At 60.8% G+C, this 922,746-nt stretch carries 782 protein-coding genes, 3 tRNA genes, 3 rRNA genes, 18 pseudogenes and 2 riboswitches (2 of these 808 only partly in view); of the genes and pseudogenes, 387 read left to right on the plus strand and 419 right to left on the minus strand.

Features of this window, described 5'->3' with window-relative positions:
* A protein-coding gene (locus tag QCL65_RS10505) for an Lpp/OprI family alanine-zipper lipoprotein (protein ID WP_407316160.1) crosses the window boundary here: on the minus strand, positions 1-216 show its 5' portion. Its footprint begins 36 nt before the window's first position; only the first 216 of its 252 coding nucleotides appear in the window; it begins with the start codon at positions 214-216; its stop codon lies off the left edge, out of view.
* A 536-nt stretch (positions 217-752) separates the two neighbouring features.
* On the opposite strand from QCL65_RS10505, the gene QCL65_RS10510 reads away from it, so the two are divergent.
* Entirely contained in the window at positions 753-1,034 is a 282-nt protein-coding gene (locus QCL65_RS10510) for a GNAT family N-acetyltransferase (protein ID WP_407316161.1), read from the plus strand.
* A gap of 52 nt (positions 1,035-1,086) precedes the next feature.
* Here the strand turns inward: QCL65_RS10510 and QCL65_RS10515 are convergent, their stop codons facing one another.
* Positions 1,087-2,169 carry a 3-deoxy-7-phosphoheptulonate synthase gene (locus QCL65_RS10515; RefSeq protein ID WP_407316162.1) on the minus strand — a complete coding sequence of 361 codons (1,083 nt, stop codon included), beginning with the start codon at positions 2,167-2,169 and terminating at the stop codon, positions 1,087-1,089.
* Between the two features lie 300 nt (positions 2,170-2,469).
* Here QCL65_RS10515 and QCL65_RS10520 point away from each other — a divergent pair, with 300 nt between their 5' ends.
* Both QCL65_RS10520 and cysB read left to right on the plus strand, forming a co-directional pair.
* Positions 2,470-2,949 carry a universal stress protein gene (locus QCL65_RS10520; RefSeq protein ID WP_407316163.1) on the plus strand — a complete coding sequence of 160 codons (480 nt, stop codon included), beginning with the start codon at positions 2,470-2,472 and terminating at the stop codon, positions 2,947-2,949.
* A 123-nt stretch (positions 2,950-3,072) separates the two neighbouring features.
* A complete protein-coding gene (gene cysB / locus QCL65_RS10525) occupies positions 3,073-4,047 on the plus strand; it encodes an HTH-type transcriptional regulator CysB (RefSeq protein WP_407316164.1) in 975 nt (324 codons plus the stop codon).
* Positions 4,048-4,077: 30 nt separating this feature from the next.
* Here the strand turns inward: cysB and QCL65_RS10530 are convergent, their stop codons facing one another.
* The 5 genes from QCL65_RS10530 to QCL65_RS10550 all read right to left on the minus strand — a co-directional run bounded on the left by QCL65_RS10530 (position 4,078) and on the right by QCL65_RS10550 (position 9,371).
* A complete protein-coding gene (locus tag QCL65_RS10530; RefSeq protein WP_407316165.1) occupies positions 4,078-4,812 on the minus strand; it encodes a phosphoadenylyl-sulfate reductase in 735 nt (244 codons plus the stop codon).
* A 76-nt stretch (positions 4,813-4,888) separates the two neighbouring features.
* The gene (gene pabB / locus QCL65_RS10535) at positions 4,889-6,235 is read right to left on the minus strand and encodes an aminodeoxychorismate synthase component I (protein WP_407316166.1); all 1,347 of its coding nucleotides are present in this window, start codon (positions 6,233-6,235) and stop codon (positions 4,889-4,891) included.
* A 75-nt stretch (positions 6,236-6,310) separates the two neighbouring features.
* Entirely contained in the window at positions 6,311-7,297 is a 987-nt protein-coding gene (locus QCL65_RS10540) for an alpha-L-glutamate ligase-like protein (RefSeq protein ID WP_407316167.1), read from the minus strand.
* Positions 7,297-8,829 carry an inactive transglutaminase family protein gene (locus QCL65_RS10545; protein ID WP_407316168.1) on the minus strand — a complete coding sequence of 511 codons (1,533 nt, stop codon included), beginning with the start codon at positions 8,827-8,829 and terminating at the stop codon, positions 7,297-7,299. Before QCL65_RS10545 ends, QCL65_RS10540 begins: the two co-directional genes overlap by 1 nt.
* A gap of 5 nt (positions 8,830-8,834) precedes the next feature.
* A complete protein-coding gene (locus QCL65_RS10550) occupies positions 8,835-9,371 on the minus strand; it encodes an ATP-dependent zinc protease (protein ID WP_407316169.1) in 537 nt (178 codons plus the stop codon).
* Between the two features lie 255 nt (positions 9,372-9,626).
* Between QCL65_RS10550 and QCL65_RS10555 the strand changes: the two genes are divergently transcribed.
* Genes QCL65_RS10555 through prpD form a run of 4 tightly spaced genes read left to right on the plus strand, consistent with a single transcriptional unit; the run spans position 9,627 to position 13,941 of the window.
* Entirely contained in the window at positions 9,627-10,343 is a 717-nt protein-coding gene (locus QCL65_RS10555) for a GntR family transcriptional regulator (protein ID WP_407316170.1), read from the plus strand.
* A gap of 3 nt (positions 10,344-10,346) precedes the next feature.
* Positions 10,347-11,237: a methylisocitrate lyase gene (gene prpB / locus QCL65_RS10560; RefSeq protein ID WP_407316171.1), complete on the plus strand. Its 891-nt coding sequence runs from the start codon at positions 10,347-10,349 to the stop codon at positions 11,235-11,237.
* Between the two features lie 58 nt (positions 11,238-11,295).
* Positions 11,296-12,423 (plus strand): 2-methylcitrate synthase, encoded by a 1,128-nt coding sequence (gene prpC, locus QCL65_RS10565; protein WP_407316172.1) that lies wholly within the window; start codon positions 11,296-11,298, stop codon positions 12,421-12,423.
* 33 nt (positions 12,424-12,456) lie between these two features.
* Positions 12,457-13,941, plus strand: a complete 1,485-nt coding sequence (gene prpD, locus QCL65_RS10570; RefSeq protein WP_407316173.1) for a 2-methylcitrate dehydratase — start codon at positions 12,457-12,459, stop codon at positions 13,939-13,941.
* A gap of 58 nt (positions 13,942-13,999) precedes the next feature.
* Here prpD and QCL65_RS10575 read toward each other — a convergent pair whose 3' ends face one another.
* A complete protein-coding gene (locus tag QCL65_RS10575; protein WP_407316783.1) occupies positions 14,000-14,581 on the minus strand; it encodes a cell wall hydrolase in 582 nt (193 codons plus the stop codon).
* A 57-nt stretch (positions 14,582-14,638) separates the two neighbouring features.
* Positions 14,639-15,457: a pyruvate, water dikinase regulatory protein gene (locus tag QCL65_RS10580; RefSeq protein ID WP_407316174.1), complete on the minus strand. Its 819-nt coding sequence runs from the start codon at positions 15,455-15,457 to the stop codon at positions 14,639-14,641.
* Positions 15,458-15,630: 173 nt separating this feature from the next.
* On the opposite strand from QCL65_RS10580, the gene ppsA reads away from it, so the two are divergent.
* The 8 genes from ppsA (at position 15,631) to QCL65_RS10620 (ending at position 23,653) form a co-directional block, all read left to right on the plus strand.
* Positions 15,631-18,006 carry a phosphoenolpyruvate synthase gene (ppsA, locus tag QCL65_RS10585; RefSeq protein ID WP_407316175.1) on the plus strand — a complete coding sequence of 792 codons (2,376 nt, stop codon included), beginning with the start codon at positions 15,631-15,633 and terminating at the stop codon, positions 18,004-18,006.
* 71 nt (positions 18,007-18,077) lie between these two features.
* Positions 18,078-19,064 (plus strand): alpha/beta fold hydrolase, encoded by a 987-nt coding sequence (locus tag QCL65_RS10590; RefSeq protein WP_407316176.1) that lies wholly within the window; start codon positions 18,078-18,080, stop codon positions 19,062-19,064.
* 68 nt (positions 19,065-19,132) lie between these two features.
* Positions 19,133-19,621 carry a ribonuclease E activity regulator RraA gene (gene rraA, locus QCL65_RS10595; protein WP_407316177.1) on the plus strand — a complete coding sequence of 163 codons (489 nt, stop codon included), beginning with the start codon at positions 19,133-19,135 and terminating at the stop codon, positions 19,619-19,621.
* A gap of 22 nt (positions 19,622-19,643) precedes the next feature.
* Positions 19,644-20,639: a zinc transporter ZntB gene (locus tag QCL65_RS10600; protein ID WP_407316178.1), complete on the plus strand. Its 996-nt coding sequence runs from the start codon at positions 19,644-19,646 to the stop codon at positions 20,637-20,639.
* A gap of 120 nt (positions 20,640-20,759) precedes the next feature.
* Positions 20,760-21,005: a CrfX protein gene (locus tag QCL65_RS10605; protein WP_407316179.1), complete on the plus strand. Its 246-nt coding sequence runs from the start codon at positions 20,760-20,762 to the stop codon at positions 21,003-21,005.
* Positions 21,006-21,007: 2 nt separating this feature from the next.
* Positions 21,008-21,832 carry a mechanosensitive ion channel family protein gene (locus QCL65_RS10610; protein WP_407316180.1) on the plus strand — a complete coding sequence of 275 codons (825 nt, stop codon included), beginning with the start codon at positions 21,008-21,010 and terminating at the stop codon, positions 21,830-21,832.
* 89 nt (positions 21,833-21,921) lie between these two features.
* Entirely contained in the window at positions 21,922-22,512 is a 591-nt protein-coding gene (gene sigX, locus QCL65_RS10615; RefSeq protein WP_407316181.1) for an RNA polymerase sigma factor SigX, read from the plus strand.
* Between the two features lie 106 nt (positions 22,513-22,618).
* Positions 22,619-23,653: an OmpA family protein gene (locus QCL65_RS10620; protein WP_407316182.1), complete on the plus strand. Its 1,035-nt coding sequence runs from the start codon at positions 22,619-22,621 to the stop codon at positions 23,651-23,653.
* 95 nt (positions 23,654-23,748) lie between these two features.
* Here the strand turns inward: QCL65_RS10620 and QCL65_RS10625 are convergent, their stop codons facing one another.
* From QCL65_RS10625 to QCL65_RS10640, 4 genes are all read right to left on the minus strand, one after another.
* Positions 23,749-25,419 (minus strand): protein kinase domain-containing protein, encoded by a 1,671-nt coding sequence (locus QCL65_RS10625; protein WP_407316183.1) that lies wholly within the window; start codon positions 25,417-25,419, stop codon positions 23,749-23,751.
* A gap of 1 nt (position 25,420) precedes the next feature.
* On the minus strand, positions 25,421-26,632 hold the full coding sequence (locus QCL65_RS10630) for a nitrate/nitrite transporter (RefSeq protein WP_407316184.1): 1,212 nt from the start codon (positions 26,630-26,632) through the stop codon (positions 25,421-25,423).
* Between the two features lie 205 nt (positions 26,633-26,837).
* Positions 26,838-27,413 (minus strand): ANTAR domain-containing response regulator, encoded by a 576-nt coding sequence (locus tag QCL65_RS10635; protein WP_407316185.1) that lies wholly within the window; start codon positions 27,411-27,413, stop codon positions 26,838-26,840.
* Positions 27,414-27,427: 14 nt separating this feature from the next.
* On the minus strand, positions 27,428-28,618 hold the full coding sequence (locus QCL65_RS10640) for a CmpA/NrtA family ABC transporter substrate-binding protein (RefSeq protein ID WP_407316186.1): 1,191 nt from the start codon (positions 28,616-28,618) through the stop codon (positions 27,428-27,430).
* Between the two features lie 246 nt (positions 28,619-28,864).
* Between QCL65_RS10640 and QCL65_RS10645 the strand changes: the two genes are divergently transcribed.
* Complete coding sequence (locus tag QCL65_RS10645; RefSeq protein WP_407316785.1) at positions 28,865-29,887, plus strand: quinone-dependent dihydroorotate dehydrogenase; 1,023 nt, start codon at positions 28,865-28,867, stop codon at positions 29,885-29,887.
* 97 nt (positions 29,888-29,984) lie between these two features.
* Here the strand turns inward: QCL65_RS10645 and rmf are convergent, their stop codons facing one another.
* Positions 29,985-30,200 (minus strand): ribosome modulation factor, encoded by a 216-nt coding sequence (rmf, locus tag QCL65_RS10650; protein WP_002553055.1) that lies wholly within the window; start codon positions 30,198-30,200, stop codon positions 29,985-29,987.
* Between the two features lie 519 nt (positions 30,201-30,719).
* Between rmf and rlmKL the strand changes: the two genes are divergently transcribed.
* Together rlmKL and QCL65_RS10660 are read left to right on the plus strand one after the other, a co-directional pair.
* Positions 30,720-32,939 carry a bifunctional 23S rRNA (guanine(2069)-N(7))-methyltransferase RlmK/23S rRNA (guanine(2445)-N(2))-methyltransferase RlmL gene (rlmKL, locus tag QCL65_RS10655; protein ID WP_407316187.1) on the plus strand — a complete coding sequence of 740 codons (2,220 nt, stop codon included), beginning with the start codon at positions 30,720-30,722 and terminating at the stop codon, positions 32,937-32,939.
* Between the two features lie 192 nt (positions 32,940-33,131).
* Positions 33,132-35,522 (plus strand): diguanylate cyclase, encoded by a 2,391-nt coding sequence (locus QCL65_RS10660; protein WP_407316188.1) that lies wholly within the window; start codon positions 33,132-33,134, stop codon positions 35,520-35,522.
* Positions 35,523-35,525: 3 nt separating this feature from the next.
* Here the strand turns inward: QCL65_RS10660 and dacB are convergent, their stop codons facing one another.
* The 3 genes from dacB to QCL65_RS10675 all read right to left on the minus strand — a co-directional run bounded on the left by dacB (position 35,526) and on the right by QCL65_RS10675 (position 38,402).
* A complete protein-coding gene (dacB, locus tag QCL65_RS10665) occupies positions 35,526-36,989 on the minus strand; it encodes a D-alanyl-D-alanine carboxypeptidase/D-alanyl-D-alanine-endopeptidase (RefSeq protein ID WP_407316189.1) in 1,464 nt (487 codons plus the stop codon).
* A 330-nt stretch (positions 36,990-37,319) separates the two neighbouring features.
* Positions 37,320-37,661 carry a YggL family protein gene (locus tag QCL65_RS10670; protein ID WP_407316190.1) on the minus strand — a complete coding sequence of 114 codons (342 nt, stop codon included), beginning with the start codon at positions 37,659-37,661 and terminating at the stop codon, positions 37,320-37,322.
* A 99-nt stretch (positions 37,662-37,760) separates the two neighbouring features.
* Positions 37,761-38,402 carry a TetR family transcriptional regulator gene (locus QCL65_RS10675; RefSeq protein ID WP_407316191.1) on the minus strand — a complete coding sequence of 214 codons (642 nt, stop codon included), beginning with the start codon at positions 38,400-38,402 and terminating at the stop codon, positions 37,761-37,763.
* A 364-nt stretch (positions 38,403-38,766) separates the two neighbouring features.
* Here QCL65_RS10675 and QCL65_RS10680 point away from each other — a divergent pair, with 364 nt between their 5' ends.
* The 4 genes from QCL65_RS10680 to car are packed head-to-tail and all read left to right on the plus strand — an operon-like array spanning position 38,767 to position 46,305.
* Positions 38,767-39,390, plus strand: coding sequence for an isochorismatase family protein (locus QCL65_RS10680; protein ID WP_407316192.1), 624 nt, complete (start codon positions 38,767-38,769; stop codon positions 39,388-39,390).
* Positions 39,387-41,324 (plus strand): anthranilate synthase family protein, encoded by a 1,938-nt coding sequence (locus QCL65_RS10685; RefSeq protein WP_407316193.1) that lies wholly within the window; start codon positions 39,387-39,389, stop codon positions 41,322-41,324. Before QCL65_RS10680 ends, QCL65_RS10685 begins: the two co-directional genes overlap by 4 nt.
* A 30-nt stretch (positions 41,325-41,354) precedes the next feature.
* A complete protein-coding gene (locus tag QCL65_RS10690; protein WP_407316194.1) occupies positions 41,355-42,821 on the plus strand; it encodes an MFS transporter in 1,467 nt (488 codons plus the stop codon).
* A gap of 49 nt (positions 42,822-42,870) precedes the next feature.
* On the plus strand, positions 42,871-46,305 hold the full coding sequence (gene car / locus QCL65_RS10695) for a carboxylic acid reductase (protein ID WP_407316195.1): 3,435 nt from the start codon (positions 42,871-42,873) through the stop codon (positions 46,303-46,305).
* Positions 46,306-46,401: 96 nt separating this feature from the next.
* Here car and QCL65_RS10700 read toward each other — a convergent pair whose 3' ends face one another.
* From QCL65_RS10700 to QCL65_RS10770, 15 genes and pseudogenes are all read right to left on the minus strand, one after another.
* Positions 46,402-50,019 (minus strand): transporter substrate-binding domain-containing protein, encoded by a 3,618-nt coding sequence (locus QCL65_RS10700; RefSeq protein WP_407316787.1) that lies wholly within the window; start codon positions 50,017-50,019, stop codon positions 46,402-46,404.
* An 8-nt stretch (positions 50,020-50,027) separates the two neighbouring features.
* Positions 50,028-50,651: a response regulator gene (locus QCL65_RS10705; protein ID WP_407316196.1), complete on the minus strand. Its 624-nt coding sequence runs from the start codon at positions 50,649-50,651 to the stop codon at positions 50,028-50,030.
* A gap of 416 nt (positions 50,652-51,067) precedes the next feature.
* The gene (locus QCL65_RS10710; RefSeq protein ID WP_407316789.1) at positions 51,068-51,871 is read right to left on the minus strand and encodes an ABC transporter ATP-binding protein; all 804 of its coding nucleotides are present in this window, start codon (positions 51,869-51,871) and stop codon (positions 51,068-51,070) included.
* 39 nt (positions 51,872-51,910) lie between these two features.
* Positions 51,911-52,684 (minus strand): annotated as a pseudogene (locus QCL65_RS10715) (ABC transporter ATP-binding protein); the annotation flags it as partial.
* Entirely contained in the window at positions 52,681-53,598 is a 918-nt protein-coding gene (locus QCL65_RS10720; RefSeq protein WP_407316197.1) for an ABC transporter permease, read from the minus strand. The gene QCL65_RS10720 and the pseudogene QCL65_RS10715, both read right to left, overlap by 4 nt.
* A 4-nt stretch (positions 53,599-53,602) precedes the next feature.
* Positions 53,603-54,553, minus strand: a complete 951-nt coding sequence (locus QCL65_RS10725) for an ABC transporter permease (protein ID WP_407316198.1) — start codon at positions 54,551-54,553, stop codon at positions 53,603-53,605.
* Positions 54,550-56,181, minus strand: a complete 1,632-nt coding sequence (locus QCL65_RS10730; RefSeq protein ID WP_407316199.1) for an ABC transporter substrate-binding protein — start codon at positions 56,179-56,181, stop codon at positions 54,550-54,552. Before QCL65_RS10730 ends, QCL65_RS10725 begins: the two co-directional genes overlap by 4 nt.
* Before the next feature lie 26 nt (positions 56,182-56,207).
* Entirely contained in the window at positions 56,208-57,002 is a 795-nt protein-coding gene (locus QCL65_RS10735) for a class II aldolase/adducin family protein (protein ID WP_407316200.1), read from the minus strand.
* 17 nt (positions 57,003-57,019) lie between these two features.
* On the minus strand, positions 57,020-58,153 hold the full coding sequence (locus tag QCL65_RS10740) for an acyl-CoA dehydrogenase family protein (protein WP_407316201.1): 1,134 nt from the start codon (positions 58,151-58,153) through the stop codon (positions 57,020-57,022).
* A 141-nt stretch (positions 58,154-58,294) separates the two neighbouring features.
* Entirely contained in the window at positions 58,295-59,026 is a 732-nt protein-coding gene (locus QCL65_RS10745; protein ID WP_407316202.1) for an ABC transporter ATP-binding protein, read from the minus strand.
* On the minus strand, positions 59,023-59,862 hold the full coding sequence (locus tag QCL65_RS10750) for an ABC transporter permease (RefSeq protein ID WP_407316203.1): 840 nt from the start codon (positions 59,860-59,862) through the stop codon (positions 59,023-59,025). Before QCL65_RS10750 ends, QCL65_RS10745 begins: the two co-directional genes overlap by 4 nt.
* Positions 59,863-59,866: 4 nt before the next feature.
* Positions 59,867-60,847: an aliphatic sulfonate ABC transporter substrate-binding protein gene (locus QCL65_RS10755; RefSeq protein WP_407316204.1), complete on the minus strand. Its 981-nt coding sequence runs from the start codon at positions 60,845-60,847 to the stop codon at positions 59,867-59,869.
* A gap of 116 nt (positions 60,848-60,963) precedes the next feature.
* A complete protein-coding gene (locus QCL65_RS10760; RefSeq protein WP_407316791.1) occupies positions 60,964-61,920 on the minus strand; it encodes an aliphatic sulfonate ABC transporter substrate-binding protein in 957 nt (318 codons plus the stop codon).
* A gap of 15 nt (positions 61,921-61,935) precedes the next feature.
* Complete coding sequence (locus tag QCL65_RS10765; RefSeq protein ID WP_407316205.1) at positions 61,936-63,267, minus strand: LLM class flavin-dependent oxidoreductase; 1,332 nt, start codon at positions 63,265-63,267, stop codon at positions 61,936-61,938.
* 6 nt (positions 63,268-63,273) lie between these two features.
* Positions 63,274-65,487 (minus strand): TonB-dependent receptor, encoded by a 2,214-nt coding sequence (locus QCL65_RS10770; protein WP_407316206.1) that lies wholly within the window; start codon positions 65,485-65,487, stop codon positions 63,274-63,276.
* A gap of 218 nt (positions 65,488-65,705) precedes the next feature.
* Between QCL65_RS10770 and QCL65_RS10775 the strand changes: the two genes are divergently transcribed.
* The 6 genes from QCL65_RS10775 (at position 65,706) to QCL65_RS10800 (ending at position 70,675) form a co-directional block, all read left to right on the plus strand.
* Positions 65,706-66,752, plus strand: a complete 1,047-nt coding sequence (locus QCL65_RS10775; RefSeq protein ID WP_407316207.1) for a LacI family DNA-binding transcriptional regulator — start codon at positions 65,706-65,708, stop codon at positions 66,750-66,752.
* Positions 66,753-66,833: 81 nt separating this feature from the next.
* Positions 66,834-67,094 (plus strand): hypothetical protein, encoded by a 261-nt coding sequence (locus tag QCL65_RS10780; protein ID WP_407316208.1) that lies wholly within the window; start codon positions 66,834-66,836, stop codon positions 67,092-67,094.
* Positions 67,095-67,195: 101 nt separating this feature from the next.
* Complete coding sequence (locus QCL65_RS10785; RefSeq protein WP_407316209.1) at positions 67,196-68,800, plus strand: response regulator; 1,605 nt, start codon at positions 67,196-67,198, stop codon at positions 68,798-68,800.
* Positions 68,797-69,489, plus strand: coding sequence for a sensor histidine kinase (locus tag QCL65_RS10790; protein ID WP_407316210.1), 693 nt, complete (start codon positions 68,797-68,799; stop codon positions 69,487-69,489). Before QCL65_RS10785 ends, QCL65_RS10790 begins: the two co-directional genes overlap by 4 nt.
* Before the next feature lie 104 nt (positions 69,490-69,593).
* Positions 69,594-70,196, plus strand: coding sequence for an SCO family protein (locus QCL65_RS10795; RefSeq protein WP_407316211.1), 603 nt, complete (start codon positions 69,594-69,596; stop codon positions 70,194-70,196).
* Positions 70,196-70,675, plus strand: a complete 480-nt coding sequence (locus QCL65_RS10800; RefSeq protein WP_407316212.1) for a copper chaperone PCu(A)C — start codon at positions 70,196-70,198, stop codon at positions 70,673-70,675. Before QCL65_RS10795 ends, QCL65_RS10800 begins: the two co-directional genes overlap by 1 nt.
* Before the next feature lie 44 nt (positions 70,676-70,719).
* Here QCL65_RS10800 and QCL65_RS10805 read toward each other — a convergent pair whose 3' ends face one another.
* Positions 70,720-71,439 carry a carbonic anhydrase gene (locus QCL65_RS10805; protein WP_407316213.1) on the minus strand — a complete coding sequence of 240 codons (720 nt, stop codon included), beginning with the start codon at positions 71,437-71,439 and terminating at the stop codon, positions 70,720-70,722.
* A gap of 328 nt (positions 71,440-71,767) precedes the next feature.
* Here QCL65_RS10805 and QCL65_RS10810 point away from each other — a divergent pair, with 328 nt between their 5' ends.
* Positions 71,768-73,069, plus strand: coding sequence for an Nramp family divalent metal transporter (locus QCL65_RS10810; protein ID WP_407316214.1), 1,302 nt, complete (start codon positions 71,768-71,770; stop codon positions 73,067-73,069).
* A 144-nt stretch (positions 73,070-73,213) separates the two neighbouring features.
* Here QCL65_RS10810 and QCL65_RS10815 read toward each other — a convergent pair whose 3' ends face one another.
* The gene (locus QCL65_RS10815; RefSeq protein ID WP_407316215.1) at positions 73,214-75,142 is read right to left on the minus strand and encodes a transglycosylase SLT domain-containing protein; all 1,929 of its coding nucleotides are present in this window, start codon (positions 75,140-75,142) and stop codon (positions 73,214-73,216) included.
* A 193-nt stretch (positions 75,143-75,335) separates the two neighbouring features.
* Here QCL65_RS10815 and QCL65_RS10820 point away from each other — a divergent pair, with 193 nt between their 5' ends.
* Positions 75,336-77,258 carry an ATP-binding cassette domain-containing protein gene (locus QCL65_RS10820; RefSeq protein WP_407316216.1) on the plus strand — a complete coding sequence of 641 codons (1,923 nt, stop codon included), beginning with the start codon at positions 75,336-75,338 and terminating at the stop codon, positions 77,256-77,258.
* Between the two features lie 39 nt (positions 77,259-77,297).
* Here QCL65_RS10820 and QCL65_RS10825 read toward each other — a convergent pair whose 3' ends face one another.
* The gene (locus QCL65_RS10825) at positions 77,298-77,735 is read right to left on the minus strand and encodes a universal stress protein (RefSeq protein ID WP_407316217.1); all 438 of its coding nucleotides are present in this window, start codon (positions 77,733-77,735) and stop codon (positions 77,298-77,300) included.
* Between the two features lie 112 nt (positions 77,736-77,847).
* Between QCL65_RS10825 and QCL65_RS10830 the strand changes: the two genes are divergently transcribed.
* From QCL65_RS10830 to QCL65_RS10840, 3 genes are all read left to right on the plus strand, one after another.
* On the plus strand, positions 77,848-78,285 hold the full coding sequence (locus tag QCL65_RS10830; protein WP_407316218.1) for a hypothetical protein: 438 nt from the start codon (positions 77,848-77,850) through the stop codon (positions 78,283-78,285).
* Positions 78,286-78,362: 77 nt separating this feature from the next.
* Positions 78,363-79,289: a Gfo/Idh/MocA family protein gene (locus QCL65_RS10835; RefSeq protein WP_407316219.1), complete on the plus strand. Its 927-nt coding sequence runs from the start codon at positions 78,363-78,365 to the stop codon at positions 79,287-79,289.
* A gap of 300 nt (positions 79,290-79,589) precedes the next feature.
* Positions 79,590-80,921: a DUF3100 domain-containing protein gene (locus QCL65_RS10840; RefSeq protein WP_407316220.1), complete on the plus strand. Its 1,332-nt coding sequence runs from the start codon at positions 79,590-79,592 to the stop codon at positions 80,919-80,921.
* 31 nt (positions 80,922-80,952) lie between these two features.
* Here QCL65_RS10840 and QCL65_RS10845 read toward each other — a convergent pair whose 3' ends face one another.
* The 3 genes from QCL65_RS10845 to QCL65_RS10855 all read right to left on the minus strand — a co-directional run bounded on the left by QCL65_RS10845 (position 80,953) and on the right by QCL65_RS10855 (position 85,471).
* Positions 80,953-83,784, minus strand: coding sequence for a TonB-dependent receptor plug domain-containing protein (locus QCL65_RS10845; RefSeq protein ID WP_407316221.1), 2,832 nt, complete (start codon positions 83,782-83,784; stop codon positions 80,953-80,955).
* A gap of 9 nt (positions 83,785-83,793) precedes the next feature.
* Positions 83,794-84,756, minus strand: a complete 963-nt coding sequence (locus tag QCL65_RS10850) for a FecR family protein (RefSeq protein WP_407316222.1) — start codon at positions 84,754-84,756, stop codon at positions 83,794-83,796.
* A gap of 151 nt (positions 84,757-84,907) precedes the next feature.
* Entirely contained in the window at positions 84,908-85,471 is a 564-nt protein-coding gene (locus QCL65_RS10855; protein ID WP_407316223.1) for a type 1 glutamine amidotransferase domain-containing protein, read from the minus strand.
* Positions 85,472-85,673: 202 nt separating this feature from the next.
* Between QCL65_RS10855 and QCL65_RS10860 the strand changes: the two genes are divergently transcribed.
* Positions 85,674-86,417: a response regulator transcription factor gene (locus QCL65_RS10860; protein WP_407316224.1), complete on the plus strand. Its 744-nt coding sequence runs from the start codon at positions 85,674-85,676 to the stop codon at positions 86,415-86,417.
* 29 nt (positions 86,418-86,446) lie between these two features.
* Positions 86,447-87,781 (plus strand): ATP-binding protein, encoded by a 1,335-nt coding sequence (locus QCL65_RS10865; RefSeq protein WP_407316225.1) that lies wholly within the window; start codon positions 86,447-86,449, stop codon positions 87,779-87,781.
* Here the strand turns inward: QCL65_RS10865 and QCL65_RS10870 are convergent.
* The gene (locus QCL65_RS10870) at positions 87,778-89,748 is read right to left on the minus strand and encodes a TonB-dependent receptor domain-containing protein (protein ID WP_407316226.1); all 1,971 of its coding nucleotides are present in this window, start codon (positions 89,746-89,748) and stop codon (positions 87,778-87,780) included. The genes QCL65_RS10865 and QCL65_RS10870 overlap by 4 nt on opposite strands.
* 248 nt (positions 89,749-89,996) lie before the next feature.
* Here QCL65_RS10870 and QCL65_RS10875 point away from each other — a divergent pair, with 248 nt between their 5' ends.
* Positions 89,997-90,602 (plus strand): hypothetical protein, encoded by a 606-nt coding sequence (locus tag QCL65_RS10875; protein WP_407316227.1) that lies wholly within the window; start codon positions 89,997-89,999, stop codon positions 90,600-90,602.
* Here QCL65_RS10875 and QCL65_RS10880 read toward each other — a convergent pair.
* Positions 90,580-91,974, minus strand: coding sequence for an ATP-binding protein (locus QCL65_RS10880; RefSeq protein ID WP_407316228.1), 1,395 nt, complete (start codon positions 91,972-91,974; stop codon positions 90,580-90,582). The genes QCL65_RS10875 and QCL65_RS10880 overlap by 23 nt on opposite strands.
* Positions 91,971-92,633, minus strand: a complete 663-nt coding sequence (locus QCL65_RS10885) for a response regulator (RefSeq protein WP_407316229.1) — start codon at positions 92,631-92,633, stop codon at positions 91,971-91,973. The genes QCL65_RS10880 and QCL65_RS10885 overlap by 4 nt, the downstream gene beginning before the upstream one ends.
* Positions 92,634-92,769: 136 nt before the next feature.
* Here QCL65_RS10885 and QCL65_RS10890 point away from each other — a divergent pair, with 136 nt between their 5' ends.
* Genes QCL65_RS10890 through QCL65_RS10910 form a run of 5 tightly spaced genes read left to right on the plus strand, consistent with a single transcriptional unit; the run spans position 92,770 to position 97,551 of the window.
* A complete protein-coding gene (locus QCL65_RS10890; RefSeq protein WP_407316230.1) occupies positions 92,770-93,033 on the plus strand; it encodes a PepSY domain-containing protein in 264 nt (87 codons plus the stop codon).
* 2 nt (positions 93,034-93,035) lie between these two features.
* Complete coding sequence (locus tag QCL65_RS10895) at positions 93,036-93,581, plus strand: cytochrome b/b6 domain-containing protein (RefSeq protein ID WP_407316231.1); 546 nt, start codon at positions 93,036-93,038, stop codon at positions 93,579-93,581.
* Between the two features lie 39 nt (positions 93,582-93,620).
* On the plus strand, positions 93,621-94,919 hold the full coding sequence (locus tag QCL65_RS10900; protein WP_407316232.1) for an exo-alpha-sialidase: 1,299 nt from the start codon (positions 93,621-93,623) through the stop codon (positions 94,917-94,919).
* Positions 94,916-95,512 (plus strand): hypothetical protein, encoded by a 597-nt coding sequence (locus QCL65_RS10905; RefSeq protein WP_407316233.1) that lies wholly within the window; start codon positions 94,916-94,918, stop codon positions 95,510-95,512. Before QCL65_RS10900 ends, QCL65_RS10905 begins: the two co-directional genes overlap by 4 nt.
* A gap of 2 nt (positions 95,513-95,514) precedes the next feature.
* On the plus strand, positions 95,515-97,551 hold the full coding sequence (locus tag QCL65_RS10910) for an LTA synthase family protein (RefSeq protein WP_407316234.1): 2,037 nt from the start codon (positions 95,515-95,517) through the stop codon (positions 97,549-97,551).
* A 7-nt stretch (positions 97,552-97,558) separates the two neighbouring features.
* Here the strand turns inward: QCL65_RS10910 and QCL65_RS10915 are convergent, their stop codons facing one another.
* Positions 97,559-98,290 (minus strand): phosphate/phosphite/phosphonate ABC transporter substrate-binding protein, encoded by a 732-nt coding sequence (locus QCL65_RS10915; protein WP_407316793.1) that lies wholly within the window; start codon positions 98,288-98,290, stop codon positions 97,559-97,561.
* 219 nt (positions 98,291-98,509) lie between these two features.
* On the minus strand, positions 98,510-99,841 hold the full coding sequence (locus tag QCL65_RS10920; protein ID WP_407316235.1) for an NAD(P)/FAD-dependent oxidoreductase: 1,332 nt from the start codon (positions 99,839-99,841) through the stop codon (positions 98,510-98,512).
* Between the two features lie 147 nt (positions 99,842-99,988).
* Between QCL65_RS10920 and QCL65_RS10925 the strand changes: the two genes are divergently transcribed.
* Positions 99,989-101,530, plus strand: a complete 1,542-nt coding sequence (locus tag QCL65_RS10925; RefSeq protein WP_407316236.1) for a diguanylate cyclase — start codon at positions 99,989-99,991, stop codon at positions 101,528-101,530.
* Here the strand turns inward: QCL65_RS10925 and QCL65_RS10930 are convergent.
* The 4 genes from QCL65_RS10930 to dapA form a co-directional block, all read right to left on the minus strand.
* The gene (locus QCL65_RS10930) at positions 101,519-102,208 is read right to left on the minus strand and encodes a GntR family transcriptional regulator (RefSeq protein ID WP_407316237.1); all 690 of its coding nucleotides are present in this window, start codon (positions 102,206-102,208) and stop codon (positions 101,519-101,521) included. The genes QCL65_RS10925 and QCL65_RS10930 overlap by 12 nt on opposite strands.
* Positions 102,209-102,307: 99 nt before the next feature.
* Positions 102,308-103,042, minus strand: a complete 735-nt coding sequence (locus QCL65_RS10935; protein WP_407316238.1) for an amino acid ABC transporter permease — start codon at positions 103,040-103,042, stop codon at positions 102,308-102,310.
* Positions 103,043-103,065: 23 nt separating this feature from the next.
* Complete coding sequence (locus QCL65_RS10940; protein ID WP_407316239.1) at positions 103,066-103,899, minus strand: ABC transporter substrate-binding protein; 834 nt, start codon at positions 103,897-103,899, stop codon at positions 103,066-103,068.
* Positions 103,900-103,924: 25 nt separating this feature from the next.
* Entirely contained in the window at positions 103,925-104,821 is an 897-nt protein-coding gene (gene dapA, locus QCL65_RS10945; RefSeq protein ID WP_407316240.1) for a 4-hydroxy-tetrahydrodipicolinate synthase, read from the minus strand.
* 76 nt (positions 104,822-104,897) lie between these two features.
* Here dapA and QCL65_RS10950 point away from each other — a divergent pair, with 76 nt between their 5' ends.
* Genes QCL65_RS10950 through QCL65_RS10960 form a run of 3 tightly spaced genes read left to right on the plus strand, consistent with a single transcriptional unit; the run spans position 104,898 to position 109,823 of the window.
* Positions 104,898-107,840 (plus strand): FAD-dependent oxidoreductase, encoded by a 2,943-nt coding sequence (locus tag QCL65_RS10950; RefSeq protein ID WP_407316241.1) that lies wholly within the window; start codon positions 104,898-104,900, stop codon positions 107,838-107,840.
* Positions 107,841-107,856: 16 nt separating this feature from the next.
* Complete coding sequence (locus QCL65_RS10955; RefSeq protein WP_407316242.1) at positions 107,857-109,098, plus strand: M20/M25/M40 family metallo-hydrolase; 1,242 nt, start codon at positions 107,857-107,859, stop codon at positions 109,096-109,098.
* Positions 109,095-109,823 carry an amino acid ABC transporter ATP-binding protein gene (locus QCL65_RS10960; protein WP_407316243.1) on the plus strand — a complete coding sequence of 243 codons (729 nt, stop codon included), beginning with the start codon at positions 109,095-109,097 and terminating at the stop codon, positions 109,821-109,823. Before QCL65_RS10955 ends, QCL65_RS10960 begins: the two co-directional genes overlap by 4 nt.
* A gap of 12 nt (positions 109,824-109,835) precedes the next feature.
* On the opposite strand, the gene QCL65_RS10965 is transcribed toward QCL65_RS10960, so the two are convergent.
* Together QCL65_RS10965 and QCL65_RS10970 are read right to left on the minus strand one after the other, a co-directional pair.
* Complete coding sequence (locus QCL65_RS10965) at positions 109,836-111,278, minus strand: MFS transporter (RefSeq protein WP_407316244.1); 1,443 nt, start codon at positions 111,276-111,278, stop codon at positions 109,836-109,838.
* Between the two features lie 154 nt (positions 111,279-111,432).
* Positions 111,433-113,370, minus strand: a complete 1,938-nt coding sequence (locus tag QCL65_RS10970) for a putative bifunctional diguanylate cyclase/phosphodiesterase (RefSeq protein WP_407316245.1) — start codon at positions 113,368-113,370, stop codon at positions 111,433-111,435.
* A 358-nt stretch (positions 113,371-113,728) separates the two neighbouring features.
* On the opposite strand from QCL65_RS10970, the gene QCL65_RS10975 reads away from it, so the two are divergent.
* The 3 genes from QCL65_RS10975 to QCL65_RS10985 all read left to right on the plus strand — a co-directional run bounded on the left by QCL65_RS10975 (position 113,729) and on the right by QCL65_RS10985 (position 115,243).
* Entirely contained in the window at positions 113,729-113,890 is a 162-nt protein-coding gene (locus tag QCL65_RS10975; RefSeq protein ID WP_407316246.1) for a DUF6021 family protein, read from the plus strand.
* A 77-nt stretch (positions 113,891-113,967) separates the two neighbouring features.
* Positions 113,968-114,303: a hypothetical protein gene (locus QCL65_RS10980; RefSeq protein WP_407316247.1), complete on the plus strand. Its 336-nt coding sequence runs from the start codon at positions 113,968-113,970 to the stop codon at positions 114,301-114,303.
* Between the two features lie 127 nt (positions 114,304-114,430).
* On the plus strand, positions 114,431-115,243 hold the full coding sequence (locus tag QCL65_RS10985; protein ID WP_407316248.1) for an HDOD domain-containing protein: 813 nt from the start codon (positions 114,431-114,433) through the stop codon (positions 115,241-115,243).
* A 12-nt stretch (positions 115,244-115,255) separates the two neighbouring features.
* Here QCL65_RS10985 and QCL65_RS10990 read toward each other — a convergent pair whose 3' ends face one another.
* From QCL65_RS10990 to QCL65_RS11000, 3 genes are read right to left on the minus strand one after another with little or no spacing between them, the layout of a single operon-like run.
* The gene (locus QCL65_RS10990) at positions 115,256-116,614 is read right to left on the minus strand and encodes an LLM class flavin-dependent oxidoreductase (protein ID WP_407316249.1); all 1,359 of its coding nucleotides are present in this window, start codon (positions 116,612-116,614) and stop codon (positions 115,256-115,258) included.
* On the minus strand, positions 116,615-117,817 hold the full coding sequence (locus QCL65_RS10995; RefSeq protein WP_407316250.1) for an SfnB family sulfur acquisition oxidoreductase: 1,203 nt from the start codon (positions 117,815-117,817) through the stop codon (positions 116,615-116,617). It lies immediately after the preceding gene.
* Between the two features lie 2 nt (positions 117,818-117,819).
* Positions 117,820-119,055, minus strand: a complete 1,236-nt coding sequence (locus tag QCL65_RS11000) for an SfnB family sulfur acquisition oxidoreductase (protein ID WP_407316251.1) — start codon at positions 119,053-119,055, stop codon at positions 117,820-117,822.
* A gap of 334 nt (positions 119,056-119,389) precedes the next feature.
* Between QCL65_RS11000 and QCL65_RS11005 the strand changes: the two genes are divergently transcribed.
* Positions 119,390-120,190, plus strand: a complete 801-nt coding sequence (locus tag QCL65_RS11005) for a substrate-binding domain-containing protein (protein ID WP_407316252.1) — start codon at positions 119,390-119,392, stop codon at positions 120,188-120,190.
* A 14-nt stretch (positions 120,191-120,204) separates the two neighbouring features.
* Here the strand turns inward: QCL65_RS11005 and QCL65_RS11010 are convergent, their stop codons facing one another.
* Together QCL65_RS11010 and QCL65_RS11015 are read right to left on the minus strand one after the other, a co-directional pair.
* On the minus strand, positions 120,205-122,049 hold the full coding sequence (locus tag QCL65_RS11010; protein ID WP_407316253.1) for a putative bifunctional diguanylate cyclase/phosphodiesterase: 1,845 nt from the start codon (positions 122,047-122,049) through the stop codon (positions 120,205-120,207).
* 358 nt (positions 122,050-122,407) lie between these two features.
* A complete protein-coding gene (locus tag QCL65_RS11015; protein ID WP_407316254.1) occupies positions 122,408-123,022 on the minus strand; it encodes an NAD(P)-dependent oxidoreductase in 615 nt (204 codons plus the stop codon).
* Between the two features lie 116 nt (positions 123,023-123,138).
* Between QCL65_RS11015 and QCL65_RS11020 the strand changes: the two genes are divergently transcribed.
* Positions 123,139-124,107, plus strand: coding sequence for a LysR family transcriptional regulator (locus QCL65_RS11020; protein WP_407316255.1), 969 nt, complete (start codon positions 123,139-123,141; stop codon positions 124,105-124,107).
* Here the strand turns inward: QCL65_RS11020 and QCL65_RS11025 are convergent.
* From QCL65_RS11025 to QCL65_RS11040, 4 genes are all read right to left on the minus strand, one after another.
* Positions 124,094-125,356 carry an arsenic transporter gene (locus tag QCL65_RS11025; RefSeq protein WP_407316256.1) on the minus strand — a complete coding sequence of 421 codons (1,263 nt, stop codon included), beginning with the start codon at positions 125,354-125,356 and terminating at the stop codon, positions 124,094-124,096. The genes QCL65_RS11020 and QCL65_RS11025 overlap by 14 nt on opposite strands.
* Before the next feature lie 7 nt (positions 125,357-125,363).
* Complete coding sequence (locus QCL65_RS11030) at positions 125,364-126,611, minus strand: MFS transporter (RefSeq protein WP_407316257.1); 1,248 nt, start codon at positions 126,609-126,611, stop codon at positions 125,364-125,366.
* An 81-nt stretch (positions 126,612-126,692) separates the two neighbouring features.
* Positions 126,693-127,064: a response regulator gene (locus QCL65_RS11035; protein ID WP_407316258.1), complete on the minus strand. Its 372-nt coding sequence runs from the start codon at positions 127,062-127,064 to the stop codon at positions 126,693-126,695.
* 21 nt (positions 127,065-127,085) lie between these two features.
* Complete coding sequence (locus QCL65_RS11040; RefSeq protein WP_407316259.1) at positions 127,086-128,528, minus strand: ATPase domain-containing protein; 1,443 nt, start codon at positions 128,526-128,528, stop codon at positions 127,086-127,088.
* A gap of 216 nt (positions 128,529-128,744) precedes the next feature.
* On the opposite strand from QCL65_RS11040, the gene QCL65_RS11045 reads away from it, so the two are divergent.
* On the plus strand, positions 128,745-129,407 hold the full coding sequence (locus QCL65_RS11045) for an HAD family hydrolase (RefSeq protein WP_407316260.1): 663 nt from the start codon (positions 128,745-128,747) through the stop codon (positions 129,405-129,407).
* Here the strand turns inward: QCL65_RS11045 and QCL65_RS11050 are convergent.
* From QCL65_RS11050 to QCL65_RS11065, 4 genes are all read right to left on the minus strand, one after another.
* The gene (locus QCL65_RS11050) at positions 129,362-130,720 is read right to left on the minus strand and encodes a cation:proton antiporter (protein ID WP_407316261.1); all 1,359 of its coding nucleotides are present in this window, start codon (positions 130,718-130,720) and stop codon (positions 129,362-129,364) included. The genes QCL65_RS11045 and QCL65_RS11050 overlap by 46 nt on opposite strands.
* Positions 130,721-130,809: 89 nt before the next feature.
* Positions 130,810-131,532, minus strand: coding sequence for an alpha/beta hydrolase (locus tag QCL65_RS11055; protein WP_407316262.1), 723 nt, complete (start codon positions 131,530-131,532; stop codon positions 130,810-130,812).
* 57 nt (positions 131,533-131,589) lie between these two features.
* Entirely contained in the window at positions 131,590-132,456 is an 867-nt protein-coding gene (locus tag QCL65_RS11060; protein WP_407316263.1) for a pirin family protein, read from the minus strand.
* A gap of 24 nt (positions 132,457-132,480) precedes the next feature.
* Positions 132,481-132,789 (minus strand): ArsR/SmtB family transcription factor, encoded by a 309-nt coding sequence (locus QCL65_RS11065; RefSeq protein WP_407316264.1) that lies wholly within the window; start codon positions 132,787-132,789, stop codon positions 132,481-132,483.
* A gap of 88 nt (positions 132,790-132,877) precedes the next feature.
* Between QCL65_RS11065 and QCL65_RS11070 the strand changes: the two genes are divergently transcribed.
* A complete protein-coding gene (locus QCL65_RS11070) occupies positions 132,878-133,969 on the plus strand; it encodes an NADH:flavin oxidoreductase/NADH oxidase (protein WP_407316265.1) in 1,092 nt (363 codons plus the stop codon).
* Between the two features lie 31 nt (positions 133,970-134,000).
* Here the strand turns inward: QCL65_RS11070 and pncA are convergent, their stop codons facing one another.
* Positions 134,001-134,639, minus strand: coding sequence for a bifunctional nicotinamidase/pyrazinamidase (gene pncA, locus QCL65_RS11075; protein WP_407316266.1), 639 nt, complete (start codon positions 134,637-134,639; stop codon positions 134,001-134,003).
* 182 nt (positions 134,640-134,821) lie between these two features.
* On the opposite strand from pncA, the gene QCL65_RS11080 reads away from it, so the two are divergent.
* From QCL65_RS11080 to QCL65_RS11090, 3 genes are all read left to right on the plus strand, one after another.
* Entirely contained in the window at positions 134,822-135,742 is a 921-nt protein-coding gene (locus QCL65_RS11080; protein ID WP_407316267.1) for an aldo/keto reductase, read from the plus strand.
* A 13-nt stretch (positions 135,743-135,755) separates the two neighbouring features.
* Entirely contained in the window at positions 135,756-137,048 is a 1,293-nt protein-coding gene (locus QCL65_RS11085) for an NTP/NDP exchange transporter (protein WP_407316795.1), read from the plus strand.
* A 215-nt stretch (positions 137,049-137,263) separates the two neighbouring features.
* Positions 137,264-137,668 carry a TraR/DksA family transcriptional regulator gene (locus QCL65_RS11090; protein ID WP_407316268.1) on the plus strand — a complete coding sequence of 135 codons (405 nt, stop codon included), beginning with the start codon at positions 137,264-137,266 and terminating at the stop codon, positions 137,666-137,668.
* A 39-nt stretch (positions 137,669-137,707) separates the two neighbouring features.
* Here QCL65_RS11090 and QCL65_RS11095 read toward each other — a convergent pair whose 3' ends face one another.
* A complete protein-coding gene (locus tag QCL65_RS11095) occupies positions 137,708-137,947 on the minus strand; it encodes a DUF2789 domain-containing protein (protein WP_407316269.1) in 240 nt (79 codons plus the stop codon).
* 130 nt (positions 137,948-138,077) lie between these two features.
* Complete coding sequence (locus QCL65_RS11100; RefSeq protein WP_407316270.1) at positions 138,078-138,323, minus strand: hypothetical protein; 246 nt, start codon at positions 138,321-138,323, stop codon at positions 138,078-138,080.
* Positions 138,324-138,659: 336 nt separating this feature from the next.
* Between QCL65_RS11100 and QCL65_RS11105 the strand changes: the two genes are divergently transcribed.
* Both QCL65_RS11105 and QCL65_RS11110 read left to right on the plus strand, forming a co-directional pair.
* Positions 138,660-139,127: a hypothetical protein gene (locus QCL65_RS11105; RefSeq protein ID WP_407316271.1), complete on the plus strand. Its 468-nt coding sequence runs from the start codon at positions 138,660-138,662 to the stop codon at positions 139,125-139,127.
* A gap of 71 nt (positions 139,128-139,198) precedes the next feature.
* On the plus strand, positions 139,199-140,212 hold the full coding sequence (locus tag QCL65_RS11110; protein WP_407316272.1) for an ABC transporter substrate-binding protein: 1,014 nt from the start codon (positions 139,199-139,201) through the stop codon (positions 140,210-140,212).
* On the opposite strand, the gene QCL65_RS11115 is transcribed toward QCL65_RS11110, so the two are convergent.
* Genes QCL65_RS11115 through QCL65_RS11140 form a run of 6 tightly spaced genes read right to left on the minus strand, consistent with a single transcriptional unit; the run spans position 140,209 to position 146,259 of the window.
* Positions 140,209-140,571, minus strand: coding sequence for a Na+/H+ antiporter subunit G (locus tag QCL65_RS11115; protein ID WP_407316273.1), 363 nt, complete (start codon positions 140,569-140,571; stop codon positions 140,209-140,211). The two genes, QCL65_RS11110 and QCL65_RS11115, sit on opposite strands and share 4 nt — an antisense overlap.
* Entirely contained in the window at positions 140,568-140,846 is a 279-nt protein-coding gene (locus QCL65_RS11120; RefSeq protein ID WP_407316274.1) for a K+/H+ antiporter subunit F, read from the minus strand. The genes QCL65_RS11115 and QCL65_RS11120 overlap by 4 nt, the downstream gene beginning before the upstream one ends.
* A complete protein-coding gene (locus QCL65_RS11125; RefSeq protein WP_407316275.1) occupies positions 140,843-141,331 on the minus strand; it encodes a Na+/H+ antiporter subunit E in 489 nt (162 codons plus the stop codon). The genes QCL65_RS11120 and QCL65_RS11125 overlap by 4 nt, the downstream gene beginning before the upstream one ends.
* Positions 141,328-142,998 carry a monovalent cation/H+ antiporter subunit D gene (locus QCL65_RS11130; RefSeq protein ID WP_407316276.1) on the minus strand — a complete coding sequence of 557 codons (1,671 nt, stop codon included), beginning with the start codon at positions 142,996-142,998 and terminating at the stop codon, positions 141,328-141,330. The genes QCL65_RS11125 and QCL65_RS11130 overlap by 4 nt, the downstream gene beginning before the upstream one ends.
* Positions 142,995-143,339 (minus strand): Na+/H+ antiporter subunit C, encoded by a 345-nt coding sequence (locus QCL65_RS11135; protein ID WP_057007546.1) that lies wholly within the window; start codon positions 143,337-143,339, stop codon positions 142,995-142,997. The genes QCL65_RS11130 and QCL65_RS11135 overlap by 4 nt, the downstream gene beginning before the upstream one ends.
* Before the next feature lies 1 nt (position 143,340).
* Positions 143,341-146,259: a monovalent cation/H+ antiporter subunit A gene (locus QCL65_RS11140; RefSeq protein WP_407316277.1), complete on the minus strand. Its 2,919-nt coding sequence runs from the start codon at positions 146,257-146,259 to the stop codon at positions 143,341-143,343.
* 205 nt (positions 146,260-146,464) lie between these two features.
* On the opposite strand from QCL65_RS11140, the gene QCL65_RS11145 reads away from it, so the two are divergent.
* The 3 genes from QCL65_RS11145 to QCL65_RS11155 all read left to right on the plus strand — a co-directional run bounded on the left by QCL65_RS11145 (position 146,465) and on the right by QCL65_RS11155 (position 150,413).
* Complete coding sequence (locus QCL65_RS11145) at positions 146,465-147,028, plus strand: helix-turn-helix domain-containing protein (protein ID WP_407316797.1); 564 nt, start codon at positions 146,465-146,467, stop codon at positions 147,026-147,028.
* A 44-nt stretch (positions 147,029-147,072) separates the two neighbouring features.
* On the plus strand, positions 147,073-148,494 hold the full coding sequence (locus tag QCL65_RS11150) for an FAD/NAD(P)-binding protein (protein WP_407316278.1): 1,422 nt from the start codon (positions 147,073-147,075) through the stop codon (positions 148,492-148,494).
* A 110-nt stretch (positions 148,495-148,604) separates the two neighbouring features.
* Positions 148,605-150,413, plus strand: a complete 1,809-nt coding sequence (locus QCL65_RS11155) for an aminopeptidase P family protein (RefSeq protein WP_407316279.1) — start codon at positions 148,605-148,607, stop codon at positions 150,411-150,413.
* A 5-nt stretch (positions 150,414-150,418) separates the two neighbouring features.
* On the opposite strand, the gene QCL65_RS11160 is transcribed toward QCL65_RS11155, so the two are convergent.
* Both QCL65_RS11160 and rhtA read right to left on the minus strand, forming a co-directional pair.
* Complete coding sequence (locus QCL65_RS11160; RefSeq protein WP_407316280.1) at positions 150,419-150,697, minus strand: hypothetical protein; 279 nt, start codon at positions 150,695-150,697, stop codon at positions 150,419-150,421.
* Between the two features lie 130 nt (positions 150,698-150,827).
* On the minus strand, positions 150,828-151,730 hold the full coding sequence (gene rhtA / locus QCL65_RS11165; RefSeq protein ID WP_407316281.1) for a threonine/homoserine exporter RhtA: 903 nt from the start codon (positions 151,728-151,730) through the stop codon (positions 150,828-150,830).
* A 617-nt stretch (positions 151,731-152,347) separates the two neighbouring features.
* Here rhtA and QCL65_RS11170 point away from each other — a divergent pair.
* The 5 genes from QCL65_RS11170 to rrf all read left to right on the plus strand — a co-directional run bounded on the left by QCL65_RS11170 (position 152,348) and on the right by rrf (position 157,567).
* Positions 152,348-153,884 (plus strand): 16S ribosomal RNA (locus tag QCL65_RS11170).
* 107 nt (positions 153,885-153,991) lie between these two features.
* A tRNA-Ile gene (locus QCL65_RS11175) sits at positions 153,992-154,068 on the plus strand.
* 30 nt (positions 154,069-154,098) lie between these two features.
* Positions 154,099-154,174: transfer RNA gene (locus QCL65_RS11180), tRNA-Ala, on the plus strand.
* 245 nt (positions 154,175-154,419) lie between these two features.
* A 23S ribosomal RNA gene (locus QCL65_RS11185) occupies positions 154,420-157,312 on the plus strand.
* Between the two features lie 139 nt (positions 157,313-157,451).
* Positions 157,452-157,567: ribosomal RNA gene (rrf, locus tag QCL65_RS11190) — 5S ribosomal RNA — on the plus strand.
* Together the 16S, 23S and 5S rRNA genes with 2 tRNA genes alongside form the textbook arrangement of a ribosomal RNA operon.
* Positions 157,568-157,689: 122 nt before the next feature.
* Here the strand turns inward: rrf and queD are convergent.
* The gene (queD, locus tag QCL65_RS11195; protein ID WP_407316282.1) at positions 157,690-158,046 is read right to left on the minus strand and encodes a 6-carboxytetrahydropterin synthase QueD; all 357 of its coding nucleotides are present in this window, start codon (positions 158,044-158,046) and stop codon (positions 157,690-157,692) included.
* A gap of 202 nt (positions 158,047-158,248) precedes the next feature.
* On the opposite strand from queD, the gene QCL65_RS11200 reads away from it, so the two are divergent.
* From QCL65_RS11200 to QCL65_RS11225, 6 genes are all read left to right on the plus strand, one after another.
* Positions 158,249-158,557, plus strand: coding sequence for a PepSY domain-containing protein (locus QCL65_RS11200; RefSeq protein ID WP_407316283.1), 309 nt, complete (start codon positions 158,249-158,251; stop codon positions 158,555-158,557).
* On the plus strand, positions 158,557-158,859 hold the full coding sequence (locus tag QCL65_RS11205; RefSeq protein ID WP_407316284.1) for a PepSY domain-containing protein: 303 nt from the start codon (positions 158,557-158,559) through the stop codon (positions 158,857-158,859). Before QCL65_RS11200 ends, QCL65_RS11205 begins: the two co-directional genes overlap by 1 nt.
* Complete coding sequence (locus tag QCL65_RS11210) at positions 158,859-159,524, plus strand: response regulator transcription factor (RefSeq protein WP_407316285.1); 666 nt, start codon at positions 158,859-158,861, stop codon at positions 159,522-159,524. The genes QCL65_RS11205 and QCL65_RS11210 overlap by 1 nt, the downstream gene beginning before the upstream one ends.
* Positions 159,521-160,837 carry an ATP-binding protein gene (locus QCL65_RS11215; protein WP_407316286.1) on the plus strand — a complete coding sequence of 439 codons (1,317 nt, stop codon included), beginning with the start codon at positions 159,521-159,523 and terminating at the stop codon, positions 160,835-160,837. The genes QCL65_RS11210 and QCL65_RS11215 overlap by 4 nt, the downstream gene beginning before the upstream one ends.
* A gap of 305 nt (positions 160,838-161,142) precedes the next feature.
* Positions 161,143-162,225 (plus strand): AI-2E family transporter, encoded by a 1,083-nt coding sequence (locus tag QCL65_RS11220; RefSeq protein WP_407316287.1) that lies wholly within the window; start codon positions 161,143-161,145, stop codon positions 162,223-162,225.
* 54 nt (positions 162,226-162,279) lie between these two features.
* Positions 162,280-163,002 (plus strand): GntR family transcriptional regulator, encoded by a 723-nt coding sequence (locus QCL65_RS11225; RefSeq protein WP_407316288.1) that lies wholly within the window; start codon positions 162,280-162,282, stop codon positions 163,000-163,002.
* Here QCL65_RS11225 and QCL65_RS11230 read toward each other — a convergent pair.
* Together QCL65_RS11230 and QCL65_RS11235 are read right to left on the minus strand one after the other, a co-directional pair.
* Positions 162,997-163,947, minus strand: coding sequence for a PDR/VanB family oxidoreductase (locus QCL65_RS11230; protein WP_407316289.1), 951 nt, complete (start codon positions 163,945-163,947; stop codon positions 162,997-162,999). The genes QCL65_RS11225 and QCL65_RS11230 overlap by 6 nt on opposite strands.
* Entirely contained in the window at positions 163,944-164,987 is a 1,044-nt protein-coding gene (locus QCL65_RS11235; RefSeq protein WP_407316290.1) for a Rieske 2Fe-2S domain-containing protein, read from the minus strand. Before QCL65_RS11235 ends, QCL65_RS11230 begins: the two co-directional genes overlap by 4 nt.
* Positions 164,988-165,271: 284 nt before the next feature.
* Between QCL65_RS11235 and mrdA the strand changes: the two genes are divergently transcribed.
* From mrdA to QCL65_RS11260, 5 genes are all read left to right on the plus strand, one after another.
* Complete coding sequence (gene mrdA / locus QCL65_RS11240; protein WP_407316291.1) at positions 165,272-167,140, plus strand: penicillin-binding protein 2; 1,869 nt, start codon at positions 165,272-165,274, stop codon at positions 167,138-167,140.
* A gap of 115 nt (positions 167,141-167,255) precedes the next feature.
* The gene (gene treS / locus QCL65_RS11245) at positions 167,256-169,322 is read left to right on the plus strand and encodes a maltose alpha-D-glucosyltransferase (protein WP_407316292.1); all 2,067 of its coding nucleotides are present in this window, start codon (positions 167,256-167,258) and stop codon (positions 169,320-169,322) included.
* A gap of 164 nt (positions 169,323-169,486) precedes the next feature.
* Positions 169,487-171,211, plus strand: coding sequence for a type I secretion system permease/ATPase (locus tag QCL65_RS11250; RefSeq protein WP_407316293.1), 1,725 nt, complete (start codon positions 169,487-169,489; stop codon positions 171,209-171,211).
* Entirely contained in the window at positions 171,204-172,562 is a 1,359-nt protein-coding gene (locus QCL65_RS11255; RefSeq protein WP_407316294.1) for an HlyD family type I secretion periplasmic adaptor subunit, read from the plus strand. The genes QCL65_RS11250 and QCL65_RS11255 overlap by 8 nt, the downstream gene beginning before the upstream one ends.
* 8 nt (positions 172,563-172,570) lie before the next feature.
* Positions 172,571-173,902, plus strand: coding sequence for a TolC family outer membrane protein (locus QCL65_RS11260; protein WP_407316295.1), 1,332 nt, complete (start codon positions 172,571-172,573; stop codon positions 173,900-173,902).
* A gap of 244 nt (positions 173,903-174,146) precedes the next feature.
* Here QCL65_RS11260 and QCL65_RS11265 read toward each other — a convergent pair whose 3' ends face one another.
* The 9 genes and pseudogenes from QCL65_RS11265 to QCL65_RS11305 form a co-directional block, all read right to left on the minus strand.
* Positions 174,147-179,762, minus strand: coding sequence for a M10 family metallopeptidase C-terminal domain-containing protein (locus QCL65_RS11265; protein WP_407316296.1), 5,616 nt, complete (start codon positions 179,760-179,762; stop codon positions 174,147-174,149).
* 289 nt (positions 179,763-180,051) lie between these two features.
* Positions 180,052-180,372, minus strand: coding sequence for a hypothetical protein (locus QCL65_RS11270; RefSeq protein WP_407316297.1), 321 nt, complete (start codon positions 180,370-180,372; stop codon positions 180,052-180,054).
* 89 nt (positions 180,373-180,461) lie between these two features.
* Positions 180,462-181,922, minus strand: coding sequence for a SulP family inorganic anion transporter (locus QCL65_RS11275; RefSeq protein WP_407316298.1), 1,461 nt, complete (start codon positions 181,920-181,922; stop codon positions 180,462-180,464).
* A 142-nt stretch (positions 181,923-182,064) separates the two neighbouring features.
* A complete protein-coding gene (locus QCL65_RS11280) occupies positions 182,065-183,129 on the minus strand; it encodes an NAD(P)-dependent alcohol dehydrogenase (RefSeq protein ID WP_407316299.1) in 1,065 nt (354 codons plus the stop codon).
* 87 nt (positions 183,130-183,216) lie between these two features.
* The gene (locus QCL65_RS11285; RefSeq protein WP_407316799.1) at positions 183,217-183,777 is read right to left on the minus strand and encodes a methyl-accepting chemotaxis protein; all 561 of its coding nucleotides are present in this window, start codon (positions 183,775-183,777) and stop codon (positions 183,217-183,219) included.
* A pseudogene (locus QCL65_RS11290) lies at positions 183,760-184,572 on the minus strand (PAS domain-containing protein); the annotation flags it as partial. The pseudogene QCL65_RS11290 and the gene QCL65_RS11285, both read right to left, overlap by 18 nt.
* 116 nt (positions 184,573-184,688) lie before the next feature.
* Positions 184,689-186,209 (minus strand): tripartite tricarboxylate transporter permease, encoded by a 1,521-nt coding sequence (locus tag QCL65_RS11295; protein WP_407316300.1) that lies wholly within the window; start codon positions 186,207-186,209, stop codon positions 184,689-184,691.
* Positions 186,206-186,733: a tripartite tricarboxylate transporter TctB family protein gene (locus QCL65_RS11300; protein WP_407316301.1), complete on the minus strand. Its 528-nt coding sequence runs from the start codon at positions 186,731-186,733 to the stop codon at positions 186,206-186,208. Before QCL65_RS11300 ends, QCL65_RS11295 begins: the two co-directional genes overlap by 4 nt.
* A 47-nt stretch (positions 186,734-186,780) precedes the next feature.
* The gene (locus QCL65_RS11305) at positions 186,781-187,788 is read right to left on the minus strand and encodes a Bug family tripartite tricarboxylate transporter substrate binding protein (RefSeq protein WP_407316302.1); all 1,008 of its coding nucleotides are present in this window, start codon (positions 187,786-187,788) and stop codon (positions 186,781-186,783) included.
* Positions 187,789-188,020: 232 nt separating this feature from the next.
* Between QCL65_RS11305 and QCL65_RS11310 the strand changes: the two genes are divergently transcribed.
* The 3 genes from QCL65_RS11310 (at position 188,021) to QCL65_RS11320 (ending at position 190,518) form a co-directional block, all read left to right on the plus strand.
* Positions 188,021-189,037: a 4-hydroxythreonine-4-phosphate dehydrogenase PdxA gene (locus QCL65_RS11310; protein ID WP_407316303.1), complete on the plus strand. Its 1,017-nt coding sequence runs from the start codon at positions 188,021-188,023 to the stop codon at positions 189,035-189,037.
* A 129-nt stretch (positions 189,038-189,166) separates the two neighbouring features.
* Positions 189,167-189,382 carry a DUF6434 domain-containing protein gene (locus tag QCL65_RS11315; protein ID WP_407316304.1) on the plus strand — a complete coding sequence of 72 codons (216 nt, stop codon included), beginning with the start codon at positions 189,167-189,169 and terminating at the stop codon, positions 189,380-189,382.
* A complete protein-coding gene (locus tag QCL65_RS11320; protein WP_407316305.1) occupies positions 189,379-190,518 on the plus strand; it encodes a glycerate kinase in 1,140 nt (379 codons plus the stop codon). The genes QCL65_RS11315 and QCL65_RS11320 overlap by 4 nt, the downstream gene beginning before the upstream one ends.
* A 1-nt stretch (position 190,519) precedes the next feature.
* Here QCL65_RS11320 and codA read toward each other — a convergent pair whose 3' ends face one another.
* The 14 genes from codA to cspD form a co-directional block, all read right to left on the minus strand.
* Positions 190,520-191,791 (minus strand): cytosine deaminase, encoded by a 1,272-nt coding sequence (gene codA / locus QCL65_RS11325; protein ID WP_407316306.1) that lies wholly within the window; start codon positions 191,789-191,791, stop codon positions 190,520-190,522.
* Between the two features lie 11 nt (positions 191,792-191,802).
* Positions 191,803-193,080: a cytosine permease gene (gene codB, locus QCL65_RS11330; RefSeq protein ID WP_407316307.1), complete on the minus strand. Its 1,278-nt coding sequence runs from the start codon at positions 193,078-193,080 to the stop codon at positions 191,803-191,805.
* A gap of 147 nt (positions 193,081-193,227) precedes the next feature.
* Entirely contained in the window at positions 193,228-194,553 is a 1,326-nt protein-coding gene (gene aceA / locus QCL65_RS11335) for an isocitrate lyase (protein WP_407316308.1), read from the minus strand.
* 333 nt (positions 194,554-194,886) lie between these two features.
* Positions 194,887-195,651 carry a secretin N-terminal domain-containing protein gene (locus QCL65_RS11340; protein WP_407316309.1) on the minus strand — a complete coding sequence of 255 codons (765 nt, stop codon included), beginning with the start codon at positions 195,649-195,651 and terminating at the stop codon, positions 194,887-194,889.
* 77 nt (positions 195,652-195,728) lie between these two features.
* The gene (locus QCL65_RS11345; RefSeq protein WP_407316310.1) at positions 195,729-195,986 is read right to left on the minus strand and encodes a hypothetical protein; all 258 of its coding nucleotides are present in this window, start codon (positions 195,984-195,986) and stop codon (positions 195,729-195,731) included.
* 154 nt (positions 195,987-196,140) lie between these two features.
* Positions 196,141-196,416, minus strand: a complete 276-nt coding sequence (locus tag QCL65_RS11350) for a hypothetical protein (protein ID WP_407316311.1) — start codon at positions 196,414-196,416, stop codon at positions 196,141-196,143.
* Between the two features lie 117 nt (positions 196,417-196,533).
* Positions 196,534-196,956: a GNAT family N-acetyltransferase gene (locus QCL65_RS11355; RefSeq protein WP_407316312.1), complete on the minus strand. Its 423-nt coding sequence runs from the start codon at positions 196,954-196,956 to the stop codon at positions 196,534-196,536.
* Complete coding sequence (locus QCL65_RS11360; protein WP_407316313.1) at positions 196,949-198,115, minus strand: JmjC domain-containing protein; 1,167 nt, start codon at positions 198,113-198,115, stop codon at positions 196,949-196,951. The genes QCL65_RS11355 and QCL65_RS11360 overlap by 8 nt, the downstream gene beginning before the upstream one ends.
* 83 nt (positions 198,116-198,198) lie before the next feature.
* Positions 198,199-199,569, minus strand: a complete 1,371-nt coding sequence (purB, locus tag QCL65_RS11365) for an adenylosuccinate lyase (protein WP_407316314.1) — start codon at positions 199,567-199,569, stop codon at positions 198,199-198,201.
* Positions 199,570-199,665: 96 nt separating this feature from the next.
* Complete coding sequence (gene hflD / locus QCL65_RS11370) at positions 199,666-200,298, minus strand: high frequency lysogenization protein HflD (protein ID WP_407316315.1); 633 nt, start codon at positions 200,296-200,298, stop codon at positions 199,666-199,668.
* Entirely contained in the window at positions 200,295-201,419 is a 1,125-nt protein-coding gene (gene mnmA / locus QCL65_RS11375; RefSeq protein WP_407316316.1) for a tRNA 2-thiouridine(34) synthase MnmA, read from the minus strand. Before mnmA ends, hflD begins: the two co-directional genes overlap by 4 nt.
* Before the next feature lie 72 nt (positions 201,420-201,491).
* Positions 201,492-201,932, minus strand: coding sequence for an NUDIX hydrolase (locus tag QCL65_RS11380; RefSeq protein ID WP_407316317.1), 441 nt, complete (start codon positions 201,930-201,932; stop codon positions 201,492-201,494).
* A gap of 72 nt (positions 201,933-202,004) precedes the next feature.
* Positions 202,005-204,230: an NADP-dependent isocitrate dehydrogenase gene (locus QCL65_RS11385; RefSeq protein ID WP_407316318.1), complete on the minus strand. Its 2,226-nt coding sequence runs from the start codon at positions 204,228-204,230 to the stop codon at positions 202,005-202,007.
* 302 nt (positions 204,231-204,532) lie between these two features.
* Positions 204,533-204,808, minus strand: coding sequence for a cold shock domain-containing protein CspD (gene cspD, locus QCL65_RS11390; protein WP_407316319.1), 276 nt, complete (start codon positions 204,806-204,808; stop codon positions 204,533-204,535).
* A 231-nt stretch (positions 204,809-205,039) separates the two neighbouring features.
* Here cspD and clpS point away from each other — a divergent pair, with 231 nt between their 5' ends.
* Together clpS and clpA are read left to right on the plus strand one after the other, a co-directional pair.
* Positions 205,040-205,402 (plus strand): ATP-dependent Clp protease adapter ClpS, encoded by a 363-nt coding sequence (gene clpS / locus QCL65_RS11395; RefSeq protein WP_407316320.1) that lies wholly within the window; start codon positions 205,040-205,042, stop codon positions 205,400-205,402.
* A gap of 29 nt (positions 205,403-205,431) precedes the next feature.
* Positions 205,432-207,702 (plus strand): ATP-dependent Clp protease ATP-binding subunit ClpA, encoded by a 2,271-nt coding sequence (gene clpA / locus QCL65_RS11400; RefSeq protein WP_407316321.1) that lies wholly within the window; start codon positions 205,432-205,434, stop codon positions 207,700-207,702.
* A 90-nt stretch (positions 207,703-207,792) separates the two neighbouring features.
* On the opposite strand, the gene infA is transcribed toward clpA, so the two are convergent.
* The 3 genes from infA to aat form a co-directional block, all read right to left on the minus strand.
* Positions 207,793-208,011 (minus strand): translation initiation factor IF-1, encoded by a 219-nt coding sequence (infA, locus tag QCL65_RS11405; protein ID WP_002553999.1) that lies wholly within the window; start codon positions 208,009-208,011, stop codon positions 207,793-207,795.
* Between the two features lie 99 nt (positions 208,012-208,110).
* On the minus strand, positions 208,111-208,818 hold the full coding sequence (locus tag QCL65_RS11410; protein WP_407316322.1) for an arginyltransferase: 708 nt from the start codon (positions 208,816-208,818) through the stop codon (positions 208,111-208,113).
* Positions 208,819-208,842: 24 nt separating this feature from the next.
* On the minus strand, positions 208,843-209,556 hold the full coding sequence (gene aat, locus QCL65_RS11415) for a leucyl/phenylalanyl-tRNA--protein transferase (RefSeq protein ID WP_407316323.1): 714 nt from the start codon (positions 209,554-209,556) through the stop codon (positions 208,843-208,845).
* 290 nt (positions 209,557-209,846) lie between these two features.
* Here aat and QCL65_RS11420 point away from each other — a divergent pair, with 290 nt between their 5' ends.
* Genes QCL65_RS11420 through cysG form a run of 6 tightly spaced genes read left to right on the plus strand, consistent with a single transcriptional unit; the run spans position 209,847 to position 217,420 of the window.
* Positions 209,847-212,345, plus strand: a complete 2,499-nt coding sequence (locus tag QCL65_RS11420; RefSeq protein WP_407316801.1) for a DNA translocase FtsK — start codon at positions 209,847-209,849, stop codon at positions 212,343-212,345.
* Positions 212,346-212,370: 25 nt separating this feature from the next.
* The gene (gene lolA, locus QCL65_RS11425) at positions 212,371-212,994 is read left to right on the plus strand and encodes an outer membrane lipoprotein chaperone LolA (protein WP_407316324.1); all 624 of its coding nucleotides are present in this window, start codon (positions 212,371-212,373) and stop codon (positions 212,992-212,994) included.
* Positions 212,995-213,021: 27 nt separating this feature from the next.
* Positions 213,022-214,344 carry a replication-associated recombination protein A gene (locus tag QCL65_RS11430; RefSeq protein WP_407316325.1) on the plus strand — a complete coding sequence of 441 codons (1,323 nt, stop codon included), beginning with the start codon at positions 213,022-213,024 and terminating at the stop codon, positions 214,342-214,344.
* Positions 214,344-214,718, plus strand: a complete 375-nt coding sequence (crcB, locus tag QCL65_RS11435) for a fluoride efflux transporter CrcB (protein WP_407316326.1) — start codon at positions 214,344-214,346, stop codon at positions 214,716-214,718. The genes QCL65_RS11430 and crcB overlap by 1 nt, the downstream gene beginning before the upstream one ends.
* A gap of 26 nt (positions 214,719-214,744) precedes the next feature.
* Positions 214,745-216,025: a serine--tRNA ligase gene (gene serS / locus QCL65_RS11440; protein WP_407316327.1), complete on the plus strand. Its 1,281-nt coding sequence runs from the start codon at positions 214,745-214,747 to the stop codon at positions 216,023-216,025.
* Positions 216,026-217,420 (plus strand): siroheme synthase CysG, encoded by a 1,395-nt coding sequence (gene cysG, locus QCL65_RS11445; RefSeq protein WP_407316328.1) that lies wholly within the window; start codon positions 216,026-216,028, stop codon positions 217,418-217,420. It begins immediately after the preceding gene.
* Positions 217,421-217,535: 115 nt separating this feature from the next.
* On the opposite strand, the gene QCL65_RS11450 is transcribed toward cysG, so the two are convergent.
* Genes QCL65_RS11450 through QCL65_RS11460 form a run of 3 tightly spaced genes read right to left on the minus strand, consistent with a single transcriptional unit; the run spans position 217,536 to position 220,240 of the window.
* Positions 217,536-218,183, minus strand: a complete 648-nt coding sequence (locus QCL65_RS11450) for a response regulator transcription factor (RefSeq protein ID WP_407316329.1) — start codon at positions 218,181-218,183, stop codon at positions 217,536-217,538.
* Positions 218,184-218,187: 4 nt separating this feature from the next.
* Positions 218,188-219,579: an ATP-binding protein gene (locus QCL65_RS11455; RefSeq protein WP_407316330.1), complete on the minus strand. Its 1,392-nt coding sequence runs from the start codon at positions 219,577-219,579 to the stop codon at positions 218,188-218,190.
* Complete coding sequence (locus tag QCL65_RS11460; RefSeq protein WP_407316331.1) at positions 219,557-220,240, minus strand: response regulator transcription factor; 684 nt, start codon at positions 220,238-220,240, stop codon at positions 219,557-219,559. The genes QCL65_RS11455 and QCL65_RS11460 overlap by 23 nt, the downstream gene beginning before the upstream one ends.
* A gap of 208 nt (positions 220,241-220,448) precedes the next feature.
* Between QCL65_RS11460 and QCL65_RS11465 the strand changes: the two genes are divergently transcribed.
* From QCL65_RS11465 to QCL65_RS11480, 4 genes are all read left to right on the plus strand, one after another.
* Positions 220,449-220,673, plus strand: coding sequence for an MbtH family protein (locus tag QCL65_RS11465; RefSeq protein WP_407316332.1), 225 nt, complete (start codon positions 220,449-220,451; stop codon positions 220,671-220,673).
* Position 220,674: 1 nt separating this feature from the next.
* Positions 220,675-221,391 (plus strand): thioesterase II family protein, encoded by a 717-nt coding sequence (locus QCL65_RS11470; protein WP_407316333.1) that lies wholly within the window; start codon positions 220,675-220,677, stop codon positions 221,389-221,391.
* Positions 221,392-221,467: 76 nt separating this feature from the next.
* Positions 221,468-221,905 (plus strand): hypothetical protein, encoded by a 438-nt coding sequence (locus tag QCL65_RS11475; RefSeq protein WP_407316334.1) that lies wholly within the window; start codon positions 221,468-221,470, stop codon positions 221,903-221,905.
* 99 nt (positions 221,906-222,004) lie between these two features.
* Positions 222,005-222,973 carry a diguanylate cyclase domain-containing protein gene (locus tag QCL65_RS11480; RefSeq protein WP_407316335.1) on the plus strand — a complete coding sequence of 323 codons (969 nt, stop codon included), beginning with the start codon at positions 222,005-222,007 and terminating at the stop codon, positions 222,971-222,973.
* A 7-nt stretch (positions 222,974-222,980) separates the two neighbouring features.
* Here the strand turns inward: QCL65_RS11480 and pbpG are convergent, their stop codons facing one another.
* Positions 222,981-223,901 carry a D-alanyl-D-alanine endopeptidase gene (gene pbpG, locus QCL65_RS11485; protein ID WP_407316336.1) on the minus strand — a complete coding sequence of 307 codons (921 nt, stop codon included), beginning with the start codon at positions 223,899-223,901 and terminating at the stop codon, positions 222,981-222,983.
* Positions 223,902-224,147: 246 nt separating this feature from the next.
* Positions 224,148-224,498 (minus strand): hypothetical protein, encoded by a 351-nt coding sequence (locus QCL65_RS11490; protein ID WP_407316337.1) that lies wholly within the window; start codon positions 224,496-224,498, stop codon positions 224,148-224,150.
* Positions 224,499-224,667: 169 nt separating this feature from the next.
* Between QCL65_RS11490 and QCL65_RS11495 the strand changes: the two genes are divergently transcribed.
* Positions 224,668-225,486: a shikimate 5-dehydrogenase gene (locus QCL65_RS11495; protein ID WP_407316338.1), complete on the plus strand. Its 819-nt coding sequence runs from the start codon at positions 224,668-224,670 to the stop codon at positions 225,484-225,486.
* Here the strand turns inward: QCL65_RS11495 and QCL65_RS11500 are convergent.
* Positions 225,483-226,133: a YceH family protein gene (locus QCL65_RS11500; protein ID WP_407316339.1), complete on the minus strand. Its 651-nt coding sequence runs from the start codon at positions 226,131-226,133 to the stop codon at positions 225,483-225,485. The genes QCL65_RS11495 and QCL65_RS11500 overlap by 4 nt on opposite strands.
* A gap of 61 nt (positions 226,134-226,194) precedes the next feature.
* Here QCL65_RS11500 and QCL65_RS11505 point away from each other — a divergent pair, with 61 nt between their 5' ends.
* Genes QCL65_RS11505 through QCL65_RS11515 form a run of 3 tightly spaced genes read left to right on the plus strand, consistent with a single transcriptional unit; the run spans position 226,195 to position 229,548 of the window.
* Positions 226,195-226,704, plus strand: a complete 510-nt coding sequence (locus tag QCL65_RS11505) for a DUF1993 family protein (protein ID WP_407316340.1) — start codon at positions 226,195-226,197, stop codon at positions 226,702-226,704.
* Positions 226,705-226,735: 31 nt separating this feature from the next.
* Complete coding sequence (locus tag QCL65_RS11510) at positions 226,736-228,400, plus strand: MFS transporter (RefSeq protein WP_407316341.1); 1,665 nt, start codon at positions 226,736-226,738, stop codon at positions 228,398-228,400.
* A complete protein-coding gene (locus tag QCL65_RS11515; RefSeq protein WP_407316342.1) occupies positions 228,397-229,548 on the plus strand; it encodes an HlyD family secretion protein in 1,152 nt (383 codons plus the stop codon). Before QCL65_RS11510 ends, QCL65_RS11515 begins: the two co-directional genes overlap by 4 nt.
* A gap of 54 nt (positions 229,549-229,602) precedes the next feature.
* Here the strand turns inward: QCL65_RS11515 and QCL65_RS11520 are convergent, their stop codons facing one another.
* The 14 genes from QCL65_RS11520 to QCL65_RS11585 all read right to left on the minus strand — a co-directional run bounded on the left by QCL65_RS11520 (position 229,603) and on the right by QCL65_RS11585 (position 245,493).
* A complete protein-coding gene (locus QCL65_RS11520; RefSeq protein WP_407316343.1) occupies positions 229,603-230,391 on the minus strand; it encodes an RHS repeat-associated core domain-containing protein in 789 nt (262 codons plus the stop codon).
* 145 nt (positions 230,392-230,536) lie between these two features.
* The gene (gene nuoN, locus QCL65_RS11525) at positions 230,537-232,012 is read right to left on the minus strand and encodes an NADH-quinone oxidoreductase subunit NuoN (RefSeq protein ID WP_407316344.1); all 1,476 of its coding nucleotides are present in this window, start codon (positions 232,010-232,012) and stop codon (positions 230,537-230,539) included.
* Between the two features lie 7 nt (positions 232,013-232,019).
* Positions 232,020-233,552 (minus strand): NADH-quinone oxidoreductase subunit M, encoded by a 1,533-nt coding sequence (gene nuoM / locus QCL65_RS11530; RefSeq protein WP_407316345.1) that lies wholly within the window; start codon positions 233,550-233,552, stop codon positions 232,020-232,022.
* Positions 233,553-233,591: 39 nt separating this feature from the next.
* On the minus strand, positions 233,592-235,445 hold the full coding sequence (gene nuoL, locus QCL65_RS11535; protein ID WP_407316346.1) for an NADH-quinone oxidoreductase subunit L: 1,854 nt from the start codon (positions 235,443-235,445) through the stop codon (positions 233,592-233,594).
* On the minus strand, positions 235,442-235,750 hold the full coding sequence (gene nuoK / locus QCL65_RS11540) for an NADH-quinone oxidoreductase subunit NuoK (protein ID WP_407316347.1): 309 nt from the start codon (positions 235,748-235,750) through the stop codon (positions 235,442-235,444). The genes nuoL and nuoK overlap by 4 nt, the downstream gene beginning before the upstream one ends.
* A gap of 4 nt (positions 235,751-235,754) precedes the next feature.
* A complete protein-coding gene (gene nuoJ / locus QCL65_RS11545) occupies positions 235,755-236,255 on the minus strand; it encodes an NADH-quinone oxidoreductase subunit J (protein ID WP_407316348.1) in 501 nt (166 codons plus the stop codon).
* Positions 236,256-236,264: 9 nt separating this feature from the next.
* Positions 236,265-236,813, minus strand: a complete 549-nt coding sequence (nuoI, locus tag QCL65_RS11550) for an NADH-quinone oxidoreductase subunit NuoI (RefSeq protein ID WP_407316349.1) — start codon at positions 236,811-236,813, stop codon at positions 236,265-236,267.
* A gap of 11 nt (positions 236,814-236,824) precedes the next feature.
* The gene (nuoH, locus tag QCL65_RS11555; RefSeq protein WP_407316350.1) at positions 236,825-237,832 is read right to left on the minus strand and encodes an NADH-quinone oxidoreductase subunit NuoH; all 1,008 of its coding nucleotides are present in this window, start codon (positions 237,830-237,832) and stop codon (positions 236,825-236,827) included.
* Positions 237,829-240,546, minus strand: coding sequence for an NADH-quinone oxidoreductase subunit NuoG (gene nuoG, locus QCL65_RS11560; RefSeq protein ID WP_407316351.1), 2,718 nt, complete (start codon positions 240,544-240,546; stop codon positions 237,829-237,831). The genes nuoH and nuoG overlap by 4 nt, the downstream gene beginning before the upstream one ends.
* A gap of 132 nt (positions 240,547-240,678) precedes the next feature.
* Positions 240,679-242,037 (minus strand): NADH-quinone oxidoreductase subunit NuoF, encoded by a 1,359-nt coding sequence (gene nuoF, locus QCL65_RS11565; RefSeq protein ID WP_407316352.1) that lies wholly within the window; start codon positions 242,035-242,037, stop codon positions 240,679-240,681.
* The gene (nuoE, locus tag QCL65_RS11570; protein ID WP_407316353.1) at positions 242,034-242,531 is read right to left on the minus strand and encodes an NADH-quinone oxidoreductase subunit NuoE; all 498 of its coding nucleotides are present in this window, start codon (positions 242,529-242,531) and stop codon (positions 242,034-242,036) included. Before nuoE ends, nuoF begins: the two co-directional genes overlap by 4 nt.
* Before the next feature lie 2 nt (positions 242,532-242,533).
* Positions 242,534-244,321 (minus strand): NADH-quinone oxidoreductase subunit C/D, encoded by a 1,788-nt coding sequence (gene nuoC / locus QCL65_RS11575; RefSeq protein WP_407316354.1) that lies wholly within the window; start codon positions 244,319-244,321, stop codon positions 242,534-242,536.
* A 73-nt stretch (positions 244,322-244,394) separates the two neighbouring features.
* Entirely contained in the window at positions 244,395-245,069 is a 675-nt protein-coding gene (locus QCL65_RS11580; RefSeq protein WP_407316355.1) for a NuoB/complex I 20 kDa subunit family protein, read from the minus strand.
* Positions 245,070-245,079: 10 nt separating this feature from the next.
* Positions 245,080-245,493 (minus strand): NADH-quinone oxidoreductase subunit A, encoded by a 414-nt coding sequence (locus QCL65_RS11585; protein ID WP_407316356.1) that lies wholly within the window; start codon positions 245,491-245,493, stop codon positions 245,080-245,082.
* A 469-nt stretch (positions 245,494-245,962) separates the two neighbouring features.
* Here QCL65_RS11585 and QCL65_RS11590 point away from each other — a divergent pair, with 469 nt between their 5' ends.
* From QCL65_RS11590 to QCL65_RS11610, 5 genes are all read left to right on the plus strand, one after another.
* Positions 245,963-248,773 carry an EAL domain-containing protein gene (locus QCL65_RS11590; RefSeq protein WP_407316357.1) on the plus strand — a complete coding sequence of 937 codons (2,811 nt, stop codon included), beginning with the start codon at positions 245,963-245,965 and terminating at the stop codon, positions 248,771-248,773.
* A 216-nt stretch (positions 248,774-248,989) separates the two neighbouring features.
* Entirely contained in the window at positions 248,990-249,745 is a 756-nt protein-coding gene (locus QCL65_RS11595) for a metal ABC transporter ATP-binding protein (protein ID WP_407316358.1), read from the plus strand.
* The gene (locus QCL65_RS11600; RefSeq protein WP_407316359.1) at positions 249,742-250,611 is read left to right on the plus strand and encodes a metal ABC transporter permease; all 870 of its coding nucleotides are present in this window, start codon (positions 249,742-249,744) and stop codon (positions 250,609-250,611) included. The genes QCL65_RS11595 and QCL65_RS11600 overlap by 4 nt, the downstream gene beginning before the upstream one ends.
* 3 nt (positions 250,612-250,614) lie before the next feature.
* Positions 250,615-251,520 (plus strand): metal ABC transporter substrate-binding protein, encoded by a 906-nt coding sequence (locus QCL65_RS11605; RefSeq protein ID WP_407316360.1) that lies wholly within the window; start codon positions 250,615-250,617, stop codon positions 251,518-251,520.
* A 288-nt stretch (positions 251,521-251,808) separates the two neighbouring features.
* Positions 251,809-253,266: a diguanylate cyclase gene (locus QCL65_RS11610; protein ID WP_407316803.1), complete on the plus strand. Its 1,458-nt coding sequence runs from the start codon at positions 251,809-251,811 to the stop codon at positions 253,264-253,266.
* 3 nt (positions 253,267-253,269) lie between these two features.
* On the opposite strand, the gene QCL65_RS11615 is transcribed toward QCL65_RS11610, so the two are convergent.
* Entirely contained in the window at positions 253,270-254,211 is a 942-nt protein-coding gene (locus QCL65_RS11615; protein WP_407316805.1) for a class I SAM-dependent methyltransferase, read from the minus strand.
* Positions 254,212-254,360: 149 nt separating this feature from the next.
* On the opposite strand from QCL65_RS11615, the gene QCL65_RS11620 reads away from it, so the two are divergent.
* The 4 genes from QCL65_RS11620 (at position 254,361) to QCL65_RS11635 (ending at position 258,739) form a co-directional block, all read left to right on the plus strand.
* Positions 254,361-254,867, plus strand: a complete 507-nt coding sequence (locus QCL65_RS11620) for a thioredoxin family protein (RefSeq protein ID WP_407316361.1) — start codon at positions 254,361-254,363, stop codon at positions 254,865-254,867.
* Positions 254,864-255,775 carry a DMT family transporter gene (locus tag QCL65_RS11625; protein WP_407316362.1) on the plus strand — a complete coding sequence of 304 codons (912 nt, stop codon included), beginning with the start codon at positions 254,864-254,866 and terminating at the stop codon, positions 255,773-255,775. Before QCL65_RS11620 ends, QCL65_RS11625 begins: the two co-directional genes overlap by 4 nt.
* A 179-nt stretch (positions 255,776-255,954) precedes the next feature.
* Entirely contained in the window at positions 255,955-258,006 is a 2,052-nt protein-coding gene (locus tag QCL65_RS11630) for a TonB-dependent siderophore receptor (protein WP_407316807.1), read from the plus strand.
* A gap of 79 nt (positions 258,007-258,085) precedes the next feature.
* Positions 258,086-258,739 carry a TetR/AcrR family transcriptional regulator gene (locus tag QCL65_RS11635; RefSeq protein WP_407316363.1) on the plus strand — a complete coding sequence of 218 codons (654 nt, stop codon included), beginning with the start codon at positions 258,086-258,088 and terminating at the stop codon, positions 258,737-258,739.
* 27 nt (positions 258,740-258,766) lie between these two features.
* On the opposite strand, the gene QCL65_RS11640 is transcribed toward QCL65_RS11635, so the two are convergent.
* From QCL65_RS11640 to QCL65_RS11675, 8 genes and pseudogenes are all read right to left on the minus strand, one after another.
* Complete coding sequence (locus tag QCL65_RS11640) at positions 258,767-259,501, minus strand: methyl-accepting chemotaxis protein (protein ID WP_407316809.1); 735 nt, start codon at positions 259,499-259,501, stop codon at positions 258,767-258,769.
* Positions 259,502-259,621: 120 nt separating this feature from the next.
* Positions 259,622-260,398 (minus strand): annotated as a pseudogene (locus QCL65_RS11645) (cache domain-containing protein); the annotation flags it as partial.
* 163 nt (positions 260,399-260,561) lie between these two features.
* Positions 260,562-261,083, minus strand: a complete 522-nt coding sequence (gene rutF, locus QCL65_RS11650; protein ID WP_407316364.1) for an NADH-dependent FMN reductase RutF — start codon at positions 261,081-261,083, stop codon at positions 260,562-260,564.
* A gap of 11 nt (positions 261,084-261,094) precedes the next feature.
* Positions 261,095-261,874: a pyrimidine utilization protein D gene (rutD, locus tag QCL65_RS11655; protein WP_407316365.1), complete on the minus strand. Its 780-nt coding sequence runs from the start codon at positions 261,872-261,874 to the stop codon at positions 261,095-261,097.
* Positions 261,875-261,923: 49 nt separating this feature from the next.
* Positions 261,924-262,307, minus strand: coding sequence for a pyrimidine utilization protein C (rutC, locus tag QCL65_RS11660; RefSeq protein WP_407316366.1), 384 nt, complete (start codon positions 262,305-262,307; stop codon positions 261,924-261,926).
* A complete protein-coding gene (gene rutB, locus QCL65_RS11665) occupies positions 262,304-263,044 on the minus strand; it encodes a pyrimidine utilization protein B (protein ID WP_407316367.1) in 741 nt (246 codons plus the stop codon). Before rutB ends, rutC begins: the two co-directional genes overlap by 4 nt.
* On the minus strand, positions 263,044-264,126 hold the full coding sequence (gene rutA, locus QCL65_RS11670) for a pyrimidine utilization protein A (protein WP_407316368.1): 1,083 nt from the start codon (positions 264,124-264,126) through the stop codon (positions 263,044-263,046). The genes rutB and rutA overlap by 1 nt, the downstream gene beginning before the upstream one ends.
* Positions 264,127-264,415: 289 nt before the next feature.
* The gene (locus tag QCL65_RS11675; protein WP_407316369.1) at positions 264,416-264,565 is read right to left on the minus strand and encodes a hypothetical protein; all 150 of its coding nucleotides are present in this window, start codon (positions 264,563-264,565) and stop codon (positions 264,416-264,418) included.
* A gap of 219 nt (positions 264,566-264,784) precedes the next feature.
* Between QCL65_RS11675 and QCL65_RS11680 the strand changes: the two genes are divergently transcribed.
* From QCL65_RS11680 to glgB, 3 genes are read left to right on the plus strand one after another with little or no spacing between them, the layout of a single operon-like run.
* The gene (locus QCL65_RS11680) at positions 264,785-266,806 is read left to right on the plus strand and encodes an alpha-1,4-glucan--maltose-1-phosphate maltosyltransferase (RefSeq protein WP_407316370.1); all 2,022 of its coding nucleotides are present in this window, start codon (positions 264,785-264,787) and stop codon (positions 266,804-266,806) included.
* A gap of 23 nt (positions 266,807-266,829) precedes the next feature.
* A complete protein-coding gene (treS, locus tag QCL65_RS11685) occupies positions 266,830-270,150 on the plus strand; it encodes a maltose alpha-D-glucosyltransferase (RefSeq protein ID WP_407316371.1) in 3,321 nt (1,106 codons plus the stop codon).
* Entirely contained in the window at positions 270,150-272,375 is a 2,226-nt protein-coding gene (gene glgB / locus QCL65_RS11690) for a 1,4-alpha-glucan branching protein GlgB (RefSeq protein WP_407316372.1), read from the plus strand. Before treS (QCL65_RS11685) ends, glgB begins: the two co-directional genes overlap by 1 nt.
* 46 nt (positions 272,376-272,421) lie before the next feature.
* Here glgB and QCL65_RS11695 read toward each other — a convergent pair whose 3' ends face one another.
* From QCL65_RS11695 to glgA, 10 genes are all read right to left on the minus strand, one after another.
* Positions 272,422-273,270, minus strand: coding sequence for an endonuclease/exonuclease/phosphatase family protein (locus tag QCL65_RS11695; protein ID WP_407316373.1), 849 nt, complete (start codon positions 273,268-273,270; stop codon positions 272,422-272,424).
* Entirely contained in the window at positions 273,233-273,832 is a 600-nt protein-coding gene (locus QCL65_RS11700; RefSeq protein WP_407316374.1) for an SAM-dependent methyltransferase, read from the minus strand. The genes QCL65_RS11695 and QCL65_RS11700 overlap by 38 nt, the downstream gene beginning before the upstream one ends.
* Positions 273,829-274,587, minus strand: a complete 759-nt coding sequence (locus QCL65_RS11705; protein ID WP_407316375.1) for a PIG-L deacetylase family protein — start codon at positions 274,585-274,587, stop codon at positions 273,829-273,831. The genes QCL65_RS11700 and QCL65_RS11705 overlap by 4 nt, the downstream gene beginning before the upstream one ends.
* A complete protein-coding gene (locus QCL65_RS11710) occupies positions 274,584-275,594 on the minus strand; it encodes an acyl-CoA dehydrogenase (protein WP_407316376.1) in 1,011 nt (336 codons plus the stop codon). Before QCL65_RS11710 ends, QCL65_RS11705 begins: the two co-directional genes overlap by 4 nt.
* Positions 275,591-277,750: a glycogen debranching protein GlgX gene (gene glgX, locus QCL65_RS11715; RefSeq protein WP_407316377.1), complete on the minus strand. Its 2,160-nt coding sequence runs from the start codon at positions 277,748-277,750 to the stop codon at positions 275,591-275,593. Before glgX ends, QCL65_RS11710 begins: the two co-directional genes overlap by 4 nt.
* Before the next feature lie 183 nt (positions 277,751-277,933).
* A complete protein-coding gene (locus QCL65_RS11720) occupies positions 277,934-278,284 on the minus strand; it encodes a DUF2934 domain-containing protein (RefSeq protein WP_407316378.1) in 351 nt (116 codons plus the stop codon).
* A 13-nt stretch (positions 278,285-278,297) separates the two neighbouring features.
* Complete coding sequence (locus tag QCL65_RS11725) at positions 278,298-281,087, minus strand: malto-oligosyltrehalose synthase (protein ID WP_407316379.1); 2,790 nt, start codon at positions 281,085-281,087, stop codon at positions 278,298-278,300.
* On the minus strand, positions 281,084-283,165 hold the full coding sequence (gene malQ, locus QCL65_RS11730; RefSeq protein WP_407316380.1) for a 4-alpha-glucanotransferase: 2,082 nt from the start codon (positions 283,163-283,165) through the stop codon (positions 281,084-281,086). Before malQ ends, QCL65_RS11725 begins: the two co-directional genes overlap by 4 nt.
* Positions 283,162-284,964 (minus strand): malto-oligosyltrehalose trehalohydrolase, encoded by a 1,803-nt coding sequence (treZ, locus tag QCL65_RS11735; RefSeq protein ID WP_407316381.1) that lies wholly within the window; start codon positions 284,962-284,964, stop codon positions 283,162-283,164. Before treZ ends, malQ begins: the two co-directional genes overlap by 4 nt.
* 20 nt (positions 284,965-284,984) lie before the next feature.
* Positions 284,985-286,478, minus strand: a complete 1,494-nt coding sequence (glgA, locus tag QCL65_RS11740) for a glycogen synthase GlgA (RefSeq protein ID WP_407316812.1) — start codon at positions 286,476-286,478, stop codon at positions 284,985-284,987.
* A 474-nt stretch (positions 286,479-286,952) separates the two neighbouring features.
* On the opposite strand from glgA, the gene QCL65_RS11745 reads away from it, so the two are divergent.
* Entirely contained in the window at positions 286,953-291,593 is a 4,641-nt protein-coding gene (locus QCL65_RS11745; protein ID WP_407316382.1) for a hypothetical protein, read from the plus strand.
* 92 nt (positions 291,594-291,685) lie between these two features.
* Here QCL65_RS11745 and QCL65_RS11750 read toward each other — a convergent pair whose 3' ends face one another.
* The gene (locus tag QCL65_RS11750; RefSeq protein WP_407316383.1) at positions 291,686-291,865 is read right to left on the minus strand and encodes a DUF6026 family protein; all 180 of its coding nucleotides are present in this window, start codon (positions 291,863-291,865) and stop codon (positions 291,686-291,688) included.
* A 331-nt stretch (positions 291,866-292,196) separates the two neighbouring features.
* Here QCL65_RS11750 and gnd point away from each other — a divergent pair, with 331 nt between their 5' ends.
* The 6 genes from gnd (at position 292,197) to nudC (ending at position 299,068) form a co-directional block, all read left to right on the plus strand.
* Complete coding sequence (gene gnd / locus QCL65_RS11755) at positions 292,197-293,177, plus strand: phosphogluconate dehydrogenase (NAD(+)-dependent, decarboxylating) (RefSeq protein ID WP_407316384.1); 981 nt, start codon at positions 292,197-292,199, stop codon at positions 293,175-293,177.
* A complete protein-coding gene (gene zwf, locus QCL65_RS11760) occupies positions 293,174-294,679 on the plus strand; it encodes a glucose-6-phosphate dehydrogenase (RefSeq protein ID WP_407316385.1) in 1,506 nt (501 codons plus the stop codon). Before gnd ends, zwf begins: the two co-directional genes overlap by 4 nt.
* Positions 294,676-295,497 (plus strand): HAD family hydrolase, encoded by an 822-nt coding sequence (locus tag QCL65_RS11765; protein ID WP_407316386.1) that lies wholly within the window; start codon positions 294,676-294,678, stop codon positions 295,495-295,497. The genes zwf and QCL65_RS11765 overlap by 4 nt, the downstream gene beginning before the upstream one ends.
* 27 nt (positions 295,498-295,524) lie before the next feature.
* Entirely contained in the window at positions 295,525-297,321 is a 1,797-nt protein-coding gene (locus QCL65_RS11770; RefSeq protein ID WP_407316387.1) for a glycoside hydrolase family 15 protein, read from the plus strand.
* Positions 297,322-297,382: 61 nt separating this feature from the next.
* Positions 297,383-298,195, plus strand: a complete 813-nt coding sequence (locus QCL65_RS11775; RefSeq protein WP_407316388.1) for a crotonase/enoyl-CoA hydratase family protein — start codon at positions 297,383-297,385, stop codon at positions 298,193-298,195.
* Positions 298,196-298,219: 24 nt separating this feature from the next.
* Positions 298,220-299,068, plus strand: a complete 849-nt coding sequence (gene nudC / locus QCL65_RS11780) for an NAD(+) diphosphatase (protein ID WP_407316389.1) — start codon at positions 298,220-298,222, stop codon at positions 299,066-299,068.
* On the opposite strand, the gene QCL65_RS11785 is transcribed toward nudC, so the two are convergent.
* The gene (locus QCL65_RS11785) at positions 299,018-299,797 is read right to left on the minus strand and encodes a TSUP family transporter (RefSeq protein ID WP_407316390.1); all 780 of its coding nucleotides are present in this window, start codon (positions 299,795-299,797) and stop codon (positions 299,018-299,020) included. The genes nudC and QCL65_RS11785 overlap by 51 nt on opposite strands.
* 243 nt (positions 299,798-300,040) lie before the next feature.
* Here QCL65_RS11785 and QCL65_RS11790 point away from each other — a divergent pair, with 243 nt between their 5' ends.
* The 6 genes from QCL65_RS11790 to QCL65_RS11815 all read left to right on the plus strand — a co-directional run bounded on the left by QCL65_RS11790 (position 300,041) and on the right by QCL65_RS11815 (position 306,572).
* Positions 300,041-301,048: an NAD(P)H-quinone oxidoreductase gene (locus QCL65_RS11790; RefSeq protein ID WP_407316391.1), complete on the plus strand. Its 1,008-nt coding sequence runs from the start codon at positions 300,041-300,043 to the stop codon at positions 301,046-301,048.
* A 216-nt stretch (positions 301,049-301,264) separates the two neighbouring features.
* Complete coding sequence (locus tag QCL65_RS11795; protein WP_407316392.1) at positions 301,265-302,431, plus strand: sugar transporter; 1,167 nt, start codon at positions 301,265-301,267, stop codon at positions 302,429-302,431.
* Positions 302,432-302,678: 247 nt separating this feature from the next.
* Positions 302,679-303,854 carry an L-rhamnonate dehydratase gene (locus QCL65_RS11800; protein ID WP_407316393.1) on the plus strand — a complete coding sequence of 392 codons (1,176 nt, stop codon included), beginning with the start codon at positions 302,679-302,681 and terminating at the stop codon, positions 303,852-303,854.
* Between the two features lie 30 nt (positions 303,855-303,884).
* Complete coding sequence (gene araD1 / locus QCL65_RS11805; protein ID WP_407316394.1) at positions 303,885-304,880, plus strand: AraD1 family protein; 996 nt, start codon at positions 303,885-303,887, stop codon at positions 304,878-304,880.
* A gap of 111 nt (positions 304,881-304,991) precedes the next feature.
* Entirely contained in the window at positions 304,992-305,966 is a 975-nt protein-coding gene (gene hemB / locus QCL65_RS11810; protein ID WP_407316395.1) for a porphobilinogen synthase, read from the plus strand.
* Positions 305,967-306,095: 129 nt separating this feature from the next.
* A complete protein-coding gene (locus QCL65_RS11815; RefSeq protein WP_407316814.1) occupies positions 306,096-306,572 on the plus strand; it encodes a hypothetical protein in 477 nt (158 codons plus the stop codon).
* A 1-nt stretch (position 306,573) separates the two neighbouring features.
* On the opposite strand, the gene mapR is transcribed toward QCL65_RS11815, so the two are convergent.
* The 7 genes from mapR to QCL65_RS11850 all read right to left on the minus strand — a co-directional run bounded on the left by mapR (position 306,574) and on the right by QCL65_RS11850 (position 315,196).
* Positions 306,574-307,980, minus strand: coding sequence for a GntR family transcriptional regulator MpaR (gene mapR / locus QCL65_RS11820; RefSeq protein WP_407316396.1), 1,407 nt, complete (start codon positions 307,978-307,980; stop codon positions 306,574-306,576).
* A gap of 94 nt (positions 307,981-308,074) precedes the next feature.
* The gene (locus QCL65_RS11825; RefSeq protein WP_407316397.1) at positions 308,075-309,652 is read right to left on the minus strand and encodes an ABC transporter ATP-binding protein; all 1,578 of its coding nucleotides are present in this window, start codon (positions 309,650-309,652) and stop codon (positions 308,075-308,077) included.
* Between the two features lie 7 nt (positions 309,653-309,659).
* On the minus strand, positions 309,660-310,682 hold the full coding sequence (locus QCL65_RS11830; RefSeq protein WP_407316398.1) for an ABC transporter permease: 1,023 nt from the start codon (positions 310,680-310,682) through the stop codon (positions 309,660-309,662).
* Positions 310,682-311,740: a microcin C ABC transporter permease YejB gene (locus QCL65_RS11835; RefSeq protein ID WP_407316399.1), complete on the minus strand. Its 1,059-nt coding sequence runs from the start codon at positions 311,738-311,740 to the stop codon at positions 310,682-310,684. The genes QCL65_RS11830 and QCL65_RS11835 overlap by 1 nt, the downstream gene beginning before the upstream one ends.
* Positions 311,740-313,590: an extracellular solute-binding protein gene (locus QCL65_RS11840; protein ID WP_407316400.1), complete on the minus strand. Its 1,851-nt coding sequence runs from the start codon at positions 313,588-313,590 to the stop codon at positions 311,740-311,742. The genes QCL65_RS11835 and QCL65_RS11840 overlap by 1 nt, the downstream gene beginning before the upstream one ends.
* A gap of 156 nt (positions 313,591-313,746) precedes the next feature.
* Positions 313,747-314,028, minus strand: a complete 282-nt coding sequence (locus tag QCL65_RS11845) for a peptidylprolyl isomerase (RefSeq protein WP_407316401.1) — start codon at positions 314,026-314,028, stop codon at positions 313,747-313,749.
* A gap of 70 nt (positions 314,029-314,098) precedes the next feature.
* Complete coding sequence (locus tag QCL65_RS11850) at positions 314,099-315,196, minus strand: 3-deoxy-7-phosphoheptulonate synthase (protein ID WP_407316402.1); 1,098 nt, start codon at positions 315,194-315,196, stop codon at positions 314,099-314,101.
* Positions 315,197-315,728: 532 nt separating this feature from the next.
* Here QCL65_RS11850 and QCL65_RS11855 point away from each other — a divergent pair.
* A complete protein-coding gene (locus tag QCL65_RS11855; protein ID WP_407316403.1) occupies positions 315,729-316,163 on the plus strand; it encodes a GNAT family N-acetyltransferase in 435 nt (144 codons plus the stop codon).
* Here the strand turns inward: QCL65_RS11855 and QCL65_RS11860 are convergent.
* Positions 316,154-316,375 carry a DNA-binding protein gene (locus QCL65_RS11860; RefSeq protein WP_407316404.1) on the minus strand — a complete coding sequence of 74 codons (222 nt, stop codon included), beginning with the start codon at positions 316,373-316,375 and terminating at the stop codon, positions 316,154-316,156. The two genes, QCL65_RS11855 and QCL65_RS11860, sit on opposite strands and share 10 nt — an antisense overlap.
* 82 nt (positions 316,376-316,457) lie before the next feature.
* On the opposite strand from QCL65_RS11860, the gene QCL65_RS11865 reads away from it, so the two are divergent.
* The 5 genes from QCL65_RS11865 to QCL65_RS11885 all read left to right on the plus strand — a co-directional run bounded on the left by QCL65_RS11865 (position 316,458) and on the right by QCL65_RS11885 (position 320,151).
* Complete coding sequence (locus tag QCL65_RS11865; RefSeq protein WP_407316405.1) at positions 316,458-316,835, plus strand: helix-turn-helix domain-containing protein; 378 nt, start codon at positions 316,458-316,460, stop codon at positions 316,833-316,835.
* Positions 316,836-316,944: 109 nt separating this feature from the next.
* Positions 316,945-317,589, plus strand: a complete 645-nt coding sequence (gene uvrY / locus QCL65_RS11870; protein WP_407316406.1) for a UvrY/SirA/GacA family response regulator transcription factor — start codon at positions 316,945-316,947, stop codon at positions 317,587-317,589.
* Between the two features lie 2 nt (positions 317,590-317,591).
* Positions 317,592-319,415 (plus strand): excinuclease ABC subunit UvrC, encoded by a 1,824-nt coding sequence (uvrC, locus tag QCL65_RS11875; protein WP_407316407.1) that lies wholly within the window; start codon positions 317,592-317,594, stop codon positions 319,413-319,415.
* A gap of 33 nt (positions 319,416-319,448) precedes the next feature.
* Positions 319,449-320,009, plus strand: a complete 561-nt coding sequence (gene pgsA / locus QCL65_RS11880; RefSeq protein ID WP_407316408.1) for a CDP-diacylglycerol--glycerol-3-phosphate 3-phosphatidyltransferase — start codon at positions 319,449-319,451, stop codon at positions 320,007-320,009.
* A 66-nt stretch (positions 320,010-320,075) separates the two neighbouring features.
* Positions 320,076-320,151: transfer RNA gene (locus QCL65_RS11885), tRNA-Gly, on the plus strand.
* Between the two features lie 196 nt (positions 320,152-320,347).
* Here QCL65_RS11885 and QCL65_RS11890 read toward each other — a convergent pair.
* From QCL65_RS11890 to QCL65_RS11920, 7 genes are all read right to left on the minus strand, one after another.
* The gene (locus QCL65_RS11890) at positions 320,348-321,976 is read right to left on the minus strand and encodes a methyl-accepting chemotaxis protein (protein WP_407316409.1); all 1,629 of its coding nucleotides are present in this window, start codon (positions 321,974-321,976) and stop codon (positions 320,348-320,350) included.
* Between the two features lie 190 nt (positions 321,977-322,166).
* Positions 322,167-323,390 carry a M20 family metallopeptidase gene (locus QCL65_RS11895; protein ID WP_407316410.1) on the minus strand — a complete coding sequence of 408 codons (1,224 nt, stop codon included), beginning with the start codon at positions 323,388-323,390 and terminating at the stop codon, positions 322,167-322,169.
* On the minus strand, positions 323,380-325,014 hold the full coding sequence (gene nikE, locus QCL65_RS11900) for a nickel ABC transporter ATP-binding protein NikE (RefSeq protein ID WP_407316411.1): 1,635 nt from the start codon (positions 325,012-325,014) through the stop codon (positions 323,380-323,382). The genes QCL65_RS11895 and nikE overlap by 11 nt, the downstream gene beginning before the upstream one ends.
* Complete coding sequence (locus QCL65_RS11905) at positions 325,011-325,871, minus strand: ABC transporter permease (protein ID WP_407316412.1); 861 nt, start codon at positions 325,869-325,871, stop codon at positions 325,011-325,013. The genes nikE and QCL65_RS11905 overlap by 4 nt, the downstream gene beginning before the upstream one ends.
* Entirely contained in the window at positions 325,837-326,784 is a 948-nt protein-coding gene (locus QCL65_RS11910) for an ABC transporter permease (protein WP_407316413.1), read from the minus strand. The genes QCL65_RS11905 and QCL65_RS11910 overlap by 35 nt, the downstream gene beginning before the upstream one ends.
* A gap of 15 nt (positions 326,785-326,799) precedes the next feature.
* Complete coding sequence (locus QCL65_RS11915; protein ID WP_407316414.1) at positions 326,800-328,371, minus strand: ABC transporter substrate-binding protein; 1,572 nt, start codon at positions 328,369-328,371, stop codon at positions 326,800-326,802.
* Positions 328,372-328,467: 96 nt separating this feature from the next.
* On the minus strand, positions 328,468-329,760 hold the full coding sequence (locus tag QCL65_RS11920) for a M20 family metallopeptidase (RefSeq protein ID WP_407316415.1): 1,293 nt from the start codon (positions 329,758-329,760) through the stop codon (positions 328,468-328,470).
* Between the two features lie 71 nt (positions 329,761-329,831).
* Here QCL65_RS11920 and QCL65_RS11925 point away from each other — a divergent pair, with 71 nt between their 5' ends.
* The 5 genes from QCL65_RS11925 (at position 329,832) to QCL65_RS11945 (ending at position 336,775) form a co-directional block, all read left to right on the plus strand.
* Entirely contained in the window at positions 329,832-330,605 is a 774-nt protein-coding gene (locus QCL65_RS11925) for a GntR family transcriptional regulator (RefSeq protein WP_407316416.1), read from the plus strand.
* A gap of 174 nt (positions 330,606-330,779) precedes the next feature.
* Positions 330,780-332,105 (plus strand): NAD(P)/FAD-dependent oxidoreductase, encoded by a 1,326-nt coding sequence (locus QCL65_RS11930; RefSeq protein WP_407316417.1) that lies wholly within the window; start codon positions 330,780-330,782, stop codon positions 332,103-332,105.
* A gap of 323 nt (positions 332,106-332,428) precedes the next feature.
* Positions 332,429-333,259 carry a p-hydroxycinnamoyl CoA hydratase/lyase gene (locus tag QCL65_RS11935; RefSeq protein ID WP_407316418.1) on the plus strand — a complete coding sequence of 277 codons (831 nt, stop codon included), beginning with the start codon at positions 332,429-332,431 and terminating at the stop codon, positions 333,257-333,259.
* Positions 333,260-333,323: 64 nt separating this feature from the next.
* Positions 333,324-334,772 carry an aldehyde dehydrogenase gene (locus QCL65_RS11940; protein ID WP_407316419.1) on the plus strand — a complete coding sequence of 483 codons (1,449 nt, stop codon included), beginning with the start codon at positions 333,324-333,326 and terminating at the stop codon, positions 334,770-334,772.
* Between the two features lie 113 nt (positions 334,773-334,885).
* The gene (locus QCL65_RS11945; protein WP_407316420.1) at positions 334,886-336,775 is read left to right on the plus strand and encodes a feruloyl-CoA synthase; all 1,890 of its coding nucleotides are present in this window, start codon (positions 334,886-334,888) and stop codon (positions 336,773-336,775) included.
* Here QCL65_RS11945 and QCL65_RS11950 read toward each other — a convergent pair.
* Positions 336,767-337,783, minus strand: coding sequence for a LacI family DNA-binding transcriptional regulator (locus QCL65_RS11950; RefSeq protein ID WP_407316421.1), 1,017 nt, complete (start codon positions 337,781-337,783; stop codon positions 336,767-336,769). The genes QCL65_RS11945 and QCL65_RS11950 overlap by 9 nt on opposite strands.
* Positions 337,784-338,034: 251 nt before the next feature.
* Here QCL65_RS11950 and QCL65_RS11955 point away from each other — a divergent pair, with 251 nt between their 5' ends.
* The 7 genes from QCL65_RS11955 to QCL65_RS11985 all read left to right on the plus strand — a co-directional run bounded on the left by QCL65_RS11955 (position 338,035) and on the right by QCL65_RS11985 (position 346,133).
* On the plus strand, positions 338,035-339,708 hold the full coding sequence (locus QCL65_RS11955) for an ABC transporter substrate-binding protein (RefSeq protein WP_407316422.1): 1,674 nt from the start codon (positions 338,035-338,037) through the stop codon (positions 339,706-339,708).
* A gap of 80 nt (positions 339,709-339,788) precedes the next feature.
* Complete coding sequence (locus tag QCL65_RS11960) at positions 339,789-340,742, plus strand: ABC transporter permease (RefSeq protein WP_407316423.1); 954 nt, start codon at positions 339,789-339,791, stop codon at positions 340,740-340,742.
* Positions 340,743-340,744: 2 nt separating this feature from the next.
* Positions 340,745-341,638: an ABC transporter permease gene (locus QCL65_RS11965; RefSeq protein ID WP_407316424.1), complete on the plus strand. Its 894-nt coding sequence runs from the start codon at positions 340,745-340,747 to the stop codon at positions 341,636-341,638.
* Positions 341,639-341,640: 2 nt separating this feature from the next.
* The gene (locus QCL65_RS11970; protein WP_407316425.1) at positions 341,641-342,684 is read left to right on the plus strand and encodes an ABC transporter ATP-binding protein; all 1,044 of its coding nucleotides are present in this window, start codon (positions 341,641-341,643) and stop codon (positions 342,682-342,684) included.
* Entirely contained in the window at positions 342,681-343,688 is a 1,008-nt protein-coding gene (locus tag QCL65_RS11975; RefSeq protein ID WP_407316426.1) for an ABC transporter ATP-binding protein, read from the plus strand. The genes QCL65_RS11970 and QCL65_RS11975 overlap by 4 nt, the downstream gene beginning before the upstream one ends.
* Positions 343,685-344,854 (plus strand): amidase, encoded by a 1,170-nt coding sequence (locus QCL65_RS11980; protein ID WP_407316427.1) that lies wholly within the window; start codon positions 343,685-343,687, stop codon positions 344,852-344,854. Before QCL65_RS11975 ends, QCL65_RS11980 begins: the two co-directional genes overlap by 4 nt.
* A gap of 13 nt (positions 344,855-344,867) precedes the next feature.
* Positions 344,868-346,133, plus strand: a complete 1,266-nt coding sequence (locus QCL65_RS11985; RefSeq protein ID WP_407316428.1) for a Zn-dependent hydrolase — start codon at positions 344,868-344,870, stop codon at positions 346,131-346,133.
* Here QCL65_RS11985 and QCL65_RS11990 read toward each other — a convergent pair.
* From QCL65_RS11990 to baeS, 11 genes are all read right to left on the minus strand, one after another.
* Positions 346,130-347,125, minus strand: a complete 996-nt coding sequence (locus QCL65_RS11990) for a helix-turn-helix domain-containing protein (RefSeq protein ID WP_407316429.1) — start codon at positions 347,123-347,125, stop codon at positions 346,130-346,132. The genes QCL65_RS11985 and QCL65_RS11990 overlap by 4 nt on opposite strands.
* An 81-nt stretch (positions 347,126-347,206) precedes the next feature.
* A complete protein-coding gene (locus tag QCL65_RS11995) occupies positions 347,207-348,685 on the minus strand; it encodes an aldehyde dehydrogenase family protein (protein WP_407316430.1) in 1,479 nt (492 codons plus the stop codon).
* A 57-nt stretch (positions 348,686-348,742) separates the two neighbouring features.
* Entirely contained in the window at positions 348,743-349,591 is an 849-nt protein-coding gene (locus QCL65_RS12000; protein WP_407316431.1) for a VOC family protein, read from the minus strand.
* A gap of 24 nt (positions 349,592-349,615) precedes the next feature.
* Positions 349,616-351,262 (minus strand): bifunctional 3-(3-hydroxy-phenyl)propionate/3-hydroxycinnamic acid hydroxylase, encoded by a 1,647-nt coding sequence (locus tag QCL65_RS12005; RefSeq protein ID WP_407316432.1) that lies wholly within the window; start codon positions 351,260-351,262, stop codon positions 349,616-349,618.
* A 37-nt stretch (positions 351,263-351,299) separates the two neighbouring features.
* A complete protein-coding gene (locus QCL65_RS12010) occupies positions 351,300-352,121 on the minus strand; it encodes an IclR family transcriptional regulator (protein ID WP_407316433.1) in 822 nt (273 codons plus the stop codon).
* Between the two features lie 2 nt (positions 352,122-352,123).
* Complete coding sequence (locus QCL65_RS12015) at positions 352,124-352,975, minus strand: fumarylacetoacetate hydrolase family protein (RefSeq protein ID WP_407316435.1); 852 nt, start codon at positions 352,973-352,975, stop codon at positions 352,124-352,126.
* 221 nt (positions 352,976-353,196) lie between these two features.
* A complete protein-coding gene (locus QCL65_RS12020; RefSeq protein ID WP_407316437.1) occupies positions 353,197-354,648 on the minus strand; it encodes a carotenoid oxygenase family protein in 1,452 nt (483 codons plus the stop codon).
* Between the two features lie 39 nt (positions 354,649-354,687).
* Positions 354,688-355,869 (minus strand): MFS transporter, encoded by a 1,182-nt coding sequence (locus tag QCL65_RS12025; RefSeq protein WP_407316439.1) that lies wholly within the window; start codon positions 355,867-355,869, stop codon positions 354,688-354,690.
* A gap of 56 nt (positions 355,870-355,925) precedes the next feature.
* Entirely contained in the window at positions 355,926-356,921 is a 996-nt protein-coding gene (locus QCL65_RS12030) for a transporter (RefSeq protein WP_407316440.1), read from the minus strand.
* A 267-nt stretch (positions 356,922-357,188) separates the two neighbouring features.
* Entirely contained in the window at positions 357,189-357,872 is a 684-nt protein-coding gene (locus QCL65_RS12035; protein ID WP_407316442.1) for a response regulator, read from the minus strand.
* Positions 357,873-357,874: 2 nt separating this feature from the next.
* Complete coding sequence (gene baeS, locus QCL65_RS12040; RefSeq protein WP_407316444.1) at positions 357,875-359,260, minus strand: sensor histidine kinase efflux regulator BaeS; 1,386 nt, start codon at positions 359,258-359,260, stop codon at positions 357,875-357,877.
* A 145-nt stretch (positions 359,261-359,405) separates the two neighbouring features.
* Here baeS and QCL65_RS12045 point away from each other — a divergent pair, with 145 nt between their 5' ends.
* From QCL65_RS12045 to QCL65_RS12055, 3 genes are read left to right on the plus strand one after another with little or no spacing between them, the layout of a single operon-like run.
* Positions 359,406-360,602 carry an efflux RND transporter periplasmic adaptor subunit gene (locus QCL65_RS12045; RefSeq protein ID WP_407316446.1) on the plus strand — a complete coding sequence of 399 codons (1,197 nt, stop codon included), beginning with the start codon at positions 359,406-359,408 and terminating at the stop codon, positions 360,600-360,602.
* Between the two features lie 2 nt (positions 360,603-360,604).
* Entirely contained in the window at positions 360,605-363,739 is a 3,135-nt protein-coding gene (locus tag QCL65_RS12050) for an efflux RND transporter permease subunit (protein ID WP_407316448.1), read from the plus strand.
* On the plus strand, positions 363,736-365,127 hold the full coding sequence (locus tag QCL65_RS12055; RefSeq protein WP_407316450.1) for an efflux transporter outer membrane subunit: 1,392 nt from the start codon (positions 363,736-363,738) through the stop codon (positions 365,125-365,127). Before QCL65_RS12050 ends, QCL65_RS12055 begins: the two co-directional genes overlap by 4 nt.
* Positions 365,128-365,142: 15 nt before the next feature.
* Here the strand turns inward: QCL65_RS12055 and QCL65_RS12060 are convergent, their stop codons facing one another.
* Entirely contained in the window at positions 365,143-365,442 is a 300-nt protein-coding gene (locus QCL65_RS12060; RefSeq protein ID WP_407316452.1) for a hypothetical protein, read from the minus strand.
* A 15-nt stretch (positions 365,443-365,457) separates the two neighbouring features.
* A complete protein-coding gene (locus QCL65_RS12065) occupies positions 365,458-366,315 on the minus strand; it encodes an SDR family oxidoreductase (protein WP_407316454.1) in 858 nt (285 codons plus the stop codon).
* A gap of 434 nt (positions 366,316-366,749) precedes the next feature.
* Between QCL65_RS12065 and ligD the strand changes: the two genes are divergently transcribed.
* Entirely contained in the window at positions 366,750-369,197 is a 2,448-nt protein-coding gene (ligD, locus tag QCL65_RS12070) for a DNA ligase D (protein WP_407316816.1), read from the plus strand.
* Between the two features lie 15 nt (positions 369,198-369,212).
* Here the strand turns inward: ligD and QCL65_RS12075 are convergent, their stop codons facing one another.
* Positions 369,213-370,064: a Ku protein gene (locus QCL65_RS12075; protein WP_407316456.1), complete on the minus strand. Its 852-nt coding sequence runs from the start codon at positions 370,062-370,064 to the stop codon at positions 369,213-369,215.
* Positions 370,065-370,310: 246 nt separating this feature from the next.
* Here QCL65_RS12075 and QCL65_RS12080 point away from each other — a divergent pair, with 246 nt between their 5' ends.
* The gene (locus tag QCL65_RS12080; protein ID WP_407316458.1) at positions 370,311-372,686 is read left to right on the plus strand and encodes a TonB-dependent siderophore receptor; all 2,376 of its coding nucleotides are present in this window, start codon (positions 370,311-370,313) and stop codon (positions 372,684-372,686) included.
* Between the two features lie 119 nt (positions 372,687-372,805).
* Here the strand turns inward: QCL65_RS12080 and QCL65_RS12085 are convergent, their stop codons facing one another.
* On the minus strand, positions 372,806-373,726 hold the full coding sequence (locus QCL65_RS12085; RefSeq protein WP_407316459.1) for a bestrophin family protein: 921 nt from the start codon (positions 373,724-373,726) through the stop codon (positions 372,806-372,808).
* Positions 373,727-373,901: 175 nt separating this feature from the next.
* The gene (locus QCL65_RS12090) at positions 373,902-375,308 is read right to left on the minus strand and encodes a hypothetical protein (RefSeq protein ID WP_407316461.1); all 1,407 of its coding nucleotides are present in this window, start codon (positions 375,306-375,308) and stop codon (positions 373,902-373,904) included.
* Positions 375,309-375,452: 144 nt separating this feature from the next.
* On the opposite strand from QCL65_RS12090, the gene QCL65_RS12095 reads away from it, so the two are divergent.
* The 16 genes from QCL65_RS12095 (at position 375,453) to QCL65_RS12170 (ending at position 386,453) form a co-directional block, all read left to right on the plus strand.
* Positions 375,453-375,938, plus strand: a complete 486-nt coding sequence (locus QCL65_RS12095) for a Rap1a/Tai family immunity protein (RefSeq protein WP_407316463.1) — start codon at positions 375,453-375,455, stop codon at positions 375,936-375,938.
* Between the two features lie 551 nt (positions 375,939-376,489).
* Positions 376,490-377,398 (plus strand): sigma 54-interacting transcriptional regulator, encoded by a 909-nt coding sequence (locus tag QCL65_RS12100; protein WP_407316465.1) that lies wholly within the window; start codon positions 376,490-376,492, stop codon positions 377,396-377,398.
* Positions 377,399-377,550: 152 nt separating this feature from the next.
* Positions 377,551-377,820 (plus strand): hypothetical protein, encoded by a 270-nt coding sequence (locus tag QCL65_RS12105; RefSeq protein WP_407316467.1) that lies wholly within the window; start codon positions 377,551-377,553, stop codon positions 377,818-377,820.
* Between the two features lie 76 nt (positions 377,821-377,896).
* The gene (locus QCL65_RS12110) at positions 377,897-378,895 is read left to right on the plus strand and encodes a hypothetical protein (protein ID WP_407316469.1); all 999 of its coding nucleotides are present in this window, start codon (positions 377,897-377,899) and stop codon (positions 378,893-378,895) included.
* A gap of 20 nt (positions 378,896-378,915) precedes the next feature.
* On the plus strand, positions 378,916-379,284 hold the full coding sequence (locus QCL65_RS12115; RefSeq protein ID WP_407316471.1) for an EscI/YscI/HrpB family type III secretion system inner rod protein: 369 nt from the start codon (positions 378,916-378,918) through the stop codon (positions 379,282-379,284).
* A gap of 11 nt (positions 379,285-379,295) precedes the next feature.
* Positions 379,296-380,123: a type III secretion system inner membrane ring lipoprotein SctJ gene (gene sctJ, locus QCL65_RS12120; RefSeq protein WP_407316473.1), complete on the plus strand. Its 828-nt coding sequence runs from the start codon at positions 379,296-379,298 to the stop codon at positions 380,121-380,123.
* On the plus strand, positions 380,120-380,683 hold the full coding sequence (locus QCL65_RS12125) for a hypothetical protein (protein ID WP_407316475.1): 564 nt from the start codon (positions 380,120-380,122) through the stop codon (positions 380,681-380,683). Before sctJ ends, QCL65_RS12125 begins: the two co-directional genes overlap by 4 nt.
* The gene (gene sctL / locus QCL65_RS12130) at positions 380,661-381,233 is read left to right on the plus strand and encodes a type III secretion system stator protein SctL (protein ID WP_407316477.1); all 573 of its coding nucleotides are present in this window, start codon (positions 380,661-380,663) and stop codon (positions 381,231-381,233) included. The genes QCL65_RS12125 and sctL overlap by 23 nt, the downstream gene beginning before the upstream one ends.
* Before the next feature lie 87 nt (positions 381,234-381,320).
* Positions 381,321-381,542 carry a hypothetical protein gene (locus QCL65_RS12135; RefSeq protein WP_407316479.1) on the plus strand — a complete coding sequence of 74 codons (222 nt, stop codon included), beginning with the start codon at positions 381,321-381,323 and terminating at the stop codon, positions 381,540-381,542.
* Complete coding sequence (locus QCL65_RS12140; RefSeq protein ID WP_407316481.1) at positions 381,529-381,969, plus strand: hypothetical protein; 441 nt, start codon at positions 381,529-381,531, stop codon at positions 381,967-381,969. The genes QCL65_RS12135 and QCL65_RS12140 overlap by 14 nt, the downstream gene beginning before the upstream one ends.
* A 22-nt stretch (positions 381,970-381,991) precedes the next feature.
* A complete protein-coding gene (gene sctC / locus QCL65_RS12145) occupies positions 381,992-384,061 on the plus strand; it encodes a type III secretion system outer membrane ring subunit SctC (RefSeq protein WP_407316818.1) in 2,070 nt (689 codons plus the stop codon).
* A 2-nt stretch (positions 384,062-384,063) separates the two neighbouring features.
* Positions 384,064-384,267, plus strand: coding sequence for an HrpT family type III secretion system protein (gene hrpT, locus QCL65_RS12150; protein WP_407316483.1), 204 nt, complete (start codon positions 384,064-384,066; stop codon positions 384,265-384,267).
* Positions 384,268-384,272: 5 nt separating this feature from the next.
* Positions 384,273-384,641 (plus strand): type III secretion protein HrpV, encoded by a 369-nt coding sequence (locus QCL65_RS12155; protein ID WP_407316485.1) that lies wholly within the window; start codon positions 384,273-384,275, stop codon positions 384,639-384,641.
* A 43-nt stretch (positions 384,642-384,684) separates the two neighbouring features.
* Entirely contained in the window at positions 384,685-385,071 is a 387-nt protein-coding gene (locus tag QCL65_RS12160) for a CesT family type III secretion system chaperone (protein WP_407316487.1), read from the plus strand.
* 30 nt (positions 385,072-385,101) lie between these two features.
* Positions 385,102-385,971, plus strand: a complete 870-nt coding sequence (locus tag QCL65_RS12165; protein WP_407316489.1) for a hypothetical protein — start codon at positions 385,102-385,104, stop codon at positions 385,969-385,971.
* A 2-nt stretch (positions 385,972-385,973) separates the two neighbouring features.
* Positions 385,974-386,453 (plus strand): CesT family type III secretion system chaperone, encoded by a 480-nt coding sequence (locus QCL65_RS12170; protein WP_407316491.1) that lies wholly within the window; start codon positions 385,974-385,976, stop codon positions 386,451-386,453.
* Positions 386,454-386,500: 47 nt separating this feature from the next.
* On the opposite strand, the gene QCL65_RS12175 is transcribed toward QCL65_RS12170, so the two are convergent.
* The 13 genes from QCL65_RS12175 to QCL65_RS12235 form a co-directional block, all read right to left on the minus strand.
* Positions 386,501-386,704: a hypothetical protein gene (locus QCL65_RS12175; protein WP_407316493.1), complete on the minus strand. Its 204-nt coding sequence runs from the start codon at positions 386,702-386,704 to the stop codon at positions 386,501-386,503.
* Between the two features lie 46 nt (positions 386,705-386,750).
* On the minus strand, positions 386,751-392,147 hold the full coding sequence (locus QCL65_RS12180) for an AvrE-family type 3 secretion system effector (protein WP_407316495.1): 5,397 nt from the start codon (positions 392,145-392,147) through the stop codon (positions 386,751-386,753).
* An 81-nt stretch (positions 392,148-392,228) separates the two neighbouring features.
* A complete protein-coding gene (sctU, locus tag QCL65_RS12185; RefSeq protein WP_407316497.1) occupies positions 392,229-393,317 on the minus strand; it encodes a type III secretion system export apparatus subunit SctU in 1,089 nt (362 codons plus the stop codon).
* The gene (sctT, locus tag QCL65_RS12190) at positions 393,314-394,120 is read right to left on the minus strand and encodes a type III secretion system export apparatus subunit SctT (RefSeq protein WP_407316499.1); all 807 of its coding nucleotides are present in this window, start codon (positions 394,118-394,120) and stop codon (positions 393,314-393,316) included. The genes sctU and sctT overlap by 4 nt, the downstream gene beginning before the upstream one ends.
* Before the next feature lie 2 nt (positions 394,121-394,122).
* Positions 394,123-394,386: a type III secretion system export apparatus subunit SctS gene (sctS, locus tag QCL65_RS12195; protein ID WP_407316501.1), complete on the minus strand. Its 264-nt coding sequence runs from the start codon at positions 394,384-394,386 to the stop codon at positions 394,123-394,125.
* 7 nt (positions 394,387-394,393) lie between these two features.
* Positions 394,394-395,047: a type III secretion system export apparatus subunit SctR gene (gene sctR, locus QCL65_RS12200; RefSeq protein ID WP_407316503.1), complete on the minus strand. Its 654-nt coding sequence runs from the start codon at positions 395,045-395,047 to the stop codon at positions 394,394-394,396.
* Positions 395,044-396,144, minus strand: coding sequence for a FliM/FliN family flagellar motor switch protein (locus tag QCL65_RS12205; protein ID WP_407316505.1), 1,101 nt, complete (start codon positions 396,142-396,144; stop codon positions 395,044-395,046). The genes sctR and QCL65_RS12205 overlap by 4 nt, the downstream gene beginning before the upstream one ends.
* Positions 396,141-396,713 (minus strand): type III secretion system HrpP C-terminal domain-containing protein, encoded by a 573-nt coding sequence (locus QCL65_RS12210; protein ID WP_407316507.1) that lies wholly within the window; start codon positions 396,711-396,713, stop codon positions 396,141-396,143. The genes QCL65_RS12205 and QCL65_RS12210 overlap by 4 nt, the downstream gene beginning before the upstream one ends.
* A 28-nt stretch (positions 396,714-396,741) precedes the next feature.
* A complete protein-coding gene (gene sctO, locus QCL65_RS12215; protein ID WP_407316509.1) occupies positions 396,742-397,200 on the minus strand; it encodes a type III secretion system stalk subunit SctO in 459 nt (152 codons plus the stop codon).
* Positions 397,190-398,539, minus strand: coding sequence for a FliI/YscN family ATPase (locus tag QCL65_RS12220; protein WP_407316511.1), 1,350 nt, complete (start codon positions 398,537-398,539; stop codon positions 397,190-397,192). The genes sctO and QCL65_RS12220 overlap by 11 nt, the downstream gene beginning before the upstream one ends.
* Complete coding sequence (locus tag QCL65_RS12225) at positions 398,536-399,447, minus strand: FHA domain-containing protein (RefSeq protein WP_407316513.1); 912 nt, start codon at positions 399,445-399,447, stop codon at positions 398,536-398,538. The genes QCL65_RS12220 and QCL65_RS12225 overlap by 4 nt, the downstream gene beginning before the upstream one ends.
* A gap of 28 nt (positions 399,448-399,475) precedes the next feature.
* Entirely contained in the window at positions 399,476-401,569 is a 2,094-nt protein-coding gene (sctV, locus tag QCL65_RS12230) for a type III secretion system export apparatus subunit SctV (protein ID WP_407316515.1), read from the minus strand.
* The gene (locus QCL65_RS12235) at positions 401,566-402,669 is read right to left on the minus strand and encodes a TyeA family type III secretion system gatekeeper subunit (RefSeq protein WP_407316517.1); all 1,104 of its coding nucleotides are present in this window, start codon (positions 402,667-402,669) and stop codon (positions 401,566-401,568) included. The genes sctV and QCL65_RS12235 overlap by 4 nt, the downstream gene beginning before the upstream one ends.
* Before the next feature lie 296 nt (positions 402,670-402,965).
* On the opposite strand from QCL65_RS12235, the gene QCL65_RS12240 reads away from it, so the two are divergent.
* From QCL65_RS12240 to QCL65_RS12260, 5 genes are all read left to right on the plus strand, one after another.
* Complete coding sequence (locus QCL65_RS12240; RefSeq protein ID WP_407316519.1) at positions 402,966-403,502, plus strand: RNA polymerase sigma factor; 537 nt, start codon at positions 402,966-402,968, stop codon at positions 403,500-403,502.
* Positions 403,503-403,511: 9 nt separating this feature from the next.
* On the plus strand, positions 403,512-404,456 hold the full coding sequence (locus QCL65_RS12245; RefSeq protein ID WP_407316521.1) for a hypothetical protein: 945 nt from the start codon (positions 403,512-403,514) through the stop codon (positions 404,454-404,456).
* A gap of 76 nt (positions 404,457-404,532) precedes the next feature.
* A complete protein-coding gene (locus tag QCL65_RS12250) occupies positions 404,533-404,922 on the plus strand; it encodes a hypothetical protein (protein WP_407316523.1) in 390 nt (129 codons plus the stop codon).
* 44 nt (positions 404,923-404,966) lie between these two features.
* Positions 404,967-405,476, plus strand: a complete 510-nt coding sequence (locus QCL65_RS12255; RefSeq protein ID WP_407316525.1) for a Soluble lytic murein transglycosylase — start codon at positions 404,967-404,969, stop codon at positions 405,474-405,476.
* A gap of 17 nt (positions 405,477-405,493) precedes the next feature.
* Positions 405,494-405,883 carry a glutamine synthetase gene (locus QCL65_RS12260; protein ID WP_407316527.1) on the plus strand — a complete coding sequence of 130 codons (390 nt, stop codon included), beginning with the start codon at positions 405,494-405,496 and terminating at the stop codon, positions 405,881-405,883.
* Positions 405,884-405,934: 51 nt separating this feature from the next.
* Here QCL65_RS12260 and QCL65_RS12265 read toward each other — a convergent pair whose 3' ends face one another.
* The 3 genes from QCL65_RS12265 to QCL65_RS12275 are packed head-to-tail and all read right to left on the minus strand — an operon-like array spanning position 405,935 to position 408,896.
* The gene (locus tag QCL65_RS12265; RefSeq protein ID WP_407316529.1) at positions 405,935-406,888 is read right to left on the minus strand and encodes a lysylphosphatidylglycerol synthase domain-containing protein; all 954 of its coding nucleotides are present in this window, start codon (positions 406,886-406,888) and stop codon (positions 405,935-405,937) included.
* Complete coding sequence (clsB, locus tag QCL65_RS12270; protein ID WP_407316531.1) at positions 406,885-408,117, minus strand: cardiolipin synthase ClsB; 1,233 nt, start codon at positions 408,115-408,117, stop codon at positions 406,885-406,887. The genes QCL65_RS12265 and clsB overlap by 4 nt, the downstream gene beginning before the upstream one ends.
* A complete protein-coding gene (locus tag QCL65_RS12275; protein ID WP_407316533.1) occupies positions 408,114-408,896 on the minus strand; it encodes an endonuclease/exonuclease/phosphatase family protein in 783 nt (260 codons plus the stop codon). The genes clsB and QCL65_RS12275 overlap by 4 nt, the downstream gene beginning before the upstream one ends.
* Before the next feature lie 311 nt (positions 408,897-409,207).
* Between QCL65_RS12275 and QCL65_RS12280 the strand changes: the two genes are divergently transcribed.
* Positions 409,208-410,338, plus strand: coding sequence for an alkene reductase (locus tag QCL65_RS12280; RefSeq protein ID WP_407316535.1), 1,131 nt, complete (start codon positions 409,208-409,210; stop codon positions 410,336-410,338).
* 61 nt (positions 410,339-410,399) lie between these two features.
* On the opposite strand, the gene QCL65_RS12285 is transcribed toward QCL65_RS12280, so the two are convergent.
* Positions 410,400-411,389 carry an LLM class oxidoreductase gene (locus QCL65_RS12285; RefSeq protein WP_407316537.1) on the minus strand — a complete coding sequence of 330 codons (990 nt, stop codon included), beginning with the start codon at positions 411,387-411,389 and terminating at the stop codon, positions 410,400-410,402.
* A 171-nt stretch (positions 411,390-411,560) separates the two neighbouring features.
* Between QCL65_RS12285 and QCL65_RS12290 the strand changes: the two genes are divergently transcribed.
* Positions 411,561-412,484: a LysR substrate-binding domain-containing protein gene (locus QCL65_RS12290; protein WP_407316539.1), complete on the plus strand. Its 924-nt coding sequence runs from the start codon at positions 411,561-411,563 to the stop codon at positions 412,482-412,484.
* 29 nt (positions 412,485-412,513) lie between these two features.
* Positions 412,514-413,047, plus strand: a complete 534-nt coding sequence (locus QCL65_RS12295) for a GNAT family N-acetyltransferase (RefSeq protein ID WP_407316541.1) — start codon at positions 412,514-412,516, stop codon at positions 413,045-413,047.
* Here QCL65_RS12295 and QCL65_RS12300 read toward each other — a convergent pair whose 3' ends face one another.
* Positions 413,048-413,971 carry an alpha/beta fold hydrolase gene (locus tag QCL65_RS12300; protein WP_407316543.1) on the minus strand — a complete coding sequence of 308 codons (924 nt, stop codon included), beginning with the start codon at positions 413,969-413,971 and terminating at the stop codon, positions 413,048-413,050. It abuts the gene before it with no gap.
* A gap of 111 nt (positions 413,972-414,082) precedes the next feature.
* Here QCL65_RS12300 and QCL65_RS12305 point away from each other — a divergent pair.
* Positions 414,083-415,037: pseudogene (locus QCL65_RS12305) on the plus strand (cupin domain-containing protein).
* Positions 415,038-415,050: 13 nt separating this feature from the next.
* Here the strand turns inward: QCL65_RS12305 and QCL65_RS12310 are convergent.
* From QCL65_RS12310 to QCL65_RS12320, 3 genes are all read right to left on the minus strand, one after another.
* Positions 415,051-415,524, minus strand: a complete 474-nt coding sequence (locus tag QCL65_RS12310; RefSeq protein ID WP_407316545.1) for a DUF1348 family protein — start codon at positions 415,522-415,524, stop codon at positions 415,051-415,053.
* A 384-nt stretch (positions 415,525-415,908) separates the two neighbouring features.
* On the minus strand, positions 415,909-416,907 hold the full coding sequence (locus tag QCL65_RS12315; protein WP_407316547.1) for an NADP-dependent oxidoreductase: 999 nt from the start codon (positions 416,905-416,907) through the stop codon (positions 415,909-415,911).
* A 34-nt stretch (positions 416,908-416,941) separates the two neighbouring features.
* Positions 416,942-417,730: an SDR family NAD(P)-dependent oxidoreductase gene (locus QCL65_RS12320; protein ID WP_407316549.1), complete on the minus strand. Its 789-nt coding sequence runs from the start codon at positions 417,728-417,730 to the stop codon at positions 416,942-416,944.
* 145 nt (positions 417,731-417,875) lie between these two features.
* On the opposite strand from QCL65_RS12320, the gene QCL65_RS12325 reads away from it, so the two are divergent.
* Positions 417,876-418,451 carry a TetR/AcrR family transcriptional regulator gene (locus tag QCL65_RS12325; protein WP_407316551.1) on the plus strand — a complete coding sequence of 192 codons (576 nt, stop codon included), beginning with the start codon at positions 417,876-417,878 and terminating at the stop codon, positions 418,449-418,451.
* A gap of 1 nt (position 418,452) precedes the next feature.
* Here QCL65_RS12325 and hutG read toward each other — a convergent pair whose 3' ends face one another.
* The 8 genes from hutG to QCL65_RS12365 form a co-directional block, all read right to left on the minus strand.
* The gene (gene hutG, locus QCL65_RS12330) at positions 418,453-419,256 is read right to left on the minus strand and encodes an N-formylglutamate deformylase (protein WP_407316553.1); all 804 of its coding nucleotides are present in this window, start codon (positions 419,254-419,256) and stop codon (positions 418,453-418,455) included.
* A gap of 10 nt (positions 419,257-419,266) precedes the next feature.
* Positions 419,267-420,472 (minus strand): imidazolonepropionase, encoded by a 1,206-nt coding sequence (gene hutI / locus QCL65_RS12335; RefSeq protein ID WP_407316555.1) that lies wholly within the window; start codon positions 420,470-420,472, stop codon positions 419,267-419,269.
* A gap of 13 nt (positions 420,473-420,485) precedes the next feature.
* Positions 420,486-422,009: a histidine ammonia-lyase gene (hutH, locus tag QCL65_RS12340; protein ID WP_407316557.1), complete on the minus strand. Its 1,524-nt coding sequence runs from the start codon at positions 422,007-422,009 to the stop codon at positions 420,486-420,488.
* Positions 422,010-422,072: 63 nt separating this feature from the next.
* On the minus strand, positions 422,073-422,897 hold the full coding sequence (locus tag QCL65_RS12345) for a glycine betaine/L-proline ABC transporter ATP-binding protein (protein ID WP_407316559.1): 825 nt from the start codon (positions 422,895-422,897) through the stop codon (positions 422,073-422,075).
* Positions 422,894-423,745 (minus strand): ABC transporter permease, encoded by an 852-nt coding sequence (locus QCL65_RS12350; protein WP_407316561.1) that lies wholly within the window; start codon positions 423,743-423,745, stop codon positions 422,894-422,896. Before QCL65_RS12350 ends, QCL65_RS12345 begins: the two co-directional genes overlap by 4 nt.
* A 69-nt stretch (positions 423,746-423,814) precedes the next feature.
* Positions 423,815-424,780 (minus strand): ABC transporter substrate-binding protein, encoded by a 966-nt coding sequence (locus tag QCL65_RS12355; protein ID WP_407316563.1) that lies wholly within the window; start codon positions 424,778-424,780, stop codon positions 423,815-423,817.
* Positions 424,781-424,943: 163 nt separating this feature from the next.
* Positions 424,944-426,611: a urocanate hydratase gene (gene hutU, locus QCL65_RS12360; protein WP_407316565.1), complete on the minus strand. Its 1,668-nt coding sequence runs from the start codon at positions 426,609-426,611 to the stop codon at positions 424,944-424,946.
* Positions 426,612-426,946: 335 nt separating this feature from the next.
* Positions 426,947-427,507, minus strand: a complete 561-nt coding sequence (locus QCL65_RS12365; protein WP_407316567.1) for a HutD family protein — start codon at positions 427,505-427,507, stop codon at positions 426,947-426,949.
* A 147-nt stretch (positions 427,508-427,654) separates the two neighbouring features.
* Between QCL65_RS12365 and QCL65_RS12370 the strand changes: the two genes are divergently transcribed.
* The 3 genes from QCL65_RS12370 to QCL65_RS12380 all read left to right on the plus strand — a co-directional run bounded on the left by QCL65_RS12370 (position 427,655) and on the right by QCL65_RS12380 (position 432,947).
* Entirely contained in the window at positions 427,655-429,022 is a 1,368-nt protein-coding gene (locus QCL65_RS12370; RefSeq protein WP_407316569.1) for a formimidoylglutamate deiminase, read from the plus strand.
* A 150-nt stretch (positions 429,023-429,172) separates the two neighbouring features.
* A complete protein-coding gene (locus QCL65_RS12375) occupies positions 429,173-429,994 on the plus strand; it encodes a phosphate/phosphite/phosphonate ABC transporter substrate-binding protein (protein WP_407316820.1) in 822 nt (273 codons plus the stop codon).
* 31 nt (positions 429,995-430,025) lie between these two features.
* Positions 430,026-432,947, plus strand: coding sequence for a putative bifunctional diguanylate cyclase/phosphodiesterase (locus QCL65_RS12380; RefSeq protein WP_407316571.1), 2,922 nt, complete (start codon positions 430,026-430,028; stop codon positions 432,945-432,947).
* 120 nt (positions 432,948-433,067) lie between these two features.
* Here the strand turns inward: QCL65_RS12380 and QCL65_RS12385 are convergent, their stop codons facing one another.
* The 6 genes from QCL65_RS12385 to ehuB form a co-directional block, all read right to left on the minus strand.
* Positions 433,068-434,453, minus strand: a complete 1,386-nt coding sequence (locus QCL65_RS12385; protein ID WP_407316573.1) for a GntP family permease — start codon at positions 434,451-434,453, stop codon at positions 433,068-433,070.
* 146 nt (positions 434,454-434,599) lie between these two features.
* Positions 434,600-434,983, minus strand: a complete 384-nt coding sequence (locus tag QCL65_RS12390) for a LysR substrate-binding domain-containing protein (protein WP_407316575.1) — start codon at positions 434,981-434,983, stop codon at positions 434,600-434,602.
* Positions 434,984-435,087: 104 nt separating this feature from the next.
* Positions 435,088-435,879 carry an amino acid ABC transporter ATP-binding protein gene (locus QCL65_RS12395; RefSeq protein ID WP_407316577.1) on the minus strand — a complete coding sequence of 264 codons (792 nt, stop codon included), beginning with the start codon at positions 435,877-435,879 and terminating at the stop codon, positions 435,088-435,090.
* Entirely contained in the window at positions 435,872-436,522 is a 651-nt protein-coding gene (gene ehuD / locus QCL65_RS12400) for an ectoine/hydroxyectoine ABC transporter permease subunit EhuD (protein WP_407316579.1), read from the minus strand. Before ehuD ends, QCL65_RS12395 begins: the two co-directional genes overlap by 8 nt.
* A complete protein-coding gene (ehuC, locus tag QCL65_RS12405; RefSeq protein WP_407316581.1) occupies positions 436,519-437,199 on the minus strand; it encodes an ectoine/hydroxyectoine ABC transporter permease subunit EhuC in 681 nt (226 codons plus the stop codon). Before ehuC ends, ehuD begins: the two co-directional genes overlap by 4 nt.
* A gap of 147 nt (positions 437,200-437,346) precedes the next feature.
* Positions 437,347-438,219, minus strand: coding sequence for an ectoine/hydroxyectoine ABC transporter substrate-binding protein EhuB (gene ehuB, locus QCL65_RS12410; RefSeq protein ID WP_407316583.1), 873 nt, complete (start codon positions 438,217-438,219; stop codon positions 437,347-437,349).
* Positions 438,220-438,577: 358 nt separating this feature from the next.
* On the opposite strand from ehuB, the gene QCL65_RS12415 reads away from it, so the two are divergent.
* The 7 genes from QCL65_RS12415 to QCL65_RS12445 all read left to right on the plus strand — a co-directional run bounded on the left by QCL65_RS12415 (position 438,578) and on the right by QCL65_RS12445 (position 445,948).
* Positions 438,578-440,008, plus strand: a complete 1,431-nt coding sequence (locus QCL65_RS12415) for an amidase (RefSeq protein WP_407316585.1) — start codon at positions 438,578-438,580, stop codon at positions 440,006-440,008.
* 72 nt (positions 440,009-440,080) lie between these two features.
* A complete protein-coding gene (locus QCL65_RS12420) occupies positions 440,081-440,839 on the plus strand; it encodes a DeoR/GlpR family DNA-binding transcription regulator (protein ID WP_407316822.1) in 759 nt (252 codons plus the stop codon).
* The gene (locus tag QCL65_RS12425) at positions 440,817-442,097 is read left to right on the plus strand and encodes a Zn-dependent hydrolase (protein WP_407316587.1); all 1,281 of its coding nucleotides are present in this window, start codon (positions 440,817-440,819) and stop codon (positions 442,095-442,097) included. Before QCL65_RS12420 ends, QCL65_RS12425 begins: the two co-directional genes overlap by 23 nt.
* Before the next feature lie 6 nt (positions 442,098-442,103).
* Entirely contained in the window at positions 442,104-443,060 is a 957-nt protein-coding gene (locus QCL65_RS12430) for a phosphotransferase (protein ID WP_407316824.1), read from the plus strand.
* Positions 443,057-443,992 (plus strand): phosphotransferase, encoded by a 936-nt coding sequence (locus QCL65_RS12435; protein ID WP_407316589.1) that lies wholly within the window; start codon positions 443,057-443,059, stop codon positions 443,990-443,992. The genes QCL65_RS12430 and QCL65_RS12435 overlap by 4 nt, the downstream gene beginning before the upstream one ends.
* A gap of 169 nt (positions 443,993-444,161) precedes the next feature.
* Positions 444,162-444,422, plus strand: a complete 261-nt coding sequence (locus QCL65_RS12440; protein WP_407316826.1) for a hypothetical protein — start codon at positions 444,162-444,164, stop codon at positions 444,420-444,422.
* Positions 444,419-445,948, plus strand: coding sequence for a sodium:solute symporter (locus QCL65_RS12445; protein WP_407316591.1), 1,530 nt, complete (start codon positions 444,419-444,421; stop codon positions 445,946-445,948). Before QCL65_RS12440 ends, QCL65_RS12445 begins: the two co-directional genes overlap by 4 nt.
* A 74-nt stretch (positions 445,949-446,022) precedes the next feature.
* Here QCL65_RS12445 and QCL65_RS12450 read toward each other — a convergent pair whose 3' ends face one another.
* Entirely contained in the window at positions 446,023-446,907 is an 885-nt protein-coding gene (locus QCL65_RS12450; protein WP_407316593.1) for an NmrA family NAD(P)-binding protein, read from the minus strand.
* 78 nt (positions 446,908-446,985) lie between these two features.
* Here QCL65_RS12450 and QCL65_RS12455 point away from each other — a divergent pair, with 78 nt between their 5' ends.
* Entirely contained in the window at positions 446,986-447,585 is a 600-nt protein-coding gene (locus QCL65_RS12455) for a TetR/AcrR family transcriptional regulator (RefSeq protein WP_407316595.1), read from the plus strand.
* Between the two features lie 244 nt (positions 447,586-447,829).
* On the opposite strand, the pseudogene QCL65_RS12460 reads toward QCL65_RS12455, so the two are convergent.
* From QCL65_RS12460 to QCL65_RS12470, 3 genes and pseudogenes are all read right to left on the minus strand, one after another.
* A pseudogene (locus QCL65_RS12460) lies at positions 447,830-448,012 on the minus strand (methyl-accepting chemotaxis protein); the annotation flags it as partial.
* A gap of 126 nt (positions 448,013-448,138) precedes the next feature.
* A pseudogene (locus tag QCL65_RS12465) lies at positions 448,139-448,288 on the minus strand (PAS domain-containing protein); the annotation flags it as partial.
* Positions 448,251-449,096 (minus strand): PAS domain-containing protein, encoded by an 846-nt coding sequence (locus tag QCL65_RS12470; RefSeq protein ID WP_407309001.1) that lies wholly within the window; start codon positions 449,094-449,096, stop codon positions 448,251-448,253. The pseudogene QCL65_RS12465 and the gene QCL65_RS12470, both read right to left, overlap by 38 nt.
* 301 nt (positions 449,097-449,397) lie before the next feature.
* Here QCL65_RS12470 and QCL65_RS12475 point away from each other — a divergent pair, with 301 nt between their 5' ends.
* Positions 449,398-451,506, plus strand: coding sequence for a Tat pathway signal sequence domain protein (locus tag QCL65_RS12475; RefSeq protein ID WP_407309003.1), 2,109 nt, complete (start codon positions 449,398-449,400; stop codon positions 451,504-451,506).
* A gap of 37 nt (positions 451,507-451,543) precedes the next feature.
* Here QCL65_RS12475 and QCL65_RS12480 read toward each other — a convergent pair whose 3' ends face one another.
* Complete coding sequence (locus QCL65_RS12480; protein ID WP_407309005.1) at positions 451,544-451,927, minus strand: winged helix-turn-helix transcriptional regulator; 384 nt, start codon at positions 451,925-451,927, stop codon at positions 451,544-451,546.
* A 101-nt stretch (positions 451,928-452,028) separates the two neighbouring features.
* On the opposite strand from QCL65_RS12480, the gene QCL65_RS12485 reads away from it, so the two are divergent.
* Positions 452,029-453,147: an NADH:flavin oxidoreductase gene (locus tag QCL65_RS12485; RefSeq protein WP_407309007.1), complete on the plus strand. Its 1,119-nt coding sequence runs from the start codon at positions 452,029-452,031 to the stop codon at positions 453,145-453,147.
* Positions 453,148-453,453: 306 nt separating this feature from the next.
* Here QCL65_RS12485 and QCL65_RS12490 read toward each other — a convergent pair whose 3' ends face one another.
* Positions 453,454-453,666: a hypothetical protein gene (locus QCL65_RS12490; protein ID WP_407309009.1), complete on the minus strand. Its 213-nt coding sequence runs from the start codon at positions 453,664-453,666 to the stop codon at positions 453,454-453,456.
* Positions 453,667-453,782: 116 nt separating this feature from the next.
* On the opposite strand from QCL65_RS12490, the gene QCL65_RS12495 reads away from it, so the two are divergent.
* The 6 genes from QCL65_RS12495 to QCL65_RS12520 are packed head-to-tail and all read left to right on the plus strand — an operon-like array spanning position 453,783 to position 459,418.
* The gene (locus tag QCL65_RS12495) at positions 453,783-454,727 is read left to right on the plus strand and encodes a fatty acid desaturase (RefSeq protein ID WP_407309011.1); all 945 of its coding nucleotides are present in this window, start codon (positions 453,783-453,785) and stop codon (positions 454,725-454,727) included.
* 30 nt (positions 454,728-454,757) lie between these two features.
* On the plus strand, positions 454,758-455,789 hold the full coding sequence (locus QCL65_RS12500; RefSeq protein ID WP_407309013.1) for an ABC transporter ATP-binding protein: 1,032 nt from the start codon (positions 454,758-454,760) through the stop codon (positions 455,787-455,789).
* Entirely contained in the window at positions 455,786-456,415 is a 630-nt protein-coding gene (locus QCL65_RS12505; protein ID WP_407309015.1) for an ABC transporter permease, read from the plus strand. The genes QCL65_RS12500 and QCL65_RS12505 overlap by 4 nt, the downstream gene beginning before the upstream one ends.
* Positions 456,415-457,098: an ABC transporter permease gene (locus tag QCL65_RS12510; protein ID WP_407309017.1), complete on the plus strand. Its 684-nt coding sequence runs from the start codon at positions 456,415-456,417 to the stop codon at positions 457,096-457,098. Before QCL65_RS12505 ends, QCL65_RS12510 begins: the two co-directional genes overlap by 1 nt.
* 49 nt (positions 457,099-457,147) lie before the next feature.
* Positions 457,148-458,053 carry an ABC transporter substrate-binding protein gene (locus tag QCL65_RS12515; RefSeq protein WP_407309019.1) on the plus strand — a complete coding sequence of 302 codons (906 nt, stop codon included), beginning with the start codon at positions 457,148-457,150 and terminating at the stop codon, positions 458,051-458,053.
* 36 nt (positions 458,054-458,089) lie between these two features.
* Positions 458,090-459,418, plus strand: coding sequence for an LLM class flavin-dependent oxidoreductase (locus QCL65_RS12520; RefSeq protein WP_407309021.1), 1,329 nt, complete (start codon positions 458,090-458,092; stop codon positions 459,416-459,418).
* Between the two features lie 122 nt (positions 459,419-459,540).
* Here the strand turns inward: QCL65_RS12520 and QCL65_RS12525 are convergent, their stop codons facing one another.
* Genes QCL65_RS12525 through QCL65_RS12540 form a run of 4 tightly spaced genes read right to left on the minus strand, consistent with a single transcriptional unit; the run spans position 459,541 to position 462,711 of the window.
* Entirely contained in the window at positions 459,541-460,755 is a 1,215-nt protein-coding gene (locus QCL65_RS12525; RefSeq protein ID WP_407309023.1) for a pyridoxal phosphate-dependent aminotransferase, read from the minus strand.
* Positions 460,752-461,384, minus strand: coding sequence for an RraA family protein (locus QCL65_RS12530; RefSeq protein WP_407309025.1), 633 nt, complete (start codon positions 461,382-461,384; stop codon positions 460,752-460,754). Before QCL65_RS12530 ends, QCL65_RS12525 begins: the two co-directional genes overlap by 4 nt.
* Positions 461,384-462,046: an RraA family protein gene (locus tag QCL65_RS12535; protein ID WP_407309027.1), complete on the minus strand. Its 663-nt coding sequence runs from the start codon at positions 462,044-462,046 to the stop codon at positions 461,384-461,386. The genes QCL65_RS12530 and QCL65_RS12535 overlap by 1 nt, the downstream gene beginning before the upstream one ends.
* Positions 462,046-462,711 carry an RraA family protein gene (locus tag QCL65_RS12540; protein WP_407309029.1) on the minus strand — a complete coding sequence of 222 codons (666 nt, stop codon included), beginning with the start codon at positions 462,709-462,711 and terminating at the stop codon, positions 462,046-462,048. Before QCL65_RS12540 ends, QCL65_RS12535 begins: the two co-directional genes overlap by 1 nt.
* 105 nt (positions 462,712-462,816) lie before the next feature.
* Here QCL65_RS12540 and QCL65_RS12545 point away from each other — a divergent pair, with 105 nt between their 5' ends.
* A complete protein-coding gene (locus QCL65_RS12545; RefSeq protein WP_407309031.1) occupies positions 462,817-463,710 on the plus strand; it encodes a LysR family transcriptional regulator in 894 nt (297 codons plus the stop codon).
* 85 nt (positions 463,711-463,795) lie between these two features.
* Entirely contained in the window at positions 463,796-464,689 is an 894-nt protein-coding gene (locus tag QCL65_RS12550; protein WP_407316828.1) for an alpha/beta fold hydrolase, read from the plus strand.
* 289 nt (positions 464,690-464,978) lie between these two features.
* Here QCL65_RS12550 and QCL65_RS12555 read toward each other — a convergent pair whose 3' ends face one another.
* The 5 genes and pseudogenes from QCL65_RS12555 to QCL65_RS12575 form a co-directional block, all read right to left on the minus strand.
* Positions 464,979-465,125, minus strand: coding sequence for a type II toxin-antitoxin system YafQ family toxin (locus QCL65_RS12555; RefSeq protein ID WP_407309033.1), 147 nt, complete (start codon positions 465,123-465,125; stop codon positions 464,979-464,981).
* Positions 465,126-465,231: 106 nt separating this feature from the next.
* Positions 465,232-465,633 carry a hypothetical protein gene (locus tag QCL65_RS12560; protein WP_407309035.1) on the minus strand — a complete coding sequence of 134 codons (402 nt, stop codon included), beginning with the start codon at positions 465,631-465,633 and terminating at the stop codon, positions 465,232-465,234.
* Positions 465,634-465,702: 69 nt separating this feature from the next.
* Positions 465,703-466,266, minus strand: a complete 564-nt coding sequence (locus QCL65_RS12565) for a nucleotidyltransferase family protein (RefSeq protein ID WP_407309037.1) — start codon at positions 466,264-466,266, stop codon at positions 465,703-465,705.
* A gap of 20 nt (positions 466,267-466,286) precedes the next feature.
* Positions 466,287-466,442 (minus strand): annotated as a pseudogene (locus QCL65_RS12570) (transposase domain-containing protein); the annotation flags it as partial.
* Between the two features lie 5 nt (positions 466,443-466,447).
* The gene (locus QCL65_RS12575) at positions 466,448-467,317 is read right to left on the minus strand and encodes a LysR family transcriptional regulator (RefSeq protein ID WP_407309039.1); all 870 of its coding nucleotides are present in this window, start codon (positions 467,315-467,317) and stop codon (positions 466,448-466,450) included.
* Between the two features lie 99 nt (positions 467,318-467,416).
* Between QCL65_RS12575 and QCL65_RS12580 the strand changes: the two genes are divergently transcribed.
* From QCL65_RS12580 to QCL65_RS12630, 11 genes are all read left to right on the plus strand, one after another.
* Positions 467,417-468,535, plus strand: a complete 1,119-nt coding sequence (locus QCL65_RS12580) for a muconate cycloisomerase family protein (RefSeq protein ID WP_407309041.1) — start codon at positions 467,417-467,419, stop codon at positions 468,533-468,535.
* Between the two features lie 32 nt (positions 468,536-468,567).
* Positions 468,568-468,858, plus strand: coding sequence for a muconolactone Delta-isomerase (catC, locus tag QCL65_RS12585; protein ID WP_407309043.1), 291 nt, complete (start codon positions 468,568-468,570; stop codon positions 468,856-468,858).
* Positions 468,859-468,924: 66 nt separating this feature from the next.
* Positions 468,925-469,830 (plus strand): catechol 1,2-dioxygenase, encoded by a 906-nt coding sequence (gene catA, locus QCL65_RS12590; protein WP_407309045.1) that lies wholly within the window; start codon positions 468,925-468,927, stop codon positions 469,828-469,830.
* Between the two features lie 99 nt (positions 469,831-469,929).
* The gene (locus QCL65_RS12595; RefSeq protein WP_407309047.1) at positions 469,930-470,898 is read left to right on the plus strand and encodes an AraC family transcriptional regulator; all 969 of its coding nucleotides are present in this window, start codon (positions 469,930-469,932) and stop codon (positions 470,896-470,898) included.
* 85 nt (positions 470,899-470,983) lie between these two features.
* The gene (locus tag QCL65_RS12600) at positions 470,984-472,360 is read left to right on the plus strand and encodes a Rieske 2Fe-2S domain-containing protein (protein WP_407309049.1); all 1,377 of its coding nucleotides are present in this window, start codon (positions 470,984-470,986) and stop codon (positions 472,358-472,360) included.
* Positions 472,357-472,845, plus strand: coding sequence for a benzoate 1,2-dioxygenase small subunit (benB, locus tag QCL65_RS12605; protein ID WP_407309051.1), 489 nt, complete (start codon positions 472,357-472,359; stop codon positions 472,843-472,845). Before QCL65_RS12600 ends, benB begins: the two co-directional genes overlap by 4 nt.
* A gap of 10 nt (positions 472,846-472,855) precedes the next feature.
* Positions 472,856-473,878 carry a benzoate 1,2-dioxygenase electron transfer component BenC gene (gene benC / locus QCL65_RS12610; RefSeq protein ID WP_407309053.1) on the plus strand — a complete coding sequence of 341 codons (1,023 nt, stop codon included), beginning with the start codon at positions 472,856-472,858 and terminating at the stop codon, positions 473,876-473,878.
* A 10-nt stretch (positions 473,879-473,888) separates the two neighbouring features.
* Positions 473,889-474,650 (plus strand): 1,6-dihydroxycyclohexa-2,4-diene-1-carboxylate dehydrogenase, encoded by a 762-nt coding sequence (locus QCL65_RS12615; protein ID WP_407309055.1) that lies wholly within the window; start codon positions 473,889-473,891, stop codon positions 474,648-474,650.
* Between the two features lie 343 nt (positions 474,651-474,993).
* A complete protein-coding gene (locus QCL65_RS12620) occupies positions 474,994-476,046 on the plus strand; it encodes a LacI family DNA-binding transcriptional regulator (RefSeq protein WP_407309057.1) in 1,053 nt (350 codons plus the stop codon).
* A gap of 250 nt (positions 476,047-476,296) precedes the next feature.
* Positions 476,297-477,607 (plus strand): MFS transporter, encoded by a 1,311-nt coding sequence (locus QCL65_RS12625; RefSeq protein ID WP_407316830.1) that lies wholly within the window; start codon positions 476,297-476,299, stop codon positions 477,605-477,607.
* Positions 477,608-477,644: 37 nt separating this feature from the next.
* Positions 477,645-478,805 carry an L-talarate/galactarate dehydratase gene (locus QCL65_RS12630; RefSeq protein WP_407309059.1) on the plus strand — a complete coding sequence of 387 codons (1,161 nt, stop codon included), beginning with the start codon at positions 477,645-477,647 and terminating at the stop codon, positions 478,803-478,805.
* A gap of 225 nt (positions 478,806-479,030) precedes the next feature.
* On the opposite strand, the pseudogene QCL65_RS12635 reads toward QCL65_RS12630, so the two are convergent.
* Together QCL65_RS12635 and QCL65_RS12640 are read right to left on the minus strand one after the other, a co-directional pair.
* A pseudogene (locus tag QCL65_RS12635) lies at positions 479,031-479,219 on the minus strand (dicarboxylate/amino acid:cation symporter); the annotation flags it as partial.
* 5 nt (positions 479,220-479,224) lie between these two features.
* Complete coding sequence (locus tag QCL65_RS12640; RefSeq protein WP_407309061.1) at positions 479,225-480,082, minus strand: LysR family transcriptional regulator; 858 nt, start codon at positions 480,080-480,082, stop codon at positions 479,225-479,227.
* A gap of 99 nt (positions 480,083-480,181) precedes the next feature.
* Between QCL65_RS12640 and QCL65_RS12645 the strand changes: the two genes are divergently transcribed.
* Complete coding sequence (locus QCL65_RS12645; protein WP_407309063.1) at positions 480,182-481,552, plus strand: MFS transporter; 1,371 nt, start codon at positions 480,182-480,184, stop codon at positions 481,550-481,552.
* A 29-nt stretch (positions 481,553-481,581) separates the two neighbouring features.
* Entirely contained in the window at positions 481,582-482,166 is a 585-nt protein-coding gene (locus QCL65_RS12650) for a carboxymuconolactone decarboxylase family protein (protein ID WP_407309065.1), read from the plus strand.
* Here QCL65_RS12650 and QCL65_RS12655 read toward each other — a convergent pair.
* Together QCL65_RS12655 and frmR are read right to left on the minus strand one after the other, a co-directional pair.
* Positions 482,156-482,281 (minus strand): hypothetical protein, encoded by a 126-nt coding sequence (locus tag QCL65_RS12655; protein WP_407309067.1) that lies wholly within the window; start codon positions 482,279-482,281, stop codon positions 482,156-482,158. The two genes, QCL65_RS12650 and QCL65_RS12655, sit on opposite strands and share 11 nt — an antisense overlap.
* Positions 482,282-482,419: 138 nt before the next feature.
* Positions 482,420-482,695 carry a formaldehyde-responsive transcriptional repressor FrmR gene (gene frmR, locus QCL65_RS12660; RefSeq protein ID WP_407309069.1) on the minus strand — a complete coding sequence of 92 codons (276 nt, stop codon included), beginning with the start codon at positions 482,693-482,695 and terminating at the stop codon, positions 482,420-482,422.
* On the opposite strand from frmR, the gene QCL65_RS12665 reads away from it, so the two are divergent.
* Positions 482,694-482,909 (plus strand): hypothetical protein, encoded by a 216-nt coding sequence (locus tag QCL65_RS12665; RefSeq protein WP_407309071.1) that lies wholly within the window; start codon positions 482,694-482,696, stop codon positions 482,907-482,909. The two genes, frmR and QCL65_RS12665, sit on opposite strands and share 2 nt — an antisense overlap.
* Positions 482,910-483,043: 134 nt before the next feature.
* Here the strand turns inward: QCL65_RS12665 and QCL65_RS12670 are convergent, their stop codons facing one another.
* The 3 genes from QCL65_RS12670 to QCL65_RS12680 are packed head-to-tail and all read right to left on the minus strand — an operon-like array spanning position 483,044 to position 485,201.
* Positions 483,044-483,715: an alpha/beta hydrolase gene (locus QCL65_RS12670; RefSeq protein ID WP_407309073.1), complete on the minus strand. Its 672-nt coding sequence runs from the start codon at positions 483,713-483,715 to the stop codon at positions 483,044-483,046.
* A gap of 2 nt (positions 483,716-483,717) precedes the next feature.
* Complete coding sequence (locus QCL65_RS12675) at positions 483,718-484,551, minus strand: DODA-type extradiol aromatic ring-opening family dioxygenase (protein ID WP_407309075.1); 834 nt, start codon at positions 484,549-484,551, stop codon at positions 483,718-483,720.
* A gap of 20 nt (positions 484,552-484,571) precedes the next feature.
* Positions 484,572-485,201, minus strand: a complete 630-nt coding sequence (locus QCL65_RS12680) for an NADPH-dependent F420 reductase (RefSeq protein WP_407309077.1) — start codon at positions 485,199-485,201, stop codon at positions 484,572-484,574.
* Positions 485,202-485,310: 109 nt separating this feature from the next.
* Between QCL65_RS12680 and QCL65_RS12685 the strand changes: the two genes are divergently transcribed.
* Positions 485,311-486,210 carry a LysR family transcriptional regulator gene (locus QCL65_RS12685; protein WP_407309079.1) on the plus strand — a complete coding sequence of 300 codons (900 nt, stop codon included), beginning with the start codon at positions 485,311-485,313 and terminating at the stop codon, positions 486,208-486,210.
* 96 nt (positions 486,211-486,306) lie between these two features.
* Here the strand turns inward: QCL65_RS12685 and QCL65_RS12690 are convergent, their stop codons facing one another.
* From QCL65_RS12690 to QCL65_RS12705, 4 genes are all read right to left on the minus strand, one after another.
* On the minus strand, positions 486,307-487,260 hold the full coding sequence (locus tag QCL65_RS12690; protein ID WP_407309081.1) for an alpha/beta fold hydrolase: 954 nt from the start codon (positions 487,258-487,260) through the stop codon (positions 486,307-486,309).
* A 52-nt stretch (positions 487,261-487,312) separates the two neighbouring features.
* Complete coding sequence (locus QCL65_RS12695) at positions 487,313-488,107, minus strand: SDR family NAD(P)-dependent oxidoreductase (RefSeq protein WP_407309083.1); 795 nt, start codon at positions 488,105-488,107, stop codon at positions 487,313-487,315.
* Between the two features lie 175 nt (positions 488,108-488,282).
* Positions 488,283-488,636, minus strand: a complete 354-nt coding sequence (locus tag QCL65_RS12700) for a putative quinol monooxygenase (protein WP_407309085.1) — start codon at positions 488,634-488,636, stop codon at positions 488,283-488,285.
* Between the two features lie 88 nt (positions 488,637-488,724).
* The gene (locus QCL65_RS12705) at positions 488,725-488,922 is read right to left on the minus strand and encodes a 4-oxalocrotonate tautomerase family protein (protein WP_407309087.1); all 198 of its coding nucleotides are present in this window, start codon (positions 488,920-488,922) and stop codon (positions 488,725-488,727) included.
* A gap of 224 nt (positions 488,923-489,146) precedes the next feature.
* On the opposite strand from QCL65_RS12705, the gene QCL65_RS12710 reads away from it, so the two are divergent.
* Complete coding sequence (locus QCL65_RS12710) at positions 489,147-490,049, plus strand: LysR substrate-binding domain-containing protein (RefSeq protein WP_407309089.1); 903 nt, start codon at positions 489,147-489,149, stop codon at positions 490,047-490,049.
* Between the two features lie 29 nt (positions 490,050-490,078).
* Here QCL65_RS12710 and QCL65_RS12715 read toward each other — a convergent pair whose 3' ends face one another.
* A complete protein-coding gene (locus tag QCL65_RS12715) occupies positions 490,079-490,978 on the minus strand; it encodes a LysR family transcriptional regulator (protein ID WP_407309091.1) in 900 nt (299 codons plus the stop codon).
* 144 nt (positions 490,979-491,122) lie between these two features.
* Between QCL65_RS12715 and salA the strand changes: the two genes are divergently transcribed.
* The 5 genes from salA (at position 491,123) to dmeF (ending at position 496,532) form a co-directional block, all read left to right on the plus strand.
* Positions 491,123-492,406 carry a salicylate 1-monooxygenase gene (gene salA, locus QCL65_RS12720; protein WP_407309093.1) on the plus strand — a complete coding sequence of 428 codons (1,284 nt, stop codon included), beginning with the start codon at positions 491,123-491,125 and terminating at the stop codon, positions 492,404-492,406.
* Positions 492,407-492,509: 103 nt separating this feature from the next.
* Positions 492,510-493,643: an NAD(P)-dependent alcohol dehydrogenase gene (locus tag QCL65_RS12725; protein WP_407309095.1), complete on the plus strand. Its 1,134-nt coding sequence runs from the start codon at positions 492,510-492,512 to the stop codon at positions 493,641-493,643.
* Positions 493,644-493,686: 43 nt separating this feature from the next.
* Positions 493,687-495,138 carry an aldehyde dehydrogenase gene (locus QCL65_RS12730; RefSeq protein WP_407309097.1) on the plus strand — a complete coding sequence of 484 codons (1,452 nt, stop codon included), beginning with the start codon at positions 493,687-493,689 and terminating at the stop codon, positions 495,136-495,138.
* Positions 495,139-495,322: 184 nt separating this feature from the next.
* Positions 495,323-495,598: a metal/formaldehyde-sensitive transcriptional repressor gene (locus QCL65_RS12735; protein WP_407309099.1), complete on the plus strand. Its 276-nt coding sequence runs from the start codon at positions 495,323-495,325 to the stop codon at positions 495,596-495,598.
* 7 nt (positions 495,599-495,605) lie between these two features.
* A complete protein-coding gene (gene dmeF, locus QCL65_RS12740; RefSeq protein ID WP_407309101.1) occupies positions 495,606-496,532 on the plus strand; it encodes a CDF family Co(II)/Ni(II) efflux transporter DmeF in 927 nt (308 codons plus the stop codon).
* Positions 496,533-496,771: 239 nt separating this feature from the next.
* Here dmeF and gfa read toward each other — a convergent pair whose 3' ends face one another.
* The 5 genes and pseudogenes from gfa to grxB all read right to left on the minus strand — a co-directional run bounded on the left by gfa (position 496,772) and on the right by grxB (position 500,661).
* The gene (gene gfa / locus QCL65_RS12745) at positions 496,772-497,341 is read right to left on the minus strand and encodes an S-(hydroxymethyl)glutathione synthase (RefSeq protein ID WP_407309103.1); all 570 of its coding nucleotides are present in this window, start codon (positions 497,339-497,341) and stop codon (positions 496,772-496,774) included.
* 67 nt (positions 497,342-497,408) lie between these two features.
* Complete coding sequence (locus tag QCL65_RS12750; protein ID WP_407309105.1) at positions 497,409-498,518, minus strand: S-(hydroxymethyl)glutathione dehydrogenase/class III alcohol dehydrogenase; 1,110 nt, start codon at positions 498,516-498,518, stop codon at positions 497,409-497,411.
* 68 nt (positions 498,519-498,586) lie between these two features.
* A pseudogene (locus QCL65_RS12755) lies at positions 498,587-498,825 on the minus strand (metal-sensing transcriptional repressor); the annotation flags it as partial.
* Positions 498,826-499,321: 496 nt separating this feature from the next.
* Positions 499,322-499,723 (minus strand): DoxX family protein, encoded by a 402-nt coding sequence (locus tag QCL65_RS12760; RefSeq protein ID WP_407309107.1) that lies wholly within the window; start codon positions 499,721-499,723, stop codon positions 499,322-499,324.
* Between the two features lie 293 nt (positions 499,724-500,016).
* On the minus strand, positions 500,017-500,661 hold the full coding sequence (gene grxB, locus QCL65_RS12765) for a glutaredoxin 2 (RefSeq protein WP_407309109.1): 645 nt from the start codon (positions 500,659-500,661) through the stop codon (positions 500,017-500,019).
* Positions 500,662-500,891: 230 nt separating this feature from the next.
* Here grxB and QCL65_RS12770 point away from each other — a divergent pair, with 230 nt between their 5' ends.
* Positions 500,892-501,785 carry a LysR substrate-binding domain-containing protein gene (locus tag QCL65_RS12770; RefSeq protein WP_407309111.1) on the plus strand — a complete coding sequence of 298 codons (894 nt, stop codon included), beginning with the start codon at positions 500,892-500,894 and terminating at the stop codon, positions 501,783-501,785.
* Positions 501,786-502,211: 426 nt separating this feature from the next.
* Here the strand turns inward: QCL65_RS12770 and QCL65_RS12775 are convergent, their stop codons facing one another.
* The gene (locus QCL65_RS12775) at positions 502,212-503,126 is read right to left on the minus strand and encodes a LysR family transcriptional regulator (protein ID WP_407309113.1); all 915 of its coding nucleotides are present in this window, start codon (positions 503,124-503,126) and stop codon (positions 502,212-502,214) included.
* A gap of 226 nt (positions 503,127-503,352) precedes the next feature.
* Between QCL65_RS12775 and QCL65_RS12780 the strand changes: the two genes are divergently transcribed.
* The 6 genes from QCL65_RS12780 (at position 503,353) to pgm (ending at position 513,323) form a co-directional block, all read left to right on the plus strand.
* On the plus strand, positions 503,353-504,369 hold the full coding sequence (locus QCL65_RS12780; RefSeq protein ID WP_407309115.1) for a zinc-dependent alcohol dehydrogenase family protein: 1,017 nt from the start codon (positions 503,353-503,355) through the stop codon (positions 504,367-504,369).
* 479 nt (positions 504,370-504,848) lie between these two features.
* Entirely contained in the window at positions 504,849-506,186 is a 1,338-nt protein-coding gene (locus QCL65_RS12785) for a hypothetical protein (RefSeq protein ID WP_407309117.1), read from the plus strand.
* Positions 506,183-507,580 carry a PLP-dependent aminotransferase family protein gene (locus tag QCL65_RS12790; RefSeq protein ID WP_407309119.1) on the plus strand — a complete coding sequence of 466 codons (1,398 nt, stop codon included), beginning with the start codon at positions 506,183-506,185 and terminating at the stop codon, positions 507,578-507,580. The genes QCL65_RS12785 and QCL65_RS12790 overlap by 4 nt, the downstream gene beginning before the upstream one ends.
* An 87-nt stretch (positions 507,581-507,667) precedes the next feature.
* Entirely contained in the window at positions 507,668-509,314 is a 1,647-nt protein-coding gene (locus QCL65_RS12795; protein ID WP_407309121.1) for a VRR-NUC domain-containing protein, read from the plus strand.
* Positions 509,311-511,572, plus strand: coding sequence for an ATP-dependent DNA helicase (locus QCL65_RS12800; RefSeq protein WP_407309123.1), 2,262 nt, complete (start codon positions 509,311-509,313; stop codon positions 511,570-511,572). The genes QCL65_RS12795 and QCL65_RS12800 overlap by 4 nt, the downstream gene beginning before the upstream one ends.
* A gap of 110 nt (positions 511,573-511,682) precedes the next feature.
* Positions 511,683-513,323 carry a phosphoglucomutase (alpha-D-glucose-1,6-bisphosphate-dependent) gene (pgm, locus tag QCL65_RS12805; RefSeq protein ID WP_407309125.1) on the plus strand — a complete coding sequence of 547 codons (1,641 nt, stop codon included), beginning with the start codon at positions 511,683-511,685 and terminating at the stop codon, positions 513,321-513,323.
* A gap of 95 nt (positions 513,324-513,418) precedes the next feature.
* On the opposite strand, the gene QCL65_RS12810 is transcribed toward pgm, so the two are convergent.
* Positions 513,419-514,117 carry a pirin family protein gene (locus tag QCL65_RS12810; protein WP_407309127.1) on the minus strand — a complete coding sequence of 233 codons (699 nt, stop codon included), beginning with the start codon at positions 514,115-514,117 and terminating at the stop codon, positions 513,419-513,421.
* A gap of 246 nt (positions 514,118-514,363) precedes the next feature.
* Here QCL65_RS12810 and QCL65_RS12815 point away from each other — a divergent pair, with 246 nt between their 5' ends.
* Positions 514,364-516,835, plus strand: a complete 2,472-nt coding sequence (locus QCL65_RS12815) for a UvrD-helicase domain-containing protein (RefSeq protein ID WP_407309129.1) — start codon at positions 514,364-514,366, stop codon at positions 516,833-516,835.
* On the opposite strand, the gene QCL65_RS12820 is transcribed toward QCL65_RS12815, so the two are convergent.
* The gene (locus tag QCL65_RS12820; protein ID WP_407309131.1) at positions 516,832-517,086 is read right to left on the minus strand and encodes a DUF1652 domain-containing protein; all 255 of its coding nucleotides are present in this window, start codon (positions 517,084-517,086) and stop codon (positions 516,832-516,834) included. The genes QCL65_RS12815 and QCL65_RS12820 overlap by 4 nt on opposite strands.
* 564 nt (positions 517,087-517,650) lie before the next feature.
* Here QCL65_RS12820 and QCL65_RS12825 point away from each other — a divergent pair.
* The 10 genes from QCL65_RS12825 to QCL65_RS12870 all read left to right on the plus strand — a co-directional run bounded on the left by QCL65_RS12825 (position 517,651) and on the right by QCL65_RS12870 (position 527,248).
* Positions 517,651-518,226, plus strand: coding sequence for a DUF1349 domain-containing protein (locus tag QCL65_RS12825; protein ID WP_407309133.1), 576 nt, complete (start codon positions 517,651-517,653; stop codon positions 518,224-518,226).
* Between the two features lie 746 nt (positions 518,227-518,972).
* Positions 518,973-519,638 carry a methyl-accepting chemotaxis protein gene (locus tag QCL65_RS12830; RefSeq protein WP_407316832.1) on the plus strand — a complete coding sequence of 222 codons (666 nt, stop codon included), beginning with the start codon at positions 518,973-518,975 and terminating at the stop codon, positions 519,636-519,638.
* A gap of 12 nt (positions 519,639-519,650) precedes the next feature.
* Complete coding sequence (locus QCL65_RS12835) at positions 519,651-520,019, plus strand: response regulator (RefSeq protein ID WP_407309135.1); 369 nt, start codon at positions 519,651-519,653, stop codon at positions 520,017-520,019.
* Between the two features lie 21 nt (positions 520,020-520,040).
* Positions 520,041-520,352 carry a lipid asymmetry maintenance protein MlaB gene (locus QCL65_RS12840; RefSeq protein ID WP_407309137.1) on the plus strand — a complete coding sequence of 104 codons (312 nt, stop codon included), beginning with the start codon at positions 520,041-520,043 and terminating at the stop codon, positions 520,350-520,352.
* A 32-nt stretch (positions 520,353-520,384) separates the two neighbouring features.
* Positions 520,385-522,568 (plus strand): chemotaxis protein CheA, encoded by a 2,184-nt coding sequence (locus QCL65_RS12845; protein ID WP_407309139.1) that lies wholly within the window; start codon positions 520,385-520,387, stop codon positions 522,566-522,568.
* 31 nt (positions 522,569-522,599) lie between these two features.
* Positions 522,600-524,231 carry a methyl-accepting chemotaxis protein gene (locus QCL65_RS12850; RefSeq protein WP_407309141.1) on the plus strand — a complete coding sequence of 544 codons (1,632 nt, stop codon included), beginning with the start codon at positions 522,600-522,602 and terminating at the stop codon, positions 524,229-524,231.
* A 10-nt stretch (positions 524,232-524,241) separates the two neighbouring features.
* Positions 524,242-524,772 carry a chemotaxis protein CheW gene (locus QCL65_RS12855; protein WP_407309143.1) on the plus strand — a complete coding sequence of 177 codons (531 nt, stop codon included), beginning with the start codon at positions 524,242-524,244 and terminating at the stop codon, positions 524,770-524,772.
* A gap of 31 nt (positions 524,773-524,803) precedes the next feature.
* Positions 524,804-525,613 carry a CheR family methyltransferase gene (locus tag QCL65_RS12860; RefSeq protein WP_407309145.1) on the plus strand — a complete coding sequence of 270 codons (810 nt, stop codon included), beginning with the start codon at positions 524,804-524,806 and terminating at the stop codon, positions 525,611-525,613.
* Complete coding sequence (locus tag QCL65_RS12865; RefSeq protein ID WP_407309147.1) at positions 525,610-526,158, plus strand: chemotaxis protein CheD; 549 nt, start codon at positions 525,610-525,612, stop codon at positions 526,156-526,158. Before QCL65_RS12860 ends, QCL65_RS12865 begins: the two co-directional genes overlap by 4 nt.
* Complete coding sequence (locus QCL65_RS12870; RefSeq protein ID WP_407309149.1) at positions 526,145-527,248, plus strand: chemotaxis response regulator protein-glutamate methylesterase; 1,104 nt, start codon at positions 526,145-526,147, stop codon at positions 527,246-527,248. The genes QCL65_RS12865 and QCL65_RS12870 overlap by 14 nt, the downstream gene beginning before the upstream one ends.
* Before the next feature lie 131 nt (positions 527,249-527,379).
* On the opposite strand, the gene QCL65_RS12875 is transcribed toward QCL65_RS12870, so the two are convergent.
* The 9 genes from QCL65_RS12875 to QCL65_RS12915 all read right to left on the minus strand — a co-directional run bounded on the left by QCL65_RS12875 (position 527,380) and on the right by QCL65_RS12915 (position 540,887).
* On the minus strand, positions 527,380-528,774 hold the full coding sequence (locus tag QCL65_RS12875; RefSeq protein ID WP_407309151.1) for an efflux transporter outer membrane subunit: 1,395 nt from the start codon (positions 528,772-528,774) through the stop codon (positions 527,380-527,382).
* Positions 528,771-531,950, minus strand: coding sequence for an efflux RND transporter permease subunit (locus QCL65_RS12880; protein WP_407309153.1), 3,180 nt, complete (start codon positions 531,948-531,950; stop codon positions 528,771-528,773). The genes QCL65_RS12875 and QCL65_RS12880 overlap by 4 nt, the downstream gene beginning before the upstream one ends.
* 12 nt (positions 531,951-531,962) lie before the next feature.
* Positions 531,963-533,198, minus strand: coding sequence for a multidrug efflux RND transporter periplasmic adaptor subunit MexE (gene mexE, locus QCL65_RS12885; protein WP_407309155.1), 1,236 nt, complete (start codon positions 533,196-533,198; stop codon positions 531,963-531,965).
* Between the two features lie 200 nt (positions 533,199-533,398).
* Positions 533,399-534,001 (minus strand): membrane integrity-associated transporter subunit PqiC, encoded by a 603-nt coding sequence (locus QCL65_RS12890; protein ID WP_407309157.1) that lies wholly within the window; start codon positions 533,999-534,001, stop codon positions 533,399-533,401.
* Positions 533,998-535,677, minus strand: coding sequence for an intermembrane transport protein PqiB (locus QCL65_RS12895; RefSeq protein ID WP_407309159.1), 1,680 nt, complete (start codon positions 535,675-535,677; stop codon positions 533,998-534,000). Before QCL65_RS12895 ends, QCL65_RS12890 begins: the two co-directional genes overlap by 4 nt.
* On the minus strand, positions 535,670-536,284 hold the full coding sequence (locus tag QCL65_RS12900; RefSeq protein ID WP_407309161.1) for a paraquat-inducible protein A: 615 nt from the start codon (positions 536,282-536,284) through the stop codon (positions 535,670-535,672). Before QCL65_RS12900 ends, QCL65_RS12895 begins: the two co-directional genes overlap by 8 nt.
* A complete protein-coding gene (locus tag QCL65_RS12905; protein ID WP_407309163.1) occupies positions 536,281-536,892 on the minus strand; it encodes a paraquat-inducible protein A in 612 nt (203 codons plus the stop codon). The genes QCL65_RS12900 and QCL65_RS12905 overlap by 4 nt, the downstream gene beginning before the upstream one ends.
* Before the next feature lie 11 nt (positions 536,893-536,903).
* Positions 536,904-539,261: a PAS domain-containing protein gene (locus QCL65_RS12910; protein WP_407309165.1), complete on the minus strand. Its 2,358-nt coding sequence runs from the start codon at positions 539,259-539,261 to the stop codon at positions 536,904-536,906.
* A 465-nt stretch (positions 539,262-539,726) separates the two neighbouring features.
* Positions 539,727-540,887: an aldose epimerase family protein gene (locus tag QCL65_RS12915; protein ID WP_407309167.1), complete on the minus strand. Its 1,161-nt coding sequence runs from the start codon at positions 540,885-540,887 to the stop codon at positions 539,727-539,729.
* 232 nt (positions 540,888-541,119) lie between these two features.
* On the opposite strand from QCL65_RS12915, the gene QCL65_RS12920 reads away from it, so the two are divergent.
* The 4 genes from QCL65_RS12920 to araH all read left to right on the plus strand — a co-directional run bounded on the left by QCL65_RS12920 (position 541,120) and on the right by araH (position 545,683).
* Positions 541,120-541,992 (plus strand): SMP-30/gluconolactonase/LRE family protein, encoded by an 873-nt coding sequence (locus QCL65_RS12920; protein WP_407309169.1) that lies wholly within the window; start codon positions 541,120-541,122, stop codon positions 541,990-541,992.
* A gap of 103 nt (positions 541,993-542,095) precedes the next feature.
* Positions 542,096-543,097, plus strand: coding sequence for a substrate-binding domain-containing protein (locus QCL65_RS12925; RefSeq protein ID WP_407309171.1), 1,002 nt, complete (start codon positions 542,096-542,098; stop codon positions 543,095-543,097).
* A 66-nt stretch (positions 543,098-543,163) separates the two neighbouring features.
* Positions 543,164-544,678, plus strand: a complete 1,515-nt coding sequence (gene araG, locus QCL65_RS12930) for an L-arabinose ABC transporter ATP-binding protein AraG (RefSeq protein WP_407309173.1) — start codon at positions 543,164-543,166, stop codon at positions 544,676-544,678.
* A 39-nt stretch (positions 544,679-544,717) separates the two neighbouring features.
* A complete protein-coding gene (araH, locus tag QCL65_RS12935) occupies positions 544,718-545,683 on the plus strand; it encodes an L-arabinose ABC transporter permease AraH (protein ID WP_407309175.1) in 966 nt (321 codons plus the stop codon).
* A gap of 108 nt (positions 545,684-545,791) precedes the next feature.
* On the opposite strand, the gene modC is transcribed toward araH, so the two are convergent.
* The 6 genes from modC to QCL65_RS12965 form a co-directional block, all read right to left on the minus strand.
* Positions 545,792-546,868, minus strand: a complete 1,077-nt coding sequence (modC, locus tag QCL65_RS12940; protein ID WP_407309177.1) for a molybdenum ABC transporter ATP-binding protein — start codon at positions 546,866-546,868, stop codon at positions 545,792-545,794.
* Positions 546,865-547,548, minus strand: a complete 684-nt coding sequence (modB, locus tag QCL65_RS12945) for a molybdate ABC transporter permease subunit (RefSeq protein WP_407309179.1) — start codon at positions 547,546-547,548, stop codon at positions 546,865-546,867. The genes modC and modB overlap by 4 nt, the downstream gene beginning before the upstream one ends.
* On the minus strand, positions 547,548-548,300 hold the full coding sequence (modA, locus tag QCL65_RS12950) for a molybdate ABC transporter substrate-binding protein (protein WP_407309181.1): 753 nt from the start codon (positions 548,298-548,300) through the stop codon (positions 547,548-547,550). The genes modB and modA overlap by 1 nt, the downstream gene beginning before the upstream one ends.
* A 76-nt stretch (positions 548,301-548,376) precedes the next feature.
* Positions 548,377-549,033, minus strand: coding sequence for a DNA oxidative demethylase AlkB (gene alkB, locus QCL65_RS12955; RefSeq protein ID WP_407309183.1), 657 nt, complete (start codon positions 549,031-549,033; stop codon positions 548,377-548,379).
* A 9-nt stretch (positions 549,034-549,042) separates the two neighbouring features.
* Positions 549,043-549,213, minus strand: coding sequence for a hypothetical protein (locus QCL65_RS12960; RefSeq protein WP_407309185.1), 171 nt, complete (start codon positions 549,211-549,213; stop codon positions 549,043-549,045).
* Positions 549,214-549,229: 16 nt separating this feature from the next.
* Positions 549,230-549,532 (minus strand): DUF1883 domain-containing protein, encoded by a 303-nt coding sequence (locus tag QCL65_RS12965; protein ID WP_407309187.1) that lies wholly within the window; start codon positions 549,530-549,532, stop codon positions 549,230-549,232.
* Between the two features lie 144 nt (positions 549,533-549,676).
* Here QCL65_RS12965 and QCL65_RS12970 point away from each other — a divergent pair, with 144 nt between their 5' ends.
* Positions 549,677-550,030, plus strand: a complete 354-nt coding sequence (locus QCL65_RS12970) for a hypothetical protein (RefSeq protein ID WP_407309189.1) — start codon at positions 549,677-549,679, stop codon at positions 550,028-550,030.
* A gap of 6 nt (positions 550,031-550,036) precedes the next feature.
* Here the strand turns inward: QCL65_RS12970 and QCL65_RS12975 are convergent, their stop codons facing one another.
* Positions 550,037-550,318 carry a hypothetical protein gene (locus QCL65_RS12975; protein ID WP_407309191.1) on the minus strand — a complete coding sequence of 94 codons (282 nt, stop codon included), beginning with the start codon at positions 550,316-550,318 and terminating at the stop codon, positions 550,037-550,039.
* A gap of 231 nt (positions 550,319-550,549) precedes the next feature.
* Here QCL65_RS12975 and galU point away from each other — a divergent pair, with 231 nt between their 5' ends.
* The 3 genes from galU to QCL65_RS12990 all read left to right on the plus strand — a co-directional run bounded on the left by galU (position 550,550) and on the right by QCL65_RS12990 (position 554,376).
* Positions 550,550-551,389: a UTP--glucose-1-phosphate uridylyltransferase GalU gene (gene galU, locus QCL65_RS12980; protein WP_407309193.1), complete on the plus strand. Its 840-nt coding sequence runs from the start codon at positions 550,550-550,552 to the stop codon at positions 551,387-551,389.
* 110 nt (positions 551,390-551,499) lie between these two features.
* Positions 551,500-552,858, plus strand: a complete 1,359-nt coding sequence (gene gorA / locus QCL65_RS12985) for a glutathione-disulfide reductase (protein ID WP_407309195.1) — start codon at positions 551,500-551,502, stop codon at positions 552,856-552,858.
* Between the two features lie 81 nt (positions 552,859-552,939).
* Positions 552,940-554,376 (plus strand): hypothetical protein, encoded by a 1,437-nt coding sequence (locus QCL65_RS12990; protein WP_407309197.1) that lies wholly within the window; start codon positions 552,940-552,942, stop codon positions 554,374-554,376.
* A 6-nt stretch (positions 554,377-554,382) separates the two neighbouring features.
* Here QCL65_RS12990 and QCL65_RS12995 read toward each other — a convergent pair whose 3' ends face one another.
* From QCL65_RS12995 to QCL65_RS13010, 4 genes are all read right to left on the minus strand, one after another.
* Entirely contained in the window at positions 554,383-555,474 is a 1,092-nt protein-coding gene (locus QCL65_RS12995) for a fimbrial protein (protein WP_407309199.1), read from the minus strand.
* 29 nt (positions 555,475-555,503) lie between these two features.
* On the minus strand, positions 555,504-558,008 hold the full coding sequence (locus QCL65_RS13000) for a fimbria/pilus outer membrane usher protein (RefSeq protein WP_407309201.1): 2,505 nt from the start codon (positions 558,006-558,008) through the stop codon (positions 555,504-555,506).
* Between the two features lie 27 nt (positions 558,009-558,035).
* The gene (locus QCL65_RS13005) at positions 558,036-558,779 is read right to left on the minus strand and encodes a molecular chaperone (RefSeq protein WP_407309202.1); all 744 of its coding nucleotides are present in this window, start codon (positions 558,777-558,779) and stop codon (positions 558,036-558,038) included.
* 66 nt (positions 558,780-558,845) lie between these two features.
* Positions 558,846-559,406 (minus strand): fimbrial protein, encoded by a 561-nt coding sequence (locus tag QCL65_RS13010; RefSeq protein ID WP_407309204.1) that lies wholly within the window; start codon positions 559,404-559,406, stop codon positions 558,846-558,848.
* 293 nt (positions 559,407-559,699) lie between these two features.
* On the opposite strand from QCL65_RS13010, the gene QCL65_RS13015 reads away from it, so the two are divergent.
* The 3 genes from QCL65_RS13015 to QCL65_RS13025 are packed head-to-tail and all read left to right on the plus strand — an operon-like array spanning position 559,700 to position 570,658.
* A complete protein-coding gene (locus tag QCL65_RS13015) occupies positions 559,700-561,487 on the plus strand; it encodes a hypothetical protein (protein ID WP_407309206.1) in 1,788 nt (595 codons plus the stop codon).
* Between the two features lie 10 nt (positions 561,488-561,497).
* The gene (locus tag QCL65_RS13020) at positions 561,498-563,810 is read left to right on the plus strand and encodes a hypothetical protein (RefSeq protein ID WP_407309208.1); all 2,313 of its coding nucleotides are present in this window, start codon (positions 561,498-561,500) and stop codon (positions 563,808-563,810) included.
* Positions 563,811-563,827: 17 nt separating this feature from the next.
* The gene (locus QCL65_RS13025; protein WP_407309210.1) at positions 563,828-570,658 is read left to right on the plus strand and encodes an RHS repeat domain-containing protein; all 6,831 of its coding nucleotides are present in this window, start codon (positions 563,828-563,830) and stop codon (positions 570,656-570,658) included.
* Between the two features lie 228 nt (positions 570,659-570,886).
* Here the strand turns inward: QCL65_RS13025 and QCL65_RS13030 are convergent, their stop codons facing one another.
* Positions 570,887-571,522: a response regulator gene (locus QCL65_RS13030; protein WP_407309212.1), complete on the minus strand. Its 636-nt coding sequence runs from the start codon at positions 571,520-571,522 to the stop codon at positions 570,887-570,889.
* 54 nt (positions 571,523-571,576) lie between these two features.
* Positions 571,577-571,849: a helix-turn-helix transcriptional regulator gene (locus tag QCL65_RS13035; RefSeq protein ID WP_407309214.1), complete on the minus strand. Its 273-nt coding sequence runs from the start codon at positions 571,847-571,849 to the stop codon at positions 571,577-571,579.
* Between the two features lie 301 nt (positions 571,850-572,150).
* Here QCL65_RS13035 and QCL65_RS13040 point away from each other — a divergent pair, with 301 nt between their 5' ends.
* Entirely contained in the window at positions 572,151-574,214 is a 2,064-nt protein-coding gene (locus tag QCL65_RS13040; protein WP_407309216.1) for a hypothetical protein, read from the plus strand.
* A gap of 107 nt (positions 574,215-574,321) precedes the next feature.
* Positions 574,322-576,499, plus strand: a complete 2,178-nt coding sequence (locus QCL65_RS13045) for an autotransporter outer membrane beta-barrel domain-containing protein (protein ID WP_407309218.1) — start codon at positions 574,322-574,324, stop codon at positions 576,497-576,499.
* 154 nt (positions 576,500-576,653) lie between these two features.
* Here the strand turns inward: QCL65_RS13045 and QCL65_RS13050 are convergent, their stop codons facing one another.
* Together QCL65_RS13050 and QCL65_RS13055 are read right to left on the minus strand one after the other, a co-directional pair.
* A complete protein-coding gene (locus tag QCL65_RS13050; RefSeq protein WP_407309220.1) occupies positions 576,654-580,286 on the minus strand; it encodes an RHS repeat-associated core domain-containing protein in 3,633 nt (1,210 codons plus the stop codon).
* A gap of 69 nt (positions 580,287-580,355) precedes the next feature.
* Entirely contained in the window at positions 580,356-581,768 is a 1,413-nt protein-coding gene (locus tag QCL65_RS13055; protein ID WP_407309222.1) for a hypothetical protein, read from the minus strand.
* A gap of 139 nt (positions 581,769-581,907) precedes the next feature.
* On the opposite strand from QCL65_RS13055, the gene QCL65_RS13060 reads away from it, so the two are divergent.
* From QCL65_RS13060 to ahpF, 3 genes are all read left to right on the plus strand, one after another.
* The gene (locus tag QCL65_RS13060) at positions 581,908-582,936 is read left to right on the plus strand and encodes a hypothetical protein (RefSeq protein ID WP_407309224.1); all 1,029 of its coding nucleotides are present in this window, start codon (positions 581,908-581,910) and stop codon (positions 582,934-582,936) included.
* A 100-nt stretch (positions 582,937-583,036) separates the two neighbouring features.
* Positions 583,037-583,600 (plus strand): alkyl hydroperoxide reductase subunit C, encoded by a 564-nt coding sequence (gene ahpC, locus QCL65_RS13065; RefSeq protein ID WP_407309226.1) that lies wholly within the window; start codon positions 583,037-583,039, stop codon positions 583,598-583,600.
* A gap of 208 nt (positions 583,601-583,808) precedes the next feature.
* Positions 583,809-585,371, plus strand: coding sequence for an alkyl hydroperoxide reductase subunit F (gene ahpF, locus QCL65_RS13070; protein WP_407309228.1), 1,563 nt, complete (start codon positions 583,809-583,811; stop codon positions 585,369-585,371).
* 94 nt (positions 585,372-585,465) lie between these two features.
* On the opposite strand, the gene gloA is transcribed toward ahpF, so the two are convergent.
* From gloA to QCL65_RS13140, 14 genes are all read right to left on the minus strand, one after another.
* Positions 585,466-585,987 (minus strand): lactoylglutathione lyase, encoded by a 522-nt coding sequence (gene gloA / locus QCL65_RS13075; RefSeq protein WP_407309230.1) that lies wholly within the window; start codon positions 585,985-585,987, stop codon positions 585,466-585,468.
* 234 nt (positions 585,988-586,221) lie between these two features.
* Positions 586,222-586,587, minus strand: coding sequence for a histone-like nucleoid-structuring protein, MvaT/MvaU family (locus tag QCL65_RS13080; RefSeq protein WP_407309232.1), 366 nt, complete (start codon positions 586,585-586,587; stop codon positions 586,222-586,224).
* A 176-nt stretch (positions 586,588-586,763) separates the two neighbouring features.
* Positions 586,764-588,242 carry a xylulokinase gene (xylB, locus tag QCL65_RS13085; RefSeq protein ID WP_407309234.1) on the minus strand — a complete coding sequence of 493 codons (1,479 nt, stop codon included), beginning with the start codon at positions 588,240-588,242 and terminating at the stop codon, positions 586,764-586,766.
* 11 nt (positions 588,243-588,253) lie between these two features.
* On the minus strand, positions 588,254-589,729 hold the full coding sequence (locus QCL65_RS13090; protein WP_407309236.1) for a mannitol dehydrogenase family protein: 1,476 nt from the start codon (positions 589,727-589,729) through the stop codon (positions 588,254-588,256).
* 15 nt (positions 589,730-589,744) lie between these two features.
* A complete protein-coding gene (locus QCL65_RS13095) occupies positions 589,745-590,848 on the minus strand; it encodes an ABC transporter ATP-binding protein (RefSeq protein ID WP_407309238.1) in 1,104 nt (367 codons plus the stop codon).
* A 20-nt stretch (positions 590,849-590,868) separates the two neighbouring features.
* Positions 590,869-591,699: a carbohydrate ABC transporter permease gene (locus QCL65_RS13100; protein ID WP_407309240.1), complete on the minus strand. Its 831-nt coding sequence runs from the start codon at positions 591,697-591,699 to the stop codon at positions 590,869-590,871.
* Between the two features lie 10 nt (positions 591,700-591,709).
* Positions 591,710-592,609: a carbohydrate ABC transporter permease gene (locus QCL65_RS13105; protein ID WP_407309242.1), complete on the minus strand. Its 900-nt coding sequence runs from the start codon at positions 592,607-592,609 to the stop codon at positions 591,710-591,712.
* A gap of 91 nt (positions 592,610-592,700) precedes the next feature.
* Positions 592,701-593,990, minus strand: coding sequence for an ABC transporter substrate-binding protein (locus QCL65_RS13110; protein ID WP_407316834.1), 1,290 nt, complete (start codon positions 593,988-593,990; stop codon positions 592,701-592,703).
* Between the two features lie 354 nt (positions 593,991-594,344).
* On the minus strand, positions 594,345-595,250 hold the full coding sequence (locus QCL65_RS13115) for an AraC family transcriptional regulator (RefSeq protein WP_407309245.1): 906 nt from the start codon (positions 595,248-595,250) through the stop codon (positions 594,345-594,347).
* 75 nt (positions 595,251-595,325) lie between these two features.
* Complete coding sequence (locus tag QCL65_RS13120) at positions 595,326-596,231, minus strand: MurR/RpiR family transcriptional regulator (RefSeq protein ID WP_407309247.1); 906 nt, start codon at positions 596,229-596,231, stop codon at positions 595,326-595,328.
* 101 nt (positions 596,232-596,332) lie between these two features.
* Positions 596,333-597,616, minus strand: a complete 1,284-nt coding sequence (locus tag QCL65_RS13125) for a glycosyltransferase (protein WP_407309249.1) — start codon at positions 597,614-597,616, stop codon at positions 596,333-596,335.
* 66 nt (positions 597,617-597,682) lie between these two features.
* A complete protein-coding gene (gene copD, locus QCL65_RS13130) occupies positions 597,683-598,522 on the minus strand; it encodes a copper homeostasis membrane protein CopD (protein WP_407309251.1) in 840 nt (279 codons plus the stop codon).
* A gap of 4 nt (positions 598,523-598,526) precedes the next feature.
* Entirely contained in the window at positions 598,527-598,895 is a 369-nt protein-coding gene (gene copC / locus QCL65_RS13135) for a copper homeostasis periplasmic binding protein CopC (RefSeq protein WP_407309253.1), read from the minus strand.
* A gap of 31 nt (positions 598,896-598,926) precedes the next feature.
* Entirely contained in the window at positions 598,927-600,093 is a 1,167-nt protein-coding gene (locus tag QCL65_RS13140) for an MFS transporter (RefSeq protein WP_407309255.1), read from the minus strand.
* A 189-nt stretch (positions 600,094-600,282) separates the two neighbouring features.
* On the opposite strand from QCL65_RS13140, the gene xerC reads away from it, so the two are divergent.
* Positions 600,283-601,149, plus strand: coding sequence for a tyrosine recombinase XerC (gene xerC, locus QCL65_RS13145; protein ID WP_407316836.1), 867 nt, complete (start codon positions 600,283-600,285; stop codon positions 601,147-601,149).
* 27 nt (positions 601,150-601,176) lie between these two features.
* Here xerC and QCL65_RS13150 read toward each other — a convergent pair whose 3' ends face one another.
* On the minus strand, positions 601,177-602,529 hold the full coding sequence (locus QCL65_RS13150; RefSeq protein WP_407309257.1) for a GntP family permease: 1,353 nt from the start codon (positions 602,527-602,529) through the stop codon (positions 601,177-601,179).
* A gap of 97 nt (positions 602,530-602,626) precedes the next feature.
* The gene (locus QCL65_RS13155) at positions 602,627-603,157 is read right to left on the minus strand and encodes a gluconokinase (protein WP_407309259.1); all 531 of its coding nucleotides are present in this window, start codon (positions 603,155-603,157) and stop codon (positions 602,627-602,629) included.
* A 202-nt stretch (positions 603,158-603,359) separates the two neighbouring features.
* Here QCL65_RS13155 and QCL65_RS13160 point away from each other — a divergent pair, with 202 nt between their 5' ends.
* Complete coding sequence (locus QCL65_RS13160) at positions 603,360-604,382, plus strand: LacI family DNA-binding transcriptional regulator (protein WP_407309261.1); 1,023 nt, start codon at positions 603,360-603,362, stop codon at positions 604,380-604,382.
* Positions 604,383-604,501: 119 nt separating this feature from the next.
* Here the strand turns inward: QCL65_RS13160 and QCL65_RS13165 are convergent, their stop codons facing one another.
* Together QCL65_RS13165 and QCL65_RS13170 are read right to left on the minus strand one after the other, a co-directional pair.
* Positions 604,502-605,179, minus strand: a complete 678-nt coding sequence (locus QCL65_RS13165) for a YetF domain-containing protein (RefSeq protein WP_407309262.1) — start codon at positions 605,177-605,179, stop codon at positions 604,502-604,504.
* Positions 605,180-605,250: 71 nt separating this feature from the next.
* Positions 605,251-605,517 (minus strand): hypothetical protein, encoded by a 267-nt coding sequence (locus tag QCL65_RS13170; protein WP_407309264.1) that lies wholly within the window; start codon positions 605,515-605,517, stop codon positions 605,251-605,253.
* Positions 605,518-605,836: 319 nt separating this feature from the next.
* Between QCL65_RS13170 and QCL65_RS13175 the strand changes: the two genes are divergently transcribed.
* Positions 605,837-607,162 (plus strand): sigma 54-interacting transcriptional regulator, encoded by a 1,326-nt coding sequence (locus QCL65_RS13175; RefSeq protein WP_407309267.1) that lies wholly within the window; start codon positions 605,837-605,839, stop codon positions 607,160-607,162.
* A gap of 3 nt (positions 607,163-607,165) precedes the next feature.
* On the opposite strand, the gene QCL65_RS13180 is transcribed toward QCL65_RS13175, so the two are convergent.
* Both QCL65_RS13180 and pnuC read right to left on the minus strand, forming a co-directional pair.
* Entirely contained in the window at positions 607,166-607,690 is a 525-nt protein-coding gene (locus tag QCL65_RS13180) for an AAA family ATPase (protein WP_407309269.1), read from the minus strand.
* Positions 607,687-608,250 carry a nicotinamide riboside transporter PnuC gene (gene pnuC / locus QCL65_RS13185; protein WP_407309271.1) on the minus strand — a complete coding sequence of 188 codons (564 nt, stop codon included), beginning with the start codon at positions 608,248-608,250 and terminating at the stop codon, positions 607,687-607,689. Before pnuC ends, QCL65_RS13180 begins: the two co-directional genes overlap by 4 nt.
* Before the next feature lie 201 nt (positions 608,251-608,451).
* On the opposite strand from pnuC, the gene QCL65_RS13190 reads away from it, so the two are divergent.
* Both QCL65_RS13190 and QCL65_RS13195 read left to right on the plus strand, forming a co-directional pair.
* Complete coding sequence (locus QCL65_RS13190) at positions 608,452-609,282, plus strand: undecaprenyl-diphosphate phosphatase (RefSeq protein WP_407309273.1); 831 nt, start codon at positions 608,452-608,454, stop codon at positions 609,280-609,282.
* The gene (locus QCL65_RS13195; protein WP_407309275.1) at positions 609,269-609,697 is read left to right on the plus strand and encodes a DUF1294 domain-containing protein; all 429 of its coding nucleotides are present in this window, start codon (positions 609,269-609,271) and stop codon (positions 609,695-609,697) included. Before QCL65_RS13190 ends, QCL65_RS13195 begins: the two co-directional genes overlap by 14 nt.
* A gap of 9 nt (positions 609,698-609,706) precedes the next feature.
* On the opposite strand, the gene QCL65_RS13200 is transcribed toward QCL65_RS13195, so the two are convergent.
* Positions 609,707-610,615, minus strand: a complete 909-nt coding sequence (locus tag QCL65_RS13200) for a LysR substrate-binding domain-containing protein (RefSeq protein ID WP_407309277.1) — start codon at positions 610,613-610,615, stop codon at positions 609,707-609,709.
* Between the two features lie 126 nt (positions 610,616-610,741).
* Between QCL65_RS13200 and QCL65_RS13205 the strand changes: the two genes are divergently transcribed.
* The gene (locus tag QCL65_RS13205) at positions 610,742-611,305 is read left to right on the plus strand and encodes an FMN-dependent NADH-azoreductase (RefSeq protein WP_407309279.1); all 564 of its coding nucleotides are present in this window, start codon (positions 610,742-610,744) and stop codon (positions 611,303-611,305) included.
* Positions 611,306-611,527: 222 nt separating this feature from the next.
* A complete protein-coding gene (locus QCL65_RS13210; RefSeq protein ID WP_407309281.1) occupies positions 611,528-612,565 on the plus strand; it encodes an alpha/beta hydrolase family protein in 1,038 nt (345 codons plus the stop codon).
* Here the strand turns inward: QCL65_RS13210 and QCL65_RS13215 are convergent, their stop codons facing one another.
* The 10 genes and pseudogenes from QCL65_RS13215 to QCL65_RS13260 form a co-directional block, all read right to left on the minus strand.
* Positions 612,566-613,741 (minus strand): MFS transporter, encoded by a 1,176-nt coding sequence (locus tag QCL65_RS13215; RefSeq protein WP_407309283.1) that lies wholly within the window; start codon positions 613,739-613,741, stop codon positions 612,566-612,568. It lies immediately after the preceding gene.
* Between the two features lie 128 nt (positions 613,742-613,869).
* Complete coding sequence (locus tag QCL65_RS13220) at positions 613,870-615,459, minus strand: ABC-F family ATPase (protein ID WP_407309285.1); 1,590 nt, start codon at positions 615,457-615,459, stop codon at positions 613,870-613,872.
* 20 nt (positions 615,460-615,479) lie between these two features.
* Positions 615,480-615,689 (minus strand): annotated as a pseudogene (locus QCL65_RS13225) (site-specific integrase); the annotation flags it as partial.
* A gap of 55 nt (positions 615,690-615,744) precedes the next feature.
* On the minus strand, positions 615,745-616,338 hold the full coding sequence (locus QCL65_RS13230; protein WP_407309287.1) for a sarcosine oxidase subunit gamma: 594 nt from the start codon (positions 616,336-616,338) through the stop codon (positions 615,745-615,747).
* A gap of 2 nt (positions 616,339-616,340) precedes the next feature.
* The gene (locus QCL65_RS13235; RefSeq protein WP_407309289.1) at positions 616,341-619,238 is read right to left on the minus strand and encodes a 2Fe-2S iron-sulfur cluster-binding protein; all 2,898 of its coding nucleotides are present in this window, start codon (positions 619,236-619,238) and stop codon (positions 616,341-616,343) included.
* Positions 619,235-619,537, minus strand: coding sequence for a sarcosine oxidase subunit delta (locus tag QCL65_RS13240; RefSeq protein ID WP_407309291.1), 303 nt, complete (start codon positions 619,535-619,537; stop codon positions 619,235-619,237). The genes QCL65_RS13235 and QCL65_RS13240 overlap by 4 nt, the downstream gene beginning before the upstream one ends.
* Before the next feature lie 25 nt (positions 619,538-619,562).
* Positions 619,563-620,804 carry an FAD-dependent oxidoreductase gene (locus tag QCL65_RS13245; RefSeq protein ID WP_407309293.1) on the minus strand — a complete coding sequence of 414 codons (1,242 nt, stop codon included), beginning with the start codon at positions 620,802-620,804 and terminating at the stop codon, positions 619,563-619,565.
* Positions 620,786-621,691 (minus strand): bifunctional methylenetetrahydrofolate dehydrogenase/methenyltetrahydrofolate cyclohydrolase FolD, encoded by a 906-nt coding sequence (gene folD / locus QCL65_RS13250; RefSeq protein WP_407309295.1) that lies wholly within the window; start codon positions 621,689-621,691, stop codon positions 620,786-620,788. Before folD ends, QCL65_RS13245 begins: the two co-directional genes overlap by 19 nt.
* Positions 621,688-622,554 (minus strand): formyltetrahydrofolate deformylase, encoded by an 867-nt coding sequence (gene purU, locus QCL65_RS13255; RefSeq protein ID WP_407309297.1) that lies wholly within the window; start codon positions 622,552-622,554, stop codon positions 621,688-621,690. The genes folD and purU overlap by 4 nt, the downstream gene beginning before the upstream one ends.
* Positions 622,555-622,759: 205 nt before the next feature.
* Positions 622,760-623,365 carry a helix-turn-helix domain-containing protein gene (locus tag QCL65_RS13260; RefSeq protein WP_407309299.1) on the minus strand — a complete coding sequence of 202 codons (606 nt, stop codon included), beginning with the start codon at positions 623,363-623,365 and terminating at the stop codon, positions 622,760-622,762.
* Between the two features lie 235 nt (positions 623,366-623,600).
* On the opposite strand from QCL65_RS13260, the gene glnT reads away from it, so the two are divergent.
* The 5 genes from glnT (at position 623,601) to QCL65_RS13285 (ending at position 629,464) form a co-directional block, all read left to right on the plus strand.
* Positions 623,601-624,935, plus strand: a complete 1,335-nt coding sequence (gene glnT / locus QCL65_RS13265) for a type III glutamate--ammonia ligase (protein ID WP_407309301.1) — start codon at positions 623,601-623,603, stop codon at positions 624,933-624,935.
* A 125-nt stretch (positions 624,936-625,060) separates the two neighbouring features.
* Complete coding sequence (locus QCL65_RS13270; protein WP_407309303.1) at positions 625,061-625,966, plus strand: class II glutamine amidotransferase; 906 nt, start codon at positions 625,061-625,063, stop codon at positions 625,964-625,966.
* A gap of 11 nt (positions 625,967-625,977) precedes the next feature.
* Positions 625,978-626,661, plus strand: coding sequence for a protein glxC (locus QCL65_RS13275; protein WP_407309305.1), 684 nt, complete (start codon positions 625,978-625,980; stop codon positions 626,659-626,661).
* Between the two features lie 17 nt (positions 626,662-626,678).
* Positions 626,679-628,013, plus strand: a complete 1,335-nt coding sequence (locus QCL65_RS13280; protein WP_407309307.1) for an FMN-binding glutamate synthase family protein — start codon at positions 626,679-626,681, stop codon at positions 628,011-628,013.
* 125 nt (positions 628,014-628,138) lie between these two features.
* Positions 628,139-629,464: an ammonium transporter gene (locus tag QCL65_RS13285; RefSeq protein ID WP_407309309.1), complete on the plus strand. Its 1,326-nt coding sequence runs from the start codon at positions 628,139-628,141 to the stop codon at positions 629,462-629,464.
* Between the two features lie 67 nt (positions 629,465-629,531).
* On the opposite strand, the gene QCL65_RS13290 is transcribed toward QCL65_RS13285, so the two are convergent.
* The 6 genes from QCL65_RS13290 to QCL65_RS13315 all read right to left on the minus strand — a co-directional run bounded on the left by QCL65_RS13290 (position 629,532) and on the right by QCL65_RS13315 (position 635,204).
* On the minus strand, positions 629,532-630,569 hold the full coding sequence (locus QCL65_RS13290) for an LLM class flavin-dependent oxidoreductase (RefSeq protein WP_407309311.1): 1,038 nt from the start codon (positions 630,567-630,569) through the stop codon (positions 629,532-629,534).
* Between the two features lie 85 nt (positions 630,570-630,654).
* Positions 630,655-631,140: a flavin reductase family protein gene (locus QCL65_RS13295; protein ID WP_407309312.1), complete on the minus strand. Its 486-nt coding sequence runs from the start codon at positions 631,138-631,140 to the stop codon at positions 630,655-630,657.
* A gap of 124 nt (positions 631,141-631,264) precedes the next feature.
* Positions 631,265-632,419, minus strand: a complete 1,155-nt coding sequence (locus QCL65_RS13300) for an ABC transporter ATP-binding protein (protein WP_407309314.1) — start codon at positions 632,417-632,419, stop codon at positions 631,265-631,267.
* The gene (locus QCL65_RS13305) at positions 632,419-633,231 is read right to left on the minus strand and encodes an ABC transporter permease (protein WP_407309316.1); all 813 of its coding nucleotides are present in this window, start codon (positions 633,229-633,231) and stop codon (positions 632,419-632,421) included. Before QCL65_RS13305 ends, QCL65_RS13300 begins: the two co-directional genes overlap by 1 nt.
* Positions 633,232-633,237: 6 nt before the next feature.
* The gene (locus tag QCL65_RS13310) at positions 633,238-634,194 is read right to left on the minus strand and encodes an ABC transporter permease (RefSeq protein ID WP_407309318.1); all 957 of its coding nucleotides are present in this window, start codon (positions 634,192-634,194) and stop codon (positions 633,238-633,240) included.
* Positions 634,179-635,204, minus strand: a complete 1,026-nt coding sequence (locus tag QCL65_RS13315) for an ABC transporter substrate-binding protein (protein WP_407309320.1) — start codon at positions 635,202-635,204, stop codon at positions 634,179-634,181. Before QCL65_RS13315 ends, QCL65_RS13310 begins: the two co-directional genes overlap by 16 nt.
* A gap of 415 nt (positions 635,205-635,619) precedes the next feature.
* Here QCL65_RS13315 and QCL65_RS13320 point away from each other — a divergent pair, with 415 nt between their 5' ends.
* Positions 635,620-635,913: a DUF1330 domain-containing protein gene (locus QCL65_RS13320; protein ID WP_407316838.1), complete on the plus strand. Its 294-nt coding sequence runs from the start codon at positions 635,620-635,622 to the stop codon at positions 635,911-635,913.
* A 130-nt stretch (positions 635,914-636,043) separates the two neighbouring features.
* On the opposite strand, the gene QCL65_RS13325 is transcribed toward QCL65_RS13320, so the two are convergent.
* The 17 genes from QCL65_RS13325 to urtA all read right to left on the minus strand — a co-directional run bounded on the left by QCL65_RS13325 (position 636,044) and on the right by urtA (position 651,126).
* Positions 636,044-636,607, minus strand: a complete 564-nt coding sequence (locus QCL65_RS13325) for an NUDIX hydrolase (protein WP_407309322.1) — start codon at positions 636,605-636,607, stop codon at positions 636,044-636,046.
* Between the two features lies 1 nt (position 636,608).
* Positions 636,609-637,361 carry a GntR family transcriptional regulator gene (locus QCL65_RS13330; RefSeq protein ID WP_407309324.1) on the minus strand — a complete coding sequence of 251 codons (753 nt, stop codon included), beginning with the start codon at positions 637,359-637,361 and terminating at the stop codon, positions 636,609-636,611.
* 167 nt (positions 637,362-637,528) lie between these two features.
* A complete protein-coding gene (locus tag QCL65_RS13335; protein ID WP_407309326.1) occupies positions 637,529-638,014 on the minus strand; it encodes a flavin reductase family protein in 486 nt (161 codons plus the stop codon).
* Between the two features lie 14 nt (positions 638,015-638,028).
* On the minus strand, positions 638,029-639,510 hold the full coding sequence (locus tag QCL65_RS13340) for an aldehyde dehydrogenase (protein WP_407309328.1): 1,482 nt from the start codon (positions 639,508-639,510) through the stop codon (positions 638,029-638,031).
* Positions 639,507-640,340 (minus strand): alpha/beta fold hydrolase, encoded by an 834-nt coding sequence (locus tag QCL65_RS13345; protein ID WP_407309330.1) that lies wholly within the window; start codon positions 640,338-640,340, stop codon positions 639,507-639,509. The genes QCL65_RS13340 and QCL65_RS13345 overlap by 4 nt, the downstream gene beginning before the upstream one ends.
* 43 nt (positions 640,341-640,383) lie before the next feature.
* Complete coding sequence (locus QCL65_RS13350; protein WP_407309332.1) at positions 640,384-640,974, minus strand: amino acid synthesis family protein; 591 nt, start codon at positions 640,972-640,974, stop codon at positions 640,384-640,386.
* A 191-nt stretch (positions 640,975-641,165) separates the two neighbouring features.
* On the minus strand, positions 641,166-642,044 hold the full coding sequence (locus QCL65_RS13355; RefSeq protein ID WP_407309334.1) for an urease accessory protein UreD: 879 nt from the start codon (positions 642,042-642,044) through the stop codon (positions 641,166-641,168).
* A complete protein-coding gene (ureG, locus tag QCL65_RS13360) occupies positions 642,041-642,700 on the minus strand; it encodes an urease accessory protein UreG (protein WP_407309336.1) in 660 nt (219 codons plus the stop codon). Before ureG ends, QCL65_RS13355 begins: the two co-directional genes overlap by 4 nt.
* A 26-nt stretch (positions 642,701-642,726) precedes the next feature.
* The gene (gene ureC, locus QCL65_RS13365) at positions 642,727-644,439 is read right to left on the minus strand and encodes an urease subunit alpha (protein ID WP_407309338.1); all 1,713 of its coding nucleotides are present in this window, start codon (positions 644,437-644,439) and stop codon (positions 642,727-642,729) included.
* Between the two features lie 3 nt (positions 644,440-644,442).
* Positions 644,443-645,138 (minus strand): urease subunit beta, encoded by a 696-nt coding sequence (locus QCL65_RS13370; protein WP_407309340.1) that lies wholly within the window; start codon positions 645,136-645,138, stop codon positions 644,443-644,445.
* A 42-nt stretch (positions 645,139-645,180) separates the two neighbouring features.
* Positions 645,181-645,924 carry an urease accessory protein UreF gene (locus QCL65_RS13375; RefSeq protein ID WP_407309342.1) on the minus strand — a complete coding sequence of 248 codons (744 nt, stop codon included), beginning with the start codon at positions 645,922-645,924 and terminating at the stop codon, positions 645,181-645,183.
* The gene (gene ureE, locus QCL65_RS13380) at positions 645,921-646,361 is read right to left on the minus strand and encodes an urease accessory protein UreE (RefSeq protein ID WP_407309344.1); all 441 of its coding nucleotides are present in this window, start codon (positions 646,359-646,361) and stop codon (positions 645,921-645,923) included. Before ureE ends, QCL65_RS13375 begins: the two co-directional genes overlap by 4 nt.
* 22 nt (positions 646,362-646,383) lie before the next feature.
* Positions 646,384-647,073 carry an urea ABC transporter ATP-binding subunit UrtE gene (gene urtE, locus QCL65_RS13385; RefSeq protein WP_407309346.1) on the minus strand — a complete coding sequence of 230 codons (690 nt, stop codon included), beginning with the start codon at positions 647,071-647,073 and terminating at the stop codon, positions 646,384-646,386.
* Positions 647,074-647,075: 2 nt separating this feature from the next.
* Positions 647,076-647,813 (minus strand): urea ABC transporter ATP-binding protein UrtD, encoded by a 738-nt coding sequence (gene urtD, locus QCL65_RS13390; RefSeq protein WP_407309348.1) that lies wholly within the window; start codon positions 647,811-647,813, stop codon positions 647,076-647,078.
* On the minus strand, positions 647,810-648,952 hold the full coding sequence (gene urtC, locus QCL65_RS13395) for an urea ABC transporter permease subunit UrtC (protein WP_407309350.1): 1,143 nt from the start codon (positions 648,950-648,952) through the stop codon (positions 647,810-647,812). The genes urtD and urtC overlap by 4 nt, the downstream gene beginning before the upstream one ends.
* 1 nt (position 648,953) lies before the next feature.
* Positions 648,954-649,856: an urea ABC transporter permease subunit UrtB gene (urtB, locus tag QCL65_RS13400; RefSeq protein WP_407309352.1), complete on the minus strand. Its 903-nt coding sequence runs from the start codon at positions 649,854-649,856 to the stop codon at positions 648,954-648,956.
* A gap of 91 nt (positions 649,857-649,947) precedes the next feature.
* Positions 649,948-651,126, minus strand: a complete 1,179-nt coding sequence (gene urtA / locus QCL65_RS13405; RefSeq protein WP_407309354.1) for an urea ABC transporter substrate-binding protein — start codon at positions 651,124-651,126, stop codon at positions 649,948-649,950.
* A gap of 616 nt (positions 651,127-651,742) precedes the next feature.
* Between urtA and QCL65_RS13410 the strand changes: the two genes are divergently transcribed.
* From QCL65_RS13410 to QCL65_RS13435, 6 genes are all read left to right on the plus strand, one after another.
* Positions 651,743-652,891, plus strand: a complete 1,149-nt coding sequence (locus QCL65_RS13410; RefSeq protein ID WP_407309356.1) for a transporter substrate-binding domain-containing protein — start codon at positions 651,743-651,745, stop codon at positions 652,889-652,891.
* Positions 652,888-653,520, plus strand: coding sequence for an ANTAR domain-containing response regulator (locus QCL65_RS13415; RefSeq protein ID WP_407309358.1), 633 nt, complete (start codon positions 652,888-652,890; stop codon positions 653,518-653,520). Before QCL65_RS13410 ends, QCL65_RS13415 begins: the two co-directional genes overlap by 4 nt.
* A 210-nt stretch (positions 653,521-653,730) precedes the next feature.
* Positions 653,731-655,266, plus strand: a complete 1,536-nt coding sequence (locus QCL65_RS13420; RefSeq protein WP_407309360.1) for an amidase — start codon at positions 653,731-653,733, stop codon at positions 655,264-655,266.
* Between the two features lie 65 nt (positions 655,267-655,331).
* Positions 655,332-655,904 carry a HupE/UreJ family protein gene (locus QCL65_RS13425; protein WP_407316840.1) on the plus strand — a complete coding sequence of 191 codons (573 nt, stop codon included), beginning with the start codon at positions 655,332-655,334 and terminating at the stop codon, positions 655,902-655,904.
* 333 nt (positions 655,905-656,237) lie between these two features.
* Positions 656,238-656,729: a DUF6030 family protein gene (locus QCL65_RS13430; RefSeq protein WP_407309362.1), complete on the plus strand. Its 492-nt coding sequence runs from the start codon at positions 656,238-656,240 to the stop codon at positions 656,727-656,729.
* Between the two features lie 82 nt (positions 656,730-656,811).
* Positions 656,812-657,696 carry an EamA family transporter gene (locus tag QCL65_RS13435; RefSeq protein WP_407316842.1) on the plus strand — a complete coding sequence of 295 codons (885 nt, stop codon included), beginning with the start codon at positions 656,812-656,814 and terminating at the stop codon, positions 657,694-657,696.
* Between the two features lies 1 nt (position 657,697).
* Here the strand turns inward: QCL65_RS13435 and QCL65_RS13440 are convergent, their stop codons facing one another.
* From QCL65_RS13440 to QCL65_RS13465, 6 genes are all read right to left on the minus strand, one after another.
* The gene (locus tag QCL65_RS13440) at positions 657,698-658,678 is read right to left on the minus strand and encodes an NAD(P)-dependent oxidoreductase (RefSeq protein ID WP_407309364.1); all 981 of its coding nucleotides are present in this window, start codon (positions 658,676-658,678) and stop codon (positions 657,698-657,700) included.
* 12 nt (positions 658,679-658,690) lie between these two features.
* A complete protein-coding gene (locus tag QCL65_RS13445) occupies positions 658,691-659,986 on the minus strand; it encodes an MFS transporter (RefSeq protein WP_407309366.1) in 1,296 nt (431 codons plus the stop codon).
* A gap of 51 nt (positions 659,987-660,037) precedes the next feature.
* Complete coding sequence (locus QCL65_RS13450) at positions 660,038-660,982, minus strand: sugar kinase (RefSeq protein WP_407309368.1); 945 nt, start codon at positions 660,980-660,982, stop codon at positions 660,038-660,040.
* A complete protein-coding gene (locus tag QCL65_RS13455; protein ID WP_407309370.1) occupies positions 660,975-661,751 on the minus strand; it encodes a sugar phosphate isomerase/epimerase family protein in 777 nt (258 codons plus the stop codon). Before QCL65_RS13455 ends, QCL65_RS13450 begins: the two co-directional genes overlap by 8 nt.
* Before the next feature lie 68 nt (positions 661,752-661,819).
* A complete protein-coding gene (locus QCL65_RS13460; RefSeq protein ID WP_407309372.1) occupies positions 661,820-662,857 on the minus strand; it encodes a LacI family DNA-binding transcriptional regulator in 1,038 nt (345 codons plus the stop codon).
* Positions 662,858-662,924: 67 nt separating this feature from the next.
* The gene (locus tag QCL65_RS13465) at positions 662,925-663,566 is read right to left on the minus strand and encodes a DUF1345 domain-containing protein (RefSeq protein WP_407316844.1); all 642 of its coding nucleotides are present in this window, start codon (positions 663,564-663,566) and stop codon (positions 662,925-662,927) included.
* A 248-nt stretch (positions 663,567-663,814) separates the two neighbouring features.
* Between QCL65_RS13465 and QCL65_RS13470 the strand changes: the two genes are divergently transcribed.
* Genes QCL65_RS13470 through QCL65_RS13480 form a run of 3 tightly spaced genes read left to right on the plus strand, consistent with a single transcriptional unit; the run spans position 663,815 to position 667,691 of the window.
* Positions 663,815-664,267, plus strand: a complete 453-nt coding sequence (locus QCL65_RS13470) for a (2Fe-2S)-binding protein (RefSeq protein ID WP_407309374.1) — start codon at positions 663,815-663,817, stop codon at positions 664,265-664,267.
* Between the two features lie 11 nt (positions 664,268-664,278).
* Entirely contained in the window at positions 664,279-666,459 is a 2,181-nt protein-coding gene (locus tag QCL65_RS13475) for a molybdopterin cofactor-binding domain-containing protein (RefSeq protein ID WP_407309376.1), read from the plus strand.
* Positions 666,460-666,470: 11 nt separating this feature from the next.
* On the plus strand, positions 666,471-667,691 hold the full coding sequence (locus QCL65_RS13480; RefSeq protein ID WP_407309378.1) for a cytochrome c: 1,221 nt from the start codon (positions 666,471-666,473) through the stop codon (positions 667,689-667,691).
* 29 nt (positions 667,692-667,720) lie between these two features.
* Here the strand turns inward: QCL65_RS13480 and QCL65_RS13485 are convergent, their stop codons facing one another.
* The 3 genes from QCL65_RS13485 to QCL65_RS13495 form a co-directional block, all read right to left on the minus strand.
* Positions 667,721-669,967, minus strand: coding sequence for an alpha/beta hydrolase domain-containing protein (locus tag QCL65_RS13485; protein WP_407309380.1), 2,247 nt, complete (start codon positions 669,965-669,967; stop codon positions 667,721-667,723).
* 45 nt (positions 669,968-670,012) lie between these two features.
* Complete coding sequence (locus tag QCL65_RS13490) at positions 670,013-671,149, minus strand: Gfo/Idh/MocA family protein (RefSeq protein WP_407309382.1); 1,137 nt, start codon at positions 671,147-671,149, stop codon at positions 670,013-670,015.
* 116 nt (positions 671,150-671,265) lie between these two features.
* Positions 671,266-672,186, minus strand: a complete 921-nt coding sequence (locus QCL65_RS13495; RefSeq protein WP_407309384.1) for a MurR/RpiR family transcriptional regulator — start codon at positions 672,184-672,186, stop codon at positions 671,266-671,268.
* A 252-nt stretch (positions 672,187-672,438) separates the two neighbouring features.
* Here QCL65_RS13495 and iolC point away from each other — a divergent pair, with 252 nt between their 5' ends.
* The 9 genes from iolC to QCL65_RS13540 all read left to right on the plus strand — a co-directional run bounded on the left by iolC (position 672,439) and on the right by QCL65_RS13540 (position 684,392).
* A complete protein-coding gene (iolC, locus tag QCL65_RS13500; RefSeq protein WP_407309386.1) occupies positions 672,439-674,376 on the plus strand; it encodes a 5-dehydro-2-deoxygluconokinase in 1,938 nt (645 codons plus the stop codon).
* A 52-nt stretch (positions 674,377-674,428) separates the two neighbouring features.
* Positions 674,429-675,322 carry a myo-inosose-2 dehydratase gene (gene iolE, locus QCL65_RS13505; protein WP_407309388.1) on the plus strand — a complete coding sequence of 298 codons (894 nt, stop codon included), beginning with the start codon at positions 674,429-674,431 and terminating at the stop codon, positions 675,320-675,322.
* Positions 675,319-676,107 (plus strand): 5-deoxy-glucuronate isomerase, encoded by a 789-nt coding sequence (gene iolB, locus QCL65_RS13510; protein ID WP_407309390.1) that lies wholly within the window; start codon positions 675,319-675,321, stop codon positions 676,105-676,107. The genes iolE and iolB overlap by 4 nt, the downstream gene beginning before the upstream one ends.
* 20 nt (positions 676,108-676,127) lie before the next feature.
* Complete coding sequence (locus QCL65_RS13515; protein WP_407309392.1) at positions 676,128-677,630, plus strand: CoA-acylating methylmalonate-semialdehyde dehydrogenase; 1,503 nt, start codon at positions 676,128-676,130, stop codon at positions 677,628-677,630.
* A 29-nt stretch (positions 677,631-677,659) separates the two neighbouring features.
* Entirely contained in the window at positions 677,660-679,591 is a 1,932-nt protein-coding gene (gene iolD / locus QCL65_RS13520) for a 3D-(3,5/4)-trihydroxycyclohexane-1,2-dione acylhydrolase (decyclizing) (RefSeq protein WP_407309394.1), read from the plus strand.
* Between the two features lie 22 nt (positions 679,592-679,613).
* Entirely contained in the window at positions 679,614-680,624 is a 1,011-nt protein-coding gene (locus QCL65_RS13525) for a Gfo/Idh/MocA family protein (RefSeq protein ID WP_407309396.1), read from the plus strand.
* 161 nt (positions 680,625-680,785) lie between these two features.
* Positions 680,786-681,721, plus strand: a complete 936-nt coding sequence (locus QCL65_RS13530; protein WP_407309398.1) for a sugar ABC transporter substrate-binding protein — start codon at positions 680,786-680,788, stop codon at positions 681,719-681,721.
* A gap of 68 nt (positions 681,722-681,789) precedes the next feature.
* Positions 681,790-683,343 (plus strand): sugar ABC transporter ATP-binding protein, encoded by a 1,554-nt coding sequence (locus QCL65_RS13535; protein WP_407309400.1) that lies wholly within the window; start codon positions 681,790-681,792, stop codon positions 683,341-683,343.
* 26 nt (positions 683,344-683,369) lie between these two features.
* Positions 683,370-684,392, plus strand: coding sequence for an ABC transporter permease (locus QCL65_RS13540; protein ID WP_407309402.1), 1,023 nt, complete (start codon positions 683,370-683,372; stop codon positions 684,390-684,392).
* 152 nt (positions 684,393-684,544) lie between these two features.
* Here the strand turns inward: QCL65_RS13540 and QCL65_RS13545 are convergent, their stop codons facing one another.
* Together QCL65_RS13545 and QCL65_RS13550 are read right to left on the minus strand one after the other, a co-directional pair.
* On the minus strand, positions 684,545-685,930 hold the full coding sequence (locus QCL65_RS13545; protein ID WP_407309404.1) for a heavy metal sensor histidine kinase: 1,386 nt from the start codon (positions 685,928-685,930) through the stop codon (positions 684,545-684,547).
* Positions 685,927-686,601 carry a heavy metal response regulator transcription factor gene (locus QCL65_RS13550; protein WP_407309406.1) on the minus strand — a complete coding sequence of 225 codons (675 nt, stop codon included), beginning with the start codon at positions 686,599-686,601 and terminating at the stop codon, positions 685,927-685,929. The genes QCL65_RS13545 and QCL65_RS13550 overlap by 4 nt, the downstream gene beginning before the upstream one ends.
* A gap of 503 nt (positions 686,602-687,104) precedes the next feature.
* On the opposite strand from QCL65_RS13550, the gene QCL65_RS13555 reads away from it, so the two are divergent.
* The 3 genes from QCL65_RS13555 to QCL65_RS13565 all read left to right on the plus strand — a co-directional run bounded on the left by QCL65_RS13555 (position 687,105) and on the right by QCL65_RS13565 (position 692,825).
* Entirely contained in the window at positions 687,105-688,301 is a 1,197-nt protein-coding gene (locus tag QCL65_RS13555; RefSeq protein ID WP_407316845.1) for a TolC family protein, read from the plus strand.
* Between the two features lie 63 nt (positions 688,302-688,364).
* Entirely contained in the window at positions 688,365-689,660 is a 1,296-nt protein-coding gene (locus QCL65_RS13560) for an efflux RND transporter periplasmic adaptor subunit (RefSeq protein ID WP_407309408.1), read from the plus strand.
* 24 nt (positions 689,661-689,684) lie between these two features.
* Positions 689,685-692,825: a CusA/CzcA family heavy metal efflux RND transporter gene (locus tag QCL65_RS13565; protein ID WP_407309410.1), complete on the plus strand. Its 3,141-nt coding sequence runs from the start codon at positions 689,685-689,687 to the stop codon at positions 692,823-692,825.
* A 192-nt stretch (positions 692,826-693,017) separates the two neighbouring features.
* Here QCL65_RS13565 and QCL65_RS13570 read toward each other — a convergent pair whose 3' ends face one another.
* The 8 genes and pseudogenes from QCL65_RS13570 to QCL65_RS13605 form a co-directional block, all read right to left on the minus strand.
* Positions 693,018-693,233 carry a hypothetical protein gene (locus tag QCL65_RS13570; RefSeq protein ID WP_407309412.1) on the minus strand — a complete coding sequence of 72 codons (216 nt, stop codon included), beginning with the start codon at positions 693,231-693,233 and terminating at the stop codon, positions 693,018-693,020.
* Positions 693,234-693,497: 264 nt separating this feature from the next.
* Positions 693,498-693,941 (minus strand): bleomycin resistance protein, encoded by a 444-nt coding sequence (locus QCL65_RS13575; RefSeq protein WP_407309414.1) that lies wholly within the window; start codon positions 693,939-693,941, stop codon positions 693,498-693,500.
* Positions 693,942-696,971: 3,030 nt separating this feature from the next.
* Positions 696,972-697,646, minus strand: coding sequence for a hypothetical protein (locus tag QCL65_RS13580; protein WP_407309416.1), 675 nt, complete (start codon positions 697,644-697,646; stop codon positions 696,972-696,974).
* The gene (locus tag QCL65_RS13585; protein WP_407309418.1) at positions 697,633-698,592 is read right to left on the minus strand and encodes a hypothetical protein; all 960 of its coding nucleotides are present in this window, start codon (positions 698,590-698,592) and stop codon (positions 697,633-697,635) included. The genes QCL65_RS13580 and QCL65_RS13585 overlap by 14 nt, the downstream gene beginning before the upstream one ends.
* An 11-nt stretch (positions 698,593-698,603) precedes the next feature.
* Positions 698,604-699,071, minus strand: coding sequence for a hypothetical protein (locus QCL65_RS13590; protein WP_407309420.1), 468 nt, complete (start codon positions 699,069-699,071; stop codon positions 698,604-698,606).
* Positions 699,072-699,424: 353 nt separating this feature from the next.
* Positions 699,425-700,600, minus strand: a complete 1,176-nt coding sequence (locus tag QCL65_RS13595) for a hypothetical protein (RefSeq protein WP_407309422.1) — start codon at positions 700,598-700,600, stop codon at positions 699,425-699,427.
* A 530-nt stretch (positions 700,601-701,130) separates the two neighbouring features.
* Positions 701,131-701,388, minus strand: a complete 258-nt coding sequence (locus QCL65_RS13600) for a hypothetical protein (RefSeq protein ID WP_407309424.1) — start codon at positions 701,386-701,388, stop codon at positions 701,131-701,133.
* Positions 701,389-701,554: 166 nt separating this feature from the next.
* A pseudogene (locus QCL65_RS13605) lies at positions 701,555-702,394 on the minus strand (transposase); the annotation flags it as partial.
* Positions 702,395-702,597: 203 nt separating this feature from the next.
* Here QCL65_RS13605 and QCL65_RS13610 point away from each other — a divergent pair.
* From QCL65_RS13610 to QCL65_RS13620, 3 genes are all read left to right on the plus strand, one after another.
* Positions 702,598-702,885: a hypothetical protein gene (locus tag QCL65_RS13610; protein ID WP_407309426.1), complete on the plus strand. Its 288-nt coding sequence runs from the start codon at positions 702,598-702,600 to the stop codon at positions 702,883-702,885.
* Positions 702,886-703,139: 254 nt separating this feature from the next.
* Positions 703,140-704,438: an SIR2 family protein gene (locus QCL65_RS13615; protein WP_407309428.1), complete on the plus strand. Its 1,299-nt coding sequence runs from the start codon at positions 703,140-703,142 to the stop codon at positions 704,436-704,438.
* Positions 704,435-706,147, plus strand: coding sequence for an ATP-binding protein (locus tag QCL65_RS13620; RefSeq protein WP_407309430.1), 1,713 nt, complete (start codon positions 704,435-704,437; stop codon positions 706,145-706,147). Before QCL65_RS13615 ends, QCL65_RS13620 begins: the two co-directional genes overlap by 4 nt.
* Positions 706,148-706,259: 112 nt before the next feature.
* On the opposite strand, the pseudogene QCL65_RS13625 reads toward QCL65_RS13620, so the two are convergent.
* Positions 706,260-706,409 (minus strand): annotated as a pseudogene (locus QCL65_RS13625) (IS3 family transposase); the annotation flags it as partial.
* Between the two features lie 238 nt (positions 706,410-706,647).
* Between QCL65_RS13625 and QCL65_RS13630 the strand changes: the two are divergent.
* The 3 genes and pseudogenes from QCL65_RS13630 to QCL65_RS13640 all read left to right on the plus strand — a co-directional run bounded on the left by QCL65_RS13630 (position 706,648) and on the right by QCL65_RS13640 (position 709,845).
* Positions 706,648-707,798: pseudogene (locus tag QCL65_RS13630) on the plus strand (IS3 family transposase).
* A 106-nt stretch (positions 707,799-707,904) separates the two neighbouring features.
* Positions 707,905-708,693 (plus strand): NYN domain-containing protein, encoded by a 789-nt coding sequence (locus QCL65_RS13635; RefSeq protein ID WP_407309432.1) that lies wholly within the window; start codon positions 707,905-707,907, stop codon positions 708,691-708,693.
* 48 nt (positions 708,694-708,741) lie between these two features.
* Positions 708,742-709,845: a hypothetical protein gene (locus QCL65_RS13640; protein WP_407309434.1), complete on the plus strand. Its 1,104-nt coding sequence runs from the start codon at positions 708,742-708,744 to the stop codon at positions 709,843-709,845.
* A 66-nt stretch (positions 709,846-709,911) separates the two neighbouring features.
* Here the strand turns inward: QCL65_RS13640 and QCL65_RS13645 are convergent, their stop codons facing one another.
* On the minus strand, positions 709,912-710,817 hold the full coding sequence (locus tag QCL65_RS13645; RefSeq protein WP_407309436.1) for a tetratricopeptide repeat protein: 906 nt from the start codon (positions 710,815-710,817) through the stop codon (positions 709,912-709,914).
* A 220-nt stretch (positions 710,818-711,037) separates the two neighbouring features.
* On the opposite strand from QCL65_RS13645, the gene QCL65_RS13650 reads away from it, so the two are divergent.
* Positions 711,038-711,331: a DUF1330 domain-containing protein gene (locus QCL65_RS13650; RefSeq protein ID WP_407309438.1), complete on the plus strand. Its 294-nt coding sequence runs from the start codon at positions 711,038-711,040 to the stop codon at positions 711,329-711,331.
* Between the two features lie 45 nt (positions 711,332-711,376).
* Here QCL65_RS13650 and QCL65_RS13655 read toward each other — a convergent pair whose 3' ends face one another.
* Positions 711,377-712,594, minus strand: coding sequence for an MFS transporter (locus QCL65_RS13655; RefSeq protein WP_407309440.1), 1,218 nt, complete (start codon positions 712,592-712,594; stop codon positions 711,377-711,379).
* A gap of 145 nt (positions 712,595-712,739) precedes the next feature.
* Here QCL65_RS13655 and QCL65_RS13660 point away from each other — a divergent pair, with 145 nt between their 5' ends.
* The 3 genes and pseudogenes from QCL65_RS13660 to QCL65_RS13670 all read left to right on the plus strand — a co-directional run bounded on the left by QCL65_RS13660 (position 712,740) and on the right by QCL65_RS13670 (position 716,253).
* The gene (locus tag QCL65_RS13660) at positions 712,740-713,651 is read left to right on the plus strand and encodes a LysR family transcriptional regulator (protein ID WP_407309442.1); all 912 of its coding nucleotides are present in this window, start codon (positions 712,740-712,742) and stop codon (positions 713,649-713,651) included.
* A 201-nt stretch (positions 713,652-713,852) separates the two neighbouring features.
* A pseudogene (gene tnpC / locus QCL65_RS13665) lies at positions 713,853-715,163 on the plus strand (IS66 family transposase); the annotation flags it as partial.
* Positions 715,164-715,242: 79 nt separating this feature from the next.
* The gene (locus QCL65_RS13670; RefSeq protein WP_407309444.1) at positions 715,243-716,253 is read left to right on the plus strand and encodes an asparaginase; all 1,011 of its coding nucleotides are present in this window, start codon (positions 715,243-715,245) and stop codon (positions 716,251-716,253) included.
* A gap of 263 nt (positions 716,254-716,516) precedes the next feature.
* Here the strand turns inward: QCL65_RS13670 and QCL65_RS13675 are convergent, their stop codons facing one another.
* Both QCL65_RS13675 and QCL65_RS13680 read right to left on the minus strand, forming a co-directional pair.
* Complete coding sequence (locus QCL65_RS13675) at positions 716,517-717,413, minus strand: hypothetical protein (RefSeq protein ID WP_407309446.1); 897 nt, start codon at positions 717,411-717,413, stop codon at positions 716,517-716,519.
* 531 nt (positions 717,414-717,944) lie between these two features.
* Positions 717,945-718,725: pseudogene (locus QCL65_RS13680) on the minus strand (transposase); the annotation flags it as partial.
* 483 nt (positions 718,726-719,208) lie between these two features.
* Here QCL65_RS13680 and QCL65_RS13685 point away from each other — a divergent pair.
* The 5 genes from QCL65_RS13685 (at position 719,209) to QCL65_RS13705 (ending at position 725,100) form a co-directional block, all read left to right on the plus strand.
* Entirely contained in the window at positions 719,209-719,811 is a 603-nt protein-coding gene (locus QCL65_RS13685) for a hypothetical protein (protein ID WP_407309448.1), read from the plus strand.
* Between the two features lie 308 nt (positions 719,812-720,119).
* Entirely contained in the window at positions 720,120-722,165 is a 2,046-nt protein-coding gene (locus QCL65_RS13690; protein ID WP_407309450.1) for a PIN-like domain-containing protein, read from the plus strand.
* A 1,078-nt stretch (positions 722,166-723,243) separates the two neighbouring features.
* A complete protein-coding gene (locus QCL65_RS13695) occupies positions 723,244-723,531 on the plus strand; it encodes a LysR substrate-binding domain-containing protein (protein WP_407309452.1) in 288 nt (95 codons plus the stop codon).
* 226 nt (positions 723,532-723,757) lie between these two features.
* Positions 723,758-724,450, plus strand: a complete 693-nt coding sequence (locus tag QCL65_RS13700; RefSeq protein WP_407309454.1) for a 3-oxoacid CoA-transferase subunit A — start codon at positions 723,758-723,760, stop codon at positions 724,448-724,450.
* Positions 724,451-724,458: 8 nt separating this feature from the next.
* The gene (locus tag QCL65_RS13705) at positions 724,459-725,100 is read left to right on the plus strand and encodes a 3-oxoacid CoA-transferase subunit B (protein WP_407309456.1); all 642 of its coding nucleotides are present in this window, start codon (positions 724,459-724,461) and stop codon (positions 725,098-725,100) included.
* 174 nt (positions 725,101-725,274) lie between these two features.
* On the opposite strand, the gene QCL65_RS13710 is transcribed toward QCL65_RS13705, so the two are convergent.
* The 7 genes from QCL65_RS13710 to QCL65_RS13740 all read right to left on the minus strand — a co-directional run bounded on the left by QCL65_RS13710 (position 725,275) and on the right by QCL65_RS13740 (position 732,104).
* A complete protein-coding gene (locus tag QCL65_RS13710; protein ID WP_407309458.1) occupies positions 725,275-726,471 on the minus strand; it encodes an FAD-dependent monooxygenase in 1,197 nt (398 codons plus the stop codon).
* Positions 726,472-726,563: 92 nt separating this feature from the next.
* Positions 726,564-727,079: a MarR family winged helix-turn-helix transcriptional regulator gene (locus tag QCL65_RS13715; protein WP_407309459.1), complete on the minus strand. Its 516-nt coding sequence runs from the start codon at positions 727,077-727,079 to the stop codon at positions 726,564-726,566.
* 169 nt (positions 727,080-727,248) lie between these two features.
* Positions 727,249-728,070: an oxygen-insensitive NADPH nitroreductase gene (gene nfsA / locus QCL65_RS13720; RefSeq protein ID WP_407309461.1), complete on the minus strand. Its 822-nt coding sequence runs from the start codon at positions 728,068-728,070 to the stop codon at positions 727,249-727,251.
* Positions 728,071-728,316: 246 nt separating this feature from the next.
* Positions 728,317-728,895 (minus strand): flavin reductase family protein, encoded by a 579-nt coding sequence (locus QCL65_RS13725; protein WP_407309463.1) that lies wholly within the window; start codon positions 728,893-728,895, stop codon positions 728,317-728,319.
* 80 nt (positions 728,896-728,975) lie between these two features.
* A complete protein-coding gene (locus tag QCL65_RS13730) occupies positions 728,976-729,917 on the minus strand; it encodes a dihydrodipicolinate synthase family protein (protein WP_407309465.1) in 942 nt (313 codons plus the stop codon).
* Between the two features lie 112 nt (positions 729,918-730,029).
* The gene (locus QCL65_RS13735; RefSeq protein WP_407309467.1) at positions 730,030-731,436 is read right to left on the minus strand and encodes an FAD-binding oxidoreductase; all 1,407 of its coding nucleotides are present in this window, start codon (positions 731,434-731,436) and stop codon (positions 730,030-730,032) included.
* On the minus strand, positions 731,436-732,104 hold the full coding sequence (locus QCL65_RS13740) for an aspartate/glutamate racemase family protein (RefSeq protein ID WP_407309469.1): 669 nt from the start codon (positions 732,102-732,104) through the stop codon (positions 731,436-731,438). Before QCL65_RS13740 ends, QCL65_RS13735 begins: the two co-directional genes overlap by 1 nt.
* 134 nt (positions 732,105-732,238) lie before the next feature.
* On the opposite strand from QCL65_RS13740, the gene QCL65_RS13745 reads away from it, so the two are divergent.
* The 7 genes from QCL65_RS13745 to QCL65_RS13775 all read left to right on the plus strand — a co-directional run bounded on the left by QCL65_RS13745 (position 732,239) and on the right by QCL65_RS13775 (position 738,615).
* Positions 732,239-733,162 carry a LysR substrate-binding domain-containing protein gene (locus tag QCL65_RS13745; protein ID WP_407309471.1) on the plus strand — a complete coding sequence of 308 codons (924 nt, stop codon included), beginning with the start codon at positions 732,239-732,241 and terminating at the stop codon, positions 733,160-733,162.
* A 207-nt stretch (positions 733,163-733,369) separates the two neighbouring features.
* A complete protein-coding gene (locus QCL65_RS13750; RefSeq protein WP_407316847.1) occupies positions 733,370-734,149 on the plus strand; it encodes an SDR family oxidoreductase in 780 nt (259 codons plus the stop codon).
* Between the two features lie 21 nt (positions 734,150-734,170).
* Positions 734,171-735,655, plus strand: a complete 1,485-nt coding sequence (gene hydA, locus QCL65_RS13755) for a dihydropyrimidinase (RefSeq protein WP_407309473.1) — start codon at positions 734,171-734,173, stop codon at positions 735,653-735,655.
* The gene (locus QCL65_RS13760) at positions 735,652-736,494 is read left to right on the plus strand and encodes a transporter substrate-binding domain-containing protein (protein ID WP_407309475.1); all 843 of its coding nucleotides are present in this window, start codon (positions 735,652-735,654) and stop codon (positions 736,492-736,494) included. Before hydA ends, QCL65_RS13760 begins: the two co-directional genes overlap by 4 nt.
* Positions 736,491-737,237, plus strand: a complete 747-nt coding sequence (locus QCL65_RS13765) for an amino acid ABC transporter ATP-binding protein (protein ID WP_407309477.1) — start codon at positions 736,491-736,493, stop codon at positions 737,235-737,237. The genes QCL65_RS13760 and QCL65_RS13765 overlap by 4 nt, the downstream gene beginning before the upstream one ends.
* Positions 737,237-737,914, plus strand: a complete 678-nt coding sequence (locus tag QCL65_RS13770) for an amino acid ABC transporter permease (RefSeq protein WP_407309479.1) — start codon at positions 737,237-737,239, stop codon at positions 737,912-737,914. The genes QCL65_RS13765 and QCL65_RS13770 overlap by 1 nt, the downstream gene beginning before the upstream one ends.
* The gene (locus QCL65_RS13775; RefSeq protein ID WP_407309481.1) at positions 737,914-738,615 is read left to right on the plus strand and encodes an amino acid ABC transporter permease; all 702 of its coding nucleotides are present in this window, start codon (positions 737,914-737,916) and stop codon (positions 738,613-738,615) included. The genes QCL65_RS13770 and QCL65_RS13775 overlap by 1 nt, the downstream gene beginning before the upstream one ends.
* A gap of 7 nt (positions 738,616-738,622) precedes the next feature.
* On the opposite strand, the gene QCL65_RS13780 is transcribed toward QCL65_RS13775, so the two are convergent.
* On the minus strand, positions 738,623-739,081 hold the full coding sequence (locus tag QCL65_RS13780) for a YbaK/EbsC family protein (protein WP_407309483.1): 459 nt from the start codon (positions 739,079-739,081) through the stop codon (positions 738,623-738,625).
* Positions 739,082-739,200: 119 nt separating this feature from the next.
* On the minus strand, positions 739,201-739,935 hold the full coding sequence (locus QCL65_RS13785) for an SDR family oxidoreductase (protein WP_407309485.1): 735 nt from the start codon (positions 739,933-739,935) through the stop codon (positions 739,201-739,203).
* 234 nt (positions 739,936-740,169) lie between these two features.
* Between QCL65_RS13785 and epsC the strand changes: the two genes are divergently transcribed.
* The 11 genes from epsC to QCL65_RS13840 all read left to right on the plus strand — a co-directional run bounded on the left by epsC (position 740,170) and on the right by QCL65_RS13840 (position 750,777).
* A complete protein-coding gene (epsC, locus tag QCL65_RS13790; protein ID WP_407309487.1) occupies positions 740,170-740,934 on the plus strand; it encodes a serine O-acetyltransferase EpsC in 765 nt (254 codons plus the stop codon).
* 13 nt (positions 740,935-740,947) lie between these two features.
* Positions 740,948-741,835 carry a VOC family protein gene (locus QCL65_RS13795; protein ID WP_407309489.1) on the plus strand — a complete coding sequence of 296 codons (888 nt, stop codon included), beginning with the start codon at positions 740,948-740,950 and terminating at the stop codon, positions 741,833-741,835.
* A gap of 146 nt (positions 741,836-741,981) precedes the next feature.
* Positions 741,982-742,860 carry a MurR/RpiR family transcriptional regulator gene (locus tag QCL65_RS13800; protein WP_407309491.1) on the plus strand — a complete coding sequence of 293 codons (879 nt, stop codon included), beginning with the start codon at positions 741,982-741,984 and terminating at the stop codon, positions 742,858-742,860.
* Positions 742,861-743,094: 234 nt separating this feature from the next.
* A complete protein-coding gene (locus QCL65_RS13805) occupies positions 743,095-743,946 on the plus strand; it encodes a transporter substrate-binding domain-containing protein (RefSeq protein ID WP_407309493.1) in 852 nt (283 codons plus the stop codon).
* A gap of 8 nt (positions 743,947-743,954) precedes the next feature.
* Entirely contained in the window at positions 743,955-744,572 is a 618-nt protein-coding gene (locus tag QCL65_RS13810) for a DUF1989 domain-containing protein (protein WP_407309495.1), read from the plus strand.
* Between the two features lie 10 nt (positions 744,573-744,582).
* Positions 744,583-745,227 carry an urea carboxylase-associated family protein gene (locus QCL65_RS13815; RefSeq protein ID WP_407309497.1) on the plus strand — a complete coding sequence of 215 codons (645 nt, stop codon included), beginning with the start codon at positions 744,583-744,585 and terminating at the stop codon, positions 745,225-745,227.
* Between the two features lie 3 nt (positions 745,228-745,230).
* A complete protein-coding gene (locus tag QCL65_RS13820; protein ID WP_407309499.1) occupies positions 745,231-745,890 on the plus strand; it encodes an amino acid ABC transporter permease in 660 nt (219 codons plus the stop codon).
* A complete protein-coding gene (locus tag QCL65_RS13825) occupies positions 745,890-746,552 on the plus strand; it encodes an amino acid ABC transporter permease (RefSeq protein WP_407309501.1) in 663 nt (220 codons plus the stop codon). Before QCL65_RS13820 ends, QCL65_RS13825 begins: the two co-directional genes overlap by 1 nt.
* Before the next feature lie 19 nt (positions 746,553-746,571).
* Positions 746,572-747,249: a DUF1989 domain-containing protein gene (locus QCL65_RS13830; RefSeq protein WP_407309503.1), complete on the plus strand. Its 678-nt coding sequence runs from the start codon at positions 746,572-746,574 to the stop codon at positions 747,247-747,249.
* Positions 747,250-747,770: 521 nt separating this feature from the next.
* Positions 747,771-748,019: a hypothetical protein gene (locus tag QCL65_RS13835; RefSeq protein ID WP_407309505.1), complete on the plus strand. Its 249-nt coding sequence runs from the start codon at positions 747,771-747,773 to the stop codon at positions 748,017-748,019.
* 61 nt (positions 748,020-748,080) lie between these two features.
* On the plus strand, positions 748,081-750,777 hold the full coding sequence (locus QCL65_RS13840; protein ID WP_407316849.1) for a glycoside hydrolase family 3 C-terminal domain-containing protein: 2,697 nt from the start codon (positions 748,081-748,083) through the stop codon (positions 750,775-750,777).
* A 57-nt stretch (positions 750,778-750,834) separates the two neighbouring features.
* On the opposite strand, the gene QCL65_RS13845 is transcribed toward QCL65_RS13840, so the two are convergent.
* The 11 genes from QCL65_RS13845 to QCL65_RS13895 all read right to left on the minus strand — a co-directional run bounded on the left by QCL65_RS13845 (position 750,835) and on the right by QCL65_RS13895 (position 761,388).
* A complete protein-coding gene (locus QCL65_RS13845) occupies positions 750,835-751,476 on the minus strand; it encodes a TetR/AcrR family transcriptional regulator (RefSeq protein ID WP_407309507.1) in 642 nt (213 codons plus the stop codon).
* A gap of 13 nt (positions 751,477-751,489) precedes the next feature.
* Positions 751,490-752,863, minus strand: a complete 1,374-nt coding sequence (locus QCL65_RS13850; protein ID WP_407309509.1) for an MATE family efflux transporter — start codon at positions 752,861-752,863, stop codon at positions 751,490-751,492.
* Positions 752,863-753,471: a dTMP kinase gene (locus QCL65_RS13855; protein WP_407316851.1), complete on the minus strand. Its 609-nt coding sequence runs from the start codon at positions 753,469-753,471 to the stop codon at positions 752,863-752,865. Before QCL65_RS13855 ends, QCL65_RS13850 begins: the two co-directional genes overlap by 1 nt.
* Before the next feature lie 144 nt (positions 753,472-753,615).
* A complete protein-coding gene (gene argE / locus QCL65_RS13860) occupies positions 753,616-754,767 on the minus strand; it encodes an acetylornithine deacetylase (protein ID WP_407309511.1) in 1,152 nt (383 codons plus the stop codon).
* The gene (locus tag QCL65_RS13865) at positions 754,764-755,441 is read right to left on the minus strand and encodes a DUF1028 domain-containing protein (protein ID WP_407309513.1); all 678 of its coding nucleotides are present in this window, start codon (positions 755,439-755,441) and stop codon (positions 754,764-754,766) included. The genes argE and QCL65_RS13865 overlap by 4 nt, the downstream gene beginning before the upstream one ends.
* Before the next feature lie 12 nt (positions 755,442-755,453).
* Complete coding sequence (locus tag QCL65_RS13870) at positions 755,454-755,870, minus strand: RidA family protein (RefSeq protein WP_407309515.1); 417 nt, start codon at positions 755,868-755,870, stop codon at positions 755,454-755,456.
* A 31-nt stretch (positions 755,871-755,901) separates the two neighbouring features.
* On the minus strand, positions 755,902-757,197 hold the full coding sequence (locus QCL65_RS13875; protein WP_407309517.1) for a flavin-containing monooxygenase: 1,296 nt from the start codon (positions 757,195-757,197) through the stop codon (positions 755,902-755,904).
* Between the two features lie 125 nt (positions 757,198-757,322).
* Positions 757,323-758,054: a class II aldolase and adducin N-terminal domain-containing protein gene (locus QCL65_RS13880; protein ID WP_407309519.1), complete on the minus strand. Its 732-nt coding sequence runs from the start codon at positions 758,052-758,054 to the stop codon at positions 757,323-757,325.
* Positions 758,055-758,106: 52 nt separating this feature from the next.
* Positions 758,107-758,940: a transporter substrate-binding domain-containing protein gene (locus QCL65_RS13885; RefSeq protein WP_407309521.1), complete on the minus strand. Its 834-nt coding sequence runs from the start codon at positions 758,938-758,940 to the stop codon at positions 758,107-758,109.
* A 27-nt stretch (positions 758,941-758,967) separates the two neighbouring features.
* On the minus strand, positions 758,968-759,837 hold the full coding sequence (locus tag QCL65_RS13890) for a phytanoyl-CoA dioxygenase family protein (protein ID WP_407309523.1): 870 nt from the start codon (positions 759,835-759,837) through the stop codon (positions 758,968-758,970).
* 30 nt (positions 759,838-759,867) lie between these two features.
* Positions 759,868-761,388 carry an amino acid ABC transporter permease/ATP-binding protein gene (locus QCL65_RS13895; RefSeq protein WP_407309525.1) on the minus strand — a complete coding sequence of 507 codons (1,521 nt, stop codon included), beginning with the start codon at positions 761,386-761,388 and terminating at the stop codon, positions 759,868-759,870.
* Positions 761,389-761,847: 459 nt separating this feature from the next.
* Between QCL65_RS13895 and QCL65_RS13900 the strand changes: the two genes are divergently transcribed.
* Entirely contained in the window at positions 761,848-762,774 is a 927-nt protein-coding gene (locus tag QCL65_RS13900; RefSeq protein WP_407309527.1) for a LysR family transcriptional regulator, read from the plus strand.
* On the opposite strand, the gene QCL65_RS13905 is transcribed toward QCL65_RS13900, so the two are convergent.
* Positions 762,771-763,493: a histidine phosphatase family protein gene (locus QCL65_RS13905; protein ID WP_407309529.1), complete on the minus strand. Its 723-nt coding sequence runs from the start codon at positions 763,491-763,493 to the stop codon at positions 762,771-762,773. The genes QCL65_RS13900 and QCL65_RS13905 overlap by 4 nt on opposite strands.
* Positions 763,494-763,781: 288 nt before the next feature.
* On the opposite strand from QCL65_RS13905, the gene QCL65_RS13910 reads away from it, so the two are divergent.
* The gene (locus tag QCL65_RS13910; protein ID WP_407309531.1) at positions 763,782-764,480 is read left to right on the plus strand and encodes a response regulator transcription factor; all 699 of its coding nucleotides are present in this window, start codon (positions 763,782-763,784) and stop codon (positions 764,478-764,480) included.
* 28 nt (positions 764,481-764,508) lie between these two features.
* Positions 764,509-764,931: a thiol-disulfide oxidoreductase DCC family protein gene (locus tag QCL65_RS13915; protein WP_407309533.1), complete on the plus strand. Its 423-nt coding sequence runs from the start codon at positions 764,509-764,511 to the stop codon at positions 764,929-764,931.
* A gap of 6 nt (positions 764,932-764,937) precedes the next feature.
* Here QCL65_RS13915 and QCL65_RS13920 read toward each other — a convergent pair whose 3' ends face one another.
* Positions 764,938-765,978, minus strand: a complete 1,041-nt coding sequence (locus QCL65_RS13920; protein WP_407309535.1) for a zinc-dependent alcohol dehydrogenase family protein — start codon at positions 765,976-765,978, stop codon at positions 764,938-764,940.
* Between the two features lie 200 nt (positions 765,979-766,178).
* On the opposite strand from QCL65_RS13920, the gene QCL65_RS13925 reads away from it, so the two are divergent.
* A complete protein-coding gene (locus QCL65_RS13925) occupies positions 766,179-767,306 on the plus strand; it encodes a metallophosphoesterase (RefSeq protein ID WP_407309537.1) in 1,128 nt (375 codons plus the stop codon).
* Between the two features lie 25 nt (positions 767,307-767,331).
* Here the strand turns inward: QCL65_RS13925 and QCL65_RS13930 are convergent, their stop codons facing one another.
* Positions 767,332-768,522, minus strand: a complete 1,191-nt coding sequence (locus QCL65_RS13930) for an MFS transporter (protein ID WP_407309539.1) — start codon at positions 768,520-768,522, stop codon at positions 767,332-767,334.
* Between the two features lie 109 nt (positions 768,523-768,631).
* Between QCL65_RS13930 and QCL65_RS13935 the strand changes: the two genes are divergently transcribed.
* The gene (locus QCL65_RS13935; protein WP_407309541.1) at positions 768,632-769,534 is read left to right on the plus strand and encodes a LysR substrate-binding domain-containing protein; all 903 of its coding nucleotides are present in this window, start codon (positions 768,632-768,634) and stop codon (positions 769,532-769,534) included.
* Between the two features lie 8 nt (positions 769,535-769,542).
* Here the strand turns inward: QCL65_RS13935 and glsB are convergent, their stop codons facing one another.
* Complete coding sequence (glsB, locus tag QCL65_RS13940) at positions 769,543-770,451, minus strand: glutaminase B (RefSeq protein ID WP_407309543.1); 909 nt, start codon at positions 770,449-770,451, stop codon at positions 769,543-769,545.
* A gap of 281 nt (positions 770,452-770,732) precedes the next feature.
* Between glsB and atzF the strand changes: the two genes are divergently transcribed.
* Genes atzF through QCL65_RS13990 form a run of 10 tightly spaced genes read left to right on the plus strand, consistent with a single transcriptional unit; the run spans position 770,733 to position 780,730 of the window.
* The gene (gene atzF / locus QCL65_RS13945; RefSeq protein WP_407309545.1) at positions 770,733-772,538 is read left to right on the plus strand and encodes an allophanate hydrolase; all 1,806 of its coding nucleotides are present in this window, start codon (positions 770,733-770,735) and stop codon (positions 772,536-772,538) included.
* A gap of 16 nt (positions 772,539-772,554) precedes the next feature.
* Complete coding sequence (locus tag QCL65_RS13950) at positions 772,555-773,664, plus strand: BMP family ABC transporter substrate-binding protein (protein ID WP_407309547.1); 1,110 nt, start codon at positions 772,555-772,557, stop codon at positions 773,662-773,664.
* Positions 773,665-773,673: 9 nt separating this feature from the next.
* On the plus strand, positions 773,674-774,780 hold the full coding sequence (locus tag QCL65_RS13955) for an ABC transporter permease (RefSeq protein WP_407309549.1): 1,107 nt from the start codon (positions 773,674-773,676) through the stop codon (positions 774,778-774,780).
* On the plus strand, positions 774,773-775,693 hold the full coding sequence (locus QCL65_RS13960; protein WP_407309551.1) for an ABC transporter permease: 921 nt from the start codon (positions 774,773-774,775) through the stop codon (positions 775,691-775,693). Before QCL65_RS13955 ends, QCL65_RS13960 begins: the two co-directional genes overlap by 8 nt.
* Before the next feature lie 30 nt (positions 775,694-775,723).
* Entirely contained in the window at positions 775,724-776,740 is a 1,017-nt protein-coding gene (locus tag QCL65_RS13965; RefSeq protein WP_407309553.1) for a formamidase, read from the plus strand.
* 4 nt (positions 776,741-776,744) lie between these two features.
* Positions 776,745-777,431, plus strand: coding sequence for a cysteine hydrolase family protein (locus QCL65_RS13970; RefSeq protein WP_407309555.1), 687 nt, complete (start codon positions 776,745-776,747; stop codon positions 777,429-777,431).
* A 2-nt stretch (positions 777,432-777,433) separates the two neighbouring features.
* Entirely contained in the window at positions 777,434-778,969 is a 1,536-nt protein-coding gene (locus tag QCL65_RS13975; RefSeq protein WP_407309557.1) for an ABC transporter ATP-binding protein, read from the plus strand.
* Positions 778,966-779,640, plus strand: coding sequence for a cysteine hydrolase family protein (locus QCL65_RS13980; RefSeq protein WP_407309559.1), 675 nt, complete (start codon positions 778,966-778,968; stop codon positions 779,638-779,640). The genes QCL65_RS13975 and QCL65_RS13980 overlap by 4 nt, the downstream gene beginning before the upstream one ends.
* Positions 779,637-780,044 (plus strand): oxalurate catabolism protein HpxZ, encoded by a 408-nt coding sequence (gene hpxZ, locus QCL65_RS13985; RefSeq protein WP_407309561.1) that lies wholly within the window; start codon positions 779,637-779,639, stop codon positions 780,042-780,044. The genes QCL65_RS13980 and hpxZ overlap by 4 nt, the downstream gene beginning before the upstream one ends.
* Positions 780,041-780,730 carry a GntR family transcriptional regulator gene (locus tag QCL65_RS13990; protein WP_407309563.1) on the plus strand — a complete coding sequence of 230 codons (690 nt, stop codon included), beginning with the start codon at positions 780,041-780,043 and terminating at the stop codon, positions 780,728-780,730. The genes hpxZ and QCL65_RS13990 overlap by 4 nt, the downstream gene beginning before the upstream one ends.
* Before the next feature lie 139 nt (positions 780,731-780,869).
* On the opposite strand, the gene QCL65_RS13995 is transcribed toward QCL65_RS13990, so the two are convergent.
* The 3 genes from QCL65_RS13995 to QCL65_RS14005 form a co-directional block, all read right to left on the minus strand.
* On the minus strand, positions 780,870-783,227 hold the full coding sequence (locus tag QCL65_RS13995; protein ID WP_407309565.1) for an ATP-binding protein: 2,358 nt from the start codon (positions 783,225-783,227) through the stop codon (positions 780,870-780,872).
* Positions 783,228-783,277: 50 nt separating this feature from the next.
* Positions 783,278-784,003: a response regulator gene (locus QCL65_RS14000; RefSeq protein WP_407309567.1), complete on the minus strand. Its 726-nt coding sequence runs from the start codon at positions 784,001-784,003 to the stop codon at positions 783,278-783,280.
* A 358-nt stretch (positions 784,004-784,361) separates the two neighbouring features.
* The gene (locus QCL65_RS14005) at positions 784,362-785,315 is read right to left on the minus strand and encodes a DNA-binding protein (RefSeq protein WP_407309569.1); all 954 of its coding nucleotides are present in this window, start codon (positions 785,313-785,315) and stop codon (positions 784,362-784,364) included.
* Positions 785,316-785,446: 131 nt separating this feature from the next.
* On the opposite strand from QCL65_RS14005, the gene QCL65_RS14010 reads away from it, so the two are divergent.
* The 9 genes and pseudogenes from QCL65_RS14010 (at position 785,447) to QCL65_RS14050 (ending at position 794,772) form a co-directional block, all read left to right on the plus strand.
* The gene (locus QCL65_RS14010) at positions 785,447-786,385 is read left to right on the plus strand and encodes a site-specific integrase (RefSeq protein ID WP_407309571.1); all 939 of its coding nucleotides are present in this window, start codon (positions 785,447-785,449) and stop codon (positions 786,383-786,385) included.
* A gap of 177 nt (positions 786,386-786,562) precedes the next feature.
* On the plus strand, positions 786,563-787,795 hold the full coding sequence (locus QCL65_RS14015; RefSeq protein ID WP_407309573.1) for a 3-methyl-2-oxobutanoate dehydrogenase (2-methylpropanoyl-transferring) subunit alpha: 1,233 nt from the start codon (positions 786,563-786,565) through the stop codon (positions 787,793-787,795).
* A gap of 66 nt (positions 787,796-787,861) precedes the next feature.
* Entirely contained in the window at positions 787,862-788,866 is a 1,005-nt protein-coding gene (locus QCL65_RS14020; RefSeq protein WP_407316853.1) for an alpha-ketoacid dehydrogenase subunit beta, read from the plus strand.
* Positions 788,867-789,374: pseudogene (locus QCL65_RS14025) on the plus strand (biotin/lipoyl-containing protein); the annotation flags it as partial.
* Positions 789,375-789,445: 71 nt separating this feature from the next.
* Positions 789,446-790,150 (plus strand): annotated as a pseudogene (locus QCL65_RS14030) (dihydrolipoamide acetyltransferase family protein); the annotation flags it as partial.
* Complete coding sequence (gene lpdA / locus QCL65_RS14035) at positions 790,147-791,529, plus strand: dihydrolipoyl dehydrogenase (RefSeq protein ID WP_407309575.1); 1,383 nt, start codon at positions 790,147-790,149, stop codon at positions 791,527-791,529. The pseudogene QCL65_RS14030 and the gene lpdA, both read left to right, overlap by 4 nt.
* A gap of 65 nt (positions 791,530-791,594) precedes the next feature.
* Positions 791,595-792,563 carry a hypothetical protein gene (locus QCL65_RS14040; RefSeq protein ID WP_407309577.1) on the plus strand — a complete coding sequence of 323 codons (969 nt, stop codon included), beginning with the start codon at positions 791,595-791,597 and terminating at the stop codon, positions 792,561-792,563.
* Between the two features lie 111 nt (positions 792,564-792,674).
* Positions 792,675-793,871 carry a hypothetical protein gene (locus tag QCL65_RS14045; RefSeq protein ID WP_407309579.1) on the plus strand — a complete coding sequence of 399 codons (1,197 nt, stop codon included), beginning with the start codon at positions 792,675-792,677 and terminating at the stop codon, positions 793,869-793,871.
* Positions 793,872-793,986: 115 nt separating this feature from the next.
* Positions 793,987-794,772 carry a CSS-motif domain-containing protein gene (locus tag QCL65_RS14050; RefSeq protein WP_407309581.1) on the plus strand — a complete coding sequence of 262 codons (786 nt, stop codon included), beginning with the start codon at positions 793,987-793,989 and terminating at the stop codon, positions 794,770-794,772.
* On the opposite strand, the gene hppD is transcribed toward QCL65_RS14050, so the two are convergent.
* Entirely contained in the window at positions 794,744-795,856 is a 1,113-nt protein-coding gene (hppD, locus tag QCL65_RS14055; protein WP_407309583.1) for a 4-hydroxyphenylpyruvate dioxygenase, read from the minus strand. The genes QCL65_RS14050 and hppD overlap by 29 nt on opposite strands.
* 201 nt (positions 795,857-796,057) lie before the next feature.
* Here hppD and QCL65_RS14060 point away from each other — a divergent pair, with 201 nt between their 5' ends.
* Both QCL65_RS14060 and QCL65_RS14065 read left to right on the plus strand, forming a co-directional pair.
* The gene (locus QCL65_RS14060; protein ID WP_407309585.1) at positions 796,058-796,381 is read left to right on the plus strand and encodes a hypothetical protein; all 324 of its coding nucleotides are present in this window, start codon (positions 796,058-796,060) and stop codon (positions 796,379-796,381) included.
* A gap of 17 nt (positions 796,382-796,398) precedes the next feature.
* Positions 796,399-796,650, plus strand: a complete 252-nt coding sequence (locus tag QCL65_RS14065) for a hypothetical protein (RefSeq protein ID WP_407309587.1) — start codon at positions 796,399-796,401, stop codon at positions 796,648-796,650.
* A gap of 46 nt (positions 796,651-796,696) precedes the next feature.
* Here the strand turns inward: QCL65_RS14065 and QCL65_RS14070 are convergent, their stop codons facing one another.
* Together QCL65_RS14070 and QCL65_RS14075 are read right to left on the minus strand one after the other, a co-directional pair.
* On the minus strand, positions 796,697-797,353 hold the full coding sequence (locus tag QCL65_RS14070) for a CoA transferase subunit B (protein WP_407309589.1): 657 nt from the start codon (positions 797,351-797,353) through the stop codon (positions 796,697-796,699).
* Between the two features lie 34 nt (positions 797,354-797,387).
* Positions 797,388-798,086 (minus strand): CoA transferase subunit A, encoded by a 699-nt coding sequence (locus QCL65_RS14075; RefSeq protein WP_407309591.1) that lies wholly within the window; start codon positions 798,084-798,086, stop codon positions 797,388-797,390.
* Between the two features lie 98 nt (positions 798,087-798,184).
* On the opposite strand from QCL65_RS14075, the gene QCL65_RS14080 reads away from it, so the two are divergent.
* The 3 genes from QCL65_RS14080 (at position 798,185) to QCL65_RS14090 (ending at position 801,577) form a co-directional block, all read left to right on the plus strand.
* Positions 798,185-799,087, plus strand: coding sequence for a LysR family transcriptional regulator (locus tag QCL65_RS14080; protein ID WP_407309593.1), 903 nt, complete (start codon positions 798,185-798,187; stop codon positions 799,085-799,087).
* Between the two features lie 54 nt (positions 799,088-799,141).
* Complete coding sequence (locus tag QCL65_RS14085) at positions 799,142-799,963, plus strand: aldo/keto reductase (protein ID WP_407309595.1); 822 nt, start codon at positions 799,142-799,144, stop codon at positions 799,961-799,963.
* 225 nt (positions 799,964-800,188) lie between these two features.
* Complete coding sequence (locus tag QCL65_RS14090) at positions 800,189-801,577, plus strand: MFS transporter (RefSeq protein ID WP_407309597.1); 1,389 nt, start codon at positions 800,189-800,191, stop codon at positions 801,575-801,577.
* A gap of 53 nt (positions 801,578-801,630) precedes the next feature.
* On the opposite strand, the gene QCL65_RS14095 is transcribed toward QCL65_RS14090, so the two are convergent.
* From QCL65_RS14095 to QCL65_RS14135, 9 genes are all read right to left on the minus strand, one after another.
* Complete coding sequence (locus QCL65_RS14095; RefSeq protein WP_407309599.1) at positions 801,631-802,377, minus strand: SDR family oxidoreductase; 747 nt, start codon at positions 802,375-802,377, stop codon at positions 801,631-801,633.
* A gap of 42 nt (positions 802,378-802,419) precedes the next feature.
* Complete coding sequence (locus QCL65_RS14100; protein ID WP_407309601.1) at positions 802,420-804,504, minus strand: putative bifunctional diguanylate cyclase/phosphodiesterase; 2,085 nt, start codon at positions 804,502-804,504, stop codon at positions 802,420-802,422.
* A 97-nt stretch (positions 804,505-804,601) separates the two neighbouring features.
* Positions 804,602-806,074 (minus strand): efflux transporter outer membrane subunit, encoded by a 1,473-nt coding sequence (locus QCL65_RS14105; RefSeq protein WP_407309603.1) that lies wholly within the window; start codon positions 806,072-806,074, stop codon positions 804,602-804,604.
* Complete coding sequence (locus tag QCL65_RS14110) at positions 806,071-809,178, minus strand: efflux RND transporter permease subunit (RefSeq protein WP_407309605.1); 3,108 nt, start codon at positions 809,176-809,178, stop codon at positions 806,071-806,073. The genes QCL65_RS14105 and QCL65_RS14110 overlap by 4 nt, the downstream gene beginning before the upstream one ends.
* Positions 809,175-812,276, minus strand: a complete 3,102-nt coding sequence (locus QCL65_RS14115) for an MdtB/MuxB family multidrug efflux RND transporter permease subunit (RefSeq protein ID WP_407309607.1) — start codon at positions 812,274-812,276, stop codon at positions 809,175-809,177. Before QCL65_RS14115 ends, QCL65_RS14110 begins: the two co-directional genes overlap by 4 nt.
* The gene (locus QCL65_RS14120; protein ID WP_407309609.1) at positions 812,273-813,550 is read right to left on the minus strand and encodes an MdtA/MuxA family multidrug efflux RND transporter periplasmic adaptor subunit; all 1,278 of its coding nucleotides are present in this window, start codon (positions 813,548-813,550) and stop codon (positions 812,273-812,275) included. The genes QCL65_RS14115 and QCL65_RS14120 overlap by 4 nt, the downstream gene beginning before the upstream one ends.
* 179 nt (positions 813,551-813,729) lie before the next feature.
* On the minus strand, positions 813,730-814,230 hold the full coding sequence (gene tpx, locus QCL65_RS14125; protein WP_407309611.1) for a thiol peroxidase: 501 nt from the start codon (positions 814,228-814,230) through the stop codon (positions 813,730-813,732).
* A gap of 120 nt (positions 814,231-814,350) precedes the next feature.
* Complete coding sequence (locus tag QCL65_RS14130; RefSeq protein WP_407309613.1) at positions 814,351-814,617, minus strand: DUF1652 domain-containing protein; 267 nt, start codon at positions 814,615-814,617, stop codon at positions 814,351-814,353.
* Between the two features lie 179 nt (positions 814,618-814,796).
* A complete protein-coding gene (locus QCL65_RS14135; RefSeq protein WP_407309615.1) occupies positions 814,797-815,324 on the minus strand; it encodes a DUF4946 domain-containing protein in 528 nt (175 codons plus the stop codon).
* 175 nt (positions 815,325-815,499) lie between these two features.
* Between QCL65_RS14135 and QCL65_RS14140 the strand changes: the two genes are divergently transcribed.
* Entirely contained in the window at positions 815,500-816,630 is a 1,131-nt protein-coding gene (locus QCL65_RS14140; RefSeq protein ID WP_407309617.1) for a mechanosensitive ion channel family protein, read from the plus strand.
* Here the strand turns inward: QCL65_RS14140 and QCL65_RS14145 are convergent.
* Entirely contained in the window at positions 816,627-816,881 is a 255-nt protein-coding gene (locus QCL65_RS14145) for a hypothetical protein (protein WP_407309619.1), read from the minus strand. The two genes, QCL65_RS14140 and QCL65_RS14145, sit on opposite strands and share 4 nt — an antisense overlap.
* A 377-nt stretch (positions 816,882-817,258) precedes the next feature.
* Here QCL65_RS14145 and QCL65_RS14150 point away from each other — a divergent pair, with 377 nt between their 5' ends.
* Positions 817,259-818,413, plus strand: coding sequence for a cysteine desulfurase family protein (locus tag QCL65_RS14150; RefSeq protein ID WP_407309621.1), 1,155 nt, complete (start codon positions 817,259-817,261; stop codon positions 818,411-818,413).
* Between the two features lie 4 nt (positions 818,414-818,417).
* Here the strand turns inward: QCL65_RS14150 and QCL65_RS14155 are convergent, their stop codons facing one another.
* Positions 818,418-819,587, minus strand: coding sequence for a PilT/PilU family type 4a pilus ATPase (locus QCL65_RS14155; protein WP_407309623.1), 1,170 nt, complete (start codon positions 819,585-819,587; stop codon positions 818,418-818,420).
* Positions 819,588-819,671: 84 nt separating this feature from the next.
* Here QCL65_RS14155 and QCL65_RS14160 point away from each other — a divergent pair, with 84 nt between their 5' ends.
* Both QCL65_RS14160 and QCL65_RS14165 read left to right on the plus strand, forming a co-directional pair.
* Positions 819,672-822,215 (plus strand): PAS domain-containing protein, encoded by a 2,544-nt coding sequence (locus tag QCL65_RS14160; RefSeq protein ID WP_407309625.1) that lies wholly within the window; start codon positions 819,672-819,674, stop codon positions 822,213-822,215.
* Positions 822,216-822,256: 41 nt separating this feature from the next.
* The gene (locus tag QCL65_RS14165; protein ID WP_407309627.1) at positions 822,257-822,532 is read left to right on the plus strand and encodes a peptidylprolyl isomerase; all 276 of its coding nucleotides are present in this window, start codon (positions 822,257-822,259) and stop codon (positions 822,530-822,532) included.
* Positions 822,533-822,606: 74 nt separating this feature from the next.
* Here QCL65_RS14165 and QCL65_RS14170 read toward each other — a convergent pair whose 3' ends face one another.
* Positions 822,607-822,873, minus strand: coding sequence for a DUF1652 domain-containing protein (locus QCL65_RS14170; protein WP_407309629.1), 267 nt, complete (start codon positions 822,871-822,873; stop codon positions 822,607-822,609).
* A 331-nt stretch (positions 822,874-823,204) separates the two neighbouring features.
* Between QCL65_RS14170 and QCL65_RS14175 the strand changes: the two genes are divergently transcribed.
* Positions 823,205-825,586: an autotransporter domain-containing protein gene (locus QCL65_RS14175; RefSeq protein WP_407309631.1), complete on the plus strand. Its 2,382-nt coding sequence runs from the start codon at positions 823,205-823,207 to the stop codon at positions 825,584-825,586.
* A 3-nt stretch (positions 825,587-825,589) separates the two neighbouring features.
* Here the strand turns inward: QCL65_RS14175 and QCL65_RS14180 are convergent, their stop codons facing one another.
* A complete protein-coding gene (locus QCL65_RS14180) occupies positions 825,590-826,768 on the minus strand; it encodes an MFS transporter (RefSeq protein WP_407309633.1) in 1,179 nt (392 codons plus the stop codon).
* A 226-nt stretch (positions 826,769-826,994) separates the two neighbouring features.
* On the opposite strand from QCL65_RS14180, the gene QCL65_RS14185 reads away from it, so the two are divergent.
* From QCL65_RS14185 to QCL65_RS14195, 3 genes are all read left to right on the plus strand, one after another.
* Positions 826,995-828,053, plus strand: coding sequence for a tetratricopeptide repeat protein (locus tag QCL65_RS14185; RefSeq protein ID WP_407309635.1), 1,059 nt, complete (start codon positions 826,995-826,997; stop codon positions 828,051-828,053).
* A gap of 98 nt (positions 828,054-828,151) precedes the next feature.
* A complete protein-coding gene (locus QCL65_RS14190; protein ID WP_407309637.1) occupies positions 828,152-829,636 on the plus strand; it encodes an ATPase domain-containing protein in 1,485 nt (494 codons plus the stop codon).
* Complete coding sequence (locus QCL65_RS14195) at positions 829,633-831,663, plus strand: response regulator (protein WP_407309639.1); 2,031 nt, start codon at positions 829,633-829,635, stop codon at positions 831,661-831,663. The genes QCL65_RS14190 and QCL65_RS14195 overlap by 4 nt, the downstream gene beginning before the upstream one ends.
* A 7-nt stretch (positions 831,664-831,670) precedes the next feature.
* On the opposite strand, the gene QCL65_RS14200 is transcribed toward QCL65_RS14195, so the two are convergent.
* From QCL65_RS14200 to QCL65_RS14220, 5 genes are all read right to left on the minus strand, one after another.
* Positions 831,671-832,048 (minus strand): response regulator, encoded by a 378-nt coding sequence (locus tag QCL65_RS14200; RefSeq protein ID WP_407316855.1) that lies wholly within the window; start codon positions 832,046-832,048, stop codon positions 831,671-831,673.
* Positions 832,049-832,137: 89 nt separating this feature from the next.
* A complete protein-coding gene (locus QCL65_RS14205; protein ID WP_407309641.1) occupies positions 832,138-833,319 on the minus strand; it encodes an ATP-binding protein in 1,182 nt (393 codons plus the stop codon).
* On the minus strand, positions 833,313-833,888 hold the full coding sequence (locus QCL65_RS14210; RefSeq protein WP_407309643.1) for a chemotaxis protein CheB: 576 nt from the start codon (positions 833,886-833,888) through the stop codon (positions 833,313-833,315). The genes QCL65_RS14205 and QCL65_RS14210 overlap by 7 nt, the downstream gene beginning before the upstream one ends.
* Positions 833,885-834,706, minus strand: a complete 822-nt coding sequence (locus QCL65_RS14215) for a CheR family methyltransferase (protein ID WP_407316856.1) — start codon at positions 834,704-834,706, stop codon at positions 833,885-833,887. Before QCL65_RS14215 ends, QCL65_RS14210 begins: the two co-directional genes overlap by 4 nt.
* A 32-nt stretch (positions 834,707-834,738) precedes the next feature.
* On the minus strand, positions 834,739-838,233 hold the full coding sequence (locus QCL65_RS14220; protein ID WP_407309645.1) for a response regulator: 3,495 nt from the start codon (positions 838,231-838,233) through the stop codon (positions 834,739-834,741).
* Between the two features lie 303 nt (positions 838,234-838,536).
* Here QCL65_RS14220 and QCL65_RS14225 point away from each other — a divergent pair, with 303 nt between their 5' ends.
* Entirely contained in the window at positions 838,537-838,905 is a 369-nt protein-coding gene (locus QCL65_RS14225; RefSeq protein ID WP_407309647.1) for a response regulator, read from the plus strand.
* Positions 838,906-838,965: 60 nt separating this feature from the next.
* Complete coding sequence (locus tag QCL65_RS14230; RefSeq protein WP_407309649.1) at positions 838,966-840,519, plus strand: diguanylate cyclase domain-containing protein; 1,554 nt, start codon at positions 838,966-838,968, stop codon at positions 840,517-840,519.
* Here the strand turns inward: QCL65_RS14230 and QCL65_RS14235 are convergent.
* Both QCL65_RS14235 and QCL65_RS14240 read right to left on the minus strand, forming a co-directional pair.
* Positions 840,507-840,998, minus strand: a complete 492-nt coding sequence (locus tag QCL65_RS14235) for a nucleoside 2-deoxyribosyltransferase (RefSeq protein WP_407309651.1) — start codon at positions 840,996-840,998, stop codon at positions 840,507-840,509. The two genes, QCL65_RS14230 and QCL65_RS14235, sit on opposite strands and share 13 nt — an antisense overlap.
* 47 nt (positions 840,999-841,045) lie before the next feature.
* Positions 841,046-842,323 (minus strand): aromatic amino acid transport family protein, encoded by a 1,278-nt coding sequence (locus QCL65_RS14240; RefSeq protein ID WP_407309653.1) that lies wholly within the window; start codon positions 842,321-842,323, stop codon positions 841,046-841,048.
* Between the two features lie 236 nt (positions 842,324-842,559).
* Here QCL65_RS14240 and egtB point away from each other — a divergent pair, with 236 nt between their 5' ends.
* Together egtB and QCL65_RS14250 are read left to right on the plus strand one after the other, a co-directional pair.
* Positions 842,560-844,710 carry an ergothioneine biosynthesis protein EgtB gene (egtB, locus tag QCL65_RS14245; RefSeq protein ID WP_407309655.1) on the plus strand — a complete coding sequence of 717 codons (2,151 nt, stop codon included), beginning with the start codon at positions 842,560-842,562 and terminating at the stop codon, positions 844,708-844,710.
* 131 nt (positions 844,711-844,841) lie between these two features.
* Positions 844,842-845,078: a DUF6555 family protein gene (locus QCL65_RS14250; RefSeq protein WP_407309657.1), complete on the plus strand. Its 237-nt coding sequence runs from the start codon at positions 844,842-844,844 to the stop codon at positions 845,076-845,078.
* 41 nt (positions 845,079-845,119) lie between these two features.
* On the opposite strand, the gene QCL65_RS14255 is transcribed toward QCL65_RS14250, so the two are convergent.
* Genes QCL65_RS14255 through cobW form a run of 4 tightly spaced genes read right to left on the minus strand, consistent with a single transcriptional unit; the run spans position 845,120 to position 851,613 of the window.
* Positions 845,120-845,761: a vWA domain-containing protein gene (locus QCL65_RS14255; protein ID WP_407316858.1), complete on the minus strand. Its 642-nt coding sequence runs from the start codon at positions 845,759-845,761 to the stop codon at positions 845,120-845,122.
* A gap of 2 nt (positions 845,762-845,763) precedes the next feature.
* Positions 845,764-846,774, minus strand: a complete 1,011-nt coding sequence (locus QCL65_RS14260) for an ATP-binding protein (protein WP_407309659.1) — start codon at positions 846,772-846,774, stop codon at positions 845,764-845,766.
* Between the two features lie 12 nt (positions 846,775-846,786).
* The gene (gene cobN, locus QCL65_RS14265) at positions 846,787-850,545 is read right to left on the minus strand and encodes a cobaltochelatase subunit CobN (RefSeq protein ID WP_407309661.1); all 3,759 of its coding nucleotides are present in this window, start codon (positions 850,543-850,545) and stop codon (positions 846,787-846,789) included.
* Between the two features lie 3 nt (positions 850,546-850,548).
* Complete coding sequence (gene cobW / locus QCL65_RS14270) at positions 850,549-851,613, minus strand: cobalamin biosynthesis protein CobW (protein WP_407309663.1); 1,065 nt, start codon at positions 851,611-851,613, stop codon at positions 850,549-850,551.
* Positions 851,614-851,710: 97 nt separating this feature from the next.
* Positions 851,711-851,919, minus strand: a riboswitch (cobalamin riboswitch).
* A gap of 117 nt (positions 851,920-852,036) precedes the next feature.
* Between cobW and QCL65_RS14275 the strand changes: the two genes are divergently transcribed.
* From QCL65_RS14275 to QCL65_RS14285, 3 genes are read left to right on the plus strand one after another with little or no spacing between them, the layout of a single operon-like run.
* Positions 852,037-852,468, plus strand: coding sequence for a cobalamin biosynthesis protein (locus tag QCL65_RS14275; RefSeq protein WP_407309665.1), 432 nt, complete (start codon positions 852,037-852,039; stop codon positions 852,466-852,468).
* An 18-nt stretch (positions 852,469-852,486) separates the two neighbouring features.
* Positions 852,487-853,236, plus strand: a complete 750-nt coding sequence (cobM, locus tag QCL65_RS14280) for a precorrin-4 C(11)-methyltransferase (RefSeq protein ID WP_407309667.1) — start codon at positions 852,487-852,489, stop codon at positions 853,234-853,236.
* Positions 853,237-853,248: 12 nt separating this feature from the next.
* Entirely contained in the window at positions 853,249-853,437 is a 189-nt protein-coding gene (locus QCL65_RS14285) for a DUF1272 domain-containing protein (RefSeq protein WP_407309669.1), read from the plus strand.
* Positions 853,438-853,489: 52 nt separating this feature from the next.
* On the opposite strand, the gene nfuA is transcribed toward QCL65_RS14285, so the two are convergent.
* A complete protein-coding gene (gene nfuA, locus QCL65_RS14290) occupies positions 853,490-854,074 on the minus strand; it encodes a Fe-S biogenesis protein NfuA (protein WP_407309671.1) in 585 nt (194 codons plus the stop codon).
* 70 nt (positions 854,075-854,144) lie between these two features.
* Positions 854,145-855,167, minus strand: coding sequence for an acyltransferase family protein (locus QCL65_RS14295; protein ID WP_407309673.1), 1,023 nt, complete (start codon positions 855,165-855,167; stop codon positions 854,145-854,147).
* 275 nt (positions 855,168-855,442) lie between these two features.
* Between QCL65_RS14295 and metH the strand changes: the two genes are divergently transcribed.
* The 3 genes from metH to QCL65_RS14310 all read left to right on the plus strand — a co-directional run bounded on the left by metH (position 855,443) and on the right by QCL65_RS14310 (position 861,618).
* Positions 855,443-859,135: a methionine synthase gene (metH, locus tag QCL65_RS14300; protein WP_407309675.1), complete on the plus strand. Its 3,693-nt coding sequence runs from the start codon at positions 855,443-855,445 to the stop codon at positions 859,133-859,135.
* 346 nt (positions 859,136-859,481) lie between these two features.
* A complete protein-coding gene (locus tag QCL65_RS14305) occupies positions 859,482-861,140 on the plus strand; it encodes a nitrite/sulfite reductase (protein ID WP_407309677.1) in 1,659 nt (552 codons plus the stop codon).
* Complete coding sequence (locus QCL65_RS14310) at positions 861,124-861,618, plus strand: DUF934 domain-containing protein (RefSeq protein ID WP_407309679.1); 495 nt, start codon at positions 861,124-861,126, stop codon at positions 861,616-861,618. The genes QCL65_RS14305 and QCL65_RS14310 overlap by 17 nt, the downstream gene beginning before the upstream one ends.
* Before the next feature lie 76 nt (positions 861,619-861,694).
* On the opposite strand, the gene sohB is transcribed toward QCL65_RS14310, so the two are convergent.
* Positions 861,695-862,729: a protease SohB gene (gene sohB, locus QCL65_RS14315; protein WP_407309681.1), complete on the minus strand. Its 1,035-nt coding sequence runs from the start codon at positions 862,727-862,729 to the stop codon at positions 861,695-861,697.
* A gap of 220 nt (positions 862,730-862,949) precedes the next feature.
* Between sohB and QCL65_RS14320 the strand changes: the two genes are divergently transcribed.
* From QCL65_RS14320 to QCL65_RS14330, 3 genes are all read left to right on the plus strand, one after another.
* On the plus strand, positions 862,950-863,264 hold the full coding sequence (locus QCL65_RS14320; protein ID WP_407309683.1) for an SCP2 sterol-binding domain-containing protein: 315 nt from the start codon (positions 862,950-862,952) through the stop codon (positions 863,262-863,264).
* Between the two features lie 43 nt (positions 863,265-863,307).
* The gene (locus QCL65_RS14325) at positions 863,308-864,075 is read left to right on the plus strand and encodes an SDR family oxidoreductase (RefSeq protein ID WP_407309685.1); all 768 of its coding nucleotides are present in this window, start codon (positions 863,308-863,310) and stop codon (positions 864,073-864,075) included.
* 107 nt (positions 864,076-864,182) lie between these two features.
* On the plus strand, positions 864,183-865,355 hold the full coding sequence (locus QCL65_RS14330) for an aspartate aminotransferase family protein (RefSeq protein WP_407309687.1): 1,173 nt from the start codon (positions 864,183-864,185) through the stop codon (positions 865,353-865,355).
* A gap of 20 nt (positions 865,356-865,375) precedes the next feature.
* Here QCL65_RS14330 and QCL65_RS14335 read toward each other — a convergent pair whose 3' ends face one another.
* The 3 genes from QCL65_RS14335 to QCL65_RS14345 are packed head-to-tail and all read right to left on the minus strand — an operon-like array spanning position 865,376 to position 868,202.
* A complete protein-coding gene (locus QCL65_RS14335) occupies positions 865,376-866,137 on the minus strand; it encodes an ABC transporter ATP-binding protein (RefSeq protein WP_407309689.1) in 762 nt (253 codons plus the stop codon).
* Complete coding sequence (locus QCL65_RS14340) at positions 866,134-867,132, minus strand: FecCD family ABC transporter permease (RefSeq protein WP_407316860.1); 999 nt, start codon at positions 867,130-867,132, stop codon at positions 866,134-866,136. Before QCL65_RS14340 ends, QCL65_RS14335 begins: the two co-directional genes overlap by 4 nt.
* A gap of 38 nt (positions 867,133-867,170) precedes the next feature.
* The gene (locus tag QCL65_RS14345) at positions 867,171-868,202 is read right to left on the minus strand and encodes an ABC transporter substrate-binding protein (RefSeq protein ID WP_407309691.1); all 1,032 of its coding nucleotides are present in this window, start codon (positions 868,200-868,202) and stop codon (positions 867,171-867,173) included.
* A gap of 2 nt (positions 868,203-868,204) precedes the next feature.
* A riboswitch (adenosylcobalamin (AdoCbl) riboswitch) is annotated at positions 868,205-868,345 on the minus strand.
* Positions 868,346-868,580: 235 nt separating this feature from the next.
* Between QCL65_RS14345 and moaA the strand changes: the two genes are divergently transcribed.
* Positions 868,581-869,579 carry a GTP 3',8-cyclase MoaA gene (gene moaA, locus QCL65_RS14350; RefSeq protein ID WP_407309693.1) on the plus strand — a complete coding sequence of 333 codons (999 nt, stop codon included), beginning with the start codon at positions 868,581-868,583 and terminating at the stop codon, positions 869,577-869,579.
* Between the two features lie 132 nt (positions 869,580-869,711).
* Positions 869,712-870,893 carry an acetyl-CoA C-acetyltransferase gene (locus tag QCL65_RS14355; RefSeq protein WP_407309695.1) on the plus strand — a complete coding sequence of 394 codons (1,182 nt, stop codon included), beginning with the start codon at positions 869,712-869,714 and terminating at the stop codon, positions 870,891-870,893.
* A gap of 15 nt (positions 870,894-870,908) precedes the next feature.
* Here the strand turns inward: QCL65_RS14355 and QCL65_RS14360 are convergent, their stop codons facing one another.
* Positions 870,909-871,349: a hemerythrin domain-containing protein gene (locus QCL65_RS14360; protein ID WP_407309697.1), complete on the minus strand. Its 441-nt coding sequence runs from the start codon at positions 871,347-871,349 to the stop codon at positions 870,909-870,911.
* Between the two features lie 133 nt (positions 871,350-871,482).
* Here QCL65_RS14360 and QCL65_RS14365 point away from each other — a divergent pair, with 133 nt between their 5' ends.
* A complete protein-coding gene (locus tag QCL65_RS14365; RefSeq protein WP_407309699.1) occupies positions 871,483-871,929 on the plus strand; it encodes a MarR family winged helix-turn-helix transcriptional regulator in 447 nt (148 codons plus the stop codon).
* Between the two features lie 49 nt (positions 871,930-871,978).
* Here the strand turns inward: QCL65_RS14365 and QCL65_RS14370 are convergent, their stop codons facing one another.
* A complete protein-coding gene (locus tag QCL65_RS14370) occupies positions 871,979-873,802 on the minus strand; it encodes a monovalent cation:proton antiporter-2 (CPA2) family protein (RefSeq protein WP_407309701.1) in 1,824 nt (607 codons plus the stop codon).
* A 385-nt stretch (positions 873,803-874,187) separates the two neighbouring features.
* Positions 874,188-874,646, minus strand: a pseudogene (locus QCL65_RS14375) (GAF domain-containing protein); the annotation flags it as partial.
* Between the two features lie 188 nt (positions 874,647-874,834).
* Here QCL65_RS14375 and QCL65_RS14380 point away from each other — a divergent pair.
* Complete coding sequence (locus QCL65_RS14380) at positions 874,835-875,053, plus strand: hypothetical protein (RefSeq protein WP_407309703.1); 219 nt, start codon at positions 874,835-874,837, stop codon at positions 875,051-875,053.
* A gap of 65 nt (positions 875,054-875,118) precedes the next feature.
* Positions 875,119-876,174, plus strand: a complete 1,056-nt coding sequence (locus tag QCL65_RS14385; RefSeq protein WP_407309705.1) for an SMP-30/gluconolactonase/LRE family protein — start codon at positions 875,119-875,121, stop codon at positions 876,172-876,174.
* 32 nt (positions 876,175-876,206) lie between these two features.
* Here the strand turns inward: QCL65_RS14385 and QCL65_RS14390 are convergent, their stop codons facing one another.
* The 6 genes from QCL65_RS14390 to QCL65_RS14415 form a co-directional block, all read right to left on the minus strand.
* Complete coding sequence (locus tag QCL65_RS14390) at positions 876,207-876,905, minus strand: polysaccharide lyase family 7 protein (protein ID WP_407309707.1); 699 nt, start codon at positions 876,903-876,905, stop codon at positions 876,207-876,209.
* Positions 876,906-877,032: 127 nt separating this feature from the next.
* Entirely contained in the window at positions 877,033-878,625 is a 1,593-nt protein-coding gene (locus tag QCL65_RS14395; protein WP_407309709.1) for an EAL domain-containing protein, read from the minus strand.
* A 91-nt stretch (positions 878,626-878,716) separates the two neighbouring features.
* Positions 878,717-879,211, minus strand: coding sequence for a hypothetical protein (locus QCL65_RS14400; RefSeq protein ID WP_407309711.1), 495 nt, complete (start codon positions 879,209-879,211; stop codon positions 878,717-878,719).
* A gap of 76 nt (positions 879,212-879,287) precedes the next feature.
* Positions 879,288-880,613 (minus strand): thymidine phosphorylase, encoded by a 1,326-nt coding sequence (gene deoA, locus QCL65_RS14405; RefSeq protein ID WP_407309713.1) that lies wholly within the window; start codon positions 880,611-880,613, stop codon positions 879,288-879,290.
* A 22-nt stretch (positions 880,614-880,635) separates the two neighbouring features.
* Positions 880,636-881,901: a NupC/NupG family nucleoside CNT transporter gene (locus QCL65_RS14410; protein WP_407309715.1), complete on the minus strand. Its 1,266-nt coding sequence runs from the start codon at positions 881,899-881,901 to the stop codon at positions 880,636-880,638.
* 31 nt (positions 881,902-881,932) lie between these two features.
* Positions 881,933-882,346, minus strand: coding sequence for a cytidine deaminase (locus QCL65_RS14415; RefSeq protein WP_407309717.1), 414 nt, complete (start codon positions 882,344-882,346; stop codon positions 881,933-881,935).
* A 322-nt stretch (positions 882,347-882,668) separates the two neighbouring features.
* On the opposite strand from QCL65_RS14415, the gene QCL65_RS14420 reads away from it, so the two are divergent.
* The 10 genes from QCL65_RS14420 to QCL65_RS14465 all read left to right on the plus strand — a co-directional run bounded on the left by QCL65_RS14420 (position 882,669) and on the right by QCL65_RS14465 (position 907,647).
* Complete coding sequence (locus tag QCL65_RS14420; RefSeq protein WP_407309719.1) at positions 882,669-896,090, plus strand: Ig-like domain-containing protein; 13,422 nt, start codon at positions 882,669-882,671, stop codon at positions 896,088-896,090.
* A gap of 191 nt (positions 896,091-896,281) precedes the next feature.
* Positions 896,282-897,829: a TolC family protein gene (locus QCL65_RS14425; protein ID WP_407309721.1), complete on the plus strand. Its 1,548-nt coding sequence runs from the start codon at positions 896,282-896,284 to the stop codon at positions 897,827-897,829.
* On the plus strand, positions 897,826-898,746 hold the full coding sequence (locus QCL65_RS14430) for an efflux RND transporter periplasmic adaptor subunit (RefSeq protein WP_407309723.1): 921 nt from the start codon (positions 897,826-897,828) through the stop codon (positions 898,744-898,746). The genes QCL65_RS14425 and QCL65_RS14430 overlap by 4 nt, the downstream gene beginning before the upstream one ends.
* Positions 898,743-900,122 carry an HlyD family efflux transporter periplasmic adaptor subunit gene (locus tag QCL65_RS14435; protein WP_407309725.1) on the plus strand — a complete coding sequence of 460 codons (1,380 nt, stop codon included), beginning with the start codon at positions 898,743-898,745 and terminating at the stop codon, positions 900,120-900,122. The genes QCL65_RS14430 and QCL65_RS14435 overlap by 4 nt, the downstream gene beginning before the upstream one ends.
* Positions 900,123-900,124: 2 nt before the next feature.
* Positions 900,125-902,239 carry an HlyD family efflux transporter periplasmic adaptor subunit gene (locus tag QCL65_RS14440; protein WP_407309727.1) on the plus strand — a complete coding sequence of 705 codons (2,115 nt, stop codon included), beginning with the start codon at positions 900,125-900,127 and terminating at the stop codon, positions 902,237-902,239.
* Between the two features lie 200 nt (positions 902,240-902,439).
* A complete protein-coding gene (locus QCL65_RS14445; RefSeq protein ID WP_407309729.1) occupies positions 902,440-903,360 on the plus strand; it encodes a Bug family tripartite tricarboxylate transporter substrate binding protein in 921 nt (306 codons plus the stop codon).
* 114 nt (positions 903,361-903,474) lie between these two features.
* A complete protein-coding gene (locus QCL65_RS14450) occupies positions 903,475-904,452 on the plus strand; it encodes a tripartite tricarboxylate transporter substrate-binding protein (RefSeq protein ID WP_407309731.1) in 978 nt (325 codons plus the stop codon).
* 31 nt (positions 904,453-904,483) lie between these two features.
* Positions 904,484-905,467, plus strand: a complete 984-nt coding sequence (locus QCL65_RS14455) for a tripartite tricarboxylate transporter substrate-binding protein (RefSeq protein ID WP_407309733.1) — start codon at positions 904,484-904,486, stop codon at positions 905,465-905,467.
* Between the two features lie 26 nt (positions 905,468-905,493).
* Positions 905,494-905,700, plus strand: coding sequence for a hypothetical protein (locus QCL65_RS14460; RefSeq protein WP_407309735.1), 207 nt, complete (start codon positions 905,494-905,496; stop codon positions 905,698-905,700).
* Between the two features lie 96 nt (positions 905,701-905,796).
* Positions 905,797-907,647 carry a diguanylate cyclase domain-containing protein gene (locus QCL65_RS14465; RefSeq protein ID WP_407309737.1) on the plus strand — a complete coding sequence of 617 codons (1,851 nt, stop codon included), beginning with the start codon at positions 905,797-905,799 and terminating at the stop codon, positions 907,645-907,647.
* Positions 907,648-907,655: 8 nt separating this feature from the next.
* On the opposite strand, the gene QCL65_RS14470 is transcribed toward QCL65_RS14465, so the two are convergent.
* Positions 907,656-908,099 (minus strand): CBS domain-containing protein, encoded by a 444-nt coding sequence (locus tag QCL65_RS14470; protein WP_407309739.1) that lies wholly within the window; start codon positions 908,097-908,099, stop codon positions 907,656-907,658.
* Positions 908,100-908,338: 239 nt separating this feature from the next.
* On the opposite strand from QCL65_RS14470, the gene QCL65_RS14475 reads away from it, so the two are divergent.
* The 5 genes from QCL65_RS14475 to rarD all read left to right on the plus strand — a co-directional run bounded on the left by QCL65_RS14475 (position 908,339) and on the right by rarD (position 914,038).
* Positions 908,339-909,397: a M4 family metallopeptidase gene (locus QCL65_RS14475; RefSeq protein WP_407309741.1), complete on the plus strand. Its 1,059-nt coding sequence runs from the start codon at positions 908,339-908,341 to the stop codon at positions 909,395-909,397.
* An 8-nt stretch (positions 909,398-909,405) separates the two neighbouring features.
* Positions 909,406-909,735: a protealysin inhibitor emfourin gene (locus QCL65_RS14480; RefSeq protein WP_407309743.1), complete on the plus strand. Its 330-nt coding sequence runs from the start codon at positions 909,406-909,408 to the stop codon at positions 909,733-909,735.
* A 197-nt stretch (positions 909,736-909,932) separates the two neighbouring features.
* Complete coding sequence (locus QCL65_RS14485; protein WP_407309745.1) at positions 909,933-911,453, plus strand: diguanylate cyclase; 1,521 nt, start codon at positions 909,933-909,935, stop codon at positions 911,451-911,453.
* A gap of 88 nt (positions 911,454-911,541) precedes the next feature.
* Complete coding sequence (locus QCL65_RS14490) at positions 911,542-913,068, plus strand: EAL domain-containing protein (protein WP_407309747.1); 1,527 nt, start codon at positions 911,542-911,544, stop codon at positions 913,066-913,068.
* Between the two features lie 76 nt (positions 913,069-913,144).
* A complete protein-coding gene (gene rarD, locus QCL65_RS14495) occupies positions 913,145-914,038 on the plus strand; it encodes an EamA family transporter RarD (protein ID WP_407309749.1) in 894 nt (297 codons plus the stop codon).
* Here the strand turns inward: rarD and QCL65_RS14500 are convergent.
* On the minus strand, positions 914,028-915,584 hold the full coding sequence (locus QCL65_RS14500) for a TerC family protein (RefSeq protein ID WP_407309751.1): 1,557 nt from the start codon (positions 915,582-915,584) through the stop codon (positions 914,028-914,030). The genes rarD and QCL65_RS14500 overlap by 11 nt on opposite strands.
* A gap of 220 nt (positions 915,585-915,804) precedes the next feature.
* Positions 915,805-916,737 carry an AEC family transporter gene (locus tag QCL65_RS14505; RefSeq protein ID WP_407309753.1) on the minus strand — a complete coding sequence of 311 codons (933 nt, stop codon included), beginning with the start codon at positions 916,735-916,737 and terminating at the stop codon, positions 915,805-915,807.
* A gap of 181 nt (positions 916,738-916,918) precedes the next feature.
* Here QCL65_RS14505 and QCL65_RS14510 point away from each other — a divergent pair, with 181 nt between their 5' ends.
* The 5 genes from QCL65_RS14510 to QCL65_RS14530 form a co-directional block, all read left to right on the plus strand.
* The gene (locus QCL65_RS14510; RefSeq protein ID WP_407309755.1) at positions 916,919-917,527 is read left to right on the plus strand and encodes a cysteine dioxygenase; all 609 of its coding nucleotides are present in this window, start codon (positions 916,919-916,921) and stop codon (positions 917,525-917,527) included.
* On the plus strand, positions 917,524-919,104 hold the full coding sequence (locus tag QCL65_RS14515; protein WP_407309757.1) for a rhodanese homology domain-containing protein: 1,581 nt from the start codon (positions 917,524-917,526) through the stop codon (positions 919,102-919,104). Before QCL65_RS14510 ends, QCL65_RS14515 begins: the two co-directional genes overlap by 4 nt.
* Positions 919,105-919,290: 186 nt before the next feature.
* Complete coding sequence (locus tag QCL65_RS14520) at positions 919,291-921,021, plus strand: PAS domain S-box protein (protein ID WP_407309759.1); 1,731 nt, start codon at positions 919,291-919,293, stop codon at positions 921,019-921,021.
* A complete protein-coding gene (locus QCL65_RS14525; protein WP_407309761.1) occupies positions 921,006-921,383 on the plus strand; it encodes a response regulator in 378 nt (125 codons plus the stop codon). The genes QCL65_RS14520 and QCL65_RS14525 overlap by 16 nt, the downstream gene beginning before the upstream one ends.
* Positions 921,384-921,403: 20 nt before the next feature.
* Positions 921,404-922,746: the 5' portion of an EAL domain-containing protein gene (locus tag QCL65_RS14530; RefSeq protein ID WP_407309763.1), read on the plus strand. The gene runs 793 nt beyond the window's last position; the window shows 1,343 of its 2,136 coding nt (coding positions 1-1,343); its start codon is at positions 921,404-921,406; its stop codon lies off the right edge, out of view.

Genomic DNA, 922,746 nt, shown 5'->3' on the forward strand with positions numbered 1-922,746 from the left:
GCGCTCGTTGGCTTCGTCAGCGGTTTGCTGAGCTTTCTGAGCAGCGGCCAGAGCCTCGTCAGCTTTGCGGTAGGCTTCGTCAGCGCGTGCCTGAGAGCGAGCAGCAGCGTCTTCGGTTGCAGTCAGACGAGCTTCGGTTTCTTTGGTGGCGCTGCTGCAGCCGGAAGCCAGGATAGCGGCCAGGGCCAGTGCGGACAGTTTCAGAGCGTTGTTCATCGGGTTCCCCTTCAAGGACTTTCTGATTAGTAGCCATCTCTCACCGATGAGAAAATAGCCGAGACACATAGTACCCATTAGTTGTAGTAAGTAAACGCAGACTGTGCAAGAAGCGCTAAAAAGTCGTATTTCGATGTATCGTTGCCGGCTCCGTAAGGTGCTCGCCAGCAGCCGTTTTGGCCCCGGCCCTGTTGGTCGGCACACGAAGAGGCGTTAGTTGCGACAGCAACAAAGCGGTGCATCAGCGCTTAAGCGAGGGCGAACTAATAGTGACTTTATGGGTCCGCTGGCGTCACACCTACTTGCAGATGATTTTATTCTGATGTACGCATTTACAATGTTGTCAGCAGGCCCATTTGTGCTCTGGGCCGGTGCTCGCCCCAGGGGCGCTGAGTTTGGCCAAAGTGCAGTTTTCGGAAAGAACGACGCCACCGGTCTTGTTGTCTAAAAAAAACCCAAGGGCGTAGTGGTTCCTTCGCCGGAAAAAGATCGGTAAGGTAAGGGTCAAAATCCAAGACCCGCGAGGAGCAGTAGTGATGAGCGAGGCGTTGTCCATTCACCATGACCAGGCCGGTCACCAGTTCGAGACCAATGTCGATGGTCATCGCGCTTACCTGACATACATGGATCTCGGGAAGCAGACCCTGGATATTTATCGCACGTTCGTGCCCAACGCCTTACGTGGCCGTGGCATCGCGGCCGCTTTGACCGAGCAGGCGCTCGAATACGCCGAGCGCATGGGCTATACGGTTATCCCATCCTGCTCTTACGTGGAGCGCTATATGGAGCGCCACCAACGTCAGGCGGCGAAACTCTGAAGGCATGAACGAAAACGCCGGGCATCGAGCCCGGCGTTTTGCTATCTGACGTTTAGGCCAGAACGCGCGCCCGCTTGGGCAAAACCCCTTTGAGCTTGGCGTGCATGCCGCGCAGCGTCGCCTCGGTGCTCGCCCAGTCGATGCAGGCATCGGTTACGGAAACACCATACTGCAGGTCGGCCAGGTCTTTTGGAATCGATTGCGCGCCCCAGTTCAGGTGGCTTTCGACCATCAGGCCGATAATCGATTCATTACCCTCAAGGATCTGATTGGCGACGTTTTCCATCACCAGCGGCTGCAGCGCCGGGTCTTTGTTGGAGTTGGCGTGGCTGCAGTCAACCATCACATTGGGCTTGATGCCGGCCTTGTTCAGCGCCTGCTCGCACACCGCGACACTGACCGAATCATAGTTAGGCTTGCCGTTGCCGCCGCGCAAGACCACATGCCCATAGGCGTTGCCCTTGGTGGTGACGATCGACACGCCGCCTTCCTGGTTGATACCCAGAAAACGGTGGGGGCTGGAGACCGACTGCAGGGCGTTGATGGCCACGGTCAGGCCGCCGTCGGTGCCGTTTTTGAAGCCAACGGCCGAAGACAAGCCCGAAGCCATCTCGCGATGCGTTTGCGACTCTGTGGTGCGAGCGCCGATGGCCGACCAGCTGATGAGGTCTTGCAGGTACTGCGGGGAGATCGGGTCCAGTGCCTCGGTCGCCGTGGGCAGGCCCATCTCCGCCAGGTCTAGCAACAACTGGCGACCGATGTGCAGGCCGTCCTGAATCTTGAAGGAGTCGTCCAGGTAAGGGTCGTTGATCAGACCTTTCCAGCCCACCGTGGTACGCGGCTTCTCGAAATACACCCGCATGACCAAATACAGCGTGTCCGATAGCTCAGCGGCCAGGGCTTTCAAGCGCGCGGCGTACTCGTGGGCGGCCTTGATGTCATGGATCGAACATGGCCCGATGACCACGAACAGCCGGTGATCTTTGCCGTCGAGGATATTGCGTACCACTTCACGCCCCTTGGTCACCGTCTGCAGGGCAGCCTGGCTCAGGGGGATTTCCCGCTTGAGCTGGTCGGGGGTGATCAGGGTTTCGTTGGAGGAAACGTTCAGGTCGTCGATCGGTAAGTCAGCCATCGTGTTACTCGTCAGGTCACGGGTGCCGGCCGCCAGCGACCCCGCGCGGCGGAGCACAGCATGATTATGTGCAGCGGGGGACGGAACCTTAGCGCGTTAGGCCTTGGCTCTACAATGGGCAACGTCTGCTTTGTGGCGATAGAGCGCACCTATTTCGAGCATTTCAGAGCGGGTTGGTTGGGGTATTCCACAGAGGTGTTCAGGGGGACGCGGCAATAAATTGAACATTACAGACCTTGGCGGGTCGCTCTGCGCTGCTAAGCTGCAAATATCTGCTTTTACGGCAGTCCGGGAGTCGGGATGATTAAATCAATGCTCTACGCCACCGATCTTGGGGCCTATGCACCCTATGTCATGCAGCACGCGCTGGCGCTGGCACGTACCTTCAGCGCAGAGCTCTACGTGATCCACGCCGTAGAGCCCATGGGCCTGTTTGCTCAGTCGGTGCTCGAAAGCTACCTCGACCAGCCGACCCTGAATGCTTTGCACAGCGAAGGCGTAAATACCGCTATGGATGGAATCGAGCAAAAAGTCCTGGAAACGTTTCGCGAAGAACTGGGGGAGGGGCAGGACCTGGCGCTGATTAGGGCGGTTCGTGTGCGTCAGGGTGACCCGGCCGAAGTGATACTGGCGCAGGTGCGGCAAATGAGTGTCGACTTGGTAGTGCTGGGCAGCCACTGCCATTGCCAAGGCAGTGATAAGCCCCTGGGCCGTACCGCGGCCCACGTGCTGCAACTGGCCCAGGTTCCGGTGTATATGGTACCTCTGCCGAAAGCATAAGCACCGTTCGATGCGTACTGAGTTAAAAACCAGTTAAAAAGTTCTAGATTTATGGTTGCGACCTTTAATATAGTTATAACCCTTCGCTGATGCCTAGCGTTTCAATTGCTTTGAGGGTTGCATATGAAGCTTCAACAACTGCGCTACATCTGGGAAGTGGCGCACCACGACCTCAACGTTTCCGCCACCGCACAGAGTCTTTACACCTCTCAGCCGGGTATCAGTAAGCAGATTCGCCTGTTGGAGGATGAGCTGGGCGTCGAGGTGTTCGCCCGTAGCGGCAAGCACCTGACCCGGGTCACCCCGGCGGGCGAGCGGATCATCACCACGGCCGGTGAGATCTTGCGTAAGGTCGAGAGCATCAAGCAGATCGCTCAAGAGTTCTCCAACGAGAAAAAAGGCACCTTGTCGATCGCCACTACCCACACCCAGGCGCGCTACGCATTGCCTCAGGTGATCAGCAACTTCATCAAGCAATATCCCGACGTTGCCCTGCACATGCACCAGGGCTCGCCAATGCAGATCGCCGAAATGGCCGCCGACGGTACGGTGGACTTCGCCATCGCCACCGAAGCATTGGAGCTGTTCGGTGACCTGATCATGATGCCGTGCTACCGCTGGAACCGTTGCGTGGTGGTTCCCCAGGGCCACCCCCTGATCAAGCAGGGCAAGCTGACCCTGGAAAGCCTGGTGGATCACCCTATCGTGACCTATGTGCACGGCTTTACCGGTCGTTCCAAGCTCGACGAAGCCTTCAGCCGCCTGGGCCTGGAACCGAAGGTGGTATTCACTGCGGCCGATGCTGACGTAATCAAGACTTACGTGCGCTTGGGCCTGGGGGTTGGCATCGTGGCGAAAATGGCCGTCGATACCAAGCTGGACGCCGACCTGGTGATGATCGACGCCGACCATCTGTTCGAACCCAGCGTGACCAAGATCGGTTTTCGCCGTGGCACCTTCCTGCGCGGGTTCATGTGCGACTTTATCGAACGATTCGCCCCGCACCTCACCCGCGAAGTCATGGCCAAGGCCATCCAGTGCCATAACAAGCAGGAGCTCGAAGCGCTCTTCGATAGGGTTGAGTTGCCGGTTCACTGAGGCCAGGGCGAGTGGCCCTGGCCAAGTGGGTCAGGCCTTGCCGATCAAATTACCGGCATGCAGCCCGCATTCTTTCTGGGTGGCTTCTTCCCACCACCAGCGCCCCTCACGCTCGTGTTGGTTAGGCAATACCGGGCGCGTGCAAGGTTCGCAGCCAATGCTGATAAAACCGCGCTCATGCAGGCTGTTGTAGGGCAGTTCGAGCATGCGAATGTAGCCCCAGACCTCTTCGCTGGTCATTTGCGCCAGCGGGTTGAATTTGTACAGGGTGCGCTGCTCATTGGAAAACGCGCCATCGACCTCCAAAGCCGGCACTTGGCTGCGGGTGCCAGGGCTTTGGTCACGACGTTGGCCCGTGGCCCAGGCCTGAACCCCGGCCAGTTTGCGCCGCAAGGGTTCGATCTTGCGAATGCCGCAGCATTCGCCATGGCCATCCCGGTAAAAACTGAACAGGCCTTTTTCCTTCACGAAAGGGTCGAGGCGAGCGGAGTCTGGTGAGACGATCTCGATCTGGATCGAGTAATGGTCGCGCACTTGTTCGATAAAACGGTAGGTTTCCGGGTGCAGGCGGCCTGTATCCAGGCTGAACACTTTGACGTTTTTGTTCAGCTTCCAGGCCATGTCGACCAGTACTACGTCTTCAGCTCCGCTGAAGGAAATCCACAACTCATCGCCAAAATGCTGGAAGGCCAGCTTGAGAATGTCTTGTGGCGACTTGTTGGCGTAGGTCGCGGCGAGTTCGGCGACGTCAAGGTTCGTGATCATCAGGCGGCTTCCAGGCGGTAAAGTGGCGCTTTGCGCTCATAGAAGGCGAATCTTAGCAAATGCAGCAGAGCCTTGCTCAGCCAAGGCCTTGCAGGGTGTCGAGCAGCACTCGGACCTTGAAGATCGACTCTTCGTACTCGGCCTGCCACTGTGAGTCGGCGACCACCGCACCGCCGCCCCAGCAAAAAACCTGACCATCCTTGACCAGCAGGCTGCGAATCGCGATCGAGCTGTCCAGGTTTCCTCGCACGTCCATGTACAACAACGAGCCGCAATAGAATGCCCGGCGTGTCGGCTCGACTTCGTCGATGATCTGCATGGCGCGGATTTTCGGTGCTCCGGTGATGGAGCCACCCGGGAAACTGCCCGCCAGCAGGTCCAGGCAGTCTTTGCCGGCCGCCAGCTCGCCGGTGACGCTGCTGACCATGTGGTGCACGTTGGGGTAGCTTTCGAGGCCGAACAACTGTGGCACCTGCACCGAGCCGATGCGGCAGCTGCGGCCCAGGTCGTTGCGCAGCAGGTCGACGATCATCAGGTTTTCCGCCCGGTCCTTGGCGCTGGCCAGCAGCTCGCGAGCATTGGCGGCGTCCTGCGCCGCATCGCTGGCGCGCAGTCGGGTGCCTTTGATCGGGCGGGTTTCGACCTGACCATCACCTACCTGCAGATAGCGCTCGGGGGAGAAACTCAGCAAGTGGCTGCCATCGGCTAGCCCAATAAACCCGGAAAACGGCGTTGGGCAGGCCTGGCGCAGGGCTTTGTAGGCGTGCCACGGCTCGCCCTCACAGGGCGCACGAAAGCGCTGGGTGAGGTTGACCTGATAGCAGTCGCCGGCCTGGATGTAGGCTTGGATGCGTTGGAATGCCTGGCGATAGCCTTCGGCATCCAGGTCACTGGCAAAGTTGGCCTTTAGGCGGAAGCGGCCAGCCAGGGTGGCTTCAGGGGCCTCGAAGCACTGCACCAGGGTTTTTCGGCGGCTGTCCGGTAGGTTGGGGTGGAACACCAGTTGGCTGGTGCACGCTTGGTGGTCGCTGATCAACGCCCAGTCATACAGGCCCAGTTGTGCATCCGGTAGGCCGATATCATCGGTCGGCCCGCAGGGCAGTTGCTCGAGGCGGCGGCCGAAGTCGTAGCTCAGGTAGCCCATCAGGCCGCCAGCGAAAGGCAGCGGGCAGCCCTGCGGTAGTTCGGCATGGCCGAGGCGGGCCAAGCTTGCGCGCAAGCGCTGCAGATAGTCGCGGCCGGGCTCGCCGGGGGCCGCTTCGAGGCGCTCGACCGGCCAAGCGCTCAATAGGTCGAAACGGCCTCGGCTGGCCGCAGGGCGAGCACTGTCGAGCAGCACCGCGCCGGGAGCGCCCTGGATGCGCGAAAAGTAGGTCGCCGGGTCGGCATGATAAGGCAGGGGGTGTAAGGCGCAGGTCGGCATTGGGCAGGGGTCAGCGGGCGGAGCGCCGATTGTAATCCACCTGCATGCTGCTGTCGTGGACCTTGGGTACAGAACCTAGGCGATCACCGCCGGCACATGGCCAAACAATTGCTGGGCAAAGCGTACCCGCTGTTCGGCGTCCTCCACCTCGCCGCTGACGGCCAGTTCAGCCAGGCGTGCCTCTACGGCGTGGGTACGGTGGGTCAGCCCACAATCGTTGGCGATCTGGATGTTAAGCCCTGGGCGCGCATTGAGTTCGAGTATCAGCGGGCCTTTCTCTTGGTCGAGCACCATGTCCACACCGATGTAACCCAATCCGCACAGCTCGTAGCAACCGGCGGCGAGCCTCATGAAACCGTCCCAGTTGGGCAGTTGCACACCGTCTACCGCGTTGGCGGTATCGGGGTGTTTGCTAATGATGCTGTTCAGCCAGGTACCTTGCAGGGTGGTTCCGGTCGCCAGATCGACGCCAACGCCAATGGCGCCCTGATGCAGATTGGCTTTGCCGCCTGATTGGCGGGTCGGCAGGCGCAGCATGGCCATCACCGGGTAGCCCATCAGGACGATGATGCGGATGTCAGGCACGCCTTCGTAGCTGATGCTCTTGAAAATCTGGTCGGGCGTGACTCGGTACTCGATCAGCGCACGGTCGCGGTGCCCACCCAGGGAGTACAAACCGGTGAGGATGCTGGAAATCTGATGCTGAATGTCTTCCAAGCTGATGAGCTTGCCAGAAACGGTGCGAAAGCGCCCCTCGAAACGGTCGGCCACCACCAGGATACCGTCGCCGCCGGCGCCCTGGGCTGGCTTGACGACAAAGTCACTGCGCCCCTCGATGATGCTTTCCAGGCGGTCTATATCCTTCTCCGTGGAAATCACCCCGTACATTTCCGGCACGTGAATGCCCGCCGCGATGGCGCGCTCCTTGGTGATGATTTTGTCGTCGACAATCGGGTAGAGGCTGCGCTTGTTGTACTTGAGCACATAGTCGGCATTTCGCCGGTTGATGCCCATGATGCCCCGGGCCTCCAGGGCTTTCCAGGTTTTCCAGAGGCCGAACATCAGGCGTCATCCTTGACGAAGGCCTTGAAGCGGATCAGCTCGCTAAGGCGATAACCCCGGTAGCGCCCCATGGCCAGCATGAAACCGACGAGAACCAACAACACGGCCGGGAAGGTAAACACGAAGTAGATCAGCTCCGGCACGCTCATTAGTAGATGGGCGATGGACGCTGCGAACAGGGTGCCGATGGCGACTTTCATGGCATGGCCGCCGCCGCGTTCTTCCCAGGTGATCGAGAGTCGTTCAATGGTCATGGTGAGAATCACCATGGGGAACAGTGCCACCGACAAGCCCCGGTCCAGGCCAAGTTTGTGGCTGAGCAGGCTGATGGCCGCGATCAGCACCACAACGAATGTCAGGACCACGGACAGGCGAGGCAACATCTGCAGTTTCAAGTGTTCGAGGTACGACCGTAACGACAGCCCCAGCGCGGTGATGACGGTAAACAACACAATGCCGAAACCCAACTGGGTTTCACGAAACGCCAGGGCGATCAGTACCGGGGTGAAGGTGCCGAGGGTCTGCAGGCCGATCAGGTTGCGCAGGATCAGAATTACCAGCACGCCGATGGGGATCATCACCATGATCATAAAGGTCCGCTGGGTCTCCAACGGCAGGCCATAGAGCGAGTACTCGAGAAAGTCAGCGTCAGTGTTTTCATCGGTGAGCTTGGCCAGGCGGATGGCGTTCATTTCGCTGTTGTTCAAGCTAAAAGTAACCGTAGCCTTTTTGCCGCCTTCGACGCTGATCAGGTTGTCATCGCCGGTCCACCAGAGCAGGCGATCGCTGGGCAGGCCTTGCTCGCCGGTTTCAGGGTTGAAGTACAGCCAGTCTTTGCCGTTGAAGCTGCGCAGCCATAGCTCCGGGCTCTGCGGTAGGTCGGCGACCAGGCGCAGGGTGTGGACCTTTTCCATGGGCACGTGGGCGATCGACAGCAATAGATCGACGACTTTCGCCTTGTGCACGGTGGAGGTGTCCCCGGCGAGCAGCAGCCTGACGTTGTCGTCAGCCAGGTTGTTGACCCGCTTGATGGTCTCGCTGACGAAGGTTTCGACATCCGCCGAGTGCTGGCGAATAGGTGCCAGCAGCGCTTCGGCTGCGATCTTTTCCGGGCCCTCGACGGCCAGGCTGTCGCGAAAGATCGGGCCTTTGACCTTGGTTTTTTCACCGCTGTAACGTTTGGTCAGGACCAACCGGTAGTACAGCGTCTGGTTGCCAGTAGCTCGCCGCGCCGACCAGGTGACTTTGCGGTTGCCGTCGATGCGGTTAACGCTCACGCCATAATTGTTGGAAATGAAGCTTTCGTTGAGGCTCACATAGTCGCGGCTCAGGGGCGGCACGAACATTTGGATCTTGACCGAATCCTTCGGGTTGGGAACGAATTCCACTTTGGCGTCGATGTTCCACAGGTCGTCGGTTTCATCCTCGGTGACCGGGATGCCGAGGGCGAAGATCTGATAGGCCGTAATGGCAATGCCAAGCACGACCAGTACGGTGATCAGGATCTTCAGGTGGAGGGTTAGAGAGCGCATTCACATTACTCTGCGGTTTTAGCGTCAGTGGCGCAGGCAGGTTTTCCTGCCGCGTATTTTAGGCTGGGGTCGACCAGGGCGCCGAAGTGTTTGAGCGCGTCGGACCCCACGAGCAGTGGGTACTCGAAGGCGCTGCGATCGGTGAGGTTCACCTCGATCGTGCGCAAGGCCGTGCCCATGCAAACTTGCAAGGCGATCACCGGCCGAGTCGTGTAGTTTTTGCCTTCGTCGGGGTTGTAGTCGCCGGCGCGGCGCTTGATTCGGCTGACCCGGGCCAACGGGCGTTCGATAGGGTGGTCGTGGGCGGCATCGATGCTCAGGTAGAAGCGCACCCAGGACTCCCCGTTGCGTTTGAATCGTTTGATATCGCGGGCGCTGAGTGAGGCGGTCTTGGCGCCGGTGTCCAGCTTCGCGGCGACCTGCAGGTCGATTTCATCGAGCCGAATGTACTCGTTGAGCCCGTAGATGGTTTTATCTGCAGCCAGGCTGAAGCCGGGTGCGAGCAGCAGGCATATAAAGGAGGGGAAGGCTTTGAGTCTCATAATCCTGGCAGGTAAACCCTTGCATCCATGTGAACCCGCCATGACTCAATGGCAGGCAGGATGATGTAGGCCCCAGGCAGGGGGCGGGTCGGATTCTATCACGCTGGTTTCGTGGCGCCAGCGGCTGATGGGTTTGACGGGGTAGAAAAGGATAAGTTCGCCACTGGCTGATTGTCGACAATCCAGTGATCAGCTTTGACAGATGCCCTTATATTAGCTAGTTTCAGCACTATAAGAATATGAGGTGTCGACACAATGCTCGATGCAACCGGGTTTACCCCAGTGCCAGCCGCTGAATCCGAGACACTTTCGGAAAATGTTTTTCGGCGTATTCAGGCAGCCATTGTCTGTGGCGATATCGCCCCCGGCAGCAAGATCTCCGAGCCAGAGCTGGCTCGCACCTATGGCATCAGCCGCGGGCCCCTGCGCGAGGCCATTCACCGCCTGGAAGGGCAACGCCTGCTGGTGCGCATTCCCCACGTGGGCGCGCGAGTGGTTTCCCTGAGCCATCTTGAATTGATCGAGTTGTACCAGATCCGTGAGTCCATGGAAGGCATGGCCTGCCGCCTCGCGGCTGAGAACATGACGCCCCAGGAGATCCATGAATTGCGTCAGGTGCTCGACACCCACGAGCGTGATGCGGCGTTTCAGGCCGGTGAGGGGTATTACCAGCAGGAAGGTGATTTCGACTTTCATTATCGGATCATCCAAGGCAGCGGTAACCGGATGCTCACGCAGATGCTCTGCGGCGACCTCTACCAGTTGGTGCGCATGTATCGCATCCAGTTTTCCAGTACGCCGAACCGGCCGCGCCAGGCTTTCAACGAGCACCATCGAATTTTAGACGCCATCGCCGATCGCGACGGTGAGTTGGCCGAGCTGTTGATGCGCCGTCATATCGGCGCGTCGCGGCGCAACATCGAGCGGCACTATCGGGACCTTCCCGAGCACAACAAAAAACACGAGAGGTGAGTCATGGGTCATTCGAATACTCCAGGGCAGCGCTTTCGCGACGCTGTGGCGGCCGAGCAACCGTTGCAGATCGTCGGCGCCATCAACGCCAACCACGCGCTCCTCGCCAAGCGGGCAGGTTTCAAGGCGATTTACCTTTCAGGGGGGGGCGTTGCGGCAGGTTCGCTGGGGTTGCCTGACCTGGGTATCAGCGGCCTGGAGGATGTGTTGACGGACGTGCGGCGCATTACCGATGTCTGCGACCTGCCACTGCTGGTGGACGTCGACACCGGTTTCGGTGCCTCAGCTTTTAACGTGGCGCGTACCGTCCGCTCGATGATCAAGGCCGGCGCCGCCGCCATTCATATCGAAGACCAGGTCGGTGCCAAGCGCTGCGGGCACCGGCCGAACAAAGCCATCGTGCCGTTGGAGGAAATGGTCGATCGTATCAAGGCGGCAGTGGATGCCCGCACCGATCCCGGTTTTGTCGTGATGGCGCGCACCGACGCCCTCGCGGTGGAGGGCGAAGCGGCGGCCCTGGAGCGCGCCCAGGCGTGTGTCGAAGCAGGCGCCGACATGATCTTTCCTGAGGCGATCACTGAGCTTTCGATGTACCAGCGCTTCGCCCAAAGCGTACAAGTGCCGATTCTGGCGAACATCACCGAGTTCGGCGCCACGCCGTTGTTTACGGTCGAGCAATTGAAGGCCGTCGAGGTGGCCATGGTGCTGTACCCCCTGTCGGCTTTTCGGGCGATGAACCGGGCGGCGCAGAACGTCTACACGGCAATCCGTCGCGACGGTACCCAACAACAGGTGCTGGACACCATGCAAACGCGCATGGAGCTCTACGACGCCATCGATTACCACACCTTCGAGCAGCGCCTCGACGCCCTGTTCGACCAACACAAAGGCTGATTCAGCGACAACCTTTGCTGCACATTTTTCCATAAGAAATCCAAGACAGGAGAAAACCATGGCTGAAGCAAAAGTACTCGCAGGGGCCGGCCTGCGTGGCCAGGTGGCCGGGCAAACGGCCCTTTCCACCGTCGGCATGCCCGGGGCCGGGCTGACTTATCGCGGCTATGATGTGCGCGAGCTGGCCGAGCACGCCGTATTCGAAGAAGTGGCTTACCTGCTGTTGCATGGCGAGCTGCCTAGTCAGGCCGAGCTGGCTGAATACACTCAGCACCTGGGTACGTTGCGGGAACTGCCGCAGGCGTTGAAGGAGGTGCTCGAGCGCATCCCGGCCGATGCTCACCCGATGGACGTCATGCGCACCGGGGCCTCGTTTTTGGGCACCCTCGAACCGGAGCTTAGTTTCGAGCGGCAACAGGGCGTTACGGAGCGCCTGCTGGCGCTGTTTCCCGCCATCATGTGTTACTGGTACCGCTTCGCCCACCATGGTGTGCGTATCGCCAGCAGCAGCGACCAACCGACCCTGGCCGGGCATTTCCTGCATTTGCTGCACGGTAAGCCGCCCAGCGAGTTGCAGCGTAAGGTCATGGACGTGTCGCTGATTCTCTACGCTGAGCACGAATTCAACGCTTCGACGTTCACCGCGCGGGTTTGTGCCTCGACCCTCTCGGACCTTTACTCGTGCATCACTGCCGCGATCGGTTCACTGCGCGGCCCGCTGCATGGCGGGGCCAACGAAGCGGCCATGGCCATGATCGAACGCTTCGATTCGCCCCAGGCTGCCGTGGCCGGCACCTTGGCCATGTTGGAGCGCAAAGACAAGATCATGGGCTTTGGCCACGCGGTCTACAAAGACAGTGACCCGCGTAACGAAGTGATCAAGGGCTGGGCCAAGCAGCTGGCCGACGACGTGGGCGACCAAGTGATCTACCCCGTGTCGGAGGCCATCGACAAGGTCATGTGGGAGCAGAAAAAGCTGTTTCCCAATGCCGACTTCTACCATGCCTCGGCCTATCGCTTCATGGGCATCCCCACTAAGTTGTTCACCCCGATCTTCGTGTGTTCGCGCCTGACCGGTTGGGCTGCCCACGTGTTCGAGCAGCGCGCCAACAACCGCATTATTCGCCCCAGCGCCGAATACACCGGGGTCCAGCAGCGTCCTTACGTGCCCCTCGCGCAGCGTTGATTGCCCCCTTTTAACCCCTTTAGAGAGTTTGTCATGAGTGCCAATGTTGATCTGAATAACCGTCCTGACTATGACCAAGTGCTGCAGGATATCGCCGACTACGTATTGACCTTCAAGGTGGAATCCCGCGAAGCGCTGGACACCGCCCGTAACTGCCTGATGGACACCCTGGGTTGCGGTCTGCTGGCCTTGCGTTTCCCTGAATGCACCAAGCACCTGGGCCCTATCGTTGAAGGTACCGTGGTGCCCCATGGTGCCCGCGTGCCGGGCACCAGCCTGCGCCTGGATCCGGTCAAGGCAGCCTGGGACATTGGCTGCATCATCCGCTGGCTCGACTATAACGACACCTGGCTGGCAGCCGAGTGGGGCCACCCATCGGACAACCTCGGCGGTATCCTGGCCGTGGCCGATCACCTGTCGCAGAAGCGTGTCGCTAACGGTGAAGCGCCGTTGAGCATGCGTGAGGTGCTGGATGCGATGATCATGGCCCATGAGATCCAAGGTGTGATCGCCCTGGAAAACTCCTTTAACCGGGTCGGTCTGGACCACGTCCTACTGGTGAAAGTGGCTTCCACCGCGGTCACCGCCAAGCTTATGGGCGCCAACCGCGAGCAACTGCTGGCAGCTTTGTCCCACGCTTTCGTCGACGGCCAGGCATTGCGTACCTATCGCCACGCGCCTAATGCCGGTTCGCGCAAGTCATGGGCGGCGGGGGATGCCACCAGCCGTGCGGTACGCCTGGCGGATATCGCCCTGCGTGGCGAAATGGGCATACCAGGTGTGCTCAGCGCGCCGCAGTGGGGCTTTTACGACGTGCTGTTCAGCCACACCAACAAGGACCTGGCCTTGAAACCGGAACACCAGCGCGGGTTCAGCCTGTCCCAGCCCTATGGCACCTACGTGATGGAAAACGTGCTGTTCAAGATCAGCTTTCCGGCCGAGTTTCACTCGCAGACCGCGTGCGAAGCGGCCGTCACCCTGCATCCGCAAGTCAAGGACCGCCTGGGAGACATCGATAAAATCGTTATCACCACCCACGAGTCGGCGATCCGCATCATTTCCAAAGTCGGCCAACTGGCCAACGCCGCTGACCGTGACCACTGCCTGCAATATATGACGGCCGTGCCGTTGGCATTTGGCAACCTGGTCGCCGAGCAGTACGAAGATGATTTTCACAATGCCCACCCGATCATCGACCAGTTGCGCGAAAAGATGGAGATCGTCGAAGACCCGCGATTCAGCCGTGAGTACCTGGAAGCGGACAAGCGTTCGATCGCCAACGCCTTGCAGGTGTTCTTCAAAGATGGCACCAGCACGGAGCAAGTGACCGTGGAGTACCCCATTGGCCATCGCCGTCGCCGTACTGATGGTATTCCACTGCTGGAAGACAAGTTCAAAGCCAACCTGGCCACACGTTTCACCGCGCAGCGTGCGGCTAGCATTTTTGCGCTGTGCAAGGACCAGGCGAAGCTTGAGGCTACGCCTGTACACCGTTTCATGGACCTGTTCGTGGTTTGACCGCAGCCAAGGGGGCGGGGCTCGCCCCGGCCCCTCGGCTATACAGTAGCTGGCGGTGTCATTTGTCTTTATAGAAAAAGAATTCCGCGCTCTCGCCCGTTTTGACATAGGTTTTATCCCAGCCAGGCTTCACCCGCCGGTCATGGAAAAACAGTGCGCCGCCGGTGCGGTCACGCAGTTGCTGGTTCAGCGCCTTGCGCGCGATTTCCTTGGCGATTGCATAGCGCGATTCTTCCTGCACGGCGTCCGGGCGGCCATCGCACCACCAGGAAAATTGGCAATGCTTCATTTCCGAGCCTTGCTTGACCACCCCGCACACGGTGTCCGGGAAGTCCTCATGGCCTACTCGGTTCATCACCACATTGGCCACGGCCTCCATGTCGGCGCTTTCGCCACCTTTGGCTTCCCAATAGATACTGCGCGCCAGGCACGTCAGGGTGTCGTCCAAGGCATTGGCCCCGGCAGGGTCGATGGCCTGGGCTTCGGCGCGGGTCAAAGCCTGGCTGCTGGGTGGCGGGGCGTCGCTGTGGGCCGCAGCCTTGCGCTCCAATACCTTGGCTTTACTCTCGGCCTTGGCCGCGTCTGCCTCTGCGTGTGCGGGCCGGCTGTGCAGGGCGCTCGACAGGCAGAAGGCGGCCATTAGAGCGAACAGGGCGGTACGCTGTTTATTATTATGTAGGTACTGCATGGATCACCTTTACTTGAAGCGACGTTCCACGCCTTTTTCCACGAGAATTTTCGCTGAAATCTCCTCTACGGAAAAATGCGTCGAGTTGATGTTGGGGATATTTTCGCGGCGAAACAGGCCTTCGACCTCGCGCACTTCGAACTCGCACTGGGCGTAGCTGGAGTAGCGGCTATTGGGTTTACGTTCATGGCGGATCGCAGTGAGCCGGTCGGGGTCGATGGTCAGGCCGAACAGCTTGCTCTGGTGAGCCTTGAGGGCCGCTGGCAGTTGCAGGCGCTCCATGTCGTCTTCGGTCAATGGGTAATTGGCCGCGCGGATACCGAATTGCATGGCCATGTACAGGCATGTCGGGGTTTTGCCGCAGCGGGACACGCCTACCAGGATCAGGTCGGCTTTGTCGTAGTAGTGGGTGCGGGCGCCGTCGTCGTTGTCCAGGGCGAAGTTCACCGCCTCGATGCGCTCCATATAGTTGGCGTTGTGCAGGATGGAGTGGGACTTGCCGACCGAATAGGAGGAGCGGGCGTTGAACTCCTGCTCCAGGGGCGCGAGAAAGGTGGAGAAGATATCGATCATAAAGCCATCGGCGGTGGCCAGGATCTCGCGGATGTCCTGGTTGACGATGGTGTCGAAGATGATCGGCCGCACCCCATCGCGCTCGGCCGCGGTGTTGATTTGCTGTACCGCCACCCGGGCCTTCTCGACGCTGTCGATGTAGGGCCGCGTGAACTTATTGAATGTAATGTTCTCGAATTGCGCTAGAAGACTTTGCCCGAGGGTTTCTGCTGTAATGCCGGTGCCGTCGGAGATGAAAAATGCTGATCGTTTCATTTGCGCCCGGCCCTTAAGCTGGTGACGATTCTTGGATATGATAGGCCCGGTTGAACGGCCTGGAATGCCTGGCATTCTCACTCATTTTGCGGGCGTAGGCCATCACCGCTCGGAGCGCTCTTGGGGCGTACGGGATACTGAGTTTTTCCAACATCGTCAGTGGAGAGATCACCTTGGCAGAGTACGTAGTTTCCCTCGATCAGCTCGGCGTTAACGATGTCGAACACGTAGGGGGCAAGAACGCTTCCCTGGGCGAGATGATCAGCAACCTCGCGGGCGCCGGGGTCAGCGTACCGGGTGGTTTCGCCACGACCGCCCAGGCCTACCGGGACTTTCTCGACGACAGCGGCCTCAACGCTCAGATCCACGCCGCCCTGGACGCCCTGGATGTCGACGACACCAACGCCCTGGCCCGCACTGGCGCGCAGATCCGCCAATGGATCATGGAGGCCGAATTCCCTGAGCGGTTGAACGAGGAGATCCGCAGCCACTTCGCCCAATTGTCCAAGGGCAACCCGGACATGGCCGTCGCCGTGCGCTCTTCGGCCACCGCCGAAGACTTGCCCGACGCCTCGTTCGCTGGCCAACAAGAGACCTTTTTGAACATCCGCGGCGTGGAAAACGTTATCCGCGCGGCCAAGGAGGTGTTCGCCTCGCTGTTCAACGACCGCGCCATCGCTTATCGCGTGCATCAGGGCTTCGACCACAAGCTGGTGGCCTTGTCGGCGGGTGTGCAGCGCATGGTGCGCTCGGAAACCGGCACCGCCGGGGTCATGTTCACCTTGGATACCGAGTCTGGCTTTCGCGACGTCGTGTTCATCACCGGCGCCTATGGCCTGGGTGAAACGGTGGTGCAGGGGGCGGTCAACCCCGACGAATTCTACGTGCATAAACAAACCCTGGAAGGCGGCCGCCCGGCCATCCTGCGGCGCAACCTGGGCAGTAAAGCGATCAAGATGATCTACGGCGACGAGGCCAAGGCCGGGCGCTCGGTGAAAGTGGTGGATGTCGACAAGGCCGAGCGTGCGCGCTTTTGCCTGAGCGATGGGGAAGTCACCGAGTTAGCCAAACAGGCGCTGATCATCGAGAAGCACTACGGCCGGCCGATGGACATCGAGTGGGCCAAAGACGGCGATGACGGTCAGCTGTACATTGTGCAGGCGCGCCCGGAAACGGTAAAAAGCCGCTCCAATGCCAATGTGATGGAGCGTTACCTGCTCAAAGAGAAAGGCACGGTACTGGTAGAAGGCCGGGCCATTGGCCAGCGTATCGGTGCAGGCAAGGTGCGGATCATTCACGACGTTTCGGAGATGGACAAAGTCCAGGCCGGCGACGTGCTGGTGTCCGATATGACCGACCCGGACTGGGAACCGGTGATGAAGCGCGCCAGCGCCATTGTTACCAACCGTGGTGGGCGTACTTGCCACGCCGCGATCATTGCCCGTGAGCTGGGGATCCCTGCCGTCGTGGGCTGTGGCAACGCCACCCAGCTGCTCAAAGATGGCCAGGGAGTGACGGTATCCTGCGCAGAGGGGGACACGGGTTATATCTTCGAAGGTGAACTGGGCTTCGATATCAAGCAAAACTCGGTCGACGCCATGCCCGAGTTGCCGTTCAAAATCATGATGAACGTCGGCAACCCGGATCGCGCCTTCGATTTCGCCCAGTTGCCCAATGAAGGGGTAGGGCTGGCCCGCCTGGAATTCATTATCAACCGTATGATCGGCGTGCACCCCAAGGCGTTGCTCAACTATGACAGCCTGCCGCCGGAAATCCGCGACAGCGTCGACAAGCGCGTGGCCGGCTACAACGATCCCGTGGGCTTCTACGTCGAAAAACTGGTCGAGGGCATCAGCACCCTGGCGGCCGCGTTCTGGCCGAAGAAGGTCATCGTGCGCCTGTCGGACTTCAAGTCCAACGAGTACGCCAACCTGATCGGCGGCAAGCTGTACGAGCCGGAAGAAGAAAACCCGATGCTGGGCTTTCGCGGCGCTTCGCGTTACATCAGTGAGTCGTTCCGTGACTGTTTCGAGCTCGAATGCCGGGCCATGAAGCGGGTGCGTAACGACATGGGCCTGACCAACGTGGAAATCATGGTGCCGTTCGTGCGCACCTTGGGTGAAGCCAGCCAAGTGATTGACCTGCTCGCGGAAAACGGCCTGGCCCGGGGCGAAAACGGCCTGCGCATCATCATGATGTGCGAGCTGCCTTCCAACGCCCTGATGGCGGATGAATTCCTCGAGTTCTTCGACGGATTCTCCATCGGCTCCAACGACCTGACCCAGTTGACCCTGGGCCTGGATCGCGATTCGGGGATCATCGCCCACTTGTTCGATGAGCGTAACCCGGCGGTGAAGAAGCTGTTGGCCAGCGCCATCGCTGCATGTAACAAGGCCGGTAAATACATTGGTATTTGCGGCCAGGGCCCGTCGGACCATCCCGACCTGGCCAAGTGGCTGATGGAGCAGGGCATCGAAAGTGTGTCCCTGAACCCGGACTCGGTCCTGGAGACTTGGTTCTTCCTGGCCGAGAAAGAGATCGGCAGTTAAACTGGGGCCCTCGGCTGGGGGCTAACCCGCCCCCCAGCCGAGCCCGCACATTCCTCATACGCAAGAACCCTATGCAAAGCAGCAGCAAACTTTTCCCCGTGGCGTTGCTCAGTGCCGAGCGGCGCGGCGACCTCAGTGAAGACGTCTATCGCATCAAAGCGGCCAATAGCCCCGATGCCAGCGTCGAACTGGCCGTTACTCGTCTGGGGTTGGCCGACTCACTAGCCCCTCGGGGCGTGCCAGTCATTCTTTTGCATGGCAGTTTCTCCAATCGACGCTTCTGGTATTCGGCGCGCGGCGTAGGCTTGGGCGCCTGGTTGGCCCGCGCCGGGTATGACGTGTGGATTCCGGAGATGCGTGGGCACGGCTTGTCGCCGCGTAACCTGGACTACGCCAACAATCGCGTAGCCGATTACGCGCGCTTCGATTTGCCGGTGATCAATGCGTTCGTTCATGAGCAGTCCGGCCAAGTGCCGCACTGGGTGGGGCACTCGTTGGGGGGGATCACCCTGGCGGCAGCGCTCGGCGGCGGGTACCTCGAGGCTGGGCAGGTAGCGTCCGTGGCATTGTTCGGCAGCCAGGTCAGCCGTCGCTACTGGCCATTGAAAATACCGCCGGTGGCGTGGGGCGGGCGCTTGCTGCTCAAACGCTTTGCTCACCTGTCGGGCGCTCGCCTCAAGCGCGGCCCCGAGGATGAGCCCATCGGCGTCGCACTGGAGTTCATGGGCTGGCACGGCCTGTTTGGCGGCTTCCGTGAGGCCGGCTGCAACTGGTGGGCCGGTTTGGCCCAGGTGCAATTACCTTTGCTGGTGGTGGCCGCCAACGGCGATCAGCAGGATCCGCCCTGGGCCTGCCGGGCGCTGTTCGAACAATGCAGCGCGGCGGCGCGCCAATTCGTTTGCCTGGGCCGAGCCGAGGGTTTCAGTGAAGAGTTCGACCACGTGCAGATGCTGGTGAGCAAGGCTGCTCAACTGGAGGTCTGGCCAATGGTTGAGCGTTGGCTGGTCGCCCACACCGCGCCTAGCCCTTTGCAACAACCGTTGCTGGCGGTGGGCTAAACCAGCGGTTAGGCTGGGTGAGTGAATTCCAGCCCATCGATGTCCACGCCTGCGACAGGAGTTTCCCCATGCACTACCTAACGCCCGATCTGTGCGATGCCTACCCAGAACTGATCCACGTGCTCGAACCCATGTTCAGCAATTTCGGTGGCCGCGATTCATTTGGCGGCCAGATCGTCACGATCAAGTGCTTCGAAGACAACTCCAAGGTCAGGGAGCAAGTGGCGCTGGACGGCCATGGCAAGGTCTTGGTGGTGGATGGCGGCGGCTCCCTGCGTTGCGCGCTGCTGGGTGACATGCTGGCCGAGAAAGCCGCCCACAATGGCTGGGAAGGCATCGTGATTTATGGCTGCATCCGGGACGTCGATGTCATTGCCCAAACCGACATCGGCGTCCAGGCACTCGCCAGCCACCCGTTGAAAACCGATAAGCGCGGTATCGGTGATGTCGACGTCGTCGTCAATTTCGCCGGGGTGACCTTCCGCCCAGGCGAGTACCTGTATGCCGACAATAACGGTGTGATCGTATCGCCTAGTCCGTTGCAGATGCCTGAATAACCTTATCCAACAGCGGGGTCGTATGTTCGAGGAAGAAAACGCGCAATGGGGGCTGGTGCATGCCCTGGTGCTGGATGGTCATGGCGGGGCGCGTTGGCTTGCTCGAACTGATCTGGACGGCCTGCAACTGGCCGAATGCGAAAGCCTATGGTTGCACTGGGACCGCAGCCACCCGCAGACCCAGACCTGGCTGCGTCAGGATAGCGGCCTGAGTGAATTCAGTTGCGACCTGTTGCTCGAGGAAAACACCCGGCCGCGCCTGGTGGCGCTGGCCGAAGACGAGCTGCTGCTGTTCTTGCGCGGGGTCAACCTGAACCCGGGTGCGGAACCCGAAGACATGGTGTCGGTGCGCATCTTCGCCGAGCGCCAGCGCATTATCTCGCTGCGCTTGCGGCCACTGCGCGCCACCGACGAGTTGCTGGCCGAGTTGGAAGCCGGCAAAGGGCCGAAAACCGCGTCTGAATTGATCCTGGCCCTGGCCCAGTTGCTGACCGACAAGGTGCAGGCGTTGGTCACTGACCTCGGGGAGATCGTCGATGACGAAGAAGATAAAATCGACAGCGACGAGCGTTACACGCCCGAACACGGCGCCATTCTGCAGATCCGCCGACGCGCCGCAGGCTTGCGCCGATTCCTCGCCCCACAGCGGGAAATTTACGCTCAGTTGGCCCGTAACCGCCTGCCCTGGTTTGTCGAGGACGATGCCGATTATTGGAACGAGCTGAACAACAGCCTGACTCGCTACCTTGAAGAACTGGAGCTGACCCGCGAACGCGTCGGCCTGGTCATGGAAGCCGAAAGCCGACGTCTGAGCGAGCGCATGAACCGCACCATGTACCGATTCGGCATCATCACCGGTATATTCTTGCCCATGAGTTTCCTCACCGGCCTTTTGGGAATCAACGTGGGCGGCATTCCGGGGGCCGACAGCCCTTACGGTTTTTTAGTGGCGTGCCTGATGATGCTGACCGTTGCGCTGGGCCAGTGGCTGCTGTTCCGCCGACTGCGCTGGGTATGAAGGGGCGGGTACTGTGCTGGATCTCTTTGGTGAGCTTTCTATATAGAGGTACGTTCGTGCTCGATCATGTGACTCGCCCGCAGTGGTCTGCGTCTTTGACTGATATAGCGTGAGGTGAACATGCACGATCCGTTTGAAGAATCGCTGCGCGACATGCTCAAGGCTTCGTCTTCCAGCCGTGATGACGATGCGTGCCTGGGGCGCGTGCTGAAAACCGCTAACCGCCAGGTCGGTGCCGGTGATCTATTTAGTCTGATGGGGCGCTGGGGCCAGGCGTTCCTGATTGCCGTCAACAATGGCTCGGCGCATGTTGCGCCGGTGTCACGACGTACTCGCTCTGCCGCCCACGCGGATAAGGTTGATTGACTATGGAACTTGACCTCTGGACCCAAAGCCTGGTCACTGCAATGACTGCCTTGTGGACCAAAGTGGCCAACTTTATTCCCAACCTCTTCGGAGCGTTGGTGGTGGTACTGCTTGGTTTCGTGGTTGCCAAGTTGCTGGACACCCTACTGTCGAAACTCCTCGCCAAAATGGGCCTGGACCGGCTGATGGCGGGCACGGGCCTGACAAAGTTGCTAGGGCGCGGCGGGATTCAAGTGCCGATCTCTACGGTGATCGGTAAGATCGTTTACTGGTTCATTCTGCTCACCTTCCTGGTCTCGGCGGCTGAGCTGTTAGGCCTGCAACGTGTGTCGGCGACGCTGGACATGCTCATGCTGTACCTGCCCAAAGTATTTGGTGCAGCGCTGGTTTTGCTGGTTGGTGTGCTGTTGGCCCAGTTGGTCAATGGCTTGGTCCGAGGCGCCGCTGAGGGCGTGGGCCTGGATTACTCCGCAGGGATGGGCCGAATCGCCCAGGGCCTGGTTATCATCATCAGTATTTCTGTCGCGATCAGCCAGTTGGAGGTCAAGACCGACCTGCTCAACCATGTGATCGTGATCGCTTTGATTACCGTTGGTCTGGCCGTTGCACTGGCCATGGGGTTGGGCAGCCGTGAGATTGCCGGCCAGATCATCGCCGGTATTTATGTGCGCGAGCTTTACCAGGTAGGCCAGCACGTGCGGATTGAAGAGGTCGAGGGGCAGATCGAAGAGATCGGCACGGTCAAGACCACCGTGCTGACCGATGACGGCGAGCTGGTGTCGGTGTCCAATCGGATTCTTTTGGAGCAGCGGGTCAGTAGCCGCTAGTGCAGGATTTTGCTAATGTATGCCGCCGCGAAAATGCCCGGTCCTGCGGGTCTTGGCGGACATTGACCTGACTGTCGGCCCGACCTGTTTTGAATAAAGTACATACGCTGCCGGTACGCTACGACCCCCGCGAGCTCTCTGACGAGGAGTTGGTGGCGCGTTCTCATGACGAGCTGTTTCATGTGACCAGGGCGTACGAGGAGCTGATGAGACGGTACCAACGGACACTCTTCAACGTGTGTTCGAGATATTTAGGGAACGATCGTGATGCTGACGATGTCTGTCAGGAAGTGATGCTAAAAGTGCTTTACGGGTTAAAGAATTTCGAAGGTAAGTCGAAGTTTAAGACTTGGCTCTACAGCATCACCTACAACGAATGCATCACGCAGTACCGTAAAGAACGGCGTAAGCGTCGCCTCATGGATGCTCTTAGCCTCGACCCGCTCGAGGAAGCATCCGAAGACAAGGCGCCGAAACCGGAGGAGCGAGGAGGGTTGGATCGCTGGCTTGTGCATGTGAACCCGATCGATCGTGAGATTTTAGTGCTACGCTTCGTCGCAGAGCTGGAATTTCAGGAGATCGCAGACATCATGCGCATGGGGCTCAGCGCCACCAAAATGCGTTACAAGCGTGCGCTTGATAAATTACGTGAGAAATTTGCAGGTATTTCCGAAACTTAGTTCGGTGCAAATGTCTCTAACGTGTAGGCAAGTTCTGCTAGACTTGTCGCCGAGTTGGCCCATGGTTGTTGGGCCGCTTAACAATCACCAGATGGGGATTTAACGGATGAAACTGAAAAACACCTTAGGCCTTGCCATTGGCTCTCTTGTTGCCGTGACTTCGTTCGGCGTATTGGCACAAGGCCAAGGCGCTGTCGAGGTGGAAGGCTTCGCCAAAAAATACATGACCGACAGCAGCCGCGACTACAAGAACGACGGCAACCTGTTCGGCGGCTCGATTGGCTACTTCCTGACCGACGACGTTGAACTGGCTCTGTCCTACGACGAAGTCCACAACATTCGTAGCGATGCTGGCAAGAACATCAAGGGCTCCGATACCGCCCTGGACGCGTTCTACCACTTCGGTACTCCAGGTGTAGGCCTGCGCCCATACGTTTCGGCCGGTTTTGCTCACCAGAGCATCGGTCAAGACGCTGGTGGTCGTGACCACTCCACTCTGGCTAAGCTGGGTGGCGGTGCTAAGTACTACTTCACCGAAAACTTCTACGCCCGTGCCGGCGTTGAAGCGCTCTACAACATCGACAAAGGCGACACCGAGTGGGCTCCAGCCGTTGGCGTGGGCGTAAACTTCGGTGGCGGCTCCAAGCCTGCTCCAGTAGCTGCTCCAGCACCTGTTGCTGAAGTTTGCTCCGACAGCGACAACGATGGCGTGTGCGACAACGTCGACAAGTGCCCTGACACCCCTGCCAACGCTACCGTTGACGCTGATGGCTGCCCAGCCGTAGCTGAAGTGGTTCGTGTTGAGCTGGACGTCAAGTTCGACTTCGACAAAGCTACTGTTAAGCCTAACAGCATGGGTGACATCAAAAACCTGGCTGACTTCATGGCTCAGTACCCACAAACCACCACTACTGTTGAAGGTCACACTGACTCCGTCGGTCCTGACGCTTACAACCAGAAGCTGTCCCAGCGTCGTGCCGACGCTGTTAAGCAAGTTCTGGTTAACCAGTACGGTGTTGGTGGTAATCGTGTGAACTCGGTAGGCTACGGCGAAACCCGTCCAGTTGCTGACAACGCAACTGAAGCTGGCCGCGCTGTAAACCGTCGCGTAGAAGCTGAAGTAGAAGCTCAAGCCAAGTAATCGGCTCGCGCTCTACAAGAAAAACCCGGCCTAGGCCGGGTTTTTCTTTGTCTGCAATTTGTGTATTTTACGCGTCGTCTAGTGGCGCCGCAGCTTTAGCCTCGCAGCATCCATACCAGTAACAGCAAGTTCCCCAACAACGACAGCAACGCCAAAGTGCGCCAAACTTTCAATGGCTCGCGTTCCAGCAACGGCCTTGGTCGTACAGCAGGTGCGCTGTTTTCCCCTTGCTCCAGCACCAACAACCACTCCTCGGCGGTTTCGAAGCGTTGTTCCGGGAGGCTGAGCACACTGCGCGTAAGCATGCGCTCAAGCCACTCTGGCGTATCGGGTCGATAGCGGCCAGGGCTGATCGGTTGAGCAAAGCGTGGGCGCTGGAAAGCCTCGATTTCGCCATAGGGGTAGTGCCCAGTCAGCAAAAAATACAGGGTCACGCCTACGGCATACAGGTCGTGCCGAGCATCGGCGGCGTGCCCGGCATAGGCTTCGGGGGCAATGAAGTTAGGCGTACCTGCTACATCGCTGGGCAGCTCGGCCGACAGCCCCGGGCAATGGGCCAAGCCAAAATCCAGCAGGCGCAGTTCGCCATCGGCGCTGAGCAGCAGGTTATCTGGCTTGATATCGCGATGCAGGATATTGCGCCGGTGCAACATGCCGACCGCACGCAATAACCGCCTAGCGATATCCTGCCACTGCGCCAGGGGCAGGGGCCCGTTGTCGCTGAATACGGCCGCCAGGGTACGCCCGTCGTATTCGCGCATCACGTAGTAGAGGTGTTGGCGTTGAGGCAGACTGTGCACTTCGGGGAAATAGCGCCCGGCCACACGGCGCAAAAACCATTCTTCCAGCAGCAGGCTCTGCTGCCCACCCACTTCGTCACGGCGCAGCGCGGGCAGGGTTTTCAGTAGCCAGGCTTGCTGCTGGCTGTCGTGAACTCGGTAAATCATCGACTGACGGCTTTGCCCAAGCAAAGTGTCGACGTGCCAGCCTTCGAACACCTGGCCGACCTTCAGCGTTGGCGGCAGCGGCCATTGGCGCAACTGCACCAAGGTATCGCCCAAGGTGTCGGTACCGATCTGGTCAACCTGGACCAGCAAGGCGCTGGCATTGTCCTGACTGCCTGCCAGGTGAGCGGCATCGACCAGCGTCTGTACGGCTTTTTCCGGTTCTGACTGCTCGCGTAGGATCGAACCGATCATGCTGTCGTTGAGGGTCGACCAGACGCCATCGCTGACGATCAAAAAGCGTTCACCGAGTTGCAGTTCGCCTTCCAGATAGTCCACCACTAAGTGTTGGTCCAGGCCCATGGCCCGTTTGAGTACATGCTGCATGCCGGGCTGTTCCCAGACATGATCCGTGCTCAAACGTTGTAACTGTTGCCCCTGACAGCGGTAGACGCGACAGTCACCGACATGCGCCAGGGTATAGCGGCGGCCACGCAATACCAGGGCGCTGAGGGTGGTCAGCAGCGGCTGGCCGCCGCCGTTGGCCTGCAACCAGCGGTTTTGCGCGCAGAGCAGGCGATCCAGGGCCTGGGCCACGCTCCAGGTCTCCGGCGTGGCGTAATAGTCCAGCGCCAGGGCCTGAAGGGTGGAGCGCGCCGCCAGGCCACCGTCGGCACACTGGCTGACGCCATCGGCGACGGCGAACAGGTAGCCTTTGCTGGCCGCCAAGGCCGCGCCGGGGGTGACCAGGCGGACCGCATCCTGGTTTTCCGCGCGCGGGCCGGTGGCCGAGGCCTGGGCGAAGCTGAGCTGCAGGCTCACCTCAGACGCGGGCCACGGTCGCTGCCGCCGAACCCCAGGTGGTGCGCCAGCGGCGCTTGACACCGTGCAGGCCAAACCAGGCGACCACGGCCAGGGCCGCGAATGCCCACAGGGCCATCTGGTAGTCGCCAGTTTGCTGCTTGATGGTGCCTAAGCCCGCCGCCAGGAGGAAACCGCCAATGCCACCGGCCATGCCGATCAGCCCGGTCATTACGCCGATCTCTTGGCGGAAGCGCTGCGGTACCAGTTGGAATACCGCACCGTTGCCGGCGCCCAGACCAAACATCGCGCTGACGAACAAGGCCAGGGCCGCGTAGGAGTTGGGCAGGTTGAAACCGACCGCAGCGATGCATACCGCCGCCAGGGTGTACATCCAGAGCAGGGTACGAATGCCGCCGAAACGGTCAGCGAAGGCGCCGCCCAAGGGACGCATCAAGCTGCCACCAAATACGCAGGCAGCGGTGTAGTAGCCGGCCGTGACCGGGCTTAGGCCATATTGGTCGTTAAAGTAGCCGGGTAGGGCACTGGCCAGGCCGATAAAGCCGCCAAAGGTGACGCTGTAGAAAAACATGAACCACCAGGTATCACGGTCGCCCAGGGCTTTGAGGTAATCAGCCATGGATTTGGGCTTGGGCCGCTCTGGGGCATTGCGCGCCATCAAGGCGAACGCGACCAACACCAGCACCAGAGGAATCAGGGCGAAGCCAAACACGTTGTTCCAGCCAAACGCGGCGGCCAACAGCGGCGCAAACAGGGCGGCGAACACCGTGCCCGAGTTACCAGCCCCAGCGATACCCATGGCTTTGCCCTGGTGTTGCGGTGGGTACCACTGCGAAGCCAGGGGCAGGGCGACGGCGAACGAGGCGCCCGCTACGCCTAAGCCAACGCCCAACAGCAGGGCTTGTTCATAGCTGTGAATACCGAAATACCATGCGCATGCCAAGCTCACGATGACCACGACCTGGCCGATCAGGCCAGCGGTTTTCGGCGAGAGGCGGTCGGCCAGCAGGCCCATCAAAAAGCGCAGAATCGCCCCGGCCAGGATCGGCGTCGCCACAATCAGCCCGCGTTGCTGAGTGGTCAGTTGCAGGTCGGCGGCGATTTGTACGGCCAGCGGGCCGAGCAGGTACCACACCATAAAGCTCAGGTCGAAATAGAGAAACGCTGCAAACAGCGTGGGCGTATGGCCGGATTTCCAGAAGCTGGTATTCATATTTGACACCTCGACGGCGAGTTGAATGGAAGGTCGACAATCCCCAGCACTGGGCAGAAACAAAAAAGACGTCGCCACCTGCTCCACGCTTGTGGAAGAGATGAGCGACGCCTTTGTCGTTCGAGGTGAGCAACCGCCTTTGGCTGCCAAACCTTTGATGAAACGGTTTAAAGCAAGAGCCGGGCCAGCTTGCGGCGCAAATGATTCAACCGAGCAATTCGTGCATGGCGATGATCTGTTCAGCCACTTGAATGAGCTTCTGCTGGCGGCTCATGGCCTGGCGCCGCATCAAGGTATAGGCCTCGTCTTCCTTGCAATTCTTCATTTTCATCAGCAGACCTTTGGCTTGCTCGATGCGCTTGCGCTCGGCCAACTGCTGGTCCCGCGCGTGCAGCTGGGCGCGCAGGGCCTGGTCGCTTTCGAAGCGGGCCATGGCCACATCGAGGATCGGTTGCAGGCGCTGAGCATGGATGCCTTCGACGATATAGGCGCTCACCCCCGACTTGATGGCCTGGCGCATCACCCCCGGGTCATGTTCGTCGGTGAACATAACGATCGGGCGTGGCTGGTCGCGGCTCACCAGCACCACCTGCTCCATGACGTCGCGCCCGGGTGACTCGGTATCGATCAAAATCACATCCGGGCGCACCGCTTCGACGCGCGCGGGCAGGTCGATGGTCAAGCCTGATTCATCAATGACATCGAAGCCGGCCTCGACCAAAGCCGCCTTGAGCCGGCCAACTTTTTTCGCGGTGTCGTTGATCAATAGGATACGTAGCATAGGTCAGTCTCCGCTCACTGATCGGCCAGGGCATGCAAGGCGAAGCTGCGGGCATAGCCGTGGGGGTCGGCGCCGTCCCAGACATTACCGTCGATCAGGCGGCTGCTGCGCAGCTCGCCGCTGTCAGGGGCGAGCCCGAGGCCTTGCGCGGCTTGCCGATACAGGTCCAGTTGCTGCACTTGGCGCGCCACCGCGAGGTAGTTGGGGTCTTCGCGCAACAGGCCCCAACGGCGAAATTGGGTCATGAACCACATGCCGTCGGACACATACGGCACGTTGACTGCGCCATCGCCATGAAAGCGCAGCGGGTGTGGGTCTTGCCACTGGTTGCCGAGGCCATCCTGGTACGCCCCCAGCAAGCGCGGCTCAATACAGGCCAGGGGTGCATTCAGGTACTCGCTGCCACTGAGTAACTGTGCCGTGCTGCGCTGGTTTTCCTGGCTTTGTTCGATAAAGCGGCTGGCCTCCAGCACGGCCATGACCAAGGCGCGGGCCGTGTTCGGGTAGGCATCGACGAAGGCCTGGGTGCAGGCCAGGACCTTCTCCGGGTGGTCTGGCCAGATCGACTGGCTGGTGGCCAGGGTAAAACCCAGGCCTTGGTTAACGGCGCTGGCGGCCCAGGGCTCACCGACGCAAAAGCCATCGATACGCTCGGCTTGCAGGTGTTCAACCATTTGCGGCGGCGGGACCACCACGCTGTCCACCGCTTGCAAGGGGTGGATGCCTTGGCTGGCCAGCCAATAATACAGCCACATGGCGTGGGTGCCGGTGGGGAAGGTCTGGGCGAAGGTCAGCCGCGAGTCGCTTTGGTGCACATGGCGGCGCAGTGCCTCGGAATCGGTCACGCCAACGGCTTGCAGGGTGGGCGATAGGTTAATGCTCTGGCCGTTCTGATTCAGGCCCATGAGCACCGCCATGTCGGTGGCGGCGACACCACCTATGCCCAGGTGCACGGCGTAGATCAGGCCATAGAGGCCGTGGGCGGCGTCCAGTTCGCCGCTGACCAGTTTGTCCCGCAGGCCCGCCCAGGAGCTTTGGCGCTTGAGGTTGAGGGTCAGGCCATAAGGTTGGGCAAAGCCTTGGGTCGCGGCGACCACCAGCGACGCGCAGTCGGTGAGGGCCATGAAACCGATATCCAGGCTATGTTTTTCGGGCGCATCGCTGCCCCCGACCCAAGCCAGCGGGTTGGCCGTTATCTCACTCATGATGGTGTGCTCCCTGGGGCAAAAAAAAGCGTCGTGACCCCCCGTGCGCCTCGCCCACTGGGCAAATGAAACGCACGGCGGGTGACGACGCCGTTGTCGATGGCCCGGACCTTCGTTGATCGGGGCACTGATGGTCAAGCCCAAGCAAGGCATATGCCAGTGCGCAACCTCTCGGCGTGGTGGTTCGGCCAGGCAGTCGCCGGTATAATCCCCAGCCTTCAGCCGCCAACCGAGCTAAGCCTGCCCATGTACAACCTGGCCCGCCAGCTACTGTTCAAACTCTCCCCGGAAACTTCCCACGACTTGTCCCTGGACCTGATCGGAGCGGGAGGGCGCCTTGGCCTCAACGGGCGTTTGACCAAGTCCCCCGCGCAGTTGCCGGTCACGGTCATGGGCCTGCCCTTCAGCAACCCCGTGGGCCTGGCGGCAGGTCTGGACAAAAACGGGGCGGCCATCGACGGCTTCGCCCAGCTGGGTTTTGGTTTCGTCGAAATCGGCACGGTCACCCCGCGCCCGCAACCGGGCAACCCCAAGCCCCGGCTGTTTCGCCTGCCGCAGGCCGAGGGCATCATCAACCGCATGGGCTTTAACAACCTGGGGGTAGACCACCTGCTGGAACGGGTGGCTGGCGCCCGTTACCGGGGTATTCTGGGGATCAATATCGGCAAGAACTTCGACACGCCGGTGGAGCAGGCGGTGAACGACTACCTGATCTGCCTGGAAAAGGTCTATGCCCAGGCCAGTTACATAACCGTGAACGTCAGTTCGCCAAACACCCCGGGTTTGCGCAGCCTGCAATTCGGCGAATCGCTCAAGCAATTGCTCGACGCCCTGGCCGTGCGCCGTGAGGCGTTGGCCGTGAGCCATGGGCGGCGGGTGCCCTTGGCGATCAAGATCGCCCCTGACATGACCGATGCGGAAACCGCGCTGGTGGCCACCGCGCTGTTGGATTCCGGCATGGACGCGGTGATTGCCACCAACACCACTTTGTCTCGTGTCGGGGTCGAGGGCCTGGCCCATGCCACCGAGGCCGGCGGGTTGTCGGGCGCCCCGGTGCGCGAGCAAAGCACCCATATCGTCAAAGTCTTGGCCGCTGAGTTGGCCGGGCGGCTGCCGATCATTGCTGCGGGCGGGATCACCGAAGGGCGCCACGCCGCTGAGAAAATCGCGGCGGGGGCGAGCCTGGTGCAGTTGTATTCCGGGTTTATCTATAAAGGGCCGGCATTGATTCGCGAATCGGTCGACGCAATCGCCGCCATGGGCCGCTGAACTGCGATAGGTACGAAAAGGGCCTCTTGAAGAGGCCCTTGGGCTTTCGCCCGCCGCCCGGGTGGGGCGCGCATGGTGGGTCTATGGGGTGTTTAATTCAGCCGACGGCGTGAAGTTCGTTGAGCCTATGGATTCCCGCGGTGCCGGTCATACCGTCCCAGTTGTCGCCGCGTCCCTCACGCCAGCCGTTAATCCAGGCCTGGCGAACCGACGGTAGAGTAAAAGGGCAAAGCTCACGGGATTTACCATGTACACCATATTGGTAGCCGCGTAAAAAAGCTCTTTCCAACGGATCACGCTTGAGTCTTCTCATAGGGTATTGCCCTCGTCTGTTGACTGTAATGTCCCGTCGACCTCGTCTGAGGCCGGGCAGAGTCGTTCTGCCGGTTTTGCGCTCGCTGCCGGCGTCGCGAGCTGAAGGGCCCGCCCATTGCGTTGCAGGCCCAGGTAGATTTCTAAACAATCGATCCGGCTGTGGGAATGATCGTTTTGTCATAAGGACGTAACTATTTTGCCGTCTAAGTGATAAGTAAAATTTTGATTCTGCTTATTATTCGCGTCAAAGCCCCTGTACCGTGCCTTGCAGGGTAAGATACCCCCTGTATTTGCAAGCGATGGTGGCACTGTGCTGAATCGCTAAATCGACGAAGGGTCGAGTTTTATGGCACTTCGTCATCGTCCTTTCGACTGCCGATGAATGGGTTTACCCCCCATTGCGGCGGACCGACACCACGGTGGTGTCACTCGGGCGCTCTTCGAGAAAAGCGCCTGGTTTAACCCTGAACGAGCAATGCGTTTGCCGTTCACTATGGCCATTGGCCTTGGATGTATCATGTCGGATCGCTACGAACTCTTCCTCACCTGCCCCAAGGGCCTCGAAGGTCTACTCGCCGAGGAGGCCGCTGGGCTTGGCCTCGAAGAGGTCCGCGAGCACACCTCAGCGGTGCGCGGCACGGCCGACATGGAAACGGCCTATCGCTTATGCCTCTGGTCGCGTCTGGGTAACCGGGTATTGCTGGTACTCAAACGCTTCCCCATGAAAGACGCCGAAGACCTCTACGAAGGGGTCAACAGCGTCGACTGGCAAGATCATCTGCTCCCTGACGGGTCATTGGCCGTGGAATTCAGCGGGCACGGTTCGGGTATCGATAACACTCACTTCGGCGCCCTCAAGGTCAAGGATGCCATCGTCGACAAATTGCGCACCCCCAGTGGCGAGCGGCCCAGCGTCGACAAGCTCAACCCGGACCTGCGCATTCATTTGCGCCTGGACCGTGGCGAAGCCATTCTCTCCCTCGATTTGTCGGGCCACAGCCTGCACCAACGCGGTTATCGCCTGCAGCAGGGCGCCGCGCCGCTGAAAGAAAACCTTGCGGCCGCGATCCTCATCCGCTCCGGTTGGCCGCGCATTGCCGCGGCCGGCGGGGCGCTGGCTGACCCTATGTGTGGGGTCGGGACATTCCTGGTGGAGGCGGCGATGATCGCCGCCGATCTGGCGCCTAACCTCAAGCGTGAGCGCTGGGGCTTCAGTGCCTGGTTGGGCCATGTGCCGGCCCTGTGGAACAAACTCCACGGCGAAGCTAGCGAGCGCGCTCGCGCTGGCCTGGCGCGCCCGCCGCTGTGGATTCGCGGCTACGAGGCCGACCCTCGGCTAATCCAGCCCGGGCGCAATAATATCGAGCGCGCCGGCCTGAGCGACTGGATCAAAATCTATCAAGGTGAAGTGGCGACGTTCGAGCCGCGCCCGGACCAGAACCAAAAAGGCCTGGTCATCTGCAACCCTCCCTATGGCGAGCGCTTGGGTGACGAGGCAAGCCTGCTCTATCTCTATCAGAACCTGGGCGAACGCCTGCGTCAGGCCTGCCTGAATTGGGAAGCAGCGGTGTTTACGGGCGCCCCGGACCTGGGTAAGCGCATGGGCATCCGCAGCCATAAACAATATGCGTTCTGGAACGGTGCCTTGCCGTGCAAGCTGTTGCTGATCAAAGTGCTGCCTGACCAGTTTGTCACCGGTGAGCGTAAGACTTCCGAGCAGCGTCAGGCCGAGCGTGAGCAACCGCCGGAAAGCGCCAATGCACCTGCGCCGGCAAGCGCCCCGTTGGAGCAAGCCCGCCTGAGTGAAGGCGGGCAGATGTTCGCCAATCGCCTGCAAAAAAACCTCAAGCAGTTCAGCAAGTGGGTTCGCCGTGAAGGCATCGACTGCTACCGGGTCTACGATGCCGATATGCCGGAGTACGCGCTGGCTATCGACCTCTACCATGACTGGGTGCACGTGCAGGAATACGCCGCGCCGCGCTCCATCGACCCAGAAAAGGCCTCGGCACGCCTGTTCGATGCCCTGGCAGCCATTCCCCAAGCGCTGGGCATCGATAAAAGCCGAGTCATCATCAAGCGTCGCGAGCGACAAAGCGGCACCCGCCAGTACGAACGCCAGAGCGCCCAGGGCCAGTTCACCGAGGTGAACGAAGGCGGGGTGAAGTTGCTGGTCAACCTGACCGATTACCTGGATACCGGGCTGTTTCTTGACCACCGCCCGATGCGTCTGCGCATTCAACGGGAGGCGGCGGGTAAGCGCTTTCTCAACCTGTTCTGCTACACCGCGACGGCCAGCGTGCATGCGGCCAAGGGCGGCGCGCGCAGTACCACCAGTGTCGATCTGTCCAAGACCTATCTGGACTGGGCCCGGCGTAATTTGTCGCTCAACGGCTTCTCCGATAAGAATCGCTTGGAGCAGGGTGATGTGATGGCTTGGCTGCAAGCGAGCCGCGACGAATACGAGCTGATCTTCATCGACCCGCCGACCTTCTCCAACTCCAAACGCATGGAGGGGGTGTTCGATGTTCAGCGTGACCACGTGCAGTTGCTCGACCTGGCCGTCGCCCGCTTGGCGCCTGGGGGCGTGTTGTATTTCTCGAATAACTTCCGCAAGTTTCAGCTCGATGAGCATTTGAGCAGCCGCTACTCGGTCGAGGACATTACCGCACAAACCCTCGATCCGGATTTCGCCCGCAACGGTAAAATCCATCGGGCCTGGAAGATCCAGGCTCGCTGAAACTCGTTTCATCAGGCAGGGTGGGAGCCGCCCCAGGCCCTCGTTAAGAGGGCCCGACCGGGTATTCGGGGCAGCTACCTATGCTATCTGACCTTTCGTCGTGCGCTCCCTAGTCAAATTAGTGGCATATGGCTATAACAGAGCATCAAGCCAAAGTGAAGAAGCACGCCGGCGTTGTTGAGTTTTGCGCTTATGTCGTTGCATGCCGTTAAGCCGAAGATCCTTGGCTTTATCAATGAAGGTTCGTCTGCCTGGGGTGTAGCGTGCGCGGCCTTCGCTGCGGGTATCACCCTGACCGTGATCCTGGGTTTCGGTACTCAGCACTTGTACGACGGGCAGGTGGAACAGCGCTTTGAGCTGTTGGCCACCGAGCGTTTCAGCCGCATCGAAGAACGTTTTCTCGACCAAGTGCAACGCCTGGACAGCCTGCGACGGTTCTTTTTCTTCGCCAACGATGTGGGGCGCGCCGAGTTCGAAGGCTATGCCCGGCCCCTGCTGCTGAGGACTCAGGCTTATGTCTGGGCGCCCCTGGTCAAAGATAACGACCGCGAGATTTTCGAGCGCCATCAACGTGGGCGCACTGGCGGCGATTTTACCTTGCGCGAGCTGCGTAGCGACGGCCAACTGGCCCCGGCGGGCCGCCGCAGTGAGTACATGCCTGTGCTGTATTTCCAGTCCTCGGCGCCTATCGGTTCATTGATCGGTTTCGATCTGCTCTCTGAACCTGCTCGCCAGGCCACCCTGCGCAGCGCTAGCCTGCGCGGCTCCATCGCTATCTCGGCGCCGCTGCGGCTGCTCTCGGCCGAGCCAGGCCGCGAACACGGCGTGCTGATGGTCGCGCCCGTGCCCAGCCGTGGTGAGCCCATGGCGGGGGTGGCCGGTTTCGTTGCCGCGGCCATTAGCCTGCAGCAATTGATGGCCGAAGGTTTGCCGGTGCATGCCGACGATAACCTGAACGTGCGTATTTTCGACGTCACCGGTGGCACCGAACAGGTGCTGTTCCAGTCTAGCGACGACGACAGCGAATCGTCCTTGGGCGCGGCGCGGGAGCTGAGCATCGCCGACCGCAGCTACCGCGTGGAGATCCAGCCCAGCCACGTGTTTATGCAAGCCAACCGTTCGGCCGCGATGGGGGTGGTGATCTTGCTGGGTGGGCTACTGAGCGTGCTGCTCAGTGCTTTGCTCTACGTGCAGGTGAACCAGCGCCAGCGCGCGTTGAAGCTGGTCGAACAGCGCACTGCACAACTACGCACCAGCGAGCAAGCTTTGCGCGGTACCCACGGGCAATTGCGCAGCGTGCTCGATGCGGCCACCCAGGTTGCGATCATTGCCACTGACCTCAAGGGCGTTATCACTACGTTCAACGCAGGCGCCGAGCGCATGTTGGGGTATCCGGCAGCCCAAGTGCTGGGCAAGCTGACGCTGACCACCTTGCACCTGCCCGAAGAGCTGATCGCCCGCGCCGCGCAACTGAGCGCCCAGCACGGGCGCCCCATTGCGTCGGCCCAAGCCATGTTGATGGGCGCTATCCACGAAGGCGACCAGCAGGAGGGGGAGTGGACTCTGGTGCGCCGCGACGGCAGCCACGTACTTGTCAACATGTTGGCCACCCCGTTGCATGATGACAAAGGCCAATGGGCCGGCCATCTGGCCGTGTGTATCGATATTACCGAGCGCCACCGCGTGCATGAGGCGTTGGCCGAGCGCGACCGCTTGCTGGAAAAGCTCAGCGCGCGGGTGCCCGGGGCGATCTATCAATACCGTGAGGCGCCTGGCGAGCTGCCGCGTTTCAGCTATTGCAGTGCTGGCATCCAGGCAATTTTCGAGGTCGAGCCGGCATTGTTGGGGCAGGACGCCGCACCTGCATACCAACGCATCCACGGCGAAGACTTACAGCGCATCCTCGCCTCGGTCGATGAGTCGCGTGCAGGGTTGACGCCCTGGCGTGAAGAATTCCGCGTGCAGTTACCCAATAAAGGCCTGCGCTGGATTCGCGGTGAGGCGGTACCGGAGCTGGCACCGGAGGGTGGCATGCTCTGGCACGGGTTCTTTTCCGATATCACCGACTTGAAACGGGTCGAGCAAGAACTGCGCGCGCTGTCGGTAACCGATTCTCTGACCGGTATCTACAATCGTCGCTACTTCCAGGAGCGCTTGAAGTCGGAGCTGGAGCGCGCCCAGCGTGACAAGCAAGACGTGGCGGTGATTATGCTGGATATCGACCACTTCAAGCGTATCAATGACCAATTCGGTCACGCCGTGGGTGACAGGGTCCTGCAAGCCATCTGCCAGCAGGTCAACCAGCGCCTGCGCCGCACCGACGTATTTTGCCGATTGGGCGGCGAAGAGTTCATTCTGCTCTGCCCAGGTGTAAACGGCGAGCAGGCTTATATTCTCGCCACCGAGCTGTGGCAAGCCCTGCGCAGCGTTAGCGTGAAGGGGGTCGGGGTGGTCACCGCCAGCTTCGGCGTGGCCGCCTGGCGCCGTGGCGAGGGCGCCGATGCCTTGTTGTTGCGGGCCGACTCTGGGGTCTATGCGGCTAAGCAGGCTGGCCGCGATCGCGTCCAGCCCGAGCTGCTGTAACGGTCAGTTCTGCAGGGAAATGGCCGTATCGGCGGTTTTCGGCTGGCGGTACAGTTCCAGCAGTACCTGGTCGAGCACCGATGACGCACCCCACGGTTTTGGGTCGTTGAGGATCGCTACCACGGCCCAGGTATTGCCATTGATATCGCGGCTGAAACCAGAAATGGCACGCACAGTGTTCAGGGTGCCGGTCTTGATATGGGCTTCCCCAGCCATGGCCGTGCGCTTGAGGCGCTTGCGCATGGTGCCGTCCATCCCAGCCAGCGGCATGGAACTCATGAACTCAGCCGCGTAAGGGCTTTTCCAGGCCGCTTGCAAGAGGATCGCCATTTCCCGCGCGCTGACCCGTTCGTCACGGGACAGGCCAGAGCCGTTTTCGATGACCAAGTGCGACGCGGTGATGCCCTTTTTCGCCATCCACTGGCGCATCACTCGCTGCGCAGCTTTGGAGTCGTCGCCATCGGCATCGGTGCGGAACTGCGCGCCCAGGCTGAGGAACAGTTGGCGGGCCATGGTGTTGTTGCTGTATTTGTTGATGTCCCGAATGATTTCAACAAGGTCCGGCGAGAAGGCGCGGGCCAGCAGACGCGCATCCTTGGGCACATCGCCCAGGCGGTCGCGGCCCTGCACGCTGCCCCCCAGTTCGTTCCAGATAGCGCGCACGGCGCCCGCTGCGTAGGTGGGGTGGTCGAGCAAGGACAGGTAGCTCTGCGAACTGCAGCCATCGGCCAGTTGCCCGCTGACCACCACCGTCACGCCATCGGCCTGGGTGACGGGGTTGTAGCGCACGTCGCCGGTGCACTTTTTGCCCGGCAGGGGTTTGACTTGGTTATCGACGCGGATATTGGCGATGGGTGGCTCAATGGACACCAGTACTTTGCCGGAATCGTTACGGGTGACCATGCGCAGCGCTTTTAGGTTGATCAGCAAGGCGTCTGGCTTGACCAGGAACGGCGCGTTCTCGTCGCCGCTGTCGTCATTGAACTCCGGCAGTTGGGGTTGCACGAAATAGCTGCGGTCGAGCACCAGATCGCCGGTGACCTGGCGCACGCCGTTGGCGCGCAGGTCGCGCATCAGCAACCAGAGCTTTTCCATGTTCAGCTTGGGGTCGCCGCCACCTTTGAGGTAGAGATTGCCGTGCAGGATCCCGTCGCTCAATGTGCCGTCGGTAAAGAATTCGGTTTTCCACTGGTACGTTGGGCCGAGCATTTCCAGGGCCGCGTAGGTTGTGATCAATTTCATGGTCGAGGCCGGGTTGACCGAGACGTCAGCGTTGAACACGGTTGCGTTGCCGGGGCCATTGAGCGGCAGCATGACCAGCGATAAGGCGTCGTCTTGCAGCTTACTGGCCTTGAGGGCCTGGGCGACTTTAGGGGGTAGCGAAGAGTTGACCACAGCGGCGGGGGTGGGTAAGGCCATTGGCAACAGCAGGCCGGCGAGCAGGTAAGGACGCAGAGATTTGATCATTGACGATGGAGCCCTACAGAAGAGGGGTGAAAAACCGGGAGCGCAAAGAGATGAAGCCCCCCTGTGTACGCGCGCGCCATGTTTGGCGGCGAAAGTGGGCATTATGCCCCAAGGTGGCGGGGCGTTGAGCGGAGCAACACGCTTATCGGTGAATTTTTTCATTCAGTGACAGCCACAGGGGCGAATGATCGCGCAATAGCCCGTGGGCTGGCAAAAGGCCTAAGCGCGAATAGAATGAAAATGTGAAATCCCGTGCAGGTAGGCAAAAAAAACCACCTCGAAAGGTGGTCTCTTCACAGGCTAGCAGTCAGATACTGCGCCTAAGCACGATCACTTAGCAGCGATCGGCGTCTCTGGATACCAGGCGTCTATCAGTGGGCTGACTTCTACCTTGGTCAGCTCGCTACGACCCTTGAGCCAGCTTTCAACAGTTGCTCGCTGCTCTTCGGTCACCGAACCACGGTCAGCTAGGCAAACCAAGCCGAAATCGTCACCGCCCACATAGTCAAGGCCGTTGGCGTCCATGGCTTCTTCCAGGAATGCATCGAGGAATGCGTCGATTGCTGCATCGTCGAGGTCCTCTTTGAATCCCAGATTGAGCTCAAAGCCCAATTCTTGAAATTCGTCAACGCAAAGTTTTTTGCGGAGGCGACGAGAGCGGTTAGTAGCCATTGAACAATCCTCATAAGTAATTTCGCCGAAGATTCTACCAGCTATCCAACGCTGCTGCTGCCTTCCTTGGCACGCGACTGCTTGAACAGGCGTCGATGATCACTCGCTGGGTTTAGGACAAGGGTAATTCAGGCCGGATTCTATGGCCTCGAATACTTCGTCAAGAACGGATGAATACATACAGCTTGCGTCAGGGATTTCCTTCCAGATGTCATACGCCACCGTGTACGCATATTCCAACGTGTTGGCCACCAGGCTTGGCCGATTGTCCAATTTGGCATCCACCTGCATCTTGGCCGCGAGTACTTCGATTAACGCTCGTTTACGATCCTGCGTGCGCTCCAGGTTTCTGGCGCATACCAGAGGGTGGCCGCGAATCAGATGTTTCAGCACCTGAAATCGATTGGAGTCCAGGCCATAAGAGCCCATCTCACAACCATGTACGACCTCCACGACAGCCCGCCTAAGCGTGGTCAGTATGCGCTCGCCTTGAGGCCTCGCGATGAGGGCCGTGATCACCTCATGGTGCTCAACTTCTTGATAATCAAGAACAATATCTTCCTTAGAGGAAAAATAGCGGAAGAAGGTTCGGGAGGAGACATCCACTGTATCAGTGATGTCTTCCACCCGAGTGTCATCGAAACCTTTTTGCTCAAAAAGGTTGTAGGCGGCCTCAATCAAAGCCTCGCGCAGCATTAGTTTTTTCCGCTCGCGACGTCCCAGTTCTTCAGTATTTTTCACTCTGCCTCTCACGTTTTGTGCGGGCGTGTCTTGCCAACGCAACCCGGCGTACCAGCAGCACTGATGCTACGGCACTTGGATTCAGTCGCATAGAGCCTTCTTACACCGAGACACATTTGTCATGCGGTGAACCTTTTTTTACTCAGCCAAAGTCCGATCACTCCCCTGGTGGGCCGTGGTCATTGAGCCCAAGACGACGGGGCTGGCCAATAACTTTAAATGTCATTTAGGTAACTATGTCACTGGGTGTATTCTGACTGTTGACATAATATGTCTGCGAGTGACATTATTTTTTTGCAGCTTTCAGCTGTACCTCAGTCCCGGCGTTACCGGGCACCGTCTGTTGCTGATCAAGGAGAGATTCATGGCAGGCATACCTTTCATCCCCGCTTATCCTATGCCCAGCTCCGCTGAGCTCCCGGTTAACCGGGCTAACTGGGCAATAGACCCCAACCGCGCTTTGCTACTTGTCCATGACATGCAGCGCTACTTCCTCAAACCTTTCGCCGCTCCACTACGAGATGAATTGATCTCCAACGTCGCACTGCTGTGCCAACGAAGCCGTCGTAGTGGAGTACCCATAGCGTTTTCTGCCCAACCGGGGGGAATGACGACCGAACAAAGGGGGCTACTCAACGACTTCTGGGGGCCCGGTATGAAAGTTGATCCCGAAGATCGAAAAGTAGTCGATGAGTTGGAGGCGTCTGACGCCGACTGGATGTCCCCCAAGTGGCGCTATAGCGCATTTTTTCAATCTGGGCTTCTGGACCGAATGCGCGCTGCTGGGCGAGACCAGTTAGTGATCTGTGGTGTCTATGCCCACATAGGCGTGCTGTCCACAGCGATTGAATCATTTACCAACGACATTCAGACGTTTCTAGTGGCAGATGCGGTGGCTGATTTCTCTGAGCAAGATCACCAGCTTGCTTTGAAATATGCATCTCAACGATGTGCCGTGCTGTGCACCACCGCTGGGACACTGGTATGAAGGCAGAGAGCGATTATTTTTGCCAAGACGAACTACTTGCCTCCGTTCTGAACGGCCACTCAGGTGCTTATGCCTTGCTGTACCGACCTGAGACTCACTCCGCGCAGGTGGAGTTATTGACCGGGACAATAAGCGTTGTTGAGCGGCTGGAAAATATTCCTGACCTGCGTCAAGCCTATTCCAACGGTAAAGGTGGCAGCGAGATGCTCGCTATCATCCCCTACCGGCAGATCACCGAACGGGGGTTTGAATGTGTCGATGATGGCGAACCTCTGTCGGTTATGTCCATTGGCGCGGCCAGTCAGCTCAGTAAGAGCGCTTTGATCGAGGCGATCGCCGATGCTGAAATTGAACTCGTCGACGGCCATTACGACCTCGAAGACGATGATTACGCGCGAACCGCGTTGCAAATAATCCAAGATGAGATCGGTACCGGCGCCGGGGCAAACTTCGTTCTTAAACGCTCTTACGTCGCCTCTATAAGAAACTACTCTCGCGCAAAAGTGCTTGCGCTCTATCGTCGGCTTTTATTGCAAAGTGCTGGGACTTACTGGGTCTTCCTCGTTGATACCGGCGATCGAGTGTTCATCGGTGCCACCCCCGAACGGCATGTCAGCCTGCAGGCCGGTGTCGCCACCATGAACCCTATCAGCGGTACCTACCGCTACCCATCGACTGGGCCGACTGTCGAAGGCGTGCTGGAGTTTCTGGCCGATAGTAAAGAGCGCGAAGAGCTCTTTATGGTGGTCGATGAAGAGTTGAAGATGATGGGCCGGGTCTGCGGTGAAGGCGCGACCTTGAATGGCCCGTATCTTAAACCCATGGCAAAACTCGCCCACACCGAATACCTGATCAGTGGGTCGACCACGTTACCGCCATGGAGAATCATCAGAGAAACCTTGTTCGCCCCAACGATCACGGGCAGCCCCTTGGAGAATGCGTGCAGGGTGATCAAGAAGTATGAGCCCGAGGGGCGAGGCTACTACAGCGGCGTGATCGCTCTGTTTGGCCGCGATGATGCGGGTAATGAAAGCCTGGACTCGTCGATCCTGATCCGAACTGCAGATATCAACAAATACGGCACGTTACGCTTGTCTACGGGCGCTACGCTGGTACGGGATTCAATTCCTCATTGCGAAGCCGCCGAAACCCGGGTGAAGGCGGCTGGCATGCTCAGCGCGCTGGGGTCATTGGGCAGCCAAGCAGACGCCACCGTTGCTGGCATTAGCCATGCGGCCGTTCTTGGCCAGATCGCTCAGGATTCTCGGGTGATCCGGGCCTTGCAAAGCCGTAACGATAATATCTCGGTTTACTGGCAGACCTCGCCATCGCTGCGTTATCGACCCGATCCGATCCTGGACGGGCGAAAAGTTCTCGTACTGGACGCTGAAGACACCTTCACCGCCATGATTTGTCACCAGTTGTCGTCGTTTGGCTTAAACGTCTGCGTCGCAAGCACAGCAGCAGCTATTGACCCTGATGGGTACGATCTGGTTGTCCTAGGGCCTGGCCCTGGTGATCCCAATGACGAAACAGATCCACGCGTCGCCAGGCTTCAGAGCGCTGTGCAGAGGCTGCTCTTGGAGCGCAAACCGTTCCTCGCCATCTGCCTAAGCCACCAAATCTTGTGTCGACATTTGGGGCTGCAAGTTACGCAAAAACAGCGGCCTAACCAGGGTGCTCAGCGGCAGATCGACCTTTTTGGCGACGCCGCGCGGGTCGGGTTCTACAACGCGTATTCGGCTGCCAGCTCAACTTCCACGGTGACGATGCCTCAAGGCATCACAGCCTACCTGAGCCGTGATCGGTCCAGCGGCGAAGTCCATGCCGTGCGTGGCCCATGGTTCACATCGTTTCAATTCCATCCCGAATCCATTCTCTCGTTACAGGGCGACAGGCTTCTGGGTGAGGCCGCCAAGGCGCTAATTTCTTAACACTTAGCAACTAATAACAGGATGTACGATATGCAAGAAGCAACCTTCACCCAGCCTGCAGGTAGGCAGGCATGGCTCGGCCTCTTCATGGTGCTTGGACTGGTAGCACTGGTAGCCATGGATGGCTCTGTGCTTTATCTCGCCATGCCACATATCAACTCGGCGCTTACGCCTACTGCCGATCAAGCACTGTGGATCCTGGATATTTACGGTTTCGTGGTTGGGTCTCTGCTGGTCGCGTTCGGCAACATTGGTGATCGCTTCGGTCGGCTGCGGTTAGTCATGGTCGGGGCTACGGTGTTCGGCTTAGCCTCCGTGGGCGCCGCCCTGTCGGAGTCTCCAATAAGCCTGATCGCATTTCGTGCGTTGATGGGCCTTGGCGGGGCAACGCTTCTGCCTTCGGGATTGGCCATCGTGTCAAATCTCTTTCCTGATCCCAAACAGCGAGCCCAAGCGATTGGTGTCTTCGCAGCTACGTTTGCGGCGGGCTTTGCAGTAGGGCCTTTGATCGGTGGAATACTGCTGCAGCACTACACATGGGGTTCGGTGTTTCTGATCAATGTGCCGGTCGTTGTGCTCTTCCTGCTATTCGCGCCACAGTTGCTCAAGGAGGTGCATGCGCCTACCGAAGGTAAAATTGACTTACTCAGCCTGCTGCTTTCATTCGTTGGCATTCTGCTGTTCACCTATGCCCTGAAGACAGGCGCCGTGCACGGAGTGTCGACTGAACAACTGTCTATTGGCGCGGCAGGTATGCTCGGGCTGCTTTGGTTTATTCAGCGTCAGCGTCATCTCAAGCATCCGCTTTTGGATGTCCGGCTGTTCAAAGATCGGATCTTCACCATCGCCATTTTGACAGGGCTGCTGTCACTCGTCGTATGGTCCTCTGCCGCTTACCTCAGCGGCGTGTACATGCAATCGGTACTGGGTTTCGACGTCTTTAGAACTGCATTGTTGACTATTCCCGGAGCCTTGGTACTTACCGCCACTTGCATTTGGACAGGCCAGATCGTTGAACGCGTCGGGCGCAAATGGGCGCTCGTTGCGACCCATCTGCTGATTACCGCTGGAATGGTCTTGCTGTTGCTGACATCGACAACACACGGTGCTGTTTATTTTGTGGCCTCGACCATCATTGCCGGCGTGGGCTACGGCCTGTCTTTTAGTTTGGTCGCTGAAATCGCGGTATCGGCTGTGCCGCCAGAGCGTGCGGGGGCTGCTGCATCGATCGCTGAGACCAGCAATGAGATTGGCAATGCATTGGGGATCACGGTGCTGGGTTCTGTGGCCGCCTATTGGTTCCGGATGTATGGCCCGGGCGTAGGCAGCACGCTGAATGAAACGCTCGATCAGGCATCTCTCCCCTTGGAAGCGATCCAGCAGGCCAAGGAAGCTTTTCTGACCGGTATGCATGTCGCATTAGGCATTGCGGGGCTCCTGACGCTTGTCGTTGCAGTGCTCGCTATCTTATGGCTCCCCAAAAAACTGCCGGAGTGACCGGTACACCTTTTCCTTATATCTGCCGATCAGTACAAAGGATTCTGTCATGAGTTTGGCCACCCTCGTCGCTGCTGTATTTGAGAAATACACCGATCGCGCTGCTATCGGTATGCGCGTCCGCCGTCTTGTCACCGGAGCCTCCGGCGGCAAGACCGTTGAATTAGAACCTCGTTACCACACGCTGACCTACTCCCAACTTTGGCAACAAACTGGCTATGTTGCCTCGTCGCTCTATCATCACGGCCAAGCTCCGGTGCGCGCAGCGGATACCGTCGCGATGCTGTCGTTCACCAATGCCGACTACGCGGCACTGGATATCGCTTGCATCAGGATTGGGGCAATGACGGTGCCGGTGCAAACCGGAGCTTCCCTGGTTGATCTGCTCGCGATTCTAGACGAGACCCGCCCGACCTTGCTGGCAAGCAGCGTCGAGCAGCTCGACACGGCGATCGAATGCCTTGCCGCAACCCCATCCATTCGACGCCTTATGGTCCTCGACGTCGCAGAGCCTAGTGCTGCCCATCTCTCAGCCATTGAAAACGCCCGGGTAAAATTGCGAGGGTTAGGGCATGCAGCTGAGGTTTCAACGTTCCATGACAGTGTTGAAGCAGGCAAGCGACTGCCGGAAGTGGAACTGGACACTAGGCCGGGGTGCGATGATCAACTGGCAATGCTGATCTACACCTCTGGCAGTACGGGCTTACCGAAGGGGGCGATGTACACTCAAAAGCTGGCAGCGGGCATGTGGGGGGGAACTTGGTCAACGATCTTCTCTGAAGATCAAGCGCACACTTTCCACTATATGCCGATGAGCCACGTGGCAGGTCACTCCTCGCTCAAAAGCACGTTAGCCCGCGGCGGTACCTGCTTCTTTACCGCCCAGGCTAACTTATCAACTTTGATTGAGGATATTTCGCTAGTTAAACCCACCGAGCTGTCTTTGGTGCCACGGGTATGCGAAATGCTTTACCAGAAATACCAAGGTGAACTGGCTCGACACCACGCCGTGGACGGTGATTCGCGCTCGATCGAAATCCTCGGCGCAATGCGCGCAGAAGATACGGGTGGCTGTGTGACCTGGGCCAGTTGCAGTTCTGCACCCATCGGGCCTGAGCTCAAAGGGTTCACTGAGCGTCTACTCGGTATCCCGCTGCACAACGTGTACGGCTCAACCGAGGCCGGTGCGATCTGGATCGATAATGAGCTGCTGCGCCCACCGGTCGAAGACTACAAGCTTGTGGACGTGCCGGAGTTGGGCTACTACCTCACGGACCGTCCCCATCCGCGTGGTGAACTCCTGCTTAAGACTTCGTCTATTGTCCCAGGTTATTACAAGCGCCCTGAGCTGCTAGAGGAACTATTCGATTCATCGGGCTATTACCGCACCGGTGACATCGTGGCTGAACAAGGGGGCGGTAAGCTCCACTTCGTGGATCGGCGAAAAAATGTTGTAAAACTCTCCCAAGGGGAGTTCGTCACACTGGCCAGGCTTGAAACATTGTTTTCCGGGATTCCCGACCTAGACAGCATTTTCGTGCATGCCAATAGCACGTGGTCGTACCCTTTAGCCGTGGTGGTGCCGAACGAGCGCCTCACGGCTCGCCTGGCTGGAGATGAAAAACTAATAAAGGCTCATCTGATCGAAGCTATTCGCGATACGGCTAAAGGAGCAGACCTGCGAAGCTTTGAAATTCCGCGAGACATTATCCTTGCCTCTGAGCGCTTCACGCAGCAGAACGGAATGCTGTCTGATCATGGCAAACCTTTATGGCCTAGGCTGCGGCAGCTGTATGCAGCACAGCTTGATGAGCTCCACGCGAAGATCAGCTATCAGGAAACAGCACAACTTCAGGATGTTTACCGTTTAGCCAAGCAGCGTCCAGCCGTCGAGGTAGTGTTACAGGCGGCGGGAACCGTCCTCGGGATTTGCGCCGAGACGATTGACCCGACTATGCAATTTCGTGACCTTGGTGGAGATTCGCTCTCAGCAGTGACGTTATCGACCTTGTTGTCAGAGGCCTTTAGCATTGCAGTACCGGTCGACGTTGTGATCAGCCCTGCCTACGACCTACAACATATCGCCGACTACGTGACGAAAAAGGCTCAAGCAGGTTCAGTTCGGCCCACGGCTAACGACGTGCATGGGAAGGACGTCACCCTGTTCCACGCGTCAGACCTCTCCCTGGAAAAGTTTCTTGCCCCTGAATTATTGGTTCAGCAGGACTCTGTCGCCCCTTCCAGTCAGCAGCCAAAGACGATTTTGCTCACCGGAGGCACCGGATTTCTAGGCCGGTTTCTAACCCTCGATCTCCTGACTCGTGTTGCGCAAGAGGGCGGGAAGCTAATCTGCATTGTGCGAGCGAAAGACAATGAACTTGCCCTCAAGCGTCTGCGTGCGGTGTTTGGCGACAGCGGCGGGGTGCTCGCAGAGCGCTTTGCCGAGCGTATGAACATAGTAGAAGTGATTGCTGGCGACATCGGTGAAGAGCGCCTCGGGTTAGACGTTACCACGTGGGCGAGGCTAAGCGAGGAAGTCGATAGCATCATCCATGTCGGCGCCTTGGTGAACCACCTCCTGCCCTATGAACGCCTGTTCGACGCAAACGTTAACGGTACCGCAGAGCTAATCGGTCTCGCTCTTACTCATCGGCACAAACCGATTAGTTTTATGTCGAGTATCGCCGTGTCGACATTGCTAGGTGAGCATCCCGCCCAGCCGTTGGACGAAGACCTGGATATTCGCAAGTGGGCAGCAGCCGTATCGGCAGAGGACACTTATGCCGCTGGATACGGTTTGACCAAATGGGCGAGCGAAGTGCTGTTGCGTGAAGCCCATGAGCGTTTTGGGCTGCCCGTTACCGTTTACCGCTCCAGCATGATTTTGGCGCATAGCCAAGCAGCTGGACAGCTCAACGTTCCGGACATGTTTACTCGGCTGCTGCTCAGCGTAGCGGCGACCGGGTTAGCCCCACGCTCGTTTTATCAAGCCGATGAACAGGGCGCTGAGCAGCACGCTCATTATGATGGCCTTCCAGTAGATTTCACGGCGGCGGCGATCATTAAAACCAGCCTTGGGCAAACTGCCGGACACTACCGTACGCTCCACTTGGTGAACCACCATGATGACGGTGTCTCGCTAGACTCGTTTATTGAATGGATGAGAAAAGGCGGGGTACAGATCAATACAATCAATGACTATGGTGAGTGGCTTCGGCGTTTTGAACAAAGCCTGCGGGACTTACCGGAGGTTGTGAAAGCTCAGTCAATGCTGCCCCTGCTGCATAGCCTGGCGCAACCGGCTAAGGTACAACGCGGTTCAGCCATGTCGTCCACAAGGCTTCAGTTGGCCCTGAGCGAAGGCTCCCGCCTTCCCGTTGAGGTGCCTAGGATCGACCGGCCGCTTATTGATCGGTACGTTTCAGACCTCCAGGCCCTGGGTTTTATCCTTGGCGAAAGCATGCACCCGGCCGCAGTGGCGTAAGCGTTCTTCAGTTGGAGCTGTGCAATGCTCAGGCGCGACCTACCTGAGCATTGGCAGTCCCTTACCTCCAGTTTTTTCGTACGGTGCGCGCGCGGGCTACGGGTCGCCCAAATGCCGATGCAGCGCGTGCGCCAAATCGTCCAGAGCTTGCAGAACGTTCTGTTGGGCAAACTCGATGTCATGGACGCTGTCGGCTTGCAGGCAGGCAGCTTCCAGCACTTCACACGCCGAGCTAACTGCGTGTGCCCTGACGATACGCGCCGCGCCTTTGATCTTGTGTGCCAGTAATGCCAACCCGTTGGCGTCGTCCCGGGGCATGGCGGCCAGCGCCGCGCGGTCTTCATCGCAACCGCGTTGGACTTCCTCCAACAGGCGGCGGATCAAGGTCGAATCGTTGCCCGTCAACTGGCTCAGCGCTTCCACGGCGAGGATATCGTGCATCCGTGGGGTGGTCTTTTTCACCCGGCTCAGGTGCGCGCCCAGTTCAGCCAGGCTCACCGGCTTGAACAGGCAATCGTTCATGCCGGCGCGCTGGCACGCCTCGCGTTCCTCGGGTTGGGCATTGGCGGTGTAGCCCAGGATCACGCAGGGTTCGCGCAATCGCTGGGCTTCTTCCTGGCGTACCGCTCGGGCCAGGTCGTAGCCATTCATGTGGGGCATGTTGCAGTCTACGATCAGTAAATCGAAAGGTTCCTGGCGCCAGGCATCCAAACCGGCCACCCCATCGTTGGCGGTAACCGGACACAGGCCCAGGTACTCCAGCTGTTGAGTCATCAACAAACGGTTGGCCGGGTGGTCGTCGACCACCAGCACGTCGAGTTGGGCGATAGGGGGCAAGCATTGGGCAGGTGTGCTGGTGGCGGGCAATGCCTCCAGGCAGGTCAGTGTGGTTTCGACGGCGATCCGGGTGCCTTTGCCGGGTTCGCTGAACAGGCTCATCGAGGCGCCCATCATGTCGCACAAGCTGCGCGAGATCACCAGCCCCAGCCCGGCGCCGCCATGGCCGGGTTGCGCCGCCGAACCGATCTGCGCGAAGGGTTTGAACAGGCGGGCCTGATCGGCTGCGCTGATACCGATACCGGTATCTTCCACCTGCAGTTTCACCTGCAGGCGCTCGCCGTTGCCCAGGGGCTGAGCTTCAATGCTGATGGTGATACAGCCCTGTTGGGTAAATTTGATCGCGTTGCTGATCAGGTTGCTGAGGATCTGCTTGAGGCGCAGCGGGTCGACCAGCACATCGCGATCTGCCGCTGGGGCGAGCGCCAGCATCAGGTTGAGGTTTTTCTGCCGCGCCAGGCCGTCGAACACCCGCACCACGGATTCGATCAGCTCGTGCAGGCGAACCCGTTCGGGGCACAGGCTAAGACGCCCGGATTCAATCCGGGCGATGTCGAGGATATCGCCGATCAGGTCCAGCAGCCCCCGTGCCGAGTCGTGGGCGACCTCAATCGCGGCGCGGTCTGGCAAGCCTTGGTCGGCGCGTTTGAGGGCCAGTTCGAGCATGCCGATCACCGCGTTCATAGGCGTGCGTATTTCGTGGCTCATGGTTGCCAGGAACGTGCTTTTCGCGCGGTTGGCCGCGTCGGCCTGGTCTTTGGCGGCCCGTAGGTCTTCGAGCAGTTGGCGGCGTTCACTGATGTCGATCCAGCCGCCAATGATGCCGCGCACTTCGCCCAAGGAGTCGTGAAACGGCAGAATCCAGTGGTAGATGGTGAACTCCCGAGCGCCGATACGCAGGGGCCGGTCCATGATCAGCGGGGTGCCTTCGCGCATGACCTGCTGGTAGTCCTGGTCGAAGGTGCGTGACTGTTCCATGCATGGCAGAGCGCCTTGTAGGACATCTTTGCCGATAACGTCGTCGCGCCGGGCGTTGAAGGTCTGCAGGTAACTTTCGTTGCAGCTCAGCAATACGCCCTGGCGATTTCTGACATAGATCGGGTGAGGGGTGCCATTGATCAGCGCGCCCATGAATTCGACCTGGTCGCTGAGGGCGCGCTCAGCCTGCACACGGTGACGGATCTGCCGACGCATATAGAAAATCCATGCGCTACTCATCAATAGCAATACGCTAGCGCCCGTGATGATCTGCCGGATAAGTCGGTGATAGTTGCGCCAGTAGGTGTCCGGCGGTGGGCTGTAGCCACGCCAGCGGCTGTTGATTGCTTCTAACTCCTGAGGCGCGATGCTTAACAGGGCTTTGTCGAGGATCGCTGACAGCTCGCTGGTGTGGCGTGCCGTGGCCAGGGCAAAAGTGGCGGGTTCGCTGCCGATGGTGGCGCGAATCACCAGTTTGTCTTTGAACAATTGTGAGGCCAGGAAGTAGTTAGCGATCATCAGCGAGTTGACCGCGCCGTCGGTCTGGCCCTGGGCAAGCAAGTCGAGGGCGCTAAAGCTGTCTTCGGTTTCTACCAGTTCGATGTCGGGGTAGCGTTGGCGTAAGTATTCCTCCAGCGGGTCACCGCGGGTGATGCCCAGGCGTAGACCGGCCATCTGCTGCAGGCTACGGGGGCTGTCGGGGCCAGAGCGGCTCAGCAGTACGGGGGAGTTGCTGACGAAGGGGCGGCTGAAATCGAGTTGGTCTTGGCGCTCCTCGCTGGGGCTGATCGCCGCCACCAGGTCGGCTTCGCCTTTATCGATTTGTTCGATCAGGTTGCCCAGCCCGGCGGCGCGCTGGATCTGGAAGTCGACACCTATGCGCAGGCGCACAAGTTCCAGCACATCGGCGCTGATACCGCGGAATCGGTTGTCCGCATCGAAAAAACTCAAGGGCGCCAGGCTTTCGTCCACCACCACGCGCAGGACCGGGTGCTGTGCCAGCCAACGCTCCTCGCGTTCGCTCAATTGCAGCGAGCGGTCAGTGAGCAAGGGGCCGCTGCCGGCGCTCCAGCGTTTGAGGATGTTGTCTCGCACGCTGGGGGGAATAGCCTGTAGCACGCGGTCAATGATGCTGATCAATTGGGCATTGCCCTGATTGGCCGCGAAGCCAAAGCCCACGGCCTGGTGCTGGCCGAAGCGGGCCATGCGGATATTATTCAGATAGCCTTTTTCGATGAGGTAGTGGGTAGAGATGGCGTCGCCAAGAAACACGTCCGCTTGGCCGAAGGCAACGGCATTGAGGGCACTTTGAAACGACGGGTAGAGGGTGACGCTGGCGCCCGGATACGTGGCCTTGACCTCCGCCTCCGGCAAATAGTGGTAGACCATGCTCAAGCGCAGGTCGTCGAGGGCGCCATCGAGGGCTCGGGTTTCATCGCTGCGGCTAACCAATACAGGGCGGTCGACGGCGTAGGGTTGCGTGAGCAGCAGTTGCGCGCTTGCCGCTTCGAAGCCGTTGGCGCTGCCGAGCAGGTCGATTTCGCCATCGACCAATGCCTGGATGGCGGCCTCGCGGTCTTCGAAGCGGGCGACCTTCACGCTCAGCCCCAGGGCTCTGCCGATAAGGTCAGCGTAGTCCGGGGTGAGCCCCTCATAGTCGCGGCCGCTGAAGGTCAGGTCGAAGGGCGGGTAGTCTGGCGCGGAGGTACCTATGACCAGTGCCTGGCGCTGTTGCAGCCACTGCTCCTGCTCAGGGGACAGCTCGACGCGCAGGTGGCTGAATGTCGTTCGCCCCAGTAGAGCGTAATGGTCGGCGACGGACGTGTCGGCCAGTGCCAGCCCGATGCCGAGCCATGGCAAGGCGAGCCAGGCCACGATTCTTAACGTGCGCTGCTGCATGGGTTCACTCACACCAAGGCATTTCTTTTGGCCATCTCAATGAGTTCCACCAGGGAGCGGGCTCCCAGTTTCTGCATCAGGCGTTTTTTATAGGTGCTGACGGTTTTATTGCTGAGGAACATACCATTGGCGATTTCTTTGTTATTGCGGCCTTGGGCGAAAAGTTGCAGCACCATGAGTTCGCGGTCGTTAACTAATTTGAACCGTTCGGTCTCGGCGGCCTGCTGGTTGCTTTCGGCTTGCCAGGCTTGGCTAGGGAAATAATTATAGCCAGCCAGTACCGCCTTGACCGCACTCATGAGTTCGGTGGCTGCCTCGCTCTTGCGCACATAACCAGCCGCGCCGGAATGAACGCAACGCCCGGCAAACAGTTCCGGACTTTGCGCGGTCAGTATAAGGATTTTCATAGTGCCGCTGTTCATACTATTAAAACGGGTGAGGACCTCGAGGCCGTCCAACTTGGGGATGCAAATGTCGAGGATCACCAGCGACGGTTGATGTTCGCGCACCAGTTGCATGGCGTCGACGCCATTGTCACATTCGGCGACGACGGTGTAGCCGTCGTTTTCGAGCAGTATCCGCACCCCCAGGCGAATGGCGGGGTGGTCATCGACTATCAATACGGAACTCATAATAATGCCCTGTGGCAGGAGTGATTAAAGCGCGCACCTTAGCTTAGATAACGGTCTTGGCCCATACGAACTGAGCACCGTATAAAGATTTATCGGAAGTTTCCTACAGGCAAAAGTAATACTAAACACTACATGTTTTAACAGGAGGGTTTCTACTCGGGGGAGGGCGGTGTTTGTTTATTTTTAATGGAGGGTGTTTGTGCTGGGGGGCGGGTGTATCGGAGTTTTCCTATAATCATTGCCTATTGTTAACGTAACCTAGAGCTCGGGGGCGAGCCCCCTCCTACGGGCGGCGACATATTTATATCTCGAATATGTCGCCAACCGTAGGAGGGGGCTTGCCCCCGATCTTTTACCCCGACAACACAAATTTCCCAGAAACCACGAAACCGCCCGTCAGCGCGGCCCTATTGGGATCAGGCCGCTACCCCACGCCCTGGCACCGCCTGCAGCAGTTCCCTGGTGTAATCCGCTGCGGGTGCGCGCAACACCTGCTCTGCGGTGCCGTGTTCCACTGTTTGTCCCTGACGCAACACCAGTACTTGATGCGCCACGCTGGCCACGACCGCGAGGTCGTGGGAGACCAGCACATAGGCGACGCCTAGTTCGCGTTGCAGCTCTTCGAGCAGGTCGAGGATCTGCGCCTGCACCGAAACGTCCAACGCCGAGACCGGTTCATCGAGCAGCAGCAGGTCGGGTCGCAAAGCCAATGCGCGGGCAATCGCCACCCGCTGGCGCTGCCCGCCCGACAGTTCCCGGGGCAGGCGATCGAGGTAGGCGGTGGGCAAATGCACGCGGTCCATCAGCTCGCGTGCCGCGTGTTCCAGTGCCCGACCTTTGAGCAGACCAAACGAGACCAGGGGTTCGACCACGCTGTCGAAGATCGTGAAACGGGGATCCAGCGCCGCGAACGGGTTTTGCTGGACCAGTTGCATGCGTTGACGTAAGGGCCTGAACCCGCGCCAGTCGAGTTGGGTAAGGTCTTGTCCGGCAAACCAGACACGCCCCACATCAGGTTTTTCCAGGCCCAGGGCGATGCGCAATGCCGTGCTTTTGCCGGAGCCCGACTCACCGACAATGGCCAGGGTCTGCCCTGGGTAGACTTGCAAGTCGAGCCCCTGTAAGGCCTGGTGCACCCCAGCCTGGCCTTTGACGTAAGGCAGCCGGAAGGTTTTGCCGACCCCCTCGAAGGCCAGTATCGGCACTGCGGTGGTCACCACTGGCGGCCGCGGGTTCAGCCCATCTAACGGCGCGGCGGCAATCAGGGCGCGGGTGTAGGGATGTGTTGGCGCTACCAAGATGCGCCGGGGCGGGCCCTGTTCAACCACCTCACCCTGGCTCATCACCAGCACTTGATCGGCGCGATCGGCGGCCACGCCCAGGTCATGGGTGATGATCAACAGGGCAATCCCGCGTTCGGCCACCAAACCCTGCAAGTGATCGAGAATCTTGCGTTGGACCGTGACATCCAAGGCGCTGGTGGGCTCATCGGCCACGATCAAGCGCGGGTTACCGGCCAGTGCGATGGCGATCAACACGCGCTGGCGCATGCCCCCGGACAGTTCATGGGGGTATTGACGGGCTCGCTGCACGGGCTGATCCAGACCCACCTGATGCAGCAGGTCAATCACGTCTGCATCGACGCCGCGATAGCGACCACCGCGGGCCTGGAGCAGGGCCTCGGCAATTTGCCGGCCGATACGCTGGGTCGGGTTGAGGCTGACCATGGGGTCTTGGGGTACCAGGCCGATGACGCTCCCGCGGATGCGTCGTCTGACCCGCTCGGGCGCTTGGGTGACATCTTCCCCGTGCACCAGCACCCGGCCCGCGCGGATCTCGGCGTTATCGGCCAATAGGCCGAGAATGGTATTGGCCAACGTCGATTTACCCGAGCCGGACTCGCCTACGATCGCCACGGTTGCACCAGGGCTGACGCTGAACGAAACGCTGCGCACGGCAGTGTGTACCTGGCCTTCGACGCGGTAGTTCACACTCAGGTTCTGCAGTTCGAGCAAAGGCGTCGGAGTACTCATCGTTGCTGCTCCTCCAGGGTCCGGGCGATATGGTTGAGGCTAAAGACCACTGCCACCACAAACAGCCCGGGCAGTAGCGAGACCCACGGTGCGGTGATGAGAAAGTGCCGGCCATTGGCGATCAGGGTGCCCCATTCCGCAGCGGGCGGGGCGGCGCCGAAACCCAGGAAACTCAAGCCGGCGGTCGCCAGAATCGCCGCGCCGAAGTCCAGGGTGGCCAGCACTGCCACCGGGCCCCAGGCGTTCGGCAAAATGTGTCGCAACAGGGTGCGCGTCCAACTCGCTCCCCCCAGGCGCGCGGCTTCGACGTAGGGCAGCGTCTTGACCCGCATGACCTCGGCGCGGGCGGTGCGGGCAAAACCTGGGACAATTCCGGCACCGACCGCAACGGCCACCGGCAGCGTGCCGAAGCCAATGGCGGTCACAATGGCCAGCGCCAGGAGCAACCCCGGCAGCGCCAACAACACATCCACCACGCGCATGATGGCGGCATCGACCCGCCCCCCGGCAAAACCCGCGACGATGCCCAGGCTCAAGCCGCCCGCCAGAGCCAGGCCCACCGCGAGCAACGCGGCTTGCACCGACAAGCTGGCGCCATGCACCACACGGCTATACAGGTCGCGGCCCAGTTCATCGGTGCCGAACCAGTGCTGCGCGTTGGGTGGCGTGAGTTTATCCATGGGCGCGGTCGTGTAGGGGGCGTATGAACTGAGCAAGTTGGGCGCCAAGGCTGCCAGCAAGGCAAAGCCGAGCACCAGCAGTGCCAGCACAAAACCGGGCCGGCGCAACAGCGGCGCGGTCGCCCCCAGGGCTCGGCGCAGGCGGCTGCGGCGTTGCCACAGGGGGGCGGGGTGAGTAGGGGCCTGGCGCTCCAGCGCCGGCAGGGATTCAACGCGGCTATAGGGCAATGGCATGGCGTTATGAGACCTTGGGTGTGTGGGCGATACGCGGGTCGAGCGCGGGGTAGAGCAGGTCGACGATCAGGTTGACCAGCACGAAAGCCGCCGCCGAAACTGCGACGATGGCCAACACCACCGGGATGTCCTGGCGCAACACCGCCTCCTGGGCCAACCGGCCGACGCCGGCGCGGGCAAAAATGGTTTCCACCAGCACCGCCCCTGACACCGTGTTGCCCACTTGCAGGCCCACCAGGGTGAGCAGCGGCAACGCAGCGTTTTTCAGGCCGTGGCGGGCCTGTACCTGGGCGCGGCTCAGGCCCTTGGCATAGGCGGTGGCGATGTAAGGTTCGCGCCATACGTGCTGGAACCCCCGTTGCAGCACCTGGGCGTACACGGCGGCGCTGGGGATCGCCAGGGTTACGGCGGGCAGAACCAGGCTGGCGAACCCTTGGTTGCCGGTCGCTGGGAACCAACCGAGGCTGAACGCAAAGACCTGGATAAACAGTAGGCCCAGCCAGAACACCGGGATGGAAAACCCCAGCGCCGGCAGCCGCGCCAGGAGCATTTTGAGCGGTCGCCAGCGCACGTAGGCACTCAAATAGGCCAGGCCGATCCCGCCCGACAGCGAAAGGACGATGGCCAGGCCTGCCAGGGATAAGGTCTGTGGCAAGCGCTCGAGCAGCACTTGGCTGACGGGTCGGTTGAGCATTAGGGAGGTGCCGAAATCACCGCGCAGGGCACCCCAAAGCAGCTCGAAGTACTGTTCCAACAGCCCGCGGTCCAGCCCATAGTAGGCTTTCGCCTTGGCCAAGTCCTGGGCCGAGAGGGAGTCGATCTCGACCCCCGAGGCGCTGAGCATGATCGACAGGGTGTCGCCGGGCAGCAGGTACAGAATGAAGTAGGTGACGCTGTAGGCGCCCCATAACACCAGCAAGGCCTGGCCGATACGGCCCATGACATAGCGGCTCATGGCGCTCGCACCTCGATGTCGTTGAGCAGCGCGAAGCCCTCGGCGGTCCAGTGGAAATTGCGTACCTTGGCCGCGGTTGCGGCCTGCCACACCCGCTCGTAGACGGGCAGTGCCGAACCTTCGTCAATCAATAGGTCTTGCAACTGACCGTAGGCCTCGGCCCGCTGAGGGCTGCTGGTGGCGGTTAAGCCAGCGTCGAACAGGGCCAGTGCCTTGGGTAGGGTTTCAGCTGCGTAAAGGTTAGTGGCCAAGGTGGAGCTATTAGCGCTGCGCGGATCGATGATGGTTTGCAGTACGATCGGGTCGGCGCGGGTCATGTAGTTGTAGGTGAGGTCGTAGTTACCCGCCGCATTGGCCGCTGCCCACTCGGCGGTGGTCAGCACATTGAGTTTGAGGTCGATGCCGATCTTGCGCAGTTGGTCCTGGATCAGCACGTCGCCTGGGGTCTCCGCCGGCGACAGGTTGTAGACCAGCTGCAACCGTTGGCCGGCCTTGTAGCGATAGCCGTCCTCGGCTTTTTGCCAGCCGGCCTGGGCGAGCAAGCGCTCGGCGCCTTCAGGGTCATAGGCCAGCTTGCTGCCCTGGCTTTTGAAGAACGGTGTGGTGGCGTCGTAAAGGCTGTCGACCACCGGAAATTGCGCGTTATAGACCGTGGACGCGTAGCTCTTACGGTCGATGCCTTTCTGCAACGCCAGGCGCACGTCGCGGTCGGCGAGAATGCGCGAGCCCCGGGTGTTCGGGAATAGGTTCAAGGCTGGGCCCGGCAATGAGCGGCTCTGAATAGTCGCGCCCTTGGCCTGGAACAGCTTTAGGTCGACCTCAGAGAAAGGATTGCGCGGCCACAAAATGTCCACCTGGCCCTGCAGGAACTGACCGTTACGTACGCTTTCTTCCGGCACATAGCTGACCTCTACCGCCTCCAGGTGCGCTTCGCCGCGGTTTTGCGCATTGGCTGAGGGCCAGGCGTAACCTGCGCGCTTGACCAGGCGCAGGCCGATCTCCGGGGTATAGCTCTGCAGGGTGAAGGGCCCGGTGCCAATGATCGCCCCCAGGGCCCGTTGCTTGGCCGTCAGTTGGTAAGACTCCGGTGCCAGGATGGCCAGGTTGGTGGTCGAGGTGGCCTGCAGAAACCCGGCGTTGGGCTTGGCCAGCACTAGCTTGACGGTAAAGTCGTCCAGCACTTGGGCGTGATCGTAGCCCGCCAGGTAGGTGGCGCCGAAGGTGCTTGGCAGCTCGCTGGCAAAGGCTTTGTTACTGTCGTAAGCGGTCTTCACGGCGTGGGCGTCGAAACGGCTGCCGTTGCTGAACGTCACGTCGTGACGCAGATGGAAGGTGTATTCCAGGGCGTTGTCGCTGACCTCCCAGCGTTCGGCCAGCCAGGGGATGATCGCGCCGCTCTGGGGGTCTTGGTCGGTCAGCGACTCGACCACATTGCGCAGCACCACGCGATGCTCCAGCCAGTACACCTGAAACGGGTTGAGGCTGACCAACGTCGTATTGTCGCGGAAAAACGCGATCTTCAAGGTTTTGTCGGCAGTGCTGTCTGGCTGCGCGGGTGAGCAACCCAGCAGGGTCAGAGCGGCGGCCGAGGCGGCCAGTAGCCGGGTAAACAAGCGCAAGCTGTGCATGATGGATACTCGTGGTCGCGGAAGGTTTATTGGGCGTAGCCTTGGCCTTGGCGATCCAATTGGCGGATCAGGGCGTCCCAATGGCGGGCGATGCCGGGCCCATCGCCGCTGGCCTGCAGGGCCGACTGCTGGCGGACTTTGTCGATGGCCGCAGCGGGGGCGTAATGCAGGTCGGCATTGCCACCGGCCTGGGCGGCGATCTGAATATTGCAGGCGCGCTCCAACCCATGCAGCTCGCGAAACGCATGCTCGACGCTGACGCCGCCCGTGAGCAGGCCGTGGTTGCGCAGGATCAAAATATTACTGCTGCCGAGGTTGGCGACCAGGCGTTGCTGTTCTTCAACGTCCAGGGCGATGCCTTCGTAGTCGTGGTAGGCCACGCGGCTGTAATACGCCAGGGCGTGTTGCGACAGTGGCAACAACCCGCCGCGCTGGGCTGAGACCGCCGCGCCGTCGCGGGTATGGGTGTGCATCACTGCCAGCAAATCCGGGCGTGCCTGATGGATGGCGCTGTGGATCACGTAGCCGGCCTGGTTGATGCCCAGCCCCAGAGGGTCGTCGATCACGGTACCGTCGACGTCGACTTTAACCAGGTTGGAGGCACTGATTTCGTCGAACAGCAGGCCAAAGGCGTTGATCAGAAAATGCTCGTGGGGGCCGGGTACCCGTGCCGAAAAATGGGTGTAGATATGGTCGGTCCAACGAAACAGCGCGGCCATGCGGTAAGCGGCGGCGAGCTTGACGCGCACCTGCCACTCTTCGGCGCTGACCCGTTGTTGAACGTTGTGGGCCGGGGCGGGCAGTGTCGACAATGAACTCATGGTGGGCTCCAGTGTGGTTATTGAACGTGGGTGAACGCCGCACGGCCAGCCTGGCTGAGCACGACATCGTCCTGGGGGGTATGGATACGGCTGCACAGCACGTTGCGGTAATGCCGCTGCAAGGGGTTGTGGCGTGACAGCCCAGGGTTACCCGCCGCTTCTACCGCCAGTTCCACGGCGCGGATCGCGTTGCTGCTGACCACGTGTTTGATTTGGCCGGCATGCTGCGCCGCGACCTGACCAGCCGCCGCGGCGTCGAGCAGGGTGCGATTGGTGAATAAGAGGGTGTCGATGCGCCCGACCACCTCCTCAAAGCGCGCCAGGCTCGCTAGCGGCGCGCCCAGGTTGGCCGGGCGGCGCTCCTGCAAAAAGGTCACCAGCCAGTCGCGGGCAGCTTGGGCGACGCCGTCGTAAAGGCTGGCCAGCAGTACTGCCATCCAGCGTTGGGCGTCGTTGTCCAGTTCTGCCCTGGGTGCGCTCAGCGGGCTGACCCCCACGGCGTGTTCCAGCGGGATCAGAACGTCGTCAAAGCGTACTTCGTGGCTGCAGGTGGCGCGCATGCCCAGGTGGTCCCAGTCTTCGACGATCTGCACCCCTGGGCTGTCTCGGTGCACCAGGTAGCTACCCACCAGTGGGTCGGCGTCATCACTGCGGGCCCAGACCACGAACCAGGTCAAGCCATAGCTGCCGGTGGAGTAGATCTTGCGCCCACTCAGGCGCCAGCCCTCGGCGGTGCGTCGTGCGACGGTGGCGGGCAAGCCGCCGCGGGCTGGTGTTCCAAGGTCGGGCTCGACGCGAAACGCGTTGACCAGCGCACCGTCAATCACAGCCTCACGGGCCAGCCGTTCACGCAGCAGCCGAGGCCAACGCGGGTCGTCCTGCAGGCGCACGTGTTGCAGGTATTGCATGACCAGAATCAGCGCAGTGGACGGCTCACCTTTGCCCACCGCAGCCACTACCTGACGCGCGTGGGCCAAGTCAGCGCCAGCGCCGCCCAGCGCACGCGGTACGGTCAGCGCCAGCAGGCCATGGCGGTGCAGTAAGGCGAAGTTGTCGGCAGGGAACTGGCCTAGCAGGTCGACCTGTTCAGCGGTGGCGGCCAGGGCTTGGGTAATCTCGGCGAGGGCTCGGTCGCAAGAGGGAAGGGTCATAAAGCGCTCATAAACGGAGGTCAGACGAGGGTTGCCTAAGACCGTATTCTTATGAGTTAGCGCTGTAAAAGTCTTTTTTGTTCTAAGCTAATTATTTGTTTTTAGAATCATAAAATATTTTTAATATGCAATATTCTGATTTTATGAAGCTGCGTCGGGTGCTAGGGCACCGGCATTGTGCAACTGCGCCAGGGTCTGCGTTTTCAGCGCGGCCAGTTGCGCGGCGCCGCGGTCGCGGGGGTGCGCCAGGGCCACGGCGATCTCAGCGCAGATGCCGCTCGGGCGGTTGCCCATGACCAATACGCGGTCACTCAGGTACAGCGCTTCATCGATATCGTGGGTGACCAGCAACAGGGCGATGCGGTGACGCTGGGCGAGGTCCAGTAACAGGGCCTGGAGCTTCATTCGGGTAAAGGCGTCCACCGCACTGAAGGGCTCGTCGAGCAGCAATACCCGTGGGCGCGAATAGAGCCCGCGGGCGATGGCGACCCGCTGCGCCATGCCCCCAGACAATGCCTTGGGCAAGGCCTGGCCGAAGCCACTCAGGCCCACCTCTTCCAGTAACTGGGCGACCCAGGCACGATCATAGCCGCTGTCATCGTGAAAGCCTATGTTGCGCTCTACGTTCAACCACGGCATCAGCCGCGGCTCCTGGAACACAAACGCCAACTGCTCATCGGTGACCTGGACTTCGCCTTCGTAGTCGCGCTCGAGACCGGCGGCGATGCGCAGGAGTGTGCTCTTACCGCAGCCACTGGGGCCCAGCAGGCTGACCACTTCGCCGGGGTACAAGCGCAGATGCGCGTCCTTGAGCACCAGGCTGGCAGCGAAGCGTTTGCGTCGAATGTTCAGGGCCAGCAATGCTTCGCTCATTGGGCACCCCTGGGGTGGTCGCCGCTGAAGGTGTCGCGCCAGGCCACGCAGCGTTTTTCCAGGCGGGCGAGCAGGCCATCGGAGATTTTCCCCAGCACCGCCAGGGCCAGGATCGCCGCCAGCACGATATCCGGGCGCGAGGTTTCGCGGCCGTCGCTGAGCAAATAGCCCAAGCCTTTGGTGGCGGCAATCAACTCGGCCGCTACAAGAAACATCCAGGCCATGCTCAGCCCGCTGCGCAAGCCGGTAAACAAGCCGGGGAGCGCCGCAGGTAGAAGAATGCGCAGGGTCAGCCGACGCGCACCGAAGTGGTACATCTGGCCAACTTCCACCAGTTTACGATCGATATTGCGAATGGCGGCGACGCCGTTGACGTACACCGGAAAGAACGCGCCGATGGCGATCAGCACCACCTTTGAGGTTTCATCGATACCCAGCCAGAGCAACAATAGCGGCACCCAGGCCAGGCTGGGGATGGCCCGCAGGCCAGCAAAGGTAGGTTCCAAGTAGGCTTCGGCTTCCCGGCTAAGGCCTACCCAGGCCGCAAACAGCAGGGCTAGGCTGGCCCCAATGGCAAAGCCGGCCAGCACCCGCCCGAGGCTGGCCAATACGTGTTTGCCAAGTGCGCCGTGTGCCAGATCAAGCAGGGTCAGGGCGACATCACTGGGGGCTGGCATCTGGTAGGCAGGCAGCCAACCGATGCGCACCACCAGCTCTAGCAACAAAATGATGAGGGCCGGCAGCACCAGGCCTTTGCCGCGGGCGAGCCAGCGGCCGGAGCGGCGCTGGCCAGCCGTTGCAGTGCCTGAGGCGAGGGATTGGGGCGACGCAGCCATGGGTTCAAGGCCTCCCGATGACCTGAGCGCTGAAGCGCGGCTCAATCAATTGATCCACCACCTGGTCCACGTCTACGCCCTTACGCACCAGGCCTTCGGCCAGCAGAATCGGCGCTGCGGCTTTTAGCGCTTGAACCTGCTTGGAGCCTGGCTGGGCGTCGCTAAAGTCGGTGCGCGAGAGCTGCAGCTTGGCCACGTCCAAAGGCAGGCCCGATTCTTTGGCCAGCAAAGCGGCCAGCTCGTCAGGGTGGGCCTGGGCCCAAGTGCGTGCCTGTTCGTAGGCTTTAAGCACTTCGACGACAGTTTCGGGTTGCTCCTTGGCGAACTTTTCCGTCACGTTGATCACGCCGTAGCTGTTGAAGTCGACATTGCGGTAAATCAGCCGCGAGCCTGCCTGCAATTGGCTGGCAGCCAACAGGGGGTCAAGCCCGGCCCAGGCGTCTACATCGCCGCGCTCCAGCGCGGTACGGCCATCGGCATGCTGCAGGTGAACCAGTTCCACGTCGTCCTTGTTCAACCCGGCCTGTTGCAGGCTACGCAGGGTAAACAGGTAAGGGTCCGTCCCTTTGGTGGCGGCGATTTTCTTGCCCTTCAGGTCGGCCACGGTCTTGATCGGCGAGTCTTTGCCCACGGCCAGGGCCGTCCACTCCGGGCGGCTGGCGATGTACACGGTCTTGATCGGGCTGCCATTGGCACGGCTCAACACGGCCGCCAGGCCAGCGGTGGAGGCGAAGTCGATGCTGCCGCCGTTAAGGTATTCCAGGGAGCGGTTACTGCCCTGGCTTTGGACCCACTGCACCTGGGTCTGCGGCAAGGCTTTTTCCAGCCAACCGAAGTGGCGCAGCACCAGGCTGGTGGGGGAGTAGTAAGCGTAGTCCAGGCGCAATTGCGCCGGTGCTTGCGCGCTGGCCCCAGGGCTGGCCAGGACGCTGAACAGGGCGAAAGCTGCCAGCAACGGCCGTGGTAAACGGAGCAGAGCGTGCATGGGAACATTTCCTTTTTTTGAAGAGCAAGGCTGGCAGATGCCGCAGGTTGACTGATGCTAATTGATCTAAAAAAGAACGAATAAATACCTAATAGGTATTAGCTTATGTCCATCGCTTACTTCTGACGGGCGCCGCCGGGTAGGGGCTCCGGGGCTTTCCAGGCGGCTTGCTGCACCGTCAACGCTTTTGGCAATAAATGGTTCTGATAGAACAGGTCAGCCGTGGCCTGTTGCGCTGCGATGACCTCTGGACCCACGGGTGAGATGGGGGAGGCCGGGCGATTGTCGATATAACGAACCACCACGTTTTCAGGCAGGCCCATGGAACGTGTGAGGATCTTCACACTTTCGCTGCGCTGGCTGCGGGTCAGGGCTTCTGCGCTGCTGAGGGTCTGCAGTAATGCCTCGATGAACGCGGGGTAATCATTGGCGAACTCGCGCCGCGCCGAATAGATCGGCCCGGATAACCCCAGCCCGGAGCCGTCTACTAGCAGCCGCGCCTGCCCCTGGGTCAGGGCCAGCGATGCATAGGGTTCCCAGATAGCCCAGGCATCGACGCTGCCCTGCTCGAAGGCCGCCCTGGCGTCGGCGGGGGTCAGGTACACCGGCTGGATGTCTTTATAGCTCAAACCCGCCGCATTCAAGGCGCGTAAGACCACATTGTGGGAGCTGGAGCCCTTTTGAAACGCCACTTTTTTGCCTTTTAGGTCAGCGGTCGTGCGCAGCGGGCTGTCCCGTTTGACCAACACCGTTTCGGCATGGGGCTTGGCAGGTTCGGCGCCAATGTAGGCGAGGTCCGCGCCTGCCGCTTGGGCGAACAGGGGCGCAATATCCCCGGTCGAGGCCACGTCCAGGGCGCCAATGTTGAGGGCTTCGAGCATCTGCGGCCCGGCCGGGAACTCAATCCACTGCACGGCGGTGCCGCCAAAGCGCCGCTCTAGCAGGCCGTGTTCTTTGGCCAGAACCAGGGCTATTGAGCCCTTTTGATAACCGATGCGTACCTGAGCAGGGTCGGCGGCCAGCGCCACAGGGGCGAGCAGGAGTGTCAGCAATGCCAGGAAGTAGGCTTTCATCATTAGGGCTCTCATTCAGGTTCTTACGCGTAGGGCCGGCTTGGCCAGGCCTAGGTGGTCACGCAGGGTGGTGCCGCTGTAATCCTGGCGGAACAGCCCGCGGCGCTGCAGCTCAGGCACCAGGTAGCGGGCGACGTCCTCCAGGCCTGCGGGCAGGTGCGGTAGCAGAATATTGAAGCCATCGGCTGCGCCTTCTTCGAACCAGGCCTGCAGTTCATCCGCGACCTGCGCTGGCGTACCGATCAAGCTGTAATGGCCACGGCCACCGGCGATCTTGCGGCCCAGTTGGGCCAGGGTGAGTTGCTCGGCCGCGGCCATCTGAGTTAATAGCGCCTGGCGGCTGCGTTGGCCGCTGTCGGTCAGTGGTAGCGGCGGCAGGGGCTGGTCCGGTGGGTAGCCGCTAAGGTCGAAGTTGCCCAGCATACGGCCCAGCAGAGCGATGCCCACCTCCGGTTGCACTAGCGCTTGCAAGGCGTCGAATTTCTCTTGAGCTTCGGCTTGGCTGGCACCCAATACCACGAACATCCCAGGCATGATTTTCAGGGCTTCGGGCTGACGCTGGAAACGCTCCAAGCGGGCCTTGAGGCCACGATAAAACTGTTGCGCTGCGGCCAGCGACGGTTGTGCGGTAAACACCACCTCAGCGGTTTCTGCCGCCAGTGCCTGGCCCGCCTCGGAAGAGCCTGCCTGTACCACCACCGGTTGCCCTTGGGGCGAACGGGCGACATTGAGCGGGCCTTTCACCTGAAAGTGTTCGCCGATGTGATCAAGTACATGGCGTTTTTCCGGCCGGTAGTACTGCCCAGTGGCTTTGTCACGGATAAACGCGTCGTCGTCCCAGCTGTCCCAGAGCCCAGTCACGACCTCATAGAACTCACGGGCGCGGCTATAGCGCTGGGCATGACTGAAGTGTTCGGCGCGGCCAAAATTGTGCGCTTCGGCCGCCGCATCCGAAGTCACCAAGTTCCAGCCGCTGCGCCCGCCCGACAAGTGATCGAGGGAAGCGAACTTGCGCGCCACATGGTAGGGCTCGTTGTAGCTGGTGGTGGCGGTGGCGATCAGGCCGATACGCTCGGTCACGGCGCTCAATGCCGAGAGCAGCGTCAATGGCTCGAACAGGTCGGAGCGCGCCATCGCGCTGGCCGCCTGCTCGGTTGGCGCGGCGATACTGTCGGCGATGAACAAAGCGTCGAATTTCGCTGCCTCGGCGACTTGCGCCAGGTGCTTGTAATGGCTGAAGTTTTGCCCGGCATCGGCGGGCACCTGGGGATGACGCCAGGCCGCGACGTGGTGACCGGTGGCCATCAGAAAGGCGCCGAGGCTGATCTGTCGATTGCGAGTGGTCATGGTGAATTAAAAATCCTTGCGCAATTGCACACCGAAGTAACGCTCGTCGTCTCGCGGGACGGCGCGGTAGATGTAGCCGCTGCCACTGGCCAGCATCGGGGAGTAGGAGGTGTTCGCTAAGTTCTTGGCCAGTAAAGCCACACGCCAGCCTTCGTTGTAGTCGGCCAGGGCGACGCTGGCGTTCCAGATGCCGTAAGCGCCTTGGCGGGTATCCGGGTTTTGCGTGATGTCGTATTGCACCTCGCTCTGCCAGCTGTAATCGGTGCCCAGTTCGACGTCCAGGCCGTTGTCCAGCGCGATCGTGTAGTCAGCCCGCAGGTAGCTTTTCCAGTCCGGCGAATAGGGCAGGGTCTTGCCGTTGACGTTGCAGCTGGCCGTGGCGCCTACCGGGCAGGCAAAACTGTCGATGCGCGCGCGGGTATAGGCCAGTGCAGCGGATAACTTAAGACGTGAGGTGGCCTGCAGGCTGATATCCGTTTCGATGCCCTGGGTGGTGACGCTGCCAGCGTTGATCAGGCGGGTGACCACCTGATTGGCCACGGTATCGAAAAAGTTGGCTTGGTAGTTGTCGTATTCGCTATGGAACAGCGCGACATTGCTGGTCACCCGGTCATCCCATGCCGTGGCTTTGAACCCCAGCTCCCAAGTGTTCGAGGTTTCCGGGCGAAGGGCACTGGTGTCCCGCGGCTGCATGTTGAAGAACACGTTGTAGGCCGGGCCTTTGTACCCGCGTGAGTAGGTGAGATAGGTCATGACGTTGTCGGCTAAATCGTACTGCACCCCCAGGCGACCGGACCAGCCGTCTTCATCCACCGACCCGGAGCTGCGGGTGCCGGGCTGGATGCCGCTGACGGTTGTCGCGGAGGTGGACACGCGGCGGTGGTCGTACTCGAGTTGGTCGTGGGTCCAACGCAGGCCGGCGATGCCGCGAAAAGCCGAGGTGAAGTTCAGCGTGCTTTCGCCGAAGACCGAATAGCTATCACTGGTGGTGCTGTAGTCTGCCACTCCGACATTGCGCGTGGTCGGGGTAATGAGCGTACGCCGGTAGGTCTCCTCGTCCTTGCCGTGCATATAAAACAGGCCGCCCACGTATTCCAGAAACTGGCCTTTGGGGGAGGCCAGGCGCAGTTCCTGGGAGTATTGGTTGAAGTCCAGCTCGCCTTTGTCTTCGGTGCCAGGGAAGGTCGCGCTGATATTGGCCAGACGGTCGCCATCCTGCCATTGGGTGTTGTTCCAGCCCCGCCAGGCAGTGATGGACGTCAGGGTGTAGTCCCCCAAGCTCCAGTCCAGTTGGGCCGACAAGCCTTTGTTGGTGTCTTCCACGTGGCTGCGGTAGTCGCTCTGGATGTCGCGGTTGTCGCTACCGGCGCGCACCGGGGCCAGGGCGCCGGCGAAGGCCGGGGTCAGGGCCTGGCTGATCACCCCATTGGGTGTGTCATCGTGGGCCTGCATGTAGTCGGCGATGACGGTCAGGGTCAACTCGTCGTTGGGGGTGAACAGCAGTTTCCCCCGGACGCCCTTGCGGTTATAGCCATTGACCTCCTGGCCGTTGGCCTGGTTATCGACGTTGCCGTCGTAACTGCCGAACAGGGTGCTGACCGAGCCGGTGAGGATATTGTCGACGATGCTGCCGCCGATGCCGAAACGGGTGCGGCTTTCGTTGCCGCTGTAGTACGCCTGGTCGATGTAACCGTGGGTGTCTGCGCTGGGCGCTTTGCTGATCACGTTAATCACCCCGGCCGACGCGTTTTTGCCGAACAGTGTGCCCTGGGGGCCCCGCAGCACTTCTATGCGATCCAACTCAAGCAGGTCGAGGGTGGCTTGGCCGGGCCGCGCATATACCACGCCGTCGACCACGGTGGCCACGGTGGGTTCGACGCCTGGCGAGGTCGAGATGGTGCCGACCCCACGGACAAACAGCGAGGTGTCTTTGTTCGAGGCGCCCGTACGGAAATTCAGGCTGGGGACCTGCTGAGCCAGGCTGGCGACACTGTTGCGGTTGTCGCGCTCCAGCTGCTCGCCTTGCACCACCGAAACGGCCACTGGAACGCTTTGCAGAGATTCTTCGCGCCGCGTGGCCGTGACGGTGACCGCCTGCAGCGTGACGGCCTGGCCGTCGTCGGCAGTGGCGAGGGTCGGCAAACTGCTCAGCGCCAGCGCCGCGGTGATGGTGTGAGCCAGTCTGGTTGGGCTATAGAGTTTTACAAAAGTATCCCGCATTGGATTGCTCGCTATGGAAAGTGCCCTGGCGGCTCGTGGCTCTATGGCCACTGCGCCTGATGATGCGCCGCAATGTCGGGCCACATTCGCTTGTGCGAGTAGCTGGCATACACAGTTAGTTAGCGCTAACATCAGCAGTATCCGTATGTGCTTTATAGACCGTCCAATACTTAAAAATTATTTTTATATGTCTTTTTGTTTTGTCGAGGGCGTTCTGCTTGAGTGAGCATAAAGAGCCGACACGCAAGCGTCGTAGCGCCGGGCGGGTCACGCTGCAGGCGGTGGCCAAGCGAGTGGGCGTGTCGATGATGACCGTTTCCCGCTATTTCAATCAGCCTGAGCAGGTCGCTGAAGACCAGCGCCAGAAGATCGCTGCGGCCGTGGCCGAGCTGGGTTATGTGCCCAATCTGGTCGCCGGCGGCCTCGCATCCGCCCGAGGTCGCATCGTCGGCATGGTGGTGCCGAATATTTCGGGGCCCATCTTCGCCAAGACTATTCAGGGCTTTAGCGACACCCTCAGCCGGCACGGTTATCAGTTGCTTCTGGCCTCCAGCTATTTCTCTACCGATCAAGAAGAAAGCGCGGTACGGGCGTTTCTCGGCTGGTCGCCCGCCGCGTTAGTGGTGACCAGCCACTTCCATAGCCCCGCGACGGAAAAAATGCTCGCCGATACCGACATCCCGGTGATCGAAATGTGGGATTACCAACCCCAGCGAGCAATGATGCAAATTGGCTTCAGCCACCATCAGGTAGGGGTGAGCGCGGCCCGTTACCTTTATGACCGTGGCTACCGGCGGATTGCCTTTGTGCAGAACAGCGCCGCCGGTGATTTCAGTGCGCTGGAGCGCCGGGACGGTTACATGGCCACCCTCCATGAGCTGGGCCTGGAACCCCTGCTGTTCGTCCCAGATGCCGATCGCGCGCCATTCGAAGCAGGTAAGCAGGCCATGGACACCCTGATGGACAGGGCACAAAGGCCCGATGCGATTGTTTTCGCCAACGACAACCTGGCCGCCGGCGCCTTACTGGCAGGGCAACGCGCCGGGGTAAGGATCCCCCAGGATTGCGCAGTGCTTGGCTTTGGCGATTATCCTTTCGCCGAAATGTTGATGCCAAGCCTGACCACGATCAGGCCACCGGCCTTGGAGATTGGTGTCCTGGCGGCGACCCGGGTACTGCAGAGCCTTGGCGTGTTAGCCGGGCAGGGCAGCCTGGAGCGGTTGAACCTGCTGGCCTGCGAGGTGGTGGAACGCGAGAGCACTTGAGGGCTGAGCGGGCAGTAACGGAATATTCTATGATGGCGGCAATTTCCTATAGCCCTCCGGCCCTAGTACCAAGGACCCGCAATGACCTTCGAAAGCCCTGAAATCTCCGAAAGCCCCGAAGCCCTGAAAGCTCGCAAGCTAGTCCAACTCAATTCATTGCTTGAAGCCATGGGCAGCGAGACCCGTGATCTTTCCAAAGCGTTTTATCACGGCTGGATCCTCTCCGCCGCCATGGAGCTGTGGGACCGTGGGGTACTCAGCCAGGAAGAACGCCAGGCCTTCGAAGTCAAAGCCAACGCCGCCGCCAATGGCGCCGCCGCCGAGCCTCAAGGCTCCGATTGAGTACACAGCGGGGGAAAATCTCTAGAAATTTCAAGGCATGCCGATAAACACTTTGTGTTGGCCATTGCGCTCATTGGCTTCCCCTTCCTACAGGACCCCCCATGCTGGCGTACAACCAAAGAAAATTTCTGATCGTCGACGACTTTTCCGATTTCCGCAGCTCGGTGCGTTCCATGCTGCGCGAATTGGGTGTGAAAGACGTGGACACGGCCGACTCAGGGGAGTTGGCGCTCAAGATGTGCGCGCAGAAACGCTATGACTTCGTGCTGCATGACTTCAACCTGGGCGATGGCCGCAAGAATGGCCAGCACGTGCTTGAAGACTTGATGGTGGACAAACTGTTGAGCCACGAAAGCGTGTTTATCATGGTCACGGCAGAGAATAGCCAGGCCATGGTCATGAGCGCATTGGAGTGGGAGCCGGACGCGTACCTGACCAAACCCTTCAACCGTGCCGGCCTGGCCCAGCGTCTGGAAAAACTGGTGCAACGCAAGACCCTGCTCAAGCCGATTCTGCAAGCGCTGGATCGCGGTTTGCCGAACGAGGTGCTGGCAGCCTGTACCAGCCTCACTGAGCAAGACCAACGCTATGCACCGCTGTGTTTGCGCTACAAGGCCGATGCGCTGCGCGATCTGAACCAATATGACGCCCTGGAAGCGTTCCTCAAGACGATTCTCGCCGATCGCCCCACGCCGTGGGCCTACGGGGCGCTGGGCAGTCTGCTGTGCAAGCGGAAAAAATACGCCGACGCCAAGGAGCTTTACGAGCGCGCCCTTAAAGCATTCCCTATGCTGCCGGCACTGTACGACGGCATGGCGGATGTCCTGGTCGCCCTGGGCGACACCCAGCGGGCCCAGGGCGTTCTGGAAGATGCCGTACGCCTGTCCCCCCTAGCCGTGCGCCGCCAGCGTTTGCTGGGCAAGCTGGCCCTGGATAACAAAGACTTCGACAGCGCTTCCAAGGCCTATCGCCACGCCGTGGCCCAAGGGCAGCATTCGCGTTTCAAAGACCCGGAAACCAATTTAGGTTTCGCCCAAGCCTTGATCAGCAAAAATGGCGACCAGGGCCTGGATGCGCGCAGCCGACTCGAACTGAACCAGACCCTGGGCGAAGTGGCCAAAGAGCATGGGCAAGACCAAGGCCTGCAAGTGCGCACTCGGCTGATGAAGGCCACTAGCCTGAAACAGTCGGATCCTGAAATGGCAGCTAAGCTCACTCAGGAAGCCATGGGGCGATTGCAGGGCATGGACGAGTTTTTGAGCGCCGATGCGGCGCTGGCGGTGGCGGCCCAGTTGCAGGATTTAGGTCAAGCCGAGGCGGGGGCTGGGGTGCTGAAAAGTTGCGCGGAGATCTACGGCGACGACCCGGTGGTGATGCAAAGCATCGCCAGCCAGACCGACGACCCGGCGATCTTAGGGGCCAACAAGGTCGCCATGGACTTGAACGTGCAGGGTGTACGCAGTTACAAGGGCGGCAAGTTGGAAGAGGCCCAAGTGCTGTTCCGCCAGGCGCTGGGCTTACAGCCTAAAAACATCAGTTTCGCGCTGAACTTGGCGCAATCTCTACTGCCGGCCAAAGGCGCTGCGGCTGATGCGGCCAAGCTGGAGGAGTGTCGGGCCTGCCTGAAAATGGTTGGCAAGATGCCAGACAGCGACCCGCGTTACGAGCGCTTCCAGAAAATGCAGATCAGGGCGTTTGGCGCATGAGTGAACAGCAAGCAGGTCTGGATTTTTCCATGGTCATTGCCTCTACCGTGCATGACATGAAGAACTCCCTGGCGACCGTGATGCAGGCCCATGGTCAATGGCAGGGGCGTTTGGCCGAGCCGCAACGCGACACGGCCGAGCGCGCGGTCATCGACTATGAGTTTGCCCACCTCAACGGCATGATGGTGCAGTTGCTGGGCCTGTATAAGCTGCAGGTCAACCAGTTACCCTTGCGCCCCGAATACCACGAGATGGATGACTTTATCGAGGCGCAGTTGGCCTGGCATCAGGAAGTCCTGGGTAGCCGTGGCATCAGCGCCACTTACGACGTCGACAGCCTATGCCCATTGGGTTTTTTCGACCGCGAGCTGATGGGGTCGGTGGTGTCCAATATTTTGATCAACGGCATCCGCTTCGCTCGCAACGCTATTCATATTGAGGTGCGCGAGGAGGGCGGGCAGTTGTCGTTGAGTATCAACGACGACGGCCCAGGGTACCCGGCCGAGCTGGTGGAGTTTCAGTCCGAATACGTCCAGGGCATTGATCAGTCGACCGGCAGTACCGGGTTGGGCCTCTATTTCGCCGCGCAAATCGCCGGGCGCCACCAACGCAATGGCATCCGTGGACGCATCGAACTTGGCAATGGCGGGCGCCTGGGTGGTGGTTTATTTACGTTGCACCTGCCTTAGTCAGCTATCTCGTTGCGCCTCACAAAATGTGACAGGTTGAGGCGAACCGCTCGGTGAACATTTCCCCTAGAATGGCGGCCTTCGTTAACGATGGTAAATAGCTGATGCCTTCTTTGACCCGCCGTGAGGCGATTGCCGGTATGGGGCTGCTCGGCCTCGGTTTGCTGGCTGGGTGTTCCGACGAGAGCAAGTTATCGTTCAAGTACGGTAAGGACCTGAGCAATCAGATCCTCGGCCGTACCTTCAAACTCAAAGACCCCCAAGGCAACGAAAAAACCTTGTCGAGCTTTCGCGGCTTGATGCCCATGGTGTTCTTCGGTTTTACTCAGTGCCCGGCGGTGTGCCCCACGGCGCTGGCCCGGGCCGCCCAGGCGAAAAAGCTGATGGGCCGTGATGGCGATCGTTTGCAGGTGATCTTTATCTCCCTCGACCCGGAACGCGACACCCCCGCGGTGCTGGACGCCTACGTCAAAGCCTTCGATCCCTCTTTCGTGGCCCTCTCCGGAACCCTGGCCGAAACCGCCGCGACAGCCAAGGAGTTCGGCGTGTTTTACGAGAAGGTCCCCTTCGGTGAAAGCTATACCCTGTCCCACAGCACCACTAGCTTCGTGTTCGACTCCCGGGGCGTGTTGCGCCTTGGCCTGGCCTCTTCACTGACTGCACAGGAATGTGCAGAAGACATGCTCACCGTAATGGAAGTCTGCTGATGAACCTGCAATCTGCCCAACCTTTAGCATGGCGCGCACTGGCGCTGCTTTCACTGCTGACCTTGACCAGCCACGCCACGGCCCAGACGCGAGTCGACGAGCCCTGGGTACGCGCGACCGTACCTGGCCAGCCTGCGACGGGCGCCTTCATGACGCTGACCGCCAGTGTCGACAGCAAGCTGGTTGGCGTCCAGTCAGAGGCGGCCAAGAGCGCGCAGATCCACCGTTCCAGCACCGCCAATGAGGTGATGCGCATGGAGCACGTCGATGGGCTCGACCTGCCGGCGGGCGTGCCGGTCAAACTCGACCCCCAGGGTTATCACATTATGCTGATGGGGTTGGCGGGGCAGGTGAAAGAGGGCGATAAGGTTGCACTCGAGCTGACCGTCGAAGCCACCGATGGTACCCAGGAGGCCATCGAGGTGCTTGCTCCGGTACGAGCGCTCAACGGCCATGCTGGCCATAGCGGCGCCCATTGACGGCCCGCGCAGTGGATCCCGTGGTCTACTGCGCGGGCGGCTGGTCAGACGTCGAAGAAAGTGACCTCGCCATTTTCCAGGCTGTAGTAGGCGCCCACGACCTTGACCTGGCCGGCCTTGAGCGGAGCCATCAGGGCGGGCTCCGAGGCCAAGCGCAAGCGTGACACGGTGCGCTGCACATTGCTGCGTACCGAATCTTCCAGCAAGTTCTTGCTTTTTTTGCCTTTGGCAGTCAGCACCGCTGGCACGATTGGCTCGATCATCGCCCCGATTGCCCCCGGGAAAAACGTGCCTTCTTCTACTACGGAAACGGCTGCCGCCACGGCGCCGCATTTCTCGTGGCCCATTACCACCACCAACGGCACACCCAGTTGGCTGATGGCATATTCCACCGAGCCGAGCGCCACGGTATCGACCGTGTTGCCAGCGTTGCGCACGATAAATAACTCACCCAGACCACGGCCGAATAGCAGTTCGGGCGGCACACGGGAGTCCGAGCAAGAGATCAGCACACAGAAGGGCGTTTGCCCTTTGGCGATCTCCAGGCGACGCTTGCGATCACGTTCGCCATTCATGGGTTTGTCGTTCATAAACGCCTGATTGCCGTCGCGTAACGCTTGCAGCGCTTGGTCGGGCGTCATGGTGGTGCGCGGTGCCGAGGCGGGGGCGGCAAGGGCAGGCAGCGGCAATTGAGCCAGCACGGCGGCTGCCGGGAGGCAGCAAGCGCATTGCAACACTTTGCGGCGAGACAGCGAAGATTTCATCCAATACCTCGACAATAGATTTTCGCAGTAAGGGCCTGTGGCTCCGGGGGTTCCCGAGTCCGCAGCCTTGCTGCCAGGGGCTTGCATAACATTGACGAGGCCAATCTATAGGCCCCGTATCCGGTGTGCTACTGCCAAATGGCATAGACCCCTTGTGTTAGGCCTGCGCGTCCAAGCGGTCTGAGCAGCTAGTTCGCAGGGGTTAAAACGCCATGAAATCTTTAGTAACACCTCCGTAAGCTGGTGCTCATTCGGCTGTTGTACGACATCATATCTTGTGATTGACTGGCGGCGTTCTCACTAAAAACAACAATGGAGATTCGCTCAAATGGCGAGCACACCTTCCGTCGCGGACAAGGCGCTTGCGCCTGGGCAATCGCGCATCAAGCGCATAGCCAAACTGCTAGGCCCCGGCATTATCGCAGTGCTGTCATGGCTCGGCGCAGGCGACCTGATCACCTCCTCTGTCGCAGGGGCCAACTATGGCTATGCGATGATGTGGGTACTGGCTGTATCGCTGCTGCTCAGGTTCCTGATCGTTAACATCATCGCGCGCTTTCAGCTATGTAATAACCAAGGTATGACCATCCTGCAGGGCTATGCGCAACTGCATCCGATCTTCGCCTGGTTCATGCTGGGCTACGCGCTGCTCATGGGCCACCTGATCAACGCCTACATGATCAAAGGTGCAGGCGAGGCACTGGCCATGCTGCTGCACATCAATCAACCGCTGCTGTGTTCGCTGGCGGTGGTGATCGTGGTGTGGCTGCTGGTAGGGCGCAACATCTACGCGATGATCGAAGGGGTCATGAAATGCCTGCTGGCCGTTATGACGCTGGCCTTTCTGGCCCTGGCGGTCATGTCTGGCCCCGATGTGATGGGCATTCTTAAAGGCACCATCGGTTTCAGCATTCCCCCGGACGAAGGCGTACACGGTGCCGTGCTGGTGGCGGTGTCAGTGATCGGTGCGGTGGCGGGCTCGATCGCCAACTTCGTGCACCCCTATGTCATGCGCCAGAAAGGCTGGGTAGGGCCGGAGCACAAGCGTATCCAGCGTAACGATCTGCTGTTCGCGGTGTTTGTCGGGATCGTGATCAACCTGGCGATTTGGGTGGTGGGCGCTGAAATTCTGCGGCCCAACGGCATTGAAGTGAATACCTTGGGCGATCTGGGCAAGGCCATGGAGATGTTTTTTGGGCCTTTGGGCTGGTACATCTTCTTCGTTGGCGTGTTCGCTACGCTGTTTGCCAGTATTTCCGGCAAGACCACAGCGTTCCCGATGCTGATCACCGACGCCTTCCAACATATCCGCCCCCAGCGGCGGGAGCGCTATGGCAAGGAATTCCACCACGACCCGATGCACAAGTGGTTTATGTTGTTCATTCTGGTGACACCACTGATCTGGTCGCTGCCTGGCATGCCTGACTTCGTCACCCTGACCATCGGGGTAAACGCTTTGAACATCGTCGGCCTGCCGGTTATCTCCCTGGGGTTGCTGATCATGTCGAACCAGAAATCGCTGCTCGGCGAGAAGTATCGCAACAACCTGTTCGAGAACGTGGCGTTGGTATTTGCCACGGGGCTGGCGCTGTGGGTGGCGTTTCAGCTGGGGTCTGAGTTGTTGGGTTGAACCTAACAGTTGTTGGGTTGAACCTAACAGATCGGGGGCAAGCCCCCTCCTACGGTCAGCGACATATATCAAATATGTCTCGGGCCGTAGGAGGGGGCTCGCCCCCGATCTTTTAAGGCATATCAAATCTCCGCTATGCCGCAATCACTGGTCATCGAAAAACCGTTCATGCCAATCCACCACAGGCTGCGGTGCATTGAGCTTCTGCCCGTAGATGACCGCGTAAGACAGAACATTCTGCACGTACTGGCGGGTTTCATCGAAAGGGATCGATTCGACCCACACGTCGAAACTCAGATGGTTCGCCCCACGTAGCCATTGGCGGACCCGGCCTGGGCCGGCGTTGTAGGCGGCCGATGCCAGCACCCGGTTGCCATTGAACTGCCCATGCACCTGGCTCAGATAGGCCGCGCCGAGCTGGATATTTTTGTCAGGGTCGAATGCCTGTTGAGGCGAGGCCAACGGAATGCTGAACTTGCGTGCGGTTTCCTTGGCCGTGGCGGGCATCAATTGCATCAAGCCCATGGCGCCCACACCGGAGCGGGCATCGTCCATGAATGCGCTTTCCTGGCGGGTGATCGCGAACACCCAGCTGGTGTGTAGACCGCGTAAGTTGGCTTCGCGGATCAAAGTGTCGCGGTGGGCCATGGGGAAACGGATGTCCAGGTCGTCCCAATACTGCGCTTGGCTGATGGTGCGAATGGCCGGGAAGTACCAGCGCATGTCGTAGGCCAGGCGGGCCTGAGCGACCATCTCGTCGCGGCTGAAGTGGCGGCTGACGTGATACCACTCGCGGCGCGCGTCGACGATCTGCCCACGGGCATACAGTTCCAGGGCACGGCGGACCCCAGGGGCAGTGCGCACCTTGGTCATCAGTGCCTGGCTGAGCGGCAGTGGCCGGTTATTGAGCTGATACGCCGATTGGCTGCGGTCTGCGGCGAGGAATCCGTAAAAGTCGCGCTCTTTGGCGACATTCTTGTACAGGGCCTGCACCTGCGGATTCTGCGGTTGCGCCAGCTCAAGGCTGCGCGCCTGCCAATACTGCCAGCGGTTGGTCTCGGCCAGGCTCGTGGGCAGGCGTTTGGTCAGGTCGTACGCGTCTTGCCAGCGGCCCAGGCGCAATAGCAGGCGCAGGCGCCATTCGGTGACAGTGTCGTCGCGCAGCTCCGGGTCGTAGCCGGTCATCAGTTGCAGGGCCCGCGGGTCGTAGCGGCGGGCCAGGGTCAGGCCGATCTCGCGGGCGATGGCGACCTTTTCTTCACCCGAGAAACGCATGCTGCTGGCGTAACCATCAAGCATCTGCATGGCTTGCTCGGGGTCTTGCCGGGCCAGGCGGCGTAGGCCCAGGCTGACCACATCGGACATGGCCTCATCGACCGGCACAAAGCGCCCAGGTTGCGCCAGCAGCTCGGGCTTCTGCGCCACATCCAGCAGCAGTTGGCCCTGGCTCGACAAAGTCGTGAGGGTTTTGACCAGGTTGTTGGCCAGCGGATAGTTACGCGCCTGGGCCGCCAGCTTGGCGCGTTGCCAGCGTTTTTGCTCGGTCAGTTGGCCTTCAGCGGCCCACATGGCAAACAGCGTGTCGCAGGCCGCCGGCTGGGTTTTACCGGTCAACCAGAGTTTTTCCGCTGCGGCAAAGCCTTCGGCCCGTTGGCCGTGACCAATTTGGTACTGGCCGTTTAGGCAGTCCAGCTCGGTGAAGTTGAGCTTGGGGTCGTAATATTTGACGAAAGGCTGCCAGTCGCCGCGCTCGGCCAACCAGCGTAACCAGCGCAGCTTCATCCAGTTGGCCTGGGGCAGGTCGCCGTGCTCAGTAAGAAACTTCTCGATTTCGCTATTACTGGCGCTTTTCAGCCGAGCGGTCAACTCGTCGTAGGCCAGGTAAGGCTCCAGCGGGTAGTCCACCAGCATAGGTGCATAGCGCATGTAGGGGCCGCTGTCGCCTTTGGCTAGCGCGCGTTTGGCTTCATCGTAATACTGACGTTGCAGGGTTAAATCACCAGCCTGAACAGTGGAAACCGCCGAGGCGGTGAGAAGCAGGCAGGACAACAGGCTGAAAAGGCGACGGCGCATTGGGCATCCAAGCAGGTGAAAGCATGACAAGCGCCTAGCGACCCTAGGCACTGATTGCCCCTAGCTTAGCTTTTGCCCGAGGGGGATGAAAGCACCGTGCTTGTATCCGCTTGTGAGCGAGCCGCTCCATCGGCTTGTGCTGTGATCCGCGCGTAACTCGGTTAGAATGCGCCCCCCGTTTTTGGAGAAGCCCATGACCCTGCTCAAATTAAGCGATGTGTCCCTTGCTTTCGGCGCCATGCCGCTGTTGGACAAGGTGTCCTGGCAGATCGCCCGTGGTGAGCGGGTTTGTATCATCGGCCGCAATGGCACCGGTAAGTCCAGCATGTTGCGCCTGGTCAAGGGCGACCAGCGCCCCGACGAAGGCGACGTGTGGCGCGCGCCGGGACTGAAGATTGGCGAACTGCCCCAGGAATTGCCGGTGGCTGACAACCGCACCGTCTTCGACGTCGTCGCCGAAGGGCTGGACGGGGTTGGGGCGCTGCTTGCCGAATATCACCACCTGAGCCAGAACATCGTTACCGATGAAGACCTGAACAAGCTCATGCACGTTCAGCAAGACCTCGAAGCCAAAGATGGCTGGCGCTTGCAGCAACTGGTCGACAGCACCCTGAGCCGCTTGCAGCTGCCCGCTGAAAAGACCCTGGCCGAGCTATCCGGCGGCTGGCGCCGGCGCGTGCTGCTGGCCCAGGCGCTGGTGTCCGAGCCTGACCTGCTGTTGCTCGACGAGCCCACCAACCACCTGGACATCGGCGCCATTGCCTGGCTCGAAGAAGCGCTGTCGAGCTTTGGTGGCGCCGTGCTGTTTATCACCCACGACCGCTCCTTCCTGCAGAACCTGGCCACGCGCATTCTGGAATTGGACCGCGGCGGCCTGATCGATTGGAACGGCGACTACGCCAGCTTCTTGGTGCACAAAGAAGCCCAATTGGCAGCTGAAGAAACCGCCAACGCGCTGTTCGACAAGCGCCTGGCCCAGGAAGAAGTGTGGATTCGCCAAGGCATCAAAGCGCGCCGCACCCGTAATGAAGGCCGTGTGCGCGCCCTCAAGGAACTGCGCGTCGAGCGCGGCGAGCGACGCGAGCGTCAGGGCAAGGCCAACATCCAGCTGGATGTGGCCGAGAAGTCAGGCAAGCAGGTGATGGTCATCGAGAACGTCAGCTTCGCCCACCCAGGCGGGCCGTTCTTGGTCAAGGATTTCTCCATGGTCCTGCAGCGCGAAGACCGCATCGGCCTGCTGGGCGCCAACGGTACGGGCAAAACCACCCTGCTCAAGCTGATGCTTGGCGATCTCGAGGCCACCAGCGGCACCGTGGCCGCCGGTACGCGCCTGGAAGTCGCCTACTTCGACCAGATGCGCCACCAGCTGAACCTGGAAAAAACCGTCATCGACAACCTTGCCGAAGGCCGCGATTTCATCGAGATCGATGGCCAGAGCCGTCACGTGCTGAGCTACCTGGGCGACTTCCTGTTCAGCCCGCAGCGGGCGCGTACGCCGGTCAAGGCCTTGTCCGGTGGCGAGCGTGCGCGCTTGCTGCTGGCCAAGCTGTTCAGCAAACCGGCGAACTTGCTGGTGCTCGATGAGCCGACCAACGACCTGGACGTAGAAACCCTGGAGCTGCTCGAAGAAGTTTTGTCAGCATTCAAGGGTACCGTTCTGATGGTTAGCCACGACCGGGCATTCCTCGACAACGTAGTGACCAGCACTCTGGTGTTCGAGGGTGATGGCAAGGTTCGCGAATACGTCGGCGGTTATCAGGACTGGATTCGCCAGGGCGGCTCGCCAAAACTGCTGGGGGTCACCGAAAATAAATCCGGCAAGGCTGAACTGGCCAGTGCGGTGGTCAGCGCCCCAGCGGCAGTCCCCGCCGCTGAGGCTGCAACGCCGGCCCCTGCCAAGAAAAAGCTCAGCTACAAAGTGCAGCGAGAACTGGAGGCGTTGCCCGCCCAGATCGAAGCCCAGGAGCAGGTGATTGCCGATGTGCAGACGGAAATGGCCTCGCCTACTTTCTACCAGCGCCCGGCCAGTGAAAGGGCCGACGTGATTGCTCGCCTTGAGCAACTGCAACAGCAACTCGACGTGATGCTCGAGCGTTGGGCTGAGCTGGATGCTTGAAGCCAGAGGCCGCCAAGTAAGCTGGCGGCCTTCTTGCCGTTAATCGCGCTTCAAGCGCACGGCCAATACGTCACAGGGTGCACCGTGCAACACATCGTTGGCGGTCGAGCCCAGTAGCAGGGCCAGGCCGGTACGCCCGTGGCTGCCGACGATGATCAAGTCACAGTGGTGCTCTTTAGCCTTGTCGTGAATCTCTTGGCGGGGCTGGCCGTAGGTCAGCAGGGTTTCACCGGCCACCAGTTCGGGGTATTTCAGCTTGAGGGACGCCATGCGTTCCTTGGCTTGGTCCAACTGCTGTTGTTGCAGCAACGACAGGTCCATGGGCACGTCACCGCCAAACGCCATGGCCATGGGCTCAACGATGTGGATTAGCGAGAGCTTGGCGCCGTTGGTCATGGCGATGTCGAGCCCGCGCTTGACGATCGGGTTGCATTCTTCGGTCAGGTCGACGGCGACCAGAATGTGGGTGTAGGGCATGTGTTGCGCTCCTGAACGAATGAGTTATGCGCCTAGTATGGCCCTATTGACGCACGGCGCCTATTAGGCTGCTAACCAACTTATTTATATGGATTTTCAGGGGGCTAGTGATATGACGGTATGGGTAGTGGTGTCAATCCTTGCGTTGATGTTAAGCCCCCTGGCTTGGCTACGCCCATCCCGCCATCAAGGCGGCAAGATGGCCTTGCGCCTGGAAGCTCGGCGCATGGGGTTGTCCATGCAACTGACCCCGCAAGCCTGGCCCCACTGGTTGCCAGTGCAACCGCCGAGCCCCTGTGCGCAGTTCCAGCGCGCTCGCCGGGGCCGCCAGCCCGCGCAATGGTGCTATTGGCAGAGCGCCCCCGGGGTTTGGTTGAACCAGTGGCGTGAGCCGTGCACCGACGCTGTGCTGCTGGAGCATTTTGCCGGGTTGCCGGGCGACGTCTTCAAGGTCGAAGCAGGGCCGCAGATGATTGCCCTGTGCTGGGGCGAGAAGGGCGATAGCCGCAGTTTGCAGGCCATTGCCACACTGCTCAAAGTGCTGGCGTAACGGCGCAGGTGCAGGCCTGGGCCATTTGCTGCTATAAGCGCTGTCTTTTCCAACAATAAAAAACCAGGAGTCAGCCGATGCAACCTCTTCGTCTCGGGCTGGTGGGCTACGGCAAGATCGCCCAGGACCAACACGTACCTGCCATCTTGGCCAATCCGGCTTACCAATTATGTGCCGTGGCTACCCTCGGCGACCCCTGCCCAGGGGTCGAAAACTACGACAGCCTGCGGGCCATGCTCGAGCATTGCCCGAACCTCGACGCCGTGGCGTTCTGCACTCCGCCCCAGGGCCGTTACGCTCAGGTCCGCGGGGCGTTGCTGGCGGGTAAACACGTGCTGGTGGAGAAGCCGCCCTGTGCCAGCCTGGGCGAGGCCATGGCCCTGACCGAGCTGGCCAGTGAGCGTGGCTTGAGTTGCCTGTTCGCCTGGCACTCGCGTTTTGCCCCTGCGGTAGCTTCGGCACAGGCCTGGCTGGCGCAACGCAGCGTGTTGGCGGTGACTGTGCAGTGGAAGGAAGACGTGCGCAAATGGCACCCTGGCCAGCAATGGATCTGGCAACCAGGCGGCCTTGGCGTGTTCGACCCGGGCATCAATGCGCTGTCCATTGTCACTCACCTCTTGGAGCAGCCACTGTTCGTCAAAAGTGCCGAGCTGCGGGTACCCAGCAACCGCCAGGCGCCTATTGCCGCCAGTGTGCGCATGACCGATTCCCACGACTTGGCGGTGCATGCCGAGTTTGACTGGGGGCACGTCGGCGATGAGCTATGGCGCATCGACGTGCGCTGCGCCGATGGCACCCTGCGCTTGGACCACGGCGGCGCAAGCCTGAGCCTCGATGGCCAGGCCTTGCCGGTGGATGAAGAAGCCGAGTACCCCGCGCTTTATCGACATTTCGCCCAGTTGATCCGCGACGGTGCCAGCGATACCGACCTGCAGCCGCTGCGCCTGGTCGCCGATGCGTTTTTTACTGGCAGCCGCACAGTCGTAGAGCCCTTCAACGACTAACCGAAAAGTCCTTGGCCGCTGCCCGTCCCAGGGCGCGCGCCGGGGCCTGGTGTGTTGCCGTCAAGGCAACAATAAATCCCCAAGCCGTTATTGGAGTCAATTCTCGGCCTGCCCATACTGAGGGTGTGGCCGTTCTATATCGGCCCCCTCTAAAAAAACCAATACACACTCGTTTATCGAGCCGCCATGTTTGTATGGCTTTTGCACAATCTGCCCTGGGCGCCGGAAGGCGCCTCCTGAAAAACACAACAATGCTCTGAGCAGCCTTACTGCGGCTGCTCGGCAGGTGAGGGGAACCCCATGCAACCGACTCAAACTGTACCCCTGGGCGATCAACAAGCCGTATCGGCCACGGTGAAGTTGTATATCTGGGCTGCGGTCGTGCTGATCGCTGCCGAAGCCATCGGTGCCATCAGTATCCCCCTGGGCCCCGGCAAAGTGGTCTTGCTGCCGATGGTCTGGGCGCTTCTGCTCGGCGCCATGATCGGCCTGGCCAGCCGGCGCATGCCCGGCAGCATTGGCCTGGACCCCGCCACTCAATTGCGCGCCGCCGCAGTGTTGCAACCGGCCTTGCTGATTTTTATCGCCAAGCTAGGGCTGGTGGTCGGTGGCTCGTTGCCCGTGGTGTTCGCCGCTGGCTGGGCGCTGGTGTTTCAGGAGTTCGGCCACTTTGTCGGTACGGTGGTCCTGGGGCTGCCGGTGGCGCTGTTGTTGGGGATCAAGCGTGAAGCAATCGGTGCGACGTTCTCGGTGGGGCGCGAACCCAGCCTGGCGATCATCGGCGAGCGTTACGGTATGGACTCCCCAGAGGGCCGTGGGGTATTGGCTGAATACCTCACCGGGACCCTGTTCGGCGCTTTGTTTATTGCTATCGTTGCAGGCTTTATTACCAGCCTAGGGATATTCCACCCTTATTCCCTCGCCATGGGCTCGGGCATCGGCTCCGGCAGCATGATGGCCGCCGCAGCTGGGGCGATTGCGGCGCAGCAAACGCCGGAGATGGCCAAGGAAGTCATGGCGTTGGCGGCTGCAGCGAACCTGATCACCACCACCCTGGGTACTTACTTCACCCTGTTTATTTCGCTGCCTTTGGCGGTCTGGGGTTACCGCGTGCTGGAGCCGTTGATCGGCCGTACCACCAAGGCTTCCTACAGCACCGAAGGGCTGCAGGCGAGCGACGTCTCCCTCGACGTGCGCGAGTTGGGCTGGGCCGGCAAAGTGAGTGCCTGGCTGGCGGCAGGGGCCTTGGCCTTGATCGCTAATTACGTCGGCTACAAGACACTGTCGCCGGCGGCTTTCGCAGGCATGGCGGTGATGATTGGCGCGGCGTTTGTAGGTGAGCTGCTGTGCAGCGCAACGCGCCGCAAAATTCCGGCCGTGTGCTGGGTCTCGCTGGTGGCGATGTTCCTGACCTCGCCCCTGTGCCCCTGGGCAGCGCAAATCAGCGCCGCCAGCGGCGCGGTGAACATGCTTGCGGTGATCACGCCGATGTTGGCGTTCGCCGGGCTGTCGATCGCCAAGGACTTGCCAGCCTTCCGCCGCCTGGGTTGGCGCATCGTGCTGGTATCGTTTCTGGCCAACTTCGGCACGTTCATCGGCGCCGTCTTGATTGCAGAGTTCTTCCACGCTTAGGCCGACAACCCCCCCGCGCCAGGCGCGGGGGTCAAAAGCGGTAGCCTAACTCCAACCAGAACTGGCGCCCGTTCTCCACGTTCTCAATGCCGCCGCTGGTTACCACGGGTACGACCCGGTTGGCGACGTTGATGATGTCCATCGCCATGAACACGGATTGCTCGATACCGGTGGCCAGTTCCCACTGCACCCGGGTGTCCCAGGTGGGCGCAGCTTTGACCCTGGCTGCTTCGTACAGGTCATAGTTCACACCACCTATGCTGACGCTGGCCCCTCGGTCGACGATCTGCTTGTAGCCCCCGCGGTAGCGCAGAAAATTGCTCCAGGCCAGGTGCAGCAGGGGGATATCTGTTTGCGTGGTCAAGCGTGCCGTCCAGGGGCGATTGAAATCGCCGGCGGGCAGGTCGCTCCAGTGCATGACCTTGCCGTCATACACCACATCGTCGTCCGCAAGCTCGCTGGCACTGACCAACCGCTCGTAGCCCTGCATATTGCTGCGCGTGGCGCTCCAGCTCAGGGCCAGTTGTAGGGAGGTAGAGGTGTGCAGGCTGTTGAGTTTCCAGTCAGGGGTCACGGTCAGGCTGACGTTATCACTCTCACTTTTGCCCACGTTGGTGTAGGTGTAGTAGTTGCTGATGAGCTGGCTGCCGTCCCCAGCCGGCAACCCCAGGGTACTGGCCCGCGCGCGCATGACTTGGTCACGGCCCTCGCGTTTGACGTAGCTGAGGTCAAACGTCGTGTCGTACCAGCGCTGGGTAATGCCCAGCGCCAGCTCATCGTCGTAGGGGATGTCGAGCTTACGGAAGGCGGTTTCGTCTACTCCATAGTTTTCCAGCGCGCCAAAGTCATTGAGGGCCGGGCCGCTGCTGGCGGCTCGGGTACGGCGCGAGCGCAAAGACTCGCGTAGGCTATTGAGCCGGTAGGCAAACAGGTTGCGCCCGTAATAGCGGTTCAGGCCGCCGTTGAGCAACGTGGTACGGTCACCGAACAGGTCGTATTGGGCGGCGAAACGCGGGGCGACGGTCTGCTTGTCCATATAGTCATCCCCCTCCCAGCGCAGGCCCGGGCGCAGGCTCAATTGGCCCAATTGCATCTGGTCCTGAAAAAATAGCCCATAGCGGTTTTGTGTGACGGCTATGCGGCCAGCGCGGTAGACACTAAGGCTGGTGTGGTACTGACGGGTGGACACGCCCAGGGCATTGTCGCTGATGGAGCAGAAGTCGCTGTCCACCATCCCGGCGCCGTCGGTGCAGGTCAGGTTGCCGGCGGTGTTGGCGTTGGTGCGCAGGCCACTGGCCACGGACATCGGCTGGTCGCGGCTGTAGCGCGCGACTTTTTGCTCCAGTTCCAGGCCGGTTTGCAGGTTGTGGGTGATACCCAACCCGGTCAGCGCTAACCAGTCGGCCTTGACCGTATAAGCGGTAGCTGCCTGGGTCTGTTCCAGTTGGCCATTGCCGCCCTCATTACTCACGGCGGTCGCCGATGGCACGCCGTCGCGCAGCGGGCTGCCCCAGTTTTTTTCCTCTGACCAGCGCCAGGTCTTGTAGTCGTTTTGTGCCGAGGTTCGCGAGCTTTGCACGCGGGTGTAGGCCAGGGTGTGCTTATAGGTGGCCGCATTGCCGAGCCAGGTTGCGCTGAATGCCACTTGCTCACCGCCCTGGTTAATGGTGCTGCGCGAATCGAGTGTGTTAACCCGGTACAACACCGAGGTTTGCGGGGCGTAGGTAATACTCAGGCTGGTGTACAGGCGTTCGCTGGCGGTCCAATAGGCCTTGACCCTAAAGTTATCGATCTGCCGAGTCTGGTCCTTGCTGGCGTGGTCGCTGGTGCTCTGGTAACCCTCGGTTTGCGCAGGCAATGCAATGGTGGCGCTTTTGCGCGAGACGTTGGCAACCAGGCCAAAGTTTTCCGTGACATGGCCCTCTAGGGTGGCGCGCACGGTGAGCTTTTCGAAATGCGGCTGGTTGTCCTCATCGGTGGAGTTTTCGAACGCTGCACGGTTGTCGTCGGCGATGTGAAAGGAGGTCCAGCTGGAGCGGGTCATGCTGGCGGACACTTTGCCGTGCAAGCCTTCGCTGGGGCGGCGGGTAATCCCATCGACCACGCCACCGTTGAAACCACCATATTCGGCGGGCACGTTATGGTCATAGACGTGCACTGTCTCCAGCAAGTCGGCGTCCAAAGCAATGCCGTGGGAGCGGCTGGGCAGATTTTCGATGCCTCGATACTGCCCCATACTCTGCGCCGCGGGGTCCAGGTCATTGTTGATACTGACGCCGTCGATCATAAAGCTGTTTTGATAAAACTTGGCGCCGTTGATGCTGATGTTCGCCGGGTCGATCTCGCCGCCGGTAGTGGCGTTTTTCTCGGCGCCAGCGAACTGCACGCTGGGGTGCATCTGTAGCAGGGTGGTGATATCGCCATTGGCGCCGGGAAATGCTTCGATGGCCCTACGCTCGATCGGGGTGGAGCCCTGAAAGTCATTATCCCTCTGGCCCAGCACAACAATGTTTTCGCTGATTTCCAGTGCCACGGCACTGGCTTCCAGCAGCACCGTGTCGCCGCTGGGGTTTAACCGCCAGGCTACGCCGCTGTGACCCAGCAGCTCGGTAAGTGCCTGCGCGGCGGTGTGTTGGCCGCGACTACCGGGGGAGACGCGGCCCTGCAGTAAGCTGCTGGCGGCGCTGAGCTGAACCCCGGTCAGTTGGCCAAAGGCGAGCAAGGCCCCGGCCAACGGTTGCGCCGGGATCGCAAAAGCACGGCTTTGCGCCAACGGTTGGCGGACCTCAGCGGCCACCGCCAAGCCGCAGAGCAGAGCGCTGGCAGCGCCGAGAGTGCCCAGCCAAGGGTTATGCATGCGCATCAGCAGGGCCTACGAACCGAGCACCAGCAACACCCAAGGCCCCAGCGCCTTGACCCGACCACCGTGGGCCTGGACCAGCGCGCGCAGGGCCGCTTCAGGCTCGTTCAGGTTGTACACACCGGTCACCTTACGTTCGCCAAACACCTCGTCGTTGAGCACGATCAAACCGGGGTAGTAGCGCCGTATGTTTTGCAGCAACTCAGCGATGGGCTGGTCGTCGGCAATCAGCTGCCCCTGGCGCCAACTGGCGATCTGTTGGGCGCGGGTGCGATTGCGCAACGTACTGGCATGCTGGTAATCCAGCTGCAAGCGCTCACCGGCCACCAGCGTTTGGTTCAGCGCAGGCGAGGCCATACGCTGGTCGCTGACCTTGACGCTGCCATGCTGCACCGCCACGTCGAGGCGCTGGCCATTGAATTGCACGTCAAAGGCGGTGCCCGTGACGCGCACCGAACCACTGCCTGCCTTGACCACAAACGGGCGGTTAGTGTCGGGAGTGACATCGAAAAAGGCTTCACCGCGCAGCAACTCGACGTCACGCTGCCCGGGGGAGAATCGTTCATTGAGGAGGGTGTCACTGCCCAGGGTGACCTGACTGCCGTCGCTCAGGGCCACGTGCAGCATGCGCCCCGTTTCGCTGTGATAATCGGCCTGCCATACCGGCAGTTGCGGCACCACGGCCACGGCCAGTATGGCAATAGCCGTCAACGCCCACCAACGTCGACGTCGTGGAGGGCGAGCGGGATAGGCATCAGCAAAGGTATCGAGCGTCGCGGCGGCCAAGGGCGCCGCACCCGTTGTCGGCTGCCAGACTCGCTGGGCGCGTTTCCAGGCTCTGGCGTGAGCCGGGTCCTGTGCTTTCCAGGCATCACATTGAGCCTGAAGACGAGCGTCATCAGGGTGCTTGTGAAGGCATTCGAGCCAGTCCAGTGCTTTATTCCAGACCGGATCGTTTGCAAGCTGGGGCTTCATCGGCCGCCTATCATCCGTTGTTGGAAGGGCGCTCAGTGTCGCATCAGTTACCGGCTTCGCCCAGCCATTGCCCAGGTTTAACCTGGGTATTACGGGCGAATCAGCCGGTTAACCGATGGGATGCGCGCTGGGCATTGCGGCGCTGCGCGGTTTACGCCTTGACCAGCGCCTTAGCGATCGCTTCGCTGAAGGCCGGCAGGTCGTCGGGGGTGCGCGAGGTCACCAGATTCCAACCGTTGGCCGGGCAAGTCTTGGCGGCCTCGTCGACCCAGGCCGCTGCCTTGGCATTGACCAGGTCAGTGCGCACGCTTGGGTAGGAGGTCAGGGTTTTGCCTTCGACCACGCCGGCGTCGATCAGCAGCCAAGGCCCGTGGCAGATGGCAGCGATAGTTTTGCCAGCGGTCGCGAATGCCTTAACCAAGGCTTGGGCGTCACTGTCCTGGCGCAGGGTGTCAGCGTTGACAGTGCCACCGGGGATGACCAGGGCATCGAAGTCCGCAGCGCTGAGGCCCGCCAGTTTTGTGTTCGAGTCCACGGTGCGATCTTTCTCGGTGTCTTGCAGGAAAGTCTGCACGGTGCCGCCTTCAATCGACGCATGGGTCACGCTGGCGCCCCAGCCACCCAGGGTTTCCAGGGGCTTGAGCAACTCGTCGCGCTCGATGCCGGTGTTAGCGGTGATAAATAGAATTTTCTGGCCTTCTAGGCGATTGCTCATGATGAACTCCAAAATGGGGCAGGGCAGGCGCCCTCGCAACGGTGGCAGAGGGCGTATCAGTCAGAAATGGGAGGTGCCAGCGCTAAAGAAAGTTCAGCTCAGTTGCCCGGATGCCAGTGCTAGCGCAATACGCTATCATTGCGACCCGCAACCGATAATCATCCGCAGATAGCCACCTGCTAGCCTCTGCAAGGAGCCCCCCTTGGCCCTCAGCGCCTGCGCCACGCCGCGCGTTCTGGTGGTGGACGACCACCGCAAAATTCGTGATCCCCTTGCGGTTTACCTGCGTCGCTATGCGATGGACGTCAGGACCGCCGAGGACGCTGCAGGCATGTGGCAATTGCTTAAACAGCAGGCTTTCGACGTGATTGTGCTGGATGTGATGCTGCCCGACGCCAACGGCTTTGACCTATGCGAACAACTGCACCGGCGCGCGGACGCTGCGGTGATCCTGTTAACAGCGCGCGACGCCGCCGCCGATCGAGTACGCGGGCTCGACCTAGGCGCAGACGACTATGTGGTCAAGCCCTTCGAGCCGCGCGAATTGGTGGCTCGCATCAACAGCCTACTACGCCGACGCGGCGCGGCGCGCCCGCAGCCCGTCGCAGTGCCCGCGCAGGGGCCGCAGCGCTATGTGTTCGCCGGCCTGAGCTTTACCCCGGCGACCCGGCTACTGGTGCGCGGTGACGCCACATGCGTCAAGCTGAGCACCGCCGAAAGCCGTTTGCTCAGCGTTTTTCTTGCCCATCCTAGCCAGGTATTGAGCCGTGACCGCTTGATCGACCTGACGGCAACGCCGGGCAGCGACGTGTTCGACCGCGCTATCGATCGGCAAGTCAGCCGGCTGCGCCGCAAGCTCTCGGGCGAAATGGCTGAAACACCGTTGCAGACCGTCTGGGGCGGCGGCTACCTGCTGGCCGCCGATGTCGCCCCATCCGCGCCATGAAGCGCTGGCCGCGCCTGTGGCCGCGGGGCATGGCCAACCAATTGACGTTGCTGCTGTTAGTGGCGCTGCTGGCGTCCAATGCGCTGGCGCTGGTGTGGTTACGCAGTACCGGCGCATTGATTCACCCCTTGTCGCGACAGTTCGTGATCGAGCGCCTGGTCACCGCCTATCAGGTCGCGGACAGCCTGGGCGCGGCCGATGCCCAGCGCTTACTGGCGTCAATGGGCAGCGCCGATACGCATTTCTGGGTGGCTGCCGAGGCCGAAGTCGAGCCGTTCGCCATGCACCCGGAGGAGCAGCGGCTGAGCGATGAAGTACGCGCGCACTTGGCCTTGCCCGAGGCCAGGGGCATCAGCCAGCAACTGGAGCGCGTCAGCGGCAGCCAGGCCCGCGGGCACTTGTTCACCCCGGCAGGCTGGGCGCCGTTGCGCTTGCGCAGCAGTATCGGCCTGCGCGACGGCCGCTACCTGAACATTGTCCAGCACCCGGTATCGGCCTATGAAATGCGCCGTTTGCTGGCCTATTCGCTGCCGGTTACCAGCCTGCCTTTGTTGTTGATCGTGGTGTTCTTCATGCGGCGCATCGTGCGCCCGGTCAAGGCCCTGGCCCAGGCGACCGAGCGGGTCAGCCGGGGTGAGTGGATCGCTCCCTTGCCGCTGTCGGGGCCCCAGGAAGCCCGCGACCTGACCACTGCTTTCAATCTGATGCAGGAGCGCATTGCCCGGCACGTCGAGGGTCGCACGCGCATGCTCGCGGCAGTCAGCCATGACCTCAATACGCCGATCACTGAGTTGCGTTTGCAGCTCGAATTGTTGGAAGAAGGTAGCGCTCGGGACGACATGTTGGAAAGCCTCGACGAACTGCGCGCGATGGTCCGTGAAACCCTGGATTTCGTGCGTGGCGACGCGGTGCAAGAAGCAACCGTGACGGTCTCGTTGACGGAATTGCTCGACGACCTGGCCAAGCGCTACCGCACCCTGGGCCAGCCGGTGGTGTGGAACGGCGGCCCGCCGTTGTGTTGCCAATGCCGGCCCCTGGCGCTCAAACGCGCCCTGACCAACCTGATCGACAACGCCGTGCATCATGGTGGAGACGCCAGCCTGCGCATTTACGCAGACGGGCCGGAAATGGTGCGCATCGAGGTGCTCGACCATGGCCCAGGAATCACGCCCAGTTGGTTAGAGCAGGTCTTTGAACCCTTCGTGCAATTGAGCCCGGGTGGCGGTGATACTCGTAATGGCGGCGGTGTAGGGCTGGGCTTGGCCATCGCCAGGGCCTGCGTACAGGCCCACGGCGGCGAGCTGACCCTGGAGAATCGCCCGCCGGCGGGGTTATGTGCGGTGGTGCGTTTGCCCGCGCTTTAGAACGTCAACGTGGTGCCTAGCCAGAACGTACGCCCATAGTTGACCGTGCCGTAGGTTTCGTCGTCCAGGCGCTTGTCCGTCAAGTTGTAGACGGCAGCGTTGACCGCCAGGTGAGTGGTCAGCTCATAGGAGCCACCCACGTCGGCGGTGGTATAGGCCGGGGACGCTTCATCGGCTAGGGTGTTGCCGTACTCGCGGCCATAGTAATTGAGCGAGGTCCAGGCCTGAGCGCGGTCGTTGATGTCCCAATCGGCCCGCACGTTGGCTTTGCGCTCGGGGGTCAGGGCCAGTGGCGCGCCGGCATTGGCGCCGCTTTTCTGTTCGGAGTCGGTATAGGTGTAGTTGGCTTTCAAAGCCAAGGCAGGGTTGACCTGCCAGCGGCCATTGAGCTCGAGGCCCTGGATGACCGCTTTGTCTACATTGACCCGTTCCATGACGATCAAGCCGTTGGACACCCGGTCGGTGGTGACGGTCGAGAGTTTGTCCTTGAAGTCGTTGTAGAACACTGTGGCCCCTGCGGACAAATCGTCGCGGTTGGACCACAGCAAGGACATTTCGTAGTTGGTGCTCGATTCTGGCTTGAGCCCCGAGTTACCGAACATCACAAAACGGTTGCGGCGAATCACCGCGTAATCGTCGATCACCGCGCGCAGCTCCGGGGCTTTGAAGCCGCGGGCCACACCGCCTTTTAGCGTCCAGGCGTCATCCAGGTGCCAAACCCCATAGACCCTTGGGTTCAAGTGCGAGCCGAACTGCTCGTGGTGGTCCAGGCGCAGCCCGGTGGTCAGCGCAAAACTGTCGGTGAGCGCCCACTCGTCTTCAGCGAACAGCGCTTTTTGCACCACCGAATATTCGTAGTTCACCCGGTCGCCCAGGCCTTGGTTCCAGTCGCTTAATGTGCCCTCGTTCCATTGCAGGCCGGCCGAAGTAATGTGCTGCTCGGTGGGGATGACCAGTTTGGCGTCCAGGACCGTATTGCGGATTTCCGGTTTGCGCCCCAATACGTCGGTTTGGGTAGCGCTGGCTTTGCCTTCACGGGTGGTCTTTTCATGGGCGAGCGACACGCTGGAGGTCGCCCAATCCCAGCGCCCTTCATGGGACAGTGACCAGTGGTCGCGGCGGTTTTCCTGTTCGCGCGTGGCCCAGTTGGGGCTTACGCCGTCGCCGTTTTTCAGGCGCGTAGAACCCACTTCCAGCAGCAGGTCCTGGTCTGGGGTTGGGGTCAATGCCAGGCGGGTGGTCAGGTCCTTATGGTCGGCCTTGGTGAAGCCGTTGGTTTGCTCGACGTTATCGTCGGCCTGACGGTCCAGGTAGCGCCCCCACACTTGCAAGCCCAGCCAGTCCTGCTTGATCGGGCCATTGAGGTAGAACTGGGTCTGCCGAGCGTTGCCCTGGTCGCTGTGCTGGCGTGCCGAGTAATCGTAAGACACTGAACCGCCCCATTGCGGTGAGACTTTACGGGTGATGATGTTGATGACCCCGCCAATGGCGTCTGAGCCATACAGCGAAGACATGGGGCCGCGGACCACTTCAATGCGTTCGATGGCGGCGGCGGGGGGCACGAAGCTTTGCTCGTAGCCGCTGTTGCCATTGACCCGAGATTCGCGGCCGCTCTGGCGTTTGCCGTCGACCATGATCAAGGTGTAGTCAGCCGGCATGCCACGAATGCTGATGTCGGTTTCGTTGGCTCCACCATTGACCACTACCCCTTCGACATCGCGCACGGCGTCGCCCAGGTCGCGAATCGAGCGCTTGCGCAGATCATCGCCGTCAATGATGGTCACTGAGGCCGGCGCATCTTCAAGGTTCTGCTCATAGCCTGACGCGGTGACCACCATCTCTTCAAGCACCGTCACTGGCGCGGCTGCAGTGGGCAGGGTTTCGGCGTGTAGGGCCGTGCTGGTCAGGCAGGCCAGCGACAGTTTGACCAGCACGGCAACAGGCCGCAGGCAATGAGAACGATGCATGGGGTGTCCTTCAAAGGTTCGCGTAAAAGCGAATCGTATGCATCCTCAGTCATAAAGGTTGGACAAGGTGTGACAGTTTTTCCCCAGCTCGGCCCTCGGCTAACCGCCAAGCATGAAAGTTGCATCAGGTAACAAACCCGGAGGGGTGGAGGAGGTGATGGCTATATGATATTCGTGTACAGTGGCGCCCCCGCCCTTCCCAAGACCTTCGCACGCCCCCTAAGCTGCGCTTTTTACCGAGAACGACCTTGGACATAAACTATATAGGCGCCTACGCGGGCATCACCGTGATGTTACCCACCGCGCTGGTGTTGGGCTTTTGGCTATGGGCCGCTGGTTCCCGGCGCCTGGCGCTGTACTGGGCAATGAGCCTGGCGGCGGCCTACGCGGTCGTGGGCGGCAGCAAGCTGTTGTTCAAAGGCTGGGGCATTGGCCTGGGCAGCCTGGATATTGCGGTGTTCAGCGGCCACGCGATGCATGCCTGCCTGGTGCTACCGGTCGCCTTGAGCCTATTGGCGCGGCAGTGCGCTGGGGCGTTGCGCTGGCCGGCCGCGGTGCTTGGCCTGGTGCTGGCCTGGCTGATCAGCGCCTTTATCGTGGCACCTCTGGTGCACCCGTTGCCCGAAGCGATTGCCGGGGCCCTGGTGGGCAGCCTCGCGGGGTTGGCGTTCTTGTTCGCCGCCGAGTCGCGGCCGGTGTTGCGCATCCCGCCCTTCGCGTTGATCCAGGGCGCTCTGGTGATCTTGCTCGTGGCGGTGCTGCCCAAGTACAACGCCGAGGCGTTGCTCAACAGCCTTGCCACGACGCTGTCGGGTGCCGAGGCGGCCTTTCTCAAGCCCCACTGGCGGCAGTGACCACACTGTCGCCTTTGAATCGCAGCTCCGCGCAGAGACCGCCAGCGGGTCTATTGTGCAGGTGCAGGCTGGCGCCCAATTTGCGAACGACCATGTCTACAATCGCCAAGCCCAGGCCGGCGCCCTGGTGGTTGCCCTGGCTGTAGAAGCGCTCCAGCAGCCGCGCTGCCTGGGGTTCGTCGATACCGGGGCCGGCATCCTCGATCCGCAGGTGCACACTGGCATCGGCCTGGCGCAGCAGGGTGACCCGTACCTCGCTGGCGGCCGGGGCGAAATTCAGGGCGTTGGTGAGCAGGTTCTGCAAAGCGATAGTTATCGCGGCGGGAGCGCTATGCAACAAGCAATCTTGCGGGCTGTCGAGTACCAACTCGACCTGCTTGTGCAGCGCCAGGGGCGTCAGTTCGGCGAGTTCTTCGCGCACCAGGGTGCCCAACTCGAAGGTCTGCAGCTCGCTGCCCTCCAGACGCGGCTCCAAGCGCGCCAGAGTCAGGAGTTGGCTGGCGATGCGGGCGGCGCGGTCGACGCCCAGCACCAGGAAGTCCAGCGCTTCATCGCGCTGCGCCGCAGTTGGCGCCTGACGGGCGTTTTGCGCGTGAATGCGCAGGACGGTCAAGGGTGTACGCAGTTCGTGGGCCGCGTCGGCGATAAAGCGCCGCTCGCGGCCAAGCAGGTTGTCGATCTGCTGCAACAGCCGGTTCAAAGCGGTCTGCATTGGCTGCAGCTCCTTGGGCAGCGGCGCTAAGTCCAAGGCGGCCAGGCTTTCGGGCGCACGCCCACGGATTACCCGGGCCATGCGTTGCAATGGCTGCAGGCCCCAGCCAATCGCCAGCCAGATGGCCAGGGCCAGCAGGGGCACGCCGAGCAGGGTCGGCCACAGGGTATGGCGCACGATGCGCTGGATCAGGTCCTGGCGCACATCGTCGCGCTCGCCCACCCAGATCAGCAGCCCTTGCTGTTGGTCGGGCAGCAGAAAGCCGCACCAGTCGCGACCGTTCTCGAGAAAATCATGGGACCCCACCGTGGCGGGCGGGGCGGCCAGCACGGGGGCCTCAGCGGAGCGCACCAGCAACTTGCCGGCGCTGTCCCAAACTTGAAATGTCAGGCGCGTCTCATAGGGGTGCGCGGCTTCGCCGCCCTCGACCCGGCTCATGGCCTGATCGAAGGCCTGGTACAGAGCGTTCAGGTCGAGATCGCCGGGGGCCTTCTGGCGCAAAACCCCCTGGAGCAAACGGGCCCCCTGGGCCAACTGTGCGTCGTAGATTTCTTCGATTTCGCGGTGGCTGTCGCGCAGGGCCAGCCAACTGATGGTCAGGTCGCCCAGCAACAACAGGCACAGCACCGGGCCGAGGATGCGCGCACGGACCGAGTTCATGCCTTGTGCTCCAGTAGGTAGCCGATGCCACGAACGGTGCGGATCAGCTCTGCAGACAGCTTTTTGCGCAGATTGTGAATCAGCACTTCCAGCGTATTGCTCTCGACGCGGTCCTGCCAACCATAGAGGGTCGAGGACAGGCGCTCGCGGGTGACCACCTTGCCAGGGCGTACCATCAATTGATGCAGCAGTTGATATTCCATGGGAGTCATTGCGACCTCTGCTCCGTGGTACAGGACCTGTTGGCAAGACGGGTCCAGGCTCACCCCGGCGTACTCCAGCAATGGCTGGGCGCGCCCCTGGCTGCGGCGTAGCAGGGCGCGCACGCGGGCTTTGAGTTCATCGACATCGAAGGGCTTGATCAAGTAGTCATCGGCGCCAGCATCCAGGCCGGCGATGCGTTCGGCGGTGCCGTCGCGGGCCGTGATGACGAGCACGGGCAGGCCCTGCTGCTCGGCGCGCAATTGGTGCAGCAGGTCGAGGCCGTCGAGGCGGGGCAGGCCGAGGTCGAGCAGCAGTAAATCGAAGCGCTCGCTGCGCAAGGCGTGTAAGGCGCTGACGCCGTCTTGCAGCCAGTCGAGGGTATAGCCTTCGCCGCCCAAGGCCACGCGAATGCCTTGGCCGACAGCACGGTCATCTTCTACAAGCAGCAGGCGCATAGGGTTTCCAGTGATCGATAGCGAGGCGCCCGGCCGGGGCCTTGCAAAAGTAGATGTAACTCTTTGTTGCTGGTTAAGCTTTCCCTAAGCTTGATTTTACACAGTAGCGGCTCCTTCACTTTAACGGATGCCCGCTATGCGTAAATTCTTGCTGATTTCCCTGTTGATCGCCAGCCCGCTGGCTGTGGCCGGCCCGCAATGCACCAGCGCCGACCGCGCGCAGTGGCAGGACCCTGCCAAGTTTCAAGAGCAGTTGAAAGCCCAGGGTTATCAGATCAGCAAATTCAAGGTCACCGATGGCAACTGCTACGAAATTTATGGCTTCGATAAAGACAAGCGCAAGGTCGAGATTTACCACGACCCAGTGTCAGGCAAAGCCGTCAAGACCGAGATCGAGTAACCATGCCCCGCGCATCGCTGCGCCTCTGGGACCCCCTGGTGCGGCTGTTTCACGCCTCGCTGGCAGGGGTCTTCGTTGCCAACTACTTCTTCAATGAAGCCGGTGGTGACTGGCATGTCTGGCTCGGTTACTACGCCGTGGCTTGGCTGGGGGTGCGGCTGGTGTGGGGCTTTATCGGCCCACGCAGCGCCCGTTGGGCCGACTTCTGGCCGACGCCAACGCGCTTGCGCGCCCACGTGCAGGCGCTGTTGGCACGCCGGCCGCTGCACCGCCTTGGCCATTCGCCCTTAGGGGCCTTGGTGATGCTGGCGATGATGCTGTGCATTTTGGGCATTGGCGTTAGCGGTTGGGCCATGCAGGAAGTCGATGCTCTGTGGGGCGCGGACTGGCCGTTGCAGATCCATGAAACCCTGGCCAACGGGCTGTGCGCGTTGGTGGCGGTGCATGTGCTGGCGGCGTTGTACGAAAGTTTTCTGGTACGTGACAACCTGCCGCTGTCGATGGTCACCGGGCGCCGCCGGGCCCTGCCCGATGAACGCGGCGACTGATCTACAGACCTTTTATCCTTGCTGATGTGGCGGACGTTTATGCGCCTAGCTCTCCCGAATTTATCTTGTTTGGCCGCGACCCTGAGCCTGCTGTTGATTTTTACCGGGGCCTGGCTCAGTCACCCCGCGCATCAATTGGCCGGGTTTGCCCAGGCCACCGTTGATGACGTGCCTGGGGCTGGCGAGGCCAAAGCGATTTACCGCAGCCGTTTTGCTTCTTCGGACCTCGACGATTTCGTGCATTCCTCGGCCGTCACCGCGCTGCCCAACGGCGGCTTGCTCTCGGTATGGTTTGCCGGCTCGCGCGAAGGCGCTGGGGATGTCGAGATCCGCGCAGCGCGCTACGACGCCAGCGCCGGCGAGTGGGGCGCGGAACAGGTGCTGGCCACCCGCGCGTCGACCCAGGCCGGAACGGGTAAGTACATCCGTAAACTGGGTAACCCGGTGGTGGCCTTGGCGCCAGACCAGCGCTTGTGGTTGTTCTATGTCTCGGTGTCGGTGGGTGGCTGGGCGGGCAGTACGGTCAACGCCATGGTCTCCAACGACCTGGGCGCCACTTGGTCGGCGCCACGCCAGTTGATCACCTCGCCGTTCATGAACATCAGCACCCTGGTGCGTGCGGCGCCGGTGTTTCACGCCGATGGCTCGATTGGCCTGCCGGTCTACCACGAATTTCTTGGCAAGTTTGCCGAGTACCTGTACCTCGGCAAGGATGGCGAGGTGATCGATAAATTTCGCATCAGCCGTGGCAAAAATGCCCTGCAACCCACGGTGGTACCCCTCGATGGGCAGCGGGCGGTGGCCCTGCTTCGTTATGCGGGCGACATCCATCATCGGGTGCTGGCCAGCCGCACCGAGGACGCCGGGCAGACCTGGAGTGCGCCGCTGCCGCTGGACCCGAGCAACCCCAACTCTTCCCTGGCCGCCGTCGGCGCCCCGGGCGGTGGGCTGTTGGTGGCCCTGAACGACCTGCGCGACGGGCGCTTTCGCTTGAGCCTGTACGGCACCGACGAGCGTATGCAGCGCTGGCGAGCACTGATCGATCTGGACCGATCACCCGACCCCCAGGGTAATCCGTTCTCCATGGAGGCTTACAAGGCAATCATTGGCGAGGGCTTTCGTGCGTCCAGCGGCGCGCGCCGCCAGGCCCTGGAGGCCGAATTTATCAGCGGCCTCGACCAGCGGGTGTGCTCAGCGCAAGGGTGTGATTTCGAGTACGAGTACCCCTATTTCATCCGCAGCCCCGACGGGCTGTATCACTTGGTTTATTCGTGGAACAACACCTTCATCAAGCACGTGACCTTTAATCAAGCCTGGTTGGCGGAGCGCCTTCTATGATTGCCCTGTGGCAAGCCCATCTCGCGTTTACCCTGGCGGTCTTTCTGCTGCTGGCGTCATTTACCGAGCACTTGCGCGCGCGCTGGGGGTTACTGGCGCTGGCCGCCTTGCTCAGCATGGCCACCATCGATGGGCTATCGCTGGCCGCCTATGTGCGCAGTCTTACCGACGACACGGCGATCACCAGCCTCGTCCTGCTCGGTTGGCTGGCGCTGCGCCGGCTGGGTTGGGCGACAGCGGGGGAGGGGCAGAAACCGTTGGCGCTTGTGGTCGTCGCGCTGCTGGCGGTGTTGCTGTACCCGGCGACGCTGGGCCTGACCTATTTCGACCCCTACCGCTGGGGGTTTAACCCGCAGCCGCTGATCCTGGCCGTGGCCTTGCTCAGCTTTGCCTTGTTGTACCTGGGCAACGCCCTGGCGGTCACTCTATTGGGAGCCGCCACCTTGGCTTTCGCCCTGCGCCTCAAACCTTCGGAAAATTATTGGGATTACTTGGTCGATCCGTTGATCGCGCTGTATGCCTGCGCGGCCGTGCTGTATGGGTTGCTACGCCAAGGCTGGCGGGCCTATCGACCGACCAGAGCAGAGGGATAGACATGGGCTGGATGCATTCACGCCGCCTGCAGTATTGGTTGGGCGCCGTCGGATTATTTTTTCTGTTATCGCTGCTAGGCCGGGTGCTGTTCTTTTTCGGCTTTTCCGGGTTGCCCGCCAGCGCCTTGGTCACCGACCCGGCGGTCCTGCCCACCCTCGGCATAGGGCTGCGTTTTGACCTACGCCTGGCGTTGCTCCTGCTGTTGCCGGTAGTGCCGTTGCTGTGGTTACCGCGCTGGAACCTGGTGACGCGGCCTCGGCTACGCTGGTTGCCCAGGGTTTATCTGGTGATGGCAGCGGCGGTTTTGACCCTGGTGCAGGTGATCGATTTCGGCCATTACGCGTATTTGGGCGTGCGCATCAATGCCAGTGTTTTGCGCTACCTGGACGACGCGCAGATTTCCCGTGACATGCTCTGGCAAAGCTATCCGGTGCTCTGGATCAGCGCTGCGTGGCTGTGCTGCGTGGCGCTGTGTGGCGTGGCCTTGCGCAAGTGGGAGCGGCTGACCCTGGACCGGGCGCGGCGGGTAGTCAGCGGGCGCGCGGCCGCCTTGGGGGCGTTGCTGGTCAGTGTCGCGGTGCTGTTGGGTTTGCTCGGCCGGCTCGACCACCTCAACCTGGAGAATCCGGTGCCCCTGCGCTGGAGCGATGCGTTTTTCTCCGGAAACAACCAAGTGGCGGCGCTGGGCCTGAACCCTGTGTTGTTCTTCTATGACACCCTCAAAGCCGGCCAATCGCGCTACGACGAGGACCAGGTGCGCGAGCACTACCCGGTGGTGGCGCACTACCTCGGGGTCACCGCACCTGACCCCAAGGCCCTGAATTTCACCCGCCAGCAGGCGCCACAGGCCTATCGGCTGGCGCCTGGCGAGCGGCCGCCGAATGTTGTGTTGGTCATGCTCGAGTCCCTCGGCACCAGCGCCGTTGGGGCCTATGGCAACCCGTTGAACCCAACCCCGAACCTGGACCAACTGGCCAGCCAGAGTTGGTTCTTCCGGCATTTCTACGTGCCCGTCACCGGCACCGCCAAAACGGTGTGGGCGAGCATCACCGGGGTGCCTGATGTGACCCGCCAGGAGACCGCCACCCGCCATCCATTGCTGACCCGCCAGCGCACGCTGATCAATGATTTTCAAGGCTATGAAAAGCTGTACCTGATCGGCGGCAATTCCGCCTGGGCCAACATGAATGCCTTGGTGCGCCGCAGCATCGACGGGGTAAAACTCTACGATGAGCGCCATTGGCAGGTCCCCGCCGTGGACGTTTGGGGGATTTCCGACCTGGACCTGTTCAAGCAAACTGACCAGATCATCCAAAGCCTGCCGCCAGACCGGCCGTTCTTCGCTTACATTCAGACAGCTGGTAATCATCGCCCGTTTACCATCCCCGCGCAGAATGACGGCTTCGAGGTGCGCCAAGTCAGCCTGGAGCAGGCCCAGGCGGCTGGCTCGCGCAGCGTGGAGCAATACAACGCGGTGCGCTTGCTGGATTTCAACATTGGCCGGCTAATGCAATTGGCCAAAGCGGGCGGCTATTACGAGAACACTATCTTTGTCTTGTTCGGCGACCACAACACCCGCATCAGCCAGATCCCGCACATGGCGCCTGCGTTTGAGCAACTGGGGTTGGAGAGCAACAACGTACCGCTGCTGATCCATGCTCCAGCCCTATTGGCCCCCAAGGTGGTCGAGGAGGCGGTCGGCCTGGCCGACCTGTTGCCTACGCTGGCGGGAATGACGGGCATGCCCTTTAGCAACGGCGCCATGGGCCGCGATATTCAACAGCCGCCGCCAGAGGGCGAGCGGGCGGTGCCGCTGGTGTTGCGCGAGGGCACGTTTCCGTTGATAGGCGCGGTGACCCAGGATTTCCTGCTGCAAATGGAGCACGACGGCACCTCACCCACGCTGCACGACCTGGCTTCAGCGACGCCGCTGCAAAACGTCGCCGAGCAACACCCGCAAGAGTTCGTGCGCCTGCGCCAACTCGCTCGGGGCCTGCACGAGACCTCGCGCCTGATGCTCTATCAGAATGTGCGTTAGCCGCGATTCAAAGTGGGCCGGTGTCATAACCGCGCAAGGCCTGGTAGTCATCGAGCTCGGTGGCCAGCACCGCAGTGATTGCCAGGACCTCGGCAACGGCGGGTAACGCCGCCAGGGCCTGGTTCAGCGCATCGCGCAGCTCGCCTGGGTCAGGGCCGTCGACACGGGTGATGTAAGGCAGCGTGGGGCTTTGCACGCTGCGTGCGATCACCCGCACACCTGCCACCTGCGCCGGGTCATGGTGCTTTAAATAAGCGAAGGTGACGCTGTCGACGGCGGCCAGATCAGCTTCACCCTGGGCGATCTGGCGCAGGCTTGCGCGGTGGCTGCCGCTGACCGCCATACGGCGAAAGAACCAGCCGTCGCGGCGGTATGGCGCCACGCTATGGCGCAGCAGGTTCATGCCGGTATTGGAGTCGTAGGCGTTGATCACCCCACGGCACCCGTGCAGCGCTGCCAGGCTTTGGCGTGGGTCGTCGGCCTTGACCAGCAGCAAGCTGCAGTGCTGCCCGCTTTCGGCATCGGGCAACTGGAAACACGGCCTGCCCACTAGCCTGACTGCGCCGTGCAAACGGGTCACCAGCGGGTAACCGCAGGTTTGCGCCAGCAGCAGGCGAGGGTGGCGCCAGAGTGCCTCGAGCTCGCCGTGAAACGGCGCTACTTCGACCCCCAGCAGCTGTGCGGTCAGTGCCAACCATTGGCTACTGGCCTGCTCGATTGCGTCAGGTGCCGTGTACATCGGTAATTGTGCAATGCTCAAAAGGGACCTCGGGTACCGGGGTGCAGTGGGCTGTCCAACTGGCTTGCAGGGCTTGGATATGATCGCGGTGTTGAGTGTCGAGGTCGTTAGACATGGCAGCGACTGCACGAGAGAGTGAGCTGCAATCTACCAAGGTTATCTATGCCCGAATAATCACATTTAGCTTGTTTTATAGAATTAAAAGTTAGATTAGGCCTGCTAGAACCCGCTGATGATTTCGATCTTGGAACCGTCGCTGAACCGCGAAAAGCGAAAAGGCGTGGGGTCGACAACCGGTTTATCGCCCGTCACCAGATCGGCCATCAAGCGCCCGGCGGCGGGGCCAATGCCAAAGCCATGGCCGGAAAACCCGGTGGCGATGTAGAAACCTGGAAAACTCTGCACGTCGGAGATCACCGGTATCGCGTCCGGCGTCGCATCGATGTAACCGGCCCAGCGCTGGGCGATGCGCGCCTGCTGGAACACCGGAAACGCCCGGGTCAGGTTGGCCAAGGCGCCGTCCGCAAGCTTTTTCGAGGGTTTGGGGTCGAGCACCCGGGCGTATTCGAATGGGCTCGGCTCATCCAGTGCCCAGCGCTCGGGCAGGCGCCCTTCGAGCCAAAAACGCTCGCCCAGGCGAAAGCTCAGTGAGCGCCATTCTTTGCTCAGGGCCAGGGTGAAATCGCGGCCGAAACGGAACGAGTCCGGCACGATGTCCACCACGTTCTCATGGCCACAGGCAACCGTGTAGCCGCCGTCCTGGCGCTTGCGTACCGCGTAATGCTTGCTCCAGATCGCCGGCTCCGGTCCGCCGGCTAAGGGTTCGGTCCGCAGCACCGAGTTCATCACTTTGAGTTGGGGCAAACGCAGGTGGTGGGCCCGGCAGAACAGGCTGGACCAGGCGCCGCCGGCCAAAACCACGGCCTTGCAGCGAATCACGCCGCGCTCGGTGACCACCGCGCTGATCGTCCCGGCCTGGGTTTCGATGCCGCGCACGGCGCATTCGGTGAGGATCCGGGCGCCACGCTCACGCGCCGCTTCGGCAATGGCTGAGGTGGCTTTTTGCGGCTCGGCGCGGCCATCCGCCGCCGTATACAGGCCGCCTTCGAGGGGCATCGACTGGCCGGGCAGCAAACGTTGCAGCTCGTTGCTGGAGAGCATGCGCGAATCCAGGTCATAACCGGCCAAGTTGTGATTCCAGCGCTCGTGGTCGGCGTACTCGGCTTGGTCGTGGCAGGCAAAGACGATGCCGGCTCGGGTGTATCCAGTGTCGCGGCCCAGGCGTTGATCCATGCCCTGCCACAGCGTCAACGCGTGGGCCATCAGCGGCACCTCACGCGGGTCGCGCCGGGAGATGCGCACCCAGCCCCAGTTGCGGCTGGACTGCTCATGGCCGATGCCGCCTTTTTCACACAGCGCCACGCGCTGTCCGCGCTCGGCCAGCTCGAGCGCCGTGGAGGCGCCAATGATGCCGCCGCCGATGACTACCACATCGACTTCAGCGGGCAGTTCAAGGTCACCGTGAACGGGTACTACGAATGGGCCGGGCATGGGCGCAGGTACTCTCGAGGTTCTGTCCGTGGATAGGCCAGGCCGGCCTTGCAGGCCTGGCGACTGAAGAATGTTCAAGCAATCGAGCGACGTGCCGAGACAGTCATTTAGCATGCTATGCAAATTTCTGCCAGGGGGCCCGCGCGAGTGTACCGTCATGACCAGCCGCTCAAGGGCGCAGACTTCCTGTTATGCGCAGCCGTGTTGGTGCTGGGCTTATTGATCACCGCGGCGGTTTGCCTCATGGCCCAAACGGCCAATCGTAAAGCGCTGCAGGCGGCCTTCGAGCTGGCCGTAGACGAACGGGTCAGCCGTCTGCAGCGGCGCTTTACGGTCCAGGATTTAAAGCTGGACAACGTTCGACGCTTTTTCATCAATGCCGACGAAGTCACCCGCAAGGAATTTCTAGGCTTTGTCGAGCCATTGGCGGATGAGGGCGAATCCTACGGTTGGGTTCGGCGGGTTCGCCACCACGAGCTGAAGGCCTTCGAGCGTCAAGCGCTCAGGCTTGGCGTGGAGAATCTTGTCTACCATGACAGCGACCCGCTCAACGGGGCGCGCGTGCCGATGCAACAGCGCCCCGAGCACTTTATCGTCACCTACCTGTTGAACCGCGATGGCCTGAACGTGGCCCCGGGGTTAGACATCGCCTCGCGCCCAGGGCGCTCGATGCTGCTGGAAAGCGCCCGGATGAACCGCGAATTGGGTGTCTCCGACCCCTTGGTGCTGAGCAACGGCCAGGTGGGTGTGGTCTTCTACACGCCAGTGTTCACCGACGGTTTGCCGGCTTACCCGGGTGATGACGGGTTGCGCGGCTTCGCCACCGCGGCCGTGGGGGTGACCTACCTGATGGAGCATGGCATTCCGGCCCAGAGCCTGCGCAACCTTAGCATCAGCCTGGCCCATGCCAATGCGACACTGCCCAGCGATGAGCTCTACCACAGCGTCGCCGTGGCGGCAGCGTCGGACCTCAATGCCCAACGCACTTTGCTGGTGGCCAATCAGCGCTACCAGTTGAACTTGCGCCCCACCGAGCATTTTCTCCAGGCCAACGGCAACGTCCTGTCGTTGTATGTGATCAGCGCCAGCGGCGGCTTGCTGTCGCTGCTCTTGACTTGGATCGTCTACCTGTTGATCAGCCAGCGCTCTCGGGCCTTCCGGCTGGTGGAAAGCCGTACCGCCGAGTTGCGCACCTTGAGTACCACCGATCACCTGACTGGGGTGTATAACCGGCGTTACTTCGAGCAATCGGTGGTGCGCTTGTTAGAGCACAGCCAAGACGGCACGCCGCCGTTGTCGCTGATCATGTTCGATGTCGATCACTTCAAGAAGGTCAACGACGCCTGGGGCCATGAGGGCGGTGACACGGTGCTCAAGAACCTCTGCGCACGCGTACTTGGCGCGACCCGAAGCGGCGATATGTTATGCCGCACAGGCGGCGAGGAATTCACCTTGGTGTGCCCCGGCACTGCGCTGGAAGCGGCGGCATTCTTGGCCGAAAAGCTGCGCACGCTGATGGCCGCTACCCCGTTTCCCCAGGTAGGCCCCATCACCTGTAGCTTCGGCGTGGCCCAGTGGGCCGCGCCGGAGTCCCTCGACCAGTTGACCCGCCGGGTCGACGCCGCCATGTATCAGGCCAAGGCCGGCGGTCGTGACCAAGTTGTAACGGACGGCCTCTCAGCCGCCTGACAAGGCCTTGAGCACCTCGTTGCGCAGGTTGTGCAGGTGCTGACGCATGGCCGCCGTGCCGGCCTGAGCATCGCGTCGGCGCAGGGCGTCGATCACGTCCAGGTGCTCTTCATGGTTTTCCTTCTGCCGATGCAGTGGGCTGTGCAAGCGAAACAGGCGGGCATTGGCGCGCAATTGCACCAACATCTTGACCAACACCCGGTTGCCCGAGGCTTCGGCGATAAAGTTGTGCAGGCGGTCGTCGAAGTGCCAGTGGCTGCTTTCGTCGTGTTCGCCCTTGGACAGTGCGTCGAGTTCGCTGGCCAGGGTTTCCAGCGCGGCTTGGTCGATACGTTCCACGGCTTTGCTGATCGCCTCGCACTCCAGCAGCTCGCGCAGGGCCATGCTGTCGAAGTATTCCTTGGTGTCGACTGCGCGCACTGCATAGGAGCGGGCCCCGCGACGCACCAGCAGGCCTTCGCCGGCCAACCGAACCAGCGCTTCACGCATGGGCGTGCGCGACACCTGAAGCTCGTCAGCCAGGCGTGATTCGGACATTTCGCTGTCCCCTGGAATCTTGCGTTCCAGGATCAACTCGCGTAGCAGCTGGTAGATCTGCTCTGACAGGCTGGAAGATTTCAGATAAAGCGGTTTGGCTGCCATGAGGGCGGCCAACGCATGGTCTTGGTGGTCCGGCATGGAAGTCTTCGGGTCCATTGAAAGTAGGGGGTGAGCATTGGCCATAGGGCCTTGGCGAGGAGTGTAATCGGCCGCGCCAGGCAGGTCGACTGTGGGGGCTCAAGCCACCGGCGGAAGGGGCGCTTTCGCAGAGGGCGCATTGGCCGGGCCGCTGTCGCGGTCGGTGCGGTAAGCCTGGGCATAATGGCGTTCGATCCGCCGTTGCAGGAAATCCCAGAGTGTCGTGAGAATCAGGTAGTAGGTGGCGGCGACCATAAACAGCTCCAGCACCATGAATTTTTCCTGGATCAGCATCTGCGTACGGCGCAATAACTCTTCCATGGAGATCACCGAGGCAATCGAGGTGGTCTTGAGCAGGCTGTTGAAGCTGTTGCCCAGGGTCGGCAGAATCAGCCGCATGGTTTGCGGGAAGATGACGAAGCGCAGCACCGCCAGGCCTCGAAAGCCCAACGCCTTGGCCGCGTTGAGTTGCCCGGGCGCAATGGCTTGGACGCCACCGCGGATGATTTCCGCCAGGTAGGCCGCCTCATTCAGGACCAAGCCGAGGAGCACCGACTCCAGCACGTTGAAACGGATGCCCAACTGCGGTAAACCCGTGTAGATGATGATCAACTGCACCAGCAGTGGGGTGCCACGAAACACCCAGGTGTAAGCCCGCGCTGGCAACGACAACCAAGGCCGTGGCGACAGGCGCGCATAGGCCAGCAGTGTGCCTAGCAGCAGGCCCCCGAGCATTCCGGCCAGGGTCAGGCAGACGGTATAAACAGCGCCCATCAGCAAAAAGGGGTTGCCGAGGTATTCGAAATAGCCCGTCCAGCTCCAGCCCTGATTCATCGTTAATACCTGTGTCGTTGAGTTTACGAGGAGGGGCCCTGGGCGGTGAAAGCGCCTGGGGTGCTTTGGGCGCCATAGCGTTTGAACAGCGCCTCCAGGCTACCGTCTGCACGCATGTCGTTGAGCACCTTGGCCGCTGCGTTGGCCAGGGCCTGGTCTTTGAAGGCGAGCGCGACGGGGGTGGGCTCAAGGCCGGCGATGACTTGCTTGAAGTTGCCTTGGCGCTGGTACTCGGCGGCGACTGAGTCCAGGCTCACGACGGCCTGCACTTGGCCGGCGCGCAAGGCCTGGAAGGCGATGGCAAAATTATCGAAGGTGCGCACGTCGATGGGTTTGAGCCCTTTGGCCACCAGTTCGGCGCTGGCTGTCTTGATCGATTTTTCCTCGAACCCACCTATTTCTACGCCCACGCTTTGCCCGGCCAGATCGTCCAGTGCGGCGATGTTACCGGGGTTGCTGGGCAGCGCCGAAAGGCTGATCGCCTGGTTTTCGTAGGGGATCATCCACATGATTTTCGCCCGTTCGGGGGTGAAGAAGATCCCCGTGTTGATCATGTCCCAACGCCGCCCCTGCAGGCCTGGCACCATCGCGGAAAATTCGATACGGGTGTAATCGGCCTGCAAACAAAGGCGCTTGGCGATCTCGGTGCCCAATTCGATGCGCATGCCCTTGAGCTCACCACTGGCGTCGACGAATTGCAGCGGCGGCAAGGTGGGGTTAGTGGCCATGCTCAGGTGCCCTGGGTTGATCAGGGCCGCTTGCGTGGGTGTTGCACACTCGGCGGCAAAGGTTGAAGCACAAAACAACAACGAAGCGAGCAAACCAGCATTACACGAACGGCGCAGGTTAGATTTCATGGTGGGTGTTCCCGAGTCGTGAGATTTAGCTACGCAAGCTGCCAATGACCTGGAGGTCTTCGAGCGCCTGACGCAGGGCGAGTTGGTGGGGCAGTGCCAAAGGCAAACGCGGGGCGCGAGGGTCACCGACGGGCAGGCCGAGCAGGTTCAGCCCGGCCTTGCTGGCGGCCACATAGTGGGGGCCGCCAACGGCCCGTACGATGGGCAGTATTTTCTTATACAGGGCCAGGGCGGCGTCGCGGTCGCCTCGCTCAACCGCCGCTTCGAACATCTGCGCCGACCATTTGGGCAGCAGGTTGGACGCCACCGCGATCCAGCCGCAGGCGCCCAGCCAGAACGATTCATAGCCCAGGATGCCGGCGAACACATTCATGCGGTCGCCACACAGCTCGATGATGTCACGCACCCGGGTCACTTCCAGGGTCGATTCCTTGATGTAGCGCACGGTATCGATCTGCGCCAGGCGTGCCACTGTGCTGGGCATGAGGTCGACATTGGCGGTGGCCGGGTTGTTGTAGAGCATGATCGGTACGTCTATTGCTTCCCCTACGGCACGGTAGTGGGCGAACAGCTCGTCTTCATTGGGGCAGCTATAGAACGGCGGGATGATCATCACCCCGTCGGCGCCCATGGACTGGGCTTCCAGGCTCAGTTCGACGCAATCGCGGGTCCATTCCGCGCCGGTTCCGACCAGTACCGGAACCCGCCCATTGCTGGTGCGCACGACCGTGTCGATGACCAATTGCCGTTCTTCGCGGGTCATGGAGAGAAACTCTCCGGTACTGCCTAGCGGAATCAGGCCATGGATGCCTTCGGTGATTTGCCAGTCCACCAAACGCTCCAGGGCGGGCACGTCGATAGCCGAGCCGTCGGAGGTGAAAGGCGTGATAAGGACCGTGTAGGTGCCGCGAAAAGTTGTCATGGGTTCATGCTCGCCAGTGATTGCATACCGAGTGTATACGTATACAATCAGTATGCAAACTCATTGAGAGGCGACCATGCATCTGATTCATCCTGCTATTGAGCGCAGCGGCGCCACGTTCGAGCTCTATATGGACGGCGTTGCGGTGCCTGCCTGGGAGGGTGAAACCGTAGCTGCCGCGCTGACGCGCGCCGGCATCCTCGCGCTGCGCCAAACCCGCGACGGCCAGGCGCGCGGGCTGTATTGCGGCATGGGCGCCTGCTTCGAATGCGCGGTTGAGATCGACGGGCAGGCAGGCCAGCGCAGTTGCCTGGTCAAAGTCGCTGACGGCATGCAAGTGCGCAGCGGGCTGCCTGCAGAGTATGCGTTGCAGCCCTTGGCCGAGGCTCCACAGGGCAGCGCGCCACAGGTCGCACGGCCAGATGTCCTGGTGGTGGGCGCCGGTCCTGGAGGCTTGGCCGCCGCGTTGGCGGCGGCGCAAAAGGGGGCCAGCGTTTGGGTGCTGGATGAGCGACCCGAAAGCGGCGGGCAGTTTTACAAGCCACTCGCGCCGTCCCATCGCTTCGTCAAAGCGCCTGCCAAGCAATTTGCCCATGGCTTGGCGCTGCTGGCGCAAGCACGCCAGGCCGGGGTGCGGATCCAGCAAAACGCAACGGTGTGGGCGGCGTTTTCACCCAATGAAGTGGCGGCGGTGATTGCCGGCCAAGCGTGGCTGTTCGAACCCAAACAACTGATTCTGGCCCCCGGCGCCTATGAGCGGCCGGTGCCGTTCCCCGGCTGGACGCTGCCAGGGGTGATGACCACCGGTGCTGCGCAAACCCTGGGCCGAGCGTATCGGGTCGGCGCCGGGCAACGGGTGCTGATCAGCGGCAACGGCCCGCTGAACCTGCAGCTGGCCGCCGAGCTACTCAGCGGCGGCGCAACCGTGTGCGAGGTACTTGAGTCGGCGGCCAAGCCGCGCTTCAAACAATGGCGCCAGGTGGTGCGCATGCTGCGCAGTGGTAGTGACCTTCTGCGCGATGGCGCTGCTTACCTGGGCCGGCTGAAAAGCGCTGGGGTGCCTTTGCACTGGGGCCATAGCGTCATTGCCGCCCACGGCTCGCAGCGTTTGCAAGCCGTCACGGTGGCCGCCGTGGACGCCCATGGCGCGGTGGTGCCGGGTAGTGAGCGGCGGGTCGAGTGCGACGCCCTGTGTCTGGGCCACGGCTTCATTCCCTCGACCGAGCTGGCGCGCATGTTGGGGTGTGAGCAGGTCTTGCGCGAGGCGCCGTTCAGTACCCCGGCCATTCGCACGGGGCTGGACGCCAGCACCTCGGTCCCAGGCGTCTATGTGGTCGGCGACGGTGCGGATGTGGGTGGCGCTCGTGTAGCGTTGGCCCGCGGCACGCTGGCGGGGCTGGCTGTCGCTGTACAGTTGGGTTTAGCCGCAGACCCCCCGCGCCAGCAAGCCGCTGAACGCCAGTTGCAGCGCGCCCAATCTTTCCAGGCGGGCCTGTGGGCGCTGTATCAGGCTCCCCCGGTGAACCTGAACGCACTACCGGACAGCACCCTGGTGTGTCGTTGTGAAGACATCGACTTGGGCACCTTGCGCCAAGCGCTGGATCAAGGCTACGACACGCTGGCCAGCCTCAAGCGCTTCACTCGCTTAGGCATGGGCCGTTGCCAAGGGCGTTATTGCGCGGGGGTGGGCGCCTGTTTGATCAGCCAGCGACTGGGCCGACCCGCCAGTATCGACAGCGGCTTTGCGCCTAGGCCCCCGGCCAAGCCGGTGGCCATCGCCGCGTTAGCCTTCGAGCACGCTGAGTGGGGCGGGCATGTGGCCGCGAGCACGCCCAACCTGGCGCGACCGGTGCAACAGCCGCCGCTGCCTCAGCAACACACCGACGTACTGGTGATTGGTGCCGGAGTGCTGGGCAATTGCCTGGGCTATTACTTGGCCAAGGCAGGGGCGCAGGTGCTGGTGGTGGACCGCGACGATGCCAACCTGCAAGCCTCGGGCGCCAACGCGGGCAGCCTGCATGTGCAATTGCTCTCGTTCGACTTTGGTGCCAAGGCCCAGCGCGGTGGTGGCCCTGCGGCGCAAACGCTGCCTTTGGGCCCTTTGGCCGTGGGCCTCTGGCAGGAGCTGGAACGCCTCAGTGGGCAGTCCATGGAGATCAAATTGACCGGTGGCCTGATGGTCGCCGAGAACGCCCAAGGCCTGCGCTTTCTTGAAGACAAAGTTCGCCTGGAACGCCGCTACGGCATTGCCGCCGAGCTGCTTGACGGCGCGCAGCTGCGCAGGCTTTCAGCGCATTTGTCGGCGGACCTGCTAGGCGCTGAATGGTGCCCCCTGGAAGGCAAGATCAACCCCTTGCGTGCGACCTACCTGGTGGGCGATCTGGCCCGCGGCTTGGGCGCGCGCTTTCAGCGCGGCACCGACGTACAGGCCATCGAAGCCCTGGCCAATGGCGGTTTTCGCGTCACCACCAGTCGCGGCGTGATCGTTGCCAAGCGCGTGGTCAACGCGGCGGGGGCATGGTCCAAGCGGGTTGGGCAATTGCTCGGGGTGAACGTGCCGGTCACGGGCGCACCTTTGCAGATGATTGTCACCGAGCGTGCGCCACCGCTGGTGGACCACCTGATCGCCCACGCCGACCGCCACTTGAGCCTCAAGCAAACGGCCAATGGCGGGCTGCTGATCGGCGGCGGCTGGAGTGCCGGTTTCTCGCCCGCCATGCGTATGAACACGGCACTGCGCGGCAGCATCGAGGGCAACTTATGGGTCGCCACGCGCGTCTTGCCCGCGCTGCGGGGCCTGCATATGCTGCGCAGCTGGGCGGGCATGAACGTAAACATCGACGGCGCGCCGATCCTCGGTGAAGTACCGGGTGTGGCGGGCTTTTTCAACGCCGTGACTTCCAATGGTTATACCTTGGCCCCCATCGTGGCGCGCACCGTGGCCGAATTGATAACCCAAGGGCGCACCGATTTAGATGTGTCTGCGTACCGTATCGAGCGCTTTGGCAACCCTTTATGAACGAGGCTATTTGCAGATGACCGACCCCAAACAGACCTTAGGTGCTGTGATTGACCAAGGCTTCGCTGCTCAAACTGAGATGCTTCAAGCGCTGGTGCGTACCCCTTCAGACAACCCGCCGGGTGACTGCACCCCCCATGCCGAGGTCACCGCACGCCTGCTCGAGGCCATGGGGTTTACGGTAGAGCGGCATACGGTACCGGCTGCGGTGGTCGAGGCGGCGGGTATGGTGAGTGCGACCAACCTGATCGTGCGTCACCGCTTCGGTCCGGGGCCGACCATCGCCCTTAATGCCCATGGCGATGTGGTGCCGCCAGGGCGCGGCTGGAGTAGCGACCCCTACGGCGGCGAGATCCGCGAGGGTTGGTTGTACGGGCGCGGGGCAGCGGTTTCCAAATCTGATATCACCACTTATGCCCATGCGTTGGCCGCCCTGAAAACCCTCGATCTGCCTTTGGCCGGTAGCGTTGAACTGCACATCACCTATGACGAAGAAACCGGCGGTTTAGCCGGGCCCGGCTGGCTGCTCAAAGAAAAACTCAGTGCCCCGGACTACGTACTCAGCGCCGCGTTTTCTTACCACGTGATCACCGCGCACAACGGCTGCCTGCACCTGGAGGTGACCCTGTGCGGAACGTCCGCCCACGCGGCGATGCCCGACACCGGGGTCGATGCGATCGAGGCCAGCGTCGCGGTGTTGCAGGCCCTGTATGGCTACCGCGACAGCCTGCGCGAACGGCGCAGCAGCACGCCTGGGATCAGCCACCCGACCTTGATCGTGGGCCTGATCGAGGGCGGCATTAACACCAACGTGGTTGCCGACCGCCTGACCCTGCGCCTGGACCGACGGATTATCCCCGAGGAGTCGCCTGAAGCGGTCGAAGCCGAACTGCATGAGCTGCTCATCCGCGCAGCGGCCGAGCAGCCCGGGATTACCTTGGACATCAAGCGGGTCCTGCTGGCCAGGCCGTTCACCCCGGTGGCGGGCAGTGAACGCCTGGCGGCGCTGGTCTGCCGCGAAGCCGAGCGAGTGTTTGCCGAGCCCATCACACCTGTGGGCGTGCCGCTGTACACCGACGCGCGGCTTTACAGCGAAGCCGGCATCGCCACGGTGATGTACGGGGCTGGGCCGCGCACCTTGATCGAAGCCAACGGGCACCGCGCCGATGAGCGGGTGCCGTTGGACGACCTGCGGCGGGCCACCCAGGTGGTTGCCAATACGTTGCTTGAGCTGCTCAGCGAGGGCGTACCACGATGATCAACATCAAGGGGCTGTCTAAATTCTATGGCAACTTCCAGGTGCTCAAGGGCTGTACCACCCACATCAATAAAGGCGAAGTGGTGGTGGTCTGTGGCCCGTCGGGTTCCGGCAAGTCGACCTTGATCAAGTGCATCAACGCTCTGGAACCGTTCGACAGCGGTGAAATTCATGTCGACGGCGTCAGTGTCGGGGCTAAAGGCACCGACCTGCCGCTGTTACGCCGACAAGTCGGGATGGTTTTCCAGCAGTTCGAATTATTCCCGCACATGACCGTGATGGATAACCTGGTGATCCCGCAGACCCAGGTACTCAAGCGCCCCAAAGCTGCCGCCCATGAGCGCGGCCAGCGCTTGTTGGAGCGCGTTGGCCTGGGCGCCCAGGCCAGCAAGTTCCCTGGGCAGTTGTCCGGTGGTCAGCAGCAGCGCGTGGCCATTGCGCGGGCCTTGGCGATGGAGCCTAAAGCCATGCTATTCGACGAACCCACGTCGGCGCTCGACCCAGAGATGGTGGCTGAGGTGCTGGCGGTGATGACCGAGTTGGCCCAAGAGGGCATGACCATGTTTTGCGTAACCCACGAAATGGGCTTTGCGCGCAAAGTGGCCGACCGCGTGTTGTTCATGGACGCCGGTGAGATCATCGAAGACGCCCCGGCGGCGCAATTTTTCGATGCCCCGCAGACGCCCCGTGCCCAAGGCTTTCTCCAGCAGATCCTGGCCCATTGAGCGAGGTTTCGCTCAAGTCTCGTCGTGAACTTGGGAAAGGGGGGTGGCGACGCTTTCCAGGGACTTGCGCTCAGCCGCGACACCCCATATAGCCTGCACGCAGGCGGCGCCAATCATCAAGGCGGCGCCAATCACATAGCCAACGAATACGTTGCTACGGTCCTGGCTTTCAATCAACGCGCCAAACAGGCTCGGGCCGACGATCCCGCCCAGACCGGTGCCGAACGCGTAAAACACAGCGATGGCCAGGGCGCGTATTTCCAGCGGGAAGGTTTCGGCAACGGTCAGGTAGGCCGAGCTGGCCGCCGCTGAGGCGAAGAAGAAAATCACGCTCCAGGCCAGAGTTTGCTCAATCACCGTGAGCAGGCCTGCTTGAAACAGATAACCGCTGATGGTCAGCAATACGCCGGAAATTGCGTAGGTCAGGCTGATCATCACGCGGCGCCCGACCACGTCGAACAATCGGCCTAGTAGCAGCGGCCCACAGAAATTGCCCAGGGCAAACGGCAATACATACCAGCCGACTTGCTCGGCAGGCACGTTATAAAAGTCGGTCAGGACCAACGCATAGGTGAAGAAAATCGCGTTGTAGAAAAACGCTTGGGCGGTCAACAGGCTCAGGCCCACCACCGCGCGCATGCGGTGCCGTACGAACAGGGTATTGAACACTTCGGCCAACGGCGTGTGGTCGCGGGCGCGCAGGCGCAGGGGTTTTTCGCTGAGTGGCGCCAGGGTGTGGCCCTCATCGCGAAAGCGCTGCTCGATGGCCTCGACGATTTGCTCGGCCTCGGCGTGGCGCCCATGGATCATCAGCCAGCGGGGGCTCTCTGGAATCCACAGGCGCATAAACACAATGATCAGGCCCAGGCCGGCACCGATAGCGAAGCACAGCCGCCAGCCGTTGTCGCCGCCGACCACGTCGGGGTCGAGCAACACGATAGAGCCCACGGCGCCCAAGGCCGCGCCGATCCAGAAGGTGCCGTTGATGGTCAGGTCGACCCAACCACGGTAGCGCGCGGGGGTGAATTCCTGAATGGTGGAGTTGATCGCGGTGTATTCGCCGCCGATCCCCGCGCCGGTGAGAAAACGGAAAAACAGAAAGCTCCACAGGTTCCACGAGAACGCCGTGAGTGCCGTCGCGCCGATGTACAGAAACAGTGTGATGAAGAACAGTTTGCGCCGCCCCAGGCGGTCGGTCAGCCAGCCGAACAGCAAGGCCCCAAGGACCGCGCCGGCAATATAGGCCGCGCCGGCCAGGCCGATGTCGCTGTTACTGAACTGCAGCGCCGGGCTGCTTTTCAAGGCACCGGCTACGGAGCCGGCGAGGGTGACTTCCAGGCCATCCAGCAGCCAGGTGATGCCCAAGGCAAACACCAGCAGGGTGTGGAAACGGCCCCAGGGTAAACGGTCGAGTCGTGCGGGCAGGTCGGTATGGAAAATCGCTGCGCTGCGCATGGCCTGCCTCGGTTTTTTATAGGCGTGTTTGCCGTGTGAGTGCAGGGTAGGGCGGGGAGTTCAACTGGTGTGGGGTATTGGTGGTGTCTGGAGAATTTGCGTTGGCGGGGGGAAAAGATCGGGGGCAAGCCCCCTCCTACAGCCCCCGATCTTTTTAACGCGACGTCTCGTTAGCCAGCCATTGCTCGATTTCCCCAGGCGGCATGGGCTTCGAGAAGAAATACCCTTGCACCTTGGAACAGCCCAGGCTGGCCAGGGCATTGAGCTCTTCGCGGGTTTCCACGCCTTCGACGATGCATTCCAACTGCATGTCCAGGCTAAGCGCCACCAACGACTTAACGATCTTGTAGCTGGCTGGTTTCTCGTGCAAACCGGTCACGAAGCTGCGGTCGATCTTGATTTTGGTGAAGGCCAGGGAGTGCAATTGGCTGAGGCTGGAGTACCCGGTGCCAAAGTCGTCCAGGGAGATGCCACAGCCCAGTTGGCGGAACACGTCGATGGTGCGGTGTACCTGGACGATGTCTTGCATGATCGCCGTTTCAGTGATTTCCAAGTCCAAGCGGCGTGGGTCGAAACGACTTTCGCGAATCACGCCAGCGATCTGTTCGGTGATTTCATCCGAGCCACAGTCGTGGGCCGAGAGGTTGAACGAAAGGCGGATGTTCTGCGGCCAGCCGTTGGCCGTGGCCAACGCCTTGCGTAACAGCGGTAGGGTCAGGCGGTTGATCATGCCAATGCGCTCGGCCACCGGAATGAACTGATAAGGCGAGACGTTGCCCAGCTTCGGGCTGTGCCAGCGGGCGAGAGCCTCGAAGGCCACGGTGCGCTGGCTGTGCAGGTCGACCACTGGCTGGAAGACTAGGCTGAATTCGTGGTCCACGTCGGCGCGGCGCAGGGCTTGCTCCGTCAAGCCGTCGCGGCGTAGTTGCTCCAGGTGATGGCCAGCAAACAGTGACATAACCCCACGGTTGGTGCGTTTGCTGTGGTACAGCGCGTAGTCGGCGTACTCGAACACCTCGGTGGCGTCGGTGGCGATGTCTGGGAAGGTGGCGATGCCCAGGGACCCGCCGATCTGGATCGGTAGATCGGTCAGCATGAAGGGCGCGGCCAGTGCCCCGCAGACCAGCTGACCGAAGTGCGCGAGCTGTTGGTCATCGGCACCATTGCTCAGGATCAGCGCGAATTCATCACCGCCCAGGCGCGCCAGATGCATGTCCGGGCCGATCAAACCCAGCAGGCGCTGGCCAACCTGAATCAACAGACGGTCGCCCACGCTGTGGCCATAGAGGTCGTTAACGGGCTTGAAGCCGTCCAGGTCGATGATGCCCACGGCCAGCCGGGTATTCTTCGCTTTAGCCCTGGCCAGTTCGCGGTCGAGGGTGGTGAAAAACTGCCGGCGGTTCGGCAGCCCTGTGAGGCTGTCCTGATTGGCCAGCCGCAGGTTCTCGTTGCCGAGTTCTTCAGCACGGGCCTGGGCGTCCACCAGGCGGGTAAACGCGCGGTAATGATTATTGAGGATCACCAGCATGGTGATCGATACCAGCAAGACGTTCAGCGCCGTGGCGATGAAGGTCGGGTTACCAGTGGAAGCGAAAAACACCACGAAGGCAATGTTGACGATCAGCGCCGTAGTCTGCGCGGCGGGGCGCAAATGCATCAAGCTGAAGATCACACCGATAACGGTAATGGCCATGTAGAACGCCACATGGGATTTGCCATAGACGTCGCCATAGGGAAACAACGCCAGCGCCCAGCTGGTAAAGCCGATGGCGATGGGCGCCGAGAGTCGATTGGTGCGCACCAGCGCGCGCAGGATCAGCTCTGTGGACGGCTGCCGATGCCGCGTGAACCACCATACGCAGGCGCGCAACCCGCACACCAGGGTCAGCAGTGTCGGTACGTAGACCACCAGCCACGTGGGGGCGTGCGCCATGTGGGTCCAGGCCAGGGCCCAGGTGTTGACCAGCAAAATGAAGTACATCAGAGGCAGTTGGCGGGCCAGGGCGATGTACTGCGCCTTGAGCAGGCGCGGGTTGTCCGCGCGCACCGAGAAGAACGCCTGCAGCTTTGCGATCAGCGCTTTGCTTGTCAAAGTGATCTCTCTAAGGAGGCGATAGTGCACGCCCGATCCGGTGCCTCTGGCGGGCTCGACGGCGGTCACAGGTTCGAATTGGCGCTGTGCAGGAGTCGTCGTTGGCGCTGTGGTGCTATTGGATCCGCTGGGCAGTGGTTTGATCATAGTCAACTTTTAAAAGGTCGGGTCGGTGCCCGATTCATCAGGTGCTGTTAAACGTGTCGGCGGTGCTGGCCGATTCTGTAGAGGGAGGGGGCGATTGAGATAGATCTGCCAGGGTATTTGACCGTTCGTCCGGAATTGGGCACGATGCCTGGGTGAAGCGCTCTGATACCCAGGGCTGAGATGATCCTGGCCCGGCTATGAAGAGGTGAGCATGACCAACACGCCGAATGCGCCAGATGGGCAAACCCCCTCCAAACCGTCCGATCCTAAAAAAGATCTGGGTTTTGATCCCGACTCCCCGGACCTGGAAGACCCGCAGACCGATCCGATAGGACCTGCAAAAATTCCCGGTGAAGATGACGACAAGTCCTGATCCCCGGCAAACTATCGAGAGCCCCGCTATATTCGCGGGGCTCTTGTCACCTGAATCCATAACAATGAGGCAACAGCATGCGAATTTTGATGGGGGCGCTGACCCTGGCCGCACTGGCCGGTTGCACTGGCAACGGCTCTTGGCGTGAGCAACCGACGCTCTCGGCGTCGAGCACCAAGGCACCGCAGGAATACGCTGCCTGCCTGGCACCCAAGTGGCAGCAGTTCAGCCCGCAAGTGCAGCCCGTCGCCACTGATACCGGTTACCAGATCGATGTGCATGCACCGTTCACCGCTTCGTTGAGCCAAGCGCGTATCGACCAGGAAGGCAGCGGTTCCAAAGTCACCGTGTCGTTGCCCCCTGAGTGGGCCGAAAGCACTGCATGGGCCAATATGGCCAAAGCCTGCCTGTAACCGCGCTATTGTTTCGAAACAGCGCGTGGTCATCCTTTCGCTCCTGCGGCCGATAGCGATTTTGCAAGATGCACAATCTTGCTAAATCGCCCATGTGTGGGCTGCCCGTTGAGCCCAGGAGTGACCGATGGATATTGAAGCGCTTTTTTCCGAACTGCACAGCCTGCCGAGTATTCCCAAGGTCGCCCAAGACCTGATCCAACAGTTCGACAACCCCGCCTCCAGCCTGGAAAGTGTGGCGCGTAACCTCGAGAAAGACCCAGTCATTGCGGCGAAGATCCTGCGCTTGGCCAACTCGGCGCGGTTCCGTGGTGCTCGTGAGTCGGCCAGTATCGAAGATGCGGCCTCGCGCCTGGGCTTCAACACCCTACGCACTCTGGTGCTGGCTTCTGCGGTCACCGGTGCCTTCAAGACTGAAGCGGCCTTCGACCTCAAGGGCTTTTGGCTGAAAAGCTTTCAGGTGGCCAGTATTTCGCGGCTATTGGCCAAACAGGTTGGGGTCGACGCCGAAATCGCCTTCACCTGTGGGGTGATGCACAACATCGGTGAGCTGCTGATCCAGGCCGGCGCGCCAAGGTTTGCCGCCATTATTCGTGCCAGTGGCGCTAGCCGAGCCGCCAATGAAACCCTACAGCTGGGCTTCGGCTACCCGGAAGTGGGCGCCGAGCTGGCTAAGCGCTGGCATCTGCCGGAGCTCATTCGTACCGCCATTGCCTATCAGGCCAATCCATTCCACGCACCTAACAATGCGCCGCTGCCCAAGGTGTTGGCCCAGGCCATCTGCATTTCCGATGCGCTGGAAGCCCACGGTGGCGCCACCCCGGACGCGCGCGTGGCCTTGGAAGGTCCGCTGCTGGAAGGGATTGACCTGGACCTGTTGTTTGAAAAGCTGCCTGCTTTGCTGGAGGCCGATAAAGCCTTTGCCGAGCAACTGACCTAAGCCTTGCCCAGCCTACCGGCGCCAGCGGGCGCCGACGTGCTGGGCCGGCAGGCGGTCACCCTGGCCGTGTAGTTTATGGCGCAGCGTGCCTTCGCTATAGGCGCTTTTGTAGCGCCCGCGGCTTTGCAGTTCAGGCACCACCAGGTCGACGAAATCCACGTAACTTTCGGGCGTGACCGTACGGGTCAGGTTGAAGCCATCCAGACCTGTCTCGTCGACCCAGGCGGTTAGTGCGTCGGCGACCTGTGACGCGCTGCCGACCACGGCGGGGTAGCGCCCGCCCAGGGCGTTTTCTTCGAGGATGCGCCGCACCGTCCAGTCGCTATCACGGGTCAGGGCCTTCACGGCGGACTCGATAGCGTTGTTCTTTTCGTAGCGAATCGGCTCATCCAGCCCATAGCGCGACAAGTCGATGCCGGTGGAGGCCGCATAGTGCGCCAGGCCCGCCTCTGGGCTGGCATAGCGCAGGTACTCGTTGTATTTCTCTTCGGCCTGGGCTGCGCTCGTGCCGACCACCACGCTCAAGCCCATAAATATTTTGATCGCCTGTGGGTCGCGGCCGGCCTGGCGGGCGCTTTCGCGTAGGGCGTTGACCTGTTGGCGCACGCCGACGTGGTCTTTGCCGGAGATAAACACGCATTCGGCATGCTGGCCGGCAAAGCGCAGGCCCCGTGGTGACGCGCCGGCCTGGAACAACACCGGGGTGCGTTGCGGCGAAGGCTCGCACAGGTGGTAGCCCTCGACCTGATAGAACTCGCCATGGTGCTCGACCTTATGCACTTTGTGCGGTTGCGCATAGATGCGCTGCTGGCGGTCGTTGAGTACGGCGTCGTCGGCCCAGCTGCCTTCCCACAGTTTGTACAGCACCTCGAGGTATTCGTCGGCTTGGTCGTAGCGCCGGTCGTGCTCCACCTGGGCCGGGCGACCCATGGCGCGGGCGGCGCTTTCCAGGTAACCGGTGACGATGTTCCAGCCCACCCGGCCTTCACTCAGGTGGTCGAGAGTGGACATGCGGCGGGCGAATAGATAGGGCGCTTCGTAGCTCAAGTTGGCCGTCAGGCCAAAGCCCAGGTGCTGGGTCACCGCCGCCATGGCCGACACTAGCATCAAGGGGTCGTTGACGGGCAGTTGAATGCTCTCTTGCAGGGACAGGTCGACATTCCCCCGATAAACATCGTAGGTGCCGACGATGTCAGCCAGAAACAGCCCATCGAACAGCCCGCGCTCCAGGGTTTGCGCCAGTTCGGTCCAGTAGCTCAGCCGCTTGTAGTCGGTCGAGCGGTCCCTGGGGTGGGTCCATAGCCCGTGGTTGATATGGCCCACGCAGTTCATGTTGAAGGCATTGAGGAGGATTTTTTTCGCCGCAGTCATTTACAGGTAACCCTTACGCGGTGGTCGTTGGCCATTGAGGTGGTAGTTGCCGATCGCGTGGAATTTCCAGCGCACGGGGTCGTGCAGGGTATGCACGCGAGCATTGCGCCAATAGCGGTCGAGGCCATGTTCTGCCAGTGACGCGCGGGCGCCGCCGAGTTCGATCAGCTTGCTGGCGGCGCTCAGCGACACTTCGGTACTCAAGGCCCGGGCTTCGGCCACGGCCAGGGACGCTTGGGCCAGGTTTTCTGGATCGGGCGCCAGGCGCGTGCGGTCCAGGGCCAAGCCGGCGTTCTCCAGCAGCGCTTCAGCGGCGTGTAGGCGGATGGCCAAACGGCCGATTTCGCTGATTGTCAGCGGGTCGTGATAAGCCTGCTCGACCCCGGCGTCTGGCCAGGGGCGTGCGTGTCGGCGAATGAACTGCAGCGCCGCTTCGAACGCGCCGCGAGCCAAGCCGGTGTCGATGGCCGCGTGGAGGATCTGCGCAAAGGGGCCGACGCTGGTAGGGCGCTCGAAGGCGCTTTGGAACGGCACCACGTCGGCGGCGCTGACGTAGACGTTATCGAGCACCACTGAGCCGCTGCCGGTGGTGCGCTGGCCGAACCCTGACCAGTCGTCGATGATGCTCAGGCCTGGCGCATCCCGTTGCACGAACGCCATGTGCTGTACGCCGTTGGCATCTACCGCCGAGGTAGGGATGCGCTGCGCGTACAGCGCGCCGGTGGCGTAAAATTTGCGCCCGTTGAGGCGAAACCCCTCACCTTCGGCGGTCAGCGTGGTGGTGCGTACCTGGGAGGTCTTGCCCCCCGGTTCCGCCAGGGCATTGCCGAAGCGCACCCCGGCCAGCGCTTCGCCGAACAACCGCTGCTGTTGCTGTTGGGTACCGTTTACTCGCAGCACTTCCAGGGCATAGAAATGGTTCTGGGGAATCTGCCCCAGTGAGCCATCGGCGGCGGCAATGCGGGCGATCACTTGGGCCAGGGTAACGCTGCTGACCCCCGCACCGCCGAATGCCTTGGGCACGCTGATGCCCCACAGCCCCGACGCCGAAAAGCGTTGCAGTTCGGCCCAGGGTAGGCGTCGTTCACGGTCGCGCACGCTGGCCTCTTGGGCGAACGCCTGGGCCAGCTCAGCGGCGACCTGTAGGGCCTGTTGATCATTCTCGATCAGCGCAGCCGGTGTGTCGGTGTAGAGAGCGCTCATGGTCAGATCCAAGCGTGGCGCGGTGGCAGCGCACCGTTGAGGTAGTAGTTACCCACGGCGTGGACCTTCCAGCGCACGGGGTCATGGAGGGTGTGGGTGCGGGCGTTACGCCAATGCCGGTCGAGGTTATACTCGGCCAGGGTTGCTCGGCTGCCGCCCAGTTCGAAGAGCTTTTCGCTGCTCAGCAGGGCGATTTCAGTGGTCAGCACTTTGGCTTCGGCCACGGCAATGGAAGCTCTTGCGGCGCTGTCGGCATCGATGGGCGCCGCAGTCACTTCGTCCAGCACCCGTGCGGCCCGGGCCAGCAAAGCATCGGCCGCGTGCAGCTCGAGCTGCAACTTGCCCACTTCGGCGATCAGGTAGGGCTCCAGCCGGGCTTCGTCAACGTTGGCGTCTGCCCACGGCCTGGCCCGCTCGCGCACGAAACTTAGGGTGTCGGCCAGTGCGCCGTGGGCGATCCCGGCATCAATGGCTGCTTGGATCAGCTGCGCGTAGGCGCCTTGAATATTGGCCGTGTGGCTCAGCCGGTCGTTGGGCAGTACGTGGCTGGCCGGCACCGCAACGTTGTCCAGCAGTACTGTACCGCTGGCCGTGGTGCGCTGGCCGAAGCCCGACCAGTCGTCGACGATACGCAGCCCTTCAGTGCCGCGCGCCACGAAGCCAAGCACCTGGCGCCCTTCATCGTCCAGGGCTTTGACCGTCACCCAATGGGCGAACAGCGCGCCGGTGGAATAGAACTTTTGCCCGCTGAAACGGTAGCTGCCGTCGGCCTGGCGCAGTGCTCGGGCCTGCAGGTCCAAGGTGTGCTTGCTGTTGCGTTCGGGCCCGGCGTTGCCGATTCGCCAGCCTTGCAGGATCTTCCCGTAGAAATAGCGCTGTTGCGCCTCGTCGGCGACGTGGGCGATGACGCTGGTGAGGCCGAAATGGTTTTGCGGGATCTGCCCCAGGGCCGGGTCGGCGGCGCAAATCAGCTTGAACACCTGGGCGATGGTCGCATACGACACCCCAGGCCCACCAAACGCGCGCGGCACGCTAATACTGCCCAGCCCGCTCGCGGTGAAGCGTTCAAGCTCGGCCCATGGCAGGCGCCGATCACGGTCCCGCACGGCGGCGTCAACCTTGGCATAGGCAGCGAAGTGCTGGGCGACATCCAGGGCTTCGGCGTCGTTGGCAATAATGTGGGCGGGGTGCAGGGCAGGGGGTTGGTCCACCCCATGCCCATGGGCAAATGCAGTCACACTCGAACCTCGCGAATAGAAGAATGGGGCGCTGTCCGGTGGACCGGTTTATTTAGATTAATAGGGAATAACCGAAAAACTAAATAGCCTTTTCGAATATATATAGAGAGGTTGTGGTTGGATGTGCGAGGGTAAAAGATCGTGCCCTGACGGTCTTGAAGGAGTTCGGGGGCAAGGCCCCGTCCTACACCCCCGATCTTTTGCTTGCGCGTTTTTGTTTGCGATCGGCGCCTGCGGGATGGGCCATACACGTTAAACTGGTCGATCTTTACGGCATTTATATCGCCTTCACCGCCTGATTCAGTCAGGTGTCTATACCTAGGACTTTCCTTTTATGAGTTATTTTTTTCCCCGTCTTGCCTTGGCCTGTGGCCTTTTCATCGCCAGTGTCGCCAACGCCGCCAAAGCCCCACCGCCGGTTGTGCACCTGACCGTTTTGAGCGCGGGTGGGATCATGGGCGCCATGCAAGCCATAGCGCCGGAGTACGAAAAAGCCACCGGCGTGAAGTTGGTGCTGGAAGCAGCCCCGCCTAGAGGCCAGGCTGCCGAAGCGATCCCCGCCCGCCTGGCCCGCCAAGAGCCCGCGGACGTGGTACTCCTGGCCGGCGCCACGTTGGACAAATTGGTCTATCAGGGGCAAGTGGAGAAAAATAGCCGGGTGGACCTGGGCAAGTCGTTTATCGCCATGGCAGTGCGCCAAGGGGCACCGCATCCGGACATCGGCAGCATGGAGGCCTTCCGCCAGACTTTGCTGGACGCCCAGTCCCTCGCGTATTCAGACAGCTCCAGCGGGATTTACCTGTCGCACCTGTTGTTCCCGCGCATGAAGCTGCAGGCGCAACTCAAGGACAAGAGCCTGACCGTGCCCGAAGGGCCCGTGGGGGAAGTCATTGCACGGGGCGAAGCGCAACTGGGCTTCCAGCAACTTAGTGAGCTGAAGCCAGTGGCGGGCATCGATATCGTCGGCCTGATCCCCGACCAGGCGCAGCAGATGACTCTATACTCCGCCGCCGTGGTCAGCCGCAGCGGCTATCCCCAGCAAGCCCAGGCCCTGCTGGACTACCTGCTCACGGCGCCAGCCCAAAAAGCCATCGAGCAGAGCGGCCTGAAACCCGTCAAGCACCCGCACGGCTGACGCCAGGTGCCGGTTCAGACAAACAGCGGGGCGGGTTGAGGGGCGTTGAGTAGGCCGCGCCCATGCGGGGGCTCGCTAACGGGCACCACGCAGGAGAGGGCTTGCAGCGGAAAGCGGTTGGCATCGCAAAGGGCGGCAAAGCGCTCTGCCGAGATGGGCCGGCTAAAGAAATAGCCTTGTGCCTCATGGCAGCCGAACTCGCGGACCAATTCCATGCATTTGAAGGTTTCGATGCCTTCGGCCACCGTGCGGTACCCGAGATCGTGGGCCAATTGAAAAATTGAGCGGGCAATTACGCGGTTGCGTTTGCTGTGTTCCAGGTTAGTGACAATCGACTGATCGAGCTTGATCACATTGGCCGGAATTTCGTGCAGGTAAGCGAAATTGCTGTAGCCGGTGCCGAAGTCATCGATGGCCACATCGGCGCCCAACCCACGAATCTTCGCCAACTGCTCCAGCACATTGGGGTTGCTGCGAATCCACTCACCTTCGGTGATTTCGAATTCCAGGCGTTGTGCATCCACATGATGTTCCACGCAGGCCTGCTGGATCGCATCAGCGATGCCCAAGCCTTGGAAATCCAGGGGCGAGAGGTTGATCGACAGCTTGCAGTCCAGGTTGCTCCAGCGGGTCATGGTCTGCATGGCGTTATCCAGAACCCAGCGCGTCACGCGGCTGATTTGAGCATCACGCTCGATCACTGGGATAAATTCGGCTGGGGAGATCTGCCCCAGTACCGGGTGTTTCCAGCGCAGCAGCGCTTCGGCACTAACCTGCCGGCCGTCGCCGAGGCTGAAACGGGGTTGGAACTCCAGATAAATCTCGCCGTTGGTCAGGGCGCGTGGCAAGTCATTAATGAAAGTGAAGGCGCGACGATAGGCACTGTCTTTCACCGCATCGTAGGTCGCCCAATAGGTGCGGCCCTGGGTGGCGGTTTCCACCGCATACATCGCCTTGCGCAATAAGTCGGTGATGCTCTCGTCAGGGCTGTCGAACTGCGCCACGCCCGCACGCGCTGCCGGTTGCGTAGTGACCCCTTCGAGTAATTCGCTTTCGCACAACATCAATACCACCGAGTGCACCATGGCTTCGCGGTGAGGGATCTGCGCGGGCAACATGAAGCAGAACTGCCGTTCGCTGATGTGGTACAGCGGCGTGGTGTCTTCCAGGCGCCGACTCAGGCGCTCTGCCAGGCGCTTGATCACCGCATGCAGGGGGCGGATGCCGTGGGTCAGGGTCATGCCCTGGCCCCAGTGGCGGTCGAGGGCGTCGATCATCACCAGCAATCGGCCGTCTTCGGCTGGATTGCGGTAGGCGTGGTCGACCAGAAACTGGCGCAGGTTGGGCAGCCCCGTGATGGGGTCGCGGTGATTGAGCATCTGCCGCTGCTCGATCTGCGCCATGACCATCTCGGCGAAGTCTTTCAGCGCACGCCGCTCGGTTTCCTCGAGTTGGTCCGGCAGCCGGTTGATGATGCACAGGCTACCCAGCACCAAGCCCTGGCGCGTCTTGAGCTGCGCCCCGGCATAAAAGCGAATGCCGCCTTCACGGGTCACCAGGGCGTTGGCAACGAAGCGTGGGTCCTGGCAGGCGTTGGGCACCACCATGACGTCGTCTTGGCGAATGGTATGGGCACAGAACGATTGATCGATGGGGGTCTCGGGCGCATCGAAACCGACCCGGCCGGCGAACCACTGTCGGTCCTTTTCCACTAGCGAAACCAGCACGGTGGGCACTTTGAAGTACGCTGCTGCCAGGCGGCAGATGCGGTCGAAGTCTTCACTTTTGGCGGTTTCCAACCACTGCAGGGCGTGGACTGCTGCCAGCCGCTCTTGTTCAGCGTGGATAGGGTCGGACATGGGATTCTCTTCGGCGGTATAAGTGATTGCTAAATGACATCACTCCTGTGATTGCTGTTTTACCGGAAAAGTTTCCCGATGCCGACTGATATTTTTCATCAGGCGACGGGCGTAGCTAAGGGGCGCGATTGCGACACGCGACGAGCGAAAGCCTGTGTGGCTATCGCCCGCCGCGGCTATTTCTTTAGGTTCTGTACGTAAAGTGCCTGCGCGTCGACCATGCTGCGTTAAAAACAGGCTCGGGCGCGAGTCCGATCGGAATGCTCATTGACAACCAGTCAAGTCGAATGCGACTCCAACCGTTCCTCGCCTGTTTTTGCCTTGCCTGATCGCCGCTCGGCGACTTTACGTACAGAACCTAGTAACCCACGGTGAAACGTTGGCGCGAATGCTGAGGGCGCTCGACCTCGTCCAGCATGGCAATGGCGAAGTCGGCGAAGCTGATCCAGCTCCGGCCTTCGGCGTCCACCAACAGGTGCTCCTGGCCCAGCTTGAACTGCCCGGTACGCGGCCCTTCAACGAATTCGGCTGAGGGCGACAGGAAGGTCCAATCCAGGGCCTGCTCGTTGCGCAGCTCATCGAGAAACAGGCTGCCTGCGCTGGCTTCGGCCTTGTACTCCGGTGGAAAGCCAGGGCTGTCGATTACCCGCTCGTTGGACGGTAGCAGCAGGCTGCCGGCGCCGCCGACGACCAGCAGGCGTTTGACCCCGGCTTGCTTGGCCGGCTCGACCAGCGCCGCCGCCGGCACGGTGCTGAAGTGCGCGGCGCTGAGGACGACGTCGTGGCCCGACAGCGCCTGCTGCAAAGCGTGGCTGTCGAGTACGTCGACTGCCACGGCGTTGACATCACTGCGCGCCGCGAGGCTCGAGACGTTACGGGCCAAGGCGCTCACAGTGTGGCCGCGGCGCAGGGCTTCTTCCAACAGTTGGCTGCCAGCACGACCGGTGGCACCGATGATTGCGATCTTGCTCATAGGGAGCTCCTTTCAGGTAGATGAATAAAGTGGGGGCCTGGCACGAGCTTAGTTGCGTATCCCATAGGTAAAAATGCGATATTTGCCCATAGTTTATTTCTAAAACCGGGCAAATCATGGACCGTCTCACTGCAATGCGGGTGTTCGTCAGCGTGGTCGAGCTAGGTAGTCAGTCGGCGGCGGCCGATCATCTGGACCTCTCTCGGCCGGTGGTTTCCCGCTACTTGGCGGAATTGGAAGACTGGGTCGGCGCGCGCCTGATGCACCGCACTACACGTAAACTGAGCCTGACCGCGGCGGGCCTGGAAACCCTCCCGCGCTGCCGGCAGATGCTGGAGCTGGCCCTTGACCTGCACGCGGCGGTCAGCCTGCCCGAAGCGCAGCCCCAGGGCGAACTGCGCATCAGTGCCAGTACCTCGTTCGGCCAGACCCACCTGGCCGACGCGCTGGCTGATTTTGTAGCCCTTTATCCCGGGGTGCGGATCGACCTGCAGTTGCTCGATCGCACCGTCAACTTGGTGGATGAGCGGATCGACCTGGCAATACGCACCACTGGCGACGTCGAGCCTCAATTGATCGCCCGGCGTTTATCGGTATGTCGCTCGGTCATCTGTGCCGCACCCGCGTACCTGCAGCGCCATGGGCAGCCCAGCGAAATTGCCCAGTTGAGCGAGCACAATTGCTTGACCCATTCCTACTTCGGCCGCCATGTCTGGCCGTTCGAGATCGATGGGCAGGTGGTAGAAGTCGCGGTTCAGGGCAATTTGACCGCCAACGAAGTCATGACCCTGCAGCGAGCCACGCTGCGTGGGGCTGGGGTCGCCATGTTGCCGAGCTATCTGGTGGGGCCGGCGGTGGCAAGTGGCGAGCTGGTGCGCCTGCTACCCCACGCCAGGTTGCGCGACCTTGATCTGTTCGCGGTGTATGCCTCGCGCAAGCACATGCCCAACGCCCTGCGGCGGTTGCTGGATTTTCTCGCCGAACGGTTCCCGCGGGAGCCGGATTGGGATCGTTGGTTGGAGATTCCCGCCGGGGCAACGGCAGCGCCAGCCGCCCCTGCGGCACCTCAAACTAAGCCGCCGTGAGTGCCAGCGCCGCCAGTGCCGCCAATAGCGCGGGTGGCATCACCAGCACGCCCAAGCGCAGGAATTCCAGGGCGCTCACGTGCAAGCCCTCGCGTCGTACCGCCACCAGCCACAGCAAGGTTGCCAGGGAACCGGTGATCGATAGATTGGGCCCCAGGTCGACACCAATCAGCAGCGCGCTGGTGGTCTGCAGGGGCAGTGTGGCGGTTTGCCCCAGGGAGGCTGCGATAAGCCCGGCGGGTAAATTGTTCATCAGGTTGCTGGCCAAACCTATGCCAAGGCCTGCGGCCCAACTGGCCTGTTGTGGTGAATGGCTGGCCAGGGCTTGCAACGCTTGGCCCAATTGGCCAATGACGCCCGTATGGGCAACGCCCTCGACTAGTACGAATAACCCGGCAACCAAGGGCAGCACCCCCCAGGACAGATGCTTGAGCACGTGTTTGGGATTGCGCCGCAGGCGCAGGTGGATCAGCGCCGCCGAGGCCACCCCCGCGCAAAACGTCGGTAGGCCCAGTTCCAGGCCCAGCGCCGATGCCACCAGCAAGGTTACCGCCGTCAGAACAATGCCCACTGCCGCCAGGCGCCCGCCTGTGCCTAGTACCTGAGGCTCGAAGGTGGTCTGCAGTGGTTGGCGCAGCTGTTCGCGTTGGGTCAAGCGCAGGGCCACATAGGTGACGGCAATGGCTGCTGCCGAGGGCAGGCTGAAGTGCCAGAGCCAGGTCGCCAGCGGTGGCATCTGCGCGCCGAATATCACTAGGTTGGCCGGGTTGGAAATGGGCAAGACGAAGCTGGCGGCATTAGCGATAAATGCGCAAACGAACAGATAGGGCAGGGGCGGTGCCTTGGCTGCTCGGGCTGCGGCATACACCGCCGGGGTCAGAACGACCGCGGTCGCATCGTTGGACAGAAACACCGTCACCACGATCCCCACCAGAAAGACCAGGTCAAACAGGCGCGTCGCCGAGCCTTTGGCATGGCGTGCGGCGAACATGGCCAGCCAGTCGAACAGGCCCTCCTGGCGCGCCAGCTCGGCCAGGACCATCATGCCGAGCAAGAACAGGTAGACGTCGCCGCCTTCGGCCACCGCATGCCCGGCTGCCCTGAGGGGTAGCAGACCCAGCACCACCAAGAGCGCCGCGCCGCTCAGGGCCCAGACGTATTCAGGCACCCGCCACGGGCGCAAGATCACACCCGCTGTGGCGATAGCGGCGATCACCCAAGTAATCAGAGCAGAATGACTCTCTAGCATGGGTGCCTCACGCCGCCTGTGGGGTGGGTTTGGACGGCTCGTTAGCCGTCGCCCGCGCCAAAGTTTCTGGCATTTTCAGCCAGACCAGGGCCAGCGCCAGCGTGGCAATCGCCGCCAGGGTCAGGAAGGCGGCGTTGTAGCCGCCCCACTTGACCGCGAACCCGGCAACGCTGCTGCTCAGCGCCGCGCCCAGGCCAAAGGCGGTGGACAGCACGCCGAGGCTGACGTTGAAGCGCCCCGTGCCATGGGTGAGGTCTTTGATCACTAAGGGAAACATGACGCCGAAAATCCCTGCGCCGAAGCCGTCGAGCAGTTGCACGGCGACCAGCCAGTACGGGTCATCGGACAAGGTGTACAGCAAGCCACGTATCGGCAGTATGACAAAGCCTAGCAACAGCAAGGGTTTGCGTCCCCACTGGTCGGCTTTGGCCCCTGCCAGCATGGCCACCGGCACCATTACCAATTGCGCGGCGACAATGCACAGTGAGGTCAACGGGGTGGCCATGCTCAAGTCAATCTGCGCGAGCTTTTGGCTGACCAGGGGCAACATGGCGGCGTTGGCGAGGTGAAACAGCGCGCAGCAGATGGCAAATGTCATCAAAGAGCGATTGCTCAGGAGTACCCGCCAGCCCGAAGGTTGGTCGCTATGGTCGCGGGTCTTATCGAGGCCGCGGGCCACGTCATGGTCGATAGCCCGGGCCGATACCCCGGCAATAGCGAACACGCTGGCCACCGCCATAACGGCCATCAGGTAGAACACCGCGACCGGACCGAACAGGTAAGCGAAGCCTCCCGCGAGCATGGCAGCGACAGCGTTGCCGGCGTGGTTGAAGGTTTCATTGCGCCCGGTACGCCGGGTGAAGGCTTTGGGGCCGGTGATACCAAGCGAAATGGCGGCGATGGCGGGGGCAAATACAGAGGCAGCAATGCTGCTTAAGCCCTGGGTGAGGGCGACTAGGGTGAAGGATTCGGTGAAGGGCAGCACTAGGCAACTGGCCGTAACCATCAGTGCAGCGACGGCCACTAGCGCGCGTTTGCTGCGGGTGCGGTCGATCAGCGCGCCGGCCAAGCCCTGGGTGGCCAGGCCAGCCAAGGCGGCGATGGTCATGACCACACCAATACTGGCAGGGTCCCAGTGATGGACCGCCAGCAGATAAATCGCCAGGTAGGGGCCAAGGCCATCGCGTACGTCGGCCAAAAAGAAGTTCAATGCATCGAGGGACCGGCTGTTGCGCTGATCGAGGGAGAGGGCCATGGCAGTTCTCATAGGAGGCGACTAGAGATATCGCGTATGAGACCTTGGCACAAAGCATTCGTGCCAGCGCTTTAGCGGGCTTTAAGGAGGTGAGCCAAGGGGCAGGATTTGCTTCACGCGACCGATGACGCGCTCGATATCGAAAGGCTTCTCGAATACGCCGATGAACAGGTCGGGACGTTGGTGGCCGATGTCAGCCTGCGCACCGCTCATCAGCAGGATCGGCAAGGCGCTGAATGCGGGACGCTCGCGCACGGTCTTGGCAAACTCTAAGCCATCCATGACGGGCATCATAAAGTCAGTGATGATCAGCTCAGGCCGCTCGCGGTCAAGCACTTCGAGCGCCTTCATACCGTTGCTGGCGGTGACTACCATGTAGCCCTCGTCTTCGAGGGCGAAGCTGAGAATATCCGCGATCAGATACTCATCGTCGACGATCAGTATCGTAGCCATGTCAAAGCGACCCCGTTACAGTCACGGCTTCGAAGTCGTCGAGGCGCTGCCTGATAATACTGCCTCTGCATTTTTGAATGCCTTACGCAAGTCGAGTCCATGACCGTTGATAACCAGCTCCAATAACGACGGATCGTAAAAGCTGTCCCTAATCTTCAGAATGGACAGGAGCCGCTTTAGTTCAGACTCATGTTCGACAAATCTCAATACCAGGATGTTATCGACGATACTGGAAAGGTCGGGGGCCGGGGAGGTGATGTCGGGGCCGAACAGGCCGCGAATTTCCCAGGTGGCAAAAACGGTCACGCCACGGGCTCGCAGCTCGCTCATCAAGGCGCTGAAAAACTCGGTCAGGCGTTGGCTGTTGATCGCCGTACGGGCCATGCCGCCCAAGCTGTCGATCAGCAGGCGCTTGATGCCTTGTTCGTCGACCAACCGCAGCAAGCGGATGCCCAAGGCATCGAGCAAGCCTTCGGTGGTCGGCTGCCAGTCTAGGTGCAGCGCCCCAGAGGCTTCCAGGGCTTCAATGTCGATACCCAAGGCTCGGGCTTTGATGCGGGTACGGGTGGGGGTTTCGTAGAAACCGAAATGCAGCCCAGGCGATTCGGGGGTACACGCCGCGAGAAAACTCAAGCCCAGGCTGGTTTTGCCCACGCCGGACGGGCCCATCGCCAGGGTCACCGAGGAGCGCGCCAGGCCGCCGCCGATCAGGCCGTCGAGGGCATCGATACCGCTTGGGATTTGGGTCAACTCCATGTCGTGGGCGCGCGATGGATGGCCATATAGGCTTTCCAGACGCGGATAGACCACTAGCCCCTGATCGGTGATTTCACACTCGTGCAGGCCGGACAGCGCGCCGCTGCCGCGGGTTTTGCGCAGTTGGATGCGACGTACGGAGCGGGTGCCGAACAATTCTTCGCCCAGTTCAATGACACCATCGACCATGGTGTGCTCTGGGCTGCCATCGTCCAGGCGCGAGCTGGTGAGGAACAGCACCGTACAACCGGCGAACGCAGCATGGCCCTGCAGCTCGGCGATGAATTTCTTGGTGTCGATTTGCGAATCGGCTTTTGAACGGGCGTTGAGCAGGCCGTCTACGATCAGAACCGTGGCTTTCTGGCGGATGATCTCCCGGCGCAGCAATTTGACGACCTCGTCCAGCCCCTCGTTTTCGAGGGTGTCGAAGGCACTGACGAATTGCAGTTCGGCGCCGATTTTCGAGGGGTCGAAAAAGCTCAATGTCGACAGAAACTGAAATAGCCGTTCATGGGATTCGGAAAGCAGGGTCGCGACCAGCACCCGACCACCTTTGCCAGCGTGGTGGAAGCCCAACTGATTGGCCAGGATGGTTTTACCGGAACCCGGCCGCCCTTGGATGATGTACGAAGCACCAGCGACAAAGCCGCCCTTCAACAACAAGTCCAGCCCGTCGATGCCGCTTTCAAGGCGCTTTAATTCTTCCAATGCCTGACCTGCCTGTATGGAGTGACGCGAGAGTTAGCCCATAGGGCGCCCACCAAGCTGTCGAGGCGTGGTAAGTCTGGCGGCTAACCCCCTAATTAGCGCGAATTCTATACTCATTTTGCTATTTGCTGGGAGCATAACGTTTCAGCTACGCGACGGGACGATGATAGGCTCTGCTTTCAGCCTTCTTTATACCTGACCCGGGAGCCCTGCATTTTGACCATCGACGGCCTGATTGACGGCGTGATTTTTGACAACGACGGAACGCTCGTCGACAGCGAACGAGTGGCTGCCGAGTTGCTCCAGCGCATGCTCGCGGACCGCAACATCGACCTTGATCGCGATGAAGTGCTGCGACGTTTTCGCGGCGTGCAGTTCGCCGCCTTCGTCGCCGAGCTCAAACAAGAGCACCCGCATTTGGATGCCGAGCCTTTTATGCAGGCGTTCCGCGCAGACAGCCTGGCAATGTTCCGCCAGCAAATGGACGAAATGCCCGGCGCGGGCGAGTTCTTAAGGGGGCTCGACCTGCCTAAATGCGTGGCCTCCAATGGCCCGCGCGACAAAATCGAAACAACCTTGCGCTCGGCAGGCCTGCTTGAGCTGTTTGGCGCCAATATTGCCAGTGCCTACGAAGTGAACTCGTGGAAACCTGAGCCGGGTTTGATCTTGGCCGCGGCGCAGTTGCTAGGCCTGGACCCGCGCCGGTGCTTGCTGGTAGACGACAGCGTGCAAGGGGTGCTGGCCGGGTTTGCCGCCGGAGCCCAGGTAGCGGGCTACGGCGAGACGGATTTCAGCGAATTCGCCGGTCGGCCGGATTTTCATCGGGTGCAAGACTACGAAGCCTTGCAAGCCTTGGTGGCGCGGCTGCGTCGTTCATAGTGCTGCAAGAGTGGCTGAGTGCTGAGGCCATGCAGCAGGATGCTCATGGCCACCACCGACAGCGTGAGGCTGATGCAGGTGCGCTCGACGGATTCAGGCAGGTCGTGGGACAAGGTGTAGCACAGGTAGTAGATCGAACCGATCCCGCGAATGCCGAACCATCCCAGCAAGCTGCGCTGATGGCCATTGAGGAGCTTGCGGCTGATCAGCAGCCACACCGCCAGGGGCCGGACCACGCAGAACAGCACCAGGCCCAGGCCGATGGCGCGCCAGTCCCAGTAGCTGGACAAGACCGCGCCCAAAACGGTAATCAGCAGGACTTCCAGCGAACGCTCTACCAGCCCGCCAAACGTGAGGATATCGCCAATCATTACCCCGGCCGCCAGTTGGCTGTCTTGCAGCCCCTCAGCCTTGTGGGCCAGGGCTTGCTCCGGCGGTTTGTCCCGATGCCCCACCACGGCCATGGCCAGGTTCTCTGCGGGGATGTCGGAGTTGGAAGTTTGCACTTCGGCCTGGCGCAAGCCCAAGCCCGCTGTGAACACGGCGAGAAAACCAAACCCACCCAGGTAGTTCGCCACCACATAACTGAGGGCGATCAGCGCCAGGGCCAGGAAATCGTTCGGCGACTCGGTGCTGTCGGCATGGTGGGTGCGCAGGCGGATCATCAGATAGCCAATCGCCCGGCCTAGGGCATAACCAATCAGCAGCCCGGCGGGCACCCCCCAGGCCAGGTTTTCCAGGGCCCATTGGCCGACCCACTGGCTGTCCAGGCTACCCTTATGCAGCCACAGCAGGCTGAAGATCACGAAGGGGAAGGCGGTGCCATCGTTGAGCCCGGCTTCGCCGGAAAGCCCAAAGCGCACTCGGTCGAAGTCCTGCGCATCGTTGACCTGCACCATGCCCGCCAGCACCGGATCGGTCGGCGCCAGAATGGCCCCGAGCAAGGCCGACAGCCCCCAGGAAAGATTCAGCAAATAGTGCGCCGCCAAACAGGTGCCGAGGATCGACAGCAACATCACAGGCCCCGCCATTAGGTAGGCCGAGTGCCAAGCCTTGCGTGACAGGGATAAACGCAGTTTGAGCCCGGTGCTGAACAGCGAGAATAAAATCGCCACTTCGGTCAGGCGCTCCAGCCAGGGCGCGGCCTGGGTGAAATCCATTTGGAACAGATCCAGCCCCAGCGGGCCGATGGCCAGGCCAAAGCCCAGGCACACCACCGCCGTGGTGACTGGCAGCCAGCGCAGGTACGCCGAAGTCAGGGCCAGCATTAGCAACAAGGCGCCGAACACGGCCATCCATCCGATAAAACTCATGCAAGCGCTCCAAGTAAAGGCCCCCGAGCCTTTCAGCTCGGTTATTCATCTGACCGCACCCTGTAGCCAGACGTGCCTTCGGCTTTGGCCTAGGCGCCGAGAAGCTTTTGTAGCCATAGGCGCAGGTCGATCACTTCGGTTTCGCTGATCGAATGCCCCATGTCAGGGTAACTGTGAAACTGTGGGGTGATTTTCAGTGGGGCCAGGAAGCTCGCGGCCTGAGTCGCACCCCAGTACTGCACGCGTTGGTCAGCTGTACCGTGGCCGATGAAAACCGCCAGGGCTTGCAGGGCGGGGCTAGTGGATACCTGGGTACGCACCACGGGGAGGATCTTGCCGCTCAACGCCGCGATACCGCGCACCAGGGCCGGTTCTCGCAGCGCCAGCTCGTAACTCATCATCGCGCCCTGGCTGAAGCCCACCACCACCACCCGGTTGGGCTCAGTGTGGTATTTAGCCGTGGCTTGGGTCACGAAACCCGCCAGGCGCTGCTGGCTGCGCTTGAGGTCACCGGTGTCGCCGTTGTAATCGGTGTCTTCATTGTGCGCGCGAAACCACTGATACCGCCCGGGGGCTAGAGTCAGCGGGGCACGGACTGACAGGTAAGTGTATTGCTGAGGCAGCAGATCCTTCAGGCCAAATAAATCCAGTTCATTGCTGCCGTAGCCGTGCAGAAAGATCACCAGCGGCGGTTTATCCTGGGTGCTACCGCGATGTTCCAGATAGCTGAGGGGCAAATCTTCGTGCAGCGCGGGAGCCGCCTGTAGGCTAGCGCTGAGCAACAGGCAAAGTGCGGCCAGGAATCGAGTCATCTGGGGTTCCTTGCAAAACGTGAGAACGGAGATGACTCCGACCTGGTTCAAGGCTTTTTAGTGCCCCGGTACTTCCCCGAATTTCCCCGCCCGGTAGTCCACCACGGCTTGGCGTATTTCTTCCTGGGTATTCATCACGAAAGGCCCATAAGACACCACGGGCTCATTCAGGGGGGCAGCGTGGCCATACAGGAGGGTGGCGTCGCCCTGGCTGGTCAGGCGCACACCGGCATGGCTGTCATCCAGCGCGACCAAGTGTTGCGCATTGAGAGCGGTGCCGGCCACGCTGACCTGATCACCGTCGACTACGTAGAGGAACACTTGGCGGCCTAGAGGCGCGGGCAGTTCGATTTCGGCACCGGCACTCAGTTGCACGCTCATCAGGCAGGTGTCGGTGAGGGACTGAAAGGGCCCTCGCTGGCCTGCCACTTCACCGCTGACTAGGTGTACCCGGGCGCGCCCTTGGTCCAGTTGCAGCACGGGAATGGCGTCAGCTTGCAAGCCCGTGTAGGCCGGCGCGGTCATTTTCAGCTTGCCGGGCAAGTTGAGCCACAGTTGCAGAATTTCCAACGGGCCGCCTGCATGCTTGAAAGAGGCGGGCGACAGCTCGGCGTGGACCACTCCCGCCCCGGCAGTCATCCATTGCACGCCGCCAGCGCGAATGACACTTTCATGGCCCCCACTGTCCAGATGGGCGAGTTCTCCGGTAAGGATGAACGTGATGGTTTCAAAACCGCGATGGGGGTGAGGGCCGAAAGGCAGGCCCTGGTTCGCCGGGGGGTATACCTGCGGGCCGTGGTGGTTGAGAAACAGGAAGGGGTCGAGCTGTTCGAGCCCAGGGCCCGGGAGCGGGCGGCGAGTGCTCAGGTCGGCGATGTCATCGCGCAATGCGGGGTATTGCTGGGTAACGTTTCGGCTGGTCATTGGCTGTCGCCTCTGCAATAGCGTTCAGGCGTCGGCGGGCTGCGCAAGAATAGCCCCGAGCAGGCCCGGAAAGCGCGTTTCCATATCTGCGCGGCGTAGGGCGTTCATATGGGTGGTACCGACGTTTTTGGTGCATACCAGCCCCGCCTCGCGCAATACCCGAAAGTGGTGCGACATGCTGGACTTTGGCCGGCCGCCGTCTAGCTCGCCGCAGCTGGCCTCGGCCACATTGGCCAGGCAGCGAACGATGTCCAGGCGCACGGGGTCGCTGAGGGCGTGAAGCACGCGCTCGAGGGCGAAATCGGCTGGGGCGGGGTGTTTGAATGCTCGCATGGGTGAGAATCATACACGGGGGGTTACATAATCTCCATAGTTCGAATAGTATCGAAATAAGCGTCTCGTCCCATCTTGGAGATTTCCCATGGCTGCCCTGTTTCAACCCTACACCCTCAAAGACATCACCCTACGCAACCGCATCGCCGTGCCGCCGATGTGCCAATACTCGGCCGAAGATGGCTTGATCAACGACTGGCACCAGGTGCACCTGGCCTCCATGGCCCGCGGCGGTGCCGGCCTGGTGATCGTTGAGGCGACTGCCGTGGCTCCTGAAGGGCGTATCACGCCAGGCTGCACGGGTATATGGAATGACCAACTGGCCCAAGCCTTCGTTCCCGTGGTGCAAGCAATCAAAGCCGCAGGTTCGGTGCCAGGTATTCAAATCGCTCACGCCGGGCGCAAGGCCAGCGCTAACCGACCTTGGGAAGGCGATGACCACATGGCTGACAGCGACCCACGCAGCTGGCAGACCCTGGCGCCATCCGCCATTGCCTTTGGCGCCAATCTGCCCAAAGTGCCCCAGGCCATGACCCTGGACGACATTGCCCGGGTCCGCCAAGACTTCGTCGACGCTGCCAAACGTGCCCATGCGGCGGGTTTTGAATGGCTTGAACTGCATTTCGCCCACGGCTACCTGGCACAGAGCTTTTTCTCCGAGCACTCCAACCAGCGCACCGATGCCTATGGCGGCAGCTTCGACAACCGTAGCCGCTTTCTCCTGGAAACTCTGGCTGCCGTGCGGGAAGTCTGGCCCGAGCACCTACCGCTTACAGCGCGTTTTGGCGTGATTGAGTACGACGGACGTGACGAGCAGACCTTACAGGAGTCCATCGAGCTGACCCGTCGTTTCAAAGCGGGTGGCCTCGACCTTCTCAGCGTCAGCGTGGGCTTTACCATCCCGCAAACCAACATCCCTTGGGGCCCGGCGTTCCTCGGCCCAATCGCCAAACGCGTGCGTGACGAAGCGGGCATTGCCGTGGCGTCTGCGTGGGGCTTCGGTACGCCGACACTGGCTAACGACGCAGTCGAGCAGGGTCAGTTGGACCTGGCGATGATTGGTCGTGCACATTTGGCCGACCCGCACTGGGCTTACGCTGCGGCCAAAGAGCTGAACGTGGACAAAGCCTCCTGGACACTGCCAGCCCAGTACGCGCACTGGCTGGAACGTTACCGCTGAGGATTGGCCCGGGGCTGCGCTGGGTTGCTTGTCAGCCCAGCGCGGGGGCGTCGATCAGGCGCACCCCCGCAGCCTCCATCTGCACCAGCGCCGCCGCGCCCGAGCCGTCCAGGTCGATAGCGCGGCAGGCATCCACGATCACCCAGGTATTGAAACCTGCGGCCCGCGCATCCAATGCCGACCATGCCACACAGTAGTCCAAGGCCAGACCGCAGAGGTACAGGTCGCTGATGCCGCGCTCGCGCAGGTAGCCGGTCAGCCCGGTTGGGGTTTGCCGGTCAGCTTCGATAAACGCCGAGTAGCTGTCGATGTGCCGGTTGCAACCTTTGCGCAGGATCGACTGGGCATGGGGCAAGTTAAGCTCGGCATGCAATTGCGCGCCGTGGCTGCCTTGAATGCAATGGTCCGGCCACAAGATTTGTAGCCCATAGGGCAATTGTTTGCGCTCGAACGGCTGGCACCCAGGGTGGCTGCTGGCAAACGAGGCGTGCCCGGCGGGGTGCCAGTCCTGGGTAATCACCACTTGCTCGAAGCGTTGCCCCAGTTGGTTGATCAGCGGCACCACCGCGGCGCCGTCGGTGACGGCCAGCCGTCCTCCCGGCATGAAGTCGTTCTGCACATCGATGACCAACAAGGCGGCGCCCTCGCGGTCAGGCGTTAGGTCAGGCATTGAGATGTACCCCAGGCGGCGGTCTAGCCTTCATTTGTCGCATTCTGTGGGCGCTTCTGCAACATCCGGTTGCAGGCTCGCGGAGCCGCTGACTGGCCAGACCGGCCTGGGCAGCCATACTTGTGAGCCAATCCACCCATTCTGGGCCCGGTTGCCCTATCAGGAATCTTCAGGAGTTCGTCATGTCGAGCCGACGTCACTTCATGCAGCAGTGCGCCCTGATGGGCGCCTTCTTCGCCAGCAGCCCTTGGTGGTCGCGCTATGGGTTGGCCGAGGCTGGCATGCTTAACCGGAGCATTCCGGCGTCCGGTGAGCGGCTGCCAGTGATCGGGCTAGGTACCTCGCGAACCTTCGACATCGACCAGGCATCGGCCGAGCTGCAACCCCTGCGCGAAGTCATGGCCGCGTTCATTGCCGGGGGAGGCAAATTGATCGACACCGCTCCTAGTTATCGGCGTTCAGAAGCCATCAGCGGTGCGCTGGTGGCGGGCGCGAAAGCGCGCGAGTCAGTGTTCCTCGCCACCAAGGTGTCCAGCACCGGCCGCGAGGCGGGGTTGCGCCAGATCGAAGCCAGTTTCAAGGCGCTGCAGACTGACCGGATCGACCTTATCCAGGTGCATAATTTGCAGGACACGCAAACTCAGCTGGCGACCCTGCGCGAGTTGAAAGCGCAAGGGCGTATCCGCTACATCGGCGTGACCCATTACCTTGAGTCCGCCCACGATGACCTATTGGCGGTGCTTAAGCGCGAGCCGGTCGACTTCGTTCAGTTCAACTATTCAGTCGGCGCGCGAGGCGCGGAAAAAGCCCTGTTGCCTTATTGCCGGGACCACGGCATCGCCACTTTGATTAACCGCACTTATCAGGCGGGGGAGCTATTCGACCGAGTCAAGGGCAAGCCTGTGCCGGAGTGGGCGTCGGCCGAGCTGGATGCCACCTCCTGGGCGCAATTGATGCTCAAATTCGTGGTGGCTGATCCGGCAGTGACCGTCGTCATTCCGGCTACCTCAAAGCCACGCTACATGCTCGATAACCTGGCGGCTGGCCATGGGCGCCTGCCCGATGCCGGTCAACGCCAACGTATCGTCGAGGCGTTCGCATGAAGTCGTGGCGGCGATGGTGAATACGCTCGCGGGGCGGCTGGGTAGGGCAATCAACGCGCGGCCCGGGGAGGTGCGGCCGGCGATCAGCGGATTCGCCCTGATGTTTTGTCTGTTCAGTGGCTATTTCATGCTGCGGCCGATACGCGAGTCTATGGGCATCCAGGGCGGGGTGAATAACCTGCAGTGGCTGTTTTCCGCCACCTTCGTCGTCATGTTGATAGCGGTGCCGCTGTTCGCCTGGCTTAACTCTAGGGTGCCCAGGGCTCATTTCGTCGACTGGGTGTTCGCCCTGTTTGCCGGTAATCTGCTGTTGTTCGCCCTGGCATTTGCGCTGCTGGGCGATAGCACCTGGCTGGCGCGAGTGTTCTACGTATGGATCTCGGTGTACAACCTGTTCGTGGTCTCGGTTGCCTGGAGCCTGCTCGCCGATGTATTCGATGGCCAGCAGGCTAAACGGATGTTCGCTTTCATTGCCGCTGGCGCTAGCGTCGGTGGCTTGCTGGGCCCGGCCGCCAGTGCGCTGCTGGTCGCCTACCTTGATGCCAGTGGGCTGACGCTAATCGCCGCGTTGCTGCTGCTGGCAGCACTGTTTTGTAAGCGCTTCCTGATGCGCTGGCGTGCCTTAGGCGGAGCGGGGCGGCCCGCAGCGCCAGTCACCCAGCCCCCCTCACAGCCGGTACCCGGCAATCCCTTTAGCGGTATCACCCAGGTGCTGGCCTCGCCTTACCTGATAGCTGTCTGTGGTTTCGTACTATTGCTGGCGACGGTCAGCACATTTCTTTATTTCGAGCAGGCGCGCTTGGTGGCGCAGTTGTTTCCCGAACGCGAGGCGCAGGTGCGGGTCTTTGGCCTGATCGATGTCATTGTGCAAGCAGGTGCTTTGTTTACCCAGCTGTTCATCAGCGGCCGAGTGGCCCAGGCGCTGGGGGTGAGAATGCTACTGGCCAGCGTGCCGTTATTGGTCTGTGTGGGGTTTCTCGGCCTTGCATTGATGCCGACGTTCGGCATGCTGGCGGCGGTCATGATCGTGCGGCGGGTGGGTGAATATGCTTTCCTGCGGCCAGGGCGGGAAATGATCTTTGCGCCTCTGGATGCGCAAACCAAATACAAGGCCAAGAACTTTATCGATACCGTCGTCTATCGGGGCGGCGATGCATTGAGCGGGTGGGCCAAGAGTTTTCTCGATCTGCTGGGCCAAGGCACACTATTGGTGGCTCTGGTCGGCGCTGGCTGTGCTGCCCTCTGGGGCGGCCTGGGTTGGTACTTGGGCAGGCGAGATGACCGCGAAGCCGGGCCCCGCGAGTAAATTCTGCCCAGCGCTGAAAGGGTGAAGCCCAACCAGCGCCCTTAAATGCGCGAATCTACGGTCAATTCAGTTGCTGTAAGGGAAATCCCGCCTTAGACTGCCGCCCCTTCGTAAATCTTGAGTACCCGCTGGTGCTCTGAACGTTTCGGGGCGCCTGACTTATTCGGGTACTATCGCCGATTTGTCTTAATGCATGTTTTTTTGTAGAGATATCAATGACAAAGGAAGAGCTGCTGGCGATGCCGGCTGATGATTACATGAACGAGCAGCAGTTGGCGTTTTTCGTAAGCCTATTGCAGGCCACGAAGCTCGAAACCCACGAGCGTATCGAGCAGAGCCGTGTAGCCATCGAAAGCCTGGATACCCCGGCAGACCCCGCCGATGCTGCTTCTGTGGAAGAAGAGCGGCATTGGTTGGTCAACTCGATCGAACGTGACCAACGCTTGCTGCCTCAGCTTGAGATGGCGTTGGGGCGGATTTCTGACGAGAGCTTCGGCTGGTGCGACGACAGTGGCGAAGCCATTGGCTTGAAGCGGCTGCTGATCAGCCCGACGACCAAATACTGCATCGAGGCCCAAGAGCGCCACGAACAGATCGACAAGCATCAACGCCAGGCCTAAGCAGGGCGTTACCCGTCGGGGCTCGCGCCCCGATCGAGGTCAGGCCGGCGACTGGTGCATGCGGACATTCAGTTCGTCCACCACTGTCGCCCATTCCGCATCCTGTACTAGCTCTTCCTTGAGAAAACGCGCTTGCTGTTCACTCCAGAAGTCGGCGTCACTCAATTTCACGCCCTCGGGCAGCGGGTGCGCCTCGATGAACGCGTCGATGCTGGCTTCGTCCGAGTCAAGGCCCAGTTGAGCGAATAACGTATTGATAGTGTGCTCTTGCAGTTCCATAGGTGACTCCTTGCTGGGTGTGTGAAGCATGTGAGCCGTAGCATGGGCAAGAGTTCGGTTGGTCTTGCGTCGGTGCTGTTTAGCTCGCCCCAGGGCAGCTATCGATTAATGGCCATTACCTCGCTGGCCGTTACCGCCGCTGCAAAGCGTGGGCCAGGGCCCAAGCCTGATGCAGGCAACCGCGAAAGCCCTTGACCCTACCCGTAGCCTTTTCGGTAATATGAAAGAAAGACCTTCCGGCAGGAATGACTGCGTGCCTGAGTGAAGCCACTTGCAACGCGGTCATTTTTGCGTAATAAAATGTGTTCGGCATAGGCGCGGATTGCGAGATCGGTCCATGCTGGCCTTTGGAATCATTCTTGAATTGTTCGGGCATACACTTTCCTCTGATCTGAGATTTCTAATCGCCTGTTCATTTACTAGGCGTGGAGCTGCGCAGCAGGCTGCCCGTTGAAGCGGTCAGAACCTGGTTGCAGAAATCACATATTTATCGGTTTCGCGCTGTAGGAAGTTGCCTTTCCCCGCCGGTAAATTTTCGGAAAATGTTTTCCTGGACCTTTCCTGGACAATGGATGGCGAGTTAAGCAGCTTTTTCCTTCGTTTCGGGTTGGCTTTGGTGAAGATCGAGTTCGTTGTATGTCGGTTAGTCTTGCTCGCTGCCATAGGTGCACGGGGGCAGGTGCTGTTTTTATCGCGGTCGAGGGTTTTTTAATTGGCAGTAAGTAATCTTGAGATGCACGCACTGTTTGTACTGGGCGATTTACGCGCAAAGTTGGTCAAACAGTTCCAATCCCGTTTTGTCTATATCACCGAGCAGACGGCCGAAGGCATTTACATGGCTGAAATCGACACCGAAAGTGCTTTGGTGGTCGATGACAAACCTGGCCTTGAACTGAAGGTGGGTGACCACTTTCGAGCGGCGGTACTGCCCAGCCGCGAAGGTGGCAAGTTCGAGATCAGGTTTCGCGACATCAAGTTGACCCTGTATGGCCTGGGCGAATATGCGTTTGTCAGCACTGCCGAGGGCGAGGGCATCTTGTTCAAGGAGAGCGGCCGGGTCATGTTAGTGTTCGCCGCCCATGAGCAACTGCAAGTGGGGTTGGCCAAGATTCTCAAAGCCGCCACGGGCAAAGCCGCTAAGTGGCGCAAAGGCGAGCTCACGTTCAAGGCCAGTGAATAAGCGCTCGTGTGCCGTGGAACCTTGGCTACAGTGAGTTGACTGATTACTGTCATCTGCTGCGAGGTACCGCTATGAAAGGACTACGTGCACTACTCGGCGTATTGGCTACAGGGTTGGCCCTGACTTCGGCCCCCGTCTACGCTGAATCAGCCAAGCCCATCAAGTTCGCCGACTTGAACTGGGAAAGCGGCAGCCTGATCACCGAAGTGCTGCGGGTTATCGTGGAGCGGGGTTATCAACTGCCCACTGAGACGCAACCGGGTACGACCATCACCCTGGAAACGGCGCTGGCGCGTAACGATATTCAAGTGATCGCTGAGGAGTGGGCCGGGCGCAGTCCGGTCTGGATCAAAGCCGAGGCTGAAGGCAAAGTGGTCGGTTTGGGCGATATCGTCAAAGGTGCAACCGAGGGCTGGTGGGTGCCGGAGTACGTCGTCAAAGGGGACCCGGCCAAAGGCATCGCGCCCATGGCCCCTGACTTGCGTAGCGTCAGCGACCTGCCCCGTTACAAAGACGTGTTCAAAGACCCAGAATCACCCGGCAAAGGCCGTTTTCTCAACAGCCCCATAGGTTGGACTTCCGAGGTGGTCAACGCGCAGAAAATCAAGGCCTATGGGCTGGCTGACAGCTACAGCAACTTCCGCAGCGGTTCGGGAGCGGCATTGGATGCCGAAATCGCCTCGTCGATCAGGCGTGGCCAACCTGTGCTGTTCTACTATTGGTCACCAACGCCGTTACTTGGCCGCTATCAGTTGGTCCAGCTGGAAGAGCCAGCCTTTGACGCCGAAGCCTGGAAGACCCTAACCGACGCTAATAATCCCGCCCCCAAGCCGACCCGCTCGCCACCTTCCAAGCTATCGATCGGCGTCTCCAGCGAATTTCAGCAGCAGTACCCGCAATTAGCGAAGTTCTTCGCTCAAGTCAGTTTTCCCATCGAACCGCTCAACGATGCGCTGGCGAAAATGAGCGAAAAGCACACTGCCCCTCGCCAGGCAGCTGAAAACTTTCTCAAGACTAACCCCGATGTGTGGCGTGCCTGGATACCTGGGGATGTCGCTGACAAGGTGAGCGCACACCTCAACTAGTCGCTCGTGTCTCGGGTACTGACTTGCGAGGGTACTTCCTCGCGAGCCATACGCTTGCGAAATAAAGCAGTGCGCGCTAGTAGTAAGGTGGTGACTGGCACTGTTATAGCCAGCAGGATGGGGATCAGCCAGGCGTGCAACACCACGCTTTGCTTGATCCCGGAAAAATACACGATCGACGCCAACGCCACGCACCAAGCGCCCAGGGTGGAAGCTAACGCCGGTGGGTGCATGCGCTGAAAGAAATCCTGCAGGCGCAGCAGGCCAAGCGCGCCAACCAAGGCGAACAGGCTACTAAGCACCAGTAATAGGGCTGTCGCGGTTTCATACCAAGGCGGCAGATTATTCCAGTCAATCATTCGATTACCTCACCGCGCAGAAGAAACTTTGCCAGGGCGAAAGAGCCGACGAAACCGAACAGGGCGATCAGCAGCGCGGCCTCGAAGTAGGTATCACTGACGTAGCGGATGCCCAGGGTTAGCATCATGAGCATCGCCAGGATGTAGAGATAGTCCAAGGCCAGTACGCGGTCTTGTGCGGACGGGCCTTTGAATAGCCTGACCAGGGTGATCAGCATGGCCGCCGCGAAAAGGAACAGGCTGAGCAAAATGGCATTGGACAGCAGGCCGCTCATTCGAAAATCTCCATCAGGGGGCGCTCGTAGGTCTGCTTGAAGTGTTCGATGAAAGCCTGCTCATCGTCCAGGTCGAATACATGCATCAGCAGCACGCGCCGGTCCAGGGCCAGTTCGGACCAAACGGTTCCCGGGATGACGCTGCTGATGACGGCAAGTGCCGCCAGACCATTGGCGTTGTCCAGCGTCAGTGGGATCTTGACGAACGCTGAGCGGGGAGGCCGGCGATCCATGTTCAACACGAGCCAGGCCACCTCCACATTGGACTTGACGACTTCCATGCCTACTTGCAGGGTCAAGCGCAGAATCGAGAGCGGGCGCCGAATGCGCACCGGTTGCGGTCGCAAGGGCGCCATCAACAGTGGAGCAAGAAAGCCCAGCAGGGCACCCAGCAGGACATTGCCCAGACTAAGAGAAAGGTTCAGTAGTAGCCAGAGCAACCATAGGGCTAGGGATAACCAGGGGGCCGGGAACAGTTTTTTCATAGTTGCGCCGCCTGTGCGGGGGCGGGCGTGGGTTGGGTCGCCATGACCGCCATGACATATTGCGTTGGGTCGTCGAGCAGGCGCGCGGTATCGGCCGTATAGCGCAACAGGGGCTCGGCTTTAAAGGTAATGACCATGCAAAGCCCCAGCAGAATCACTACAGGGATGCACTCATGCCGCCGTAACAATGGCGATGGGCGTTCGCGAGGTGTCCAGAAACGCTGAATGCCCACGCGCGCCAGTGCGATGAGCGAAGCCAGCCCCGACAGCACCAGCAAGGAGATCAGGCCCCATCCGGCCAGCCCGAGGGTGGGCGTTGCCGGGCTCCCTAAGCCCATTGGGTTAAGTAGCGCGCCGATCAGGCCGAGCTTGCCGATGAAGCCTGACAGCGGAGGCATGCCGATTATCAGCAGCGCGCAGGCAATAAAGCTGAGCCCTAGAAACGCCATGGTCCAGGGAATTACCTGGCCGACCACAGCTTTTTGCTCATCATCCAGGTTGATGCCCTTGGGTGGGTTCAGTGACTCGAGCGCGGCGGGCATTGGGTCCAGGTCGTCTTCCAACGGCACCTCGTTGGCAGAGCGTGAGCGCTCGATCAGTTCAGCCAGCAGAAACAGGGCACTCAAGGCCAGAGTCGAACTGACCATATAAAAGAGTGCCGCGCCTATTAGCGCGGGTTGGCCGAAGCCGACTGCGGCCAGCAATGTCCCGGCCGAGACCAGAATGCTCAGGCTGGCCATGCGCTCCAGACGCTGGGCGGCGATGATTGCGACGGCGGCGACAGCGATGGTGGCCAAGCCTCCGTAGATCAGCCAACTGCCGCCAAAATGTGCCGAGGGCCCAGCATGACTGGAGAACAACAGGGTCCACAGCCGTAGCAGCGTATAAATACCCACTTTGGTCATGATCGCGAACAGTGCCGCCACCGGCGCGCTGGCGGCGGAGTAGGCCGGGACCAGCCAGAAGTTCAGCGGCCACATGCCTGCTTTGGCCAGAAATGCCGTGGCCAGAATAGCCGCCCCCGCGTGCAGTAAGCCGCGATCGGCTTCTGGCACCAGGGGAATCTTCAGGGCCAGGTCAGCCATGTTGAGGGTGCCAGTCACGCCGTACAGCATGGCCGCGCCGATCAGAAACAGCGATGAGGCCAGTAAGTTGATCGCAATGTAATGCAGGCCCGACGAAACCCGCGCTCGGCCCGAGCCGTGCAGCATCATGCCATAGGATGCCGCCAGCAGTACCTCGAAGAACACGAACAGGTTGAACAGGTCGGCTGTGAGGAAAGCCCCGTACAGGCCCATCAGTTGGATCTGAAACAGTGCATGGAAGCTGGCCCCTGCGCGGTCCCAGCGTGCGGTTGCGAATAGTAATGCACTGACTCCGATGATGCCCGTGAGCACCAGCATCAATGCAGACAAACGATCGACCACTAAGACAATACCGAATGGCACCTCCCAGTTGCCTGGAAGGTAGACCCCGATGGAACTGGCCTCATTGCCCTGTTGCACCCATAGCATCAGGTAGACCGATATCGCCAGCCCCAGCACACTGGAGCAGAGGTTGATGCGCGCCTTCAGCGGCCGGCGCTTTTCCCCAAGCAGGAGCATCACGGCGGCGGTGAGCAGCGGTAGGAGGATCGGCGCCATGATCAAGTGAGGCATCCAAGTCATTCGCGCGGCTCCCGGCCGTCGACATGGTCCGTGCCGGTTAACCCGCGGGATGCGAGCAGCACCACGAGAAACAGCGCTGTCATGGCGAAACTGATAACGATGGCCGTCAGCACCAGGGCCTGGGGCAGGGGGTCGGTGTAGTTGAGCAGGTCTTGGGGGACGCCGTCTTTGATGATGGGCTCTTTGCCGATGAACAGGCTGCCCATGCTGAAGATAAACAGGTTCACTCCATAGGAGAGAAGGCACAGACCCATGACCACCTGAAACGTCCGCGGCCGCAGGATCAGCCATACCCCCGACGCGGCGAGCACACCGATGGCGATTGCGATGACTTCTTCCATATCAGGCAGCTCCTTTGGGGGCGACGGATCGCGGCAGGCTCGAAGGGCGATGGCTACGCACCGATTGGTGGGCCAGGGCCGTTAGGATCAATAGAGTCGAGCCGACCACTACGGTGTATACCCCGATGTCGAAGAATAGGGCGCTGGCAATATGCAAGTCGCCAAGTAATGGTATGACCCAATGGGCGGTGTGCGTGGTCATGAACGGGTAGCCCAGCCAAATCGACCCCAGCCCGGTGGCGACGGCACACAGCAGGCCGTTGCCGATCCAGCGCAGTGGGCGCAGGCTCATCTTCGCTTCAACCCACTGGGTGCCCGCGATCATGTATTGCAGGATGAACGCGACCGACATCACCAGGCCTGCGACGAACCCGCCGCCAGGCTGATTGTGCCCGCGCACGAACAGGTACATGGAGATCAGCAGGGCAATGGGCAGCAGTAGCCGTACTAACACACCCGGAACCATCATAAAGCCCAAGGCGGTATCGTTGGCGCTACGAGGGTTCACCAGGTCGGTATCCACGTCGGCGGCCAGCAACCGCTGTTGGGCAGGCAGTTGGATGCTCTCACGTGGGGGCCGGAAGCGCCGCAGCAGAGCGAACACGGTCAGGGCCACGGCGGCCAGTACGGTTATTTCGCCAAAGGTGTCGAAACCGCGGAAGTCCACCAGCATCACATTGACCACGTTGGTACCGCCACCCTCCGGCAGCGCTCGGCTCAGGTAGAACGATGAAATGGCGTTAGGCGTCGGGCGGGTCAGCATGGCGTAAGAAAGCACGGCCATTCCGCCGCCTACACCGACGGCCAGGATCAAGTCGCGGATGCGCCGGACCCTGGCCCGTTGCTGGCTGCCGGAACGCAACGAAGCGTCCTCTATGCGCCGCGGCAGCCAACGCAAGCCAAGCAAGATCAGTATGGTGGTGACCACCTCAACCACAAGCTGGGTCAGCGCCAGGTCGGGCGCCGAGAACCAGACGAAGGTGATGCAGGTCATCAGCCCGCAAACGCTGACCATGGTCAACGCAGCCAGGCGATGATATTTGGCTTGCCAGGCCGCACCGAGGGCGCAGGCGATGGCGATCAGCCAAAGGATCACGAACACGCCAGAGCCTGGGATCTTGGGCCGGTCACCCCAGCTGAGGCCACTAAATAGCAGGGGCGTAAGGCCTGCGAGCAAGGCAACCAGCACCAGCATGAACAGTTGGGCTTGGAGTCGGCGCGTGGTGGCGGCGTTTTCAAGGCGCCTGGCCATGCGCATCATGCTGACCTGGGAGCGTTCGAACAGGCGCTTGCCGTTGAGCCGACCCACCAGCGGCGGTGTCAGCAGCAAGCCGCGTTTGAAACGATTGCGCAAGCCTAGGTACAGCAGAACGCCGGCAGACATGGCTATCAAGCTCATGATCATCGGTGCGTTTAGCCCGTGCCAGATCGCCAGGCTGTACTCAGGCAATGGCCCGCCCACCACCGGCCGGGCAGCCGCGGCTAGTAGGGGCGCTACCGACTGCGCCGGAAATATCCCAACCACCAGGCATACCAGCACCAGTAGTTCGACTGGCGCGCGCATCCAGCGTGGGGGTTCGTGGGGGACGTGGGGCAGGTCGGTCGCTTTCGGGCCGAAGAAGACGTCGACCGTGAAACGCAGGGAGTACGCCACGCTGAACGTGCCAGCTACCGTCGCAATCACCGGCAGGGCGATCTCTACCCATTGCGTTGACGATATGAACACAGTCTCGGCGAAGAACATCTCTTTGGAGATGAAACCGTTCATCAATGGCACGCCCGCCATGGCGGCGCTGGCGACCATGGCTAACGTCGCGGTGAATGGGATCAGGCGAAACAGCCCGCTCAGGCGCCGGATGTCACGGGTACCACTTTCATGGTCGATAATACCCGCGGCCATGAACAGAGAAGCCTTGAAGGTGGCATGGTTGAGGATATGGAACACCGCAGCCACTGCTGCCAGCGGGCTGTTCAAGCCAAGCAGGAGGGTGATCAGGCCCAGGTGGCTGATGGTTGAATAAGCCAGGAGGCCCTTGAGGTCGTTTTGAAACATCGCCGCGTAGGCGCCTAACATCAAAGTGCAGGCGCCAGCGCCGCTGACGATCCAGAACCACTGCTCGCTGCCTGACAACGAAGGCCAAAGCCTGGCCAGCAGAAATACCCCGGCCTTGACCATGGTCGCCGAGTGCAGATACGCCGATACAGGCGTAGGCGCCGCCATGGCGTGGGGAAGCCAGAAGTGAAACGGGAACTGCGCACTTTTGCTGAGGGCTCCGATCAGGATCAGCGTCAGCAGTACTGGGTACAGCGAATGCCCACGGATTAGGTCGCCGGCCTGCAAGACTCTGTCCAGGTCGTAACTGCCCACTACGTGGCCTAACAACAACACGCCAACGAGCAAACACAGGCCGCCCGCGCCGGTGACCATCAATGCCATGTAGGCGCCTCGGCGGGCGTCGGCGCGATGGTGCCAATAACCGATCAGGAGGAATGAGAAGAGGCTGGTGAGCTCCCAGAAAAATACCAGTTGCAATAGATTGCCCGAAATAACCAAGCCGAGCATCGCGCCCATGAACGCCAGGAAAAACGCGAAGAAGCGTGGAACTGGATCTTGCGGCGACATGTAGTAGCGCGCATACAGGGCCACCAAGGTACCGATGCCCAATACCAGCATGGAAAACAGCCAGGCGAAGCCATCCATGCGTAGGACGAAGTTCAGGCCCAGGCTGGGTAGCCAGGTGTATTCTTCACGAATAACGCCACCATCGGCGACCTGCGGGAAGAGCATCGCCACCTGGATTGTGCCAGCCAGGGCAACCAAACCGGCTAGCAGCGATTCGCTGTTACGTGCGTTGTGGGGCAACAGGGCTGCCAGACAACTGCCTAGAAATGGCAGAAGCAGTAGAACTATCAAGGACATAGATTTCTGATCTGCGGGAATTTATCAAACGATCATACGGTGCACATCGACGATCACCAAGCCGCAACCTGTGGCAGAATCCCTCTGGGGTGACGTATCCGCGGGTTTTTTTATGACAAGCTTTTACCGCGGCGGCGGAATCGACCTTACCCTGGCCATCATCGCGCCCGCCGTCGCCTTATCCAGTCGCCAACGAGGTACGCCCATGGGTACAGACACCGGCTCGCGCGGCTCAGTTCTCCGGCATGTCAGTCAGAACGTCCGCCGCCTGCGGCTCGCAGCGCAATTGAGCCAGAGCCAGCTGTGTGAAAAGTCTGGAGTCAGCCGGCGCATGCTGGTGGCGATTGAGGCAGGTGAGCGTAACGTCAGCCTGACTACTCTGGACCGCCTCGCCGACGTGCTCAATGTCGCTTTCAGCGAACTGGTGCAAGCTCCTGAACAACCGGACCGCACGCGCATCAACGAGCTGGCCTGGGCCGGTGCGATTGCCGGTAGCCGCGCGGTGCTGTTGGCCAGTGCCGCGGCCAGCCGTGAGGTGGAACTCTGGGAATGGCGACTGGAACCTGGCGAAGAGTATTGTTCGCAAGCCGATGCCCAGGGCTGGAGTGAGCAGCTGTATGTTTTCGAAGGTGCACTGACCGTGCAGTTGGCCGAGCAGCGTCGTGTACTTGGGCCGGGTGATTTTTTCGTTTACCCCAGCGATCAACCTTATAGCTACCGCAATGATGGTGCCTGCGCCGCGCGCTTCGTACGCAATGTGGTGATTTGAATAGATAGGCGGACCAAGAGGCGAACCACCGTGGAGGCGACACCATGCCCGTGACCCCAAAGGTTGCGCAAAATATCCTGATAATCGGTGGGGGCCTGAGCGGTAGCCTGCTGGCGATCCAACTACTGCGCCTGCCGGGCGCACGGCGGCTGCGCATCATCGAGCGTCGCTCGGAGCTGGGCCGCGGCGAGGCCTACAGTGCCAGTGAACTCGGGCATACGCTTAATGGCAATGCCGCGCGCATGAGCGTCGAGCCCGACGACCCCAACGACCTGACCGAGTGGCTCGAAGGCTGGCTGGGGCAGGGTGGTTGGCCCCAGGCCCATGGCCAGGCGGTGCCTACTGCGGAGCTGTTCGTGCCGCGTGGCTATTTTGGTGACTACGTGCGGCAACGCTTGGCCGAAGCTGTAGCCCAGGGGGCTGGTCAGGGGTCCACGCTTGAGCATGTCCGTGCCGACGCGGTGGACGTTCGCTGTTCTGCCGAGGGTGTCGAGGTGGATCTGGCTGACCGGCGCACCTTGACGGCGGACCTCGCCGTTCTTGCAACAGGCATGTATGCAGCGGCCCGTACTGCCCAGCAGAGTACCAGTGGGCTCAACCAGGTGGCGATTGACCCCTGGGATGTCGCGGCGATGGCCGATTTGCCCACTGATGCTCGGGTATTGATCATCGGCTCGGGCTTGACCATGGTCGATGCTCTGGTGTCCCTCGATCAAGCCGGGCATCGGGGGCCTATAGAAGTGTACTCGCGGCATGGATTGCTCCCCCACGTTCGCCGACAGCCGCCGGCATGGCCGGACTTTCTCGCCGCTGCCCCGGCCCTGGCGACGCCTCTGCAACTGTCCCGAGCCTTACGCGCTCAGTGTCGCCTGGCCCAAGCGGCCGGCATTGACTGGCAAGCGCCGCTGGACACAGTACGTGTGCACATTGGTCGGTTGTGGAGTCAGGCTAGTGAACGCCACAAACGCCAGTTCGTTCGCCACCTTCGACCCTGGTGGGAGAGCCACCATCACCGTTCCCCGCCCCAGGGCGCGGCGCTTATAGAACGCTTGCTGGGCGGCGGCCGCCTGCATGTGCAGGCCGGTGCTTACCGGGGGCTTAGCGCCAAACAAGGCACAGGCGTTGCCATTGACGTGCAGTTGCGCGGCCACTGCCAGGTGTGTCGACGGGAAGGGCACGCGCTGATCAATTCCAGCGGGATCGAGTACGACTGGCGCCGAGTTCGTCAACCTTTGCCCCAGCAATTGCTGGCGCGTGGGCTGGTCCAGCCCGGTCCATTGGCCTTGGGGGTGCTCGCCGACACCCATGGCGCGCTGATTGGCTCGGACGGTCGCGCCTCTCACCGGCTGTTTGCCCTGGGGCCGCCCCTGCGCGGCATGTGGTGGGAAAGTACTGCGGTCACCGACGTTGCCCTGCAAGCCAAAGCGTTAGCCAGGCATTTGCTGCGGCTGGATCACGATGAGTAGCGCCAATGCGACAACTACGGACATCCAGTGGCGCGCACGGTTGCCCAGTGCGGTCCGCTGTTCCATTATCGAGGCCAATAAAATCATCACCGTTTGCAGCAGGAGCCCCAATGAATATGCAGCACTGCGAATCCACAACAGTCGAGCGTCTCGCTCGCCTGCGCGCCAAGATGCTTGCAGACGGTATCGATGCGGTGCTAGTGCCTTCGGCCGATCCGCACCTGTCCGAATACCTGCCTGGCTATTGGCAGGGGCGCCGCTGGCTGTCGGGGTTCCACGGATCGGTGGGCACCTTGGTGGTGACCGCTGAGGTAGCGGGCTTGTGGGCTGACAGCCGTTATTGGGAACAGGCTCAAACTGAGTTAGCGGGCTCGGGGATCGACCTGATGAAATTGCTCCCCGGCCAGCCGGGGCCGCTCGACTGGCTAGGTAGCGAGGTGGTCGAAGGTGGGGTGGTGGCTGTCGATGGTGCCGCCATGTCGCTGGCTTCCGCTCGCCAGTTGGAAGAAAAGCTGCGGCCCAGGGGGCTGACCCTGCGTGCCGACCGTGATCCACTCGATGGCGTTTGGGTGGAGCGCCCCGCTTTGCCTGGCGCCACGGTTTATGAGCACTGTGCGCCTTACGCTAGCCTCGAACGCGGCGAAAAGTTGCGTCAAGTACGCGAGCGAATGCGCACCAACGGAGCCGACTGGCACTTCTTGGCGACATTGGATGACATAGCTTGGTTGTTCAACCTGCGCGGCTCCGATGTTTCTTATAATCCGGTTTTTCTGGCCTTCGCGTTGGTGGGTGAAACCCGCGCCTCTCTGTTTGTGGGCTCTGGCAAGATACCGGCCGATCTAGCAGTGCAGCTAGCTGAAGAGGGTGTCGAGGTATTGGATTACGCGCAGGCCGGCACGGCCTTGGCGCAGTTGCCACCAGGCAGCCGTTTGCTGCTTGACCCAGCACGGGTCACGTTGGGGCTTTTGCAGCATGTTTCCCCGGCGGTCGAGCGTGTCGAGGCGCTGAACCCCAGCACCCTGCTCAAGGCGAGCAAAAGCGCTGCGGACGCCGCACATATTCGGCAGGCCATGGAGCAGGACGGGGCGGCCCTATGCGAATTTTTCGCGGAGTTCGAAGCGGCGCAGGCGCGGGGTGAGGTGCTTACCGAAGTCAGTGTGGATGAACTGCTGACGGCACAGCGGGCTCGTCGTCCTGGTTTTGTTTCGCCAAGCTTTGCCACCATTGCGGCTTTCAACGCCAATGGTGCCATGCCCCACTACCGTGCGACCGAGACGTCCCACGCGCGCATCGAGGGTAACGGCCTGTTGCTGATCGACTCCGGCGGCCAATACCTTGGCGGCACGACTGACATCACGCGCATGGTGCCCATCGGTATGCCGTCCAATGAGCAAATAGATGACTGCACGCGGGTGCTCAAAGGTGTTATCGCTTTATCCCGCGCCCATTTCCCCAAAGGCATCGCATCGCCATTGTTGGACGCCATTGCGCGCGCGCCGATCTGGGCGGACCACGTCGATTACGGGCACGGCACGGGTCATGGCGTCGGTTATTTCCTTAATGTGCACGAGGGCCCGCAGGTCATCGCCTACCAGGCGCAAGCCTTGGCTCAAACGGCTATGCAGCCTGGCATGATCACATCAATCGAGCCCGGCACTTATCGCCCTGGGCGCTGGGGAGTGCGTATTGAGAATCTGGTCTTGAACCAGGTGGCTGGCGGCTCTGAGTTCGGTCAGTACCTGCGCTTCGAAACCCTGACGCTGTGCCCGATCGACACGCGGTGCTTGAACATAGCCGCGCTGAACGAGGCCGAGCGTGAGTGGCTTAACGAATACCATCAAATGGTCGAGCAGCGCGTGGCACCCTTGCTTGGTGAGGCGGCGACGCGTTGGCTGTTGGAGCGCACCCGGCCCGTGTGAGGCGATTAGCGGCAGACGACGATCATGCTACGACTGGTGTAGCCGGCGGGGTTGATGCCAAAAGGGTAATCGCCTGGGTCTTCAACGCCGTCCCCAGACTTGGCTATGACTTTGTAGCCGTTCTCGCAGGACTTTTGCGCGCGGGCATAGCATTTGTTCCAGGATGAAGACAAACCAGAGCAATTAATGTGCAGGCCTTTCTTGCCGCGTTTGTACTCAGTTTGAGCGGTGGCTGCGCAGCCAGCCATTAATAGCACGGCCATCAAGATGATCAGGTACTTCATTGTTACCCTTATTGCCGCTAAGGAAGTCGGGAGCCTGCATTGGCTAATCCATGTCCAGGCCAATGCAGGCTTTAACATCGCTCAATTGTGCAATAAATACCAGACCCTTCCTACATGTATCCAATAAGTTTCAATCGGCCGGTATGGGGGAGGCGCTCACCGCCGGCCGCATGGTGAGGGTTGCACCGATCGAGGCGCAGATGATCGCCAGGATCGCCATCCATTGCAGCACAGACAGCACTTCATTAAGAAAAAGCAGGCCCGAAAGCGACGCGACTGCAGGCTCCATGCTCATCAAGGTGCCGAAGGTACGCGCTGGCATACGGGTCAGGGCAAACATCTCCAGGCTATAGGGAAGGGCAGTGGACAGAATTGCCACTGCCAAGGCAACTGGAAGTAATGCCGGGGACAGCAAAGCGCTGCCCGCATGGGCAATGCCCACGGGAGTAATGACGAGAGCGGCGATCATTACGCCCAGGGCGGCGGTTTGCACGCCGTTGTCTTCACCGGCTTTTTGCCCATAAAGAATGTAGAGCGCCCAGCAGGCACCCGCGCCCAGTGCGTAGGCGACGCCTGTAGGGTCTAGCGCAGCCTGGGTGGCGCCAGCGGGCATGAGTAGCATTAGGCCAACAGCTGCCAAGGCTATCCACAATAGGTCGAGCTTTCGCCGTGAGCCATACAAGGCCACTGCCAAAGGGCCGGTGAATTCCAGCGCTACGGCAATTCCCAGCGGCACGGTGCGCAGTGCCATATAGAAGAGCAGGTTCATGCAGCCCAGGGCGATGCCATAGATCACCACCGTACGCAGCGACTGTCGTGTCAGTTTGGCTCGCCAGGGGCGCAATACGATTAGCAGAATAAGGCTGGCGAACAGCAGGCGTAGGGTTGTGGTGCCTTGGGCGCCGACCGCTGGAAACATGCTTTTGGCCAGGGTTGCTCCCGTTTGAATAGAGATCATGGCAATCAATAGCATGGCAACAGGTACCAGGGCTGAAGCCAGCCCCCGCGACGCGGGTTTGGTTAAGGTATGCATGGAGCGGCAGTCTTTATTAAAGGAAAGAGGGCGATAATGATCGCACGAGGGCGGGCTGAGCAATATAGTGCGCAGGATCAATTTTTAGGATTAAACCGGAATTATCCCTTGACGCCCTCGCTCAGCTGTCTATAATTCGCCCCACTTCCGGCGCAGTCGAAACGGAAAACTCCTTGAGAATCAATGCTTTATCTCAAGTGGAGTGGTAATAAGCTGCGCTACGAAGGGTTTCGATGAGTTGATCGAAAGCGGTTTAAAAAGGTGGTTGACAGCGGTTTGAAACGCTGTAGAATTCCCCTCCCGCTAACGAGTGATCGAAGCGGTCAAGTGGTTGAAGTTGCTAGAGATTCTCTGGAAAAACTTCAAAATAAACGCTTGACAAGATGCAAGGCTAGCGTAGAATGCGCGCCTCGGTTGAGACGAAAGAATCAACCCACCGCTCTTTAACAACTGAATCAAGCAATTCGTGTGGGTGCTTGTGAGCTCAGACTGATGTCAACTAGATTATCAGCATCACAAGAACTCCACGAGAAATCAAAGAGTTACCTCGATCCTTCGGGTTCGAGTTTGCGATTGCTGAGCCAAGTTTAGGGTTTTTACAAAACCCATGCAGTATTGAACTGAAGAGTTTGATCATGGCTCAGATTGAACGCTGGCGGCAGGCCTAACACATGCAAGTCGAGCGGTTGAAGGGAGCTTGCTCCCTGATTCAGCGGCGGACGGGTGAGTAATGCCTAGGAATCTGCCTGGTAGTGGGGGACAACGTTTCGAAAGGAACGCTAATACCGCATACGTCCTACGGGAGAAAGCAGGGGACCTTCGGGCCTTGCGCTATCAGATGAGCCTAGGTCGGATTAGCTAGTTGGTGGGGTAATGGCTCACCAAGGCGACGATCCGTAACTGGTCTGAGAGGATGATCAGTCACACTGGAACTGAGACACGGTCCAGACTCCTACGGGAGGCAGCAGTGGGGAATATTGGACAATGGGCGAAAGCCTGATCCAGCCATGCCGCGTGTGTGAAGAAGGTCTTCGGATTGTAAAGCACTTTAAGTTGGGAGGAAGGGCATTAACCTAATACGTTAGTGTTTTGACGTTACCGACAGAATAAGCACCGGCTAACTCTGTGCCAGCAGCCGCGGTAATACAGAGGGTGCAAGCGTTAATCGGAATTACTGGGCGTAAAGCGCGCGTAGGTGGTGTGTTAAGTTGAATGTGAAATCCCCGGGCTCAACCTGGGAACTGCATCCAAAACTGGCACGCTAGAGTATGGTAGAGGGTGGTGGAATTTCCTGTGTAGCGGTGAAATGCGTAGATATAGGAAGGAACACCAGTGGCGAAGGCGACCACCTGGACTGATACTGACACTGAGGTGCGAAAGCGTGGGGAGCAAACAGGATTAGATACCCTGGTAGTCCACGCCGTAAACGATGTCAACTAGCCGTTGGGAGCCTTGAGCTCTTAGTGGCGCAGCTAACGCATTAAGTTGACCGCCTGGGGAGTACGGCCGCAAGGTTAAAACTCAAATGAATTGACGGGGGCCCGCACAAGCGGTGGAGCATGTGGTTTAATTCGAAGCAACGCGAAGAACCTTACCAGGCCTTGACATCCAATGAACTTTCTAGAGATAGATTGGTGCCTTCGGGAACATTGAGACAGGTGCTGCATGGCTGTCGTCAGCTCGTGTCGTGAGATGTTGGGTTAAGTCCCGTAACGAGCGCAACCCTTGTCCTTAGTTACCAGCACGTTATGGTGGGCACTCTAAGGAGACTGCCGGTGACAAACCGGAGGAAGGTGGGGATGACGTCAAGTCATCATGGCCCTTACGGCCTGGGCTACACACGTGCTACAATGGTCGGTACAGAGGGTTGCCAAGCCGCGAGGTGGAGCTAATCTCACAAAACCGATCGTAGTCCGGATCGCAGTCTGCAACTCGACTGCGTGAAGTCGGAATCGCTAGTAATCGCGAATCAGAATGTCGCGGTGAATACGTTCCCGGGCCTTGTACACACCGCCCGTCACACCATGGGAGTGGGTTGCACCAGAAGTAGCTAGTCTAACCTTCGGGAGGACGGTTACCACGGTGTGATTCATGACTGGGGTGAAGTCGTAACAAGGTAGCCGTAGGGGAACCTGCGGCTGGATCACCTCCTTAATCGACAGACTCAGCTGTTTCATGAGCACCCACACGAATTGCTTGATTCATTGAAGAAGACGATAGAAGCAGCTTTAAGCCTGGCTCAAAGCTACAAGCTCGAAATTGGGTCTGTAGCTCAGTTGGTTAGAGCGCACCCCTGATAAGGGTGAGGTCGGCAGTTCGAATCTGCCCAGACCCACCAATTTTGTGTGGGAAATGCCTGTAGTTATACGGGGCCATAGCTCAGCTGGGAGAGCGCCTGCCTTGCACGCAGGAGGTCAGCGGTTCGATCCCGCTTGGCTCCACCATTACTGCTTCGTGTTATAGAGCTTAGAAATGAGCATTCCACCAAACCGGTGCTTGAATGTTGATTTCTAGTCTTTGGCTAGATCGTTCTTTAAAAATTTAGGTGTGTGATAGAAGTATAGACTGAAGGCCACTTTCACTGGTGGTGTTCAGGCTAAGGTAAAATTTGTGAGTTGCTCTCAGGAGCAAGTGCGAATTTTCGGCGAATGTCGTCTTCACAGTATAACCAGATTGCTTGGGGTTATATGGTCAAGTGAAGAAGCGCATACGGTGGATGCCTTGGCAGTCAGAGGCGATGAAAGACGTGGTAGCCTGCGAAAAGCTTCGGGGAGTCGGCAAACAGACTGTGATCCGGAGATGTCTGAATGGGGGAACCCAGCCATCATAAGATGGTTATCTTGTACTGAATACATAGGTACAAGAGGCGAACCAGGGGAACTGAAACATCTAAGTACCCTGAGGAAAAGAAATCAACCGAGATTCCCTTAGTAGTGGCGAGCGAACGGGGACCAGCCCTTAAGTTGGTTTGAGATTAGCGGAACGTTCTGGAAAGTACGGCCATAGTGGGTGATAGCCCTGTACGCGAAAATCTCTTATCAATGAAATCGAGTAGGACGGAGCACGAGAAACTTTGTCTGAATATGGGGGGACCATCCTCCAAGGCTAAATACTACTGACTGACCGATAGTGAACTAGTACCGTGAGGGAAAGGCGAAAAGAACCCCGGAGAGGGGAGTGAAATAGATCCTGAAACCGTATGCGTACAAGCAGTGGGAGCAGACTTGTTCTGTGACTGCGTACCTTTTGTATAATGGGTCAGCGACTTATATTCAGTGGCGAGCTTAACCGAATAGGGGAGGCGTAGCGAAAGCGAGTCTTAATAGGGCGTTTAGTCGCTGGGTATAGACCCGAAACCGGGCGATCTATCCATGGGCAGGTTGAAGGTTGGGTAACACTAACTGGAGGACCGAACCGACTACCGTTGAAAAGTTAGCGGATGACCTGTGGATCGGAGTGAAAGGCTAATCAAGCTCGGAGATAGCTGGTTCTCCTCGAAAGCTATTTAGGTAGCGCCTCATGTATCACTGTAGGGGGTAGAGCACTGTTTCGGCTAGGGGGTCATCCCGACTTACCAAACCGATGCAAACTCCGAATACCTACAAGTGCCGAGCATGGGAGACACACGGCGGGTGCTAACGTCCGTCGTGAAAAGGGAAACAACCCAGACCGTCAGCTAAGGTCCCAAAATCCTGGTTAAGTGGGAAACGATGTGGGAAGGCTTAGACAGCTAGGAGGTTGGCTTAGAAGCAGCCACCCTTTAAAGAAAGCGTAATAGCTCACTAGTCGAGTCGGCCTGCGCGGAAGATGTAACGGGGCTCAAACCAGGTACCGAAGCTACGGGTATCATCTTAGGATGATGCGGTAGAGGAGCGTTCTGTAAGCCTGTGAAGGTCAGTTGAGAAGCTGGCTGGAGGTATCAGAAGTGCGAATGCTGACATGAGTAACGACAATGGGTGTGAAAAACACCCACGCCGAAAGACCAAGGTTTCCTGCGCAACGTTAATCGACGCAGGGTTAGTCGGTCCCTAAGGCGAGGCTGAAAAGCGTAGTCGATGGAAAACAGGTTAATATTCCTGTACTTCTGGTTACTGCGATGGAGGGACGGAGAAGGCTAGGCCAGCTTGGCGTTGGTTGTCCAAGTTTAAGGTGGTAGGCTGAGATCTTAGGTAAATCCGGGATCTTAAGGCCGAGAGCTGATGACGAGTGTTCTTTTAGAACACGAAGTGGTTGATGCCATGCTTCCAAGAAAAGCTTCTAAGCTTCAGGTAACCAGGAACCGTACCCCAAACCGACACAGGTGGTTGGGTAGAGAATACCAAGGCGCTTGAGAGAACTCGGGTGAAGGAACTAGGCAAAATGGCACCGTAACTTCGGGAGAAGGTGCGCCGGTGAGGGTGAAGGACTTGCTCCGTAAGCTCATGCCGGTCGAAGATACCAGGCCGCTGCGACTGTTTATTAAAAACACAGCACTCTGCAAACACGAAAGTGGACGTATAGGGTGTGACGCCTGCCCGGTGCCGGAAGGTTAATTGATGGGGTTAGCGCAAGCGAAGCTCTTGATCGAAGCCCCGGTAAACGGCGGCCGTAACTATAACGGTCCTAAGGTAGCGAAATTCCTTGTCGGGTAAGTTCCGACCTGCACGAATGGCGTAACGATGGCGGCGCTGTCTCCACCCGAGACTCAGTGAAATTGAAATCGCTGTGAAGATGCAGTGTATCCGCGGCTAGACGGAAAGACCCCGTGAACCTTTACTATAGCTTTGCACTGGACTTTGAATTTGCTTGTGTAGGATAGGTGGGAGGCTTTGAAGCGTGGACGCCAGTCTGCGTGGAGCCAACCTTGAAATACCACCCTGGCAACTTTGAGGTTCTAACTCAGGTCCGTTATCCGGATCGAGGACAGTGTATGGTGGGTAGTTTGACTGGGGCGGTCTCCTCCTAAAGAGTAACGGAGGAGTACGAAGGTGCGCTCAGACCGGTCGGAAATCGGTCGTAGAGTATAAAGGCAAAAGCGCGCTTGACTGCGAGACAGACACGTCGAGCAGGTACGAAAGTAGGTCTTAGTGATCCGGTGGTTCTGTATGGAAGGGCCATCGCTCAACGGATAAAAGGTACTCCGGGGATAACAGGCTGATACCGCCCAAGAGTTCATATCGACGGCGGTGTTTGGCACCTCGATGTCGGCTCATCACATCCTGGGGCTGAAGCCGGTCCCAAGGGTATGGCTGTTCGCCATTTAAAGTGGTACGCGAGCTGGGTTTAGAACGTCGTGAGACAGTTCGGTCCCTATCTGCCGTGGACGTTTGAGATTTGAGAGGGGCTGCTCCTAGTACGAGAGGACCGGAGTGGACGAACCTCTGGTGTTCCGGTTGTCACGCCAGTGGCATTGCCGGGTAGCTATGTTCGGGAAAGATAACCGCTGAAAGCATCTAAGCGGGAAACTTGCCTCAAGATGAGATCTCACTGGAACCTTGAGTTCCCTAAAGGGCCGTCGAAGACTACGACGTTGATAGGTGGGGTGTGTAAGCGCTGTGAGGCGTTGAGCTAACCCATACTAATTGCCCGTGAGGCTTGACCATATAACACCCAAGCAATTTGACTCGAGAGAGCGGATTGCGGTGTTGTGAAGACTGCAGAGTCCGAAAATTTGCACTCACAAACCACCGATATCACACACCTGATTTGCCGAGACGCGTAAGCGCATCGGTACCCGAATTTCTTGACGACCATAGAGCCTTGGAACCACCTGATCCCATCCCGAACTCAGTAGTGAAACGATGCATCGCCGATGGTAGTGTGGGGTTTCCCCATGTGAGAGTAGGTCATCGTCAAGATTAAATTCCGAAACCCCCATCTGCGTAGGCAGGTGGGGGTTTTGTTTTTCTGGTTTTCGGGCATTTTCCAGTTGCTAAAAAGCCACCGCAAGGGTGGCTTTGGAGGGCGCTGACTGTGCGTGTCAGTCGCCTTGATACTCACAGCCGCTGGTGCAGGTTTCGTGCACTCGAACGCGCGAGAGCTCCGGCAATAGTGGCTTGACCTGCTCCCACAGCCACTTTGCGAGCACTTCGCTGGTGGGGTTTTCCAGGCCGGGTATATCGTTCAGGTAATTGTGGTCGAGTTGCTCATAGATCGGCTTGAAAACCGCTTTGATCTCCGAATAGTCTCGGATCCACCCCGTGTGCGGGTCCACCGGGCCTTTCAGGTAGAGGGCAACCTTGAACGAGTGCCCGTGTAACCGGCCGCATTTATGCCCCTCTGGTACGTGAGGCAGGCGGTGAGCGGAGTCGAAAGTGAACTCTTTATAAATTTCCACGTATTTTTAACTCGATATGACGTGCCAGCAAACAGTTTACCACCTCGGCAACGCGCGCTGGGCCGCCCGCCCGGTCAGATCTGCGCTATTAAAGGCCTGCGCCAGAATTGAGTTATGATTGGCAGTAATTGATTTCAGCTTCAATTAAGTCGACATGGGTATTGTGGATCCTATACAACTTATCCACCCATGGAGACACCCAATGAAAAGCCTGACTGCAATGATAGCCATCGCCACCCTTAGCCTGACCGCCGGCCTGGCCAATGCCAAAGACCTAGGGCCTGACCAGGCCCTCAAGTTACGCGACGCTGGTACTATCTTGTCGTTCGAAAAACTCAACGCTGCGGCCCTGGCCAAACACCCTGGTGCAACCGTCGGCGACACCGAGTTGGAGGAGAACTATGGTAAATACATGTATCAAGTGGAGCTGCGCGACCAGCAGGGCGTTGAGTGGGACGTAGAGGTCGACGCTGTCACGGGCGTAGTGGTCAAGGATCATCAGGACCACTAATGCGCAGAGGCCGCTTATTGATCGTTGGCCTGCTGGCTATCTGTTCTTTAGCCAGTGCCCGCGACTTGGACCAGGACGAAGCTCTGCGGCTGCGCCAGAAGGGCGTCATTCTGCCATTTGAAGAACTGGTCAAACATGCTACTGACCTCTACCCAGGCTCCCGGCTACTGGAGGCGGAGTTGGAGCTGGAGCACAATGTTTACACTTATGAAGTCGAACTATTGACCGTGGACGGCAGAGTCCGTGAAATCGAACTCGACGCCGCCACCGGTAAAGTACTGAAAGACAAGGAAGACGATTAATGCGTCTGTTACTGGTAGAAGACAACGTGCCATTGGCCGATGAGCTCATGGGCAGCCTCAAGGGGCAGGGCTATGCGGTGGACTGGTTGGCCGACGGCCGGGACGCGGTCTATCAGGGCAGTAGCGAGCCCTATGATTTGATTGTTCTCGACCTAGGCCTCCCTGGACTACCAGGGCTGGAAGTACTGGAGCAATGGCGAGCTGCCGGTTTGGCGGTGCCGGTCCTTATTCTCACCGCCCGCGATTCTTGGGCCGAACGTATCGAGGGGTTAAAGGCAGGGGCCGATGACTACCTGACCAAGCCCTTCCACCCCGAAGAGTTGCAGCTGCGCATTCAGGCATTGTTGCGCCGCGCCCGTGGCATGGTCAATCAGCCACGCTTGGAGTCGGCAGGCTTGCACCTGGACGAGAGCCGACAGTGCGTCAGCCAGAACGGCGTCGACACTCAGCTCACAGCGGCCGAGTTTCGCTTGCTGCGTTACTTTATGCTGCACCCGGGGCAAATTCTCTCCAAGAGCCATTTGGCTGAGCATCTATACGACGGTGAAAGCGAGCGTGACTCCAATGTATTGGAAGTTCATGTCAACCACCTGCGGCGTAAACTTGGCCGTGAGGTCATTGAAACCCGCCGTGGCCAGGGATACATGTTCGGCGGCGCCGCGTGAAATCCATTCAGGCTCGCCTGAGCATTGGCTTGATCAGTGTACTGGTGGTCATTGGGCTTGCTGTCGCACAACTGAGCCTGTGGTTGTTCGAAGTGGGCCTGCAGCGTTACCTCGAAGCTGGCTTGCGCAATGAAAGCGAAAACCTGCTGGTCGCTTTGGTCCGGGGGCCGCAAGGCTTGCAGTTGGATGAACGGCGTATATCACCCGGCTATGAGCGGCCGTTTTCAGGCCATTACTTTCGCATTGATTTCCCGGATGGGCACTGGCGCTCGCGCTCGCTCTGGGACCTCGATATGCCCAGGCCGGAGCATCCGGGCTTGCGTGCTGACCTCAAACTAGGGCCTGAAGGTCAACTACTGCTGATGCTGCGCGCCGACTACCGGCGTTTAGGGCAACCGATTTCCATCAGCGTCGCCCAGGACTACACCCCCGTACGCGACAGCTTCCGCCGCATGCAGCAAGTTGGCATGGGCATTGGCTTGGGCGCTTTGATTCTAATCCTGATTTTGCAGCGGGTGACCGTCAAACGCGCGTTGCGGCCGCTGGAGCGCACGCGCGAGCAAGTCGCTCAGTTGCAGCAGGGCCAGCGCTCACAGCTCGACAGCGAGGTGCCGGTTGAGCTGGAGCCGTTGGTCGCGCAAATCAACCATCTATTGAGCCACACCGAAGACAGCCTCAAGCGCTCGCGTAACGCCCTGGGTAACCTGGGGCATGCGCTGAAGACCCCTATGGCGGTGCTGCTTAGTCTCGCCGGCAGTGAACGTCTGGCGGGCCAGCCGGAAGTCTCGCGGCTGCTGCGCGAGCAACTGGAACAGATTCAAGCGCGGCTCAGCCGCGAACTCAACCGCGCTCGGCTGGCAGGTGACTCGCTGCCCGGGATGCAGTTCGATTGCGACGCAGAACTGCCTGGGCTGTTCGCGACCCTGGACATGCTGCACGGTAACCACCTGAACCTGGAGCACACTGTCACGCCCGGTTTGCGCTTGCCGTGGGACCGTGAAGACTTGCTGGAACTGCTCGGCAACCTGCTCGACAACGCCTGTAAATGGGCGGACGCGCAGGTACGCTTGACCATTGCCGAGCAGCCCGACAATTATCTTTTGTGGGTCGACGACGATGGTCCGGGCGTCCCGCCCAGTGCGCGGGAGCAAGTGCTCAGCCGTGGCTCTCGTTTGGACGAGCAGGTCGACGGCCATGGCCTGGGGCTAGGCATCGTGCGGGACATCGTCGACAGTTGCGGCGGCTCGCTGACCTTGGCCGAAAGCCCATTGGGCGGGCTACGGGTAGAGGTGCGCTTGCCGCAGCGGGGTTGACCGGGGATGCGTCTACCGCTGAAGGTGTGCGCGTGGCTGTAACGAAGAGCTCGGGGGCAAGCCCCCTCCTACAGTTGGCGACAAATTTGAAAATTTCGCTGACCGTAGGAGGGGGTCTTGCCCCCGAGCTCTTGCCCCTGCAAATACAAATTCCCCGACACCACAAAACTTCAGCGGTGGCCAGTTAGTGGGGCAATTCCGTATCTGAGGGGTTTATTACAATCGGTTTAAACTCGTCCGCTGTTAGGAGGACTAAGCAACAGGGCCAAGTACTGGCCCTGTTGACCTCAAGACACGGATCGGACATGAACGAAACCACCCTGCAAAACAAATCCCTGCTAATCCTACTGATCCTGGTCACCCTGGCGTTTATCTGGATACTCTTGCCTTACTACGGTGCAGTGTTCTGGGCGGTGATCCTGGGCATTGTGTTTGCGCCGATGCAGCGCCGGCTGATGCTCAAGTTAGAACGTAAACGCAACCTGGCTGCACTGATTACGCTGACCACCTGCTTAGTCATCGCGATCCTGCCGGTGATCATCATTAGCGCCTTGTTGGTTCAGGAAGGCGCGCTGTTGTACAAGAACGTCGAAAGTGGGGAGCTGGACATCGCCAACTACTTGGAAGAGTTCAAGCACGCGCTGCCCAGTTATTTCCAGCATCTGCTCGACCGTACTGGCATGGGCAACCTTGAGGGCCTGCGTGACAAGATCACCAAAGGGGCCATGCAGGGCAGCCAATACTTCGCTACCCAAGCCTTTAGTTTTGGCCAGGGCACCCTCGATTTCATTGTCAGCTTCGGCATCATGTTGTACCTGCTGTTCTTCTTTCTGCGCGACGGCCCGGACTTGGTCCGACGCATTCGCATCGCTGTGCCGCTCGCTGAACAGCAGAAGCGCCGACTGCAGCTGAAGTTCAACCGGGTGGTGCGTGCCACCGTCAAGGGCAACCTGTTAGTGGCCGTCACTCAAGGGGCTTTGGGGGGCTTTATCTTTTGGGTTCTGGACATCCCGAGCGCGTTGTTGTGGGCGGTGCTCATGGCCTTACTGTCGCTCTTGCCCGCTATCGGCGCAGGCATTGTCTGGGCACCGGTGGCGGCGTACTTCTTGCTCAGCGGAGCGATCTGGGACGGGGTAATTCTCAGCGCCTTCGGCATTTTGGTGATTGGCATGGTCGACAACGTGCTGCGCCCGATCCTGGTTGGCAAAGACACGCGCATGCCTGATTACCTGATCCTGGTTTCGACCTTGGGTGGTCTGGCCGTGTTCGGCCTGAACGGATTTGTGATCGGGCCGCTGATTGCTGCATTGTTCATGTCCAGCTGGGGAATTTTCGTCAGTACCAAGCAGCAAGTTCGCCTGCCAGCAGACCGCCCGCGTTTGCCCTAGTATGCGGCATCAGTGGCAGGTACCATGCCTGCCACTGATGTCTGGATCTGTCCCATGAGCAAGCCTGGCCAAAGGGTGCTGGTGTCCCTGCGCAAAATGATCGCCTCCGGTGAGCTGAGTGCCGGGGAGCGTTTGTTCGAAGTGTCTACGGCTGATCTGCTCGGCGTGTCGCGCACGCCGGTGCGCATCGCCTTTCGTACCCTGGAGCAAGAGGGGCTGCTGGTGCGCTTTGGTGCTCGCGGCTATCAAGTGCGATCAGTGGATGCTCACGACATCGCCGGTGCGATTGAAGTCCGCGGCGTGCTGGAAGGCCTTGCCGCGCGCCAGGCGGCTGAGCGCGGCCTCTCTGGCCAGGCCATTGAGCAATTGCGCGAGTGCCTGGACCAGGGTGATGCACTGTTCGAAAAAGGCTTTGTCAGTGAGGCCGATCTGGCCCTTTACCACGACCTCAACATGCGCTTTCACCAAGTGATTATCGATGCCAGCGGCAACCCAGCCATCTCCAGCGCCCTGGCGCGCAATGCGCACCTTCCTTTTGCTTCGGTGAGCGCCCTGGCCGTTGACTGCGAGAACTTGAGCCGCGAATACCGGCGCTTCAATTACGCCCACCTGCAACACCATTCGGTGGTGGATGCACTGGTGCACGGCCAGGGTGCTCGCGCCGAAGCGATCATGCGCGAACATGCCAATGCGACCCTGCGCTACGCCGAAATCTTCGACAGCCGGCACAGTGAGCAAGTGCGCGTGATCACCCGCGACGCGAGCGATGGTTCATAGGTCCAGTACCAACAGCGGTGACCGGGCCCTGGAACAGCAAGGGGTGAACTGATCGTTTTGCGCCTGCTCGTCCTCGCTTAGGTAAAGGTCGCGGTGCTCTGGAATGCCGTCCAGTACCTTGGTCAAGCAGGTGCCACAGATACCTTGTTCGCAGGACACCGGAATTTCATAGCCGTGTTCGCGCAGTACCTGCACGATGGTTTGGTCCGCCGGCACGTCGAACACCTCGCCACTGCGCGCCAGCCTGACCTGGAAGGCACCCTCGGTGACACCCTGCGGCACCGGCGCGGCGCTGAAGTACTCGCGGTGCAGGCTGGCGGACGGCCAACCTTGCTGTTCTGCGCTTTGCAGAACATGGGCCATAAACCCTGCAGGGCCGCACACATAAAGGTGCGAGCCGGGCGCCGGGTCGGCGAGCACCTGCGGCGTATCCAGGCCGGTACCGGGCTGGTCGTCGAAATGCAGATAAGTGCGCCCGGCAAAGCGCTCAGCCTGTAGGCGCGGTAAAAAGGCGGCCTGGGCCTGTGAGCGGGCGCAGTAATGCAGTTCGAAGGGCTTGCCTTGGTGCGCCAAGTGCTCGGCCATGCACAGGATTGGGGTAATGCCGATACCACCAGCGAACAACAGGCTGTGGTGGGCTTCACGCGCCAGTTCGAAGAGGTTTCGCGGTTCGCTGATACTGAGTTCGGCGCCCACCTGGAGGCCATGCATGGCCACGGAGCCACCGCGCGAGGCGGGGTCTTTGAGTACCCCGATACGATACCTGTGGTGTTCATGGGGTGGGTTGCACAACGAGTACTGGCGCACCAGGCCCGGGGCGAGCTGCACGTCAATGTGCGCCCCCGCGGTGAAAGGGGGTAGGGCAGTGCCATCGGCCCGGGCCAGCTCATAGCTCTGGATGCCTTCGGCTTCGGCGTGGCAGGCGGTGACGATGACCGAGATCATGGCTGCTGCTCCTTACCCAACTCAGCGGCCACCAGACGCTCGAGGATGCGCCGTGATTGCACGCCCCCGGCATCGATATTGAGCTTGAGCAAGTTACGTTGTGGATACGCCAGCAAGTTCTGTTGCTGGCGTTCGAGCATCTCCAGGTCTTCGCTGAAAATCTTGCCCTGGCCTTCACGAATGGTCGCTGTCAGCGCGGTATCGCCCGGGTTGAAGTTGCGTGCCATGCCCCAGAAATACCAGATCGAAGTGTCGCTTTCCGGGGTGATGAAGTCGACCACGATGCTTGACGCCTTGTCCCGGGCATCCGCGTGGTAGCCGCCTTTGCCGGCGTGGGCCACGCCGACTTCGATCAGCACATGGCTCGGTGGGCTGAAGCGGCAGATCTGCCAGCGATCAACCGGCACATCGTCGGCCAGGCCGTTACCGCGCAGCGCCATGCGCCAGAACGGCGGCGCCATGATGTTTTCCATGTGCCGGGCAGTGACGACATGATCGCCCTCTACAGCCGTGGTCGGCGCGGCTTCGTCGATTTCCTTTTGGCCGATGCTGGAAGCGTGCACATAGGTTTCGTGGGTCAGGTCCATCAGGTTGTCGATCATCAGGCGGTAGTCGCAGGCGATGTGGTAAAGCCCGCCGCCGTAGGCCCACTCGTCGCTCTCGGCCCAGTGCAAATGGGGGATGCTGGTGGCATCGGCCAGGGCCTGATCACCTGGCCAGACCCAGATGAAGCCGTGGCGTTCCACTGCCGCATAGGTTTTGTTGCAGGGAAAGCCGCGGACCCGCTGACCGGGCATGGCTGCGGTTTTGCCATCGCAGCCCATGGCCAGGCCATGGTAGCCGCAGACCAGTTGCCCGTCTTCCACCCGACCCAGGGACAGGGGAGCGCCGCGGTGTGGGCAGAAGTCTTCGACGGCAGCGACCTGTTGATCAGGCCCACGGAAGAAAACGATTTTCTCCCCACAGATTTGCCGGCCGAGTGGCTTGCCGGCTATTTCATCGGGTGTGCACGCAACATACCAAGTGTTTTTTGGATACATAAGCCAGGTCCTCATCGGGTTTTTGTTTTTCTATGGATCCATTAGTGCTCAAAAATAATAGTTAATCAAGTGAATTATATAATCAGTTGACCAGCGGATACGGCGTAGAAAATGGGTTTGGTGAATATGATGTGCTGGCGCGTTATCACTCAGCCGCGCTTATTATGGATCCACTGATTCAATGAGGCGTTCTGCCGGCCTTGAGCCTGACGCCGTGCATTGGGTACCATCGCGCTCGCTGTAGGCTTGCCTATGGCTTTTCCGTTTTTTTCCGAGCGATGCCCATGCCGCAACCCATCCCCCTCAAAGACCACGACAAGGAGCAAAGCCTGGTCAACCGCCGGCTGATTGCCTGCGCGCTGCTGGTTATCATTTTGTGTCTGGCCTTGGTGGGGCGCCTCTATGTCTTGCAGGTGTTGCAGTTCGACTACAACTCCACAGTCTCGGAAAATAACCGCGTACATGTGTTGCCGATTGCGCCGGAACGCGGGCTGATCTTTGACCGCAACGGGGTGGTGCTGGCGGAAAACCGGCCCAGCTTCGACTTGACCCTTACCCGCGAACGCGCCGGTGATTCAGCCAAGGTGCTCGACACCGTGGCCGAGGTCCTGCACTTACCCGAAGAGGAGCGCCGCCAATTCGACAAAGACCTCAAGCGGGTACGGCACCCGTTCGAGCCGGTCACCCTCATGTACGAGCTGAGCGAAGAGCAAATCGCGCTGATTGCGGTCAACCAGTTCCGTCTGCCGGGCATCGATGTCGACGCTGAATTCATCCGCGAATACCCACGCGGCGATCATTTTGCCCACTCGGTGGGTTACGTCGGCCGGATCAACGAAAAAGAGTCCAAGCAGCTCGACTCCGTCCAGTACCGGGGCACCCAATCCATTGGTAAAACCGGCGTCGAGCGTTTCTACGAGCCGCAACTGCACGGCCATGTGGGCTATGAAGAAGTCGAAACCAACGCCCAAGGGCGGGTCATGCGGGTGCTCAAGCACACCGATCCGACCCCGGGCCAAAACATCACCCTAAGCCTGGACATCAACCTTCAGGAAGCCGCCGAGAAAGCCTTGGGCGACCGCCGCGGCTCGGTGGTATGCATTGACCCGGACACCGGGGAAGTGTTGGCGATGGTCAGCAAGCCCAGCTTTGACCCCAACCTGTTCGTCACAGGGATCAGCTTCAAGCAATACGCGGCTTTGCGCGACTCCATCGACCGTCCGCTGTTCAATCGGGTGCTGCGCGGCCTTTACGCGCCGGGCTCGACAATCAAGCCTGAAGTGGCGATTGCCGGGCTCGACAGTGGCGCCGTGACCCCCGCCACCCGGGTATTCGACCCGGGCTATTACGAACTGCCCAACTACGATCATAAATACCGTAACTGGAACCGCAGTGGCGACGGCTGGGTGAATATGGACGCCGCTATCATGCGTTCCAATGACACCTACTTCTATGACCTGGCCCACCGTTTGGGCATCGAGCGTTTGCACGATTACCTGAGCCAGTTCGGCCTGGGTCAGAAAGTTTCCCTGGACATGTTCGAAGAGGCCCCTGGCTTGATGCCGTCGCCGCAGTGGAAACGCGCCACCCGCCGCCAGGCCTGGTACCCCGGCGAAACCCTGATTCTTGGCATCGGCCAGGGCTATATGCAGGTGACCCCGCTGCAATTGGCCCAGGCCACCACGCTGATTGCCAGCAAGGGTGTCTGGCACCGCCCGCACCTGGCGCAGACAGTCGGCGGCGTCGCGCCAGTGGACGAAAACCCCATGCCCAATATCGTGTTGCACAACAATAGCGAGTGGGAGCAGGTCAACCATGGCATGCAATTGGTGATGCACGACCCACGCGGTATCGCCCGCGATGCGGCGGCCGGCGCGCAGTATCGTATTGCCGGTAAAAGCGGCACGGCACAGGTAGTGGCGATCAAGCAAGGCGAACGCTATAACCGCCTCAAGACCTTAGAGCGCAACCGTGACAACGCGTTGTTCGTAGGGTTTGCTCCGGCGGAGCATCCGCGGATCGTCGTGGCGGTGATGATCGAGAACGGCGAGGCGGGTGGTCGGGTCGCCGGGCCCGTGGTGCGGCAGGTCATGGACGCTTGGTTACTGGATGCCGATGGTCATCTCAAACCCAGTGGCCCACCCCACGTGTAGCACCTAAGGGCTTGCTCCGTCAGCCGCTGAGTCTAGGTTTCGCTGTCAATGCAACCATCACCTCCGGACACACTCATACAAGGGACGCTTATTATCCCCGCGGAGGCAGTATCGTATGACCAAGCCGGACAAGGACTACGTGGCATGGCTGGAAGAACAGTCCATGCTCAATGCCGCCAGGCAGCGCGCCAAGCTCTACTCAGGGCAGGCGCGGCTCTGGCAGCGGCCGTATGCCCAGGCCCGGCCGCGCGACGCTTCGGCGATCGCATCGGTTTGGTTCACCGCCTATCCAGCCTCCATCGTCACCCGTGAAGGCGGCTCGGTGTTGCAGGCGCTGGGCGACGAGACGCTTTGGCACGCGCTGTCGGAAGTCGGTGTGCAAGGTATCCATAACGGCCCGCTGAAGTTGTCTGGGGGGCTGAAGGGGCGGGAGCGTACGCCTAGCGTCGACGGTAACTTCGACCGCCAAAGCTTCGAGATCGACCCCACTCTGGGCACCGATGCCGAGATGCTCATGCTTAGCCGCATCGCTGCGGCCCACAACGCCATTGTCATCGACGACGCCATTCCCTCGCACACCGGTAAAGGCGCTGACTTTCGCCTGGCGGAGCTGGCCTACGGCGACTATCCCGGCCTGTATCACATGGTCGAGATCAAGGAAGACGACTGGGGCCTGCTGCCTGAGGTGCCCGCAGGCCGCGATGCGCAGAACCTGAGCCCGGAAGTGGTGGATATCCTGCGGGACAAGTACTACATCGTTGGCCAGTTGCAGCGGGTGATTTTCTTCGAGCCGGGGGTCAAGGAGACCGACTGGAGCGTGACGCCAGTGATAGTCGGCGTTGATGACAAGCCGCGGCGGTGGGTGTACCTGCACTACTTCAAAGAGGGGCAGCCATCCCTCAACTGGCTGGACCCCAGCTTTGCCGCGCAGCAAATGATTATTGGCGATGCCCTGCATTCCATCGATGTCATGGGCGCGCGGATCCTGCGCCTGGACGCCAACGGTTTCCTCGGGGTCGAGCGGCGCCCTGAAGGCAATGCCTGGTCGGAAAGCCACCCGTTGTCCGTCACGGGCAACCAGTTGCTCGGTGGTGCGATCCGCAAGGCCGGTGGTTTCAGCTTCCAGGAGCTGAACTTGACCATCGACGACATTGCGTCAATGTCCCACGGCGGCGCCGACCTCTCCTATGACTTCATTACCCGCCCGGCCTACCAGCATGCGCTGCTCACCGGCAACACCGAGTTCCTGCGGCTGATGCTGCGCCAGGTGCACGCTTTCGGCATCGATCCGGCTTCGCTGATCCATGCCCTGCAAAACCACGATGAATTGACCCTGGAACTGGTGCACTTCTGGACCTTGCACGCCCACGACACCTATCACTATCAAGGCCAAACCTTCCCAGGCAATATCCTGCGCGAGCATATTCGCGAGGAGATGTACGAGCATTTGACTGGCGAGCATGCGCCTTACAACCTGAAATTCGTCACCAATGGCGTGTCCTGCACCACCGCTAGCATCATCACGGCGGCGCTGGGTATTCGCGATCTCGACACCCTGACTGCCGCCGATGTCGAGCAAATCAAGCACATCCACCTGTTGTTGGTAATGTACAACGCCATGCAGCCAGGGGTGTTCGCGCTCTCGGGCTGGGACCTGGTGGGGGCGTTGCCACTGCCTGCGGACGAAGTTGCGCACCTGATGGCCGATGGTGACACCCGCTGGATTCATCGTGGGGCCTACGACCTGGCCGACCTCAACCCGGAGGCCGAGACCTCCGCCGGCGGCATGCCGCGCCCGCGCGCGTTGTATGGCAGTTTGGTTAGCCAATTGCAGCAGCCGGATTCATTCGCCAGCCAATTGAAGAAGATCCTCGCCGTACGCAGTGCCTACGACATCGCCGCCAGCCGCCAACTGCTGGTGCCAGATGTCGAGCACCCAGGCCTGTTGCTGATGGTGCACGAGCTACCAGCAGGGCGCGGTACGCAAATCACCGCGCTGAACTTCAGCAAGGACCCGATCGTCGAGACCCTTCATTTACCGGGCATTACCCCAGGCCCGGTGGTGGATATCATCAACGAGCGCGTTGAAGGCGACCTGACCGAGGCGGGTGACTTCACCATCACCCTCGACCCCTATGAAGGTTTGTGCCTGCGGGTGGTCAGCGCCCATCCGGCAATGTAAGCCAGGGCTATAGACTTTCAGCCTTTCTTGTTAATCTCGTAACGTTTTGGGACAAAGGATCGGGGGTAAGCCACTTCGCTACCAGTAGCGAAGGGGCTTACCCCCGATCTTGTCACAGGCAATACAGACCCCTTAGTCCCTTCGCAAAATTGGTTCGTTGCCCTATGCGTTTGCTCCTCGATCCTCGGCATGATATCGATGCCGCTCTCTTGACCTACCGGCGTGTATTCTGGTCACTGGCGCTGTTCAGTGGCGTCATTAACCTGTTGGTGCTGGTGCCCTCGTTGTACATGATGCAGGTCTATGACCGCGTCCTTACCAGCCGCAACGAAACCACCCTGTTGATGCTGACCCTGATCGCCCTCGGGCTGTTTATGTTCAGCGGTTTGATCGAATGGATTCGCGGTCAGGTGATGGTGCGCATGAGCGCAGGCCTTGACGAGCAGTTGGGCGGGCGGGTCTTTGACGCGGCCTTCGAGCGCAGCCTCAAAGAGCAGAATGCCAACCCGGCGCAGGTGCTCAGCGATTTAACCACCTTGCGCCAGTTCATCACCGGGCAGGGCTTGATCGCTATGCTGGATGCCCCTTGGCTGCCGATCTTTCTGGTGGTGGCGTTCTTGTTTCATCCTTGGTTTGGTGTGCTGACTCTGGTACTGGCGTTGATCCTCATCGGCCTGGCGATATGGGGTGAATTAGCCACCCGCAGCAGCCTGGCCGAAGCTAACCAGCAATCGGTCAAGGCAGCGGCCTACGTCAACAGCACCCTGCAAAACGCCGAGGTGATCCAGGCTATGGGTATGCTGCCGGCGTTGCGCCAGCGCTGGGCGACCATGCAGCAAGGGGTGATTAGCGCCCAAGCGCGGGCCAGCGACCGCAGTGCGCGGATCACCTCGATGACCCGTTTCGTGCGGATCTCCGGGCAGTCGCTGTCGTTGGGGCTGGGCGCTTTGCTGGTGCTGGAAGGGCAGATTTCCGCAGGCATGATGATCGCCATGTCGCTGCTGCTGGGGCGTGCCCTGGCGCCGGTAGAAATTGCTATCGGTTCCTGGAAGCAGTTCGGCGGTGCCCGTGAAGGCTACCGGCGTTTGAGTGGGTTACTGGAGCAGCAGCCCGTGCGCAAAGTGCCCATGGCGCTGCCTGCGCCCACCGGTGCCTTGCGGTTGGAGCAATTGCATGTGGGCCCGCCGGGTTCCCGGCAGCCTACCTTGCGTGGGATCAACCTGGCGCTGAGCAAGGGCGAAGTCATGGCGGTCATCGGGCCGAGCGCTTCGGGCAAATCCACTTTGGCCCGAGCCATCGTTGGCATTTGGCCGGCGTTGGGCGGCTCTGTGCGTCTAGACAATGCCGAGATCAATCAATGGTCCCATGAGGCCCTCGGCCCGCACTTAGGCTACCTGCCCCAAGACATCGAGCTATTCGACGGCACGGTGGCGGAGAATATCGCCCGCTTTGGCGAGCTGGACTCGAAAAAGATCATTGAAGCCGGGCGTTACGCGGGCATCCATGAAATGGTCCTGCGCTTTGCCAAGGGTTACGACACGCCGTTGGGGCCGGGCGGCCTGGGCCTTTCCGGTGGGCAGAAGCAGCGCATCGGCCTGGCTCGGGCGCTCTACGGAAGCCCGGCCTTGATCGTTCTCGATGAGCCCAACTCGAACCTCGATGACGCCGGTGAAGTGGCCTTGGTTCAAGCGCTGCGGGCCCTGAAGCAGGCCGGCAGCACCGTCGTGCTCATCACCCACCGGCCCAGTGTGTTGGGCATGGTGGATAAAATCCTGCTATTGCAGAACGGCGCGCAGCATTCGTTTGGGCCCCGCGACCAGATCCTCAAAACCTTGATGCCAGCGCCCACCCCAGGCACTGCCGTGCAGGAGGCTAGCCGTGATGCGTGAAGTTTCCGCCGAGCGCGTCACGCCGCCTGGCGCCCTGCAGGCGGCAACCCCGGCCAAAGCCAGCACCGACGCCTCGCGCTCGGCACGCCACGGCGTGTGGTTCCTCGCCGTGGCCTTTGGCGGGTTCTTGCTGTGGGCGTTTCTCGCGCCGCTGGACCAAGGCATTGTCGGCAGCGGCACTGTGGTGGTCTCTGGCGAGCGCAAGACCGTGCAGTCGCTGGTGGGGGGCGTGGTGGAAAAGATCCTGGTCAGCGATGGTGATCTGGTCAGTCCAGGGCAGTTGCTGATTCAGCTCAACACCATCCAGGCCCAAGCCCAGCTCGATGTCACCCTGGGTAAGCTGTTGAGTGCGCGTAGCATCGAAGCGCGGCTGATCGCCGAGCGCCTCAACCGCCCAGCGATCGCATGGCCCGCTGACCTGTTGGCGCGCGCGGGCGACCCGCGGGCTCAAGCGGCAATGGCCTTGCAGGAGAACCTGTTCGCTACGCGCCGCGCCGAGCTCAACAGCCGTTTGAAAATCGTCGAGCACGAAGTGGCTTCCCTCAGCCAACAGCTACAGGCCTACCAGTCGGTGAAACGTAATTACGATTCGCAGATGCAGTTCCAGCAACAAGAGGTCGCCGGCCTGCGCGAGTTGGCCCGGGACGGCTACGTGCCGCGCAACAAGCTGTTTGAAGTGGAGCGTAATACCGCCCAGTTGGCTGGCCAGGTCGCCTCCGGCATCGCCGATATCGGCAAGACTCAGCAGGCTATCAACGAAAGCCGGCTCAAGGCATTGCAGCAGGAACAGGAGTTTCGTCGCGACGCTGAAACCCAGTTGAGTGACGTAGCCAGCGAAGCCTCGGGGTATGCCGACCAAATCCGCGCCCTGGAATTCGAAGTCAGCAACGGCGCGCTCAAGGCGCCGGTGGGTGGGCAGGTGATGGGGCTGGCGGTGCACACCATCGGTGGTGTGGCCACGGCCGGCCAGGCCCTGATGGAGGTGGTGCCGCTGGATGCGCCCCTGGGGGTGACCGCGCGCTTTCCGCCGATGATGGCCAACAAGCTGCAGCCGGGCTTGCCGGTGCACGTGCACTTTACTGCACTGCAGCGCGTCGACACCCCCACGGTGATCGGCACGGTCAGCACGGTTTCGGCTGACCAACTGATCGATGAGCAGACCAAACAGCCGTATTTTTCGGCCAAGGTTTTGATCCCCGGGGAAACCGTGGAAAGCCTGCGCGCTGCCGGTTTGCAGGTGAAGCCAGGAATGTTGGCCGATGTGACCGTGGTCACGGGTGAGCGTACCCTCATGAACTATCTGATGAAGCCGCTGCGCGAACGCCTGTTGGCCGCGTTCAAGGAGGAATGACCGTGGCCATGCGTTTACCCCCTTGGGCCTTGGTTGGTCTTAGCTTGACCTGGGCTGGCACGGCAGGCGCCGCGGGCGGCGAGTTGAGCCTGGCCGATCTATACGATGCCTCGCGCCTGCACGATCCGACCATCCAGTCGGCCACGTACGCCTACCAGGCCTCACAAAACGAGGAGGCAATTGGCCGTGGGCGCCTGCTACCCCAAGTGTCGCTCGGCTCACGCTACGGCAAAGGCGGGCGCACCGACGGTGGCACCGACGCCAGTTATGTCGACAGTGACGATTACCAGTCCAACAGCGTGTCGCTCACCGCCCAGCAGCCTTTGTACGACAAGGCCCGCTGGGCGGCCTATCAGGAGGGCAAGGCGCGGGGGCAACTGGGTGAGCTGGAGTTCGACGTCGCCAGCCAGACGCTTTTCGAGCGGGTCGCCAAGGCTTATTTTCAAGTGGCCAGGGTGGAAAACGAGATCAAACTGATTGGCCAGCAGAAAGCGGCGATTGCCGGGCTGGTGGAACAGAACAAGCGCTTATTCGCCTCGGGGGAGGGCACCGTGACCGACATCGACGACGCCCAGGCCCGCTATGATCTGGTGGTCGCCCAAGAGGTCGAGGCGCAAACCCAGCGTATAGCCGCACTGCGCACGCTATCAGGCCGGGCTAACATCGCGGTGCAGGATATCCCGCCCATGCAGGAACGCAGCCTGGGTGAGGGCTTGCTGGCACCCGAGCACGACCTCGGCTACTGGACCCGCATCGCCCGCGACGCCAGCCCCGAACTGGCCGCGCGCCAGGCCGCCGTGCGCGTGGCTGAAGCGCAAAGCGAGGGACAAAAAGCCGGGCACTACCCGACCCTGTCCCTGACCGGGCAACTGACCCGCCGCGACAATTCCCAGTATCAAGAACTGCAACCGCGCCAGGACAGCTACTATGTGGGCCTGTCGCTAGACATTCCGTTGTACAGCGGCGGCTCGGTCAGCGCTTCGGTGAAAAAGGCCGAAGCCGCCCTGGCAGGCGCCCAGGCCGACTATGACGTGCAACGCCAGCAACTGGCCGAAGACGTCGAGACCGACTACCTGGGCGTGGTGGCCGGCCAGGCGAAAAGCCGCGCCATGCTACGCGCCGTAGACTCCAACCAGAAAGCCCTGACGTCCACCGAAAAGGGCTACCAGGGCGGCGTGCGCTCTACGGTGGATATCCTCGATGCACAACAACGGCTATTCCAGGCCCGGCGTGATCTGCTCAACACCAAGCTGGACATGCTGCTTAGCTACGTCACCTTGCACACCCACACCGGGCAGATGAACCGCGCGGTGTTGGAGCGCCTGCAGGGCATGTTCTAAACCTCAGCATCTGTAATGCCACGACCGCGTAGGAGGGGTCCGGGCGGCGCTCCGCTCGGCCCCGAGCTTTTGATCTTGGCGGCGGCGCAGATCGGTGAAGAGATCGGGGGCAAGACCCCCTCCTACGGCGCGCGGTATATTCAATATTTGCCGCGATCCGTACGGCGCGCGGTGTATTCCATATTTGCCACGACCGCGTAGGAGGGGGCCGGGCGGCGCTCCGCTAGGCCCCGATCTTTTGATCTCAAACCAGCACATCGGCCGCATGCAGTTCCTTCACACCCACCAGCTGGATTTCGAACTCCGCCGCGCCGTCGGCATTGCTGCTGCCGTACAACACGCCATCGACGAAGCGCAGTTGCCCGGTCGCGTCGGTATCGAAGGCGTTGCTGCCGATAAAGGTGAAGGCGTCATGCTCGGCGGTGAGGGGGTTAGCGTCCAGGGCCGAGAAGTCCAGTTTGTCACCCTCGGCGGTCTTGAAGCCGTTGATGACGTCCCGCAGTGCCCCCAGGCCCATTTCGCCGACGCTGGCAAACACATAGGTATCGGCCCCGGTGCCACCGGTGAGGGTGTCGCTGCCGTTGCCGCCGATCAGGGTGTCATTGCCCGAACCGCCAACTATCGTGTCGTTGCCATTGCCGCCGTGAAGCACGTTGTTGCCACTGTTGCCCGTCAGCACATCGGCGTATTGGCTGCCGCTGAGGTTTTCGATGTTCTTGATCGAATCCAGCCCCGAGCCGCCGGTGTTCTGTTGCGCGCTAGTGGAGATATTCACGCTTACCCCGCTGCTGGCAAAGGCATAAGACAGGGTGTCTACACCAGCGCGACCGTCCAGCAGGTTAGCGCCCGCCCCGGCATACAGGGTGTTGTCCAATTCGTTGCCGATGGCGTTGGCGCTCAAGCCGGTGGCGATGACCAGGTTCTCGACGTTGGCCGTTAGAGTGTACGTCGCCAAGCTGCTGAATACCGTATCAACGCCGCCAGTCTGTTGGTCGCTGTTGGTTTCGATAACGTGGTCGTCCACGTTGTCGACCACGTAGCGGTCGGAGCCGTCGAGGCCCTTGAGCGAGTCCGCTCCTTCACCACCGTCGAGCAGGTTGGCCGCGTTGTTACCGGTGATGAAGTTCTTCAGGCCGTTGCCGGTGCCGTTGATTGCCGATATCCCGCCTAGGATCAGATTCTCCAGGTTAGCCCCGAGGGTCCAACTGACGGAGCTTTGCACGGTATCGATCTGCGACAGTGAGGGGTTGGTTTCTTCGATGATATCGAAGGCATTGTCCACCACGTAGATGTCGTTGCCGTCACCGCCGATCATGGTGTCGGCACCCAGGTCGCCGTTAAGGATGTCGTTACCGGCGCTGCCGACCAGGGTATCGTCATCGTCGGTGCCCAAAATCGAGCCGCCTTCGTTCTGGTTGCCCTGGGTAATGTCGCTGGCCTTGTTGTTATCGTCGGGGTTGCCCTGGAAGCCCAGGTCATTGGCGATGGCATCGGCCAGGCGTTGGCCGACGATTTCCGCCGACTCTTCATGCAAATGCCAGACGTCATCCGGATACACCAGCGGATCGACTTCATAGCGCAAGGGCAGGTCGGTGTAGTCCACCGCCAATTTGACGTCATCACGTTCGGCGACCAGGGCTTCCTGGGCGGCGCGCACGTATCCGACCCCTTCGACGATCGAGGCGATTTTCTCCTCGCTATAGCCGCGAGCGCGGGCGGCGTCTTGCTGGTAATGCCCGGTCTCCATCAGATACACCGAGAAGTCACCCAACTGCGCGTGCAGGTAGTCGAAAACTTTTTCAGTGGAGGCCTTGTACTGGGCTGCGGCTGCTGCTTTGTCGGTGGCACGGGCGATTTCCTGGGCGGCTTCTTCGCCCTGGCCCCAAACGATTCCCATGGTCACTTTATCGATGGCGCTGAGTTCGGCCATTTGCCCTTTGAGCAATTCTACTGCCCGCAACAACGCCGGACCCGGCTCGTTGGTGTCGGTCAACCACCAGCACAGGCGCATTTCTTCGGCTGAACCGGTGGATAGCCCCGATACGGTGCTGCCGCCCACGGCGACGTCGATGCCATTGCCATCGGCATCGGTGAATTGGCTGCGCACGTCGTAGTTGGTGTAACGGCCGAGGTCGTTGACCATGCGCGAGGTGCCGGACTCGTTGTCGTCCTCGGTCATGCGCATCAGGCGCGCGTTGGACTGGCCGAGGGTGGGCAGGAAGAGAATCTCTTGGGGCGCGCGCTCGGCGAAGACAAAGTCGTCTGCGGTCAAGGTGTTGAGCAGGTTACCCGCCAGGGCGATTTCGAAGCGGTTGCCGTCGGCGTCGGCTTCGGCGGATTTGATGTAGGTCTTGTCGCCCGCCTCGTTGAGCGTCATATACAGCGTGTGGCTGCTACCGTCGCCAAGCCCGAGGATGCCCAAGGCCGAGACGTCGATTTTGTCCTCGCCGTGGGTGAAATCGTAAAGGGTGTCGGTTGCGGTCAGGCCGCCGCTGTCGTAGTCACGGTAGCTGTCAGATACCGCCGAGTAGCGGAAAGTGTCCGCACCGGCGCCGCCGTACAGCGAGTCGCGGCCTTCACCACCGTCAAGAATATCGTTGCCGGCTGCACCACGCAGGGTATCGGCGCCCGCCAGGCCCAGGATCAAATCGTCGCCGCTGCCGCCGACCAGGGTATCTGCCAAGGCGCTGCCGGTAACGGTCTGGGCCGGGGCATCGGCCACACTCAAGGCAAAGCCGTCGCTGACCGACGCGCCAGTCGGGTCGCTGGCGGTCACCAGTACCCGGTAATCGCCTGCCGCGTCCGGCCCAGGTGTGCCGCTGAAAGTCAGCGTGGTGCTATCGAAGGTCATCCAGCTGGGCAGGGCGCTGCCGTCGTCCAGGGTCGCCACGTAGGTCAGGGCGTCATTGTCGGGGTCGACGAAGCTGGTATTCGCTAGGGTATAAGTGAAAGCCGTTTGCTCGGTGGCGGTCTGGTCTTGCAGCAGGTCAGTGACCACCGGCGCCGAGTTGCTGGGCGTGTCTTGCCCGGCGAAGACAAAATGCGAGCTGCCCAGGCCGGCCAGGTAGTTACCCGCCAGAGACACCTCAAAACGGTTGCCGTTGGCGTCTGCTACGCGGTCCTTAATATAGGTGCGGTCGAGGCTGGCGTTGTAGGTGACCTGCAGGGTACCGTTCAGGCCATTGCCCAACCCGGTATAGCCTAGGGCGGAGACGTCGATTTTGTCGGCTTTGAGGTCAAAGTCGAGAATCTGGTCGCTGGCCGTGGTGGTTGCGGTGCGGAAACTGTCCTGGGTGGAGGTGAAGCGAAAGATGTCCGCGCCGCTGCCACCTGTGAGTTTGTCGGCACCTGCGCCACCGTTGAGGATGTCGTTGCCGCCACCGCCATTGAGCACATCATTGTCGGCGCCGCCGAGCAATTGCTCATTGGCAGCAGTGCCGATCAAGGTGTCTTTGCCCGCAGTACCAGTGATCACCCCGGCATTGCTCGCCGGGGTGTCTTGCACGGCAAGGACGAAGGCGTCGCTGCTGGCGACTTTGCCGTCGCTGGCGCTGACTTTCACTTCGTAGCTACCCGCTGCACTGTCGCCAGGGGTGCCACTGAAAGTACGTGTAGCGGCGTCGAAGCTGAGCCAGGTGGGCAGAGGGCTGCCGTCGGCCAGGGTAGCGCTGTAGTTCAGGGTGTCGTTATCGGCGTCGGTGAACGCGATGGCCGGCACGGTGTAGCTGAAGGGCGTGTTCTCGCTGGCATTTTGGTCGGCCAAGGGGGTGGCCACCACTGGCGCGTTGTTGCCCGAGCCTGGAGTGTTGGCAAACACAAAGTTAGCGGCCGTCAGGCTGTTGAGCAAATTGCCTTCGAGGGCAATTTCAAAGCGGTTGCCGTTGGCATCGGTGTCCAGGGATTTGACGTAAGTCTTGGTCCCGGCGCTGTTGAGCACCAGGTAAACGGTGCCGTTCTTGCCGTCACCCAGGCCGGTGAAGCCGATGGCAGAGAGGTCGATGCGGTCTTCGCTGACTTTGAAATCCGTGATGGTGTCACCGAGGTTGGCGCCGCCGGCATTGTAGTTACGAAAGCTGTCCATGCGGTCGCTGAAGACAAAGGTATCGGCGCCCGCGCCGCCGCTCAGGGTATCAGCCCCGGCGCCGCCATCCAGGCGATCGGCGCCACCGGCACCGCTGAGGGCGTCCGCGCCTGCCAGGCCCAACAAGGTGTCCGCCCCTTCGGTGCCTTGGAGCGCGTCGTTACCGCTGGTGCCCTGCAGCACGCGGTCGAAGACAAAATGGCTAGCCTTCAAGGTGTCTACCAGGTTGCCGGCCAGGACCAGCTCGAAGCGGTTACCGTTGCTGTCAGCGGTGAAGTCTTTGATATAGGTGCGGTCGCTGCTGGCGTTGTAACTGACGTTCAGGGTGCCATCCAGGCCACTGCCCAGGCCGGTATAGCCCAGGTCGGCCAGGTCGATCTTGTCCTGGCTGACGTTAAAGTCGGTGATGGTGTCAGCGAACGAGGCGTTAGCCGTGCGATAGCTGTCGGTGAGGGTGTCGAAACGGAAGGTATCGGCACCGCTGCCGCCGGTTAACTTGTCGGCGTCGGCGCCGCCTATCAGGGTGTCGTCCCCGGCGCCGCCCAGTAGGGCGTCTTTGCCGGCCAGGCCGAGAAGAATTTGCGCGCCGTCACCACCATTGAGGGTGTCGGCCCCAGCCGTGCCTTGCAGTGTCTGCACCGGCGCTACATCGCTGACGAAACTGCCGTCGCCATAAACCAGTGCAGAGCCCTTGGACGTATGGCTGATGGTATTGCCGATGATGCTGTTGCGGTCGGTACCGTCTTCATTGCGCTCGGCCACGCCATAGGTGGAGAGGGCGCTGCCAGTAATTACGTTGCCCTGGATAACGTTGTCGCTGCCATTGAAGTATTTGCCGGAGACACCCGCAGTGTCGTCGTAGGACTGAATGATGACTTCAGGCACAGGGTTTGCCAGTGAGTTGTTGGTCAGGGTGTTGTCGACCACCTCGACACCCGAGCTCCCGTAAATGCGTACCCCGGCACTGCCGTTGTCGTGGATGTCCACACCGCTGACGCTGACGTCGCTGGACAGCTTGATCAATACACCCTCGGCGGCGTTGCCATACACCGCGCCGCCACTGATGGTGATATTGGCGGGGGACGGGATATTCTCACTGCCGCGCTGGACCACGATGCCGGTGCTGCCGTTGCCATAGGCAACGTTGTTGGTCAACGCGAAGTCGTGGGTGTTGGTGACGACGTTGAAGCCGTGACGGTCGTTGTCATACGCCACGTTGTTTTCGAACACGCTGTCGACCAGGTAATCGGCGACGAAACCATCCAGCCCATTGCCGTGGGACACGCTGTTCTTGATGACCATGTTGTAGGTCTGTTCGTGGGGATCGAAGCCGTAGCCTGAGCAGTCTTTGATTTCCACGCTGTCCAGGGTGACGTTGGAGTCATGGCCTTCTTTGCCAGGAATGAATCCATTGAACCAGCCATCGACCTTGCCGGTGGTGTTGTCGCGGTTACCGTCGATCGTGAGGTGGCTAACGCCGAAATCGTGGGTTTCTTCCCCGTAGGCTGAACGAATGATGCCGGTGACTTTGGTATCGGACCCGTCCGCGAGCTTTACAACGGTTTCGCCCATGCCGTCGCCGGTGATGTGCACGTTGCTTTTAATCATCAGGCAGCCATCTGAAGGCTCCTCACCACCTGAAACAATGAAGGTACCTGTGGGGATGTAAACTTCTCCGCCCCCTGCTGCTGCCGCCGCATCAATGGCCGCCTGGATTGCCGCAGTGTCGTCAGTCAGGCCATCACCAATCGCACCGAAGTCTTTTACGTTGTAAATCATAGTGTTAGTTCCGTGGCGTGAGCCTTGAGAGGCGGAATGTCAAATAAATAACGCACGAGCACTATGAACCCATTTTTTGGGAAAAGTTATAGCCGTACATCGGCGGATTTCAGACTTTTTTATGACGAAGCGCCATTAAAATGGCGTATGCATAGTTGGCGGCAGGCGATTTCGAAGGGGAGGTGGGCTGGCGTCTTTAATTTGACGCGCGCAGGGCATTCGTTTAAAAGCAAAAAAACAAAAAGCCCGACGCAGGGTCGGGCTTATACGAAACGGATGCAGCTAGCAGTTACTTGCTGCCGCTACCCGATGCACCGCCCGAGCCGCCACTGCTGCTACCGCTGCCGGATCCACTGCCGTTGCCACTGGAGCCGCCTGCGCCGGTGTTGTCGGTACCGGTGGCGCTACCGCCGCCGCCGTTGCCTTGGCCTTGATTGACCATGTCGTCGTCGGCCGCACTTTTAGTGCTGCTGCCCGTGGCGTCGTCACCGGTACCCATGGTGCTGTTGGTGCCAGGGCTGACAGGGCCGGAGGCGCCAGCGAAAGCGGCGACCGAAGCCGCCGAGAGCAACGCCGCGAGGGTAAGGGATGCAATATTTGTCCTGAGCATGGGGCTTTCCTTATTTAGGGATGGGACGTGGGACTACTTGTATTTGGTCCCGCCTAGTGCCCGCGAGGTGCCAGCGATCCGACAGGCGGTCATGTGGTTGCCAGCTCGATGGTGACGCCGGCCCGCTGCAACAGCCGTTCATTGCGCTCGGATAAATGATTGAGTACAAACCGTTTGCCGAATCTTGCATAGCGCGCCGCCAGCCCTTCGAGTGCAGCGATCGCCGAGTGGTCGACCAAGTGCAGGTAGCGGCAGTCCACGGTCACCTGCTGAGGATCGTTCTGCGGGTCGAACAAGGCTTGAAAATGCGTGGTCGAGGCGAAGAACAGCGTGCCATGGGGTGTGTAGGTCTTCTGCCCAGGGATGGACTCGTCGATATCGGCACGCACTTCCCGCGAATGTTGCCAAGCGAACGCCAGCGCGGCGATGAGGATGCCGCACAATACGGCAGTCGCCAGGTCAGTACAGACGGTGATGACAGTGACCGCCACAATCACCAGGGCATCATTGAGCGGGACTTTACCGAGCACCCGCAGCGAACCCCAGGCAAAGGTTTGTTGTGCCACCACGAACATCACCCCGGCCAGGGCGGCCAACGGAATACGCTCAATAAGGGGCGAGAGAAACAGGATAAACAGCAGGATCATCACGCCGCTGACCACCCCCGACAGGCGACCGCGGCCGCCCGAACTCAGGTTGATCACGGTTTGGCCGATCATCGCGCAGCCGCCCATGCCCCCGAATACACCGGAGGTGATGTTGGCGAACCCCAAGGCGACGCACTCGCGGTTAGGCTGGCCACGGGTTTCGGTCAATTCGTCGGTTAGGTTAAAGGTCAGCAGGGTTTCCAGCAAACCGACCATGGCCATCAGCACGGCGTAGGGCAGGATGATACGCAGGGTCTCGCCATTCATTGGCACGCTTGGCCAATGCCAGCTCGGCAGCCCGCCCGCGATCTGGGCCATGTCTCCTAAGGTGCGCGTCGGCAAGTCCAGCCCGGCGACCATCAGACTTACCCCAACGATGGCGACCAAGGCGGCAGGCACGGCTTTGGTCAGGCGCGGCAGCAGATAAACCACGGCCATGGTCAGCAAGGTCAGGCCCACCATCACCAGCAGCGCAGTGCTGTCCAGCCACTGGCCCTGGTGGTTCTTGAAGTGCTCAAGTTGCGACCAGGCGATAACGATGGCCAGGCCGTTGACGAAGCCGAGCATCACGGGATGGGGCACCATGCGTACCAATTTACCCAGCCGTAACAGCCCGAACAGCATCATAAAGACGCCACCCAGTACCACCGTCGCTAATAAATACTCGACGCCATGCTGTACCACCAATGCCACAATCACCACGGCCATGGACCCGGCCGCACCGGAAATCATTGCCGGGCGCCCGCCAAGCAGGGCGGTGAGGGTGCAGATGATAAAGGCGCCGTAGAGCCCCATCAGCGGGTTGACTTGGGCCACCAAGGCAAAGGCGATGCATTCGGGCACTAGCGCGAACGACGAGGTCAGGCCAGCCAGAACATTGCCGCGTAGATCTTTCAGGGACATAGGTTACCTTGCAAGCGCAAATGCCCCACGGCCGAAGGCGGCGTGAGGGCAATTGGAGATATTGGAATGGCGCGATTATAGCAGGGTGTGTTGCGTGTGGGCAGGCCGGCGACGGGCTGGACGCCCGCCGCCAGCCGGCAGGTCAGGCAGCGTTGGATTCTTTTTTCAGCGAAGCCATGTCGATCACAAAGCGATATTTAACATCGCCTTTGAGCATCCGCTCGTAGGCTTCATTGATGTCCTGAATCGCAATGGTTTCGATGTCAGACACGATCCCATGCTTGGCGCAGAAATCCAGCATGTCCTGGGTCTCTTTGATACCGCCGATCAACGAGCCGGCCAAGCTGCGGCGCTTGAAAATCAAACCAAACACATTGGGCGAAGGATGCGGGCTGTCCGGCGCGCCCACCAGCGTCATGGTGCCATCGCGCTTGAGCAGGTTGAGGAATGCGTCCAGGTCGTGGGGCGCGGCGACGGTATTAAGGATAAAGTCCAAGCTATTGGCTTTCGCGGCCATCTGCTCGGCATCCTTGGACACCACCACTTCATCGGCGCCCAGGCGCAGGCCATCATCACGTTTGTTCGGCGAGGTGGTGAACAGCACGACATGGGCACCCATGGCATGGGCGATCTTGACCGCCATATGGCCCAACCCGCCGAGCCCGACGATACCGACTTTCATGCCGGGGCCGACCTTCCAGTGGTGCAGTGGCGAATAGGTGGTAATGCCCGCGCACAGCAGAGGCGCAATGGCCGCCAAGTTGTCAGTTGGAGCGATGCGCAGGACGAATTGCTGCTTGACCACGATAGAGTCGCTATAGCCACCCAAGGTGTTTTCGCCGCCGAACACCGGGCCGTTATAAGTGCCGGTGAAGCCGTTTTCGCAGTACTGCTCTTCGCCTTCGGCGCACGATGCGCAGCTCTGGCAGCTGTCGACCATGCAACCGACACCGGCGAGGTCGCCGACCTTGAACTGGCTGACATTGCTGCCCACCGCGGTCACGCGGCCGACGATCTCGTGGCCGGGTACGGAAGGGTAGAGGGTATTTTTCCATTCGTTGCGCGCGGTGTGCAGGTCTGAGTGACAGACACCGCAGTAGAGAATTTCGATCTGTACGTCGTCTGCCGCCGGGTCGCGACGCTCGAAGCGGTAAGGCTTGAGGGGCTCGGTGGCACTTTGGGCGGCATAGCTATAGGCCTGGGTCATGGTGTATCGCCTCCTAGGCTTGAAAATAATCAGTCAAGCATAGACCAGCCCCAGGCTAAATCGTTTCTCCCTTTTTCGACGAGCTTGTCAGACCGAAAACTGATTGGCGAACTGGCCGATCGCATCGACAACCTTTTGCGCCCCGTCGCGGATTTCCAGAATCGCCGAGCCCGCTTCCCCGGCCAGTATTAAACCTTCGTCGGCGTGACGCCGGCCGGTGCCCATCAAGGTCACGGCCTGGCTGGCCAATTGCTGATTCTGCTGCACGACGTTGGTGATCTCCTCGGTGGCCGAACTGGTCCGGGAAGCAAGTTGCCGCACTTCGTCCGCCACCACCGCAAAGCCGCGGCCCTGTTCGCCGGCGCGCGCCGCTTCGATGGCGGCGTTGAGCGCCAGCAGGTTGGTTTGCGAGGCAATCGCACTGATGGTCTTGATGATCGTCCCGATCAGTTGCGACTGTTTATCCAGGGCTTCGATACCGACGGTGGCCTCTTGCATACTCTTGGCCAGATCGCGCAACACCTCCACAGTTTCGCCCACCACTTCGGCGCCTTTCTGCGCCACCGTGTCGGTCTGTACGGATATGCCGTAGGCCACGCTGGCAGCGCTCGACACTGCCTGGTCACGGTTGACCTGATCGGTGATCACGGTGGCGAACTTGACTACCTTGTACAGCCGGTCATTGGCATCGATCACCGGGTTGTAGGAGGCCTCCAGCCACACGGTCTGGCCACGGCTGTCCACGCGTTTGAAGCGGTCGACGACAAACTCGCCACGGCGCAGTTTGTCCCAAAACGCCGTGTATTCAGGCGAGTTGTATTCCTCGGCCACACAGAATTGGCGGTGGTGCTTGCCTTTGATCTGCTCCAGGGTGTAACCCAGCGCGTGGAGAAAGCGGTCATTGGCGGTAATGACTTCCCCCTCCAGCGTGAACTCGACCACCGCTTGCGAGCGCAGCAAGGCCTTGATCAGGCTTTCGTCTTCGCGTGAGCGTTCGATGGTACGGGTGAGGTCGTCGGCATAAATGGAAAAATGCAGCACTTGACCCGCGCTGTTCTTCACCGGCTCCACGATCGAACGCAGCCAGGCTTCACGGCCGTCACCGCGCAGCAAACGGATGGTCCCACTAAAATGCTCGCCGCGGGCCAAGGCCGTGCGCAATCGCTGGAACGGCTCCAAGCGTTTAGCGTGCTCCGGTACCAGTTCTTCAATGGGACGCCCACTCAACGCCCCCGGGCGATAGTGCATTTCATGTTCGAAATTTGGGTTGACCGACTCGAATTTCCCGGCGGGGTCCAGGGTGATCGCCATCATTTCTTCGTAGAGGCTATGCCTGACCTGTTCATGCGAGGACAGTTGCTCGCGGAGGGCGGCGACTTCCTGACTCAAGCGCTTATTGAACATTAGATTCTGTATCCGGGGGGAGGGCTGGTCCATTTGCATCGGCCTGGCGTGCTTTTCCTTGAGGTGCCAGAGGCCTGATTTTGATGACCATTTATCCGTTACAAGATCGGGGGACGTAGAGGGGGGCTTGCCCCCGACCTTTTGCTCTTATCCGTTTACGATACGCGTTGCAGGCGCCGGGTTCTCAGACCGGTCAGGGTTTTCAGACCGCGGGCCAGCAGCGGCCAAAACAGCATCAGCAAAGCAGCGGTGGTCAGCGAGCCCACCAGGGGGTTAGACCAGAAAATCCCCAGTTCACCATTGGAAAACAGCATCGACTGACGGAAAGCATCTTCAGCTTTGTCACCTAATACCGCTGCCAGCACTAACGGTGCAATCGGGTACCCGAGTTTCTTGAACACATAACCCAGGGCGCCAAACACCAGCATCATGGCCACGTCGAACAGCGAGTTATGCACCGAGTAAGCGCCTATGGCACACACCATCACAATGATCGGGGCGATGATCGAAAAAGGAATACGCAAGATCGAGGCGAACAGCGGCACGGTGGCCAACACCACGATCAGACTGACCACGTTCCCCAGGTACATACTGGCAATCAGGCTCCAGACAAAGTCGTGTTGTTCGACAAACAGCGTCGGCCCGGGGTGCAAGCCCCAGATCATCAGGCCGCCGAGCATTACGGCAGCGGTGGCCGAGCCGGGAATGCCCAGGGTCAGCATCGGCAGCAGGGCACTGGTGCCTGCAGCGTGATCAGCGGTTTCTGGGGCTATCACGCCTTCGACTTCGCCTTTGCCGAAATTCTCGCGGTTTTTCGAAAAGCGTCGGGCCAGGCTGTAACTCATGAACGAGGCCGCCGTCGGTCCGCCAGGGGTAATGCCCATCCAGCAGCCCACCAAGGTACTGCGCAGCCAAGTCAGCCAGTAGCGGGGCATTTTTTTCCAGGTGCGCAGGATCACCATGGGCGTGATCCGCGCGTGTTCGCCGCGAAACACCAAGCCTTCCTCGACGGTGCAGAGGATTTCGCCGATGCCGAACAAGCCGATCACGGCCACTTCGAAGCTGATACCCGAGAGCAACCAGGGCTGGTCGAAGGTCAGGCGCAAGTCGCCCGACACGGTGTCCATGCCAATGGCCGCCATGGCAAAGCCCAGCATCATTGCCACCAGGGTTTTCAGCGGCGGGTTTTTGCTCATGCCAATGAAAGTACAGAACGCCAGCAGATACACCGCAAAGAATTCCGGCGAGCTGAACTCCATGGCGAACGCGGCGATACGGGTCGACAGGAAGGTCAGCAGCAGTACCCCGACCAGCGCCCCCAGCAGGGCTGAACTGAACGCCGCGGTGAGCGCCTCGCCGGCTTTGCCTTGGCGGGCCATGGGGTAACCGTCGAAGGTGGTCGCGACCGAGGACGGCTCCCCGGGAATATTGAACAGAATCGAGGTGATGGAGCCGCCGAACAGAGCGCCCCAGTACATGCATGACAGCAGGATGATCGCCGACGTCGGCGACATGGTGAATGTCAGGGGTAACAGTAACGCCACCCCGTTGGGTGCACCCAAGCCCGGCAGCACGCCGACCAGAATGCCCAGCAGCACGCCAATCACCATCAGGCCAATGTGTCCTGGGGTGAGAATCAGGTTCATGCCTTGCATCAATGAATCGAATTCGCTCATGTCAGTGCTCGCTTCGCGGCATTCGCCAGATCGCCCAGGGGGCCTGCATCCAACGGGACTTTGAACCAGAGGGCAAAAATCAGGTAACTGGCCAGTGCCGCGCCGCCCGCTACGCTGGTGATCAACAACCAGCCGTAGGGCTTTTGCCGAAGGCGGTCGCGCCACATGAACCAGGCGATAAAGCTGAACGAGGCCAGGTACAAGCCGACAAAGGGCATGCTGGCGACAAACAGCACGATCGGCACGAACACACTTAATACGCGGCCGAACGCTTCTCGGCTGACGAACGAGGCATCCCCCGTGGTGCGCCGCAAGAGCGCCAGCAGCATATTGGCCAGGCTGGCCGCAGTGAGCATCAGGCCGATGTAGAACGGAAAGTAACCAGCTTCCGGGCCGGCGTCGCCCCAGCCGATGCCGCTGGTATAGCTGCCGTACATAACGATCGCACCGAGGGCAGCGGTAAACGTGGCCAGGCCTAGCTCGACCCAACGCGTGGCCACCAACGATGAAGTGGACGTGGACATGGCACATACCTCTCGCTAAGGGCGCCAGCACGGCGCCCTGGGTGGGCTTACTTCAACCAGCCGGCATCTTTGAACACCGGGCTCACCCGCGCCGTATCTTTCTCGATGTAATTGACCAGCCCTGGACCGTCGAGAAAGGTTGGCACCAACGCATTGCGCGCCATGTACTCTTTAAACTCAGGCGCTTGGCTGACTTTACGCAGCAGATCCACGTAGAAGTCGCGCTGCTCGTCCGTTACGCCACCGGGCATGAACACCGTGCGTGGAAAGCGATATTGGTCCACACCCAAGCCCTGCTCCTGGCAGGTGGGAATGTCGGCCCAGGCCTGCGTCGCCGTGGCTTTTTCGGTGTAGCCCATACGTTCGCGGCTGAATACGCAAAGCGGCCGTACCTGCTCGCCACGCCACTGGCTCAGGCTTTCGGCCGGGTTGTTGACGTTGGAGGTGATGTGTTTGCCGGCCAACTGGGTCGAGGCTTCGCTGCCGCTTTTGAACGGTATATAGATCAGCTTGCTGCCCGTGGTTTTGTTCAAGAGCAAGGTGAGGGTCTGGTCGACGTCCTTGGACTGGCTACCGCCCATGCGCATTTTGGCCGGGTCCGCCTTGACTGCCTCGTAATAGGCTTTGGCGTCCTGCCAGGGAGCGTCTTTGTAGGTCCAGAGGATAAAGTCGTCCTCGGCGATGGCCGCCACGGGGGTCAGGTCGGTCCACTGGTAACCCATCTTGGCCACCAACGGCAGCAGGTACACATTATTGGTGCCAATCACCAAGCGCTCGGCCTGGCCTGCGCTCTGCTTCATTTCCAGGAATGCCTCGGCGCCATTCCCACCGCCTTTGTTCATCACCACGGTACTGACTTCCAGCAGCTTGTGCTGGGTGATGATCGACTGAATCAGCCGGCCAAGCTGGTCGGTGCCGCCGCCTGGCCCGCCGGCGACCAGAATCTCGACGTTGCTGTCCGGTTGCCAGGCCGCCAGCGCAGGCAGGCTGGTGGCGCAAAACAAGCTGCAGGCGGCGAGCAGGTGCGCGAAGGGACGACCGATAGCAGTGGGCATAAATACCTCGTTATTGTGTTTGTTATGGTGGGCTGAGTGTGGGAAAGGCTGCGATGCCCGTCTAGTCAAAAAATCGCATACACCGATAACCTTGGGCTATGGCGCATTGTGTGCCACGAGCGATAGCCAGGGGTTATGGCCGTATAAAGAGGTTTGATTAGACGGTTATCGGTGCCCCGCGGGTATCATCGGGCAGCTACCGCCTTAATAATGATAAGCATAGAGGTCCCCCATGAGCACGAACCTACCCCGTATTGCCTTGGTACTCGGTGACCCGGCCGGGATTGGCCCCGAACTGATTGCGCGTTTGCTTAGCGACCCCCAGGTCCGCCAGCAGGCGCGCTTCGTGCTTATCGCCGACGAAGCGGAGACGCGGCGAGGCATGGACATCGCTGGGCAAGCTTTTGTGTTTCGAGCTGTTAATAGCTTGGAAAATCTCGATTTCGCGGATGACGTTCCGCTGCTGTTTGCGTTTCGAGGGGCCGCCCAGGGCGAATTTCCACGTAACCAAGCCAGCGTCATCGGCGGCCGCTATTGCCTCGACACCCTGGAGCAGGCCCTGCGCTTGACTGCCGACGGTGGCACCGATGCAATCATCTTCGGCCCGTTGAACAAGACCTCGCTGCACATGGCCGGTATGGCCCATAGCGACGAATTGCATTGGTTTGCCGAGTATTTGGGCTATCAAGGCCCGTTCTGCGAATTCAATGTGCTCGATGACCTTTGGACCTCCCGTGCCACTTCCCATGTGGCGCTGGCCGAGGTGCCGGGCATGATCACCCATGAGCGGGTGCTCGAAGCCATTCAGTTGATCGACAATGAACTCAAACGTAGTGGCTTGGCAGCTCCTCGCATCGGCGTCTGTGGGCTCAACCCGCACAACGGCGACAACGGCAGCTTCGGCCGCGAAGAACTGGACATCATCGGGCCCGCCGTAAAGGCCGCGCGGGCGGCGGGCATCCAGGCCGATGGGCCATACCCGGCCGACACTATCTTTCTTAAGGTGCAAGGCGAGCGCAAAGCCTTTGATGCGGTGGTCACCATGTACCACGACCAAGGCCAGATTGCGATCAAACTGATGGGCTTCTCTCGGGGTGTCACGGTGCAGGGCGGCTTGCCGATCCCAATCACCACACCTGCCCACGGTACCGCCTTCGATATCGCGGGGCAGGGCAAAGCCAATGTCGGCGCCATTCGTCAAGCCTTCGAAATTGCCTGCCGCATGGGCCGGGCCGTCGCGGCCAGCTGAGTGTTAAGCCCACTCCTACCCCATCCGCCATCGTAGGAGGGGGGCTTGCCCCCGATCTTTCGACATTGCCTGGCATGCGCCAATCGCTTATACCTAGGGCTTGGACTAAGGCCCTAAGGAGGCGCCGCCATGGCATTGGACTGGCACCGTGCCCCGCTTAGCGGGGCCACGATCATCGATGCGAACTTTAAAAAAACCCAAAATGTTCGACGTTTTCTCCGTGCTGAATGTGGCGATAATTTCACGTTCGACCGCTCCCTGATGGCTTGGATCGATGCAGGCGGGGCGACCACCCTGAGTGATATCGCCCAGCAATGGCGGCACCGCCAGGGGCTGGCCCGGTGAAAATTGTCATTGCCCCAGACTCTTTCAAAGACAGCCTAAGCGCCGAAGCCGTGGCAGTTGCCATTGCCGAGGGCGTGGCCGAGGCCCTGCCAGATGCCCTTGTGCTGTGTTGCCCCATGGCCGATGGCGGCGAAGGCACGGTCGAAGCCATTCTGGTCGGTTTGCAGGGCGTATTAAAGCAAGCGCAAGTCAACGGCCCTTTGGGTGTGCCGGTCACGGCGCGCTGGGGCTGGGTGCCCGATGTGCGCATGGCCGTGATCGAAATGGCCGAGGCCAGTGGCTTGCAATTGCTCGGGCTAGCTCAGCGCGATGCCACCCGCAGTTGTTCCTACGGCACCGGGCAATTGATCCTGCAAGCCCTGGATGCTGGGGCACGTAAAGTGGTTCTGACCATCGGTGGCAGTGCCACCAATGATGGCGGAGCGGGCATGCTCAGCGCCCTTGGTGCGCGCTGGCTGGGTGCCGACGGCGTGCCACTGGCGCCGGGCGGCCTGGCCCTGGCTGACCTGGCCACGGTCGACCTGAGCCAACTGGACCCTCGGCTTGAGCAGGTCCAGTTCGAGGTGGCTGCCGACGTCGACAATCCGCTGTGTGGGCCCCACGGTGCTTCCCATGTGTTCGGCCCGCAGAAGGGCGCGTCAGCGCAACAGGTGGCAGCGCTGGATTCGGCCTTGGGGCATTTTGCCGATGGCTGCGCCCAGGCCCTCGGCCGCGACATGCGCCATGAACCCGGCGCAGGCGCTGCCGGAGGCATGGGGTTCGCGGCCAAGATGTTCCTTGGCGCCAGCTTTCGCCCAGGGGTCGATGTGGTCGCCGAGTTGGTAGGGCTGGCCGATAAAGTGCAGGGGGCCGACTGGGTGATCACCGGTGAAGGCCGCTGCGACCAGCAGACCCTGCGCGGCAAGACCCCCATCGGCGTGGCCCGGGTGGCTCAGCGTGCAGGCGTGCCGGTGGTGCTGCTGGCCGGCACCCTGGGTGAAGGCTACGAGGCCATCTACCAACACGGCATCGCCGCGGCCTTCGCTCTGGCCCCGGGCCCCATCAGCCTGGCCGAGGCGTGTGAGCAGGCGCCACGGCTGCTGCGCGAGCGCGCCCGCGATATCGCTCGCCTCTGGGCCGCGGCCCGCCAGGGCTGACTCAGCCGTGCGCGGCCTGGGCTGGCACCTGGGCCAGGTGGCTGAACTCCACCCGCTCCGGTACGCGGGTCATCAATACCTTGCCCGCGCGAATCGACACCCTGGCTTTGACCTGGCGGCGCACGGCTTCGTAATCGCTTTCGGCGTCCAACACCACCAGATTGGCCGGGCGCCCCACTGCAACACCGTAACCTTCGCCCAGGTTGAGGGTGCGGGCGCTGTGGTCGGTGACCAAGTCCAGGCTGCGTGCCAGGTCTTCAAAGCCCATCATATGGCAGATGTGCAAGCCGGCATCGAGCACGCGCAGGATGTTGCCATTGCCTAAGGGGTACCAAGGGTCCTTGATCGAGTCTTGCCCGAAGCACACGTTCAACCCCGCGCGGTCCAGTTCGGCCACCCGGGTCACGCCGCGGCGCTTGGGAAAGGTATCGAAGCGGCCTTGCAGGTGGATGCTTTCAGTCGGGCAGGAAACAAAGTTCAGGTCGGCCTGTTTCAACAGGCGAAACAGCTTGGAACAGTAGGCATTGTCATAGGAACCCATGGCCGTGGTGTGGCTGGCGGTGACCCGCGGGCCCATCCCGCGTACCCGGGCTTCTTCGGCCAGCACTTCGAGAAAACGCGAATGGGGGTCATCGGTCTCGTCGCAGTGCACGTCCACCAGGCAACCGGTGCGCTCAGCCAGGTCCATGAGAAATTTGATCGAGCTCACCCCCTGCTCGCGGGTGTTTTCGAAGTGCGGGATACCGCCTACCACGTCGGCGCCCATGGCGATGGCACGTTCCATCAGGGCGCGGCCGCCGGCATAGGACTCGATCCCTTCCTGGGGGAACGCCACTATTTGCAGGTCGATCAGGTGGCGGCTTTCTTCGCGCACTTCGAGCATGGCGGCCAGGGCGGCCAGGGTAGGATCAGTCACATCGACATGGGTGCGCACATGCTGGATACCGTGCTCGGCCAACATGCGCACCGTGGTGTGGGCCCGTTGCTTAGTGTCTTCGTGGGTAATGCTGGCTTTGCGCTGGCCCCAGCGCTCGATGCCCTCGAACAGCGTGCCGCTCATGTTCCATTGCGGTTGGCCGGCGGTCAGGGTGGCGTCCAGGTGAATATGGGGTTCCACCAGGGGCGCGATCAGCAATTGGCCGCTGGCATCGATGTCGCCGGGGGCTGCTGCCACGCTTGCGGTTTGCTCCTCGATCGCGGCAATGCGCTCGGCGTTGCAGGTCACGGTGTACAGGCCAGTGCGCTTGCGCAGGGTGGCATTGATAATCTTCATGGGCGTTCCTGTCATCGGGCGTCGTTCATCGGGGGCAGGGCATGGGCGCTTAGGTGCCGCTGGCCGAAGAGTTGTAGCAACAGGATATAGCACAGTGCCGAAGCGCCAATACCCACCAGCGGTGCAATCCAGGGTGACGCATAGGCGAGCAGTGCACCCATGGCGTAGGCCGTCAGGCCGAAGACGTTGTAGCGGGGCAACTGAACACTGGCCAGCGTAGGGTAACGGCCCCGATGGCGGTAGGCGAAGTCAGCCATGATGACCCCACCGATGGGCGGAATGATCGAGCCCAGCAATATTAGAAAGGGAATCAGCCACTCGTACATGCCGCCGATGGCCAGCACAATACCCACCACGGCGGCCACCAAGGTCAAGCTTCGCCGCCGTTCACTGCGCAGCAAGTGGCAGGCGGCCGCGGCGACGTTGTAGATGGTTGGCCCCTGAATCGTCCACAGGTTCAGGCACAGCATGATGACCGCAGCGAACGACAGCCCCTGCAGCATCATCACTTCGACGATGTCGGCCTGTTGATAGACCATGGCGCACCAGGCGCCCGCGACGATCATCAAACCGTTGCCCAGAAGGAAACTCAAAACACTGGCAACCACCGCGACACGGCCGCTGCGCGACAGGCGCGTCCAGTTTGTGGCCTGGGTGGCACCGCTGGCAAAGGTGCCGAAGACCATGGTGATGGCGGCGGAAAACCCCATGCTCTGCTGCGGTACCACCGCCGCCAGCCCCTGCCAGCCACCGATATCCCGCGTGGCGATGACCATGGAAATCACTAGCAAAACAAACATCAGCGGCACCGACAGCCGTGACAGCATGTCCAGGCCTTTGTAGCCCACCAGAGCGGTCAGGCAAAAGCCCAAGCCAAACACTACCATCAGTGGCGAAGTGAAACCCTCCGCCAGCCCAAGGAGTTTCACCAGCACAATCGCGACCGTGGCCGTGCCCCAGGCATACCAACCCAGTTCGGCAAAACCCAGCAACACGTCCGATAAACGGCTGCCGGCTTCGCCAAAGCAAAAGCGCCCCATCAGTACTGTGTTCAGGCCGCTACGCGCCGCGATCCAGGCCAGTGCCGCAGCATAGAGGGCCAGCAGGCTGTTGCCGATCGCGGCGATCCAGAGCATGTCGACCAGGCTAAAGGCGAGGCCAAGCTTGCCACCGGCAAACATGGTGCCGGTAAAGAAGGTAAAACTGAACAGCACCATGGATACTGACAATAGGCCCTTGCGGCCTTCACGTGGTGCTTCGGTGAGGGGGTACTCGGTGGGCGTCGTCATGCGCGGTTCCCTGTCGCAGTGAGTGGGCGTCAGGGCAAGGCAGCAATAATTGGGCCGGGTTGCTGGTAAACGCACCGGGGCCACGCCACGCGCTTAACGCGCGAGGCGGGCCCCGATGGTTGACCACTATGGATGCACCGGTTTGGCTCAGTGGAACTGTTCTTCCTCGGTGGAGCCGGTCAGAGCGGTCACAGACGACTTGCCACCTTGGATCACGGTGGTCATGTCATCGAAATAACCAGTGCCCACCTCCTGCTGGTGAGCCACGAAGGTATAGCCTTTAGCAGCGTCGGCGAACTCCTGTTCCTGCAGCTTGACGTAGGCGGTCATGTCGTTGCGCGCGTAGTCGTGGGCCAGGTTGAACATGCTGTGCCACATGTTGTGGATACCGGCCAGCGTAATGAATTGGTGCTTATAACCCATGGCCGACAGCTCGCGCTGGAACTTGGCGATGGTGGCATCGTCGAGGTTTTTCTTCCAGTTGAAGGAGGGCGAGCAGTTATAAGACAGCAGTTGGTCAGGGTATTCGCGCTTGATCGCTTCGGCGAAGCGGCGTGCTTCATCGAGGTCCGGCTTGGCGGTTTCGCACCAGATCAGGTCAGCGTAGGGCGCGTAGGCCAGGCCACGGGCAATGGCCTGGTCGAGCCCGGCACGTACTTTGTAGAAACCTTCGGGCGTGCGCTCACCCAACACGAAGGGCTGGTCGTAGGGGTCGCAGTCGGAGGTCAGCAAATCGGCCGCGTTGGCGTCGGTGCGGGCCAGGATGATGGTCGGCACCCCCGCCACGTCAGCGGCCAGGCGCGCCGCCGTGAGTTTTTGCACCGCCTCCTGGGTGGGCACCAAGACCTTGCCGCCCATGTGCCCGCATTTTTTCACCGAGGCCAACTGGTCTTCGAAGTGCACCCCGGCCGCGCCGGCTTCGATCATGTTCTTCATCAGTTCATAGGCGTTCAATACGCCGCCGAAACCGGCTTCGGCATCGGCGACGATTGGCGCGAAGTAGTCGATGTAGCCGTCATCGCCCGGGTTTTTCCCGGCTTTCCACTGGATCTGGTCGGCACGGCGGAATGAATTATTGATGCGCTTGACCACGGTAGGCACCGAGTCGACCGGGTACAGCGACTGGTCAGGGTACATCGACTCGGCCGAGTTGTTGTCCGCTGCCACCTGCCAGCCCGACAGGTAGATCGCCTGGATGCCGGCCTTGACCTGTTGCACGGCCTGGCCCCCGGTCAGGGCGCCCATGCAGTTGACGAAGTCTTTATCGGGGCGGAATGACGGCTTGGCGCCTTGGGTGACCAACTGCCAGAGCTTGTCGGCGCCGAGCTTGGCGAAGGTGTGCTCGGGCTGCACCGAGCCGCGCAGGCGCACCACGTCAGCCGCCGAGTAATTACGTGTGACGCCTTTCCAGCGCGGGTTTTGCGCCCAGTCTTGTTCGAGGGCCGCAATTTGTTGTTCGCGTGTCAGAGCCATGGAGATAAACCTCGTCGCATAGGTTTCAATAATAGGTTCGCTCCGCCTGGCACTGCGGTGAGCAGTACACCGGTGGCACTCGCTGGTCAGGCCCGCGCCGACGGCCTTTTGGGCGGTACGGACAGGGTTCGGCTCTGGCTGGTGATTGGCAGAGCGCGCTTGGGAGGCCCCGAGTTAATGGGCCCCTGAACAGCGGGAGCGAGGCCATCATGCCCCTAGGGATTTGGCTCGTCAAACGTTTTGTAGTGCTTTTTTATGCCCACTACATCTTTGGTCTAATACGCCTGATTAGTCACTTTGAGGTGCTAGAGTCGAGACTCCCCGGTCACGGTTTTACTCAAATGCATCGACTTTTACCCGCAAAGTCATGTCATTGCGCCCCTGGGTCGCGTAATTGCGGGCCAAACCATTGCGGTTGAGCTGGGTTTGCTCGTTGACCCCGGCCAAGGTGATCCATTCCCCTAAGCGGCCGCTGACCTGCGTGTCGGTACTTTGTACGTTCACTACATCCTGGCGTTGCTCGCTGATCCGGTCATTGTTGGTGCTGATATTCAGGTGCACCGTGTCGCCTGTGACGCTGGCCGTGACATAAAAACCCTGGGTCACGTTGCGGTACTGGGTTTGGCTTTGTACGCGGCCATAGCCGTCGCTCTGGCTGCTAGTCACCGGGATGCTCTGGCCGACCTGGATCAGCGCCGGGGTGCCCTCGCTGGCCTGAACCTGCTGAACGCCGCCGCTGCGGTTGCTGGTGCCGTATTGGATCACGCGGCCTTGCACGCCCTGGCTGCCGCCGTTGATGCTGTAGCCCTGGGTATCAGCGTTGTTGCTGTCGCTGGTATCAACGCTGATCAACAAGCGGCGGGCTGGCCGGTCGAGTTGGTCGAGGAGGGCGCTGAGTTCGTCGATTTTGGCCGGGTCGGCATTGACGATCAGCTGGTTGCCGTAGGCCTTGACGGTGCCTTCTCGGCCTAGGAAATCCTGAGCAACGGGCAACAGCTCGGCACTGGTGCGGTGATTCAGGGGCAGTACTTGGGTGGCCGCCAGAGCGGGCGCGCTGAACAGCAGTAGCAGACTGATTAACAAGGGGCGTAGCGGCATGTCCGTGATCTCCGCGAGGGGGTACGGACAGTATGGCGCAAGTGGGAGAGCACGTCGCCACCCCCACTTGCCCGTGGTCATTCGTCTACGATGACCGAGCCCCGGCCTAACTGTTTGTTGCTTGGGTCCAGCGCATAGACGGGCCAGCCACCCGGCTTGACATCTTCGCTGACCGTCGCAGCGTATTCGTCGCCATCGTGATGGGCGGTCAGCCTGCTATTCATAATCTGAATGTAACTGACCGCAGACAGCCCGTTGCCCTTGATATAGATCTTGTCGCCGGCCTTTACCCGCTCAGGCCTGACGGTGAGCGGGATCAGATTTTCTTCGTTCATGGTTCACCCTGCTAGTTGGTTGAGTGGTTAGCGTAGGGCGAACGTTAGATCAGAATAACTGGCAGAATTGACAGGTGTGTCACTAGTCCATGAGCAGCGCGGACAGTAGGGAGTAGGGAAGGCGGAGCACCGCTACGGCGCCCCGCCGGCAGGTTTATTCTTGTGCGGTGACGATTACTCTGCCCACCACCTGCGACTCATCGTTCATGGTATGCACGCTCACCTCAGACTCGCCAAGAGGTACCTTATCGCTAATCAATACCGAGTGAATGCCAGGTGTCGAAGAAGACGTGATCAGATTGACCCCGCCCACTTTGGCCTGGTTGATAGCCTTAAGGCTGGAGTGAATGTGCAGATCCTCGCCACGCTTGACTATGGGCGGGAGGTGCGGCCCGGGCAAGGCTCTCGCGTCTTTTGCTGAAGTAGTCATGATGCCTGTCCTGCTCAAATGAATGAGTGGCTAGCCTATGAAATAGCCGCGCTCGCTAAAACTGGCAGAACAGGCAGGTTGTCGGCCGTCGCGGCCTCACCCCGTCTTTGAGCGAAGTCAGAGCTGGCGCAGCATCTCCACATGGGAAATACCCGCTTCGAGAAACTCTTCGCTGGTCACCACGAACCCATGGCGCTGATAAAACGCGGTGGCTTGGGTCTGGGCGACCAGTCTCAGCGGGGCGAGGCCACGGCGCTCCGCTTCGGCGATAACCGCGCGCATGAGCAGGTCGCCGACGTTCATGCCGCGCCAATCGCGCATCACCGCCACTCGGCCAATTTCGCCGCCTGACAGCAGGCGTGCTGTGCCGACCGCGTAGTTGTCTTCCTCGGCGAGGAAGTGCACAGCGGTGGCGTCTTCACTGTCCCACTCAAGCTCTGGCGGGACTGATTGCTCATTGATGAAGACCGCTTCACGAATACGCCGAATGTCGCTGTTGCTCTTCTGCCAGTCGGCCACACGCACGTCAATTCTATTCATCGGCAAACCCCAGGCTACCTTGCTTGACCAATTCGCACAGGAGCATACGGCCCTGGTCGTCATTCAGCCAGGGGGCAAGGTTTTCCGAATGCAACGCGTCGGCCGAGCAGATCAACTTGAGCAGCTCGCGCAGTTCGCCGGGCAGCAGGCGGCTTTGGCCGCTGGCGAATAGCAGCAGGTTGTCGTCCACTTCCGACCAGGCCAGGCGTGCGCTAGGGTTGCGAATCAGCAGGGCGCCCTGTTCGAGGCTGTCCAATAGGTCGGTTTCATCCAGTTCTTCGCCAGCGACCAGCTCTGGGTAACGCGGCTCGGTCATAAACTGGCCAAACCAGGTCAGCAGCAGCCGCTCGTCGCTCATATGCTCGGCCAGCAGGCGCTTGAGGCGGTCGAGGGCGTCGTGTTGGATCTGGTGGGGGTCGGCCGCTGGCACCGCGTCGGCGTCGCTGTAGCGTTCTTCGTCGGGCAGAAACTGGCTCAGGAAGTCGGTGAAGTGGGTCAGCACTTCGGCCGCGCTAGGGGCGCGAAAGCCTACCGAGTAGGTCATGCAGTCATCCAGCGCCACCCCATAGTGCGCCAGGCGCGGTGGCAGGTAGAGCATGTCACCGGGCTCCAGCGTCCACTCTTGGCTTTGCTGGAAATCCGCCAGGATGCGCAAATCGGCGTGTTCGAGCAGGGCGCTGTCGGAGTCGCACATCTGCCCGAGCTTCCAGTGCCGGCGGCCCTGGCCTTGCAGCAGGAACACGTCGTAATTGTCGAAGTGCGGGCCGACATTACCGCCTGGGGTGGCGAAGCTGATCATCACATCGTCAATACGCCAGCTCGGCAGAAAGCGGAAGTGCTGGAGCAGCTCGGCAACTTCTGGGACGAACTGGTCGACCGCCTGCACCAGTAAGGTCCAGTCGCGCTCGGGCAATTGGCCGAAGGCGTCTTCGGCAAAAGGGCCACGGCGCATTTCCCAGGGGCGTTCGCCATGCTCGAGGATGATACGCGACTCGACTTCATCTTCCAGTGCCAAGCCCGCGAGTTCGTCGGCGCTGATGGGGTTTTCGAAGTCGGGAAACGCTTGGCGTATCACCAGAGGCTTCTTTTGCCAGTAGTCGCGGAGGAATTCACGGGCAGTAATGCCGCCTAGCAATTGCAGGGGGATGTCAGCGTTCATGTGTAACCTATTGAAAGATTGCCGTTTCGCAGCAGTAATAAAAACGCCCGGCTCGGCCGGGCGTCTGAGCGGTGCCGCAGGCGTCAGATACGTTTAGCCTGGGCAACCGCATTGCCGATGTAATTGGCGGGGGTGAGTTTCTTTAGCTCAGCCTTGGCCTCGGCAGGCATGTCCAAGCCGTCGATGAACGTCTGCAGGGCTTCGGGGCTGATGCCTTTGCCCCGGGTCAGCTCTTTGAGTTTTTCGTACGGGTTTTCGATGTTGTAGCGGCGCATGACCGTTTGGATCGGTTCGGCCAGCACTTCCCAGCAGGCGTCCAGGTCGGCGGCGATCTTCTGCGTGTTGAGCTCCAGCTTGCCGATGCCCTTGAGGCTGGCTTCGTAGGCAATCACACTGTGGGCGAAACCGACGCCCAGGTTACGCAACACCGTGGAGTCGGTCAGGTCGCGCTGCCAACGCGAGATCGGCAACTTGCTCGCCAGGTGCTGGAACAGTGCGTTGGCAATGCCCAGGTTGCCTTCGGAGTTTTCGAAGTCGATCGGGTTGACCTTGTGCGGCATGGTCGAAGAGCCGATTTCGCCCGCGATGGTGCGCTGCTTGAAATAACCCAGGGAGATGTAGCCCCAGATATCGCGGTCGAAGTCGATCAGGATGGTGTTGAAGCGCGCGATGGCGTCGAACAGCTCGGCGATATAGTCGTGGGGTTCGATCTGCGTCGTATAGGGGTTAAAGCCCAGGCCCAGTTCGTCTTCGATAAAGGCGCGGGCGTTGGCTTCCCAGTCGATGTCCGGGTAGGCAGAAAGGTGCGCGTTGTAGTTGCCTACGGCACCGTTGATCTTGCCCAGCAGGGGCACCGCGGCCACTTGGGTGATCTGCCGCTCCAGGCGATAGACCACGTTGGCCAATTCCTTGCCCAGGGTAGTCGGCGAGGCGGGCTGGCCGTGGGTACGCGAGAGCATCGGCACTTCGGCGAAACGCACCGCCAGTTCACGGATCGCTTCGGCGATCTGCTTCATCAGCGGCAACAGTACGTCGTCGCGGCCTTCGCGCAGCATCAGCGCGTGGGACAGGTTGTTGATGTCCTCACTGGTGCAGGCGAAGTGGATGAATTCGCTGACCTTGGCCAGCTCTGGCAGCTCGGCCGCTTGCTCTTTGAGCAAGTATTCGATGGCCTTGACGTCGTGGTTGGTGGTGCGCTCGATCTCTTTCACACGCTCGGCGTGCTCCAGGGCGAAGTCATTCGCCAGCGCGTCGAGCAAGGCGTTGGCCTGGGCAGAGAACGCGGGGACTTCAGGGATCTGCGGGTGGGCAGCCAGGCGCTGAAGCCAGCGAACCTCGACCAATGCGCGGCAGCGGATCAGGCCGTACTCGCTGAAAATCGGCCGCAGGGCCTCGGTTTTGCCGGCATAACGGCCGTCAACAGGGGAAACCGCAGTGAGCGAAGAAAGCTGCATAGGGTGTTCTCGGACAGTCGGGCAACGAAAAGGGCGCATATCATACATTAAAAATGCACTGAAGTCGGCCGAGGCCGACAAGGCGCCCCCGGGAAGTTAGTCGCGCGGTTCACCGCGCATCATGGGGTAGAGCTCTTTGAGCAGCTTGCGGCGGCTGAACACCAGTTGCCAGCGATGGCCGCCCAATTGCCGCCAAAGCCGCGCCGAGCGAATACCGGAGAGCAGCAGGGCGCGAATTTTCGAGGCGTTGTTGGGTTGCTGCAGGTGGCGCATATCGCCGTGGACCTGGATCCGCTGGCGCAGGGTGCTGAGGGTGTCCTGGTACAAAGCGCCAGTAGCCGCGATGACGTTCTCATGGGTCACGCCAAAATGTTCGACCTGGTTCTGAATTTGCGGCAAGCGTTGGCCGATCAGCGCGAGCATCTCGTCGCGCTTGGCTAACTGGCGCTCCAGGCCCAGCATCGACAGCGCGTAGCGCAAGGGTTCGCGCTGCAGGCTGCCGGGGTTGCGTTCCAGCGCGCTGACCAGCGCACGGTAGCCTTCGCGCAGTTGCTCATCGTCGCCGCCGTAGACGTGCAGGGTGTCTTTAGGGTCAAGGACCAGCAGGCTGCCGATCATGCAGCCGACCCCGGTTTCGCCCGCTTGGCCGGTGGTGGCGATACGGTCAACCAGCACGGCTGCCTGGAACACGCCGCCGAGGGCGACCAATTGCTCTTGAATCGGGGTCATGCCGCGGTTTCCTTATGAAGCCAAGGCAGCGCGCTCTCGATGACGCCGCCTCCCAGGCACACCTCGCCTTCGTAGAACACCACCGATTGCCCAGGCGTGACCGCCCGCTGCGGTTGTTCGAACACGGCGCGGTAGCCATCGGCCGTACGCTCCAGGGTGCAGGCCTGGTCTGCCTGACGATAGCGCACCTTGGCCGTTAGGGCCCGGGGCTGCTCCAGAGTCACAGGGTTGACCCAGTAGATGTCCGAAGCGAGCAGGGCGCCAGAAAACAACCAGGGGTGCTCGTTGCCTTGGCCAACGATCAGCTCGTTGCGTTGCAGGTCTTTGCGCAGAACGTACCACGGGTCATCGCTGGCATCTTTAAGGCCACCGATGCCCAGGCCCTGGCGCTGGCCGATGGTGTGATACATCAAGCCGTGGTGGCGGCCAATGACCTCGCCCTCGGTGGTTTTGATCTCGCCGGGTTGGGCGGGCAGGTACTGCTTGAGGAAGTCGCTGAAGCGCCGCTCGCCGATAAAGCAGATACCGGTGGAGTCCTTCTTCTTGGCCGTGGCCAGGCCGTAGCGCTCAGCGATGACGCGCACCGCCGGCTTTTCCAGTTCGCCTACCGGAAACAGCGTGCGGGCAATTTGCTCGCCGCCGACGGCGTGCAGGAAGTAGCTCTGGTCTTTGTTCGCGTCCAGGCCTTTGAGCAGTTCGGTACGCCCGTCGACGTCGCGGCGCCGCACGTAATGCCCGGTGGCGATGAGGTCGGCCCCAAGCATCAGCGCATAGTCGAGGAACGCTTTGAATTTGATCTCGCGGTTGCACAGGATGTCTGGGTTAGGCGTACGCCCGGCTTTGTACTCGGCCAGGAAATGCTCGAACACGTTGTCCCAATACTCGGCGGCAAAGTTCGCGGTGTGCAGTTTTATGCCCAGCCGATCGCACACGGCCTGGGCGTCGGCCAAGTCTTCGCGGGCGGTGCAGTAGTCGGTGCCGTCGTCTTCCTCCCAGTTCTTCATGAACAGGCCTTCTACCTGATAGCCCTGCTCGATGAGCAGTGCGGCGGAAACGGAGGAGTCCACGCCGCCGGACATGCCGACGATGACGCGCTGGGTTGCTGGGTCTGGCTCACGCATAGGGTTTCAATGTGTATCTGCGAAAAAGGACGGGATTCTAACAGGCTGCAGGCGCTAGGGCTAAGCGGCTATTTAATCACGGATCAGGGCCAGGCTGTGGGGTGGGCCTGCCAGGTAGTCGGCAATGCAGCGCGGCACCAGTTCACTGCGCCAGCGCTGTGGTTGCGCCAGCAGTTCGGCCTCAGTGGCCCAACAGGTGCGCAGGATGTCAGGGTCCAGCGGGCGCAACGGGTCGTGCTGGAGCGTGCGTGCACTAAAGCAAATGCGCTGGTAGGTGACGCCGTTACTCGGCGCGACGTACAGGTAAATGCCAACGACACCGGTCAGCTCGACTGTCCAGCCGGTTTCTTCGAGGGTTTCGCGGATAGCCGCTTGCTGCAAGCTTTCATTGGGTTCCAAGTGGCCGGCGGGCTGGTTCAGTACCAATTCGCCGCCTTGTAACTCTTCGACCAGCAAAAAGCGCCCTTGGTCTTCGATGATGGTCGCAACGGTAATATGCGGGTTCCAGCTCATAGAGGGCTCCAGAAAGAGCAACCCCGGCACGGGGCCGGGGTTGCGGTGGCGCAAAGGCCTTACGGCGCCAGCTTACTTCAGCGCGGCGATGGCAGCGTTGAGGGTCTCGCTAGGGCGCATCACTTTGCGGGTCAGTTCGGCGTCGGTGTTGTAGTAACCACCGATGTCCACGGCCTTGCCCTGTACCGCGTTCAATTCGGCGACGATTTTCGCCTCGTTGTCGGCCAAGGTCTTGGCCAGCTGGGCGAATTGCCCTTGCAGTGCGGTGTCTTCGCTCTGGGCGGCCAAGGCCTGGGCCCAGTACAGCGCCAGGTAGAAGTGGCTGCCGCGGTTGTCGATGTTGCCGACTTTGCGCGAAGGCGACTTGTTGTTGTCGAGGAACTTGCCAGTGGCCTGATCCAGGGTGCTGGCCAGGACCTTGGCCTTGGCATTGTCGTAGGTGGTGCCCAAGTGTTCCAGCGAGGCTGCCAGGGCGAGGAATTCACCCAGCGAGTCCCAGCGTAGGAAGTTCTCTTCCAGCAATTGCTGGACGTGCTTGGGGGCCGAACCGCCAGCGCCGGTTTCGAACAGGCCGCCGCCGTTCATCAGTGGCACGATGGAGAGCATCTTGGCGCTGGTGCCCAGCTCCATGATCGGGAACAGGTCGGTGAGGTAGTCGCGCAGCACGTTGCCGGTCACCGAGATGGTGTCCTTGCCGGCGCGAATGCGCTCCAGGGACAGCGCCATGGCGTCCACTGGCGCCATGATGCGAATGTCCAGGCCGCTGGTGTCGTGGTCCTTGAGGTACTTCTGGACCTTCTCGATCATCGCCGCGTCGTGGGCACGGGCAGGGTCGAGCCAGAAAACTGCTGGGGTGTCGCTGGCGCGCGCACGGTTGACGGCCAGTTTGACCCAGTCCTGGATCGGCGCGTCCTTGGCCTGGCACATGCGCCAGATATCGCCGGCTTCAACGGCCTGGGTGAGCAGCACATTACCCTGGCTATCGATGACGTCCACCACACCTGCGCTAGCGATCTGGAAAGTCTTGTCGTGGGAGCCGTACTCTTCGGCTTTCTGCGCCATCAGGCCGACGTTCGGCACGCTGCCCATGGTGGTCGGGTCGAATGCACCGTTCTTCTTGCAGTCGTCGATGGCCACCTGGTAGATGCTGGCGTAGCAGCGATCCGGGATGATTGCTTTGGTGTCCTGCAGTTGGCCTTCGGTGTTCCACATCTTGCCGGAATCACGAATCATGGCCGGCATCGAAGCGTCGACGATGACGTCGCTGGGCACGTGCAGGTTGGTGATGCCTTTGTCGGAGTTGACCATAGCCAATGCCGGGCGCGTGGCGTAAACCGCTGCCAGGTCGGCTTCGATCTCGGCCTGTTGGGCGGCAGGCAGGGCCTTGATCCGCGAGTACAGATCGCCGATACCGTTGTTCAGGCTGAAGCCGATCTCTTTCAACACGTCAGCATGCTTGGTCAAAGCAGCTTGATAGAACTCGGCAACGATTTCGCCGAACATGATCGGGTCGGAGACCTTCATCATGGTGGCTTTCAGGTGGACGGAGAACAACACGCCTTGATGCTTGGCGTCTTCGATCTGCGCAGCGATAAAAGCACGCAGGGCTTTCTTGCTCATGACCGAGCAGTCGATGATCTCGCCGGCTTTGACCGAGGTTTTTTCTTTGAGTACTGTCTGGCTGCCGTCTTGGGCGGTCAGCACGATTTTGACGCTGTCGTCGGCTTTGATCACGGCGGCTTTTTCGCTGCCGTAGAAATCGCCTTCGCTCATGTGTGCCACGTGAGACTTGGAGTCAGGGCTCCAGGCGCCCATTTTGTGCGGATGCTTGCGCGCGTAGTTCTTGACCGACAGCGGCGCCCGACGGTCGGAGTTACCCTCGCGCAGTACCGGGTTCACGGCGCTGCCTTTGATCTTGTCGTAGCGTGCCTTGGCTTCTTTGTCAGCCTCGGTGGCTGGCGCTTCCGGGTAGTCGGGGATATTGAAGCCCTGGTCGCGCAGTTCTTTGATGGCGGCCTTGAGCTGGGGCACCGAGGCGCTGATATTCGGCAGCTTGATGATGTTGGCTTCAGGCGTGTTGGCTAGTTGGCCCAATTCGGCGAGGTGATCGGCAATGGCCTTGTCGCCCAGGTGCTCGGGGAAACTTGCAAGAATACGGCCGGCCAGGGAAATATCGCGGGTTTCAACAGCGATATCCGCGGAGGCGGTGAAGGCTTCTACGATGGGCAGCAGCGAATAAGTAGCCAGGGCTGGGGCTTCGTCGGTGAAGGTGTAGATGATCTTCGAGCGGGTGGGCATATTCGGATTAACTCTCTTCTTGACTGAGCGTGCAGGATCTCGAGATGCGCAGCATAGGCGCTTCGGCTCGTTGCCAGCAATGAGCCTAAAGTCGAGAAACGCCGCAGTGACGTGGGATGCATCAGTAGAGCGTCAAGAGGTCGGGCGACGGGCGCGGTACAGCCGCTCCCGGGCCTGCGCGCCCTTGCATCGGACGGGTCGACCCCCAGTGACTGTTGAGTCACCGGCGCAGTATATCACTGCGCACCGGTTTGCGCCGAGCGCCCTGCCTCCGCCAGGGGGCAGGGCGCCAAGGCATGCGGTCAGGCGCTAACCGCGGTTTCTGTGGGCGTTGCTTCTATGGGCGAGGCCTCGGCGGCCTTAAGGGTGGCGACCGGTTCGGCTTGAATGTCGACCGCGTGATGGCCTTTGGGGCCTTGGATGATGTTGAAACTCACCCGCTGCCCGGCCTTGAGGGTCTTATAGCCTTCCATGGCGATCGCTGAATAATGGGCAAAAAGGTCATCGCTTTGGCCATCCTCGTTGATGAAGCCATAGCCCTTGGTGTTGTTGAACCACTTGACTTTACCGCTCGCCATGTTCATATCCCTCTGCAAAGGACTCCATCGCTGGAGTATCATCCACAACGCATCCGTTTACGGATCCCGATGAAAAAATTTGGTTGACTGCGCGGACCTTTCTTACCCAATGTGGGTTCTATTGTTTGTAACACCGTTTAGCCGATAGTCAAGGTCATGCGGCGGCCGAGCAGGAATTCGGCCATGTGAGTCAACCCAACACCCTATTCGCTAACGATGAATCTTCTTTCCATGCATGCATTTAGCCAGATTCGACTAACCTATAACCAAGATCGCCCGCTATCGGATGAGGACGATTCGGCCGGGCTGGCCGTACAGGAATCAAAGCCTGCGCTGCAGGCCCCACCTATGTATAAGGTGGTTTTGTTCAACGATGATTACACACCGATGGATTTCGTCGTCGAAGTGCTCGAGGTGTTTTTTAACCTGAATCGCGAGCTGGCGACCAAGGTCATGCTGGCCGTCCACACTGAAGGGCGGGCGGTATGTGGATTGTTTACCCGCGACATCGCCGAGACTAAGGCCATGCAGGTCAACCAGTACGCCCGGGAAAGCCAGCATCCGCTACTCTGTGAAATCGAGAAGGACGGTTAACGCCGACCACTTGGGTATGAGGTGAAGCTATGTTAAACCGCGAGCTCGAAGTCACCCTTAATCTGGCCTTCAAGGAGGCCCGCTCCAAGCGTCATGAATTCATGACGGTCGAGCACCTCCTGCTGGCCCTGCTGGACAACGAAGCTGCTGCCACCGTATTGCGGGCGTGCGGCGCCAATCTCGATAAGCTCAAGCATGATCTGCAAGAGTTCATCGACTCCACCACGCCCCTTATCCCGGTACACGACGAAGACCGCGAGACCCAGCCGACGTTGGGCTTCCAGCGCGTACTGCAGCGCGCCGTGTTCCACGTGCAAAGCTCTGGCAAGCGCGAAGTCACCGGTGCCAACGTGCTGGTCGCGATCTTCAGCGAGCAGGAAAGCCAGGCCGTGTTTCTGCTCAAGCAGCAGAGCGTGGCGCGCATTGACGTCGTCAACTATATCGCCCATGGCATTTCCAAGGTTCCAGGCCACGGCGATCATTCCGAAGGCGAGCAGGATATGCAGGATGAGGAAGGGGGTGAGGCATCGGCGTCCAGCAATCCTCTGGATGCCTATGCCAGCAATCTGAACGAATTGGCTCGCCAGGGCCGTATCGATCCTCTAGTGGGTCGTGAAAGCGAAGTCGAGCGGGTCGCCCAGATCCTTGCCCGGCGCCGCAAGAACAACCCACTGCTGGTGGGCGAGGCGGGCGTCGGTAAGACAGCCATTGCCGAAGGCCTGGCCAAGCGTATCGTCGACAACCAGGTGCCTGACCTGCTGGCCAACAGTGTGGTCTATTCCCTGGATCTCGGCGCGTTGCTGGCCGGCACCAAGTACCGCGGTGACTTCGAAAAACGTTTCAAGGCCCTGCTCAACGAGCTGAAAAAGCGCCCCCAGGCGATCCTGTTCATCGACGAGATCCACACCATCATTGGTGCCGGTGCCGCCTCGGGTGGGGTAATGGACGCGTCTAACCTACTCAAGCCGCTGCTCTCTTCCGGGGACATTCGCTGCATCGGCTCCACCACGTTCCAGGAATTTCGCGGCATCTTCGAGAAAGACCGTGCTTTGGCCCGGCGCTTCCAGAAAGTAGACGTGAGTGAGCCGTCGGTCGAAGACACCATCAGCATTCTGCGCGGCCTCAAGGGGCGTTTCGAGCAGCATCATGATATCGAGTACAGCGAAGAGGCACTGCGTGCCGCTGCCGAGCTGGCCTCACGCTATATCAATGACCGGCACATGCCTGATAAAGCCATCGACGTGATTGACGAAGCGGGCGCTTATCAACGCTTGCAGCCAGTGGAGAAGCGCGTCAAGCGCATCGAGGTGCCACAGGTTGAGGACATCGTGGCGAAAATCGCGCGTATTCCGCCTAAGCATGTCACTAGTTCCGACAAAGAGCTGCTGCGCAACTTGGAGCGTGACCTCAAGCTCACCGTGTTCGGCCAGGACGCCGCCATCGATTCGCTGGCGACGGCGATCAAGTTGTCCCGGGCAGGCTTGAAATCACCGGACAAACCAGTCGGTTCGTTCCTCTTCGCAGGCCCCACCGGGGTCGGCAAGACCGAGGCGGCCAGGCAGCTGTCCAAGGCCCTGGGGGTCGAGCTGGTGCGCTTCGACATGTCCGAGTACATGGAGCGGCACACGGTGTCGCGCCTCATCGGTGCGCCGCCAGGCTATGTGGGCTTTGATCAGGGCGGCCTGCTGACTGAGGCGATCACCAAGCAGCCTCATTGCGTGCTGTTGCTCGATGAAATCGAGAAGGCCCACCCTGAAGTCTTCAACCTGCTGTTGCAGGTCATGGACCACGGGACCCTGACTGACAACAACGGGCGTAAAGCGGATTTCCGCAATGTCATCCTGATCATGACCACCAACGCAGGCGCGGAAACCGCATCCCGTGCTTCGATCGGCTTCACTCATCAGGACCACTCGTCCGATGCCATGGAAGTGATCAAGAAGAGCTTCACCCCTGAGTTCCGCAACCGGTTGGATACGATCATCCAGTTCGGTCGCCTCAGCCACGAGGTCATCAAGAGCGTCGTCGACAAGTTCCTCACCGAACTGCAGGCGCAACTGGAAGACAAGCGGGTGCAGCTGGACGTTACCGAAGCGGCGCGTGGTTGGCTGGCTTCGGGCGGTTACGATGTGCAGATGGGCGCACGGCCAATGGCCCGCTTGATCCAGGACAAAATCAAACGGCCGTTGGCCGAGGAGATTCTGTTTGGCGAACTGGCGGACCACGGCGGTGTGGTGCATATCGACATCCGCGATGGGGAGCTCACGTTCGAGTTCGAGACCGCTGCAGAGATGGCGTAAGCACTCGGGGGCATGCCCCCGAGTTGCGCGCAAAAAAACCCAGACGCACAAAAACGCCCGGCAGTTGCCGGGCGTTTTTGTTGTCTTCGCTTATCGAGCGCGGTAGGTGATGCGCCCTTTGCTCAAGTCATAGGGCGTCAATTCAACACGCACCTTGTCACCGGTGAGAATACGAATGTAGTTTTTGCGCATCTTCCCGGAAATATGCGCGGTTACGACGTGCCCGTTTTCCAACTCCACGCGAAACATGGTGTTGGGCAGGGTGTCGACGACAGTGCCTTCCATTTCGAAGCTGTCTTCTTTCGACATGCAGTAAAGCCCTCGGTGTCCAGTAAATGGCCCGGTGCAACTGCGCCAGGCAAAAGCGGCGTGCATTGTGCCCGAAAAGTGGGGCTCAAGCCAAGGGCTTCAGTTAAGCGTGACCCATCTTTGGTTAATTAACAGCTCGATAGGCCGATATTGCGTCTTATAATTCATCTTCTTGCAGTTCTTGATCCAGTAGCCCAAGTAAAGCGCCCCTAGCCCCACCCGCAGGGTTTCGCCGATTTGCCAGAGAATCGCAAACCGCCCGAGGCTGCGCCGTTCGTGGGTCGGCTCGTAGAACGTGTACACCGCCGATAGCCCATTGGGCAGCAGGTCGGTCACGGCCACCGCGATAAGGGTGCCATCGAGGCGGAACTCATAAAAACGGGAAAACGCCAAGTCGCGCACCAGAAAGGTGGAAAATTGCTCACGGCTGGGGGGGAACATGTCGCCGTCGGCGTGCCGTTGTTCGATGTAGCGCTGATAAAGGCCGAAGTACTCTTCAGTGAACGCCGGTGGCGCCATGCTGACGGTCAGGTCGGCGTTGCGCTTGAGAATGCGTTTCTGCTGGCGTGAGGGCTCAAAGCCCACTGCGGGAATACGGGCCGGCACGCACGCATTGCAGTGTTGGCAGTGGGGCCGGTACAGGTGGTCGCCGCTGCGGCGAAAGCCCATCTCCGACAGGTCGGCGTAGACACTGACGTCCATGGGCTGGCTGGGGTCGAGAAACAGCGTGGTCGCCTGCTCTTCGGGCAGGTAACTGCAGGCGTGCGGTTGAGTGGCATAAAATTTCAGGCGTGCCAGCTCTGTCATGATAAACCCCTAGGGAAAAGCTTTTTAATCAGTGTAATCCAGGGTGGCGCAATGCGCCTGGCAAACCCAGTCGGCCGTGTTCGGTAGGTCGAGATGGCGCTGTAGGTAACCCTTGAACGCTTCCCTGGAAATGGCCCGGGCCCCCAGGCTGTGCAAATGCGCGGTGGGCATCTGGCAGTCGATCAGGACAAAGCCTGCGGCCTGCAGGTGCTGCACCAGGCAGGCGAATCCGAACTTGGAGGCGTTGTCGGCGTGGCTGAACATAGATTCGCCGAAGAACAGTTGGCCTATGGCCAGGCCATAGAGGCCGCCCACCAGCTTATCACCGTCCCAGACTTCCACCGAATGAGCATAGCCCTGCTGGTGCAGCGACACATAGGCCGCCTGCATGCTGCCGGTGATCCAAGTGCCGTCGGCGTAGCTGCGCGGGCCCGCACAGGCCTTGATCACGGCCGCGAAGTCGTGGTCGAAGGTGACCCGGTAGCGGCGCTGACGCAGCAATTTGCGCAGGCTGCGCGAGACGTGTAGTTCATTGGGAAACAGCACAGTGCGTGGGTCGGGCGACCACCAGAGGATCGGTTCGCCGTCCTGATACCAGGGAAAGCAGCCATGCCGGTAGGCCGCCACCAGGCGCGCGGGGCTGAGGTCTCCGCCAGCGGCAAGTAGCCCGTTAGGTTCGCGCAGGGCTTTGTCCAGTGCAGGGAAATCCAGTCGGTTGCGTTCGAGCCAGGTCAGCATAGTGGTCTAGGGTGGGGTCCGGTGGGGGAGGGGAGGTCGATGGTTACCAGTATCCTAGCCTCGGCGCGAGCCGTCGAGCCGCGCTGAACATGAAACTCACTTCAAGCCTGAAGGTCTGAGCTGATTGCTCTGTAGAATCGACGCATAAGCCTTTGTCAGCAAAGGCAATGCGTGATCAAATTGGTGAAGTTTCAGCGAGCCCTTGGCAGGCTTGATGCGATTCTTCGCAAAACCCGTACAATGCGCTATTGCAGCTCGTCGTCATTTTTCAAACTGGCCGCCAAGCCAGTATTTTTTATAGTCAATCACCCGTAGTTCGCGCTAGCAGGCGCAGGAATATAAGCGTTTTGAAGAAATCCACCGCTGCAACATCCGTCCCCGTGCCCCAGTGGCGCCAGCAACTGCACTATCGCCTCAAAGAAGGGGCGTTGATTGCCATCGGTGCCTTGTGCCTGTACCTGTGGATGGCGCTACTGACTTACGATCAGGCCGACCCGGGCTGGAGCCATACCAGCAATGTCGAGCAGGTACAAAACGCGGCGGGCCGTGCCGGTGCCTATGCGGCGGATATCCTGTTTATGGTACTGGGCTACTTCGCCTACATTTTCCCGCTGCTGCTGGCCGTCAAGACCTGGCAGATCTTCCGCCAGCGCCACGAGCCATGGCAGTGGAGCGGCTGGCTGTTTTCCTGGCGTCTGATTGGCCTGGTGTTTCTGGTGCTGTCAGGTGCAGCCCTGGCGCATATCCATTTCCATTCCGCCGCCAGTCTGCCGGCTTCGGCCGGAGGCGCGTTGGGCGAGAGCCTGGGCGACTTGGCGCGTAACGCACTGAACACCCAAGGCAGTACGCTGCTGTTCATCGCGTTGTTTCTCTGTGGTTTGACCGTGTTTACCGATCTCTCATGGTTCAAGGTCATGGACCTTACCGGCAAGATCACCCTGGACCTCTTCGAGCTGTTCCAAGGCGCCGCGAGCCGCTGGTGGGCGGCGCACAACGAACGTCGGCAACTGGTCGCCAAGTTGCGTGAAGTCGACGAGCCGGCCCTGGCCAGTCGCGCCCCGGAGCCGCGTGAGTCAATCAAGTCGCGCCTGACACGCTCCCCAGAGCCGGTAGAACCGGTGGAGCCGGTGTTGGTGCGTACCCCCGTGCCGATCAAACCACTGTCCGAGCGTGCCCAGGGCAGCGCGCCGGTGATCTTGCCGGCGGAGGCCATGAGCCGTCCGCCCGAGCCGAGCAAACGCGTACAAAAGGAAAAACAGGTGCCGCTGTTCGTCGACAGCGCAGTGCAGGGCACCCTGCCGCCCATTTCCATCCTCGACCCCGCCGAGAAAAAGAAGGTCAACTACTCGCCGGAATCCCTGGCAGCCGTAGGCCAACTGCTGGAGATCAAACTCAAGGAATTCGGTGTCGAAGTCACCGTAGACTCCATCCACCCAGGCCCGGTCATTACCCGTTACGAGATCCAGCCGGCCGCCGGGGTCAAGGTCAGCCGTATCTCTAATCTGGCCAAAGACTTGGCGCGCTCGCTTGCAGTGCTCAGCGTGCGTGTGGTGGAAGTGATCCCTGGCAAGACCACCGTGGGCATCGAGATCCCCAACGAAGACCGGCAGATGGTGCGCTTTTCCGAGGTGTTGTCGTCGCCCGAATACGATGAGGCCAAGTCACCCGTGACGCTAGCCCTGGGCCACGATATCGGCGGTAAACCCGTTATCACCGACCTGGCGAAGATGCCTCACCTGCTGGTGGCCGGCACCACCGGCTCGGGTAAATCGGTGGGGGTCAATGCGATGATCCTGTCGATCCTGTTCAAGTCGGGCCCTGAAGACGCCAAACTGATCATGATCGACCCGAAGATGCTTGAACTGTCGATCTACGAGGGCATTCCGCATTTGCTCTGCCCTGTGGTCACCGACATGAAAGACGCGGCCAATGCCCTGCGTTGGAGCGTCGCCGAAATGGAGCGGCGCTACAAACTGATGGCGGCCATGGGCGTGCGCAACCTGGCCGGCTTCAACCGCAAGGTCAAGGACGCCGAAGAGGCAGGCACACCGTTGAGCGACCCGATGTACAAGCGCGAAAGCATCCACGACGAGGCGCCTTTGCTCAAGAGCCTGCCCACCATCGTAGTGGTGGTGGACGAATTCGCCGATATGATGATGATCGTCGGCAAAAAGGTCGAAGAACTGATCGCTCGCATCGCGCAAAAGGCTCGGGCCGCCGGTATTCATTTGATCCTCGCTACGCAGCGGCCGTCGGTGGATGTCATCACCGGTCTGATCAAGGCCAACATTCCTACCCGTATGGCGTTCCAGGTATCGAGCAAGATCGACTCGCGGACCATTATCGACCAAGGCGGCGCCGAGCAACTGCTTGGCCATGGCGACATGCTCTACATGCCGCCGGGCACCAGCCTGCCGATTCGCGTGCACGGTGCATTCGTCTCTGACGATGAAGTGCATCGCGTGGTCGAGGCCTGGAAGCTGCGCGGGGTGCCTGATTACAACGAAGACATCCTGGCCGGGGTGGAAGAAGTCGGCAGTGGCTTCGACGGCGGTAGCGGCGGCGGGGGTGATAGCGACGACAGCGAAAGCGATGCGCTCTATGATGAAGCAGTCAATTTCGTGCTGGAAAGCCGTCGAGCCTCTATTTCTGCCGTGCAACGTAAGCTGAAAATTGGCTACAACCGTGCCGCGCGCATGATCGAGGCCATGGAAATGGCGGGCGTCGTGACGCCCATGAACACCAATGGATCCCGGGAAGTCATTGCCCCGGGGCCGATGCGTGACTAACTCACTTTTGATTTCGAGGACTTCCATGCGCCTGATTCGCATGCTGCTGGTTTCTGCCCTGGCACTCTCCAGCGTCAACGCTTTCGCCGACACCAAAGATGTCGCTCGGCTGACCCAACTGCTGGAAAAATCCCAGACCTTGAGCGCTCGCTTTTCTCAACTGACCCTCGATGGCAGCGGCACCCAGTTGCAGGAAACCACCGGGCAAATGCAGATCCAACGGCCGGGCCTGCTACGTTGGCACACCGATGCGCCGCAGGAGCAATTGATCGTCTCCGATGGCAAGAAGGTTTCGTTGTATGACCCGGACCTGCAACAGGTCACTGTCAAAGCCCTGGACCAGCGCCTGAGCCAGACCCCAGCGCTGCTGCTGTCGGGCGATGTGTCGAAGATCAGCGAAACGTTCGACATCAGCGCCAAAGAAGCCGGCGACGTGATCGACTTCGTCCTCAAGCCCAAAGGCCGGGATACCTTGTTCGACTCCCTGCGTCTGTCGTTCCGCCGCGGCACCATCAACGACATGCAGTTGATCGATGGCGTGGGCCAGCGCACTAATATTCTGTTCACAGGCGTCAAGGCCAACGAGCCGATTCCCGCGAGCCAGTTCAAATTCGACATCCCCAAGGGCGCTGACGTCATTCAGGAATGACCGCTCGCCCGGAGTAACCACCGTCCCATGGACCTGTTTCGCACCGAACCCATTGCCCAGCCGCTCGCCGCGCGGCTGCGGGCCAGCAACCTGGATGAGTACGTCGGCCAGGAGCATTTGCTTGCCCGGGGCAAGCCTTTGCGCGAGGCGCTGGAGCAGGGCGCACTGCATTCGATGATTTTCTGGGGCCCGCCAGGTGTCGGTAAGACCACACTGGCGCGGCTACTGGCGAAAGTCTCAGATGCCCACTTCGAGACCGTTTCGGCAGTGTTGGCGGGGGTCAAGGAGATTCGCCAGGCGGTCGAGGTGGCGAAGCAGCAGGCCGGCCAGTACGGCCGCCGCACGATTTTGTTCGTCGATGAAGTTCACCGCTTCAATAAATCCCAGCAGGACGCCTTTTTGCCCTATGTGGAAGACGGCACGCTGATATTCATTGGGGCGACCACGGAAAATCCGTCCTTCGAACTTAACAATGCATTGTTGTCCCGCGCCCGCGTCTATGTGCTCAAAAGCCTGGACGAGGCGGCCATGCGTCGCTTGGTTGACCGGGCCTTGAACGAAGACCGCGGCCTGGGCCAGCGTCACCTGCGCCTGGGCGACGAAGCCTTTGCCATGTTGCTGGCCGCAGCCGACGGCGATGGCCGGCGGGTGCTCAATCTGCTGGAGAACGCCTCTGACCTGGCCGAAGACGGCGAGGAGATCGGCAGCGATTTGTTGCAAAGCTTGCTGGGTGATACCCGGCGCCGGTTCGATAAAGGCGGCGAAGCCTTCTACGATCAGATTTCAGCCTTGCACAAATCGGTACGCGGCTCTAACCCAGACGCGTCGCTGTACTGGTATGCGCGGATGATCGATGGCGGCTGCGACCCCTTGTACCTGGCGCGGCGGGTGGTGCGCATGGCCAGCGAAGACATCGGCAATGCCGACCCGCGTGCGCTGGCCCTGTGCCTCTCGGCCTGGGACGTACAGGAGCGGCTGGGTAGCCCCGAAGGCGAGCTGGCCGTGGCCCAGGCAATTGTCTACCTGGCCTGTGCGCCCAAAAGCAACGCGGTGTACATGGGCTTCAAAGCCGCCATGCGCGAAGCTACCGAGCATGGTTCGTTGGAAGTCCCACTGCATTTGCGCAATGCACCGACCAAACTCATGAAGCAGCTCGGCTACGGCGATGAATACCGTTATGCCCACGATGAGCCGGATGCCTATGCTGCTGGTGAAGACTACTTTCCCGAAGCACTGGAGCCACGGCCTTACTATCAGCCAGTACCCCGGGGCCTCGAATTGAAGATTCGCGAGAAGCTCGGGCATCTGGCCGAGCTGGATCGCAACAGCCCCCGGCGGAGGCGCACCTGATGATCCCTACCTTACTCATGGTCACCTTGGGCGGCATCGTCGGCACCTGGCTACGCTTCGCCACGGCCACCTGGGTCAATGCCAACTGGCCTCGGCACTTCTATACCGGTACGCTGGCCGTTAATATCGTTGGCTGCCTGATTATCGGCTACCTGTACGGGCTGTTCATGCTGCGCCCGGACATCCCCGTCGAAGTTCGCAGTGGCCTGATGGTCGGCTTCGTGGGCGGCCTGACAACTTTTTCGTCCTTTTCCCTGGATACGGTACGCCTGCTGGAAAGCGGGCAGGCGTTGATAGCTATCAGCTATTGCGCCGTCAGCGTATTCGGCGGCCTGCTCGCCACTTGGGCTGGGCTGGCCTTGACCAAAATCTGATCCAATACTGATAACGAGAGACTGAAATGCTCGATTCCAAACTGTTACGTAGCCAGCTTCAGGACATCGCCGCACGCTTGGCGAGCCGCGGCTACAGCCTGGATGTCGTACGTATCGAGGCGCTGGAAGCCCAGCGCAAGAGCGTACAAACCCGTACTGAACAGTTGCAGGCCGAGCGTAACGCGCTGTCCAAAGCCGTTGGCGTGGCCATGAAACAGGGCCAGGACCCCAGCGCGATCAAGGCTCAGGTCGAAGGCATCGCCACTGAACTGGCCACCGGCAAAGCCGACCTCGACCAGTTGCAGACTGAATTGGACAGCATTCTGCTGGGCATCCCCAATCTGCCCCACGAATCGGTACCCGTAGGCGCAGACGAAGAGGGTAACGTCGAAGTACGCCGCTGGGGCACCCCCACCGCGTTCGAATTTGCCGTGCAAGACCACGTCGCCCTGGGCGAGAAATTCGGCTGGCTGGACTTCGAAACCGCCGCCAAGCTGTCCGGCGCCCGCTTTGCCCTGCTGCGCGGGCCGATTGCACGCCTGCACCGGGCACTGGCGCAGTTCATGATCGACCTGCACGTCAGCGAACATGGCTACGAGGAGGCCTACACCCCTTACTTGGTCCAGGCGCCTGCGCTGCAAGGGACCGGGCAGCTGCCCAAGTTCGAAGAAGACTTGTTCAAGATCAGCCGCGAAGGCGAGGCTGACCTCTACCTGATCCCTACCGCAGAAGTGTCGCTGACCAACATCGTGGCCGGGGAGATTCTCGACGCCAAGCAACTGCCCCTCAAGTTCGTCGCCCACACCCCGTGCTTTCGCAGCGAGGCCGGGGCGTCCGGGCGCGACACCCGCGGTATGATCCGCCAGCATCAGTTCGACAAGGTCGAGATGGTTCAGGTGGTCGAACCTTCCACCTCGATGCAGGCCCTGGAGAGCCTGACCGCCAACGCTGAGCGCGTGCTGCAGCTACTCGAGCTGCCTTACCGAGTGTTGGCGCTGTGCACGGGCGACATGGGCTTCAGCGCGATCAAGACTTACGACTTGGAAGTGTGGGTGCCCAGCCAGGACAAATACCGCGAGATCTCTTCGTGCTCCAACACGGGAGACTTCCAGGCGCGTCGTATGCAGGCGCGCTGGCGCAACCCGGAAACCGGCAAGCCAGAGCTGGTGCACACCTTGAACGGCTCGGGCCTGGCGGTGGGGCGTACCCTGGTAGCCGTATTGGAAAACTATCAGCAGGCCGACGGTTCTATTCGTGTGCCACAGGTGCTCAAGCCCTACATGGGCGGTCTAGAGGTCATCGGCTAGATGGAATTTCTCCCGCTGTTTCACAATTTGCGCGGTAGCCAGGTGCTGGTGGTGGGCGGCGGTGAGATAGCCTTACGCAAGTCGCGCCTGATCGCCGACGCCGGCGCGGTGCTGCGGGTGGTAGCCCCGGCCATCGACCCGCAGTTGCTCGCGTTGATCCACGCCAGTGGAGGTGAGGCGCGCTTACGTGGTTACCTGGAAGATGACCTGGACGGTTGCCAGTTGATCATCGCTGCCACCGATGACGAGCCACTCAATGCTCAGGTTTCCATGGATGCGCGGCGCCGCTGTGTACCGGTCAACGTGGTGGATGCCCCGGCGCTGTGTACCGTGATCTTCCCGGCCATCGTCGACCGTTCGCCCCTAGTGGTCGCGGTCTCCAGTGGCGGTGACGCGCCGGTGCTGGCGCGGCTGATCCGGGCCAAACTGGAAACCTGGATTCCCTCCACCTACGGCGAGCTGGCCGGCCTGGCCGCGCGTTTTCGCCAGCAGGTCAAGCAGTTGTACCCGAATGTGCAGCAGCGTCGGGCGTTCTGGGAGGAAGTGTTCCAAGGGCCGATCGCCGATCGTCAACTGGCCGGGCAGGGCGCTGAAGCCGAGCGCTTGCTGCGCGCCAAGGTCGCCGGCGAACCGCCCCACGCGCCGGGTGAGGTTTATCTGGTCGGGGCCGGCCCCGGCGACCCCGACCTGCTGACCTTTCGCGCCTTGCGGTTGATGCAGCAGGCTGATGTGGTGCTGTACGACCGCCTGGTGGCGCCAGCGATTCTCGACCTGTGCCGCCGCGACGCCGAGCGCATCTACGTGGGCAAGCGGCGCGCCGAACATGCCGTGCCTCAGGAGCAGATCAACCAACAGTTGGTCGATCTGGCGAAGCAGGGCAAGCGGGTTCTGCGTTTGAAAGGCGGCGATCCGTTTATCTTTGGCCGCGGCGGCGAAGAAATCGAGCAGCTGGCGACCGAGGGCATCCCTTTCCAGGTGGTCCCGGGCATCACCGCCGCCAGCGGCTGCGCGGCCTACGCCGGCATTCCCCTGACGCACCGCGACTACGCGCAGTCGGTGCGCTTCGTTACCGGCCATTTGAAAAACCACACCAGCGACCTACCCTGGCAGGATCTGGTCTCGCCGGGGCAGACCCTGGTGTTCTACATGGGCCTGATCGGCCTGCCGATCATTTGCCAGCAGTTGGTCTTGCATGGGCGCAGTGCCGATACGCCGGCAGCGTTGATCCAGCAGGGCACCACCGTCAATCAACGGGTATTCACGGGCACCCTGGCAAATTTACCGCAGTTGGTGGCAGACCACGAAGTGCATGCCCCGACCTTGGTGATCGTGGGTGAAGTGGTGGTGTTGCGCGAGAAACTGGCCTGGTTCGAAGGCGCCCAGGGCAGCCTCTAACGTGGCGGCTATTAAAAGATCGGGGGCAAGCCCCCTCCTACCGTTTGCGCCAGCGCCGCTGAACGCGTAGGAGGGGCCCCGGCCCCGAGCTCTTCCAGGCGCCCCGCCACATTCGTTACACGCGGATATCTACCGGCTCGCGCAGGCTGTAGCCGACCCCGCGCCAGGTTTGCAGCGCGTTCGGGGCGTCCAGTTCATCGAGCTTGCGCCGCAGGTTGCACACATGGCGTTCGATCAATGCGCTGCGCGACCCTGCGCAGGCGCCCCATAGGTGCCGCTCGATCACCTCGCGGCTGACCGCGCCAGCCTCTCTGGCCAGGACAGCCAGCAGCCGGTGCTCGCTAACCGTCAGCGGTTGCTGGCGGTTACCACGGCCCAGTGTCAGGCGCGTGTGCGATAACCACAGGCGCGTGCCGTTTCCCGGGCTGTGATCGCGGTGCAGGGCGTGCAGGCGCGCTTGCAGTTCGCTGAATGGAACGGGGCGGGTCAGGCACAGTTCGGCTCCGCCTCGCAGTGCTTCGATGCGCGCCTGCGGGTCGCCGTGCTCGAGTAGCACCAGCACGGCGGCATCAGCGCGTTGGACCACGCAGCGGGCCAGCAATTGCGCGTCCAGGCGGGGCAGGTCGAGCAGAATAAAGCGGTGGCCGCGGCCCAGTTGTTCGGGCAGGGCCTGTGGCGATAAACACGATGTGGCGTAGCCCTGCGCCATCAGGTCGGCCACCAGCGCTGCATCGGGCGAGTCGGTGATGTACAACAGGCTCATAAATTCATACCCGTGCCTTGCTTTGGCGGCAGTTCAAGGTCAAGCGTGCACCGCCCTGTTCGCTGGTACCGACATCCAGCAGGAACCCGTGTAGGTTGACGATCGCCGCGACGATCGAAAGCCCCAGGCCAAAACCGCTGTGCTGGTTGCCATCCTCGCAGCGGTAGAACCGTTGAAACACGGCCTCGCGCTCGCCCTGAGGGATGCCGGGGCCACTGTCGGTCACCTCGATAAAGGTGCTGCCTTGCCGCACGAACGCCTTGAGCACCACCAAGCCGCCGGCCGGGGTGAATTTGATCGAGTTGCTCAGCAGGTTGCCAATGGCTTCGAACAACAGTGCGCGGTCGCCGTTGATGGCGGGCACCGCAGCTGCAAGGTCGACGCGCAGATTGACTTCGGCCTCTTCGGCCAGGGGCAGGTAGAAGTCGTGCAGTTCGTGCAGCAGGGGCAGCGGGTCGAGTTCGACGAAGCCCGAGCGGCGCTGATGGTCTTCCAGCTCGGAAATACGTAGCAGCCCGCGAAAGCGCGCCATCAGGGTGTCGGTCTCGGCAATCACCTCGTCCAACTGCAGCGCCTGGGTGGAGTCCTCGGGGGCTTGTTGCTGGATGCGGTAGAGTTGCGCCCGCAAGCGCGTCAAGGGGGTGCGCAGGTCGTGGGCAATATTGTCGCTGACGCTCTTGACCTCCATCATCAGCCGTTCGATACGGTCGAGCATGGCATTAACGATGGCTGCCAACATGTCCAGTTCGTCGCGCCGGTTGGACAGCGGCAGGCGGCGGGTCAGGTCGCCGGCGACAATGGCATCGGCGCTGGCTTGAATACCGCGAATACGCTTGAGCGGCCGCCGGCGCAGCAAATGCCACCCGGCTACACCGGGAATGATCGTCAACGAGACGCCCCACAACAACGCCCGCAGAATGATCCGGGTGACCGCGAACAGCGAGCCGTTGTCGCGCACCAGCACTAGCCAACGGCCGTCCAGGGTGCGCATGGCCACCGCATCGCAGCTGTCTTGAGGCAAATGCGGGTCGTCGGCATCCATGCATTCGTCCAGGTCATGGATTTGCCCGTCCAGGGGCAACCCACGGGGTATCTGCAGCAGTTCACCCGAAAGCGGGCGCAGGTCATTGTCGAACAGGCCGTAGGCATCGAAGGTGCGGTCGTCGAAGGCTTCGCTGGCGGCTAGCGCGTCTTCCAGGGCCGAACCCTGGAAGCGCGAGAACAGGTGCTGACGTTGCAGCAACGAATTGCGCGCCAGGCCGGCGAGGTAGTCGGATACTTCGTAATACAGCACCCCCATCAGCAGGCTGCTCCACGCCACGAATAGGAAGCTATAGAGTGCGAGCAGGCGGCTAGTGGAGGAGCGCCAGCCTTCAGAGGGGTTCAGCGATGACATAGCCCGAGCCCCGCACGGTCTTGATCAATGCAGGAACACTGGGTGGGTCGATCTTCTTGCGCAGTCGGCCGATGTGCACGTCGATCAGATTGGTGCCCGGATCGAAGTGATAGCCCCAGACTTCTTCGAAAATCATCATGCGGGTGAGGATCTGCCCGGCATTGCGCATGAGGAATTCCAATAACTTGTATTCGGTGGGCAACAGATTCAGCGGCTGACCGCCACGGCGGGCTTCGCGGGTAATCAGGTCGAGCTCCAGGTCGGCCACCTTCAACGAGGTGTCTAGCGCGGCCACGGTGTTTTTACGGCGCAATAATACTTCGACGCGCGCGGCCATTTCGTCGGAGGCGAAGGGCTTGGTCAGATAATCGTCGCCACCGGCGCGCAGGCCGCGCACGCGCTCATCGACATCGGAGAGGGCGCTGATCATCAAGATGGGCGTGGACACGCCGATGGTGCGCAAGGTGGTGACGATGGCCAGGCCGTCCAGCTCTGGGAGCATGCGGTCCAGGGTGATCACGTCATAGTTGCCACTGACTGCCTTGACCAACCCTTCGCGGCCGTTGTCGACCCAGTCGACTTCCAGGCCATGGCTGTTGAGTTCGGCAACGATTTCCCGGGCGGTCACGGCGTCGTCTTCGATGGTCAAAACGCGGGTCATGGGCTTTCCTGCAAGGATGCGTTAGAGGATGTCATTGTGCCAATTAATCGCGCTGCCTTGTCTGAAGATATTTTCATCTTCGCCGGGCCTAAACGAAGGCTAGCGCAAAGGCCATGGCCGGCTAATTTTTTCCGCTGCTCGTACGTTACTTCAGGCAATCCGCTGGGCGCCGTATTTCATGGCGTCGGCTCACTGAAGGAGTAACGCAATGACCTCGGTTTTCGATCGCGAAGACATTCTGTTCCAGGTAGTGGTCAACCACGAAGAGCAGTATTCCATCTGGCCAGATTACAAGGAAGTGCCTAACGGCTGGCGTACCGTGGGCAAAAGTGGTTTCAAGAAGGAGTGTCTGGCCTATATCGAAGAGGTCTGGACCGACATGCGGCCCTTGAGCCTGCGCAAGCAGATGGAAGCCAACGCAGCGACGAACTGAAATGACCACCCCGGTCACGCTGTTTTGCCTGCCCTGTTCCGGTGCCAGTGCGATGGTGTACAGCCGTTGGCGGCGCAAGTTGCCGGCCAACCTGCAGGTGCACTGTATGGAGCTGCCTGGGCGCGGCACCCGCTTTGCCGAGCCGTTGCACACCGATTTGCAGGCGTTGGCTGCACAGCTGGCACGTGAATACGCCCAGCAGGCCCGGCAGCCCTATATATTACTGGGGCACAGCCTCGGCGCCTTGCTTGCCTTCGAACTGGCCCACGCCCTGCAGGCGCTGGGCTGTCCGCCGCCCCAGGCGCTGATCGCCTGCGGCACCGCCGCGCCTAGCCGCCGTGAGGACTACGAGCGAGGCTGGCGCACCCCTAAAACAGACCCACAGCTTATAGAGGAGCTGCGCGAGTTGGGCGGCACCAGTGAAGAGGTGCTCGGCAACCCTGAACTGATGAGCCTGGCGCTGCCGGTGCTGCGCGCCGATTTTCTGCTATGCGGGCTTTACGACTACCAACGACGGCCGCCGCTGCGCTGCCCACTGCACGTTTTCGGCGGGCGCACGGATAAAGCCAGTGCCGAACAGCTCCAAGCCTGGGCGCAGGAAACCCAGGGGCCGTTTACCTTGGATATGTTCGAGGGCGGGCACTTTTTTATTCGCGAGCATGAAGACGCCGTCCTGGCGCGGCTGACCCATCGGTTGGGCTGTGTGGATTACGCCTGAAGTTCAGCGCTAAAGTAATGGCAGTAACGGCCGATCATTGGGCAACTTCTATTTTTCCGTCCAAGGATGCATCGACATGGTCAGCAGTGTCAGTAATATCGCCTCCGGGCTTAGCATTCAGGGCGTCAGCAAGATCGCCAGTAGCACATCCGCCGAATCCACTGGCAGCCCGGCGGTGACGGGGTTGGGCGCAGGCGGCAGTGGTTCTACCAAAGTGGGTGGGGCCGGTGGTGGCGGCCAGAGCTCGGCCAGCAGTTCATCGTCCGATACCATCAAGCAATTGCAGAAGCAGATCGAGCAGTTGCAGAAGCAACTTCAGCAACAGCAGCAGGCGTTGCAAAAGGCCCAGGCCAGCGACATGAGTGAAGAGGCCAAAGCGGCTGCGGTGGCTGCGGCCCAAGCGCAGGTCAGTTCTACGTCCGCTGCCTTGCAGACCGCCACTGGCGCATTGCTCCAAGCGGTGCTGGCCGAAGGTGGCAGCAGCAGTGGTTCGAGCGTCAACACCACCGCTTGAAAAAAATGCTGGCCACCTCGCATTTCTGCGGTGGCCAGTATTTTGCTAGCTCGGCTGAATGCGCTAGGCTGCCGGTGGCCTTTAACATGGAGTTACCCGATGCTGGCACCACAGCAACCCGCCAACGAGCGGCAGCGCATTCATACGCTGCGCCTGTTGAACATCCTCGACACCCACCCCGAGGAGCGCTTCGACCGCTTGACCCGTTTGGCCCGCCACCTGTTCGACGTACCCATCGCTCTGGTCAGCCTGGTGGATAACCAACGGCAATGGTTCAAATCCAGCTCGGGCCTCGAGGTGAATGAAACCTCCCGGGACATCTCTTTTTGTGGCCACGCCATCCTCAGTGACCAAATCCTGATGATCCCCGATGCCAGCGCCGATGAGCGCTTCCACGACAACCCACTGGTCACTGGCGCGCCTGGCATTCGCTTCTACGCTGGTTGCCCACTGAAGGTGGGCTCAGGCAGCAACGTGGGCACCCTGTGCCTGATCGATACGCGGCCACGGGTGCTCGATGCCGAGCAGCGGGGCCTGTTGCGCGACTTGGCGAAAATGGCCGAGCAAGAACTGGAAGCCATGCAGTTGGCCAACATCGATGAATTGACCCAGGTGTCCAACCGGCGTGGTTTCCAAGCGCTGGCCGAGCACGCGCTGAGCATGAGCAAGCGCATGGGCACGGCGGCCTCTTTACTGTACTTGGATCTGGATGATTTCAAAGCACTCAACCTGGCCCACGGCCACGTGGAAGGCGACCGGGCCTTAGCCGATTTTGCCGGGGTGCTGCGCCAGGTGTTGCGCGAGATGGACATCGTTGGCCGGTTAAGCGGTGACGTCTTTGTAGTGCTGCTGTTAGGGTCCAGCGCCAATGATGGCCCGGCGATCATCGAGCGCTTGCGCCTGGCCCTCGGCGAGCACCTAGGCGCGGGGCGTAGGCGCTACGGCCTGGCTTTCAGCGTGGGGCAGATCGAGTACGACCCGCAGCGTCACCCTAACGTCAAGCAACTGCTCAGTGATGCCGAGGGTGCCATGTGCGCGGGCCGATTCAGCGCCCGCGCCAAGGCCTGAGCGAGCTTTACTGCGCCGCTTCGCGCAGTTGCTTGCGGTCGGTCTTATAACGTAAAGCCACAGCCGGCGCCGCAGTCGCCTTGCCCGTTTCGACCCAGTTGCGCAAGCGGCTGGCGTCGGCAAAGTGGGTGTACTTGCCAAAGGCATCGAGAATCACCATGGCCACCGGGCGGTTGCCCATACGCGTGACCAACACCAGGCAATGCCCGGCCTGGTTGGTGAAGCCGGTTTTGGTGATCTGGATATCCCAGTTGTTTTTGTTGATCAAGTGATCGGTGTTGTGAAAGCCCAGCGTGTAATTGGGTTTACGAAACGCCACGGTCTTTTCGCGGGTGGTGCTTAGCTCCACCAGCATGGGGTAGTGCCGGGCCGCCATCAGCAGTTTGCTCAGATCACGGGCCGTGGATACGTTGCTGGTGGACAGCCCGGTCGGCTCGACATAGCGGGTATGGTTCATGCCCAGGCTTTTGGCCTTGGCATTCATCGCGGCGATGAACGCGCTGTAGCCACCGGGGTAGTGGTGGGCCAGGCTAGCGGCCGCGCGGTTCTCGGAAGACATCAGGGTAATCAGCAGCATGTCTTTGCGATTGAGTTCGCTGCCCAGCTTGACCCGGGAGAATACCCCCTTCATTTCCTTGGTCTGGCTGATGTCGACGTCGATGCTTTCGCTCATCGATTGCTTGGCGTCAAGCACCACCATGGCGGTCATCAGCTTGGTCACCGAGGCGATGGGCAGCACCACGTCAGGGTGGCTTTCGTAGATTACCTGGTTGGTTTGCAGGTCGATTAACAGTGCACTGCCCGAGGCTAAATGCAGCGTTGAGGGGTCGCGTGGCACGGCGGCCTTTTCTTGGGCTACGGCGCTGGCGGCAACGCTGCTGCCGGTCAGTACTAGCCACAGGCTCAAAATCGAAAGAGGGGTTTTCAAGTACTGCGCTCACTGGTGGGTTGAATGCCGTTCGCCAAGGACCGCGCGCTCGGCGGTCACTTTTGGAAATAATGTTACATATTAGGAGTATAGGCAGGCGGCTGTCGATGATTCTGCGGGGTGAGGAGGGGGTCTGAAGAAAAAATAATTCGTGGTCATGTGGGTGAAATCATGTGAAGAGCTCGGGGGCGAGCCCCCTCCTACAGGCGGTGGCGGAGGGGGGGGCTCGCCCCCGAGCTTTTCCGCCTACCAGCGCGCCGGCCCGTAATAACCCGGTGGCGGGCCGTAATAGTACTCACGGGGCGGCGGTGGCGGCGCGGCATAAACCGGGTAGGGCTGCACATACACCGGCGGTGGGCCCTGAACATAAACCGGTTGCGGTGCCTGTACGTAGACCGGCTGCGCGTACACGGGCCTTTCTACGTAAACGGTACGCGGCCCGGACGACGAAACCACGGCACCCACTACCGCTGCGCCCAACACGGCGCCCAGCACGCCTGGGCCTGCGCCGCCCCAGCCGCCCCCGTGGGCGTTGGCTTGACCTGCAACGGCGAGGGCACCGACCAGCAAGGCAATCTTGGGTATTTGACGGATCATGATAGTTCCTCGTGTTCCTATCCCAGCGCTTGAACCTGCAATAGATTCAAAACATGTCGCGGGATAACACTATGACAGCGAGGCCAAAAAAAGTGATGGGGGCGGTGGGTAAATTTTGTGTAAGGTCACCCGCTGTTTTGTGAGCTTAACGATACATAGGGAGACCATGATGGCGATTATGCCTAGCCGCGACACCACTTTATGCATGTCCCTGGCCGGCCGGCCAGGCACCTTTGGGGTGCGCTTTCACAACTTCCTTTACGATCTACTTGGCCTGGATTACTACTACAAGGCCGCTACCACCGGCGACTTGCCCGCAGCCATCGCCGGCCTGCGAGCCCTCGGCGTGCGCGGCTGTGGCGTATCGATGCCGTTCAAGGAGGCCTGCATCCCCCTGGTGGATGAGCTGGACGCATCCGCAGCGGCGATCGATTCGATCAACACCATCGTTAACCAAGACGGCCACCTCAAAGCCTATAACACCGATTACATCGCGGTGCGGCAGTTGCTCGACGAGCATGCGGTGCCGGTGAACACCCCGTTCGTGCTGCAGGGCAGTGGCGGCATGGCCAAAGCGGTGGCCTGCGCGTTGCGAGATGCGGGCTTCAGCCAAGGCGTCATCGTGGCGCGCAACCGCCTGGCAGGGCCAGCACTGGCCCAGGCTTGCGGCTATTCCTGGCAGCCCGAGCTGGGCGGGTTGCGGCCTGGGCTGTTGATCAATGTCACCCCCATCGGCATGAGTGGTGGCCCCCAGGCCCAGGACCTGGCGTTTGACGAGGCCGCAGTGGCCGCCGCCGAGCGGGTGTTCGATGTAGTGGCCTTGCCCGCCGATACGCCGTTGATCCGCCTGGCGCAAAGCCTGGGCAAGCCGGTCATTAGCGGGGCTGAGGTCGCCGCGATTCAGGCCTTGGAGCAATTCGTGCTGTACACCGGGGTGCGGCCCAGTGCAGAGCAGGTGCGCTTGGCCGCCGAGTTCGCCCGAGGCTAGCCTTCCAACTGGGCCAGGCGCTCTTCTAGCGCTTGGACCCGTGCCTCCAACGCCTCCAGCCGCTCGGCTGCTACATTGTCCGGCACCACCCGCTCAGCAGCCCCGTTTTGGCGGGCGGCAAGAATCGCTTCAATGTCGCCCGGGTCGCCGAAGGCGTGGGTGTAACGGTCTTCGCGCTGGCCACTCTGGCGCGGCAGGTGCAGGGCGAAGCCGCGGGCGCTGAGGCGTTCGAGCTGGTGCTGGACTTGCTCAGTGTCCTCGAACTCATGCAGGCGCGCGCTGCGGCTGAGCAGTTCGTTGAGGGTCTGCGGGCCGCGCAGAAACATCAGGCCCAGCAGTGCCAACTGCGCTGGCACCAGCTCCAGGGCTTTGTCCAGGCGTTGCTCCCAGCGATCGGCGCGGCTGCCCATGACCAACCGCGTCATGCCGCGGCCTTCCAGCGCACGCAGGCTTTGCCCGACCTGGCCCTGGGTCAGGTGGGTCACCGGTTCGCGGCTGGTTTTCTGATTGCAGGCCAGTACCAGGGCGTTGAGGGTCAGTGGGTAAGTCTCGGGGCTGGCCGCCTGCTTTTCGATCAGCGCCCCCAACACCCTGATTTCCGTGCTGTCGAGGGAAGGGGCTTCTGGAGTATCGTGTTCGGCAGACATAGCGTCATCTCTCTGGGCTAGCGAATAGCCCGCATTATGCAGCAACTGCTAAGGAATAATTATGAGCATCTCCCTCTACGCCGCTTCCGTTCCCGTGTTCAAGCAAATGCTCGACAGCCTGGCCGACGTCCTGGCCAAAGCAGAGGCCCACGCCACGGCGAAGAAAATCGAGCCTGCGGTGTTCCTGCAAGCGCGCCTGTACCCCGACATGTTCCCCTTGGTGCGCCAGGTGCAGATCGCAGTCGACTTCGCCAAAGGTGTCAGTGCGCGCCTGGCCGGGGTCGAAGTGCCCGCCTGGGCTGACACTGAGCAAAGCTTCGCTGACCTGTATGCACTGCTCGACAAAGCCCGGGCCTTTATCGCAGGCTTTGAGGCCGCACAGATCGACGGCCAGGAAACCCGTGAAATCGTCCTGCGCCCCGGCACCGATAAAGAAAAGCGCTTGAACGGCCAGAACTACCTATTGAGCTACGGCCTGCCGCAGTTCTTCTTCCACGTCACCACCGCCTACGCCATTTTGCGCAGCCACGGCGTTGAAGTGGGCAAGCGTGACTTCATGGGTAAATACTAATACCGTCAATTCACTCCCCTAAGGGCCCCTGATGGACCGTTACGCCTCGCGCGAGTGGTTGCCCCACGAACGGCCGAACCTGCCTGGTTCGCCTTCAACACCGCTGCATTCGACACCCAAGCGCTTGGCGTTCGCCGCCGTGGGCCTGCTGGTAGCCCTGACCGGTGGCCTGGGCAACGCGCTGGTGGTCGCCAACCTGCAGTACCTGCAGGGCGCCCTGGGCGCGACAACGGCGGAAATGGCTTGGTTGCCAGCGGCCTATGTCATGACCAACGTGTCGATGAACCTGCTGCTGGTGAAGTTTCGCCAGCAGTTTGGTCTGCGGGCATTCACCGAATTATTTCTGCTGCTGTACGCATTGGTGACCTTTGGCCATTTGTTCGTCAATGACCTGAACTCCGCTATCGCCGTGCGCGCCGCCCACGGCATGGTTGGCGCAGCCCTGAGTTCACTGGGCCTGTATTACATGATCCAGGCGTTCCCGGCCAAATGGCGCCTCAAAGCCTTGGTACTGGGCCTGGGTACCGCGCAATTGGCCCTGCCACTGGCACGGGTGTTTTCCGAAGACCTGCTGCAAATCGCTGAATGGCGCGGTTTGTACCTATTCGAATTGGGCTTGGCCCTGATCGCATTGGGCTGCGTGTTTATGCTCAAGCTGCCGCCGGGCGACCGCTTCAAGACCTTCGAACCCCTGGATTTCGTCACCTTCGCGATCCTCGCCGGAGGCTTTGCCTTGCTCTGCGCGGTGCTGTCCCTGGGGCGGATCGAGTGGTGGCTGGAGGCGCCCTGGATCGGCATTGCCGCGGCCGCGTCTATCGCGCTGATCCTGGGTGGCCTGGCCATTGAGCACAATCGTAGCAACCCTATGCTGATGACCCGCTGGTTGGGCAGCGGCGTCGCGATTCGCCTGGCATTGTGCGTGATCCTCACGCGCATGGTGCTGTCGGAGCAATCCACCGGCGCGGTAGGCTTTATGCAAGCGCTGAACATGGGCAGCGAACAGATGCGCAGCCTCTACGCGGTGATGTTGCTTGGAGCGGCCGCGGGGCTGGTGGTCAGCGCGTTGACCATTCACCCCCAGCACCTGTTTATGCCCCTGGTGATTTCCCTAGGGTTAATGGCCGTGGGAGCTGGCATGGACAGTTTCTCGAATAACCTGACACGCCCGGCCAATATGTACCTCAGCCAGTTCTTACTGGCCTTCGGCGGTACGTTTTTCCTGGGCCCGACCATGGTGCTGGGGGTGGGTAACGTCATTACCAACCCGCGTAACCTGGTGAGTTTTTCGGTGCTGTTCGGCATCTGCAATAACCTGGGCGGGCTCATTGGCTCGGCGCTGCTGGGCACTTTCCAGATCGTGCGGGAGAAATACCATTCCAGCTTGATTGTCGAACACCTTAGCCAGTTCGATCCTTTGGTCCAGGCGCGGGTCCAAAGCGGCGCAGCGGCTTACCTGGGCAGCGTGGCCGACCCGGCCTTGCGCAGCAAACTGGGCACCCAGGCGTTGGCCACAGCGGCTACTCGGGAGGCCAATGTGATGGCTTACAATGACGTGTTCATGCTGATTGCCATCATTGCCGTGCTGACCATGCTGCTGATTTTTATCCGTAGCCTGTGGCTGGTCAGTACCACCCGTAAAGCCCAAGCCCGCCCACCCACACCCCCTATTTCCAGCCGCGACGCGACGCCTACATGACCGAACCTGCCAGCACCACCACCAACGCCATTGCCGCCACCCCGGAGGGGCAAAGCCCGCCGTCGACGCCCAGCAACGAACCCCGCTCGCGGCGGGTGCGCCTGCTGTCCTCATTGGTCTTCGCCAGCATTGCCATCGTTGGCATTTTGCTCGTGTTGTATGCCTGGCAATTGCCACCGTTCAGCAGCCATATTGAAAGCACCGAGAATGCATTGGTACGCGGCCAGGTGACGATCATCGGCCCGCAGCTGGCGGGCTACGTGCACGAGGTGGCGGTGCAAGACTTCCAATTCGTCAAAGCGGGCGACCTGCTGGTGCGCCTCGATGACCGTATCTACCGCCAGCGCCTGGACCAGGCCTTGGCCGAAGTCGACGTGCAAAAGGCCTCGCTGGCCAACAACCTGCAACAGCGGCGCAGCGCCGAAGCAACCATCGCCCAGCGCCAGGCGGCGATTGCCGACGCCCAGGCCCAGGCCAGCAAGGCCGCCGCCGACCTACGGCGCAATCAGGCGCTGATCACCGACGGTTCGGTGTCGCGCAGCGAGCTGGACGTTACCCGCGCCGCCAATGCCCAAGCCACTGCCGCCGTGGCAGAAGCCAAGGCCAATCTGGACATTGCCCGGCAAGACTTACGCAGCGTGATCGTCAATCGCGATGCCCTGGCGGCCGCCGTGAGCAACGCCGAGGCTGCGCTGCAACTGGCGCGCATCGACCTCGACAACACGCGCATCACCGCCCCGCGCGATGGCCAGTTGGGGCAGGTGAGCGTGCACCTGGGTGCCTATGTCAACGTCGGTGCCCAACTGATGGCATTAGTGCCAGACACCCTCTGGGTGATCGCCAACCTCAAGGAAACGCAAATGGCCGACGTACGTGTCGGCCAGCCGGTGACCTTTACGGTCGACGCTCTGAACCATTTGCGCTTGCGTGGGCATGTCCAGCGGATATCACCGGCGACCGGGTCCGAGTTCGCCTTGCTGCAGGCGGACAACGCCACCGGCAACTTCGTCAAAATCGCCCAGCGCATCCCGGTGCGCATCACGGTCGACCCCGACCAACCCGCCGCCCAGCGCCTGCGGCCGGGGATGTCGGTGGTGGTGAGTATCGATACCGGGTACGTGGTGGAAGGCGATCGGGAAGGGCGGTAGGGCTAAACAGCTCGGGGGCCAAGCGGGGCGGCGCCCGGGCCCTCCTACGTCTAATCATCCACCCATCTTTTTGCGGATTTTGGTAGCCTGGAGAAGAACCTTATTCTGGTCTAACGGATCGGAACTCGTCTGGAATTGAATGGTACGTCCTCCGGGCATCGTTAGCGTTGCAACCGTTTTATTTGCCTCTGTGGCGTTCATTGGAGTCAGAGTGGGCCTGCTCACTTCCATGTTCCTTGCCCTAATGACGTCCATTGAAGACAGCGTGGGCGCTTTAGGTAAGGTTGATGATGTCGGTAACGGCTTACTTAAATTTCTCGCAAACACCGCACCCGCACCGCTCACCACGCTGGCTGCCCCCAATGCCCAGCGCGCCTCCACAGGGACGCCCGGCAACGCGGCGGCAATACCCGTTGCGACCGAGGTCGTGCCCAGCAAATACGGCACCGAATTCGCGGCCAACATAGGTATCTGGCTACCCAATCGGCCTGTCACAAGGGTAACCAGCGCAGCCAATCCGGGCGCTCGGCCGCTTGGGTCTGTAAGGTTGACGGGGTCACCCGTGCAGTAGGCATAGCCATTCAAACCGCCAACCTCGAACGGGCTATGGGCATCGGACTGAAGAAAGCGCCGCAGGGTCACGCTATATGAACGGTGGCCACGGCCCAATAAGTAGAGCCCGGACAATTCCCTTACTTGGCTGGTGTAAAGGAGCTGGTGACTACCCCCTTCAGCGCCCCGCGTATCTCCATAGGCGGTGTAGACCAGCGTTTGCCAATGCCCTGAAAGCACCTGTAGCACTGAGCCTTGGGGATCTGTAGCCAACCAGCTGATTGTTTGCATAAGGGCAACTCCGGGCCTGATCTCGTCAGGTTAGCGGATGGTGCCATAGAGCCAAGCTGGTAGTTTCGCTAGGTACAAAAAAATCGGGGGCAAGGCCCCCTCCCACCGTAGGAGGGGGCTCGCCCCCGATCTTTTCAGCGGTCAATCAACCCGCCAGTTGAAACCCCGCCATCTGCACCAGCTCCAACAGCGGCTGTGGGTACACGCCGAGGACGAAGGCGACGATGGCAATAGCCAGCAGCATCACGCCACCGGTGCGTTGCTCCCAGTTCATGGGAGCGTCGTGGCGGCGTAGGTTGGGTTCCATCAGGTAGAGGGTGACCATCACGCGCAGGTAGTAGAACACGCCGATGGCGCTGCCGATGACCAGGGCCCCCACCAACCACCACAGGCGCGATTCGACGCCAGTAGCGATGATGTAGAACTTGCCGATAAAGCCCGCAGTGAGCGGAATGCCCGCCAGGGACAGCATCATCACCGTCAACACTGCGGTCAGGTACGGGCGGCGCCAGAACAGGCCGCGGTATTCGTACAGGGCGTCAGCGTCGCGGCCGTTGTAGGGTGAGGACATCAGGGTGATCACGCCAAAGGCGCCCAGGCTGGTGATGACGTAAGTCACCAGGTACACCCCAATGGCCTCCAGGGCCAGACCATTGCTCGCGACCAAGGCAATCAGTAAATAACCGAAGTGGGCGATCGAGGAGTAACCCAGCAGCCGCTTGATGTTGCTTTGGGTCACGGCCAACAGGTTGCCGATCAGGATCGATGCCACGGCGATCACCGCCAAGACGTCGTGCAAGATACCGCTGCTGGCGGCAGGCGAAAGCTGGAACAGGCGCACCACCACCGCGAACACCGCCACCTTGCTGGCCGTGGCCAGAAAGGCGGCGACCGGCGCCGGGGCGCCTTCGTAGACGTCCGGGGTCCACAGGTGGAAAGGCACCAGCGACAGTTTGAAGGCCAGCCCGACCAACATCATGGCCAGGCCCAACTGCGCCAGAATGCTCGGCAAGTGGGTAGCCTCCAGGGCCTTGCCGATGCCGGCGAAGCTCAGGCTACCGGCGTCAGCGTAGAGCAGCGCCATGCCGAACAGGAGGAACGCGGAGCCGGCGGCAGACAGCACCATGTATTTGATGCCGCCTTCCAGCGAGCGCCGGTTGAAGAACGCATAGGCGATCAAGCCGTAGGTCGGAACCGACAGCAGCTCCAGGCCGATGAACAACCCAGCCAGGTGCTGCGCGCAGACCAATACCAAGCCGCCCAGGGCCGCCATGAGGATCAGCAGATAGAGTTCTTCACGGTTGCCGGGGTAGCCCGAGCCCGTCTCGCCATCACCCAGGTAGGCGTGGGCGAGGGTGACGCAGGCCAGGGTTGCGACCAGGATCAGCGCCATGTACAGGGCGGCGAAATTGTCGACCTGTAGCAGCGGCGTGACTTGCATCGGGGTGAGCTTGAGCACGGGCAGGATCGACAGCAGTGCCAGGTTCAAGCCGGCACAGGTCAACAGGAAGGTTTGTGCATGGTTGCGCCGCCAGGCGATCGCCAGCATCACCACAACGATGGTGAGGCTGGTAATCAGCAGTGGCGCTAGCGCATAAAAGTGTTGAATCGTCAGGTCCATAGCGCTCTTACCGGGCCGAAGCGAGTTGAGTGAAGGCGGTGCCTAGCCACTGTTGCACACCGGACATGGTGGCAGCGGAGGTGTCGAGGAACGGCTGCGGGTACACGCCGAGCAAAACCAGCAGTACCGCCAGGCCGAGCACCATGATCAGTTCGCGGGTGTCCATGCCGGCCAGTGCCGCGTCGGACTTGGCCGGGCCAAAGTAGGCACGGTGGATCATGATCAACGAGTACACCGAGCCAAACACCAGGCCGGTAGTCGCGATAGCCGTGATCCAGGGCGAGGCCACGAAGCTGCCCAGCAGGATCAGGAACTCACCGATGAAGTTACCGGTGCCGGGCAGGCCCAGCGAGGCTGCAGCGAAGAACAGGCTGATGGCAGGCAGGTAAGCGATACGCGACCAGAGGCCACCCATTTCGCGCATGTCGCGGGTGTGCAAACGCTCGTACAACTGGCCGCTGAGGATAAACAGCGCCGCTGCCGACAAGCCGTGGGCGAGCATCTGGATCACCGCCCCTTGCAAGGCCAGCACGCTGCCGGAGTAGATCCCGATCAGCACGAAGCCCATGTGCGACACGCTGGAAAAGGCGATCAGGCGCTTGATGTCGGTCTGGGCGAACGCCAGGAAGGCGCCGTAGAAAATCCCGATCAAACCGAGGGTCATGGCAATCGGTGCAAACTCAGCCGAGGCGTTGGGGAACAACGGCAGGGCAAAGCGCAGCAGGCCATAGGCCGCGGTCTTCAGCAGGATCCCCGCCAGGTCCACGGAACCTGCGGTCGGCGCCTGGGCGTGGGCGTCCGGCAGCCACGAGTGGAACGGCACCACCGGCAGTTTCACCGCGAAGGCGATGAAGAAGCCCAGCATCAACAGGTACTCGGTGCCGGCCGGCAGTTGCGCCTTGAGCAAGTCGCTGTAGTTGAAGGTCAGCACGCCGGTGGTGTTGTAGTTGACCAGCACCAGGCCGAGGATCGCCACCAACATGATCAGGCCGCTGGCCTGGGTAAAGATGAAGAACTTGGTGGCTGCGTAGATCCGCGTCTTCTTACCGTCCGAGGAGCTATGGCCCCAGAGCGCGATGAGGAAGTACATCGGCACCAGCATCATTTCCCAGAAGAAGAAAAACAGGAACAGGTCCAGGGCCAGGAACACCCCGACCACGCCGCCCAGGATCCACATCAGGTTAAGGTGGAAGAAGCCCACGTGCCGCTGGATTTCTTTCCACGAGCAGAGCACCGAGAGGATGCCGAGCAACCCGGTCAGCAGAATCATCAGCAGCGACAAGCCATCGAGGGCCAGGTGCACACTGATGCCGAAGCGCTGAATCCAATTGACTTTGAATTCCAGCGCCCAGGCCGGTTCTACGCCGGGTGCCGGGGCCAGGGTGTAGTCGCCGTGGGCCCATAGCCAGAGGGCCAGGGCGAGTTCCAGGGACATGGTCAGCAAGGCGATCCAGCGGGGCAGCGTCGCGCTCGAGCGCTCCGCCATCCAGCACAGAAGGCCGCCGATAAAGGGGATCAAGATCAGCCAGGGCAAAATCATGACAGGCTCGTTTCCTTTCGCAAAGTCGCAAGATTCATATCAGACCGCCGCCAGGACGACAGCGCCCATGACCAGTACGGCGCCGATCGCAATCGATACCGCGTACCAACGCAATTGGCCAGTCTGAGTACGGCTGGTGGCACTGTTACCGCCCTTGGCCAGGCGAGGGATCAAACCGATGGTTTGGTCTACCGGGTCCTTGCGCAGCGTGTGGCTGATCCACAGGTAGGGCTTGACGAACAACTTGTCGTAAATCCAGTCGAAGCCCCACGCGGCGAACCACCAGGCCGAAAGCAAGCGCCCCGGGCCGCTGTTGGCGATCGCCGTGGCCAGGCTGCGCTTGCCAAGGAACAGCAGCGCCGCCAGCAGGATACCGGCCAGGGCGATGGCACCGGAGGCGATTTCCAGGCTGTGCTTGGCTTCGCCACCGGCGTGGCCCACGCTTTGCGGCAGTACGCCGGCCAGCGGTGGGTGGATCCAGGCGCCGATGAAGGTCGACAGTACGATCAACACGCCCAACGGCAGCCAGTGGGCGATGCCATGGCCAGCGTGGGCTTCGGTTTTGGCTTCGCCGTGGAACGCGATGAAGATCAGGCGGAAGGTGTACAACGAGGTCATGAACGCACCGGCCAGGCCAGCGTAGAGCAAGCCGTTATGGCCACTGGCGAAGGCTTCCCAAAGAATTTCGTCCTTGGAGTAGAAGCCTGCGGTCAGCAACGGCAGGGCCGACAGTGCAGCGCCACCGACGATGAAGCTGGCGTAGGCCAGGGGCAGTTTCTTCCACAGGCCGCCCATCTTGAAGATGTTCTGTTCATGGTGGCAGGCGACGATGACCGCGCCCGACGCGAGGAACAGCAGCGCCTTGAAGAAAGCATGGGTCATCAGGTGGAAGATCGCGCCGTCCCAGGCGCCGACACCCAGGGCCAGGAACATGTAGCCGATCTGGCTCATGGTCGAGTAGGCGAGGATACGTTTGATGTCGGTCTGCACCAGCGCGGCGAAACCGGCCAGTACCAGGGTCACCCCGCCCACGATCCCCACAAGGTGCAGGATGTCAGGGGCCAGGGCGAACAAGCCGTGGGTCCGAGCGATCAGGTACACGCCGGCGGTCACCATGGTTGCCGCGTGAATCAGCGCAGAGACCGGGGTAGGGCCGGCCATGGCGTCCGCCAGCCAGGTTTGCAGGGGCAATTGGGCCGACTTACCGACCGCGCCACCCAGCAGCATCAAGGTGGCTAGCACGATCCAGAAATCGCCCACTTTGAAATGTTCCGGCGCCCGCACCAGCAGTTCCTGCACGTTGAGGGTGCCCAACTGCTGAAACAGAATGAACAGGCCGATGGCCATGAACACGTCACCGATGCGCGTGACCAAAAAGGCCTTGAGCGCCGCGTTACCGTTGTTGCGGTTGCTGTAGTAGAAACCGATCAACAGGTAGCTGCACAGGCCCACGCCTTCCCAACCGAAGTAGATGAACAGCAGGTTGTCGCCCAGCACCAGGAACAGCATGCTGGCGATAAACAGGTTGGTGTAGGCGAAGAACCGCGAGTAGCCGTCTTCCCCGCGCATGTACCAGGAGGCGAACAGGTGGATCAGAAAGCCGACGCCCACCACCACGCCCAGCATGGTGATGGACAGGCCATCGAGGTACAGGGTGAAGTCAGGCTGGAAATCGCCCACCGACATCCAGCGCCACAGCAGTTGCGTGTACACGCCACCTTCCGGTGGCGCCATGTTGAATTGCCAGATCACATAAGCCGCCACCACGGCGGAGAGGCCAATGGAGCCGACACCAATCAGGGCCGAAAGGTTTTCCGAAAAGCGCCCGCGGGAGAATGACAGCAGCAGGAAGCCGATCAGGGGGAATACGAACGTCAGGAAGATTAGGTTCATCCGCGCATCTCGCTGGCAGCGTCAATGTCGAGGGTGTGGAAGCGGCGATACAACTGCAGCAGGATTGCCAGGCCGATACTGGCCTCGGCGGCTGCCAGGGTGATCACCAGGATGAACATGATCTGCCCATCCGGCTGCGCCCAACGCGCGCCTGCCACGATAAACGCCAGTGCCGCAGCGTTCATCATGATTTCCAGGCTCATCAACACGAAGAGAATATTACGGCGGACCATCAGGCCGACCAGACCGAGGATGAACAGGATGCCGGCGACGGCCAGGCCATGTTCCAGAGGGATAGCAGGCATACGGTTACTCCTTCGCCTCGTTGCGGCCCAAGTGGAAAGCCGTGACCGCTGCCGCCAGCAACAGCATCGACGCGAGTTCGACCACCAGCAGGTAAGGGCCGAACAGGCTGATGCCGACGGCTTTGGCGTCGACGGTGGTGTGGCCGATGGGGCCGGCACTGGGGTTGACGAACAGCACGTAGAGCAGTTCGAGCAACAGCAGCGCGGCCAGGAACACGGGGCCAGCCCAGATACCCGGGGTCATCCAGGCGCGTTCCTGCTGCGCCGAGGCGGGGCCTAAGTTGAGCATCATCACCACGAACACAAACAGCACCATGATGGCGCCGGCGTAGGCGATCACTTCCAGCACGCCAGCGAACGGCGCGCCGAGGGCAAAGAAGGTCATGGCCACGCTGATCAGCGAGATAATCAGGTAGAGCAGGGCATGCACGGGGTTGGTGTTGGTGATGACCCTAAGAGTGGCCACCACCGCGACGCCGGATGCGAAATAGAAAGCGAATTCCATCTTTCTTCCTTAAGGGAGCAAGCTCTTCACGTTGATCGGCTCGGCTTCGTTCTGCGCAGCACCTTTAGGCTTGCCAGCGATGGCCATGCCCGCGACGCGGTAGAAGTTATAGTCGGGGTTCTTGCCAGGGCCGGAAATCAGCAGGTCTTCTTTCTCGTAGACCAGGTCCTGACGCTTGAACTCGGCCATTTCGAAGTCCGGTGTCAACTGGATCGCGGTGGTCGGGCAGGCTTCCTCGCACAGGCCGCAGAAAATGCAGCGGGAGAAGTTGATGCGGAAGAAGTCCGGATACCAGCGGCCGTCTTCGGTTTCGGCTTTCTGCAGCGAGATACAGCCTACCGGGCAAGCAACTGCGCACAGGTTGCAGGCCACGCAACGTTCTTCACCGTCGGGGTCGCGGGTCAACACGATGCGGCCGCGATAACGCGGTGGCAGGTAAACCGCTTCTTCGGGGTATTGCAGGGTGTCACGCTTACGGAAGCCGTGGCTGAACACCATCGCCAAGCTGCGAAGCTGGGTGCCAGTGCCCTTAACGACGTCACCAATATATTTGAACATGGGTCAATTCCTCACTGAACCGCGCCGGCGGGCGTGTTTAGCAACACGATCGCGGCGGTCACCAGCATGTTGATCAGGGTCAGCGGCAAACAGAACTTCCAGCTGAAATCCATTACCTGGTCATACCGGGGGCGCGGGATGGAAGCGCGCAACAGAATGAACAGCATGATGAAGAACGCGGTTTTCAATGCGAACCAGACGAACGAGAGTTGCGGCAGAATCCCGAACGGGCCGTGCCAGCCGCCAAAGAACAGCGTGACCAACAGCGCCGAGATCAAGATGATGCCGATGTATTCACCCACGAAGAACATGCCCCACTTCATGCCGGCATATTCGATGTGGTAACCGTCGGCCAGTTCTTGTTCCGCTTCCGGCTGGTCGAAGGGGTGCCGGTGAGTCACCGCAACGCCCGCGACGAAGAAGGTACAGAAGCCAAAGAACTGCGGAATGATGAACCACAGGTTTTGCGCCTGGTACTCCACGATATCGCGCATGTTGAACGAGCCGACCTGGATCACGATGCCCATCAACGCCAGGCCCATGAACACTTCGTACGACACGGTCTGGGCCGAGGCCCGCAGGCTACCGAGCAGGGCGTATTTGTTGTTGCTCGACCAGCCAGCGAAGAGTACGGCGTACACCGATAGCCCCGCCATGGCGAAGAAGAACAGCAAGCCGATGTTCAGGTCGGCTACGCCCCAGGTAGGGGTCAATGGGATAACGGCGAAGGCGATCAGCAAGGCGCTCATGGCCACCACTGGCGCCAGGGTGAAGATCACCCGGTCGACGAAGGGTGGGTTCCAGTCTTCCTTGAAGAACATTTTCAACATGTCCGCGGCAATCTGGAACATGCCGAACGGCCCGACCCGGTTGGGCCCGTAGCGGTCTTGCCACCAGCCCAGGAGACGGCGTTCGACGAAGCTCAGCAAGGCGCCACACACCACCACTGCCAACAACACCACGACGGCCTTGACGACGGCAATGATCGCGTCGATCACTTCAGGGGTGAACCAAGTCATTGTGCTGCCTCCTGCAGGCCTTCGACACTCAAGCCTGCAAACGCAGGAGGAATGCCCGCCAAGCCAGCAGGCAAGCCAACCAGGCCAGCGCCCAGCGCTTCGCTGATGCGCAACGGTAGGCGCAGGGCCTGGCCGCCGACGCTCAGGCTCAACAGTGCGCCTTCATTAACGCCCAAGCGGTCGGCCTCGGACTTGGCCAGGGCCACGTAGGCCGCCGGAATGCGCGCTTGCACGGGGGCAGCACGCGAGGAGTTCTCTTCGCTGCCGAACAAGTGATACAGCGGCACGGCTTGCCAAGTACCACGGGCAGGCGAGAAGGGCGCAGGCACCTGGGCGAACCAGTTCAGGCGGTCGCCCTGGGGCTCGATCAGGCGCGTGCCGGGGTCGCCGGCGCGCAAATGGCCGCCCACTTCATCCTGAAACTTGTTCCAGGCTTGTGGCGAGTTCCAACCCGGCGACCAGGCGAACGGCACCTGTTGGCGGGGTTCGGCCGAGCCTGAGTAGCCTTCCATGGAGAAGGCGAACGCGGTGTCGGTGTCTTGCGAGGTACGCGGCTCGTGTACGCTGACATTGGCCCGCATGGCCGTACGGCCGCTGTAACGCAGCGGTTCGCGAGCCAGCTTGAGGCCTTTGATGCGGAACGAGGCACTGGGCGCAGCATCGACAATGCGCGCCAGCTGCGGGGTGCTCGCGGCCGCTGCGGCGGTGGCGTGGTCCAGTTGGGTCCAGTCCACGGGTTGGTTGAGCAGGGTGCTGCGCAGGGCATGCAACCAGCGCCAGCCTTCGTGGATCAGGTTGCCGGCGTCCAGATACACCGGGTCGAACACTTGGAAGAAACGCTGGGCGCGGCCTTCCTGGCTCACCAGGGTACCGTCACCTTCAGCGAAGCTGGCGGCCGGCAGCACCAAGTGAGCGCGCTCGGCAGTGCGGGTGTGTTGGTGGTCAGCGACGATGATCACCTGGGCAGCGGCGAGTGCAGCATCCACTTTGCTCGCATCGACACGGGTATAAAGGTCGTTTTCCAGCACCACTAGCGCGTCGGCCTGGCCGTTGCTAAGAGCGGCGAGGGCGGCGTCTACCGAGTCGCCGCCGAGCATGGCCAGGCCCAGGCTGTTGGCTTCGGGCACGATCAGGCTCAGGGAGCCGGCCTTGTCGCGCAGCTTAAGGGCCTTGGCGATGTTGCCAGCCGCTTCGATCAAGGCATTGCTGCCCAGGGAAGTGCCGGAAACGATCAACGGGCGTTCGGCAGCCAGCAAGGCTGCAGCAATGCGCTCGGCCAATGCCAGCGCTTCAGCGTCCAGGCCAGGCACCGCTGGGGCGCTCGGGTCGATGGCGTGGGCAACGGCGAAGCCGATCCGGGCCAAGTCTTCGGGGGCCGCGTGCACGCACTCTTCTGCGACGTCGTCGAGCTTGGTGTCGGTCAGGCTGGCGATGAACAGTGGGTTCAACTCGTGTTGGCCAATATTCTTCACCGCCGCGTCGAGCCACGGCTGTACGCGCATGGCTTCGGCCATGGCTTCAGCCTTACCCTTGACCGATTGGCGCAGGGCCAGGGCCATGCGCGCAGCGGTTTGGGTCAGGTCTTCACCCAGCACGAATACCGCGTCGTGGTCTTCCACCTCGCGCAGGCTGGGGATCGGCAATGGGCTGTTGTGCAAGACGTGCAGCACCAAACGAATGCGTTCCAGCTCACCGGCTTCGATACCAGAGTAGAAATGCTCGGCGCCGACCAGTTCACGCAGGGCGTAGTTGCTTTCCAGGCTCGCCCGGGGCGAACCGATGCCGACGATATTGCGCCCGCGCAGCAGTTCCGCGGCTTTATCCAGGGCGCCATCGAGGCTCAGCTTCACTTGGCCGGCGGCCAGCAGGGGCTGGCGCGGGCGGTCCTTGCGGTTGACGTAGCCATAGCCGAAACGGCCACGGTCGCACAGGAAGTAGTGGTTCACCGAACCGTTGTAACGGTTTTCGATGCGGCGCAGTTCGCCGTAACGCTCGCCCGGGCTGATGTTGCAGCCACTGGAGCAGCCATGGCAGATGCTCGGGGCGAACTGCATGTCCCACTTGCGGTTATAGCGCTCGGAGTGGGTTTTGTCGGTGAACACGCCGGTAGGGCAGACCTCGGTGAGGTTGCCGGAGAATTCGCTTTCCAGGGTGCCGTCTTCGACTCGGCCGAAATACACGTTGTCGTGGGCACCGAATACGCCCAGGTCGGTGCCGCCGGCGTAGTCTTTATAGAAGCGCACGCAACGGTAGCAGGCGATGCAGCGGTTCATCTCGTGGGCGATGAACGGGCCGAGTTCCTGGTTCTGGTGGGTGCGTTTGCTGAAACGGTAACGCCGCTCGTTGTGGCCGGTCATCACGGTCATGTCTTGCAGGTGGCAGTGGCCGCCTTCCTCACACACAGGGCAGTCGTGCGGGTGGTTGGTCATCAACCATTCGACGACGCTGGCGCGAAACACTTTCGCTTCTTCGTCTTCGATGGAGATCCAGCTGCCGTCCGAGGCGGGTGTCATGCAGGACATGACGATGCGCCCACGGGTGTCGTTTTCGTCGGTGTACTGCTTGACCGCGCACTGGCGGCAGGCGCCGACGCTACCAAGGGCGGGGTGCCAGCAGAAATACGGGATGTCGAGGCCCAGCGACAGACAGGCCTGTAACAGGTTGTCTGCGCCATCGACTTCGAGCGCTTTGCCGTCTACGTGGATAGTGGCCATGGTTCAAAGGTCTTCGTTGGCCCGGTGTCAGCGGGCGTGGCTAATGGAAAACGTGGCGGCCAACCGGCGCAGCCTTGCCAGGCGCGTCAACGGTTGGCCTCCCGGCGGCACGGGCCGCCGGGGCAAAGTTTGTCAGGCGCCGACCAGGGTCGGGCTGACCACCTGGGTCAGGCTGGCTGGGCTGGTCGCCTTGATGCCTGCCTCGAACTCCGGGCGGAAATACTTGATCGCACTGCCCAAGGGCTCCACGGCGCCGGGTGCGTGCGCGCAGAACGTCTTGCCTGGGCCGAGGAAGCCGACCAGGCCCAGCAGGGTTTCGATGTCACCTGGCTGGCCGTTGCCGGTTTCGATGGCGCGCAGCAGCTTCACGCTCCACGGCAGGCCGTCACGGCAAGGGGTGCAGAACCCACAGGATTCCCGGGCGAAGAATTCTTCCATGTTGCGCAGTAGCGAGACCATATTGACGCTGTCGTCCACCGCCATGGCCAAGCCAGTACCCATACGGGTGCCGACCTTGGCGATACCGCCGGCGTACATTTGAGCGTCCAGGTGCTCGGGCAAGAGAAAACCGGTACCGGCGCCGCCAGGCTGCCAGCACTTGAGCTTGAAGCCGTCACGCATGCCCCCGGCGTAATCTTCGAACAGCTCGCGGGCGGTCACGCCGAAGGGCAGCTCCCACAGGCCAGGGTTTTTTACCTTGCCAGAGAAGCCCATCAACTTGGTGCCGTGGTCTTCGCTGCCCTCGCGGGCGATCGCCTTGTACCAGTCAATGCCATTACCGACGATCGCGGGCACGTTGCACAGGGTCTCAACGTTGTTCACGCAGGTTGGCTTGCCCCACACGCCCACGGCGGCAGGGAAGGGCGGCTTGGAGCGCGGGTTGGCGCGGCGGCCTTCCAACGAGTTGATCAGTGCGGTTTCTTCACCGCAGATATAACGCCCGGCGCCGGTGTGCACGAACAGCTCGAAATCAAAACCGGAGCCCAGGATATTCTTGCCCAGCAAGCCCGCCGCTTTGGCTTCGGCCACGGCGCGGTTGAGGTGCTTGGCGGCGGTGGTGTATTCGCCACGCAGAAAGATATAACCGCGGTAGGCTTTCAAGGCACGGGCGGAAATCAGCATGCCTTCGATCAGCAGATGGGGCTGTTGCTCCATCAGCATGCGGTCTTTCCAGGTGTTGGGCTCCATTTCATCCGCGTTGCACAGCAGGTAGCGGATGTTCATGGATTCGTCTTTGGGCATCAGGCCCCATTTGACGCCAGTGGGGAAGCCCGCACCGCCACGGCCCTTGAGGCCCGAGTCCTTCACCGTTTGCACGATGTCGTCCTGGGACATGTCGGCAAATGCCTTGCGAGCGGCGCTGTAGCCGTCTTTGGCCTGGTACTCGGCGAGCCAAACGGGCTCGGCATCGTCGCGCAGGCGCCAGGTCAGCGGGTGGGTTTCGGCACTGCGAGCGATGCGGTTGGCTGGCCCGAATGAGGTCAGGGTCATACGTAGCCCTCCAGCAGTTGGGCAACGCCAGCGGGCTGGACATTGCCAAAGGTATCGTCGTCGATCATCAGGGCCGGGGCCTTGTCGCAGTTGCCCAGGCAGCACACCGGTAGTAGGGTGAAACGCCCGTCAGCGGTGGTTTGCCCCAGGCCGATGCCCAGTTGGCTTTGGATCTGGCTGACCACCGATTCGTGGCCGCCGATGTAGCAGACCATCGAGTCGCACACACGAATGATGTGGCGGCCCACCGGCTGGCGGAAGATCTGGCTGTAGAACGTGGCCACGCCTTCGACGTCACTGGCCGGAATGCCAAGTATCTCGCCAATAGCGTAGAGCGCGCCGTCGGGCACCCAGCCGCGCTCTTTCTGGACGATCTTCAGGGCTTCGATGGACGCCGCGCGCGGGTCCTCGTAGTGGTGCAACTCGTGCTCGATGGCCGAGCGCTCGGTTTCGCTCAGGGCGAAACGGTCTGTCTGGATAAGCGTGCTGTTCATGCTTAGCGGTCCACGTCAGCCATAACGAAATCGATACTACCCAGGTACGCAATCAAGTCGGCGACCATGCTGCCGCGGATCACCGAAGGGATCTGCTGCAGGTGCGGGTAGCTTGGAGTGCGGATCCGGGTACGGTAGCTCATGGTGCCGCCGTCGCTCGTCAGGTAGTAACTGTTGATGCCCTTGGTCGCTTCGATCATCTGGAAGGACTCGTTGGCCGGCATCACCGGGCCCCACGAAACCTGCAGGAAGTGCGTGATCAAGGTCTCGATGTGTTGCAGCGTGCGCTCTTTGGGCGGCGGCGTGGTCAGCGGGTGGTCCGCCTTGTACGGGCCTTCGGGCATGTTGCGCATGCACTGGTCGATGATCTTGATGCTCTGGCGCATTTCTTCGACACGCACCATGCAGCGGTCATAGGCATCGCCATTGTTGGCCAGCGGTACTTCGAACTCGAAGTTCTCGTAGCCCGAATACGGGCGCGCTTTACGCAGGTCGAAGTCACACCCGGTGGAGCGCAACCCGGCACCGGTGACGCCCCATTCCAGGGCCTCTTTGGTGTTGTAAGCGGCGACGCCGATGGTCCGGCCTTTGAGGATGCTGTTCTGCAGCGCGGCCTTGGTGTACTCGTCGAGGCGCTTGGGCAGCCAGTCGACGAAGTCCTTGACCAGTTTTTCCCAACCGCGCGGCAGGTCGTGGGCGACGCCACCGATGCGATACCAGGCCGGGTGCAGGCGGAAACCGGTGATCGCTTCGATCACCGTGTAGGCCTTTTGCCGGTCGGTGAAGGTGAAGAACACCGGGGTCATGGCGCCCACGTCCTGAATATAGGTACCCAGGAACAGCAGATGGCTGGTGATGCGGAAGAACTCGGCCATCATGATGCGGATGGTGTCGACCTTCTGCGGCACCTTGATGCCTGCGAGCTTTTCCACCGCGAGGACGTAGGGCAGGTTGTTCATCACCCCGCCCAGGTAGTCGATGCGGTCGGTGTAGGGGATAAAGCTGTGCCAGGACTGGCGCTCGGCCATTTTCTCGGCACCGCGGTGGTGGTAGCCGATGTCAGGCACGCAGTCGACGATTTCTTCACCGTCCAACTGCAGGATGATACGGAACGCGCCGTGGGCCGAAGGGTGGTTCGGGCCCAGGTTGAGGAACATATAGTCCTCATTGGTGTTGGAGCGCTTCATGCCCCAGTCTTCAGGTTTGAAGCGTGCGGCTTCTTCTTCCAACTGTTGCTTGGCCAGGGTCAGGCTGAACGGGTCGAACTCGGTGGCCCGCGCTGGGTAATCCTTGCGCAGCGGGTGACCTTCCCAGGTCGGCGGCATCATGATGCGCGACAGGTGCGGGTGGCCGGCGAAGTCGATGCCGAACATGTCCCAGACTTCCCGCTCATACCAGTTGGCATTGGGCCAGATACCGGTGATAGTGGGCAGGTTCAGGTCGCCTTCGCTCAGCGCGACCTTGAGCATCACATCGCTGTTACGTTCTATCGAGAGCAGGTGGTAGAACACGGTGAAGTCACCCGCCGCCGGAATCGCCCGGCGGTGAGTGCGCAGGCGTTCGTCCACGGCGTGCAGGTCGTAGAGCATCACGTAAGGCTTGGGCACGTGGCGCAGGAAGGTCAGGACTTCTACCAGTTTGGCGCGGGTTACCCAAAGTACGGGCATGCCGGTACGGGTTTCCTGGGCGCCAAATGCCTCGGGGCCAAACCGGTTGTTCAATTCGACGACCACATCCTGGTCGTCGGCCTTATAGGGCGGTATATACAGAGCGGTGTCCGCTGTTGTCATGGTCTCGGTCGCTTTCGGTCAACGTAGAGAATGAAGCCAGGTGGTTACGGTTCTTGTGAAACCCAGAACTGGATCAGACTTCGTCGGGGCTGCGCAGGTTGGTAACCGCAATACGCTGTTCGCGGCGCTGTTCCTTTTGCGAAGGCATCTCGGCGCGGTACACGCCTTGATCCCCCACGACCCAGGACAACGGGCGGCGCTCTTTGCCGATCGATTCCTGCAGCAGCATCAAGCCTTGCAGGAACGCTTCGGGGCGGGGCGGGCAGCCAGGCACATAAACGTCCACGGGGAGGAATTTATCGACCCCCTGGACCACCGAGTAAATGTCGTACATGCCGCCGGAGTTGGCGCACGAACCCATGGAAATGACCCACTTGGGTTCGAGCATCTGCTCATACAGGCGCTGAATGATCGGCGCCATCTTGATGAAGCAGGTGCCGGCGATGACCATGAAGTCGGCCTGACGCGGCGAGGCCCGGATCACTTCGGCGCCGAAGCGGGCGATGTCATGGGGAGCGGTGAACGCCGTGGTCATTTCCACGTAGCAGCAGGACAGGCCAAAGTTGTACGGCCACAGGGAGTTCTTGCGGCCCCAGTTGACCGCGCCGCTGAGCACGTCCTCGAGCTTGCCCATGTAGATGTTTTTGTGAACCTGGTCTTCTAGCGGGTCGGAAACGGTTTCCCGTGTACCGATTGGATACTCCTCGTTGGGTGCATCCGGGTCGATCCTGGTGAGATTATATTGCATTGCCAAAGCCTCATTGTTTCAGCTTCGCTTGCCGCTTACGGCGACCTTCGGGAGCCCAATCGAGCGCCCCCACTCGCCAAAGGTAGACAAGACCTGCCAACAGAATTGCTATGAAAACGAGTGCTTCGGCGAATCCGGTCCAGCCGCTTTCGCGGACGGACACAGACCAGGCAAAGAGATAAAGGGCTTCAATATCGAAGATCACGAAGAGCATCGCGACCAGATAGAATTTGGCAGACAGACGCAGGCGGGCGCTACCGACCGGCAGCATGCCGGATTCGAAGGGTTCGTTCTTGCTGCGGCCAACGGCCTTGCTACCTAGCAGGCTGGACAGACCGAGCATGAACGCACAAAGACCGATGACACCGAGCAGGAAAATGGCAAAGCCCCAGTTGTGGGCGATGAGACCAGTCGAATCGGGCATCTGAAGTCCTTAACAGAGGTGTGAATCTCTGTGCTTGAAAAGAGTTAAAGGCAGTGACGAAATGTCGCAGCTGGATCTATCGTTTTGATTTTATGGGTAAACAGCCAGCAAGTAAATTTTCTGCGGCAAATTAATTCTAAGCTTCATTCGTTGTGCTTCCTCCAATGTAGCTCACGCTGGCGGTTTCGTGGGGCTGGAGTAGGGCCTGCGGATTATGTTTCATGTTTTTTTGCGCGCTAACTTGCCAAGCTGTAATGATAATTAATACCATTTGCCGGGCTGCTGTGTGGTTTAAAACCTACTGCCTTAGTTGGTTATTACCCAGCACTAACTTGGTAACTTCGGCCGCTGCGTATTTTAACCGGCTCGGTTGCGCTGTATGTTGCCCTGGATCAACCGCATAAGGCGCTTGCAGGGCCTCGCGCGGCAACGGACTATAGCGTTTTCGGTTAGCGGTTCTGGAGCCAGGATGAATCCCCCTTTTACATTCGTCACCTCCACTGCTCAAGAGAGCCTTGAAGACTTGCTCGGGCAGGCCGCCAGTTGGGTCAGTGACGGCGGCTGGGCCTGGTACCGGGCAGGGGAGCATTGGCATTTGGCGGCCCAGGGGCCAGGCGCCCACCAGTGGCCGACGACCATTAGCCAGGAGCAGCTAGACCTCATCTGCCAGCAGCACGGTTTCCAGCGCTGGGCCACCGGCAAAGGCGAGCATGCTCTGGGCTGGCTGCTGGCGCCCAAGGGCGGCCCCGATGAAACCAACCTGGGGATCTTCGCCAGCCGCCTGGGCACCTACCTGCAAACCGAGGCCCTGGCCCGCGCCCAAGTCACCCAGCGCGTGCTGTATGAAATCACCTACCTGGCCAGCTCCACCCGCGACCGCGCGGCGTTCCTGCATGGGGTGCATCGCCTGCTAGCGTCGCTGATCGATGCAGAGAACCTCTACGTCGCGTTATACGACTCGCAGACCGGCCGCATCAGTTATCCCTATTACGTCGATTGCAGCGACACCGAAGCGTTGGAAGCGGACAACGTCGAGTACCTCGATCGTCAGGCTCTGTCTCTGACCTCTCTGGTATTGACCCGCGGCCAGTCATTGTTGATCGATGCCGCAGGTATCCAGGAGGCAGAGATCCAGCAGCGGTTCTTTTGTCGCGGACGGCGCCCGGAGTACTGGATGGGCGCACCGTTGAAGAACGCCTCTGACGAGGTCTTCGGCATGATCGCCATGCAGGTCTATGACGTCACGCGGGTCTATAGCGCCGAAGACCGCGCGCTGTTCCTGGTGGTGGCGCGGCATGTGGCGATGGCCCTGGACCGCATCCTGCACCGCGTCGGCTTGGAAGAAACGGTGTCGCGGCGCACCCAGGAGCTGTCCCAGGTCAATGCCGCGCTGCGCCTGGAGGTGGCCGAGCGCGAGCGCGCCGAGCATTTGCACAGCGCGCTGTTCCAGATCGCCGAGCTGTCCAGCCAGCCGGGCGACATGGCCGAGCTGTTCGAGCGCCTGCATGGCATCGTTGCTGAACTGCTGTACGCCCGTAACTTCTACATTGCCCTGTTCGAACCCACCACCGGGCAGGTCAACTTCCCCTATTACGTCGACGAGCAATTACCCCAGCCGCCACCCCCACGGCGCGGCCGCCGGGGTTTGACCGAATACGTGATTCGCCAGCGGCGGGCCTGCCTGGTCAGTTACGAAGGTGCGACTTTTCTGCGTGAAAGCCAGGAAATCGAAGACACCTCAGAGGCCGTTCGCTCACAGTCCTGGTTGGGCATTCCGCTGTTCGACAACGAGGTCGTGCGTGGCGTACTGGCGGTGCAAAGCTACGCCAAGGAAGTGTTCTATACCCGGCGCGACCAAGAGCTGCTGACCTTCGTCTCCCGTCACATCGATACGGCGTTGTCGCGTCGGGGCGCCGCTGAGGCTGTGCAGGCTGCCAACCTCAAGTTGGAGGCACGGGTGCAGAGCCGCACCCGCGAGCTGGATCACGCCAACGCCAAGCTTAAACACGAGAACACCCACGACGCCCTGACCGGGCTGGCCAACCGCAGTCATTTGCAGATGCGCCTGCGCGACCGCTGGCTGGAGTTCCAATTGCAGGGCCAGGAACTGGTGGTGATGTTCATCGACCTGGACCGCTTCAAGATGGTCAACGACAGCTTCGGCCACCATTTCGGCGACCGCTTATTAATAGAAGCGGCTCACCGCTTGCGCGATTGCCTGCGTGGAGGCGATTTATTGGCTCGCCTGGGCGGTGATGAATTTGCCGTGCTGGCGCCCCAGGCCCCGCCGGAAGCCGCGGTGGAAATCGCCGAGCGCATCCTCGCCGCCTTTGACGTGCCGTTTTTCATTGATGGGCACACGCTGTTTTCGTCGTGCAGTGTGGGTATCGTCAGCGCTGACCGGCAGTTCCACTTCGAGCCGGCCGACTTGCTGCGCGATGCCGACGCCGCCATGTACCGGGCCAAGAACGGCGGCCGCGACAGCTATACCGTATTCAACCAGGAAGCGCGGCGTGAAGTTTCCGACCAGGTCGAGCGCGAAGGCGCACTGCGTAATGCGCTCAAGCGCGACGATGAACTGGTGCCTTACTTCCAGCCGATCATCGACGTCGAAAGTGGCCGCACGGTAGCGCTGGAAGCCCTGATTCGCTGGCGCCAGGCCGACGGTAGCGTGGTCGCGCCTGGGCAATTTCTGCCGGCCCTCGAAGGCCTGCGGCTGATCGGCCGCCTGGACCTGTACATGCTCACCAGCATCGTCGAGATCCTCGCCCGCCCGGCGTTCGCCCACTGGCCGCCGGTGCACGTCAATTGCTCCAGCTATAGCATCACCCGCCCCGAGTTCGCCGGGGAGGTGCTGGCCCTGTTGGAGCGCTACGCCGTGGCGCCGGCGCGCATTTGCCTGGAATTGACCGAAGGCGCACTGGTGGCCGAACCCGAACAGGCCCGGCAGACCATGCAGCGCCTGGCGGACAACGGCATGGGTGTCGTGCTGGACGACTTCGGGGCCGGTTTCTCCTCGTTGAGCTATGTGCACCAATACCAATTCAGCGGGTTGAAGATCGACAAGTCGTTCATCCTCGAGCTGACCACCAGCCCCCGCAGCCGCGCGATTGTCCGGGCGATTGTGCGCATGGCCGAATCCCTGGGGCTGTCGCTGGTCGCCGAAGGCGTCGAAGACGCGGCCGCGTTAGAGCTATTGCGCGAGATGGGGGCAGGGCAGGCTCAGGGTTACTATTTCGCCCGCCCCATGGCGCTGGAGGCTCTGGGGGAGGTGTTGTAGCAGGGCGCGTTGCTTGCGGATATTTCATACCAGGGATGAATAGATACGTTATAGTGTAACAAATCTATTCTGGTAATCCGTCGTGCCTATTCCCCTTTCTCCGTCCGCCGGGCTTCACCGCTCGCTGTTGGCTCGCTCAGCGGGCCAGCGTGTGGCATTGACCTTGTTCTTATTGGCGCCGTTGTGGCTAGCCATCGCCTGGTCGGTGGCGATTCCATGAGTGCTGCCATCGCCTTGCACAACCTGACGGTCGCCTATGAGCGCCGGGCAGCGGTGCACCACCTGAACGGTCGCTTCGAAGCCGGCAGCCTGACGGCCATCGTTGGCCCCAATGGGGCAGGCAAGTCCACCTTGATCAAAGCCATCGTCGGTGCCCTTAAACCCGCGACCGGGCGGGTGGAACGGGGTCAACTGGCGACGCGGACAATGGGTTACCTGCCTCAGGCCGCCGAAATCGACCGCAGTTTCCCCCTCAGTGTGGCGGACGTCGTGGCCATGGGCGCATGGCGCAGCATCGGCGCGTTCTTTGGCCTGGGCCGTGAACAGGCTCAGCGCACGGCCGCAGCCCTGCAAGCCGTAGGGCTGGAGGGTTTCGCCGGGCGCAGCATGGGTTCGTTGTCGGCCGGGCAGGTGCAACGGGTGCTGTTCGCCAGGCTGCTGGTGCAGGACGCCGCAGTGATCGTGCTAGACGAACCCTTTACTGCCATCGACGCCCGCACCACCCACGACTTGTTGCAACTGGTGCACACCTGGCATGGCCAGGGCCGTACGGTGATTGCCGTGCTGCATGACTTAGAGCAAGTGCGCGAGCATTTTCCGCAAACCTTGCTGCTGGCTCGCGATGCGATTGCCTGGGGCAACACCGCCGAGGTTTTGAGCATCGATAACCTGCGCCAGGCGCGCAATATGGCCGAGTACTGGAGCGCCGCCGCCGAGTTGTGCAGCCAGCACCCCGAGGAGCCCGGCCCATGAGCTTATACGCGGCGTTGATAGAGCCTTTTGTCGAGTTCGGTTTCATGCGCCGTGCACTGGTGGCGTGCCTGGCCCTGGGCATCGGCTCGGGGCCGGTGGGGGTGCTGCTGATGTTGCGGCGCATGAGCTTGGTGGGCGATGCCATGAGCCATGCGGTATTGCCGGGGGCGGCGGTGGGGTTTCTGTTCGCCGGGCTGTCGTTACCGGCCATGGGCTTCGGCGGCTTGATCGCGGGCCTGACGGTGGCGCTGCTGGCGGGGATAGTCAGCCGCCTCACCAGCCTGCGCGAAGACGCCAGCTTTGCCAGTTTTTACCTGACCTCCCTGGCCGCCGGGGTGATGATCGTGTCATTGCACGGTTCTAGCGTGGATCTGCTGCATGTGCTGTTCGGTACGATTCTGGCCATCGATGACTGGGCTATCTACCTGGTCGGCGGCATCGCCTCGTTTACTGTGCTGCTGCTGGCGTTGATCTATCGGCCCCTGGTTCTAGAGTGCTTCGATCCGGGCTACCTGCGTGCGGTGGGTGGGCGGGGTTCGCTGTATCACGTGCTGTTTCTGTTGCTGGTGGTGCTGAACCTGGTCTCGGGCTTTCAGGCGCTCGGCACGTTGATGGCGGTGGGCATGATGATGCTGCCCGCCACCGCCGCACGCTTCTGGGCTACCTCCCTGGGGGCCCTGATGGCCATCGCGACCCTGGTGGCGACCTTGTCTGGTTTGATTGGGCTGATCGTGTCGTACCACTTGGGCGTCGCCTCGGGCCCCGCCATCGTCCTCAGCGCCAGCGCCTTTTATGGTTTTTCCCTGTTGTTCGGCCGCAGCGGCGTGTTGCGGCGGTTGTTCCCATCCCCCCACCTGAGCCCATGAAAGATGACCCAGCAACGTTCAATCCTAGCCCGCCTGTTGTGCATCCTGACCTTCTCGACAATCGCCGGCCTGACCCAGGCCAAGCCCCTGGAGGCGGTGGCGTCGTTCACTGTGCTGGCCGATATGGTGCATAACGTCGGCGGCGAGCGGGTGAGGGTGACCTCGCTGATCGGGCCCAACGGCGACCCGCACGTCTACGAGCCCACCCCCAGCGATGCGCAGTCGCTCAAACGCGCTGACCTGGTGTTTGTCAGCGGTTTGCACCTGGAAGGGTGGCTGGACCGCTTGATCAATGCCTCTGGCTACGCAAAGGCGCCGGTGGTGCTCAGTGAGGGCGTGAAAACCCGCACCATGGAAGAGGACGGCCAACAGATTGTCGACCCCCATGCCTGGAACAGCGCCGCCAATGGCCAGGTGTATGTGCGCAACATCATCGCTGCCCTGAGCCAGGCCGACCCTGGCGGCGCCAGTGTCTACCAAGCCAATGGGGCCCGCTACCTCAAGCAATTGCAGGCCCTGGACCAATACGCGCGTGAGCAAGTGCAGTCGGTGCCGGCCGCCCAGCGCAAAGTGCTGACCTCCCATGATGCGTTTGGCTACTTCGGTGACGCCTACGGGGTGAAGTTTCTTTCGCCCTTGGGCTTCAGCACGGAGAATGAGGCCTCGGCCGCCGACGTGGCGGCGTTGATCCGGCAGATCAAGGCCGAACATGTGAGTGCCTATTTCTTCGAAAACTCCGGTGACCCTCGGTTGGTCAAGCAGATCGCTGCGGCCAGCGGCGCCCAGCCGGGCGGCGAGTTGTACGTGGAGTCTTTGTCCAAAGCTGGCGGACCTGCCGCCACCTATGCGCAGATGTTCCGCTACAACGTCGACACCCTGGTTGCTGCCATGCGCAAAAGCGTGCGTTGATAGGGCAGAAGATCGGCGGCAGAGCAAAAGATCGGGGGCAAGACCCCCTCCTACGATCGGTGACATATCTGCTGGATGTGCCGCCGACCGTAGGAGGGGGTCTTGCCCCCGATCTGCAAATCCCTAGCCGACAAAACATTAACCCCGTCATACTGTCCGCTTGCAACGAGCCCTATTCCTTTCGCGCAGAACGGTTCCTTGGTTCCCGAGTCCAGACGCAAGCGTATCGACATACCCACCCAAGACCCCCGACACGCCGTGCGGCTCTTTCGCCTGACTGTGGCTTTTATGGTGCTGGTGGTGGTGTTTATCGCCGGGTGGGAAGGCTGGCGAATCAGCCGCGACTATCAGCATGCGTTCGCTGCCGCCAGCGACTCGGTCGGCAACCTGACCCGTGCGGCGGCCCAGCACGCCGGTGACACCATCCGCGAGGTCGATACCCTGCTGATCGCCGCGCGCGAGCGCATCGAAGAAGATGGCCTGGGCAGCGACCAAGTGCCGCGTTTACGCCGGCTGTTGCAGCAACAACGGGCGATATTGCCCCAGCTCAACGGGCTGACGGTATTCGACGCCCAAGGCCGTGGGGTGATTACCGACAGGGGCACTGCGCCGCCGGATGCGGTGGACGGCGTGCATGATTATTTCACCTACCACCGCGCCCACGCAGGGCGTGATGCGCACTTAGGCAAAGTGATCACCAGCCGGATCAACGGCCATCTGGTCATACCCATCTCGCGCCGCCTGGATCACCCGGACGGTTCATTCGCGGGGGTTTTGGTGGGCACGCTGAACCTCAGCTATTTTTCCGATTACTACGCCGAGTTCAAGATCGACCAGCAGGGCGTATTTGTCCTGGCCCTGCCCGACGGCACGATCCTGGTCCGGCGCCCTGCGCTGGAGGGGGCGGTCGGGCTCAGCATTGCCGATGGCGAGATTTTCCAGCACTACTTGCCACGGGCCACCGAAGGCATTCTGAGAATGACTTCCCAGGTCGACAACACCCCACGGCTGTACGGCTACAAAATGATCCCCGACTACGGCCTGGTGGTGGAGGCCGGTATCTCCCAGGCCTACATCATCGCCGCGTGGCGGCGCGACTTGATCAAATCGGCGGGGGTAGTCCTGCTGTTTCTGGCGGGGCTGGGCCTGTTTGGTTTCAGTCTGCTACGCCAATTACGTTACCGCATCCTGATGGAAAACGAGCTGCGCCAGGCCCACTTGACCCTCCAGGAGCTCGCCTTGAAAGACAGCCTGACCGGCCTGGGCAACCGCCGCAGCCTCGACCTGCATCTGGCTGCCGAGCTATTACGAGCGCAGCGCGGCCGCCTACCGTTGGCGCTGATCATGCTGGACATCGACTACTTCAAACGATTCAACGACCTGTACGGCCATCCCGCCGGGGACGAGTGCCTGCGCCGAGTGGCCTGGGTGGTCCAGCGTGCTTTGCCCCGTGCCACCGACCTGGCGTTTCGTTATGGCGGCGAAGAATTAACGTTGATCCTGCCCGACACCGATTATGCCGGCGCCACTGCAGTGGCCGAGGGCGTGCTCGAGGCGATCCGCCAGGTGCACCTGCCCCATGGCAACAGCCCGGCCGGCCGGGTGACTGCCAGTGCCGGGGTGCATGTCCAAGACCCAGTCAGCGTCGATATCGCGGCGCAAACGCTGCTCCAGGCGGCAGACGCGGCGCTTTACCTGGCCAAGCAAAGCGGCCGGGATAAATGGTGTGCCCAGGCGAGCAGTTGACCCTTACGACCTGCGCTCGAACAGCAACGCCTTCAGGCCGCTTTCGGGGTTGATATCGGCGAACTCCGGTGGGTTCTCCAGGCGCTCGACGAATTGCAGGTCGGGCGCCTCCTGGGCCACTTGCTGCAGCAAAAAATCAGGCCCCAGGGCGGGGTCGTTCATGCAGGCCAATAACGTACCGCCAGGGCCCAGCAGTTCTGGCAAGCGGCGTAACACCCGGGGGTAGTCTTTGCTCAACAGGAAGCTGCCTTTCTGGAAACTGGGCGGGTCGATGATCACCAGGTCATAGGGCCCGCCGCTTTTGACTTTGCTCCACGACTTGAACAGGTCATGGCCAAGAAAACTCACTTTGCTCAGGTCGTGGCCGTTGAGCCGATGGTTGTCACGCCCGCGGCTCAGGGCTGGGCGCGACATATCCAGGTTGACCACATGCTGCGCGCCACCGGCGATGGCTGCCACGGAAAATCCACAGGTGTAGGCGAACAGATTGAGCACGCGTTTACCGTCGGCATGGGCCCTGACCCAGTCGCGGCCATAACGCATGTCGAGAAACAGCCCAGTGTTCTGTTTTTGCCCCAGATCAATCCCATAGCGCAGGCCGCCTTCGCTCAGTATGTGCTGCGCCTTGGGCTGCCCACAGAGCCACTCAGTGTTGCTTTGGGGCAGGTAGCGGTGTTGCAACAGCAAGGCCTGTGCCGCGCTCTGTTGCCATACTTCAGCGGTGCTGAGTTCCAGCAGCAGCTTTTTGAGCGCTTGAAGCTGTTCGGGGGCGGGCTCCTTGAACAGCGCCACCAGTAGCACGCCCTCCAGCCAGTCCACGGTGATTTGTTCAAGCCCCGGCCAGCGCCGCCCGCGGCCGTGAAACAAGCGCCGGGTTTCCCTGGGAGGGTTGGCCAGGCTGTTTAGCAAGTGGGTATGTAGGGTGTGCAGGGCTTCGGTATTCATGGGCAGATCGGCGGTTTTCGGGGGGCGCATTTAAGCACAGTTGCCTGTTCCAAGGGGGCCGTCCGCATGCACTCTGGCGCCTGTGGGCTTGTGCTAACGCGCGGGAACGGTCAAGGTTTCATGCCTTAGCGCAGCGGAGCAGCGTCACCATGGTGTCATTTGAGCAATTGTTCGAGGTGGGTGAGTCGTTTGCCGACTTTGCGCGCCGGGGCCTGGCCCACGAATTGGCCAGCGTACAGCGTGTCGAGCAACAACTGGCTGAGCCCGAGGCCATAAGCGCCGCCACCTTGGCGCGCCTGGCCGCGATAACAGGGCGCTACCACCTGCTCGTGGCCGGGGAGATCTGGTGCCCCGACTGCCAGCTCAATGTCACTGCCTTGGACTTTATGTGCCGTCGCCAAGGTGCGTTGCAACTGGCGGTGATCAGTAAAGGGCGCGCGGAAAATCACTTCGCTGCGCAGTTGGGCCTGGCCAGGGTGCCCGTGCCATTGGTGCTAGTGCTCGACGCCCAATTCGCGCTGCTTGGCCAGTTCGTCGAGCGGCCCCGGGCCGTGGTGGCCGGCGATGCTCAGGTGCTGGCCGAGTACAAAGCGGGCCTGTACCTGGAAGCCGCCATGGATGACGTGCTGGCGATCATTGAGGCGGCGCAAGGATGATGCGCAGCGATACTGGCCGAGCGGTGCTGCTGATTGTCGTTGCGGTATTTCTGCTCTCGGTATCGGATGCACTGATCAAGGCGTCGGCGGCGGATTTCTCCATGTGGCAGTTGTATGTGCTGCGCTCCGGCTTGGCCACATTGTTGTTGCTGCTGCCATTGTTCAACGCGGCCGGGCGGGGCGCGCTATTGCCGCGATCATGGGCCTGGGTCTACGCACGCAGCGTGCTGCTAGGGTTGATGTGGGTCGCGTTCTACGCGGCGCTACCGCTGATCAGCCTAAGCCTGGCGGCCCTGGCCATCTACACCACACCGCTGTTTATCGCAGTGTTCTCTGCCATTTCCGGGCATGAGCAGATCACCCGGCGCAAAGGCCTGGCCATTTTGGTGGGGTTTGCCGGCGTGCTGATTACCCTTAGCCCGGGGGCAGAGGGCTTTAGCCCCTGGGTGCTCTTACCGGTATTGGCGGCTGTGTTTTATGCCTGGGCGGCGGTGCTGACCAAAACCCGCTGCCAGGCGGAAAGCACGCTGGCGCTCAGCTTCGCAGCCAATTTCACCTTGCTGCTGATGGGGCTGGTGGGCACGGCAGTGTTATGGGCGGTGGGCCCTTGGCCAGAGCCGACCTACCGTTTCTTACTCGGCACCTGGGGGGCCATGAGTGCTTCGATGTTGGCCTTGATGGGCCTACTCGCAGTGTTGGCGGTGGTGGTGACCGCCGCCATCGCCAGGGCCTACCAACTGGGCGAAACCTCTGTGGTGGGGGCGTTCGATTACGTCTATCTGGTATTCGCCGTGATGTGGGGCGCGTTACTGTTCGATGAGCACCTGACCCTGAAGATGTTCGCCGGCCTGCTGCTAATTGTCGCATCAGGGCTGAGTTTACTGGTGCCGGCCAAGGCCAATGCGTGAAAAAAGCAGACTTGGCCATGCTATTGCGGGGATGAGAGTATTTACCCTCGCTAATTTGTAAGAGATAATGACTATCATTTGCTTACACTTTAGAGCGCACACCTTTGAATCGTCCCTTGCCCTTCGCCCGCCGCCGTTCGACCCTGCAACGCACGCTTCCCGCACTGTCCTGCTGTTTGATGATTGGCCCGCTGTCCGCCCAGGAAGCCACCGAGCTGCCAGCCACCGATATTCGCGCCGAGCGCATTAGCCAAGAGAGCGGTTATACGGCCAACGAAAGCAGCACGGCGAGCAAAGGCAATGTGCCGATCAAGGAGGAAGCGCAGACGGTCAATGTGGTTACCCCGCAGACCATAGCGGACTACCAGGTACGTAGCCTGGACGATGCAATGAAGTTTGTCAGCGGCGTCAGCCAGGGCAATACCCTGGGCAATTCTCGGGATTCCCTGGTCAAGCGCGGCTTTGGCACCAACGACGATGGTTCGATCCTGCGCGACGGCGTGCGCTCCAACCTGGGGCACAATTTCAGTGCCACCACTGAGCGCGTCGAGGTGCTCAAGGGCCCGGCGTCCATGCTCTACGGCGCTCTGGAACCGGGCGGTTTGATCAACGTCATCAGCAAGCAGCCGCAGTACAACCAAAGCACCACCCTCAGCGGCTCGGCCTACAGCGAAGGCGGCGGCACCTTTGGCGTCGACACCACCGGCCCCCTGGGCGACACCGGGCTGGCCTATCGGCTGGTGGCCGAACGGGGCCATGAAGACTACTGGCGCAACTTTGGCGTGAACGAAAACACCCTGGTGGCGCCTTCGCTGAGTTGGACCGGGGAGCGCGCCAGCCTGACCCTCAGCTACGAGTACAACGAATACTCCAACCCCTTCGACCGCGGCACCGTATTCGTTGGCGGCAGCCCGGCGGATATCGATTACGACAAGCGCCTGGACGAGCCGTGGGCAAAAAGCACCGGTATTCGCGAAACCGCTTCGGCGCGGTTTGAGTATGAGCTCAGTGACGATTGGAAGACGCGGGTGACCTATGGTTGGAATAATGATCGGTACAGTCTTTCGATTGCGCAGCCGTTTTCACTAACTGGCAACAACTTTATACGGCGGGCCAATGGGGCTCACTACGACGATGAAACGCGCTACGCCAGTTGGGATTTCATTGGCCAGCAGACGCTATTCGGCCAGCGCCACGATCTGTTGGTAGGCGTCGACACCGAGGCTTCGGATCAGTATCGCGGCAAGACCTATCGAAATGGTGGCGCCCCGCTACAGGCGGGTATCGATATCACTTCGCCTGTCTACGGCAACCTTGCAGAACCTAGCGTGATCAGCCCTGGCCAAAGCAACCTGCGCAACGAACTGACCTCCAGCTCCATCTATTTCAAGGACAACTGGCACCTCAATGACCGCTGGATCGCAGTCTTTGGCGGTCGGCAGCAACATTACGACCAGTACATCAAGCAAGGAATAAATACGGTCGACGCTCAGGTAGACCGCAGTGGTGATGCATTCATACCCTTCTGGGGGTTGGTCTACAAGGTCGATGACGCGCTGTCGCTCTACGGCAATTACAGCCGTTCGTTCAAGCCCAACACTGCCGTGACAAACGCTGGCGTTTCGTTTGACCCTTCCAAGGGGCGTAGTTATGAAGTCGGTGCCAAATACGAGCCGGCACCGGGTTTCAACGTTAATGTCGCGCTGTTCGATATCGTCAAACAGAACGTCGTCACCGGCACTGCGGCGGCCGATAACTTACAGGCAGCTGGGAAAGTAGCCTCAAAAGGCATAGAACTGGACGTCACCGGCCGCATCGCCGAGAACTGGGACATGATCGGCACCTACGCCTATACCCACACGGAAATTCTCGACGACCCTGCCAACGAAGGTAACCGCCTGACCGACGCCCCCAAACACACCGCCAGCCTGTACCTTAGCCACCACCTGCAAGTCCCCGCCGAGTTCGGCCAGTGGCATGCCGGGGCGGGCGCACGCTATATCGGCGAGCGAGCCGCTAATAACGAGAACGACTTCTACCTGAGCAGCTACACCGTCGCCGACGCCTTCTTGCGCTGGGAATCACCGCTGTTCGGGCAGAAGACTAGCTTGCAATTGAACGTCGATAACCTGTTCAACAAAGAGTACTACCCCTCGTCTACGGGCAGCCAATTGGCCGTCAACGTGGGCGAGCCGAGGACTGCCCGCCTGAGCGCCAGCGTCAGCTTTTGACGGTTGCGGATATAGGCAAGGTTGTCTAGTTTTGTAATAATTCCCCGAAATTTTCGCCCGTTGCGGGCTTCGGGGAGTTATGGACCAGCTAATACGCCGCAACCAACTTGCAGCCCTCGGCGCCGGGCAGCCGTCGTTACCGCGGGTGCCGCGTCAAGCCCGAGGGCGCGAGCGGGTTGAGGTGATTCTCGATGCGGCTGCGCAGCTGATCGCTGAAGAGGGCCTGGCCGCCGTCACCATGCACACCCTGGCGCGGCGCGCGCAAACTTCCATTGGCTCGATGTACCACTTCTTCCCTGATCGCCTCAGCGTCCTCAAGGCGTTGTGTGATCGCCATCACCTGGCGGTCAATGGCCTTAACCGCCAAGTGCAGGGGCTTGCCCCTTCGACCTGGCAGGACTTGCCGCCCACACGGCTGATGCAGCTGTTGGCCACCCCTTACATCGAGTACATGCAGCGCCACCCGGATTTCTTTCCGCTGATGCATGGGCAGCCGACGTCGGACAACGACGATGCGTTTATCCAGACCCTGCGCGGGGTGCTTGAAGTGCGCCTACCAGGGCTGGACGAGAGCAAGCGCGACGCCTATGCCACCATGATGCATGCGGTGGCGGCTGGGGCGCTGCACGTGGCGTTTCAGTTGACCCCGCGCAAGATGGACTTCTACCTGGCAGAAATCCCCCGTGTGCTGGGTGCCTACCTGGCGGAAATCGAGGCCGCTGCCGCGCCCTGAGCGCGGCCTGGCGTCACCCGCGTAGGCTTAGATGCGAAATTGCCCGAGCAAAGCATTCAAACGCTGCGCCAGTTGTTCCAGTTCGTTACTGGCCTGGCTGGCGTGGGCCGAAGCCTGGGCGTTCTGTTGCGCGAGCTCGGCGGCTTGGGTGACGTTTTGATTGATGTCCTCGACCACATGGGATTGCTCCAAGGTGGCGCTGGCAATCGAGGCGTTCAAGCCAGTGAGGGTGCGCAGCGACTGGGCGATCTGCTGCAGGCTTGCACCCGAGCGATGCGCCTGCTCGATGGTTTCCTGAGACATGCGCTGGCTCTCGCCGATCACCGTCACCGCCGCGTTGGAGTTTTGCTGTAAGCGCTCGATCAGGCCTTTGATTTCTGCCGTGGACTTTTGCGTGCGTTGGGCCAGCAGGCGGACCTCGTCGGCGACCACGGCAAAACCTCGGCCCTGTTCGCCCGCGCGGGCCGCTTCGATGGCGGCGTTCAGCGCCAGCAGGTTGGTCTGCTCGGCAATGCTGTGAATCACTTCCAGAACGCTGCCAATCTGGGTGCTCTCCTGGGCCAGGCTTTGCATGACGGCAACGGCCTGGTTGATGGTCTCGGAGAGTTGGGTAATGTGCGTCACGCTGGCGTCTACGCTCTGCTGCCCCTTGGCCGCCTGGGCCTCGGCGCTGCGCACTTCGACCGAGGCCTGTTCGGCATTGCTGGCCACGTCCTGTACGCCGTAGGTAACCTCATTCACCGCCGTGGCGATTTGCTCCATTTGCAACGCTTGCTGGTTGCCATGCCTCTGGGCATCGCCCGCGGTTTGGCCAAGTGCGCGCGCCGAGCCGTCGAGGCTACCGGCGGCGCCCAGGGCTTGGCCAAGCACCTGCCGAAGCTTCTCGGTGAAGCGGTTGAAGTGCTCGGCCAGCGCCGCCAGTTCGTCTTTGCCGTGGGTATCCAGGCGTTGGGTCAGGTCACCTTCGCCGCTGGCGATATTGGCCATGGCCTGCACCGCCTGGCGCAGCGGGTGGGAGATACTGCGGGCGATCAGAGCAATCAACGCGGCCATCAGTAGGGTGATGCCCAGACAGATGAGCAAGGTGTTGCGCGCCTGGGCGGCAAACTCGGTTTGCACATCGTCAACGTAGATACCCGAACCAATGATCCAGCCCCACGGCTGGAACAGTTCGACGTAGGAAATTTTTGGCACCGGGTCGCTGGCACCCGGTTTTGGCCACAAGTAGTCGACCTGGCCAGCCCCTTTGGCGCGCGTCAGTTCGACCATGTCGTTGAACAGGAACTTGCCGTTGACGTCTTTGAACCCGGCCAGGTTTTGCCCGACCAGCTTGGCATTGGGGTGCATGACCATGGTTGGGGTCTGGTCGTTGATCCAGAAGTAGTCGTCATCGTCGTAGCGCAGCGCGCCGACGGCGGCCATGGCCTGCTTCTGCGCAGTGGCGCGATCGAGGCTGCCGGCTTGTTCCAAGCCGTGGAAATAGCGCAACACCCCGGCGGCGGTTTGCACCACATTGCGGGTCTGGTCGCCCTTGCCTCTATAGAGTTCGCCGTGCAATTGCTGGAGCGTCAAGCCGCCCAGGGCGAACAGCGCCACTAGGGTGACCAGCAGAATCAGCCACAGACGGAGTTTGATCGGTAAACGGCGCAGTCGGCCCATGATAGGTACTCCCCAGTATTGTAGGTCTTGGCGGGTAGCAGGTTGATTCAGGCCGCGCTAGTGAACGGGTACGGATTCATCCCTTGCACAGTTTATCGGCGCTCAAGGCAATTGCTTGAGCGAGAAATGGTTTTAGAGGGGGGCAGGCCGATGGACCCAGGCTTCAGGCCGGCAATCCATGGTAATTGCGCGCAAAGTAGACCAGCGCCGGCGCTTCGTCGTCGTGACGCACGCTGAGTACTTCGCAGATCAGCACATCGTGGCTGCCCACACTTTGGGTCTGGGTGATGCGGCAATCGAACGACAGCTTCGCGCCTTCCAGCACTGGCGAACCGCTGACCCCTACGCTCCATTGGGCGGCGGCGAAGCGCTCATCCATGCTGGTTTTGCCGCCGAACAGGTTGGATAAGCCGCGCTGGGCGTCGGCCAGGGTGTTCACGCACAAGGCGCCGTTGGCCGTCACCGCCGGGTGCGCCGAGGCTGCGCGGTTCAGGCAGACCAGCAGGGTGGGTGGGTCGTCGGTCACGCTGCACACCGCCGTGGCGGTAAACCCGGCACGGCCGTAGGGGCCATCGCTGGTCACCACATTGACGGCAGCCGCAAGCCCGGCCATGGCGTTGCGAAAGTCTTGCTTGGGGACCGCGATGGCGGGCTCGGCTAGCACGGCGGCGGGGTGGGCGGACATAGCGACTCCTGTTACGCCTGGCTGGCGAGGTAATTAAGCAAAACACGGTTGAACGGTTCGACATCGCTGACGCTGGACGCATGGCCGCCGTAGCCGAGCAGTTGCAGTTGACCAGCCACCAAGTGGTCGGCCAGGTGCTGCGAACGCTGCCAGGGTACTAGCATGTCGTCCCGGTTGGCGATCAGTAACGTCGGCGTGGTGATTTCACCCAGGCGCGCTTCGATGTCGAACGCCTGCAGCGCGGCGATCCGGCGCAGCAAATTATCCTGGCTGGGGAAGTGGGCCAAGGCGTGGGCTTCGTCTTGCGCCAGCTGCTCGCCGTGGCTGGCAATCCAGTCAGCCGGGTAGAGAAACAGTGCCTGGGCCTGCACGTAGGCTTGCGGGCCGCTGTCACGCAATAGCGTTTTACGTAAGGCGAAGCAACGCGCGCTGTGGGGGTTGGGGCTGCTCCAGGCATTGATCAGCACCTGGCTTTGCAATAATTGCGGGCGTTCTAGCGCCAGTTCCAGCCCCACCAGCCCGCCCAAGGCGTGGCCTATGAAGTGGCAACGCTCTATGTGCAAGTGGTCGAGCAGTGCCAGCAGTTCCGCCGCCATGTGTGCGATCGAATAGCCTTCAGGCAACTCGGCGGGGCTGCGCCCGGTGCCGAGTTGGTCATAGACCACCACCCGATAAGTGTCAGTCAGCACGGGCAGTTGCGGCGCCCAGAAACGCGCCGACCCGCCCAACCCAGCGCTCAAGACCAAGGTGGGTGCGTCGGCCTCCTGGCGGCCAAGAATCTCATAGTGCATGCAGGGCTCCTGGGCCACCCGCTCAGCGCAGGTGGCCGGTGGCGGGCGGTTAGCCGATATGGGCGATGCTGGCGATTTCGATCAGTGCGTCGGGTTTCACCAGGCCGCACTGAATGCAATAGCGGGCCGGTTTTTCACCGGCAAAAAATTCAGCGTATACCGCGTTGATCTTCGGGTAGTCGGCCCAGTCGCGCAGCATGATCATATTGAACGTGACATCGTCCATGCTGCCGCCTGCCGCTTCGACGACGCCCTTGATGGTCTCCAGCACGTGACGGGTCTGGGCGGTGGCATCGCCCACGTGTACCACGTTGTTGTCCTTATCGAAGGGCAGGGTGCCGGACACATAGAGCACGCCATCGGCCATGGAACCTGGCACGAAAGGCGCAATGGGAACGCCGGTACCGGCGGGGATAATGGCTTTTTTGCTCATGCGTTAACTCCTTGGTTAGCGAAAGTGCTGCAGAAATCTTCGACGCTGGACACCCAGCCAAAAAAAGTTTCGATATTGAACAGTGCCGCCTCTTGCGCGAAGGCCGGCCCGGCCTGGTGGGTAGCGTCGGCCAGGACCACGCCGAAGTATTCCAGGAAGAACCCGTCGCGTAGGGTGGACTCCACGCACACATTGGTGGCGATGCCGGTGAACACCAGGTTGCGGATGCCGCGGCTGCGCAGCAGGCTGTCGAAATTGGTGTTGTAGAAGCCGCTATAGCGGGGTTTGGGAACTACTATGTCGCCCGGTTCGGGCTGCAGCTCATCGACCAACTGGTAGTCCCAACCGCCTTTGGCCAGCAGTTGGCCTTGCAGCTCGGGGCGCTTACGCATGGTTTTCAGCGCGTTGGATTTATGGAAATTGGGTGAGCCGGGGCCGCCTGCTTCGACATAGTCGGGGTCCCAGCCGTTCTGGAAGAACACCACGGGCATGCCTGCCGCCCGGGCCGTGGCCAGAGCTTTACGGATTTGCTGGATCACCGGGCCGGTGCTGCTGACGTCAAAGCCGGCCAGGTCCAGGTAACCGCCCTGGGTCGAGTAGGCGTTTTGCATGTCGACCACCACCAGGGCGGTCTCACAGGCCTTCATGCTGAGGGGCTCGGGGCGCGCCGGTAAGTTGCGCGCTGCATCGAGGTTTGCCGGCAAGGTATAGCCGGACAGGGCGGCGGGGGCATTCATTACGCGGACTCCTGCAAGGTCTGGATGTGTTGACGGCTGCTCATCAGCGGCTGGATTTTTTCGCCGAAGTTTTCCACGCCTTTGACGAAATCATCGAAAGTGAGCATCACCCCCTGGGTGCCCGGCACCGTGGCGACCTCATCTAGCATGCGCGCCACGCTGGCCCATGAGCCCACCAGGGTGCCCATGTTGATGTTCACCGCCGAGGTGGGGTCGGCCATTTGCCGCATGTTCGAGCCCGGGCTCTTGTCGGCGGCGCCTTTTTCACTCAACCAGGCAATGGCTTCTTCGTCGGCGCCCGCCTTGTACAGCTCCCACTTGGCCCGGGCCGCTTCGTCGGTGTCGTCGGCAATGATCATGAACAGCACGCAGGAGGTCACTTCGCGGCCGGTCTTGGCGTTGGCTTCGATCAGTTTGGCAGCGGTGGGGGCGAAGGCGGTGGGGGTGTTCACGCCTTTGCCGAAGCAGAAGTTGTAGTCGGCGTACTGGGAAGAGAACGCCATGCCTGCTTCGCTTTGCCCGGCGCAGATGACCTTCATCGATGCTTGGGGTTTAGGGCTGACGCGGCAATCGTCCATGCTGAAATGTTCACCCTTGAAATCACTCCGGCCCGTGTCCCACAGGTCGCGCAGCACTTGGGCGTACTCGCTCAGGTATTCATAGCGGGTCGAGAAGAACTCGTCGCCGGGCCACAGGCCCATTTGCTCGTATTCGGGTTTCTGCCAGCCAGTGACCAGGTTGACACCAAAGCGGCCGTTGGAAATCGAATCGATGGTCGAGCCCATGCGCGCGACGATGGCCGGCGGCAGGGTTAGGGTGGCAGCTGTGGCGAACAACTGGATGCGACTGGTCACGGCCGCTAGGCCCGCCATCAAGGTAAAGGACTCTAGGTTGTGCTCCCAGAATTCGGTCTTACCGCCAAACCCGCGCAGTTTGATCATCGACAGGGCAAAGTCGAACCCATAATGCTCAGCCTTCTGCACGATGGTTTTGTTCAGTTCGAAGGTGGGCATGTACTGCGGGGCCGTGGTGGAAATCAGCCAGCCGTTGTTGCCGATCGGGATGAAGATACCAATGTCCATGAGTTGACCTCTTGTGCAATTCACCAAATGCAGCCAGGCGCGGCGGCCTGAAGCCTGTTGCTGAAGGTCAAAGCAGGAAGCGGGCCATTAAATTTATTGGTATTTAAAACAGCAGCTTAGATATTTATTAAGCGTTGAACAGACCATTTGGTCTGGAATAGAGCACTTGGTTTGTGCGCTGTGCACGGACATGGGGCGGCGGTTTTGCGCAATAGCACGCAGCCACTTGCGAGCCGCTCACCCCCTCGATGCAATGGGGCCCTGTGCGGGCCCCGGCTGGTGCAATACGTTAGCAGGCGTGAACAGGCGGCTCGCCGCTCGGTGGATCACCCACGGGAGGCGTCGGGCTGACGTCCGGTTTATCGTCTGGTGTCACGGGCGGCAAGGGCGGCTCGTCGATGTTAGGGTCGGGACGTTGCACGGGGTCTGGCAGGGTCATGGGGCTTACCTCGTCTAGGTCGTAGATGTGTTGGCTAGCTGACAGTTGACCGCCACGCCCCCCCGATGATTCGTTATATATTCGCTTTCAGGCCGGTTCCCGCCGCGCCCGGCAAATACTTGTGAACTTTCCCCCCGGCCCTGGCTCCGAACTTAGGCACGATTTTTCCTGTTTTCCCAAGTATATGCGCGTCCACGGGGCGTATAGGAGCGATGCTCGATGAGCGCTGATGAACCTAACAAAACCGTTGAAACTCAAGTGCACGAGCGTCCCGCGGAGCACGCGTTGAGCTTGTCCGAGGCGCTGCTGCTGCCACGTATCGCCATCGAAGACGTGCAGCCGGTGCTCGATGGCGGCGCCTTCGCCGTCAAAGCCGTGGTGGGGCAGAGCATCACCGTCGACGCCAAAGTATTCGCCGACGGCCACGACAAAATGGCCGTGGTGCTGCGCTGGCAGGCCGCTGGCCAAGACACTTGGCACAGCCTGCGTATGCGCGAGCTGGGCAATGACAGCTGGCAGGGCGAATTTGCCATGGACAGCGTCGGCCGCTTTGTTTATTGCCTGGATGCCTGGATCGACCAATTCGCCAGCTATCGCTACGAGCTGGAAAAGAAATTCGCTGCGGGCGTGGCCATTGACCTAGAGCTCGAAGAAGGGCGTCTGCATCTGCAGCATGCCGCCGAGCGTAGCAGCGATACGTTGCGCGCTGAGCTGCAGCAGCGCTTGCAACAATTCGCTGAGCTGGCCTCGGCAGAGCAGGTAGCCTTGCTGTTGGGCAGTGAAGTTGCCGAGCTGATGGCCCTGGCCGATCAACGCGCGTTTCTCGCCAGCAGCCCTGAATACCCGGTGGAAGTGGAGCGCAGCCTGGCCCAGTTCGCCAGTTGGTACGAGTTGTTCCCACGTTCGATCACCGACGACAAAGCCCGCCACGGTACTTTCAAAGACGTGCACAACCGTCTGCCGATGATCCGTGACATGGGCTTTGACGTGTTGTACTTCCCGCCCATCCACCCGATTGGCCGGGCTCACCGCAAAGGCCCTAACAACTCGCTGACTGCCGGCCCCGACGACCCGGGCAGCCCGTACGCGATCGGCAGTGCCGACGGCGGCCATGACGCCATTCACCCGCAACTGGGCACCCGCGAAGATTTCCGTGAGCTGGTCGCCGCCGCTGCCGAGCATGGTCTGGAGATCGCCCTGGATTTCGCTATCCAGTGCTCCCAGGACCACCTCTGGCTCAAAGAACACCCAGGCTGGTTCAGCTGGCGCCCCGACGGCACCATCCGCTATGCGGAGAACCCGCCGAAGAAATACCAAGACATCGTTAATGTGGACTTCTACGCAGCCGACGCCGTGCCGGGTCTCTGGTTGGAGTTGCGGGACGTGGTCTGGGGCTGGGTGCAGGAAGGGGTGAAAATCTTCCGCGTAGACAACCCTCACACCAAGCCGCTGCCGTTTTGGCAATGGCTGATCGAAGACATTCGCGCCCGAGACAACAGCGTGATGTTTCTCGCCGAAGCGTTCACCAAGCCGGCCATGATGGCGCGCCTGGGCAAAGTGGGTTACTCCCAGAGCTACACCTACTTCACATGGCGCAATACCAAGGCTGAATTGGCTACTTATTTCAGCGAGCTGAACCAGGCGCCATTGGCCCATTGCTACCGGCCTAACTTCTTCGTTAACACCCCCGACATCAACCCGTTCTTTCTGCATGACAGCGGCCGAGCGGGCTTTCTTATCCGCGCGGCGCTGGCCACTATGGGCTCGGGCTTGTGGGGGATGTATTCGGGCTTCGAACTGTGCGAGTCCGCGCCCATTCCAGGCAAAGAAGAGTACCTGGACTCGGAAAAGTATGAGATTCGCCCTCGGGACTACACCCAGCCCGGCAATATCATTGCCGAGATTGCCCAGCTCAACCGCATCCGCCGTTTGAACCCGGCATTGCAGACTCACCTGGGCTGCGCCATCTACACCGCTTACAACGACAACATCCTGTACTTCGGCAAGCGCACCGCTGACCGCTCCAACTTTATTCTGGTGGCGGTCAACCTAGACCCGCATAACGCGCAGGAAGCTCATTTCGAGTTGCCGCTGTGGGAGCTCGGGTTAGACGACAGCGCCGAAACTCGCGGCGAAGACCTGATGAACGGACACAGCTGGTCCTGGTACGGCAAGACCCAGTGGATGCGCCTCGACCCAGGCTATCAGCCCTTCGGTATCTGGCGTATTAGTGCTGTTTAACAATACTTATAAAGGTACGCGTTATGGCGAAGAAGCCCAGGGCTCAAGCGTTTATCGATGACCCGTTGTGGTACAAGGACGCGGTGATCTACCAGGTCCATGTAAAGTCTTATTTCGATTCGAATAACGACGGCATCGGTGACTTTCCCGGGCTTATCGCCAAACTCGATTACATCGCCGACCTGGGCGTCAATACCATCTGGTTATTGCCGTTCTACCCGTCTCCGCGACGGGATGACGGCTATGACATTTCCGAATATAAAGCAGTGCATTCGGACTACGGCACCATGGCCGACGCCCGCCGCTTCATTGCCGAAGCGCACAAACGCGGGCTGCGGGTGATTACCGAGTTGGTGATTAACCACACTTCTGACCAACACCCGTGGTTTCAACGCGCGCGGCTGGCGAAAAAAGGCTCCAAGGCGCGGGATTTCTACGTGTGGTCCGACTCGGACCAGAAGTACGACGGCACCCGGATTATCTTTCTCGACACCGAAAAGTCCAACTGGACTTGGGACCCGGTGGCGGGCCAGTATTTCTGGCATCGCTTCTATTCCCATCAACCCGACCTCAACTTCGATAACCCGCAGGTGATGAAGGCGGTTATCGATGTGATGCGCTATTGGCTCGATATGGGCATCGATGGCTTGCGTCTGGATGCCATTCCATATTTGATTGAGCGTGATGGCACTAATAACGAGAACCTGCCGGAAACCCATCAGGTGCTCAAGCAGATCCGTGCCGAGATCGATGCGCGTTATCCAGACCGCATGCTGCTAGCCGAAGCCAACCAATGGCCTGAAGACACCCAGCTGTATTTCGGCGATGCCAAGGGCCCCAATGGCGACGAATGCCACATGGCGTTCCACTTTCCATTGATGCCGCGCATGTACATGGCGGTGGCCCAGGAAGACCGTTTTCCGATCACTGATATCTTGCGCCAGACTCCGGAAATTCCGGCCAATTGCCAATGGGCAATTTTCCTGCGCAACCACGATGAATTGACCCTGGAAATGGTCACCGACCGCGAGCGCGATTACCTCTGGAATTACTACGCCGCTGACCGCCGTGCGCGTATCAACCTGGGCATTCGGCGGCGCCTGGCGCCGTTGCTGGAGCGCGACCGGCGCCGCATTGAGTTGCTCAACAGCCTGTTGCTGTCGATGCCTGGCACGCCGACGCTGTACTACGGCGACGAGATCGGCATGGGCGACAACATCTATATTGGCGACCGCGACGGCGTGCGCACGCCTATGCAGTGGTCGATCGACCGTAACGGCGGCTTCTCCCGCGCCGATCCGGCCAGCCTGGTGCTACCACCGATCATGGACCCGCTCTACGGTTACCAGTCGGTTAACGTCGAGACCCAGGCCAACGACCCCCATTCGCTGCTTAACTGGACCCGGCGCATGCTCGCCGTGCGCCGCCAGCAGAAAGCCTTCGGGCGCGGCACCTTGAAGATGCTATCGCCAAGCAACCGGCGGATCCTCGCGTATATTCGCGAATACACCGGTGCCGACGGCAAGACCGAACTGGTGCTGTGTGTGGCCAACGTGTCCAGGGCGGCCCAGGCGGCCGAGCTGGATCTGGCCCAGTACGCCGGTATGGTCCCGGTAGAAATGCTCGGCGGCAGCGCGTTCCCGCCCATTGGCCAATTGAATTTCCTACTCACCCTGCCACCTTACGGCTTCTACTGGTTCCTGCTGGCCGCAGAAACCCAGATGCCCAGCTGGCACGTCGAACCGGCCCAAAGCATGCCTGATTTCGCAACCCTGGTTTTAAAAGAACGTCTGGAAGAACTGCTCGAAGACCCTTCGCGCGGCCTCCTGGAAAATACCGCGCTGCCGCAGTACCTGCCCAAGCGCCGCTGGTTCGGTGGAAAAGACAGCGCCATCGAACAACTGCGCATAGCTTATGGCGTGCGCTTCGGTGATAGTGACAGCCCGGTGCTGCTCAGTGAAATCGAGGTGCACAGCGGCGGCCAAATCAACCGCTACCAATTTCCGTTCGGCCTGCTCCCCGAGGACCAGACCGGCAGTGCACTGCCTCAGCAATTGGCCTTGTCGCGGGTTCGTCGTGGGCGCCAAGTGGGCTTGATCACCGACGCGTTCGTGCTGGAGAGCTTTATCCGCGCGGTGGTTAAAGGCTTGCAAGCTGCCACTGTATTGGACAGCGTCGATGGCGCAATCAAGTTCGAGCCGACTGAACAGCTGGCTCGCTTGAATCTTGCGGCCGAGCCGCAAGTGCGCTACCTGTCGGCCGAGCAGTCCAACAGTTCGGTGGTCATCGGCACCAGCATGGTGTTGAAAATGATCCGCCGGGTCAGCGGTGGCGTCCACCCTGAGCTGGAAATGGGCGCCTACCTGACTGCCGCCGGTTTTGGCAATATTTCGCCGCTGCTGGGCTCGGTCAGCCGCACCGACGCCAACGGCGTGCCGCATCTGCTGATGATTGCCCAGGGTTACCTGAGCAACCAGGGCGACGCTTGGGAATGGACACAAAACAACTTGGACCGGGCGATCCGCGACGAGTTGGAAACGCCCCATACGGCGCAGCAGCCCCACGACGAAGCCTTGCGTGAACTGGCGGACTTCGCCGGCATGCTGGGCCAGCGTTTGGGTGAAATGCACAAGGTGCTTGCCGCACCCACCAGCAACGCCGATTTCAAGTCGGCGCCGAGCGGTAAGCGTGAAAGCCAAGCCTGGGGCAAGGCGGTCGTCACCCAGATGGAGCGTGCCCTGACCCTGCTGGAGCAGCGCAAAGCCGACCTGGACGCCGACGACCAGCCCCTGGTGGCCGAACTCCTGGCACGGCGCAAAGAACTGTTGGCCCATGTGCAAACCCTGGCCAAGCAAGCTGCCGGCGGCTTGGTGATGCGTGTACACGGGGACCTGCACCTGGGCCAAGTGCTGGTGGTGCAAGGCGATGCCTTCCTCATCGACTTCGAAGGCGAGCCTACCCGGCCGCTGGAAGAGCGTCGCGGCAAATACAGCCCGTACAAAGACGTCAGCGGCGTGTTACGTTCGTTCGATTACGCTGCGGCCATGGCCGTGCGTAATGCCCAGAGCGCCGACCCCTCGGAAGAAACCGCAGCGGTGCGGCAGCGGGTTGCCCAACGTTATTTGCAAGAGGCCCAGCAGGCTTTTATCCAAGCGTACCGCCTGGCCACTGCGGACTTACCGCATGCCTGGGAAAGCGCCGACGGAGAGCGTGCTGCGCTAGAACTGTTCAGCCTGGAAAAGGCTGCTTATGAAATCGCTTATGAAGCCGAAAATCGCCCGAGCTGGTTGGCTGTGCCACTGCAGGGCTTGTTCGGGCTGTTGAGTACCAAGGGAGACCAGTAATGAGTGCGCAGACTGAATACGGCAATGGCCAGCGCGGAGCATTCCCGCCCAAGGCTGAGATCGAAGCGCTGGTGCGCGCCGAGCATGGAGACCCCTTTGCAGTGCTGGGCCCGCACGCCGACGGCGCGCAGGGCCAATTTATCCGAGCTTACCTGCCCGATGCCTTGAGCGTCAGTGTGCTGGACAAAGCCAGCGGGGAAACCATCGGCACGTTGGAGCAACACGACATCCCCGGCTTTTTTGCCGCGCACCTGGACAACCGGCAACCCTACCTGCTGCGCATCAACTGGGCCGGTGGTGAGCAAATTACCGAGGACCCCTACAGCTTTGGTGCACTGCTTGGCGACATGGACCTCTACCTGTTTGCCGAAGGTAACCACCGCGATCTAGGTAATGTGTTCGGTGCCCAAGCCACTCAGGTCGACGGCGTCGACGGTGTACGCTTTGCGGTATGGGCACCCAATGCCCGGCGGGTTTCGGTGGTCGGCACTTTTAACGGCTGGAACGGGCGTCGCCATCCGATGCGTCAGCGCCTGCCGAGTGGCGTGTGGGAAATTTTCATCCCACGTTTGCAGCCGGGCGAAGTCTACAAGTACGAGATTCTGGGCAGAGACGGCGTGCTGCCGCTCAAGGCCGACCCCGTTGCGCGTTGCACCGAGTTACCTCCGGCCACCGGTTCGCGCGTGGCCAAACCGCTGCGTTTCGAGTGGCAAGACGATGAGTGGCTGGAGCGCCGCGGCGCCGCCCACAGTGCCGAAGCGCCTATTTCCATCTATGAGTTGCACGCCGGTTCCTGGCAGTGCGAAATCGATGAATTCGGTGAGGTCGTGCGCTCCTATAACTGGCACGAACTGGCCCAACGGCTGATCCCCCACGTGCAGCAGTTGGGTTTTACCCACATTGAATTGATGCCGATCATGGAGCACCCATTTGGCGGCTCTTGGGGCTACCAACTGCTCTCGCAATTCGCGCCCTCAGCCCGTTATGGCTCGCCAGAAGACTTCGCCGAATTCGTCAACGCCTGCCACAAAGCCGGCATCGGCGTGATTCTCGACTGGGTGCCGGCGCACTTTCCCACCGACACCCACGGCCTGGCCCGTTTCGATGGCACCGCGCTGTACGAATACGACAACCCGTTGGAAGGCTTCCACCAAGACTGGAACACCCTGATCTACAACCTGGGGCGTACCGAAGTACACGGCTTTATGATCGCCTCGGCGGTGCATTGGCTTAAGCACTTCCACATCGACGGCTTGCGGGTAGATGCGGTGGCCTCGATGCTTTATCGCAACTATTCGCGCAAAGAGGGCGAGTGGGTGCCGAACCGTTACGGCGGCCAGGAAAACCTGGAAGCGATCGATTTTCTGCGCCACCTCAATGACGTGGTCAATGTCGAAGCCCCGGGCGCTATGGTCATCGCCGAAGAATCCACCGCCTGGCCTGGCGTCAGCTCGCCTACCCAGGAAGGCGGCTTAGGCTTTAACTTCAAGTGGAACATGGGGTGGATGAACGACACCCTCAAGTACATGGAGCAGGACCCGATCAACCGTAAGCATCATCACAGTCAGATGAGCTTTGGCTTGGTGTACGCCTATTCCGAGCGGTTTATTCTGCCGATCTCCCATGACGAAGTGGTCCATGGCAAGCATTCACTGATTGACAAAATGCCCGGTGACCGTTGGCAGAAGTTCGCCAACCTACGCGCCTACTTAACCTTTATGTGGGCTCACCCGGGCAAAAAACTACTGTTCATGGGCTGCGAGTTCGGCCAGTGGCGCGAATGGAACCACGACCACCAACTGGACTGGTACTTGCTGCAGTACGCCGACCACCAAGGCGTGCAAAAGCTGGTGGGTGACCTGAACCGCTTGTATCGTGAGCAGCCTGCACTGCATCAGCAGGACAGCGTGCCCGAGGGCTTCCAATGGGTGATTGGCGACGACGCCGGCAACAGCGTATTTGCCTTTATGCGCTGGGGTAAGGAGGGTGCGCCGCTATTGGTGGTTGCCAACTTCACACCGGTGCCGCGCGAAGCCTATCGCATCGGTGTGCCCATCGCTGGGCGCTGGACCGAGGTGCTCAACAGCGATGCCGACACTTATGCCGGTTCCAACTTCGGCAACGGCGGTGGCGTCTACGCCGAAGAGGTGCCAGGCCACGGCCAGTCGCACTCGGTGTGCGTGAACCTGCCGCCCTTGGGCGTGCTGATCCTTAAGCCTGAGTGAAGGTAAACAGATCGGGGCTTAGGCCCCGATCTTGCGTTTGCAGCCGCTAAAGGTTGACTTCGACCGTTAGCGGCAAATGATCCGACAAATGGCTCCAAGGCTTATTGCCCAGAATCCGCGGCCCGTGGCTGGTGGCATTGCGCAGATAGATACGGTCCAGGCGCAGCAGCGGCAGGCGTGCCGGGTAAGTTTTAGCGAGCACCCCGTAGTGGTACTGAAACACCTCGTGGAGGTCGCCAGGGGCCGTCAGGGTCGCGTTGCCCTTGAGCTTCCAGTCATTGAAATCGCCCGCAATGATCACCGGGTCGTGCGCTGGCAACCCCTCAAGTAACTGCCGCAATAACGCCAACTGCAATTGCCGATGACTTTCCAACAGCGATAAGTGCACACAGATCGCATGTACCCGTTCGTGCCCCGGTATCTGCAATACACAGTGCAACAGGCCGCGTCGCTCTGGCCCGGTGATGGACACATCGAGGTTGCGATACTGCAGAATCGGGTACTTGGACAACAAGGCATTGCCATGATGGCCGTCAGGGTAAATCGCATTGCGCCCGTAGGCGAAATCGCTCCACATGCTGTCGGCGAGAAATTCGTACTGCGAGGTGCTGGGCCAGTTCATCACCCGCGAAGCATGGCGGTCGTGGCCGCCGAGCACTTCCTGCAGGAACACCAAGTCGGCACCGGTACTGCGCACCGCCTCGCGCAGCTCCGGCAAAATGAAACGGCGGTTGAATGCCGTGAAGCCTTTGTGGGTGTTGACCGTCAGCACCCGTAGCTGGTGCACCGGCCGTGTCTCGCGGGGCAGGGGATCTGGGCGGTCGATGGTCACGGGCGCTCTCGGTGATTGACAGGCACTAACGCAAGCCTTCGCGCTGGGCGACCGAGGCCGCATCCATAGCCCACAGGTCCAGGCGGAAGTCGGCTTCCTCGTGGCTGAGCAAGCGCTGCATACCCAGTTGTTGGTCAAGCTTGGCATGCACTTGGGCGCTGCTCAGGGGGCAACCCTCGATCGGCGCTTGCCAGTGGCAGGCCAATACCTGGCCCGTGCTGGTCAGCGAAGCGCGGGCCTGCTCGATCACTCGGTCCAGGTCAGCGGCATCAAGGTAATAGCAGAGTTCGTTCAGAACGATCAGGTCAAAGCGCTGATCGGGCCAGTCGCGCGGCAAACGTGCGTGCTCCACCTGGACATGAGCAAAGCTTGCCAGGCGCTGGCGGGCGAGGGCGACGGCGGGCAGCGAAGTGTCGTGGCATAACAGGTGGTCACAGCGCTCGGCGAGGGCCGCGCTGGTTTCACCGTTGGCGCAACCGGGCTCGAAGATGCTGGCGTAGCGTTCCAGGGGCAGGCAGGCCAACAGCAGGGCGCGCTTGCGCCGCTCATACCAGCGTTGGCGCATCGCCCAGGGATCGTCACTGGCTTGGAACATGGCGTCGAAATAACCGTCCTCGACGCTCATAGGTAAACCACTTCAAACGGTTGCAGCAGCCGTTCCAAGACATGGTCAGCCAACACCGGCGGCAAACCGATGTCCGGGTCGCCCTCCAGCTGACTGGCGAAGGCGTGCATGGCGTGGCGCTTGCGGGCCACGGAATGAATGTCCAAGGGGATCTTGTGCGCGCGCTGCCAGGGGATCGAGGAGTCTTCGGGCTCGGCCCAATGCCAGGTCCAAATCGGCAGCTCATGCAATCTGGCGCCGACCTTCTGCACCGCCGCCGCGCTGGCGCGGCCTACGGCTTCGTGGTCGCAATGGCCGTCTTCGCTCCAGGTGGCGAATACCACATCACTGGGCCGCAAATAACGGGTGATGAATTCAGTCAACTCGGCCTCGCGGGCAGCCACCTGGCTGTCGCTAAAGCCGCCACGAATCCACTGCAAGCTGTGCAGGGGGAGCTTCAGCCGGCGCAGGGCTTCGGCGCTCTCCTGGGGCCTTATCGCACTCAGGCGCTCCACCGACCAACGCTGCGAGCCTGGATGGCTGGCACTGCCGTCGGTGACGGAAATAATTTGGATGGCCCGGCCCAGGCGTGCCAGTTCCTGCAACAAGCCACCACAGCCGAGCACTTCGTCGTCGGGATGAGGCGCAATGATCACCGCGCGGCAGCCGTCGGGCACCAGCGTGGCGGCGTCGATGGTGGGCAGGGCCGCCAAATGCTGGGAAGCTTTCCAGGCCTGGAGGGATGTGCCGTTACCGACGATGGGGTTGGGTTTCATAGCGTCCAGATCCTTTGGGTGCCAGTGTCGAGGAGCCGCGCCTGGTGGGCAAGGTCCCGCTCGGCATGGCTTTGCCGCAGAAAAACCGGCAGATCGGCGATCAACCGGGCGAAATGTGCTTGTTGGCAATAGGGCCCTGCACCGAGTGCGCGCCCGGTATGTTGGATCACCTGTTCCGCTACGCGTTCAACTACGCTGCGTGCGCGTCGGGCCAGCAGGGCGACATCCGCCTCAGGTTGGCGGTCTACCGCTTCGGCGCAATCGCGCAATACACAGGCTGCGGCATACAGGGCCGTGTCCACGGCGCCCAAGTGGGCCAGCGCATGGGGTTCGTCGCGCTGCGCGCAATGCGCCTGCAACACTCGGCCCAACTGTCGGGCCGCGCCGAACCAGCACGCGGCGATGCCGATTGCGCCTTGCCAGAAACCCGGGCGTGCCAGGTAGTCTCCTGGGCCCCCCACCAGGCTGGCCTGGGCGCCGTCGAACTGCACCGTGCCGCTGGCCGTGGCGGCCATGCCGACGGCGACCCAGCCGCCGTCGCTGACTGCTACCCCGGGTTGCTGCAAGGCCACGGCGACTAACTGTTGTTGGCCCTGTTCATCCCAGGCCGTCAGTAGCCCATGGGTGAGTACGGCAGCCCCGGAGCACCAGGCTTTGCGGCCATGCAGCTGCCAGCCATCCGTTGTGCGACGTACTTCGACCCGGGCCTGGGGTGGCTCGGCGGCCCAGGTGCCCCACAGGCTGCCAGTGGGCGTGGCCGGGGCGTTGAGTTCGGCCATGATCGCCAAGGCATCGGTGTGGCCTTCATAGAGTTTGCACAGGGCCAGGTCGTGCCCACCCATGGCCGCCAGCGCCTGCCAGCGGGCCAGGGTCTGGCCGCTGCCCGGCAACGGCAGGCGGTCATGGCCGGCACGCTGCAAAGCGCCCATGGCCTGCGCCAGAGCGGCGGCGTTGGGGTAGCCCAGGGGCGGCCAGGCCAGTTCGGCCAGGTGTGCGGCGGTGGTCATTCTTGTTCTTCCCGATGCAATTCGAACAGCAACAGTGAGCGCCCGGTCACCGCGAACTCGCTGCCGAACTCCAGGCGCTCGTGTTCGTTGAGGTCGGGGCGGTAGGTGTCTATGCGGCAATTCCAGTACTCACCTTCGGGCACTTCCGGCAAGGTGAATTGGACGATGTCATGGTGCGCGTTGACGATCAGCAGCAGCGTGGCATCGGCGCCGGGCCGGCGGATACCGCTGACTTGCGCACGGCCGTCCAACAGCATGCCCAGGCAGCGGCCGTGGCTGTCGTGCCATTGTTCGGTGGTCATCTCGCTGGCGTCGGGGGCCAGCCAAGTCACATCTTTTACCCCAATGGCTTCGTTGTAGGTACCGACCAAAAAGCGATTGCGCCGCAGAATAGGGTAGGCCATACGCAATTTGATCAGGCGGCGCACGAAGCGCAGCAGGCCCTTGCCATTTTCATCCATGGCCCAGTTGACCCAGCCCACCTCGCTGTCCTGGCAGTAGGCATTGTTGTTGCCGTACTGGGTGCGGGCAAATTCGTCGCCGGCCACAATCATCGGCGTACCCTGGGCCAGCAGCAGCGTGGCGAAGAAGTTACGCATTTGCCGCAAGCGCAGCTCGATGATGTGCGGGTCGTCGGTTTCACCTTCGACGCCATGGTTCCACGACACGTTATTGTTGGTGCCGTCCTGGTTGTTCTCGTCGTTTTCTTCGTTGTGCTTGTCGTTGTACGAGACCAGGTCTTTAAGGGTAAAGCCATCATGGGCGGTGACGAAGTTGACCGACGTATAGGGGCGGCGCCCCCGTTGGTTGAACATGTCCCCAGAGCCGGTCATGCGCCCGGCAAAATCGGCCAGTTGGCCGTCGTCGCCTTTCCAGAAAGCCCGCACCGTGTCCCGAAAGCGGTCGTTCCACTCGGCCCAGCCTGGGGCGAAGCCGCCCACCTGATAGCCACCGGGGCCGCAGTCCCAGGGTTCGGCAATGAGCTTGACCGTGCGCAGTACCGGGTCTTGGCGGCAGGCCACGAGAAAGCTGTGGCGTTCGGAAAATCCGTCGTGGTAACGGCCCAGAATAGTCGCCAGGTCAAAACGGAAGCCGTCGACGTGCATCTCGCTGGCCCAGTAACGCAACGAATCGGTGACCATTTGCAAGACGCAAGGGTGACTCAGGTCGAGGGTGTTACCGGTGCCCGAATCGTTGATATAAAACCGCTTGTTCTCGGGCATCAGGCGGTAGTAGGAAGCGTTGTCGATGCCGCGCATGGACAATGTCGGCCCTTGCTCATTGCCCTCGGCGGTGTGGTTATAGACCACGTCGAGGATCACCTCCAGGCCAGCGTCGTGCAGGTGCGCGACCATCTCCTTGAACTCCGCCACCTTGCCATTGGCCAGGTAGCGCGGGTGGGGCGCAAAGAAGGCGATGCTGTTATAGCCCCAGAAGTTGTTCAGGCCTTTTTGCAGCAGGTGCTGATCATTGACGAAGCCATGGATGGGCAGCAACTCCACCGAAGTGACCCCTAGCTTTTTGATGTGGTCGACCACATCCGGCACCATCATCCCGGCAAACGTACCGCGGACCGCTTCGGGCACCGAGGGGTGGCGCATGGTCAGGCCGCGCACGTGGGCTTCATAAACGATGGTTTTGTCCCACGGCACCTTCACTTGTTGGTCGCGGCCCCAGGTGTAGGCAGGGTCGATGACTTTGCTTTTGGGCACGAACGGCGCGCTGTCGCGCTCATCGAAGCTGAGGTCGCCATCGGGGTGGCCAATGGTGTAGCCAAATAAGGCTTCGGACCATTTCAAGCTGCCCACCAGTTGCTTGGCGTAGGGGTCGATCAGCAACTTATGGTGGTTGAAGCGGTGGCCGTTCTCCGGGTCATAAGGCCCGTACACCCGGTAGCCGTAGATCAAGCCTGGGTGAGCGTCGGGTAGGTAGCCGTGGTAAATCTCGTCGGTGTATTCAGGGAGTTCGATGCGCTCGATTTCCACTTCACCGTCGGCGTCGAATAAACACAGCTCAACCTTGGTCGCGTTGGCCGAAAACAGCGCGAAGTTCACGCCCAGGCCATCCCATGTAGCGCCCAGGGGATAGGGCAGGCCCTCACGAATGCGCGAAGGTTCGAGTTCTGGCGCAGGGGTGGGTTTGCGGGAACGGCTCATAACGAATCCTTGCTGGATAGGTGAGGGGCAAGACCCCTGGGAAAGACTCCGGGCAAGCGGAAGCGGCGCTTTGGGTCGCGCTGAAGCTTAGGAAGGCTTCGCCTGCGGCGCAGTAGAGAGATGCCCAGGCGGGGGCGACCAGTCGCCGAACCGCCGTGGGGGTATTGCGTGAGCGGGGGCCGCTCAGCTGGTAGGAGGCTTTTTCGCCGCCTGCGGTTTTTTCGCAGCAGCAGGCTTTTTCTCCGCTGCAGGCTTAGCCGCCGCTGGCGCTGCAGGAGCAGCTTTGGCTGGCTTGGGCTTGGCCGCTACAGGCTTGGCTGCTTTAGCCGCGGGTTTGGCCGCCGCTGGCGCAGGCTTGTCGGCCTTGGCCTTGGGAGCAGCCTTGGCTTTACTGGGCTTGGAAGGGGCCAGAGCCTCGGCTTCCGCCAGCTTACGAGCCATTTCCCAGTGCCGATCGCCCTGGCCTTCGGGCTTACCTTCCGACTCCCAGATTTGATAAGCGAATTCTTTGATGCGTTTGTCGTCAGCACTCATTTAAACACTCCTGTTACAGCTCACTTTGTATGAAGAGATTGACTGGAAAATCCTTCAGCGCAGTGCTCAATGGCAACTCCTTATCCGATGTGACTGCGAAGTCTGAGAAAAGTCCCTTCAACGATGGCAAAGAATGATGCTGGGGCAGCAGGACGCGCGTGTCGCCCCACTGCTCGGGTGCAATCATCGGGCCGTCTGATTCACCCAGCAAGTTGCTGGCCAGGCGCGGTACTACGGTAATTGCCAAACGCCCCTGATAGCTACGGGCAAAGGCAAAGGCTTTGTCGGCATGGGTACCGACGATCTTGAGCGGTTCATACTCGCCTTGCAGAAACAGCGCCGGGTCGGCTGCGCGGGCGCGCAACGTGCGAGCGATCAGCAACTGCTTGGGCTGGCCACTGTGCCAGTCGCGTAGACTCTCCTGCGGGCCTGGCTCGGCGGCCAGGCTGCGCTGGCGCGCGGCGTAGTCGACGGGGCGGCGATTGTCAGGGTCGACCAGGCTGAAATCCCAGAATTCTGCACCTTGGTACAGGTCTGGCACCCCAGGCGCGGTCATGCGCAGCAGGGTCTGCGTGAAGCTGTTAATAGCACCGGCAGGCGCAATCGCCGCCACGGCCTCGGCCAAGGCCTGGCGCAAGGGCAAGCCTTGATCAGAGAGCAACAAATGCTCCAGAAAAGTGCGGCAGGCGTTTTCATAGGCCTCATTCGGGGCGCTCCAGCTGCTGATCAGCTTGGCTTCGCGAAGGGCTTTTTGTTGCCATTGATAGAGACGTTCAGCGTAGGCCTCGAGGCCCGCTTGGTCGTCGGCACGCAGCTCCAGCGGCCAGCTACCGAGCAGAGCTTGGTAGAGCATCAATTCATCGCCGCCGGTGGGCGCCGACTCATCACCAAAGCGCCCGCGTAACGGCGCAGCCAGTTCCCGCCACTGCCTGACTTGAGCGGCATACCACGGCCCACGCTCACTGAGCACGGCCAGACGCGTGCGGGTGTCTTCGCCGCGTTTATGGTCGTGGGTAGCGGTGGCCAGCAGGTTCGCCGGGAACGCCGCCTGGCGCTGCTGGCAGGCCAGATCGAACGCTTGCGCAGGCGCACTGAACAGCTCGGTTTCGAAGCCCACGTCATTGCGCGACAGCAGCACTGCCGAGCGATAGAACGCGGTGTCTTCAACGGCCTTGGCCGCTGAAGGCGAGGTCAACTGCTGGAAGCGTACGCAGGCGAAGCGGGTCAGCTTGCGCTGGCGGCCGCGCGGCAGTTTGCGCCAGGGCTCGCCGCCGAGCCAGCGCTGCAGGTAATCGAGCACCGGCCAGTCGGCCTCACCCAGGGTTGCCCGCGCACCTTCCATAGCCTGCTGGAAGAACGGCTCGTCCTCGGCTGGGCGCCCGCACGGGCTCACGTAAGTGCGGTACACCGGGAAGTGGGCGATCAGCTCCAGCAGCGCGCGACGGATCGCGCCCAAGGTCATATCGCGGCTCATCAGGTCGCTGCGGGCCACTTGCAGCAGGGCTTGGGCTACCGATTCAAAGTCGCCGGCCAACGAGCCACTGAGTACCAGGTGGCGGCCCAGCAGGGCTTCTTCGTGGAAGTCGGCGGTACGGCCGCTGATCTCGCTCCACAGCTCGCCCAGGGGCTGTTCACCCGCTGGGTCATGCTGCAACAGCGATACTTGGTTCATGAATTCATAACCGGTGGTGCCATCGACTTGCCAATCCCGGTGCAGTTGTTCGCCCGCACCGAGAATCTTCTCGACGTAGATCGGCAAATGCCCCGATGGCGCGCTCGCAGGGCGCTGCTGGCTGAGTGAGTCCAGCCGCCGACGCAGTTTGCGGCAATAACCACGGGGGTCGGCCAGGCCATCGATGTGGTCGATGCGCAGGCCATCGACCAAGCCGTTGGCCACCAGTTCGAAGGTCTTTTTATGGGTGGCTTCGAACACCGCCGACCGCTCGACGCGCAAGCCGCCCAGTTCGTTGACATCGAAAAAACGCCGCCAGTTGATATCATCACCGGCCGTGCGCCAGCTGGCCAGCCGGTAGTGCTGGCGCTCGAGCAGATTGTGCAGGCGCTTGAAGCCGTTTTCGGTGCGTGAGTCGTACTGTTGCAGCACATGCTCGATGGCGTCGGCAATCTTCCCATCACTGGCCAGCGCGGCCAGCTCGCTGCGCAGAGGCTGAGCTTGCAGGTAAGCGTCGTCGCGCTCGGCCAAAGCGCCAAAGCGCGCGCCCAGTTCGATTAACTTGGGGTTGTCGGAGGCGCCCAGCAGCTCGACGTAATCGGGTGGGCAAATGGGGAAGCGGTGCTCGTAATGCTCGATATGAAAGCCGCCGCGTTGGGCATCAAAGCGCAGCGGGATATCGCCGGCCTTCAACACGGTGCCGTAATCGTCGCCGAGAAAGGGCTGCAGCAGTTGGCCTTCGAGCATTGGGTCGGGCGAGTGCCACTGAATGTCGAAGAATTCTGCATAAGGGCTGCGTCGGCCCCACTCCAACAGGTCCAGCCACCACGGGTTGTGGGCGCCGCCCACAGCCATGTGGTTGGACACGATATCCAGGATCAACCCCATGTCGTGTTTGCGTAGCGCGGCTACCAGCCGAACCAGCGCTGGTTCGCCGCCTAACTCCGGGTTGACCACTGTCGGGTCGACCACGTCGTAGCCGTGCATGGAGCCAGGGCGGGCTTTAAGAATGGGGGAGGCGTAAACATGGCTGATGCCAAGTTGGTGAAAGTACGGCACTTGGGCTGCCGCGTCATCCAGGGTGAAATCCTTGTGCAGCTGTAGCCGAACACTGGCAGTCATTACACTCATCGATCACGCTCACTGGCTTGTTGTCTTGCGCACGCCAATAGTTCCAGGCGGCGGGCGCAGTCGGGGTCGTCCAACAGGGTTTGGCTGGGGGTGGTATAGCGCCGGCGCCAATTAGGGTGGCTGTCGATGGTGCCGGGCAGGTTAGGTTGTTCGGCCACGCCCAGGGCGTCGTCGATGGGCAGCAGCGCCAGGGGCGCACGGGTGTGGCCGATGAAGCGCACACTGGCGTCGATCAGTTGGTCGATTTCCCTGCCTTCGCCCTGGAAGTTCACCGGGTCGCGGGCCAGGTGCTGGCGTAGGCCAAGGCGTTCCTGTTCGCGGCTGGCGCGCCAGTCGGTTTCGGTTTGGGCGTCGATCATTTCGAGCTTGTTATTCCAGTCGATGTCGCGCGCGTTCCACCAGCCGTCCAGGGTAGCCAGGTCGTGGGTGGTGGTGGTCGCCAAGGCGTTGTCAGGCCATTGCAGCACGTCTTTGAATTGGCCTGTCTGGGTCTGTTCGAACAGCAGCACGCGCATGCCGAGGATCTGCCGCGCTGCGAGTTTGTCCTGCAGGCCGTCCGGCACGGTGCCCAAGTCTTCGCCAAGCACCACCGCCTGATGCCGATGGGACTCAAGGGTGAGCAAGCGCAGCATGTCGTCGATAGGGAACTGCAGGTAGGCGCCTTCGCCCGGTTTGGCCTCTTTAGGGATCAGCCATAGCCGTTGCAGGCCCATAATGTGGTCGATACGCAGGCCGCCGGCATGGGCGAAGTTAGCCCTGAGCATTTCGATAAAGGCGCGGAAACCGTTGCGTTGCAAGCCTTCAGGGGAGAACGCGGAAATACCCCAGCTTTGCCCGGCTCTGTTGAGCACGTCCGGTGGCGCACCGACGGTCAGGTCAGCGAGCATTTCTTCCTGGCGGCTCCACGCCTGGCTACCGGCGCCATCGGCGCCCACAGCGAGGTCAGCGATAAGCCCGACCTGCATGCCAGCGGCGCGGGCAGCGGCCTGGGCGCGGGCCAGGCTGCGGTCGATCAGCCACTGACAAAAAGCGTAGTAGCCGATCTCGGTTTCGTGGTCGCGGGCGAATTGTTTGACCGCCTCATTACGTGGGTGCCGCCACTGTTCAGGCCACTGGCGCCAGTCCTGCGGTTTGCCGTCGGCGGCGCACTGGGCCTGCAGGGCTTCGAAACGACAGTGGTTTTCCAGGGCTTCACCGCCGCTGTGGCGGAAGCTGCTGAAGTCGGCATTGAGCGGATGCTCGCCACTGCAGAAGTCTTCATAAAGGGTCTTCAGCAGTTTTTGCTTGAGGCTCGCGGCGGCTGGCCAGTCGATCAATTCCAGACTTTCCAGTTCTTTGAGGCGTTCACCCAGCCCGGTGCCGTCGATGGCGGCGCGCACCGCACGCTCGCCCAGAATTGACCCCGGCGCTGCGTACAGGCTGTTGAGGAACAGGCGGCTAGAGGGTGAGTACGGGCTGTAGCGATGGTTGTCGCTGCTGAACATGGCGTGCATCGGGCTGATGGCCAGGGCGGTAGCCCCCCGTTCACCGGCGCTGCGCACCAGGTCTTCGAGGGCCTGGGTATCGCCGAAACCGCCATCGCCCTCGCGGCGCAGGGAATACAGCTGGACACCGAGGCCCCAAGCATGGGCCACCGAAGTGCCAACAGCGTCGGCCACGCTGTAGCAGCGCTCGGGCGCCACCGCGAGGGTAAAGTGTTGCTGCTCGATGCGCACATCCTGATAACCCACCGGAACGATGCCCGGTAGAGCCGCGTGGTCGTCCAGGCGCAGGTCCAGGGAGGCGCCGTCTTCCAGGCTTATCTGGCAGGCCGTGCCAGGGGCGAAGTAGGCTTTGAGGTCCAGAGGCTGACCGTAGTCAGCGGTCAGCAGCGGCGGCAGCGTATGGCTGCCGGCAGCTGCTTGCAGTTCATCGAGGCTGCTATCAATCGCCTGGGGGCTGTCGGCGGGGTGGCCGAGGCCGGCCAGGACCTTGCGCAGTACCTCGGGGCTGACCCGTTGCGCGCGGCCGTTGGCGTCGGTCCAGTCCACGGCGATCCCGGCCAGTTTGGCCAGGTGCTCGAGTTTGTCTTCACTCATGCCGAGGCTCCCTGGTCGGCGGGGATCAGGCTGACCCTGGCCAATTGTGGGCCCAACCCTTTGGCATCAGCCGAAGGCTCGCTGCGGCTCGCGAATAACAGGTGCTCGGGCGCGGGCAGGGGGGCTTTCGGTGTGACCGCTGTATCGCCCAGGTTGAGGTCCAGGCGCAGTTCGCTGCCGTCCCCCAGGCACCAGCGGGCGGTGAGCGCGCGTGGGCCGATGACCTCGGCGCCCAATGCCTGACTACCGGGCAAACGAGGGCCCAGTTCACGTGCGCGCAGGCCCAGCAATTGTTTGTACAGCGCCTGCCAGGTGGCTCCCGGTTCGCGCTGCATGGCGCTGAAGTCGGGAATGGAGTCGGTAAAGGTCGACTTGGCGTTAGGGTCGGGGATCTTCGCCCGGCGCTCTGGGTCGGCAAAGGCGGCGAACGCCTTGAACTCAGCACGCCGGCCATTGCGCACGGCCTCGGCCAGTTCGCCGTGGTGGCTGGTGAAGAACAGGAAGGGGTCAGCGGCCTTGAACTCGTCACCCATGAACAGCATCGGCGTCATTGGCGACAGCAACAGGACTGCGGTGGCAGCACGCAGGGCATCGTCCGAGCACAGCTGGCTCAAGCGTTCGCCGAATGCGCGGTTGCCGATCTGGTCGTGGTTCTGCAAGAACAGCACAAATGCGCTGGGAGGTAAGTGCCCACTGGGTTGGCCACGTTTCTCGCCAAATGTGTTCACTTGCCCCTGATAGACAAACCCTTCGCCCAGGAAGCGCGCGACTTTCTCAGTGGTTTGCTCGGCGTAATCTTGGTAGTAAGCCTCGTCCTCACCGGTCAGCAGCACATGCAGGGCATTGTGGCCGTCGTCGTTCCACTGGGCGTCGTAACCTTCTTCCAGCAGGCCGGCATCGTTGTGTTCGTTTTCGACGGTAAGGAACACGTGACGCCCCGGCGCCACTTCGCTGCGCACCCGCTTGGCGAGGTCTTGCAGGAAGTTAGGCGATTCAATCGCGTGCACGGCGTCGAAGCGCAAGCCGTCGAAACGGTACTCCAGCAACCACATTAGGGTGTTGTCGATAAAATAGTCACGCACTTCCTGGCGGCGGAAATCGATGGCGTCGCCCCAGGGCGTTGTTTTATCGTGGCGGAAGAATTCTTTGGCGTAGGCACCGAGGTAGTTGCCATCCGGACCGAAGTGGTTATAGACCACATCGAGAATCACTGAAATGCCGTGGCCGTGGGCGCAGTCGATCATATGCTTGAGCTGGTCCGGGGTGCCGTAGGAGGCTTCCGGCGCATAGGGCAGTACACCGTCGTAACCCCAGTTACGGTCGCCTGGGAACTCGGCGATGGGCATCAGCTCGATGGCCGTGATGCCCAGGTCAGCGAGGCGCGCCAGGTGGCTTTCGACGCCGGCAAAGCCGCCGAGTGCCCCAACGTGCAACTCATAAATGACTGTTTCATGCCAGGGGCGCCCCTGCCACTCGGTGTTTTGCCAAGTGTAACTATGGGGGTCGACCACCAGGCTGGGGGAGTGCACGTCACTTTGCTGAGCGCGGGATGCCGGGTCCGGCACCTCCAGCTTTGCATCGATCTTGTAGCGATAGGCAGTGCCTGGCGGGCACTGGCTTTCTACGACGAACCAACCGTCTGCCTGGGCTTGCATCGGCAGGGACTGACGAGCATCGCCGTCGCTACCGATCTCTACACTGACCTGGGTCGCATCCGGCGCCCAGAGGGCAAAACGGGTGGACCCTGATTCCAAAACAACTGCACCATGAGACCAGGTTTCAGATATCCGTGACGGCATTGATGAAACCTCTTCTCTGATTAATAAGTGCCCGATTTACCCACTGATCTACCGACCAGTTCGTCATACAGCTTGGCGTAAGGCTGAACCGCCTTGCACCAGTTGAACGGTTGCGTCATGGCCCGGCAACGCATGGCGTTGAGCAGGTCTGGCTGGTCAAACACGTAGAAAGCGCGGCGTAGCGCTTCCTGATAGCTGGGGATGCTCGACTCGTCGAACAGAAACCCGGTAACCCCGTCTTCGATGGTGTCGGCCAGGCCGCCGGTGCGGCGGGCCACCGGCAGCGAACCGAAGCGCTGGGCGTACATCTGGCTCAGGCCACAAGGTTCGTAGCGCGAAGGCATCAGCAGAAAGTCGCTGCCGGCAAACATGCGCCGTGCATCGGTTTCGTTAAAGCCAATCCGTACACCCACCTGCCCGGGGAAACGCAGGGCCAGCTCGCGCATGGCTTGCTCTTCCTCAGGTTCACCACGGCCAATGATCGCGATCTGGCCGCCGGCATTGACGATGAACTCACTCACGCCTTCGGTCAGGTCCAGGCCCTTCTGAAACACCAACCGCGAAACCACCGCAAACAGCGGGCCGGTGGACGGTTCGAGTTCGAACAAATCGCGTACATGAGCAGCATTGACTGCCTTGCCGTCCCAGTCGTTCAAACTGAAAGGGCAGACCAGATGCGGGTCAGTGGCCGACTCCCAGCTATCGTCGATGCCGTTGGGAATGCCGCTGAGCTGGCCCTGCTGCGCTTTGCTGCTGAGAAAGCCGTCCAGCCCGCAACCAAACTCGGGGGTGGTGATCTCTTCGGCGTAGGTGGCGCTTACCGTAGTGATATGGCTGGAGTACGCCATACCCGCTTTGAGGAAAGACAACTTGCCGTAAAATTCCAGGCCTTCTTGCTGCATGGCATGGGCGGGGATGCCGAGCTCGGGGCAGCAGCCTCGGCTGACCACGCCTTGATAAGCAAGGTTATGGATAGTGAACAAAGTAGGGGTTTTCAGGCCGCGCCAGTGCATATAGGCAGGGGCCAAGCCCGCTGGCCAGTCGTGGGCGTGAACCAGGTCGGGCTTCCAGTGCACCATGCCTTGGCCCGCAGCGATTTCGGCCGCCGCCAGGCCCAGGCGGGCAAAGCGAATATGGTTGTCCGGCCAATCGCGGCCGTTGTTCGCGCCGTAAGGGGTGCCTTCGCGCTCATACAGCTCAGGGCAAAGCAACACGTAGATGACTAGGCCATCTTTCATGTCCATACGGCCAATCTTGCAGGGCGGTAAAGCAGCATGCCCACCCAACTCACCAACCACATGAATCGGGTTATCGCTATTCACCACTTGAGGGTAACCCGGTATCAATACCCGAACGTCGTGCAGCGGGCTCATCGCGCGGGGCAGGGCGGCAGATACGTCACCCAGGCCCCCGGTCTTAACCAAATCAGCAATTTCAGAAGTAACAAAGAGAACTTTTTGTTTTGTTACAGAATGCGTCTGAAGTGCCTTGCTCGTCGACGTCAATACCGGCATCTGCGCAGGCTCTGGGGCCTGGCGGTTAAAGCGCTCTCCATGGTTCTCGACAGCGGCACTGATCATTGTTCTCTCCATTACATTAATGCTACTGGCCAATTACTTACTAACGGTTTTCCCCAACCCTTGCAGATCAAGCGCACAAGCGCAGCGCACATCGGCGGGTCGCGCCGACAGCGAATTGTCTAAAAGGGATAAGTCGGCTTGCCTGGGCACCGTAACGCATCGGCCTATCTATATAAGCTGACCTGTAGCAATTACAGAAGTTTCGACAAATTTCTGGCGGCCCCCCAAAGCGGTGCACGGACGTAGTTTTGAGTGTAGGAGGTTTCCGAAAAAAAGACTCAAATAGGCGACTGGCGGAGGCAGGTTTTTATAGGAGAAAGGATTCAGCGGCAGGGTGCTACAGGCATACCACTTAAGGGGGCGCGAAGAGCTTTGTGATAGGGGCTCACATCGCTATGGATATCGCTCATGACCGAAAGACTATCACTCAGTGCCATGGTTGCCCTAGGAGCCCCTCTGGCCAACAGCGTCAGTAAACAATTTTCCGCCCGCCCCAGTTTGCGCTCCGTCGCAGGCCAGCTCCTATACACCGAGTTGCTCGCCAAGCATCCGGCGTTGGGCAGCGACCTGCATAACCTCTGGTTGGCCTCGCCGACCGGTGTGGGCGCCCGGTTCAACGGCTACGACATGACCTTGCTAGTGGACGTGCTGTTGCAGCAGTACGTCAGTGGCAAGCTGCTGACGTTAGTGCAGGGCTACGACTTTCTCACTCGGCAAAAAGGCGCTGAGCAGCCCGCTTCGCTGGCCATCGATATGTTCGAGGTGCAAGCGATGATCAACCAGTGGGCGCCCCGGCTGCTGGATGCTTATTTGGATGCACTGACGCAATTCTGGACGGCCCCTCAGGGGGCGGGAGCATGCCGCTGGCAATGGTTCGCCGATTACCTGCGCAACCACTTCAAGCTTGACGTGGAACGGCAAGTGGACGCCGGCCAATTGGATTCAGCGCAAGCCGCGGTGGCTATGGTGGTGCTGGCTTTTCCTGATGCGCACCGGCGTAGTCAAGGGGATACCGTGGCACCGACCCAGGCGTCACTCTTGCGTATTGATAGCTTCGGTGACGTCCAGTTTCTCGCTGGCCCCGAGTTGACCTACGCGCTGGTCGTTCGGCGGCAGATATCAAATCGGGAGATCGTTCTGTTGTATAGCCCGGTTACGGGTGTCGAAGCCTATGACTCACTGCAGGCTCTGGCGGACTCGATGGGCGGGCGGGAGCTGGCCTACGTCGCGTCCGGGAGCTTGCAGCTGTCGTTATTCCAACCGCTGGGCAATATTTTCGAGGCCCAGGCGCAGGCCCTGGCCGAACAGCAAATCACGGATGTGCGCGTACTGGCCGCTGCAATGCAGGGCAAGGCTGAGGGGCCACGCGCGGTATTCGAATTAGAGCTGTCGATCGAGCGGGCCACGTGCATGTTCGAGATCGACACCGCCCAAGAGCAAAAAAAGCTGGTGGCATTGAGCCGCGTCATGCCGAGCTGGTTGACCCGGGCCGACTACGGCCTGCGGCGTTTGTATGCCGTGCATCTCAGTGAGCTGGCCGCCATACAGCGAGAAGTTAAGGGGCAATCCTTTTTAGATGGAATTCCGTCGATCGAAGCATTCACCGCCCAAGCATTGCAAGCAAAACTGCGCGAACTGCACCCGGACGAGCAAATCCCCGCTCTCACCGACATCGAAGTGCACCTGCTGACAACGCCCAATGCCGAGTTGGCAATCATTAATGCGGGCGATTTTACCCTGAATGACCAGTGCATCAGCTTGACCGACCTGGCACTGTTCAACTTGTCCGGGCGCCCGCGTGGCCATGTGCAAATCAAGCCGCGAGCCGGCGCGGTGCTGCCGGCGTGGCTGGACACCCAGGCCGTGGAGGGTTTGGTGCAGAGCGTCGATGCCGGTGCTTCTTACCTGGCGCTGCTGCGACGTGAGCTCAGAAGCGATGCGCAGCAGGCGTCCGTGCGCCGGGGGCGCTACGAGCGGCAACTGCGCCGCCAGCTACCGATGTTGGCGCTCGAATATGCCATACGGGGTTTGCACGGTATGACGCAGGTCGGCTACGGCTTGGTCGAGCGCGTGTTATTGGTGCGTGACTCCCAAGCCATGCTGGCGACGTTGGGCTTTGTCGCTCGTCCTGGCGCCAAAGAAGACCTGGTCGCCGACATGTTTGTGTTCGCCAACGTGGATGATCCCAATGGTCCTCACGTGCTCTACCGGCCGCTGTTCCAGCCTTCGTTGCAGGAATACCCCGATCGTGCGTCTTTGTTCGCTGCCATCAAACGCCCCGGTGATTTGCAACGAAGTGTGCTCGACTGGCTAAGCGCGGCGGCCAGGCCGGTGTATGCCAATGGCGGGTTCGCTGAGCCACATATCGTGCGTTTTGGCCAAGGCTCCGATTTCGCCCCAATTGACCGCCCGGCGCCGGCCACCCTCAGTTGTAGCGCAATCATCGGCGATGTCGTGCAGGTGCTGTATGCCGAGACGGTAGAGGCCCTGCTGACCTGTGCCGACCGGCGCTCGGTGTCCAACGAGGAAAACCGCTGGATCGCCTATGGGCAGTTGGGTTGGACCCTGTTCAACGCAGTGTTGCCGCTGGTCAGCGGCCCTATGGCGACCGCCGGCTGGATGGTGCAAACCCTCAGTGGCTTGCAAGAAGCTTTGCAGGCAAGGGCCGACGGTGACACAGAAGCGATCCTGGATACGTTCATCGATTTTCTGTTCAATAGCGCCTTGATTTTGCTGGGTGAGGGGATTGGGCGCGGCCTGGTCCACACAGACAAGGTGGTTGCCTCGCTGCCCAATCGCGTGCGCACGGACTTCGAGCCGGAGCGCACGCTGAGCATCACATTGGCCCCCCGCGTCACCCATCACATAGAGAGCCAACTGGATTTCAGCTGGGCCAGCCCAGCCAATGCTTTGGGGCCTGCCGAGCGGCGTGCGCTGGCGAAATTCGTTATGGCTCGGCCGTCCCATCTCGGCGCGGCAGTCCCCCATGGGCCATGGCGGGGCTTGTACCAGAATGAGGGGCGTTGGCTGGCGGAGGTCGACGGTTCGCTGTTTATGGTCGATCCCGACGGGCAAGCGGCGCGGGTGGTCGACCCTAGCAACCCCGGGCATTTTGGGCCCTGGTTAAAAAAGGACGAGGTAGGGCGTTGGCATCTTGACCTGCGTATGCGTTTGGCCGGTGGCTCGCCAAAGAAAACCGTGGCCTCTTTACGCGCCGCCAACGAACAGGCTGCCATTCCGTTGAAGGCGGAGTTGCTGGCGTTCACCAAGGAGGACCAAAAGGACGTTGAACGGCTAAATAAAATCCGCGCCATCGTCAAGGAAGCTGCCACCACTCACGCTTCGGGCCTGGCTCAGGCGCGCGAGCATTACACCAAAGGCCTCGAACAGCGGGTGGTCAAACTGCTGACGGCCATCGATACCTGCTCAAGCCTAGCCGAGTTGCAAGTGCGCAGTGGGGCGTTGGAAACCAAGGCCACGCTGCTGGAATCCTATTGCACGGACATAATCGGCTTGATGGTGCTAAAAGACGCCGAGAGGATCGACTTGCGGCGAAATATACGGCCGCTGCTGGACACCCTTGACGAGAACGCCTCAGAGGCGCAGTTGGAGCAATTGGCCGCGTTCGATCGTGACAGTATGCATTCGTTGAGCCAGTCTTTTGAGTACAGCAAAAAGCTCGAGGCCGGGATGCAGCAATTGGAAGGGGTACGCTATCACGGCGAAATCCATCTGACAGAAGTCAAAAAATACTGGAAAGAACAATATGGCGTGCTGTACGCCGCCTCCCCATTGCTTGAGATGCTGAGCATTCTCGGCGAAGAAAAGCTGGGCGACCACCCCTTGGCCGAGGGCTTGCATGAGCTGACCAAGCCGGTACGCCTGGCGGTGCAGTCGGCGGCCGCATTGTCCGATACCGAGTTCACCCTGCCAGAGCGAACGCAGGTGCTCGACAGCGTGATCACCCGCTATGGCGGCCTGTTGGAAGCCTTGCAGTTTTACCAAGGTCTGGACAACCAATTGGACTGGCCCCACGAGCTGACTCGCCTGGCCCACCTGGTCGAAGAATTGCTCGTGAGGGCCAGGACCGATCTGGAGCCGTTGGCCCGTGCCCAAGCCCAACAAAGTGAGCGGGCCAAAAAGGTCAAGCCGAAAAGGCACAAAGCCCTTATTAGGACCCGGAGCCATGGCATGGTGATCGGCCACTGGCGAGACGCCCCAGGCGTTCTGCGCGACGTGGTGGATTTGGTTGACCCGGTGAACAATGAAACCATCGCGTCTTTTCGTCGTGAAGCCGGTGGCGAGACCTGGGAGCAAATGCCCTCTGAGGCGCCGAAAAAGACTGCCAGCGGCCTAAGCAAGCGTGCGGCGAAAACCCTGAGTGAGTTGATGCATAGCGCGCAAAGCGCACTGGACGCCCTCCCAGGGCAGGTCTTGGCGGCTAAAGCTCAGGCGCGTGTGGCGCAATACCCTTCAGAAATGGAAGACATCATGCGCATGCGCAGCGAGCGCTTGGCCGAGACCGCTGATGCCCTCGACAAATTCGTCGTACGCAGCAACCAGACTGACCTGTCCGTTGACGGTCACGAGTCAGTGGAGTTGAAGGTTCGCCAACTGCGCGACAAAGCGCAGGAGCTCATCGATGAGGGGCGTTTGATGCGTATCGAGCGGGTCAAGACCCTGCCGCCAGACGCTGGCCGAGTGGACTACTTGAAGCGCCAGGGGGAGGTCAGTATCCAGAAGGTCGGTGGGCGCATCCACCTGGCCACCAGCCAGGCCCGTGATTACCTGCAAGAGTATGCGATCAGCGATAAGCATGGGCAGCCGCTTTGGTATGCCCATTTCCACTACGCCAGTACGTTAGCCCCGGCGTCTGCTTATACCCGCGCCCATTTGAAGACGGCAGAGCAACGCAAAATGGGCTATCAGGCGCAGTTGGCCCAGCATATGAGTGGCAGGGAGGTCATTGAAATTCAGCGCAGCCGCATTGATCCGCCTTTGGATCGGCAGTTGTTCTTGAGTTTGGAAGACCAGGAGCAAGAAGCTTGAATGAATAGGGGCAGCCAGTGCTGCCCTATTCATTAGACCGCGCACGCCGTTGCGCTTGCGCGGTGCTGTATCCGTGTCGGGCTGGCCTTTAGTTAGGCAAGGCGCACGCGGGTAGGGCTGGCCAGCATCAGGCCGTGGGACTGCAACACCATGGTCAACTGAGCCACTTGGAGTTGCAATTGATCGCGTTCTTCTTTCAACTCGCGCAGCTCGTCGCGACGCACGTTGACATAAAGAGTTTGAGGAAGATTAGCTTGAAGAACGGTACCCATTGCACACCTCGCAAATGGCAATCACAACACTGAGGTAAGAGCGCTGCAGTGCGTACACTGATCAGCTTCAGTCCCTCTATCGGCACCGATTCTGGATTCTTTTAGCCCGGGTGGGAACTAAATTATTTTTTACGGTCGGCGTGTCTTTTTTATTTTTGACGCCAAATGCCCGTCGTTATTGGGCTAAGGGCTATCATCGAGGTAATAAACCCTTCGTGCGACCCGATGAATGGTCGTTTGTGAACCTAGTCGCGCAGCGTTGGACTAACCTCAAAGCGAGTTTGCGCGTTAGGGTGGTACACCCTTTTTCTGTAGTAAGTGGAGCATCGGCATGCAATTGGGAATCATAGGACTGGGGCGCATGGGCGCAAATATTGCCAGAAGACTGATGCGCGATGGGCATCAGGCAGTGGTCTTCGACGTCAACCAGGAGGCCGTAGCCGCCCTGGCAGCGGACGGCGCCACCGGCGCTGGCGACCTTCCGGCCTTGGTGGCCAGCTTGGAAAAACCACGAGCCATCTGGGTGATGCTACCCGCCGGCCCGCCCACTGAAGACACAATCAACGTGCTCAGTGGCCTGTTGGACGCCGATGACGTGATCATCGATGGCGGCAACACCTTCTACAAAGACGACATCCGCCGCGCCAAAACCCTCACCGAGCAGGGCTTGCATTATGTAGACGTCGGCACCTCGGGCGGCGTGTGGGGCCTAGACCGTGGCTATTGCATGATGATCGGCGGCGAATCCCACGTAGTCGAACGCCTCGACCCGATTTTCGATTGCCTGGCCCCAGGCATCGGTGACATCCCGCGTACCCGCGACCGCAGCCCCACGGCCGACAGCCGTGCCGAGCGCGGTTACATTCATGCGGGCCCGGCCGGCTCCGGGCATTTCGTCAAGATGATCCACAACGGCATCGAGTACGGCCTGATGCAGGCTTACGCTGAAGGTTTTGACATCCTCAAGACCAAGTCCTCCAGCGAACTGCCGCAGGACCAGCGCTTCGACCTGAACATGGCCGATATCGCAGAAGTCTGGCGGCGTGGCAGCGTAGTCTCCTCTTGGCTGTTGGACCTCACCGCCGATGCCCTGGCCAGTGACCCGCAGTTGGCCAACTATTCCGGCGCCGTGTCGGACAGCGGCGAAGGTCGCTGGACCATCGACGCTGCTGTCGAGCAGGCTGTGCCGGTGCCGGTATTGTCCAGTGCCTTGTTCGCCCGTTTCCGCTCGCGCCAGGACAGCACTTACGGCGACAAGATGCTGTCGGCCATGCGCTTTGGCTTTGGTGGCCATATCGAGGTGCCTAAATGAGTTTGACCCAGTCGAAGGTCGAAGCGGCGCCGCCCACTACTTTGTTTCTATTCGGTGCCCATGGTGACTTGGTCAAGCGCCTACTCATGCCGGCCCTGTACAACCTCAGCCGCGATGGCTTGCTGGACAACGGCTTGCACATCGTTGGCGTGGACCATAATGCGGTCAGCGACGCCGAGTTCGCCAACAAACTGCGTGACTTCATCACCGAGCAGGCCGTGGCCAAGGGGCAAGAACCCGACAGCGTGCTAGACCCCGCCTTATGGGCCAAATTGGAAAAACGCATCAGCTACCTATGCGGCGATTTCGTCGATGGCGCCACCTACCAGGCTATCGCTGAGCGTATCCAAGCCAATGGCACCGGCAATGCAGTGTTTTACCTGGCCACGTCACCGCGCTTTTTCAGTGAAGTAGCGCAGCAGTTGGGCCAGGCCGGGCTGCTCAAAGAGAGCGCTGAGGGCTTTCGCCGGGTGGTGATCGAGAAGCCCTTCGGCTCCGATTTGCGCAGCGCCGAGGCGCTCAACGCATGCCTGTTGGGGGTCATGAGCGAGAAGCAGATCTACCGCATCGACCACTACCTGGGTAAAGAAACCGTCCAGAACATTTTGGTCAGCCGCTTCTCCAACGGTATTTTCGAGGCGTTCTGGAACAACCATTACATCGACCACGTGCAGATTACCGCCGCCGAAACGGTGGGCGTGGAGACCCGGGGCAATTTCTACGACAGCACCGGCGCCCTGCGCGACATGGTGCCTAACCATCTGTTTCAGTTGCTCGCCATGATTGCCATGGAGCCACCTGCCGCCTTTGGTGCCGACGCCGTGCGTGGCGAAAAAGCCAAGGTGGTGGGGGCTATTCGGCCCTGGTCCAAGGCCGAGGCGTTAAAGAACTCGGTACGTGGCCAGTACACCGCGGGGGTGGGTGACAAGCCTGGTTACCGCGAAGAAGGCAAGGTCGACCCCGCCAGCCAGACCGAAACCTACGTCGCGTTGAAGGTCATGATCGATAACTGGCGCTGGGTGGGCGTGCCTTTTTACTTGCGCACCGGCAAGCGTATGAGCGTGCGCGACACCGAGATCGCCATTTGCTTCAAGCCAGCGCCCTATTCACAATTTCGCGATACCGAGATCGACCGCGTCAAGCCCAACTACCTGAAGATCCAGATCCAGCCCAATGAAGGCATGTGGTTCGACCTACAGGCGAAAAAGCCTGGGCCAACCTTGGAAATGGAAAACGTGGAGTTGGGTTTCGCCTACAAGGACTTCTTCCAAATGCAGCCTTCGACCGGCTATGAAACGCTGATCTACGATTGCCTGATTGGCGACCAGACCCTATTCCAGCGCGCTGACAACATCGAAAACGGCTGGCGCGCGGTGCAACCGTTTCTCGATGCCTGGCGCGAAGCCGGCCAGGTAGAAACCTACGCAGCGGGCGAAGATGGCCCTCAGGGTGCCCAGGACCTGCTGGCGCGTGACGGCCGCCGCTGGCACTCCCTCGGATGAGCGGCGCAACGCAAGGCCCCATCCGTTTGGTGCTCAGCGACATGGACGGCACCCTATTACGCCCCGATCACAGCCTGTCGCCCCGGGTGATCGAGGCTGTTGCGCAACTGCGTGAGGCGGGCATTCTCTTCAGCCTGGCCAGTAGCCGGCCGCCACGGGCCATGCGTGCCCAGGTCGAAGCCCTGAAGGTCGACCTACCCACCGCCGGGTTTAATGGCGGGACCCTGGTCAAGCCCGACGGCAGTTACTGGCGCACCCATCCCATCGACCGTAAAGCGGTCGATACCTGCCTGCAGCTGTTCGCCCAAGAGCCGGTCGCGGTCTGGGTGTTTGCCGATGACCAGTGGCTGCTGCGCGACACCCAGGGTGACTATGTGGGGGTCGAGCAACATGCTTTGGGCTACGAGCCCGTGCAAGTGGACAGCTTCGAGCCGTACCTGGACCGGGTCGATAAGATCGTCGCCAGCAGCGCCGACTTCGACCTGCTAGTGCGCTTGGAAGCGCGTTTACAGCCCCTGATCGAGGGGCAGGCCCTGGCGGCGCGCTCGCAGAAGTACTACCTGGACGTGACCGCCCTGGCGGCCAATAAAGGTTCGGCGCTGATCACCCTCGCCGAGGCCTACGATGTGCCGTTGGCGCAAACGGCGGTGCTCGGCGACGGCAGTAACGATGTGGCGATGTTCAAGCAAGCCGGCCTGGCGATTGCCATGGGGCAGGGCGAGGACAGCGTCAAGCAGCAAGCGCATCAGGTGACGGGCAGCAACAAAGAGGACGGCGTGGCCATGGCCATCGAGCGGTGGATCTTGCCCCGCGCTTGAATTTCTTCTCTGACTTACGGGGGCAGCATGGCGGCAATGATCGAAGACTACGCGCTGTTGGGCAACTGTCGCAGCGCCGCTCTGGTCGATAAGGGCGGCTCGCTGGACTGGTTATGTTTTCCTCGGTTCGATTCGCCGGCCTGTTTCGCGGCCTTGTTGGGCACGCCCGACAATGGCCGCTGGCGCATCGCCCCCAGCGGTAAGGTGGAGCAGACCTCGCGGGCCTACCGCGACGGTACCTTGATTCTAGAAACCACGTTTCATACGGCCACCGGCAGCGCTTGCCTGATCGACTGCATGCCCATGGCCGAGCACGACAGCGTGTTGCGCATCGTCCAGGGCCTCAGCGGCAGCGTTGAGTTCGAATTCGACCTGGCCATGCGTATGGACTACGGCAATAGCGTGCCGTGGGTGGAGCGGGTCGACCCGTTGACCCTGACCGCCGTGGCAGGCCCGGACCTGTTAGTGCTGCGCAGTACCGCGGCGCTGCATGGCCGCGACCAGCGCACGGCAGGCCGTTTCAGCGTGGCGGCCGGTGAGCGCCAGGTGTTTCGCTTGTCTTATCAGCTGTCGAGCCAACCCCTGGCGCCGGGTTTCGATGGCGACCAAGCCCTTGCCGCGACGCAGACCTGGTGGCGGGCTTTCTCGGACCGTTGCCCGGCAGTGGGCGCCTCCACCGAGTTGGTCAAACGCTCGCTGATCACCCTCAAGGCGATGACGTACCTGCCCAGCGGCGGCATTGTTGCGGCGGTGACCACATCGCTGCCTGAACAACTGGGCGGTCAGCGCAACTGGGACTACCGGTTTTGTTGGCTGCGTGACGCTACCATGACACTGCTGGCGTTCATGAAACTGGGCTATTTCGAGGAAGCCAGCGCTTGGCGTGAATGGCTGCTGCGTTCGGTGGCGGGTAACCCGGAACAGATGCAAATCATGTATGGGCTAGGCGGCGAACGGCGCTTGCCCGAATACCAACTGCCTTGGTTGCCGGGTTATGAGCAATCGGCGCCGGTGCGCATCGGCAATGCTGCGGCTAGCCAACTGCAGATAGACATCTACGGCGAGGTCGCCGACGCCCTCAGCCAGGGCATTCGCGGCGGCCTGCCGCGCCACCCGCGGGCCTCGGCGATCGCGCGGGTGATCATGCCGTTTCTGGAGCAAATCTGGCAGCGGCCGGATGAAGGCATCTGGGAAATTCGCGGCGAGCCGCAACATTTTACCCACTCTAAAGTCATGGCTTGGGTTGCGTTCGACCGTTCGGCGCGCCTGGCCGAGATGACCGAGCAGGGTGCCGCTGAGGCTAAGCACTATCGGGCGGTGGCCGAGCGCATTCACCAAGAGGTGTGCGAGAAGGCCGTGGACCCGGTGCGCGGTTGTTTTGTGCAGGCTTACGGCTCTAAACATCTGGACGCCAGCTTGTTGCAGATAGCCCTTACCGGTTTTCTCCCGCCGGATGACCCGCGGGTGCTCGCGACCGTCGAGCAGATCGAGAACACCCTAATGCGCGACGGCTTGCTGCTGCGCTATGACACCGAGAGCGGCACGGACGGCCTGGCTGCAGGCGAGGGGACCTTCCTGGTGTGCTCGTTCTGGCTGGCCGATGTTTATGTGCTGCTTGGCCGAGAGGACGCTGCGCGAGCGCTGTTCGAGCGCCTGAGCGGCTTATGCAATGACGTCGGCCTGCTGGCCGAACAATACGACCCCCAGGCGGCGCGGATGCTCGGCAATTTTCCGCAAGCGTTCAGCCATATCGGCATCATCAACACGGCGCTCAACCTCTATCACGCCGAGTGCCCAGCCCAGGCCCGGGCCCGCAAGGCCTGAGGGGCTGCGCTGTGCGCGGCGGCTTGCTAGAGTGTGGCGTCTACCCCAGCAGGAGCTTACCGTGCCCGACTATCAGGCGTTCAGTGTCGAGGTAACTGGCCATATCGCCCAGGTGTGCATCAACCGGCCCGACAAAGCCAATGCCATGAACAGCGCGTTTTGGCACGAAATCGTCGAGATTTTTCAGTGGATCGATGCCACCGACAGCGTTCGGGTAGTGGTGCTCAGCGGCGCCGGCAAGCACTTCAGCGCCGGGATCGATCTCTCCCTGCTGGCCTCGGTGGCCTCCGAGTTGGGTAAGGATGTTGGCCGCAATGCCCGCCTGCTGCGCGCCAAGATTCTCCAACTGCAAGCCTCGTTCAATGCCGTGGACCGTTGCCGCAAGCCAGTGTTGGCGGCCATTCAGGGCTATTGCATCGGCGGGGCCATCGACCTGGTTGCTGCGTGCGACATGCGCTACGCCGCCGCCGACGCTCAGTTTTCCATCAAGGAAGTGGACATGGGCATGGCGGCTGACGTGGGCACCTTGCAGCGCTTGCCGCGCATCATTGGCGACGGCATGCTGCGCGAGCTGGCCTATACCGGGCGCATGATCGACGCCCAGCAGGCTTGCGCGATCGGCTTGGTCAATCGAGTTTACGCCGGGCATGCCGCGCTGCTGGAAGGGGTCTTGGCCATTGCCCAGGAAATCGCTGATAAGTCGCCGATTGCCGTGGCAGGCACCAAAGAGATGATCCGCTATATGCGCGACCACCGGGTCGACGATGGGCTGGAATACATCGCCACCTGGAACGCCGCCATGTTGCAGTCCACCGACCTGCGCGTGGCCATGGCCGCCAGCATGACCAAGCAGCAAGCCTTGTTCGACGACTGACCTGACGCCACCGAGAATTTCACCATGCCGCAACGTTGGACCACTGCAATACTCGCCACTGAAACCGTCGGTGGCCTGGCCGTCGCGCGTTCGCCAGAAGGCTTTCTGCTCGGCAGCTCGGGCCCGCTGTTTTCCCGCCAGTGGTTGCACGGGCAGGGCCTGGCGGTATTGGCCGAGCACGGCATTGGCTATTTCGACGGCGAGCCGGTTTACCTGCTGGAGTTGCAGGCGGCTCGCGAGTTGCCTGGCTGCCATTGGCAAGGGCTGCGGGGCTTTATGCTGGAGGGCGAGTTCGAGGTCTATCGCATGCTCGGCTACGCCGCGCAGATCGGCACTTGGGCCCGTGAGCACCGTTTTTGCGGCAGCTGCGGCGCGGCCATGGAACAGGTGGCGGGGGAGCGGGCGATGCACTGCACGGCCTGCAACCTGCGCAGTTACCCGCGCATTTCCCCGAGCATGATCGTGCTAGTGACCCGTGGCGACGAGATTCTCCTGGCGCGCTCGCCGCGCTTTGTCAGCGGCGTCTACAGCACCCTGGCAGGCTTCGCGGAGCCCGGCGAGTCGGCCGAAGATTGCCTGCGCCGCGAGGTCTATGAAGAGGTGCAGCTCAAGGTCAAGAACATCCAATACGTGGGCAGCCAGTGTTGGCCGTTCCCCCACTCGATGATGCTGGGTTTCCATGCCGAATACGCCAGTGGCGAGATCGTGCCCCAGCCCGACGAAATCGAGGACGCCCAGTGGTTTGCCGTGGATGCTTTACCGCCGCTGCCGGCCGGGCGTTCCATTGCCCGTTACCTGATCGACCTCTATGTGGCGCGCCGCTTAGGCCTGCCCGAACCAGTGTTGCCAGGCCAGGCGCACGGTGAGCCCTAGCACCACGGTAATGAACACCGGGCGAATAAACTTCGCCCCGCCGCCAATGGCGCTGCGGGCCCCGAAAAACGCGCCTGCCATGACTGCCAGGCCCATGCTCAGGCCGATCAGCCAATCAACCTGCCCGGAATAGATAAACACCGTTAACGCGGCGATGTTGCTGACAAAGTTCATGCTGCGCGCGACGCCGCTGGCCCTGACCAGGTCGAGCGGGTAGAGCAGCAGGCTACTGACCGTCCAAAACGCCCCGGTGCCCGGGCCCGCCACGCCATCGTAGAAGCCCAGGGTCAGGCCCTGGGGCAGTTGCCAGCGTTTGGCAATGGGCGCGTCGCTGTCCAGCGGGGCCTTGGGGGTGCCGCCGAACAGCAGGTACAAGCCGCAGCCGAAGACGATCACCGGAAGCATTTTATTCAGCCACTCGGCAGGCAGGTATTGGGCTACCGCAGCACCCAGCAGCGCCCCGGCCAGTGTGCCCCAGAGTGCCCGCTGCCATTGCTGCGGGCGGAATAGCTTGCGCCGGTAGAAGGCCAGGCTGGCGGTGGCCGAGCCAAAGGTCGAACTGAGTTTGTTGGTACCCAGCACCAGATGCGGCGGCAGCCCGGCGGTCAGCAAGGCGGGTGTAGTCAGCAGGCCACCGCCGCCGGCAATGGCGTCGATAAAACCGGCTATAAAGGCCACCGCCACAAGAATGGCCAGGGTGGTTAGGTCGACGCTCAGTTCCAAAGGCATAGTGGGCAAGGCTTAAGCAGGTTGGCGGGGCCAGTATTGTGCCTGAAAACCCCCGTCGCCAACCGTAGGAGGGGGCCTTGCCCCCGATCTTTCACCCCTGCAAACCTATATCTCCCAGACCCCCACGAACCGGACCGTCAGAAGGCCGTATGCAGCGACCCGGGTTTTGCTTCGGATTTTTTCCGGCACCTTTGCGCCATGGCGTGTTCAATTCCCTTAAGCCCATAGAGCGGAACCTTCGTGATGTCCAGCCAGACCCTGCCGCACAGCATGACCTATATCGAAATCGCCCAGCCTGGCGGCCCTGAGGTGCTTAAACCGGCCCAGGCAGCGTTACCGAACCTGGAAGCCGGCGAACTGCTGATCAAGGTTCACGCCGCAGGCATCAACCGCCCTGACCTGTTGCAGCGTGCAGGCCAATACCCAATGCAGCCGGGCATGAACCCTATCCCCGGCCTGGAAGTGGCCGGCGAAGTGGTTGCCCTGGGGCCCAACGCCCAAGGCTTCAAATTGGGCGATAAAGTCTGTGCGCTGACCAATGGCGGCGGTTACGCGCAGTACTGTGCAGTGCCCGCCAGTCAGACCCTGATGGTTCCGGCCGACATGGATATGCTCAGCGCCGCAGCGATCCCCGAAACCTTTTTTACCGTGTGGGCCAACCTGTTCAACCTGGGCCAGCCGGTCAAGGGCGACAGCGTGTTGATCCACGGCGGCACCAGTGGCATCGGCACCACCGCCCTGATGCTCAGCCAGGCGTTCAATATGAAAGCCTATGCCACCGCAGGCAGCGCAGCGAAGTGCGAGCGTATCCGTGAGCTGGGGGGTATCCCGATCAACTACCACGAAGAAGACTTCGCTGAGGCGATCGAACGGCATACTCAAGGCCAGGGCGTGCAGGTGATTCTGGACATCATGGGTGGGCCCTATTTCGAACGTAACGTCGCCGCCCTGGCACGCGGCGGGCGCTTGGTCATCATAGGCTTCCTCGGTTCCGCCAAGGTCAAGGAGTTCAATTTGTTGTCTATCCTGGCGAAGCGGGCGCTGGTGACCGGTTCGATGCTGCGCTCGCGCACGCTTGAGGAAAAAGCCGAGATCGCCCAAGCCCTGCACAGCCACGTGTGGCCACTCTTGGCCCAGGGCCGCTGCCTACCGATCATCGACCAGGTGTTTGACCTGGCCGATGCGGCCCAGGCCCATCGGCGCATGGAGGAGGGTGGACACGTCGGTAAGATCGTTCTCAAAGTGGTGTGAACTAGGGGGCGGTTGTGATCGCCCCGCCTGACCTCGTAGAATTGCACGCTACAGTCCGTATTTCCCCCATCCAGAATAAGACGCCAATGGCCGCCACCCCCTCCGATCATCCAGGCCGGGGGCTGGCTGCTCGTTGGCGTTTTTGCCATGGGCCCTTGTACCGAGCGTTTCCAGCGTCAGCGCAGAAACGCTCCTTGAGTGTTAAATGACCTATTTATGAGTGAGTCCCCCATTGAGCAGCGCGGCAACTGGCTTGCCGTGGTTGCCCTGGCGCTAGCCGCATTTATTTTCAATACCACTGAATTCGTCCCGGTGGGGCTGTTGAGTGCCATTGGCGGCAGCTTCGACATGACCCCGGCCCAAGTGGGGCCCATGTTGACCGTCTATGCCTGGGTGGTGTCGTTGACGTCGCTGCCCATCATGTTGCTGACCCGTAACGTCGAACGCCGGCTGTTGTTGTTCGTGGTGTTCGGCGTGTTTATCGTCAGCCACGTGTTGTCGGCCATGGCTTGGAGTTTCACCGTACTGCTGATCAGCCGTATCGGTATTGCCTTCTCCCATGCGTTGTTCTGGTCGATCACCGCTTCCCTGGCGGTACGCATGGCGCCGGTGGGCAAGCACGTACAGGCGCTTGGGCTGCTCGCCACCGGCACGTCGCTGGCCATGGTGCTGGGCATTCCCCTGGGGCGCATCGTAGGTGAAGCCCTGGGCTGGCGTACCACGTTTGTCGGTATTGCCGTGCTCGCCGGTGGCGTGGTGTTGTGGTTGGCTAAATCGCTGCCGCTGTTGCCCAGCCAGAATTCAGGTTCGTTGCGCAGCTTACCGGTGCTGTTCAAGCGCCCTGCACTGGTGTCGTTGTTCTGCCTGACGGCGCTAGTAGTGACGGCGCACTTCACCGCCTACAGCTACATCGAGCCGTTCGCCGCCCATGCCGGCATGAGCGGCGACATGACCACAGTGCTGTTGCTGCTGTTCGGTGGCGCGGGGGTGGTGGGCTCAGTGGTGTTCAGCAAGTTCAGTGACCGCTATCCCAAGGGCTTCTTGACGTCCGCGATCGGCGGCCTGGCGGTCTGCCTGCTGCTGTTCTTGCCGATGGCCTTGAGTGTGCCTTCTCTGGGCACGCTGTGCGTGGTGTGGGGGATCATGATCATGTGCTTTGGTTTAGTCATGCAGGCCAAAGTGCTGGCGCTCGCACCGGACGCCACGGACGTGGCAATGGCCCTGCACTCAGGCATCTACAACATTGGTATCGGCGGCGGTGCGTTGCTCGGCAGCGTGGTTAGCGGCAGCCTGGGCGTGGCCCATGTCGGCTTCGTCGGCGGTGCTTTGGCGGCGTTGGGGTTGGCGATTTGCGTGGTGACCACACGGCGGTTCGGTAGCTGACCGGGAGCCGCAGTTGTGGCTAGAAGATCGGGGGCAAGCCCCCTCCTACGATCAGTCCCGATCGTAGGAGGGGGCTTGCCCCCGATCTTTTCCCCCGTCATACACCGATTTTGCAATTACCCAAGGTTATCGATGAATGCCCATAAGTGATTAGCAGGGTATCGCCCAGCTCGCTAGAGTCTGCCCATCGCGCTGACCGGCCCAATGGCCGGGGGCTCGTCCATACATCGCCCTGGGAATTGTTCGCATGAAAATAAAAACGATCCGAACTCGCGTATTTGAATGGAAAGGCAAGGTGGTGCCGCCCCAGGCCCACTTCTGCACCAACGCCAGCGACATTCTGTTCGAGCGAGGCGATGCCATGGGCTCGTTTCGCTTCCACGGTTGGCTGGTAGTGGAAGTCGAGACCGACACCGGCCTGGTGGGCATCGGCAATTGCGCGTTGGCTCCCAGGGTGGCCAAACAGATCATCGATACCTACCTGGCTCCCATCGCATTGGGGGAAGACCCCTTCGACAACGAATACATCTGGCAAAAAATGTACCGCCAGAGCCACGCCTGGGGCCGCAAAGGCATCGGTATGGCCGCCATCTCGGCCATCGATATCGCCATATGGGACATCATGGGCAAAGCGGTAAACAAGCCGGTGTTCAAGCTGCTCGGCGGGCGTACCAAGGAGAAAATCTGGACCTACGCCTCCAAGCTCTACGCCAACGATAACCTCGACCTGTTCCTCGCCGAGGCCCAGGGCTATCTTGATCAAGGCTTCACCGCCCTGAAAATGCGTTTCGGCTATGGCCCGAAAGACGGCCCGGCGGGTATGCGCCGCAACATCGAACAAGTGCGCGCGCTGCGCGAGCTGGCCGGGCCGGACGTCGACATCATGCTGGAATGCTATATGGGCTGGACCCTCGAATACGCCCGGCGCATGCTGCCCAAGCTGGCCGAGTTCGAGCCGCGCTGGCTGGAAGAACCGGTGATTGCCGACGACATCGAAGGCTATGTCGAGTTGAAGAAGATGGGCATCATGCCAATCTCCGGCGGCGAGCACGAGTTCACCGCCTATGGTTTCAAAGACCTGCTGGAGCGCCGTGCGATCGACGTAATCCAGTACGACACCAACCGCGTCGGTGGTATTACCGCGGCGCGCAAGATCAATGCCCTGGCCGAGGCGTGGTCGGTGCCAGTGATTCCCCATGCCGGGCAGATGCACAACTACCACCTGACCCTGTCCACCACAGCCTCGCCGATGTCCGAGTTTTTCCCCGTGTTCGACGTGGAAGTGGGCAACGAGCTGTTCTACTACGTGTTCAAGGGTGAACCGGCGCCGGTCGATGGGTTTATCCAGCTCGATGACCATCTGCCAGGCCTGGGCCTGGAGATCAACGAAGCGTACCTCGGTGAATTCAACATCATCGAATGACCATACGTTTGCGCCGAGGAGTCACCTTTGATGCGTTTGATCCAATTTCTCAGCAGTGACGGCCTGCGCCAGGTCGGTCGCGTCGACAGGGCCAGCCTGGAGCTGGTCAAGGCCACCCACAGCACCCGTGAGTTGGCCTTGGCCGCGATTCGCGCTGGCCACAGCCTGGCGGCGGAGGTGGCCTTGCGCGGCACCGAGCCAGGCCCCGACTACACCCATTTACTCGACAGCGGCCAGGTGTTGGCGCCGCTGGACCACCCCGACCCGGCGCACTGCCTGGTCAGTGGCACCGGGCTTACCCACCTGGGCAGCGCCGCCACCCGGGACAGCATGCACCAGCAGGCCGAGCAGGCGCCGAGCGCGATGACCGACACCCTGCGCATGTTCACCCTGGGCCTGCAGGGTGGTAAGCCTGCGCCCGGCCAAGTGGGAGCGCAGCCGGAATGGTTCTACAAGGGCGACGGCAGCAGCGTCGTGCGCCCCGGCCAGGCTTTGCCCGCCCCGACATTTGCCGAGGACGCCGGGGAAGAGCCCGAGCTCACCGGGCTCTACGTGATTGGCGACGACGGCACGCCCTACCGCCTAGGCTTTGCCCTGGGTAACGAGTTTTCCGACCACGTCACCGAGCGGCGCAACTACCTGTACCTGGCCCATTCCAAACTGCGTTTTTGTGCGTACGGCCCGGAGCTGCGGACCGGCCCGTTGCCTGAGCACCTGCAAGGCACCAGCCGGATCTGGCGCGGCAGCGAACTGCTGTGGGAAAAAGCCTTTCTCAGCGGTGAGGCCAACATGTGCCACAGCATCGAGAACCTGGAGTACCACCATTTCAAATACGCTCAGTTCCTGCGCCCTGGCGATGTGCATATTCACTACTTTGGTACCGCCACTCTGTCGTTCGCCGACGGCGTGCAAACCCGCCCGGGTGACCGCTTTGAAATCAGCCTGGACGATTTTGGCGCACCCTTGAGCAATTCGGTGGGCAGCGGCCCCACGCCGTTGGCGCCTGGCGCGGTGCGGGCGCTGTAGGCGGGCAGGACTCTTGCGATTCGCGCAATGCTCTTTTATTGAATAGGGGTTTGGCAAAGCCTCAGCAGAGGCATACCCTGGCGGGCTTTTCCATTGTCTTTTGGAGTGCCCATGCCTAGTCAGTTTCCTGCCGTCCGCCCCCGTCGCCTAAGGCGCAACGACAGCTTGCGCCAGCTGTTTCAGGAAACCGAGTTCAACCTGGGCGACCTGGTACTGCCGATTTTCGTCGAGGAGGGCATCGACGACTTCATTCCCATCACCAGCATGCCTGGGGTGCGGCGCATTCCTGAATCGAAGCTGGCGGGTGAAATCGAGCGTTACGCGCGCGCGGGCATCAAGTCGGTGATGACCTTCGGGGTGTCTCACCACCTGGATGCCGACGGCAGCGACACCTGGAACGACAACGGGCTGATCTCGCGCATGGTCGGTATCTGCAAAGACGCGGTGCCCGAGATGGTGGTGATGTCCGACACCTGTTTCTGCGAGTACACCGCCCATGGCCACTGCGGTGTGCTGCATGATGGCGTGGTGGACAACGATGCCACGCTGTTGAACCTCGGCCGCCAGGCGGTGGTGGCAGCCCGTGCGGGGGCAGACTTCATCGCGCCATCGGCAGCCATGGACGGCCAAGTCCAAGCCATTCGCCAAGCGCTGGACGCCGCAGGCTTTTTCGACACCTCGATCATGGCCTATTCCACCAAGTTCGCCTCGGCGCTGTACGGGCCGTTTCGCGAAGCTGGCGGCAGTGCGTTGAAGGGCGACCGCAAGAGCTACCAGATGAACCCGATGAACCGCCTGGAAGCGGTGCGTGAATCGCTGCTCGACGAACAGGAAGGTGCCGACGCCCTGATGGTCAAACCGGCGGGCGCTTACCTGGACATCATTCGCGACATCCGCGAGGCATCGCGCCTGCCCCTGACCGCGTATCAGGTCAGTGGCGAATACGCGATGATCAAATTCGGCGCGCAAGCCGGGGCTATCGATGAGGCCCGGGTCGTGCGCGAGAGCCTGGGCGCGATCAAGCGCGCTGGCGCCGATCTGATCTTTACCTACTTCGCCATGGACCTCGCCCGCGACGGCATCTGAGGACAAGCTGAACTGCTGAGCGGGAGGAGGCTCCAATGGGCCTATCTTCCCGCCAAGAGAAACCCCGTGGCCTCCATCATTACCTCCGACAGCCACCTGCCGGACCCCGCCAGCAGCACCGATACGCACATGTTCGGTACGCCCAAGGACCGTCTGGATTTCTATCGCCGTGAGATCCAGTACGAAACCAGCATGCTGTCCAATCGCACCAACGCTTACCTATCGGCGCAGTCTTTTCTGGTGATCGCCTTTGCCTCGTCCATGGGTAACCTCAACCCAGAGTGGGGCAAGCTGTTCACTCTAGTGGTGCCGGCCTTGATGGCGGCCCTCGGGCTGGTGAGTTCGCTGCATGCCTGGCCGGGCATTCGTGCGTCCTATGTGATCATCGATCACTGGCATTTCAAGCAGAACCAGTTGCTCAGCGCCGAACCGGCCATGGGCGCAGCGTACGACGATTCACCGCTGTTCTCCGAGCGGGATTCGAGTGCAGTGGCCTACCGCAAATCCCTGATGTTTTCTTTGCGCAGCCCATGGCTGTTCAGCCTGTTCTGGGTGGTTCTGGCGTTCTACTGCCTGTACGTGCAGTTCGATAACCCGATGACCTGAGTCAAAAGGTACCGATCAGTTCGCCCAGGGTCGCCATGGCCTGTTCACTGCGGGCCGACCAGGGGCTGCCGTAGTTCAAGCGGATACAGGATTTGAAGCGCCGTGTGGCGGAGAAAATCGGCCCGGGGGCAATGCTCACGCCTTTGGCCAGGGCCAGGTGGAACAGCTGCAGCGAATCGACTCGCTCGGGTAGCTCGACCCAGAGAAAATAACCACCGCCCGGTTGGCTGACCCGGCTTTCCCGGGGAAAGTAGCGAGCGATGGCGGCGAGCATCTGCCGCTGCTGGGCTTCCAGGGCCAGGCGCAGTTTGCGCAAATGGCGATCATAGCCGCCGTGTTGCAGGTAATCGGCAATTGCCGCCTGGGCGGGCATCGATGCGCAAATGGTGGTCATCAACTTGAGCCGCTCGACCTTCTGCGCAAAGCGCCCAGCCGCCACCCAGCCGATCCGGTAGCCCGGCGCCAGGCTCTTGGCGAACGAACCACAGTGCAGCACCAGCCCCTCGCGGTCGAAAGCCTTGGCCGGTTTGGGCGCCTGCTGGCCGAAATACAGCTCGGCATACACATCGTCTTCGATCAGCGGCACTTGGTGCCTGGCCAGCAGCTCGACCAATTGCGCTTTGCGCGCCTCGGGCACGCTGGCCCCAATGGGGTTGTGAAAGTTGGTCATCGACCAGCAGGCTTTGACCGGCAAGCGCTCCAGGGTTTGCTCGAGCACTTCAAGGTCGATGCCATCGCGCGGGTGCACGGGAATTTCCACGGCCTTGAGCTTGAGCCGCTCCAACACTTGCAGGCAGGCATAAAAGGCGGGTGCCTCGATGGCTACCAAGTCGCCGGGTTCGGTGACGGCTTGCAGGCATAGGTTGAGTGCCTCCAGGGCGCCGTTGGTGATCAGCAACTCCTCCATGGGCAGCGCCAGCCCGGCCACTCGATAACGCAACGCGATTTGCCCGCGCAGGTTCGGGTTGCCGGGGGAGAGGTCGGTGACGGTCAGGTCTGGGTGCATGTCGCGGTTGGCGCTGGCCAGGGAGCGGGCCAGGCGCGGCAGGGGAAACAGCCGTGGGCTGGGGAAGGCCGAGCCGAAGGGGACCATGTGCGGGTCTTTCATCGAGTCGAGGATGGAAAACACCAGTTCGCTGACGTCCACCGCCGTGGATTCGCTGTGCGCGGGCTGCACCATCGGCGGCTCAAAGGCATGGGCCAGCGCGTTGACGAAGTAACCCGAGCGCGGCATGGCATGGATCAGGCCGCGTCGCTCCAGCAGGTAGTAAGCCTGAAACACGGTCGAGGGGCTGACACCGTGGGCTTGGCTGGCGTAGCGCACCGACGGCACCCGGGCGCCCGGGCCAAGCACGCCGGTGCGAATCAGCTCGGCGATGTGTTCGGCAAACTTTTCGTAGCGTTTCATCGGGCTCCAGAAGGCGCGGGGCAAAACCGCAGTATCACCGCTCGCTACTTTTCAGTACAGCGGCAGCCGAGCGGCATAAAACCGGTGCAGGCGGTCAGAGAATCGCCGCCGCCTTGAGCAGTTCGCAGGTGTAGGGGTGCTGTGGCTGGTCAAACAACTGCTGGCTGGGGCCGCGCTCCACCACTTGGCCGTCTTTGACCACGATCACATCGTGGGCCAGGGCGCGCACCACGGCCAGGTCGTGGCTGATGAACAGGTAGGTCAGGCCATGGCGTTCCTGCAATTGGCGCAGGAGGGTCACCACCTGCTTCTGCACGGTACGGTCCAGGGCCGACGTTGGCTCGTCGAGCAGGATCAGCGCCGGCTTGAGCACCAAGGCCCGGGCGATGGCAATGCGTTGGCGCTGACCGCCAGAAAACTCGTGGGGGTAGCGGTGTCGGCTGGCAGGGTCCAGGCCTACCTCCCGCAGCGCCTCGATCACCCGCTGCTCGCGCTCGGCAGCGCCAGCTTCACTGTGCACCTGCAAGCCTTCCTCGATAATCTGCGCCACCGAGAGGCGGGGGCTGAGGCTGCCGAAGGGGTCCTGGAAGACCACTTGCATGCGTTTGCGCCAGGGCCGCATCTGCCGGTTGTCCAGGCCGTCCAGGCGCGCGCCCTCGAAGGTGATGCTGCCCTCGGCGTCCAGCAGGCGCAAAATGGCCTGGCCGAGGGTGGATTTGCCCGAGCCCGACTCACCGACGATGCCCAGGGTTTTACCGCGCTGGACGCCCAGGCTGATGCCATCCACCGCTTTAATAAAGTGCCGTGGCCCGCGCAACAGGCCGCCGTCCAGGGGGTACCAGACCTTGAGGTCGCGTACCGTCAGCACTTCTTCGCGGTCTTCGCGGCACACCGCGCGGCCACCCGGTTCGGCATCTAGCAGCATGCGGCTGTAGGGGTGTTGGGGATTGCAGAATAGCGCCTCACAATCTGCCTGCTCGACGATCTCCCCAGCGCGCATCACGCACACGCGCTGGGCGATGCGGCGCACCAGGTTGAGGTCATGGCTGATGAGCAACAGCGACATACCCAGGCGCTGCTGCAGCGAACGCAGGAGCTCGAGAATGCGCCGTTGCACGGTGACGTCCAGGGCCGTGGTGGGCTCGTCGGCGATCAGCAGGTCGGGTTCGCACGCCAAGGCCATGGCGATCATCACCCGTTGCCGCTGGCCGCCGGAAAGCTGGTGCGGGTAGGCTTTGAGCCGCGCCTGGGGGTTTTGTAGGCCCACCAGTTCCAGCAGTTCGACGATCCGCGCTTGCGCCGCTTTGCCGCTCAGGCCTTTGTGCACCAGCAGGGTTTCGCCCAGCTGCTTGTGCACCGTGTGCAATGGGTTGAGCGAGGTCATGGGCTCTTGGAAGATCATGGCAATGCGATTGCCGCGCACCTCGCGCAGGGTTTTGCCGTCGGCGCCCAGCAGCTCCCGGCCCCGGTAACGAATGCTGCCACGGCTTGTGCAGCCGCTCTGGGGCAGCAGTTGCAAAATGGAGTGGGCGGTGACCGATTTGCCCGAGCCAGATTCGCCCACCAGTGCCAGGCATTCGCCCTGACCGATGTGCAGCGACACGTCGCGCACCGCCAACTGCCCGTTGAACGCCACATCGAGGTGGCGGATGTCGATCAGGTTGTCTTGCATAGGAGCCTCAGGCACGGGGGTCGAACGCATCGCGCAGGGCCTCGCCCATAAACACCAGCAGCGAGAGAATCACTGCCAGGGTGAAAAACGCCGTCAGGCCTAGCCAGGGCGCTTGCAGGTTCTGTTTGCCCTGGGCGATCAATTCACCCAGGGACGCACTGCCTGCAGGCATGCCGAAACCGAGAAAATCCAGGGCGGTAAGGGTCGAAATGGCGCCGGTGAGGATAAACGGCAGAAAACTCAAGGTGGCGTTCATGGCATTGGGCAGGATGTGCCGCACGATGATCCGGCGGTCGCTCAAGCCCAGCGCGCGAGCCGCCTTGACGTACTCCAGGTTGCGCCCGCGCAGGAACTCGGCACGTACCACGTCGACCAGGGCCAACCAGGAAAACAACGCCATGATGCCCAACAACCACCAGAAATTCGGCTCGACGAAGCCGGACAGAATGATCAGCAGGTACAGCACCGGCAGGCCCGACCAGACTTCTTGCAGGCGCTGGCCGAGCAAATCGACCCAACCGCCGTGGTAGCCCTGCAGCGCCCCGGCGGCAATGCCGATCAGCGAGCTGATGGCCGTTAGGGCCAAGGCAAATAAGATCGAGACCCGGGCACCGAAGATCACCCGGGCCAAGACGTCGCGGGACTGATCGTCGGTGCCCAGCCAGTTCACCGCCGAGGGCGGGCTGGGGGCTGGCTGGTCGAGGTCGTAATTGGGCGTGTCGGCGCTGAATGGGATCGGCGGGAATAGCATCCACCCGCCTTTGGCGGCGATCAGTTGGCGCACGTAGTCGCTGCGGTAGTCGGCCTGGAAGGGCAGTTGCCCGCCGAATTCCTGCTCCGTATGCCGTTTGAACACCGGCCAGTAGTAGGCGCCGTCGTATTTGAGCAACAAAGGTTTGTCGTTGGCGATCAGCTCGCCGCCCAGGCTCATGACAAACAGTGCCAGGAACAGCCATAACGACCACCAGCCACGGCGATTGGCTTTGAAGCGGTCCAAGCGCCGACGCGCCAAAGGGGACAGAGCCAGCATCAGGCGTTCCTCGCGGCGAAGTCGATACGCGGGTCGACCAGGGTGTAGCACAGGTCACCTACCAGTTTGATCAGCAGGCCGAACAGCGTGAAGATAAACAGCGAGCCAAACACCACCGGGTAGTCCCGCGCCACGGCCGCCTCGTAGCTCATGCGGCCCAGGCCGTCGAGGGAGAAAATCACTTCGATCAGCAGTGAGCCTGCGAAAAACACGCTGATCAGCGCCTGGGGCAGGCCGGCCACGATCAACAGCATGGCGTTGCGAAAGACGTGGCCATACAGCACGCGCTTTTCGGTGAGCCCCTTGGCCCGTGCGGTCACCACGTATTGCCGCGTGATTTCATTGAGAAAGGCGTTTTTCGTGAGAATCGTCAACGTGGCAAAGCCGCCGATCACCAGGGAGGTTACCGGCAGGGCCAGGTGCCAGAAATAGTCGGCGATTTTCCCCAGCAGGCTCAATTCGGCGAAATTGTCCGAGACCAGCCCGCGCACGGGGAACCAGTTCAATGAGGTGCCTCCGGCAAACAGCACGATCAGGAACATCGCAAATAGGAACGCCGGCATGGCATAACCGATGACGATAGCCGTACTGCTCCACATATCGAACGCGCTGCCATGGCGTACCGCCTTGCGAATGCCCAAGGGGATGGACACCAAATACGTGATCAAGGTGGCCCAAAAACCAAGGGAAAGGGTCGCGGGCAGTTTGTCGAGTATCAGGTCGGTGACCTTGGCTCCCTTGAAGAAGCTGTTGCCGAAATCCAACGTTGCGTAGTTTTTCAGCATCAACCACAGGCGCTCGGGGGCGGATTTGTCGAAGCCGTACTGACGTTCGATGTCTTGGATCAACTTAGGGTCCAGGCCTCGGCTGGCCCGCGAGTTGCCTTGCAGCGCTTCACTACCGCCGCCGACATTACCGCCGCCGACCCCCTGCAGGCGGGCGATGGCTTGCTCCACCGGGCCACCGGGCGCGGCTTGCACAATGACAAAGTTGACCAGCAGGATCACCAGCAGAGTCGGGACGATCAGCGCCAGGCGCCGCAGCACATAGGCCAACATCAGTGACTCGCCCCCTGGTTTTGCAAGGCTTTCATCTGGGCATTGGACAGCGCCGTGGGGCTGGCTTGCCACCAGGTTTCCAGGGCCTCATCGTTACTCGCCGGGGTGGCGGGAATGCCGAAACGGTTCCACCACACCGTGGAAATGCCGGGCGGGTAGTAGTTGGGCACCCAGTAGTAATTCCACTGCAGTACCCGGTCCAGGGCGTGAGCGTGGCGTTGCATGTCGGGCAGGTTGTCCGCCTTGACCAAGCCGCTGATCAATTGGTCCACTGCCGGGTTTTGCAAAGCCATGTAGTTGTTCGAACCCGGGTCGAGGGCGGCGCCAGAGCCGAAATAGTTGTACAGCTCCAGGCCTGGCGATGGTGATACCGGGTAGCCGGTGATGATCATGTCGTAGTCCCGGGCCATCACCCGGTTGATGTACTGCGAGGCATCGATGCGACGAATTTCCATGCGGATGCCGATCTGCGCCAGGTTGCGCTTCCACGGCAGCAGCAGGCGGTCGACCCCGGACTGGGCGTTAAGGAAGGTGAAATCTAGGGTCTCACCGGCTTCATTCACTAGACGGTCGTCCTTGGCGCGCCAGCCGGCTGCTTCAAGCAGGGCCAGGGCCTGTAGCTGTTGGTTGCGAATCAAGCCTGAGCCATCGGTCTTCGGCGCGCTGAATACTTGGGTGAACACCTCGTCTGGTATTTGCCCGCGCAGGGGTTCAAGGATCGCCCGTTCGGCGGCGTCGGGCAGTGCCCGAGCGGCCAGTTCGCTGTTGCTGAAATAGCTCTGCTGGCGCACGTAGAAGTTGCGCATCATGCGCCGGTTGCTCCACTCGAAATCCCACAGCAGGGCAATGGCCTGGCGCACGCGGCGGTCCTGGAACACCGGCCGTTGCAAATTGAAAACGAAGCCCTGGGCCGACTGCAAGCTCTGGGGAGCCAACTGCGCCCTTTGCAGCCGGCCTTCGTCCAGCGCCGGGCTGTTGTAGCCGATGCTATAGCCGGTGGCGCTGAATTCCCGGTTGAAATCAAAACCGCCGCCGCGCAGGACCTGGCGAGCGACCTCGGTGTCACCGAAATACTCCACGCTGAACTGGTCGAAGTTGTACATGCCTCGGCTGACGGGCAAGTCTTTACCCCACCAGTCGGGGTTGCGTTCGAACGTGACGCTGCGCCCGTTGTCGATTTTGCCCAGGCGGTACGGGCCGCTCCCCAGCGGTGCCTCGAAACCGCCGCCATTGGCGAAGTCGCGGGTTTTCCACCAGTGTTGCGGCAGCACGGGCAGGCTGGCCAGGTCGAGGGGCAGGGTACGGCTTTCATTGCTCTTGAAGTCAAAGCGGACCTGGTGGGGTGACTCCACTTCGACGCCGCTGACGTCGGCGAACAAGGTGCGAAAGCGTAGGCTGCCTTCGCTCATAAATAATCGGTAGGTGTAGGCGACGTCCTCGGCAGTGATCGGCAAACCGTCGGCAAAGCGCGCCTTGGGGTTCAAGTTGAACCGCAGCCAGCGGCCGTCTTCGCCGCGCTCCATGGTCTGGGCCACTAGCCCATACACGGTATAGGGTTCATCCAGCGAGCGTACTGCCAGCGGGGAGTACAGCAGGCCGTCGATCTGGGTGATGCCCGAGCCTTTGTCTATGTAGGGCAGGATATGGTCGTACTGGCCTATTTCCAGGGCCGAGCGGCGCAGGCTACCGCCTTTGGGCGCATCCGGGTTGACGTAGTCGAAATGCTTGAAGCCGGCCGGGTACTTAGGGGCTTCGCCGTAGACCGTAAGAAAGTGTTGGGGCGCCGCGAAGGCGGTAGGCAAGCTCAGCAACAGGGCTGCAAAAAATACACTATGAAGTACCGCGCGCATTGGCTGCCTTATCTGACCCTGGGGGCGGAAGGTGGAGAGCATGATGGAGCAAAAGCCAGGCAAATAAAACTTCGCAAACCAAACGACCCGCCGGAGCGGGTCGTCAGTGCCAGTGGGGTAAGCCACTGGCTGGCACAACAGTGCTAAAACTGGGCATTAGTCCTGGCGGCTGGTGACTTCCAGCAGGTGGTAGCCGAACTGGGTTTTCACCGGGCCTTGCACAGTGTTGACCGGCGCACTGAATACCACGCTGTCGAACTCTTTGACCATTTGGCCTGGGCCGAAGGAACCGAGATCGCCGCCCTGGCGGCTCGAAGGGCAGGTGGAGTTCTGCTTGGCAATTTCAGCGAAGTCAGCGCCGCCTTCGATTTGTGCTTTCAGTTCGTTGCACTTCTCTTCGCTGGATACCAGGATGTGACGGGCAGTGGCTTTGGCCATTATGTAAATCTCCATACATTAAAGTCATCAGGCTACCGGATTCAGGCGAGCTTTTCGCGCAAAAGTTCAATCACACTGGTGAGTGGATTTTTCCCCGCAGTGCAGCAGCGCTGTCGCGCAACAGTCGCTCGGTGGCCTCCCAGCCCAGGCAGCCGTCGGTGACCGACACGCCGTAGCGAAGGTCCGGGCCCAAGGTTTGTTTGCCAGAGAACAGGTGGCTTTCCAGCATCAAGGCAACCAGTGAACGGTCCCCAGCCAGGCGCTGACGCAGCACCTCGGCCATCACCGCAGGTTGGCGCAACGGGTCTTTGCCGCTGTTGGCGTGGCTGCAGTCCACCATGAGGCGCGGCGATGCGTTCGCCTGGGCCAGGGCGTCGCGGACCCGAGCCACGCTCTGCTGGTCGTAGTTTGGCCCGCCATGACCGCCGCGCAGCACCAGATGGGTATGCCGGTTGCCCGCTGTTTCGATCAACGCCGGGTGTCCCAGGGGGTCTAGCCCGAAGTGACGATGCGGGTGGGCGGCGCTGGCCATGGCGTCGCAGGCCACGCCCACGCCACCGTCGGTGCCGTTTTTGAAACCGATCGCGAAGTCCAGGCCGCTGGCCATTTCGCGGTGGATCTGCGATTCAGTGGTGCGCGCGCCAATCGCCGCCCAACTGAGCAGGTCATCGAAGTAGCCGCTGGCCAGCGGTTGCAGCAGTTCGCTGGCCAGCGGCAGGCCCAGTTGCAGCAGGTCCAGCATCAATTGCCGGGACAGTTCCAGCCCTGCCCGTAGATCGTCACTGCCATCGAGCCCGGGGTCGTAGGCCAGGCCTTTCCAGCCAATGGTGGTGCGCGGTTTTTCCACGTAGGCGCGCATGACCAAGAGCATCTGGCCTTGCAGCTCACGGCCCAACTCGGCCAAACGTTCGCCGTATTCCAGCGCCGATTCGCGCTCGTGCAGTGAGCACGGGCCGACCACTATTAACAGACGCGGGTCGTCGCCTGCCAAAATGGCGCGCACCGCCTCGCGCTGGGCCTCGACCTGGCGTGCCAGGGAGGGCGCCAGGGGGCGCTGCTGTTTGAGTTCGAAACTGCTGGGCAAGCGCCGGCTTACAGGGCTGTTTGCAGCAGGCGGCAGGATTTGGCTGGTGCAAGGGTTGGGCAGGGCGTGGGTAGCGGTTTTCATAACGGTTCCTTGGGGCTGGCGCGGCGTCGTGGCCGCAGGGCAGCCCTATCGAGGTGTTCGACAGTCGCCCTTCAGGGCATTGGCAGTGGGCATCGAGTGCAGGCGGGTAAATCGCCAAGCGAGATAGCGGGTGTAGTTGCGGTAATAAAAGCTCTGGGTCATGTCGAAAGTCTCGTGCAGGTGGGTGAAATGCAGCGCTAAAAAAACAAAACCCCCGGTCGGGAGGCCGACCGGGGGTTGAGAAAATCTCTGTCAGGCGACCCCTATTCAGTGGGCGCCAGTTTGGGTATTAGGCGCGCCAGTGGCTAAACCAATACCCATAATAAAATTCCATCGGCGCACAAGCAGGCGCAACTGCAGGCGCAACTGCAGCCTGGCGCAAAGCGCTGGCGGTGCAGGTGACGGGGTTGCAAGTGGCGTGTGACATTAGCTGTCTCCGATGTGAGTTTCGAGGTTACTTCAGCCTGAGCAGGGCATTCAAGGAAAATTTTCGTATGCTGAGTGTCTATTCAGCGTTCTAGCCGAGCCATTTATGGACCTGTACCTAAGCCCCGCCAGCGCCAGCGACCTGAAGTTCGCCCGCGACCTCACCCGGCGTGGCATGCTGGCGTACTACACAAGGTTCGACCTGCTCTGGCAGGAGACAGCCTTCGACCTGGCCTGGCAGGGCCGCGAGAACCTGATCGTCCAGGTCGCCGGCGAGCGCCTGGGTTACCTCAGCCTCAGCCGCGACCTGCGCGCCTTGTATATCCGCGAACTGCATTTGCTCGAAGCTGCCCGTGGGCAAGGCCTTGGCAGTGCGGTGCTGCATGAGGTGCAGGCGCGGGCCAGGTCGGAGCATTTTGCCCGGGTGCGCCTGACCGTATTCAAGACCAACCCCGCACGCCACCTTTACCAGCGCCACGGCTTCGTCGAGGTGGGGGAGGAGGCCTGCTTCTGGCGCATGGAACAGGCGATTCAGCGTTGAAGGCTGTCCAGCTCACAGGCGTCGACCCCCAGCTTCATGCCCAGCAGCACGGCAATTCGGTGGGCTTCGCCGCGCTTGCCTTTCTTGCGCCCTGAAAGCAACTGATAGGTGGTGGCAGGGTCCACCCCATGTTCCCTGGCGAATTGCTGTACCGATTTTCCTTGTTGGTCGAGCCAAGCCTTAGCTTGTGCCGCAGTCCGTATAGCGGGCATAGTTCAAATCCGTTTATTTTTGTTGAATTGGAAGGTGCGTAAGCACTGTTATGAGTGTTTCAGTAATGGATTATACATTCAAATGAGTGGAATTGGACCGCGGCTGCGTGAAGAGCGGGAGCAACTATCGCTGACGCAAAAAGAATTCGGCGCCCTCGGCGGCGTGGCCGCCAATGCTCAGGGCAAGTACGAAAGCGGCGAAAGAACCCCTAAAGCCGACTATTTAGCCGCCGTTGCCTGCCATGGCGTTGATGTTCGCTACGTCTTGACCGGCGAGCGCACGCCCATCGCAGGCGCGGGTTTGAGTCCTGAAGAGGAAAAAGTCCTATTTGACTATCGGACACTTCCTACAGCCGGCCAAGCAGCTCTAAAGCAAATGGCCTGCACCCTGGCCGAGATATCCGGCACCTATTCGGCCAACCCGCCCGTCCGGACGCGCCCCGGTACACGCAAGTCCTAGAGCCTTTGAGGACTGAGAGTGGTACAGATTTGTCACACAGTTGAGGTGGTGCAGCGGTTTGTTTGATAAGGTAGCTAACATTCAATTGCCGCTAAGACGAGGTGTCTGCTTGATTAGGGTGCTAGTGGTCGATGATCACGATCTGGTGCGCACAGGCATCACGCGGATGCTCGCCGACATCGACGGCTTGCAAGTGATCGCGCAGGCTGAATCCGGCGAGGAAGCCCTGATGAAGGCCCGCGAGTTGAAGCCCGACGTGGTCTTGATGGACGTCAAGATGCCGGGTATCGGTGGCCTCGAGGCTACGCGCAAACTGCTGCGTAGCCAGCCGGAGATCAAAGTGGTTGCCGTCACCGTGTGCGAGGAAGACCCATTTCCCACCCGCCTGCTCCAGGCCGGCGCCGCCGGCTACCTGACCAAAGGCGCGGCGCTCGATGAAATGGTCCAGGCGATCCGCCTGGTCTTCGCTGGCCAGCGCTATATCAGCCCGCAAATCGCCCAGCAATTGGCGCTCAAATCGTTCCAACCCACCACCTCGCAGTCGCCGTTCGACCTGCTATCCGAGCGCGAAATCCAGATCGCCTTAATGATCGTTGGCTGCCAGAAAGTGCAGATCATCTCCGATAAACTCTGCCTGTCGCCTAAAACCGTGAATACCTACCGTTACCGTATCTTCGAAAAACTGTCGATCGCCAGTGATGTCGAGCTCACCCTCCTGGCCGTTCGCCATGGCATGGTCGACGCCAGTCTTTGAGCATGACCAGCCCCTTTGACCCCAGTGCCTTTCTCTCGACCTGCAGCGGCCGCCCCGGTGTCTACCGGATGTTTGACTGCGACGCGCGGCTGCTTTATGTCGGCAAGGCGAAAAACCTGAAAAAACGCCTGGCCAGCTACTTCCGCAAAACCGGGCTGGCCCCCAAAACGGCCGCATTGGTCGGGCGCATCGCCCAGGTCGAGACCACCATTACGTCCAACGAGACCGAGGCGCTGCTGCTTGAGCAGACCTTGATCAAAGAATCGCGGCCGCCCTACAACATTCTGCTACGCGATGATAAGTCTTACCCTTATGTGTTTCTCTCCGACGGGCCTTTCCCACGGTTGAGCATTCACCGGGGCGCGAAAAAAGCCAAAGGCCGTTATTTCGGCCCGTACCCCAGTGCTGGGGCCATTCGCGAAAGCCTGAGCCTGCTGCAGAAGACCTTTTTCGTTCGTCAATGCGAAGACAGCTACTACAAGAACCGCACCCGCCCGTGCTTGCAGCACCAGATCAAACGCTGCAAAGCGCCCTGCGTTGGGCTGGTGGAGCCGGCTGAGTACGCTGAAGACGTACGTCATTCGGTGATGTTCCTCGAAGGGCGCAGCAATCAACTCAGTGATGAGCTTTCCAGCAGCATGGAGCAGGCCGCCATGAGCCTGGATTTCGAGAGCGCTGCCCAACTGCGCGACCAGGTGGCGTTGCTGCGCCGGGTGCAGGACCAGCAAAGCATGGAAGGCGGCAGTGGCGACGTCGATGTGCTGGCGGCCTTTACCAACCCAGGCGGCGCCTGCGTGCACTTGATCAGCGTGCGCGGCGGGCGGGTGTTGGGCAGCAAAAACTTCTTTCCCCAAGTGGGTATCGAAGAGGAGGTCGGCGAAGTGATGTCGGCTTTTTTGGCCCAGTATTACTTGAGTAGCGGCGAGCGCGACTTGCCCAGCGAGCTGATCGTCAACGTGCTGCCGGAAGACTACCCGGCCTTGCTTGAAGCCATCGAAACCCTGCGCGGCCGCGAACTGAGCATCAGCCACCGGGTACGCGGTACCCGTTCGCGCTGGCAGCAACTGGCGGTCACCAATGCCGAGCAGGCCCTCGGCGCACGTCTAGCCAATCGCCAACACGTCGCTGCGCGCTTCGAAGCCCTTGCCGAGGTGCTCAACCTTGATGAGCCACCGCAGCGGCTTGAATGCTATGACATCAGCCACTCCAGCGGCGAGGCCACCGTGGCCTCGTGCGTGGTATTTGGGCCGGAAGGGCCGATCAAGTCCGATTATCGCCGCTACAATATCGAAGGCGTCACCGCCGGTGACGACTACGCCGCCATGCATCAGGCCCTCACCCGACGCTTCAGCAAGATCAAAGACGGCGAAGGCAAGCTGCCGGACGTGCTATTGGTGGATGGCGGTAAAGGGCAGCTGAATATGGCCCGCGACGTGCTCAACGAACTGGCCGTGCCGGACCTCATATTACTCGGCGTGGCCAAGGGTACTACCCGTAAGGCGGGCTTCGAAACACTGTACTTGAACGACGTAGCCCATGAGTTCACCCTCAAGGGCGATTCACCGGCGCTGCATTTGATCCAGCAGATCCGTGACGAGGCGCACCGTTTTGCGATTACCGGGCACCGCGCCCGCCGCGGCAAAACACGGCGCACCTCGACCCTGGAAGGGGTGGCGGGGGTGGGCCCGACCCGCCGCCGCGACCTGCTCAAGCACTTTGGTGGTTTGCAAGAATTGTCCCGGGCCAGCGTCGATGAGATCGCCAAGGCACCCGGAATCAGCAAAAAGCTCGCGGAGTCGATTTATGCGAACCTACACAGCGAGTAGAATGCCCCACTCACCTAGTAGCCAGTTGTGCCGATGAATATCCCTAATCTGATTACCGTACTGCGCGTTCTACTGATCCCGATCTTCATTGTGCTGTTCTATATGCCCTACCAGTGGAGCTTCATGGCCACCAGTTCGGTGTTCGCCTTCGCCGCCGCCACCGACTGGCTGGACGGTTACCTGGCGCGGCGGCTGGAGCAGAGCACGCCATTTGGCGCCTTCCTCGACCCCGTTGCCGACAAGCTGATGGTCGCCGTGGCGCTGGTGCTGTTGGTGCAGGAACACGGCAATGTATGGCTGACGCTGCCGGCAGCGGTGATCATCGGCCGCGAAATCGTGGTCTCGGCCCTGCGCGAATGGATGGCCGAAATCGGCGCCCGCGCCCATGTTGCAGTGTCCAACCTGGGCAAATGGAAAACCGCCGCACAAATGCTCGCTTTGGTAATCCTCCTGGCCAACCCGCCCACCCTGACATTTTGGGTGTTCACCGGCTACGGCCTGCTGTTGGTTGCCGCCGGCCTGACCCTGTGGTCCATGATGAACTACCTACGCGCCGCCTGGCCGCACCTGCGCTACACCGTTGAGAAGAAATAAAACTTTTTTGAATCAAGGGCTTGACTGCCGTTTAAGAACCGTTAAAATGGCGCCCATCGACACCCTGCGGGAATAGCTCAGTTGGTAGAGCACGACCTTGCCAAGGTCGGGGTCGCGAGTTCGAGTCTCGTTTCCCGCTCCAAATATCGCGTTTCATGTTTCCTGGCGAAGTGTGAAACGAATCAAAAAAAGGACCTTCGGGTCCTTTTTTTGTTGTTGAAATTTTTGTTGTGCTCAGTGGCTCCAGGATCAAAAGATCGGGGCCAAGGCCCCTCCTACGTTGCGACACACCAAATATCCGTAGGAGGGGGCTTGCCCCCGATCTTTTGCCCCCCCCATCACAGCCTGAACCGCCCCACAATCTCGTTCATCTCGACAGCCAGCCGCGATAACTCTTGGCTCGAATGCTCGGTCCTCGCCGCGCCCTCGCCGGAACGCGCGGCCAAATGGCGAATGTTCAACAGGTTGCGGTCCACCTCGCGCGACACTTGTGCCTGTTCCTCGGTGGCGCTGGCGATAACCAGGTTGCGGTCATTGATCTCGGCAATGGCGGAAAAGATCTCTTCGAGCATGTGCTCGCTGGTCTGCGTGCTTTCCAGGGTTTGCTGGGCCCGCTCGCTATTCTTAGCAATGGACTGAACCGCCGTGTTGCTGCTGGTCTGCATGCGGCCCATCATTTCTTCGATCTCTAGGGTCGATTGCTGGGTGCGATAGGCCAGCGTGCGTACTTCGTCGGCTACCACTGCAAACCCGCGTCCTGATTCACCAGCACGGGCCGCCTCGATGGCGGCGTTGAGCGCCAGTAAGTTGGTTTGTTCAGATACCGACCGAATGACATCCAGGACCTTGCCGATATCCTGGGCTTGGCTCGCCAGGCGCTGGATGACTTCGCCGGTCAGTTGCACGTCGCTGTTCATCGAGCTTATTTCGGTGCGCACGCGTCGAACTTGTTCACGGCTCTCATTGGCCAGGCGATTGGAGGCCTGGGCTGCCTCCGACGTAGACACCGCATTGCGCGAGACTTCTTCGACCGCTGAGGTCATTTGCGTGACGGCAGTGACGGCCATTTCAAGTTCGGCGTGTTGTTGCTGCAAGTCCTGAGCACTTTCGTGGGTGATACCGTTGAGGTTCTGCGCCGCATCGGCCACCAGTGCGGCTGTTTTACTGAGCTGGGACAGGGTGTTGCGTTGGTTTTTTTGCATGTTGGCCAACGAGGCAAAGAGTTGACCTATCTCGTTGCGACTGGCGGCCGTTATCGGTTGGCTGAGGTCGCCGCGGGCCATTTCATCGAAACGCTCACCGGCTTGGCGTAAAGGCAACAGTACGCGGTTTGAAATGAACAGCCAGCATGTGATCGCCAGTAACAGCGTAAGGATCAGCAGGGCAGTGGTGGCGAGTTGAGCCTCTTCGATGCGCTGACGGGAATCCGCCATGGTCTGTGCTATGTGCGCGGTAATGAGCGCAGTAAAAGCATCACGCACCTGCCCATACCGTTGCCCCAGCGCTTTGGCGTTGTCATTCATCTTGGCATATTCGGCTAAATCGCCTAGCCGAGTGCTATTGATTTGTTGTTGTACCACCTTGGCGTATTCAGAGAACACTTGTTCGAGTTCGCGCCCGGCGGTGATCATTTGCGGGTCGGTCAGGGTGGGAATGATTTCGGTAATCAACTTTTTCGCATTGTTCAGGCGTTCTTCGGCGGCGGTGACGCCTTGATCGGCCGATTCGCTGCGGCCTGCCAGCCGATCGAGCAATGAGCTATGGCTGGTGGCACTGGCTCGCGTCACCCAAATGGCCGCATTGTTGAGCTTGTTCAGTTGTACCGCCGTCAGCAGGTTCAACTCTTGAATTTGTTGATCACTTGCGCGGGCCCCATAAAACCCGTTCAGGCAGGCCAATAATAGTGCGAGCACAAAGGCGCTCAATACACCGATCATGCCGGTGCGGACTTTCAAATGAGTCAACATTGCCTTGTGCTCCTAACCGCTGTCGTTATATTGCCGAAAAAAGTCGCTCGTATTGATCAAGACCGGCGAGCCTTGTGTGCCGCGTACGCCCAGGCCGCAAAGCGGGTTTGCGAACTTTGTTCGACGCTTGGTTACAGAGGCAGGCAATCCATTGTTACCGACTGCGAAGAAAGCTTGCAATAGCGCTGTTTTACTCTGCGGTATCCACCTCACAAATACGCAAAATAGCCAGGATATACACGCGCACCATGTCCAGATAATCGCGTTTGTGCACGCGCTCGTCCGGCATGGTGTTGAACTTGCCGCCCGGCCCACAGACCACGCCTTGCATGCCCAGGCGTTGATAAAAATGCGCGGCGTCGGTGCCAAAGTAGGCCGGGGGAATGATGATGCCGGTCGGTTGCGGTTCGCCCCTGACCTGTTGGTAAGCGGCGTTGACTGCCTGCACGATCAGCGAGTCGTGGGCCACTTCGAACGGTGGCATGAGCGGTTGGTTGTCGCTGTCATTAATTAAGGTGGCCTGCAAGCCAGGGAATTGCTCGCAGAGTTGGTCAAGCAGGCGCTGCAGGTCGGCCAGCACTGACTCAACGGTTTGCCCTGGGGTGTAGCGGGCCGAACCGCGCAGGCGCAGAAAGTCGGCGACTTGCGGCGCGCGCCATTCCACCAGGTCGCGGCCCAATGCGCCTCGGACCACACCGATATGCCCACGATTGACCTTGGCATGCTCCGCCGAGCGAGCGCCGCTGAAGGTGATGCCGTTGATTTGCGGTATCAGTTGCACGGCGGCGGTGATGACATCTACGGCCTCTTCACGTTTGGACAGGTGGCGGGTATCGCCGGTCAGTTCGATGACGAACATCAGTGAGCCGACGTGTAGGGTCACGGCCTGTAAGTCGGTCGGCTCCGAGTTGATGAAGTAATCCGCTTTGACCCCCTGCTCGATGGCCGCGAGCGTGCCGATGCCGCCCTGGAGTTCACCCACGACGTAGGTGAGGATCACATCGCCCTTGAGCTTCACCCCGGCGTCGATCAGCGTCTTGACCGCGCAAAAGTACGCCGCATCGCCGGCTTTCATGTTCGACACGCCGATGCCGTAGATGAACTCGTCATCCACTTTCCCGGCCCACGGGTCTACGGTCCAGCCTTCGGTGACCGGGTTGGTGTCCAGGTGCCCGTTGAACAGCAGGCTGTGGCCGCCGCCCTGGCCCTTGAGGGTGCCGATGGCATTCAGGCGCTCACCGGGCACTGGCATGAGTTCAGTGGCCAGGCCTAGGGTCTGCATCTGTTCCGCCATGTACTGCGCCAGGGCGCGCTCCTCGGGGGTGGCGCTGTAACTCTTGTGCTGGACCATGCGCGCTAGAAAATCCAGGCAATAGGTCTCGTCGATGCGGTCGAGTAGCGATTCAGGCGTCATAAGGCGATTCCAATTCGTTCAGAGGCTGTGGCACTGCGTCGAGCAGGGCGCGGGTATAGGGGTGGCTGGCCTGGGCGGCCATGCCCAGCGCTGGCAGGACTTCGAGCAAGTCGCCGCGGTACATCACGCCGATGCGGTGAGCGATTTGGCGGATCAGGTTGAGGTCGTGGGTGATGAACAGGTAGGCAGTGCCGTGCTGGCGGCGCAGTTCCAGCAGCAGCTCTATGACCGTCGCTTGCACCGAGACATCCAGGGCTGCAGTGATCTCATCGCAGATCACCAGCTCTGGGCGCGCGGCGAAGGCGCGGGCGATGGCCACCCGTTGCTTTTGCCCACCGGACAACTCATGGGGGTAACGGCTGGCAAAATCCTCGGGCAGGCGCACTTCGCGTAGCAGCCGCGCGATCGCCTGGGCTTGGGCTTCTCCCTCGGTCAAACCGTACAGGCGCAGCGGCCGCGAGAGTATCTGGCCAATGGTCTGCCGTGGGTTCAGGGAGGCGTCCGGGTGCTGAAAAATGATCTGCACCTTGCGCCGATAAGCCTGATTCATCTGCGCTGGGCCGTGCACCGCCGCGCCGTCGAAATGCACGGTGCCGGTGAATGGCGTCAGGCCGGTAAGGGCCTTGGCTAGGGTGGACTTGCCCGAACCGGACTCGCCGACGATCCCCACAATCTCGCCACGGGCGATGCTCAGGTTCAGATCGCGAGCGCCCAGGGTCGCGGCTGACTGGCGGCGCAGCAGGCTGTCCAGTAGAGCGGGGCGGCCATAGCGCACATTGAGGTCACTGACCCGCAATAGCGGCTCGCCGCTGACACTGGCCTCGTCCAATAAGCGTTTGTCGGCCGCTGGCACGGCGGCGACCAGCCGTTGCGTGTAGGCATCCTCGGGCGCGCTGAAAATCTGCCCCCCGCGCGCCTGCTCGACAATGCGCCCTTGGTTGAGCACGCACACCCGGTCAGCGACCCGCGACACCAGTGCCAGGTCATGGGAGATGTACAACGAGGCCACTCCGGTTTCTTCGCGCAGGCGGCGAAACAGCTGGAGGATTTGCGCGGAGCTGATCACGTCGAGGGCCGTGGTCGGCTCATCGAAAATCAAACACTGGGGGCGGCAGGCGAAGGCGGTCGCAATCAGCACCCGCTGCTTTTCGCCGCCCGAGGCTTCGTGGGGAAAACGCTTCATCATCGCCGCTGGGTCTTTCAGGTCGACGTCGGCCAGCAGTTGCTCGCCCAGCGCCCAGGCATCACGGTAGCTCAGGTTGCGATGGCGGGTGAGCGCTTCCACCACCTGCTCGCCCAGGCTCAGGGTGGGGTTGAGCGAGGCGCTGGGGTCTTGGAAGATCATCCCCAGGCGCCCGCCGCGCAGGCCTTCGACCTGGCGCTGGGGCATCTGCAGCAGGTTCTCGCCCTGCAAGCGAATGCTGCCGCCGAGCTCCCGGGCGTTGCCCGCCAGGTAGCGCATGATTGCCCAACCCAGGGTGGTCTTGCCCGAACCGGACTCGCCCACCAGGCCCACCACTTCACCGGCCGCCACGCTAAAGTCGATGTTTTGCAGCACGTGCAGGGGGCCGCTGGGCAGTTGATAGTCAAGGCTGTAGTCAGCTACTTGCAGAACCTGGCTCATGAACGTTGCCCCCTGGGGTTGAGGGCATCGCGCAAGCCATCGCCCAATAGGTTGAAACCGATCGCCACGGTGGCGATGGCCAGCCCCGGCATCAGCATCATCCACGGCGCCTGGAAGAAGTAGCGCCGTGCTTCGGCGACCATCAGCCCCCACTCCGGTTGTGGTGGTTGTGCGCCCAGCCCGAGGAAGCTGAGGGTGGCGAACAACATGATGGCGAACGCCACCCGAATGGTCGCCTCGACGATGATCGGCGCGACGATATTGGGCAGCATTTCCCGTACCACGATGTACCCGGTCGACTCGCCTCGGGCGATAGCGGCATTGATATAGTCCTGGCGCCGCGCCGCGAGGGCGACGCTGCGCGCGATCCGCGCCATGCTGGGAACGAAGGCAATGGTGATCGCCAATACTGCGTTGAAGTCACTGCGGCCCAGGGTGCTGACGATGAGCAGGGCGAACAGCAGGGTAGGGATGGACATCACCGCGTCGAGGGTGCGCATCAGCGCTTCATCGACGCGCCCACCCAGGTAGCCGCTCAGGGTGCCCAGCAAGGCACCGATGAACATCGCCATGGCCGTGGCCAACACCGATAGCGCAATGGTCGCGCGGGCGCCCATCAGCAGGCGGCTGAAGATATCGCGGCCCAACTGGTCCGTGCCGAACCAGTGCACCAGGCTCGGCGGTTGGTAGCGAGCCAGGACTGAAATCGCTTGCGGGTCGTACGGCGCCAGGGCCGGGCCGGCGCATACCAGCACCACGGCCAGCAGCAGGATCAGGCTGCCCAGTAAGCCCTGGGGCGTGGTCAGCAGGCGGTAGAGGACATTACGCATATTGAATTCGCCGGTCGAGGTAGGCATAGGCCAGGTCAGCCACGAAGTTGACCAGGCAATAGGTCGCCGCGAGGATCAGTACACCCCCCTGAATCGCTGGCAAATCGCGAGCAGCCACCGCGACCAGTAGCTCGCGGCCGATGCCGGGGATGTTGAAGATCTCTTCGACCACCACGATGCCCCCCAGCAGGTAGCCGACGTCCAGGGCGACAATGGTGATGGTGGGCAGCAAACCGTTGCGTAAGCCATGGCGCAGCAGCACCCGCCGCCGCGACAGCCCCTTGAGGCGGGCGGCACGGATGTAGTCGGTGTGCAGCACGTCGATCATTTCCGAACGCACCATGCGCGACACGTGGGCGACCATGATCATGGACACCGTGAGGGTGGGCAGGATCAAGTGACGGATGCCTTCGCCGATGTCATCGCTTAGCGGCACGTAGCCCGTCGCGGGCAGCAGTTGCCAGACATCGGCAAACAGCAGGATCAGTAGCGTGGCGGTGACGAACTCGGGCAACGACACGCCAATGTAGGTGAGCATGCCGATGATGAGGTCCACTGGGCGGCCCCGGCGTACGGCCGCGATAATCCCCAGGGGAATGGCAACGACCAGCATCAGCAATAACGAGCAACTGGCCAGCAACAGTGAGCGGCCCAGGGCGTCGAGCAGCGCGCCCAGCACCGGTTGGCCATTGCGCATCGAGACGCCCAGGTCGCCTCGCAGTACCGCCATCAGCCAGCGGCTGAATTGCAGCCAGGCTGGCTGGTCCAGGCCGAGTTTTTCTCGCAGTGCAGCCAGGGCCTCGGGGGTGGCGTTCTGGCCGAGTAAGGTCACCGCCGCATCGGCGGGCAGCAGTTGGGTGATGGCGAAGACCAGCAGCGACACGATTAGCAGGGTGTACACCACTAACAATAAGCGCTTGGTCAAATAGGCAGCAGTCACAGGCTTATCCTCGGCTTATCCGCGCTTAATGGCGCTGGCATCGAGCCAAGCCTGATCGAGGCGGAACACCGCACCGCGGGGGTGCAGTTGGTAGCCTTGAACGTGGTTGCGCTGGGCGGCCAGTACATCGAAGAAGGTTGGGATAAGGGACGGCACTTGCTCGTGCATCAACTGTTGCGCGGTGGCGTACAGCGCGCTGCGCTTGGCCGCGTCGTCGGTGCCGCGGGCGGCTGCTACCGCAGCGTCGAACTCAGCGTTGTTCCAACGGGTTTCATTCCAGGCCGCGTCTGAGGTGTACAGCAGTGAAAACACGGCGTCGGCCGAGGGCTGCATGTTGTAAAAGCCCACGTAAAAGTTGCCCTTTTTCCAGACTTGGTCCAAGTAGGTGCTGTTGGCCATGGTCGCTACGGTAATGTTGAAGCCGGCCGGCTTGGCCATTTCCGCTACGGCAATGCCCAGTTGGGTGCGGGTCGATGGTTTGTCCGAGGCCACCAAGGTGACGTCCAGCCCGTTAGGGTAACCGGCCTCGGCGAGGAGCTTTTTCGCCTGCGTCAGGTTGGCTTCGCGCAATGCGATATCGCTGTGGTAGCGGTACGCGGCATTGAGCGGTGTGTCGTTGCCGGGCGTGCCGAAGCCTTCGGCGACGAAGTCCACCAGCGCGGCGCGGTCCACGCACAGTGCCAAGGCCTGGCGCACCCGCACGTCATTGAAGGGCGGCTGATCACAGCCCATGTTGATGTTGAGAAATTGCCCAGAGGCGACCCGCAGGCCGCTGACCCCGCTGGCTTGGCTGAGGCGGCTGAATTCAGTGGCCTGGGCCGACAGCATCAGGTCGATATCGCCGGACATCAGCGCCGAGCCTTCGGACGCCGGGTCGGGGTAAACGTGGATTTCCACCCGGTCCAAGTGCGGCCGTTGGGGGTCGTAAAAATGCTCGTTACGGGCGACCACCACCCTACGCTCAGGCTCGAATGACACCAGCTTGAAGGGGCCGGTACCGATCGCTTCGCGCGACAGTCGTGACAGGTCGCTTTGCACAATCGCTGCCGGCACGATCTTGGCGTCCGGGTAAGCCAGGCTGACGGGCAAGTCGGCATAGGCTATGTGAGTCGTCAGCTTGACGTGCAGCTCGTCCAGGGCCTCGACCTGTTGGATCGGGCCGATGTTACGCAGGCCCGGCGAGGCGGTCTTCGGGTCCAGGATCGCCTGCAGGCTGGCAGCCACATCGTGGGCGGTGCAGGGGCTGCCATCGTGAAAGCGTAGGCCGCTGCGTAGGGTGAAGGTCCATTCGGTGAGCTCGGGGTTGTGGCTCCAGCTTTGTGCCAGGTCGGGCTCGGCCTGCATGTCCTGGCTCAGGCGGGTCAGGCCGTTGTAGAGCAACTCGCTGAGCAGGTACTCGGGGTTGACCCTGACCAGCAGCGGGTTGAGCATGCCGACGGCTTGGTCGACGCTGATGCGCAAAGTGCCGCCTTTCTGGGCCGCCGCAGCCGCCCACAGCGAGGTGGAAAACGGCAGCAGCGCAGTGCCGGTAGCAATGGCCGAGGCGGTCAGGAAGCAGCGGCGGTTGAGCCGCAAGACGGTATTCATGGCAATACTCCACAGGGCAAGAAGAGAAGCGTGGGGCAGCTGCGTAAAAAAAAGCCGATGACCCGTCTTGGCGCCGGTCTTCGGTAATCGCAATGCTCAGTCAGGCACGGCGGCGGCAATAGCGGGTGGGGCGAAATCGGCCGCCAGGTAGGCCAGGATCGACTGCGCCAGCGCCACCAGATCACTGCGCGTGGTGTATTCATCGGCTGCGTGAATGCGGCTCTGCGGGCGGATCAGCCCACCCAGCAGAATCTCCTGAATCCCGGCCTGCTGGACCCAGCCCATGTCCGAGCTGCTGGAGGAGCCGTAGCATTGAAACTGCTCGGCGCTGAATCCGAAGCCAACCCCCAGGGCGGCCTGCCAGCGCGGCCAATGGGGCCCCGTGGGGTCGGCCACGGGGGCCAGATGGCCGATTACTTCGTGCTCGACCGACAGCGCCTCTGAGCCGGCCATCGCCGTGTCGATGCAAGCCCGCAGCTCAGCCATCACCGCCTCGAAGGGCTCCTGGGGCGCATAGCGGCGGTTGATCAGGATCTCGAACTGGGCCGGCACGGTAGAGCCCTTGCTACCGCCGTGGGCGGCCGCCAGGGTCATGCGCGAAATCAACGGCGCGCCCTGGTAATGGGGGGGCGAGGGCATTGGCCAGGCCCTCTGTTGCACCTGTTGTTTGAGGCTGTGCAGGGCATTGAGCAGTGGCAGGCTCTGTTCGATGGCGTTGATGGCATCCACCGGTTCGCCCGAATGGGAGGAGCGCCCCTTGACGACGATTTTCAAGTCGACGCTGCCAAAGCAACCGGCCCATATCCGGGGGGCGGCGCCGCCGTTAAAGCTCAGGATGTGCCCCTCGATCAGTTGCTGTTCGGCGAGGTAGCGGATGCCAGGGTACAGGCCACCCTCTTCATCGGTACACAGCAATAAAGACGGGCAAAAGCGCAGCGGCAGATTGAAGCGTTGCGCCGCACGCAAGGCGGCCAGGGTCGCCGCCACGCTGCCTTTCATGTCGGCCGTACCACGCCCGATCAGTTGGCCGTCGACCTCGGTCAATTGCAGGGGCGGCTGGGTCCAGCCGTCACCGGGCGGCACCGTGTCGACATGAAAATACAGGCTGCACACTTCGCCATCACCGGGTTGCCGGGCGATCAGGTTGATGCGCTCACCGTAAGCCTCGCCGTTGCGGGTCTGCCACAACGCTTGCGGAACGGTGACGCGTTGGGTCTGCAGGCCCAGCGGTGCTACCAGGGTCTCCATCAGGTCGGCAAACGCGGAATAACCCGAACCGGGTGGAAAGCACGTATCGACAGCGATCATTCGTTGCAGATCGTTAACCATCGACGCATGATCCGCCTCGATCGACTCAAGGGCCTGCTGCAAGGCTGCGTGGGTGGACATCTTTTGGTCCTGTAGCTATTTCTATATAGTTTATAGTTAAGTACCTTCATGTCAGCCGTCAAGGGAAAAAAATGACCGATAGCAACGCGGCGTCTGGGCGAACCCGTTCTTTTTTGCGTGTCAGCGAGCACGACAGCGCGCCGCTTTATGAAGTGGTCAAGCGCCATATTTGCGAGGCTATTCTGCTGGGGGAGTGGGCCAGCGGCACGGTCATACCCAGTGAAATGGCCTTGGCCAGTGACTTCGGTGTGTCGGTGGGCACGGTGCGACGTGCGCTTGCGGAGTTGGTGGCCGAAGGCATGCTGATGCGTCGGCGCAAAACCGGCACCGTGGTGACCGGCTGGGCGCCGCTGCACAACCTGCGCTACTTCTTTCAATACTTTCGCTTGCACAGCAAGGCAGGTGCACTGCTCAAATCGCGCACCCTGTTGCTCGACTACCAACTGGGTGCAGCCAGCCCATTGGAGGCGCAACAGCTGCTGATCGAGGAGGGCAGCGCGGTCTATCGCCTGCACCGCTTGCGCAGCATTGACGGGGTGGCCGCGATGCATGAGCGCTTTACCCTGGTGGCTTGCAAGGTGCCCAACTTCCCAGGGCCTGAGGCGTTGCCCGAGTTGCTTTATCGCTTCCTGCTCGACCAATACGGGCTGCGGGTGGCGGCAGTGCGTGAGCAACTGACCGCAGGGTTGGCCAGTGATGAAGACTGCCGCTTGCTGGACCTGACCGCCCCCCACGCGGTGATGGTGATCGACGCGGTGTCGTTCGACCAGGCAGCCACCCCGGTCATGATGACCCATCAACGCGCCTCTACGGATCACTTCATGTATGTCAACGAAGTGCGCTAGGCGCTCTGGGTCAAGTGTGCCGAGCTGGGCGGGGTAAACGGTATTTTGTACTCAGGAGGCCGGGCTTTTAAGTTTTTATGCCTCGGTCGCCGATGATTTAATGGGGCTTGAGCGTTCGGCCGCAGCCATCTGCAATCAGCGCCGAACCATCGCCCGCCAACGGATACTCAATACATGCCAGCGCCTTTAGTTCACGTAGACAGCTCACCTGATTTACCCACTGAAGCCGATGTGGTCGTGATCGGTGGCGGCATCATTGGTTCGTTCACCGCTTACTTCCTGGCCAAGCGCGGTATGAAGGTCGCGCTGGTGGAGAAAGGCCGTATCGGCGCCGAACAGTCCAGCCGCAACTGGGGCTGGTGTCGCCAGCAGAACCGCGATGAGCGCGAGCTGCCCATGGCCACCAAGAGCCTGGAGCTGTGGGAGCAGTTCGGCCTCGATAGCGGTGAACAGACAGGCTTCACTCGCTGTGGTTTGCTCTATTTGAGCGACAACGAGAAAGAACTGGCCGGTTGGGCCCGCTGGGGCGAGTTCGCCCGCACCGCCAATGTTGAAACCTACATGTTGACCCCTGAGCAGGCCGCTGAGCGCGGCAAGGCCACGGGTAAACAGTGGAAAGGCGGGGTATTTGCCCCCACCGACGGCATTGCCGACCCGTCCCGCGCAGCGCCAGCCGTGGCCCGTGCGATCATGGCGCTGGGCGGCACCGTGCACCAGGGCTGCGCCGTGCGGGGCGTCGAAACCCAGGCCGGGCGGTTGTCTGCGGTGGTCACCGAAAAAGGCACCATTCGGACCGCCTCGGCGGTGCTGGCCGCGGGTGCCTGGGCGTCTTCGTTCTGCCGCCAGTATGGTATTCGCTTTCCCCAGGCCACCATTCGCCAAACGGCGCTGTCGATGTCAGCGCCTGGCGGGGAGCTGCCCAGTGCGCTGCACACCCCAGGGGTGTCCATGACCCGGCGCGCCGATGGCAGTTATACCGTCGCGATCAGCGGCCGCGGGCGGGTTGACCTGACCCCCCAGTTGCTCGGTTTCGCCACCCAGTTTTTGCCCATGTTTCAACGCCGCTGGCGCAGCCTGGCCCCCGGCGGGCTCGAAGGCCTGCGCGCAGGTCATGAAAGCTGGAAACGCTGGCGCCTGGACCAGCCAACGCCCATGGAAAAGATGCGCATCCTCGATCCACAGGCAGACCCCGCAGCCGTCAAGCTGACCCACCAACGTGCAATTGCACTGGTCCCGGCGTTGCAGGCCTGTTCAGTGCTTGGCGCTTGGGCCGGTTACGTGGACAGCACCCCCGATGGTGTACCGGGCATTGGCGAAATGGCCGAACTGCCCGGCCTGGTGCTGGCGGCGGGGTTCAGCGGGCATGGATTTGGGATTGGCCCAGGCGCGGGCCATCTGATTGCCGATATCGTCAGTGGCGCCACGCCTATCGTCGACCCACGGCCGTATCACCCCGACCGCTTCCAGGCGTCCGCCCGGGGCAAGGTGGCGGACTTCTAAGCCAGGCCAGCGACCCACCCTGGGCGCCCAGTGGGCAGCGCCGGATAGATCGAGAGCTCGGGGGCAAGCGGAGCGCCGCCCGGGCCCCTCCTACACGATCGCGGCCCCGCAAATATCGAATTAAATCCCGGCCCTGCAGATATCAAATCGAATCCCCGCCCCCGCAAATCTCAAACATACCACTGACCGTAGGAGGGGGCTTGCCCCCAATCTCTTGCCACGCCCAAAAATAAAAAGATTAAAAACATTAACAGTTAATTGACATAACCAATTTGTCGGTTTAGCTTTTATCCATCGTCAGCCCACAACAAGAGAAAATCGTCATGAGCCATTACCAAGGCCGCTGGACCACGGTTAAAGTCGAAGTCGAAGAGGGCATCGCCTGGGTCATCCTCAATCGCCCGGAAAAACGTAATGCCATGAGCCCGACCCTCAATCGGGAAATGATCGACGTGCTGGAGACCCTCGAACAAGACCCAGCGGCTGGCGTGTTGGTGCTCACTGGCGCGGGTGATGCCTGGACCGCCGGCATGGACCTCAAAGAGTATTTCCGCGAGGTGGACGCAGGCCCGGAGATCCTTCAAGAAAAAATCCGCCGTGAAGCCTCGCAATGGCAATGGAAGTTGCTGCGCATGTACGCCAAACCGACCATCGCCATGGTTAACGGCTGGTGCTTCGGCGGTGGTTTCAGCCCTCTGGTGGCCTGCGACCTGGCGATCTGCGCCGATGAGGCGACGTTCGGCCTGTCGGAAATCAACTGGGGCATCCCCCCCGGCAACCTGGTCAGCAAGGCCATGGCCGACACCGTGGGCCACCGCCAGTCGCTGTACTACATCATGACCGGTAAGACCTTCAGCGGGCAGAAAGCCGCCGAGATGGGCCTGGTCAATGAAAGCGTGCCCCTGGCACAGTTGCGTGAAGTGACCGTGGCGCTAGCACGCAACCTGCTGGAGAAAAACCCCGTGGTGCTGCGTGCGGCCAAGCATGGTTTCAAGCGCTGCCGCGAGCTGACCTGGGAGCAAAACGAAGACTACCTGTACGCCAAACTCGACCAGTCACGCTTGCTCGACACCGAAGGCGGCCGCGAGCAAGGTATGAAGCAATTTCTCGACGACAAGAGCATCAAGCCCGGCCTGCAAGCCTATAAGCGCTGACCGCTGCCATCGCGCTTACACTGTTTGAACGTATTCCCGATAAAGACAATAAAGAGGAATCACCATGCTGGACGTGCCCCTATTGATCGGCGGCCAGTCATGCCCTGCGCGTGACGGCCGTACCTTCGAACGCCATAACCCGGTGAGCGGCGAAGCGGTGTCGCGGGTAGCCGCCGCGACCCTCGAAGACGCCGACGCGGCAGTCGCTGCCGCCCAAGCCGCGTTCCCTGGCTGGGCCGCGCTGGCCCCTGGCGAGCGGCGCAACCGGCTGTTAGCGGGCGCGGAACGATTGCAGGCGTGCAGCGGCGAATTTATCGCCGCCGCTGGGGAAACGGGGGCCATGGCCAACTGGTACGCCTTCAATGTGCGTCTGGCGGCCAACATGCTGCGCGAAGCGGCGTCGATGGTCACCCAGATCACCGGCGAGGTGATCCCCTCCGATGTGCCCGGCAGCTTTGCCATGGCCCTGCGCCAGCCGTGTGGGGTGGTGTTGGGCATCGCCCCGTGGAATGCCCCGATTATCCTCGCCACCCGTGCGATCGCCATGCCGCTGGCCTGTGGCAACACCGTGGTGCTCAAGGCTTCCGAACTAAGCCCGGCCGTGCACCGCCTGGTCGGCCAAGTGCTGCAGGATGCCGGCCTGGGCGATGGCGTGGTCAACGTCATCAGCAACGCGCCGCACGATGCCGCCGCCATTGTCGAACGGCTGATCGCTAACCCCGCAGTGCGGCGGGTCAACTTCACCGGTTCCACCCACGTTGGCAGGATAGTCGGCCAATTGGCAGCGCGTCATCTCAAGCCGGCGCTGCTCGAACTGGGCGGCAAGGCGCCGTTGCTGGTACTGGACGACGCCGATCTGGAAGCGGCCGTTGCCGCCGCGGCGTTCGGCGCTTTCTTCAACCAGGGGCAGATTTGCATGTCCACCGAGCGCCTGATCGTCGACGCCAGGGTGGCCGATGCCTTTGTCGCTCAGTTGGCGGCAAAGATCGCCACCTTGCCGGCAGGCGACCCCAGCGCGCCAGCTTCGGTACTCGGCTCGTTGGTCGACAGCCGCGCCGGCGAGCGCATCAAGGCCTTGATCGACGATGCCCTGGCCCAGGGCGCGACGTTAGTCAGCGGCGGGCAACTGCACGGCAGTATCTTGCAGCCGACATTGCTCGATGGGGTCACCGAGCGCATGCGCTTGTATCGCGAAGAATCGTTCGGCCCGGTCGCGGTGATCCTGCGCGGGGAGGGCGATGAGGCATTGCTGCGCCTGGCCAACGACTCTGAGTTCGGTTTGTCTGCGGCGATCTTCAGCCGTGACACCGCGCGTGCACTGGCCCTGGCGCAACGGGTGGAGTCTGGCATCTGCCACATCAACGGCCCGACCGTGCACGATGAAGCGCAGATGCCGTTTGGCGGGGTCAAGTCCAGCGGCTACGGCAGCTTCGGCGGCAAGGCGGCGATCGAGCACTTTACCCAGTTGCGCTGGGTAACCCTGCAGAACGGCCCGCGCCACTACCCGATCTGAGCCGTCGCCCTGGCGACCCGTCATAACCTTACGCCGCCCGCCTGATCGGGCGGCTGCAAAGCGCCGCGTGCCACCCCAGGTGGCGCACGCCGACGTTGGTTGAGGAGCATCCCGTGAGTTCCGAATTCAAGCTGCAACCCCCGCTTCACTCGACCGCGCCTCGCTATCGCGCGGTGTCCATCGGCACGCCGCCCGTGGAGGTGATTGAAAACCAGGGCGTGCTGCAAATGCGCTCCCTGGAGCCGCTGACCGAGCCCCCCGCACGCTTGCTCGAGCGCTTATTGCACTGGGCCGAGGTGCGCCCGGAGCAAACTTTTATTGCCGCCCGCGCTGGCAGCGGCTGGCGACGGGTCAGCTATGCGCAGATGCTCGACAGCGTGCGCGCTATTGCCCAAAGCCTGCTGAGCTATAGGCTGTCAGCCGAAAAGCCCTTGGTGTTGTTGTCTGGGAACGACATCGAACATCTGCAGATGGCCTTAGGCGCGATGTACGCCGGCATTCCTTACTGCCCGGTGTCGCCGGCCTACGCGTTGCTCTCCACGGATTTCGCCAAGCTGCGGCATGTCTGCGACCTGCTGCAACCGGGGCTGGTGTTCGTTAGCGACGCGGCGGCCTACCAACGGGCCATTGATGCGGTGCTACCCGCCACGGTTCCCTTGGTCACGGTCCGCGGCCAGGTACCGGGCCGTGCCCAAGTCAGCTTCGCCAGCCTGCTGGAACAGCCGGGTGGGGTAGAGGCCGAGCAGGCCTTCGCAGCCACGGGCCCCGACAGCATCGCCAAGTTTCTCTTCACCTCGGGCTCGACCCACTTGCCCAAGGCGGTGGTGACCACCCAGCGCATGCTGTGTGCCAACCAGCAGATGCTCTTGCAGACTTTTCCGGTGTTCGGCGAAGAGCCGCCGGTACTGGTGGACTGGCTGCCCTGGAACCATACCTTTGGTGGCAGCCATAACCTCGGCATCGTGCTGTACAACGGCGGAACCTTTTACCTGGATGACGGCAAGCCGACGGCCCAGGGCTTTGCCGAGACCTTGCGCAACCTCAAAGAGATTTCCCCCACCGCTTACCTGACGGTGCCCAAGGGCTGGGAAGAATTGGTCAACGCGTTAGAGCAGGATGCCGACCTGCGTGAGTGCTTCTTCGCCCGCATCAAGCTGTTGTTTTTCGCCGCCGCAGGCTTGTCCCAGCGCATCTGGGACCGGCTTGACCGAGTCGCCGAGCAGCATTGCGGCGAACGCATCCGCATGATGGCCGGGCTGGGTATGACCGAAGCCTCTCCGTCCTGCACTTTTACCACCGGGCCGTTGGCCATGGCCGGGTACATCGGCCTGCCGGCCCCCGGTTGCGAAGTACGTCTGGTGCCGGTGGGCGGCAAATTGGAGGGGCGCTTTCGCGGCCCGCATATCATGCCGGGCTATTGGCGCTCGCCAGAGCAGACCGCCGCAGCGTTCGACGAGCATGGCTTCTATTGCTCCGGCGACGCGCTGAAACTCGCCGACCCCAGCCAGCCGCACCTGGGGCTGATGTTTGATGGGCGTATCGCCGAAGACTTCAAATTGTCGTCTGGGGTGTTCGTCAGCGTCGGGCCGCTGCGTAATCGGGCGGTGCTTGAGGGCTCGCCCTATGTACAGGACGTGGTGGTCGCCGCCCCCGACCGTGAATGCCTGGGCTTGCTGGTGTTTCCCCGCGTGTTCGAGTGCCGCCGCCTGGCGGGCTTGGCGGCCTCGGCCAGCGACGCCGAGGTGCTGGCTTGCGCCGCCGTGCGCCAGTGGTTCAGCGACTGGTTGCAGCGGCTCAATAGCGGCGCTACCGGTAATGCCAGCCGCCTGGAGTGGTTGGTGCTGCTGGAAGAGCCGGCATCCATCGACCGCGGTGAAATCACCGACAAGGGCTCGATCAATCAGCGTGCCGTATTGCTCTGGCGCGCGGCCAAGGTGGAAGCCCTGTACCGCGGGGAAGACCCAACGATACTGCGGGCTGCCACGCTCCAGGCCTCAGGGTGAACATACGCTGCTGGCCCGTACTCGCAGTTCAGCGGCAAACCGATACGACTGCACCGGCTCGCCCTTGATTCGCCGCAGCAGCGCCTCGACAGCCCGCAACCCCTGGGCATGCATGCTGGTGCTGATGCTGGTCAACTGCATGTGGGCGGCCAGGGGCGTGTCGTTATAACCCACCACCGCAATATCGCGGCCGGCGACCAGGCCGCGATTGCGCATCGCACCGATCAAACCAATCGCCAGGAAGTCGTTGACCGCAAAAATCGCCGTCGGCGGTACCGGGTGCGCCAGCAGCTGTTCGCCGATGGCAAAGCCCGCCTCGGTGTGAAAAGGCCCGCTAATAATGCGCTCGGCGCCGATCTCGATGCCGTGCATTTGGTAGTACTGCACAAAGCTCGCGGTGCGCTCGCGGGCATTACTGCTGTGGGACTCGCCCGCGATCACGGCAACCCGGGTGTGGCCTTGGGCAAACAGGTGTTCAGCGGCCAGGCGGCCGCCCATTTCGTCGTCTGCGGTGATGGAGCAATGGCTGCCGCGCCGGCGGCTAACTAACACCAGCGGCACTTGGCGCTCTTGCAGTTCCTCGAGAAACCCCGGCTCTGGGGTGCAGTGCACATCACTGATGATCAAACCCGCGACATTGCGTGCCAAGGCTTGTTCGGCTCTTTCGCGCTGGCGCTCGGGGCGGTCGAGGGTGTTGGCGACAAACGTGCTGTAGCGTGCGGCGCAGGCGGCTTCGTCTATGCCTTCATAGATAGTCGCCAGAACGATATCCGACAGCCGTGGCACCAGCACGGCGATCTCTTGGCTATGCCGGGTCTTAAGGGTGCGGGCATGGGTGTTGGGTTGGTAGTCGAGGCTCGCGGCCAGGGCGCGGATCCGTTCGATGGTTTGCTTGGACGCCGCGCGCCCGGCGTGGTCGACGCTGCCATTGAGCACCCGGGACACAGTCGACACATGAATGCCGAGTGCTTGAGCGATACCGCGCAGTGTGGCTGGGTGTTTTTTCATGCTCGGTCTGACCCCGCGGGAGCTCTGCGCCGCATTGGAGCGCTGAGTCCCAAAAGATTGCACGAAACGTCCAGGCGCGCTACCCAAACGATTGGGTAAGGTTGGGCAGGTTGTTGAGATTCAGCTTATGTAATTGAAAGTATGAGAAAAAATCATCAGCGCCAGCGCGATTCATAAACGCTGGGTAAAACTGGTATGGCCATTGCTTTTGCTCTGTCAGCTCTCTCAACTTGACTGATGGAACCTAAGCCATGACGCACGCTAAAGGAATTCGCGCACGCAGTTTTACCCGGCTGGCACTGGCCTGCTCCATGGCCTTCGGTGCCCTGTCACCCTTGGCGGCGATGGCCGAAAGCACCTTGCGCATCGCCATGACTGCAGCGGACATCCCGCTGACCCATGGTCAACCGGATCAAGGCTACGAGGGCAATCGATTTACCGGTATCACCCTGTTCGACTCGCTGGTGGAGTGGGACCTGTCCCAAGCCGAGAAGCCCAGCGCCCTGGTGCCAGGCCTGGCCACCGAGTGGGCCGTCAAACCTGACGATCACACCAAATGGGTATTCAAACTGCGCCCTGGGGTGACCTTCCACGACGGCTCGGCATTCAACGCCGACGCGGTGGTGTGGAACGTCAACAAAGTGCTCGACAAACAAGCTGCGCAGTATGCGCCTGGGCAAATCGGCATGACGGTGTCACGCATGCCGACCTTGCGCAGCGCGCAAAAAATCGACGACCTGACCGTGGAGCTGACCACCAGCGAGCCGGACGCGGTGCTGCCGTATAACCTCACCAACCTGTTCATGGCCTCGCCGAGCGCATGGAAAAAGGACTTCGACGCCGTGCCGGCCACCACCACGGACCCCGCTGAGCGTTCCAAGCTGGCCTGGACGGCATTCGCCACCCACGCGGTGGGCACCGGGCCGTTCAAGATGAACCGCATGGTGCCGCGTCAGGAGTTGGTGCTGGACAAGAACCCGAGCTATTGGGATGCCCAGCGCGTGCCCAAGGTCGATCACGTGGTGCTGATCCCCTTGCCCGAGGCCAATGCGCGGATTGCGGCCTTGTTGTCGGGGCAGGTCGACTGGATCGAGGCGCCGTCCGCCGACGCCATGGACCAGCTCAAAAGCAAAGGTTTCAAGATCTACGCCAACGGTCAGCCACACCTGTGGCCGTGGCAGTTCTCCTTCGCGCCGGGCTCGCCGTGGCTGGACAAACGCGTACGCCAGGCGGCCAACCTGTGCCTGGACCGCAGCGAGCTCAAGGCCTACCTGGGGGGCTACATGCAGGAAGCCACGGGTATCTACGAGAAGGATTCGCCGTGGTACGGCAACCCCGCGTTCAAGATCAAATACGACCAGGCCGCTGGGCAAAAACTCATGGCGGATGCCGGCTTCAGTAAAGACAAACCGGTCAAGGTCAAAGTCCTCACCTCGGCCTCCGGCTCCGGCCAGATGCAGCCGTTGCCGATGAACGAATACATCCAGCAAAGCCTCAAGGGCTGCTATTTCGACGTAGACATCGCCGTCACCGAATGGAACACGCTGTTCAGCGGCTGGCGTTTGGGCGCCAAAGACCCAGCGGCGCAGGGCGCCAACGCGATCAACGTCAGTGCGGCGGTGATGGACCCTTACTTCGGCATGGTGCGCTTTGCCAGCGAAAAGGCGTTTGCGCCGGTTTCCAACAACTGGGGCTACTTCGCCTCCCCAGAGGTCGAGAAGTTGATCACCCAGGTGCGCAACGCCTTCGACCCAAAGGCATTGGATGAGACCTCCGGCCAGTTGCATGCCGCCATCGTCGATGAAGCACCGTTCCTGTTTGTCGCCCACGACGTCGGTCCCCGGGCGATTTCGCCGAAGGTGACCGGAGTGGTGCAACCGCAAAGCTGGTTTATCGACCTGACCCGGGTGTCCAAGCAGGACTGAGTCAGCCGCTCGCAGAAGGCCTTGCCGATAGCGCTGGCAAGGCTGCCAACCTGGTGCTCCACAGCCAATGAGGAAAGCCCATGCTTGCCTATATCTTTCGCCGCCTGTTGCTGGCGACACCGATCCTGCTGGGTGTGGCGTTGGTCTGTTTCATGCTCGTGCACATGGCCCCGGGCGACCCCCTGGTGTCGGTGATGCCGCCGGATGCGTCCGAAGCCCTGCGCCAACAGTTGGTGACGGCCTACGGTTTCGATAAACCCTTACCCGTGCAATTTGGCCTATGGGTCTGGCATGCGCTGCAGGGCGACCTGGGCATGTCGATTGCCAGCGGCCGGCCAGTGAGCAGTGAAGTGCTCAACGCGGTCAGCTATTCGCTGCGCCTGGCGGTGCTGGCAACGCTGTTCGGCTTCGTTCTGGGCAGCCTGTTCGGCTTTGTCGGTGGCTATTTTCAGGACAGCTGGCTGGACAAAGTCGCCTCGGCGTTTTCGGCCATTGGCGTCAGCGTGCCGCATTACTGGTTGGGCATGCTGATGGTCATCGTGTTCTCTTCGCAGTTGGGCTGGCTGCCGGCCACCGGGGGCGGGCCAATGGGCCAGTCGGGGTGGGCGTGGGACTGGGCGCATTTGCAGTTTATGCTGTTGCCGGCGATCACCTTGTCGGTGATTCCCACCGGCATCATCGCCCGCACGGTGCGAGCCCAGGTCGCGGAAACCCTGGCCCAGGAGTTTATCGTTGGCTTGCGCGCCAAGGGGCTGGGGGAGTGGGGCCTGTTTCGCCACGTGGTGAAAAATGCCGCGCCCACCGCCATGGCGGTGATGGGCCTGCAAATCGGTTACCTGATGGGCGGCTCGATTCTGGTTGAAACGGTATTCGCCTGGCCTGGCACGGGCTTGCTTCTGAACTCGGCCATTTTTCAGCGTGATTTGCCGCTGTTGCAGGGCACGATCTGGGTGCTGGCGCTGTTTTTCGTCGCGCTGAATCTGCTGGTGGACATCCTGCAGACCTTGCTCGATCCACGTATCAAAAGGGGCTGAGCATGAACCTATCCATAGGGCGGCCGGCCGCGTCGGTGATTGTACCGGTACCCCGCTCGCCGGGTTACTGGAGCGAAGTATTCAGCCGAGTCTGCCGTGACCCGGTGGCGCTGGGCGTCGCCGCGGTGATCGGGGTGTTGCTGATACTGGCCGTGTTCGGCCCCTGGCTGGTGCCGGGTGATGCATTCACCACCTCCATGTTCAAACGCCTCAAACCCATTGGCACCGAAGGCTTCCCGCTGGGCACTGACGAGCTGGGCCGCGATTTACTCTCGCGTTTGATGCTTGGCGCGCGCTTGTCTCTGTTTATGGGCATCACCCCGGTGATCTTGGCGTTTTTCATCGGCGGCGCTATCGGCGTGATCGCCGGCTACTTCGGCGGCTGGCTGAACAGCTTGATCATGCGTACCGTGGATGTGTTCTACGCATTCCCGTCCGTACTCTTGGCGATCGCTTTCTCCGGGGCGCTGGGGGCGGGGGTTGGCAACGCGCTGATATCCCTGACCCTGGTGTTCGTGCCCCAAGTGGCGCGGATCGCCGAGAGCGTCACCACCCAGGTGCGTAACCGCGATTACATCGAAGCCGCGCGCGCCTCGGGGGCCAGTTCATTCACCATCATCCGTACCCAGGTGCTGGGCAACGTGCTGGGGCCGATCTTTGTCTTCACCACCGGGCTGATATCCGTGTCGATGATTCTCGCTTCTGGGCTGTCGTTTCTCGGGCTCGGGGTGACGCCGCCGGAGCCGGAGTGGGGCTTGATGCTCAACACCCTGCGTACCGCCATCTACACCCAGCCGCTGGTCTCGGCCTTGCCGGGGGCGATGATCTTTATCACCTCGATTTCATTCAATGTGCTGGCCGACCGTTTGCGGGCGGCCATGGCGATCAGGAGCTGAGCATGAACCAACGTGATATTGGCGGCCCGGCGCAACCCTTGATGAAAGTGACCCAACTGGTCAAACACTTCCCGGTCAAAGGCCACCTCGGCCAGCGCAGTGTGGTGCGTGCGGTCGACGGCATCGACTTCGAGGTGCACAAGGGCGAGACCCTTGGCGTGGTGGGTGAGTCCGGCTGCGGCAAGTCCACCACAGCGCGCCTGTTGATGCAGTTGATCGCCCATGACAGTGGCGAGTTGGTGTTCGATGCCATGACGGTGGGGGGGCATCAGTTGCCGTTGCGCGATTACCGGCGGCAGGTGCAGATGGTGTTCCAGGACAGTTACTCCTCGCTCAACCCGCGCCTGACCATGGAGCAATCCGTGGCGTTCGGCCCGTCCGTGCACGGGATCAGCCAGCAGGAGTCGCTGCAGCGCGCCCGCGACTTACTGGACCGGGTAGGGCTGGAGCCCACCCGTTTCGCCGGGCGTTACGCCCATGAATTGTCCGGCGGCCAACGGCAGCGGGTGAATATCGCCCGCGCCCTGGCGGTGGACCCGCGGCTGGTGATTCTCGATGAGGCGGTCTCGGCGCTGGATAAATCGGTGGAAGCGCAAGTGTTGAACCTGCTGCAAGACCTCAAGGACAGCCTGCAACTGACCTACGTCTTCATCAGCCACGATCTCCACGTTGTGCGCTATCTGTCCGATCGCATCATGGTCATGTACCTGGGCGAAATCGTTGAAATCGGCCCCGCCGAAGCGTTATTTTCTGCCGCGCAACACCCTTACACTCAGGCATTGCTGACGTCCATGCCGTCCATGGACCCGGCGAACCGGACCCTGCTGTCGCCCCTCTCGGGGGACCCGCCGAGTCCGATCAACCCACCCTCGGGCTGTCGCTTTCACACCCGCTGCCCCCACGCCGAGGCCATTTGCGCGCAGACCGCGCCGCTATTGCAGCAAACCCACGAGCGCCATTTCGCTGCCTGCCTGATGGTGCAACCGGGGGCTGGCCACAGCCAAAGCCCGGCGGCCAAGCCCACCCCCACAGGAGCCTTGGCATGAGCGAACAACCGATGGTCGCAGTGACTGACCTCAAGGTACGCTTCACCCGCGGCCGCCAAACGCTGTCAGCGGTCAATGGCGTAAGCCTGACGGTCGCCCGCGGTGAAGTGTTGGCCTTGATCGGCGAGTCCGGCTCTGGCAAAAGCGTGACCCTGCGAGCGCTGATGCGCCTGCATTCGGAGCGTTCGACCCGAATCGAGGGCGACATCGAGATCGCCGGGCAAAACCTCATGCAGCTTTCGCGCAGCCAGCTACAAGCCCTGCGTGGCCCGGTCGCGGCGATGATTTTCCAGGAGCCGTTGCTGGCGCTTGACCCGGTGTACACCATTGGCCAGCAGATCGTCGAAGCCCTGCGTCGGCATCGCCCGATGTCCAGGGCGCAAGCCCGCGCCACGGCCCTTGAAGCCCTGCGTCGGGTGCGCATTCCCAGTCCGGAACAACGCCTGGATGCCTACCCCCACGAGATGTCCGGGGGCATGCGCCAGCGGGCGATGATTGCCCTGGCGCTGGCCTGCGAGCCGCAGATCCTGCTGGCCGACGAGCCCACCACGGCGCTGGACGCCACGGTGCAAATCCAGATCCTGATTCTGCTGCGTGAACTGCAGCAGGCCCTGGGCTTGTCGATCATTTTCGTGACCCACGACATCGGCGCCGCCGTGGAAGTGGCGGACCGCGTCGCGGTGATGTACGGCGGACGCATCGTGGAGCAGGCCGCGTTGGCTGAATTGCTCGACAACCCCCGACACCCCTACACCCAGGTGCTGCTGGGCACACGGCCCAAGGACGGCCTGCGCAAGGGCGAGCGGATGATCAGCATCCCCGGTGCGCCCCCGGACCTGGCCAACCTGCCCCCCGGTTGCAGTTTCGCCCCGCGTTGCCCGCTGGCCAGCGATGTGTGTCGCAGCAGCGTGCCGGCCAGCGAACGCGTGCTCGGCGACCACCACGTGAGCTGCCATCACTGGCAGCGGGAACCCGTTCAACCCCTTTGCGAGTCCCTGTCATGACTGATTGCGCCTTTGCCTTTATGCCTTATCCGAGCGTCGCGGTGCCCCACGCGGCCGACGGCCCGCTAGCCGGTTATACCTTTGCCGTGAAGGACCTGTTCGACGTGGCCGGTTACCCCACTGGCGGCGGTAATCCCCATGTGCTGGCGATGTCCGGGATTAAGCAGCAGACCGCGCCGACTGTTCAGCGCTTACTGGATGCTGGCGCACGGATGATCGGGAAAACCCACACCAACGAGATGGCGTTCTCCATGAGCGGTAAAAACGCCCATTACGGTACGCCACGCAATGGCGCTGCCCCTGAGCGCATTCCCGGAGGCTCGTCGTCGGGTTCGGCCTCGGCGGTGTCCAATGGCTTGTGTGATTTTGCCTTGGGCACCGACACCGGCGGGTCGGTACGCACCCCGGCCAGCTATTGCGGTTTGTTCGGCCTGCGCCCCAGCCATGGGCGGATTTCTTTGGCCGACACCCAGGCGCTGTGCCCCAGCATGGACACGGCCGGGTTTTTCACCCGCGACGCCCAGCTGTTCGGGCGCGTGGCCGAGTGTTTGTTGGATGAAGATCCCGAGCCCTTGCCGACCCACCCGCAGTTACTCACCCATGACAATTTGTTTTGCCGGCTGCCCGCAGCGTCCCGCGATGCCTTGCGCCCGGCTCTAGAGCAGATCGAGCGCAGAGCCGGGCCGATGCATGAACTGGCCGGGGAGTTGCCGTCGCTGGAACAGGCGTACTGGGCATTCCGTTATATCCAGGGCCGTGAAGCCTGGGAGGCCCAGGGTGAGTTTATCGAACGCCATGGCCTGGCTCTGGGCCCTGACGTGGCGGCCCGCTTCGCCTGGTCCAAAGCGGTCAGCGATACGCAGTACGCCGAGGCCTGTGCGTTTCGGGAAAGCTTCGCCGCACGCTGGGACGCGCTGCTGGGCGATCGCGTGCTGGTGATGCCGACGGTGCCGGATATCGCGCCATTGCTCAGCGCCAAGGACGAAGACATCGAAACCACTCGGCAGTTGTCCCACCACCTGCTCGCCATTGCCGTGTTATGCCGCATGCCCCAGTTAAGCATGCCACTGGCCAACAAGGACGGCGCGCCGCTGGGTATCGCCTTGCTGGGCCCGCGCGGCAGTGATTTGAGTTTGGTCAAGCTGGCCGTGGCTATCGCCGCTTAAAGGGAGCATCACCATGAACCACTCCGTTACCACCGCAGAGCTGTTCAGCGCCAAAGCGCCTTTGATCAATGGCCAACGCCTCTGGCAGTCGCTCATGGACCTCGCCCAGCTGGGCGCGACCGCCAAGGGCGGCGTGTGCCGCCTGGCCTTGACCGACCTCGACCGCCAGGCCCGTGACCTGTTCGTGCAATGGTGCACCGAGGCCGGTTGCAGCGTCAGCGTGGACGCCATTGGCAATATCTTCGCCCGCCGGCCCGGGCGTGATGCGCAGCGCGCGCCGGTGATGACCGGCAGTCACATCGATACGCAGCCTACCGGCGGTAAGTTCGATGGCTGCTTTGGGGTGTTGGCCGGCCTGGAAGTGATCCGCACCCTGAACGACCTCGGGCTGCAGACCGCCGCGCCCATCGAGGTGGTGGTGTGGACCAACGAAGAGGGCTCGCGCTTCCCGCCCTGCATGATGGGCTCGGGGGTGTTCGCCGGCCGGTTCGACTTGGCCGAGACCCTCGCCAAGCGCGATGAGCAGGGCATCAGCGTGGGCCAAGCGCTGCAGGGCATCGGCTATGCCGGCAGCCGCGCGGTGCTGGGCCATGCCGTCGGCGCCTATTTCGAAGCGCACATTGAGCAGGGGCCGATTCTTGAGGATCAAGGCAAAACCATCGGCGTGGTGATGGGCTGCCTGGGGCAGAAATGGTTCGATCTGACCCTCAGCGGTGTCGAGGCCCACGCGGGCCCTACGCCCATGGCATTGCGCAAGGACGCCTTGGTCGGTGCCGCCCAGGTGGTGGCTGCGGTCAATCGCATCGCCCATGCCCTGCAACCCCACGCCTGCGGCACGGTGGGATGCCTCGAGGTGCATCCCGGCTCGCGCAACGTCATCCCCGGAGAGGTCAAAATGACCCTCGACCTGCGCCATCTGCACAGCGACAAATTGCAGGCCATGGTCGACCAGGTGCAGCAGGCCATCGCCGAGGCCTGCGACCAGCACGGCTTGACCCAACGCCTCACACCCACCGCCGATTTTCCGCCGCTGGACTTCGCCAGCCAGTGCGTGGACGCCGTTCGTGACGGGGCCGTGCAGTTAGGTTTGAGCCACATGGACATTGTCAGTGGCGCTGGCCATGATGCGATTTTCCTCGCTGAACTGGGCCCGGCCGGGATGATCTTCGTGCCCTGTGAAGGGGGCATCAGCCACAACGAAATCGAAAACGCCAGCCCCGAAGACCTGGCCGCTGGGTGCGCGGTGCTGCTGCGGGCGATGGTCAGCGCGGCGAATTAGGCAGCGCTGGATTTCAGGCCCTCGCTGGCGGTATCGCGGAACAGCCGCGGCGACATGCCATACACCGATTTGAAGTGCCGACTGAAGTGCGAGCTGCTGCCGTAGCCCCAAGCGTAGGCGATGTCGGTCAGTGAGCGATGGGTATGCGCCGGGTTGCGCAGGTCTTCGGCGCAGCGGGCCAGGCGGCGTTGCCAGATGTATTCACTGATGCTGCAACCCTGTTCGTCCTGAAAGGTGCGGTGCAGGCTGCGCACCGAGCACTGTTCGGCGCTGGCAATGCGTTCGATGCTCAGCTCGCGGTCCGCCAGGTGGCGTTCGATGTACGCTTTGAGGCGGTTCTGCTTGAAGAAGCGAAAGTCGTGTTCCAACTGCTTTTCTTCCCGTTTGTTCTGCAACACATTGTCCAGTAGCCCGACGATGCTGGCGCCGATCAAACTGGCCGAGGTGTTATTGAGCAGGGGGTATTGGTTATAGGCATCGCTGACCAGGTGCATCAGCATGCGGCCCAGGCCGTTGCGCCCATTGATGTGCACATCCCCAGCCTTGGCCAATGACTCACTGTGGTTTTGAAACAGCAGGATGAAGTGTTCACAGCCGTGGGTACTGGTCACGCTGAAGGGCTGGCCGCTATCGACCAGCAGCAGTTCGTCGGGGGCTAGGGTACTGCTGCGCTGGCCTTGTTCGAAATGACTGACACCGGCAATCTGCAGGATCAGCATCCTTGGAGTGTCCAGCGTGTCCACGGCTTTGCTTAGGTGGCGCGAATAGCGGTGCGCACTGGCGGTCATGCGACAAAAGCGTAACTGCCCCAGGTCACCGTATTCCAGGCGGCCCTGGAACGGGCTGTCGTGCAGGGGTTCGATTTGCGTCGACTCCAAGCGTTTGATGTACTCCGGCGTACGCCCCAGATGATCGCTCATGAATTCTTTCCACTTCATCAGGCGATCGGAGCGAACCACCTGCTCGGTGGACACACAGGCTAAATTAGTCATCTTGCGCCTCTCGGGGTTGCTTATTGTTTTTGTGGGTGGGCAACAAGGGCCATCCGTAGCCCGAAGCGATACCGACGCCTATCAGAAGGGGTAGCGGTGACCACCGGGTTGCCAGGTGACCCAGTGCGCCCGGGTGAATTCATCGATGGCGTAATGGCCGTTGAAGCGGCCAAGGCCGGAGTTCTTTTCGCCCCCGAACGGCGCGTTGGGTTGATCGTCGATGGTGATGTCGTTGATGTGGGTCATGCCTGCGACGATCCCCCGGGCGAAGCTCAGGCCGCGTGCCATGTCACGGGTAAACACTGCACTGGACAGGCCATACTCGCTGGCATTGGCCAACTGCAGGGCGTGCTCCTGGTTTTCTGCGATGAGCAATGGCAACAGTGGCCCGAAGGTCTCATCCCGCGCCAGTTCGTGATCCGCGCCCACCTTGGCGAACACGTGGGGTGGCAGTACCAGACCGTTGGCGGGCCCACCGCACAATTGCTCAAGGCCTGCGTGCTTGGCCGCGTCGATTTTGCGCAGCAGGCCATCGAGCTGGCTGCGGTTCACCACGGGGCCGATCACGGTGTCGGCGAGGGCTGGGTCGCCGCTCTTGAGATTGCGCACGCGCTCGACTACCAAAGCGGTGAAATCGGCGTGCAGCGTACGGTCGACGATCACCCGGTTGACGCTCATGCAAATCTGCCCCTGGTGCAGGAAGCGCCCGACCACTGCGGCATGGGCGGCGATCTCGATGTCGGCATCCTGCAAGACCACCAGCGGTGCGTTACCTCCCAACTCCAGAGCCACCCGCTTGATGTGCTTGCCGCCGGTGGCGATGCGCCCCACATTACGCCCGACGTCGGTGGAGCCGGTGAAGGAAATCAGGCTGGGGACTGGGTGCGCGACGAACGCATCGCCGATTTCCGAGCCGGCGCCTACCACCACATTAAGGGCGCCTGCGGGAAAACCGGCTTCTTCGAACAAATGGGCGATCAGTAAGCCACCGGTCACCGCCGTGTCACTGGCCGGTTTCAGCACCACGGTGTTACCCAGGGCGAGGGCGGGCACCACCGAGCGCATGCTCAGGTACAGCGGGAAATTCCACGGGCTGATGACCCCGACCACGCCCAGTGGCTCGCGGAACACGAAGCTTTGTTCGCCGGGCTTGTAGCTGGTGAGTATGCGCCCTTCGACCTGCATCGGCAGGGTCGCGCACTCGCGCACCAGGTTAAGGGTGGTCTGCCATTCCATGCCTGCTTTGATTCGCGTGCTGCCGGACTCGCGGATCAGCCAGTTGATGATCTCGTCGCCGCGTCCCTGGATGACCTGGGCCAGTTTTTCCAACAGCCCACTGCGTTCGCTGGCGTGCAGTTGCGCCCAGCCGGCCTGAGCGCGTTGGGCAGCCTGGTAGGCGTCGTCGAGGTCGGCGATGGAGGCCAACGGCATTTCCAGCAAGAGGCTGTCGTCGAACGGGTTGCGGTCGTCCAGGCGGCGCGAAGAGCGGCCGGCACGCCAGTTAGCGTTTATATATTGGTCGCCGCTGATGGCGTAGGGTGCGTGTTGTTCTGTGGTCATGGTCGTACCTCTGAATGAAGGAGAGCCCTATCGGCGTCGCAAAGCGAGCGGCTTTGTTCAACTGCGCATCCAGGCTCGTCCCCAGGAGTTCAATGTGTATTCACATTGCGGCCAAACCCCGGGTTCGCGGGCGGCATCAGTCACTTCCAGCTCGGCGGAGAACTCCAAGCGATTGCGGTCGGCATCCACCACCATAAAGAACAGGTTGTTGCCTGGGCCGTGCCGCCCTGGGCCAAAGAAGATGCTGATGTGGTCTTTGGCGAAGCGGTCCGCCCAATCGCGAATGTCATTCCATTCATTGGTTTCGTAGCAGTGGTGGTCCCATTCGTTTTTCGAACCGCGGAAAAACGCCAGGGAGTGATGCTCATCATCAGAGCGCAGGAAGCACACCATTAGCTGGCCGCTCTGCTCGTCGACCACGTTGTCGGAGATAGTGAAACCCACGGTGTTGACATAGAAGTCCACCATGGCCTCCAGCTCAGTGGTCTGGAATACCACGTGCTGGAGGCGGCCGGGCAGGCCTGTGGCACTCTCTGCTGCAGCCGGGCGCGCCAGGCCAAAGAGGGTTTGCCGGCCTTGAGGGTCGCGGATCGCGTAGGCGCCCGGCTCCAGCAGCGGCGAGTCAATGTCTTCAGGGCTGCAACCGCGTTCGCTCAGTTGCCTGCGCAGGGTTTGCAGGCGCGCCGGGTCACCGAGGTCGTAGGCGAAAGCCAGCAGGCCACTGTGATCGGCCGGAGATACCAGCATCGTGCGTTGTGGGCCGCTCAGGACCCAGCTGCCATCGGCCTGTGGCTGGCAGTCCATGTCCAGCAAGCGCCGGTAGAAGTCGACTTGGGCTTGCGCGGCTTTGCTCGCCAGGTGCAGGTAGCACAGGCGCGCGGGTGTGGAAGTTTGCAGTGTTTGCATAAACACCTCTAGGGCTGGGATGGCTCAGGTGAAAAGGGCTGTCACGCCCGGTTCGATGTCTTGGCGGCGCGCCGTCGCGACGCCCAGTAGCGCTTGCAAAGCGTCCCCGGCCTGCATTTCGCCGGGCTTGTCGAAGATGGCCGCGATGTAGCGATCGGGCCGCAGCAACAAGAAGCCGTTGGATTCGCCCAGGATGGGTTTGAGCGCACCCTGGCGGTCATGCAGCACGGTGCAGCCGGGAATCGACGGCATGCTCCCGACATGTTCGGCGAGGATCAGGATTCGTTTGGCTTCCAGGTGGCTCCATAATGGGTGCTGCAGTTCGTCCACCCGCTGGCGTGTCGGGTCGCCGTACTGGACCAGCGCAAAGCCGGCGCCGATGATGTGGTCCAGCAGCACGTCCTGGCCCTGGCTGTCGGTGAGCAGCGGTTGGGGAAACATCTGCCCACAGGACAGCCCGCCGGCCTTGCCGTCGGTCAGCACCAGGCCTTTGGTGAAGCGCGGCTTGGGCTTGAAACGCATTTGCAGGAAGTAATCACGCAGCGGTGGCAATAAACCAATTACGGCAAACGCCGCGCTGATCAAACGGGCCCGTAGCACTGTGGCGGGCGCCATCACCGTACCCAGGTTCAACGCCAGTTTGATCAACGCCCAGGCGTGATCGCGCCGCTCGCTTTCGTAGGACAATAGCGCGTTTTCAGCGATTTTCCCCCGCAGCACGGCGACCAGTTTCCAGCCCAGGTTATGCGCATCGCGCACGCCGCTGTTCATACCTTGGCCCGCATAGGGTGGGGTGAGGTGCGCCGCGTCGCCAGCGAGAAACACCCGGTCCGCCTGCCAGCGATCGGCCACGCGGGCATGAAAGGTGTAGATGGTCTTGCGCACCACGCTGACTGGTGTGTCACCACGAAAGGGCCGCAGCAGGTCTTGCAACGCTTGCTCGCTGAGCATGTGCTCGTCGCTTTCATCGGCCTTGAGCAAGAATTCGAAACGACGGGTGCGGTGCGGGCCGGGGACTTCGACCACGGGGCGGCGCGCATCGCAGTAGACCCGCGTTTGCCAGAAGGTGTCGGTATCTTGGTCGGTATCGACCACCAGCCAGCGCGAGGAAAAACTCGAGCCGACCATCTGTATGCCCAACTGCTTGCGCACGCTGCTGCGGCCGCCATCACAGCCCACCATATAGGCCGCGTTAACCTCGAGCATGTCCCCGTTGGCCTCACGGATCAGCGCGCGGACACCCTGGCGGTCCTGGGTAAACTCCAGCAGCTCCTGCTCGAAGCCCGTGCTGACGCAGGCAAAGCGGCCCAGGCCGTCTTTCAGGGTGCGTTCCAAGAGCGGCTGGCGAAAGGCGTTGCGTTTGGGGAAGCCGTACAGCTTGCCGGTTGGCTCGACCTTACCGAAACAGCGGCCACCCGGCCGGGTGAAGTAATGCACGCCATAGCCGGACACCACGTCGCGGAGCACGGCCTGGTCGAGGCCGACGGCCTGCAGGGTGCGCAGAGACTCGTCGTCGATGGAGACGGCGCGCGGTTCGGTAACGGTGCCGGGCTTGCGATCGATAATCAAGGTGTTGACGCCAGCCAGGCCCAGTAGGTTGGCTAGGGTCAACCCGGTGGGGCCGGCGCCGACGATCAAGACTTCAGCGGTGATACTTTTTCGGGTTGTCATTATTGTTCTCTTCCGAAGGCTCAGTCAGGTCAATGGCTCAGCTCAATGGTTTGCCGCGCTGGGCCAGCGCCACCATGAGCTGAGACAGTTGCTGCGCGAGGGCCAGGATCTGCTCGCCCTGGGCCGGTTGCTGTGGTTCGTCTCTTTGTTCGATGGGGCGCACGCAGCTGATGCTGCCCACCACTTTGCCGTCGCCGTCGAAGATCGGCGCAGCGAGGCCATACACGCCAGGGTCGACCTCGCCAGCGCTGGTCACGTAGCCTTGGCGGCGCAGGCGCTGCAGCGAGGCGCGGAACGCTTCCCAGGTCTGGCCCAGGCCACTGGCATACACGTCGGCGGGGTTATCGAGAAAGAGCTGGTTGTGCTGGCGCGCCGTCAGGTTGGCCAGGATCGCCTTGGAGGTGGCGCCAAGGAATAACGGCCGTGGCGAACCCCGGGAGTAGCTGACTTCGCTGAACAATTCACCGGTCTGGTGAATGCACACCACCCGGTCCTTGAACAGGCGGCAGATCAGCCACACCTGTTGCTCGCACCAGCGCGGAAAGTCTGCCTCCAACGCCTGGGCGGCGCGCACCAGGGGGTCGCTGACGCGCAGTTGGCGATCCCAGGTAATGATCCGTGCCCCCAAGGAGTAGCGCCCGGCTTCGACCTGGAACAACAGGTTCGCCTCGGCCAGTTCGCGCACGTAGCGGTAGATGGTCGAGCGGGTAAAGCCCAGGGTGGCGCCCATGTCGTCGACCGCCCAGATCGGGTCGGCCTCGGTGAACAGGTCGAGTACCCGCAGCATGCGCTCCAGGCTCGAGCCTTTGGCGTCCGCCTCTGACTCTGCGGGCAGGGGAGTGGTGATGAGTGGGTCCATGTTCACTGCTCGTCGACGATGCTGTTGCGCAAAATACCGATTCGGGAAATCTCGACTTCGACTTGATCACCCGGCTGCATCCACACCGGCGGCTCGCGGAACGCACCGACACCGCCGGTGGTGCCGCTGACGATGACATCGCCTGGCGCCAGCTCGGTGAAGGTCGAGCAGTATTCAATGAGGTGGTGGACATCGAAGATCATGTCGCTGGTGCGGGTGTCCTGCATCACTTCGCCGTTCAGGCGCGTGGTCAATTGCAACTGCTGCGGATCGCCGATTTCGTCGCCGGTGACCAGCCATGGCCCGAAGCCGCCGGTGTTGGGGAAGTTCTTGCCGGGTATGAACTGAATCGTGTGCTTCTGCCAGTCGCGCACACTGCCATCGTTGTAGCAGGCGTAGCCGGCGACATAGTCCAGGGCATCGGCGTGTTTGACATGGCGCGCCGGTTTGCCAATCACCACGGCCAACTCGCCTTCGAAATCGAGCTTGTGCGAAGCCTTGGGCCGCACGATGGGCTGCAAGTGGGCGACCTGGCTGTCGGCGAAGCGGGTGAAAATCATCGGATAGGTGGGCATCTCGCGGCCGGTTTCGCGCACGTGGGTCGCGTAGTTGATGCCGATGCACAGCACTTTGCCGGGGTTGGGGATCACGGGTAGCAGAGTGACGTCAGCCAGGGCTATGCGCGGCAGCCCAGCCAGCACAGTTGGGGCAAGCTCCGCCAGGCGGTTGTTGGCCAAGGCATGCTTGAGGTCGGTGCCGAGCGTCGCCTTGACCGACTCCAGGTCGAGAACGTGATCGCCATCGACGATGCCGTAGGTGCTGCGGCCGTGGATGATGAAGCTTGCGAGTTTCATGGAAGGCTCCTGGTCAGGGTGAGTGCAAAGGCATTCGGGCGAAGAGGTTCAGCGCTGCACGCTCGGTTGGGGCGGCTTAGGGGTTAATCTAGACCTGAAGGATAATCCTGTAAAGCGGGATTTCTGCAAAAATCCCGCATTATGGAATTAATTAATTTTATGCTGCCGCAGGTGGGGTGAAGGCGGGTGTGCAGGGCGATCGCCCCGCACAATCGATGGTGCTACTTTTGCTGCGGGGCCCAGCAACCGTGCAGCGACATGCGCATGCGCAAAGGCACTTTTATTCGGGCGATGGGGCCCGCCGCCATATTTTGCGAGTCCAGCACCACCAACTCACTGTGGCCGCTGACGAGGTCATTGAGCAGGGCAACCACGTAGCCGTCCGCTTCGGCGGCATCGGCCGCGCGGGGTATGAAAATCGGCTCCTGGAAACAACCGCTGTCGCCGGGAAACCAGGCATCGGTGGTCCCCGTGGTGAGGTTGACATGGGCCAGCAGGTTGAAGAATTGAAACGGCATCGGCCCATTGGAAGGGTTGTACGGGCGCCTTGGGTCTAGGGCGATGACAAAACCGTGTTCGTACTTGCGCCCCAGGTAACGGGCGTCGCAGCGAGGAAACTCGCAGGGGTAGTCGGTGAACGGCTGCGGTTGCACTTCGTCTTGCGTGCTGTCGAGGTCGAAAGTCCAGCGCATCAGGCTGGCCGCCAGGGTCTCGGGGGGCGGCACATAACCGTCGGCTTGCGGGAAAAAGTAGAAGATATTGCCCCCGGTGACGGGCATGTCCACGTACACCTTATTACCCTCATCGTAGGCATTAAGTGTGTGCCCCTGAAAGCCGTCCTTGGGGCCTTTGAACCAGCGTACGTCTTGGGCACTGCCCGCGCGTGGCAAAACCGCGAACAATTGCGGCAGGTCGGGTTGCCATTGGAAGTGCTGCCCGCCGTTCTTCATGCGCTCGACGTCTACCGTCAGCGGAATCAACGGAAACACCACGTAGTGCTCGGTCACCGCGAAATCGTGGACCATGGCCGCGTAGGGCGCCTGGAACCAGGTCTCGTGGAGCAGCTTGCCGTCGGCTGAAATTTCGAAATAGGCGAGATCTGGGGTACCGTCCCCTTTGGCTTCATAACTGAAGGCAAGCAGATTACCGGTGACGGGGTCGAGCTTGGGGTGGGCGGTAAAAGTGGCTGAGCGAATCTGCCCGCCAAAGTCCCATTCGCCGAGGGTTTCCAGGGTGTCGAGGTCCAGCGCCCAGGGCAGGGCGTCTTCTTTGAGGGCCAGCAATACGCCGTTGTGTGGCACCACTGTGGTGTTGGCGGTGGTGTTGTTTTTTGCCGCGAGGGGATCGTTGGTGTAGGCATTGCGGTAGACACCGTTGAGTGAGCGTCCTGCGCGGCGCTGGGCCATCAGCCGATCAGTCTTTACGTAGCGGCGGCGCAGCGACACCTTGCCGTCGGCAAAGTAAAAAGCACTGACCATGCCGTCGCCATTGAAAAAAATATCGTTGCCCAACATCGGCGGAAACTGCGGGTCCGGCGCGACTTGGTAGAAGGCGCCGTGGATCGAGGCGGGTAGGGTGCCTTCAATCTCCAAGTCGAACACCTCGGCCTCGACACGGCTGGGGGTATAAAGGGCGCCAGAGAATTCAGGCGTTCGCGGGAATGGGTTGGGCATGGAGCGACCTCATTGACGTCAGTGATATTCAAGTGGCGATCAGGCCGATTGCGGCGCCAGGGTGGGGGCGGCGGCCTGCATGCCACGGCGAAAGCGTGCGACCACCAGGCACGAGATCACCAAGGCCACCAAGTACGCCGAGGCGGCGAGCCAGCCGACGGCACGGAAGTGTCCTTCGCCAACCACCAGGGCCGCGCCGAAGGGGCCTAACCCCTGGCCGACGAAAATAGCCGCGTTGCCCAGCCCGGCCAGGCGCCCAGAAGGGTCCAGCTCCGCCGCCATGGACAGCAGGTAAGGCAGGCTGAAAAACCACACCATGTGGATCAGGCACGCGGTGGCGGCGAACGCGATGGGGCTGTCGCCGTAGACCATAATCAGGGTGGCGAGCAACGCCGTGCCAAAGCTCAGCAGTTGCGGAAACAATAACCCCAGGCGGCGCCCGAGCAGCCCCGCCAGGCCCGCACCCAGGGCGCCAGCAAGAATACTGCCGCCCAGAATCCCACCAATCTGTTGCGGCGCCAAACCCAGGCTTTTACCAATGCGCTCCTGGTACACCCACAGCGCCGAGTGGCCGAAAAACAGCAGGGCGAACAGGACGATCAAGAGCATGGCCGTAAGCCCGAAGGGCTGGATCGTCGGGTTCCTCAGGCGTTGCGCGGTGGGGTAGTGCCTGGGCACCCGCCAGCCACCTAGCGCGGCCAGGGCACTGGCCGCCGCGAGCAGCACAAAGGCGCCGTTGACGCCGTAGGTACTGAGGAGAATGGGCATGCAGGTGACCAGCAACATGCCCCATAGCAGGTTCCCGATATTGATCACCGCGAATGTGGCGTCTTTGCCGGTACGTAACGCAGCGGTGGCGTACACGATTGCCATGACCGCGCCGCCGCTGGCGCCACAGATCACCCGGGTAATCAGCAAGCCCGTCTGGCTGTGAAATTGCGTGCTGGCCAGGTTGCCCAGCGTCAGGATTAGCAGCGCCGCCAGGGCGAAGCGACGTCGGTCGACCTTGGTCATGAGCATCGCGCAGACGCCACAGGCTAGCGCCATGGCAGTCAGCTCCGCAGCGAAGATGGCGCCAATGGCGTTGAGTGGTAGACCCAATTGGTCGATAAAGGCCCCACCCAAGATGGGCTGGATCTGCAGGGTGCCCAGGGATATGACCATCATCAGGCAAATAGCAGCCAATGATTGTTTACTGTCGATGCTTGCAAGCGCGTTCATAAACCTCACCTCGATCAATAGCCCGCCATGTGTCCACCAACGGGTGCACGTATCGGTCAGAACAATTGGTGGACGTAGCGCAGTTGCACGGCGTAATCCACGCGGGAGCGGTTCTGCACTTCAGTTTCTTTGTAGGTGTTGAGCCAAAAGCCTTGGCGGTCACTGACTCTCCAGAACAGCCCGGGGCCAATACCTAGGACTTTTTCCCGAGAATCGCGCAGGCGGCTGCCATTGGCTTCATCGTCGGAGATTTGCCTGAAGTAGTAGCCGTTGATGCCCACCGAGACATTCGGCACCACCTCGTAGGAGGCCGTGAAGTTGGCCCACGCCGACTGCCCCGCCTGGGTGTCGCGCACGGGCCGACCTTCGTAGACCTGGGCCGAACTGCTGGCAGGGTCGTCGTTCTTGAAGTTGTACAGATAGTGCAAGCGCCAGCTCACCTCCCAGCCGGCCACTGGCATCCATGTAGCGGCCCAGTAGGGGTTTATCGAGTAGGCGTTGGAGCCGGGGTTGAGGTCTTTATGCTTGTCGTATTTGCCGGTGGGGAAGATCGTATCCAGGGCTATGCGCTGGACAAACACCGGCCGGCCATGGGCATCGACGATGGGGTCGAACTGCACCTGTGGGCCGAACGTCACGTCGCCCAGGCCGGTGGCGTTGTCTTGCAACTTGACGCCGTTGTCGCCGAAGTCGCCATCCAGGGAGACGATGGGCACCAACAGGCTCCAACCCAGGTGGGCGCCGCCGCCAATACTATTGGGCGAGTAATAGCTCAGCTGGTTGATCAGGGTGATGACGTTGATCTTGGGATCATCGAAGGCGCTGTTATTCTTGCCCGCGTTGTTGCGGATACTGCTGGCCGTACTGAATTTCAGGTAGGTCTGATGAGACAACCCAGGGGGGCCGGCAAAGCCATCGTAAAAGCTCGTCCCACCCAGGTTGATACCACTGGGCTGGGCCACGGAGGGCGGCGGCGGGCCGTCTGCGGCGTTGCTAGCAAGGGCTACGAAGCTGAGTGCCAGGCACGCTGGCAGGGTTAGGGTCGGTCTCATTGGCATCGCTCTATTATTGGAATTGCGAGCTGGGTGGCTTCTTATGGCGATTGGACTGTAAGTCTTAGGCGGGGCGGATGCTTTAACGCAGCGGTCAGAGTTGACTGAGCGCGTCACTGCTAACGCGCTAACCGGCTGCTGCGCAGCCTCTCGGGGACAAGCCTTCTCCTACCTGATGTGCGGCATACACCAAATCGAATATCCCCCCGACCGTAGGAGGGGGCCTTGCCCCCGAGCTCTTGATCTCAAAGCGAACAGCCCGGCGCTTCAGCGCTCGGCCAACTGAAACCGATAACCCACCCCGTACAGCGATTCGATGGGCTGCTCGCCGGGGCAGGCTTGCTCGAGCTTGCGGCGCAGGTTGCGGATATGGCTGTCGACTGTACGGTCGGTGACCACCCGGTGGTCGGAGTAGATTTTGTCGAGCAGTTGGTCGCGGGAAAAAACCCGGCCGGGGGCGCCAGCGAAGGTGCTCAGCAAGCGCAGCTCCAAGGGCGTGAGGTCCAGCGCGATGCCGTCCAGCGATGCCTGGTAGCGTGCCGGGTCGATCACCAGGCGCTGAGCGGCGTTGCTGAGCAACTGTGGGCTGCGGCGCAGGATGGCTTTGACCCTGGCGACCATCTCGCGAGGGCTGAAGGGTTTGCAGATGTAGTCATCGGCGCCCCCACCCAAGCCGAGCAGGCGGTCCACTTCTTCCACGCGGGCAGTGATCATGACAATCGGCACGGCGCTGAACCGGCGCAGGTTTTCGCACACCTGCAGGCCGTCGAGGCCGGGCAGCATCAGGTCGAGCAGGATCAGGCGCGGTGCCTGGGCCCGTACGGCAGGCTCCACCTGCAAACCGTTGTCCAGGCACTGAGTCGGGTAGCCGGCTGCGTTTAGATAGTCTTGCATCAGGGCGGCGAGTTTGGGTTCGTCTTCGACGATTAGAATCGGGCTTTCGTCGGGCATGCTCAGGCATTCCTTGGCAGGCGCAGGCTTAGCCAGAGGCCGCCCAGGGGCGAATGGTCGGCGCTTAGGCTGCCGCCGTGGGCCAGGGCGATACTTTGGCAGATCGCCAAGCCAAGGCCGGCGCCGCCACAGGCGCGGTTGCGCGAGGAGTCGCCGCGATAAAAACGCTCGAACAGGCGCGGTAGTTGCTCGGCCGAGACACCTGGGCCGGAGTCGAGCACGTCGATGCACAGCTCGTTGCGTTGCACGCTGGCGTTGATCCGTATCAGCCCTCCGGGGTCGGTGTAGCGCACGGCATTTTCCAGCAGGTTGGCAAACAGTTGGTGCAGCCGGTTGGCGTCGGCCACCAGCTCTAGGGGCTGGGCGGGTAGGTTGAGTTCCACCTGTAGCGCACGCGCGTTCAGGCGCTCCTGAAGCATGCTCACACTGTTTTGCAGCAGTTGGTCGAGGGCACAGGGGGCTTTGCGGTAGGTCAGTGCACCGACATCGGCCAGCGATAACTCATAGAGGTCGTCCACCAGTTTGCTGAGCATGCCCACTTCGCCTTGCAGGGACTTCAGGGTGCCAGGGTTGAGGGTGCGTACGCCGTCCTCGATGGCCTCCAGTTCCCCGCGCAGTATCGACAAGGGCGTACGCAGTTCATGGGAGACGTCGGCCATGAATTCGCGGCGCATCTGTTCGTTGCGTTGCAGGGTATAGGCGAGCTGATTGAAGTCACGCGCCAACTGGCCCACTTCATCGTTGGAGGCCACGGCCACGCGGCTGTTGTAGTCACCACTGGCCAGGCGGTGGGTGGCCGCCGCGACCCGTTTGACCGGTTCCAGCAGTGCCCGGGCGATCCACCAGGCAATCAGCATGGCCAGTAGCAAGGAGAACGCGCCCATGGCCAGGCTGGTGCGCAGTTGGTACTGCTGGAAGCGCTCGCCGCCGGCCTCGGTCACGCTCTGGAAGGGGGTTACGGCCAGCCAGCCCACGGTTTCGCCTGCCACCACGATAGGGCGCAAGAGGGCATCGGTGCCAATGTCCGGGTAGCCGTTTACGCGTTTTTTCTGCTGATCCAGCAAGGCAATGCGAAACAGCGCCCCGGTGAGGTCCGAGGCCATTGGCGTGCGTAAGTCATTTTTGGCCGGGTCTTCGCCGAGTTCGGGGCGCATGATCTCGAACCAGCGGTCTGCCTGGTTACGTAAGAAATCCCAGTTGCCTTCGCGCGCGTATGCCGCGGCCAAGCGCGGCAGCACGGGTGCCATCCGCTCCAGGGCCTGTTCGTTGAGGTAGCCGAGAAAGCCTCGGGTGAAACTCCAACTGGTGGCCAGGCCCATGCTCAGGATAACCAGCAATACACCTCCCAGGACGGCGCCGAACAATTTGCTGGAGATACCTAACTTCATGGGCTGCGGCCGGTGAGAAATGACTCGACCATTTAGGCCTGCCCCCGGAAAAGATTCAACCCAGCCGGGCAATCTTCAATTTTCCTGCACATTTGCTCAGCAAGATGGCCACCGGCCCAAGCCGATCCGTCTTGCAGAGGCACCTATGTCGACGAAAATACTCGCCAAATATCTGGTCACCCTTGCGGTGTTCCTGTCTGTGATCACCATGCTCCTGCTGGGCGGCTGCTCCGCCGAGGATCCACCACCGGCAGCGCCTACCCCGAAGGTGTCGGTCATCCGCGTGCAGCCCCAGAGCCAAGTGCTGACCACCCAATTGCCGGGTCGCACCCAGGCATACATGGTGGCGCAGATTCGTCCGCAGGTGGGCGGCATCGTCCAGCGCCGGTTGTTCGTCGAAGGCGCCGACGTCAAGGCCGGCCAGGCACTTTACCAGCTCGACCCGGCGGTCTATACCGCGGCCCTGGCCGAGGCCAAAGCGAGCCTGGCCAAGGCCCAGGCTTCGCTGAAGTCGGCCCAGGCCACGGCCCGCCGCAACGCCGAGTTGGTGAAGATCAACGCCATCAGCCAGCAAGACAATGAAGATGCCCAAGCCAACGTGCTGACCGCCGCGGCCGACGTGCAAGTGGCCCAGGCCGATGTCGAGAGTGCGCGAATCAACTTGGCCTATACCCGGATCACCTCGCCGGTCAGCGGGCGCAGTGAGACCTCCAGCGTGACCCCAGGCGCGCTGGTGGTGGCTAACCAGGACAGCGCACTGACCACGGTGCAGCAGTTGGACCCCATCTATGTCGACGTCACCCAGTCGACCACTGAGCTGTTACGCCTCAAGCGCGACTTGGCCAGCGGCGCCTTGCAAGCCAGCGCCGAAGGTGAGGCGACGGTCAGCCTGCTACTTGATGACGGCAGCACCTATGACCACCCAGGGCGGCTCAAAGTCAACGGTGTCAGCGTCAATGAAGGCACCGGTACCGTGACCCTGCGGGCCGAATTCGCTAACCCGCAACACCTGCTACTGCCTGGCATGTACGTGCGTGCCGTGCTTGAACAAGGGCGCGATGAACAGGCCATATTGGTGCCTCAGCGGGCGGTCAGCCGCAGCGCCAGTGGCGTGACCAGCGCCCTGCTGGTGGTCGATGGCAAGGTCGAGCAGCGCCAGTTGACCGTCGACCGTGCGGTGGGCAATCAGTGGTGGGTTACGGCTGGGTTGAAGGCGGGTGATCAATTGATCGTCGAAGGCGGGCAGAAAGTCCGCGCGGGCGCGGCGGTGCAGGTGCAGCCGGCGACGAGCTCGGCTGATACCCAGGCGAGCGCACCTTCGACCCCCGCGAAGGAGGGTTGAGCATGGCCCATTTCTTTATCGACCGGCCTATTTTTGCCTGGGTCATCGCCATTGTGATCATGCTCGGCGGGGGCCTGTTCATCAGCCAGCTGCCGCTGGAGCAATACCCTGACATCGCCCCGCCCACGGTGAAAATTTCCGCCACCTACACCGGTGCATCGGCCAAGACCGTGGAAGATTCGGTGACCCAGGTCATCGAACAGCAAATGAAAGGCCTGGACAACCTGACCTATATGGCCTCGACCAGCAGCTCGGCGGGCAGCGCCAGTATCAACCTGACCTTTACCGCCGGCACTGACCCGGACGTCGCGCAGATGCAGGTGCAGAACAAGCTGCAACAGGCGGAGTCCAGGCTGCCGCAATCGGTGCAGAGCGAGGGCCTGACTGTGACCAAAGGCGGCTCGGATTTTCTCATGATCGCCGCCTTGGCGTCTGACGACCCCAGCGTCACCGCGACCCAGATCGGCGACTACATTTCTACCACCGTGCAGGACTCCATCAGTCGCATCGACGGGGTTGGCGACGTGCAGGCCCTGGGTTCAGGCTACGCCATGCGTATTTGGTTGAACCCGGCGCTGCTGGAAAAATACGCGTTGATGACCTCGGACATCAGCAGCGCGCTGCAAGCGCAGAACACCGAAGTCTCGGCCGGCCAACTGGGTGCACTGCCGGCGGTCAGAGGCCAGCAGCTAAACGCTACGATCAGCGCCCGCAGCAAGCTGCAGACCGTCGAAGAATTTCGCAATGTGGTGGTCAAGTCCAGCAGTGATGGGGCCGTGGTGCTCCTGGGCGATGTCGCGACGGTGGAGCTGGGCAGCGAAAGCTACGACATCAGCACCGCCCTTAACGGCAGGCCGGCGGCGGCCATGGGTGTGCAACTGGCTGCCGGTGCGAATGCACTGCAGGTGGGCAAAGCGGTCAAGGCCAAACTGGCCGAACTGGAGCCGTTCTACCCGGCCGAGATGCAACTCAAGAATGTGATTGCTTACGACACCACGCCGTTTGTCAGCCTGTCCATCGAAGAGGTGGTCAAAGCGTTGGGCGAGGCCATCGTGTTGGTGGTGTTGATCATGTTTCTCTTTCTGCAGAGCCCGCGGGCGACCTTGATCCCTGCGATTACGGTGCCGGTGGTGTTGCTGGGGACCTTTGGCGTGTTGGCGCTGTGCGGCTACTCGATCAATACCCTGACCATGTTTGCCATGGTCTTGGCCATTGGTTTGTTGGTAGACGACGCCATCGTGGTGGTGGAAAACGTCGAACGCCTGATGGACCAGGGGCTGTCCCCGCAGGCGGCGACGCGCCGGTCCATGGGCGAGATCAGCAGCGCGCTGGTGGGCATTACCCTGGTGCTCAGCGCGGTGTTTATCCCCATGGCTTTTTTTGGCGGCTCTACGGGGATCATCTATCGGCAGTTTTCTGTGACCATTGTCTCGGCCATGGTGCTCTCGGTGGTGGTGGCCATGACCCTCACGCCTGCGCTGTGTGCATCGATGCTCAAGCCGCGCACTGGCCAGGGGCACGGGGCTCAGCGCGGTTTTTTCGGCTGGTTCAACCGCACCTTCGAGCGCACCAGCACGGGCTATGAACGCTGGGTAGGGGCCGTATTGCGCCGGTGGAAGCTGGCGTTACTGGGCTATGGCGTGGTGTTGGCGGTGATGGCAGTGGCTTATGCAACGCTGCCCACTTCGTTTTTGCCGGATGAAGACCAGGGCATTCTTCTGGCGCAGATCCAATTGCCAGTGGGGGCCACCGACAGCCGAACACAGGCGGTGGTCAAGCAAGTCGAGGACTATCTGCTCAAACAGCCGGAAGTCGAGGCCTTGATCAGCATCACCGGCCTGGGCATGGGCGGCAACAGCCAGAACACCGCGCGGGCCTTTATTCGCCTTAAGGACTGGGCCGAGCGTGGTGGCGAAGGCCAGGGCGCGGCCGACATCGCCCAACGGGCAACCATGGCGTTGTCCAGCATCGGGGACGCTGACGCCTTCGTCATGCAGCCGCCCACCGTGCGTGGCCTCGGCCAGAGTTCCGGTTTCGACCTACAACTTAAGGACCTAGGAGGCTTGGGCCATGATGCGTTGGTGTCGGCCCGCGAGCAATTTCTGCAGTTGGCTAAACAGGATGCGCGCCTCTTGGGTGTGCGCAGTAACGGTCTGGACGACGCGCCTCAACTCAAGGTCAGTATCGACGACCGCAAAGCGGGAGCCTTGGGCATTACCACCAGCGATATCAATAGCACGCTGTCGACGGCCCTCGGTGGCACCTACGTCAATGATTTCCTCAACCAGGGCCGGGTGAAGAAAGTCTATGTGCAGGGTCAAGCGTCGGCCCGCATGCAGGCCGCGGACCTCGACCATTGGTTTGTGCGCAATAACAACGACGAAATGGTGCCGTTTGCTTCGTTCGCCAGTTCCTCCTGGAGCTACGGCTCTCCGTTACTGGAGCGCTATAACGGCAATGCTTCGCTGGAAGTGGTCGGTGACCCGGCGCCCGGCGTGAGTTCCGGTGATGCCATGGCCGCCGTGGAGGCGATTATCAAGCAATTACCCCAGGGGATCGGCTACGAGTGGACGGGGCAGTCGTACCAGCTAAAGCTCTCCGGGTCGCAGGCACCGCTGCTGTACGCAGTCTCTGTGCTGTTTGTATTTTTGTGCCTGGCGGCGTTGTACGAGAGCTGGTCAGTGCCCTTCGCGGTGATTCTGGTGGTGCCGTTGGGCGTGATCGGCGCGGTATTGGCCACCCGCATCGCCGGGTTGAGCAACGACGTGTATTTCCAGGTGGGGCTGTTGACCACCGTGGGTCTGGCGGCCAAGAACGCTATTCTGATCGTCGAGTTCGCCAAGCATCTGCAAGAGCAGGGCAACAGCGTGGTCGAGGCCACGCTGACCGCCGTGCGCCAACGCTTGCGGCCCATTCTCATGACGTCCCTGGCGTTCATGTTTGGCGTCTTGCCGCTGGCCTTGAGCAGCGGCGCCGGGTCGGCGGGCCGCCAAGCCATTGGTACCGGTGTGCTGGGCGGTATGTTCAGCGCCACACTATTGGGGATTTTCTTCGTACCGCTGTTTTTCGTACTGATCCGCCGCCGTTTCGGCCGAGTGAGTACCGTTCGCCCATCAGCCCCGACAGGTGCAGCATGATCAATTCTTATTGGCCTTTGCTGGCCGCCCTGGCCCTGGGTGGCTGTGTCAACCTTGCGCCTGATTACGAACGCCCCGCAGCGCCGGTGTCCGCACAATGGCTGGCGCAGGCCGACCTGCCCAAAGGGCAGGTGGCGGCCGATATCAAATGGCAGCAGTTCTTTACCGACCATCGCCTGGCCCAAGTGCAAGGCCTGGCCCTGGAGAACAACCGAGACCTGCGCCTGGCCAGCCTGAATATCCAGAAAGCTCAGGCCCAGTACCGCATCCAGCGCGCCGAGGCGTTTCCCCAGATCGATGCCAGCGCCAGTGCTACCCATAGCCGTACGCCGGGCTCACTCTCGCAAAACGGCACGGCGCTCACCAGCCACGATTACAGTGCACAATTGGGCTTGAGCAGTTATGAGTTGGACCTCTTTGGCCGGGTGCAGAACCTGCAGGATGAAGCCCTTGAGGATTACCTGGCGCTGACCGAAACCCGGCGTAGCACGCAGATCAGCCTGGTGGCCGAGGTGGCGACGGCGTGGCTGACGCTGGCGGCTGATAGCGAGCTGCATCAGTTGGCTGAAGACACCCTGACCAGCCAACTGGCGACCTATGACCTGACCCAGCGCAGCTTCGCTTTGGGTGGTTCGACCGCCCTGGCCGTGGCGCAGGCACAAACCACCGTCGAGTCCGCCCGGGGCGACCTAGCAGCCTATGAAAGCCAGATCCTCCAGGACCGCAACGCGCTGCGCCTGTTGGTGGGCAGTGATGTGCCCGAAGGCCTGTTGCCAACTGCCCTGGAGCCGTCGGCGGCCTTGGTTGATGTTCCGCCTGGCTTGCCGTCGAGCCTCTTGCAACAGCGCCCGGACGTGTTGTCGGCCGAACATACGCTCAAGGCCGCCAATATCGACATCGGCGCGGCCCGCGCAGCGTTTTTCCCCAGTATTACCCTGACCGCCAATGCCGGTTCATCCAGTTCGGCGTTGGCCGGCCTGTTCAAATCCGGCAGCGGTGCCTGGACCTTTGCGCCCAGCATCAGCGTGCCGATTTTCGACGCTGGGAGTCGTCGAGCCACCTTGGACTCGGCCAAGGTGGAGCGTGATATCCAGGTCCAGACCTATCAGCAGACGCTGCAAACCGCCTTTCGCGAAGTGGCCGACGCCCTCGCCGAACGCAGCACCCTGGACCGCCGTATCGCTGCCCAACAGGCACTGACCCAGGCCAGCCGGAAAAGCTTCGAGCTGTCCGATGCCTTGTACCGCGGCGGCTCGCAGAGTTACCTAGAGGCTCTGGACGCTCAGCGTTCGCTCTACAGCGCGGAGCAAGATCTGATCAACCTGCGCCTGACTGAACAAAGCAACCGAGTGACCTTGTACAAGGTGATGGGGGGTGGCTGGAATTGATCGCCGTAAAAGGCGTTAGGCATAAGGCGTGTTTTCAATTTTATAGCGATTGAAATCCGCAGCGCCGTCCGACCACCACACCGGCCCGCGTTCGCCCAAGGCCACCTTGGCCGCCTGCACCTGCGCCCGGGCGGCGCGTAGTTGGCCGGAGTCGGCGGCGGCCTTGGCGGCTTTGACGTCGCGTCGGGCCTGCATCAGCTGGTTCACCAGGGCCTGACGTACATCCTCTGCCAGGTCCGGATTGCTGCAGCGCCACAGGCGGCCTTTAACCACAAAGTAGCGGCCGTCTGGGGTGGTGGGGTAGGGGCCGGGCACTTGCTGCAACCGGCCTTACAGCATCGGCTTGCCGCCGGTCACGCCATAGCGCGAACCGGAAATATAGCTCGCCTCATCCGAGGCCAGTAGCACGTAAATCGGCGCCACTTCCACCGGTTGCCCAGGGCGGCCCAGCGGGGTTTCGGCGCCGAAGCTTTTAACGTCGTCATCGGTCATGGTGGCGACGATCAGCGGCGTCCAGATGGGTCCCGGCGCCACGCTATTGACCCGAATGCCACGCTCGCCGAGCAGCTGCGCCAGGCCCCCGGTGAAGTTGGCGATGGCGCCTTTGGTGGTGGCGTAAGCCAGCAGCGTAGGTTTGGGCGCGTCGGAATTCACCGAGCTGGTGTTAATGATCGAACTGCCCGGCGCCATGGAGGGGACCGCCGCTTGGCAGATCCGAAACATCGCCGTGATGTTGATATCGAAAGTCTTCACCCACTCCTCGTCGGGGATTTCCTCGAAGGTGGCGTGGGTCATCTGGAAGGCGGCGTTATTGACCAGGGTGTCGATGCGGCCAAAGTGCGCAACGGTATCGGCCACCAGCTTGTAGCACTGGTCTTTTTGCGCGAGGTCGCCGGGCAACAATAGGCACTGACGGCCCGCTTGTTCGACCCAGCGCGCGGTCTCTTGGGCATCTTCATGCTCGTCCAGATAAGCCAAAGCGATATCGGCGCCTTCCCGGGCAAAGGCGATGGCGACCGCACGGCCAATGCCACTGTCGGCCCCGGTGATCAAGGCGATCTTGCCTTCCAGGCGGCCACTGCCGACGTAACTTTGCTCGCCACAATCGGGCTGGGGCACCATCTTCCGTTGGCTGCCTGGAACGGCCTGGGCTTGCGGGGCAAAGGGGGGAGTAGGGTAGTCGCGCATTGAGTTGATTCCTGTCGCCATGGGTGAACGGGTTACAGGAATCAGAGGCACGGCTGCATTCAAAAGTTGAAAGCAATACCGATGGCGGCGACGAATGGCAAAACCCACACCCCGAGTGACACATCTAAATATCAGATATGCCACTGATGGTAGGAGGGGGCTTGCCCCCGAGCCCTTCACGCCCTTGCAGACACCAATGCCCTGGTGGCGTGGTTGAAGATCAACAGATCGGGGCCAAGGCCCCTCCTACGAACATCGCTGATCGGTAGGAGGGGGCTTGCCCCCGAGCCCTTCATTCCCCACGCCATCGCACAGCGATATACCGCAATACCGACAGGCACTGCCCAGCAATTGCAAATGTGCACCAGGTTGAACTCTACCCCCCGTTGGCGTTTCCCAAGCAGATACCGCGCCGGTTCGATTGGAGTGCTACCGTGGCGAAAAACCTGGAAGACTATCAGCGCAAGCGTGACTTCGATGCCACCCCCGAACCCAGCGGCAAGGCCGTGCGGCGCGGCAAGACGCGGGCTTTGCAGTTCTGCATTCAAAAGCATGACGCCAGCCATCTGCACTACGACTTCCGCCTGGAGCTGGACGGCACCCTGAAAAGCTGGGCTATCCCCAAGGGGCCGTCGTTGGACCCGCAGGTGCGCCGGTTGGCGGTGGAGGTGGAGGATCACCCACTCGACTACGCCAGCTTCGAAGGCACCATCCCCGACGGCCATTACGGCGCCGGCGACGTCATTGTCTGGGACCGTGGCGTGTGGCTGCCCGAGGGTGATCCCCACGCGGCCTACGCCCAGGGCAAACTGCATTTCACTCTGCAGGGCGAGAAGCTGTCGGGTACCTGGAACCTGTTTCGCACCCGCATGGCCGGCAAGAAGCAACAATGGCTGCTGGTCAAATCGGCCGACGAGCAGGCCCGGGCCGAGGCTGACTACGACGTGCTCGCGGCCGAGCCCCACAGTGTCCTCAGCGAGCGCAGCCTGGTGCAGCCCGCCGAGCCCAGGCCACCGGCCGGCAAGCCGGGCAAGGCCAAGCGCTCTAAAAAAGTCGCATTCCCCGAGGCCCTCAGTCCGCAGTTGGCCACCCTGGTCGACTCGCCCCCCAGCGGCGACTGGCGCTATGAAGTCAAATTCGACGGCTACCGCATGCTGGCCCGGCTGGAAGGCGACCAGGTTCAGCTGTTCACCCGCAATGGCCACGATTGGACCACCAAGCTGCCCGGCGTGGCCGCCGCGTTGGCAAGCCTTGGGCTGACATCGGCCTGGCTGGACGGGGAAATGGTAGTGGCGGACGATAACGGCGTAGCGGACTTCCAAGCCCTGCAAAGTGCGTTCGATCAGGCCCAGGACGCCTCGATTCTTTATTACCTGTTCGATCTTCTTTACCTGGACGGCCATGACCTGCGCGACTACCCGCTGCAAGACCGCCGCGCGACCCTCAAGGCCTTGCTGCAAGACTGCCAGGCGCCAGCGCTGCGCTACTCGGAAGACTTTGACGCGGCGCCTGAGTCACTACTGGCCAGCGCTTGTCATATGGGCCTCGAAGGCCTCATCGGCAAACGCCAGGGCAGCCTCTACCGCGCCGGACGCAGCAGTGAATGGGTCAAGCTCAAATGCCAACAGCGCCAGGAGTTCGTGGTGGTCGGCTACAGTCAACCCAAGGGCAGCCGCGAGGGCTTCGGTGCTTTGCTGCTGGGCTTGCACGACCCCGACAGTGGCGACCTGCGCTACGCTGGCAAAGTCGGCAGCGGTTTTACCCAGGCGAGCCTGCAGAGCATTCTTAAACGCTTGCAACCCTTGACCAGCGCTCACCCCGCCGTCAGTAAGCCGCCCACCGGCAGCGATGCCCGCGGCGTGCAGTGGCTCAAACCGCAGCTGTTGGCCGAAGTCAGCTACGCGCAAATGACTCGCGACGGCGCGGTGCGTCACGCCGTGTTCCACGGCCTGCGCGACGACAAACCCGCCACCCAGATCGAACGGGAGCAGCCCGTGAAGGCCCAACCTAGCCAAGAAACCCTGCGCCTAAGCCACCCGGAGCGCATCATCGACCGCCACAGTGGCGCCACCAAGCGCCAAGTGGCTGAGTATTATGTGCGCGTCGCGCCGTGGCTGATGCCGCACCTGGCCCACCGCCCGGTGGCCTTGGTGAGAGCGCCGGAGGGCCTGGCCGGGGAGCAGTTCTTTCAGAAAAACGCCGCCCACCTGGATATTCCGGGGCTGGTCAGCCGCGACGATACCGACCCCAGCGCTATGTTCATCAACCGCGCCGACAGCCTGCTGGGGGCGGTGCAGATGAATACCCTGGAGCTGCACACCGGCAATGCCACTGACCGCCACCTGGACAAACCGGACCGGCTGATTCTGGACCTCGACCCTGACCCGGCGCTGCCTTGGAAGGCCATGCTCGAGGCGACCCACCTGACCCTCACCCTGCTGGACGAACTGGGCCTCAAGGCGTTTCTCAAAACCAGTGGCGGTAAAGGCATCCACATCGTTGTACCGCTGGTACGGCGCAGCAGTTGGGATGAAGTCAAGGCATTCTCCCATAGCATGGTCAAGCACCTGGCCGAGCTGTTTCCCGAGCGAATCGTGGCGGTGTCTGGCCCAAAAAACCGGGTAGGGCGAATCTTCATCGACTACCTGCGCAATAGCCGCAGCGCCACCACGGTCTGCGCCTATTCCCTGCGCGCCCGTGAGGGCATGGCGGTGTCGGTGCCGATCCATCGCGATGAACTGGCCGACCTCAAGGGGGCTGATCAGTGGACCCTGTTCAACCTCGCCGAACGCTTGGACAGCGTCGACGACCCCTGGGCCGACTATGCCGCGACCCGGCAATCGATTACCCAGGCCATGCGCCGCAAGCTGGGTCTGAAGTAAACCGGCTAGCGCGCCTTAAGAGGCTTTCTTGCGGGTGCGCTTGGCGGGCGCGGGCTTCTTTTTCGCCGGCGCCTTGGCGCCGCCCGCCAGGCTGCGTTTGAGCAGGTCGGTAAGGTCGATGATGTCGGCGCTTTTGCGGTCTTCCTTCTCCTCCACGGCATCGACCACGGCGATCTTGCCCTTGCTGGCTTTCTCGTCGACCAATTGCATGATGGTGTCTTTGAAGTCGTTACGGTATTCGTCCGGCGACCACTGGCTGCTCATGTCTTCCACCAGCCGTTTGGCCATTTGCAGCTCGCGCTTGTCGAGTTTGCTTGCGGTCACGCTGCTGTCCAGCTCCAGCCGCTGGATATCGCGCACCTCCTCGGGCCAGCGCAAAGTAATGAGCACCAGCGCATCGTCCAGCGGGCGCAGCAGGGCCAGGTGTTGTTGGGTATGCAGCACCAGGCGGGCGAGGGCAACTTTGCCGGTGCTCTCGAGGGTTTCGCGCAACAACGCATAGACCTTGCCGCCGCGCTGGTCGGGGCCCAGGTAATACGGGGTGTCGAAGTGTTGCAAAGGAATTTCGTCGGCGCCAACGAAAGCAAAAATGTCGATGGTTTGAGTGGCTTTGGGGCGCGCTTCACGAATCTCCTGTTCGCTGATCACCACGTAGCGGCCCTTTTTGTATTCCACGCCTTTAACAATGTTGTCCTTGCTGACCTCTTTGCCGCTCACCTTGTTGACCCGCTTGTAGCCCACCGGGTCCATGGTGCGCTTGTCCAGCCAGTCGAAATCTACCCGGTCCGACTTCACTGCTGAGATTAACGACACCGGGATATGCACCAGGCCGAAACTGATTGCACCTTTCCAAATGGCTCTGGGCATGGGCCCTCCTGTCGATCCAACGGAGCGCCTGATTGGCCTTGCTCCCGTTAGCAAGTGACTGTGGGCGAGGGCCAAAGGTTTAACGCGTATGGTCTGGCAAACCGGCTAAAGCTTGCTATGACAAATTATGATACAAATCTAACTGCAACTAATTAACATTCACAAATGTAAAAAAATTGTTAATCTGCGCGTCGCGCCTCCGCGCTTCGCCTTATGACTCTTTGCCCATTTGTAGGATGCCCACGCATGTTCCGTCCGTTTCTACCTTCGCTGACTGGTGTTTTGGCCCTGGCTATCGCATCGGCCACCTTAGCTGCACCGGTCAGTTTCAACCTGCCTGCCCAACCGTTGTCCACCTCCTTGAACCAGTTGGCCCAGGCCAGCGGGTTACAAGTGAAGTTCGACCCCCAGTCCGTGGCTGGCAAGCAGGCGCCAGCTTTGCGTGGCGATCTGGAGCCGGCGCAGGCGCTCAGCCAATTGTTGGCGGGCAGCGGTTTGACGGCGGCGGTGGAAGGTAATGCGGCGGTGGTGTACCCGCCCAGTGGCAACGCTGGCGCGGTGAATCTGGGCAGTGTCAATATCAACGCCGAAGGCGGTGGCATTGCTGGTACGGCCACCACCGAAGGCAGCGGCTCCTACACCACCGGTTCCATGACCACGGCCACCAAGCTGCCGTTGTCGATCCGCGAAACGCCGCAGTCGGTCAGCGTGATGACCCGCCAGCGCATGGACGACCAGGGCATGAACAACCTCAATGACGTGGTCAAGTACGCGCCTGGCATCACCTTGCGCAAGTTCGGCGGTGACCGTCAGCAGTTTCGCTCCCGTGGTTTTACCATCGACAACATCATGTACGACGGCCTGCCTACCAGCGTCGGCACCTTCACCCTGGACACCATCAGCTCGGCGGACCTGGCCATGTACGACCGGGTCGAAGTGGTGCGCGGCGCCACTGGCCTGATGTCGGGGGCGGGTAGCCCTTCGGCGACCCTCAACCTGGTGCGCAAGCGCCCCACGGCCACCCCGCAAGTAAGCGTCACCGCCAGCGCCGGCAGCTGGGACCGCTACCGCACCGAAGTGGATGCATCGAACAAACTTAACGAACAGGGCACCTTGCGCGGCCGGGTGGTCGCGGCCTACGAAGACAACAATAGCTATATCGACGTGCGCGAAACCCAGCGGCAGACCTTTTACGGCATTCTTGAAGCCGACCTTAACGATGCCACCACCTGGACCCTGGGTGCTTCTAAACAGCGCGACGACGCTACCTCCGACTGGGGCAGCCTGCCCTCCGGGCCCAACGGTGAAGACCTGCACCTGTCGCGCTCGACCTTCCTGAGCAACGACTGGGCCTACTGGGATCGCGATAACATCTCGCTGTTCACCGACCTGACCCACCGCTTCGACAACGACTGGACCGGCAAACTCTCGGCCTCGCGCATCTGGGCTGAGTCCAATACCTTTTCCAACTACCTGGTGGCCGCGCCCATCAACGGCGTGGGCTTGCAGACCTCCGGCCAGTACGACACCACCGACGTACAGACCAACCTCGACGCGTCGTTGTCCGGGCCGTTCCAGTTGTTCGGCCGTGAACATGAGCTGACGTTTGGCTTGAGCCGTAGGCAGGAGAAGTTTGATCAGAATGGTGGGTTCTGGCTGGGCTCGACGCCGATTGATATCTACAACTTCGATCCTAGCGCGATTCCAAAGCCGTCCCGTGGCGATCGACAGCCTTATTCCAATACCTATACCGCGACGGAGGAAGGTGTGTACGCCGCCGCGCGTTTCAATCCAATCGACCCGTTGCACCTAATCATCGGTAGCCGAGTGACGTGGTACGACTACCAAGATCTCAACACCAGCAGCAACGACTTCAAGGTGACCCAGGAAGTCACACCTTATGCTGGAGTCGTCTATGACCTGAACGACACTTACTCTGTGTACGCCAGCTACACCGAGATCTTCAAGCCGCAGACCGAGACGGGAGTAGGGGGTAGCGTGCTCAAACCCCTGACTGGCGAAAGCTATGAAATCGGCCTAAAGGGAGAGTACTTCGACGGCGGGCTCAACGCGTCGGTCGGGTTGTTTGATATGACGCAACAAAATCGTGCCTATCAAATCACCAGTGGCGCCTGCGTGGGCGGGCCTACCTGCTTCAGTTCTGCTGGCGAAGTGCGCGCCCGCGGTATCGACGCGGAGTTGAGCGGAGCCCTGACCCCCAACTGGCAGTTCTCCGCAGCCTATACTTTGGTGCTTAGCCAATACGTCAAAGACGAGGTTCGCACTAAAGGCGACATCTTCGCGCCAGATCAGCCCAAGCACCTGTTCAAGGCAGCGACCACCTACCACCTGCCGGGTAATCTGGAAAAATTCCGCGTGGGTGCCGATGTGCTCGGGCAAAGTTCGACCTACGCCCGAGTGGGTACTGGCCACGCCAACCAAGACGCCTACGCCGTCGTCGGCCTGATGGCCGGCTACCGCTTCGACGAGCATTGGGATGCGCGGGTCAACCTGAACAACGTGCTCGACGAAAAGTACTGGCAGGGCATCCCCACCGGCAGCGGCAGCGGCACCTACGGCGACCCACGCAACCTGATGTTCTCGGTCAAGTGGACGCTGTAAGCGAAGGTGCGCGCGGGGTATAGACCGTAGCCAAGAGCTCGGGGGCAAGGCCCCCTCCTACAATCGGTGGCATATTTGCTGGCTGTAGGAGGGGGGCTTGCCCCCGATCTCTTGACCTTCTAACGCAACACCGCCGAACCCTTGAAAAACGGCAGCAACGGGCCCGGTTTGGGCTCGTTGTACATCGAGCGCAGATTCTTTTCGATCGTCAGGCACAACTCGTCCATGCGGATCCGGTGCTGGCTGTTGCCGAAGGGCGCCTGCAAATCGGTGCCGATGCGCTCCATGGCCAGCAGCATGCAGCCCACCACGGTGGAAATCACCGGGGTGAACCAGCCCAAAGTCGTCACCATACTCAACGGCATGATCACGCAGAACAGCGTGCTGAATAGCCGTGGAAAATAAACGTAGGGGTAGGGCAGCGGGGTATTGGCGATCCGTTCCATCCCGCCCTGGCAGTTGGACAAATCCACCAGCGTCGACTCCAGCCGCGCAAAGCGGATGCTATCGAGCCGGCCGGCGGCAAACTCGTCGGCAATGATCGACGCGGAGCCATTTAAAATATCATTGGGGAAATTATTACTGGCAGTCGCTCGCTGTATTTCGCTGGGCGCCAGCAGACCGTCGAGTTTGGCGTTGTGCACGTTGCCTTGCAGATGCGCGCGCAGGGCCCGCAGGTAGGCCACATGGCGACGAAACAGCAGCGCTTTGGCCGGGTTATGCCGGGCTTGCCCGCTGCCGTCGATCAGGGTCAGTACCTGGCGGGCGAAACTGCGCGAGCTGTTGACCATCGCGCCCCACAAGGTCCGCGCCTCCCACCAACGGTTGTAGGCGCTGGAATTGCGAAAACTGATCAGCACGATAAGTGCCGAGCACAGCAGGGTCAGGGGCATCAGCGGAAAATCGAGGCCTTTTCCCTCAATTAGCATCACGTCGGTGGTCACCGCCAGGTCCCAGAGCAACAACCACAGCAATGACCAGCCGACGTAACCCAAGGTCTTCTTAAAGCAAAGCCATTTTTTACCGATGGGGCCCGTCATAGCTGCACTCCTGTACAAAGTTGGCGAATGGCCAACTTACGGTGTGCGGCTTAAAACTGGCTTAATTGGGGTGAAGAGATCGGGGGCAAGCGGAACGCCGCCCGGCCCCCTCCTACAATCAACGTGATGGTGGGAGGGGGCCGGGCGGCGTTCCGCTTGCCCCCGATCTTTAACGTCAGGACACCATACCGGCAACCTGGCGGACTTCTTCAGGCGCGGCCTTAGTCTCAGACAGCGCTCCAGCGTAGGCCCCCGCCAGCATGGCAGCCGGGTTGCCGCGGCCTGCGGCGATACCGCTCAGCGCACCTTCGGCGGTATCGATGGCGCCTTCCACACCGCCTTTGATCATGCCGCCAACGCTACCGTCAGAGTCACCGATGCCGGTGAGCACGTTGCTCAGCCCAGGCACCATCCACAAGGCTTTACCCGCTTCGCCGGCCGCCCAAGGCAGGTTGTCTTTATTGCTGCCATCGGCTTTCACGTGGGTGTCGTTGGTTTCATCCAGCTTGTGGTCCGCTTTCAGGGCGCCATAGCCCTGCTCGGTAAAGTCCTTCCAGTTACCCGCTGGGGTGCCGTGGCGAGCATCGCCGTCATTGGTGATCCCCTCCAGATCGCCGTTGCCCACTTTGTCGCCACGGTCACCGTCATTGGCGCCCTCTGAGGCATCGATATAGTTAAGCACCCGCGCAGCGTTATAGGCCGCATCGGCGCGGGCCTCTGGGTCGGGGTTGTTCTCGGTCCAATCGCCGCTGCGCTTCTCGCCGTTAGGGCCTTCCATCGCCAACTGCTCGTAGGCGCCTTCACGATTGATGTCCTTCTGGTCGCCCAGGTTGGCCAGAATCGGGTTGGCCGCGATGATTTCCTCGGCACTGCGGGTATCGCCCTCAGGGCGCCCGGTAGGGGCTGTGGGCCGGGTCGAAGTGTCTTGTTCGGTCGGCACCGCGGGCTGCGCAGGCGCGCTGGCGGCCACCGGGGCCGCGCTGGCGGTGGCAGGCGCGGCTTGCTGTGGGGCAGCGGCCGACTCGGCGGCGGGCGCGCCGTTCTTACCCGCCGTACCCAGCTGAATATTGATTTCGATGGTGGGCTGCGGTTTGTTCTGGGCAGCGCCATTGCCGCCCACGTACTGCATGCTCGAACCACCGCCGGAATGCTGCAGCATCGTGCCGATGACTTTCTCCAGCATCTGCGCCAACGGCGAGAGCAGTTTGGCCAGCCCACCCGCGCTGGACAGGCTTTGGTTCTGGCTCTGATTGGGCGGCAGCGCGGCGTTACCCGAGCCGCTATGACCGCCCCCATAGCTCACGGCTCCAGGCGAGCCTTGTGGGGCAGCTTGGGTACTTTGTTGCGGGTTCTGGGTGCTTTGGTCGGCCCGGTAGATGGCCGCACCTCCGCTCGCCAGGGCCCCCGTACCCTGGGCGACATTGCTGAAGTTGCCGGTGGCGCGGCTGCCGCCGTTGCCGGAATCGTTGGGCGTGTTGGCCGGTTTGCTGTTGGACGCATCGGGCTTGGGGTCGGGTTTGGTGGCATTCGGGGTGACGTCGGGGGTCTTAGGAGGCGAACTGCTGAGTCCAGGTAGTTTCATGTGCTCTCTCCAAACGGTTGGTTCAATGGACGGGCCCGGCCCACTCTTGGTGATGGAGCTAGGTTGCTGCTTGGCGGGCCAGTACTGACGGTCGGCGGGGTGAGTGGGTAGTGGTTGTGTGGCCAAGGCGGATGAATCGGTTCCTTGGAAAAAAACCATCGCTGGCCGTGGAACCGATTCTGGCTGGCTGACCACTCAGGCCAGATCGAACACGGAATCGAGCCCATGGCGTTGCCGGCATATTCAATCAAAGCGCTGTTTTTACCCGCGCGCGCGAGGATCGGCAGGCAGGTCGCTCAACTGGCATTGAGCCTTTTCCTAGGGGGATTTTTTACCGCGGCCCAGGGCACCTTTTTCAGTGGGCGAGACCTGCAAGCGCCGCTGCAAAGCATCCGTGAGGGGCAAACTTTGACCCCCGGTCAGATGCAGGCGTTGGGCTACGTGCAGGGGGTTTATGACGCGCAAGCGGGGCTGCTGTTTTGCAGCCAGGCGGGCGTCGACGCAGGTCAGGTGGTTAAAACCGCCAACGCTTACCTGCTCAATCACCCAGGTATCTTGGAGCAACCGGCCAGTGTCGGGCTAACCGCCGCGTTTATTAGCCAATGGCCTTGCCGACGGGCTAATAATTAATAAAGCGAACTAATGCAGGTGTACAACTATTGAATACTCTCTTTCACAGGCAGGCGTACTATTTTGCACTGCTTTAATCACCGGGTTCGCCGAATTCAACTAGCCCTGTATGTTTATTGGCGTGGTACATCCAGCTGGCAGGTACATCAGGATAACTACGCGCTTGTGTCGTCGCGCGCACCAAACAGTGCCGTGCACGGGGACATAGCCATTGAAAAGCCCTTTTAAATGTCGTCTGAAATGCAAAAAGCCTGGGCTGGCCAGGTTTGACATTGCCAGGTCGTTGTTCGCAAAATCATCAAGTTGCGCGGTTTTTTTGCGGAACCAAAGGCTCTGCGTCAAGGTCCAGATGATGCGAACCACTTCAAGCCACGCAGCCCCCCGCTCTATCGTCCCTTCTGCCTCCGTGCCGGTGTATGGAGAAGGAGAGAGAAGAGAAGATTTCTTTGAAAATAGCCAGCCGGATTGCTCCGCCCTGAGTTTTTATCAAGTGCAAGTGTGCATATTGAACAGGTCGGGACGCTGGGCCTTAGTGCGAAAAGGGTATTCACATGGACAAACGCGAGTTTGAAATTGACCCCAAAGACATTGCCTATTTTGGCGACTTTGTGGACTTGCAATACTTGGCGAGCAACATGGCCCCTTTAAATATCGACCTCTTACTCGTTGGGGAGACGGGGACCGGCAAGGACACCCTGGCGCGGCAAATTTATCGCCTGTCGCGGCGCCGCGGCGCGTTCGTCGCCATGAACTGCGCGGCGATTCCGGAAAGCCTGGCCGAAAGCGAATTGTTCGGTGTGGTCAGCGGCGCCTACACCGGTGCCAGCAAATCGCGCAGTGGCTATGTCGAAGCGGCCCAAGGTGGAACCTTGTACCTGGATGAGATCGATAGCATGCCGCTGTCGCTGCAGGCCAAGCTCTTGCGTGTACTGGAAACCCGCGGTGTCGAACGCCTGGGTTCGACCGAGTTCATCCCGGTGGACATGTGCGTGATCACCTCCTCGCAGCGTCCCCTGGAAGAACTGGTCGAGGAGGGCACCTTTCGCCGCGACCTGTATTTCCGGCTCAGCGTCGTCAGTATTCAGATGCCACCGCTGCGCGAGCGCCGCGAGCAAATCATCCCCTTGTTCAATCGCTTCCTGAGCCGCCAGGCGCAGTTGCTCGGGCGCCCCACGCCGCCCTTGCCGGCGGCGGTTACCCAGCAACTGATCGGGCATTCCTGGCCGGGCAATATCCGTGAACTGAAATCCAGCGCCAAACGCTTCTTGCTCGGCTTTGCACCCCTGGCGCACCCCTGTTCGCCGGACCGCCTGCAGCTCAAGGCGCAACTGCGGGTGATCGAGCGCATCCTCATCGACGAAGCCATGAAACGCCACCAGCAAAGCGTCGAGGCCGCTAGCTTCGAGCTGGGCATTTCCAGCCGCACCTTGTACTACCGGATCAAAAGCCTCTCCGCCTGAGCCCCGCCCCCCACGGCCGCCGCGCCTCTTGTAGCAAAGCTTGGGCGGATGTGGAACCGCTTTGCCGTTAGCGCCCACTCAGGGTCAGGACTAGCGATCACACCCTGCTAGGCCTGAGCTGTTCCACGCTAATCATTAGGCTGAGGTGCAATATGCTAACTTCCCTGAACAACGGTATGAGCAACATTAGCAGCACGTTCGATACCCTATCGGCAGGTGGCGACGGTGGTATGACCGACCGTTCCGCAGAAAACGCCGGGCGCATGTCTGACGCCACGGGTGCCGCCGACTCCAAGGTCACCAACGCAGGCATCGAAAACACCAAGGTGCAAGCGGAAAACGCCGTGCAGAGCATGGTGCAGAAGGCCGACATCAATCACATGAACAACGTTTCGCAGAACGTCGGTTCCATTAGCTACTGATCACTGGCGGCGGTGGCCCTAGCCGGGTCGCCGCCGACCCCTTGTGTGTGCCTGATCATCTAGAGGACGCAGAGGCATGTTAACCACCCCCATGAATCAAACCAGCAGCCGCATCGGCGCAACTGAGCAGCCGCTGCAGTTGCAGTCCTTGACGAGCACGATGAACCCGTCCCAGGGCAGCGAGCGCCCGCAAACCATGGACCAGGCGCTCGACGCCCTGGTCAAGTCGATGACCAACGACCAAGGCCAGGTCAACAGCGAGAACCCCCTGGTCAAGATGCTCGGCGAGTTCCTTGAGAAGATGCTTGCCTCAATGCTGCAACAATCCGGCGCCGGTGGCGACGCCCAAGCCGCGACCCAGGGCTCTGGGGCTGCGACCGTGCAGGACATGTCACCGGAGGAACTGAAAAACGCCCTCAGTGGCATGCTCGAACAACTGATGGGCGGCAACGCCCCAAGTGGCAACGGTTTCGGTGAAAGCGGGCAGGGCGGTGGGCAAGACATGCTCTCGCAACTGCTTGGCGCCCTGACCCAGGACAAACTCAATGGCTTGCTGCAGCCCAATGAGCAGCTCGGTGGCGCGGATTTCGACACAGCCGACAAAGACCTCATGCAGCAGGTCGCGCAATTCATGGACCAGCACCCCGAAGAATTTGGCTCCCCTGATAACGCCGACGGCAGCACCCGCTCGTGGACCGATGAGGTCAACGAACGCACCAGCAGCGGGCCGGAAGGTAAGGCCGATACTTACCTGGACGCCGGCGAGGCCGAGGCTTTCGCCAAGGCCATCGAGATGCTCGGCCAGAGCGCTGCCAGTGGTTCGGCGCAGCCTTCCGGCACCCTGGCCAACAGCACCACGCCCATTGCCGCCGATGAAGCCGGTGGCAACGGCGGTGGCGGGTTTGGCGCTGGCAGCGGGGCTTTGGGCGACAGCAATGTCAGCATCACCCTCACTGCCGAGCAGTTCCTCAGCCTGGTCCAGGGCAGTCAGGGCGGCTCCAGCGCACAAAGTCAGGCCTTGAACCAAGACGCCACGCAAGCGGCTGGTTCGATCATGGACAAGATGTTTGGTTGATAACCGCAATGGAGGTCGATATGACGATTGGGAAACTGGACAACAGCTCGGCCTCCGTAGCGGCCCCAGCGCCGCAAGAGGCACTCGATGCCCCGAGCCGGGGCGACGCTGACTGGTTCAAGGCGGCCCTGCAGCGCCCTGAACCGACCACGGCGGCCGGGAGTTTTTCCGAGCAGGTGATGAACCCACTGACGCGCAAAGCGCTGTCGCTCGAAGACATGTCCAAAGATGCCGGCAAGGCGCTGCGGGAAGCGTCTCTGGACAGCGACCCGATGAAGTTCATGGAGGCCAGCCGTGCGCTGAGTTCCTACTATTTGCAAACCTCGCTGTCGGTAAAAATGATCAGCAAGGGCTCGCAGGCCTTGGACAAACTCACCAACATGCAGTGATGGATGGGCTGATGAGGCATATTTCGCGATACCTGGGCCTGTTGGCAGTGCTATTGGTGCTGGGCGGGTGCGGCGACCAGATCGAGTTGCATGGCAAGCTCTCGGAGAACGACGCCAATGACGTGATCGCGGAGTTGGCCAGCAAACACATCGAGGCCAGCAAGCGCAGCAACAAGGAGGGCGTCAGCGTGCTGCTCTCTGCCGCCGACATCAACCGCGCGGTGCGGGTGCTGGACGCCGCGGGCCTGCCACGGCGAACGCGGACCAATCTGGGGGAAATCTTCAAGAAAGAAGGGGTCATCTCGACTCCGCTGGAAGAGCGCGCCCGTTATATCTACGCCTTGTCCCAAGAACTGGAATCGACCCTGTCACAAATCGACGGGGTGATCGTCGCCCGGGTCCATGTGGTGTTGCCCGAGCGTGTGGCGCCGGGTGAGCCAGTGCAACCGGCATCGGCGGCGGTGTTTATCAAACATGCCGCCAGCCTAGACCCGGATACGGTGTTGCCGCGCATCCGGCGCATGGTGTCGAGCAGTATCCCAGGCATGGCCGGCGCGCTGGACAACACCGAGAAGCTCTCTGTGGTGTTTGTCGACGCCCAAGCCTACCAAGAGCAGCAGGTGCTGGCCCACTATGGGCCGTTTCTGCTGCCCGAGCAGCAGGTCGCTACGGTGAAGTGGTTGGCCAGTGCGAGCCTGTTGGCCCTGGCGGCGCTGTTCGGCGGCCTGCTGCTGTGGCTGCGTCCGGCCTGGCGCCATAGCCTGCTGCAGCGCCTTGGCTTGCGCCCGGCGCAGGGCGCGGTGGGTACGGCGCTGGCGGCTGCCGAGCGCACACCGTGAACCCGGCACTCGCCCAATACTGGCTACAGTGGTGGGCGCGGCCGTGGCAGTGGGCCGACCCCAGTTGGTCGGCGGCCCTGGTGGAACAGCAATTGAGCGATGGGCAATTCGCCCAGCTGTCGGCGCTGTACCCCGAGCGCATCGCTCCGGCGTTTGCCGTGCAGCCCTGCGCTCCGGCGCTGCCGGACCCGCTCATCGCTGGGCTGATCCAGCTCAGCGGCCAGCGTGAGGCGGTGTTGGCCGTGGTCGAGCACCTGTGCACCGCCCGCGCCAAACGTGCCTTAGCGGATGAAAGCCTGCGGCCTTGGTGTCGCAGCGTCGCTAAGGCATTGCGCCCAGGTAGCTGGCTACCCGACGAAGGCCTCGAGCCTTTGCAACTGCTGGCGCTCTGGCGGGGCGAACAGGAGTGGCAGCGCCTACGCCTGCTCTGGCCGCGAGACGCCGCGCTAGCCGTGAACCCTTCGTTACCCTGCAGTGAGCCGCTGCGCCTGGACAGGCTCTGGCGCGCTGCCCTGCAACGTGTCCTGGAGGCTCCCCATGTTCATTCGCCGCAGGCTTAACCTCGACCCCCAAGCACCCAGCCTGGCTGAACCGCTGCTACGGCGCGAATACTTCAGCGACGTGGCCTTGGCCGGCGAATACCTCAAGCGTGCCCACGCCGAAGCCGAACATATTCGTAGCCAGGCCCACGCTGAGGGCGAGCAATGGCTGGCCCAGGCCCGGGCAGATTTTTACCAACGTGCCGAGGCATTCCTCAGCGACTGGGAAGCCGAGCGCCAAGCCCAGGCGGCGGTGCTGGTCGACCAGGCGCAAAGCCTAATCAAGCAAACCCTCACCACGCTGCTGGGAGAGTTCTCCCAAGCGCAGCGGGCCGAGGCCTTGGTGCGCCAGATAGCGCAAAGCCAGAGCCGCCCGGTGCAGGCGACCTTGCGCTGCGCCACGGACCTGCACGCCCCCGTGCAGCACTGGCTGCAGCACAACCCCCAGGCCCACTGGCAATTGGAGTGCGACACCAGCCTGGCACCCGGGACGCTGTGCCTGAGCAGCCCGACCGGCGACTTCAGCCTTGACTGGCAGCACCTGTGTGCGCGCCTCGCTGAACTGGCCTAGGTTCGATACCTAAAATGGCCAAATGACGGAACCGATACACCCGGGGTGACCACTCATCGATGTCATCCCTTTTCGAGAGAACCCGTCATGTCGACCAACGCCCTGGAAAGAAGGCTGGATAACAACTACGAACGCGCCAACCGTAGCTATGAGGCGGTCACCGAAGCGGCCACCGACGACCCCAGTGTCGAGAACATGCAGGCGATCTTTCAGGAAACCATGAACACCTCATCGGCCAACTTCGCCATGAATCAGGCGTTCAAGGTCAAGCACAACCTGACTAAGACGGTGCTCGATGGCTTCCAATGAGCTGTACGCCCAGCTTGAAGCGTGCCGGCGCCAGGCGGGCGCGGTGTTCGAGTGCTGGGTGGACGGTGTGAGTATTCAGGTCCACAACCGTGGCGGCTTTTTCTGTCGCGTGGCCCTGCCTGGCCGGATCGGCACCCAGAACGAGCAACTGGCGCCGCTGCTGCGTCTGGTCGAGGCCAGCATGAATGCGGCCGAACCGATTGCCCTGGCCTATGACGGCCGCCAGCAGCGCGCCTGCCTGGTGCGCTGGCTGCCTGCCGAGGCCGATACCCCCCAGTTGCTCGCGACTATCGAACACCTGGCCAACCAGCAAGCGGCATGGGCCCTGGTGCTCGCCGAACAGGCCCCGCGCAAAGCGCCAAACCGACCAGCCATGCGTGCTTCGCTGGGGTTGGGGCTGGTGCACAGAGGATTGATGAATGGCTAAAGCTGCATGGACCTGCTGGCCGCTGATGGCCGCCATGCTGTGGGCGACGCCCACCCTGGCCGTCGTCCCGGAACAATGGCGCGACACGCCCTATGCCTACGATGCGAAAAATGCGCCCCTGGGCCAGGTGCTGAAAGATTTTGCCGAGAGCTTTGGGGTCAAGCTGATTGCCGACGACATCAACGGTACGGTCAATGGCCGGATGCGCAGTGAGAGCCCGGAAGCCTTCCTCGACCGCTTGGGCCTGGAGCATCAGTTCCAGTGGTTTGTCTACAATAACAGCCTGTACGTCAGCCCCATCGATCAGCAGCAATCGACCCGGATCGAAGTCGATGAAAAGTCCGTCGACGACCTCAACCAGGCCCTCACCGATGTCGGTCTGCTCGACCCCCGCTTTGGCTGGGGCGCCTTGCCGGAGCAGGGGGTGGTTTTGGTGCGCGGGCCTCGGCGTTACGTTGAGCTGATTCAGGAGTTCAGCCAGAAGCAGAAAAGCCGCGACGAAAAACAGGAAGTCATTTACCTGCCCCTGCGCTACGCCAACGCAGCTGACCGGCCGATCAAATACCGCGGCGAGAGCCTGAAAATCGATGGTGTGGCCTCGTTGCTGCGTAACCTGTTGGAGCGCCGCGCTTCGTCCCTGGGCGGCAGCGCGTTGAGTGCCGATGCGCTGCGTTCTGGCAGCTTGTCGGGGGTCCCCGGCATGGGTGGCTTTGGTGCCGATGCCAGTAACTTCCCGCAGTTGTTCGACGATTCCCGCTCCAGCAATTTCGCAGGGCAGAACTACCTGCCGCCCAGCGCCGATGAGCGCGCTTCCAGCCGCTCGCGCAACCATATTCGGGTCGAGGCGGATGTGCGCAACAACGCCGTGCTGATCTATGACGACCCCGAGCGGCGCGCCATTTATAAAGACTTGGTCGAAGAGCTGGACAAGCCACGCAATGTGATTGAGATCGACGCCATTATTGTCGACGTCGACCGCAGCAAAATGGACGAGTTGTCGAGCAACTGGGGCCTGAGTGCTGGCAACTTCAGTGGTGGCGCCAGCCTCGCCGAGAACGGCCGCAGCTCGACCATGTTCGTTCAGGATCAGGACCGCTTCTTTGCCGGCCTGCGTGCGCTAGAGGGCGAAGGCTTGGCTTCGGTCATCGGTAACCCTTCGGTGCTGACCCTGGAAAACCAGCCCGCCGTGATCGACTTCAGCCAGACCGAAATCCTTGAAGCCGTCGGCGAACGGGTAGCCAACTTCGAACCCTTGACCGCCGGTACCAGCCTGCAGGTGATCCCGCGCTCGATCACCCCCGCCAACGCCAAGGACCAGATGATCCAGTTGGTGGTGGACATCGAGGACGGGCAAATCGAACAGTCCACCATTCGCGCCGAGCAGCCCTCCGTACGTCGCGGTAATGTCAGCACCCAGGCAGTGATCGCGGAAAAGGCCTCCCTGGTGGTTGGCGGTTTTCATGTCTATGAAAACAATCGGCGGGAGAAACGCGTGCCTTACCTCAGCGCCATTCCGATTTTGGGCAAGTTGCTGTTCACCGCCCGAGAGCGCAATGAGTCCAACCGCGAACGCCTGTTTATTCTCACGCCACGGCTGATTGGCGATCAGGTCAACCCCATGCGCTATGTGGAGTACGCCAACCCCAACCATGTGCAGGACCGCCTCGACAAGATCAAGCAGCGCCGCGAAGGCCCCGACCGGCCCAACCGCAACGCGGTCAGCAACGCCTTGCGCGACATGATCCAGGGCAGCGTACCCGCCGGGTTCGCCGCGGCGGCTATCCCGCTGCGCCCTGAGACCCTTTGCGACGGCAACCCGGCCTTGCAACTCGACCCACGCCGTGCCCAGTGGTACGCCGGCGACCAGGGCTTCGGCATTGCCGTGGCCTTGGTGCGCAATACCGGCGACACCCCACAGCGGGTCGATGAAGCCAGCTGTGGCGGGCGTTATGCCGTGGGCGTGAGTGTCTGGCCCGACGCCTGGGTGGCGCCGGGTAGCGAAGCAGAGGTGTTCATTGCCTTGCGCCCACCGAAGGTCAACAGCGGCGCGCCGCAGCGTCGTTCTCTGCTCAGCCACGCGGAGGCTCGCTAGCCATGAAATATGCCGTGCTTGCCATCCTCTTGCTGGTGCTTAGCGGTTGCTCATCGTTTGGCCACTCTGGCTGTGCCAAACCTGCGTGCGACCGGCCCAGTTCAACCGACCGCGAGGTCATCATCTGGTGGCCGCCCGACATGCGCGACGGCCTGGGCCGGGGCGATGACCAGGTCGACTTCACTCGAGTGCCTCTGGAGGACTGAACCCTATGTCCACTCGTGACAACAAAAAGGCGCAATTCTACGCCGAGGTCGTGGCAGGGCGCCCTGCCATGTGGGAGATCGCGGCCGGAGTGGCTTTTTGCACGCGCCGCGAATGCCTCGACTGGGGCCTGGCTCTGCAGGTCGACTGGCACAGCCTCGGCCCTTCGCAACTGGGCGAGGCCCTGGAGCGGCGCTTCGAAGACCCGGAGCGTTACAACGACTACTTTCTGTTCTTGGATTCACGCCGCGACTTTGTGGTCTGGCATTGCCTGCCTGGTGAACTGAACAATGCTGCGCTGGACGACATCAGTGCCCACCAGTTGCAACTGATGGGGCTGGAGCATTTGAGCGAGGGCCTGCCGGTTCGCCATTGATCGCAACCCCCTAGCCAACTGCCTAATAGACAAGGAGCCTCCCATGACCACCCCCCACGCGCAACGCTTGCTCGCCGCGCTGGCCACCCAGGCCGGCAGCCCGTTGATCTTCAAAGACGGCCTCTGCGCACTGGCCGACGAGCAGGGCCAGGAGCTGGCCAATATCGAAGTCCCAGCCCCCGGCGATGTGGTCTTCGTGCACGCCCGGCTCGACCTGGACTTGACCGCAAGGGGCATTCACCAGCGGCTGTTGCAGCTCAACTTCAAGCCGGAGCAACTGGGCGGCTGCTGGCTGGCCCTGGATGCCCAAGACAGTGTGCGTTTGTGCACCCAGCACGACCTCGGCTTGCTCGACGAGTTGGCGTTCACCCAGTTGATCATGGGTTTCGCTGACCGCTTGGGCACCTTGCGCGCTACGCTCTCGCGCTGAGCGCACACACTCAAGGCAAAGGTGCTTAGCATGTTTCCGATACTCCCGGTGGGCGCCGCAGCGCGCCACGCCAGCGACCCCCACACGGTGAAACTCTGGCAGGCCATGCCCGGCACTCACCGTGGCCAAACCGTCAGCGTCTCGGCGCAGTTGATGGGCGACCTGCAGACAGCCCAGAGCGTGATCGATGCGGTAAAACAAAACCTCAGCCACGGCGCCGGTAACCTCAAGAGCGACTTTATGCTCAGCGAGGGCGCCAGTTATCAGCGCAGCGTGGCCGCGCGGCACCTGCGCGAAGTGGATTTTCGCGGGGACGATAATGGCCTGGCCAAATCGGCATTGGCGGCCCAAGCCGGCGCCTGTGCCGAGCATTGCGCGTTGACCCTGGCGTACCTGGCCGACATGCAATTGGATCGGCCGATCTTTACTTACGCGGCGGCGAACGACGCCGACCATCAAATCAACCTGATCGGCGATCTGCGCGAGCCGCGCCAGGCCATTGTGGTGGATGCCTGGCCGTCGTTCGCCAAAGCCCACCTGCTCGACAACGCCCAGTTTCAGCCTGACCCCGCGCGGATATTGGCCGTGCACTACCCGGGGATGAAGGCTCGGTTCGGCCTGGACGAGATGATTGAAGTGGCGGCGGTGGATGAAGGCCGCGTGGCCGAGATCAACCAGCTCAAAGGCACCCCATCCTACGCCCAGACCCTGGCCGCGCGCCCTGACATTGGCCTGCGCGAGCAGCCTCACGGGCTGCGCAACCTGGGTGTGCGTTACCAGAACCAGGACGACTTCAACCAACTCTTCGAAAACACCGTGGACCGCGCTGACTACGAGCGCCAGGCGCGCGGCGCACAACTGGCGCAGCGGCATTTGCCGCAGCCTCCCGAGGAGGTGTGAGGATGGGCGCTGTGCCTTTTAAAAGCCTTATTGCGCCGTTGTTGCGCCACCTCAATGTCAACCCTCCAGCCCTGGATGAGCAGTCGGCCGTACGGATCGATTTCGACCATCTGCAGTTGCAACTGACGCCCTTGAATGACCGCGAATTGCTCATGGTCGCCAGCCTTGGCGCGTTGCCTGGCGATGCCCATGCGGGCCTCGCTTGGGCGTTGCTGGGGGCCAACGATATCGACCCTACGGCGCCAGCGATCTCGGTCACGGTGATCGGCAGCGAGCGCAGCGTCATCCTGTGGAGCCGCGAGCGGTTTGCTTACCTGGATGCTCCAGCGTTGATCGCGATGTTCGAGCGCTTGGTGGCCAAGGCCGAAGGCATGCTCCAGACCCTGGCTGCCCAGGGTGGCGCGACCCATGGCACGCCTGCCAGCGGTAAAGCTCGTGAAGCACGTACCTCTTTGAGCGCCAGCCGGGTCTGGGAGCGCTAGCCGCGATTGAGCTAAAAGCATCGGGGCCCGTAGGCCCCGACTTGCGTTCAGTAGGTGGCGGGTTTGTGCTCGGTTTGTTCGTCACCATAAGCGATTGCGGAGCCTTGCGGTTGGCCTCCACCTATCAAGTTTTTGAGGGCGTTGGCGCCGTTTTCGGCTAATTGCTGGCCAGCGCCCTGGGCCACGCCTTGCAGTGCGCTTTCGGCCACCGGAGCGAGGGCGCGGGTGAGGGGAGCGAGTGCTGCGATCATGGTGTTTTCCTTCTGCAGGTTGGGGTAAAGGGGTTAGCCGAGTGCCTCACAGAGCACCCGTGCCGTGGGGCGTGCTGCCGGTATTGGCGCTGCCGCCACCGGCGCTGGTGGCGTGCTCCACCGAACTCTTGGCGGGCGCATCGCGGGCCACGTCTTCGTCGCTGGCGCTGTGCAGGTCTTTGCGGTTGCGGCTGCCCATCATTGCAATGTTGCGCTGCTCCAGGTCGTCGCGCACCGCCTTGTCGACATGCGCCTGCACCAGCAGGCCGCCGGGCGTGACGCTGACCGGCTGATGCTCCTGCTCCTGGCTGTATTTGAACGCCATGGAAGCCAGCACCACCGAGTCGGTCACCGAAGCGCTGCTCTTGGCGCTCAGCAACAGGTTAGGTGTCGCTTTGCTGTCGGTCTGGGCGGCCCCGCGGAGCAGGGTGATGCTTTTGATCCGAATATTGTTGTCGTCGCTCAAGGCGGCCTTGAGTTGCTCCTGCAGATCAGGCGCCTGGGCGTTCAGGCTGGCTTCGAGTTTTTCCAGCACCTTGGGCTTGAGCTCCAGGGTCAGCTCCATGGATGTCGGGCCCTCGCGTTCCGCGCGCCGGGCCATCTCCTGCAAGCTTGGGTGGTTATTGATATAGGCCGCGATAGCATTGGCGTTCTGGCTGGAGGTGCGCTGGCGCCAGGGAGCATTGGCACCGATCAAACCGCCTTGGCGCAACTGCACCCCGGTGCTGGTGTATTTGTGTTCGGCGGAGGCCAGGTAGCGGCCGCCGGCCTTGGACAGTTGGTTATGTTTAGTCAACTGCTCAATGCTGTAGCGCAGTTCACGCAAGGTATCGCTGTCGTGGGGCAGGTGATTGAGCTGGTCGGCCACGTTTTTCAGGGCTTTAAGATGGCCTTCCGGGTCGTCCAGGGGCTCGCCGGCCTCGATCGCTTTGGTGGCTTTCTCGCGTAAGGCCTGCGTACCCGCGCCACTGTTGTAGGAGCGCATCACCGCTGCCAGTGTTTGCGCACTCTCGAGCACGGCTTCCTTGTCAGCGTCACTGGCGCTGGCGGGCAGGTGGGCGATGGCATCGGTCAACGCTTGCACCTGGTTCGCCTCCCTTGGCAGATTAGCGCGCAGCCGCGGCAGTAGGCCGCTCAGCTCATTTAGGCGGGTGTCCACCGGGCGCGGCCTGGCGGGCAGGTCGGGGGCTTGGAAACCGCCGAAGGGGTTGGCCCGCAGGTTCGCCGGGGCTGGCGCAGCGCTAGGTGCACATTGGTCCAGCGCTTTCATCAGGTCTTGCCGTTCTTTTAGGGCCGCGGCCACCACGCTGTCTTTGAGCACTTTGCCCAGGGCTTTCTCGACATCGTGCAGCAGCGGTGTGGTCACAGCCTTGCCGGGCTTGAAGTTGAGTTTGAATTCGTCGTTCTTGGCCCGGTCCATGGCGAAACTCACGCTGAGCGCATCTGGCACCGTGCTTTGGCCGATCAGCACATGGTTATTGACCCCCATATTGTTCGGGGTAGAGTCCGAATGGGCGTAGCCTCCGGTATACATACCGGCCCGCGCATAAGCGCCGACGCTGGCCGCCGGCAGCACCTCACGGGCCCGGGCCTGAGCGAAGGCGTCCTGGCCCTCACCTTTGTGAGTGGTGACCGTGCTTTTGGAATTATTGAGCAGGGTGGTGTCGGCACTGAGGCCTGCCGTAGCGCGTAGAAAGGCATTCCACGTGCTGCGTTCGTCATCTCTCAATAGGGAGCCGCCGAGGCTGAGCCGACCCAAGTCGACACTGATACCCGCGCCCAGGGTCTGCTGGGACACCTTGCTGTGGGCCACCGTGCCGGTTTTTTCCTGGCCCAGGCGGTACAGGTCGGCCAGCGAGGCGCTGGGGTCCAGCAGGTTTTCCATGACATTGGCCATGCTGGCGTTGGAGGCGGTCAGCCAGCCGGCGATGGCGTGGGTTTGCGTGGCTTTGGCGCTGACATCGGCGCTGTACAACTGGCCGGTGCGGCTGGGGCTGTAGTTGGGGTCGCCGCCCAGCAGGCGATGGGTGACCGCCGAGGGCGCGTGGTAGTAGCCGACGTTGAGGAACTGGTTGGTGCTGTGGCTGTTTTTCAAGCCCAGGGTGGTCGCGCTTTCGCCACCTTCGCTGCTCAGGCCGAAGCCATGTTCGCGGCCCACCCCGAAATTGAGGTAAAGCCCGCCCCCGTCCGGGGTCAGGGGAACGACCAGGGACGGGCTGGTCAGGGTGGCGCCCTTACTGCGCAACAGGGCGGTGGCGTCGCCCACCTCAAGGTTGCCCAAGTGGTCGCCGATGGCCCGCAGGTCGGCGCCAAACGAACGGCTGGTGTTGTAGTTCAGGCCGTACTTGCCGGTCAGTTCCCGGGCTACGGTATCGCGGGCTTGTTGCAGTTTTTCCAGGGCTCGATGGCTGACCACACCGTTGTCGCTGAACAGCTTGATGTCATTGTTCTCATAAGCCTGGCGCAGGCCTTGTAGCTGATCCAGGGAAGTGCTTTTACCGGGGGCCACCTGGGCACCGGTGACCAGGCCATGGCTGTAAACGCGGGTCAATAAATCGCCCATCTGGTGCATCGCTTGGGCGTCGAGCAGCACCCGGTCTTCCAACAGGCTGCTGGGGCTCTTGTTGCGCCCGGGGTTATCCAGGCTGGTTGCGAACGAGCGTTCGGGTAGCTCCAGGCCCAGGCTGATCAACTGGTCGAGCTTGGCCCGGGGTTTGCTGGTGGCGTCCAGGCCACTGGAGCTGAGCGCTCTGGCCAGCACCTGCACCGGGCCTTTGGCGGTCTGGCCGGGTACGGCCGCTTGCAGCGGTTCGCCGCGTTCGTCGAGCAGACCGTGCAGTTGCCCCAGGCGCACGATGGCCTGGTAGCTGCTGTCCTCGGCTTCGTCGCGCAGGGCTTTGAGGCCCTTGTGCAGCTGGGCTTGCTCTAGTTGGTCACGGGTCTGGGCTTTTTCAGGCTGCTCCAGGCCCGCCAAGCGCGCGTCGAACGGGGCTTTATTGCCCACGGCTGTGGGGTTCTTGAAGCTCTCGTACAGCCGCTGAGATTCTCGGTACACCGGGTTCAAGCCAGCACGGCTGCGGGCCTTGGCGGTTACGGCCATATGGCCGGCGGCTTGCAGTTTTTCTTTGAGGGTATCCTGTGCGGTGTAGGCTTTGACCACCTCGGTGGCTTTGGCCTTAGGGGCCTCGATGGGGTGGAAATGGTGCTGGTAAGACTGGTTCATCTTGCGAAAGCCTTCGGCGGCGTTCTTAAAGATGTTCTTGTTCGTACCGGTGCGCACGTTGTCGTTGGTGGAGCCCAACAACGTGGTGGTGGCGCTGCCGTTGGCGTTGCCGATCTTGGTGGTGGTGTGATTGCGCGCCTGCATGGTTTCCCACTGGCTGTTGGCCTTGGGGTTGGCCAGCGCTTTGACCGGGCGCAGTTCGGCGTTGCCGTTGCGGTCGTAATGCAGCTCCAGCGCGTGGCTGACGCCAGCGGGCTGGCCCGGCGCGGGGTTGGCGGCGGCGGGGCTGTGCAAGCTGGCCTGCAATACTGGGCGTTTGTTGGCGCCCATCGCGACCTGGTCGATGGCCACGTTAGCCTGGGCCAATTGCGCGGCGGTCACGCCCAGGTTGGGCACTGCTTGCAGGGCCTCCTTGATTTTGTCCTGGAGCATGTCCTTGCCGTCACCGGCTTGCCAGCCGGCCGGTTGCCACGCCGCGCTGGGCCCTTGGTGAGTTTGCGTCCATTGGTCGTGGGGCAACTTGAACAGGTTGCCGCCGGCGGCGACGTACAGGTGCTTGCTTTGGTCGAGGGCAACGCTGTCAATGGCCAGGGGCGCGCCAGCGCTGTCGCGGGGCGCGGGAATGTCCACGCTGAGGCCGTCGAGGCTGGCCTTGAGGTTGGCGGGCGCACCGTCAGCGGCGCGGCTAAGCAGGGCGAAATGCTTATCATCGAGCACCGCGCAGTGCTGCGTGGGCTCTTCGCTGAGGACGCGGCCCACCTCGGCGGCGGTGGAACGGCCCAGGGCGACGGCCTCGTCATTGCCCATTTTCAATTTAGGCTGGGCAAAACTGGCGTCGACGGCTTTGGGCTGGCCGTCTTGAATGATGTAGGGCTTGTCGTCCAGGCCACGTAGCAACTGGCTGACCCCATGCACGTGGAGTTTGTCCCAGTGCTGGGTGGTCTCGTTCCAGCCACACAGGTCGCCGGTTTTATTCAGGCCCAAGGCTGCACCGCCGTGCAGGCGGACCTGGGTGTCGTCCGCGCCAATACGCTCGGGCAGGCCGCTCTGGTTGAGCAAGTGCAGTTGTTCGCTGAGCCGCCAGCCTGGGCTGAGCTTGGCCGTTGCAGTGCCCGTGTTGGTTAGGCGTGGATGCTCAAGGGTAGCGCTATGGCGCAAACCCATGCCATCGCGCAGCACGGCCTTAAGCGCGCCGGAGTCGGCGATAAAGCCTTCCAGCGCCGCTTTTTTGCCTGCTTCGCTGCCGACGGCCTGGGCGAAGTCGAGCTTCACCGGATGCACGGTCAGCGGCACGTTGCCGGTGAGCTGTTGGGGGAGGGGGCGGTGATACAGCTGGCCTTCTTTATCGATGGCAAACAAGGTCGGCTGGTCATTGTGTCGGGGCAGCAAGCCGACGCGCTGTACCTCAATGTCTTCGCCATTGGCGTTGCGCAGGGTGACATCGACGCCATTGTCCAGGTCCGATTGCTTGGCCAGGTGGACCTTACCGTCACGGTGCAACTGCGCCAGGTGGGTGTTGGTGGAGCTGTGATCGCGTACGTTGTCTTTGTGCCGGTAGAGGATCAATTCACCACGGTGGTCCAGGGACAGCCGGGAAATATCGTTTTTTTCAGGCTGGGTGCGAGTCCAGCGGTCGGCGGTTTTGTCGAAGTGGTAGAGGGTTCGGCCGTGCAAGGTGTGCTGGTCGCCTTGGTGGTCGGTGAAGATCGCGCTGCTTTCGGCCTGGTGGCCCGTGCCTGCCATGGTATCCGGGCGAGTGGGCATCGATGACTTCAGGGTGCTGATCAGTGCAGCGCTCTGTTGCAACTGGTGATAGTGCCCATCTTGGTCGCGCATCACGAAGCCCTTCACGCCCACGCCGCTTTCGTGGGCCTGCAAGGCACGGATATCTTTGTACTTGCCTTCGGCATTGAGCTTCTGGGTGATAGCGTGGGCGGCGCTGGAGTTGACCATTTGCAGGCCCGCCGCACTGTCGTTGGGTGGGATGGCCATCAGCGGCGCGTGCCAGTCGCGCTGCTCGTGTTTGCTGACTTCGCGCTGGCGGGCGCGGAACAGCCCGGTGAACTTGCTGCCGGCCTTACTCAATGAATGGGCCACCGCCACCCGAGCGGAGCGGCTCTGATCCTGATTGAGCTTGGGCGCTTTGTCCTGGCTGTGCAGGGGCGGCGTCTGGACCGTGTTGGTAGGGCGATGCAGGCGTGCTGCGAGGGAATTGAGCATAACGGTGGCCTCGTTGATTCTATCCGTGTGTGGTTGGCACGTCGAAAACGGTTCCAAGGGGGTCTGCGGCCCGGCGAGTTGCTAAAAAATGTCGATGTCGTTGGCCTGGATCACCTCGCGCTTGGCGTCGTCATCCAATTGCTTGATGACCCCATAGATCTGCGCCACCGCTTGCAGGGTGTCGCGCGGGATAAAGCGCCCCTCAGGGACGCGGTACAAGGTGCGCGCCAGCCAGACACATTGCACCACGGGGATGCCCTCGCGCCTGGCCGCCTCGATCAACGCCAGGGCGCCGGCGTCCAGGTGCTTGCAGTGAATGCGCGGCAGGGCGGTTTCTTCCGGGCGGTAGTACAGCGCCACCGCGTAATGGGTCGGGTTGACGATCAGTACATCGGCGTCCTTGACGGGCTTGGCGGGGGGCTTGGGCGCCTCGTTGAGCAGCTCGTGGGCCAACTGGCGGCGATGGCCCTTGACCTCCGGGTTGCCCTCGGAGTTTTTGTATTCTTGCTTGATGTCTTCCATGCTCATGCGCAACTGCTTGGCGTGGAAGTACTTCTGGATCGCGAAGTCGGCGGCGGCGAGCACCAGTAGCAGCCCGCAGGTGACCCGCAAAATGCGCTGGAATAGGGTGGCCAGAGCGTGCCAGAACGTCACCAGGTCCGAGTGCACCAGGCTGATGAGGGTGCCTAGCGCCGGTTCCACGATCAGCCACATGGCCGTGGCGATAATAGCGGCTTTGACCACCCCGGACAGCGAGGTGATCAGGCTGCGCAGGGTGAACATCTGTTTGAGGTGGCTGAACGGGTTGAGCTTTTCCATGCTCGGTTTTAGGGCTTCGGGGGCGAACAGCAGGCCGAATTGCATCCAACTGCCCAACAGGCGCATAAGCATGGCCACGCCGACGCTGAGCACCGCGAAACTTGCCACCAGCCATGCGCCCTGGCTAGTGACTTCGCCCACGGTGCGCAGGAACGGCTGGTCCATGCGGGTCACCGACAGTTCGATCAGCGCTTGCAGCTTTTGCATACTGACGTCGGCCATGCCCAGGGTGATCTCGCTGACCACTACCAGAATCAGCAGTTTGGGCAGGTCCTGGCTCTGCGCGACTTGGCCGCGACGGCGCGCATCGCGGATCTGTTTGGGCGTGGCGTCCTGGTTTTTTTCGCTCATGGCGCCGGCTCTTTGGGCCCGGGGACGATCAGCAGCAGGCTATGGCGCACATCGCGCAGCAGCTCCAGGCGCTCGCCGCCCAGGTCCAGCAGCGTTGGCAAATAGACCACCAGAAAGGCCAGGCCAATCACGCATTTGGCCGGCATCGCCAAAATGAACACGTTGAGCTGCGGGCTGTAGATACCGATCAGTGCCATGGCGGCTTCGACCAGCAACAGCAAGGCGATAAAAGGTGCCGAGTACAGCAGCAGGTGGCTGAAGGTGTCTTTGAGCATGCCTAGGAACACCTCGAAGCCTTGGGCTTGCAGGCTCGGCCACCAACTGGTGGCGGGCCAGGTCTGGTAGCTGTCCCAGATCACTTGCATCAGCAGCGGCAGCCCGCCGAGGATCATCAGCAGCATGATCAGGGTTTCTTCGAACAGCTGCGACAGCGGTGTGACGTCCTCGCCCAACGCCGGGTTGAGCTGGCCCCCGGTCAACGCACCGCGTTGGTTGTCGAGCAGTACGCCCACTGCACTGAACAGAAAAAACGGCAGGTACAACACCAGGCCCATCAGGGTGCCGAGCAGCATCTCCTTGAAAATCAGCAAAAAGATCCCGCTCCAGGACTCACCCAGGCGGCTCAGCTCCTGGCCGATACCCGGTGCCGGGATCAAGGCTAGGGCGGTGAGCACCGCATAACGGGGTAGGCCCTTGAGGTGTTTGAACAGAAACGCCGGGACCAAAAACATGCACGGGTACAGGCGCGCCATGGACAGGGCGATGCCGTTGAGCAGGTCGTAGGCGAACTGGGCATCGACCATGCTCAGCCCTTGCCGGTCTGGGCAATCATGTTGAATGCCAGGTTGGTCAACTGGATCAGCTCGACGCCGATCCAGCGGCCGGTCATGGCCAGGGTCAGGCCCACCGCCAACAGCTTCAGGCCAAACGGCAGGGTCTGGTCCTGGACCTGCATCAAGGCCTGTACCAATGAGGTCAGCACGCCCACCGCCACGGCCACGATCAGCGGTGGGGCGGTTAATAGCACCACCAGGATCATGCCCTGTTTGAACAGGTTCAAGGCTTCCATCGCACCCTCACATATAGGAGTAGAAGAGGCTGTCGAGTAAGCGCGTCCAGCCACTGACCAGCACGAACAGGAGGATTTTCAACGGCAGTGAGATGGTCATCGGCGAGACCATCTGCATGCCCAGCGCCAGCAGCAGGTTGGACACGATCAGGTCGATGACGATAAAGGGGATGTAGATCAGAAAGCCGATCTCGAAAGCCGCTTGCAGCTCGGACAACACGAACGCCGGGATCAACAGCAGCAGGTTTTCGCGGCTGGCGGCGTCGGCCATGGCTTTGGGCCACATGCGCAAAGCGTTTTCGTGCAGGTGGGTCAGTACATCCGGCTCGACGTTATGCGCCATAAACGCTTGCAGCGGTGCGATCAGTGCCTTGGCGCTCTGGCTCAGATCACGCGTGTCACGCAGTTGCAGGGGGCGCTCCTGGGCGATGCTGGCAATTTCCGCAAACACCGGCGCCATGACGAACAGCGTGGCGGCCAGGGCAATCCCATACAGGGCCATATTGGGCGGAACCTGCTGCACGCCGATGGCGTTACGGGTGATCAGCAGCACCGAGGCGATTTTCAAAAACGAAGTGCACACCACCAATAAGAAGGGCAGCAGTGACAGGGCGCCGAGAAACAGCGCCAGCATGATCGGGTTGGTGTCATTGAGCGTCATCGGCGCTCATCCACCTGGGTGATCTGCAGGCCCAGGCGGCCTTCGACATCCACCAGCTCGCCCTGGGCCAGGCGCCGCTCGCCGTAGTACAGGCCGGCCAGGCCAGGGGTCACCCCAGGCACTTCGAGCACCGCGCCGGGCGCCAAAGCGGCCAGTTCGCCGAGGCTCAGGCGAAGCTCGCCGCAGCGCAGCGTCAGGGGCAACGAGAGGTCAGCGAAGGTCTCGGTCAGCGGCTCTGGGCGCCGCTCGGGCGCCGCGAACGGCTCGCCCTGTGCGGCGGCGTCGCTGTCCTCGCTAAAGGCGTAAGCCGGGTCGTCGCCCCAGACTTCATCCGCCGGTTGGGCGGGGTAGTCCAGTGGGTTGTCTTCTACCACCGCGTTCTCCTCGATTTGCACGACTTGCAGTTGCAAGCGCTCGGCCTGCTCGAGCACCCGGACCTGCAGGCGCCGGGGCCCCAGGCTCAGCAGGCCGTTGCCAGTGCTGTCGAAATCGGCCTCGGCGGGGCACAGCACGTCTCCGGCGCGTAGGGTCTGGACTTGCTGCTGGGGCAAATTCAGGCGGCCCAGGCGTACTGCGAACGCCAGGGTCATGCCTGAGTGGTCGGCAGGCGGTTTTGCGTTCCATGGCACCCGCTCGAAGCCTTCGCCAAGGCCCGCGCTGGGCAACGCCAGGAGGCTATGGATGCGCCCCTGGGGCAACTCCAGGGTCAGTTCGCAATAGCTGATGGGGCCGTCCGCAGCGCTGGGTGCGCCTCGCGGCTGCAGGGCGCCCAGCAGCGTTGCCAGTTCGCTTGCCAGGCCGGCGTTATAGAGCGGCCAGAACCAAGCGTTCTGCGTTTGGCTGTCGGCGCCGACGAAGGTCGGGTTGCTTGACCAGGCCGCCAGTACTGGCTGGGCATCGCTGAGCCCGAGTGGGCCCAAGGTGCACTCGAACCATTGCAGGGGTTCGGCCGTTAGCGTGCGCTGGCTGGCGCGCAGGCTGAGGCGGCCGGCTTGGCCGGCCACGTTGAAGGCCATCCAGGGCTCGCCGGCCAGGTGCCGGGCGAGCCTCGCTTGAGCAGCGCTGACGCGCCGCAGTGGCAACGCCTGAGTTGTCATAGGCCACCGCCGTGGCGCACGCTGAGGTTGACCGGCTGGCGTAACGCCCGGCCTAGATCATCCTGGCAGCGGGGGTGTTGCTGGGTCAGGCGTTCGGCGGCACTGGCCTGGGCGCAGTTCAGTTCGATGTCCCAACCTTGCGGCGGGCGATGCCGCGCATTCAGGCCGATACGGCCCAGGTTGGGCATAAACAAGGTGGCTTGCAGCGCTTGGCCGGCGCCCCCAGGCAAGCGCTGGGCGAGGTCGTCCACCAATTGCCCCCAACCCGCCAGACCCGCGGCGCCAAAGCCATCGGCCTGGCTCAGGTTCGACTGCCCATGGGAGCCGCCCTGGCCCTGGCCCGTGGAATTGCCCAAGGGGGCCAATAACTGTTGGAAAAACAGCCCGTCGGCCAGGCGCTCGGGCTCGCCTTGGCGGAGCTTGCTGGCCTCGCGTCCAGGCGCCTCCCGGGGCCGTTCGGGCTCGGCCCCGGTCTGGGCCTGCGGCCGTTGTGCTGGAGCCCTGGCTGGAGGCTCGCGGCGCTCCGGGGCAGGTGGCGGGCGATGCTCCACGGCGCTATTGAGGTTCATGGCGTCTCCTGAAAGTAGGGGCTACGGATCAGCCCAGGGTTTCGCTGAGGCAGGCCAGTTTTTCCAGGGCACGCTGGCTGGCGCGTACTTGCAGCTGAGCTTGCGCGACCCGCTGGCGCTGGGCTTCGAGGTCCAGTTGCAGGCGCTGCACATGGCTGCGTAACTGGGCTTGCCGATCCATCAGGCGCTGCTCCTCCTGATGCCATTGCTGGATACCGTTGAGGCTCATGACCTGGCCCTCGCATTGCGCGGCCAGGGCGCGGCGCTGCTGTCTTTGCAGGTCGAGGTCTTCTGCGCAGGCCAATTGCGCCTGGGCTAGGCTGGCTTGCATGGCTTCGGCCACTTGCTGGGCCTGGCGCTGGTGCCGTTGCGCAGCGTGTTTGCGCAACTCGCGCAGGGGTTTGAGCAGCGTCACCACATCGGCCAAGGCCTGCGCTTCATGGTCGACGTCTACCGGGGTTTCCTCGACCGTGGCTCTAAGGCGCATGGGCGGTCAACGCATAGAGTTGTTCGAGGGTCTCGGGCAGGGCCAGGGGCTCGCGCAGGTCTTGTTGTAGAAAGCCGTTGATCTGCTCGTGCAGTTGCACGGCGCAGTCGGTCATGGCGTCGTTGCCCGGGGTGTACTCACCCAAGCGCAGGAGCATTTCCACCTGTTGATAGGCGGCGAGCAGGCGGCGCAGGGTGATATTGCCACGCTGGTGCGCACGGTCAGTGACGCTGCCGGTGATCCGGCTCAGGCTCGCCTGCACGTCAATGGCCGGGTAATGACCGCGTTCGGCGAGTTTGCGTGACATGACAATATGGCCGTCGATCAGCGAGCGGACCTCGTCCGCCACTGGGTCGTTCATCGAGTCCTGCTCGATCAATACGGTATAGATGGCGGTGATCGAGCCCTGCTCGCTACGCCCGGCACGCTCTACCAGGCGCGGCAGCAGGGTGTACACCGAGGGCGGCAGGCCGCCACGCCCCAAGGGTTCGCCGGCGGCAATGCCGATTTCGCGCTGGGCGCGGGCGAAGCGGGTAAGGGAGTCCACCAGCAGCAGCACGCGCTTACCTTGCTGGCGGAACGCTTCGGCGATGGCGGTGGTGGTAAATGCGGCACGGGCGCGCTCCATGCTGGAGCGGTCGGAGGTGGCGCAGACCAGCACCGAACGGGCGCGCAGGGTGTCGTCGAGCTCGTGGTCGAGGAACTCGCGCAGCTCCCGACCCCGTTCGCCGATCAGGCCAAACACGATGACGTCGCAAGGCATATTGCGCGCCAGCTCCGCTAACAGCGTGGTCTTGCCGCAGCCTGCACCGGCGAACAGGCCGACGCGCTGGCCTTCACCCAGGGTGATGGCAGCGTCGATGGCGCGTAGGCCGGTGGGCAGCGCGTCGACGATACGGGGCCGTTGGGTCGGCGGGATGGCATCGCAGATCACCGGCTGCGTGGCCCGATGTTCCCCGGGTAAAGCGAACGCGCCGTCACCCTGGCCATCCAGGCGGCGGCCGAAGCCGTCGAGAACGCTGCCGAGCAGGCTGTCATCCACACTCACACAATGGCGTACGCCCAGGGGCTCGATGCGCGCACCCTGTTCGATGCCCTCCGGTGTACCGAGGGCGCTAAGCAGGGTGCAGTCCTCGGTGAACCCGACGATTTCCGCCAACAGGGTTTCCCCGCACGTCTTGTACACCCGGCACAAATCACCGATGCGCACCTTGGGCACCTGGCATTCGAGGAGGATCCCGTTGACCGCACTAACGCGGCCACTGACCACCACCGGTGCCAGGCTATCTAGCCGCGTGCGATAGGCATCGGCCCAGGCCGCCACGGCCGCGCTGCTCACCACTTCACCTCATAGTGCTCATCGCCGTCGAACTCAATGTGGCTGTTGTCGATTTTGGTCAGGCGCAGCCCATCGACTTCGTCGCCCAGGAACAGCCTCCGGTTGTCGCTCAGGACCACGTGAGCGCGGGCACCGCTGGTGATCTGGACGATTTCGAACGGCAGCTTTCGGCCAAACGGCTTGGCTTGGTCGAGCACTGCCACTTCGCTACGGTGTTGTTGGCTGAAACGTTCGAGCATGCGCCGGTACAGGGCCATCTGCTCTGGCGTCAGTGCGCCCCGCAGTTCAATCCCTTGGGCGCTACTGACCACCTGCACCGCGTCGTGCAACTCCCGTTCGCGCAGCATCGAGCGCAGTTTTTCCACGCTCTGTGCGGCGCTCAAGGCGTTGGTTTGCGGGGCCTGGGTGGGCGCTCGCGGGGTGCTCACCGGGGCTGGGGTAGACAGCGCCCAGGCGCTGCCGGCGAGGGTCACCACCACCCCGGCGATGGCCAGGCGTTTATGCAGGGCCGGGCGCTTTGCGCGTGGCGCGGCAGCGGCGGGTGTCGGTTGCGCATCGGCGTCAGCGCTTGGCTGTTGCGTGTCGGCCGGTGCTGGCTCGACCACGGCCGGCCACTGCGCCTCGCTGGCCATGATGATCAGTTGCACCGTGCCCAGTTGAAAGGTCTGCTCCGGCGCCAGTGCCGCCAGGGTGTCGCATGCCTGGCCCTGGGGGTCGGTCAACGAACCGTCTTCGGCCTGCAACCGCCACCGTTCGCCGTCGCGCGTCAGCCGGCAGTGGCGGCGGGCGATACCGGGGTCTTGCAGGAGCAAGTCGTGCTGCTCATCGCTGCCCATCAACCAGTGCTCGCCAATCAGCGGCAGGGCGGCGCCACGGTGCAAGCCATTCAATACGCGTAGTTCGTACATCTGTGACTCCTCGAAGTATCTATTACAGTCATGCCGCATTCTCGTCGGGCAGGGTTTGCAATTGGTCTTCCAGGTCCAGGCGGCCCAGCACCTTGACCTGGGCGCTGCTGTTCAATTCGGCGAACGACAGCACCGGCACTTGGTGAAATTCGTCCTGCAACAAGGTGCGTAGCGGGCTGCGCAGGTCCTGGGCCACCAGCAGCACCGCCGGCGCCCGTGCCCGCCGGGGGAAGGCTTGGCGCAGTTGGTCCACCAGCTGTTGACTGGCCTCGGCCGGTAGGGCGAAGAAGGTTTCGTTTTGGGTTTGCCGCTGGCTGTCGCGCATCAGGTGCTCGCTTTCTGGCGACAGCAGCCATACGTGCAGGCCGTCCGGCCCGCAGTACTGGTGAAAAATCAGCGACTTTAGGGCGATCCGGACATAGTCGGTCAGGGCGCCGACGTCGCGCTCGTGCTGGCCGTGTTCGATCAACGCTTCGGCGATCAGGCGGATGGCGCGCAGGGGCACGCATTCGCTGGCCAAGCGTTGCAGCACCGCCGAAAACCGCGCCAACGGCAGCACCCGTTGCATCTCCTGGGCCAGTTCCGGTTGTTCACGCTCCAGCCAGCTAAGGATCGCCTTGCTCTCTTGCAAGCCAATGAACTGTGGGCCGCAAGCCTGCATGGCGCGAAACATCCGTTCCACGATCAATTCGGTGGACGTGCTGGGGTGCAGCCCCGGTTGCTGCAGTGCGGGGTCGTCGTGGGGTACCCACAGCAGGTCGGCTTCTTCGCGGATGATACTGCCGGGGTGGGCGTTAATCGGTTCGGCGGCCAGCAACTGGCGTTCCACGCCAAGGTAATGGGGGGTGAAGGTCGCCCGGAGCAGCGGCACCTCGTACACCAGAAAGCGAAACTCGTCCGGCGCCAGTTGGGCGGCGTATTCAATATCGAAGGAGGGCAGGGTGATGCCGAACTGTGCGACCAGTTGGTTACGCCGCTGGCGCACCTGGGTGATCATGTCGAGGATCAGCCCCTGGTCCTGCTCGGGGTGAAATTGCAGCAAAAACGTACGGCACGGGAAAAACTCGCGAATATCCCGGTCACCGGTCTTTTCCGGGGGCACGTAGGCGGCCAGCGCCTGGGCCTTGGGGTTGCGCTGGCGAAGCAGAAACACGCCCAAGCTGCCCACCACCACCGAGATGACCACGAACACCAGGGTGGGCATGCCCGGCAGCGCGGCGAAACCGAGCATGGCCACCGCCGCGATGATCAGCGATTTGGGTTGCGCCCCCAACTGCTTGGCAATGTCGCCGCCGATGTTGGAGTTCTCATCGTTTTCCTCGTTGGGCACGCGGGTGATGATCATGCCGGCGGTGATGGAGATCAGCAGGGCTGGAATCTGCGCGATCAGGCCGTCACCGATGGTCAGCACCGAGTACAAATGCATGGCGTCGCTGGCGGTCATGCCATGCTGTACCACGCCGATGGAAATGCCGCCAATCAAGTTGATGGCGACGATGATCAGCCCGGCGATGGCGTCGCCGTTGACGAACTTCATGGCGCCGTCCATAGCGCCGAACAGTTGGCTTTCCTTGCCCAGCTCGGCCCGCCGCTGGCGCGCCTGGTCGACGCTGATCAAGCCGGCGCGCAGGTCACTGTCGATGGACATCTGCTTGCCGGGCATGGCGTCCAGAGTAAAGCGCGCGCCCACTTCGGCGACCCGCTCCGAGCCTTTGGTAATCACCAGAAAGTTGACCACGGTGAGAATCAGGAAGATCACCAGGCCCACCGCCAGGTTGCCGCCCACCACAAAGTTGCCGAACGCCTCGACGATGTGCCCAGCGTCCTGCTCCAGCAGGATCAGGCGGGTGGTGGCGATCGATAGCGCCAGGCGGAACATCGTGGTCAGCAACAACACAGCCGGGAACGTGGAGAAGGCCAAGGGCCGGGGCAGTTGCATCGCCAACATGATCAGCAAGCAGGAGACACAGATGTTCACCGCGATCAGCACGTCCACCAGGGCTGTGGGCAGTGGCGTGATAAACATGAAGACGATGCCAATCACGATGATTGCGCCTGCCACCTCAGAGCGCTTGGAGGCCGCCACGGCCAACCGGGTCAAGCCATTGAGCAAGCTGTTCATAGTGCGCTCCTCGGTGGCGGCAAGGCCTTGCGCTCGGTCTGGGTCAATTCATCCATCACCAGCACCAGGTTGCGCAGCGAGGTTTGCCGGTTTTTATCGTCACGCCAGAGGGCGTGGGGTAGGTCGTTGAGAAGGTGGCGCAAGCCGATGAGAAAGGTCAATTGCAGGGTGGGTGAACGCCCGCCGACCTTTTCCGATAGCTGCTGAGTGTCGCGCACGTTCATGGATTGATTGGCCAACTGCATCAGCTGGCGCATCAGCAACAACGCACTAAGGCTCATGGCCGGGTTCTTGGTGGCCATGCGCTGGACCAGGTCCGAGCAGCCGTGTACCAGGTTGTTGAGCTGGCGGGTACGCCCGAGGCTTTCCATCAGCGAGCGCAGTTTGCCTTCCTGGGGTTGGCGCGCCAGATTGGCGATGTCGTCGGCCAGGGCCTGTTGCAAGGCGCGCAGGCCCTTGAGGAAGTGGTCCTCGCCGCACAGGTGCAACACCGCCTCGATGAAGTTGCCCAGGGAAGGGTGTTTGATCAGGTGTTGGTAATAGACCTTGCGCAAGCTGTCTCGTAGGTCGGGTTCCTGAATGCCATGGGTAAGGGCCGGGGTGACGCTCAAACCGGCGCGAATCTCTTCGCCATGCTCCGCTTCGAGGGCTTGCAGGTGTTCGAGGGCCTCTTCGGCCTCGGCCTGGTTGCCTTGCTCCTTGGCCTGGTGGGCGACTTCACTGAGCAGCAAATGGGTTTGTAGCGGGCTATTGCCGTTGTCTTTGAGCAATTCTTTGGTGGATTTTTGCTGGCGCAGTTGCTGGCGGACTTTATTCAACTGGGCGTTAAGTTGGGCGGGGCCATGGTTGGCCATGCCCTGCAGCAACTGCTGCAAACTCATCGGTTGACTGCTCGCGTGCTGCCCGCACACCACTTCCCGTTGGCTCAGGGCTTTGCTGGCGGTGGCCAGCGCTGCGCCCATCAGTTGCGCCAGGTGCGCCGACTCGTGGTGCTGGTGCACGCTGGCAGAAGTCGCTTTGGCTGCAGGCGCTGCCGATGCCTGCGCGGCGGCAGTCTGCACGTTGGCGGGGGGCATTGTGCTGAGGCGTTCTAGGGGCATGGGCCGGCTACGCGTATGGGGAACACCCCCCTTGTGTGGTCGCAGCGGCGGTCTGGTTCCATCCTGCGAGCGTGCGCTAGCGCCGGGTATCGAGTTTGAAATTTTTTGCACAACTTTTCTGGCCGGCTTGCAAAGGCTTGCGCAGTATCCAACCGTAAGCTGTTTGGAAGTTGTTACATAACAAGGGGTTAGTGATTTTTTAAGGGCTGGCACAGGTTTCGCTATAGCTCTTCGAGCATCACCGTGAAGCGCTCACGGTGAGTGACCCGAGGATTACCTGTATGGACGCCATAAACATGAATCAGAGCTTACTGCCTTCGCGGACCGGCACCTCCTGCTTCGCCCAGTTGACCCAGCAACAAGTGCAGAAACTGCAAAACTTCATCTACAAGCGCGTCATTAATCAGGAAGATGCCGAAGACATCCTCCAGCAGACCTTCGTCGAAGCCTTGCGCGCTGAAGGTCGCTTCATGCAACAAAGTAAGCCGGAGACTTGGTTATGCGGCATCGCCCTGAACCTGATCCGCAACCACTTCCGTAAAATGTACCGCCGCCCGCTGCATGTGGAATTCGAAGAACAACTGGCCCACGCCGAACCCAGCCAGGATATCTGCGGTCATATTGAGAGTTACCGTGACCTTGAGCGGGCTGTCGAGGCCATTGCCGTGCTGCCTGCCGTGATGCGCTACACCCTGGAAGTCACGGTGGAAACCGAAGGCAGTTATCAGGAAGCCGCCGATGCGTTGGGTGTTCCCATTGGGACGGTCCGTTCGCGTTTGTCCCGGGCCCGTACGCAACTACGCGACTACCTTCCAGAAGGCTTTCGCGCGTGAGAGGCGAATATGTCGAACTTCAAGATTGGTGGCACACTTCAGGTCCGGCCAGCCATGGCCGCCGCGCCGTCGCGGGCGGTACAAGACCACCTTGACCAGGCCTTGCTGCGCGCGGGCATGCCAGTTCAACACGCGCAGACCTTCCAGCGTTTTGCCGAACGCCGCCGCCTAGTCTTTGGGGTGCGCCCCCACGGTGAGCCGCTGACCCAATTGTGGGTGGGCGAGCAGCCGCTGTGCGAACTCGATGGGCCTGATGGTTTTTATCAGCCCAACCCGCGCTTGGCCGCCGATGCCTGGCCCCTCGGTAGCCACCCGCAAGGGCCAGCGGCGTTGTTGCATGACACGCGCTTGCGGCAGCTGCTGCAGGAAGGCGAAATGCTTGCGATGGGGCCTGAACGCGATGGCGTCAGGCCGTTGCAGACCCTCGGCCTGAACGACCATATTGTCTCGTTTCATGTGCTGCGCGAGAGCCCCGCGCATTGGAGCCTGTGGCAGGGCCGCGAGCCTATCAGGCTGGAGCAGCGGCGCGGCGCGACGACTTGCTCACCGGCCGCCTACGAGTTGTTGGTGTTGGCGCCGCTCCTGGACTACGGCGGGCCCAGCTACGCCTCTAGTCAAGCCAGCAATGCGGCTTATCGGCGCAGCCTGGGCGAGCACCCGGTGGCCGTCGACCCAGCGTGCGCCGAATTGGCCGGGCGCATCGAGATGATTCTTGCCGCGCTGGACGACGATGCCGCCGGCATCGCCTTGCTCAGCCAGGACATCCGGCCCAGGCCAGGGGGCCTGGCGCCTAATGACTTTCCCGCCATGCTGTTCTTGCCCCACCCCGTGGGGGATTACCCAGCCCAATGCCCGATCGCCGACCGTCGCGGGCTGTATCACCTACTGCAGGCGGTACACGATGCGGGCCTGGCCCTGGATATTGATCCGGGCTGGCGCACCCTTGGGTACTAAGGCCGCAGTGTATGCAACGCTTTCGCCGGTCATGACCACTTAGGCTCAAGCGTGGCGTTACCCTGGAGACCTGCCTATGAAATTCAAGCTGTGCCTGGCGCTGGCCCTATTGCCTTGGCTGGCCGAGGCCGCTGGCCCTTCACCCGGCGCCTGCGCCCAGGCACACAGTAGCGTAAGCCAGCGTCTGGCCCAGGCCAATGCCGACCATGATGCCATCGCCGCCGGCGCAGCTCGGCGCCAGTTGTCCGCTATCGTCGCACAGTGCCAGAGCGCTCAGCAGCAGCGCCAGCAATTGAAGAACGCCCGTCAAACCCAGCAGCGCTATCAGCAACAGCGCCTGCGCCAGCAGCAACTTGACCAGCAGCGCGCTACCCAGCGACGCATCGTCGAACAACAACGTCTGCGCCAGCAGATGCAACAGCAGCGCCTGAATAACCAGCGCTCGATGCCGGAGATACGCTATTGAACCCTTGTGCCAGGCGGGTGCCTGCCTATCGAACTGGCGTCTGTGTGGCGCTCCTCCTGTGGCTGGGCGCCGAATCCGCCAGCGCCAGACCGCCTACGGCCTACCGGCAAGTCGCCGCGGCGGCTGGCATTCCCGAGCAATTGTTGTACGCCGTGGCCCAGACCGAAAGTAATACGCAACTGCGCATTGGCTACTACCCCTGGCCGTGGACGCTGAACGTCAAAGGCAAGCCCATGCGCTTTGAAACCCGCGAGCTGGCCTGCCAAGCCGTGCGCAAGGCCATTGCCGAGCAGGGTATTTACGCGGTGGACATTGGCCTGACCCAGCAGAATTGGGGCTATATTGGCCGCACTCGGTTCCGCGAGCCGTGCGACGCGTTGCACCCGATTCATAATTTGCAGAGTGCGGCCTTGCTGTTGCGCCAGTATTATCGGCAAACCGGTGACTGGGTCAGCGCTGCAGGCATGTACCACCGCCCCGCAGGCGGTGAACCCGCCCGGTTGTATCGGAGCAAGATCGAACGGCGCCTGCAGGCTGTCGTCGCCGAACGCTGAATGCCGGAGCCGTCACCATGCCCTTGCCGCCACGCCTGTCATTTGCCCTGTTGTGCCTGCTGATGGCGCCAGTAGCCTACAGCGACATTCCCACGCTGATGCCAGCGGCCCACTGTGTACGCAGCGCGACCGTGCTGGCTTGTGCGGATGAGCGTGGTAACCATTACAGCGTGGCCACGGTGGGGGCAGACATAACGGTCGCCGGTTTCGATGCCCGTAGCCAGCAGCGCTGGGCCCAGACCACCACCCGCTATGGCGCGTTATATGTGTTCAGCGGGTTGACCAGCAACGGCCAGGTGTGGATTGGGGTGAGCCGTAAAGTCGGCTGGAATGTGCTGAGCCGGGTGTCGTCTTCCAGCGGGGAGCAGGGGCGGTTGAGCTGTAATCGGTTGAGCGGGTGTTGGTGATTGATATCAAAAAGATCGGGGGCCTTGCCCCCGATCCCTTGATTAAAGCCTCTACCTAGCCCGGCGCTCCAAGACTAGGTACACCACAAAAGCAATCGCCAAAGGCATCAAAAAATACAACGCGCGATAGGCGATCAACGCTGCGAGGAGGGTGCCTTTGGAGTATTGGCCCTGGAGCAGGGTAATGAAGATCGTCTCCAGTACCCCCAGCCCCGCCGGGATGTGGGTGATCACCCCGGCGATGCTGCTGATCAACAGCACGGCGAGGATTGTTGGGTAACCGACCTTGTCGGGCAGCAGCAAGTAGATCAGCAAAGCCATCAACGACCAGTTCAGCGCCCCCAGGCCCGCTTGCAGCAGGGCCATACGCAGGGTAGGCAGGGTGATTTCCTGCTGGCGAATATGGAAGGTGCGGCGCTTGGAAAAAGCGCACGCCAGCAGATACCCCACCCCCACCAGCAGAATCGCCACGCCGATCAGGCGCAAGCCGGTAGCGCCGATCTCCACGCTGGCGGGTAGCGCAGGCAGGCCCATGGTGAATACCACCCCGGCGACGAACAAATAACCCAGCCAGTTGGTGATCAAACACAGGCTAAGAATACGCGTGATGGTCGACACCTCCAGACCCAACTTGGAGTACAGGCGGTAGCGCAGGCCAACCCCGCCCACCCATGAACTCAGGTTGAGGGTGAAGGCATAGCAAACAAACGCCAGGGGCAATACCTGGCGGCTCGGTACCGAGTGGCCGGTGTAGCGTTTGGCAACCAGGTCATAACTGGAAAAGACCAGGTAACTCACCAACGCGATCAGCCCAACCAGCAGCAGGGTCGTAGGCTTGTAAGAGGTCAGCGCTTGTTTGACCTCTTGCCAATCGAGGTTTTTTACCAGGGTGTAGAGCAGTACGGGTACCAGGATAAAAAAGCCGATGGTGACAATGCGCTTGAGCCAGATCCATTTACTGCGCGGCTTTTTCTCGGAGTTGCTGGCCGTGGCTGCCTGGCTCATACGCTTTTTTCCTCTCGATAGCCCAGCGGTTTAACGTCCTGCTGCACGTCCAGCAAGGGTTTAAGCTTGGGCGAGTGGGCCGGGATAAAGCCGACGATAGCCGGGAAATGGCGCAGAAAGTGGAAGGTCAGAAAGATCAACGGCGCCCGCCACCAGTAGCCGCGCAGCACCCGTTGCAGGGTAATCGACTTGCATTGGGTACGCGCCAGCTCGGCCAGGTGTTCGTGGAGTTTCTCGTTGAAGCGCCGGTCGCGGATCATCACGTTGGCTTCCAGGTTCAACGACAGGCTAAGCGGGTCGAGGTTACTCGAGCCCACCGTGGCCCACTCATCGTCGATGATCGCGACTTTGCCGTGCAAGGGCCGCTCGGTGTACTCGCGGATCACCACACCGTCGCGCAGCAGGTAGTTATAAAGCAGCCGTGAGCACAGGCGTACCATTGGCATGTCGGGCATGCCCTGCAGGATCAGCGTGACCTCGACGCCACGGCGCGCCGCATTGCGTAGCTCGCGCAGCACACGGTAGCCGGGAAAGAAATAAGCATTGGCAATGATAATTCGCTGCCGGGCTTCGCGGATACCTTGCAGGTAATGCTGCTCGATGTCGTTGGTGTGTTCATCGTTGTCGCGGATGCTCAGCAGCATGGCTGCTTGCGCACTGTCGGCATCGATGGGCGCACCGCGGGTGCGCCAGGGCTGTTCAGGGCGGACCAGGTGGCTGGTTTCGTCCAGCAGTTTGAGGGTGGCGCGGTGCAGGTCGGCGACAATCGGGCCACGGACTTTTACCGCATAGTCTTGCTTGCCCATGGGCCCGAAGTCGGCCAAGTGGTCGGCGCTGTAGTTGATACCGCCGATAAAACCAATTTCGCCATCGATGACCACGATCTTGCGATGCAGCCGGCGGAACAGGTTAGTGCGCATGCCCATGACTTTCGGCTGGGGGTCGTAGCCCAGCAACTTGACCCCGGCCTGGACCAGGTCGCGTAAAAAGCCCTCGCTCAGTTCGGCGGTGCCGTAACCGTCCACCAGCAACTCCACCCGCACGCCGCGTTGGGCGGCTTCGATCAGGGTTTGCTGAAGTTCGCAGCCGACTTTGTCTTCGAACAGAATGAAAGTTTCGATCAGCACTTCTTCGCGGGCTTGGCTGATGGCCTCGAACACACTGGGGAAAAACGCTTCGCCGTTAATCAGTAGCTGAACCTGATTGTTGTCCCGCCATTGCTCACTCATAGATGCACCTCTACTGCCAACGGAACATGGTCGGACAGGTGCGACCAAGGTTTTCGGGAAAGAATGCGCGGCTGTCGCCCTTGGGCGTTGCGCAGGTAAATACGGTCCAGGCTCAGCAACGGCCAGCGCGCCGGGAAACTGCGAGCGGGGGCACCCAGGGCTTCGGTAAACACCTCGCGCAGGCCCCAGCGCTCAAGGATGGCGTCGGCTTTTTTGCGCCAATCGTTAAAGTCGCCTGCCACGATGACTGGCGCGTCGGCCGGCAGGCTTTCCAGCAAGCGCCCCAGTAAATGCAACTGTTGCTCGCGCTGGCCCTCGCCCAGGCCCAGGTGCACGCATACGGTATGCACTTCACCCTGGCCAGGCACGGCCAGGACCGAGTGCAGCAAGCCACGCTCTTCGGTGCCCTTGACGCTGACGTCGAGGTTTTCGTGGCGCAAGATGGGGAATTTCGACAGCAGGGCGTTGCCGTGGTCGCCGTCGGGGTAAACCGCGTTGCGCCCATAGGCGAACTGCGGCCACATGCTGTCGGCGAGAAACTCGTACTGGGGCACTTCGCTCCAGTTGGAGAAGCGTTTGCCATGGGCCCGGTGGGCTCCGTGCACTTCCTGGAGGAACACCACATCAGCGCCCATGGCACGCACCGCCTCACGCAGCTCTGGCAGCACAAAGCGCCGGTTGAGCGGGCTGAAGCCTTTATGGGTATTGACCGTCAGTACCCGCAAGGCATGTACCGCGGGCGCCTGCTCGGGTAGCGGCTGTGGGTGGGGGCTGGTCATGGGTGCTCCTATTTCGGTCCTTATGGTCCGACTCAGGCACGTTGGGGAAGTTCGTTCTGGGCTGGCCATTACTGCGCCATGGGCGCGCAGAGGGTGGCAGTCGTCGAGGGTTCCTTGCTCATCGGGCAATAGTGATTTGCGCTGCCGGCGGGTAGTAGCACTAGGGCGAGGGGGCTAGCATCGACGCAACTTTTGCCTAGATATTCAGGCCCACGGCTTGAGTATCCCTAGGTGACCCTGGCGCCGCCGGTCAGCATTTTGTGCTGCTGGCAACCATGGTGCTGGTCACCCCAACTAATTTGGAAAATTTTATGACCGAACTTTTCGAACCGTTCAACCTGGGTGATATCACCTTGCGCAACCGCGTTGTCATGGCGCCTCTGACCCGTTCGCGCTCGCCCAACGACGCGGCCACCGAACGGGTGGCCCTCTACTATACGCAGCGTGCGACCGCCGGTTTGATCGTCAGCGAAGGTACGCCGATTTCCCGCGAGGGGCAGGGCTACCTGTTCAACCCAGGTATCTTCAGCGCCGAACAGATCGCCGGCTGGCGCCTGACCACTGATTCGGTGCACGCTGCGGGCGGCAAGATGTTCGCGCAAATCTGGCACGTCGGCCGAGTGTCGCATCCTTCCATTCAGGAAGACGGCAAGCTGCCGGTGAGCGCCAGCAGCAAGAAGCCTGAGGGCGCCTCGGCTTTCGGCTATGACGCCGAGGGCTCACCGGCCTTAGTGGAGCCGCCTGCGCCGCGCCCGCTGACCACCGAAGAGGTTGGGCGGATCGTCGGCGAGTTTGCCCAGGCCGCGGAAAACGCCATAGTCGCCGGTTTTGACGGCGTCGAGATCCACGGCGCCAACGGTTACCTGCATGAGCAGTTCCTCAACCCGTTGGTCAATGACCGCACAGACCAGTACTCCGCTGGCGAGCTGCGCAACCGTATTCGTTTTACCCTCGAGGTGATCGACGCGGTGGTCGCGCGTATCGGCGCGGGCCGCGTTGGCATTCGCATTTCACCCTATGGGGAGCTGTTCGATATGCCTGTTTACGAGCAGATCGACGAGACCTACAGCGAGCTGGTCAGTGAAATCGGTGCGCGTAAACTGGCGTACGTGCATGTCATGGACCAGTCCAACTTCCCGGCCCCGGGCAAAGAGGACAGCGATGGCGGCTCTAATCAGGCGTTTATCAATCTGCTGTCGAGCTTCAAATCGAAGCTGCCCAACACTGCTGTGATCCTGGCAGGCGGTATGACCCGCGAACGGGCCGAACAACTGATAGGCGACGGGGTGATCGACCTGGCGGCCTTCGGCACGGCTTACATCAGCAACCCCGACCTGGTGGCGCGCCTCCAGCACCAGTGGCCGCTGAACGAAGCTGATCGCGCCACCTTCTACGGTGGTGGAGCAGAGGGTTATATCGATTATTCGCCCTACAAAGGCTGATCGACCGCCGCGCTACACTGAAGCCGCCCCCTCCAACCGAGGGGGCGGCTTTTTTTTGGGCTCAGGTCAACGGCGTGTGGGACGGGAAGTGCGGCAGGATATATTCGGCCATTTCGTCTATGACGGCTTCGGCCGGACGGCTCAGGGGCTTGAGGTTGAGCGCCACGTGGGCGACGCCTTGCTCCTGTTGTCGGGCCCACAGCTCAATTAGCGCATTACGCCCGGCGCGCAGGACCCGGCCCGGCTGTAATGGAGCGTCTGGGTCTTGGCACAGGTCGAAGAAGGTGCCGTAACCGTAGGGGCGGAACACCTCAGGGTTGCCGAGCGCCTGCCATTGCTTGACCATGTCGGCGGTCCTGGCGGGGTCGGCCATGTATGAAATGATCCCGTCGGCCTGAGTGGCGATCCATTCCAGGCTCTGTCCGGCAAAGCCTACTACCACTTGGGGCACGCGCACGGCGGCCGGTTTAGGCACCAGGTCGAGGTGGCCGTCCATCGTCCCGTAATACTGGCTGGCGAAGCGCGGCCATGGGCTGCCCAGGGTGCGCTGGACGATCGCAAACGCTTCGCGAAAACGTGCGGCGCGGTTCTCGAAGTCGCTGCCGAACGCCGGATATTCAGCGGGTCGGTCCCCCGACGCCAGCCCTAGGACGAAACGCCCGCCCAGCAGTTGGTCGACGCTGGCGACTTGCTTGGCGACGATCAACGGGTCCCGCAAGGGCAACACGATGCCCGCCGTGCCAATGGCGATAGTGCGCGTGACCGCTGCCAGAAACGCGGCATACACCATGGGGTCGAATTGCTGGCCTACGTCGCCGAACCCCGGGTCATAGAAGGGCACGTCGCGCAGCCAGATCGAAGAAAACCCTGCTTGGTCGACCCGGCGTGCCATGCGTTCGTGCTCTACCATGGTGGGCCCGGGTGAGTCGGGGTAGCCTTCGAGGGGTGCGATAAAGCCGAAGGTCAACTTGCCAGGGGCAAAGACCCGAGCGAAGCCATGATGGCGCTGTAAGTCGTCTGGCAGTGTGCTGCGGGGTGTGGGCTGATTCATCGTTTTTCCCTGGCTATGGATCGTGTGCCGAGCGTCATAGCTGGGTGCGGCTGTGAACTCGGCCTGACGCTATCCTAGGCGGGTGCCAAAATCAGAACAATCCGCCCAAGGGCGAATACATAATTGCTAGAATCGCAACTCGACCCTTCGTTCCGTTGCCCTGGATCGCCTATGCACCTCAAAGCCCAACGATTCTTTGCCATGGTCGCGCAGACCGGCAGCTTCGCGGCCACGGCCCGCCACTTTCAATTCCCGGCATCTTCGGTGTCGCGCTTTATCGCGGCCCTGGAAGAAGAGCTCGGTCAGCAGCTGCTTTACCGCAACACGCGGGCGGTCAAGCTGACGGAGGCGGGGGAGCGCTACTATGTGCAGATTCGTGAAGTGTTGGAGTTGCTCGACGCCGCCCACGAGGATGCCGCCAGCAAGGGCAGCGATGTCCGTGGCCTGGTGCGCATCAATGCGCCGGTGGCCCTGGGCCGCGGGCACATCGCCCGGCTGGTCAAAGGCCTGCATGAGCGCCACCCCGAGTTGGTGGTCGAACTGACCCTGACCGATCTGTTCGTCGACCCGGTGCAGGAGGGGGCTGACATCACCTTGAGGGTCGGCCACCTGGAAGATTCCGGGCTTATCGGCCGCACCATCGGCAATCAGCGCTATGTGCTGTGCGCCAGCGCTCAATACCTTGAGCAGCGAGGCGTCCCCCAATGCCCGGCTGACCTTGGGCAACACAGTTGCCTGGTCTACAAAAGCTTGAGCGGTGCGCAGAAGTGGTATTTTCGCCGGCACGAAGCGGATGCTCCTGAGGTCATCAGCGTCGATGGCCCGCTGCGCAGCAACAACGCCGAAGCGTTGGTAGAAGCCGCGCTGGCGGGGCTGGGTATTGTGTTTTTCCCGACTTGGTTGTTCAGCCAGGACAATTTTCGTCGTGGCCGCTTGATCAAGCTGCTGCCAGAGTGGATTGGCGCGGTTGAAAACAATCCCAGCCAGATCCACCTGATCACCCCGGAAAACCGCCTGCGCTCGAAAAAAGTAAAGGCTGTCACCGATTACCTGATCGAAGCCATTGGCAATCCGCCCTATTGGGATGACCTTTAATCCATGCAAGCCTCTAGGCAGCGATTTCAATGAGCCCGATCATTCAACGGCTGACCCGGCACCACGCTAGCGCCTATCGGGCGCTTATGCTCGAGGCTTATCGGCTGCATGCAGACGCGTTTACCTCCACTGTCAGCGAGCGCGAAACATTGCCCATGGGTTGGTGGGAGCGACGGCTCGATAGCGGGCCAGACCCGGATGAAGTGGTCTTCGCCGCCGTCGAAGGCGAGAAATTATTGGGGGTAGCCGGGCTTTCTGTGCAACGCAGAAGCAAGGCCCGCCACAAATCCACTCTATTCGGCATGTACGTCCCGCTCGCGCACCGCGGGCGAGGCATCGGCGAGCAACTGGTGCGTGCCGTTCTGGCCTACGCCCAGGCGCAGCCCCAACTCTTGCTGGTACAGCTGACCGTCACCGAAGGCAACAGCGGCGCGCAAGGGCTCTATGCTCGCTTGGGCTTCAAAACATTCGGGGTAGAGCCTTTGGCGGTCGCGGTGGGGCAGGGGTTTGTCGCTAAGGTGCATATGTGGCACGCGCTGTCCAAGGCGGATGCGCCGCGCTGATCATCGACGCACTGCGCGCGCGTGAGCTGCGGACTGCATGAACGTTACCAAGTCCTGATTGAAACGCGCAGCTTCCTCCAGAAACGGTGCATGCCCTGAATTTTCATAGACTTTGCTTTGCACGTCGGCGTTAAGCTGTTTGGCGCGGGCGAGGCTTGTTTGCACCTGGACCAGTTGGTCTTTCGCGCCATACAGCATCAAGACCGGAACCCGTGCCTTGGGCAGACCTGCAGCGGCGGCTACGCTCATCGACGGCGTGGCGCGGGTCATCGTCCACGAGGCCATGGCCGCGTTGGCCAGCAGCCGCTCGAATGTCGATGTATCGGGCTGCTTGTGGAAGCACAGTGCGAGAAACGTACGCACGGCGTCCAGGTGGGTCTTCAGGTCGTCCGACGCCAGACCTGCATAGACTTCAGGGTGGGCGGTAATCAGCGCCGAATTGAGTTCAATGACCCCGTCGACATACAGGGCACCGCCAATAGCGGCGTCACCGTAGCCCGCCAGGTAGTTGGAAATAACCACACCGCCCAACGACCAGCCCACCAGTACCGGATTACGGCTACCCGTGGCCTTGATAATGGCCGCCAAGTCATCGGCGTAGTGGCGGCCGTCGGTATAGGCTTCGCTATTTTCGGGCTTACCCGAGCGGCCATGACCGCGCAGGTCATAGGTGATCATCCGGTAGCCTTGCAGTTGGGGGCTAGTGGTTTGCTGTTGCCAATTCAGGCGGCTGCCCAGCAAGCCGTGAATGAAGATGATCGTCGCACCGTCAGGGTTGCCTGCCTCCTGGACCGCGAGTTCGACACCGTCCGCTGCCATAACCTTGTAGTGCTTTTCGGCTGCTGTCGCCATTGGTGCGAGGCCGGCTAACAGGGCTATCAGCCAGAGTCGGCTGAGGTGCCGGATAAAAAGGGCAAAATTCATACACGCTATCCAGTTCAATGGGGGTGAAACGAGTCTAGGTAGCCGCCGCAGGACGGTCTATGATCTAGGGTCTTCACTTATTGATTATTAGTCCTGATATGCGTGTCTGTTATGCAAACGCCTTCCAATGAACTGATGAGCGAACTGCTGCTTGGCATGCGTCTTTTCGGTGTGCAGTTCCGCCGAATCGAAATGTGCCCGGCGCAAGGGGTGGGTTTCAGTAACGAGGTGGGGCGGGCTCAGTTTCATTTCATCGGCCGAGGCCCGGTCTGGCTGCAGGGCCCAGGTGCAGAGCGGTATCGGCTCGACAGCGGGGATGCCGTGCTGATCCCCCATGGCGGCCCCCATGGGCTATTGCCCGCTGCAGACGCCCGTTTGGCCGATGTGCAGCCGCTTGAATTGGGCACGCACGCGGAGTTGATCAGCGCGTCTGAGCCACGCTCGCATCAGGGGGCGGTGGTGTTTAGTTGTTGCATGGCTTTGGAGCTGGGCGGCATGCAGCCGTTGGTCCGGGAGATGCCGGCGGTGCTGCAGGTGAGCACGCTGCTGGACACTTCACCCGAAATCCGCCCCATGCTCAACGCCATGGAGCGCGAAGCGCTGGCGCTACAGGCGGGGCACATGAGCATTCTGGCCCGCTTGGCCGAAGTGGTGGCAGCGCTCATCGTGCGGGCTTGGGTAAGCCAACGGCTGCGGTGGCGCTACCGGCTGGTTGGGCGCGTTACAGGACCCGCGACTGAGTAGCGCTCTGGTTATGATGCACAAGCACCCGGGCCGGCCGTGGACCGTGGCGACGCTGGCCCGTGAGGCGGGGCAATCGCGCTCGGTGTTCGCCCAGCGTTTTCTTCAGGCCACCGGAGTCACGCCGTTGCGCTACCTTACGGAGCTAAGAATGCGCCTGGCGTTGCTCAGCCTGAAACGCGGGCAGCAAGGGCTGGACAGCGTTGCCGGCCAACTGGGTTATGGCTCGTTGGCCGCCTTTAGCCGCGCGTTCAAGCGTTCGCTGGGCGTATCGCCCGGTGCCGTGCGTAGCAGCCATAACCAAGCTGACCCGCCCACCCCATGACCCGGCCCGGCAGCTACAGCCCCAGTTCACTCAAACCGGGGTGGTCATCCGGGCGACGCCCCAGTGGCCAGTGGTACTTGCGCTCGGACTCGGCGATGGGCAAATCATTGATGCAAGCAAAGCGCCGCTGCATTAGCCCGTTGGGGGCGAATTCCCAGTTCTCGTTACCGTACGAGCGGAACCAGTTGCCCGAGTCGTCGTGCCATTCATAGGCGTAACGCACGGCGATGCGGTGGTCGGTAAAGGCCCATAGTTCTTTGATCAGCCGGTAGTCCAACTCCTTGTGCCACTTTCGCTGGAGAAAGGCTTGAGCCTCGGCGCGACCGTTGATGAACTCACTACGGTTGCGCCAATAGGTGTCCTCGGTATACGCCAAGGCGACTTTAGCCGCGTCCCGGGAGTTCCAGCCATCCTCGGCGGCGCGGACTTTCTGTATGGCGCTGTCCAGGGTAAAAGGCGGCAGCGGCGGGCGTTGGGCTTCAATCATGGTGATGTCCTCGAGACAAGCGTGGCTTATTGGGGTGGCCCCCATCTGTCAGCCATTGGCTGCCGGCAACGATTGCATACCCACCGGTGTTCAGCCAAGGTTTACTGCGGGAAGGGCTTATGATTTTCATGTTAGGACGCCCGGCGCCATACCTGAAACCGGCCGCGTGGCGGCCTCTCGGGGCCAAGGCCCCTCCTACAAATGTTCGTACCCCTACCGTTGTAGGATGGGGGCTTGCCCCCGATCTTTTGCCCCTGCAGACCGATAACGCTCGGCCACCCCGTCCTACAATCATTGACACATTTGCATATCAGATAGGTCGCTGATCGTAGGAGGGGGCTCGCCGCCGATCTTTAAGCTGAAGACATAGGTTCTGCAGCCAGGCTACAAGACCTTAACAATCACCTTGCCCTGGGTTCTCCCACGTTCGACATAGCTCAATGCCTCGGCTGTGGACTCGAAGGGGAAGGTCCGGTCAATCACTGGTGTGATCTTCCCAGACTCGACCAAGGCGGTTATTTCGCCGAGTTGAGCACCGCTGTGGCGCATAAAGACAAACGAATAGCGGATATTTTTCTTCTTAGCTTTGCGGCGGATGCCGCCGCTCAATGTCGCCATGATCCAGCGCAACACCCAGGATAGGTTTTGCGCTTGCGCGAATTGAGGCGTTGGCGGCCCTGAGATGGAGATAAGCTGGCCGCCGGGTTTGAGAATACCCAGCGATTTTTCCAGTGCATCTGATTTCAGGCTGTTCAAGACAATATCGTAGTCGCGCAGAACCTGTGCAAAGTCCTGTTGGGTGTAGTCGATCACCACATCGGCCCCCAATGCCTTGACCCACCCCACATTGCCCGTGCTGGTGGTGGTGGCGACGAAAGCGCCCAGGTGCTTGGCGAGTTGTATGGCAATACTGCCGACGCCTCCGGAACCGGCCTGAATAAAGACCTTCTGCCCCGGTCTCAGTTGGGCGGTTTCAACCAGCACCTGCCAGGCCGTTAGCGCGACCAGGGGCAGGGCGGCGGCGGCCTCCATGCTGAGGTTTCTAGGCTTCAGCGCGAGCGCGTCCTCGTGCACGGCAATCTGCTCGGCGAAAGTGCCGATATGCGTCTGTGGGGCACGCGCGTAGACCTCATCGCCCGGCTTGAAACGCCGTACGGCAGCCCCCACGCGAACGACCACGCCCGCCAAGTCATTGCCCAATGTCAACGGCAACGCATACGGCAAGATCATTTTGAACTCACCTGCTCGAATCTTCGCGTCGAGCAGGTTAACGCTCGCGGCGTGTACCTGAACCAATACGTCATAGTTGCCCACTTCAGGCGGGGGCATTTCGCTGAGGCGGCCATTGCGCTTACCGTATCGCTCGATCGTAAATGCCTTCATCGGTGTTCAACTTTTATCGTTGCCAAGGGCCGGTTTACGCTTTCACCTGATAACGCTCGGCGACGTCGGCCTGGCGGATATCCGCCAGCAAGCCTTGACGTGCCGCCTGCAACCCATCCCAGCGCTCGGCCACGTGCAGTGCGGGGATGGTCACCGCCTCGCGACGATCGAAACCGAGCAGCGCCGCGTCAACCAGATCACCGACTTCCATCACCTCGGCCAGGGTATTGATGTCGATGCCCGAACGCTCCCAGATTTCGGTGCGCGTGGCCGCTGGCAGCACGGCTTGGACGTACACGCCTTTGGGCGCCAGTTCCAGGCTCAGGCCCTGGGATAAAAACAGCACGAAGGCCTTGGTGGCGCCATACACCGTCATGCCCAATTCAGGCGCCAGGCCAACCACAGAACCTATGTTGATAATTGCGCCGTCCCCGGCCTGGGCCAGGCGTGGGGCGACGGCGCTGGCGAGCCTGACAAGGGCGGTGGTGTTGAGTGTGACCAGTTGCGCCACGCTGTCGGTGGACTGCTCGATAAAGCTGCCCGACTGCGCAGCGCCGGCGTTGTTGACGAGGATCTGGATGCTGGCGTCATCGCGCAGGCGGCGCTCTACCGCCGCCAAATCGTCGGGCTGGGTCAGGTCGGCCCGCAGCACATCGACGCTGACCTTGTATTGTTCGCTCAGCTGCGCGGCGAGGGCATCCAGCCGCTGCTTATCCCGGGCCACCAGCACCAGGTTGTGCCCACGTTGGGCAAAGCGCGCAGCATAAGTGGCACCGATGCCAGTAGAAGCGCCGGTAATCAGGACGGTAGAGGAATGGCTCATGGCTGGATGCTCTGTAGGGAAAGTAGGAAAAGGCTAAGGAATGCGCGCCAATGATGTCGATCGTAATCAAAACTGTCAACGGTTTTGATTATGATCGACATCAGAGTATAGTCAGCCCATCGATCAGGCAGGCCAAGGGGCCTTTATGAAAATCACCAAGACTCAGTCATTGGCCAATCGCGCCCATATCGTAGAGACGGCCTCGGCACTCTTTCGCGAGCGCGGCTACGACGGCGTGGGGGTGGCGGAGCTGATGGCCACGGCGGGTTTCACCCAGGGCGGTTTCTACAAGCATTTTGCGTCCAAAGCCGACCTAATGGCCGAAGCCGCACAACATAGCCTGTCGAAGTCCAGCGCTAGCGCCGCCGAGCTCGAGGTAGCCGATTTCATCAACGTCTATGTGTCCAAGCGTCACCGCGACGCCAGAGCTACAGGCTGCACTCTGGCGGCATTGTGCGGCGACGCTGCGCGCCAGCCGGAGGCGCTCAAGACCACCTTCGCCAGCGGCGTTGAAAACACCCTCGCCGCGCTGGAAAAAAACGCCCAAGCCGGGCTGCAAACGCCTGCGCCAAATGCGCGGGAGCAGATGATCGAGCTACTGGCGCAGGCGGTGGGGGCGCTGATGTTGTCCCGGGCGTGTGCGGATGATTCGGCCTTGGCCGATGAAATACTTGAAGTCTGCCGTGGCGGGTTGTTGCGCAGGCAGCATGAGCAACACTGATTCAGCCTCGAGCGTGTTTCTCACCCCAGGCCAGTAACTCCGTCAGCAGTTGCTTCAACACCACCCGGGTGGGCTCGGCGAGGTCCGCGCGATAGCGGAATGGCTCGAACTCCTCCATGTAGGTGCTTTGGCACAACTCCAACTGTACGGCATGGATATCCTGGGCCGGGTTGCCATAGTGCCGGGTGATGTAGCCACCCTTGAAGCGCCCATTGAGCACATGGGTGTACTGCGGATGGGCCGCGCAAATGGCTTGCAACTCAGTGGCCAAGGCTGGGGCGCAGCTGGCGCCATTGAACGTGCCGAGGTTGAAGTCCGCTAGCTTACCTTCGAACAAGTGGGGGATGACCGAGCGGATCGAATGCGCATCGAACAGCAGCGCGTAGCCGAACTCGGCCTTGAGCCGCGCCAGTTTTTCTTGCAAGGTGCGGTGATAGGGGCCCCAGATCTTTTGCAAGTAACTGGCGCGCTCGGCCTGGCTTGGCGCCAAGCCTTCCTGGAACAACGGCACGCCGTCAAACAAGGTAGCGGGGTACAGGCCGGTGGTTGCCCCTGAGTAAAGCGGCGCGTCGTCAGCAGGCCGGTTCAGGTCGATGACGAACCGCGAGTACTGCGCCGCTAAAACGCTTATGCCCAGTTCTTCGGCAAAGTCATAGAGGGTCGGTATATGCCAATCGGTATCGGGCAGGCTGCGTGCCTCGGCGATCAAGCCAGCCTCTACCGCGGGTGTCAGGCGCACGCCGGCGTGGGGCATGCTGATCAGCAGAGGCACGCGGCCCGGTTTGAAGTTCAGAACGTTGTCCACAGCACTACCCTCAGAAGGTAACCTCAACGCCGTGACGTACGACGCGTTTCTCCAACTCGCCGCCCAGCCAATAGGCTAAGTCGGCCGGGCGATCGATCTGCCAGGCGACAAAGTCGGCGACCTTGCCTGGCTCCAACGAGCCGTGGCTGGCACCTATGCCCAATGCCGCTGCTGCGTTGTGGGTGGCGCCCGCCAGGGCCTCTTCCGGGGTCATCCGGAACAGCGTACAGGCCATGTTTAGCATGAGGCGTATCGACAACGCTGGCGAGGTGCCTGGGTTAAGGTCGCTGGCAATGGCGATCTTGACCCCGTGCTTGCGCAGGGCGTCCATTGGCGGTAACTGGGTTTCTCGCAGGCAGTAGAAGGCTCCAGGCAGCAGCACAGCGACGGTGCCGGCAGCGGCCATAGCGATAGCATCTTCCTCAGTCATGAATTCCAGGTGGTCAGCCGACAGCGCATGATAGCGCGCCGCCAAGCTGGAGCCGCGCAGCGACGACAATTGCTCGGCATGCAACTTTACCGGCAGCCCCAATTGCTGGGCCACGATGAACACGCGCTCGACCTGGTCCGGGGAAAACGCCAAGTACTCACAGAACGCGTCCACCGCGTCTACCAGCCCCTCGGCGGCCAGGGCTGGAAGCATCTCGGCACAGATATAGTCGATGTAGGCATCGGCGCGATCTTTGTATTCGGGGGGTAGGGCGTGGGCCGCCAGGCAGGTGGCATGTACGCTGAGCGGTAGCGCTTGGCCCAAGCGGCGGATCACCCGCAACAATTTGCGCTCATTGTGCAGGTCCAGACCATAGCCAGATTTGATCTCGACCGTGGTGACGCCATCGCGCATGAGATTTCGCAGGCGTTTGTATGCGCTGGCGAACAGTTCATCCTCGCTTGCCGCGCGGGTGGCGAGCACGGTACTGGCGATCCCGCCGCCATTGGCCGCAATCTCGGCATAGCTCACGCCCATTAAGCGCTGTTCGAACTCGCCGCTGCGATTGCCGCCGAACACGCTGTGGGTATGGCAGTCAATCAAGCCCGGCGTGACCCACGCGTTGTGCAAGTCATGCGCGTGGGCATACTCGGCCACCGGCACCTCGCTACGGGGGCCGACCCATTGGATCAGCCCATCGGCGGTCACCAGGGCGGCGTCCTCAATGATCGAATACTTGCCCTGCGCCATGGTCGCGATGTGGCAGTGCTGCCAAAGAACTTTCATTCAACGCCTCCAGTTAGTGCAAATCACGGAATGTTTGCTGCAGCAAGCCAGGGTCTTGGAGCAGGGCGGTGGCGGCGGCGATGTCAGGCGCCAGCCAACGATCCTGGTCATAGGCGGGCACCACCTGACGCAACAAGCGCCAGGCGCTGTGGGTACCCGCGCCAAAATGCTGCTCCGGGAAAAATTCGAACGCCTGTGCCGCCAGCAGGTATTCGATGGCGAGGATATGCGCGACATTGGCCAGCAGTGGCTGCAGCTTGAGCGCGGCATTGGTGCCCATGCTCAGGTGATCTTCTTGCAAGCCAGAGGTCACGAAGTTGTCGAGTACCGTAGGTTGCGCCAGCTGGCGGTTCTGCCCGCACAAAGAGGCGGCGACATACTGGACTATCATCATCCCCGAGTTGACCCCGGGGTTGCTCACCAAAAATGCCGGTAGGCCACTGACGTGGGGGTTAATCAGGCGATCCAAGCGACGCTCGGCGACCGAGCCTATTTCGGCCATCGCGATGGCGAGCATATCGGCCGCCAACGCTACCGACTGGCCATGGGGGTTGGCTTGGGACACCACCCGGTAATGCTCGGGCGTGCCGAGCAGCAGCGGGTTGTCGGTGGCACCGTTGAGTTCGGTCTCGATTTGCCGTGCCGCATGCTCCACCTGGTCGCGGGATGCGCCATGGACCTGCGGAATCGAGCGGATACTCAAGGCATCCTGGGTGCGGATGCCCTTACTGCTGGCGATCACTTCACTGCCGTCGAGCAGACCGCGCAGGTTGCTGGCGACCCGTTGCATACCGGGGTGGCGCTTGAGCGCGATGACTTCTGCATCGAACGCGTCGATCTGGCCCCGCAGTGCTTCGAAACTCATCGCACCGACCACATCGGCCCATTGCAGCAAGCGATAGGCATCGGCCAGGGCCAGACAGCTCAAGCCGGTCATGCAGGGCGTACCGTTGACCAGGCACAAGCCGTCTTTGGCGCCCAGCACTACCGGGCGTAAGCCCTCGGCCGCCAGGGCTTGCTGCGCGGGTACGATCTGCCCGCGGTAACTGACTGTGCCGATACCCAGCAGCGCCACGCCTACATGGGCCATATGGGTCAGGTAGCCAACCGAGCCTTGGGACGGCACCTGCGGAGTGATCTGATGGTTGAGCAGCGCCAGTAAGCCCTGGACGACCTGCGGATGTAGGCCGGACTTGCCCTGGCTGTAGTTGATGATGGCAGCGCAGATGATTGCGCGGGTCTGCTCATCGGCGAGCGCCGGGCCAACGCCGCAGGCATGGCTGAGCAGCGTGTTGCGCGACAGTTGGCCGAGTTCTTCGCCTGCCAGCGATACGTTGCACAACGCGCCCAGACCGGTGTTGACGCCATAGGCGCGCTCGCCACTGCTAACGATGCGCTTGACGATGGCATGGGCGTTGTCGATCCGCAGCCACGCCTGGTCAGACAGTTCGAGCACCGCATAGGCGCGTGCGACGGCGACCACATCCTGCCAGCGCAGCGGCGTGTCGGCGATGATGATTCTTGCAGCCTGGGACATCTCTACTCTTTCTGTTTTTTGCACAATGGACGACCCAATCAGAGGCACTTTACGTACAGACGCTCAAACCACTGCCACGCGGCGCTGAACAAACCGATTCACGTACTCATCCGCGGGCGAATGCAAGATCTCGCGCGGCGTACCGACCTGGATCAGCTTGCCGTCCTTGAGAATCGCGATCCGGTTGCCGATGCGCACCGCTTCATCCAGGTCGTGGGTGATGAACACGATGGTTTTGTGCAGGGTCTGCTGCAGCTCCAGCAGTTGATCCTGCATCTCGGCACGGATCAGTGGGTCGAGGGCGCTGAACGCTTCGTCCATCAGAATAATGTCGGTGTCGGCGGCCAACGCGCGGGCCAGGCCGACACGCTGGCGCATGCCGCCGGACAGTTGGTGCGGGTACTTGTTTTCGTAGCCCTTCAGGCCCACGGTCTCGATCCAATGCAAGGCCCGCTCGACACAGGCGTGTTTGGGCTCACCCCGCACTTTCAGGCCGTAGGCGACGTTTTCTTGCACGCTCTTGTGGGGCAACAGGCCGAAGCTCTGGAACACCATGCTGATTTTGTGTCGGCGAAATTCGCGCAGAGCGTCCTTGCCTAGTTGCAGGATGTCCTCGCCGTCCACCAAGATCGCGCCACTGGTGGGGTCGATCAGGCGATTGAAGTGGCGCACCAGGGTGGATTTGCCAGAACCCGACAAGCCCATGATTACGAAAATCTCGCCGGTGGCAATGCTCAGGGTCAAGTCATCCACGCCGACCACGCAGCCGGTTTCGGCCAGTACTTGGCCCTTGTCCTTACCCTGGCCCATCAGCGCTAATGCTTCTTTGTAGCGGCCGCCGAAAATCTTGTAGACGTTTTTTACTTCAATTTTGCTGACAGCCGTCATTTGCTCACCTCATGTCGCGCGCGGCCATAGGCCTGGGTAATGCGGTCGATCACCACGGCCAGAATCACGATGGCCAGGCCAGCTTCGAGCCCGCGACCTACGTTGAGGGTCTGAATGCCCACCAGCACGTCTTCGCCCAGGCCGCGGGCGCCGATCATCGAAGCGATCACCACCATCGACAACGCCATCATGGTGGTCTGGTTGATCCCGGCCATGATGCTAGGCAGGGCCAAGGGCAGTTGCACGCCCCACAGTTGCTGCCAACGGTTGGCGCCGAACGCGTTGACCGCCTCCATGACTTCGCCGTCAACCTGGCGAATACCCAGGTCGGTCAGGCGAATCAAAGGCGGCACAGCGTAGATCACCGTGGCGAAAATCGCCGGCACCTTGCCCAGGCCAAACAACATCAGTACCGGGATCAGGTACACAAAGCTGGGCATGGTTTGCATGATGTCCAGCAGCGGCATCAATACCGAACGCAGGCGATTGCTGCGTGCGGACAGAATGCCAAGCGGAATACCGATCAGCACTGCAATCACAGTGGCGACCATCATCAGCGCCAGCGTCTGCATCAGCTTGTCCCACAGGCCGACGGCACCCACCAGAAACAGCAGGCCGACGATAACCAGCGTGGTGAGCACCTTACGTGTGGCATGCCAGGCAATCGCGCCGACGATGGCCAGCATCAGCCACCAGGGCGCTGCGCGCAGCAGGCTTTCGAGGTTAACGATGGCCCAGAGTAGGGTTTCGGAGATATGGCGGAACACGGCACCGTAGTTGGACACCAGTGAATCCACCCAACCGTTGACCCAGTCGGCGATGGAAAAGGTAAAACTTTCAGGGAACATACAGTGCCTCGATCAAATGGATTGCAGCCCAGCTACCGGGCCTGCGCAAGGAGGCCAGGCGCACTCGAATTACAAGGCCGCTGCGATTTTCCGGGCTGCTTCGTCGCTCACCCATCCGTGCCAGACCTCGGGATGTTCCTTGAGGAACAGCTTGGCCAGTTTGGGCGACTCGATCCGCTCTTTGGCCATGCGCCCCAGGTTTTGATTCAGCAGATCAATGGGCAGGTTGACCTTTTCCAGCACGGCCACCAGTTCCGGTGCTTGTTGGTAAAACGTCTTGGAAAGGCCGACTTTGATGCTCACCTGTTTGTCTACGCCAGGCTCTTCTTCCAGCTTGACCAAGTCAGCCTGGCCCATCAGCGGCGTTGGCGACCAGTAATAGAACAAGATCGGTTCGCCGCGCTTGTAGCTCGATAGCACCGCGGCATCCAGTGCTGGGCCCGTGCCGGGGCGGAAGTTGGTGTAGGTGCTTTCCAAGCCATAACGCTTGAGCATTTCGCTGTTCTCCAGCTCACAGGTCCAGCCGGCAGGGCAGTTATAGAAGCGGCCCTTGGAAGGTTCTTCCTGGTCTTTGAAGACCGAGGCATAGTTGGCCAAGTCGGCGATCTTCTTCAGGTCCGGCGCCTTGGGCTCGAGCTTGCGCTTGGCGTCGCCTTCGATGACGTAGCGGGGCACGTACCAGCCTTCTACGGCGCCCACGATCGGCGCTCCGACACCCACCACCTTGCCCGCCTGCTCGGCCTTGTTCCAGACCTGGCTACGCCCCACCCATTCTTCGGCGAACACCTGGATATCATTGGTGCTCAAGGCATTCTCCATGGTGATGGAGTTACCCGGCAGGCTGTCGGTCTTGCAGTCGTAGCCTTTCTCCAGCACCACTTGCAAGATGTCAGTAAGTAACATGCCGCTTTCCCAATTCAGCCCAGCGAACTTGACGGGTTTACCCGATTCGCACCAACCGGCCGCCTGGGCGCTGGCCGTGGCTAACAAACCTGCGCAGAACAAAGTGCCTAACAAGGTTTTATGCATTTTCATGGTGTGACGCTCCCAATCTTGAAATGGATTACGGCAGTCAGTAGGCGTCATGCCCTATCAATGTTCCATCAGGCTTGTGAGCTTGGCGCACTCGCTGCGCTCGTTGCCTTCGGTGCCGCGTACTGCTCTACCGGCAGGATTAGGCGTTCGGCAATTGGCACTCCTACACCATCGGCAGGTTGAGGCCCTGTTCCCTGGCGCAGTCGATGGCGATCTGGTAACCGGCATCGGCATGGCGCATCACGCCGGTGGCCGGGTCGTTGTGTAATACGCGGGCGATCCGCTCGGCGGCTTCGTCGGTGCCATCACACACAATCACCATCCCTGAATGCTGCGAAAAGCCCATGCCCACGCCGCCGCCGTGGTGCAGCGACACCCAGGTCGCGCCGCTTGCGGTGTTGAGTAGGGCATTGAGCAGCGGCCAGTCGGACACAGCGTCGGAACCGTCCTGCATCGACTCGGTTTCACGATTCGGGCTGGCGACGGAACCGGAGTCGAGGTGGTCGCGGCCGATCACTACAGGGGCGGACAGCTCGCCGCTGCGCACCATTTCATTGAAGGCCAGACCCAGTTTGGCGCGCTGGCCCAAGCCGACCCAGCAGATACGCGCTGGCAGCCCCTGGAAGCTGATGCGCTCGCGAGCCATGTCCAGCCAGTTATGCAGGTGGGCATCGTCGGGAATCAGGGCTTTGACTTTAGCGTCGGTCTTGTAGATGTCCTCTGGGTCGCCAGACAATGCAACCCAGCGGAATGGGCCGATGCCACGGCAAAACAGCGGGCGGATGTAGGCCGGGACGAAACCTGGGAAATCAAAGGCGTTGGTCACGCCTTCTTCTTGGGCCATCTGGCGGATGTTGTTGCCGTAGTCGAAGGTCGGAATACCTTGGTTCTGGAAGGCCAACATGGCTTTGACGTGTTCGGCCATGGACTGTTTCGCCGCCTTGATGACCGCGGCGGGTTCGACCTTGGCGCGGGCGCGGTATTGATCCCAGGTCCAACCGGCGGGCAGGTAGCCGTTGAGCGGGTCGTGGGCGCTGGTCTGGTCGGTGACCATGTCCGGACGAACCCCGCGTTTGACCAGCTCGGGTAAAATCTCGGCGGCGTTGCCCAGCAGGGCAATCGAGATCGCCTTGCCTGCTTTGGTGTATCGATCGATGCGAGCCAGGGCGTCGTCAAGGTCGCTAGCCTGTTCGTCGACGTAGCGGCTGGCCAGGCGGAAATCGATGCTGACCTGCTGGCATTCGATGTTCAGCGAGCAAGCACCGGCCAACGTTGCGGCCAGTGGTTGCGCACCGCCCATGCCGCCCAAACCCGCAGTCAGTACCCAGCGGCCTTTGAGGTCGGCGTTGTAATGCTGACGACCGGCCTCGACGAAGGTTTCGTAGGTGCCCTGGACGATCCCCTGGCTGCCGATGTAGATCCAGCTGCCGGCGGTCATCTGGCCATACATGGCTAAACCTTTGGCATCCAGCTCGTTGAAGTGCTCCCAGCTGGCCCAATGGGGTACCAGATTAGAGTTGGCAATCAACACGCGCGGGGCATTGCGGTGAGTCTTGAACACCCCGACCGGCTTACCGGATTGCACCAGCAGCGTTTCATCGTCATTAAGATGGGTCAGGCTTTCAACGATCTGGTCGTAACATTCCCAGTTGCGCGCCGCACGGCCAATGCCGCCGTAGACCACCAGTTCCTTCGGATTTTCGGCCACCAGTGGATCAAGGTTGTTCATCAGCATGCGCAGTGGCGCTTCGGTCAACCAACTCTTGGCCGTCAGCACATTGCCACGGGCGGCACGAATTTCGACGTCACGGTGTTTCGTAGGCTTGGTCACAGCAGGAACTCCTGGGTTCGATGCGCAAACGGTATTCGTGTGGGGTATTGCAGATGGCTCATATACACACACATCTACTTGTACATACAAGTGCATGCAATTGAACTGCCAAATCCCGCAAAAGGTGTTTTTATTTGCCTCGCAGAGCGCAAAAGCCCCGGAAACTGGGCTTCAGAGGCTAGGTAGGTGATCCTGGGGGAGGGGGCTGATTTTTTTGCGAGTGGTTACGGCGGTGCACCCTAATGGGGCTATCGGAAACAAATCAGTGCGAAATGAGCGCGGCGCAAAGAAGGATTGGGGGAGATGGCTGAGGGTTATGACCAACTCCCGCTGCGTTAACCGCGTTGGGTCAGTTCGATCAAGCAACAAGGCCCGACGACTGAGATATCCAGCAGGTCGGTGTTGGCGTCGATCTGCCAGCAATCGTGACGCCCCAGCCGTTGATCCTGCACCTGCACCTGATCACCCACGCTGAATACCAGTACCGTTTGCGCCGAGCTGAAAAAACGCTGGGGCCCATCCACCCACTGCAACCGCGCGTGGAAGCGCTCAGGCGAATAAATCAGGTTGAAGTCGCTGATAGGGCCATTCAGCAAGCGGCATTCAACCAGGCTGTCACCCTTGAATGCGAACGGTTGTAACGCTAACAACTCAGGTTGAGCCACGCCGTCTATGTTCAACAGCATGCCTGCGCCGGTGATGACGGTAATGACGCGCTGATAACCGGAAAATCTGGAAAACTCCCCCGACTCGCCGATGCTGGCAACCGACACTCGCCAGCCAAACCCTTCCAGATCAATGCCCGCATCACGGGCGATCTCCTGGGTGGTACCGCCGCCATTTTTCCACGGCATAGCGATGTAATCGGCGGCGCGTCTTAAGGTTAATGTGCTCATGGGGGGGCAAAGTCCTTATTAAGCGTTCTGAAATTTTGGGGGGGTTAACCGCGCGCTAGAGAGGAGCATAGACCGCCGCAGTTTACCGAGCAGTCAAACAGCTGTATATGTATATACATCCTCAGTTTGCCACCGGAGCTTTTCTTCATGCCTGCTTTTTTTGCCGAGCGCGCGTTGCTGCCCACTGGGTGGGCTAACGATGTACGACTTGAAATTGGCGCCGACGGCCTGCTAACCCAGGTCGCGGCCAATGCCTGTGCGGACGGCGCCGAGTTGCTCAGAGGCCCGCTGATGCCGGGCATGCCGAACCTGCACTCCCACGCATTCCAGCGGGCGATGGCCGGTTTGGCGGAAATGGCCGGAAATTCGGACGATAGCTTCTGGACCTGGCGCGACCTGATGTACCGCATGGTCGGCCAGATCAGCCCGGATCAGTTACAGATTATCGCCCGCCAGCTGTACATCGAAATGCTCAAGGCCGGCTACACCTCAGTGGCCGAGTTCCACTACGTACACCACGACATCAGCGGCCAGGCGTACGCCGACCCGGCTGAACTTTCGCGTCAGATCAGCCAGGCCGCAGCCAGTAGCGGTATTGGCCTGACACTGGTGCCGGTGTTGTATAGCCACTCCGGGTTCGGCGGCCTGGCACCCCACGACGGCCAGCGGCGGTTTATCAATAGCACCCAGGGCTACCTGGAGCTACAGGCGCGCCTGCAACCGATTCTTGCCGCGCAGCCGGCGCAACAATTAGGCTTGTGTTTCCACTCACTGCGAGCTGTAACGCCCGGACAAATCAATGAAGTTCTGGCGGCTAGCGACAAGACATGCCCGGTGCATATTCACATTGCCGAACAGCAAAAAGAGGTGGACGACTGCCTGGCCTGGAGCGGTAAGCGGCCCTTGCAATGGCTCTACGACAACGTCGAGGTCGACGCGCGCTGGTGCCTGGTGCACGCCACCCATGCCAACCCCGACGAAGTCTCGCGTATGGCGCAAAGCCGCGCCATCGCCGGCCTGTGCCTGACCACCGAAGCCAATTTGGGCGATGGAATCTTCCCGGCGGTCGACTTCCTGGCCCAGGGTGGGCGCATCGGTATTGGTTCTGACAGCCATGTGTCATTGAGCGTCGTAGAAGAATTACGTTGGCTCGAATACGGCCAGCGCTTGCGCGACCAGCGCCGCAATCGCTTGTATCGCCGTGATCAGCCGGTCGTCGGTCGCACGCTATACGACGCCGCGCTGGACGGTGGCACGCAGGCACTGGGCCAACCGATCGGTCGCCTAGAGGTTGGCAAACGCGCGGATTGGATTGTGCTGGATGGTAACGATCCGTACCTGGCAACGGCGGCAGCGGAGCAGATTCTCAATCGCTGGCTATTCGCGGGCAGTGATCGGCAGCTACGCGATGTCATGGTCAATGGCCAGTGGGTCGTGCGCGACGGTCGGCATGCCGACGAAGAGCAAAGCGGTCGCGCGTTTGCCCAAGTGCTGAGGACGCTGCTGGGTGCGTGACGGTATAGCCGCTGCGCAAGCTTAAGGTTTTGCTGGCTCGGCCGATGGAGAGTGTGAGCGCAAACCTTAATGGGCTCTGATGCCTCTTGGGTAGGCGATAATATAATCTGGAGCTGACAAGTGAAACGATACTGGCACTGCAAAACCATTCTGATTCTGCTCTGTTTTGCATTGTCAAATTTGGCGTTCGCTGAAACACAGAAAGTCTATAATTTTTCGCCCGTCAATCAATACAATCTTAGTCTTTCTGCAGGCTTTTGGAACCCCATCATAAAGTATGTGTCCGAGAAAAGCGGTGTCAGCCTCACACTAAAACTCGGGCGTACTTCGGCGGACACTACAAGTTATGTGCTCGCGCAAGAAGTCGACTTTGCCTTTACGAATCACCTCTTCAGCCCCGAACGTGACAAGATGGGCTGGAAGGTATTCGGTCGGCGCGACGCGCCGCCCATCGAGGGGCAAATCATAGTGCCTGCCAACTCGCCCATCCAAACGCTTGCCGACCTCGAAGGTAAAGAACTGGTGTATGCCGGGCCGGAAGCCTTTATTGCTTATAAAGTGCCGAGCTCGGAATTGGTCAAAAGAAAGATTTCTACGTCTACTGTTTTTGCCGGCAACATGGACGGCGCTTTCAGCCAGTTGCTCAGTGGTAAAGCTCAGGCGATGGGGGTTAATTCACAGTTGCTCGCGGGTTACATGGCGAGGGAAGGGAAGTCGTTCCGCGTGCTGTGGAGCTCACCCTCATTCAATGATTTAGCGCTCATGGTGTCTCCACGCGTGTCTGCGGCAGAACTTAAAGCCGTCGCCCAGGCATTCTTCGACATGCACAATGATGCAGACGGCAGCAGAGTCCTTCGTGAAGTCACCGAGTTAGTTCAGGCCGAGGCCCCCGTGACCTTCATACCTGCGACGGAAGCCGACTACACGGCTTACCGTGATTTTTATAATAGCTTGCCCGCCAATAATAAGTAAATTACTTTAACATTAGCTGGGAAGGCTATGAATGAATATATTTAAAAGCCTGTTGCCTAAATCCTTGACATCGCGAATACTCGCGATGTTGTCTATTTTGACCGTGTCCTTTGTCATGACGGGGCTGGGACTGTTTTATAAAAACCAGCTGCTTCAACATATTGAAGAAATACAAGACTCCGCCAGCATGTTAATCGAGGTTGCCGCTCAGGCGGTGGAGGAAAGTGTCGTCATCGGCGACTACGATACGATAAAAAGAACGTTAGAAAAGACCCTGGCACGATCGCCTTTCAAGTCAGCCGTTTTTATTGATTTGTCCGGGGGCGTGATTCGCTTACAGGCATCGAATGCCCCTATGGGGGATGTGCCTGACTGGATAGGGGCCGAAGTCGCTTCGCGATTGTTTGATGTGAATCGTCCAATCACCGTCGGCGGCAAAGATTATGGCGTGATGCGCTTGTCCTTCAACGCCGAAAAAATCGCTAGCGAACTTTACAATTTAGTCCTGCAAGCCACGCTGTTTGCGGTGTGTTTTTTACTGGTCAGCCTTATTTTGATGGGGTTTATGATCAAGCGCTCGCTCGCGCATTTGGGCAAGCTTTCCTCTTATGAAGCGCAAATTGCCTCGGGCGCGGTGGCAGCAGAAGCGATATTGGTAGGCGATGCCCCCATGGAGATCCAGGAGGCTATTAAAGCGGTCAACCGAACGGCGGCGAGCATGCGCAGCCACTTTGGCCAGCGTATCGAATCGCTGATGAACACCTTGGTGCAACATAAAAATGCCATGGATGAGGTGTCTATCGTCTGCGAGATTTCGGCCTCCGGTCATATCCATTATGTGAATGATAGGTTTGTAAGAAGCTCACAACATTCCCGCGCTGAGCTCTTGCAAATGACCATCGACCAAGTCTGGACAACCCTGTCTGCAGACCTCCAACCGTGGCAATGGGCGCCCACCCACGAGATATGGAATGGTGAGGTCAAGCTGTTGAGCCGCACTGGCGCTGCACGATGGCATCGACGCACGATCATCCCCATTCTCGATGACGTCGGCAGGGTCGGAAAATATATTTGTATCGATATCGATATCACCGATCGTAAAGAGTTCGAGGTGGCAATTCTGGATAACGCCCGAAGGCAAAATCTGATTGCTGCATTCGGCCAGCAGGCCTTGATAGAAGAAAACGTCAAAGCGCTGGGAGAATTGGCGGCGCTGACCGCGTCGCAAGGGTTGGGTCTGCAGAGGGTGGCGTTGTTAGTCGTTAACCGCTTGACCCGCGCAGTGATCGTTGACGCTAACGTTGGTTTTGCCAACATTGATATGTATAACGAGGCGCGCAAAACCGGGCTGTTCACCGACATCGATTTGGATGATAGCGTTGTCGCGCGCTTTCCTACTGAGGGTCACGTGCCCAAGCTGCTCCCTGATAATGTGATGGAGGCTTGCGGTATTACTAATAGCATCGAGGTGTATGTTGCTGACAGCGAAGTGTTTGTGGGTGTATTGGGGGCCTATAGCACAACGGATCACCCGTTTACCCGCGAAGATGTTAGCTACATCCAAACCTTGGGTAACCTATTCGCCGCCGCGCTTGAAAGGGATGGTGCAAAAAATAGGCTGACCTACCTGGCCGAAAACGACTCGCTGACCAATCTACCCAATCGCTGGTTTCTCAACAATTATCTGCATGCAGCCATTGCTCGAAAACTCCCATTGCCCGCCGCAATAAGCGTCATGTTCATCGATCTTGACCGGTTTAAAACGGTCAATGACACCCTGGGGCACTCGGTCGGGGATGAGCTATTGGTCCAGGCGAGTCGACGTTTAGAAGATTGCATCGATGACCATAGTATGGTCGCGCGGCTGGGCGGCGATGAGTTTTCGATTGTGGTCAATCACCCTTGTTACTCACAACAGGCCATGGAAAATCTGGCGGCGAACGTAGTGAGCGCTTTAGAAAAACCGTTTGTGCTTCGCGGTCAGGAGATATTCGTTTCAGCCAGTGTAGGCATCGCCAGTTACCCCCATGATGGCGATGACGTAGGGGTTATTCTGAAAAATTCTGATACCGCTATGTACAGCGCTAAAAAGAGCGGCCGCAATAATTACAAGTTTTACCAGGCCGAGATGAATCAGAGCGCCATCAAGCGCTTGCGAACTGAAACGCTGCTGCGCGGCGCCCTCGACCGCGACGAGTTCATTCTGCATTTTCAGCCAAAGTTAAGCCTGACCAATGGTCGCATCAGCGGTTTGGAGGCCCTATTGCGCTGGAGCCACCCAGAGCATGGCCTGGTTTCTCCCGCTGAGTTTATTCCTATGTTGGAAGACACCGGGTTGATCATCCCTGTCGGCGAATGGGTGATTCGCAAAGTCTGTGAAACCCTCAAGGGCTGGAAGAAGGACAACATCAGATTGGTGCCTATTGCGATCAACCTGTCCGCCAGGCAGCTTCAGGTCAAAGACTTGGCCTCTACCATCAGGATGATCTTCGAAGAATACGCGATCGACCCTGCGCTTCTGGAATTCGAACTGACCGAGTCCGTTCTGATGATTGACCCCGCAGCAGCGGTGGAAATACTCCGGGATATAAAATCTTATGGTATCAGCCTGTCAGTTGATGACTTCGGCACGGGGTATTCGAGCTTGTCGTATTTGACGCGTTTTCCCCTGGATACGCTCAAAATTGATAGAAGCTTCATTAAGGACGTGATCAACAATCACGAAGACGCTGCAATCACCCGGGCGGTCATCGCATTGGCTCACGAGCTGGATCTCAACGTGATCGCCGAAGGCGTCGAGACCGTGGAGCAGCTCAACCTGCTTATCAAGAACGGCTGCGATCAAATACAGGGTTATCTGTTCAGCAAACCGGTGCCCCGGGATGAGTGCGCCGCCATGATTCAATCGGGGCGTGGTTTAGAGCTAAGAGCTGTTGAAAATTGTCTTGGTTGAAGGGCGGGTCTGTAGGGCTGTCCAAGCTTCCCAAGCGCAATACACGCGCCCGTCGACTCCATGCGAGCCATTAGGCATGGCTCGCTTGTACAGGCCCCACGGCTGCGAACGAGACCGGAATCAATTCATTGAAATAAGCGCGTTCAGGATCAACACCATCATCAACCCAACCAGCGCAACGATGGACTGAACCACCGAAATTGTCTTCGTCGCTTCTCCCATGGTCATGCCAAAGGACTCTTTCACCATCCAAAAACCTGCATGGTTCGCATAGTTGAAGAACAGCGAACCGCAGCCGATGGACAAGGCCAGCAAAGGAAGATTGAGGCTGGGATCGGCACCTGCAAGCGGCGCCAGCAAGCCCGCGGCTCCGACAATACCCACCGTGGCTGAACCCGTGGAGACTGACAGCAGCATTGCGATCAGCCAACCCAGGATTAACGGAGGAAAGGCGGACTGCTGGATCAGGTGCACAATCGCATCGCCCACCTTAGCGCTGGTGAGCAACTCCTGAAACGCCCCGCCGCCTGCGATGATCATAATGATCGAAGCAATCGGCTTGAGGCTTTTACCCAGGGAGTCGCGCAGTTGTTCAGCACTGCCACCGCGCGCCAGGACTAGGCTTGCGCCGGCGAAAAGCACACCCAGTAGCATGGATATCAGAGGGTTACCCACGAAGCTGGCCATTTGCAGGATCGCATTACCCTTGGGCAGCACCATCTCGGCAATGGCATTGATCAACATCAAGATCGCCGGTAGCAAGGCTGCCAACACGCCGAGCCAAACGCCGGGGCGGGCTTGATGGTCGGTTTTTTCGGCAAGGGTGAATTGATCGAGTAAAGCTTGCTCGGGCCGAGTGCTCATGCGCTTGGAAATGAACGCGCCGTACAGCGGGCCGCCCAGAATCATTGCGGGTATCGCCGCGATAAAACCGTAAAGCATCGTGGGCCCGACTGAGGTTTTCAGCGCGGCGATGGCCGTCAATGGGCCAGGGTGCGGCGGTACCATGCCGTGCATGGCGGCCAGCGCCGAGATCACGGGTACACCCACGTACACATACGACGAGCCTTTGAAGCGTGCCTGGCCTTCGAGTTTTCGCGCCACGCTGAATATCAGCGGCAGCATGATCACCAAACCCACTTCGAAAAACATGGGTATGCCGATCACGAATGCAACCAGCATCATGGCCCAAGGAATCATGCGATCCGAGGTGCGCTTGAGGATCACCTGCGCGACTTGCTCGGTGACGCCAGCATCCGCCAGGATTTTGCCTAACATCGCGCCAAGCGCGATGACGATCCCCACGGCGCCCAAGGTTTTTCCGGCGCCGGTAATCAAGTGGGCGAGGATACTGTCGGGCGGCATTTGGGTGGCAAAGCCCACGCCGATGGAAACCACCAGTAGGGCCAAAAGCGGGTGCATCTTGAGCCGCGACACAATGAGCGCCACCAGCACCACGACGCTGACAAGCGCGGTCATTAGAAGCTGTATATCCAGGGTGGTCATGAAAAAATCTCGGTTGGGCTGGTGCTGAAGTTGCACGCAGCATTTGCAAAACGGGTTCGAGGCCCGTGGCTTGCTAGGTTCTATAGCTAAGTGGCTGTCTGCCGCACGGCGACTTTACGTACAGAACTTAGCCCAGGCTATTAAATTTACCGGATCACCCATTTCGAGAAGTCGCACCGTGCCTGGGTGATCGCCAGGATGTCGAGCATGAACTGATCGCCCTCGACGCTGCGGTGAATGGCTTTGTAGGTGATTTTTGGCAGGGCAGGGGTGACGCTCAGCTTGTGCAGCAAGCCTTTCTCCACCAGGTGGTTCAGGCAATGAGCGGGCAGGTAGGCGGTGGCCAGGCCTGAAACGGCCAGGCCGATCTGCCCGAGTAGATTGTTGCACGTGATCGATCGGCTGATGCTGACACCATTGGCCTTGAACCACTCTCCATAGGCTATGCCCATGCCCGACAGCGAGCCTTGCAGGATCAGGGTACGGCCGACCAATTCTTCCAGCGAGAGCGACGTGCGCTCGCCGATCAATGCCGGCGCGCCATATCTGATTCTCGACCCGCACCACCTATTGAGCATGAGATCGTCTCAGCGATTTGAAGATCGATAGTGTAAGCAAGTCGCTAAACTTTATTTCAACGCTGCTCCACCAAGTTCAGAAAACGTCGTGTTCTTTCGTTGTCTGGATTGACCAGTATTTGCCTGGCACTGCCGTCAGCGACGATCTTTCCGGCTTCCATGAACAGCACTCGATCGGCGATATCCTCAGCGAACTTCATTTCGTGTGTCACCAGCAACAGGGTCATCTGTTGTTCGTGGGCGATGGAGCGAATCACCGCCAGTACTTCGCCGACCAGCTCCGGGTCCAGCGCCGAGGTTACCTCGTCGAATAGCATCACCTGCGGACGCATGGCCAGCGCCCGTGCAATAGCAACACGTTGTTGCTGGCCGCCGGAGAGTTGGCCTGGATAGGCAGCCGCTTTATGGCCCAAGCCCACCAGACCCAAGTATTGTGCGGCACGATCCTCAGCTTCTTCGCGGCTGAGTTTTAATACCCGCAATGGCGCCTCCGTGACGTTTTCCTGCACGGTAAGGTGCCCAAACAAGTTGAACTGCTGAAACACCATACCGACCCGGTGCACCACCGGTGGCTTTTTTGACCCCGGCCAGCGCCAGCTTGATTGTTTGTCTGGCACTGGCGAACCGGCGACCTCAATGCTGCCGTGCTGGTAGGTTTCCAGGCCCTTGATCAAGCGCAGGATGGTAGATTTTCCCGAACCGCTCGGCCCGATCAAGGCGACTTTCTGGCCTTGGGGGATGCTCAGGTCAAGGTGGTCGATGACCCGCGTACTGCCGAAGTCTTTAACCACCTGTTTCAGAATTATCTGCGGCGGGGCGCCTGCAAGGCTGTTTGCGAGATCAGACATGACTGCGCCTTTCGAGAAGTTTGAAGAGTAGGGAAGTGGGCACACTGATCGCCAGGAACATCAGCGCCATCACTGTATAAGGTTCGTTATAGCGATAGGTCATGCCGGCGATTTGTTTGGCGGCCTGGAATAACTCGGGAATGGTGATCACTGCCAGTAGCGGGGTTTCCTTGAACATACCGATCAGGTAATTACCCAGGATGGGCAGCATGGGTCTGAGCACCTGAGGAAGAATAATGCGCTGCCAGGTGGTGGCCCTGTCGAAGTCCAGGGCTCGTGCCGCCTCCCATTGCCCCGCAGGAATACCCTCAATGGCGCCGCGATAGGCTTCAGCAACATAGGCTCCGTAATACAGGCCCAGCCCTATCACGCCGGTAGAAATGGCCGGTAGGGTGATGCCCGCCAGGGGCAAAGCAAAAAACAGCACATAAAGCTGGACCATCAGAGGGGTGTGGCGGAAGAAACTCAAATAACTGCTGCTCAGCCGAAACAGCCATATGCGTTTCGAGCGCTGGGCAATTGCCAACACCAGCCCCACCAAAACAGCCAACAAAAAACCCAGCACGACCACCTGCATAGTGACGAGCAACCCCAGGAACAGCTCGGGGAGGATTGACCAGGCGAAGGCATAATCAAAGCTCATGCCGATGTCTCCTCGCGCCAGGCCGTGACGTGACGCTCATAACGCCGCACCAGCCAACTCAAAGGCCAGGCCATGAGGAAATAACACACCAGCACAATGCACCAGATGAGGGTTTGCTGGCCCAGGGTCGTGATCAACTGCGCACCGGAGAAGGTCAGGTCGCTCAAACTGATCAGTGACACCAGTGAAGTGGTCTTGAGCAGCTCCACCCATTGGTTGCCCATCGGCGGCAACATGAAAGGCAGTGCCTGGGGCAGGATGATCCGGCGAAAGGCCGTAATCGAGTCAAAGTCCAGCGCCCGCACTGCATCGCGCTGTCCTTGACTGACGTTGGTCAGTGCCGAACGCACGATTTCAGACCCGTAAGCTGAAAAGGTCAGGCCGAGGCCAAGTACGCCAGTGGTCATCGGCGACAGGCTGATGCCGAACAACGGCAGTATGAAATACAGATAGAACAGCAGAACCAACGCCGAGATACCACGCAGGATCTCAACATAGACTGTGGCGATCCAGCGTAGCGCGCGCCAGGGCGACAGGCGCATCAAGGCGATGATGAAAGACATCACCACGACAATGGCTTGGGCGAGCAGGGTGATTTTAACGGTCAATAGCGCGCCAGAAGCCAGCTGACGCGCTATAAAACCTGCGGTATCGACAACAGAAGGATCGAAAAACATGGCCTGTACTCGTATGGGTTGAGGCCGTTTGCCGCTCAGATTTCAATGCCGCCACCAGCGGCGGCGAAAACGATCAGCGTGTGATGTTCAAAGAGTGCTGGCATGCAACGGTGCGAGGGGGATCAGCCACTCGCCTTGGTCGATGATTCAAAGGCTGCAGCGTTGCTCTGCGGTCACTGTGGTTTCCGGCAGTTCGTTCTCGGTGTAGCCGTATTTCTGCAAGATCTTGAACAACTCGCCTGACGCGCGCAGTTTGGCGAGTTGCTCGTTGAATGCCTGAGTGAATTCAGGGTCGTTTTTTGGCAGTCCATAGGCATGGAAATTCCAGGTTGGCTTGCCCTGAGCATCAGGGATTTGCTCGAAAGGCAGCGCACGTTCAATGTCCGAACTGTTGGCCTTTTTCAGCAGACTGATAATTTCTGCATCCGGGAAATACACCACGTCGACGCGTTCGGCTTGCAGCGCGGCCAAAGCTTCGGTGTCCTTGTCGAATAACACGACGTTGCTGTTGGCGATCCCGCTATCTTTGGCTTCCTGAACCTGGTTGCTGCCAGGCTGGGTAGCCAGACGGGCTTTGCCATTGGCGGCAACGTCCTTGAGGCTGTGCAGCTTGAGCGGGTTGCCGGCTTTGACAATGAAAGCACCGCCGGAGCGGGTAACCGGATTGGAGTAACCGATCACTTTGCAACGAGCGGGGTTGATGAACAGCCCGGCACCGATCAAATCGAAGCGCCCAGCGGCGAGCCCCGGAACCAGTGAGCCGAAGTCGGTAATCGGGGTTTCGATCTTGCTGATGCCCAGTGGCGCCAGGACGGCTTTCAATACCTCAACGTTGGCCCCGGTGGCTTTACCATCCGTACCAATGTAGGCGTAGGGCTGTTCGTTGGCGATGCCTGCGGTCAGACCGCTAGTGCGGCCTTTTTCCAGTAATCCTGCCATGGCGGAGAAAGAGCACGCCGCGCTCAACAGCACTGCGGATCCCAATAGAGCTGACAACGATAGGGGTTTCATGGCTTTCATCAAGAGTACTCGAACTGGTTAGGCGCTAACCAGCAATCATATGGTTCTAAGAAGTACGCTCTAAATATCTTTTATGCATTAGCTTAGAGCTCGGGGGCGAGCCCCCTCCTACGGGTGGCGGAATGTTCCACCGACCGGTAGGAGAGGGCTTGCCCTCGATCTTTATCCGTCTGCCCCCATATTGGGCGTAATCACGATTAAGCATCGAATCCACGGTTTTTTTGCACCGTTGTAGCGCCAAAAAATCAATAAAGCCCACAAAGCCAACATATTCAACAAAACCCACTTGACTGTTAATTTTGTGCTGACTTTAATGCCCATTCACTCAGGCATCACCTCGGCAAAAGTGGGGCACCCAATGAACGCTGAACCAAGCCAACTTAGCATGCCCACTGTCATCGACGCCGCCGCTGGCATTCGTGATGGCCGCCTCACGCCCCTGCACCTAGTTGAAGCCAGTCTCTCAGCTATCAAAACCCACAATCCCACACTTAACGCGTTTGGCGATGTTTACACCGAGGCTGCGTTGGAACAGGCGCGCGCCCTGACTGAAGAGGCTCAGGCCGGCAACTATCGAGGCCCGCTGCATGGCATTCCATTTGGCATCAAAGATCTGTTTTCCACCGCAGGCTTGCGCACCAGCAAGGGCTCCCTGACCGGTCTGGACAATGTGCCGGTGCAGGACGCGCCGATCATCCGTCGGCTCAAGGACGCGGGGGCAATCATCCTGGGCAAAACCGCTACGACCGAATTTGGCTGGACCGGCGCCAGCACTTCGCGGGTTTTCGGTAACGGTCGCAACCCGTGGAACCCGCAGCTCACCAGTGGCGGTTCCAGTTCCGGTTCCGCCATTGCCGTGGCTGCGCGAATGGTGCCTGCCAGCTTGGGTTCGGACGGCGGCGGATCGGTGCGTATTCCTGGAGCGTTCTGTGGTGCCTTTGCGCTGAAAGGCTCTCTGGGCCGAATTCCCACATGGCCGTGGTCGGCGACCGAAATGCTCAGCCACGCTGGGCCCATCACCCGCACGGTGCGTGACAGCGCGTTGCTTTTCGACATCCTGTCCGGCCCAGATCCGCTGGATCATCAGGCACTGCCGGCACCCACTGAATCTTACCTGGCGCGCTGCGACCAACCGTTGCGTGCGCTGCGGATCGGCTACTGCCCGACGCTGTTCGATACGCCGGTCGATCCGCTCATTGCATCAGCGGTGGAGGCGGCGGTGCAGGGCATGGCGCAAGCACTGCCCATCAAGGTCACCACGCTTAAGCTGGACTGGCAGGACCCGCTCTGTACCTTTGAAACCCTGTGGGTGGGCGGGCGTGGCATTGCCTACGGCAAGGCGCTGGTCAACCAGATGGACCTGCTGGATCCGGGGTTCGCTGACTTGATCAAGCGCTCTGCGGAATATGACCTGGCCGCTTATCTGAGCGCCGTGCAGCAACGTGCTGCGTTCGCCAATCAGGTACATGCGCTGTTCGAACAGTTCGATCTGCTGCTGATGCCGACGCTGCCGATCCTGCCGTTTGCTGCCGACGGCGTGGCCCCAGAAAGTTTTATCGGCCAGAGCGGCGCGGTGCCGTGGGCACGTTGGACCCCCTTTACTTACCCGTTCAACATCACCGGCAACCCGGCGGCGAGCATGCCCTGCGGCTTCAGCCCGAGCGGTTTGCCTATTGGCCTGCAGGTGGTGGGCCCGCGTTTCGCGGACGCCGAGGTGCTGCAGTTCTGCGCAGCTTTTGAGGCGCTGGCGCCGTGGGATCAGCATCTGCCACCGCTGCTGACGCGGTAAGTCCATCCACCCAAGATTCAAACCCAGGCTCGGCACATTGGAGGCCTCACTTTGCAACGCACTGTTTCCCCCTTGCTCAATCAACCGCGCTTGGACGAAATCATGCGTCTGCTGGCGCAGCACCAGCGCGTCAAGGCGTCGGACCTGGCCCAGTCGCTGTTCGTCTCGGAGGAAACCATCCGCCGGGATTTCAAATACCTGGAGGAGGTCGGGAAATTACGCCGTATTCACGGCGGGGCGATCCTGCCGCGCCCCAACGAAGAACAGCCGCTGCAGGTGCGCACCCGGATCAAGCCTCAGGCCAAGGCTAAGATCGCTGCGCGGGCTGCGCAACTGGTCAGCGAGGGTATGGCGATCTTTCTCGACACCGGCACCTCGACCCTGGCACTTGCCCAGCAACTTACCGCTTTCAGCAACCTGAAGATCATCACTAATTCTCTCGACATAGCCCAATTGATTACCCAGCAAAGCGACAACAACGTGCTGATGGCGCCTGGGGATGTGCGGCGCAATGACAACGCCCTGATCGGCGCCCACACCCTGGAGTTTGCCCGCCAGTTTCATTACGACATCGCCTTTATGGGCATTGGCGCCGTGGACCTGAAACTCGGCTTCATGGACTACGAAGAGCCAGAGGCGCTACTGCGCCGTACCTTGGCCGCTCACTGTTTGCGCAGTGTCGTGCTGGCCGATGATGCCAAATTCGGCCATCGGACGTTTATCAACACGCTGCCGTTTGGCGCGATTACTACCTTGGTCACCAATCGCCCGTTGTCCGACGATTTTTCGGCCCGTCTGGAGCAAGATAATGTCGAAATCCTCTTCCCCTGAACTGTTATCGCCTAGCGCAGCCGACTTCGCCGAGTTTGAGGCGCTGTTTCGCTTGAGTTCAGCCATCGGCGCGACGCCTGGCGGTGGCCTGCATCGCCTTTCGGCCTCGGCTGAGGACGGTCAAGTGCGGGACATGTTTTGCGCCTGGTTGACCCGCCACGGATTTGAAGTGCGCATCGATGCGGTGGGCAATATCTTCGGCTTGATGACCTTCGATCCGGCGGCGCCGTATCTGTTGTGTGGCTCCCACCTGGACAGCCAGCCCAGCGCGGGGCGTTTTGACGGCATCTACGGGGTATTGGCGGGTGCGGTCGCGGTGTCGAGCCTGGCGCGGCAGATGACCGCGCGCGGCGAAACCCCGGCCTGCAACCTGGCGGTGGTGAACTGGACGAACGAGGAGGGCGCGCGCTTTCAACCCAGCCTGATCGGTAGCAGCGTGTTTACCGGGGCGATGAGCCTGGAGGATGCCTGGGCCTGCCGTGATGGCGATGGCATTTCTCTTGAGCAGGCGCTGCGCAGCATCGGTTATTTGGGCGAGAGCATGGTCGAGCTGGCGGTGGCCGGCTACATCGAGATCCACGTCGAGCAAGGCGCACAGCTGGAAAGCGACGGCTTGGCCATCGGGGTGGTGCGCGAAACCTGGGCGGCCCTGAAGAGCCGCGTCCGCTTCGACGGTGAGCAGAATCACACCGGCCCGACGCCCATGGCTGCCCGTCGGGATGCGCTGCTGGCAGCGGCGCATGCGGTGATCGCCGTGCGTGCGGAGGCCGACCTGCACGGGCTGGACATGCACAGCTCGGTCGGACGACTGGAAATCTATCCCAACTCGCCGAATGTCGTGCCATCGCGCGTTTCGTTGCTGGTGGAATACCGTTCACGCGATGTCGAGCTACTTGCCGCCGCGGGCGCACGGCTCAATACAACGCTTGAAGCTATCGCGCTGAAGACCGCTACAGGCTTCGAAGTGCAGAGTAGCGTCCTGCGTGAACCGGCGAAATTGCACCACGGTTTCGCCGAGCTGGCTTACAGCGTCGGTCACCAGCTGGGTTTGCCGACTGCCAACAGCATCACCGTGTCCGGGCATGACGCCATCAGCCTGAACAGCAAATACCCGGCATGCCTGCTGTTCATTCCCAGCAGTAATGGCGTGTCCCACAACGAGGCCGAGTACACCAACGACGAGGACATGCGCAACGGTCTAAGCATGCTGACATCACTGCTGTATCGGGCCTGTTCCGCACCCGCGTCATTCTGCTGAGGGCTGATCATGCCGACTCAATCCTGTGAATTGCGCCTGTTGGATGCACTCAAAGCGGCGGGCTTTGCCGCTGAGGTTCAACTCCATGCGGGCACGGCCGGCGTCGCCTCGCCGATCCGAGTGGCGAGCGAATGGGCGGGCTTTTTCGTCAGCAGCGCCGAAGGCCGCTATTACGCCAAGGTGTTGCATGCCGACATGGCGCCACTGATCGATGTCCAGCGCAGCGCCCAGGCCAGCCAATGCGCCGCCGACAGTGGCGCGGCACCGGCATTGATCCTGGCTGACGTAGAACACGGCGTGTTGCTGTTCGAGGCGTTGCCCGCACCCGACTGGCGCTGGGCACGGCTCGATGAATTAACCGCCGCGCCGCGATTGCAGGCGCTGTGGGCACTGAAAAAACAAGTCCACGCAGGCCCTGTGCCGGGCTTTGCCCGTTCGCCGATGGCTGATGTGCAGAAGCTACGCGACTTGTGCCTGCGCGATGGCGTGACCCTGCCGCCCGATTGTGCCTGGATCGACACCTGCATCGACCTGGCTTGGCATGCCCTGCAACAGCTTGCCCATGAAAACGTGCCATTGCATGGCGATGGACTGGCCAGCGACGTGATGATCGGGCCTGGCGCTGAACTGCGGCTGATCGACTTCGACTACGGCGGTTGTTTCGACCCCTGGTACGACGTAGCGATCACCTTGAACGAACTGTTTGCGTTCGAAAGCCAGTGGCGCGACGGCATCCGGGCATGGGCCGGTGAATGCCGGGAGGTGGATTACGCCCGCTGCCGGTTGTATGCGCTGATCAACGACTGGTACTGGACTTTGTGGGGGCTGTGGAGCGGCGCGACTTCAGTGCGCGGGCTTGAGTTTTCCAAGGTGGGGCAATGGACCTTGTTGCGCTGCCGACAAGGGATTCACGACGCCCGCTTTGAAAGCTGGCTACGTCAGGTGCATGGGGGTGAAGCATGAAAGCATTGGGTCAGGCGGCGACGTCGGCCGAGCTCCAGCTTGAAGCTGCTATTGGCAGCGTCGACAGTTGGAGCGGTCGGCACATCCAGTACCAGCCAGTCAGCGGTGGAATTTCCAACACCAACTGGCGGGTAGAGGTGCAGGGTGCCGACACGGCGTATTTCTTCAAGATACCCGGGGTCGGAACCGAAATGTTCATCGACCGGCGCACCGCCCACGACGCTAGCGTCAAGGCTGCGCAAACGGGTTACGGCGCCCCGGTATTCGCGTTTCTCGAAGCCTTAGGGGTAGAGGTCTTTGAATTCATGGAGGGCTGGCGCGCCTCGTCCAATCACGACTTTTTACAGCGTGATGTACGGCACAACGCATTGCACGCGCTCAAGGCCTTTAACGATCAGCCGGCGCTGATCCAGACCAAAACCGCGTTTGACATGATCAGCGAACATCAGGGGCAGGTCGCTGAACTCAACGGCTACACGCCTCCCGACAATGCCTGGCTGTGCCTGCAATACCAGCGGGCCCGGCAAGCATTGGAAGCCTCGGGTATCGACCTGGCACCGTGCATGAACGATACGCTGGCCGGCAACTTCATGCTTAACGATGCGCGGCAGATCCGCCTGGTGGATTTCGAATACGCCTCTAACAACGACCGGCATTACGAACTGGCACTGTGGTTCGGCGAGATGTTTTTTACCGACGATATGGAGTTGGCGCTGGTCGAGGATTACTTCGGCCAAGTCACGGCTCAGACCCTGGCGCGGATCAAACTCAATAAGGCGCTCGCCGATCTTAAATGGTCGACTTGGGCCATGGTCCAGCACGCGGTCTCGCAACTGGACTTCGACTTCTACAAGTACGGTGTGTGGAAGCACATGCGCGCACGCAGCGTGATCAATGATTCGCAATGGGAAAACTGGCTAAGACAGGCTTGAGCCTGCAGCCAGTGCTGCACTCGAATTCGGTATCGACGCCTGGTGTTGATGGCATCGCCCCTTATTCGCATAACAACAAAATAGCGGCGTGTTCCGCATTCTTTTTTCACTGCTTGAGTTTTATCAGATTGCCCAGCAACCAGATGCAAAATTCAAGGAGCACAACGTTATGCAAAGCAACCATTCATTTGCGCCGCCGGGGCGGCTGAAGACGCTGGTCTTCGGCGCTTACTTTCTACTGTTGTTGATGATGGCGTTGTTTCCGCCGTTTTACCTCAGCGTAAGCAGCAGTACGCTCATCGTGCTTGGCATCCCTTTGCCGATCTTCTATTGGATATCCATCGCTGTACTGATGGGGCTCGGCCTGTGGGTCTTGTATGTCGTCGAGTGCATGACCGGCGAAATACCTGATGAGGGGGACGCGAAATGATCAGTACCACGAGTGCTTCAAGCCTGTTCATTACCTTCGGCCTGATCGGCGTGTTTCTCGCGGGCATGATCGCAGTGCTTTATGCGACCAACCGTAAAAGCGACAGCTTTGCCGATTATGCCGTGGGCGGCCGTTCCTATGGGCCTTGGTACATCGCCATGTGTTACACCAACTCGTGGTGGCCGGGCGCGACCTTTACTGCGTTTTTTGCATTGTCGGTGGGCGGTGCGCTGGGTTTCTACGGCATGGTCTACGCCACACTCGGTGTGACGGCGATGTACTTGATGGCCAACCGAGCCTGGACCTGGGGCAAGCGCTTCAACCTGACTACGCAGCCGGACCTGCTGGGCATGCGTTTCAACAGCCCAGCGGTCAAACGCATCGCGTCGATCATCGGCATCATTTCGGTATTCCCATGGGTGGTGATGGGGATTCAGGCGCTGGCTACCTTGTTTCAGTTCGCCAGTTTCGGCCGCTGGGGCGTCACGACGTGCCTGATGGTGGGCGTGGGGGTGGTGCTGATTCGTCAGTACTGGACCGTGAGCATGGGGATGCGCGGGCTGATCATGACCGACATGTACCAAGGCCTGATCGCTTATGTACTGTGCGCTGCGTTGTGCGTGTACCTGATGTTCGGTGAGGCGGCATCCTTCTCGAACCTGTCGCAGCTGCCGGCAAGCATGTTGGTGATTCCTGGCGGCACGGGCAGCACCTATGGTCCGATGTACATGTTCAGTCTGATTTTTACTGGCGTTATCGGGTCGATGTGCTGGCCAATGAGTTTCCAGCGCATCTACACCGCCAGCGGTGTGCGTTCAGTTAAAAAGGGTACGCTGCTGACCATTTTGCTCGTGGGAGGGTTCTACGGCATTCTTATGCTATTCGCGGCGGCGATCAGCCAGGACCCAGCGGTCGCTGCGCATCCGCAAAACGGTTGGTTCCTGTCGCTCTTCGACATCGGGGGGCCGTGGTTGCTGGCCCTTGCCATCGTCATTGTCCTGGCCGCGAGCATTGGCCACGTCGACGGCTGCGTGCAAGTCTGCGGAACGCAATTCGCCAACGACCTGGCCACCTGGAACAAGCCACGTACGGATCGTGAAAAAACCGTATTGGCGAAATCCGGCATGGTGGTGTTCATCGCTGCGGCGTCTCTGCTGGCTTACCTGACCTTTGATTACGCACGCCTGCAGTTGCTGGCGCAGATCTCCTATCAGGGCATCATCCAGCTGGCAGTGCCACTGTTCTTCGGCATTTTCAGCCGCCGTGGCAATAAGCAGGGCGCCATTGCCGGAATGCTGGTGGGTATTTTGATCGCTATCGTACTGACGGTGATTTACCCCGATGACATCCCCGCATTGGGTTCATTGACCAGCGGCATTATCGGGGTGATTTTCAATGCGTTGGTGTTCCTCGGTTTCGCATTTGCGCTCAAGCCAAGCCCGGCTGAAATTGCCCGCGTCGATGACTTGTTCGCATTGGCGTCGCCGCAGCGGGTTGGTGTCGCTGCGACTCCAGCAATGAGCTGATCCAGGCGCACCACGTCCCCGCAATGGGTGGCGTGGTGCATGGCATAACGGGCAGACGCAGTGTGCGGTGGCTTCTATTTCTTGAACATATCAATGTTCTCGCAAAGCCATGCTGTCAGCGAGCGCGGCGGGTGGCCGGTGAGGTCTTCAACGGTCAATGTCCGTTCGATCAGTACGCAGTCATTGAAAATGCGATCAAGCCCAACCAGAAGCTCGGCAACAAATGCTGAGAGTCCGTTGGCAACTAACGCATCGTGCTGAGCGGCAGGAGAACGATGCTGGTATACAACCTGGTGGCCTAACAGCCGGGATAATTGCTCCGCTATTTGCGGCATGCTCCAATTCTCAGGCCCTGTCAGGTGATACGCATGTTTGGAGCCAGCGGCTACCTCTTCCAGTAACGCTGCGCGCGCACAGGCCGCTACATCTCGTGTGTCGATCAGATTTACCCGCCCATTGCCGGCGGCACCGGCCCAGGTTCCCGTGGCGACAGCGTTACCAGCACGCTTGAGTACATCCATGAAGGTGGTGGGTCGCAATACAGTAGAGGCTACAGATTGCTGCCCCAGATGTGCTTCTATCAATGAATGCCAGGCAAATGGATTAATCGAAGTCGAGGGTCCCATTACCGAAAGCTTTACGATGTGCCGAACGCCCATTTCTATTGCAGCGTCAATCAGCGCAATCTCGTTGGCGACCTGTTCAGGGGAAGTGCCGTGGGCGATGAACAGTTTGTCGACCCCAGCGAGAGCCTTCGTAAGGGTTGCTGGCTCGGCAAAGTCTAACTCCCGAACTGCCACGCCTTCTGGCAAAGCCGTGGCTGATTTCCCCCGAGTGAGGGCCAGTATTGTCACCGGGTCTTGGGCGAATTGGCGGATCAACTGACTGCCCACCCGGCCCGTCGCGCCGGCAATGGCGATGGTGAGTGGTTGCGAGCGGTTAGTCGGCTGAATGGGCATATTTCACACTTCCTCTATTATGGAACGATCGGTCCATGTATGTTGATCCGATCGTTCCATGTTGTCAACGGAGGATTTATGAGCGGTAAACCGCAATATGACGAAGCGGCAGTCCTGACAGCGGCGACGGGGGTGTTCTGGCGTCATGGGTTCGCCAACGCCTCGGTGAGCGATCTAACCGAGGCCACCGGTCTGTCTCGGTCAAGCCTATATCAGCGGTTCGGCGACAAGGATGGGCTCTTTAACGAGTGTCTGCAGCTGTATACCGACCGCGTCACAACGCGAATGAAATCGACTCGAGCACAGACATCCCGGGCGAGCGTGGAAGCACTGTTACGTGAGTTTCTGCCAATGGAATCTGGGCTGGAGCGCCCGCAGGGTTGCCTGATATCGCGCAGCAACGCTGAGCAAGAAGACCTCACTGCCGCAGGAAAGCAGGCCGCGAATTATGCGGCTTGCCAGCAGTGGCAGATCTTTATGGATATATTGACTGAGGGTCAGTTGGACGGTGAGATCGATCAGCAAGCCGATTTAGAGGTATTGGCTTGGTATTACTATGGGGTACTGCAGGCTGTCGTTAATCTGCCTTCGGTCGGCGCAACTGGCCAGACGCTTGGCGGCCTCATTGATGTTGCGATGTCGGCATGGCCAAAGAGCAAAAGGGGGCTGGATACATAACCCGGTAAAGCGTGATTGGCTGGCGACATCAGTTCTCTTCGGCGTTTATGGATTCAGGGTCTAATAACTTTGCCGCCAGTACCAAGGCCTCGTCTTGAGTGGCTGTGAGGAGTATGGGATAACCCCAAAATCTCTCCACCCGCTCAAGTGCTCTTGATGCGGGTGGATCTTTGCAGGTGCCTTCAATCCTGCTTGCTGATGACGTTTAACTGCGACGAGTAATCATCCCAGCAGCTTGTTCGGTTGCTTCAGTAGTACGCGTCGCGAGTTTACGAACCTCGTCGGCCACGACAGCGAAACCGCGCCCAGCCTCACCAGCACGTGCCGCTTCAATGGCCGCATTCAGCGCCAGGAGATTCGTCTGGCTGGCAATGCTCTGTATCGTGCCTACAATTTGCGACAACTGAGCAAGGCTGGCCTCCAGGGTCCGTTGATGGTTAACCTCCGCCTCTCGCAGTGCCTTTTGCTCGTGCTGCAGGTGGACATCCACCAGCGCGCCGACGACACGCAGCGGAGCACCTTGCGGATCGCGCCGAGTCTGGCCTCGTGCTCTGAACCAACGGTATTCACCACTTTTCATCTTCAACCGGTACTCAATGTCGAATGGCGTTTTTCCCGACCTATCATTCAAGTGAGCGCCGAAAGCGTTAAGGCTTCGCTCCTTATCATCCTGATGTCCTGGATGCCCAGCTATCCAGGACATCAGGAAATTCTTCAACCGTTTCAAAACCGAGCAGTCTTCGGAACTGAGGCGACCACCAGAACGGGTTTTTGGGATTCACAGGATCCCCGGCAATGACCTCCATATCCCACAAACCATCGGAGAGCATTTCCCTGGCCAGTTCGAAGCGGGTGATGATGACGTCATGTTCCTCATCGCGTTGCAGTTGTTCATGGATATCCCGTAGCGAGCCGGCGACGCGGATCGGCGTTCCTTGCTCGTCACGAAGGGTTTCACCTTGGGCATGAAACCAACGATAGGAACCATCCTTCATCGCTAGCCGGTTTTTCACCTGGTAAGGCGTATTTCCCGATTTGTCGTTGAGATGCCGAGCAAAAGCATCGAGCGTCGCCTGCTTATCCTGCGGATGAAGGCGATCAGCCCAACTGGCCAGGACATTCGGGAAATCACGTTCGTCATTGAATCCGAGAAGATTGCGCAATTGCTGCGACCACCAAAACCGGTTTTTTGGATTAACCGGGTCACCCGCTACTACCTCCATGTCCCACAGGCCTTCGCTTGAGGCGCGATTGACCAAGTCGAATCTAACGGAGTGGGTTGACGCGTTAGCTGCCGACTCGCGCAGTAGCTCACGGTGAGTTTCAAGTTCGCTTTCCAATTGCTCCATGCGCGACAGGGACGCGCGCCTGGATGATTCGAGAGTCCCCCAGACATCAAGGATGACTGGGGCCTCTTTGCAGCCTTTGAGATCGGGTGCTTGGCCGCTTTTGATGGCGGCTATCAACTGGTGGAGTGCGTAACGATCACGGCGTAAAAACGGGATGGACATAGTGCGAGACTCGATAGACGTAATTGGCCTCATCCCTGGCGCCTAGGTATTTATTTGGTCGGCCTATGTTTAGAAAACTGTAGGCCTGATCAACACTTAAATTGCTCAGGCACGCTCGATTGCCGACGGTAAACGCCTCGCTGTGTGATCCGGCCGCCCCTGTGGCCTCAGATTGCCGCTGATGTCGAGTCCAGGTTTGTGCATTCTGCGGGGATCGTTGAACATATCAAAACTGGACGTTAATAAGACTCAGCCGGAGCGTTCTCATCCTCCAAGCGCCTCAAGGAATTTCAAAGCTATTATGAACAACGCTGAAAACCTGAATCTGCTGGCTGCGCCCCTGGGCACGGATTTCCATCGTGGTCACGGTTTTAATCAAAGGTTCGTTGCTTGCAGAAGGTTAGTCTTTGCAATGTCACTGGTTGGGTTGTCGACATTAGCTTGCGCCGGGCCTCAACCTCCGGCGTGCGAAACACCACCGGGCGGGATCATATTCATCACTCAAGACTGCGTCGATCCGCAGTTCGACCGCCCGGTAATTGATAGACGAGAAGATGTGCAAAGCCCTGTTCTGACGCACCGCGTCTCCGGGCACTTCGAAGGCACTGATGTAACGTTCAGCTTTTTCTTCCCGCCGAAAGACCAGTGGAAAGGGCGCTTCTTCCACAAGGTTTATCCCTTGGGCGACGGTAGCGTTCCAGACCGGGTAATCAAATTTGCTGCCGAAAGTGGTGCCTATACCGTGGATACGGTGTCGCCCTCTGGCTATCGAGCCAACGCTGCGGCTGCAAAATTCTCCAAGCGGGTTGCCGGTCAATACTATGGAGTAGCCGCTTCTCAGATTCACGGTTATATCTATGGTGGCAGCGGTGGGTCTTATCTGACCATCGCTGCGGCTGAGAACTCGTCGGGGGTATGGCAGGGGGCCGTGCCATTCGTCATTGGCGTCCCAACATCGATTCCAACCAATTTTTTTGTACGGGCTTTCGCACGTCTTGTACTCGAAGATAAGGCCGCCGACATTGCCGACGCTATGCGACCGGGAGGTAGCGGCAATCCTTTTGCAGCACTTGACCCCACCCAAGCCTCTGTTCTTGCCCAGGTCACGGCAATGGGCGTGCCCCTGCGCGGTTGGGATAATTACGCTTACCTCCTTGGGCTCAACGACCCGCAGGGGTTACTGGGGTTTGCCAGTTCGGTCAAGGGCATTGATCCCGGTTATGCCGAGGACTTCTGGAGCAAACCTGGCTACCTGGGAACCGAGCAATCAGCGCTTGGTAACTTACTGCGAAGGGCAAAAGTTGATCGCGTCGTGTCGGTTGAAAGGATAGATCGCGACTTAGCGGGCAAGCCGTTACGTTTGCACGTGGCTGGGCTCTCCCAAATCAAAAACAGCGCTTGGTTGGACTTCACCCTCGAAGGGGCGCGAGGCGACAATCGAACGGTATATGGGGCGCTGGATGCCGCCCACGGAGTCATTATGCTGTCCGCACAAAATCCAGCCGATGTGCTTAACGCGCTGGAAAATGGAGCGAGGGTTCGTGTCGATAATCGCTGGGCAATTGCGCTGACCTCCTACCATCGGCATCAGGTGCCAGCTTCTGGTGAATTTACTGTGTGGGACCAGTTTCGCAATGCAGACGGCTCACCGCGCTACCCGCAACGCCCTAAAGAGGTAGGCCCGATAATCAGCGCAGGTGTCAGCGCAGGCGCAAGCTTCACCGGCAAGATAAACAGCAAGATGATAATCATAGCCAACGCACTTGATGTCGATGCCTACCCTTGGGATGCCGACTGGTATGGCCGGCGATTGAAGGCAGCAGAGGGTAATCAGTACGACGCCAAGGTGCGGGTCTGGTTAAACGATAATGCAGACCACTTGGATGGCAGCGTTGTCGCCTCGGGCACGGCTGACAACGAGTTTGTGAGGCTCATCGATTACAACGGTATTCTCGAACAAGCGGTCAGGGACGTAAGTGCCTGGGTGGAAGAGGGTATAGCGCCGCCTCGCTCCACTAAGTATGCGCTCAATAACGGCCAGGTCTCATTACCCGCAAACGCATCTGCCAGGCAGGGTATCCAGCCCGTTGTGAAGCTGACGTCCAGAAGCGGCGAGAGAATCAGTGCCAAAGTCGGGGAGCCGGTCACTTTGCTGGGTGATATTAGCGTCCCGGCATCTGCCGGCAAGATTGTCAAAACACAATGGAGCCAGACAGGCAACGACGGGTTTCTAGACGCTCCACTTGCTCATCAGCCGTCAGAAACGCTCGCCGTACATAAAACATTCATTTACTCAAAACCTGGCACCTACTATCCCGTGCTGCGCGCTACCGTCCAGCGTGAGGGTGACGCCACGACGGAGTTCGCCCAGGTCAGCAATTTGGCAAGAGTGCGGGTAGTCGTGGAGTAGGAAATACCAAGGCGATTTCCCGTGTTAAGCGCGACAATCACTGCGCCAGGCTATCCCGCGCAGACTCGTCAAACTTCAAGCGGGACGCTTCAACTTCGGGCAATTTATCCAATGTCCATTTGTGCAATTGGCGAAATGGCTGCTGCAGTGTGCGACCCAGTTCGGTGATCTCATACTGCACGGCCACGGGGGAGAACGAGATTACCTGGCGCGAGACCAGACCATTTCTCTCCAGGCGCCTCAGGCATTGTGTCAGTGCCTTCTGTGAGACGCCTTCAAGGCGGCGCCTGATGGCGTTAAAACGATGTGGCTCGTCATCAAGCACGGCCAGCACCATCATCGACCACTTATCTGCGATTTGATCAAATAGCGCCCGGCTAGGGCACTCCGATGAAAAACATTGCGGGTTTAATTCCAGCATGGAAGTTTCCTCACGTATACCTAGGCGACGCCAGGTGCCTAATTGACTTTAGGTCTACAAAATATACTTAATGGGCTTCCGAAGCAAATGGAGTCCATCCAATGGCAAACCCTGATACCAGCATCTTATTTCGTCCTTTTTCCCTGCGCTCGCTTGAGCTGAAAAATCGGATTGTCATGGCACCGATGACCCGGCAGTTTTCGCCAGAGGGTATCCCTGGTGAAGGCAACGCCGCCTACTACCGGCGGCGTGCTGAGGGCGGGGCCGGGTTAATTCTGTCGGAAGGGACCGTTATCGACCGTCCGGCTTCACGTAACGGCCCCGGCATTCCTTTTTTCCACGGTGAAGCAGCATTGGCGGGATGGCAGCAGGTGATCGATGCCGTGCACGCTGCGGGGGGCCGTATGGGGCCGCAACTCTGGCACACCGGTGCCGTGCGTGATGCGAGCGGCTGGGAGCCTGATGCGCCGGTCGAAAGCCCATCCGGCCTCGATTCGCCAAACACCCCACGCGGTGTGGCCATGAGCGAGGAAGACATTGCGGACGCAGTGGCCGCGTTCGCCAAGGCTGCAGCCGACGCCAAACGTCTGGGTTTCGACACGGTGGAGATCCATGGGGCGCATGGGTACTTAATCGATCAGTTTTTCTGGGCGGGTACCAACCAGCGCACTGACCGCTACGGTGGGCTGACGATTGAAGAGCGATCTCGTTTTGCCGCTGAAATCGTGTCTGCGGTTCGTCATGCCGTCGGGCCCGAATTCCCGATTATCATGCGCGTCAGTCAGTGGAAGCAGCAGGATTTTAGCGTGCGCCTGGCCGAGACGCCTGCGTTGATGGAGAACTGGTTGCTGCCCTTGGTTGAGGCTGGCGTCGACATTCTGCATTGCTCGCAGCGACGCTTTTGGGACCCTGAGTTCCCTGAAATTGACGGTGCGAACGGGCTCAACTGTGCGGGCTGGGCCAAGAAGGTAACCGGAGCTGCAACCATTAGCGTTGGTTCGGTCGGGCTGGATAATGATGTGACTCATGCGTTCGCTGGTCAGGGGTCAGCGCCTGCAAGTCTGGAGCGCCTCGTTGAGCGCATGGAGCGTGAGGAGTTTGATTTGATCGCTGTAGGGCGGGTTCTGTTGAGTGACCAGGATTGGGTCGCGAAAGTTGAAAAAGGCGATTACACCAACTTGAAAGGCTTCAATCCGGCATCTTTGGCCGAATTGGTTTGAGCCTTGATGCCTAAGTGGTGGAGTGTGATGCCGCTCAGGCTTCAATCTTAGCGAATCAGCGGGCGAGTCTTGATTTTTGCAAGATTGAGTCGTGACCGGTCGGTTTTCGCAGCTTGCTGGTGATTCAACGACTGCCTAGGTAGCCCATGGATTAAGGGATACCTTCTATTGTTTATTCCTTTATTGAATAAGCATAAAGAAATATATTCCTTGATCATATGGTTCATCGTGCTACTTTGCTGTCACCGGACCGCCGGATATGTTCAACCCTATTATTATGGTACGACTATGTCCGGCGCCCGAATCTCAAAAGTCAGCCTTGTGGCTCTGTCCCATGACGCAGCCCACGCAGCGATTTGCCATGCCGGCAATACCTCTATAACTCATTTTTCTTTTATCGCCGTTCCATTCGTGACCGGCAAACCTCTCTCTTGTCAGGCCAACAGCGAAGCCTGCAGCGCAATCGGCGAAGGCTTGGCATTTCTGCTCCACGCCATGTGAATCGTCGTCATCAGGCATTTTGCGTACCGATAGTCCAGCCAACTCCACTTTAGCTAACGCCCGGTTCGGGTTGCAGTTTGAAGAGGAAGTGATTGGGCGCTTGTTCCGAGCAAGATCTATCGCGACTAACAAACATGGCAAACTATTTGGATGAAACTCATCGAGCTGAAATCGTTGAGCTGAGCACGACTATAACCAGTAAAACTGAATGGCCTACCTGGCTTTTGTTAGCCGGGTTCTATCTGGCGTGGACGGCGATTATCTTTTATGGGGAAGTACTTGGCGAAGGATTCACCATCGCCCTGTTGGTTCCTCTGCTCGTGCTTTGGATGTCGATTCAGCATGAGCTTATCCACGGTCATCCGACCCGGTGGCCCGCGATTAACAAAGCCTTGGGATTTCTGCCGTTTGCCGTGTGGTACCCCTACGACATTTATAGGGACACACATTTGGCGCATCACAACGACGAGGTGCTAACGGTGCCAGGCCAAGATCCGGAAAGTCGTTATGTCTCCGGTACTTTTTGGTTGCGCTCGCCTCGGTATATGAAAGCGTTGTTATGGGCAAACAAGACCATGGGTGGTCGTTTGCTTATGGGCGCACCGCTGGCAGTGATAACCCTCGTGGGTGGTGAGCTCGCAGGGCTGTTTCACACCAAGCGTAACGCTTGGCGGATGTGGGCCGCTCATATACTCAGTGTTGGCATAGTGTTGGCTTTGGTTGAGCAATACAGCGCCATCAGCGCCATACAGTACCTATTCATGGTTTCCCTGCCAGCGCTTTCGATTGCCATGCTCAGGTCTTTTTACGAGCATCGGCCAGCAACGCTTGCGCAACATCGCACGGTTATCAATGAATCGTCGGGGTTATTGAGTTGGCTGTTTCTCAACCTCAATCTTCACCTGGTTCATCATGATCTTCCCGGATTGCCCTGGTTCCACTTACCCAAGGTGTACAGAGCCAGGCGTGAACAATGGATCGCGCGAAACGATGGCTATGTCATTGATGGCTACTTCCAGTTATTGCAGAAACATCTGGTCAATCCCGTGGATTGTCCTCGCCATCCAGCTGAGCACTAACGATAAGCAAGCTAATGTGGGCGTCGGAAAATGATACGTTTTGAAGCCATCAAGAAAACTCATAAAGGCAACCCGGCAATGGCCGTGAGCGATTTGACGCTTCACGTGCGCGAGGGTGAGATCTGTGTATTTGTCGGGCCTAGCGGGTGTGGCAAAACAACCATCTTGCGGATGATCAACAGGCTGGACATTCAAGACAGTGGCCGCATCTGTGTCAACGGCGTGGCAACCGATGAGCTCGACGTCGTCACGTTGCGCCGTGGCATTGGTTTCATGATGCAAAGCGCTGCCTTGTTTCCCCACCAGACAGTTGCAGAAAATATAGGCGCAGTACCCCGGCTCTTGGGCTGGAGCAAAGATAAAATCCGCCAGCGTGTGAGCGAGCTCATCTCCCTGGTGGGACTTCAGCCGGAATTTCTTCAGCGCTACCCTAATCAACTGTCGGGCGGGCAGCAAAGCCGTGTCGCTCTGGCGAGGGCGTTGGCCTCGGACCCACCGGTTGTATTGATGGATGAACCCTTCGCCGCGCTTGATCCAGTCATACGTGAACGACTGCAAGATGAACTGGTTGCGCTGCAAAGACGTTTGCATAAGACCATTATTTTGGTAACTCACGATATGGAGGAGGCCATCAAGGTTGGCGACCGGATTGCCATCTTCGAAGGCAATGGAAGGCTAGCTCAGTTCGATACACCTCACACCATCCTTGCCCATCCTGCCAGCGAGTTCGTGCAAAACTTCATCGGCAAGGATCCGCTATTGAAAAGGCTGTCGCTGATGAAGGTCGCCGATCTCCCGGCGGATGAGGTCAGTTGTGAGTTCAAACTGCTGCTGGATGAAAAGTCCAACCCGTTGAAGTGGGTCGGTGAAGCAGACGTGCCTGTTCCGCAACTGACCACGGTGTCGAGTAACGACTCATTGCACCACGCACTGATTAAGATTCTGGCGGCGCCGATTGGGGTAGTTGTACGGGTGGACGAGGCGGGCGGCTACGAAGGTTGCCTCTCGATCTCCAGCCTTCATAACGCGCTCAATCAGCATCGCTTGGCAGGTGCGCAATGATTGACTGGCCGTGGATCGTTGAAAACTGGCAACAGATTAGCCTGTTGTTAGTTGATCATATTCAACTGGTGACCTTGGGCCTGTGCATCGGCGTGCTGTTAGCGGGCACGATGGTGCTGTTAACGATGTGGCAGCCAGGGTTGGCGCAGCCGATGATTTATGCCTGCGGCATACTCTTTACCATTCCGTCTCTGGCACTGTTTATTTTGATCATGCCGTTTACCGGGTTATCCAAAACCACGGCGGTCATTGGTTTGAGTCTGTATGCCTTGCTTATCGTGTTACAGAACACCTTGGCCGGGCTTGCGAGTAACCCTGCGGATGTATTGGAGGAAGCCCGTGCGCTCGGGTATACCCGCATGCAGAGATTCCTTGGGGTTGAACTTCCACTGGCGTTGCCTGCGTTATTGGCAGGCTTACGCACCACCTCGGTCACGTTGGTGGGGCTGGTGACGGTTACCGCCTTGATTGGCCAAGGGGGATTAGGCCAGCTGTTCATCACCGGGCTGGCGCAAAGTTTCACTACGCCGGTGGTGGTCAGCCTGGTTCTGACGGTGGTATTGGCGTTATGTTTTGACTTTCTATTTTATTCAATCAATAAATGGCTGGTGTCTTGGGTGCGCTGATGAACATGATCGCGGGTGTCTACCTTTGGTTTTCCCTTTCTGATAATTGGTTGGGTGAAAACGGTATACTGACTCGGCTGGCAGAGCATATCTATTATGTATCTTTGAGTCTGTTTATTGCTTGTTTGATAGCGTTGCCCCTTGGCGTACTTCTCGCCAACTTCCGTAAAGGTGCACAGCTCGCGATCGGGATATTCAATCTTGGACGAGCATTACCGTCTCTCGGTATTGTGATACTTGCGATCATGCTCATTGGCTATGAAACCAGCACGGTCATTATCGCGTTGGTCGCCATGAGCATCCCGCCGATATTAACCAACACCTATGTTGGCATCGGTCAGGTGGATTCATCTCTAAAGCAAGCTGCCAGATCGATGGGCATGCGCCGAGGGCAGATGTTTTTTCAGCTCGAGTTGCCGCTGGCTTTTCCGCTGATCTTTTCAGGGGTCCGGTCAGCCCTGGTACAACTTATCGCCACGGCGACCATCGCTGCCTATGCCGGATTCGGTGGGCTGGGCAGGTTTCTTATTGATGGACTTGGCCGAAATGATACGCCGCAAATTATTGGCGGTGCCGTGATGGTGTCGGCACTGGCGATTTTCAGTGAGTGGATTTGTTCAAGGTTAGAAAAGCTCATGGTGCACAAATGGCGAGGGGGCACTGTTGAACTCAGCGCGCCCTGACCATGGGCATCCAATAGTGTGTATTAACTCTGCAGAGGTACAAACCCACATGAAGAATAAACGACGTTCGAAGGCACACTCAACGCATCCGCTTTCATTGCTGGTGGGGCTAGGCTTGCTGGTGGGCAGCGCATTGGTCAGCGCTCAGTCCATCATTATTGGAGGGGCCAATTTTTCCGAGCAGACGATTCTCGCCAACATCTATGCATCAGCCCTGAAAAATCAAGGGATAGAGGTCACCACCCGACTCAATCTGGGCAACCGCCAGATCATCGCCCAGGCCCTGGAAAACGGCGATATAGACATCGTCCCCGAATACCTGGGGTCACTGTTGAGTTTCTATGACGACAAGACCGCCCTGACCACCCAAAAGGAGATCCTCAGTGCTTTGCAACAAAAGCTGCCGACCGATCTCCAGCTGCTTGAACCTTCGTCCGCAGGCTCCATTACCGCATGGGCCGTCACCAAAAAAACCGCAGACAAGTACAACTTGCACACCTTGTCCGACCTGGCGCCCGTCTCGGGCAATTTCACCCTGGGCGGGCCTCCCGAAGTCGCCACGGCCGCCTTAGGCCTGCCCGGGTTGAAGGCGGTCTATGGGATCAACTTCAAGAGTGTCAAGTCGCTGGACATGGGCGGCCCCTTGTCACGGCTAGCGTTGAACTCCGGCGCTATCGACGTGGCAACGGTCGTCTCCACGCAAGGCATCCTGGCTAAGGAGCCTTGGGTGGTCCTAGAGGACGACAAGCACCAACAGCCGCTGCAAAACATCACACCGCTGGCGCGCAAGGCGTTGCTCACCCCGCAGGTCACCAGAGCACTTAACCAGGTCTCTGCAAAATTGACCGATGACGACCTCAAGCAACTCAATCGCCTGGTAGATATCGATCACAAGGACCCCGCGAAAGTCGCGGCGCAGTGGGTCGCCGAACATACCGCCAAGACGGCCCAGTGAAAATGAGTGCGACCTGGGTAAGGTTGCGGAGGCGTTATGTCGAATAAAAGCATGATTTTGAATTTGTTCTTTTTTAACCCCCAAGGGGACCATCGTTTTTCCTGGCGCCACCCGAAATCACCGACCCAAGAGATACTGACGCTGGGTTACTACGTAAAACTGGTGCAGGCGGCCGAGGCGGCGAAGTTCGATGCGGTTTTTGTGGCGGATCACGTTGCGGTCTGGGACTCCGTGGCCAGCGGGTTGAAACACTATGCCAACGCCCGTCTTGAGCCCATCACGCTGTTGTCCGCACTGGCTGCGGTGACCGAGCACATTGGGCTGATGGGCACCGCTTCGACTTCCTATAACGAGCCCTTCAACCTCGCGCGATATTTTGCTTCGCTGGACTACCTCAGCGAAGGGCGAGCCAGCTGGAATATCGTAACTTCCTGGCTGGAAGAGGAGGCCGCGAATTTCGGGTTGTCAGGCGTGACGAAGCACGCTGATCGTTATCTTCGGGCCGAAGAATTTATCCACGTCGTCAAGCAGCTATGGGACTCCTGGGAAGAAGGTGCGCTTAAATTCGATAAGGGCACCGGTGACTTTGCCGACCCATCGAAAATTCACCCGATCAATCACAAAGGTGCACACTTCAATGTGCGTGGGCCGCTCAACGTGCCCCGTCCCCCTCAAGGGTATCCGGTTCTTGCTCAGGCGGGCTCTTCTGAGGCCGGCAAGAACCTGGCCGCCGCCCATGCGGACGTGCACTTCTGTTTTATCAATTCGGTCGAAGAGGGGCTGGCGTACAGGGCCGATCTAAACCGTCGGCTCGAATCCAAGGGCAGGCAATCGAGTGATCTGAAAATCATCACCGGCGTACTTCCCGTGGTGCTTGAGGATGAGACTGAGCAAGAACGACGTCAGCAACTTGAGGACAGTCTTATCATCGATGCCGTAGCGATTGACCTTGTCTCCAGCTACACCCGTCTGGACTTGACGGGGCTATCGCCAGACAGCCCATTACCGGCGTTGCCGGATGAGTCTGAGTTTGACGGCATTAGAACCGAACTGGCTTTGCTCAAAAAATATGACACTTCCTTGTCCATTCGCGAGATAGGCCGCCAGTTGGTCAAAAGCTCGAGTACCTGGCTACTGATGGGAACCGCGGAGCATATTGCGGACAGACTTGCAGCGTTGTACGAATCAAATGCCGTCGATGGCTACAACCTCATGTTTCCATTTCTGCCCACCGACTTCGAAACCTTCACCCGTGGCGTGGTGCCCTTGCTGCAAGCCAAAGGGGTGTTCCGCCAGGAATATGAACCTGGAACACTGAGGGAGCGCATGGGCTTGACCACGCCTGGCAACCGTTTCGTGATGTGATCGACGGCGAGTGCGACTGCATGTCCATGGCGTCATAAAGGAGTCGGGCAACCTCGATCAGGTCGTAATCCGTGGCCAGCCAAGGCAATGGCGATAGCCACGCATTATGGGAAGAGAACTGATTAACGGAGTGAGGTGCAGAAGGTACGGATCGCCTCGCACGCCCGGCGCAATGAAGCGTCATCCAGGGCGTAGGCGATGCGAATGTAAGGGCCAAGACCAAAGGCGCTACCATGCACTACGGCCACATCCGCTTCGTCGAGCAGTGCATGCGCGACATCTTCGTCGGTGTGCAGTACCCGGCCGCCCGCTGAGGTACGCCCGATCAATCCGGCACAGGACGCAAACGCGTAGAACGCCCCAGCTGGACTGACGCATTCAAGGCCTGGGGTGTCGTTCAGCAGTTCCACCATCAAGTCGCGACGACTCTGGAATGCCACCCTGCTTTCACGAATGAAATCCTTGGGACCTTCCAGTGCCGCGAGCGCAGCCTGTTGCGACACAGCGCTGGCGCCAGAGGTTTGCTGACCTTGCAGTTTTTCCATGGCTTCCAGCAACCAGCGCGGCCCTGTGGCGAAACCGATTCGCCAGCCGGTCATGGCATAGGCCTTGGACACCCCGTTCATGGTCAGGGTGCGCGGTACCAGTCGTGGTTCAACCTGGGCCAGGGTGTAGAACGCTTGATCATCAAAAATCAGATGCTCGTAAATGTCATCGGCCAGAATCAGCACGTGAGGGTGAGCCAACAACACCTCAGCCAGGGCGTGCAGTTCTTCCTGGCTGTACACCGCGCCGGTCGGGTTGGACGGCGAATTGAGGATCAACCAGCGGGTCTGCGGTGTGATCGCTGCGGCCAGCGCCGAGGGCGTCAGCTTGAAACCAGTGTCGGCGTCGCGAGTAACGATTCGGGCTTCACCGCCACATAATTGAACCATCTCCGGGTAACTGACCCAGTACGGCGCCGGCACGATGACTTCGTCACCCTCATTGAGGGTTGCGGCCAAGGCGTTGTAGATCACCTGTTTGCCACCGTTGCAGACAAGGGTGTCTTGCCAGGCTACGTCCAGACCGTTCTCACGACGAAACTTGGCCGCCACCGCTTCCCGCAGCGAACGTACACCGGCGACCTGGGTGTAGCGGGTGTGGCCGTGATCAATGGCATGAATGGCCGCTTCGCGCACATGCTTGGGCGTATCGAAATCGGGCTCGCCGGCGCACAGCGAAATAATCTTCGCACCTTGCGCCCGGCGCTCTGCCACCCGATCCATGATTCGGTAAGTCGCGGACGGCTGCGCATTGGCAAGACGCTGATTCAGACGTTGGATATCGGCGCTCATGCGCGAGTTCTCCACTCAGTCAGGTTCATCAGTTCCAGGGTGGAGCGGCCCTCGGTCAACGCCTGCATCATCTGCGCTTCCTTGTCCGCCCGCGCTTCACCTTCTGCCAGAGTGCGTGCGGCATCCGCCTTGGGAATGATGATCACACCATCATCGTCGGCCACCACCCAGTCGCCCTGTGTCACGAAAGCACCATTGAAATTGAACGGTTGCCCCACCGAAGGCGCACTGGCCTTGACTGTGCCTTTGAGCGAGATGCCGCGGGCGAACACCGGGAACTGGCGTTTCCTCAGGGCCGCAATATCGCGTACGCCACCATCGATCACCAGCCCGACCACGCCAACCGCTTCGGCCGCCACGGTCAGCACTTCGCCCCAATAACCGGCGATGAAGCTGCCCGTGCCTACGACCAGCACGCTGCCACGGGGCACACGTTCCATGGCCAGGTGCAGGGCGAGGTTGTCGCCGGGTGAACATTCCAGAGGGTAAGCGGGGGCGGAGATAAAGGCACCGTCCCAGATCGGGCGGATCGCGCTGTCGACCGCGCAAGGCAGATGAGATGCTTCATACAGCGTCGAACTGCCCAGCACTTTTGCCCGTGCGTAAGAATCCAGGGGGAGCATAGTCATCAGACTTTCCTCTGCAGGTTGTGGTAACCCAGTGCGGCCCGCGCTTCTTTAAGGGTTTTGCCCTGAGCGATCAGGGCGCGAATGTCGGCTTCGACCGATTCGATTTGGCGGGCACACGCGGCCACTTCAGCTGCGCGAGCGCGGGGGACAACCACCACACCGTTGGCGTCAGCGACCACGATGTCGCGGGCACAGACCCGGGAGGTGCCGATGGACACCGGTTGGTTGACCGATTGAACCTGCACCCGATCTTTACCGGTGCGCATGAAGCGGCCTTTGCTGAACATCGGGTAGCCATCGCCCAGCGCTTTGTTTACGTCACGGCAAACACCATCGATGACTGTGGCTGCGATCTGCCGAGTACCGGCGTACTGGGTCATGATGTCGCCCCAGACGGTGCAGTCGGTGCGACCGCCGTTGTTGATGACCACCACTTCGCCGGGCGCGACGTCGTCGATGAAATCGCCCACGGTGCCGGGCGGTACGCTGGCCGTCACGTACTGCACGGTGAAAGCGGGACCGACGATGACTTTGCTGTAGTTGTCCAGTGGCGCCACACCGAGGCATTGGCCGGGCAGGCCGAGTTTGTCCAGCGCATCGGAAACACCCGGGGTGTCCAGGCCTTCAAACAAGGCGACCAGTTCTTTGTCTTCGATATTCATCAGGCGTGCTCCGTGTGGATCGCTTCGAATTGGGTGTCATGCATCACTTCGGCGACCGAGCGACCGCTGCGAACAGCCTCGACCATACCGTCCTGGCGGCGGGCGATACGCTCGCCAAGGTCGAGCACTTTCTCGATATAGGCTGGGGACACGAACACGGTGCCGCAGGTATCGGCGATGACATAGTCGTTCTCGCTGACGTCGACGCCGGCCACGTTGATGGTGACGGCGGCATCGATCTGAACCACCCGATCGCGGGCACTGATCATGGTCACCCCGCGGCCATAAACCGGGTAGCCAATTGACTCGCTGCCGTCGATGTCGCGGCTGAAACCGTCAATTACGGTGCCGCGCACTTTCTTGCTGGCCGCTGCATTGGCGAGGATGTCGCCCCAGCAAGAGATGCCTTCGATTCCACCTGCGATCACCAGCACACGATCATCGCTGTCGATCTGTTCCACCACGGGGGTAACCAGGTGCACAGTGGGAACGTTATCGGATTTAGGAGCCAGCAGCACGGTGCTGGCGCGGCCGACAATCTTTGGGCAGTTCCACAGTGGGCGCAGCCCAACAGTGGCACCTGGCAGGCCGAGGAAGTCGAGCGCATCGGAGACCGTATTGGTATCCAGCGCTGCCAAGCGATCCAGCAAACTCTTATTGATCATGGGAAAGCCCCAGTGGTGACAGAGGCGCCCAGTGTCAGTGAGACAATTTGATAGGTATATTACTAATCACGGATACGTTAGATACGTTAAGCCTATGGATTAATCATGATCAATTTTCGACTGATTCGTCATCTCTGGTTGTTCCTGGCGGTGGCCGAAGAGCAGAATTTCGGCCGTGCAGCCAAGCGTTTGGGCATGTCCCAGCCACCGCTGAGCGAGCAGATTCAGGTGCTGGAGCAGGCGCTCAAGGTCAAGCTGTTCGACCGTTCACGCCGTGGTGCAAAGCTGACTCCAGTGGGGGCGGCGATTCTGCCGGCGGTGCGCAAATTCGCCGACCAACTGGAACGTCTGGAACTCGCCGTGGAGGAGGCGGTGGCGGGACAGTCGGGAATGTTGACCATTGGTGCTATTTCCACAGCCATGTTTGATGTCTTGCCGGGGCTGATCGAGCAACTGAAGGGCGACTACCCGCACCTCACTGTCTCCGTGCGGGAGATCGACAGCGTCGAAGCCGTCCCGGCGCTGGAGGCCGGCGACATCGACCTGGCCTTCGCTCGGCTGGACGGTGATCTTGGGGCTTCGATCAACTCACTGCCGCTACTGGAGGATCGCCTGGTGGTGGCACTGCCCAGTGACCACCCCTTGGCTTCGCGTACTCGGATCAGTCTGTCTAGTCTTTCCAATGAGTCCTTGGTGATGTTTTCCCGAAAGGTCAGCCCGGTGTATTTCGACAATCTGATCGCGACTTGCCGGGCCAGCGGCTTTTCCCCTAGGGTGCTGCATGAAGTGCGTTCCGTCGCTTCGCAAATCGCCTTTGTCAGCTATGGCCAAGGCATCGCACTGGTCCCGGCATCCTTGAAAAAACTGGCGCCGAACAACGTGGTGTTTCGGGCTCTGAGCCAGAAGCTCAATGTCGTGACGAGCGCGGTGGCCTGGAATGCAGATCGGCCCAATCCGGTCGTGGAGGATGTTGTGGCTCGGTTCCGGGCCAAATTTTAAGTGGGTCAAGGAATGTGCGCGAACTATCGGTTGATAGGTTTGCCCTATGAAAAACTTCCCGTATTAGGAATTTACAGATGGCTCGATTCCTTTGAAATTACGTGCCTGGCTGCCTGCAACCCAGGCTCGGCCCAACCTTTTCGCTCAAGGAGTCAATTACGTGCCCTCACCAGAAACGTTCACTCACGTGCAACTCCCGATGACCGTGGAGGATGTTCAGCTGAACGTGCCTGCCATCCATCGCGCCGGTGTCCTTGCGCCAATCGTCTTCCTGCATGGTTTTGGTTCGACCAAGGAGGACTACGCCGACATCGTGCAGCAGCCCGCGTTCGCCGGTCACGCTTTCGTTGCTTACGACGCACCGGGTTGTGGTGAAAGCCAGTGCGATGATCTTTCCAGGATTTCCATTCCCTTTCTGCTGCAGACAGCGCTGCAGGTGCTGGCACATTTCGGCATCGAACGCTTCCATCTGGTCGGCCATTCCATGGGCGGTCTGACCGCACTGATGCTGGCGCATCAGTTTCCGGACCGAGTAATCAGCTTCGTCGATATCGAAGGCAATATCGCCCCTGAAGACTGCTTTCTCAGCCGGCAGATCATTGATTACCCGAGCAACGATCCCGAGGTGTTTTTCGCCGCCTTCATCGAACGTGCCCGACACGCTCCGGCGTATGCCAGCGCACTCTATTCCGCGAGCTTGCGGCACAAGGTACGTGCCGGTGCGGTGCGGGGGATTTTTCAGTCGATGGTCGATCTCTCCGATAAAGCCGATTTGATGGGCAAATTCCTCGGGTTGCAATGCCCCAAGATGTTCATGTACGGAGAGCAGAACGCTTCATTGTCCTATCTCTCGTATATCCAGGCCGAGGGTGTCCGGCTAGCGCCGATTCCTGATTGCGGCCATTTTCCGATGTATTCCAACCCCATCGCGATGTGGCAACAGATCGCCGATTTCCAGGCGAGCAGCCTTGCCGGGTGAACAATGCTGTCCATCTTGGGGCTAAAATCTCGGATGCAATGCGCTTGAGGTCCTGACCATCTGCAGCGAAATCGGTATCCCGGTCTACAAGGTTACGCTCGCGCCTAATGACTTCCGGATGATCTCGCTGCCCACTAGCCTAGATGATTGATGTTCCATGAGTGGACGGCAGCAGGGCAACATGCCTTGGGCTTCCTCCAGCCGCTACGTCTGGCGACGATCAGCGCAATGTGTTTTTCTAATCTTCAAAAAGGTCAGCATGGGTTCCTGCCCGAACGAATACTATTTGTTATTGTTTGCTTTCTGTAGCCAAGCGGTAAATCAGCAGGAAATCTCCACCGACATGACACTCCCGGAAGCCAGCCCAGTTGCCCTTTAAAGGATGATCTAACCATTCAGGCGCTAAGGCTCCTTCATTAGAGATCAACAGCATCATAACTTACTTGATTCGGTGGAGATCAAAACGGCCGGAGCGGGAAAGTCGCTCCCAATTTTTCAGGAAAGCCTTCGCGTAGTCAGACACGCGAGGTAACGTTGCACGTTTACTCGCCGCTGTTTTTCTTGAGGTCATCGAACAGCCCGCCTGTTGATTCAAAGCGTGCATTTTTATCTCGCACGATCTCTTCTGCTTCGGCCATAGCCAAGCGGGTCTTCGCATTGGGAACTTTCATTTCTAGTGGAAAAGCTTGGTCAACCGCAATACGGTGTGAAAATATCCGAACATACATTGGACACAGCAGCAGAGCCCCGCATGCTACGGATCCTCCGTTATAGGAACGCCCAACAGCGAAAAGTACATTTTTTGAAGAAAGAGCTGCTATGTCGATGCCATGATTACTTTCTGCTGGATAAAGAGGGGCTTGGTAGGCATCAAGCTCTTCAATGAGAGCTGCCACCTCTGGCTGGTCAGGTGACTCAAGCGAAATGTGTAGGGGAGTTTTCAAGGTCTACACTCCAATAAGATGGCACAGATTCATATATCGACGGAAAATTTCAGCATGAGAGAAAGCGTTCTACAGAGGTGGTGAAGCAAGTGTGAGCAATGGCCAGATCTCTATCCAGTTTTTGGACTTGAAGCGTTCTTGATAGATCTTTGTTTTCTCCGTGGCAAATTTCCCTGCTGGCCTGATAACCAACCCAAACAGATCATCGAGGCCCAATGGCGCTGCGATCTCGCATAAACCTGACTCTCCTAGTCTCACGGCTACCGCCGTTGCGGTTTCCGGCCAGTGGCGCATTGCGTCAGTCGTTGAAAGGTATGGTTCATCCCCATTCTGAACATGCATTCTGGCTTGGTTTTTTACAGACCACATTGCGGTTGGGTCTAGCCCGCTGAGGTGAGTCTCCAAGGCTTTATCTTCCTCTGGAGAGCAACGTCTATGATCAAACCAAATAACGTCGACGTCTGTTGATAAAGGAGAAGGACTGCGCCCGTGTAAATAGTCCCAAACCGCGTTTCGGACGAAACCTGCTCCTATCCAGCAGTCTGGCAAATTGAGGGAGCGCACCTTCTTCAGTAGTCGCCAGCGGATGGGATCTTCTGAAATAAGCGCTTGGATTACCGATATATTGTCCACGAAAAGCTCCCCTTTCCAAGCTATGCAGATATCCATTGATGCGCAAGCAGCTGAGCGATCTCGCTAGCTCGCTGCGTCGGCAGGCGCATCAGCACATCCTTGAGGTAAGCATACGTATCATGCCCATTGATACCCGCCGATTGGATCAGGCTCATGATCGCCGCCGCCCGCTGCTGCTGGGTCAGCAATGCGGCGCAATGGTCTGCAGGCAACGTTGTAAAGTATCCGAGAAGTCGCCGGTACGGTAGCTGACAACGATCGGCGACGTGACGCTGCTATCAAGCAGTGCCACATAGCCGATGTCATCCCGGTGCAGCCGCTGCACCGAGGCAGGCACCAATGTGATGCCCACCCCGGCGGCCACCAAGCCAATCGCTGTCTGCAACTCGTTGGCCATCTGAGCGACGTGGATTTTCAAGCCACGCTGAGCAAACACCCCCAACACGTGATCGGCATAGCTGGGCCGTGGGTTGCCTGGGTACAGAATGAAAGGCTCTGCGCTCAACTGCTGCATGGTGACCGGCTCGGCGAGCAAGGGGTGCCCCGCCGGAAGCGCGGCTACCAGTGGGTCTTCACGAAGCACCTTTTGGGTGATCGCCGGATCATCGAACAGTAAACGGCCGAAGCCGATATCAATACGCCCGCTTTTGAGTGCTTCCAGTTGCTGAAGGGTGATGAGCTCTGATAGGCCCAGTTCGATGTCGCCATAGCTCCGTAGCCGCCGTATCAGGTCGGGAAGGGCCCCGTAAAGTGTCGATGGTGCAAAGCCGATGCCTAACCAGCGCTTATGGCCCGTGCCGATCCTGCGAGTGTCAGTACTGACACGTTCCAGCTGCTCGAGCAGCAAGCCGGTTTTTTCCTGGAAATATCGACCCGCTTCGGTCAGTCGCAGCGGGCGCGACCGTTCCAGCAATTGGACGCCCAGCTCGTCCTCCAGTTGCTGGATCTGCCGACTCAAAGGCGGTTGAGCAATGTTCAGCTGTTGCGCCGCACGGGTGAAGTTTAGGGTTTGCGCCACAACCCGGAAGTAACGTAGGTGACGAAGCTCCACAATACCTCCTGGGTATTTAACGAGACCTATTCAATATTGGACCGGCGTGTCATCCCCCGTCAATCTGGGGACAGAACAAACATAAACAGGACGGATTTTATGACCGCCACTATCGAACATTTCGATATCCAGATCGTTGATCTGCCCACCATTCGCCCGCACAAGCTGGCCATGCATACCATGCACGGGCAGACGCTGGTGATTCTGCGCATTCGCTGCAGCGACGGCATTGTAGGTATTGGCGAAGCCACCACCATTGGTGGCCTGGCTTACGCCGGAGAAAGTCCGGAAAGCATCAAGACCAACCTCGATACCTGGTTTGCGCCCCTATTGATTGGTCAGGATGCCAGCAACCTCAACGTTGCCATGCAGCGCGTGGACCGAGCCATCCGTGGCAATACCTTTGCTCGTAGCGCGGTAGAAACCGCCTTGCTCGATGCCTTGGGCAAACGTCTGGGCCTGCCCGTGGCCGAGGTGCTGGGTGGTCGAGTGCGCGACGGAGTCGAAGTCGCCTGGACGCTGGCCAGCGGTGACACCGATAAGGATATCGAGGAAGCCGAGCGCATGCTCGATCTGCGCCGCCATCGCCATTTCAAACTGAAGATCGGTGCAGGCGACCCTCCCCGCGACATCGCCCATGTCGCGGCTATCAAGCGCGCCTTGGGGGACCGGGCCAGCGTCCGGGTGGACATCAACCAAGCGTGGAGCGAAGCGATTGCGATCAATGCGTGCCGTCGGCTGGCCGATGCCGGCGTCGAGTTGATCGAACAACCCCTGTCGCGCCACGACCGCGCCGGCATGGCACGCCTCAGCGCCCGCAGCCCGATCCCGCTGATGGCCGACGAGGCCATCGAGTCTGTCGAAGACAGCTTTGCCCTGGCACAGATGGGCGCGGCGCCCATCTTTGCCCTGAAGATTGCCAAAACCGGTGGCCCTCGCGCCGTGTTGCGTACGGCCGCCATCGCCCAAGCTGCGGGCATCGGACTGTACGGCGGCACCATGCTCGAGGGCAGCATCGGCACACTGGCCGCAGCCCATGCTTTCGCGACTCTCGACAAGCTTGAATGGCACACCGAATTGTTCGGCCCGCTGCTGTTGACCGAGGATATTGTGGTCCAGCCACCGGTGTACCGCGACTTCCAGCTGTTGATCCCGCGCCTGCCTGGCCTGGGTCTGGAACTGGACGAAGCACGCCTGGCGCGGTTCGCCCGTCGATAAACGCCATCACTTGTTCAACTGAGGAACCTGCCATGCTTTTTCACGTACGCATGACCGTCAAACTTCCTGCCGACATGCCAGCCGATCAAGCAGCAAGGCTCAAGGCCGACGAGAAGGAACTGGCTCAGCGCCTGCAGCACGAGGGCACCTGGCGACACCTCTGGCGTATCGCCGGCCTGTACGCCAACGTCAGCATCTTTGATGTGCCCGATAACCAAGCCTTGCACGACACGCTGATGCAACTGCCGCTGTATCCCTACATGGACATCGAAGTCATGGCCATGTGCAGACACCCCTCGTCGATCTACGCCGACGACCGCTGAAATAAGCCATATGTCTTTACAATAATGACGTTTGTCTCCACAAGAACAAAGATGAGGAACACCGCCATGACCGTTCGTATTTCCCATACCGCCGAAGTGCAAAAATTTTTCGAAGGCGCCGCCGGCTTTGACAAGACCGCCGGCAGTGCCCGCATGAAGACCGTGATCCATCGCGTGCTGACCGACAGCATCAAGATCATCGAAGACCTTCAGGTCACGTCCGAGGAGTTCTGGAAAGCCGTGAACTACCTGAATGAGCTGGGCGCTCGCCAGGAAGCCGGGTTGCTGGTAGCTGGACTAGGCCTGGAACACTACCTGGACCTGCTGATGGACGCTGAAGACCAGCAGGCCGGCCATGTGGGCGGCACTCCACGCACTATCGAGGGCCCGCTGTATGTGGCCGGCGCGCCGCTGTCGCAATACGAAGCGCGGCTCGACGATGGCCAGGATCCTGGCACATTGCTGTACATGAAAGGCCAGGTGCGCAGTGTGGCGGGCGAGCCCGTGGCCAATGCCATCGTCGATGTGTGGCATGCCAACACGGCAGGTACCTATTCCTACTTCGACCCCTCGCAGTCCGAGTTCAACCTGCGTCGCCGCATTCAGACCGACGACCAGGGACGGTACCGCTTTCAGAGCATCGTGCCCTCCGGTTACGGCTGCGCTCCGGATGGCCCGACCCAGGCGCTGCTGGATCAGCTCGGCCGCCACGGTCAACGCCCGGCGCACATACATTTTTTCATCTCCGGACCCGGCTATCGCCACCTGACTACCCAGATCAACCTGGCGGGCGAAAAGTACCTGCACGACGATTTCGCCTATGCCACACGTGACGAGCTGATTGCCGACATTACGTTCAACGAAGACGGCGGTGATCGGTATGCGGAGATCGAATTCGACTTCGTGCTGCAGCCTACCGAAGAGCTCAGGGAGCAGGACAAGCGCGAGCGGGTGAGGGCGCTGGAGGCCTGATGACGAAACGCTGAAGTGTTCAGCTCCCGACCGCAATGCGGCGGGAGCTTTTGTCGTCAACCCGAGCCTGCTTATAAAAAAACAAGAGAGGCGCACACCATGACCACCCTGTTGAGTGAATGCAGCTGCATCTTCAACCAGGCGGATGCCTACGCGGTGTCCGAATACGTGAACCAGCATGTGGGCAGCCATGAGATTCGCATGCCCCCCAAAGGCCAACCGCGGGCGAGCATCAGCCATCGGACTTTTTCCAGCCTGGACCTGTGCCGTATCAGTTACGGCGCGCGAGTGCAGGTGCTGTCCCCGGCCCTGGAATCGATCTATCACCTGCAAATCCTGTTGCGCGGCCACTGTCGCTCCTTTGCCCGCGGTAGAGAGCAAATTTACACCCCCGGCGAGATCCTGCTGATCAATCCCGATGACCCTGTCGACCTGACCTACTCGGCGGATTGCGAAAAATTCATCATCAAGGTGCCCGTTGGCCTCCTGGAGAGTGCTTGTGTGGAGCAGAAATGGGTACTGCCCAGCAACGGCATACGCTTCGCCGCTTCGCGTCATGACCTCAGTACCCATGAGTGTTTCGTACAACTGCTGGGATTGATTTGTCAGGAGGCAGAGAGCGCGGCAGCGCCTGAGGTCCAGGTGCTTTATGAACGCCTTATGGCCAGTAAGCTGCTGGGGATGCTCGCCAATAACGTAGCCCGACAAATACCGGCGCAATCCCAAGGCCAGGGGTTCGAGGCGGTGAGGCAGTTCATCGATGCACACCTGCGCAAAGAGATCAGTATCGAACAGCTGATGGCTGTTGCACGGGTGAGCGAGCGCTCGCTGTACTTGCTGTTCGAAAGGCAGGTGGGTGTGTCGCCGCGCGATTACGTGCGCCAGCGCAGACTGGAGCGGGTCCATGAGTTGCTGCAGTCGCCCGCTGCCCGCAGCGTCACAGAGGTTGCGCTGGATCATGGCTTCCTGCACCTGGGGCGTTTCTCGGAAGCCTATCGCAAGCGCTTCGGTGAACTGCCATCGCAGACCACACGTCGCTGCCAAGAGGGCCTTGCAGTAAACGGATAGCGATGTGCAGTGGCTGGATATCGCCAGGAAGGCGAGGCACTTAAGGTGAAAGTGCCTGATACAAGAACAATGGAGGGCCCAGCCCATGAACCAGAATATCGACGCGCTTGCTCAACAGATCCGTGAATCTGTTCAGGAAAATCCTGCCACTGGCGTTTTCCGCTGCCGCCGAGACATTTTTACCGATCAGCAGCTGTTCGACCTGGAGATCAAACACATCTTCGAAAGCGGTTGGGTGTACCTGGCGCACGAAAGCCAGGTGCCGCAAATCAATGACTACTTCACTACCTCCATCGGCCGTCAGCCGGTGGTGGTGACCCGGGACAAGCAAGGCCAGCTGCACGGTCTGGTCAACGCCTGCGCTCACCGCGGCGCCATGCTTTGCCGACGCAAGCAAGGCAACAAGGGTTCGTTTACCTGCCCGTTCCATGGCTGGACGTTCAGCAATGCCGGCAAGCTACTCAAGGTCAAGGATGCCAAGACCGGCGCCTACCCTGACAGCTTCGACTGCGACGGCTCCCATGACCTGCGTCGGCTTGGTCGCTTCGAGAGCTATCGTGGGTTTCTGTTCGGCAGCCTGAGCGAGGCGGTGCCCGAGCTGAGCGACTATCTGGGTGAAACCCGCACGATCATCGACCAGATGGTCGACCAAGCGCCCGAAGGCTTGGAAGTGTTGCGCGGCAGTTCGTCTTATATCTACGACGGCAACTGGAAATTGCAGATCGAAAACGGTGCCGACGGCTACCACGTCAGTTCCGTGCACTGGAACTACTCGGCGACCATGGGTCGACGCAACTACGAGGCAGAGGGTACCCGCACCGTCGATGCCAATGGTTGGTCGAAGAGCCTGGGCGGGGTGTACGCCTTCGAGCACGGGCATATTCTGCTGTGGACACGCTTGCTCAATCCCGAAGTACGTCCGGTGCATGCCCACCGTGAAGCCCTGGCCGAACGCCTTGGGCAAGCGCGCGCGGACTTCATCGTCGACCAGACCCGCAACCTGTGCCTGTACCCCAACGTCTATCTCATGGACCAGTTTTCCACGCAGATCCGCGTGGTGAGACCGATTGCCGTGGACAAGACCGAGGTGACTATCTACTGCATGGCGCCAAAAGGTGAAAGCGACAAGGAGCGCGCCACCCGCATTCGTCAGTACGAGGATTTCTTCAACGTCAGCGGCATGGGTACACCGGACGATCTGGAAGAGTTCCGCGCCTGCCAGGCCGGCTATCAAGGTGCCACCACGTTGTGGAACGATCTGAGCCGGGGCGCGAAGCAGTGGGTAGAAGGCCCGGACGACAATGCCAACGCCATGGGCATGCGTCCCCAGCTCAGTGGCGTGAAGACCGAGGACGAGGGCCTGTTCGTGCGCCAGCATGCGTTCTGGGCATCACGCCTGCTGACCGCGCTGGAGTCCGAGCGTAAAGAGTTGATCGTCACCGACAAGGAGGTGCAGTCATGAGCACCTCCCGTGGCCTGCTGTTGGCGTTTCTCTACCGCGAGGCGCGGTTGCTGGACGATCGCCAGTGGGATGAGTGGCTGGAATGCTATTCACCGGACGTGGAGTTTTGGATGCCGGCCTGGGCTGACCAGGACAGCCTCACCGAAGACCCACATCGGGAAATCTCGCTGATCTACTACCCCAATCGCGATGGCCTGGAAGACCGGGTATTCCGCATCAAGACAGAGCGCTCCAGTGCCAGTACGCCAGAGCCACGCACTGCACACCTGATCGCCAACCTGGAAGTGCTGAGCGACGACGGCGCTACCGTCGAGCTGCGCTTCAATTGGCACACCCTCAGCCATCGCTACAAGACCACGGATTCGTATTTCGGCACCTCGTTCTATCGCCTGGACGTCAAAGGCGAACACCCGCTGATCAAGCGCAAGAAGATCGTGCTCAAGAACGACTACATCCATCAAGTCATCGACATTTACCACATCTGAGGGCACAGCCATGACGTATTCGATTGCCTTGAACTTCGAGGATGGGGTGACCCGATTCATCGACTGCGAGCCGCGCGAAAAGGTGCTGGATGCCGCTTATCGTCAGCGTATCAATCTGCCCATGGACTGCTCCGATGGGGTGTGCGGCACCTGCAAGTGCCACTGCGAAACGGGCGAGTACGAACTGGGCGACGATTACCTAGAGGATGCCTTGGCCGGGGATGAAGCCGAGCAGCGTCAGGTCCTCACTTGCCAGATGGTGGTGCAGTCCGATTGCGTGCTCAGCGTGCCGGTACCTTCCGGTGCTTGCAAGACGGGGACCACGCATTTTGGCGCTACGGTCTCGAGCATCGTTACCCATGCCGACGCCGCTGTGGAGGTCAGTTTCACCCTCGACCAGGCGCCTGTTTTTCTGCCGGGCCAGTACGTCAATATTGCCGTGCCTGGGAGCCAGCAGACGCGCTCGTATTCGTTCAGCAGCCGCCCCGGTGATACCCAGGCCAGCTTCCTGATCAAACAGGTGCCCGGGGGCCTGATGAGCAGCTGGCTGACCGGTGCCAGCGTCGGCGAGCAGGTCAGCATGACCGGCCCACTGGGCAGCTTCTACCTGCGTGCAGTCACTCGGCCTCTGTTGTTTCTGGCCGGCGGTACCGGTCTGGCGCCTTTTCTGGCGATGCTCGAAGTGCTCGCTGAAAAAGGCGAGGCCCAGCAGATCTGCCTGATCTATGGCGTCACCCGCGATCAGGATCTGGTGATGGTCGACGTCTTGAAGGGCTTCTCGGATCGCTTGCAAAACTTCAGCTTCGTGACCTGTGTTGCCGACCCGGCTACAGCCCATTCGCGCCAAGGCTATGTCACCCAGCACATGTCTTCGGGCGTCCTGAATGACGGCGATGTCGATGTGTACCTGTGCGGTCCGCCACCGATGGTCGATGCCGTGCGCAAGTATTTCACCGAGCAGGGCGTGACCCCCGCCAGTTTTCATTACGAGAAATTCACCCCAAACGCCGTCGTGACCGGCGATGTCGCATAAGGAGGTTGATATGAGCTTACGTTTTACAGACAAAGTTGCGGTGGTCACCGGCGCTGCACAGGGCATAGGTCTTTGCGTGGTCGGGCGCCTGCTGGAGGAGGGCGCCTGGGTGGTCGCGGTGGACCGCTCCGAGCTGGTGCACGAGCTCAAGAGCGAGCGGGTGGTGACGCTCACCGCCGACCACGAGCAGAGCACCGAATGCGGTGAGGTCATGGGCGCTGCCCATGGCCGATTCGGGCGTATCGATGTTCTGATCAACAACGTTGGCGGCACCATCTGGGCCAAGCCTTTCGAGCACTACCGCTGCGAAGAAATCGAAGCTGAGGTACGTCGCTCATTGTTCCCGACATTGTGGTGTTGCCACGCCGTACTGCCCTACATGATCGATCAGGGTCGCGGAGCGATCGTCAACGTTTCTTCGGTCGCGACTCGCGGGGTGAACCGGGTGCCTTACGGCGCTGCCAAGGGTGGGGTGAACGCCCTTACCGCCTGCCTGGCGTTCGAGACCGCCGAACGAGGCATCCGAGTCAACGCCACGGCGCCGGGCGGCACCGAGGCGCCACCACGACGCATTCCCCGCAACACCCAAGCGCCCAGCGCCGACGAACAACGGTGGTACCAGCAGATTGTCGACCAGACCGTCGACAGCAGCTTGATGAAGCGCTACGGCACGATCAACGAACAAGCGAGCGCCATTCTGTTTCTGGCCAGCGACGAGGCTTCTTATATCACCGGCGTCACGCTGCCGGTAGGAGGCGGAGATTTGGGTTGAACTGGCAGTCGAACCCTTCAGGCTTGCTCATACCAACGATAAATCCATGAGCGATGCCGTGCGTAACCACGAAACCAATTCGCTTATGGATGCGACTCCAAGGTCTGTGCCGCTTCATCACAGGGCTCGGTTGCCATTTACAGCCCATAGCAGCCCCTCGCCGGCGAAGATCACCGGGTTGGAATGCCTATTCTAGGGGCCCGAGTGAATCTTGACCGTAGCGTCTTTTATGACCGGCGTATAGGATGCTCCGCCAAGTCAAACGCGATACGCTGAGCAGAGGGTCGATCCGCAGCGCACGCGTCATCGACCTTATGTCATATCTCTCGAACACGGAAACCCAATGGCAAAGAAACCTGGCAGAAAGCACGGCACCCCCGACGTTTCGCAGCTCAAGAAAACGTCAAGCTTGACCTTGATCGATGTCGCCAAGGTTGCCGGCGTTTCGCCTATCACGGTTTCCCGTGCTCTACATCGCCCCGAAGTGGTTAGCAAGGAAGCTCGGGAAAAAGTGCTCGAAGCGGTGCGCATTACGGGTTACGTATCCAACATGTTGGCCGGCGGCTTGGCGAGCAACAAGTCGCGGCTAGTGGCGATCTTCCTGCCCACCATCGCTAACTCTATCTTCGCCGACACGGTGCAAGCGTTGATGGACCGTCTCACTGAAGCCGGCTATCAAACCTTGCTGGGCCTGACGGGCTACTGCGCCGAACAGGAAGAAAGACTTCTCGAGGCCGTCCTCGGCCGCCGGCCTGACGGCATCGTCCTGACCGGGACCCTGCACACGGAGTCCAGCCGCTTGCGGTTGGCTCAGTCGGGTATCCCGGTGGTCGAAGCTTGGGACTTGAGCGAATCTCCGTTGGACATGCTGGTGGGTTTTTCCCATGAAGGGGTAGGGGAGGCCACAGCTCGCCACCTGCTTGCTAAAGGCTACAAGCGCTTTGCCGTGGTCACCATCAGCGACCCTCGCGGTCTTCGGCGCTGCAAAAGTATGATTGCCGAGTTGCAGCATCAGGGTGTGGTTGACGTGCCAATGCAGATCATGACACCGCCTGCCACGCTGGAAGTCGGCCGTGAGGGTCTGCGCCAGCTTTTCGAACAGGGCGCGATACCCGAGGTGGTTGTATGCAGTTCCGACACTATCGCCCAAGGTGTGCTTGCTGAAGCCGCCAGCCGCGGTCTACAGGTACCTGCAGACCTGGCGGTGATGGGCTTTGGCGACCTGAGCAGCGCGGCCCATGTCTATCCCGCGTTGTCGACGGTGAGCGTGGACGGCAAGCGCATTGGTGACCAAGTCGCCAAGGCTCTGCTGGATCGCTTCCAATACCCGGCGGGCAGCGCTGAGCCCGTGCGAATTGACACCGGATTTACGCTCGTTGATCGGCACACCACTTGAACCGGTTGCAGCTGAAAAACCGACCAACGCACGCTTGAATGATTGCGCAATCAGTGTAGGATCGCTACAACGGTCATCCCGGGATCACAGGGGTGGCTTTTTTTGACTTGGGTATGATTGCGCAATCATAAGCTCGGCCAGAAGTTTTGATCCCAAGGTTGCAAGGCGCTAAAACACAATAAGGACAATAAAAGTGAAGACACCCGTATACCCGGTCGCAAAGACCAACGTGCGCTATCTTATCCTGGCGATGATTTTCATCGTTACGGTGTTCAACTACGTCGACCGTGCCACCTTGTCTATTGCTGCGCCCGCGATGCGCGCTGATCTGGGGTTCGATGCGATTACCATGGGCATCGCCTTTTCGGCTTTCGGCTGGGCCTATACGAGCATGCAGATCCCGGGCGGCATCGTGCTTGATCGCTTCGGCTCGCGGATGACGCTGGGCATCAGCCTGATCCTCTGGTCGACACTGACCTTCCTGCAAGGTTACGTGGACCTTTTCAGCTCCGCGTTCCTGGCACTTTTCGTACTGCGCTTTCTGATGGGCGTTGCCGAGTCTCCTGCGTTCCCAGCCAACAATCGCCTGACGGTCATGTGGTTTCCGCGCCACGAGCGTGGTCTGGCTACGGCGATTTTCCAATCAGCGCAATACTTTGCGTTGGCAGCCTTTACCCCACTGATGGTGTTACTGCTCAACAGTTTTGGCTGGCAGCATGTGTTCTTCTGGACGGGAGGGGCAGGGATACTCATCGGCCTGCTGTGGTTCAAAATGGTTCACGAACCCCGCAAAGATAAGCGCGCCAATCAAGCCGAGATTGACTACATCGAAGCAGGTGGCGGCTTACCAGGTATCGGCGACACCAAGACGCCGTTCAGTTGGAAGAATGTGCGCGCCATCGGCGGCAATCGCATGATGCTGGGCATTTACCTGGGCCAGTTCTGCCTGACATCCATCACCTGGTTTTTCCTGACCTGGTTCCCCACCTACCTGATCGAAGCCAAAGGCATGACCATGCTCAAGGTTGGCCTGGTCGCGGCCATTCCGCCCATCGCCGGTTGCCTGGGCGGCATGATCGGCGGTGTGTGGTCCGACTGGATGCTCAAGAAGGGCTGCAGCCTGACCACCGCCCGCAAGACACCGATCATCTGCGGTTTGCTGCTGTCGAGCAGCATCGTTGTTGCCAACTATACCCAGTCCGTGTCCTTGGTCATCCTGGTGATGTCCATAGCGTTCTTCGCCAAGGGTGTCGGCAACCTTGGCTGGTGCATCGTCGGCGATGTCTCGCCCAAGCGGGCCATGGGTATTAGCGGCGCAATGTTCAACTTCTGCGGCAACATTGCGAGCATCGTCACCCCCATTGCGATCGGTGTGCTGGTCAATCAATTGGGCTCTTTCGACGCTGCGCTGATGTATGTGGGCGCGATGGGGCTGCTGGGTGCTTTCGCCTACCTGTTCATTGTGGGCCCGCTCAAGCGTATGGACATCGATGACCTGAACGACTCGCCCACGCCGGCACCTGAGCCGCTGAAGGCCGAACTGACCAATCCACGTTCCTGATAACGCATCACCTATTTTTCCACTTAGGGAGAGCACCATGCTCGGACAAGAACAAAGCCAAAAATCTGCCGACGATGACCGTATCGCCTACGTCAAAGTCTCCTCGGTCTTTCTGCCCTTGGCCAACCCGATCAGCGACGCCAAGGTACTCACTGGACGGCAGAAGCCCATGACGGAAATTGCCATTCTGTTCGCCGAAATCGAGACGGTCGATGGCCATAAGGGCTTGGGCTTCAGCTACTCGAAACGGGCGGGCGGCCCGGGTCAGTTTGCCCATGCGAAGGAGATCGCGCCGGCGCTGATCGGTGAAAATCCCAGCGACATTTCCAAGCTCTGGACCAAGCTGTGCTGGGCTGGCGCCTCGGTTGGGCGCAGTGGTTTGTCGACTCAGGCCATCGGTGCATTCGATGTGGCGCTGTGGGACCTCAAGGCCAAGCGCGCCAATCTTTCCCTCGCTCGTCTGTTAGGCGCTCAGCGAGACTCGGTACGCTGCTACAACACCTCTGGCGGCTTTCTACACACGCCGCTCGACCAGCTGCTAAAGAACACTGACATCTCCCGGGAAAAAGGCATCGGCGGTATCAAATTGAAGGTTGGCCAACCGGATTGCGCCATCGATATTGAGCGAGTCAGCACCGTGCGCAGGCACCTGGGCGACAACTTCCCGCTGATGGTCGATGCTAATCAGCAGTGGGATCGTCCGACCGCCCAGCGCATGTGCCGGCGGTTCGAAGAATTCAACCTGATTTGGATCGAGGAGCCGCTGGACTGTTACGACGCTGAAGGCCATGCCGCTCTGGCACAACAGTTCGACACCCCGATCGCTACGGGTGAGATGTTGACCAGCGTCGCCGAGCATGCCGAATTCATCAGGTTGCGAGGCGCTGACTTCCTGATGCCTGATGCTCCACGTGTAGGGGGTATTACCCCGTATCTGAAGGTCGCAGCAATGGCCGAACAGGCGGGCGTGATGCTGGCCCCACATTTCGCCATGGAACTGCATGTGCACTTGGCAGCGGCGTATCCCACCGAGCCGTGGGTCGAGCATTTCGAATGGCTCGAACCGCTTTTCAACGAACGTCTCGAAACGCGCGAAGGCCGTATGCTGGTACCGACACGCCCTGGCCTTGGCCTTTCTCTGAGCGAACAGGTTGTGCCCTGGACCGCACAAGTGGCTGAAGTCGGGAGTCGTCCATAGTTCGTCGATCATTTGCCATGACCTGCGCGGCGGGCGGCGGCAATCGACAGCTGCCCGTCGCTAAGCAATACAATTGGCCCAAAACGAACAGCTTTTGCCCAACAATCTCTTCAGTGCTAGCAAAATTTCTAAGCAAAAAAAGGGCCTCCCAAAGGCCCTTTACAACGACGGAAACTCAGTCATTCCAGGGAGTTTTCACTTCCTACCGATAGGCCATTCGATCGGTTAAAGCGCTGCCGTTAGATGACGCCCCAGCACTCGCTGATATTCGGCCTGGGCAGTCTGTTCAGTGAATTCCCCCCACCATTTGGACACCACCACCGTCGCTACGCCATTGCCGATGGTGTTGCAGGTGGCAATGGCCATGGACATGAAACGGTACACGCCAAACAAAAGTGCGAGACCCTCCACCGGCCGGCCTATTCGAGCCCCAACGCCTCCACCAAGCCGATGATTGCCGCAGTCGTCTCACGTACCCGTCGATCATTGCGGCGGTCAGGGTGCAAAGCCAACCAGATACCGAGATTCAACATCGGCTCGGTTGTCTGCAACTTCACCAGACGGGGGTCGCTGTCGGCAAGGAAACACGGCAGCCCGGCGACCCCAATTCCGCTACAGGCCGCCTCATATTGATTACTGAGGTCGGCCACCTCGCAGATCACCCGGCGATGTCCGATGATTTGGTATAGCCAGGTCTTGTGATCGAAAGACAGCTCATGCGCGGTATAGCCGATGAACTCCCAGTGCTCAGGCGTAGCGATGTTGGGGTAGGCCATTGTCGCGTACAGGGCAAATTCCATTTGGCCGATTTTTTTGACGATGTCGGAATCCGTAACGCCTGGCGCGAGGCGCATGGCCAGGTCCGCCTCGAGTCTGGACAAGGACGCAAAATGAGGTTCGCTTAACACCGAAATCTGCACCTGCGGCAGCCCTTGGGAGAGGGTCAACAGATGAGGTGCCAGAAAATGCCGTGCAAGGATTGGCGGCGCGGAGAGAGTGATCTTGGCGCGCAATTCACTATGGGCCGTCATGGCCAAGCGTTTGATCGAGAACATTCTGTCCTCGATCGCCAGCGCTTGCTCAAACACCTCCTGACCCAGGCTCGTCAATTCGGCCCGCCTGGGCAGCCGATTGACCAGGCGTGTTCCTAGCTGTGCTTCAAGCGTGGCCAAGCGGCGGCTGATGGTCGCTTGATCGACATCGAGTTGCCTGGCCGCCCCTGAAAGCGTTCCGGCGTTGGCGATAGCCAGGAAATAGCGGACGTCTTCCCAGTTCAAGATCTATGCACTCATGCATGGTATATCCGCGTATTTTAGTATTTACGCATGGCAGGTCAAGGCATAGGCTTTCATGACATCTGAAATTACGGCTGGCACATGTACAAAACTTCTAATTTGAACGCAATCAAGGTCGCTACCTGCCTGGGATACCTTGTTGTTCAACTGGATGTCAGTGTGGTGAACGTTGGTCTCGGCGCTTTGAAATCAGCCTTCAATACTAATCTGACCGGCCTGCAGTGGGTGATCAACAGCTATGCGCTGGTGTTCTCTGCACTGCTCATCCTCGGTGGCGGCCTTGGCGACAAATTTGGCGCCAAACGGGTGTTCATCTTTGGCTTTGCCGTGTTCACCTTGGCTTCGACGGGGTGTGGCATGGCGACAAACATGCCGATATTGATTGCAATGCGCTGCGTTCAGGGCATCGGCGCGGCGTTCCTCATCCCCACCTCCTTGATGCTGATCCGCCAGAACTTCAAGGATCTGAACCAGCGGCGTTCCGCTGTTGCGCTATGGGGCGCCTGCGGCGGAATCGCGCTGGCGGCGGGCCCGGTGTTGGGCGGCATCATGATCGAACACCTAGGTTGGCGCAGCGTGTTCCTCATCAATATTGCGCTGGGGATACTGGCGATCATGCTGACCTTGCGGTTCACGCCGGCATCGTCACGTATAGACAAAAAGATCGATGTTGCCGGGCAAATCAGTATTGCGATCAGCCTGGCACTGCTGACTTACGCGCTGACCGAGGCGAGCAGCCTGGGGTGGAGTGTAATCCCCGTCTCGAGCATGGGCCTTGCCGCGCTGGCCTTGGCGGTGTTCATGCTCGTGGAAACGAAGGCACAGGCGCCGATGTTGCCTGCCCGCCTGGCCCGCAACAACGTATTGCTCGGGACGATGTTCACCGGGGCGGTTATCAATCTGACGTTCTTCGGCGTCGTCTTTGTGCTGAGCATCTATTTCCAGACGATCCTGCACTACGACGCGCTTCATACCGGCCTGGCGTTTATTCCGCTGACCGCAGTCATGACTGTTTCTTCGCTCACGTCGGCGCGCATCGCTAAACGCATCAGCGCGCTGAGCATCATGACTACGGGGCTGGCGCTGCAAATTGTGGGTTTTGCGCTGCTATCCCAAATAGGGCCTGAAAGCTCGTTTTGGCTGCTCAATGGCGCCATGATGATTGTCGGTATTGGCAGCGCCTCAACGGTGCCTTCGATGAACAACTCGATGCTTGCCGCGGTAAGCCCCGAGGACGCCGGCATGGCCTCCGGCCTGATGTCGTCGGCGCGGCAACTGGGCGGTGTAGTTGGAGTGGCGGTCTTCGGCATCTTGATAGCAAGCGATGATTCAACCGCATTCGCCAATGGCATGTCCGAGTCGATGTGGGTCTGTGTGGCGGCACTGGTCATTTGCATTCTTCTCAACCAGAAGCTGGTTCGCGTTCACCCGGCATCCGCCCAGGCCCAGTAGATTTTTACCCCGCTAAGCAGGAGGGCCGTATGGCCAATTCAACTCGTTCCAATGACAACATTAGTTCTGTAGTAGAGGTTGACTATCCAGACTTCGCCAAACTGCCGGTAGCCGTGCGCAGCAAATTCGAGAGTCTGCCGACCAAGGTCAATTTTTTTCGGATGATAGGCCACAGCGCCGGCGCGTTTATTCCGATGATCGACCTGACCAATGCGATATTCCGGGATCTGAATATCTCTGATTATCACAAGGAGCTGCTGGTTCTGCTGGTGGCCGCCCATGAAAAGGTGAGCTACGAATGGGAGCAGCATATTTCCATCGCTCAAGTGGCAGGGGTTCGCCCGGATCAGTTCATCGCCATAGCTGAGGAGCGGATCAATGACGACAAGGCCTTCAAGGAGGACGAGCAGGTTCTGCTGCTGTTCGGCAAGGCGATTCTCGCCAACGGCAAAGCGCCTGGCGTGATGTTCAAACACGCCTTGCAGCACTTTTCGGTTGAAGAGCTGAGCGATGCAACCATCGTGGTCGGTTACTACCGAATGGTGTCGAATTATCTTCAGACGTTCAATGTTGCGACGGATGCCCAAAAGGATGGCAGCTGGATCAAGGGCTGATCAGTTCTTTTGCAGCGCTGCGCCGGCCCGTCTGGCGTGCGGCACAGCTCGAATGTCCGATCTGTGCCGCGTAGATGCCGCTGATCTCGATGCCGGCCACGGTGAAGCTGCCCATCTGCTCCTTACACCGCGCAATTGGATACTTCTGAGGGCGACACGCTATCACTGGCGAGCAGACTCATGGCATCGCCAATTGGATGACGCAGTCCGTAGTTGAATAACGTCGCGCCGTAAATAACTACGTAACTGCAAATTACTTCAAGTAAGTTCTGACCAAGGAAATCAATTCGTCTATTGAGGACTTTTGGGCCTCTGTAGTGTCATCCAGGTTGGTGAACTCTTCTCGGAGATGGCTCTCGAGCACGCCCGCCATCAAGCCGTTCACGGCACCACGCATTGCGGCTATCTGCTGGAGCACCGGACCGCACTCAGCACCTTCTGACAGTGCGGTTTCCAACGCGTCCAGCTGTCCGCGAACCCGGCGAACGCGTGCAAGAACACGTTTTTTCTCTTCTGGTGTGTGTGGCATGAAACCCCCTATCGCGTTGCCTGGCGGGGGAGTCTACACATCTGCCGCAGGGCAGTATATCCAGCCACGCGCAGCTACCCTTGACGAAGAGGGGCTGGGCATCGCCTGTCTGCCTGACTTTTTGGTGGAGGAGGCGGTCGCCCAGGGACGATTGGTGCCGGTGCCCGAGACGTATGTGCGCGACTATCGTCCCTTCAGCATTCCCTGGCCCTGAAGTCGCCAGCCACTACCGAAGATCAAGGCCTTCGTCGACTTCATGGCTAAGCAACTTGGCTAAAAGACCTGGCTGAAGATCAAAGCAAAAATGCCGGCACTTGAGTGTCCGGCATTCTTGCGAGAGGGTGTTGTTCAGTCAGCCAACTGCAACGTTTTGGTCAGCCACTTGGAAAAGTCGGCCAGTTCTTCACCGATGATTTCGTGGGCCATGTCGTAGTGATGGGTCTCGTGGATAACGTCAATCCGATCCAGCCAAGCATCGGCTTCCTTGGCCCAGTCGATTGGCAATACATTGTCGCGTAGACCGTGGGCGATAAACGCCGAGGTCGACTTCAAGCGCTGGGTTGAAGCGATCTGCGGTTCAATTTCACGCAACATGCGCCCGCTCAACAAAGCAAAACCCTTGACCAGCTCCGGCTCGGTGACCCCGATGCTTGAGCTCAGGATACCGCCTTGGCTGAAGCCGGCGATCACGGTCGGCAGTTGGGGCAACGCTTCGATGAAGGTTTGTAGCCGCTTGCGGCTGCCTTCGGCTTGCTCATAGCTGAACGATGGGCCATTGCTGGTGAAGTTGACCTGATACCAAGCGAACCCCTGCGGGCCGACTTGCAGTGGGCCGCGCAGCAGAAGAATTTCAATGTCTTGTGGTAGCGAGGCGGCCAACGAGGCCAGGTTGGCCTCGTTGGAGCCCACGCCATGAAGCAGCAGCAAGCGCGCCTTGGGGCTCGAGGTGTTGCAAGCCTTGCGGAAGAAGATCCCGGATTCCTGCTCGCAGGCCGGTTCCGAGAACGTGATAGTAGCCATGGTCAATTACCGCCTTGTGCAGGTTGAGCCGACTCGACGAGCACTGCGCCAGCCGAAGAAAATAAGTAGCTATCCATCGCCAGTACACCGTAGGTCACGCCGCCTTCGACGACGCGTATTTCATAGTCCTCGCCGGCAGCGCCCAGCGCGATGAACAGCGGCAAGTAGTGCTCATCCGTTGGATGTGCGCGTTGCGCCGAGGGCGCATATTGCTTGTAGTCCAGCAACTGGTCGAGGTTGCCCGAGGCCAGGGTCTTGGCTGTCCAGGCGGCAAAGTCCTTGACGTATTGAGCACCATGGGGCGTAGCACCGCGGAACTCGTACAGATTGTGGGTGAGGCTGCCGGAAGCGATGATCAGCACGTTCATGTCCCGCAACGGCTTGAGCGCCTGGCCTAACTTCCAGGCTTTACGCGTGTCGAGCGAAGCGGGCATGGATACTTGCACCACGGGAATATCGGCCTCGGGCGCCAGGTACAGAAGCGGTACCCAGGCGCCATGATCCAACCCGCGGTTGACGTTCAGACTGGACTTCCAGCCGGCCCCGTGAAGCATGTCGACGATCTGCTCCGCCAGTGCCGGTGAGCCCGGCGCTGGATACTGAATCTGGTAAAGAGCGTCTGGGAAGCCGCCGAAATCGTGAATGGTGGAAGGTGCGGTGCTCGCGGTAACGCTGACCTCGTCGCGAGTCATCCAATGTGGAGAGAGGATGACGATCGCGTCGGGTCGCGGTAGTTCGCGACCGAGCTCGGCCAGATGCTTACCAGCCAGACCGGGCTCGATTGCAAACATGGGAGCACCATGAGACACGAACAGCAGAGGGTACGATGTGTTCATGGTGTTTACTCCGGGTTGAGTTACTTGTTCAGCCAGACGGGGGCAACCGAAGTGCCCAGGCCTGCGCCGTAACCGAGATAGATGTTGAAGCCAGCCAGCGGCTCCAGATAACGCGCATTGACCAGGCCGCCGGCGTCCACAGTGTTCCAGCCCAGACTGCGGGCCAGCGATACGGCGGTTTGTTTTGCGCGTTCGCTGTCACTGGCGACGAATACGCTACCGCGTTGGTTGTAGGCGAACAGCGGGCCGTCGGCCAGGACCTGAGCGAACAGGGTGTTGAAGGCTTTGACTACCTGGGCGCCGGGCACTGCCTTGGCGATTTCTTCGGCAGCGCTGGTGACGTGGCCAATGGTCAGTGACATGTAGTCAGCGCTCAGTGGGTTGGTGATGTCGATGACCACTTTGCCGTTCAGATCGCCGAGGCTTTGAAGCGCTGCAGCGGCGTCCGGGAACGCAGTAGCCACGATCACTACTTCGCTGTCGCCCAGAGCTTGCGCCGCGCTGTACGCGCTGACGTTGGCAAACGGTTCAGCGACAGTGTTAGCTTTTGCCAGGTCGCGACCGGTGATGCGTACGGTATGACCGGCAGCATCGAGTTGTTTTGCGAACGCCGAGCCCATGTTGCCGGTACCGATTACTGTGATTTTCATAGTTACCTCGTTGAGTTGGTTTGCGTTTCGATGGAGGTCAGTTTATAGGTTTGAAAAAATGCATAAATAAGGCTAAAAATGATTAATAGTTCCACTAAGTGAGACAGTAATGGATCGAGCGTTAGAGATGCAGGTGTTCTGCACGGTGGTCGACAGGGGTAGCTTCGTAGGAGCAGCAGAACCTCTGGAGATGTCCAAGGCGGCCATCTCACGGTATGTCAGCGGGCTGGAAGAAAGACTAGGCGCACGGCTATTGCATCGCACCACGCGGCGACTGTCGCTAACGGAGGAGGGACGGCAGTTCTACCACCAGGCCAAGGACGTATTGGCCATGATGGATGCGGCGGAGGAAGCGGTGTCTTCAGCGGCGCCCGAGCCCACCGGGGTTTTGCGGATCAATGCGCCAGTCAGTTTCGGTGTATTGCACCTGGGCCCCGTCTGGGCGGACTTCATGAAGGCTTATCCCAAGATAGAGTTGGATATCAGCCTTAACGACCGGCTGGTGGATCTGGTGGAGGAGGGGTTCGACGCGGCCATTCGCATCGCACGCATGGAAAACTCATCATTGGTGGGGCGCCGCCTCGCGACGACTCGGATGTGTCTGTGTGCGTCGCCAGACTACCTGCAGAGTCATCCGCCGGTGCTCACCTTGGCAGACCTCGCTGAGCACGGCGTAGTGGCCTACACCAACTTCGCGAGTGGCAATGACTGGACGTTTGAAGGGCCAACCGGGCCTGATAGCGTGCGTACTCGTCCGATAGTGCGCTGCAACAATGGCGATACCTGCCACAGCATCACCTTGGCAGGAGGCGGCATCTCATTGCAGCCCAGTTTTATGGTGGCGCAGGACCTGCGGGCCGGATTGTTGCAGGAGATACTTCCCGAATATCGCTCGATTGAGCTGGGAGTCTACGTGGTCTATCCATCGCGCAAGCACTTGCCCCCCAAGGTGCGGGCGCTGGTCAATTTTCTGGCTGAGCGATTCGCGCACCCGGTATGGGAGCAGTAATGAAGCGTGAGGAAAAGGCCCGACTGGAAATGGAGCGAAACTGTCGGTCGGGCAAAGAGTCGTGAACCTTAGAGCTGTGTTACTCGATGACTACCGTCAGGCGCTATCGAGAAAACGGCTTAGGTCGGCAGTGAATTTCTCTGGATTTTTGAACGCCAGAAAGTGATCGCCGTCCTCGGCTTCGGTATAGACATGAAGCTGCGAGCGCTTGATGACAGAGCCCATCCAGTGCTGGCTATGCAGCCAGTCGCTGTATTCGCCGGTAAAGATCGCTGTGGGCATATCGATCTTGGTGCGAATTACATCCCGCCAGTCGTTAGTGGTGTGATCGAAAAGCACCTGCGCGGTATAGGCCATGTCGTCATCGACCACGGCTTGCGCCAGGCTGAGGACGTTGTGAAAGTAGGGGGACGAGAGGTCGACCGCGCGTTCGAGTACCCGAGTTCCGCAAATCAGCATATTGCTGGTCCCTGCACCCGTATAAGAAGCGATCATTCGCTCTGGGGAGCTGGTGAATGCGCCCGCGTCGAGTCTTTCTTGTTCAGTCCAGTCGGCATGGCAGTAGATGGAGGGTGCCTGGTCGATCATACTCAGTGTGCGGATGCCCTGGGTGCCGAACAGGTCAATGTATGCCCACATGACCGAGGCACCCATCGACCACCCACAATAATCGGCCTGCGCCAATTCCAGGTGCTCGCCGAATTCCTTGACGTCCATCGCATAGCGGGCAATGCGATTGCCATAGTCTGCCTTTTCGGAAAGTCCTTGGTTGCGAACGTCTAGCACGTAGACATGATAGTGCTGGCTCAGCAAATACATGAGATGGAAGTACATGGCGCCGTTTGCCGACCACCCCGGGATGAACACCAATGGCTTGCCAGCGCCGGCTTCCCAGTAGGCAAGATTGACGTTGTCGCTGGTGACGAAGCTACTGATCGTGAGCGCGGCAAAATCCGACGCTTTGTATGGCTGACCGACGATCTCGTGGGGGAAGTAGAATTCCTCGCCGAGCACATCGCGAAGAGACAGATCCTGCAGTGGGTAATCCATTTGAAGCCCTGTAATAATTGGCTGGGGCGGCCTACTGCACCGCCCCAGCACATCAGACGATATCGTCGACCACGCCGCCGTCGACCCGCAGTGAAGCGCCGGTTGTCGCGCTGGCTTGAGGCGAGCAGACGTATACGACCATGTTGGCCACCTCTTCGGTGGAGGCGGCGCGCTGGATCACCGAGCTTGGGCGGTGTTCCATGACAAATTCGGCGGCTACGGCTTCCAGAGATTTGCCACTGCGCTGAACTTCAGCCTGGAGCATCTCGGCCAGTCCATCGGACAAGGTCGGGCCAGGCAGCACGCTGTTGACGGTCACGCCACTGCCCGCAACGCGCTTTGCCAAACCTCGAGCCAGGCCCAACTGGGCGGTCTTGGAGACGCCATAGTGGATCATGTCGGCAGGAATATTGCGGGCCGACTCCGACGCAATGAAGACTACCCGACCCCAGCCCTTCGCGACCATGGCCGGCAACAGTGCGCGGCTCAGCCTTACACCTGACATCACGTTGGTGGCCCAATACTGGTCCCAGACATCATCGTCTGTTTCAAAAAAATCCTGGGTACCGTAGATGCCGGCGTTGTTGACCAGCACGTCGATGTCACCCGCGCCACTGGCGAGGGCAGCTGCGCCAGTCGCGTCGCCCAGGTCCGCGGCCACTCCGACGATTGCAGCGCCTGGCAGTTCAGCTTGCAGACGTGCGACGGCTTCATTGACAGACTTGTCACTGCGGCCATTGACGACGACCGTTGCGCCTGCCTCGGCCAGACCTTTGGCTATCGAATAGCCGATACCACCAGTAGAAGCGGTGACCAGTGCGCGTTTACCGCTCAAATCGATTTTCATGATGACTCCTCAAGAACATGTGTGGGTGGTGCGAGCCCTGCTCAAACTGGCCGTTCCTCCCACATCTGTTGTGCGATCAAACCAACTCGCGCAGGTCTTGAACTATGTTTCAGCAACTACAGGGTGCCACTGCACGGCCCGACGCTTGCCGGCCGGGCCCGCGCCAGTACAGCGATCAGCGGCTGAAGCCATCAAACGGCGTCATGTATACGGCACCGAACGGGTCAAGGCGCTTGCGGACTTGCGCATCAGGTGTGCCATAGACGGTCAGGCTGGTGATCGTGCACAGCTGCAGGAAGCGCTCGCCAAAGGGGGCGAACGTGGTGTCGACGTGGCTGACGACGGAGTCGGCTTTGTAACGTTCGAGGATGTGCGCGGTGCTGTTGTCTTCGTTGACGCTGTACTCGTAGACCAGGGTGCCAGGTTCCTTTTGGGTCTCTGGAACGATCTGGGCGATCAGGGCCTTGAACTCTGCGAACTCTTCAGGTTTTACCGCGAGCGTGAATAAGCACGAAATATACGGGTGCATGAGAAATTTCTCCGTCGAGGATGCCGTCAGCAGACGAGCAGGGTGATGCACCGCTCAACTAGCCGATGCATTGAGACGTGCAGACAAATCAGGACTTGTCGGGCCCGCCACCAAACAGCTTGCCGGCACCTGCCCAGTCGGACGGGGCAATGTCTTCGAAGAGGACGTAGATGTAATTGGCATCGGTACCGGTGTTCTTGACGATGCTTTCGGTGATTTCTTTGGCAACAGCTTCTTTAGCGGCGTGTTCTTTACCTTCGAACCAGCTCACACGTACTACAGGCATGGGATATTCCTTTTAGATGACGTCATGAATGAGTAGAGAAGTCGGCGGCCTGATAGCCACTATCCGGCTTCGCGCTCTCGAGGTGGGCGGTAGTGGCGCAGCGCGCTGAGCACTGCGCCTAGGTCACCTTTCGAGATAAATCCATGCTAGTGTAGAAATTAATCGCGATAAACAGCCTGCATGTCTCATGTGGGTAGAGATTATATCTACAGTAGTTGGAAGCCATGCTACCCACAGATACTCTTCAGGGCGTACTTACCTTCGTCGTAGCCGCCCGGGCCCAAAGTTTTACCGAGGCCGCCGACCGTCTCGGAATTTCAAAATCCGCTGTTGGCAAGTCCATCGCCCGCCTCGAAGAACGCCTCGGCACTCAGCTGTTTCATCGTTCCACCCGGCGTATCAGCCTGACCGCTGATGGGGAGGCTTATTTTTCTGCGTGTTCTGCGGGTATTGAAGAAATAAGCACAGCCGAACGCGGACTAGGCCCCGGAGACCGCGAGCCCTCTGGACGGTTGCGGGTCGATATGCCGGTGGCCTTCGGCCGCCGAGTGGGGGCACCGCTGTTGTTCGAGATCGCCAAGACTTATCCAGCGCTGCAACTGAACATCACTTTCTCCGATCACTTGGTTGATCCGATCGAAGAGGGTATCGACCTGTTGGTGCGCTTTGGCGAGTTGAAGGATACCCATGGGTTAGTCGCGCGATTGCTGACCAAGCAGCGTTGGGTCATCTGCGCGGCGCCGAGCTACCTGGCGCGTGCCGGAGAACCGCGTAGCCTGGCCGAGCTTGCGACGCACCAATGTATCGTCGGTCATCGACGCGGTCAGCCCTTGAGTTGGCGGGTAAAGCTCAAAGGCGAAACGGTCCGCTACGCGCCGCCCTCATCCCACCAGATCGGTGACGGCGAGGTCATGATCACGGGCGCCGTGGCCGGGATTGGTCTGTGTCAGATGCCCCGTGCCCTGCTGGAGGACGACATCAACGCCGGCAGGCTGGTGGAGGTGCTGAAGGAGTTTGAACCGGAGGCGGTGGACGTACATGCCGTATGGCCCAAGGTTTCGCATTTGCGCCCGAAGGTTCGCTATGTAGTCGATGAATTGGTGAAGGTTTGCCAGGGGTGGTCCTGATCCACGGTTATCACTTACCAGGTGCCGTGCTAGTCGCTGAAGAGCTCGAACATCAAATTGCGCAGCCAGATATTGGCCGGGTCGCGGTTGAAGCGCGTGTGCCAGAACAGGTTGATGGCTATTTCCGGCAGCGGTAAGGGCAGGCCGACTGTCGTCAATCCGAAAGGCCCAACGCAGCTTGCGGCAAAACGCTCGGGTACGGTGGCAATCAGATCCGTGTTTTGCAGAATGTGGCCCACCGCAACGAAATGAGGCACTTCCAAACGAATGTCCCGGATGAGCCCGGCTCGCTGCATGTAGGTGTCTATTTCTCCATGCCCCGTGCTGGCAGCCACGATCCTCACGTGGCCGTATTCGCAGAAAATCGCAGGTGTCATATCAGTGCGGGTAATTGGATGGCCGTCGCGACAAAGGCATACGTAGCGGTGGTGGAACAGCCGTCGTTGATAGAATCCTGCCTGCAGGTCCGGTAGCAACCCTATTGCAAGATCAACATCGCCATTGGCAAGTCCCTCGGATAAACCCGAATGACTGCGTAGGGTGCTGACTGAAATTCCCGGAGCCGTCGCCAGCAAGCGCTCGATCAGTCGCGGCATGAAATAGATTTCACCGATATCGGTCATCGCCACGATGAAACGCTTTTGCGCCGTAGCGGGGTCGAAATGGTCATGGCGGTTGAGGGCGCCGTGCAAGGTGATGATTGCATGGGACACCGGCTCCGCCAGCTGTAACGCGTAGGGCGTCGGGTCCATGCCCAGTGAAGTCCGAACGAATAGATCATCGGCCAGCGCCCCCCTTAAACGTCTCAATGCATTACTTACAGCCGGCTGGGTCATTCCCAAGTTTTCCGCCGCCCTGGACACGCTGCGGTCAATGAATAACTGATGAAGAACCACCAGTAAATTCAGATCCAATTCGCGTAGCTGCATGAGAGTTCTCAAGGGTAGAGGGAAAAACCGTCATGAATGGAATATTCACGCCGGTGATAGTGTGTATGGCGTTGAGGCCATTTATCAATGGTCTGTGAATAGTCATGATCGGTCTATTCCAAAAACAACACATAAGGTCTCCCCATGACTAGCCCTCATTCCAAACTGCAAATCGGTATTGTTGGTGGTGGTATCGCTGGCGTCGCGTTGGCACTGGATCTGTGCCGTCATTCCCATCTTGAGGTTCAACTCTTCGAAGCCGCCCCCGCGTTCGGTGAGGTCGGTGCGGGTGTTTCGTTCGGTGCCAATGCCGTACGGGCCATCGAAGGGCTTGGCCTGGGTAAGCCCTACGAGCTCATTGCTGATCGAACCGCAGACCCGTGGCAAGACATCTGGTTCGAGTGGCGCCGTGGCGAAGACGCAGGTTATCTGGGCGCAAGTGAGGCCAAGGGTGTAGGGCAGTCGTCCGTTCACCGTGCCGACTTTCTGGATGCATTGGCCAAGCGCTTGCCCAAGGGCGTGGCGAGTTTTGACAAACGTGCCACGCGCGTAGAGGAGCAGGGCGAGCGTGTCCGGGTTCACTTCGCTGATGGCAGCGCCCATGAATGCGATCTGCTGATAGCAGCCGACGGCATCAAGTCCAATATTCGCGACTATGTGCTTGAGGGGTTAGGCAAGCCCCTGGTGTCTCCCCGATTCAGCGGTACCTGCGCCTATCGCGGGATGATCGACAGCCAACGGCTACGAGCTGCCTATCGCGCCGCTGGGGTCGATGAACACCTCATCAACGTCCCGCAAATGTACCTCGGCCTCGACGCGCACATCCTGACCTTCCCGGTCAAGCAGGGCAGGTTGATCAATGTAGTCGCTTTCATTTCCGACCGCAGCGTCGCCAAGCCCGTCTGGCCGCAAGACACACCCTGGGTAAAAACGACCTCGCAGGCGCAGATGCTCGAAGCCTTCGCGCATTGGGGGGACGCGGTACGTGTACTGCTCGAATGCATTCCTGCGCCGACGCTCTGGGCCCTTCATGAACTCGATGAGTTGCCTTGCTACGTGCATGGTCGGGTCGGGCTGATTGGCGATGCCGCGCACGCCATGCTTCCGCATCAGGGCGCTGGCGCTGGTCAGGGGCTGGAGGATGCCTGGCTGTTGGCGCAACTGTTGGCGGACCCGCGCGTGATCGAGACCAGTCCAACAGCGTTGCTCAAGGTCTATGACGAGATTCGCCGTCCACGAGCGTGTCGCGTGCAGCGCACGTCCCGCGAAGCCGGAGAGCTCTACGAGTATCGAGACCAAAACGTGGAGGGTGACGAAGCGCTGATGTCGTCCACTTTGGCCAGCCGTTTCGACTGGCTGTGGAACCACGACATGACCGCTGATCTGACCCAAGCGCACGCCCGGCTCGGCTGGAAAGAGCCGGCCTGAAGCTGCGTTTCGCGACTGACGCCCACGCTGTTGGCTGCGCGTCCTGCAGCAAAATCGACCTACACCGCCCACCCCGAACAAGACCAATAAAGAGGATCAAGGCATGTCCGTAATTGAACTCAAACCTGTCGAAGTCACCGTGGCTGTTCTGCGAGAAGCAGGGGCACCGTTGAAACTGGAGCGTGCCAATCTCGGCGCTCCTCGCCCCGATGAAGTACGCGTGCGCATCGTCGCCACAGGCGTCTGCCATACCGATATGGTGGTGCGCGACCAGCTGTTTCCTACTCCTTTGCCCATCGTGCTTGGCCATGAGGGGTCGGGGGTAGTCGAAGCCGTCGGCGCCTCGGTCACCACCATTGCCCCGGGTGACCATGTGGTGATGACCTACATGTCCTGCGGCCTGTGCCTGCCCTGTGAAACCGGGCACCCAGCACACTGTTCGCACATGCATCCACTCAACTTCGGAGGTGGCCGCCTTGATGGCAGTACCTCGACCTGTGGTTGTGAGGATAATGCGCCCATCCATGATCACTTCTTCGGTCAGTCTTCGTTTTCGACTTACGTCGTGGCCAACGAGCGCAACGTAGTCAAGGTCACCAAAGACGCTCCGCTTGAATTGCTCGGCCCGCTAGGATGCGGCATCCAGACGGGAGCAGGCTCCGTGCTCAAGGCAATGAAAGTCGAGGCTGGTGCCAGCTTTGTGGCCTTCGGTGCCGGCGCAGTGGGCCTGGCGGCGGTGATGGCGGCCAAAGTGGCAGGGGCGACCACTATCATCGCGGTGGATGTCACGCCAAGCCGGCTGGCGTTGGCGCTGGAGGTGGGCGCGACCCATGTCATCAATAGTCGCGGAGAGGATCCGGTGCAACGGGTTCGTGAGATCACCGGCGGCGGCGCGAATTACAGCCTAGAGTGCTCGGGCCGTGCCGAGGTGCTTCGTCAAGCCATCGATGCAATCACCACCTTGGGTACCTGCGGCATTGTCGGTGCCACCAAGATGGGCACAGAGGTCGCGTTCAACATCAACGACGTCATGATTCCCGGCAAACGCATCATGGGCATCGTGCAAGGTGACGTGGTCGCCAACGCTTTCATTCCGACTTTGGTCGACCTTCACCTGCAGGGCCGCTTCCCGTTCGACAAACTCTGCCGCTTCTACTCGTTCGAGCAGATCAACGAAGCGATGGCCGACAGCGAAAGCGGTATCACCATCAAGCCCATCCTGCGCATGCCCGTTTAAGCGGCAAGTCCCGATTTTGCGCGACTCAGCAAGAGGTATCAGCATGAATGTTCAACTGCTTATCGATAACGTCAAACAACCCGCCTCAGGAGGCAAGACTTACCAGCGGCACGACGCCCTGAGCGGCAAAACCGTTACTACCGGTGCGGCCGCGTCGGTAGAGGATGCACTCAAAATCGCTGAATCCTCGCAACAGGCTTTCAAGCAGTGGTCGAAGGTCGGCCCTACCGAGCGACGTCGGCTTTTGCTGGCCGCGGCCGACGTGCTGGAAAGCAAAATGCCGCAGTTCTGCACCGTAATGGCCGAGGAGATCGGCGCATCGCAGCTCTGGGCGCAGTTCAATGTGGGGGCTTCGGCCAACCTGCTGCGCGAGGCCGCTGCGCTGACCACTCAGATCAAAGGTGAGACCATTCCCACCGATAAGCCTGGCACCTTGTCGATGACGCTTCGCCAACCGGTTGGGACTGTGCTCAGCATTGTGCCGTGGAACGGCCCGGTCATCCTCGGAGCGCGCGCCATTGCTTATCCGCTGGCTTGCGGCAATACCGTTATTTTCAAGGGCTCGGAGAATAGCCCGCGGACCCACGAACTGCTGGCCGAAGCCTTCATCGAGGCAGGGCTGCCGGCAGGCGTGCTGAACTTCCTCATTACAGCGCCGGAAGATGCGGGCGCCGTCACCGAAGTATTGATCGCTCACGACACGGTGCGCCGTGTGAATTTCACCGGATCTACTCACGTTGGCCGAATGATCGCCCAGACCAGCGCCAAGCATCTCAAGCGTTGCTTGCTGGAGTTGGGAGGTAAAGCGCCTTTTGTCGTGCTTGACGACGCTGACCTGGAAGGTGCGGTGAACGCGGCGATATTTGGGGCATTTCTGTACCAAGGCCAAATCTGTATGTCGACCGAGCGCTTCGTTGTCGACGAAAGCGTTGCCGATGCTTTCGTCGAAAAACTTGCCGACCGTGTCCGCAAACTGGAACAGGGCAATCCGGTCGATACTCCGTCCTGCGTCATTGGGCCGGTAATCGCTCAAGGCTCCGTACAGCGGATCAATCAACTGCTCGATGATGCGATTGGCAAAGGGGCCAAGATCGTTGCCGGCGGTTTGGGGGACCACGCCTTGATGAGCCCGACATTGGTCGACCGGGTCACGTCTGCCATGTCGATCTATGACGAGGAAACCTTCGGTCCGGTGACCACCATCGTCCGTGTCAAAGGCGCAGAACACGCGCTGGAGGTGGCTAACGACACCGCCTATGGACTCTCCTCCGCGATTTTCAGCCGAGACATAAGCCGTGCACTGGATCTTGCCAGTCGTCTGGACGCAGGCTGCGTGCACATCAACGGCGCCACCGTGCAGAACGAGCCACAGGCGCCCTATGGCGGAATGAAGAGCAGCGGATATGGCCGCTTTGACGGTAGCGCTGTGGTAGAGGAGTTCACTGAGGTGAAATGGGTCACGGTGGAGCCTTCCGACCAGCCTTATCCGTTCTGACGATGTTCGCAAACGGCCTGAGGGCGAGGCTTATTGGATCAAACTGACCCTACCGCTGTAGGCCCTGCGGGGCGCCATCAGGTGGCTTGAGAAATGCCCGGCGTTCTGCTGGGCATTTCTGTTCTTGCGGCCCCACCACCGAGCAGTGCAATATGCTCGGCATGATAGGGTAGGGGGGTATGCTATGGCGCACACTGAAACGGGTAAAGACGAATTGCTCAAACGGGTCAAGCGCATTGCTGGCCAGGTTCAGGCCATCGAACGGGCGCTAGAAGGCGACACAGATTGTGCCAAGACCCTCCACCTGGTAGCCGCGACCCGCGGTGCCATGAACGGGCTGCTGGATGAAATCATCGAAGACCATGCCTGGGAGCACGTGGCCAAAGCGGGTTTGAGCGATGAAGATCGGGCCCAAGGTACCCGCGAGTTGCTCGAAGCCATACGCCGCTATGGGAAATGAAGCCGTTATGAACAGCACGACGTCAAGCCACAGCCACAGCCACAACTTCCTGGGCATCGATCACGATCAAAACGCCCGCCGCACCCTCTGGGTCGTGGTATTGACCCTCGTCATGATGGTGGGTGAAATCGCTGCCGGATACATCACCGGCTCTATGGCGCTGCTCGCTGATGGGTTCCATATGGCCACCCACGCCGCCGCCTTGGGGATCACTGCCGCGGCGTATGGGTTTGCACGCAAACATGCGAGTAACGACGCCTACAGCTTCGGCACTGGCAAGGTGGGGGACTTGGGTGGTTTCGCCTCGGCGCTTATCCTCGGCCTGATTTCAGCGGGTATCGGCGCAGAGTCGGTCATTCGCTTGCTCGAGCCGACAGGTGTTCAGTTCGGCACCGCCACCCTCATCGCGGTTATTGGCTTGATCGTAAATATCGTCAGCGCGTTGCTGCTATCCGGTGGCGGGCATGATCATGCACACGCACACGCACACGACCATCATCACCAACACGCTCCCGGCGCGGATAACAATCTGCGGTCAGCCTATGTGCACGTGCTGGCGGATGCCGTCACTTCGGTGCTGGCCATCGCCGCGTTGCTGGCAGGCAAGTTTTTGGGATGGGTCTGGCTTGATCCGCTGATCGGTATCGTGGGGGCGGTGGTGATCGCCCGCTGGGCGTGGTCGCTTATGAAGGACACCGCTGCAGTGTTGCTGGACAAGACCGATCACCAAGTGGCGCAAGAAATTCGCGAGCTACTCGATCAAACGGGACATCTGCAAATCACCGACCTGCATGTGTGGCGCGTTGGCCCGCAAGCGCGAGCCGCCATCGTGAGTGTGTCCGGCAGTGCAGACTTATCTGCTGAGCAGGTGCGGGCCGCGTTGAAGCCTGTGCACGAGGTCACTCACCTGACAGTCGAGTACCGGGCGGCATGATCCATCTGAGCTCACGGTCGGTTCGAGCGACTGCAAAAATACCTTAAGCCTTGAGTCCACTGGCACCTCCACCGACAATTCCGACGTTGTGTTTCATTGGAATACCTAAATAAAGTTTGAAAGTGTGTAGAGAAAAAAGGACGTACCCACTCGCAGATTTTATGAAGGGCGAGCGGGTACGCCCGATAGCACTAAGTGCTATCGGGTTTGTTACTAAAACTAACGGTATTGTTGCTCGGTTAGAGCACGCCGTTCTGCTTGGCGACGTGAGTTGCCAAAGCATCCATCAGTGCTGGAGACAGGCAATCATAGGTCGGCAGGCCAATTTCGGTGAAGCGAGCACGGATACCATCCATCTCGGCCGGCGGGGTGCCAGTCTCGATGACCGACGACACGAATGCAGCGAAGCCAGGCGCGGCCCAACCGGTTTGTGGCGACAGCTCGGTGTGCACGAAGTCTAGGCCGTGGAATGCATGGCCAGTGTTTTCGATGCGACCATACAGGTGCGCGCCGCAGTCTTTGCAGGCGTGACGCTGGATGGTGGCGCTCTCATCGACGATGGCCAGTTTGGCTGCGTTTGCAGTCACGCTGACTTTGTCCCGTGGAACGACCGCGATTACCGCGAATTTTGCGCCTTCAGGCTTCCAGCATTTGCTGCAACCGCAAGCGTGGTTGTGCAGGGTTTGAGCGTCAATCTTGACCTCTACCTTGTTAGTCGCGCACAAGCATTGCAAGGTGCCACCGGCGAAATCGGCAGCGGCTGGCTTGATACCAGCGTCCAGCGAAGGATGCAGTTTTACATTGCTCATTTGTATCTCCGGAATTGCTCGGGGTTGATACGAAAAGCTCCCAGGGGCTTGCGCCCCGGGCAACCTGTCAGTATTTGATGACAGTGCGGATGGACTTGCCTTCGTGCATCAGGTCAAACGCTTCGTTGATACGTTCCAGCGGCATGGTGTGGGTCACGAACGGGGCAAGTTCGATTTCGCCTTTCATCGAGTCTTCAACCATTTTTGGCAACTGGCTGCGACCTTTGACGCCACCGAATGCCGAACCTTTCCAGGTACGCCCAGTAACCAGCTGGAATGGCCGCGTGGAGATCTCCTGGCCGGCACCGGCGACGCCGATGACGATGGATTGGCCCCAGCCACGATGGGCGCACTCGAGCGCGGCGCGCATTACGTGAACGTTACCGATGCACTCGAAGGAGTGGTCGACGCCCCAGCCAGTCATTTCAATGATCACTTGCTGAATCGGCTGCTCGTGATCTTTTGGATTGACGCAATCGGTAGCGCCGAATTGGCGTGCCAGGTCAAACTTGGTCGGATTGGTGTCGATGGCGATGATACGACCGGCCTTGGCCTGACGAGCACCTTGGATGGCAGCCAAACCGATACCGCCCAGACCGAAAATGGCCACGGTGTCGCCCGCCTGGACTTTAGCGGTGTTATGCACTGCGCCGATGCCGGTGGTTACGCCACAGCCCAATAAGCAGACGTGTTCATGGTTGGCGTCAGGGTTGATCTTGGCGACCGAAACCTCTGCAACCACGGTGTATTCGCTGAAGGTCGAGCAGCCCATGTAGTGATACAGCGGCTGGCCGTTGTAAGAAAAGCGGCTGGTGCCATCGGGCATCACACCTTTACCTTGGGTCGCGCGCACGGCGGTACACAGGTTGGTTTTACCTGACTTGCAGAACAGGCATTCGCCGCACTCTGCGGTGTACAGCGGGATGACGTGATCACCAGGCTTGAGGCTGGTAACGCCTTCGCCGACTTCAACCACGATACCGGCGCCTTCATGACCGAGTACCACAGGAAACAGGCCTTCGGGGTCATCACCGGACAGGGTGAAGGCGTCTGTATGACAGACCCCGGTATCGCTGATCTTGATCAGCACTTCACCTGCACGAGGGGGTGCTACGTCAATCTCAACAATCTGAAGCGGCTTGCCCGCTTCGAAGGCTACGGCTGCACGAGATTTCATAAGGTCTTCTCCAAAAGGTAGTGCTCATTGAGATGGGTACCGTCATCGGCATGGGCCAGTGGCGGCTGCTTCAGGTAAGTGCGCACCAGAGAACTCACTTCATCGATTGAAGCCCGCTTGGCGTCCGTTGTGTTGCTTAAAGTCATGAACGCTTCCCTAAGATGGCTTTCCAGTACCCCGGGCATCAGTCCGTTCACAGCGCCCCTCATGGCGGCGATCTGCTGCAGCGCGGACCGCATCCCGTCCCAGCCTGGAGAGCTGATTCAAGAGCGTCCAGTCACCCCCGAACTCGCCGGACTCTCGCCAAGACGCGTGTTTTCTATTCAGGTGAATCTGGCATCGGGATAATCCTAGTCAAACCTGACGAACTATCTATGCTAGTACTGGTAGAGAGTATTCCAGGTACTGGAGGGGAGTATATTCACATACTGGTAGGGAGTATAGGGAGTCGCATGCGTCAAGCTGCCACATCGCGGGTTTAGCCGCCGATATTCCACGCTGTTCATCTCCTCGGGGTGGGTCACAAATAAATCAGCGAATCTGTCAATGTCGCGCAAATATCGGCCTGCCAAGGCACTCAATCCCTCTGGGACTGCGCCTCTGATCGCTAATCACCGCATCACTGGCAATCGCGGTGCCATTAGTGGTGCACTCAAGGTTTGGCCCTGTGAGTCACCAGAATTGATTACAGGACATGTGCACTCGCTTAAAAAGCCCGGTTGAAAAGTGAGAGCGGAGCGTTCAACCGGGTGGGAAAGAACTAAGCTTAAGGCTTCGATGTGATCGGCAATTGCCTAGCAGACTTACCCCTTGATTGCAGATTTCAACGCAAAGGGCCCATCACCCAGCAGCGCCACAACCAGTGCCGTCACGCTGAGGTAAATCGGATACTCCCATCCGCCATTGGCGTTGGTGAAGCTCCAGCCATTGCCGAAATGCACAGTGGCAGCAACGAAGAGCTGCACAACCGCAATCGCGGCTACCCAACGAGCGTAAACGCCTAATACCAACATCAGACCGCCCACTACTTCGAATGCCATGACTGGGTAGGCCAGGAAACCAGGGAACCCGATCGATTCAAAAAAGCCAGCGGTGCCAGCCGGGGTAAATACCAGGACCTTCGTCAGGCCATGGGCAATGAACATGATGCCAAGTGCGAAGCGCATGACGAGTGCGGCGTAAGGGGCAGTGCGGGTGTCAATCATGATGTCGTTTCCTTCTGTGTAATAAGAATGTTGCGTTTCGTTGGGTCTATGATAAAGATCCTGAATTAGAGATAAATAAGGCTGAATGCGATTGATAGTTCCATAAATAGGAACAATTATGTCTTGTGTATAGATTTGGCTGCGTGGCTAGATTGCCGGGCGCTGCACAAGACGACGCGTTGAGCCAGCCGCAACGTAAAGAGGGGCTGCAATCGATGATTGCAGCCCCTCTCTATGGTTTTGTTCCAGCGTTCCTCAGGGCAGCACATCTTCAAGTACCCGATTTGGACCTCCTAAATCGCTATCGGATCGTGGAGGTTGATCCCACTCTGCTCCGCCATTCGACTACGATAGGCCTGAACCGCAGGTGGATACACAATACCCTGCGCGATCGACATGCTACGCAGAGTGGCGAACAGATGAATGTCGTCTTCCGACAGCTCGCCGTTCACCGCGTTGGGGGACTGGATCAGTGGTTCCAGCGCCAGCAACTGGCGATTGAGCGACTCAATATAATCGGGACTGGCTGCCAGATGGCCTTCGAAGCTGCCAAGCATGCGCTCTTTGTTCCGGGTGAAATAGTCGCGCGCAGCGGGCGTAGCAAACTCCTCGAAATCCGAAACAGCCCAACGTGGGATTGCCAGCGAATAGAGCGGGCCAGTCACGTCTTTGTTCCACTGGGCCAGGGTTGGATTACTTGGACCGGACAAGATCTTGGCGCCCGACCGACTATCGATATGGGCAACGATATCCATGCTCTCGGCCAGATATAAATCAGCGTCTTGAAGGATCGGCGCTATTTTCTTGCCAATCATACGGATGGGGCTAGCCTCATCATCGTTCATGAGAATGACGAGTTCGACGGCTATTTGCTTAAGCCCGAAGATCATGCGGGCTTTGACGCAGAAGGGGCAGTGATCGTAGACGAAGAGCTTCATGGTGTCTGAGTTCCAAAAAAATTGAGCGCCGCAGCCGAGCTTGCTGCTGCCACTGGAAGGAAGGCGGCAAGGGCGTCAGGCTGCAGGGCGATCTTGGCAATCACGATAAATGTGAATAAAGACACTTGCGCTTTCCATATTCAACGAAGAGACGCCACTTTAGATGTCACAGGTTTGAAAGAGAATGCCCATAAATGAGACCATGTCTTTCATAAATGAGAGGGCGGTCGATGGATCTCAATGCGGTACAGATGCTGGTGACGATCGTTCAATCGGGAAGTATGACAGCAGGCGCGGAGCGTTTAAGAGTGCCACTGCCCACTATAAGTCGAAGAATTCGCGCGCTTGAGCAGGAACTCGAAGTGGAATTGTTGGAACGCTCAGCCAGGGGCGTTAAGTTGACCGAAGCCGGAGCGCGCCTATTTGAGCATGCCACCCGGGGTTTGGACCTTTTGCAAGAAGGGCGAGACGCACTTGTCAGCGATCAAACCCACATCAAAGGCAAGCTGCGTCTGTCGGTACCCCCGTCGTTCTCGCCTTGGTGGCAGTTGATTACGGACTTTCAGCGAGAACATCCTGACATCCGCGTGCATCTGCTTTCAACGGAGCGCCGTGTTCACCCTATTGAGGATGGGATAGACGTGGCACTTCGGGTCGGCCGGGTGGAGCACGAGGCTATGATCGCAAGGCATTTGCTCGATTATCGACACGTGGTAGTCGCCAGCCCGCAGTTCGTTGCATCTTATGGCCAGCCAAACAGCCCGCAGGATCTGGGCAGGTTTCCTTGTGCGACTTGGAGCCTGGACACCAATACAAGCGCGACCTGGTGTTTTCCTGGCCTAACGGTGAAGCCTAACGTGGTGCTTTCAACGAATGACAGCATGCACCTGCTCCACAGCGCGATGTCAGGCGAGGTCATCACCGAATTGCCGCCTTTTATAGTCAAGGACGCTATTCAGTGTGGAAAGCTGGTGCCACTGCTTTCAGACTATCCATTACCAGAGTTCTCCTTGAACCTTCTCTATCCTGCGCATCGCCATCCTTCTGCAGTTGTTCGCACCTACCTGGAATACAGTCTCAGACGTATTCCCTGGCTAGAAGATGCATGCTGCACGAGAACATAGCTGGGGAAAGTACTGTTCTCGGCTTACCGAGTTGCTTGGTGTGTGAGCGCCTTGAGCGTGGTGTGCGCCATTGGACGTCGGTATCTTTGGCTCGGGCTACGGGGGTATCCCGAATGAATGTGCGCGGTAATGCGCCTCGATGCTTGATGAAATGCAGGTCCTGTAGATCCCGCAAAAGCCATGGGAGTGGTGTTGTACTCTGGCCAGATACGCCATTGGATTTAAACAAACGACAGTGGACTGACATTTTCAATAAGCGCTTGTTATAAAAAATATTAGGGAATTTACTGGAACTCCATACAGGCTATCGGGCACCCCCATCCCCCCATTAAGCTTGAATTAAATAGGTTCTGATAGACGGCATTGGATACAAAAAAGTAGCTGACTTCATGGATTTAAGGGCTTTATGGCTTCCAGGGGGGGCGGTCAAAGACTCTCAGGATCCCCAAAAAACATCTGTATCCGCGACCTCAACCAACGCTCCGCCGGGTCGTTATCCTGCGAACCCCGCCAGGCCATGTGCAATTCAAAGGTCTGGGTATCCAGGGGCAGGTCTTCGGCGCGTACGCCGCCGGCGGCGGTGAGGGCGTCGGCGGTGTAGTCGGGGACGGTGGCGATGATGTCGGTGCCGGTGAGCAGGGCGCTCAGGCCGTTGAATTGAGGAACGGCGAGGACCACGTGGCGTTTGCGCCCGAGTTGTTCCAGGGCGGTGTCGATAAAGCCGCTGAGGTCGCCTGCGTAGGAGACCAGGGCGTGGGGGCGGCTGCAGAAGTCGTCCAGGCTCAAGGCGCCCGGCATGCTGTCGGCCCTTAGCAGGCGCGGCTGGCTGCGCCGCAACACTTTGCGTTTGGCATTGGCGGGCAGGTCGCTGGTGTAGCTGACGCCGATGGATATTTCCCCGGAGGCCAGCAGGTTGGGCATCAGGATGTAATTGACCCGGCGTACCACCAGGACGATGCCCGGGGCTTCGGCGCGCAGGCGTTTGAGCAGTAGCGGCAGCAGGGCGAATTCGACGTCGTCGGACAGGCCGATGCGAAATACCGTGGTGCTGGTGGCCGGGTCGAATTCGGCGGCGCGGCTGACGGCGGTGGAGATGGAGTCCAGGGCCGGCGAGAGCAGGGCGTAGATTTCCACCGCGCGGGCTGAAGGCTCCATGCTGCGACCGGTGCGCACGAACAGCGGGTCGTCGAACAGGCCGCGCAGGCGCGACAACGCGGCGCTGATGGCGGGCTGGCCGAGGAACAGTTTTTCTGCCGCGCGGGTCACGCTGCGCTCGTGCATCAGGGTTTCGAACACGATCAGCAGGTTCAGGTCGACGCGGCGCAGGTCGTTACGATTCATCAGATTCGCTTCGCAGTGGGTCGCAAATAACGACGGTTGGGAGGCTCGCAGGTGAATCTTAAGGCTAAAGCCTGCTAACCTGCAGCGGAAAATTGCGTTTAGTTGGCCTACGGGCGTTTTCGGAATCGATGGTGGGCATGGTGACTATTAATAGCCACCCATGGTCGCGCAGCAAAAGCCCGTATAGAGTGCATGGCAATAGTGGTTGAATAAGGCGAGGTTTGCGATGTCCCGCACGATTCGTTTTCACAAGTTCGGCTCGGCCGAAGTGCTGAAGTGCGAAGAGCATGATACCCGCGCACCCGCACCCGGCGAGGTGCAGGTGCGTGTCGAAGCCATCGGCGTGAGCTGGTATGACGTGCTGTGGCGGCAAAACCTGGCCCCTTCTCAAGCGGTGCTGCCGGCTGGGCTGGGCCACGAGCTGGCGGGCATCGTCACTGCTTTGGGCAGCGGCGTGGACGACTTGCGCGTGGGCGACCGGGTGGCGAGTTTTCCGGCGTTGAGCCCGAACGACTACCCCGTCTATGGTGAAATGGTCGTCATGGCGCGGCAAGCATTGACCCGCTACCCGGACATCCTCACCCCCGAACAGGCAGCCGTGCATTACACGCCGCTGCTGTGCGCCTATTTTGCTTATGTCGACCTGGCTCGTGCCAAGCCTGGGCAAACGGCGTTGATCACCGATGCCAGCCACTGTTCCGGGCCCGCCTGTGTGCAGTTGGGCAAAGCTTTGGGCCTTAACGTATTAGCGGCGACCAAAAACGCAGAGCAACGCGACTACCTGTTGGGGTTGGGCGCGGCGAAGGTTATCGTGACCGAAGAGCAGGACTTGCTCATGCAGGTCAACAAATACACCCAGAACCGCGGCGTCGACATGGTGCTCGATGGTTTGGGCGGCCCGCAGATGTCAATGCTGGGGGACGTGCTGGCGCCGCGTGGCAGTTTGATCCTATATGGCCTGCAGGGCGGTAACCAGACCCCATTCCCGGCCTGCGCGGCCTTTCAAAAGAACATACAGTTCTTCGTCCATTGCCTTGGCAATTTCACTGGCAAGCCGGAGCTGGGCATCCTTCAGGACGCCGAGGCTTTGCAGCGGGCGTTGCGTGATATCAACCAGTTGACGGCTGATCGCGTGTTGCTGCCACAACTGGACCGGGTGTTCCCCTTCGAGCAATTCGTCGAGGCGCACCGCTATATGGACGAGTGCCCTTGCGGCGGCCGGGTCGCCCTCAAGCTGGCCTGAAAGCCTGATTGACAAGCGCCGGTAAGACGGCGCTTGTCAATTGCCCTATCGATTAATCCCTCCTGTTACTGACATCTTTACGTTGGCTCTGGGCCGTTCGTCTGCTGCCTGGCGCAACCCGTTAAAACGGTTTAACTGACGCTAATCTGCACTGGTTTTTTTTGAATATCTGTATCTTTTATTCGAGTGCTAAGTGTCGATAATGGCCGCTTATGCCGAGTACCGTTAGAAGTGCCATCGCTATTAAGCTAAATGGCCTCGATTAATACATGAGCGCCTATAGCCGGCACTGCTTGTAGGAAGTTGTAGGATGTTTCCTAAGATGTTTAATCATCAATAAACAAACTTGGCGCGACAGGGCGTTACGGCACAGGTTTGTTTCAAATAGAGCCGTCATTCGATGGATTAATGCTCACGTTATATCAGCCGAGGGGCTTTACTAGTTAGCGGGGCCGAACTTAGATTGCAAGGAAGACGCTATGAGTGCGATTCATCAACAGGCCATGAATTATGTGTATAAACAAGTGCTGGACAAACTGCTGGGGCAGCTCGGCAAGACCCAGCGCGCCAGCCTGCAATTACTCATTCAGCGGCTGGTAGCGGCGGCCGGCGGTGCCGAGCGGCTGGGGGACTACCGGGTGATGCTCGCCTGTGGGGCCGGTAAAACCTCAATGGTGACCCTGGCATTTCTGCGCGCTGCGCAATTGAGCCTGGCGGCTCGCAACCAAGACACTTTTCGCCTGCGTGTTGCCAGCTACCACCATGCAGGGATGCCCGAGGGCGATTTCGCTCGGTTGTGCACTAGCCACGGCGCGTTGTTCCTGCAGGACGACCCGCGGGTCGAGCTGTTGCAAGTAGACGACTTCGAGGTGCAGCCGTTCGACAGCCGCGCTGGGCTGGCAGACCGCGCACGTCTGGCCAACCGCATGGAAATTCTTTACAGCAGCCACTTGTTTGGCGGCAACGTCGCTAATGCCTTGCAGGGCTATCAGTATCATGGCTTCAGCCAGTTCCTGCAGCGCGCGCTAGGTTGGCAGGGTGGGGTGGATGCCTGGGTCGTCGGCGATCCCCCTGGTCGGCGGGCCCGTTATCTGGCCTGGGGCCGACGCGAGGCCAAGCGCTGTGGGCAGCGCTGGCCCTACACCGATGGCTACAACGACAGCGCCTTCCTGGAGGCCTTCGATGCCTGCTTGCCTAGCTCGCGACCCTGGCTGGCCCACTACCGGCCAGTACTACCGGGCAGCGTCGGCCAGCGCGGGCGGCCCGTGCGGGTGGTGCCAGTCGACGATCTTCTGGCGGGCCCCGCGGCGCAGTTGCACCGCCTGGTCAACAGCTTTATCGCGCCACCCACCGCCAGTACTGTGATGCCGGCCCGCGGCCGTTGGTGCGACGCACTGCTTCACGGCCATCTGCAGGGGCTGCGCGCCGAGCATTTGCAGGCCCGGCCCTATGCCCAGGGCCTGGCCCCTTATGTATGGCTGGGCGAACCGCAGAGTAGCCCGGCCCAGCGTCGCTACCTGGCAGATTACGTTTTCGCGCATTACCGGCTGAACGACACCCAACAGCAATGCCTGTTGTTTGCGCCATTCGTCAACCATGGGCAGGCACTGGAGGCTTACCTGCAGCATGCCCACCCTGGGATGTTGGTGGTGCTGCCGTATTTGCATAAGGCGTTACGCGACAAGCCCACGCCGGATCAGGTGGTGCAATGGCTGGAAGACGTCAGCGGGTTACCCATAGAAGCTCTGCGCCATCTTTACCACCAGCGCACCCGCGGCGTTTGTAACTCGGTCGCCGAGTTGCGGCTGCCCGCTTGAGAGCGCCTGGTCAGCATGCTTCGTTTGCCTATCAGGAGGTTTACCGCTACCTGTGTGCGCTGATCAACGACATTGAGCCGGGGCAGGTATTGAAGCTGCCTTCACTGCGGGACATGGCCCGGCGCTTGAATGTGTCAATGTCCACCATTCAATACGCCTACGCCTTGCTGGAGGCGGAAGGGCAAGTCTATTCGGTTGCCAAGACTGGCTACTACGCTCGGGCGCCCTTGGCCAAACCCTTTGGCGGCACTTTAGAAGACCCTCTGGCGCGGCTCAATGCCTGTGCCAGCTGGCCGGGAATGTGCTTGATGAGCCAGGCCGAGCCCTGTGGGTTGCTGTCGTTGGCTGCGCCTTTGCACGCCGTCGAGCGTGACTTGCTGCGCCAATATCCGCATATCCTCGGCGTGCCGGGCCACCCGTTCGGTGAGCCGGAACTGCGTCGGGTCTTGGCCGCCCGTTATACCCGTTCGCTGGGTGACTATTGGAGCGCCGAGGATGTCTTCCTGGGGGCCGACATTCGCGGGGTGCTGGAGGGGGTTATTGCTGCCCTTGGGCTGGCCGGCCACACCGTGGTGGTGGAGTCGCCGTGCTCGTGGACGCTCTTGCGCACCCTGCGCGACGCGGGTGTCAAGGTGCTGGAGCTTGCCCTGTGCCGCGCCGGGCGGGTCGATCTGGACCGTTTGCAGCGGGTGTTAAGCGCGGGCGAGGTGCGCCTGGCGCTGTTCAGCTCTACCGTCTGCACGCCGCGCGGCAGCCTGATGCCGGCAGCCGACAAGCGCGCAATCGCCCAGTTGTTGGATGCCCATGGGGTCTGGCTATTGGAGAACGACCTGGACGGCGACCTGTGCTTCCACGACACCTTGCGCTTTCGCGACGCGGTCAACCCCGAGCGCTTGATGGTCATGGGCGCCCTGGAGCCATTGGTCGGTGCGGAAATGCCCTACGGCTACCTGCTGTCGCGGCACGCTCGGGCACCGCTACAACGTGAGTGGTTGCAACGCTCATTCCGTTTGCCGCCGATCCGTCAGCGCGCTTTGGCGCGGCTGTTTCTCAAGGGCGCGGTCGACACCCACCTGGTGCAATTGCGCGCCTCGTTGCAGCAGCGCCTGGCAGCCATGACCGAGCAGGCGCACGTGGCATTGGGCGAGATGATGGCGTGCCAAATGCCCTTGGGTGGCGCGGCGTTGTGGTTGGAGGCGGGCTACCCGGTAAACCTCAGCGCAGTGTTCGAGCGCCTGGTGCGCCAGCGCATCGTCATTGCACCGGGTGAGGTGTTCAGCCTGCAAGGCTTGCACCGCCAATCCATGCGCCTGGGTTGCTGGTGGGGGGAAGGCTGGTCGCAAGAGCCGGTGTGGGAGGCGCTGGCGGACGCCTTGTGGCGCGAGCGCATATAGGCGGCCCGCCGGTCAGGCCGGCATTGCCAGGGTAATGGGTATGTATGTATAAACAGTGTTTTGCATCTATCCTGGCTGACGTACCCCGTGGCAAACGAACGGCTCGACAACCCTTTCTACTACCTCGATAACTTTTTGCGCGTGCTCGACTGGCTCGAACTGCGCTACGCCGACCTTCTGGACCCAGAGGAACGCAGCTTTATCGCAGGGTTTCGCCAGGCTCCGCAGGCGGCCCAGGCGCTGCTGGTGCGCATGGTGATGCGCAAGGGCACGTTATTTCGCGCCGGTCGCTTGAGTTACCCGGAGATCGGCGCGATAGAAGACGCGGCAGCGGTGTTGCTGGCCAACGGCTGGCTAGACGACCAGGCGCCCATCGAGCTGACCCAGCTGTTCGAGGTGTTGCTCAAGCCCGAGGTGTTACGCTGCTTCGAGGGGCAGATCAGCCAGGTTTCAGCGCGTAAAGCTGACTTATTGGCACAACTGCTCGAACACTATCCGCAGCCGCAGGTTTTCGCCGCCTGGTGCCCGCAGCTTAATGACACCCTGTATGCCTTGCGCGTGCAGGCGCTATGCGACCGCCTGCGGCTGTTGTTTTTTGGCAATCTGCACCAGGACTGGACAGAGTTCGTCCTCGCCGATCTGGGCATTTATCGTTACGAGCAGGTCGCCTTGAGCGACGAGTCCCGCGCACTGCGTAGTCGCGACGACGTGCACGCCTGCGTGGAGCTGCATGCCTGCCGCGCGGTGCTGGAGGAGGGCGGCGACCTGCAAGGCGTGTTGGCCAGGGTCAACGGCCTGGTCACAGACAACCCCTGGCTACTGGGGCGCCGTGACAAGTTGCTGTTGCAGATGGGGCAAGCCTGTGAGCGTGCGGCCGACTGGCCCCTGGCGTTGCAGTTGTATGCCAGCTCCGCTCACCCGCGAGCGCGCCAGCGCAGGGTCCGGGTGCTCGAACTCAGCGATCGGCCAGCAGAGGCCCTGGCCTTGGCAAACCTGGCCCTGGCGGCGCCGCAAAGTGCCGCTGAGGCTCAGTTGATAGCCCGTGCGTTGCCGCGGTTGCGGCGTAAGCTCGGCCTGCCCAACCCCCCTCGCAGCAAAGCCGCCGCCGTGGCCCGCCTGGACTTGCTGCTCGAGCTTGACCTCGGCCGTGGCAGCGTCGAGCACCGCGTGCGCGAGCATCTGCACGAAGAGCAGGGGCCGGTGCACTACGTGGAAAACAGCCTGCTCAATTCGTTGTTCGGGCTGCTCTGCTGGCCAGCGATCTTTGCGGCATTGCCTGGGGCGTTTTTTCATCCGTTCCAGAGCGGCCCGGCTGACCTGCATCAGGTTGATTTCCGTCAGCGCCGGGCGGCGCTGTTCGACGCTTGCTTCGCGCAGCTCGACGACGGCCGTTACCGGGCCACGATTCTGGAACACTATGCAAGCAAGTGGGGCTTGCAGTCCCCCTTCGTCCACTGGGGCGCCCTGACCCCCGAGATACTGCACCAGGCTTTGGCGTGCTTGCCGGCCCAGCACCTGCGCCACTGTTTCGAGCGCCTGCTGGAAGATGTGCAAGCCAACCGCGCCGGTATGCCGGACCTTATTCAGTTCTGGCCGCAAGACCAACGCTACCGCATGATCGAGGTCAAAGGCCCCGGCGACCGCTTGCAGGACAACCAACTGCGCTGGCTCGACTTCTGCGCCCGGCACGGCATGCCGGTGCAGGTCTGCTACGTGCAGTGGGCGACGGCGTGAGCTATCACGTCGCTGTTCGCGCGCTCTGTGAGTTCACCGCCAAAGTAGGCGACCTCGACCTGCGCTTCACCCCTTCACCGACGGCCCAGGAGGGCATGCTCGGGCACGCCCGGGTGGCCCGCGGGCGCGGCGCAGGCTACCAGACCGAAGTGCCCTTAAGCGGCGAGTTCGAGGCCCTCAGCGTGCGCGGTCGCGCCGATGGCTACGACCCCAACTTGCAGCGCTTGGAAGAAATCAAAACCCATCGCGGCGACCTGGCGCGCCAGCCCGCTAACCATCGGCAGCTGCACTGGGCACAGGTGATGGTGTATGGCTGGTTGTTCTGCCAGCAACACGAATTGGCTGAATTACGCGTAGCCCTGGTTTATCTGGACGTCGACAGCGACCGCGAAACCCTGTTCGAGCAAACCCTCAGTGCCGATGCCTTGCAGCAGCATTTTGCCCAGCTGTGCCGGGCATTTCTGGCCTGGGCCCGGCAGGAATTGGCGCGCCGCGCCGAGCGCGACCAAGCCTTGCGCGAGCTGAAGTTTCCCCATGGCGACTTTCGCCGTGGTCAGCGCGAGCTCGCCGAAACCGTATACAAGGCGGTGAGCACAGGCCGTTGCCTGCTCGCCCAGGCGACCACCGGCATCGGCAAAACCCTCGGCACCCTGTTTCCAATGCTCAAGGCGATGCCGCCCCGGCAACTGGACAAATTGCTGTTTCTTACCGCCAAGACCCCAGGGCGCGCCCTGGCCCTGGGCGCCTTGCAACAGCTGTTTGCCAGCCAACCGGGCTTGCCGCTGCGCGGCCTGGAGCTGGTGGCCCGCAGTAAGGCCTGTGAGTACCCGGACAAAGCCTGCCACGGCGACGCCTGCCCCTTGGCCAAGGGCTTCTATGACCGCTTGCCCGCTGCCCGGCTGGCGGCGGTGAATGTGCCCTTGCTGGGGCAAGCGCAGTTGCGCGAAGTGGCCCTGGCCCACCAGGTGTGCCCGTATTACCTCAGCCAGGAAATGGCCCGTTGGGCCGACGTGGTGGTGGCGGACTACAACTATTACTTCGACCTGACAGCACTCTTGTTTGGCTTAGCCCAGGCGGAGCAATGGCAACTGGCAGTGCTCGTAGACGAAGCGCACAACTTAGTGGACCGGGCCCGCGGCATGTACAGCGCCAGCCTCGATCAGCGTGCACTGCACGCTTTACGCCAGGCCCCGCCGGCGGCGCTGAAGGGGCCGTTGCAGCGCTTGAATCGTGAGTGGAATGCCCTGTATGCCGAGCAAGCCGTGGAGTACCAGGCGCAGGAGCGTTTGCCGGAGCGTTTTCTCCTCAGTTTGCTGCGCTGCATCGGCCTGATCGGCGAGCAGATGAACAGTGATCCGTTGATCATGGATCGGCCTTTGCTGGATTTCTACTTCGAGGCGTTGCAGTTCAGCCGCGTCGCCGAACTGTTCGATGAACACTTTCTGTTCGACATCGTCCAGGCTGGCGCTGGGCGCAAGCGCCAGGCGCGCCTGAATCTGCGCAACGTGGTGCCCGCGCCGCTGCTCACTGGGCGTTTGAAGGCCGCACGCAGTGCCGTGCTGTTCTCCGCGACCCTCAGCCCGCAGCATTACTACCGCGATATGCTCGGCATGCCGGCCGATTGCGCCTGGATCGATGTGTCATCGCCGTTCGCCGCCGAGCAGTTGGAGGTGCGCATCGTCGAGCGTATCTCCACGCGCTATGCCCACCGCCAGGCATCTGTGCAGCCGATTGCCGAGCTGATCGCCGCGCAGTACCAGGCCCAGCCTGGCAATTACCTGGCGTTCTTCAGCAGCTTCGATTATTTACAACAAGTGGCGGCGCAACTGGCCAGCAGTGCACCCCAGGTGCCGCAATGGGCGCAGACCCGGCAGATGGATGAAGAGGCCAGGCGCAGCTTCCTCGAACGCTTTGGCGAGGATGCCCACGGGGTGGGGTTCGCGGTGTTGGGCGGGGCGTTCGGTGAAGGTATCGACCTGCCGGGGCGGCGCCTGATCGGCGCGTTCATCGCCACCCTCGGGCTGCCCCAATTCAACCCGGTGAACGAGCAGTTCAAGCGGCGTATGGGCGCTATTTTCGTCGACGGTACGAGCGCCAGCTACGACTACACTTACCTCTACCCTGGGCTGCAAAAAGTCGTTCAGGCGGCCGGGCGGGTGATCCGCGGGCTGGACGACCGTGGCGTAGTGGTGTTGATTGACGATCGCTTCGCCCAGCCATCGGTGCGCCGCTTGCTGCCTACTTGGTGGGCGGTTTGAGCCGATACGGCCGGTATTTCGTGGGTTTTGGATCTATTATTTCGCCAAGCGGTCAAAGTGCCAGTAACCTGTCACCCTGTCTTGAATTTTCTTGATTCCGAGGTTTTTGCATGACGCACAGTCCATTTGCGGGCAAACCTGCCCCAGCCCAGTTGCTGGTCGATATCCCGCGCCTGGTCACCGCCTACTACAGCCAACGGCCCGACCCGGCCGAGCCGACCCAGCGGGTGGCGTTCGGCACCTCCGGGCACCGAGGCAATTCGTTCGAGGCAAGCTTCAACGAAGACCACGTTCTGGCCATTAGCCAAGCCATTTGCCTGTACCGCCAAGGCAAGGGGATCGACGGCCCGCTGTTTATCGGTATCGACACCCACGCGCTGTCTACCCCGGCGGCGGTGTCGGCTTTGGAAGTGTTTGCCGGTAATGGCGTCGAGGTGATGATCGCCGAACACGATGAATACACGCCGACCCCGGCCGTGTCCCACGCGATCATCTGCTACAACCGTGGCCGTGAACGTGGCCTGGCGGACGGCGTGGTGATTACCCCATCGCACAACCCGCCGCAAAGCGGCGGCTTTAAATACAACCCACCCAACGGCGGCCCAGCAGACACCGACGTCACCAAATGGGTTGAAGCCAAAGCCAACGAGCTGCTCGCCGATGGCCTCAAGGGCATCAAGCGCATGCCCTATGCCCAGGCCCTGAAGGCATCCACGACCCATCGCCACGACTACCTCAATACCTACGTGGCCGACCTGATCAATGTGATCGATTTCGATGCCATTCGCGGCGCTGGCCTGCATTTGGGCGTCGATCCTCTGGGCGGTGCCGGGGTGCGCTACTGGTCGGCGATTGCCGAGCACTACAAGCTGGACCTGGAAGTGGTGAACCAGGCGGTCGACCCGACCTTTCGTTTTATGTGCGTCGACTGGGACGGGCAGATCCGCATGGACCCGTCTTCCAACCACGCCATGCAGGGCCTGATTGGCCTTAAAGAGCGCTTCGACGTAGCATTCGCCTGCGACCCCGACCATGATCGCCACGGCATTGTTACGCCATCAGGCGGCCTCCTGGCGCCTAACAATTACCTGGCCGTGGCCATCGATTACCTGTTCCAGAACCGCCCACAATGGCGCGCGGATGCCGGTGTAGGCAAGACCGTGGTCAGCAGCGGCCTGATTGACCGTGTCGCCCAACGGCTAAACCGTCGCCTGTACGAAGTGCCAGTAGGGTTCAAGTATTTCGCCGACGGCCTGTTCGAAGGCTCGTTGGGCTTTGGCGGCGAGGAGAGTGCAGGGGCGTCGTTCTTGCGCAAGGACGGTAGCGTCTGGAGTACCGACAAGGACGGTTTGATCCCCGCCCTGTTGGCTGCGGAAATCACTGCACGTACCGGGCGCGACCCCAGCCAGGCCTACCAAGGGCTGACGGACGCCCTGGGTCAGCCATTCTCGACCCGCGTCGAAGCCAAGGCCAACCCGCAGCAGAAAGCGGCCCTGGGTAAACTGGCGCCCGAGCAGGTGAAATCCACTGAGTTAGCCGGTGAGCCCATCGAGCAGATCCTCAGCCATGCGCCCGGCAATGGCCAGGCAATCGGCGGCCTGAAGGTCATGACCGCTAACGGCTGGTTCGCGGCACGGCCATCGGGTACCGAGGACATCTACAAAATCTACGCCGAGAGCTTTATCGACGAGGCGCATTTGCAACGTTTGGTGGGCGAGGCGCAGGTGTTGGTGGATAACGCTATCGCGTAAAAGATCGGGTGAAAAGATCGGGGGCAAGCCCCCTCCTACGCAATTTGACCGTAGGAGGGGGCTCGCCCCCGATCTTGTCCCACTCACCCCCAATCTCAAGCCACATCAACCAGCACAATCTCACTGTCTTCAATAGCCGTAACCCGCAACACCGCCTCATCTGCAACGGCTACCCCGTCCCGTGCAACCGCCCGCAAGCCATTGACTTCAATCACGCCGCTGGCCGGTACCAGATACGCCTTGCGCTGGGCGTCCAGGGCATATTCCGCAGTTTCCCCGGCTTTCAGGCTGGCCGCCACCAGGCGTGCGTTGGCGCGAATGCGCAGGCTGCTGGCGTCTTCGCTGCGACCGCTGGCCAAGGTAACGAAGCCTTCGCCGCGTTCGCCTTTAGGGAACGGGCGGGCGCCCCAGGAAGGCGGTGCGCCGCGTTCGTCCGGCATGATCCAGATCTGGAAGATCCGGGTCAGGGTGCTTTCGTGGTTATATTCACTGTGGGCGATGCCGGTACCGGCGCTCATCACCTGCACGTCACCGGCTTCGGTACGCCCTTTGTTACCTAAGTTATCCTGGTGGCTGATCGCCCCCTCACGGACATAGGTGATGATTTCCATGTCTTGGTGGGCATGCTTTGGAAAGCCCGTGCCAGGTGCAATCTCGTCGTCGTTCCAGACGCGCAGGTTGCCCCAGTTCATCCGCGCCTGATCGTGGTAGCTGGCGAAGGAAAAATGATGGTGGGCGTTCAACCAACCGTGGTCGGCGCCGCCCAAGGTGGTGAAAGGTCTGAGTTCGAGCATGCTGATCTCCTGTAAGGAAACGCTGCGCCATGGCAGACGTTATGGTGTGCAGGCAGCCAGTTTCACGAAAAAGGTTATCGATAAAAAGCGTAAAAACTGCCGTAAACCCATCTAATAATCAGATGTTATACCTCTTAAAGCGAATTCACTTCGTCGCCTAATTGACTGATCCTAAACTCATTACTGGCCAAAATCGTGCAACAGCGCGACCATAGCCGCTGCTGCCAACCCTGCCATGGAGCCCGCGTGCCTGCCTCCCGCCCCGAACAGCCTGACGAACTGCATCCCCCCCAACAACTGCCGCTGCTCAAGCGTTGGGTCGCGCGCCTATTGGGCCGCGGGCTGAGCCGCTTGAATGCGCAGCACCGTGACTCCTGGTTCCACGGGCACGCCGCTGGCCAGCGTCTTGGCCACGCCAAAGGAGTGCGTGATGGCTATGACGAGGGGCGAGTCGACGGCTATGAAGAGGGGCAGCAAGTGCTGGTTATTCGCGACACGCGCGCGCCGGGGCATGCTGTACCCGGAGTCGACGATTTGTTGTTCGACGACTGGCGACTACCGATCGACGCGGGCCTGAAAAAACGTATAAAGGCCGACGTCGCGCAGCGCCTGCCGGCCCACAGCCAGCCCAGTGCCGCCCAGTGGAAAATGATTTTCAGCGACACCCCCAGCACCTGTGTGGTTGCCGGAGCAGGGGCCGGCAAGTCCACCACCCTGGCCCTGCGCATTCTATTGCTGCACCACTACCTGGGCTTCGAACTGGCTGCTATGACGGTAGTGACGTTTACCCGTGAATCGCGTAAAGATTTTATTAAAAAGTTACGCCAACTGTTTGATTTATTTGAATTAAATATCTCAGAAAAAAGCGCTCAGGAGTTGGTGCGTACGTTTCACTCGCGTATCTTGCCACTGGTTCGCAGCCTGCCAGGCTTCGCTCAGCTCCAGGCCTTCGAGAACCTGGGCAGCCGTGAACGGCAGGGCGAAGAAGCCGACAGCAACCCGTTCGATCTACGCCTCAACGATGCCCAGCGCCAGCAATTGAACCTGTGTTACCGCGATTTGTGTAGCGCCAGCCCCCGCTTTGCTGAGCTGGTGGGCGCTCTGCGCCTGCACAGCCTTAAGCTCAAGCCCTTGGACCGCGACCACCCCGATGTGCAGAAGCGCGTGATGGTCACCGAACTGTCGGCCCAGCGCGACGAAGAACTCTGCGATGTCATCGAAGACTTATGGTTCGCGGCAGGCGCTTGGCCGATCAAAGGCATTGAGCCGAGTCGCCAAACCCTTGAAATCAACGGCAGCACCTTTCACGTGCATGGCCATATTGCTAGCCTCGATGCCTGGGTGGTGCTCGGTTGTGACCCCGGCGAGAGTCAACAGATCAAACGGAACGGGGCCAAATTACCGGTCTGGGCCGAATGGTTAGTCAAGCGCACGCTGTTTCAAGCTTTCTGCGATAAGCCTCTGATATGGATGGAAAACTATCGTGACGCCAAGCGCCTCGTGCCGGCCCTGGCGGCCGAAGCTGTGGCGGGGCCGGGTTTTGACTACAAGGTTAAAGGGGAGCTCGGCAGCGTGCCGCTGCTGGATGCTTTCGTCGGCTGTGCCGGGTTTATTGAGAACCTCGGGCTCGATGTCACAGCGGCGGTGGCCGGCATGAGTTTCGCCCAGGACGACAGTGATCGGTTGTTTTTCGAGGCCCTGAGCCTGTATTGGAAAGCGTTCGAACAGCACCTGCTGGGCATGACGCCACCGGTCATGACCTACAATCGAATGTTCGCCTTGTTTGGGGAAAACTCCCCGGAGAACCTGCAACGGGTGGCTGATGCCCATTTGCGCCCATTGGCGCATTTAATGATCGATGAATTTCAGGACGTATCACCGCAGATCGTTTCCTGGCTGCGGGCCAGCCTGCGCGAGATCCGCAGACGTAGCCCAGGGCTGCAGGCGGGGCAGGTGGCACAGTATTCATCGTTGTTATGCGTGGGCGACGATTGGCAGTCGATTTACGGCTGGCGCGGCAGTTCGCCGCAGTACTTCATGGAATTTACTCAGACCTTTGCCGCGCCCAGCCACACCCGCGTGTTGTTGGTGGAAAATTACCGTAGCCAGGCGTCGATCATCGAGGCTGCAGAGCACATTGTGCGCGCCACTCCCACCTTGCCGGGCAAGAAGGCCCGGGCCTGTGCCGAGCACGCTGAGGCGCGCCGGCCGGTGCAGGTCTTCAAACGCGATGATGCGGACCTCGGCCGTCGGGTGGTGGAGCATTACCGGCGCGGGGACTCGGTGTTGCTGCTGTATCGCAAGAGCAGTGACAGAGCGCTGGTGGCCGAGCACTTGGGCGGCATTGTCGAAGAAGACCGCGCGGCCCCGGCTGAGCAACGGCGTTTCAAGCAGTTGACTTACCACAGTGCCAAAGGCTTGCAGGCCGATGCGGTGTTTCTAGTGGGGGATTGTCAGCACCTGAGCAGCTCGCCTTACAAGAACCAAGTGTACCGCTTGGCTGGGCTCGGCAAGCCAGGTGATCCCCAGGCGTTCGACAAGGCGCAGCAGGAAGAAGCCTTGCGCTTGGCCTATGTCGGTATCACCCGGGCAGCGGGTGATTGCTATTGGTATGTCGAAGAAGCTGGCAAGGACACCGGCCAACAGCCCCGTGCCTCGGACCAGGTTGACCCGGCCAAGGCATGCTTCGATGATCAGCGCCGCCGGATCCAGGCTTAGCTATAGGCCAACATCGGTGGCACGAACGCTTCGAGCTCGGCTTCGACCGCTTCGATAATGCGCTCTACATCGGCGGCGTTCATCACGGTCGCGCAGGGCAGGCCGGCAATAGCAATGAGCGTTTCACCGGTAGCCCGGTCGAACAGACGCGCCACCATGCTACTGGGGGCGTCCATGCTGCCCTCGAACCCCAGAGGATGAAAGTGCCAGCGCATCACTTGGCATGCGTTGGGAAAGGTCATTTTATTCATGCTACCCGACCTCCTGCGTTGGCAACCGTCCAAAACTCCAGAGGCGCCCACAAGCGCGCCTCCTGAGTCTTAAAAATAGCATTGGGTTCCATGTTTGTTGTGAAATATTTCGCAGAAAGAGCAATTTAACTAGGCTTTTTGATGTGCGTCACGAACCCAGGCGCTCGCACAGGGGCTGGCCATTTATTGGCCATTACCGCGCGTAAGGGTTTTACCGTGAGCTTGCACGCGGTTGTTCATGCACAGCACTAGAAAACGCCTTTAACTGCTTGATGTGTAAATTTATATCTTTGATATCGCCCTATGCGAACGACTTTCGTTTACCTATAGCGAAAGGCTTACACGACTTACAGCGCTTTGCTCTATGCACCTTGGCTTGTCCGTGAGTAATCTAGACCCATCAGCTGCAGAGTAGGAACCCTGCAGGATCAAGGAAGATCGACCATCGCCCCGGAGGGCTGCCGACAGGAGTTGGATTGGTTCTGAAAAACCCGCCTCGGCGGGTTTTTTGCTTTCTGGCAACCGAAAATGTACCTGCCCCAGCCAAGATCAATAAGGAATGCCATGCTCGAAAAATGCCAGTGGCTCAACGAACCTGAACGTTGGACACTCAGCCCTGAATGCCTGACGGTGACCACCGATGCCAATACGGATTTTTGGCAGCAGACCCAATATGGCTTCGAGCGCGATAGCGGGCATTTTTTCGGCATGCGCACCGAGGGCGACTTCACCGCTCAGGTTCGCCTGCGGGGCAACTATAGCGACCTCTATGACCAAGCCGGGCTAATGGTCCGTATCGATGCCAAGCACTGGATAAAGGCAGGCGTTGAGGTCAGTGATGAGCGGCTACTATTGTGCAGTGTATTGACCAACCCGCAATCGGATTGGGCGACTGGGCCTTATGACGGTGACGAAGCCGGCTTCTGGCTACGGGTCACCGTCAGCGGCGCGGTGGTGCGCATCCAGTATTCATTGGACGGGCTGCGCTGGCCCTTGCTACGCCTGGCGCCTTTTCCAGCGGCTGACAGTTATCTGGTAGGGCCGGTGTGCTGTACGCCCGAACGCAGTGGGTTGGAGGTGGCCTTTTCCGAGTTCAGCGTGACCGCGCCCTTGCAAAAGGCCCTGCATGATCTGAGCTAAATGGGTTTACTCAGCATTTCTTGAAAATATATTTACAAAACAATGACTTAAATTTTTTTTGTAGGGTTTTTCCACTCGTTTGAGCGTTCGGCTACTCACTCGGGTTTAAGTTTTGCCGGGCGGCGCAGATACAGGGTCAGGAGCCTGTAACAGGTCAAGACTTTCGCACCCTCCTGATCAAGGAAGATTGCATGTACGCTCAGCATAACCCTGCCTATAGTTCTACGCCTGCGCCAATGCCCAGCGTTGCCGTGCCGGTGATGCTAGTCGGCGTGGTCAGCGCCGCTTGCGTATACCTGCAACACTCATTTGCCCTGCACTGGGCCGTTAGCGTCGCGGTCGCGTTGCTGGTCGCTTTGGCGTGTGCCGTATGGCTGAGCATGCGCCAGCATGCCTGGCTGGCGCGCCAGGCCGAGAGCCAGGCGCTGGCCAGCGAGCGCAGCCAGCTTGAAGCGGCCGATGCCATCGACGGCGGCCTGCACGATCTGTGCTTACAGGCCACGCCGATCTGGTCGCGTCAGGTGGAAAGCTCGCGCCAGCAAACCGAAAACGCCGTCATCGAGCTGACCGACCGTTTTGTCGGCATCTCCACCCGTTTGGAACAGACTGTCCAGGCGTCCCAGCAAGCCGCCGGGGATCTTTCCGGGCAAGGCCAGGGCAGTGCCCGCGACACCCTGGCGTTTGGCGAAAGCGACCTGCGCGCCGTGGTCGAAGCCCTTAAAGCCACCCAGCGTAGCCGCGACGAGATGCTGGAAGAAGTCCGCCAGCTCAATGAGTACACCGGCGAGCTGCGCACCATGGCCACCGACGTTGGCGCCATTGCCGCACAAACCAACCTGCTGGCCCTCAACGCTGCCATCGAGGCGGCCCGAGCGGGTGAGGCTGGTCGAGGCTTTGCCGTGGTGGCCGACGCCGTACGCACGCTGTCCAAACAGTCGAGCGAGACCGGTAAGCAGATGTCGACCAAAGTCGATGTGATCAACAGCGCCATCAGCCGCGTGGTGGCGGTGGCGGGTGACAGTAGCGAGCACAGCAGCGACCTGATCAGCCAGTCCGAAGCGCGCATCCAGGGTGTGCTCGACCGCTTCGGTGAAGTCACCGAGCGCCTCAGCCATTCCGCCGAATTGCTCCAGCGCGAAGGCAGCGGTATCCGCGAGGAAGTGAACGACGTATTGGTTTCGCTGCAGTTCCAAGACCGCACTAGCCAAATCCTCGCCCATGTGCGCAACAACCTCGACCGTTTGCAAGCCCACCTGCAACAGCGCGAAGCCACGCCTGGCCAGCCTGATGACCTGGATGTACGGGCTTGGCTGCAGGACATGGAGCGCACCTACGCCACCGACGAGCAGCGCCAGATCCACAGCGGCGGGGCCCGCCACGCCAATACCGAACACGAGATTACATTTTTCTGAGGAGCAGTTCCCATGGCCAAGACCATCTTGGTAGTCGACGATTCCAGCAGCGTACGCCAGGTCGTCAGCATCGCCCTTAAGGGGGCCGGTTACGACGTTATCGAGGCCTGCGACGGTAAGGACGCGCTGCGCAAACTGACCGGGCAGAAGGTTCATCTGATGATCAGCGACGTCAACATGCCCAACATGGACGGCATCACCTTTGTCAAAGAGGTCAAGAAGCTGGCCAGCTACAAATTCACCCCGATCATCATGCTGACCACTGAGTCCCAGGAAAGCAAAAAGCAGGAAGGCCAAGCGGCAGGTGCGAAAGCCTGGATCGTCAAGCCCTTCCAGCCGGCCCAGATGATGGCTGCCGTGTCGAAGCTGGTGTTGCCGTAAGGCCCCCTGGGAGTAACGAGCATGGCTATTGTCGCCCAGACCCTCAACGGCACGTGCACCCTGGCGGTGGACGGCGAGATGAGCATTTACACCGCCGCTGAACTCAAGGGTGAGCTGCTCGGTTGGCTGGAGCCGGCCACGCAGACCCGGCTGGACCTGGCCCAAGTCAGCGAAATCGATGCCGCCGGCGTGCAGTTGCTGTTGCTGATCCGCCGCCAGGTGTTGGCCGCGGGCCAGAGCCTGACCCTGATCGAGTGCAGCCCCGCCGTGCGTGACACCCTGAAGCTGTGCAACACCTGGACGATGTTTGAAGGACAAGCGAGCCTCGCCTGAGGCTTGCGTGCGGAGGGTCGCGAAAGCGCACTATGGATATTAATCTCGATTCAGCGTTGCAGACCTATATCGTTGAGGCTCGCGAACTGCTGCAGGACATGGAAAAAGCCCTGCTGCAACTCGAAAGCGACCCCACCGACAGCGATACCATCGACCGTATCTTTCGTGGCGCCCACACCATCAAAGGCTCTGCGGGCCTGTTCGGCCTGACTCCAGTGGTCGGCTTTACCCACTTTGTCGAAGATGTGCTCGACCGCGTGCGGGACGGCCATGTCGCCATCGACCGCGACTTGATCGCCTTGTTGCTGGCTTGCACCGACCATATCGCCGAACTGGTGGAGGTCGTCGCCGAACGCGGCGGTAGCCTCGATGCGCCCGCCATGCAGCGCGAAGCCGGCCTGCGCGAGCGTCTGCTGGCCTATCAGGGGCAGCGTACCGAGGCCGCTGGGGCGATTGCCGCCAAGCCAGCCCCAGAGGGCGCAGTGAGGGTGCTGGACGGCGAGCCCCGTGTGGCTAGCCCGCACTGGCATATTTCCCTGCGTTTCGGCGAAGACGTGTTCCGCAACGGCATGGACCCGTTCTCCTTCCTGCGCTACCTCAACACCTTGGGCGAGATCCAGAATATCGCCACCACGGCGCAAGGCATGCCGGAGCTGGCGCAAATGGACCCTGAGTCCTGCTACCTGGGCTTTGAAATCCGCTTGCGCTCCGAGCAAACCGCGGAAACCATCGCCGAAGTGTTCGACTTCGTTCGCGAAGATTGCGCCATTCGCATCATCGAGCCCCACGGCACCCTGGCCGATTATCGCGAGTTGGTCGGGCAGTTGCCTGAAAGCGAGGAGGAGGCCGGCCAATTGTTGCTGGCCGCAGGTTCCCTCAGCGATGCCGAGTGGCAGCAGTTGCTCGAAGCTGCGCCACAGGCCAGCGTCGAGTCGGCCGCTAGCCTGCCGACCGTATTCGAAGCCACCGCCGCCGCCGACACCACTGTCGCCGTGGTGCCCCAGGCCCGAGAAGCCAAGGCGCGGGAAAACGTCTACGTGCGGGTGCACGCCGACAAGCTGGATGAACTGATCAACCTGGTGGGCGAGCTGGTGATCGCCGGGGCGGGCGCCAAGTTGCTGGCCAAAGACGCTGCCGAGGCGGAGCTGCGCGACGCCACTGCCGGCGTCGCCGACTTGGTGGAGAAGACCCTGGACTGCGCCCTGCGCATGCGCATGGTGCCCATTGGCGACACCTTCAGCCGCTTTCAGCGGGTGGTGCGCGACGTCAGCCAGGAGCTGGGTAAAGACATCGAGCTGACCATCAGCGGCGGCGACACCGAACTGGATAAAACCGTAGTCGAGCGCATCGGCGACCCCCTTATGCACCTGATGCGCAACGCCATGGACCACGGCATCGAGGCGCCAAGCGTGCGCCTGGCCGCGGGCAAGCCAGCGAAAGGGCGGCTGCGCCTGAATGCGTTTCACGATGCCGGCAACATCATTCTGGAAATCGCCGACGACGGAGCTGGGCTCAACCGTGAGCGCATTTTGGAAAAGGCCCGCGAACGCAATCTGATCCCAGCCACGGCCACCCCGAGCGACTCGGAAATCTACAACCTGATCTTCGAGCCAGGCTTCTCCACGGCGGCGGCGGTCACCAACTTGTCTGGCCGCGGTGTGGGCATGGACGTGGTCAAGCGCAACATCACTGCACTGCGCGGCACCATCGATTTAGACAGCCGCCCAGGCCAGGGCACGACCATTCGCATTCGCCTGCCATTGACCCTGGCGATTATCCACGGGTTTCTCGTGGGGGTGGGCGAGGCGTCCTATGTGGTGCCGCTGGAGCGCGTGCAGGAGTGCCTGGAGCTTAGCCCCACTGCCCACGACAGCGCCCGGCGCTGCGGCTATATCGACCTGCGCGGGCAGGTGCTGCCCTTGCTGTTTCTGCGCGACTACTTTGCGATCGAAGGGCCCATCGTGCGTCGTCAGAACGTGGTGGTGGTGCATTACCTGGATAAAAAAATTGGCTTAGTGGTGGATGAGTTGATGGGCGAGTACCAGACCGTCATCAAACCCCTGGGCAAATTGTTCGGCGCGCTCCATGGCATTGGCGGGTCGAGCATTTTGGGCAGCGGAGCGGTCGCGCTGATCCTCGATATACCTGCACTGTTCACGCGGCTGTCCGAAGGCGACCGCACCCCGTCGTTCAATCACTCACCGTCTGTCAGCTGACTTTCTTTACGTATCGCACGGAGCAACGCTCATGAAATGGTTTTACGACCTGAAAATATCCACCAAGCTGCTTACCTCTTTCATTACGGTGTTGGCCCTGACCGCGCTGATTGGTGGCTTTTCGATCTTTCAACTGGCCCAGGTCAACTCCACCTCCACGGAGATGAAAGAGAACTGGATACCGTCGATGCGTGCGGCGGCCGGCATGCGCTTCTATGCCTCGCAATTCCGCACCCGTGAAATGCGCCACCTACTGGCCGACTCGGCCGAAGAGAAGGCGGCCCAGGAGCAATTGGCCGGTGAGTCGCGCAGCCAGATGGAAAGCCGTCTGACCGACTACCAGAAACTGGTCAGCAGCCCTGAAGAGCGCGCTCTGTACGACAGTCTGGCGAAGGATTGGGCTGGCTACACCGCCCTGAACAAGACGGTATTCGACCTGTCCCGTGCCGGTCGGGTGGAGGAGGCCAAGACCATCCTGACCACCGAGTCCAAGCGCTATTCCGATAGCATCGCCGAGACCACTGCCAAGCTGGTGCAACTCAACGACGACGGCGCCGCCGCGGCGAGCCAAACCGGCGATGCGTTGTACGCCAGCGCTCGCCTGGCGATCATCATTGCCCTGGCGATTGCCCTGATGCTGGGCTTGTTCCTGGCGGTATTCGTGGCTCGGATCATTTCCCGGCCGTTGAACAACGCCGCCGAGATTGCTGGCCGCCTGGCTGAAGGTGACCTCACCGCCAATGTGGTGGTGACCTCCCGTGACGAGACCGGTATGGTCCTGACCGCCATGCAAAATATGGTTGGCAAGCTTTCGCACATCATCGGCGAAGTGCGCAACGCGGCCGACAACCTGGCCAGCGCCTCGGAAGAAGTCAGCGCTACGGCCCAGTCCATGAGCCAAGCCACCAGCGAGCAGGCGGCCAGCGTGGAAGAAACCAGCGCGTCGATCGAGCAGATGAGCGCCAGTATCAACCAGAACACCGAGAACGCTCGGGTCACCGATGGCATGGCCAGCAAAGCCGCGCGCGAAGCCACCGAAGGCGGCCAGTCGGTGCAGCAAACCGTAGTTGCCATGAAGAAGATCGCCCAGCGCATCAGCATCATCGATGACATCGCCTACCAGACTAATCTGCTGGCACTCAACGCCGCCATCGAGGCCGCCCGTGCTGGCGAGCACGGTAAAGGCTTTGCCGTGGTAGCCGCCGAGGTGCGTAAGCTGGCCGAACGCAGCCAGATCGCCGCTCAGGAAATCGGTGAGCTGTCCACCAGCAGCGTGGAAATGGCCGAGAAGGCTGGCAGTTTGCTCAACGAAATGGTGCCGTCGATCAATAAAACCAGCGACCTGGTTCAGGAAATCAGCGCCGCTTCAGAAGAGCAGGCCGCTGGGGTAGGGCAGATCAACACGGCCATGGCGCAATTGAACCAGGTCACCCAGCAGAACGCCTCCAGCAGTGAAGAGTTGGCCGCCACCGCTGAAGAAATGAGCAGCCAGGCCGAACAACTGCAAGAGGCCATGAGCTTCTTCACCTTGGCTAGCAGTTCGGCCGGCTTCGCCCCTGTACAACGGCCGCGCGCGCCGGCCGTCAAAGCCAGCGCGGTGCCGAGCCTGCGCCCGGTGTCGTCCGGTTCGGCGGTTTCGGAACACGAATTCACCCGGTTTTGAGGGGCATGCCATGGGCGGCTTGACAGTGAGTAACGGCGCTGCGGCGACGTCCGAGGAAGACGGCCAGTACCTGACCTTCACCCTCGGTAGTGAGATGTATGCGATCGCCATTTTGGGGATCAAGGAAATTATCGAGTACGGCGGCCTGACCGTGGTGCCGATGATGCCGGACTTCGTCCGCGGGGTGATTAACCTGCGCGGCGCGGTGGTGCCGGTGGTCGACCTGGCGGCGCGTTTCGGCCAGCCGAATGCCAACGTAACCCGGCGCAGTTGCGTGGTGATCGTCGAAGCGCATTCGGCTGAGGAAGGGCGCCAGGACATCGGCCTGTTGGTAGACGCAGTGTCGGCGGTGCTGGATATCCCGGCCAGCCAGATCGAACCGCCACCGAGCTTCGGTGCGCGGATCAACGCCGATTTCATCAATGGCATGGCGCGTATGGACAGTAAGTTCGTCATCGTGCTCAACGTCGACCGGGTGCTCTCGGTGGACGAGATGGCGCAGATGGCCGCTGCGCATACGCCAGCATTGGGCCAAGGTTGACCCGCTACCTTCATCAGCAAAGGACCGCCGCGTGAACGCTATCCCGCTCAACGACAGTGAGTTTCAACAGTTCCAGGAGTGGCTGCACCGCACTGCCGGGATCAGCCTGTCGGCGGCGAAGAAGCCTCTGGTCGCCGGGCGTTTATTCAAGCGCCTGCGTCACCATCAGCTAAGCAGTTATGGCGATTACTTTCGTTTGATCATGGGCAGCAGCGGCGCGGCCGAATTGCAGGTCGCGCTGGACATGCTGACAACAAATGAAACGTATTTTTTTCGCGAGCCCAAACACTTCGATTTTCTCCGCGACAAGGTCTTGCCCACGGCAGCGGTGGGGCGCAGTTTTCGGGTGTGGAGCGCCGCCTGTTCTTCCGGCGAAGAACCCTACAGCCTGGCCATGACCCTGGCGGACGGCCTGCCCAGCGGCACGCCGTGGGAAATCGTGGCTTCGGACATCAGCACCCAGGTGCTGGCCCAAGCGCGTAGTGGCCACTATCCGATGGCACGCTCGCGCAACTTGCCCCATGAGCAATTGGTCAGGCATTGCCTCAAAGGCATCGGCCGTCAGGAAGGCACCTTTCTGGTGGAGAAAGCGCTCAGGGATCGAATGCAATTTTTGCAGGTCAACTTGAACGAGAGCCTTCCCAACCTCGGTGAATTCAACGTGATCTTCCTGCGCAATGTGATGATTTATTTCGATATGCAGACCAAGCGCCAAGTGGTGGCGCGCATGCTGCCGCTGCTTAAGCCTGGTGGCCATCTGATCGTCAGTCACTCCGAAAGCCTTAACGGCGTGTGCGAGAGCCTGCAGTTGGTGGTCCCTTCGATCTATCGCAAACCATGAGCGCCTTTATCGATCTGCCCGGCCGCGCGTACGAGGTCAACCTGGCCATTGGTGACTATTATTTCGGTAAAGCCGGGACGCGCATCAGCACGTTGTTAGGCTCCTGCGTGGCGGTCACGTTCTGGCACCCGCAGTTGCGGGTCGGCGGCATGTGCCATGCCTTGCTGCCGGGCCGGCGTGAGCGTGGCCAGGGGCTGGACGGCAAGTACACCGATGAAGCCGTGGAGCTGCTGCTGCGCGCGCTGGCGCCCTATAAGCGGCCCTTGCGCGAGTTTCAGGTAAAACTGTTTGGGGCGGGGAACATGTTCCCCGACTTTATCGTGGTGGGCGCCGTGGCCGACGTCGCCTACCGTAATGCCCAGGCAGCGCGAGAGATTTCCGCGCGTCTGGGGCTCAATGTGATTGCCGAAGACTTGGGCGGGCTCGGCCACCGCAAAGTGCTATTCGACCTCGCCAGCGGCGATGTGTGGGTGCGCCAAGACCCCTTGCGCCGCCCGCCAAGGATGGCCGCTGCGTTACCTAGGGAGCTGCATGAAACCCATTAGTGTGTTGATCGTTGACGACTCAGCCGTGGTGCGCCAGGTGATGCAGGCAATCCTCGAAGCCGAGCCAGGTATTCGCGTGATGGGGGCCGCCTCCGACCCGTTGTTCGCCATTGATCGCATGCTTAAGGAGTGGCCGGATGTGGTCATTCTGGATGTGGAGATGCCACGCATGGATGGCATCACTTTTCTGCGCAAAATCATGAGCGAGCGGCCGACTCCGGTAGTGATCTGCTCATCGCTGACGGAAAAGGGCGCCGAAACGACGTTGCAGGCGCTGGCCGCAGGTGCCGTGGATATCATCACCAAGCCGACGGTAGGTTTGAAAAATTTCCTGTTGGAATCGGCCAACGAACTGGTCCATGCGGTGCGCGGTGCGGCCCAGGTTAATCTGCGTAACCTGGGGCGTATCGCCCCAACGCCGTTTTCCGCCGCCAAACCGCCAGTGGCCGGGCCAGCCGGTGTGGTAGTGGAGCGCCACAGCGCCGACGCGATACTGGCGCCGGGCAACGGCCAGGCGATGGTGTCGACCACCGAACGCATTGTCGCCCTGGGCACTTCCACCGGGGGCACCCAGGCCCTGGAGCATGTGCTGACGCGCCTGCCCAGGGTGTGCCCAGGCATCGTCATCGTCCAGCATATGCCGGAAAAATTCACCGCGTCGTTTGCCCAGCGGCTCAACGAGCTGTGCGAGATCGAAGTGCGTGAAGCGCGCAACAACGACCGGGTATTGCCCGGCCTGGCGCTGATTGCCCCCGGGGGCAAGCATTTACTGCTCAAACGCAGCGGTGCGTTCTACCTGGTGGAAGTACGCGATGGCCCCCACGTTAACCGCCACCGGCCCTCGGTGGATGTGCTGTTTCGCTCGGTGGCCAAGTTCGCCGGTCGTAACGCCACGGGCATCATCATGACCGGCATGGGCGACGACGGCGCCCGCGGCCTGAAGGAAATGGCCGAGGCGGGCGCCAGCACCTTCGCCCAGGATGAGGCCAGTTGCGTAGTATTTGGCATGCCTAAGGAAGCGATCAAATTGGGCGGCGCAAAAAAGGTCGTCGCCCTAAGCGAAATCCCCCGAGCAATCACCGGCGCGTAGGAGGGGCCTTGGCCCCGATCTTTTGACCTTGGCGATGGAACATATACCGCGGCGCCTATAACCGGCCGCTGGCGCGGCCTCTCGGGGCCAAGGCCCCTCCTACGCAATGGGATCACCGCGCCAGCAGCCGATTAAGCGTCCCAGCCTCCGCCCAGCGCTTTATAGATGGCGACTATACCCCGGTACAGATCAACTTCGGCCTGAGCCTGGGCGTCCTCGGCGCTGAGGCGTTCGCGTTCGGCGTCCAGTAGCACCAGGTAGTCCACTGTGCCCTCACGGTATTGGATCGAGGCCAGGTCGGCCGCCGCGCGGCTGGACTCGCTTTGCCGAATCAACGCCACCAGGCGTTGCTGGCGTTTGCTGTAATCGCTAAACGCGTTCTCCGACTCCTCCAGGGCCAGCAGTACCTGCTGCTCATAATTGGCCAAAGCCCCTTCAGCATTGGCGTCAGCGCCGCGGATACGAGCGCGCACGCTGCCCAGGTCGAAGGCGGCCCAGGTAATACTGGGGCCCAGGCTCCAGGCATTAGCCGCCGACGAACCCAACTGCGAGCCCCGAGCGGCGGTAAAGCCCAGGAAGCCGCTAAGGCTGATGCGTGGGAACAGGTCGGCGGTGTTCACCCCAATGTTGGCGGTGGCTGAGGCCAACTGGCGTTCCGCGCTGCGCACATCAGGGCGGCGGCGCAGCAGGTCGGCCGGGTTACCGATGGGCAGCGCCTTGGCGATGGCGGGCAACTCGGCGGGGGCCAGGTTGACGGTCAATTGTTCAGGTCGTTGCCCTAACAGGGTCGCAATACGGTTGCGCGCACGCACCTGCTCGGCCTGCAACTGCGGGACGCTGGCCTCTACCGCCGCCAGACGTGCATCGGCGCGCACCACATCGAGCTGGTTGCCGACCCCCGCGTCCTGCAGGGTCTGGGTGATGCCGCGCGAATCGTTCTGGTTCTTCAGGTTGGCCAGTGCGATCTTCTCGCGCAGCTGGGTGCCGCGCAGCTGACCATAGGCGTCGACCAGCTCGGCAATCAGGCTCACGTGCAGTTGCTGTAAATCGGCGTCGGCGACGCCTATCTCGGCATCGCTGGCCTCCAACTGGCGCTGGATGCGCCCAAACAAGTCGAGCTCCCAGGCCATATCCAGGCCTAGGTCGTAACGCTCACTGTTGACCCGGCGGGTGGTTTGCCCAGGGATCTGGCCTTTGCCGACTTCACTGCTGGCGCGGCTGGTGACCACGGGCAGGTTATCGTTGGCGTCGTCATCACGAATCGCCCTGGCCGCCTTCAGCCGGGCGAAGGCCACCCGCAGCTCACGGTTGTCCTGCAACGATTGGCTGACCAACTGGTTGAGGATCGGGTCATCGAACTGTTGCCACCACTGCGCCTCGAAGTCCTTGGGCGCGAAGCGGCTGGCATCGTTAGCGGCCGTCACGGCTGCGGGCGCGGTGTTGGGCGCCTGGTAGTCAGGGCCCACCGCACACGCGGCCAGCGCCAGCACTAACAGGCTCGGAGCAAAAAGTTTCAACGGGCTCATGGGCGCGCCTCCAGAGACACGGCGCGGGCGGCTTTGCGGGCTTGGCTGCGCTCGACATAACGGCGGATCAGAACAAAGAACACTGGGGTCAACAACAAGCCGAAGAAGGTCACCCCCAGCATCCCGGAGAACACCGCCACACCCATGGCGTGGCGCATTTCGGCACCCGCACCGGACGACAGCACCAGGGGCACCACACCCATGATGAAGGCGAACGAGGTCATCAGGATCGGCCGCAGGCGCAACCGGCAGGCTTCCAGTACCGCCGCCAACGGGTCGAGGCCTTCGGCCTGTTTGTCCTTGGCGAACTCGACGATCAGAATCGCGTTCTTACACGCCAGCCCCACCAGTACGATCAGGCCGATCTGGGTAAAGATGTTGTTATCGCTACCGGCGATCATCACCCCGGCGATGGCCGAAAGCAGGGTCATGGGTACGATCAGGATCACAGCCAGCGGCAGGCTCCAGCTTTCGTACTGGGCGGCAAGCACTAGAAAGGCCAGCAATACGCACAGCGGGAAGACGAACAGCGCCGTGTTGCCCGAGAGAATCTGCTGGTAGGTCAGCTCGGTCCACTCGTAGGCCATGCCGTTGGGCAGCTCTTCTTTGAGCAACTGCTCCACGGCCTTTTCCGCTTGCCCCGAGCTGTAACCGGGGGCGGCGGCGCCGTTGATCTCAGCGGTGACAAAGCCGTTGTAGTGCATCACTCGGTCAGGCCCGGCGGTGTCGGTGACCTTGAGGAAGGTCGCCAGTGGGATCATTTGCCCCTGGTCGTTACGCACCTTGAGCTGGCCGATCTGCTCGGCCTCCAGGCGAAATTGCTGTTCGGCCTGGACGTTGACCTGGTAGGTACGGCCGAAACGGTTAAAGTCGTTGGCGTACAGCGAGCCTAGGTACACCTGCAACGTGTCGAAAATCTCGCTGATGGCCACCCCGTGGGTCTTGGCTTTTTCGCGGTCGATGGCGGCATCGACCTGCGGCACGTTCACGGTGTAGCTGGTGAACAGCCCAGCCAACTCCGGCACATTCTGGCTCTTGGCAATGATGTTTTGCGTTTCTTTGTAGAGCGCGTCATAGCCCAGGTTGCCACGGTCTTCGATCTGCAGACGGAAGCCGCCGATCGTCCCCAGGCCCATCACCGGTGGCGGCGGAAAGATCGCCATATAAGCATCTTGAATGCCGGCAAACTTACCATTGAGCGCGCCGGCGATGGCACCGGCCGACAGGCTGGCGTCTTTACGTTCCTCGAACGGCTTCAAGGTCACGAAGACGATGCCGTTGTTCGGGCTGTTGGTGAACCCATTGATCGACAGGCCCGGGAACGCCACGGCGCTTTCCACCCCCGGTTGCTTGAGGGCGATGTCGGACATGCGTTTGATCACGTCTTCGGTGCGGTCCAGGCTGGCGGCGTCCGGCAGTTGGGCAAACGCCACCAGGTATTGCTTGTCTTGGGACGGGACGAAGCCGGTCGGGGTGGCGGCAAAGCCGAACCAAGTCAGCACCATCAGGCCGGCGTAGACCAGCAGGGCGATGCCACTGCTGCGGATCACCCGGGCCACGGTTTTTACATAGCCATTGCTGGCTTTGACGAAAAACCGGTTGAACGGGCGGAACAACCAGCCCCCCAATAGCTTATCCAGTACCCTGGAGAAGCCGTCCTTGGGCGCATCGTGGCGTTTAAGCAAGACAGCGGCCAGGGCCGGCGATAAGGTCAGCGAGTTGAAGGCCGAGATCACCGTGGAAATCGCGATGGTCAGGGCGAATTGCTTGTAGAACTGCCCGGTTAGCCCGGAAATAAAGGCAGCCGGTACGAATACCGCGCACAGCACCAACGCCGTGGCGACGATCGGCCCGGTCACTTCGGCCATGGCGCGCTCGGTGGCGGCCACCGGTTCCAGTCCTAACTCGATATTACGCTCGACGTTCTCCACCACCACAATGGCGTCGTCCACCACGATACCGATGGCCAATACCAGCCCGAACAGCGACAGGGCGTTGAGGGAAAAGCCGAACATGTGCATGACTGCGAAGGTGCCGATCAGCGACACGGGCACGGCCACCAGGGGAATGATCGAGGCGCGCCAGGTCTGCAGGAACAGAATGACCACCAGCACCACCAGGATCAGCGCTTCGAACAGGGTATGCACTACCGCTTCGATGGAGCCACGAACAAAGATGGTCGGGTCATAAACAATGCTGTAGTCCATGCCTTCGGGGAAGTCGTGCTTGAGCTCGGCCATTTTCGCCCGAACCTGGTTCGACACATCGATGGCATTGGAGCCGGGGCGTTGGAAGATGGGCAGGGCGACCGCCGGCTGGTTGTCCAGCAAGGAGCGCAGGGCGTATTGGCTGGAGCCCAGTTCGATGCGGGCAACGTCTTTAAGGCGGGTGATTTCGCCGTTGGCCCCGGCGCGCACCACGATGTTCTCGAATTCTTCCTCGGTCACCAGGCGGCCCTGGGTGTTGATCGACATCTGAAAACTGGTGGCGTTGGGCGCGGGCGGTGAGCCCAGTTGGCCGGCGGCGACCTGGCGGTTCTGTTCGCGAATGGCGGTGACCACATCAGTGGCCGTGAGGTTGCGTGAGGCGGTCTTGTTTGGGTCAAGCCACACCCGCAAGGAGTAGTCGCCCATGCCGAATAGCTGCACATCGCCGATGCCGTCCAGGCGCGCCAGTTCGTCCTTGATGTTCAAGGTGGCGTAGTTGGACAAGTAGAGCATGTCGTAGCGCTGGTCCGGGGAGGTCAAGTGCACAACCATGGTCAGGTCAGGCGAGGCTTTGTCGACGGTGATACCCAGGCGCGTGACTTCCTCGGGCAGTTTCGGTTGGGTGCGGGTGACGCGGTTCTGCACCTGCACCTGGGCGTTATCCAGGTCTGTACCCAGGGCAAAGGTGATTGTTAGGGTGAGCTTGCCATCAGCGGTGGATTGCGAGGACATATACAGCATGTTCTCGACCCCGGTGATGGCCTGCTCCAACGGCGAGGCCACGGTTTCACCGATGACTTTCGGGTTGGCGCCAGGGAAGGTCGCGCGCACCACGACGGTCGGTGGCACCACTTCCGGGTATTCACTGATGGGCAGTTGGAACAGTGAGATACCGCCGCCGATCAGGATCAGCAGAGACAACACAGCAGCGAAGATCGGCCGCTTGATAAAAAATTGAGAAAAGTTCATCGCTGATGTTCCTTAACCGCGTGGTGTGGCGAGGCTGACAACCTTGACCGCTGGTGTTGGGGCTTTGCCGTTGCTGGCTTCCAGGGCTTCGCGCTGACGAGCGAGCGCCGCCAACGTGGCCGGGCTGGCCATGGGCGTGACTTCAGGGTCCAGCGCTGCCCCCGGGCGTACCCGCTGCAGCCCGTTAACCACGATGCTGTCGTCCTTGCTCAGGCCCGTGCGCACGATCCGCAAGCCCTCCAATTTGGGCCCCAGCTCGACGCTGCGGTAAACCGCCTTGTTGTCTTTATCCAAAACCAGGACGAATTTCTTGCCCAGGTCGGTGCCCACCGCTTCGTCCTTGATCAGCAAGGCGGAGTAGGTGGCACTGCCCACCAGTTTCAGGCGCGCATAGAGGCCGGGGGTGAACTGCCCGTCGCGGTTGTCGAACACCGCACGGCCGCGAATAGTGCCGGTGCGCGGGTTGACCTGATTGTCGACGAAGTTCATCTGGCCCAGGTGCGGGTTGCCGGTTTCGTTGCTCAGCCCCAGGTACACGGGTGAGGCTTGGCCACGTTGGCCGGCGCGGGCCAGTTCGGTGTATTTGAGGTAGACGCGTTCGTCGGCGTCGAAGTAGGCGTAGACCTTGTCGGTGGAGACCACGCTGGTGAGTGCCGAAACGTCGGCGGTGACAATGTTGCCGGCGGTGATTTCGGCGCGGCTGACGCGGCCGCTGAGGGGCGCGGTGACCCGCGTAAAACTCAGGTTCAGGCGCGCCAGATCGAGCTGCGCCTGGATTCCGGCCATGGCCGCGCGGGCTTCCTGGGCCGCGCTGCTGCGCGACTCGGCCAGTTCCGCCGAGATCGCATTGGCAGTCTTCAGGCGCTGGCCCCGTTGCGCTTCGTTGTCGCTGCGCGAGGCGCTGGCGCGGGCTTGTTGCAACTGCGCTTCGAGCCGACGGACTTCAGCCTGGAAAGGCCGTGGGTCGATTTGGAACAGCAGGTCGCCTTTTTTCACCAGAGCGCCTTCGGTGAATGCCACCTGGTCGATCTGCCCCGACACCCGTGGGCGCACTTCGACGGTTTCAGGGGCTTCCAGGCGCCCGGTGAACTCATCCCACTCGTTCACCGGTTGCTCCAACACCTTGGCTACGCTGACTTTGGCCGCGCTGGCTGCAGGGGGAGCTTCAGGTGCGCGGCCACAGGCTGCGAGCACCAATACGGCCAGGGCCGCGAGGGGCAAACGCAAGGGTTTGAGAGACTGTTCCATGGGAAAATCCGCCAGAGGTCAATAGAGAGTGGGCGGATCATGAGCGCGACGGGGATCATCGACGAATCGAATGGTTTGAACATAAGTATCACTGGGAATGATAAATCCAGTGCACCAAAAGAGATCGGGGGCAAAAGATCGGTGGCAAAAGGGCAAAAGATCGGGGGCAAGCCCCCTCCTACCGGCCCGATCTTTTGATCTTACGGACAGCCGTTGACGCCACCCTGGGCCCAAGCCCTAGATGTATCGGCAATGGTTTTCGACAATCGGTCGATCAGCACCTGGTGCGCCAGCACCAGGCTCTCCAGCTCGACGCCAGCCGGTTGGCGTAGCTGGCTGGCACAAGTCAACGTTTGGCGGGGCTGGTCGTTGCCGCGCAGGCCCAGGCTCCACACCACATCGAGCAAAGCGTACTGCCCGGGCAGGGAGTCGAAGCGGCGCACCTCGGCTTGCACCGACAGCACCTCACGCCCTGGGGCCTTGGGCAGGCCAGCCAGGTCGCGGGTGCCCAGGCGACGTTCCAGGCGGTCGGTGAGGGCGTCGTGGAACTCGTCGGCCAGCGGCGCACTCCAGCGGTCGTTCTCCAGAATCGCCAGGCCGCCCTGGCCCTGGCGCACCACCAACTGCGGCTGGTCGACCTGCACCGGTACGCGCACGCTGAGCATCTCGAATTGGAAAGGCGCTGCGGCCACTGCCACCGGCGCATCGGCCACCGGTGTTTGCAGGGTGTAATAGCGGGCCACGGGGGTGCTGCAGGCGCTCAGGCCAACACAGGCCGCCAGGGCCAGGATGCGGGTTTTCATGGCTGTGCTTCCGGTGAGACTGCGCGTGAGGAATGGCTGGGAGCTTTGTAGGCATCCGGCTCGCCCTGTTTGGTATGGCCCCGGAGCAAGGCTTCCGGGTTGCGGCTGAGGAAATCTGTGAGGATACGCACCGAGCGCGCCGTGCGCTGCACCTCAGACATGGCCTGGCTGATTTGCTGCCGTTCTGGCGAGTCCTCGGCCAGACTCGCGTTGGCGGTGCCGAGGGTTTTCTGGGTTTGCACCAGGGTGCCGCGCAGCTGCGGCAGCACTTCGCCGTTGACCGTTTTCAGGGTTTTTTGCATTTCCGCCAGGCTACCGTTGAGGTTATTGGCAATTTGATCCAGCGGCAGCTTGCTGATCTTGTCCAGTACCCCCTGCAGTTGCTCTTGCACCTTGTCGAAGCTGCCTGGCACGGTGGGGATCACCAGCGGCCGCGCCGCCATGTCAAAGGTAACCGGCGCCGCTTTGGGAATGAAACTAAGGGAGATGTACAATTGGCCCGTCAGCAGGTTAGCGGTTCGAGCTTGGGCGCGCAGGCCCTGTTTAACGAAGGCCGACATCAACTGCGCGGTGCGGGCATCGTCTTCGGCGCCGAGTTCTTTGAGGATCTTGTCGTGGGCCAAGCCCAGGCGGTCCGGGTAGATCACCACGCCAACCACACTGGGGAAGGTCTTGGTGCTGGCGTCGTAGTCGAGGTCGACCGACACCACGCGGCCAATGTTGACTCCCAAAAATTCCACCGGTGCATTGACTTCCAGCCCACGCAAGGACTGGTCGAAGCTCATCCGCAAATAGCGCGGCTCGCCGTCGGGGCGCGCCATGGCGGCCTCTTGGTTGGCGAACAGGCCAAACCGGGCCTGCTCGGCGGCGGGCTTGGCGTCAGGGCTGTACTTGGGTTCTACGAACGCCACGCCGCCGGCCAGTATCGTCGACAAAGATTCAGTGTTGACCTTCAAACCACTGGCGCCAAAGGTCACGTCGACGCCGCTGGCATTCCAGAAACGGGTGTCGGTGGTGACGAACTTGTCGTGGGGGGCATGGACAAAGATGTCCACATCGACGCCCTTGCCGTCCTCGGAAAGATGGTAAGACACCACTTGGCCGACCTGAATGCGCCGGTAAGAAACGGGCGAGCCGATGTCCAGGGAGCCGAGGTCATCGGTATGCAAGGTAAAACGCTTGCCTTGCTCGCCGTAGGTGATTGGCGGTGGTGTTTCGCGGCCGACAAAATTCTTTTCGGTTTGCTCCGAACTACCCGCATCAGCGCCGATAAAGGCCCCAGAGAGCAGGGTGTCGACCCCGGAGATACCGTTGGCGCCGATGCGCGGGCGCACCACCCAGAACACCGAATCCTGGGCGGTGAAGGCCTGTGCCGAGGCGTTCAGGTTAACCGTGGCCACCACATGGCTGCGGTCTTCGCTAAGGGTAATGGCGGTGACCTGGCCGATCACCACGTTCTTGTATTTGACCTGGGTTTTGTTCGCCTCCAGGCCTTCGGCGGTCTGGAAACTGATGCTGATCTGCGGGCCTGCGGAGATCGCGTTGTTGATCAGCATGGATAAGCCCACCAGGGCCGCCACGATGGGCACGATCCAGATCAGCGAGACATTGACCCGCCGGGTTCGCACCACCGGGGTCGCGGCCGGAGAACCTGGGGAACTTGAACGATCAGACATCTTCCACCTCTGCATCCCAGATCAGCCGGGGCTCGAAACTCATGGCGGCCAACATCGTCAGCACTACCACCACACCAAAAAAGACGATACCCAGCAGGGGATCGATAGAACTCAACGAACGAAACTGCACTAACGCGGCCACCAGCGCCACCACCAAAACATCGAGCATTGACCAATACCCGATCAACTCGATAAAGCGGTACAGCTGGCTGCGCTCACGCATGGCCCAGCGGCTTTTGCGCTGGCAGGTCACCAGCAGCATGCCCAAAATCAGGAACTTCATGCAGGGCACAACGACGCTGGCAAAGAAGATCAGCGCGGCGATGTCCCACGAGCCGCTTTTCCAGAATTCGATCACACCACTCATGATGGTGTTCTCACTGGCTCGGCCGAACATGTTGGTACGCATTACCGGCAACAGATTGGCCGGTATATAGAGAATCAGCGCGGCGATCAATAGGGCCCAGGTGCGCGCGATGCTATTGGGCTTGCGCGGGTGCACCGGGGAATCACAGCGGGGGCAACGCGGGTCTGAGTGCTGGCAAATGTGCCCGCAGGTGTGGCATAGCACCAGGTTCAAACTACGGGCATAGGCCGGCATGCTCATCGGATCTGCCCTTCGAGGTCGTCCCACAAACGCCGGATACCCTTGCCGGAAATCAGGATCAACAGCACACACAGCATGCCCAGCGCCCATAGGCCCATGCCTGGGCTGACGTTGAGCATGCCAGCCAGCTTGACGATGGCCACGAGGATCCCCAGCAGGCAGACCTCCAACATGCTCCACGGGCGTAAGTGCTCCAAGGCGCGCATGCAAGCTTTAAAACCTGGGGCGGCGCGGCCGACATTGGCGAACCCGAGTAGCCAGCAGAGCAGGGCGATCTGTAGCATCGGCGCGAGGATGATGGTCAGCCCGGTCACTGCCGCCATGGGCGTGATACGCCCCTGGGCCAGGGCCTCGACCGATTTCCACAGGGTGGCTTCATTGCTCAGGCCTTCCATGCTGATGATCACCACCGGGAAAGCATTGGCGAACACGAACAGTAGGGCAGCAGTGATGGCCAAGGCGAACAGGGCTTGCACACTCAGCCGGCGGCTGCGCTCCAGTACCGCGCCGCAGCGGCTGCACTCGGCTTTCTGCCGCTTGGCCAGGGGCACCGATTCGAATAACGAGTCGCAATGCTCGCAGATGATCCAACGGGGGGAGACGTTCATCCGCGCAAGCCTCACTGAGCCCTGATGGCGGTGCGTAGCGCGTACGCCAATGCCTGGGCCGAGTAGGGTTTTTGCACGAATGTGTGGGTCGACCCCTGCATCAAGGTAGGGCTATAGCCGCTGGTCAGCACCACCGCCAAGCCCGGGAAACGCTGTTGGATCTGCTCAGCCAGGGCAATCCCGTTCATTCCTGGCATCACCACATCGGAAAACACCGCCTGAAACTGCTTAGGCTCTTGCGCCAATAAGGTCAGGGCGGCTGCGGCGGTTTTCACCCAGTGGGTCTTGTAGCCCAGCTCCCTCAGGGTGTGGGTGGAGAACTCACCCACCTCGGGGTTATCTTCGACCACCAATATGTAGGCCCCAGCGCCGTCGCTGGCATCATCGTCCGGGTGCGCGGGAAGCTCTACCACGCCGTCGGGCGAGGTCCGTGGCAGGTAAAGGGTGAAGGTGGTGCCACCGCCGATAGAGCTGTCCACGGTCACCTCACCACCGGACTGCTTGGCAAAGCCAAATACCTGCGACAAGCCCAGGCCGGTGCCTTTGCCCACTTCCTTGGTGGTGAAAAAGGGTTCGAAGATATGCTGCATTTGCTCCTCGCCGATTCCTGAACCGGTGTCCGTCAGGCTCACGGCGACGTACTCACCGGGCTGCTGGGCCCGGCCAGCGTTGGCTGGTAGGCCCACCACCGGGCGTACCGATAGTTTCAACTGGCCTTCGCCGTCCATCGCGTCGCGAGCATTGACGGCCATATTGACCAGCGCGGTATCGAACTGGCCAGCATCGGCCTTGATGTAACAGGCTTGCTGCGGCAGTTCGATATGGACATTGATGCGTGCGCCAATCAGGGTACCAATCATCTCGCCGATGGATTTCACGCTGCGGCCCACGTCAAATGTTTCTGGCCGCAGTGCCTGGCGGCGGGCGAATGCCAATAACTGTGAAGTCAGGCGGCTGGCCCGGTCCACGGTGTCGGAAATCGCTTCGATGTAATGGGCACGCCGGGTCTCGTCCAGGCTGCGCCCGAGCAGGTAGGTCGAGGACTTGATCACCGTGAGCAAATTATTGAAGTCATGGGCCACGCCGCCCGTGAGCTGGCCGATGGCTTCGAGCTTTTGCGATTGATGCAGAGCCTCCTCGGTCTTGCGCAGGGCTTCGGCGGCTTCGCGTTCGGCCTGGATATCACGGCCAATGGCATGGATATAGTCGCGGTCTGGCACGGCGGTCCAGGAAATCCAGCGGTAGCTGCCGTCTTTGTGCCGGTAGCGGTTCTCGAAGTTTTGCACACTGTCGCCGCGGGCCAGGTCAGCGGCGGCGACGGCGGTGTCTTCGCAGTCGTCGGGGTGTAGCAGGTCGACGAAGCTGTGGCCGATCAACTCTTCATGGTCCCAACCCAGCGCGTGCGACCAGGCTGGGTTGGCGGCAAAAATATGCCCGCTGAAGTCGGCGACCAGCATCAGGTCGGTGGACAGTTGCCACAGCCGGTCACGGTCCTGAGTGCGGGTTTGCACCCGTTCGATCAGGGTCAGGTTAAGCCGGCGCAGTTCCTCTTCGGCTTCACGGGTGGCGGTGATATCACGGGAGATGCAGAGGATCTTCTCAGGTCGGCCCTGGCTGTCCATGATCGGCGTGACCTGTACGTCCCACCATTTGGTCGTGCCCAGGTAGGTGTCGGCGGCGCCCTGGAAACGGCCGGATATGCCCAACCTGGCGCCCGCCAATGCGGCGGTTGCATCGATATTGCCCTGGGCCTGCCAGAAGTCCGGCCAAGGGCAGCCGCGAATGGCATTGAAGTCACTGACCTCCATGACCCGCATGCCGCCATCGCTCATGAAGGTGAGTTTGCCATCCAGGTCGAGTACCTTGATGCAGTCGTTGCTCGACGCCAGCACCCGGGCGTTGAACGCCTGGATGTCGCGTAACTCAGCTTCCAGGCGCCTGGCGTGGGTGGTCTCGCGGGTGGTGCAGAGCACGCCTAAGACGCACAGCTCGCGCTCGTCGTAGATCGGGCTGCAAGCCAATGACCAATAGGTTTCCTGGTTCTCGCCGTCCCTTATGATGCTGACCTGTAACTCATCGACCTCGACGGCCTGGCCGCTCTGAGCCTGCTGGAGCAGCGGCTGCAGTGCCACCCAGGCCTCGGGCAAAACGCTGCGCAAGGGTTTGCCCAGCGCGCCGTCGAGGCGATCGCCCAGCAGTGGCCGATAGGCGTCATTGAAGAACAGCAATTGCTCCGGGCCCCAGGCCAGGTATTGGCTTTGGGTCGATACCAGCATCAGGCGCAAGGTGGCGCGCAGGGTGGCAGGCCACTGGTCGAAGGCGCCCAAGGGGCTGGCCGACCAGTCTGTGGCGCGCAACGTGGCGCCCATCTGCCCACCGGGCGGGGCAACAAGCAGGGGCGAAACGGGCGAGCGTTCTATGATCATGGGCTACGTAATTGAGAGAAAGGTCATCCGATGACGAGGCCCTGTCGCAATAACGCGGGGGAATATGCGAACTTTGGCGCCTTGACGGCAATATGACAATACCTAAGGGTCCGAGATTCCCTAGGATCGTCTTTATAGCGCGCGCGGGGGGCTAGACGGGCCATTGCAGCCCGACGCAATAGGGCACCTGCAGCCATTAATGGCATTAGCGATAGTGACTATCGACAGGAACGATAAGGCGTACAGCCCACCCCGTGTTACGTTTGCCCTCGAAGTTTGAACAGACTCTTTGCATCTGGACCTTCCCCGCCCAGGTGCTTCTACAGTGTGAGTCTGCTCCCCTTCGAACTCCTTTGGTTAAGGTTTTGGCCACCCCACTCAACGTGCGGTGGCTTTTTTTTGCTTGGGTTATTGCGCCGAGAATTTCAGCACGGTGGTTTGCGTATAGGCTTTGCCGGGGTCCAGGCGAGTGCTGGGGAAGCTGGGCTGGTTAGGCGCGTCGGGGTAGTGCTGGGTTTCCAGGGTGAACGCACCCCAGTGGGCATAGGCCTTGCCGCCCTTGCCGTGGACGCTGCCATCGAGGAAGTTGCTGGTATAGAACTGCACCCCGGGTTCGCTGGTGTAAAGCTTGAGCACCCGGCCGGAGGCGGGGTCACGCACTTCGGCGGCCAGGGCGTCGAGTTTGCCTTTGCTGTCCAAGACCCAGTTGAAATCGAAACCTCCGTGCTTGGGTTCGGCAAACTTGAGCTGCGGGTGATCCGCTGCGATGTGCTTGCCGATGGCCGTGGGCTGGCGGAAATCCATGGGCGTGCCTGCCACGGGCGCCAGTTCACCGGTGGGGATCAGCTTCTCAGTCACTGGGGTGTAGTGGGCCGCGTGCAGGGTAGCGACCTGCTTCAACACATCGCCGTGGCCGGCGCCCGCCAGGTTGAAGTAGCTGTGGTTGGTGAGGTTGAGCACGGTGGGTTTATCGGTCACCGCGTGGTAGTCGATGCGCAAGTCGTTGTCTTCGCCCAGGCTGTAAGTAACTTCGGTACGCAAGGTACCGGGAAAGCCCATCTCGCCATCGGCCGAGGTATAGCTGAGTTTGACCCCCACACGGCCCTCGCTGTTGCTTGGTTCGGCTCGCCACACGCGCTTGTCGAAGCCCTGGGGGCCGCCGTGCAGGGCGTTGCTCTTGTCGTTCTGCGGCACTTGGAAGGTCTTGCCGTCGAGGCTGAAACGGCCCTCGGCCAGGCGATTGCCGAAGCGGCCGATGGTGGCGCCAAAATACACCGTGCCGTTGGCCTGGTAGTCCTTGACCGAGTCGAACCCCAACACCACGTCGGCCACTTGGCCTTTGTTGTCCGGCACCAAGAGCGCCTGCAAGGTCGCGCCATAGGTGATCACGCTGGCCTGCATGCCATGGCTGTTGCGCAGAGTGAATTTCTCGATGGTCGTGCCATCGGGCAGGGCGCCGAAGTTGCTGCGGTCTTGGCTGAGCCCGGCGTGGGCGGACAGCGATGCGATCATGAGCGCGGTTCCTAGGCTACTGAGCAGCGGCGTGCGCAGGTAAATGGGCAGGGTCATAGCGGCTTCCTTATTGTTGTTAGAGGGCTACAAAGTCAATGTTGTCTGACTAGATCCAGAGTTTTTTCCGGATTTGAGCAGGTATAGTCGAAAAACAGTGGATTTTAAAATAAATAGTAATACTATTTGAGCCAAGCACCCTGCCGGGGTGGCTGCAATCATAGCGCTAGGTGTCTAGCGTGCATTGATCCCGGTCATAGGCGAGCACAATAATAAAAATTGGAGACCTGCCATGCAGTGGCATCCCATCACCCCCCAGCGCTACCGGCTTGCCGAAGGCCCGTTCTGGGACGTCGCCAGCCAGGCGCTGTACTGGGCCGATATCGCCGGTTTTCTCGCCTGTCGCTTGCAGGGCGAGTGCTATCAGCAGTGGCAGCTCAACGAGCCTGTGTCTGCGTTTATCCCCACCGAATCTGGCGATGCCTTGGTTACCCTGGCCAGCGGAGTCTACCGCCTCGACCTCAGCAGCCCTGCGCAAGCCCCGCGCCTGAGGCTCTTCTGCGTGGCCGACCCGGTCGAGGGCAACCGCGCCAATGAAGCGCGCTGCGATGCCCACGGCCGCCTGTGGCTGGGCAGCATGCAGAACAACCTCGACGCCCAAGGCGGCGATGTGCCGTTAACGCGGCGTTCCGGCGGTTTGTTTCGTGTCGATGCGCGTGCAGTGGTCACGCCACTGCTCAGCGGCCAAGGCATCGTTAACACACTGCTGTGGAATGCCGCTGGCGACACCCTGTACTGCGCCGACACCCTGGATGAGGTGATTTACCGCTACCCCATTACCGCCACCGGCCAGCTCGGCCCGCGCCAGGTCTGGGCGAGCGCCCATGCGCGCGGTTTTCCCGACGGCTCGGCCATGGACAGCCAGGGCGAAGTGTGGAATGCCCGTTGGGATGGCCATTGCCTGCTGCGTTTAGGGGCCGATGGGCAGTGCCGCGAAGTGATCGAACTGCCGGTGGCCAGGCCCACCAGTTGCGTGTTCGGCGGCGCCGACCTGCGCACCCTCTACGTGACCAGCGCGGCCGGCCCTAGTGCCCTGGACGGTGCTGTGCTGATGGCTCGGGTGGAGGTGCCAGGGCTGCCTTGCCGGCGCTTCGCTCAGGCGTGACATTAGGTTACCCAAGGCCCGTCGATCCTGTGTTAAGACTGACGCGGTCATCCGTTTCACCCGCTGGACGCTGTAGCTAGTCAATAAAAATAAGGAGTCAGCTATGTTGAGTCGTCATGGGATTCGTTCCCTGTGTTTCGCCGCGTTGACCGTCGCCATGTTCGGCGCCGGTACTGCCTCGGCCGCCGATCCGGTGAAGATCGGTTTCCTGGTCAAGCAGCCTGAGGAGCCTTGGTTTCAAACAGAATGGGCCTTCGCCGAAAAAGCCGGTAAGGACAAAGGCTTCACGGTGGTGAAGATTGCCGTACCCGACGGCGAGAAAACCCTGTCGGCCATCGACAGCCTAGCCGCCAACGGCGTCAAAGGCTTTGTGATCTGCCCGCCCGACGTATCCCTTGGCCCGGCCATTGTTGCCAAGGCCAAACTCAATGATATGAAGGTCATGGCCGTGGACGACCGCTTTGTCGACGCCAAGGGCAAGCCGATGGAAGACGTGCCTTACCTGGGCATGGCCGCATTCGAGGTGGGCCAGAAGCAGGGCGCCGCCATGGCTGGCGAAGCGAAAAAGCGCGGTTGGGACTGGAAAGAAACCTACGCGGTGATCAACACCTACAACGAGCTGGATACGGGCAAAAAACGCACTGACGGTTCGGTCGACGCCCTCAAGGCAGCGGGCTTCCCGACAGAGCATATCCTCTACGCCGCGCAGAAAACCCTCGACGTGCCCGGCAGCATGGACGCCACCAACTCGGCGTTGGTCAAGCTGCCTAGCGGGGCGAAGAACCTGATCATTGGTGGCATGAACGACAACACCGTACTGGGTGGCGTGCGTGCCACTGAAAGCGCTGGGTTCAAGGCGGCCAACGTGATCGGCATCGGCATCAACGGCACTGACGCCATCGGCGAGTTGAAAAAAGCCGATAGCGGCTTCTTCGGTTCGATGTTGCCCAGCCCGCACTTGGAAGGCTACCAGACCGCCACGATGGTGTTCGAGTGGGTGACCCAGGGCAAAGAGCCGCCCAAATACACCGCGATGGATGAGGTGACGCTGATCACCCGGGAAAACTTCAAGCAGGAACTGGAAAAAATCGGTTTGTGGAATTGATCCTTCCGTAGCGCAGGGGCCCGTTTCCTGCGCTACGGCCCGCCGTTTTTTCGAGGAGAACCCTGCATGGCTGTTTCAACCAATAACCGCGAGTGCCTAAGCTTTCAGGGCATTGGCAAGAACTTTCCGGGTGTGCGCGCGCTGTCCGACATTAGCTTCCAGGCCCAGCCGGGTCAGGTGCACGCGCTGATGGGCGAAAACGGCGCGGGCAAGTCGACCCTGCTGAAAATCCTCGGCGGCGCCTATGCGCCCAGCGCCGGTGAGGTACGTATCGGCGAGCGCTCGATGGTGTTCAAGTCGGCCGCTGAAAGCATCGCCAGCGGCGTTGCCGTGATTCACCAAGAGTTGCACCTGGTGCCCGAGATGAGCGTGGCCGAGAACCTGCTGCTGGGCCATATGCCGGCACGTTTCGGCTTGGTTAACCGCGGCGCCATGCTGCGCCGGGGCCGCGAGCTGCTCAAGGGCCTGGCCGATGAAATCGACCCCGCGACCCGCCTGGGGGACTTATCGCTGGGCCAGCGGCAACTGGTGGAGATCGCCAAGGCCATGTCGCGCAACGCCCACGTGATCGCCTTCGACGAGCCCACCAGCAGCCTGTCGGCCCGGGAAATCGAGCGGTTGATGGCGATTATTGGGCGCTTGCGCGATGAGGGCCGGGTGATCCTCTACGTGTCCCATCGCATGGAAGAGATCTTCCGCATCTGCGATGCCGTCACGGTGTTCAAGGACGGCCGCTTCGTGCGTACTTTCGATGACATGAGTAGCCTCAGCCATGACCAACTGGTGACGTGCATGGTGGGCCGTGATATCGAGGACATCTATGACTACCGGCCGCGCCCGCAGCAAGGTGCAGCACTGCGGGTGCAAGGGCTGCTGGGGCATGGCCTGCAGGAACCGGTGAGCTTTACCGCGCACAAAGGCGAGGTCCTGGGATTTTTCGGCCTGGTCGGGGCAGGGCGCACCGAGCTGCTGCGCTTGCTTTGCGGCCTGGCGCCGATCAAGGCGGGCAGCCTGAGCCTGGAAGGGCAAACGCTGGCCCTGAAGAACCCGCGCGATGCCATCGCTGCCGGGATTCTGCTGTGCCCTGAAGACCGTAAAAAAGAAGGCATCGTGCCGTTGGGCAGCGTCGCCGAAAATATCAACATTGGCGCGCGCAGCCGCCACGCCCACATGGGCTGCCTGATCGATGGGCGCTGGGAGCACGACAATGCGCAAAAGCAGATCAGCGCGCTGAAAATCAAGACGCCTTCGGCCGAGCAACTGATTATGTACTTGTCCGGCGGTAACCAGCAAAAAGCCATTTTAGGCCGCTGGCTGTCGATGCCCATGAAAGTTCTGCTACTCGACGAACCGACCCGCGGCATCGACATCGGGGCCAAGGCCGAGATTTACCAGATCATCCACAACCTGGCGGCCAGCGGCATCGCGGTGATTGTGGTGTCCAGCGACCTGATGGAAGTCATCGGCATCAGCGACCGGATTCTGGTCCTGAGCGAAGGCGCCCTGACCGGCGAGGTGGCCCGGGCCGATGCGCAAGAATCCCATCTGCTGCAACTGGCCCTGCCACGTACTCGCCACTGATCCATCGCCATGACCGAATACAATAACAATGAGGTGCACATGTCCACTCCCAATACCCTGCAGGCGCCACGCCAAGGCCTTAATATGCGGCGTTTTCTTGATGACTGGGTCATGCTGTTGGCAGCCCTGGGCATTTTCGTGTTGTGCGCGCTGTTGATCGACAATTTCCTCTCGCCGCTGAATATGCGCGGCCTTGGGTTGGCGATTTCCACCGTCGGCATCGCGGCCTGCACCATGCTCTACTGCCTGGCTTCCGGTCACTTCGACTTGTCGGTGGGTTCGGTCATCGCCTGCGCCGGGGTGATCACGGCGGTGGTCATGCGCGATACCGAAAGCGTGTTTCTGGGCGTCTCGGCGGCGTTGGGCATGGGCCTGATCGTGGGCCTGATCAACGGCATCGTGATCGCTAAACTGCGCATTAATGCGCTGATCGCGACGTTGGCGACCATGCAGATCGTCCGCGGCCTGGCTTATATTTTTTCCAACGGTAAAGCCGTTGGGGTGATGCAGGAAGATTTCTTCGTGTTTGGCAACGGCCAGCTGTTCGGCGTGCCGGTGCCCATTTTGATTACGGTCGTGTGCTTCGTGTTTTTCGGTTGGCTGCTCAATTACACCACCTATGGCCGCAATACCATGGCCATTGGCGGCAACCAGGAAGCCGCGTTACTGGCCGGCGTGCACGTTGACCGAACCAAGATCATTATCTTCGCCGTGCACGGCGTGATTGGTGCCCTGGCCGGGGTGGTGCTGGCTTCGCGCATGACCTCGGGCCAGCCCATGATTGGCCAGGGTTTCGAATTAACCGTGATTTCGGCCTGTGTGCTGGGTGGGGTATCGCTCGCCGGGGGCATCGGCATGATCCGCCATGTGATTGCCGGGGTGCTGATTCTGGCGATCATCGAAAACGCCATGAACCTGAAGAACATCGATACCTTCTACCAATATGTGATTCGCGGCACCATCTTGCTGCTGGCAGTGATTATCGACCGCCTGAAGCGTCGTTGAAACCGGCGAAAAAATCGGGGGCGAGCCCCCTGCTACGGTTTGGGGCACATCCCGTAGGAGGGGGCTTGCCCCCGATCTTTTCACGTGCAATTGCGCATCAATTGCGAATCAAGCCAACACCGCCACCGATTTGATCTGCGCCCACACCCGCGTGCCAGACTGCAACCCCAGTTGCTCGGCCGAATAGCGGGTGATCCGCGCCAGCAATGGTGTGGCACCGATGTCCAGGCTCAGCAGCACATGGGCGCCGGTGTCGCTCAGGCGCTGCTCCAGCACCTGTGCCGGCAGGCGGTTGAGGATGCTGCTGTGAGCCTGCTCCTGCAGGCTGATGCTGACATCCCGCGCCTGAACTTTCATACGCAATGGTGCACCCAAGGGCAGGGCGCCGTGGGTAACCCGCAGGTGGCCGCCGCCTGGCAGGGCCAGGGTCAATAGCTGGTAGTCGGGGTCAAAGGCGCTGACTTGCCCTTGCAGCACCACCCCGGCGTCATCGGCCAGGGCCAAGGGCAGATCAAGCCGCGCCGAGGTTTCGCCAATCGGGCCGCTGGCAACCACTTGGCCTTGTTCAAGGATCACCAAGTGATCAGCCAGCCGCGCCACTTCATCCTGGGCATGGCTCACATAGAGCAGCGGTATTTGCAGCTCGGCGTGCAGGCGCTCCAGGTAGGGCAGAATTTCCCGTTTACGCGCCGAATCGAGCGCAGCCAAAGGTTCGTCCATCAACAACAGGCGTGGGCTGGCCAGCAAGGCGCGGGCGATGCCGACACGCTGGCGTTCACCACCGGATAAATGCAGCGGCCGTCGCTCTAGCAGATGCTCGATCCCCAGCAACTCGCAGGCCTGCTCCAAGGGTATCTGGCGCTGGGCCGCTGGCACCCGGCGCAAACCGTACTCCAGGTTACCCCGCACCGACAGATGGGCGAACAGGCTGGCTTCTTGGAACACGTAGCCCAGGGCGCGCTGGTGAGTCGGGACAAACACGCCAGCGGCGCTGTCTTGCCAACACTGGCCATTGACTTCGATCCGCGCCACCTGGGCCCGCTCCAGGCCGGCCAGGCAGCGCAGCAGGGTGGTCTTACCCGAGCCGGAAGGGCCAAACACGGCGCTCACGCCACGGCCGGGCAGGTGCAAGTCGACCTCCAGGCTGAAATCGCCCAGGCGCTGTTCAATACGCGCATCGATCATGGCTGGCCCCAAGTGGCGCGCTGGCGGCTGCCATACAGTGCCAGCAAGACCAAAAACGAGAACACCAGCATGGCACCGGCCAGCCAGTGAGCCTGGGCATATTCCAAGGCCTCGACATGGTCAAAAATCTGTACCGACACCACCCGGGTTTTCTCCGGAATATTGCCGCCGATCATCAAGACCACGCCGAATTCTCCCACTGTATGGGCAAAACCCAGGATGCTGGCGGTGATAAAACCTGGCCGCGCTAGGGGGATCACCACGCTGAAGAAACAATCCCAGGGGCTCGCCCGTAGCGTGGCCGCCACTTCGAGGGGCCGCTCGCCGATGGCGGTGAAAGCATTTTGCAGGGGTTGCACCACAAAGGGCAGGGAGTAGATCACCGAGCCAATCACCAAACCGCTGAAACTGAACACTACCGTGCCCAAGCCCAAGGCCTGCGTGGCCTGGCCGATCCAGCCGTGGGGGCCCAGGGCCAACAGCAGGTAGAAGCCGATGACCGTCGGTGGCAGCACCAGCGGCAACGCCACGATCGCGCCCACCGGCCCGCGCCACCAGGAGCGGGTACGCGTGAGCCACCAGGCCAGTGGCGTGCCCACCAGCAGCAGAATGAGCGTGGTAACGCTGGCTAGCTGCACGGTCAGCCAAATAGCGGCCAGGTCGCCGGCATCCAGTGGCATCAACGGGTATAGCCGTACGCTTGAATAATCGCAGTGGCTTGTGGGCCTTTGAGGTATTCGACCAGGGCTTTGGCGGCTGGGTTGTCACGGCCTTTGTTCAAGATCACGGCGTCCTGCTTGATGGGTTCGTGGAGGTTGGCGGGCACGATCCAGGCCGAACCCTGGGTCAGCTTGCCGTCTTTGTAGATCTGCGAGAGGGCGACGAAGCCCAGTTCGGCGTTACCGGTCGAGACGAACTGGTAGGCCTGGGTGATGCTCTGGCCTTCGACCAGTTTGCTCCGGGTGGCCTCGCTCAGGCCAAGTTTGCCCAGAACTTGGGTCGCCGCCAGCCCATAGGGGGCGGCTTTGGGGTTGGCGATGGCCAGGTGTTGGTACTGATTAGCCTTGAGCACTTGGCCCTTGGTGTCGATGTAGTCGGGCTTGGCCGACCACAGGGCCAGGGTGCCGATGGCGTAGGTGAAGCGCGAGCCGGCGAGGGTTTGGCCCTCCTGCTCGAGTTTCTCTGGGGTGCTGTCGTCGGCTGCCAGGAACACCTCGAAGGGCGCGCCATTTTTGATCTGTGCGTAGAACTGGCCAGTGGCGCCATAGGCCGCGACCAACTTGTGCCCGGTGGCTTTTTCAAAGCCTGGGGCGATGGCCTGCAAAGGCGCGGTGAAATTGGCCGCTACGGCGACCTGCACTTCATCGGCCTGGGCGTGGCCAAGGGCGAGGGTAAACAGGCCGGCGAGAGCCGTTTTGGTCAGCAGCGACATGGGTAAAGCTCCGAAAGTCATTCGTTATATAGCCAACTATATAGCGTATGGCCAGGGCGTGAACAGCTCGGCGTCGCTAGCCCGCTTGGCGCAACGTAAGGTTGATGCGCTGGGCGCCCATCACCTCGTGCACGCCTTCCTTTAAAGGCAGCACGCCGTGAAAGCGCAGCCGGTCGACGCCGCCCCACACCATGACATCGCCATGCAAAAGCGGGACTTTCAGGGACGGGTCGCTGCGTTGCGCGCCACCCAGCTGGAACAGCGCCGGTAGCCCCAGGGAAATCGACACGATGGGCGCGGCGTAGTCTCGCTCGTTTTTGTCCTGGTGCAGCGACATGCGTGCGCCGGGCACATAACGGTTGATCAGGCAGGCATCGGGGTTGAAGTCGGCGAAGCCCGCTGCGGCAGCAGCCTGTTGCGCCAATTCGCGCAGGCAATCGGGCAGGGCTGGCCAGGGCTGTGCGGTGGCGGGGTTGAGCGGGCTGTAGCGGTAGCCCTGGCGGTCAGTGGTCCAGCCCAGGGAGCCACAATTGGTCAAGGCCACCGACATGGTAAAGCCGCCCGGGGTGACCATGCGCCGCAATGGCGCCGCCGCCACCACTTGGCGCAGGGCAGGGAGCAGAGCTTGCAGCCAGGGCAGGGCGAAGCCGCGCAATACGAAGGTCTGGGTCGCTAACTGCTCGCGCCGGGGTGGCTGAGCCAGCTCGGCTTCGGCGAATAGGTTGAGGGTCATCTCACCTCGCTACAGCGCTTTGCTCACATGGATTTCAGTGATTTGCAACGCTGGGTCGGTGTGGATCTTGGCCAGGGCGGCCTGGGCTTCTTCCAATGAACCTGTGGCCAATTGGGCGAAATCCCAGCGGCGCTCGCCGTCGAGTTTGTAGCGGATCACGTATTTAGTGGTGGCCGTCAAAGCGGGCGCTCCTGGGTCAGCTGAATTTGGACGCGGTACGGCGAATGATCTTGATCGTATGCTTGAACGGCGGCTTGCGCACCTTGGGCGTAGGTTTGCTGCCCGTGGTGTCGATGGTGATGTTCCAGAAGCCGGTGCTCGGGGCGGTGATCCGCGCAGGAAAGTCGACGAACGCGCCGCCGTGGTAGCTGTGCCGGCCGCCGTTTTTGAACGCGCGAAAGTTGGCGTCGCTCATCAAGCGGATGTTGCAGCGCTGGGAGCATTCGATCACGACGATGTCGTCTTCATTGAGGTGCTCGCGCTGGTGTACGAATTTCATGCTGGTGCTCCGCCGCTTTCTGACATGCAAAACGCCAAGGTTACCACGGGCAGGCTGGATAGCTGCAGGCCTGGGTGTTTTTCCGACATTCAGGGGAGCAAAACCCCGTTGTCGGGGTCACAGACTCTTTTATGGAGGTCCGTTATGAAGGCGTGGTGGTTAGTGGTAGGCGTTTTGTTGAGCGGCTGTGCGAGTGTCTCCGACATCGCCGAGACACCGGAAACCATGAGCGTGATTTCCGGCAAGAGCCCCAAGGCTTTCGCCACTTGCCTAGTCGATGAGCTGACCGAGAGCCGCGGCCCTTCGGTGATCGAGCCGATTCACGAGGGGTATCGGGTGATCGTGCCGCAAAAACTGTCCGAAACCGATCCGGCTGCCTTGGTAGATATCAGTGAGCGCAGCAATGGCAGCACCATCAAAGTGCATGAGCGACTGTCGAACTTACCCATTCGGCCCACCGATATCCGCGATGCCGTGGAAAAATGCATCTCCGGCTAAGCGGTTTTATTTGCACACCACCACCACATTGCGGTTTTTGTAGTTGCCCAGGTCGGCGCCCAGGGTTTTCTGGTCCGGCTTGGGCTGGGGCGTGCCGTCGGTGCCGATAATGTCGTAATCGCCGCCCGCGCAGGAATCGCTGGCTTTCTGGTAGCAGGCTTGCCAGTTCATGGCCTCGCCGGAGCAGTCGATGCTCAAACCTTGCTCGCCGTTTTTGAGGTACGTGGGGGATGCCGTGGCACAGCCGCCAAGGGCGAGTATGGCGAGCAGAATCAATGTGTTTTTCATGGAAGGCTTCTTTAAATAGGGCGGTGGCGTGCAAAGATAGCTAAATGCTATACATTGCTGAGGCGGCGGTACAGCCACTGCGGTAATATTTATCCAGGCCTGGAACTATCCCGCCCTGATTTTCTCTATGAAACCAAGCGATCGGCCGGCAGCAGGGAATTGTAACCTCCCCAGCGCCTGATTAGACTGCGCCGACTCTCGTACGCCAAAGCCCGTGTTTAAGGACTCCTGATGATCAAGAAATGCTTGTTCCCTGCAGCCGGTTACGGCACCCGTTTTCTCCCGGCCACCAAGGCCATGCCGAAGGAGATGCTGCCAGTGGTCAACAAGCCACTGATCCAGTACGGGGTCGAAGAAGCCCTGGAAGCCGGTCTGACCCAAATTTCCATCGTCACCGGCCGTGGTAAGCGCGCCATCGAAGACCACTTCGACATCATGTACGAACTGGAAAACCAGATCAAAAACACCGACAAGGAAAAATACCTGGTTGGCATTCGTAAACTGATCGACAACTGCACCTTCTCCTACACTCGGCAGATCGAGATGAAGGGTCTGGGCCACGCCATCCTTAGCGGCCAGCCTTTGATCGGTGACGAACCTTTCGCCGTGGTCCTGGCGGACGACCTGTGCGTCAACCTCGAAGGCGACGGTGTACTGACCCAAATGGTCAAACTGTACAACCAGTTCCGCTGCTCGATCGTCGCCATCCAGGAAGTCGACCCGCAGGAAACCAATAAGTACGGGGTCATCGCCGGCCAAATGATCCGCGACGATATTTATCGCGTACAAAGCATGGTGGAAAAACCCAAGCCGGAAGATGCACCTTCCAACCTGGCCATTATCGGCCGTTACATTTTGACTCCGGACATCTTCGAGATCATCCGCAATACTGAGCCCGGCAAAGGCGGTGAGATCCAGATCACCGACGCCTTGATGAAACAGGCGCAAGATGGCTGCGTGCTGGCTTACAAGTTCAAAGGCCAGCGCTTCGACTGCGGCGGCGCCGAAGGCTACATCGACGCGACCAACTTCTGCTTCGAGAACTTCTACAAGAAGGGCGCGGTGCAGTAACACTGCGACCTGTCTGTTATAAACGCCGCTGACGCCCCATGGCCTCAGCGGCTTTTTTATTGCTGGCCGCTGCCCGTTTACCCGGCTATTGATACTGCAAGGAGATTGCAATGCCCTACGATTTCGACCTATTCGTGATTGGCGCCGGTTCCGGTGGCGTACGCGCCGCACGCTTCGCCGCAGGGTTCGGCGCTAAAGTAGCGGTTGCCGAGAGTCGTTACCTAGGTGGCACCTGTGTGAACGTGGGTTGCGTGCCGAAAAAGCTGTTGGTGTATGGCGCCCACTTCGCTGACGAATTCGAACAGGCCCAAGGCTTTGGCTGGAGCGTGCCCACCCCCAGCTTTGACTGGCCGACCTTGATCGCTAATAAAAACCGCGAAATCCAGCGCTTGAATGGGATCTATCGCAAGCTGTTGCAAGACAGCGGGGTACAAATCTTCGAAAGCCATGCGCGCCTGACTGGGCCCCACGAGCTGGAAGTCGATGGCCAGCGGGTCACGGCCGAGCGCATTCTGATTGCCACCGGTGGCTGGCCGATGATCCCCGAGATTCCTGGGCGCGAGCATGCCATCAGCTCTAACGAAGCGTTTTTCCTGGAGGCCCTGCCTAAGCGTGTCATTGTGGTGGGCGGCGGTTATATTGCGGTGGAATTTGCCGGGATCTTCCAAGGCCTCGGCGCTCAAACCCAACTGCTCTATCGCGGCGACCTGTTTCTACGTGGGTTTGACGGCTCAGTGCGTAAACACTTGGCTGAAGAGCTGACCAAGCGTGGCCTGGATTTGCAATTCAACAGCGACATCGCTCGCATCGATAAGCTCGCCGACGGCAGTCTCAAGGCCACCCTTAAGGATGGCCGCGAACTGCAAGCCGATTGCATCCTTTACGCCACTGGCCGACGCCCCATGCTCGACAACCTGGGCCTGGACAACACTGCCGTCAAGCTGACCGACAAGGGTTTTATCGAAGTTGACGGACTGTTCCAAACCAGCGAGCCTTCCATTCTGGCCCTGGGTGATGTCATCGGCCGCGTGCAACTGACCCCCGTGGCCCTGGCCGAAGGCATGGCGGTGGCGCGGCGTCTGTTCAAACCCGAGCAGTATCGGCCGGTGGATTACCGCCACATTCCAACGGCCGTGTTTAGCCAGCCAAACATCGGTACGGTGGGGCTGACTGAGGAGCAAGCGAGTGAGCAAGGGCATAGCCTGAAGATATTCGAGAGCCGCTTCCGGCCGATGAAACTGACCCTAACGGACTGTCAGGAAAAAACCCTGATGAAGCTGGTGGTGGACGCCGACGACGACCGCGTGCTCGGTTGCCACATCGTCGGCCCGGATGCCGGCGAGATCATCCAGGGCATCGCCGTGGCCATCAAGGCTGGGGCCACCAAGCAGGTGTTCGACGACACCATTGGCGTACACCCCACCTCAGCGGAGGAGCTGGTGACCCTGCGCACACCGGTCCAGCGCTGAACAGCTAGCGGTTCTGCCAGTGCCCGGCTACGCCGCCGGGCGTTTTAATCAAGGCCCGGACCCAACCACGAGCCTTGCCCCATGACCCCGCCAAGCGCTGCATCATCCGCTGCTGATTTACTGCCTGCGCCCACGTTCAAGCATCGGCCGAACCTCGAAGGCGGGCAGGTCAATCTAATTGCGGTGCAAGACGTAGCGCGGCCCCTGCGCGTGGAGGTCGCTCCCTGGCCCACTTCGCAGCCTTCACCGGCGCTGCCTGAGTGGCTACGAGTGTTCGTGAACGGCCAGCTGTTGGCTGAAAAAAAGTGGGTCGCGCCCATTGCGCCGGAAGACCACTTTGTCGATATCTCGCTGGTGGGCCTGGTCGATGGCGTGCACAGTGTGACCTATGTAGTGACCAGTTTCAGCGGCACCCCCCAAGGCTCTGAGCTAACGCCGCTGACCCTGGACCGCCGGGCCCCGCAGCTGCTCATAGACAACGCCCCGCAATTTCCGGCCGAAGTGGTGTCGGCCGGGATCACCGAAGCCTATCTGGCCAGCAACCATTATCGAGTGCGGGTCAACGTGCCAAGCTACCTTTCCCCAGCGGTGGGAGATGTCTTGCGACTGCACTGGACCCGGGAACAACTGCCAGGGGTGGTCATCGCGGAAAAAATCTTGACCCTGGGCGACAAAGATCAGCCTGTATTTTTCACTTTGGAAGAAGCGCCGATCCTGGAGCATGGCTACGGCGACTTTATCGCCTCGTTCAGTGTGACCGACCACGCTGGCAACCCTAGCAGCCTGTCCCATTCGAGCCCGGTACGAGTGGTCAAACGCACGCTGCCTGAGCCGGAAGTAGAGGGTGCCCAACGGGTAGACGGGCACCTTGAGTTGCCGGCCCTCAAGGCCGTACGCGGCGCGTTGATACACATCCCCGCCGCGGCGGACCTCAACGGTATCGAGCGGGTAAGCGTGCGGGTGGGTGTGCCGGGCGAATGGGGGGCCAGCACTTTAGTTGCACCGTTGTTCCGGGGCAGTCGCACCTATCGCCTGGCGCCAGCCCAGGTGGCTGCATTGATGAACAAAAATGTGACCTTAGACTACGCGGTCGTGGTGCGTGGCCGCGTGTTGTACTCTACGCCGAGGGTGCTGAAGATCGTCGCGGTGCCGGCTGAGCACCTGCCGATCATTCAATGCCCGCTGGCCGCCGGTAAAACGCTACGCTTGAGCCAACTGCCTGCCGGTGACGTACTGTTGCGCCTGGCGTCGTGGGTTTTCGGCGCACCCGGCCAGTGCATCAATGCCCAGGCCCGCGTGGACACTCAACCGCCCCAAGAGAATTCGCGCCAGGTCCTGGCGGATCAAATGCCCATTGACCTGCTGCAAAGCTTCCTGGGTGTCGACTTGTGCCTACCCCGCGACTGGCTGGCCTCATTGGCGCCAGACACCACCGTGCACCTCGATGTAGCCTTGAGTTTCGATGGCGGCATCAGTTACCTGGCGCTGGAGCCCACGCAGATTCTGCTGCAAGCCTAGCGGCGCTTATTTGTAGCTGACCGTAAAGCTCAAAGCACCATTGGCTCTGCCGCGCGTGACGGTGGGCCCGGTTTGGTAATAACGCGCTTTGAGGGGGATGACCATGTTGTTACTGCCCGTGGGAATGCTGCCAAAATCGACTTCAGCCAGCAGCGGCATCGGGGTGCTGTCGGCCCGCAGAATCTGAATACCCACCCCGGTGGCACTGGCGTCACTGGCCAGGCTCAGCACGCCGATGTCAGGGGCGACCGGCGTCGAGCCATGGGCGCCATCGAGACGCAGGTGCGCAGCGGCAACCCCGTTGTTTGGGTCATCGACGCAGTTGTTCAAGGTGATGTTGAAGTCAGTCGCATCGGTGAAATAGCCCTCACCGGTAAAATCGGCCGCAGGCCATTGGCCTAACTGGACCGGAGCGGGGTTCACCGGGTTGGCGGTGAGATCGCACTGGGCCTGGATAATCGTGGCGCTAAAGCGCGCCTCATTGACCTTATTCACCACCGGGGTGACAAAGGTTTCAAAAAAAAGCGTGTTGTTGAAGCTTTGCGGCCCTGGGGCAATCGGGCCGGTTTTGACGAAGGCAGGGAATACCCGTAGGTATCTTGGTTGCCACACCACGAGTAGCTCCGGGCTGCTGCGTGTGGATCGATAGGGCGCCAGTGTGTTGCCATCGTGGGCAGGCCACCAATGCATAGGGGTTGCTTCTGCCATCCGCAATACCAGGCCGACCCCCGGGATGGGGGTCTGGAAGACTTTGCCGCGGGTAGAGAAGCCGCCGAAATTATCTGATTGGCCTGTATAGATTGGCTGCGTGGGCTTTTGGTCAAAAGTGAACGTTGGCGCCTCTTTGTACCAAGTACAGCCATAGCCTGGCTGCGCCCATGGCTGTACCCTGGGCAGCTCGCCGAAAATCGAGCCGACGGGTAAATCCCGAGGCACATATATAGTCCCCAAATCCTGCTGGAATATCGACGGCCCCACACCCCAGACGGGGTGCCAGCCACAACTATTTTCAGGGGGGTAGACGGTGTCATTGCTGAGCGCAGCAATAGGCAGAAGCATTCCGACCAGGCAGGCGGCGCGGCGGCTAAAGTTTTTCATGGGGTCACCTTCAAAAAAGAACGGTAGGTCTAATCACAACGTTGGCTATGCAGGCGGTAGCCATTTTCGCTGGCAGGCAGCGCCTGCGGGTCGACTGCAGCGGCGCACTGTTGGTCTGGCCCCTCACCCCAGCGTACCTGCACACGCTGTTCGCTGTTGCCAAGGGTGAGCATGACCCGCCCACCTTGGCCGACGATGCCCAGGGGTTGGCCCTGCTCGTCGACTACTTGCGCACCGAATGGCAGCGCCAGGCCCTGAGCATCTTGCAGGCTGAGGATCACGCGGTTAACTCGGCGCGCCTCGAACGTTGCCTTGACCAAAGCGCCGCGGCTGGGCACTACTTGCTGTGTGCCATTGTCCAGTTCCGTGTCCATGCCCAACTCATCGAGGTCCAGTTCAACCTGGTTGACCCGATAGGGGCGCAGGGCCGGCATGAGCGCGTAACCACTGGCTCCGGTTTGCGCTTTGGTGCCATTGCGCACGCCGATACCTGGGGTGTCGGGCACGTGCACCAGGGCATTGGTTTCGCTCAGGTAAGGGCCCAGTTCGATGCCACCGCCATGGGCCAGCAGGGCGCCCGAAGCGTTGACATTGATGTTGCGATATTCGCCGCTGTAGCTCAGGCCGGCGCCCATACTGCCCACGCCGGTGGCTTGGCCAACGTTCAGCGCGACGGTCTTGCGGTTAGCCTGGTCGTTAGCCAAGGACGCGCCGTAGTGCGCGCTCTGCCCCAGCCGGCCGTTAAAGCTGGCACGCTGGCTTTGCCCGCTGGCGCTGTGTTGCCAGTCCAGGCTCAGCGACGAGGCGGCGCCGAATTCCAGCGGCATCGACAGGCTCAAGCCGACCTGCAGGTCATTACCGGCGGTGCGGTTCAAGGATTGCGAGGCATACAGGCCATAGCTGACACGGGCATGGGTGGTGTTGGCGCTGATCTGGAACTGCTGGCGCGAAGGCCTTGTACCCCAATAGTCTTCTTGGCTGAATGTCAGGTTCAGCGAGCTGCGCTGGCCGATGCTTTGGGCGATCGAAGCATCGAGGCGGCTACGGCGGCCGCCGGTAAAACGTATCCCTGGGTTGCGCTCGCTCAAGGCCTCGCCAAACTCCCGGTAATTCTCGGTGGAGTAGCGGTAGCCGGCGAAGCGCAGATGGGTGCGGCTGGCGAAGCTCTTGCCGTACTTCAAGGCATAGCTCATTCCTTCCCGCGAGCCTTGGTCATAGGTCGACTGCGAGCGTATGACGTCGGCACTGAAGGCGCCGAACTGGCCAAAGTCACGGGCGGCCCCCAGGCTGAACGCGCGATAGAAATCGCTGGCCAGGGCGCCGCCATACAGCGTGGAGTTCCAACCTGCGCCCATGGCCAGCGTACCTTGCCACAGCAGGGGTTGCTCAAGCGCCTCGGAGGTGGGGGTGTAGCGCCCGACGGCGCCGGTGTAGCGCCAGGTACCCGGGCGCAATAGGTTGGCTAAGGTGGCGTAGGGCTGGGTATAGCGGCGTACCTGCCCGTCGTCCTCGGTCAGGGTGACCTCCAACTCGCCGCTGCTGCCGCCCACGTTCAGGTCATCGATTTCATAGGGGCCCGGGCTCACATAGGTGGTGTACACCAGGTAGCCATTCTGGCGTATCTCCAGGCGCGCCCGGCTCAGGGCCACGCCGCGCACGACGGGGGCGTAGGCCTGCATGGCATCGGCCAGCATGGTCAAGTCGCTGGCCACCACCGCTCCGGTGATCGGCAGGCTGGTGAACACCTCCCCAGGGGTAAAGGTTTCACCCAGGGTCAAGGCCGCATGGGTGCCCGGCAGGTCGCGCCGCAAATAAGTGCGGCCACGCTCCCAGTGTCGCTCGCCGGAGCTGCTATCGGACAGCGAAAAATCACTGCGCAGGCGCCATGCGCCCAGGTTGACGCCGGTATTGAGCAGCAAATCCTGGGCATGGCTGGCGCCTTGGCTACGGTGCTGGTTGTGGCGGGCGGTGGCTTGATAGTTGACGAAGGCGGCGCTGACCCCATGGTCGATCCGGCTGGGGTCCAGGGTGCCCGAGGGGTCGCGGCGCATCGCCATGTGCGGGATCGACACATCGAGCCGTAGGGTTTGCCCGTTCAACCGGGTACTGGCATGGGGGATCGCCGCCGCCAGGTCAATGCATTGTGCTTGCAAGGCATTGGGGTCGGCGATGCTGGCCAGGCGCACCCCCCAGGCCTCCAGCAGGTCGGCCGACAGGCAGGGCTGCAACGGCGCTTGGGCACTCTCGGCGCTGAAGTCCAGGTCATGTTCGTCGACCCATCGCGAGTTAACGTAGACCTGCACGCGGTGGCGGCCGGAGCCCACATCCAGGCGCTGAGCCAGTTCGCGAATGGCCAGGGCACCGGCATCACCGCCATGCTGATCGCCCTGGCGCATAAAGCTGGACTCAAAACGGATGTGCTCATTGGCCATAGCCATGTTGAGGGAGAGCAAGGTCAGACCGCCGCCCAGGGCTAGCGCAACGCCCGGGCACAGACAAGCCGGCCGCCGGCGCAGATACATTTCATCGTTCATTGGGGTTTCCAGCCAATCAGTGGGGGCTCAGGGGGTGAGCGTGACCGCCAGTGGACCTACAGGGGTGTAGCCACCGTAATCGTTGATGGCTCGAAAACGCACTTGCGGCTTGCCGCCTGGGCGGTAACCGGGCAGCGCATAGCGTTGCCGGGCAAAAGGCTCGACCATGGCGGGGCTGTTCAAATGCTGGGAGTGGGCGTTGTTTTCGATGTCAATGCGCAGAAACGAGACGTGGTAGGGCGTGGGGTTATACACCTCGAGCTCGGCCGGTTGCCGGCTGTTGTCCAGGCGCCAGGTGAGCGTAGGGTAGGCCTTGACCGGGTCGTTGTTGAGTTCCGCTGGCCGGTAGAACAGTTTGATACGGGTGCGCAGGGCGATGGTCAGGGTGTTCTCGCCGTCGCTGGCCTTGGGGATTTCTTGCACGTTGAAGTAGAACAGCGACTCGCGGTCCCGGGGCAGCTCGTTGGGTAACCCGCTGATCTGCACCTGTTGGCTCGCCCCGGGTTCCAGGCGAAACAATGGCGGGTGCACGACAAACGGCACAGGGGTTTGCGTGTCATCGGTCACGGTGTTGACCCAGGACTGCACCGCATAGGGCACTTGGCTGGGGTTGTTGACGATCATCGAGACGCTGCGCTTGGCGCTGTCGTAGACCACTCGTGTGCCGTTGACGGTCAAAGCCGCGTGACTGGCGCTGGTGCCGAACAGCAAGGGGGCTAGAGCCAGGCTAGCTAGCCAGGCACGGGTGTTGTGGGGGAGGCAAACGTTCATGGGGAAATAGCCTGAGCTGGGACAAAAACCCCTCGGCGGGCAGTGCTGCGCCGAAGGGTTTGTTTATCAGTTAGGTGCGACGACAAAGGTGATTTTGCTGTTGGCGCGGCCGACGGTGACGGCGGCGCCCTCGGCTTCGTAGTTGACTGTGAACGGAATCACGGTCGGCGCGGTGTTGCTCACGGCGATATCAGTCAGAGGAACGTTGTGTTTAACCTGGGCCCCGGTGGTTTTGTAATGCAGCGCTAGGCCTAGGCCGGTCGCCCCATTAGGCTCAAGCGAGAAGTTATTGCGAGTGGTCGCGCCATAAGCGCCTTGGAAGGTGATCTGGATTTCATCCCCCGGGTTTACTACGCAATCTGCGCCTGGGTTAATCCGCAGGGCAAACTCGCCAAAGCCAGCGGTGTCGCCGGCAGCTTTGAACAATTTCTTGTTGATATCGTCGCCCAGCTGGATCGGCGCGTTGGGTGAGCCGAGGCTGGGGTTAACGATTTCGATAGGGCAGCCCGTATCGGTGATGGTGCCTTCGAAGCGCACCTCGCCGGAGCCATTTACCGCAGCGAACGCCGAAGGGCCGGTCACGCCGAGGGCGGCGGCCAAGGCCAGTGGCAACATACGTACTTTCATTTCTAAGTTTCCTTTCCCGGTTACCCACGGCGCCCGTGATCGAGACCGACCGCGGGCTTATCTAATTAAGGGCCACCTGCGCCATGGCAGGTTGTCTCGACCGCGCAATTGTGGGAATTCGGGCGCCTGGCGACTATGAGATAACTCTCGTTTTCAATGAGTTAGCTGTCTCTAGCCGTTGCTGGAGGGTGTGCTACCTGGCAGTTCTGTCAGTAGGCAGGGTGCTGGGCCTGGGGTTAAAAACGCTACTAAGGCCATAGTCATGGCCCGGCGATCAACCACAGGACGACACCATGCCGAAGTTGCCAGATTTGCCAATGCCCCGGGTGGAGGGGCTGAACGAATACGACGAATACTGGCTGGACTTGAATCCTGGGCCGTTCGTTGGCTGGGTTTACTACGAGGGTATGGCGCCTGGGGAAGCCGTCAATGTTTATTTCTACGGCTGTGGTCCTGAGGGTCAGGTGAGTGATTTCGCCATTTTAGATGAGTTGGACGAGGATAATTACGACCCGCGCCTTGGCTACCAAATATCCTTTAACAGAGGCCTGCTAGGGCCCATCGATAATGGCCGGGCATTCTTCAGCTATGTCGTCGATCAGGGCCTCATCGGCGAACGGATCTCGCCGCGCAGGTTCTTCTATGTCGGAACGCGCGCGACTCGCCCGGAAGTAGAACTACCAGTCACAGACCTGTGGCCATCCCATAACCTTGAGATTGACTTCTACTCATTGCCGACCTCGCTGCAGGTGCTCGTCATGCCGTACGCCTCGCAAGCGGTGGGCGACCGCGTGGTGGTGCATTGGGGGGTGTATGAAAACGGCCAGGCACCGGTGCTTCGGCAATACCAGAAAGTGGTGGCGGCTGCTGATGTGGGTCGGCCGCTGGCCATCCCGGTGCCGCGGGGCCATCTGAGTACCGCCTTGGGTAAAGATTCACGGGTGTATTACCAGGTACACCATGTGGGGCCGGATGCTGTGGAGTCGACGTCGATCACCCAGCACTTCGACGTGGTCGAGCGCCCGGCCAGCGAACCGCTACTAGCACCGCCCACAGTGGTGGGGTACCCCGACGAGACGGTGTTTGACCCCGCCCAGTTCCCCAACGGTATGCCGATCGAGGTGCCGTTCTCCACCACTATGCGCAGTGGCGATTGGGTGTTGCTCGAAGTCACCGGTAGCAGCCTGGCCAATTCTCTGCGCCTGCACCTTCGCCTCGACCCAAGCAACATCGCGACTAAATCCGTGCGTCTGTTGGTGCCTCAACTGTTGCTGACGGTCAATGTCGGCGCCCCTATCACATTCAGCTACCACCACTCGCGCAGGGATGTATCCCTGGGCAGCGAAGCCCTGCGCGCCAATGTGCGGCGGCCCTTGAACATGCCCCTGGTACAAATCCCCAAGGCAAACCCGGACGGCAGCGCAAGCCAGTACAGACTCGACGCCAGCCTGGTTTCAAGCGGTGCCCAGGTGGTATTGCCCGAGGCATTCAATCCGCCGACGGGAACCACTGTGGCCGTGCATTGGGAGGGCGAGCTCACACAGGGCCGGGTAGTGCTTGACCAGCACGCCCCCAACTTTCCGAAGGTTTACAACGTGCCCAGTCGGTACATACCGTCCAACTTCGGCCAGCCTTTCAAGGTGTATTACACCGCGACCGAGCCTAACCAGAGCGTGCAAAAGTCAGCCGAGTTGTCGTTGCGCATCCTGGCACCAACCATAGACGCCTGGCCGGTGCTGCAGTGTGCACGAATGCATCCCAACGGTGACTTGCTGTTGTCAGAGAACGCCAATGGCACCGAATTAACCCTAGCGCGCTGGCTATTCATAAGCACTGCCAATCAGCTGAGGGTGGTGCTGACGGGCCTACGTGCCAGCAACGGGGCGGCCTTTTCAGAGACATTGCTCGATCGCCGGGTTGAGGTGCCTGAACTCGTCGCTGGGGTGCGCTTGGCGTTGTCCCGAGAAAAACTAGAGATGCTGCAGTTAGGAGCCCCCTTCAGCCTGCTTACCCGCGTCAGCTTCGACAGCGGTAAGACCTTCATTGACTTCACCACCGTGCGCGGCCGCTTGGTTAGCTAGCCCACGCCCTATGCAAAAAACACCGCCCTATGGCAGGAGAGCAATAATGGCCTATTCAGAAGCACAGTTGCGTGAGTGGCTTAACCAGAAGAGCAGACTGTTCGGTTGGGACATGATCATGGCGTTTGACCAGCACACCTTGGGCGACGCTTTGTTGCAGGACTACATCGAGCGTTTTGACCGGGGTGATTATCTACCACCCTTTGCCGGGCAGTTTCGGCAAAGCGACAGCCAGTACAACTTCCTGTCTAACTACCAGATGGATGCACCATTACTCTCGTTCGAACAGGCCAACCTGGATGACTCCTGGGCCAGCCTAAACATGAACGTGCTCTCCGGTAATATGGCCACGGTCTCGTATGTCACCGGCTCGCCAAGGGTAACCAGGCTCATTGTCAACGATGCCCTGGACCATCAAAAGCTCAGCGCACGGGTCAAGCTAAGCGCACTGGTCGAAGTGAGCAGCGCCGGCGCCGTGCATTTCGATCTCAAAGACGCCCATACGTTCGTGCTGCATTATCCCGCCCAAGCCGGTGACCCCCAGCTAGGTGGCACCTGGTTCAAGCAAGCGTTCAGCCAACTGCCTGCGAATGTGCGCATTCGCGAGTTGGTCAGGTTTATTCAGCGGCCCGAGCTCGCGTTGGCGATTGATTCTGTGAGCGTGCGCACACAAGCCAGCGGACCTTCGGCGAGCGATCGGGCTTCGGCTGAGTTTGGCGAAGGTGCCGTCGTGGCATTCGTCAAGATGCTAAGTGGCAAGTTGGGCAATGTGCCTACGTCAGGGGAGGACTTTCGCTATCTGATTCCGAACGACGTCGCCCCTGGTTATACCTCCAGCCTGTTGCTCAGCAAGTTGCGGGCGTCGTTGTCGATGATGATCGTTGGCAGTTCGCGTAGTTTCCAAGCCTTCATCACCTCCATCGACGAGGAGGAGAACACCCTCCAAGCGAAGGCCGACGGCATTATGCATTTGCCGGCTGCGACCGTGCACGGCGGTAGTGATTTGGTATTGACCTTCGCTGATGTTAGGCACTCGCTAAAGCTCACTTTTTTGATTACCGAGGTCGCAACGGCCGGCGGCAGCCAAACATTAGAAATGGAATTGAAGGTCAAGACGGGTGACGGCAAGACCCATGACGTGACGGCCAAGTTTGTCGTGTTGTGTAACGGCGAATCAGAAAATGTCGAACCCCCACGGCTGGCGTTCAGTACGGGTTTCATGTTTACCGCATGGTTTGGGTTTGAAGGCTACCTCCCGGCCGTTAAGAAAGACTTAGAGCAGGCTACACGGGATTACCTGACGAAAAACGTCGCTCCGCCGCTGTTTATCTACCCGAATGATTCGATCACCCCAGCAACCGACCTGCAAGTGTCGTTACAGGGATCGAGCTTTGTCCCTACCCGGTACTTCCAAGGGCACGGGCGCGACCTGTGGAACGGCGACTTCGGTGCATTCGGCCATGTAAACCCGCAAAGCACGCGGTTCAAAGTCACGCCTGATCGGCCGGTGCTATCCGACAACAGCAGCCTCGCGTTCTTGGTAAGGCCGGCGACATCCGGCGTGCGCTGGAGCGTGGAGGCGTTGCCTGGTTATGAAGGTTATCCGACCGGGCGCATCGACCCGGCTACGGGCGTGTATCGGGCACCTGCGAGCGCCGAGTTGCCGACGTCCATGACGCGAGTTCGAATCACGGCTACTGCGGGCACCCAGAGTAACTCGACCATCGTCACACTGATGAAGAGAGCGATCAGTTGTAACCCTATCATTCAAACTTGCCGTTTTGGTGAGACTCGTCAGTACACCGCCAGCCTAATGGGTTCTGGAACCATTGAGGCCAGTGTCTCCGACAGCAACGTATGGGGGGGGCGGATCGTCAAGAACGCCGATCAAGACTCAGACTTCACCTATACCGCTGGCCCCAGGGTTGCGGGCACGACGTTTCATGCGCAGACCCTGGTATTCAGAGCCCCCGCTACCGGGGCCGAACAACATTGTTATGTGGTGGTTCAACACAGCGATGAAAGCTTGGTCGTTCGGCTCGACTGGGCACACCCGGACTCGGGGCCCGATCGCGTCAAGGTCCTGGCGCTGGTCAACAATGCGCCCCTTGCAGCGAGCTTCAAGGTCGAACAGGGTGCGGGCTATTTCGATGCATCCAGCCCCGATGTATATGTCGTCCCCACCGACACAGCCGGACTGCCATTCGCCCTGATCGTGGCCGAGTTTGCAGGCCCGGGTGGGCGCATGTTTCAGGGCCACCTCATCGTGCCGCTGCCGCTGGTTCAGTACCCCAACACCGCGCCCACCCACTCCCGTTATTAATTAGAGAGAGCCACACCATGCCTAGTTATTCACGCGAAGAGCTGCTCACCCTCATGGCGGGCAAACCCATGACGTTCGGTTGGGGTGCATTAATGGTGTACAGCCGCACTCGGCTTAACGAGTTGCTGCTAGAGCAACACCTCGACAGCCTGCAACAGTTCAACTACCTACCGCCGTTCAATGTGGAGCTCGAATTACCGGAGACGCCTGAACTTTATATACTCAAAGACGCCGTATTGGGCGCTCCGCACATTTCCTTCGAAACCGCCAGCCTGCACAATTCCACTGTGCGCGTGACCCTGCCGCTGCTCTCGGGCGAATATTCGCTGGCGTACAAGCACATAGGCCCCGGCCGCGATGTACGTCAGGCGACGTTCATCACCGAGGGCATGGGCCATTCGTTCTCGATGGACATTGACCTGCGTGGTGTTCTCGGTGAATTCGACAATCATGGCAACTTGAGCTTGAATTTGCGGGGAGCAAAGCAGTTCGAGTGCAGTCTGGTTCAAGGTGAGTTAAGCCAGCTCGAAATGGGCAAGGCTTTCGCGCGCTTTCTTGACGCGCAGCCGTCGGCCCGTTGTGAATACTTATTGTCGGCCGTCGATTATGCCGGTAATAACCCTATTCGCCCGGCGCGTTTTATCGTCCGCACCCAAGCGGCTCCCGGTGCCAAGCAACGAAATGCGGAGAATTTTGGCGAAGGCGCTGTGGTGCTGTTCATCTCCACAGCCGCTGATGAGTTTGACGGCAGCCTACCGGCCGACGAAAGCCAGTTTCCGTTTCTGATCCCCAACGACCGTGACAGCGAGGGGCAGCCAGAGTTTACCGCCAGCTTGGTGCTCAACCATAAGCACAGAGGCCATGCCCAGGGCGATCGGCTTGACTTGATCAGTAGCTTTCTGTTCCCAAGCGAGTTCGCCTTCACCGCCACCAGCCAGCATGAACCCCACGATTTGGTCGCCTTTGGCAATATTGCGCCGGGGGTTCACTACACCAGGGTCGAGCCAGCGTTTAGCCGGGTGCGGCCGAACGGGCAGCAGCCGTTCCGTTTGTTTGATAGCGAAGGCGCGCCCTTGGCCGCCACCTGGCAAGTGGTGAGCTTGAACAACCGCAACTCTGCAGGAACGGTCAATGGGAATGGGCGGTACACGGCAAGTTCTGGGGCCAACTTTGACCACCCGGATGTGCTTAACCTGGTCCAGGCGAGCTACGTCGACCCTGAGACAGGGCATACCCGCACTCGCTCGGCCAGGGTCGCCGTGAGCCTGCGGCCGTTGGCGTTGAGCCCGAATGTGAGCGTGCTGAAACTGGGGGAAATCGCGCCGGAGCCCTTGGTGATCACGGCAACCACCCAAAGCGCAGCATCCGAACTAACCTGGACCTTGTTGGGGGCCGGCCTTGGTACCTTGACAGCCTCTGGCTATTCAGCCACTTACACTGCGCCGGCTGACCTACCGGCGGACCAGCGGTTGGCCGTGGACGTGGTGCAAGTGCGGGACCGCTCAACCGGTGATCGCACTTTGGCCGTGATAGGCCTGCCCACAGGGCAATTTGATATCATTCTGGATCACGATGACCAAGCCTTGCTGGCCGACCAGCAATTGCACATCATCCCTGACGTGGTTGATGACTCAGTGACCTACCTCTGGACAGTATACGGGGAGGGCAGCATTGCCCCGAGTTCCGATGGCGTTGGCGCCATTTACACAGCGCCTGCCACCATCACCCACCCAGCCAGCTTGGTATTGTGCGAGGGCGTGTGGCAGGGCAGCGTTTTCTTCGTCGGTTACACCACCGTTATGCTCACAGATTTCGTCCCGGAACCGCGCTGGGAACAGTTGGCGTCGTTCAAGCTCAAGCCCGCGATCACACCCACGGCGTTCGCCAACGGCTACCAGCAGATCCCGGTGGACATTGAGATCGTCACGGCGGCCGTCGACGGCAAGTTGATCCCCATTACCAATCAGGAGCTCGCCAGCCTGGTGTTGGTCAACCGGGCTACTCAGCAAGAACTGCCGTTTTTGCCGGCCTTCGAAGCAGGCATGGCCGACACTGAGGCCAACCGCCACGGCTGGGCCGTCTCGACCCAACGCAACCAGTACGACATGCGTCAGTCCCAGGCTAGTCAGGCGCTTGCCTTCGAAGGTAACGCCGCGTTGCCGTTGGCCGACGATGCGCGGGCAGTGCGCACGCTGTTCGTGCATACCCTGGCCGACCTGCCCCTGGAAATCGTGGCTAAGTTTCGCGACGATTTGGGGAAATTTCATAGCTCGCTAACCATTGACGGTAACCATAACCCAGACGGCATCCTCGAACTGCAGCCCGTGCGTACGCCCACCTTTACCAGTGAAGATTACGAGCTCAAGCGCAAACGGGTGGCCGGCGGCGGAGTCGGCACTGGGCCCGGCGGGGAAGATGATTTCGACTACCACCTGACCACCACAGACTACTGGCGGTTGTCCCTCAAAGGCCCGGTGGGCGCTGCCCGGCGCTTCGTACAGGTGTCGTTCGAGGATAACGAATCCACCGTGCAGTGGGAGAGCAAGCAACTGGCTGAAGAAATGTTCAGCTACACGGGTTACGCCTTCATACCCGCTAAGAGCAATGCGACCGTTAAGACGCTAACGTTCGACCGCATTGCGCCTGGCCTCTTGGGTGATAAGCTTGACAAGCAAATAGTACCCAGTGAGCGAGTCGTTGCGGGTGAGCTGTTGGTAGCCTTGATGCGCAGAATGGACGTGAAGTATTCCCACCGCCACCCATTGGCCAAACCGCAGCAAATATTCCTGCGCGACCTGGATGGCAACCCCCATCGCCTACACCTGGCCTTTCTCCCGGAAGACCGCAATCAGCTTGAATTGATGTCATTAGGCCGCGCCGGCCCTGGTGCCGCAAAAACAGCAGTGCATTCCAAAGCGTTCGATTTCATGAGTTTCCTCACCACCGGGGTTGACCCGCGCACCGGCCAGTACCCGCTGAGCATCAATGTGCCGGAACTCAAAGGCAACGATTTGTCTGGCCCCGACCTGGCGCTGAAGCTGGACTTCAACCCCTTGCGAACCGAGGACAGCGGCTTCGGCCATGGCTGGGGCATCAACCTGAGCCAGTACACGCCACGGGACCAGATCCTCGCCCTGAGCACGGGGGAAACCTTCAAGGTCACGGGCAGCGGCTTCCAACCGGAGATCGCTGAAAAGAAACTCGACAGCTTCCACTTCTATAATTTGGGGTTCGACCCGCTCAACCCCGAGCCCGGCAAGTACAAAGTGGTGCACAAGTCCGGCCTGGTCGAGGTCCTTCAGCTTCAGGGCACCGGTGCCGCGCAGACCGCGCTACCCGTTGAGCACCGCAGCGAGCAGGGCCGTCGGCTGTCGTTCAGCTACGGCACCTACGCCAGTTGGCCGCTGTTGAAAGAAGTACGCGATGAGCAGCGCCTGCTCTTGCGCATTACCCGCAGCGACTATGAAGTGCTGCTGCAGATGTGGCCCGACGATGCCGATGCAGTGCTGTACCGCATGACCCTGACCAGCAGCGACCGGCGCGTGGGGCGCATCGAGCTGCCGAGCGCTGACAAGGCGGCTTGGCAGTTGGCCTACGAGTCGTTTCCAGGGTTGCCGGGGTACCTGTTTCTCAGCCGCGTGCAAACCCCCACCGGCGCGGTGGAAACCATTACCCATCGCAGTGAACTGTCTTACCCCAGTACGCCGGGCACCCCGAGCCGTGTGCCATTGCGCCGGGTCGACAGCCACAGCGTCGAGCCTGGCAGCGGCCAGCCGCCCAGCGTGACCCGCTACCGCTATGACCCAGACGGCGGTAATTACAACTTCCTCGGCTATGGCGCGCAGAACCTGGTCTACCAGGAAGATGGCCTGGATAACCTGTACCGCGCCAACGAGCGCTATGTTTATGGCTCGGTCGAAAGCCAGGTAGTCGACGGCCAGGTTGTGCGCACCATCACCCGGCGTTTTAACCGTTTCCACCTGTTGACCGAAGAAATCACCCAACAAGGCAGCCACGTCAGCAGCACGCTCACCGACTACTACGCCGACGACACGCTGCCCTTTAGTCGCCAGCTCCCGCAATTTCAGTTGCCTAGAATCTCGACCCAGCGCTGGCACCTTGAAGGCCAGAGTGAACAGTTCAGCCAGATCGAACGCACCACCTACAGCGACACCGGCAACCTGACCAGCCGCACAGAGCCCAACGGGGTGATCACCCAATACGAGTGGTACCCCGCCAGCGCGGCGTTGCCCGATTGGCCCGGCGACCCCCAAGGCTTCGAACGCCATGAGCGCAGCCAGCGGGTGGTCCCGGCTGCTTCCGCGCACGCAGCGCCTACCTTGCTGACCGCCTACCGGTACAGCCTACTCAGCCCGCTGGAGGGCACGTCGGCCGCGTTCCTGGTACGCACCCAGGAAACCCTGCTGCAAGTGAGTGGCGCTGAGCAAACCCTGGTGGAAGAAACCCAGCTGGACTACTTCGACACGCCCCAAGACAGCCTTTTGCACGGCCGGCAAAAACAGCGCAAGGTCACCTTGAATGGGCTTGGCCGCATCACTGAGTTCAGCTACCGCAAAGACTTCAGCCGCCGAGTCGGCGAAACCGTACTGCACACCCAAGAAGTACACAGCAGCGATTTTGACGCCGCTAGCCGCACCATCGACCTGGAGCATTCGCTGTTGCACGGCGAGCCGTTGCTCACCGTGGAGAGCCCTGAGCAAGAAGGCACGGCGGCGCAAGACAGCGGTGCGATGGTGCGTTACCAATACGATGAGCTGGTGCGGGTGACCCAGGAAACCGTCGGCCCAGGCACCGAATACGAGGCCAGCCGGCGCTATGCGTACTATCTGAGCAGCGACCCCGGCCGACAATCCGAGCAGCACACCACCGACGTCAAGGGCGTGGTCACCGTCAGTTACTTCGATGGCCTGAACCGGGTGGTGCGCGAAACCCGCGTGGACGTAGACAACCCCGGCAGGCACGGTGAGGCGCGCTCCATCTATGCCGCGCAGTACGACGCGCTGGGGCAATTGCGCAGCGAGACCGAATACGACTGGCTGGGCGAGCAAGACCTGGCCCTGACCACCACCCTGGAGTACGACGACTGGGGCGAGCCCTGCCTGACCCAAGGCCCTGACCAGGTCAAGCGTTACAGCGTCAAAGACCCCATCGCACTCACCACCACTGAGTGGCTACCGGGCCAGGGCGTCACGGTCACCCACCATAACCTGTTCGAGAAGCCCCTCAAGGTGGAGCGCCTGGCACCCGATGGTCAGACCCAGGCCGCCCTGCGTACCTGTGAGTACGACGGCTTGGGCCGCACACGGGTGGAGAACGACCAAGTCGATGGCGGCGAAGAGCGCATCAAGGAGTTCCGCTACGACCTGTTCGACCGCTTGATCGAAAATACCCTGGCGGACGGTTCGGTTGTTCACCGCGACTTTGCCCGCCATAGCCGCGAAGATCTGCCCACCCGGATTGCGGTAGAGGGTTATTTCCGCGACAGCCGCAAGCGTACGATGCGCCAGCAAGCGCTGCTGGGTGAGCAAACGTTTGATAGCCTCGAGCGCATGACCAGCGCCACCACGGGTGGCCGCCGCCGGCTGTTTCGCTTTAAAGGTGGCGAGCGCCAGCCCTTTGAGGTGGTCACGCCTGCCGGGACAAACATCGCTTATACCTACAACCCGCAATTAGGCGCCGAGCCCACCGCACGCGGTACGGCGGCGCACCGGGCGGCGTACACCTACGACCCGCTGAACGCGCAATTGCTCAAAAGCGAGGAGGCGGGTGACGACGGCCAGCCCGAGACGGTGCTGCGCGAGTACGCCAGCAACGGTGAACTGCGCAGCGAAACCCGCGGTGAGGGCGCTGAACGGCGGCAGATGTTCTATCAATACAGCCTGCGCGGGCGCCTATTGAGCTATACCGATGTGCTTGGGCAGGCCCAGACGTACCACTACGACGACGCCGGGCGCCTACAGCGAACCCAGTTGCAGGGCACCACGACGCTGTTCGGGTATGACGCCCAAGGGCTGGTGTCGAGCATTGCCAGCAGCGAAGGCGATCGCGCCTTGCAGCTTACGGTAAGCCTCGAGTATGACCCATTCGGCCGCGAAATCAGCCGCACCTTCGCCAGCCGCGAGGGCTTCAATCAGCGCTTGGAGCAGGCCTACAACAGTGTCGACCAAGTCACCCAGCGCACCTTGAGCGACCTGGATAAAGGCACCGTGTTACGGGACGAGCATTACGCTTACGACGAGCGCGGGCGCCTGGCCGACTATCGTTGCAGCGGGGCGCAAGCGCCAGTGGACGCTATCGGCAAGCCGATCCTGCGCCAGGTGTTCGGCTTCGACAGCATCGATAACATTATCACGGTGCTGACGGACACCCCAGACGGGCGCAATATCGAGACCTACAGCTACGACGCCGTGGAGGACCCCACGCAACTGACGGCCCTGCGCAACAGTCATGCTGCTTACCCGCCCGCCGTGCAGTTTACCTATGACGATGACGGCAACATGCTCCAGGATGAGAAAGGCAATGACCTGCTTTATGACGAGTACGGGCGCTTGATCAACGTGGGCGACCCAGCAGCGAGCCCGACTCTCTACCGCTACGACGCCCAAGATGTGCTAAGCCAAAGCACCCTGGCCGGCAAAACCGAACGGCGCTACTACTGCAATGACGTGTTGGTCAACCTGGTAGGGCCTGACGAAAACACCCGGATCATGCGCGGTGGCGAGCACCTGTTGGCTGAAATCAAAAGCGACGGCGCAGCCGACGGCCTGCTCACCGATGCCCAGCAGAGCGTGCTGGGGAAGCCTGAGGCCGGCCGGGCCGTTCGATGAAAAGGCTGGGTTGAATGGGTATGCCTATTGTGGGGGGACCTGGTGAATAGGGTGGATCCGACGGGGCATGGGTTCAATTGGAATAGCGTTCGGATATGGGCGCTGGTGGCGTGTACGTCCTGGTCGGCGGGTTGCTCGGCGCCGGCCTAGGTGCGATTTTGGGCGTAGGGTACGAGCTGATTTGGGGCGCCTTCGAGCCATCTGACCCAGATCCCCGCCACGCCGGGGTCAGTCGACCCCTCTAAGGTACTGGCCAAAAGCAATGCCATGTTCAAGCCCCAGCTTGTCCATGGCATTGCGCTTGTGTCGGCTGATGGTTTTTTCACTGCGGTTCAGGCGCGCTGCAATGGCGCGCCCGGTCAGCCCTTCGGACAACAACCTCACCACGTCTACCTCCCGCGGCGATAATGCGCGGTGCCCGGCCATCTGCAGGTGGGCTACGCGTTCCAGGCAGCGTTGCATCATCGGGCTGTACCAGGTTCGGCCATTACGCAGGGCCATTAACGCCCGGTGCAGGTCCGACAGGCACTGTCGTTTGTCGAAAATGCCTTTGACCTGCAAGGCAACCAGCGCTTTGAGGGTGTCGATGTCGTTGCGGGTGGTAATCACCATGAGCGGCAGTTCAGGGTAATGCCGCCGAATATGCCCCAGCAGCGCCAGGCCGTCGGCCTGGGCGGGTGAGGGCATGCTGTAGTCGCTGATCAATATGTCGCACGGGTGCTCGCGCAGGGCTTGCAGTAACGCGGCGCCATCGGTGGCCTCAGCCACCACTTCGAAGCGCTGCCGCGGCACCCGCTGCAATACGACGCGCAGGCCCGCCAACACTACAGGATGGTCGTCTGCCAGGATTATCTTGATGCTCACACGCAACTCCATAGGGGTGAGAGCGTTGCCTGGCAGTACGCGGGTCTGGCAGTGTCAGGGGAAGTCGATCAACCCCTCGTACAGCGCCATCAGTACGGCCGTATGCCGGGAGCTCACGCCAAATTTTTCTCGAATATTGCAGAAGTGAAAGTTCACTGCCGATTCCGAGCGTTTCAATATCACCGCAATCTCGCACGACGATTTACCCGCTGCGCTCCAGCGCAGCACCTGCCGTTCCATATAGGTCAGGGAAAACTGACGGCCCGCGACCAAGGCCGCGAAATATTCCCCGTGGTCCCGCACATTCTCATTACCGTCCCGCAGCATGATCGATCTCCCTAATCGGATGCAGCGCCTTGTGAGGTGGCGCTTGTGAGAGTGTTCAAAGCTTTCGGTACGGTTATATCGCCGAGGTCTGCGGTTGAAACCTGTAAGAAATGACAGGTAGGCGATATTAATAGGTGATGTAGGGCATTTCTGTAGGTTTGCGGGTTTTGGAGCGTAGGAAAAGTTGATGCGCAAATGAGGTAAAAGCGTTTCCCTGATTGTTTTGTCAGGTAGTCGGGCGAGGTTAGGCCGTGATTGATTGAACACCCGGGCCTCGGGCCTCTACCTGGATGCGGAAATCATGCCACTGACACCCTTTGAGCAGCGTCGCCTCGACGCCATCAACGCCCGCAAAGCCGCCCACCGCGAGCGCGCGAAACGCCTGGCCCGTGACCTGGCGCCTCTGGCGAGACCGACGATCGATGTTTATGACGGCAACCCACCAGATCCTACCAAAGAAATTGAAATCATCGACCGCGATACCGAAGGGTTGCTCACCTACGCGTTTATGAAACAAGGCAAAGACCTGGACCTTAAGATTGATGAATGGAGCTCACGGCCACCACCGGGATCTGCTTTTGTTGATGAGCTGAAAATAGAAGTGGCAGACACACCAATAGGGCCGTGGCGGCCCTTTCAACCGCAGGATATCCCCGCCGATCAGCAATTTCCGCTCATTCAACCGCTCGCCATCGAGTGGCTGCTGGGCGAAGCTAACAAGCAACTCTACCTGCGCTATGCAGTGGAGGGATGGTCGGGCGGTAACAACGTTAGTGAGCTGATACCCCTACGGGCTGACACGTTGGCCCCCTGGTACAACGGTGTCCCCAGAGAAATGACCGGCGGGCCCTCTGAGCCGATTACGGATGCTTGGCTGACGCAAAATGCCGATAAGTTGGAGCTACAAATACCCGTTCACCCGGATGAGGCCCCTGGGGATCAGTTAGTGATCTGCTGGGCGCGTGAATTACCCACCCAACCTGGCCACGGCCCCCACGTAGTTGCCATCCAACCGATTACCGCCGGCTACACCGCAACCATTAGTGGCGATAAGATTCGCAGCGTCGGCAGTGGCGCACTCAAGGCGTTTTATGTCGTGATCGACCGCGCTGGCAATATCAGCCGGATTTCTGAGGTCAAGACCCTGGTAGTGGCTCTGGGGCAATTGCCGGAGAACCTGAAACCGCCACGGGTCACCGCCTATGACGATAACCTTATCGACCGCGACGACGCCTGGCCCAGCAGTGTCCTGGCGGTGCTGATCGATGAATATGACAACCACGCCGCGGGCGACACGATACGTGCCACCTGGGCCGGCGTGCCACTCGCGCCGTTTACCCTGGGCACCAGTTACAGCTTTCCGTTGAGTCTGCCGGTGCCCTGGGCAGCCCTCAAGGCCGGTTATGATTTCAGCGACCCCACTCCCATACAGACCGCGTTGGTCGAGTACGAGGTCGAGCAGCTCCTGGTTCCGATCGAAGAGGGCACAGGGCTGCAGGTGAACGTGGATCTTTCCTTGCCTGGGCCAGATAACCCCGACGAGCCGTCACCGGTCAACCCCACCCTGCCTCCCCCAGAAGTGCTGGCTGAGGGCGAAACAGATCGCAATAAGCTAGAGGAGAAGCATTTCGAGAAAGACGCAACGCTTTTCCTGACATTGTACGCGTCGCCGACAGTGGGGCAGACAGTCACCTTTTTCTGGAATGGGCTGCCAGGGCCCAGCTACGACATCCAGGCGGGCGACGTGGAAGGCCAGGAAATTAACGTACGGCTACCGTGGGACTTGATTCGCCGAGGGGGTAACAACGCCGCTTTACCGCTGCACTATGAGTTGAGCCAAACGGGCCAGAGCAACAGCCAACGATCGCCGGCGACCGATGTCGACGTGCAAGCGGTGCAGGTGATCCTGCCGATGGCTGAGTTCCTGCGCGTGCATCCGACGACCCAGCTATTGACCTGCGTCTCGCTGGTCAAGCACCCAGCAAAAGACAGCTACGGCGTAGAGGTGCGGATTGCGCCCAACGAGCACTTGCTGGCCGGGCGCACCGTCGAGCTGAAATGGGAGGCTCTGACGGGGACGTCGGGCGGCGCCCCCATTGCTTCGGCGACCAAAGAGGCCACCCTGACCGTCACCGAAGCTGACCAAGCCAATGGTCTGACCTGGCTAATCGAACCCTACGAAGACCACATCCTGCCCACCTATATCGATGATGACAGCCAAATTGGCCGAGCCCGCCTGAACTACAGCCTGTTGATCGATGGCCAGACGGTCGGGGCGCCAATGGCCGAGAAGTATGTGGCCATGGTCCAGCCCGGCGGTACCTGCAGTATTCCTCCGCCAACCGCAGTAGCCGAAGTCCGCTAGGTAAGTAGGACCATTCCTAGATACATCTAGTAGCAGGATAATTAGCCTGCACCTCTCACTTTTGACGGCCGGCCCTGTGGGGCCGGTTTGCTTTCCATGGAGGTCGCATGTTTACCCTTAATCCCCTGGCCCGCGCGCTGTTCTGCGTCACCTGGTTGCCCCTGGCGATGGCCAGCGTAGGCGCCCACGCCGGCATCGTCGACGGCACCGAGCGCAGCATCAACGCCAGCACCCCCGCTCAGGACTGGACCGTGCGCAATGGCGGCGTGCTTAACGCCACCGGCGCCACAACCTTTGACATCAACGTCATCGAGGGCTCCCGGGCCAACATCGAGGGCAGCCAAGTCACCGCCACTGGCACGCTTAACGCGTTGGCGGTGGCCTCCGGCAGCCATGCCGAGGTGAACAACACCCAACTGCTGGCCGACCGGGTAGCGGTGCTAATCCGCCCGGGCGCTACGGGGGCGCTGCGCAACAGCGAGGTGCGCTCCACTGGGGCGAATCAGGCCGCCGTGCAAGTGGCCTCGGGGGCCCAATTGCTGCTGGAAAACACCCAGGTGGTTTCAGAGCGTGGCGCGGGCGCCATGTTCAATAACGGCCAGATGCAAGCAGTGGGCAGCCGAATAGAAGGGCGGACCAACGGCATGCTGGTCACCGTCGACCCGGCGGTGCCCAATGACAATTTAATCGAGCTGGATAACACCGTCGTTGAAGGCATCGACGGAGCGGCGGTGCGGGTCGACTCGTACGACCTGGGCACAGGCACGAGCACCACCCTAGTGTTGGCCAATGGCAGCTCCCTGGTCAGCGGTAATGGCAACTTGGTAGAAGTGGCCCGCGGTGCTGAGCTGGACCTGCAGGTGGACAACAGTCAATTGGTGGGCGATATGGTGGTCGATGTGGGCAGCCGCGCCAGCCTTGAACTGCGCAACGCTGCCCAGTGGACCGGGCGCCTGGTAAACGTCGAGAACGTGGCTATCAACAGTGGCGCGCGCTGGACCATGGTCGAAGACAGCAGTATCGAGAATTTGAGCATGGCCGGCGGCGCTATTCGCTTCGGTGAAGCCAATGAGTATCAGCGCCTGACCGTGGGCGAGTTGTCCGGCAGCGGCACTTTTATAATGGACGTCGACATTGGCCAGGGCCTGGGTGATTTTCTCGACGTCACCGGCAACGCTACCGGTCGCCACGAGATCCTTATCGCCAGCGCGGGCGCCGACCCTCTGCGCGACGCTCAGTTACAGGTGGTGCAGATCGGCGGGGGGGACGCGCAGTTCGACCTGGCCGGCGGGGCGGTGGACCTAGGCACCTGGGCCTACGACCTGGAGCAACGCGGCAACGGCTGGTTTCTCAACGCCAACCAGCGCCAGGTCAGTGCCAGCACCGCCACCGTGCTGGGGCTGCAGGACGCCACGGCGTCGGTCTGGTACGGCGAAATGACCTCGCTGCGCAGCCGTATGGGCGAACTGCGCCTGGACGGCGGCACCGGTGGTTTGTGGATGCGCACCTACGGTAACCGTTACCAGGTCGACAGCGGCCAAGGCCGTGCCTACCAACAAAACCAGCAGGGCTTGTCGCTGGGCACCGATACGCGCTTGGCGGCCGGCGATGGCCAATGGCGTTTGGGGGTGATGGGCGGTTACAGCCGCTCGGAGCTCAGCCTTAAGCGCGGCAGTGAAGGCGAGACCAACAGCTACTATGCCGGGCTCTACGCCACCTGGCTGGACGCCGCCAGCGGCTATTACCTGGACAGCAGCGTCAAGCTCAACCGCTTCCAGCACCAGGCCCGGGCGCGCTTGAGCGACGGTAAGGAAGCCAAGGGCCGCTACGCCAACCTGGGCACCGGCGCCACCGTAGAGTTCGGCCGCCATATGGCCCTGCACGGCGGTTGGTTTATCGAACCCTTCACCCAATGGAGCGGCCTGGTCGCTCAGGGCAAAGACTATCGCCTGGACAACGGCCTGCGCGTGGAGGGCGAGACCAGCCATTCGTTGGTGGGTAAAGTCGGCAGCACCGTGGGCCATAGCTTCGATTTGGACCAAGGCAACAGCCTGCGCCCCTACCTGCGCGCCGCGTGGGGTTATGAGTTTGCCAAGGGCAACGAGATCAAGGTCAACGGCAATCGCTTCGCCAGCGACCTCTCCGGGCAGCGCGCCGAGTTGGGCGCGGGGGTCACGCTGAGCCTGAGCAGCGGCTGGCAAGTGTACGCCGACCTGGAAACCACCCACGGCGGCCGGGTCGAACAGCCTTGGGGCGGTAGTGTCGGAGTAAGGTTGGGCTGGTAGGAGGGGGCTGGGCGGTGCTCCGCCTGCCCCCGATCTTTTGATCTCGAGGCGCGGACCAGCGCCTGCATACCCAAAGCCACCCCTGCGTGTTGGCTAAGACCGGGGGGCATAAAGTGAGATGTCATTACATGCTGGCTCTTAAGGTTTTGTCGGATTAGTACCGGTCGAAGCGAAAATCCTTTAGCTCGGGCCCTTTTGAAATAATCCCCTGCACTGTCGTGTTTGCAGGGCGCGGACCAAATTTGTAGAACGGGCTAACGTTGGTTTCGATAACTGTTTTGCCACTCTCGCTGCCAGTTGAGGAGCTTGAAATCCTCCTCACTGAGGCGTTTGAAACTTTGCTCACTGAGGAGCTTGAAACACTCCCCGCTGGGGAGCCTGGAACAACCCCCCCTGCGGGGCCTGCAACACTCGCCCCTGAGGAGCTTGAAACACTCCCGGCTGGTAGGCTCGGAACACGCCCCCCTGAGGGGCCTGGAATACTCCCCGCTGAGGAGCTTGAAACACTCCCCCTTGAGGAGCTTGAAAAACTCCACCCTGAGTCGCTTGAAACACTCCCCCCTCGGGTGCCTGGAGCAAACCGCACCACTGTGCGGCGCCTAAACCCCATGAACTGCTCCGCTTCAGAGAGGTAGTCCGAATCAGTCAGGCTTGGCCGCGGTAGGGCTTGATTCGAACCTCTTGAAGCGGACCCTGGTGCACTCCCCTTAGCCAGCGCCCGCTGACGCGAGCTGGCCCCCGCCATTGCGTATGACGATAACAGCGTTAGGGCGATCCCAGCGTAGAGCAGAGCTTTCGCTTGTTCGGTAGCCCTTGGCTCATCGGTCTCGCTCAACCAGATGCCTCCAGCGGTCGCCATCGCTGTACCCAACAAAAAGGTTGTTGTGGCAACCGCTGAGCCGACGGCGATGGCGAAGCTAAGACCACCCGTCGCGGGTGCTAATATGATGCCGACTGCAACCTTAAGCGCGAGCACTGCCTTGTAGGAGAACAACGCCGAGAGCCCGATCCCCGCCCAAGACTCCGTGGATAAATGCCCTGTCGGGTCCCGATAGCCAATTGGATTACCCAAGCAATACATATAAGCATTGAGCCCGCCACCATCGAAAGGGCTCATGCTGTCAGGGCAGTGGAAGCGCATCAGTTCCGGGTCATAGGCGCGGTAGCCGTTGCCCAATAGGTACCAGCCGGTCGCCAGTTCGCGCTGTTCGCCATTGAAGCCCAGGCTGCACTGGCGGGCTGGGTCGTCAGCGGTTTCGCCATAGGCGCCGAAGGTAGTACGGCGCAGGCCATCGCTGTCCAGCTCGCCGATCACGCTCAAGTTGGCATTGCTCAGCAACAGCAGGGCCTGGCCCGGTTGGCCCGCTTGCACGTATTGCTGGCCGATGGCGCTGTCGCCATTGTACAGGTACCAGGTTTGCCGGCCGGCCTGCTCCGTGTGCTCGACCCGGGTGCCGACGTAGAACCGCAGGACTTCAGGCTGGTCGCCGTGGGTGACGCCGATTAGGCGGTCGTGGCAATCGTAGCGGTAGCGCACCAGGGTTTCTTGGCCATCCGGGCTGCGCACGGCGACCAAGCGGCTGCGTTCGTCGTAGGCCAATTGTCGCCCGTCCAGGTCGACCTGCTGGCGGCCGGCGGCATCGTAGCGTAGCTCCGTACGGGCCGGGTAGGGTGCCAGGCTATGGGTGATGGCCAACAATTGGCAGGGGTCGTCGGCGTTGTATTCATAGCCCGCGATGTCACGCCCACCATGGCTGTAATCGGTTAGGCGAGTGGTCACGTTATCGAAGCTGTCATAGGTGAAGAATTGCCACTTCAGTGCATTGCCATAGCGGTCTTTGGGTAGGTCAGTGCCCGTGGCGGTATAGATTTGCAGGCGGTTACGCTCGTCATAGTCGAAGGTTTCCAGCAGCAGGGTGGTGTCCCCCGCCAGCAGGTGGCGGCGCACCAGCAGGTTGTCACTGCGCCAGGCCTGGCGACACTCAGTGGTCGGGTGCCCGGGCGTGTGGGCCCGGCGCAGGACCTCACGGCCCAGGTCGTCATATTCCAGGTCGGTGGTGAGGGTTTCCTGGCTCGCCTGGTTCAGGCACACGCTCTGGCGCAAACGGCCAAAACCGTCGTAGCTGTACGTGGCTTGCAGCGCCCCTTGCCGCGCGCCGACCAAGCGGCCATGGCGGTCATAGTCATAGACGGTCTGCAAGCCGCCGTGGGTGTTACGGCTGAGCACCCGGCCCAGACGCGAATTGACTTGGTCGTGAGTCCACTGCTGGGCATCGCTGGCGGTGTACACCTCTTGGGCCAGGGCACCATGCTGGTCGTAAGTAAACGCGTAATGGCCCTGGGCATCGGTGGACTGCAGCAACTGGGCGTTGGCGTCATCGTAGGTAAAGCGCTTGACGTGCTGGTTGACCTTAACCTCAATCGGCGCTTCGGTGAGTTGCGGCAGGTAGAGGTAATCGAAGCGCTGTTGGTCCGCGGTCTCAAGCCATTGCGGGCGCATCTGTGAATCTTGGTAATGCAGGGTTTCGGTACGCTGGGCGCAGGTGTTGCTGGTCAGCCGGTCAAGGCTGTCGAAGGTGCGGCGGCCCAGGGTAATAGGCCCGGCGCTGGCGTCTCGCCCGTAGGGATAAACGGCGATGGCCACATTCAGCGCCTCACCGGAATGCTCCGCATAGGTATGCACCACCCTGCTGTAGTCGGGCAGGGTCGAGGTGGCCAGGCGCCCCCAGAAATCGTAAGTGTAGGTGGTGGTCGTCTCAACGTGCGGGGCCGCATCACCCTGGACTATTTCGGTTTCTTCGGTGCATTGGCCTAGGCCATTGTAGTGCCAGAGGTGTTGGGCCAGTGGCGGGAAGGCGGTGACAGGGTCGGCGTCGGCAGCAAACACCAACTGGCGGTCGGGTTTGTCAAAGCGGTTGAGGTAGGTCAGGGTTTGCGCCGACTTGCGCTGTTGTGCGGCGCTGTAGTCCCAGGCCAGCAGGGTGCGCTGGGTCGGCGACTGCACGCTGAAGTGCTCCAGGCCATCGGGGTCGGTGATCTGGCAGGGTTGGCCCCAGTCGTCGTAGCGGGTCAGGGTGGTCAAGGGGTATTGCTGGTCGCCGAGCCAATCATAGTGGGTTTCGCTGACCAGTTGGCCAAGCGCGTCGTAGCTCGCGCTGTAGGTTGGCCGCGGCTGGTTGAGGAACGCCGCGTTGGCCTGGTCGATACAGGTTTCGGCCACAGTGCGATTCAGGCCGTCGAACAGCAGGCGGGTCACCCTGCCTTTGACGTTGGTGTTTTCTTGGTAGGCTTGCTGGCTGTCATCAGTACTGAGCCGGTAACGGAAGGTGATGCTGGCTTCGTGGGGGGTGCCCACAGCGGTAGTCTGGCGCACCATGCGCAACAAACGGTCATAGACGGATTCGACCATTTGCCCTTCGTCGTTCTCCTCCAACAACGCCAGCCCGTGCAGCAACGAGGTTTGCTGGGTGACCTGCTTGGTCTGGGTATCGAAATCGCTGCTCGCCCGTTCCGTGGTAAACAGCACCGTCTGCCCGGTGCGGCCAGGCGCTTTATGGTAGCTGTATTCAATGAAACGGGTGTGCCGGTTTAGGGTCGTGCCCTGGCTTCTTATGCGCCCATATTGCAGCGGATCGGTGCGATCCTGGTGATAGCTGTAGTTGGCTTGGGCCCATTCATGCTCAAGGTTATCCATGCGCTCCAGGGTGCGGGTGCGGGTGAGCACCAGGGGCGCGGGAGTGTCTGCGGCGAACGCTGGCAAGGTCGCATAGCTTTCGCGGGTGACCACAATCGGCGCCGCGCCGTGTTCGGCCGGGGCGGGCCATTGCGTCTCACTGCGCCGGGTGCGGACGAATTGCTACGGGTCGGGCGGGCAATGGCCCACGAGCCCTTCGGCCGGGTACCACTCGTAGGTGGTGCGGCTGCCATCAGCGGCCACGGTTTCGACTAAGTTGCCGTATGGGTCGTAGGCGGACGTTTCCGATTCTTCAAAGTACTCGCCCACCACGCCGTCGACGTACCATCGCCGAGTGACTTTGGCCGGCATCTGGAAGTACGCGGGTTGGGCGCTAAAGGGTAATTGCTCGTCTGCGGCGTAGTCCGTGGCCTGGGTGTAGACGTTCTGACCCTGCTGGGTCACTTCTTCGACCAGCAAGTGAAAGCGGTTATAGGTACGGCTGATGGTGCGCAGCACCGTGCCGGCCTTGGCGTGGGTGGCGCCTTCTTCCACCGTGGAGACGCTGCTGTAGCGGTAGGCCTCTCGCACCCGGTACAGGTTATCCAGGCCATCTTCCTGATAGGAGAGGCCCTGGGCGCCATAGCCGAGAAAGTTGTAGCCGCCGGGGTAGCGGTAACGCGTGAGCACGGCGGGCTGGCCGCCACCCGGGGCGAGCTGATGGCTGGTGACCCGGCGTAGCGGTGGCCGCCCACTGGGGTCACCGGGGAAGCGCAGGTCGCGGTGCTCGCCCGAGTGGTTAAGGGTTTCCACCGCGCCGCTGGGGCCCCTGACATATTGCACATACAGGTGGCCGGGGAGCGTGTCGAAGGTTTCATAGTGGATGTCCCAACCGGCGCCATCGTCGCTCGGTAGCGTTACACGCTCGACCCGCCTGTCACTGCGGCGCAACAGCAACCGATAGGTGGCGGTCTCGGCCTCGCCCGGCCAAAAGGTAAAAGTCAGTTCATCGTTTTGCCGCACGACATCCAGCAACTGCCGGCCCGCTTCGTCAGCCACGGCTTTAAGGATCAATTGGCCTGGAAAGATCTGGTAGCGCAGGGCTAGTTTCCGCCCGTACATCGACTGCAACTCCACCGGCAGTGCGGTGCGCCCCGCCACGTCACCGTCGATCAACTGCAGCAGCTCCACCAGGCCGGATTTATGCACCACCTTGTAAAAGCCTGGGCGGTTTTCGGCACCTGGGGCCCGGCCGAGGTCGTAAAAGTGAAACGTATCGAGTTTTTTCTCGGCAATCTCGGGCTGATAACCGCTGCCGGTCACCTTGAAGGTTTCGCCGGTGCTCAGGGCCAGGATCCGATTGTGTGGGGTGTATTGGCTAAGGTTCAGGTTCCAGCCATGGCCATAGCCACTGTCACGGGTATTGAGCGAGCTGAACGCCAGGCTACATTCCAGGTTGGGCCCGGCCAGATCGTTGCCCATCAAGGTCGGCAGGGTGATCGATAAACCGTACTGGCCAGTGCGCGGGTCCATACTGCCCGCAAAAAAACCCATGAAGGAAAACGCGCTGGAGCTGACGTCGGAAGAGTGTGTCATGGGGTGGCCCTGTTCTGGTCAGAAAGGGCCAGCTTAAGAAGCCTGCCGCGTTTGCCTACCTGGCAGGTCTGCCAGTGTGGTGCGGGGAGTTCAGTGGGGTAGTTTGGGGGTGAGTAATCCTAAGCGACGGAGCAGGGCGATGAATTGGACAGCCGGGTGGAAGAAGGTGGCCATTGGGATGCTGGGTGGGCTGATGCTGCAGGGCTGTCAGCCAGTCGGCAACACGGCAGATGACCGCCCGGGGGTGATTATGATCACCAGAAATGGGGATTCCGCGACGAGTTGCGAGTTTGATTTAGTCACCAGTGTGGCGCGGATACCCGGCTCGTGTGTGCCAAGTACCCATCGGACGTATTGGGTGCAGATTGCAAATAGTCATTCTGCCACTACTCTGAGGTTCGAGGAGATGAACGACTATGGTAAGTGCGAAAACACCGTTTGGGCCATGACTTGGAAAACCATAAAGCAGCCCACTAATGCCCGTGGCATGAGCGTGTTGGGAGCCTTTGATAACGTTGGCGCAAATGAAGTCATCGCCCCCGGCGTGATGCTGACGGGGAAATCATCGATTACCCCTAGAGGCCGTGCCTTCCATTGCATTTACATTACCCGCTCCGACGTGCCGGGCGATGCGGACCTCAAACTTGAAGACTACCCAGTACAGACAGCTCGGAGGGTGAATCCTCGTGCGCCAGGCGATGGGGCCCGACAAGACATCCCGGAAATGCCAGATAACCCGGAACAGCGCGAACATGGGGCCTTGCTGATCCGCAATCGGGACGGCTCCCCCAACTGCACAATCACCATGAAAACCGGTACCTACAACTTGAAGAATATTTCAGGCTGCTCAAACGACGACGCCTATGGCTTTATGATGCAGCGGGGCTGGTCGGCGACCACGCTGACGTTTTTCGATACCCCCTCTTGCGCACCCACAGGAGATCAGAATTTCATCATCGAGATTAAGACAATCAAACAAAGAACCAGTGTATTGAATTTCTACGACTTCAATGAGTTCTACAATGTGCAAAATGGCCACGTAGCAGTTGCCGGAATTCTTCTAGTCTGGAAGTTTCGACGCGGTACAGATCCCATTCAGGGCAAGCTCTCTTGCGTCAAAATCGAGCGTTCCGAGGTTCCCCCCGACGCGCACTTGCCTAAGCCATAGCCAAAAGCAATGCAGCCCATCAGCTTTAGCAATGAGCCCTACGTGGGCTCGTTGTCTATTATCGCTCCCACAGTTTTTCAACCCTGAAGGAGCTTTACCGATGCCTATCATCAACAGCCAGGTCAAACCGTTCAAAGCCACTGCCTATCACCAGGGCAAGTTTGTCGATGTGAGCGAAGCCGACCTGAAAGGCAAGTGGTCCGTAGTGTTCTTCTATCCGGCCGACTTCACCTTCGTTTGCCCGACCGAGCTGGGCGACCTGGCCGACCGTTATGAAGACTTCAAGAAGCTGGGCGTGGAAATCTACGGTGTGTCCACTGACACCCACTTCACCCATAAAGCCTGGCACGACACTTCGGAGACCATCGGCAAAATCCAATACCCGCTGATCGGTGACCCCACCCAGGTGATCTCGCGCAACTTCGACGTGCTGATCGAAGAAGCCGGTATGGCTGACCGTGGCACCTTCGTGATCAACCCTGAAGGCCAGATCAAAATCGTCGAACTGAACGACGGTGGTGTAGGCCGTGACGCCAGCGAGCTGCTGCGCAAAGTCAAAGCTGCCCAGTACGTAGCTGCCCACCCAGGCGAAGTGTGCCCGGCCAAGTGGCAAGAAGGCGAAGCCACCCTGGCGCCATCCCTTGACCTGGTCGGCAAAATCTAAAACCGCCCCCCCGGTAGGAGGGGGGGGCTTGCCCCTGTAGGAGGGGGCTTGCCCCCGAGCTCTTAGACTCGCCCCCCGATCTTTCAAATGCGCCGAAAATCAAAAGATCGAGGGGCAAGACGTCTTAAAGATCAAAAGATCAAAAGATCGGGGGCAAGCCCCCTCCTACACACACACACATAATTTATTTATCTGGAAATCGCCTCGTATGTTGGACGCCAATCTTAAAGCCCAGTTGAAATCGTACCTGGAACGCGTCACCCAGCCGATCGAACTCGTCGCGTCCCTCGACGACGGCGCGAAGTCCCAGGAAATGCTCGGCCTGCTGCGTGACATCGATAGCCTCTCGGACAAGATCACCTTGCTCGACAACGGCACCGATGCGCGTAAGCCCTCATTCAGCATCAACCGCCCTGGAAGCGATATCAGCCTGCGTTTTGCCGGTATCCCCATGGGCCACGAATTCACCTCGTTGGTGCTGGCCCTGCTGCAAGTCGGCGGCCATCCCTCGAAAGCCAGCGCCGAAGTGATCGAGCAGATCGCCGGGCTGAAAGGCGAATTCAACTTTGAAACCTATTTTTCGCTGTCGTGCCAAAATTGCCCGGACGTGGTCCAGGCCCTGAACCTGATGGCGGTCTTGAACCCCAACATCCGCCATGTGGCCATCGACGGCGCCTTGTTCCAGGCCGAAGTGGAAAGCCGGCAGATCATGGCGGTGCCCAGCGTTTACCTGAATGGCGAAAACTTTGGCCAGGGCCGCATGGGCCTGGAAGAAATTCTCGCCAAGATCGACACCAGCGCGGGTGACCGCCAAGCCGAAAAGCTCAACGCCAAGGCCGCCTTCGACGTATTGGTAGTGGGTGGCGGGCCGGCAGGTTCTTCCGCTGCTATTTATGCGGCGCGTAAAGGGATTCGTACTGGAGTCGCCGCCGAGCGATTCGGTGGTCAGGTGCTGGACACCATGGCTATCGAAAACTTCATCTCGGTACAGGAAACCGAAGGGCCCAAGCTGGCCACGGCGCTGGAAGAACACGTTAAGCAGTACGAAGTAGACATCATGAACCTGCAACGTGCCGAAAAGCTCATTCCCGGCAAAGATGGCCAACTGCATGAAGTGCAATTCGCCAGCGGTGCTTCGCTCAAAGCCAAGACGGTCATTATCGCCACCGGCGCGCGCTGGCGGGAAATGAACGTGCCGGGCGAGCAGCAGTATCGCAACCGCGGTGTCGCCTATTGCCCGCACTGTGACGGCCCTTTGTTCAAAGGCAAGCGTGTGGCCGTGATTGGTGGCGGTAACTCAGGCGTAGAAGCGGCCATCGACCTGGCCGGTATTGTCGCCCACGTGACGCTGATCGAATTCGACAGCCAGTTGCGCGCCGATGCGGTGTTACAGCGCAAATTGCACAGTTTGCCGAACGTTAAGGTCATCACCCAGGCGTTGACCACCGAAGTAACCGGTGACGGGCAGAAGGTCAATGGCTTGCGCTATAAAGATCGGCAGACCAGCGAAGAACACACGGTCGATTTGGAAGGCATCTTCGTGCAGATCGGCCTGTTGCCTAACACCGATTGGCTCAAGGGCACAATCGAGCTGTCGAACCGCGGCGAGATCATGATCGATGCTCGCGGCGAAACCGACCTGCCAGGTATTTTTGCGGCCGGTGACGTTACTACCGTGCCGTACAAGCAGATCGTGATTGCGGTGGGCGAGGGTGCTAAGGCTTCGTTGGCGGCGTTTGATCATTTGATTCGTACGTCTGCGCCGGCTTGATAATAGTTGGGTGCGGTAAAAGCTCGGGGGCAAGCCCCCTCCTACGGGCGTACGTTGCCGGTAGGAGGGGGCTCGCCCCCGAGCTGTTATGGCTTTACAAAGCCGTCGGCTGAATAATCTCGACCCAGTACCCATCCGGGTCTTTGATGAAGGCAATGCTCTTCATCCGCCCATCGCTCAGACGTTTTTGAAACGGCACATTGAGTGCCTCAAAGCGTTCGCACGCCGCCTTGATATCAGGCACCGACACGCAAATATGACCGAACCCGCGCGGGTCGCTGTTGCCGTCGTGGTAGGCAAACTCGGCATCGGTCTCGGTGCCATGGTTGTGGGTTAGCTCAAGAATGCCCGGGATCGACTTCATCCATTGGGTGCGGGCTTGGTCATCTTCGGGAATCTGCTGTTTATCCACCAGGGCCAAAAAGTACAAACTGAATTCGGCTTCGGCAAAGTCGCGTTTTTCCACCAGGCTAAAACCTAGTACACGGGTGTAGAAGTCCAGCGAGCGGGTAGCGTCTTTAACCCGTAACATGGTGTGGTTGAACACGAAGTTATGGGTGGCGGCATCGGCCTGGGCGGTAACGCCGGGCAGGTTGTTCAAGGCTTGCAAGCTCATGCTAACTCCATCGTTGAATAATCTGGCTCGTCGGTTTGAAACCATCGAGGCGCCAGAGTTCGTATCGGATGATGGATGATACGCAAGTCTTATAAGCGCTAAAAGTGTAAGAGGGTTTTTCGCGGGCAATAAGAAGCCCGCCGAAGCGGGCATTGGGGCGCTATTCCTTTAGCGGCCTCCATGGTGGAACAGGCGGTGTGAAAATCCTGTGAAAACCTCGCAATGAGGATCCATTCAGGGGCGCAGCCAGCCCTCGACGGTGTCAGCGCCGTGTTCCTGCTTCCAGGCCTTGAGGCCACGATGGTTGCCACCCTTGGTTTCAATCAGCTCACCGGTGTGGGGGTTTTCGTACACCTTGACCACTCGCGCCCGGCGCTGCTTGGGCGCTGCCGGTGCGGCTGGGCGGCGGCTGTAGGCGGCTGGGTCGAGGATCGCAACTACGTCACGCAGGCCCTTGCTGTAGGACTTCATTAGGTCCAGCAGTTTTTCTTCGAACTCAATTTCCTTTTTCAAACCCGAGTCGTTTTTCATCGACTCCAACTGGGCAAGTTGTTCTTTGAGGGCCTTTTCGGCCGCCCGGTATTCGGCGAGTCTGGACATATGGAGCACCCCTTTAATAATGTTGGCGAGCGGTCGGGTAGCAAAATTGCCACGGCCCTTCATTTAAGTCCCCAGGGCCGCGCAGCAAGTTCCCGAGTGCACGAATAATGCACTTTTTTTGGCTTAAAGGCAGCCAGCCGCCCAACATTAATTACCCGCCGTGGGTTTAACCCCATTCAATTAACCCGTTCGACGACCCCCACCCAGCGACGATAAGTTAGGTAAGCCTGCTCGTAGGCCATGGCGCGAGTGGCATCGGGCCGTTGCAGGCGGCTTGCATCCAGGTGCACGCAGCGCTCGCACAACTGCGCCAGTGTGCCCACCCCGTTGCACCAGGCCGCCTGGATGGCTGCGCCCAATGCGGCCGCTTCGGCTTGCTCGGGGCAGGTGACCGGGGTATTCATGACGTCGGCGACCATCTGCCGCCATACCGGGCTGTTGGCGCCGCCGCCCACTAGGCGAATGCTGTCGCTGCGCACGCCACTGGCGCGTAGCAGGTCTAGACCGTAGCGTAGGCCGAAGGTCGTGCCTTCCATCACCGCCCGGCATAGGTTGGCGGCGCTCATGTTACTGGCGGTCAGGCCGTGCAGGCTGCCGTTGGCCAGGGGCAGGGCGGGCACCCGTTCGCCACTGAGGAACGGCAGCATGCATACGCCTTCGGCACCAATCGGGGCGCTTTGCACAGCACTGTTGAAGGCCGCCAGGTCCAACCCCAGGAACTGGCGCACGGCCGTAGTGGCGTTGGTCAGGTTCATGGTGCAAATCAACGGCAGCCAACCGCCAGTAGACGAGCAGAACGTTGCCACGCTGGCGTGTTCGCTGACTCGCGGCTGATCGCTGTAGGCATATAAGGTGCCGGATGAGCCGAGGCTCATGGTCAAAATACCCGGCTCGATGTTGGCGGTGCCGATGGCCCCCAGCATGTTGTCGCCGCCGCCGCTGGCCACCTGTACGTTGGGGTTAAGCCCAAGGCGCTGGGCGATCTCTGGGAGCAATCTGCCGACCGGCTGATCGGCCTCGATCAGCTCGGGTAGGGCCTGCGCCAGCCGGCCCGTGGGGTCGATTTCAGCCAGCAACGCCAGGTCCCATTGGCGGGTGCGCACGTTGAAATAACCGGTGCCGGAGGCGTCGCCATATTCGCTACAACAGCGCCCGGTAAGCCAATAGTTGAGGTAGTCGTGGGGCAGCAGAATATGGGCAATGCGGGCGAACAGCTCGGGGTGGTGCTCGCGTGTCCAGAGCAGCTTGGACACCGTATAGCCGGGCGCGATGGCCAGGCCCAGGCGCTGCAGTGAGCCGCGTTCGCCGCCCAGGTGATCCAGCAGGCGCTGGTTTTGCGGGCTGGATTCGGTGTCGCACCACAGCTTGGCCGGGCGCAGCACGCTCCCGCCGGCATCCAGCAGAACCAGGCCATGTTGCTGGCCCGAAACGCCCATGGCGACGATCTCCCGGCCGTCGATGCCGGCGTTGGCCAAGGCTTGGGCGGTGGCCGCCTGCAGTGCCACCTGCCATTGTTCCACGGCCTGCTCGCGCCGCCCATTGGCTTCACTGATCAGGCTATGGGGCGCCGCGCCGATGCCCAATACGCGACCGCCGTGGGCGTCAAGGACCAGCGCCTTGGTGCCCTGGGTGCCGCAATCGATACCAAGGTACATGGGCGTGACCTCTATTTGTCCAGCAGGCGTTGAAGGGTGCCGTGTACGCCGTACCTGCGCAGGTTCGCCAGGTTGTTTTCGAACGCGGCGACGAATGCAGCGGACTGGGGAATCGCCTTGCCGAAAATCTCCTCTACGCCCAGCAAGCGCTCGGTCAGGGTGCTGTCATCAGCCACCAGCCCCTGGCAGAACGCGGCCCGTGGGTCGGGGATGTCGTAGTTCGCGCCACGCTCATCGACGCCCTTGAGGTACAGCGCCCAGGCCGCTACCACCAACGCCGCGCGCTCGAGGTCGGCGCTGTCGGCGATCAGCCGGTTGATAGTGGGCACGGTGAACTTGGGGAATTTCGACGAGCCGTCGGAACACACGCGCTCCAGTTGGTCAGCGATGGCCTGGTTGGAGAAGCGTTCGATCAAGGTGTCTTTATAGCCCTCAAGGTCAATGCCCGGCACCGAGGCCAGTTGCGGCGTGACGTCGTAGTCCATATACGCGCGGATATAGCGAACGAACAAAGGGTCATTCATGGTCTCGTGAACGAAACGATAACCGTGCAGGAAGCCCAGGTAGGTCAAGGCCAGGTGGCTGCCGTTGAGCAGCTTGATCTTCATTTCTTCGTAGGGGGTGACGTCGTCGGTAAACTGCACGCCGACTTGCTCCCAGGCGGGCCGCCCGGCGTTGAATTTGTCTTCCAGCACCCATTGCACGAAGGGTTCGCAGACCACCGGCCAGGCGTCTTCAACGCCGTGGCGCTCCAGCAGTTGCTGGCGGTGGACCTTACTGGTCATGGGCGTGATGCGGTCGACCATGGCGTTGGGGAAGCTCACGTGCTGGTCGATCCAGCTGGCCAGGTCAGCGTCCAGCTGCTCAGCGAAGGCCAGCAGCGCCTTGCGCGCGACTTGGCCGTTATGCGGCAGGTTATCACAGGACATCAGGGTGAACGCCGGGGTGCCGGCGGCGCGGCGGCGGGCCAGGGCGGCGCAGAGAAAACCGAACACGGTGTGCGGTGCATCGGGGTGCGTCAGATCATGTTGGATCTGCGGCAGGTGCGCCATGAACTCGCCGGTGCTGTCATCGATGCAGTAGCCGCCCTCGGTGATGGTCAGCGAGACAATACGCACCGCAGGTTCGGCCAGCTTGGCGATCAGCGCGGTGGCGCTGTCTTCGGCCAAGAGCATGTCGCTGATGGCGGCAATCACCCGCACTTCGGTGTCCGGGGTGTCAGCCAGTTCCACCAAGGTGTACAGGTAATCCTGGGCGGCGAGGGCGTCGCGCACACCGCGGTCCTCGGCCCGCAGGCCAGCCCCGCAAATGGCCCATTCCTTGGCCAGGCCCTGGTTCAGCAAGCGATCGGTGTAGAACGCCTGGTGCGCGCGGTGGAAGCCGCCGACGCCGATGTGGACGATGCCATGCTGCAACTGATCACGCTGATATGCCGGCCGCTGGATTGCGCCGGGCAGTTGGTCGAGGTGTTGGCGATTGAGCTTCATAAGGCGGGTCTCAAGTCAGGCGGCGGCGCGCAGTGGTTTGGCCACGGCCAGGCCGGCGGCGTCGAAAAGGTGGCAATGCTCGGCGTCCAGGTGCAGGCTCAGGCGTTCGCCGTATTGGCTGGCCAGGTCGCCGCGGATACGCAACGTAAGGGGCTCGCCGGCGTCGGTGCGCACATGGCAGAAGGTGTCGCTGCCCAAGCGTTCGCTGACGTCAGCGATGACGCTGAGCTGGCACTGGCCCGGTTGCGCCAGGTCCATGTGCTCCGGGCGGATGCCCAGGGTCACTGGGCTGCCGACGGTAAGATTTGGCCCGACCCGTGGCAGGCGAATACGCGTGCCGGCATCGAGTTCCACCTCGCACCCGGCGCTGTCGACGGCGGCTACCTTGCCCGCCAGGAAGCCCATTTTTGGCGTGCCTAGAAAGCCGGCCACGAACAGGTTGGCGGGGGCGTGGTACAGCTCCAACGGCGAACCCACCTGCTCGACCCGGCCGCCGTTAAGCACCACCACTTTGTCAGCCAGGGTCATGGCTTCGACCTGGTCGTGGGTGACGTAGATCATGGTGGCTTGCAGCTCTTTGTGCAGGCGCGACAACTCCAGGCGCATCTGCACTCGCAGCGCGGCGTCGAGGTTAGACAGCGGCTCGTCGAATAAAAAGATTTTTGGGTTGCGCACGATGGCGCGGCCAATTGCGACCCGCTGGCGCTGACCGCCCGACAACTGCTTGGGCTTGCGCTCCAGCAAGGGTTCCAGTTCGAGAATGCGTGCCGCTTCGCTGACCTTTTTCTCCACCAGGGCTTTGTCCTGCCCGGCCAGGTCCAGGGCAAAGGACATGTTCTTGCGCACGCTCATGTGCGGGTACAGGGCGTAGGTCTGGAACACCATGGCCAGGTCGCGTTTGGCCGGGCTGACCTGGGTGATATCGCGGCCGTCGAGCTCGATGCTACCTTCGGTCACTTCCTCAAGGCCGGCGATCAGGCGCAGCAGCGTGGACTTGCCGCACCCCGAGGGGCCCACGAACACCACGAACTCGCGGTCGTGGACGTCCAGATCGATGCCTTTGATGATGGACAGACCTTCAAAGCCTTTCTGCAGGTTTCTTATTTTCAATGTGGCCATGGGAAGCTCCAATCAGTCAGTTATTTCACCGCACCAAACGACAGGCCGCGTACCAGCTGCTTCTGGCTAATCCAGCCGAAGATCAGAATGGGCGCGCAGGCCAGCGTGGAAACGGCCGATAATTTTGCCCAGAACAGGCCTTCGGGGCTGGAATAGGAGGCGATCAAGGCGGTCAGCGGCGCGGCTTGCGAACTGGTCAGGTTGAGCGACCAGAACGCCTCGTTCCAGCACAGGATCAGCGACAGCAATACGGTCGAGGCCAAGCCGCCTTTGCTGATGGGCAGCAGCACCCGCAGCATCTCTTGGGCCAGGGTGGCACCGTCCAGCCGCGCGGCTTCGAGGATGTCCCGGGGGATGTCTTTGAAGTAGGTGTAAACCATCCACACCACGATGGGCAGGTTGATCAGGGTGTAGATGACGATCAGCGCCACGCGGGTATCGAGCAGGCCCGCGCCTTTGGCCAACAGGTAGATCGGCATCAGCACGCCCACCGGCGGCAGCATCTTGGTGGAGAGCATCCACAACAGGGTGCGCTTGGTCCGGTGGGTCTCGTAGAACGCCATGGAGTAGGCCGCCGGCACCGCGATGAGCATGCACAGCGCCGTGGCACTGAAGGAAACCACCACCGAGTTCCAGGCAAAGTGCAGGTAGTCACTACGCTCCTGAATGTGCAGGTAGTTTTCCAGGGTCGGCATGAAAATAAACTGCGGTGGAGTAGCGAAGGCGTCGATCTCGGTCTTGAGGCTGGTCAGCACCATCCAGAAGATCGGGAAAAACAGCACCAGGGCGATGGCCCAGGCCAGGCAACCGAGCACCACGCTTTGCAGACGACGGGTTTGTTGTAAGGTCATGGCAGGCGCCTCAGTTTTTATCGGTGAGGTTTTTGCCGATCATCCTGACGAGGATAATGGCGGCGATATTGGCGATCACCACGGCAATCAAGCCGCCGGCGGAGGCCATGCCCACATCGAACTGCACCAGTGCCTGGTTGTAGATCAGGTACGCCAGGTTGGTCGAGGCGAAGCCCGGGCCACCGTTGGTGGTGGTGAAAATCTCGGCGAATACCGACAGCAGGAAGATGGTCTCGATCATCACCACCACGGCGATGGGGCGCGCCAGGTGCGGCAGGGTCAAGTGCCAGAAAATCGCGATGGCGCCAGCCCCGTCCAGGCGTGCGGCTTCTTTCTGTTCCTGGTCCAGGGACTGCATGGCGGTCATCAAGAGCAAAATCGCAAAGGGCAACCACTGCCAGGACACAATGATAATGATCGACAGCAGCGGGTAGTTCGCCAGCCAATCCACCGGTTGAGCGCCGAAGGCTCGCCACAGCGCGGCAAGGATGCCGGACACCGGGTGGAAGATCAGGTTTTTGAAGATCAGCGCGCCCACCGTGGGCATGATAAAAAAGGGCGAGATCAACAACACCCGCACGATACCGCGGCCAAAGAATTCGCTGGCTTCCAGCAGCGCGGAGATGAGCACGCCCAACACCACGCTAATCAATAAGACGCTGCCCACTAACAGCAAGGTATTGCTGGCGCCGGGCAGAAAGCCGGCATCGGTGATGAAGTAGCTGAAATTCTCCAGGCCGACGAATTCGTTTTCGCCGGGGTAGAGCAGGTTGTAGCGGATCAGTGAGAAATACAGGGTCATGCCCAGGGGCACGATCATCCAAAGGAGCAACAGGCCCACCGAGGGTGACACCAAAAACCAGCCAGGGCTTCGCTGCAGGCGCCTTGCCGGGCGCGTGGTAGTGCTCATAGAAATGTCCTTAGCTCAGGGGCAGGCGGGTGGCGCTGAGCCCCGATCTTTTCGGCCTGCAGGGTTGAAAAGACCGGGGTGTACGGGCTGGCTACTTCGGATAGCCCGCGCGCTTCATCTCGCGCTCGGTGGCAGTCTGTGCGGCCGCCAATGCCGCATCGACGCTGGCCTGGCCGGTGAGCGCACCGGAGAAGATCTTGCCGACCGAGGTACCGACCGCTTGGAACTCGGGGATGGTGACCAACTGAATGCCCACATACGGTACTGGGTCTTGGGTCGGGTGTTTAGGGTCGGCGACTTTCAGTGATTCCAGGGTGATCTTGGCGAACGGCGCCGCTTTCATATAAGCATCGCTGTAGGTGGACTTGCGCGTGCCTGGCGGTACGTTAGCCACGCCATCCTTCTGCGCGACCAGTGCGGCGTAGTCCTTGGAGGTGGCCCAGGCAGTGAACGCCTTGGCCGCTGGCTTGGTTTTGGAGCTGGTGGGAATGGCCAGGGACCAGGAGTACAACCAGGCCGAGCCTTTCTCGGTGACCTGATGAGGGGCGAAGGTGAAACCGACGCTGTCCGCCACCTTGCTCTGGCTCTTGTCGGTGACGAACGAGCCGGCCACGCTGGCGTCGACCCACATGGCGCACTTGCCGCTGTTGAACAGGGCGAGGTTTTCGTTGAAACCGTTGCTGGTCGCGCCCGGTGGGCCGTATTTCTTCATGGTCTCCACGTAGAAGCCCAGGGCTTTTTTCCACGCGTCGGTATTGAATTGCGGCTGCCATTTTTCATCGAACCAGCGCCCACCGTAACTGTTGGCGATGGTGGTGATTAGGGCCATGTTCTCGCCCCAGCCGGCTTTGCCGCGCAGGCAGATGCCGTATTGGCCTTGCTCGGGCTTGTTCAGCTTGCCAGCGAATTCGGCCATCTGCTCCCAGGTTGGGCGCTCGGGCATGCTCAGGCCAGCGGCTTTGAACAAGTCGGTGCGGTAGTAGGTCATGGAGCTTTCGGCGTAGAACGGCAGGGCGTAGAGTTTGCCGTTGGCGGAAAGGCCTTCGCGCACGGACGGGAACACATCGTCCAGGTCGTAGCTGGCGGGCAGGTCGGTCATCGGCTCTAGCCAACCCTTGGCACCCCACAGTGCGGCTTCGTACATGCCGATGGTGAGCACGTCGAACTGCCCACCTTGGGTGGCGATGTCGGTGGTCAGGCGCTGACGCAGGACGTTTTCTTCAAGCACGACCCAATTGAGCTTGATGTCCGGATGCTGCTCTTCAAACGCTTTAGACAAGCGTTGCATACGGATCATGTCGCTGTTGTTGACGGTGGCGATGGTCAGCGTGTCGGCAGCCAGAACACTGGCACTTTGCGGCAGGCAGGCGGCCAGGGCCATGGCGCAAAAGAGTCTTTTCGCGGGAAATTGCATCGTGCTCTCCTCTTCGGTCCCAAGGGCCCGAAGTTGTGGTTTTTGTTTTTTTTGGCTTCCTGGAAGCGAGGAAGCAGCTAGGCATGATTACAGACCTGAATGCCCGCCAGGACAAATCCTTTGAGGCACGTTAACCGATACTATTTTGCAGTGGGTAAGAACCCGGCAGTGCTTAGGGCGGGCTGTCTAGAGCGGTTGCCACCGATCGGGGTAGTTGAGAGAGTACCGGTTGTTAAGATCAAAAGATCGGGGGCAAGCCCCCTCCTACCTATGCGCGCACGCCAGTAGGAGGGGGCTTGCCCCCGATCTTTTCCGATCTTTTCAGGCCCGATTCTGCTCAGTCAAACGCTGCATAACCAAGCGCCGATAGTGGGAAGGGGTCATGCCTTTGAGCTGCTGAAAGCGCCGATTGAAGTTGGAAATATTGTTGAAGCCTGACTCGAAACACACATCCGTCACCGGCTTGTCGCCCTGGGCGAGCAACTCGCAAGACTTGCTAATGCGCAGCCGATTGACGAACTCGACAAAGCAGCGCCCCGTCGCCTGTTTGAATATACGGGAAAAATAAGTGGGCTTCATGCCGAGGAATTCGGCCACTTCTTCCAGCGGCAGCTCCCGCGCGTAGTGGCTGAAGATGTAATCGACCGCACGGTTGGTGCGGTCGGCACTGTGCTCATCGGCCACTGGCGCTGCGCGGGTGCCCGACAGCAGTTGATAGTCGTCGCAAGCGGCCAGCCGTTCCATGAGGATAAGAAAGTGCCCCAGGCGCGCGATGCCCCGGGTATCGGCGATCAGCTGCATGAGGGTGGCCGCTTCGGCGATAGTGTCACGGCAGCGGAATTCGATGCCATGGGCGGCGCGGTCGAGCAAAGGGCCGAGGCTTTTCAGTTCGCTGAAGACCGACTGGGCGCTGTCGAACAGCTCGTCGGTAAAGTTGACCAACATGTCGCGTTTGTCGACCACTTCACCTTCGGCCAGTTGGCTGATCCAGTTGTGCGGCAAGTGCGGACCGGTGAGAAACAGGCTGCCGGGGTTGAAGTTGCCAATATAGTCACCGACAAACACCTTGCCGCTGCTCGCCACCAGCAGGTGCAGCTCGTACTCCTTATGGAAATGCCAGCGCACCAGTGGGCACGGAAAACCGTGTTGCCGGTAGATGATCGACAGACCGTCATGGTCGTCCATCAACTCATAGGAAGGGTCGTGAGTGCGGGCTGCTCGCGTCATGGTCAGGTCTGGGTGGCGGACATTCTTCGCAGAATAGCCGCCAATGGCGGGGCGCGTCCATGCGCCATGAGCGGCCTAGCGTGGCGACTGCTCAGTGGCCTGGGTACCGTTCATAGAGGCCAAAGCCCGGTCGGCCAGCTCGCGGGTCTGGTTGGACGCCTCTCGGTTGCGCAGCGCCATGGCGGCCAGCAGAGCCTCAATCACCGTCATGGTCGGGCCCAAGGAGTTACCCAGCACTGGGTGGTGCGTGGGGGCGAACAAGGTTTGCTGGGCGATATGGGACAGGGCGGCGGCCGGCGAGTCAGTCAAAGCCAGCACGCAGGCGCCACGTTCCAGGGCGAACTTAGCCAGCCGGACACTTTCGGCATCGTAAGGCGGCAGGGAAATCGCCAGAAACACATCCTGGCTCGCTAGGCCGGCCATGCGAAACGCCGTGCTTTCGGCGCAGCCATTGGTATTGACCGCCGAGGCATTATGGCAATGGGGCAGTAGGCCGTCAGCAAGGATGTGGGCCAGGTTATAGCCCGCGCCAAAGCCACTGATGTAGATGTGCCGAGCGCCTGCCAGGCAGTCCACCATCAGGCTGAAGGTGTCTGGCGGGTTCAGCTCATTGACCAATTCGAGGTTGCCTACCGTGACGCGTAACTGTTGCTCCAGGCTGAACCCTCCGTCGGGGCACTGGTGCAGCTCGTGGCCGACTTGCTCGGATGCCAGTAAGAACTCAGTGACGTGGGACACCAGGGCGCCACGTAGACCAGTGAAGCCCCCTAGACCTAGCTGATTGCCCAGTCGATTCACCGCCGCGGTGGAGGTCTTGGTCGCTACGGCCAGCTCGTTGATACTCATAAGCGCAGTTTTGAGCGGATGACGCAAAATGTACTCGGCGACCTTGCCCGGCGCACGGGTCAGGTGAGCGTTCAGGTTAGTGAGGTCGTGCATCAAGGGCACGTCGTAGATGGAGCTTCCGGTCAGTTTTGGCATGGTGTAGCCGTCCTTTATGGCGGGTAAGCGAACTTCCAGGTAAACAATATAATACAATATTTACGAATTGGATCCTTAAATTTGAACTTTTGGATCCTGGCTCACCTCACCCTGTTTTTTTCCTCTATCCACTGCGCCATGTACTGAGTGCTTTTATGGTGATGATGGCGGAGCAATTGCCCGGTTATGTTGACCCGCCTGTGCGAGTCCAGCACCTGCAACAGCCTGTCCACGTGATCGAGCAAAGCGCTGGCGTGGTGTGCACTTTCATAACGGGCGGACAGCAGTTGATAGCCCAAACGCTGGGCGTCGTGCCATTGAGTTTCGTTTTGATACAGCTTGGTGGCGGCCTCCGCCAGTGCTTCAGCACTGGTAGCCACCGCGCCGGGCCAAGGCCAGTGGCCATGCATCCCTTCGGCGCCAATCGGCGTGGTGACACTGGGCGTGCCGCATTGCATCGCATCGACCAATTTGCCTTTGATGCCTGCGCCGAACCGCAGGGGCGCCAAGGCCAGACGGGCACTGCGCATCACCTGCAAGGCATCGGGGGCCCAGCCCTTGACCAAAAACCCTTCAGCCGTATTGTGCAGGGCGGTGGCCTTGGGCGGGGTGTAGGCCCCATAGATGTGTAATTGCACCCTGGGCAACCGCGCGCGGATGCGCGGCCACACCGCTTGTTTGAGCCAGAGCACGGCATCCCAATTGGGCGCATGGCGGAAATTACCGATGCTGAGCATGTGTTCGCGCTGGTTAAACTCTGGTCCACCGGCCTCAGCGCTGTTCACCAGCAAAGGGCACCAGTGCAACAGTGCGGCAGGCACGTTGAACTGGCGTTGCAACCAGTCGATTTCTACCTCTGAAATAACCAAACTCAAGTCACTGCGGTAGATCGCCGCCAGCTCGCGCAAGCACAGATCGGTTTGCGCCACATCAGTGAGTGCCTGTGCCTGTGCTGCGTTGAACCAGGGGCTGAAGTCGTCTCCGGCGTGGGTCTTGAGGTGCGTTTTGAATAAGCTCTCGCGCGCGCCACGCAGGCATTGTAGGTCCGAGGTTTCCAGTACGCGCAGGGCAGTGGGGCAGTGTTTTTCGACGCGCCAACCGAACTGCTCTTCCATCATAAAGCGGTCAAACAACACCACGTGGGGGTTCAGGCCCTTGATGAAGAGGTCGAAGCTGCTGTTGTTCAACTCGATGGCTTGTTCGGCAATACCCAGTGCGGCCAGGTCAGCTTTGTGCTCGCCGACACCCGCTGGGCTGGCGAAAGTAATCGACCAGCCCTGGGCCACAAATGCCTGGAGCAGTTGCATCATATGCCCACCCGCTGCCGAGGAACGCGGCTCCGGCCATACATAGCCGATTGCGAGAAGGTTTTTTTTATCTTGCATTTCAGTAGTTTCCGTAACGTACTTAATGTTTATTGGGAATTACTGAGAGGCCAGTTGGCGAGGCTGTCAGGGCGCCATACCCCCCAGCATAGAGACGGCGAGTAACGCCGCCAGGCCCATTAGCCATTCCAGGCCGACGCTGATTTTCAAGCGTTGTACATCCCAATCGGGGTCACCCAGGGAGCGGCGATTGAACAGCGCCAGGCCAAGCATCGCCAGCACCAGCAGTGCCTTGATGTTCAACACGGTGGCGAAGCCCGACATGCCGGGCGAAGGCCACAAAGTGCCGGTCAGGGCACGCACGTTGATCAGCCCGGTAACCGCCACACCGGCCACCAGCCAGAGCCCCAAGTTGCCGAAGCGGCGCAGGAGTTGGCGCAGGTCTTCGCCGTTGGGCCTGGCCATGACGAACAACAGCGCCAGCAGCCCCCCCAGCCAGGCCCCTACGCACAGCAAATGCACCAATTGGTTGATGACCATCACTTGGCCGAGCAGGCCTTCGAATAGGCTGCCATGGCCAATTGGCGCCAGGGTCGCCACCGCCAGGGCGCTCAGGGGGCGCGCAACTACCCGCGTGCGCGCGCCTGGAATGCGCAGGCAAACCAGCAGGCCCACGCACAGCAACAGGTGCAGTGCCCAGACCTTGCCGAAGAAGGTTTGCGTGAGCACCCGGCTCAAAGCTGCCGTATCCAGGCTGCCGACCATGTCGGCGGTGGTCAGCAGCAACCAGCCAACCCCACTGATTAACCCAAGGCCTGCCACCAGACACAGCAGAGGGTCGAATAGATTACGCAAGCGCGCTTGCTGGCCGGGGTGGGCCAGCAGCAGGGGCCGCAGCAGACTCACACCGAACACCAGCAACAATGACGTGAAATGAATGAATTTAACAATAGCTAATAAAATCATTAGCTTATTGCCTGACGTTAAAGCGATAGGTGCCTTTTACCGTGTGGGTGTCTTTCGATACCACCCGCCATTGCACTTGGTATTCACCTGGTGCCAATGGCTTTGCGGTTTTCACCAGCAAGGTCTTGTTGTCGTCCTCAGCCAGGCCCAGTACCACCGGGCCCACGGCTGCACCGTCAACGCGCAGCAGTTGCACCTGGCTGACGGAAACTTCGAGCGCTTCCGAAAAACTCATGCGCAACTCGTTGGTGGGCGCCACGCTGCTGTCGGCGGCTGGAACCAGGGTTTTCAGGTGGGTATGGGCCAGCGCCGAGGCGCTGCTGAACAGGCCCAGGCACACGGCGACTGTAGCTAGAAGGTTTTTCAGGTTCATTGGAGGTGCTCCGCGCAGGGGTCAGGAAAGTTTAACGGGCAATGGCTGCACTCAGCCACAGCACCAGCAGTACGTTGAGAGCCGCCAGGGCGATCAGCACGGCAAAGGTGGCGCTGGCGCCGAAATGACTTTGCAGGTAACCCCCTAACAGTGGCGTGATGGCTTGTGCGAGCAACGTCGGCCGGGCGATCAGGCCCAGCACTTGGGGGTACAGCCGGCTACCGAACAGCGCCAGGGGCAGGGTGCCGCGAACGATTGAGCGAAGGCCGCTGCCGGTGCCATAAACGATCAGCCCGATGGCGGCGTACAGTGGTTCGAACCAGGTTAGAGCCAGGCCCAGGGTGACCATCAGTGCCGAGCCCAGGGTGCTCCAGATCGGGTGTGCCTGGCGCCCTACAACCACTTCCAGCACCCGTGCCGCGACCTGGCTAGGGCCGATCAGCGCGGCCACCGCCAATGCCGCGACCAAGGACAGGCCCAGCTCTTGCAGCAAGCTGATCAACTGCACCGAAATACTGGTAAAAATGATCGCCGCCAGGGTGAAGCTGGCGGTCAGCAGCCAGAATACTTTGCCTTCGGGGATGGCGGCGGGCGGCTCGCTTGGCGAGTCTGACGCAACAGCGGCGGGTACGTGCCTGGGCAAGGTGAATAGGTAAATCGGCAGCACACTGGCCAGCAACGTCGCGCTGTAGGCGACACAGGCCCCACGCCAGCCCAGGTGCTCGACCAATAGGGCGATGTACGGCCAAACCAGGCTGGTGCAGAACCCCGAGACCAGCGTGACCTGGGTGATCGCCCTGCGCGCGTTCTGCCCGTATAGGGTGCCCAAGGTGGCGAACAGGGCGTCGTACAGCCCCGCGGCCATGCCTGCGCCAATCACCAGCCAGGACAGTACGAACCAAGGCAAATTAGGCGCCGCGGCGAGCAAGAGTAACCCGCCGGGCAATACCAGGGCGCTGGCCAGCAGCATCTGCCGGCCCCCATGCAGGGCGATACGCCGCCCCACCCACGGGGCCAGCAGCCCAGAGGTGAGGATGCCCAGGGACAGCGCACCGTACACCCATGGCTGGCCCCAGCCGGTGTCCTGGACCACGGCCGTGGCTAATACGGCGGTCAGGTAGAACGAGCCGCCCCAGGCAATGATCTGGGCAAAACCGAGCAGGCTTGAGTGCAGCAATGAGGGAGCAGCGGCGGTCACGACAGGTCTCGGACGGGGGCAAGCCGGGGAGGATAGCAAGTTTTGCCGACCGCAGCCGAGTAAGGGGGCAAGGTGTGTCGCTCGCAGCTCAAGGCCTGGCGCTGTAACATAGCGCGCTTTTAACCCCACAGCAGGACCCCAGGTTTGACCGATCTGCACAACCCCCTCGTCCAGTACCTCGCTCGGCTGATGCCTTCCAGCCGCCTGACCATGCACTACGTGCTGCAAGACGCCGCCGACCGTTTGGGGTTCGCCGACACCGATATTCGCGAGGTGCCCTGGCACGCCCTGGAGCCGGGGCATATCACCGGCCTGGTGAGCGCGCTGCGCGAAGACGGCTATGCGCCCAATACTTCGTCCTTGTACGTGAATGCGATTCGTGGGGTGATGAACGAGGCCTGGCGCTTGAGCTTGATCAGCCACGACCAGTTGTTGAAGATGCGCTCGGTCAAAGCCGCGCAGGGCACACGGTTGGGCAATGGGCGTAATCTGCGCCGCTCGCTGATTCGCGAGCTGATGGCGGTCTGTGCGGCCGATCCAAGGCCTCAGGGCCTGCGCGATGCAGCGGTGATTGCCATTTTGTATGGCACGGGCATGCGCAAGTCTGAGTCAGTTAACCTGGAACTGGCCCAGGTTGACCCGGCTGAACGCAGCCTGCGGGTCATGGGCAAGGGCGACAAGGAGCTGATCAAGTACGCCCCGGCCTGGGCCTTCGCCAAACTCGACGCCTGGCTGGCGTTTCGCCGGGAGCAGTTACCCGCTGGGGCCGAAGACGACCCGTTTCTGTTCAATCGCATCCGCCGCGGCAGCCACATCACCCGTGAGCGCATCACCAAGCACGCGATCTACTACATCGCCCGCCAGCGCGGTGAGCAGGTGGGGGTCAAGATCATGCCCCATGATTTTCGCCGGTCATTTATCACTCGGGTGATTGAAGACCACGACCTGTCGATTGCGCAAAAACTGGCCCACCATAGCAACATCCAGACCACAGCAAGCTACGACATGCGCGACGACAACGAACGCCGCCGCGCTGTGGAGCGCTTCGAACTGTAAAAGATCAGGGCCCAGTGGCCCTGGCCTTTACACCACCAACGACAGCAGCATGATGAAGATGATGCCGACCACCGAGAGGATAGTCTCCATCATGCTCCAGGTTTTGAAGGTTTCTGCCACGGTCATATTGAAGTACTGCTTCACCAACCAGAAACCGGCATCGTTCACGTGGGACAGAATCAACGACCCGGCCCCAGTGGCCAATACCAGCAACTCACGGTTGACCCCGGGCACCAGGCCCACCACCGGAGCGACAATGCCGGCGCCGGTGATGGTAGCCACGGTGGCGGAGCCGGTGGCGATACGAATCACTGCGGCCACCAGCCAGGCCAACAGGATCGGCGAAATTTCCGCCTGCACGGCCATCTGACCGATAACGTTACCCACGCCCGTGTCCACGAGCATCTGCTTGAAGCCACCGCCAGCGCCTACGATCAGCACGATGGCTGCCACCGGCGCGAGGCTTTGGTCGAGCAGTTTCATGATGTGCTGGCGGGAAAAACCCCGGGCCGAACCAAAGGTGTAGAACGCCAGCAGCAAGGCGGCGAGGAGGGCAGTGATGGGGTGGCCGATCAGGTCCATCCATTGGCGGAAGCTGTTTTCCGCCGGGAAGGCGACGTCGGCGAAGGTTTTCAGCAGCATCAAGAACACTGGCAATAGCACGGTGATCAAGGTGATGGCGAAGCTGGGCAGGTTTTCGTGGGTCGCTTCCTTGGCGATCTGCTCCATCAGCTCCTTGGAAGGAGTGCCCGGGATGTACTTGGAAATGAAGTTGCCGAACAGCGGGCCGGCGATGATGGCGGTGGGCAGCGCGACGATCAGGCCATAAAAAATGGTCTTGCCGATGTCAGCGCCGAACACCCCGATGGCCAGCAGCGGCCCCGGGTGCGGCGGCACCAGACCATGCACTACCGAGAGGCCAGCCAGCAGCGGAATGCCGATCTTGACCAGGGACACGCCAGAGCGGCGGGCCACGATAAACACCAGCGGGATAAGCAGCACGAAGCCGATTTCGAAGAACAGTGGGATGCCCACCAGAAACGCCGAGAACATCATGGCCCAGTGCACATTGCGAATGCCAAAGCGCTTGATCAGGGTTTGCGCAATTTGGTCGGCGCCCCCCGAGTCAGCCATCAGCTTGCCGAGCATGGTCCCCAGACCCAGGACAATACCGACAAAGCCCAGCACGCCGCCGAAGCCGTCCTGGAACGATTTCATCACCTTGACCACGGGCATGCCCGAAGTCAGCCCGAGAAAACCGGCTGCCAGGGTCAGGGCCACGAAGGGGTGAACTTTGAAGTGGGTGATCAGCAGAATAAGCCCGATGATCGTCACTAATGCGTCGAGTAGCAAAAAGGTGTCTGTAGCTAAACCCAGCATGGTGTAAGCCTCATGTTGTCGTTGTTGTGGGCACAGCGTGTGCGGTGAAACAGGTCAAGATAGCGCTGTCTTTTCCAGGCATACCTGCGTTGGCGTACTAGGCCAGCGTAGACGCCCCTTGAAGCTTGAGCCAGCTATCCACTTCTTCAGCCAGCTGACCGATCGGCGCCGCGGCATCCAGGGTCAGGGTCAGCGCCTCACCGGTGGGCGGTTCGAGGGTGGCGAATTGGCTGTCGATCAGGCTGGCGGGCATAAAGTGGCCGGGGCGGTTGGCGACCCGCCTGGCGGCTTCTTCCCGGGTCAGCTCCAGGAATATGAAGCCCAGGCCGGGGACGGCCGCGCGTAGCTTGTCGCGGTAGGCCCGTTTGAGGGCCGAGCAGGTCAGCACTGCGCGCTCATCTTCAGCGATGCAAGCTTGCATCTCGACGCCCAGGCGCTCCAGCCAACCGGCTCGGTCGTGGTCATCGAGGGGAATGCCAGCGCTCATTTTTTCGATGTTGGCGGCGGGGTGAAAGGCGTCGCCTTCAATCAGGCGGCCGCCGCTCTTGAACGCGATCTGGGCGCCGACGCTGCTTTTACCGCAGCCAGAAACACCCATCACGACGAGGGCTGAAAGGGGGGCATTCATCAGTCACTCCTGCTGGCCTACAGCGCGGCGATACCAGAAGGGCTGGAGGTCGCGGCTGGGCCTTCAATCTTATTGATTTTGTCGAAACGCATTGGTGCAGTCGAAAGCGCTAGGCTGGGCAATTGGAGATTGCCGCCAGGCCGAGACAGCGCTACCTTATTCCCCAATTCCTACACATTGCAAGCAGATAAAAACAATAAATATGGCCAAAATCGCTAATCGGGCTACAGGGCGTCCTACGCTGGCAGAGGTCGCCGAACTGGCCGGAGTTTCCCCCATTACTGCGTCGCGGGCCTTGCGCAGCGTGGCTTCGGTCGACCCTGAGCGGGCTCGCCGGGTGCACGCCGCGGCCCAGTCGCTGGGCTACGTGGTAAACACGGCGGCACGGGCTTTGGCGTCACGCCACAGCCAGTCCGTGGTGGTGCTGATCCCCTCGCTGTCCAACCAACTGTTCATCGAAACCCTGGAAGCGATCCACGCGGTGATGCGCCCGCGCGGGCTGGAAGTATTGATCGGCAATTATCACTACGACATCGACGAAGAAGAAAACCTGATCCGCAACTATCTGGCTTACCAGCCACGCGGCCTGCTGCTGACCGGGTTCGACCGCAGCGAAGGCTCCCGGCAGTTGCTGGCCGCCAGTGGCTTGCCCTGCGTGCACATGATGGAGCTGGACCATTCCCCGGGCGTCAGTGCGGTGGGGTTCTCGCAGCGCCAGGCGGGCCTGGCGGCGGCGCGGCATTTGTTGGCTGGCGGGCGCAAGCGCTTGGCTTACATCGCCGCCCAGCTCGACCCCCGCGCCCTGCAGCGCGGCGCCGGCTTTCGCGAAGCGCTGGTGCAAGCAGGGCTGCACGACCCTGCACTGGAAATCATGGCGCCGGTGCCGTCCAGCATCGGCCTGGGGGGTGAGTTATTCACCGAGCTCCTGCGCAAGCACCCCGAGGTCGACGGGATCTTCTTCTGCAACGACGACCTGGCCCAAGGCGCGATCCTCGAAGCGTCACGCCAGGCTATCGCCATACCTCAACGCGTGGCGATGGTGGGCTTCAATGACCTGCCGGCGTCGGCGCACCTGGTGCCGCGCTTGACCTCCATACGCACGCCGCGCGCCGCCATTGGCACGCGCGCCGCTCATATGTTGCTGGAACGCATGGATGGCAAGCCGTGTAACCAAGAGGTGCACGACTTGGGCTTTGAACTGGTGGTGCGCGAGAGCAGCGGCTGAAGCCTGCGCGGCGGGCGGCGGTCGGCGGGGGGGGGGCGAAAAAGATCGGGGGCAAGCCCCCTCCTACGACATCATCAACCATGCTGTAGTAGGGGGCTTGCCCCCGATCTTTTTTCCCCCTATTGGCGCGGGGTATCCAGTGCCGGGCTCCACACGCCATGGGCGCAGCGCGGGCAGTCGTGGTCTGGTGCAGCGGCCGAGCGTTGCAACGCCCCGCAGCGCTCGCAGGCGTACACCCCGATGCTGGCAGGCGTGCGGCACTCGGCGGGCAAGATCGACAGCCCTGGCTTGACCTGCTCGCGGTCGAAGAAGTATAGGCTGACGTCGCCGTTGACCTCCAGAATGCCCAGGCGCACCTGGCCCAAATGTTCGACGCCACGCAGGCGCAGCTCCATCAAAAATTCGGCGTGGGTAATGTTGTTTTTTTCCAGGGTTTCGATTTCGAAGCGGCCATCGCGAATGATCAACGCCGGTTTGCCCTCCAGCCATTCGCCAAAGCGCGTGCTGCGCTCAGTGAGGAAGGTCGTCAGGCGATACAGGCTGATCATGGCGAGAAACACCATCAGCACCGGCAGAATGGGCACATCGTCGTAGAAGGTGACGTCGCCGGCCGCCGAACCCAAGGTGAGGATCACCACCAGTTCGAACAATGACAACTGGCGCACGCCCCGGCGACCGGCGATTTTCAGAAAGATAAACACAACGCTGTAGGCCAGCACTGTGCGAGCCGCGACTTCCCCTAAAAAGCCCAGGGAGACGTCATTTAACAGCATTCGCTGCCAATCGAAAGGGGTCATGCACAGGCCTGCTCAGGTAAGGGGGTGGAGACCAACGCCCCCTTGGGCACCGCGCAGGCCACGGGGTTCCGTCAGGCTGGCATGGCCCAGGGCTGAAGCTGGTAGCCGTCCTGGCTCAGTTTGGCCCTGACGGTTTCGATGACATGGCTCAGTTGCGCGGGGTCGCTGTAGATCCCGCATGGGATCTGCTCACTGCCAATGCGCGTGCTGGTGCGGTCCAACACTGAAAGGGTGAGTTCACCATTGCCATTCAACACTTCCCAGGCGACGCATTGGAAAGGTTTGAAAGCATGGCCTGCAATCAGAAGTGCTTCATTGACACGCAGCGGCGCGTTCATGGGGGTCGTTCTCTCTGTGAGCCCAAACAAATATTCGCCGTGGCCAGAAGTGGCAGGGCGGTTATCAGTACTGATGCCTGAAGACCGCCACCAAGTCACAGCGCCGCGCAAATAATCTTCGCAGCCTGGCGGTTGGCGTTACAGGCCCGGGTATCAGAAAGCCTCGAAAAAGAATAATTCCCAGGTTTACCAGGGGTTTAGGCATATCCCTGACAAACGGTTAAAGATTAGTGTCAATTTAATTGCTACTGTAAGCAACAGGCGTTCCAAGCCTCTGTTTATCCGGCCTTTTTACTATTTTTGACGCCAAGGATTGATCATGCTCGAAGTCGTACCCAACCGTCGCTTATTGATGGTCGATCCCTGTGATCACTGCCACGACTTGCTGCCAGCCCTGCGCAGAGTGGGCTGGGACGTGGACAGCTGCAATTTTGACAGCGCCTCGGCACGGTCTGGCGACGTAGGTTTGTTGCGCTTACAACCTGAACACCTGGAAAACCCGGAAAGCCTCAAGGGTTTGATCAGTCGCAGTGATATCGAATGGATTGCCGTGCTCACCCCCGAGGTGCTGCGTCAGAAAAACGTCGATGACTTCGTCAGCCAATGGTTCTTCGATTTCCACACCCTACCGCTCGACATGCCGCGCATGCAGCTGGCGCTAGGCCGGGCCCTGGGCGTTAAACACCCGCCGCGCCCCGCAACTGGCCAGGACGACGCGCCGCATCACCACCTGCTGGGCGATAGCCGACCCGTCCGGGAGCTGGTCAAATTGCTGGGTAAGCTGGCGCCTACTGAGTCGCCGGTACTGATCCGCGGTGAAAACGGTACGGGTAAAGAGTTGGTCGCGCGCACTCTGCATCGCCAGTCGTTGCGCCATGCCGGGCCGTTTATCTCACTCAATTGCGGCGCGGTGGCCGATCACCTGATCCAGTCGGAACTGTTTGGCCATGAACAAGGTGCCTTTCCCGGTGCGCTTCACCCTAAGGTCGGTCGGCTGGAAGCGGCCCATGGCGGCACGCTGTTTCTTGAAGAGATCGCCGCGCTGCCACTCACCGTGCAAGCCAGCCTGCTGCGTTTTTTGCAGGGCAAGCAGATCGAGCGCAGTGGCAGCGATCGCGCCATTCCCCTGGATGTCAGGGTGTTGGCCGCCACCGATGTCGATCTTGAGGCCGCCGTGGCCCAGGGGCGTTTTCGCGAAGACCTGTTCTACCGCCTCAATGTCTTGGAGGTGACCAGTGTGCCCCTGCGTGAGCGCTACGGTGACCTACCGCTGCTGGCCAACCACTTTGCACAGCTCTACAGCAGCGATAGCGGCCGGCGGCCACGGACCTTCAGTGAGCGAGCGCTGGTCAGCATGGGCAAACACGATTGGCCAGGCAACGTGCGTGAGCTCTCGAACCGCGTACGCCGCGCGCTGGTTTTGGCCGAAGGCCGGCAAATCGATGCCGCTGACCTAGGCCTGGCCAACCTGCCGGAAGAAGAAACCCCCATGGGCACCCTCGACGACTACAAGCACCGCGCCGAACGCCAGGCCTTGAGTGATGTACTGGTGCGCCATAGCGACAACCTGAGCATGGCGGCTAGAGTGTTGGGGGTTTCCCGGCCGACTTTTTATCGGCTGTTGCACAAGCACCAGATCCGCTAAGCCTCACGCTTCAAGCAGGTGCTCTACCTGCTTGAAGGCCTCGGCTAGGCGAGCCTCCCAGCTGCCGCTAAGCACGGCGTAAGGCTGGTGCTGTTGGCGCAGCCAGTTTTCGCTGGCGCTAAAAAAGGCTTCGCGCTCCTCGAGCAGGGGCTGGCAGCGCTGCCCATCGGCCTGCCAGGGCATGCCGTGGGGCGAAAGCAGTAAGTGCAAGTCGTAGTGCCGACTCTGCAGGGCCTCTAGCAACCAGGCTGGGCTCTGCCCAAACAGCGTGGTACTCCACAGGTGGTTGCTCAATAGATGGGTGTCGAGCACCAGTAGCCGGGGCAGGGCGGCCCGTGCGCTATCCTCGGCAGCCAGTTGCCCGCGGGCGATGGCCGGTATATCGGCCAGGCAGGTGTCGCGCTGCTGTTGCTCGATGAACTTACGCACGTACTCATGCACCACGTGGGCGCCGAACTGTGCCGCCAAGGCCTGGGCCAGGCAGCTCTTGCCGGTCGATTCCGGCCCGCACAGCACCAGCACTTTCATCGCGCGACGGCCAGGTCACGCTGCCAGGCTCGCCAGCCCTGTACCGCGAGCAAGGTGAACAGGGCATAGAGGGCGGCGGTGAGGTAGAGGTCTTTATAAAGGAACAGCCCGACGAAAATCACATCCAGCACTAACCACAACGGCCAGCACTGCACGCGCTTCTGCGCCATCCACACCTGTGCCACCAGGCTGAACCCGGTTAACGCGGCGTCGAGCCAGGGCTGGGCGGCATCGGTCCAGTGGGCCATGGCCGCGCCGAGTGCGAGGCTAACGAGCGCCCCCAGGGCCAGGCTCGCCAGCAATGGGCCAGGGGCCAGCCAGCTGACTGCCCGGGCCGGCCGCGCGCTGCCAGGGCGGGTCCATTGCCACCAGCCATACACCTGCAGTGCGGCATAGACCACCTGCAAGAGCATGTCGGAATAGAGTTTGATATCGAAAAATATCCAGGTGTACAACAGCACCATGACCAGCCCGATGGGCCAGCACCAGACGTTTTGCCGAGTCGTCAACCACACCGCGAGCACACCCAGGGACGCGGCGAACAGTTCAAGCATGGACATGGTGGTTCCCCGGTAACACCCAAAGCCGGGCATTGTAACCTCGCCGCGGGGCCCATGGCTGAATGAAACTTTCTTTCAGTGCGGTTTTTACGCCCAGCGGGGCGCGATTTGTAATGGCCACTTCTGGTAGCATGCCGCCGCGCGCGACACTGCAGTCGCGCTAACTATTTCAGGGCCCATGTGGGCACTTCGGGGGAAGTAATGGATGTATGGAGCGCCTTTCAGGCGGTGATTCTGGGGATTGTCGAGGGCTTGACCGAGTTCTTGCCCATTTCCAGCACCGGCCACCAGATCATCGTTGCCGATTTGATCAACTTCGGTGGCGAACGGGCCATGGCGTTCAACATCATTATCCAGCTCGGCGCCATTCTGGCGGTGGTCTGGGAGTTTCGCCGAAAGATTCTCGAAGTGGTCACCGGTTTGCCCACCCAGCGCAACGCTCAGCGCTTCACCATCAACCTGCTGATCGCGTTCTTGCCAGCGGTGGTGTTGGGGGTGATTTTCGCCGACATGATCCACGAGTACCTGTTCAACCCCATCACCGTGGCGATTGCGCTGGTGGTGGGCGGGGTGATCATGCTCTGGGCCGAGCAACGCAACCACGTGATCCGCGTCGAGCAAGTCGATGACATGCACTGGAGCGACGCCCTGAAAGTCGGTATGGCGCAGTGCCTGGCAATGATCCCCGGCACTTCGCGCTCCGGCTCGACCATCATCGGCGGCCTGCTGTTCGGCCTGTCGCGCAAGGCCGCCACCGAGTTCTCGTTCTTCCTGGCCATGCCGACCATGGTGGGCGCGGCGGTGTACTCGGGGTTCAAGTACCGCCACCTGTTTCAGCCAGCGGATTTTCCGGTGTTTGCGATTGGCTTTGTGGTCTCGTTTATCTTCGCCATGATCGCCGTGCGGGGGCTGCTCAAGTTCATTGCCAGCCACAGCTACGCGGTATTCGCCTGGTATCGGATCGTGTTTGGCTTGGTGATTCTGGCCACCTGGCAGTTGGGTTGGATCGACTGGGCCCATGTCCAAGGCTAAGCCTTCAAGCGCCGATGCGCGCCCTGGGCAGGCGCGTTACCTGAAACTCAAGCTGGTGGCCTTTGCCCTGCTGTGTCTACTGCCAGGGTGGGGCTGCGTGCAGTTGGCGCTGTTCGCCAGTGCACCCGCGCCGTTGCTGATCTACCTGGTCGCCAGCGCCGTGGCCTTCGCCCTTTATGGCAGCGACAAACGCCGCGCGCGTCAGGCGCGCCAGCGTACGCCGGAGAAGGTCTTGCACGGCCTGGAACTGTGCGGCGGTTGGCCTGGGGCACTGCTCGCGCAGCAGATGTTGCGCCACAAAACCCGTAAGGTGAGTTTCCAGGTGACCTTCTGGTTGATTGTCGCGGTGCACCAGGCGTTTTGGTTCGACCACCTGGTGTTGAATGGGCGTTATTTCAGCGGCTCTGCTTTCTAGATTCTGTACCTAAAGTAGGTCATCGTGGAACGCCTCGAACGACCCCACCAAATGGTCGATCCAAGCGCGTACCGCTGGCATCACGCCGCGCCGATGGGGGTACACCGCCTGGACGTATCCGCCGGGGGTCGACCACTCGGGCAATAATTGCACTAGGCGGCCATCGAGCAATTCCTGCTGGCAGTTGATCAACGGCAACCATGTAAAGCCCAGGCCCGCCTGCGCGGCGGCCTTGCGCACGACAAAGTCATCGACCCCTAGCCGCGCTGGCATCACCAGCTCACGCCGCGCGCCGCTGGCGTCGCTCAACAGTACGTGGACCAGGCGGTCTGGCTCCAGGGCGCCCAGCGCCGGTAGCGTGAGCAGATCATCGGGGCTGGTAATGCTGCGCTCACCGAGCAGCGCGGGGCTGGCCACCAAAACCACCCGCGCCGGCGCCAGCCGCCGGGTCACCAGCCCCGGGTCCTCGTCCCAGGGCTCGCGCACGCGCAAGGCTACGTCTATGCCTTCAGTGATCAAGTCGACCCGCCGGTTGAGCAGCACCATGTCTAACTGCACCAATGGATAAGCCGCGAGAAAACTGGCGATGATGTCCGGCAACATGTCGTGGGCCATGGTCACCGGGCACGACACCCTGAGCGGCCCCCGAGGTTCGCTGGATAGGCTGGCAACCACCTCGTCGGCCATCTCGGCCTCCAGCAGCATCGCCTGGCAGTGGCGCAGGTAACGCTCGCCCACCGTGGTCAGTTTCAATTGCCGGGTGGTGCGCTGCAGCAGGCGTGCGCCCAGGCGCTCTTCCAGCTCGGCCACGCGCCGAGACAGGCGCGATTTCGGCACCCCCAGCAGGCGCCCAGCGGCGGCAAAACCGCCGGCTTCGATGACCTTGGCAAAATAATAGAGGTCGTTGAGGTCTTGCATAAGCTACACCATTGTCCTATCAGTGGGACAATCTAACGCATTTGCGCCGTCTAATCATGCATTGGCCTATCCGATACACTCATTCCATTACGCCGTATCCGCTACCGGCCTTTAGAGGAGAGCTCAATGAAACTACTGCACATCGACTCAAGCATCCTGGGCGACAATTCTGCCTCGCGCCAACTCACCGCAGCCGTGGTGAGCGCATGGAAGGCTGCCAACCCTGCCGTGGAAGTGACTTACCACGACCTCGCCGGCGAAGCCATCGAGCACTTCAGCGCAGCCAACCTGCCCGGCGCCGCCACCAGCGGCACCTTGGAAGAGTTCCTCGCCGCTGACGCCTTGGTGATCGGCGCGCCGATGTATAACTTTTCGATCCCCAGCCAACTGAAGGCCTGGATTGACCGCATCGCGGTCGCCGGCAAGACCTTTCGCTACACCGAAGCCGGTGCTGAAGGGCTGTGCGGGGGCAAAAAGGTGATTGTGGTGTCCACCAGCGGTGGCCTGCATGTGGGCGAACCTACCGGGGTTGGCCATGAAGAGTTTCTCAAGGTGATGTTCGGCTTTCTCGGTATTACCGACATCCAGTTCGTCCGCGCCCATGGCCTGGCTTACGGCCCGGAAATGCACGCCAAGGGTATGCAAGAAGCACAAGACAGCATCACCGAGCGCCTGTTCGCCGGCGCCTAAGCGTAGAATAGCCATACAACACCCCCAAGGGCTTGAACCTTGGGGGTGTTTTTCGTTTTGTGGCCCGCTTTATGCGAGGGCCAAGCGATATTGCCCTTAAATGAATTTTCCTGAGCTGGCTAACTATCAGCCCTGGGGGCAGTCATTCTTTATAGGGGCCAGGTATTGCGGGTATCCCGCTCGGGCAGCAGGTTCAGGCCAAAGGAAAAGGTGGGCGCGACCATGGGGCGACACAGTGCAGGGCTGTTGTTGTGTTTATTAGCAGGCTTTCTTTCGGTGCACGCCGAAGCTGACTTGCAACCAAAATGGAGCGCAGGCTTCCATCGCCTGACCTTTCTGGACCCGCTGGACCAGCAGCCGATGCACGCCCTAGCGTTCTATCCCTCCACTGACCCCCGGCACGTCACTGCGTTGGAGGGTTACAACGTCGCCGCCGGCGAGGACGCCAAAATTGCCATCGGCCGCTTCCCTATGCTGCTGCTGTCCCATGGCAATACCGGCACGCCCCTGGCCCTGCATGATCTGATCACCGCGCTGACCCGCAAAGGCTTCGTGGTGGTGGCCGTGACGCACCCCGGCGACAACGCCCAGGATCACAGCCGATTGGGCACCCTGAGCAATTTATACGGGCGACCGCTGCAAATATCCGAAGCCATCACCGCCGCGCTGGCAGACCCCATGCTGTCGCCGTTCGTCAACCGTGATCAGGTCGGGGTGATCGGCTATTCGGCCGGGGGCGAAACCGCTTTGATCCTGTCGGGGGCACAGCCGGACCTGCAGCGCTTGCGCCAGTACTGCCAAGAGCGTCCAGGCGACGCCGATGCGTGCCAACGCGGTGGCGAATTGGTCGCTGACCGCGACGACCTGATGCCCGAAGCCGACCCACGGGTGCGCGCCTTGCTGCTAATGGCGCCCCTGGGCTTGATGTTCGGCCGGCACACTTTGGCCGATGTGCATGTGCCCACCCTGATCTACAGCGGCGACCATGACCAATTGGTGGCAAACGATAAAAACGCTGCGGCGTTGGCGCGTAAGTTGCCGATCCCTGCCGATTATCGCGTGCTGGCCGGGGCCGGGCACTTTGTCTTCATGGCGCCGTGCAGTGCCGAGCAGCAGGCGAGCATGCCGGCTTTGTGCACCGATGCCGAAGGCGTCGACCGCCAAGGCATCCACCGCAGCCTGGTCAGTGAAGCTCAGCACTTTTTTGCCAACGCCCTGGGCCAGCCCAGCCGAGCAGGCCTGCAAACCGCCGATCAATGATCAGCCATGGCGGCGCTTGAGCCACCCGGTCAGGCCCAGCCCGGCTAGCGCCAGCCACGCCGCGCAGAAGAAAATCCAGCGATAGCCCAGGTTCAGGGCAATGGCACCCATTAGCGGGCCAGCCAACGCCAAGGACAGATCGAAAAATACCGCGAATGCACTGAGGCCAGCGCCGCGGCTGCTGCTCGGTACCGTGCGAATCGCGACCACCGCCAGCGCCGGGTACACCAACGATAGGCCGACACCGGCCAAACTGGCCCCCAGCAGCGCCGTGACGGTATTGGGCGCAAGCCACAGCAGGATCATCCCGAGGATTTCCACACCCATGCAGGCCAACGCCACGGTGAAACCACCCAGGCGGCTGACGCTGTTGATGAACAGCAGCCGCGCCAGGATAAAACTGGCCCCGAACGCGCTTAGGCAGTACGCGGCCCCCTGCCAGCCGCGGTCGAGGTAATACAGGGTAATGAAAGTGGTCAGCGTGCCATAGCCGATGGACGCCAGGGTCAGGCTTAGCCCAAACGGCGCCACGCGGCCGAACGCCGCCCAGAAGGGCATGCGCTCGCCGCGCAGGACCGGCACCGAGGGTTTATCGCGGATCAGCAACAGCGCCAATCCGGCCAGGGCCATCAACGCGACGCCCAAGGTCCAGAAACCGCTGGAGCCCACCATCACTACGCCCAGGGGCGCACTAATGGCAATCGCCCCGTAAGAGGCGATCCCGTTCCAGGAAATCACCCGCGCCGTGTGTTCACTGCCCAACTGGCCGATGCCCCAACTGATGGTGCCCACGCCCACCAGCCCCTGGGCCGCCCCCAGCAGCAGGCGCGCGCCGATCAGTACCGCGAGGCTGGCGTCAGGGCTGCTCTGCAGCAAGGTCGAGAGCAGGGTGAGCGCACCGCTGACGGCAATGCCGCTAAGGCCGACGATGATGGTGCGTTTGGTGCCCAAGCCATCGGCCATGCGTCCGGCCAGTGGGCGGCTGAGCAGGGTGGCCAAGTACTGCGAGGCGATGGTCAGGCCCGCCACCACGGCGCTGAAGCCCAGTTGGTCGTGGACATAGCCAGGTAGCACGGCAATCGGCAGGCCGATGCTGATAAACGCGATGAAGGTGTAGAAGACGATGCTGATGATTTGCAGGTTGATCGACAGGCTGGTCGGGGCACGGGCAGTCATGGGCTCGGTCGCTGGCGGGCGGTAGGAGAGCAGCCATGATGGTAGAGGCAGGGAGTAATTGAAAGCTTGCTATGTAAAAAAGCTGACAAATCGGGGGGCTTGGCCCCCCAATCAATTGCCCAAGTGGTTTAGAACGTCACGCCCTGGCTGCGCAGGTAGTCATCGTAGGTGCCGCTGAAGTCGATCACGCCGCTGGGGCTCAATTCGATGATGCGAGTAGCCAGCGAAGACACGAACTCGCGGTCGTGGCTGACGAAAATCAACGTGCCAGGGTAGTTCTCCAGGGCCAGGTTGAGCGCCTCGATGGACTCCATGTCCAAGTGGTTGGTGGGCTCGTCCATGACCAGCACGTTAGGCTTTTGCAGGATCAGCTTGCCGAACAGCATGCGGCCTTGCTCACCCCCGGAGATCACTTTGACCGACTTGAGGATCTCGTCGTTGGAGAACAGCATGCGGCCCAAGGTGCCGCGTACCAGTTGCTCGCCACCCTGGGTCCACTGGCCCATCCAGTCGAACAGCGTGCAGTCGTCTTCGAAGTCGTGGGCATGGTCCTGGGCGTAGTAGCCCAGTTCTGCCGCATCGGTCCACTTGACGCTACCGGCATCAGGGGTCAGTTCATTGACCAGGGTGCGCAGCAGGGTCGTCTTGCCAATGCCGTTGGGGCCAATGATCGCCACGCGCTCGCCAGCTTCGACAGTGAAGCTGAAGTCTTTGAACAAGGCCTTGCCGTCGAAACCTTTGGCCATACGCTCGACGATCACCGCCTGGCGGTGCAGCTTTTTGGTTTGTTCGAAGCGAATGAACGGGCTGACGCGGCTGGACGGTTTGACTTCGGCCAGCTGGATTTTGTCGATCTGCTTGGCCCGGGACGTGGCCTGTTTAGCCTTCGAGGCGTTGGCCGAAAAGCGGCTGACGAACGATTGCAGCTCGGAAATCTGTGCTTTTTTCTTGGCGTTGTCCGACAGCAACTGCTCGCGGGACTGGGTCGCCACGGTCATGTATTCGTCGTAGTTGCCTGGGAACAGGCGCAACTCACCGTAGTCCAGGTCGGCCATGTGGGTGCACACGCTGTTGAGGAAGTGCCGATCGTGGGAAATGATGATCATCAGGCTGGAACGCTGGGTCAGGATGTTTTCCAGCCAGCGAATGGTGTTGATGTCCAGGTGGTTGGTCGGTTCATCGAGCAGCAGCACTTCAGGGTCGGAGAACAACGCCTGGGCCAACAACACGCGCAGCTTCCAGCCAGGGGAGACTTCGCTCATCGGGCCAAAATGCTGCTCGATGCCGATCCCCAGGCCCAGCAACAGTTCACCGGCACGGGATTCGGCGGTATAGCCGTCCATTTCGGCGAACTCGGTTTCCAGCTCGGCCACCGCCATGCCATCGGCTTCGGTCATCTCCGGCAGGGAGTAGATACGATCGCGTTCGGCTTTGACCTTCCAAAGCTCTTCGTGGCCCATGATGACCGTGTCGATTACGCTGAATTCTTCGTAGGCGAATTGGTCCTGGCGCAATTTACCCAAGCGCACGTTCGGCTCGAGCATCACTTGACCGCTGGAAGGCTCGAGGTCGCCGCCGAGAATTTTCATGAACGTCGATTTGCCGCAACCGTTGGCGCCGATCAGGCCGTAGCGGTTGCCGGCACCGAATTTGACCGAGACGTTCTCGAACAGCGGCTTGGCGCCGAATTGCATGGTGATGTTAGCGGTGGAGATCAAAGGGCTTACCTATCAATAACTTATGAGGCATCGTCGCGACTGCGGACCCACTTCGGAGCAACATCGAGCTTTTGAGCTGTGGCTAATCATTGGCCGAGTTGATCCAGCGTGCAGACGCTCATCAAGAGCATCTGCACGCTGTGCCCGAGCGGTTGGGCGATAAAATGCGGGTTGAGACCAGACATTGCGCCCATTGTCGCATACGTATCACTGCAGTTATATGGCCTCCTTGTAGGCTCAACACGCCCCTTGGCCGATTTGCACCGCTCAAGCGGTCAACGGCGGCTAAGCCCTTGATGCATCGATCCCGAGCAGCGTGCCAGCGAACTCCCCCATGGCATCGAGCATCGCCCCCATGAAATAGGCTAGGGATGCACGGTCACAGAGCACCTGGAATGTCGGTGTCGATGTCGAGCCCAGATTGATCACGATCACGTTGATGCGTGCCGCCGAGGTCTGTGCCACGGCGCCGACGGGGAACGCCTGGGCCCGCAGATCCACCCCACAGAGTTTGGCCATCACTTCAGCGATTGGGTTGCCGCGCAGTTGCAACCAGGCATGGCTGTCTTGCCGTGGCAGGAGGTAGTTCGCGCTGTGGTCCATTGCCCAGCGCGCCTCCTCGGCGGCGATGCGCTCGCCGCCATCGACCAGGCTGCCGAGGATCAGGTACTCCGTCTGCGACAGGCGCGCGACATGGCAGCCGTCAGCCTGTGTGACGGCCCGATTAGGTGCGTCCGGCAGCACGAAGCCCCGTGCCAACAGATAAGCACTAGCGTCCACGCCGCGAAAGCCGACCCTGGGGAGCTCGCTCAGGTCGACCAGCGTGCACCCTGGCTGCGCTGCGGTTGGACTAGAGCCCTGCATAGTTAGGCTGGACATGTTCAGAGCTCCTGGCGCTGGTTTTCAGGGTCGAAGAACGGCAGTTTCACCACAGTGGCCTGGACCACCACACCGCCCTCGACGCGGATGGGAATCTGTTGGCCGGGTTGGCTTTGCTCGAAGGCTGCGTAGGCTAAGCCGATGATCTGGCCAAGGGTCGGCGAGTACTCGCACGAGGTGACGTTGCCGCTGATATCAGGGCCTTTGAGCACCAGGTGGCCCTCCAGCGGCTGCGCGCTGCCCTTGGGCAAGGTGAAGCCCACCAGTTTGCGCGTCTGCGGCTGGGCTTCGAGGATGTCCACCGAGCGGCGGCCGACAAAAAACGGCTTGGTCCGGCTCACGGCCCAACCCATGTCGATTTCACCCGGGTGGGTCATGCCGTCGGTGTCCTGGCTGATAATCACATGGCCTTTTTCCAGGCGCAGCAGGCGCTGGCTTTCGACGCCGAACGGGCGGATGTCGAAGGGTTTGCCGGCGGCCATCAAGGCATCCCAGAGTTTCTCGGCGTAACGGGCCGGGACGTGGATTTCGTAACCCAACTCACCGACAAAACCCACCCTCAGTACCCGCGCCTTGATGCCCGCCACGGTGCCTTGGCGCACCGCCAAATAGGGGAAACCTTCGGCCGACAGGTCAAGATCGCTGCAGACCCGCTCCAGGACTTTGCGCGAGTCAGGCCCGGCCAGGTTCACCGCTGAAATCGCTGCGGTGACGTTGGCGATGTCGACGTCCAGCCGCCACTGCGCGTTCCACTTGAGCATTTGCTGATAGATGCGCTCCACGCCACTGGTGGTGGCGGTGACGTAGAAGTGCCTATCGGCAAAGCGCGCGCAGACACCATCATCAATCACAACCCCGTGATCATTGGTCATCAGCGCATAACGCGAACGGCCGATGGGCTGCTTGAGAAAGGCGAAGGTGTACATCCGATTGAGCAGTTCGGCAGCGTCAGCGCCGCGAATGTCCAGGCCGCCCAGGGTCGAGACATCGATCAGCCCGACCTTGTTGCGCACATGCAGCGCTTCTTCCTGCATGCAGCGATTGCGCTGCGCCGGCTTGCCGTAGAACGCCGGGCGCTGCCAGATCCCCGCAGGCATCATGTGTGCGCCGGCCTCCAGGTGGCGGCGATGCATCGGCGTTTGCCGGTAAGGGTCAAACGCGCGGCCAGCCACATGGGCGAGTTTTTCCGCTTCGAACGGTGGGCGCGCGGTGGTGACCCCGGTTTCACTGACGCTGCGTTGGGTGCAAGCGGCAACCAGGCGCGCCGTGGGGAGCGCCGAGTGGCGGCCCTGGGAGGGGCCCATACCGACGGTGGAGTAGCGCTTGACCAGTTGAATGTCGCGGTAGCCGATTTTGGTGGCGTTGATGATGTCGCGCACCTGCAGGTCTTCATCGAAGTCGACGAAATCCTTGCCCTTGGGGTGGGCAAAGATCGGCCACGGGAAGTTAACCTGAGCTTCGGCTTGCATCGGCAAGGGTTTAGCCGCCAGTGGCAGGCCCAATGCCGCCACCACTTCTGCCGCCCGCAGCGTGGCGTCCGCCAGGACGTTGTCCAGCGCATGATAGCCGTTCGCCGAACCGACCACGCCTAGGTGCTTCGGCAGGCCACTGAGGGTGAATCCGGCCAGTTGATCGTCATACGCCAAACGCCCGCCGGCCTGGCACAGCAACTGATAGGCCGGCATGTAGCCTGCGGACATGCACAGCAGGTCACATTCGACGACTTGCCGCTCAGCCGCGACTTGCCCTTGCCCGGTGATCTTGCGCAGCTCGACGCCAGTGACGTGACGCATGCCTTTATCGTGCAGCGCTTCGAACACCGTACTGCCGAGGTGGCAGGTTATGCCGCGTTGTTCCAGGGCCAGCAGCAAGGCACGATCCGCCGGATTAGCCCGCATGTCGACCAGGGCTGCCACTGCAACGCCTTGATCCTGTAGGTCCAGCGCCGCGAGATAACCGTCGTCATTGCCGGTCAGCACCACAGCGCGGTTGCCGGGCTTGACCGCATAGAGTCTCATCAACCGCTGTGCGGCGCTGGTCAGCATCACGCCGGGCAAGTCGTTATTACGGAAGATCACCGGCTGATCGAACGAGCCGCTGGCAACCAAGCACTGGGTGGCGCGCACCTTATACAGGCGCTTGCCCTGGATCACCGGCAGGTAGTTGTCAGTAAACCAGGCGTTGCAGGTAGCTTTTTTTAGCACCTGGATATTGGCGTGGCCTTCGACGGCACCGACCAGTTCGCGGCGCAGGGTTTCGCCGCGGCTGCCTGCAAGGTCGAAGCGAGCATAGGTCAGCGACCCGCCGAGGATGGGCTGCTGCTCGATCAGCAACACCTTGGCCCCGGCGTTGGCGGCGCTGAGGGCGGCTTGCAAACCGGCCGGCCCGGCACCGATGACGGCCAGGTCCGCAAACAGATAGGCTTTGTCGTAGTACTCCGGCTGGAAGGTCAAATCGAGCACGCCGAGCCCGGCTTTCTTGCGGATGATCGGCTCCCAGACTTTCCACATGCCCTTGGGCTTGTAAAAGGCGCGGTAGTAAAAGCCCACCGGCATAAACTTGGAGAACTTGCCTAGGTAGGCGTCTTTGTCGTTGTCCAGCGAACCCTTGAAGTTCTGCCCGGTGACTTGCAGGGCGTTTTCCAGCAGGTGACTGTCCGCCAGCACGTTGGGCTCGCTGGGCAGTTGCACCAGGGTATTGGCGTCTTGCCCGGCCATGGTCAGCGGGCCACGCGGGCGGTGATATTTGAACGAGCGAGACAGCAGGAAACGGCCATTGGCGAGCAGGGCGCTGGCAATGCTGTCGCCCGCGAAGCCCTGGTAGGGTTTGCCGTCAAAAGTGAAATCCAGCGGCCGATTGCGGTCGATCAGCAAGCCCATCGGGGCCGGTAGGCGGCTCATTGCGCGGGCTCCTTGGCAGCGACAGGGAAGTCGATGCGGGCACTGAAGACTTCTTTGGGGTCGAAGGTGCGCAGGATTTCATCGCTGCCGGTGTGGCGCTCGGCGAGAAACCAGTAACTCGACGGGTTATGCATCCACCACTCGCGTACCACGCCGAGGGTGTCCTCGCTGTTGAACACGTAATCGGCCCATTCGGCATCGCTGCAGGTTTGGGGGTCAGGCATCTGCTTGAATTCACCGCCATAGGTGAACTCACTGATATTGCGCGGCCCGTTGAGCGGGCACGTCATGACTTTCATGGGCTGTTCCTTACTCGGTAGCGGGTCAGTGGCTGGCGGCGGTGGCGCCCATTTCGTTGACTTGCCGGAACGTCGAAAAGCGCTCCAGCCCGAACGGCTTGATCAGCTCAGGGACTTTGCCGCCGCTGGCCACCAGTTCTGCCATGGTCTTGCCGCAGATCGGCGTGGCCTTGAAGCCCCACGTGCCCCAGCCTGCATCCAGGTAGTAATTGTTCACCGGCGAAAGGCCCATGATCGGGCTGTAGTCGGGGGTCATATCGGTGATCCCGGCCCACTGGCGCATCAATTTAGCGTTGGCCAGAAATGGGAACATCTCGACGGCATGGGCGAGCAGGCTTTCCTTCAGATCGAGGGTCGAGCGAGTATTGAACAGCGGGTACGGGTCGGAGCCGCCGCCGAACACCACTTCGCCACGGCTGGTCTGTTGCACGTAGCAGTGCAGGGCAGAGGAACTCACCAATGGGTCGAGGAACGGTTTGAACGGTTGAGTGACCATGGCTTGCAGCGGGAAGGTCTGGATCGGCGAGCGAATGCCGGCCTTTTTCATCAGTTGTGAACTCATGCCAGCCACCGCCTGCACCGCGCAACCGCATTTGATTGTCCCGCGGTTGGTCTTGACGGCGGTGATGGTGCCGTTCTCGATAACCAGCTCTTGCACTTCCGTTAACTGGTGAATCTCTACTCCGCGCTTGGCGGCCTGTTTCGCATAGCCCCAAGCCACGGCATCATGCCGCGCGGTGGCACCGTCGATATGCCAGAGGCCGGCCAGGACCGGAATATGGCCCGGATCGAGATTGAGGGTGGGCACCAACTCTCGAATCTGCTGACGGTCGATCATTTCGGTGCGGCCGCCGAAGTGCTTGTTGACTTCGGCGCGCTGCCGGAACGAACGCACCGTGGCGTCGGTGTGGGCCAGAGTAAGCTGGCCACGCTCCGAGTACATGATGTTGAAATCGAATTCGTTGGACAGGCCCTGGAACATCTTTACCGACTCGGCGTAGAACTTCACCCCTTCGCTGGTGAGGTAATTGGAGCGGATCACGGCGGTGTTGCGCGCCGTGTTGCCGCCGCCCAGATAGCCCTTTTCCAACACCGCAATGTTGCTGATGCCGTGGTATTTGGACAAATAGTAAGCGGTCGCCAGGCCGTGCCCGCCCGCGCCGATAATCACTACGTCGTAGGACGATTTGAGCTCTTTAGGCGGCGGCAGATCCACTTCCACCGGGTACTCCGAGCTGAGCCCGTATTTCAATAGGTTGAAAGGCATACGGCCTCCGATGGGCTGCGTTGCGCGTGGGCCTGCTGCACGGCGGCGGTCAGCGTGTTTTTCATGAGAAAAGCGATGGTCATCGGGCCGACGCCGCCGGGCACCGGGGTGATGGCCGAGACCTGGGGCAGGGCGCTGGCGAAGTCGACGTCGCCGACCAGTTGCGTGCGCCCGTCCTGCTCGACGCGGTTGATGCCGACGTCGATCACCACGGCGCCGGGCTTGAGCCATTCGGCGTCGATCAAGCGCGGGCGGCCGACGGCGGCGACCACAATGTCCGCCTGGCGGCACAAAGCCTGGGCACCGACGCTGCGCGAATGCAGCACCGTCACCGAGCAGTGGGCCTGGAGCAGCAAGGCGGCCATGGGTTTACCGACGATATTGGAGCGGCCGATCACCACCGCGTGCTTGCCGCTCAAGTCGCCGCAAACCTGTTCAAGCAAATGCAGGCAACCGCTGGGCGTACAGGGCGTGAGCACGGCGCGGCCCTGGCTCAGGCCACCGACGTTTTCGCTGTGAAAACCATCGACGTCCTTACCCGGGGCAATTGCCTGCAACGCCATGGGTTCCTCCATATGGGCTGGCAACGGCAACTGCAGCAAAATGCCGTTGACCTCGCTGTCGGCATTCAATCGGCTAATCAACGCCAGCAACTCGGTTTGCCCACTATCTGCGGCCAGGCGGTACTCCAATGAACGGATGCCGCACTCCTGCGCGCGCAGGATCTTGTTGCGCACATAGACCTGACTCGCCGGGTCCGCGCCCACCAGAATCACCGCCAAGGTTGGCGCGATGCCGTCGGCTTTGAGGCGCTCCACGTCGGCCTTTACGCCGATCAATAGGCGTTGGGCGCACGCCTTGCCATCGATGATTTTCGCGCTGCTCATCGAAAGATCACCGTTCTGTCCTTGTTCAGAAACACCCGGTGTTCGAGGTGGTACTTGACCGCCTTGGACAGCGCAACGGTTTCGGTGTCACGGCCGATAGCGACCAGGTCATCCGGCAGATAAACGTGATCCACACGCTGGACTTCCTGCTCGATGATCGGGCCTTCATCGAGGTCGCTGGTGACGTAGTGCGCGGTGGCGCCGATCAGTTTTACCCCGCGTTCGTACGCCTGGTGATAAGGCTTGGCGCCCTTGAAACCGGGCAGGAACGAGTGGTGAATGTTGATCGCTTTGCCGGATATCTGCTTGCACAGGTCGTCGGAAAGAATCTGCATGTAGCGCGCCAGGACCACCAGATCAGTGCGGGTTTCATCCACCACTTGCATCAGCTCGGCTTCCTGCCGCGCCTTGGTGTCTTTACTCACCGGCAAATAAATGAAGCGGATGCCTTCGCGCTCGGCCATCGGACGCAGGTCCAAGTGGTTGGACACGATGGCGGTGATGGTCATGTCCATCTCGCCCTTGTGGTAGCGATACAGCAGGTCGGTGAGGCAATGGTCGAACTTGCTCACCATCAACAACACGCGCATGGGCTCGCGGGTGTCGTGCAGCGACCATTGCATAGTGAACGCGCGGGCCACGTCTTCGAAGCCGGCTTTGAGCTGAGCGATATCTGCGCCATGGTCGTCGTTGAAGCGGAACACCGCACGCATGAAGAACTTGCCACTGAACTCGTCATCGAACTGGGCCATCTCGCCGATATAGCAGCCGTTGCCCGCGAGGTAGGAGGCCACTGCTGCGACGATCCCAGACGTCGCCGGGCAACTGATCTTGAGTATGAAAGGGTTCTTCTGGTGTTGCATCGCATGTCCTCGGAAGATGGCGGCAGTGCAGCGCAATGGGAAAATTCAGGGGTAAAACAGCATTTCGCGGGCGAACAAAAATTCCCGTCAGGAATTAAATATTCTTGATGGCTGTTTTATAGGGGAAAGGAAATCCAGCGTCCAGTGATTTCTGGAAAGTTTTTTAACTGAGGGGAATTTAAAGCGCGGGCATGGTTTGTAACGCCTACTCCCCCTGCGCCCCATAATTCATGATCGACAACAGTTTGATAGGCACCTGCACCAGTTCTTCCGGGCCGTGGGGGATGTCGCCGTCGAACGTCAGGCTGTCGCCGGCTTCCATGCGGTACAGCTGGTTGCCATGGCGATACACCAGTTCACCTTCCAGCAGGTGAAGGAACTCGGTGCCGGGATGGGAAAAGGTAGGGAACTCTTCGCTGGCGTCGTCCATGGTCACCATGTAGGCCTCAAAACTCTTTTTCGGGCCCCGCGTGTGGTTGAGCAAGTGGTAGGTGTGGCCCTTCTCGGTGCCTCGGCGGACCACTTCCAGGCCTTCGTCAGCCTTGACCAGCAGCGCGCTGCTACCTTGTTGGTCGTACTGGCTGAACAATTTCGACATGGGCATGCCCAGTACATCACATAGCCGGCTGAGGTTGTCGAGGCTGGTGGACACTTGGGCGTTTTCGATTTTGCTCAACATGCCCTGGCTGATGCCAGCGATGCGTGCGACATCCGCCAGTTTAAGATCCTGGGCCTGACGCTGGCGTTTGATCTGGATACCCAGGTACTGCTCAAGCTTCAGCTTCGGCTGGATTTCGTTAGGCATGTTCATCAGGTGCGCACTGTTTCCGTTCAAGAAATATATTTTCGCACTGGGAATGTGCGTCAGCTGGCAATTATCAGCGGGTGAGCCGGGGCTTATTCCTCCCAAGAATCGAATATTCCCATATATAAAGAGGAAATGCTCGTACTCCGCAGGGATATTCCTTGGTATGCCAACCTGGCAAGCGCCTTGCATTCCTATTGAGAAAGTTAGTTTCCTAATCGGAATATGGAGCGCAGCCGCAATGTTACCAGCAGACACCCAGCGCCTGATCGAAGAGCACGGCATCAAGTACGTACTCGCCCAGTTCGTGGATATCCACGGTTGCGCCAAAACCAAATCGGTACCGGTCTCAGGCCTGTCGCTGGTCGCAGAAGACGGCGCCGGTTTTGCCGGTTTCGCCATCTGCGGTATGGGCATGGAGCCCCATGGCCCGGACTTCATGGCCAAGGGCGATCTATCGACGTTGACGCCCGTGCCGTGGCAGCCGGGTTATGGCCGCGTCGTTTGCATTGGGCACGTCAACGGCGAGCCGTGGCCCTACGACAGTCGTTATGTGCTGCAGCAGCAAGTCGAGCGCCTCAAAGCCAAAGGCTGGACGCTCAATACCGGCCTGGAGCCTGAGTTCAACCTGATGCGTCGAGACACCAGCGGCACACTGCAACTGGTCGATGCCAGCGACACGCTGGACAAGCCTTGCTACGACTACAAAGGGCTGTCGCGTTCCCGCGAGTTTCTGGAAAAACTCACCGAGGCCTTGCAACCGGTGGGTTTTGACATTTATCAGATCGACCACGAAGACGCCAACGGCCAGTTCGAGATCAATTACACCTACAGCGATGCCATGGAGTCGGCTGACCGCTTTACCTTCTTCCGTATGGCCGCCGGCGAAATCGCCAACGACCTGGGCATGATCTGCTCGTTTATGCCCAAGCCCGACCCCAAGCGCGCCGGCAACGGCATGCACTTTCACCTGTCGATCGCCAGTGCCGAGAGCAAGAACCTGTTTTTCGATGCCGCGGACAAACACGGCATGGGCCTGTCGAAACTCGCCTATCACTTCGCTGCAGGCTTGCTGGCCCACGGCCCGGCCCTGTGTGCGTTCGCGGCGCCTACGGTCAATTCGTACAAGCGGTTGGTGGTGGGTAATTCGTTGTCTGGCGCAACTTGGGCACCGGCCTTTATCGCCTTCGGCGCCAACAACCGCTCGGCCATGGTGCGCGTGCCTTACGGGCGGCTGGAGTTCCGCCTGCCGGACGCCGGTTGCAACCCGTACCTGGTCAGCGCCGCGATCATCGCGGCGGGTCTGGACGGCATCGAACGCCAACTGATGCCAGAGCAAATCTGCAACGAAAACCTCTACAGCCTGAGCCTTGAAGCCATTGCCGCCAAGGGCATCAAAACCCTGCCGCAGTCCCTCAAGGAAGCCTGCGATGCCCTGGAAGCCGACCCCTTGTTTGCCGAGGTGATGGGCCAGGAAATCGTCGGCGAGTTCATCAAGCTCAAGCGCATGGAATGGGTGGAATACAGCCGCCATGTGAGTGACTGGGAAATCAAGCGCTATACCGAATTTTTCTGATTGCCGCTCCACGCTTCAAGCCAGCAGCGGCCAATACCCGCGTGCTGGTGCTCAACACACAATTTTCTGTCTAGGCGGCCGGCGTTGAAGCGCAAAGTCGGCCGCTCCCGATCAAGGTGAGGCATATGTGCGGAATTGTAGGGCTGTATCTGAAAAACCCAGCGCTGGAGCCCCAGCTGGGCAAGCTGTTCGAGCCGATGCTCGAAGCCATGACGGACCGTGGCCCGGACAGCGCCGGTTTTGCCATCTATGGCGATGAGGTGGGCGACGGCTGGGTCAAACTGACCTTGCAGGCAACCACCGATCACTACGACTTCAAACGGCTGATGGCCGAGGTTGCAAGCCGGCTCGTTGCGCCGCTCGACTGGTTTCAGAACGCCAGCGCCGTGGTCCTCAAGATCCAGGCCGAAGAAGCCGCAGTAAGAGCCCTGTTGGCTGAGTTGGCCCCCAGCGTGCGCATCATGAGCGCGGGCAAGAGCATCGAAATCCTCAAAGGCATGGGCCTGCCCAAGGAGATTTCCGAGCGCTTCGGCTTGGGCAGCATGCAAGGCAGCCACATCATCGGCCACACCCGTATGGCCACCGAAAGCGCCGTAACCATGGAAGGCAGCCACCCATTTTCTACCGGTGCGGACCTGTGCCTGGTGCACAACGGCTCGCTGTCGAACCACTTCCGGCTGCGCCAGCAATTGCGCCGCGAAGGCATTCATTTCGACACCGAGAACGACACCGAGGTCGCCGCCGGTTACCTGGCCTGGCGCCTGCAGCAGGGCGACTCGTTGAAGGCCGCCCTAGACAGCTCACTGGACGCGCTGGACGGCTTTTTCACCTTCGCCATCGGCACGCGCAACGGCTTTGCGGTGATCCGCGATCCGATTGCCTGCAAGCCGGCCATCCTCGCCGAGACCGACGATTACGTGGCCATGGCCTCCGAATACCAGGCGTTGTCGAGCCTGCCCGGGATCGAGAACGCCAAGGTCTGGGAACCGGTCCCGGCCACCATGTACATCTGGGAACGCGAGTCGGCTTAAGGAACCCCCACATGAAAACGATCGATCTCTCTAGCTCTACCGTGCGTGAGCTGAATCAAGCCTTGCACGATCAAGTCAACGACCTGCAGGACCGCGAATGGCTCGTTACCCATGTTAACGGCGCGCATAACCTCGCCGTCGGCGTCAATCAAGCCGTGTCCATCGATATCCAGGGCCATGCGGGTTACTACTGTGCCGGGATGAACCAAAAAGCCTCGGTCACCGTGCACGGCAACGTCGGCGTGGGCTGTGCGGAAAACATGATGTCCGGTTACGTGCGGGTCAAAGGCAGCGCCTCCCAGGCGGCTGGGGCCACGGCCCATGGCGGCCTGCTGGTGATCGAAGGCGATGCCGGGGCCCGTTGCGGGATCTCCATGAAGGGGATCGACATCGTGGTCGGCGGCAGCATCGGCCACATGAGCTGCTTTATGGGGCAGGCCGGGCGCTTGGTGGTCTGCGGCGACGCTGGCGATGCCTTGGGCGACTCGTTATATGAAACGCGCATCTACGTCAAAGGCAAGGTGGAGTCCCTGGGTTCGGACTGCATTGCCAAAGAGATGCGTGCCGAACACCTGGAGGAGCTGCAGGGGTTACTGAACCGTGCCGGCTTCAACGAAAAAGCCTCGGACTTCAAACGCTACGGTTCGGCCCGTCAGCTCTATAACTTCAAAGTCGACAACGCGTCCGCGTACTGATCCCAGGAGCACAGAACATGAGCGACACCCCTACGCCCAAAGCAGCCCCTGTGCTGCGCGAGTCGGCCACCTTCGATCGCCTGACCATTCAGGAAATTCAGCGGGCCGCCGAAACCGGTATTTACGATATTCGCGGGGGCGGCACCAAACGCAAGCTGCCGCATTTCGATGACCTACTACTGCTGGGCGCCAGTGTGTCGCGCTACCCGCTCGAAGGCTATCGCGAGAAGTGCGGCACTGACGTCATCCTGGGCAATCGTTTCGCCAAGAAGCCGCTCCACCTGAAGATTCCCGTGACCATCGCCGGCATGAGCTTCGGCGCGCTATCGGCCAACGCCAAAGAAGCCCTGGGCCGTGGCGCCACCATCGCCGGGACCAGCACCACCACCGGTGACGGTGGCATGACAGCGGAAGAACGCGGCCAGTCGCAGCATCTGGTCTACCAATACCTGCCGTCGCGCTATGGCATGAACCCGGATGACCTGCGCAAGGCCGATGCCATTGAAATCGTCCTGGGGCAGGGCGCCAAACCTGGTGGCGGCGGCATGCTGCTGGGCATGAAAGTCACCGAGCGGGTGGCGGGCATGCGGACCTTGCCGGTCGGTGTCGATCAGCGTTCCGCGTGCCGCCACCCGGACTGGACCGGCCCGGATGACCTGGCGATCAAAATCGCCGAGATTCGGGAAATCACCGACTGGGAAAAACCGATCTACGTGAAAATCGGCGCTAGCCGCCCTTACTACGACGTCAAACTGGCGGTCAAGGCGGGCGCAGATGTCATCGTGCTCGATGGCATGCAGGGCGGCACGGCGGCGACCCAAGAGGTGTTTATCGAACACGTCGGCTTGCCGATCCTCTGCGCCATCCCTCAGGCGGTGCAGGCGCTGCAAGAAATGGGCATGCACCGCAAGGTTCAACTGATCGTCTCTGGCGGCATCCGCAACGGCGCCGACGTGGCCAAGGCCATGGCGCTGGGCGCGGATGCAGTGGCCATCGGCACGGCGGCATTGATCGCGCTGGGCGACAACCATCCACGCCTGGATGAGGAACTGAAAAAGCTCGGCTCCGCTGCGGGTTTCTACGATGACTGGCAGAACGGCCGCGACCCGGCGGGCATCACCACTCAAGACCCGGAACTGTCCAAGCGGCTGGACCCGGTGGAGGGCGGTCGGCGCCTGGCCAACTACCTGCGGGTGCTGGTGCTCGAGGCGCAAACCATGGCCCGTGCCTGCGGCAAGTCCCATTTACATAACCTGGACCCGGAGGATCTGGTGGCCTTGACCGTCGAATCCGCCGCCATGGCCCGGGTGCCGTTGGCTGGAACCTCGTGGGTTCCGGGCTCGCAGTACTAAAGGTTAGCGATCCCGGCTGGCGCGCTCTTACAGGCGCCTTTGGCCCATTCCAAGAGGTCGCGAAGACCCGGTATTCCCCACGCTTTCTGCCAGGCACTTTTCCCTTCTCTGCAGGAGCTTCGAACATGCTTAACCGTCACCCCGGCACATCTTTTTTGGCTTTAATGGCGCTTGGCGCGGTCGTTCCCCTGGCCCAAGCGGCCGACGCGCCCACCCTCAATACCGGCAGTACCGCCTGGATGGTCATGGCGGCGGTACTGGTGCTGTTTATGTGCCTCCCGGGCCTTGCGCTGTTTTATGGCGGGCTGGTGCGGGCGAAAAACATGCTCTCGCTGTTTACCCAGTGTTTCGGCATCGCCGGCTTGGTGGGCGTGTTGTGGGTGGTTTACGGCTACAGCATGGTGGTCGACAGCAGCAACATGGTCGCAGGCGAGGTGACTTTCAACAGCTTCGTCGGCGGGCTGAGTCGAGCATTTCTGGCGGGCATGACCCCGGACAGCCTGGTGGGGGATATTCCTGAAGGGGTGTTCGTGACGTTCCAGATGACCTTCGCGATCATCACCCCAGCGCTGATTGCCGGGGCCTTCGCCGAGCGCATGAAGTTCTCGGCGGCGCTGCTGTTCATGGCGCTATGGTTTACCCTGGTGTATGCACCGGTAGCGCATATGGTCTGGGGCGGCGCGGGGGCACTGATGCATAACTGGGGCGTTCTGGATTTCGCCGGCGGCACCGCCGTGCATATCAATGCCGGGGTTGCCGCACTGGCGGCGTGCCTGGTGCTCGGCAAGCGCAAAGGCTACCAAAACACGCCCATGCCCGCGCACAACCTGAGCCTGACCATGGTGGGCGCGGCCATGCTCTGGGTCGGCTGGTTCGGGTTCAATATCGGCTCCGGCGGCGGGCTCAATGGCACCTCCGGCATCGTCATGCTCAACACCCAGCTAGGGGCGTGCGCGGGGATCCTCGGCTGGATGTTCACTGAGTGGTTCAAGGCCGGTAAACCCAGCGCGCTGGGGCTTGCCAGTGGTGCGTTGGCCGGGTTGGTCGGTATCACCCCAGCCTGCGCCTACGTGGGCGTGGGCGGCGCGTTGGCGATCGGGCTGTTGTGCGGCGTATTCTGCTACCTCAGTGTCACGGTGCTTAAGCAGCGTTTTGGCTACGACGACAGCCTCGACGTCTTCGGCCTGCACGGTATCGGCGGTATGATCGGCGCGCTGCTCACGGGGGTGTTCTGCGTGCCGTCGTTGGGCGGACTGGTGGAAGGCGTGAGCATGGGCGACCAGATCGTGGCGCAGATCAAAGGTGTGCTGATGACCACGGTTTACTGTTTTGCGGTGAGCTGGATCATCCTCAAAGTGGTCAATGCCCTGATCGGCTTACGCGCCCATGAGTCGGTCGAAGAGATGGGGCTGGACCTGGCTGAGCACAACGAGCGTGCTTACAACCACTGAGCCCAAGCCAGAACATCAGACGTAAAAAAGCCCGGAGCCTAACCCAGACTCCGGGCTTTTCATTCCCTCAGCTAAACGCAGGCACCACGTGCTTGACGAACAGCTCCAGGGATTTTTTCTTCTCGGCGTGGGGCAAGCTGTTGTCGCACCAGAAGCTGAATTCATCGACACCCAGTTCCTGGTAATAACGGATGCGAGCAATGATCTCTTCTGGCGTGCCAATCATGGTGTTCTTGTGGATGTTGTCCAGCTCGAACTCTGGGCGCTCCTTAAACTTCTCCTCGGGGCTCGGCGCGAGGAACCCGTTGACCGGCGTAGTCTTGTTGCCAAACCAGGCGTCGAAAGTTCGGTAGAACTTGGCGATTGCGGTGGCGCCGACTTTCCAGCCTTCGGGATCGTCCACGGCGTGCACGTGGGTATGCCGCAACACCATCAACTGTGGACGCGGCACATCGGGGTTATTGGCCAAGGCCGTCTCGAACTTGTTTTTCAGGTCGAGCACTTCTTCGTCGCCCTTCATGAGCGGCGTCACCATTACATTGCAGCCGTTCTTGACCGCAAAGTTATGGGAGTCCGGATCCCGCGCCGCGATCCACATCGGTGGCGTGTTGATCGGTTTCGGCACGCTGGTGGACGTGGGGAATTTCCAGATCTCGCCATCGTGGGCGTAATCGCCTTGCCACAGCGCCTTAATCACCGGGACCATTTCACGCAGTGCCTGGCCGCCTTGGGACGCAGGCATGCCGCCGGCCATCCGGTCGAACTCAACCTGATAGGCGCCGCGCGCCAGGCCCACTTCCATGCGGCCGTTACTGATGACATCGAGCAGAGCGCATTCGCCGGCCACCCGCAGGGGGTGCCAGAACGGCGCGATGATGGTGCCGGCGCCAAGGTGAATGGTGGTGGTTTTCGCCGCCAGGTACGCCAGCAATGGCATGGGACTGGGCGAAATGGTGTATTCCATGGCATGGTGCTCGCCAATCCAGACCGTGCTGAAGCCGCCGGCTTCCGCCAGCAGTGTCAGTTCAGTCAGATCTTCGAACAGCTGGCGGTGGCTGACCGATTCATCCCAGCGTTCCATGTGTACGAACAGCGAAAATTTCATGACGCGTCCCTCGGGTTTGCCCATGACCGACCCTGTGAGCGGGTCATTTTAGATAGGCCGTGATGGTGACGAATGCTGGCCGGCATCAGGCGAAGGCGGGCAGTGCGCCCATCTTGCCTCGGCAGTACACCAGCGAGCTGGCTGGGGATTGGGGCAAGATCAGGTTTTTCACCGCGCCCACCATGATCGCGTGATCGCCACCTTCATATTCGCGCCACAGTTCGCACTCGATGATCGCCGTGGCGTTGGGCAGCAGCGGGTTGCCCAGCTCACTCAAGGTCCAGTCCAGGCCCGCAGCCTTGTCTTTACCTTTGCGCGCAAACGCATAGGCTTCGTTCTGTTGCGTGCCCGACAGCAAATGGATGGCGAAGCGCTTGTTTTTAATCAGCGTCGGATAAGAGTCCGAAGTGTAGTTGGGGCAAAACAGCACCAACGGCGGATCCATCGACAAAGAGCTGAACGCGCTGGCGGTCAGGCCTACCACTTGGCCGTCATCGTCAAGCGTAGTGATGACCGTGACACCGGAAGGGAAGGAGCCTAAGACGTTCTTGTAAGCGTTCGCGTCGATCATTTTCTACCTCGGCAGTCAGTGCTGAAGGTGATTGGTTTGTTTGTCTTATGGTATACCGTAATACTAACTGCGCAAGGGTTTTTCGCTGATGCTTGGGTGGTCACCGCGCAGCGCTCGAGCGCGATCAATGGGCGCCGGCGGCTTTGTTCAGGTCGCTCTCTGTCCACTGCGTGTAGACGCACGCATCGGCGCTGGCCCAACGCACGCAGACCGCATCACCGGCCTGTAGCGGCATGCCGCTGGCGGACAGCGCCTTAACGGTCATGGCGGTGCCTGTGGCCGTGACTACCGAGCAGGTCTGGCTTTCGCCCAGGAACAGCATTTCAGTGACGGTCGCGGTCACCTCGTTCCAGCCGCTGGGTAACGGCTCGAGTTGCGCCTGCGCAGGGCTCAGGGCCAAGGCTTTTTCCGGGCGAATCATGAGCAATAGGTCTTGCTCGGTTTGCAGGTTGGCGGTGGGCCGAATGGCCAACGGCTTGCCTTCGAACGTCGCCACGGCGTTGCTTTGGGCCTTGAGTTTGAGAAAGTTCGAGTTACCCAGAAAGGAGGCGACAAAGGCGTTTGGCGGGTTCTGATAGAGGTCATAACCGCTGCCCAGACCGACGATCTTGCCGTGGCTGAAAATGGCGATGCGCTGGGACAAACGCATGGCTTCTTCCTGATCGTGGGTCACGTAAACGATGGTGATGCCCAGGCGCCGATGCAGCTGGCGCAATTCGTCTTGCAGGTCTTCGCGCAGCTTTTTGTCCAGCGCCCCGAGCGGCTCATCCATCAGCAGAATGCGCGGCTCGTAGACCAACGCGCGGGCGATGGCGACGCGTTGCTGCTGGCCACCGGACAACTGCGCAGGGCGGCGGTGGGCGAACTGATCGAGCTGCACCAACTTCAGCATGGCATCGACACGTTTCTCCCGTTCGGCGCTGGCCAGCTTGCGAATCGCCAGGGGGAAGGCAATGTTGTCGCGCACCGACAGGTGTGGAAATAGCGAGTAGCGCTGAAACACCATGCCAATGTCCCGCTTGTGTGGCGGCACGTTAACCAGCGATTGGCCGTTGACCAGAATCTCCCCGGAGCTTGGCTGTTCGAAGCCTGCGAGCATTGACAATGTGGTGCTTTTGCCCGAGCCGCTGGAGCCGAGGAAGGTGAGGAATTCGCCGTCCTGGATATCCAGGGAGATATCGTCGACCGCAGCGAAATTGCCGTAGTGCTTGTTTAGGTGGCGCAGGCTGACCAGCGTGCGCTGATCCGCTGGCGCGGGTTCTTTGATCACGGCACTCATCAGGACATCCTCGCTTCGTTGCGGCGACGCAGGGTCGCGGCGATAAACATGACCAGCATCGACAGGGCGATCAACAACGTCGAAGCGACGGCGATGACCGGGGTGAGGTCCTGGCGCAGGGTGGTCCACATTTTGACGGGTAAGGTTTGCAGGTTGGGGCTTGCCATCATCACACTGAGCACGACTTCATCCCACGACACCAGAAACGCAAACAGGGCACCGGCGACCATGCCCGGGCGAATCCCGGGAAATGTCACTTTCAGCACCGCCTGGAGTCTTGAGGCGCCACAGATGACCGCGGCGTCTTCAATGGATTGATCGAACAGCTTCAGGGAGTTGATGATCGAAATGATGGTGAACGGCAACGCAACGATGACGTGGCTGACCACGAACGAAAACATCGTGCCGGTATAGCCCAGCTTGAGAAACAGCGCGTAAACCGCCACGGCGATGATCACCAGCGGCACGATCATCGGCAGGGTGAATAGGCCGTACAACAGGTCACGCCCGGGGAAGCGCCCACGCACCAGGGCGAAGGCCGTGGGCAAGCCCAACGCCACCGAGCAAACGGTGGTCAACACCGCGACTTTCAAGCTGGTGAAGGCAGCGGCCATCCATTCAGGGTTGCTGAAAAACTGTTGGTACCACTTCAGCGTCCAGCCCGGTGGCGGGAACACCAGCCACTGGGAGGAGCCGAACGACAGCAATACGATGAACACGATCGGCAACAGCAAGAACAGGGCGATCAGTGCGGTGGTGAGGTAGAGCCCCCCGCGCAGGCGCGAGCTCATGGCATTGGGCGTCAGGAGCATGCAGGGTTACCTCGCGCAAGTGCTGCCGACCGGGGATTCCGGTTGCAGCTTCAGATAGAAGTAGAACAGCACCAGGGTAATCACGATCAGCAACGCCGCCGCCGCGCTGGCCAGGCCCCAATTGAGGAACGACTGCACCTGCTGCACGATGAATTCCGGCAGCATCATGTCCTGGGCGCCGCCCAGCAGAGCAGGGGTCACGTAGTACCCAAGGGACATGACGAACACCATCAGCCCGCCGGAAAACAGCCCGGGGCGGCACAGCGGCAGGAACACCTTAAAGAAGTTGCTCCAAGGACTGGCGCCGCAGATGGAACCGGCCTGTAGCACCATGGGGTCGATGGCCTGCATGGTTGCCTGCAACGGCAGCACGATGAACGGAATCATGATGTAAGTCATACCGATCACCACACCGGTGAGGTTATGCACCATCTCCAGCGGCTGATCGATAATACCCAGCGCCATCAGTGCTTTATTGATAACCCCGGAGGCCTGCAACAGCACCAGCCAGGAATAGGTGCGCGCCAGCAGGCTGGTCCACATCGACAGCAGCACTATATTAAGCATCCAGCGGCCCCAGCCGCGAGGCACCAGGGTGATCGCCCACGCCAGTGGAAACCCCAGCAGTAGACTGAACAGCGTCACCATGCCCGCCACCGAGAAGGTATTGAACAGCACCCGGGCATAGGCCGAGTTGGCGAACAGTTGCTCGTAGTTGGCAAACCCCGGGGTGGGTTCGAGCACGCCGCGCAACAGCAGGCCAATCAGCGGTGCGAAGAAAAACAGCCCGAGAAAGATCAGCGCCGGTAGCAGGTTTCGGCTGCCTTTCCAACGCTGCGACAACGCTACGCTCTGGCTCATCTTCACGCCCTGATTAAATGCCGCGCCGCTGGTGCCGTTAGCACCTGCGGCCGCAGTGGAGTGAGGACCGGTGGCGGCCGTCATTTTTACTTGACCAGCCATTCGTTCCACCGTGTCGCGATGCTCGAGCCGTTCTTGGCCCAGTACGCGAAGTCGAGGGTGATTTGGTCTTTAGCGTAAGCGGTCGGCAAGTTAGGCGCTAACGCCGGGTCCAGCTTTTGCACGCTGTCCAGATTGACCGGCGCGTAGGCGGTGAGCCCGGCAAAGTCGGCCTGGCCTTTGGCGCTGGCGGCTTGGGCGATCAGTTTCATGGCAGCGCCTTTGTTTTTCGCGCCTTTGGGTACGACCAAAAAGTCCGCCATGACCAGGTTCTGTTTCCAGCTCACACCCACTGGCGCACCGTCCTGTTGCAGGGCATAGACCCGGCCGTTCCAAAACTGCCCAAGGGCGACCTCACCCGACGCGAGCAACTGCTGGGACTGTGCACCTCCGCCCCACCAAACGATGTCTTTTTTGATGGTGTCGAGTTTCTTGAAGGCGCGGTCCAGGTCCAGCGGGTAAAGCTTGTCGGCGGCGACACCGTCGGCCAGCAGTGCCAGTTCCAGCACGCCAGGGCTTGGCCATTTGTACAGGGCCCGCTTGCCGGGATAGGTCTTGGTGTCGAACAGCGAAGCCCAGTCCTGGGGCTTCTTGCCCGCCAGCCTGGCTTCGTTGTAACCGAGCACGAACGAGAAGAAGAACGAGCCCACGCCGTGGTCGGATACGAAGCGAGGATCGAGGCGATCTTTCTGGATCACATTGAAATCGAGGGGTTCGAGCAAGCCTTCAGCCGCGGCGCGTAGGGCAAAGTCTGCCTCGACGTCCACCACGTCCCACTGCACGTTGCCGCTCTCGACCATGGCCTTGAGTTTGCCGTAATCGGTGGGACCGTCCTGAACCACCGCAGTACCGGTCGCTTGGGTGAAAGGGGTTGCCCAGGCTTGCTTTTGCGCATCCTGAGTCGAACCGCCCCAGCTGACGAAATTGACGCTGTCCGCAGCCACTGCCGCATGACAGGAGAGGGCCAGTAGACCCGCCGTCAAAACCGCTGTTGCACGTTGAATCAACACCATTTTCACGCCCTCATTTGTTGTGTTTTTGAGCGGGCTGCAAGTGCCCGCCTGTCGGGAGCAGTGGGTCTTAGGAGGTTGCGATCCTTAGACCTTGAAAAAAACGGGGCCGGTCAGGGGCTGTTATTTGTGCTGTCCCAAGTGGGCGCACCTGACTGATTAACGCTTCGGCCTACGGAATATCATATTATGGTATTCCAAACTTTCTGCAAGTGTTTTGCCGCGTGCCCGGCGTCCAACTGGCTGCATCCTTGCCGGTTCTTGGACTATTGTTGATGGTTCAGTACTGGTCTTCGGTGGGCTCAAACGCCATAAGCCGGGTACCCCTGTGGTTGCAGTAGATTATTGGTATACCATCAGACAAGATATTTCACAGTTCCGCTCTACTTGAAAGAGCCCCATGCAAAGCGAGGTCGCGATGAAAGGTTATTGGATTGCCCACGTGGATGTGACGGACCCTCAGCAGTACAGCCAATACACCCAGCGCGGGCCGGCCGCGTTCGCCTTGTTTGGCGGGAAGTTCCTGGCCCGTGGCGGGCGCTCCCAAGCTCTGGAGGGACGCGATACCCCACAACGCACGGTGATCATCGAGTTTCCTTCCTACGAGCGAGCGCTGGCCTGTTATCGATCAGACGAGTATCAAGAGGCCATGAGCCATAGGCAGGGTGTAGCCCATGCCGAAATTGTCATCGTGGAGGGGTTCGCCGGGTAGGTGATCGACATATTTATCTATCGAATATTGCGCCAACCGTAGGAGGGGGCCTTGCCCCCGAGCTTTTTGCCCCTGCAAACACAAATTCCCCAAACACCACAAAACGGCCCGTCAGCGCGCCCCGGCGCGATCAACGAATGAAATGCACCGTGCCGCTGCTGTCATTGCCCACGTACAGCCCATAGACACCTGCCTGGCGCTCGGCGATGTAACGTTCGAGGATTTGCCGGATGGCCGGGTAGTAGATCTCGCCCCAGGGGATGTCGGCTGGGGCGAAGAATCGGCACGCCAGGGTTTCCGGGCCGAATTGGCCTGTGATTTCAAGGGCAATCGCGCGGAATACAATGTACACCTCGCTGATCTGCGGCACGCTGAAGATAGAGTAGGGCGAGATGATTTCGCCGCGCACGCCGCTTTCTTCCCAAACCTCGCGCAGCGCGGCCTGTTCGGTGGTTTCGCCGCTTTCCATGAAACCTGCAGGCAGTGTCCAGGTGCCTGGGCGCGGCGGGATCGCCCGCTGGCACAGCAGGTAGCGGCCTTCCTGCTCGATGATGCACCCGGCGATGACCTTCGGGTTGACGTAGTGCACATAATCACAGCGGGTGCACACCAGCCGCTGGTGGGTATCGCCCCTCGGCACGCGTTGTTCCAGTTCAGTGCTGCCACATTGTGAACAAAAGCGTGGGACAGGCATGTCAGCGTCCTATGCGGGGTTCCTTCAGCGCCACGGGTACGACGATCTCGCGGACTTTGCCGGCATCGTCCTGTTTCGATTTGAGGTAGTCCATCGCCACTTTGGCGGCATTGCGGACGTGATCCACTGAAGCCTGATGCGCGGCCAGTGGGTCGCCGCTCTTGATCGCCGCCACCAGTTTTTCCATTTCTTGGTTACTGGCGCCCCGGCGGTTGTCCTGGGACACCGAGGTGGCACGCAAGTAGCTGATGCGCGCCTGCAACTGGCGCAACTGAGTGGCGGCCACGTGATTACCCGAGCCTTCGAGGAGCACGTCGTAGAAGCGCTGCACCGAATCGAGCACCTGTTGCAGCTCGCCTTCCTCCAGCGCCTTGCGGTTTTCTTCGAGGGCTTTTTCCAGCGCTCGAATGTCCTTGGCTTTGGCCCGTAGGGTGAACAACTGGACGATCAGGCCCTCGAGGACGCAACGCAGTTCATAAATGTCGCAGGCGTCCGCCAAGGTAATGATGGCCACGCTCGGGCCTTTGGCATCGGCGAATGCCACCAGGCCTTCGGACTCCAGGTGGCGCAGGGCTTCACGTACCGAAGTGCGACTGACGCCGAGGCGCTCGCACAGGTCGCGCTCGACCAGGCGATCGCCGGGCATAAGCTGAAAGTTCATGATCGCGCTGCGCAATTTGTCCAGCACGATTTCCCGCAGGGTGATGGGGTTGCGATTGACCTTGAAGCTGTCGTCGAGTGGCAGGCGTTTCATGGAGTCCGCTCTAAATGTGGTTGTCCGGGGCGCAGGCGCGGCTTGAATCACAACCGCGCGCTGGCGGACAGCCAACGGGTTGGCTGAGGCCCAGCCTTTTTGCAGGGCCGAAATGGTGCCTGAGTTTATCACGCCGTGTGCTACCCACCACCCGTGGCCTGCCCGGGCTAGGCAAACGCCGGCAGCGGCCCCAGCTTGCCACGATGGTAAACCATCGGAGTTACCGGCTCGGTCGGCAGAATCAGGTTGCGCACCGCGCCGACGATGATCGCGTGATCGCCGCCGTCGTATTCGCGCCACAACTCGCACTCGATGATCGCCGTGGCGTTGTTGAGCAACGGGTTACCCAGTTCGCTCAGGTGCCACTCGATGCCTTTGGCCTTGTCCTTGCCTTTACCCGCGAAAGCATAGGCTTCGGCTGTCTGTTCGGCAGACAGCAAATGAATCGCAAAGCGCTTGCTGTCGCGCAGGATCGGGTAGGTGTCGGAGGCGTAGTTGGGGCAAAACAACACCAACGCTGGATCGATCGACAACGCACTGAAGGCGCTGGCGGTGATGCCCACGAGGGCGCCGTCGGGGTCCAGGGTTGTGACCACGGTGACGCCTGAGGGGAAGGACGCCATGACGTCTTTGTAAATCCCGGGTTCGATCATTGCAGCAGCCTCGCTTAACGCATCACGAAAGGGTCGGGCATCGGGGCTTGCGAGAGGTTGATCCATACCGTTTTCAGCTCGGTATAGGCCAGCACCGAATCGATGCCGCTCTCGCGACCGTAGCCGCTGTTCTTGAAACCGCCGATGGGGGCCATCGCCGACACCGCGCGGTAGGTGTTGACCCAAATGATTCCAGAGCGCACGTCCCGCGCCAGGCGGTGAGCGCGGCCCAGATCACGGGTCCAGATACCGGCGGCCAGGCCGAACTGCGAGTCGTTGGCAATGGCCAGCGCCTCGGCCTCGTCCTTGAAGCGAATCACCGACGCAACCGGCCCGAAGACCTCTTCCTGCATGATCTTCATCGAATTGCGATCGCACTCCAACAGCGTCGGCTCGAAATACCAGCCCTCAGTGTCCAGGGTCGGGCGCTTGCCACCGGTGCGCAGCGTGGCGCCCTCGGCCAGCGCGTCAGCCACCAGGCCTTCGACCACGGCCAATTGCTGAGCGGTGGCCATCGGGCCCATTTCGCTGGCGTCATCCTGGGGGTTGCCAATGCGAATACGCTGGGCGCGTTGCACCAAGCGCTCGACGAACTCGTCGTAGATCTCATCTTGCACCAGCAGTCGCGAGCCCGACACGCAGCTTTGCCCGGACGCCGCGTAGATACCGGCGATGGCGCCGTTGATGGCGCTGTCGAGGTCGGCATCGGCAAAGATGATGTTGGGGGACTTGCCGCCCAGCTCCAGCGACAGCCGTGCGAAATTCTCGGCGCTGCTGCGCACCACGTGGCGGGCCGTTGCCGCTCCGCCGGTGAAGGCGATTTTGCGCACCAGCGGGTGGCGGGTCAGGGCCGCGCCAGTGCTTGGGCCGTAGCCGGTCACCACGTTGACCACCCCTGGCGGGATCCCCGCTTGCAGCGCCAGGCGCGCGAGTTCCAGGACCGTCGCCGAAGCGTGTTCCGACGGCTTGAGCACGATGGTATTACCCGCGGCCAGGGCCGGGGCCAGCTTGATCGCGGTGAGGTACAGCGGGCTGTTCCAGGGGATGATCCCGGCGACCACGCCCATGGGCTCGTGCACGGTGTAGGCAAACAGGTCGGGCTTGTCCAGGGGCAGGGTGCCCCCTTCGAGTTTGTCGGCCAGGCCTGCGGTGTAATGGAAAAACTCCGGCAGGTAACTGACCTGGCCGCGGGTTTCGCGAATCAGTTTGCCGTTGTCGCGGCTCTCCAATTGCGCCAGTTGTTCTTTGTTCTCGGCAATCAGGTCGCCCAGGCGGCGCAGCAGTTTGCCTCGGGCGGTGGCGGTCAGCGTGCGCCATGCCGCGCCTTCGAAGGCTTTTTGTGCGGCCTGGACGGCGCGATCGACATCGGCCTCGTCGGCATCCGGCAGTTGCGCCCAGGGCTGCGCCAGCGCCGGGTTCAGGCTTTCGAAGGTGTTGCCGGACAGTGCGTCGGCCCATTGGCCGTCAATGCACATCTGAAATCGGGTCAGCGTCATGCGACGATCTCCTTTGCCGGGGTGTGTTGGGCGTCCATTTTGCGCAGGAACTCCAGTAGCACCTGGTTGACCAGGCGCGGCGACTCTACCGGCATCATATGCCGTTGCTCGGGCAGTATCGCCACCTGCGCGCCGTGAATTCGCAGCGCCAACTGGCGGGCCATGTCTGGCGTGGAACCTGGGTCCAGCTCACCGGTGGCAATCAGTGTCGGTGCCTTTATCTGCCCCAGATCATCGGCGCGGTACATGTCCTGGGTGGCGAACAGTTTGTAGGTAGTCAGGTAGCCCTGGGGGTCGTTGCTGGCGAGGATCTGCCGGATCGCCGCAATCTGCGCCGGGTTGGCCGCCTGATATTCGCGGCTGAACCAGCGCGACAGCGCCTCGGCGGCATTGGCGTCGGGCCCATGCTCCGCCGCTTGGCTGGTGCGGGCAATAACGCCCGCCCGTTGCTCGGCACTGCGGTTGAACACGCTGTTGAGAATGACCATACCCGAAAGGTGCTGGGGAAAATGCAGGGCAAAGGCACGCGCCACCAAACCGCCCATGGAGAAGCCGATCACGGTAGCGCTCGGCACGCCAAGGTGCTCGAGCAGTTCACGAAGTTGTTCGGCATAACCCGGCAGGCCGGTGTCCGGGTCAGGGCGCGGGCTCGCGCCATGGCCCAGCATGTCATAGGCAATGACCCGATAGTGGGGGGATAAACCAACGATTTGTCCGCCCCACATCTCTTTGTTCAGGCCAACCCCGTGAATCAATACGACGGGATGGCCTTGGCCGGTCGCCAGGTAACTGGTGCCAGCCGGGGTGAGTTCAGCGGTGAGCCGAATCATGAAGCGCTCCTGCACAGGCCTTATCGGTAATGACGACGAGCATTTATTGGGCTTTTTCCGCCGCCAGTTCTTCCAGGTCCAGGTAGCGGTTGCCGATACGGGGGTGCAGGCGACCGCCGTTGGCAGCGCCCAATACCACGACGATTTCATCGGCGCGGGGCGAGTCCTCGATCTGCATTTCCAGGGTGATGTAATGCGAGCGCAGGCCTTCGTCGTCTTTGTGCATCATCGGCACCTGAATAGAGGTGCCCGGGCCACCGCGCTTGTTGGTGAAGCTCAGGTAGCTTTTGGCCTTGACCGCCTCGCGGTAGTGATTGCCGAAGCGCAGGGTGTGAATAATCGCCGAAGCGTGTTCGATTTCGCCGTCGGCGCCGATCACGGCGGCCTTGCCGTAGGCCTCGATCTGGTCAGCACCGCCGATAATTGCAGTCAAACGCTCCACCATTAATGCGCCGAGGTCAGAGCAATTGGCGCGGATTTCAGGCTTGAGGTCGTCGACAAAGCCGCGTCCGTGCCACGGGTTTTTGATGACGGCGGCCAGGCCGACCATCTTAACCGGTTTGTCAGCGGCTTTGCCGCCTTCGATAAAGGTCTCTTCGATGTAGCTGACGATCTTGCGAATTTCAAAACTCATGGCGGGCTCCCAGGGTGCTGACACGGCATGTGGGTATGTATGTGGTCTGATGGTATACCATAAGATTAATCGTGCAAATGGTTTTAGCGGGGGGCGGGATCTAAGGCTGGGGCAGAGTGGGATTGGCGCGGATGCCAACATCCGCTGCGGCGAGGTGCGCCCGCGCCGCTGCGATCGCGGTGCGTGGGGGGTTATTTGCGCCGCGGGCGTGGTGCCACGCCAGTCAGCGTCTGGCGCACGCTGGCCCATGCCCTATGCAGGCTGTTGCGCAGCGCCACCGCGTCCAGCGTTAGGATGCGTACGCAAACTCCGCAGTCATTGGGCAGCGCGCTGACGCCTAAATAACTGTCAGGCAAGCCGTGCAGGGCGTGACGTAGGGCGGCCTTGAGCGCTTGCACCGGCAATCCCTGGCCCACCAGCATAAAGGTCGCCAGCGCCTGGAAAGGGCCGTTCACGCCGGGGAACTGGCGCGTCATGTCTAGCCCGGTCAACGCCAGTCGATCCCCCGCCAGTAGCCGCCCGGAGGGGCAGTGTACTGCCAGATCGGCCCGGTAAGCGTCGAACAGGCCGCTCGTGCCCAGGGGCGTGTGCAGGACAAACGCATCGCAGAGCATCACTCGGGCGCCGGGATGCAACACCACATTGACCCGGCTATGCAGCTTCGCCTGGGGAAACACGATGGTGGCCATCGGCAGGTATTCCAATAAGGCCCCGGCTTCGGCGGTCAGGCTGATGGTTTGGCGGGCAGCGCCTTCGACCATGCTATGGGCTACCGTAGCGGCACCGGTGCTGACGTGGGCCTGGCTGCCCGGGCCGGCATGCAACTGAATGTGCAGATCTTCCCCGGCAAACAGGCCCCCGGAGCACGATTGCAGATACACCGCTGCCATGCCGGCCGGGTCATCGGGCAGTTTCAGGGTGCGGCCCAGATGAAAGGGGTAGCCTACTTGTTGGGCACTGATATAGCTGGCCCCGGACGCTGCTCTACTGAAAGCGATCCGCGCCTGTACCGCGGGTTCTGCCCGGGGCAGCGACGGCGCTGGCTGGCATAGCATTGGCGGCGCGTTCATGGCTGGTCGAACAGCACGGCGCGGCTGATAGCGTCGACCACGGCATCGACCCCCTCACCGAGGGCGCAATTGGTGAACAGCACCGGCCGGCCGTCACGGGCCTCGGCCGATTCGCGGCGCATGCGCGGCAGATCGACGCCGACGTAGGGCGCCAAATCGTATTTATTGACCACTAACAGATCGCAGCTCAACACGCCCGGGCCGCGTTTGCGCGGGATATCGTCCCCGCCGGCCACATCAATGACGAAGATCCAATAATCCACCAGGTCCAGGGAAAAGGTCGAGGCCAGGTTATCGCCGCCGGATTCGATCAGGATAAGGTCAAGCGGCTGGAAACGCGCTTCCAGCTCATCGGCCATTTGCAAGTTGAGGGTTGGATCTTCACGGATCGCCGTGTGCGGGCAGGCCCCGGTTTCCACGGCCAGCACCCGTTGCGGATCGATCAGGCCGCTGCGCTGCACCCGTTCAGCGTCCTCGCGGGTGGCCAGGTCGTTGGTGATAATCGCAAGCTCGGTGCCACGGGCGATAAAGCGCGGGATCAGTTGCTCCAGCAGCCGGGTTTTACCCGAACCCACTGGGCCGCCGATGCCCACGCGAGCGGCGCCAAGGTGCGCCTGCCGTGGTTGTGGCGCAAGGCCGGGCAATACAGTGCTCATCATCAGGTTCCTTTTATCAGCCGCGCTCAGCGCAGCATGTAACGCTGGGCCAAGGGGACTTCGCTGACCGGTTCGCACGTCAGGCGCTCGCCGTCGGCGTAGACATCGAAGGTTTGCGGATCGACGCGGATGTCCGGGCAGGCATCGTTGTGCAGCATGTCGGCCTTGCGCAGGGTGCGGGTGCCGAAGGCCGGCAGCAGGGCTTTTTTCAGGCCCAGTTTTTCCGCCGTATTCGCTTGCACGGCTAGGCGGTTGACGAAGTTCACCGACAGCGCCTGCTTGGCTTCTCCGAAGGCGCCCCATTGCGGGCGCATCAGCAACGGCTCGCAGGTGTACAGCGAGGCAGCGGAGTCGCCCATCACGCCATGCACGATAAAGCCGCCCTTGACCACCAATTCCGGTTTGATGCCGAAGAACGCCGGGCGCCACAACACCAAGTCGGCCAGCTTGCCCGGTTCCAGCGAACCGATGTAGCTGTCGATGCCGAACACCCGCGCGGCGTTGATGGTGTATTTGGCGATGTAACGCTTGATGCGTTCGTTGTCGCCTAAGGCGGTGCTCTCCTCGGGCAGGCGTCCGCGTTGGTCCTTCATCTTCGATGCCAACTGCCAGGTGCGGCAGATCACCTCGTTGATCCGGCCCATGCCCTGGCTGTCCGAACCGAGGATCGAAATCGCTCCGGTGTCGTGCAGGATATCCTCGGCGGCAATGGTCTGCGGGCGCACCCGCGATTCGGCGAAGGCCACGTCTTCCGGCACGTCCGGGTTGAGGTGGTGACAGACCATGATCATGTCCAGGTGTTCGTCGAACGTATTGATGGTGTACGGATTGGTCGGGTTGGTGGAGGAGGGGATGCAATTGGGCTTGCCCGCCACGCTGATGATGTCCGGCGCATGGCCGCCGCCCGCGCCTTCTGTGTGATACATGTGAATGGTGCGGTCGCCGATGGCCGCCAAGGTGTCTTCGAGAAAACCCGATTCGTTGAGGGTATCTGTGTGCAACTGCACCTGAAAGTCGTACTCGTCGGCGACCTTCAGACAGGTGTCGATGACCGCTGGCATGGCGCCCCAGTCTTCGTGGATTTTCAAGCCCAGGCACCCGCCGCGCAGTTGGCCCAGCAGCGATTCTGGCTTGCTGGAGTTGCCGCGGCCGAGAAATCCAAAGTTGATCGGCCAGGCTTCGGCGGCTTGTAGCATCTTGCCGACATTCCATTCCCCGCCGCAGTCGATGCCGACGGTGATCGGCCCCAGCGACCCGCCGATCAGGGTGGTCAGGCCTGCCGCCAAGGCGTGCTCGCACAATTGCGCCGAGTCGAAATGCACATGCACATCGATGCCGCCAGGGGTGACGATCAAGCCTTCGGCGTCGCGTACCGTGGTGGCGACGCCACAGATCAATTGTGGGTGTACGCCATCCATCACCTGCGGATTGCCGGCCTTGCCGATGGCGACGATCTTGCCGTCCTTGATGCCGATATCGCCTTTGACGATGCCGATCACCGGGTCGATGATCAGCGCGTTGCAGATCAGCATGTCGAGGGCGCCGTCTTCACTGTCGTGACCGGGCATCAGGCCCATGCCATCGCGCAGGGTCTTGCCGCCGCCGTGCAGGCATTCATCGCCGGGCACCGCGTGGTCGAATTCCACTTCGGCCAGCAGCGAGGTATCGCCTAGGCGCACCGCATCGCCGGTAGTGGGGCCATACATGGCCGCGTATTCCTTGCGAGTCATGGTTGCCATGGGTCAAGCCCCTTTGAAAAGCTGTGCACGGGCGCGCTCAAGGGCAATTGCCTTGCAGGCCGGATCGTGCAGGTTGCCGTTGGTCAAACCGCTGAAACCGTGGATGTCTCCGCTACCACCGAACTGCACCAAGTGGACCTCGCGCAGCTCCCCCGGCTCGAACCGTACCGCTGTCCCAGCGGGGATGTCCAAGTGCATGCCAAAGGCGATTTCCCGGGGAAAATCCAGCGCTTTGTTGACCTCGAAAAAGTGGTAGTGACTGCCGACCTGCACCGGTCGGTCGCCGGTATTGACCGCGCGTAACGTGGCGGTGGGGCGTGCGCTGTTGAGCTGGATATCGGCGTCAGGCGAAAGGATCTCGCCAGGGGTGGGCAGGTCTGCCAGCGGCTGTAGCCCCGGCCGGATCGGTTGATGCACGGTGACCAGCTTAGTGCCGTCGGGGAAGGTGCCTTCCACTTGCAGCACTGGCAGCAGATCGGCAACCCCCGGCATGACGTCATCGGTGTTGAGGAGGGTCGAGCCAAAGCCGATCAGTTCGGCGACGCTGCGGCCTTCGCGAGCGCCTTCGAGAATCTCGTCGGCGATCAGCGCCGAGGCTTCCGGAAAGTTCAGGCGCAGGCCTTTGGCCCGTCGTTTGCGCGAGAGTTCGGCGGCGCTGTACAGCGTGAGTCGTTCTAGCTCAGTGGGGGTCAGCAGCATGTTGAAGCTCCTGTACGGGCGGCGGGCTGTGGGCCGGGCCGCTCAGTTAGCGAAAAGCCGCAGAGGTTGGGTCTCGTGGCGCATCACGGCGATTTCGGCCATGGGGGTGAAACCACTGGCCTCATCGAGGGTGCAGGGCGCTGCGTCCAGTAGCTCTAGCAGCAACGGCTGGATATCGGTCAACACCCGCTGCGCGTCCACATGCCCCATCACACCCAGGCGCACTGCAGCGCTCACCAGCGCAGTGCACAAGCCGTGGGCCGCCGCCAGGTGGCAGTGTTCGCGGTGCATGCCGAGCTGATGCCAGATCAGCCCCTGGACCACCGGCAAATGCCCTGGGGTCGCGGCGGCCACCACCTGGTGCTGATAAGGCGCAGCCCCTGGGGTGCCGAGCGCGGCATGCACCCCAAGCAACGATTGCCCGACCCGGCGTGAACCTTGGCGCAGTTCTTCGGCCAGGGTCAGGGCTTCAACCTGCGCGTCGAGCAGCATCAGCGTTGGCAGGTCGTCGGCGGCCTGCCAGGCGGCGTCCAAAAAGGCCCGGTCAAAACTGTTCCAGCGATGGCGCAACTGCCCTTCGACGAAGGCGCGGACCTGTTCGCTGCGGTTGTGCCTGATGCCTCGCGGGCGGCGCCCGCTGGGGGTGGCAGGCGGCGTGCCCAGCTGTGCGTCGGTCACCAAGGTTTCCAGGCCCCACGACCAGGCCACCGCGCCGCCGGGGAAAAAACTGTCAGCCTGCTGCAGCGCCAGGAGGCTGCTGCCCAACGTAGTTGGCGCCCGATTCATACGCGCTGCACCCGGCCATCGGCGAGCATGGGCGCCAGCCGCTCGAGATAATCGGCTTCAGGGCCATTGAGCGGAATATGCAAGGTGTCGCCGGCGAAACGCACGGCCCAGTGCATGTTGCCGGCGAAGTAGCCCAGCTCCAGCGCGGCCGCGCTATCGCGGGGTTTCAAGCCGAGTGATTGCTGGTCCTGCATCTGCACGACGATGGCGCGCTGAGCGTCGAGCAGCAGTACCGAACCGTTGCGCAATTGCTGGTGGCGCTCCAGGCGAATCGCGCAATCGGTGCCGCGGTCGCTGGCCAGCCGCAGGCGATGGCGCTGGATATCGCTGGCCGATAGGCTGAGAATTTCCACCTGGCCGGCGTGGCCCAGGTCGTGCAGGCGGTCGGCGAGGGCAGGGTCGCTGGCCTGGCCGAGGATTTGCTCGAGTATCAACATGGTGGGTGCTCCAGGGCCGGGTTCAGATCGTCAGGTAGCGCAGGATGCGCTCACGGTCGACACTGGCGCGGACCTCGCTGTGGACGAATTCGCCTTTCTCGATGATCAGGTAACGGTCAGCCACGGCCATGGCGAACGACAGCACCTGCTCAGAGACGATCAGCGAGAAGCCACGCTCCTTTTTCAGCTGGTTTAAGGCGCGGGCGATATCTTTGATGATGGACGGTTGAATGCCCTCGGTGGGTTCATCGAGGATCAACACCTTGGGGTTAGCGACCAGCGCCCGGGCAATCGCCAGCTGTTGCTGCTGGCCCCCGGAGAGGTTGCCACCCTTGCGCCGCCGCATCTCGAACAGCACCGGGAAGTACTCATAGATGTAATCGGGAATCGGCGCGTAGGGCGCGCCCTGCATGCCGGTGAAGATATTTTCCTCCACCGTCAGGTACGGGAAAATCATCCGGCCCTGGGGCACGAACCCGACACCGGCGGCGACCCGTTCGTAGCTCTTGCTGGCGCTGAGCTCCTGGCCTGCAAGTTTGATGCTGCCGCTGCGTGCCGGCAGCATGCCCACCAGGCTTCTGAGCAGGGTGGTCTTGCCCATGCCGTTGCGACCCATGATCGCCAGCGATTCGGCGGCTGCCAGTTCTAGGTCGAGGTTACGCAGTATGTGGCTGTCGCCGTAATACACGTTCAGTTGATTAACGCTCAGCATGCTCAGTGCCCCAGGTAGACGTCAATGACGCGCGGATCGTTTTGCACCTGATCCATCGAGCCGTAGGCCAGGGTCTTGCCCTGGTGCAGAACGGTGACTTTGTCGGCCACCGATTTCACGAACTCCATGTCGTGCTCGATGATCACCATGGCCCGGCCCTGGGCGATGCGCTTGAGCAGGCCGGCGGTCTTTTCTCTTTCGCCGGCGCTCATGCCCGCCACCGGTTCGTCCAGTAAAAGCAGCTGCGGGCGTTGCATCAGCAGCATGCCGATTTCCAGCCATTGCTTTTGGCCATGGGATAACAGCCCGGCTTTGCGCCCTAACTGATCCTGCAGGAAGATCATCTCGGCGGTCTGCTCGATCTCCCGTTGCAGGACTGGGTCTTTGCGAGCGAACAGGCAATTGAACAGGCCACGCTTGTCCGGCGAAGAGATATCGAGGTTTTCCCGTACCGTCAGGTCTTCGTACACCGAGGGGTTCTGGAACTTGCGGCCGACGCCTGCGCGGGTGATCTGGTATTCGATCATGTTGGCCAGCTGTAGGTCTTTGAAGCGAATACTGCCGGCGCTTGGGCGGGTCTTGCCGCAGATCATGTCCAGCAGGGTGGTCTTACCGGCGCCGTTGGGCCCGATCACCACGTGCACCTGGTTTTCCTCGACGTAGAAATTCAGGCTGTCCACCGCTTTGAAACCGTCGAAGGAAACGGTCAGGTCTTCGACACTCAGCAAAATGGCGCTCATTGCTCGACCTCCCGCTTGCTCAATCGCTGCAGCAGGCCAGCCAACCCGGTAGGCAGGAACAGCACCACGCCCATGAACAGGAAACCGATGAAGTACTGCCAAAAGTTGACGAAGTTCTCCGACAGGTAGGTTTTCGCCACGCCGATCAGCAACGTGCCGTACACCGCGCCCACGAGCGACAGGCGCCCGCCCAGCGCGGCGTAGATGACGATCTCGGTCGACGGGATGATGCCCACCAGCGAAGGCGAGGCCAGCCCCACTTGCAGGGTGAACATCACCCCGCCCAGGGCTGAAATCAGCGCGGCTACGGCAAAGATGAACGCCTTGAACAGCGCCGTGTTGTAGCCGGAAAACCGCACTCGGTCTTCACGGTCACGGATCGCCACCACCACCTTACCCAGGCGGCTACGCAGGATGAACCCGCACAACGCGACACAGGCGAGCAGCAGCAGGGCAGTGATCAGGTACAGAATCCATGGCGTCTGCGCTGTTTGCAGGCTCAGGCCGAAGGCTGTCTTGAAGTCGGTCAGGCCGTTGACGCCGCCGGTGTAGCCTTGCTGGCCGATGATCATGATGGACATGATCGCCGCCAGGGACAGGGTGATGATCGAGAAATACACCCCGCCCACTCGTTTTTTGAAATAGGCGTAGCTGAACAGGAACGCCACTAACGCCGGAAGGACCAGGATCGCGGCCAAGGTGAAGGTCGCCGACTCGAAGGGTTTCCACCACCAGGGGAGGCTTTCGACGCTGTTCCAGATCATGAAGTCCGGCAGCGCCGAGCCATAAAAGGCGGCCAGGGCGCTGGCGGCTTCGTCGGTGGCCGTGGCTTCCAGCTTTAAGTACATCGCCATCATGTAGCTGCCCAGGCCGAAGAAGATGCCTTGGCCCAGGCTGAGGATTCCGCCGTAGCCCCAGATCATCACCATGCCCACGGCGCAGAACGCCAGGCTCAGGTATTTGCCGGCCAGGCCCAGACGGAAGTCGCCCAGGCTCAACGGCAATACCACCAGCAACAGGACCGCCAGCCAGATCAGGCTGTGGCGCTCGATCATCGGTAACCAGCCTGCTTTGAACCAGCGTGGCACCGGCGCCACGGCCTGGGGGGGCTGGAGAGGCTTATGGGTTGTGTCATTCATCTCAGCGTCTCACTTTGGCGGCAAACAAGCCGTTAGGGCGGAAGAACAGCAGCACGATCACCACCAGCAGCGTGATGGCCTTGGCCATTGATCCGGTGGTCAGGTACTCCAGAGAAATCTGCGTCTGGCCGATGGCGAACGCCGAGAGGAAGGTCCCCAACAGGCTCTCCACCCCGCCAAACACCACGACAATAAAGGTGTCCACCAGGTACTGCTGGCCGCTCACGGGGCCGGTGGAGGCGAGCATGGTGAACGAGCTGCCGGCGATCCCCGCCAGGCCGCAGCCCAGGGCGAATGTCACGGCATCGACGCGGGCGGTGTTGATCCCGGCAGCGCCGGCCATGGCCCGGTTCTGGGTCACGGCGCGGATGCGCAGGCCCCAGCGGCTGCGGTAGAGAAAGACAAACACGGCGGCGGCGATGACCAGGGTCAGGCCGATGATAAAAATCCGGTTGAGCGGCAATTCCAGCCCTTCACTGACTTTCCAGGCGCCCTGCAGCCATTGCACGGTGGGCACGCTGACTTCCTTGGGGCCGAAGACCTGGCGAAATAATTGTTGCAACACTATGGAAAGGCCCCAGGTCGCCAGCAAGGTGTCCAGCGGGCGCTTGTACATGAAGCGGATAAAGCAGCGTTCAAGCAGGAAACCAAAGGCGAAGGTCACCGCAAATGCGACACCGATGCCCACAATGAAATACCAGCCCATGAAGTCCGGAAAATAGCGTTGGAACACCAGGGAGGTGACGTAGGTCATGTACGACCCCAGCGCCATCAACTCGCCGTGGGCCATATTGATCACGCCCATCAGGCCAAACACGATGGTCAGCCCCAGCGCCATCAGCACCAGTACCGAGACCAGTGAGAAACCGCTGAACACCTGCATCAGCAAAATATCGAATGTCATTGCGTCGCTACCTGTCGCTGCACGCTGACCGGCCAGGCGAGCTGGCCATGTCGGGGAAAAGGGCGCGCATCAGCTCGCGCCCGGTCCGGTATTACAGTTTCGGGAATGGATTGGGCTCGATCGGCGCCGATTCGTAGATCACGTCCACCTGGCCCTGGGCATTGACGGTGCCAATGCGCGCCTGTTTCCACAGGTGGTGGTTGTCCTTGTGCACCTTGATTTCGCCCTCAGGTGCGTCCAGGGTCAGTTGCGAAGATGCGGCGATCACCGCCGGCACCTCGAAGCTGCCGGCTTTTTCCACGGCTTTCTTCCACAGGTACACGGCGGTGTAGGCGGCGGCCATCGGGTCGCCCACCACGCGTTTCTCGCCATAGCGGGCCTTGAAGGCGGCGACGAATTTCTCGTTGACCGGGTTTTTCAGGCTTTGGAAATAGCTCATGCAGGTAAGAAAACCGGTAAGGTTTTCCGCGCCAATGCCGGTGACTTCTTCTTCGGTCACGGCCAGGGCCATCAGGGTCTGGTTGCTGCTGTCGATACCCGCGGCCTTAAGCTGTTTGTAGAACGCGACGTTGGAGCCGCCCACGATGGTCGACAACACGATGTCCGGCTTGGCGGCCTTGATTTTGTTGATCACCGAGGAAAACTCGATGTTGCCCAGGGGCAGGTAATCTTCGCCGACGATGGAACCGCCTTGCTTGCTCACCGATGCCCGCGCCAGCTTGTTGGTGGTGCGCGGCCAGATGTAGTCCGAACCCACCAGATAGACGCTTTTGCCTTTGTTGGCCATCAACCAGGTCACGGCCGCCAGGGTTTGTTGGGAGGCTTCGGCGCCGGTGTAGATGATCGCCGGGGATTTCTCCAGGCCTTCATAGAAGGTCGGGTAGTAGAGCAAGCCCTTGTTGCGCTCGAACACTGGCAACACGGCCTTGCGCGAGGCCGAGGTGTAGGCGCCAAAGGTGGCAACCACGTGATCGTTTTCCAACAGCTTGCGCGCCTTTTCCGCGAAGGTCGGCCAGTCGCTGGCGCCGTCCTCGACAATCGGCTCGATGGTTTTGCCCAGCACGCCACCGCTGGCGTTGATCTCTTCGATCGCGAGTTTTTCCGCGTCTACCACTGAGGCTTCGCTCATGGCCATGGTGCCGGTCAGCGAATGGATGATCCCGACCTTCACGGTGTCTGCCTGGGCCTGGCTAACCAGGGAAAACGGCAACAGGCTGAAAGCCCCCAAGAGTAGGGCGTGCTTGATCAAGCGGCGTTTCTCGTTGTGCATTGCGTTTCTCCCCAGGAATAAAAAAAGCCCGACGTCCCGGTTAACTCAATAACCGGGAGGTCAGGCTTCTTGTGCCGAATCTGGCGGGACAACTGTGTCCGATCCAGTCGTACGCGAGGTGTCTCCCTACCTGCCGAGTGGGGCGTAGGGCAAACAGCTGGCGTGATGTCTCAGATGAGTTATAGCAAGGGTGGTGCCAATTACCGCCAGCGCGGTTTTTCGGCATGCGCGCCTGGGTCTGCGGTGTTTCACTGCATCTATAGCAACCGTGTAATCGCCTGCGCCGCTTTGGCGCAACGAAGCCCCTGTGCGCACCAAAAGCGTGATGCCCCCCGTGGGTTTTGCGCGGTATCTAGCCTGGCGTGGGGCATGGCCCGCTATCTGCATTACTCTTGCACGACATCCTCGCAGGGTGCCTTGCCACACGCCCACTCTCGGCAGGTGTGGAAGGCCCCTCGCACGACTGGCCGCGACAGCGTAGTCGCGCCAGCCCCAGGCACAACCGGCCTGAGAGCCACCGCCGCCCACGGTGTTCGCTCAGTCTTATCTACGCACCGACTTCCAGACCCCTGCCTATGGGCGGGCGTCTCATCCCACGCTGAACAAGGTTTTTCCCATGGTTAAGCAGTCGATCCGCATAGGCGGTCTGTTTTCCGACACTGGCGTCACCGCGGCTGCCGAAGGCTCGACGATGCGCGGTGCGCAGTTCGCGATCCAGCAGATAAACGCGGCCGGTGGTGTCGATGGCCACCCCCTGGAGCTCATCACCCGCAACCCCGACTCGACGCCTGCGCTGTACGCCATGCACATCGAGGCACTGATCCGCGAAGAGCACCTGCGTTTCTTCTTTGGTTGCTACACCTCGGCCGCGCGCAAGGCAGCGCTGCCCATCGTCGAGCGTTACGATGCGCTGCTGATGTACCCGGTGTACTACGAAGGTTTCGAGTACTCGCGCAACATCATCTACACCGGTGCCACGCCGAACCATAACGCGTTGCCGTTGGGTAGTTACATGCTGGAAAACTTCGGCAAGCGCGTGCTGATGATCGGCTCTGAATACGTTTACCCCTACGAAACCAACCGCTTGATGAGCGACCTGCTGTACGAGCGCGGCGGCACCAAACTGGGCGAGTATTACCTGCCGCTGAAAAACGCCCGGCCCGAGGATTTTGCCAAGTTGATGGACAAAGCCCGCGAGCTGAAACCTTCGTTCATCTTCTCCACCGTGGTGGGGCAGACCATGGGTCATCTGTATCAGGCCTACGCCGATGCCGGTTTTGACCCAGCGATCATGCCGATCGCCAGCCTGACCACCAGCGAAACCGATATCAAGCAAATGGGCGTGCACCTGGGCGCGGGGCATATTTCCGCGGCCACCTACTTCCAATCGGTGGACACCCCGAACAACCGTGAGTGCATCGCCCAATACCGGGCGCTATTCGGCCAACAGCAGGTGACTGACCGCTGCTGGGAGGCCGCGTATTTTCAGGTGCACTTGTTGGCCAAGGCGATCATTCGCGCTGCCAGCACTGAGTTGGAGGATGTCCTGCAGGCCCTGCGTGGCCTTGAATTCGAGGCACCACAGGGGCGTATCCGGGTCGACGCGAACAACCACCACACGTACCTGTTTTCCAGGATCGGCCGGGCCAATGCCCAGGGCCAGTTCGACATCCTCTACGAAAGCCAGACCGCGCTCAAACCCGACCCCTACGCCATCGCGCCGAATTTCAATGACTGGTCCAGTTCGGCCGGGAGCCTGCCATGACTCTGCGCGCCGCCAAGAAACGCCTGCGCCCCGATAGCGCCGGGGGCATCAAGGACCTGCGCGACATCAGCGTGCTGGTGATGCACCCGGACGACGATGACGGCCGCAACCTGATCGAGCAATTGCAGCGCATCGGCTGCCAAGTGCGGGTGCAATGGCCAATTCCAGAGCGCCTGACCCTGGAAACCGATGTCATCGTGTTAGCGGTTTCGCCCGACAGCCTGTCGACCAATACCCCCTGGCTGTTGCACGCCAGCACGCCGCCGATCATTCCGGTGATCGCCTATGAAAACCCGATCATCGTGCAGGCGCTGGTACAGCTAAACGCTTGCTCGGTGATCCCGTCGCCGGTCAGATCCTTCGGCCTGCTCACGGCCTTGGCGATCACCCTGAGCCAGTCACGCAAGGCCCGCGAACGGGAGAAGCACGTCAAGCGCCTGGAAGGGCGCATGGCGGTGATGCGTACCGTGCAGCAGGCCAAGATCATTCTGATCGAAACCAAGGGCATGTCGGAAATCGACGCCTACAACGCCTTGCGCGATCAAGCCATGGCCAAGCGCGAACCGGTGGAGAAGATCGCCGAAGCGCTGGTCAAGGCCCACGAGTTGTTTCAACGCGCCTGTAGCTGAACAGCCTTTGAGTGTCCGGCCCTTGGGCCGAACCCTCTTCTGCGCGGACGTTTGCCATACGCCCTTATTCGGCACGTATGGAGCGCCACGTGGTGGCCGGCCTGGACAACGGAGTCCTCCGGAGAACCGCAGCCGGTGCAGAGAGCACGGCCGGTTCGTGTCGACGACAGCCCGAACGAGGGGCTGTCCTTAACCTATCTGGAGATCACTATGTCCGTAAAACGCCCCAGCAAAGCCGACTTTCTGCTCGCTGCCGAAGATCATGGTTATCATCTGTCCGACAGCCAGTTACAGGCCTTCCTTAGCCTGGCCGATGAAACCTTGAACTCCTACGAAGCCATCGATGCGCTGTACGCCGCCAATATCGCGCAGCAACCGCCACAACGTGAGTACAGCAAAGCCCCCGACGCCGAGAACCGGCACGGCGCCTGGTATGTGAAAACCAGCATTGCCGGTGCCGCCCACGGCCCCCTGGCCGGCCGGACCGTGGTGATCAAGGACAACGTCTCGGTGGCGGGGGTGCCCATGGCCAACGGCTCGTTGAGCCTGGATGGTTACGTGCCCAGCGAAGACGCCACGGTGGTCAAGCGCCTGTTGGCGGCGGGCGCGACGGTGGTGGGTAAATCGGTGTGCGAAGACCTGTGCTTCTCCGGCGCCAGTTTCACCGCCGCCAGCGGCCCGGTGAAAAACCCCTGGGACCTGAGCCGCAACGCCGGTGGCTCGTCCAGCGGCAGCGCGGTGCTGGTGTCACTCGGTGAAGTCGACATGGCCATCGGTGGCGACCAGGGCGGCTCGATCCGGATGCCCTCGGCCTGGAGCGGCATTGTCGGGCATAAACCCACTTACGGCCTGGTGCCCTATACCGGAGCTTTTCCGATTGAGCGCACCATCGACCACGTCGGCCCCATGGCCAACAATGTGCGCGATGTAGCGCTGATGCTTGACGTCATCGGCGGCGCAGACGGCCTGGATTCGCGGCAGAAAAACCCACCCGAGGTGAACTGCATGGCCACCCTCGACCAAGGCGTGGCCGGTCTGAAAATCGGCTTGTTGCGCGAAGGGTTCGCGATTCCCGGTGTGTCCGAGCCACAGGTGGACGCGTTGGTCAAAGCGGCGGTCCAGGAACTGGAAAAACTCGGCGCCACGGTGGGTGAAGCCAGTGCCCCCTGGCATTCGCGGGTGGCCATGGACTTGTGGAACGTCATCGCCACCGACGGCGCGGCGTACCAGATGCTGCAAGGCAACGGCTACGGTATGAACGTCGATGGCTACTACGATCCAGACATCATGAGCTATTTCGGCGAGAAGCGCCGCGAGCACGCCGATGCGTTGTCCAGCAGCGTGCAGGCGGTTGCCCTGACCGGGCACTACAGCCTGAAAAACCTGCACGGTGCGTATTACGCCAAGGCGCGCATGCTGGTACCCGAATTGACCCGCCAATACGACGAAGCTTTTGCCGCCTTTGACGTGCTGGTGATGCCGACCATGGCCTTCGTAGCAACGCCGCTGACTGCGGCCGACGCGCCCATTGAGGAGTACGTGCACAGCGCCCTGGATATGCTCGCCAATACCGCCCCATTCGACTTGACCGGGCATCCGGCCACCTCGATTCCGGCGGGTCTGGCGGACGGTCTGCCGGTGGCGATGATGATCGTGGCGCCGCGTTTCCAGGACGCCCTTGCATTGCGTGTGGCCCAGGCCTACGAACAAGCACGTGGCGAATTCCCCAAGCCACCGCGTGGGTAAACAGCCCTTGCAAGGCGCTCGCGCCTTGCTTTTTTTTCATCATCAAGGAGCGCTCTATGCGATTGATTCCACTTGTACGGCTGGCCCTGGGCACTGCGTTGTGCGTGGTACCGGTGCTTGCCTTTGCCCATCCCGGGCACGCTGACTCCGGACTGATCGCTGGCATGGCTCACCCCTTGAGCGGGGTGGATCACTTGCTGGCAATGTTTGCTGTGGGCCTCTGGGCTGCCCAGCAAACCCATCACGGCCGCTGGCGGTTGCCGCTGACTTTTGTCGGCGCCATGTTGTTGGGCGGCCTATTGGGCTTCGACGGGGTGGCAATCGCTTACTTGGAAGGCGCCATCGCCGCATCCGTGCTGGCCCTTGGCGTGCTGGTGGCCGTGGCGGCTCGCCCGCCCTTGGCAGTGAGCCTGGTGATCAGCGGGCTGTTCGGGCTGGCCCACGGTATGGCCCACGGGCTTGAATTACCGGCGATGAACAGCCCAGTAGGATATGCCCTAGGGTTCGTGGCTGCGACCTCGGCGTTGCATGGGGCCGGGTATGCTTTGGCGCGCTGGATGCCGTTGGCTGGGGCGGCGCTCATCCGCGGGCTTGGGATGATTGCGGCGGGAGCAGGTGCGCTAATGCTGGCCAGCTAAAAGCTACCCATCTTTGATAGCAGGCTCTGAGCTGCCTACGGGGGGCAGGGCGGGGCCTGTGCTAATGCCATATCCATCGCCGCCACTATTCGGCCATCAGCCAAATTGATACAATCCGTGAATGCCAAATCCCTTTTAATTCCTGCTGTGTCAAGATAGAGTCACTTGGCCAGCCATGAGGCAAAGCTGTCTGTTTTCGATCGACGGTTTTTTGTCACTCACCCGGCCCCGATAGGGTTCTTTCGCTCGTTTCACGCACGTATTCCACGAAAGCAATGCTTTAACGCGCAGCGCCGTGGGCGTTGATCGTAATGGATCCAAATGGAGTGTCATATGAGGATGTTCTGCGTTGCGGTGATTGCCTTGGGCGCTGCCGCTAACAGTTATGCAGAGTTGCGTGCCGATACGGCCAGCCGCACCTGCGCAGTGATCAAAGACACCGGTTTGGCCGGTGGCGCCTGGACCGAACGTAAAACGGGTGAGTGGAGCTGCATCAGCCAGCTACAACTGGTCGACCCGGCCAAGCCTGAGGGCGATAGCCTGCAGTTTATGGGTGAAGGCCAGGCCGACCAAGTGAAGCGGGTTAAGCTGGTACTCAATATGGTCCAGGCCAAAGCATCCAAATCCTCGACCGCTTTGCTGGTCAAGGCCGCCCAGCGGCTGTCGATCCGTACCTTGGGGCAATCGTTGCCCCCGGCCCTGCATTCGGCCATCGCGGCGGGCGTTCCGGCCAAGGCCTATAACGTCGGCACCGGCAAGATCACCGTTACCTCTAGCAGTGGCACCAGCAATACCGGCTATGCCTTGCAGGTGTCGATTGAATGACAGTGGGGCGTTAAATCCGTAGGCACTCGGGAAGCATAAGGATATGCTTTTACAAAATGTAACTGAGTGCGGTGAGGACATGATGTCGGGCAGGGATTTGTTGTTGGCGTTGGTGGTGATTGTCGCGTGGGGCATGAACTTTGTGGTGATCAAGGTGGGCCTCGACGGTCTACCGCCCATGCTGCTGGGGGCGCTGCGCTTTGCGCTGGTGGCGTTTCCGGCAATCCTGCTGATACGCCGCCCGCAGTTGCCCTGGCGTTGGCTGTTGGCCTACGGGGCAACCATCTCCCTGGGCCAATTTGCCTTTCTGTTCGAAGCCATGCACCACGGCATGCCCCCAGGGCTGGCCTCGTTGGTGCTGCAATCCCAAGCTTTTTTTACTTTGTTCTTTGCCGCGATTTTTCTCGGCGAGCGGCTGCGTGCCGCCAGCGTAATGGGCTTGGTGGTCGCGGCTGCTGGGTTGGCGCTGATCGGACTGGAAAGTGACGCGGCCACGCCGCTGTTCGCGGTTATCCTGACCTTATGCGGCGCGGCCATGTGGGCCATGGGCAATATCATCACCCGCCGTTTCGGCAATATCGATCTTGTCGCGCTGGTGATCTGGGGCGCATTGATTCCGCCGCTGCCGTTCTTGGCGCTGTCATGGTGGCTGGAAGGCCCGGCACTGATCGAGCAATCGTTGCGCACCATCAGCGTCAACTCACTGCTGGCGCTGGTGTACCTGTCATTTGTCGCCACCATGTTGGGCTACAGCCTATGGGGCCGGCTGTTGTCGCGCTATCCGGCAGGTAAGGTAGCGCCGTTTTCCCTGCTGGTGCCTGTGGTGGGCATCAGCTCGTCGGCTTGGTTGCTGGATGAACGTATGAGCCCCTTGCAGATGTGCGGCGGGGCTCTGGTGATGGTGGGGTTGTTGATCAATGTCTTCGGCCCACGTCTGTGGCGCCGTGCTGTGCCAGCAGCGGCCTAACTTAGCTCGCCAGAACCTGCGGATTGACCAGGTTGGCCGGCCGCTCACCCGCGAGCACGGCCAGTAGGTTGTCCACCGCGCAGCGGGCCATGGCCTCGCGGGTTTCTTCGGTGGCCGAGCCCATATGCGGGGTGGCGACCACATTGTCCAGGCCCAGCAGGGGCGAGTCGCTGGGCAACGGCTCACGCTCGAACACATCCAGCCCGGCGGCGCGGATGCTGCGCTGTTGTAAGGCTTGCAGCAACGCCGCTTCGTCGACCACCTTGCCCCGGGAGATATTGATAAAGATGCTGCTGGGGCGCATCAGGGCGAACTCCCTGGCGCCGATCAGCCCTTGGGTTTCGGCGGTCAGGGGCAGGGTCAGGCAAACGAAGTCGGCCTGGCTCAGCAGCGTGTCGAGGTCACAGTGGCGAGCATTGAAACGCTGATCGACGGCCGGTTTGGGCGAGTGGCTGTGATACAGCACAGGCATGCCGAAGCCGAAGTGGCCGCGCTGGGCCAGGGCTTCGCCGATGCGGCCCATGCCGATGATGCCGAGGGTCTTGCCGTGTACGTCGCTGCCGAAATGCGCCGGGCCAATACTGCCGCGCCATTCCCCAGCCTTGACCCAGTTCGCCAGTTCCACCACCCGCCGCGCCGCGGCGAGTATCAAAGCAAAGCCGGTGTCGGCGGTGGTCTGGGTAAGGACGTCGGGGGTGTTGCACAGGGCGATACGGCGCGCGTTGAGGTACGCCAAGTCATAGTTGTCGACGCCCACCGAAACGCTGGCGATGCCTTGCAGCTGCGGCGCCAGGTCCAGCAATTCGGGGCTCAGGCGCACGCTGGCGCCGAGTATCCCATGGGCCTGGGGCAAGGCCGCACGTAGCTGTTGCTGGCCTTCGGCACTGCCGGGCTGCTCGATATAGGTCACATGGGCTTGGGCCTGCAAACGCGCGAGCAGGGCGGGCGAGAGTTTTTTATAAAGCACGACATGCTTTTTCATGATTCAGCCTTTTCAGTGGGCCAGCGGGCGGCGACGCTGGCTAGCGCTCTTTACCAGCGCATCGCAACCGCTGGGTTTGAGCAAGAGGGTCAGCAGCGCAGACAGCAACAAGGCGCCACTCATTAACAGGTAAGAAGCGCCGGGGTTGCCGGTACTGGCATTGAGGTAACCGACCAGGTAGGAGCCGGTAAACGAACCCAGCGCCCCCATGCTGTTGATCAGGGCCATGGCGCCGCCGGCCACGTTGGCTGGGAGAATCTCCGGAACGATGGCGAAAAACGGCCCGTAGGGGGCGTACATGCAGGCTCCAGCCACTACCAGCAAGCTGTAGGACAGCCAAAAATGCTCGCTGCCCAGGGCATAGGAGCCATAGAACGCCAGGGCCGCCAGCAGCAACGGCGGCCAGACAAAGCGTTTACGCCGTTGCAGTTTGTCCGACGCCCAGGACACCCCGAGCATGCCGATAACGGCCGCCAGATAGGGCAGAGCAGACAGCCAGCCGGCTTCGACCATGTCCATCTGCAAGCCTTGCTTGAGGATCGACGGCAGCCACAACACAAAACCGTAGACCCCCACGCTCCACAGAAAAAACTGCGCCGAGAGGATGATCACTTTGCCCGAGCGAAACGCTTCAGCGTAGTTTTTCACCGGTTTCAGGCCGACTTGCTCGGCGGCCAGGGCATCGGCCAGGTCGCTTTTTTCGCTTTCGCTGAGCCACTTGGCCTGGGCTGGCCGGTCATCGGCCAGACGCCACCAGATAAACGCCCAGAGCACCGCTGGCAGGCCTTCGATGATAAACATCCAGCGCCAGCTGAAGTGTTCGATCAAGTAGCCGGACACCACTGACATCCACAGCATGGTCACCGGGTTGCCCAGGATCAGAAAGGTGTTGGCCCGCGAGCGTTCGGCACGGGTGAACCAGTGGCACAGATACACCAGCATGGCTGGCATGACCACCGCTTCGACCACCCCCAACATAAAGCGGATGACGATCAGCCAATAGGCGTTTGCTACCACCCCGGTGAGGGTCGCCAGCGAACCCCAGAGAATCAGGCTGACAAAGATCAAGCGTTTCACGCTGTGCTTCTGCGCGTAGAGGGCGCCGGGCACCTGGAAGAAAAAATAACCGAGGAAGAACAGCGCCCCGAGCAAGGACGACATGCCCGGGGTGATCATCAGGTCCGCGGCCATGCCCGAGGCGGCGGCGAAGCCATAGTTGGCGCGGTCCAGGTACGCCAGGCTGTAGGTGATAAACACCATGGGCATGATGTACCACCAGCGGCGCTGGGCAAGTTTGGCGATGTGCATGGTGTCTCTCCTGAGCATTTTGTTGTTGTGGCAGCAGGTGTTGAGTGTCGTTTACGAGTTTGGCGCTTGCTCGCGTAATTCTCGGCGGGTCGGCAGCCCCTCCATGTCGCCCACGCTTTGCACGGCGCGGCTGCCGATCCAGTTGCCGCGGGTCACGGCGCTGGCCAGGGGCAAACCTTCCAGCAGGCCACTGATCACCCCTACCGCAAAGCCGTCGCCGGCCCCGACTGTGTCGATCACCCGCGCCACGGCGACACCGGCGACCGTGCCTTGCTGTTCGGCGCTACGAAAGTAGGCGCCCTCGGGCCCCAGCTTGATCACCACGGCGCGGGCGCCTTGGTCGAGGTAAAAAGCGGCGATGTCGGCCGGCGCCTTGTAGCCGGTGAGCAACTGGCCTTCGGCGAGCCCTGGCAAGACCCAGTCGGCCAAGGCGGCGCAGGCATTGATGCGCTCGATCATGGAGGCCTGGTCGGGCCACAGCGTGGGCCGCAGGTTAGGGTCGAACGAAACCGTGTGGCCGGCTTGGCGATGCTGCTGCATCAAGTGGTGGGACAATTCCAGCAGGCTGGATGACAGCGCCGGAGGTATCCCGGTGGCGTGCAGGTGGCGAGCCTTTAGCAGGCTGGGGGCGACGTCAGCGACACTCAGGTGGCTGGCCGCCGAACCGCGGCGAAAATATTCAACGGTGGGGTCGCGGCCGTCGGTTTCCCGGGACTTGAACTGAAAGCCGGTAGGGTGGCTGTTGTCGATACCGACATAACGGCAGTCGAGCCCTTCGCGCTGCAGGCTGGCGATCACGAAGCGGCCCAGGGAGTCGCTGCCCACGCGGCTTAGCCAGGCGACGTTGAAGCCTAAGCGGGCCAGACCAATCGCCACGTTGCTGTCAGCACCGGCGATACGTTTATGGAAACGCTCGACCGAGGCCAGGTCGCCGCTTTGTTCGGCCACCAGCATCGCCATGGTTTCGCCAAAACAGAGGATATCGTGTTCACCCATGGGACACCTCGGCGTGGGCGAGGCGGGCGAGGGTGCCCACATGCTCATGGGTGAGCAGGGCCAAGTCAGCCCCCTGCAGGGGGTACTCGATGGCGCGCACAACGCCTTGGGGCAGCCGCTCGAACAGTTGCGCCCAGAGCCTGAGGTCAACTTCGCCGGGTGGCGTGGCTATTAACTTGCCCTGAGCATTGCGGTGTACAGCCTTGCAATGCACATATTCAACGTAGCTACCCAGTTGCAACGCAGCGCTGTTGACCGACTGCGCCTGCCATTGCCAGTTACCGATATCGAACGTCATACCGACCTTCAGGGCCAGCGCGGCCGCCGCATCGAAGAACTGCAACAACGGTTCAATACGGCCGCCTTGTGGCGTTTGGTCGTTCTCGATCAGCAAATGCACCGGCTGGCCGACCAGTAACGCGTCGAGTGCCTGCAGGTCGCAGTGTGGCGAGAAAAATCCCAGGGACACTTTCAGCCATATCGCCCCGCAGGCCTGGGCATTGGCCAAGGCTTCCCTAAGCAACGGGTTGGGCTGTGCCAGGCCGGCTTGCCAGATTTCCAGGGGCGAGGAATACACGCCGATCAGGCCATGGTCGCTGATGGCGTGCTTGAGCTCGCGCAAATCGGCCTGGACGAACAGTTCTTCGCGCAATTCCAGGTGGGTAGCCCCGGCCTGTTGCAAGAGCGGTGCGAAATGGGCTTGGCCCAGGCGGCTTACCAGGTCGGCACCATAACTGGACAAGCTGATGGAGACGGGGGAGAGATTCATTGTTATTAGCCTCTGAAACCGGTTTCATTTTTACTCAGCGAAGATGGCCTGCAAACCATGCCGCAGGCTTAATCTCGTTGGCGGGTACTGCCACGCACGATCAGCTGCGCGGCGAAGTCGTGGGTTTGCGCCTGCGCCTGGCTACCGTGCAGGCGCTCGAGCAGACAGTCGAAGGCGCGTACGCCTATTTCATGGGTAGGCTGGGCGAGGGCGGTAATGCCCTGGCCGACCAGGGGATACCAGTCGAGGTCGTCGAGGGCGAGCAAGCCGATGTCGTCCGGGAAGCGCCCGCAAATGGCCTGCAAGGCCTGGGTGCACGCCAGGGCCGCAATGCCGTTGCCGCAGAACAGCGCCTTGGGCCCCGGACCTGGCGCGGCGAGGAAGTCACGCAGCTGGTTTTCCAAGTCGCCGCTGGCCTCCAGCACCGGCCAGGGCCCGTGTTGCTGAAAGCTGGCCACGCGCTCCTGGCGCGAGCTGGTGCCGTCCTGGGCTTCGCTGACCATCGCCAAGTCGCGATAGCCGCGTTCGAGCAGATGCGCCACCGCCAGGGCCACGGCTTGGGCGTTATCCAAACCCACCAGGTCGCTGCCCAGTTGGTTGACCTTGCGGTCCACCAGCACCATGGGCACTTCGGTTTGCAGCTCGCGCAGCTCATCCACATGGTGGCCCAGGGTGTTCACAATCAGGCCTTCGATGTTGTAGGAGCGCAGGGCCGCCAGTTGCTGTTGTTCTTGCTGCGGGTCGCGGTCGGTGTTGCATACCACCAGGCTGTAGCCATGGCGTCGGCAAGCGGTTTCGACGCCGTGCATAACCGCGATGGAATAGGGGTTGCGAATATCGGCCATGAGCATGCCGATCAGGCGAGTACGCCCGCGCTTGAGGCCCCGGGCCATTTGGTTGGGCCGGTAGCCGAGGGCGTCGATGGCGTGTTCGATGCGCTGGGCGATGCTGTCGGACAGCAAGGCGCGGTCTTCGCCGATAAAGCGCGACACGCTGGCCTTCGACACGCCGGCCCGCTGGGCGACGTCGAGCATGGTGACACGGGGGCGATGCAAGGTGCTGCTACTCACGGCCTGGGTCCTTTTATGGATATTATTGACAGGCATTGAAACCGGTTTCAGGAGACACCAAAGCGGCCTCAGCGTCAACCACCGCGTGTCGTCTGCAGCCGCTTCAATTGAGCAGGCCGGCGGCCAGGTTGATGGAAAAGCCGAGGATCGCCGTGTTGAACACGAACCCGATCAACGAATGCCCCAGCACCACCCGGCGCAGCGCCGGGGACGCCACACCCACGTCGGAGGTCTGTACGGCGACACTCAAGGTGAAGGAGAAGTAGAGAAAATCCCAGTAGTCCGGCGTGCGCAGACCCTCCGCAAAACGCAAAGGGGGCTCTTTAGCGGTGCTGGTGTAGAACAGCCGCGCGTAATGCAAGGCGAAGATCACCGCAGTGAGTAACCACGAGCCGATGATGGTCGAGGCCGTCAACAAGTAGTGGCTGGCTTGCAGGCCGGTGGCCGGGCCCTTGCTGCCGGCCAGTTCGAAACCGATCGCCGCCAGGCTGACCAGGGTCGCCACACACACCGTCACCAAGACCCAGCCCGCGTTGGCGTCTTCGACCTGGGCGGTGGCGCGCACCGTTTCCGGCTTAGCCCGGCACAGCAACCAGGCCGCGAGCCCCAGGTACAACCACACGCCGATGTTCCAGCCACACAGCGCGTGCAGCACCACGCCGTCCACCGGCACCCAGATGCCACTGATAGCCCCGACGATAGCGGCGGCGGTGAGGCGCGGGTGCGTGTGGGCGACGGTTTGCAGGGCCATGGGAGATCCGCACAGGGGGGGTGCCAGGAGACTAGGCGTGCGCGCAGGCCGCCGCAAGCCCCCCGCAGGCCTAAATAATTCGCGGTCATCAGGGAAAGCAGTCTAGAATCCGCCACTTAGATCCAGACACAAATACTTACAAGGCCCAAAGCATTGCGACTTTGCGGCCACGGCACGCATTGGGTGTTGCAGCAAACACCACCTACATAGCCTGCCATCCGTGATTCAAGGCCGAGGTCGTCATGCAAAAACTTTCCATCAACGGGCAGACCCACGAGGTCGATGTCCCCGACGATATGCCGCTGCTGTGGGTGCTGCGCGACGTGCTGGCCATGACCGGCACCAAGTACGGCTGCGGCATCGCCCAGTGCGGCGTGTGCACAGTGCACCTGGACGGCCGCGCCGTGCGCGCGTGCGTGCTGCCGGTCAGCGCTGCAGTGGGGCATGAAATCGGCACCATCGAAGGGGTCGCTACCAGCGCCATTGGCCAGCAGGTGCAAGCCGCCTGGCTGGAGCACGAGGTGGTGCAGTGCGGTTACTGCCAGCCTGGGCAGATCATGGCCGCCGTGGCCCTGCTCGAAGAGCACCCCAAGGCCGACGATGAGCAGATCGTCACGGCCATGTCGGGCAACCTCTGCCGCTGCGCGACCTACACGCGCATTCGCGCCGCGATCAAAAGCGTCAGCCAAGCCTAAGGGGCCCGTTCATGTCCAATGCATATTCAATGTCGCGCCGCGGCCTGTTGAAGGGCGGTGCGTTGTCTTTCGGCGGGCTGGTACTGAGTACCTGGCTGCCCGCGTTCACTGCCCAAGGGGCCGCAGCCCAGGCCACCGCATCGGCGCGGCTGGGGGATGCCGCCGCAGAAGGCTTTGGCGCCTTCGTGCGGGTCGGCCATGACGGCCGCGTCACCGTGATCTCGCCGAAGATCGAGATGGGCCAGGGTGCGCAGACCGGTATCGCGATGATGGTGGCTGAAGAATTGGAAGTCGGCCTGGATCAGGTCGACCTGCAAGAGGCACCGGCCAACGCTGCGCTGTATACCGATTCGATTCTGCAGTTTCAGGCCACCGGCGGTTCCTCTTCGACCCGGGCCACCTGGGAGCCGCTGCGCCGCGCCGGTGCCAGCGCGCGAATGCTGCTGGTGCAGGCTGCCGCGTTGCGCTGGAGCGTTGCCCCTAGCCAATGCCGTGCCGAGCTGGGCCGGGTGTTGGGCCCCGATGGCCAGCGCGCTGACTATGGCGACCTGGTGGATGCAGCAGCTCAGTTGCCGCTGCCCCAAGAGGTGCCGCTCAAAGCCATGGCCGAATTCAAATTGCTCGGCACCTCGGCCAAGCGCCTGGACACGCCGAACAAGGTCAATGGCAAGGCGCTGTTCACCATCGACTTGCAGATCCCCGGCATGTTGATTGCCTCGACCCTGACCTGCCCGGTGCACGGCGGTACATTGCGCAGCCTTGATGAAGGCGCCGCGCGGCAAGTGCCCGGGGTTCGCGACATCGTGCGGCTGAGCAATGCGGTGGCGGTCACGGCCAGTAATTTCTGGGCCTGCCAGCAAGCGCTCAAGGCCTTGCAGGTGGAGTGGGACTTGGGCGACAACGCCAGCGCCCACTCGGCGGGCCTAGACAAAGCCTTGCTGGCCGCCAGCAAAGCCGACGGCGTGGTTGCCAAGCGCAGTGGCGATATCGACAGCACGCTAAATGCGGTCGATCAGCGTTTCGAGGCTGTTTATGAGCAGCCTTTCCTGTCCCACTCGCCCTTGGAGCCTATGACCTGCGTGGCCCATGTGCGCAGTGATACCTGCGAACTGTGGGTGGGCTGCCAGGCGCCCACCTTCGCCCAGGCCGGCGCTGCGAAAATCAGCGGGTTGGCCCCGGAACAGGTGATCATCCATAACCAATTGATTGGTGGCGCCTTCGGTCGGCGCCTGGAATCGGACTTTATCTACCAGGCCGTGGACATCGCGCGCCAGCTCAGCTACCCGATCAAGTTGATCTGGAGCCGCGAAGAAGACATGACCCACGACCGTTATCGGCCGTACTACGTCGACCGCCTGCACGCTGCCCTCGACGACCAGCTCGCGCCCATCGGCTGGGAGCACCGGATTGCCGGCGCTTCGGTGTTGGCCGCCTATGCCGGCAAGTTGCCCGACAACGGCGTCGACAGCGACGCCGTGGAAGTGGCCATCGAGCCCATTTACCAGCTAGCCCACTTACAAGTGCGCTATATCCGCGAAGAGCCCAAGTGTATCCCGGTGTCCTGGTGGCGCGGGGTCGGGCCGCTGCGCAGCACCTATGCGGTGGAGTCGTTTATCGACGAATTGGCGCACAACGCCAAAGCCGACCCGGTGGCCTACCGCCTGGCCTTGCTGGCAGGGCAACCACGGGCCCAAGCGGTGCTCAAGCGCGCCGCCGAGTTGGTCGACTGGAACACGCCGTTACCTAAAGGGCAGGGTCGTGGCGTCGCCGTCAGCGCCGTGTTCGGCAGCTACATCGCCACCGTGGTGGAGCTGGAAATGCACGGCGAGCGGGGCTTGAAGATCAAGCGTTTGCTCTCGGTGATCGATTGCGGTTTCGTTAACAACCCCACTTCGGTCCGTTCCCAGATCGAAGGCGGCACGCTGTTTGGCCTGTCGGCGGCGCTGTTCAACGAAATCCTCATCGAGAACGGCCAGGTGCAGCAGAACAACTTCCATGCTTATCGGCAGATCCGCATGAGCGATGCGCCGCCAGTGGAAGTTCACCTAGTGCCCAGCCAGGAGGCCCCCGGCGGGGTCGGCGAGACCGGCGTGGTGCCGGTCGCCGCCGCGTTAGTGAATGCTTTGCACGCGGCGTCCAACGCCCGGGTACGGCGTTTGCCCCTGAGCCGTACTGGCTACTACACCCTGTGAGGAGCGCTGACATGAACCCATTGAAATACGCCTTGGCGCTGGCGACCACAGGCTTGTGCCTGAGTGCAGCCGCTGCCGACGACCTGGTCAGCCAAGGCGAGTACCTGACCCGTGCGGCCGACTGCACGGCGTGCCATACCGTGGCTGGCGGCAAGCCCTTTGCGGGCGGTCTGCCGTTCAAGCTACCGTTCGGAACGCTGTATTCGCCCAACATTACCCCTGACGTCGACACCGGTATCGGTGCCTGGAGCGACGACGATTTCGTCAGCGCCTTGCAAAAGGGCGTGGGCAAAGACGGCAAGCACTACTACCCAGCCTTTCCGTACACCTCTTATACCTTGATGCCGCGCGAGGAGATCCTCGCCATCAAGGCTTATCTGTTCAGCCTGGCCCCGGTCAAGCAGGCGCCGCCCGAGAACGACATTGGCTTTCCGTTCAACCAGCGTTGGGGCATGGCCTTCTGGAATGCGTTGTTCCTCGACGACCAGCGCTTCCAGCCCAACCCGCAGCAGTCGGCCGAATGGAACCGCGGGGCCTATCTGGTGCAAGGCCCTGGCCATTGCGGTGAGTGCCACACCCCGCGCAACCTGTTCCAGGCGGTGGACAAAGACCGGCCCCTGGCCGGCACCCTGCTGGGCAATTGGCAGGCCTACAACATCAGCGGCGATAGCCGCTACGGCATCGGCGCCTGGCCGCAAGAAGCCTTGGTCAGCTACCTGGGCAAAGGCTATGCCCCCGGTTACGGCATGGCAGGCGGGCCCATGGCCGATGCGGTAGAACATAGCTTGCGTTACCTGCAGCCCAGCGACCTGCAAGCCATCGCGCTGTACCTCAAAAGCACCCCGGCCCAAGCCGAGGGCATCGCGCGGCCACAGGCCGAGATCAACGATGGCCCCCTCAAACCCGGTGACGAACTGGGCCGCAAGCTGTTCGTGGATGCCTGCGCGGCCTGCCACCGCCTGGACGGGCAGGGCAACCAGACCGGCGTTGCGACCTTGCTGGGGATCAAAACGGTTAACGACCCCCAAGGCACCAACCTGATCGCTGTGCTACTGGGCGGCCATCAGCGCCCCAACGCCAGCGTCGCCCAGCAGATGCCGGACTTCGCCCGTGGCTACAGCGACAAGGAACTGGCCGCCGTGTCGACCTTCGTGCTGCAACGCTTCGGCCAGAGCGGCGCGCGGGTCACTCCGCTGCAGGTGAAGCAGAGCCGTAGCCAGAGCCTGCACTAGGTTCTGCACCTAAAGTGCCTGGGCCTCGATTAGGGCAACTGGCTGAAATGCGCCTGCTGACTTTGCAGGCGCGCGCGGGCCTTGTAGTCGGCGGCGTCGTTGACGCCACCGACTGTTCCGTCGAGCAGTAACTGCTGATCGACTAGGCCGTCCACGGCTTGGTCGACCGCCTTCACATAACCTGCGCGGCTGCCGTACAACTCCAGTACGCTCTGGCGTGGGTCGGCGGCAGCGCGTGTGGCGGGGGTCAAGGCGAAGGCCAGCTGCGAGCTGTTCAGTCCGTTCTGCTGGCCTTCGGCAAACCCCCGGCGACGCAGGCTGTAACCGGCGAAGGTGGCCAGCGGCACGGCGACATCCGGCATCTTCACCCCCCCGCGCTCGTTGCCTTGGCCATCGGTGGTCGGCAGGTAAACCTGGTAAAAGCGTTGTGACGGTTGGGTCGGCAGGACCCCTTCGTCGTTCACGCTGAGGTGGTTGTAACTGCCGCTAAATCCCAATCCAAGCGCGGCCAGGTCAGGCATCCCCAGGCTTGCCGGCTGCGCGCTGGCGAGCGCTAGAGTACCGTCGGACAGGGTAGGGTACTGGCTGGCGAGGGGCGTTCGTTGTTGTTTGACCCAGCCTTCCAGGTTGACCAGTAATGCGCGGTACAGGGCCGAGCTCGAAACATTCGCCCCAGGCGAGGCGGAGATCGCCGTCGCCGGTGGCGTGAGGTCTACGGAAAAGTCCGGCTGAGTCTCGGCGGCCCGGCTCAGGCTCATGGGGGTATGGGTGGTACCGGGTACGTAGAACAGGCGGACTTCCTCGGGTATGGCCAGGTCATGCCCGGCACCGTCAGTGACCAGCAGTGAAGCACGGGCACCGTAGGCTTCGACCGGGCTGTCGTACTGGATCACCTTCGGGCAGGTGGCTTGCGCCAGGCAGCGCTTGAGCAGGCCGTCGGTGCGGCCGGTCAGCGGGTCGGTGCTGGTGGCGTAGCTGAACGGGAATTGGTCACCGGGGGTGTAGTGGTTTTCTTGCTGCAAGGAGAAATCACCCGGCTTGGCCCAGCGGTAGTTGGTGTAGGTTTTGCGCGAGCCGGCCACCAGGGGCAGCATCCCGTCGAACACCCGCCGGCCCTGCGCATCGGTGTTGAAGCCCTGCCACAGGAAGTCGCGCAGATAGCGCCCGGATTGCGAGATACCGGTACCCAGGGTGGTCTGCACCCGGCCTGCCAATGGGTTGGGCTGGCCCAGGCTGTCGGCTTTGGCATAACGCAGGAAACTGATCAGGTCACGGGTGGCCAAAAAGCCCAGGCCCATGACTTTTGGTTCCTGGGCGGTGTAGCTGAAGTGGTAGATCGAGCCATTGTCACTGCCCGCGTCGAGGCCGGCGAGCAGGCTGGCATCGGCGCGAACCGCGGCACGGTCGATGGTGACAAAACCGTAGCCTTTGCCCGTTACATTGCCGCCTTCGGCTTCGGCGCTGCCCGCGGTGTACCGCCAGAACTTCTCCGGCACCGTCAATGCCGGGCTTTGCGGCGTGCGTTGCAGGGTCAGGCGCGCCGAGGTATCCGCCGCGCGCTTATGGTAGGTGCCGAGCAACTGTGAGGTGGCATCGTTAGCGATAAACTCATCTTGCACAAAAGCTTCCAGGGTTCGGTTCCCATGGGCACGATCCCGCGCCACCGGCAAGCTCATGCCCAGCATCGGCCAAGGCTGCGCCGCACTGATCTGCGCGGTCTCGCCGTGCAGCGACTGCGGCCGATCGCCTTGCCAGCCAGACCACACCAGGGTGGTCCCTTGATTCAACACAAACCCATTGCCGGCCCCCTGGCCGGTGACCACTTTGTCGGCGCTGACACTGGGCCGCACGGCGTTGTACAGATCGTTGGCGCCGCCATCCTGCAGCACCGCCATGGCAATCGCCCGGCCCCGATTCACTACTTCATACAGCAGGGTGCCATTGGCCTTGGCCGGGTCGGTTGGGGTCAGGATGACCACGTCGAACCGGTACGCCACCTGGCCGTGCTCGTCCGCCGCATTGGCCAGGTCGACAATCGACTTGGCACAGGGGTCATTGGCACTCACTGTGGCGTTGGCTTCGGCCAGCAGATAAGTGTACGTACCGACATCGCCGAAACGCGTGCCATTGAAGGCCAGGCCTTGGCCCTTGATGGACAGCGACTGCACGGCCGATTGCTGCAAGGTGCAATCGGTCGAGAGGTCGGGGAGCAGGGGGTTACTGGCCAGGGCAGGGGCTGATAACAGCGCAAGTGCGATGAAATATCCGAGCTTCATGTAGGAGCAGTCCGTCGTGTTGGGTCGTGAAGCTATAAAGCATAGTTACCCAGCAGCAAATTGCCCTTGAACCTCGCTCAGGTTAACCCAGCGCTGTTCCCGTGCCGCCAAGCGAATCGCGGTGGCCAGCCGCTCGACCTCTAGGGCCTGCGCGAAATCAGTGCCCAGTTGGCCCTGACCGGCCAACGCCATAATCAGTTCATGCACTTCCAGGGTTTTTAACTCGTTGTAGCCTAGCTGGTGCCCCGGCGCCGGGCTGAATGCCGCGTAGCCGGGCAGGTCCGGGCCTGCCAGTAGGCGCTGGAAGCCTGGCTGGCCCATTTGGCACAGGCGGAGCTCGTTCAAGCGCTCTTGGTCGAACGACAAGGTGCCTTGGGTGCCGCTTATTTCAAAGCTCAGATGGTTTTTGTAGCCATGCTTGAGCCAGCTGCTGCTGAAAGTGCCGCGGGCGCCACTGCTGAAACGCAGTAACGCATGCGTCACGTCGTCAACCATGATAGCCCGCTGCTCCTGGCTACCGGACGTGGCCGGGCGTTGGCGGTGCACCGTTTGCAGATCGGCGCAGACCGCTTCGATATCGCCCAGCAGATACCGCGCCATGCCCAGCAAATGGCTGCCCAGGTCTGCCAGCGCCCCGCCAGCGTGTGCGGCCTCGCAGCGCCATGACCAAGGCGAGGCAGGGTCGGCCATGAAGTCCTCGCTGAACTCGCCCTGGAAACTGATGATCTGCCCAAGCCTGCCGCTTTGGATCAACTCCCGCGCCCGTTCGATGATCGGATTGTGCTGGTAGTTGTAGCCAACCCGGGTAACCACACCGGCCGCCTGGGCCGCTGCGTGTAGCGCGCTGGCCTGTTCCAGGCTCACTGCCAGCGGCTTTTCGCAATACACCGGCTTACCGGCAGCGAGCGCGGCCATGGCCATGGGGTAATGCAGGTGATTGGGTGTGGTGATGGCGATGAGGTCGACCTGGGGATCGTCGATCAAATGCTGCCACTGCGCGTGGGCGCGCGCAAAGCCCCAGGCGCTGGCACAGGCCTGGGCACGCAGCGGATCGGCATCGGCCAGGGCAGCCAAGCGTAGGGTAAAAGGTAATTGGAATGCCGCGCTAACGTTGCGAAAGGCCAGGGCATGGGCGCGGCCCATAAAACCCGTACCAATGAGTCCGATTCCAAGCTCGCCCATCACACACCTCTTTTTTGGTTTTTATTTTCAGTGGCTGGTTTATAGAATAAATATTCGTTATGTGCAATTTATAGAATTATTATTTTTTTCTTGGAGGCGGACCTGATTCGCCCGAATCAGTCGTCAAAGCCCAATTGTTCATGGATCTCATCGACCTTCAATTCCAGCCGGTAGGCCACGGCGATGAATAACGCCTGACATAAACACAGGGTCGCGCTCAGGGAGCGAAAGGCAAAAGAGCTTCCTTCGTTGACCAGCAGAATCGTACTGGCGCGCTTGGCCAGCGGCGAGAGGTTGCTGTCGGTGATAATCAGGGTCTTGGCTTGATGGTTCTGGGCGATCCGCAAGCAATGCTGGGTTTCTTTGCCGTAGGGCGTGAAGCTGATGGCGATCACCAGGTCATTGGCGCGCACGCTACGCATCTGCTCGCGATAGCTGCCACCCAGCCCGGATATCAAGTGGATGCGCTTGTTGGTGTGCTGCAGGTTGTAGACCAGGTAATCGGCTACCGCGAATGAGCGGCGCACACCCACCACGTAGATATTGTCTGCATTGACCACCAGCTCTACGGCTTGCTCGAAGGCGGCTTCGTCGAGCTCCGCACCCAGCCGCTCGATGCCTGACAGGGTCGAATGGACGCATTCGCGCGCCAGGTCGGCGGCGCTGGCCTTGTGCGATTTGTTGGCGATCATGCTGCGGATGCGCTGCTGGTAGTTGCGCACCGGGGTGGTCTTGTGGGTATAGGCTTCGCGGAACAACGCCTGCATTTCACTGAAACCACTGAAGCCAAAGCGCTGGGAGAAGCGCACGATGGCCGAGGGGTGCACTTCGCATTCGCCGGCGATGTCACTGATGCGGTCGACCATAATGCGGTCGCTCTGCTGGCTGATGTAGCTGGCGATGCGTTTGAGCTGGCGTGGCAGGTTGTCGTATTGCTCGGTGATCATCTGCAACAGGCGTTCGGCATTGATCGGGGCGCTGGCGAGTACGTCGTGCGGGGTCGTCTCTGGCGTGGCCGGCTGATCGGTGCGGGGCATGGGCAATCCTTCTGGCTTGTTCTTCTTGGTACGCGGGTCGATGGGGCAAGTCTACAGGGTAGGCAACACGAATGCCGTGCGACCGGACGCAGCGCCTAGGCCGGAGGTTATTAGAATATAAATTCCATATCAATAAATATGGAAAATATATATTGATTACGGCCGGGGAACGTTCTAGGCTGCTTGCACCAAGTGCGTTTTGCCGTCGCTACCGCGCAGCAACGCCGGCTTATAAAAATAAAAGGAGCCAGCATGGGCCAGTCTCGTTTTGCCAGTGGGCGTCAGTTGGATTTGCTTTGCCTTGGCCGCTTAGCCGTCGATCTCTATGCACAGCAGGTGGGCGCGCGGCTTGAGGACGTGTCCAGCTTTGCTAAGTACCTCGGCGGCTCGTCCGCCAATATTGCGTTCGGTACGGCCAGGTTGGGCTTGAAGTCGGCGATGTTAAGCCGGGTCGGTGACGACCACATGGGGCGCTTTCTGCTGGAGGCCCTGGCTCGCGAGGGCTGTGACGTCAGTGGCGTCAAGGTCGACCCCGAACGCCTTACCGCGCTGGTGCTGTTGGGCCTGAAGGACCGCGAAACCTTCCCTTTAGTGTTTTACCGCGAAAACTGCGCCGACATGGCGTTGTGCGCTGAGGACATCAGTGAAGCGTCCATCGCTTCGAGCAAAGCCCTGCTGATTACCGGCACGCATTTCTCCACCGACGGCGTCTACGCGGCCAGCATTCAGGCGCTCGACTACGCCGCCCGGCATAACGTCAGGTGCGTGCTGGACATCGACTACCGCCCAGTGCTGTGGGGCCTGGCAGGCAAGGCCGATGGGGAAACCCGGTTTGTCGCCGATCAGACGGTCAGCCAGCATGTGCAGAAGATCCTGCCGCGTTTCGATCTTATCGTCGGCACCGAAGAAGAGTTTTTGATTGCTGGCGGCAGTGAAGACCTGCTTTGCGCCCTGCGCACGGTGCGTGAACTGACCCCGGCAACCTTGGTGGTCAAGCTCGGTCCGCAAGGCTGTACGGTGATCCACGGCGCGATCCCCACGCGGCTCGAGGACGGCGCGATTTACCCTGGCGTGCGGGTTGAAGTGCTTAACGTGCTCGGCGCAGGCGATGCCTTTATGGCGGGTTTCCTCAGCGGCTGGTTAAACGATGCCAGCGACGAGCGTTGCAGCCAGTTGGCCAATGCCTGCGGCGGCCTGGTGGTGTCCCGGCACGCTTGCGCACCGGCGATGCCCACGCCCGTGGAGCTTGAGTACCTGTTCAACAGCCCAGTACCCATTACCCGCCCTGACCTGGACCCGGTGCTGCAACGCCTGCACCGGGTCAGCGTACCGCGCAAACACTGGCAGCAGCTATTTGTGTTTGCCTTCGACCATCGCTGGCAGTTCGTCGACCTGGCGCAGAAGGCGGGCCAGGGTCCGCAGCGTATCGCCGCGCTCAAGCAGTTATTCATTGAGGCGGTGGCGCGGGTCGAGCAGCAACTGCGTGAGCAGGGTGTCGAGGCCGATGTTGGCCTGTTGGCCGACCAGCGCTTCGGCCAGGATGCGCTCAATGCCGCCTCGGGGCGCGGCTGGTGGATCGCCCGGCCCGTGGAAGTGCAGAACTCGCGCCCGCTGGCGTTGGAGCACGGGCGTTCGGTTGGCAGCACCCTGGTCACTTGGCCCCAGGAGCACATTATCAAGTGTTTGGTGCAGTTTCATCCAGACGACGAACCTCTGCTGCGCCTGGAGCAGGAGGCGCAAATCAAGGCGGTGTACGACGCGTCGCTGGCCAGCGGGCACGACCTGCTGCTGGAAATCATCCCGCCCAAAGATCACCCGTCCAGCCATCCCGATGTGCTCTACCGCAGCCTCAAGCGCTTTTACAACCTGGGTATCTACCCGGCCTGGTGGAAGATCGAGACCCAGTCTGCCGAGCAGTGGAAACAACTCGATGAGCTGATTCAAGGACGCGACCCTTATTGCCGCGGCGTTGTCTTGCTTGGCCTGAATGCCTCCACCCAAGCCCTGGCCGATGGCTTTCGCCAAGCCAGCCAAAGCACCACCTGCCGGGGCTTTGCCGTGGGCCGCACGATCTTTCAGGAGCCGAGCCAAGCGTGGCTGGCGGGGGAGATCGACGACGAAACCCTGATTCAGCGCGTGCAGGGTACATTCCAACAGTTGATCGATGCCTGGCGTAGCGCTCGGGCCTGAGGTGCAATCAAGCAGCTCTGCGTGTTATCTGAAAACAATAAAAGGTGCAGCCATGCCCGCTATCCGAATTGGCATCAACCCGATTTCCTGGAGCAACGACGACCTGCCGGCGTTAGGCGGGGAAACGCCCTTGAGCACCGCCTTGAGCGAAGGCAAGGAGATCGGCTACGAAGGCTTCGAACTCAACGGCAAATTCCCCAAGGACGCCCAGGGCGTTGGCGATGTGCTGCGCCCCTACGGCCTGGCCCTGGTCTCCGGTTGGTACTCCAGCCGTTTGGCGCGCCGCTCGGTGGCTGAAGAGATTGAGGCCATTGCCGGTCACGTCGAACTGCTCAAACGCAATGGCGCCTCGGTCCTGGTCTATGGCGAAGTCGCCGACTCGATTCAGGGCTCGCCGATTCGGCTCATCGAACGGCCACGCTTTGCCACCGCACAGGCCTGGCAAGACTACGCCGACAAACTCAGCGAACTGGCGCGTTTCACCTTGGCCCAAGGCGTGCGCCTGGCTTACCACCACCATATGGGCGCCTATGTCGAATCCCCTGAAGACATCGACCAGCTGATGGCGCGCACGGGCCCTGAAGTGGGCCTGCTGTTCGATTCAGGCCATTGCTACATGGGCGGCGGCGAGCCCATCGAAGTGCTGCGCAAACACCTCGACCGCGTATGCCACGTGCATTTCAAAGACGTGCGCAAACCGGTGGTGCAACTGGCGCGCAACCAGATGTGGAGCTTTCCCGACTGCATCGTCAACGGCACTTTCACCGTGCCCGGCGATGGCGATATCGACTTTGCGGCGTTGTTGGACGTATTGCTCGCGGCCCAGTACAGCGGCTGGCTGGTGGTCGAAGCCGAGCAGGATCCGGCGGTAGCGCCCAGCTATGCCTACGCGAAAAAAGGCTATGACACGTTGCGCGCGCTGCTTAACCAGAGGATAGGACAATGAGCCTGTTGGTCAAACGCAACAAACACGGGCAGACCTTAGTTGCCCTTGAAGAAGGCCGCCTGCAGTACGTGGGGTTTGCCGCCTACCGCCTGAGCCTTGGCGAAACCCTCCCGGTCAACGCAGGCGATCGAGAGCTGTGCCTGGTACTGCTGAGCGGGCGGGTGAACATCGAGGGTGAGGCCATCGATTGGCAAAACCTGGGCGATCGCCAGTCGGTGTTCGAAGACAAATCACCGTTCGCCGCCTACCTGCCGCCGGGTACCCAGGTGCAGGTCACGGCCTTGAGCGACGTGCAGATCGCCGTCTGCGCCGCGCCCGGGGCCGGGGGCTACGCACCGCGGCTAATCCGCCCTGAGGCGTGCAAGCGCAGCGTGCGCGGCAAAGGCGCCAACACCCGCTATGTGTGCGACATCCTGCCGGACAGCGAACCGGCGCATTCTCTGCTGGTGGTGGAAGTGCGCACACCGTCCGGGCATTCGTCGAGCTACCCGCCGCACAAGCACGACACCGATGACCTGCCGCACCAGAGCTGCCTGGAAGAAACCTATTACCACCAGGTCAACCCGCCGCAGGGCTTCGTGTTCCAGCGCGTGTACACCGACGATCGCAGCCTCGACGAGGCCATGGCGGTGGAAAACAGCGATCTGGTGGTGGTGCCCAAGGGCTATCACCCCGTTAGCGTGCCCTATGGCTACGAGTCTTATTACCTGAACGTGATGGCCGGCCCCAAGCGCGCCTGGCATTTCCACAATGACCCGCAGCACAGCTGGTTACTCGACCTTTAACTTGGCGACGGAGAACAATAATGAGCAGCATCCCGGTGATCGGCCACTACATCGACGGACAAGTGCAAGACAGCCCCAGCGAGCGCTTCAGCGACGTGTTCAACCCCGCCACGGGCGAGGTCCAGGCGCGGGTAGCACTGGCCAGCCCGAAGACCGTCGACGCCGCCGTTGCTTCGGCCGTCAAGGCGTTTGCGCAGTGGTCCGAGCAGTCCTCGTTGCGGCGTTCGCGGGTGCTGTTCAAATTCAAGGAACTGCTGGACCAGCACCATGCCGAGTTGGCCGAGATTATCAGCCGCGAACACGGCAAGGTGTTCGCCGATGCCAAAGGCGAGGTGACCCGCGGCATCGAAATCGTCGAGTTCGCCTGCGGCGCGCCCAACCTGCTGACCACGCGCTTTAGCGACAACATCGGTGGCGGCATCGATAACTGGAGTATGCGCCAGCCCCTAGGTGTCTGCGTCGGCATCACGCCCTTTAACTTCCCGGTCATGGTGCCGCTGTGGATGATCCCACTGGCCCTGGCCACGGGTAACTGTTTTATCCTCAAACCCTCAGAGCGCGATCCGTCCGCCAGTTTGCTGATGGCGCGCCTGCTGACCGAGGCCGGGCTGCCCGATGGCGTATTCAACGTGGTGCAGGGCGATAAAAGCGCGGTTGACGGCTTGCTGCAACACCCGGATGTCGAGGCGGTTTCGTTTGTCGGCTCCACGCCGATCGCTGAGTACATCCACCAGCAGGCGACCCAGCGCGGCAAGCGTGTGCAGGCGTTGGGCGGGGCGAAGAATCATATGATCGTGATGCCCGACGCCGATCTCGATCAGGCGGCCGATGCTTTGATCGGTGCGGCCTATGGCTCGGCGGGCGAGCGCTGCATGGCGATCTCCATTGCGGTGGTGGTCGGCGAGGTGGGTGACCAGCTGATCGATAAACTGCTACCGCGCATCGAGCAGCTCAAGGTGGGCAATGGCATGCTCCCGGACAGCGACATGGGCCCGCTGGTGACACCGCAACACAAGGCCAAAGTCGAGGACTTTATCGACCAGGGCGTCGCTCAGGGCGCCCTGTTGGTTGTCGACGGTCGTGGCTGCAAGGTCGCTGGCGCCGAGGATGGCTTCTTCGTTGGGGCAACGCTGTTCGATCACGTGACCAGCGAGATGAGCATCTACCAACAGGAGATTTTCGGCCCAGTGCTGGGCATCGTGCGGGTGGCCGATTTCGCCAGCGCCGTGGCCTTGATCAACGCCCATGAATTCGGCAACGGCGTCTCCTGCTTCACCAGTGACGGCGGCATCGCCCGGGCCTTTGCCCGCAGCATCAAGGTGGGCATGGTCGGCATCAACGTGCCCATCCCGGTACCCATGGCCTGGCACTCCTTCGGTGGCTGGAAACGCTCGCTGTTCGGCGATCATCATGCCTACGGGGAAGAGGGCATACGCTTCTACAGCCGCTATAAAAGCGTGATGCAACGCTGGCCGGACAGCATCGCCAAGGGCCCTGAGTTCAGCATGCCCACCGCCAAGTGAAACTTTCTGCCGAACCGATGGGGGGCGACATGACGACTACCCGACTGACCATGGCTCAGGCCCTGGTGAAATTTCTGGATAACCAATACATCGAAGTCGATGGTGTGCAGAGTAAATTTGTCGCCGGGGTGTTTACCATTTTCGGCCACGGCAACGTGTTAGGCCTGGGCCAGGCCTTGGAACAGGACAGCGGCGAACTGGTGGTGCATCAGGGCCGTAACGAGCAGGGCATGGCCCATGCTGCCATCGGCTTCGCCAAGCAGCATCTGCGCCGCAAGATCTACGCCTGCACCTCGTCGGTGGGCCCAGGCGCGGCCAATATGCTCACCGCCGCAGCAACCGCCACAGCCAATCGTATTCCGCTGCTGTTGCTGCCCGGCGACGTGTATGCCAGCCGGCAACCGGACCCGGTATTGCAGCAGATCGAGCAGTTCCACGACCTGAGCATCAGCACCAACGACGCTTTCCGTTCGGTTAGCAAATACTGGGACCGCATCAACCGGCCCGAGCAACTGATGACGGCGGCCATCCACGCCATGCGGGTACTCACCGACCCGGCCGAAACCGGCGCGGTGACCCTGGCCTTGCCCCAGGACGTCCAAGGCGAAGCCTGGGACTACCCCGATTATTTCTTGGAAAAACGCGTGCATCGGCTGGACCGCCGGCCACCCACCGCAGCGATGCTGGGCGATGCCTTGGCCATTTTGCGAGGCAAACGTAAGCCGCTGATCATCTGTGGTGGCGGGGTCAAATATTCCGGCGCCAATGCCGCGCTACAGGCGTTTGCCGAGCGCTTGGCCATCCCCTTCGCGGAAACCCAGGCCGGCAAGAGCGCCGTAGTGTCCAGCCACCCGCTGAACGTCGGTGGTATTGGCGAAACCGGCTGCCTGGCAGCCAATCTGCTGGCCGCCGAAGCGGACCTGATCATCGGTATCGGCACCCGTTACAGCGATTTCACCACCTCTTCCAAGTCGCTGTTCAAACACCCCGAGGTGCAGTTTCTCAATATCAATATCAGCCCATGCGATGTGTTGAAGCTGGACGGCGTGCAAGTGCTGGCCGACGCGCAACTGGCATTGCAGGCGCTCACCGATGCCTTGGGCGATTACCGGGGCGGCTGGGGCGAGCAAGTGTCCGAGGCCAGGGCGCAGTTACAAGCAGAGGTGGACCGGGTGTATCAGGTGCAATACCAGGGTGACGACTTTGTGCCCGAAGTCGATGACCGCCTGGACCGCGCGGTACTGCGCGAATTCATCGAGTTGACCGGTTCGTGCCTGAGCCAAAGCCGCGTGCTCGGGGTGCTCAACGACACTCTGGCCGACGACGCCATTATCGTCGCTGCGGCCGGCAGCCTGCCCGGCGACCTGCAGCGCGCCTGGCGCAGCAAGGGCGTCAACACCTATCACGTCGAGTACGGCTACTCGTGCATGGGCTACGAGGTCAACGCCGCGCTTGGGGTGAAACTCGCTGAACCGAGCAAAGAGGTGTATGCCCTGGTGGGTGACGGCTCCTACATGATGCTGCACTCAGAGCTGGTCACCTCGATTCAGGAGCGGCGCAAGATCAACGTGGTGCTGCTCGACAACATGGCTTTCGGCTGTATCAACAACCTGCAACTCGGCCAGGGTATGGACAGCTTCGGTACCGAATTCCGCTACCGCGACCCCGACAGCGGCCAACTGGATGGCGCCCTTGTACCGGTGGATTTCGCCATGAGCGCCCAGGCCTATGGCTGCAAGACCTACAAGGTCACCACCGTGGAGCAACTGCAAGCCGCGTTGGCCGATGCCCGCCGCCAAACCGTCTCGACCCTGATCGATATCAAGGTACTGCCCAAGACGATGATCCACGGTTATCTGTCGTGGTGGCGGGTGGGGGTCGCGCAGGTCTCGACCCGCGAGCGCACCAATGCCGCGGCTAAAAAACTCAATGAGCAGTTGGCCCAGGCTCGGCAGTACTAAAAATAAAAACAGGAGAGTGCGTATGTCGTTAAAACTCGGAGTGATCGGTACCGGCGCCATTGGCCGTGACCATATTCGTCGTTGCACGCAAACCCTGCTCAACAGCCAGGTGGTGGCGGTCACCGACATCGACCTGGAGCAGGCCGCCAAAGTAGTGGCCGAGCTCAAGCTGGACGCCGAGGTTTACCCCGACGGGCAGGCGCTGATCAACTCGCCTCAAGTCGAGGCCGTGCTGGTGACCTCATGGGGGCCAAGCCACGAAGCGTTCGTGCTGGCCGCTATCAGTGCCGGCAAACCGGTGTTTTGCGAAAAACCACTGGCGGTGACCGCTGCGGGCTGTCGCCATATCGTCGACGCCGAAATGGCCTATGGCAAGCGCCTGGTACAGGTCGGCTTTATGCGCCCCTACGACGAAGGCTATCGGGCCTTGAAAGCCATCGTCGACAGCGGCCAGATCGGTGAACCCCTGATGCTGCATTGCGCGCACCGCAACCCGACAGTGGGCGAGCACTACAAGACCGACATGGCGATTACCGACACCTTGATCCATGAGCTGGATGTGTTGCGCTGGCTGCTCAATGATGACTATGTGTCAGTGCAAGTGGTGTTCCCGCGCAAATCCAGCAAAGCTCAGGCGCATCTACGTGACCCGCAGATCGTGCTGCTGGAAACCGCCAGGGGCACGCGTATCGATGTGGAAGTGTTCGTGAACTGCCAATACGGCTACGACATCCAGTGCGAAGTGGTGGGGGAGACCGGTATCGGCAAGTTGCCGGAGCCTTCCCAAGTGCAGTTGCGTAGCGGGGCGAAGCTGTCCAACGCGATTCTGATGGACTGGAAGGATCGCTTTATCAAGGCTTATGACGTGGAATTGCAGGCGTTTATCGACGGCGTACGCGCCGGGCAAGTCGCTGGGCCTTCGGCGTGGGATGGCTTCGCGGCGGCGGTGGCGGCCGATGCCTGCATCGAGGCGCAAGGCAGCGGGCAGATTGTCCCGGTGAGCTTGCCGCCGCGCCCGGCGTTTTATGGCTGAGGGTGCGTTTACGCCGGGCGACTTAAAAGGAATAAAATTCCAAATAAGATTGATGTAGAAAATATCTTCCAATATAGTCGTTCTTAGGTTGCACGCATTACATCCTGACTCGCCGCAAACGTAACGTCTTAAACAATAAAAATACTGGAGACAGACCGTTCATGAAGACCTCGATCCGTTTTACTGCGCTAGCGTTGTCCCTGATGCTGAGCAGCGGATTCGCTACCGCTGCCGACCTGAAAATCGGCGTAAGCATGTCGCAGTTCGATGACACCTACCTGGCCAACGTCCGTGAGCACATGGACAAACAAGCCAAGTCCTACCCCAAGGGCGATGGCGTGCAACTGCAGTTCGAGGACGCCCGTGCCGACGTGGTCAAACAGTTGAGCCAGGTCGAGAACTTCATCAGCCAGAAAGTCGATGCGATGATTGTCAACCCGGTCGATACGGCCTCCACGGCGCGGATCACCAAAGCGGCGACTGACGCCGGCATTCCTCTGGTGTACGTCAACCGCCGTCCCGACCAGGCTAACTTGCCCAAAGGTGTAGCGGCTGTCACCTCCGATGATGAAGAGGCGGGCAAGCTGCAAATGCAGTACATCGCCGACAAACTCGGCGGCAAGGGCAAGATTGTGATCCTGCTGGGCGACCTGGCGAACAACTCCACCACCAATCGCACCAAAGGGGTGAAGGAGGTACTCGCCAAGTATCCGAACATCAAGATCGAACAGGAACAAAGCGGTGTGTGGTTGCGCGACAGGGGCATGACCCTGGTCAACGATTGGCTGACCCAAGGCCGCGAGTTCAATGCCGTGCTGGCCAACAACGACGAGATGGCAATCGGTGCGGCCATGGCGCTCAAGTCAGCGGGTAGCAAGCCGGGCAGCGTATTGATTGCCGGGGTGGATGGCACGCCGGATGGCCTGAATGCGATTTCCAAAGGCGAGCTGGCCGTGTCGGTCTTCCAGGACGCCAAAGGCCAAGGGGTGGGTTCGCTTGAAGCCGCACGCCAGTTGGCCAAGCACGAGGCGATCGAACAGAACATTGTCATCCCGTTCAAGTTGATCACCCCGGATAACGTCAAAGACTTCAAATAGGCTGGCATAACAAAAATAAATAGATGGCCAGGGCGGTCACGGCCGCCTTGCCAATGGAGTACTTCTCTATGTTCGCTAAAGCGACTGTCTCGCCGCCTCCCGTCAGCCAGCCCGAGCTGGCGGACGAGCCCTACCTGCTGGAAATTTTCAATATCAGCAAAGGCTTTCCCGGCGTCGTGGCGCTGGACGACGTGCAATTACGGGTGCGCCCCGGCTCGGTGCTGGCGCTGATGGGGGAGAACGGTGCGGGCAAGTCGACCCTGATGAAAATCATCGCCGGCATCTACCAACCTGATGCCGGGGAAATTCGCCTGCGGGGCCAGCCGATCGTTTTTGCGACACCGCTGGCGGCGCAAAAAGCCGGAATCGCGATGATTCATCAGGAACTCAACCTGATGCCGCACATGAGCATCGCCGAGAACATCTGGATCGGGCGCGAGCAGCTCAACGGCCTGCACCTGGTCAACCATCGCGAAATGCATCGCTGCACCGCCGAATTACTGGCCCGCCTGCGCATCAAGCTGGACCCTGAGGAGCACGTGGGCAACCTGAGTATCGCTGAACGGCAAATGGTCGAGATCGCCAAGGCGGTGTCCTACGACTCGGACATCCTGATCATGGATGAACCGACGTCGGCCATTACCGAAAAGGAAGTGGCGCATCTGTTTTCGATCATTGCCGACCTCAAGTCCCAGGGCAAAGGCATCATTTACATCACCCACAAAATGAACGAAGTGTTCGCAATCGCTGATGAGGTGGCGGTGTTCCGCGACGGCCAGTACATCGGCCTGCAGCGCGCTGACAGCATGAACAGTGACAGCCTTATCTCGATGATGGTGGGCCGTGAGCTGAGTCAGCTGTTCCCTGTGCGGGATAAACCCATCGGTGAGCTGCTGCTGTCGGTGCGCGACCTGCGCCTGGACGGGGTGTTCCAGGGCGTGTCCTTCGACCTGCATGCCGGAGAGATCCTCGGCATCGCAGGCTTGATGGGCTCGGGCCGCACCAATGTGGCGGAGACCCTGTTTGGTATTACCCCCGCCAGCGCTGGCGAGGTCCTGCTCGACGGCCAGGCGCTGCACATTACCGACCCGCACATGGCGATCGAAAGAGGCTTTGCGTTGTTAACCGAGGACCGCAAGCTCAGTGGGCTGTTTCCATGCCTGTCGGTGCTGGAAAATATGGAAATGGCGGTGCTACCGCACTATTCGGGCCATGGCTTTATTCAGCAAAAAGCGTTGCGCGAATTGTGCGAAGACATGCGCCGCAAACTTCGGGTGAAAACTCCGTCGCTGGAACAGTGCATTGACACCTTGTCTGGCGGCAATCAGCAGAAAGCCTTGCTGGCCCGCTGGTTGATGACCCACCCGCGCCTGCTGATTCTTGATGAACCCACCCGTGGCGTCGACGTTGGCGCCAAGGCTGAAATCTACCGCTTGATCGCTGCGCTCGCCAGCGAAGGCATGGCCGTGATCATGATTTCCTCTGAATTACCCGAGGTGCTGGGCATGAGCGACCGGGTCATGGTCATGCATGAAGGCGACCTGATGGGCACCCTGGACCGGGCCGAGGCGACCCAGGAAAAGGTCATGCAGTTAGCCTCCGGAATGACCACGGTCCACTGAAATAAAGAATAAAAAGGTGACGGGCTATGAACGTAATAACCGAAAACAAACCGGCCACAGTGTCGAGCAAAACGCGTCGACGGATGCCGACTGAACTCAGCATCTTTCTGGTATTGATCGGCATCGGCCTGGTGTTTGAACTGTTCGGCTGGATCGTACGCGACCAAAGCTTTCTGATGAACTCCCAGCGCCTGGTACTGATGATCCTGCAGGTGTCGATCATTGGCCTGCTGGCCATTGGCGTGACCCAGGTGATTATCACCACGGGCATCGACCTGTCCTCGGGCTCAGTGCTGGCGTTGTCGGCGATGATCGCCGCGAGCCTGGCGCAGACCTCCGACTTTTCTCGGGCGGTGTTTCCCAGCCTCACGGATTTGCCGGTGTGGATTCCGGTAGCGGCGGGGCTGGGTGTGGGGCTGCTGGCGGGCGCGATCAACGGCAGCATCATCGCCGTCACCGGTATCCCGCCGTTTATTGCGACCCTGGGGATGATGGTCTCGGCCCGTGGCCTGGCGCGTTACTACACCGAAGGCCAGCCGGTAAGCATGCTCTCGGATTCCTACACGGCCATTGGTCACGGCGCGATGCCGGTGATCATCTTTCTGGTGGTGGCGGTGATCTTCCACATCGCCCTGCGTTACACCAAATACGGCAAGTACACCTATGCCATTGGCGGCAACATGCAGGCGGCGCGTACCTCGGGGATCAACGTCAAACGCCATCTGATCATCGTCTACAGCATCGCCGGCCTACTCGCCGGCCTGGCCGGGGTAGTCGCCTCGGCGCGTGCGGCCACCGGCCAAGCGGGCATGGGCATGTCCTACGAGCTGGATGCGATCGCGGCAGCGGTGATCGGCGGCACGAGCCTGGCCGGCGGAGTAGGGCGCATCACCGGCACAGTGATTGGCGCATTGATTCTTGGGGTGATGGCCAGCGGTTTTACCTTCGTGGGGGTAGATGCGTATATCCAGGACATCATCAAGGGCTTGATCATTGTGGTGGCGGTGGTGATCGACCAGTACCGTAATAAGCGCAAGCTTAAGCGCTGAAAAAGATCGGGGGCGAGCCCCCTCCTACAGGCAGCATATAAGATGCCAGCTATGCCGCTGCCCGTTCCCCCCACGCGGCATATTTCATGCCAGCAATGCCGCTGCCCGTAGGAGGGGGCCTTGCCCCCGAGCTCTACCCCCACACATCCAAGCTAGCTGGGAAAATGCAAAGTAAAAGCCGTAGAGTGCCCCAGCTCGCTTTCAACCGTTACGCGCCCCCTATGCAGCGTCATGATCGAGCGAACGATGGCCAGCCCCAGCCCCGTGCCGCCTTGGAGCCGGGAACGACTGGGGTGGACTCTGTAGAAACGATCGAACAAGCGGGGCAGGTGTTCGCTCTCTATGCCGTCGCCAGCATTGCGAACCGCCAGTGATACTTCATCAGGCTGCTCATTGAGCGTTATTGTCACGGTACTGCCGGCCGTACCGTGGCGTATGGCGTTGGACAGCAGATTCGAGATGGCCCGCTGGATCATCAGCCGGTCGCCCTGACTACGGCCACGTCCGTGGACCTGTACCAACATCGCTTTCTCTTCAGCCGATGAAGCAAACAGATCAGCCACCTTGCGCGCTTCCTCATACAGGTCCACTGGGCCGAACGCCAGGCGAATGGATGGCTGATTCACGCTCGCCAGGAAAAGCATCTGCGACACCATCAGCGACAGCCGCTCCAGTTCCTCGGTGCATGATTCAAGCACCTGCTTGTATTCCTGGGGCGGCCGATCTCTGGATAAGGTCACCTGAGCCTTGCCCATCAAATTGTTCAGGGGGGATCGCAGTTCGTGTGCCAAGTCGTCCGAAAACTGCGCTAGTTGCTGAACATCGCCGTCCAGTCGATGGAGCATGAGATTGACCGCGTGGGCCAGGTCGCGCAGCTCGTCAGGTAGCCCCGTCACCTGCATCCGCAAGGAAAGATCCCTGGCGGTGACTCTTTCGGCGATTTTGCGAAACGCGCGCAAGGGCCTCAGCCCGCGATGCACGACCCACCAGCCGCAGCCGCCGACCAACAGCAAAATAAAAGGCAGGCCAATGAGGGTCGATTTCACAAATGCATTGAGCAGTGTGACGTCACTTTTTCTATCCAGGGACAGAATGATCAGGATCTGTTGGCCACTGGCTAAACGTACCTCTTTGTACGCTACCAGCACCTCGTAACCTTCCCCGGACTTCATGCGCCGAAAGTCGTGCAATGGCCCCCCGGCGTCGGGTACCGGTAATTCCAATGCCTCGTTGCTGCCCAGGTTCATCAAGCGCTTTCGAGGAACGCTCGCGTCGAGAATGGTCAGGGTGAAGTTATCGTGACCGATGATCTGGTCACGCAGGTTGTGCGGATGCAGCACGATGTCAGCTGTCGAGGAAAGGCTCTCGGCCAGGCTGTGCTCGATCTGGCCGAGTTTTTCACTTAGGCCAGCTTGAGCTCGCACTTCCAACTGATGGGAGATGGTGGCGTAGGCGAATGTCGCCATCACCACGACCAGCACCGCGCTCATCGCGGTGACCGTAAGGCCCAACCTCATGGACAAACGGGTCGGTTTCATTCGCGAACTTCCAGCACATAACCCACGCCGCGCAGGGTATGGATCAACTTGCTGGGAAAAGGATCGTCGATTTTTGCTCGCAGGCGGCGGATCGACACTTCAACGACGTTGGTGTCGCAATCGAAATTCATATCCCATACCAGCGAGATGATCTGGGTGCGGGACATGACTTGCCCGCTGTGGCGCATCAACAGATGCAACAGGGCAAACTCCTTGGTGGTCAGGTCAATCCGCTGGGTGCCTCTAAACGCTCGGTGTCGACCCTGATCCAGTTCCAGATCACCCACCCGCAACACGTCCGGCAAGCTGCTTTGTTCGCTGCGGCGCATAAGGGTACGCACGCGTGCGAGCAACTCTGGAAACTCAAAGGGCTTAACCAAGTAGTCGTCGGCCCCCATCTCCAGCCCCCTGACTTTCTCATCCAGGCGGCCGCGCGCGGTGACCATCATGACGCGGGTATTGTCGGTTCGTCTAAGCCGCGCCAATACTTCCCAGCCGTCCATTTCCGGCAGGTTAACATCCAGCACCACGATGTCATAAGTTTGGTGCTGGGCTAAGTAAAGCCCGTCGAGCCCCGTGACGGCTACATCCACGACATAACCACTCTCCGTCAGCCCCTGGTGCATGTATTCGGCCGTTTTGGGCTCGTCCTCTACTACAAGGATTCGCATATGAATGTCCTGTTTTAATCAAAGGGATAATGACAATGAGGAAAGCGATATGGGCGATAAGGGCCGAAGGACAGCCTCACAAGACCCCGTATGGCGGGCGATTCTAGAGTCTGTAGCCGCTTCAGGGTCAACGGCTCACGGTGAAAAAATTCATAAGGATTAGGCGCGCGTTTTTTTGTGTGGTTTTCAGTAATTCAATAAGAAAGGTGTTGCGTATTGTTTCTAGAGTTATCGTCGTAAGCACGACACGATGTAAGGACGATAACTAACGCGAAGTTTAAAATTACAGAATTGTAATTTTCCAGCAATCGCTCTGATATCTCCTCCCGCATAAAGTCTGCGCAACAAACTCCAGCCCAGCGGGGGCGGGGTAATGTTGTTTTCAGATGGGCGATTTATGCGGCTGGAGAAGTGCGAACGTGCTTAAGTACAGAGTGTCCCCCAAGTGGCCGTTTTCGAACATACCGCCCTTTATCAAAGCCGGCGTTTTGTGGGCTTCGCTGATGTCGTTCAGCGGCCCCGGCGTCGCGGCTACCCAGAGCTTGAGTTTGCCACAAGCGATCGAAGCCGCATTTGCCAAGAACCCTGATCTTGCAGCGGCGCGATGGGAGATCGGCGTCACCGAGGGCGACAGGCAACAGGCCGCTCTGATGCCCAACCCAGAGTTGTCTTGGGAGGTGGAGGACACGCGGCGTAACACCAGCACAACGACAGTCATGCTCAGCCAGGCGCTGGAACTGGGCGGCAAGCGCGGGGCGCGTATCGACGTCGCGAAGCGCGGCCAGGATGCGGCGCAGTTGGAGCTAGAGCGCCGCGGCAACGAGCTGCGGGCCCAAGTGACTCAGGCTTTCTTCACTGCGGTGCGGGCCGAAACCGGGTTGGATCTGGCACGGCAGTCGCAGCGGCTTGCCCAGCGTGGCGTCGAAGTGGCCGAAGGCCGTGTACGCGCGGGTAAATCCTCGCCGGTGGAAGTCACCCGTGCCCAGGTGCAACTGGCGGAAACTAACTCGTTGGTCCGGCGCGCCGAAACGTTAAAGGCCAACAGCTACCGTGAGCTGGCCGAGACCGCTGGCTCTGCAGCGTCATCCTTTGAGCGCTTGGAATATCGGCAGCTGTCGCCGGGCAAATCGCCACCGGCGAGGAAGATGCTCACCGCTATCAATCAGTCCGCCGAACTGCGTCTGGCCGAAGCCCAGATCGAGCAGCGCGAGGCGGCCCTGGGCTCGGAGCGGGCGCAGCGGATCCCGGACCTTACCGTCAGTATCGGCAGCCAGTACAGCCGCGAGGAGCGTGAGCGGGTCAACGTTGTAGGCATGTCGATGCCTTTGCCATTGTTCAACCGCAACCAGGGGAACGTGCTGGCGGCTTCGCGGCGCGCCGATCAGGCTCGGGACTTGCGTAACGCGGTAGAACTCAGACTGCGCACCCAGACCCAATCGGCGCTGGATCAATGGACGACCGCCATGGAGGATGTGGAGTCTTTCGACCAAGTCATCTTGCCTTCAGCTAAAAGCGCCGTCGATGCCGCTACGCGTGGCTTCGAGATGGGCAAGTTCGGTTTCTTGGAAGTCCTCGATGCGCAACGCACGCTGATTGCGGCCCGTGGCCAATACCTGGAGTCCCTGGCCATGGCGACTGACGCCAGAGTGACGGTCGAGCGTATCTACGGCGATCTGAATCTGTTTACGACCACCCCTTAATTCATTTCTCGCATTTATCGGGCGGTCGTTGCGTACGCGCGTAGCTGATCGCCGGGAGCATCCATGGATAACAAACGGAGCATGATCACGGCACTGGCTGTGGTCGCAATCATTGGCTTGGGCACTCTGACCCTAAGCGATCAAGGTTTTCCTACCGCTGCTGAGCCTAAGCCGACCAGCAATGACCCCGCAAAAAAGCCCCAGCACTCGGAGCAAGAGGGGCACGCGGGCGAAGATGGGCATGGCGACGAAGCGCAACATGCCGATGAAAAAGACCACGGCGCTGAGGGCCACGACGAGAATGAGGCGTCAGGTGAGTCCCATGACGAAGAAGGCAAATTACAGCTCAGTGCCGAACAGATTAGCGCCGCCGGTATAGAAATGGTTGTCTCGGCGCCCAGGCCGATGAGCACTAGTGTTACTTTCCCAGGTGAAATCCGCTTCGACGAAGACCGCACCACCCATGTCGTGCCGCGGGTCGGCGGGATTGTCGAAGAGGTCAAAGTGGACCTGGGCCAGTCTGTGAAAAAGGGCCAGGTGCTGGCGGTTATCGCCAGCCAGCAAATCTCCGACCAACGCAGTGAGCTCAACGCGTCGCAACGTCGCCTTGAACTGGCACGCCTGACCTTGCAGCGGGAGAAAAAGCTCTGGGAAGACAAGATTTCTGCCGAACAGGACTACCTGCTGGCACGTCAGGCCTATCAAGAGGCTGAAATCAGCTTCGCCAATGGCCGTCAGAAATTAAGTGCCATTGGCGCCAGCCTCAATTCTGCCGCAGGCAATCGTTATGAGCTGATTGCCCCGTTCGACTCGGTGGTCGTTGAAAAACACCTGGCCATCGGTGAAGTGGTCAATGAATCCAGCACTGCGTTCACCCTCTCGGATTTGTCCAGAGTGTGGGCCACCTTCGGCGTGGCCCCCCAGGATCTGAATAAGGTGGTGGTGGGCCGCTCGGTAACTGTCAGTGCGCCTGATCTAAATGCCCAAGTGGAAGGCCGTGTCAGTTATGTGGGTAGCTTGCTGGGCGAGCAAACCCGCGCCGCCACCGTTCGCGTGGTGCTCGCCAACCCTGAGGGGGCCTGGCGCCCGGGGCTGTTTGTGTCGGTGGATGTGACGGCAGACAAAGCCATTGCGGCAGTCAGTTTGCCTGAGTCGGCGATCCAGTCCATTGAAGACTCAACCTCGGTATTTGTGCGCAATGCCGAAGGCTTCGAACTGCGCCCAGTGAAAGTCGGCAGGCGCGACGGCGGCTACGTGGAAATTGTTCAAGGCCTGGCCGCCGGCACACCCGTGGCCGCGACAGGCAGTTTCATTCTCAAGTCCGAGCTGGGTAAAGGCTCTGCTGAGCACTCCCATTGATTGGCTTCGCACGAGTACAACTCCATGTTTGAACGGTTGATTCAATTCGCGATAGAACAGCGCATCGTCGTGATGCTCGCTGTTCTGCTCATGGCTGGGCTGGGCATCGCCAGTTACCAGAAACTGCCCATCGACGCAGTGCCGGACATCACCAACGTACAGGTCCAGATCAATACCTCAGCGCCAGGTTTTTCACCCCTGGAAACTGAACAGCGGGTAACCTTCTCGATTGAAACAAGCATGGCCGGCCTGCCGGGTCTGCAGCAGACGCGTTCGCTGTCGCGCTCGGGCCTGTCCCAAGTCACCGTGATTTTTGAAGACGGCACCGACTTGTTCTTCGCCCGCCAGTTAGTAGGTGAGCGCCTGCAAATTGCCAAGGATCAATTACCCGAGGGCGTCGACGCGGTCATGGGGCCGATCTCCACCGGGCTTGGCGAGATTTTCCTGTGGACCGTCGAGGCAAAAGAGGGGGCGCTGAAAGAGGACGGGACGCCTTACACGCCGACCGACCTTCGGGTCATCCAGGACTGGATCATCAAGCCGCAACTGCGCAACGTGCCGGGTGTAGCCGAGATCAACACCATTGGCGGTTTCGCCAAGCAATATCAGATCGCCCCAGACCCAAAGAAACTCGCGGCCTACAAGCTGACCTTGAACGATCTGGTGGCGGCACTTGAGCGCAATAACGCGAACATTGGCGCAGGCTACATCGAGCGCGGCGGTGAGCAGTTATTGATTCGGGCCCCCGGCCAGCTCGGTACTGTCCAAGACATCGCCAATATCGTGATTGCCAACGTACAGGGCACACCCATCCGGGTCAGCAGCGTGGCGGATGTGGGCCTCGGCCAGGAATTGCGTTCCGGCGCGGCAACGGAAAACGGCCGTGAGGTGGTGCTAGGCACGGTGTTTATGCTGATCGGCGAAAACAGCCGCACGGTCTCCCAGGCCGTGGCCGCCAAACTGGCCGATATCAATCGTTCACTGCCCAAGGGAGTAGAAGCGGTCACGGTATACGACCGGACCAACCTGGTGGAAAAAGCCATCGCTACGGTGAAGAAGAACCTGATCGAAGGGGCCATTCTGGTTATCGCGATTCTGTTTCTTTTTCTCGGCAACATCCGTGCCGCGCTGATTACCGCCATGGTGATTCCGTTGGCCATGTTGTTCACCTTCACCGGTATGTTCACCAACAAAGTCAGCGCCAACCTGATGAGCCTTGGCGCACTCGATTTCGGCATCATCGTCGACGGTGCCGTGGTGATCGTTGAGAACGCCATCCGCAGGCTGGCCCACGCGCAGCACAAACACGGCCGGATGCTGACCCGTTCCGAGCGCTTCCACGAGGTATTTGCCGCCGCCAAGGAGGCCCGCCGGCCGCTGATTTTCGGTCAACTGATTATCATGGTGGTGTACCTGCCGATCTTCGCCTTGACCGGCGTCGAGGGCAAAATGTTCCACCCCATGGCCTTTACCGTAGTAATTGCGCTGTTGGGCGCCATGATCCTCTCGGTCACTTTCGTGCCGGCCGCCATCGCCATGTTCGTCACCGGTAAGGTGAAGGAAGAGGAGGGCGTGCTGATGCGCACCGCCCGCTTGCGTTACGCGCCGGTCCTGAAGTGGGTGCTGAGCCACCGTTTGATCGCCTTCTCTATGGCCTTTGGCTTGATCGTACTCTCAGGCTTCACGGCGAGCCGGATGGGCAGCGAGTTCATCCCCAGCTTGAGTGAAGGTGATTTTGCCCTGCAGGCGCTGCGGGTCCCGGGTTCCAGCCTGAGCCAGTCGGTGGACATGCAGAAGCGTCTGGAACAAGCCGTCATGGAAAAAATGCCTGAAGTAGAGCGTATGTTCGCCCGCACCGGCACCGCCGAAATCGCTGCCGACCCGATGCCACCGAATATCTCTGACAGCTACGTGATGCTCAAGCCGCAAAGTGAATGGCCTGACCCCGGCAAATCTCGCGAAACCCTAATCGCCGAATTGCAGCAGGCCGCCGCGACCGTGCCCGGTAGCAACTACGAGCTGTCCCAGCCCATCCAGTTACGCTTCAACGAGCTGGTCTCAGGGGTGCGCAGCGACGTCGCGGTCAAGGTGTTCGGCGACGACATGAACGTACTGAACCAGACGGCAGCGAAGATCGCCGCCACCCTGCAAAAGGTCCCGGGCTCCTCTGAGGTCAAGGTCGAGCAAACCACCGGCCTGCCCGTGCTTACAATCAACATCGATCGCGACAAGGCCGCCCGTTACGGCCTGAACGTGGGGGATGTACAAGACGCCATCGCGATCGCTGTCGGTGGCCGTCAGGCCGGCACCTTGTACGAGGGGGATCGTCGTTTCGACATGGTGGTGCGTTTGTCCGAGACACTCAGAACGGACGTCGCTGGGCTCTCCAGCCTGCTGATCCCCGTGCCCGCCACTGCAAACAGCGCTAATCAACAAATCAGCTTTATCTCCCTTTCCCAGGTGGCAAGCCTGGACCTGGTGTTGGGGCCCAACCAGATCAGTCGGGAGAACGGCAAACGTCTGGTCATCGTCAGCGCTAACGTGCGCGGCCGTGACCTCGGCTCGTTCGTGCAAGACGCCGGGGAGACCATCAACAACAGTGTGCAAATTCCGGCAGGGTACTGGACCAGCTGGGGAGGGCAGTTCGAGCAACTGCAGTCTGCCGCCAAGCGCTTGCAGATAGTCGTTCCCGTTGCCTTGCTGATGGTTCTGGCGTTGTTGTTCATGATGTTCAACAACATGAAGGACGGGCTGTTGGTGTTTACCGGCATTCCATTCGCGCTGACCGGTGGCGTCATGGCCCTGTGGTTGCGCGACATTCCCCTCTCAATTTCAGCCGGGGTAGGCTTTATCGCGTTGTCCGGGGTCGCCGTGCTGAACGGTCTGGTGATGATCTCGTTTATCCGCAGCCTGCGAGAGGAGGGCCGCTCGTTGGGCGATGCGATCAACGAAGGGGCATTGACGCGCCTGCGCCCGGTGTTGATGACGGCACTGGTGGCCTCACTGGGCTTTATCCCAATGGCACTGGCCACAGGCACGGGGGCTGAAGTGCAACGGCCCCTGGCGACCGTGGTGATTGGCGGCATTCTTTCTTCCACGGCACTGACACTGCTGGTGCTGCCTGCGCTGTATCAGTGGGCGCATCGTCGCGAGGAAGAGGTGTAAATAGGTCCGCTGCTTGACCCAACGCCCGCGCCTGGAAACAGCCGCGGGCGTTTTTATATGTGATATTTCCTAGACGTTTGCCATGCCATCTCTAATAGCAGCGCAAAAAAAAGCGCCCCGAAGGACGCTTGAAAATTCACCTTGACCAAAGGAGCTGTGAAGCTGCTAAAGGTGAATGCTAGGGAGTAAGAGTTAGCCTTCTGACTTCTCCGGTTGCTCAACGCGAGGTTTTTCGTCAGAGCTGACAAACCGGGAAGTTCCTGTGCCGTTTTGATCATTGACACGCCCTTCTTGGGCGAAGCGTACTTCTTGAGCGGCCTGGCCTGCGCGCTCGCTGCCGTCTTCGGCCAGCACCGCAGTGGAGGAAAGGGCGGCGACAGTGAACATCATTGACTTGATAAAATTCATGGTAAGTACCGTTTAGGTTAAATGGCAGAAACCTGTCCAGCATTCGAACTGCTTTTCAGGAATTGATGGTGATGATAGGCCAGGCAACTTAACAGGGGCGTGAGCGGGAGATGACAATCTTGTAAGGTGGCGGTTTGGGGATTTTGGGGGGGGGTAGATTAAGAAATAGTGATTTGGTTTATCGAAAGTTTAGGTGCTGGGGGTAGGGTCGGTAATGTTATGACTTACTTAACTCTACTAAATGGTTATTTAGTAGAGTTATAACTAAATAACCTGGTTAGAAGGGCTGTATATCCTTTCGCCTAGGGGTTCTATCAGCCTGACCAGGTAACCGTCAGGGTCTTGCACAAGCAACTCACGCTGCCCAATTTCAAGCCTATCAGCCCTGTACCAGGTGTCCTTACTGGCCTGAAAAAGAGGATAGGACGCCGCCTCGAGCCTTTTAATGATAGGAGAAACAGCCCCAACGTCGATTTGCAGATTGATGCCTCGGCCAAAGGGCGGACTTAACGAGCCGGTTAGCCATTGATTAGACCGAGGGTCGAATTGCTCAAGCATCACTTGAGCACCGTTTAGATCGAGGTAAGCGAATCCGTCTTCGAGACGTTCATAGGCGACGTCAAACCCTAAGCTACCGACCCAAAAATTCAGACTTCTAGTGAGATCCGTCACTAGCAACTCGGGGACTAATTTATTTCTGGTTAGCATGAGGCGGCTTCTGATGAGCGTTCAAGTTGTCATGGGCGGCCGTACGCTAACATGATTGAGCGTTGTGGTGGGTTTGTGGTTGGCGGTGTGTTGGTTTGGGAAGCTTGGCGGGTGGATTTTTTGTGGGGTGGTTTGTAGATCATCGGAGGCTATGAGCACGACTGGTGAGTGAGGTGGTGGCTTTCAGAGGTTGAACGGTTGAGGGTGAGGATGCATTGGTAAGGATCTATGGGTACGCATAATGTATATTATGTTAAATTGAAGATGCTGTCATGTATGTTTACGACCTGCTAGCCCTGTACCCTCCGACCAGTTGGACTGGTGCAAAGGCATGTCCACGGTACGTCAACGCCCTTCAAAGGACGGCAGCCGAATCAGCAAGGAATTGCCTTAGCTAGCGTCCTGCGCATTATCCGCCGGAATTACAGTTGGGCAGCCTGCTTCTTTCCATACTGCCACCTTAATTCCTGGGTGCGTCATCCGAACGGTCAAACTTTCACTCCCCAAGAGTTCGCTGTGACACTGACTGCGGCCATGACTACTGACGCCCTGAGTGACCATGAAATGCAGTGGATTTTCCACCGTGTCTCTGAGGCTGAGCGCAAGGGCCTTAACCCACGCTAGGTCATCCTGTACATGGCCTTCGCGAGGTATACAAACATTTCAATAGATGAGGTAATCGAGACTCCACAAGCCTCTGGCGCGTTGGCATTTTTCTTTAAAAATGAGCATGGTCGCTGGGAGTGGCACCGCCCTCGTTCGTCGTTTATGCCCTCGGGTAAGATGCTCAGCCAAAAGTTCGTTCATCGCTTTGAGGATTATCTTATTCACCTCGGCGATTCACCAGTTACCAAGTACTCTGGTCGGCCTTCCCCGCGGGTGTCTGCGCCCCTATGAACGCAAAAGTCTTGAGTGCCTGGGAGGCCTGTCAGGTACTGCGCGAGATTGCCCTATGGGTGCGAGTCATGCGCCGGCTAGTTACAAAAAATTGGGCTGAGACCTACTGCGGTATGCTGACGGCAGAGACGGATGGCTGGATTATCACGCCTTGCAATCATTGCAATACCCTCGATTACTGTCATACCTGCTATAGCCCCCGAAGGCTGGGTGTATCAATTCTACTCGTCTCGGCGCTCTGGAACTGACCCCATCGAGCTGCTCAGTACCTAGAAGAATGCTCAGTCGGAGCGCCTTCTGGACGATCTCTAAAAGCCGACACATCGGCAAGACTCTCCTGCCAGTAAGACGGTGAATGCTTGTAACGGCACTCAAGCTTTCAGAGCATCGTCGGAGCTGAGGACCTGTTGGGTACATATTATCCAAGCTGGAGCATTCAAGGCCTAGCGACTGACGTGCAGCTTTGCTGAGCTCTGCGAAACCCCGCATTACACGCCCAGTCGTGACCAACGTAATCAAGGCTGGCATCAAGAGGTACCTGGACAGGAACGCATTTCTCCCCTTCCCGCTTGAAGCCTCGTGTGCACTCCCAGCCATGGCCGAGATAATCTAGTTTGGCGTTTCGCGGCACCAGCACCGCTGTACATCCCTCTCCCGATCGCATGTAACCCGCAACGCACTCCCACCCATGGCCCAAATAGTCGAGCCTAGCGTTGACTGGAACACCGACGGCGCTGCAGGTGTTGCCAGACTTCCTGTAGCCCTTCGTGCAATCCCAGCCGTGGCCCAAGAAGTCCAGGCTTGCGTGAGACGGAACTACAACTGCGTCACAACTATAGCCCTGACGCACATAACCTCGCTGGCACGTCCAGCCTTGACCAAAGTAATCAAGCTTGCCGTGTTGAGGGACCACGACCTCGAGGCACGCGTCGCCACTTTGTTGATATCCCTTGATGCACTCCCAGTTTCGCTTTGAGTAGTCCAGTTTCGAGTGCGCCGGGAGCTTAACTTGGGAACTCACGGACTCTGAGCTAGGGGTGCCGATTGGCGTTGGAGTGTATGCCGGTATGGACGAAGCTGGTACAGATGCTGAACTAGATGACCCGTGTGGCTCAGTCAGCGTGCCCGGTTTTCCGGTATATGGATTGATGTTGCTCAGGGTGCTCCAGTTGTTTGCAAAATTACCATCAGGCGCCGAGCGATAATGGGGCGCTACGTAGGTTCCGTTGGCTCGGGTGTAGCCACTGACGTGCACTGCCCCGCCGCGAGCGTGTGCATGCTCAATCCAACCGAACCCCACGAGGCCAAATATCACTAAAGCGGTAGCGCTCAAACACCTGAGCCATTTAATAGACTTGTCCATGGTCACCTACTGAGGAGTGGATCGTAGCAGGCACCCCTCCAGATAGTGATGGGATCCTCTACACCACAATATCAATGTGCCATGAAATCTGAAAGTAAGACTGGTACTCCATCCAGCGGTTTGTGTCCACCTCCACGCGAATAGCGTCAGTGCGGGCATGCGGTTTCCGACACTGCCCCGGCGATGCTACAACGACCAGTGCTCTGACGCTGCCTGATCAAGGCCTGAGTCTAGAGGTGCCGCACGGACGCCGTGCTACATTTGATGGTTGTATCGAGCCGTCTGTAGCATGGAGTAAACGAAGTTCAGCTTCTCCTCGGTGGGCTCATCATCCCGCAACCAACGCACCTTGATGTTCAGATACTGCGCCCATTCGACCCCCTTTTTGAAAGCGCGTCGATCCTCAGTTTTCGCAGCCAGCTCAATGTATTGGTTTACGAGCTTGTATTGGTTTTTACCTGCGCGGTACTTGGCGTTATCAAACGCCTCGTAGCCACCGGGCCTAGCGCGGTATCTAGGCTTTTTGGAGCCGGACTTTCAAAATCAATGTCGGGCAACGAGCGGGCTCAGTGTGAAACGTCGGTAGCGGCCTCTCGTAGCCGGCAGGTACTGGGCGTACCGCGGGTAGCGCAGCGCCTCAACTGAAGTGAGACATTACCCGCGTAGCTCGACCACGATGCATCCCTCGCCGTTAGAGCAACCTCGGCTGTTGAAGGCTGACTCATCGATTATCCCGAGCTCGATCCTGTCCCCTGCCGCAGCTAGGTTGATCAGGAGTAGCACATCATCAGCGGCTGCCTAACCGCGGGGGCCATGAGTTTGGTGACCTCTTCGACCACCCACGCAGCGCTAGGCCAGAGTGCTTGCACAGCGAGCAGTAAGGCAAAGACGAAGAACGACCTCAACAGATAGCCGTGGGCGAGCTTGATATGGCTCACCTTCGCGTTGTTGCCCGGGTAGTTATCAATGACTTTGATAGCGATGTTCTTGGCAAGGCTGGCTACTGGCTGCGATGTGTCCCAGGTCTGGGATATATCGGTGGCACCCACTGTATTCGCGGCGCTCACGCGCAGCACACAGAACGCGCTGTAGCCGGCTCGCAGGACATAGATCACCGCAATCGCGAATACGGTTAGCGAGAGCGCACCCAGGACTTTACTGGCCTTTTCACTCCAGAGGCTTGGTAGCAACGACACCAGTACGGGTATCAGCGCGGTCACTGCTGCCAGGTATACACCTGCCTTGGTATCTGCTCCCTTACGCCGCTCCTGCTCTGCATCGTACATACGACGAGCTTCTTCAAGTGCTACTTCGCTCTGCGCATCCCAGTTACCATTCCTGACCGATGCCTTCCACCCGTCGCGCATCTGGTCGTTTGCTGCGATTTGAGCAGCCGTAGGAGGCACCAGAGTCGGCCAGAATATTTCCCTATCAAACCAAGGCATGTTGGATGCTCTCCAGCTGATCAACAATTGTAGCGGCGATCGGGTATCCCGTTTGGTTTTCGATCCAGGCCCACTGGCCGTTTGGATTGATCTCTAGAAACCAAAGCTTTCCATCACGATCACAGATCAAATCAATAGCCCCGTATCCCAGGTTCATCCGGCGCACCAGTTCCCGGCATTGTTCGGCTACCTCATCCGGCAGGCGGATCGCCTCATGCTTCAAGTCAGGATTGCTGCCCCGGCGCCAGTCGACCTGTGTTTCGTCTTTTTCCTGTGACCAGATAGCTGTTGAAAAAACCTGGGAGCCCACCACCGTGACACGAACATCGTATTTCTTGAGCACTTCCGCTTGAATGATCAGGGGCGCAAGGCTAAGAGCCGGTTCATCCCCGGCGGTCAATGGTTGCAACCTTGATGTGAACATCACCTTTTCCAGCGCACCCGGTAAGACCGCTTGGCGCAAAGGCTTTCCAATAGCGCAGCCTCCTGCTGTCAAGGATTCGGCCGACTTCAGTCGATTGGTGATGGCTGTGCTGGGGATGTTGAAACCGATCTGATGGGCAACGATGAGCTGCCGTGGTTTGTCTTCAGCGAGAAATATCTGGGTAGGGTCGCTGAACCATTTACCCCCCAAACGGAAATAAAGGCTTTTGAGGAAGCTGCTCCATTCTGCCTCGATGTAAGACCGCTCGCCGTTATCATCGACCAGCGCGGGAGCTTGCGGAGCACCTGGCCGACGGAAGTATGCGGCGGTGATATCACCTCCGGAGATCTCCCGCCCCTCCAACTCAATTGCCCAATCATCCATGGCGGTGTGGCCCATGGTGCTTCGGGATTGAGGAAGTAGCTCGGTATTGAGCCTGAAGTAAGGCAAGCTTCGTTTCTGAAGCTCCGCGACCACAAAATCCATCGTGATATCGCGGCGGTTTGTCACCAATAAAAACATGATGAAGAACCTCAGTCCAGGTAGAAACGTTGGTCTAGGCCAAACAGCGGATCGCCAGGATCATCGTTTTCGAGCTCAGCTTCGGTCTTGGTCATAAGCTCCAGCATGGCGTAGCAGGTACCTGGATCGTCCTCTTCTATCACCGTATCGGTCTTAGTCACTAGCTGCAGCAGGTGTGATCCGCAGCCATTGTTGCTCAGGTCATCATCACTCTCTGGGGTCGCGTACGTTTTGGTCAGCGTCTCAAGGGTGACGAAGGAGTCGTCATCCTCTTCGGCGTTTACCTTGGTCTTGGTGAGAAGCTCGTCGAGCGCGCCGCGAGCGATGATGGGCTTGATCCCATTAGGAGTCTCTACCACCCACATGTCATGGTGCGGAGAGTAATAGCCTGGCAGGTTATCTGAGCCTGTTCTGGGTACGGCGGTTTTTGCGAGCAGAGTAACGGCGCTCTTTGCTTGGTCTGTGGTCGGGGTAGGCATTGCGCGGAACTCCTGTATGGCGATTTGCCAACATAACATAAGGGACGATTTAAAAGACTATCTGGCCCACTAGAACTGAACAGCAATGCGCTTTCAGCAGCCATGGCTGTATAGCGCTTTACTATGTGCCCAAAAGTCGAGAGGTCAACCAGGATGCCTGTTAGCTTGCAAATGGTTCGTCGATTCTGTAGACCTCAAGCGCCGACCCCATAGCCCCGACGATGCTCATCAACTGATCCTTCCGCTGTAGTTGGCTGAGAGCTACAGCAAGGGGCGACGGGTTCAGTTAGACCTTTTCATATAGGCGCTATGCCAATAGTGAGGCTTCGCGATTGGCCAGCCATTCTTCCGATTCACTGCGGCGCGATGAACTTCTCCGGGTTGAGCCCAAGCGCCCGGTACCCAAACGCCATAGGCCGTGGTAGCACCTGGGTAAGCGTGACCCCTGAGGTCGAGATGTTTTTGATTCCCCCAGTGACACCGGGAGCATCCGGAACGAGTGTTTTTGTTAGGGCATCGATCGCGCTTTGCTCAGCATTGATTCTCTGTTTAAGGCTGTCCACCTCAGCTTGCTGCTTGCTCAGTTCTTCTTTTGCGGCTTGGTCACCTGTGCTGGTCTTGGTGTCCTTGGCTGAGCCCAGGAGGTTGAGCTTGTCCCGCAGCTCGGTCAGTCTTGAAAAGCGCTCGACTAACGCTTGGGTGCTCAGTGATAACTCGGCTGCTTGAGAGGCAGTGCTCGTGACTGAAACATCAATGGCGTTGGCGTAGTAAACCTCGGTCACCACCAGCATTTCGGGCTTGGCAACCACATCCCCATCCCGAAGGGTTTGGAAAGGCATCATCATTGCGACCATATTTTCGACACTGTAATCAGTGCCCGCATGGCTGTATGACTTTCTATGGAGCGCGGTCATCACGCTTTGCAGGTCAACTCGAATCATCGTCGCGCTGGGTACTGAAACCTTAAGTTCATAGGTGCCCCTGTTAGCCACGCCGCCCTTGGCACCTACCGAACCCGTCATCAAATTTGCACTTAGTCCGGACTCCATAACAGATCCAAATGTGAAGGCCGGGAACGAGAGCGCTCGGTTCAGGTTGAAGTCTGGGCCTTCATAGTCTTTGCATTTGAAATTTGAATATTTTATAGCTGTGGGCTGCCAGGTCTCGACAACCTTGGGTTCCGAAGAGCCTGCCAATGAAGCTTTATACCCTGATATGCTGGAAAGCTCAGGCTCGTTTTGAAGCGACAGGTATAGGCTGCAGAGATCTAGTGAGCCTACTGGCGCGCTGTAGTGAGTGTAAAACTCGGCGGGCTTTTCATCGGACTGCTTTTTCCCAGGGTAGGTTGGCACTAGGAAAATATTCCCTGGAAACACGTTTTCCTGCAGGGGGTAGACTGGGCGGATCCCCAGTGTGGCCACGCTCTCAGACCATGCCTTGAGTACGCCACCTGACTCAGGCTTTGAGGTGTTGCACCCGGTCAAAGTGACGGTAATCGCCACGCCGTAAATCAGAAAACTAACCCGCATACCCAACCCTCTAGCCTTGATCTGTCACTATGACATCACCGGTATAGGCGAAATGTACGGGAAATCAAGGCGGCCAGTAGCGAATAATGTTTATGGCACCCTGCTCTGTCTCCGCATCCGGCGCAAGCTCAGGTGGCGGTAGAATGACCGAGCCGCCAATCGAAACGAGGCCAGCGCCAGGTGCAGCACGGCGGACGTCGGCAGATGCGTTTTTAACTGCTTCGTTAGCTCTATCACGAATTCAAGGCTCACACTCCCAGAGTGGCCCACGCCCACCAAAATGGCCTCTCCCCGCTGACGCTTACACTTAGGCGCGAGCCGACTCCAAGAGAGGTTCGTCGGGAAGTAGCCCATCTGGACAAACTCCCTATAACCGCAATGCCTGCAAACGTGACCATCCGAAGCGCCACACAGCTGTTCGCCCCCACCCTGGCCAAAGATAACCCGGCGGGTTAAACAGTCCGCGCAGATATCCGTAGTCAGGCCTGCACAATCGTGCCCGGAGAGCCTGTCAGCACAGCACCACCTAACTAAGCAGGGTCAACGCCGACCAGCTTTGCCCACTCAACCAGATTTTGAGGTCGATAGTCACTCACCTTGCGCCAGCGATCAAACACAGATGCGTCGATGGTTTCGTTAAACGTGGCTGTCGTTGAGTCACCGTTGTCCACCGCCGGCGCACCGATAGGACGGTAGTAATGCTTTCCGAGAGTGGCAAGTGCATAGAGACCATGAGCCATCTCTGCATAGGAATCTCGAACTTGGCAGGTCGATTCGTCACCGTCCAACTGGACATCGTCGTTTATTACATTCCCTCGGCAACCACTGGCTAGAGACCGGCTCTCAATGAACGCCTATGTCCCCGTAACGAATAGTGGCGCCAAGTACCACCCGCTAAAGCTATCAACCTGTAGAACCGTAGACATCGTTTACATCTGAAACCGGGGACATCGTTTACACATTTGAGGCTTGGACGTGGGTCATGCCTCGTCCAAGCCTCCCCAGTTGATAATCACACTGGTACAAATCCCAAACATCATCGTCTATCTCTTTAAGCCCTATTCGCTCGCCACACAGCGCCTCGCTGACGAATACCAACTTGCCTTTCCACCTCATTGATCCGTCCTGTCTGACACTTCGAACCTTCATTTCTGCCGGGTACTCCACCTCTGGCAGGCATCCTGGGTACGCTCGATTAGACGGCACATAGAGCTCCGCTGGACGTTTCATACCAAGCGCCTCATGAGGGCGAACGTAATTGAACTCATGCCTGAAATGCTCGAGCAAAAGCTGCTGCTCAACCAAATTATTCCCTAGCGGCAGCTCAAGTTTCAGGCTGCGGTGCATTCGTTCATGACGGCCATTTTGAGCAGGTCTTCCCAGCATTATCCGCTCGGGATAGATACCTAAACGGATCCAACAGGCGGCCAGTGTGGACATCCTTGCCAGGCCTGGAGAAGCGAAAGGTCCCCCGTTATCAGAGCGGATGACTTCGGGCATGCCGTGTTCTTGAAAAAGCCTTTCAAAGGTTTGCTTTACAGGCTGGGTCATGATTTTAGCGTGGGCTCTGCAAGCCAAAATCAAACGCGAGGCATGGTCTGTAACCGTCAGCGGAAAGCACAACTGCGCATTGAGCATCTTGAATTGCCCTTTGTAGTCAACGCACCAGGTTTTGTTTGGCTCGTTGGCCTCTCGCATTGTTGTATGGGAGGTTCCGTGCCGACGCTTGAAACGCCGTTTGCTGACCAACCCAAGCCGATCAAGCCATTGACCTGCCGTGCTGGGAGCCGGCCAGGACGGGTAACCAGACACTGGGTCAGCAGTTTATCGACGCATGTACGGCAGCACTGGATGCGGCCTATCCAGATGGCCTAGAGTACTCGGGATCGGAGCTACATCGCCTCATACATCCTAAGATCGAAGCGGCTCTGGACGCAGCTTATGCTCGGCACTCGTCTGCAGTCACCTATGCCCAGGCATGCCAGCAAATACGCTCTGTGAGTGCCTGGGGCAGCTCAGAAGAGCACCTGCTGAAAACTATCAGCGAAGCTGAAATTGAAGTGGCAATACGCTCGGCTACCGGGGCTGACTTGGAAAATATCTTCCTGCAAAGCCTTAAGTTCAAGGTGCAAAGGCAAAGCTATGAGAACAGTTTTGGAGACATCGGCGAACGCTTCGTCAACGTCTGTAAAAAAATCGTGGCCGCTGAGCCCAAGGGGCGGTTCGCAAGCATCATCAACAGATATTTCAAGGCTCGTGGGCAGCAGGCGCTGTTGGAGCCCTGAGAGATACCATGATTGAATTTCGGGGATGGCTTTAGGAGGGAGGCCGCCCCGGAACGCCGTTAAGATAGGAACGCTCGCCGAATTACAGCTGCATTATCAATGCACCTTGTCCATAGTACGCGTCAGCGATCACCTGATTGCTTTACCATAAATGCGTTCAAGATGGCCCAGTGACCAGATAAGAACTGCCATTCAAAGGGAAGGCTGGAGTTGCGCCTGACCGGTGACCACGACACAAGACAAGGAAGGCGTTGATGCCCAATGAGCCTGCTGCTCCATTTGCCCCTATTCCACCACCGGCACCGCTGCAAGCCCCCCCTCCGCCACCGCCTATTGCACTGGCACAGGATCGCACTGGTCTGCAGGCTTACCTCCCTCCAGGAGGCGAATGGTTGCCGCTCAATGATCACGCATATGCTGTACTCAACGGCGAGCCGCCGACAGAGCCAAATCAGACAGCGCAGTATCGCTCGGCTTTGGCAGACATGTTCTCTAATGCCCTCCAAGTTCCCAATCTCTGCTTCCTAGCAGGGAGCGGAACGTCCCTTGGCCCGGTGGGAGGGCCCAGCATGGGCTACCTTTGGAGCTTGGCAATGTGCGAGCCAGCCTCAGGCACCCTGACCCTAGCTGCTTCCAGTGTCATGGACAAAGTCAGGTACCCCAACGGGTCGACAAACATTGAGCACTTCTTGTCTCAGTGTGATGCCTATCTATCGTTCAACGACGACCTTCAAGTTCGGGATTTCGTGAGCGATGTGAAGGCGTTGATTCTTGATGCCTGCTCGACGTTCCTGCAGACACCCCAGTCTGATATATCTGCCTACCGCCACCTTCTACAAAAACTTGCCAGGCGTCGAGTGCGAGATCCAAGGCTGAAGGTTTTCACCACCAATTACGATATGTGCTTCGAGACAGCTGCATCAGATTTGGGCATGGTAGCGATCGACGGATTCTCTTACACCAGAAGGCGCAGGTTTGATGGCAAACACTTCACGTACGACATCGTGCGAAGAGAGGCGGATGCTCATGAATTCACTGAAGGCGTCTTTCAGCTCCTCAAGCTCCATGGCTCAGTCAGTTGGAGCCGCGAGGGCCTCGACATTTTTGAGGATGCTGCGCCAACACCAGCAAACGCCTGTCTGATTTACCCAGCGAAAGGCAAATATCAACAGGCATTTCTGCAACCTCACTTGGAATTGCTCTCGCGTTATCTGGAATGTCTTCGTCAACCCAACAGCTGCCTGATGGTGGCGGGCTTTGGCTTTAACGATGATCACCTTTCGGAGCCCATCTACTCTGCCATCCAGTCGAACCCAAGCCTGAAGCTCATCTTGTGCGATTTTCAGTGCATCCCTCACGTGCACAACCGGGGGTTCCATGGTTCTAGTCCTTACTGGGGACGGTTCCATGATCTGGCCCGGCAGGGGTTAGACATCCACTTCGTCAGCGGTACGTTCAGCGATCTTGTCAGCTACATCCCTCATCTGCGCACTGCCTCACCGGCAGAGCAGCTCGCAAACGCTGTCCGGCGCATTGGAGCCAACCACTCATGACATCGCTCGATGGGATTCTCGCGAGTAACATGAAAATTGGCGTGGTATCGAGCGTCAGCGCCCAGCTGATCAAAGCCAACCTGGCGCACGCAGGCGACGTCAGTGGGCAATATCTTGGACAACATAGGTACGGGCGGGGTGAGGTCGGTGAGCTGGTTCTCATCGAAGGACAGCAGGCGGTGCTTTTGGGGCGGGTTACCGAAGTCTCTCTTCCAGATCGAGATCGCACCGAGATTTCGCAGGACTTTTCTGGCAGCCGCCAAGTTGACGCTATTGGCTTCGTCCGATTACTGGGCTCCGTAAACCCGCACACGTTAAAGGTGACAGCTGGAGTCAGCTCATATCCACGCTTGGGAGATCGCGTTTACTCAGCCCCGAGTACCTTCATTTCTCAAATCCCGCTACTCACATCAGCAGGGGTTGATGGTGCCATTCCAGATGTATTACTAAATCTTGGTCATATAGCAGGCGATGGCGGTTTTCCGATCTCCGTGACCCCGGAAAAAATCTTTGGGCGGCATTGTGCCATCCTAGGTTCAACAGGTGGCGGGAAAAGCTGGACGACGTCGAAATTGATCGAAGAGTGCCGCAGATTCGCATCGAAAGTCGTTCTGATCGATGCCACCGGTGAATACCGTTCGCTAGAAGGGCCTGACACTGCTCATTGCCACCTTGGCAATCCAATGTTCCGTTCGCAGAACTCCATCGAGGTAGGGCTTCCGCCCACGAGCTTTACAGAAAGTGATTTCATCGCACTCTTTCAGCCTTCAGGTAAAACACAGGGGCCGAAACTACGCGATGCGATCAAAAGTCTCAGGCTAGTAGATCTTGCGCCAGACCTGTTTCCCCAAGGAATTATCTGGAAGGTTGATCAACCCCGCTCACTCTACCAAGAGGCGATGAACCGCCCCAACCATGCCAATCTCGTCGACAGTCCGAGCCAGCCATTTAACCCCAAAATGCTGGTGCGTCAGCTAGTACAGGAATGCTGCTACCCCACCGCCCAAAAAGATCCAGAACGGTTCGGATCGGCGAGCAATGAGATCTCTTACTGCTCTTCGCTCTTGACTCGAATTTTGGGCGTAATGGGCTCTCCTTCGTTGAACAGTGTGTTCAAACCACCCCAGCACGCAGGCAACTTCGTTGAACAACTGGACGGGTTCCTTGCAGGCGAGCAGCGCTTATTCCGGGTCTGTTTAAGCGCTGTGGGGTATGAGTTCAACGCGCGGGAGGTAATCGCTAATGTCATCGGCAGACTCCTTCTCAATCGAGCCCGGGCAGAAGTGTTCAGAGATCGGCCACTGATCGTCATTTTGGACGAAGCCCATAATTTTTTGGGCAAAGTCATAGGCGGCGAAGACGATATGCAGAATCTGGACGCCTTCGAGCTAATTGCTAAGGAAGGCCGTAAATATGGCTTGAACATCTGCCTTGCAACCCAGCGCCCCCGCGACATCACCGAAGGAGTGCTTAGTCAGATGGGGACACTGCTGGTTCATCGTCTTACCAACGACCGTGATCGGGAGGTAGTCGAGCGGGCATGTGGTGAGATTGATCGTTCGGCGGCTGCCTTCTTGCCGAACCTCAAGCAGGGAGAAGTTGCAATGGTGGGTGTTGACTTCCCAATCCCAGTAACCATTCAGATAGGACGCCCTACTCAACCCCCGATTTCGGATGGGCCCAGTTTTCAGGCTAGATGGGCAGTGTAAGGGCGGGCGCTATATAGCGAAAATGGGGCTCGTTCGGAGACTTCTCGCGGGCTCTTGCTGTTACCTAGAATCGGTTTTGCTTGAATGCCCACCTAAAGGATGATTGTAGTGGTCAATTAATCCCGGACACGACGTTAAGTTTTTCCTCGGCGCGTGCTGATGCCAACCCCTCGTTGAATTGGTGAGGCCGAATCCAGTTGTAGCGATGCATCAAAAAATAGCTGATATAGCGCTGCGCTTCCTGCGCAGTTCGATGGCCCACCAATGCCGAGTGAACGGCTGGCTTCGATGTAGCTGTAATTTAGTTTGAGCACGAGGTCGGCTGCATCGCGCTTGAATTCAAGAGTAAAGGAGCGCCGTTGCTTGGATATCTGACACCTCGAGCTGGCGAGCATTCTCGCCTAAATGGGTGTCCGGCTTTATTAGACCCCTACAAATGAATCGCCCCTGGTTTCCGAGAAACCTCCAAGCCTCATAATGAGGCCCGAATAGGAGGTGCCCTGAGTCGTCAGGGTTACCCCGAAGAATTCAAGATCGAAGCGGTCAAGCAAGTGACCGAGAAAGGCAAACCTGTCGCCGATGTTGCCCAGCGCCTGCGCATGTCCGTTCACAGCCTCTACGCCTGGATCAAGCTCTACAGCAAACCACAAGAGCAGCGTGAGCAAGACGATGACCAGCAAGCCGAGCTGCGTCAGCTTCGCGCCGAACTCAAGCGTGTGACTGAAGAACGAGACATCTTAAAAAAGGCCGCCGCGTACTTTGCCAAAGAGTGCGGCTGAAGTACGCCTTCATCAAGAAACACTCAACTGATTACCCGGTATGGCGCCTTTGCCAAACTCTCAAGGTACATCCCAGCGGCTACTAGGCTTGGCTGGGCGAGCCTCAATCTGCCCGAGCAAAAGAAGATCAACACCTGCTTGGCTTGATTAAACATGCTTGGCTGGAGAGCGGAGGTGTATACGGCTATCGCAAAATTCACGATGACCTACGTGAGCTGGGAGAGGCATGCGGGCGAAATCGAGTCGGGCGCTTGATGCAGGCGGAGGGGCTGCGTTCGCAAACGAGCTATCGGCGGCGTTCAGGGTTTTACGGTGGAAAACCAACAGTGGCCTCGCCCAACCACCTCGCGCGGCAGTTCAAGGTCAGTGAGCCGAACAAGGTCTGGGTGACAGATATCACTTACATCCGCACCTATGAAGGATGGCTCTACCTGGCAGTAGTGCTGGATCTGTTCTCACGCCAAGTAATTGGTTGGTCAATGAAGCCAAGGATGTGCAGCGACCTGGCTATCGATGCGATGTTGATGGCTGTGTGGCAACGCAAACCACAGCAGCAAGTACTGATCCACTCAGACCAAGGCAGTCAGTTCAGTAGTTTAGACTGGCAAAGCTTCTTGAAGGCCAACATTGTAATCAGCAGCATGAGTCAGCGAGGAAACTGCCACGACAAGGCCGTAGCCGAGAGCTTTTTCCGCCTTTTGAAGCGGGAGCGAATCCGACGAAAGATCTACACAACGCGTGAAGACGCCCGAAGTGATATTTTCGATTACATCGAAATGTTCTATAACCCTAAACGCCGGCACAGCAGTGCTATGCAGCTGTCTCCAGTAGAGTATGAGAAACGTTATTTCCTGAGCTTGAAGAGTGTTTAGGAAACCAGGGGCGATTCAACTGACGCGGGTCAAATATCCCCCAGACCAAGTCGAGCGCTTTTGAGTAGTTTCGGAGTATCGTATTGCCTTAACTCAAGGATGGTTTATGGCAAATCACAACTCTCAGAAACACCTCGCTGTGTTGATCGACGCCGATAACGCCCCCGCGGCCACCGTGGAAGGCCTCTTTGAGGAAATCGCAAAGTACGGCGTCGCGAGCGTTAAACGTATCTATGGAGACTGGACAGGCCCGCAGCTTGGCAGCTGGAAGAAGGTACTCCTTGATCACTCGATTCAGCCTATTCAGCAGTTCGCCTATACCAAAGGCAAGAACGCCACTGACAGCTCGCTGATCATCGATGCAATGGACTTGCTGTATACCCGCCGCTTTGATGGGTTTTGTCTGGTGTCCAGTGACAGTGATTTCACGCGCTTGGCCTCTCGCCTTCGCGAGGAAGGATTGACGGTGTATGGCTTCGGAGAGGAAAAAACACCGAAGCCGTTCGTAGCGGCATGCGATAAATTCGTGTACATCGAGTTGCTACGAGAGGATGCGCTGGCGGTACCCGTTGAAGAAATGCCCAATACGCCACCGACCAAACCTGACTCCTCGGCACCCGCCGCCCAGATGGATGCCCCCAAGAAGCCCAAAGCTCCTGTAGGCTTTATCGCAAAAATTCTGGACGACATCGCTGACGAGGATGGCTGGGCACATTTAGGCGCGCTAGGCGCCAATATCTCAAAGCTGCGGCCAGAGTTTGACCCTCGGACGCATGGCTACAAAAAACTGAGTGATCTGATCAGAGGACATCACCACGCATTCGAGCTTCAAGCACGAGGTGCGTCAGGAGGCAGTGCTGTGATGTACGCTCGTCATAAGCATTCAGGTAAGTAAGCAAATGGGCAGGATCCGGTGTCTTCAAGCCGAATGGGGAGCGACGTTGTGAGCAGCAACCGCATACCGTTTGGAGAACGAGAGGGTCTACTACTTCGGGCCGACGAGGTCGAGAATGGCCTGCGATGCAAGTGTATCTGCCCAGGTTGTAAGCATCCGCTCAATGCGGCTAACCAAGGAGAGAAAATCGCTCCGTATTTTCGGCACGCTCAATCTTCAGCATGCGAAACAGGGTTTCGCGAAGGTGTTCGCAGGGCCGCCGTCGCGTTGATCGCAGAACAGATGAACCTCACCCTTCCCGCTTATCAGGGTAAAGCCAGAGTATCCTGTTCAAGTGGTCTACTGCTGACGGAATCCATTGAGTTCGGCCCGCAGCTTGTCACTGCAGACCACGTCAGTCGTTTCGTCGACTTGGGTGAAGCACGGGCTCATGCGGTCTTTAGAGTACGCGGCCACGAGCTTCTGATTCGAATCAAGATGTCGGCCCGAAACGAGTTCGAGCGACATCGTTATCTTCATAGCCTCCACAAATCCTGTATTGAGATCGACCTCCACAAGCTCACGTTAGAGCAGGTATTCGATCGCCAGGCCTTCGAAACCTTTGTGCTCCGCCAACCTGGTAACCGATCCTGGATCAGGTCATTGCGGGCTGAGCAGCTGCAAGCTCGCCTGGAAGCAAATCTGCAGGCGCGGGTGTTAGAGCTTGATGCCCAATGGGCTGCCGAGAAAGCGGCGCAGGCAGCTCTGGAGATGGCGCGAGAAGCCGCAGAGCGAGCTCTCGCGAACCAGCGGGCGCAGGAACTTGGTGAACACCGCAAATGCCAAGCCCGGCGAGCGGGACTTCAGGCAGGAAGGCCCTCGAATTACGGCGGAGCCAGCGTTCCATTGCTACAGCGTCAGTACCTGATTGTCGCGACTCGTCTCAAGGCAGCGCGTGAATGGGAGCATCGCGGTGCGGAGTGTTCTGCCTGCTTTTTGCTAAGTCCGCCGAAGTCACGCTTCTGTTCGTATTGCACTTCCGACAGCCCAATGATCGACGTCACTATTGCCGCTGACGTAGAGAGGACAATCGATCATCAGATGAGGAGTTCAGCCAAGCCCGCGAGATCATTGGAGCTCATGCCTGAGTTACTAGTCACTCCTGAAGAGTGAGTGCCACATGCTCACACACCGGCCCAACCGCCCAATTAGCCCCCACCAGCCTCAACCCCAGATTAATCAAGAGCAACGTTTTCCCCCGCACAGAAATAACATGCGTCTAGTGTCCCGCGGCGAGAATACCAGCGGCGCCACGATCTCCAGCTCACCGGAGCTGTCGGTCAGCGGCGCAGAGTCCGCCATCGAAATATATGACGCGGCCTCCATAACCCAACTGTCCACATCCGAATTCCCCGAGCCGCTGAGCATCGTCACCTGCGGCGTAGCACTGTCGGACTTGAAGCGAAAGGACAACTTTACGATCTTAGCTGCGCCCGTGGCATTGACCGCATCGAAAATCTCTCGCACGCCCATGCGGCGTTTTTGCTCTTGGAGAAACCCCGACATCCAGAGTTGCTGATACCGCACCTTCTGCGCCTCACTCAGTGGCTGGCCCTGCTTGCGCAAACGGTTCATTGCCTCCCAGGCGCTATCATCAAAGCGCTCGGTCGAATCCAGGTAGAGCGCCAAGGCACCGGGCAAATCCTGCGGTCCCCCTTTGCCCTCTTCCATCAAGCGCCCTAGTGCCACCGTGGCATTCTTGCCCGAGAGGCGATAGAACGCCCGCGCCTTGGCGTAATCCACCGGCTCGCCTTCACCGCGTTCGGCCATTTGCCCCAGCAGAATGTTGGCGGCGGGATTGAGCTTGGCAGACTCGACAAACAGCGCACGGGCCTTGGTGAAGTCCTGATCGACGCCGTATCTGCCCTCTTTATACATCTTGCCCAACGAGGACTTGCACATGGCGTTTTCGTAGTCGGCAAAGCGCTCGATGTAGCGGAGGTTGTCGCGTTCGAGCGGTTTTTTACCAGCGATCGCCATACAGCGCATCCTAACCAGCAAGGAATCGTAATCGACGGGCCGGGTCAGGCTTTGACAGCCGCTGATTGCAGCAAAAAGCATTAGAAGGGTCAGGGGTTTGAACATGGCGTCCTTGCATCCGTTGCAGAGGGAAGGACGGGATTACGCCACTATTCGTAAGGGTGGGCCGAGTCCCAGTTGCATGGGCGAGCTGCTGGTCTGGGTAAAGTGAGCGATTTCGAGCTTAACTTTGCCGGTCGCTTGAGCGACCTTCCACCTGCCTGAATCACTTTTTATTCCCCCCACTCACGCCCGCAGATGGCGGGCTTCTACGGAGAGATGAGATATGAGCGCCTACATGATTTACATCAGGGACCGAATCACTGACCCGCAAGAGTTCGCGAAGTATCAGGAACTAGCGCCGGCAGCATCGGTTGGCCATCCCGTTAAACCTCTCGCTTTTTACGGAGAAGTTGAAACGTTGGAGGGCCTAACTGTTGACGGTGCGGTTATCGTTGAGTTTCCTACGATGGCCGAGGCCAGAGCTGCCTATGAAAGCCCCTTGTATCAGAAGGCTCTTGAGCATCGCCTCAAGGGCGCGGAGTACCGTGTTTTTATCGTTGAAGGCATAAGCGCCTGATCTATGCGTTGCAGCTGCAGGCACCAAGGTATGCCTGCAGCGCCATTAGTTGTCCCTTGCTCCTCTCCAGTAGGATTGGCCGCGGCTGTGCCATAGGATCCATGCGGCAATAGCCAAGAGCACCAATGTAACGACAGAGAACGAGGGTGCGCCGAACGAACCCAGGAGAAGGCCGCCGACCAGCCCTCCTCCAGCAATAGCGAAGTTCCAGAAGGTGACCATCATTGACTGGGCAACATCCTGCGATGGGCCGGCGGCATTTGAAATGCCGGTCAGAAACATCGTCGCCGCCCCGCCAAATGCAAGTCCCCACACTGCGACCGCCACATAAACTGCGAACTGAGATGTCGGGAGCAAAATCAAAACCAGGCTCGTGATCGCAAACAGGAGAATGCTCAGCAACGTAAGCTGCCATAGCCATTGGGTAATCATAGTCCCAACTGCCCAAAGGCCGATCAGAGCCGCGACGCCGAACACGAGCAATACCCTGTCCGTTTCTTCCGACAATCCGGCGAGGGCCAACTGAGGCGAAATGTACGTGTAGAGAATATTTTGGGAGAGCACGTACAGCAGTGTGATGAAAAGTATGGGGCGGATCCCCGGCAAGACCCACACTTGCGCAAGGCTTCGGCGTTTCTCAGCGCGGGTGCCAGCAAAGTCCGGCACCGATACCAGTACCCAGGCTATCAGCACTAACGTTAGCCCACTCAATGCACCAAAGGCGGCCCGCCACCCAAATTCATTGCCCATAAAGGTTGCTGCGGGAATACCGATTGAAAGCGCAATGGGAGTACCTGCCATTGCTATGGCAATGGCCCTCCCCGCCTGCTCAGAACGCACCATCCGTACTGCATACCCCGCCAGCATGGCCCATACCAAGCCCGCCGACACACCCGCGAAGAATCGTGCGATGAGTGTGAGAACAAAATTGTCTGAAAGCGCAGTAACAGTGTTGACGATGCCAAATCCGATAATGGCCGAAAGAAACAGGGGGCGACGTCGAATGGTCTGCGTGGCTGTCATGAGCGGGATTGCCGCCAATAACGATCCTAGCGCGTACACCGTGATCAATTGGCCCATTGCCGGCACTGTTCCGTTGAGACTCAAGGCAATTTGGGGCAGCAGCCCCGCTGGAAGCACTTCCGTAAGGATGATGATAAAGCCTGCCATAGCGAGCGCCGCGAGGCCTGCCATGGGTAACTTGTCACCCGTATCCTGACTGTGGCTATGGGATGACGAAATGTCTGAGGATGTATTGCTCATGATGAACTCTCTACCGCTAACGCTTCAACAGTGGGTGTGACGAAGATATCCATGGATTCATACTAGCCAGTTGACTCTGGTGGATTAAGGGGGCTAGGGTGAATAACAGTAGTGACAATTAAGTCAGCAATAGGATGGGATAGCATTGGAGACCTTGAGCGGCCTCGGCATCTTTGTGGAAACGGCTCAGACGCAGAGCTTTATCGCCACGGGCAGGCAAATGGGGATTTCCGCTTCTGCCGTAAGCAAAAGTATCTCCAGGTTGGAGGAGCGAGTCGGGGTCAGGCTCTTCCAGCGCAGCACGCGAACTGTTCGGCTTACCTCCGAAGGCGAAGTATTCCTTGAGCGATGTAAGCGAATCCTCGACGAGATACAGGCAGCCGAGGATGACTTGTCAGCCATGACTCAGTTTCCGCGCGGTCGACTCAAAGTTGGCTTGGCTCTCGCCGCAGGACTTCCCTTGCCTGCCATTTCTGCATTCATGGAGAGCTTTCCGGAGATTGAGCTGGATCTTGATTTCACCGATCGCCTGGTCGATGTCATCGATGAGGGTTTTGACGTGGTCATCAGGGGGAGTGATCTGAGCGATTCACGGCTAATGTCTCGGCCGTTGAGGCCCTATCGTCCTTGCATAGTGGCGGCGCCCAGTTATCTGGAGAAAAAGGGTACTCCCGGCAAGCCTGCAGATCTTGTGAACCACGCATGCCTGCACTATCGGTGGCGTAATTCAGGCAAGCTCTATCAGTGGCCTTTCAAAAAGAAGTCACTTAAGGACGCCGCAGGCACGCTCCCCATCGCGATGGTTTGCAGTGACATCGAGGCTTTGCTGTACCTGGCAAAAGCCGGGCGCGGGGTAGCTTGTCTACCTGACTTCGCAGTGAAGGACGCCATAGCCCATGGGCGTCTGATGCCGCTGCTCGATTCTCATCTCACCGGAGGAAACACCTTTCATATCGTATGGCCAAGTAGTCGGCAAATGGCACCCAAGGTGAGAGTGTTCGTCGACTTCATGGTCGAGCATTTTGCAGCGGGCCTGGTCACTGAGAAGGCACATTGACCGGCGCCTCACTCGCCCAGGTTGCCAAAACAGGGCGAGCGGGAAACCGCTGGGATGCTGAGGAGACAGTCACGGTGACGCTCAAGAGCGGGATTGTAGTGGATGATTCGGAGGCGTTCTTGAGCTGCGGCCTCGCTGGCCTGGGCCTGTTGCAGGGCCTGCGCCCTTCCCTGCAGCCCCATATATCACAAGTCGGTCAACGAGAAACTGGCCCACGAGATCGCGCTGCTCAAACGCTTCAAGTTTTCCAAGCGCAGCGAGCAGTTGAGCCCGGATCAAGCCAGCCTGCTCGACGACTTGATCGATACGGATATCGCCGCTATCGAAGCCGAACTTAAGGCGCTGCAACCGGCACCTGTCGAAGCCAAAGTGCGCCAGCAACCCAAGCGCGCACCGCTGCCACCGCAGTTTCCTCGCACTCTGATCCAGCACGAACCGGACAACAGCCACTGCCAGTGCGGCTGCGAGCAGTGCGAAACGCTAATCCAGGCGCCCGTACCGGCGCACGTCATCGACAAAGGCGTCCCGACCGCAGGCCTGCTGGCCCACATTATGGTGGCCAAGTTCGCCGACCATCTGCCGCTGTATCGCCAAGAGAAAATCTTCGGCCGCGCCGGGTTGCCCATCGCCCGTTCGACCTTGGCGCAGTGGGTGGGCAACTGCGGCGTGCAGTTACAGCCGCTGGTTGATGCGCTGCGCGAAGCCCTGCTGACCCACGGCGTCGTTCACGCCGACGAGACGCCGGTACAAATGCAGACGTCTGGCGCGAAAAAAACTCATCGCGCTTACGTCTGGGCCTATGCCACCAGTCAGTTCGCCGACCTGGCGGCGGTCGTTTACGACTTCAGCCCGAGCCGCGCTGGCGAACATGCCCAAGCCTTCTTGGGCAGTTGGAACGGCAAGCTGGTCTGCGATGACTTTGCCGGCTACAAGGCAGGCTTTGAACTGGGCGTTACGGAGATCGGCTGTATGGCCCATGCCCGCCGGAAATTCTTCGATTTGCACGCGACCAACAAGAGCCAGGGCGCCGAAAAAGCGCTGCACTACATCGCGGCCTTGTACGAAGTTGAAAGAGAAGTCCGAGAGCTGGAGCCGGGCGATCGGCAGCGAATACGGCAGGAAAAAGCAGCGCCAATCGCCGACGCACTTCATACCTGGATGATCGCCCAAAGACAGCTTGTGCCTGAGGGGGCGGCCATCGCCAGGGTGCTGGATTACAGCCTCAAACGCTGGATAGCGCTGACGCGCTATCTCGATGACGGAGCTGTGCCCATCGATAACAACTGGTGCCAGAATCAAATCCGGCCGTGGGCTCTTGGGCGCTCGAACTGGCTGTGCGCTGGCTCGTTACGCGACGGTAAACGTGCGGCGGCGATCATGAGTTTGATCCAGTCGGCGCGGCTCAACGGGCATGATCCGTATGCTTCCCTGAAAGACGTTTTGATGCGTCTGCCGATGCAGCGGGCGAGTGAAATTACCGAGTTGCTACCTCATAAGTGGGCATCTGTTTAGCCAGGGTGGCTGGATTAGCTTGAGGCATCACAATGATGCTCTACTGACCGCCATTATTTACTCGCTTCAGGATCCTGTGATGCCATCACCTGCCCATACTCCGATTATCGTAGCAACGCGGAATACTTATGTGGAACGCATCCACTGGGGATCAGTCGCCGTGGTGGATGCCACAGGCACATCAGTTGTGCATGTCGGAGCCCCTGACACCTACGTATTTTCGCGCTCGACATTAAAGCCTTTTCAGGCGGTACCACTGGTAAGGGATGGGGGTCACCATCACTTTGGATTCTCTGCGGCTGAGCTAGCCATTACCTGTGGCAGTCACTCGGGCGAAGATTTTCACGTGATAGCAGTCACCCGGTTGCTTGAAAAAATTTCCAAGACAGAAGCTGACCTGCGTTGCGGATGCCATCTACCGATTCAATACGGTGAACACAACCTTCCACCGCTTGGGAGCACATTCGATCAGAGACATAACAACTGCTCAGGTAAACATGCGGGATTTCTAGGCTACTGTTCTTTACATGGACATAACCAAAATTACCTTGATCCGGATCACCCTCTCCAAGTAGATATCCGTCAAGGCATTGCGAGGCTGGCAAACCTCCCGTCAAACCAGCTTTGGTCTGGAATAGACGGTTGCAGTGCTCCAAACTATGGCATGTCATTGTCGCGCCTTGCGTTGCTCTGGGCGCGTCTTGCCACTGGTGAGTCGGGGATCGATAGTGATCACGATAATGCATTGTCTTCGATTGCTTCCGCGATGGCTGCCCACCCCGAGATGGTGTCAGGTACGGGTCGTTGTGATCAGGCCATAGCGCTAGCATCTAATGGCGATTGCATTGCTAAGGTCGGCGCAGATGGCGTCTACACGGTTGGGATTCGTAGTCGCGGCCTGGGTATAGCTATTAAAATTGCAGACGGAAGCCTAGGGCCGCTTTACACGACTGCTGTCAGCGTATTACTACAGCTGGGCTTGATTCGCGAACATGAGCTTCTAAAGCCATGGATTGATCCAGCTGTGAGGAGCATTGCGGGTGAGTGCGTAGGTCAATTGGAGACAAGATTGAAGCTAGCCAAGCTCTGAGGCCGGCCACACGATTCCCGATAACCAAGCTGCTCCACGGTATGTTCGTTACAAAGCCGCAAGGTGGGTTCGCCAGACGCTTACCTTCTATTGCCGTAGGTGCCGCAATTCATGAGGTGCCAGCTATTCAAACTACAGAAGTACAGCGTCTACGATGGTTGAGGATACTGTGCGTACACCTCGACGCATCAAGCCGCGAGCAGTGCGCTCACGGTGTGATTGGCTCGGGTGGAACCCGGCGTCTTGTCTATCGAAGGGGCGAGTCAAACGGACTGCAGTGAGAACTCCTTCGCGTCCAGTCCAGCAACTGCGGTGAAACCTTGCGTTTTTTTGAAAGCCATTTTATGGACAAAGTTTTTCATGGCATCGGAAGGATCAATTGCGTCTAGATTTAGCGAATTCACTGTCGATCGGGAGAACGCTGCACTAAGGATCGGCAATTCCTCCAAGTGCCCAGTTTTGCTGTTTAGGACGTTATCAAGTGCTGTCACAAGCACCAAGTCATCTGGCAAGATCGCTAGCAATTCACGACCAACTCGAAGCGCACAACTGCATACATAGTCCTGGTGCAGCTCATTGAACCGGCCAGCCGGCATGGCTTTTGTCGAAAGCTTTCCACTCTTCAGGAGAGACTTGATCTCACTGGGAATGACGTGCGTGCCATGTATCGCCAAGCGCGCCTCAACATGGCCGGACTCATGCACAATCAGCTCGATACCAGAACCAAGGTGAGAAATCTCAGTGAAGGGCTCGAAAGCTTCAATGGCATCGAGCTTAGCCTGCTTATCCCCGCCGATTATTCGCTGCGCCAAATCACGTTCTTCCGCCCAATTGGTGTGTTCCTCGCGCCAATCAGACTGCGCCACTTTGAACCGCTTGGCATCCTCGACCTTACCCTCCTCCAATTTGAGAGTAAGAGCTTTGCGCTGCCGAGTTTCCAGTTTAAATAGACGCGCCCAAAAATTCGGCGCGTAGGTAGCCAGCGCATTAGAAGCCGCATCTTCAGAAATGGAGGCTAAAGATGGCTCTTTCGGTTCAGTACGATTGAGCATAGATTTCCACTTAATCGTGTCTCCACTTTCCTTGTGGACCGAAATCAAGACCTCCAGGTGGTTCTCGTAAACCTCGACTTCGTAGGCTGCTTGCTCGAGCGCCTCCATGCGAGAGTATTCTTTTTGCCGACGCTCTAATTCTCGCTGTCGCCGATGAGCATTTCGTTCTGCCCTCCTTGCTGAAGCTTGCATCGAACGTAGCGTGCCTTTCCATCCCATCATTTCTCTCCCTGAAGAACCTTCGTACTGGCGAATTAGCATACCATCACTGTCAGAATGCTTAGCAAGACGCTCAACGCTTCGCATCGGCCAGAAATCGAAAACACCAAAAAACGGGAGGCAACCCGCTCGTGAATTGAAGGGTTTGCCAGCCTAGGCAAACCCATTGCTAGAAACTGACACGTGACATGCTCGAGAATTACAGGTGGGTGCAAACCTGAGCTGACTCGTACCGTCTTAAAATGTGCTGGAAACAGATGCTCAGGCTATGTTCCTGGGCCCATAGATAGACAGAGGAAACCCGCGGAATGCGTTGTGCAAACTCAGTGATGACGACTTACTTCGACAGCACGCAGGCTTTGAAAAGGAGCCTTTTGTGGTGATCATTCGTAAGCGGCTAGCAAACACACCTTGCACAGATCAGGCAGGAATCCACTGATGCGGCAGCAGTTGCTCGATCTCGCTGGCCCGCTGCGTCGGCAGCCGCGTCAGTACATCCTTGAGATAAGCATACGGATCATGCTTATTGATGCGCGCCGACTGGATCAGGCTCATGACCGGCGCCGCCGCGCGCTTGCCGCTGCGCAGCGACCCTGCAAATAACCAGTTCACCCGCCCGAGCGCCCACGGCCGGATCAAGTTCTCGATCTGGTGGGCACAGCACCATCTTCCAGGTAGCGCGTCAGCTCTACCCAGCGTTTAAGGCTGTAATCCAAGGTCTTAGCCGTAGCCGAGCCCTCTGGCACAAGCTCGCGTTGGGCCAGCACCACTTCGCGCAGCGCATCGACCAGCGGCTGAGGCTGCACGCTTGTTTGACCCACCCATTGCGCCATTGTCGAGCGCGGGATAGCCAGACCGGTACGGCCGAAGATCTTTTCCTGTCGATACAACGACAGGTGGTCGGCGAATTTGGCCACCATCATTCGGGCCAGCAGGCCCGCCGTGGGGATGCTCCTGTCAATTACTTGACGCGGCGCCGACGCCTGGATCAGCGTTTCGCACCGCCGGCAGGCCATTTCCCACGAACGTGATGTTCGACGGTAAACACGCCCGGTGTGTAGTCCAGCTTTTCGCTGACGTCCTCACCAATGCGCTGAGGCTGGCAGCCGCAAGCACACTGGGTGTCGTCCGGTTCGTGATGGATCACAGTGCGTAGAAACTGTGGCGGCAGCTTCGCACGCTTGGGTCGCTTGCGTAATTCTTTATGTTTGTGCGGAGTGCAAAAGCAAGCCGAGCGAGATCTGTTTTCATCGTGACCGACGAACCGCCAGAGATCGTCGCCAACAGATGCTTCGAAGTGGGCGGTGCTCTCTTGGTCACTCAGGCAGTCGCAGAACGGTTCCCCCAAACGTGCTTAGAGCGTGTGCGACAGATGTCAAAGACGTGCGTCACCGTTGCCGAATTCGCCTTAGAGGCGACGCTGAGATTGCGCCTTCCGTTTGTCACTGTGCGAGCACCCGTACACCCAGGTCTCCCAAACGCTCAACTTCCTGATCGAATTCAGTACGCACTTCAACACTCTAACGGAGGACATTCTGAGACACTCGTAATAAGGCTGCCAATTGTTAGCAGTGCCTATGTAGTAACTACACGGTGTAGGATGGCTCCTATGTCCGCCTGTGTAGTAACGTAGTAGTCAGATGAACCCTAATCGACTTGAAAGTGAACGACAGGAGATTTGCTTATGAAAATTCCACGTCAGGTTGTGAACCAGGCTTGGTTTGAGGAACGAGGGTTGTATTCGAAGCGCGAGTTGGAGGATGGGCTTTGGCTCTACACTTTTTTCACTCTGGTAGGGGCGGTGTTGATCTTCGCTGCCAGATTTTTACCCCAAGGCCGCTACCAGTCGTACTTCGAGGCTGCTGCCAACCAGGGCTTGGGGCCAACTCTCTGGGACGCCGTCGGCCTTCCGGGAATATTGCTCTTGGGATTGAGCATCGTGTGTCCGGCGCTGATCAATGCTGGCAGGGCTTCAAAAGCACTTCTGGAAGGAGCATTCGGTATTGGTGCAGCAATGACCGGCATCATCTTGGGAGGATTTCTGATCCAAGCACCCGACATCTATTTGAGCAAGGGAGTCGGGTCTTTACTGTTCTGGGGAACCGTCGGTATTGTCGGGCTGTCCTGCATAGCTATGCTCAACCTGAGCACCTGGTGCTTGGCAAAGCTGCCGCATGCAAATCCGCAATTTTCCACTTGGCTTGGGAAGCTTCCTTCGGTCCAACGAGTACTATTAGGACTAAGCCTCATCTGTGTTGGGATTGTGTCCTTCGTTACCCAAGCATAGATCGCAAATTCAAAGCATTCAGCTAGGCACAGCAAGGCAAGACAAGACATTACGTAACGAGATGCGATGCCCCTCGTTACGGCTTGGAATGACAATGAGTAAAAAAAGCGAACGCCATCGCCCGTAATCAGGGGATTATGAACGTGTATTCGCCAGACACTCAGGAAGACTCAACCGACAAAACATGTAGAGCTGTTCGTTGCTATAGACTCCTTTTAGCCCTAAAGCTAAGCTACATTCTCACATGCACATGCACATGCACATGCACATGCACATGCACATGCACATGCACATGCTAAGGAAGGACCATGCTGCTCGGGCTCAATCTGATCAAGAGGACCAAGGACGAATTTCTCACGGATCTTGCCAATCTCGCCAAGTCCCCAGATACTCTAATATTCATTGATACGAACATACTGGCATACCTGTTCAAGCTTCACGCGGGTGCTAGACAAGAGTTTTTCGACTGGGCAGTGTCCGCAATAAACCAGCAGCGACTGTATCTACCGGCGTGGTGTGCGGGTGAATACTTGGCCAAAGTTCGGGAGAGCTCGTTACACTCGTACACTCCGAAGAGCAAAGGTGACGACCAGCCGAGAAAGGCCTTGGAGGCGATGTTGGACACGGCAGCGTTGTTTGTCGACGAGAGCGTGCTCAGATCGGCCGAATTTCCAGGTTCACGCAACGATTACCTCTTGGGATTTCGTGCATCTATAGATGGACTCAAGCAGTACACCCAAGCATTCAAGCATCAGTTTGATCCAGATAAAATCCACGCTGAGATTGAAGAGCATCTAGGGCCAGCGGTGCTTCAGTCTCCGATTGCATCCCTATGCGATCGTGCAGCAAAAGAGGGGCCCGCACGAATTGAACATCGTTTGCCACCAGGTTTTCGTGATGATGGAAAACCCGAAAATCGCCTCGGCGATCTCATCGTGTGGATGGAAATACTTGAGTACAGCCTTGCCCGAAAAGCTGATTTCAAGCAGGTACTTTTCCTGACCAATGATGAGAAACCCGATTGGGTCTATGCTCCTGCGAAGCGTCTGGAACATACCCGCAAGGGCACCATTCCAGTTGGTAATATCAACCCCAAACTGAAGATTATTGACCCTCGGTTGATCTCTGAGTTTGATCAGCTAGTCGGTCATGCGAATGTCTCGATCTGTACTCTTTCCTTACTAGTGCAAGGATTATCGAAAACCGATCCTTCGATCGTCAGCGAGCTAGCTGCAGCGATTCAGATCGAGCTGGTGGCTAATGAAGAACTCCCCACTCCGACCGAGACTGCTAAGCCGCCGGAACTAGACTCCGCAGCTGCAGCTGATGGCTGTCCTCTTGTAGTTGAAGAGACAGCCCCACCGCCGCAACCCGAAGGAGCTAGAGAGGAAGGTTCATCTTTGGAGCCAGTCCATGCGCAGGAACCTGACCAGGCGGTAGCTCTAGAAGAAGCTGTTGCAGACGCTCAGCAAAATCCGCTGGAGGATATCCAACCCGATTCTAACGCGCCTCTAGCTACGTTTGAAGATCATATTGCAGCGGTTATCGAGCGCGAGGGTTACCATGATGCAACCTACCAGGCTGACGCACCTGGTCAACTCAATGAGATTATTAGTTCACTTCAATCCCACAATTGGTATGTTCAAAATCCGGCCATCGAGAAGCTCAGAGCAATAGTCGATGAGAAATTTCCTCCAACGTCTTGGTTTGTCCTAGGGCGAAACATCTATCAGGCCGCGTGTGGTAACGCCCAAAAAGCCATGGACTTCATGGCTAACTTGGAGACACGCCTCAAGCGCTTCCCCGAGCCTGTTGCACGATATTTACTAGCGGGTATGGTGTACGAAATCTATTTCGACGCCCGAGGAACTTTGCGAGACTTCCCCAAAGCAGGCTATCTTGCCAAGCCTCTCGCCCTCCTTGCAAATGAAGAATATTCAGATGTCACCTTGTTCATCCAGGCGCGGTTGGTGAAAGCAGGCGCCCGTCTTTATTTCACTCCAGGGGATAGCAGCAAGCATGCCCTCGTCATTGAGTCTGTACCCCTCGAAACTGGAGATCTGATGGATACAGATAAGCGCCGCCAATTGACTGCGGTCACTCTGGAGGGACGCCAGATTCTTGTGGATGTGCCACCGGAATCGGATCGTTGGTTGACTCGGTATAGAACATCCTACTCTGCCGCTGATGTCGTTGCAGACGTGAGCTCTGCTTTGTCTATCCCTCGCTGGGCATTGAGTTTGGAGATGAAGCCAGAGACGGAATCTAACGTTCGATTTGTTATCCCGGATGCCCATTGGCTGCAGCCTAGGATTGTGACCTTGGAAGACATGGAGGCTCAGTCGGACGGTTAATATCACGGTGCAACTTTTTCCAGATTTAAGCCCTCTGCGCCGCACCAGCGAAGCGCGCTTCGCATATTCTGGAAACCGATAATATTGTGGATACGGCCGATGTGATTTAAGGACACCTGTGACTCACGCTCAGTCGTTCACAGGGTGGTCACTAGTGTGTTTCAAGCTATATTCGCCTGAACCGTAACATCTGCCTGTCACTGTTCAGGGACGGCGAATGCAAATCAAACACTTGAAAATAGCCAATGTCCACAAGCTTAACTCCGTACGAATAGATTTATGCGCTAAGACCACTCTGCTTGCGGGTGCTAATAACAGCGGCAAGTCATGTGCCATGCTCGCTTTGCGCCCATTTTGAGGCGGGAAGGCGTCTGGAATTCGAATGCAGGATCTCACGTTCTGTCACTTCGATCGTATAATCGAGATCGACCATTCATGGGAGATGGCTAGTCCTCGCGATCTACTCCCAACAGCTAACGACTGGCATGATTGGCTTTCTCACCTTGACATCTGGATCAGCGCAGAATCAAGTGAGTACCATTGCGTTCGAGATTTGATCCCGAATTGTTAATGGGATGGAGGTCTAATCGGCATTCGGTTTCTATTAGGACCAGAGGATGTCACAGAGGTTTTCATGGATTATCAGAAGCAGCGCAAGCGTGTGCAGGCATTGATCGCCGTCTTAGCCTAACAGCGGCGACTCAAGACAACACCCAGTCAGCTTAACTCTATGGCCTCAAAGTCTAACCGACTACCTCAGTCGACGGCTTGGCAGGCTATTAAAAATACGGCCGTGCCGCCTGGATTGGGGTGAGTTGCATACACCAGGTGGGATTATACGCTGGGCATCACCTCAGAGGCTTTCAGAGCACGAGATCCCTCTAGAAAAGAACCCTGTCGAAGGGCTGATCAAAATCCACGAGATTAATGCTCAGCGCGGATTTGGAGGTAATGGGGATGAATGGCAAAACAACTCCAAGTCATCAGGCGGCAAAAAACTTTCCGAACAGCTTCGCAGATACTACCAAAAGCATCTCGGCCCTGGTGATTCTCCAGGATTGATCATCGCCGCCAGATCATGCCCTGGAAATTTCAAATCGACGGTGAGACGGTCATGGTGACGCTCAAGAGCGGGATTGTAGTGGATGACTCGGAGGCATTCTTGAGCTGCGGCCTCGCTGGCCTAGGCCTGATGCAGGGCCTACGCCCGTCCCTGCAGCCCCATATTGATGCGGGTGAGCTGGTTGAAGTCCTCCCGCACCTCGTCACTATCCCCAAGCCAGTATCACTGCTGCTGAGTGATCGCAAATACCGCTCTCCGAAAGTCCGGGCATTTATGGGCTGGCTCACCGATATCTTCAGTTAATGAATTTCGCAATCCGAACTTTTGGGCCTTGCAAGTCACCCAGGTTCTGTACGCCAAGTCGCCGAGGGGCGATCAGTTGCGTTCGCTAATCGCACGACATCGCCTGTTCGGACACCCTCCTCCGCTCATTATTTGGCACGCTATGCATATCGCTGCAGGCGCCGGCAGCCCTGCGGTTCGCATGCTGATTGGTCTGTTCAATCAAGATAAATAACAGGAGAACGCCTTGATCAACAAAACGTTTGAGTCCGTCGCAGCTGCACTGGATGGAATAGCCGATGGCTCGACCATCATGGTCGGTGGTTTTGGTACCGCTGGTATGCCATCTGAGCTGGTGGATGGTGTCATCGCCTCGGGCGCCCGCGAGCTGACCATCATCAGCAACAATGCCGGCAATGGTGAAATCGGTCTTGCCGCCTTACTCAAGGCCGGGCGGGTTGCCAAGGTTATCTGCTCGTTTCCACGCCAGGCCGATTCCTACGTATTCGACGAACTCTACCGGGCAGGAAAGGTACAGCTTGAAGTCGTCCCGCAGGGCAACCTGGCCGAGCGCATTCGCGCCGCGGGTTCAGGCATCGGTGCGTTTTATTCGCCAACAGGCTATGGCACGCTACTGGCTGAAGGCAAGGAGACGCGGGTGATCGACGGTCGCAATTACGTGCTGGAGATGCCGCTGCGCGCCGATGTGGCGCTGATTAAAGCAGAGAAGGGAGACCGCTGGGGCAACCTTACCTATCGCAAGGCTGCACGCAATTTTGGGCCGATCATGGCCATGGCGGCGACCACTGCCATCGCTCAGGTCAACCAGATCGTCGAGTTGGGCGAGCTAGACCCTGAGCACATTGTCACACCGGGAATCTTCGTTCAGCGCGTGGTAGCCGTGCCGCAAGCTTTACTTCCTAAAACCAACGTCAACTGAGGCCCGCCATGACTGCTATGAATAAACTCTCACGTAGCGAAATGGCCCAGCGTGTGGCCGACGATATCCTCGAAGGATCTTACGTGAATCTCGGCATCGGCGTGCCGACGCTGGTGGCTAATTATCTAGGTGACAAGGAAGTGTTCCTGCACAGTGAAAACGGTGTGTTGGGCATGGGCCCGAGTCCCGCGCCGGGTGAGGAAGACGATGATCTGATCAACGCTGGCAAGCAGCACGTAACCCTGCTGGCCGGCGGTGCCTACTTTCATCACGCAGACTCTTTTTCGATGATGCGTGGTGGGCACATCGATATCGCCGTTCTGGGTGCTTTCCAGGTCTCGGTCAAGGGTGATCTGGCCAACTGGCACACCGGTGCCGAAGGTTCGATTCCGGCAGTGGGCGGCGCCATGGATCTCGCCACGGGTGCACGCCAAGTATTCGTCATGATGGATCACCTGACCAAAACGGGCGAAAGCAAGTTGGTGCCGCAATGCACTTACCCGCTGACCGGTATTGGTTGTGTGACCCGGATTTATACCGACATGGCCATTCTGGACGTTACACCCAAAGGCTTGCAGGTCAGGGAGATCCTGGCCGATATCAGCTTCGAAGATCTGCAATCCCTCAGTGGTGTGCCGCTGATCAAGTGACAAGGTCCATCAACTCATTAAACCCCGAAACCGGCCAGCGTCTACGGCTGACCGGTGAAGGCTTCTCACGCTTGAGTTGCACACTGCGGTAACCCATCATTGGGATATAGAGTTGAATTATTCAACTCTATATCCCAACTTCACTTTGCCAATGACACTCAAGCCTAGCGCCCCTCAACCGCCAACCTTGCCTGGATAATCCGCAAGCCCGACCTTCTCAGAATCGCGCAGGAACAACTTGGAAAATATCTTTCTCACCAGCGGTTTTCCCGCAATGTGCATAACTCCCCTCAACAGCGCCAACCCTGCGCGCGTGTGGGGCCAAAGCATGCGCGGCACGATCTTCGGCACGCCCTGCCCCTCTTTTACAAACGGCCGCATAACCCGTTCGTAGGCAGCCAGTGCGGCTGGAAGATCGTCCGTCTTCGACAACTCTCCAGCCAATACGTACCCACCCACGACCGCGAGTGTAGTGCCGATGCCCGATAAGGGAGTGGCGCACCAAGCAGCGTCACCGGTCAGCACAACCCTATTGGCATGCCAACGGCTCATCCTCACTTGGCGAAGAACGTCGAAATAGAAGTCATCGGTCTTGTGCATCCCCTCGAGAATGCGTGGAAAATGCCAACCGGCGTTAGAGAACCGCTCTTGCAGGAACTGTTTTTGCCGCTCGGCAGGCCATTGGTTCTCACCCTCGGGTTTTTTCTGCATGCCCAGGTAGACGTGTACGGTGTTCCCGCGGCCAGGTTTCAAAGTCGCACCGATGCCACCGAGCGTATTGTATTGACGGGCGAACGCACCATCGGCAGCGGTCTTTGGTATCGCGAAGTAAGCAATGGTGATGTCCATCCACTTGGGCTTGTTCTCCCCCGGGAAAATCAGTTCGCGAGTGGGTGATCCAACCCCCTCCGCAATGATGACCATATCGTATCGATCGGGGGGGCTGTTGTGGAATTGAACAGTGACGCCGCTGGCATCCTGTTGCACAGATGTAATGGTCTCGTCGAAGCGGTAGGTGCAATGCTGACGGGCCGGTTCGTAGATCATGCGGGCGATGTCGCCACGCATTATTTCCAGCTCTGCGGTCGGGCCGTCGCCTATATCGTCGACGGCAAAGCGGGCAATCGGGTTGTCGTGCTCGTCTACCCAATCGGTGCCGGCCTCGCCAGTGCTAAGGGCGAGAGCTGCTTGCTCCAGCCCCATTTTCCTCAATACTTCTCGGCCTGCTCCGCGCACATCGACGTTTTGCCCACCGTCGCGAAACCCAGGCGCTTTTTCGATCACGGTCACATTAAAGCCGTGGCGGGAAAGCCACCAGGCTGTGGTGTTGCCTGCAACACTTGCCCCACTGATGAGGATTTTTTTGCCCATGCGAATTCTCCTGTGATCCGCATCTTATATCACGCGTGATATAAATCAATATCATGCGTGATATAAATCAATATCATGCGTGATATAAATGGCTACTCCTCCAGATTCACGATGAAGCGCTTGAGCAACGCCACGAACAGGGTCGCTTCCTCTGCAGTAAATCCCTGCATCCCGCGCGCGTTGGTGTCCAGCAGGACCTGCCGCCCTGTTGCGGCAACCTCCTGACCGCGGGCGGTGATACTGACGTCTGCGGCGCGCTTGTTAGTGGCGACCACGGTGCGTTGGATAAGCCCCGCCGCTTCAAGCTTGTCGAGCGTGGCCACCATTGCCGGCTGTTTCACTGAAGACGCTTTGACCAGATCGCGCTGGAGCATGGGGCCGCGCCAGGACAGCCACAACAAAGGGCCTAACAGGGTCAACGAGGTGCCATGGGCCCGTAGCGCGGTCTCCGTCGCGCGGTTGAAAACGCGTTCTGCGTGAGTGGCTAGATAGCCCGGGGCGACGGCTGCTTCGGGGTGAATGTCTTTTTCATTTTTCATGCCGGTATTTTGTCGGAATTCAATGTCCAGCACTAGGTTCTGTACGTAAAGTGCCTGCGCGTCGACCATGCTGCGTTAAAAACAGGCTCGGAATGCTCATTGACAACCAGTCAACTCCGCTTCCTCGCCTGTTTTTGCCTTGCCTGATCGCCGCTCGGCGACTTTACGTACAGAACCTAGCTTGACGCGCTTGTACCCCCCCTGCGGCCGTCAAACAAGCCGATCGCCGCTGTTGCGGTCAGCGCAGCCCGAAGCCCATGCGTTTAAGCTCCTCGACGAGCGCTTCGCGCCCATGCAGGTTCGCGACACTGCTAAGCCTGTTGATCACCTGCTCTGACCACCCGGAAGCTTTCATCCCCTCACGCTGATAAAAAGCGCCCAAGCGCTCATCGTATTGAGCGACGGCAGCTACATCCGCCGCTACCGAATAGGTTTCGTGGTGAAGCACGGCGTTTTGCGGCAGTCTCGGCTTTACTTGCGCTGGCCGTTCGCTGGACGGATAGCCCACACACAGACCAAACACGGGATAGACCTGCGCGGGCAGACCAAGCTCTTGCGCCACGCCTTCAATGTCGTTACGGATAGCGCCGATGTACACACTGCCCAGCCCCAGAGACTCCAGCGCGACTACGGCATTCTGAGCCGCCAAAGCGGCGTCGATCGTGCCGAGCAGCAGGCTCTCCAGGTAAGGCACTGCTTCGAGTTCCACCTCTTGCTGCCCCGCCACCCGTGCGACCCGGGAAAGGTCGGCAAGCCAGACCAGAAACAGCGGAGCCTGGCGGATATAAGCCTGGTTGCCTGCCAGTGCTGAGAGGCGCGCTTTGCGGTCGCTGTCCTGAACAGCGACGACGCTCCAGACTTGCAGGTTTGACGAGGTAGAGGCCGATTGCGCTGCGGCGACCAGCGCCTGGAGGGTGCCATCGGGCAGTGGCTGATCAGTGAAGGCGCGCACGCTGCGATGGTCGAGCAGTAGGTCGATCGTCTCATTCCAGGGCTTGAGCGGCGAGATGTCTGCTGCCCCATAGCGGGCGGCCAGTTTCGATTGGGCGTTGACTGTCATTGGGTATCTCCAAATAGGGACCGAGCCTAGGTTCTGTACGTAAAGTGCCTGCGCGTCGACCATGCTGCGTTAAAAACAGGCTCGGGCGCGAGTCCGATCGGAATGCTCATTGACAACCAGTCAAGTCGAATGCGACTCCAACCGTTCCTCGCCTGTTTTTGCCTTGCCTGATCGCCGCTCGGCGACTTTACGTACAGAACCTAGCAAATCCCCGCTTACTCGTGCACTTTTGCTCTACAGAGCAGGTCATTCGGTACGTGCGTTCAGCGCTTGGCCGGTTGCATAGAACTGCCCCCCAGCGATGTAATGCAGGCTTCTGCGATCCGGTTCAGCCTGTTCAAAGTGCCAGTGGCCGTTATCGAAGACCCGGGAATCCGCCCAGGCGCCTACCACCTCGCCAACGAACAGGTCATAGGTATTCTCGATATGGGGCTCCGGAATTCGGCGGCATATCAGCCAAGCCGCGCACCCCTGTACCAGCGGCACGCCGTGCTCGGGCATATCGAACAGCTCTGCGCCTGCGTTGGCGAGCTTGTTGGGGTCTTTGGATAGACTCGTGTTACCTAAGTCATAGGTCAGTTGCAACTGCGCCACGGTCGGCACCTGCAGAGCAAAAAAGCCGCTGTCGATAATAAGCTTGCGAGTTGCGGCGATTTTGTCGACCACCAGTGTCACTTTGGCGGGCTGGAAATCCAGACCACACGCCCACGACGCGGCCATGACATTATCTACGCCAGCATGCCGAGCAGAGACCAATACCGTTGGGCCATGATTGATCAGTCGGTAGGCTTTTTCTAGCGGTACCGCAACTATGTAGTCTGACATTGGAGGTTCGTCCAGATTGGCTATGGGGCAAACCTGGAAGATACCTCTGCAACGTGCGGCTCACCACTGGGTGTTGATGTTTATCGCGCGCTGGAGGATCTCACACTGCAAAGCCTGGCCTCCTGCCGCACCAGTAAACGGTCAATTTCGCGCTTTGCAGTTTCACTGAGCGACAACCCGGGTCGACGCTGCGCCGAACAAGCGATGGCCGCCCTCTTCTCCAGCACATACTTCCTCACCGCCAAACCCAAACCAGGTTGTTGCTCGTAACGCATGAGCGGTAAGTAGGCGTCGAAAAGATCATGCGCTTCGTTGTACTTGCCCTGCTGGCTTAGGCGCACCACATCGACCATCATTTCCGGGAAGGCGAACCCAGTCATAGCCCCATCGGCGCCCCGTTGCATCTCCTCAGGGAGAAATAGCCCGGCATTGCCGCAAAGAATGGAAATGCGTCGGGCTCCTTTGGCCTCGGCGGTGCGCAGGTCGGTGACCTTTTGCAGGCCTGGCCAGTCCTCGTGCTTGAGCATGACGATGCTCGGGTGAGCGGCGAAAATCGTTTGGAGTGTGCTGGAAGAAATCTGCACCCCTGTCGCCAGCGGAAAATCCTGCAGGACCACGGGCACATCGGGCCCCAGGGTTTCCACTACGTTGCGGTAATAATTGATGACTTGCTCATCTGTCCGCAGAGCAGAAGGAGGAGCCACCATCACACCGGCTGCGCCCATATCCATAACCGCTTTGGATAGTTCTCCCAGTGCCGCCAGGCCGGGTGCGGAAACGCCGACCACCACGGGCTTTGTTTCCGATCTAAGTAAGACGCGGCGCGTCACCTCCACCGACTCCGCTTGAGTCAGTTTCGGTGCTTCACCCATCATTCCCAGGATGGTCAGGCCATCGGCACCTTTTGCATAATAAAAGTCGACGACTCGATCGAGGCTGGCAAAATCGATGGCACCGTTCGTTTCGAACGGCGTGACACCAATAACGTAAACGCCTTTTGAGTGGGTGCTGATCAGCGGCACTTTCAATCTCCTTACTTGGGTCTTGAGCGCACTGTTTAATACAGCGCGGCGGCAGAATGCGCAGTCGTAGAAAGGTGCGCTCGCTGCGAAATAGGTGGGTGGAAATGCCGCCTTACAGCACTTTTCCAGGGTTGAGTAATTGATTGGGGTCCAGCGCTTGCTTAATGCTGAGCATCAATTCCATTTCCACTGGCGACTTGTAATGACGAACTTCGTCACGGCGCAATTGCCCGACGCCATGTTCGGCGCTGATACTGCCATTGTGCTGCATCACCAGGTCGTGGACCGCGCGGTTCAGTTCGGCGGTATAACGGTGGTAATCCTCAGCGCTTACATCCCAGGGCAGTAGCACGTTGTAGTGCAGATTACCGTCACCCAAATGGCCGAAGTTAAGGAGCTGCAAGGCTGGGAATTGCTTACCCAATAAGGTATCGGCTTCGCTGATGAACGCCGCTAGCCTGGAGATTGGCAGCGCGATGTCGTGCTTGACCGCCTTGCCGGCGCGCACCTGGGCCTGGGAAATGCCTTCACGCAGGCGCCAGAACTGCATGGCCTGGGTCTCGTTGCTGGCCACGACGGCGTCGTCGATCCAGCCGGCCTCGAGGCCTTGGCCAAGGGACTCGGTAAGCAACGCCGCGAGGTCTGCAAGACGGGTATCACTGAGCTCTATCAGGGCGTGGTAAGCGGTCTGGCTCGATAACGGCGCCACAGCACCGTCGACATGCTTGAGAACCAACTGCAGGCAGGCATCGGAAAGCATTTCAAAGGCCACCAGGCGCTCCCCACAGGCGCTGCGCAGATGGGCCAGCAATGCGGTCAATTGCTCTGGCGTCTGGCTGCCAACCCAGGCTGCGCAACGGCCCAGTTGCTGGGGGTAGAGCTTGAGCACAGCGCCGGTGATAATCCCCAGGCTGCCTTCTGAACCGATGAACAGGTCCCGCAAGTCGAAGCCCGTGTTGTCCTTGCGCAAGCCGCGCAAGCCATCCCAGATGCGCCCATCCACTAACACCACTTCCAGCCCCAGGGCCAAGCTGCGCATGTTGCCGTAGCGCAGCACAGCGGTGCCGCCAGCGTTGGTCGCCAGGTTGCCGCCGATGGTGCAACTGCCCTCCGCCCCCAGACTGAGCGGAAACAGACGATCGACGTCGCGCGCGGCTTCTTGTACTTGCGCCAACAGCACACCCGCATCGACGGTGATGGTGTCATTGATGGGGTCGACCGCGCGAATGCGTTTCATGCGTTCGAGTGAGAGCACGACCTGGGCGCCGCTGGTGTCCGGGATGGCGCCGCCACTCATTCCGGTGTTACCGCCCTGGGGGACGATCGGCAGGTTATGAGTATGGCAAAGCCTTACGGCGGCACTGACTTGCTCGGTGTTTGCCGGGCGCAACACTACCGGCGTGGCGCCTTGCCATTTGCCCAGCCAGTCGCTGCAATAGGCCTGACGGGCTTCAGCGTCAGTGACCACGCCGCTTTGGCCCAGCAGCGCGATGAACTGTTCAATCAATTGTGGCTTCATCAGGCGCCCTCTCCATTCAGCAAAATTCGTCCTAGGGCCATGGCCGCGGCGGCCTGGCAGGGTTCAATCACGGGCACGTGCAATTCGCGCTCAAGGGCTTGCCGGTAGGCGGCCATGCCGGCGCAGCCCATGATCAGCACGTCGGCTTGATCGTCGTCACGCAACTGGCGGCCGACCTGCAGCATCCGCTGCAAGGTGGCGTGCGGGTCGGCCAGTTGCGTCATGCTCAGTTCAACGGCGCGCTCCCCGGCGAAGCGCTGCAGCACGCCCATTGCACCGTAAGTGCGCAGATGCCGACCCAGCACGCTGCCCTGCATGGCGATCACACCGAAGCGCTGGCCACGGCTCAAGGCATCGAGCACGGCGCATTCGCCGATGCCAAACACCGGCCGCCGGCTGATTTCGCGCAGCAGGGCCAGGGCCGGATCGCTGAAGCAGCCGATGACGAATGCGCCGGCGTTTGCCTGGTGTTCGCTGATAAGTCGGCCAAGCATGGGCGTGACCTGTGCTAAGTCCTGCTGGCTTTGCACCGCTGCCGGCCCTTCAGTAAGGGTCAGGCAGTTGATCGGCGGGCCGCCGGCCATACGCAAAGGCCCCAGTGCCGAATCGATGCCAGCGGTGACGGCAGCGTTACTGTTGGGGTTGATCACCCATAGAGGCAAGTACATGACGGATCACCACAGCAAAGACCGCAAAGGTCGATGCGCTGCAGTGTAACCAGATGCACTAGGCATGTTTGTTGCTGATTCGTTTGCCGTCCATAACGTACCGTTATGCGCGTTTGTGCGCTCAAGGAAGGACCATGTCGTTGAACTTGCGTCAAATCGAAGTCTTTCGCGCGGTGATGACCACCGGCTCCATTACCGGTGCTTCGCGTTTATTGCTGGTCTCGCAGCCCGCGGTCAGCCGCCTGCTGTCCTATACCGAAAGCCGCTTGGGGTTTGGCCTGTTCGAACGGGTCAAGGGGCGCTTGTACCCTACTCCCGAAGCCAAAAAGTTGTTTCGAGAAGTCGAGCAAGTGTACCTAGGGGTGCAACGCGTCAATACCCTTGCCCATGAATTGGCCGAACGCGCTGAAGGCTCCGTACATATCATTGCCTCGCCGAGCATTGGTCAAATGCTCATCCCACAAGCGATCGCCGCTTTTCGTTTGCTCCAGCCACAGGCCAAATGCACGTTCAGCTACATGAGCCACGGGCCTTTACGCGACGCGGTGCTCGATCAGCATGCCGATTTGGGGGTGGTGATCATGCCCATGGAACACCCTAATCTGGAGGTTACCGGGCTCTGCAAGGGGCGCATGGTCTGCGTCGTACCCTACAACCATCCGCTGTCGCGGCGCTCGACGCTGCATCTCAAAGACTTGCGCGGCTCACCGCTGATTAGCTACGACCGCGCCACACCGTTCGGCACGATCGTCAGCGCCATGTACGAGGCCGCCGACGAGCCGATGACCGTGGCTATCGAAGTCGGCTCGCCGCAAAACGCCTGCGCGCTGGTGCAAAGCGGTGCGGGGGTAGCCCTGGTCGACGAGTTCTCGGCCCGTAGTTGGGGCCAGGGCGCATTCGTGGTGAGGCCTGTCGAAGGCTCGCCGGAACTGGTCGCCAGCCTAGTGCACAGCAAGTACGAGCCGATGTCGCAACTGGCCCATGAGCTGGTCAAAGCGATGAAAAAAGTATTGTTCGACCATGGCTACAACATGCTGAGTGCGGCCTCAGAGGCTTAATCCGTTGTTATGGCTTTGCTATGAAAAAGCATACGACAGCGCGCTACCGGCAACGCAAGAATGCAGCCATCAGCTCAGCGACGCAGGTCCTCCCTCATGGCGCGCAAAGGCTTCGGCGGTGTTCGTTGCCTCTGCCCTACCCCTTGCGCTCGCTTTGGTCGCCGCTCGACGTCGGTGGCCGCCAACCCATTGAATAAGGAACTGAACATGGATCTGGGCCTCACTGGAAAAACCGCACTGGTGTGCGCATCGAGCAAGGGGCTAGGCAGGGCCTGCGCCATGGCTCTGGCAAGTGAAGGCGTGACGGTGACCCTTCTGGCGCGGGGCGCAGAGGCACTGCTGGCCACCGCCGAAGCCATCGCCGCCGCAACAGGCGTGCAGGTCACTACGGTGGTCTGTGATATCACCACGGCCCAGGGACGGGCCGCGGCGCTTGCTGCTTGCCCTGCCCCGGACATTCTGGTGACCAATGCCGGAGGGCCACCGCCTGGGGACTTCCGCGACTGGCAGCGCGAGGACTGGATCGCGGCGCTCGACGCCAACATGCTGACCCCCATCGAGCTGATAAAGGCGACGGTCGACGGCATGCAGGCGCGCGGCTTCGGCCGTATCGTCAACATCACCTCAGCGGCAGTCAAGGCGCCTATCGATGTGCTGGGGCTTTCCAACGGCGCGCGTTCGGGCCTGTGCGGTTTCGTTGCGGGGCTGGCTCGCAAGACCGTCGCCCATAACGTCACCATCAACAACCTGCTGCCCGGGCCGTTCGACACGGATCGTTTGCGCACCACCGCTGCCGCAGCTGCCAAGGCCAGCGGTAAAAGCGTCGACGAGGTGCTCGACGCGCGACGCCGCAGCAACCCCGCGGGGCGCTTCGGCGACCCTGCCGAGTTCGGCGCCGCCTGCGCCTTCCTGTGCAGCCAGCACGCGGGTTTCATTACCGGGCAGAACTGGTTGTTGGACGGCGGTTCCTTCCCCGGCACGTTCTGAGCCTTCCATGGAGCGCCTTCGATGAGTGAGTTCGACCTGACTGTCCGCAATGGACGCATCGCCACGGCGAGTGAAACGTACGAAGCTGACATTGGTATCCGCGACGGGCGTATCGTCGCTCTGCAACAAGGCCTGGCGCCTGCGGCGCACGATATCGACGCAGCCGGGCGCTGGGTATTGCCCGGGGGAATCGACAGCCACTGCCATGTCGAGCAGCTATCCGGCATGGGCGTGATGTGTGCCGATGACTTCTACAGCGCCACCGTGTCTGCAGCCTTTGGTGGAACGACCACCATTATCCCTTTCGCCGCTCAGCACCGTGGTCAGCTTTTACCCGACGTAGTGGCCGATTACGCGCGCCGAGCGGCGGAAAAAGCGGTAGTCGACTACGCGTTTCACCTGATTTTGACCGACCCGACTGAACCAGCGCTGACCGACCATTTGCCCACACTGATCCGTGACGGCATCACCTCCTTCAAGGTGTTTATGACCTACAAGGCGCTGAAGCTGGGTGACGATCAGATCCTTGATGTGCTGGCCGTGGCGGATCGCGAGGGCGCGCTGGTGATGGTGCATGCGGAAAACAACGAAATCATCGATTGGCTGGTGCGTCACCTGCAAGCCCAGGGCTACACCGCGCCCAAATACCATGCCGTCGCCCATGCGCCGCTGGCCGAGGCTGAAGCCACAAACCGGGCGATCACACTGGCGCGCTTATTGGATACGCCGATGTTGATCGTGCATGTGTCCCAGGCCGAGGCGATTGCGACCATCGGCACAGCCCAGCGCCTGGGCGCGCATATCCATGCAGAGACCTGCCCCCAGTACCTGTTTCTTAAGGCCGATGACCTTGACCTACCGGGCGTCGAAGGCGCCAAGTTCTGCTGTAGCCCACCACCGCGCGATGCCGCGAGCCAACAGGCGGTATGGCAAGGCTTGCTGGACGGGACACTCAAGTTGTTCTCCTCGGATCACGCGCCGTACCGCTATGACGACTCCGGCAAGCTGCCCAACGGCGAAAAGACCACCTTCAAGCAGATAGCCAATGGCTTGCCAGGGCTTGAAGTACGCATGCCCCTGCTGTTTAGCGAGGGTGTGCAGACCGGCCGCCTCACCATCAACGAATTCGTGGCCCTGACCGCCACCAACCATGCCCGCATGTATGGCTTGCTACCGCGCAAGGGCACTATCGCCATAGGCAGCGATGCCGACATCGCGATCTGGAACGCTGAGCGCGAGGTGCTGATCAGCCACAGCATGCTCCATGACAACGTCGGCTATACCCCTTACGAAGGCCGTCGTATCAAAGGTTGGCCGGAGGTGGTCATCAGCCGTGGCCGCATAGTGGTGCAGGATCAAACCCTGCAGGTTGGCCGTGGCTCGGGACAATACCTACGCTGCGGGGTGCCGGAGCCTGTTCTCAAGGCCCGTGCGCTGCGCCCGCCTGACAACTTTGTTCGGACCTTGTTCGAACATTCCCAAGCCTCGCAAAAGGATGCCCAATGAAGACTCTATCGACTATGGCGGTACTGTTCGTCAGCGCTTGGCTCACGTCTCCCGTGGTGGCCGCAGAGGCGCCCTTGCGTACCGCCGTGGACGCGACCTTCGCACCCCACGCGATGCCAAACCTGGACGGAGGCCTGCAAGGCTTCAATATCGACATGGGCAATGCCGTAGCGCAGCAAATGGGCCGCACCCTCAACATTGAAGCCGCAGAATTTTCCGGGCTGATTCCGGGGCTGAACGCCAAGCGGTACGATTTTATCCTGGCCCCGGTTACGGTCACGGAGGAGCGTAGCCAGGCGCTGCTGTTTTCCGAAGCCTACCTGGATACCGATTACACCTTCGTGCAGAAGAAAGGCGCTGCGCCGCTCACTACCCTGGACGCGCTCAAAGGCATGAAGGTGAGCGTCAATAAAGGCTCGAACTACGAGGGCTGGGCACGCGCCAACGCTGAAAAATACGCTTTTAACTTCGATGTCTACGGCACCACTGCCGATGCCATACAGGCCGTACTGTCGGGACGCGCTGACACCAACCTGTCTGGCAACACCGTGGCCGGTTATGCGGCCAAGCGCAACCCACTGCTGCAAACCAGCTACACCATCAAAACAGGTGCCGTGTGGGCCCTGGCGTTCCGTCACAACGACGAGGATGGGCGTGAAGCCGTGTCACGCGCGGTCAAATGTCTTAAACAAAATGGCACCTTGGCCAAGTTGGCGCAGAAGTGGTTTGGTTTCACTCCAGGCGCAGAGTCCGCCGCGGTGAAAGTCAGCCCCGGCTACGGGGTGCCTGGCATGCCGGGCTATCGCGATACGCCAGTCACGCTGGATTGCCGGGTATGAGCAGCAACCGCTACCCGATCCTCGAGTTGGTGGGCCTGCACAAGCACTACGGTGATCTTGCAGTGCTCAAGGGTATTGACCTGCGCGTGCGCCCCGGCGAACTGGTATGCGTGATTGGCCCGTCGGGTTCGGGCAAGAGCAGCATGTTGCGCTGCTGCAACCTACTCGAACAACCCAGCGGTGGTCAGGTGATAGTGGATGGTGACGACCTCACCCAACTTTCCGCCAACCTCAACCGCATTCGCCAGAAAATCGGCATGGTGTTCCAGCAGTTCAATCTTTACCCGCATCTGGATGTGCTGGGTAATGTCAGCCTGGCGTTGCGCAAGGTGCAAGGTCTGTCACGCGCCGAAGCTAACCAGCGGGCTCTGGCGGCGCTGACCCGGGTGGGCCTGGAAAGCAAGGCTAAGGCGTGGCCCACGGCGTTGTCTGGCGGCCAGCAGCAGCGCGTCGGCATCGCTCGGGCGATCGCTTTGCAGCCTAAAATCGTGCTGTTCGACGAGCCCACCAGCGCACTCGACCCAGAGCTGGTCGGCAGTGTCTTGCAGGTTATGCGCGAGCTGCGCGAAACCGGCATGACCATGCTGGTGGTCACGCACGAAATGGCCTTCGCGCGCGCGGTGGCCGACCGCGTGGTGTTTATGGACGGGGGTGTGATCGTCGAGCAGGGTGCGCCAGAAGACGTATTTGGTGCTCCGCAGCATCCACGCACCCAGGCGTTTCTCAGTGGAGTAAGCCAGTGATGGACATCGACAGCCTGCTGTTCACTTTCGCCAACGGCGCCATTGCCGCACGCTACTGGCCGGACATCGTCGCCGGCATGCTCCTGACCCTGGAGTTGAGCGTGCTGATAGCCCTCAGCGGCCTGGGACTGGGTTTGCTACTGGCATTGATACGCTCATTGGGCTGGCGGCTACTGAACATTCCCATCGTGATCTTCGCCGATATGCTGCGTGCCCTGCCGCCGCTGATCCTGATTATCATGCTGTTCTTCGCCTTCCCCTATGTCGACTTGGCCATGTCCGCGTTCACCGCTACCTGGCTGGCCCTCACCCTCGTGCTCGCCGCCTATGCCGAAGAAAGCCTATGGGCGGCTATTTGCGCGGTCCCCCCAGGGCAGCGGGAAGCGGCGCGGGCCAGCGGTTTGTCGTGGTGGCAGTGCATGTACGCGGTGGTACTACCCCAGGCTTGGCGTCTGGCTCTGCCGAGCTTGACCAATAGAGTCATAGGCGTCGCTAAAAACACCGCACTGGGTTCTGTCGTGGCGCTGAGCGAAATCCTCAACAATGCGCAATCGGCCAGCAGCAACGCCGGCAACCCCACTCCCCTGGTGCTAGGCGCACTGGCCTACTTGGCAATATTCATCCCAGTGGTGCTGTTCAGCCGCTGGCTGGAAACTCGCCTGGCGTGGAGGCTGTAATGGAAGCGCTGCGCGAGAATTTCTTTAATCTTCAGGTCTATGGGCAGGTATTTCCCTATCTGTTGAATGGGCTGTGGAGCACCGTGTGGTTGTCGTTGCTGGTGATCCCCCTCGGCCTCTTGACTGGCTTGGCGCTTGCGATCGTAGCGACCCGCAGTCGGCCGCGCTGGCCGAGGGTGTTGGTGGCGATTCACGTGGATTTCTTCCGCGCTTTTCCGCCATTGGTACTGCTGATTTTCATTTATTTCGCGACGCCGTTCTTTGGCTGGGACATGCCCAAACTGGCCGCCGTTGCCCTGGGCTTTACCCTCAATACCTCCAGCTACTACGCCGAAGTATTTCGCGCAGGCCTTTCCAGCGTGCCTAAGGGGCAAGATGAGGCTGCGCGCTCCACGGGCCTGGGCGCCTGGCAGGCGCTATGCTACGTGACCATCCCCCAGGCCACGCGCAATGTGCTACCGGACCTATTGGGCAATAGCATCGAGGTGGTGAAGATGACAACCCTGGCCAGCGTCGTGGCGCTGCCTGAATTGCTCAAGGCCGCGCGTGATGCTCAGTCGATGATCTACAACCCGTCGCCCGTCGTACTTGCCGCCCTTATGTACCTGCTGCTGTTGTGGCCGCTGGTGCGCCTGCTCAGCCACATCGAGCGGCGCCACTTGGGGCAGGCGCGGCGGCGAGTGCGGCAAAAGCCTGCGTGAGCTCGCGCTACTGGATAACGTCCACCCACTGAGCCTTCACCAAGCTTGCCAACCGCTCGGGCTCAATGCGCACCGCCGCATTGACCGCCCCACCGGCCGGAAACACCACTGCGAAGTCCTTCAACGATTGATCGCAAAACACCCGCAGCGGCTCAACCAAACCAAATGGGCAAACGCCACCCACCGGATGGCCCGTCTGCGCCTCAACCTCAGTAGCGTCCAGCATCCGGGCCTTCACCCCGAACTGCTGTTTGTACTTACGGTTGTCCAAGCGAGCATCTCCCCGAACCACCAACACGATCACTTCGTCATTGACCCGCAGCGACAGGCTTTTGGCGATCTGCCCAGGTTCAACGGCCAGCGCTTGAGCTGCCAGCGCGACGGTGGCCGTACTGGACTCAAGCTCGACTACTGCAATATCCGGGGCATGTTGGGCGAGAAAAGCTTTAACTGACTGCAGACTCATGTTCAGATGTCCCTCAAGAATAGGTTCTGGCGCAAAATACACCACCGACCCATAGGGCGAAACAGCCCACTGTTGCAGTGTTTTGTGAAGCAGGCCACTGATCATTTCCCCCCTTGCTCTCAATAGGGACTGGCCGTAGGCCGCACCACAATCTCGCTCACGTCCACATCATCCGGCTGTTCAATCGCATAAGCCAACGCCCGGGCAATAGCGTGCGCCCCAAGTGCGACGCTGCGAAATGCCTGCATGGCTGTGCGGGCGGTTTCGTCGGAAATTGAGTCGGCCAGTTCCGACTCCACCACGCCTGGGCAAACCACGGTCACGCGGATATTGTCGTGCTCCTGGCGTAGGCCGTCCGAGATTGCCCGCACCGCGAATTTAGTGGCGCAGTACACGGCCGCGGTCGGGGACACGGCGAGGCCACCGATGGACGAGATATTGATGATCTGGCCATAGCCTTGCGCCTGCATGCCGGGCAGTACCGCGGCGATGCCGTGCAGTACGCCACGAACGTTGACGTCGAGCATCTGGTTCCACTCCTCGACTTTCAGCGCTGCCAGGGGCGACAGCGGCATGACGCCGGCGTTGTTAATGATCACGTCGATTTTGCCATGCTGCGCCTTGGCAAAGGCCACGAAGGCCTGCATGGCGGGGTAATCGGTTACGTCCAGGGCGCAGGCGCTGGCCGAGCCGCCTTGCGCACGGATCTCGGCGACCAGCTGGTGCAGGCGGCCAATACGGCGCGCGCCCAGCACCACATGGGCCCCTCTGGCGGCGATCAGCCTGGCAGCGGCTTCACCGATGCCGCTGCTGGCGCCGGTGATGAGGACGACTTTATCTTCGATTTTCAACATGTCTAACTCCCTGGTTGGTGACACGAGGTTAAGAGCACTCGCCCCGCCAACGTGTGCCAAAACCTGCACATCCGTTGCCTATTTATGCCGAATCGTAGCCGCCCCCGAGGCATGCCATGGCGCTGGGGCCCGGCGTCAGCGTTGCGCTAAAAGCAACAAACATCCCAAGCCTCGGTTATTGCCGTAGCGTAACGGGGGTGACCATACTCGGCCCATCCGCAACAGGAGATGCATATGGGCCCTCTTTGGCAGCACCTGCGCCAGCAAGCTCAGCAGTTGAGCGAGCGCAACCCGGTATTGCGCGAGTACGCGACGAGTCATCTGTTGGCGTATGCCTCGTTCGAGGCGGCACTGGCGGCCAACCTTGCCCGTCAATTGCAAGGCCAAGCCAGCCAGGTGGCGTTAGAGGGCTGGTTCAAGTCCATTATCGATGCCCACCCGGGCATCGCTAGCGCAGCCGCTGCGGATATCAACTACCTGGAAACCGTTAACCCTGCGTGCCCAGACCACCTCACAGCGTTTTTGACGTTTCGCGGAATCCAGGCGGTTCAGGCTTATCGGCTGGCCCACGCGCTGTGGACGGAGGGCGACGTGCAAAGCGCTGTGCTGCTGCAGAACTGGGCAGCCAACACTTGGAGCATCGATATTCATCCGGCAGCGCGCTTGGGGGCTGCGCTGTTCGTCGACCACGGCATTGGCTTGGTGATCGGTGAGACCGCGGTGGTCGAGGACCAGGTGAGCCTCTGGCACGGGGTTACGCTGGGCAGCACCCTCAACGAAGCCGGCGACCGGCATCCAAAAATTCGCCGCGGTGCACTGATTTGCGCTGGGGCGACCGTGCTGGGCAATATCGAGGTGGGCGCTAACGCCATCGTCGCGGCAAATTCGGTGGTGCTCAAACCGGTGGCGGCGGCAACGGTGGTGGCTGGTACGCCGGCGAAAGTCGTCGGCGACGCGCCGGCATCGCTGGCGACCTTTACGGCAAAATCCACACTCTAACAGGAGGCACACCATGGCAGCCGTCGCTCAGTTTGCCCAGGGCATCGATCACCCGCTGGTGACCGTGCGCGATCACGCCAAGGCGTTGCAGCAGTACCGCCAGATGGGCTTTGCGCCCTCTCCGATCAGTTACCACCCGTGGGGAACGGTCACGTCGCTGATGATGTTCCCGAGCAATTTCATCGAGCTGATTGGCGTGGACGACCCCACCAAGTTCGGTACTAACGCGGTCAACGGGTTTTGCTTCGGGCGCCAGTTGGGGGCGTTTCTTGAGCGGGGCGAAGAAGGTGTTTCATTGGTCGCGCTGCACAGCCAGGACGCCGATGCCGACCACGCCCGGCTAGTCCAAGCGGGCCTGGAAAGCCAGGGCCGGATCGATTTTCGCCGGGCCATGACCCTGCCCGATGGCCGCCCGGATGAAGCCGTGGTGTCCCTGGCGCTGTTTATCGACCCCAAGCTTGGTGATGCCTCGAATTTTATCTGCCATCAGCACCGCCCTGAGCTCATCTGGGTGCCGGGGTGGCAGCAGCACCCCAATGGCGCGGACGGGATTTTAGCCATTACCTACCTGGCCGACCCGGCCGAGCTTGAGCCACGCTGGCGCGCGATTTATGGCGATGCGGTGACCTACCAAGGCACGGTGCTGGAGGCCGATACAGGCTGCGGCGTGTTGCGCGCCATTGATGGGGCGACGGCTGCATTGGAGTTTCCCGGTATCGAGTTGCCCCGCTTTGTTGAGCAACGGCCCCACGCAATTGCGCTGCGCCTGCGCACCCACCGCTTCAGTGAACTGCGCTCGATCCTTGCGCGCAATGCCGTGCCCCATCGTGAAGTATCAGGGCGGATCTTGGTGGAGCCGCAGGCGGCAGGGAACGTGATACTTGAGTTTTGCCAGGCTTGAGACCTGTTAAGAGATCGGGGGCGAGCCCCCTCCTACCCGGTGGTGTGTCTGTGTGTATGCGTGCGTAGGAGGGGCCTCAGCCCCGAGCTCTTAGCTGACTATGTGCTATAGACTGGAGCTTTAAACCCGCCAGTCTAGGAACGTTAATGTCAGCCAAGGTGACCCCCCGAACCGCCGAGCCGACCGCTTCGTTGGAAAGCCGTATCCGTAGCCGTTATGAACAGATGTCAGCGGTAGAGCAGAAGCTGTCGGACGTGATCCTCGCCTCCCCCGGCCATTTGGCAATGCAGACTGCCACCGAGCTGGCGACCAGTGCGGGGGTGTCCAAAGCCACCACCACCCGTTTTTTCCGCGCGCTGGGCTACGACTCGTACGAGAAGGCGCGCCGCGATGCCCGTAAAGCCAGCAGCGGTGGATCGCCCTTGTATTTACAGCATATGGGCGACGAAGAGCGCGATCCTCAGGCGCTGATTCAGCACCACTTGAGTCAGGAAATCAGCAACCTGGTGAAAACCTACGAGTCATTGTCCCAGGCCGATCTGTTTCAGATGGCCCAGGCGATAGCCCACGCTCGGCGGGTGGTGTTGATCGGTTATCGCCATAGCCAGACCGTGGCGGTGATGTTTCGCAGTAATCTCATTCAAGTGCGCAGCGATATCCTGCTGCTGCCCGTACCCGGCGACTCCCTCGCCGAATACCTTGCCGGGCTGGACGAGCGCGACGTGGCGATCTGCATTGGCTTGCGCCGTCGCTTACCCCAGCTCGAACGTGGCATGGCCGCCATGCAGGCCCTCGGCGTGCAGATTCTATATATCTCCGACGTATTGGCCGGCAAGCCGGCGAAACTGGCACGTTGGGTGATTCGTTGCCACACCGAGGGGACCTTGATGTTCGACAGCAACTCGAGCGTTGCCGGCATCACCAACCTGTTGTGTTCGTTGGTGGGCCGTGAGCTGGCCAGCGAAAAGTCGACGCACCTGGCCGACGCCGAGGTGCTGCATCAGCAACTGGGCGAGCTCGAGTAACCACCGGGCAAACGGCGGAAAAGCACCATAAGCGCCCCTATGCGCACCAGCGCAGGGCGCCGTGGGTCATGGCGAGTGTATGGCTAGAGGGGGCATGGAACATAGGTTTCTGTATATTGCCAATTGAAACCCTTGTTTCTAGAGGCCTGCCGATTTCTTTCCCGCACGCTCACGGCACTGGCACAGAAACTGCGATACCCCTTGGGTCTTCATACCGAACCCAAGGGCGCCATCATGAAAAAAACCTTTCCCGGCATTCCGCTCGTTCTGGCTGTAATGACCCTCGGCGCCGCTTTGTATGCGCCTGTGTCCTCGGCTGACACCCTCGACGATGTGAAAGCCCGGGGCACGCTGGTCGTGGCGATCGACCCGACCTTCGCGCCCTACGAATACACCGACGCCAGCGGCGCGATCACCGGCTATACCCCAGCGATCATGGCTGAAGTGGCTAAAACCCTTGGAGTGAAAGTCGAATACCAGAAGATGGCCTTCAGCGGCATTATCCCGGCGTTGATTTCAGGCTCGGTCGATGCCGAAGGCTCGTCCTTGAATGTGACCGCCGAACGCGCAAGCAAGGTGCTATTCGTGGCGCCGTTCGGCAAAAGCGTCAACGCGGTCATGACCCGGGCCAACGATACGCGGCTGGACCCCGCTAGCCTGAAAGTCGAAAGCCTTTCGGGCTTGAGTGCAGCGGTCAAGACCACGTCGGCCCCGGAGCAACTGGTCAAGCAGTTCAACGGCGAGCTCAAAGCCAAGGGGCTGGCACCGATCAAGATCGTCGGCGTTGACAGTGTCGATCAAACCTTGTCTGCCCTGATGACCAAACGGGCGGATTTCATCCTCGATGACATCACCGTGCTCGGCAGCCTGCGCCAGCAGCACCCGGATAACGTGCGTCAGGTGGGCGAACTAGGTGACAGCCAGTGGATCAGCTGGGCCACCCGCAAAGATGACGTGCGCCTCAACAAGGTCATCAGCGACCAGATCATTGCCATGAAGAATTCAGGCGAGCTGCAGAAGCTGCAACAGCAGTACCTGGGTGTGACCTTCGAGCTGCCTTCCACTGACTTTATCCCTGCCAAGTGAGAACCCCCATGTCTTCACCCGTTACCCACGTCCACGTGCCCGCCGGGCATGGCCGCACGTTTGCGGTCCGCAGCGGCCAATTCATCACGGTGATCGACCGTGAGGGGCAGCAGGCGGCGGATTTCGTCGCCATTGTCGACGGTCAGCCCGAGCAATACCTGTCGCCGACCCACACCCGCCGTCGCTTGAGCTCGCTGTTTTTCACCGTCGGCGACAGCCTCTATTCAAACGCCGACGAGCCCCTGTTGCAGGTGCTGCATGACACCGTTGGCGTGCATGACGCCAACGTGCCGGCGTGCGACTGCACCCGTTTCAGCGTCGATTTCGGGGTCGATGGCCATCGCAACTGCCTGGACAACCTGCACGAAGGCCTCGGCCACTACGGTGTGCTGCCGGTGAACGTGCCCGAGCCATTCAATCTGTTTCAGAACGGGCCGGTGACAGCCGATTGCCGCATGCAAGTCACCGACCCAACCAGTCAGGCGGGCGACAGAATTATCTTTCGCGCCTTGAAGGATCTGGTCTGCGCCGTGTCGTCCTGTCCGCAGGACATCATTCCTGGTAATGGCTTGCTGGTGACACCTATCGACATTGTCATTTCCAACGACGAACCGGCGCTCGCCTAAGGACTTTCCCATGCTGATCATGAAAGACGCCATCGAAACTCGCGCGCCATTGCCGCCGCAGTCGGTACAAGTGCCGGCCGCCAGCGCCGGCTCGATCCTGGTCAAACGCGGCCAACTGCTGCGAATTACCGCGCTGCAGGATGGTGCGGTAGCCAGCCTGTTCGGGTTCAGCGAAGCTGAGCCCAGCGTGCACTTGTCGGTGCACCACACCCGGGTGTTCAGCAACTCATATGTGCTAGGCGCAGGCATGCGTATGGTCAATAACCGTCGACGCCCGGTGATGGTATTGGGCAAGGACAGCGTCGGCCAGCACGACTTGTTAATGCCCGCCTCTACCAGCGCCTTCCTGGCGGCCAACGGCTACCCGGGGCAAACCGGCTGCGTGGAAGCGCTGGCGGCTGAGCTACAGCGGCTCGGCCGCCAGCAACCGAAACTACCCGACCCGATCAACCTGTTCATGCACGTACAGCTCGATCAGCAAGGAACGCTCAAGCCGATGCCGACCCAGGTGAAAGCCGGCGACTCGGTGATCTGTCGGGTGGTGCTGGACACCCTGTTCGTGGTTGCAACTTGCTGCACCGGGATTGCCGGTAACGATCAGCCCGGTGCCGTTGAGTTGGCGGTGGCCGAAGACCTCAGCGCATTCACGGCCTGACCCATGAGTGCCTACTCGCCGCTGCTCAGCGCCCTACCCGATCTGGCGCACGGTCTCTGGGTCACGCTGCAGCTGACTGTGCTCGCCGGCTTGACCAGCTTTGCCATGGGCCATGTGATTTGGTGGCTCAGGGGGCGCTCGACGCCGCTGTGGCGGGGGCTCGGTCATCTGTACGTGAGTCTGATGCGCGGCATACCGTCCATCGTTCAGTTGTTTATCGTGTTTTTCTCTTTGCCCCTCATCGGGCTGGGCGGTAGGCCGTTGTTGGCCGCGGTGCTGGCGATAGGGCTGAATAGCGCGGCGTATGTCGCGGAAATTCTTCGTGCCCACTACCGCAGCCTGCCTTATGGCCAGACCGAAGCCTGCCAAGCGCTGGGGTTGTCGGCCTGGCAGGGCTGGTGGTACGTCTCGGCGCCACAAGCGCTGCGCGCCAGCCTACCGGCGTTGGTCAATGAGTTCACCCTGGTGCTCAAGACCACACCCTTGGCGTCGGTCGTGGCGGTGACCGAGCTGACCTATGCCGGGCAGTTGGTGATTGCACGCACCTACGAAGCCACCCCGGTGCTGGCGATCGTTACCGCCGGCTACCTGCTGGTGTGCTGGCCGACCCTCAAACTCGCGCGGCGCCTGGAAGCTCGCTTCAACCGCGCCAGGAGCCACTAATGGACTGGTCAGCCGTTGTAGATAATGCGCCGGACCTGGCGGCAGGTCTTTTAGTAACGCTGCGCCTAAGCCTGATCGGGGCCTGCTGCGCGCTGATTTTTGGCGCCCTCCTGGCGTGGGGATTGTTGCAAGGGCAACTGTGGCTGCGTGCAGCGCTGCGCACTTACATCGATTTCGTGCTGGGCCTACCGCTGCTGGTGCTGATCTACCTGCTGTTTTTTATCTTGCCGGAATATGGCATCACCCTCAGTTCGCCCGTGGTTGGGGTCACCGCACTGACTCTGTATTACGGGCCCTACATGGGCGAAGTGCTGCGTAGCGCGTTTGGCGCAATTGCCCGCGGCCAGTACGAAGCCAGTGCCGCGTTGGGCCTGCGCCCTTGGCAAACCCTGCGCCACGTGCTGCTCAAGCAAGCGCTGCCCGTGGCACTGCCGCCCTCGATAGGTTTGCTCATAGGCCTGATCAAAGACACCGCGCTGCTCTCGGTGGTCGCCGTGGAAGAGTTCATGTACGCCGCCAAGCAAGCCATCTCCAGCAGTTATGCCCCACTGGAAATTTACCTGGTCGTCGCCCTCGCCTATTGGCTGATTACCTGGTCGCTGGATACCGCCGCCGGTGCCCTGGAGCGCCGTCTGCACCGCCATCGTCTGGCCAAAACCTGAACCTGAATTGGAGTTCGCTATGTCCTTGATACCTACTACCCTGACCATTCCTGCTGGCCATGGCAAGGCCGTACGCTTGAAAGCCGGGCAAGCTGTCCGTGTGATTAACACCCACGGCACCCAAGTGGTCGATTGCTGGGCCTGGAATGCCTATGACCTTGAAGAGTTCATGTGCATGGAAGCCACGCGTGTTTGGACGCAGCACCTCAACCCGGTGGTGGGTGACAGCTTCGTCACCAGTGCTCGCCACCCCATTCTGACGTTGGTCGAAGATACCTCGCCGGGTGTGCACGACACCTTTATGGCAGCCTGCGACCGTCGCCGTTATGAGCTACTCGGCTGCACCCACTACCACCGTAACTGCAGCGATAACCTCTTCGAGGGCATGCTGGAACTGGGCGTCACGCCGCCACGGCGCAATCTGGCCTCGTTCAATATTTTCATGAACATTCGCGTACAGCCGGACAACATCACCTTGGCCACATTACCGACGGTTACCCGCCCTGGGGACTACATCACGTTGCGTGCTGAGATGGACTGCTTCGTCGCGTTCTCCGCCTGCCCACAGGACATCGTGAATATTCAGGGCCAGGGCGACAACACCCCCAGAGACGCGCACCTGCAGATTAGCGATGACGCGTTCCCGACGGTGCACGTTAAAGGCCCGTGGGTACCGGGCTCGGTAGCGGCCGGGTAATAAGGGCTCGGGGGCGAGACCCCCTCCTACAGTCGGCGATATAACTGATTTAAATGTCTCACTGATTGTACGAGGGGGCTTGTCCTCGAACGGCTGCGCAGTAGCCCGTGATAGGGCATTCGATATGCTCCCACTTACAGGTAACTATTATTGGTTTCAGCTGAGTGCTCGACCCTCATTTCTCTCACCCTACTTGGTCTATCCCCCATAAGGCAATACCTAAAAACAGAACGCTTGTTAGGTTTTCTTAAAAAGGCTTAATATTGCTTGTTTGATAATAGACTAGCTTCTGGAAAGCTAAATATACGAATTTTGAGCCACATATCACCCATAGAAACAGATTTCCAGCGATCACGATTTCGATATAAGTGCCATTTAAAAGCGTTTTTCTCCCCCGCCTTTTGCTTTATTGAAACTTTTTCACTCAATATACGGCCTTAACGCTCGCCACCCGCCGCTAAGTCCTACTGGCCCGCGTGACCTCAATGCCCTACCCCCCCTTCTATTTGGAGTAATTCCCGATGGCTAGAAGCTTGTTGCCTCTTGCTGCCACTTTGTTGCTGAGCTTTACCGTTTTATCCGCCTCAGCCGCCGATGCTCATCATTCATCCGCGTCGACCTCGAGCGACGTGCGCGTTGAAGTCGATGCCCAGCGTGAGCACCTCACGGGCGCCAATACCGTGAAAACCCAAGGAACTGCGGGCGCGCAGACGGTTCTAGACGCGCCTGTGGACACCGCAGACGCCCCGTCTGGCAGTGAGAAAAAGTGAGCCCTGCAAGGCCAGCACACAGTTTCAGCCATCGAATAATTCCAGGAGTGGTTGCATGTCCATGATCAAACAAGGCTTACGCTTGAGCCTGCTCGCGCTCAGCGTGGCGCAAGCCAGTAGCGCGCTTGCCGTGACCCCAATGACGGGCGACGAAGTCGAGGCACGCGTCGGCGCCATGCTCGACAACATGAGTCAGTCGGAAAAAATCAATTTCACCCGCGTCAATGACGGGCGCATGATCCCCAAGCTGGACGCACAGGGCCTGCAAGGCACCGTCGCCTACGATTCGGCGATGGGTGTGCTGGTGGGCGGTAAGACGTTCGGCGCGCAATACCCCTCCCCTTCGGCCCTCGCGGCCACGTGGAGCATCAACCGAGCCAAAGAGTTTGGCCTGGCGATCGGTTATGAAACGAGAATCGCGGGCGGTCAGCAGATGCTTTCGCCGGCGGTCAACCTGTATCGCACCCCGTTCAATGGCCGCTCGGCCGAATACATGAGCGGTGAAGACCCGTTCCTCGGCGCGGTGCTGGCGCCAGCCGTCACCAACGGCATTCAAATTCAGGGCGTGCAGGCGGCAGCCAAGCACTACCTGATGAACGAGCAGGAAGCGAACCGGCACTACCTCGACGTGAAGATTGACGAGCGCGTGATGCAAGAGCTGTATCTGCCGGCGTTCGAATCGATGGTTAAAAACGCCAATGTCGCCTCGGTCATGTGCGGCTACAACAAAATCAACGGTGAGTACGCCTGCGAAAACCATCATTTGATCACTGACATTCTCAAAGGTCAGTGGGGCTTCCAAGGCAACGTAATGAGCGATTTCAACTCGATTCAGGACGCCTTCAAAGGCGCTTGGGCGGGGACCGACATCGACATGCCGAGCGGCTTGCAGTTTACCGAGGCCAAGCTGCTGCCCTACGTCTGGAATGGCCAACTGCATCAAAGCGTGATCGACGACAAAGTGCGGCGCAACCTCAGGGCCCTGGTCAGCTATGGCTTCGATAAGGGCATCAACAAGGCCCAGCCGCTGGTGCACCGTGAATATGGGCAATTGGCAGCGCTGAACGTCGCTAGGGAATCCATCGTCCTGCTGCGCAACGAACCGGTTAACGGCCAGCAGCCGCTGTTGCCATTGGCCAAGACGGCGAAGATTGCCGTCATCGGTGACCTCGCTTTGCAGCCACCCACATCGCCCTTCGGTACGGCTTATTCCACCCCGGAAAGCTATGTCAGTGAGCTCAGCGGCCTGAAACAACTCGCGTCGAGTGCCGCGAACGTCGAATACATCGCCGCCATGAGCCTCAACCCGAAAGCCTCGGTGTGGTATCAGCCCAGCACTGGCAAAGGTAAGGACGCGATCAGTAACGCTGGGGTAAAGGCCGAGTATTATGCCAATAGCTCGCTCTCGGGCGATCCGGTTGCCACTCGCGTAGAGCCGGGCGTTAACTTGAGCTGGACCACCAGCAGCAACGTTACCGACAGCGGTACCACTGCAGTTTCTGGCTACAGCCCCACCCCCGGTGCGTTTTCCGCGCGTTTCACCAGCAAAATCAAACCCACCATCTCTGGGCCCCACGTGCTCAAAGTGCGGGCCGATGGCGCCTACAAACTGTGGCTCAACGATGAGCTGGTGATCCAGGATGACGACCGGCAAGTCTCGTTCGACCTGATTCCGGTGATCCCGCGCACGGCCAAGACGGTCAATCTGACGGCGGGTAAAGAGTACAGCGTGCGCTTGGAATACCGCCGCCTGCAGGGTAACTACATTCCCATCCTGGGCGGCCTCAATGGCGTGCAGATGAGTTGGGCCTCGCTGCGTCCACCGGCCAATCTTGGTGACTATGACGCGGTGGTCGTAGCAGCAGGGAGCAACTTCGAATATGAAGGTGAGTCGCTGGATCACCCATTCGAACTGCCGCAGTTCCAGTCCGAACTGATCAGCCATGTGCAGCGGGCCAACCCGAAAACCATCGTCGTGCTTCATGGCGGTGGTGGCATGGACATGCAGCCATGGGCAAACAAGGTGGCCGCGTCGCTCCATGCGTGGTTCCCGGGGCAACAAGGCGGCCAGGCGCTGGCGGAGATTCTCTTCGGCAAAGTCAACCCGTCGGGCAAGCTACCCATCACCCTGGATAAAAAGGCCGAGGACAACCCGAGCTTTGCTAACTTCTCAGACCCGGTGGCGTACTACTTCAGCAGCCCTAACCCGCCTACTGAAATGACCTATAGCGAAGGGCTGTTCATGGGCTACCGCGGCTATGATAAAAAGCATGCGAAGCCGCTGTATCCATTCGGCTATGGTCTGTCGTACACCACTTACCAGTACAGTGACCTCAAGCTGTCGAGCAATGTCCTCACCCCTGGCGCCACGATCAACGCCACCTTCACGGTGACCAACACGGGGAACCAGGCAGGCTTTGAAGTGGCGCAGCTGTACGTGCAACCGTCGAAAGCTCAGGTCGAGCGCCCGGAGAAAGAGCTGAAGGGCTTCTCCAAGGTTTACCTGAAGCCAGGCGAGAGCAAGACCGTCAGCATTGCCTTGGATTCGCGCTCGTTCGCCTATTACTCTCCGGACTCTGTGAGCTGGAATGTGGACCCTGGCAAGTTCAAGGTCCTGGTGGGTACCGACTCGGAAAACCTCTCCCTCAACCGCACAGTGCAGGCGCTTTATGCTGAGCAGTTGACCACGCGTGACTCCAACCCCCTGCCTCTGCCACTGCGCAAGGCCGTTCAGGTCCAGCCCGCGCAGGCTTATTGACCCAATCTGATCGGTGGCCGCAATGGCCACCGGTTCTGTTCCTCGCTGCAAACGCCCTTAGCGCCTCGCCAGATCTGCGGCCAGCCGCGCCAGGAACTTGCCGAAGACGCTTTCGATCTGCACCTGCCCCGGTGACCGCAGCCATTGAATCTGCAGGCCGTCCATCATCGCGGCGATCTCTAGGCTGAGCTGCTTGGGATCAACGTCAGAGCGTATCTCCCCCGAATCGATCAACAGTTGCAGGTGCGCCTGAAGATGCTGATGAACAATGCCAAAACGCTCGGTGAACCATTGGTGAGCCGGGTGGGTGACTGACAGGCTTTCGGTGTTGATGATGATCAACGCCTGGCTGACGGCGGGGTCTTCAGCACTGAACTGCAAGACCAGCTGCAAAAAAGCGACAAAGCCGGCCAGTGACGGCGCCTGTTGCACTTGCTGTAATTTCTCGGCGATGTAGGCATCGCGTTGAGCTAGCACTGCCTGCAGTAAGGCCAATTTGTTCGGGAAATGGTGCAGCAGGCCCACCGTGGATAAACCTGCCACCTTGGCGACGTTTGCCAGCGACGAACCGGCAAAGCCGTCGCGGGCGAAAATGATCATCGCGGCACGAAGGATATCGACTTTGCGTTGATCGCCCTTCGACAGGCGCTGGGGTTTCACGCTGGGCGGTGCATTGGCGTCGGTAGGGCTCACAGGCATATCGATAGTGGTTTCATTTGATGGTGTTCAGCGCGTGGCTTTGCCATTTCAAACTGACCCGTTGACTAAAAATACTGGCAATGACCGCGAAGCAGGCGCCGCCGACCAACATGCCGATAAACGCGCCAGAACTGCCGTAGAGCGAGGCACCCAGCCATACGAACGGAACGGTACCCAGGGTTGCGCGCAGCCAGGCGAAAACTGGAACATACCACGCCGCCTTAAAGCTGACGAATATGGCCACGGCGACGAATTCTCTGCCGACCAGTATCCACAAGGGTCCAGCGAAGATCAGCACCTGTACCAGCATGGCGCTGCCTTCCGGCGACAGGCTGGCCCAACGGGCCAGCGAAGTGGACAGGCCCATACTGAACAACCACACACAAACGCCGTAAATCAGCACCAGCCTACGGGCGTGAGCGATTGCATCCCGTACCCGGTGTGGCTCCCGGGCACCGACGCTATGCCCGATGATGGGCGCCAGGGCAATTGGGATGGCGAAGAAAAAGCAATAGAAGGTCTGAATCAGCCGGTCGATTACCGTCATGGCCGCCAACGCCGGCGCGCCGAACGCCACCAGAGTGTGTAGCAGATAGGCCAGGCTGACAAAGGTAGCGAGGTTGCCCAGCCAAGCTGGAAAGGCCACCCGCAGCAGCATGGGTGCATAGGTGCGGACACTCGGCCACAAGGGGGCACTCACTGACGTGGCAGGGACACGGACAAGCCTGCTGCGGCAGGCAACGGCGGTGACTATTGCGGCCACCCCATAAGCGATGGCGGTACCGGTGAGGCCCAGTTCCAGAACGAACATCAGCACTGGCGCAATCGTTGCGAACACGGCCGTACCGGCCAACGTGATCGCCATTGCCGTTTTCATCCTGCCATAGGTGCGCATGACCTGAATGTTCAAGTGGGCCGCGGCCATGACCACCATGGCAGGGGCAACAATGGACACGTAGTGATGGGCGCTGGCTTCGATTTCACCTTGCAGCCCCAAGCCGTGCGCGATCAGGCTGAAGCCTGCCCATTGCGCCGTTACCATCAGGGCAATGCAGGCCAATGCCACGGTAAACAGGCATTTGATAAAAGCGCCGGCCGCGTGTTGCTGCCCAAGGCCGATGAGCCGCGACAGCAGCGCCCCGCAGGCGACAGTGAAGGCGCTCACTATGGTCGAGATAAAAAAGATGAACAATTTGGCCACCCCGTAGGCGGCCAGGGCTTGCTCGTTATGCAGCAAACTGATGTAAACCACCGCAATGATGTCGATCAGGAACACCGCCAGCAGGCTCGCCCCGGTGCTGGCGAATGCCACCCCTATCTGTTTTTTCAGGCTGGCGGTGGTTGAGCTGGGGCTAACGCTCACAGCGGCTTGAGTTTTTATCGGCATCAAAACAACCTAACGAGCGTGGCCATGACCTGACGCACCCCCTCCTCCAGCGTTCCATCGTTACGGCACAGCGCCCAGCCGTTGTCTGCCACAGCCTGCTCGAACGCCGAGGTACCGGCGGCATGCTCCGCCTGGTGGTAAAGCAGCGTGCTGCTCAAGCCCCGTGAGCGTGCCATAGCCCTGGCCCAGGAAATCTCAGGCGCGGTGACCACCCCGACATGCAGGTCGGGCACTCGCACGCCTTGCTCGAGGTTCAAGCGCAGGATCTGCGCGAACGGGATGGTGCGCCGAAACGCGGCCTCCGAGGGGTACCAACGGTCGATCAGAATAATGCTGTCTGCCGGTTGTTTAGGCAGTACCTGCTGGGAAATCCACGCTCGGCTGAGGGCGAAGCGCTCACAGACTGCCCATTCCAGCTCCCGGCAAGGGTTTCTCGCGAGTTCGTTGACCATGGCCATGGTTTGCGCCCGAAACGGGTCGCTCTTGCGCTCACAAAGCCGAATGACCTTTCTGTTCTGTGCCCGCAGCGCGTGCGTGAGGGCTTCGAGCAGCGTGGTTTTGCCAGTGCCTTTGGGGCCATCCATTGCAACGAATAGCGGACGATTGATGCCCGGGTGCACTGACATACAAAACCTTAACCGCTTGGATCACGGCCGCTAATGGAGCATCGATAGAATGCCCGGTATTCAATCAGCTTTTATGGCATAGAGGCACTGCGGGTGAAAGTTTTTTCACTGCGCGTGGTGTGCCGCTCAACGGCAGGCAAAGGCTAGCACTCTTGCAAGCATCTGATCGCAGGCATCCAGTTGCTCGGCGCTAATGAATTCGTCCGGCTTGTGCCCCTGCTCCATGCTGCCGGGTCCGCAGACCACCGCTGCGATGCCGCACTGATCGAACAACCCGCCTTCGGTGCCGAAAGCCACCGTCGCGAAGGCTTGAGAACCACAAAATTCGCCAATCAGGGCGGCGGCGTGGCTATCCAGCGGCGTATCCAGCCCCGGGTAACTCGACAGCTCGCTGAAGCGGATTTCACTCTGGGCACTGACGGCCTGCATGGCGGGCAGCAAGGTCTGTTCAGCATAAGCGCGCATGGCCATGACGACTTGTTGCGGGTCGTAAGCAGGCAGCGCGCGCACCTCGAAGTCGAAGCGGCATTGCTCGGGGACGATATTCAAGGCAGCGCCGCCGCTGATCACGCCGGTCTGAACCGTGGAGAACGGCGGGTCATAGCGGGCGTCCAGCGGCTGGGTGGTTTTTAACCCCTGGCCCAAGCGGCTTAACTCGTTGATGAGCTGCGCCGCATATTCAATGGCGTTGACGCCACTGGGCGCGTGGGCGGAGTGGCAAGCGGCGCCGCGCACATCGCAGCGCACCGCGACTTTACCCTTGTGCCCGAGCACCGGTTTAAGTTCAGTGGGCTCACCGATGACGCAGAGCATCGGTTGCACGGCCCGTGCCTGCAGCGATGTCAGCAATGAGCGCACCCCCAGGCAGCCCACCTCTTCATCATAAGACAGCGCAATATGTACAGGCCGGCGCAGGGCCGCCTGGGTCAGGGCCGGCACTTGGGCCAATACGCAGGCGATGTAGCCTTTCATGTCGGCCGTGCCTCGGCCGTAGAGTTTGCCGTCGGCTTCGCTCAGCTCGAAGGGAGGAAATGTCCAGGCCTGGCCATCGACGGGGACCACGTCGGTGTGACCGGACAACACAATGCCGGGTACGTCCGCAGGGCCGATGGTCGCGAACAGGTTGGCCTTGGTCTTCTGCTCGTTGTAGATCAATTCGCTGGCGACCCCATGGCCATCGAGGTAGCGTTGCACGAAGTCGATCAATGCCAAGTTGGACAGGCGGCTGGTGGTGTCGAATGCCACCAACTGCGCCAACAGAGTGCGGCTAGTGCTCATCGCTCATCCCCGGGCACACCGTACCCCGGCGCGACACTGGGGTTGAGGGCGCGCTCCAGGTAGTCTTGCAACTGCGGTTGGTAGGCCTGCCAGAGGCTCGCCAACACCGCAACGGGAGCCTGTTCTGCCCAGTCCACGCGCAGGTCGACGATGGGCCAGGAGGGTTCTGCGACTACCTTTAGAGCGGCCGAGTGCACCGGCCCGGCTTCGCCGCCTGCATCGAGCCCTGCCTGCAGGGCAGTCACCAGGCGTTCGGCCAACGGCCCGGGAGTGCGCTCGAACGCCCGCACCATCGCCTCGATGACCCCAGGGTTGGCCAGCATATTGCCGGCGCCTACGCACTGATCGCCGTGCACGGCGTTGTTGATCCCCAGGGTTTCGCTGCCGCTGAAACTCGCCACCCGGCCCAGATGGTCGATGGCGGTGACCTGACGGTAGTCGGCGAAGACCCCATCGGCCATGACCTCGTCGAGGGCCTCAGCGGGCGAGCGGCCCTGCTCGATCAGGTCCAGGGTCATCGGGCCCAGTGCCGGCAGAGTGATGTTTTGCGACGACACCGCACCGACACCCGCGCGCAACCAGGGGCAACGGGCGCCCACGGCGATGCTCGACGAACTGATGGCGATGCCCAACTGGCCGGTACGCGCGCACCGGGCCGTAATGGAAAGAGTCATGGCGAAGGTTCCTTACGCAGGTATGACGGCGATCACGTCAATTTCCATCAGCCACTGCGGCTGACCCAAGGCTGAGACCACCAACCCGGTGGAAATCGGAAACACGCCCTTGAGGAATTTCCCTACTTCCTGGTAGACCGGCTCGCGGTAACGTGGATCGATGATGTAAGTGGTGGTTTTGACGATGTGGGACAAATCGCTACCCGCCTCTTCCAGCAGTTGCTTGACGTTTTGCATCGCTTGTTTAGCCTGCGCTGCCGGGTCACCCAGGCCCACCAGGTTGCCCTCGAAGTCAGTGCCCACCTGGCCTCTGACGTACACGGTGTTGCCAGCCCGCACTGCCTGGCACAGGTCGTTGTCCAGGCTTTGGTTGGGGTAGGTGTCTTTGGTGTTGAACATGCGAATACGGGTATGGGTCGGCGTAGTCATAGAAGAACTCCTGGTTGCCTGGGGGCTTTGATCAACGCTTGACGTTGCGCAATGGAACGACTGCGGCCGCTCGTTTGCCTTGGTCATAGGCGCGGTATTTGTGCTGGTTGGCGATCTGGTCGACCACATGTTTGGCGTCGTGCCACACCCCCCAGATAAAGGCCGAGCCGCGCCGCGACAACCAAGGTAAGCCGACGAAGTACAGGCCCTGGGCGCTGGACACGCCGCGTTGGTGCAGCGGCTTGCCTCGGCTGTCGAAGGCGTCGACCTGCAGCCAGCTGTAATCCTGCGAGTAACCCGTGGCCCAAATGATCGACGTAACGCCCGCCTCGGCCAGGTCCAGTTCCCTCAGCGGGTCAGTGATGCACGCCGCATCGGCTACCTTTTCGCGAGCGGACGGCTCTTGGGGCAGATCAAGCCCATTGCGCGAGGCATAGGCATCGGCCGCGTCGAGCAGTGACAGGTAGTTCGCATCACCCTGATCGAGGTTGCTGTTCAGGTCATCCTGAAAGCGCACCCTGCTGCCGACGAACTCCTGGGTCAGCCCCACCAGGGTCATCCCAGCCTGGGCCAGGCGCCGGAAGTCCACGGTGTGGCCGCCGCGCGCGCCGCTGACCGCAATGGTCACGTGTTCCTTACCGGGCTGCGGAGTCTCGTTGTCCCACAGCCCCAGCACCCCGAGCCACCAACAGAAATCACGCCCACGGTAGGCCCGTGGCGGACGGTCGTGGGGGCCGACAGAGAGGTAAACCTGACGGCCCGCCAGCATCAACTCCTCGGCGATTTGCACGCCAGAGGAGCCCGCCCCCACCACCAGCACAGCCCCGTCAGGCAACTGTTGCGGGTTGTAGTAATGCGCGGAGTGGATCTGCTGCAAGGTGCCGGCGGGCGGCGCAATCGAGGGGATCACGGGGTTCTGAAATGGCCCGGTCGCCGACACCAAATGGTTGACCACATAGGTGCCCGCGCTGGTTTCTACACGAAAACCCGCACGGCCGACGTTAGCGGTCACGCGCTTGACCTCGACGCCGGTCTTGATCGGCGCGTTGAATTTGCGCGCATAGCGCTCGAAATAGTCGGCCACCTGCTCTTTACCGGCAAACCCGTCCGGGTCCATGGCAAATTCCAGCCCTGGAAAGCGGTCGTGCCAGGCCGGGCCATTGGCGACCAGGGAATCCCAGCGGCCACTGCGCCAGGCTTGGGCGATACGATGTTTTTCAAGTACCAGGTGCTCGATACCGAGGCGGCTCAGGTGCTCGCTGGTGGCCACGCCGGCCTGCCCAGCGCCGACGACCAGTGTGTCGATTTCTGTGATGGTTTCTTTCATTCTGGCATCCCTCAACAGGTGATAACCCACGTGTTGATGCGGTGAAAAAGGTAAAAAACGCTGGGTAACAGGCATAACAAGCCCTGCGCCCGCTACAGCCGCACAGTGAGAACTCGCAGGCTCAATCAGTCCAACAGCGACGGGTCGGCCTGAATCATCAGCAGCTTCATTTCTTCGAAGTGCTGCTGGGAGAAGTCGGTGATCTTCTGCCAATCCTGGGCGGTCTTTTCAGCCACCGGGTCGGAGAGGATTTTTAGCGGTTGGCCGGTGGACAGTGCGGTGACCAAAATCTGGCAAGCCCGCTCCAGTGTCCAAATGTCGTCGAACGCTTCGCCCACGGTCGGCGCGGTCACGATCACGCCATGGTTGCCCATCAACAGGCGGCTCTTGTCCTGCAGCAAGCTGGCCAAGCGAGCGCCTTCGGCCGTGGTGTCGGCCATACCGCCATACAGTTCGTCGATCGCCACACGGTTGAAGTAGCGCGCGGTGTTCTGGTCGATGGGGGCGATATAGGGTTTGGCCAGGCACGCTACGGCGGTGGTGTAGACCGGGTGCAGGTGCAAGACCACCCGGGCCTGGGGCAAACGCTGGTGGACCTGGCCGTGGATAGACCAAGCTGTGGCGTCGACATCGGGGCGATGCACCGCCTCGGCATCATCGGCGTCGAGGAGCAACAGGTCGCTGGCACGCACGCGGGAGAAGTGCTTCCACTTGGGGTTGAGCAGAAACTGCTTACCGTCCGCTGACAGGGCTGCGCTGAAATGGTTGGCGACTGCTTCATGCATACCCAGGTGCGCGATAATCCGAAACGTGGCGGCCAGGTCTATGCGAGTTTGCTCTTCAAAGTTAAGGGCCATGCTAATTGCTCTCGGCGCGAACGTGGCTGTCGCCAGCCGCGTTCTTGGGTGATCAGGGCTTGGGCATCAACGCTGCGATATCCTCGGCGGAGGGTGCCTGGAACTTGTACTTTTCCAGCAGCGCGGCATATTCGGGGGTCTTGCTGAACTTCTCGAGGCCTTCGACCAAGGCCTGCTTGACTTCGTCGTTACCCTTTTTCACGCCAAAGCCGTTGAGTACCGGGTAAATCAGCGTTTCGGAAGAGATCACTACGCGGTTGCCCAACTTGTCGACCACGCCGCGGGCGACAGCAGCGTCGGTAATTTGCGCCTCAACGGCATGGGCCAACATGGCCTGGGTGGTCTGCGGGTCGGTACCGTATTCGCTGATAGCAATCGGTTTCAGGCCATTCTTCTCGCAGTACTCGGTGGAGAGCTTCTGCAGCTGCTGCAGCCAGGAGGTGGCCGCCATGGAGCCGATCTTGTGGCCGCAGAAGTCTTCCGGGGTTTTAGGCTGATAGGCGCTGCCTTTAACGGACAGAATCGCCTCACCGCTTTTCAGGTAGGGAATCATGTCGATGACTTTCAGGCGGTCGGCGGTGATGTACATCGATGAATTGGTGATGTCGAACCGGCCACCCTGAAGCCCGCCGATCAGGTTGGGAAAGCGCGTATCGATATTTTCTGCGGTGCGCCCCATCACTTTGGCCAGCCCATCGAGGAACTCGATGTCAAAGCCTGCCGGACGGTTCTTGTCCATGTATTCATAAGGAAAGAAGGTCATGTCCGAGCCTGCGATGATCTTGCCTGGCTGCTGAAAGGCCAGAGCCGCGGTCGACGACAAGCTCACCACGGTGCCCAACAACGCCAAGGCAATAGGCCGAACGATCAGGTTTGACAATTTCATAGGTGCACCTCGCGGATGGAATGGGGGTCAGGCAGCGGCGTCTTTGCCGGCCTGCTGGACGAAAAATGAAGCTCCTTTGGGTTTTTGCGGCAAGCGTATGCAGTGGCCGGTGCTGCGGATCAGGCCACTCTCCTGCCCTGCGACCATCAGCCCGGCGTGCTCGCTGGGCAATGGGTTCTCAGCGAAAGGCAGTGCGTCCTCGGCGGCGTAGACGCTGATAAATAGCGTGCGCGGCCATGGGGTGTTGTTGGGGCTCGACGCGTGGAGCAAACGGGTATGCATAAAACACACGGAGCCCGACGGGCCATAGCAGGCCACTGGCTGCTGGCAGTGGGCTTGAACCACGCTGTCTTCCACCGCGCCGGTGAAGCGGTCGTCTTGCCAGTGCGACCACAGGTCTTGTTTATGGCTACCCGGTGCGACATTCAGCGGGCCGTTTTCAGGGGTCACCTCGCTGACCATCAGCAGCGCGGTGACCAAGTCATCGTTGCTATGGGGGGTAAACAGAAAGTCCTGGTGCCATTTCACCTGGGTGGCGGTGTGTGGCAGCTTGGAGTTGATCTTGCTGTGGTGGAAGCGTGTGCCTTTGCCACCGATCAGCTGCGCGGCGATGGTTGCCATGGGCGATGCGAACGCCGTATGCCGGTAGGCCGGCGAAATTTCCGTGGGTGAAGTGACCCGGCGCAGGGAGGGATGGTCGGGGCGGTGATCGCTTTCAACGTCGAAGCGCGGGCGGCCATCCAGCGTTTGCCCCCAGGCCTGGGTTTGGCTGCGGCTGTCTTCTACCCAATGGTCGAAGTCCTGCTGCAACGCGGCGATTTCGTCCGCTGACAGGACGTTTTCCACCACCAGAAAACCTTGCTCGTGAAACTGGTCTATTTGCCATTGTTCAATCATTTCGTACCCCCATAGATAGGCGTTAAGGCACTAAGCCAGTGAGACATCTTTGAGAAAAGCTTCAACCCGGGGGTGCTGGCCGTCGCGCAGCACTTGTGGGGTTTCATCGCAGATCACGCGGCCTTTCTCCATAAACACGATGCGGTCGGAGACCTTGAAAGCGAAGTTCATTTCATGGGTCACGATGATCATCGTGATGCCTTCCTGGGCGAGGGTCTCGATGACTTGCAGCACTTCGTTGACCTTTTCAGGGTCCAGGGCCGAGGTCGGTTCATCGAACAACATGATTTGCGGACGCATCATCAGCGCTCGCGCGATGGCCACGCGTTGTTGTTGCCCACCCGACAATTGATGCGGGTATTTCCAGGCATGCTCGAGCATGCCGACCTTGTGCAGCAGCTGATAGGCCTGGGTCTTGAGCGCCTCCACGGGCGCCAATCCGTGGTATTTGGGGGCCAGAAGCAAGTTGCCGAGCACATTCAAGTGCGGAAACAGGTTGAAGCTCTGGAACACCATGCCGATGTTCAAGCGATACGCTGAGTTCTCGACATAGCGCGGTTTCATCGCGCCCTGGCGAACCAGGTGGATGAAGGGTTGGCCGTTGATCTTGATGTCACCGTTGTCGATTTGCTCAAGGCCGTTGAGCAGGCGAATCAGGGTGGTTTTGCCGGAACCCGATGGGCCGATCACCGAAACGACCTCCCCAGGCTGAATCTGCAGGCTAACGGCGCCCAACACTTCGACGTCGTTGTACGCCTTGTGCAAGCGTGTGGCCTGCAGCGCAGGCCCTGTGTAGTCGATGACCGGGCGGGCGCTGGCCGCCTGGGGCTGGGTGGCCAGTGCCAGCAGATCAGCACCGGGTTCACGTTTGCCTTTGCGCTGGGTCACGTCCAGATAACGCTCAAGGCGTTTGAGCAGGAAGTCGAACACCGTGACAATAAAGACGTAGTAGAACGCCACCGCCGCCATGGTTTCCATCACCAGGAAGTTCTGCGAGTACAGGCGCTGGCCGACCATAAGGATTTCAGTCAGGGAAATCACCGAAATCAGCGAGCTGAGTTTGACAATGGAAATGTATTCGTTGGTCAGCGATGGCAACGCTACGCGCAACGCCTGCGGAATGACGATGCGCCATTGGGTGCCAACGAAACGCAGGCCCAGGGCCCTGGCCGCTTCGCTCTGGCCTTTGGCAATCGACAGCAGGCCGCCACGGTGGATCTCCGCTACATAGGCGGTTTCGCACATGACCAGAGCGATCAAGCCTGCCCAGAACGGATCGGCCAATACCACTGAGGTTGCCGGGATGGCCTGCGGCAAGTTGTAGACGAATATCAACAACACCAGCAACGGCAAACTACGGAACAGCCAGATATACCCCTTGGCCGGTAAGTTGATCAGAGGCAGTGCAGATTGCTTGGCCAAGGCAAGCACGAAGCCTAGAACAATACTGATAAGCCAGGTCAGGACGCTAAGTTGAATGACCGTCCACGAGGCCAGCCAAAACTCCGTATCGCCGAGAAGGCTAAACATGTAATTCCAATCAAACGTCATCGGCTGCTCGCTCGGTCAATGGCTAGTGCTGGGCAGGTACCCCACTTAAGATAAGGACTTCACGCTGCCCCCCTTGCGCAACCATCATGATTGATGCCAAGGCCGACTCACAAATACGAAGTTTTATACCCGAGGCTAGGAAAATCCTAAGCAAAGGGTCACTCGGCGATATCTGTCTGTTCCCAACATCGTGGTGGGCTGCGGATCCTAGATGGGCCAGTAATGACCGTGCACGCTTTTGACGCAGGATCCAGCAGGCATGGATTAATTGCTCTGAATCGGTGCGATGCCAGCATTTGCTGGATTTTTGCTATGCAACCAAGTGGATGACGAAGGTCCGGAGATCCGCCTGGTTAGCGTTGATTCAGACAGCCCGACGCCTGGCACGCTCCTCGCTACTGCATAGGTAAAAGCTATTCAAACCGCATGGCGTAAGCTGCCACCAGGGCGAGGTATTCAATGGCGCACTTCACGTTAAAACAGCTGAAGTATTTTGTGACCGCAGTGGAAATGGACAGTATTGCCGAGGCCTCTCGGCAGTTGCATATTTCACAGCCGTCTATTTCGGTCGCAATTAAAAACTTGGAAGAAGCGTTCGATCAGCCGCTGTTCATCCGTCACCACGCCCAGGGCGTTTCACTGACTTCAGGCGGTGGGAAAGTGTATGAGAAGGCCAAGGAGTTATTGCGCCTGTCCGAGGAACTTGAACACGACTCGCGCCCGGATAACAGTCATGTATCTGGCACCGTCGCCATCGGTTGCTTCGAATCGGCCGCACCCCTGTATATGCCCCGGCTGGTGGCGGGCTTTAAGCGGATATACCCGGATATCACCCTGCAGTTATATGACGGGGAACAACATGAGTTGATGCATGGGCTGCATCGCGGCCGCTTCGATGTCGCTTTTTTGTACGACCTTGAGCTGGGCACGACGATCAACAAAGAGCAATTGAACGCACCGCACAAGCCGTACGCCCTACTACCTGCCGCTCATCCGCTAGCCAGCCAGCACACCGTGACCTTACTGGAGTTGAGTCGCGAACCCATGATTCTGTTGGATGCAGTGCCCAGCCGAACCTACTTCATCGATATTTTCACGGAAAAAGGCTACTCCCCCGTGGTGGCGTACAGCTCACCGTCGATTGAAATGGTGCGCTGTATGGTCGGCCAGGGCCTGGGGTTTTCGGTCTTGGTCACGCGGCCACAAACCAACATGACCTACGATGGCGAGCTGCTGGTGCAACTGGACATCGAAGACGACATGCCCGCCTCTACCTTGGTCATGGCCTATTTGCGCAACAACCAACCGACCCGCGCCACGCGCCTGTTCATGGACTACTGCCGGACGGTTGAACTGAGCCCGGCGACGCCCGCCAGTCAAGATTAGTGAGGCAATTTATCCCAATCCGACGCGTTCAGTGAGCCGATGAGGCTGGGTGCTCGTCGGCCATCGACTTTGGCGAAAAAGGCTTGGGTGTAGCCACTGTCACGCAGGCCCCCGCGCACGCCCAGCTCGCGCTCGAAATGATCGATGCAGCCGCTGTGGGTAATCAGCACCAGGTTTTCCCGAGGCCGCTTGTGTGCGAGCACGGCGTCCTTGAAACCACTGTCACAGCCCTCCAGCCACGCTTGACTCGCCACCGCGTGCCCTGAAATAAACTGCGCGGTTTGTTGGGTTCGCGTCAGCGGGCTGGCGATCACGCGCGCATTGGCCAAACCCAGGTGGCGTAAGCCGATCCCCACATCCGCAGCCCTTAGGCTGCCATTGACCGTGATGCCAGCAGCACTGGCAAGGCAGGCGTTGGACGAACGATCACAGCGTTCCGCATGCCTGACCATGACCACCACATTGCCCTTCGCCCATTCGGCATACAGCTTCGCCTGCACCCAGCTATCGGCCGCCGCCAGATCGACCACCGGTGTCGCTGTGACTAACCAACCCAGCGCCGTTATCAGGAGCAGCAGCGCCATGCCGATCGATGAGCGGGCCAACCAAGCCGCGTCGAAGTGCAACTTGCCGAAGGTACTGCGGCTTGAAGGCAAGGGATGAAATTGCGCGTCTACCACACTGAGGCTCCTCAAATAAAAGGTTGCAGACGAGCGCATGGCCCTCCGTTGCCAGCACGGTATGGTGGGCCCTGTTGTAGATCAGTGAACGAGATGTCAAAAAGAAGTTGAGCGCAGACGCGCCGAATCACAGGCAGTTTTCACAGCGATTTCACTTCGAATTGAACATTGCCTAGCTACATTTGCCGTTGCAGCTCTGTAGGCTGGGGTTATCGTCTGGTTCTGTACATTTTCCACCGCCCTCGTCTTCTACGGCTGGCGGCCGCAGGCGGAGTTACTGCAGACACTACCTGTCAGCCACAGGCCAGTAAGGGAAGGGATCAACTGATGCGCATACTGGTGGTCGAAGACAACAGGGATATCCTGGCCAACGTCAGCGAGTATTTCACCCTAAAAGGGTGTGACGTGACCGAGGCGCTGGATGGGCTCAGTGGGCTGCATCATGCAGTGACGGGTAATTACGACGCTATTATCCTGGACCTTATGTTACCGGGCATGGACGGTATGGTGCTGTGCAAGACACTGCGGGAAAACAGTAAGAACCAAACCCCTATCCTAATGCTGACGGCCCGCGACGAGTTACGCGACCGCCTAGCCGGTTTTCAAGTGGGCGCCGATGATTACATTGTCAAACCTTTTGCACTGTCTGAACTGCTTGCCCGGGTCGAAGTTGTTACTCGGCGGTTCAGGGGCATGAAAAACCGAGTACTGCATATCCATGACCTGACCTACGATTTAGACGCTCTAGAGGTCAGACGCGGCGCCACATTACTCAAGCTCAACCCGACCAACATGATCTTTCTCGAATTGCTGATGCGTAAGAGCCCTGCCGTGGTCACGCGGCGAGAGCTAGAACAAGCGATCTGGGGTAACAGCCAGCCGGACTCCGACAGTTTGCGGACTAATATCTACATGCTGCGTAAAATCATCGACCGCTCGTTCGATACCCCCTTGCTGCACACCGTTCACGGGATGGGCTACAGGCTGCAGGGCCCTCGGCCTGGTAAGTCACCCACGGCGCCATGACGCTCCTCGACCATAAGGCATCTGCCCCATGACCCCACCCCTCGCAGCCCATCAAGTGGTCGTGTTGTTCGACGGCACCTGCAAACTCTGCAACGGCTGGGCGCGCTTTATCATTCGCCATGACCAGGCCCGGCGCATTCAGCTGGCCACCGTCCAGTCGGCCGAGGGTCAGGCTCTGCTGGGGTGGGCAGGCCTGCCCCAGGATCGGTTCGATACCCTGGTGTTGATCGCCGACGGTGACGTGTCTGTGCGCAGCGCAGCGATGTTCAACGTGTTCGCCCGGCTGGGCGCGCCGTGGCGCTGGCTGGCCCTGGCGCGTGTCGTGCCCGGGCCATGGCGGGACTGGCTGTACGACAAAATAGCGCTGAACCGCTATCGCTTATTCGGCCGCTACGACGCCTCGCGCCTGCCCACCGCGGATCACCCTGGGCGTTTTCTGGATAACGCCTGACGGCCGTCAGAATTCGGTGACCACCGTGACCCCGGGCGAGCCGAATTTATCCATGTTCATCAGCGCTTCAATGGACTGCTCAAGGCTAATCGTTCGGCCTATCAGTTTTTCCGGTGCCAACTTGCCTGACTGCATCATGGCGAACATGGCGTCGTAGCGGTGCGCCTGCATGCCGTGACTGCCCAGAATCTCAAGTTCTTTGGCGATCACCATACTCATCGGCACCCTGGGCGCCGTGTGCTCGCCCAGCATGAGCCCGACCTGAATATGTTTACCGCGCTTGCGCAGGTTGCTGATGGAGTTGAAGCATGTTGTAGGGTGACCCAGGGCGTCCAGGGAAACATGGGCACCGCCGCCGGTGATCTCCATGACCGCTTCGCTCACGTTCGCGACATTGGCGGCTTGCACCGTCGCCACTGCGCCCAACGAGCGAGCCAGAGCCAGGGTTTTATCGCAGATGTCGATGGCCACCACGTTGGCGCCCAGGGCGTTGGCAATCATCACCGCCGACAGGCCAACCCCACCACAGCCGTGTACCGCTACCCACTGCCCGGCGCTGACTTTGCCTTGGTCCACCACGGCGCGAAAGGAAGTCACAAAGCGGCAGCCCAGGCTCGCGGCGGTGGCGAAATTCACCGCTGCGGGCAGCCGTACCAGGTTGATATCGGCCTGGTGGATGGAGACGTACTCGGCAAATGACCCCCAGTGGGTGAAACCTGGCTGAAACTGCCGGTCGCACACCTGATGCTGCCCGGCGCTGCATTGTGGGCAGGCACCACAGCCGCCTACGAACGGCACCGTGACACGATCACCGGCCTTCCAGCGGGTGACATCTTTACCCACGGCTTCGACAACACCGGCCAGCTCATGGCCGGGCACATGGGGTAATTCGATATCGCTGTCATGGCCGACCCAGCCGTGCCAATCGCTGCGGCAAACGCCAGTGGCCATGACTTTGAGCACCACACCGTGGGTTTCCGGGGTAGGATCGGCGACCCTTTGCAAAGTCGGCGGTGCGCGGAATGCCTCGTAGATAACAGCCTTCATAAAATCCTCGCCACATGAGATATTCCGTCGAATCTTACCCCGTAGGAGGGGGCTTGCCCCCGATCTTTTGATCTTCAGCCAGTGCATGGTAGATCAAGAGATCGGGGGCAAGCGGAGCGCCGCCCGGCCCCCTCCTACCGGGTGTGGTATAGCTGGCGTGCCGGCTATACCACACCTTCATTTAACGAGAATTTAAATCAATGTTTCACCTTATGTTCAGCCTGCCTTGCCTGTACGTCATCGTCCGTTTTATTTGGCCGATGCCTTGGGCGTTATCGACCAGGCTGGCGGTGGGGCTGTTGCTGGTGTGCGCCTCGCAATATCACCTGTACGCCCGGTTGTCGTCCGGCAGTGTGTTTTCGCCGGAGTTTCCCCGTGCCGTGGTCATGCTTTTCAACTGGGGGTTCGGTGCCATTCTATTGATCGCCGTGTTCCAGGTGATCGTCGATCTAGGCACCTTACTCGCCATGCTGGTTCGACGGCGCTGGCTGGCAATACCTGCCCGCTTGCGCTACGGGTTTGGCAGCCTGGCACTGATGCTGGCAGCAGTCGGCGTGCATCAAGCCGTGGGGGTGCCTGCGGTAAAAGATGTCGAATTCAAGATTGCCGACCTCCCCCCTCAATTCGACGGTTATAAAGTGCTGCAACTGACCGACCTGCACATCAGTCGGCTATTCAACGAACCGTGGACCGAGGCGGTGGTTAAGGCGTCGAACGCGCTGGGGGTCAACCTGATCGTGGTGACCGGTGATTTGATAGACGGCTCAGTGGTCGATCGAGCGCAAGATATCGCACCCCTGAGCCAGTTGCGTGCCCCGGACGGGGTCTATGTCATCCCGGGCAACCACGAGTATTTCTTCGACAACCAAGCCTGGATGCAACACTTCCGCTCCCTTGGCATGATCCCTTTGGCCAACAGCCATACCCTGATCGAACGGGGCGGCGCGCACATCGTACTGGCCGGCGTGACGGACGTGACGGCGCCCAGAACCGGCTTCCCGGCCCCAGACGTGAAACAGGCGTTGGCCGGCGCCCCCCAGGGCGTGCCGATCATTCTGCTGGACCACCAGCCGCGAAACGCCGCCACTGCGGCGCAACAAGGGGTCGCGCTACAGCTTTCCGGGCACACCCATGGGGGCATGATCCTCGGCTTGGATCGGTTTATCGCCATGGCCAACGAGGGCTATGTCTCGGGCCTATATAACGTTGGCGCCATGCAGTTGTACGTCAACAATGGCACTGCGCTGTGGCCGGGCTTTGCCCTGCGCCTGGGCAAACCGGCGGAGCTGACCAGAATCACCTTACGGCGCCAGTCGCCAGGCAGTTGAGTGGCGCGCCCTCGTTGAGCCAGCCTTAGCGCAAGCTCGGTACCCGACCCATCACCAGCGCCAACAGCAACGCTAACCCGGCCACTGCACCGGCGGCATAGCCCAACGACGCCAGGCCGGCTTGCTCGATGATGATCGCACCCAGGGTCGAACCCAGGCCGATGCCAGCGTTGGCGGCGGACACATTCAGCGTCCCGGCCAGCGCCTGAGCCGTCGGCGCGGTGTTCATCACGCGGATCTGGCACAGCGGAAACAATGCGGTGTGGGCAATGCCCCAGATCACCAGCACGCTAGCCAGCAACGCCAGGTGGCCGGACGCAGGCACCACAGCCAACAGCCCAACGCCCAACAGCAGGGCAAATGCGATGGTCGAGCCCAGTGGGCTGCGATCAGCGAAGCGGCCGCCCAGTTGGTTACCGATCAAACCCACGGCGCCGAACCCCATCAACCACCAGCCAACGTACGCAGGGGCCACGCCAGCAATGCGCTCCAGGGTGTCGGCCAGGTAGGTGTAGCCGGTGAACATGGCGGTAAACAGCAGGATCGACAGCAACAGGTTGGCGAGAAAACGCGGATCTTTAAGGATTTTTGCCTGTTCACCCAAACGTACTTTCGCCGTGGGCGCCAAATGCGGCATGGCTTGCCACAGCAACACCGCCATTACCACCGACAGGCCGCTCAGCGCCCAGAACGCCGCGCGCCAGTTAAAAGCATCGGCAAACAGGGTGCCCAGCGGAATGCCGAACAACATGGCCGCGCTGATGCCCAGGTACACCTGAGCCACGGCTTTACCGCCGCGCTCGGGCCCGGCCAGTCGGCTCGCGGTTTCGCTGGCGGTGCCCCAGAACACCGGTAACGCCAAGGCCGGGATCAGCCGTGCCAGGGCCAACACATACAGGTTGGTGGACAGCGCCGCCAAGGCGTTGGCAAAGGCGAAGATCATCAGGATGGCGATGAAGGTGCGCTTGCGGTCCAGGTGCGAAAGCATGGCGGTCAAAGGCGGGCCGCACAGCATTACGGTGAATGCGAACAGGGTGACCAGTAGCCCAGCGGTGGAAATACTGATGCCCAGGTCCCGCGCCATGGCCGGTAACAGGCCAATGATGAGGAACTCGGTGGTGACGATGACAAACGCCGCCAAGGCCAAAATGGTCACGGACCATCCGGCCCCTGTTTGGTCGGCGGGCGCAGCGGTAGCGCTAGTTGAAACAGACATGGAGCGGCCCCTTGGGAAAATGTGCCGCTAGCCTATTCGAGAATTGAGTGCTTATCTCGGGTGGTTTTTCCGTAGACTATGGAATTATTTTCCATAAAGGTGCGAGTCGATGAATGCGTCCGACCGTCTTAAGGGCATTGCCACCTTCGTTGCTGTCGCCCAGGCGGGCAGTTTTACCGCCGCCGCCGAGCGGCTCAACCTCAGTAATTCGGCCGTCGGCAAAAGCGTTGCACGCCTGGAAGGCCGCCTCGGGGCGCGGCTGTTCGAGCGCAGCACCCGTCAATTGGCCTTGAGCGAGGCTGGCGAGGCCTACCTGGCAGTCTGCACGCGGGTACTGGACGACCTGGAAAGTGCCGAAACGACCCTGGCCGCCCAGCATATCGAGCCAGCTGGAACGCTGCGGCTCGACCTCCCCGCCTCGTTCGGGCGCCTGCGGGTGCTGCCATTGATTCTGCAACTGAGCGCGCGTTACCCAAAGATGCTGCCGCACTTGTCGTTTACTGACCGCTTCGTCGATATCCTCGACGAGGGCATTGATTTGGCGGTCCGTATCGGCGGCCCGGCGCCGGGCGGCGCTGGCCTGGCGCACCGCTACTTGGGGGTCGAGCAGCTGATTTTCTGTGCATCGCCCGACTATCTGTTACGCCACGGTACGCCCGCCACCGGCGAGGATTTACAGCAGCATGCGCGTATTCAATATGGCAAGGCCGACGGCGGCGTCAGCCCCTGGCTGTTCGCCGCGCCCCAGCCGGCGGCCTGGGCTACGCCGCCGAGACTGGTGGTCGGCAACGCCGAGGCGCAAGCGGCTGCGGTCGCCGCGGGGTATGGAGTCGCGCAATTGTCCACCTGGTTGATCAGGCAGCAGTTGGAAAGTGGTGAATTGGTGCCTATCCTGCCGCACTTGGCCATCGACGGTTTGCCGCTACACCTGGTGTGGCCGACGCGGCGGGCGCCTTTGCCTAAGCTCAAGGTGCTGATCGAGCACCTGGCCGCGCAGCTGACGGTGGACTGAGCTGGGCGCTAAAACACCGACCAACCAATCCGCTGGCTGAGCAGCTCCAGGGCTGCCATGCCCGCCAGGGAGTTGCCCGCCTCGTTGAGTTCTGGCGACCAGACGCATACGGTGAATTGGCCCGGCACCACCGCCACGATGCCCCCACCCACCCCGCTTTTACCCGGCAGCCCGACCCGATAGGCAAAGTTACCCGCCTCGTCATACAGCCCACTGGTGGCCATGATCGAATTGACCTGCTGGGTCTGGCGCGCGCTGAGCACTTGTTCGCCACTGTGTTTGCACAGGCCTTCGTTGGCCAGAAAACAAAACGCCCGGGCCAGGTCGACGCAATCCATGCGCAGGGCGCAGTGGCTAAAGTAGCTGCGCAGTACCGACTCCACCTCGTTGTGGAAGTTGTCGAATGATTGCATCAGGTAAGCCATGGCCGCATTGCGGGCACGGTGCTGGTATTCCGAATCGGCCACCACGCTGTCGACCATCACTTGGGGGTTGCCGGACAAACGCCGCGCGAAGTCCCGCATCGACAACGCCGGCGCGGCGAAGCGCGACTGGTTGATGTCGCAAATCACCAGCGCGCCGGCATTGATAAACGGGTTGCGTGGGCGCCCGCGTTCGAACTCCAGCTGCACCAGCGAATTGAAGGGCTGCCCCGAGGGTTCATGGCCTAGCCGCTGCCAGATGCTTTCGCCCGAATGATTGATCGCCTGCACCAGGCTGAACACCTTGGAAATGCTCTGGATCGAAAACGCCGTGTGCGCATCGCCGGCGCAGAACACCTGCCCATCGTTGCCATAAACCGCGATGCCCAATTGCTGGGCCGGCACCCCGGCCAACGCCGGGATGTAATCGGCGACTTTGCCTTGGCCAATCAGGGGCCGCACTTCTTCAAGGATTTCGACCAGCAGCGCTTGCATGCTCAGCTCGCTCGTTAGGGGTTAAGGGCCTAGACGACCGACGCAGCCATGGAAGCACAGTCCCCCGAGGCGTGATTGGTTTTTGTGCGTGCGCGCTGGTTTGGGTCCACCTTGGTGCATTGCACTGGTACATCGACGCGCCTGCTCCTCAGGCCATTGCCTGCCCTATCGCCCCGCCCTGCTGATCCGATGGGCCAGCAACGCCAGACCGGCCCAATCGTCGGCATTGGCACAGCTCGTGCTTGGCATATTCAATCTTGTATACATGAATGAACCCGACCATGCCCGTACTCGACATCACGACCTTGCACGCCAACCTGCGCTCTGGGCACATCACCCTGGCGCAACTTCTGACCGACCTGGTGGACTTCATTGATCGCGACGGTCGTGGCGAAGTCTGGCTGCACCGTCAGCCGTTGGCCGCCCTACTCGAACGGGCCGAGCAATTGCAGGCCCAGGCCACGGCCTTGGGTCCGGGCTGGGAGGCGCAGTTGCCGTTATTCGGCGTGCCCTTCGCGGTCAAAGACAACATTGACGTGCAGGGCCTGCCGACCACCGCCGCCTGTGCCGAGTTCGCCTACATCGCCAGCGCTAACGCCCATGTGGTCCAGCGCCTGCTGGATGCCGGCGCGGTACTGCTGGGCAAGACCAATCTGGACCAGTTCGCCACCGGCTTGGTCGGGGTGCGCTCGCCCTACGGTGCGGTGCGCAACGCCCATGACCCCGCCTATGTCAGTGGCGGTTCCAGCTCCGGCTCGGCGGTGGCGGTGGCGCGCGGCTATGTGGCGTTTGCCTTGGGCACCGATACCGCCGGCTCCGGGCGCGTTCCGGCAGGCTTCAACGGTATCGTCGGGTTAAAACCCAGTGTCGGCTTGTTCAGCGGCCGTGGTGTGGTGCCGGCTTGCCGCACGTTGGATTGCCTGTCGATTTTTGCCAAGGACGCCCTCAGCGCCTGGCAGGTGGCTCAAGTGGCGGCCCACTACGACCGGCAAGACCCGGCGTCTCGCCCCGTACTGGCTTGCGGGCTTAAGCCGGGGGCGCAGCGGGTGGCGGTGCCCGCCCACTGCGAATTCTACGGCGACCACGCTGCGGCCGCCGCCTGGGCCAATACTTTGGAATGCCTGCAGCGCGCCCCAGGGGTGGAGATCGTGCCCATCGCCTTCGCCAGCTTTGTCGAGGCCGCCGGCTTGCTTTATGAAGGCCCGTGGGTGGCCGAGCGAAGGGCAGCCGTCGAAGTTTTTTACGACACTTGGCCGGATGCGATTCACCCGGTGGTGCGCGGCATTCTGCAGGGCGCCGAGCGTTTCAGCGCGGTGGACACCTTCAAGGCCGGCTATCGGCTTGCCGAGCTGACCCGCGAAGCCGAGCAACTGTTGGCCGACGTTGATGTGCTGGCGGTGCCCACCGCGCCTTGCCATCCGACCATCGAGGCAGTGCTTGCCGACCCCCTGCGCCTCAATGCGCAGCTGGGTTATTACACCAACTTCGTCAACCTGATGAACATGGCCGCCTTTGCCCTGCCTGGGGTCGCGCGCGACGACGGTCTACCGGCGGGCATCACCCTGATTGGCGCCGCCGGCACGGATCACCAGTTGGCTTACCTCGCGGCGACCTGGCAACCGCTGTTCGGCGCGCCCGACCAGGCGGAAGCCATCGCCATGGCGCCACTGCCTTTCAATGAGCCTGTTATCGAGGTGGCCGTCGTCGGCGCCCACCTGAGCGGCCAGCCGTTGAATGGGCAGCTGCTGCAAGCCGGTGCGCGGCGTATCAGTTGCACCCACACCGCGGCGCACTACCGCCTGTATGCCTTGGCCCATACGCAACCGGCCAAACCGGGCCTGGTGCGGGTCGCTGAGCAGGGTACAGCCATCGAGGTGGAAGTCTGGGCCCTGCCGACCCGCCTGTTCGGCGCCTTCGTGGCGCAGATTCCGGCGCCCTTGGGCATTGGCTCGCTGGAGCTGGCCAACGGTCGTTGGGTCAAAGGCTTTATTTGCGAACCCGGTGGCCTCGATGGCGCCACGGATATCACTGATTTCAAAGGCTGGCGCGCCTATCGCGCGTCGCTGACCACTGTCACCACCCATTGATCAAGGGGATTGCCGAATGTCTGACTTCGACCGCCGTACGTTTATCAAATTGGCAGGGATCATCGGCGTCAGCGCCGCCCTGCCCTTCAGCCGTGCCTACGCTGCGGATGCCCCGCTGGTGGTGGGTTTTATCTACGTCGGCGCCCGCGACGACTTTGGCTACAATCAGGCCCACGCCCAGGCTGCAGCCGTAATCAAAAGCCTGCCCAACGTCAAAGTGATCGAGGAGGAAAACGTCGCGGAAACCGTGGCCGTGCAGAAAACCATGGAAGCGATGATCCGCCAGGACGGCGCCACGCTGATTTTCCCCACCTCGTTTGGCTACTTCGACCCCCATGTACTGAAAGTGGCGAAAAAATACCCCGACGTGCGTTTCGCCCACTGTGGCGGGCTCTGGCAGCAAGGCCGCGACCCTCTCAATGTCGGCAGTTTCTTTGGCTACATTGACGAGGCGCAATACCTCAATGGCGTGGTGGCGGGCCATATGAGCAAGTCGAAAAAACTCGGTTTTGTCGCTGCCAAACCGGTGCCGCAAGTGGTGCGTAACATCAACGCGTTCGCCATGGGCGCACGCTCGGTGGACCCGAGCATCGTCACCACGGTGATTTTTACCGGTGATTGGTCGCTGCCAGTCAAGGAAGCCGAGGCCGCCAATAGCCTGATCGACCAAGGCTGCGATGTGCTGACCTGCCACGTCGACGGGCCGAAAGTCCTGGTCGAAACCGCCGAGAAGCGCGGCGCCATGACCTGCGGCTACCACGCCAGCCAAGCGGCCCTGGCGCCCAAGGGCTACCTGACCGGGGCTGAGTGGAATTGGGAGACACCTTACCGCGCCCACGTGGCAGCGGCGCAAAGCGGCGCGCCCATGAACAACTTTCTGCGCGGCGGACTCAAAGAAGGCTACGTCAAGACGTCGGCCTATGGCCCTGCGGTCAGCTCGGCAGCCAAGCAGCAGGCGGACGCCATCAAGGCGCAGATGATGACCGGGGCTTTCGTCATCTTCAAAGGCCCACTCAAAGACAACAAAGGCAACCTGGTGATTGCCGACGGCGTGAGCCACACCCAGACCGACATTGCGCTGGAAAGCATGAATTACCTGGTCGAGGGCGTCCGTGGCCAGATGTGAGGACACCCTATGAGCTTGCCCATTCCTGTTGTGCGCCTGGCGCGCGCAGCACTGCCGGGCCTGCCAACGCTGTTGGCGGTAATCACCTCGTGCCTGCTGTTCATGCTGTTTCTACTGGCCCAGGGCAAGCCGGCCTGGCAGGCCCTGCAACTGGTCGGCGAAGGCGCGTTCGGTTCCTGGTTTGCCCTGGAGAACACCCTGCAACGGGCGGCGCCGCTGATGCTCACGGCGCTCTGCGTGGCGTTGCCGGCCCGTGCCGGGCTGATCGTGATCGGCGGCGAAGGGGCACTGGTACTCGGCGGCCTCGCGGCGGCGGTCACCCCGCTCTGCTTACCCGGGCTGCCGGCGCTACTGATGCTGACCGCCATGGCGGTTGCGGCGATGCTGGTAGGTGCCCTGTGGATCGGCCTCAGCGCTTGGATGCGCCAAGCCCGTGGGGTGAACGAGACCATCAGCAGCCTGTTGCTGTCGTACCTGGGTATCGCGCTGTTTCGCCAATTGGTCGAGGGCCCGTTGCGCGACCCCGCGAGCCTGAATAAACCCTCCACAGCGCCGCTGGACGAAGCCTACTTGATAGGCACCATCAGCGACGGTTTCGAGGTGCATTGGGGCCTGCTGGTGGGCGTGTTGGCGTGCTTGCTCGCTTATATTCTGGTGCGCCACAGCGTCAAAGGCTTTGCCCTGGGTGTGGTGGGCGGCAATGTCCGCGCCGCCCGCATGCTCGGTTTGCCGGTCAACCGCCTGGTGCTGCTTAGCTGCCTGCTGGGCGGTGCCGCTGCGGGCCTGGCCGGGATGTTCGAAGTCAGTGCCGTACAAGGCAGCGCTAACGCGGCGCTGATCGCCGGTTATGGCACCAGCGGCATCTTGGTGGCCTTTGCGGCGCGCCATCACCCACTGGCGATTATCTTCTGCGCCATTTTGCTCGGCGGCCTGGAGGCCAGCGGCGGGTTACTGCAACGGCGCTTAGGCTTGCCGGATGCGACGACGCTGATTCTAGAAGGCCTGCTGTTCACCAATCTGTTGTTGTGGGAAGCCTTGGGTGGGCGCATCGCCGCCTGGCGGTTACGCCTGCAGACAACCGTAACGGTGCGCACTGAGGAGCTGCAACATGGCTGAGTTCGACCTCGCTACCTTTCTGCTGGCCTTGCTGGCGGGCTCCATTCGGGTGGGCACACCTTTTCTGTTTGTCAGCCTCGGCGAGTGCCTGACGGAAAAAAGCGGCCGAATCAACCTGGGCCTGGAAGGAATTCTGGTGGCCGGGGCCATGTCCGGGTATGCCGTGGCCTGCCTCAGCGGCTCCGCCTGGCTCGGCGTGCTCGCGGCGGCGGGCGTTGGTTTGCTGCTGGGGCTGGCGCACGGCCTGGCGTGCTCGTTGCCTCGGGTCAACGACATCGCCTTTGGCATCGCGCTGATTCTATTGGGCACGGGCCTGGCGTTTTTCCTTGGCAAAGCGTTCATCCAACCTCAGGCACCGATGCTGCCGTCCCTGGCCTTAGGGCAATGGAGCGATGCCGAGCGGGTCCGTTCGGCGCTGAATATCAATGTGCTGTTCTTTGCCGGTGTGGGTTTGGCGCTGCTGTTGCATTGGGCCCTGCGGGCTACCCGCTGGGGCCTGATGCTGCGCCTGACCGGCGACCACGCGCAAACCGCTCAGGCCTTAGGCTACCGGCCGCTGCGCGTGCGCATTGTGGCCACCGCGGTCGGCGGAGCGCTGGCCGGGATCGGCGGCGCTTACTTGTCGCTGTACTACCCCGGGAGCTGGAATGAAGGCTTGTCTAGTGGCCAGGGCCTGATGGCCGTGGCCCTGGTGATTTTCGCCCGCTGGCGGCCTATGGCATGCCTGTGGGCCTCATTACTGTTTGGCGCGGCCGGGGCGATTGGCCCGGCGCTGCAAGCTGTGGGCATCAGCAGTGGTTACTACCTGTTCGCCGCTGCGCCCTACGCCCTGACCTTACTGGTGATGTGCATCACCTGCCGCCCGGGGCAAAGCGTGGGCGGTGCACCGGGCGAACTGAGCCTGACCCGCTGACTTTATTTATCGATTCAAGGAGGCAATGCCATGGCCAGTGGTCTTGGAGGTTTGAACAAATCCCCGCACGGTGTGGTGATCGGCCTGGCGCAACTCGCGCTGCCGGACCCCCATACCCGCGAGGCGCTGTGGGCGCAAACGCAAAAGGTGGTGGCGATGGTCGCCAAAGCGCGGCGCAGCAACCCGGCGATGGACCTGATCGTCTTTCCGGAATACTCCCTGCACGGGCTGTCCATGAGCACCGCTGCGGACATCATGTGCGATATGGATGGCCCCGAAGTCGCGGCCCTGCGCCAAGCCTGCCGCGAGCACAGCATCTGGGGCTGTTTTTCGATCATGGAGGCCAACCCCCACGGTAATCCGTTCAACAGCGGCTTGATCATCGATGACCTAGGCGAGGTGCGCCTTTACTATCGCAAGTTGCACCCCTGGGTACCGGTCGAGCCCTGGGAGCCGGGCGACCTGGGCATTCCCGTCTGCGAAGGGCCGCGGGGTTGCAAACTGGCGTTGATCATCTGCCACGATGGCATGTTCCCGGAGATGGCCAGGGAGTGTGCCTACAAAGGCGCTGAGATCATGCTGCGCACGGCCGGTTATACCGCGCCGATCCGCCACTCGTGGAAGATCACCAACCAGGCCAACGCATTCTGCAACTTAATGCAGACCGCCAGCGTCTGCATGAGCGGCTCGGACGGCACCTTCGATTCCATGGGAGAAGCTATGTTCGTCGACTTCGACGGTACCCCCATGGCCGAAGGCGGTGGCCGCGCCGATGAAATCGTGTGCTGCGAACTGCGCCCGGATTTGGTCCGCGAAGCGCGGATCAACTGGGGCGTGGAGAACAATATTTACCAATTCGGCCACCGCGGTTACGTGGCGGTCAAAGGTGGCGCCCAGGACTGCCCCTACACCTATATGCACGACCTGGCGGCCGGCACCTACCGCCTGCCGTGGGAGGCTGAGGTCAAGCACACCGACGGTAGTGCCTGCGGCTTTGCCACCCCAGAGCGGGTCTACGCCCCTACCCCAGCCCCCCGCGAGGAATGACCCCATGAGCCAACGCTATCTGGACGCGCAACCCTACCCTTGGCCTTGGAACGGCGAGTTGCATGCCGGTAACACCGCCTTGCTGGTGATCGACATGCAGACCGACTTCTGTGGCGTCGGCGGCTACGTCGACAGCATGGGCTATGACCTGGCCCTGACCCGGGCGCCGATCGAACCTATCAAGGCGCTGCTGGCAGCGCTGCGCGCGCAGGGCTTTCTGGTGATCCATACCCGCGAAGGCCACCGCCCCGACCTCAGCGACCTGCCGGCCAACAAACGCTGGCGCTCGCAACGCATCGGTGCTGGGATCGGCGACCCCGGCCCCTGCGGCAAGATCCTGGTGCGCGGTGAGCCGGGCTGGGAGATCATCGAAGAACTGGCGCCGCTGCCTGGGGAGATCGTTCTCGATAAACCGGGCAAGGGCTCGTTCTGCGCCACCGACCTGGAGTTGATTCTACGCACTCGTGGCATCGCCAATTTGATCCTCACCGGCATCACCACCGACGTCTGCGTGCACACCACCCTGCGTGAGGCCAACGACCGTGGCTTCGAATGCGTACTGCTGGAAGACTGCTGCGGTGCCACCGACCCGGCCAACCATGCCGCCGCGTTGAGCATGGTGAAGATGCAGGGCGGCGTGTTCGGGGCAGTGGCGCACTCCAAGCAACTGATCGACCTGCTGGAGCGCTGAACATGCGTGCCCTGAGCCTGGAAACCATCGGCGCGAGCAAAACCTACGGGCAGTTCAAAGCCCTCGATGACGTCTCGTTCAAGGTCCGTGCCGGCAGCGTACACGCGCTGCTGGGGGAAAACGGCGCGGGTAAAAGCACGCTGGTCAAAGGCATCATTGGCTACGACCCGCTGCAGTCCGGCAGCATCCTGGTGAATAATCGCGAATGCAGCCTGCGCAGCCCGCGCGACTCCCATGCCTTGGGCATCGGTATGGTGTACCAGCACTTTACCGTGGCGCCGGGCCTGACCATCGCCGAGAATCTGCTACTGGCCCGGGGCGACCTGCCCTGGCGGATCGACTGGCGCAACGAACGCGCCAGCCTGCGCGAGTTTATGGCGCGCATGCCCTTGCAGTTGGACATCGAACGCCCGGTCAGCAGCCTCGCGGCGGGAGAAAAACAAAAGCTGGAGATCCTCAAACAACTGTACCTACAGCGCCGCTTGGTGATCCTCGACGAGCCCACTTCGGTATTGACCCCCCAAGAGGCCGATGAAGTGCTGGGGCTGCTGCGCGACATGGCCCATGGCGGCGAGCTAACGGTGCTGATGATCACCCACAAATTCCGTGAGGTGAGCACCTACGCCGACGATGTCACGGTACTGCGCAAAGGCCGCTGGGTCGGCAGCACCAGCGTGGCGCAAAGCACCCCGCAAAGCCTGGCGACCTGGATGATGGGACATGCCCAAAGCCATCGCTTGGACACAGCGCGCCAACCAGTGGGCGAACACTCGGCACGCCTGCAGGTGAAGCACCTCGACGTGGTCGGCGACAAAGGCACCTTGGCCGTGCGCGACCTATCACTGGCAGTACTCCCCGGGGAGATTCTTGGCATCGCCGGGATTTCCGGCAATGGCCAACGCGAGCTGACGGAAGCCTTGCTGGGCCAGCGCCCCATTCAAGCTGGGCAAGTGTTTATCAACGACCAGCTGTACCATGCCAGCCGCGACCAGATGCAACGCCTGCGAGTCTACAGCCTGCCGGAAGAGCCCCTGCGCAATGCCTGCATCGCAGGCATGAGCGTTGCCGATAACCTGGCCTTGCGCAATTTCGACCAGCCGCCGCTGTGCCGCCAAGGCTGGCGCATCGACCGCCAGGCCGTCGCCGCCCAGGCCAAGGGCTTGATCGAGCGCTTTCAGGTGACCCCGGCCGACCCGCAACGGCCCATCGGCACCTTGTCCGGCGGTAATGTCCAGCGGGCCGTGCTGGCGCGCGAGCTGGACGCTGAGGTCGCGGTTCTGATCGTCGCCAACCCTGTGTTCGGCCTCGACTTCGCCTCGGTTGCGCTAATTCACCAGCGCCTGCTCGATGCCCGTAACGGCGGTAGCGCGGTCTTGCTGCTCAGCGAGGACCTGGACGAGCTGCTCAGCCTGGCCGACCGTATCGCCGTGATTCACGAAGGCCAACTGGTGTTCGAGACCCTGGCCAGTCAAGCCGATCGCAACCAACTCGGCCGCCATATGGCGGGGGCCGAGCAACACACGCCGGAGCCCGCATGATCGAGGTCAACGCCCAGCCCTCCCCCTTTGCCTTTGCCCCCGAGCACACCGCCCTGGTGATCATCGACATGCAGCGTGATTTTCTCCAGCCGGGCGGTTTCGGTGCCGCGCTGGGCAATGACGTACGCCCGCTACAAGCGATCGTCCCCACCGTGCAGCGCCTGCTGGCGTTGGCGCGCGAGCAACGCATGACGGTGATTCATACGCGCGAGTCCCATTCCGCCGACCTGGCCGATTGCCCCGCCGCCAAGCTCGAACACGGCCTGCCCGGATTGCGCATTGGCGACACCGGGCCCATGGGGCGAATCCTGGTGCGCGGCGAACCCGGTAACCAGATCATTGCAGAGTTGGCCCCCCTGGCCCACGAATGGGTGATCGATAAACCCGGCAAAGGCATGTTCTGCCGTACCGACCTGGAAGCGCGCTTGCAGGCTGCCGGTATCAGCCACTTGATCGTGGCTGGGGTCACCACCGAGGTGTGCGTACAGACCAGCCTGCGCGAAGCCAATGACCGTGGCTATCGCTGCCTGCTGGTGGAAGACGCCACTGAAAGCTACTTTGCCGAATTCAAACGCGCGACTTTGGCGATGATCACCGCACAGGGCGGCATCGTCGGCCGGGTAGCGCCGCTGGCCGCATTGCAGGCCGCCTTCCACAGGAGTGAAGCATGAGCACCAAGCCCGCCATCAATCTACCCGAGGTCGTGGCTGCGGTCCGCGCGGCTTTCGACGACTACGAACGGGCCCTGCTGGCCAACGAGCTAACAACCCTGGATGACTACTTCTGGGACTCAGCCCACACTGTGCGCTTTGGCGTGGCCGAGAACCTCTACGGCGCGACAGACATCGCCGCCTACCGGCGCACGTGCACCCCGGTGGGCCCCGGGCGTCGCTTGGAACAGACGGTGGTAAGCACCTTCGGCGAGGACTTCGCCACGGTCAGTACCGAGTTTCGCGATGGCGTCACCACCCGGCGTGGGCGGCAGATGCAAACCTGGGCGCGCCTCGATGGGCGCTGGCAGGTGGTCGCCGCCCACGTCAGTATCGACCTGAGTACGCTGGAGGGAACCCCTTGAGCACGCTGTACGCAACGAATGCACTGGCCGAAGAGGTCTACCGCCGCCTCAAACAGGAAATTTTCGACTTCTACTTGCTGCCCCATGACCGTTTCACCGAAACCCAGCTGGCCGCGCGTTACCAGGTTTCCCGCACCCCCGTGCGCGATGCCCTGTATCGCTTGCAGCGCGAGGGTTACTTGGACGTGGAGTTTCGCCGGGGGTGGTCGGTGCGGGCCCTGGACTTTGGGCAGATCGACCAGCTTTACGACTTGCGAATCGTATTGGAGTCGGCGGCCATCGAGCGCATCTGCGCCGCCGCGCACGTGCACCCTGCCCTGGCGACGCTGCGTGAGCAATGGCTGGTCGAGCCCAGCCAGCGCCACACCGATATGCAAGTGGTGGCGGACCTGGACGAGCAGTTTCACACGGGCTTACTCGATGCCGCCGGCAACACCGAGATGGCCCGGGTGCACGTGGATGTGACCGAACGCATTCGTATCGTGCGGCGCCTGGACTTCTTCAAGAGCGCCCGCATCGAACAGACCTACCTTGAACATGCGGCGATCCTAAAGGCCTTGCAAGCCCGCAAACGCGATGAAGCCTTGCGCCTGTTGCGCTCGCATATCGAGGTCAGCAAGTTGGAGGTGCGCAAACTGACGATATCCATGCTGACCGAGGCCCGCCGCCTACACACCGCCACGTAGGAGGGGGCCTTGCCCCCGAGTTCTTGCTCTGGTGTGTGGGTTGAAGATCAAGAGCTCGGGGGCAAGGCCCCCTCCTACGGTCAGCGACATATTTTCCCACACCGCGTAGCCGCTGAAGAGCTCGGGGCCGAGGCCCCTCCTACGGGTGGGTTGCGTGTTTGGCATCCGAGGGTGGGGTGGCAGCAAGCGCAGCGCCGCCCGGCGCCCAGCTACGGATGGCGTCTTCCAGTGCGTTGAGGGCTCGCTGCCACTCCCAACCGAGGTCATCGTCTTCGCGTAGGCGCTGCTCGATGACGTGCGCGATGTCGGCAATGGACCTAGCCCCCACGGTCAGCGCTGAGCCATGAATACGATGGGTGTGGTGCAGAGCCTGCAGGGTATCGCCACCGGCGAGGCACACCTTCAACTGTTCCAGGTCTTCGGCACAGGCATCCAGAAACACCTGCTGCAGCTGTACCATGGGGTCCTGCTGCGCGGGCGTTGGCGGCGGGGGTGCCAGCCACATCGCTAGCAGTTGGCTAAGTGGCCCCAGGCGCAAGGGTTTGCTCAATTCAGCGTCGATGCCACTGTCGGCGCAACGCAGCCGATGCTGGGCGTCGGTGGCTGCGGAAATGGCAATGATCGGCAAGGCTGTCAGGCCGCCCTCGCGTTCGCGCTGACGCACCTCGCCGGCCAGGCTGTAGCCGTCCATGCCTGGCAGGTAGCAGTCGAGCAACATCAGGTGGTAGGTCTGCCCCGAGGCTAACTCGGCCAACGCGGCCGGGCCGTCCTCAACCAGGCAGAAGTGATAGCCCAAAGCTTGCAGCTGTGCGGCAATCGCCTGCTGGTTGACCGGCTGATCCTCCACCACAAGAATCCGTGCCGGCCAGGGGGCGCGTACCGTGTCGTCACCATCGGTTAGCGTCTGTGCCGCCAGCGGTGCTACCGCTACGGGCAACGTCAGGGTCACGCTGGTGCCCTGCTCCAGGCGACTGTGCAGACTGATCTGCCCGCCCATTAGCTCGACCAGCTGCTTGCAGATCGACAAGCCGAGCCCACTGCCCCCGTAACGGCGGCTGGTGGAGCGGTCGGCCTGGGCAAACGCTTTGAACAGGTCGGCCTGCTGATGTTCATCAATACCGATGCCGCTGTCACTGACCGTGATCCGCAGGGTGCCGCTTTCGGCATTGCGGGCCTGGTACTCAAGGTTCAAGCGAATGGCACCGGCCGGGGTGAATTTCACGGCGTTGGACAGTAGGTTGGAGAGGATCTGGCGCATGCGCAACGGGTCGACCTGCACAGCAAGGCCCTGTAGGCCGCGAGTCTGGCACGCCAGGCTGACCCCTTTGGCCTCGGCGCCGAGCCGATGCAGCGCGGCCACCCCCTCGGCGAGGGCGATCAGGTCCAGGGGTTGCTGGGCCAAGTCGAGCTTGCCGGCCTGCAGACGCGACGCATCCAGTACACCATCGAGCAGTTCCAGCAAGTTGACGGCCGAATGGCTGGCCAGCTCCGCCAACTGGCGCTGGCTGGGTTGCAATGGCGTACGGCCCAGTAGTTCGACCGCCGACAATACCGCGTTCATCGGGGTGCGCACTTCATGGCTCATCATGGCCAGAAATGCCGATTTGTCGGCTTCGCTGTCTTGCGCAGCGCGTTGCGCACGCCGCGCACGCTGGGCGAACAGGGCCAGCAGCAGAATGAACAACGCGAACGCGGCCAGCTCCCATAGGTAGTAGCGCAGGATCGAGCCCCAGGACGGCGCACCGTAGTCAGTGCCGGCAATCCATCGGTCCACCATACTATCGGTGCCCTGCGCCGTGAGTCGGCTGAAGCTCTTGTCAATAATGGAGCGCAGCGGCGGCTGCAGGGGTGATACCCCCATGGCGACCACGACAGGCATTTCCGAGAGCACCCCGGCCACGTGCAGAGTGCCGAGAAACTGGCGGCGAATCATGGGTTGCAGGGCCGAATCGAGACCTACCACCGCATCCACTTCCCCCGCAGCCAGGGCCGTCAATGCCGCACTGACATCGTTGATGGGGCGTAACTTGATAGCCGGGTAGTGTTCACGCAGGTAGCGCTCATACCCGCCGCCGCCTTTGATTGCGACAATCTTGCCATTGAGCTTTTGCCCGGTGTACATGATGGGCTCACCAAAGCGGGTGATCACCAGCGAAGAACCGGCGAAATAGTGCTCCGTCAATAGCAATCGCTTGCGCTCGGCCTCCCCCAGCAGGCTTTGGGAGACGGCCGTGCTGAGATCGATTTGGCCATTGGCAAGGCCATCGAGGGTGGCCTGCCAGTCAGGCGTCTCGACCCGTTCGAAACGCAGGCCGCTGATGCGCTCGATGTGCGCCAGGTATTCCCGGGTCAGGCCCTTGAGCTGGCCGCCTTCGACGTATTCCATGGGCCAATACGGATCGATGGCGTAGCGTACCGTCGGGTGCTGACGCATCCACTCACGTTCCGCCTCAGTGAACAGCTGCGCCTCCATGGCCGATGCAATTGGCGTCAGCATGCAGCCAACCAGCAGGGCCGCTAAAGGCAGGGCCGCTAAAGGCCAGGCCCTCACGACGACGGCTCAAGCTGGCGACGCAGCTTGAACAACTCAATATCGGTGCGCACCCCTAGCTTGCTCATGCCCGAGCGCTTCTGAGTGCTGATGGTTTTAACGCTGCGTTTATACTTCTCCGATATGCTCGTTACCGTCATGCCTTGCAGGCAGCAGCGCATCACTTCCAACTCACGCGGGCTTAACTTGGCGGAGCTGACGGCGCCTTCCATGTCTCCCGGCGTCTGCGCGGCAAAACCCTGGGCGATTGTGGGGATGTCGTGCTCGCCTAATTGCGCATCCATGTCCTGGTGCAGGTACACCTGACCGTTGGCGATCTTGCGCAAGGCCGCAATGAGGACTTCCTTGGGCTGGTTTTTGCCGATAAAACCATGGGCGCCAAAGCGCAGCGCCAGTGCCACGGTGGCGGGGTCGTAAAGCGCCGATAGGACCAACAGGGAAACGCTCGGGTGGTTGCGTCGCAGGGCGCGGATCAGGTTCAGGCCATCGACCTCTTCGGGGCCCAGGCAATAGTCCATGACCACCACATCCACGGTTTCACTGCGCAACGCAGCCTGCAAGTCCAGGGCGCGGGTGAAAGCACCGACCACTTCAATATCGCGATACTGGGCCAACACCGCACCCTGGCCCTGCAAAATGAAGTCGTGGTCATCCAGCAACATCAAACGCAAGCGACTGAACTTCGAAGCGGTGTTAAGCGAGCGGGGTTCTTTGCTGCGCATGCTGGAATACTCCGTGTGATGACCGGTCAGGGCCTCCTCTGATGGATTTAACACGACAAGAAATTTCCTACAAGAATGAGCGCCCGTCTGAACGTAGATTGATGGGACGGCGCCGCCTGAATAGAGGTTTACAGCCTGTGTAGCAAGGCGAAAACACTCTAGTGAGCGCTGGCTATCGCACCTATAGGAATGCTCTTAGATCACGAGCGGAAGGGTCCTACGGTCGGCATCGACTCAGCCTTCTGCGGGGCTGGCGCGGAAAAAAAAGGTCAAAAGATCGGGGGCAACCCCCCCTCCAATTCAAGCCACGCCCGTAGGAGGGGCCTCAGCCCCGAGCTCTTGCCGCGGCCCGGCAAGGTCAAAAGACCGCGGGCGTCGTTTCAGCCAAGCGTTGGGCTTGGGCCTGAATCAATAGCCCCTGCTCCCTGAGCTCGACGTGCAGGGCCGCCAGTTGGCTGGCCTGGGCGGTATTGTGCTGGCGCAGTTCGGCGTTCGCCCCCAGGGTTTGTGCCGCGCTGAGTTGCAATGCCTCCAGCGCTTGGCGGGTTTGCCCGTACTCTTGCTGCAGCGCCGCTTGGCTGGCTTCGGCCGCTGCAGCTTGGAATGCCAGCCGTTCATTGTCGCGATTGAGCGAGGTGAGCGCTTCCTGGCGTACAGCCAATTGTTGCTGCAGCAACCGCAACTCCGCCTGCACTTGCTGCACCTGGCCTTCGTGCCGTTGACGTTCCTGGTCGCGTTGTTCTTTCACCGCGCCCCGGTAATGCTCCAGGGCTTCGCGAGCATGGCGGTGCTTGTCCTCCAAAGATTGCACGTGTTCAGCGCGCTCATCCAGGCGTCGCTGCAGGTCGACATTGGCTTGGTTCAGTTGGGCATTACGGGTTTGCTCGGTTTGCAGCGCGCTGTGCCAAGCCTGGCCCTGCTCGTCCGCCACCTTCAGCGCTTGCGCCTGCGTGGCGATGTGCTGGCGGGCCTCTGCAAGCGCCTGTTCGGCGGCATCCAGGCGTTCGCGCCATTCGGCGTGCTGCACCGCGTACTGGCGCTGCATATGGGCTACCTGCTCGGCTGCCTGGCCCTGGATACGCTCGGCCAAGCCGCTGACCAGGCCCGCGAGCTCGTCGTTGAGAGACGGGGCCACTGCCGGGGCGCCTCCCTCAGCCTGCTCCAACTCTTTGAGAAAGCGATGGATCGTGGTCTTCGACCCGGTATTGCCCAGTGCCACCCGGACTGCATCGATGCTTGGATGTTCGCCACGGGCCAGTAGGGACTCCCGCGCCTTGATAACTAATGCCTTGTTTACGCCGCCTCGGGCCATGATCGCTCCATCAATTTCGTACTGTATTACGTATTGTGAAAATATGTACCACGAAACCACTTTTATTCCTACTTTAAAACATAATTCAAAGATAGAATAATCGAGCGTTATCGCATCTTATGGGGCTGAACATGAGTGATGTAGCGACCTACCTGGCGGCCGGTACACGTGACAACACGCGGCGCAGTTATCAGGCCGCTGTTGAGCATTTCGAAGTGAACTGGGGTGGTCTGCTGCCCGCAACGGCTGAAAGCGTGGCGCGCTATCTGGCCGACCATGCGGCCAGTCATTCCATCAATACTTTGAAGCTGCGCTTAGCGGCTCTCTCCCAGTGGCATGCTACCCAAGGCTTTGCCGACCCCACCCGCGCGCCAGTGGTACGGCAGGTGCTCAAAGGCATTCGCGCCTTGCACCCGGCCCAGGAGAAACAGGCCGCCCCGTTATTGATCGAACACCTCAAGCAAGTCGTACAGCACCTACAGCGGCAGGCACAACAGGGCGCCGCCCTGCATGACCTACCTATGCAGATGCGCGCCCGTCGCGATCTGGCCCTAGTGCTCCTAGGGTTCTGGCGGGGTTTTCGCAGTGACGAACTGGCGCGCTTGCAGGTGCAGGACATCCAGGCCAACGCCGGAGTAGGCATGACCCTGTACCTGCCCCACAGCAAAGCGGACCGGCAGCACGTGGGCACCCACTACAGCACCCCGGCCCTTAAAACCCTGTGCCCGGTGCAGGCGTACATCGACTGGCTGACGGTTGCTGGGATTGCCCATGGCCCGGTTTTTCGCAAGCTTGACCGCTGGGGCCACCTGGCCGAGTCCAGTCTGAACAGCAACAGCCTGGTGGCACTGCTGCGGCGGATTTTCGCAGGGGCCGGGGTCGATCCCGCGCTGTACAGCAGCCACTCGTTGCGGCGCGGTTTTGCCACCTGGGCCATCGCCAACGGCTGGGACCTTAAGTCGCTGATGAGCTACGTGGGCTGGAAAGACATGAAATCGGCGATGCGCTACATCGACCCTACGGTATCGTTCGGCGCCCTGGCCGTGGAACGCGCCCTGTTAATTGAATGAATAATTCCCTTTTATGCGATATCGCGCATAAACCATGCACAACAGCCGCTTTTTTCGGCCGAAACCGGGAAATATTTTGCATCGCTGGCGATTAGGATAATCAGCAAGCAGCCCTGATCGGGCTACGCTTCATATAACGCTCAAACCCACAATAACAAGACCTAGGGTAGCGATAACATGGATGACTACACCCCGCTGCAACTGCACGTCCCCGAACCCAGCGGCCGCCCCGGCTGCCCTACCGATTTTTCCTATCTTTCATTAAGCCCTGCGGGCGCTGTGGGCAAGCCACCCATTGATGTGGAACCCGCCGCCACCGCCGCCCTGGCCGCGAGCCTGGTACGCGTGCTCGATGACCACGGCAATGCGGTAGGCCCCTGGGCCGCCGATATCCCGCTGGGCATTTTGCAGCAAGGCCTGCGCGCCATGGTCAAAACCCGCTGCTACGACACGCGGATGGTGCTGGCGCAGCGGCAGAAGAAAATGTCCTTCTACTTGCAAAGCCTCGGCGAGGAAGCCATCGGTAGCGGCCACGCCCTGGCGCTGCAGCGCAGCGATATGTGCTTCCCCACCTACCGCCAGCAAAGCATTCTTATGGCGCGCGACGTACCGCTACTGGACATGATGTGCCAGCTGTTCTCCAACGAACGCGACCCCCTCAAGGGTCGGCAGTTGCCGGTGATGTACTCCTATAAAGAAGATGGCTTCTTCAGTATTTCCGGCAACCTTGCCACCCAATTCGTCCAGGCGGTCGGTTGGGCCATGGCGTCGGCGATCAAAGGCGATACGCGAATCGCCTCGGGCTGGATCGGCGATGGCTCCACTGCCGAGTCGGACTTCCACACCGCACTGACCTTCGCCCATGTGTACCGCGCGCCGGTCATCCTTAATGTGGTCAACAACCAGTGGGCCATTTCCAGCTTTCAAGGGATCGCCGGCGGCGAGGCCACCACCTTTGCCGGCCGCGGTGTGGGCTGTGGCATCGCCTCGCTGCGGGTCGACGGCAATGACTTTCTTGCCGTGTATGCCGCTTCGCGCTGGGCGGCCGAGCGGGCGCGGCGCAATGTTGGCCCTACGCTCATTGAATGGGTCACCTACCGGGCCGGCCCCCACTCCACCTCAGACGACCCTTCCAAATACCGCCCAGCCGATGACTGGCAGCATTTTCCCCTAGGTGACCCGATCGCGCGCCTGAAACAGCACCTGATTGTGCTTGGCCAATGGTCCGACGAGCGCCATGAGGCACTGCTGGCCGAAGTCGAAGCCCAGGTGCTGGCGGCGCAGAAGGAGGCCGAGTCGTACGGCACCCTGGTCAGCGGAAAAGTCGCCAGTGCGGCGACGATTTTTGAAGATGTCTATAAAGAGATGCCTGAGCACTTGCGCCAGCAGCGTCAGCAGATGGGGGTCTGAACCATGAACGTGAGCACCGACACACGGCAACTGGATGCAGCGGCCGACCAGGGTTCGACCAGCGTCATGAGCATGGTGCAAGCCATTCGCTCGGCCATGGACGTGATGCTGGAGCGCGACCCCAACGTGGTGGCCTTTGGTGAAGATATCGGCTATTTCGGCGGGGTCTTTCGCTGTACCGAAGGCCTGCAGGCCAAATATGGCTGCAATCGGGTGTTCGATACGCCCATTTCCGAGAGCGGCATCGTCGGCATTGCCGTGGGTATGGGCGCCTATGGCTTGCGGCCGGTGGCGGAAATTCAGTTCGCCGATTACGTGTATCCGGCGTATGACCAACTTGCATCCGAGGCGGCGCGGCTGCGCTTCCGCTCGGCGGGCCAGTTCAGCGCGCCGATGACCGTGCGCATGCCCTGCGGTGGCGGCATTTACGGCGGGCAAACCCATAGCCAAAGCCCGGAGGCGATTTTCACCCAAGTGTGCGGTTTGCGCACCGTGATGCCGTCCAACCCCTACGACGCCAAAGGGTTGCTGATCGCGGCCATCGAGAACGACGACCCGGTCATCTTTCTTGAACCCAAGCGCCTGTACAACGGCCCTTTCGATGGCCATCACGACCGCCCTGTTACACCCTGGTCCAAGCACCCGCAAAGTGCCGTGCCAGACGGCTATTACCAAGTCCCCCTGGATAGCGCAGCCGTGCTGCGACCTGGGGCGGACGCCACCATTCTGACCTATGGCACCACTGTTTACGTGGCCCTGGCGGCCGCGCAGGAAACTGCCATCGACGCCGAGGTCATCGACTTGCGTAGCCTGTGGCCGCTGGACCTGGAAACCATCGTCGCATCGGTGAAAAAGACCGGCCGCTGCGTAGTGATTCACGAAGCAACCCGCACCTGTGGTTTTGGCGCTGAATTGGTTGCGTTGATCCAGGAACATTGCTTCCACTACCTGGAGGCGCCCATAGAACGGGTGACGGGTTGGGACACGCCCTACCCCCATGCTCAGGAATGGGCTTATTTCCCTGGGCCTGCACGGGTCGGCGCAGCGCTTAAACGCGTTATGGAGGTTTGAATGGGCACTCACGTAATCAAAATGCCGGACATCGGCGAAGGCATTGCCCAGGTCGAGTTGGTCGAGTGGTTCGTGGCGGTCGGTGATGTGGTTCGCGAAGACCAGATCCTCGCCGATGTGATGACTGATAAGGCCACCGTCGAAATCCCCAGTGCCGTGGCCGGCCGGGTACTAGCACTGGGGGGCGTACCGGGCGAAGTCCTGGCCGTCGGTAGCGAGCTGATTCGCATCGAAGTCGAAGGCGAAGGAAACCACCGCGAGGCCCCAGCGTCGACCAGCGCCGAAGCTCAGCCCAAAGCCGAACCAGAACATGCGCCGCAGCCAACGCACAGCGTCGCACCGCAACCCACTCCCTCCACACCACCGGTCCAAACCGACGCCCCAGCGCCCCAGCGAGCGCTGGCCTCGCCTGCCGTCCGCCAACGCGCCTGGGACAATGGCGTGCAATTGCGCTTCGTCAAGGGCAGCGGCCCGGCCGGGCGCGTACTGCATACCGACCTGGATCACTACCTGCAGAACTCGGCGAGCACCGGTAGCGCTGCCCGCCAGGCCTACGCCGAACGCGACGGCGAGCAGCGCATACCGGTAACGGGCCTGCGCCGCAAAATCGCCCAGCGTATGCAGGCCGCGACCCAGCAGGTCGCGCATTTCAGTTATGTCGAGGAAGTCGACGTCAGCGCGCTTGAGGCCCTGCGCGAGCACTTGAACAAACGCCACGGCGAGCAACGGGGGCGCCTGACCCTGCTGCCGTTTTTGCTCCGCGCCATGGTGCTGGCGGCTCGCGAGTTTCCGCAAATCAACGCCCATTATCTTGATCAGGAAGCCACACCCTGCATCGTTCGGCATGCCGCCGTGCACCTCGGCATCGCCACCCAAGGCCCCCACGGCTTGATGGTGCCGGTGCTGCGCCACGCCGAAAGCCTCGGGCTGTGGGCCAGCGCCCAGGAAATTGCCCGCTTGGCCGACGCCGCGCGCTCAGGCAAGGCCAGCCGGGAAGAGCTCAGCGGCTCAACCATGACTTTGACCAGCCTGGGGGCCTTGGGCGGCATTGCCTCCACCCCGGTGATCAATACGCCAGAGGTGGCGATCGTGGGGGTCAACCGTATCGTCGAGCGGCCGGTGGTGGTCAATGGCCAGATCGTGGTGCGCAAGATGATGAACCTTTCCAGCTCTTTCGATCACCGCGTGGTCGACGGCATGGACGCAGCGCAGTTCATTCAAGCCTTGCGCGGCCTGTTGGAGCAGCCGGCGTGCCTGTTCATCGACCTGGAGGAGCGCGCATGAAATCAGTACGCACTTCGGTGCTGATCCTCGGCGGTGGCCCTGGCGGCTATGTCGCGGCCATTCGTGCGGGGCAATTGGGCTTGCCGACCCTGCTGGTGGAGAGTCAGGCCCTGGGTGGCACCTGCCTGAATGTAGGTTGCATTCCTTCCAAAGCGCTCATTCACGTGGCCGAGCGCTTTCATGAACTGGCCGGCCTGCAGCAAGACGCTAGCCTGGGCATCTCGGTGGGCGCCGCCCAGTTGGATATCACCCGCAGCGTGCAGTGGAAAGACCGTATCGTCGACCGTTTGACCAGCGGCGTCGGCGCCTTGCTGAGCAAACATAACGTGCAGGTAATCCATGGCCAGGGGCGCATAGTCGATGGCAAAACGGTTGAAGTGGCCAGCGCCGACCTGCGTATCGAATGCGAGCACCTGGTGTTGGCCACCGGCTCCGAAAGTGTAGAGCTGCCCGGCCTGCCCTGGGCAGCGTCGGTGATTTCTTCCACGCAAGCGCTGGCGCCCTCGACCTTGCCGCGACGGCTCTGTGTGGTGGGTGCTGGATATATTGGCTTGGAGCTGGGGATCGCCTACCGCAAATTCGGCTGTGAGGTCGACATCGTCGAGGCGCAATCAAGGATCTTACCCACCTATGACCGCGAGCTGACGGCGCCGATCCTGCAACGGCTGCAGCGTTTGGGTATCGGCGTCCACCTCGGGCACCGCGTCGAAAGCTACGACGAGCAGCGCCAGTGCCTGAGATTGACAGACGCATCGGGTAACGCGCACCCGCTCAACGCCGACCGGGTGTTGGTTGCCATAGGCCGGCGCCCACGCACCGCCGGTTACAACCTGGAGAGCCTCGGCCTGAGCATGAGCGGCCGGTGCATCGAGGTCGACGCCCAGTGCCGCACCAGCATGCGCAACGTCTGGGCCATAGGCGACCTTACCGGCGAACCGATGCTGGCCCATCGGGCCATGGCCCAGGGTGAGGTGGTGGCTGAGGTGATCGCCGGCCAACATCGCGAGTTCTGCCCAGCGGCGATTGCTGCTGTGTGTTTTACCGATCCAGAGCTGGTGGTGGTGGGTCTGAGCCCTGAACAGGTGCAGGGCCAAGCCTGCAAAGTCGCCAGCTTCCCATTCGCGGCCAATGGCCGGGCCATGACTCTGGAATCCAGCGACGGTTTCGTCAGAGTCGTCGCCCGTGCCGATAACCACCTGATTCTTGGCTGGCAAGCGGTGGGCAAAAGCGTAAGCGAGCTAGCGGCGGGCTTTGCCCTGTCGTTGGAGATGGGCGCGACATTGGAGGACATCGCCGGCACCGTGCATGCGCACCCCACCCTGGGCGAGGCCATTCAGGAAGTCGCCATGCGGGCCTTAGGCCGGGCTCTACATGTCTGACGCCTATTGACGCGGGTGCCGGCAGGCCGCTAACTGGCGGTTTCAGTCAGCCCGAGGTGGCGAGCATGTTGCGTTGGTTGGGGGCATGTTTCGGCCTATGCGCCGCGCTGGGCGCGCAGGCGGCGGATTATCTGGCTTTCGAGCCAGTCCCGGGGCACGGCCAGATGCACTATTACAGCTCCAACAACGGCGCCCCCCGGGCGGCCCTGATCGTCCTGCACGGCCACCCGCGCGACGCGCTGCGCTCATTCAACGCCGTTACTCAGGCTTTGCAGGGGAGCCCCTGGGCCGCGACAACGCTGTTGATCGCGCCGCAGTTTCAAGTGGGTCAAGACGCAGCGGCCCACTGCACAGGGCCAAATGTGCCAGCTATGCAAACCAATGAGCTGTTGTGGACCTGCCGATCCTGGGTGGAAGGTGCGCCCGCCGACAACGAGCCAGCCGTAACCTCCTTCAGCGCCCTGGATGCGCTGTTGCGCCACTTGGCGGCACAGTGGCCGAGCTTGAGGCAAGTTACCGTGGTAGGGTTTTCCGCGGGTGCGCAGATGGTCCAGCACTACATCGGCTTTGCCCAAGCCGCGCCTGACAGCATCCAGGCAGTGCGCTATGCCGTGGCATCGCCTGGCAGCTACCTGTACTTCGATCCTGCACGACCCTTCCCCGTCGCCCACTGCCCTGGCAGCAACCGATGGCGCTATGGCCTGGAAGGCGCCCCGCCCTGGCTCGAGCAAGGCATTGCGCAAGCCAAGTCACGCTATGCAACGGCGACCATCGACTACTTGGTGGGCGCCCTGGATAGCAGCCAGGCGCCCGGTGCTTTCTACCGAATTCTCGACAAGTCCTGTGCCGCCATGGCTCAAGGGCCCTTCCGCCTTCAGCGCGCCCAGGCCTATGTGGCCGCCGAGAACGCCCAGCGGCCCCTGGACGCGCCTCGACGATTGACCATCGTGCCTGGTTGCGGCCATGACGTAACGTGCGTGCTCGGCTCCAGCGCAGCCCAACAGGTACTGTTTAATCTGCTCAGTCCGCCCTGAACTGCTAAGCCTAATCCAGGGCTATTGGCGCTGGTACCTTGGCGGCTGTCCTTGCACCTCGCCGGCCCTCGGCCGATACTGTATGAACGAACAGGACTGAGCCTGCAGCCCATGAGAATCATCGAGAAGAACGGCGCGTTAGTGCGCACCTTGACCGCAGCGGAGCAGGCGTTGGTGGAGGATTTCGAGCAAGGTCTGGCGGACGGCCCGCGGGGTTTGCAAGTTAACCGCTGGCTACTGAAAGTGCGTGCTGAAGGGCAATGGCTGGCCTGTGACTGCCAGCCCAACACCCTGCCGGTGATGAATGTCACGCTCAATGGCAATACCGGTACGTTGTTCCTAAAAAACAACCCCGGCACCCCAGAACACGCTGCCGACTGCCCGATGCGCAAAAGTGAGCGCACCCAGCGCGAGCAGGGTGATGGCAACGCTGAACCCGCGCTCGCCTGGTTGCCCCCAGACATGGCGTTAAAGCTGGTGGGCGCATACCGCAGCGCTGCGGCCGAGCCCGGCAGCGGCGCGGCGCCCGGCCCATCGCGCAAGGACCAGCAACGCCTGCTATCGCTGCTATTGACCCTGATCGAGGCCAGTGGCCTGAACGTCTACGCCACAGACCTGAAAAAAGACCTGACCCGCCAGTTCATCGAGCTGCGGAGCGTTGCCACCCGCTACCCGCTTATAGAACGCGTTCCTGCCAGCAACTATCTGGAAACGCGCATCGACATGAAGCATATGCTGATGCTCAAGGCGCGTCTGCAAGAGGCGACCGTATTTGCTAACCAGCGCCGCCATGGCCTGCTGCTCGACTGCGTCATGGAAATACGCGGGCGTAAGGTCATCACTAATGGCGGCGGCACGGGGTTCGACTTTCAAGGGCATCACTGGCTGTGGGGTGGCGCCAAAAGCACTGGCCCGCTGCTGGCGCTGGCCATTTATTCGCCCGCGACGGCAGGCAGCCAGTTCTATCAAATGATCCACGTGGCCACCGTCCCGGTACTCTCCAAAGGTCACCTGTTTCCGGTGTTCCGCGACGAAGAACGCGAGCCTTTGAAAATGTTGGTGTCCTTGATCGACTGGATGGCTGGCAAAGGGGTGCGGGTGGTCATGCGCAGGCCGGTGATCGGTGCACGGGTAATGGACGAACTGGTGCTGAGCTCGGACCTCGACCGCGTGCTGTCGGTCTCGTTGTTAGCCCAGCCCACTGGCCCCGAACCCAGTTCGGATACCTTCAAACGCTTGGCCGACTTCAAGAGTCTGGAGACCTTTCGCAAATATGTCGCCGGGTTCTTTATGCGTGAGCGCGGATAAAGGTCTGCGCTTAATAGGAGGGCTCCTACAGCTACCAGCCTGATGATTGACGCCCCGTGCGCCCGAACTGGCCCTACCCTGAGCGCTTCGGCCATCGCGATCACGGAAGATCCCCATGAAAACATCCTCAATACGCCCCGGCAGTTTCAAGGCCATGTTCTGCTCTCTGCTGGTAGGCATGGTGCCTGTTGGCAGCGGGCTATTGGTCACCTTTTGGAACGTTACCGAAAACCTCGCATCGGCCACCCACGAGGCCGCCGCGCGCACCATAGAGCACCTGGATGACGTGCTCTACCAAGCAGAGAGCACTGCCAACCGCCTGCTACCGCGAGCCGGCCAAGCCTGTGACGCGGTTATTGAGCAAGTCCGCCAAGAGGTGGTAGTACAGCCCTTCTTGCGCGGGGCGAACTTGATCCAGGGCAGTCAGATCTACTGCAGTTCCTATTCCGGCGCTGAACTTGGGCCAAAACTGACAGATGAAGCCCTGAACCAGCGCTTGAGCCTGCGCGCTGGCAACGCCATGATGCCCATAACCAGTGCGCTGACCTATCGCATCTACGACGCACCACTGGGTGTCAGCACCATGGTCGACGGCCGCTTCATCGCCTATATGCTCGAGCTCATCCAGCGCGAGGTGACGATCGGCATTGAGGTAGACGGGGTGTTCCTGTTTAGCGACCGTATCGCCAGGGACAAGGACCTCCCCGACCACGACCAATTTCACCTGATAGTTAAATCAGCGGTGTTCGGCTATGACGTGCATGCTGGCTATACCAAGGAATACGTTAGTCGTGTCTACCGGACCCAGCTGTTGTCCATACTGGGCACACTACTCCTTTTGGGTACCCTCGCTGGCGGCACCTGCCACTACTTCATGACGCGTCGCCTGCGGCCGAGCTGAGCCCCTGAGCGGCCGCGCCCAGTACGCCACGACGCACTTGATCACGCTCGATGGATTCGAACAACGCCTTAAAGTTACCTTCGCCGAATCCATCGTCCCCCTTGCGCTGAATGAACTCGAAAAACACCGGCCCTAACGCGGGCTCGGAGAATATCTGCAACAACAACCGGCGCTCCCCGCCTTGGGTATCGCCGTCCAGCAAGATCCCTCTGGACTGCAGCGCATCCAGCGGTTCGCCGTGATGGGGTAAGCGGCCGTCGAGCATCTCATAGTAAGTGGCTGGAGGCGCGGTCATGAAATGCATGCCCAGCGCCTTCAGGGCGTCCCAGGTACGTACGAGGTCGTCGCAAAGAAAAGCCACATGCTGTATGCCTTCGCCATTGAACTGCAGCAAAAACTCTTCGATCTGCCCGGCGCCTTTGGAAGACTCTTCATTCAGGGGAATGCGGATCAGGCCGTCAGGTGCACTCATGGCCTTGGACGTCAGGCCAGTGTATTCGCCCTTGATGTCGAAATAGCGCGCCTCTTGGAAATTGAACAGTTTCTCGTAGAACCCAGCCCAGTAGGCCATACGCCCGCGATACACGTTATGGGTCAGGTGGTCGATGCACTTGAGACCGGCACCGCTGGGGTTACGCGGCACGCCTTCGATGAAATTGAAGTCGATGTCGTAGATCGAGCTGCCTTCACCGAAGCGATCGATCAAATACAGCGGCGCCCCGCCTATACCTTTGATTGCCGGCAGGTTCAGTTCCATAGGCCCGGTGGCGATGGCGATGGGCTGAGCCCCCAGCTCAAGGGCGCGGCCATAAGCCTGGTGGGCATTGCGCACGCGAAAAGCCATGCCACAGACCGAGGGCCCGTGCTCGGCAGCAAAGTACGCGGCCAGGCTATTGGGCTCTTTGTTCAAGATCAGGTTGATCTCGCCCTGGCGGTAGAGGTCGACGTTTTTCGAGCGGTGAGTGGCGACGTGAGTAAACCCCATCATTGCAAACACAGGCTCTAGCACGCCGGGAACAGGTGAGGCGAATTCGATGAACTCGAACCCCATCAGGCCCATGGGGTTTGCAGCGAGATCCGACATAGAAACTCCTCAGGTTCGTTGGCAGTTGCAATAAAGCAGTGCCCTGACCTTGTTGTTATTCGTAACTGGATTCTACCCTGCGTAATAAGCGATGTCTTGTGCGGCGATCATGACAGGCCCATGACCGTTCGTCGGTCGGGTGGCACCTCTTGTAAATAGGTGCAGCCCAATTCACTGAGCCTATAAAAACGGAGAATCGCCATGAAATCCTCATCACTTAACGCCCTGGCCCTCGCTGGCCTGCTGTGCGCCGCCGCCCTGCCTGCTCTTGCGGATTCCAGCACTGGCACGACCAACCCTGCGACCCAAGGCAGCGGCAAAAACCTGCCGAACGGTAACGTCGACGGTTCTGCCGCCCCTACTAGCCCGGGCGGCACCACCAAGGCGATCAAACCCCAGGACACGGGCAACCCCGAAGGCAGCACTATGGGTGGCATGGGCGGTGCGACCAATCCGGAAAAAAATAAAACCGATATGGGCGATGGCACCGGTTCTGAAGGTGCTGATGGCTCTAGCACCAAGTAGCCTTGGAGAAAGATGATATGGCCGATCCACATCCAGCCCCCAACGATGACGCCACACAAGCGCCTGATGATCAGGACGGGCCGCGTAATGACCCGGCGATCGACCCTGACGGCAGCACAGCGGGCTCGCCGGAACCCGCGAGTACCGGTAATAGCGCCGACACCAGCGAAGACAACCGGTACAGCCCCGACTTCGAACCTGACGACCAGGAATCTACTGGCGAGGACGAGGGGAACGTGGATGCGGACATCGATACCGCAACCGGTTGAACGGCATTAATGAGCGGCAAGCCCTGCCTTGTCGCTCTTCCCTCCTCTAAAACGTCATTTCGATCACGTCATCCGGCACGATCAACTTCCCCGCTGTTTTTGCCACAATCTCCTCGACACTCACCCCCGGTGCGTATTCACGAAGGATAAAAGCGCCGTCTGCGATCTCTAGATAAGCGAGGTCGGTGAGTACCTTGCGGATACATCCCGCCCCCGTCAGCGGTAGGCTGCACTGCGGCAACAATTTCGATTCGCCGTCCTTGGACGCGTGGGTCATGGTCACGATGATGTTGTCGGCGCCGGCCACGAGATCCATGGCGCCGCCCATGCCTTTGATCAATTTGCCCGGGATCATCCAGGAGGCAATGTTGCCCGCCACGTCCACCTCAAAAGCACCCAGCACCGTCAAGTCAACGTGCCCACCGCGAATCATGGCGAACGAGTCGGCTGAATTGAAAATCGATGCGCCAGGCCGTGCGGTGACTGTTTGTTTGCCTGCATTGATCATGTCGGCGTCTACGGTTAACTCAGTGGGGAATTCACCCATGCCAAGCAGGCCGTTTTCCGACTGAAGCATCACATCGATGCCAGGGGGGACGTAGTTGGCCACTAATGTAGGTATGCCGATGCCCAGGTTGACGTAGAAACCGTCTCTGAGTTCGCGCGCCACGCGCTGGGCCATTTGTTCACGGGAAAGTGCCATAGGTACCTCTTATCAATAAGCAGGCAGCGCCCTGTCAGGCTTTGAGGGTGCGTTTTTCGATACGTTTTTCGAATTGCCCAAGGATCAAGCGGTCGACGTAGATGCCAGGCGTGTGGATCTGCGCGGGATCGAGCTCGCCAGGTGCGACGATCTCCTCGACCTCAACCACGGTAATTCGACCGGCCATGGCGGCCAGTGGGTTGAAGTTCTGCGCGGTATGGCGGTACACCACGTTACCGAAATGGTCGGCTTTCCAGCCTTTGACGATGGCAAAGTCGCCGATGATTGCCTCTTCCAGCAGGTACTGGCGCCCGGCAAATTCCCGTACTTCCTTACCGTCGGCCACCGGCGTGCCGACCCCGGTGGCGGTATAGAACGCCGGTATACCGGCCCCGCCCGCGCGCATTTTTTCGGCCAGGGTGCCCTGTGGGGTGAGCTCGACCTCAAGTTCGCCGCTGAGCAACTGCTGTTCGAACAGTGCGTTTTCGCCCACATAGGACGCAATCATTTTGCTGATCTGCCGCTCCTCCAGCAAAACCCCCAAGCCAAAGCCGTCGACACCACAATTGTTGGAGACAACGGTGAGGCCTTTGACGCCCAAGCGGCGTATCTCATTGATGAGGTTTTCCGGAATGCCACACAGGCCAAAGCCGCCGCTGAGCACGGTCATGCCGTCGTTCAGGCCCGCGAGAGCCTCTGCGTAAGAGGCAACGCGCTTGTCGAGGCCAGCCATATCGATCCCCCGCTTATTGTTCTGAAAGGCTATCTTCTCGCCATCGCGCTAATTTGTTAATTTTGTTTTTAAGTGGTTTTTATTGGGTTTCTAAATATATGAACGTTCGACAACTGCGGGCATTTGTAGCGGTGGCGCAGGCCCTTAGTTTTGCCCAGGCCTGCGAACGCTTGCATTTGTCACAGCCCGCGCTGAGCCTGACGATCAAAAGCCTGGAGCAAGACTTGGGTGGCGCCCTGCTGGCACGGACCACCCGCAGCGTCAGCCTGACCCCTGAGGGCGAAACCTTGTTGCCCCTGGCCCGGCGCTTGCTGGCCGACTGGGACAACGCTGAAGAGCTGCTGCGCCAGCGTTTTACCCTGCAACGGGGCAACGTTGCCATTGCCGCCATGCCCTCCTTCGCCGGCAATTTGTTACCTGACGCCCTCAGGGTATTCCGTGACCGCCACCCCCAGGTCAATGTGACGGTGCACGATGTGATCAACGAGCAGGTGCTGGAGATGGTGCAACACCGGCGCGTTGAACTGGGCGTCGGCTTCGAGCCACACGCCCACAGCGTTTTGCAGTTCACGCCGCTGTTGCTCGACCGCTTCGTGGCGGTGGTGGCCCGCGGCAGTGCGCTGGCCGAGCGCGCGGAAATCACCTGGCAGCAATTGCTCGACGAGGACTTTATCGCCCTGCAACGCCCTTCGGCGGTACGTCTGCTGCTGGAGCAGAGCATCCTGGAGCAGCACGGGCGATTGACCGTGGCGTTCGAGAGCCATCAATTGAGCACCATCGGCCGGATGGTCGCCAGTGGCCTGGGCGTCAGTGCCGTGCCCTCGATCTGCCAAGGGCAGATGCACGAGCTAGGCGCCTGTTGCGTCGCCTTGAAGAGCCCCGGCATCGAGCGCCAGATCGGCTTGCTGAGTTTGCCGGAGCATAAGTTATCGGCGGCGGCACAGGCATTGAAAGAAGTGTTGATCCACTACCCTTGGGCAGTCCCTGGCTCAATAGCCTGAACCTGTGGCGGCTAAGGTTGCCGAAACACCCATTGGCACTTCGAGGAGAGACCCATGCGTACCTGCAAATTAGCTGACACTCACGTTCCCGTCATCGGCCAGGGCACTTGGCGCATGGGCGAAGACCCCAGCGCCAGGGCTAAAGAGGTCGCAGCATTGCGTGAGGGCATCGAGCTGGGCATGAGCTTGCTCGACACCGCAGAAATGTATGGCGAAGGCGGTGCCGAGAAAATTGTCGGCGAAGCGATTGCCGGCCGCCGCGACCAGGTGTTTCTGGTGAGTAAGGTCTACCCCCACAACGCCAGCCGCCAGGGCGTGGCACAAGCCTGCGAGCGCAGCCTGCAGCGCCTGGGCTGCGAGTATATCGACCTATACCTGTTGCATTGGCGCGGGCAATATCCGCTGGCAGAAACGGTCGATGCCTTTGAGCGCCTTCGCGAGCAGGGCAAGATTGGCCGCTGGGGCGTTTCCAATTTTGACGTGGCCGACCTCTTAGAGCTGGACAACCCGGCATGCGCCACTAATCAAGTGCTGTACAACCCTGAAGAGCGAGGCATCGAGTTCGACCTGCTGCCATGGAGCCAACAGGCCCACCTGCCAACCATGGCCTACTGCCCCATCGCCCAGGCGGGCGGGCTCCTGGCCGACCCCAGCGTCATGGCGATCGCCCAGCAGCATGGCGTCACGCCGGCCCAAGTGTGCCTGGCCTGGGTGTTGCGACAGCCGCATATGATCGCCATTCCCAAGGCCGTCACGCTGGCCCATGTTCGGGATAACGCTGGCGCTGCCGACCTGCAACTGACCCCAGCAGACCTGCAAAGCCTGGACGCGGCATTCCCCGCGCCCCGGCGTAAACAGCGGCTGGCGATGGTCTGAGCAAAGATCTGTCAATCCTGCCCATGCAATAGTGCAGCATGCTATTACACTGGGTGTGGGCAGGCGGTATTGACGCGCTTTCAGCGACCTGATATTTATTAACTACCCAGTTAGTTTTGCATGGTGTGCAGAGTGCGTCCGCGTGACGCCTTCACTTTGCCCACCTACCCAGAACGCAAGCTTTCATGGCACAACGCTCGATAATAAAAACAACGGAGACACAGCATGGCTAGCCACGCAGAAAATGAGGCGCACGGTGCGCGCCAGACCAAAAAGGCGACCGCCAGTGGTTGGGTCGGGTCAGCACTGGAATACTATGATTTCTTCATCTATGCCCAAGCGGCAGCCCTGATCTTCCCGCAGATTTTCTTCCCTTCCACCGACCCTAAAGTCGCCATTGTGGCTTCTCTGGCAACCTACGGCGTGGGCTACATCGCGCGTCCCATTGGTGCCTTCGTGCTCGGTCACTGGGGCGACACCCGCGGTCGCAAGAACGTCTTGCTGTTGTGCATGTTCCTTATGGGCTTCGCCACTATGGCGGTGGGCCTGCTGCCTACCTACGGCCAGGTTGGCGTACTGGCGCCTATCATGCTGGTGATTCTGCGCCTGATCCAGGGCTTCGCCGTGGCGGGGGAAATTTCCGGGGCCAGTTCGATGATCCTCGAACATGCACCGTTCGGACGGCGAGGTTTCTATGCCAGCTTCACCTTGCAAGGTGTGCAAGCCGGGCAGATTTTCGCCGCAGCCATATTCCTCCCACTGGCTTACTTCATGCCAGAAGAGGCCTTCAATTCGTGGGGCTGGCGGATCCCGTTCCTGCTCAGTGCCGTGGTACTGATCGCCGGTTTTATCATTCGTCGCGAAGTCAATGAAACACCAGCGTTCGTTGGTGAGGGAGCGAAGCAAGCAGCGCCTAAGTCACCGATTGCAGAAGCCTTCCGCCACAGCTGGAAGACCATGTCCCTGGTGACCTGCATGGCCTTGATGAACGTGATTCCGGTGGTTGCGACCATCTTCGGCGCCGCGTATGCCGTGCAACCGGCCTACGGAATCGGCTTCGAGAAAAGCGTTTACCTGTGGATCCCAGTGATCGGCAACGTGGTTGCCGTGTTGATCATCCCTTTCGTGGGTAACTTGTCCGACCGCTTCGGGCGCCGCCCGATGATCATCGGTGGGGCTTTGGGTTCAGGCCTGCTTGCCTTTGTCTACTTGTATGCGATCAGCATCCACAGTGTGCCATTGGCCTTCGCCACCTCGATTCTGATGTGGGGCGTGGTGTACCAGGGTTACAACGCAACCTTCCCCAGCTTTTACCCGGAACTGTTCCAAACCCGCTATCGGGTCTCGGCCATGGCCATCTCGCAAAACGTCGGGACCATGTTCACCGCCCTGCTCCCGGCCTTGTTCGCTGCAGTGGCACCGCCCGGCTCGAGCAACATCCCAGTGACCGTGGGTGCGATCGCCTTCGGGGTCACCGTCATCGCCGCCACCGCCGCTTACTTCGCCAAGGAAACCTACCGCATTCCGATGAGCGAACTAGGCAAGCCGGATGCGGTACCTATGGGCGAAGCCGAGTACGAACGGCTGCGCCTGGAAGCCATCAGCAAAGTCTGACGGCAACCCACCCAAGGCCCCTCGCTGTAGCGAGGGGCCTTGGCCTCGACCGCTCAACGCCCGCCCGCCAAATCCACGAACGTACCCGTCGCATAGCTGGCTTGCTCCGACAACAGCCAGATAATCGCTTCAGCCACTTCTTCCGGTTGCCCGCCCCGCCCCATGGGTATGCCCGGCGCCAGTTTGCTCACCCGTTGCGCATCGCCGCTCAAGCGGTGAAATTCGGTATAGATATACCCCGGCCGCACGCTATTGACCCTGACTCCCTCCCCGGCCACTTCCTTGGCCAGCCCTAAAGTAAATGTATCCATGGCGCCTTTGGACGCGGCGTAGTCCACGTACTCGCCTGGCGAACCCAAACGTGCAGCCGCAGACGAGACATTGACAATGGCCCCACCGCGCCCGCCATGGCGGGTCGACATACGCAGCAGCGCATGTTTGGCGCAGAGCATGGGCCCTATGACGTTGGTCTGCATCAAGTGCCACAGGCGCGCCTGGCTCATCTCATCGAGCCGAGCCCTTGGGCCGACAGTACCGGCATTGTTGACCAGGGCACGCAACGGCCCGAGTTCGGCGTCGACCTGTTGGTAGAGGCGCTGCACTTGCTCTTCACTGCTCACGTCAGCTTGGACCGCAATGGCCTCGGCACCCAACTCGCGCACTTGGTCCAGGGTTCGCTGGGCAGCGTGGGTATCGGCCTGGTAATTGATGCAGATGCGATAGCCGCGGCGAGCAGCCAGCAGCGCGGTGGCCGCACCGATGCCGCGGGTGCCACCGGTGATCAGTATCACTTCATCCATAATCGTCGCTCCTGATAACCCGTAAACTTGCTCAGCGGGTCATCATAGCGCCTTGGCGCTCACCTGGCTGGCCTGCACTTGGGCCATGAAGGCGTCAGGCGGCAGCGGATGCCCCAACAGAAACCCCTGCAGCGAATCACAGCCCAGTTCCGACAAAAATACTTGCTGGCTGTCGGTCTCGACACCCTCGGCAACGATGCGCAAGCCCAGGGCGCGGCCTAGTGCGACGATGGCCGAGACGATCGCAGCGTCATCGCTGTCTTGTTCAAGGTCGCGAACGAACCCACGGTCGATCTTCAGCTCGTTGGCGGGCAAGCGCTTGAGGTACATCAAACTCGAATAGCCGGTGCCGAAGTCGTCGATGGACAGGTCCACGCCCATGTCGGAGAGCCCCTGCAGTACATCCATGCTGGCCTGGGCATCGCTCATGGCCGTGCTTTCGGTGATTTCCAGGGTCAGGCTGTTAGCCGGCAAGCCATGGCGGTGCAGCGCTTGCGCAACGCTGGCGGCCAAATCAGGGTGGGCAAATTGCACCGCCGACAGATTGACCGCCATGCGCCAATGGCCGTAGCCCTGATCGGCCCATACGCGCATCTGCTGGCACGCCTGGTTGAGAACCCAGTCACCGATCTCGATGATCAACCCGCTCTTCTCCGCCACGCTGATAAAAACGGCGGGCAGCAACAAGCCGTGTTCCGGATGCTGCCAGCGGACCAGCGCCTCACAGCCGAGAATCGCCCCATCGCGCACGCTGAACTTGGGTTGGTAATGCAGGCGCAACTGGCCCAACTTACACGCCATTCGTAGGTCCTGAAGCAATTGCAGTTTGCGCCGCGCATCAGTGTTCATGGACGCTTCGAAAAAACTGAAGCTGTTCTTCCCGGCGTTCTTGGCCGCGTACATCGCGGCATCGGCGTTCATCAACAGCTCATCCGGGGCCTGGCCGTCGCCTGGAAACACAGCAATACCGATACTGGCCGACACCTGTAGGGAATGCTCGCCCACCGTAAAGGGTGCGGCAATCAGCTCGACCTGGCGCGCGGCGATATCCATGGCATCGGCGGGCGCGCTTAAGTAGGCCAACAGTACAAACTCATCGCCACCGATGCGTGCCAGGGTGTCGTCTGCTGGCAGCGCGTCGCGCAGGCGCCGCCCGACCGCCTGCAACAGTTGGTCGCCCAACTGGTGCCCGTAGGCATCGTTAATGGGTTTGAACCCGTCCAGGTCCATGAATAGCAGAGCGAAACATCCGCCCTGCTCATCGGCGAGGTTGATTGCCTGGCTGACCCGTTCCGCGAGTAACAGCCGGTTGGGCAACTGGGTAAGGTTGTCGTGCAGCGCCAGTTGGGTCAGTTCCTGATTAGCCAGGCGTAGCGAATGGCTGAGCGCCTGGGTACTGGCCTCCATGCGCGCATTCAGCACTGAGGTAAGCAGCGTGGCGCTGAGCACCGCCAATGTGGTGACCACCACCATATAATCCAGGCCCCGAGCACTGATGCCATCGACGGCCGCACCACACCAACTGCCCTCGGCGAACCCCGCTGCGGCCATGCCGATATAGTGCATACCCACAATGGCACCGCCCATGACCAGCGCGGCCGCCCCCCGAGCCAGCCGGACATACGGGGCCGCACTACGTAGCCGAAAGGCAATCGCCAGGCCCAGCGCCGAGGCCACTACGGCCACCAGCAGTGAAGCCAGAAACAACCCCCGGTCATAGACAATGGGCGGCTGCATTTGCATGGCGGCCATGCCGGTGTAATGCATCGAGCTGATACCGGCGCCCAAAATCAGCGCACCCAATATGAGCATAGGCAGCGTGAGGCGCGGTTGGCTGACCAGCCACAGCGCGAAGCCACTGGACAGCACTGCGATCAATAGGGAGTAGCCGGTGGTGGCCAGGTCGTAGCCCAGCTCAATGGGCAAGTGGAAAGCCAGCATGCCGATGAAATGCATCGACCACACACCAAAGCCCAACGCTAGCGCGCCGCCAAAGCGCCAGTAATGGACGGCGCGGCCTTGTGCGGTGGCAATTCTGGCGACCAGATCCAATGCCGTGTAAGACGCCAATACAGCGACAAACACCGAAATGAACACGAGGGAGGGAAAGTAGCTACCAGTCAACATGGGCTATCTCAAAGAGGCAGTCAGCCGGCATCCATGCTCGTAATCAGGCGCGGAGTGTAAACAACTCCAAGCGTCGACGATAGCGATGGGCTACCGATTATTGCTCTTGAGTCAGATCCACGCGCGCGTCCCAGCCGCCACCCAAGGCAGCTATGAGCTGTACACTAGCCACAAGGCGACTTTCTAATAAATTCAATACGTTGCGTTCGTTACTTAATGCAGTTGCTTGGACATTGACCACGTCCAAGTAACCGATCAGCCCGGCTTTGTATTGGTTCTCGGTCAGACGCAGAGACTCGCGCGCCGAATCCAGCGCTTCGCCACGCACCCGTGCCTCATCCTCATAGACCTTGAGCTGGATCAGGTAGTTCTCGACTTCGCGCATGCCGTCCAATACGGTCTGGCGGTACTGCGCCACAGTTTGGTCATACACGGCCTGGGTGCGCTCGACCTCGGCCGAACGCTGGCCGCCATCGAACAAGGTCATCGCCAACTCGGGCCCCACCGACCAAAACCGGTTCGGCAAACTCACCCAATTAGCGAATTGGCTGCTGCTGTAGCCGCCGCTCAGGCTCAGGGTCAGGTCGGGAAAATAGGCCGCCTTGGCTACGCCGATCTCCGCATTGGCGGCCATAACCGTGCGCTCGGCGGCGGCGATGTCCGGGCGCCGCTCCAGCCACTGCGAGGGGATGGCCAGCGGAATCGCTGGCAACGCCGGTACATCGGTAGCCGCGGCCAGGCTGAATTGCGCCGGGGCCTCGCCCATCAAGACCGCAATGGCGTTTTCCAACTGCGCCCGTTGCCAGATCAGGTCGATCAGGTCGGCCTGGGTGGTTTTCAGTTGGGTCTGCGCCTGGGCCACCGCATCCTTGCCAGAGATACCCGCGCGGTACTGGTTCTGGGTCAAGCGCAGCGAGCGCTCGTAGGTCTGCAGCGTCGCTTCGAGCAAGCGCCGCTGCTCGTCGATTACCCGCAGTTGCAGGTAATTTTGCACCAGCTCCGATTGCAGGCTCAGGCGCATGGCCGCCAGGTCAGCCAGGCTGGCCTGGGCGCTGGCACGATCGGCCTCGAGGCCACGGCGCAATTTACCCCAGATATCGGCCTCCCAGCTCACCCCCAATTGCGTGCTGTAGGTGTCGCGGATACCACTGCTGGCACTGCTAAGGCTGGAGTTACTGCTGCCAGTGCCCTGGCTGGAGCGGGTCTTGCCCGCGCTCAGGTCGACGCTGGGCCATAGCGTACCGCGGGTGCTGCGAACCAGCGCTTGGGCCTGGCGATACTGGGCCTCGTATTGGGCGACGGTTTGGTTGGAGCTATTCAAGCGCTGCACCAAGGCATTGAGCTGGCTGTCGTTGTACAGCTCCCACCAGGCCCCACGCGCCAGGGCGTCGCTGGGCTGGGCCTGACGCCAGCCTTCGGCGGCCTTGAACTGCATGGGCGTCGCCGCCGCCGGGCGCTGGTAATCGGGGCCCAGGGTACAACCCGCCAGCCACAGGCTGCCGAGCAGCACCGCGCCGCACAGGGCGCTTGGCTTACCGAGGTTCAGGCCTTTGAGCCGGGGTGCATTCATAGCGGTTCATCCAAAGCAGCGTCGGTCCGCACATTACGCCGGGCGTTGAAACGATGGCGCAGGCGGTCCAGGTAAAGGTAAACCACGGGGGTGGTGTACAGCGTGAGAATTTGGCTGAAGACCAGGCCGCCGATGATCGTCACCCCTAACGGGCGGCGCATCTCGGCGCCCTCGGCGCTGCTGAGCAACAGCGGCAGTGCGCCGAGGATCGCCGCCAGGGTGGTCATCAGGATCGGCCGCAAGCGCATCAGGCACGCACGGCGGATCGAATCCAGCGGGTCGAGTTGCTCATGGCGCTCGAGTTGCAACGCCAGGTCAATCATCAAGATGGCGTTCTTTTTCACCACCCCGATCAACAAAAACAACCCCAGGAGCGAGATCAGGCTGAATTCGCCGCCTATCACGTAGATGCTCAGCAATGCCCCTACCCCCGCCGAGGGCAGCGTCGACAGAATGGTCAAGGGGTGTATATAGCTTTCATACAAGACACCGAGCACCAGGTACACCAGCACCAAGGCGCCGAGAATCATAAACGGCTGGCCTTTCTGCGCGGCGGCGAAGGCGTCCCCGGTACCTGCGACCTTGACGATCACGCTCTGGGGCAAGCCGACCTTGGCCAAAGCGCGCTCGATGGCGATGCTCGCGGTGTTCAGTGGCACACCCTCGGCCAGGTCAAAGGCAATGTTCTCGGAAGCGAACTGGCCTTCGTGGGTCACGGTATCGTCGGCTAGGCTATTTTCGTAGTGGGAAAACGCTGAGAGTGGCACCCGTGCGCCGTCGCCGCTGATCACATTGACCTGATCGAGGCTAATCGGGCCTTGGGCGTAACGGGGGTCGATCTCCATCACCACTTTGTACTGGTTCAGGCTGTCGTAAATGGTGGAAATCTGCCGCTGGCTATAGGCATTGTTGAGCACCGTGGTCACCCGGTTCATGTCGATACCCAGGCGTTTGGCCTGGTCGCGATCGACGATCAAGGTAACCTGAGCCGCACCGCGCCCTTCACGAGCATCGATCGCTGTGAGCTCCGGTAGCGCCTTGAATGCGGCGACAACTTTGGGGTACCACAAGCGCAGGGTGGCCAGATCGTCACTTTGCAAAACATACTGATACTGCGAGGTGGATTGCTCCCGCGCCCCGCCGAATTGCAGGTCTTGGTCAGCCATCAGCCACAAGCGCCCGCCCGGCACCTTGGGCAACGTCTTGCGCAGGCGCTCGATCACTTCCTGAGCCGAAGCACGTCGCTCCTTGAGCGGTTTCAGCCGCACCAGAATGGTGGCGTTGTTGCTGCCGCTGTTGCCACCGATAAAACCGGCTACGCTTTGCACCGCCGGGTCGGCCAGCAAGGCGCGGCGGTAGATCTCCATCTTCGGTTGCATGACGGTGAAGGATAAGCCGTCGTCGCCACGCACGAACCCCACCAGTTGCCCGGTGTCCTGCTGCGGCATAAAGGTTTTCGGCACCACCACGTACAACGCGACATTGACCACGATGGTGACCAGCAAACTGGCCAGGGTCAGGCGTGGATGCCGCAGCACCCAGCCCAGGCTGCGATCATAACCCTTGACCATGCGCTCGTTGAGGCGCTGGCTCCAGCGTTGCAGGCGGCTCGATGCTGCCGGCCCATGGGGTGTTAGCCAGCGGGCGCAGAGCATCGGTGTCAGGGTCAACGAAACGATCAAGGAGACCACAATGGCCGCGGTCAGGGTAATGGAGAACTCGCGGAACAGGCTTTCGACGATCCCGCCCATGAACAAAATGGATAGAAACACCGCCACCAGCGACACGTTCATCGACAGCAAGGTGAAACCGACTTCCTGGGTGCCGCGATAGGCCGCCTGGAGCGGTGGCATGCCCTCGTCGATGTGCCGGGCGATGTTCTCCAGCACCACGATAGCGTCATCCACCACCAGCCCGGTGGCCAGGATCAACGCCATCAGCGACAGATTGTTCAGGGAAAAACCCCACAGGTACATCACCACGAACGTACCCACCAGTGACACCGGCACCGCCAGGGTGGGAATCAGCGACGCGCGGAAACTGCCCAGGAACAGATAAACCACGAGAATCACCAGCGCCACGGCGATCAACAGGGTCATCTCGGCCTCGTGCAAGGTCGCCTTGATCACCGGCGAGCGGTCCATGGCCAGGTCCAGCTTGACGCTGGCGGGCAATAACGACTGCAACTGCGGCAGTTGCGCCTTGATCTGGTTCACGGTTTCGATGATGTTCGCGCCGCTCTGGCGGTTGACCACCAGCAGCACCGCCGAGGCATCGTTATAGAACCCGGCGTTGTAGCGGTCCTCTACCCCATCGCTGACCTTGGCCACATGGCTGAGGCGCAGCACCGAGCCGTCTTGGTAACGGATCACCAGGGGCGCGTAATCTTCGGCTTTCTCCAACTGGTCGTTGGCCTGGATCTGCCAGCTGTGTTCGGCGTCCTCGACGTAACCCTTGGGCCGACGCACGTTGGCGTCGGCGATGACACTGCGTACATCGTCCAGAGACACGCCATATTGATCGAGCAACTGCGGTTGCAATTCGATTCGCACCGCAGGCAGCGAACTGCCGCCGATCTGCACCTCGCCGACCCCCGGCACTTGGGACAGGCTCTGGGACAAAATGGTCGACGCCAGGTCGTATAGTTGGCCTTTTTGCAAAACATCAGAGGTCAGCGACAGCACCATGACCGGTGCCTGGGACGGGTTGACCTTCTTGTACGTCGGCATACTGCGCATGCCACTGGGCAGCAAATTGCGCGCAGCGTTAATGGCCGCCTGCACTTCGCGGGCGGCGCCGTCGATATTGCGGTCCATGTCGAACTGCAAGATCACCCGGGTCGAGCCTTGGCTGGAACGGCTGTTCATGCTGGTCACCCCAGCGATGGCGCCGAACGAACGTTCCAGTGGGGTGGCTACCGTCGACGCCATGACCTCAGGGCTGGCCCCGGGCAAGTTGGCGCTGACCACGATTACCGGGAAGTCCATTTGCGGCAGCGGCGAGACGGGCAACAGGCCGAAACTGACGCCCCCCAGCAGCATGATCGCCAGGCTCAGCAACATGGTCGCGACCGGGCGACGAATAAAGGGGCCGGACAGGTTCATCGAGGCACCGGATCCTGCTCGGCAGGCTTGCGCCGCCAGCGGCGACCCAGCCGATCGAAATACAGGTAGATGACCGGTGTGGTGAACAGCGTCAGCACCTGGCTGACCAGCAAGCCCCCCACCATCACCAGGCCCAACGGCTGACGCAACTCGGCGCCCGAACCACTGGCAAGCATCAACGGCACCGCGCCGAACAGCGCCGCCAGGGTGGTCATCAGAATGGGCCGGAACCGCAGCAGCGCGGCTTCGTATATCGCTTCCTGAGGGGCCAAGCCGCGATTACGTTCGGCGTCCAGGGCGAAATCGATCATCATAATGGCGTTTTTCTTGACGATACCGATCAGCAAAATGATGCCGATGATCGCGATCATGCCCAAGTCATTGCCACTTAACAGCAGCGCTAGCAACGCCCCCACAGCCGCCGATGGCAAGGTCGAGAGGATGGTGATGGGGTGAATGTAGCTCTCGTACAACACCCCCAGCACGATATACATGGTGACGACGGCTGCCAGCACCAGCAGCAGCGTACTCGACAAAGATGCCTGGAACGCTTCGGCGGCGCCCTGGAATTGAGTCTGCACGCCCAGCGGCATACCGATCTCCTGCTGCACCTGCTCGATCACCTCCACGCCCTGGCCCAGGGCGACACCGGGGGCCAGGTTGAACGACATCATCACCGCAGGGAACTGGCCGATATGGGTAATCGCCAATTGCGCCTGGCGCTGCTCGATCTTCGCCAGGCTGGCCAGGCGTACCTGGCCGTTATCGCCCGCCTTCACGTAGATCTGTTCCAGGGCCTGCGGGCCAATGACATTGCCATCCATGGCCTGCAATACCACGCGGTACTGGCTGGCCTGGGTGTAGATGGTGGAAATCTGCCGCTGGCCGAATGCGTCATACAAAGCGTTGGTGATATCGGCCACGTTCACCCCGACGCGGCGCGCCTGGTCCCGGTCGATGTCGAGGTACACCTGCAGGCCTTTGTCTTGCAAATCGCTGGCGACGTCGGCCAGCTCGCCTCGCTGGCGCAGCGCGTCAAGCAAACGCCCACTCCAGGTCGCCAGCAGGTCGGCATCGGGTGACGACAAGCTGAACTGGTATTGGGTACGGCTGATGCGGTCTTCGATGGTGAGGTCTTGCACCGGCTGCATGAACAAGCGCACGCCGACCAAGGTGTTCACAGCGGGCTGCAGGCGCTCGATCACCTGGCTGGCGGTCAGGCTGCGTTCGCTGTGGGGCTTGAGGTTGATCAGCAAGCGGCCGCTGTTGAGGGTGACGTTGTCACCGTCGATACCGATATAGGACGACAGGCTGGCGACGTCGGGGTCTTTTAGAATGATCTCGGCCAAGGCTTGCTGGCGTTCGCTCATGGCCTTGAAAGAGACCGCCTGGGGCGCCTCGGAAATACCCTGAATGACGCCGGTGTCCTGCACCGGAAAAAACCCCTTGGGCACTACCAGATACAGCAGCACCGTCAGCCCCAGGGTGGCCACGGCCACCAGCAAGGTCAAGGGTTGGCGCTTGAGCACCCAGCGCAGGCCAACGGCATAGCGCTCGACCATCCAGTCGATCGCCGCGCCACTGCTGCGGTAGAAGCGCCCCTGCTCATGGGCTTCGGGCTCGCGCTTGAGCAAACGAGCGCACATCATCGGGGTCAGGGTCAGGGAGACCACCAGCGAAATCAGGATCGCCACAGCCAGGGTAATGGCAAATTCGCGGAACAGCCGCCCCACCACGTCCGCCATGAAGAGCAAGGGGATCAGTACGGCAATCAGCGAGAAGGTCAACGACAACAGGGTGAAACCGATCTGCCGAGCGCCCTTGAGCGCTGCTTGCATGGGCGTTTCGCCGTCCTCGATATGCCTTGCGATGTTTTCCAACATGACGATGGCGTCATCGACCACAAACCCCGTGGCCACGGTCAATGCCATCAAGGTGAGGTTATTGATGGAGAAGCCGGCCAGGTACATCACCCCAAACGTACCGATCAACGACAGCGGCACGGCAATGGAGGGAATCAGGGTGGCGCTGGCCCGGCGCAGAAACAAAAAGGTAACCATCACCACCAAGGCGATGGCGATGAGCAACTCGTGCTGCACGTCGGTGACTGATGCACGGATGGTCTGGGTGCGGTCGGTCAGCACGGTGACGTCGAGGCCAGCCGGCAAGTTGTCGGTGATCGAAGGCAGCAGCGCTTTGATCCGGTCGACCACCTCGATCACGTTGGCCCCAGGCTGACGCTGAATATTCAGCAGGATCGCCTGGTTACGATCGGCCCAGGCCGCCAGCCGTTCGTTCTCGGCGCCATCGACGATCTGCGCCACGTCCTTGAGCCGCAGTGGCGCGCCGTTGTTATAGGCCAGGATCAGGTTGGCGTATTCAGCTGGCGACTTGAGTTGATCGTTGGCATCGAGCATCGACACCCGGGTCGGCCCGTCGAAGTTACCCTTTGGCTGGTTGACGTTGGAGTCGCCGATGAGAGTGCGGACATCGGCCAGGTTCAGGCCATTGGCGGCCAGCGCTTGGGGGTTGACTTTGATCCGTACGGCCTGACGTTGCCCACCGGCCAAACTGACCATCCCTACCCCGCTGATCTGCGCGATCTTTTGCGCCATACGGGTGTCGACCAAATCATTGAGTTTGGGCAGCGGCAGGGTCTTGGATGAGATAGCGATGGTCAGCACCGGGGTGTCGGCGGGGTTGACCTTGTTGTACACCGGCGGTGCGGGCAGATCCGTGGGCAGCAGGTTACTGGCGGCGTTGATCGCCGCCTGCACCTGCTGCTCGGCGACATCCATATTGATGTCCAGGCTAAAGCGCAGGGTCAGCACCGAAGCGCCGCCGGAACTGGTCGAGGCCATTTGCGTGAGCCCCGGCATCTGCCCGAACTGGCGTTCCAGAGGTGCGGTAACAGCACTGGTCATCACTTGCGGGCTGGCGCCGGGGTACAGGGTCATTACCCGGATGGTCGGGTAATCGACCTGGGGTAGCGCCGATACGGGCAACAGTCGATAGCCGATCAAGCCAGCCAAAACGATCGCCAACATGGTCAGGGTGGTAGCGACCGGGCGCAGGATGAACAGCCTGGAGATATTCATGCCCCGGCTTTGCCTTGGCCTGCGGCAGGTTGGCCTTTCTTATCGGTACCCTGCAGCTGTTGCCCTGGGGTAGTCGGCACCGCGCTGCTGTCTTCGACCACCTCGACCGCGCTGCCGTCACGCAGGCGGTCGGTGCCTTCGAGCACGACACTGTCGCCACTGGCCAGGCCCTCTTCGACCACCGTGCGTTCGCCATCGGTGGGGCCTATTTTGAGTGGGCGGATCCGCACTTTGTCGGGGCCATCCAGGACGTAAACGAAGTCACCATCGTTGCCAAACTGAATCGCCGCCGAGGGGATCTGCACCACTTGCTTCAAAGTGTCGGACAGCAGCCTGACGCTGACGAACTGGTTGGGAAACAGCGCCTCGTCGGTATTCTCGAAGCGCGCCTTGAATTTCAAGGTACCGGTGGTGGTATCGATCTGGTTATCCAGGCTCGCTAGAACCCCCGTGGCTTGTTTTTCTCGGTCGCCACGGTCCCAGGCTTCCACACTCAATGTGGCGCCACTGCGAAAGCGTGCGAGCACCGGGGCAAGCTGAGTTTCTGGCAGGGTAAAAGCAACGCTAATGGGCTGCACTTGGGTGATCACCACCAGAGCCGTGGTGTCGTTGGCCGCCACCAGGTTGCCGATGTCCAACTGACGCAGCCCCAGGCGCCCGGCAATGGGCGCACGGATACGGGTGAATTCAAGGTTCAACTTGGCGTCATTGACTGCTGCCTGGTTGGTTTTGATGGTACCCAGGTACTGCCCGACCAGGGCTTGCTGGGTATCCAGGGTTTGCTTGGCCACGCTGTCTTCAGCGTAAAGCCCTTTATAGCGCTGCAAGTCGATGCGCGCATTCTTCAACTGGGCCTCATTCTGCGCCAGGGTGCCCTCGGCCTGCTGCAAGGCGATCTGATAGGCCCTAGGGTCGATTTCCGCTAGCAGATCACCTGCCTTGACCCGTTGCCCCTCCTTGAAGTTGATTTTCACCAACTCACCCGCCACCCGGCTGCGCACGTTGACCGTACTGGTGGCCGTGACCGTGCCCAGGGCTTTGTAATAAAGCGGAAAATCGCCGACCTCGGCCTTGGCCACGCGTACCGGTGTGGCCGCGCTGCTGCCGCCGAAACCGGGGCGCGCCGCCTTGCCGGCGTCGGCTGCGCCAGAGTTGCCGCTGAGGGTGGGCCAAAACCACCAGCAAAGGCCCACAACCAGTAACAGGACGAGCACGGCAAAGAACCAACGACGGGAGCGACGAGTAGCGGGGGGATGCATGGAATGGTCGACCATTAAGGGAAAGGCTTCTACTGGATGAGGCTGAACGATAAGCACTGCCGGTAACGCTGCAAAGCGCCTTTACCGGCAATTTACCTTTGCATACATTTTCACGGGGCGCTGAAAATGAAAACGACCTGAGCAATCAGGTCGCTTCTAAGCAAAGACGTTGAACAAATGCCCCAACGCACCCGTTACTTGAGGACAGCGAGTGCGGCCTCGTAGTTGGGCTCCTGGCCGATCTCGGGGACCAGCTCACTGTGCAGCACTTTATCCTGTTCATCGAGCACCACCACGGCCCGGGCGGTGAGGCCTTTGAGGGGGCCTTCAGCGATGGCCACGCCGTAGGTTTCGCTGAACTCGGCGCCGCGCAGGGTGGATAGGTTCTTGACGTTTTCCAGCCCTTCGGCGCCGCAGAAGCGTGCCTGGGCGAACGGCAGGTCGGCGGAGATGCACAGCACCACGGTGTTGCTCAGCTCATTGGCCTGGGCGTTGAACTTGCGCACCGATGTGGCGCAGGTGGGGGTGTCGATGCTCGGGAAGATGTTCAAGACCTTACGCTTGCCCGCGAAGCTAGCCAGCGTGGTATCTGCCAGATCGCCTGCAACCAATGAAAATGCCGGTGCCTGGGCGCCGACCTGAGGCAGCTCGCCTTTGACTTGAATGGGGTTGCCTTTATGGGTTACTTGAGCCATTAACCTGATCCTTCTGACTGTAAAGTGAGAAAGGTCAAAGTTAACCACGAATTGAAGCGTCGCCTACGCATCGATTGCAAAAAAAAACCAAGACGACGCTTAGCAGCGAAAAAAGCACTGTCAACCGGCGTGAGCGTGGCGAGTCTCCTGCTCCGACTCACTCCAGCGCGAGCGCAGCTCTGCGATCAGGGCGTTGAGGCTGCGGGCATGCTCAATACGCTTGAACGGGATGTGCTGGAAATCTGCAGTGCGCCCGGTATGCGAGTCGTGCAAGCGAATCTTCAGCGTCTCTGCGTCCCGGTCGACGGTACAAACACAGTTGATAGGCCAAAAAACACGCTCGATATAACTGCGTAGTTCGATGTCGCTCAGTCCATATAAAAACATGACCCATCCCTCACCGCGCTGCGCTTCATTAATTGAAGCGCTTTCAATGGGTATATACCTCGCCTCCACTCTGCGCAATGACCGTTCGCGAAATGCCGGCACAGGTTTATAGGTCATTGATATTTATCAATAATCAAAGCGTATATAAATGTGTCGGAAACACCCTCAAAGGCCTCGGGCTACTGCGACATCGACTGCAATCGGCCACGGATGTCAGCCACCTCGCCCTGGTACTGCGCATACCCCGCTGCGGAGCCTGCATAGCTGAAGCCATACGCGGCGCCCTGGCCAGCGGCGGCGACCAGGGTTTGGGTCATCACATGGTTACCGTTGAGGGTCACCTTACAGGTGGTTTCCATGGCCGGCAGATTACCCAGTGAGCCGTCATGAATTTTTGTGCAGAGGCTTTGATAGCCGCCCTGGGAGAAGTTGATCTGCACCGCTTTGCGCATTTCCAACACGACCCCACTGAGGTTGACCTCATGCCCGGGCTGCAGCGGCGAGCGGGTCAACTCTACGACCATCACGGGGTCGCCATTGGCGTCATTGCGGGTCGCCCGCTGGCGTGTCACCCCGGCGGCGTCGGCTCCCGGCGCAGCAGGGGTGTTTTCCACTTCCCAGCCCGCAGGCCAGATGATTGCGATGTCATCGGCGAACGCCGGCACAACGAACGACAGCGGGATCAGCAACACTAAGCGATAAAACACGGCGGGCCGCCTATGACGGTGTGAAAGGTTGTAGTCTCGCAGAATCGGCCGATCGGGCGCAAAGGTCGGCCTGCCTAGCTTGCTTGAAGGAGCGGTCTTTTCCTAACGTGGGGAACCTAGGTGTTGCTATGCCAGTCGACCTAAACTGACTCAATGCTTGGAGCGCCAAACACCGATGGAACATATACTTCCCCAATCCTGGCTCGACAAGGTCCCGCTACCCTGGCTAAGCACACTGCTCGCGGCCACCGTGGCGGTGTTGGTGGTACTCCTGGTGCGCTGGATCGGCCTGGTGGTCCTGCGCCGTATAGCGAAATCATTCATCCTTGCTAGCCAGTTGCTCAAACGTGCAGAACAGCCAAGCCTGTGGCTATTGCCCCTATTGGCATTGCAGGCGGTGTGGACGTCAGCCCCAGATGACCTGATGCTGATTAAGAGCGTGCAGCATATCAATGGCATGCTCCTGATCGCCGCCATGACCTGGCTCGGCCTGCGCTGCGTGACGGCGGTGGCCGACACTTTGGCAATTCGCCACCCGCTGGACATCGAAGACAACCTCAACGCCCGACGCATTCAGACCCAGGTCAAAGTGCTGATGCGCTGTTTGAACGCCGTTGTGCTGATTTTCGGCACCGGCCTGATCCTAATGAGCTTTCCGGCGGTCCGGCAAATTGGCACCAGCCTGCTGGCCTCCGCTGGCCTGGCCGGGCTTGCGGCAGGTTTTGCCGCCAAGCCTGTCCTGGGGAACCTGATCGCCGGCTTGCAAATCGCCATTTCCCAGCCCATACGGCTAGATGATGTGGTCATCGTCGAAAACGAATGGGGGCGAATCGAAGAGATCAGTGGCACGTACGTGGTGGTGAAGATCTGGGATGAGCGGCGCCTGGTGGTGCCCTTGTCCTATTTTATCGAGAAGCCTTTCCAGAACTGGACCCGCAGCACCTCCAGCTTGATCGGTTCGGTATTTCTGTGGGTGGATTACTCGGTGCCCCTGGAAGCGCTGCGTGAGGAAACCACGCGCCTGTGCGCGGAGATTCCACACCTGTGGGATGGCCGGGTCTGCGTGTTGCAGGTCACCGACGCCAGCGAAAAATCCATGCAACTGCGGATACTGCTCAGCTCACCGGACTCCTCACGCAGCTGGGATGCCCGTTGCCACGTGCGTGAACGGCTGATCACTTTCATCAACCGCAATTACCCCGAATGCCTGCCGCAGTTGCGCGCAGAGATTTCCAGCAAAACGGTACATCCGGCCGAGCATGGCCGGCAGCCCGCCAGCGAAGTGGCGCGGCAACCCCCGGTTTAAAGCAGCTGTGGGTCAACCTGCATCGACTTGATCATGATCGCCTGCTGTTCGGGCGTCATCTCATCCCATATGTGAAACTTGGCGTAGTAGCCCAAGCCACCCAGGATATACAGGAGCAGCGCCGCCATGACTGCATACGCCCACAGCGACGTGCGCGGCTGCCCCTCTTCCAGCACACCACGGCGCTCATCGCCGGGGCTGCCCAGGCGCTTGAAGGATTGATAAAGATAGGTCAACACCGGGCGCAACATGAACACAACCTCGCAATAAAATCGTCAAACCTGTAAACGAAAAAAGCCCGTCATTTGACGGGCTTTTTTCTTGGAATAGTGCGCAGATGCTGCCAATAAGTACTACGGCAGCCTGCAGGCTTGGGCGAAATTGTAGGGCCTTATGCCTGGCGGGTAAACCGCGGAACAGGCGATTGCGACCTTTTGCCGCGCGGGCAGGCGCGCACCGGATAGCGCCGCCAGCAGGGAAGGTTTCGAACACATAACCTAATAACTATCCATTATTAGAATATTTTTCTAATTGATGCGCAAATGAAGGTCAATAAGTCAATTTTTTTGCCCTGGATCCGCCGTAGTATTTCCCTGTCTTCTCATTGATCGCGCACCGGGTTATCTCCATGTCCAGCTCCCCACTCTATTTCGATTACGCCGCTACCACCCCCGTGGATGACCGCGTCATCCAGGCCATGGTCGCTTGCCTGGGGCGTCAGGCCAACTTTGGTAACCCGGCATCGACGTCCCATGCCTATGGTAATCGCGCCCGGCAGAGCGTTGAATTGGCCCGGCGTCAAGTCGCCGAATTGGTTGGCACGCAAGCCGAACGGCTGATCTGGACCTCAGGCGCCACCGAGTCGAACAACCTGGCCCTCAAGGGCGTCGTCATGGCCGCACAGGGCTCGCGGCGGCACATTATCACCAGTGTCATCGAACACAAGGCGGTGATCGATACCGCCCGCCAGTTAGAGGCTCAAGGGGTGCCCGTGACCTGGCTGGTGCCCAACGCCGACGGTTTGATCACCCCAGAAGCAGTCGCCGCAGCCTTGCGCCCGGACACCCTGTTGGTGTCCCTGATGATGGTCAACAACGAACTCGGCACCCTGACCGATATTGCCCGCATCGGCGAACTGGTCCGAGCCCACGGCGCATTGCTCCACGTGGACGCGGCGCAGGCGGCCGGCAAAGTGGCCATCGACCTGGACGCCCTGGCGGTCGACCTGATGTCGTTCTCAGCGCACAAGATCTATGGCCCCAAGGGCATCGGTGCCCTGTACGTCGGCGCCCATGCCAGTGGCTCGCTGCAAGCGCAGATCCACGGTGGCGGCCATGAGCAGGGCCTGCGCTCAGGCACGTTGGCCACGCACCAGATCGTCGGCATGGGGGCTGCCTATGCCATCGCCAGTGCAGAAATGGCTGAAGAAAACCAACGCATCGCCGCGCTGTCCCAGCGTTTGCAAACAGGTTTACTGGCACACCCGCAGATTCGCTTGAACGGCTGCCCCCAGCAGCGCATCGCCCATACCCTCAACCTGCGCGTCGATCACCCTGGCTTTAACCCCGCCAGCCTGAGTTCAGCCCTGGCGGTGTCGTCGACGTCGGCCTGTAACTCGGCGAGCAACGCGGCCTCCCATGTGCTGCTGGCGATGGGCCTGGCACCGACCCAAGCGCTGGCAAGTCTACGCCTGAGCCTGGGCCGCTATACCAGCGCCGAAGAAGTGGAGCAAGCATTGCAGGCTATCGAACGCGCCTTGAGCGCACCCGCCGCGCTTTGGTAAACCGCTAAAACGACTGGCCGGGCTCGTCGCCATCGGCCACCAGCCCCCAGTCGGCACTTTTTACATCTGCCGCCGGGGCCGGTGCCGCCGGGGCGCTGGTCTGTTCTACAGCGCCCTCGCGGTGCAGCTTCAAGCGTAAGCGCAGATTGTTCACGGAGTCGGCATTCTTCAATGCTTCCTCTTCACTGATCGCGCCCTCCAACACCAGCCCGTAGAGCGCGTGGTCGAATGTCTGCATGCCCAGGTTCACCGACTTCTCCATGATGCCCTTGAGCTCGGAAAATTCGTTGCGGTGAATGAAATCACGGACCGTCGGCGAGCCAAGCATCACTTCGACCGCGGCGCGGCGCTTGCCGTCGGTGGTGCGCACCAGGCGCTGGGAGACAAACGCCCGCAAGTTGTTGCCCAGGTCGTTGAGCAACTGCGGGCGGCGGTCTTCCGGGAAGAAATTGATGATACGGTCCAGCGCCTGGTTGGCGTTATTGGCGTGCAGCGTGGAGATGGCCAAATGTCCGGTGTCGGCAAAGGCCAGGGCATGCTCCATGGTCTCACGGTCGCGAATTTCGCCGATCAGGATGACATCCGGCGCCTGGCGCAGGGTGTTTTTCAGCGCGGCTTGAAAACTGCGCGTATCTACGCCCACCTCGCGCTGGTTAATGATGGACTTTTTGTGCCGATGGATATATTCCACCGGGTCCTCGATGGTGATGATGTGCCCACTGCTGTTGCGGTTTCGGTAATCGATCAGGGCGGCCAGGGAGGTGGACTTGCCCGAGCCGGTGGCGCCGACGAATAGCACCAAGCCGCGCTTCTCCATGACCACTTCGAGCAGTTTTTCCGGAAGTTTCAGGTCCTCGAAGCGGGGAATGTCCAACTTGATGTTACGCGCTACCAAGGACACTTCGTTGCGCTGCTTGAAGATGTTGACGCGAAAGCGGCCCACCCCGGGCAGTGACAACGCCAGATTCATTTCCAGGTCACGTTCGAAGTCGAGCCGCTGCTCGCTGTCCATGATCGCTTCCGCCACCGCGGCGATCTCGCCCGGCTTCAGCGCTTCGGCGCTCAGGGGTTTAAGCACGCCATTGAACTTGGCGCACGGTGGCGCACCGGTGGACAGGTAAAGGTCCGACCCGTCCTGGCTGGCGAGTATCTTGAGCAGGGCTTGAAGTTCCATGGGCAAAGTCCGCAAAGCCATCGAAAAAAAAGTAATATACCGCGACTCAAGGAGCTGCGGCCGACGTATATGCAAGATAACGCAATGAATGGCACCACCGAGGCGGGCTCTACCCTGGAGCTGATTGCGGGCCTGAGCGCCGCCGCTAGTCCCCTGCCCGTCTATGCCGCGTGGCCGCAAAGCCTGCGCACCGCTGTCGACATTATCAGCCACACGCCCATGCCCATGCTGCTGCTCTGGGGCCCGCAGTTGTGCCAGCTGTATAACGACAGCCTGGCACGCCTGATCGGTAACAATCACCCCCGGGCGTTTGGCCAGCCGGTGGACGCTATCTGGCCGGAGCTGCAGGCGTTCACCGCGCCGGTGTACGCGGCGGTCATGGCAGGCGAAGTCCGCACCTTCCACGAAAAATGCTTTTACCTGCCCCATGGCCCTCGGCGTGTCGAGGTGTGGCTAGACCTCACCTACAGCCCGGTGCGGGATGAAAGCGGCGCAGTGGCTGGCATTCTGGTCACCCTGATCGAAGCGAACGAACGCCGCCAACTCGCCGCCGACCTGCAGCGCACTGCCGATGCCAGCCAGGATGCCCAACGCCAGGTAGAGGAACGCCTGCAGTTGGCACTCGAAGCCACCGATGCAATCGGCACCTGGGACTGGAACATCCAGACCGACATCTTTATGGCCGACGCCCACTTCGCCCAATTGCACAGTGTCGACCCCCTGCAGGCGGGGGTCCTGCCGATCACCGCCTATTTGCAAGGCGTGCACCCCGAAGACCGCGGCAGCATTGCCCGCAGCATTGGCCACTGCATCGCCCAAGGCCATGAATACTCCGAAGAATATCGTCTGCTGCAAGCCGACGGCAGCGTGCGCTGGGTGCTCGCCAGAGGGCGTTGCTATCGTAACGAAGACGGCCATGCCGCGCGCTTTGTCGGCGCCTCTATCGATATCACCGAACGCAAACGCATCGAGCAAAGCCTGCGCGAGAGCGAGACCTATTTCCGCCTAGCTATTGAACTGTCCCCTGCCTTGCATTGGACCGCCGATGCCAACGGCCAGGCCCACCTGCCGACCCATGGCGAGCGCTGGCGCCAGCTGACCCACGTGGAAGGGCATGAAGTCGAGTTCACCGATTGGGCCACTGTGGTCCACCCCGACGACTATCAGCCGACCCTAGACACCTGGTATCGGGCCATCGCCACCGGCGCACCCTATGACGCGCAATACCGCCTGCGCATGGCCGACGGTAATTACCGCTGGATGCACGCCCGCGCCCTGCCGTTGCTCGACGCCGCTGGCGAGGTCAAGCAGTGGTTCGGCATGACCGAGGACATCGACAACCGCCGGCGTATCGAACAAGCGGTTCGCGACCTCAACGAGACCCTGGAGCAGCGAGTCGGCGAGCGTACCCGCGCCCTGGCGCAGTTGAACGTGCAACTGCAGGCGGAAATGCAAGAGCGCGAACGGGCCGAGGAAGCCTTGCGCCATGCGCAGAAAATGGAAGCCCTGGGGCAGTTGACCGGCGGTATCGCCCACGACTTCAACAATATGCTCACCGGCATCATCGGCAGCCTGGATCTGATGCAGCGCTACATCGCCAAAGGCCGGGCCAGTGAGATTGGCCGCTTCACCGAAGCCGCAGTGACCTCTGCCAACCGCGCGGCCGCTCTGACTCACCGCCTGCTGGCCTTCTCCAGGCGCCAGTCGCTGGACCGCAGGCCGCTGGACCCCAACCAGTTGCTGGGCTCTCTGGAAGACCTGTTCCGGCGCACCCAAGGCGAGCACATTACCTTGCACATGCAATTGGCTGAGGGTATCTGGGCGGTGAATACCGATGCCAGCCAACTGGAAAATGCCCTGCTCAACTTGGTCATCAACGCCCGGGACGCGATGCCCGGCGGCGGCACCCTGAATATCGAAACCGCCAACTGCCAACTGGATACCAGCCCTGACGGCGCCACGCTCGACCCCGTCGAGCCGGGTGACTACGTGATGATCAGCGTCAGCGACGATGGCGCCGGCATGAGTGCGCCCGTGCTGTCCAAAGCCTTTGATCCGTTCTTTACCACCAAGCCGATCGGCCAGGGGACGGGCCTGGGCTTGTCGATGATTTATGGTTTTGCCAAACAGTCCGGCGGCCAGGTCACCTTGCACAGCCGTGAAGGCGAAGGCACTTGTGTGCGTCTCTACCTGCCCCGCCATTTGGCCGTCATCGAACAGCCGGGGCTCGCGCCGACGCCCGCCGCTGCCCCTTTGGCCAAGGCCGGGGAAAGCGTGCTGGTGGTCGAAGACGACCCCGCGGTGCGCATGTTGGTGCTCAATGTATTGGATGAGCTGGGCTATCAGGCCCTTCCGGCGGCCGATGCCGAAAGCGCGCTGGCACTGCTGGAGTCTCCCGTACGTATCGACCTGCTGGTCACCGATGTCGGCTTGCCAGGCCTCAATGGCCGGCAATTGGCAGAAATCGCCCGCCAATACCGACCTGGCTTGAGGGTACTGTTTATGACCGGCTACGCGCAGAGTGCTGCAGAACGGCAGGCGTTTCTCGGTGAGGGCATGGACCTACTGGCCAAGCCCTTCACCCTCGACCATTTGGCACTGTGCCTGCGTGGCATGATCGGCCGATAGAAATCCGGCATAATTGCCGGTTTTACCCGCGAGCAATTGTTATGAAGGCGCAAGCCCGGCACATTCTGGTAAAGACGGCCGAAGAAGCCGAGCAGCTTAAGCAACGCATAGCCAAGGGCGAAGCCTTCGATGTACTGGCCAAAAAATATTCGGTCTGCCCGTCGGGCAAACGCGGCGGCGATCTTGGCGAAGTGCGCCCAGGGCAAATGGTGGGGGTCATCGATCAGGTGATTTTCAAAAAACCGCTACGCACAGTGCACGGGCCGATCAAAAGCAAGTTCGGCTATCACTTGGTGCAAGTGTTTTACCGCGATTGAAGGCGTTGTGGCTGAGGGTGGTAACGGTGAAACCTGCCCAGTACGCGACCGTGCAGGTTTCCAGAGGCGGGGTTTTACAGTGAATCGTTGGCAAAGCGCGGATCGGCAACGCGGTTCTTGCTGCTCAGTAGGCCAGTGCGCATGTCGGCGATCAGATTGGAAATGGCTCGGCTACTGGTCAGCTTTTCAGCGCGAATACCTGTAACAGTGAGGTCGACTTGGCTAGCGCTGGCGTCAAAAACGCGCACAGTGAGAGATTTATCTTGCGCCTGAATGCATTGGCAACGCACTGGCAGGAAGCTGGTTTCAATGATGTTGCGCAGTTCTAGAGTCGACAGCATGGTGAAACTCCTTGTTATGATATCCCTGAAAGGGCATGCCCTAGCTGTGCACTATTCATGCCCAAATTTGTGGCAATGCTTATCCGATTTAAATCAGTAACTTAGAGATTTACCGAATTTATTGGTTCGGGCAATTTGCACTGTTGCACCTTATTAACGTGGCAAATTGCATTGCCGACGCACACGTATAGTGCTGCCGCAACTAATAGTCAAATGGCCAAAGGCCACTCTTTGTTGCGGGCAGTGTTCTCTCCCTAACACATCTGCCAGCTTGGCGCCCTGCGCGGTTCTTGGGAATGTTCGGATCGACTCCCTAAGATCCGGACCTGTTATGTCACTTAACAAAGCCGTGTTGGTTGGCCTGATCGCTATGCCAATCGCACTGGAAACCCGTGCCGACTGCACGTTTGCCCCTACCCCCGGCAACGACACCTACCTCTGTGATTCCGGCACCTCCAGCTCTGGCCTGACCGACTTGGGAGGCGATAACAGCTTGACCCTGCCTGCAGGCGGTAGCGGCATCCTGGCGGGCAACGTTAACTTCGGGCCAGGGGTGGACCGAGTGGAAATCGCCAGCGGCCAAATCACCGGCACCGTCAACCAGGGCGCCGGTATCGATGACTTCGTCATGCACGGCGGGCAAATCCAGGCGTTAGCCCAGGGCGATGGCCGGGACACCTTTCTCATGACCGGCGGGACCATCAGCGGCGCTTTTGAAGACGGTGACGTGGCGGTCATGACTGGAGGCACCATTGGCCGTGTCGACATGAAGCTGGACGATAACCTGTTCGACCTTTCCGGCGGCCAGATCATCGGCAACCTGGTGGCCGGTTTTGGCCGCGACCAAATTCGCCTAAGCGGCGGCCGCATTGGCGGCAATATCAGCGTCAGCGGCGGCGACGATCTGGTCGAGATCAGCGGTGGTGAGGTAGGCGGCAACCTGTTGCTCAGTTTTGGTGACGACCGCTTCATCTGGCGTGATGCAGGGGTGATTCGCGGGCAGGTGCTGATGGCCGCAGGCAACGATTCAGCCCTGTTGAGTGGGTTGGCAGAAGCAACGCTGGCGTCCACACCGTTGCTCGATGGTGGCCTGGGCACCGACAGCTTGTTGTTTGCCGATTCACAGGCGGCGGGCGCCGGGCGCTTTATCAATTGGGAAAGCATTGCCCTGAGCCGCACCAGCCGTCTCTATTTGGACGATGACCTGGTCTTGGGCGATGCCGATAGCCTGAGCGGTAGCCTGGACATCGACGCCAGCAGCACCTTGGCCGCCAGTAATGCCTCAGTACGCGCCAACCAGGCAGGGCAGAACGTGGTCGTGCGCAACAGCGGTACCCTTGACCTGACCAGCAGCGGCGCCTCCAGCGCAGATCGCCTGACCCTCGTGGGCGACTACCAGGGCAATGGCGCGCGGCTCAAGCTGCAAAGCGCCCTGGGCAGCGACGATTCGCCCAGTGATCGCCTGGTCATCGCCCAAGGCGCCGCCACCGGCACCACGGCGTTGTACGTGAGCAATGTGGGCGGCACGGGCGGGCTTACCGAGGGTGACGGTATTCGCGTAGTCGAAACCACGGCAGGCGGCAGCACCGCTAGCACGGCCTTCAGCCTCGGCCAGCGGGTCGCTGCTGGGGCCTACGAGTACTACCTATTCCGCGGTGCCCCGAGCGACAGCGCCAGCCAGGACTGGTACCTGCGCTCCAGCGTGATCGAAAGCCCCGCCAGCACCCCGGCGGCAGGCACTCCGGCGTTACCCCAGGCCCAGCCCGGGCGCGCCATCCCGCTGTACCGCCCAGAGGCGCCGCTGTATGCGGCGGCGGCCAGCGGCGCCCATTGGTTGAGCCAGGCGACGCTGGCTACCTATCATCAACGCCGCGGCTCACAAGAGGTAGGCGAAGGCAGTTGGGGCCGGGTATTAGGTGAGCGTCGCCAGCAGCAATGGGATGGCGAATTGAGCCCGGCACTCGATGGTCATGTGACGGGCTTCCAAGTCGGCCATGATCTGTTCGCCCAGCGGGACTCCGCCTACCCGCAACGGGCAGGCGTTTTCATTGCCCACGGCACGCTACGCGGTGACGCCAAAGGTTTTGCCCTGGGCTTCGAAGGCACGCGGGTCGGCTCGCTGGAACTGGACGCCAACAGCCTGGGCGCTTATTGGACCATGACCAACCCCAGTGCGGGCTACCTCGACGCGGTATTGATGGGCAGCCGCCTCAGTGGCCACACCCGCTCTGACGCTGGCCTGGGTATGAACCTGCGCGGCCACGCCTGGAGTGCTTCACTGGAGGCGGGTCAGCCCTTGCAATGGGCTGAACAGCTTTGGTTCGAGCCACAAGCCCAGCTAGTCGCGGAGAAAATCCAGTGGCGCGGTGCGCGCGATTCGGTGTCAGCGGTGCAGTTACACAATGATCTGAGCTTGACCGCGCGCGTTGGCGCCAGAGTCTTCAGCCGCCAGCAAGTGGGCACCCAGTACCTGGAACCGTCCCTACGCGCGAACCTTTGGCAAGGCCTGCGCGGCGGCGACCGGGTGACCTTCGGCGGGCGCGACGCCATGCACACCGACCACCAAGGCGCCGTCGGCGAATTGGGCATCGGCCTGCTGGCCCGCCCTGCCCCTGCCACCCAGGTGCATCTGAACCTGGATTACCGACGCCACCTGGACGCCCAGCGCGGCAGCGGCCTACAGGCCAACCTTGGGCTACAGGTGCAGTGGTAGGCTCTACTGGGTGCGCCTGCTCCAGGCAAACACCAGCAACGCCAATGCGGGCAGCAGCGCGCCCACCCAGGCCACGGCACTCCAACCATAGTTTTCATACAGCGCGCTGGCGACTGCCGAACCCAGCGCGCCGCCAAGGAAGATACTGGTCATGTACACCGCGTTCAGGCGTGCGCGGCTGTGGGGGTCCAGGCCATAGATGGTGCGTTGGCCTAATACCATGCTCAGTTGCACAGCGAAGTCCAAAACGACGCCCGTGAGGGCCAGCCCGACGACGCTATAGCCCCACTGGCTGACCCCCAACAGGAACGCCAAGGGCGCCAGCAGCAACGCCAGCCACGAAGCTTTGACCGTATAACCGGCGTCAGCCAGGCGGCCGGCAATCGGTGCCGCCACGGCCCCCAGGGCCCCGACCAGGGCGAAAAGCGCGATCTGGCTTTGGCTGAGGCCGTGTTGGCGAGCCAATTCGATGGGCACGGCGGTCCAGAACAAACTGAACGCGGCAAACATGAGGCCTTGCAGCAAAGCCCGCTGGCGTAGCAATGGGTAACGCCGCAACAGCGTCCATAACGAGCCCAGGAGTTGGCCATAGCTGGCCTGGTGGGCGGGCTCACGCCGTGGCACGGTTCTGGCGATCACCAGCAGAATCACCGCCATCACGGCCGCCGCCGCCAGGTACACGGCGCGCCAGCCGAAATGGTCGGCGATCAGGCTGGCCACCGGCCGGGCCAGCAGGATGCCGAGCAACAGCCCGCCCATGATGTTGCCCACCACCCTGCCCCGCGCTGCTTCCGGCGCCAGGTTGGCCGCCAGTGGAATCAGCATCTGTACCGCCACCGAGCTGAAACCAATCAGCAACGCCAAGCCCAAAAATACCCCCGGCTGGCTAGACAGCCCCGCGCCGATCAAACTCACCGTCGCCACCGCCGTCGTCACCAGGATCAGCCGACGGTTTTCCAGCAAGTCCGCCAGTGGCACCAACAGCAGCAGCCCCAGGGCATAACCGATCTGGGTCAGGGACACGATCAGGCTGGCGCCGTGGCTCGACAGCCCGACTGCCGGGGCGATCAGCGCGATGATTGGCTGCGAGTAGTACAAATTGGCAACGATCGCCCCACAGCAAAAGGAGAAAAACACCACCATCGCTTGGGTCATTTCGGTACGCGCAGTTGGCGAGGTCATGGGGGGCCTGAATGTCGAAATAGCAGAAAGGTCGGCGCCCGGGCACTCAGTGGACAGGGCCACACATTGCACCCCGGGCCCCGCCCTTTTACAGCTTCGTTCAGCGCCTGCCAACTGAAACGTCCTACCTTGGCGCCAGCGGGTAGTTGCTCAATGGGCCAGATGCTGGTGAGTGAATGCTAAGATAACCCTACCCTGCAAAAGCCTTCGCGCTTCGGATCGCTGCATGTTCAAACGTTCGCACCTAGTGCTGCTTATCGTGCTGATCGCCGCCGGCCTCGGCCTGATGGCCGTCCGCTTGGCCCAGACGGCGCCAACGCCTTCACCGCAGACCCTGCAAAACGGCTATGAAACCGCGCTGGAACGAGCTCGCAACGGCCTGCCAGGCGCTGCGCGAGTGCTTTATCAGCAGCTGGCGCGCGACGACCTCAGTAGCAGCCGGCGTGCCAGGCTCTACCGGGAACTGCCCAATTACCCCAGCCCACAAGCCTTAAAACTGGCCGATGGCGACCTCCATCATGCCGCCCTCGTCGTGCGGCATGCTGCTATCGATGCGGTAACCGGCCTGGTCCCCGCCGCTCAACTGAGCCTAGTCCTGGGCCCGCTGCTGGACGACTCCGAGCAGTCGATCCGCTTCCAGGCCACGCGGGCGCTGCTGGGCCTCTCTCCGGACGAGTTGGGCCTGTTTTTTGGCCGTCTCCAGGCGGTGCTCGACGAGTACATACAAGCCTTGGAGCAGACGCCCGACGACAGCGCCGCCCAGCTACAATTGGCGCGCCTGTACCTGTATGACGCCGACTACCCCCAGGCCGCCCGCGCACTCGAGCGCGTCCAGCTGTTGGCACCCGATAACCTCGAGGCGCTGGCCATCCGTGTGCAAGTCATGGAAAAACTCGGTCAGGGCGACGCTGCACGGCAGATGCTCGCCGAACAATTGCAACGCAATCCGCAATCGGCGTTTTTGCAGCATCAGTTGGGCCTTTGGTTGCTGGCCCACGACCAGGGTGAGTATGCTCTGCTGGCCCTGGCTAAAGCCGTCGAGTTGCAGGGCGACAACGTTGAATACCGCTACCGTCTGGCGACCACCCTGCACGACCTCGAGCAGGTCGACGCGGCCCAGGTTCAGCTGGATGAAATCGTCCGTCAGCACCCCGCCAATCGTCGCGCTCGGGTATTACTGATTCAATACTGGAAAGAGACCGGTCAGTTGCAAAACGTGCAGATCCGCCTGGCGGAACTGGAGCAACAAAACCCCGACGACCCAGTTTTGCAACAGGGGCTCTGAGTTAGTAAATGGAACGACACTTGGCCGCCATGGTCGAGAACATAGCGACGTACGCATGACGTCGCCCTATCACTTGCTGGCTACCCGAGGGGACCTATTTGATCACGGCAAAAGCAGCCACCGGCATCGCCGGTTTGGACGATATCCTGGGGGGTGGCCTGTCTCGCCGTCATATCTTTTTGCTTGAAGGCCAACCCGGGGCTGGCAAGACCACGGTGGCATTGCAGTTTCTCCTCAATGGTGCCCAGGCTGGCGAGTGCTGCCTGTACATCACGCTCTCGGAAACCGAGCAAGAGCTACGTGAAGGTGCGCTGTCCCATGGCTGGGAATTACCGCCGCAAGTAGAAGTTTTCGAGCTGACGCCGCCCGAGATGATTCTCGACATGCAGCAGCAACAGAGCCTGCTGTATTCATCCGACCTGGAACTGGGCGAGGTCACCCGGCAGATATTCGAGCTGGTAGAGCGCGTACGCCCCACCCGTGTGGTGCTCGACAGCCTATCGGAGGTACGCCTGCTGGCTCAAAGCTCGCTGCGCTACCGCCGCCAGATTCTAGCGATCAAGCACCATTTCGCCCGCTATAACGCCACGGTCCTGTTGCTCGACGACATGACCAGCGAGCCGTTGGATAAAACCCTGCACAGCATCGCCCACGGGGTAATTCGCCTGCAGGAGACGGCACCGACCTATGGCGCCGAGCGCCGTCGCCTGCGGGTCATGAAGTATCGCGGCCAGCAATATCGGGGCGGCTACCATGACTTCACCATTCATCAAGGCGGCATCCAGGTGTTCCCGCGTCTGGTAGCGGCCGAGCATCGTGCCCATTACGCGCGCACTCAGCTCACCAGCGGTATCGGTGCACTGGACCGGTTATTGGGCGGTGGGATCGAGAACGGCTCCAGCACACTTATACTGGGCCCGGCCGGTACCGGTAAGTCATTGATCGCACTGATCTTCGCCGCTGCTGCCGTGGCGCGCGGCGAGCGGGTGGCGCTGTTTATCTTCGACGAAGAGTTGGGCCTACTATTCGAGCGCATGAAACAACTAGGGGTCGACCTCGAAGAATTTCAAGCCAGTGGCAAGATGCTGATTGAACAAGTCGACGCCGCTGAGCTGTCGCCGGGCGAGTTTGCCCACCGGGTGCGCAGAAGCGTCGATGAAAAAGAGATCAAGACCGTGGTCATCGACAGCATCAATGGCTACCAGGCCGCGATGCTCGACGAAACCTCGCCCGTACTGCATATCCACGAACTGCTGCTGTACCTCAACCGCCGCGGCGCTTCGACCTTTATGACCGTGGCCCAGCAAGGGCTGGTGGGCGACATGCGCGCGCCGGTGGACCTCACCTACTTGGCCGATACGGTCATTCTGCTGCGCTACTTCGAAGCCCATGGCGAAGTTCGCCGCGCCATGTCGGTGATCAAAAAGCGCTTTGGCGGGCATGAGTCGACCATTCGCGAATACAAGATTGGCGGCCACGGGCTTACCGTGGGTGAGCCGCTCTCCGCTTTCCAAGGCGTACTACGAGGTGTACCCACCTATATCGGCGAGCGTAACCCGCTACTGCCGGACCACGAGCAATGAGTGACCTGCAACCTACGTCTGAACGTGCAATTATCCTGGCGCCCATGGGCCGCGACAGCCAGATCGCAATCGACCTGTTGGCGCGCGCCGGCTACACCGCCGTCGCCGCCCGCGACCTGCCGCACCTATGCGATGAACTGCGTCTGGGCGCTGGCCTGGCGATCATTGCCAACGAAGCGTTGCATCACGTCGATCTGAGCCCTTTGACCACGGTACTCAGTGAGCAGCCGGCCTGGTCGGACCTGCCGGTGGTGTTTATGACCCACCACGGCGGGCCCAACCAGACGCCCGCCACGCTGTTTGGTAACCAACTGGGCAACGTAACCTTCCTGGAACGTCCTTTCCACCCCGTCACCCTGATCAGCCTGGTGACCACCGCCATCCGTGGGCGCCGGCGCCAGTACGAAGCCCGTGCGCGCCTGCTGGACCTCAGTGAAAGCGAGCAGCGCCTGCAGCACGCTTTGACTGCAGGGCGTTTGGGCGCCTGGCAGCTCGACTTGCCCAGCTACCAACTGACCAGCTCGGCCTTGACCCGCGCCCACTACGGCTACGGCGAGCGCCAGGCGTTTACCTTCCAGGACTGGCAAAACTCGATCCACGTACTGGACCGGCCCAAAGCCAGCCAAGCCTTGCGTAATAGCATCGAATATGGCGCCGATTACAGCCTGCAGTACCGTAACCAGTGGGCCGACGGCAGCGTGCATTGGGTGGATGTGCGCGCCAGGGCGATCCACAATAGCCGCGGCGAAGTCACCGGGCTGGTGGGCGTCTCGGCCGACGTCACCGAGCGCAAGCTGGCCGAGGAGCAATTGCGCGCGCTAAATGAGAACCTCGAACAGCAGGTCGAAGAGCGCTCAGCCCAGGTACGACTCAACGAAGAGGCGCTGCGCCAGTCGCAAAAAATGGAGGCCGTGGGCCAGTTGACCGGGGGCATCGCCCACGACTTCAACAATATGCTCACCGGCATCATCGGCAGCCTGGAATTGATGCGCAGGCGCCTGGCCCGAGGGCGCACCGAAGAATTTGCCCATTTGATCGAGCTGGGTATCACTTCGGCCAATCGCGCGGCGGGGCTGACTCACCGGCTACTGGCGTTCTCCAGGCGGCAGTCGCTCGACTCCAAACCCGTGCGCATGAACCAACTGGTACAGGCCATGGATGAGCTGCTGCAACGCAGCCTAAATGAAAGTATTCACCTGGATATGCACTTGAGTGACGACTTGTGGGTCGCCGAAGCCGATCCGCACCAGTTGGAGAGTGCCCTGCTCAACCTGGTGCTCAACGCCCGCGACGCCATGCCCAACGGTGGCCAGTTGCGCGTACGCACCAGTAATACCCACCTGGACCCCGCCTTCACCGCCGCACACCCCAACCTGCAACCCGGCGACTACGTGCAGTTGAGCGTGGCCGACAGTGGCTGCGGTATGCCCGACAGCGTAATCCAGCGCGCTTTCGATCCGTTCTTCACCACCAAACCGATTGGCCAGGGCACCGGCCTGGGCTTATCGATGATTTACGGGTTTAGTAAACAATCACGCGGGCACGTAGCGATTGAAAGCCAGATGGGCGTGGGCACCACGGTACGGCTTTACCTGCCGCGCTTCGTTGGCGTCGAAAGCGACGACACCGTGATCATGCAAAGCCCTGTGGTGAGGGCTCGCCAGGGTGAGAGTGTATTGATCGTGGAAGATGACGGCGCCGTGCGCCATTTGGTCTGCGAAGTGCTCAACGAACTGGGCTACAGTTACCTGGAAGCAGGCCATGCCGACGCGGCCTTGGCGATCCTCGAGTCTGCCCAGCGCATCGACCTGCTTATCAGCGATGTCGGCCTGCCGGGCATGAATGGCCGCCAGCTGGCGGACATCGCCCGCCAGCTACGCCCAGGCCTTAAGGTGTTGTTTATCACCGGATACGCCGAGCACGCTGCGGTAAGGGCGGGTTTTCTCGACGAGGGCATGCAGATGATCACCAAACCCTTTGCGTTTGACCTGCTAACCGCACGGGTCAGGGAAATGATCGAAGCCTGAACAATGTTCAGGCGAGCATCTTTTCAATTTCTATCTGCAGCGTGTGCATGTCGAAGGGTTTGGCGAGAATCGGCGCACGTTTAGCAATCGGGCTACCTGAGTCGAGAATTTCTGCCGGGTAGCCACTGATGAAAATCACTTTTAAATCCGGCCGCAGCATCAGGGCGGGCTCGGCGATCTGCACCCCCGAGATGCCGCCCGGGAGCCGGTAGTCGGTCACCATCAAATCCAGGTGCGGCTTGGAGGCCAGAATCTCAAAAGCCTGTTCACCGTTTTCTGCCTGCAAGACCCGGTAACCGAGGCCAGACAGATAATCTGACAGCAGCATTAGAATCAGGGGCTCGTCCTCTACGATCAGAACGACATCTTGTGCATCTTCACTCATGGGAAACCTATGTGCTGAAAGACTCGCTGCCATTACGACCATGGGCAGCGCCAGAGGTTGCGCTAAATGTCGGGTTTGCGCCAATCCCCTTAGAGGGGTAACCGGACAGTGAAGCGCGAACCCTCGCCCAGAGCGCTCTCGACACCGATACGCCCGCCGTGGGCCGCAACAATTTGTTCGGAAATAAACAGACCCAGCCCTAGGCCGGCCGCCACATTGCTGCCCGACACCCGTTCGAACTGTTGAAAAACACGCGCCTGGTTTTCTTTGCTAATGCCGATGCCATGGTCCTGAACTTCCAATACCGCCTGGCCGTTGTGGGCATACACCGTCACCTCAACAGGCCCTTTGCCACCATAGCGTAACGCATTGGAAATCAGGTTGGACACTACTTGCTCGATACGAAACTCATCCCACGTGCCCAGCACAGGTTCTGGGGCCTTGAGCGTCAGGGTGCAGTCCGCTGCGGCCACTTGCGCCATAAAGGTCTCCAGCAGGTTTTGCACCATCTGCACCAGGTCGAACTGGGTCGGGCGAATGGATAGCTTGCCTGTGCGAATCCGCGAAACGTCGAGCATGTCTTCGATCAACCGGATCAGGCTTTTGATCTGGCGCTCGTCGCGATCGACCATGGCGCGCAGCTTATCCAGGGTGAAGGCGTCGGCGTTGTCGCGGGCCAAATGCAACTTGCGCAGCTGGGTCTCCAGGATCAGCCCATTGAGCGGCGTGCGCACCTCGTGGGATACGATCGACATAAAGTCGTCACGCATGCGCACCGCGTGCTCCAGCTCGTTCTGGGTGACCTGCAGGCGCTTGAGCAACACCTCCTGCTCCTGGCGGCTGCGCTCCAAGGCTTCGACCTGGCTGCGCATCGCCTTGCGCTGGCGGTACAGGTCGACGAATACATTGACCTTACTTTTAACCGCGTGCATGTCCAGGGGCTTGTGCAGAAAGTCCACTGCCCCGCTTTCATAGCCTTTGAACGCGTAGTTCATCTCCCGGCCCGCCGCACTCACGAACACAATCGGGATGTTTTTGGTTTTCTCCGTACCCCGCATCATTTCCGCCAGCTCAAACCCGTTCATGCCCGGCATCTGCACGTCCAGTATGGCCAGCGCGAACTCATGCTGCAGCAGTAGGGACAAGGCTTCGTCAGCCGACTGTGCGCTATACACGGCTCGGTCGTCGCGGGCTATCAATGCCTCCAGGGCCAGCAGATTCTCTGGCAGGTCATCGACAATCAGGAGCTTCGCTTCAATGTGACTTAACATGTGCCTCGTTCCAGCTCGGCCAACAGCTTGCCGATGCCGTTGAGTGAAAGAATATGGTCCGGGCTGATCAGCCGCAGAGCCGCTTCGGGCATCACTGACACACTCGCCTCGCGAGGGTCTTGGACGATGGTCAAACCACCGGCGTTTTGAATACTGGCCATGCCTCGGGCGCCGTCTGCGTTCGCCCCGGTTAGCAGAACACCTGCCAGGGCCTGGCCGTAGGCATCGGCAGCGGAATCAAACAGTAAGTCGATGGCTGGGCGGGAATAATGCACGCGATCTTCCTGGCTGAGGGAAAAACTATAGTCACGTTCCACCGAGAGGTGGTAACTGGGGCCGGCGAAGTAAAACATGCCCGGCTCGATGGTTTCTTTATCGCGGGCCTGGCGCACCGGGCGGTGTAGCCGGCGTTCGAAAACCTCGGCCAAATGGCTATGCCGCTGGTCCGGCAGATGTAAAACGGTGATGACCGGCAGGCTGAACTGGCTGGGTAAGCTGCTGAACACACTGATCAGTGCCTCAACCCCGCCAGCGGAAGCCCCGACCACGATCGCCTCATATTCCTTCATGATTTGCGGTAGATCCGTTCCGAGCGCAAAAGCGTTTCAAAACGCGCGCTGTAGGCCGAGAAGTCGAGGGTTTCCTTGCTACCCAGCATCAAAAATCCTCGATGACACAAGGACTCGTGAAACAATCCGAAAGCTCGATTCTGAAGATTTTTATTGAAATAAATCAATACGTTGCGACATGAAATTAATTGAGTTTCTGAAAAGACGCTGTCGGTCGCCAGGCTATGGTCGGCGAACGTTACGTTGTCGCGCAGGCTGCTGTCGAAGATAGCGTTGCCATACGCTGCGGTGTAGTAGTTGGAAAACGCCTGCTGGCCTCCGGCGCGCTGATAATTCTCGGTGTAAGTGCGCACGCTCTCCATGGAATAGATGCCTTGCTTGGCTTTGTCCAGCGAGGCCGGGTTGATATCGGTGGCATAGATGATGGTGCGTTCGAGAAGACCTTCCTCGCGCAGCAGGATCGCCATCGAATAGACCTCCTCCCCCGTGCTGCAACCGGCGATCCAGACCTTGATCGACGGGTAGGTACGCAACAGTGGCACCACTTCCCGGCGCAAGGCCAGAAAGTGCTCGGGGTCGCGAAACATTTCACTAACCGGGATTGTGAGGTATTGCAGCAACTGCATGAACACACCCGGGTCGCGCAGCACGCGCGCCTGCAACGCCGACACCGTGGCGCATTCCAGTTGCCCTAGGGCGTGGACGATGCGCCGCTTGATCGAAGCCCCAGAATAGTCGCGAAAATCGTAGCTGTACTTGAGGTAGATCGCGTCGATCAACAGGCGAATTTCAATATCCAGGTTGTCCCCAGCCGACAGGCGCCCAGAGCGCCCGCCATGTGCATCGGTCACTAAATGCGCTCCAGTTGCGGCAGCCAGACCCGGATCAACGAAAACAACCGATCCAGATCGATGGGTTTGGCCAGGTAGTCGTTGGAGCCTGCTTCCAGGCAGCGCTCCTGGTCATCTTTCATGGCTTTGGCCGTCACCGAGATAATCGGCAACTTGCGCCAGCGCGGGTCCTTGCGGATCTCGCGAGTGGCTTCGTAGCCGTCCATTTCCGGCATCATGACGTCCATCAAAACCAGGTCGATATCTTCGACCGCATTAAGGCGTTCGATGGCTTCACGGCCGTTACGGCCAATTTCGACAATCGCCCCTTTGTGTTCCAGAGCGCTGGTCAGGGCGAAAATATTGCGCACATCGTCGTCGACCACCAGTATTTTGCGGCCCTCGAACACCTTGTCGCGACTACGGGCGGTTTTCAGCATCTTCTGCCGCTCATGGGACAGCTGCGACTCGACTTTGTGGAGAAACAGAGTGACCTCATCCAGCAGGCGCTCGGGCGAGCGCGCACCTTTGATGATGATCGAGCGCGAATACTTGAGCAGCTCCGCTTCTTCATCGCGGGTCAAATTGCGCCCGGTATAGACGATCACCGGCGGGAACGAACGGATCTCTTCGGTGGCCATGCACTTGAGCAACTCGTTGCCCAACATGTCGGGCAGCTTCAAGTCGATGATCATACAGTCGTAGACATGCTCACGGAGCAGATCGAGGGCATCCTGGGCCAAGCCGACGGCGGTGATCTCGATGTCTTCGTCGCCAATCAGGCGCGCGATGCTTTCACGCTGTAGGTCGTCATCTTCCACCAGCAGTACGCGCTTGACCTTTTGGGTCAGCTTGGCTTCCAACAGGGCAAACACATCTTTGAGCTCATCACGGCTGGCAGGCTTGACTGCGTAACCCACCGCGCCCATATGCAGCGCAGCTTCGACGCGGTCCTCTACCGAAATTACGTGCACCGGAATATGCCGAGTGGCCGCCTGCTCTTTCAGACGTTGCAGTACGGTCAGCCCAGAGTGGTCTGGAAGGCGCATGTCGAGCAGGATCGCATCCGGCACAAAGCGTAAGGCCAGGTCGAAGCCCTCATCCGCGCCATGGGCCACCAGGCAGTTGTAATTGAGCTCATGGGCGAGGTCGAAAAGGATACCGGCGAACTTGGGCTCATCCTCGATCACCAGAATGCAACGCTTGTCGAAAGGCGCCTTGCCACGGTCGTCAGCAAACTGCGCAATGACAATGCTCGGCACCTCGATCACCGGTTCCACGGCGCGCGCCACGGGCACCCTAGGGGCGGGCTCGTGCATCAAAGCCGGCGCTTCGATCAGGCGCTGCTGCTCTTGGTAATGCTCAGGCAGTACCAGGGTAAATACGCTGCCCTGGCCCGGCGCGCTGCTGACCGTGATGTAGCCGCCCAGCAGGTGCGCCAGGTCACGGGAAATCGACAGCCCCAGGCCGGTACCGCCATAGCGGCGGTTGGTGGTGCCATCGGCTTGGCGGAATGCCTCGAAGATACTTTGTTGTTGATCCAGCGCAATGCCAATCCCGGAGTCGCGCACCTGAAAGGCAATGCCTTCGTCAGGTTGCCGCGCCACGGTCAGGGTAACGCTGCCGCTTTCGGTGAACTTCAACGCGTTGGACAGCAGGTTTTTCAGGATCTGCTCCACGCGCTGGCGGTCAGTGAACAACATGGCCGGGGCATCGCTTTGAATTTGCGCGCTGAAGCTCAACTGCTTGTCCTGGGCCAGGGGGTCGAACGTGGACCGCAGGCCGTCGACCAGGCGCGTGACACTGGCGTTCTCCGGGCGTACCTCGAGCTTACCGGCCTCGACTTTAGAGATATCCAGAATGTCGTTGATCAGGTTCAATAAATCGTTGCCGGCGGAGTAGATCGACTCGGCGAACTTAACCTGCTCGGGGGTCAGGTTTTCGTGAGCGTTTTCAGCCAGCAATTTGGCCAGAATCAACGAGCTGTTCAGCGGTGTGCGCAGCTCGTGGGACATATTGGCGAGAAATTCCGACTTGTATTTGCTCGAGCGTTGCAATTCGGTGGCGCGCTCCTCCAATTGCACCTGGGCCTGGTTAAGTTCGGCATTTTTGCGATTGAGCGCATCACGCTGCTCACTCAATGCGTCAGTGCGCTCGGCCAGTTGCTCGTTGGTCTGTTCCAACTCGGCCTGTTGCGTCTCCAGGTGCGCCTGGGACTCTTTGAGTACCCGGGACTGCTCCTCCAATTCTTCGTTGGCGGTGCGTAGCTCTTCTTGCTGCACCTGCAGCTCTTCATTGAGCTGCTGGGTTTCGGCCAACACTTCTTGCAAGCGCTGACGGTAACGCGCCGCTTCGATCGAGGTGCCAATATTGCCGGCGATCAACTCGAGTAAGTCGACATCGCGGTCGGTGCTGGGCCGCATGAAACCCAATTCCACCACGCCGTTGATCTGCCCGTCGTTTACGGTCGGAATGACCAGAACGCTTTGTGGCAGCCCCTGGCCCAGGCCCGAGGCGACCTTGAAATAGTCATCGGGCACGGCATCCAGAGCGATCAGGCGCTTCTGTAAGATGGCCTGCCCCGGTAGACCCTCGCCAGGCATTAGAACTTGTTGATGGGATTCCTGGGCGTGGGAAAAGCCGTAGCTGGCGACTCGACGCAGGTTGCCTTGCTCGTCGCGCACATAGACAGCAGCCACGACGCTACCCAAGTACTGGGCAAAAAATTGCAGGATATTACGCCCAAGGACTTGAAGGTGCAGTTCGCCCAACACCTGCTCGGCCAGTTGTGTCTGGCCCTCGCGCAACCAGGCCTGCTCCTGCAACCGCTCTGAGCTCTGGCGCTGGGCCTCAAGGTTGGCGCTGTAGGTTTTCGACAGGCTCAACATGTCGCGGCGGCCGGTCAAAGCCAGGGCGACGCTAAACAGCACCATAAACAACAGGTAAATGGTGACCGACAGGGTGACCGATTTACCTGCGTCATTGTTGCGATCGATACGCAGCTGTTGCTCCTGCGCAATGAACTGCTCGAACTCCCGGCGTATCTCGTCGGTCAGGCGCTTACCACGACCGGTTTGCACCGCGCTGCTGTAGTCGCCCGACGTGCGTTTTTGCTCGATAAGACCCTGGGCATAATTAACCCAATCCTTTTGCAGCCCCATGATTCGGGTAAGGCGGTCGACTTGGCGCGAGTTGTCCTGGACCAACGTCTGCAACGCAGGCAACTCGGCGGCTAAACGGGGTTTGGCCAGTTCATAGGGGTTCAGATAGCGCTCGTCGCCACTGAGCAGGTAGCCGCGCATGCCGGTTTCCATGTCGACCGACAGCTTCACCGCTTCGTTGGCATTGTTGATGACCCGGTCGGTGTGCTCGACCCATTCGATGTTCTTCATCAGGTACGCAATGATGCCAACGAACACCAGAGTGCTCAGCACGCCAACACCAAGGGGCAGACCCACGTTGCGGGTGAGCAGCTTGCGAAAGTTCGATTCATCGATCAAAGCGGGTTTATTCATGTCCATTGGCCCGGGGCGCTAGCGTTGAAGCGCTGGATTTTGCAGCAAATCTGACTCAAAGATCTATTTTTCCTACAGAAAATTCCGAAAACATCTAGAATTTCCCGGATAAGGCCCTTTTAGGAGGCGTCTCAGCGCAGATCTGCCCGTTTAAGAAAGTCAGTAAACCGCGCTCCATGGGTCTTTTTTGGGCATTTAAGGCCGTCCCTCGGGGATCTGTACGGAACTTCCCATGGCTCGGGGTTTACTCAGTAATAGCCAAGATTCACTCTTTCCTACATTTTCACGCCCTGGGATCAACCGATGGTCGACGTTAAAAGCACTATTCTTGTCGTAGAAGACGACTCCATCGTGCGCATGCTGATAGTTGATGTGCTCGAAGAGCTGGAATTCGAAGTGCTGGAAGCCGAGGACGCAGACAAGGCGCTTGAGATTCTTAAGGATCCTGCACAATCCATCGATTTGATGATGACGGACATGGGCTTGCCTGGCATGAACGGCAAGGATCTGTCGATCGCCGCGCGTGAGTTGCGCTCCGAACTCCCGGTGCTATTTGCCAGTGGTTATGCCGATAACCTCGAGGTTCCCGCCGGGATGTCCAGCATTGGCAAGCCCTTTTCCATCGACCAGCTGCGCGATAAGGTCAAGTCGATGCTGTCGCCTAAAATCTAGGCTGCGAGGGCGCACAGATACCTCTAGACTCTGTGCGACTCCCGCCAAAAAGCCGCACTGATGTCTGAGAACCCGCACTCCCCGAGCCCCTCACGCTTTGCCAGCCGCACCGGCCTGGCCTCCCAGCGTATGGCATACACTTGTATTGCCTTGGTCACGCTGTTGTTGCTGGGGATGGATGGCTGGCAGAGCTGGACGGCGCGCTCACAAGCCTTGAGCGCGGCGCAGGTGGCTACCGTTAACCTGGCGCGATCGCTGGCCCAACACGCGGAAGACGCCTTCGACGAAGCCGACACAGTCTTACGCGACCTCACCGAGCGGGTCGAGACCGACGGCCTCGCCCCGTTATCCGTGGAGCGCCTGCGCCACCTGATGCGTCAGCGTCAAAGCGAGCTAGAGCAGCTCCATGGCTTGTTTGTGTACGATAAGTCAGGCACCTGGCTGGCATCGTCGAACACCGTTGACCCACCCCATGCCAATAATTCGGACCGCGACTACTTTGCCTACCACCGCGACAATACCGACCGCGGCCTGCACATTGGCCCGGTTATCCGCAGCCGTTCCACCGACCAGCTGATTATCCCGCTATCACGACGAATCAATGACGCCGATGGTCAATTTGCCGGGGTTGCGCTGGCGACCTTGAGCGTGGATTACTTCAACCGTTTCTACAGCCAGTTCGAGCTCGATCCTCAAGGGGTCATTGCCCTCACGCTGCGTAACGGTACCTTGCTGACCCGCCGTCCGTTCAGCGAGAACGTCATCGGTAGCAGCCTGGCGCGGGGCGACATCTTCACGCACATGTTGCCCTTCTCCAGCAACGGCACCCTGTTTTCCCGGGCCCAGGTGGATGGCGTCGAACGGATCTATAGCTACCGGGCGGTCAGCAAATACCCCCTGGTGGTCACCAATGCCCAGTCCAAGCAGGCGGTTTTGGCCACCTGGTACGCCAACCTGATTCGCTCATTGGTGGTCGTCACCGTGGTGTTGGCCACCATGGGACTCTGTGCCAGGGTGCTGGCCCGGCAAATCAGCCACGGCGACAGAGTCGAGGCGCAGCTGCGCAACGCCCATGCGGCACTGCACAAACTGGCCATGCAGGACAGCCTCACCGGGCTGGCTAACCGTCGTCAGTTGGACGCCGCGCTCCCCGACGAAATCGGCCGTGCCCGTCGCGGCGGGCGGCCGTTGGGTTTGATCATGCTGGACATCGATCACTTCAAGCGCTTCAACGATCTCTATGGCCAGGCAGCCGGCGATGCGTGCATCCGCACCGTTGGCCAGGCGGTACTCAGTTGCGTCGGTCGAGCAGGTGATTTAGTCGTGCGCTACGGTGGCGAAGAACTGTTGGTGGTGCTGCCAGAAAGCGACGAGCGCGGCACGCGCCTGGTCGCGGAGAAAATTCTCCACACCGTACGCGGCCTGGCCCTGCACCACGCGGGCAATCACAACGGGATTGTCACCATCAGCGCCGGGATTCACGTTTGGGCAGGTAGCGCCAGCGAACAATTGCCTAACAGCTTGGTTCAGGCGGCGCAACAGGCCCTGGCCAAAGCCAAGAGCAATGGCCGCAACCGGCTTTGGCCGCCTGAGCGCACCGCCTACATCAGTTGACGGGCCAGCTCGGCCAAGGCTTGCTGGGGGCTGGCGCGATATCCGGCCCAAGTGCAGGCCAGCATCAGGTTACGCGGCAGGGCAAAATCTTCTACTTGATAGCCCTGGGCATCGAACCCGTCAGCGTCGTGTGGTACCTGCTCGCGCAGCGTGCCCGCAGGGGTGAAGTAGGCCCACACCGGTTTGCCCAACGCAACCGCCATGCCGACTTCGAATACGGTGCCGGAGTCCGGCTCAAAGCCGCGGAATGTATTTAGATTGGCCAGCACGGCATCACAGCGTTGCAGCATGGCGAGATTCTGTTGGCAGATCCACTGTGCCGCTGCCCTGCCCGACAGATCCGCAGGCACCTGATTGTCCAGCGGGTATTGGCCGATGAGGCCAAGGTCGGCGCACAGTTGCTTCAGGTGTTCGCCCTGGGCCCTGGCATCGGCGCGGAACACGTCGAAGCCGGCAAGGTAAATGTGCCGGGGTTGCATGGCAGCCTCCTGGGAAAACCGGGGCCAGGCCCCGGTTGTGGATGGGTTCAGGGAATCAGCGAATAGACCAGCGCGCTGATCGCCACCAGGCCGACCAGGGTGACGAACAGGTTAGACAGCTGCCCTGAGTATTGGCGCATCGCCGGCACTCGGCGGATGGCGTACATTGGCATAAGAAACAGTAAAGCCGCGATGACTGGGCCGCCCAGGGTCTCGATCATCTTGAGAATGCTGGGGTTCAGCGTCGCCACCAACCAGCACACCACCAACATAAAGCCGGCCGTGACCCGGTCCAGGGTCTTCGCCGCCGGGCGCCGGCCGCTGCGCGCCACCAGGCCTTTGAAGCCTTCACTGGCACCGATGTAATGGCCGAGGAAAGATTTGGCGATGGCCACGAACGCAATCAAGGGCGCGGCGAACGCGATGATCGGGTTGTTGAAGTGATTGGCCAGGTAGGACAACACAGACAGGTTCTGTGCCTTGGCCTCGGCCAGTTGCGCGGGCGATAGCGTTAGTACGCAGCTGAACACGAAAAACAGCACCATGACCACCATCAGGCCGTGGGCACGCTGCAAGATTTGCCCGCTGCGCACCTCTGCCTGGCGCCCGTACCGGCGCTTCTGGTCCACGGCGAATGCCGAGATGATGGGCGAATGGTTAAACGAAAACACCATCACCGGAATGGCCAGCCATAACGTACGCAGCAGCGTCGCCGGCTCAGGCACGCGCGTGGCGGTGGCCAGAATGCCACCGTTCCAGTGCGGTACCAGAAACACGGCGAGCAACAACAATGCGGCAATGAAAGGGTAAACCATCCAGCTCATAGCCTTGACGATCATCGCCTCGCCGCAGCGCACCACACCCAACAAGCCGACAATCAACAGCAGTGCCAGCAGGGCCCGAGGCGGGGGTTGAACATGCAGCTGGTACTGCATAAAGCTGCCCACGGTATTGGTTAGCGCAACGCTGTAGATGAGCAGGATGGGGAATATCGCAAAGAAATACAGCAAGGTGATAAGAGCGCCCGCTTTGACGCCAAAATGCTCCTCCACCACCTCAGTGATGTCAGCGCCGTCACGCCCGGATAAAACAAACCGGGTCAAGCCGCGGTGGGCATAAAACGTCATGGGGAACGCCAGCAGCGCCAGCAGCAACAACGGCCAGAAGCCGCCCAAGCCGGCGTTGATCGGCAAGAACAGGGTCCCGGCACCAATGGCGGTGCCGAACAGGCCGAGCATCCAGGTGGTGTCTTGCCGCCCCCAGGCTGGCAGGTGGGTGGGTGCGGCGCTGTAAGCTGGGTCTAGGCTGTTAGCCTGATCGTTCATCCGTTGGGTCTCCGCTGACCGGCCATAAAAAAAGCCGCGATTGTCCGCTGAAATGAGCGGGCAAACAACCGTATGGGGAGAGATCGGGGGCGAAGATTAAAAGATCGGGGGCACAGCGGAGCGCCGCCCGGCCCCCTCCTACAATAAATTCCGAACTTTGCTGGGCTTTACTCACTCACAAATTCTGCACCCTCTTACATGCATCCTATCGTCGCCATCGACGGAGCCGTCTCATGATGAACCGCACATTAAGCCAAGCGTTGCCCAGTGACATCGCTACCGATGAATCACTCGCGCAACGCTACTTGCACGTGCGTCAGCACAGTGAGGCGCTGGCGGCGCCTTTGTCGCCCGAAGATATGGTGGTGCAGTCAATGCCCGACGCCAGCCCGGCCAAGTGGCACCTGGCGCACACCAGTTGGTTCTTCGAGACCTTCCTGCTCAAGCAACACCTGCCCGGCTATAGCGAGTTCCATGCCGACTTCAGCTATTTGTTCAATTCCTACTACGAAGCCGTGGGCCCCCGCCAGCCGCGGCCGCAGCGGGGGTTGATGACCCGTCCGGCGCTCGACCAGGTGTATGCGTATCGGCATCATGTTGACCAGCACATGCAACGCTTGCTCGACCAGCCACTAGCGGACGACGCCCAGGCCCTGATTGAGCTGGGCCTGGCCCACGAGCAGCAGCATCAAGAATTGCTGCTCATGGATATCCTGCACCTGTTTAGCGTGTCGATGCTCAAACCCAGCTATTCGGCGCATTGGCCGCGCGATGTCGCCGGGCGTCGCGGGCGCTATATAAGCATCGAAGGCGGGCTGGTGGAGATCGGCCATGCGGGGAATGGTTTTGCTTTCGACAACGAAGGCCCACGCCACCAAACCTTTTTGCAGCCGTTTCAGATCAGCGACCGCCTGGTGACCAATGGCCAGTGGTTGGCGTTCATCGATGACGGCGGCTACCGTCAAGCCGGGTTATGGTTGTCAGAAGGCTGGGCCACCGTGCAGGCCCAGCAGTGGGACGCTCCGTTGTATTGGCAACAGGGCACTGCCGGCTGGCAAGAGCTGACTCTGCGCGGCCTGCACCCTCTAGACCCGAATGCGCCGGTCACCCACATTAGTTATTTCGAAGCCTGTGCATTCGCCCAATGGGCTGGCGCACGTCTGCCCACCGAAGCCGAATGGGAGGTGGCGGCTGGCACGGGTCAGTTGCAACAGGTCGACGACGTCGCCTGGCAGTGGACGGCCAGCGCTTACAGTGCTTACCCGGGATTTCGCGCCGCGCCCAGTGCGGTAGGCGAATACAACGGCAAGTTTATGGTCAACCAGATGGTACTGCGTGGCGGCGCCAGCGTGACACCTCGCGGGCACAGCCGCAGCACCTACCGCAACTTCTTCCCTACGGGCTGCCGCTGGATGTTCTCGGGGCTGCGCCTGGCCCGGGATGTTCCGCCAACACCGGCGCGCGATGAGGCTAGCGAAGCCTTTGCCCGCGATGTTGTACAGGGCTTGGCCAGCCAGCCCAAGAGCCTGTCGCCGAAGTATTTCTATGACAGCCTGGGCTCACAGCTATTCGAGGACATCTGCGCGGTACCCGAGTACTACCCTACCCGTGCCGAAACCGCCCTGCTCACCCAGGTCGCTGGCGAAATCGCCGCGCTGATCCCAGAGGGCGCCGCCCTGGTAGAGTTTGGCAGCGGCGCCAGCGACAAGGTCGCCCTGCTGCTCGACGCTGCCCCGCACGTGCACATGTATGTGCCTATCGATATCTGCCGTGACTCTCTGGATAAAGCCGCCCAGGCCCTGCGCACGCGCTACCCGGGGCTGCGCATCGAGCCCCAGGTGGACGATTTCACTCAGGTCATGCAGTTACCCAGCGCCAGCCGCGAGCTGGCAAAAGTCGGCTTTTTCCCTGGCTCCACCTTGGGCAACTTCCTTCCCGACCAGGCCGTGGAGTTCTTACGTGCGGCACGGCAGCTGCTAGGCCGTCACTCCAGCTTTGTCATCGGTGTCGACATGGTCAAGGATGCCGCCACGCTGGAGGCTGCCTATGACGACGCACAGCAGGTCACGGCGCGCTTCAACAAGAACTTGTTAACCCGCATAAATCGCGAGCTTGGGGGCGATTTCGACGTGCACGGCTTCGATCATCTGGCGCTATGGAACGCGGAATTGGCGCGCATTGAAATGCACCTGGTGAGCCGCCGGGCGCAGTCGGTCAATGTGGCTGGCCGACACTTCGAGTTCGCCGCCGGCGAGCGGCTGCATACTGAGAACTCGCACAAGTTTACCGTGCAGTCCCTGACGCATTTAGCTGCCCAGGCGGGTTGGCGGGTGGGCCGGCGCTGGTTGAGCGAGGCACCGCAGGTCGGCTTGTTTCACCTGTATTAATGCCTGGGTGACGCAGATCAATGGCAATTTGCCTAGGCCACAGATACTCGTACAGCCCATTGGGTATATCCGAGTGAATTATTCCGGCGAGGGATACTCCGTTAAAGACTACAGGGAGAAAAACTACACCCATGAGCGCTAAATTATTCGTTATCGACTATACCCTGCACGGGGAGCCCAAATCTTTTGTCATCCGCGCCGATAAGATGGACAACGGCGAAGCGTGGCATTGGGCAAGTTGCGATGCAGGCGTGGGCAGGATCGGCAAGTTCGGCCGCGACCAAGTCAAAAAAACCACCCAACCCATGGCGGAGAAATTCGGCATCGAAGCAGTTCGGTGGCGTCAATCTTCCCCCGTCACTGCTTGAACACGCGGGGCCCATGCGCCCCGCCCATTGACCCAAGCCTATTAGCAAAGCCCGTCGACATGACGATACTGCGCGCCCAAACCCTGGGCGATCAGCCGCGCCTTGCCCAGGCGAATCGCACCTCGCTCGATGTCCAGCAGCAGCGTATCGCACCCTAAAGGTTGCATCGCTGGCAGTTGTTTAACGCGGCCATCGGTCAATATAAGGCAGCGCTGACACTCTTCGGGATAAGCCTTGCGACGCCGCTGCAGCCAGTCGTGGGCCTGAACCAGCGCCTCGGCCAAGGGTGTGCCACCGCCACCGCCGAGGGCTTTCAACCAGGGTTGTAACGCCATCGACGCCTTCAGGCCATGACGCTGCCAACTGGGCTGGCGGCCGCTGGCCGTGAGTAGGGTCAGGCGGGCGCGTTGCTGATAAGCATCGTCGAAGAATTGCTCCAGCACGCCTTTTGCGGCTGCCAGCGCGCCATGGCGCAGGGTAGACGCCGATGCATCGACGATGACCAGCCAGCTCTCGTGGGCGCTTGCGCGGCGTTGCTGCCAACGCAGGTCAGCAAGCTGCCGCGGGCGCCCGGCCAAGAGGGTCGCCAACCAGTCGATACGCCCTTGCTCCGCCGCCCTGGCCTGGCCTTGACGCCCCCGGCCAGCCCCTGCATCCGCCCGTGGCGCAACCGATGGGCGAATGCTCAGGACTTTTTTGGCGGCCAGGCCGGGATCTCGCGGCGGGCGTCCGCCGCCACCGGTTTAGCCGGCAACTGCCCCCAGTCACCTGCGCCACCCTGTGCATCGTCGGTACCAGAAGGCTTGGAGGGCGCTGGCGCTGCGGGTGGCTGCGCGGCGGGCGGAGTATCGCGGCGGCGATGGCGCAAGGCGAGTTCGGCCACCGCTTCGATGTCTTGCTCGCCAATGTTGTCGGCAGCGCGCCAGGCCGCATGGGCTCGCGCTGCGCGCAGCCAGACCAGGTCGGCGCGCAAACCGTCGACGCCAGCGGCAAAACAGCGTTCGGTGATTGCCGCCAATGCACCTTCGTCCAACGGTACACGGGTCAAGTGCTCACGCGCCTGGGCGCAACGCTCGCGCAGCGTCTGTTGAGCGCCCGCCCATTGCCCGCAGAAAGTGTGCGGGTCGCTATCGAACGCTAGGCGCCGACGGATGATCTCCGCCCGTTCGCTGGGCAACGGCTGACCACTGAGGGCCACGTTGAGCCCAAAACGGTCGAGCAACTGTGGCCGTAGCTCGCCCTCCTCCGGGTTCATGGTGCCGATCAACACGAACCGCGCTGAGTGCTGGTGGGAAATACCGTCGCGCTCCACGCGGTTGACGCCGCTGGCGGCAACGTCCAGAAGCAGGTCGACCAGATGGTCGGCGAGCAGGTTGACCTCATCGACATACAGCACGCCACCGTCGGCCTTGGCCAGCACACCAGGAGAGAACTGGGCACGGCCCTGGCCCAGCGCCGCCTCCAGGTCCAGAGTGCCGACCAGGCGCTCCTCGGTCGCGCCCAGCGGCAGCGTGACGAATGCGCCCGTGCCGAGCATGTCCGCCAGGCCATGGGCCATGGTGCTTTTGGCCATGCCACGGGGTCCTTCGATCAATACCCCGCCAATGCGTGGGTCGATAGCGTTCAGGCACAGGGCAAGCTTCAGCTCATCGGCGCCAACCACTGCGGCCAGGGGAAACTGTGGGGTATCGCTCATGTTCGGCTCTCGTCAGGCATCTTCTTCGCTGTCCAGCAAAAGGTCTTCGAGGGCCTGTTGATAGGCCCCCGGCTCGGCCCAGAGGCCGCGCTGTTGGGCTTCAAGCAAACGTTCGGTGATATCGCGCAAGGCATCCGGGTTGTGTTGTTGCAGGAACGCTCGGGTGTCGGCGTCCAGCACATAGGCGTCGGCCAGCAACGCGTACTGGTGGTCATCGATCAGATGGGTCGTGGCGTCGAAGGCGAACAGGTTATCGACCGTGGCGGCCATTTCGAACGCGCCTTTGTAACCGTGACGCTTGACCCCATCGATCCACTTGGGGTTTGCCGCACGGGCGCGCACCACGCGGTTGAGCTCTTCCTTCAAAGTGCGCACTCGCGGCACATCGGGCTGGCTATGGTCGCCGTGGTAACTGGCGGCGGGCGCACCGCCCAGGGTTTCCACCGCCGCGAGCATACCGCCCTGGAACTGGTAGTAATCGTTGGAATCGAGCAGATCGTGTTCGCGGTTGTCTTGGTTTTGCACCACCGCCTGCATCTGCCCCAGCCGCTGACTAAACCGCGAGCGTGCCGGCGTGCCTTCATCCTGGGCGCCATAAGCGTAGCTGCCCCAGTTGAGGTAGACCTCGGCCAAGTCTTCGCGGCTTTGCCACAGACGGCCGTCGATGGCCCCCTGTACCCCGGCGCCATAGGCGCCCGGCTTGGCCCCAAAGACCCGCCAACCGGCCTGGCGCGCGGCTTCTTCGGCACTGGCACCGGCCGCGCTGAGTTCCGCGCGCTCGGCACGTACCTTGGCCGCTAAGGGGTTCATGTCGTCGGGCTCGTCGAGCCCGGCCACGGCCTGCACGGCGGCGTCGAACAGGCGCATCAGGTTACCGAAGGCGTCGCGGAAGAAACCCGAGACCCGCAGGGTGACATCCACCCGTGGTCGGTCGAGTAGGCTCAAGGGCAGTATTTCAAAATCGTCGACGCGCTGGCTGCCGGTGGCCCACACTGGCCGCACCCCCATCAGCGCCATGGCCTGGGCGATATCGTCACCGCCCGTACGCATGGTGGCCGTGCCCCACACCGACAGGCCAAGCTGGCGCAAATGGTCGCCGTGGTCTTGCAGGTGGCGCTCGAGGATCAGGTTGGCCGAGGCAAAACCAATACGCCAGGCCGTGGTGGTGGGCAGGTTACGCACGTCCACCGAGAAAAAATTGCGCCCGGTGGGCAGCACGTCCAGGCGGCCACGGCTGGGCGCCCCGCTTGGCCCAGCCGGGACAAAGCGACCACCCAGGGCCGCCAGCAGGCCTTGGATCTCCGCCGGGCCGCAGGCGTCCAGGCGCGGCGCGACGACATCGCGTAATTGTTCAGCCATGGCGTGTAACGGCGCCCAGGGTTCATCGGCGGGCATGCACAAAGTGCCGCTCAGCGCTTGCTCGATCCATTGGCTGGCGAACCCTTCAAGGCGCTCGCGGGCATCCCCGGCCGTGCGCCAGGGCGCTTCGCTGAGCCCCAGCAGCGCCGCTGGCCGGGGCCCGGCCCAGGGTTCACCGAGGTTACAGTCCAGTGGGTCGAAACCCAACTGGAACGCCGAACTCAGGGCTCGCAACAAACTGCCCTGGGCGCCCCGGCCATCGCCCCGGGGGATGCGCAGCAAGGCCAGCAGCGTATCGATGCGCAGGCGCCCCTGGGGAGATTCGCCAAACACATGCAGGCCGTCACGGATCTGTGACTCTTTCAGGTCACACAGGTAGGTATCCAGGCGCGGCAACCAGACAGCAGCATCGGGGTCGCCATCGAGCTTGAGTTCCTGGTCGATACGGGTGCTACGCACCAGTTTGAAGATGTCGTTTTCCAGCTCGCGGGCACGCCGCGGGTCAAGCAACTGCGCCTCGTAGTACTCGTCGGCGAGCAGCTCCAAGTCACGCAGCGGGCCATAGGTTTCGGCGCGGGTCAGGGGCGGCATCAAGTGGTCGATGATCACCGCCTGGGTTCGGCGCTTGGCCTGGGCGCCCTCCCCGGGGTCGTTGACGATAAACGGGTAAATATTCGGCATGGGCCCTAACAGGGCGTCGGGCCAGCAGGTGTCGGCCAGGCCGACGCCTTTGCCCGGTAGCCACTCCAGGTTGCCGTGCTTGCCCACGTGCACCAGGGCGTCGGCGCCATAGGCGTGGCGCAGCCAGAAATAGAAGGCCAGGTAACCGTGGGGCGGCACCAGGTCGGGGTCGTGGTAGACCGCGCTGACATCCAGCTGATAGCCCCGTGCCGGCTGGATACCCACGAAGGTCAGGCCAAAACGCAGGCCGGCGACCATCATCCGCCCGTCTCGGCACATCGGGTCTTGTTGCGGCTCGCCCCAGCGCTCGCGCACGGCGTGTTGATTGGCTTCAGGCAGCTGGGCAAAGGCGTCGAGGTAAGCGTCCATGGCCATGCTCTGGGCGCAAGGGCGTTGATCGAGGCGTTCCAGGTCGTTGGTCACGCCGCCCAACAGTTGTTGGATCAGGGCCGTGCCCGTGTCCGGCAGATCGGCCACCGGGTAGCCTTCGGCCTGCATGGCGGTGAGGATATTCAGCGCCGCCGCCGGAGTATCCAGGCCCACGCCGTTGCCGATTCGACCGTCGCGGGTCGGGTAATTGGCCAGCACCAGGGCCACCCGCTTATCGGCGGCCGGGCGCCGGGCCAAGGCGCTCCAGCGCCGGGCTAACTGGGCGACAAAGTCCATACGTTCGGGATGCGCGCGGTAGCAGACGACGTCTGACTGGCTGCGCTCGCTGCGCCAGGCCAAGTCTTTGAAGCTGATGGCGCGGCTGATAATGCGCCCGTCCAGTTCCGGCAGAGCGATGTGCATGGCCAGGTCGCGCGCGCCCAGCCCCTGGGCACTGTCGCGCCAACCGTCGAGGTTGTCCTGGGCACAGATCGCCTGGATCACCGGAATGTCCCGGCGAAAGGGCCTTACATGGGGCGCTTCAGGGCTGGATTGGGCAAAGCCGGTGGTGTTTAGAATAACCGCCGCGTCGACTTCATCCAGCCAGTCTTGGACTTGGGCCAAGCAGGCGGGGTCTTTCAGGCTGGCGACGGCGATCGGCAGCGGGTTCAAGCCAGCACTGAGCAGGCGCTGGCAGAAGATATCAATAAAGCCGGTGTTGGCCGCCTGCAAGTGCGAGCGATAGAACAACACCGGCGCCACCGCCTGCTCAGCCACCCAATCGGCGCGCCAGTGGTCCAGGTTCGGCTGGTCGTGCTGCGGATGATAGATGGCCGTGCGCGGCAGGCTCTGGGGTTCAATCCAGGGGTAATCGCGGCCCAGCCAGGTGCTAGCCAGGCAATGCAGCAGCGAACGCGCATTGCCCATCCCGCCCTGGCGCAAAAAATGCCAAAGGCGCTCGACCGCCTCGGGCTGTTCGGTACTCAGACCACTGAGCTCGGGGTCGGCGCGGTCGTCACCCGGCACCATGATCAGGCGCACGCCCCGCTCGGCCAGCTCGACCAAGCGTTCGACACCGTAGCGCCAGTAACCGATACCACCGTGTAGAGAAATCAGAATGACCTTAGCGTGGCGCAGCACCTCGTCGACGTACAGGTCGACTGAGGCGTGATTCTGCACCTGCATTGGGTTGGCCAGGCGCAGGCTGGGGAAGTCCGCTGGCAGGTGCTGAGCCGCCTCGGCCAGCAGCGCCAGATGCGAATCGCCGCTGCACAGGATCACCAGCTCGGCCGGTGTCTGGCCCAGGTCGGCGATGCTGTCGTCGGGGACAAAACCGCCGGGCTGGGTACGCAGCAGGTGCATGGGTCAGGCCGCCAGGGCTTGGCGCAGTTGCGCTTCGAGCAACTGGGCGTCGAGGCCCTGGCCGATCAGTACCAGGCGAGTGCTGCGCGGCTCGTCGGTGCTCCAGGCGCGGTCGAAGTGTTTGTCAAACCGCGTCCCCACCCCCTGGATAAGCAAACGCATAGGTTTGCCAGGAATCGCGGCGAACCCTTTAACCCGCAAAATGCCGTGGCGCACCACCAATTGCGTCAGCGCATCGAGCAGCAGCCGTTCTTCGGCCGCCGGCAGTTCCAGGGAGATGGAGTCGAAGGCATCGTGGTCGTGGTCGTCATGCTCGTCACCTTCGTGGTGATCATGGTGGGTCTTGCGCCCATCGATATGTTGCTCCGACTCAGCGCCAAGGCCCAGTAGCACCTCCAGCGGCAGACGGGCACTGCTGGCCTCGACCACTTTGACCGCCGGCGGCAGCTCTTCGGCCACCTGCGCGCGCACACCGGCCAGGGCTTCTGGGGCCAGTAGGTCGGCTTTATTGAGAATCACCAGGTCGGCACTGGCCAACTGGTCGGCGAACAGCTCGTGCAGCGGCGATTCGTGGTCAAGGTTGGGGTCGAGCTTGCGCTGGGCGTCCACCTGATCGGGGTAGGCGGCAAACGTGCCGGCCGCCACTGCTGGGCTGTCGACCACGGTGATCACCGCGTCCACCGTGCAGGCGTTGCGAATTTCCGGCCATTGGAACGCTTGCACAAGCGGCTTGGGCAGTGCCAGGCCACTGGTTTCGATGAGGATATGATCGAGGTCGCCACGGCGGGCAACCAGCTCGCGCATCACCGGGAAAAACTCTTCCTGAACGGTGCAGCAGAGGCAACCGTTGGCCAGTTCATACACACGGCCCTGGGCCTCTTCTTCGCTGCAGCCGATGCTGCACTGCTTGAGAATCTCCCCGTCGATACCCAGCTCGCCGAACTCATTGACGATAACGGCGATACGGCGGCCCTGGGCGTTGTCGAGCATGTGCCGCAGCAAGGTGGTTTTGCCCGAACCGAGAAAGCCGGTAACGATGGTGACGGGAAGTTTGGCCAATGTTTTCATCGGGTGCCCTTGGCAAAGTGGCGGGCATGCGCGACGAAAACCGCAGGCGCCAGGCCCACGGTAGAATTCGCCACCGGATCACCCCGCCCGGTTGAATATGAGGAAGCACGTTCGAGGCAGGTCTCCTGGCTCGCGGTAGCGCCCTGCAAACGCTGCAGAACCTGATGCCAGGCACCTTCCCGCGTCGATTCGCAGTGGTCTCGCCTAGCCCTTCACCGCTTACAGTTGCGGGGGCAGCCGCGGCATCTACCGCGTTCCCATCTTAGCCCAGGCGTGTGCCTCGGAACCTCGAACCTGCAAGGCTACGCAGTGGGCCGGGCCAGGTCAATCGTGCCGCTGCAATTGACCCACCGCCCTGCGCCGTGGTCTGCTGCGGCCCAACGTTTGGGTGCCCGTTACCCTTAAATAGCCGAGGACACATCCATGCCCACCAGCGTTACTGGCCAGACCGCACTGGCTGCCGGTTTTGGTTGCGGGCACGGCTGCCCATGGCAGCAGTTGCGCGAACTGTTACTGCGCAGCCTGGCCGAAAACGGCCTGCAGCTGGATCAGTTGCAGGCCATCGCCAGTGTCGAGTACAAGCGCAAGGAAGCCGGCTTGCACCGCCTGGCGGAGGCCTTGGGTGTGGGGTTGTATTTTTTCGATGCGCCGCACTTAAGTGGTTACACAGCGCAACTGACCCACGTATCCGCCTTGGCACAGGCCATTACCGGCTCTGCCGGGGTCGCTGAAAGTAGTGCCCTGGCTCTGGCCGAACAGTTGGGCTCGGCACCCGCGCAGTTGATCGTACCGCGGCGCGCCATCGCACGCGCAACGGTGGCGATTGCGCGCGTGACGGTTAAACTGCCCCGCTGACTCTTTCCAGGATTCCTCATGACCGTCTATTTCATCGGTGCCGGCCCCGGCGACCCTGACCTGATCACCGTCAAAGGCCAGCGCCTGATTCGCCAATGCCCGGTGATTATTTACGCCGGCTCCCTGGTACCGCCTGCGATTCTTCAAGGGCACCAGGCCGAGTCGGTGATCAACAGCGCCGAACTGCACCTGCAACAGATCATCACACTAATGGCCAGCGCCCATGCCAAAGGCCAAGACGTTGCCCGCGTGCATTCTGGTGATCCATCTTTGTACGGCGCCATTGGCGAGCAAATCCGCCACCTGCGCGAGCTGGGTATTCCCTTCGAGATCATTCCCGGTGTGACCGCCACGGCCGCCTGCGCGGCGTTGCTGGGGGCCGAGCTGACCCTGCCGGAAATATCGCAAACGCTGATCCTGACCCGCTATGCCGACAAGTCGCCAATGCCGCTGGGGGAAGACCTGGCCAGCCTGGCCAGCCATCGGGCGACGCTGGCCATTCACCTGGGCGTGCAGCACCTGGCCAAGATCGTCACACAATTGACCCCGCACTACGGCGCCGACTGCCCGATCGCGGTAGTACACCGGGCCAGCTGGCCGGATCAGGACTGGGTAACTGGGGCGTTGTGCGATATCGTGGAAAAGGTCGAGGCCAAGGGGTTTCGCCGCACGGCGTTGATCCTGGTAGGCCGGGTGTTGGGCAATGACCAATTTGCCGAATCGGCGCTGTACCGCGCCGGGCATGCCCATTTATATCGCTCTGAATAAAAGGATATCGAGATGCTGGAACTGCGCCCTACCTGTGAACGCTGCAGCGAGGCTTTACCTGCTGACAGTGAGCGAGCGTTTATCTGTTCTTACGAGTGCACGTTCTGTGCGACCTGCACCAGCGAGACCTTGCAGGGCAAATGCCCGAATTGCAGCGGGGAGTTGTTGCGCCGGCCTCGGCGTTTGCCCAAGGCGTCTTGATAGCACTGAAACTAAGAAGGGGCCTGACAGCGCGCTGCCCGGCCCCACGCCTTCAGTAGTAAGCGTTTTCTTTCTGTGTATGGTCGGTAACGTCGCGCACGCCCTTGAGCTCGGGAATTCGTTCCAACAGGGTGCGCTCGATGCCCTCGCGCAGTGTCACGTCAGCCTGACCGCAACCCTGGCAGCCGCCACCGAATTGCAACACGGCGATGCCGTCGTCCACCACATCGATCAAACTGACCTGGCCGCCATGGCTGGCCAAACCTGGGTTGATTTCGGTTTGCAGGTAATAATTGATGCGTTCGTTGACCGGGCTATCGGCATTGACCATCGGCACCTTGGCGTTAGGCGCTTTGATGGTCAACTGGCCGCCCATGCGGTCGGTGGCGTAGTCGACCACGGCGTCGTCGAGGAAGGCCTCACTGACCGAGTCGATCCAGGCGGTAAAGCTCTTGAGCCCTAGCGCGGTGTCTTCAGGTTTTTCTTCACCCGGTTTGCAATAGGCAATGCACGTCTCGGCGTACTGGGTACCTGGCTGGGTGATGAATACGCGGATGCCGATACCGGGGGTGTTCTGCTTACTCAGCAGATCGGCCAGGTAATCGTGGGCGGCGTCGGTAATGGTTATGGCGCTCATTTTGGTTCCTCACAGACTTGTCGGCAGTTTACGCCAAAGCGGGCCGCCTGACAAAGTCCTAGTATTTTGCTCAGGCAATCGGCGTGCTGGCGGGCCGCGCCAGGCGAGCATCGGTCCACGCCTTGACCCGCTGATACAGACGCTTCTCGATCCACACGTAACTGCACCACGAAATGGCCGCGATCAATGGGACGCATACCGCGAAGACCGCATAGGGGTTGAGTTGCCAGCGCTGGCTGGCCAGCCAGCCGCCATACAAAACCAATACATGCACCAGATAAACCGAATAAGAACAGTCGCCTAACGATTTCAACCAGCGGCTGCCTTTAAACCATGGTTCCATTGCCACACAGGCCAGCACGATCATTGCGCTGGGCACGCCCCAGTTAAGCAAGCGGTTGCTGGGCGGCAGGTAGTAGATCACCACGGCGCAAACCCCTACCACCAGCAACGGCACCCACAATGCCTGCTTGATCAAGCCTCGGCGATAGAGCACGCCAATGCCGATACCGAGCAAGAATTCATAAATGATGTTGTTCTGGTAAAAACGGCTGGCGCCGCCGTACTGGCCCAATACCTGACTAACGGCAAACAGCGCTGCTGCCACGATCAACGGCCGGTAGCGCTGGGGTACCGTAAACACCAGTGAGAACAGCAGGTAAAAGAACATTTCATAATTGAGCGTCCAGCCCACATTCAGCGTGGGGTAAAGCCCGTAGCCGCCAGGGTTCTCCGAGGGAATGAACAGCAAGGAGAGGACGAAATGCGGCAGATCGATAGCAGAATGCGGCAGCCAATCGCCCATGCCCACCAGCATTAAGCCCATTAACACCGTGTACAGCCAATAGGCCGGGATGATACGAATGGCGCGGTTAAGCAGAAAGCGCCCGGCTGGCATGTCTTTGTCTTGGGTCGAGAGAAAAATCACCAGGCCGCTGATCACAAAAAACAGGTCTACCCCTACCGCCCCGCGGTCAGTAAAAAACTGGCCAATGGGACCGCTGGCGTGAAAGTCAAAAAATATCTGCATAAAGTGGTGGCATACCACCATCCATGCAGCCAGCGCCCTTAAGGCTTGAAGCGAAATCAACATTGCCTACCGCCTGTTTACAAACCCACATTTCACGCCTCATTTTGGGGCGCTTTGACAGTGGGACTACAAAAAAGCGAGAAAGGTCGCGAAATTTTCACCGCCCGCCTGACCATCGGACGATGCGCGGCCGGCACGGCGACTGAGCATAATCAAGGTGTGGCCAACATGAATGAAATTCATCTAGAACCTTGCCACCCTCCAGCGACCCGCAGGTTTGTTATGATTCGCGGCTCTGTCACAGCTTTCCATCGGCAATTTTCTCTAGAGTGGTTCCCATGTCCGACCGCAGCGCCCGCCTCCAGGCCCTCCAGCAAGCTCTCAAAGAGCGCATCCTGATCCTCGACGGCGGCATGGGTACGATGATCCAGAGCTACCGCCTGGAGGAACAGGACTACCGTGGTGAGCGCTTCGCCGATTGGCCCAGCGACGTCAAAGGCAACAACGACCTGCTGCTGCTCAGCCGCCCCGACATCATCGCCGCCATCGAAAAGGCCTACCTGGACGCCGGCGCCGATATCCTCGAAACCAACACTTTTAATGCCACCCAAGTGTCCCAGGCCGATTACGGCATGGAAGCGTTGGTCTACGAACTGAACGTCGAGGGCGCGCGGGTCGCCCGCCAGGTGGCGGACGCGAAAACCCTGGAAACGCCAGACAAACCGCGTTTCGTCGCCGGTGTACTGGGCCCGACCAGCCGCACCTGCTCGCTGTCGCCGGACGTCAACAACCCTGGCTATCGCAACGTCACCTTTGATGAACTGGTGGAGAACTACAGCGAAGCGACCCGAGGCCTGATCGAAGGCGGGGCGGACTTGATCCTCATCGAGACCATTTTCGACACGCTCAATGCCAAGGCGGCGATTTTCGCGGTGCAAGGGGTCTACGAAGAACTGGGGGTGGAGCTACCTATCATGATCTCCGGCACCATCACCGACGCCTCGGGCCGCACCCTCTCCGGGCAGACCACCGAGGCTTTCTGGAACTCGGTGAGCCATGCCAAGCCCCTTTCCGTCGGCCTCAACTGCGCACTGGGCGCCAGCGAACTGCGCCCGTACCTGCAGGAACTGTCGAGCAAGGCCGGGACCTACGTGTCGGCCCACCCCAACGCGGGCCTGCCCAATGCCTTCGGCGAATACGATGAGCTGCCGGAGCAAACCGCACAGATCATCGCGGAGTTCGCCCAAAGCGGCTTTCTTAATATCGTCGGTGGCTGCTGCGGCACCACGCCGGCGCACATTGGCGCAATCGCCCAGGCAGTGGCCGGGTATGCGCCGCGGGTCATCCCCGACATCCCCAAAGCGTGCCGGCTTTCTGGCCTCGAGCCGTTCACCATCGACCGCCAGTCGCTATTCGTCAACGTTGGCGAACGCACCAACATCACCGGCTCGGCGCGGTTCGCACGGTTGATTCGTGAGGAAAACTACACCGAAGCCCTGGAAGTGGCCCTGCAACAAGTGGAAGCAGGCGCCCAGGTCATCGACATCAACATGGACGAGGGCATGCTCGATTCGAAGAAGGCGATGGTGACCTTCCTCAATCTGATCGCCGGCGAGCCGGATATCTCCCGTGTGCCCATTATGATCGACTCGTCCAAATGGGAAGTCATCGAAGCCGGCCTCAAATGCATCCAGGGCAAAGGCATCGTCAACTCCATCAGCATGAAGGAAGGCGTCGACGCGTTTATTTATCACGCCAAACTGTGCAAACGCTACGGTGCCGCGGTGGTGGTGATGGCGTTCGACGAGGACGGCCAAGCCGACACCGAGGCGCGCAAAAAGGAAATCTGCAAGCGCTCCTACGACATTCTGGTCAACGACGTGGGCTTCCCCCCGGAAGACATCATCTTCGACCCGAACATCTTCGCCGTGGCCACCGGCATCGAAGAACACAACAACTACGCTGTCGACTTCATCAACGCCTGTGCTTATATCCGCGATGAGCTGCCGTATGCATTGACCAGCGGTGGCGTGTCCAACGTATCGTTCTCGTTCCGGGGCAACAACCCGGTGCGCGAAGCCATTCACTCGGTGTTCCTGCTCTACGCCATCCGTAACGGTTTGAGCATGGGGATCGTCAATGCCGGTCAGTTGGAAATCTACGACCAGATCCCTGCCGAGTTGCGCGACCGCGTCGAGGACGTGGTGCTTAATCGCACCCCTGAAGGCACCGACGCCCTGCTGGCAATCGCCGACAAATTCAAAGGTGACGGCAGCGTCAAGGAAGCCGAAACCGAAGAGTGGCGCAACTGGCCGGTCAATCAGCGGCTAGAGCACGCGCTGGTCAAGGGCATCACCACCCATATCGTGGTGGACACCGAAGAGTCGCGGCAGTCGTTCAAACGCCCTATCGAGGTGATCGAAGGGCCATTGATGTCCGGCATGAACATCGTCGGCGACCTGTTTGGCTCGGGCAAAATGTTTCTGCCCCAGGTGGTCAAATCCGCCCGGGTGATGAAGCAGGCCGTGGCCCACTTGATCCCTTTCATCGAAGCAGAAAAAGGCGACAAGCCCGAGGCCAAGGGCAAGATCCTGATGGCCACGGTCAAAGGCGACGTGCATGACATCGGCAAGAACATTGTCGGCGTGGTGCTGGGCTGTAATGGCTACGACATTGTCGACTTAGGCGTGATGGTCCCTGCAGAAAAAATCCTCCAGGTGGCCCGTGAGCAAAAGTGCGACATCATTGGGTTATCCGGCTTGATCACCCCTTCCCTCGACGAAATGGTCCATGTGGCCCGCGAGATGCAACGTCAGGATTTCCACCTGCCATTGATGATTGGCGGGGCGACCACCTCCAAAGCCCACACGGCGGTGAAGATCGAGCCCAAGTACAGCAACGACGCGGTAATCTACGTCACCGATGCCTCGCGCGCCGTTGGCGTGGCCACGCAACTGCTGTCCAAGGAACTCAAGCCTGCCTTTGTCGAACGAACCCGCCTGGAATACATCGAGGTGCGGGATCGCACCGCCAACCGCAGTGCACGCACCGAGCGCTTGACCTACGCCAAGGCCGTGGCCGCCAAGGCCACCTTCGATTGGGCCAACTACACCCCGGTCAAACCGACCTTCACCGGTGCCCGCGTGCTGGAGAACATCGACCTGCAGGTGCTGGCCGATTACATCGACTGGACGCCGTTCTTTATTTCCTGGGACCTGGCCGGCAAATACCCGCGCATCCTCACCGACGAAGTGGTGGGCGAAGCGGCCAGCGCATTGTTCGCCGATGCCCAGCAGATGCTGCGCAAGCTGATCGACGAAAAACTTATCAGTGCCCGCGCCGTGTTTGGCTTTTGGCCAGCCAACCAAGTGCAGGACGATGACATCGAGCTGTACGACGATGCCGGCCAGCCGCTGGCCAAGCTGCACCACCTACGCCAGCAAACGCTCAAGACCGATGGCAAACCCAACTTCAGCCTCGCCGACTTTGTCGCGCCCAAGGCCAGTGGCGTCACCGACTATATAGGCGGGTTTATCACCACCGCCGGGATCGGCGCCGAAGAAGTGGCCAAGGCTTATCAGGACGCCGGGGACGACTATAACTCGATCATGGTCAAGGCCCTGGCCGATCGCCTGGCTGAAGCGTGTGCGGAATGGCTGCACCAGCAGGTGCGTAAAGAGCACTGGGGCTATGACCAAGGCGAACAACTGGACAACGATGCGCTGATCAAAGAGCAATACAAAGGTATCCGCCCTGCCCCCGGCTACCCGGCCTGCCCTGACCACACGGAAAAAGGCACCTTGTTCGAATTGCTCGACCACAACGGCCAAAGCCGCGTGACCTTGACCGAACACTACGCCATGTTCCCCGCCGCCGCCGTCAGCGGCTGGTACTTCGCCCACCCGCAGGCCCAGTATTTTGCGGTGGGCAAAGTGGATAAAGACCAGGTGCTCAGCTACACCGAGCGCAAAGGCCAGGCGTTGGAAGTCAGCGAGCGCTGGCTGGCTCCCAACCTTGGGTATGATAATTAAGGGTGAATAAACCAATATGTGACGGCCACACACACCAACACCATCAGGAAGGCTATGGCCCAGGCATCGACTTTACTGGCAGACTTTTGAGTTTTGGCAGAGTTGTTCATTAGGCTTCGTCTCTTGTGATTATTGTGTGGACGCAACCTGGAGTTAAGCCTACGAATGCCCTTTGCACAAGCAGGGATATTAACCACCCATGGAACCGTTAGACCATTCAGTTATGGGCATATATTAAAAGTTCACTTTTACGCATATTACCAAACTGTTATTGTCCGTCGGCTCCGCTGGGAGTGCGCGGCCGTGCGCGCAGATTTGCCGTTAGCAGCCTGAGAACAGGACTACCATGTACGTTTACGACGAGTACGATCAACAGATCATCGAGGACCGCGTCAAGCAGTTCCGTGACCAGACCCGCCGCTATCTGGCCGGGGAGTTGAGCGAAGAAGAATTTCGCCCCCTGCGCTTGCAGAATGGGCTTTATATCCAGCGCTTCGCGCCCATGCTGCGAGTCGCCGTGCCCTACGGCCAACTGACCTCGCGGCAGACCCGCATGATGGCGAAGATCGCCCGCGACTTCGATAAGGGCTATGCCCACATCAGTACCCGGCAGAACGTGCAGTTCAACTGGCCCGCCGTGGAAGACATCCCGGACATTCTGGCTGAACTGGCCACCGTGCAAATGCACGCGATTCAGACCAGCGGCAACTGCCTGCGCAACGTCACCACCGACCAGTTTGCGGGTGTGGCTGCCGACGAATTGGTAGACCCGCGGCCCTGGTGCGAAATCATTCGCCAGTGGACCACCTTCCACCCGGAATTCGCCTACCTGCCGCGCAAGTTCAAGATTGCGCTGAATGGCTCCACCAGCGACCGCGCCGCCATTGAAGTGCATGACATCGGCCTCGAGCCGCTGCGTAATGAGGCCGGCGAGTTGGGCTTCCGCGTGCTGGTGGGCGGCGGTTTAGGCCGCACGCCGGTGGTGGGCGCATTCATTAATGAATTCCTGCCTTGGCAAGACCTCCTCAGCTACCTAGACGCTATCCTGCGGGTCTATAACCGCTACGGTCGGCGCGATAACAAGTACAAGGCGCGTATCAAGATTCTGGTCAAGGCGCTGACGCCCCAGGTGTTTGCCGAGAAAGTCGAGGCCGAGATGGCCCACTTGCGCGGCGGCAGCACGACGCTGACCGAAGCCGAGCTGCAACGGGTCGCCAAGCACTTCGTCGACCCCGACTACAAAACCCTGCCGGTGTTCGACGCTGAGCTCAACCGCTTGGGCGAAGAACACCCTGGGTTCGCGCGCTGGCGCAGCCGTAACACCCTGGCCCACAAACAGCCGGGCTACGTGGCGGTGACTCTGTCGCTGAAACCGACGGGCGTCGCCCCCGGTGATATCACCGACAAGCAACTGGACGCCGTCGCTGACCTGGCCGACCGCTATAGCTTCGGCCAACTGCGTACGTCCCATGAGCAGAACATCATCCTGGCCGATGTCGAGCAAACCCGCCTCTTCGAGCTGTGGGGCGAGCTCCGTGAGGGTGGCTTCGCCACGCCGAACGTGGGCCTGCTGACCGATATCATCTGCTGCCCTGGCGGCGACTTCTGCTCTCTGGCCAACGCTAAATCGATTCCAATCGCCGAGTCGATCCAGCGTCGCTTTGACGACTTGGATTACCTGTTCGACATTGGCGAGCTTGACCTGAACATTTCTGGCTGCATGAACGCTTGCGGCCACCACCACGTGGGCCACATCGGCATTCTTGGGGTGGATAAGAAAGGCGAAGAGTTTTACCAAGTGTCCCTGGGTGGCAGCGCCAGCCGTGACGCCAGCCTGGGCAAGATTCTCGGCCCTTCGTTCGCCCAGGATGCCATGCCTGATGTGATCGGCAAGCTGATCGATGTTTACGTGGAGAAGCGCACCGAAGACGAACGCTTCATCGACACCTACCAGCGTATCGGCATTGAGCCCTTCAAGGAGCGCGTCTATGCAGCGAATCATTAAGAACAATGAAGTCGTCGACGAAACCTGGCACCTGCTGCCCAAGGACGCAAGCTTCGACGGCATCAGCAACTGCGACGACCTGATCGTGCCGCTGGCCCTTTGGCGCGAACACGGGCACGCCCTGAAAGCCCGCGACGGCGGCCTTGGGGTGTGGCTAGACAGCGACGAAGAAGCCGAAGAAATTGGCGACCAGGCCAATGAATTTCAAGTGATTGCCTTGAACTTCCCGTCTTTCACCGACGGCCGCAACTACTCCAATGCGCGCCTGTTACGTGATCGTTATGGGTTCAAGGGCGAGTTGCGAGCCATTGGCGATGTGTTGCGTGATCAACTCTTCTACCTGCACCGCTGCGGCTTCGATGCCTTTGCCCTACGCCCGGACAAAGACCCGTACGAAGCGCTGGAAAGCCTGAAAGACTTTTCCGTGACCTACCAGGCCGCCAGCGACGAACCACAGCCGCTGTTTCGTCGCCGTTAAACGGAAAAGATCGGGGCCAAGGCCCCTCCTACCAACGTAGGAGGGGCCTTGGCCCCGATCTTTTCATACGTTGCAATCACCAGAACCGCTGACCGCTCAAACGCCCCCACACCCTGGTCAACAGGTGGTCCGCCGACACCGCCGCGGCCAACCCTACTCGCTCCTGCAGGCTCTTGCGCTCGGCATAGTGCAGGTGGAACACCTCAGCCTGCTTGGCGCGCTCGGCCAGGTATTCGTCGCTGGTCTTGAGCTCGTCCACCAGCTGCTTCTCCAGCGCCGTCATACCCAGCCAGACTTCACCGGTAGCCACTTCATCAATCGATAACTGCGGCCGGTAATGGGCCACGAAGCTTTTGAATAGTTTATGGGTGACGTCTAGGTCTTCCTGGAATTTTTCCCGACCCTTCTCGGTATTTTCGCCAAATACCGTCAAGGTGCGCTTGTACTCACCGGCCGTGAGCACTTCAAAATCGATGTCGTGCTTTTTCAGCAGCTTGTTGACGTTCGGCAATTGCGCCACTACCCCGATGGAGCCCAGCACCGCAAACGGGGCGCTGATGATCTTCTCGCCAATGCAGGCCATCATGTAGCCGCCGCTGGCCGCGACTTTGTCGATGCACACGGTAAGTGGCACACCCGCCTGGCGAATACGTGCCAGTTGCGAGGACGCCAGGCCATAACTGTGGACCATGCCGCCGCCGCTTTCCAGGCGCAGTACCACTTCATCGCGGGACGTCGCCAGGGTCAGTACGGCGGTGATCTCATGGCGTAGGCTCTCGGTGGCCGATGCCTTGATATCGCCGTCGAAGTCGAGCACGAAAACCCGCGCCTTACTGTCGGGTTTGTTCTTCTGCTTTTTGTCGGTCTTGCTCTGCGCCTTGCTTTGCTCTTTGCGTAAGGCTTTAAGCTGATGCTTGTCGAGCAGGTTGGCTTCGAGACGTTCGCGCAAGCCTTTGTAGAAATCGTTGAGTTTACTGACTTGCAACTGGCCAGCGGCCTTGCGCCGCCCTTTACCGCGCAGCGCAGCAATGGCCACCAACACGACAATGATAGCCACGACCAAGGTCACGGTACGGGCCAGAAAGCCGGCGTAATCGGCTAGAAAATCCACAGCAACTCCTCATTGCGAAAGGCCCCGCAACACCGCAGGACAATAGTATCGGCCAAGCATACCGGGGGGGCTCGACGCCTGCCAGTGCGTTGCAGACGAGCGCGATTCGGCAATTCAAACAAGCGTATGTTTTTTTATTGACAGGCGCCTGGCCCACCCCTACCCTCGCTAGACTTTCATCACCGCTATTACTGCCTACCTCCAAAAAAAGGACCGCGCCATGACCTCCGTAGCTGACGCCGTAAAAACCATGCAAGCCAAATTCAACCCGGCCGCTGCCGCTGGCCTGGACCTGATCTTTGGCTTTCGCATCGACGAAAGCAAACACTTCAACCTGATCGTCAAGGACAGCACCTGCGAACTGCAGGAAGGCGAGAACCCTGACGCGAACGTGACCCTGGTGATGGACAGCGAAACCCTGGAAGGCATCGTCAGCGGTGAAACCGACGGCATGCAAGCCTTTATGGGCGGCAAGCTGCGCGCTGAAGGGGACATGATGCTGGCGATGAAACTGAGCGAACTGTTTCCCGTCTGAAACCGGCTGAACCCCGCCCGCGTATACCAGGGAGTCCGCGCCCATGAGCAAGACCGAACTGTTCGACCTCGACGGCCAGGTCGCCCTGGTATCCGGTGCCAGCCGCGGCATCGGCGCTGCCATCGCTCATTTGTTGGCACAACAGGGCGCCCATGTGATCGTCTGCAGCCGCAAGCTGGGCGGCTGCGAAGCGGTCGCCCAGGCGATCCGCGACGAGGGCGGCCAGGCCACCGCACTGGCCTGCCATATCGGCGAGCTCGAGCAGATCACCCAGTTATTCAGCGAGATCCGCCAGCGCTTCGGCCGCTTGGACGTGCTGGTCAACAACGCGGCCACCAACCCCCAGTTCTGCAATGTCTTGGACACGGACCCGGCCGCGTTCCAGAAGACCGTGGACGTTAATATCCGCGGCTATTTCTTTATGTCTGTGGAAGCCGGCAAACTCATGCGCGAACGCGGCGCTGGCAGCATCATCAACGTGGCGTCGATCAACGGGGTGTCGCCCGGGGCGTTCCAGGGTGTCTACTCCATGACCAAGGCCGCCGTGATCAACATGACCAAGGTGTTCGCCAAAGAATGCGCGGCGTTCGGTATCCGATGTAACGCCCTGCTGCCCGGCTTGACCGACACCCGATTCGCCTCCGCCCTGGTGAGCAACCCGGCCATCCTCCAGGGTGTGCTGCAACAGGTACCACTCAAGCGGGTGGCCGCGCCAGCCGAAATGGCCGGGGCGGTGTTATACCTGGCCAGTGCCGCCTCCAGCTACACCACTGGCGCTGCGTTGAATGTGGATGGAGGCTTCCTTTCCTAAACCCGGCAATTATCAAGTAGGGCTTCAAGGTGTTGCAATAAACGCGCTATTTATCCGTCCCTGATGGGCAAAGGATACTGCGCGAACACCTGACGGAGACCCACGCCATGCCTGCCCACCACCTGATGCCCACCTATCAACCCTTACCGATGAGCTTCAGCCACGGCGCAGGCTGCAAGCTGTGGGACGGCGAACAGCGAGAGTACCTCGATGCCCTGGCTGGGGTCGCGGTGACCAGTGTTGGCCACTGCCACCCGCGGGTGGTCGACGCCATTCGCGAGCAGGCCGGGCAACTGCTGCACACCTCTAACCACTACGGCATCCAATGGCAGCAACGCCTGGCGGCACGCTTGGCCCAGGTGTCGGGCATGGAACAGGCGTTTTTCAACAACTCTGGTGCCGAAGCCAACGAAACAGCGCTCAAGCTCGCGCGTTTGTATGCCCAGCACCGGGGTATTGAGCGGCCCCTAGTGGTGGTCATGGAAAACGCTTTTCACGGACGCACCCTCGGCACCCTGGCCGCCAGCGATTGCTCGGCGGTGCGCTTGGGTTACAAGCCATTACCTGGGGAGTTCCTGCGGGTGCCGTTCGGTGAGTTGTCCGTGCTCCACGACCTGACCCAAGCCTTCGGCGAACGGATCTGCGCCGTGCTGGTAGAGCCGGTGCAAGGTGAGAGCGGCGTGCGGGTAGCGCCGCCGGGCTATCTAAAAGCGCTGCGCGCCCTGTGCGACCAGCAAAGCTGGTTGCTGATGCTTGACGAGATCCAGACCGGTATCGGCCGCACCGGCCAGTGGTTTGCGTTTCAGCACGAAGGCATCCTGCCCGACGTTATGACTCTGGCGAAAGCCCTGGGCAATGGGATCCCCATCGGCGCCTGCCTGGCCCGGGCCCAGGTGGCTCAGTTGTTCACGCCTGGCAGCCACGGCAGTACCTTTGGCGGTAACCCGCTGGCGTGCAGGGTCGCTTGCACCGTGCTCGATATCGTTGAACAAGAAGGCCTGCCCGCCAACGCCGCCCGCCAGGGGCAGCGCCTGCTGGAGGGTTTGCGCGCCGCCGTGGGGCACCTGCCCTGCGTAAAACAGTTGCGCGGTTTAGGCTTGATGGTGGGCATAGAGCTGCACAGCCCAGCGCGGGACCTGGTGCGCCGGGCCGCCGATGAACAGCGCTTGCTGATCAACGTCGCCCGGGGCACCACGATCCGCCTGCTGCCGCCGTTGACCGTGGACGATGGGCAGATCGACGAAATTATCCGCCGGCTGGCGGCGCTGCTGGGCAACTGAACTCCCTTCGCCGACGCGGCTCAGCCTAGTAAATAGCGCACATGGGGCCGGCCATTTTCCGTCAGCACGACATCGGCCCTGACGCCATACACCTGCTCGATCAACCCAGCGTTCAGCACCTGGGCAGGGCTGCCGCAAGCCACTTTTCGGCCCTCTTTGAGTACCACCAGCAGGTCGCAGAATATGGCCGCCAGGTTCAGGTCATGGATCGCCATGACGCACGTCAGTGGCAGGCTGCGCACCAGTTGCAGCAGTTCGAGCTGGTGCTGGATGTCCAGATGATTGGTCGGCTCGTCGAGCAACAGCTCGCTGGGCTCCTGGGCCAGGGCACGGGCGATTTGGGCGCGCTGGCGTTCACCACCGGACAAGGTCTGCCAATACTGGTCCTTGCGGTGCCACAAACCGACCTGAGCCAGTGCCCGTTCGACGATCAGATCGTCGTCCTGGCGCCAGGGCGACAGCGGCGAACGATGGGGCGTGCGGCCCAAACGCACCACCTCCAACACACTGATGTCGACCTCGGTGGCCGCGTGTTGCTCGACCAATGCGACTTGGCGGGCTACCTGACGCCGCGGCTGCTTCGCCAAAGGCTGCCCATCCAGACAGACCGAACCCTGGCTAGGTGCACGTAGGCCAGCCAGCAGGCGCAGCAGCGAAGACTTACCCGACCCATTCGGGCCGATCAGGCCCAGTAGCCCCCCTGGGGGAACCTCCAGGCTGACGTCGTCGAGAATCAACCGGCCACCGGCGGTCCAACTCACGCCACTCAGTGACAGGCTCATGTGGCGCGCCTCGTGCGGTAGAGGATCAAGGCAAACGCCGGAGCGCCCACCAGGGCGGTGACCACGCCAATCGGCAAGACCTGGCCCGGTACGATGACCCGGGAAACGATATCGGCCAGCACCATGAAATTCGCCCCGATGAGCACCGAGGCCAGTAACAGCCGTAAGTGGCCCGGCCCGACCAGAAACCGCGCCATGTGCGGCACCACCAGCCCGACAAAGCCGACAGCACCGACCACGCTGACAATGGTGGCGGTAATCAAAGCCGTGACGGCGAACAACAGCAAACGCACACGGCCTACGGACACACCCAGGCTCGCCGCTGCGTCTTCACCAAAGGCGAAAGCGTCGAGGGTACGTGCCAGGTACAGGCATACCAGCAAGCCAAAGCCGACCACCACAGCCACCAGCCAGACGTCTGGCCAACGCACCCCACCCAGGCTGCCCAGCAGCCAGAACATCACACTGCGCGCTTGCTCGGCGTTGGCCGAGGTAGAAACGATATAGGCCGTCAATGCGTTGAATAGCTGCGAGCCCGCGACACCCGCAAGGATCACCTGGCTGGGCCCGCCTCGCACCCCGGCCGCCAGCAGCAGGATCATGGCGAACGCCAGGCCAGCGCCCAGGAACGCGCCCAGGGAAATCCCCACTACCCCGCCGCCGATCCCCAATAGCATGACCACCACCGCGCCGGTGGAGGCGCCGGCAGAAATCCCCAGCACGTAAGGTTCGGCCAGCACGTTGCGCAGCAGCGCTTGCAGCACCGCCCCACAAATCGCCAGGCCAGCGCCGCAGCAGGCGGCGACCAGGGCGCGGCTGAGGCGGTATTCCCAGACGATGCCCTGCTCGATGCGTTGCACCGTATACGTCCCCAACCCCAGGCCATTGAGGATGGCCTTAACCGTGGTCGGCAAGGGGATGCGCATTTCGCCGATCGATACCGCCAGGGCAATCGATACGCCTAGGCTGGCCAGCGCCAGCGCCGCCAGGAGCAGCCGCCAGCGCAGCCCGCGCTCGCCTGCCAGCCCGCTGATCACCGGGCCGGGCTCGCGCCTTGCAGGCCTGCGGCGACCCCCTCGATGGCGCGCACCACGTCCATGGACGGGTTCAACGACTGGGCGTCGACCACCACGATGCGATTATTGCGTACGGCGTCCAGCTCGCGGGTCACCGGATCATTGCGCAGGAAGGCGATTTTCTTGTCGACGTCGTCGGCCGGGTACAAGCGGCGCTCCATCCGCGCCACTACGATCACTTCAGGGTTGCGCGCGGCAATGTTCTCCCAGCTCACGCCAGGCCATTCCTCGTCGCTCTCGATGATGTTGCGCAGCCCCAACACCTCGCTGACATAACCCGGTGCCCCGTTGCGACCAGCCACCCATGGGTCGCCTTCCAGGCGTGTGCTGGAAAACCAATACACCACCGACAAGGGTTTGGGCTGATCACGTTTGACCTTCTGCACCGCATCGTCGATGCGCTGGTGCAACTGGGTGAGCAACCGCTCACCGGTCGCCTGCACATCGAAAATGGTCGCCAGCTCGTTGATTTCGCGGTCGATCAAGGCCAGGGAAAACGGCGCGCTGCGGCTGCCATCGGCATTGGACGTCGTCGTCACGCCTTTGCCCTCGCAGTCGCTGGGCGAAACATAGGAGGCAATACCCAGCGCCGTCAGCTGCTCAGGAGTCGCGACCTCACCGCTGGGGCCTATGTGGTAGGTGTACTGCGCCGTCACCAGGTCTGGATTGGCCTTGGCCACCTTTTCGAAACTCGGCGCGTTGTCCGCCAGGCGTGGCACCTTTGCGTTAGCCGCCTGCAACGCTTCGGGCAGAGGCCCGAACCAGACACCGGTACCGACCATGCGTGGCGCCAGGCCCAGGGACAGCAGAATTTCGCTGCTGGCCTGGCCCAGGCTGACCACGCGCTGGGGCGCTTGGGCAAAGCTCAGCTGTTGCCCACAGTTGCTCAGTATCAGCGGGTACTGGGTACCGCCCGGGGCGGCGAACGCTGGCAGCGCAGCCACCACGCCCAAAACCAATAGCGCCGGGCGAAAATAACCTGATATCACGGAGAACTCCTTGGATAACGCGTCCAATAAGAAGCGGGAAGGCCTGGGGCAAGGTCTGGCTCACGCGGGTTGACCCGCGTATACAGTGGCGCGACCGCGCCGGGTTCTCACCGGCTTCCTGCCCCAGGTGCAAATGAAAGCGCGCCGACGTTAGGGCAGATGCGCACAAAGATCAACTGCTGCGGCCCCTGCAGGCCTTGAGCTTTTTTCAGCGCGCCTCATCAATCGCTTCAATCAGCCGATACAATCAAGCAATTGGACCCTGTCGCCGCGCCGCGTTAGCCTTGCAGCCACACTCGGTGAAACCTGCGCGGGCCTGGAAGGTCCTCTTTATGACCCTGCCGTTCTATAAAGAAATGCCTCGACCCCCTGGTGCCTATGTCTAAGCGGATGTTGAAAGACGGTTTTTCACGCAAAGTCGACTACCTGCGCATGTCGGTCACTGACCGCTGTGATTTTCGTTGTGTCTACTGCATGGCTGAAGACATGACCTTCCTGCCACGCCAGCAGATCCTCAGCCTGGAAGAACTCGAACAAATCGCCGCCAGTTTCGTCGCCCTGGGCACGCGCAAGATCCGCCTGACCGGGGGCGAGCCTCTGGTGCGCGCCGGCATCGTCGATCTATGCCGGCGTATCGCGGCACTGCCGGGCTTACAAGAGCTGTGCATGACCACTAACGGCTCGCAACTGGGCAAATTGGCTCAGCCCTTGTTCGACGCCGGGCTCAAGCGCCTCAACATCAGCCTCGACAGCCTCGACCCCCAGCGTTTCCGCGAACTGACCCGCACGGGCGACCTGAGCAAGGTCATCGAAGGCATCGACGCTGCCAACGCGGCGGGCTTCGTTCACACCAAGCTCAACTGTGTGGTGATGCGGGGGCGCAACGACCATGAAGTCACCGACCTGGTGACCTTCGCTATCGAACGCGGCCTGGACATTTCGTTTATCGAAGAAATGCCCTTGGGAGTCATCAGCGAACACAGCCGCGCCGAGGCGTTTTTCTCCAGCGAGCAAGTGCGCGAGAAAATTGCCGAGCGCTATACGCTGGTGCCGTCCACCGAGTCGACCCAGGGGCCTTCCCGCTACTGGCGGCTGGCCGAAGCGCCCGACATCCGCCTGGGCTTCATTTCGCCACACAGCCACAACTTCTGCGCCACCTGCAATCGGGTGCGCCTGACCGTCGAGGGGCGGCTGTTGCTGTGCCTGGGCAATGAACACTCGGCCGACCTCAAGAGCGTTCTACGCAGCCACCCCGGCCACCCGGAAAAACTCGAACAGGCGATCATCGCGGCCATGCAGCTCAAACCCTGGTCCCATCAGTTCGAACTGAATGACGATGTACAGGTGGTGCGCTTTATGAACATGACCGGCGGTTGACGACCCATTGATTGCTCATTCGTAGCGATTGGTTTGAAAAACTCATTTATCAAAACCGGCTCGGCGCGTGACAATCAACCCCTTACCTCGCGGCGGCTACCGTCGCTCGCACAACAATAAGGGGATCCCTGCATGCAAGATGTCGTCATCGTCGCCGCCACCCGTACCGCTGTCGGCAGTTTCCAGGGTGCGCTGGCCAGTGTGCCTGCGGTCGAACTGGGCGCTGCAGTGATCAGTCGCCTGCTCGAACACACCGGGCTGGCCCCAGAGGCTGTCGATGAAGTGATTCTAGGCCAAGTCTTGACTGCTGGCGCTGGGCAGAACCCGGCGCGCCAAGCGGCATTGCTGGCAGGCCTGCCCCACGCGGTGCCCGCCATGACTTTGAACAAAGTCTGTGGGTCCGGCCTCAAGGCTGTGCACCTGGGCGCACAGGCCATTCGCTGTGGCGACGCTGAAGTAATCATCGCCGGCGGCATGGAAAACATGAGCCTGGCCCCCTACCTGATGCCAGGAGCCCGCACGGGCTTGCGCATGGGCCATGGGCAGGTTGTCGACAGCATGATCACCGATGGCTTGTGGGATGCCTTCAACGACTACCACATGGGCGTAACCGCAGAGAATCTGGCGCAACACTACGCCATCAGCCGCGAAGCCCAGGACGCCTTTGCCGCAGACTCCCAGGCGAAGGCTCAGGCAGCCGTGGAGGCCGGGCGCTTCAAGGCTGAGATCACGCCGATTCAGGTCAGCCAACGCAAAGGCCCTGCCCTCAGCTTCGACACCGACGAGCAACCGCGCCCCGGCACCACCGCCCAGGCCCTGGCCGCGCTACGCCCAGCGTTCAAAAAAGACGGCAGTGTCACCGCCGGCAACGCGTCTTCGTTAAACGACGGCGCCGCTGCGGTGCTGCTGATGAGTGCAAGCAAGGCTGCCAGCCTCCAGCTTCCCGTCCTGGCCCGGATCGCCAGTTATGCCAGTGCCGGGGTCGACCCTGCGCTGATGGGCATCGGCCCGGTATCGGCCACGCGCCGCTGCCTGGACAAAGCTGGTTGGCAGCTCGCCCAACTGGACCTGATCGAAGCCAACGAGGCCTTCGCGGCGCAGGCTCTGGCAGTGGGTCAAGCGCTCGGCTGGGACCCCAGCAAGGTCAACGTCAATGGCGGCGCCATCGCCTTGGGCCATCCTATTGGGGCGTCAGGGTGCCGGGTATTGGTGACGCTGCTGCACGAGATGGTCCACCGCGATGCGCGCAAAGGCCTAGCCACGCTGTGCATCGGCGGTGGCCAGGGGGTCGCCCTGGCGGTCGAGCGCGCGTAGTGGCCATCGCCCCTACTAGGAAGCCAACAGCTCCTTATGCTCTTTCAGGTATTTGCCGCCCAGGGTTTCTTTCTGTTTATCGTCCAGTAGCTTGCCCGCCATCTGGAAGAACTTCTGTTCTTCTTCCTTCAGGTGGTGGTGCACCTTCTCCGCCAGTTTCTTCGCCGTTGCTAACCAGGCCGGGCTGGACATTTCGGTTTCGTCGAGTGTCTCCATCATCTCGTCCATTTCGTGGTGCTCGGAAATGGCGTGGCGGCTGGGGTCGATGCCGTTGTCATGGGCCATGAGCGGAATGTAGAAGTGGCGCTCTTCGGCGGTCTCGTGGGCTTGCAGTTCTTCCTTGAGGCGTTTGTACGCTTCGGCCCGCTCGGCGCTGTCGCCGTGGGTCTGGATCAGGGCATCGGCATAGCTGCGCTGGCGTTCATGGCTGTCACGTAGGGCTTCGAAAATATTCATGGTGGTTCCTCAAGCTTCTATCAAACGGGGTGATCACTTGACCCCAGCCAGGGTTCGACAGTTCCGAGCGCTGGTCATGGCCACCCACGGGTGCGAGAATCGTTAATTGGTTTAATCATCTGGACCTTGCCCCATGAGCTCAACCGCCACACCCAGCCTCGGCCCCCACAGCGCAGTCACCCTCGATACCTTGGTGGGTTACGCACTGCGCCGCGCGCAGTTAAAGGTATTTCAACAACTCGTGGCGCGCCTGGCCGAGTTCGACCTGCGCCCCGCGCAGTTCACTGCGATGGTCATCATCGACAATGAGCCGGGCCTGATGCAGGCTGACCTGGCTCGGCATCTGGCGATCGAACCGCCGCAACTGGTGCCCTTGTTGAACAAGTTGGAAACCCGCGGGTTAGCTGAGCGGGTGCGCGGCCAACAGGACAAACGCGCCTATGGCGTATTTCTCAGCCCTGCCGGCCAAGCGCTGTTAGTGCAGCTCAAAGCCCTGGCCGCTGAAAGTGACCGCGAAGCGACCGCTGCGCTCAATGATGCCGAGCGCAGCCAGTTGCTGGGCCTGCTACAGAAGATTTAGCCTACCGATGGCGGGCGCAAACGAAGGGGTGCAGTAGAGGCACTCCGGTTCACGGCTTAAGGGTCTTGGCGCCGCGTTTCTGTTCTTCCTCAAGGTCTGACTCGAACAGCCGCGCCAGTTCCGCACGGGCCTGCTGGGCGGTCTGCATCACCTTGGCGGCGTCATCGTAAACCAGGTGCTGAGCCTGCAGGACCTGCTCATCATGATGTTTAAAGCGTTTGATCCGCGCATCCGCCTGGGCCTGGCTCAGGCCTAGCCCGAGTAAGGTCTGCCGGCTCATCTCCAGGCTGGAATGGTAGGTTTCGCGGACCGCCTGGGCGCCAACATCCACCAGCCGGTGCACGTGCTGGCGATTGCGCGCACGGGCAATGATGTGCAGATGCGGGTAAAGCCTGTGCACCAGCTCAGCGGTCTTGATATTGGTGTCGGGGTCATCGGTGGCGATGACGAAGTACTCGGCTTGGTCAACCTTGGCCGCGCGCAGAATCTCGGGGCGCAGGGGATCGCCGTAAAACACCGGCACGTCGCCGAAGCTGCGAGAAAACTCGATCGAGTCCACCGAGGTGTCTAGGGCCACGAATGGAATGTTTTGCGCACGCAGGATCCGCGCGACGATCTGGCCCATACGGCCCATGCCGGCAATCACCACCCGCGGCGTCTCGGCATCGATATTGCGATACGCCTCTGGCACTTCCCGCTGGGTCGTCTTGGGTTTGAGCCAACGGGTGACCAATAGCAGCAACAGTGGCGTGATCGCCATGGATAAGGTGATGCACAGCACCAATAGGTCGTACAAAGCTTGGTCGAACAGCGCATGGTCGCGGGCGATCTTGAACACCACAAAGGCGAATTCACCCCCAGCGGCTAGCACTACCCCCAGGCGCACGGCGCTCTGCCCGCTGAGCCCACCCCCCCAGCGCCCGACGGCGGCTAGCAGCGGCAGCTTCACCGCCACCAGCAACAGGGTCAAACCCAGCACCACCGAGGGTTCGCTGCCCAGCAGCGACAGGTTGGCACCCATTCCAACGCTGATGAAGAACAGGCCCAATAGCAGGCCTTTGAATGGCTCGATTTGCGCTTCCAGTTCGTGCCGATACTCGGAGTCGGCCAGCAACAGCCCGGCCAAAAAAGCCCCAAGCGCCATGGACACCCCCACCAGTTCCATCAGCCAGGCGGTGCCTATGACCACCAGCAAGGCGGTTGCAGTGGACACTTCTTGCAACCCGGTGCGGGCTACGACGCGAAACACCGGCCGTAGTAGATAGCGACCGCCGACCACCACCACTGCGATACTGGCCAATACCTGCAAGCCGTGGCGCACGTCTTCGGCCATGCTGGTTTCGTGGGCACCGCCGGCCAGGAATGGCACCAGGGCAATCAGCGGGATCGCCGCGATGTCCTGAAACAGCAAAATGGCGAAAGCCAGCCGGCCATGGGGGCGGTTCAGTTCCTTGCGCTCGGCCAGGCTCTGCAGGCCGAACGCCGTGGACGACAGCGCCAGGCCCAAGCCCAGCACCACCGAGGTATTGAGCGGCTGGGCGAAGCCGAAGCGGGCAATGCAACCCAGCACCAGGGCAGTACAGAGCACCTGAGCCAGGCCGACGCCGAACACCGCTTTGCGCATCAGCCATAAACGCCGTGGCGAGAGCTCCAAGCCGATGATGAACAACAACAGCACTACGCCCAACTCGGAAAAGTGCGCCACGCTTTGCGGGTCGCCGATCAACCCCAGCACGGCCGGGCCAATGATCACCCCCGCGAGCAGATAACCGAGCACCGCGCCCAGTTGCAAGCGTTTGGCCAGAGGCACCGCCAACACAGCCGCGAACAAAAACACCACAGCGGCCTGCAATAGATTGCCTTCTTCAGGCATATGAAACTCCTTGGTACAAATTTACGGGTAGGACAATAGCAAAGATTAAAAGCTCGGGGCCAAGGCCCCTCCTACGGTCAGCGGTGTCAAATATGCCGCTGCCCGTAGGAGGGGGCTTGCCCCCGAGCTCTTATAATTTCTGGCGAAGGATCAATTAAAAATCAAAAGATCGGGGCCAAGGCCCCTCCTACACGGCGGACGCCTCAGCGGTTTCGGCTTTGGAGCGCATGGCCTGGTTATCGCGGCTGCTGAGGTGGTGCTCGATTTGCAGGGCCAGGTCACGCACGCTGGCGTCCTGGCTAAGCTGAAAGATCTGCCGGGCCTTGCCCTGAATGGCCACCGCGACCTCTTCGTCCAGGGCATTGGCGACGCGCTCTTGCATATCCAGATTCGTGGCGATCAGCTGAGCGAAGATGCCTAGGGTTTCCAACAACTGTGGGTCGGCAAACCGCATGGGCTGCGGGTCCATAGCGCACAGGGTGCCGAAGAAGACGCCATCGGCCTTGATGATGGGGATCGACACGTAACTCTCGATGCCATACTGCTTGGGGATCGGGTGGTTAGCGAACTTGGGGTCGGCACTGGCATGCTCGAAAACAATGCGCTGATGATGCTGGCGCACCTCGTTGCACAGGGTCGACTCCAACGCCAACTCGTCACCGGCGCCGATGCCGAAATGCACTTCATCGTGTACCGCACAGGCGATCCATTGAGCTTCGGTCACCTTGGCGATAGCCGCAAAACGCAAAGACGTCATGCGGGTCATCAGACGCAGGATATTAGAGGTGGACTCAACCTGGGCGATCGCCGCCACTTCAGCAGCCGTCAAGGATATATGGGGCATGGTTGTCTGATACTCGAGTGAGGTGGGCATCAATAAGCGCGCTGACCGGCCCAGGTAGCAACATGATATGCCAGGGTAAATACCTTACTCAACTGGCGCCTGGCAACTGACCCACGCGGTATACTGCCGCACCTGTGGTCATGCTTGCCGCCCGACCGCCCACTCTGCCCCTTCCCATGGAGCCCATCATGCCTGCCAAGCCCGCACCGCCATCGCCCCCCGCCGAGGCGCAAGCCACGCCGGACAAGGAGCGCGTGCCCGCCTTCAGCTTTCCGTTCAACCCCGCAGCCTTCGCCGAGGCGAAAAAGCAGGCCACGCCGAACTACCCCGGGGCCGGTAAATCCAGCCACGACAAAACCCCCAGCCGGGCGCCGAACGGTAGCAGAAGGTCGATGGGTAAACGCTGAAGCAGCGGAACCGCAGGTGCAGGTCGCAGTCGATTGTTTCCAATCTTAATAAAAAAGGATCGACCATGCCCTTCGCCCGTCGCACTTTCGTGGGAGCTTCAATCGTATCGGCCGCCGGCCTGCTGGCCGGTCGCGCCATGGCGGCTGACCGGTTCGGCCTAGACCGCGACTGGAATGGCCAGCCCGCCATGGTCATGCCAGACCCAGCCTGGGAGCTCCACGACCCTGCTTTCGAAGGCAGGCTCGGCAATGCCATGGTCGAACGCCTGTGGAGCGGCGGCCGCTGGACTGAAGGCCCGGTCTGGATGCCCGCCTCGCGCTGCCTGTTGTTCAGCGACATCCCTAATAACCGGGTCATGCGCTGGAGCGCTGACGACGGCCATATCAGCATTTACGACGCCCAATCCAACAACGCCAACGGCCATACCCGTGACCGTGAAGGCCGCCTGCTCAGTTGCGAACACGAAACCCGCCGCGTAACGCGTCGGGAGCACGATGGCAGCCTGACCATCTTGCTCGACCGCTTTGACGGCAAGCCCTTGAACGCCCCGAACGATGTCGTGGTTGCCGCCGACGGCGCGATCTGGTTTACAGACCCCGGCTACGGCATTCTTGGCCCCTATGAGGGCCACAAAGCCGCGTTCGAGCTGCCCACCAATGTCTACCGCATCGCCCCCGACACCGGTAAGGCCAGCGTGGCCGCCGGGGATTTTGGCCGGCCCAATGGCCTGGCGTTTTCCCCGGATGGTAAACGCCTGTACATCAGCGACACGGCTGGCGGCGGCCACCCCGACAAACCGTGCCATGTGCGCGCTTTCGATGTCGCTGCCGACGGCACCCTTAGCGGCAGCAGCGTATTGATCGATGGCAAACGCGACGGCGTGATCGACGGCTTTCGCGTCGACAGCGACGGTAACCTCTGGTGCAGTTGGGCCGGTAACGCCGAGCAAAACAGCGTGCGGGTGTTTTCCTCTAGCGGCAAGCCGCTGGCGACCCTGCACTTGCCCGAAACCGTCTCTAACCTGGAATTCGGCGGGCCTAAAGGCAACCGCCTGTTTATCACCGGCGGGCATTCCCTGTACGCCACTTATGTCAACGCCGTCGCCGCGCCGCGAGGCTGATGCTGAAACGGCCGGGGCATTGCCCTGGCCGACTACAGGTGGGTCGCGACCAGTTTGTAGTAGGTCACTCGACCGCCTTCAGTGGCATAGCCAACGTTGTCCAGGGTGTAGCAACCCCCTTTGAAGTAGAACAGGTAACCCGCCCATTTGGGGTCCAGCTTGGTCTGGTAGCCGGTGCCATTGATCAGCACGGTGACTTGGCCGACTTTGTTGATCTGCAACACATAGCTGAACGTCTTGCCCAGCGGCACGTTGGTCAAGGTATAGGTGATAGGGCTCTTCGCGTCACCAGGCTTGTAGCGGTAGGTGACGTCGACATTGCCGACCCCTTTCTCGTACCGATATTGCAGCTTTACCAACGGCGTCGGCGCATCTTTGGCGTGGATCTGCGCGACCACCACCTTGCCGGTGGACGGCACCTGATTCACTGCCAGCGTGCCCTGCAGCGTGTTGACCCCACTGCTGTAGAGCCAGTTACGCGCCTTGCCGTCTACGGCGGTCTCGCGCAGCTCACTGCGGGGAAAGTCACTGGTGCCGGAGTGGGACCCGGTCACCGGGGCCCAGAATACGATGGAGGCGTCGGTTTTTACGTAGTACGGCGATTGCAACGAGCGCAGGCTGGCCGTTGCGACGGTCAGCGCCGGGGTGCCTTGGGGAATGGTCAGATTCCAGGTGGTGGTGTCGATCATGCCAGCAAACTCAGGGGTAACGAGTACGAGTAAGCCTGCCATGGCGCCAATGTGGTCTCCTGCCACGCTGGGTTTAGCGGCTTGAAAGGTCTGGGCTTGAGGTTTTTTTCGAGCGCCTACAGCGCCGCTGGTCGGCGAATTCGGTAAGTCGGCGCCGGCCTGGCTGGCGTCAGTGGCGCTTGCACTTTGAGGCCGCGCACTGGTTTTCCAGGCCCAGCAATTTGATTTCCAGCAATTTACGGTCGGTGACATCGGTAATCACACCGTACCAGCGTTCCACCGTGCCATTGCCATGCAAACTGGCTTCGGCGCGGCTGTGCATCCAGCGCCAGGAACCGTCGGCCCAGCGAATGCGAAACTCCACGCTCCAAGGCTCGCCCGACGGGATCCACTGCAGCCACTTGTCACGCACGCGATCGCGATCGTCGGGGTGCATCATCGAACGCCAGACTTCAAGCCGCTGCTGGGCGGTACCGTCGCCAAGCCCGGTGAATGTCGGGCTCATATAGTTGACGACCCCCTGGGGGTCGGCGGCCCAGCCAATGGTGGGGTTAAGCAGCACGGTACGGCGAAAATGCTCTTCGCTTTCGGCCAAGGCATGCATAGCGCGTTGCCGCTCGGTCATGTCCACCGCCACCAGGGATACCCCCAACACGTCGCCCGCGTCGTCCACCACTTGTTGGCCGTACAGGGTAAAGCACTGCTCGCCCACGGTCAGTTCAGTGAAGCAGTGCTCGCCGTCCTGCAATACCCGGACAATGTCGGTCACCAGCGCGCCAGCGTCCAGGCCAGCCAATAGGGTGTCGGCAACCTGCCCTTCCAGCTCGGCAACCGGCCGGCCCAGGAGCTGGGCAAAGGCGTCATTGGCGCTCACGCAGCGCAGCAAGCGATCGATGAAACACAAACCCAACGGCGAGTGCATGTACAGCGCATTGAGTTGATGCAAGCGTTGGAACGGTGAAGTGTCGAGGACCTGGCCGGTGCTATCGGTCCCACCAAAAGCCCGTAGTAGCGCCCGCGCCGAGTCGCTGGGGACAGCTTTGGCATAAAGCCAGCCCTGCACCAGGTCACACCCCAGCTTTTTCAAGGCCTGTTCCTGCTCCAGGGTTTCCACCCCTTCGGCCACCACCCGAATGCCCAGGCTATGGCCCAGGCCAATAATGGCCGTGACGATTTTGTAACTCTCTGGCAGGCTGCCCATGCTCCGGATGAAACTGGCATCAATCTTCATTTCACGAAACGGGCAGGCTTGCAACCGGGTGAGGCTGGAGAAGCCCGTACCAAAGTCGTCCAGCACCACTGTGACACCGCGGCCGGCCAGCTCGCGCAAAATCAGGCTGGCGGCCTCGATGTCTTGGAACAACGAACCTTCGGTCACTTCCACCTGCAGGCGGTGCAGGGGGAACCCCGTGGACGCCACCGCCTCGCAAACCAGCTGGGTCAACCCTGGCCGTTTCAACTGCACAGGCGAGATATTAAAGGCGAGGAAAAAATCCCCCGGCCAGCCCAGCGCTTCACGGCAGGCGCGTACCAGCAAGTAGCGCGTCAGGGTGTCGATGAGTTCGCAGTCTTCCAGAGCCGGAATAAAGTCCACCGGCGGCACGGGGCCACGCGCAGGGTCGCTCCAGCGAGCGAGCACCTCGAAGCCGGAAATACGCCGGGTACGCAAGTGAATCAGCGGCTGGAAAGCCGGCCAGACATGGCCATCGAGTAATGCGGTGGCAAATCGGGAGCGGATTTCAGCGAGCGCGTGGGGGTCCATTGAAACTCCGCCATGACCTGTCATGACGAGCATCATATCCTGAAGCTAGAATTTACAAAGTTTGTCCGATATTCGGCATGTTCCCTAGGGTTTACCCGCGTTCGCGCGGAATCAAGCCCTGTAATTGCAACGCAAGAAAGTTGGCGTCGAATGGGCACGTATCGGCTTCCTTGAGGCCGTTGGTCTTGCGCCACTGCCAGAGACTCGAAGGTGGCTGGCAGACCAGCGAGATGCTGCCGTGGCGCGCCGAAGTCAGGCCCATCACGGCCAGGCTGATAGCGCCGCCGGCTCCCATCACTTCAGGCACGAATTCCACCGGTTTGGCCGTGAGCAACAGGGTGAGTTTTTCGCTCTTGAACGGCGACCCTTCAGCGGGCACCTGAGCATTGCTGGCAACGTACGGGCTGCGCTGGATTTCCAGCAGGTCGGGGGCAAGCACCGGCGCCAGCCAGCTTTCGATTTGATCGTACAGCGCGCTGATGTGTGCGCTCCAAAGCGCTGTGTGGCTGTCGAAGGTGCGCTGCTTGTTGGCTTCACTGTCGGCATAGTGTCGCAACATATCGCCCAGTTGCTGAATGTCGTCCATTGCGTATCTCCTCAAGGTCAGCGGCGCCAGTGCGCAGATGCAGCATGGCAGATCGGCCGCCTAGAGGTTGGTTTTTCTAACCCGGCGCCGCGCAGCCGACATAAGCGTGGATCAGCGCCGTTGCCGCTGGCGCCTCAGAGCCGACCTGATACGCCGCCCGCAAGGCCGCAGCGCCAATGTCGGCCTGCTCCGCTGAAGCGGCGTGCACCCAGCCCAAGGGGCGCTCGGGGCCGACCGGCTCACCCGGGAACGCTAATTCGCTAAAGCCCACGGACAGGTCGAGGACATCATTGGGCTGCTGCCGGCCGCCGCCCAGTGCCACCACGGCCATACCCACCGCACGGGTGTCAACGCCAGTCACGTAGCCCTGCCCGTGCGCCCACACCGGCATGGCCACGGCTGCACTGGGCAAGTAAGCCAGCGGGTTGTCGAGCAAATGCTCCGGGCCGCCCAGTGCGTGAACCATGCGGCCAAACCGAGCGAGCGCGGCGCCACTGCGCCAAGCCTGCAACAGCTGCTCGCGCGCCTGCTCGGCGGAGCTGGCCAGACCTGCGGTGACCAGCACCTGCTCGGCAAGCGCCAAGGTCAGGGCCCATAGGCGCTCGCTGCGCACTTCACCCTTGAGCAGCGCAATGGCCTCGGCCACTTCCAAGGCATTGCCGGCACTGCGCGACAAGGGTTGGTTCATGTCCGACACCAGCGCACAGGTGCGCACGTCGGCGCCATTGGCCACCGCGACGATGCTGTCCGCCAACGCCATGGCCTGGCCCGGATCTTCCATGAAGGCGCCATTGCCGGTCTTCACGTCCATCACCAACACCCGCAGGCCCGCGGCCAGCTTCTTGGCCAGAATGGACGCAGTGATCAAATCGATGGATTCCACCGTTCCGGTGACGTCGCGGATGGCATACAAGCGCTTGTCGGCCGGGGCCAGGTCACCGGTCTGGCCGATGATGGCGCAGCCGACCTGCGCCACAATGGCTTGCACCCGCGCCGAGGGTGGTTGGCAGTCATAACCCGGAATGCTCTCGAGTTTATCCAGGGTGCCGCCCGTATGACCCAGGCCGCGCCCGGAAATCATCGGCACATAGCAGCCGCAGGCTGCCAGCAAGGGCGCCAGGATCAGGCTGACCATATCGCCCACCCCGCCCGTGGAATGTTTGTCCACCACCGGCCCTGGCAGCTCCCAGCGCAGTACATCACCCGAGTCGCGCATGGCAGCGGTCAAGGCGATGCGCTCACCAATGTCCATGCCCTTGAGCAGCACGACCATGGCAAAGGCCGCCACCTGCCCCTCACTGAGGGTGCAATCGGTAATACCGCTGACAAACCTGCGGATATCCTCATCACTCAACACCTGGCCGTCGCGTTTGCGCCGGATGACTTCCTGAGCAAGCCACATCGAGCAGCCTCCTGAGCCGTGCTCACAACGAAATAAAGAACCCGACGATGGCAGCGCTCATCAAATTCGACAAGGTCCCCCCGATCATAGCGCGCAGCCCCAGCTTTGCCAGTTCATGGCGACGCTGCGGGGCAATGCCGCTAAGGCCGGCTAATTGAATGGCGATCGACGACAGATTGGCAAAGCCGCACAGCGCAAACGTGACGATCACTTGGGTGTGCTGGGACAACAAGGGAACGCCGGCTTGCGCGGCCTTGGCGGCCGTCAGGTAATGGCCCAGATCGGCGTAGGCCACGAACTCGTTCAACACCAGTTTCTGCCCGATAAAACCGCCGGCCAATACCGCCTCGCTCCAGGGCACGCCGATCAACCAGGCCACTGGGGCCAACAGGTAACCGAGGATCAGTTGCAGGGTCAACTGAGGATACCCCACCCAGCCGCCCAACCACCCTAACAGGCCATTGAGCAAGGCGATCAAGGCAATAAACGCCAGCAACATGGTCCCCACCGCCACGGCCAGGCGCAGGCCCGCCTGGGCCCCTTCGGCGGCCGCATCGATCAGGTTGGCCGGGCGCCGCTCGTGGTCATCGAGCACTTGCAGGCTACTGGCCTCGCGCACTGCCTCGGTTTCCGGCTCCATAAGCTTGGCCATTAGCAACGCACCTGGCGCCGCCATGAAGCAAGCGGCGATCAGGTATTTGAGCTCGACGCCCAAGCCGGCATAGCCGAGCAACACCGAACCTGCCACCGCAGCGAAGCCGCCCACCATCACCGCAAACAGCTCTGAGCGGGTCAGCGAGGCAATGAAGGGCCGCACCACCAATGGCACCTCGGACTGCCCGACAAAAATCGCCGACGTCACCACCATGGACTCCACCCGGCTGGTGCCCAGCAACAAGCGCAGGGTGCCGCCAATGATGCGGATGATCCAACCCATCACGCCGATGTAGTACATCACCGAGATAAAGCTGCCGAAGAACACGATCACAGGCAGTACTTTGATCGCGAACACGAACCCGCCGTCGCCGAAGACTTCGAACATCTGCGCCGACCCGAGGCCACCGAAGAGAAATTCGATGCCCTTGTTGGCATAGCCCTGTAACGACGAAACGCCGTTGGCCAGCGCTTGCAAGGTGGCCTGGCCCCAAGGCACGTAGAGGGCAAAGGCGCCGATCAACACCTGGATCGCAAAGGCCCCGCCGACGGTGCGCCACTTGATTGCACGCCGGTGCCGCGACAGCGCCAGCGCGACCAGAATAAGCACCGCGATTCCCACAAGACTGATCATGCGTAGGTAACTCCAGATAGGCTTAATTCATTCAGAAGGCGTTGAATGCGCCCGGCAGCAGTTGTTCCAGGGTCCATACCCGGGTCTGGGCCGGGTCGCTGCCCTGGCAGACAATGCGGCAATCGGGGGCCATGAGTTCCAACAGCACCTGACGACACGCCCCACAGGGGCTGATCAGCTCGACTTTGGGCGCGTAAATGGCCATGGCGGTAAAGCTGCGCGGCGGGCAACCCTGGCTGATGGCCGAGAACAGAGCGCTGCGCTCAGCGCAGTTGGTCAGCCCATAAGAGATATTTTCCACGTTGCAGCCGTGCACGACTTCCCCGTCGGCCGTCAACAGCGCTGCCCCTACCGGAAATTCAGAGTAAGGCGAATACGTCGCCCCGGCGGCCTCACGGGCAGCGGCAAGCAAAGGTTCATGGGCGGTCCAAGGGGTTTCGGTCATTGGGTCATACCTGACTGCTGGGTAGGGAGTGGGAGCTTGGAGAGCAGGATATATGCCAGGTCACTTTTGGCCAGTGAAAACGCAGCCTTGAGTAAATATATTTGACCGATTGATCCAGTTTAGAGCGTAAGGTCCAGCACAGCGCTCAGTTTCAGGGCGAGCAGCACAACTGGGTAGCCCGCCCTTCGACTGGGGTAAGTTGGGAGCAAAAAGCAACCCTTCAGACGAACGGCTTCATGCCATTTAGCCCTCAGCCGATCTGACTTCTATACCTTATAGGGTATCCAGGGATCATCACTGTTCCAAGCCAGGAGGCACCTTAATGAAACGCCAGCGCACCCACAGTTCTTCCATTCGTTTGGCGCTGGAAAACCGCTTGATGTTCGATGGCGCAGCAGTCGCCACTGTGGAGGCCGCAGTGAGCGCGCCAGCTGCGGCCGCTGCGCCGGCCACCGAGGTGGCAGAGCAACATGACGCTGTGCACGCCAGCGACACGCCCGCCGCGGTCGACACTAGCCATCACAGCAGCGACCCCGCCGCTACGGGTGACACCGATGCCCTGGAATACGCCCTGACCGCCACCGCGCCTTTGGACGCTGGCCACACGCGGCAGGAGATTTACTTCGTCGACTCCAGCCTGCCGGACCTCGATACCCTGGTGTCATCCCTGCCCAGTACCGCTGAGGTGATCTACCTCGACAGCCAGGCCGATGGCCTCGCGCAAATCTCCAGCGCCCTGCAAGGGCGCAGCGACATAGATGCGATTCACCTGCTGACCCACGCTACCGAAGGGTCCTTGCTGGTTGGCGGCACCGAATTGACCGCCAGCAACATCGAGGGCCAGTACCACGACCTACTTGCCGAAATCGGCACCCATATGAGCAGCGGCGGCGACGTACTGCTCTACGGCTGCAACCTCGCCGCCGGCACCGAAGGCGCCGCCACCATGATGGCCTTGGCCCAGGCCCTCAACACCGATGTGGCCGGTTCCACCAACACCACCGGCGTGGGTGGCGACTGGACCCTGGAAAGCCACGTCGGCACCATCGAGGCCAGCGCGGTTCAAGCCAGCCAATGGCAGCACGACCTGCTGGTGGCAGCGCCGACCAATGACACCGCGGTGGTCTACCACGGCGCCCCTAACGTGCTGCGGGTGCTGGACAACGACCTAGTGGTGCTCGGCGCCACGGTGAAGATCTCCAGCGTCACCGGGCAGTCCCATGGCACCGTGGTGATCAACGCCGACAATACCCTGACCTACACCCCAACTGCAGGCTACGCCGGCACCGATACCTTTAGCTACACCCTCAAAGATGGCCTTGGCTTGGTCCTGGGCAGCGCCCAGGTGACGGTTATGGTGGATTCGCCACCGGTGGTGCGGGTACCGGGCCCCATCAGCGGCATCGAGGACACGGCGCTGATCCTCGGCGGCAGCAATGCGATCACCATCAGCGACAGCGACCAAACCGCGACCACCGTGACCCTCAGCGTGCCCAGCGGTGGCGTCAGCTTGTCGACCCTGGCGGGCCTCACCTTCACCGCCGGCGACGGTGTGAACGATGGCTTGATGACCTTTTCCGGCAGCATCGTCGCAGTCAACACCGCGCTCAATGGTTTGGTTTACACCCCCGGCGCCGACGTCAATGGTGCGGTAAAACTGACCGTGATCGCCACCGACGCCCTCAACGGCAGTGCCACCTCCAGCGTTACCATGAACCTGGCGGCCGTCGCCGATATCGTCGCCGACACGGTGACGATGCCGCAGAACACCACTGCCAGCTTCAACGTACTGGCCAACGACAATTTCGAAAGCGCCGGGCGCACGGTGACCGGCTACAGCGCGCCTGCCCATGGCACGGTGAGCATCGATGCCCAGGGCAATGCGCTATACACGCCAACCAGCGGCTACAGCGGCAGCGATACCTTCACCTATACCGTGACCTCTGGCGGGGTTACGGAAACCGCCTCGGTGACAGTCAATACCTACATCAACTACGCCCCCACCATCAGCGCGCCGGTCACCCAGACCTTCGCCGAAGACAGCACGCGGGTGTTCTCCAGCGCCCAGGGCAATGCCATTACTTTGGCCGATGCCAATAACGATCTATTGAGCGTCACCCTCAGCGCCACCCACGGCAGCCTGACCCTGGCGCAAACCAGCGGGTTGACCTTTACCAGCGGCGACGGCGTGGCCGACACCAGCATGGTGGTACGCGGCACCGCCGCGGCGATCAACGCCGCGCTCAATGGCCTGGCTTTTATTCCCGTGGCCGATTACAACGGCAGCGCGGTGATTAGCGTGCAGGCCAGCGACGGCATCGCCGCCGTGCAAAACGCGATGATCGCCATGAGCATCACCGCGGTCGCCGATGGCGTTGCGGACAACGTGCAGACCGGCCCCCTGGCGCCGGTGACCTTCGCCCCGCTGGCCAATGACAATTTCGAAGGCACACCGAGCATTTCCGCGGTTGGCAGCGCCGCCCATGGGACCGTCCAACTGCTAGGCAACAACATCACCTACAGCCCGGCCCTGGGCTATATCGGCAGCGATACCTTTACCTATACGGTCTCCTCAGGGGGGGCGAGCGAAGTGGTGGCGGTCAACGTCACGGTGGGCAACAGCGCGCCCACCGCCAGCAGCTTGGGGACCCTGACCACCGTTGACGGCGGCCTGGTGCTGGTGACCGCGGCATTGGCCTTTCGCGATGCCGACGCACTCGACGTGCTCACCTACAAAGCCACCGGCCTGCCGGCTGGCCTGACCATCGACCCGCTGACGGGCATCATCAGTGGGCTGGTCAACACCCATGCGTCGGTCAATGGCGCCGCCGGGACGGGTAACTACACGGCGGTGGTGACCGCAACCGATTTGTCCGGCGCATCCGTCACCTCGACCCTACAGGTGCAGGTCAGCAACCCGGCGCCCATTCCGCTGATCGGCCTGCAAGTGGGCGGCAGCGAGGACAGCCTGCTGGGTATCAGCGCGAGCACCATTGGCATCCTTGACCTCGATGGCGATGCCTTCAGCATCACCCAGGCCACGGCCCTCAATGGCACAGTGACCATCAACGCCGACGGCTCGCTGAGCTACCTACCCAATGCCAACTACAACGGCCTGGACACCATCACATACACCGTGCGCGACGTGGACGGCGGGGTCGCCACCGGCAATATTCTGGTGGTACTGGCAGCGGTGCCGGACCTGCCGGTCCTGAACTTGCCCAATATCCCCCTATTGACTGAAGACACTCCGCTTATTTTTGCCAACCTGCTCGGCCAGCAACTGAGCGTGGGCGACATCGATGGCCAGGTACTCGACCTCAAATTGAGCGTGCCGGTGGGTTCCTTCACCCTGACGCAAACCGCCGGGCTGAGCATCAGCCAAGGCACCGGTAGTAATGACAGTACCTTGCAGATATCCGGCACTGTGGCCGACATCAACGCCGCGCTACGCGGGCTGATCTACACCCCAGACGCTGACTACAACGGCCCCGTCGCTATCAACCTGGATTTGGGCCAACTGATGGGCGGCATTCTCAATGTGCACCTGACGCTGCCCGTTGGGATCGCCGCAGTGGCCGACATTGTCGACGACCACGTCAGCACCACCCTCAACACACCGGCGAGTTTCAACGTGCTGGCCAACGACAGCTTCGAGAACAGCGGGCGCGTGGTCAGCGCATTCAGCACACCGGCCCATGGCAGCGTCACCCTCGACGCCCAGGGCAATGCCTTGTATACCCCCAACACTGGCTACGTGGGCAATGACAGTTTCACCTACACGGTGACCTCCAACGGCACCCAAGAAACCGCCACCGTGTACCTCTCCACCGCCCTGCCCAACTACGCCCCGAGCATCGCCGCGCCCACCAGCCAGGCCCTCGCTGAAGACAGCACCCTGGTGTTTTCCAGTGCCCAGGGCAATGCCATCGTGGTGGCCGATGCCAATGGCGACACCCTCACCGTCACCCTGCAAAGCACCCACGGCAGCCTGACCCTGACGCAAACCGCTGGGCTGACCTTTGTCAGCGGTGACGGTAGCGCCGATGCCAGCATGGTAGTGCGTGGCAGCGCGACCGCCATCAACGCCGCCCTGGAAGGCATGAGTTTCACCCCCAGCACGGACTACAACGGCAGTGCCAGCCTCAGCGTGCTGGCCAGCGATGGAGTGCTCAGCCAGGCCAGCAGCATTGCCCTGAACATCACCCCAGTGGCCGATGGTGTCAGCGATAACCTGCAGACCGGCCCCTTGGCGCCGCTCACCTTCAACCCGTTGGCCAACGACACGTTCGAAGCTACACCGGCTATTGTCGGTGTTAGCCAGGGCAGCCATGGCGTGGTAGTGCTCGACGCCAGCGGTTTGGTCACCTACACCCCAGCGTTGGGCTTCAAAGGCAACGACAGCTTTACCTACACCGTCAGCTCCGGTGGCGTGACCGAGCAAGTGAGCGTCAACGTCAGCGTCGGCAACACCGCCCCGCTGGTCAACGGTAACCTGGGTAGCCTGGCCCTGCTCGATGCCCAACTGGTGATTGGCGTCCCCACTGCCCAGGCCTTTAGCGATGCCGACCGCTTGGACGTTCTGCACTACAGCGCCAACGGCTTGCCCACCGGGCTTACCATCGACCCGCTGAGCGGCCTGATCAGTGGCCAGGTCAACGGCCACAGTTCGGTCAATGGCGCCGCTGGCGCCTACAACGTCACCGTGACCGCCACTGACCTGTCCGGGGCCAGCGCCTCTACGACGCTGCTGATCCAGGTGAGCAACCCGGCGCCGATCCCTGCAGTCGGCGTGACGGTCCAGGGCGTCGAAGACACCCCGTTGACCATCGGCGTAACGACCCTGGCGGTCATCGACCCCGATGGTGACGGCGTCACCCTGACCACGGCCAGCGCCCAGCACGGCAGCGTGACGATCAACTCCGACGGCTCTTTGGCCTACACCCCGAATGCCAACTACAACGGGCTCGACACCATCACCTATACGGTCCGCGACAGCGATGGCGGCAGCGCGACCGGCCAAATTGCTGTCGTGATCGCAGCGGTCCTCGACCTGCCCACGCTTACCCTGCCCACCCTGCAAATACTGGCCGAAGATACCCCGCTGCTGTTCGCCAACCTGCTGGGTCAGCAACTGAGCGTGGGCGATGTCGACGGCCAGGTGCTCGACCTGCGCATCAGCGTACCCGTGGGCACCCTGTCGCTGACCCAGACGGCAGGCATCGACCTGCGTGAAGGCACCGGCAACCATGACACCAGTGTGCGCATCAGCGGCACGCTAGCGGCCATCAACGCGGCGCTCAACGGCGTGTTCTACACACCGGGTGCCGATTACAATGGGCCGGTCCAGGTCACCCTGCAGCTGGGCCAGTTGGCCGGCGGCATTCTTAACGTGAGCGCAGAACTGCCGATCACAATTACCCCTGTGGCCGACATCGTCGCCGACCACGTTTCCACGGTCGCCGATACCCAGGTCAGCTTCAACGTGTTGGCTAACGATAGCTTCGAGAACAGCGGCCGCGTGGTGCAAGGTTTCAGCACGCCCAGCCATGGCAGCGTGACCATCGATGCCCAGGGCAATGCGCTCTATACCCCAGCCATGGGTTTCACCGGCACCGACACCTTCACCTATACCGTACTCTCCAACGGCACCCTGGAAACTGCCACGGTGACAGTGGCGATCAATGCCGCCGCCAACGCCGACCCCATTGCCAGCCCGATCCTCAACCAAACCGCAGTCGACGGCCAGGCCGTCAACCTGGCGGTGGGCAGTGCGTTCCGCGACCCTGACGGCGATACCCTGAGCTTTAGCGCCAACGGCTTGCCAGCGGGCCTGAGCATCGACAGCCAGACCGGCGCAATCACCGGCACCCTCGGCGGCCACGCGTCGACCCTGGTGCCCAGTGGCGCCTACACCATTGTGGTCAGCGCCAGCGACGGCAAGGGTGGCTTGCTCAGCCAGAGCTTCACCCTGACGGTCAGCAACCCTGCGCCCCTGGCGTTCGCCGATGCCGTGAGTGGCAATGAAAACAGCGTGCTGACCGGCAACGTATTGAGCAACGACCGCGACCCCGACGGTGACACCCTGCGGGTCGACACCCAACCTGTCAGCGGGCCCAGCCATGGCACCCTGGTGCTTAACGCTGACGGCAGCTTCGTCTATACCCCGACCCTGGGCTACAACGGTAGCGACAGCTTCGAGTATCGGGTCATCGATAGCGATGGAGGCTCGGCGGTCGCCACAGTCACCCTGACCTTGCTGCCCGTTAACGACGCGCCCACCACCGCCGGCAGCCTCGGTGCCCAAAGTGCTGTCGACAGCGCGCCCTTCAGCCTGAACGTGGCCGGCCAATTCAGTGACGTCGATGGCGATACCCTCAGCTACAGCGCCAGCGGGTTGCCCACGGGGCTGAGCATCGATGCCAATGGCGTGATCAGCGGTGTACTGGGCAGCAGCGCGTCCACTGGTGGCCTCAACGGCAGCGGCCAGTACATCGTGACCGTCAGCGCCAGCGACGGCCATGGCGGGACGGCCGCGCAAACCTTCGTGCTAACCGTTACCAACCCGGCACCAAGCAGCAGTGCTATCAACCTGACCCTTAACGAAGATACGCCAATCAGCGGCACCCTGAGTGCGACGGATGTCGATGGCGATAGCCTGACATTCAGCACGCAACAGGGCCCAGCCCACGGTACCTTGGTACTCAACGGCGACGGCAGCTACACCTACACACCCGAGGCCAACTACCACGGCGCGGACAGCTTCAGTTATCGGGTGGTGGATGCCGATGGGGGCGTAGCCACGGCGGTGGTCAGCCTCACCATTGCCGCCGTCAACGACGCGCCTACCGCGCTCGGCAGCGTGCCGGCGCAGAGCGCCAACGACAGTGCGCCTTTCAGCCTGAACCTGGCCAGCGCATTCACCGACGTCGACGGCGACACCCTCAGCTACAGCGCCAGCGGCTTACCCGCGGGCCTGAGCATCGACGCCAACGGCCTGATCAGCGGTACGCTGGGCAGCAGTGCGTCCGCCGACGGCCTCAATGGTGGCGGACAGTACAACGTCACGGTCAGCGCCCGCGATGCCGACGGTGCCACGGTGCAACAGAGCTTTGTGCTGATCGTCAGCAACCCCGCGCCGAGCAGCGCCAACAGTGCCCTGAGCACTGCCGAAGACACCCCCTTGGCCGGTAACTTACTGGCCAGTGATGTCGACGGCGACCGCCTGACCTTCACCGCCAGCATTGGGCCAAGCCACGGCACCCTGGTGCTGAACGCTGACGGCAGCTACCTTTACACCCCGGATGCCAATTTCAATGGCAGCGACAGCTTCACCTACCAAGTGACGGACGCCGACGGCGCAACGGTCAGCGCCACCGTGAGCCTAAGCGTTACGCCTGTTAACGATGCCCCGGTCGCCCTGGGTAGCGTCGCCGCCCAGACTGGCGTTGACAGCAGCCCATTTAACCTCGCCCTGGCCGGGCGCTTTGCCGATGTCGACGGCGACACGCTGTTCTACAGCGCCAGCGGCTTGCCCAGCGGCCTGAGCATCGGTGCCGACGGCACCATCAGCGGCATCGTGGGCAGCAGTGCCTCGGCCGGCGGCCCTAACGGCGATGGCCAATACACTGTGGTGGTCAGCGCCCGCGACGGCCAGGGCGCCGTTGTCACGCAAAGCTTCACCCTCAGTGTGAGCAACCCGCTGCCCACCGCCACCGGCAGCACCGTGACCCTGGCAGAAGACAGCAGTGTCAGCGGTAACCTGTTGGATACGGCCAGCGACCTCGACGGCGACACCCTACGGGTCGACACCACCCCAGTCAGCGCGCCACTACACGGGGTGCTCACCTTAAATGCCGACGGTAGCTACCGTTACACCCCTGCCCACGATTTCCACGGCACCGACAGTTTCACTTATCGAGTCATCGACGCCGACGGCGGCACGAGCAGCGCCACAATCAACTTGATCATTACGCCGGTCGACGACGCCCCCGTTAGCTACGGGAGCATCGCCAGCCAGGCCAGCCGTGACGGCGCTGCCTTCAGCCTGGACGTAGGAGGCAACTTCGCCGACGTCGACAGCAACCCACTCAATTACAGCGCCAGCGGCCTGCCCAATGGCCTGAGTATCGACCTGCACACCGGCCTTATCAGCGGCACCCTGGACAGCAGCGCGTCCACCCAAGGCCCTGGTCAGAACGGCCTGTACACCATCGTGGTGACCGCCAGCGACGGCAGCGCCTCGGCCACTCAGACCTTCACCCTCAACGTCAGCAACCCAGCCCCTGTTGCCAATAGCAGCCTGGTGACTTTGGACGAGGACAGCACGGTCAGCGGCAACCTCATGACCACCGCCACCGATGTAGATGGCGACACGCTCACCTTCACTGCGACCACTCAGCCAGCTAACGGCACGCTGGTGTTGAACCCGAATGGCAGCTACACCTACACGCCAAACGCCAACTTCAATGGCACGGACAGCTTCACTTACTCGGTGACTGATGCCGATGGTGCGGTCGCCACGGCCACTATCACTTTTAATGTTTCTCCCGTTTATGACGCACCGGTAACGACGGGTTCTATCGCAGCGGTCAGTGCGAATGACAGCACCGCGATCAACTTGAATGTGGCGGGCAACTTCACGGACGTGGATGGCACTACGCTGACTTACAGCGCTACTGGTCTGCCTAATGGGATTAGCATTAACCCGACAACCGGGTTGATCAGCGGGGATCTGGGCAGCAGCGCTTCTAGCGCCGTCGCTGGCGGCATCTACAACGTAATCGTAACGGCCAGCGATGGTTTGGGCGGCACGGTCAGCCAATCCTTTACCCTGACAGCCACGAACCCCGCGCCGACAGCAGGCAATACCACCGTCACCTTGGCCGAGGATACCCCAGTCACCGGCAACCTCGTGACCAGTGCGACTGATGTCGACGGTGATGCCCTGACATTCGCCGCCACTTCTCAGCCAAGCAACGGCACGTTGGTGTTGAACCCGAATGGCAGCTACACCTACACGCCAAACACTAACTTCAACGGCACGGATAGCTTCAGCTACTCGGTGACTGACGCTGATGGCGCGGTGACCACGGCTACCATTACTTTTGACGTGACGCCTGTCTACGACGCGCCTGTGGCTGCGGGCTCTATCGCGGCGATCAGCGCCAACGACGGCACCTCAGTTAGCCTAAACGTTTCGGGTAACTTCGCCGACGTTGATGGCACGGCCCTAACTTACAGCGCTACTGGTCTGCCTAATGGGATCAGTATTAACCCGACCACCGGCTTGATCAGCGGGGATCTGGGCAGCAGCGCTTCTAGCGCCGTCGCAGGTGGCATCTACAATGTAATCGTAACGGCCAGCGATGGCTTGGGCGGCACAGTCAGTCAATCCTTTACCCTGACAGCCACGAACCCCGCGCCGACAGCAGGCAATACCACCGTCACTTTGGCCGAGGACACTCCGGTCAGCGGCAACCTCGTGACCACCGCCACCGATGTAGATGGCGATACGCTGACCTTCACTGCGACCACTCAGCCAGCTAACGGCACGCTGGTGTTGAATCCAAACGGCAACTACACATACACGCCAAACGCCAATTTCAATGGCACGGACAGCTTCAGCTATTCAGTGACTGACGCTGATGGCGCGGTGACCACGGCCACTATCACCTTTAATGTTTCTCCCGTTTATGACGCACCGGTAGCGACGGGTTCTATCGCAGCGGTCAGTGCGAATGACAGCACCGCGATCAACTTGAATGTGGCGGGCAACTTCGCGGACGTGGATGGCACTGCACTGACTTACAGCGCCACAGGCCTGCCTAACGGGATCAGCATCAATCCAACCACCGGGTTGATCAGTGGGGATCTGGGTAGCAGCGCTTCTAGCGCCGTCGCAGGTGGCATCTACAATGTTATCGTGACCGCCAGCGACGGCTTCGGCGGCACGGTCAGCCAATCCTTTACCCTGACAGCCACGAACCCCGCCCCGACAGCAGGCAATACCACCGTCACCTTGGCCGAGGACACCCCGGTCAACGGCAACCTCTTGACCAGTGCGACTGATGTCGACGGTGATGCCCTGACATTCGCCGCCACTTCTCAGCCAAGCAACGGCACGTTGGTGTTGAACCCGAATGGCAGCTACACCTACACGCCAAACACTAACTTCAACGGCACGGATAGCTTCAGCTACTCGGTGACTGACGCTGATGGCGCGGTGACCACGGCTACCATTACTTTTGACGTGACGCCTGTCTACGACGCGCCTGTGGCTGCGGGCTCTATCGCGGCGATCAGCGCCAACGACGGCACCTCAGTTAGCCTAAACGTTTCGGGTAACTTCGCCGACGTTGATGGCACGGCCCTAACTTACAGCGCTACTGGTCTGCCTAATGGGATCAGTATTAACCCGACCACCGGCTTGATCAGCGGGGATCTGGGCAGCAGCGCTTCTAGCGCCGTCGCAGGTGGCATCTACAATGTAATCGTAACGGCCAGCGATGGCTTGGGCGGCACAGTCAGTCAATCCTTTACCCTGACAGCCACGAACCCCGCGCCGACAGCAGGCAATACCACCGTCACTTTGGCCGAGGACACTCCGGTCAGCGGCAACCTCGTGACCACCGCCACCGATGTAGATGGCGATACGCTGACCTTCACTGCGACCACTCAGCCAGCTAACGGCACGCTGGTGTTGAACCCGAACGGCAGCTACACCTTCACACCCAACGCTAACTTCAACGGTACCGATAGTTTCACTTATTCGGTTACCGACGCGGACGGGGCAGTCGCAACTGCCACAATCACTTTTGATGTAACAGCGGTCTACGACGCTCCAGTGGCTGCAGGTCCTATCGCAGCCATCAGCGCCAACGACGGCACCTCAGTTAGCCTAAACGTGTCGGGTAACTTCGCCGACGTTGATGGCACGGCCCTAACTTACAGCGCTACTGGGCTGCCTAATGGGATCAGCATTAACCCGACAACCGGGTTGATCAGCGGGGATCTGGGTAGCAGCGCTTCTAGCGCCGTCGCTGGTGGCATCTACAACGTAATCGTAACGGCCAGCGATGGTTTGGGCGGCACGGTCAGCCAGACCTTCACACTTACAGCGACAAATCCCGCGCCGACTGCTAGCAACACCAGCGTTTCGTTGGCCGAGGACACCGTCGTCACAGGCAACCTCGTAACCACCGCGACTGATGTGGACGGCGATGCTCTGACCTTCACTGCGACCACTCAGCCAGCTAACGGCACGCTGGTCTTGAACCCCAACGGCAGCTACACCTACACGCCAAACGCTAACTTCAACGGCACGGACAGCTTCAGCTACTCGGTGACTGACGCTGATGGCGCGGTGACCACGGCCACTATCACCTTTAATGTTTCTCCCATTTATGACGCACCGGTAGCGACGGGTTCTATCGCAGCGGTTAGTGCGAATGACAGCACCGCGATCAACTTGAATGTGGCGGGCAACTTCGCGGACGTGGATGGCACTGCACTGACTTACAGCGCCACAGGCCTGCCTAACGGGATCAGCATCAATCCAACGACCGGCTTGATCAGTGGGAATCTGAGCAGCAGCGCTTCCAGCGCGGTACCGGGCGGCATCTATACCGTAATCGTGACCGTTAACGATGGCTTAGGCGGCACAGTCAGCCAAACCTTCACACTGACAGCGACCAACCCGGCGCCAACGGCGAGCAATACCACCGTCACCTTAGCCGAAGACACCCCGGTCACCGGCAACCTCGTGACCACCGCCACCGATGTAGACGGCGATGCTCTCACCTTCGCCGCCACTACTCAGCCAACTAACGGCACGCTGGTCTTGAACCCGAATGGCAGCTACACCTACACGCCAAACGCCAACTTCAACGGCACGGACAGCTTCAGCTACTCGGTGACTGACGCTGATGGCGCAGTCACCACCGCTACCATCACTTTCGACGTAACACCCGTCTATGACGCGCCAGTGGCTACAGGCTCTATCGCGGCTATCAGCGCAAATGACAGCACCTCAGTTAGTCTTAACATTGCGGGCAACTTCGCTGACGTAGACGGCACCACCCTGACCTACAGCGCTACTGGACTGCCTAACGGGATCAGCATCAATCCGTTGACTGGTTTGATCAGCGGTACCCTGGGCAGCAGCGCATCGGCCGCGGTGCCGGGTGGGGTCTACACGGTGGTCGTGACCGCCAGCGATGGCGCGGGCGGCATTGCCAGCCAGAGCTTCACCCTTACCGCCGAGAACCCCGCGCCGGTTGCCAGCGACCGCAGCCTGACCGTACTGCAGGGCAGCACCTACAGCGGCGTGCTGCAGGCCGATGACAGCGATGGCGATGCGCTGAGCTATGCCGTGACGCAGCTTCCCGCCCACGGCAGCCTGACCCTTAATGCCGATGGTAGCTACAGCTACACCCCTGCCCCAGGGTTCACCGGCCAGGACGGTTTCAGCTATCAAATCATTGATGCCGATGGTGGCACTGCCATCGCCAGCGTGACCTTTACTGTGTCCGCGAGCGGCGACCAGACGCCTGTGCTGGCGACGCCCATCGCTGCGCAGCAGGCCGTAGACGGTGGGTCGTTCCAACTGGCGCTCAGCGGCACGTTCAGCGACCCCGACGGCGATACCCTGACCTACAGCGTTAGCGGCTTGCCAGCCGGTCTAAGCCTTGACCCGCAGACCGGTCTGATCAGCGGCACCTTGCTCAATAATGCCTCGACCCTGGGCAACAATGGCGTCTATGTGCTGACCGTAAGCGCCAGTGACGGCCAGCTTAGCGCCAGCCAGACCGTCACCCTGACCGTGACTAACCCGGCCCCCATCACGGCGGGCGGCAGTTTCAACGTGGCCGCGGGTACACCGCTGAGCAGTAGCCTGAGCGCCAGCGACAGTGATGGCGATGCATTCAGCTTTGACCTGCAGCAGGGCCCCAACCACGGCAGCCTGAGCCTCGGCGCCGACGGCCAGTTTATCTATACCCCGGCGGCCGGCTACAGTGGGCCTGACAGCTTTACCTACCAAGTGCGCGATGCCGATGGCGGCGTGACCAGCGCCACGGTCACGCTGGCGGTCGCCAGTGATAACGGCAGCGGCACTGGCAACGGCGGCACCACGCCCACCCAACCGACCACACCGACCAGCCCTACTACGCCGGTCGCCAGCACTGACCCCACAAACCCATTTATGGGCCTGGCTCCGGGCAGCGAAACCCAGCGCCGGGGCCTGGGCCTAGTGCCGGAAAATACGTCCAGTGGCGAACCAACCTACCAGCGCATCGTACAGTTCGAACCCGTGCTGCTCGACGCCGTGAACTCGGTGAAACGGCTGGATGGCTTGGCCACCCTGAATGCAGACCGGCCCCTGGCGGCGGCCATTGATGGCATCCAGAAACTCGCATCAAACGATTTGCGCACCGAGGCCGCCCCGGTCGCCCAGGCCTTGGGCGACCTTAATGAGCCCAATCGGCAACCGTTGGATGTTAGTGAGATGAAGCCAGACACCGCCGCCCCCTCGCGTACGGTCGATCTGCTGCCCCAAGCCTCTAGCGATACCGATAGTGGGCCGGCGTCTGGTGAGCCCTTCGCGGCTTCGCCAGCTACAGACCCTGGTTCGGCAATCGACAATGTGCCCAATGCCCCACTGACACTGGCCGAGCAGCTGCAACTGGCAAGCCAGCGCCGAGTACTGGAGCGGGACGCCCTGGCCCGGCTGTTAGCCGGATGAAGCCGCCGTGAACAATGATTTTCAGGGGAATTTTGCCTAGCGGGTAAAACCCTGCTTCACTAAGAAACGTGGATCCATGTGGTGGGAAGCCCGACACCACATTGTCAGAACAATGAACCAGGGCCGCGAGAATACCGCCCTGCGGTAGTGAATCGAGCGCCTTGAGAAGTGGCGCCTGTAATAGAGAACTTATGGATAAGTCGAGTTTCCCCCGCCAAGGGTCCGCTGTTAAGCCTTACCTGCTGGCCATAGGCTGCGTATGTTGGCTATCGGCCTGCACCATCGTTCCGCAACCCATTGATGTCGACGCCGCGGCCCTGCAACAAAAGGCTCGCATCGACGCCACCATCGCCGCTGAAGAACCCCTCAGTGGCCCTCTGTCCCTCTATGAAGCGATGGCGCGAGCGCTCAAGTACAACCTCGACCAGAAAATCGAGGAGACCGACGAGCAGCTGCGCCAGCGCCAACTGGAACTCAACCGTTCCGGCATGCTGCCCATGCTCAGCGCCGCCATGGGCTACAACGGCCGCAACAACCAAGCCGGCTCCAGTAGCCGCTCGCTGTTGTCCGGGCGCCAGTCGCTGGAACCCTCCACCTCCAGCGAGCGCGAATACAGCACAGCAAGCCTGACGGCTAGCTGGGATGTGCTCGACTTTGGTTTGTCTTATGTGCGCGGCCTACAGGACGCCGACGAACAGCTGATCGCGGCCGAGCGCCGGCGTAAGGTGGTCAATCGCATTCAAGAAGACGTACGTACGGCCTACTGGCGCGCGGTAAGTGCGGATCGCACCTATAAAAAACTGGTCGACCTGGAGGCCTTGGCGCAAAAAGCCCTACTGCAGACCCAACAACTGGAATCGCGGCGCTTAGTGCCGCCGCTCACGGTGCTCAATTACCAGCGCGACTTGCTGCAGGTCCAGGGCGACGTGCAGAAGCTGCAACGGGAACTCTCGCTGGCGAAAAACCAACTGGCCGCGCTGATCAACCTCAAGCCCGAAACCCGCTTCAGCCTGGAGCTGCCCGACCGCACCGATGTGGTCCCGGAACTGCCAGGCTCTGCCGATGAGATGGTCATGGTGGGTTTACGCTTTCGCTCAGAGTTGCGCGAAGGTGCGTACCGCCAACGGATCAATCAGAACGAACTGAACGCCGCGCTGATCCGCGCCCTGCCCAGCCTCAAAGGCGTGCTGGGGCTCAACTACGATTCCAACCAGTACCTCTACCACTCCAATTGGGCCAACTACGGCGGGCAGATCACCTGGAACCTGATGAATGTTTTCCGCTACCCCGCGCAAAAGCGGGCACTACAGGCGGAGAACACCGTGATCGAACAGCGCCAACTGGCCCTGACGTTGGCGGTCATGACCCAGATCCACGTGGCCCGGGTACGCTTCATCCGCTTCTCCCAGGAGCTAGGAACCACGCGCAACTCCTCGGAAGTGCAAGAACGAATTCTCGAACTCTCCCGCGGTGGCTTCCAGGCCCGCACCGTCAGCCAGCAAAACCTGGTACGCGAAGAAATGAACTCGGTGTTGGCCGATATCCGCTATGACGCCGCCTACGCGGACGTGCAGAACGCCTTTGCCAACCTGTACGCCTCCATGGGCCTGGACAACTTCGATATCGAGGTGCACCCGGATACGCCCATCCGCGAGATCGCTGAAAAACTGCAAAAGCACTGGACCGACCGTGCAACCAGTCTGCCGCCTATGCCTGAACAGCCCGGGAGTACCGAATGATGAACCGCAAATACTTGGGCCTGCTTACCCTGTGTACTGGTGGTGCATTGCTGACCGCCCTGCTTGGCCATGGCGTGGCCGCCGAAGTCGCCGCCGGTGCGCCGAGCGCCGCGATGCTGCCCAAGCCCACACCGGGCACGCCGGCCATGGTCAGCCCGCTGGTTTCGCCACTGCCTGCCACATTGACCAACGCACCGGCCAGCGATGCCCGCCAGCGTAGCGCGCAAGCCCGGCAAAGTGCCGACAACCAGGCCCGTGGCGTGGTGCGTGCGGTCAACGAAGCGACTTTATCGTCGAACATGCTGGGGCAGATCATCAAGATGCCGTTCAGTGAAGGTTCGGCGTTCAAGAAAGGCGACCTGCTGGTGGAGTTCAACTGTGATCGCGGCCAGGCCGAGTTGCGTGCAGCGCAGGCCGGGATGCAGGTGGAAGAAAAAACCGTAGAGACTAATCAGGAACTGGAGCGCTTCAACTCGGTGGGCAAGTTCGACGTGCTCATTTCGGTGTCGAAAATGAACAAGGCCAAAGCCGAGGTCGAAGCCCTGCAGGCGCAGCTCAAACAATGCAAGGTGTTCGCCCCTTTTGCCGGGCGTGTGACTGAACGCATGACCCACCTGTACGAGTCGGTTTCGGTCAGCGAACCCTTGTTGCGGATCATCGACACCACGACTTTGGAGCTGGACCTGATCGTGCCGTCCAAATGGCTGCAGTGGCTCAAGCCCGGTACGGCCTTCACGTTCCAGGTCGATGAAACCGGGCAAACCCTGAGCGCGGTGGTCGATCGGCTGTTGCCCTCGGTTGACCCGGTGAGCAAGACCGTGAAAATCATTGGCCGTTTTGCCGCCAACCGCGGCGGTATGGCGACTCCCGGCATGAGCGGTACGGCCACCTTCGCCAAGGAGGGCAACGGGCAATGAGTATCAACGTGCAGCTACCGCCGAACCCACCCGGCGACACCGATAAAGCGCATAAGGCCGCGCTGCACCTATTGACCCTAGAGGCTGAAATCCGTCGCCAGCCGACCCGTGAAGAGCTGCTGTTCCATTTGGTCAATGCGGTTCAAGAGATGGTCCCCTATGGCGAGGCCATGGCCTGGCGGCGCCAGCGGGCTCGCCAGGCGCTGCAGCTGCGGGCGGTGTCCGGGCTGCCTCTGGCTGACCGCCACACCCCGCTGGCCCAGGCGCTCCAGGCCCTCTTGGCAAGCCATGAGCGGACCGGGTTGCTGGGCAACCTGTATGCATTTGAGCTGCCAGCGCTCGGCCAAGGCGCTGTGCATGGGCAAACCCTGGACGACTACGCCCTGCGCCATGCGCTCTGGCTGCCGCTCAAAGATGCCGACGGGCGCCTCAGCACCGGCGCGCTATTTTTGCGCGAGCAGCCCTTTAGCCCCAGGGAGCAAGCGCTGCTTGAACGCTTGGGCGAGACCTACGCCCACGCCTTGCAGCGGTTTGGCGGGCAACGCAGCCTGCTCGAACGTCTGCCATTGTCCAAACGTGCTCTGGCCATAGCCGCGTTGGTAGTGGTGGCCCTGGCGTGTGTCCCCGTGCGCCTGAGCGTGATGGCGCCGGTAGAGGTGATTGCCGACCAACCTTATGTCCTGACTGCGCCGATCAACGGGGTCATCCGCAACCTGCTGATCGCACCCAATACGGCGGTGCAGGCCAACCAGCCTCTGGTGCAGTTCGAAGACATCCAGCCGCGCAACGAAATGGTCCTGGCCCAGCAACAATTGGCGGTGGCTCAGGCCCGCGATAGCCGCACCTCCGCCGCCGCCTTCAGTGACCCACAGGCAGCCCACGAACTGGCGATCGCCGCGGCCGAACACGACCTGGCGCGGGTCAGCTACGACTACGCGGTGGAAGTGCTGCAGCGCACCTTGGTGCACACCCCCAGCGCGGGCCTGGCCCTGTACAGTGACCGGCGTGATTGGGAGGGCCGCTCGGTGATGGTGGGCGAAGAAATCCTGCAAGTCGCCGACCCCACGCGAGTGGCTTATCGCATCGACCTGTCCACCGGCAACGCAATCGAGTTAGCCGTCGGCAACCCCGTCAGCATCTATCTGGAAAACTCGCCCTTGGGTGGCTTGCAGGCCAAGCTGCGCTCGGTCAGCTACACCCCGCACACCAGCGCGGGTAACCTGACCAGCTACACCTTGGTCGCCTCCCCCGGCGCCGAAACGACCCCGCGTATCGGCTCGCGGGGCACCGCCCGGGTGTATGGCGAGTACGCGCCGTTGGCATTTCAGTTGCTACGCCGGCCCATTGCCGCCGTGCGCCAGTACCTCGGGGTATAAGTATGCTCGACGACAAAGCCGTGTTGCCGCCCCTGCGCCAGGACCTGCAAATGGAAAGCGCCACGCCGAGCGCCGAGGGTATTGCCCGTTGGCGCCTGTACGATCCTTTGCAGCACCGCTTCTTTCTGATTGGCGAGGACGACGTGGCCTTGCTCGCGCTGTGGTCGAGCGCCACGGTCGGCACCCTGCGCGATGCGTTGCGCCAGCGCGATGCAACCCTCGACGAAGAGCATCTGGACGGCTTGCTGCGCTTTCTCAACCAGCATCACTTGCTACGTAACAGCGGCCGCCAGGCGCGCCAGGCACTGACCGAACAAGCCGCCAAACAACGTGGCAGTGGCGTGCGCGGCGGGATTAATCGGCTGATGGCGTTCCGCTTGCCGTTGTGGAACCCGCATCCGCTGATCAACTATTTCGCGCCAACAGTGCAAGCCATTGGGCACCGCTGGGTAGTGGGTGTGTGGGCGCTACTAACGGTACTGGGGCTCTATCTGACGACGCGTCAGTGGGACCAATTCGTCAGCACGTTCAGTGAGTTTTTTTCCCTCTCGGGCCTGCTGGGCTATGGCGTGGCCTTGATAGGTTTGAAAATATTGCACGAGCTGGGCCACGCCTATATGGCGATCATCCACGGCTGCCGAGTCGGCAGCATGGGCGTGTCGATCTTCATGGGCATGCCCATGCTGTACACGGAACTGGGGGATGTCGCCCGCCTCAATGACCATCGCCAGCGCCTCTGGATAGCCGCCGGCGGCGTGCTGGCCGAAACCTTTGTCGCCGGCCTGGCGACCCTGGCCTGGGCGGTGTTGCCCGAAGGCACGGCGCGCAGTGTGGCGTTTGTGGTCGCCACCTCGAGTTGGTTGACCAGCCTACTGGTCAACCTCAACCCGCTGGCTCGCTTCGACGGCTACTATTTTTTCAGCGATGCGTTGCGTATGGACAATCTGCAACCGCGGGCGCTGGCCTATAACCAGTGGCTGCTGGGCCGCGCCTTGCTCGGGCCGGTGGAGCCGCCGCCGGAGCCTGCATCGAGGGGCCGCGCGGCGTTTTTTCTGGTGTATGGCACAGGCGTGTGGTGCTACCAGATTTTGCTCAGTTGCGGCATCGCCTGGCTGGCCTACAAAACCCTGTTCAAAAGCGCCGGGGTAGTGCTGTTGCTGTATGCCCTGTGGCAGTTCGTTGGGCGGCGTATCTGGCGGGTCTTGCAGCACGGCTGGTCGCTGGGGCCGCGTGTGCAACGGCGGCGGCGCATAGGCCTGGGCATCGGCGGGGCGGCGTTGATCCTGCTGTTCTTCCTGCCCCTGGACCGCCGCGTCGAGGTGCCTGCCATGCTTGGCTGGGGCGAGCAAACACCGATTCAGGCACCCGAGAACGCCCGTATTGAGGCCTGGCGGGTGCCGCCGGGGAGCAGCGTGAGCAAAGGCCAGGTCGTCGCACATTTTTACTCGCCGGAGCTGGAGAGCAAACGCGCCACTGCCCAACTGAATCTGACCATCGCCAGCGAACGCCTCGACCGCATTGGCGGCGACAGCCGAGACCGGGCCGAGGCCATTGTATTGCGGCAGCAGCAGTTGCAAGCCCGTGCCGATCTCGACGGTTTGGCCGAACGCGCCACCTTGCTGGAGTGGCGCGCGCCGCAAGACGGTGTATTGGTCGACGTCCCGGTCAACCTGCAACCTGGGCAATGGGTCAAACCGAATCAGACCCTGGGCCGTTTGCTGCATGGCGACGTGCAAGATGCCAGCGGCTTCGTCAATGAAAAAGACCTGCCGCGCCTGCGCCTGGGTGCCGAAGGCCGTTTTGTCAGCGATGAGGCCAGCTTAGCCAGCGCCCGGGTGCGCCTGACCAGCCTGGATAACAGTGCCAGCGAATTCATCAACCCGGACAGCCTGAGCTCACGCTACGGTGGGCCCATCGCCACCCAGGCCGACGACAAGGGCCGCTCGGTGCCGGTGGCGGCTCAGCACCGGGTCAACTTCAGTGTCGAAAATAGTGACTCCACGGCCCTGCCCCTGCGCATTCGCGGTGTCATCCAGCTCCAGGCCGCGCCGCAAAGCCTGGCTGAACAAACATTGAAACGGGTCTGGCAGTTGCTAATCGCCGAACTACGCGGCTAATCGGCTGGCGAAGGGGCTGGTGGGCGCTTTGAGAGGCCAACCGTCCATCGCCATGCCTTCAGTTTCTGCGGCCGCTCCCGATAAATTCAGTAGTAGCGAGTTGCCCACACCCGCTTCGCGCCGATCCAAAGGACACCCTAATGATAAACCGCAGGCACTTTCTACTCGGTTCCAGCCTCCTGTTGCTGGGTACGAAAGCCATGGCCGAACCCTCGCGCGATAACGTCAAGCGGTTGATCTTTGGCTATCCGCCCGGCGCCCTCGGTAGCCAGTTGGCGCAAGGGGCCCTGCGCGTCCTCGCCGACACCAGCGACTTGCAATATGTGCTGCAAAACGTCGACGCACGCAACACTCGCCAGGCCCTTGAAGACGTCAAGAATTCCATGCCTAACGGCCACACCCTGCTGCAGGCGCACTCGACATCCATGTGCCTGCTACCCAATGTCTATAAAAAGCTGGGCTATGACCCGATCCAGGACTTCACCTCACTGGGTACTGTCGGTGAGGTGGCGTTGTCGCTGACCGTAGGTCCGCTGGTACCGCCGCAAGTGACCAACCTTGAGCAGTTCCACACCTGGCTGCTGAAGAACGCCGACCTGCGGGAGATCGGATTTTCTATTTACGGCTCCGAAGGCCACCTGGCGACGCTGATGCTCGGCCGCTCACTGGGCATGAGCACCCGCCCGCAGCCTTACAAGGGTTCGGCAGCGATGCTCAACGACCTCGCCAGCGGCGCCCTGCTGGCTGGGTTCACGGCGGCCGGGAACGGCAAGCCTGAGTGGTGGACTAGCGGCAAATTGCGTTCACTGGGGGTCACCTCGGCCAAGCGCTTGAGCTATTGGCCCAACATACCCAGCTTGCAGGAACAGGGTGTCAGCGATATGGACATGGCGCCGTGGTATGCCTGGTTCGCCCCGTCCGCTACCCCGCTGCCGATTCTGACTAACCTGCGCGAGGGTGTGCGGCGCATGCAAACGGCCCCGGCATTCAGTGCCTTGCAACGAGACCTGTTGGTGATGCCACTGGAGTTGACACCTGAAGCCCTGCTCGAGCGTATCCGCCAACAGACGGCACGCTATGCCGCCCTGGTAAAAACTTACGACATCGACAGGCTGGACTGACACCCAAGGTTCCCAGCACGTTGGCACCGCCTGGCTATACTTTGACAAAGCGTTTCATAACTGCCCGCAGCACATAAAAAGGACCGCCGGTAAGGCCTTGAAAGGAGTCACATCATGATCACCCGCAGACATTTTCTCGCCACCACCAGCCTGTTAATGGCGGGAGCGGCGCTGCCCGCTTGGGCGGGCGCGGCCCCTGCATCCGGCGGGCGCCTGGTGTTCGGCCTACCCCAAGGTGCCGTCGGCAATATCCTGGCAGGGGGCGCACTGAATATCCTGGCGAAGCAATTCGCCACCGACTACCGGTTGGACATTATCGACGCGCAGAATACCCAGCAGGCGAGCAACACCGTCAAAAAGGCAGCGCCCGACGGCAGCACTCTGCTACAGGCCCAGTCCGGCTCCATGGTGTTGTTCCCCAGCGTCTATCGCAGCTTAGGGTACGACCCCTTGACCGATTTCACCCCCTTGGCCGTAATGGGTGAGTACGCCTTTGCCTTGACCGTCGGCCCCGCCGTACCGGCCCAGGTAAAGACCGTCGATCAATACCTCAGCTGGGTCAAAAGCAACCCTGACTACCGAGACATCGGCTTTACCCTGTATGGCTCGCAAAGCCACTTGGTCAGCTTGATCCTGGGGCGCAGCAAAGAGATCGCCATTCGCCCGCAGTCTTACAAAACCGTCGACTCTTTGATGGGCGACCTGCGTAGCCAATCCCTGGCGGCCGCCGTGACCATCGCCGGTTCCACCCCGCGTATGCCAATGGAAGGTTTTCGTACATTAGCCATCACCGGCAACCAACGCCTGAACGGCCTGGATGCGCCCACCTTTGCCGAGTCAGGGGTGCCTAACCTGGATATCAAAGGCTGGTACGGCTGGTTCGCTCCCGCCAATTTGCCCGCCGCCACGGCGACGGCGTGGCAGGAGCGCCTGCGGGCGCTGCAAGCGACCGAAGACTTCACGGCCTTGCAAAAAAGCTTACTCCTGACCCAGGCCCCCATCAGCCCCGCGGCCATACGCCAGCGCATGAGCAACGAGATGCAAGAATACCGCAAGCTGGTGTCGAGCTATGGCTTGAGTCAAATCGCATGAAGGCCCATGGCTTGCGGTCAGGTGGTGCAGCATGATCAATCGACGCACTTTTATCGGCGGTGGCGGAGCCCTTCTCCTGGCCTCGGCGTACCCTAGCCTGGGCCAGGCTCAGCCCCGTAACCAAACCGGTCGGCTGGTGTTCGGGCTGCCGACCGGCAGCACCGGCGAACGTTTGGCCAAGGGTTTACTGGGGGTCCTTGACAGCCAATTCGACACCTATTACGAACTCGACACCGTCGATTCACGCAATACGCTACAGGCTGCCGAACGGGTCAAGCGTGCCAATGCTGACGGTGCCACGCTGCTGCACGTCCAGTCGGCGCCCATGGTGCTGTTTCCGAGTATGTATCGCTCCCTGGGCTATGCGCCCCTGACCGACTTCACCCCCATCGCGGCGCTGGGCGACTATTGCTACGCTTTGGTGGTTGGCCCTGCCGTACCCACGCAAGTAAAAAGCGTTGATCAATACCTCGCGTGGGTCAGGCTGAACCCCGATTACCGCGACTTGGGTTTCACCCTGTATGGCTCCCAGGGACACCTGATCACCCTGATGCTGGCGCGTACCAAAGAGGTCGCCCTCAGGCCTCAGTCCTACAGTTCCGTCAACCCGTTGGCCAGCGATCTTAAAAGCGCTTCACTGGCCGCGGGTATCGTGGTGGCTGGCTCAAACGGATCCTTGCTCGACCCAGCGGTGCGCATCCTTGCCGTAAGCGGTAAAGAACGCATGGCCGCTTTACCCAACGTCGCGACGTTCGTCGAACAAGGTGTGCAAGACCTCGACATCGGCGGTTGGTACGGCTGGTTCGCGCCCGCCAACCTCAGTAGCGGCGCTCACCAGGCCCTGGTCAAGAAGGTCAGCGCCGCCCAAGCCACCGCTCAATTCAGTCAGTTGCAAAAAGATTTGTCGCTCAAGCCGGTTAGTTTGACCCCCGCACAGATCGGGGAACGCGTCGCGCGCGAAATGCAAGAATATAAACGCTTGGTCAGCAGTTACCGCTTGACCCAAATCGTCTGAAGTTCGGCGTCCTGTGGAGGGGCCCAATGAGTGAAGAAATGCAAGCCTTCAACCAACGCTGGGTGTTGATTGCCGACCACCTGCAATGCGCCAGCTGTGGCTGGCGGCAATGGCCCTACAATGCCGGTCGCCCCTTCGAGCACGAAGAGGGCTGCGCAGCGGTGCTGGCCACCGATACCTACCCATGGCGGGTGTTGGCCGGGCTTATGGCTAAATCATTGCATCGCGAATAGATGCGTTACAAGATGATCGTCACATAAGACACTGACTCATTCCCTGGGGCGCTACCCAGAGCCCAGAGAGCCTCCCGCCTTGATCGAGAACGTTGCATGCTGACCGCGCCCATTCCTGCTAACGAAGACGCCCGTTTACGCCTGTTACGCAGCCTGGCGGTGTTAGATACACCGCCGGAGGAAAGCTTCGACCGCATTACTCGCCTAGTGGCCCAGGTGTTGCACGTCCCTATCGCCTTGGTGTCTCTGGTTGACGACCAGCGCCAATGGTTCAAGTCAAGGGTCGGGTTGAACGCCTGCGAAACCTCGCGCGACGTCAGTTTTTGTGCCCACGCCCTGGGCGGCACGCAACTGCTGCAGGTGGAAGATGCGCTCGACGACTTGCGTTTCAATGACAACCCACTGGTATTAGGCGACCCGCACATTCGTTTTTACGCGGGCGTACCCTTGCGCTCCAGTGAGGGCCTGGTGCTCGGCACACTCTGCGCGCTCGACACCCAGCCGCGCGCGCTGACGTCAGCGGAAGAATCAGCCCTCACCGACCTGGCACGCATGGCCGAGCGCGAGCTGATCCAACGCGAAGCCGCGCGGGACACCCAACAGGTGCAAGAGCATAGCCACCGCGCGCTGGTGCTCAGCGAAGCGCGCTTTTCCACCATATTTCAGCAAACCCCCACGGGTACCGCGATCGTCGACTTGCAAGGGCGTTTCGTCGAGGTCAACCCTATGCTTTGCGAGATCGTCGGTTACTCGGCCCAGGCGCTGCAAAGCACCACCTTCCAGGCACTGACCCACCCCGACGACCTGGCCCCTGACCTGGCGCTGGTGGCCGAACTGTTGGGGGGCGCCAGGGATAGCTATTCCCTGGAGAAGCGCTACATTCACCGCAACGGTGCGCTGTTGTGGGTCAGCATCAGCGTATCGCTGGTACGCGACCATCAGTCCGAGCCGTTGCATTACATTCTGGTGGTGCAGGACATCAACGCGCGCAAGCAAAGCGAAGCGATGCTCAACGACTATCAGGCTGAACTCGAGCGGCGCGTGCAACAACGCACCGCCGACCTCGAACGCAGCCGTGAAACCCTGCAGACCATCACCGACAATATGCCGATTCTGATTGCGCAGGTCGACCGTGACCTGTGCTACCGCTTCAATAACGAGGTTTACCGGCAAATCTTTGGTGTGGACCCCGCCAGCCTGCGTGGCCAGCCACTGGCGCGCGTGCTGCGCCCTGAGCTGTATGCTGAGTTGCTACCCTACTTCCGGCAGGCGCTGAGCGGCGAGCGGGTCTCGCTGGACAACGTCTGTTACAGCCTGGAGCAAGAGCGCGTCTGGAGCGCCTCCTACATTCCTGAGGTGCTTAACGGTGAGGTCATCGGTTTTTACATCATGTCCCAGGACATCACCGAGCGAAAACGCGCCGAACGCCTGATGCACGACCAAGCCATGCTCGACCCCCTCACCAACCTGCCGAACCGGCGCGCATTGCAGGGGCGCCTAGACCAGGCCCTGGCGCCCGCCCATGGCGCGCGGGCGCCGTTTGCGATTTTTTTCATGGACCTGGACGGCTTCAAAGCGGTTAACGATAAACACGGCCATGAGGCGGGCGATGAACTGCTCAAACAAGTGGCGCAGCGTTTGCGTGACACCGTGCGCCGGGATGATTTTGTCTGCCGCCTGGCGGGGGATGAATTCGTAGTGCTAGCCAATGGCGTGCCTGACAGCAGCATCTGCAGCCGGATCGCCGAAAGCATCTGCCAGGCCCTGCACACGCCGTTTTGCTTGAGCGAAGGCAGCGTCACCATCGGCACCAGCGCGGGGATCGTGCTGTGCCCTGCCGACAGCCCGGCCGGCCCCGAGGCCCTGTTGGCCAGCGCCGATGCGGCCATGTATCAGGCTAAACGGCGCGGCCGCAATGGCTATAGCTTCGCCGACCTGGCGGTGTAATGCGCTTATTAGTCGCCGCGAATATAGGCTTCTAACTGTTTGATCAGGGCGGCCTGTTCGGCGATCGCCTCTTTGACCAAGTCACCGATCGACAGCAGGCCGAGCAACGTGCCGTCCTCGTCCACCACGGGCAGGTGGCGCAAATGGCTGTCGGTCATGATCGCCATGCAGGCCTCGATGGTTTGTGCCGGGCTGACCGTCCGCACGGGCGCGGTCATGATCGCGCTGACAGGTGTGCCCACCGACGAGCGCCCTTTAAGGACCATCTTGCGCGCGTAATCGCGCTCACTGACGATGCCTAACAACCGATCGGCTTCCATGACCAACAGCGCACCGACGTTTTTCTCCGCCATCAGTTTAATTGCATCCAACACCATGTGCCCTGGGGTAACGCTGTGCACGGCGTGGTTTTGGGCGGCCTTGAGTTTTAACACCTGGGCGACGGTTTTCATGGGGCGGCTCTCTTGTCATTGGGGGTCCAGGCCGCGCGCTTACGCGCCTGGAGCTTGCAGCTTAGCAAAGGCGCATCCTGGGTGCCTGCTATCGCCTTCAATAGTCAGCGCCTATCGTTGCAGCGCCGGCGAGTGACACAAGCAAAGGTGTCTGCGGGAACCCAATGGCCAACCAGGGCTCAGACCTGTATCACGGGTTTAACAAACAAGCCCACCAGCAGCGCGCAAAGGAGGCACCGATGCCTGGCACCGCCCACTACCGTGGTTTTATCCCGCCCTATATCCTCAAGCACCTGATCGCTAACGGCAGCGAACCGCAGCGTGCCAAAGCCTCCGGCACCCTACGCCACGTCAACAGCTTACGACATAACCCCGGGCCACCCACCGCCCTGCCCCGGCAGGCGGCCGTGGCCGAACGCGGCCCCGCTGGAGAACTGCGCCGCAGCGTGCACGATGCCCAGAACGGCACCCAACTGCCGGGGAAATTAGTGCGTGCCGAGGGCCAGCGCGCCAGCGGCGACCCAGCGGTCGACGAGGCCTATGACGCCCTCGGGGCCACCCATGACTTCTTCTGGCGTATTTATGGCCGCGATTCCATAGACAATCGCGGCTTTGCCTTGGTCGGCACCGTGCATTACGACAAGGACTACCAGAACGCCTTCTGGGATGGCGCGCAGATGGTCTTCGGTGATGGCGATGGGGAGATTTTCAACCGCTTCACCCTGTCGCTGGACGTGATCGCCCACGAACTGGCCCATGGCGTCACCGAAAGCGAGGCCGGCTTGGTCTATGCTTACCAGTCAGGCGCGTTAAACGAATCGATGTCAGATGTATTCGGCGCCCTGACCCAGCAATTTGTGCAGGAGCAAACTGCTGACCAGGCCGACTGGTTGATCGGCGCCGACCTGCTGACCGACCAAGTCAAGGGCGTGGCCCTGCGCTCGATGGCCAACCCCGGCACGGCGTATGACGACCCGGTACTGGGTAAAGACCCACAGCCAGCGCATATGGATGACTACATCGATACCCAGGACGACAACGGCGGCGTGCATTTGAATTCGGGCATTCCCAACCGCGCTTTCTACCTGGCATCCTTGGCCATCGGTGGGTTTGCCTGGGCACGCGCTGGGCAAGTTTGGTACGACACGCTGTGCGATAAACGCCTGAGCAATGTCGCCGAGTTCAGCGATTTCGCCGGCCTGACTATCACTAACGCAAAATCCCGCTTCAGCGCCGAACCCAGAGTCGCCGAGGCTATCGCCAAGGCCTGGGAACAGGTTGGGGTCAAACCAAGGTAGGCCTACATATGAACGAGTTTCCGGAACTGGGCGAAGACGCCATCGTGCGCGTATCTCGCCAGGGCGGCGTCGCTGCCATCCAGGCGCTGACCCGGCCGCGTGAAATCGAATTCGCCCAATGTGACCCGCAGCAGCGTTCGCAGATCTGCTCGCTGTTGTCCGGGTGCATGCCTCTGGCGGCCGAGACAGGTAACGCTGGGCGTGGCGATCAGCGTTTCTACCAGATCGAACTGAGTTATCGGCTTAAGGATCAAGCTGAAAAACGCATTATCAAGGTTCCGGAAAACAGCGCCCCAAGTGAATTGGTGCGGTTGTGGGATAAAGGCGAAGTGGTCTAAACCCTGGCGGCCCCCGGTGCGCGGCCCGACAAATCATCGGGCCGCGCACTGGGGCACTCGCAAAACAAGAAGTAATATTTTAATAGTGGCACGATAATTCCATAGGCTTAGACAACACCATTTTATTGACGGTGAAGTCGATGCCACAAACCCATAATAATCAAGCAGTTGAGGTCCGGAGCATTCTTCGGCGCCTCGTGGCACTCATTGCTTTTGTGTCGTTTTTGTTGCTGACGGTGACTTTCTGGCTGACCCAGAACGCCAAGCAGGTTCAGTTGGACAACGCCGAGGTGGCCGTTGGTAACCTGGCCAGCGCCGTCGGCCGTCAGGCTGAGGACGCGATCCAACAAGCCGATACGCTGCTGATCGAGCTGGCTGAGCGGGTCGACGAAAACGGCCTGGCGGGTTTGAGCAACGAGCGCTTGCACCGTCTGATGCAGCGCCACGTAACCTCATTCACAGGGCTGCAGGGCCTGTACATTTACACCGCAGATGGCCGGGCGGTCACCACGTCCAATAGCAGTCAGAACAACCCCGGGGTTGATGCCTCGCGGGAGTATTTTGCCCATCACCGCGACCATACCGATATGGACGTGCACATCGGCGCGGCGATCATCAGCCGCACCAGTGGCGAGCGCGTGGTGCCGGTCAGCCGCCGCCTACAGAACGCCGATGGCAGCTTTGCCGGTGTGGTTCTAGCCACCATCCCGGTCAGTTACTTCGAAGCCTTCATGCAGCGTTTGACCCTGGATGACAAAGGCGCGATCACCCTCGCCCTGCGCGATGGCACGGTGCTGGTGCGTATGCCGTCCATCCCGACATCGACCCAGGACAACGTGGCGGGCGGCGAGCTGTTCAGCCGCCACCTGCCAATAGCCCGGCAAGGAGCGGTCATGATTACCTCGATGGTCGACGGTGTGACGCGCCTATACGGCTATACCGACTCCGCACGTTTCCCGCTGGTGGTGGCCGCGGGGCTTTCGCAGGAGTCGATTCTCGCGCCGTGGCGCCTAGAAGCCTCGCGTAACGTGTTGCTGTCGGGCGCCATGATCGTCGCGTTCGCCCTGCTTGGTTCAGTGCTGGCGCGGCAGATCCGCCGCCGCGAGCAATCCCAGAAACAACTGGTGGTCGCCTACGCCGAGCTGGAACGCCTGGCGCAATCGGACAGCCTGACCGGGCTGGCCAACCGCCGTAAATTCGATACCACCCTGGAAACCGAATTCGCGCGTACCGCACGCAGCGCCTTGCCCCTGGCGGTGATCGTGCTGGATATCGACTTTTTCAAGCCCTACAACGACACCTACGGCCATGTCAGCGGTGATGCCTGCCTACGCCAGGTGGCCCAGTTGATCCGCCAATGCGTGCGCCGCCCCGCCGACCTGGTGGCGCGCTACGGCGGCGAAGAGTTCGTGGTGCTGTTACCCGACACCGACTTGGCCGGTGCCGTGAAAGTGGCTGAGTTGATCCGCACCACGGTCAGCAATGCCCAACTGGAACACCAAGGCAGCCCGCTGGGCAACGTGACGGTAAGCGGTGGCGTGTACGCCGGCAAAGTCCCCCTCACGCGTGCGGCGATCAGCCTGGTAGAAGGCGCCGACGAGGCGTTGTACATCGCCAAGCAAAACGGCCGCAACCGTATTTGTCAGGCGTCCGATCGCTCGTTGGCCCCTGTGGTGAAGTTTATTCCGCGCCTGGTGGCCCAGCGCCAAACCCCGTGAGCCCCATGCGGGCCAGCAGGGTTGGCCATTATCCAAAAAATACGGCTAGAATGGATCCCAAGACAGGATATCGCTAGCCAGGACGCCTATGCCCCTCACCTCTCCTTTGCCACCGCGCGGCTTGCCGTGGCTGGCGGCCGCCGTTCCGTTGGTCTTAGGCGTCGCAATTATGCACTGGCAAGCCGGCCAGGCCTTGCACAGCGAGGCGCTGCAAACCGCCACCGAGGCGGTCGAACAACTGGACCTCATGCTCGACAGCGTCGCCCAGGCGGCCCGCGAAGTGGTGCCACTGGCGGGCAACCCCTGCACAGAAACCCAACTGCCCCTGCGCGACCAAGTCACCCGCGGCCCGTTCGTGCGCTCGGTGAACCTGGCCTACGCCGACCGGCTGTATTGCAGCTCCCTATTTGGCCCGTTTAGCGAGGTGGTCGACCCGGCGGATTATGTCGACGGGCGCCTTTGGTTGATGCCTGGCAATGCCGTCACCCCAGGCCAGGCCCTGCTGGTGTACCGAGAGGCGGTGGGGCCGCGCAGCGCGTTGGCCAGCCTCGACGGTTACCACCTGAGCAACGCGTTGCGCATGATCGGCCGTGGCCAGGAACTGGCATTGCAAGTCGGCCCCCGTTGGCTAGACCAGCAGGGCCAGGTGCACAGCGGGCCTTTGCCGCGTTTTGCCTTGGCGCCCGTGCAGGTTTTGTCTAACCGCTATGGCTTAAGCCTGCACAGCGGGTTCGCCGAGGGGGCTACCTGGCAGCTTATCCGCGAACGTTACCTGGCTTTGTTCGGCCTGCTGGCATTTCTCGGTGCGTCGGCCGGTCTGGCCTGTAACTGGCTGCTCAAGCGCACCCATTCGCCGCGTCAGGAATTACAACGGGCGCTGCACGCCGAAGAGTTCGAAGCTTTTTTTCAGCCAGTGGTGCGTGGCCCCGACCTGCAGTGGGCCGGTGCTGAGGTGTTGATGCGCTGGCGGCACCCGCGTGACGGTTTGGTGCGTCCAGACCTGTTCATCCCGTTTGCCGAGGATTGCGGCTTGATCATCCCCATGACCCGCCTGATCATGCGCCAGGCCGCCCGGCAACTGGCGCCCCTGGCGGCGCAGTTCAGCACCCCGCTGCACATCGGCTTCAACATCACGGCCAAACATTGCCAGGCACCGGGTCTGCTGGACGACTGCCGGGGGTTCCTCGACGCCTTCCCCGCCGGCTCGGTGTTACTGGTGCTAGAGCTCACCGAACGTGAATTGCTTGAGCCCACAGCGCAAACTCACCAGCTGTTCGAACACCTGCACCGCCTGGGGGTGTTGATCGCCATCGACGACTTCGGCACGGGCCACTCCAGCCTCGGCTATTTGCGTGAGTTCAAGGTAGATATCCTCAAGATCGACCAAAGCTTTGTCGGCATGATCGGCGGTGACGCGCTGTCCGGGCATATCCTGGACAGCATCATCGACCTCTCGAACAAGCTGAGCCTGCAAATCGTCGCCGAAGGGGTCGAAACCGAGGCGCAGCGCGACTACCTGGTCGCGCGTCAGGTCGATTATCTGCAAGGCTACCTGTTCGCCAAACCCATGCCGGGCCCAGCCTTCGTCGAAGCCCTGGCGGCGCGTTCGAAATAGTCAGCAAAACCGCTGTGCATACGCCATAGCGGCTGCGATTATGGCGCCCTTTGTTGGCCCGTGTGGCGAGGTACCCTTGAGTAAAGGCATCCTGTTATCAGTTATGGCATCGACGTTGTTCGCCTGCATGTACTACCTCACGGCCTGGCTCGCGCCCATGGATGGCGAGGAAATTTTCGGCTGGCGCATGCTCCTGACCTTACCCTGTGTCAGCCTGTTCCTCTGCTTTAGCGGCGATTGGCCCCTGATAGCCTCACTACTGCGACGTTTGCCCGCCCAGCCGCTGTTGTGGCTGGGCTGCATTGCCACCGCCACCTTGCTGGGCTTGCAGCTGTGGGTGTTCCTCTGGGCGCCGCTGCACGGGCGCAGCCTGGAAGTGTCCATGGGCTACTTCTTGCTGCCCCTGAGCATGGTATTGACCGGCCGCTGGGTCTATGGCGAGCGCTTGTCGCGCTTGCAAAAGATAGCCGTAGCCTGCGCAGCCGTAGGTGTGGGCCACGAGCTACTGGTGCACGGCAGCTTCGCCTGGGAAACCCTATTGGTGGCCGGGGCTTATCCGTTTTACTTCATTATTCGCCGAGCATGCGGCACTGATCACTTGGGTGGCCTGTGGGTCGACATGGCCCTGATGATCCCTGTCGCGGCGGCGTTCGTGCTGACTGGCCCGATGTCGAGCGCAGGCCTGGCCGCGCACCCAGCACTCTATGGGCTGATCCCCCTGTTGGGCCTGATCAGCGCGCTGGCGTTGGTCTGCTACGTACTTGCCAGCCGGCTGCTGGCGTTCAGCCTGTTCGGCCTGCTCAGTTACGTCGAGCCGGTGTTGCTGGTGGCGGTGGCGCTGTTGCTGGGCGAGAGCATCAGCGCCGATCAGTGGCTGACCTACCTGCCAATCTGGCTCGCCGTGCTGGTGCTGATCCTTGAAGGCAGTCGACACCTGGCCCGACAGCGCCGCCAAAGCGCTAGTCGCTAACCCGCCCCATCAGCACCTGGCGCACCCGCCGCTCCTGCACGGCTACCACGGTCAGTTGCCAATCCTCCCAGCGTAGGGTGTCGCCCTGGCTGGGTAAGCGATCTAGCAGGCTCATCACCAGGCCGGCGAGGGTCTGGTAGTCGTCGGTAGCGGGTGCGGCGAAACCGATGCGCCCTTGCAACTGGCTAAGGTTCAAGGCACCACTGACCAGAAAGCCATCGCCCTGGGGCTCGATGCCTGGGCCTTCGACTTCGCTGGCGTCGGGGAGTTGGCCGGCGATCGACTCGAGAATGTCGGTCATGCTCAAGATACCGACGAAGTCGCCGAACTCGTTGACCACAAAGGCAATGTGGGTGGACTGTGCGCGCATCTGCTCCAACGCATTAAGAATGCTGAAGCTGTCGAGCAGGTTGATCGCGCGGCGAGCCAGGCCGGCCAGGTCTGGCTCGTTACCGGCCAGCAGCTCCTTGAGCAGTTCCTTTTTGTGCACGAAGCCCAAAGGCTCGTCGATACGGCCGTCGCGGATCAGCGGCAAACGCGAGTACGAAGAGTGCATCAAGGCCGCGCGGATCGCCTCGGGCGAATCAGCCAGGTCGATATGGTCGATGGCCGTGCGCACGGTCATGATGGCGCGGATCGGACGCTCAGCCAGCGCCAGCACGCCACTGATCATCACCCGCTCACGGCGGTCGAACAGCACAGGCGGGGCATCACTTGCGGTGTCGAGCATGTCGGCGATCTCCTCGCCCACCTCGTCGGCTGCCAGCCTCTGGCCACCGAGCAGGCGCAGCACGGCATGGGCGGTACGCTCACGCAACGGCCGGTCAGTCTCTTTATGCCGACGGCGGCGACGGGCCAGCTGATTGAACAGCTCGATCAGGATCGAGAAGCCGATGGCCGCATACAGATACCCCTTGGGAATATGAAAACCCAGGCCTTCAGCAGTCAGGCTGAAGCCGATCATCATCAAGAAGCCCAGGCACAGCATGATCACGGTCGGGTGTTCGTTGACGAAGCGGGTCAACGGTTTGCTGGCCACGATCATCAGGCCAATGGAGAAGATCACAGCGATCATCATCACGGCCAGGTCATCGACCATACCGACAGCCGTGATCACCGCGTCCATGGAGAACACCGCATCCAGCACAACAATTTGCGCCACGATCGGCCAGAACGCTGCATAGCGGGTCGGCCCGGTGCTTTGCACTACATGGCCTTCAAGGCGTTCGTGAAGTTCCATGGTGGCTTTGAACAGCAGGAACACACCGCCGAACAGCATGATCAGGTCGCGCCCGGAGAAGGACTTGTCGAACACCTCGAACAAGGGCTCGGTGAGGGTCACGATCCACGAAATACTGGCCAGCAAGCCCAGACGCATAATCAGCGCCAAAGATAAACCCAGCACCCGCGCACGGTCGCGCTGGTGCGGCGGTAGTTTGTCGGCGAGGATTGCGATAAACACCAGGTTGTCGATACCCAGTACCAGTTCCAGCACGATAAGCGTGGCCAAGCCTAGCCAGGCCGTGGGGTCGGCTATCCATTCCATGGCAGGTTACTCAGGCAGGTCGATGGGGAGGTACAGCGAGGGGAGTTGCCGGGGGGTACCGATAGGGCGTTCATGTACGATCTTGAATGACTAGGGAAGTCGATCCTAGGGGTAAAACCTAAGCACCACACAGCGGGAATATGTTTCAAAAGTTTTATTCGGAACGCGCCTATGGTGTGTTCTGCAAACATTTTCCCGCCCTCCCTAGCCCAGGCGCGCCTCACCAGCGCGCAATGACCAACAAAGCACTCAGGGTAAAGAATGAGGTCAAGGTGGTTAACACCAGCGCCGCTGCACAGCGCCCTTCCTGGCCGTAGCGCTGGCCCAAAATCGGGTAGACGCTCATCATCGGCGCCGCCGCCAGAATCAAGCCGGCGAGCATCATCGCCGGTTCGATATCGCCCACGATCAAAAAGCCCAAGCCGAGTAATAACGGGTGCACCAGCAGCTTACCCGTGCCGATGATCGCGATTTCATTGAACTGACCGCGCACCCGCGTGCTGTACAGCACTCCGCCGATGACGAACAACGCCGCAGGCGCCGAGGCCATGGAGAGCATGTCGATGACTTTGAACACCGGCACCGGCAACGGCACCTGTAATAACGACAGGCACAGCCCAAGGCTGATGGACACGATCAGGGGGTTTTTACCCAAGCGTTTCAAGGTGCCCAATACCAAGCCCAGGCTCGACGCGCCAGGTTGGCGGCCGATTTCCGCCAGCGCCAGGGCCAATGGCACCATCAACAGGTTCTCCACCAGCATACCCAAGGCCAAGGCAACCACCGCCGGGGCTCCCGCCGCCATCACCGCTACCGGGTACCCGATGTAGGCACTGTTGGACACCGACATGCCCATGGCGGCAATCGCACTGCTTTGCAGATCAGCCCCGCGCATGCGCCGAAACCAGTAGAACCCGGCGCCGAAACTGGCCATAGATGCGCCCGCGTAGGCCATCAGGTAGTGGGGGTTGAGCACTTCGCCAATCGGGCGCTGGGCCAACGCCTTGATCACCAAGGCCGGTAACGCGAAGGTAATGACAAAAATGCCAATGCCGCGGATCTGCTCCAGGCTTAACAGGCCCAAGCGGGCCGCCCAATAGCCTAGCGCGATGATGATGAAGATAGGGGCCGTGATCGCCAATACTTGCAGCACGCTCAGCCCTCGCGGCTTCTCATGATGGAAAGAATGTAGCTCAAGCACCGCGCGATGTCAGGGGCACGGCGCACGAAGGCGTTGGAAATCACTTATAGGCATAAGCTAATTATTATTTAATTGCATATAAGGATTAATCTTAATGCTTTAATTGGATATTAGAACTCAACGGAGCCCCCTGATGAGCGCCACCCCACACCCTGAACGGCTGCGTGCGTTTATTGGCGCTTTCGCCGAGCTGCTCGACGCCGCCCCTCGCGATGGCGACCGCCAGCACCGTGGCAGCCAAATGCTAGGGCAGTTAGTCAGCCATGATGATTGGTTGCCAGATGCCTATGCCCAGCCGCACCCCGAGCACTATCAGCAATACCTGCTGCATGTGGATTCACGGCAGCGCTTCAGCCTGGTCAGTTTTGTCTGGGGGCCGGGCCAACGCACGCCGATCCATGACCACCGGGTATGGGGCCTGATCGGCATGCTGCGCGGCAGCGAATATTCCCAAGGCTACCAGTGGGACAGCGACGGCCAATTGCGCGAAGACGGCCCCGCCCTGTTGTTGCGCCCGGGCCAAGTCGAAGCCCTGACGCCCAACCACAATGATATTCACCAGGTACGCAACGCCCACGACGACCAAGTCTCCATCAGCATTCATGTCTACGGCGCCAACATCGGCGCAGTACGCCGCGCGGTGTATAGCCCTGAGGGCGTCGAAAAGTCGTTTATTTCCGGTTACTCCAACCGCACCCTCCCGAACATCTGGGACCTGTCTAAAGAGCACCCTGCCCCATGACCTCAAACACTCGCTCCCCCCAAGACATCCGCCAGGCATTGCTGGCCCGCGCAGAGCTCGCGCTGGTCGACGTCCGCGAAGAAGCGCCTTACGCCCAAGGGCACCCATTGTTCGCGGTGAACATCCCGTTGTCGAAACTGGAAATTGAAGTGTTCGCACGGATCCCCCGCCGCGATACCGCCGTGACCCTCTATGACAACGGCGAAGGCCTGGCGCAACGCGCCGCCGAGCGCCTGCAGGCATTGGGCTACAGCGACGTGGCGTTGCTCAGCGGCGGCCTCGAGGGTTGGGCCAAGGCCGGCGGAGAATTGTTCATCGACGTCAATGTGCCGAGCAAGGCGTTTGGCGAGTTGGTCGAGAGCCAGCGGCATACCCCGTCCCTGGCCGCCGAAGAGGTCCAGGCGCTGCTGGACCAGCAGGCTGACATGGTGGTGCTCGACGCCCGGCGCTTCGATGAATATCAAACCATGAGCATTCCCGGCTCGGTCAGCGTGCCCGGTGCCGAACTGGTGCTGCGGGCCCGCGAACTGGCCCCGGACCCAAGCACGCGGATCATCGTCAACTGCGCTGGGCGGACCCGCAGCATCATCGGCACGCAGTCGCTGGTCAATGCCGGCCTGCCCAACCCCATCAGTGCGCTGCGCAATGGCACCATCGGCTGGACCCTGGCCGGCCAGGCCCTGGAACACGGCCAGGCGCGGCAGTTCGGCGACGTCAGCGCGACCACCCTCGAGCAGGCCCGTGCCGATGCCCAACGCGTGGCCGCGCGCGCCGGTGTAGCAACGGCCAGCCTGGCGGATTACCAGCGCTGGGGCCAAGAGCCGCAGCGCACCACTTACCTGTTCGATGTGCGCACGCCCGCTGAATACGAAGCCGGCCACCTACCCCAAGCCCGCTCGACCCCCGGCGGCCAACTGGTGCAAGAGACGGACCACTACGCCAGCGTGCGCGGTGCTCGGCTGGTGCTGGTGGATGACGACGGCGTGCGCGCCAACATGACTGGCTCGTGGTTGGCGCAATTGGGTTGGGAGGTCTGTGTGCTGGAGCCCGTCGCGGCATCGGCCTTTAGTGAGCGCGGCCCCTGGCAGCCACCGGTGCCCGCCCCTAGCGCGTTTGAAGCCATCGAGGTCGAGACCCTGGTGCAATGGCAGGCGCAAGGCCAGGTCCAGGTACTGGACTTCACCAGCAGCGCCCAGTACGTGGCCCGGCACATACCCGGGGCTTGGTGGCTGCTGCGTAGCCAGCTGCGCCAAGGCTTGGCGGCCATTCCCAGCGCCGAGCGCTATGTACTGACCTGCGGCAGTAGCCTGCTGGCGCGCTACGCGGTGGCCGAAGTCGAGGCCCTGACTGGTAAACCCGTATTTGTCCTGCGCGGCGGCACCACGGCCTGGCTAGACGCCGGCCAGCCGGTAGAACAGGGCGAAACACGCCTGGCCGTGCCGCGCACCGACCGCTACCAGCGCCCTTATGAGGGCACCAACGCGCCCGTGGCGGCGATGCAAGCCTACCTCGATTGGGAATACGGGCTGGTCGAACAACTCGGCCGAGACGGCACCCACGGTTTCACCGTGATCTAACCCACCCACTAAGCCCTGTCTCAACGCAGGGCTTAGTTGATGCCTAGAAGGCCGAAAAGGATTGTTTATAGCGCCTCGGAACTGAAACCAATCTGCTATGGTAAATAAAGTCCACGACGCTTCGTGTGACTACCACTGGGTGCTAAATAAGAGCACCTGACCGGCATCGCAACCGAGGCCACAACAGTGGATAAACAGCCCATAGACACCCCCCCTGCGGAATCGCAATCGCGGGCAGCAAAAATCGTCGAGTTTCGCCGGCAAAAAACCCTGCTCAAAACTGGCGCGTTGCAGGACGCGATCTTCAACAGCGCGTATTTTTCCAGCATCGCCACCGACGAAAAAGGCGTCATCCAGATCTTCAACGTCGGCGCCGAGCGCATGCTCGGTTACCAGGCCCAAGACGTAGTCAACCTGATCACCCCCGCCGACATCTCCGACCCTGCCGAATTGATCACCCGCGCCGCGGCCCTGAGCCTGGAGTTGGGCGAACCCATCACACCCGGCTTCGAAGCGCTGGTATTTAAGGCTTCGCGCGGTATCGAAGATATCTATGAGCTGACCTACATCCGCAAGGACGGCAGCCGACTCTCGGCGATGGTGTCGGTCACTTCCCTACGCGACAGTAGCGAAGCGATCATCGGCTACCTGCTGATCGGCACCGACAATACCGCGCGTAAACTCGAAGAAGCCACCCAGGCGCTGCTCGACCAACGCCTGCGCGACCAGCAGTTTTATACCCGCTCGTTGATCGAGTCGAACATCGACGCGCTGATGATGACCGACCCCCACGGGATCATCTCCGACGTCAATCAACAGATGCTGGCCCTGACCGGGCGTACCCGCGCCGAGCTGATCGGCGCGCCGTGCAAAAACTTCTTCACCGACCCGGCCCGGGCCGAAGCCGCCATCAAACAGGTGCTGATGGAGCACAAAGTCAGCGACTACGAGCTGACCGTCCGGGCCCACAATGGCAGCGAAACAGTGGTGTCCTATAACGCCGCGACCTTTCATAACCGCGATGACCAGCTACAAGGTGTATTCGCTGCGGCGCGCGATGTCACCGAGCGCAAGCGTTTTGAACGCACCCTGGAAGAAAAGAACATCGAGCTGGAACACGCCAGCCATATGAAGTCTGAATTTCTCGCCACCATGTCCCATGAACTGCGCACCCCGTTGAATGCGGTGATCGGCTTTTCCGAGGCGCTCAAAGACGGCCTGGTGGGGGACATGAGCGATACCCAGCGCGAGTACATCGGCGATATCTTCACCAGCGGTCAACATCTGCTCTCGCTGATCAACGACATCCTCGACCTGTCCAAGGTCGAAGCCGGCATGATGGAACTGGAGCTCGAAGCGGTCGAGCTCGAAGGCCTGTTAAGTAACAGCTTGCTGATCGTCCGGGAAAAAGCCGCGGCCCAACGCATTCAGCTCAAGCTGGCCGCCGACATCCAGGTAGGCCGCTTGGCGCTGGACCTGCGCAAGACCAAACAAATCGTCTACAACCTGCTGGCCAATGCCGTGAAGTTCAGCACCCCGGGCGCCACCGTGACCCTGGCCGTGCGCGAAGTCGAGCGCCACCAGGTAGGCTCGATCGAAGGTGACTGGCCGGTGTACAGCGGCCCCCCGCCAGCTGCGGGCTTCGAGCGGTTCATCGAACTGAGCGTAAGCGATACCGGTATCGGCATTGCCCAGGATGACATGCCCAAACTGTTCAAGGCCTTCACCCAGATCGACAGCAGCCTGGCGCGCAAATTCGAAGGTACCGGGCTCGGCCTGGCCATGGTCAAGCAATTGAGCGAGTTGCATGGCGGCAGTGTTGCCGTGTCAAGCCGCAAAGGCTTTGGTGCGCGCTTCGTGGTGTGGTTGCCGATCCGACGTGCCGCCCGCGTGGAGGCCACATGGCCAAAATCCTGATCGTCGAAGACAACGCCGCCAATATGCGCCTGGCCTGCCTGCTGTTGACCCAGGCCGGCCACAGCGTACTGTGCGCCAGGGACGCGGAGACCGGCTTGGCCCTGGCCCGCAACGACCAGCCGCAACTCATACTGATGGACATCCAGCTACCAGGCATGGACGGCCTGGCGGCAACCTCGCTGCTCAAGGGCGATGCCCAGACAGCCGCTATCCCGGTGATCGCGCTGACCGCCATGGCCATGAAAGAAGACCGGGAAAAAACCCGGCTGGCCGGATGCAACGCTTACATCACCAAGCCGCTTCGCTATAAGGAGCTGTACGAAGTCATCGATACCCTACTTGCCACCGATCTGCCTCAATAGCCACTGACTTGAGCCCGTCCATGTCCACTACACCCGCCATGCTGTTGATCGTCGACGACGATGCCAATGTTCGTAAACTGCTGGAAGTCTGGCTTCATTACAAAGGTTACCGCACCCTCACCGCCAGCTCTGGCGAAGAGGCCTTAACCCTGGTCGAGCAACAACCGCCCGACCTTATTCTTCTGGACGTGATGATGCCCGGCATGGACGGCTATGAAGTCGCCAACCAGCTCAAGACCAACCGCGCCACGGCCAATATTCCCATCATCATGCTGTCCGCCCTGGGCGAGCCAGGCGCGCGCCTTTCGGGCCTGGAAGCCGGAGCTGAAGACTTCCTGCAAAAACCGGTTGAGCGGGCGGAGTTATGGCTCAGGGTGCGCAACCTGTTGCGGCTCAAGGAGCTCGGCGACGACCTCAAAGACCATAGTGCGATGCTGGAGGAGCAACTGCAGCAACGCACCATAGACCTGGAGCGCTTTCGCTCGGCCATGGACGCGTCCAGCGATGCCATCTTGCTGGTGAACCGCCGCACCATGAGTTTTATCGAGTTCAACAAGAGCGCCTGCACCCTGCTCGGCTACAGCCCCGCCGAGCTGCTCAAGCTAAGCCCGGCGGACCTGGGCGACGCGTCGATCGATGAACTGGCCGTGTTGTACGACGCGATCATCGCTGGCAAGGGTCCGGGGCGGCCGATCGAGATGCGTATCCGCCGCCGCAGTGGCAGCCACGCGGTGGTGGAAGTCCACCGGCAGGCCTACCAGGCCGGCGACGACTGGATCATCGTTGGCGTGTTCCACGACATCACCGAGCGCAAAGAGTCCGAGCAGCGCTTGCTGAAGATGGCCCACTACGATGCCCTGACCGGCTTGCCCAACCGCAACCACTTCTACAAAGCCCTGCAGATGGGCTTGGCCCAAGCCGCGTTCAACCATTGGCAGTTGGCGGTGTTGACCGTCGACCTTGACGACTTCAAAAGCGTTAACCAAACCTGGGGCCATTTGATCGGTGACCAGATCCTCACCGAGTTGGGCCGCAGGCTGAGCAACTGCCTGAACATCAGCGACACCGTCGGGCGCATGGACGGTGCTAAATTTGCCGTGATCCTGATGATCCGTGGCGGTCAGGCTGACACCCAACAACGCGTGGAACGGATCCGCGAAGCCCTAAGGGAACCCTTCCCCATGGGCACTGATTCGTCCGAAGTGCTGACCGCCAGTATCGGCATTGCCCTCTATCCGGCAGATGGCGAAGACGCCCTCGGCCTGGTCAAATTCGCTGACACCGCGATGAACCGGGCGAAAACCAGCGGGCGCGACAGCTACTGCTTCTACACCGCGCAAATGAATACCGAAGTACTGGAACG

This window comes from Pseudomonas sp. nanlin1, assembly GCF_045571515.1.
GTDB lineage: Bacteria > Pseudomonadota > Gammaproteobacteria > Pseudomonadales > Pseudomonadaceae > Aquipseudomonas.

Coding starts and splice junctions, on each gene's coding strand:
- QCL65_RS10510 (WP_407316161.1), top strand. CDS start 753: ATGAGCGAGGCGTTGTCCATTCACCATGACCAGGCCGGTCACCAGTTC.
- QCL65_RS10515 (WP_407316162.1), bottom strand. CDS start 2,169: ATGGCTGACTTACCGATCGACGACCTGAACGTTTCCTCCAACGAAACC.
- QCL65_RS10520 (WP_407316163.1), top strand. CDS start 2,470: ATGATTAAATCAATGCTCTACGCCACCGATCTTGGGGCCTATGCACCC.
- cysB (WP_407316164.1), top strand. CDS start 3,073: ATGAAGCTTCAACAACTGCGCTACATCTGGGAAGTGGCGCACCACGAC.
- QCL65_RS10530 (WP_407316165.1), bottom strand. CDS start 4,812: ATGATCACGAACCTTGACGTCGCCGAACTCGCCGCGACCTACGCCAAC.
- pabB (WP_407316166.1), bottom strand. CDS start 6,235: ATGCCGACCTGCGCCTTACACCCCCTGCCTTATCATGCCGACCCGGCG.
- QCL65_RS10540 (WP_407316167.1), bottom strand. CDS start 7,297: ATGTTCGGCCTCTGGAAAACCTGGAAAGCCCTGGAGGCCCGGGGCATC.
- QCL65_RS10545 (WP_407316168.1), bottom strand. CDS start 8,829: ATGCGCTCTCTAACCCTCCACCTGAAGATCCTGATCACCGTACTGGTC.
- QCL65_RS10550 (WP_407316169.1), bottom strand. CDS start 9,371: ATGAGACTCAAAGCCTTCCCCTCCTTTATATGCCTGCTGCTCGCACCC.
- QCL65_RS10555 (WP_407316170.1), top strand. CDS start 9,627: ATGCTCGATGCAACCGGGTTTACCCCAGTGCCAGCCGCTGAATCCGAG.
- prpB (WP_407316171.1), top strand. CDS start 10,347: ATGGGTCATTCGAATACTCCAGGGCAGCGCTTTCGCGACGCTGTGGCG.
- prpC (WP_407316172.1), top strand. CDS start 11,296: ATGGCTGAAGCAAAAGTACTCGCAGGGGCCGGCCTGCGTGGCCAGGTG.
- prpD (WP_407316173.1), top strand. CDS start 12,457: ATGAGTGCCAATGTTGATCTGAATAACCGTCCTGACTATGACCAAGTG.
- QCL65_RS10575 (WP_407316783.1), bottom strand. CDS start 14,581: ATGGCCGCCTTCTGCCTGTCGAGCGCCCTGCACAGCCGGCCCGCACAC.
- QCL65_RS10580 (WP_407316174.1), bottom strand. CDS start 15,457: ATGAAACGATCAGCATTTTTCATCTCCGACGGCACCGGCATTACAGCA.
- QCL65_RS10590 (WP_407316176.1), top strand. CDS start 18,078: ATGCAAAGCAGCAGCAAACTTTTCCCCGTGGCGTTGCTCAGTGCCGAG.
- rraA (WP_407316177.1), top strand. CDS start 19,133: ATGCACTACCTAACGCCCGATCTGTGCGATGCCTACCCAGAACTGATC.
- QCL65_RS10600 (WP_407316178.1), top strand. CDS start 19,644: ATGTTCGAGGAAGAAAACGCGCAATGGGGGCTGGTGCATGCCCTGGTG.
- QCL65_RS10605 (WP_407316179.1), top strand. CDS start 20,760: ATGCACGATCCGTTTGAAGAATCGCTGCGCGACATGCTCAAGGCTTCG.
- QCL65_RS10610 (WP_407316180.1), top strand. CDS start 21,008: ATGGAACTTGACCTCTGGACCCAAAGCCTGGTCACTGCAATGACTGCC.
- QCL65_RS10620 (WP_407316182.1), top strand. CDS start 22,619: ATGAAACTGAAAAACACCTTAGGCCTTGCCATTGGCTCTCTTGTTGCC.
- QCL65_RS10630 (WP_407316184.1), bottom strand. CDS start 26,632: ATGAATACCAGCTTCTGGAAATCCGGCCATACGCCCACGCTGTTTGCA.
- QCL65_RS10635 (WP_407316185.1), bottom strand. CDS start 27,413: ATGCTACGTATCCTATTGATCAACGACACCGCGAAAAAAGTTGGCCGG.
- QCL65_RS10640 (WP_407316186.1), bottom strand. CDS start 28,618: ATGAGTGAGATAACGGCCAACCCGCTGGCTTGGGTCGGGGGCAGCGAT.
- QCL65_RS10645 (WP_407316785.1), top strand. CDS start 28,865: ATGTACAACCTGGCCCGCCAGCTACTGTTCAAACTCTCCCCGGAAACT.
- rmf (WP_002553055.1), bottom strand. CDS start 30,200: ATGAGAAGACTCAAGCGTGATCCGTTGGAAAGAGCTTTTTTACGCGGC.
- rlmKL (WP_407316187.1), top strand. CDS start 30,720: ATGTCGGATCGCTACGAACTCTTCCTCACCTGCCCCAAGGGCCTCGAA.
- QCL65_RS10660 (WP_407316188.1), top strand. CDS start 33,132: ATGTCGTTGCATGCCGTTAAGCCGAAGATCCTTGGCTTTATCAATGAA.
- dacB (WP_407316189.1), bottom strand. CDS start 36,989: ATGATCAAATCTCTGCGTCCTTACCTGCTCGCCGGCCTGCTGTTGCCA.
- QCL65_RS10670 (WP_407316190.1), bottom strand. CDS start 37,661: ATGGCTACTAACCGCTCTCGTCGCCTCCGCAAAAAACTTTGCGTTGAC.
- QCL65_RS10680 (WP_407316192.1), top strand. CDS start 38,767: ATGGCAGGCATACCTTTCATCCCCGCTTATCCTATGCCCAGCTCCGCT.
- QCL65_RS10685 (WP_407316193.1), top strand. CDS start 39,387: ATGAAGGCAGAGAGCGATTATTTTTGCCAAGACGAACTACTTGCCTCC.
- QCL65_RS10690 (WP_407316194.1), top strand. CDS start 41,355: ATGCAAGAAGCAACCTTCACCCAGCCTGCAGGTAGGCAGGCATGGCTC.
- car (WP_407316195.1), top strand. CDS start 42,871: ATGAGTTTGGCCACCCTCGTCGCTGCTGTATTTGAGAAATACACCGAT.
- QCL65_RS10700 (WP_407316787.1), bottom strand. CDS start 50,019: ATGCAGCAGCGCACGTTAAGAATCGTGGCCTGGCTCGCCTTGCCATGG.
- QCL65_RS10705 (WP_407316196.1), bottom strand. CDS start 50,651: ATGAGTTCCGTATTGATAGTCGATGACCACCCCGCCATTCGCCTGGGG.
- QCL65_RS10720 (WP_407316197.1), bottom strand. CDS start 53,598: ATGCCATTGCCCTATAGCCGCGTTGAATCCCTGCCGGCGCTGGAGCGC.
- QCL65_RS10725 (WP_407316198.1), bottom strand. CDS start 54,553: ATGAGCCGCTATGTCATGGGCCGTATCGGCCAGGCCTTGCTGGTGTTA.
- QCL65_RS10730 (WP_407316199.1), bottom strand. CDS start 56,181: ATGCACAGCTTGCGCTTGTTTACCCGGCTACTGGCCGCCTCGGCCGCC.
- QCL65_RS10735 (WP_407316200.1), bottom strand. CDS start 57,002: ATGAGTTCATTGTCGACACTGCCCGCCCCGGCCCACAACGTTCAACAA.
- QCL65_RS10740 (WP_407316201.1), bottom strand. CDS start 58,153: ATGACCCTTCCCTCTTGCGACCGAGCCCTCGCCGAGATTACCCAAGCC.
- QCL65_RS10745 (WP_407316202.1), bottom strand. CDS start 59,026: ATGAGCGAAGCATTGCTGGCCCTGAACATTCGACGCAAACGCTTCGCT.
- QCL65_RS10750 (WP_407316203.1), bottom strand. CDS start 59,862: ATGGCTGCGTCGCCCCAATCCCTCGCCTCAGGCACTGCAACGGCTGGC.
- QCL65_RS10755 (WP_407316204.1), bottom strand. CDS start 60,847: ATGCACGCTCTGCTCCGTTTACCACGGCCGTTGCTGGCAGCTTTCGCC.
- QCL65_RS10760 (WP_407316791.1), bottom strand. CDS start 61,920: ATGAAAGCCTACTTCCTGGCATTGCTGACACTCCTGCTCGCCCCTGTG.
- QCL65_RS10765 (WP_407316205.1), bottom strand. CDS start 63,267: ATGACCACTCGCAATCGACAGATCAGCCTCGGCGCCTTTCTGATGGCC.
- QCL65_RS10770 (WP_407316206.1), bottom strand. CDS start 65,487: ATGCGGGATACTTTTGTAAAACTCTATAGCCCAACCAGACTGGCTCAC.
- QCL65_RS10780 (WP_407316208.1), top strand. CDS start 66,834: ATGACCTTCGAAAGCCCTGAAATCTCCGAAAGCCCCGAAGCCCTGAAA.
- QCL65_RS10785 (WP_407316209.1), top strand. CDS start 67,196: ATGCTGGCGTACAACCAAAGAAAATTTCTGATCGTCGACGACTTTTCC.
- QCL65_RS10790 (WP_407316210.1), top strand. CDS start 68,797: ATGAGTGAACAGCAAGCAGGTCTGGATTTTTCCATGGTCATTGCCTCT.
- QCL65_RS10795 (WP_407316211.1), top strand. CDS start 69,594: ATGCCTTCTTTGACCCGCCGTGAGGCGATTGCCGGTATGGGGCTGCTC.
- QCL65_RS10800 (WP_407316212.1), top strand. CDS start 70,196: ATGAACCTGCAATCTGCCCAACCTTTAGCATGGCGCGCACTGGCGCTG.
- QCL65_RS10805 (WP_407316213.1), bottom strand. CDS start 71,439: ATGAAATCTTCGCTGTCTCGCCGCAAAGTGTTGCAATGCGCTTGCTGC.
- QCL65_RS10810 (WP_407316214.1), top strand. CDS start 71,768: ATGGCGAGCACACCTTCCGTCGCGGACAAGGCGCTTGCGCCTGGGCAA.
- QCL65_RS10815 (WP_407316215.1), bottom strand. CDS start 75,142: ATGCGCCGTCGCCTTTTCAGCCTGTTGTCCTGCCTGCTTCTCACCGCC.
- QCL65_RS10820 (WP_407316216.1), top strand. CDS start 75,336: ATGACCCTGCTCAAATTAAGCGATGTGTCCCTTGCTTTCGGCGCCATG.
- QCL65_RS10825 (WP_407316217.1), bottom strand. CDS start 77,735: ATGCCCTACACCCACATTCTGGTCGCCGTCGACCTGACCGAAGAATGC.
- QCL65_RS10830 (WP_407316218.1), top strand. CDS start 77,848: ATGACGGTATGGGTAGTGGTGTCAATCCTTGCGTTGATGTTAAGCCCC.
- QCL65_RS10835 (WP_407316219.1), top strand. CDS start 78,363: ATGCAACCTCTTCGTCTCGGGCTGGTGGGCTACGGCAAGATCGCCCAG.
- QCL65_RS10840 (WP_407316220.1), top strand. CDS start 79,590: ATGCAACCGACTCAAACTGTACCCCTGGGCGATCAACAAGCCGTATCG.
- QCL65_RS10845 (WP_407316221.1), bottom strand. CDS start 83,784: ATGCGCATGCATAACCCTTGGCTGGGCACTCTCGGCGCTGCCAGCGCT.
- QCL65_RS10850 (WP_407316222.1), bottom strand. CDS start 84,756: ATGAAGCCCCAGCTTGCAAACGATCCGGTCTGGAATAAAGCACTGGAC.
- QCL65_RS10855 (WP_407316223.1), bottom strand. CDS start 85,471: ATGAGCAATCGCCTAGAAGGCCAGAAAATTCTATTTATCACCGCTAAC.
- QCL65_RS10865 (WP_407316225.1), top strand. CDS start 86,447: ATGGCCAACCAATTGACGTTGCTGCTGTTAGTGGCGCTGCTGGCGTCC.
- QCL65_RS10870 (WP_407316226.1), bottom strand. CDS start 89,748: ATGCATCGTTCTCATTGCCTGCGGCCTGTTGCCGTGCTGGTCAAACTG.
- QCL65_RS10880 (WP_407316228.1), bottom strand. CDS start 91,974: ATGAACTCGGTCCGTGCGCGCATCCTCGGCCCGGTGCTGTGCCTGTTG.
- QCL65_RS10885 (WP_407316229.1), bottom strand. CDS start 92,633: ATGCGCCTGCTGCTTGTAGAAGATGACCGTGCTGTCGGCCAAGGCATT.
- QCL65_RS10890 (WP_407316230.1), top strand. CDS start 92,770: ATGCGTAAATTCTTGCTGATTTCCCTGTTGATCGCCAGCCCGCTGGCT.
- QCL65_RS10895 (WP_407316231.1), top strand. CDS start 93,036: ATGCCCCGCGCATCGCTGCGCCTCTGGGACCCCCTGGTGCGGCTGTTT.
- QCL65_RS10900 (WP_407316232.1), top strand. CDS start 93,621: ATGCGCCTAGCTCTCCCGAATTTATCTTGTTTGGCCGCGACCCTGAGC.
- QCL65_RS10905 (WP_407316233.1), top strand. CDS start 94,916: ATGATTGCCCTGTGGCAAGCCCATCTCGCGTTTACCCTGGCGGTCTTT.
- QCL65_RS10910 (WP_407316234.1), top strand. CDS start 95,515: ATGGGCTGGATGCATTCACGCCGCCTGCAGTATTGGTTGGGCGCCGTC.
- QCL65_RS10915 (WP_407316793.1), bottom strand. CDS start 98,290: ATGTACACGGCACCTGACGCAATCGAGCAGGCCAGTAGCCAATGGTTG.
- QCL65_RS10920 (WP_407316235.1), bottom strand. CDS start 99,841: ATGCCCGGCCCATTCGTAGTACCCGTTCACGGTGACCTTGAACTGCCC.
- QCL65_RS10930 (WP_407316237.1), bottom strand. CDS start 102,208: ATGCCGGACCACCAAGACCATGCGTTGGCCGCCCTCATGGCAGCCAAA.
- QCL65_RS10935 (WP_407316238.1), bottom strand. CDS start 103,042: ATGAATCAGGGCTGGAGCTGGACGGGCTATTTCGAATACCTCGGCAAC.
- QCL65_RS10940 (WP_407316239.1), bottom strand. CDS start 103,899: ATGAAATCTAACCTGCGCCGTTCGTGTAATGCTGGTTTGCTCGCTTCG.
- dapA (WP_407316240.1), bottom strand. CDS start 104,821: ATGACAACTTTTCGCGGCACCTACACGGTCCTTATCACGCCTTTCACC.
- QCL65_RS10950 (WP_407316241.1), top strand. CDS start 104,898: ATGCATCTGATTCATCCTGCTATTGAGCGCAGCGGCGCCACGTTCGAG.
- QCL65_RS10955 (WP_407316242.1), top strand. CDS start 107,857: ATGACCGACCCCAAACAGACCTTAGGTGCTGTGATTGACCAAGGCTTC.
- QCL65_RS10960 (WP_407316243.1), top strand. CDS start 109,095: ATGATCAACATCAAGGGGCTGTCTAAATTCTATGGCAACTTCCAGGTG.
- QCL65_RS10965 (WP_407316244.1), bottom strand. CDS start 111,278: ATGCGCAGCGCAGCGATTTTCCATACCGACCTGCCCGCACGACTCGAC.
- QCL65_RS10975 (WP_407316246.1), top strand. CDS start 113,729: ATGACCAACACGCCGAATGCGCCAGATGGGCAAACCCCCTCCAAACCG.
- QCL65_RS10980 (WP_407316247.1), top strand. CDS start 113,968: ATGCGAATTTTGATGGGGGCGCTGACCCTGGCCGCACTGGCCGGTTGC.
- QCL65_RS10985 (WP_407316248.1), top strand. CDS start 114,431: ATGGATATTGAAGCGCTTTTTTCCGAACTGCACAGCCTGCCGAGTATT.
- QCL65_RS10990 (WP_407316249.1), bottom strand. CDS start 116,614: ATGACTGCGGCGAAAAAAATCCTCCTCAATGCCTTCAACATGAACTGC.
- QCL65_RS10995 (WP_407316250.1), bottom strand. CDS start 117,817: ATGAGCGCTCTCTACACCGACACACCGGCTGCGCTGATCGAGAATGAT.
- QCL65_RS11005 (WP_407316252.1), top strand. CDS start 119,390: ATGAGTTATTTTTTTCCCCGTCTTGCCTTGGCCTGTGGCCTTTTCATC.
- QCL65_RS11010 (WP_407316253.1), bottom strand. CDS start 122,049: ATGTCCGACCCTATCCACGCTGAACAAGAGCGGCTGGCAGCAGTCCAC.
- QCL65_RS11015 (WP_407316254.1), bottom strand. CDS start 123,022: ATGAGCAAGATCGCAATCATCGGTGCCACCGGTCGTGCTGGCAGCCAA.
- QCL65_RS11020 (WP_407316255.1), top strand. CDS start 123,139: ATGGACCGTCTCACTGCAATGCGGGTGTTCGTCAGCGTGGTCGAGCTA.
- QCL65_RS11025 (WP_407316256.1), bottom strand. CDS start 125,356: ATGCTAGAGAGTCATTCTGCTCTGATTACTTGGGTGATCGCCGCTATC.
- QCL65_RS11030 (WP_407316257.1), bottom strand. CDS start 126,611: ATGGCCCTCTCCCTCGATCAGCGCAACAGCCGGTCCCTCGATGCATTG.
- QCL65_RS11035 (WP_407316258.1), bottom strand. CDS start 127,064: ATGGCTACGATACTGATCGTCGACGATGAGTATCTGATCGCGGATATT.
- QCL65_RS11050 (WP_407316261.1), bottom strand. CDS start 130,720: ATGAGTTTTATCGGATGGATGGCCGTGTTCGGCGCCTTGTTGCTAATG.
- QCL65_RS11055 (WP_407316262.1), bottom strand. CDS start 131,532: ATGACTCGATTCCTGGCCGCACTTTGCCTGTTGCTCAGCGCTAGCCTA.
- QCL65_RS11060 (WP_407316263.1), bottom strand. CDS start 132,456: ATGACCAGCCGAAACGTTACCCAGCAATACCCCGCATTGCGCGATGAC.
- QCL65_RS11065 (WP_407316264.1), bottom strand. CDS start 132,789: ATGCGAGCATTCAAACACCCCGCCCCAGCCGATTTCGCCCTCGAGCGC.
- QCL65_RS11070 (WP_407316265.1), top strand. CDS start 132,878: ATGGCTGCCCTGTTTCAACCCTACACCCTCAAAGACATCACCCTACGC.
- pncA (WP_407316266.1), bottom strand. CDS start 134,639: ATGCCTGACCTAACGCCTGACCGCGAGGGCGCCGCCTTGTTGGTCATC.
- QCL65_RS11080 (WP_407316267.1), top strand. CDS start 134,822: ATGTCGAGCCGACGTCACTTCATGCAGCAGTGCGCCCTGATGGGCGCC.
- QCL65_RS11085 (WP_407316795.1), top strand. CDS start 135,756: ATGGTGAATACGCTCGCGGGGCGGCTGGGTAGGGCAATCAACGCGCGG.
- QCL65_RS11090 (WP_407316268.1), top strand. CDS start 137,264: ATGACAAAGGAAGAGCTGCTGGCGATGCCGGCTGATGATTACATGAAC.
- QCL65_RS11095 (WP_407316269.1), bottom strand. CDS start 137,947: ATGGAACTGCAAGAGCACACTATCAATACGTTATTCGCTCAACTGGGC.
- QCL65_RS11100 (WP_407316270.1), bottom strand. CDS start 138,323: ATGCCCGAACAATTCAAGAATGATTCCAAAGGCCAGCATGGACCGATC.
- QCL65_RS11110 (WP_407316272.1), top strand. CDS start 139,199: ATGAAAGGACTACGTGCACTACTCGGCGTATTGGCTACAGGGTTGGCC.
- QCL65_RS11115 (WP_407316273.1), bottom strand. CDS start 140,571: ATGATTGACTGGAATAATCTGCCGCCTTGGTATGAAACCGCGACAGCC.
- QCL65_RS11120 (WP_407316274.1), bottom strand. CDS start 140,846: ATGAGCGGCCTGCTGTCCAATGCCATTTTGCTCAGCCTGTTCCTTTTC.
- QCL65_RS11125 (WP_407316275.1), bottom strand. CDS start 141,331: ATGAAAAAACTGTTCCCGGCCCCCTGGTTATCCCTAGCCCTATGGTTG.
- QCL65_RS11130 (WP_407316276.1), bottom strand. CDS start 142,998: ATGACTTGGATGCCTCACTTGATCATGGCGCCGATCCTCCTACCGCTG.
- QCL65_RS11135 (WP_057007546.1), bottom strand. CDS start 143,339: ATGGAAGAAGTCATCGCAATCGCCATCGGTGTGCTCGCCGCGTCGGGG.
- QCL65_RS11140 (WP_407316277.1), bottom strand. CDS start 146,259: ATGTCCTTGATAGTTCTACTGCTTCTGCCATTTCTAGGCAGTTGTCTG.
- QCL65_RS11145 (WP_407316797.1), top strand. CDS start 146,465: ATGGGTACAGACACCGGCTCGCGCGGCTCAGTTCTCCGGCATGTCAGT.
- QCL65_RS11150 (WP_407316278.1), top strand. CDS start 147,073: ATGCCCGTGACCCCAAAGGTTGCGCAAAATATCCTGATAATCGGTGGG.
- QCL65_RS11155 (WP_407316279.1), top strand. CDS start 148,605: ATGAATATGCAGCACTGCGAATCCACAACAGTCGAGCGTCTCGCTCGC.
- QCL65_RS11160 (WP_407316280.1), bottom strand. CDS start 150,697: ATGAAGTACCTGATCATCTTGATGGCCGTGCTATTAATGGCTGGCTGC.
- rhtA (WP_407316281.1), bottom strand. CDS start 151,730: ATGCATACCTTAACCAAACCCGCGTCGCGGGGGCTGGCTTCAGCCCTG.
- QCL65_RS11200 (WP_407316283.1), top strand. CDS start 158,249: ATGAAAAGCCTGACTGCAATGATAGCCATCGCCACCCTTAGCCTGACC.
- QCL65_RS11205 (WP_407316284.1), top strand. CDS start 158,557: ATGCGCAGAGGCCGCTTATTGATCGTTGGCCTGCTGGCTATCTGTTCT.
- QCL65_RS11210 (WP_407316285.1), top strand. CDS start 158,859: ATGCGTCTGTTACTGGTAGAAGACAACGTGCCATTGGCCGATGAGCTC.
- QCL65_RS11220 (WP_407316287.1), top strand. CDS start 161,143: ATGAACGAAACCACCCTGCAAAACAAATCCCTGCTAATCCTACTGATC.
- QCL65_RS11225 (WP_407316288.1), top strand. CDS start 162,280: ATGAGCAAGCCTGGCCAAAGGGTGCTGGTGTCCCTGCGCAAAATGATC.
- QCL65_RS11230 (WP_407316289.1), bottom strand. CDS start 163,947: ATGATCTCGGTCATCGTCACCGCCTGCCACGCCGAAGCCGAAGGCATC.
- QCL65_RS11235 (WP_407316290.1), bottom strand. CDS start 164,987: ATGTATCCAAAAAACACTTGGTATGTTGCGTGCACACCCGATGAAATA.
- mrdA (WP_407316291.1), top strand. CDS start 165,272: ATGCCGCAACCCATCCCCCTCAAAGACCACGACAAGGAGCAAAGCCTG.
- treS (WP_407316292.1), top strand. CDS start 167,256: ATGACCAAGCCGGACAAGGACTACGTGGCATGGCTGGAAGAACAGTCC.
- QCL65_RS11250 (WP_407316293.1), top strand. CDS start 169,487: ATGCGTTTGCTCCTCGATCCTCGGCATGATATCGATGCCGCTCTCTTG.
- QCL65_RS11255 (WP_407316294.1), top strand. CDS start 171,204: ATGCGTGAAGTTTCCGCCGAGCGCGTCACGCCGCCTGGCGCCCTGCAG.
- QCL65_RS11260 (WP_407316295.1), top strand. CDS start 172,571: ATGCGTTTACCCCCTTGGGCCTTGGTTGGTCTTAGCTTGACCTGGGCT.
- QCL65_RS11265 (WP_407316296.1), bottom strand. CDS start 179,762: ATGATTTACAACGTAAAAGACTTCGGTGCGATTGGTGATGGCCTGACT.
- QCL65_RS11270 (WP_407316297.1), bottom strand. CDS start 180,372: ATGCTCAGGACAAATATTGCATCCCTTACCCTCGCGGCGTTGCTCTCG.
- QCL65_RS11275 (WP_407316298.1), bottom strand. CDS start 181,922: ATGTCCCTGAAAGATCTACGCGGCAATGTTCTGGCTGGCCTGACCTCG.
- QCL65_RS11280 (WP_407316299.1), bottom strand. CDS start 183,129: ATGACCCAGGCCTATAGCTATGCCGCCCAAAGTGCCACCGAGCCCCTC.
- QCL65_RS11295 (WP_407316300.1), bottom strand. CDS start 186,209: ATGAGCGAATTCGATTCATTGATGCAAGGCATGAACCTGATTCTCACC.
- QCL65_RS11300 (WP_407316301.1), bottom strand. CDS start 186,733: ATGTCCACGTCCACTTCATCGTTGGTGGCCACGCGTTGGGTCGAGCTA.
- QCL65_RS11305 (WP_407316302.1), bottom strand. CDS start 187,788: ATGCCCACTGCTATCGGTCGTCCCTTCGCGCACCTGCTCGCCGCCTGC.
- QCL65_RS11310 (WP_407316303.1), top strand. CDS start 188,021: ATGAGCACGAACCTACCCCGTATTGCCTTGGTACTCGGTGACCCGGCC.
- QCL65_RS11315 (WP_407316304.1), top strand. CDS start 189,167: ATGGCATTGGACTGGCACCGTGCCCCGCTTAGCGGGGCCACGATCATC.
- codA (WP_407316306.1), bottom strand. CDS start 191,791: ATGAAGATTATCAATGCCACCCTGCGCAAGCGCACTGGCCTGTACACC.
- codB (WP_407316307.1), bottom strand. CDS start 193,080: ATGACGACGCCCACCGAGTACCCCCTCACCGAAGCACCACGTGAAGGC.
- aceA (WP_407316308.1), bottom strand. CDS start 194,553: ATGGCTCTGACACGCGAACAACAAATTGCGGCCCTCGAACAAGACTGG.
- QCL65_RS11340 (WP_407316309.1), bottom strand. CDS start 195,651: ATGCCGCTACGCCCCTTGTTAATCAGTCTGCTACTGCTGTTCAGCGCG.
- QCL65_RS11345 (WP_407316310.1), bottom strand. CDS start 195,986: ATGAACGAAGAAAATCTGATCCCGCTCACCGTCAGGCCTGAGCGGGTA.
- QCL65_RS11350 (WP_407316311.1), bottom strand. CDS start 196,416: ATGACTACTTCAGCAAAAGACGCGAGAGCCTTGCCCGGGCCGCACCTC.
- QCL65_RS11355 (WP_407316312.1), bottom strand. CDS start 196,956: ATGAATAGAATTGACGTGCGTGTGGCCGACTGGCAGAAGAGCAACAGC.
- QCL65_RS11360 (WP_407316313.1), bottom strand. CDS start 198,115: ATGAACGCTGACATCCCCCTGCAATTGCTAGGCGGCATTACTGCCCGT.
- purB (WP_407316314.1), bottom strand. CDS start 199,569: ATGCAGCTTTCTTCGCTCACTGCGGTTTCCCCTGTTGACGGCCGTTAT.
- hflD (WP_407316315.1), bottom strand. CDS start 200,298: ATGACCCCGATTCAAGAGCAATTGGTCGCCCTCGGCGGCGTGTTCCAG.
- mnmA (WP_407316316.1), bottom strand. CDS start 201,419: ATGCGTGAGCCAGACCCAGCAACCCAGCGCGTCATCGTCGGCATGTCC.
- QCL65_RS11380 (WP_407316317.1), bottom strand. CDS start 201,932: ATGAGCTGGAACCCGCATATTACCGTTGCGACCATCATCGAAGACCAA.
- QCL65_RS11385 (WP_407316318.1), bottom strand. CDS start 204,230: ATGCCCACCCGCTCGAAGATCATCTACACCTTCACCGACGAAGCCCCA.
- cspD (WP_407316319.1), bottom strand. CDS start 204,808: ATGGCGAGCGGTAAAGTCAAGTGGTTCAACAACACCAAGGGCTATGGC.
- clpS (WP_407316320.1), top strand. CDS start 205,040: ATGCATGCATTTAGCCAGATTCGACTAACCTATAACCAAGATCGCCCG.
- clpA (WP_407316321.1), top strand. CDS start 205,432: ATGTTAAACCGCGAGCTCGAAGTCACCCTTAATCTGGCCTTCAAGGAG.
- infA (WP_002553999.1), bottom strand. CDS start 208,011: ATGTCGAAAGAAGACAGCTTCGAAATGGAAGGCACTGTCGTCGACACC.
- QCL65_RS11410 (WP_407316322.1), bottom strand. CDS start 208,818: ATGACAGAGCTGGCACGCCTGAAATTTTATGCCACTCAACCGCACGCC.
- aat (WP_407316323.1), bottom strand. CDS start 209,556: ATGCTGACCTGGCTCGAACGCAACCGACTGGATTTCCCTGCACTGGAC.
- lolA (WP_407316324.1), top strand. CDS start 212,371: ATGCGCCTGATTCGCATGCTGCTGGTTTCTGCCCTGGCACTCTCCAGC.
- QCL65_RS11430 (WP_407316325.1), top strand. CDS start 213,022: ATGGACCTGTTTCGCACCGAACCCATTGCCCAGCCGCTCGCCGCGCGG.
- crcB (WP_407316326.1), top strand. CDS start 214,344: ATGATCCCTACCTTACTCATGGTCACCTTGGGCGGCATCGTCGGCACC.
- serS (WP_407316327.1), top strand. CDS start 214,745: ATGCTCGATTCCAAACTGTTACGTAGCCAGCTTCAGGACATCGCCGCA.
- cysG (WP_407316328.1), top strand. CDS start 216,026: ATGGAATTTCTCCCGCTGTTTCACAATTTGCGCGGTAGCCAGGTGCTG.
- QCL65_RS11450 (WP_407316329.1), bottom strand. CDS start 218,183: ATGAGCCTGTTGTACATCACCGACTCGCCCGATGCAGCGCTGGTGGCC.
- QCL65_RS11455 (WP_407316330.1), bottom strand. CDS start 219,579: ATGTCATCGCTGAACCCCTCTGAAGGCTGGCGCTCCTCCACTAGCCGC.
- QCL65_RS11460 (WP_407316331.1), bottom strand. CDS start 220,240: ATGACCCGCGTTTTGACCATCGAAGACGACGCCGTGACCGCCCGGGAA.
- QCL65_RS11465 (WP_407316332.1), top strand. CDS start 220,449: ATGACCTCGGTTTTCGATCGCGAAGACATTCTGTTCCAGGTAGTGGTC.
- QCL65_RS11470 (WP_407316333.1), top strand. CDS start 220,675: ATGACCACCCCGGTCACGCTGTTTTGCCTGCCCTGTTCCGGTGCCAGT.
- QCL65_RS11475 (WP_407316334.1), top strand. CDS start 221,468: ATGGTCAGCAGTGTCAGTAATATCGCCTCCGGGCTTAGCATTCAGGGC.
- QCL65_RS11480 (WP_407316335.1), top strand. CDS start 222,005: ATGCTGGCACCACAGCAACCCGCCAACGAGCGGCAGCGCATTCATACG.
- QCL65_RS11490 (WP_407316337.1), bottom strand. CDS start 224,498: ATGATCCGTCAAATACCCAAGATTGCCTTGCTGGTCGGTGCCCTCGCC.
- QCL65_RS11495 (WP_407316338.1), top strand. CDS start 224,668: ATGGCGATTATGCCTAGCCGCGACACCACTTTATGCATGTCCCTGGCC.
- QCL65_RS11500 (WP_407316339.1), bottom strand. CDS start 226,133: ATGTCTGCCGAACACGATACTCCAGAAGCCCCTTCCCTCGACAGCACG.
- QCL65_RS11505 (WP_407316340.1), top strand. CDS start 226,195: ATGAGCATCTCCCTCTACGCCGCTTCCGTTCCCGTGTTCAAGCAAATG.
- QCL65_RS11510 (WP_407316341.1), top strand. CDS start 226,736: ATGGACCGTTACGCCTCGCGCGAGTGGTTGCCCCACGAACGGCCGAAC.
- QCL65_RS11515 (WP_407316342.1), top strand. CDS start 228,397: ATGACCGAACCTGCCAGCACCACCACCAACGCCATTGCCGCCACCCCG.
- QCL65_RS11520 (WP_407316343.1), bottom strand. CDS start 230,391: ATGCAAACAATCAGCTGGTTGGCTACAGATCCCCAAGGCTCAGTGCTA.
- nuoN (WP_407316344.1), bottom strand. CDS start 232,012: ATGGACCTGACGATTCAACACTTTTATGCGCTAGCGCCACTGCTGATT.
- nuoM (WP_407316345.1), bottom strand. CDS start 233,552: ATGATTTTGCCCTGGCTGATCTTGATCCCCTTTATCGGCGGCCTTCTG.
- nuoL (WP_407316346.1), bottom strand. CDS start 235,445: ATGAACCTAATCTTCCTGACGTTCGTATTCCCCCTGATCGGCTTCCTG.
- nuoK (WP_407316347.1), bottom strand. CDS start 235,750: ATGCCTGCTATCCCTCTGGAACATGGCCTGGCCGTCGCCGGCATCCTG.
- nuoJ (WP_407316348.1), bottom strand. CDS start 236,255: ATGGAATTCGCTTTCTATTTCGCATCCGGCGTCGCGGTGGTGGCCACT.
- nuoI (WP_407316349.1), bottom strand. CDS start 236,813: ATGTTCAAATATATTGGTGACGTCGTTAAGGGCACTGGCACCCAGCTT.
- nuoH (WP_407316350.1), bottom strand. CDS start 237,832: ATGACTTGGTTCACCCCTGAAGTGATCGACGCGATCATTGCCGTCGTC.
- nuoG (WP_407316351.1), bottom strand. CDS start 240,546: ATGGCCACTATCCACGTAGACGGCAAAGCGCTCGAAGTCGATGGCGCA.
- nuoF (WP_407316352.1), bottom strand. CDS start 242,037: ATGACCCTGACCTCATTCGGGCCAGCCAACCGCATCGCTCGCAGTGCC.
- nuoE (WP_407316353.1), bottom strand. CDS start 242,531: ATGAACAGCACGCTTATCCAGACAGACCGTTTCGCCCTGAGCGAAACC.
- nuoC (WP_407316354.1), bottom strand. CDS start 244,321: ATGACAACAGCGGACACCGCTCTGTATATACCGCCCTATAAGGCCGAC.
- QCL65_RS11580 (WP_407316355.1), bottom strand. CDS start 245,069: ATGCAATATAATCTCACCAGGATCGACCCGGATGCACCCAACGAGGAG.
- QCL65_RS11585 (WP_407316356.1), bottom strand. CDS start 245,493: ATGCCCGATTCGACTGGTCTCATCGCCCACAACTGGGGCTTTGCCATT.
- QCL65_RS11590 (WP_407316357.1), top strand. CDS start 245,963: ATGAATCCCCCTTTTACATTCGTCACCTCCACTGCTCAAGAGAGCCTT.
- QCL65_RS11595 (WP_407316358.1), top strand. CDS start 248,990: ATGAGTGCTGCCATCGCCTTGCACAACCTGACGGTCGCCTATGAGCGC.
- QCL65_RS11600 (WP_407316359.1), top strand. CDS start 249,742: ATGAGCTTATACGCGGCGTTGATAGAGCCTTTTGTCGAGTTCGGTTTC.
- QCL65_RS11605 (WP_407316360.1), top strand. CDS start 250,615: ATGACCCAGCAACGTTCAATCCTAGCCCGCCTGTTGTGCATCCTGACC.
- QCL65_RS11610 (WP_407316803.1), top strand. CDS start 251,809: ATGGTGCTGGTGGTGGTGTTTATCGCCGGGTGGGAAGGCTGGCGAATC.
- QCL65_RS11615 (WP_407316805.1), bottom strand. CDS start 254,211: ATGAATACCGAAGCCCTGCACACCCTACATACCCACTTGCTAAACAGC.
- QCL65_RS11620 (WP_407316361.1), top strand. CDS start 254,361: ATGGTGTCATTTGAGCAATTGTTCGAGGTGGGTGAGTCGTTTGCCGAC.
- QCL65_RS11625 (WP_407316362.1), top strand. CDS start 254,864: ATGATGCGCAGCGATACTGGCCGAGCGGTGCTGCTGATTGTCGTTGCG.
- QCL65_RS11630 (WP_407316807.1), top strand. CDS start 255,955: ATGATTGGCCCGCTGTCCGCCCAGGAAGCCACCGAGCTGCCAGCCACC.
- QCL65_RS11635 (WP_407316363.1), top strand. CDS start 258,086: ATGGACCAGCTAATACGCCGCAACCAACTTGCAGCCCTCGGCGCCGGG.
- QCL65_RS11640 (WP_407316809.1), bottom strand. CDS start 259,501: ATGGAGCAAATCGCCACGGCGGTGAATGAGGTTACCTACGGCGTACAG.
- rutF (WP_407316364.1), bottom strand. CDS start 261,083: ATGTCCGCCCACCCCGCCGCCGTGCTAGCCGAGCCCGCCATCGCGGTC.
- rutD (WP_407316365.1), bottom strand. CDS start 261,874: ATGCACTATGAGATTCTTGGCCGCCAGGAGGCCGACGCACCCACCTTG.
- rutC (WP_407316366.1), bottom strand. CDS start 262,307: ATGAGCAAAAAAGCCATTATCCCCGCCGGTACCGGCGTTCCCATTGCG.
- rutB (WP_407316367.1), bottom strand. CDS start 263,044: ATGAATGCCCCCGCCGCCCTGTCCGGCTATACCTTGCCGGCAAACCTC.
- rutA (WP_407316368.1), bottom strand. CDS start 264,126: ATGGACATTGGTATCTTCATCCCGATCGGCAACAACGGCTGGCTGATT.
- QCL65_RS11675 (WP_407316369.1), bottom strand. CDS start 264,565: ATGACCCTGCCAGACCCCGTGCAACGTCCCGACCCTAACATCGACGAG.
- QCL65_RS11680 (WP_407316370.1), top strand. CDS start 264,785: ATGAGCGCTGATGAACCTAACAAAACCGTTGAAACTCAAGTGCACGAG.
- treS (WP_407316371.1), top strand. CDS start 266,830: ATGGCGAAGAAGCCCAGGGCTCAAGCGTTTATCGATGACCCGTTGTGG.
- glgB (WP_407316372.1), top strand. CDS start 270,150: ATGAGTGCGCAGACTGAATACGGCAATGGCCAGCGCGGAGCATTCCCG.
- QCL65_RS11695 (WP_407316373.1), bottom strand. CDS start 273,270: ATGCGGCCTCGGTCGCCCAGCGCGAAGGCTTGCGTTAGTGCCTGTCAA.
- QCL65_RS11700 (WP_407316374.1), bottom strand. CDS start 273,832: ATGAGCGTCGAGGACGGTTATTTCGACGCCATGTTCCAAGCCAGTGAC.
- QCL65_RS11705 (WP_407316375.1), bottom strand. CDS start 274,587: ATGAAACCCAACCCCATCGTCGGTAACGGCACATCCCTCCAGGCCTGG.
- QCL65_RS11710 (WP_407316376.1), bottom strand. CDS start 275,594: ATGACCACCGCCGCACACCTGGCCGAACTGGCCTGGCCGCCCCTGGGC.
- glgX (WP_407316377.1), bottom strand. CDS start 277,750: ATGAGCCGTTCCCGCAAACCCACCCCTGCGCCAGAACTCGAACCTTCG.
- QCL65_RS11720 (WP_407316378.1), bottom strand. CDS start 278,284: ATGAGTGCTGACGACAAACGCATCAAAGAATTCGCTTATCAAATCTGG.
- QCL65_RS11725 (WP_407316379.1), bottom strand. CDS start 281,087: ATGAGTGTAATGACTGCCAGTGTTCGGCTACAGCTGCACAAGGATTTC.
- malQ (WP_407316380.1), bottom strand. CDS start 283,165: ATGAGTGAAGACAAACTCGAGCACCTGGCCAAACTGGCCGGGATCGCC.
- treZ (WP_407316381.1), bottom strand. CDS start 284,964: ATGCCGTCACGGATATCTGAAACCTGGTCTCATGGTGCAGTTGTTTTG.
- glgA (WP_407316812.1), bottom strand. CDS start 286,478: ATGCCGGTATTGACGTCGACGAGCAAGGCACTTCAGACGCATTCTGTA.
- QCL65_RS11745 (WP_407316382.1), top strand. CDS start 286,953: ATGACCGAAAGACTATCACTCAGTGCCATGGTTGCCCTAGGAGCCCCT.
- QCL65_RS11750 (WP_407316383.1), bottom strand. CDS start 291,865: ATGGGTACCGTTCTTCAAGCTAATCTTCCTCAAACTCTTTATGTCAAC.
- gnd (WP_407316384.1), top strand. CDS start 292,197: ATGCAATTGGGAATCATAGGACTGGGGCGCATGGGCGCAAATATTGCC.
- zwf (WP_407316385.1), top strand. CDS start 293,174: ATGAGTTTGACCCAGTCGAAGGTCGAAGCGGCGCCGCCCACTACTTTG.
- QCL65_RS11765 (WP_407316386.1), top strand. CDS start 294,676: ATGAGCGGCGCAACGCAAGGCCCCATCCGTTTGGTGCTCAGCGACATG.
- QCL65_RS11770 (WP_407316387.1), top strand. CDS start 295,525: ATGGCGGCAATGATCGAAGACTACGCGCTGTTGGGCAACTGTCGCAGC.
- nudC (WP_407316389.1), top strand. CDS start 298,220: ATGCCGCAACGTTGGACCACTGCAATACTCGCCACTGAAACCGTCGGT.
- QCL65_RS11785 (WP_407316390.1), bottom strand. CDS start 299,797: ATGCCTTTGGAACTGAGCGTCGACCTAACCACCCTGGCCATTCTTGTG.
- QCL65_RS11790 (WP_407316391.1), top strand. CDS start 300,041: ATGTCCAGCCAGACCCTGCCGCACAGCATGACCTATATCGAAATCGCC.
- QCL65_RS11795 (WP_407316392.1), top strand. CDS start 301,265: ATGAGTGAGTCCCCCATTGAGCAGCGCGGCAACTGGCTTGCCGTGGTT.
- QCL65_RS11800 (WP_407316393.1), top strand. CDS start 302,679: ATGAAAATAAAAACGATCCGAACTCGCGTATTTGAATGGAAAGGCAAG.
- araD1 (WP_407316394.1), top strand. CDS start 303,885: ATGCGTTTGATCCAATTTCTCAGCAGTGACGGCCTGCGCCAGGTCGGT.
- hemB (WP_407316395.1), top strand. CDS start 304,992: ATGCCTAGTCAGTTTCCTGCCGTCCGCCCCCGTCGCCTAAGGCGCAAC.
- QCL65_RS11815 (WP_407316814.1), top strand. CDS start 306,096: ATGTTCGGTACGCCCAAGGACCGTCTGGATTTCTATCGCCGTGAGATC.
- mapR (WP_407316396.1), bottom strand. CDS start 307,980: ATGAAACGCTACGAAAAGTTTGCCGAACACATCGCCGAGCTGATTCGC.
- QCL65_RS11825 (WP_407316397.1), bottom strand. CDS start 309,652: ATGCAAGACAACCTGATCGACATCCGCCACCTCGATGTGGCGTTCAAC.
- QCL65_RS11830 (WP_407316398.1), bottom strand. CDS start 310,682: ATGCTGGCTCTGTCCCCTTTGGCGCGTCGGCGCTTGGACCGCTTCAAA.
- QCL65_RS11835 (WP_407316399.1), bottom strand. CDS start 311,740: ATGTTGGCCTATGTGCTGCGGCGCCTGGCGCTGATCGTCCCGACTCTG.
- QCL65_RS11840 (WP_407316400.1), bottom strand. CDS start 313,590: ATGCGCGCGGTACTTCATAGTGTATTTTTTGCAGCCCTGTTGCTGAGC.
- QCL65_RS11845 (WP_407316401.1), bottom strand. CDS start 314,028: ATGGCCAAAGCCACTGCCCGTCACATCCTGGTATCCAGCGAAGAGAAG.
- QCL65_RS11850 (WP_407316402.1), bottom strand. CDS start 315,196: ATGAAAACCGCTACCCACGCCCTGCCCAACCCTTGCACCAGCCAAATC.
- QCL65_RS11855 (WP_407316403.1), top strand. CDS start 315,729: ATGGACCTGTACCTAAGCCCCGCCAGCGCCAGCGACCTGAAGTTCGCC.
- QCL65_RS11860 (WP_407316404.1), bottom strand. CDS start 316,375: ATGCCCGCTATACGGACTGCGGCACAAGCTAAGGCTTGGCTCGACCAA.
- QCL65_RS11865 (WP_407316405.1), top strand. CDS start 316,458: ATGAGTGGAATTGGACCGCGGCTGCGTGAAGAGCGGGAGCAACTATCG.
- uvrC (WP_407316407.1), top strand. CDS start 317,592: ATGACCAGCCCCTTTGACCCCAGTGCCTTTCTCTCGACCTGCAGCGGC.
- pgsA (WP_407316408.1), top strand. CDS start 319,449: ATGAATATCCCTAATCTGATTACCGTACTGCGCGTTCTACTGATCCCG.
- QCL65_RS11890 (WP_407316409.1), bottom strand. CDS start 321,976: ATGTTGACTCATTTGAAAGTCCGCACCGGCATGATCGGTGTATTGAGC.
- QCL65_RS11895 (WP_407316410.1), bottom strand. CDS start 323,390: ATGACGCCTGAATCGCTACTCGACCGCATCGACGAGACCTATTGCCTG.
- nikE (WP_407316411.1), bottom strand. CDS start 325,014: ATGAGCCAGGTTCTGCAAGTAGCTGACTACAGCCTTGACTATCAACTG.
- QCL65_RS11905 (WP_407316412.1), bottom strand. CDS start 325,871: ATGCCTACCTCGACCGGCGAATTCAATATGCGTAATGTCCTCTACCGC.
- QCL65_RS11915 (WP_407316414.1), bottom strand. CDS start 328,371: ATGAATACCGTCTTGCGGCTCAACCGCCGCTGCTTCCTGACCGCCTCG.
- QCL65_RS11920 (WP_407316415.1), bottom strand. CDS start 329,760: ATGTCCACCCACGCAGCCTTGCAGCAGGCCCTTGAGTCGATCGAGGCG.
- QCL65_RS11925 (WP_407316416.1), top strand. CDS start 329,832: ATGACCGATAGCAACGCGGCGTCTGGGCGAACCCGTTCTTTTTTGCGT.
- QCL65_RS11930 (WP_407316417.1), top strand. CDS start 330,780: ATGCCAGCGCCTTTAGTTCACGTAGACAGCTCACCTGATTTACCCACT.
- QCL65_RS11935 (WP_407316418.1), top strand. CDS start 332,429: ATGAGCCATTACCAAGGCCGCTGGACCACGGTTAAAGTCGAAGTCGAA.
- QCL65_RS11940 (WP_407316419.1), top strand. CDS start 333,324: ATGCTGGACGTGCCCCTATTGATCGGCGGCCAGTCATGCCCTGCGCGT.
- QCL65_RS11950 (WP_407316421.1), bottom strand. CDS start 337,783: ATGAAAAAACACCCAGCCACACTGCGCGGTATCGCTCAAGCACTCGGC.
- QCL65_RS11955 (WP_407316422.1), top strand. CDS start 338,035: ATGACGCACGCTAAAGGAATTCGCGCACGCAGTTTTACCCGGCTGGCA.
- QCL65_RS11960 (WP_407316423.1), top strand. CDS start 339,789: ATGCTTGCCTATATCTTTCGCCGCCTGTTGCTGGCGACACCGATCCTG.
- QCL65_RS11965 (WP_407316424.1), top strand. CDS start 340,745: ATGAACCTATCCATAGGGCGGCCGGCCGCGTCGGTGATTGTACCGGTA.
- QCL65_RS11970 (WP_407316425.1), top strand. CDS start 341,641: ATGAACCAACGTGATATTGGCGGCCCGGCGCAACCCTTGATGAAAGTG.
- QCL65_RS11975 (WP_407316426.1), top strand. CDS start 342,681: ATGAGCGAACAACCGATGGTCGCAGTGACTGACCTCAAGGTACGCTTC.
- QCL65_RS11980 (WP_407316427.1), top strand. CDS start 343,685: ATGACTGATTGCGCCTTTGCCTTTATGCCTTATCCGAGCGTCGCGGTG.
- QCL65_RS11985 (WP_407316428.1), top strand. CDS start 344,868: ATGAACCACTCCGTTACCACCGCAGAGCTGTTCAGCGCCAAAGCGCCT.
- QCL65_RS11990 (WP_407316429.1), bottom strand. CDS start 347,125: ATGACTAATTTAGCCTGTGTGTCCACCGAGCAGGTGGTTCGCTCCGAT.
- QCL65_RS11995 (WP_407316430.1), bottom strand. CDS start 348,685: ATGACCACAGAACAACACGCACCCTACGCCATCAGCGGCGACCAATAT.
- QCL65_RS12000 (WP_407316431.1), bottom strand. CDS start 349,591: ATGCAAACACTGCAAACTTCCACACCCGCGCGCCTGTGCTACCTGCAC.
- QCL65_RS12005 (WP_407316432.1), bottom strand. CDS start 351,262: ATGACAACCCGAAAAAGTATCACCGCTGAAGTCTTGATCGTCGGCGCC.
- QCL65_RS12010 (WP_407316433.1), bottom strand. CDS start 352,121: ATGGACCCACTCATCACCACTCCCCTGCCCGCAGAGTCAGAGGCGGAC.
- QCL65_RS12015 (WP_407316435.1), bottom strand. CDS start 352,975: ATGAAACTCGCAAGCTTCATCATCCACGGCCGCAGCACCTACGGCATC.
- QCL65_RS12020 (WP_407316437.1), bottom strand. CDS start 354,648: ATGCCCAACCCATTCCCGCGAACGCCTGAATTCTCTGGCGCCCTTTAT.
- QCL65_RS12025 (WP_407316439.1), bottom strand. CDS start 355,869: ATGAACGCGCTTGCAAGCATCGACAGTAAACAATCATTGGCTGCTATT.
- QCL65_RS12030 (WP_407316440.1), bottom strand. CDS start 356,921: ATGAGACCGACCCTAACCCTGCCAGCGTGCCTGGCACTCAGCTTCGTA.
- QCL65_RS12035 (WP_407316442.1), bottom strand. CDS start 357,872: ATGCCCGACGAAAGCCCGATTCTAATCGTCGAAGACGAACCCAAACTC.
- baeS (WP_407316444.1), bottom strand. CDS start 359,260: ATGAAGTTAGGTATCTCCAGCAAATTGTTCGGCGCCGTCCTGGGAGGT.
- QCL65_RS12045 (WP_407316446.1), top strand. CDS start 359,406: ATGTCGACGAAAATACTCGCCAAATATCTGGTCACCCTTGCGGTGTTC.
- QCL65_RS12050 (WP_407316448.1), top strand. CDS start 360,605: ATGGCCCATTTCTTTATCGACCGGCCTATTTTTGCCTGGGTCATCGCC.
- QCL65_RS12055 (WP_407316450.1), top strand. CDS start 363,736: ATGATCAATTCTTATTGGCCTTTGCTGGCCGCCCTGGCCCTGGGTGGC.
- QCL65_RS12065 (WP_407316454.1), bottom strand. CDS start 366,315: ATGCGCGACTACCCTACTCCCCCCTTTGCCCCGCAAGCCCAGGCCGTT.
- QCL65_RS12075 (WP_407316456.1), bottom strand. CDS start 370,064: ATGCCCAGAGCCATTTGGAAAGGTGCAATCAGTTTCGGCCTGGTGCAT.
- QCL65_RS12080 (WP_407316458.1), top strand. CDS start 370,311: ATGTTCCGTCCGTTTCTACCTTCGCTGACTGGTGTTTTGGCCCTGGCT.
- QCL65_RS12085 (WP_407316459.1), bottom strand. CDS start 373,726: ATGACGGGCCCCATCGGTAAAAAATGGCTTTGCTTTAAGAAGACCTTG.
- QCL65_RS12090 (WP_407316461.1), bottom strand. CDS start 375,308: ATGAAACTACCTGGACTCAGCAGTTCGCCTCCTAAGACCCCCGACGTC.
- QCL65_RS12100 (WP_407316465.1), top strand. CDS start 376,490: ATGGACAAACGCGAGTTTGAAATTGACCCCAAAGACATTGCCTATTTT.
- QCL65_RS12105 (WP_407316467.1), top strand. CDS start 377,551: ATGCTAACTTCCCTGAACAACGGTATGAGCAACATTAGCAGCACGTTC.
- QCL65_RS12110 (WP_407316469.1), top strand. CDS start 377,897: ATGTTAACCACCCCCATGAATCAAACCAGCAGCCGCATCGGCGCAACT.
- QCL65_RS12115 (WP_407316471.1), top strand. CDS start 378,916: ATGACGATTGGGAAACTGGACAACAGCTCGGCCTCCGTAGCGGCCCCA.
- sctJ (WP_407316473.1), top strand. CDS start 379,296: ATGAGGCATATTTCGCGATACCTGGGCCTGTTGGCAGTGCTATTGGTG.
- sctL (WP_407316477.1), top strand. CDS start 380,661: ATGTTCATTCGCCGCAGGCTTAACCTCGACCCCCAAGCACCCAGCCTG.
- QCL65_RS12135 (WP_407316479.1), top strand. CDS start 381,321: ATGTCGACCAACGCCCTGGAAAGAAGGCTGGATAACAACTACGAACGC.
- QCL65_RS12140 (WP_407316481.1), top strand. CDS start 381,529: ATGGCTTCCAATGAGCTGTACGCCCAGCTTGAAGCGTGCCGGCGCCAG.
- hrpT (WP_407316483.1), top strand. CDS start 384,064: ATGAAATATGCCGTGCTTGCCATCCTCTTGCTGGTGCTTAGCGGTTGC.
- QCL65_RS12155 (WP_407316485.1), top strand. CDS start 384,273: ATGTCCACTCGTGACAACAAAAAGGCGCAATTCTACGCCGAGGTCGTG.
- QCL65_RS12160 (WP_407316487.1), top strand. CDS start 384,685: ATGACCACCCCCCACGCGCAACGCTTGCTCGCCGCGCTGGCCACCCAG.
- QCL65_RS12165 (WP_407316489.1), top strand. CDS start 385,102: ATGTTTCCGATACTCCCGGTGGGCGCCGCAGCGCGCCACGCCAGCGAC.
- QCL65_RS12170 (WP_407316491.1), top strand. CDS start 385,974: ATGGGCGCTGTGCCTTTTAAAAGCCTTATTGCGCCGTTGTTGCGCCAC.
- QCL65_RS12175 (WP_407316493.1), bottom strand. CDS start 386,704: ATGATCGCAGCACTCGCTCCCCTCACCCGCGCCCTCGCTCCGGTGGCC.
- QCL65_RS12180 (WP_407316495.1), bottom strand. CDS start 392,147: ATGCTCAATTCCCTCGCAGCACGCCTGCATCGCCCTACCAACACGGTC.
- sctU (WP_407316497.1), bottom strand. CDS start 393,317: ATGAGCGAAAAAAACCAGGACGCCACGCCCAAACAGATCCGCGATGCG.
- sctT (WP_407316499.1), bottom strand. CDS start 394,120: ATGGTCGATGCCCAGTTCGCCTACGACCTGCTCAACGGCATCGCCCTG.
- sctS (WP_407316501.1), bottom strand. CDS start 394,386: ATGGAAGCCTTGAACCTGTTCAAACAGGGCATGATCCTGGTGGTGCTA.
- sctR (WP_407316503.1), bottom strand. CDS start 395,047: ATGACGCTCAATGACACCAACCCGATCATGCTGGCGCTGTTTCTCGGC.
- QCL65_RS12205 (WP_407316505.1), bottom strand. CDS start 396,144: ATGACAACTCAGGCGTTGCCACTGCGGCGCGTCAGCGCTGCTCAAGCG.
- QCL65_RS12210 (WP_407316507.1), bottom strand. CDS start 396,713: ATGAACCTCAATAGCGCCGTGGAGCATCGCCCGCCACCTGCCCCGGAG.
- sctO (WP_407316509.1), bottom strand. CDS start 397,200: ATGCGCCTTAGAGCCACGGTCGAGGAAACCCCGGTAGACGTCGACCAT.
- QCL65_RS12225 (WP_407316513.1), bottom strand. CDS start 399,447: ATGTACGAACTACGCGTATTGAATGGCTTGCACCGTGGCGCCGCCCTG.
- sctV (WP_407316515.1), bottom strand. CDS start 401,569: ATGAACAGCTTGCTCAATGGCTTGACCCGGTTGGCCGTGGCGGCCTCC.
- QCL65_RS12235 (WP_407316517.1), bottom strand. CDS start 402,669: ATGCCCCTAGAACGCCTCAGCACAATGCCCCCCGCCAACGTGCAGACT.
- QCL65_RS12240 (WP_407316519.1), top strand. CDS start 402,966: ATGAATCAGAGCTTACTGCCTTCGCGGACCGGCACCTCCTGCTTCGCC.
- QCL65_RS12245 (WP_407316521.1), top strand. CDS start 403,512: ATGTCGAACTTCAAGATTGGTGGCACACTTCAGGTCCGGCCAGCCATG.
- QCL65_RS12250 (WP_407316523.1), top strand. CDS start 404,533: ATGAAATTCAAGCTGTGCCTGGCGCTGGCCCTATTGCCTTGGCTGGCC.
- QCL65_RS12260 (WP_407316527.1), top strand. CDS start 405,494: ATGCCCTTGCCGCCACGCCTGTCATTTGCCCTGTTGTGCCTGCTGATG.
- QCL65_RS12265 (WP_407316529.1), bottom strand. CDS start 406,888: ATGAGCCAGGCAGCCACGGCCAGCAACTCCGAGAAAAAGCCGCGCAGT.
- clsB (WP_407316531.1), bottom strand. CDS start 408,117: ATGAGTGAGCAATGGCGGGACAACAATCAGGTTCAGCTACTGATTAAC.
- QCL65_RS12275 (WP_407316533.1), bottom strand. CDS start 408,896: ATGACCAGCCCCCACCCACAGCCGCTACCCGAGCAGGCGCCCGCGGTA.
- QCL65_RS12280 (WP_407316535.1), top strand. CDS start 409,208: ATGACCGAACTTTTCGAACCGTTCAACCTGGGTGATATCACCTTGCGC.
- QCL65_RS12285 (WP_407316537.1), bottom strand. CDS start 411,389: ATGAATCAGCCCACACCCCGCAGCACACTGCCAGACGACTTACAGCGC.
- QCL65_RS12290 (WP_407316539.1), top strand. CDS start 411,561: ATGCACCTCAAAGCCCAACGATTCTTTGCCATGGTCGCGCAGACCGGC.
- QCL65_RS12295 (WP_407316541.1), top strand. CDS start 412,514: ATGAGCCCGATCATTCAACGGCTGACCCGGCACCACGCTAGCGCCTAT.
- QCL65_RS12300 (WP_407316543.1), bottom strand. CDS start 413,971: ATGAATTTTGCCCTTTTTATCCGGCACCTCAGCCGACTCTGGCTGATA.
- QCL65_RS12310 (WP_407316545.1), bottom strand. CDS start 415,524: ATGATTGAAGCCCAACGCCCGCCGCTGCCGCCTTTTACCCTGGACAGC.
- QCL65_RS12315 (WP_407316547.1), bottom strand. CDS start 416,907: ATGAAGGCATTTACGATCGAGCGATACGGTAAGCGCAATGGCCGCCTC.
- QCL65_RS12320 (WP_407316549.1), bottom strand. CDS start 417,730: ATGAGCCATTCCTCTACCGTCCTGATTACCGGCGCTTCTACTGGCATC.
- QCL65_RS12325 (WP_407316551.1), top strand. CDS start 417,876: ATGAAAATCACCAAGACTCAGTCATTGGCCAATCGCGCCCATATCGTA.
- hutI (WP_407316555.1), bottom strand. CDS start 420,472: ATGAAAGTTCTTTGGCAGCACTGCCACATCGCGACCATGGCGCAGGGC.
- hutH (WP_407316557.1), bottom strand. CDS start 422,009: ATGTCCCAGGCTGCAAGAATCATCATCGCCGACACGCCGCTGCGCTGG.
- QCL65_RS12345 (WP_407316559.1), bottom strand. CDS start 422,897: ATGACGGCTGTCAGCAAAATTGAAGTAAAAAACGTCTACAAGATTTTC.
- QCL65_RS12350 (WP_407316561.1), bottom strand. CDS start 423,745: ATGTTCCCTGAAAGTTTTACCTTTTCCATCGCCGACTGGGTCAACGGT.
- QCL65_RS12355 (WP_407316563.1), bottom strand. CDS start 424,780: ATGAAAATGCATAAAACCTTGTTAGGCACTTTGTTCTGCGCAGGTTTG.
- QCL65_RS12365 (WP_407316567.1), bottom strand. CDS start 427,507: ATGAGCACATTAACCTTAAGACGCGCCGCCGATTACATCGCTATGCCG.
- QCL65_RS12370 (WP_407316569.1), top strand. CDS start 427,655: ATGCCTGCTTTTTTTGCCGAGCGCGCGTTGCTGCCCACTGGGTGGGCT.
- QCL65_RS12380 (WP_407316571.1), top strand. CDS start 430,026: ATGAATATATTTAAAAGCCTGTTGCCTAAATCCTTGACATCGCGAATA.
- QCL65_RS12385 (WP_407316573.1), bottom strand. CDS start 434,453: ATGACCACCCTGGATATACAGCTTCTAATGACCGCGCTTGTCAGCGTC.
- QCL65_RS12395 (WP_407316577.1), bottom strand. CDS start 435,879: ATGTCTGATCTCGCAAACAGCCTTGCAGGCGCCCCGCCGCAGATAATT.
- ehuD (WP_407316579.1), bottom strand. CDS start 436,522: ATGAGCTTTGATTATGCCTTCGCCTGGTCAATCCTCCCCGAGCTGTTC.
- ehuC (WP_407316581.1), bottom strand. CDS start 437,199: ATGTTTTTCGATCCTTCTGTTGTCGATACCGCAGGTTTTATAGCGCGT.
- ehuB (WP_407316583.1), bottom strand. CDS start 438,219: ATGAAAGCCATGAAACCCCTATCGTTGTCAGCTCTATTGGGATCCGCA.
- QCL65_RS12415 (WP_407316585.1), top strand. CDS start 438,578: ATGAACGCTGAACCAAGCCAACTTAGCATGCCCACTGTCATCGACGCC.
- QCL65_RS12425 (WP_407316587.1), top strand. CDS start 440,817: ATGTCGAAATCCTCTTCCCCTGAACTGTTATCGCCTAGCGCAGCCGAC.
- QCL65_RS12435 (WP_407316589.1), top strand. CDS start 443,057: ATGAAAGCATTGGGTCAGGCGGCGACGTCGGCCGAGCTCCAGCTTGAA.
- QCL65_RS12440 (WP_407316826.1), top strand. CDS start 444,162: ATGCAAAGCAACCATTCATTTGCGCCGCCGGGGCGGCTGAAGACGCTG.
- QCL65_RS12445 (WP_407316591.1), top strand. CDS start 444,419: ATGATCAGTACCACGAGTGCTTCAAGCCTGTTCATTACCTTCGGCCTG.
- QCL65_RS12450 (WP_407316593.1), bottom strand. CDS start 446,907: ATGCCCATTCAGCCGACTAACCGCTCGCAACCACTCACCATCGCCATT.
- QCL65_RS12455 (WP_407316595.1), top strand. CDS start 446,986: ATGAGCGGTAAACCGCAATATGACGAAGCGGCAGTCCTGACAGCGGCG.
- QCL65_RS12470 (WP_407309001.1), bottom strand. CDS start 449,096: ATGTCCATCCCGTTTTTACGCCGTGATCGTTACGCACTCCACCAGTTG.
- QCL65_RS12475 (WP_407309003.1), top strand. CDS start 449,398: ATGAACAACGCTGAAAACCTGAATCTGCTGGCTGCGCCCCTGGGCACG.
- QCL65_RS12480 (WP_407309005.1), bottom strand. CDS start 451,927: ATGCTGGAATTAAACCCGCAATGTTTTTCATCGGAGTGCCCTAGCCGG.
- QCL65_RS12485 (WP_407309007.1), top strand. CDS start 452,029: ATGGCAAACCCTGATACCAGCATCTTATTTCGTCCTTTTTCCCTGCGC.
- QCL65_RS12490 (WP_407309009.1), bottom strand. CDS start 453,666: ATGCCTGATGACGACGATTCACATGGCGTGGAGCAGAAATGCCAAGCC.
- QCL65_RS12495 (WP_407309011.1), top strand. CDS start 453,783: ATGGCAAACTATTTGGATGAAACTCATCGAGCTGAAATCGTTGAGCTG.
- QCL65_RS12500 (WP_407309013.1), top strand. CDS start 454,758: ATGATACGTTTTGAAGCCATCAAGAAAACTCATAAAGGCAACCCGGCA.
- QCL65_RS12505 (WP_407309015.1), top strand. CDS start 455,786: ATGATTGACTGGCCGTGGATCGTTGAAAACTGGCAACAGATTAGCCTG.
- QCL65_RS12510 (WP_407309017.1), top strand. CDS start 456,415: ATGAACATGATCGCGGGTGTCTACCTTTGGTTTTCCCTTTCTGATAAT.
- QCL65_RS12515 (WP_407309019.1), top strand. CDS start 457,148: ATGAAGAATAAACGACGTTCGAAGGCACACTCAACGCATCCGCTTTCA.
- QCL65_RS12520 (WP_407309021.1), top strand. CDS start 458,090: ATGTCGAATAAAAGCATGATTTTGAATTTGTTCTTTTTTAACCCCCAA.
- QCL65_RS12525 (WP_407309023.1), bottom strand. CDS start 460,755: ATGAGCGCCGATATCCAACGTCTGAATCAGCGTCTTGCCAATGCGCAG.
- QCL65_RS12530 (WP_407309025.1), bottom strand. CDS start 461,384: ATGACTATGCTCCCCCTGGATTCTTACGCACGGGCAAAAGTGCTGGGC.
- QCL65_RS12535 (WP_407309027.1), bottom strand. CDS start 462,046: ATGAATATCGAAGACAAAGAACTGGTCGCCTTGTTTGAAGGCCTGGAC.
- QCL65_RS12540 (WP_407309029.1), bottom strand. CDS start 462,711: ATGATCAATAAGAGTTTGCTGGATCGCTTGGCAGCGCTGGATACCAAT.
- QCL65_RS12545 (WP_407309031.1), top strand. CDS start 462,817: ATGATCAATTTTCGACTGATTCGTCATCTCTGGTTGTTCCTGGCGGTG.
- QCL65_RS12555 (WP_407309033.1), bottom strand. CDS start 465,125: ATGATGCTGTTGATCTCTAATGAAGGAGCCTTAGCGCCTGAATGGTTA.
- QCL65_RS12580 (WP_407309041.1), top strand. CDS start 467,417: ATGACCGCCACTATCGAACATTTCGATATCCAGATCGTTGATCTGCCC.
- catC (WP_407309043.1), top strand. CDS start 468,568: ATGCTTTTTCACGTACGCATGACCGTCAAACTTCCTGCCGACATGCCA.
- catA (WP_407309045.1), top strand. CDS start 468,925: ATGACCGTTCGTATTTCCCATACCGCCGAAGTGCAAAAATTTTTCGAA.
- QCL65_RS12595 (WP_407309047.1), top strand. CDS start 469,930: ATGACCACCCTGTTGAGTGAATGCAGCTGCATCTTCAACCAGGCGGAT.
- QCL65_RS12600 (WP_407309049.1), top strand. CDS start 470,984: ATGAACCAGAATATCGACGCGCTTGCTCAACAGATCCGTGAATCTGTT.
- benB (WP_407309051.1), top strand. CDS start 472,357: ATGAGCACCTCCCGTGGCCTGCTGTTGGCGTTTCTCTACCGCGAGGCG.
- benC (WP_407309053.1), top strand. CDS start 472,856: ATGACGTATTCGATTGCCTTGAACTTCGAGGATGGGGTGACCCGATTC.
- QCL65_RS12615 (WP_407309055.1), top strand. CDS start 473,889: ATGAGCTTACGTTTTACAGACAAAGTTGCGGTGGTCACCGGCGCTGCA.
- QCL65_RS12620 (WP_407309057.1), top strand. CDS start 474,994: ATGGCAAAGAAACCTGGCAGAAAGCACGGCACCCCCGACGTTTCGCAG.
- QCL65_RS12625 (WP_407316830.1), top strand. CDS start 476,297: ATGATTTTCATCGTTACGGTGTTCAACTACGTCGACCGTGCCACCTTG.
- QCL65_RS12630 (WP_407309059.1), top strand. CDS start 477,645: ATGCTCGGACAAGAACAAAGCCAAAAATCTGCCGACGATGACCGTATC.
- QCL65_RS12645 (WP_407309063.1), top strand. CDS start 480,182: ATGTACAAAACTTCTAATTTGAACGCAATCAAGGTCGCTACCTGCCTG.
- QCL65_RS12650 (WP_407309065.1), top strand. CDS start 481,582: ATGGCCAATTCAACTCGTTCCAATGACAACATTAGTTCTGTAGTAGAG.
- QCL65_RS12655 (WP_407309067.1), bottom strand. CDS start 482,281: ATGGGCAGCTTCACCGTGGCCGGCATCGAGATCAGCGGCATCTACGCG.
- QCL65_RS12665 (WP_407309071.1), top strand. CDS start 482,694: ATGAAACCCCCTATCGCGTTGCCTGGCGGGGGAGTCTACACATCTGCC.
- frmR (WP_407309069.1), bottom strand. CDS start 482,695: ATGCCACACACACCAGAAGAGAAAAAACGTGTTCTTGCACGCGTTCGC.
- QCL65_RS12670 (WP_407309073.1), bottom strand. CDS start 483,715: ATGGCTACTATCACGTTCTCGGAACCGGCCTGCGAGCAGGAATCCGGG.
- QCL65_RS12675 (WP_407309075.1), bottom strand. CDS start 484,551: ATGAACACATCGTACCCTCTGCTGTTCGTGTCTCATGGTGCTCCCATG.
- QCL65_RS12680 (WP_407309077.1), bottom strand. CDS start 485,201: ATGAAAATCACAGTAATCGGTACCGGCAACATGGGCTCGGCGTTCGCA.
- QCL65_RS12685 (WP_407309079.1), top strand. CDS start 485,311: ATGGATCGAGCGTTAGAGATGCAGGTGTTCTGCACGGTGGTCGACAGG.
- QCL65_RS12690 (WP_407309081.1), bottom strand. CDS start 487,260: ATGGATTACCCACTGCAGGATCTGTCTCTTCGCGATGTGCTCGGCGAG.
- QCL65_RS12695 (WP_407309083.1), bottom strand. CDS start 488,107: ATGAAAATCGATTTGAGCGGTAAACGCGCACTGGTCACCGCTTCTACT.
- QCL65_RS12700 (WP_407309085.1), bottom strand. CDS start 488,636: ATGCACCCGTATATTTCGTGCTTATTCACGCTCGCGGTAAAACCTGAA.
- QCL65_RS12705 (WP_407309087.1), bottom strand. CDS start 488,922: ATGCCTGTAGTACGTGTGAGCTGGTTCGAAGGTAAAGAACACGCCGCT.
- QCL65_RS12710 (WP_407309089.1), top strand. CDS start 489,147: ATGCTACCCACAGATACTCTTCAGGGCGTACTTACCTTCGTCGTAGCC.
- QCL65_RS12715 (WP_407309091.1), bottom strand. CDS start 490,978: ATGCAGCTACGCGAATTGGATCTGAATTTACTGGTGGTTCTTCATCAG.
- salA (WP_407309093.1), top strand. CDS start 491,123: ATGACTAGCCCTCATTCCAAACTGCAAATCGGTATTGTTGGTGGTGGT.
- QCL65_RS12725 (WP_407309095.1), top strand. CDS start 492,510: ATGTCCGTAATTGAACTCAAACCTGTCGAAGTCACCGTGGCTGTTCTG.
- QCL65_RS12730 (WP_407309097.1), top strand. CDS start 493,687: ATGAATGTTCAACTGCTTATCGATAACGTCAAACAACCCGCCTCAGGA.
- QCL65_RS12735 (WP_407309099.1), top strand. CDS start 495,323: ATGGCGCACACTGAAACGGGTAAAGACGAATTGCTCAAACGGGTCAAG.
- dmeF (WP_407309101.1), top strand. CDS start 495,606: ATGAACAGCACGACGTCAAGCCACAGCCACAGCCACAACTTCCTGGGC.
- gfa (WP_407309103.1), bottom strand. CDS start 497,341: ATGAGCAATGTAAAACTGCATCCTTCGCTGGACGCTGGTATCAAGCCA.
- QCL65_RS12750 (WP_407309105.1), bottom strand. CDS start 498,518: ATGAAATCTCGTGCAGCCGTAGCCTTCGAAGCGGGCAAGCCGCTTCAG.
- QCL65_RS12760 (WP_407309107.1), bottom strand. CDS start 499,723: ATGATTGACACCCGCACTGCCCCTTACGCCGCACTCGTCATGCGCTTC.
- grxB (WP_407309109.1), bottom strand. CDS start 500,661: ATGAAGCTCTTCGTCTACGATCACTGCCCCTTCTGCGTCAAAGCCCGC.
- QCL65_RS12770 (WP_407309111.1), top strand. CDS start 500,892: ATGGATCTCAATGCGGTACAGATGCTGGTGACGATCGTTCAATCGGGA.
- QCL65_RS12775 (WP_407309113.1), bottom strand. CDS start 503,126: ATGAATCGTAACGACCTGCGCCGCGTCGACCTGAACCTGCTGATCGTG.
- QCL65_RS12780 (WP_407309115.1), top strand. CDS start 503,353: ATGTCCCGCACGATTCGTTTTCACAAGTTCGGCTCGGCCGAAGTGCTG.
- QCL65_RS12785 (WP_407309117.1), top strand. CDS start 504,849: ATGAGTGCGATTCATCAACAGGCCATGAATTATGTGTATAAACAAGTG.
- pgm (WP_407309125.1), top strand. CDS start 511,683: ATGACGCACAGTCCATTTGCGGGCAAACCTGCCCCAGCCCAGTTGCTG.
- QCL65_RS12810 (WP_407309127.1), bottom strand. CDS start 514,117: ATGCTCGAACTCAGACCTTTCACCACCTTGGGCGGCGCCGACCACGGT.
- QCL65_RS12820 (WP_407309131.1), bottom strand. CDS start 517,086: ATGAATAAAATGACCTTTCCCAACGCATGCCAAGTGATGCGCTGGCAC.
- QCL65_RS12825 (WP_407309133.1), top strand. CDS start 517,651: ATGCTCGAAAAATGCCAGTGGCTCAACGAACCTGAACGTTGGACACTC.
- QCL65_RS12830 (WP_407316832.1), top strand. CDS start 518,973: ATGCTGGAAGAAGTCCGCCAGCTCAATGAGTACACCGGCGAGCTGCGC.
- QCL65_RS12835 (WP_407309135.1), top strand. CDS start 519,651: ATGGCCAAGACCATCTTGGTAGTCGACGATTCCAGCAGCGTACGCCAG.
- QCL65_RS12840 (WP_407309137.1), top strand. CDS start 520,041: ATGGCTATTGTCGCCCAGACCCTCAACGGCACGTGCACCCTGGCGGTG.
- QCL65_RS12845 (WP_407309139.1), top strand. CDS start 520,385: ATGGATATTAATCTCGATTCAGCGTTGCAGACCTATATCGTTGAGGCT.
- QCL65_RS12850 (WP_407309141.1), top strand. CDS start 522,600: ATGAAATGGTTTTACGACCTGAAAATATCCACCAAGCTGCTTACCTCT.
- QCL65_RS12855 (WP_407309143.1), top strand. CDS start 524,242: ATGGGCGGCTTGACAGTGAGTAACGGCGCTGCGGCGACGTCCGAGGAA.
- QCL65_RS12865 (WP_407309147.1), top strand. CDS start 525,610: ATGAGCGCCTTTATCGATCTGCCCGGCCGCGCGTACGAGGTCAACCTG.
- QCL65_RS12870 (WP_407309149.1), top strand. CDS start 526,145: ATGAAACCCATTAGTGTGTTGATCGTTGACGACTCAGCCGTGGTGCGC.
- QCL65_RS12875 (WP_407309151.1), bottom strand. CDS start 528,774: ATGAGCCCGTTGAAACTTTTTGCTCCGAGCCTGTTAGTGCTGGCGCTG.
- QCL65_RS12880 (WP_407309153.1), bottom strand. CDS start 531,950: ATGAACTTTTCTCAATTTTTTATCAAGCGGCCGATCTTCGCTGCTGTG.
- mexE (WP_407309155.1), bottom strand. CDS start 533,198: ATGGAACAGTCTCTCAAACCCTTGCGTTTGCCCCTCGCGGCCCTGGCC.
- QCL65_RS12890 (WP_407309157.1), bottom strand. CDS start 534,001: ATGAAAACCCGCATCCTGGCCCTGGCGGCCTGTGTTGGCCTGAGCGCC.
- QCL65_RS12895 (WP_407309159.1), bottom strand. CDS start 535,677: ATGTCTGATCGTTCAAGTTCCCCAGGTTCTCCGGCCGCGACCCCGGTG.
- QCL65_RS12900 (WP_407309161.1), bottom strand. CDS start 536,284: ATGAGCATGCCGGCCTATGCCCGTAGTTTGAACCTGGTGCTATGCCAC.
- QCL65_RS12905 (WP_407309163.1), bottom strand. CDS start 536,892: ATGAACGTCTCCCCCCGTTGGATCATCTGCGAGCATTGCGACTCGTTA.
- QCL65_RS12910 (WP_407309165.1), bottom strand. CDS start 539,261: ATGGGCGCCACGTTGCGCGCCACAGACTGGTCGGCCAGCCCCTTGGGC.
- QCL65_RS12915 (WP_407309167.1), bottom strand. CDS start 540,887: ATGACCCTGCCCATTTACCTGCGCACGCCGCTGCTCAGTAGCCTAGGA.
- QCL65_RS12920 (WP_407309169.1), top strand. CDS start 541,120: ATGCAGTGGCATCCCATCACCCCCCAGCGCTACCGGCTTGCCGAAGGC.
- QCL65_RS12925 (WP_407309171.1), top strand. CDS start 542,096: ATGTTGAGTCGTCATGGGATTCGTTCCCTGTGTTTCGCCGCGTTGACC.
- araG (WP_407309173.1), top strand. CDS start 543,164: ATGGCTGTTTCAACCAATAACCGCGAGTGCCTAAGCTTTCAGGGCATT.
- araH (WP_407309175.1), top strand. CDS start 544,718: ATGTCCACTCCCAATACCCTGCAGGCGCCACGCCAAGGCCTTAATATG.
- modC (WP_407309177.1), bottom strand. CDS start 546,868: ATGATCGATGCGCGTATTGAACAGCGCCTGGGCGATTTCAGCCTGGAG.
- modB (WP_407309179.1), bottom strand. CDS start 547,548: ATGCCACTGGATGCCGGCGACCTGGCCGCTATTTGGCTGACCGTGCAG.
- modA (WP_407309181.1), bottom strand. CDS start 548,300: ATGTCGCTGCTGACCAAAACGGCTCTCGCCGGCCTGTTTACCCTCGCC.
- alkB (WP_407309183.1), bottom strand. CDS start 549,033: ATGACCCTCAACCTATTCGCCGAAGCCGAGCTGGCTCAGCCACCCCGG.
- QCL65_RS12965 (WP_407309187.1), bottom strand. CDS start 549,532: ATGAAATTCGTACACCAGCGCGAGCACCTCAATGAAGACGACATCGTC.
- QCL65_RS12970 (WP_407309189.1), top strand. CDS start 549,677: ATGAAGGCGTGGTGGTTAGTGGTAGGCGTTTTGTTGAGCGGCTGTGCG.
- QCL65_RS12975 (WP_407309191.1), bottom strand. CDS start 550,318: ATGAAAAACACATTGATTCTGCTCGCCATACTCGCCCTTGGCGGCTGT.
- galU (WP_407309193.1), top strand. CDS start 550,550: ATGATCAAGAAATGCTTGTTCCCTGCAGCCGGTTACGGCACCCGTTTT.
- gorA (WP_407309195.1), top strand. CDS start 551,500: ATGCCCTACGATTTCGACCTATTCGTGATTGGCGCCGGTTCCGGTGGC.
- QCL65_RS12990 (WP_407309197.1), top strand. CDS start 552,940: ATGACCCCGCCAAGCGCTGCATCATCCGCTGCTGATTTACTGCCTGCG.
- QCL65_RS12995 (WP_407309199.1), bottom strand. CDS start 555,474: ATGAAAAACTTTAGCCGCCGCGCCGCCTGCCTGGTCGGAATGCTTCTG.
- QCL65_RS13000 (WP_407309201.1), bottom strand. CDS start 558,008: ATGAACGATGAAATGTATCTGCGCCGGCGGCCGGCTTGTCTGTGCCCG.
- QCL65_RS13005 (WP_407309202.1), bottom strand. CDS start 558,779: ATGAACGTTTGCCTCCCCCACAACACCCGTGCCTGGCTAGCTAGCCTG.
- QCL65_RS13010 (WP_407309204.1), bottom strand. CDS start 559,406: ATGAAAGTACGTATGTTGCCACTGGCCTTGGCCGCCGCCCTCGGCGTG.
- QCL65_RS13015 (WP_407309206.1), top strand. CDS start 559,700: ATGCCGAAGTTGCCAGATTTGCCAATGCCCCGGGTGGAGGGGCTGAAC.
- QCL65_RS13020 (WP_407309208.1), top strand. CDS start 561,498: ATGCAAAAAACACCGCCCTATGGCAGGAGAGCAATAATGGCCTATTCA.
- QCL65_RS13025 (WP_407309210.1), top strand. CDS start 563,828: ATGCCTAGTTATTCACGCGAAGAGCTGCTCACCCTCATGGCGGGCAAA.
- QCL65_RS13035 (WP_407309214.1), bottom strand. CDS start 571,849: ATGCTGCGGGACGGTAATGAGAATGTGCGGGACCACGGGGAATATTTC.
- QCL65_RS13040 (WP_407309216.1), top strand. CDS start 572,151: ATGCCACTGACACCCTTTGAGCAGCGTCGCCTCGACGCCATCAACGCC.
- QCL65_RS13045 (WP_407309218.1), top strand. CDS start 574,322: ATGTTTACCCTTAATCCCCTGGCCCGCGCGCTGTTCTGCGTCACCTGG.
- QCL65_RS13055 (WP_407309222.1), bottom strand. CDS start 581,768: ATGACACACTCTTCCGACGTCAGCTCCAGCGCGTTTTCCTTCATGGGT.
- QCL65_RS13060 (WP_407309224.1), top strand. CDS start 581,908: ATGAATTGGACAGCCGGGTGGAAGAAGGTGGCCATTGGGATGCTGGGT.
- ahpC (WP_407309226.1), top strand. CDS start 583,037: ATGCCTATCATCAACAGCCAGGTCAAACCGTTCAAAGCCACTGCCTAT.
- ahpF (WP_407309228.1), top strand. CDS start 583,809: ATGTTGGACGCCAATCTTAAAGCCCAGTTGAAATCGTACCTGGAACGC.
- gloA (WP_407309230.1), bottom strand. CDS start 585,987: ATGAGCTTGCAAGCCTTGAACAACCTGCCCGGCGTTACCGCCCAGGCC.
- QCL65_RS13080 (WP_407309232.1), bottom strand. CDS start 586,587: ATGTCCAGACTCGCCGAATACCGGGCGGCCGAAAAGGCCCTCAAAGAA.
- xylB (WP_407309234.1), bottom strand. CDS start 588,242: ATGTACCTTGGTATCGATTGCGGCACCCAGGGCACCAAGGCGCTGGTC.
- QCL65_RS13090 (WP_407309236.1), bottom strand. CDS start 589,729: ATGAAGCTCAATCGCCAACACCTCGACCAACTGCCCGGCGCAATCCAG.
- QCL65_RS13095 (WP_407309238.1), bottom strand. CDS start 590,848: ATGGCCACATTGAAAATAAGAAACCTGCAGAAAGGCTTTGAAGGTCTG.
- QCL65_RS13100 (WP_407309240.1), bottom strand. CDS start 591,699: ATGACCTTACAACAAACCCGTCGTCTGCAAAGCGTGGTGCTCGGTTGC.
- QCL65_RS13105 (WP_407309242.1), bottom strand. CDS start 592,609: ATGAGCACTACCACGCGCCCGGCAAGGCGCCTGCAGCGAAGCCCTGGC.
- QCL65_RS13110 (WP_407316834.1), bottom strand. CDS start 593,990: ATGGCCCTGGCCGCCTGCCTGCCGCAAAGTGCCAGTGTTCTGGCTGCC.
- QCL65_RS13115 (WP_407309245.1), bottom strand. CDS start 595,250: ATGACGCGAGCAGCCCGCACTCACGACCCTTCCTATGAGTTGATGGAC.
- QCL65_RS13120 (WP_407309247.1), bottom strand. CDS start 596,231: ATGCCAAAACTGACCGGAAGCTCCATCTACGACGTGCCCTTGATGCAC.
- QCL65_RS13125 (WP_407309249.1), bottom strand. CDS start 597,616: ATGCAAGATAAAAAAAACCTTCTCGCAATCGGCTATGTATGGCCGGAG.
- copD (WP_407309251.1), bottom strand. CDS start 598,522: ATGATTTTATTAGCTATTGTTAAATTCATTCATTTCACGTCATTGTTG.
- copC (WP_407309253.1), bottom strand. CDS start 598,895: ATGAACCTGAAAAACCTTCTAGCTACAGTCGCCGTGTGCCTGGGCCTG.
- xerC (WP_407316836.1), top strand. CDS start 600,283: ATGCCTTCCAGCCGCCTGACCATGCACTACGTGCTGCAAGACGCCGCC.
- QCL65_RS13150 (WP_407309257.1), bottom strand. CDS start 602,529: ATGCTGGGTTTAGCTACAGACACCTTTTTGCTACTCGACGCATTAGTG.
- QCL65_RS13155 (WP_407309259.1), bottom strand. CDS start 603,157: ATGAATGCCCCCCTTTCAGCCCTCGTCGTGATGGGTGTTTCTGGCTGC.
- QCL65_RS13160 (WP_407309261.1), top strand. CDS start 603,360: ATGGCCAAAATCGCTAATCGGGCTACAGGGCGTCCTACGCTGGCAGAG.
- QCL65_RS13165 (WP_407309262.1), bottom strand. CDS start 605,179: ATGACCCCTTTCGATTGGCAGCGAATGCTGTTAAATGACGTCTCCCTG.
- QCL65_RS13170 (WP_407309264.1), bottom strand. CDS start 605,517: ATGAACGCGCCGCTGCGTGTCAATGAAGCACTTCTGATTGCAGGCCAT.
- QCL65_RS13175 (WP_407309267.1), top strand. CDS start 605,837: ATGCTCGAAGTCGTACCCAACCGTCGCTTATTGATGGTCGATCCCTGT.
- QCL65_RS13180 (WP_407309269.1), bottom strand. CDS start 607,690: ATGAAAGTGCTGGTGCTGTGCGGGCCGGAATCGACCGGCAAGAGCTGC.
- pnuC (WP_407309271.1), bottom strand. CDS start 608,250: ATGTCCATGCTTGAACTGTTCGCCGCGTCCCTGGGTGTGCTCGCGGTG.
- QCL65_RS13190 (WP_407309273.1), top strand. CDS start 608,452: ATGGATGTATGGAGCGCCTTTCAGGCGGTGATTCTGGGGATTGTCGAG.
- QCL65_RS13195 (WP_407309275.1), top strand. CDS start 609,269: ATGTCCAAGGCTAAGCCTTCAAGCGCCGATGCGCGCCCTGGGCAGGCG.
- QCL65_RS13200 (WP_407309277.1), bottom strand. CDS start 610,615: ATGCAAGACCTCAACGACCTCTATTATTTTGCCAAGGTCATCGAAGCC.
- QCL65_RS13205 (WP_407309279.1), top strand. CDS start 610,742: ATGAAACTACTGCACATCGACTCAAGCATCCTGGGCGACAATTCTGCC.
- QCL65_RS13210 (WP_407309281.1), top strand. CDS start 611,528: ATGGGGCGACACAGTGCAGGGCTGTTGTTGTGTTTATTAGCAGGCTTT.
- QCL65_RS13215 (WP_407309283.1), bottom strand. CDS start 613,741: ATGACTGCCCGTGCCCCGACCAGCCTGTCGATCAACCTGCAAATCATC.
- QCL65_RS13230 (WP_407309287.1), bottom strand. CDS start 616,338: ATGTCCAGCCTAACTATGCAGGGCTCTAGTCCAACCGCAGCGCAGCCA.
- QCL65_RS13235 (WP_407309289.1), bottom strand. CDS start 619,238: ATGAGCCGCCTACCGGCCCCGATGGGCTTGCTGATCGACCGCAATCGG.
- QCL65_RS13240 (WP_407309291.1), bottom strand. CDS start 619,537: ATGAAAGTCATGACGTGCCCGCTCAACGGGCCGCGCAATATCAGTGAG.
- QCL65_RS13245 (WP_407309293.1), bottom strand. CDS start 620,804: ATGCCTTTCAACCTATTGAAATACGGGCTCAGCTCGGAGTACCCGGTG.
- folD (WP_407309295.1), bottom strand. CDS start 621,691: ATGAGCAGCGCGAAAATCATCGATGGCAAGGCGTGCGCCCAACGCCTA.
- purU (WP_407309297.1), bottom strand. CDS start 622,554: ATGCAACACCAGAAGAACCCTTTCATACTCAAGATCAGTTGCCCGGCG.
- QCL65_RS13260 (WP_407309299.1), bottom strand. CDS start 623,365: ATGAACATGCCTAACGAAATCCAGCCGAAGCTGAAGCTTGAGCAGTAC.
- glnT (WP_407309301.1), top strand. CDS start 623,601: ATGTTACCAGCAGACACCCAGCGCCTGATCGAAGAGCACGGCATCAAG.
- QCL65_RS13270 (WP_407309303.1), top strand. CDS start 625,061: ATGTGCGGAATTGTAGGGCTGTATCTGAAAAACCCAGCGCTGGAGCCC.
- QCL65_RS13275 (WP_407309305.1), top strand. CDS start 625,978: ATGAAAACGATCGATCTCTCTAGCTCTACCGTGCGTGAGCTGAATCAA.
- QCL65_RS13280 (WP_407309307.1), top strand. CDS start 626,679: ATGAGCGACACCCCTACGCCCAAAGCAGCCCCTGTGCTGCGCGAGTCG.
- QCL65_RS13285 (WP_407309309.1), top strand. CDS start 628,139: ATGCTTAACCGTCACCCCGGCACATCTTTTTTGGCTTTAATGGCGCTT.
- QCL65_RS13290 (WP_407309311.1), bottom strand. CDS start 630,569: ATGAAATTTTCGCTGTTCGTACACATGGAACGCTGGGATGAATCGGTC.
- QCL65_RS13295 (WP_407309312.1), bottom strand. CDS start 631,140: ATGATCGACGCGAACGCTTACAAGAACGTCTTAGGCTCCTTCCCTTCC.
- QCL65_RS13300 (WP_407309314.1), bottom strand. CDS start 632,419: ATGAGTGCCGTGATCAAAGAACCCGCGCCAGCGGATCAGCGCACGCTG.
- QCL65_RS13305 (WP_407309316.1), bottom strand. CDS start 633,231: ATGCTCCTGACGCCCAATGCCATGAGCTCGCGCCTGCGCGGGGGGCTC.
- QCL65_RS13310 (WP_407309318.1), bottom strand. CDS start 634,194: ATGGCTGGTCAAGTAAAAATGACGGCCGCCACCGGTCCTCACTCCACT.
- QCL65_RS13315 (WP_407309320.1), bottom strand. CDS start 635,204: ATGGTGTTGATTCAACGTGCAACAGCGGTTTTGACGGCGGGTCTACTG.
- QCL65_RS13320 (WP_407316838.1), top strand. CDS start 635,620: ATGAAAGGTTATTGGATTGCCCACGTGGATGTGACGGACCCTCAGCAG.
- QCL65_RS13325 (WP_407309322.1), bottom strand. CDS start 636,607: ATGCCTGTCCCACGCTTTTGTTCACAATGTGGCAGCACTGAACTGGAA.
- QCL65_RS13330 (WP_407309324.1), bottom strand. CDS start 637,361: ATGAAACGCCTGCCACTCGACGACAGCTTCAAGGTCAATCGCAACCCC.
- QCL65_RS13335 (WP_407309326.1), bottom strand. CDS start 638,014: ATGATCGAACCCGGGATTTACAAAGACGTCATGGCGTCCTTCCCCTCA.
- QCL65_RS13340 (WP_407309328.1), bottom strand. CDS start 639,510: ATGACGCTGACCCGATTTCAGATGTGCATTGACGGCCAATGGGCCGAC.
- QCL65_RS13345 (WP_407309330.1), bottom strand. CDS start 640,340: ATGATTCGGCTCACCGCTGAACTCACCCCGGCTGGCACCAGTTACCTG.
- QCL65_RS13350 (WP_407309332.1), bottom strand. CDS start 640,974: ATGAGTTTTGAAATTCGCAAGATCGTCAGCTACATCGAAGAGACCTTT.
- QCL65_RS13355 (WP_407309334.1), bottom strand. CDS start 642,044: ATGAACGCGCCGCCAATGCTATGCCAGCCAGCGCCGTCGCTGCCCCGG.
- ureG (WP_407309336.1), bottom strand. CDS start 642,700: ATGAGCACTGTATTGCCCGGCCTTGCGCCACAACCACGGCAGGCGCAC.
- ureC (WP_407309338.1), bottom strand. CDS start 644,439: ATGGCAACCATGACTCGCAAGGAATACGCGGCCATGTATGGCCCCACT.
- QCL65_RS13370 (WP_407309340.1), bottom strand. CDS start 645,138: ATGCTGCTGACCCCCACTGAGCTAGAACGACTCACGCTGTACAGCGCC.
- QCL65_RS13375 (WP_407309342.1), bottom strand. CDS start 645,924: ATGAATCGGGCGCCAACTACGTTGGGCAGCAGCCTCCTGGCGCTGCAG.
- ureE (WP_407309344.1), bottom strand. CDS start 646,361: ATGTTGATACTCGAGCAAATCCTCGGCCAGGCCAGCGACCCTGCCCTC.
- urtE (WP_407309346.1), bottom strand. CDS start 647,073: ATGCTGAGCGTTAATCAACTGAACGTGTATTACGGCGACAGCCACATA.
- urtD (WP_407309348.1), bottom strand. CDS start 647,813: ATGAGCGCCATTTTGCTGAGTGTCGAAGACCTGACCGTTTCCTTCGAC.
- urtC (WP_407309350.1), bottom strand. CDS start 648,952: ATGAATGACACAACCCATAAGCCTCTCCAGCCCCCCCAGGCCGTGGCG.
- urtB (WP_407309352.1), bottom strand. CDS start 649,856: ATGACATTCGATATTTTGCTGATGCAGGTGTTCAGCGGTTTCTCACTG.
- urtA (WP_407309354.1), bottom strand. CDS start 651,126: ATGCACAACGAGAAACGCCGCTTGATCAAGCACGCCCTACTCTTGGGG.
- QCL65_RS13410 (WP_407309356.1), top strand. CDS start 651,743: ATGGTTAAGCAGTCGATCCGCATAGGCGGTCTGTTTTCCGACACTGGC.
- QCL65_RS13415 (WP_407309358.1), top strand. CDS start 652,888: ATGACTCTGCGCGCCGCCAAGAAACGCCTGCGCCCCGATAGCGCCGGG.
- QCL65_RS13420 (WP_407309360.1), top strand. CDS start 653,731: ATGTCCGTAAAACGCCCCAGCAAAGCCGACTTTCTGCTCGCTGCCGAA.
- QCL65_RS13430 (WP_407309362.1), top strand. CDS start 656,238: ATGAGGATGTTCTGCGTTGCGGTGATTGCCTTGGGCGCTGCCGCTAAC.
- QCL65_RS13435 (WP_407316842.1), top strand. CDS start 656,812: ATGTCGGGCAGGGATTTGTTGTTGGCGTTGGTGGTGATTGTCGCGTGG.
- QCL65_RS13440 (WP_407309364.1), bottom strand. CDS start 658,678: ATGAAAAAGCATGTCGTGCTTTATAAAAAACTCTCGCCCGCCCTGCTC.
- QCL65_RS13445 (WP_407309366.1), bottom strand. CDS start 659,986: ATGCACATCGCCAAACTTGCCCAGCGCCGCTGGTGGTACATCATGCCC.
- QCL65_RS13450 (WP_407309368.1), bottom strand. CDS start 660,982: ATGGGTGAACACGATATCCTCTGTTTTGGCGAAACCATGGCGATGCTG.
- QCL65_RS13455 (WP_407309370.1), bottom strand. CDS start 661,751: ATGAATCTCTCCCCCGTCTCCATCAGCTTGTCCAGTTATGGTGCCGAC.
- QCL65_RS13460 (WP_407309372.1), bottom strand. CDS start 662,857: ATGCCTGTCAATAATATCCATAAAAGGACCCAGGCCGTGAGTAGCAGC.
- QCL65_RS13470 (WP_407309374.1), top strand. CDS start 663,815: ATGCAAAAACTTTCCATCAACGGGCAGACCCACGAGGTCGATGTCCCC.
- QCL65_RS13475 (WP_407309376.1), top strand. CDS start 664,279: ATGTCCAATGCATATTCAATGTCGCGCCGCGGCCTGTTGAAGGGCGGT.
- QCL65_RS13480 (WP_407309378.1), top strand. CDS start 666,471: ATGAACCCATTGAAATACGCCTTGGCGCTGGCGACCACAGGCTTGTGC.
- QCL65_RS13485 (WP_407309380.1), bottom strand. CDS start 669,967: ATGAAGCTCGGATATTTCATCGCACTTGCGCTGTTATCAGCCCCTGCC.
- QCL65_RS13490 (WP_407309382.1), bottom strand. CDS start 671,149: ATGGGCGAGCTTGGAATCGGACTCATTGGTACGGGTTTTATGGGCCGC.
- QCL65_RS13495 (WP_407309384.1), bottom strand. CDS start 672,186: ATGCCCCGCACCGATCAGCCGGCCACGCCAGAGACGACCCCGCACGAC.
- iolC (WP_407309386.1), top strand. CDS start 672,439: ATGGGCCAGTCTCGTTTTGCCAGTGGGCGTCAGTTGGATTTGCTTTGC.
- iolE (WP_407309388.1), top strand. CDS start 674,429: ATGCCCGCTATCCGAATTGGCATCAACCCGATTTCCTGGAGCAACGAC.
- iolB (WP_407309390.1), top strand. CDS start 675,319: ATGAGCCTGTTGGTCAAACGCAACAAACACGGGCAGACCTTAGTTGCC.
- QCL65_RS13515 (WP_407309392.1), top strand. CDS start 676,128: ATGAGCAGCATCCCGGTGATCGGCCACTACATCGACGGACAAGTGCAA.
- iolD (WP_407309394.1), top strand. CDS start 677,660: ATGACGACTACCCGACTGACCATGGCTCAGGCCCTGGTGAAATTTCTG.
- QCL65_RS13525 (WP_407309396.1), top strand. CDS start 679,614: ATGTCGTTAAAACTCGGAGTGATCGGTACCGGCGCCATTGGCCGTGAC.
- QCL65_RS13530 (WP_407309398.1), top strand. CDS start 680,786: ATGAAGACCTCGATCCGTTTTACTGCGCTAGCGTTGTCCCTGATGCTG.
- QCL65_RS13535 (WP_407309400.1), top strand. CDS start 681,790: ATGTTCGCTAAAGCGACTGTCTCGCCGCCTCCCGTCAGCCAGCCCGAG.
- QCL65_RS13540 (WP_407309402.1), top strand. CDS start 683,370: ATGAACGTAATAACCGAAAACAAACCGGCCACAGTGTCGAGCAAAACG.
- QCL65_RS13545 (WP_407309404.1), bottom strand. CDS start 685,930: ATGAAACCGACCCGTTTGTCCATGAGGTTGGGCCTTACGGTCACCGCG.
- QCL65_RS13550 (WP_407309406.1), bottom strand. CDS start 686,601: ATGCGAATCCTTGTAGTAGAGGACGAGCCCAAAACGGCCGAATACATG.
- QCL65_RS13555 (WP_407316845.1), top strand. CDS start 687,105: ATGTCGTTCAGCGGCCCCGGCGTCGCGGCTACCCAGAGCTTGAGTTTG.
- QCL65_RS13560 (WP_407309408.1), top strand. CDS start 688,365: ATGGATAACAAACGGAGCATGATCACGGCACTGGCTGTGGTCGCAATC.
- QCL65_RS13565 (WP_407309410.1), top strand. CDS start 689,685: ATGTTTGAACGGTTGATTCAATTCGCGATAGAACAGCGCATCGTCGTG.
- QCL65_RS13570 (WP_407309412.1), bottom strand. CDS start 693,233: ATGAATTTTATCAAGTCAATGATGTTCACTGTCGCCGCCCTTTCCTCC.
- QCL65_RS13575 (WP_407309414.1), bottom strand. CDS start 693,941: ATGCTAACCAGAAATAAATTAGTCCCCGAGTTGCTAGTGACGGATCTC.
- QCL65_RS13580 (WP_407309416.1), bottom strand. CDS start 697,646: ATGCCTTGGTTTGATAGGGAAATATTCTGGCCGACTCTGGTGCCTCCT.
- QCL65_RS13585 (WP_407309418.1), bottom strand. CDS start 698,592: ATGTTTTTATTGGTGACAAACCGCCGCGATATCACGATGGATTTTGTG.
- QCL65_RS13590 (WP_407309420.1), bottom strand. CDS start 699,071: ATGCCTACCCCGACCACAGACCAAGCAAAGAGCGCCGTTACTCTGCTC.
- QCL65_RS13595 (WP_407309422.1), bottom strand. CDS start 700,600: ATGCGGGTTAGTTTTCTGATTTACGGCGTGGCGATTACCGTCACTTTG.
- QCL65_RS13615 (WP_407309428.1), top strand. CDS start 703,140: ATGCCCAATGAGCCTGCTGCTCCATTTGCCCCTATTCCACCACCGGCA.
- QCL65_RS13620 (WP_407309430.1), top strand. CDS start 704,435: ATGACATCGCTCGATGGGATTCTCGCGAGTAACATGAAAATTGGCGTG.
- QCL65_RS13635 (WP_407309432.1), top strand. CDS start 707,905: ATGGCAAATCACAACTCTCAGAAACACCTCGCTGTGTTGATCGACGCC.
- QCL65_RS13645 (WP_407309436.1), bottom strand. CDS start 710,817: ATGTTCAAACCCCTGACCCTTCTAATGCTTTTTGCTGCAATCAGCGGC.
- QCL65_RS13650 (WP_407309438.1), top strand. CDS start 711,038: ATGAGCGCCTACATGATTTACATCAGGGACCGAATCACTGACCCGCAA.
- QCL65_RS13655 (WP_407309440.1), bottom strand. CDS start 712,594: ATGAGCAATACATCCTCAGACATTTCGTCATCCCATAGCCACAGTCAG.
- QCL65_RS13670 (WP_407309444.1), top strand. CDS start 715,243: ATGCCATCACCTGCCCATACTCCGATTATCGTAGCAACGCGGAATACT.
- QCL65_RS13675 (WP_407309446.1), bottom strand. CDS start 717,413: ATGGAGGCGCTCGAGCAAGCAGCCTACGAAGTCGAGGTTTACGAGAAC.
- QCL65_RS13685 (WP_407309448.1), top strand. CDS start 719,209: ATGAAAATTCCACGTCAGGTTGTGAACCAGGCTTGGTTTGAGGAACGA.
- QCL65_RS13690 (WP_407309450.1), top strand. CDS start 720,120: ATGCTGCTCGGGCTCAATCTGATCAAGAGGACCAAGGACGAATTTCTC.
- QCL65_RS13695 (WP_407309452.1), top strand. CDS start 723,244: ATGCCCTGGAAATTTCAAATCGACGGTGAGACGGTCATGGTGACGCTC.
- QCL65_RS13705 (WP_407309456.1), top strand. CDS start 724,459: ATGACTGCTATGAATAAACTCTCACGTAGCGAAATGGCCCAGCGTGTG.
- QCL65_RS13710 (WP_407309458.1), bottom strand. CDS start 726,471: ATGGGCAAAAAAATCCTCATCAGTGGGGCAAGTGTTGCAGGCAACACC.
- QCL65_RS13715 (WP_407309459.1), bottom strand. CDS start 727,079: ATGGTCGACGCGCAGGCACTTTACGTACAGAACCTAGTGCTGGACATT.
- nfsA (WP_407309461.1), bottom strand. CDS start 728,070: ATGACAGTCAACGCCCAATCGAAACTGGCCGCCCGCTATGGGGCAGCA.
- QCL65_RS13725 (WP_407309463.1), bottom strand. CDS start 728,895: ATGTCAGACTACATAGTTGCGGTACCGCTAGAAAAAGCCTACCGACTG.
- QCL65_RS13735 (WP_407309467.1), bottom strand. CDS start 731,436: ATGAAGCCACAATTGATTGAACAGTTCATCGCGCTGCTGGGCCAAAGC.
- QCL65_RS13740 (WP_407309469.1), bottom strand. CDS start 732,104: ATGTACTTGCCTCTATGGGTGATCAACCCCAACAGTAACGCTGCCGTC.
- QCL65_RS13745 (WP_407309471.1), top strand. CDS start 732,239: ATGTCGTTGAACTTGCGTCAAATCGAAGTCTTTCGCGCGGTGATGACC.
- QCL65_RS13750 (WP_407316847.1), top strand. CDS start 733,370: ATGGATCTGGGCCTCACTGGAAAAACCGCACTGGTGTGCGCATCGAGC.
- hydA (WP_407309473.1), top strand. CDS start 734,171: ATGAGTGAGTTCGACCTGACTGTCCGCAATGGACGCATCGCCACGGCG.
- QCL65_RS13760 (WP_407309475.1), top strand. CDS start 735,652: ATGAAGACTCTATCGACTATGGCGGTACTGTTCGTCAGCGCTTGGCTC.
- QCL65_RS13765 (WP_407309477.1), top strand. CDS start 736,491: ATGAGCAGCAACCGCTACCCGATCCTCGAGTTGGTGGGCCTGCACAAG.
- QCL65_RS13770 (WP_407309479.1), top strand. CDS start 737,237: ATGGACATCGACAGCCTGCTGTTCACTTTCGCCAACGGCGCCATTGCC.
- QCL65_RS13775 (WP_407309481.1), top strand. CDS start 737,914: ATGGAAGCGCTGCGCGAGAATTTCTTTAATCTTCAGGTCTATGGGCAG.
- QCL65_RS13780 (WP_407309483.1), bottom strand. CDS start 739,081: ATGAGTCTGCAGTCAGTTAAAGCTTTTCTCGCCCAACATGCCCCGGAT.
- QCL65_RS13785 (WP_407309485.1), bottom strand. CDS start 739,935: ATGTTGAAAATCGAAGATAAAGTCGTCCTCATCACCGGCGCCAGCAGC.
- epsC (WP_407309487.1), top strand. CDS start 740,170: ATGGGCCCTCTTTGGCAGCACCTGCGCCAGCAAGCTCAGCAGTTGAGC.
- QCL65_RS13795 (WP_407309489.1), top strand. CDS start 740,948: ATGGCAGCCGTCGCTCAGTTTGCCCAGGGCATCGATCACCCGCTGGTG.
- QCL65_RS13800 (WP_407309491.1), top strand. CDS start 741,982: ATGTCAGCCAAGGTGACCCCCCGAACCGCCGAGCCGACCGCTTCGTTG.
- QCL65_RS13805 (WP_407309493.1), top strand. CDS start 743,095: ATGAAAAAAACCTTTCCCGGCATTCCGCTCGTTCTGGCTGTAATGACC.
- QCL65_RS13810 (WP_407309495.1), top strand. CDS start 743,955: ATGTCTTCACCCGTTACCCACGTCCACGTGCCCGCCGGGCATGGCCGC.
- QCL65_RS13815 (WP_407309497.1), top strand. CDS start 744,583: ATGCTGATCATGAAAGACGCCATCGAAACTCGCGCGCCATTGCCGCCG.
- QCL65_RS13820 (WP_407309499.1), top strand. CDS start 745,231: ATGAGTGCCTACTCGCCGCTGCTCAGCGCCCTACCCGATCTGGCGCAC.
- QCL65_RS13825 (WP_407309501.1), top strand. CDS start 745,890: ATGGACTGGTCAGCCGTTGTAGATAATGCGCCGGACCTGGCGGCAGGT.
- QCL65_RS13830 (WP_407309503.1), top strand. CDS start 746,572: ATGTCCTTGATACCTACTACCCTGACCATTCCTGCTGGCCATGGCAAG.
- QCL65_RS13835 (WP_407309505.1), top strand. CDS start 747,771: ATGGCTAGAAGCTTGTTGCCTCTTGCTGCCACTTTGTTGCTGAGCTTT.
- QCL65_RS13840 (WP_407316849.1), top strand. CDS start 748,081: ATGATCAAACAAGGCTTACGCTTGAGCCTGCTCGCGCTCAGCGTGGCG.
- QCL65_RS13845 (WP_407309507.1), bottom strand. CDS start 751,476: ATGCCTGTGAGCCCTACCGACGCCAATGCACCGCCCAGCGTGAAACCC.
- QCL65_RS13850 (WP_407309509.1), bottom strand. CDS start 752,863: ATGCCGATAAAAACTCAAGCCGCTGTGAGCGTTAGCCCCAGCTCAACC.
- argE (WP_407309511.1), bottom strand. CDS start 754,767: ATGAGCACTAGCCGCACTCTGTTGGCGCAGTTGGTGGCATTCGACACC.
- QCL65_RS13865 (WP_407309513.1), bottom strand. CDS start 755,441: ATGACTCTTTCCATTACGGCCCGGTGCGCGCGTACCGGCCAGTTGGGC.
- QCL65_RS13870 (WP_407309515.1), bottom strand. CDS start 755,870: ATGACTACGCCGACCCATACCCGTATTCGCATGTTCAACACCAAAGAC.
- QCL65_RS13875 (WP_407309517.1), bottom strand. CDS start 757,197: ATGAAAGAAACCATCACAGAAATCGACACACTGGTCGTCGGCGCTGGG.
- QCL65_RS13880 (WP_407309519.1), bottom strand. CDS start 758,054: ATGGCCCTTAACTTTGAAGAGCAAACTCGCATAGACCTGGCCGCCACG.
- QCL65_RS13885 (WP_407309521.1), bottom strand. CDS start 758,940: ATGAAATTGTCAAACCTGATCGTTCGGCCTATTGCCTTGGCGTTGTTG.
- QCL65_RS13890 (WP_407309523.1), bottom strand. CDS start 759,837: ATGATTGAACAATGGCAAATAGACCAGTTTCACGAGCAAGGTTTTCTG.
- QCL65_RS13895 (WP_407309525.1), bottom strand. CDS start 761,388: ATGACGTTTGATTGGAATTACATGTTTAGCCTTCTCGGCGATACGGAG.
- QCL65_RS13900 (WP_407309527.1), top strand. CDS start 761,848: ATGGCGCACTTCACGTTAAAACAGCTGAAGTATTTTGTGACCGCAGTG.
- QCL65_RS13905 (WP_407309529.1), bottom strand. CDS start 763,493: ATGCGCTCGTCTGCAACCTTTTATTTGAGGAGCCTCAGTGTGGTAGAC.
- QCL65_RS13910 (WP_407309531.1), top strand. CDS start 763,782: ATGCGCATACTGGTGGTCGAAGACAACAGGGATATCCTGGCCAACGTC.
- QCL65_RS13915 (WP_407309533.1), top strand. CDS start 764,509: ATGACCCCACCCCTCGCAGCCCATCAAGTGGTCGTGTTGTTCGACGGC.
- QCL65_RS13920 (WP_407309535.1), bottom strand. CDS start 765,978: ATGAAGGCTGTTATCTACGAGGCATTCCGCGCACCGCCGACTTTGCAA.
- QCL65_RS13925 (WP_407309537.1), top strand. CDS start 766,179: ATGTTTCACCTTATGTTCAGCCTGCCTTGCCTGTACGTCATCGTCCGT.
- QCL65_RS13930 (WP_407309539.1), bottom strand. CDS start 768,522: ATGTCTGTTTCAACTAGCGCTACCGCTGCGCCCGCCGACCAAACAGGG.
- QCL65_RS13935 (WP_407309541.1), top strand. CDS start 768,632: ATGAATGCGTCCGACCGTCTTAAGGGCATTGCCACCTTCGTTGCTGTC.
- glsB (WP_407309543.1), bottom strand. CDS start 770,451: ATGCAAGCGCTGCTGGTCGAAATCCTTGAAGAAGTGCGGCCCCTGATT.
- atzF (WP_407309545.1), top strand. CDS start 770,733: ATGCCCGTACTCGACATCACGACCTTGCACGCCAACCTGCGCTCTGGG.
- QCL65_RS13950 (WP_407309547.1), top strand. CDS start 772,555: ATGTCTGACTTCGACCGCCGTACGTTTATCAAATTGGCAGGGATCATC.
- QCL65_RS13955 (WP_407309549.1), top strand. CDS start 773,674: ATGAGCTTGCCCATTCCTGTTGTGCGCCTGGCGCGCGCAGCACTGCCG.
- QCL65_RS13960 (WP_407309551.1), top strand. CDS start 774,773: ATGGCTGAGTTCGACCTCGCTACCTTTCTGCTGGCCTTGCTGGCGGGC.
- QCL65_RS13965 (WP_407309553.1), top strand. CDS start 775,724: ATGGCCAGTGGTCTTGGAGGTTTGAACAAATCCCCGCACGGTGTGGTG.
- QCL65_RS13970 (WP_407309555.1), top strand. CDS start 776,745: ATGAGCCAACGCTATCTGGACGCGCAACCCTACCCTTGGCCTTGGAAC.
- QCL65_RS13975 (WP_407309557.1), top strand. CDS start 777,434: ATGCGTGCCCTGAGCCTGGAAACCATCGGCGCGAGCAAAACCTACGGG.
- QCL65_RS13980 (WP_407309559.1), top strand. CDS start 778,966: ATGATCGAGGTCAACGCCCAGCCCTCCCCCTTTGCCTTTGCCCCCGAG.
- hpxZ (WP_407309561.1), top strand. CDS start 779,637: ATGAGCACCAAGCCCGCCATCAATCTACCCGAGGTCGTGGCTGCGGTC.
- QCL65_RS13995 (WP_407309565.1), bottom strand. CDS start 783,227: ATGCTGACGCCAATTGCATCGGCCATGGAGGCGCAGCTGTTCACTGAG.
- QCL65_RS14000 (WP_407309567.1), bottom strand. CDS start 784,003: ATGCGCAGCAAAGAACCCCGCTCGCTTAACACCGCTTCGAAGTTCAGT.
- QCL65_RS14005 (WP_407309569.1), bottom strand. CDS start 785,315: ATGGCCCGAGGCGGCGTAAACAAGGCATTAGTTATCAAGGCGCGGGAG.
- QCL65_RS14010 (WP_407309571.1), top strand. CDS start 785,447: ATGAGTGATGTAGCGACCTACCTGGCGGCCGGTACACGTGACAACACG.
- QCL65_RS14015 (WP_407309573.1), top strand. CDS start 786,563: ATGGATGACTACACCCCGCTGCAACTGCACGTCCCCGAACCCAGCGGC.
- QCL65_RS14020 (WP_407316853.1), top strand. CDS start 787,862: ATGAGCATGGTGCAAGCCATTCGCTCGGCCATGGACGTGATGCTGGAG.
- lpdA (WP_407309575.1), top strand. CDS start 790,147: ATGAAATCAGTACGCACTTCGGTGCTGATCCTCGGCGGTGGCCCTGGC.
- QCL65_RS14040 (WP_407309577.1), top strand. CDS start 791,595: ATGTTGCGTTGGTTGGGGGCATGTTTCGGCCTATGCGCCGCGCTGGGC.
- QCL65_RS14045 (WP_407309579.1), top strand. CDS start 792,675: ATGAGAATCATCGAGAAGAACGGCGCGTTAGTGCGCACCTTGACCGCA.
- QCL65_RS14050 (WP_407309581.1), top strand. CDS start 793,987: ATGAAAACATCCTCAATACGCCCCGGCAGTTTCAAGGCCATGTTCTGC.
- hppD (WP_407309583.1), bottom strand. CDS start 795,856: ATGTCGGATCTCGCTGCAAACCCCATGGGCCTGATGGGGTTCGAGTTC.
- QCL65_RS14060 (WP_407309585.1), top strand. CDS start 796,058: ATGAAATCCTCATCACTTAACGCCCTGGCCCTCGCTGGCCTGCTGTGC.
- QCL65_RS14065 (WP_407309587.1), top strand. CDS start 796,399: ATGGCCGATCCACATCCAGCCCCCAACGATGACGCCACACAAGCGCCT.
- QCL65_RS14070 (WP_407309589.1), bottom strand. CDS start 797,353: ATGGCACTTTCCCGTGAACAAATGGCCCAGCGCGTGGCGCGCGAACTC.
- QCL65_RS14075 (WP_407309591.1), bottom strand. CDS start 798,086: ATGGCTGGCCTCGACAAGCGCGTTGCCTCTTACGCAGAGGCTCTCGCG.
- QCL65_RS14080 (WP_407309593.1), top strand. CDS start 798,185: ATGAACGTTCGACAACTGCGGGCATTTGTAGCGGTGGCGCAGGCCCTT.
- QCL65_RS14085 (WP_407309595.1), top strand. CDS start 799,142: ATGCGTACCTGCAAATTAGCTGACACTCACGTTCCCGTCATCGGCCAG.
- QCL65_RS14090 (WP_407309597.1), top strand. CDS start 800,189: ATGGCTAGCCACGCAGAAAATGAGGCGCACGGTGCGCGCCAGACCAAA.
- QCL65_RS14095 (WP_407309599.1), bottom strand. CDS start 802,377: ATGGATGAAGTGATACTGATCACCGGTGGCACCCGCGGCATCGGTGCG.
- QCL65_RS14100 (WP_407309601.1), bottom strand. CDS start 804,504: ATGTTGACTGGTAGCTACTTTCCCTCCCTCGTGTTCATTTCGGTGTTT.
- QCL65_RS14105 (WP_407309603.1), bottom strand. CDS start 806,074: ATGAATGCACCCCGGCTCAAAGGCCTGAACCTCGGTAAGCCAAGCGCC.
- QCL65_RS14110 (WP_407309605.1), bottom strand. CDS start 809,178: ATGAACCTGTCCGGCCCCTTTATTCGTCGCCCGGTCGCGACCATGTTG.
- QCL65_RS14115 (WP_407309607.1), bottom strand. CDS start 812,276: ATGAATATCTCCAGGCTGTTCATCCTGCGCCCGGTCGCTACCACCCTG.
- QCL65_RS14120 (WP_407309609.1), bottom strand. CDS start 813,550: ATGGTCGACCATTCCATGCATCCCCCCGCTACTCGTCGCTCCCGTCGT.
- tpx (WP_407309611.1), bottom strand. CDS start 814,230: ATGGCTCAAGTAACCCATAAAGGCAACCCCATTCAAGTCAAAGGCGAG.
- QCL65_RS14130 (WP_407309613.1), bottom strand. CDS start 814,617: ATGTTTTTATATGGACTGAGCGACATCGAACTACGCAGTTATATCGAG.
- QCL65_RS14140 (WP_407309617.1), top strand. CDS start 815,500: ATGGAACATATACTTCCCCAATCCTGGCTCGACAAGGTCCCGCTACCC.
- QCL65_RS14145 (WP_407309619.1), bottom strand. CDS start 816,881: ATGTTGCGCCCGGTGTTGACCTATCTTTATCAATCCTTCAAGCGCCTG.
- QCL65_RS14150 (WP_407309621.1), top strand. CDS start 817,259: ATGTCCAGCTCCCCACTCTATTTCGATTACGCCGCTACCACCCCCGTG.
- QCL65_RS14155 (WP_407309623.1), bottom strand. CDS start 819,587: ATGGAACTTCAAGCCCTGCTCAAGATACTCGCCAGCCAGGACGGGTCG.
- QCL65_RS14160 (WP_407309625.1), top strand. CDS start 819,672: ATGAATGGCACCACCGAGGCGGGCTCTACCCTGGAGCTGATTGCGGGC.
- QCL65_RS14165 (WP_407309627.1), top strand. CDS start 822,257: ATGAAGGCGCAAGCCCGGCACATTCTGGTAAAGACGGCCGAAGAAGCC.
- QCL65_RS14170 (WP_407309629.1), bottom strand. CDS start 822,873: ATGCTGTCGACTCTAGAACTGCGCAACATCATTGAAACCAGCTTCCTG.
- QCL65_RS14175 (WP_407309631.1), top strand. CDS start 823,205: ATGTCACTTAACAAAGCCGTGTTGGTTGGCCTGATCGCTATGCCAATC.
- QCL65_RS14180 (WP_407309633.1), bottom strand. CDS start 826,768: ATGACCTCGCCAACTGCGCGTACCGAAATGACCCAAGCGATGGTGGTG.
- QCL65_RS14185 (WP_407309635.1), top strand. CDS start 826,995: ATGTTCAAACGTTCGCACCTAGTGCTGCTTATCGTGCTGATCGCCGCC.
- QCL65_RS14195 (WP_407309639.1), top strand. CDS start 829,633: ATGAGTGACCTGCAACCTACGTCTGAACGTGCAATTATCCTGGCGCCC.
- QCL65_RS14200 (WP_407316855.1), bottom strand. CDS start 832,048: ATGAGTGAAGATGCACAAGATGTCGTTCTGATCGTAGAGGACGAGCCC.
- QCL65_RS14205 (WP_407309641.1), bottom strand. CDS start 833,319: ATGTTAAGTCACATTGAAGCGAAGCTCCTGATTGTCGATGACCTGCCA.
- QCL65_RS14210 (WP_407309643.1), bottom strand. CDS start 833,888: ATGAAGGAATATGAGGCGATCGTGGTCGGGGCTTCCGCTGGCGGGGTT.
- QCL65_RS14220 (WP_407309645.1), bottom strand. CDS start 838,233: ATGAATAAACCCGCTTTGATCGATGAATCGAACTTTCGCAAGCTGCTC.
- QCL65_RS14225 (WP_407309647.1), top strand. CDS start 838,537: ATGGTCGACGTTAAAAGCACTATTCTTGTCGTAGAAGACGACTCCATC.
- QCL65_RS14230 (WP_407309649.1), top strand. CDS start 838,966: ATGTCTGAGAACCCGCACTCCCCGAGCCCCTCACGCTTTGCCAGCCGC.
- QCL65_RS14235 (WP_407309651.1), bottom strand. CDS start 840,998: ATGCAACCCCGGCACATTTACCTTGCCGGCTTCGACGTGTTCCGCGCC.
- QCL65_RS14240 (WP_407309653.1), bottom strand. CDS start 842,323: ATGAACGATCAGGCTAACAGCCTAGACCCAGCTTACAGCGCCGCACCC.
- egtB (WP_407309655.1), top strand. CDS start 842,560: ATGAACCGCACATTAAGCCAAGCGTTGCCCAGTGACATCGCTACCGAT.
- QCL65_RS14250 (WP_407309657.1), top strand. CDS start 844,842: ATGAGCGCTAAATTATTCGTTATCGACTATACCCTGCACGGGGAGCCC.
- QCL65_RS14260 (WP_407309659.1), bottom strand. CDS start 846,774: ATGAGCGATACCCCACAGTTTCCCCTGGCCGCAGTGGTTGGCGCCGAT.
- cobN (WP_407309661.1), bottom strand. CDS start 850,545: ATGCACCTGCTGCGTACCCAGCCCGGCGGTTTTGTCCCCGACGACAGC.
- cobW (WP_407309663.1), bottom strand. CDS start 851,613: ATGAAAACATTGGCCAAACTTCCCGTCACCATCGTTACCGGCTTTCTC.
- QCL65_RS14275 (WP_407309665.1), top strand. CDS start 852,037: ATGCCCACCAGCGTTACTGGCCAGACCGCACTGGCTGCCGGTTTTGGT.
- cobM (WP_407309667.1), top strand. CDS start 852,487: ATGACCGTCTATTTCATCGGTGCCGGCCCCGGCGACCCTGACCTGATC.
- QCL65_RS14285 (WP_407309669.1), top strand. CDS start 853,249: ATGCTGGAACTGCGCCCTACCTGTGAACGCTGCAGCGAGGCTTTACCT.
- nfuA (WP_407309671.1), bottom strand. CDS start 854,074: ATGAGCGCCATAACCATTACCGACGCCGCCCACGATTACCTGGCCGAT.
- QCL65_RS14295 (WP_407309673.1), bottom strand. CDS start 855,167: ATGTTGATTTCGCTTCAAGCCTTAAGGGCGCTGGCTGCATGGATGGTG.
- metH (WP_407309675.1), top strand. CDS start 855,443: ATGTCCGACCGCAGCGCCCGCCTCCAGGCCCTCCAGCAAGCTCTCAAA.
- QCL65_RS14305 (WP_407309677.1), top strand. CDS start 859,482: ATGTACGTTTACGACGAGTACGATCAACAGATCATCGAGGACCGCGTC.
- QCL65_RS14310 (WP_407309679.1), top strand. CDS start 861,124: ATGCAGCGAATCATTAAGAACAATGAAGTCGTCGACGAAACCTGGCAC.
- QCL65_RS14320 (WP_407309683.1), top strand. CDS start 862,950: ATGACCTCCGTAGCTGACGCCGTAAAAACCATGCAAGCCAAATTCAAC.
- QCL65_RS14325 (WP_407309685.1), top strand. CDS start 863,308: ATGAGCAAGACCGAACTGTTCGACCTCGACGGCCAGGTCGCCCTGGTA.
- QCL65_RS14330 (WP_407309687.1), top strand. CDS start 864,183: ATGCCTGCCCACCACCTGATGCCCACCTATCAACCCTTACCGATGAGC.
- QCL65_RS14335 (WP_407309689.1), bottom strand. CDS start 866,137: ATGAGCCTGTCACTGAGTGGCGTGAGTTGGACCGCCGGTGGCCGGTTG.
- moaA (WP_407309693.1), top strand. CDS start 868,581: ATGTCTAAGCGGATGTTGAAAGACGGTTTTTCACGCAAAGTCGACTAC.
- QCL65_RS14355 (WP_407309695.1), top strand. CDS start 869,712: ATGCAAGATGTCGTCATCGTCGCCGCCACCCGTACCGCTGTCGGCAGT.
- QCL65_RS14360 (WP_407309697.1), bottom strand. CDS start 871,349: ATGAATATTTTCGAAGCCCTACGTGACAGCCATGAACGCCAGCGCAGC.
- QCL65_RS14365 (WP_407309699.1), top strand. CDS start 871,483: ATGAGCTCAACCGCCACACCCAGCCTCGGCCCCCACAGCGCAGTCACC.
- QCL65_RS14370 (WP_407309701.1), bottom strand. CDS start 873,802: ATGCCTGAAGAAGGCAATCTATTGCAGGCCGCTGTGGTGTTTTTGTTC.
- QCL65_RS14380 (WP_407309703.1), top strand. CDS start 874,835: ATGCCTGCCAAGCCCGCACCGCCATCGCCCCCCGCCGAGGCGCAAGCC.
- QCL65_RS14385 (WP_407309705.1), top strand. CDS start 875,119: ATGCCCTTCGCCCGTCGCACTTTCGTGGGAGCTTCAATCGTATCGGCC.
- QCL65_RS14390 (WP_407309707.1), bottom strand. CDS start 876,905: ATGGCAGGCTTACTCGTACTCGTTACCCCTGAGTTTGCTGGCATGATC.
- QCL65_RS14395 (WP_407309709.1), bottom strand. CDS start 878,625: ATGGACCCCCACGCGCTCGCTGAAATCCGCTCCCGATTTGCCACCGCA.
- QCL65_RS14400 (WP_407309711.1), bottom strand. CDS start 879,211: ATGGACGACATTCAGCAACTGGGCGATATGTTGCGACACTATGCCGAC.
- deoA (WP_407309713.1), bottom strand. CDS start 880,613: ATGTGGCTTGCTCAGGAAGTCATCCGGCGCAAACGCGACGGCCAGGTG.
- QCL65_RS14410 (WP_407309715.1), bottom strand. CDS start 881,901: ATGATCAGTCTTGTGGGAATCGCGGTGCTTATTCTGGTCGCGCTGGCG.
- QCL65_RS14415 (WP_407309717.1), bottom strand. CDS start 882,346: ATGACCGAAACCCCTTGGACCGCCCATGAACCTTTGCTTGCCGCTGCC.
- QCL65_RS14420 (WP_407309719.1), top strand. CDS start 882,669: ATGAAACGCCAGCGCACCCACAGTTCTTCCATTCGTTTGGCGCTGGAA.
- QCL65_RS14425 (WP_407309721.1), top strand. CDS start 896,282: ATGGATAAGTCGAGTTTCCCCCGCCAAGGGTCCGCTGTTAAGCCTTAC.
- QCL65_RS14430 (WP_407309723.1), top strand. CDS start 897,826: ATGATGAACCGCAAATACTTGGGCCTGCTTACCCTGTGTACTGGTGGT.
- QCL65_RS14435 (WP_407309725.1), top strand. CDS start 898,743: ATGAGTATCAACGTGCAGCTACCGCCGAACCCACCCGGCGACACCGAT.
- QCL65_RS14440 (WP_407309727.1), top strand. CDS start 900,125: ATGCTCGACGACAAAGCCGTGTTGCCGCCCCTGCGCCAGGACCTGCAA.
- QCL65_RS14445 (WP_407309729.1), top strand. CDS start 902,440: ATGGCCGAACCCTCGCGCGATAACGTCAAGCGGTTGATCTTTGGCTAT.
- QCL65_RS14450 (WP_407309731.1), top strand. CDS start 903,475: ATGATCACCCGCAGACATTTTCTCGCCACCACCAGCCTGTTAATGGCG.
- QCL65_RS14455 (WP_407309733.1), top strand. CDS start 904,484: ATGATCAATCGACGCACTTTTATCGGCGGTGGCGGAGCCCTTCTCCTG.
- QCL65_RS14460 (WP_407309735.1), top strand. CDS start 905,494: ATGAGTGAAGAAATGCAAGCCTTCAACCAACGCTGGGTGTTGATTGCC.
- QCL65_RS14465 (WP_407309737.1), top strand. CDS start 905,797: ATGCTGACCGCGCCCATTCCTGCTAACGAAGACGCCCGTTTACGCCTG.
- QCL65_RS14470 (WP_407309739.1), bottom strand. CDS start 908,099: ATGAAAACCGTCGCCCAGGTGTTAAAACTCAAGGCCGCCCAAAACCAC.
- QCL65_RS14475 (WP_407309741.1), top strand. CDS start 908,339: ATGCCTGGCACCGCCCACTACCGTGGTTTTATCCCGCCCTATATCCTC.
- QCL65_RS14480 (WP_407309743.1), top strand. CDS start 909,406: ATGAACGAGTTTCCGGAACTGGGCGAAGACGCCATCGTGCGCGTATCT.
- QCL65_RS14490 (WP_407309747.1), top strand. CDS start 911,542: ATGCCCCTCACCTCTCCTTTGCCACCGCGCGGCTTGCCGTGGCTGGCG.
- QCL65_RS14500 (WP_407309751.1), bottom strand. CDS start 915,584: ATGGAATGGATAGCCGACCCCACGGCCTGGCTAGGCTTGGCCACGCTT.
- QCL65_RS14510 (WP_407309755.1), top strand. CDS start 916,919: ATGAGCGCCACCCCACACCCTGAACGGCTGCGTGCGTTTATTGGCGCT.
- QCL65_RS14515 (WP_407309757.1), top strand. CDS start 917,524: ATGACCTCAAACACTCGCTCCCCCCAAGACATCCGCCAGGCATTGCTG.
- QCL65_RS14525 (WP_407309761.1), top strand. CDS start 921,006: ATGGCCAAAATCCTGATCGTCGAAGACAACGCCGCCAATATGCGCCTG.